The organism is Catenovulum sp. SX2, from assembly GCF_052056295.1.
Taxonomy (GTDB): domain Bacteria; phylum Pseudomonadota; class Gammaproteobacteria; order Enterobacterales; family Alteromonadaceae; genus Catenovulum.
In genome coordinates this window covers 57,672-980,417 of sequence record NZ_CP182493.1, presented here as the reverse complement: position 1 = coordinate 980,417, position 922,746 = coordinate 57,672, and the positions used below count along the sequence as shown (strand labels likewise).

745 protein-coding genes, 4 tRNA genes and 8 pseudogenes (2 of these 757 running past the window's edge) are annotated in these 922,746 nt (G+C 39.8%); 456 read left to right on the top strand and 301 right to left on the bottom strand.

Going from position 1 to position 922,746, the window contains the following annotated elements; genetic code table 11:
- The 3 genes in view from ACMZOO_RS04070 to ACMZOO_RS04060 are tightly spaced (at most 51 nt apart) and all read left to right on the top strand, a layout consistent with a single transcriptional unit that may run on beyond the window.
- Positions 1–592, top strand: partial view of an Lcl domain-containing protein gene (locus tag ACMZOO_RS04070; protein WP_440905510.1) — the 3' end only. 1,178 nt of this gene lie to the left of the window's left edge; only the last 592 of its 1,770 coding nucleotides appear in the window; the start codon falls outside the window, past its left edge; the stop codon is at positions 590–592.
- Positions 593–598: 6 nt separating this feature from the next.
- Positions 599–1,129 carry a DUF1566 domain-containing protein gene (locus ACMZOO_RS04065; RefSeq protein WP_440905509.1) on the top strand — a complete coding sequence of 177 codons (531 nt, stop codon included), beginning with the start codon at positions 599–601 and terminating at the stop codon, positions 1,127–1,129.
- 51 nt (positions 1,130–1,180) lie between these two features.
- On the top strand, positions 1,181–1,453 hold the full coding sequence (locus ACMZOO_RS04060) for a hypothetical protein (protein WP_440905508.1): 273 nt from the start codon (positions 1,181–1,183) through the stop codon (positions 1,451–1,453).
- A gap of 5 nt (positions 1,454–1,458) precedes the next feature.
- Here ACMZOO_RS04060 and ACMZOO_RS04055 read toward each other — a convergent pair whose 3' ends face one another.
- The 5 genes from ACMZOO_RS04055 to ygfZ all read right to left on the bottom strand — a co-directional run bounded on the left by ACMZOO_RS04055 (position 1,459) and on the right by ygfZ (position 5,200).
- Positions 1,459–2,001 carry a hypothetical protein gene (locus ACMZOO_RS04055; protein WP_440905507.1) on the bottom strand — a complete coding sequence of 181 codons (543 nt, stop codon included), beginning with the start codon at positions 1,999–2,001 and terminating at the stop codon, positions 1,459–1,461.
- Positions 1,991–3,130, bottom strand: a complete 1,140-nt coding sequence (hemW, locus tag ACMZOO_RS04050; RefSeq protein ID WP_440905506.1) for a radical SAM family heme chaperone HemW — start codon at positions 3,128–3,130, stop codon at positions 1,991–1,993. The genes ACMZOO_RS04055 and hemW overlap by 11 nt, the downstream gene beginning before the upstream one ends.
- Positions 3,130–3,735: an XTP/dITP diphosphatase gene (locus ACMZOO_RS04045; protein WP_440905505.1), complete on the bottom strand. Its 606-nt coding sequence runs from the start codon at positions 3,733–3,735 to the stop codon at positions 3,130–3,132. Before ACMZOO_RS04045 ends, hemW begins: the two co-directional genes overlap by 1 nt.
- Before the next feature lie 80 nt (positions 3,736–3,815).
- Positions 3,816–4,349, bottom strand: a complete 534-nt coding sequence (slyD, locus tag ACMZOO_RS04040) for a peptidylprolyl isomerase (protein WP_016955408.1) — start codon at positions 4,347–4,349, stop codon at positions 3,816–3,818.
- A complete protein-coding gene (gene ygfZ / locus ACMZOO_RS04035) occupies positions 4,346–5,200 on the bottom strand; it encodes a CAF17-like 4Fe-4S cluster assembly/insertion protein YgfZ (RefSeq protein ID WP_440905504.1) in 855 nt (284 codons plus the stop codon). The genes slyD and ygfZ overlap by 4 nt, the downstream gene beginning before the upstream one ends.
- 219 nt (positions 5,201–5,419) lie before the next feature.
- Between ygfZ and ACMZOO_RS04030 the strand changes: the two genes are divergently transcribed.
- Entirely contained in the window at positions 5,420–5,674 is a 255-nt protein-coding gene (locus ACMZOO_RS04030; RefSeq protein ID WP_440905503.1) for a succinate dehydrogenase assembly factor 2, read from the top strand.
- A 394-nt stretch (positions 5,675–6,068) separates the two neighbouring features.
- Here ACMZOO_RS04030 and nadB read toward each other — a convergent pair whose 3' ends face one another.
- Positions 6,069–7,685, bottom strand: coding sequence for an L-aspartate oxidase (gene nadB, locus ACMZOO_RS04025; RefSeq protein ID WP_440905502.1), 1,617 nt, complete (start codon positions 7,683–7,685; stop codon positions 6,069–6,071).
- A 178-nt stretch (positions 7,686–7,863) separates the two neighbouring features.
- On the opposite strand from nadB, the gene rpoE reads away from it, so the two are divergent.
- The 11 genes and pseudogenes from rpoE (at position 7,864) to acpS (ending at position 17,023) form a co-directional block, all read left to right on the top strand.
- Entirely contained in the window at positions 7,864–8,442 is a 579-nt protein-coding gene (gene rpoE / locus ACMZOO_RS04020; RefSeq protein WP_016955403.1) for an RNA polymerase sigma factor RpoE, read from the top strand.
- 27 nt (positions 8,443–8,469) lie between these two features.
- Complete coding sequence (locus tag ACMZOO_RS04015) at positions 8,470–9,117, top strand: sigma-E factor negative regulatory protein (protein WP_440905501.1); 648 nt, start codon at positions 8,470–8,472, stop codon at positions 9,115–9,117.
- On the top strand, positions 9,092–10,150 hold the full coding sequence (locus ACMZOO_RS04010; protein ID WP_440905500.1) for a MucB/RseB C-terminal domain-containing protein: 1,059 nt from the start codon (positions 9,092–9,094) through the stop codon (positions 10,148–10,150). The genes ACMZOO_RS04015 and ACMZOO_RS04010 overlap by 26 nt, the downstream gene beginning before the upstream one ends.
- Positions 10,151–10,174: 24 nt before the next feature.
- Positions 10,175–10,642, top strand: coding sequence for a SoxR reducing system RseC family protein (locus ACMZOO_RS04005; RefSeq protein WP_440905499.1), 468 nt, complete (start codon positions 10,175–10,177; stop codon positions 10,640–10,642).
- A 139-nt stretch (positions 10,643–10,781) separates the two neighbouring features.
- Positions 10,782–12,581, top strand: a complete 1,800-nt coding sequence (gene lepA, locus ACMZOO_RS04000; RefSeq protein ID WP_440905498.1) for a translation elongation factor 4 — start codon at positions 10,782–10,784, stop codon at positions 12,579–12,581.
- 21 nt (positions 12,582–12,602) lie between these two features.
- Complete coding sequence (lepB, locus tag ACMZOO_RS03995) at positions 12,603–13,586, top strand: signal peptidase I (RefSeq protein WP_440905497.1); 984 nt, start codon at positions 12,603–12,605, stop codon at positions 13,584–13,586.
- A pseudogene (rnc, locus tag ACMZOO_RS03990) lies at positions 13,579–14,243 on the top strand (ribonuclease III). Before lepB ends, rnc begins: the two are co-directional and overlap by 8 nt.
- A 14-nt stretch (positions 14,244–14,257) precedes the next feature.
- A complete protein-coding gene (era, locus tag ACMZOO_RS03985) occupies positions 14,258–15,172 on the top strand; it encodes a GTPase Era (protein ID WP_440905496.1) in 915 nt (304 codons plus the stop codon).
- On the top strand, positions 15,159–15,881 hold the full coding sequence (gene recO / locus ACMZOO_RS03980; protein ID WP_440905495.1) for a DNA repair protein RecO: 723 nt from the start codon (positions 15,159–15,161) through the stop codon (positions 15,879–15,881). The genes era and recO overlap by 14 nt, the downstream gene beginning before the upstream one ends.
- A 38-nt stretch (positions 15,882–15,919) precedes the next feature.
- On the top strand, positions 15,920–16,651 hold the full coding sequence (pdxJ, locus tag ACMZOO_RS03975) for a pyridoxine 5'-phosphate synthase (RefSeq protein ID WP_440905494.1): 732 nt from the start codon (positions 15,920–15,922) through the stop codon (positions 16,649–16,651).
- 9 nt (positions 16,652–16,660) lie between these two features.
- Complete coding sequence (gene acpS / locus ACMZOO_RS03970; protein WP_440905493.1) at positions 16,661–17,023, top strand: holo-ACP synthase; 363 nt, start codon at positions 16,661–16,663, stop codon at positions 17,021–17,023.
- A gap of 114 nt (positions 17,024–17,137) precedes the next feature.
- On the opposite strand, the gene ACMZOO_RS03965 is transcribed toward acpS, so the two are convergent.
- A complete protein-coding gene (locus ACMZOO_RS03965; protein ID WP_440905492.1) occupies positions 17,138–19,363 on the bottom strand; it encodes an amino acid permease in 2,226 nt (741 codons plus the stop codon).
- A 377-nt stretch (positions 19,364–19,740) separates the two neighbouring features.
- Entirely contained in the window at positions 19,741–19,956 is a 216-nt protein-coding gene (gene rpmE / locus ACMZOO_RS03960; RefSeq protein ID WP_026016731.1) for a 50S ribosomal protein L31, read from the bottom strand.
- Between the two features lie 229 nt (positions 19,957–20,185).
- Here rpmE and priA point away from each other — a divergent pair, with 229 nt between their 5' ends.
- From priA to hslU, 4 genes are all read left to right on the top strand, one after another.
- Complete coding sequence (gene priA, locus ACMZOO_RS03955; protein ID WP_440905491.1) at positions 20,186–22,363, top strand: primosomal protein N'; 2,178 nt, start codon at positions 20,186–20,188, stop codon at positions 22,361–22,363.
- Positions 22,364–23,265: 902 nt separating this feature from the next.
- Positions 23,266–23,829: an SPOR domain-containing protein gene (locus ACMZOO_RS03950; RefSeq protein ID WP_440905490.1), complete on the top strand. Its 564-nt coding sequence runs from the start codon at positions 23,266–23,268 to the stop codon at positions 23,827–23,829.
- A 161-nt stretch (positions 23,830–23,990) separates the two neighbouring features.
- Positions 23,991–24,521 (top strand): ATP-dependent protease subunit HslV, encoded by a 531-nt coding sequence (gene hslV / locus ACMZOO_RS03945; protein ID WP_016955386.1) that lies wholly within the window; start codon positions 23,991–23,993, stop codon positions 24,519–24,521.
- 9 nt (positions 24,522–24,530) lie between these two features.
- Positions 24,531–25,862, top strand: coding sequence for an HslU--HslV peptidase ATPase subunit (hslU, locus tag ACMZOO_RS03940; protein ID WP_440905489.1), 1,332 nt, complete (start codon positions 24,531–24,533; stop codon positions 25,860–25,862).
- Positions 25,863–25,884: 22 nt separating this feature from the next.
- Here hslU and ACMZOO_RS03935 read toward each other — a convergent pair whose 3' ends face one another.
- From ACMZOO_RS03935 to ACMZOO_RS03920, 4 genes are all read right to left on the bottom strand, one after another.
- Complete coding sequence (locus tag ACMZOO_RS03935) at positions 25,885–27,561, bottom strand: ABC transporter substrate binding protein (RefSeq protein WP_440905488.1); 1,677 nt, start codon at positions 27,559–27,561, stop codon at positions 25,885–25,887.
- 147 nt (positions 27,562–27,708) lie between these two features.
- On the bottom strand, positions 27,709–28,134 hold the full coding sequence (locus tag ACMZOO_RS03930) for a phosphate ABC transporter substrate-binding protein (RefSeq protein ID WP_440905487.1): 426 nt from the start codon (positions 28,132–28,134) through the stop codon (positions 27,709–27,711).
- An 11-nt stretch (positions 28,135–28,145) separates the two neighbouring features.
- Complete coding sequence (locus ACMZOO_RS03925; RefSeq protein ID WP_440905486.1) at positions 28,146–29,303, bottom strand: DNA topoisomerase IV; 1,158 nt, start codon at positions 29,301–29,303, stop codon at positions 28,146–28,148.
- Positions 29,304–29,357: 54 nt separating this feature from the next.
- Positions 29,358–30,968, bottom strand: coding sequence for a methyl-accepting chemotaxis protein (locus tag ACMZOO_RS03920; RefSeq protein ID WP_440905485.1), 1,611 nt, complete (start codon positions 30,966–30,968; stop codon positions 29,358–29,360).
- Between the two features lie 172 nt (positions 30,969–31,140).
- On the opposite strand from ACMZOO_RS03920, the gene ACMZOO_RS03915 reads away from it, so the two are divergent.
- Positions 31,141–32,925 (top strand): ABCB family ABC transporter ATP-binding protein/permease, encoded by a 1,785-nt coding sequence (locus tag ACMZOO_RS03915; RefSeq protein WP_440905484.1) that lies wholly within the window; start codon positions 31,141–31,143, stop codon positions 32,923–32,925.
- 17 nt (positions 32,926–32,942) lie between these two features.
- On the opposite strand, the gene ACMZOO_RS03910 is transcribed toward ACMZOO_RS03915, so the two are convergent.
- From ACMZOO_RS03910 to ACMZOO_RS03860, 11 genes are all read right to left on the bottom strand, one after another.
- Complete coding sequence (locus ACMZOO_RS03910) at positions 32,943–33,737, bottom strand: S1/P1 nuclease (RefSeq protein WP_440905483.1); 795 nt, start codon at positions 33,735–33,737, stop codon at positions 32,943–32,945.
- Between the two features lie 48 nt (positions 33,738–33,785).
- Entirely contained in the window at positions 33,786–34,988 is a 1,203-nt protein-coding gene (locus tag ACMZOO_RS03905) for an HD-GYP domain-containing protein (RefSeq protein ID WP_440905482.1), read from the bottom strand.
- Between the two features lie 99 nt (positions 34,989–35,087).
- Positions 35,088–38,156 carry a glycoside hydrolase family 15 protein gene (locus ACMZOO_RS03900; protein ID WP_440905481.1) on the bottom strand — a complete coding sequence of 1,023 codons (3,069 nt, stop codon included), beginning with the start codon at positions 38,154–38,156 and terminating at the stop codon, positions 35,088–35,090.
- 263 nt (positions 38,157–38,419) lie between these two features.
- Positions 38,420–39,022, bottom strand: coding sequence for a 3-isopropylmalate dehydratase small subunit (leuD, locus tag ACMZOO_RS03895; RefSeq protein WP_440905480.1), 603 nt, complete (start codon positions 39,020–39,022; stop codon positions 38,420–38,422).
- Positions 39,022–40,431: a 3-isopropylmalate dehydratase large subunit gene (leuC, locus tag ACMZOO_RS03890; protein ID WP_440905479.1), complete on the bottom strand. Its 1,410-nt coding sequence runs from the start codon at positions 40,429–40,431 to the stop codon at positions 39,022–39,024. Before leuC ends, leuD begins: the two co-directional genes overlap by 1 nt.
- Before the next feature lie 13 nt (positions 40,432–40,444).
- Entirely contained in the window at positions 40,445–41,536 is a 1,092-nt protein-coding gene (leuB, locus tag ACMZOO_RS03885) for a 3-isopropylmalate dehydrogenase (protein ID WP_440905478.1), read from the bottom strand.
- 20 nt (positions 41,537–41,556) lie between these two features.
- Complete coding sequence (gene leuA / locus ACMZOO_RS03880; protein WP_440905477.1) at positions 41,557–43,119, bottom strand: 2-isopropylmalate synthase; 1,563 nt, start codon at positions 43,117–43,119, stop codon at positions 41,557–41,559.
- Positions 43,120–43,424: 305 nt separating this feature from the next.
- On the bottom strand, positions 43,425–44,459 hold the full coding sequence (locus ACMZOO_RS03875) for an ABC transporter ATP-binding protein (protein WP_440905476.1): 1,035 nt from the start codon (positions 44,457–44,459) through the stop codon (positions 43,425–43,427).
- 22 nt (positions 44,460–44,481) lie between these two features.
- Positions 44,482–46,116, bottom strand: coding sequence for an ABC transporter permease (locus ACMZOO_RS03870; protein ID WP_440906333.1), 1,635 nt, complete (start codon positions 46,114–46,116; stop codon positions 44,482–44,484).
- A gap of 67 nt (positions 46,117–46,183) precedes the next feature.
- Positions 46,184–47,188, bottom strand: a complete 1,005-nt coding sequence (locus ACMZOO_RS03865; protein WP_440905475.1) for an extracellular solute-binding protein — start codon at positions 47,186–47,188, stop codon at positions 46,184–46,186.
- 153 nt (positions 47,189–47,341) lie between these two features.
- The gene (locus ACMZOO_RS03860; protein WP_440905474.1) at positions 47,342–49,576 is read right to left on the bottom strand and encodes a bifunctional diguanylate cyclase/phosphodiesterase; all 2,235 of its coding nucleotides are present in this window, start codon (positions 49,574–49,576) and stop codon (positions 47,342–47,344) included.
- Positions 49,577–49,691: 115 nt separating this feature from the next.
- On the opposite strand from ACMZOO_RS03860, the gene ACMZOO_RS03855 reads away from it, so the two are divergent.
- A complete protein-coding gene (locus ACMZOO_RS03855; RefSeq protein ID WP_440905473.1) occupies positions 49,692–50,639 on the top strand; it encodes a TIGR03899 family protein in 948 nt (315 codons plus the stop codon).
- Between the two features lie 1,482 nt (positions 50,640–52,121).
- On the opposite strand, the gene cysG is transcribed toward ACMZOO_RS03855, so the two are convergent.
- The 5 genes from cysG to ACMZOO_RS03830 all read right to left on the bottom strand — a co-directional run bounded on the left by cysG (position 52,122) and on the right by ACMZOO_RS03830 (position 60,849).
- Positions 52,122–53,543 (bottom strand): siroheme synthase CysG, encoded by a 1,422-nt coding sequence (gene cysG, locus ACMZOO_RS03850; protein ID WP_440905472.1) that lies wholly within the window; start codon positions 53,541–53,543, stop codon positions 52,122–52,124.
- Between the two features lie 117 nt (positions 53,544–53,660).
- Positions 53,661–54,407, bottom strand: coding sequence for a phosphoadenylyl-sulfate reductase (locus tag ACMZOO_RS03845; protein ID WP_440905471.1), 747 nt, complete (start codon positions 54,405–54,407; stop codon positions 53,661–53,663).
- A complete protein-coding gene (cysI, locus tag ACMZOO_RS03840) occupies positions 54,394–56,097 on the bottom strand; it encodes an assimilatory sulfite reductase (NADPH) hemoprotein subunit (RefSeq protein ID WP_440905470.1) in 1,704 nt (567 codons plus the stop codon). Before cysI ends, ACMZOO_RS03845 begins: the two co-directional genes overlap by 14 nt.
- The gene (locus ACMZOO_RS03835) at positions 56,097–57,893 is read right to left on the bottom strand and encodes an assimilatory sulfite reductase (NADPH) flavoprotein subunit (protein ID WP_440905469.1); all 1,797 of its coding nucleotides are present in this window, start codon (positions 57,891–57,893) and stop codon (positions 56,097–56,099) included. The genes cysI and ACMZOO_RS03835 overlap by 1 nt, the downstream gene beginning before the upstream one ends.
- A 121-nt stretch (positions 57,894–58,014) precedes the next feature.
- Positions 58,015–60,849, bottom strand: a complete 2,835-nt coding sequence (locus ACMZOO_RS03830; protein ID WP_440905468.1) for a response regulator — start codon at positions 60,847–60,849, stop codon at positions 58,015–58,017.
- A gap of 33 nt (positions 60,850–60,882) precedes the next feature.
- Between ACMZOO_RS03830 and ACMZOO_RS03825 the strand changes: the two genes are divergently transcribed.
- The 4 genes from ACMZOO_RS03825 (at position 60,883) to gcvP (ending at position 66,635) form a co-directional block, all read left to right on the top strand.
- A complete protein-coding gene (locus tag ACMZOO_RS03825) occupies positions 60,883–61,833 on the top strand; it encodes a hypothetical protein (RefSeq protein ID WP_440905467.1) in 951 nt (316 codons plus the stop codon).
- 78 nt (positions 61,834–61,911) lie between these two features.
- Positions 61,912–62,994: a glycine cleavage system aminomethyltransferase GcvT gene (gcvT, locus tag ACMZOO_RS03820; protein ID WP_440905466.1), complete on the top strand. Its 1,083-nt coding sequence runs from the start codon at positions 61,912–61,914 to the stop codon at positions 62,992–62,994.
- Positions 62,995–63,023: 29 nt separating this feature from the next.
- Positions 63,024–63,413, top strand: coding sequence for a glycine cleavage system protein GcvH (gene gcvH / locus ACMZOO_RS03815; RefSeq protein WP_016955360.1), 390 nt, complete (start codon positions 63,024–63,026; stop codon positions 63,411–63,413).
- 330 nt (positions 63,414–63,743) lie between these two features.
- Entirely contained in the window at positions 63,744–66,635 is a 2,892-nt protein-coding gene (gene gcvP, locus ACMZOO_RS03810) for an aminomethyl-transferring glycine dehydrogenase (protein ID WP_440905465.1), read from the top strand.
- Between the two features lie 144 nt (positions 66,636–66,779).
- Here the strand turns inward: gcvP and ACMZOO_RS03805 are convergent, their stop codons facing one another.
- The 3 genes from ACMZOO_RS03805 to ACMZOO_RS03795 are packed head-to-tail and all read right to left on the bottom strand — an operon-like array spanning position 66,780 to position 78,964.
- Positions 66,780–72,551 (bottom strand): ATP-binding protein, encoded by a 5,772-nt coding sequence (locus ACMZOO_RS03805; RefSeq protein ID WP_440905464.1) that lies wholly within the window; start codon positions 72,549–72,551, stop codon positions 66,780–66,782.
- Positions 72,548–75,004 (bottom strand): hypothetical protein, encoded by a 2,457-nt coding sequence (locus ACMZOO_RS03800; protein ID WP_440905463.1) that lies wholly within the window; start codon positions 75,002–75,004, stop codon positions 72,548–72,550. The genes ACMZOO_RS03805 and ACMZOO_RS03800 overlap by 4 nt, the downstream gene beginning before the upstream one ends.
- Before the next feature lie 3 nt (positions 75,005–75,007).
- Positions 75,008–78,964, bottom strand: a complete 3,957-nt coding sequence (locus ACMZOO_RS03795) for a hypothetical protein (protein ID WP_440905462.1) — start codon at positions 78,962–78,964, stop codon at positions 75,008–75,010.
- A gap of 662 nt (positions 78,965–79,626) precedes the next feature.
- Here ACMZOO_RS03795 and ACMZOO_RS03790 point away from each other — a divergent pair.
- The 15 genes from ACMZOO_RS03790 (at position 79,627) to ACMZOO_RS03720 (ending at position 105,137) form a co-directional block, all read left to right on the top strand.
- Positions 79,627–80,780, top strand: a protein-coding gene (locus ACMZOO_RS03790; protein ID WP_440905461.1) for an IS3 family transposase whose coding sequence is annotated in 2 segments (ribosomal slippage) — positions 79,627–79,876 and positions 79,876–80,780 — 1,155 coding nt in all. Because the reading frame shifts where the segments join, the coding sequence is not laid out codon by codon here.
- Positions 80,781–80,861: 81 nt separating this feature from the next.
- Positions 80,862–81,596 (top strand): DUF6882 domain-containing protein, encoded by a 735-nt coding sequence (locus tag ACMZOO_RS03785; protein ID WP_440905460.1) that lies wholly within the window; start codon positions 80,862–80,864, stop codon positions 81,594–81,596.
- 504 nt (positions 81,597–82,100) lie between these two features.
- The gene (locus ACMZOO_RS03780) at positions 82,101–83,510 is read left to right on the top strand and encodes a Fic family protein (RefSeq protein WP_440905459.1); all 1,410 of its coding nucleotides are present in this window, start codon (positions 82,101–82,103) and stop codon (positions 83,508–83,510) included.
- Between the two features lie 107 nt (positions 83,511–83,617).
- Positions 83,618–85,027, top strand: coding sequence for a diguanylate cyclase (locus ACMZOO_RS03775; protein ID WP_440905458.1), 1,410 nt, complete (start codon positions 83,618–83,620; stop codon positions 85,025–85,027).
- Between the two features lie 75 nt (positions 85,028–85,102).
- Complete coding sequence (efpL, locus tag ACMZOO_RS03770) at positions 85,103–85,669, top strand: elongation factor P-like protein EfpL (protein WP_016955351.1); 567 nt, start codon at positions 85,103–85,105, stop codon at positions 85,667–85,669.
- Between the two features lie 211 nt (positions 85,670–85,880).
- Positions 85,881–87,482, top strand: coding sequence for a trehalase family glycosidase (locus ACMZOO_RS03765; RefSeq protein ID WP_440905457.1), 1,602 nt, complete (start codon positions 85,881–85,883; stop codon positions 87,480–87,482).
- A gap of 270 nt (positions 87,483–87,752) precedes the next feature.
- A complete protein-coding gene (locus ACMZOO_RS03760) occupies positions 87,753–88,790 on the top strand; it encodes an HD-GYP domain-containing protein (RefSeq protein WP_440905456.1) in 1,038 nt (345 codons plus the stop codon).
- A gap of 62 nt (positions 88,791–88,852) precedes the next feature.
- Entirely contained in the window at positions 88,853–89,644 is a 792-nt protein-coding gene (locus ACMZOO_RS03755) for a substrate-binding periplasmic protein (RefSeq protein WP_440905455.1), read from the top strand.
- Positions 89,641–95,784, top strand: coding sequence for a response regulator (locus ACMZOO_RS03750; protein ID WP_440905454.1), 6,144 nt, complete (start codon positions 89,641–89,643; stop codon positions 95,782–95,784). The genes ACMZOO_RS03755 and ACMZOO_RS03750 overlap by 4 nt, the downstream gene beginning before the upstream one ends.
- Before the next feature lie 38 nt (positions 95,785–95,822).
- On the top strand, positions 95,823–96,356 hold the full coding sequence (locus tag ACMZOO_RS03745) for a (d)CMP kinase (RefSeq protein ID WP_440905453.1): 534 nt from the start codon (positions 95,823–95,825) through the stop codon (positions 96,354–96,356).
- The gene (locus tag ACMZOO_RS03740; RefSeq protein WP_440905452.1) at positions 96,353–97,816 is read left to right on the top strand and encodes an FAD-binding oxidoreductase; all 1,464 of its coding nucleotides are present in this window, start codon (positions 96,353–96,355) and stop codon (positions 97,814–97,816) included. Before ACMZOO_RS03745 ends, ACMZOO_RS03740 begins: the two co-directional genes overlap by 4 nt.
- A 79-nt stretch (positions 97,817–97,895) precedes the next feature.
- On the top strand, positions 97,896–99,035 hold the full coding sequence (locus tag ACMZOO_RS03735; protein ID WP_440905451.1) for a response regulator: 1,140 nt from the start codon (positions 97,896–97,898) through the stop codon (positions 99,033–99,035).
- Positions 99,022–102,687 (top strand): PAS domain-containing protein, encoded by a 3,666-nt coding sequence (locus ACMZOO_RS03730; protein ID WP_440905450.1) that lies wholly within the window; start codon positions 99,022–99,024, stop codon positions 102,685–102,687. The genes ACMZOO_RS03735 and ACMZOO_RS03730 overlap by 14 nt, the downstream gene beginning before the upstream one ends.
- Entirely contained in the window at positions 102,668–103,726 is a 1,059-nt protein-coding gene (locus tag ACMZOO_RS03725; RefSeq protein WP_440905449.1) for an HD-GYP domain-containing protein, read from the top strand. Before ACMZOO_RS03730 ends, ACMZOO_RS03725 begins: the two co-directional genes overlap by 20 nt.
- A 61-nt stretch (positions 103,727–103,787) precedes the next feature.
- Positions 103,788–105,137 (top strand): alkaline phosphatase PhoX, encoded by a 1,350-nt coding sequence (locus tag ACMZOO_RS03720; RefSeq protein WP_440905448.1) that lies wholly within the window; start codon positions 103,788–103,790, stop codon positions 105,135–105,137.
- Here the strand turns inward: ACMZOO_RS03720 and ACMZOO_RS03715 are convergent.
- Positions 105,121–105,708, bottom strand: coding sequence for a nucleotidyltransferase family protein (locus ACMZOO_RS03715; protein ID WP_440905447.1), 588 nt, complete (start codon positions 105,706–105,708; stop codon positions 105,121–105,123). The two genes, ACMZOO_RS03720 and ACMZOO_RS03715, sit on opposite strands and share 17 nt — an antisense overlap.
- Before the next feature lie 148 nt (positions 105,709–105,856).
- Between ACMZOO_RS03715 and ACMZOO_RS03710 the strand changes: the two genes are divergently transcribed.
- A complete protein-coding gene (locus ACMZOO_RS03710) occupies positions 105,857–106,537 on the top strand; it encodes a PilZ domain-containing protein (protein WP_440905446.1) in 681 nt (226 codons plus the stop codon).
- 19 nt (positions 106,538–106,556) lie between these two features.
- Here the strand turns inward: ACMZOO_RS03710 and ACMZOO_RS03705 are convergent, their stop codons facing one another.
- A complete protein-coding gene (locus ACMZOO_RS03705; RefSeq protein ID WP_440905445.1) occupies positions 106,557–107,426 on the bottom strand; it encodes an inositol monophosphatase family protein in 870 nt (289 codons plus the stop codon).
- Positions 107,427–107,585: 159 nt separating this feature from the next.
- Between ACMZOO_RS03705 and pelA the strand changes: the two genes are divergently transcribed.
- The 15 genes from pelA (at position 107,586) to ACMZOO_RS03630 (ending at position 127,489) form a co-directional block, all read left to right on the top strand.
- Entirely contained in the window at positions 107,586–108,731 is a 1,146-nt protein-coding gene (gene pelA, locus ACMZOO_RS03700; RefSeq protein ID WP_440905444.1) for a pectate lyase, read from the top strand.
- A 138-nt stretch (positions 108,732–108,869) separates the two neighbouring features.
- Positions 108,870–109,649: a hypothetical protein gene (locus ACMZOO_RS03695; RefSeq protein ID WP_440905443.1), complete on the top strand. Its 780-nt coding sequence runs from the start codon at positions 108,870–108,872 to the stop codon at positions 109,647–109,649.
- Positions 109,650–109,739: 90 nt separating this feature from the next.
- Positions 109,740–110,948 carry a DUF3095 domain-containing protein gene (locus ACMZOO_RS03690; protein WP_440905442.1) on the top strand — a complete coding sequence of 403 codons (1,209 nt, stop codon included), beginning with the start codon at positions 109,740–109,742 and terminating at the stop codon, positions 110,946–110,948.
- 29 nt (positions 110,949–110,977) lie between these two features.
- Entirely contained in the window at positions 110,978–111,409 is a 432-nt protein-coding gene (locus ACMZOO_RS03685; RefSeq protein ID WP_440905441.1) for a hypothetical protein, read from the top strand.
- Positions 111,410–111,498: 89 nt separating this feature from the next.
- Entirely contained in the window at positions 111,499–112,887 is a 1,389-nt protein-coding gene (locus ACMZOO_RS03680; RefSeq protein WP_440905440.1) for a TolC family protein, read from the top strand.
- The gene (locus ACMZOO_RS03675) at positions 112,887–114,431 is read left to right on the top strand and encodes an efflux RND transporter periplasmic adaptor subunit (protein ID WP_440905439.1); all 1,545 of its coding nucleotides are present in this window, start codon (positions 112,887–112,889) and stop codon (positions 114,429–114,431) included. Before ACMZOO_RS03680 ends, ACMZOO_RS03675 begins: the two co-directional genes overlap by 1 nt.
- Positions 114,431–117,544 carry an efflux RND transporter permease subunit gene (locus ACMZOO_RS03670; protein WP_440905438.1) on the top strand — a complete coding sequence of 1,038 codons (3,114 nt, stop codon included), beginning with the start codon at positions 114,431–114,433 and terminating at the stop codon, positions 117,542–117,544. The genes ACMZOO_RS03675 and ACMZOO_RS03670 overlap by 1 nt, the downstream gene beginning before the upstream one ends.
- 55 nt (positions 117,545–117,599) lie before the next feature.
- On the top strand, positions 117,600–118,004 hold the full coding sequence (locus ACMZOO_RS03665) for a MerR family DNA-binding protein (protein ID WP_440905437.1): 405 nt from the start codon (positions 117,600–117,602) through the stop codon (positions 118,002–118,004).
- 15 nt (positions 118,005–118,019) lie between these two features.
- The gene (locus tag ACMZOO_RS03660; RefSeq protein WP_440906332.1) at positions 118,020–120,251 is read left to right on the top strand and encodes a heavy metal translocating P-type ATPase; all 2,232 of its coding nucleotides are present in this window, start codon (positions 118,020–118,022) and stop codon (positions 120,249–120,251) included.
- Positions 120,252–120,365: 114 nt separating this feature from the next.
- A complete protein-coding gene (locus ACMZOO_RS03655; protein ID WP_026016724.1) occupies positions 120,366–121,196 on the top strand; it encodes an ion transporter in 831 nt (276 codons plus the stop codon).
- Positions 121,197–121,263: 67 nt separating this feature from the next.
- Positions 121,264–123,429: a multiheme c-type cytochrome gene (locus ACMZOO_RS03650; RefSeq protein ID WP_440905436.1), complete on the top strand. Its 2,166-nt coding sequence runs from the start codon at positions 121,264–121,266 to the stop codon at positions 123,427–123,429.
- Between the two features lie 127 nt (positions 123,430–123,556).
- Positions 123,557–125,395 (top strand): diguanylate cyclase domain-containing protein, encoded by a 1,839-nt coding sequence (locus ACMZOO_RS03645; protein ID WP_440905435.1) that lies wholly within the window; start codon positions 123,557–123,559, stop codon positions 125,393–125,395.
- A gap of 79 nt (positions 125,396–125,474) precedes the next feature.
- Positions 125,475–125,936, top strand: coding sequence for a hypothetical protein (locus tag ACMZOO_RS03640; protein WP_440905434.1), 462 nt, complete (start codon positions 125,475–125,477; stop codon positions 125,934–125,936).
- Positions 125,937–125,940: 4 nt separating this feature from the next.
- A complete protein-coding gene (locus ACMZOO_RS03635) occupies positions 125,941–126,594 on the top strand; it encodes a hypothetical protein (RefSeq protein WP_440905433.1) in 654 nt (217 codons plus the stop codon).
- A 106-nt stretch (positions 126,595–126,700) separates the two neighbouring features.
- The gene (locus ACMZOO_RS03630) at positions 126,701–127,489 is read left to right on the top strand and encodes a sulfotransferase family protein (protein WP_440905432.1); all 789 of its coding nucleotides are present in this window, start codon (positions 126,701–126,703) and stop codon (positions 127,487–127,489) included.
- 50 nt (positions 127,490–127,539) lie between these two features.
- Here ACMZOO_RS03630 and ald read toward each other — a convergent pair whose 3' ends face one another.
- Positions 127,540–128,607 (bottom strand): alanine dehydrogenase, encoded by a 1,068-nt coding sequence (ald, locus tag ACMZOO_RS03625; protein ID WP_440905431.1) that lies wholly within the window; start codon positions 128,605–128,607, stop codon positions 127,540–127,542.
- Between the two features lie 281 nt (positions 128,608–128,888).
- Here ald and ACMZOO_RS03620 point away from each other — a divergent pair, with 281 nt between their 5' ends.
- From ACMZOO_RS03620 to ACMZOO_RS03595, 6 genes are read left to right on the top strand one after another with little or no spacing between them, the layout of a single operon-like run.
- Positions 128,889–131,648 (top strand): DNA translocase FtsK, encoded by a 2,760-nt coding sequence (locus ACMZOO_RS03620; protein ID WP_440905430.1) that lies wholly within the window; start codon positions 128,889–128,891, stop codon positions 131,646–131,648.
- A 3-nt stretch (positions 131,649–131,651) separates the two neighbouring features.
- The gene (gene lolA / locus ACMZOO_RS03615; protein ID WP_440905429.1) at positions 131,652–132,278 is read left to right on the top strand and encodes an outer membrane lipoprotein chaperone LolA; all 627 of its coding nucleotides are present in this window, start codon (positions 131,652–131,654) and stop codon (positions 132,276–132,278) included.
- 22 nt (positions 132,279–132,300) lie between these two features.
- On the top strand, positions 132,301–133,629 hold the full coding sequence (locus ACMZOO_RS03610; RefSeq protein ID WP_440905428.1) for a replication-associated recombination protein A: 1,329 nt from the start codon (positions 132,301–132,303) through the stop codon (positions 133,627–133,629).
- Entirely contained in the window at positions 133,626–134,006 is a 381-nt protein-coding gene (gene crcB / locus ACMZOO_RS03605) for a fluoride efflux transporter CrcB (protein WP_440906331.1), read from the top strand. The genes ACMZOO_RS03610 and crcB overlap by 4 nt, the downstream gene beginning before the upstream one ends.
- 18 nt (positions 134,007–134,024) lie before the next feature.
- Positions 134,025–135,317 (top strand): serine--tRNA ligase, encoded by a 1,293-nt coding sequence (gene serS, locus ACMZOO_RS03600; protein WP_440905427.1) that lies wholly within the window; start codon positions 134,025–134,027, stop codon positions 135,315–135,317.
- An 18-nt stretch (positions 135,318–135,335) separates the two neighbouring features.
- Positions 135,336–135,473, top strand: a complete 138-nt coding sequence (locus tag ACMZOO_RS03595) for a hypothetical protein (RefSeq protein ID WP_016955299.1) — start codon at positions 135,336–135,338, stop codon at positions 135,471–135,473.
- 18 nt (positions 135,474–135,491) lie between these two features.
- On the opposite strand, the gene ACMZOO_RS03590 is transcribed toward ACMZOO_RS03595, so the two are convergent.
- From ACMZOO_RS03590 to ACMZOO_RS03565, 6 genes are all read right to left on the bottom strand, one after another.
- A complete protein-coding gene (locus ACMZOO_RS03590; RefSeq protein ID WP_440905426.1) occupies positions 135,492–135,827 on the bottom strand; it encodes a TusE/DsrC/DsvC family sulfur relay protein in 336 nt (111 codons plus the stop codon).
- Between the two features lie 8 nt (positions 135,828–135,835).
- Positions 135,836–136,114 (bottom strand): DsrH/TusB family sulfur metabolism protein, encoded by a 279-nt coding sequence (locus ACMZOO_RS03585; RefSeq protein ID WP_440905425.1) that lies wholly within the window; start codon positions 136,112–136,114, stop codon positions 135,836–135,838.
- 10 nt (positions 136,115–136,124) lie between these two features.
- Positions 136,125–136,487, bottom strand: a complete 363-nt coding sequence (gene tusC / locus ACMZOO_RS03580; protein ID WP_440905424.1) for a sulfurtransferase complex subunit TusC — start codon at positions 136,485–136,487, stop codon at positions 136,125–136,127.
- Positions 136,487–136,870 (bottom strand): sulfurtransferase complex subunit TusD, encoded by a 384-nt coding sequence (gene tusD / locus ACMZOO_RS03575; RefSeq protein WP_440905423.1) that lies wholly within the window; start codon positions 136,868–136,870, stop codon positions 136,487–136,489. Before tusD ends, tusC begins: the two co-directional genes overlap by 1 nt.
- An 89-nt stretch (positions 136,871–136,959) precedes the next feature.
- Positions 136,960–137,628: a Bax inhibitor-1/YccA family protein gene (locus ACMZOO_RS03570; RefSeq protein WP_016955294.1), complete on the bottom strand. Its 669-nt coding sequence runs from the start codon at positions 137,626–137,628 to the stop codon at positions 136,960–136,962.
- Between the two features lie 413 nt (positions 137,629–138,041).
- Positions 138,042–138,242, bottom strand: coding sequence for a hypothetical protein (locus ACMZOO_RS03565; RefSeq protein WP_016955293.1), 201 nt, complete (start codon positions 138,240–138,242; stop codon positions 138,042–138,044).
- Positions 138,243–138,589: 347 nt separating this feature from the next.
- On the opposite strand from ACMZOO_RS03565, the gene ACMZOO_RS03560 reads away from it, so the two are divergent.
- Positions 138,590–138,680, top strand: a tRNA-Ser gene (locus ACMZOO_RS03560).
- 418 nt (positions 138,681–139,098) lie between these two features.
- On the opposite strand, the gene asnB is transcribed toward ACMZOO_RS03560, so the two are convergent.
- Positions 139,099–140,769 carry an asparagine synthase B gene (gene asnB / locus ACMZOO_RS03555; protein WP_016955292.1) on the bottom strand — a complete coding sequence of 557 codons (1,671 nt, stop codon included), beginning with the start codon at positions 140,767–140,769 and terminating at the stop codon, positions 139,099–139,101.
- Positions 140,770–141,217: 448 nt separating this feature from the next.
- Between asnB and ACMZOO_RS03550 the strand changes: the two genes are divergently transcribed.
- The 11 genes from ACMZOO_RS03550 (at position 141,218) to ACMZOO_RS03500 (ending at position 172,400) form a co-directional block, all read left to right on the top strand.
- Positions 141,218–160,606: an immunoglobulin-like domain-containing protein gene (locus ACMZOO_RS03550; protein ID WP_440905422.1), complete on the top strand. Its 19,389-nt coding sequence runs from the start codon at positions 141,218–141,220 to the stop codon at positions 160,604–160,606.
- Between the two features lie 107 nt (positions 160,607–160,713).
- Complete coding sequence (locus tag ACMZOO_RS03545; RefSeq protein WP_440905421.1) at positions 160,714–162,879, top strand: type I secretion system permease/ATPase; 2,166 nt, start codon at positions 160,714–160,716, stop codon at positions 162,877–162,879.
- A 2-nt stretch (positions 162,880–162,881) separates the two neighbouring features.
- Positions 162,882–164,237, top strand: coding sequence for an HlyD family type I secretion periplasmic adaptor subunit (locus tag ACMZOO_RS03540; RefSeq protein WP_440905420.1), 1,356 nt, complete (start codon positions 162,882–162,884; stop codon positions 164,235–164,237).
- Positions 164,238–164,261: 24 nt separating this feature from the next.
- Entirely contained in the window at positions 164,262–165,584 is a 1,323-nt protein-coding gene (locus tag ACMZOO_RS03535; RefSeq protein WP_440905419.1) for a TolC family outer membrane protein, read from the top strand.
- Positions 165,577–166,596 (top strand): OmpA family protein, encoded by a 1,020-nt coding sequence (locus ACMZOO_RS03530; protein WP_440905418.1) that lies wholly within the window; start codon positions 165,577–165,579, stop codon positions 166,594–166,596. The genes ACMZOO_RS03535 and ACMZOO_RS03530 overlap by 8 nt, the downstream gene beginning before the upstream one ends.
- A complete protein-coding gene (locus ACMZOO_RS03525; protein ID WP_440905417.1) occupies positions 166,577–167,248 on the top strand; it encodes a transglutaminase-like cysteine peptidase in 672 nt (223 codons plus the stop codon). The genes ACMZOO_RS03530 and ACMZOO_RS03525 overlap by 20 nt, the downstream gene beginning before the upstream one ends.
- A gap of 10 nt (positions 167,249–167,258) precedes the next feature.
- Complete coding sequence (locus ACMZOO_RS03520; RefSeq protein ID WP_440905416.1) at positions 167,259–169,199, top strand: bifunctional diguanylate cyclase/phosphodiesterase; 1,941 nt, start codon at positions 167,259–167,261, stop codon at positions 169,197–169,199.
- 21 nt (positions 169,200–169,220) lie between these two features.
- The gene (locus tag ACMZOO_RS03515; protein WP_440905415.1) at positions 169,221–170,369 is read left to right on the top strand and encodes a MalY/PatB family protein; all 1,149 of its coding nucleotides are present in this window, start codon (positions 169,221–169,223) and stop codon (positions 170,367–170,369) included.
- Positions 170,370–170,472: 103 nt separating this feature from the next.
- Complete coding sequence (locus tag ACMZOO_RS03510; RefSeq protein WP_440905414.1) at positions 170,473–170,811, top strand: DUF3802 family protein; 339 nt, start codon at positions 170,473–170,475, stop codon at positions 170,809–170,811.
- On the top strand, positions 170,801–171,553 hold the full coding sequence (gene speD, locus ACMZOO_RS03505) for an adenosylmethionine decarboxylase (RefSeq protein ID WP_440905413.1): 753 nt from the start codon (positions 170,801–170,803) through the stop codon (positions 171,551–171,553). The genes ACMZOO_RS03510 and speD overlap by 11 nt, the downstream gene beginning before the upstream one ends.
- Positions 171,554–171,926: 373 nt before the next feature.
- Positions 171,927–172,400 (top strand): winged helix-turn-helix transcriptional regulator, encoded by a 474-nt coding sequence (locus ACMZOO_RS03500; protein WP_440905412.1) that lies wholly within the window; start codon positions 171,927–171,929, stop codon positions 172,398–172,400.
- Here the strand turns inward: ACMZOO_RS03500 and hisC (ACMZOO_RS03495) are convergent.
- Positions 172,395–173,474: a histidinol-phosphate transaminase gene (gene hisC, locus ACMZOO_RS03495; RefSeq protein WP_440905411.1), complete on the bottom strand. Its 1,080-nt coding sequence runs from the start codon at positions 173,472–173,474 to the stop codon at positions 172,395–172,397. The two genes, ACMZOO_RS03500 and hisC (ACMZOO_RS03495), sit on opposite strands and share 6 nt — an antisense overlap.
- 16 nt (positions 173,475–173,490) lie before the next feature.
- Positions 173,491–174,420 carry a nuclear transport factor 2 family protein gene (locus tag ACMZOO_RS03490; RefSeq protein WP_440905410.1) on the bottom strand — a complete coding sequence of 310 codons (930 nt, stop codon included), beginning with the start codon at positions 174,418–174,420 and terminating at the stop codon, positions 173,491–173,493.
- A 335-nt stretch (positions 174,421–174,755) separates the two neighbouring features.
- Here ACMZOO_RS03490 and ACMZOO_RS03485 point away from each other — a divergent pair, with 335 nt between their 5' ends.
- The 6 genes from ACMZOO_RS03485 to ACMZOO_RS03460 all read left to right on the top strand — a co-directional run bounded on the left by ACMZOO_RS03485 (position 174,756) and on the right by ACMZOO_RS03460 (position 181,366).
- Positions 174,756–174,980 carry a sulfurtransferase TusA family protein gene (locus ACMZOO_RS03485; RefSeq protein WP_016957394.1) on the top strand — a complete coding sequence of 75 codons (225 nt, stop codon included), beginning with the start codon at positions 174,756–174,758 and terminating at the stop codon, positions 174,978–174,980.
- Between the two features lie 38 nt (positions 174,981–175,018).
- The gene (locus ACMZOO_RS03480; protein WP_440905409.1) at positions 175,019–176,485 is read left to right on the top strand and encodes an aminotransferase class V-fold PLP-dependent enzyme; all 1,467 of its coding nucleotides are present in this window, start codon (positions 175,019–175,021) and stop codon (positions 176,483–176,485) included.
- A gap of 30 nt (positions 176,486–176,515) precedes the next feature.
- On the top strand, positions 176,516–177,826 hold the full coding sequence (locus ACMZOO_RS03475) for a phenylacetate--CoA ligase family protein (protein ID WP_440905408.1): 1,311 nt from the start codon (positions 176,516–176,518) through the stop codon (positions 177,824–177,826).
- A gap of 21 nt (positions 177,827–177,847) precedes the next feature.
- Entirely contained in the window at positions 177,848–179,422 is a 1,575-nt protein-coding gene (locus ACMZOO_RS03470; RefSeq protein ID WP_440905407.1) for an NAD(P)-binding domain-containing protein, read from the top strand.
- Positions 179,423–179,558: 136 nt separating this feature from the next.
- Complete coding sequence (locus ACMZOO_RS03465) at positions 179,559–180,545, top strand: sulfite exporter TauE/SafE family protein (RefSeq protein WP_440905406.1); 987 nt, start codon at positions 179,559–179,561, stop codon at positions 180,543–180,545.
- Positions 180,542–181,366, top strand: coding sequence for a cupin domain-containing protein (locus ACMZOO_RS03460; RefSeq protein WP_440905405.1), 825 nt, complete (start codon positions 180,542–180,544; stop codon positions 181,364–181,366). Before ACMZOO_RS03465 ends, ACMZOO_RS03460 begins: the two co-directional genes overlap by 4 nt.
- 16 nt (positions 181,367–181,382) lie before the next feature.
- On the opposite strand, the gene ACMZOO_RS03455 is transcribed toward ACMZOO_RS03460, so the two are convergent.
- Entirely contained in the window at positions 181,383–182,327 is a 945-nt protein-coding gene (locus ACMZOO_RS03455; RefSeq protein WP_440905404.1) for a LysR family transcriptional regulator, read from the bottom strand.
- A gap of 119 nt (positions 182,328–182,446) precedes the next feature.
- Between ACMZOO_RS03455 and ACMZOO_RS03450 the strand changes: the two genes are divergently transcribed.
- The 8 genes from ACMZOO_RS03450 (at position 182,447) to ACMZOO_RS03415 (ending at position 188,278) form a co-directional block, all read left to right on the top strand.
- A complete protein-coding gene (locus tag ACMZOO_RS03450) occupies positions 182,447–183,472 on the top strand; it encodes a zinc-binding alcohol dehydrogenase family protein (protein ID WP_440905403.1) in 1,026 nt (341 codons plus the stop codon).
- Positions 183,473–183,767: 295 nt separating this feature from the next.
- Positions 183,768–184,535 carry a DUF1883 domain-containing protein gene (locus ACMZOO_RS03445; protein WP_440905402.1) on the top strand — a complete coding sequence of 256 codons (768 nt, stop codon included), beginning with the start codon at positions 183,768–183,770 and terminating at the stop codon, positions 184,533–184,535.
- A 175-nt stretch (positions 184,536–184,710) separates the two neighbouring features.
- On the top strand, positions 184,711–184,923 hold the full coding sequence (locus tag ACMZOO_RS03440) for a hypothetical protein (protein WP_440905401.1): 213 nt from the start codon (positions 184,711–184,713) through the stop codon (positions 184,921–184,923).
- A 13-nt stretch (positions 184,924–184,936) separates the two neighbouring features.
- Positions 184,937–185,788 (top strand): toll/interleukin-1 receptor domain-containing protein, encoded by an 852-nt coding sequence (locus ACMZOO_RS03435; RefSeq protein ID WP_440905400.1) that lies wholly within the window; start codon positions 184,937–184,939, stop codon positions 185,786–185,788.
- A 12-nt stretch (positions 185,789–185,800) separates the two neighbouring features.
- Positions 185,801–186,376, top strand: coding sequence for a toll/interleukin-1 receptor domain-containing protein (locus tag ACMZOO_RS03430; RefSeq protein WP_440905399.1), 576 nt, complete (start codon positions 185,801–185,803; stop codon positions 186,374–186,376).
- 2 nt (positions 186,377–186,378) lie between these two features.
- The gene (locus ACMZOO_RS03425; RefSeq protein ID WP_440905398.1) at positions 186,379–186,960 is read left to right on the top strand and encodes a TIR domain-containing protein; all 582 of its coding nucleotides are present in this window, start codon (positions 186,379–186,381) and stop codon (positions 186,958–186,960) included.
- The gene (locus ACMZOO_RS03420) at positions 186,960–187,439 is read left to right on the top strand and encodes a hypothetical protein (RefSeq protein WP_440905397.1); all 480 of its coding nucleotides are present in this window, start codon (positions 186,960–186,962) and stop codon (positions 187,437–187,439) included. The genes ACMZOO_RS03425 and ACMZOO_RS03420 overlap by 1 nt, the downstream gene beginning before the upstream one ends.
- A 179-nt stretch (positions 187,440–187,618) precedes the next feature.
- Complete coding sequence (locus ACMZOO_RS03415; protein ID WP_440905396.1) at positions 187,619–188,278, top strand: DUF2726 domain-containing protein; 660 nt, start codon at positions 187,619–187,621, stop codon at positions 188,276–188,278.
- A 74-nt stretch (positions 188,279–188,352) separates the two neighbouring features.
- Here ACMZOO_RS03415 and ACMZOO_RS03410 read toward each other — a convergent pair whose 3' ends face one another.
- Positions 188,353–188,607: a Txe/YoeB family addiction module toxin gene (locus ACMZOO_RS03410; RefSeq protein WP_016957383.1), complete on the bottom strand. Its 255-nt coding sequence runs from the start codon at positions 188,605–188,607 to the stop codon at positions 188,353–188,355.
- Positions 188,604–188,855, bottom strand: coding sequence for a type II toxin-antitoxin system Phd/YefM family antitoxin (locus tag ACMZOO_RS03405; RefSeq protein ID WP_016957382.1), 252 nt, complete (start codon positions 188,853–188,855; stop codon positions 188,604–188,606). Before ACMZOO_RS03405 ends, ACMZOO_RS03410 begins: the two co-directional genes overlap by 4 nt.
- Before the next feature lie 153 nt (positions 188,856–189,008).
- On the opposite strand from ACMZOO_RS03405, the gene ACMZOO_RS03400 reads away from it, so the two are divergent.
- The 9 genes from ACMZOO_RS03400 (at position 189,009) to ACMZOO_RS03360 (ending at position 196,860) form a co-directional block, all read left to right on the top strand.
- Positions 189,009–189,608, top strand: coding sequence for an LON peptidase substrate-binding domain-containing protein (locus ACMZOO_RS03400; protein WP_440905395.1), 600 nt, complete (start codon positions 189,009–189,011; stop codon positions 189,606–189,608).
- A 27-nt stretch (positions 189,609–189,635) separates the two neighbouring features.
- The gene (locus ACMZOO_RS03395) at positions 189,636–190,265 is read left to right on the top strand and encodes a sigma-70 family RNA polymerase sigma factor (protein WP_440905394.1); all 630 of its coding nucleotides are present in this window, start codon (positions 189,636–189,638) and stop codon (positions 190,263–190,265) included.
- On the top strand, positions 190,262–190,936 hold the full coding sequence (locus tag ACMZOO_RS03390; protein WP_440905393.1) for a ChrR family anti-sigma-E factor: 675 nt from the start codon (positions 190,262–190,264) through the stop codon (positions 190,934–190,936). The genes ACMZOO_RS03395 and ACMZOO_RS03390 overlap by 4 nt, the downstream gene beginning before the upstream one ends.
- Positions 190,937–191,591: 655 nt before the next feature.
- Entirely contained in the window at positions 191,592–192,020 is a 429-nt protein-coding gene (locus ACMZOO_RS03385; RefSeq protein WP_440905392.1) for a nuclear transport factor 2 family protein, read from the top strand.
- Between the two features lie 70 nt (positions 192,021–192,090).
- Positions 192,091–192,813 (top strand): SDR family NAD(P)-dependent oxidoreductase, encoded by a 723-nt coding sequence (locus ACMZOO_RS03380; RefSeq protein WP_440905391.1) that lies wholly within the window; start codon positions 192,091–192,093, stop codon positions 192,811–192,813.
- The gene (locus ACMZOO_RS03375) at positions 192,813–194,120 is read left to right on the top strand and encodes an NAD(P)/FAD-dependent oxidoreductase (RefSeq protein WP_440905390.1); all 1,308 of its coding nucleotides are present in this window, start codon (positions 192,813–192,815) and stop codon (positions 194,118–194,120) included. The genes ACMZOO_RS03380 and ACMZOO_RS03375 overlap by 1 nt, the downstream gene beginning before the upstream one ends.
- 12 nt (positions 194,121–194,132) lie before the next feature.
- On the top strand, positions 194,133–194,978 hold the full coding sequence (locus ACMZOO_RS03370; RefSeq protein WP_440905389.1) for a DUF1365 domain-containing protein: 846 nt from the start codon (positions 194,133–194,135) through the stop codon (positions 194,976–194,978).
- The gene (locus tag ACMZOO_RS03365) at positions 194,950–196,224 is read left to right on the top strand and encodes a class I SAM-dependent methyltransferase (RefSeq protein WP_440905388.1); all 1,275 of its coding nucleotides are present in this window, start codon (positions 194,950–194,952) and stop codon (positions 196,222–196,224) included. The genes ACMZOO_RS03370 and ACMZOO_RS03365 overlap by 29 nt, the downstream gene beginning before the upstream one ends.
- Positions 196,225–196,341: 117 nt before the next feature.
- Complete coding sequence (locus ACMZOO_RS03360) at positions 196,342–196,860, top strand: DUF2878 domain-containing protein (RefSeq protein WP_440905387.1); 519 nt, start codon at positions 196,342–196,344, stop codon at positions 196,858–196,860.
- On the opposite strand, the gene ACMZOO_RS03355 is transcribed toward ACMZOO_RS03360, so the two are convergent.
- From ACMZOO_RS03355 to ACMZOO_RS03340, 4 genes are read right to left on the bottom strand one after another with little or no spacing between them, the layout of a single operon-like run.
- A complete protein-coding gene (locus ACMZOO_RS03355) occupies positions 196,840–198,849 on the bottom strand; it encodes a TonB-dependent receptor (RefSeq protein WP_440905386.1) in 2,010 nt (669 codons plus the stop codon). The genes ACMZOO_RS03360 and ACMZOO_RS03355 overlap by 21 nt on opposite strands.
- 16 nt (positions 198,850–198,865) lie before the next feature.
- Positions 198,866–200,131 (bottom strand): DUF3526 domain-containing protein, encoded by a 1,266-nt coding sequence (locus ACMZOO_RS03350; RefSeq protein ID WP_440905385.1) that lies wholly within the window; start codon positions 200,129–200,131, stop codon positions 198,866–198,868.
- On the bottom strand, positions 200,125–201,561 hold the full coding sequence (locus ACMZOO_RS03345) for an ABC transporter permease (protein ID WP_440905384.1): 1,437 nt from the start codon (positions 201,559–201,561) through the stop codon (positions 200,125–200,127). Before ACMZOO_RS03345 ends, ACMZOO_RS03350 begins: the two co-directional genes overlap by 7 nt.
- The gene (locus ACMZOO_RS03340; RefSeq protein WP_440905383.1) at positions 201,558–202,280 is read right to left on the bottom strand and encodes an ABC transporter ATP-binding protein; all 723 of its coding nucleotides are present in this window, start codon (positions 202,278–202,280) and stop codon (positions 201,558–201,560) included. Before ACMZOO_RS03340 ends, ACMZOO_RS03345 begins: the two co-directional genes overlap by 4 nt.
- Before the next feature lie 161 nt (positions 202,281–202,441).
- Between ACMZOO_RS03340 and ACMZOO_RS03335 the strand changes: the two genes are divergently transcribed.
- The gene (locus ACMZOO_RS03335) at positions 202,442–202,975 is read left to right on the top strand and encodes a chalcone isomerase family protein (protein WP_440905382.1); all 534 of its coding nucleotides are present in this window, start codon (positions 202,442–202,444) and stop codon (positions 202,973–202,975) included.
- A 9-nt stretch (positions 202,976–202,984) separates the two neighbouring features.
- Positions 202,985–203,527: a DUF3833 domain-containing protein gene (locus tag ACMZOO_RS03330; protein ID WP_440905381.1), complete on the top strand. Its 543-nt coding sequence runs from the start codon at positions 202,985–202,987 to the stop codon at positions 203,525–203,527.
- A gap of 71 nt (positions 203,528–203,598) precedes the next feature.
- Here ACMZOO_RS03330 and ACMZOO_RS03325 read toward each other — a convergent pair whose 3' ends face one another.
- The 10 genes from ACMZOO_RS03325 to ACMZOO_RS03280 all read right to left on the bottom strand — a co-directional run bounded on the left by ACMZOO_RS03325 (position 203,599) and on the right by ACMZOO_RS03280 (position 214,666).
- Positions 203,599–204,645 carry a S41 family peptidase gene (locus tag ACMZOO_RS03325; RefSeq protein ID WP_440905380.1) on the bottom strand — a complete coding sequence of 349 codons (1,047 nt, stop codon included), beginning with the start codon at positions 204,643–204,645 and terminating at the stop codon, positions 203,599–203,601.
- A 185-nt stretch (positions 204,646–204,830) separates the two neighbouring features.
- Positions 204,831–205,265 (bottom strand): 3-phosphoshikimate 1-carboxyvinyltransferase, encoded by a 435-nt coding sequence (locus tag ACMZOO_RS03320; protein WP_440905379.1) that lies wholly within the window; start codon positions 205,263–205,265, stop codon positions 204,831–204,833.
- A gap of 8 nt (positions 205,266–205,273) precedes the next feature.
- Complete coding sequence (locus ACMZOO_RS03315) at positions 205,274–207,466, bottom strand: GumC family protein (RefSeq protein ID WP_440905378.1); 2,193 nt, start codon at positions 207,464–207,466, stop codon at positions 205,274–205,276.
- Positions 207,467–207,484: 18 nt separating this feature from the next.
- Complete coding sequence (locus ACMZOO_RS03310; RefSeq protein ID WP_440905377.1) at positions 207,485–207,985, bottom strand: polysaccharide biosynthesis/export family protein; 501 nt, start codon at positions 207,983–207,985, stop codon at positions 207,485–207,487.
- Positions 207,982–209,169 (bottom strand): outer membrane beta-barrel protein, encoded by a 1,188-nt coding sequence (locus ACMZOO_RS03305; protein ID WP_440905376.1) that lies wholly within the window; start codon positions 209,167–209,169, stop codon positions 207,982–207,984. Before ACMZOO_RS03305 ends, ACMZOO_RS03310 begins: the two co-directional genes overlap by 4 nt.
- A gap of 2 nt (positions 209,170–209,171) precedes the next feature.
- Complete coding sequence (locus ACMZOO_RS03300; protein WP_440905375.1) at positions 209,172–209,927, bottom strand: WecB/TagA/CpsF family glycosyltransferase; 756 nt, start codon at positions 209,925–209,927, stop codon at positions 209,172–209,174.
- Positions 209,917–210,993 carry a glycosyltransferase family 4 protein gene (locus ACMZOO_RS03295; protein ID WP_440905374.1) on the bottom strand — a complete coding sequence of 359 codons (1,077 nt, stop codon included), beginning with the start codon at positions 210,991–210,993 and terminating at the stop codon, positions 209,917–209,919. The genes ACMZOO_RS03300 and ACMZOO_RS03295 overlap by 11 nt, the downstream gene beginning before the upstream one ends.
- 13 nt (positions 210,994–211,006) lie before the next feature.
- Positions 211,007–212,278, bottom strand: a complete 1,272-nt coding sequence (locus ACMZOO_RS03290) for an O-antigen ligase family protein (protein WP_440905373.1) — start codon at positions 212,276–212,278, stop codon at positions 211,007–211,009.
- The gene (locus ACMZOO_RS03285) at positions 212,271–213,455 is read right to left on the bottom strand and encodes a glycosyltransferase family 4 protein (RefSeq protein ID WP_440905372.1); all 1,185 of its coding nucleotides are present in this window, start codon (positions 213,453–213,455) and stop codon (positions 212,271–212,273) included. Before ACMZOO_RS03285 ends, ACMZOO_RS03290 begins: the two co-directional genes overlap by 8 nt.
- Positions 213,452–214,666: a hypothetical protein gene (locus ACMZOO_RS03280; protein WP_440905371.1), complete on the bottom strand. Its 1,215-nt coding sequence runs from the start codon at positions 214,664–214,666 to the stop codon at positions 213,452–213,454. The genes ACMZOO_RS03285 and ACMZOO_RS03280 overlap by 4 nt, the downstream gene beginning before the upstream one ends.
- 594 nt (positions 214,667–215,260) lie before the next feature.
- Here ACMZOO_RS03280 and ACMZOO_RS03275 point away from each other — a divergent pair.
- Positions 215,261–216,688 carry an undecaprenyl-phosphate glucose phosphotransferase gene (locus ACMZOO_RS03275; protein WP_440905370.1) on the top strand — a complete coding sequence of 476 codons (1,428 nt, stop codon included), beginning with the start codon at positions 215,261–215,263 and terminating at the stop codon, positions 216,686–216,688.
- A gap of 55 nt (positions 216,689–216,743) precedes the next feature.
- A complete protein-coding gene (locus tag ACMZOO_RS03270; RefSeq protein ID WP_440905369.1) occupies positions 216,744–217,790 on the top strand; it encodes an acyltransferase family protein in 1,047 nt (348 codons plus the stop codon).
- Between the two features lies 1 nt (position 217,791).
- Here ACMZOO_RS03270 and ACMZOO_RS03265 read toward each other — a convergent pair whose 3' ends face one another.
- The 16 genes from ACMZOO_RS03265 to ACMZOO_RS03190 all read right to left on the bottom strand — a co-directional run bounded on the left by ACMZOO_RS03265 (position 217,792) and on the right by ACMZOO_RS03190 (position 236,169).
- The gene (locus ACMZOO_RS03265; RefSeq protein ID WP_440905368.1) at positions 217,792–219,024 is read right to left on the bottom strand and encodes an NnrS family protein; all 1,233 of its coding nucleotides are present in this window, start codon (positions 219,022–219,024) and stop codon (positions 217,792–217,794) included.
- Positions 219,025–219,127: 103 nt separating this feature from the next.
- Complete coding sequence (locus ACMZOO_RS03260; protein ID WP_440905367.1) at positions 219,128–220,426, bottom strand: NADPH cytochrome P450 oxidoreductase family protein; 1,299 nt, start codon at positions 220,424–220,426, stop codon at positions 219,128–219,130.
- Between the two features lie 5 nt (positions 220,427–220,431).
- Positions 220,432–221,265, bottom strand: coding sequence for a DUF4198 domain-containing protein (locus ACMZOO_RS03255; RefSeq protein WP_440905366.1), 834 nt, complete (start codon positions 221,263–221,265; stop codon positions 220,432–220,434).
- A 31-nt stretch (positions 221,266–221,296) separates the two neighbouring features.
- Positions 221,297–221,815 (bottom strand): DUF2271 domain-containing protein, encoded by a 519-nt coding sequence (locus ACMZOO_RS03250; RefSeq protein ID WP_440905365.1) that lies wholly within the window; start codon positions 221,813–221,815, stop codon positions 221,297–221,299.
- A 34-nt stretch (positions 221,816–221,849) separates the two neighbouring features.
- A complete protein-coding gene (locus tag ACMZOO_RS03245; RefSeq protein WP_440905364.1) occupies positions 221,850–222,464 on the bottom strand; it encodes a PepSY-associated TM helix domain-containing protein in 615 nt (204 codons plus the stop codon).
- A 4-nt stretch (positions 222,465–222,468) separates the two neighbouring features.
- Positions 222,469–224,847, bottom strand: coding sequence for a TonB-dependent receptor domain-containing protein (locus ACMZOO_RS03240; protein WP_440905363.1), 2,379 nt, complete (start codon positions 224,845–224,847; stop codon positions 222,469–222,471).
- Between the two features lie 258 nt (positions 224,848–225,105).
- Positions 225,106–226,008 (bottom strand): GGDEF domain-containing response regulator, encoded by a 903-nt coding sequence (locus ACMZOO_RS03235; protein WP_440905362.1) that lies wholly within the window; start codon positions 226,006–226,008, stop codon positions 225,106–225,108.
- Between the two features lie 12 nt (positions 226,009–226,020).
- Complete coding sequence (locus ACMZOO_RS03230) at positions 226,021–228,678, bottom strand: response regulator (protein ID WP_440905361.1); 2,658 nt, start codon at positions 228,676–228,678, stop codon at positions 226,021–226,023.
- Between the two features lie 83 nt (positions 228,679–228,761).
- Positions 228,762–229,388, bottom strand: coding sequence for a DUF952 domain-containing protein (locus tag ACMZOO_RS03225; RefSeq protein WP_440905360.1), 627 nt, complete (start codon positions 229,386–229,388; stop codon positions 228,762–228,764).
- A gap of 15 nt (positions 229,389–229,403) precedes the next feature.
- Entirely contained in the window at positions 229,404–230,462 is a 1,059-nt protein-coding gene (locus ACMZOO_RS03220; RefSeq protein WP_440905359.1) for a ferritin-like domain-containing protein, read from the bottom strand.
- 1 nt (position 230,463) lies between these two features.
- A complete protein-coding gene (locus ACMZOO_RS03215; protein ID WP_440905358.1) occupies positions 230,464–232,137 on the bottom strand; it encodes a GMC oxidoreductase in 1,674 nt (557 codons plus the stop codon).
- Positions 232,137–232,619: a hypothetical protein gene (locus ACMZOO_RS03210; protein ID WP_440905357.1), complete on the bottom strand. Its 483-nt coding sequence runs from the start codon at positions 232,617–232,619 to the stop codon at positions 232,137–232,139. Before ACMZOO_RS03210 ends, ACMZOO_RS03215 begins: the two co-directional genes overlap by 1 nt.
- 136 nt (positions 232,620–232,755) lie before the next feature.
- Positions 232,756–233,487 (bottom strand): IclR family transcriptional regulator, encoded by a 732-nt coding sequence (locus ACMZOO_RS03205; RefSeq protein ID WP_440905356.1) that lies wholly within the window; start codon positions 233,485–233,487, stop codon positions 232,756–232,758.
- A 214-nt stretch (positions 233,488–233,701) separates the two neighbouring features.
- Positions 233,702–234,286 carry an HD domain-containing protein gene (locus ACMZOO_RS03200; RefSeq protein ID WP_440905355.1) on the bottom strand — a complete coding sequence of 195 codons (585 nt, stop codon included), beginning with the start codon at positions 234,284–234,286 and terminating at the stop codon, positions 233,702–233,704.
- Between the two features lie 14 nt (positions 234,287–234,300).
- Positions 234,301–235,194, bottom strand: a complete 894-nt coding sequence (locus ACMZOO_RS03195; protein ID WP_440905354.1) for a glutathione S-transferase family protein — start codon at positions 235,192–235,194, stop codon at positions 234,301–234,303.
- An 87-nt stretch (positions 235,195–235,281) separates the two neighbouring features.
- Positions 235,282–236,169: a LysR family transcriptional regulator gene (locus ACMZOO_RS03190; RefSeq protein WP_440905353.1), complete on the bottom strand. Its 888-nt coding sequence runs from the start codon at positions 236,167–236,169 to the stop codon at positions 235,282–235,284.
- Positions 236,170–237,107: 938 nt separating this feature from the next.
- Here ACMZOO_RS03190 and ACMZOO_RS03185 point away from each other — a divergent pair.
- Positions 237,108–237,644 carry a DUF1993 family protein gene (locus ACMZOO_RS03185; protein WP_440905352.1) on the top strand — a complete coding sequence of 179 codons (537 nt, stop codon included), beginning with the start codon at positions 237,108–237,110 and terminating at the stop codon, positions 237,642–237,644.
- A gap of 8 nt (positions 237,645–237,652) precedes the next feature.
- Here the strand turns inward: ACMZOO_RS03185 and alr are convergent, their stop codons facing one another.
- Positions 237,653–238,753 carry an alanine racemase gene (gene alr / locus ACMZOO_RS03180; RefSeq protein ID WP_440905351.1) on the bottom strand — a complete coding sequence of 367 codons (1,101 nt, stop codon included), beginning with the start codon at positions 238,751–238,753 and terminating at the stop codon, positions 237,653–237,655.
- Between the two features lie 205 nt (positions 238,754–238,958).
- Between alr and ACMZOO_RS03175 the strand changes: the two genes are divergently transcribed.
- Positions 238,959–241,058 carry an endonuclease/exonuclease/phosphatase family protein gene (locus ACMZOO_RS03175; protein WP_440905350.1) on the top strand — a complete coding sequence of 700 codons (2,100 nt, stop codon included), beginning with the start codon at positions 238,959–238,961 and terminating at the stop codon, positions 241,056–241,058.
- A gap of 24 nt (positions 241,059–241,082) precedes the next feature.
- A complete protein-coding gene (locus tag ACMZOO_RS03170; RefSeq protein WP_440905349.1) occupies positions 241,083–242,924 on the top strand; it encodes a PhoX family protein in 1,842 nt (613 codons plus the stop codon).
- 83 nt (positions 242,925–243,007) lie between these two features.
- Here ACMZOO_RS03170 and ACMZOO_RS03165 read toward each other — a convergent pair whose 3' ends face one another.
- The 4 genes from ACMZOO_RS03165 to ACMZOO_RS03150 form a co-directional block, all read right to left on the bottom strand.
- Positions 243,008–243,691, bottom strand: coding sequence for a hypothetical protein (locus ACMZOO_RS03165; protein WP_440905348.1), 684 nt, complete (start codon positions 243,689–243,691; stop codon positions 243,008–243,010).
- A gap of 16 nt (positions 243,692–243,707) precedes the next feature.
- A complete protein-coding gene (locus ACMZOO_RS03160; protein ID WP_440905347.1) occupies positions 243,708–244,715 on the bottom strand; it encodes a 5'/3'-nucleotidase SurE in 1,008 nt (335 codons plus the stop codon).
- 73 nt (positions 244,716–244,788) lie between these two features.
- Positions 244,789–245,922, bottom strand: a complete 1,134-nt coding sequence (locus ACMZOO_RS03155) for a hypothetical protein (protein ID WP_440905346.1) — start codon at positions 245,920–245,922, stop codon at positions 244,789–244,791.
- 9 nt (positions 245,923–245,931) lie between these two features.
- On the bottom strand, positions 245,932–246,741 hold the full coding sequence (locus ACMZOO_RS03150) for a hypothetical protein (RefSeq protein WP_440905345.1): 810 nt from the start codon (positions 246,739–246,741) through the stop codon (positions 245,932–245,934).
- 168 nt (positions 246,742–246,909) lie between these two features.
- Between ACMZOO_RS03150 and ACMZOO_RS03145 the strand changes: the two genes are divergently transcribed.
- From ACMZOO_RS03145 to ACMZOO_RS03125, 5 genes are all read left to right on the top strand, one after another.
- Entirely contained in the window at positions 246,910–248,586 is a 1,677-nt protein-coding gene (locus ACMZOO_RS03145; protein ID WP_440905344.1) for a hypothetical protein, read from the top strand.
- Positions 248,587–249,049: 463 nt separating this feature from the next.
- Positions 249,050–249,751 carry a hypothetical protein gene (locus ACMZOO_RS03140; protein WP_440905343.1) on the top strand — a complete coding sequence of 234 codons (702 nt, stop codon included), beginning with the start codon at positions 249,050–249,052 and terminating at the stop codon, positions 249,749–249,751.
- Positions 249,752–249,830: 79 nt separating this feature from the next.
- Positions 249,831–250,217, top strand: coding sequence for a hypothetical protein (locus ACMZOO_RS03135; protein ID WP_440905342.1), 387 nt, complete (start codon positions 249,831–249,833; stop codon positions 250,215–250,217).
- Complete coding sequence (locus ACMZOO_RS03130) at positions 250,217–250,663, top strand: hypothetical protein (protein WP_440905341.1); 447 nt, start codon at positions 250,217–250,219, stop codon at positions 250,661–250,663. Before ACMZOO_RS03135 ends, ACMZOO_RS03130 begins: the two co-directional genes overlap by 1 nt.
- Positions 250,664–250,692: 29 nt before the next feature.
- A complete protein-coding gene (locus ACMZOO_RS03125) occupies positions 250,693–251,535 on the top strand; it encodes a hypothetical protein (RefSeq protein WP_440905340.1) in 843 nt (280 codons plus the stop codon).
- A 237-nt stretch (positions 251,536–251,772) separates the two neighbouring features.
- Here ACMZOO_RS03125 and ACMZOO_RS03120 read toward each other — a convergent pair whose 3' ends face one another.
- The 4 genes from ACMZOO_RS03120 to ACMZOO_RS03105 form a co-directional block, all read right to left on the bottom strand.
- A complete protein-coding gene (locus ACMZOO_RS03120) occupies positions 251,773–252,654 on the bottom strand; it encodes a DMT family transporter (protein WP_440905339.1) in 882 nt (293 codons plus the stop codon).
- Positions 252,655–252,669: 15 nt separating this feature from the next.
- Positions 252,670–253,176: a hypothetical protein gene (locus tag ACMZOO_RS03115; protein WP_440905338.1), complete on the bottom strand. Its 507-nt coding sequence runs from the start codon at positions 253,174–253,176 to the stop codon at positions 252,670–252,672.
- Between the two features lie 209 nt (positions 253,177–253,385).
- Positions 253,386–254,366: a family 43 glycosylhydrolase gene (locus ACMZOO_RS03110; RefSeq protein ID WP_440905337.1), complete on the bottom strand. Its 981-nt coding sequence runs from the start codon at positions 254,364–254,366 to the stop codon at positions 253,386–253,388.
- A 157-nt stretch (positions 254,367–254,523) separates the two neighbouring features.
- Positions 254,524–255,804 carry a diguanylate cyclase domain-containing protein gene (locus tag ACMZOO_RS03105; protein ID WP_440905336.1) on the bottom strand — a complete coding sequence of 427 codons (1,281 nt, stop codon included), beginning with the start codon at positions 255,802–255,804 and terminating at the stop codon, positions 254,524–254,526.
- A gap of 214 nt (positions 255,805–256,018) precedes the next feature.
- Here ACMZOO_RS03105 and metA point away from each other — a divergent pair, with 214 nt between their 5' ends.
- The 3 genes and pseudogenes from metA (at position 256,019) to amt (ending at position 264,468) form a co-directional block, all read left to right on the top strand.
- Complete coding sequence (gene metA / locus ACMZOO_RS03100) at positions 256,019–256,942, top strand: homoserine O-succinyltransferase MetA (RefSeq protein ID WP_440905335.1); 924 nt, start codon at positions 256,019–256,021, stop codon at positions 256,940–256,942.
- A gap of 112 nt (positions 256,943–257,054) precedes the next feature.
- A pseudogene (gene metH, locus ACMZOO_RS03095) lies at positions 257,055–260,795 on the top strand (methionine synthase).
- 262 nt (positions 260,796–261,057) lie between these two features.
- Positions 261,058–264,468, top strand: a complete 3,411-nt coding sequence (amt, locus tag ACMZOO_RS03090) for an ammonium transporter (protein ID WP_440905334.1) — start codon at positions 261,058–261,060, stop codon at positions 264,466–264,468.
- 22 nt (positions 264,469–264,490) lie between these two features.
- Here the strand turns inward: amt and ACMZOO_RS03085 are convergent, their stop codons facing one another.
- Together ACMZOO_RS03085 and ACMZOO_RS03080 are read right to left on the bottom strand one after the other, a co-directional pair.
- Positions 264,491–265,099, bottom strand: coding sequence for a thioredoxin family protein (locus ACMZOO_RS03085; RefSeq protein ID WP_440905333.1), 609 nt, complete (start codon positions 265,097–265,099; stop codon positions 264,491–264,493).
- Positions 265,089–267,140 (bottom strand): protein-disulfide reductase DsbD family protein, encoded by a 2,052-nt coding sequence (locus ACMZOO_RS03080; protein ID WP_440905332.1) that lies wholly within the window; start codon positions 267,138–267,140, stop codon positions 265,089–265,091. The genes ACMZOO_RS03085 and ACMZOO_RS03080 overlap by 11 nt, the downstream gene beginning before the upstream one ends.
- A 165-nt stretch (positions 267,141–267,305) precedes the next feature.
- On the opposite strand from ACMZOO_RS03080, the gene ACMZOO_RS03075 reads away from it, so the two are divergent.
- The 16 genes from ACMZOO_RS03075 to secF all read left to right on the top strand — a co-directional run bounded on the left by ACMZOO_RS03075 (position 267,306) and on the right by secF (position 284,779).
- Positions 267,306–268,781, top strand: a complete 1,476-nt coding sequence (locus ACMZOO_RS03075; protein ID WP_440905331.1) for a glycoside hydrolase — start codon at positions 267,306–267,308, stop codon at positions 268,779–268,781.
- 159 nt (positions 268,782–268,940) lie between these two features.
- Positions 268,941–270,545, top strand: a complete 1,605-nt coding sequence (gene pckA, locus ACMZOO_RS03070) for a phosphoenolpyruvate carboxykinase (ATP) (RefSeq protein ID WP_440905330.1) — start codon at positions 268,941–268,943, stop codon at positions 270,543–270,545.
- 79 nt (positions 270,546–270,624) lie between these two features.
- A complete protein-coding gene (gene truA, locus ACMZOO_RS03065) occupies positions 270,625–271,410 on the top strand; it encodes a tRNA pseudouridine(38-40) synthase TruA (protein ID WP_440905329.1) in 786 nt (261 codons plus the stop codon).
- Between the two features lie 136 nt (positions 271,411–271,546).
- Positions 271,547–272,407: an acetyl-CoA carboxylase, carboxyltransferase subunit beta gene (accD, locus tag ACMZOO_RS03060; RefSeq protein ID WP_026016933.1), complete on the top strand. Its 861-nt coding sequence runs from the start codon at positions 271,547–271,549 to the stop codon at positions 272,405–272,407.
- Between the two features lie 6 nt (positions 272,408–272,413).
- Complete coding sequence (gene folC, locus ACMZOO_RS03055) at positions 272,414–273,685, top strand: bifunctional tetrahydrofolate synthase/dihydrofolate synthase (protein WP_440905328.1); 1,272 nt, start codon at positions 272,414–272,416, stop codon at positions 273,683–273,685.
- Between the two features lies 1 nt (position 273,686).
- Entirely contained in the window at positions 273,687–274,349 is a 663-nt protein-coding gene (gene dedD, locus ACMZOO_RS03050; protein WP_440905327.1) for a cell division protein DedD, read from the top strand.
- A 63-nt stretch (positions 274,350–274,412) separates the two neighbouring features.
- Positions 274,413–274,910 carry a CvpA family protein gene (locus tag ACMZOO_RS03045; RefSeq protein WP_026016932.1) on the top strand — a complete coding sequence of 166 codons (498 nt, stop codon included), beginning with the start codon at positions 274,413–274,415 and terminating at the stop codon, positions 274,908–274,910.
- Positions 274,911–274,922: 12 nt separating this feature from the next.
- The gene (purF, locus tag ACMZOO_RS03040; protein ID WP_440905326.1) at positions 274,923–276,437 is read left to right on the top strand and encodes an amidophosphoribosyltransferase; all 1,515 of its coding nucleotides are present in this window, start codon (positions 274,923–274,925) and stop codon (positions 276,435–276,437) included.
- 123 nt (positions 276,438–276,560) lie between these two features.
- Positions 276,561–277,322 (top strand): sulfite exporter TauE/SafE family protein, encoded by a 762-nt coding sequence (locus ACMZOO_RS03035; RefSeq protein WP_440905325.1) that lies wholly within the window; start codon positions 276,561–276,563, stop codon positions 277,320–277,322.
- 819 nt (positions 277,323–278,141) lie between these two features.
- The gene (locus ACMZOO_RS03030) at positions 278,142–278,438 is read left to right on the top strand and encodes a hypothetical protein (RefSeq protein ID WP_440905324.1); all 297 of its coding nucleotides are present in this window, start codon (positions 278,142–278,144) and stop codon (positions 278,436–278,438) included.
- Positions 278,439–278,446: 8 nt separating this feature from the next.
- Positions 278,447–279,040 (top strand): hypothetical protein, encoded by a 594-nt coding sequence (locus ACMZOO_RS03025; protein WP_440905323.1) that lies wholly within the window; start codon positions 278,447–278,449, stop codon positions 279,038–279,040.
- A gap of 343 nt (positions 279,041–279,383) precedes the next feature.
- The gene (gene queA, locus ACMZOO_RS03020) at positions 279,384–280,427 is read left to right on the top strand and encodes a tRNA preQ1(34) S-adenosylmethionine ribosyltransferase-isomerase QueA (RefSeq protein WP_440905322.1); all 1,044 of its coding nucleotides are present in this window, start codon (positions 279,384–279,386) and stop codon (positions 280,425–280,427) included.
- A gap of 42 nt (positions 280,428–280,469) precedes the next feature.
- On the top strand, positions 280,470–281,594 hold the full coding sequence (gene tgt / locus ACMZOO_RS03015; RefSeq protein WP_440906330.1) for a tRNA guanosine(34) transglycosylase Tgt: 1,125 nt from the start codon (positions 280,470–280,472) through the stop codon (positions 281,592–281,594).
- A gap of 30 nt (positions 281,595–281,624) precedes the next feature.
- Complete coding sequence (gene yajC, locus ACMZOO_RS03010) at positions 281,625–281,960, top strand: preprotein translocase subunit YajC (protein ID WP_016955752.1); 336 nt, start codon at positions 281,625–281,627, stop codon at positions 281,958–281,960.
- Between the two features lie 12 nt (positions 281,961–281,972).
- Positions 281,973–283,826, top strand: a complete 1,854-nt coding sequence (secD, locus tag ACMZOO_RS03005; protein ID WP_440905321.1) for a protein translocase subunit SecD — start codon at positions 281,973–281,975, stop codon at positions 283,824–283,826.
- Positions 283,827–283,837: 11 nt separating this feature from the next.
- The gene (secF, locus tag ACMZOO_RS03000) at positions 283,838–284,779 is read left to right on the top strand and encodes a protein translocase subunit SecF (RefSeq protein ID WP_440905320.1); all 942 of its coding nucleotides are present in this window, start codon (positions 283,838–283,840) and stop codon (positions 284,777–284,779) included.
- A 16-nt stretch (positions 284,780–284,795) separates the two neighbouring features.
- Here the strand turns inward: secF and ACMZOO_RS02995 are convergent, their stop codons facing one another.
- Positions 284,796–285,515, bottom strand: a complete 720-nt coding sequence (locus ACMZOO_RS02995; RefSeq protein WP_440905319.1) for a substrate-binding periplasmic protein — start codon at positions 285,513–285,515, stop codon at positions 284,796–284,798.
- Positions 285,516–285,518: 3 nt separating this feature from the next.
- Positions 285,519–287,387: a signal peptide peptidase SppA gene (sppA, locus tag ACMZOO_RS02990; protein WP_440905318.1), complete on the bottom strand. Its 1,869-nt coding sequence runs from the start codon at positions 287,385–287,387 to the stop codon at positions 285,519–285,521.
- Positions 287,388–287,556: 169 nt separating this feature from the next.
- On the opposite strand from sppA, the gene ACMZOO_RS02985 reads away from it, so the two are divergent.
- A complete protein-coding gene (locus tag ACMZOO_RS02985; protein WP_440905317.1) occupies positions 287,557–288,702 on the top strand; it encodes an acetate--CoA ligase in 1,146 nt (381 codons plus the stop codon).
- Positions 288,702–289,895 (top strand): methyltransferase, encoded by a 1,194-nt coding sequence (locus ACMZOO_RS02980; RefSeq protein ID WP_440905316.1) that lies wholly within the window; start codon positions 288,702–288,704, stop codon positions 289,893–289,895. Before ACMZOO_RS02985 ends, ACMZOO_RS02980 begins: the two co-directional genes overlap by 1 nt.
- Before the next feature lie 366 nt (positions 289,896–290,261).
- On the opposite strand, the gene ACMZOO_RS02975 is transcribed toward ACMZOO_RS02980, so the two are convergent.
- A complete protein-coding gene (locus ACMZOO_RS02975) occupies positions 290,262–290,765 on the bottom strand; it encodes a YgjP-like metallopeptidase domain-containing protein (protein ID WP_440905315.1) in 504 nt (167 codons plus the stop codon).
- A gap of 91 nt (positions 290,766–290,856) precedes the next feature.
- Between ACMZOO_RS02975 and ACMZOO_RS02970 the strand changes: the two genes are divergently transcribed.
- On the top strand, positions 290,857–291,702 hold the full coding sequence (locus ACMZOO_RS02970) for a prolyl hydroxylase family protein (RefSeq protein ID WP_440905314.1): 846 nt from the start codon (positions 290,857–290,859) through the stop codon (positions 291,700–291,702).
- A gap of 68 nt (positions 291,703–291,770) precedes the next feature.
- Positions 291,771–292,229, top strand: coding sequence for a hypothetical protein (locus ACMZOO_RS02965; RefSeq protein WP_440905313.1), 459 nt, complete (start codon positions 291,771–291,773; stop codon positions 292,227–292,229).
- A 1-nt stretch (position 292,230) separates the two neighbouring features.
- Here ACMZOO_RS02965 and ACMZOO_RS02960 read toward each other — a convergent pair whose 3' ends face one another.
- Entirely contained in the window at positions 292,231–293,052 is an 822-nt protein-coding gene (locus ACMZOO_RS02960) for a hypothetical protein (RefSeq protein WP_440905312.1), read from the bottom strand.
- A 140-nt stretch (positions 293,053–293,192) separates the two neighbouring features.
- Positions 293,193–293,825, bottom strand: a pseudogene (miaE, locus tag ACMZOO_RS02955) (tRNA isopentenyl-2-thiomethyl-A-37 hydroxylase MiaE); the annotation flags it as partial.
- A 65-nt stretch (positions 293,826–293,890) separates the two neighbouring features.
- Between miaE (ACMZOO_RS02955) and ACMZOO_RS02950 the strand changes: the two are divergent.
- Positions 293,891–295,639: a recombinase family protein gene (locus ACMZOO_RS02950; RefSeq protein WP_440905311.1), complete on the top strand. Its 1,749-nt coding sequence runs from the start codon at positions 293,891–293,893 to the stop codon at positions 295,637–295,639.
- A gap of 134 nt (positions 295,640–295,773) precedes the next feature.
- Positions 295,774–296,403, top strand: coding sequence for a recombinase family protein (locus ACMZOO_RS02945; RefSeq protein WP_440905310.1), 630 nt, complete (start codon positions 295,774–295,776; stop codon positions 296,401–296,403).
- Positions 296,404–297,135: 732 nt separating this feature from the next.
- Here ACMZOO_RS02945 and ACMZOO_RS02940 read toward each other — a convergent pair.
- Genes ACMZOO_RS02940 through ACMZOO_RS02915 form a run of 6 tightly spaced genes read right to left on the bottom strand, consistent with a single transcriptional unit; the run spans position 297,136 to position 306,293 of the window.
- Positions 297,136–299,154 carry a hypothetical protein gene (locus ACMZOO_RS02940; RefSeq protein ID WP_440905309.1) on the bottom strand — a complete coding sequence of 673 codons (2,019 nt, stop codon included), beginning with the start codon at positions 299,152–299,154 and terminating at the stop codon, positions 297,136–297,138.
- A gap of 9 nt (positions 299,155–299,163) precedes the next feature.
- Positions 299,164–300,390, bottom strand: a complete 1,227-nt coding sequence (locus ACMZOO_RS02935; protein WP_440905308.1) for a restriction endonuclease subunit S — start codon at positions 300,388–300,390, stop codon at positions 299,164–299,166.
- 2 nt (positions 300,391–300,392) lie between these two features.
- The gene (locus ACMZOO_RS02930; RefSeq protein ID WP_440905307.1) at positions 300,393–301,871 is read right to left on the bottom strand and encodes a type I restriction-modification system subunit M; all 1,479 of its coding nucleotides are present in this window, start codon (positions 301,869–301,871) and stop codon (positions 300,393–300,395) included.
- A gap of 3 nt (positions 301,872–301,874) precedes the next feature.
- Complete coding sequence (locus tag ACMZOO_RS02925; RefSeq protein ID WP_440905306.1) at positions 301,875–303,758, bottom strand: AAA family ATPase; 1,884 nt, start codon at positions 303,756–303,758, stop codon at positions 301,875–301,877.
- A gap of 1 nt (position 303,759) precedes the next feature.
- Positions 303,760–306,066: an EcoAI/FtnUII family type I restriction enzme subunit R gene (gene hsdR / locus ACMZOO_RS02920; RefSeq protein ID WP_440905305.1), complete on the bottom strand. Its 2,307-nt coding sequence runs from the start codon at positions 306,064–306,066 to the stop codon at positions 303,760–303,762.
- Between the two features lie 20 nt (positions 306,067–306,086).
- Entirely contained in the window at positions 306,087–306,293 is a 207-nt protein-coding gene (locus ACMZOO_RS02915) for a helix-turn-helix domain-containing protein (RefSeq protein WP_440905304.1), read from the bottom strand.
- 637 nt (positions 306,294–306,930) lie between these two features.
- Here ACMZOO_RS02915 and ACMZOO_RS02910 point away from each other — a divergent pair.
- A complete protein-coding gene (locus ACMZOO_RS02910; RefSeq protein WP_440905303.1) occupies positions 306,931–307,299 on the top strand; it encodes a hypothetical protein in 369 nt (122 codons plus the stop codon).
- 622 nt (positions 307,300–307,921) lie between these two features.
- Here ACMZOO_RS02910 and miaE (ACMZOO_RS02905) read toward each other — a convergent pair.
- The 3 genes and pseudogenes from miaE (ACMZOO_RS02905) to miaE (ACMZOO_RS02895) all read right to left on the bottom strand — a co-directional run.
- Complete coding sequence (gene miaE / locus ACMZOO_RS02905) at positions 307,922–308,680, bottom strand: tRNA isopentenyl-2-thiomethyl-A-37 hydroxylase MiaE (RefSeq protein WP_440905302.1); 759 nt, start codon at positions 308,678–308,680, stop codon at positions 307,922–307,924.
- Positions 308,681–308,761: 81 nt separating this feature from the next.
- Complete coding sequence (locus ACMZOO_RS02900) at positions 308,762–309,571, bottom strand: YagK/YfjJ domain-containing protein (RefSeq protein ID WP_440905301.1); 810 nt, start codon at positions 309,569–309,571, stop codon at positions 308,762–308,764.
- Between the two features lie 306 nt (positions 309,572–309,877).
- Positions 309,878–310,006, bottom strand: a pseudogene (gene miaE, locus ACMZOO_RS02895) (tRNA isopentenyl-2-thiomethyl-A-37 hydroxylase MiaE); the annotation flags it as partial.
- A 132-nt stretch (positions 310,007–310,138) separates the two neighbouring features.
- On the opposite strand from miaE (ACMZOO_RS02895), the gene ACMZOO_RS02890 reads away from it, so the two are divergent.
- The gene (locus ACMZOO_RS02890; protein WP_440905300.1) at positions 310,139–311,707 is read left to right on the top strand and encodes an ATP-binding protein; all 1,569 of its coding nucleotides are present in this window, start codon (positions 310,139–310,141) and stop codon (positions 311,705–311,707) included.
- Here ACMZOO_RS02890 and dbpA read toward each other — a convergent pair.
- Positions 311,704–313,092, bottom strand: coding sequence for an ATP-dependent RNA helicase DbpA (dbpA, locus tag ACMZOO_RS02885; protein WP_440905299.1), 1,389 nt, complete (start codon positions 313,090–313,092; stop codon positions 311,704–311,706). The genes ACMZOO_RS02890 and dbpA overlap by 4 nt on opposite strands.
- Before the next feature lie 21 nt (positions 313,093–313,113).
- On the bottom strand, positions 313,114–314,136 hold the full coding sequence (gene tsaD / locus ACMZOO_RS02880) for a tRNA (adenosine(37)-N6)-threonylcarbamoyltransferase complex transferase subunit TsaD (protein WP_440905298.1): 1,023 nt from the start codon (positions 314,134–314,136) through the stop codon (positions 313,114–313,116).
- Between the two features lie 185 nt (positions 314,137–314,321).
- Between tsaD and rpsU the strand changes: the two genes are divergently transcribed.
- The 6 genes from rpsU (at position 314,322) to ACMZOO_RS02850 (ending at position 323,146) form a co-directional block, all read left to right on the top strand.
- Positions 314,322–314,537, top strand: coding sequence for a 30S ribosomal protein S21 (gene rpsU, locus ACMZOO_RS02875; RefSeq protein WP_016955767.1), 216 nt, complete (start codon positions 314,322–314,324; stop codon positions 314,535–314,537).
- A 16-nt stretch (positions 314,538–314,553) separates the two neighbouring features.
- Positions 314,554–315,000 (top strand): GatB/YqeY domain-containing protein, encoded by a 447-nt coding sequence (locus ACMZOO_RS02870; protein WP_026016782.1) that lies wholly within the window; start codon positions 314,554–314,556, stop codon positions 314,998–315,000.
- 72 nt (positions 315,001–315,072) lie between these two features.
- Positions 315,073–316,836, top strand: a complete 1,764-nt coding sequence (gene dnaG / locus ACMZOO_RS02865) for a DNA primase (protein WP_440905297.1) — start codon at positions 315,073–315,075, stop codon at positions 316,834–316,836.
- A gap of 138 nt (positions 316,837–316,974) precedes the next feature.
- On the top strand, positions 316,975–318,810 hold the full coding sequence (gene rpoD / locus ACMZOO_RS02860; RefSeq protein ID WP_016955770.1) for an RNA polymerase sigma factor RpoD: 1,836 nt from the start codon (positions 316,975–316,977) through the stop codon (positions 318,808–318,810).
- Between the two features lie 194 nt (positions 318,811–319,004).
- A complete protein-coding gene (locus tag ACMZOO_RS02855; protein WP_440905296.1) occupies positions 319,005–320,072 on the top strand; it encodes an efflux RND transporter periplasmic adaptor subunit in 1,068 nt (355 codons plus the stop codon).
- Positions 320,072–323,146: an efflux RND transporter permease subunit gene (locus tag ACMZOO_RS02850; RefSeq protein ID WP_440905295.1), complete on the top strand. Its 3,075-nt coding sequence runs from the start codon at positions 320,072–320,074 to the stop codon at positions 323,144–323,146. Before ACMZOO_RS02855 ends, ACMZOO_RS02850 begins: the two co-directional genes overlap by 1 nt.
- A gap of 1 nt (position 323,147) precedes the next feature.
- On the opposite strand, the gene ACMZOO_RS02845 is transcribed toward ACMZOO_RS02850, so the two are convergent.
- From ACMZOO_RS02845 to ACMZOO_RS02835, 3 genes are all read right to left on the bottom strand, one after another.
- Positions 323,148–323,224: transfer RNA gene (locus tag ACMZOO_RS02845), tRNA-Pro, on the bottom strand.
- A gap of 81 nt (positions 323,225–323,305) precedes the next feature.
- The gene (locus ACMZOO_RS02840) at positions 323,306–324,835 is read right to left on the bottom strand and encodes a DUF3413 domain-containing protein (protein WP_440905294.1); all 1,530 of its coding nucleotides are present in this window, start codon (positions 324,833–324,835) and stop codon (positions 323,306–323,308) included.
- A gap of 7 nt (positions 324,836–324,842) precedes the next feature.
- Entirely contained in the window at positions 324,843–325,058 is a 216-nt protein-coding gene (locus tag ACMZOO_RS02835) for a DUF1414 domain-containing protein (protein WP_026016783.1), read from the bottom strand.
- Between the two features lie 130 nt (positions 325,059–325,188).
- On the opposite strand from ACMZOO_RS02835, the gene ACMZOO_RS02830 reads away from it, so the two are divergent.
- Both ACMZOO_RS02830 and rnd read left to right on the top strand, forming a co-directional pair.
- The gene (locus ACMZOO_RS02830; protein WP_440905293.1) at positions 325,189–326,181 is read left to right on the top strand and encodes a nucleoid-associated protein; all 993 of its coding nucleotides are present in this window, start codon (positions 325,189–325,191) and stop codon (positions 326,179–326,181) included.
- Between the two features lie 21 nt (positions 326,182–326,202).
- Complete coding sequence (rnd, locus tag ACMZOO_RS02825) at positions 326,203–327,324, top strand: ribonuclease D (RefSeq protein ID WP_440905292.1); 1,122 nt, start codon at positions 326,203–326,205, stop codon at positions 327,322–327,324.
- A 513-nt stretch (positions 327,325–327,837) separates the two neighbouring features.
- Here rnd and rimO read toward each other — a convergent pair.
- Positions 327,838–329,256 (bottom strand): 30S ribosomal protein S12 methylthiotransferase RimO, encoded by a 1,419-nt coding sequence (rimO, locus tag ACMZOO_RS02820; protein ID WP_440905291.1) that lies wholly within the window; start codon positions 329,254–329,256, stop codon positions 327,838–327,840.
- 105 nt (positions 329,257–329,361) lie between these two features.
- On the opposite strand from rimO, the gene folM reads away from it, so the two are divergent.
- Together folM and ACMZOO_RS02810 are read left to right on the top strand one after the other, a co-directional pair.
- Entirely contained in the window at positions 329,362–330,072 is a 711-nt protein-coding gene (folM, locus tag ACMZOO_RS02815) for a dihydromonapterin reductase (protein WP_440905290.1), read from the top strand.
- 191 nt (positions 330,073–330,263) lie between these two features.
- Positions 330,264–330,665: a hypothetical protein gene (locus ACMZOO_RS02810; protein ID WP_440905289.1), complete on the top strand. Its 402-nt coding sequence runs from the start codon at positions 330,264–330,266 to the stop codon at positions 330,663–330,665.
- On the opposite strand, the gene ACMZOO_RS02805 is transcribed toward ACMZOO_RS02810, so the two are convergent.
- Positions 330,639–332,288: a response regulator gene (locus tag ACMZOO_RS02805; RefSeq protein ID WP_440905288.1), complete on the bottom strand. Its 1,650-nt coding sequence runs from the start codon at positions 332,286–332,288 to the stop codon at positions 330,639–330,641. The genes ACMZOO_RS02810 and ACMZOO_RS02805 overlap by 27 nt on opposite strands.
- Positions 332,289–332,552: 264 nt before the next feature.
- Between ACMZOO_RS02805 and tal the strand changes: the two genes are divergently transcribed.
- Both tal and pgi read left to right on the top strand, forming a co-directional pair.
- The gene (tal, locus tag ACMZOO_RS02800) at positions 332,553–333,506 is read left to right on the top strand and encodes a transaldolase (protein WP_016955785.1); all 954 of its coding nucleotides are present in this window, start codon (positions 332,553–332,555) and stop codon (positions 333,504–333,506) included.
- A gap of 88 nt (positions 333,507–333,594) precedes the next feature.
- Entirely contained in the window at positions 333,595–335,238 is a 1,644-nt protein-coding gene (gene pgi, locus ACMZOO_RS02795; RefSeq protein WP_440905287.1) for a glucose-6-phosphate isomerase, read from the top strand.
- A 61-nt stretch (positions 335,239–335,299) separates the two neighbouring features.
- On the opposite strand, the pseudogene ACMZOO_RS02790 reads toward pgi, so the two are convergent.
- Positions 335,300–335,455: pseudogene (locus ACMZOO_RS02790) on the bottom strand (IS110 family transposase); the annotation flags it as partial.
- A gap of 153 nt (positions 335,456–335,608) precedes the next feature.
- On the opposite strand from ACMZOO_RS02790, the gene ACMZOO_RS02785 reads away from it, so the two are divergent.
- Positions 335,609–336,052, top strand: coding sequence for a hypothetical protein (locus tag ACMZOO_RS02785; RefSeq protein WP_440905286.1), 444 nt, complete (start codon positions 335,609–335,611; stop codon positions 336,050–336,052).
- Between the two features lie 37 nt (positions 336,053–336,089).
- Here the strand turns inward: ACMZOO_RS02785 and ACMZOO_RS02780 are convergent, their stop codons facing one another.
- Positions 336,090–336,317, bottom strand: coding sequence for a hypothetical protein (locus ACMZOO_RS02780; RefSeq protein WP_440905285.1), 228 nt, complete (start codon positions 336,315–336,317; stop codon positions 336,090–336,092).
- 130 nt (positions 336,318–336,447) lie between these two features.
- On the opposite strand from ACMZOO_RS02780, the gene ACMZOO_RS02775 reads away from it, so the two are divergent.
- The 3 genes from ACMZOO_RS02775 to ACMZOO_RS02765 are packed head-to-tail and all read left to right on the top strand — an operon-like array spanning position 336,448 to position 340,244.
- Positions 336,448–337,242, top strand: coding sequence for a hypothetical protein (locus tag ACMZOO_RS02775; protein ID WP_440905284.1), 795 nt, complete (start codon positions 336,448–336,450; stop codon positions 337,240–337,242).
- Positions 337,243–337,265: 23 nt separating this feature from the next.
- Positions 337,266–338,726: an ankyrin repeat domain-containing protein gene (locus tag ACMZOO_RS02770; RefSeq protein ID WP_440905283.1), complete on the top strand. Its 1,461-nt coding sequence runs from the start codon at positions 337,266–337,268 to the stop codon at positions 338,724–338,726.
- A gap of 12 nt (positions 338,727–338,738) precedes the next feature.
- A complete protein-coding gene (locus ACMZOO_RS02765; RefSeq protein ID WP_440905282.1) occupies positions 338,739–340,244 on the top strand; it encodes an ankyrin repeat domain-containing protein in 1,506 nt (501 codons plus the stop codon).
- A 17-nt stretch (positions 340,245–340,261) separates the two neighbouring features.
- Here the strand turns inward: ACMZOO_RS02765 and ACMZOO_RS02760 are convergent, their stop codons facing one another.
- Positions 340,262–341,452 carry an EAL domain-containing response regulator gene (locus ACMZOO_RS02760; protein WP_440905281.1) on the bottom strand — a complete coding sequence of 397 codons (1,191 nt, stop codon included), beginning with the start codon at positions 341,450–341,452 and terminating at the stop codon, positions 340,262–340,264.
- A gap of 163 nt (positions 341,453–341,615) precedes the next feature.
- Here ACMZOO_RS02760 and ACMZOO_RS02755 point away from each other — a divergent pair, with 163 nt between their 5' ends.
- On the top strand, positions 341,616–343,058 hold the full coding sequence (locus ACMZOO_RS02755; protein WP_440905280.1) for a sensor domain-containing diguanylate cyclase: 1,443 nt from the start codon (positions 341,616–341,618) through the stop codon (positions 343,056–343,058).
- Here ACMZOO_RS02755 and ACMZOO_RS02750 read toward each other — a convergent pair.
- Positions 343,040–345,556 (bottom strand): response regulator, encoded by a 2,517-nt coding sequence (locus ACMZOO_RS02750; protein ID WP_440905279.1) that lies wholly within the window; start codon positions 345,554–345,556, stop codon positions 343,040–343,042. The two genes, ACMZOO_RS02755 and ACMZOO_RS02750, sit on opposite strands and share 19 nt — an antisense overlap.
- Positions 345,557–345,719: 163 nt before the next feature.
- Here ACMZOO_RS02750 and ACMZOO_RS02745 point away from each other — a divergent pair, with 163 nt between their 5' ends.
- Positions 345,720–348,197, top strand: a complete 2,478-nt coding sequence (locus ACMZOO_RS02745) for a TonB-dependent receptor (RefSeq protein ID WP_440905278.1) — start codon at positions 345,720–345,722, stop codon at positions 348,195–348,197.
- A 16-nt stretch (positions 348,198–348,213) separates the two neighbouring features.
- Positions 348,214–350,160 carry a tetratricopeptide repeat-containing sulfotransferase family protein gene (locus ACMZOO_RS02740; RefSeq protein ID WP_440905277.1) on the top strand — a complete coding sequence of 649 codons (1,947 nt, stop codon included), beginning with the start codon at positions 348,214–348,216 and terminating at the stop codon, positions 350,158–350,160.
- On the opposite strand, the gene ACMZOO_RS02735 is transcribed toward ACMZOO_RS02740, so the two are convergent.
- Both ACMZOO_RS02735 and ACMZOO_RS02730 read right to left on the bottom strand, forming a co-directional pair.
- Positions 350,153–351,055: a spermidine synthase gene (locus ACMZOO_RS02735; protein WP_440905276.1), complete on the bottom strand. Its 903-nt coding sequence runs from the start codon at positions 351,053–351,055 to the stop codon at positions 350,153–350,155. The two genes, ACMZOO_RS02740 and ACMZOO_RS02735, sit on opposite strands and share 8 nt — an antisense overlap.
- Before the next feature lie 3 nt (positions 351,056–351,058).
- Complete coding sequence (locus tag ACMZOO_RS02730; protein ID WP_440905275.1) at positions 351,059–351,694, bottom strand: fused MFS/spermidine synthase; 636 nt, start codon at positions 351,692–351,694, stop codon at positions 351,059–351,061.
- Between the two features lie 200 nt (positions 351,695–351,894).
- Here ACMZOO_RS02730 and ACMZOO_RS02725 point away from each other — a divergent pair, with 200 nt between their 5' ends.
- The 3 genes from ACMZOO_RS02725 to ACMZOO_RS02715 all read left to right on the top strand — a co-directional run bounded on the left by ACMZOO_RS02725 (position 351,895) and on the right by ACMZOO_RS02715 (position 354,512).
- Positions 351,895–353,049, top strand: coding sequence for a PepSY-associated TM helix domain-containing protein (locus ACMZOO_RS02725; RefSeq protein ID WP_440905274.1), 1,155 nt, complete (start codon positions 351,895–351,897; stop codon positions 353,047–353,049).
- Positions 353,049–353,519 carry a hypothetical protein gene (locus ACMZOO_RS02720; RefSeq protein WP_440905273.1) on the top strand — a complete coding sequence of 157 codons (471 nt, stop codon included), beginning with the start codon at positions 353,049–353,051 and terminating at the stop codon, positions 353,517–353,519. The genes ACMZOO_RS02725 and ACMZOO_RS02720 overlap by 1 nt, the downstream gene beginning before the upstream one ends.
- Before the next feature lie 66 nt (positions 353,520–353,585).
- Entirely contained in the window at positions 353,586–354,512 is a 927-nt protein-coding gene (locus ACMZOO_RS02715) for a sugar kinase (protein ID WP_440905272.1), read from the top strand.
- Positions 354,513–354,581: 69 nt separating this feature from the next.
- Here the strand turns inward: ACMZOO_RS02715 and ACMZOO_RS02710 are convergent.
- From ACMZOO_RS02710 to ACMZOO_RS02695, 4 genes and pseudogenes are all read right to left on the bottom strand, one after another.
- Positions 354,582–355,548 (bottom strand): annotated as a pseudogene (locus tag ACMZOO_RS02710) (class 1 fructose-bisphosphatase).
- A gap of 4 nt (positions 355,549–355,552) precedes the next feature.
- Positions 355,553–356,647, bottom strand: coding sequence for a class II fructose-bisphosphate aldolase (fbaA, locus tag ACMZOO_RS02705; protein WP_440905271.1), 1,095 nt, complete (start codon positions 356,645–356,647; stop codon positions 355,553–355,555).
- 18 nt (positions 356,648–356,665) lie between these two features.
- Positions 356,666–357,448 (bottom strand): triose-phosphate isomerase, encoded by a 783-nt coding sequence (gene tpiA / locus ACMZOO_RS02700; protein ID WP_440905270.1) that lies wholly within the window; start codon positions 357,446–357,448, stop codon positions 356,666–356,668.
- 189 nt (positions 357,449–357,637) lie between these two features.
- Positions 357,638–358,300: an HAD family hydrolase gene (locus ACMZOO_RS02695; RefSeq protein WP_440905269.1), complete on the bottom strand. Its 663-nt coding sequence runs from the start codon at positions 358,298–358,300 to the stop codon at positions 357,638–357,640.
- A gap of 186 nt (positions 358,301–358,486) precedes the next feature.
- Between ACMZOO_RS02695 and ACMZOO_RS02690 the strand changes: the two genes are divergently transcribed.
- Positions 358,487–358,563: transfer RNA gene (locus tag ACMZOO_RS02690), tRNA-Ile, on the top strand.
- A gap of 97 nt (positions 358,564–358,660) precedes the next feature.
- Here the strand turns inward: ACMZOO_RS02690 and ACMZOO_RS02685 are convergent.
- The 5 genes from ACMZOO_RS02685 to ACMZOO_RS02665 form a co-directional block, all read right to left on the bottom strand.
- Positions 358,661–361,729, bottom strand: a complete 3,069-nt coding sequence (locus tag ACMZOO_RS02685; RefSeq protein WP_440906329.1) for an error-prone DNA polymerase — start codon at positions 361,727–361,729, stop codon at positions 358,661–358,663.
- 7 nt (positions 361,730–361,736) lie between these two features.
- Positions 361,737–363,134 (bottom strand): Y-family DNA polymerase, encoded by a 1,398-nt coding sequence (locus ACMZOO_RS02680; protein WP_440905268.1) that lies wholly within the window; start codon positions 363,132–363,134, stop codon positions 361,737–361,739.
- Positions 363,135–363,136: 2 nt separating this feature from the next.
- Positions 363,137–363,811 (bottom strand): translesion DNA synthesis-associated protein ImuA, encoded by a 675-nt coding sequence (imuA, locus tag ACMZOO_RS02675; protein ID WP_440905267.1) that lies wholly within the window; start codon positions 363,809–363,811, stop codon positions 363,137–363,139.
- A gap of 98 nt (positions 363,812–363,909) precedes the next feature.
- A complete protein-coding gene (locus ACMZOO_RS02670; protein ID WP_440905266.1) occupies positions 363,910–364,188 on the bottom strand; it encodes a MoaD/ThiS family protein in 279 nt (92 codons plus the stop codon).
- Positions 364,189–364,199: 11 nt separating this feature from the next.
- Complete coding sequence (locus ACMZOO_RS02665; RefSeq protein ID WP_440905265.1) at positions 364,200–365,384, bottom strand: WD40/YVTN/BNR-like repeat-containing protein; 1,185 nt, start codon at positions 365,382–365,384, stop codon at positions 364,200–364,202.
- A gap of 271 nt (positions 365,385–365,655) precedes the next feature.
- Between ACMZOO_RS02665 and ACMZOO_RS02660 the strand changes: the two genes are divergently transcribed.
- Positions 365,656–366,057 (top strand): hypothetical protein, encoded by a 402-nt coding sequence (locus tag ACMZOO_RS02660; RefSeq protein WP_440906328.1) that lies wholly within the window; start codon positions 365,656–365,658, stop codon positions 366,055–366,057.
- Between the two features lie 28 nt (positions 366,058–366,085).
- On the top strand, positions 366,086–366,727 hold the full coding sequence (locus ACMZOO_RS02655; protein ID WP_440905264.1) for a TIGR02117 family protein: 642 nt from the start codon (positions 366,086–366,088) through the stop codon (positions 366,725–366,727).
- A 68-nt stretch (positions 366,728–366,795) separates the two neighbouring features.
- On the opposite strand, the gene ACMZOO_RS02650 is transcribed toward ACMZOO_RS02655, so the two are convergent.
- Complete coding sequence (locus ACMZOO_RS02650; protein ID WP_440905263.1) at positions 366,796–367,350, bottom strand: hypothetical protein; 555 nt, start codon at positions 367,348–367,350, stop codon at positions 366,796–366,798.
- Positions 367,351–367,360: 10 nt separating this feature from the next.
- On the opposite strand from ACMZOO_RS02650, the gene ACMZOO_RS02645 reads away from it, so the two are divergent.
- The 6 genes from ACMZOO_RS02645 to ACMZOO_RS02620 all read left to right on the top strand — a co-directional run bounded on the left by ACMZOO_RS02645 (position 367,361) and on the right by ACMZOO_RS02620 (position 377,088).
- Positions 367,361–368,041, top strand: a complete 681-nt coding sequence (locus tag ACMZOO_RS02645; RefSeq protein WP_440905262.1) for a response regulator transcription factor — start codon at positions 367,361–367,363, stop codon at positions 368,039–368,041.
- An 8-nt stretch (positions 368,042–368,049) separates the two neighbouring features.
- Positions 368,050–369,354, top strand: a complete 1,305-nt coding sequence (locus ACMZOO_RS02640) for a sensor histidine kinase (protein WP_440905261.1) — start codon at positions 368,050–368,052, stop codon at positions 369,352–369,354.
- Between the two features lie 88 nt (positions 369,355–369,442).
- Entirely contained in the window at positions 369,443–371,338 is a 1,896-nt protein-coding gene (locus ACMZOO_RS02635) for an alpha-amylase family protein (protein ID WP_440906327.1), read from the top strand.
- 186 nt (positions 371,339–371,524) lie between these two features.
- A complete protein-coding gene (locus ACMZOO_RS02630) occupies positions 371,525–373,696 on the top strand; it encodes a carbohydrate-binding module family 20 domain-containing protein (RefSeq protein WP_440905260.1) in 2,172 nt (723 codons plus the stop codon).
- Positions 373,697–373,865: 169 nt separating this feature from the next.
- Complete coding sequence (locus ACMZOO_RS02625) at positions 373,866–376,037, top strand: alpha-amylase family glycosyl hydrolase (RefSeq protein ID WP_440905259.1); 2,172 nt, start codon at positions 373,866–373,868, stop codon at positions 376,035–376,037.
- A 172-nt stretch (positions 376,038–376,209) separates the two neighbouring features.
- Complete coding sequence (locus ACMZOO_RS02620) at positions 376,210–377,088, top strand: diguanylate cyclase (RefSeq protein ID WP_440905258.1); 879 nt, start codon at positions 376,210–376,212, stop codon at positions 377,086–377,088.
- A 47-nt stretch (positions 377,089–377,135) separates the two neighbouring features.
- On the opposite strand, the gene ACMZOO_RS02615 is transcribed toward ACMZOO_RS02620, so the two are convergent.
- From ACMZOO_RS02615 to ACMZOO_RS02595, 5 genes are all read right to left on the bottom strand, one after another.
- Complete coding sequence (locus tag ACMZOO_RS02615) at positions 377,136–378,722, bottom strand: ABC-F family ATPase (protein WP_016957886.1); 1,587 nt, start codon at positions 378,720–378,722, stop codon at positions 377,136–377,138.
- Between the two features lie 141 nt (positions 378,723–378,863).
- The gene (locus tag ACMZOO_RS02610; protein ID WP_440905257.1) at positions 378,864–379,382 is read right to left on the bottom strand and encodes a hypothetical protein; all 519 of its coding nucleotides are present in this window, start codon (positions 379,380–379,382) and stop codon (positions 378,864–378,866) included.
- A gap of 18 nt (positions 379,383–379,400) precedes the next feature.
- Positions 379,401–380,717 (bottom strand): YHYH protein, encoded by a 1,317-nt coding sequence (locus ACMZOO_RS02605; RefSeq protein ID WP_440905256.1) that lies wholly within the window; start codon positions 380,715–380,717, stop codon positions 379,401–379,403.
- Between the two features lie 122 nt (positions 380,718–380,839).
- Positions 380,840–381,529, bottom strand: a complete 690-nt coding sequence (locus ACMZOO_RS02600; protein WP_440905255.1) for a response regulator — start codon at positions 381,527–381,529, stop codon at positions 380,840–380,842.
- Positions 381,530–381,532: 3 nt separating this feature from the next.
- On the bottom strand, positions 381,533–382,948 hold the full coding sequence (locus ACMZOO_RS02595; protein ID WP_440905254.1) for an ATP-binding protein: 1,416 nt from the start codon (positions 382,946–382,948) through the stop codon (positions 381,533–381,535).
- Positions 382,949–383,182: 234 nt separating this feature from the next.
- On the opposite strand from ACMZOO_RS02595, the gene ACMZOO_RS02590 reads away from it, so the two are divergent.
- Together ACMZOO_RS02590 and ACMZOO_RS02585 are read left to right on the top strand one after the other, a co-directional pair.
- Entirely contained in the window at positions 383,183–383,944 is a 762-nt protein-coding gene (locus ACMZOO_RS02590) for a hydratase (protein WP_440905253.1), read from the top strand.
- Between the two features lie 150 nt (positions 383,945–384,094).
- Positions 384,095–385,729, top strand: a complete 1,635-nt coding sequence (locus ACMZOO_RS02585; protein ID WP_440905252.1) for a methyl-accepting chemotaxis protein — start codon at positions 384,095–384,097, stop codon at positions 385,727–385,729.
- A gap of 90 nt (positions 385,730–385,819) precedes the next feature.
- Here ACMZOO_RS02585 and ACMZOO_RS02580 read toward each other — a convergent pair whose 3' ends face one another.
- Complete coding sequence (locus ACMZOO_RS02580) at positions 385,820–386,863, bottom strand: LacI family DNA-binding transcriptional regulator (protein WP_440905251.1); 1,044 nt, start codon at positions 386,861–386,863, stop codon at positions 385,820–385,822.
- Between the two features lie 166 nt (positions 386,864–387,029).
- Between ACMZOO_RS02580 and argJ the strand changes: the two genes are divergently transcribed.
- Positions 387,030–388,271, top strand: coding sequence for a bifunctional glutamate N-acetyltransferase/amino-acid acetyltransferase ArgJ (gene argJ / locus ACMZOO_RS02575; protein WP_440905250.1), 1,242 nt, complete (start codon positions 387,030–387,032; stop codon positions 388,269–388,271).
- Positions 388,272–388,339: 68 nt separating this feature from the next.
- On the opposite strand, the gene ACMZOO_RS02570 is transcribed toward argJ, so the two are convergent.
- The 3 genes from ACMZOO_RS02570 to ACMZOO_RS02560 form a co-directional block, all read right to left on the bottom strand.
- Positions 388,340–389,176, bottom strand: coding sequence for an HDOD domain-containing protein (locus ACMZOO_RS02570; RefSeq protein ID WP_440905249.1), 837 nt, complete (start codon positions 389,174–389,176; stop codon positions 388,340–388,342).
- A gap of 430 nt (positions 389,177–389,606) precedes the next feature.
- Complete coding sequence (locus tag ACMZOO_RS02565) at positions 389,607–401,273, bottom strand: Ig-like domain-containing protein (protein WP_440905248.1); 11,667 nt, start codon at positions 401,271–401,273, stop codon at positions 389,607–389,609.
- Between the two features lie 167 nt (positions 401,274–401,440).
- Complete coding sequence (locus tag ACMZOO_RS02560; protein WP_440905247.1) at positions 401,441–402,505, bottom strand: tetratricopeptide repeat protein; 1,065 nt, start codon at positions 402,503–402,505, stop codon at positions 401,441–401,443.
- Between the two features lie 236 nt (positions 402,506–402,741).
- On the opposite strand from ACMZOO_RS02560, the gene ACMZOO_RS02555 reads away from it, so the two are divergent.
- Together ACMZOO_RS02555 and groL are read left to right on the top strand one after the other, a co-directional pair.
- Positions 402,742–403,032 (top strand): co-chaperone GroES, encoded by a 291-nt coding sequence (locus tag ACMZOO_RS02555; protein WP_016957898.1) that lies wholly within the window; start codon positions 402,742–402,744, stop codon positions 403,030–403,032.
- A gap of 56 nt (positions 403,033–403,088) precedes the next feature.
- On the top strand, positions 403,089–404,726 hold the full coding sequence (groL, locus tag ACMZOO_RS02550) for a chaperonin GroEL (RefSeq protein ID WP_440905246.1): 1,638 nt from the start codon (positions 403,089–403,091) through the stop codon (positions 404,724–404,726).
- Between the two features lie 91 nt (positions 404,727–404,817).
- On the opposite strand, the gene ACMZOO_RS02545 is transcribed toward groL, so the two are convergent.
- The 4 genes from ACMZOO_RS02545 to ACMZOO_RS02530 form a co-directional block, all read right to left on the bottom strand.
- Positions 404,818–405,096, bottom strand: a complete 279-nt coding sequence (locus ACMZOO_RS02545) for a type II toxin-antitoxin system RelE/ParE family toxin (RefSeq protein ID WP_440905245.1) — start codon at positions 405,094–405,096, stop codon at positions 404,818–404,820.
- Complete coding sequence (locus ACMZOO_RS02540) at positions 405,083–405,340, bottom strand: type II toxin-antitoxin system ParD family antitoxin (RefSeq protein ID WP_440905244.1); 258 nt, start codon at positions 405,338–405,340, stop codon at positions 405,083–405,085. Before ACMZOO_RS02540 ends, ACMZOO_RS02545 begins: the two co-directional genes overlap by 14 nt.
- Positions 405,341–405,447: 107 nt before the next feature.
- On the bottom strand, positions 405,448–406,185 hold the full coding sequence (gene rluF, locus ACMZOO_RS02535; protein ID WP_440905243.1) for a 23S rRNA pseudouridine(2604) synthase RluF: 738 nt from the start codon (positions 406,183–406,185) through the stop codon (positions 405,448–405,450).
- 156 nt (positions 406,186–406,341) lie between these two features.
- Positions 406,342–408,018 carry a rhamnogalacturonan lyase B N-terminal domain-containing protein gene (locus ACMZOO_RS02530; RefSeq protein ID WP_440905242.1) on the bottom strand — a complete coding sequence of 559 codons (1,677 nt, stop codon included), beginning with the start codon at positions 408,016–408,018 and terminating at the stop codon, positions 406,342–406,344.
- Between the two features lie 300 nt (positions 408,019–408,318).
- Between ACMZOO_RS02530 and ACMZOO_RS02525 the strand changes: the two genes are divergently transcribed.
- From ACMZOO_RS02525 to ACMZOO_RS02470, 12 genes are all read left to right on the top strand, one after another.
- Positions 408,319–408,708 (top strand): hypothetical protein, encoded by a 390-nt coding sequence (locus ACMZOO_RS02525; protein ID WP_440905241.1) that lies wholly within the window; start codon positions 408,319–408,321, stop codon positions 408,706–408,708.
- Positions 408,709–408,732: 24 nt separating this feature from the next.
- Positions 408,733–409,791: a site-2 protease family protein gene (locus ACMZOO_RS02520; protein WP_440905240.1), complete on the top strand. Its 1,059-nt coding sequence runs from the start codon at positions 408,733–408,735 to the stop codon at positions 409,789–409,791.
- Positions 409,792–409,949: 158 nt separating this feature from the next.
- Complete coding sequence (glyA, locus tag ACMZOO_RS02515) at positions 409,950–411,206, top strand: serine hydroxymethyltransferase (RefSeq protein WP_440905239.1); 1,257 nt, start codon at positions 409,950–409,952, stop codon at positions 411,204–411,206.
- 69 nt (positions 411,207–411,275) lie between these two features.
- Complete coding sequence (gene nrdR, locus ACMZOO_RS02510; protein ID WP_016954741.1) at positions 411,276–411,737, top strand: transcriptional regulator NrdR; 462 nt, start codon at positions 411,276–411,278, stop codon at positions 411,735–411,737.
- Positions 411,738–411,764: 27 nt separating this feature from the next.
- Complete coding sequence (gene ribD / locus ACMZOO_RS02505; protein WP_440905238.1) at positions 411,765–412,889, top strand: bifunctional diaminohydroxyphosphoribosylaminopyrimidine deaminase/5-amino-6-(5-phosphoribosylamino)uracil reductase RibD; 1,125 nt, start codon at positions 411,765–411,767, stop codon at positions 412,887–412,889.
- Positions 412,890–412,892: 3 nt separating this feature from the next.
- The gene (locus tag ACMZOO_RS02500; RefSeq protein WP_440905237.1) at positions 412,893–413,546 is read left to right on the top strand and encodes a riboflavin synthase; all 654 of its coding nucleotides are present in this window, start codon (positions 412,893–412,895) and stop codon (positions 413,544–413,546) included.
- A gap of 9 nt (positions 413,547–413,555) precedes the next feature.
- The gene (gene ribBA, locus ACMZOO_RS02495) at positions 413,556–414,668 is read left to right on the top strand and encodes a bifunctional 3,4-dihydroxy-2-butanone-4-phosphate synthase/GTP cyclohydrolase II (RefSeq protein ID WP_440905236.1); all 1,113 of its coding nucleotides are present in this window, start codon (positions 413,556–413,558) and stop codon (positions 414,666–414,668) included.
- A gap of 86 nt (positions 414,669–414,754) precedes the next feature.
- The gene (gene ribH, locus ACMZOO_RS02490) at positions 414,755–415,219 is read left to right on the top strand and encodes a 6,7-dimethyl-8-ribityllumazine synthase (protein WP_016954745.1); all 465 of its coding nucleotides are present in this window, start codon (positions 414,755–414,757) and stop codon (positions 415,217–415,219) included.
- A gap of 10 nt (positions 415,220–415,229) precedes the next feature.
- Entirely contained in the window at positions 415,230–415,649 is a 420-nt protein-coding gene (gene nusB, locus ACMZOO_RS02485) for a transcription antitermination factor NusB (protein ID WP_016954746.1), read from the top strand.
- 3 nt (positions 415,650–415,652) lie between these two features.
- Complete coding sequence (thiL, locus tag ACMZOO_RS02480; RefSeq protein ID WP_440905235.1) at positions 415,653–416,642, top strand: thiamine-phosphate kinase; 990 nt, start codon at positions 415,653–415,655, stop codon at positions 416,640–416,642.
- A 4-nt stretch (positions 416,643–416,646) separates the two neighbouring features.
- Positions 416,647–417,147, top strand: a complete 501-nt coding sequence (locus tag ACMZOO_RS02475) for a phosphatidylglycerophosphatase A family protein (protein WP_440905234.1) — start codon at positions 416,647–416,649, stop codon at positions 417,145–417,147.
- 165 nt (positions 417,148–417,312) lie between these two features.
- On the top strand, positions 417,313–418,149 hold the full coding sequence (locus tag ACMZOO_RS02470; protein WP_440905233.1) for a 2OG-Fe(II) oxygenase family protein: 837 nt from the start codon (positions 417,313–417,315) through the stop codon (positions 418,147–418,149).
- Positions 418,150–418,303: 154 nt separating this feature from the next.
- Here the strand turns inward: ACMZOO_RS02470 and ACMZOO_RS02465 are convergent, their stop codons facing one another.
- The 4 genes from ACMZOO_RS02465 to purM form a co-directional block, all read right to left on the bottom strand.
- On the bottom strand, positions 418,304–418,720 hold the full coding sequence (locus tag ACMZOO_RS02465; protein ID WP_440905232.1) for a SulA-like leucine-rich domain-containing protein: 417 nt from the start codon (positions 418,718–418,720) through the stop codon (positions 418,304–418,306).
- A 233-nt stretch (positions 418,721–418,953) separates the two neighbouring features.
- Positions 418,954–419,685 (bottom strand): DUF3108 domain-containing protein, encoded by a 732-nt coding sequence (locus ACMZOO_RS02460; RefSeq protein WP_440905231.1) that lies wholly within the window; start codon positions 419,683–419,685, stop codon positions 418,954–418,956.
- Positions 419,669–420,319 carry a phosphoribosylglycinamide formyltransferase gene (gene purN / locus ACMZOO_RS02455; protein WP_440905230.1) on the bottom strand — a complete coding sequence of 217 codons (651 nt, stop codon included), beginning with the start codon at positions 420,317–420,319 and terminating at the stop codon, positions 419,669–419,671. Before purN ends, ACMZOO_RS02460 begins: the two co-directional genes overlap by 17 nt.
- 2 nt (positions 420,320–420,321) lie before the next feature.
- Entirely contained in the window at positions 420,322–421,362 is a 1,041-nt protein-coding gene (purM, locus tag ACMZOO_RS02450) for a phosphoribosylformylglycinamidine cyclo-ligase (RefSeq protein ID WP_440905229.1), read from the bottom strand.
- 182 nt (positions 421,363–421,544) lie between these two features.
- Between purM and ACMZOO_RS02445 the strand changes: the two genes are divergently transcribed.
- The gene (locus tag ACMZOO_RS02445; protein ID WP_440905228.1) at positions 421,545–422,447 is read left to right on the top strand and encodes a D-hexose-6-phosphate mutarotase; all 903 of its coding nucleotides are present in this window, start codon (positions 421,545–421,547) and stop codon (positions 422,445–422,447) included.
- Positions 422,437–423,108 carry an HAD family hydrolase gene (locus ACMZOO_RS02440; protein ID WP_440905227.1) on the top strand — a complete coding sequence of 224 codons (672 nt, stop codon included), beginning with the start codon at positions 422,437–422,439 and terminating at the stop codon, positions 423,106–423,108. Before ACMZOO_RS02445 ends, ACMZOO_RS02440 begins: the two co-directional genes overlap by 11 nt.
- Before the next feature lie 2 nt (positions 423,109–423,110).
- On the opposite strand, the gene ACMZOO_RS02435 is transcribed toward ACMZOO_RS02440, so the two are convergent.
- The 5 genes from ACMZOO_RS02435 to ACMZOO_RS02415 form a co-directional block, all read right to left on the bottom strand.
- Complete coding sequence (locus ACMZOO_RS02435; protein ID WP_440905226.1) at positions 423,111–423,938, bottom strand: hypothetical protein; 828 nt, start codon at positions 423,936–423,938, stop codon at positions 423,111–423,113.
- A gap of 44 nt (positions 423,939–423,982) precedes the next feature.
- On the bottom strand, positions 423,983–424,996 hold the full coding sequence (locus ACMZOO_RS02430; protein WP_440905225.1) for a LacI family DNA-binding transcriptional regulator: 1,014 nt from the start codon (positions 424,994–424,996) through the stop codon (positions 423,983–423,985).
- A 373-nt stretch (positions 424,997–425,369) separates the two neighbouring features.
- The gene (locus tag ACMZOO_RS02425) at positions 425,370–426,029 is read right to left on the bottom strand and encodes a hypothetical protein (RefSeq protein WP_440905224.1); all 660 of its coding nucleotides are present in this window, start codon (positions 426,027–426,029) and stop codon (positions 425,370–425,372) included.
- Entirely contained in the window at positions 426,019–426,591 is a 573-nt protein-coding gene (locus ACMZOO_RS02420; RefSeq protein ID WP_440905223.1) for an RNA polymerase sigma factor, read from the bottom strand. The genes ACMZOO_RS02425 and ACMZOO_RS02420 overlap by 11 nt, the downstream gene beginning before the upstream one ends.
- 18 nt (positions 426,592–426,609) lie before the next feature.
- The gene (locus tag ACMZOO_RS02415) at positions 426,610–427,266 is read right to left on the bottom strand and encodes a TonB family protein (protein ID WP_440905222.1); all 657 of its coding nucleotides are present in this window, start codon (positions 427,264–427,266) and stop codon (positions 426,610–426,612) included.
- Positions 427,267–427,597: 331 nt separating this feature from the next.
- Between ACMZOO_RS02415 and ACMZOO_RS02410 the strand changes: the two genes are divergently transcribed.
- The 6 genes from ACMZOO_RS02410 (at position 427,598) to ACMZOO_RS02385 (ending at position 433,729) form a co-directional block, all read left to right on the top strand.
- The gene (locus tag ACMZOO_RS02410; protein ID WP_440905221.1) at positions 427,598–428,740 is read left to right on the top strand and encodes an OmpA family protein; all 1,143 of its coding nucleotides are present in this window, start codon (positions 427,598–427,600) and stop codon (positions 428,738–428,740) included.
- Between the two features lie 336 nt (positions 428,741–429,076).
- Entirely contained in the window at positions 429,077–431,011 is a 1,935-nt protein-coding gene (locus ACMZOO_RS02405) for an FAD-dependent oxidoreductase (RefSeq protein ID WP_440905220.1), read from the top strand.
- Positions 431,012–431,023: 12 nt separating this feature from the next.
- On the top strand, positions 431,024–432,337 hold the full coding sequence (locus ACMZOO_RS02400) for an ammonia-forming cytochrome c nitrite reductase subunit c552 (RefSeq protein WP_440905219.1): 1,314 nt from the start codon (positions 431,024–431,026) through the stop codon (positions 432,335–432,337).
- A 28-nt stretch (positions 432,338–432,365) separates the two neighbouring features.
- Positions 432,366–432,932, top strand: a complete 567-nt coding sequence (locus ACMZOO_RS02395; protein WP_440905218.1) for a Tll0287-like domain-containing protein — start codon at positions 432,366–432,368, stop codon at positions 432,930–432,932.
- A 43-nt stretch (positions 432,933–432,975) separates the two neighbouring features.
- Positions 432,976–433,308: a c-type cytochrome gene (locus tag ACMZOO_RS02390; protein ID WP_440905217.1), complete on the top strand. Its 333-nt coding sequence runs from the start codon at positions 432,976–432,978 to the stop codon at positions 433,306–433,308.
- 13 nt (positions 433,309–433,321) lie between these two features.
- Positions 433,322–433,729 carry a globin family protein gene (locus ACMZOO_RS02385; protein ID WP_440905216.1) on the top strand — a complete coding sequence of 136 codons (408 nt, stop codon included), beginning with the start codon at positions 433,322–433,324 and terminating at the stop codon, positions 433,727–433,729.
- Between the two features lie 55 nt (positions 433,730–433,784).
- Here ACMZOO_RS02385 and dnaB read toward each other — a convergent pair whose 3' ends face one another.
- The gene (dnaB, locus tag ACMZOO_RS02380; RefSeq protein ID WP_026016666.1) at positions 433,785–435,188 is read right to left on the bottom strand and encodes a replicative DNA helicase; all 1,404 of its coding nucleotides are present in this window, start codon (positions 435,186–435,188) and stop codon (positions 433,785–433,787) included.
- Between the two features lie 246 nt (positions 435,189–435,434).
- Here dnaB and ACMZOO_RS02375 point away from each other — a divergent pair, with 246 nt between their 5' ends.
- From ACMZOO_RS02375 to ACMZOO_RS02360, 4 genes are all read left to right on the top strand, one after another.
- Positions 435,435–435,608, top strand: a complete 174-nt coding sequence (locus ACMZOO_RS02375; RefSeq protein ID WP_440905215.1) for a DUF4250 domain-containing protein — start codon at positions 435,435–435,437, stop codon at positions 435,606–435,608.
- Positions 435,609–435,746: 138 nt separating this feature from the next.
- Positions 435,747–437,345, top strand: a complete 1,599-nt coding sequence (locus ACMZOO_RS02370; protein ID WP_440905214.1) for an NAD+ synthase — start codon at positions 435,747–435,749, stop codon at positions 437,343–437,345.
- Positions 437,346–437,366: 21 nt separating this feature from the next.
- Entirely contained in the window at positions 437,367–437,705 is a 339-nt protein-coding gene (glnB, locus tag ACMZOO_RS02365) for a nitrogen regulatory protein P-II (protein WP_440905213.1), read from the top strand.
- Positions 437,706–437,719: 14 nt separating this feature from the next.
- On the top strand, positions 437,720–438,091 hold the full coding sequence (locus ACMZOO_RS02360; RefSeq protein WP_440905212.1) for a rhodanese-like domain-containing protein: 372 nt from the start codon (positions 437,720–437,722) through the stop codon (positions 438,089–438,091).
- Between the two features lie 3 nt (positions 438,092–438,094).
- Here the strand turns inward: ACMZOO_RS02360 and ACMZOO_RS02355 are convergent, their stop codons facing one another.
- Together ACMZOO_RS02355 and ACMZOO_RS02350 are read right to left on the bottom strand one after the other, a co-directional pair.
- The gene (locus ACMZOO_RS02355; protein WP_440905211.1) at positions 438,095–440,485 is read right to left on the bottom strand and encodes a PilZ domain-containing protein; all 2,391 of its coding nucleotides are present in this window, start codon (positions 440,483–440,485) and stop codon (positions 438,095–438,097) included.
- 47 nt (positions 440,486–440,532) lie between these two features.
- On the bottom strand, positions 440,533–440,754 hold the full coding sequence (locus tag ACMZOO_RS02350) for a hypothetical protein (protein ID WP_440905210.1): 222 nt from the start codon (positions 440,752–440,754) through the stop codon (positions 440,533–440,535).
- A gap of 250 nt (positions 440,755–441,004) precedes the next feature.
- Here ACMZOO_RS02350 and ACMZOO_RS02345 point away from each other — a divergent pair, with 250 nt between their 5' ends.
- Positions 441,005–441,892 carry an aspartoacylase gene (locus ACMZOO_RS02345; protein WP_440905209.1) on the top strand — a complete coding sequence of 296 codons (888 nt, stop codon included), beginning with the start codon at positions 441,005–441,007 and terminating at the stop codon, positions 441,890–441,892.
- 734 nt (positions 441,893–442,626) lie between these two features.
- On the opposite strand, the gene ACMZOO_RS02340 is transcribed toward ACMZOO_RS02345, so the two are convergent.
- The 4 genes from ACMZOO_RS02340 to pheA are packed head-to-tail and all read right to left on the bottom strand — an operon-like array spanning position 442,627 to position 448,657.
- The gene (locus ACMZOO_RS02340) at positions 442,627–443,277 is read right to left on the bottom strand and encodes a pseudouridine synthase (protein ID WP_440905208.1); all 651 of its coding nucleotides are present in this window, start codon (positions 443,275–443,277) and stop codon (positions 442,627–442,629) included.
- A gap of 7 nt (positions 443,278–443,284) precedes the next feature.
- Entirely contained in the window at positions 443,285–446,335 is a 3,051-nt protein-coding gene (locus tag ACMZOO_RS02335; RefSeq protein ID WP_440905207.1) for an efflux RND transporter permease subunit, read from the bottom strand.
- A gap of 12 nt (positions 446,336–446,347) precedes the next feature.
- On the bottom strand, positions 446,348–447,460 hold the full coding sequence (locus tag ACMZOO_RS02330; RefSeq protein WP_440905206.1) for an efflux RND transporter periplasmic adaptor subunit: 1,113 nt from the start codon (positions 447,458–447,460) through the stop codon (positions 446,348–446,350).
- A gap of 39 nt (positions 447,461–447,499) precedes the next feature.
- Entirely contained in the window at positions 447,500–448,657 is a 1,158-nt protein-coding gene (pheA, locus tag ACMZOO_RS02325; RefSeq protein ID WP_440905205.1) for a prephenate dehydratase, read from the bottom strand.
- Positions 448,658–448,952: 295 nt separating this feature from the next.
- Here pheA and ACMZOO_RS02320 point away from each other — a divergent pair, with 295 nt between their 5' ends.
- Positions 448,953–451,541 (top strand): EAL domain-containing protein, encoded by a 2,589-nt coding sequence (locus ACMZOO_RS02320; RefSeq protein WP_440905204.1) that lies wholly within the window; start codon positions 448,953–448,955, stop codon positions 451,539–451,541.
- A 2-nt stretch (positions 451,542–451,543) separates the two neighbouring features.
- Here the strand turns inward: ACMZOO_RS02320 and ACMZOO_RS02315 are convergent, their stop codons facing one another.
- Entirely contained in the window at positions 451,544–453,220 is a 1,677-nt protein-coding gene (locus tag ACMZOO_RS02315; RefSeq protein ID WP_440905203.1) for a diguanylate cyclase, read from the bottom strand.
- 133 nt (positions 453,221–453,353) lie between these two features.
- Here ACMZOO_RS02315 and ACMZOO_RS02310 point away from each other — a divergent pair, with 133 nt between their 5' ends.
- The 4 genes from ACMZOO_RS02310 to ACMZOO_RS02295 are packed head-to-tail and all read left to right on the top strand — an operon-like array spanning position 453,354 to position 458,385.
- Positions 453,354–454,997, top strand: a complete 1,644-nt coding sequence (locus ACMZOO_RS02310) for an alanine/glycine:cation symporter family protein (protein ID WP_440905202.1) — start codon at positions 453,354–453,356, stop codon at positions 454,995–454,997.
- A gap of 4 nt (positions 454,998–455,001) precedes the next feature.
- Positions 455,002–455,331 carry a zinc ribbon domain-containing protein gene (locus tag ACMZOO_RS02305; RefSeq protein ID WP_440905201.1) on the top strand — a complete coding sequence of 110 codons (330 nt, stop codon included), beginning with the start codon at positions 455,002–455,004 and terminating at the stop codon, positions 455,329–455,331.
- Positions 455,328–455,606 carry a YeaC family protein gene (locus ACMZOO_RS02300; RefSeq protein WP_440905200.1) on the top strand — a complete coding sequence of 93 codons (279 nt, stop codon included), beginning with the start codon at positions 455,328–455,330 and terminating at the stop codon, positions 455,604–455,606. The genes ACMZOO_RS02305 and ACMZOO_RS02300 overlap by 4 nt, the downstream gene beginning before the upstream one ends.
- Positions 455,593–458,385 (top strand): DUF349 domain-containing protein, encoded by a 2,793-nt coding sequence (locus tag ACMZOO_RS02295; protein WP_440905199.1) that lies wholly within the window; start codon positions 455,593–455,595, stop codon positions 458,383–458,385. The genes ACMZOO_RS02300 and ACMZOO_RS02295 overlap by 14 nt, the downstream gene beginning before the upstream one ends.
- A gap of 67 nt (positions 458,386–458,452) precedes the next feature.
- On the opposite strand, the gene nadK is transcribed toward ACMZOO_RS02295, so the two are convergent.
- A complete protein-coding gene (gene nadK / locus ACMZOO_RS02290; protein WP_440905198.1) occupies positions 458,453–459,334 on the bottom strand; it encodes an NAD(+) kinase in 882 nt (293 codons plus the stop codon).
- Positions 459,335–459,548: 214 nt separating this feature from the next.
- On the opposite strand from nadK, the gene grpE reads away from it, so the two are divergent.
- Positions 459,549–460,139 carry a nucleotide exchange factor GrpE gene (grpE, locus tag ACMZOO_RS02285; protein WP_440905197.1) on the top strand — a complete coding sequence of 197 codons (591 nt, stop codon included), beginning with the start codon at positions 459,549–459,551 and terminating at the stop codon, positions 460,137–460,139.
- Positions 460,140–460,242: 103 nt separating this feature from the next.
- On the opposite strand, the gene ACMZOO_RS02280 is transcribed toward grpE, so the two are convergent.
- Positions 460,243–460,632, bottom strand: coding sequence for a PilZ domain-containing protein (locus tag ACMZOO_RS02280; protein WP_440905196.1), 390 nt, complete (start codon positions 460,630–460,632; stop codon positions 460,243–460,245).
- A 100-nt stretch (positions 460,633–460,732) separates the two neighbouring features.
- Positions 460,733–462,400, bottom strand: a complete 1,668-nt coding sequence (ettA, locus tag ACMZOO_RS02275; protein ID WP_440905195.1) for an energy-dependent translational throttle protein EttA — start codon at positions 462,398–462,400, stop codon at positions 460,733–460,735.
- Positions 462,401–462,703: 303 nt separating this feature from the next.
- On the opposite strand from ettA, the gene ACMZOO_RS02270 reads away from it, so the two are divergent.
- Positions 462,704–465,724 (top strand): EAL domain-containing protein, encoded by a 3,021-nt coding sequence (locus ACMZOO_RS02270; RefSeq protein WP_440905194.1) that lies wholly within the window; start codon positions 462,704–462,706, stop codon positions 465,722–465,724.
- Positions 465,725–465,779: 55 nt separating this feature from the next.
- Here ACMZOO_RS02270 and ACMZOO_RS02265 read toward each other — a convergent pair whose 3' ends face one another.
- The 6 genes from ACMZOO_RS02265 to ACMZOO_RS02240 form a co-directional block, all read right to left on the bottom strand.
- Positions 465,780–466,205 carry an FKBP-type peptidyl-prolyl cis-trans isomerase gene (locus tag ACMZOO_RS02265; protein ID WP_440905193.1) on the bottom strand — a complete coding sequence of 142 codons (426 nt, stop codon included), beginning with the start codon at positions 466,203–466,205 and terminating at the stop codon, positions 465,780–465,782.
- 24 nt (positions 466,206–466,229) lie between these two features.
- Positions 466,230–467,057 (bottom strand): SDR family NAD(P)-dependent oxidoreductase, encoded by an 828-nt coding sequence (locus ACMZOO_RS02260; protein WP_440905192.1) that lies wholly within the window; start codon positions 467,055–467,057, stop codon positions 466,230–466,232.
- 53 nt (positions 467,058–467,110) lie between these two features.
- Positions 467,111–467,530 (bottom strand): hypothetical protein, encoded by a 420-nt coding sequence (locus ACMZOO_RS02255; RefSeq protein ID WP_440905191.1) that lies wholly within the window; start codon positions 467,528–467,530, stop codon positions 467,111–467,113.
- Positions 467,531–467,636: 106 nt separating this feature from the next.
- Positions 467,637–468,233, bottom strand: coding sequence for a protein-methionine-sulfoxide reductase heme-binding subunit MsrQ (locus ACMZOO_RS02250; RefSeq protein ID WP_440905190.1), 597 nt, complete (start codon positions 468,231–468,233; stop codon positions 467,637–467,639).
- Entirely contained in the window at positions 468,233–469,237 is a 1,005-nt protein-coding gene (msrP, locus tag ACMZOO_RS02245) for a protein-methionine-sulfoxide reductase catalytic subunit MsrP (protein ID WP_440905189.1), read from the bottom strand. The genes ACMZOO_RS02250 and msrP overlap by 1 nt, the downstream gene beginning before the upstream one ends.
- A gap of 58 nt (positions 469,238–469,295) precedes the next feature.
- On the bottom strand, positions 469,296–470,120 hold the full coding sequence (locus ACMZOO_RS02240) for a mechanosensitive ion channel family protein (protein ID WP_440905188.1): 825 nt from the start codon (positions 470,118–470,120) through the stop codon (positions 469,296–469,298).
- Positions 470,121–470,216: 96 nt separating this feature from the next.
- On the opposite strand from ACMZOO_RS02240, the gene ACMZOO_RS02235 reads away from it, so the two are divergent.
- A complete protein-coding gene (locus tag ACMZOO_RS02235) occupies positions 470,217–470,708 on the top strand; it encodes a WbuC family cupin fold metalloprotein (RefSeq protein WP_440905187.1) in 492 nt (163 codons plus the stop codon).
- Here the strand turns inward: ACMZOO_RS02235 and ACMZOO_RS02230 are convergent.
- The 3 genes from ACMZOO_RS02230 to ACMZOO_RS02220 all read right to left on the bottom strand — a co-directional run bounded on the left by ACMZOO_RS02230 (position 470,674) and on the right by ACMZOO_RS02220 (position 473,889).
- Complete coding sequence (locus tag ACMZOO_RS02230; RefSeq protein ID WP_440905186.1) at positions 470,674–471,339, bottom strand: ceramidase domain-containing protein; 666 nt, start codon at positions 471,337–471,339, stop codon at positions 470,674–470,676. The genes ACMZOO_RS02235 and ACMZOO_RS02230 overlap by 35 nt on opposite strands.
- 55 nt (positions 471,340–471,394) lie before the next feature.
- Positions 471,395–472,288: a hypothetical protein gene (locus tag ACMZOO_RS02225; RefSeq protein WP_440905184.1), complete on the bottom strand. Its 894-nt coding sequence runs from the start codon at positions 472,286–472,288 to the stop codon at positions 471,395–471,397.
- Between the two features lie 275 nt (positions 472,289–472,563).
- Positions 472,564–473,889, bottom strand: coding sequence for an alkaline phosphatase (locus ACMZOO_RS02220; protein ID WP_440905182.1), 1,326 nt, complete (start codon positions 473,887–473,889; stop codon positions 472,564–472,566).
- Positions 473,890–474,259: 370 nt separating this feature from the next.
- Here ACMZOO_RS02220 and ACMZOO_RS02215 point away from each other — a divergent pair, with 370 nt between their 5' ends.
- On the top strand, positions 474,260–474,415 hold the full coding sequence (locus ACMZOO_RS02215) for a hypothetical protein (RefSeq protein ID WP_157447190.1): 156 nt from the start codon (positions 474,260–474,262) through the stop codon (positions 474,413–474,415).
- Between the two features lie 278 nt (positions 474,416–474,693).
- Here ACMZOO_RS02215 and ACMZOO_RS02210 read toward each other — a convergent pair whose 3' ends face one another.
- The 3 genes from ACMZOO_RS02210 to ACMZOO_RS02200 all read right to left on the bottom strand — a co-directional run bounded on the left by ACMZOO_RS02210 (position 474,694) and on the right by ACMZOO_RS02200 (position 477,367).
- On the bottom strand, positions 474,694–476,313 hold the full coding sequence (locus ACMZOO_RS02210) for an AmpG family muropeptide MFS transporter (RefSeq protein WP_440905180.1): 1,620 nt from the start codon (positions 476,311–476,313) through the stop codon (positions 474,694–474,696).
- Between the two features lie 94 nt (positions 476,314–476,407).
- Positions 476,408–476,776 carry a hypothetical protein gene (locus ACMZOO_RS02205; RefSeq protein ID WP_440905178.1) on the bottom strand — a complete coding sequence of 123 codons (369 nt, stop codon included), beginning with the start codon at positions 476,774–476,776 and terminating at the stop codon, positions 476,408–476,410.
- Positions 476,777–477,367: a peptidylprolyl isomerase gene (locus ACMZOO_RS02200; RefSeq protein WP_440905176.1), complete on the bottom strand. Its 591-nt coding sequence runs from the start codon at positions 477,365–477,367 to the stop codon at positions 476,777–476,779.
- A gap of 145 nt (positions 477,368–477,512) precedes the next feature.
- On the opposite strand from ACMZOO_RS02200, the gene ACMZOO_RS02195 reads away from it, so the two are divergent.
- The gene (locus ACMZOO_RS02195) at positions 477,513–478,715 is read left to right on the top strand and encodes a hypothetical protein (RefSeq protein ID WP_440905174.1); all 1,203 of its coding nucleotides are present in this window, start codon (positions 477,513–477,515) and stop codon (positions 478,713–478,715) included.
- Positions 478,703–479,146 carry a hypothetical protein gene (locus tag ACMZOO_RS02190; protein ID WP_440905172.1) on the top strand — a complete coding sequence of 148 codons (444 nt, stop codon included), beginning with the start codon at positions 478,703–478,705 and terminating at the stop codon, positions 479,144–479,146. The genes ACMZOO_RS02195 and ACMZOO_RS02190 overlap by 13 nt, the downstream gene beginning before the upstream one ends.
- Positions 479,147–479,183: 37 nt before the next feature.
- On the opposite strand, the gene ACMZOO_RS02185 is transcribed toward ACMZOO_RS02190, so the two are convergent.
- Positions 479,184–481,268 carry an EAL domain-containing protein gene (locus tag ACMZOO_RS02185; protein WP_440905170.1) on the bottom strand — a complete coding sequence of 695 codons (2,085 nt, stop codon included), beginning with the start codon at positions 481,266–481,268 and terminating at the stop codon, positions 479,184–479,186.
- 232 nt (positions 481,269–481,500) lie between these two features.
- Here ACMZOO_RS02185 and glnS point away from each other — a divergent pair, with 232 nt between their 5' ends.
- Both glnS and ACMZOO_RS02175 read left to right on the top strand, forming a co-directional pair.
- Positions 481,501–483,174: a glutamine--tRNA ligase gene (gene glnS, locus ACMZOO_RS02180; RefSeq protein ID WP_440905168.1), complete on the top strand. Its 1,674-nt coding sequence runs from the start codon at positions 481,501–481,503 to the stop codon at positions 483,172–483,174.
- 136 nt (positions 483,175–483,310) lie between these two features.
- On the top strand, positions 483,311–483,868 hold the full coding sequence (locus ACMZOO_RS02175) for a YaeQ family protein (RefSeq protein WP_440905166.1): 558 nt from the start codon (positions 483,311–483,313) through the stop codon (positions 483,866–483,868).
- Between the two features lie 17 nt (positions 483,869–483,885).
- Here ACMZOO_RS02175 and ACMZOO_RS02170 read toward each other — a convergent pair whose 3' ends face one another.
- Genes ACMZOO_RS02170 through fliK form a run of 3 tightly spaced genes read right to left on the bottom strand, consistent with a single transcriptional unit; the run spans position 483,886 to position 488,077 of the window.
- Positions 483,886–485,439: a sugar porter family MFS transporter gene (locus ACMZOO_RS02170; protein ID WP_440905164.1), complete on the bottom strand. Its 1,554-nt coding sequence runs from the start codon at positions 485,437–485,439 to the stop codon at positions 483,886–483,888.
- Positions 485,440–485,441: 2 nt separating this feature from the next.
- Positions 485,442–485,744: an EscU/YscU/HrcU family type III secretion system export apparatus switch protein gene (locus ACMZOO_RS02165; protein ID WP_440905162.1), complete on the bottom strand. Its 303-nt coding sequence runs from the start codon at positions 485,742–485,744 to the stop codon at positions 485,442–485,444.
- 2 nt (positions 485,745–485,746) lie between these two features.
- The gene (gene fliK / locus ACMZOO_RS02160) at positions 485,747–488,077 is read right to left on the bottom strand and encodes a flagellar hook-length control protein FliK (RefSeq protein WP_440905160.1); all 2,331 of its coding nucleotides are present in this window, start codon (positions 488,075–488,077) and stop codon (positions 485,747–485,749) included.
- 106 nt (positions 488,078–488,183) lie between these two features.
- Here fliK and ccmA point away from each other — a divergent pair, with 106 nt between their 5' ends.
- The 19 genes and pseudogenes from ccmA to ACMZOO_RS02065 all read left to right on the top strand — a co-directional run bounded on the left by ccmA (position 488,184) and on the right by ACMZOO_RS02065 (position 505,473).
- Entirely contained in the window at positions 488,184–488,783 is a 600-nt protein-coding gene (gene ccmA, locus ACMZOO_RS02155; protein WP_440905158.1) for a cytochrome c biogenesis heme-transporting ATPase CcmA, read from the top strand.
- A complete protein-coding gene (ccmB, locus tag ACMZOO_RS02150; protein WP_440905156.1) occupies positions 488,783–489,457 on the top strand; it encodes a heme exporter protein CcmB in 675 nt (224 codons plus the stop codon). The genes ccmA and ccmB overlap by 1 nt, the downstream gene beginning before the upstream one ends.
- Before the next feature lie 5 nt (positions 489,458–489,462).
- On the top strand, positions 489,463–490,197 hold the full coding sequence (locus ACMZOO_RS02145; RefSeq protein ID WP_016954818.1) for a heme ABC transporter permease: 735 nt from the start codon (positions 489,463–489,465) through the stop codon (positions 490,195–490,197).
- A 2-nt stretch (positions 490,198–490,199) separates the two neighbouring features.
- On the top strand, positions 490,200–490,409 hold the full coding sequence (gene ccmD, locus ACMZOO_RS02140) for a heme exporter protein CcmD (protein WP_440905154.1): 210 nt from the start codon (positions 490,200–490,202) through the stop codon (positions 490,407–490,409).
- Positions 490,406–490,888 carry a cytochrome c maturation protein CcmE gene (gene ccmE, locus ACMZOO_RS02135; protein WP_440905152.1) on the top strand — a complete coding sequence of 161 codons (483 nt, stop codon included), beginning with the start codon at positions 490,406–490,408 and terminating at the stop codon, positions 490,886–490,888. Before ccmD ends, ccmE begins: the two co-directional genes overlap by 4 nt.
- A complete protein-coding gene (locus ACMZOO_RS02130; protein ID WP_440905150.1) occupies positions 490,888–492,906 on the top strand; it encodes a heme lyase CcmF/NrfE family subunit in 2,019 nt (672 codons plus the stop codon). Before ccmE ends, ACMZOO_RS02130 begins: the two co-directional genes overlap by 1 nt.
- Positions 492,903–493,493: a DsbE family thiol:disulfide interchange protein gene (locus ACMZOO_RS02125; RefSeq protein WP_440905148.1), complete on the top strand. Its 591-nt coding sequence runs from the start codon at positions 492,903–492,905 to the stop codon at positions 493,491–493,493. The genes ACMZOO_RS02130 and ACMZOO_RS02125 overlap by 4 nt, the downstream gene beginning before the upstream one ends.
- A complete protein-coding gene (locus ACMZOO_RS02120) occupies positions 493,493–493,966 on the top strand; it encodes a cytochrome c-type biogenesis protein (RefSeq protein WP_016954823.1) in 474 nt (157 codons plus the stop codon). Before ACMZOO_RS02125 ends, ACMZOO_RS02120 begins: the two co-directional genes overlap by 1 nt.
- Complete coding sequence (ccmI, locus tag ACMZOO_RS02115) at positions 493,963–495,213, top strand: c-type cytochrome biogenesis protein CcmI (RefSeq protein ID WP_440905145.1); 1,251 nt, start codon at positions 493,963–493,965, stop codon at positions 495,211–495,213. The genes ACMZOO_RS02120 and ccmI overlap by 4 nt, the downstream gene beginning before the upstream one ends.
- A 13-nt stretch (positions 495,214–495,226) precedes the next feature.
- Complete coding sequence (locus tag ACMZOO_RS02110) at positions 495,227–495,601, top strand: VOC family protein (protein WP_440905143.1); 375 nt, start codon at positions 495,227–495,229, stop codon at positions 495,599–495,601.
- A 17-nt stretch (positions 495,602–495,618) separates the two neighbouring features.
- Entirely contained in the window at positions 495,619–496,413 is a 795-nt protein-coding gene (locus tag ACMZOO_RS02105) for an MlaA family lipoprotein (protein WP_440905141.1), read from the top strand.
- Positions 496,414–496,480: 67 nt separating this feature from the next.
- Complete coding sequence (locus tag ACMZOO_RS02100; protein ID WP_440905139.1) at positions 496,481–496,681, top strand: addiction module protein; 201 nt, start codon at positions 496,481–496,483, stop codon at positions 496,679–496,681.
- Between the two features lie 36 nt (positions 496,682–496,717).
- Positions 496,718–496,978: pseudogene (locus ACMZOO_RS02095) on the top strand (type II toxin-antitoxin system RelE/ParE family toxin); the annotation flags it as partial.
- Positions 496,979–497,044: 66 nt separating this feature from the next.
- Positions 497,045–498,118 (top strand): DNA polymerase IV, encoded by a 1,074-nt coding sequence (gene dinB, locus ACMZOO_RS02090; RefSeq protein ID WP_440905137.1) that lies wholly within the window; start codon positions 497,045–497,047, stop codon positions 498,116–498,118.
- Between the two features lie 38 nt (positions 498,119–498,156).
- Positions 498,157–498,660 (top strand): GrpB family protein, encoded by a 504-nt coding sequence (locus ACMZOO_RS02085; protein WP_440905135.1) that lies wholly within the window; start codon positions 498,157–498,159, stop codon positions 498,658–498,660.
- A gap of 252 nt (positions 498,661–498,912) precedes the next feature.
- Positions 498,913–500,454: an apolipoprotein N-acyltransferase gene (gene lnt, locus ACMZOO_RS02080; protein WP_440905133.1), complete on the top strand. Its 1,542-nt coding sequence runs from the start codon at positions 498,913–498,915 to the stop codon at positions 500,452–500,454.
- Positions 500,455–500,551: 97 nt separating this feature from the next.
- Positions 500,552–501,229 carry a response regulator gene (locus ACMZOO_RS02075; protein ID WP_440905131.1) on the top strand — a complete coding sequence of 226 codons (678 nt, stop codon included), beginning with the start codon at positions 500,552–500,554 and terminating at the stop codon, positions 501,227–501,229.
- Positions 501,230–501,250: 21 nt separating this feature from the next.
- Entirely contained in the window at positions 501,251–502,555 is a 1,305-nt protein-coding gene (locus ACMZOO_RS02070; protein ID WP_440905129.1) for a sensor histidine kinase, read from the top strand.
- Positions 502,556–502,638: 83 nt separating this feature from the next.
- Entirely contained in the window at positions 502,639–505,473 is a 2,835-nt protein-coding gene (locus ACMZOO_RS02065; RefSeq protein WP_440905127.1) for a hypothetical protein, read from the top strand.
- Between the two features lie 149 nt (positions 505,474–505,622).
- On the opposite strand, the gene ACMZOO_RS02060 is transcribed toward ACMZOO_RS02065, so the two are convergent.
- From ACMZOO_RS02060 to ACMZOO_RS02045, 4 genes are all read right to left on the bottom strand, one after another.
- The gene (locus ACMZOO_RS02060; protein WP_440905125.1) at positions 505,623–506,105 is read right to left on the bottom strand and encodes a DUF4426 domain-containing protein; all 483 of its coding nucleotides are present in this window, start codon (positions 506,103–506,105) and stop codon (positions 505,623–505,625) included.
- 409 nt (positions 506,106–506,514) lie between these two features.
- Entirely contained in the window at positions 506,515–507,057 is a 543-nt protein-coding gene (locus ACMZOO_RS02055) for a YggT family protein (protein WP_440905123.1), read from the bottom strand.
- A gap of 17 nt (positions 507,058–507,074) precedes the next feature.
- The gene (proC, locus tag ACMZOO_RS02050) at positions 507,075–507,905 is read right to left on the bottom strand and encodes a pyrroline-5-carboxylate reductase (RefSeq protein ID WP_440905121.1); all 831 of its coding nucleotides are present in this window, start codon (positions 507,903–507,905) and stop codon (positions 507,075–507,077) included.
- Between the two features lie 47 nt (positions 507,906–507,952).
- Positions 507,953–508,630 carry a YggS family pyridoxal phosphate-dependent enzyme gene (locus ACMZOO_RS02045; protein WP_440905119.1) on the bottom strand — a complete coding sequence of 226 codons (678 nt, stop codon included), beginning with the start codon at positions 508,628–508,630 and terminating at the stop codon, positions 507,953–507,955.
- 209 nt (positions 508,631–508,839) lie between these two features.
- On the opposite strand from ACMZOO_RS02045, the gene ACMZOO_RS02040 reads away from it, so the two are divergent.
- Together ACMZOO_RS02040 and ACMZOO_RS02035 are read left to right on the top strand one after the other, a co-directional pair.
- A complete protein-coding gene (locus tag ACMZOO_RS02040; protein WP_440905117.1) occupies positions 508,840–509,874 on the top strand; it encodes a type IV pilus twitching motility protein PilT in 1,035 nt (344 codons plus the stop codon).
- Between the two features lie 9 nt (positions 509,875–509,883).
- Complete coding sequence (locus ACMZOO_RS02035; protein WP_440905115.1) at positions 509,884–510,996, top strand: PilT/PilU family type 4a pilus ATPase; 1,113 nt, start codon at positions 509,884–509,886, stop codon at positions 510,994–510,996.
- A gap of 70 nt (positions 510,997–511,066) precedes the next feature.
- On the opposite strand, the gene ACMZOO_RS02030 is transcribed toward ACMZOO_RS02035, so the two are convergent.
- From ACMZOO_RS02030 to lolB, 5 genes are all read right to left on the bottom strand, one after another.
- Positions 511,067–511,765 (bottom strand): LamG domain-containing protein, encoded by a 699-nt coding sequence (locus ACMZOO_RS02030; RefSeq protein ID WP_440905113.1) that lies wholly within the window; start codon positions 511,763–511,765, stop codon positions 511,067–511,069.
- Entirely contained in the window at positions 511,749–513,347 is a 1,599-nt protein-coding gene (locus ACMZOO_RS02025) for a pectate lyase (protein ID WP_440905111.1), read from the bottom strand. Before ACMZOO_RS02025 ends, ACMZOO_RS02030 begins: the two co-directional genes overlap by 17 nt.
- A gap of 139 nt (positions 513,348–513,486) precedes the next feature.
- Positions 513,487–514,434 (bottom strand): ribose-phosphate pyrophosphokinase, encoded by a 948-nt coding sequence (locus ACMZOO_RS02020; protein ID WP_440905109.1) that lies wholly within the window; start codon positions 514,432–514,434, stop codon positions 513,487–513,489.
- 31 nt (positions 514,435–514,465) lie between these two features.
- The gene (gene ispE / locus ACMZOO_RS02015; protein WP_440905107.1) at positions 514,466–515,323 is read right to left on the bottom strand and encodes a 4-(cytidine 5'-diphospho)-2-C-methyl-D-erythritol kinase; all 858 of its coding nucleotides are present in this window, start codon (positions 515,321–515,323) and stop codon (positions 514,466–514,468) included.
- Complete coding sequence (lolB, locus tag ACMZOO_RS02010) at positions 515,320–515,949, bottom strand: lipoprotein insertase outer membrane protein LolB (protein WP_440905105.1); 630 nt, start codon at positions 515,947–515,949, stop codon at positions 515,320–515,322. The genes ispE and lolB overlap by 4 nt, the downstream gene beginning before the upstream one ends.
- Before the next feature lie 75 nt (positions 515,950–516,024).
- Here lolB and hemA point away from each other — a divergent pair, with 75 nt between their 5' ends.
- From hemA to ACMZOO_RS01925, 17 genes are all read left to right on the top strand, one after another.
- A complete protein-coding gene (gene hemA / locus ACMZOO_RS02005; protein WP_440905103.1) occupies positions 516,025–517,281 on the top strand; it encodes a glutamyl-tRNA reductase in 1,257 nt (418 codons plus the stop codon).
- Between the two features lie 9 nt (positions 517,282–517,290).
- Entirely contained in the window at positions 517,291–518,376 is a 1,086-nt protein-coding gene (gene prfA, locus ACMZOO_RS02000; RefSeq protein ID WP_016954841.1) for a peptide chain release factor 1, read from the top strand.
- Positions 518,376–519,263 carry a peptide chain release factor N(5)-glutamine methyltransferase gene (prmC, locus tag ACMZOO_RS01995; RefSeq protein WP_440905101.1) on the top strand — a complete coding sequence of 296 codons (888 nt, stop codon included), beginning with the start codon at positions 518,376–518,378 and terminating at the stop codon, positions 519,261–519,263. Before prfA ends, prmC begins: the two co-directional genes overlap by 1 nt.
- A gap of 86 nt (positions 519,264–519,349) precedes the next feature.
- The gene (locus ACMZOO_RS01990) at positions 519,350–520,885 is read left to right on the top strand and encodes a DUF3369 domain-containing protein (RefSeq protein WP_440905099.1); all 1,536 of its coding nucleotides are present in this window, start codon (positions 519,350–519,352) and stop codon (positions 520,883–520,885) included.
- A gap of 66 nt (positions 520,886–520,951) precedes the next feature.
- Positions 520,952–521,722, top strand: coding sequence for a tetratricopeptide repeat protein (locus ACMZOO_RS01985; protein ID WP_440905097.1), 771 nt, complete (start codon positions 520,952–520,954; stop codon positions 521,720–521,722).
- Positions 521,723–521,741: 19 nt separating this feature from the next.
- Positions 521,742–522,488: a BPSS1780 family membrane protein gene (locus ACMZOO_RS01980; RefSeq protein WP_440905095.1), complete on the top strand. Its 747-nt coding sequence runs from the start codon at positions 521,742–521,744 to the stop codon at positions 522,486–522,488.
- A 16-nt stretch (positions 522,489–522,504) separates the two neighbouring features.
- Entirely contained in the window at positions 522,505–523,053 is a 549-nt protein-coding gene (locus ACMZOO_RS01975) for an NAD(P)H nitroreductase (protein WP_440905093.1), read from the top strand.
- A gap of 72 nt (positions 523,054–523,125) precedes the next feature.
- Positions 523,126–524,079, top strand: coding sequence for a YbgA family protein (locus tag ACMZOO_RS01970; RefSeq protein WP_440905091.1), 954 nt, complete (start codon positions 523,126–523,128; stop codon positions 524,077–524,079).
- Positions 524,079–525,524 carry a deoxyribodipyrimidine photo-lyase gene (gene phrB, locus ACMZOO_RS01965; RefSeq protein WP_440905089.1) on the top strand — a complete coding sequence of 482 codons (1,446 nt, stop codon included), beginning with the start codon at positions 524,079–524,081 and terminating at the stop codon, positions 525,522–525,524. Before ACMZOO_RS01970 ends, phrB begins: the two co-directional genes overlap by 1 nt.
- 185 nt (positions 525,525–525,709) lie before the next feature.
- The gene (gene htpX, locus ACMZOO_RS01960; RefSeq protein WP_440905087.1) at positions 525,710–526,582 is read left to right on the top strand and encodes a protease HtpX; all 873 of its coding nucleotides are present in this window, start codon (positions 525,710–525,712) and stop codon (positions 526,580–526,582) included.
- 141 nt (positions 526,583–526,723) lie between these two features.
- The gene (locus ACMZOO_RS01955) at positions 526,724–527,707 is read left to right on the top strand and encodes a lipocalin family protein (RefSeq protein ID WP_440905085.1); all 984 of its coding nucleotides are present in this window, start codon (positions 526,724–526,726) and stop codon (positions 527,705–527,707) included.
- 32 nt (positions 527,708–527,739) lie between these two features.
- Positions 527,740–528,681 carry an acetoacetate decarboxylase gene (locus tag ACMZOO_RS01950; RefSeq protein WP_440905084.1) on the top strand — a complete coding sequence of 314 codons (942 nt, stop codon included), beginning with the start codon at positions 527,740–527,742 and terminating at the stop codon, positions 528,679–528,681.
- 12 nt (positions 528,682–528,693) lie between these two features.
- Positions 528,694–530,886, top strand: a complete 2,193-nt coding sequence (locus ACMZOO_RS01945) for an NAD(P)-binding protein (protein WP_440905082.1) — start codon at positions 528,694–528,696, stop codon at positions 530,884–530,886.
- An 83-nt stretch (positions 530,887–530,969) separates the two neighbouring features.
- Positions 530,970–533,276: a TonB-dependent receptor gene (locus tag ACMZOO_RS01940; protein ID WP_440905080.1), complete on the top strand. Its 2,307-nt coding sequence runs from the start codon at positions 530,970–530,972 to the stop codon at positions 533,274–533,276.
- Between the two features lie 84 nt (positions 533,277–533,360).
- Positions 533,361–536,804: a response regulator gene (locus tag ACMZOO_RS01935; protein ID WP_440905078.1), complete on the top strand. Its 3,444-nt coding sequence runs from the start codon at positions 533,361–533,363 to the stop codon at positions 536,802–536,804.
- Between the two features lie 7 nt (positions 536,805–536,811).
- Positions 536,812–537,759 carry a GGDEF domain-containing response regulator gene (locus ACMZOO_RS01930; RefSeq protein ID WP_440905076.1) on the top strand — a complete coding sequence of 316 codons (948 nt, stop codon included), beginning with the start codon at positions 536,812–536,814 and terminating at the stop codon, positions 537,757–537,759.
- Positions 537,760–537,808: 49 nt separating this feature from the next.
- Complete coding sequence (locus tag ACMZOO_RS01925; RefSeq protein WP_440905075.1) at positions 537,809–539,650, top strand: response regulator; 1,842 nt, start codon at positions 537,809–537,811, stop codon at positions 539,648–539,650.
- Here ACMZOO_RS01925 and ACMZOO_RS01920 read toward each other — a convergent pair.
- The gene (locus ACMZOO_RS01920) at positions 539,633–540,949 is read right to left on the bottom strand and encodes a TolC family outer membrane protein (RefSeq protein WP_440905073.1); all 1,317 of its coding nucleotides are present in this window, start codon (positions 540,947–540,949) and stop codon (positions 539,633–539,635) included. The two genes, ACMZOO_RS01925 and ACMZOO_RS01920, sit on opposite strands and share 18 nt — an antisense overlap.
- Before the next feature lie 146 nt (positions 540,950–541,095).
- Between ACMZOO_RS01920 and nudF the strand changes: the two genes are divergently transcribed.
- Genes nudF through parE form a run of 5 tightly spaced genes read left to right on the top strand, consistent with a single transcriptional unit; the run spans position 541,096 to position 545,486 of the window.
- On the top strand, positions 541,096–541,737 hold the full coding sequence (gene nudF / locus ACMZOO_RS01915; RefSeq protein WP_440905071.1) for an ADP-ribose diphosphatase: 642 nt from the start codon (positions 541,096–541,098) through the stop codon (positions 541,735–541,737).
- Positions 541,737–542,177, top strand: coding sequence for a DUF1249 domain-containing protein (locus tag ACMZOO_RS01910; protein WP_440905070.1), 441 nt, complete (start codon positions 541,737–541,739; stop codon positions 542,175–542,177). Before nudF ends, ACMZOO_RS01910 begins: the two co-directional genes overlap by 1 nt.
- Positions 542,178–542,957, top strand: coding sequence for a metallophosphoesterase family protein (locus tag ACMZOO_RS01905; protein ID WP_440905068.1), 780 nt, complete (start codon positions 542,178–542,180; stop codon positions 542,955–542,957).
- A 27-nt stretch (positions 542,958–542,984) separates the two neighbouring features.
- Complete coding sequence (locus ACMZOO_RS01900; RefSeq protein WP_440905066.1) at positions 542,985–543,569, top strand: YqiA/YcfP family alpha/beta fold hydrolase; 585 nt, start codon at positions 542,985–542,987, stop codon at positions 543,567–543,569.
- 15 nt (positions 543,570–543,584) lie between these two features.
- Positions 543,585–545,486, top strand: coding sequence for a DNA topoisomerase IV subunit B (parE, locus tag ACMZOO_RS01895; RefSeq protein ID WP_440905065.1), 1,902 nt, complete (start codon positions 543,585–543,587; stop codon positions 545,484–545,486).
- Between the two features lie 38 nt (positions 545,487–545,524).
- Here the strand turns inward: parE and ACMZOO_RS01890 are convergent, their stop codons facing one another.
- From ACMZOO_RS01890 to nhaD, 3 genes are all read right to left on the bottom strand, one after another.
- Entirely contained in the window at positions 545,525–546,031 is a 507-nt protein-coding gene (locus tag ACMZOO_RS01890; protein WP_440905063.1) for a DUF1439 domain-containing protein, read from the bottom strand.
- Positions 546,032–546,047: 16 nt separating this feature from the next.
- Positions 546,048–547,088 (bottom strand): succinylglutamate desuccinylase/aspartoacylase family protein, encoded by a 1,041-nt coding sequence (locus tag ACMZOO_RS01885; RefSeq protein ID WP_440905061.1) that lies wholly within the window; start codon positions 547,086–547,088, stop codon positions 546,048–546,050.
- A 195-nt stretch (positions 547,089–547,283) separates the two neighbouring features.
- Positions 547,284–548,747 carry a sodium:proton antiporter NhaD gene (gene nhaD / locus ACMZOO_RS01880; RefSeq protein ID WP_440906326.1) on the bottom strand — a complete coding sequence of 488 codons (1,464 nt, stop codon included), beginning with the start codon at positions 548,745–548,747 and terminating at the stop codon, positions 547,284–547,286.
- A gap of 341 nt (positions 548,748–549,088) precedes the next feature.
- On the opposite strand from nhaD, the gene ACMZOO_RS01875 reads away from it, so the two are divergent.
- From ACMZOO_RS01875 to ACMZOO_RS01865, 3 genes are read left to right on the top strand one after another with little or no spacing between them, the layout of a single operon-like run.
- Complete coding sequence (locus ACMZOO_RS01875) at positions 549,089–550,519, top strand: TolC family protein (RefSeq protein ID WP_440905059.1); 1,431 nt, start codon at positions 549,089–549,091, stop codon at positions 550,517–550,519.
- Complete coding sequence (locus ACMZOO_RS01870; RefSeq protein ID WP_440905057.1) at positions 550,509–551,714, top strand: efflux RND transporter periplasmic adaptor subunit; 1,206 nt, start codon at positions 550,509–550,511, stop codon at positions 551,712–551,714. Before ACMZOO_RS01875 ends, ACMZOO_RS01870 begins: the two co-directional genes overlap by 11 nt.
- Positions 551,711–554,818, top strand: a complete 3,108-nt coding sequence (locus ACMZOO_RS01865) for an efflux RND transporter permease subunit (RefSeq protein WP_440905056.1) — start codon at positions 551,711–551,713, stop codon at positions 554,816–554,818. Before ACMZOO_RS01870 ends, ACMZOO_RS01865 begins: the two co-directional genes overlap by 4 nt.
- A gap of 29 nt (positions 554,819–554,847) precedes the next feature.
- Here the strand turns inward: ACMZOO_RS01865 and ACMZOO_RS01860 are convergent, their stop codons facing one another.
- The 3 genes from ACMZOO_RS01860 to fldB form a co-directional block, all read right to left on the bottom strand.
- Positions 554,848–555,330, bottom strand: a complete 483-nt coding sequence (locus tag ACMZOO_RS01860) for a YchJ family protein (protein WP_440905055.1) — start codon at positions 555,328–555,330, stop codon at positions 554,848–554,850.
- An 11-nt stretch (positions 555,331–555,341) separates the two neighbouring features.
- Positions 555,342–556,361 (bottom strand): 6-phosphofructokinase, encoded by a 1,020-nt coding sequence (locus tag ACMZOO_RS01855; protein ID WP_440905053.1) that lies wholly within the window; start codon positions 556,359–556,361, stop codon positions 555,342–555,344.
- Positions 556,362–556,457: 96 nt separating this feature from the next.
- Positions 556,458–556,970: a flavodoxin FldB gene (gene fldB, locus ACMZOO_RS01850; protein ID WP_440905052.1), complete on the bottom strand. Its 513-nt coding sequence runs from the start codon at positions 556,968–556,970 to the stop codon at positions 556,458–556,460.
- A 69-nt stretch (positions 556,971–557,039) separates the two neighbouring features.
- On the opposite strand from fldB, the gene ACMZOO_RS01845 reads away from it, so the two are divergent.
- From ACMZOO_RS01845 to ACMZOO_RS01835, 3 genes are all read left to right on the top strand, one after another.
- On the top strand, positions 557,040–557,522 hold the full coding sequence (locus ACMZOO_RS01845; protein ID WP_440905050.1) for a methylated-DNA--[protein]-cysteine S-methyltransferase: 483 nt from the start codon (positions 557,040–557,042) through the stop codon (positions 557,520–557,522).
- The gene (xerD, locus tag ACMZOO_RS01840; protein ID WP_440905049.1) at positions 557,500–558,414 is read left to right on the top strand and encodes a site-specific tyrosine recombinase XerD; all 915 of its coding nucleotides are present in this window, start codon (positions 557,500–557,502) and stop codon (positions 558,412–558,414) included. The genes ACMZOO_RS01845 and xerD overlap by 23 nt, the downstream gene beginning before the upstream one ends.
- A 124-nt stretch (positions 558,415–558,538) precedes the next feature.
- Complete coding sequence (locus tag ACMZOO_RS01835; protein WP_440906325.1) at positions 558,539–559,009, top strand: Dps family protein; 471 nt, start codon at positions 558,539–558,541, stop codon at positions 559,007–559,009.
- A 54-nt stretch (positions 559,010–559,063) separates the two neighbouring features.
- Here ACMZOO_RS01835 and ACMZOO_RS01830 read toward each other — a convergent pair whose 3' ends face one another.
- Positions 559,064–559,600: a DUF2062 domain-containing protein gene (locus tag ACMZOO_RS01830; protein WP_440905047.1), complete on the bottom strand. Its 537-nt coding sequence runs from the start codon at positions 559,598–559,600 to the stop codon at positions 559,064–559,066.
- 35 nt (positions 559,601–559,635) lie between these two features.
- Between ACMZOO_RS01830 and ACMZOO_RS01825 the strand changes: the two genes are divergently transcribed.
- Genes ACMZOO_RS01825 through ACMZOO_RS01800 form a run of 6 tightly spaced genes read left to right on the top strand, consistent with a single transcriptional unit; the run spans position 559,636 to position 566,022 of the window.
- Positions 559,636–561,963, top strand: coding sequence for a DNA internalization-related competence protein ComEC/Rec2 (locus ACMZOO_RS01825; protein WP_440905046.1), 2,328 nt, complete (start codon positions 559,636–559,638; stop codon positions 561,961–561,963).
- 45 nt (positions 561,964–562,008) lie between these two features.
- Complete coding sequence (gene msbA, locus ACMZOO_RS01820; protein WP_440905045.1) at positions 562,009–563,763, top strand: lipid A export permease/ATP-binding protein MsbA; 1,755 nt, start codon at positions 562,009–562,011, stop codon at positions 563,761–563,763.
- The gene (lpxK, locus tag ACMZOO_RS01815) at positions 563,760–564,755 is read left to right on the top strand and encodes a tetraacyldisaccharide 4'-kinase (RefSeq protein ID WP_440905043.1); all 996 of its coding nucleotides are present in this window, start codon (positions 563,760–563,762) and stop codon (positions 564,753–564,755) included. The genes msbA and lpxK overlap by 4 nt, the downstream gene beginning before the upstream one ends.
- Positions 564,745–564,933: a Trm112 family protein gene (locus tag ACMZOO_RS01810; RefSeq protein ID WP_016954880.1), complete on the top strand. Its 189-nt coding sequence runs from the start codon at positions 564,745–564,747 to the stop codon at positions 564,931–564,933. The genes lpxK and ACMZOO_RS01810 overlap by 11 nt, the downstream gene beginning before the upstream one ends.
- A complete protein-coding gene (gene kdsB / locus ACMZOO_RS01805; protein WP_440905041.1) occupies positions 564,930–565,718 on the top strand; it encodes a 3-deoxy-manno-octulosonate cytidylyltransferase in 789 nt (262 codons plus the stop codon). The genes ACMZOO_RS01810 and kdsB overlap by 4 nt, the downstream gene beginning before the upstream one ends.
- Before the next feature lie 4 nt (positions 565,719–565,722).
- A complete protein-coding gene (locus tag ACMZOO_RS01800; RefSeq protein WP_016954882.1) occupies positions 565,723–566,022 on the top strand; it encodes a DUF1244 domain-containing protein in 300 nt (99 codons plus the stop codon).
- 100 nt (positions 566,023–566,122) lie between these two features.
- Here ACMZOO_RS01800 and ACMZOO_RS01795 read toward each other — a convergent pair whose 3' ends face one another.
- Positions 566,123–568,597: a DUF4861 family protein gene (locus ACMZOO_RS01795; RefSeq protein WP_440905040.1), complete on the bottom strand. Its 2,475-nt coding sequence runs from the start codon at positions 568,595–568,597 to the stop codon at positions 566,123–566,125.
- Positions 568,598–568,916: 319 nt separating this feature from the next.
- Between ACMZOO_RS01795 and kduD the strand changes: the two genes are divergently transcribed.
- The 10 genes from kduD to ACMZOO_RS01745 all read left to right on the top strand — a co-directional run bounded on the left by kduD (position 568,917) and on the right by ACMZOO_RS01745 (position 579,631).
- The gene (kduD, locus tag ACMZOO_RS01790) at positions 568,917–569,690 is read left to right on the top strand and encodes a 2-dehydro-3-deoxy-D-gluconate 5-dehydrogenase KduD (protein ID WP_440905039.1); all 774 of its coding nucleotides are present in this window, start codon (positions 568,917–568,919) and stop codon (positions 569,688–569,690) included.
- 18 nt (positions 569,691–569,708) lie between these two features.
- Entirely contained in the window at positions 569,709–570,551 is an 843-nt protein-coding gene (gene kduI, locus ACMZOO_RS01785) for a 5-dehydro-4-deoxy-D-glucuronate isomerase (RefSeq protein ID WP_440905037.1), read from the top strand.
- Between the two features lie 9 nt (positions 570,552–570,560).
- Positions 570,561–571,601 (top strand): TRAP transporter substrate-binding protein, encoded by a 1,041-nt coding sequence (locus ACMZOO_RS01780; protein WP_440905036.1) that lies wholly within the window; start codon positions 570,561–570,563, stop codon positions 571,599–571,601.
- Entirely contained in the window at positions 571,598–572,089 is a 492-nt protein-coding gene (locus tag ACMZOO_RS01775) for a TRAP transporter small permease (RefSeq protein ID WP_440905035.1), read from the top strand. Before ACMZOO_RS01780 ends, ACMZOO_RS01775 begins: the two co-directional genes overlap by 4 nt.
- A 2-nt stretch (positions 572,090–572,091) precedes the next feature.
- The gene (locus ACMZOO_RS01770; RefSeq protein WP_440906324.1) at positions 572,092–573,390 is read left to right on the top strand and encodes a TRAP transporter large permease; all 1,299 of its coding nucleotides are present in this window, start codon (positions 572,092–572,094) and stop codon (positions 573,388–573,390) included.
- Positions 573,391–573,628: 238 nt separating this feature from the next.
- Complete coding sequence (locus ACMZOO_RS01765; RefSeq protein ID WP_440905034.1) at positions 573,629–575,083, top strand: glycoside hydrolase family 28 protein; 1,455 nt, start codon at positions 573,629–573,631, stop codon at positions 575,081–575,083.
- Positions 575,084–575,201: 118 nt separating this feature from the next.
- The gene (locus ACMZOO_RS01760) at positions 575,202–575,966 is read left to right on the top strand and encodes a rhamnogalacturonan acetylesterase (RefSeq protein WP_440905033.1); all 765 of its coding nucleotides are present in this window, start codon (positions 575,202–575,204) and stop codon (positions 575,964–575,966) included.
- Positions 575,966–577,123, top strand: a complete 1,158-nt coding sequence (locus tag ACMZOO_RS01755) for a pectinesterase family protein (protein ID WP_440905032.1) — start codon at positions 575,966–575,968, stop codon at positions 577,121–577,123. Before ACMZOO_RS01760 ends, ACMZOO_RS01755 begins: the two co-directional genes overlap by 1 nt.
- Before the next feature lie 67 nt (positions 577,124–577,190).
- The gene (locus ACMZOO_RS01750; protein ID WP_440905031.1) at positions 577,191–578,663 is read left to right on the top strand and encodes a mannitol dehydrogenase family protein; all 1,473 of its coding nucleotides are present in this window, start codon (positions 577,191–577,193) and stop codon (positions 578,661–578,663) included.
- Between the two features lie 11 nt (positions 578,664–578,674).
- Entirely contained in the window at positions 578,675–579,631 is a 957-nt protein-coding gene (locus tag ACMZOO_RS01745) for a sugar kinase (protein ID WP_440905029.1), read from the top strand.
- Positions 579,632–579,712: 81 nt separating this feature from the next.
- Here ACMZOO_RS01745 and ACMZOO_RS01740 read toward each other — a convergent pair whose 3' ends face one another.
- From ACMZOO_RS01740 to ccoN, 12 genes are all read right to left on the bottom strand, one after another.
- On the bottom strand, positions 579,713–580,063 hold the full coding sequence (locus ACMZOO_RS01740; protein WP_440905028.1) for a hypothetical protein: 351 nt from the start codon (positions 580,061–580,063) through the stop codon (positions 579,713–579,715).
- Positions 580,064–580,258: 195 nt separating this feature from the next.
- Positions 580,259–581,197, bottom strand: coding sequence for a tRNA 2-thiocytidine(32) synthetase TtcA (gene ttcA / locus ACMZOO_RS01735; RefSeq protein ID WP_440905027.1), 939 nt, complete (start codon positions 581,195–581,197; stop codon positions 580,259–580,261).
- Positions 581,198–581,256: 59 nt separating this feature from the next.
- Positions 581,257–582,195, bottom strand: a complete 939-nt coding sequence (uspE, locus tag ACMZOO_RS01730) for a universal stress protein UspE (RefSeq protein WP_440905026.1) — start codon at positions 582,193–582,195, stop codon at positions 581,257–581,259.
- 72 nt (positions 582,196–582,267) lie between these two features.
- Positions 582,268–583,005, bottom strand: a complete 738-nt coding sequence (fnr, locus tag ACMZOO_RS01725; protein WP_440905025.1) for a fumarate/nitrate reduction transcriptional regulator Fnr — start codon at positions 583,003–583,005, stop codon at positions 582,268–582,270.
- Positions 583,006–583,045: 40 nt separating this feature from the next.
- Positions 583,046–583,699, bottom strand: coding sequence for a sulfite exporter TauE/SafE family protein (locus ACMZOO_RS01720; RefSeq protein WP_440905023.1), 654 nt, complete (start codon positions 583,697–583,699; stop codon positions 583,046–583,048).
- An 11-nt stretch (positions 583,700–583,710) separates the two neighbouring features.
- Entirely contained in the window at positions 583,711–583,866 is a 156-nt protein-coding gene (ccoS, locus tag ACMZOO_RS01715) for a cbb3-type cytochrome oxidase assembly protein CcoS (protein WP_440905022.1), read from the bottom strand.
- Positions 583,863–586,238 (bottom strand): heavy metal translocating P-type ATPase, encoded by a 2,376-nt coding sequence (locus tag ACMZOO_RS01710; RefSeq protein ID WP_440905020.1) that lies wholly within the window; start codon positions 586,236–586,238, stop codon positions 583,863–583,865. Before ACMZOO_RS01710 ends, ccoS begins: the two co-directional genes overlap by 4 nt.
- A gap of 3 nt (positions 586,239–586,241) precedes the next feature.
- Positions 586,242–586,736 (bottom strand): FixH family protein, encoded by a 495-nt coding sequence (locus ACMZOO_RS01705; RefSeq protein ID WP_440905019.1) that lies wholly within the window; start codon positions 586,734–586,736, stop codon positions 586,242–586,244.
- A gap of 75 nt (positions 586,737–586,811) precedes the next feature.
- Positions 586,812–587,771 (bottom strand): cytochrome-c oxidase, cbb3-type subunit III, encoded by a 960-nt coding sequence (gene ccoP, locus ACMZOO_RS01700; RefSeq protein ID WP_440905018.1) that lies wholly within the window; start codon positions 587,769–587,771, stop codon positions 586,812–586,814.
- A 10-nt stretch (positions 587,772–587,781) separates the two neighbouring features.
- Positions 587,782–587,970, bottom strand: a complete 189-nt coding sequence (locus ACMZOO_RS01695; RefSeq protein ID WP_440905017.1) for a cbb3-type cytochrome oxidase subunit 3 — start codon at positions 587,968–587,970, stop codon at positions 587,782–587,784.
- 2 nt (positions 587,971–587,972) lie between these two features.
- The gene (gene ccoO, locus ACMZOO_RS01690) at positions 587,973–588,581 is read right to left on the bottom strand and encodes a cytochrome-c oxidase, cbb3-type subunit II (RefSeq protein ID WP_440905015.1); all 609 of its coding nucleotides are present in this window, start codon (positions 588,579–588,581) and stop codon (positions 587,973–587,975) included.
- 9 nt (positions 588,582–588,590) lie between these two features.
- A complete protein-coding gene (gene ccoN / locus ACMZOO_RS01685) occupies positions 588,591–590,033 on the bottom strand; it encodes a cytochrome-c oxidase, cbb3-type subunit I (protein WP_440905013.1) in 1,443 nt (480 codons plus the stop codon).
- Positions 590,034–590,365: 332 nt separating this feature from the next.
- On the opposite strand from ccoN, the gene ACMZOO_RS01680 reads away from it, so the two are divergent.
- From ACMZOO_RS01680 to galK, 3 genes are all read left to right on the top strand, one after another.
- Positions 590,366–590,845, top strand: coding sequence for a hypothetical protein (locus ACMZOO_RS01680; protein ID WP_440905011.1), 480 nt, complete (start codon positions 590,366–590,368; stop codon positions 590,843–590,845).
- Between the two features lie 172 nt (positions 590,846–591,017).
- On the top strand, positions 591,018–592,061 hold the full coding sequence (locus tag ACMZOO_RS01675) for a UDP-glucose--hexose-1-phosphate uridylyltransferase (protein ID WP_440906323.1): 1,044 nt from the start codon (positions 591,018–591,020) through the stop codon (positions 592,059–592,061).
- Positions 592,062–592,069: 8 nt separating this feature from the next.
- Positions 592,070–593,212: a galactokinase gene (gene galK / locus ACMZOO_RS01670; RefSeq protein WP_440905009.1), complete on the top strand. Its 1,143-nt coding sequence runs from the start codon at positions 592,070–592,072 to the stop codon at positions 593,210–593,212.
- A gap of 108 nt (positions 593,213–593,320) precedes the next feature.
- Here galK and ACMZOO_RS01665 read toward each other — a convergent pair whose 3' ends face one another.
- Positions 593,321–594,334: a substrate-binding domain-containing protein gene (locus ACMZOO_RS01665; protein ID WP_440905008.1), complete on the bottom strand. Its 1,014-nt coding sequence runs from the start codon at positions 594,332–594,334 to the stop codon at positions 593,321–593,323.
- A gap of 125 nt (positions 594,335–594,459) precedes the next feature.
- On the opposite strand from ACMZOO_RS01665, the gene ACMZOO_RS01660 reads away from it, so the two are divergent.
- Positions 594,460–594,984, top strand: coding sequence for a hypothetical protein (locus ACMZOO_RS01660; RefSeq protein ID WP_440905007.1), 525 nt, complete (start codon positions 594,460–594,462; stop codon positions 594,982–594,984).
- Between the two features lie 15 nt (positions 594,985–594,999).
- Here the strand turns inward: ACMZOO_RS01660 and ACMZOO_RS01655 are convergent, their stop codons facing one another.
- Together ACMZOO_RS01655 and ACMZOO_RS01650 are read right to left on the bottom strand one after the other, a co-directional pair.
- On the bottom strand, positions 595,000–596,298 hold the full coding sequence (locus ACMZOO_RS01655) for a hypothetical protein (protein ID WP_440905006.1): 1,299 nt from the start codon (positions 596,296–596,298) through the stop codon (positions 595,000–595,002).
- Positions 596,299–596,339: 41 nt separating this feature from the next.
- Positions 596,340–597,500 carry a PilZ domain-containing protein gene (locus tag ACMZOO_RS01650; RefSeq protein ID WP_440905004.1) on the bottom strand — a complete coding sequence of 387 codons (1,161 nt, stop codon included), beginning with the start codon at positions 597,498–597,500 and terminating at the stop codon, positions 596,340–596,342.
- Positions 597,501–597,686: 186 nt separating this feature from the next.
- Here ACMZOO_RS01650 and radA point away from each other — a divergent pair, with 186 nt between their 5' ends.
- Positions 597,687–599,051 carry a DNA repair protein RadA gene (gene radA / locus ACMZOO_RS01645; protein ID WP_440905003.1) on the top strand — a complete coding sequence of 455 codons (1,365 nt, stop codon included), beginning with the start codon at positions 597,687–597,689 and terminating at the stop codon, positions 599,049–599,051.
- A 1-nt stretch (position 599,052) separates the two neighbouring features.
- Here radA and ACMZOO_RS01640 read toward each other — a convergent pair whose 3' ends face one another.
- The 5 genes from ACMZOO_RS01640 to ACMZOO_RS01620 all read right to left on the bottom strand — a co-directional run bounded on the left by ACMZOO_RS01640 (position 599,053) and on the right by ACMZOO_RS01620 (position 604,089).
- Positions 599,053–599,244, bottom strand: a complete 192-nt coding sequence (locus ACMZOO_RS01640; protein ID WP_440905001.1) for a CPXCG motif-containing cysteine-rich protein — start codon at positions 599,242–599,244, stop codon at positions 599,053–599,055.
- Positions 599,245–599,370: 126 nt separating this feature from the next.
- Positions 599,371–600,231, bottom strand: a complete 861-nt coding sequence (locus ACMZOO_RS01635) for a fructosamine kinase family protein (RefSeq protein WP_440905000.1) — start codon at positions 600,229–600,231, stop codon at positions 599,371–599,373.
- A gap of 57 nt (positions 600,232–600,288) precedes the next feature.
- The gene (locus ACMZOO_RS01630; protein WP_440904999.1) at positions 600,289–600,681 is read right to left on the bottom strand and encodes a SufE family protein; all 393 of its coding nucleotides are present in this window, start codon (positions 600,679–600,681) and stop codon (positions 600,289–600,291) included.
- A 26-nt stretch (positions 600,682–600,707) separates the two neighbouring features.
- A complete protein-coding gene (locus ACMZOO_RS01625; RefSeq protein ID WP_440904998.1) occupies positions 600,708–601,919 on the bottom strand; it encodes an aminotransferase class V-fold PLP-dependent enzyme in 1,212 nt (403 codons plus the stop codon).
- A 10-nt stretch (positions 601,920–601,929) separates the two neighbouring features.
- On the bottom strand, positions 601,930–604,089 hold the full coding sequence (locus ACMZOO_RS01620; protein WP_440904996.1) for an EAL domain-containing protein: 2,160 nt from the start codon (positions 604,087–604,089) through the stop codon (positions 601,930–601,932).
- A 327-nt stretch (positions 604,090–604,416) separates the two neighbouring features.
- On the opposite strand from ACMZOO_RS01620, the gene ACMZOO_RS01615 reads away from it, so the two are divergent.
- From ACMZOO_RS01615 to ACMZOO_RS01595, 5 genes are all read left to right on the top strand, one after another.
- The gene (locus tag ACMZOO_RS01615; protein WP_440904995.1) at positions 604,417–605,088 is read left to right on the top strand and encodes a TetR/AcrR family transcriptional regulator; all 672 of its coding nucleotides are present in this window, start codon (positions 604,417–604,419) and stop codon (positions 605,086–605,088) included.
- The gene (locus ACMZOO_RS01610; RefSeq protein ID WP_440904994.1) at positions 605,085–607,409 is read left to right on the top strand and encodes an acyl-CoA dehydrogenase; all 2,325 of its coding nucleotides are present in this window, start codon (positions 605,085–605,087) and stop codon (positions 607,407–607,409) included. Before ACMZOO_RS01615 ends, ACMZOO_RS01610 begins: the two co-directional genes overlap by 4 nt.
- A gap of 231 nt (positions 607,410–607,640) precedes the next feature.
- Positions 607,641–608,162, top strand: coding sequence for an RNA polymerase sigma factor (locus tag ACMZOO_RS01605; RefSeq protein ID WP_440904992.1), 522 nt, complete (start codon positions 607,641–607,643; stop codon positions 608,160–608,162).
- The gene (locus tag ACMZOO_RS01600) at positions 608,159–609,241 is read left to right on the top strand and encodes a FecR family protein (RefSeq protein WP_440904990.1); all 1,083 of its coding nucleotides are present in this window, start codon (positions 608,159–608,161) and stop codon (positions 609,239–609,241) included. Before ACMZOO_RS01605 ends, ACMZOO_RS01600 begins: the two co-directional genes overlap by 4 nt.
- The gene (locus ACMZOO_RS01595; protein ID WP_440904989.1) at positions 609,242–612,202 is read left to right on the top strand and encodes a TonB-dependent receptor; all 2,961 of its coding nucleotides are present in this window, start codon (positions 609,242–609,244) and stop codon (positions 612,200–612,202) included.
- Between the two features lie 55 nt (positions 612,203–612,257).
- Here the strand turns inward: ACMZOO_RS01595 and ACMZOO_RS01590 are convergent, their stop codons facing one another.
- Positions 612,258–613,208 carry a glycoside hydrolase family 43 protein gene (locus ACMZOO_RS01590; RefSeq protein WP_440904988.1) on the bottom strand — a complete coding sequence of 317 codons (951 nt, stop codon included), beginning with the start codon at positions 613,206–613,208 and terminating at the stop codon, positions 612,258–612,260.
- Positions 613,209–613,256: 48 nt separating this feature from the next.
- The gene (locus tag ACMZOO_RS01585; protein WP_440904986.1) at positions 613,257–616,061 is read right to left on the bottom strand and encodes a TonB-dependent receptor; all 2,805 of its coding nucleotides are present in this window, start codon (positions 616,059–616,061) and stop codon (positions 613,257–613,259) included.
- Positions 616,062–616,353: 292 nt separating this feature from the next.
- On the opposite strand from ACMZOO_RS01585, the gene ACMZOO_RS01580 reads away from it, so the two are divergent.
- Both ACMZOO_RS01580 and ACMZOO_RS01575 read left to right on the top strand, forming a co-directional pair.
- Positions 616,354–617,424, top strand: a complete 1,071-nt coding sequence (locus ACMZOO_RS01580; protein ID WP_440904984.1) for a glycoside hydrolase family 43 protein — start codon at positions 616,354–616,356, stop codon at positions 617,422–617,424.
- Between the two features lie 192 nt (positions 617,425–617,616).
- Positions 617,617–621,201, top strand: a complete 3,585-nt coding sequence (locus tag ACMZOO_RS01575; protein WP_440904983.1) for a LamG-like jellyroll fold domain-containing protein — start codon at positions 617,617–617,619, stop codon at positions 621,199–621,201.
- Positions 621,202–621,410: 209 nt separating this feature from the next.
- Here the strand turns inward: ACMZOO_RS01575 and ACMZOO_RS01570 are convergent.
- The 4 genes from ACMZOO_RS01570 to gltA all read right to left on the bottom strand — a co-directional run bounded on the left by ACMZOO_RS01570 (position 621,411) and on the right by gltA (position 625,303).
- Positions 621,411–621,487 (bottom strand) — tRNA-Val (locus ACMZOO_RS01570).
- 103 nt (positions 621,488–621,590) lie between these two features.
- A complete protein-coding gene (locus tag ACMZOO_RS01565; protein ID WP_440904982.1) occupies positions 621,591–622,598 on the bottom strand; it encodes a DUF3080 family protein in 1,008 nt (335 codons plus the stop codon).
- Positions 622,588–623,910, bottom strand: coding sequence for an MATE family efflux transporter (locus ACMZOO_RS01560; RefSeq protein WP_440904980.1), 1,323 nt, complete (start codon positions 623,908–623,910; stop codon positions 622,588–622,590). Before ACMZOO_RS01560 ends, ACMZOO_RS01565 begins: the two co-directional genes overlap by 11 nt.
- 109 nt (positions 623,911–624,019) lie before the next feature.
- Complete coding sequence (gltA, locus tag ACMZOO_RS01555) at positions 624,020–625,303, bottom strand: citrate synthase (RefSeq protein ID WP_440904978.1); 1,284 nt, start codon at positions 625,301–625,303, stop codon at positions 624,020–624,022.
- 524 nt (positions 625,304–625,827) lie between these two features.
- Here gltA and sdhC point away from each other — a divergent pair.
- From sdhC to sucD, 8 genes are all read left to right on the top strand, one after another.
- Positions 625,828–626,202, top strand: coding sequence for a succinate dehydrogenase, cytochrome b556 subunit (gene sdhC, locus ACMZOO_RS01550; protein WP_440904977.1), 375 nt, complete (start codon positions 625,828–625,830; stop codon positions 626,200–626,202).
- Positions 626,196–626,543: a succinate dehydrogenase, hydrophobic membrane anchor protein gene (gene sdhD, locus ACMZOO_RS01545; protein WP_440904975.1), complete on the top strand. Its 348-nt coding sequence runs from the start codon at positions 626,196–626,198 to the stop codon at positions 626,541–626,543. The genes sdhC and sdhD overlap by 7 nt, the downstream gene beginning before the upstream one ends.
- Positions 626,544–628,307, top strand: a complete 1,764-nt coding sequence (gene sdhA / locus ACMZOO_RS01540) for a succinate dehydrogenase flavoprotein subunit (protein ID WP_440904974.1) — start codon at positions 626,544–626,546, stop codon at positions 628,305–628,307.
- A 15-nt stretch (positions 628,308–628,322) separates the two neighbouring features.
- Complete coding sequence (locus ACMZOO_RS01535) at positions 628,323–629,030, top strand: succinate dehydrogenase iron-sulfur subunit (RefSeq protein WP_016954934.1); 708 nt, start codon at positions 628,323–628,325, stop codon at positions 629,028–629,030.
- A 120-nt stretch (positions 629,031–629,150) separates the two neighbouring features.
- The gene (locus ACMZOO_RS01530) at positions 629,151–631,958 is read left to right on the top strand and encodes a 2-oxoglutarate dehydrogenase E1 component (protein WP_440904973.1); all 2,808 of its coding nucleotides are present in this window, start codon (positions 629,151–629,153) and stop codon (positions 631,956–631,958) included.
- Between the two features lie 18 nt (positions 631,959–631,976).
- On the top strand, positions 631,977–633,482 hold the full coding sequence (gene odhB, locus ACMZOO_RS01525; RefSeq protein ID WP_440904972.1) for a 2-oxoglutarate dehydrogenase complex dihydrolipoyllysine-residue succinyltransferase: 1,506 nt from the start codon (positions 631,977–631,979) through the stop codon (positions 633,480–633,482).
- Positions 633,483–633,582: 100 nt separating this feature from the next.
- Positions 633,583–634,749, top strand: a complete 1,167-nt coding sequence (gene sucC / locus ACMZOO_RS01520; RefSeq protein WP_016954937.1) for an ADP-forming succinate--CoA ligase subunit beta — start codon at positions 633,583–633,585, stop codon at positions 634,747–634,749.
- Between the two features lie 2 nt (positions 634,750–634,751).
- Positions 634,752–635,624, top strand: coding sequence for a succinate--CoA ligase subunit alpha (sucD, locus tag ACMZOO_RS01515; protein WP_440904970.1), 873 nt, complete (start codon positions 634,752–634,754; stop codon positions 635,622–635,624).
- A 115-nt stretch (positions 635,625–635,739) separates the two neighbouring features.
- On the opposite strand, the gene pyk is transcribed toward sucD, so the two are convergent.
- Positions 635,740–637,176, bottom strand: a complete 1,437-nt coding sequence (pyk, locus tag ACMZOO_RS01510; protein WP_440904969.1) for a pyruvate kinase — start codon at positions 637,174–637,176, stop codon at positions 635,740–635,742.
- A gap of 103 nt (positions 637,177–637,279) precedes the next feature.
- A complete protein-coding gene (locus ACMZOO_RS01505) occupies positions 637,280–638,137 on the bottom strand; it encodes a MurR/RpiR family transcriptional regulator (RefSeq protein ID WP_440904968.1) in 858 nt (285 codons plus the stop codon).
- 275 nt (positions 638,138–638,412) lie between these two features.
- Here ACMZOO_RS01505 and zwf point away from each other — a divergent pair, with 275 nt between their 5' ends.
- Genes zwf through ACMZOO_RS01480 form a run of 5 tightly spaced genes read left to right on the top strand, consistent with a single transcriptional unit; the run spans position 638,413 to position 644,020 of the window.
- Positions 638,413–639,876 carry a glucose-6-phosphate dehydrogenase gene (gene zwf, locus ACMZOO_RS01500; protein WP_440904967.1) on the top strand — a complete coding sequence of 488 codons (1,464 nt, stop codon included), beginning with the start codon at positions 638,413–638,415 and terminating at the stop codon, positions 639,874–639,876.
- A 12-nt stretch (positions 639,877–639,888) separates the two neighbouring features.
- Positions 639,889–640,578, top strand: coding sequence for a 6-phosphogluconolactonase (gene pgl, locus ACMZOO_RS01495; RefSeq protein ID WP_440904966.1), 690 nt, complete (start codon positions 639,889–639,891; stop codon positions 640,576–640,578).
- Between the two features lie 19 nt (positions 640,579–640,597).
- A complete protein-coding gene (edd, locus tag ACMZOO_RS01490; RefSeq protein ID WP_440904965.1) occupies positions 640,598–642,418 on the top strand; it encodes a phosphogluconate dehydratase in 1,821 nt (606 codons plus the stop codon).
- 4 nt (positions 642,419–642,422) lie between these two features.
- Positions 642,423–643,370 carry a glucokinase gene (locus ACMZOO_RS01485; protein WP_440904964.1) on the top strand — a complete coding sequence of 316 codons (948 nt, stop codon included), beginning with the start codon at positions 642,423–642,425 and terminating at the stop codon, positions 643,368–643,370.
- Positions 643,371–643,381: 11 nt separating this feature from the next.
- Positions 643,382–644,020 (top strand): bifunctional 4-hydroxy-2-oxoglutarate aldolase/2-dehydro-3-deoxy-phosphogluconate aldolase, encoded by a 639-nt coding sequence (locus tag ACMZOO_RS01480; protein ID WP_440904963.1) that lies wholly within the window; start codon positions 643,382–643,384, stop codon positions 644,018–644,020.
- A gap of 123 nt (positions 644,021–644,143) precedes the next feature.
- Here ACMZOO_RS01480 and gap read toward each other — a convergent pair whose 3' ends face one another.
- Complete coding sequence (gap, locus tag ACMZOO_RS01475; RefSeq protein ID WP_440904962.1) at positions 644,144–645,142, bottom strand: type I glyceraldehyde-3-phosphate dehydrogenase; 999 nt, start codon at positions 645,140–645,142, stop codon at positions 644,144–644,146.
- Between the two features lie 271 nt (positions 645,143–645,413).
- On the opposite strand from gap, the gene malQ reads away from it, so the two are divergent.
- The 5 genes from malQ to msrB all read left to right on the top strand — a co-directional run bounded on the left by malQ (position 645,414) and on the right by msrB (position 654,305).
- Positions 645,414–647,594, top strand: coding sequence for a 4-alpha-glucanotransferase (gene malQ / locus ACMZOO_RS01470; RefSeq protein WP_440904961.1), 2,181 nt, complete (start codon positions 645,414–645,416; stop codon positions 647,592–647,594).
- Between the two features lie 249 nt (positions 647,595–647,843).
- Complete coding sequence (gene glgB, locus ACMZOO_RS01465) at positions 647,844–650,033, top strand: 1,4-alpha-glucan branching protein GlgB (protein ID WP_440904960.1); 2,190 nt, start codon at positions 647,844–647,846, stop codon at positions 650,031–650,033.
- A gap of 21 nt (positions 650,034–650,054) precedes the next feature.
- A complete protein-coding gene (gene glgX / locus ACMZOO_RS01460; RefSeq protein ID WP_440906322.1) occupies positions 650,055–652,160 on the top strand; it encodes a glycogen debranching protein GlgX in 2,106 nt (701 codons plus the stop codon).
- 211 nt (positions 652,161–652,371) lie between these two features.
- Positions 652,372–653,898 carry an NADP-dependent phosphogluconate dehydrogenase gene (gndA, locus tag ACMZOO_RS01455; RefSeq protein ID WP_440904959.1) on the top strand — a complete coding sequence of 509 codons (1,527 nt, stop codon included), beginning with the start codon at positions 652,372–652,374 and terminating at the stop codon, positions 653,896–653,898.
- The gene (gene msrB / locus ACMZOO_RS01450; protein WP_440904958.1) at positions 653,898–654,305 is read left to right on the top strand and encodes a peptide-methionine (R)-S-oxide reductase MsrB; all 408 of its coding nucleotides are present in this window, start codon (positions 653,898–653,900) and stop codon (positions 654,303–654,305) included. Before gndA ends, msrB begins: the two co-directional genes overlap by 1 nt.
- 11 nt (positions 654,306–654,316) lie before the next feature.
- Here msrB and ACMZOO_RS01445 read toward each other — a convergent pair whose 3' ends face one another.
- The 5 genes from ACMZOO_RS01445 to ACMZOO_RS01425 form a co-directional block, all read right to left on the bottom strand.
- Positions 654,317–655,168: a hypothetical protein gene (locus tag ACMZOO_RS01445; protein WP_440904957.1), complete on the bottom strand. Its 852-nt coding sequence runs from the start codon at positions 655,166–655,168 to the stop codon at positions 654,317–654,319.
- 69 nt (positions 655,169–655,237) lie between these two features.
- The gene (locus ACMZOO_RS01440; protein WP_440904955.1) at positions 655,238–655,597 is read right to left on the bottom strand and encodes an energy transducer TonB; all 360 of its coding nucleotides are present in this window, start codon (positions 655,595–655,597) and stop codon (positions 655,238–655,240) included.
- A gap of 79 nt (positions 655,598–655,676) precedes the next feature.
- Positions 655,677–656,372, bottom strand: a complete 696-nt coding sequence (locus tag ACMZOO_RS01435; protein ID WP_440904954.1) for a response regulator — start codon at positions 656,370–656,372, stop codon at positions 655,677–655,679.
- On the bottom strand, positions 656,362–657,798 hold the full coding sequence (locus tag ACMZOO_RS01430) for an ATP-binding protein (RefSeq protein ID WP_440904953.1): 1,437 nt from the start codon (positions 657,796–657,798) through the stop codon (positions 656,362–656,364). The genes ACMZOO_RS01435 and ACMZOO_RS01430 overlap by 11 nt, the downstream gene beginning before the upstream one ends.
- 67 nt (positions 657,799–657,865) lie before the next feature.
- Positions 657,866–658,747 (bottom strand): dioxygenase family protein, encoded by an 882-nt coding sequence (locus tag ACMZOO_RS01425; protein ID WP_440904951.1) that lies wholly within the window; start codon positions 658,745–658,747, stop codon positions 657,866–657,868.
- A gap of 153 nt (positions 658,748–658,900) precedes the next feature.
- Here ACMZOO_RS01425 and ACMZOO_RS01420 point away from each other — a divergent pair, with 153 nt between their 5' ends.
- Positions 658,901–659,713 carry a lysostaphin resistance A-like protein gene (locus ACMZOO_RS01420; protein ID WP_440904950.1) on the top strand — a complete coding sequence of 271 codons (813 nt, stop codon included), beginning with the start codon at positions 658,901–658,903 and terminating at the stop codon, positions 659,711–659,713.
- Here the strand turns inward: ACMZOO_RS01420 and ACMZOO_RS01415 are convergent.
- The 5 genes from ACMZOO_RS01415 to ACMZOO_RS01395 all read right to left on the bottom strand — a co-directional run bounded on the left by ACMZOO_RS01415 (position 659,667) and on the right by ACMZOO_RS01395 (position 662,615).
- Positions 659,667–660,020 (bottom strand): DUF1304 domain-containing protein, encoded by a 354-nt coding sequence (locus ACMZOO_RS01415; protein WP_440904949.1) that lies wholly within the window; start codon positions 660,018–660,020, stop codon positions 659,667–659,669. The genes ACMZOO_RS01420 and ACMZOO_RS01415 overlap by 47 nt on opposite strands.
- A complete protein-coding gene (locus ACMZOO_RS01410; protein ID WP_440904948.1) occupies positions 660,021–660,665 on the bottom strand; it encodes a glycine-rich domain-containing protein in 645 nt (214 codons plus the stop codon). It lies immediately after the preceding gene.
- Between the two features lie 195 nt (positions 660,666–660,860).
- Positions 660,861–661,271 carry a hypothetical protein gene (locus ACMZOO_RS01405; protein WP_440904947.1) on the bottom strand — a complete coding sequence of 137 codons (411 nt, stop codon included), beginning with the start codon at positions 661,269–661,271 and terminating at the stop codon, positions 660,861–660,863.
- Between the two features lie 11 nt (positions 661,272–661,282).
- On the bottom strand, positions 661,283–661,594 hold the full coding sequence (locus ACMZOO_RS01400; protein ID WP_440904946.1) for a DUF3301 domain-containing protein: 312 nt from the start codon (positions 661,592–661,594) through the stop codon (positions 661,283–661,285).
- Positions 661,578–662,615, bottom strand: a complete 1,038-nt coding sequence (locus tag ACMZOO_RS01395) for a DUF3549 family protein (RefSeq protein ID WP_440904945.1) — start codon at positions 662,613–662,615, stop codon at positions 661,578–661,580. Before ACMZOO_RS01395 ends, ACMZOO_RS01400 begins: the two co-directional genes overlap by 17 nt.
- 64 nt (positions 662,616–662,679) lie before the next feature.
- On the opposite strand from ACMZOO_RS01395, the gene ACMZOO_RS01390 reads away from it, so the two are divergent.
- From ACMZOO_RS01390 to ACMZOO_RS01365, 6 genes are all read left to right on the top strand, one after another.
- The gene (locus ACMZOO_RS01390) at positions 662,680–663,000 is read left to right on the top strand and encodes a YqcC family protein (RefSeq protein WP_440904944.1); all 321 of its coding nucleotides are present in this window, start codon (positions 662,680–662,682) and stop codon (positions 662,998–663,000) included.
- Positions 663,001–663,009: 9 nt separating this feature from the next.
- Positions 663,010–663,744, top strand: coding sequence for a tRNA pseudouridine(65) synthase TruC (truC, locus tag ACMZOO_RS01385; protein WP_440904943.1), 735 nt, complete (start codon positions 663,010–663,012; stop codon positions 663,742–663,744).
- Positions 663,741–664,196: a flavodoxin domain-containing protein gene (locus ACMZOO_RS01380; RefSeq protein ID WP_440904942.1), complete on the top strand. Its 456-nt coding sequence runs from the start codon at positions 663,741–663,743 to the stop codon at positions 664,194–664,196. Before truC ends, ACMZOO_RS01380 begins: the two co-directional genes overlap by 4 nt.
- Before the next feature lie 98 nt (positions 664,197–664,294).
- Entirely contained in the window at positions 664,295–664,711 is a 417-nt protein-coding gene (locus ACMZOO_RS01375; protein ID WP_016954965.1) for a CBS domain-containing protein, read from the top strand.
- Positions 664,712–664,786: 75 nt separating this feature from the next.
- Positions 664,787–668,689, top strand: a complete 3,903-nt coding sequence (hrpA, locus tag ACMZOO_RS01370) for an ATP-dependent RNA helicase HrpA (protein WP_440904940.1) — start codon at positions 664,787–664,789, stop codon at positions 668,687–668,689.
- An 86-nt stretch (positions 668,690–668,775) separates the two neighbouring features.
- Entirely contained in the window at positions 668,776–669,075 is a 300-nt protein-coding gene (locus ACMZOO_RS01365) for a PilZ domain-containing protein (RefSeq protein ID WP_440904938.1), read from the top strand.
- A gap of 92 nt (positions 669,076–669,167) precedes the next feature.
- On the opposite strand, the gene ACMZOO_RS01360 is transcribed toward ACMZOO_RS01365, so the two are convergent.
- Positions 669,168–670,889 (bottom strand): alpha-amylase family glycosyl hydrolase, encoded by a 1,722-nt coding sequence (locus ACMZOO_RS01360; protein ID WP_440904937.1) that lies wholly within the window; start codon positions 670,887–670,889, stop codon positions 669,168–669,170.
- A 190-nt stretch (positions 670,890–671,079) separates the two neighbouring features.
- Between ACMZOO_RS01360 and ACMZOO_RS01355 the strand changes: the two genes are divergently transcribed.
- The 21 genes from ACMZOO_RS01355 to tsaA all read left to right on the top strand — a co-directional run bounded on the left by ACMZOO_RS01355 (position 671,080) and on the right by tsaA (position 692,042).
- Positions 671,080–672,732, top strand: a complete 1,653-nt coding sequence (locus ACMZOO_RS01355) for an alpha-glucosidase (RefSeq protein ID WP_440904936.1) — start codon at positions 671,080–671,082, stop codon at positions 672,730–672,732.
- A gap of 149 nt (positions 672,733–672,881) precedes the next feature.
- Positions 672,882–674,486, top strand: coding sequence for an alkaline phosphatase (locus ACMZOO_RS01350; RefSeq protein WP_440904934.1), 1,605 nt, complete (start codon positions 672,882–672,884; stop codon positions 674,484–674,486).
- Between the two features lie 11 nt (positions 674,487–674,497).
- Positions 674,498–676,171 (top strand): alkaline phosphatase, encoded by a 1,674-nt coding sequence (locus tag ACMZOO_RS01345; protein ID WP_440904933.1) that lies wholly within the window; start codon positions 674,498–674,500, stop codon positions 676,169–676,171.
- An 85-nt stretch (positions 676,172–676,256) separates the two neighbouring features.
- Positions 676,257–676,961: a hypothetical protein gene (locus ACMZOO_RS01340; protein ID WP_440904931.1), complete on the top strand. Its 705-nt coding sequence runs from the start codon at positions 676,257–676,259 to the stop codon at positions 676,959–676,961.
- 121 nt (positions 676,962–677,082) lie between these two features.
- A complete protein-coding gene (locus ACMZOO_RS01335; protein ID WP_440904929.1) occupies positions 677,083–678,060 on the top strand; it encodes a GGDEF domain-containing protein in 978 nt (325 codons plus the stop codon).
- Positions 678,061–678,278: 218 nt separating this feature from the next.
- A complete protein-coding gene (iscR, locus tag ACMZOO_RS01330; protein ID WP_016954971.1) occupies positions 678,279–678,785 on the top strand; it encodes a Fe-S cluster assembly transcriptional regulator IscR in 507 nt (168 codons plus the stop codon).
- Between the two features lie 32 nt (positions 678,786–678,817).
- On the top strand, positions 678,818–680,032 hold the full coding sequence (locus ACMZOO_RS01325) for an IscS subfamily cysteine desulfurase (protein ID WP_440904927.1): 1,215 nt from the start codon (positions 678,818–678,820) through the stop codon (positions 680,030–680,032).
- A gap of 17 nt (positions 680,033–680,049) precedes the next feature.
- Positions 680,050–680,433, top strand: a complete 384-nt coding sequence (gene iscU / locus ACMZOO_RS01320) for a Fe-S cluster assembly scaffold IscU (RefSeq protein ID WP_016954973.1) — start codon at positions 680,050–680,052, stop codon at positions 680,431–680,433.
- Between the two features lie 21 nt (positions 680,434–680,454).
- Positions 680,455–680,778, top strand: coding sequence for an iron-sulfur cluster assembly protein IscA (gene iscA, locus ACMZOO_RS01315; protein ID WP_440904926.1), 324 nt, complete (start codon positions 680,455–680,457; stop codon positions 680,776–680,778).
- Positions 680,779–680,796: 18 nt separating this feature from the next.
- On the top strand, positions 680,797–681,315 hold the full coding sequence (gene hscB, locus ACMZOO_RS01310) for a co-chaperone HscB (RefSeq protein WP_440904925.1): 519 nt from the start codon (positions 680,797–680,799) through the stop codon (positions 681,313–681,315).
- A gap of 25 nt (positions 681,316–681,340) precedes the next feature.
- Positions 681,341–683,206, top strand: a complete 1,866-nt coding sequence (gene hscA, locus ACMZOO_RS01305) for a Fe-S protein assembly chaperone HscA (RefSeq protein ID WP_440904923.1) — start codon at positions 681,341–681,343, stop codon at positions 683,204–683,206.
- 2 nt (positions 683,207–683,208) lie between these two features.
- Positions 683,209–683,547 carry an ISC system 2Fe-2S type ferredoxin gene (fdx, locus tag ACMZOO_RS01300; protein WP_440904922.1) on the top strand — a complete coding sequence of 113 codons (339 nt, stop codon included), beginning with the start codon at positions 683,209–683,211 and terminating at the stop codon, positions 683,545–683,547.
- A 109-nt stretch (positions 683,548–683,656) separates the two neighbouring features.
- Positions 683,657–684,085 (top strand): nucleoside-diphosphate kinase, encoded by a 429-nt coding sequence (gene ndk, locus ACMZOO_RS01295; protein ID WP_440904920.1) that lies wholly within the window; start codon positions 683,657–683,659, stop codon positions 684,083–684,085.
- Between the two features lie 86 nt (positions 684,086–684,171).
- Positions 684,172–685,296 carry a bifunctional tRNA (adenosine(37)-C2)-methyltransferase TrmG/ribosomal RNA large subunit methyltransferase RlmN gene (locus ACMZOO_RS01290; RefSeq protein ID WP_440904919.1) on the top strand — a complete coding sequence of 375 codons (1,125 nt, stop codon included), beginning with the start codon at positions 684,172–684,174 and terminating at the stop codon, positions 685,294–685,296.
- Entirely contained in the window at positions 685,280–686,074 is a 795-nt protein-coding gene (pilW, locus tag ACMZOO_RS01285) for a type IV pilus biogenesis/stability protein PilW (RefSeq protein WP_440904917.1), read from the top strand. The genes ACMZOO_RS01290 and pilW overlap by 17 nt, the downstream gene beginning before the upstream one ends.
- Positions 686,071–686,991 (top strand): RodZ domain-containing protein, encoded by a 921-nt coding sequence (locus ACMZOO_RS01280; protein ID WP_440904916.1) that lies wholly within the window; start codon positions 686,071–686,073, stop codon positions 686,989–686,991. Before pilW ends, ACMZOO_RS01280 begins: the two co-directional genes overlap by 4 nt.
- A 2-nt stretch (positions 686,992–686,993) precedes the next feature.
- A complete protein-coding gene (gene ispG, locus ACMZOO_RS01275; RefSeq protein WP_440904914.1) occupies positions 686,994–688,112 on the top strand; it encodes a flavodoxin-dependent (E)-4-hydroxy-3-methylbut-2-enyl-diphosphate synthase in 1,119 nt (372 codons plus the stop codon).
- An 89-nt stretch (positions 688,113–688,201) separates the two neighbouring features.
- Positions 688,202–689,476 carry a histidine--tRNA ligase gene (gene hisS / locus ACMZOO_RS01270; protein ID WP_440904913.1) on the top strand — a complete coding sequence of 425 codons (1,275 nt, stop codon included), beginning with the start codon at positions 688,202–688,204 and terminating at the stop codon, positions 689,474–689,476.
- 10 nt (positions 689,477–689,486) lie between these two features.
- Positions 689,487–690,116, top strand: coding sequence for a YfgM family protein (locus tag ACMZOO_RS01265; RefSeq protein WP_440904912.1), 630 nt, complete (start codon positions 689,487–689,489; stop codon positions 690,114–690,116).
- Complete coding sequence (gene bamB, locus ACMZOO_RS01260) at positions 690,116–691,327, top strand: outer membrane protein assembly factor BamB (RefSeq protein ID WP_440904911.1); 1,212 nt, start codon at positions 690,116–690,118, stop codon at positions 691,325–691,327. Before ACMZOO_RS01265 ends, bamB begins: the two co-directional genes overlap by 1 nt.
- Complete coding sequence (gene tsaA, locus ACMZOO_RS01255) at positions 691,314–692,042, top strand: tRNA (N6-threonylcarbamoyladenosine(37)-N6)-methyltransferase TrmO (RefSeq protein ID WP_440904910.1); 729 nt, start codon at positions 691,314–691,316, stop codon at positions 692,040–692,042. Before bamB ends, tsaA begins: the two co-directional genes overlap by 14 nt.
- A 5-nt stretch (positions 692,043–692,047) precedes the next feature.
- Here the strand turns inward: tsaA and ACMZOO_RS01250 are convergent, their stop codons facing one another.
- Positions 692,048–692,626 (bottom strand): hypothetical protein, encoded by a 579-nt coding sequence (locus tag ACMZOO_RS01250; protein ID WP_440904909.1) that lies wholly within the window; start codon positions 692,624–692,626, stop codon positions 692,048–692,050.
- A 104-nt stretch (positions 692,627–692,730) separates the two neighbouring features.
- On the opposite strand from ACMZOO_RS01250, the gene serB reads away from it, so the two are divergent.
- The 6 genes from serB to ACMZOO_RS01220 all read left to right on the top strand — a co-directional run bounded on the left by serB (position 692,731) and on the right by ACMZOO_RS01220 (position 702,441).
- On the top strand, positions 692,731–693,762 hold the full coding sequence (gene serB, locus ACMZOO_RS01245) for a phosphoserine phosphatase SerB (protein WP_440904908.1): 1,032 nt from the start codon (positions 692,731–692,733) through the stop codon (positions 693,760–693,762).
- 70 nt (positions 693,763–693,832) lie between these two features.
- Entirely contained in the window at positions 693,833–698,662 is a 4,830-nt protein-coding gene (locus tag ACMZOO_RS01240) for an NAD-glutamate dehydrogenase (protein WP_440904907.1), read from the top strand.
- A gap of 75 nt (positions 698,663–698,737) precedes the next feature.
- Positions 698,738–699,748, top strand: a complete 1,011-nt coding sequence (pyrD, locus tag ACMZOO_RS01235; protein ID WP_440904905.1) for a quinone-dependent dihydroorotate dehydrogenase — start codon at positions 698,738–698,740, stop codon at positions 699,746–699,748.
- A 53-nt stretch (positions 699,749–699,801) separates the two neighbouring features.
- Positions 699,802–700,341: a cell division protein ZapC domain-containing protein gene (locus ACMZOO_RS01230; protein ID WP_440904904.1), complete on the top strand. Its 540-nt coding sequence runs from the start codon at positions 699,802–699,804 to the stop codon at positions 700,339–700,341.
- Positions 700,342–700,358: 17 nt separating this feature from the next.
- Positions 700,359–701,114, top strand: coding sequence for a Nif3-like dinuclear metal center hexameric protein (locus ACMZOO_RS01225; RefSeq protein ID WP_440904903.1), 756 nt, complete (start codon positions 700,359–700,361; stop codon positions 701,112–701,114).
- A 13-nt stretch (positions 701,115–701,127) separates the two neighbouring features.
- Positions 701,128–702,441 (top strand): RsmB/NOP family class I SAM-dependent RNA methyltransferase, encoded by a 1,314-nt coding sequence (locus ACMZOO_RS01220; protein WP_440904902.1) that lies wholly within the window; start codon positions 701,128–701,130, stop codon positions 702,439–702,441.
- 19 nt (positions 702,442–702,460) lie between these two features.
- Here the strand turns inward: ACMZOO_RS01220 and ACMZOO_RS01215 are convergent, their stop codons facing one another.
- Positions 702,461–703,792, bottom strand: coding sequence for a dicarboxylate/amino acid:cation symporter (locus ACMZOO_RS01215; protein WP_440904901.1), 1,332 nt, complete (start codon positions 703,790–703,792; stop codon positions 702,461–702,463).
- Positions 703,793–703,929: 137 nt separating this feature from the next.
- Here ACMZOO_RS01215 and ACMZOO_RS01210 point away from each other — a divergent pair, with 137 nt between their 5' ends.
- Entirely contained in the window at positions 703,930–707,646 is a 3,717-nt protein-coding gene (locus ACMZOO_RS01210; RefSeq protein ID WP_440904900.1) for an Ig-like domain-containing protein, read from the top strand.
- On the opposite strand, the gene ACMZOO_RS01205 is transcribed toward ACMZOO_RS01210, so the two are convergent.
- Entirely contained in the window at positions 707,643–708,818 is a 1,176-nt protein-coding gene (locus ACMZOO_RS01205; protein WP_440904899.1) for an N-succinylarginine dihydrolase, read from the bottom strand. The two genes, ACMZOO_RS01210 and ACMZOO_RS01205, sit on opposite strands and share 4 nt — an antisense overlap.
- Before the next feature lie 194 nt (positions 708,819–709,012).
- Between ACMZOO_RS01205 and topA the strand changes: the two genes are divergently transcribed.
- A complete protein-coding gene (gene topA / locus ACMZOO_RS01200) occupies positions 709,013–711,652 on the top strand; it encodes a type I DNA topoisomerase (protein WP_440904898.1) in 2,640 nt (879 codons plus the stop codon).
- 58 nt (positions 711,653–711,710) lie between these two features.
- Here topA and ACMZOO_RS01195 read toward each other — a convergent pair whose 3' ends face one another.
- Positions 711,711–712,415: an SDR family NAD(P)-dependent oxidoreductase gene (locus ACMZOO_RS01195; protein ID WP_440904897.1), complete on the bottom strand. Its 705-nt coding sequence runs from the start codon at positions 712,413–712,415 to the stop codon at positions 711,711–711,713.
- Positions 712,416–712,429: 14 nt separating this feature from the next.
- Positions 712,430–713,353 (bottom strand): 2-keto-4-pentenoate hydratase, encoded by a 924-nt coding sequence (locus ACMZOO_RS01190; RefSeq protein ID WP_440904896.1) that lies wholly within the window; start codon positions 713,351–713,353, stop codon positions 712,430–712,432.
- Positions 713,354–713,503: 150 nt separating this feature from the next.
- Here ACMZOO_RS01190 and modA point away from each other — a divergent pair, with 150 nt between their 5' ends.
- The 6 genes from modA to ACMZOO_RS01160 are packed head-to-tail and all read left to right on the top strand — an operon-like array spanning position 713,504 to position 718,389.
- Positions 713,504–714,238 (top strand): molybdate ABC transporter substrate-binding protein, encoded by a 735-nt coding sequence (gene modA, locus ACMZOO_RS01185; protein WP_440904895.1) that lies wholly within the window; start codon positions 713,504–713,506, stop codon positions 714,236–714,238.
- Positions 714,226–714,915, top strand: a complete 690-nt coding sequence (gene modB, locus ACMZOO_RS01180; protein ID WP_440904893.1) for a molybdate ABC transporter permease subunit — start codon at positions 714,226–714,228, stop codon at positions 714,913–714,915. Before modA ends, modB begins: the two co-directional genes overlap by 13 nt.
- A complete protein-coding gene (modC, locus tag ACMZOO_RS01175; protein ID WP_440904892.1) occupies positions 714,908–716,035 on the top strand; it encodes a molybdenum ABC transporter ATP-binding protein in 1,128 nt (375 codons plus the stop codon). The genes modB and modC overlap by 8 nt, the downstream gene beginning before the upstream one ends.
- 41 nt (positions 716,036–716,076) lie before the next feature.
- Positions 716,077–716,667 (top strand): SMC-Scp complex subunit ScpB, encoded by a 591-nt coding sequence (gene scpB, locus ACMZOO_RS01170; RefSeq protein ID WP_016955003.1) that lies wholly within the window; start codon positions 716,077–716,079, stop codon positions 716,665–716,667.
- Complete coding sequence (gene rluB / locus ACMZOO_RS01165) at positions 716,660–717,538, top strand: 23S rRNA pseudouridine(2605) synthase RluB (RefSeq protein WP_440904891.1); 879 nt, start codon at positions 716,660–716,662, stop codon at positions 717,536–717,538. Before scpB ends, rluB begins: the two co-directional genes overlap by 8 nt.
- A 2-nt stretch (positions 717,539–717,540) precedes the next feature.
- Positions 717,541–718,389, top strand: a complete 849-nt coding sequence (locus ACMZOO_RS01160; protein ID WP_440904889.1) for a DUF3025 domain-containing protein — start codon at positions 717,541–717,543, stop codon at positions 718,387–718,389.
- Between the two features lie 2 nt (positions 718,390–718,391).
- Here the strand turns inward: ACMZOO_RS01160 and ACMZOO_RS01155 are convergent, their stop codons facing one another.
- Genes ACMZOO_RS01155 through ACMZOO_RS01135 form a run of 5 tightly spaced genes read right to left on the bottom strand, consistent with a single transcriptional unit; the run spans position 718,392 to position 721,236 of the window.
- Positions 718,392–718,538: a DUF2897 family protein gene (locus ACMZOO_RS01155; protein ID WP_440904887.1), complete on the bottom strand. Its 147-nt coding sequence runs from the start codon at positions 718,536–718,538 to the stop codon at positions 718,392–718,394.
- Positions 718,531–719,217, bottom strand: coding sequence for a M15 family metallopeptidase (locus ACMZOO_RS01150; RefSeq protein WP_440904886.1), 687 nt, complete (start codon positions 719,215–719,217; stop codon positions 718,531–718,533). Before ACMZOO_RS01150 ends, ACMZOO_RS01155 begins: the two co-directional genes overlap by 8 nt.
- On the bottom strand, positions 719,210–720,343 hold the full coding sequence (gene dapE / locus ACMZOO_RS01145; RefSeq protein ID WP_440904885.1) for a succinyl-diaminopimelate desuccinylase: 1,134 nt from the start codon (positions 720,341–720,343) through the stop codon (positions 719,210–719,212). Before dapE ends, ACMZOO_RS01150 begins: the two co-directional genes overlap by 8 nt.
- Before the next feature lie 6 nt (positions 720,344–720,349).
- Positions 720,350–720,700 (bottom strand): arsenate reductase, encoded by a 351-nt coding sequence (locus tag ACMZOO_RS01140; protein ID WP_440904884.1) that lies wholly within the window; start codon positions 720,698–720,700, stop codon positions 720,350–720,352.
- Entirely contained in the window at positions 720,694–721,236 is a 543-nt protein-coding gene (locus ACMZOO_RS01135; RefSeq protein ID WP_440904882.1) for a PTS glucose transporter subunit IIA, read from the bottom strand. Before ACMZOO_RS01135 ends, ACMZOO_RS01140 begins: the two co-directional genes overlap by 7 nt.
- Positions 721,237–721,971: 735 nt before the next feature.
- Between ACMZOO_RS01135 and sohB the strand changes: the two genes are divergently transcribed.
- Complete coding sequence (gene sohB / locus ACMZOO_RS01130; RefSeq protein ID WP_440904881.1) at positions 721,972–723,048, top strand: protease SohB; 1,077 nt, start codon at positions 721,972–721,974, stop codon at positions 723,046–723,048.
- 36 nt (positions 723,049–723,084) lie between these two features.
- On the opposite strand, the gene ACMZOO_RS01125 is transcribed toward sohB, so the two are convergent.
- Complete coding sequence (locus tag ACMZOO_RS01125) at positions 723,085–723,888, bottom strand: DUF2989 domain-containing protein (RefSeq protein WP_440904880.1); 804 nt, start codon at positions 723,886–723,888, stop codon at positions 723,085–723,087.
- Between the two features lie 72 nt (positions 723,889–723,960).
- On the opposite strand from ACMZOO_RS01125, the gene ACMZOO_RS01120 reads away from it, so the two are divergent.
- The 6 genes from ACMZOO_RS01120 (at position 723,961) to rmf (ending at position 730,927) form a co-directional block, all read left to right on the top strand.
- On the top strand, positions 723,961–724,491 hold the full coding sequence (locus ACMZOO_RS01120; RefSeq protein WP_440904879.1) for a TlpA family protein disulfide reductase: 531 nt from the start codon (positions 723,961–723,963) through the stop codon (positions 724,489–724,491).
- A 70-nt stretch (positions 724,492–724,561) separates the two neighbouring features.
- Positions 724,562–726,673 carry a bifunctional 23S rRNA (guanine(2069)-N(7))-methyltransferase RlmK/23S rRNA (guanine(2445)-N(2))-methyltransferase RlmL gene (gene rlmKL / locus ACMZOO_RS01115; RefSeq protein ID WP_440904877.1) on the top strand — a complete coding sequence of 704 codons (2,112 nt, stop codon included), beginning with the start codon at positions 724,562–724,564 and terminating at the stop codon, positions 726,671–726,673.
- Between the two features lie 2 nt (positions 726,674–726,675).
- The gene (locus tag ACMZOO_RS01110; RefSeq protein ID WP_440904876.1) at positions 726,676–726,915 is read left to right on the top strand and encodes a glutaredoxin family protein; all 240 of its coding nucleotides are present in this window, start codon (positions 726,676–726,678) and stop codon (positions 726,913–726,915) included.
- 1 nt (position 726,916) lies between these two features.
- Positions 726,917–728,818 (top strand): ATP-binding cassette ATPase Uup, encoded by a 1,902-nt coding sequence (gene uup / locus ACMZOO_RS01105; RefSeq protein ID WP_440904875.1) that lies wholly within the window; start codon positions 726,917–726,919, stop codon positions 728,816–728,818.
- On the top strand, positions 728,819–730,546 hold the full coding sequence (locus ACMZOO_RS01100; RefSeq protein WP_440904874.1) for a DUF3466 family protein: 1,728 nt from the start codon (positions 728,819–728,821) through the stop codon (positions 730,544–730,546). It abuts the gene before it with no gap.
- 204 nt (positions 730,547–730,750) lie between these two features.
- On the top strand, positions 730,751–730,927 hold the full coding sequence (gene rmf / locus ACMZOO_RS01095) for a ribosome modulation factor (protein ID WP_016955018.1): 177 nt from the start codon (positions 730,751–730,753) through the stop codon (positions 730,925–730,927).
- Positions 730,928–730,984: 57 nt separating this feature from the next.
- Here the strand turns inward: rmf and fabA are convergent, their stop codons facing one another.
- Positions 730,985–731,497, bottom strand: a complete 513-nt coding sequence (gene fabA / locus ACMZOO_RS01090) for a 3-hydroxyacyl-[acyl-carrier-protein] dehydratase FabA (RefSeq protein ID WP_440904872.1) — start codon at positions 731,495–731,497, stop codon at positions 730,985–730,987.
- Positions 731,498–731,584: 87 nt separating this feature from the next.
- Positions 731,585–733,198: a S16 family serine protease gene (locus ACMZOO_RS01085; protein WP_440904870.1), complete on the bottom strand. Its 1,614-nt coding sequence runs from the start codon at positions 733,196–733,198 to the stop codon at positions 731,585–731,587.
- 218 nt (positions 733,199–733,416) lie between these two features.
- Between ACMZOO_RS01085 and thrS the strand changes: the two genes are divergently transcribed.
- From thrS to ihfA, 7 genes are all read left to right on the top strand, one after another.
- A complete protein-coding gene (gene thrS / locus ACMZOO_RS01080) occupies positions 733,417–735,330 on the top strand; it encodes a threonine--tRNA ligase (RefSeq protein WP_440904869.1) in 1,914 nt (637 codons plus the stop codon).
- Between the two features lie 5 nt (positions 735,331–735,335).
- Positions 735,336–735,890, top strand: coding sequence for a translation initiation factor IF-3 (gene infC, locus ACMZOO_RS01075; protein WP_440904868.1), 555 nt, complete (start codon positions 735,336–735,338; stop codon positions 735,888–735,890).
- A 76-nt stretch (positions 735,891–735,966) separates the two neighbouring features.
- Positions 735,967–736,164, top strand: coding sequence for a 50S ribosomal protein L35 (rpmI, locus tag ACMZOO_RS01070; protein ID WP_016955023.1), 198 nt, complete (start codon positions 735,967–735,969; stop codon positions 736,162–736,164).
- 16 nt (positions 736,165–736,180) lie between these two features.
- A complete protein-coding gene (gene rplT, locus ACMZOO_RS01065; protein WP_440904865.1) occupies positions 736,181–736,537 on the top strand; it encodes a 50S ribosomal protein L20 in 357 nt (118 codons plus the stop codon).
- 223 nt (positions 736,538–736,760) lie between these two features.
- The gene (gene pheS, locus ACMZOO_RS01060) at positions 736,761–737,741 is read left to right on the top strand and encodes a phenylalanine--tRNA ligase subunit alpha (protein ID WP_440904864.1); all 981 of its coding nucleotides are present in this window, start codon (positions 736,761–736,763) and stop codon (positions 737,739–737,741) included.
- Between the two features lie 17 nt (positions 737,742–737,758).
- Complete coding sequence (gene pheT / locus ACMZOO_RS01055) at positions 737,759–740,146, top strand: phenylalanine--tRNA ligase subunit beta (RefSeq protein WP_440904862.1); 2,388 nt, start codon at positions 737,759–737,761, stop codon at positions 740,144–740,146.
- A gap of 2 nt (positions 740,147–740,148) precedes the next feature.
- Complete coding sequence (ihfA, locus tag ACMZOO_RS01050; protein ID WP_016955027.1) at positions 740,149–740,448, top strand: integration host factor subunit alpha; 300 nt, start codon at positions 740,149–740,151, stop codon at positions 740,446–740,448.
- 71 nt (positions 740,449–740,519) lie between these two features.
- Here the strand turns inward: ihfA and ACMZOO_RS01045 are convergent, their stop codons facing one another.
- The 4 genes from ACMZOO_RS01045 to asnS form a co-directional block, all read right to left on the bottom strand.
- Entirely contained in the window at positions 740,520–742,499 is a 1,980-nt protein-coding gene (locus ACMZOO_RS01045) for a glycoside hydrolase family 97 catalytic domain-containing protein (protein ID WP_440904861.1), read from the bottom strand.
- 102 nt (positions 742,500–742,601) lie between these two features.
- Entirely contained in the window at positions 742,602–743,762 is a 1,161-nt protein-coding gene (locus ACMZOO_RS01040) for an aldose epimerase family protein (protein ID WP_440904859.1), read from the bottom strand.
- Between the two features lie 9 nt (positions 743,763–743,771).
- Positions 743,772–744,662 carry a transporter substrate-binding domain-containing protein gene (locus ACMZOO_RS01035; protein ID WP_016955030.1) on the bottom strand — a complete coding sequence of 297 codons (891 nt, stop codon included), beginning with the start codon at positions 744,660–744,662 and terminating at the stop codon, positions 743,772–743,774.
- A 250-nt stretch (positions 744,663–744,912) separates the two neighbouring features.
- Positions 744,913–746,307 (bottom strand): asparagine--tRNA ligase, encoded by a 1,395-nt coding sequence (asnS, locus tag ACMZOO_RS01030; RefSeq protein ID WP_440904857.1) that lies wholly within the window; start codon positions 746,305–746,307, stop codon positions 744,913–744,915.
- Between the two features lie 66 nt (positions 746,308–746,373).
- Between asnS and ACMZOO_RS01025 the strand changes: the two genes are divergently transcribed.
- Entirely contained in the window at positions 746,374–746,772 is a 399-nt protein-coding gene (locus ACMZOO_RS01025) for a hypothetical protein (protein ID WP_440904855.1), read from the top strand.
- A 1-nt stretch (position 746,773) separates the two neighbouring features.
- Here the strand turns inward: ACMZOO_RS01025 and bioA are convergent, their stop codons facing one another.
- Positions 746,774–748,069, bottom strand: coding sequence for an adenosylmethionine--8-amino-7-oxononanoate transaminase (gene bioA / locus ACMZOO_RS01020; protein WP_440904854.1), 1,296 nt, complete (start codon positions 748,067–748,069; stop codon positions 746,774–746,776).
- A 100-nt stretch (positions 748,070–748,169) separates the two neighbouring features.
- Between bioA and bioB the strand changes: the two genes are divergently transcribed.
- From bioB to ACMZOO_RS00990, 6 genes are all read left to right on the top strand, one after another.
- Positions 748,170–749,213, top strand: a complete 1,044-nt coding sequence (gene bioB, locus ACMZOO_RS01015; RefSeq protein WP_440904853.1) for a biotin synthase BioB — start codon at positions 748,170–748,172, stop codon at positions 749,211–749,213.
- Positions 749,213–750,397 (top strand): aminotransferase class I/II-fold pyridoxal phosphate-dependent enzyme, encoded by a 1,185-nt coding sequence (locus tag ACMZOO_RS01010; protein ID WP_440904851.1) that lies wholly within the window; start codon positions 749,213–749,215, stop codon positions 750,395–750,397. The genes bioB and ACMZOO_RS01010 overlap by 1 nt, the downstream gene beginning before the upstream one ends.
- 10 nt (positions 750,398–750,407) lie before the next feature.
- The gene (locus tag ACMZOO_RS01005; RefSeq protein WP_440904850.1) at positions 750,408–751,199 is read left to right on the top strand and encodes a methyltransferase domain-containing protein; all 792 of its coding nucleotides are present in this window, start codon (positions 750,408–750,410) and stop codon (positions 751,197–751,199) included.
- A gap of 3 nt (positions 751,200–751,202) precedes the next feature.
- The gene (gene bioD / locus ACMZOO_RS01000; RefSeq protein ID WP_440904848.1) at positions 751,203–751,877 is read left to right on the top strand and encodes a dethiobiotin synthase; all 675 of its coding nucleotides are present in this window, start codon (positions 751,203–751,205) and stop codon (positions 751,875–751,877) included.
- Between the two features lie 224 nt (positions 751,878–752,101).
- Positions 752,102–753,745 (top strand): phosphoglucomutase (alpha-D-glucose-1,6-bisphosphate-dependent), encoded by a 1,644-nt coding sequence (gene pgm / locus ACMZOO_RS00995; protein WP_440904846.1) that lies wholly within the window; start codon positions 752,102–752,104, stop codon positions 753,743–753,745.
- A 442-nt stretch (positions 753,746–754,187) separates the two neighbouring features.
- Entirely contained in the window at positions 754,188–756,626 is a 2,439-nt protein-coding gene (locus ACMZOO_RS00990) for a glycogen/starch/alpha-glucan phosphorylase (RefSeq protein WP_440906321.1), read from the top strand.
- An 84-nt stretch (positions 756,627–756,710) separates the two neighbouring features.
- On the opposite strand, the gene ACMZOO_RS00985 is transcribed toward ACMZOO_RS00990, so the two are convergent.
- Entirely contained in the window at positions 756,711–757,688 is a 978-nt protein-coding gene (locus ACMZOO_RS00985; protein WP_440904845.1) for an integron integrase, read from the bottom strand.
- A 321-nt stretch (positions 757,689–758,009) separates the two neighbouring features.
- Here ACMZOO_RS00985 and ACMZOO_RS00980 point away from each other — a divergent pair, with 321 nt between their 5' ends.
- The 47 genes from ACMZOO_RS00980 to ACMZOO_RS00750 all read left to right on the top strand — a co-directional run bounded on the left by ACMZOO_RS00980 (position 758,010) and on the right by ACMZOO_RS00750 (position 807,632).
- Positions 758,010–758,456 (top strand): hypothetical protein, encoded by a 447-nt coding sequence (locus tag ACMZOO_RS00980; protein WP_440904844.1) that lies wholly within the window; start codon positions 758,010–758,012, stop codon positions 758,454–758,456.
- A gap of 116 nt (positions 758,457–758,572) precedes the next feature.
- Complete coding sequence (locus ACMZOO_RS00975) at positions 758,573–759,100, top strand: hypothetical protein (protein ID WP_440904842.1); 528 nt, start codon at positions 758,573–758,575, stop codon at positions 759,098–759,100.
- An 84-nt stretch (positions 759,101–759,184) separates the two neighbouring features.
- On the top strand, positions 759,185–759,529 hold the full coding sequence (locus ACMZOO_RS00970; protein WP_440904840.1) for a hypothetical protein: 345 nt from the start codon (positions 759,185–759,187) through the stop codon (positions 759,527–759,529).
- 1,346 nt (positions 759,530–760,875) lie between these two features.
- A complete protein-coding gene (locus tag ACMZOO_RS00965) occupies positions 760,876–761,292 on the top strand; it encodes a hypothetical protein (protein WP_440904839.1) in 417 nt (138 codons plus the stop codon).
- 362 nt (positions 761,293–761,654) lie between these two features.
- Entirely contained in the window at positions 761,655–762,236 is a 582-nt protein-coding gene (locus ACMZOO_RS00960; protein ID WP_440904837.1) for a hypothetical protein, read from the top strand.
- A gap of 2,289 nt (positions 762,237–764,525) precedes the next feature.
- Complete coding sequence (locus ACMZOO_RS00955; protein ID WP_440904836.1) at positions 764,526–764,861, top strand: hypothetical protein; 336 nt, start codon at positions 764,526–764,528, stop codon at positions 764,859–764,861.
- A 1,521-nt stretch (positions 764,862–766,382) separates the two neighbouring features.
- Positions 766,383–766,556 (top strand): hypothetical protein, encoded by a 174-nt coding sequence (locus ACMZOO_RS00950; protein ID WP_440904834.1) that lies wholly within the window; start codon positions 766,383–766,385, stop codon positions 766,554–766,556.
- A 1,493-nt stretch (positions 766,557–768,049) separates the two neighbouring features.
- Complete coding sequence (locus ACMZOO_RS00945) at positions 768,050–768,391, top strand: hypothetical protein (RefSeq protein ID WP_440904833.1); 342 nt, start codon at positions 768,050–768,052, stop codon at positions 768,389–768,391.
- Between the two features lie 1,259 nt (positions 768,392–769,650).
- Complete coding sequence (locus ACMZOO_RS00940; protein ID WP_440904832.1) at positions 769,651–770,205, top strand: transglycosylase domain-containing protein; 555 nt, start codon at positions 769,651–769,653, stop codon at positions 770,203–770,205.
- 104 nt (positions 770,206–770,309) lie between these two features.
- A complete protein-coding gene (locus ACMZOO_RS00935) occupies positions 770,310–770,612 on the top strand; it encodes a hypothetical protein (protein WP_440904830.1) in 303 nt (100 codons plus the stop codon).
- A 115-nt stretch (positions 770,613–770,727) separates the two neighbouring features.
- The gene (locus ACMZOO_RS00930; RefSeq protein WP_440904829.1) at positions 770,728–771,123 is read left to right on the top strand and encodes a DUF3465 domain-containing protein; all 396 of its coding nucleotides are present in this window, start codon (positions 770,728–770,730) and stop codon (positions 771,121–771,123) included.
- A gap of 118 nt (positions 771,124–771,241) precedes the next feature.
- Positions 771,242–771,697 carry a hypothetical protein gene (locus ACMZOO_RS00925; protein WP_440904827.1) on the top strand — a complete coding sequence of 152 codons (456 nt, stop codon included), beginning with the start codon at positions 771,242–771,244 and terminating at the stop codon, positions 771,695–771,697.
- Between the two features lie 1,696 nt (positions 771,698–773,393).
- Complete coding sequence (locus ACMZOO_RS00920) at positions 773,394–773,732, top strand: hypothetical protein (RefSeq protein WP_440904825.1); 339 nt, start codon at positions 773,394–773,396, stop codon at positions 773,730–773,732.
- A 581-nt stretch (positions 773,733–774,313) separates the two neighbouring features.
- Positions 774,314–774,535, top strand: a complete 222-nt coding sequence (locus ACMZOO_RS00915) for a hypothetical protein (RefSeq protein ID WP_440904824.1) — start codon at positions 774,314–774,316, stop codon at positions 774,533–774,535.
- Between the two features lie 116 nt (positions 774,536–774,651).
- Positions 774,652–775,044 carry a hypothetical protein gene (locus ACMZOO_RS00910; protein ID WP_440904823.1) on the top strand — a complete coding sequence of 131 codons (393 nt, stop codon included), beginning with the start codon at positions 774,652–774,654 and terminating at the stop codon, positions 775,042–775,044.
- Between the two features lie 2,257 nt (positions 775,045–777,301).
- Positions 777,302–777,688 (top strand): hypothetical protein, encoded by a 387-nt coding sequence (locus ACMZOO_RS00905; RefSeq protein ID WP_440904821.1) that lies wholly within the window; start codon positions 777,302–777,304, stop codon positions 777,686–777,688.
- A gap of 116 nt (positions 777,689–777,804) precedes the next feature.
- Positions 777,805–778,125, top strand: coding sequence for a hypothetical protein (locus ACMZOO_RS00900; RefSeq protein WP_440904820.1), 321 nt, complete (start codon positions 777,805–777,807; stop codon positions 778,123–778,125).
- A gap of 1,628 nt (positions 778,126–779,753) precedes the next feature.
- A complete protein-coding gene (locus tag ACMZOO_RS00895; protein ID WP_440904819.1) occupies positions 779,754–779,981 on the top strand; it encodes a hypothetical protein in 228 nt (75 codons plus the stop codon).
- A gap of 1,733 nt (positions 779,982–781,714) precedes the next feature.
- A complete protein-coding gene (locus tag ACMZOO_RS00890) occupies positions 781,715–782,170 on the top strand; it encodes a hypothetical protein (protein WP_440904817.1) in 456 nt (151 codons plus the stop codon).
- A gap of 112 nt (positions 782,171–782,282) precedes the next feature.
- A complete protein-coding gene (locus tag ACMZOO_RS00885; protein WP_440904816.1) occupies positions 782,283–782,612 on the top strand; it encodes a hypothetical protein in 330 nt (109 codons plus the stop codon).
- Between the two features lie 99 nt (positions 782,613–782,711).
- A complete protein-coding gene (locus tag ACMZOO_RS00880; RefSeq protein WP_440904815.1) occupies positions 782,712–783,098 on the top strand; it encodes a hypothetical protein in 387 nt (128 codons plus the stop codon).
- A 124-nt stretch (positions 783,099–783,222) separates the two neighbouring features.
- The gene (locus ACMZOO_RS00875; protein ID WP_440904813.1) at positions 783,223–783,552 is read left to right on the top strand and encodes a hypothetical protein; all 330 of its coding nucleotides are present in this window, start codon (positions 783,223–783,225) and stop codon (positions 783,550–783,552) included.
- A gap of 124 nt (positions 783,553–783,676) precedes the next feature.
- Entirely contained in the window at positions 783,677–783,889 is a 213-nt protein-coding gene (locus ACMZOO_RS00870) for a DUF7336 domain-containing protein (RefSeq protein ID WP_440904812.1), read from the top strand.
- 344 nt (positions 783,890–784,233) lie between these two features.
- A complete protein-coding gene (locus ACMZOO_RS00865) occupies positions 784,234–784,416 on the top strand; it encodes a hypothetical protein (protein ID WP_440904811.1) in 183 nt (60 codons plus the stop codon).
- A complete protein-coding gene (locus tag ACMZOO_RS00860; RefSeq protein ID WP_440904810.1) occupies positions 784,409–784,894 on the top strand; it encodes a hypothetical protein in 486 nt (161 codons plus the stop codon). Before ACMZOO_RS00865 ends, ACMZOO_RS00860 begins: the two co-directional genes overlap by 8 nt.
- Before the next feature lie 7 nt (positions 784,895–784,901).
- On the top strand, positions 784,902–785,273 hold the full coding sequence (locus tag ACMZOO_RS00855) for a hypothetical protein (protein WP_440904808.1): 372 nt from the start codon (positions 784,902–784,904) through the stop codon (positions 785,271–785,273).
- A gap of 121 nt (positions 785,274–785,394) precedes the next feature.
- Positions 785,395–785,976 carry a tetratricopeptide repeat protein gene (locus ACMZOO_RS00850; protein WP_440904807.1) on the top strand — a complete coding sequence of 194 codons (582 nt, stop codon included), beginning with the start codon at positions 785,395–785,397 and terminating at the stop codon, positions 785,974–785,976.
- A gap of 109 nt (positions 785,977–786,085) precedes the next feature.
- Positions 786,086–786,427 carry a hypothetical protein gene (locus tag ACMZOO_RS00845; protein ID WP_440904805.1) on the top strand — a complete coding sequence of 114 codons (342 nt, stop codon included), beginning with the start codon at positions 786,086–786,088 and terminating at the stop codon, positions 786,425–786,427.
- A 2,334-nt stretch (positions 786,428–788,761) separates the two neighbouring features.
- A complete protein-coding gene (locus ACMZOO_RS00840) occupies positions 788,762–789,208 on the top strand; it encodes a hypothetical protein (RefSeq protein ID WP_440904804.1) in 447 nt (148 codons plus the stop codon).
- 79 nt (positions 789,209–789,287) lie between these two features.
- Complete coding sequence (locus ACMZOO_RS00835) at positions 789,288–789,707, top strand: hypothetical protein (protein WP_440904803.1); 420 nt, start codon at positions 789,288–789,290, stop codon at positions 789,705–789,707.
- A 513-nt stretch (positions 789,708–790,220) separates the two neighbouring features.
- Positions 790,221–790,682, top strand: coding sequence for a DUF6882 domain-containing protein (locus ACMZOO_RS00830; protein WP_440904802.1), 462 nt, complete (start codon positions 790,221–790,223; stop codon positions 790,680–790,682).
- Between the two features lie 115 nt (positions 790,683–790,797).
- The gene (locus ACMZOO_RS00825; RefSeq protein WP_440904801.1) at positions 790,798–791,019 is read left to right on the top strand and encodes a hypothetical protein; all 222 of its coding nucleotides are present in this window, start codon (positions 790,798–790,800) and stop codon (positions 791,017–791,019) included.
- Positions 791,020–791,422: 403 nt separating this feature from the next.
- Positions 791,423–791,995, top strand: a complete 573-nt coding sequence (locus ACMZOO_RS00820; RefSeq protein WP_440904800.1) for a hypothetical protein — start codon at positions 791,423–791,425, stop codon at positions 791,993–791,995.
- 793 nt (positions 791,996–792,788) lie between these two features.
- Entirely contained in the window at positions 792,789–793,628 is an 840-nt protein-coding gene (locus ACMZOO_RS00815) for a hypothetical protein (protein WP_440904799.1), read from the top strand.
- Positions 793,629–794,136: 508 nt separating this feature from the next.
- Entirely contained in the window at positions 794,137–794,529 is a 393-nt protein-coding gene (locus ACMZOO_RS00810; protein WP_440904797.1) for a hypothetical protein, read from the top strand.
- Between the two features lie 18 nt (positions 794,530–794,547).
- Positions 794,548–795,153: a hypothetical protein gene (locus ACMZOO_RS00805; RefSeq protein ID WP_440904796.1), complete on the top strand. Its 606-nt coding sequence runs from the start codon at positions 794,548–794,550 to the stop codon at positions 795,151–795,153.
- 541 nt (positions 795,154–795,694) lie between these two features.
- Positions 795,695–795,952, top strand: a complete 258-nt coding sequence (locus ACMZOO_RS00800) for a DUF4160 domain-containing protein (RefSeq protein ID WP_016954323.1) — start codon at positions 795,695–795,697, stop codon at positions 795,950–795,952.
- A 4-nt stretch (positions 795,953–795,956) separates the two neighbouring features.
- Positions 795,957–796,196 (top strand): DUF2442 domain-containing protein, encoded by a 240-nt coding sequence (locus ACMZOO_RS00795; protein WP_016954324.1) that lies wholly within the window; start codon positions 795,957–795,959, stop codon positions 796,194–796,196.
- A gap of 531 nt (positions 796,197–796,727) precedes the next feature.
- Positions 796,728–797,141, top strand: a complete 414-nt coding sequence (locus tag ACMZOO_RS00790) for a hypothetical protein (protein WP_440904795.1) — start codon at positions 796,728–796,730, stop codon at positions 797,139–797,141.
- Positions 797,142–797,220: 79 nt separating this feature from the next.
- Complete coding sequence (locus tag ACMZOO_RS00785; RefSeq protein ID WP_440904794.1) at positions 797,221–797,571, top strand: hypothetical protein; 351 nt, start codon at positions 797,221–797,223, stop codon at positions 797,569–797,571.
- A 944-nt stretch (positions 797,572–798,515) separates the two neighbouring features.
- Positions 798,516–798,812: a hypothetical protein gene (locus tag ACMZOO_RS00780; RefSeq protein ID WP_440904793.1), complete on the top strand. Its 297-nt coding sequence runs from the start codon at positions 798,516–798,518 to the stop codon at positions 798,810–798,812.
- Between the two features lie 121 nt (positions 798,813–798,933).
- Positions 798,934–799,431, top strand: coding sequence for a DUF2867 domain-containing protein (locus ACMZOO_RS00775; protein ID WP_440904791.1), 498 nt, complete (start codon positions 798,934–798,936; stop codon positions 799,429–799,431).
- Between the two features lie 500 nt (positions 799,432–799,931).
- Positions 799,932–800,276, top strand: a complete 345-nt coding sequence (locus tag ACMZOO_RS00770; RefSeq protein ID WP_440904789.1) for a DUF2314 domain-containing protein — start codon at positions 799,932–799,934, stop codon at positions 800,274–800,276.
- Positions 800,277–800,397: 121 nt separating this feature from the next.
- Positions 800,398–800,757, top strand: coding sequence for a hypothetical protein (locus ACMZOO_RS00765; RefSeq protein ID WP_440904788.1), 360 nt, complete (start codon positions 800,398–800,400; stop codon positions 800,755–800,757).
- Between the two features lie 382 nt (positions 800,758–801,139).
- Positions 801,140–802,357 carry a glycoside hydrolase family 88/105 protein gene (locus ACMZOO_RS00760; RefSeq protein ID WP_440904786.1) on the top strand — a complete coding sequence of 406 codons (1,218 nt, stop codon included), beginning with the start codon at positions 801,140–801,142 and terminating at the stop codon, positions 802,355–802,357.
- 35 nt (positions 802,358–802,392) lie between these two features.
- On the top strand, positions 802,393–804,051 hold the full coding sequence (locus tag ACMZOO_RS00755) for a glycoside hydrolase family 43 protein (protein WP_440904784.1): 1,659 nt from the start codon (positions 802,393–802,395) through the stop codon (positions 804,049–804,051).
- Between the two features lie 125 nt (positions 804,052–804,176).
- Entirely contained in the window at positions 804,177–807,632 is a 3,456-nt protein-coding gene (locus ACMZOO_RS00750) for a response regulator (protein WP_440904783.1), read from the top strand.
- A gap of 17 nt (positions 807,633–807,649) precedes the next feature.
- Here ACMZOO_RS00750 and ACMZOO_RS00745 read toward each other — a convergent pair whose 3' ends face one another.
- The 6 genes from ACMZOO_RS00745 to ACMZOO_RS00720 all read right to left on the bottom strand — a co-directional run bounded on the left by ACMZOO_RS00745 (position 807,650) and on the right by ACMZOO_RS00720 (position 814,895).
- On the bottom strand, positions 807,650–808,843 hold the full coding sequence (locus ACMZOO_RS00745; protein ID WP_440904781.1) for an exo-alpha-sialidase: 1,194 nt from the start codon (positions 808,841–808,843) through the stop codon (positions 807,650–807,652).
- A 146-nt stretch (positions 808,844–808,989) separates the two neighbouring features.
- On the bottom strand, positions 808,990–809,775 hold the full coding sequence (locus tag ACMZOO_RS00740) for a Fic family protein (RefSeq protein WP_440904780.1): 786 nt from the start codon (positions 809,773–809,775) through the stop codon (positions 808,990–808,992).
- Positions 809,776–809,845: 70 nt separating this feature from the next.
- The gene (locus ACMZOO_RS00735; protein WP_440904779.1) at positions 809,846–811,108 is read right to left on the bottom strand and encodes a DUF2264 domain-containing protein; all 1,263 of its coding nucleotides are present in this window, start codon (positions 811,106–811,108) and stop codon (positions 809,846–809,848) included.
- A 21-nt stretch (positions 811,109–811,129) separates the two neighbouring features.
- Positions 811,130–812,245: a glycoside hydrolase family 88/105 protein gene (locus ACMZOO_RS00730; protein ID WP_440904777.1), complete on the bottom strand. Its 1,116-nt coding sequence runs from the start codon at positions 812,243–812,245 to the stop codon at positions 811,130–811,132.
- A gap of 108 nt (positions 812,246–812,353) precedes the next feature.
- Positions 812,354–813,493, bottom strand: a complete 1,140-nt coding sequence (locus tag ACMZOO_RS00725) for a DUF1501 domain-containing protein (RefSeq protein ID WP_440904775.1) — start codon at positions 813,491–813,493, stop codon at positions 812,354–812,356.
- 10 nt (positions 813,494–813,503) lie between these two features.
- On the bottom strand, positions 813,504–814,895 hold the full coding sequence (locus ACMZOO_RS00720) for a DUF1800 domain-containing protein (protein ID WP_440904774.1): 1,392 nt from the start codon (positions 814,893–814,895) through the stop codon (positions 813,504–813,506).
- Positions 814,896–815,030: 135 nt separating this feature from the next.
- Here ACMZOO_RS00720 and ACMZOO_RS00715 point away from each other — a divergent pair, with 135 nt between their 5' ends.
- Positions 815,031–815,981: a glycoside hydrolase family 43 protein gene (locus ACMZOO_RS00715; protein ID WP_440904772.1), complete on the top strand. Its 951-nt coding sequence runs from the start codon at positions 815,031–815,033 to the stop codon at positions 815,979–815,981.
- Positions 815,982–816,027: 46 nt separating this feature from the next.
- On the opposite strand, the gene ACMZOO_RS00710 is transcribed toward ACMZOO_RS00715, so the two are convergent.
- From ACMZOO_RS00710 to ACMZOO_RS00690, 5 genes are all read right to left on the bottom strand, one after another.
- On the bottom strand, positions 816,028–817,077 hold the full coding sequence (locus tag ACMZOO_RS00710) for a sensor domain-containing diguanylate cyclase (RefSeq protein WP_440904771.1): 1,050 nt from the start codon (positions 817,075–817,077) through the stop codon (positions 816,028–816,030).
- A gap of 65 nt (positions 817,078–817,142) precedes the next feature.
- A complete protein-coding gene (locus ACMZOO_RS00705) occupies positions 817,143–817,838 on the bottom strand; it encodes a MauE/DoxX family redox-associated membrane protein (RefSeq protein ID WP_440904769.1) in 696 nt (231 codons plus the stop codon).
- Between the two features lie 9 nt (positions 817,839–817,847).
- Positions 817,848–817,985 carry a hypothetical protein gene (locus ACMZOO_RS00700; RefSeq protein WP_440904768.1) on the bottom strand — a complete coding sequence of 46 codons (138 nt, stop codon included), beginning with the start codon at positions 817,983–817,985 and terminating at the stop codon, positions 817,848–817,850.
- A 166-nt stretch (positions 817,986–818,151) separates the two neighbouring features.
- Complete coding sequence (locus tag ACMZOO_RS00695; protein WP_440904767.1) at positions 818,152–818,736, bottom strand: hypothetical protein; 585 nt, start codon at positions 818,734–818,736, stop codon at positions 818,152–818,154.
- Between the two features lie 139 nt (positions 818,737–818,875).
- Positions 818,876–820,072 (bottom strand): amino acid aminotransferase, encoded by a 1,197-nt coding sequence (locus ACMZOO_RS00690; RefSeq protein WP_440904765.1) that lies wholly within the window; start codon positions 820,070–820,072, stop codon positions 818,876–818,878.
- A gap of 804 nt (positions 820,073–820,876) precedes the next feature.
- Between ACMZOO_RS00690 and ACMZOO_RS00685 the strand changes: the two genes are divergently transcribed.
- Complete coding sequence (locus ACMZOO_RS00685; RefSeq protein ID WP_440904764.1) at positions 820,877–822,976, top strand: TonB-dependent receptor plug domain-containing protein; 2,100 nt, start codon at positions 820,877–820,879, stop codon at positions 822,974–822,976.
- Positions 822,977–824,200, top strand: coding sequence for a cadherin repeat domain-containing protein (locus tag ACMZOO_RS00680; protein ID WP_440904763.1), 1,224 nt, complete (start codon positions 822,977–822,979; stop codon positions 824,198–824,200).
- A 24-nt stretch (positions 824,201–824,224) separates the two neighbouring features.
- Here the strand turns inward: ACMZOO_RS00680 and ACMZOO_RS00675 are convergent, their stop codons facing one another.
- Positions 824,225–824,971 (bottom strand): alpha/beta fold hydrolase, encoded by a 747-nt coding sequence (locus ACMZOO_RS00675; protein WP_440904761.1) that lies wholly within the window; start codon positions 824,969–824,971, stop codon positions 824,225–824,227.
- Positions 824,956–825,981 (bottom strand): DUF2817 domain-containing protein, encoded by a 1,026-nt coding sequence (locus ACMZOO_RS00670; protein WP_440904759.1) that lies wholly within the window; start codon positions 825,979–825,981, stop codon positions 824,956–824,958. Before ACMZOO_RS00670 ends, ACMZOO_RS00675 begins: the two co-directional genes overlap by 16 nt.
- Before the next feature lie 457 nt (positions 825,982–826,438).
- Here ACMZOO_RS00670 and ACMZOO_RS00665 point away from each other — a divergent pair, with 457 nt between their 5' ends.
- From ACMZOO_RS00665 to ACMZOO_RS00645, 5 genes are all read left to right on the top strand, one after another.
- The gene (locus ACMZOO_RS00665) at positions 826,439–827,071 is read left to right on the top strand and encodes a hypothetical protein (protein WP_440904758.1); all 633 of its coding nucleotides are present in this window, start codon (positions 826,439–826,441) and stop codon (positions 827,069–827,071) included.
- Between the two features lie 84 nt (positions 827,072–827,155).
- A complete protein-coding gene (locus tag ACMZOO_RS00660; RefSeq protein WP_440904757.1) occupies positions 827,156–827,527 on the top strand; it encodes a hypothetical protein in 372 nt (123 codons plus the stop codon).
- A gap of 141 nt (positions 827,528–827,668) precedes the next feature.
- Positions 827,669–828,058 carry a hypothetical protein gene (locus ACMZOO_RS00655; RefSeq protein WP_440904756.1) on the top strand — a complete coding sequence of 130 codons (390 nt, stop codon included), beginning with the start codon at positions 827,669–827,671 and terminating at the stop codon, positions 828,056–828,058.
- A 144-nt stretch (positions 828,059–828,202) separates the two neighbouring features.
- The gene (locus ACMZOO_RS00650) at positions 828,203–829,879 is read left to right on the top strand and encodes a hypothetical protein (RefSeq protein WP_440904755.1); all 1,677 of its coding nucleotides are present in this window, start codon (positions 828,203–828,205) and stop codon (positions 829,877–829,879) included.
- An 83-nt stretch (positions 829,880–829,962) separates the two neighbouring features.
- A complete protein-coding gene (locus tag ACMZOO_RS00645; protein WP_440904754.1) occupies positions 829,963–830,568 on the top strand; it encodes a hypothetical protein in 606 nt (201 codons plus the stop codon).
- Between the two features lie 195 nt (positions 830,569–830,763).
- Here the strand turns inward: ACMZOO_RS00645 and ACMZOO_RS00640 are convergent, their stop codons facing one another.
- From ACMZOO_RS00640 to ACMZOO_RS00555, 18 genes and pseudogenes are all read right to left on the bottom strand, one after another.
- Complete coding sequence (locus ACMZOO_RS00640) at positions 830,764–831,930, bottom strand: XylR family transcriptional regulator (RefSeq protein ID WP_440904753.1); 1,167 nt, start codon at positions 831,928–831,930, stop codon at positions 830,764–830,766.
- Positions 831,931–832,029: 99 nt separating this feature from the next.
- Positions 832,030–834,546: a glycoside hydrolase family 3 protein gene (locus ACMZOO_RS00635; protein WP_440904751.1), complete on the bottom strand. Its 2,517-nt coding sequence runs from the start codon at positions 834,544–834,546 to the stop codon at positions 832,030–832,032.
- A gap of 34 nt (positions 834,547–834,580) precedes the next feature.
- Positions 834,581–836,056 (bottom strand): cellulase family glycosylhydrolase, encoded by a 1,476-nt coding sequence (locus ACMZOO_RS00630; RefSeq protein WP_440904750.1) that lies wholly within the window; start codon positions 836,054–836,056, stop codon positions 834,581–834,583.
- 75 nt (positions 836,057–836,131) lie between these two features.
- Positions 836,132–837,427, bottom strand: coding sequence for a GDSL-type esterase/lipase family protein (locus ACMZOO_RS00625; RefSeq protein WP_440904748.1), 1,296 nt, complete (start codon positions 837,425–837,427; stop codon positions 836,132–836,134).
- A gap of 62 nt (positions 837,428–837,489) precedes the next feature.
- Entirely contained in the window at positions 837,490–840,426 is a 2,937-nt protein-coding gene (locus tag ACMZOO_RS00620) for a TIM-barrel domain-containing protein (RefSeq protein WP_440904747.1), read from the bottom strand.
- Positions 840,427–840,456: 30 nt separating this feature from the next.
- Positions 840,457–842,193 carry a DUF5597 domain-containing protein gene (locus ACMZOO_RS00615; protein ID WP_440904745.1) on the bottom strand — a complete coding sequence of 579 codons (1,737 nt, stop codon included), beginning with the start codon at positions 842,191–842,193 and terminating at the stop codon, positions 840,457–840,459.
- 146 nt (positions 842,194–842,339) lie between these two features.
- Positions 842,340–843,740, bottom strand: coding sequence for a tryptophan 7-halogenase (locus ACMZOO_RS00610; RefSeq protein WP_440904744.1), 1,401 nt, complete (start codon positions 843,738–843,740; stop codon positions 842,340–842,342).
- A 1-nt stretch (position 843,741) separates the two neighbouring features.
- Positions 843,742–845,223, bottom strand: coding sequence for a tryptophan halogenase family protein (locus ACMZOO_RS00605; RefSeq protein ID WP_440904743.1), 1,482 nt, complete (start codon positions 845,221–845,223; stop codon positions 843,742–843,744).
- A gap of 66 nt (positions 845,224–845,289) precedes the next feature.
- Positions 845,290–848,187 (bottom strand): TonB-dependent receptor, encoded by a 2,898-nt coding sequence (locus ACMZOO_RS00600; protein WP_440904742.1) that lies wholly within the window; start codon positions 848,185–848,187, stop codon positions 845,290–845,292.
- Positions 848,188–848,204: 17 nt separating this feature from the next.
- Positions 848,205–850,658: a glycoside hydrolase family 95 protein gene (locus ACMZOO_RS00595; protein WP_440904740.1), complete on the bottom strand. Its 2,454-nt coding sequence runs from the start codon at positions 850,656–850,658 to the stop codon at positions 848,205–848,207.
- A gap of 313 nt (positions 850,659–850,971) precedes the next feature.
- Positions 850,972–852,492, bottom strand: coding sequence for a cellulase family glycosylhydrolase (locus tag ACMZOO_RS00590; RefSeq protein ID WP_440904738.1), 1,521 nt, complete (start codon positions 852,490–852,492; stop codon positions 850,972–850,974).
- A 126-nt stretch (positions 852,493–852,618) separates the two neighbouring features.
- Positions 852,619–853,473, bottom strand: coding sequence for a hypothetical protein (locus tag ACMZOO_RS00585; RefSeq protein WP_440904736.1), 855 nt, complete (start codon positions 853,471–853,473; stop codon positions 852,619–852,621).
- A 401-nt stretch (positions 853,474–853,874) separates the two neighbouring features.
- Positions 853,875–854,885, bottom strand: coding sequence for a DUF4340 domain-containing protein (locus tag ACMZOO_RS00580; protein WP_440904735.1), 1,011 nt, complete (start codon positions 854,883–854,885; stop codon positions 853,875–853,877).
- A gap of 20 nt (positions 854,886–854,905) precedes the next feature.
- Positions 854,906–856,741 (bottom strand): GldG family protein, encoded by a 1,836-nt coding sequence (locus ACMZOO_RS00575; RefSeq protein WP_440904734.1) that lies wholly within the window; start codon positions 856,739–856,741, stop codon positions 854,906–854,908.
- A gap of 16 nt (positions 856,742–856,757) precedes the next feature.
- On the bottom strand, positions 856,758–857,492 hold the full coding sequence (locus ACMZOO_RS00570; protein ID WP_440906320.1) for an ABC transporter permease subunit: 735 nt from the start codon (positions 857,490–857,492) through the stop codon (positions 856,758–856,760).
- A complete protein-coding gene (locus ACMZOO_RS00565) occupies positions 857,489–858,415 on the bottom strand; it encodes an ABC transporter ATP-binding protein (protein WP_440904733.1) in 927 nt (308 codons plus the stop codon). The genes ACMZOO_RS00570 and ACMZOO_RS00565 overlap by 4 nt, the downstream gene beginning before the upstream one ends.
- A 170-nt stretch (positions 858,416–858,585) precedes the next feature.
- A complete protein-coding gene (locus ACMZOO_RS00560) occupies positions 858,586–859,551 on the bottom strand; it encodes a diguanylate cyclase (protein WP_440904732.1) in 966 nt (321 codons plus the stop codon).
- Positions 859,551–860,559, bottom strand: a pseudogene (locus tag ACMZOO_RS00555) (response regulator). The gene ACMZOO_RS00560 and the pseudogene ACMZOO_RS00555 overlap by 1 nt, the downstream one beginning before the upstream one ends.
- Positions 860,560–860,776: 217 nt before the next feature.
- On the opposite strand from ACMZOO_RS00555, the gene ACMZOO_RS00550 reads away from it, so the two are divergent.
- The 3 genes from ACMZOO_RS00550 (at position 860,777) to ACMZOO_RS00540 (ending at position 863,419) form a co-directional block, all read left to right on the top strand.
- A complete protein-coding gene (locus tag ACMZOO_RS00550; protein ID WP_016955988.1) occupies positions 860,777–861,727 on the top strand; it encodes an acetylxylan esterase in 951 nt (316 codons plus the stop codon).
- Between the two features lie 18 nt (positions 861,728–861,745).
- Positions 861,746–862,474: an esterase family protein gene (locus ACMZOO_RS00545; RefSeq protein ID WP_016955987.1), complete on the top strand. Its 729-nt coding sequence runs from the start codon at positions 861,746–861,748 to the stop codon at positions 862,472–862,474.
- 69 nt (positions 862,475–862,543) lie between these two features.
- The gene (locus ACMZOO_RS00540; protein WP_440904730.1) at positions 862,544–863,419 is read left to right on the top strand and encodes a DUF3014 domain-containing protein; all 876 of its coding nucleotides are present in this window, start codon (positions 862,544–862,546) and stop codon (positions 863,417–863,419) included.
- A gap of 13 nt (positions 863,420–863,432) precedes the next feature.
- On the opposite strand, the gene ACMZOO_RS00535 is transcribed toward ACMZOO_RS00540, so the two are convergent.
- Together ACMZOO_RS00535 and ACMZOO_RS00530 are read right to left on the bottom strand one after the other, a co-directional pair.
- Complete coding sequence (locus tag ACMZOO_RS00535) at positions 863,433–864,230, bottom strand: general secretion pathway protein GspB (protein ID WP_440904729.1); 798 nt, start codon at positions 864,228–864,230, stop codon at positions 863,433–863,435.
- A gap of 8 nt (positions 864,231–864,238) precedes the next feature.
- A complete protein-coding gene (locus ACMZOO_RS00530) occupies positions 864,239–865,870 on the bottom strand; it encodes an ExeA family protein (RefSeq protein WP_440904727.1) in 1,632 nt (543 codons plus the stop codon).
- A gap of 71 nt (positions 865,871–865,941) precedes the next feature.
- Between ACMZOO_RS00530 and ACMZOO_RS00525 the strand changes: the two genes are divergently transcribed.
- The 10 genes from ACMZOO_RS00525 to hisIE all read left to right on the top strand — a co-directional run bounded on the left by ACMZOO_RS00525 (position 865,942) and on the right by hisIE (position 876,287).
- Positions 865,942–867,165: a multifunctional CCA addition/repair protein gene (locus tag ACMZOO_RS00525; RefSeq protein WP_440906319.1), complete on the top strand. Its 1,224-nt coding sequence runs from the start codon at positions 865,942–865,944 to the stop codon at positions 867,163–867,165.
- 74 nt (positions 867,166–867,239) lie between these two features.
- A complete protein-coding gene (locus ACMZOO_RS00520) occupies positions 867,240–868,598 on the top strand; it encodes an ATP-binding protein (RefSeq protein WP_440904725.1) in 1,359 nt (452 codons plus the stop codon).
- A gap of 297 nt (positions 868,599–868,895) precedes the next feature.
- On the top strand, positions 868,896–870,083 hold the full coding sequence (locus tag ACMZOO_RS00515) for a hypothetical protein (protein ID WP_016955981.1): 1,188 nt from the start codon (positions 868,896–868,898) through the stop codon (positions 870,081–870,083).
- Between the two features lie 28 nt (positions 870,084–870,111).
- The gene (hisD, locus tag ACMZOO_RS00510) at positions 870,112–871,413 is read left to right on the top strand and encodes a histidinol dehydrogenase (RefSeq protein ID WP_440904723.1); all 1,302 of its coding nucleotides are present in this window, start codon (positions 870,112–870,114) and stop codon (positions 871,411–871,413) included.
- 39 nt (positions 871,414–871,452) lie between these two features.
- Positions 871,453–872,514: a histidinol-phosphate transaminase gene (gene hisC / locus ACMZOO_RS00505; RefSeq protein ID WP_440904722.1), complete on the top strand. Its 1,062-nt coding sequence runs from the start codon at positions 871,453–871,455 to the stop codon at positions 872,512–872,514.
- A gap of 3 nt (positions 872,515–872,517) precedes the next feature.
- Positions 872,518–873,588 (top strand): bifunctional histidinol-phosphatase/imidazoleglycerol-phosphate dehydratase HisB, encoded by a 1,071-nt coding sequence (gene hisB, locus ACMZOO_RS00500; RefSeq protein WP_440904721.1) that lies wholly within the window; start codon positions 872,518–872,520, stop codon positions 873,586–873,588.
- Positions 873,588–874,181 (top strand): imidazole glycerol phosphate synthase subunit HisH, encoded by a 594-nt coding sequence (gene hisH, locus ACMZOO_RS00495; RefSeq protein WP_440904719.1) that lies wholly within the window; start codon positions 873,588–873,590, stop codon positions 874,179–874,181. The genes hisB and hisH overlap by 1 nt, the downstream gene beginning before the upstream one ends.
- Positions 874,178–874,915: a 1-(5-phosphoribosyl)-5-[(5-phosphoribosylamino)methylideneamino]imidazole-4-carboxamide isomerase gene (gene hisA / locus ACMZOO_RS00490; RefSeq protein ID WP_440904718.1), complete on the top strand. Its 738-nt coding sequence runs from the start codon at positions 874,178–874,180 to the stop codon at positions 874,913–874,915. Before hisH ends, hisA begins: the two co-directional genes overlap by 4 nt.
- A complete protein-coding gene (gene hisF / locus ACMZOO_RS00485) occupies positions 874,897–875,673 on the top strand; it encodes an imidazole glycerol phosphate synthase subunit HisF (RefSeq protein ID WP_016955975.1) in 777 nt (258 codons plus the stop codon). Before hisA ends, hisF begins: the two co-directional genes overlap by 19 nt.
- Complete coding sequence (gene hisIE / locus ACMZOO_RS00480; RefSeq protein ID WP_440904716.1) at positions 875,667–876,287, top strand: bifunctional phosphoribosyl-AMP cyclohydrolase/phosphoribosyl-ATP diphosphatase HisIE; 621 nt, start codon at positions 875,667–875,669, stop codon at positions 876,285–876,287. Before hisF ends, hisIE begins: the two co-directional genes overlap by 7 nt.
- Positions 876,288–876,470: 183 nt before the next feature.
- Here the strand turns inward: hisIE and ACMZOO_RS00475 are convergent, their stop codons facing one another.
- The 3 genes from ACMZOO_RS00475 to ACMZOO_RS00465 form a co-directional block, all read right to left on the bottom strand.
- Positions 876,471–879,590: a TonB-dependent receptor gene (locus ACMZOO_RS00475; RefSeq protein ID WP_440904714.1), complete on the bottom strand. Its 3,120-nt coding sequence runs from the start codon at positions 879,588–879,590 to the stop codon at positions 876,471–876,473.
- 339 nt (positions 879,591–879,929) lie between these two features.
- Positions 879,930–881,195, bottom strand: coding sequence for a sensor histidine kinase (locus ACMZOO_RS00470; protein ID WP_440904712.1), 1,266 nt, complete (start codon positions 881,193–881,195; stop codon positions 879,930–879,932).
- Positions 881,196–881,282: 87 nt separating this feature from the next.
- The gene (locus ACMZOO_RS00465) at positions 881,283–881,969 is read right to left on the bottom strand and encodes a response regulator transcription factor (protein WP_440904711.1); all 687 of its coding nucleotides are present in this window, start codon (positions 881,967–881,969) and stop codon (positions 881,283–881,285) included.
- A 199-nt stretch (positions 881,970–882,168) separates the two neighbouring features.
- Between ACMZOO_RS00465 and ACMZOO_RS00460 the strand changes: the two genes are divergently transcribed.
- Together ACMZOO_RS00460 and ACMZOO_RS00455 are read left to right on the top strand one after the other, a co-directional pair.
- Positions 882,169–882,714, top strand: coding sequence for a hypothetical protein (locus tag ACMZOO_RS00460; protein WP_440904709.1), 546 nt, complete (start codon positions 882,169–882,171; stop codon positions 882,712–882,714).
- A gap of 125 nt (positions 882,715–882,839) precedes the next feature.
- Positions 882,840–883,844: a hypothetical protein gene (locus ACMZOO_RS00455; protein ID WP_440904708.1), complete on the top strand. Its 1,005-nt coding sequence runs from the start codon at positions 882,840–882,842 to the stop codon at positions 883,842–883,844.
- Positions 883,845–884,078: 234 nt separating this feature from the next.
- Here ACMZOO_RS00455 and ACMZOO_RS00450 read toward each other — a convergent pair whose 3' ends face one another.
- The 11 genes from ACMZOO_RS00450 to ACMZOO_RS00400 all read right to left on the bottom strand — a co-directional run bounded on the left by ACMZOO_RS00450 (position 884,079) and on the right by ACMZOO_RS00400 (position 896,583).
- Positions 884,079–884,837 (bottom strand): tRNA1(Val) (adenine(37)-N6)-methyltransferase, encoded by a 759-nt coding sequence (locus ACMZOO_RS00450; protein ID WP_440904707.1) that lies wholly within the window; start codon positions 884,835–884,837, stop codon positions 884,079–884,081.
- Positions 884,824–888,435, bottom strand: coding sequence for a hydantoinase B/oxoprolinase family protein (locus ACMZOO_RS00445; RefSeq protein WP_440904705.1), 3,612 nt, complete (start codon positions 888,433–888,435; stop codon positions 884,824–884,826). The genes ACMZOO_RS00450 and ACMZOO_RS00445 overlap by 14 nt, the downstream gene beginning before the upstream one ends.
- A gap of 62 nt (positions 888,436–888,497) precedes the next feature.
- On the bottom strand, positions 888,498–888,707 hold the full coding sequence (locus ACMZOO_RS00440; RefSeq protein ID WP_440904704.1) for a DUF3820 family protein: 210 nt from the start codon (positions 888,705–888,707) through the stop codon (positions 888,498–888,500).
- Positions 888,708–889,604: an alpha/beta fold hydrolase gene (locus ACMZOO_RS00435; protein ID WP_440904703.1), complete on the bottom strand. Its 897-nt coding sequence runs from the start codon at positions 889,602–889,604 to the stop codon at positions 888,708–888,710.
- A gap of 16 nt (positions 889,605–889,620) precedes the next feature.
- Positions 889,621–890,232, bottom strand: a complete 612-nt coding sequence (locus tag ACMZOO_RS00430; protein WP_440904702.1) for a Slp family lipoprotein — start codon at positions 890,230–890,232, stop codon at positions 889,621–889,623.
- A 46-nt stretch (positions 890,233–890,278) separates the two neighbouring features.
- Positions 890,279–892,333, bottom strand: coding sequence for an EAL domain-containing response regulator (locus tag ACMZOO_RS00425; RefSeq protein ID WP_440904701.1), 2,055 nt, complete (start codon positions 892,331–892,333; stop codon positions 890,279–890,281).
- Positions 892,334–892,591: 258 nt separating this feature from the next.
- Positions 892,592–893,308 carry a tRNA (adenosine(37)-N6)-threonylcarbamoyltransferase complex dimerization subunit type 1 TsaB gene (tsaB, locus tag ACMZOO_RS00420; protein WP_440904699.1) on the bottom strand — a complete coding sequence of 239 codons (717 nt, stop codon included), beginning with the start codon at positions 893,306–893,308 and terminating at the stop codon, positions 892,592–892,594.
- 53 nt (positions 893,309–893,361) lie between these two features.
- Complete coding sequence (locus ACMZOO_RS00415) at positions 893,362–895,272, bottom strand: ATP-dependent DNA helicase (protein ID WP_440904698.1); 1,911 nt, start codon at positions 895,270–895,272, stop codon at positions 893,362–893,364.
- Positions 895,273–895,663: 391 nt separating this feature from the next.
- Positions 895,664–895,927: a hypothetical protein gene (locus ACMZOO_RS00410; RefSeq protein ID WP_440904697.1), complete on the bottom strand. Its 264-nt coding sequence runs from the start codon at positions 895,925–895,927 to the stop codon at positions 895,664–895,666.
- Positions 895,928–895,996: 69 nt separating this feature from the next.
- Positions 895,997–896,278: a hypothetical protein gene (locus ACMZOO_RS00405; RefSeq protein WP_440904695.1), complete on the bottom strand. Its 282-nt coding sequence runs from the start codon at positions 896,276–896,278 to the stop codon at positions 895,997–895,999.
- 65 nt (positions 896,279–896,343) lie between these two features.
- The gene (locus ACMZOO_RS00400) at positions 896,344–896,583 is read right to left on the bottom strand and encodes a sulfurtransferase TusA family protein (protein WP_440904693.1); all 240 of its coding nucleotides are present in this window, start codon (positions 896,581–896,583) and stop codon (positions 896,344–896,346) included.
- Between the two features lie 66 nt (positions 896,584–896,649).
- Here ACMZOO_RS00400 and ACMZOO_RS00395 point away from each other — a divergent pair, with 66 nt between their 5' ends.
- From ACMZOO_RS00395 to ACMZOO_RS00330, 14 genes are all read left to right on the top strand, one after another.
- A complete protein-coding gene (locus ACMZOO_RS00395; RefSeq protein ID WP_440904692.1) occupies positions 896,650–897,312 on the top strand; it encodes a hypothetical protein in 663 nt (220 codons plus the stop codon).
- A gap of 30 nt (positions 897,313–897,342) precedes the next feature.
- Positions 897,343–898,806 carry a M48 family metalloprotease gene (locus ACMZOO_RS00390; protein WP_440904691.1) on the top strand — a complete coding sequence of 488 codons (1,464 nt, stop codon included), beginning with the start codon at positions 897,343–897,345 and terminating at the stop codon, positions 898,804–898,806.
- 2 nt (positions 898,807–898,808) lie between these two features.
- On the top strand, positions 898,809–899,165 hold the full coding sequence (gene arsC, locus ACMZOO_RS00385) for an arsenate reductase (glutaredoxin) (RefSeq protein ID WP_016955949.1): 357 nt from the start codon (positions 898,809–898,811) through the stop codon (positions 899,163–899,165).
- The gene (gene wrbA / locus ACMZOO_RS00380) at positions 899,158–899,742 is read left to right on the top strand and encodes an NAD(P)H:quinone oxidoreductase (RefSeq protein WP_440904689.1); all 585 of its coding nucleotides are present in this window, start codon (positions 899,158–899,160) and stop codon (positions 899,740–899,742) included. Before arsC ends, wrbA begins: the two co-directional genes overlap by 8 nt.
- A 35-nt stretch (positions 899,743–899,777) precedes the next feature.
- A complete protein-coding gene (locus tag ACMZOO_RS00375; RefSeq protein ID WP_440904688.1) occupies positions 899,778–900,212 on the top strand; it encodes a DUF2069 domain-containing protein in 435 nt (144 codons plus the stop codon).
- Between the two features lie 15 nt (positions 900,213–900,227).
- On the top strand, positions 900,228–900,899 hold the full coding sequence (locus ACMZOO_RS00370; RefSeq protein ID WP_440904686.1) for a pseudouridine synthase: 672 nt from the start codon (positions 900,228–900,230) through the stop codon (positions 900,897–900,899).
- A 27-nt stretch (positions 900,900–900,926) separates the two neighbouring features.
- Positions 900,927–901,454, top strand: coding sequence for a cyclic nucleotide-binding domain-containing protein (locus ACMZOO_RS00365; protein ID WP_082196154.1), 528 nt, complete (start codon positions 900,927–900,929; stop codon positions 901,452–901,454).
- A 275-nt stretch (positions 901,455–901,729) separates the two neighbouring features.
- Positions 901,730–903,292, top strand: a complete 1,563-nt coding sequence (locus tag ACMZOO_RS00360; RefSeq protein ID WP_440904684.1) for a cellulose binding domain-containing protein — start codon at positions 901,730–901,732, stop codon at positions 903,290–903,292.
- Positions 903,293–903,296: 4 nt separating this feature from the next.
- Entirely contained in the window at positions 903,297–906,488 is a 3,192-nt protein-coding gene (locus tag ACMZOO_RS00355; RefSeq protein WP_440904682.1) for a DUF1592 domain-containing protein, read from the top strand.
- 25 nt (positions 906,489–906,513) lie between these two features.
- A complete protein-coding gene (locus ACMZOO_RS00350) occupies positions 906,514–907,740 on the top strand; it encodes a DUF1552 domain-containing protein (protein WP_440904680.1) in 1,227 nt (408 codons plus the stop codon).
- A gap of 194 nt (positions 907,741–907,934) precedes the next feature.
- Entirely contained in the window at positions 907,935–908,417 is a 483-nt protein-coding gene (locus ACMZOO_RS00345; RefSeq protein ID WP_440904679.1) for a (2Fe-2S)-binding protein, read from the top strand.
- A gap of 11 nt (positions 908,418–908,428) precedes the next feature.
- Entirely contained in the window at positions 908,429–910,615 is a 2,187-nt protein-coding gene (locus ACMZOO_RS00340) for a molybdopterin cofactor-binding domain-containing protein (RefSeq protein WP_440904677.1), read from the top strand.
- A 13-nt stretch (positions 910,616–910,628) separates the two neighbouring features.
- Positions 910,629–911,699, top strand: a complete 1,071-nt coding sequence (locus ACMZOO_RS00335; RefSeq protein WP_440904676.1) for an XdhC family protein — start codon at positions 910,629–910,631, stop codon at positions 911,697–911,699.
- A 105-nt stretch (positions 911,700–911,804) separates the two neighbouring features.
- Positions 911,805–912,722: an AraC family transcriptional regulator gene (locus ACMZOO_RS00330; RefSeq protein WP_440904675.1), complete on the top strand. Its 918-nt coding sequence runs from the start codon at positions 911,805–911,807 to the stop codon at positions 912,720–912,722.
- On the opposite strand, the gene ACMZOO_RS00325 is transcribed toward ACMZOO_RS00330, so the two are convergent.
- Positions 912,719–915,835 (bottom strand): efflux RND transporter permease subunit, encoded by a 3,117-nt coding sequence (locus tag ACMZOO_RS00325; RefSeq protein ID WP_440904674.1) that lies wholly within the window; start codon positions 915,833–915,835, stop codon positions 912,719–912,721. The genes ACMZOO_RS00330 and ACMZOO_RS00325 overlap by 4 nt on opposite strands.
- Before the next feature lie 13 nt (positions 915,836–915,848).
- Complete coding sequence (locus ACMZOO_RS00320) at positions 915,849–917,006, bottom strand: efflux RND transporter periplasmic adaptor subunit (RefSeq protein ID WP_440904673.1); 1,158 nt, start codon at positions 917,004–917,006, stop codon at positions 915,849–915,851.
- A gap of 209 nt (positions 917,007–917,215) precedes the next feature.
- On the opposite strand from ACMZOO_RS00320, the gene sbcB reads away from it, so the two are divergent.
- The 4 genes from sbcB (at position 917,216) to ACMZOO_RS00300 (ending at position 920,954) form a co-directional block, all read left to right on the top strand.
- On the top strand, positions 917,216–918,655 hold the full coding sequence (sbcB, locus tag ACMZOO_RS00315; RefSeq protein WP_440904672.1) for an exodeoxyribonuclease I: 1,440 nt from the start codon (positions 917,216–917,218) through the stop codon (positions 918,653–918,655).
- A gap of 269 nt (positions 918,656–918,924) precedes the next feature.
- A complete protein-coding gene (locus tag ACMZOO_RS00310; protein WP_016955935.1) occupies positions 918,925–919,416 on the top strand; it encodes a hypothetical protein in 492 nt (163 codons plus the stop codon).
- A gap of 76 nt (positions 919,417–919,492) precedes the next feature.
- A complete protein-coding gene (locus tag ACMZOO_RS00305) occupies positions 919,493–919,987 on the top strand; it encodes a glutathione peroxidase (RefSeq protein ID WP_016955934.1) in 495 nt (164 codons plus the stop codon).
- Complete coding sequence (locus ACMZOO_RS00300; protein WP_440904671.1) at positions 919,962–920,954, top strand: 2-hydroxyacid dehydrogenase; 993 nt, start codon at positions 919,962–919,964, stop codon at positions 920,952–920,954. The genes ACMZOO_RS00305 and ACMZOO_RS00300 overlap by 26 nt, the downstream gene beginning before the upstream one ends.
- 3 nt (positions 920,955–920,957) lie before the next feature.
- On the opposite strand, the gene pyrF is transcribed toward ACMZOO_RS00300, so the two are convergent.
- Positions 920,958–921,662 carry an orotidine-5'-phosphate decarboxylase gene (pyrF, locus tag ACMZOO_RS00295; protein ID WP_440904670.1) on the bottom strand — a complete coding sequence of 235 codons (705 nt, stop codon included), beginning with the start codon at positions 921,660–921,662 and terminating at the stop codon, positions 920,958–920,960.
- A 5-nt stretch (positions 921,663–921,667) separates the two neighbouring features.
- Positions 921,668–922,746: the 3' portion of a hypothetical protein gene (locus ACMZOO_RS00290; protein WP_440904668.1), read on the bottom strand. The gene runs 70 nt beyond the window's last position; 1,079 of the gene's 1,149 nt are visible here — the last part of the coding sequence; its start codon lies off the right edge, out of view; its stop codon occupies positions 921,668–921,670.

Genomic DNA, 922,746 nt, shown 5'->3' with positions numbered 1-922,746 from the left:
TACGGGTTTGCAAAAAACAGGTTCTGGGGAACTCGGATTTGATTTTTCTTTATTAGATGCTGATGGTGAAGAAATATTCTCTGGTACACCAAGTTGTATTCGCGACAATGTAACAGGTTTGATTTGGGAAATTAAAACCACCACAGGTTTACGCGCGCATACCCATACTTTTACCTGGTTTAATGATGGTGACTTAAATGGTGGCAATGAAGGTGCGGAAACTTCTATTGCGGCCAGTTGTTTTGTTGACTCGACTTTAACCAATTGTAATAGCCAAGAATATGTCTCGGCTGTGAATAGTGCCGGCATGTGTGGTGGTCATGACTGGCGTTTACCGACAGTCAATGAGCTAGTGTCTATTCTGAACTATGGCCAGACCGAAGATAAAATGGCGCTGGGTGGTGACAACACACAATTGTGGGCGAATCATGCAAAAACCTCTACGCCTTATTGGACAAGCTTGTCGGCTATTTTTGGTGTTGCGAACAGTAGCAGTCCAGAAGCGCTATCCGCTTGGGTGGTTAATTTATCCACGGGTGACGAAAGAGCTATTTTGAAATCTAGCACAGCTCATATCTTATTGGTTAGGTAGGTAATCATGCGGAAATTTATTAAATATTTTATGCCGGCATCACTTGCTTTGATGACTAATTTTGCCCATGCGTTTTGTAGTGATGAAGTTGCAACCACAGTCGATACTTCTGCCTACGTAGTCGATAGTGAAAACGGTTTGGTCACAGAAGCAGCAACAGGTTTGATGTGGCAAATGTGTAATTATGGTGAAACTTGGCAGGCAAGTGCTGCGCGTTGTGATGGTGTCGCTAAAACGGTTAACTGGCAACAAGCATTGCAAGCGTCAGAACAAACGAGTGTAGCGGGTTACGATGATTGGCGCTTACCTAATGTTAAGGAACTGATGCAAATAATCGAGCGCAGTTGTGCGGAACCTGCGACACAGGATAGTTTATTTCCGTCGACTAAAAACGAAGTTTATTGGACGAGTTCTCCTGTATTTAATACATCGATTGATAACCTAGTTTGGACTGTTCATTTTAAAGAAGGCTCAAATGCACAAAAAGACAAAAGTAATTTTAATTTTGTTCGTTTTGTTCGCAAAGTAACTGAGTAATAAATTTAAATACCCCAATCACTTGGGTATAGTATACACTTAGAGGTAGTAATGAAGGAAAACGAACTAGAGTCTAGTTTTGCAACCGCAGGGGGCTATATGGTTAATGAAGACGGCAACAAAAGTCACAGGCCAAAAAAGATGTCTGTGCTATCTTGGTTGATTGTTGTCAGTGTTGCCTTGTTACCTTTATTGGTTGCATTTGTTTTGCCGCTTATTGGTGTGGCTGACGGCTCAGTGACAGTATTAACAATTATTACTGTATTGATTGCGGTATTGGTGATCCAGCTAGTTTGGGCACACAAAAGCAACCGGAAAAAATAATCTAGCTATTTGAGCAAATATTTGGGTACACGTATGGTCAGGTTGGAGTCTGGATCATTACTGAACAAGACTTTAGGTGTGTAGTTTATCCAATCGGTTTGCTCAACTATCTTGCCATTTTCATTTAACGTTAACAGCATGGTCATCTTCCATGGGCCAAACTTCAATCCATCGTAAACAAAAGGCATAAAAAAGCCTGTTACAACTGCGCTGTTTTCAAATACTGTTATTTGTTCGACAACCACAGCGCTGACTGAATTGCCTAGTGATAATTTAGGATCATGCCAATTAAATAGTTCACGAATTTGCTTTTTACCTTTGACTTTTTTGCCGCGAATAACGTCTTCTACTTGGGCATTTTCGGCATAAAAACTCATAAAATAGTCAAAGTCTTCATGCAGTGCATAGGCTGTCATAAATTCGGAGACAATCTTTTTACTGTCTAGCTTAGATTTTTCAGCGGCTGATTTGGTCGATTGATTGTCAGTGAGTTGACAGCCTGATAATAATATACCGATACTCAGCAGGATAAAAAATCTAGTCTTCAATAAAAAGTTCCAATAATTCATTTAAGTACCTATGTCCTTTGCTGGTTATTTGCCATGTATCTGCTGTTTCATCTATGAGTTGTAATTGCTTAGCTTGGTCAAACATGCTGGCAACTTGACTGAGTTCAAGGCCAGTGTAATCGACAAATTGTTGTTTGGGCGTGGCTTCAAACAAGCGTAAGCGATTCATAAAGTATTCGAATATTCGCTCATCCATGTCAACAAACCTGTGTTTATAGGTGTAGTCAATGGCACTGAGGTAGCCACTCGGGTGTTTAATTTTCTCGAATCTTAATATTTTATTTTGCTCTGGCAAAGTGATTTTGCCATGCGCACCACAACCTATGGCTAGGTAGTCACCAAAACGCCAGTAATTTAAATTGTGTTTGCTTTGAAAACCTTCTTTAGCATAAGCACTAATTTCATATTGTTGATAACCGTGTTTGGCGAGAAGAGCTTGGCCTTGCTCCTGAATATCCCACAAAATATCATCGTCAGGTAAAACAGGTGGTTTAGAGGCAAATAAAGTATTTGGCTCGATTGTTAGTTGATACCAAGAAATATGTTGTGGTTTACAGGCAATTGCTTGCTCTAAATCGTACAAAGCGTTTGCAACATTTTGTTCAGGCAGCCCGTGCATTAAGTCTAGATTAAAACTATTTAAACCAATACTGCTGGCAAGCTCAGCTGCTTGAATTGCTTGTTCTGGGTTGTGTACTCTGCCTAAAGTTGAGAGTTTATCCGCTTGAAAACTTTGCACACCAATCGAAAATCGGTTAACTCCAGCTTGTTTAAAACCAATAAACTTTTGGTTATCTAATGTGCCTGGGTTAGCTTCTAGGGTTATTTCACAATCACTAGATAAGGTAAGACGAGTTTTTACCCCTTGCAAGATTTGCTCAATTGCCGCTGCGCTCATAATACTTGGTGTACCGCCACCAAAAAATATGCTGTGGATAGGGCGATTTTGCACATAACGCAACTGGCTATCTAGGTCATTGAGCAGAGCTTTAACATACGCCTGCTCATCGATTTTTTGTTTGAGTGCATGCGAATTAAAATCGCAATAGGGGCATTTTTGGATGCACCAAGGAATATGAATATATAAGCTAAGCGGCGGCAGTTGCATTAAACCAACTGCTCCATTTGTTTAACCAATTGTGCCAGTGCTTTAGCTCTGTGGCTGATTTGGTTTTTATCTTGTTTATCTAGTTCAGCTGAAGTGCAATTGCGCTCAGGCACATAAAAAATCGGATCATAACCAAAACCGTTTGCACCACTTGCTTGTTCTGTGATCATACCTTGCCAGCTGCCTTGGCAGACAATTGGGGTTGGATCATCTGCGTGGCGCATATACACAAGTACACATTGAAAACGTGCGGTTCTTTGCGCTTGTGGCACACCTGCTAGTTCAGCTAATAATTTGTTTAGGTTGTCTTTGTCACTAGCGTCAGCACCGGCGAAACGCGCTGAGTAAATGCCAGGTGCACCTTGTAAATAATCTACTTCAATGCCTGAATCATCGGCAATGGCTGGTAAACCTGTATGTTTGGCGGCATTACGCGCTTTCAAAATGGCGTTTTCGATAAAAGTTAAACCTGTTTCTGCCGCTTCAGGTACATTAAATTCTTTTTGCGCTTTAAATTCGATACCGAATTGATTAAACATCTGGTTGAATTCGGCCACTTTGCCTGGATTGCCTGTGGCAAGAACGATTTGTTTAGTGCTAGACATAATTTGCTGATTTTTGTTGGAAAGGGAAAGGTTGGCAATAGCAGAAAACTAACTATTGCCAAGTAGCTCAGATGGCTAGATTAGTGACCACCGCAGCAGTCATCACCATGCTCGTGTTTGTGACCGTGATCGTGGCCACAACCACCTTCTGCGTGCACATGACCATGGGCTAATTCTTCTTCTGTTGCTGCACGTACTTCCATTACTTCAACGTCAAATTCAAGTGCAACACCAGCTAGTGGGTGATTGCCGTCAACTGTAACAAAGTCATCTTCAATTTTAGTGATAATCACAGATTGTTGACCTTGGTCTGTATCTGCACGTAAATGCATACCTTCATGAATTTCTTCAATATGATCAAATACATCAATTGGTAATTTTTGTGCTAAAGCTTCATGGTATTCACCATACGCATCTGCCGCTTCTATTGTACAAGTGAAAGCTGCACCAGCTTCTTTGTCCGCTAATTGGCTTTCTAAGCCTTTAATTAAGAAGCCGCGGCCGTATAAAAATGCTAATGGTTCGCCGTCTTTAGATGTATCAATCACTTGACCGTCTTTGGCACTTTTTACTGAGTAGTGCATGGCTACAACTGTATTTTCTGCTATTTTCATTTTGTTTCCTCATAATCAAGAGAGTAGGGCTGAGCGGACAGTTGAACCTGACGTTGACTATCATCTTTTACTCTATACTTTGCTTGTAAATCTGAATCTATTGCGAGTACGGCTATACCATAACATTGGCCGTCATTCTCGTTAATCGCAGCCTGGATTATTTCTCCAGCGCGACGCCAGTTTTCGCCGAGTTGAACTTCTAAGCTTTCACCAACGTTGAATTTTTCACTACTACTTATGGCAAAACAGGCGCGTTTGTTGCCACCTCGATAGCGCATACGTGCAACGGTTTCTTGCCCCATATAACAGCCTTTTTTAAAGCTGATGGCTTTTAACGCATGCGCGTTAATCGCTTGTGGCACATATTCGTTTTGATGTGCAGCGGTAATAAAGGGCACTAAATTGTCTGCGAGTGCTTTGATAAAAATATCATCACCATTTTGTGCGCTTTCATTGATTGATAACCACAGGTTGGCTGACATTTGTACTTGTGTGACAGGCTCGTGGCTCACTTGGTGTAAATTAGCCGCTGAATCTGTTAATGTAAAAGAAAATTTAACTGGGCTAATTGCAAATTCCACCTTGCTAAATACACCAAATTTTTTCAGTTCGGCTAATGATTTTTCAATAGTGGAACTGTGTTGAAACAGCAACAAAGAATCTTGGTGCGGTACTATATAACTCATGGCCCAAACTTTGCCTTTTGCATCGCAGTGGCATGCGAAACAGGCGCTATCCTGTTCTAAGCTGATTAAATCTGCGGTTAATTGGCTATTTAAATACTTGAATCTATCTTCGCCGCTAACTTGAATAGCAGACCAGTCAGTTAATTGGTAGGTCGTCATCGACATACAGAAAATCCACGAATAATTGTTAAAACCAATATGGCGACATTGTAGCAAATATCAAGGTTTATACCCAAGCTACTTGAAGACGCAAGATTTTAGCCTTGCCCTTCGGAAGCTTTATATTTCCAATTCACCAGTTAAATACTTGTGCTACTGGCCGATTGCACATAAGAGCAGTATACTCAGCTAAATTAATTTTATATCTTTGGGGCTATTGCGATTATGCAAAGTGCAGCAAGAACTCGTTGGGCATGTCGCCGTGGCATGTTGGAGTTAGACGTTATTTTAATGCCGTTTATGGATAATCATTACGATAATTTGCCTGAAGCTGAACAGCTTATTTTTCAACGACTGTTAGAAGGCATAGATCCTGAGTTGTACGCTTGGTTTATGGGCCATGAAAAATGTGAAGACCCTGAACTTGCTGAAATGATTAAAAAAATTCACAAATTAAACGGCGCGCCAGTTTCATTCTAACTAACAGCGCCAACAGAAAAGGATTTCTGTGTTATATCAAATATCGATTAAACCGAGCAAAATTCTCTTTGTACCTTGCGCTGCACTTGGTTTGGCTTATTATGCGTTGTTGCAATATTCACTTATCCACCTGACACCTTTGGCAAATTTGTGCGTGTTTGTTTTATGCCTTACGCTGAGCTATTTGTTATATCGTCAGCTTAAGCTGGCTTTGCCTAAACATTTTTTAGTTAGCCAATCAGGCCTATTGATTCATCAACAAACGACTTATACACCTGCTGTATTTATGCATAACTTTTTTGGCTGGTTTTGTATTGGCTTGGTGGGAACATCGTTTTGGGTGTTACATAAAAGTATGTTAACACCCATAGATGCATGCCGCTTAGGGCGGTGTTTAGCTCGAACTGGTCGGCGTTAATATGGTTGGTTTTGGGTTTTCATTTGTTTCTGGATAATCTAAATTGTAGTGCAAACCACGACTTTCATCGCGCTGCATTGCACAACGCACAATTAACTCAGCTACATCAAGCAAGTTTCTCAGCTCTAGCAAGTTATTACTTACTCTAAAGTGAGCATAATAATCTTTGACTTCTTGCTGGAGTAATTCAATGCGGCGCATCGCGCGTTCTAGTCGTTTATTGGTTCTAACTATGCCAACATAATCCCACATTAATAAACGCAGCTCATGCCAGTTGTGTTGAATGACAACCTCTTCATCGCTATCGGACACTTGGCTCTCATCCCAACTTGGAATACTTGGGTAATTTGAAATATCAAAACCACTATTGATAATATGTTTAGCCGCCGCTTCGGCAAAGACTAAACATTCTAATAAAGAGTTACTCGCCATACGGTTGGCACCGTGCAAACCTGTGTAGGCAACTTCGCCAACGGCATATAAATTTTCTATATCTGTTTGACCATTTAAATCTGTCATTACACCACCACAGGTATAATGTGCTGCTGGTACAACAGGAATAGGTTGTTTGCTGATATTAATGCCGAATTCTTTACACTTTTTATAAATGTTCGGGAAGTGATGTTTAATAAAATCTTTGGGTTTATGGCTGATGTCTAAATACATGCAGTCGGCACCAAGCCGCTTCATTTCATAGTCGATAGCTCTTGCCACAATATCTCGCGGGGCTAATTCTGCGCGTTCGTCAAAATCAGGCATAAAACGGCTGCCATCAGGGCGACGTAAAAATGCACCTTCTCCGCGTAATGCTTCGGTTAATAAGAAATTTTTTGCATCAGGGTGATATAAACAGGTTGGATGGAATTGATTAAACTCCATATTGGCAACACGACATCCGGCACGCCACGCCATAGCAACACCATCTCCACTGGCAATATCTGGGTTTGAGGTATATTGATAAACTTTACTTGCACCACCTGTTGCCAAAACAATTTTGGCTGCTTTTATAACTTCCACTTGTTCGCTGGTGCGATTCCATACATAAGCGCCATATACTTTTTTACCATTTTGTTTGATTTTTTTATCGGTAATTAAGTCAACCGCATTGTATCTTTCAAATATACGGATGTTTTTGTGCATTTGCGCTGTGCGTATTAAGGTTTTTTGTACTGCTTTACCGGTAGCATCGGCGGCATGTAAAATACGTCTGTGACTATGGCCACCTTCGCGAGTTAAATGATATTTTTCACGGCCATCTTCTGTGGTGACAGTATCAAAAGGGACACCATACGAAATCAAAGTCTCTAAACTACGCCTTGCATTTTCTGCTGTAAACCGGACGGCTTGCTCTTCACACAAACCTGCTCCGGCAATTAGCGTGTCTTGCACATGCGATTCTATACTGTCATTTTTATCAAAAACGGCTGCGATGCCACCTTGTGCATAATAAGTTGAACCTTCTTTTAGTTTCGACTTACTAAGTACTATTACATTTGCGGTTGCAGCGAGACGCAGGGCTAAGGTTAAACCTGCGGCACCAGCGCCGACCACGAGCACGTCACATTTATGCTCAAGCGGAGTTTGATTTGTCATGTTTGTCTTTCACAATCCGTATATTTATGCTGTTATGCTTAGCTGATTGTAACCTTAAAAAAATTTTTTAGAACTTTTTCTAACTTATAGTGTCTATCAATACATATTAGCTAACATGCCCCATGGCAACTAGCAGATAAATAAAGATTAGAAGTAAAGCAGGAGTACAGGCACAAATATGAAGCCGGAAGTTACCGACCAACAATTGGTGGAACGTGTACAACGTGGAGATAAACAAGCTTTTAATTTGTTGGTGCAAAAGTATCAACATAAAGTGACGAGTTTAGTTTCACGTTACGTTAAACACCCGGGCGATATTGCCGACGTAGCACAAGAAGCTTTTATCAAAGCCTATAGAGCCATTCCTGGCTTTAGGGGCGAGAGTGCTTTTTATACTTGGCTTTATCGAATAGCCGTTAACAGCGCAAAAAACTATATTGCATCACAAGCTCGTAAAGTAGCAGTGAATGATATAGATGTAGCCGATGCTGAATTTATCGACAGCGCAGATGCTTTGCGAGTGAATAGTTCACCAGAGCAATTGATGATGTCAGATCAAGTTAAACAAGTTGTATTTAAAACCATAGATGGTTTGCCGGATGACTTAAAAACCGCCATTACTTTACGTGAGATTGATGGTTTAAGTTATGAAGAAATTGCTGATGTAATGGAATGTCCTGTCGGGACAGTTCGCTCAAGGATTTTTAGAGCACGTGAAGCAATAGATACAAATTTGCAGCCTCTTTTAGCAAGATAAAATTCTAGTTGGAAAAGTGAAGTGACTATGAGTTCAAAAAGTAAAGAAAACATATCAGCCTTTGTAGACGGAAAGCAAGATAACCCGCAAGTTATCGATAAAATGAAACAAGACCCTAAGTTGGCTGAATGTTTTGGTCGTTACCATATGATTGGTGATGCTATGCGCAATGAGTTGCCAAGTCAGCTCAATTTAAGTCTTGCTGACAGTGTAATGCAAGCGATTGAAAAAGAGCCTGTGGTACTTGCGCCAAATGCGCGTCAAACCGCAAACCAGCAAAATGATGCAAATAAACAAGACAAACAAAGTTCAAGCAAAGTTGTACAGCTGTTTAAGCCCGCGTTACAATACGGCATTGCAGCGTCATTTGCAGCGGCAATGGTGATAGGCTTTCAAATAGAACAAACCAATACCTCGGTTGAAGTACCTCAACCAGTTTTACAAACTTTTCCAATTGGTGGTTCGTTAGATCCAGTGAGCATGCAGCAAGTGCAAAGTGTGCAAGCAAATAGCTCATACGATGCAATGCAACAAAGACAGCGGATAAATGCTTATATAATGGATCATGCACAGCAGTTAAAAACGCGTCAGCATGAGCCAACTGCAGCGCAAACAAACAGCCAATTAGAGCAACAGCAACAAGTTAAAGGTGATTCGTCTGAAACAACTCAATAATTTGACGAATACTCAGCCAACACAGAGCGCAACCAATCAAGTGCGCTCTTGTAACCACCAACACCTTAGGGCTTGGTGGTTTGTTTTTTTAAGGGCGAGTATTTTTAGTCTGCTATTTGTCCATTTAGGTTTAAAAGCAAATAACAACGAAGCGTATGATTGGTTGCAGCGTATGCAAGAGTCTTCGCAGTCGCTCAATTATGAAATTTCGTTTGTTGTGGTTAATGGCAACAAAGCCGATCCTTGGCGTTGGTTTCATGGTTTGGTTAATGAACATGAGGTAGAAGTCTTAACTGCGCTTAATGGGCCAGGCCAGCAGCTGATTCGCAAAAACCAAGTAATTACCTACTTACAACCAGAGCAGCCAGCTTACAGCATTAAAGACACAATCACAGATGGCCCTTTGCCGGAAATTATTCGCGCCAATATAGAACAAATCGGCTTGAGTTATGATTTTCACTTAGTTGGGAAAAGTCGCGTCGCTGGATTACCTGCAAGGCTTGTGCGTATTATTGCCAAAGATAACTTACGTTATAACTATTGGTTGTGGTTACACGAAGAAACAGGTTTATTGCTTAAATCTGCAATTGTCTCTGAAGAGGGTGAAGCACTTGAACAGCTGCAAGTTTCAAATATTCAGGTTTTTAATGAACCGAGTGAAATTTTAACTGAGGTTGAAAAAGCTGAACTGCCTGAAGCTGTGATGATAAAAAACAGTGCACCAATGCAAAATATGAATTGGCAAATTGGTTGGGTTCCTCCTGGTTTTGAGCCGGTTAAAGTTGATCGCCACTTTTTGTATGGCACCAATAAAGAGCTGGTTGATTATGTAATGTTGTCAGACGGGGTTGTGTGGTTTTCAATTTATTTGAGACAAATGAAATCAGGCGAATCGGTTAAACCAGTAGCGTTTAACTCAGGCGCTAATAGTTATTTAACCCAACAAATTCAACAAGCAGAAGTGACAGTCATTGGTAAAGTTCCGGCGGAAACCGCGCAGCGTGTCGTTAATGCTATTAGTTGGAAAGAGTAAACTAAAAGTGAGCCGTACCAAGTTATGATGTACGAAAAAGCTATAGTTGCTGAACGTTATAATCCGCAACTTATTTGGATACAAAGCCAAGTTAAAACCACTTGTGGGGCTTGCCAACACAACAAAAACTGTGGCACTGGTGTGTTGGCGAGCATAATGGCGAAAAAAACCAACAGAGTACTGGTTGAATGCGCTGAGCATGTTGAAGTAGGGCAAGAGGTGACTGTAGCAATACCTGAGCAAAACTTATTAGCGGCATCTTGGTTATTATATGGCTTGCCACTAATGAGTTTTATGTTAACTCTGTTAGTCGCTCAACTATTTAATTGGCACGAATTATTGGTGCTGTTGTTGAGTTTAGTGGTGATGACCTTGGCTTTCCGTTCAGTTAAAGGCTTACAAAAACGCATTAAATCAACCCAAGTTTTACCACATGTTGTGCAATCTGTTGGTGGTATTCAATATCACTGCGATGCAAACAAAACTTTATAGCTGCCATATAAGGTGTATAATACCGACAATTTTTCTGTATTTAAGAAAATACCAGCAAATACACCCGCTTGCTAACGATAAAAGTAGGGTTAAATAAAGATAAGTTTGCTGGTAATTTTAGTTTTTTTGAGAGTGAAAATTGAGCACATTCAGTAACATCCGTAACTTTTCTATCATAGCCCATATAGATCATGGCAAATCAACCTTATCAGACCGATTAATTCAAACTTGTGGTGGTTTAACTGACCGTGAAATGGCCGCACAAGTTTTAGATTCAATGGAACTTGAACGTGAACGTGGTATTACCATTAAAGCACAAAGTGTAACCTTGAATTACACAGCCAAAGATGGTGAAACTTACCAGCTAAACTTTATCGACACCCCAGGACATGTTGACTTCACCTATGAAGTTTCACGCTCATTAGCGGCCTGTGAAGGCGCATTATTGGTTGTTGATGCGGGACAAGGTGTTGAAGCACAAACGCTTGCCAACTGTTACACAGCGATTGAAATGGATTTAGAGGTTGTGCCAATTTTAAACAAAATTGATTTACCAGCCGCAGAACCTGAGCGTGTAGCAGAAGAAATTGAAGACATAGTTGGTATTGACGCAATCGATGCAGTACGTTGTTCAGCTAAAACCGGCATGGGTATAGACGATGTTTTAGAAGTTATTGTTAAACAAATTCCGCCACCTCAAGGTGATAGAGAAGCGCCATTACAAGCTTTGATTATTGACTCTTGGTTTGATAATTACCAAGGGGTTGTATCACTGGTACGAGTTCAACATGGTGAGTTGCGCTCGGGCGAAAAAATGAAGGTTATGTCAACTAAACAAGATTATGTGGTTGACGAAGTGGGAATTTTCACCCCACACCAAACTAAAACTGGTGTATTAAAAGCTGGTGAAGTAGGTTATGTAATTGCCGGTATCAAAGAAATTCTTGGCGCGCCAGTCGGTGATACTATTACCACTGCACGTAATCCTGCCACAGAAGCTTTACCAGGTTTTAAAAAGGTTAAACCTCAGGTTTATGCCGGTATTTTCCCAATTTCAAGTGATGATTTTGAAGATTTACGTGATGCTTTAGGTAAATTAAGCCTAAATGATGCGTCACTTTTCTACGAGCCAGAAAGTTCAACAGCGTTAGGTTTTGGTTTCCGTTGTGGGTTCTTAGGTTTGCTCCACATGGAAATTATCCAAGAGCGACTTGAGCGTGAATACGACTTAGACTTAATCACCTCGGCCCCAACCGTAGTGTATAAAATTGAGCAGAAAAATGGTGAAGTGGTTATGGTCGACAACCCATCATCATTGCCACCTATCAATAACATTGAGAAAATTTTCGAGCCAATTGCTGAATGTAATATCTTAGTGCCACAAGAGCACTTAGGTAGTGTAATTACTTTGTGTGTGGAAAAACGTGGTGTGCAGCGCAACATGTCTTATCACGGCAACCAAGTAAGTGTGGTTTATGATATTCCAATGTCTGAAGTTGTTTTAGACTTCTTCGACCGCTTAAAATCAACCAGCCGTGGTTATGCGTCACTTGATTATAATTTTAAAGAATTCCAAGAATCTGACATGGTTCGAGTCGACATCTTAATTAATGGTGACAGAGTTGATGCACTAGCGTTAATTACCCATAGAGACAACGCGCAATACCGTGGTCGAGATATGGCTGAGAAGCTTAAAGAACTTATTCCAAGACAGATGTTTGACATTGCAATTCAAGCAACTATTGGTGCACATGTTATTGCCCGAACCACAGTTAAACAGCTGCGTAAAAACGTTATCGCAAAATGTTATGGTGGTGACGTATCACGTAAGAAAAAATTATTACAAAAGCAGAAGGAAGGTAAAAAACGTATGAAACAATTAGGCAATGTAGAAGTGCCTCAAGATGCGTTTTTAGCTGTACTTAAACTCGGTAAGTAATCAGGAATTATAGGAAATACAATGGCCAGTTATTTTTCAATTTTGTTGTTTATACTCACTGTAACAACTGGACTTATATGGTTGCTAGACGCAGTGTTATGGGCGCCAAAACGCAAACAAAAGCTGGCTGCAGCAAGTGGTGCAACTCAACTTGATTTAGAAGATGAAGTTAAACGCCGTATTGCGCCACAACATCCTGTCGCAGAGTTTGCCGAGTCAGTGTTTCCTGTTATTGCTTTTGTGTTTGTTTTGCGTTCATTCTTATATGAACCTTTTCAAATTCCATCAGGTTCTATGATGCCAACTTTATTGGTTGGCGATTTTATTTTAGTCGAAAAATACAGCTATGGTTTGCGTAATCCAATTGCCAACGAAATGTTAGTTGAGTTTGATCCACCAGAGCGTGGTGATATAGCTGTATTTAAATTCCCAAAAAATCCAAATTTAGATTACATCAAACGTGTAGTCGGTTTGCCGGGTGATCGCATTATCTATCGCAATAAGTACCTATATATTCAAAAAGCTTGTCCGCAGGGGGAAAAATGCGAACAAAAATTTGCAGAAATGGAAAAAGTACTTGTTGAGCGAGCAGAGTTTCAACAAGGCCCATATAAGTTAGACAGATATGTTGAAGACTTAGCCGGTGTTAAACACGACGTACTGTTAAGTTATCGTTTACCGGATATGACAGCGCAATATTATCGCCAAAGTGCAACTGCGCGTCGTGATGAATGGATAGTCCCTGAAGATAGCTATTTTGTCTTAGGTGATAATAGGGACAATTCAGAAGACAGCCGCTATTGGGGTTTTGTGCCTAAAGCTAATTTAGTCGGTAAAGCTGTATTTATTTGGACAAGTTTTGAATTTGGCCGTGATGAAGACAGTGCCTTGCCTTCGTGGATCCCAACCAATGTTCGTTTTAGCCGCATTGGTAAAATTCCAGGTGCAAGTGATAGTGCTGCAATTGAAGCAACCGCATTGAGCCAAGAGAGTGTAAATGAATAATCTACACATTTTGTCGAAAACTTTAGGTTACCAATTTAATAACATAGATTTGCTCGCTCAAGCTTTAACCCACAGAAGCGCGAAAGGCGAACACAACGAACGCTTAGAGTTTTTAGGCGATTCGGTGTTAAGTTTTGTGATTGCTGAGCGTTTATATCAGCAGTTTCCCAAATGCAAAGAAGGCGACTTAAGCCGCATGCGTTCAACCCTAGTGCGCGGCGAAACCTTAGTTGAATTAGCACGTAATTTTGATATCAGCGAATATTTAGTCCTTGGCCCAGGTGAGCTTAAAAGTGGTGGGCTAGACGCAACTCAATTTTAGAAGATGCGGTAGAAGCCATTATCGGTGCTATTTATTTAGATTCAGATATGGCAACAATCAAAAGCTTGATATTAACTTGGTATGAATCACGTTTAGCGAAACTCAAGCCAGGCCAAGCACAAAAAGATGCAAAAACTCAATTGCAGGAGTGGTTGCAAGGGCGCAAGTTAGAGCTACCAGAATATCAAGTGGAATCGATAACGGGTAAAGATCATAAACAAACTTTTACCGTTAAATGTGTGGTTGGTGAATCACAGCAAACTCATGGCAAAGGTTCTAGCCGCCGTAAAGCCGAGCAAGAAGCTGCTCGTGCTATGTTAAATCAACTCACATAAGCTAATTGGTACTTATGACATTAGATAATTTAGATACTTATTGTGGTTTTGTTGCCATAGTAGGTCGCCCCAACGTAGGTAAATCAACCTTAATTAACCGAATTGTTGGGCAAAAAGTTAGTATTACTTCTAAAAAACCACAAACTACTCGTCACCGTGTATTGGGTATTCACACCCAAGGAAAGTATCAAACTGTATATATAGATACCCCAGGGTTACATTCAGACGAAAAACGTGCAATTAACCGTTTAATGAATCGTGCTGCGCACAGTTCGTTAGGGGATGTTGCTTTGGTATTGTTTATGGTTGAAGGTACACATTGGTTAGACGATGACGAAATGGTGTTAAAGCGCATCAAGCAGTCAGGTGCACCTTGTGTATTGTTGATTAACAAAGTTGATAACGTTAAAGACAAAGCCAGTTTATTGCCCCATTTGCAGTTTTTAGCCGCGAAACACGATTTTAAAGATATTATTCCAGTATCCGCGACTAAAGGTGAACACATAGACACAGTTGAAAAACTGGTCGAAAAAAGTTTGCAGCCGTGTGAACATTATTTCCCGGAAGATTATTTCACCGACAGATCTTCACGTTTTATGATCAGCGAGTTGATTCGCGAAAAAGTAATGCGTAATACAGGTGATGAACTACCTTACGATACAGCGGTTGAGATAGAGCGTTGGCAAACCCAAGCAAATGGTGTTTTAAAAGTTCATGCTGCAATTTTGGTTAGCCGTGACGCGCAAAAACGTATTGTTATCGGTAAAGGTGGTGAAAAAATTAAGACCATAGGCCGTGACGCACGTTTAGATGCTGAAAAAATGCTTGGTTGTAAGGTCTATTTAGAGCTGTTTGTTAAAGTTAAATCAGGTTGGGCTGACGACGAAAGGGCATTACGTAGCTTAGGTTATGGAGATGACTTCAGCTAACTTGCAGCGGGCAATGCTGCTGCATTGTAAGCCGTATCGTGAAAACTCCTTTATTGGCGATTTTCTTTGTGAACAGAGTGGCCGTGTTAGTGTTTTTTTTCGTAAAAGCAAAAAAGGCGCGTCGCTCAGTTTATTTAACTTATATTTAGTGAGTTTAAAACAAGGACAAAACGAACTGTTTTTCGTCAACAGTTATGAGCTGGATAAGAGTTTTGATAATTTACATGGCCACTTTTTATATAGTGGTATGTATGTTAATGAGCTGCTAAGTCACTTATTACCAAGAGTTGAGTTTGAACATAGTTTGTTTGAATTATACCAACTGACGATAGCAAACTTAGTGGATATTCAACAACAAGCAGAAGCACAAGCAGCCATTTCATTAGCTGTGCTATTAAGAAACTTTGAACTGTCACTAATTGACGAGTTGGGTTTAATGCCAGACTTTTTGCATACTGCGGATGAACAAACTAAAATTGACGCCAATCAATCTTATTATTTTGTCGCCGATACTGGCTGGGTGTCTAAACCTGTATTACAAACGCCGATTGTTTGTAGTGGTCAACTGATTCATAAAATTGCCCAGCGTGACTTTTCCAATAAAGACGATTTAGCTCAAACTAAACAGTTAATGCGTTATTGGCTTGATCAATTATTAGGGCATAAAAAATTAAAGAGCCGGGCGCTGTTTATTCAGCCAAAAAAATAGATTGCTCGCTCATATTTAAAACGGATAAAGAGAACAAAATGAAAGAAGTTTTATTAGGTGTAAATATCGATCATATCGCCACTATTCGCCAAGCACGTGGCACCGATTTTCCTGATCCTGTACACGCAGCAGCAGTTGCCGAGCACGCTGGTGCACATGGCATTACCGTGCATTTACGTGAAGATCGCCGCCACATTCAAGACAGAGACGTTGAAATACTCGCGCGCACCGTGCAAACACGTTTAAATCTTGAAATGGCGGTTACTGAAGAGATGATAGGTATTGCCCAACAAATTAATCCTGCATTTTGTTGTTTGGTGCCAGAAAAGCGCGAAGAGTTAACCACAGAAGGTGGTTTAGACGTTGCTGGCCAAGAAAAGAAAATCGCCGCTGCGGTTGAGCGAATAGCGGCCAATGGCACACAAGTTTCCTTGTTTATTGATGCGGATAAAATGCAGATAGAAGCAGCTAAACGCACAGGTGCGCCTTATATTGAAATTCATACTGGTGGTTATGCGGATGCTGAAACCGAAGCTGAGCGTGATGCAGAACTTGCGCGAATTAAAGAAGCGGCTGCTTTTGCTGATTCTATCGGCTTAAAAGTAAATGCAGGCCATGGTTTAAATTATCATAACGTTAAACCTATTGCTGAAATTCCACAAATGATTGAGTTGAACATAGGCCATGCAATTATTGCCCGTGCTGCGATTGATGGTTTAGAAAAAGCCATTCGCGATATGCGTCAACTTATGGTTGAAGCAAGGCTCTAGGTAAGTATTGTGATAGTTGGTTTAGGCACAGACATAGTTGAAATTAGCCGTTTTGATACGGCTAATGTTAATGCTATTGCAAGGCGTGTTTTAACCAAAGACGAATTCGTTTTGTTTACCACCCACAAACAAGCCTATAGATTTTTAGCCAAACGCTGGGCAGCTAAAGAAGCAGCGGCTAAAGCCTTAGGTACAGGCATCGCCCAAGGTGTCAGTTTTCAAGATTTCCTGATCACCAATAATGACTTAGGTGCACCACTACTCAGTTTAACTGGCAAAGCGCTGGAAATTGCCGGTCAAGTTAGCTGCCATCTTTCTATCTCAGATGAAAAAAATTATGCAGTTGCGACTGTAGTTCTAGAGCGATTATAAAAAACTATCTCCAAACATTAACTTCAGCTTATATTGAAGTATAAAAATCTTCAGAGTTTCAGCAGTACACTTAGCTTGGGGCTCAAGCTAAGTGCCTAGATTGAATAATGCTTTTTACGCTTCGAAACAAACACCACCCGCACTATAAACTAAAATCACATCGGCAGTCATTCGAGTTGCCATAGTTACTTTCTCATAAAATGCAGCTTCTTCTTCATCATTTGTTGGTGGCTCAAATGGCATAAATAACACAGCTGTATTGCCTGTGCGTTTAGCTAAAATAACATCGTCGTTATCACCAGAAAACACATGTACACTTGCATCTATGCGTGCAATGTTGAGCAAATCTTCAATGCCTTTTTGGTATTTGTCCGCTGGCCGGCCTGTCGGCAAGGTGGCCAATATACGTAACTGTCGGGTTCGCCACTCAGGGTTGCGTTTAAGTAAGTGGCCCAATAACAGCATTAACGCACCGTGTTTTTCACCTTTCCATAAGATATCTATTCTGCCTTGTGGTGGCTCCCAAGATTGACGTTCTTCTACACAATCACACAATAAAATACTGCGTTGTTTACGTGCGGCAATACGGATAGATTCACAATATTCACCCCAACGCTCTTTATTAGTGGTAGTGCCCATCATCACAGTATTTGGTTTAAATGCGCCTAAACCATGTGCTTGTAAAATGGTTTTTAAACCTGAGCTGATACCATCGTCCGAGACCACTACTGGGAATGCTTGCAAACCTTCTTCTCGAATAAATTTACGAATGCGGTTTTCAGCTTCTTGGCGGCGTTCAATTGTATGATTACCGGCAGCAGGAATAATTTGTGCGATAGAAACAATTCCCTGACCTGAGGCTAACCATTGACCATATTCGGCAAGGTGAGGGCGGCTGGTTGGTGAACCACTCAATACTAAAATAGATGGCCGCCAGTTTTTCGGGTGATAACTTTGTTGCTCTAAAGCTAACAAAGCTTTACGCGCTGCTTCATAAGCTCGGCCACTTTTTAAATCGCCCCAACGGCTAAGTACTTCTTGTGAACTAATCAGCCAATACAATACCACCATAATAATAATTGAAACGACCGCCCACAGTGGGTTCATCAAAAACATAACCACAACACAACTGACAGCACCTAAAAGCGACACAGACCAGTGAGCAAATCTAAATCTTGGCCGGTAAGATGGATTACCTACCCAACCTTCATAGAAACACGCCAGGTTTAAGGTGCCGTAGGTGATCATAAAAAACATACTGATAATGGGAGCAATCGCATTTAAATCACCCAATAAAATACCCAGCTGAGCAACGGCAAAGGTTAAGATAGTCGCGCGTTTGGGTTCGTCAGTTTTGCCTGAACCAACTGCAAAAAATCGAAATGACGGCACTATGTTGTCACGGGCAAATGCTTGTAAAATACGCGGTGCGCCCATCATGCTTGCTAGAGCTGATGAGAGGGTTGCAGCAAATACACCACCAACAATTAAAGCGCCAGAAACGGATATCTCTTTAACTATCATGGCATTGCCAAGTAGTTGATCTTGGCTACGGCTACCGGCTAATAAAAAGCCCATAAGGATGTAAATGATAGCAGTAAAAAATATCGCCCAAAGTGTACCTGAAGGAATAGATTTACTTGGATTTTTTAAATCACCCGACATGTTAGCACCAGCCATAATGCCAGTTACTGCTGGGAAGAAGAGCGCAAACATGGTGAACAAGTTGTCATTATCACGGAAACTCGGCTCTATGTTGGTGGCGAAATTGTCCAATGAAATGTCGCCAAGTGCACCAATAAAAAATGAGCCAATCGCCAATAACAGCAAAACGAAAATGCCGTATTGCACTTTGATTGTCCAACCCGCACCTATATAAACACAGACAAAGGTAATAATGTTGACTATGCTGGCAATTTGAAAAGTTGATAAGCCGGTATCCGGAAAGGTGTCTTTGAAGGCTTCAGTAAAACCAATAATATACATAGCGACAGACACTGCTTGTGCCAAAAAAAACACCACAGCAATCACTGCGCCAAACTCAGCGCCCAAACTACGGCTAATTAAAAAATAAGCACCACCACCTTTCATACGCACATTGGTCGCGATAGCTGACAATGAGAAAGCTGTTAATAAGGTAATCGACTTAGCCGCTAAAATAATAACAATAGCGTACCAAATGCCTGATTGACCAACCACTTCACCGAAACGCAAGAACATAATAACCCCGAGTATGGTGAGTACACATGGGGTAAATACGCCACCAAAGGTGCCAAATTTAGTTGGATCTTGGTTATCTGCTGAATTTTCCGGCAAAGCTTTTTTAATAATATCTATCACTATGAGTTACCACACATTTAACACTGGCAGATTAGACGGTATATTGGTTATTAAAGTTACTTCAACTGTGAAGTATAGTGTTTGATTCTATTTTTGGTGAGTTTCATAACCCGTTATACGGTTATGTATGTTTAAACTAATTTAACCAGATAAAGCAAAGCGTTAGTAGTTATTGTTATTGAACATTTTGTTCTATATATATAGCCAATATACATGAGCATTTATTTTATAGGGCAATGTAAATTTTAACCTTTAACAGCATTAAAATTAGCTCATTTATCGATTACCAAGTTAAATATCGCAGGCCTTAAAAACAAAAAACCTCGCAAGTGCGAGGTTTTTGCATCGATAAATCGATTAAAACTATTTTATGCAGCTTATTTTTTAGAGCTAAGTGCACCAAAACGTTTCTTGAAGCGGTCAACACGACCACCAGTATCAACGATACGTTGTTTACCAGTGTAGAATGGGTGACATTCTGAACATACGTCCAAGTATAAGTCTTTACCTACAGTTGAACGAGTTTTGATAGTGTTACCACAAGAACAAGTTGCAGTAATTTCTTGGTAATCAGGATGGATACCAGCTTTCATTTGGATAACCTCATATTGGCCCGTATAGCCACTGTGCCAAATTAACCAAGTTAACTTGCAAAGCACCATACGCGATTAATTAAAATAAAGGCGACAAAGCCTTCGTCATATAATGGCGGCGGATTTTATACCAATAGACGGATAAAAACCAGTAAAATTTACATTCAAACTCGCACCGCATTGCTGTATAAAGTGCAGTTAATTTAACAGTTTTTCGGAGCTTGGTTTTTTGTTTGTACAGGTCGCATTAGCTTTACCATTACGTAGGTTATTTGATTATCGTTTGCCTGATGGGCAAAGCTGTCAAATTGGTGTGCGTGTGGAGGTGCCTTTTGGTCGGCAAAAACTAGTCGGCCTAGTGGTTAATACTAAGCTTGAATCTGACTATCCAGCCAACAAAATTAAACCCGTCATTCAGGTATTAGACACACGACCTATATATAACCAACAGATGTTGAAAACGCTCGCTTGGTTACAGCAGTATTATTTGTGTCCACCTGGCGAGGTGTACGTTAACTTATTACCCAAAAAACTAAAAAATGGTGCGCCAACCGAATTACTTGAAGAACCAATTTGGCAGGTGGTTGCAGGTGCAAAAGCACCAGAAGGCCGAGCTTATAAACAACAGGCTTTGTTTCATCTACTCAACAAACTCGGGCCAACAGCACAAAGTTTATTAAAAGAAGATGGTTTTTCCAGCGCGCAAATCAAACAACTTGCCGACAAACAGCTGATTGAAGAAAACACTGATTTATTGACCAATAAACAAGTTGAAATTCAGCCTAGTGAGCATGACTTAACAGATGAACAGCAGCAGGTCATAACTAATATTCAAAGCAAAAATAATTTTGCTGTCCATTTATTGCAAGGGGTAACAGGTAGCGGTAAAACCGAAGTGTATATGCGCTTAATGGCCGATGTTTTAGCACAAAATAAACAAGTGCTGATTTTGGTACCGGAAATTGGTTTAACCCCACAAACCTTGCAAAGATTTCAACAGCGTTTTCATTGTCAAATGTCAGTACTGCATTCGGAGCTTAATGATAGTGAAAGGCACAATGCTTGGTTGAAAGCTTGGTTAGGCATAAGTCGAATTATTATCGGAACACGCTCTGCTGTTATGGTGCCTGCAGCTGAATTAGGTTTGATTGTATTAGATGAAGAGCATGACGCATCATACAAACAGCAAGATGGCTTACGTTATAACGCGAGAGATGTCGCGATTAAACGCGCAGCTGATCAAAACTGTCCAATTGTTTTGGGTAGTGCAACGCCATCGTTAGAATCATTAGCTAATGCACACGCTGGCAAATTTAATTGGTTACACCTACATAAGCGTGCAACGGCGAAATTGCCACCTAAACCACAGTTAATCGATATCAAACATCAACCTTTGCAGTCTGGCCTTGCGTATACTGTGGTGCAGTTGATGGAAAAACATTTAGCTGCAGGTCAGCAGGTCTTGGTGTTTTTAAATCGCCGTGGTTATTCGCCTGCGCTTATTTGCCATGAATGTGGTTGGGTAGCTGAATGCGAACGTTGTGATAAACACCTGACTTATCATAGAAACATTCAACAAGTGAACTGTCATCACTGTGGATATTATGCCAAACCGCCTGCCCAATGTGCTGAATGTGGTTCTAGCCAAATTGTTGATTGGGGCATAGGGACTGAGCAATTAGAAGAATGGCTACAGCAGCGTTTTCCGGATGCAAATCCAGTTAGGATTGACCGCGACAGTGTTAGACGCAAAGGTGAACTAGAAGCTAAGTTAAATGCTATTCAAGCGGGTGAACACAAGTTGTTAATTGGCACTCAGATGCTGGCGAAAGGACATCATTTTCCTCAGCTAACTTTAACTGTTATTGTCAATTTAGATAATGCTTTGTATAGCACGGATTTTAGAGCCGCTGAAAAAATGGCGCAGTTATTAGTGCAGGTGGCGGGGCGTGCCGGCCGTGCTGAAAAAACTGGCCAAGTAGTGGTGCAAACTCATTTCCCAAATCACAATTACTTAAATACCTTAATCGAAAAAGGTTATACCGAACTTGCGCAACTATTACTAAAAGAGCGAGCAGATAGCCAACTTCCACCTTATCAATATTGGTGTATTTTACGAATGGAGGCACAAAATCAGCAGTTGGTAGAACAAGTTTCACAGCAAATCGATAGCTTGTTTTCTGAGCAAATTTGTCGCCATTATCAAGGCGTGGAGGTATTTGCCAATATGCCAGCGCCGCAAGAAAAACGTGCGGGTAAATATCGGCAAATCATTATTTTTAGTGCGAAACAGCGCAGTATGTTAAATGCGGCAATGAATCAATTAACCGCTTCGCTAGAGCAAAATGATTTTGCCCAAAAAGTACGTTGGTTATTTGATGTTGATCCACTTGATTTGAACGGCTAATCCTTTTGATATTTTGTCGCTGCAACGCCTGTGCAATATAGGGAAATCGCCAGAGTACGACTATCGAAAACCGCAGTGAATACTTCATGTTCGCTTTGTTGTTCGGGGCAGGGAAGGTCATGCTGGTAGCGATATTTTTCGCAAAATCGCTGCAAGGCCATCCATGGCACGCTCTCAAACGGTATCCCTACCGATTGGAAGTTTTGCGAAAAACACCCGCTACCATCATTCCATACTTCAGTATCGCTGTCCCATCTACGCAATAAAAATGTTCAACGAAAGCTTAGCTGAATGCTGATTTTCTAAAACTTCAAACGTCCGGGACGACGTTTGGGAGCTTCCAAGGATGGATTTACAGCGATTTTAGAAAATCATGCTTTAGCTGGGCTTGTTTCCACAGGAGCTATAGCGCTTCATGATTTGTGGCAGAGAAGATCAAAGGGAATGGCGCATGTCGCTGCAAATTCTGTGCAGTATAGGGAAATCGCCAGACCATAACTATCGCAAAAACGCTGCAAGTACTTCCATGTAAGCTTCGCTTTTTCATCCATGAAAAAGAGATTTTGCTCTAAGTTATTGCTCTAGCACTTTCCCAAATCTTTATCGCTGTGATTTATTCGACAAGCAATAAAAATGTTCAATGAAAGCTTAGCTGAATGCTGATTTTCTAAAACTTCAAACGTCTTGGACGACGTTTGGGTGCTTCCAAGGACGGATTTACAGCGCTTTTAGAAAATTATGCTTCAGCTGCGCTTGGTAGCAACTTACATCTAGCGCAAATAGTAGTTAATTTAACCAACCAAATAATTTTTTCAATTAGTTGCACTTATAACGGTTTTAACTGAATTAAATGGCCTTTATACTCGTATGCAAAATTTATCAGCAATAACCAATCAAGCATTATGGCACGCGACTACGTAAAAAAAGGTAAACCAGCAAGTAGAGCAAAACGTGGAGCACAAGCTGCGCCACCACCGCCGCCTCCTTCTAAAAAGCCTAAAGCGCTAATATTCTTAGTCTTGGTTGTGGCTATTATTGGTGGATTTGCCTATTTTTTATGGTCAATTAAAGACCGAGCGCCAAGCGAAGCTGTTAATCAACCCGCAGTAGAAAAACCTCAGAATAAACAGAAACCTTTACCTAAAGTTCCTGAAGAAAAATGGGAATATGTAAAAGAGCTGGAAAACAAAGAGGTAGAGGTAGATGTGCCGGAGCGCGAAGACGGCCCTAAACGCCCTTATAAAATGCAATGTGCTTCGTTTAGAAGTGAACAACAAGCTAATGCGATGAAAGCAAAGATAGCATTTGCTGGTTTAGAATCAATAATTCAGCAAAGTGAAGGGCAAAGTGGTATTTGGTATAAAGTTGTCCTTGGCCCTTATGACTCTAAACGTGATGCCGAAGCAGACCGACATAGGTTGCAAGATATCAAAATCAATAGTTGCCAAATTTGGTATTGGTCTTGATTTGGTAAAAATCCCCCCCATCTACTAAGCAAAGACATTAACTCACCAAACTAGCACTTAATATTTGACCTACAGCAACACAGCTGTGGGTCTATTGTTGTCTCAATTAGTTTGGATTTTTTGACTCACATTTGAGTTATCTCGCATAACGAGGAAAGAATATGACTACTATTGTATCTGTGCGCCGTGGTGGCAAAGTGGTAATAGGCGGTGATGGCCAAGTATCACTGGGTAACACAGTAATGAAAGGTAATGCACGTAAAGTTCGCCGTTTGTATCACAACAAAGTCCTGGCAGGTTTTGCCGGTGGTACGGCGGATGCTTTTACCTTATTCGAGCGTTTTGAAAGCAAATTAGAAATTCACCAAGGGCATTTAACCCGTGCTGCCGTTGAGCTCGCAAAAGACTGGCGCACCGACCGAGCATTACGCCGTTTAGAAGCTTTGTTGGCAGTAGCAGACGAAGAAGCTTCGTTAATTATTACTGGTAACGGTGATGTCATTCAGCCAGAGCATGACTTAATTGCCATAGGCTCAGGTGGCCCTTATGCGCAAGCAGCTGCAACTGCATTGTTAGAAAATACCGATTTATCAGCTAAAGAAATTGTTGAAAAAAGTTTGAAATTGGCCGGGGACATTTGTGTGTACACCAACCATAGCCAAACCATTGAAGAATTAGACGCAAACAAGTAGGAGCGTGATATGTCACAAATGACCCCTAGAGAAATTGTTCACGAATTAAATCGCCATATTATCGGCCAAAAAAATGCAAAAAAAGCGGTCGCGATAGCGCTAAGAAATCGCTGGCGTCGTATGCAATTGGATGAAGAATTACGCCAAGAAGTAACACCAAAAAATATATTAATGATAGGCCCAACAGGTGTTGGTAAAACTGAAATAGCACGCCGCTTAGCAAAACTTGCGAATGCGCCTTTTATTAAAGTAGAGGCGACTAAATTTACTGAAGTGGGTTATGTCGGCAAAGAAGTAGAAACCATCATTCGTGATTTGGTTGATATTTCGGTAAAAATGACTCGCGAGCAAGCAACGCAAAAAGTTAAACACAGGGCGGAAGAAGCGGCAGAAGAGCGCATTTTAGATGCATTATTGCCACGCGCGAAAACGCCATTTGGTGACGATTCAGAGCCAGCAGCGGATAGCTCAACCCGTCAAATTTTCCGCAAAAAACTCCGTGAAAAACAGCTCGACGACAAAGAAATCGAAATTGATATTGCAGCGCCGCAGGTCGGTGTAGAAATTATGGCACCTCCAGGTATGGAAGACATGACCAACCAGCTGCAAAGCATGTTTCAGAATTTATCTGGCTCAACCACTAAATCGCGCAAACTAAAAGTGAAAGAAGCTTTTAAATTATTGATTGAAGAAGAAGCTGCGCGCATGGTCAATCAAGAAGACTTAAAAGAAGAAGCTATCAATGCTGTTGAACAGAATGGCATTGTATTTATCGACGAAATCGACAAGATTTGTAAACGTGGTGAGAGCAGTGGCCCAGATGTATCACGTGAAGGTGTGCAACGTGATTTATTACCACTAGTTGAAGGTTCAACAGTGACCACTAAACACGGTATGGTGAAAACTGATCACATCTTGTTTATCGCATCGGGTGCATTCCAAATGGCGAAACCGTCTGACTTAATCCCAGAATTGCAAGGTCGTTTGCCAATTCGTGTGGAGTTGTCAGCCCTAACCACTGAAGATTTTGTCTCTATTTTAACTGATACCAATGCGTCACTTACCGAGCAATACAGTGCATTATTAGCCACTGAAGGTGTAAAGGTTGATTTTACTGAAGATGGGATTAAACGTATTGCTGAGGCTGCTTGGCAGGTGAATGAGCGTACTGAGAATATTGGCGCACGTCGTTTACACACAGTGATGGAAAAGCTGATGGAAGAAATTTCATTTGATGCCAGTGAAAAAGACGGGGAGCAACTTACAGTTGATGCGGCTTACGTCAACAAATACCTCAATGATGTAATTGAAGACGAAGACTTATCTCGCTTTATCCTGTAATTTTATCGTCAGATAAACTCTGCTAACCAGTAGAGTTTATCTGCAAGTTTAAACTCACCTCAACTCTGTTTCTGCCGTTGCCTTTTGCTTGATATAAAGCTTCATCTGCTCGTTTTAATAAATCAGCTGATGACTCATCTTTTGTAAGTTGCGCTATGCCCGCGCTAAAAGTCACACTGTACTCGTTTGCGACTAATATATTGCTTGTCATACTTTGTAGGCGTTTGCATAAACTTGTTGTGTCTAAACTACTAGTGTTGGGAAATAGCAACAAAAATTCTTCACCGCCCCAGCGGTAGAGGAAGTCAGTTGGGCGAATACCTTCATCAAGTGTTTTAGCCAGCGCAATGAGTATTCTATCGCCTTCGTCATGGCCATAATTGTCATTAATTCTTTTGAAGTAATCTATATCTAACAATACCAAGCTGAGCTCTTTGTCTGCACTTATACAACGGGTGACTAATTTATTCAGCTTCTTCATGCCTGCACGGCGGTTGTACAATGAGGTGAGGGGATCTGTATGGGCGAGTTGTTTTAGTTCATCCATCATGCTATTTAACTGTACATTCGCGTCTTGTAGTTTTTCTGTACGGCTACGAACTTTGTCATCCAACACTTTATTTAATTGTAATAATTGTTTTTCCGCATGCATACGCCGTTGAATATTTAATGCCAATAGCGCGATGGCTGCCAGCAAAATGGTAAAAACAGCTAAACTGGCGTGGACAATTTCAGTATATTTTTGATAAAAACTTTCGGAACGTCCTTCAATGCGACTACCTTTTGGCAGCAAATCTAAGTTGATATCGAAGCGTTGCAGTTGTCTATAATTAAAAGTTGCGACAAAATCTGATTTATCGCGAATTGGGATGTCAGATACCTGCTTTCCTCGGATTATATCTTTAGCTATTTGCGCTAAACTCGCACCATGTTGTAGCGGATTATTCATCAGTCCACCCATGACACCTTGGTTAATTAAAATCGCGCCCCACATGCCATAAATAGGGACTGTACTCATATTAGTCAGTGGGAGCAGGTGCTCTGAAAAAGAAAAATACTGACCATTGCGGTCTTTGTGCATACCCAATATTAGATAGGCTGTGTCAGGTGTAGCTGTGCGCACACTTTGTTGCAACTCTGCTAACGAAAAATCATCCCAAATTTTGACCGATAGCCGAGTTGTTAGTTTTGCCAACTCTAGTCTTGCTTGAGCTGTCATGCGTGAGCCGAGTTCAGTTTTATCAGCCAATAAAATGACTTGCTGAACTTCGGGTTGAATTTTTTCAATGAGCTTAATATTGCCTGATATCTCCATGCCTTCGAGTATGCCGGTAAAGTTGTCCCTGTCTTGCAAAAGTTCTGATTTAAATACATTAACGCCGCCAAAAACCACTGGGGTGTCGGCAAATAATTCGGGATGGTTTAGCAGAAAATAAAAAGCCGCATCGTCGGCTGTAATCACCACATCTGGTTTAAAACTGCGATACTTATGTAGCAGTAGTTGGGTTAAATGTTGCAGGTGCACTGGGTCTGATACGAATCTACGCGCGTCCATATATTCAACATGGAAATTTTCATCAGGTAAAAAAGCGCTTAGGGTATTTTTTACCCCTTGGGTAAGTTGTGCTGTCCAATCGTACTGAGGATGGTATGAGTTGATTAATAATATACGTGCTTTGGTTTCTGTATCATTACTCACGGCTTCCTTGCTACATAAAACAGAAAATGCAAAGCAAATCAACAAGACTGCTTTCATGGAAATAACCGTTCATATTTGTTGCTGGTGTTAAGTATAGCTGAAAATTTCACGCGTGGAGTGCTCAATACCACGCGTGAAATACGGGGGTTAATTGAGTTTAAACACCACTTTTACGCTTGCGTCTACTAAACTCGCTTCAATGTAACCCACCATATTGGGGTTCGAAGCAACTAATGATTTTACCGCGTTATCATCCCCAGCATCTTTTGGTGGTGTACCTTTGCCCGTAAATACGAGTTTCGACCAATAGGCTTTATATTGAGAAGCATTTTTCTTACACACTTGTTCGTTAAAGGTATCACGTGCCGCTGAACCTTCATCTTGGTTTAACGGTACAGCTGCAGAGCCATCAGGAAATTTTTTCGATTTGCCAAGGAAAAGCCTCGACACGTCGTCTGCCGACATAGAGTCGAAAGATGCCGAAGGGTGTACAACTACAACAACTTCTGCCAAAACTGCAAAAGGAGCAAGTATCAAGCCGATTGCAGCAATTATTGCTTTAAATTTAGACATGATTAATCTCCTTAAAATACCGTTTGCAGTGCAAAGGCATATACTTTTTGGCCTTTTTGCCCGTCGCGGTCAACATCACTATACTGGAACTTAAGTGCAGTTCCTGCGGTAATGTCCCAACGTGTACCTAGGCTAATAACGTCGCGTTTATTCGCTTCGCCTGCCGCTTGTGCATCTAGTCCGGCAATTAAATCGGCTGTTTGTGGTGCAACCGGAATACCTTGCGATAAATCAGATGCTTCGTCGTCTGCTTTTGAGGCGGTTAAGTGAATTAACCAATCACCGGTGCGCACACCTATCATAATAAATTGGCGAATATTGTCGGCATATAAAGCTTCGTCGTCTAATCTGAGCTCCACGTGTTCGGCAGCCGCTACAAAAGTGCCTGTATCTATATTTAAACCTACTTCTAGGAATTTGGCATCATCCTCTTCAATACGAAACCTATCGGCATTTCTTGCAAAACCAGCGCCTTCCAAAGTTTGCAATAGCCCTGTTACGCCAGGCAAAGCTTCGAGATCTATTGATAGTTTTGCCATATGGTATGCGGCTCTAAAAGTCCACCAATCTTTGGCTAAGGTGCCGGCGAAACCAAGCTGGTTACGTGTTTTTGCTTCTATATCAACACCGCGTTCGTTGAGCACATCGGTGAAACCACCAAAATAAACTTGCAGGCTTGTATCAAAACTACCGAGTGTACCTGTGGTGTAAAAATCAATACCATTCACATTGTTAAAAGGTAGATAATAAACTTCGTTTGGTGGCGCTATCCAAGGATAGGCGTAACCAACGTCTAAATAGTCTGAGTACATGTAAAATGGTGTTCTTAAACGGCCAATGCGCACTGTGCTTTCATCGGTTGCTTGCCAACTGACATAAGCCCATTCTGCTTCAACTTTAAAACCATCTGTGTTGCGTGCAGTTAATTGTACTGTTGCACTTAGTTCATCGGATATGTCGGATGAAAGCTGGATCCCCAGTAAACTGTTATCAAAGGTGATATCTTCTTCTGCATAACCTGCGTAACTGGGCGCAGATTCGTCATCGACAAAGCCACCGCCTATCGACATAAAGCCTGAAAAATTAAAGTCGCCAGCATGTGCTAATGAATGTCCGCAGGAGAGCAGGGCAAGTGCACAAATTGACTTTTTAAGTCTATTTTGAATCATAAAAATGCTCCTAAGGATACTGCTATATTGTTATCTATACCTTCATTGACGGGATTACACTTTAAACTGCGAAGATAAACTTCTAAGTGCTGTTGTTATATCAACTGTATCTTCGGTAACAGAATCTACCTTAGATGTGGTTAAACTTAATTTTTCCGTGTTTGCATGGATCAAGGTCACGTTCTCCATTACATGAGCAAAAGTTTTGCTTTGTTGCTGGGTTGAGGCCGCTATTTGACTATTGACCGATGTAATTACATCAACATTATTTAGTATACTATTTAGAACTTCGCCAGATTTATTTGTTGCATCTACACCATTATTGGCTCGCTCGACACTATGTTGCATCGCATTAACTGCATTTGCCGAAACATCACGCAACTCACCAATAACTTTATGTATCTCTTCAGTTGCATGGCGGGTTCGTACCGCGAGTTCACGGACTTCATCGGCAACAACAGCAAAACCTCTGCCGTGTTCACCTGCACGAGCGGCTTCAATTGCAGCGTTTAGTGCCAGTAAATTGGTTTGTTCTGCAACATTTTGAATTGTATCTAATAAATTGCCAACGTCATTTGAAAAGGATTCAAATTTATTAACTATACCAGCTGCATGGGTAATTTCTTCTGCCAGCCCTGTGATGGTTTGCACACTTGCTGCTAAGGTTTTTTTGCCTTGATCCGCTGCTTGTTTAGCATCTGCCGTTTGGCTTGCGGCAGTTTCGGCAAATTCAGCAACCTCATTTACACTGGCCATTAACTGCTCAACTGCTTGCTGCAAGTCGTTCACTGCACTGTTTTGTGCATGGTTCTGTTGCGAATTTTCTCGGCTGGCTTCAGTCAACTGCGCGCTAACGCCGTTTAAACCTTCAATGTCTTCAGATATATTGGCAAAAGCAGCATGGAGTTTTTCGACAAACTGGTTAAAGTTGCTCACTAACTCGCCGATCTCGTCGTTACTAGTGTATTGGATGCGTACTGTTAAATCACCATTACCTGTGGCCATTTCATGTAAGTTGGAAGAGACGGTTTTAATATTAGAGGTGATAGAGCGTCCAATAAAAGTACTAGCGACAATCAAACCAATAACGGCCACAATTGCGATTGCAACTGTTAAGTGGTTGGCTTCTTTTGAAGAATCTATAGTTGAAGATATAGCGTCGGTAAACTCTTTACGAATTTGGCTGCGCAGCTGTGCCATGGTTTCTTTTAAATTTTCTAAAGTTTTGGCATTGTTAGCTGCATCGGTTGCGATAGTCGAAAAATCAACAGTGCCGTTAATAAAACCTCGTGACATTTTTTCTGAGGCTTCTACCCAAGTATCCAACAGATTTTCAATTTGGCGTTGCTGTTGTTTTTGTTCGGGGGAAAGATTATTTATTTGGCGGATGTTTTCTTTGATGTTTTCATAATAAGTTTTTGCTTGTTCGATTGAAGCTTCGTCAGCTGTTGTTACCGCACTGCTAAATTGCTGCTCCATGAGTAACACTGAGCCTAAGTTTTCTGTGGTCAGTTCTAATATAGGGTATAAGCGACTTTCTAACTTTTGCAGTGATTTAGTATTTTGGCTTTCAATCATTTGAGCATAAAACTGGGTAATAACAAATGATAAGATAGTAATTACAACCATAGCCATTAGTTTGTGCGAAATTCGCAGTGAAAACATGTATTGTCCTCTTCCGTCTCAAATGTAGAAGTCGCTGAAATAGGCATTCAACAATAAAAGTGTAGCAGAGAATAAAGTTTGTTCTATTTTTCTGATTTTTTTATATAAATCTTCTCAGAATTTTTCGACAAAACTAATTAAGATAGATGTTCTATTAGAATGAGATAACAATATGCGTCCATCCCACTTCAATGATTTTGAAAATCAAACATTAAATTGGCAAGTTATTCGGCAAATCTGGCCATATCTTCTGGAATTTAAGAGCAGGATTGTTTTGGCGCTTTTGTGTTTAGTATTGGCGAAAGTAGCAGGCGTGACGCTACCTTTTGTGCTCAAACATATTGTTGATGGGTTAAATGCCAACAATGGCGCTCAGGGGTGGTTAGCTGTGCCAATAAGCCTGTTGATAGCGTATGGGGTTGTGCGTTTTTTAAATACTTTAATCGGTGAAATTCGCGACACATTATTTGGCCGGGTGACTGAGCGAGCCATGCGCCGCTTGGGTCTTGGCGTTTTTAAACATTTACACCAACTTGATTTAGATTTTCATTTAACCCGCCAAACGGGTGGTATTGCTCGTGATATTGATCGTGGCACACACGGCGTCAGCTTTTTAATGCGTTTTATGGTGTTTAATATTGGGCCAACTTTATTGGAAATAAGTTTTGTTGTTGGGTTGTTTCTAGTTAATTATGGCTGGTCATTTGCGTTAATTATTGTTGTGGCAATAGTTTGTTATGTTGGTTTTTCAATATGGGCAACTGAATGGCGCACTGGATATGTAAAAGCGGCAGCTAAAGCTGATTCGAGCAGTAGCACTCGAGCGATAGATAGTTTACTCAATTATGAAACCGTTAAGTATTTTAATAACGAAGCTTACGAAGCGGAGCGCTACGACGGCGCGCTTGCAGAGTGGGAAATAGCAAAACGCAAGAATCGATTATCTTTATTTGTCTTAAATGCTGGCCAAGCTTTAGTTATCTCAACGGCTATGGCAAGCATGATGATTTTAGCCGCTTATCAGGTCAGCTTAGACAAAATGACCATAGGGGATTTTGTATTGGTCAATGCGTTTATGATGCAGTTGTTTTTACCGCTCAATTTTCTTGGGTTTGTTTATCGAGAAATTAAAGGCTCTCTGGCAAATATCGAGCATATGTTTGATTTACTAAAACGCAAACCTAAAACCATGGATGCGCAAGATGCCAAAGAGCTAGCAGTCACCCATGGAAAAATTGAATTTAAACAAGTTTATTTTTCGTATCAAACTGAGCGCAACATTCTGCAGCATGTTAGTTTTGAGGTAGAAGCTGGCCATAAAGTTGCCGTAGTCGGCCATAGTGGTTCGGGTAAATCGACGCTAGTTAAATTGCTTTATCGTTTTTATGATGTAACTGGTGGTCAAATATTGATTGATGGTCAAGATATTCAGCAACAAAGCTTATTGTCGTTGCGTAAAAACATCAGCATAGTGCCGCAAGACACAGTGCTGTTTAATGATACTTTGTTTAACAACATTCAATATGGTAAACAGGATGCAAGTGAAGCTGAGGTGCTGCAAGCCGTTGAGCTGGCCAGTTTAGCCGAATTTGTTGCATCTCTGCCTGAAGGTTTGCAAACCAAAGTTGGTGAGCGTGGGCTTAAATTATCAGGTGGTGAGAAGCAGCGAGTTGCGATTGCGCGGGCAATTTTAAAAAATTCACCTATTTTGGTTTTTGATGAAGCAACGTCTTCGTTAGATTCAAACGCTGAACGCGCTATTATGCGCGCTTTTAATCAGTACGCCAGTGGCCACACTAGCGTAGTGATTGCACATAGGTTATCAACTATTGTAGATGCCGATAAAATTATCGTATTAGACAAAGGCCAACTGGTTGAGCAGGGCACACATGCTGAGTTGCTGCACAAGCAAGGCCACTATTTTAATTTGTGGCAAGCGCAGCAGCAACAAAGTTAAATATGCTAAGTTTTTGCTTAGTCTGCCAACAGAATATTGAGTTGATGAGCGAGTCGCACCGCTGCTTGCATAATTCGCAGCTCGCTTATGCTTAAGTTAGTCTCTAGGTAACTTTGGCTGATTTGCGCTTTTTCTTTGCTTGGATAAATGTTTTGTCTAATCTGGACACTTTCGTTTATCCAATCTATTGCTGTGCTGTTTTGCCACTCTTGTTTGCTGCTGTCGGATAAAGCAGTTATTTTTGCCGATAAGGTTTTTCTCCAATAGCTATGTTTGTGAGTTGCAAGCATCTGGCTGTCCCATAACCTATGCATATTGGTTCGTTTATTCTGGAAGTAGACAGCAAAATCATTGCCACCTCTATCTTCACCATTGCCGGCGTGCAAGGGTTGGTGAATATCTCCAACCAAATGTAATACAAAGTACAAAGCTAATTTTTGTTGTTCGCTATTGGTACTTTGAGCCAGTTGTTTGCTGTAGTGCATCAGTGCTGTGTAGGCGTCACCTCTTTTTGGTGCGTGTAATTTTGCTTGGTAGCTTTGTTGGTTAGGTACAGTGACATAATGCCAAGGGGATGCGGTTTTTTGCCAGAACTTATCTTTTTGCCCACGCATTCTATCCAAATAGGTTGTCGCATGAGCAATAGTTTCATCGCCGAGTAATTGTTTTATTTTGTCTTTACTAGCAGGTTTCAACATGGGCTCTGCTAATTCGCCAATGAGCTCATGACCCATTGGCCCCCATGCATGTGCGACTTTTACACATGTCGCAAATAAGATAATAACTAAAATAGATAGTTTGAGTGTTTTCACTGCAATTGTCTGATGCGTTAAAATTTAACTTAACACAGAGCTTAACATCTAATTACTTAAAACTTGTTTAAAAAACTTAATTAATTCAACACCAAATTGTTCTGGTTTGACCGCTTTGTCGATGCTTTCAGTACATCCAGCTTTGGCTAAGTTTACGTCTTTAATTTCTGAATAACGTTTGTGTTTAACGTGATAAAAAACCTTAACCACAGGTTGGAGTGGGTTAATTCGGTTGGCTTCTGTCACTATCGCTAGCTTGCCGCTATTTAACAACACAACTGTACCAACAGGATGTATGCCCATGCATTTGATAAACTGTTGCAGTAATTCTGCGTCTAATTCAGCGGGCGTCATAGATAACATAATTTTAAATGCGGCGCTTGGGGTCATGCCTTTTTTATAAACTCGCTCAGCCGTCATTGCATCGTAGATATCCACTATGGTTAACATCCGGCCTTCAGTTTTTATTTGTGCTTCGCCCAAACCTTTCGGGTAACCTAAGCCGTTGAGTTTTTCATGATGCAAGCTGACTATTTCAATGCATTCATCACTAATACCTTGGCTTTGCTGCAAAGTTTCGACGCCGTATTCGACGTGTTTTTGCATGATTTCAAATTCATCTTCAGTTAGGCGACCCGGCTTATGCAGAATTTCATCGGGAACCAGCACTTTACCTATATCATGCAAAAACGCACTTTGCGCCAGATGCTCAATTTCTTCATCAAGATACCCTAAATGTTTAGCGAAAATCGCCATTAAAATAGATACGTTTAACGAGTGTTCGTAAAGATATGCGTCTTTATCGCGAATGCGTGTCATGCAAGCAAGTGCATCTTGATTACGGAAAATTGAATCTATCAGTTGATTGGTTAATTCTTTAACTGGGCCTATTTCAATAGAATGCCCTTGTTTAATACCATCAATAATTTTCTGTTGGAGATTAATCGCTTCAGAATAAAGCTTTTTCGCTTTTTTCATTTCTAAACCTACGCTAGCAGGTTTGATATTGTCTTTACGTTCGGTTGAACTGGCGGTTGAGTTTATATCCGGTCTGTCATTATCTTTGTCTGGGTGTATGGTTTTGTCTGGATCTATTGCGACCTCAACCACGCCTTTTTTTGCTAAGGTATCTAACACTTGCGCTTTTTTTATCCATCCACAGGTCTTGACCGCCACTTGACCCGTTTGTTTAGTGACCTCAATAACATACATACCAATTTTAACTTCAGACAGAGGAATGATTTTTCGCATGGTTTGGGACTAATAATGGATTATATTTAATAACGATAGCAAAGGATGGCGTTTTTGCTGAAAAATCTGGCTGATTTTTTTCAGCCAGATTTTTTATTGTTATGCTGGTAACAAAGATTTTAGTACTTGTGTTACATAATGCTGCAAAGTGACAGGAGAGTGCATTAAGAGTTGCTCTAAGTGGCTTTGACATGCGCTGTCTTCACCTTCATGTTCAACTAGCTTTATTGCAGCCTGTGCCAAAATATCACCTAAAACAACATAGTTGTGGCATTTGCTGTTTTCATGCTGTTGGCAATACTGATGGTAAATCGCCAGTACTTCAACTAATGCTGCTTTGTAATAAACCGGGTGAGCTTCTTGAATGAGTTTATCAACTAAACTGGCAAAACTCTCTTCGCCCGGAGTCATTGAGCTGGTCACTAAGTCACTGTCTAACTTGGCTTTGTCGTTTGCGTGGTCGGCAAACACAATGCCTTTACAGAAAGCTAAACTTTGCCAAATAGCCGACAAAAAGTCGTCATCAAATCTTGCGATTAAACCACGCTCTGAGCGCCATAATAACCAGTCTGTGTCCATAGCATGATGTTTTTCTGCAATATACTCGTGTGAGCCGTCTTGGCGTGAAAAACTCACCTTAACGTCAATGTCGAAGGTTTTGTGTTGATTTTCCAATATCGACTGCACTTTTTGCATAAATTGATATGGCGACAGTTGTGCTAGTACTTCCATGGTGACACATTGTTTACTGCTGTTCTCAGTACACATGCTTAACATGTTGTGCAAGTGGATTGAACGTATACCGTTAAACAATTGTGTATTGGTTCTAATTGTATAACTTAATATTACCAGCAGTTCTTGGACTAAAGTTCTTTCTAATGGTGTTGTTGCTGCTATATCAAGCGTATGTAATAGCTCTTCTTGATCTAACAAAGACTCGTCGCCACTTAACACTGTTAAGTTGTTAGTGCCAACTAATATGCTGAGATTACGTGAGCATAACAGTGATAAATCGTCGGCTAAATCAGCATGTGCTTTGCCTAATGCTGAGAAGCACCAACGAGCAGTCAACCAATAATTATTATGTCGAGCAATCTGATAACAGGCTTCAATAACCTGTCTAAACTTAATCGTTCCGTCAGTGCTAACATCGTCGTCTAGTTTGTACTTAGTCGCCCAAGTGACGAGCAGCTGGTAACATTTATCATCGCAACTTTCTAATTCAGCAAAGTTTTCTGACAGTTCTGGCGTGAGCGCTGCTGGGCTAAATGGATAAGCCTTATTAGCCAAATTGAAACCTTGAGTAAATTGCATTGCTGCTAATTCAAAGTTAGGTAAGTTGAGCTTACAGTTGCGTGATGCTCTTAGCGCTAGCGCTGCTGAAGCATAACCAACATTGTTAAACTGATTACGTAATTGCAGTTTTTTCAATGCATCAAACAGAGGTTTGGTTTGCGCTGATTCGCACATGGATTGTGTCACCATATAAGTGACAACGGCTGCTTCGCGGTTGATCCAGTGTTTATTGATGTGATTAATTTCATTCAATAAAATTTCGCAATCTAGTTCGGCGTCATAGTTGCGATAGTTGCAATTATCTTGCTGTACTGACGACAAACATAAATATTGTGCACCGTTTATTTGATAGGTTTGTGCCGTGGCTAAACTTTGCATACGGCGGCGCGGTCGGCCAGTTAAACCCAATACGCGGTTTTCACCCAAGTGCTGATAAGCATCAACTAACTGGTTGGCTGACATAACACTTAGAGGCGCTATTTCCGCTGGTGTTTCAGCGATAACACCATGATCTGCAAGTAGCTGTTTAATTTGTTCATTTTCAGCTAAAACCACAATCGCAATTTGGGTTTTATTTTGGCTAGTAGAGCGAAAACGTAACTGGCATGGGTCTAAATCATCTAACTCAATTAAACCTTCATCTAGCATAAAACCTGTATAGAACAAGCTTTGCGCCCAAACTAAAGGTAAATTTTCGTTAGGCACTCGTGGTTGTGAACCCGGGTTTTCTTTCTCGGCCGCGACATGCTCTTGCGCAAGATAATAAAGCTCAGGGATCAGCATTTTACCGTCTTGTTCAACCATGATTGATTCTATCTGGCTGCGGTAATGTTGTGCTTGTTCTTCGTCACCATCATATAAGGCTTGAATATATAAATAGGTGAAGAACAAAGGCCATTCAGATTCAATATCTTTGAAGTTGGTTAACTCGTTATGTTCGTAATGAATACGGCTATGATCTTCAACTGCGGTTTGGTGACCATCCCATAAGAAACGTTTGCAGCCAAATTGACCCCCTAATTCATTGATAATTTTATCACGAGTTTTTTTAACTAGCTTTTTGTCACCAACGGCAAATGCCGGGAAACCAATAATGCTTAATAAAGCACTATCCACTTCTTTAGAAATAGATTCGCGTGGTAACAAGCGGGCTAGGGTATTACGTGCGCGTGAAATGCCATCTGGAATTGAGTGGACAATTGCACGCGAACTTGCATTTTTACCAAACAAGTTAAAGCCATCTAATGCTTGTAACGCTGCTTTTGCCATACCAACTGAGCTAGCGTTAATTTCGGTTTTACCATTGTTGATTTTGTTGCCGCGTTCCCAAATGCCATAGTCCGGAATGCGGTATGCAAAGGCTATGTAATAAATTAAGTTCTGAACAAAATCTACTTCGTCATAAGTATTGACGATACGTAAACCAGAAGCTGTCATTTGCGCAATCATTAACAAAAATATTGAGGTGGCATCTATTTGTAAGTGCCCCCAGGCGTCATCGGCAACAACAGTTAAACCTGATTCTGTATCATATTTGGCGTGTAATGCATCTTTTGCGTGCAAAGTGTGCTTAAATTTTTCCACTTTGGCTGATTGGCGCATCATAGATTGCAATAAACCGCGCATTAGTTTTATCGTCGCTTGGCATAACTCGTCTGAGCGTTCTGTTTCGCCAACTCTTTTGTATGCAAGGCCGAGCGCCCACACACTCATAATTGAGTATACGTTGTCGCGCACCCAAGCATCTGTGTAGTCACCATGGGTGGTAATTGCGGTACTCGCTGGTAATAAGCCAGTAACTGGGTGCTGCCGTTTTAAAATGATATCTTGGATATCTTGGTATAGACGATTCAATATATTGGTATTGTTCATAGTCGTTATCCGCACAAAAATCGGTATTTTTGTATTTTTTAATAGTTCTTCTTTAGATTAGACAAATTATGCAAATATTACACCTGTATCTGAGTAATTTTTACGACAACTTGTTGAAATGTAGTTTAAAAAACAAAAAAGGCCACACTAAGTGCAGCCTTTTTATAATTTGCCTAAATCCGTTTAACGATATGTTAACCTATGCAACTGAGCAGTTAAGTTGAATACGTATTCAAATCATTTCGACGGTTTATATTGGATAGTTATTTTAACCAACTTGGTAATTTACCTTCGTAAGCTGAAATATCATCAGCAAACTGTAATGTCCAACCAATTGAATCCAAACCATTGATTAAACAATGTTTATGAAAGTCATTAATTGGGAAGCTGTATGCTTTACCATTCACAGTTAAACTTTGTGCAGGTAAATCAACTTCAAATGCAACATTGGCATCAGCTGCCACTGCTTGGAACAATTCTTCAACTTCACCTTCAGTTAATTTGATTGGCAAAATTTGATTGTTCATGCAGTTACCGTAGAAGATATCCGCAAAACTGCTTGCTACAACTACGTCAAAACCAAAGTCTTTAATCGCCCAAGGAGCGTGCTCACGGCTAGAGCCACAACCAAAGTTATCACGTGATAACAAAACGTTTGCACCTTGGTATTCTGCTTTATTTAACGCGAATTCTGGATTGTCTTGTGTGCCAGCTTCGTCTAAATAGCGCCAGTCGTGGAATAAATGTACACCAAAACCAGTGCGGTCAACTTTTTGTAAAAACTGCTTTGGGATAATTTGGTCAGTATCCACGTTAGATTTATCTAACGGTGCAACCTTGCCATTAATTTGAGTAATACCTGACATTATTTGCCCTCCACTAAAGTACGTACGTCAACAAAGTGACCTGAAACAGCCGCAGCTGCAGCCATTGCTGGGCTAACTAAGTGAGTGCGACCACCACGGCCTTGGCGACCTTCAAAGTTGCGGTTAGAAGTTGATGCACAGCGCTCTTCAAAACCTAACTTGTCGTCGTTCATGGCTAAACACATAGAACAACCTGGTAAACGCCATTCAAAACCAGCTTCGATAAAGATTTTATCTAAACCTTCTTCTTCTGCTTGTTTACGTACTTGACCTGAACCTGGTACAACTAAAGCTTCGATGCCAGCTTGAACTTTACGACCTTGTGCAACTTTGGCGGCTGCGCGTAAATCTTCAATACGGCTGTTGGTACAAGAGCCAATGAATACTTTATCAACAGCTAAATCAGTTAATGCCTGACCTGCTTGAATGCCCATATATTTTAATGCAGCTTCACAAGATGCACGCTCAACAGCGTTTTCAAAAGACTCTGGTGCAGGTACTGGTTCGTTGACACCAATTACTTGGCCAGGGTTAGTACCCCAAGTCACTTGTGGGCTAATGTCTTCAGCTTTTAAGCTAACCACAGTGTCAAACTTAGCGTCAGCGTCAGATTTTAAGCTAGTCCAATATTCAACCGCTTCATCCCACGCCGCACCTGTTGGTGCAAATTCACGATCTTTTACATAGTCGATAGTGGTTTGGTCTGGAGCAACTAAACCCGCTTTCGCGCCAGCTTCGATACTCATGTTACAAATGGTCATGCGTTGTTCCATGGATAATGCTTCAATCGCATCACCACAATATTCCATAACATGACCTGTTGCGCCGTCCATACCAATTTTGCCGATAATTGCCAAAATAATATCTTTTGCATCAACACCAAATTGTAATTGGCCGTTCACTTCCACTTTCATGGTTTTATAGCGATTTTGTTTTAACGTTTGAGTTGCTAAAACATGCTCTACTTCTGATGTACCTATACCAAAAGCTAATGCACCAAATGCGCCATGGGTAGCTGTATGCGAATCACCACAAACAATAGTTGTGCCTGGTAAAGTAATACCCAACTCTGGGCCGATTACATGCACAATACCTTGTTTTAAGTGGCCTACGCTGTATAAACGCACGCCGAACTCATCACAGTTTTGTTGTAATGTTTGCATTTGAATACGCGCCATTGGAGCCGCAGCATCAATTGCAATAGATTTGGTTGATACGTTGTGGTCCATAGTTGCGAATGTTTTATCAACACAACGCACAGGACGATTCTTTTCACGTAAACCTGAAAATGCTTGTGGTGAAGTCACTTCGTGGACTAAGTGACGATCAATATAAATTAATGGCGTTTCGCCTTCTTCGGCACGCACTATGTGCGCATCGTAGATTTTGTCGTATAAAGTTTTGCTCATTTTTACAATCGCTCTAAATTAATTCTGCTATGTAATCACCCACTTGGGCGGTTGTTTTGGCTTGGTCTCGTTTCTCTGGTGCCAGTAGTTCACCAGTTAACACACCATCATTTAGAGTTTTAACAACAGCGGCTTCAATTGCGTCAGCAATGTCATTGCGGCCAAAACTAAAGCGTAACATCATAGCGGCAGACAAAATTTGTGCGATTGGATTAGCAATACCTTTGCCTGCGATATCAGGTGCACTACCACCAGCTGGTTCGTATAAACCAAAACCCTGCTCGTTGATAGAAGCTGAAGGCAACAAGCCCATAGAGCCAGTAATCATCGCACTTTCATCAGAAATAATGTCACCAAATAAGTTCGAACATAATACAACGTCAAACTGGCTTGGATAACGAATTAACTGCATAGTCGCGTTGTCGATATACATGTGCTCAAGCTCAACTTGAGGGTAGTCTTTATGTACTTCTTCAACCACTTCACGCCACAATACGCTGGTTTGTAATACGTTGGCTTTGTCGATAGACAATACTTTACCACGGCGTTTTAACGCAGCTTCAAAGGCGATAATAGCGATACGACGAATTTCGCGACGCGTATAACGCATGGTATCAAAACCATATTCTTCTTCGCCTTCGCCTTCACGACCTTTTGGTTTGCCGAAGTAAATACCTGAAGTTAATTCACGTACCACTAAAGTATCAAAACCACTTTTAGCAATGTCTTCACGTAATGGTGACAAAGCTTCTAAACCCGGATAAATACGGGCAGGGCGTAAGTTGCTGAATAAATCAAAATGGCCACGTAAACCGAGTAGGGCAGCACGCTCTGGTTGTTGTTGTGGTGGCAATTTAGCCCATTTAGGACCACCTACTGAACCGAATAAAATCGCGTCAGCTGCTTCACATGCTGCAAGTGTAGATGCTGGCAAAGCTTCGCCATGGTTGTCAATTGCGATACCACCTACATCGTGTTCGCTCATATCAAACTCAACGTTGAATTTCTTTTCAACAACGTTTAATACTTTTAAAGCTTCTGCCATGACTTCTGGGCCAATGCCGTCACCCGCTAACACTGCAATTTTCATTTTGTTTTCAGACATTTCTGATTTTCCTGCTCGTTTTAGTTCTGCGTGGCTTGTTCGTTCTGTTTAGCCTGCTTTTGCAATTCAATTTGGTCTGCACGGTAGGCCAAATTCATTACGTTGATTAATGCTTGGGCTGAGGCTTCAACTATATCTGTTGATAAACCAAAGCCGCGGAATTTTTGCCCTTTGTATTCAACAATAATATCAGCTTGTGCTTGTGCATCTTCACCGCCGGTTTTTGCTGAAATTACGTAGTCTTTAACCTCTAAATCCATTTCAACTATTTCTAACAATGCACGATAAGTTGCATCAACAGGGCCGTTACCTAAAGCTGATCCCGAGATTATATCATCGCCAACTTTTAATTTAACCCCTGCTGTTGCAGTTTCATCTGTACCAGAAACAGCAGCTAAGTAGTTTAACTGATAATGCTGTTTGTCCATTTGTTGTTGGTTGAAGTACAACAAGGCTTCTAAGTCGTAATCAAACACTTGGCCTTTGCGGTCAGCTAACTTCAAAAAGCTGGCATACAATTCTTCCAAGTTGAAATCTTGCTCGGTATAACCCATTTCTTGCATACGGTGTTTAATTACATGACGTCCGCTGCGCGAGGTCATATTCAAGTCATTGGTACTCTTGCCAATGCTTTCTGGGGTTATAATTTCGTAAGTATTTTTCGCTTTTAATACGCCATCTTGGTGTATACCAGAGCTGTGGCTAAACGCATTTGCACCCACAATTGCTTTGTTTGGCTGCACTGGCATGTTGCATAACTGGCTAACTAAACGAGAGGTGTGATAAATCTCTTTAGTATTAATTCCGCTGTTGGCACTGAACATATCTGAGCGTGTATTTAAAATCATCGCTACTTCTTCTAATGAACAGTTACCAGCACGTTCGCCGATACCATTAATGGTACATTCAATTTGGCGTGCACCCGCTTGCACGGCTGCAATTGAATTAGATACAGCTAAACCTAAATCATTGTGACAGTGTACTGATATCACAGCTTGGTCGATATTTGGTACACGGTTGAATAAGGTTTGAATAATGCCGCCAAATTCACTCGGAATTGTGTAGCCAACAGTATCCGGGATATTGATAGTACGAGCGCCTGCTTTAATCGCGGCTTCTACCATACGGCATAAATTATCAATTGGGGTACGGCCTGCATCTTCACAAGAAAATTCTACGTCATCGGTAAATTTACGTGCGTATTTAACTGCATTGACACCCATAGCTAAAACATCATCAAAACTACGTTTTAACTTTTGCTCTACATGAATCGTTGAGGTAGATATGAAGGTATGAATACGGAATTGATCAGCAACACTTAATGACTGTGCACATGCGTCGATATCTTTTTCAACAGCGCGGGCTAAACCACATACAATTGAATTTTTAACGTTTTTAGCAATGGTTTGCACTGATTCAAAATCGCCAGGGCTAGAAACAGGGAAACCTGCTTCCATTACATCTACACCTAATCTTTCCAAGGCCAATGCAATTTGCAATTTTTCACGAACAGATAAGCTCGCGGATAAAGCTTGTTCGCCGTCTCTTAATGTTGTGTCGAAAATTATTACTCTATCAGACATAGTTTAGCTCCTGTTTGTTTAAGGCCCGGAAACGGCGCGAATCTAATAAAAAACCCGCGCTGTTGAGCACGGGTTTTTTGTTTCGAAATCTTGATTTAAAGGTTTAGTTTGTCTCGAAACAAATCCTCCCGCACTCTAAATGAGTGAGGCTTAGCAGATTTGTAAGCGAGAGGAATAAAGTCATTTCATAAACCTTGTAAATTAACGAGTAAGTCAACAAATGTAACTTTGATGTGTATTTTGGTGTTATTGGCCTTAGATGTCAATGTTTGCTTGGTCTAAAAATAGAATTAGCCCAATCGCTTTTATTCAAAAAACACTTTGTTAATTTGCGCATTTATTTTTACTGAGACAGTTTTATGCAAAAAGGAGCTTGCTGCTTTTACTTTAATGCTTTGTTGTTGCCACTGTAAAACCGACTCATAACATTCCCCAATAAAACGTTCGTTGTGCACCTGCAGTTCTGAATTTGTATCTGTGGTTAAACTGAATTGATGCGGGCGTAAATAAATTAACGCTGTTTTACCAATAAATTCAGCCAAATTTTGTTCACCAGCGTAATGTGCTTCACCAAAAGGTGTTGATAGCTGGTTAGCTGACTTTATTTCACTTTTTAGCCATAAGCCTTCACCCAAAAATTCAGCGATATAACTAGTCGCTGGGGCATTAAAAAGTTGTTCTGGTGTATCTACTTGCTCGATTCGTCCTTGATTAACGACAGCTATCCGGTCGCAAAATGCAAAAGCTTCATCTTGATTATGGGTTACAAACAAAGCTGAAATTTTTTGCGATTTAAGTAAGTTGCGAATATCTGTTATCAGTTCGAATCTCAATTGTGGGTCTATATTCGAAAAAGCTTCATCAAATAACAAAATAGTTGGCTCACAGGCAAGTGCTCTAACTATGGCTATGCGTTGTTGCTGACCACCTGATAATTGATGAGGGTAGTGCTGGGCGTATTCAGCCATTTTTATCAGCTTGAGCATATCCGTTACTTTTTGCTCTTGCTGTTTACGCGATAACTTTTGCAAACCAAAAGTGATGTTTTGCGCAACGGTTAAATGGGGAAACAGCGCATAGTCTTGAAATATTAAACCTGTATGGCGCTGTTCTGCCGGCATATTTGTGTCTGCAGATAATACTTGTTTATCACCAATGCGAATATCGCCAGATACTTGTTCTAGCAACCCAGCTATCGCTTTTAAAATTGTACTTTTGCCGCCGCCGGATGCACCAAACAGGGCGACAATTTCACCTTGCTGAACCTCTAGGTCTAGATCGCTAATTATGTTTTTGTTTTGATAGCTGACAGCTAAGTTTTTAACAGATAATACAGACACTATAATTTCCTACATGCTCTGGCTAATGTTGTTCAATCGAGCGGTTAATCATAATCAAAGGAACTAAACCTACTAAGACGATAACTATAGCGCCCAAGGCTGCTATTTCTAACTGTTCAGTACTGGCATATTGAAATACATAAGTTGGCAGCGTTTGAAAATCGAATGGACGCAATAATAAAGCTGCCGGCAACTCTTTCATACTTTCAACAAATATTAATAAACCCGCGACTAACACGCTTTTTCGAATCAAGGGCAAATGTACTTTGCGAAATATTTTATAGCTAGATTGCCCCATAGTTTTTGCCACCATATCTAATGACGGACTGACTTTGCCATAACTGGCTTCAATACCTTTATTGGCTATCGCGACAAAACGTGCACTATGGGCAAAAACGATTGCGATAAATGAACCGCTGAGTAACAAGCCTGGCGTAGTCAAATTTAAACTTTCGGCAACTTGATTAATTTGGTTGTCTAAAAATGCCAAAGGAATGAGTACACCAATTGCCATAACTGTGCCTGGAATGGCATAGCCTGAGCTTGCGAGTTTTAAACTGCTTTTGTGTAACTTAATTGGTTTTATACGCAAGCTGAAATTCAACACCAGTGCGAGCGCAATGCTAATGGCCGCGGTTAGACCCGCTATTAACAAACTATTTAGGGTAAATTGCACTAATTCGTTGTTCCACGCTTGGGCAAAATAATCTATTGCATAGTTTGCCAAAATTACTAGTGGAACGACAAAAGACAGCAATAAAATTAAACTGCAAAAGCCAATGGCGGCAATACTTTGTTTTTTGTTTAATTGGTAGCTGAGTTTATGTGCTGAAAGTTTTGCGTCGTTGTGAGTTTGTTTTTTGCCATTTTGGATACGTTCAAAATAGAGCAAGACAAATATACCTGCAACCATGATGACAGACAATTTTGCGGCGGCGGCTAGATCGTAATAACCTAACCAAGTATCGTAAACTGCTGTTGTTAAGGTACTAACTGCAAAATATTTCACTGTGGCAAAATCAGCAATACTTTCCATTAAGACTGACGCTGTACTGGCGATAATCGCGTTTCTTGCAATTGGCACTGACACTTTAAAAAAACTTTTCAGCGGGCTATAACCTAAAGTACGCGCAACATGAGTCAAATTTGCTTGCTGCTCAAGAAATCCGGCTCGCACCATTAGATAAACATAGGGATATAACACAAAAGCGAGCACGACAATTGCGCCGGGTAAACTACGAATATCAAAAAAATAATAGTCGCTGGCAGATTGCCAGCCAAACCAACTGCGTAAGCTTGTTTGAATAGGACCCGCATAATCAAACAAGTCAGTGTAAGTATAGGCGACTATATAAGCAGGCATCGCCAATGGTAACACCAATGCCCATTGAAAAAAGCTTTTAAAGCGAAAATCACAAACGGCTATTATCCAAGCTAATGGCACGCCTATGCATATTACTAATACGCTGACCCCCAAGGCTAATAAACAGGTATTAATCACATAATCAGCGAGCACGGTTTGTTGAATGTGGGCAAAGGTATCGCTATTAGGGGCAAGCGCTTCGATAGCGATACTGATAAGTGGAACGGAAATAACTAAGGCTATCAGCAGGGTTGAGATATGAATTTTACAAAGCTGTTTGCAAGCAGAAAACAAACTGGCAAAGAATGATTTGCCAGTTTGTTGTTGAATGTTAGTTTGAGAAAACGAAGACAAACATCACCTATAAGTCGAATTTCACCCCATCAATCAGTTTTAGTGCTGCTGAACGATTTTCGGCTACTTTGGTCAATGGAAGCGTATCTTCCTTAAATTCACCCCAACTTGCAACTAGCGAAGCGGGTTTAACTTGAGGATTTACCGGATATTCAAAATTCAGTGATGAATATGCTTGTTGAGCTTGCGCTGAAGCCAAAAACGCAATGAGCTTTATCGCATTTTGTTTGTTCGGTGCGTGTTTTGCAATGGCTGCGCCGGAAACGTTCACATGTGCGCCACGGTTTTGCTGATTTGGATAAACGATATGAACTGAGTCTGACCATGCTTTTTGTGCTGGATCAGTAATCATTTTACCGAAGTAGTAGCTGTTACCCAAAGATACATCACATAAACCTTCACTAATGGCTTTTACTTGGGCTCTGTCATTGCCTTGTGGTTTACGCGCTAAGTTTTCTTTTACTGCTAATAGCCAAGCTTTTGTGTGGGCTTCACCATGATGCGCTATCATAGACGCAACTAAACCTAAGTTATATGGATGTTTACCACTGCGTGTACAAATTTTACCTTTAAATTCTGGTTTGGCTAAGTCTTCATAACTTAAAGCGAAAGGTGTAGCTACGCGGTTTTTTGCCGCGTAGATGTTGCGGATACGTTTAGTTAATGCAACCCAGTGACCATTTTCATCACGAAAATGTGCCGGTATGTTTGCACTGATATCCGCGTGATTAAAAGCTTGAGTTAAGTTTTCATCTGACAGTTGTAACAACTTGCTGAAATTTGAAGTTAATACAACATCTGCTGGGCTATATTTACCCTCACGTTTGATTCTTTCAATCAAACCTTTTTCCGCAAACACAACTTTGGTTTTGATGCCTGTTTGCTCGGTAAATTGTTGCAAAATGGGCTCAATCAAAAAAGCTTGGCGGAATGAATAGATATTAACAGTGTCATCTTTAGCAAAACTTGGCAAGCTGATAGCTGCAAGCAATATAAAACTTAAAATTTTCATAGAGATTAGTAACTTATATTAATGAGAATTGTTCTCATTAATTGTAATCAAAGTGACGCAAATGTACAGTGCTTTTTAGTTGATGTAGACAATTATCTACACTGATTTTTAGTTAAGGTTTGGCTTGTTTACGCCAAACCTCATTTTGCAATTTTAGTGATGTTGATGAGAGTTTTGATGCTCAGCAACAAAATTTTGCACTTGCTCTGGCGCAAGTGGTTTAGCGTATAAAAAGCCTTGAACTTCTTCACAGCCCATATCTAGCAGTTTGCGCTCTTGTACCATTTCCTCTACACCTTCGGCAATTGTATGTAAACCGAGTTTTTTGCCAAGTGCTAATACAGTTTCTACAATCACTTCACCATTTTTGCTCAAAATATCGCGAACAAATGCTCTGTCTATTTTCATGCGATCTAACGGCAGTTGATGCAAATAGTTCAACGAGCTAAAACCTGTCCCAAAATCATCGAGGGAAACTTGAATACCTTCGGCTTTTAACAAGGTGAGGGCATCAATCACTGCTCCTGGGTTATTCATTAATACACTTTCGGTGATTTCAAGTTCAATTGACTGAGGTTTGACTGCAAATTTGTGTACAGTATCTATGATGGTTGGAACAAATTTAGGGTTTCTAAATTGCGCCATAGATACATTAATGGCAATACGAATTTTATTATAACCCTTGTCTTCCAGTTGTTTTAGCTGGCGACAAGACTCTTCAACAACCCAATTGCCTATGTCTATCATTAAACCAGAATGTTCCGCTAATGGCACAAACACTTCCGGCTCTATCATGCCACCTTCCACTCGCGGCCAGCGCAATAGCGCTTCAAAACCTATTACGTTGTGCGAGCTTATATCAAGCTGAGGTTGAAACCAAACTTGCAACTTATTGGCGGCAAAATCTTCGCGCAGTTGGTGTGCCATACCCAAACGCCAAGCTGTTTTTTGCTCCATGGTATCTGAAAAATACGAGTAACATTGTTGACGGTCTTTTTTAGCTTGGTTTAGCGCTATGTCTGCATGTTTTAATATACGAATGCCAGTTTTATCGTTTGGATCTCGGTCACAAAAACCCATACTAAAGTGCACTGGGATACGCTGATCTTGAACTTTCAGTGGGTAGTCGAACAACTCTAAAATATGTTCAGGATTGACCAATATTTTATGACCAATAATACCAAAGACATCAGCACTAACACGCGCTAGTCGGCTATTGTTTCCATATTTTTCTTTTAAGCGCTCAGCAACCGCTCTAAGTAAATGATTACCAGTTTCTTGACCCAAACCATCATTGATATCGGCAAAATGAGTTAGATCAACCAAAACGACAGTGTCGCCCATAGATGGATCTTGCACATATTTATCTAACATGCGGATAAAATCGGTACGATTAGATAAGCCGGTTAAATTATCGCGAAATGCCATGTTCTTCAGCTCTTGAAACAGCTGAACGTTTTCTAAACTAACCCCAACATTGCTCAGTAACACGTTAGTTAATTGTTCATTAAATTGGCTAGAATCTATGCCTTCATCCAAATAAATTGCTGCGTGAAACTTTTTGCTTTTTACAAATAAAGCCATATCAGCAGCATGCAATTGATGCTGCTGGTGGTTTAAACATTGGCTTAGCTGCATTATGATGCGGCCGTTGTCTAGTTGCTCAATTAATTGACCATTACAATCTTGGTAATCAGATGTACTACCAATCACAAAAGGGCGCGCATTTTCCTTGTTGATCGGTCTGACACAAATTAACCCTTGCGCATGAATTTCTAATAAATCGTTGAGTGCACTAACAGTTTCTTGAGTAAATTTTTGTGGGTCTTGTTGCTGCAATTGAACGCAAGATGCAACTATATTGGCCAGTTGCGCTTTGCTTTTTTCAATTTGGGTTATTTGGTCGAAACTTCGTATAGCTGAGATCAAAGTGGTGACTAATTTGCTGCGGGTCAGTTCTGTTTTGGTTTTGTAGTCATTTATGTCGTATTGCTGAACTACGGTTTCTTCAGGCGCATAACCAGGCTGACCAGTACGCAGTATGATGCGTGTATTGGTTTGACCCAGCTGATCGCGTATATGTTTAACAGCATCTAACCCTGCATTTTCATGCTCCATCACTACATCCATCAAAATCACAGCAACATCGTGATGATTTTGCATATATTCGATAGATTCTTTACCTGAATAGGCGTGGCCAAAATACAAAGGTTTTCCAAGTGTTTCTAAACCACTCAGTGCTAATTGGGTAACTGAATGAATTTCAGCGTCATCGTCTACAACTAAAACGTGCCAAGCGTTACTTGGGTCAACTTCATCCGGCTCGATGTCCAAATCGTCGTCGTCATCAGCAAATAGAATTACATCGTCTAATTTATTTTGCAGCATATGAGTTCCGGTAAGTAAGATATTGGCAAATATTGAGGTTTAACTATACAACTGGATTAAGTATAGCCTAATATAGACATGTCGCTCATAACTATAAAAATAATCTTAAACTTTTATGAAAACTTCAGGCCTATCAGCCAATTTGCCGCCATCGTTACAAAAAGAGGTTGTGCAGTTAGCTGACCAGAAACAGCAATCTAAACCTACAGCTGCCGATAGAGCTGCAACCGTTAGCGCGCACTCACAAGGCAGAGCGCAGGCAAAAGTGACTTTAGATCAACAAACTGCAAGTTTTCGTTTAGCCCAAATTGCCCACAAATATGGAATTACCAGCCAAGTTAAAGGTCAACTTTCGTTAGAGCAAAGAGCGAGTCGTCGTGAACGTTTAGATGCAGCACGTAAGCAGCAAAATCTCGAAATGATTATGCAGCAAGCGTTAAGTTATGTTGATGACAAAGTGCCGAATGAGGATATTGACCCTGATTGGCTGCATCAGTTTTTTGAAATGGCTGAAAGCATTTTTTCTACGCCGATGCAAAAACTCTGGGGCAAAATTCTTGCCATGCAGACTCTACGACCCGGGAGTTTTTCGCTGCGTGCATTGTCTACTTTAAAACAAATGACCCACAGAGACGCACTTATTTTTCAAGCTGCGTGTAATGTGACGCTGAGAGATAAAAATGAATACGGCGGGCGGATTTTTAGCGGCTTTTATGTGTTGCCAACTTGGTTTGATTTGTTCAAAAAAGACCATGGTTTTGCCATTAACTTATCTAAATGTGGATTAAATTATCCTGACTTGCTTACTTTGTTTGATTTGAATTTGTTATATGCCAGCGAAATTGAAACTACTGAGCTGAAAAAAGGCCAGTTAATTGAAATGGAAATTGGCAGTGGCAAAATTCAGCTGCAGGTGACTAAAAGTGGGTATGTGTTAACTTATTATAAGCTCACGCAAATTGGTAATGAGTTGGCGCGTTTGATTCCCGCTGAGTTAAATATGAATTATTTGGAGCAATTCGCTGCTGTGTTAGAGCCTGCAATTCATGTGAATATGAAGTAGGTTTTGTATTTGAGGCGTTTTTAGAAAAACATGTTTCAGTTGGGCTTTGTGCTCTCTTGGTTTACAGCGCTTCTTCGATTGTGGCAGGGAAGGTCATGTTGGCAGCGATATTTTTCGCAAAATTGCTGCAAGGCCATCCGTGGCCCGCTCTCAAACGGTATCCCTACCGATTGGAAGTTTTGCGAAAAACACCCGCTACCACCATTCCTTACATCGTTATCGCTGGTCTTTCTAAGACGCAATAAAAATGCCCGATAAAAGTCTAACTGAATGCTGATTTTCTAAAACTTCAAACGTCCGGGACGACGTTTGGGAGCTTCCACGGATGGATTCACAGCGATTTTAGAAAATTATGCTTCAGCTGGACTTGGTTGCTTTATATTAACAGCGCTTCTTTGTTCTTGGCAGGGAAGGTCATGTTGGTAGCGATCTTTTTCGCAAATCGCTGCTAGGCCAGTGCAATATAGGGAAATCACTAGACCATAACTATCGCAAAAACGCTGTTCTGGATTAAAGTAAATCCTGAGTAGATTATTCGTCCCTGAAGGGCAGGCCCTGTCGCCGTCCTTGGCTCCACCTCGTCAGACTGCGAAGCGGTGCTTCGGTTCTGATTCGCCCCTGAAATAGAGATTTTGCTCTAAGTTATTGTTCTAGCACTTTCCTAAATTTTTATCGCTGTTATTGATTCGACAAGCGATAAAAATGCCCGATAAAAGTCTAACTGAATGCTGATTTTCTAAAACTTCAAACGTCCGGGACGACGTTTGGGAGCTTCCACGGATGGATTCACAGCGATTTTAGAAAATTATGCTTCAGCTGGGCTTGGGTGTAACTTACATCCAGCGCTTCTTTGATTGTGGCTGAGAAGGTCAAAGGCAAATGGAGTATTCCTCGCAAAATCGCTTTGAACTCGTCCGTGAGCCGCTCGCACAAAAAATCCCTTTTTTGTGAAGTTTTGCTCGAAACACATCCATTCACCTTTTCGGCATTTTCGTTGCTGTTATTTGTTCGACAAGAGACACAAATGCTCGATAAAAGTCTAGCTGAATGCTGATTTTCTAAAACTTCAAACGTCCGGGACGACGTTTGGGAGCTTCCACGGATGGATTCACAGCGATTTTAGAAAATTATGCTTCAGCTGGGCTTGGGTGTAACTTACATCCAGCGCTTCTTTGATTGTGGCTGAGAAGGTCAAAGGCAAATGGAGTATTCCTCGCAAAATCGCTTTGAACTCGTCCGTGAGCCGCTCGCACAAAAAATCCCTTTTTTGTGAAGTTTTGCTCGAAACACATCCATTCACCTTTTCGGCATTTTCGTTGCTGTTATTTGTTCGACAAGAGACACAAATGCTCGATAAAAGTCTAGATGAATGCTGATTTTCTAAAACTTCAAACGTCTGGGACGACGTTTGGGAGCTTCCATGGATGGATTCACAGCGATTTTAGAAAATTATGCTTCAGCTGGACTTTTGTGCTCTACGCGCTACTTCTCAGCCAAATAATTCTTAAATGCCCCAGCGTTTTCTTGCCTATCAGGGGTAAACCAATCTAGTGAGTTATGTAATTTAACTACTTGGCCGATTATTAATAGCGCTGGTGAGCCGATATTATGTTGCTGCTGCAATTTCCCTAACTCACTTAAAATGCCAGTCACCACACGTTGATGTTGGGTTGTGCCATTTTCAACAATAGCCACCGGCATATCCGCTGCCATGCCATGCTTAATTAAGTTTTCTTGCACTTGCTGCGCTTTACTTAAGCCCATGTAAATACACAAAGTATGATAAGGGTGGATGAGTGACTGCCAATCAGGCTCGTCACCCGCTTTACTGTTTTGTCCAGTTACAAAAGTGACTTTACGTGCATAGTCTCTATGGGTCAGTGGAATGCCTGCATAACTTGAACAGCCTGCGGCAGCGGTTACTGCTGGAATCACTTGGAAAGGAATTTGCTCTTCAACTAAAGTTTCTAACTCTTCACCACCACGGCCAAAAATGAACGGATCGCCACCTTTTAAGCGGCAAACTTTTTTACCTTGTTTAGCTAAATCTACCAATATCTGATTAATTTCTTGTTGTTGTTTTATATGCAAACTTTTTTGTTTGCCAACACAAATAAACTCAGCGTCTTTTCGTGCTAGGTTAACAATGTCTTCTGAAACCAGTCGGTCATACACAACAACGTCAGCAAGTTGTAACTTTTGTAGTGCTTTAATGGTGATAAGCTCAGGATCGCCAGGGCCAGCGCCAACCAACCAAACTTCACCTTGCTCATGGGTATCGTCTAATAAATTATCGACTAAGCTGGTTTTTTCGCTGTCGGCCATTTGCTCAAAACGCGACATGATTGAGCTTGAGAAAAACTTTTCCCAAAACAAACGGCGCAAATCAATCGTTGGTAATTTGCTTTTAATTTTGCCGCGAATAGAGCCTGCATATTGGGCAATGCCAGATAAAGATTGTGGTAACGCGGTTTCTATCATGGCGCGGATGCGTCTTGCTAAAACTGGGCTCATTCCTGCAGATGAAATAGCAATCACAATAGGCGAACGGTCAACAATAGATGGTGTGGTGTAACGGCATAAATCCGGTTGGTCGACTGTATTAACTAAAATATTATGCGCTTCGCAATATTCGAAAATTTGTTTATTAACTTGGTTGTCATCGGTAGCGGCAACTACTAAACGTTTGCCTGCAATGCTGTCTGCTTGCCAGTTTTGTTGTAGCCAATCAATCTGATTCTCTTGCGCTAGCGTTTTTATATCGTCATTTACTTCAGGGGAGATCACACAAATTTGTGCTTTGGCTTTTAATAATGCGCTGATTTTTCGATAAGCCACTTCGCCACCACCAACAACAGCACAGGGGAAATTAGCCATATTTAAAAAGATTGGAAACTGTTCCATAACAAGCCTTAACAACTAAAAATGTCTAGAGATATCTTTGCTAAGTTTAACGCAAAAGCAGGGAAGGGGTTTAATAAATACAGGGATATAACAATAAAAAGGTAAAGCGAGTAGCGGTTAAATACCGCTACCACCTTCGTGCAGACCACACTCACGTTTTAAACCAAAGAAGCGAGTTTCTTCTTCAGTCATACCCAATTCTAATGGGCGCGAGGTATGCCAATCACCAACAGATACATAACCTTGATCCCATAATGGATGGTATGGCAAGTTATGCTCTTTCAAATAGTAATGTACGTCTTTGTTGGTCCAATCAATAATTGGCTGAACTTTATAACGGCCACCACTAATTTGTAATACAGGCAAGTTTGCTCGGCTGCTGGCTTGGTCGCGGCGTAAACCTGTGTACCAAACTTTTGCTTGCAACTCTTGCATTGCTTGTTTCATCGGATCAACTTTATTGATCTGATTATACTTTTCGATGCCTTCGACACCTTGCTCCCACAATTTACCCCAGCGTTGTTCTTGCCAAGCCGGGCTCCATGGTGAGCGAAAAACTTTTAAGTTTAAATCTAAGCGTTCGGTTAGCTGGTCAATAAACTCATAAGTTTCTGGAAATAAATAGCCAGTGTCAGTTAATACCACAGGAATTTGTGGAATTGCTGAGTTGACTAAATTGAGCATAACAGCTGCTTGGATACCAAAACTCGATGAAAGAATTTGTGGTCCTGGCAAATGTTTAGCTGCCCATTCTACTCTTTGCTGAGGCGTCAGTTGTTCAAGTTCAGCGTTAACTTCAGTTAACGCTGCAACTTGTTCTGATTTGTCTGCTTCAAGTAGCTTTACAAAATCAATTTGTGGCATGAAACTCTCGACCGTCATATACAGGTTTAACTAAACCAATTCGTACAACATAGTCACCAAAGCGTTCGTATTGTTCTCTTTCTTTGCTATAGCGCGCTAGGATAGTATCCATCTCAGCTAAAATTTCTTCTTCGCCGATGTTTTCGCGATACATTTGATTTAAGCGTGTACCTTTACCGTCAGCACCTAAATACATGTTGTATTTACCTGGGCCTTTACCAACAAAAGCAACTTCTGCTAAGAAAGGACGACCACAGCCGTTCGGACAACCAGTCATACGTGTTACGATTTCTTGATCGCCTACACCGTGTTTTTGCGCTAATACGTCAAATTTTTCAATTAAACGTGGTAAATAACGCTCTGATTCAGCCATAGCTAACGCACAAGTTGGTAATGCAACACAAGCGATACTATTAAGCATAATTGGTGAATGTTCAGTACCTAATAAACCGTACTCTTTACACATTTCTTCAATTTGTGCTTTGTCTGCTGCTGCAACGTTGGCAATCATAATGTTTTGGTTAGCTGTCATGCGGTATTCACCTTTGTGAACTTTAGCAATTTCGCGTAAACCAGTTTTGATTGTACGACGCTCGTCATCAACAATACGGCCAGCTTCTAAGAAAAGTGTTAGGTGCCAGTTGCCGTTCATATCTTCTACCCAACCAAAACGATCGCCTTGGCTAGTGAATTCATAATCACGCGCAGCTTCAAACTTTTTACCAGCATGTTTTTCAGTGGCTTCACGGAATGCATCTACACCCATGTCATCAACTGTGTACTTAGTACGTGCGCGTTTACGGTCGTAACGGTTACCATTGTCACGTTGAGTCATCATCACAGCTTGAGCAAAATCAAGTGTGTCTTCTAACTTACAGAAACCTAATACACGGGTTAATTGAGGATAAGTGTTCACGTCACCATGGGTAGAACCTAAACCACCACCAGCACACACGTTAAAACCAGCTAAGCCGCCTTTACCGTCTTCAATGGCGATAAAGCTTAAATCGTTGGCGCTGATGTCAACGTCGTTGTACGGAGGTACAGCAACGGCAATTTTAAATTTACGTGGTAAATAAGTTTTACCGTAAACAGGCTCTTGCTCAACGTCTGCTGGCGTTTCTAATTTTTCTTCATCTAACCATAACTCAAAGTATGCACGAGTTTTTGGCAATAAATGCTCAGAAATTTTTACTGACCATTCGTGCACTTCTTTTTGCAACTGAGTTTGAATTGGGTTAGTGGTTGCCATAACGTTACGGTTAACGTCACCACAAGCTGCAATTGAATCTAATTTAACTTGGTACAAACCTTTAATTAACGGTTTTAAGTTACGTTTTAAAATACCGTGGTATTGGAAAGTTTGACGCGTCGTTAAACGAATTGAGTTGTAATCAGTCAATTCTTCAGCAATTTGGTCTATTTGTAACCACTGTGGCATATCAATTACACCACCAGGGATACGTGCACGTAACATAAATGTATGTTTCGGCTCTAATTTTTGTTGCTTACGCTCGTTACGAATATCACGGTCGTCTTGCATGTAGAAACCGTGGAACTTAGTTAACTGAGTATCGTCGTCAGCAACAGCACCTGTTACTTGGTTGGCTACGCTTTCTTCTAACGTGCCACGCAAGTAGTTGCTGTTAATTTTTAAATATTCGTTGGCTGCTAATTTCTTGTCGCTCATTAGTAAACATCTCTCTGGTAACGTTTGTTTTTGCGTAATTCACTAACATAGTTTTCAGCTTCTTCACGGCTCTTGCCACCTTGCTGTTCAACTATGCTTACTAATGCTTCGTGTACGTCTTTCGCCATACGATTAGCATCACCACACACATAGAAATACGCGCCTTTTTCTAACCAAGCCCATAGCTCCGCAGCTTTTTCTAACATACGATCTTGTACATAGATTTTTTCTGCTTGGTCACGAGAGAAAGCTAAATCAATTTTAGTTAATACACCGTCTTTTAGATAACTTTGCCATTCAATTTGGTACAAGAAATCTTCAGTGAAAGTTGGGTTACCAAAGAATAACCAAGTTTCGTTTTCACGCTCGTTTGCATCAATTTCTTGCACAAATGCACGGAAAGGGGCGATACCTGTACCTGGGCCAACCATGATCACAGGTGAGTTATCTTCTGGTAAACGGAAGTGGCTGTGTTCAACAAATACGTCTACTTCACCGCCTTCTTCTAAACGCTCAGCTAAGAAGCCAGAAGCGCCACCAAAGTGCTCTTCACCAAATGCATCGTAACGTACAACACCAACAGTTAAGTGTACTTCTTCTTCAACTTCAGCTTGGCTAGAAGCGATAGAGTACAAACGTGGTGTTAAACGGCGCAAACAACTCACCAATTGCTCGGCAGAAATTTTTGCTGCATGTTCACGAATGATGTCGATAATTTGGCGAACATCAATATATTCACGTAATGCTTGGCGATCTTCTGCTAATTTTGCAAGTTCAGCATTAGCTGTAACTTCAGCATATTTGCTAACAAAACCAGGATGGCTCAAAGTTAATTCGTAGTTGCGAATTAATGCATCACGCACTGCAACTTGCTCACCATCAATTTCGATAGTAGCAGCTGCATCTAAGCTTAATTTTTCAATGATTTCGTCAACGTTCTTTTCGTCGTTGCGGAACCATATACCTAAAGAATCACCCGGCTGATAAGTTAAACCTGAACCTTCTAAAGAAATCTCGAAGTGGCGGATATCTTTAACAGAATCACGACCAGTAATTTTCTGGTTGGTTTCTAAAGTTGCAGTGAAAGGATTCTTTTTATTGTATGCAGAAGCACTTGCTGCTGGCGTAGCGGCCGCAGAAACTGTTACTTGCGCAACACCTGCTTGCATGTCTTTCGCCATAGCGGCAACAGCACGCTCAATCCAACCGGCAGCTGGCTCTTCGTATTCAACGTCACAATCAACTCTTGGCTCAATTGCAGTTGCGCCTAATTTAGCGAAACGCTCGTCGAAATCTTTACCGGTTTGGCAGAAAAATTCGTATGAAGAATCACCTAGCGCTAATACTGAATATTTAACACCATCTAATTTAGGTGCTTTTTTACCTGCTAAGAAAGCGTGGAATTCAATTGCGTCATCTGGTGGATCACCTTCACCTTGCGTACAAGAGGTGATTAATACGTGCGTCTCAGATTTTAATTCTTTGGCTTTGTAATCGCCCATAGAAACACAGCGTACTTTTAAGCCTGCTGCTTCAGCGGCTGCCGCTGCTTGTTGTGCAACACCTTTTGCGTTACCGGTTTGTGAACCATACAAAACGGTTAAAGTAGGTAGCTCAGCAGGCGCTGCTGGTGCACCAGCTGCTGGCAATGAACCCGCGCCAGCTTGTGCTAAGCCGTATAAGTAGCCGCTTACCCAAGAAAGTTGGTTAGCAGACATACCTGCGGTAATTTTATTTAACTGAGTTAATTGCTCAGCTGCCAAAGGGCTTGTAAGTTCTGTGTTTTGCGAAGACATATTCCCAAAAATCCGTGACTTGATTTAGCGTTATAGCTTAGATGGGATATTGATAACTGGAAAGAATAAATATTAATTTTTTATTCCATCCAGATATATACCAATTCTATTACGCTATTAGTTAATTAGGCTTGTTTTGAGGGATTGCGGACAATCCAGACGCGACATTATCCATTTCATTGGACAATTTTTCCAGTTGTTCTTCAACATTTACTATCACACCTTTTTTAAGTTGCGATTCTATGTTGTTGGCTAACTGGCGAAGGTAGGGCACTCCAGAGTAACAAGTAGACCCATGAAACTTGTGAATAACGTTGAGTAATGCGGCTTGATCATTGTTAGCTAGCGCAGTATTTATATCTTGTTTTACCCCATCAAAGGTAGATATCAGCATAGTTAACATTTCAACTGCGGTTTTATGATTATTGGCGGCTTTTTCAAGTGCTAGTGACCAATCAATGCCATGTTTAATCACTGAATGACTGCGTTTGTGTTTTTGTTGTTCGGCAAAATCAGCAGCACCTATCACCCATTTAGCCACCAATTGATTAAATTTATCCATATCAATTGGTTTAGCTAGGTAATCGTCCATACCGTTTTTCAGTAAGTTTTCGCGCTCTTCTTTAAACGCATGCGCAGTAAAAGCAATAATTGGCGTAGAGCGGTTAAGTTTACCTTGGCGAATGCGCGCTGTGGTTTGCACACCGTCCATTTCTGGCATTTGCACATCCATTAAAATAATGTCGAATTCATCTTGTTCGGCTATTTCACAGGCTGATTTACCGGAAGTGGTTGTGGTTAATTCAACACGACCATTACGTAAAATTGCCGACAGCAGTTTTAAATTCGTTTCGTTATCGTCCACAGCGAGCATTTTGATTTTTGAGCCAGACTGAATGACATCTTGATTTAGCGTATCTAAACTTTCATCGGCTAACCAAGTTAATCTATCGTATTTTTTCCAAGCATTTTCGAGTTTAGACAAAGTGAAAGGTTTTTCAGTCACAGGCCAGTCACCGAGCATTTTTTTGTGTTCTTCCGGCAGTGAGCTATAAAGTGGCACTGACAGTACAATCAAAGCATTACATTGTTGTTTAGCCGCAAATGCTGCCTGTAAAGGCAATAGCTCAAGCGATTCTTCGTCAGAATCACTGGCAATTACTATTAAGTCGTAGTTTTCAACTTGACGAACTTGGCTTTCCCATTCTTCGGTTTCTGAATAAATATCTGCTGCTATACCCAATTGCTGGAATAATTGGCGATAAGCCGTATAGGTTACTGAATGTGGGTCTAACACCAAGGCTTTATGCAATTTTTGCATTTTATCTATAGTGCTTGGTTTAGACGTGGTAATTGGTAGCTGCAAGGTAAAAGTAGAGCCTTTGCCTAAGGTACTATCTATATTCAACTTACCATTCATTTTGCTGACTAAACCGTGAGTAATAGCTAAGCCTAAACCTGTGCCACCGTATTTTCTGGTGGTACTCGCATCTGCTTGATGGAAGGCTTTAAATAGTTTGCTTTGTTTGTCTTTACTAATGCCTATGCCTGAGTCTTGTACTTCAACCGTCAGTAGGTGTTGACTTTCAGACACAGATTCAATTTTTAACCGTAAAATCACAAAGCCTTTTGGCGTGAATTTTATTGCGTTGGACAATAGGTTGGTCAGAATTTGTTTAAATCTATGTTGGTCACCTATGGCTGCAATTGGCAGTGCATCAGATTCAACTGAGAAGACTAAACCTTTAGTAAAGGCATCACGCGACATGAGTTTAGTCACATCTTCAACTGTTTGCATTAAGTTAAATGCTGAATGATCTAACTCAATTTTACCAGCCTCAATTTTCGAGAAATCGAGTACGTCATTCACAATGGCAATTAGATTGTCAGCGGATGCGTTAATTGTTGTGACATAATCTTTGTATGGTTCTTCTAACTGGGCTTTTTCTAATTCTTTGGTAAAACCAACAATAGCATTTAGTGGCGTACGTACTTCATGACTCATAGTCGCTAAAAATTGCGATTTCACTTTACTCGCTTCTAGCGCCTCTTTACGTGCAATATCTAACTCAGCGTTTTTCTCTTCAACTAATAAGAGGTTTTGTTGTAAGTCGCGTGTTGCGTCTTCAATTTCTGATTCTAACTTGGCTTGATGGTGCTGCAACTGTGCAGCCATAACGTTTATACCATCTTTTAAATCGTTAAATTCGTATTGTACTGGGATATCCAACCTGAATTTTAAATCACCACTACCAATACGTTTTACCGCTTGCACAAAAGCTTGCACAGGGCGGATCACTCGGTTAACCAAAGCTATCATTAATATGGCGGTTAAAATGGCAGCAATGCCAATCAGTACAAATAAGTTTAAGTTAGTGATAAATCTTTGATAGGTTTCGGCGGATAAATCTAGTACCAATACAATATGGCCAATTGGTTGTTGTGTTTGTTGACTTGACTGCCACTGAGCTGTTTGATTAAAACTACTGTCGAAGGCGAAAATAGGTGAGTTAACAATTAGCTTTTGGCTGTTAGGTCTAGCTAACTGAGTGCCAAGGTTGCTGCTAGTGTGGTAACTAAAATCCAATTGGGTGTAGTTAGATGCAACAAACAACTCGCCAGTATCGTCGTAAATTAGAATATTCGAAATGGGTAACGAAGAGGTTGCATTAATATCACGCAGCTTACTTTGCAAACCTACTTTATTTAGACTAATTAAGTTATATTCGCTGGCATAAGCAATTGAATCGACCAGATTAACCGCTTGTTCTTCAATTAATTTGTCGCGCTCTACACTGGTGGCGTGCACAATATAACCACATATACCTATGGTCATAAGTATGCTAGGAATAATTGCAAAAAATATGGCGTTAAAAAGAATACTGGGTTTGAACATGCGAATTCTAAAGGTTAATCTGATGCCAATTCGGTTAACTATAACGTTAAATTTACCCAAAACGGAATACCTATTTGTGAGTAAAGTGCCATTATGCGGTTAAAAAACTTTAAATTACTCTTGTGTTGGAGTTGTTTAGGGTTAATTACGTTAACCACTAAACTAGTGGCTCAGCCTATAGAGTTGACCGTCGGTTTTTATTTTCCCCCTTATCAATTTTCTAAAGCGCAGTTTCAATATACACAAACATTATTGGCACCTGAGATAGAATTAGTGCCTTTTTATGCAAGCCCAGATAGCCAGCACAGCATGTTGGTGACAGGTTACGACAACGCCTATCATTTAGTTACGCATGTCGAAAATGCACATTTGCTGCAAGCTGTTGTATTAGGGGTTAATCAAAAACAAGGTGAAAAATTAGAGCTATTGCGTTGTCAAACTAAACAAAGTTGCCAAGCTTGGGTTTATATTAACGAAACTGCCTCATACCAGCGCTTACGCCTATTAGCACAAACAGCCTTTGCTGATTACAAGTTAGTGACAGCAACAAACAATAAAAAATTAATAAGCCATTTGGCACATGAATGGCCTGAACTTCATGTGGTAAGCAATGAAGGCAAAAATACTAAAACTTTTGAACTTGTTAAGAAAGCCAGTGTATTGGGTGATGTGTATGTATTACTACCTGACGATGAGTTAGATGATGCGGCAACTGGCCGAGTTACTTTACAATATTTATTTCAGCAAAAAGTAATTACCATGGGCTTTTCATCTGGCAGTTATAATGCTGGAGCTATGATTGCTAGTTATGCTGATTACCCAAATATGTTGTTAACGGCAAAACTAAAATTGCTATCGCCAACTACAACTGAACAAACAGTGTTTTTAAGTGCCTGTTACCAAGATTATTATATGAATGAACCACTTATGAGCCGGATATATGGTGAGCAACTTAACAATGTTGTCAATTCAGATACCTTATATTTATTGGCTGACGAATTAAATTATCAATGTTTTAAAAAGCACAAAGAAAATACAGATTAAAACTAGGTTTGTTAAAACAACTCGGTTATAATTCGCCGCCTAAATTTTGACCCCCACAAAACTGGTTTACAACTCGTTATGACACTCAAAACTGTACTACATGCAAAACACTTAGAAGCTGGCGCGAAAATGGTCGATTTTCACGGCTGGGAAATGCCAATTCGTTATGGTTCACAAATTGAAGAACATCAAGTAGTGCGTGAAAAAGCAGGTATGTTTGATGTGTCACATATGACAGTGGTTGACGCTAAAGGCGCACAAGCTCAAGCCTTTTTACAAAAGTTATTAGCTAATGATGTAGCTAAATTAACAGTAAAAGGCAAAGCCTTATATTCAGGCATGTTAAATGAGCAAGGTGGGGTGATTGACGATTTAATTGTTTATTATTTCAGCGAAACTGATTATCGTTTGGTTGTAAACTCAGCCACACGTGAAAAAGATTTAGCTTGGTTAAACAAAGTTGCGGCAGATTTTGAAGTAACTTTAACTGAACGTGCTGAGCTTGCAATGATTGCAGTGCAAGGCCCAGAAGCGGTTTCAATTGTTGGCGGTTTATTAACTGAAGCCCAGCAGCAAGCTGTTGCTGGAATGAAGCCATTTTTTGGTGTGCAAGCGGACGATTTATTTATCGCCACCACTGGTTACACAGGCGAAGCAGGTTACGAAATTTTATTAGCCAACGAACAAGCTCCAGATTTTTGGCAAAAATTAATCGACGCTGGTGTTGTACCTTGTGGTTTAGGTGCACGTGATACCTTACGTTTAGAAGCTGGCATGAATTTATATGGCCAAGACATGGACGAAAATATCTCGCCACTAGCGGCAAATATGGGCTGGACAATTGCATGGCAACCAGAAGCGCGTGACTTTGTGGGTCGCCAAGCATTAACAGAATACAAAAATAACCAAACTGAAAAATTAGTCGGTTTGGTTATGTTAGACAAAGGTGTACTTCGTGCTGGCAGCAAAATTCGCTGCGAAGCAGGTGAAGGCATAATTACCAGTGGTACATTTTCTCCAACTTTAGGCCACAGCATTGCATTTGCACGTGTACCTGTTGCAACAGGTGATGAAGTTGAAGTTGAAATGCGCAAAAAGTGGGTTACAGTGAAAGTAGTTAAACCTGCGTTTGTTCGCAACGGTAAGTCTTTGTTGAGCTAATTTTAAAATTTTTACAGAGGAATATTTTAATGAGCAAAATCCTTCCAGAATTAAAATACACTGACAGCCACGAGTGGGTACGTGACGAAGGCAATGGCATAGTGACTATTGGTATTTCTGATCACGCACAAGACTTATTAGGCGACTTAGTTCACGTTGATTTACCAGACGTTGGCGCTGGTTTTACTGCAGGTGACGAAATTGCAGTAGTTGAGTCTGTAAAAGCGGCTTCTGACGTATATGCTCCAATTGCTGGTGAAGTTATTGAAGTGAACGAAGAATTAGAAGATTCACCTGAGCTTGTAAACACTGACCCATACAATGACGGTTGGTTGTTTAAATTAAAAGTTGAAGACGAAGGTGAATTAGATTCGTTGTTAGATGCTGAAGGTTACGAGCAAGCATTAGACGACGAATAAAATCAATTTGTGCTCAGCATTACGTATAAAAGCTGAGTTTAAATTGTAAAAAATTTGAATTTATAACCTCGAGTTTATACTCGGGGTTTTTTATTTTTAGTTCAGTGGATTAAATGAGTGTCGCTGGTTGGATAAAGCTTGCAACACCAATGTTGATTAAGCCACAGAGCACTGGCATCAGCTAAGCCAACGTTACACAACAGGGATGTTGTGTTAGAGCGTTCCAAGGATGGATTTAAAGCGTTTGGCGTGATGATGGCGGTGCTCTGGGGCGTGAACACTGAACAAAGCATAAATTAGCAAACTAATTTGATTTAGGAATCCCGATTCATGAGCGAACCTGTATCTTTATCGCAATTAGAAAATAGAGATGATTTTATTCAACGCCATATAGGCCCAGATGTTGCCGAGCAGCAACACATGTTAGCCACAATTGGTGCAACGTCATTGGACGACTTAATCAAACAAACTGTTCCTTCGAACATTTTGATTAACGAGCAAATGGCGTTAGGTGAAGCTCAAACCGAAGTAGAAGTTTTAAGCTGGTTAAAACAAATTGCTTCGCAGAATCAGGTAAACAAATCATATATTGGTTTAGGTTACTATCCAACGCATACACCAAACGTAATTTTACGTAACGTGTTAGAAAATCCAGGTTGGTACACAGCTTATACGCCGTATCAACCAGAAGTGGCGCAAGGCCGTTTACAAAGCTTGTTAAACTACCAACAAATGGTTATCGACTTAACTGGTTTAGAAATTGCCAATGCATCTTTATTAGATGAAGGCACAGCAGCAGCCGAAGCAATGGCGTTTGCAAAACGTACCAGTAAAAACAAAAAGTCGAACCTATTTTTTATAGCAGATGACGTACACCCACAAACCATTAATGTTGTGGTAACACGCGCTGAATTATTTGGTTTTGAAGTTGAAATTGCCCCAGCTGAAAAAGTATTAGAATTAGATGTATTTGGTGCATTATTCCAATATCCAAATACCTATGGTGACATCAACCCAATTGAAAAATTGATTGCGCATGTTGCAGACAACAAAGGTATTACTACTGTTGTTACCGATTTATTAGCATTAACTCAATTAAAAACACCAGGTGAATTGGGTGCAGATGTTGCGGTAGGTAGTGCGCAGCGTTTTGGTGTACCTATGTGTTACGGTGGTCCACACGCAGCATTTTTTGCAACGCGCGATAGCTTAAAGCGTTCATTGCCGGGTCGCATTATTGGTGTTTCTAAAGACAGCAAAGGCAAACTTGCTTTACGTATGGCGTTGCAAACGCGTGAGCAACATATCCGCCGTGAAAAAGCCAACTCAAACATTTGTACTGCGCAAGTATTGTTAGCCAATATGGCAGCGTTTTATGCTGTTTACCATGGGCCAAAAGGCTTAGATACAATTGCTAAACGTGTTGAGCGTTTAACTTCAATTTTTGTTGAAGGTTTAAAACACAAAGGCATTGAAGTTAAAAACAGAAACTTCTTTGACACTGTGGCCATTGCGACAGACAGCAAAGCTCAAATTGTTGCGCGTGCTGAGCAAAAAGGCGTTAATTTACGTGTTGATTTAGACGGTGTCGTAGCGGTTAGTTTTGATGAAACTAAAACAGCTAACGACGTAGCTGAGCTATTTGATATCGTATTAGGCGAAGGCCATGGTTTAGATATTAAAGCGCTAGACACAGTAATCGCTACCCAACAAAAATCTGGCATTCCTGCAGAGTACAAACGTACCAGCGAGTTTTTAACCCATCCAGTATTCAATACGCACCACTCAGAAACTGAAATGTTGCGTTATATTAAATCTTTAGAAAATAAAGATTTAGCCTTAAATCATTCAATGATTTCATTGGGCTCTTGTACCATGAAATTAAACGCAACCGCAGAGATGATCCCAGTAACTTGGCCTGAATTTGCCAACATGCACCCATTTGCGCCAATTGAGCAAGCGCAAGGTTATCAGCGCATGATCCGCCAATTGAACGATTGGTTAATCGAAATTACTGGTTACGACGCAATAAGCATGCAACCGAACTCAGGTGCACAAGGTGAATACGCAGGTTTATTGGCTATTCGTAAATATCACGAAAGCCGAGGTGACAGCCACAGAAACATCTGTTTAATTCCATCATCTGCGCACGGTACTAACCCAGCATCTGCACAAATGGCTGGTATGAAAGTTGTGGTAACAGCTTGTGATGCAAAAGGTAATGTTGATTTAGACGACTTACGCAAAAAAGCAGCAGAAGTTGCAGACAATTTATCGTGCATAATGATCACCTACCCATCAACCCATGGTGTATACGAACAGACCATTCGTGAAATTTGCGACATAGTACATGGCCACGGCGGTCAAGTGTATATGGATGGCGCAAACATGAATGCACAGGTTGGTGTAACATCGCCTGGTTTTATTGGCTCAGATGTATCGCACTTAAACTTGCATAAAACATTCTGTATTCCACACGGTGGTGGCGGTCCAGGTATGGGACCAATTGGTGTTAAATCACATTTAGCACCGTTTTTACCAAACCACCCAGTTGTACAAATTGATGAATTAGACAAAGCCAATGGTGCAGTTTCAGCCGCGCCATGGGGCAGTGCAGGTATATTGCCAATTTCTTGGGTATACATTGCATTAATGGGTGCTCAAGGTTTACGTAAAGCAACTCAAGTGGCCATTTTAAGCGCGAACTATATTGCAAAACGTTTAGCCGAACATTACCCAATTTTGTACACAGGGCAAAACGACCGCGTGGCGCACGAATGTATTATTGATATTCGCCCGTTAAAAGCGAGCTCAGGTGTAACTGAAATGGACGTAGCAAAACGTTTAATTGACTATGGTTTCCATGCGCCAACTATGAGCTTTCCAGTTGCGGGTACATTAATGGTAGAGCCAACTGAATCTGAACCACTATGTGAAGTAGACAGATTTATTGAAGCTATGATCGCCATTAAAAACGAAATAGACCAAGTTGAAAAAGGCGTATGGCCATTAGAAGACAACCCACTTGGCAATGCACCACATACCATGAGCGACTTAAGCCAAGCTGAATGGAACCACCCATACAGTCGCGAACTAGCCGTATTCCCAACTGCACAAGCCCGTGAAAACAAATTCTGGCCAACAGTAAACCGTATAGATGATGTATACGGCGACCGTAACTTGATTTGTAGCTGTCCGACTACGGAGAGTTATGCAGAGTAAATTGGTTTTACTGGTGATCAACAATTAAGTTTGTGAACGCAACAATTAAAAATGTGAATGCAATTAAGATTGTGAACGCATGATTTAGAAAAGGCGAACCAGAGATGGTTCGCCTTTTTTACATTGAAATACTCATAGATAGCTTCAGTCTTGGTAAACTAAAAAGTTAAACTCGTGCTGGTCGTATTCTCTATAGCTTGCTTCTGAGCTAAGAACGGTGGCATTGCAGACGTAACATTGTTTTTGCTGTTTATCAACCAGGCTTGACCATATCCCAAGCTTTTCCTTGCTGACCGCTGTATAAGTACCACATAGGGACCGAACTCCTTTCGGATGAATTGGTTGCCAGTTGCTATACCAGAATGATGAAAATCCAATAGTGGCGCTGCCAATAGTGTAGTAAAACAAGCCATTGTAGGATGAGCCTGTAATTTTGTTTTCATCAATTGTGCATTTTGGGATGTAGAGTCCACGTGACTCTAGGTCAGAGTGCCAATGACCGTACCTCATAAATGGATACGAAGTGCCGGCCATTGTAGGATTTTCATGTGGCTGACTTGCACCAAGTTCATATGACAGCTCCTTATCTAGAAGGTTGCCAACAGCAATGCAGTGAGAACGTTCTTTTATATGCATGTCCGGTGTCAGCCTTACTTCAGAGTTCACCTTTACAGCAGTTAAATCAATCCAGGTATTGTCATCAATCTTAATAGGTAATGAAAATGCTAAAAGGTTATGGCTGTCATCTGTGTGAGAGAAGTTGGCTAATGCTTCTTTAACATAGTTGCTCAAGTGCTCTTCATTAGGGGAGTTAATGCCATTCCAAACTGGTAACCATTTGGGTTTTTGAGGGCGAAGTGCTAGATACGCAGGCTCGATAGGTAATGCTGGAATTGATAAATGTCCCGCGTAAGAATCCGGCATACCGTAAATCTCTTTGGCTAGTTCGATTGTTCTTAAATATGCTGAACGCCCACGGTGACTTGCCTGCGTATAAAATTGGCCAGTAGACCTTTGACGATCGCCACTAAAAAAATAATCAATATTTGTTGCTTTTGAAGGCTGATATTCAAATGTAGTGTTCCATTCAAATTGAAAGTAATCGGTAAAAGGTATACTCGTTCTTTTCTCTTCTTTTTCTAACCATGAATTGTACATTAAAGGTACATGATTCCCCTGATAGTATTCGAATCGATTATTATCATGAGTTAAGCTGATAAGCGGTGAAAATGGATAGGTGTACTCACCTAAATCTTTTGTTGTAGGTTCCAGTTCTTCTATTAATAGATCTGAGAGAGAGGACCTTGCTGTAATTAAATGACCTAAATCTTTTGGGCAGACATAGCCCCGATGCTTGGCTGCGAAAAATACGCATAGCACTTCTACACATTCTGACTCTTGCTTTCTATTGGCTAAATCTTCTTTCAATAATTCTTCAACTTTTGGGTGCTGTGCAATTAAAAGTATTGAAAGTTGGTCTATAGACCATAATTTAACAGAAGGTATTGGAAGTTTAAGCCTTGAAATTAACGACTTAACCAATGCTTCATCGAGAGAGTCATCACGACGCCAATCCCAGTCTGGTTTAGTCAGCTTAAGATTGCGAACGCTGTCTTCCAAGCTTTCAACCATCGATAATGTCAGTTCAAGAGCCTCATCCTTCCTTCCACTCTGGGAAAGTAAAAAGACTAATTTATCATTTGGAATGATTAAGTTACCGAATTTATCATTCCAATTATCCAACTCCGATGTTGTTAGCTTTATAAACTCGTCTGTTTTTTTAGGATATTGCTCAGCCACCACTTTAAGTCGGTTGATACTATTTTCCGAACGCTCGTACCAATCAGACCAGCCACCCATGGCTTTGTGAGCAAAAACTAAAAGGTTAAATGCTTTTTCTTTACCGTTGAATTTTTGTGTACTGTAGAAAAGATGATCTAACAAGTGACGTTTGTCATTCAAACGGTCAATAAATGTTGGAATGAGTGGTGTCAACTGCTTTAATAGAGCATCTTCTTGACCATGATCACACCAATACTTGTACCAATTTTTTAAAAAACTACTGGTGCTAATTTTCCCGTTTAGCGCTAGGGATAGTTCTTGGAATTTTTCTGGTGGAAAATCAGCTGGTTGTAAAGTGATTTTTTCATCAAATTCATCAGCAGTTGATTTATCTGTAGTGATTTCTTTAATATCGATTCCAATACAGGTTTCTGTTTCATTAGCAATATGAGTAGCATGTAGATCTCCATTCTCAACGTTTACTTTTAGCATTTGGTAACAACTAGAGTGCAAGCCAGTGAGAAATAAATGCTTTGTAATCGGCGAAGAAAAGTCACATTTTTCAAGCAGCCTAAGTATTGTCTCTTCAGCATAATACCATTCGCCATCGCTAAGCTCTTGATCATAAACTGAAGCAGCTGTTTGCGGGTTTAATTTTGCTAATAGTGAAGATATGGAGTGCTTAGAGTGTCTAGTTTCATCCCCGTCGGTAAACTTGGATATATTGAAAACTATCGGTGATATCCGCTCTAATATTTCCAGAGCAGAATCTGGCTCAGCTTCGGAAAGGTATTCCACAGCTTTTAAAACATCAAATATAGTGGGGTCTTTATGATGCCCGTAACCGAGCACAAAATCCCATGTTTTTCTCATACACCTTTCAAAAAGGGCTAGATTATCGTGTTGGAATGCTATTTGAGCGAGTTCAAGGTAAGCATTAGAATTCTCAATTGTTTCTTCTAGCTCATTTAACTGTCGAGCCTCGTCGAGTTCAATGAGCAGTACAACAGCATCATCGTCTAACAGTTTGAGACCTACCTCCTTATACCATAACCGAAGCCAGTCAACTCTGAATACACCAGAGTCAACAATTTGCTTTAGTTCATCACGCGAAACTTCAGATTTGGTTGTTATCAGGTGACAATCGGCTGCAATTTCAATCCAATCGCGCTTTAAAGCTATATCGGCTCTTCTTGTCTCCCATTGAACCTCATCTAATATTGGCCACAGCGGAAACATCGCACAAACTACGTCAAAGTTTAATGTATTCCCTGCTAAAAGTTCATTTGCGATCCAATCTGAAAGCTCATTAAGCAATACATAATGATCTGACACATCCGCTCGATCTGATGTTGCACTAACTGGTAACCAAGAGAAGTCGCCTTCTGCACTTAACCTGGTACAAAGTGAAGAAAAAAACCAGCTATGATAACCGCCAGGTTTTTCAACTTTGAAGACTGTTTCCGACAGGCCATCAAAAAGGTGAGTTTTAATACTGGCAAATTTTTTCTTAGAGAATATATCTAAAAACTGAGATAACGTCTGTGAGGAAAAAGCGCTATATTCTGGCCTACGGGCAATATCTGCACCCTCTATAATGCTTAATCTAATTGCATCGAGTTCGATTTGACCGATATGATTTGAATTACTGGGTAAACACTGCCAAGCCCGGAAGAGCAGACCCAGCTCTTTTTTTGTACGGCATGCACGTCTAAAACTAGCCACATATCCATCGGGCCAATTAGAGAAGTTTCCTCCTTCAAAAATCGCATCGTAGTTAAGGCTGTCAGTTAATACTCCTGCTTTTATCAATACAGCAGCTTCAGCTTCGTTATCTTGAGAGTGTCGAGAAGACAAAAGTTTGGTTTTAGCCCGATATCGATCAATAGCCTTCTGCGATAACAACTCTGCTTGATCAACTGCCCCTCTATACCATAATGCAATTGCCAATATGGATAATTTGGTTGGTGAATACTCGTTTTGTCCTGATATTAATTCATTTATAGATGCTTCATCAGCTAATATAAGGGAAAGCGTACTTAAATTATTGGAATCCCAAGTCTGGAATTCAGGTCCATTTATAAGCCGGGTTTTTAATGCTCTATGGCTATATGCCTCAGCATATTCAAGTTCTTCAAATGCATATGTTTCAGCTTCAGATAATAGCCTTATGCATGATTTGACTGGCATGCCAGTAATAAGCTTATCAAGTATCCAGTCCCTTACAACGCCTTCTCGTAATTCGGATGTGCTGCCCATTCGAGCCAAACAGGACCAAAGCCAATTATCCTTGAGATGAATAGGTGCGCTTAAGTTTAGCCATTCACACACAGATGGCAGCAAGGCACTTATTCGTTCTTCGTGTTCTTCCTGACTTCTAACAAACACAACCAAGCTTTCATGAAAAGGCCTTACTCCACAAACTCCTTCAGAAAGCATGTGTGCAACGGCATCAACGCTCGGAGCATATTCATGAATATCTTTGACAACGCAACCAATCGCCGGTCTGGGCCATGCAAATTGAAATCCACTGCAAAGGTGAAGAACATCCTTTTGTCTATAATTGAGGTTACGCCAGAGCTCGGAATAGTAAGTAGTAATATTGCCATCGGAGCATGGCGGAAGCTTCTCAATTTGCCAGGAAGAAAGTGCTAATCCATGATGAGACAGATACTCAGATGAGTAGATCACATGCAGTGGATAGCCATTTGTAGCCTTTAATAACGCGCCAGCACTTTTCTGAATTTCTTCATCTACATGATCCTCATGACAGTTGGAGAATAATCGACCAGATTCAATATGAAGTTTTAAATACTCGTATATCGAATTTCCAGACATTTCAGGCAACCAATGCCATTCATTCTTAGGAGAATGAGTAAGCAGTGTGTGAGGGAGTAATTCATCGTCAACTGGTTGCGTTCCAACAAGTATCACTAAGTTTTCTGTTGTAGGTAGCAATTGTCTGAAGGTTTCGTCCAATGGCTTTTTATTTTTTGCATTGTCTCGCCAAACATGATCCAGCCCATCAATTAATACTAAAAAGGGTTTTCCCCTGTCTTTGTAATAATTTGCGCAGGTTACCAGCGCATCACGCAGGTTTTCAGGATGGGATGTACTTACATTTGCTTCTTTGTGAAAGCTATTGATTTGATGTAGCAGCGATTCAGCGACGATTCTTGGGCTTAGTCTGTCTTCTGTTGTATCCCCCAATGATAAGAAATAGTGATGACGTAATAGCGGAATTTCCTGATCTTCCAATTCTTGGCACAGAAACGATAGATACGTACTTTTTCCAACACCAGGCTTACCCGTTAACGTAATGACTTCGCCGTTTGAGCTGTTAATACGAGCAAGTAGAGCATTGTGAAAATCTGAATCTGGGAGGCAATAATCCTCAGGCACAGAGAATATTTCAGGTATGGGCTCCGGTCTTTTGGGTGATAAAACTTCTCTAACATGATGAAGATAAATCCAACCATTTTCTGGAGGATTATTCTGAAACATTGCCCATTCACGTGCTCTTGCGACAAGCCGCTCAACGCCTGTATCGTCGGAAAACTTCAAAAGCTCGGCTCGAACACTACGCTTTATCGTAAGGTAGTCTCCATCACTATGTTGGACGGTCAACTTCGAAAAAAGAAACATAGCGGCTTCGTGGTTTCCTAATTGTCGGATAACCTCTTGTTGTGAGTCATCATCAACCTGATGAAAGTCTATTTTTGAACCACGCAGGCAAGACTCCATAGATCTATCCGGCCGCTTGTTGGTCAATAGAACTACATCCCCAAGCTTTTCAGCAGGCACAGCATTAATTGCATCGTAGAGCTTTTTAAGAATGGAACGAGATCTAGCTGTTTTACCAGAGATTTTTAACAACCAATCCCACGTAAGGCAGTTTTCATCCTTCTCAGGGGAGGGGGTAAATTTAACTTGCCAAAAATCTTTAATGCCATTTGGCCGTTCACCAACGACATCATCTATACCTTCAGGTGTTTCATTACTGTCATTGTCTGCTTCAAATGCAACTCGACTATATGATGCAGGACTGTGAAGCCAGTTTGCTAGTAGCTTAATACCTTGCAATGTTTGGTAGTCATATCCGGTATAAATAATCGCCGAATTTTTTACTTTCATTTTATCAACCCTAAACCTAAAGCTTCTTCCTTGCCGTTTTGGCAATCTCTCCACCGTCTAACAAGTAGTGCCACACATGGGTTACCAGCAAGTTGGTTGGAGCGAACCCAGTCAACATCAATTAATGAGGCAAGTAGCTCAGTATTCATTTCTCCTTGGAGTGCGTGCCATTGGCGAATACTTGGTTGTCTGGTTAGTTGTAATTTAGGCGGCGCTAAGCTTCCTACAATGTAATAGCCTTGCTCTGGGTCATGCCATAACCTTTGAATACCAGGAATGTCTCTTAACCAGGCTCGAATGTCTTGCAATGGAATACCAAATACTCTTGAAGCAACTTTGGCCCAAGAACCGCTGAGGCTTGAACTTACAATTTTTTTGGGCATTTCACCTTCAGGCAACTTATTGTTCATCACACCTAACAGTGCTTTAAATGCATGTTGCTTTAGTTCTTTGTATTCAATAGATGATCGGTTTTCCTGCCATAAAGTACCTAGTGCTTCATGCCAGCATGTTTTAATATCATCAAGCTGCATAAGTAAGGTATTTGCACTTTTCTCTGATAGCTCACCTTCTTCCTTCAATTCATTAATATGCTCTTCTAACACGTCTCTTTCAGGTAACTGCCACTGTTTTAATGGCATAGAGATATTCTGTGATTGGAGTTCTTGCAGTGTTTCTGCAAGGTAGTTCGGAAGCATATGAGGCGTATCGTACTTGGGGTCTTGGTAGTAGATAGAAACAGATTCCGTTTTATGTATAACGATGGTCTGCCTGCGAGCAAATCTAGCATACTTTTCTGCATCACTACCAAAACCTTGCATTACCACCTGTGGTTGGTAGCTGTATGGCCATTCTCTACTCAACAATGCAAACAGCTGCTTTACTGAGGTATTAAATTTACCCAAAACTAAATCACAATTTTTTTCATGCTCTGATATGGTTGGATTAAAGGGGATGAGTACTGGTCTGTCATTTAGAACTGTAAACAGGTAACCGTCGGTTATAACAACAAGCTCTTCAGTTAGAACGTCGCGCTCTTCAGGAAGCATTGAGCTTAATTTGACCTGATCATCATGCAGCAAATGCTTGATACTTAATTCTTTGATGACTATTTCTAAATTGCGTTTCAGTGCCTCCATCCTGCTATCTGTCTCAAACATAGATAGAGCATAGTTATAGTATTCGTCTTCAGGTACTAAGTATGTTTCATCACTCTCTTCGTCGCTAATTTCATTAATAAGCTTGGCTTCGATGGAGTCACCGTCTAAGTCATATGGGTTTACATTGATATGCTGGCAAGCGACCTTAGTGCGAAGTTTAGTTGTGAGAGGGTAATGGTCTTCAATAACTCCAGGATATTGATCTAAAAGAACTAAAATTGAATCAGACTTACTGAATTCAAGGCTATCAATATTTTGAGGGGCGCAATCAGGTAAAAGATGAAGTTGTGTGTTAATACTTTTTTCAGATAGCGCTTGATTAAGTGGTAACAACATTTGCTCAGCCGATATGTTCTTTGAGAACCGTAAGTCGAGCACAAGAATTTTTTCTAGCAATGCTACACTAGGCATTGTATTTCGAGTTTTTGGACCTTGTTTATATTTAGTCTTGAGAGGTAATGGCCTGAGGTTTAAGATTTTAGGTTTTAGGTTAAAACCATATTCTTGGGCTTTATCAATCAATTCATCTTGAATAGGTTTAAGCAAGCATGGCCAGCTGCCCTTGAAGGCATCTGCATTAGAAAGATCAATAAATGCGCGTTGCTTTCGTTTGTTCTTATTTTTACGTATTTCTGAATACACAGGCCCGGAAGGTTTTTCACCTTTTTTAGGTATCCAGCGCACTAAAACGTTGTTCTTATCATATACCCACATAGAATTGCGGTGTTCTGCGTTGGCTTTTGCGCTGTCTAATACACGAAGTGGTACATTCTCATGAAAGAGAACTACTTCGGTCGTATTCCTATCCCTGCGTTGTTGAGTTCTACAATCTAAACTGATTGCATTGACGCCTGTACTTTTTTTAGTGTTCCAAGTATCTATTTTAAGAAGAGGCCTACCTAATGTATGACTTCCTTTGCAATGAGTCCCAAATGCAGATACTTTGCGCATTATCAAACGTATCCAGATGGGGTTCATTTCAGCGGAGTATTGGACTTTCTCGGGGCGAATATCCATTCCATCTTTATTGAGAATAACCGGTGGCTTAGTGGTTTCAGAGTCCACAGCTACAAATAAGCCAAATTGCCCTTTGTAGCTGCGCATCAAATATGGGTAGTAGCGATTAGAAAGCTCTGTGTCTAAGTGTTCTTGCCACTCCTTCCATCGATATGATTTGTTCAATGGATAATGGTAAACCACTAGTTTCTTAGCTTTTTCAGCGTCGATTTCACTGTCTAAGTAAATTGTGTGAGAAAGGGGCAATTCTCTTACTATTTGATTGTTATTGCTCACCTTTTAGTCCTCTTTCTTGTTTTGTTGTTCAGAAACCAAATCCACAAAGTGGTTGAAGCCAGTGGTTACAGTATCTTTAGCATCATGACCTATGCAGCCATTAAGTACGATAATGTCCGCCGCAGTAACAGGCACTTGCTTTAATTGTTCGTTAAATCCTACAAGTGAAGTATCATGCTCAGTACAGACAAAGTTGAGTATGGCTAGTTTGGTTTCAAAGCCTTCCGCATTTCGAATTGCTTGTAGTTTACTAATTAATCCAAGTGGGGCTTTGTCAGGTTGAGCACCATTTATTAGCCATTCTTGGTATTGCTCATCAGTTTTATCGAGGCTGTCACTTCCCCAAAATTTTGCATCTACTCTAAAATCAGTTTTTGAGACCGTAAAATCATAAAGCTCAAGTACACTTTGGCTATTTAAGGTTGTGTGAGTGGACACGCTTTGCGAATGCAATAAAGCTCGTATTGCCTCTTCACCCAACCTTCCTTGTAAAATTCTCTGAGTGATGCGAGGGTGGAGGACATATGTCTCCTCTAATTCACAAGCGATAGGATACATTGATGTCCTGTAGCCCTTTTTGTTGAACCAATCTATGATGGCACTGTGTGACTGAATGTAGCTGTATAGTCTATCTGGACGATAGGGGATGCGGCCCTTACCTGATTCACTGAAAAACTGCCATGTTTCAGGATCGTACCAGATCTCTGTGAATGAACTGCTGTGAGTTGGCTTTTCAATACAAGCCCAATCTTTTAATGGTGTATGAATGCCATAAACAAAGCTTTTGGGGTTCCAAGCATAATCTAGTTGCAGCACGGCACGCCCCAACTGTGTCCAAAGTTTGGCTATGTCATCCGTAATTTCTGGATACTCGCGTGACTTTCTGATTGCTGGAATTAGCTTGTTATCAATAATACTGACAGCGTTTTCACCAGTCTGACTCGGCGTAAACATTGAACTGAAAAAATCGTTAGAAGATTCATCATCAATGGAAGTTAGCCTATCGAGAAGTTTTTGGTTTAAGTCACTCAGTATCTGTCTATGGTTGGTATAGGCAGGTAAGGCTGTAAATTTAATTAGGTCTTGAGCCAGCTGATGCGAAACGTATATTTCAACGTTACCAATATGATCCCAAACTCGTTCCAAACGACCAACTTGTTGCTGTATGTCTGCCGCCGTATTTTTTATGTAGTCTGAGCCTTTTTTATAAACAGAATTATTTAGCTGAGATATTTGGTAACCAGTTCCATCCATTACTGCTGAAATATATTTCCTATGCTCCTTTCTAGAAATTTCACCGTACCTGCGAAGTTTATCTAAATTTCGCATTTGATAACCCGCATGAGCCATTTTGTCTAAATTTTCATCGCTGTTATCCTGCGGTGAAAAATAGTAGTGACGAGACTCAAGTATGTATACGCATGTAAGGTCCATACTTTTATCATTGCTCAGTTTAAAGTCTAAGTTGATGCCGTTGGTTGCTGAAGCCGTTTGGGTAATAATTAGAACAGGATATTCTGCATCAAATGCAGCTTGGTAAGCTTCTTTAAATCCAGGACGTTTTTGGCATTCAGCGTTTAGTAGGCAGATAGTGATGTCTTGTTCGTTTACGCTAATTGGAATGAAAACATCTTTGAATAGAGCCAATAGCTTGTTTTGGTTGAATTCTTTGGCAACTTTTTCGTTTGTACATAGCCACTGAATGCTGTTGCGGCTAGCTTTTGCTTCATCTTCTATTAACCATTTGCGAAAATATTTCGTTGAATTTACATAAGCGAGCTGGCCCTTATGCTTTTCTTTCGTGCCAGCTACTGCAATTACATTGATAAGTTTTAATAGTGTGCTTTCTCTATGTTCTTTTGCACTGGTGGAAATACTGGTATCGGAGTCCTGAAAAAATTCGGGAACTAAATTAGAAAGAACGTCGATTTTCTCCTGTTGGGATAACTGGTCGTCAAAACCTGAAACAGTTACTTCTAGGTCGGTTTGTCGTAGTGTTGCCTTTTTATCACTCAGGTAGGCGATCATATTATTTTGACGTTGTATATCAGCGTCTGATTGGCAGTAAGGTATAGGTCTTTTACTCCAGTCTTTTGGTTTATCTTTGAACTCATATCCTAAGTAGCTTTTCTGGATATCAGGCGTTCGGCATTCTGCAATGTAACGCAATGCAGAGTTGAGCCAACGAATATCGAAATGACCAAGGGCTCTTTCAATATACGATGTTGCAGATAAGCCAAATACTAAATTTCGGCTGGCTAATGAAAGTAATAATCCTTCGGGAGTTGTCGGTAAGAAAGCTCTTCGGATCTGAATACGCAAGCGGTCTAGATCATTTTTTTGATCATTTTGCTTCAGTTGCCAATTAGTAAGTCCAAATATGTTTGCATGAGTATTGGGTAGGATATTGCTCTTTCGAAGACTGTTAAGCTCTGGCAAACTAGTTTGTGGTAAAGAGAACAATGACATGCTTGGTAAAGCGCTGCTGTAGTGAGAAGGGCGATAGTCATTTGCTGCGTCAAACAGTAAACTACTCAATTCTCTTAATAAATCTTGTTCCTCACCATCTGAAGAAGAAAAGTCTGACAGCATTAAACTAAACTGGCGTATATATTTTTCCATTAGTCGAAGGAATTTATCGATATCGATTTCGTCAGCTGTCAGTTTGTCGCCGTAATGCCTTTCTTTTACTGCGAATCCATGTGAGGCTTGAGTCATCGAAAGTTGGCTGCTAGTTACCAGGTGGTCAGCTCGAAATAAATATTGAGACTTAAATGATTTTCCTTCTAGATGGTCCTCTGCTGGTATAACTAGAGCCCTGTCTTCTTTCAAATTAATGTTGTTTTCTTTCAATTCATCTTCGAGATCATCTAATAATTTGGTAAGCCTTTCTCTGATCTCGGGAACTCTGCCATCTTCGTCAAATAGCATCCTTTTTAGTAATCTTCGACCGCCATCAAGTAGCTGTCCTAAGCACTCAGGCGGCTCATGTACCAGTTGAGACTGGGCAAGTAATTGCTGAAGCACATCAGATTGATAATCAAATTCATCAACAAATATAACGTGGTCTTTTAGGTCGCTACTCGATATACGTACTTTTTGTGCGCCATCGTAAAAGGAAGAAAATAGTTTCTGCGTTGTCATGATTAACAGGTGTTGCTTATCATCATGCCATGCAATGCCTGGGAATATTCGGCGAATCCAGTCGTTACTTCTAAAGGCATGGAGTTTACTTTTCACTACCTCTGTTAATTTAGCGTCATCACCATATTTTTCTTTTGCCTTCTTAGCTTCATTTTCAAGAAGTTTCATGTTTTTCAACAGCATAAATTCAAGTTGGCCACAAGAGCGTTGTAAATCTTTTTTCATCAGGCGCGAATATTTACCTAACGGAGCTGAAGACTGAAAGCTATTTTTCTCCAATATACTTGCTTCACGCATTATTTTACGAGCGGTTTTCTGTATGGCTGAATATCCCCATTTGTCGTGGGGTAACAACCCCTTGTCATTCAAGGTTATTAAAGTATTACCAGGATCTGGTAAATCTTGTGATTTGACATCTACTTCATGAGGAAGAGGCTTTCTTAGTAGGGCTGAGATAATATTTTCATCCTGAGCGTAGATAACACTTGCCGTAAGGGCGGATCCGGTAGAATCCTTGCTCTTTATGACATTAGCGTAAACGTCATGAAGAATATTCCATCTATGGGTAACAAAAATGGACTGGTGCTTTGTTGAACTTATTTGTTCGAGTGCGGGTGGTAGCCCATCGTCATTACCATGTCGGCATAGGGCACTGCTTTTGCCGCCTCCGGTAGGGCCTTGTAGCATGCAGAAACCTGCGATACCGCGTCTACCTGTTTTACGAGATTTTGGGGATTGTAATCCTAAACGGATCGCTTGGGTGAGAGTATCTTCAATAATCGCATTATAGGAACGCGCAGACACACTAGTTGTCATATTACACCTCATTCATTTCGGGTTATCGAGGGTGATTAAAAAACACTTATTAGGTGTTGTACCAAATTGTAGTTGGTTAAAATTGAACCAACGATGCCTAAATTACATCCAATATATCTATTCAGCAAGTTATAAATCTAAAAATTTTAAAAAAATGTCTTAAATTTTTTCACTTTTTTGATCCTGAAAAAGCTTTCACAACAAAATCATTGTTTCCTCCCAAGTAAATCAAAAAGTTAGCAAATCGCGCTAAAAAGCACCGTTGATATATTTCAATTATAGGCTCTGTTTTGAATTGAAAATTACAACAAAAATGTTGTTTTTCATGTGGTTATGTAAGTAGGTGACTTGATCTTAGATCCTTTTTCGACCTCTAATATGTATTGGGATCAATGTGAGAAGGAGTACACATGAGAACGTTGATTTATTTAAAACCGCCAAAAACGGTAAAGAAATACAAGCAATGGATTGTTGATATTTCTAATGGGGAATATCGTTCCTATTTGACGGTCAGGGATGTTAATAAGATCGGGCGTCGGCATTGGATTTTCTGCGATATACAAAACCGCGAAGTACACCTTTTATCTGATGGTGAAAGATGATCTGATCCAATAGTTTTGGACACCTCATTAAGTGAGTAGAATAACTCACAGAGGTGAAAAATGACAAAAGTTAAAAAAGAAAGAAAAGCCTATTCAATCGAATTTAAAGAAGAAGCTTTAAAATTAGCAAGTAAAGTAGGTGTAGCACAAGCTGCCAGAGAGTTGGGCGTATATGAATCCCAATTATACTATTGGCGCAGTGGAGCTCAGAAGAAAGCTTCTACTTCAGACCGAGAAATCACCTTATCAGCAGAAAATGCTAGGTTAAAACGCCAACTGGTAGAACAAGCCGAGGAGCTAGAAATCCTAAAAAAGGCGGCAACCTACTTCGCGAAAAATCAAAAATAGCACGTTTTGAATTTATGCACGAGCACCGTCAATCGTTTCATATTGTTCGATTGGCGAGTGTTCTGTGCGTTTCGCCAAGTGGGTATTATGGATGGTTAAAAGCAAGCCAACAGCCAAGTGAGCGCCACAAAGCTCAGCAAATTAGAGATGAAAAAATCAAAGTTGCTTTCGAAAACAGCAAAGAGAGAGATGGGGCAAGACGAATTCAGGTAGAACTAGAAGAGCAAGGCTATAAGCATGATGTTAAAACTATAATTAACAGCATGGACATGCAAAACTTAGTGGCTAAAGCTGCACGAAAATTTAAAGTGACAACGGATAGCAAGCATACACTACCTGTTGCACCAAACTTGCTTGAGCAGGATTTTACCGCGGACGAGTCAAATCAGAAGTGGGCTGGTGACATTACCTATCTTATGACCAGTGAGGGTTGGCTTTATTTGGCTGTAATTATTGATTTGTATTCTCGTGCTGTCATAGGTTGGTCGATGAGTAACCGAATGACATCAGACTTAGTCTGTGACGCATTACAAATGGCATTATGGCGTAGAGGGAAGCCAAATAATGTGATCGTCCATAGTGATAGAGGGAGTCAGTATTGCTCTCACGCCTACCGAGACATGATTAACCAACACGGTTTAATTCAAAGTATGAGTCGCAAAGGGAACTGTTGGGATAACGCTTGTGTGGAAAGCTTCTTTCACTCACTGAAGGTCGAAGCGATTCAATATGACCCAATAATGAACCGTGAAGCCATGCGTCAACACGTTTGTGAATATATTGAAGTTGATTACAACAAGAAGAGAAGGCATAGTGCTCTTGGCTATCTCAGCCCAGAAAATTATGAACTATTAAACGTAGCTTAATGAAGTGTCCACCTTTAATGGTTCAGATCACTATCTCACTGAGCAAAGTACCCGAATTAACCAAAGGATGGGGAAAATAAAATGTCTAACCATGATAATAAAATAGCTTGCGATACTCACGGTAATTCTAACGCAACTTTCATTTGCCAACACTTAGCTAGTGGAGACGGATTAGGTTTTAACTTAGGTTATGACAAAGATAATCCAGACGAACTTTGCCCGGACGCTTGGTGCGATAAATGTGAGGAAGTGCTGGATGCTGAAGGAGAATGGAACGAAAAGTCTGAAGCTTTTGCCGACATTAAGGTTATGTGCGAGCATTGTTATGAAGATATTAGAGAGAGAAATTGGATTCAGGATGACGATGTTTACCATGATCTGGTCACCAATTGCTTTGCGTTTATCGAACCTTTGCACAAAGATTTTATTAATAAATACAATGTTGGTAACTATGAGCGTTGGGATTGGCATCAAGAAGAGGGCAAGCTCATTTTTTCAAACAATGGTATTCCTGAACTAGAAGCGGAAATCCACTTTTCAGGGTCATATTCAACTAAGTCAGAAACATGGATGTGGGCGTGGGCGAATAGTAGCCTAGAAGAAAAAGTAAAAAGCTCTTCAAGAGCAATTAAAGAGCTAGGGGAGCAATTAGGACTAAAACAACTGGTAGCTGGAAGATGGAAGGCGTCAGAAATTGATGGGTGGGAAATGACATCTATTCTGGCAAAAGTGCTCAACGCGATAGGCCTTTATAGAACACAGACCAAAAACGGTTTTATCTATATGGCAATAACCAATGTTAGATGGCTAACATAGCAGCTTAATTAGTGTTACTTCATAGGCGTCAGAGTCGTCTAGCCAAGTTGAAGAGGATGGAAGGTTGTGGGTGTTGAAGTAGACTTGCGTTCAACCTTTGTTTTACTGCCATCTGGCGCGATTTTTACCACACTACCGTTCTCAATTACAGTTATTGCAACACCTTGTTGTTTAGCCAGTTTTTGTGCGGCTACTGAGCCGTAATGGGCATAGTTGCTAAGCTTTTCTCAATCACTTAACGCATCTTTTTGATTGCGGCTTGGTTTAGCTTTTTTCTTCACAAGTACGTTTGGCATTTAGACACCCTCAGTATTTAATTTTGAGCAGACTTTAACACAACTTACATTTAGTACTAGGTTAAAGTTTATTCAATTTACGAGGGCATTTTGCCAGTTTCACCTTTCCTCTTAAAAATGATTTTGTCCTTATAACTTGCCTTTTGTCTTTATTATTCTACCATTAGTACAAATTGTCCTTATTTTGTCCTTTTGTTGATAATTAGCTATGCCCAAGAATGATATCGAACTTATTATTACTACACTCAAGAGTTTTTCAGCTCCTGTAAGCATTGGTGAAATTGCGGAAGTGCTGGGTGATGCTATGCACAAAAAAACTTTGCAGCGACGATTAAAGCTGCTGGTGGAGCAAGGGGATGTAATGGCGCAAGGTGAGCTGCGCAATACTAAATATTATTTGAAAACACAGCCAAACTTGCCAACTCGCGATATTTCTAATGCAAGTCTTTTGGCGGAAGAGGGCGCGCATTATTCAAAAAGTGACGAAAAGCATCCGATATTTAGCAGTCAAGCTTTGTCCTTATTGTCTTATTTAAATACGCCTTCGTATGCGCGAAAAAAATCGACTTATCAATTTAAGTTACTTGAGCAATATATTCCCAACAAAAGCCAATATGTACCAGAGCAAGTGCGCGAGCGATTGCGTGCATTGGGTGTTCGGGTAAATGCGCCGACGGCGGCTGGTACTTATGCCAAAAAAATCAGCCAAAGGTTGTTGATTGACCTTTCATACAATTCTAGCCGCTTAGAAGGCAATACCTATTCAAAGCTCGACACACAAAAGTTGATTGAACAAGGGCTTTCTGCTTCAGGCAAAGTGTATGAAGAGTCGGTAATGATTGTTAATCATAAAGAGGCGATTGAGTTTTTAATTGAAAATGCCGAAGAAATAACGCTAGACCCTTTCACCATACGCAATATTCACGCGCTGTTGTCACAAGACTTATTGTTTAACCAAAATGCGGTTGGCAACATTCGTCAGCTAGAGGTTAAAGTGGGCAAGTCGGCTTATTTACCATTAAACAATCCGCACAAGCTAGCAGAGTATTTTGCGTTACTACTGCATAAAGCGAGCGCGATTAACGATCCGTTTGAACAAAGTTTTTTTGTGTTAATGCATTTGTCTTATTTACAAGCATTTGAAGATGTAAACAAACGCACCGCGCGGCTTGCCTGTAATATCCCATTTATTCAACACAATTTGTGTCCACTCAGTTTTGTTGATGTACCACAGCAAGATTATTTCAAAACCTTATTATATTTTTACGAGACGAATAACCTGCAGCCTGCGCTGGAGCTGTTCGAATGGGCTTATTTGCGCTCATGTCAGCAATACGAAGTTATTAAAGAGTCGTTGGGTGAAATAGACCCATTTAGAATTCAAACACGAAAATTACGCAAAACAGCTATGGGGCATATAGTGCGAGAGCAACTTTCACAGCAAGCTATGCTGGCGTTTTTGCAAGATTTCTGTGCGGACAATAACATTGTTGAAAGTGATAAATTTGTGCAAATGACTTTGCACGATTTAGAGCATTTACACTTAGGTGCTATTGTTGGTTTGGGCATTACCCAAAGTATGTTTACTGAGTGGAAAAAAACACAGCAATCTTCCTAAAAGCTAGTTGGCGTTTAAAGTAGTAAAGCATTCGATTTTTCATATATCATTAACGCAATAATCTGTTATTCAGCTCTGTCGGCTGCTTTTTAGGTATTTATTCTGCAATGCAAAAAAGTCATTTTTCTTGGTTAACTCAGTCTTTAACGCGCAAAATTAGTAGTTTGTCGGCGGTTTTACTTGGTTTTATTTTTGTCGTTATCGTTTATTCAATTGTGAAGCTAGTCGAAATTGGTGCTGAGTTACGAGAGGTAGCAGAAATTGATATACCGTTAACTGAGGTTATTTCTGAAATTGAAGTGTTGCAGTTGCAACAACATATCATTTTAGAGCAAATTCGTTTGGCACATCAGTTAGGTGCAGATAACTCAGCATCTGCCAGTCAGGCTTTAGTGCAACGCCAAAGTGGTTTAAAACAAAAATTTCAGCATAACAGCACGCAAATTAATAAAGAGCTGGGCAAAGCTGCAGCATTAATAGATCAAGCAATTAAACAAGGGCAAGTAATTGATAAATTGGCGGATCACCAACAAGCGTATCAGTTAATTTTAGATTTAAGTGACCACAGAAACGAGTTTTCAGGTGCTTTGCTTGATTATATCGAGCACATTGAAACGCACCAGCAGTTGAATATCGACAATTGGTTAAAAGTAGAAGCTGATTATGAAAAGCTCGACCAAGATGTTGAAACTTTACTAATTAAAATTGAGCAGCTAACAGAAGAAATTGCCCGCAATACTGAACAACACGAACAGGAATTCATGTTAGTAAATATTGGTTTGGGTATCAGTGCTTTGATTATTGGTATTCATATCACTTGGTACATTATTGGCAGTTTTCGCCGTAGGGTCAGTGATATTCAGGGGCAGTTGTCTGATGTGCAGTCGTCACTAGGTCATAAACATAAACTCGATAAAATTGCCTCAGCTGTTTCAGGTAAAGATGAGTTATCTGACTTAGCAAGTTCAATGTATCAGGTAGTTGACCGTTTTGTGGATGAGTTGAATAGCCAATATCAAGTTGAAGAAAAGCTCATCCAATTAGCGGTTACCGATAAACTAACTGGTGCCTATAACAGGCATAAATGGTTAGAAACACTGCAAAACGAAACTGAGCTGGCAAAACGTGGTGGTTCGTTAAGTTTAATTGCTATCGACTTAGATTATTTTAAATCGATTAATGATAATTATGGCCATTCGGTTGGCGACGACGTGTTAGTCGCTTCGGTTAATTTAGTTAAACAAATCAGCCGTAAAACTGACTCGTTGTTTCGTTTAGGCGGCGAAGAATTTATGTTGTTAGTTAGGCAACAAAATATAGATGAAACCCGCCAATTTGCTGAAAAAATTCGTCAAACCTTTGAAGCTTTTCATTCTGCAGATTTACCCAAGTTTACCGCGAGTTTTGGGGTGGCTGAGTATAAAGCGCATTTATCAATAGAAGAGTTTATTGACCATGCTGACAAAGCTTTATATCAGTCGAAACAAGAAGGGCGCAATAAGGTGAGTGTGTATTGATAAACTCCACTTGGCGGCGTTCGCGCTTTCTGCTACATTCGCGAAAATTTTCTATAAGCGTTTAAGGGCTTAATCATGCCAAAGGCAAGTGAAATTAAAAAAAATATGGCCATCGAGTTTGATGGTGGTGTTGTAATTGTTCGCGACATTGAGCGCTCTGTGCCACAAGGCCGTGCGGGCGGTAGTTTATACCGTATGCGCATGTATAACGTGGTAACAGGTGGCAAAATCGACCATACATTTAAAGCAGAAGAAATGCTTAATGTGGCTGATTTAGCGCGTCGTCCTGTTACTTTTTCTTATATGGACGGTGACGACTATGTATTTATGGACAGCGAAGACTATACGCCTTACCACTTAAACAAAGAGACCATTGAAGAAGAAGCTAGATTTATTGCTGACGATACTCAAGGTTTAGTTGTGGTATTGGTTGAAGGCAACCCAGTAATGGTTGAGTTACCTTCAAGTGTTGAGTTAGTTATTACCGAAACTGCACCATCAATTAAAGGTGCTTCTGCGAGTGCGCGCACTAAACCTGCTACTTTAACTACAGGTTTGGTTATTCAAGTACCTGAGCACATTGCTAGTGGCGACCGAGTAAAAGTGAACACTGAAGAAGTTCGTTTTATGGGTCGTGCATAAAGCTTAAGCTTGCTATAACTAAAGCAACATTATGTTGCTTTAGTTATTTTTTATCCTCGTACTAAAGTTTGTTTTTCCAACCTTAAATTCCGTCTACATACGTATTCAGTTAACAGCGCTCACGCGCATTATTGCGACCTCACTGTGTTTCATATTTAATGATTTTTTACCAAAAAATAACATTAATAAAATAACTTGGAGATGGATTGTGATGGCGCGAAACAGGATTAGAAATCTAGCTAAAGGCACAGTATTGTTGGCAGGGCTTATGGGCATAAATGGTTATGCTGCAGCATTAGAAAAAATCGACGATTTGTATCAAGCCGAGCTTGTATTTGGCGATTTATTTAAACAAGTACAAATCGAAAAAGTAATGGGCGATTACAAAACCTTTGTTGATGCCATTCCTCTTTATCCCGCAGAAAAAATACTGGCCGATTACCAAGCTGAAAAATCAGCTGATAGTTTTAATCTTCAACAATTCGTTTTAAAAAACTTTAAGCTGCCAAATGCGCCAACTATTCAAGAGGTTGAAAAACTACCGAATATGCAACAGCATTTGCGCCAACATTGGCCTAAGCTTGTACGCCATCCACAAAAAACTGAAATAAATTCAAGCCTAATCCAATTGCCTAACCCTTATGTCGTGCCTGGTGGGCGCTTTCGTGAAATGTTTTATTGGGATAGTTATTTCAGCATAGTAGGTTTAATCGAGTCTAATCAACAAGGTTTAACCAAAGGCATATTAGACAACTTTGCTTATTTAATTGACCAATTTGGTTATGTGCCAAACGGCAATCGCAGTTACTTTCTAAGCCGTTCACAACCACCGTTTTTTGCTGCCACTGTATTAAGTTATGCGGATAAATTTGGCTTGGATACTGTGGTGCAATACATACCTCAGCTTGAAAAAGAGTATTTGTTTTGGATGGACGGTTATAGCGAAATTCCCAAACAAGCGGTTGAAGGTAAACATTTAATTGTGCTAGAAAACGGCGATTATTTTAACCGCTATTATGGTGCACTAGAAACACCAAGAGCCGAAGCTTACGGCAAAGAATACAAATGGGCGTTGCAACGCACTGAAACTGAAAGACCACAATATCACAGAGATTTACGTGCAGCGTGCGAATCAGGTTGGGATTTTAGCAGTCGCTGGTTTGCTGATGGCAAAAGCAAAAAAACAACCCATACCATGGATGTGATCCCAGTTGATTTAAACAGCTTGTTGTATCAGCTAGAAAGTGTATTGGTTCAGTTAACCCAACATACGAATCAACAAAACAAAGCGCAGTTTTACACGCAAAGACTCAACAAACGTAAACAACTTATCGACAAGTATCATTTTGATAGTCAAAAGGGTATTTACCAAGACTACAACTACAAGTTAAAACAATTCACTGGGCGTGAATCACTTGCCATGATGTATCCGTTATTTGTTGGTGCTTCATCTAAACAAACTGCTGCGAGCATCGCTAAGTATATTAACCAGCACTTTTTACATGCAGGTGGTTTAGTTACAACCTTAACCCTAACTGGCGAACAGTGGGATTACCCGAATGGTTGGGCGCCACTGCAATATTTATCGGTTAAAGGCTTATTGCGTTATCAACAAAACGAGCTTGCCACAACCGTTATGCAGCGTTGGCTAGCGTTAAATGAAAAGGTTTATCAGCAAGACGGCAAGATGATGGAAAAATATAATGTGGTGGATATCAACCTAGCTGCCGGTGGTGGCGAGTATCCTAACCAAGATGGATTTGGTTGGACTAATGGTGTTGCAATTGCGTTTGATCAAATGCTTAAAAAATAAACGGATACATATCCTTTTCTAATCTAAGCCACCTTGAGTGGCTTACGCTGTTAGTTATTATTTACACTTCGTCACTATCGTCTGCATAACCAAGAGTTAGAAAATTACTATAATTGATAAAAGCTGCTAATCTTTGCTTGGAAAGGCGCAAAATTGTGCTTTCAAAACTGACGGATATACCGCATTATAGTCAAAGCGCCACTTAGCTGTGGCAAGCCCAAATGGCTTAACTAATTGCTTTAGTTAGTGGTTTTTGTATGGAGACGAATTATGACAGAACAAACCAAAGCAACCATATTAGTAGTGGATGATACACCTGATAACATTGCAATACTTTCAGGCATACTCAAGCAGCAGTACAAAATTAAAGCCGCACTTAGTGGCAAACTAGCTATCCAAATAGCTCAAGGTAAAGACATACCCGACTTGATATTACTGGATGTAATGATGCCAGAAATGGACGGTTATCAAGTGTGTCAAATATTAAAGTCAAATCCTGCAACTGCACATATCCCCATTATTTTTGTTACCGCAAAAGCCGAAACTCAAGATGAGCAACATGGTTTTGAATTAGGCGCAGTCGACTATATTACTAAACCTGTTAGCCCCGCCATAGTATTAGCGCGTGTGCATTCTCAATTGTCTTTGTATAACCAATCGCGTCACTTAGAAGCTTTAGTGAAAGAGCGCACTAGCGAGCTAAATGAAACCCGTATTGAAATTATTCGTAGGTTAGGCCGCGCCGCTGAGTTTAAAGATAACGAAACGGGTACACATGTTATTCGTATGAGTTGGTTTGCGCGTTTTCTTGCCGAAGCTATGGGGCAACCAGAAGAGTGGTGTGAACTTTTATATAACGCAGCACCTATGCATGATATTGGCAAAATTGGTATTCCCGACAGAGTTTTACTTAAACCCGGCAAGCTTGATGCTGAAGAGTGGGAAATTATGCAAAAACATGCGCAATATGGCGCTGATATTATAGGTGACCATCCTTCACCCATATTGCAGTTGGCGCGTGAAGTTGCCATAACCCATCACGAAAAATGGAATGGTAAAGGTTATCCCGTTGGACTCAAAGGCGAAGAAATTCCATTGTCAGGCCGGATAGTTGCAATCGCCGATGTATTTGATGCACTCACCAGTGAACGGCCGTATAAACAAGCTTGGTCAGAAGAGCGTGCAATTGGTTTATTACAAGAAGAAGCTGGGCAGCATTTTGACCCGCAGTTAGTGCCATTATTTATTGAATGTTTGCCACGCGTGCGTGAAATTCAACAGCGCTATAAAGACCAAGAGGAAGGTTAAACCGCGCTACCGGTTAGATAATAATAAGAGTTAGCTATAGCTCATAAAACAAGGTGAGGAACATGCGTTACTGGGCTAGTTTGGGTGTAAAGCTTGGATTTATTTTTTGGGTGAGTTTTGCCTTTACGAGTGAGGTTAAAACTTTGCGTGTTGGTGCGCCACAAGACTTCGCGCCTTTTTATTACATGGGCGATGATGGTGAATTCAAAGGTGTTTCATACGAAATATTCAGTTTAATTGCACAAAAGATGGATTATCAAATTGAGCTAACCCGTTATGCGAATATGCGCTTACTGCTGGCTGAAATTGAAACCGGTCAGCAAGACATTGTTATGAATTTAACCGCGACCGACGAACGAAAAAAAATAGCTTTATTTACCCAAACCCCACATATTTATGAAACGCAAGATCTCATTGTTCGCGCTGATAGCTCAGTGCCCTACACAGGAAGGCTGCTGCAACTTGTGCCCTACAAGATAGGCGTTATATATGGTTGGACATACGGCGAGCAATTTGATAGCGCAAAATACCTTAAAAAGCTGTTTGTAAGCGATTCTCAAGAGCAGCTCCGTGGATTATTTGCTGGCCGATACGATATTGCCATCAACAACCAACACTTTTTTCGACAGCTGTCAGATAAATTAGCCTTAAACAATGCTTTTAAAGTTTTAAAACCGAGCATTTATAAGCTGCCGGTTACTATGGCGGTTTCGAAAAAATACCCAAATGCACAAAAATTAATACAAGAACTTGAGCTGCAGGTACAGGCTGTAATTAAAACTGAGGCATATCAACAAATTTTGCTGCGCCATGGTTTTAAAATCGGTTCATTGAATGTAGCGGAGCCATTATGAATCTTGTCATAACTAAATTACATAAAGCTGTCGCGATTTTATTCGTTGCCTTGTTCATTTTTATTTGTGCTGTTGCTGGGGTCAAAGCCGAACAAAGTTATCCTGCGCAAAGCTATATTCAATTTGTCGAGTTAACCGCTGAGCTAAAATTGCAAGATGAAATTCTAACCAGTTCACTTGTCACTTACGCTTATTCCGGCGAAGAAAAATGGTTGGATAAATATTGGTTAGCAGAAAATAAGTTAGAGCAATCTTTAGCTGATTTAAAGCAATTGTATCCCGAATCACAGCCCTCGTTATTTCAATCTTTGCTTGACGTTAACCAAGCTTTATACAAACACGAGCGTTTGGCTATAACACAAATGCAGCAGCGGAATTTTGCTGCTGCACGTAATTTATTAAACCAAGCCAATTACAAAAACGATAAACAAACATATACAGATATACTTAGCCAACTGACCAGCCAATATGAAACGACAGTCGCTAATTTTGCCCCAAGGGCACGGATAACACTCTCAGCGGAAGAACTAAACTGGATAACTCAACACCCCAAAGTGATAGTTGGTAAAGAAATTGACTGGCCGCCGTTTAATTTTACCAATGCCAAAGGTGAGCAAATTGGCATTACCGCGGATTATTTTGAGCTAATTTCTGAAAAAACCGGTTTAGTGTTTGAGTACTCAAAACCTATGACATATGCAGAAATGCATACAGCTATTGAAGAGCAGCAAATCGATATTATTGGGGCTACTTACTATTCACAGCAACGCAAAAAGCATGGTGTGCATACAGCGAGTTATATGCACTTAAAAGAATTTGTTTATGTGCGAGACGATTCAACGCTAAATGATATTACTGATTTAAACAATCGCACAGTCGCACTTCCAGCCGGTTATGTGATGATTGATATTTTGAAAAAACAACACCCACAGATAGCGATTGTTGAAACTGATTCTATAGTAGATGCAATCGAAGGGGTACTGGCAGGGCGATACGACGCAACGATAGATTCTCAAAGTGTGATTGAGTTTTATGTGCGAGAAAATGCTTTGTCTGGATTAAGAGCGTTTCCAAGTGAAATAGAAAGCAACTCATTGCATATGTTAGTCACCAATAAAAAACCTCTGTTGCACAGCATTATCAATAAAGCATTGGCTTCTGTTAGTCGAAGTGAACGTTTGGATATTGTTGATAGATGGATACAACTGGGTGTTGAGAACGAGCACGACTTATTTCACGACAAACTTGATTTAACTGTGCAACAAAAAAGTTGGTTGTCGCAGCATAAGAACATGCGAATTGGTATAGACCCAGACTGGCGGCCTTTTGAATTTGTTGATCTGGCCGGGCAACATCAAGGCATTATTAGTGATTATCGCAAAATCATAGAGCAGAAGCTCAACATTAACTTTGATGTTGTAGATGCAGATTCTTGGGATGATGTGATGAATATGGTCAATACTCGGCAGATTGACGTTATTCCAGGGCTGGCTAAAACGCCACAACGTAGCGAAAAATTACTGTTTTCTGACTCGTATTTAAAAATTCCGACTGTTGTTATTACACGACGTGAAGTGCCAAAAATTAACGGGTTAGCTGCGGTAGAACAGCTGACAATTGGGGTTGTTAAAGGTTATGCCAATACTGAATGGGCGCAAGCTCAGTACCCAGATATTAATTATGTAATTGTTGACTCAATTAGTGATGGCTTAAAGGCGGTTTCTGAAGCGCGCCTAGATGGTATGTTAGCGAATAAACTTAGCTCAATAGAAAGAGTTAATGCGCTCGCGTTAACCAATTTAAAAGTGAATTTCGACACTGAATTTGTGTTTGAAGTTGCTGTTGGTGTACGCAACGACTGGCCTGAATTAGTCGAAATCGTCAATTTAGTTCTGGCCGATATAACACCAGCTCAGCGAGACCAAATTCGTCGAAACTGGGTGAATATTCGGTTAGAAGATAACGCTGCGTTAACGGATATCCATCAAACCCATTCAAACCACGAGTTTCCATTAATTCAATTAGTTGTGATTACCTTAGGTTTGGCTGTGGTCTTTTTAGTTTTGGCTTTGCACTTAAGCAAAACCAGTGGCGAAGTCTTGTCTTTTTTCCAATCTGGCCGACTGCGTATTTTTGCAATGTTATCTTTGGCGGCTGTGTTAGTGGTGGTATTGGCACTCACATGGAACTCTTTGCAAAGAGAAGAAAATATTGCGCGGCAAAGAACAGGTCAAACATTAACAACTGTGCTGCAGTCGACACATGCTACGTTAGATTATTGGATAAAAGACCGCCTCAGGCTTATATCTTTGATTGCCAATGAATCGTCGCTTAACACATTATTTTCTGAAGCTACCAGAACCAGCCAAGCCAATGCGCAAGCAAGTGCGGTAATGGACTTTGAGTCGTTACTTGAACTAGAAGATTTAAACGCCAAAAACTGGAAAATTTATATGGTGTTGACCGATGGCTCTGCTGTGTTTAAAGGCACACCTTCACTGGCACATATTCAAAATCAATTAAAAGAAGTGGTGTTTAAAGGGCGGCCGTTGTTTTTGCCACCGTCACGACGTTCACCTCAACAACCAGCTTATTTATATTTTGCCGCACCTGTATTGGATTATTCAGGTAAAGCCATTGCTGCGGTTGTTGCTGAAATTGACCCGAACGAAGAGTTTTCAAATATTTTCAAAAATGGTCGAATTGGTCAAACCGGCGAAACTTATGCGGTAAATCGCGCCGGTGATTTAATTACTGAAAGTCGATTTACCGATGAATTGGTTGCTATGTCTTTGTTAGAACCAACACAATCGAGTTTACTTAATGTAAAAGTCAGGCAAAACGACACTGAGTTAACGCTTGCAGCGCAAGAGGTGATTGCCGGTAATAGCAATGTTAAAACCGACAGTTATTTAGACTATCGGCGTAAACCTGTATTTGGTGCTTGGGTGTGGAATGACAATTTTAAAATAGGGGTGATCACTGAAATCGATGAACACGAGGCACTGCAAGCATTTAGTATTTCGCGCAATACATTATATTCAGTGTTGGGGGTTACTTTATTTTTATCCTTCAGCTTAATGGCGATTAACGCTTGGGTTGGTGAGCGTGCCAACCGCTCACTGCTCAAAGCACGTGATGAACTAGAAGATAAAGTCGAAGAGCGTACCGCAGAGCTAAGCAAAAGCCAGACACAGTTATATAACTTAATTGAATCGGCACCTGATCCCATGATAGTCACAAATGATAAAGGCGAAATTTCTATTGTGAATCGTCGGGCTGAAGATATGTTTGGTTATGAGCGTTCTGAGTTACTGGGCAAAGCAGTTGAAACATTATTGCCCGAAGTTTATCGCCAAGCACATGTCGGCCACAGAGCCAGTTACTTGAAAAGACCCGAATTTAGAGGCATGCGACAAAACCGCAACTTAGAAGCGCTCACTAAATCTGGCCGCTTGATCCCAGTTGAAATCAGTTTAAGCCCTATCGAAACGGATGAAGGATTATTAGTTGCCAGCTCACTACGTGATATTACCGACCGAAAAGCAGCTGAAAAAGCCATTGCTGAAAGCCGACAATTACTGCAAACCGTGATAGATAATTCACCAGCACTGATCTATTTAAAAGATTTAGATGGTCGCTATATCTTGGTAAATAAAGAATGGCGCCGGGTGACAAATCTGAGCTTGGATGAATTGATGGGACATACAGATCAGCAATTATTTCCAGCAAAAATGGCAGCCGAGTTTGCTAAAAATGACCATGAAGTTGCGGAGTCGTTAGAAACACTACAAACCGAAGAAACCTTAACTCATGAAGATGGTAGGGTCGAAGTATTTATGTCTTATAAATTTCCGGTGCACGATGCTGATGGAAATTTAATGGCCGTTGGCGGCATTTCAACAGACATTACTGAGCTGGTACAAGCGCGCGAGTTTGCCAATGAAGCGAACCGAGCGAAAAGCGACTTTTTAGCCAATATGTCACATGAAATTCGCACGCCAATGAATGCAATAATCGGCATGAGCCACTTAGCTTTACAAACCGATTTAGACAGAAAACAACGAAACTACATAGATAAAGTGCATCGTAGTGCGGAATCTTTATTAGGCATTATTAACGATATTTTAGATTTCTCAAAAATTGAGGCAGGCAAACTTGATATCGAAAAAGTCCCATTCAGGCTAGAAGATGTACTGGATGACTTAACCAATTTAGTTGGTTTAAAAGCGGAAGAAAAAGGTATTGAGCTTCACTATAGCGTTGCACCTGAAATGCCACTCGCGTTAATTGGTGATCCTTTAAGGTTAGGGCAAATTCTAGTTAACCTCGGTAATAACGCAGTTAAATTCACAGAAACAGGTGGTGAAGTGGTTGTCAGTTTATGGGCTGAAGCAATAGAGCAAGACCAGTTTATATTAAATTGTTGTGTTAAAGACACCGGGATTGGCATGAGCCCTTCGCAACAAAAGAAACTCTTTCAATCGTTTTCGCAAGCGGATAGTTCTACGACTCGTAAATATGGTGGAACAGGTTTAGGTTTAACCATTTGTAAAAAGCTAACGGAAATGATGAATGGTGAAATTTGGGTTGAAAGTGAGCTAAATGTTGGCAGCCGTTTTTGTTTTAAAGTGGCTATGACTAAACAGAAAAAAGAGCTAACCAACTATAGTGTAGACTCGGCTCGATTAGGCGTTTTACGTATCTTAGTGGTTGATGATAATGCAACTGCACGTGATATTTTTAGCAAAATGCTGACAAGCTTTGGTTTTAGGGCTGAACAAGCTGAAGATGGTGAAAGTGCGTTAGCCATTTTACTGCAGACAAATGAAGCTGATCCGTTTCATTTAGTGATTATGGATTGGAAAATGCCAGGAATGGACGGTGTGAGCACAGCTAAAGCAATTCAAGCTCAACTTAGTTATGTTCCTTCTATTATTATGGTAACTGCCTACGGTAAAGAAGATGCAATTAATGCCGCGGCTGACGTTGATATTAAAGGTTTCTTAACTAAACCTATTACCCCTTCGAGCATGTTAGATGGAATTTTACTTGCTATGGGTAAAGAGGTCGCGCGGCCGGTTAATACGGATACAACGGATGAACTCGCCAAACAAGCTGCAGCCAGTTTGCATGGTGCGAAAATTTTGTTGGTAGAAGACAACGAAATGAACCAAGAGCTTGCAGTAGAGTTGCTAAGCTTAAACCATATAAGGGTAGAGCTAGCAACCAATGGTAAAGAAGCAATTGAGATGCTGAGTAACCATGTATACGACGGTGTATTGATGGATTGCCAAATGCCAGTAATGGATGGATATACCGCAACTCGGCAAATTCGTTTAAAACCAGAGTTTAAAGATTTTCCAATAATTGCAATGACAGCAAATGCGATGGCCGGTGATAGGGAAAAAGTGTTAGATGCTGGCATGAACGATCATATTGCTAAACCAATAAATGTAGATGACATGTTTATTGTTATGGCTAAATGGATAAAACCGGCGAATCCAATTCAGATTCAAGCTTCGTCAGTTGTTGAGAGTGACGACAATATTAAAGTGCCAACACTAGAAGGTATTGATAGTAATAGAGGTTTAGCAACCACCCAAGGTAATAAAAAATTATATTTGAAATTGCTGCAGAGCTTTTACAACAATAGTAAGAATTTCGCCCAAGAGTTGGAACAAGCAATTAGCAGTGCAGATGCTGATTTAACTAAACGTTTAGTTCATACGTTAAAAGGCACTGCGGGCAATATTGGCGCACAACAAACGCATGTCGCGGCTAAAAGCTTAGAAGAGGCGATAGGTGATTCAGACCAAGTATTTGCTACGCGCAAACAAACATTGCTGCAAGCATTGAATATTGTGCTGACTGCTATCTCTGAGCAAGACTTAACCACCGTGCAGCAACAGCAAAATTTTGATGCCGACAAGGTTGCGCAATTATTAGCAGAGCTAGAAACCGCAATAGCGGATTTTGACACCTCGGCAATAGATTTAGTGGAACAGTTAATGCCAATGTTTGCCGATACTCAACAGCAAAAGTTATTAACTGACTTAGAACAAGCACTCAATCAATTTGATTTTACCGCGGCTGAAAAAGTACTTTGTGAAGTTAAAGCGCATATTTCTGCGGTATAATGGCTGGCTAAATTACACTAGCTAGCGGTTGGAAAGGAATGAAAAAAATAAATGTGGTTGGAACAAGTGGCAGTGGTAAATCGACTGTTAGTAAATTATTGGCACAAAAGCTTAATTACCCTTATATTGAAATGGATGCAGTTTATTGGAAGGCAAACTGGCAAGAGCCGAGCGATGAGGAGTTTTTTCCGAAATTAGCACAAAGGTTGCAACAACCAAATTGGGTTTTAGACGGCAATTATAATCGTTCTGTTCCAGTGAAATGGGCTGAAGTTGATACGGTTGTTTGGGTTGACTACTCTTTTAGTCGAACTATCTATCAAGCGGTGACTCGGGCAGTAAAACGTTGCCTTTCAGGGCAGGAGTTATGGCAGGGAACAGGCAACGTAGAAACTTTCAAACAGTCGTTTTTTAGCAAAGATTCTGTGCTGCTATGGACTTTACAAACATATAAGAAGAATCGGCAACGTTATCTACAAGTAATGAATAACCCTGAGTTTAGCCACATAAATTTTATTCGGCTAACCAGTCCGAAAAGGGTTAAAGAGTTTATTAATTCGGTGTCTGCATGATAAAAAAAATAATTAGTTGGTTAATATTTTTGTTGTTAATGCCAATTTTACTCTTGGCGTTATACCTGCTTTATGATTGGTCGTTTTTAACGACCAATCAACCCGACATTAATACTTCTCAGCAACAAACCAGCAGCAATATAGTTAACGATATTACTCAGTTAAACCCAATTAAAGTAGCAAAGGTTATTCAGCCGACCAACATAGAGCAAATTACTCAGGCGGTTAAAAGCGCTTCTGGGCCTATTTCTATTGGTGGTGGTAGATACAGCCAAGGTGGGCAAACTGCATATCCCAATAGTTTACATATTGATATGCGGCAGTTTAATCAGCTTATCTATTTAGACAAAAAAGCTAAGTTGGTTACCGTACAATCAGGCATGCGTTGGCAAGGTTTACTCGAAATATTACAACAAGATAATTTCTCAGTAAGAATAATGCAGTCGTACGCTAACTTTACTGTGGGTGGTTCGTTATCGGTTAATGTTCATGGCCGTTATATAGGTGAAGGTGCGATTATTCATTCAGTTGAATCATTCAAAATTGTGTTGGCTGACGGTAGTATTCGTTTTGTAAATAGGCAGTTAGAACCCGAGTTATTCAAAAGTGCAATTGGTGGTTATGGTGGGTTAGGGGTTATTACTGAAGTGACGTTGCGTATTGTTGACGACCAAAACATCCAGCGACAAAATCAACTGGTATTTGCGCAAAATTATCTAGAATATTTTAATCAGAATATTAAAAATAACCCGAACGTGGTGCTGCACAATGCCGATTTATATCCACCCAATTTTATGGACATGCGCGCGGTTAACTGGTTAAAAACGGACGATGCAATAACAGGCCAGACAGCCATCGACACATTTATCCAACAGCATAACTTACAAGCAAAATTGATTGAATTAGCCGCAGACGTCGATGCGTTTAAATGGGCGCGCCAACATCTCATTGACCCGATTGTTTATTCAGCTAATCCGGTACAAAAACGCTCTTATCAAGCTAATTTAGATGTCGGCGCACTTGAGCCTAAATCGCGTGAACATAACACTTTTGCATTGCGTGAGTACTTTATTCCGGTCGATAATTTTGATGGTTTTGTCAATAAAATGCGCGCCGTGTTTACTCAACATCAGGTTAATGTACTGAATGTGTCGGTACGTCATGCGAAAGCTGATGCTGAGTCATACCTGTCTTGGTCTCCGCAAGAGGTGTTTGCTTTTGTGGTGTATTATCGCCAAGGTACTGATGATACAAGCAAAGAGGCTGTGCGTGAATGGAGCCGAGAAATGATTGATGCTGCATTAAGTGAAGGTGGCCGATATTATTTACCGTATCAATTGCATGCAACCGCCAAACAGTTTTATCAAGCATACCCGTTTGCTCGTTTGTACTTTAATGCAAAACGTAAATACGACCCAACTAACAAGTTTACCAATATGCTGTTGGATAAATATGATTAAATTTTTAAACGTCAAGTTGACTAGACATAATCCAGCTACTAAACCTAAGCTACTAAGGTAAAGAATAACGGGTTTAGCCGTGTCGGATATTAAAATATTTTGTGTAGATGACAATATTCCAAATCTACTCTTATTGAAAAAATTTTTATCTCCAAATTATCAAGTTGTTACATGCGAAATCGCAGCTAATGCGGTTGCAACTTTGTGCGAAGTTCAACCCGACTTAGTATTGCTTGATGTCAATATGCCTGAAGTTGATGGTTACCAAGTGTGTAGAGAGATTCGGAAACTAGATGCTTTTAAACATGTGCCAGTCATTTTTCTAACTGCTCGTAGTGGTTTACAAGATAGGTTAAATGGATATGCCTGCGGAGGAGATGCGTATTTAGCCAAACCTTTCGATTTAGGTGAACTCAATTATGTGATTGAATTAATGCTTGAACGAATTAAGGTGGTTAAAGCAAGCGAAGAAGCGAGCAATGCACAAAACCTTGCATGGATGATGATGCAAAACAATAGCGAGATTGGTGTTGTATTGCAGTACGCGGCGGCGCTATCTAAAGTTAAAACGGCGGATGAGCTTTTACAACACACTTTTGGTGCGTTAAGCCAGTTCGGCTTGCATAGTTTTGTTGTATTAAATTTAGCCGCCGGTTGTGTGCAAGTTCGCAGTGATAATGTATCTATTACCCCTATTGAATCAGAATTAGCCGAACTACTTAGCAACCATCATCACGACAGAATCTTACATATTGGCAATCGCTACGTATTTAATGGTCAACACTGCTGCTTTTTTATCAAAGATATGCCGCTTGACGATGCTGAGCTTACTGGTCGGTTAAAAGATCATCTTGCTCTCATGTTGGATAGCTGTGATGCGTGCATAGAACTAATGAACTATCACTTTAACGAAAGTTGTACTAGTTCTGACGCGGCTGTGTCTGCGAAGAATACTGCGGTAGATGAAATATCCAAAATGGCAGCTTTGTTTGATAATTATCAACAACAAACAACAGCGGCGTTCGATCAGTTGATATCAAACATTGAAGAGTCTTTTTTCCACTTAGGCTTAACTGAAGAGCAAGAGCATGAATTATTGCAATATTTAGAAATAGCAAAAAATGACATCAATGGTTTTGCAGATGCAGGTCATGAATTTCAAACTGCGATAGACAAAGTTGCGCTTAGTATAGGCCAATTGATTAATGAAAAAAGATAAATTGCTGCAGTACCCGCTAGATAACTTAGAGCATGAGTCGGATATTCGCAGGTTAACTTGGCATAAAAAGGCTGGTCACTTATTTATTCTAGACCAAGATATAATTGCTAATCAAAACCTTATGGTTACATTGGCAGTGGCTGGTTATCAAGTACAAAATTTTGCCGATATTAAAGCTTTGCTTGCGCAATTGGCGGTTGTAGACAAGCAACCAGAGCATATCTTGTTGGACGCAATACACTTAACAACTGATTTTGCCTGCTGTGCAGAAATCTGCCAGGCATCAACTCAAAACTCTTCGGTGAACACTGTTATTTTTACCGCGTCTTCTGACGATATTCAGCTAAGGTTAGATGCTCTCAGAGCTGGCACTGATAGCATATTGCTCAAAAGTGCTTCGGTTAAAAGTACGCTTGAATATCTCGCTCTACACCTAGAGTTAAGAAAATCACATCCCTACAGAGTTTTGCTGGTTGATGATGATCCAATTAACTCAGAGGTGATTGCAGGCGTGTTACGCAATTCGGGCGTTGAAGTTGTGAGTATTCAACAGCCGCTGCACCTGTTGACAGAGTTTGACAAGGTTAAACCTGACGTGTTGATTCTTGATGTAAATATGCCGGATGCAAATGGTCCAGAGTTGGCAGCTATCATTCGCGCGCGCGAAGGCAATTACCAACTACCCATTCTCTATATCTCTGGGGAAACAGATAAAACCGTACAACTGCAGGCATTAATGCAAGGCGGTGACGACTATATAACTAAGCCTATTGATTCTGAAATCTTAATCTCAGCGGTGAAAACCAGAGCTAAACGGGTCAGGCAAAGCCAAGCTCAGCGTAAACAGCTTGAACAAGTTTTGTATGAGCGCGAGCGCGAACATTTTGCTTTAAATATGCATGCAATAGTTAGTATTACAGATCGCAAAGGCAATATAGTTTATGTCAACGACAAGTTTTGTGAAATCAGCGGCTACAATCGAGAGGAATTACTCGGGAAAAACCATAGGTTATTAAAGTCAGGCCAACATCCTCAATCCTTTTACAAGGAAATGTGGCAAACCATTGATGGTGGTAAAGTTTGGAAAGGCGAAATTTGCAACCAAGCTAAAAGTGGTGATTATTATTGGGTTGAATCAAGCATCACCCCATTTTTAGACGATAAAGGTAAACCATATCAATATGTTGCGATAAGAACCGATATAACAGCGGTTAAAAAGCAGCAAATAGCCTTACAAACTTTGGTTGAAAGCGCGTTAAACACCAGTGATAAATCTTTTGATACTCGAGTGGTAGAGGGGTTAATAACTGCGTGTAATGTTCGTTTTGGTTTTATTTGTGCTAAAGCGCAAGATGAGGCATTTGAATTAATCGCTCTGGCCGACAAACAAGGAAAATTTAATCATTTAAACGCGCAGCCAGCCAGTAGGTTGTTTTCTGAAGGTGTTTGTGAAACTTGTGTTGAAAACGCGACCGAGCTTTATCCAGATGATGAATGGTTACACGCCAATGCAATTCAAAGTGTCTTGTCTGTACCTATTGTTAGTTCTGAAGGCAAAATTATTGGAACCCTTGGTTTAATGCACGATCAAGCTTTGGTGGGAGTATTGCGTGACGTTAGTGTTAAAAAAAGTATCTTACAAATATTTGCCGCGAGTGTCGGTGCTGAGAAAGAACGAAAGTTGGCAGAACAGCAATCGCAAAGTCATAAAGAGCGACTACAGAGAGGGCAGCTGTATGCCAATTTGGGCACTTGGGAGCTAGATGCACAAACTCAAGATTTTCACTGGACTGAAAGGGTCGCCGCATTAATAGGTTTAACCCCACAGCCAACAGAACTGACCTATCAACAATTTCTTAGTTATGTCCACCCACAAGATAAGTCTATCGTTGCAGATACCATTAAAAATTGCATCCAAAAAGGTCGCGCTTTGTATTTAGAGCATAGGGTGATTTGGCCAAATGGCACTGTGCGCTGGTTATTAGAGAAAGGTGACATTAAATGTGATGCCAATGGTAACCCAAGCCAAATTGTTGCAGTTGTACAAGACATTGATGACCGCAAACGCATGGAGTTGGCACTGGCAGAACGAGAGACTCAGCTACATAAAGCCCAAGCTTTGGCACATATAGGCAGTTGGCATGCTGATATTCGCACCGGCGAACTTTATTGGTCAGACGAGGTGTTTAATATTTTTGGTTACACACCACAGTCTTTCCAGCCTAGTGTCGAAATTTTCCGCAAAGCAGTACACCCGAAAGATCAAGACAAGGTATTTGCCAGCGAAGAACAAGCCGCTAAAACAGGCCATCACAACGTTGTACACCGGATTATTTTGCCAAATGGCAATATACGTCATGTTCATGAACTGGCTAAAGCAGAACTTGATGAAAAAGGTGATATTGCTTTTATGTCGGGCACAGTGCAAGACATCACAGCTTTGATTGAAGTGCAACAAAAGCTGCAATTAGCACGTGACGAAGCGGAAAAAGCCAATAAAGCAAAATCAGAATTTTTGTCTGTGATGTCACATGAACTGCGCACACCACTAAACGCCATATTGGGCTTTAGTCAATTGCTTGAGCAAGATCAATTAAATTCAGAACAACAAGAAAATGTTCAAGAGGTACTAAAAGCTGGCAAACATCTACTTAAGTTGATAAACGAGGTGTTGGATCTAGCCAAAGTTGAAGCTGGCAAAATGAGTTTGTCTATTGAAGCTGTCGACCTGAGTGCGTTAATTTGTGATTGTGTCAATTTAGTTGCTGCTCAAGCTGACGAGCGTCAAATTAAAATCGTCACCAGTTTGTTACCCAAATTATACGTTAAAGCGGATTTTATCCGCTTAAAACAAGTTATTTTAAACTTGCTTTCAAACGCGATTAAATTCAACAAGCCCGCTGGGAAAATACATGTATTGCTAGAGTGCAAAAATAACTCAGTGTTGATGTCAGTGATAGATACGGGCATCGGCATTCCAGAAGCTCAGATGTCTGAGCTATTCAAACCTTTTAGTCGTTTAGATGCGGAAAACTCAGGTATTGAAGGGACAGGGATTGGTTTAACTATCACCCAAAAATTGGTTGAGTTGATGAAAGGCGATATTTTGGTCGATAGTGTCGAAGATTTAGGTAGCCGTTTTACCGTTCAGTTATTGTTAGATAAAAATAAATCAGACCAACCGCACAACCAAGCTGCTAATGATTCAACTAAAGCGCAAGCGATACAGATCCCGTTGCCTAACAAAAAAGACTTTGTTGTTGTTTATATTGAAGACAACCCCGCCAATTTAAAGCTTGTTGAGCAGATATTTAAAAATCAAATGGCTATCAAATTAATCACCTCAAACACGCCAGAAAACGGTATTGAGATGATTTATGCAATGCAACCCGACTTGATTTTGCTTGATATTAATTTGCCGAAAATGGATGGTTATCAAGTTAATCAAATACTGCAACAAGACAGCCGAGTTTCGCAGATCCCAGTTGTGGCTTTAACGGCAAATGCAATGACTCAAGATATTGAAAAAGGTAAAAGCGCAGGCTTTTATCGATATCTGACCAAACCAATTGATGTTAAGGAGCTATTAGCCCTAGTAAACCATGTTAAGGAAACTAAACAAAAAGTTAGCTATGAACGATTACAAAATTGAAGATGAGATAATTCTTGCGGTAGATGATGACCCAACAAATTTAAAATTAATTTACAAGATTCTCCGAGGTGCGGGTTACAACAATGTGGACCTGATATCGGACCCGCGTGAAGTGTTGGCAAGTTATCAGCGGCAGCGGCCGGATTTAGTTTTGCTTGATATCAATATGCCTCACTTAGACGGTTACCAAGTTATGGAGCAACTTTGTGCGCTGCAAGATCCATTATTGCCGCCAATCATTATTTTAACCGCCCAACATACTTTAGAATTTGAAATTAGAGCCTTGGCTAATGGCGCTCGTGATTTTATCAGCAAACCGTTTGATCGCTCCGAATTATTGATGCGGGTTCGAAATTTAATTGAGGCTCATTTGGGTAAAAAGATTCTTTATGGACAAAAAGCCGTTTTGGAAGAGATGGTTAGGCTAAAAACACAAGAGCTGCATGAGTCTCGATTGCAAATTGTACGTAAATTAGGACAAGCCGCCGAGTATAGAGATCAAGAAACTGGCAATCATATTATTCGAATGAGTCAAATTGCGGCTTTAATTGCTAAACAAATCGGCTGGGATAGCCAAGCATGTGATCTGTTATTAAATGCTAGCCCTATGCACGACATAGGTAAAATTGGCATTCCCGATTCTGTATTGTTGAAGCCTGGCAAGCTAGGGAATGAAGAATGGAAAATTATGCAAACACATGCGGATATTGGCGCGAGTTTGTTAGACTCTGACTCTAGTGATTTATTAATTATGGCCAAAGAGATTGCTTACGCTCACCATGAGAAGTGGGATGGCAGCGGTTATCCGCAAGGGCTAAAAGGTGAGGATATTCCTGTCGCCGCACGCATTTCTGCTATTGCGGATGTGTTTGATGCGTTAACTTCTAAACGTCCATACAAAGATGCTTGGCCAGTAGATGCAGCAATAGAATTTTTGCTCAGCCAAAAGGGCCGTCAGTTTGACCCAAATCTAATTGATGCGTTTATGCAGGTTTTGCCGCAAGTGCAGCAAATTTGTGCTGAATATGCGGACAATTAGTCATAAAAAAGTCATCTGTTTGACATAAGATTGGCGCAAACAGTTATTAGGTACTAGCAGTATGATAACAAGAAGACAGTTTAGTTTAGGCTTAGCCTCTATGGCTTTTTCGGGATTAGCCGCAAGTTCTTTGGGCAAAAAGGCTTTAGCGCTAGAGAGTATTGAGACAGTTTATGGTCCTTTAAAAGCCGATCCGAAAAAGTTGCTCGATTTACCCGCAGGTTTTAGTTACAAAGTGATATCACAATTAGGTGATATGATGAGTGATAATTTTGCCGTACCAGACAGAGCAGACGGCATGGGTTGTATTCCGATAGCTAATAACAGAGTTGCACTTGTGCGTAATCACGAGTTGCAGCCAAAACATTTAGAGCGCCAACCTAAATCAATTCAAACGCACAAAACCCCTAAAGCATATGATCAGTTAAACAATGGTGTAGCTCTGCCAGGTGGCACCAGTACCATTATTTACAACTTACAAACTCAACAAAAAGAGCAAGAGTTTTTAACTTTAGTGGGCACCATTCGAAATTGTGCGGGTGGTATAACGCCATGGGGCACTTGGTTAACTTGCGAAGAATCGGTTGAGCGCAGTGGTTCTGGTGTCAATCAAGATCATGGTTATATCTTCGAAGTGCCAGCCAATGCGACTGGTTTAATTGATCCTGTGCCATTAAAACAAATGGGACGGTTTAATCACGAAGCCGCAGCAGTCGACCCTAAAACAGGGATTGTTTATTTAACAGAAGATCGCGGTGATAGCCTGTTTTATCGCTTTGTGCCAAATGTTTATGGTCAATTAAGCAAAGGTGGTAGTTTAGAGGCTTTGGTGATTAAAAAGCATAAACAGTTTGATACACGTAACTGGTCAAAAGCAACTATGTCAGTTGGACAGTGGTATGAAGCTGAGTGGATTAAAATAGAAAATCCTGAAAGCCCAGAAGACGATTTGCGCAAACAAGGTTATCAAAAAGGCGCGGCTTTGTTTGCACGAGGAGAGGGCATTCATTGGGGTAATGGCGAGTTATATTTCTGTTGTACTAATGGTGGTGAAAAACAATTTGGCCAAATTATGCGTTATCAACCTTCTGTGGTAGAAGGTATGGCCGAAGAGCAACAATCACCTGGACGAATCCAATTATTTTTTGAAAGTTACGATAAATCAGCCTACAACTTTGGTGATAATTTAACTGTTATGCCAAACGGACATTTATTGGTGTGTGAAGATCAATATACAGATATTGTTGATAACCATTTACGCGGTGTGACGCCGCAGGGGAAAGTTTACGATTTTGCACGTTTGCACGAACAAACTGAACTGGCTGGCACCTGTTTTTCGCCAGATGGTCGCACCTTGTTTGTTAATGTGTATTCGCCGGCAAAAACCTTAGTTATCACAGGCCCTTGGTGAAATTATCAAGCTGCTGTTGTGTGTCGATATCGATTGCTGCACTTTCGAGTGGGCAATCGATTATGCTAAATTCGCTGCTGTAGAGTAATTTTTTCGCACCTTTATCACCATCCAACTTAGTTAGTTGTGCAAAAGTGTTTTTACTGAAAACAGCCGGAACTCCTCGTGTTTGTTGGTAGTTTGCACAGACGATATCCTGTTGCTGTAAGGTGAATTCATCCAACAGTTGTTGATAGTCTTGCTGCGTAATTGCCACTTGGTCGGCGAGTGTAATTAAAACCGCATCGTAATCTTGAGCGAGTTCACTAACTGCTAATGCGATTGAATTGCCAATACCAGCTTGCCAGTTTGGATTAAACAACAATCGTACGTGGCAATTATTTAGCGTGATAAATTCCCTAATTTGTTGATGCCAGCGGCCGGTTATCACAAAACAATCGTCAATATCAGTGCCCTTTAGGGTATTTATGCTTATCTCTAATAAAGTGCGCCCATTAATTTTCGCAAGCTGTTTGCAGCCATTAAATCTACTTGATTGTCCTGCTGCCAGTATGACCGCGGCGATTCGCATATGTTTAACCTTATTAGAGTGATTGGCTCAATACTATTCGCTCATGTGCTTAAAAACTAGAGCTTTAGCTAACTTATTGAAATATCTTGCTCATTTAATTGGACTATGCCTTAATTAGCTAATAAGCAGTTATACTGGAGAAACTAGATTGAGTTTGTTGTTGGAGCTGAAACCTGGTACGCCTATTAGTGTGACCTATTTGGACAATGGACACAAAAAGCAAACAGTGCAAATGTTGTATGTTGGCCTGATTGACAAGGAATACTTAATTTTACGTTTTCCGGATACCAGAAGTTTAGTTAACCATAAATTTGGTTTAGTGCCGGGTACACATTTGACCATTCGCACTATGGTCGCAAAAGAAGTTTTGCACGCCTTATCCTTTAAAGCACCTTCGCTTGGTGTGTCAAAATTGCGTGAGCCGTTATTGTTAGTTGCTTTTCCAAATCAAACAAATAGTCAACAGCTTAGGTCAAAACCAAGATTACAAGTAGAAGCTATGGCTGGGGTTAGGCTGCTAAATAAAGACTTTGAATTTTTAACTATGGTCAGTGATTTTTCACTAACGGGTTTAAAATGTGAGTTTAACCTGACCGAAGCACAAGAAGCGGTATTAAATAAAACTAATATAGCTGAGCTAATTGGTGAGCGGGTAAATATAGATTTTGGCGTTAATGATGATTTTGAATCAGACTTTCAGCTATATGGTGTGATAAAAAACGCGCGTATGCAGGATAAAACTTGGTTCGGTATTCAATTTGAAAACAATGATGATTCTATGGTGAAGTCCATTTTCGCCATACTGCTGATGCGATTACATGGTTTGTAATCGCATTGTTTTAAGCTGGTTATTTAATGCACGCAACCAAGTCTTCACTAAATTGCTGGTCTTTCGACACTATCATCATTTGCCTTGAGCGCGCTTGCCCTTGTTTAAACATAGAAAAATCGTAATCTTGTTCTATGTTAAATGTCAGCGGTGTGCCATCAGTAAAACTTTGGTGAAAACCTAATTTGCGTAAAATTGCACTACCAGCTGCCGCATCCCAAATATTTAACCCTGCACAAATACCAGCCATACGGCCTTGCGCCAAATACACATACGGAAATACAATGCTGTAGTAGGTGGTTACACCTCGGTTTAATCCTTCAACTTGTTTAGTTTTAGCAATTAATTGGTTAATCACTAAAACACGTGATGGATGATTACAATTGTTTTTCAGTTCAGGCGATAGCTCTACAAGTTGCTCAAACTTAGGTAAAGCACCAATACCTTTGCCATATAAAACTTTGCCTTGATAACTAATGATTGCTTCAAACGTGCCTGGTAACACAATACAACCATCGGTTAATTCACCATTCTGCGCAAATCCTATGGATATGCCCCACAAAGGGGTTAGTGACGCATAAGGTACAGTACCGTCAATTGGGTCAATAATATAACAGTTGCCAGTTAGTGCTTGGTTTAATTCAGCTTGGGTTAATTCTTTAATTGTTTCTTCGCCAATAACATAAGTATTGTTAGCTGGGTTGGCTAACGCGGCAATTGCGGTATCTTCAACAAGCTTGTCAGCCTGAGTGACAATTGAGTTGTCCGGTTTTATTTCAGTGGTCAGCTTTTGCTGCTCTGCCACTGCAATATCTGCCAGTTTACAAGCGGTTGAATAAACAAATTGAGCATTCCAAGTAGAATTGTTTGGCAAAACGAAGTCCTTCATTAAATAACTTTGCGTTTTATTGTAAGGGGTTTGGCCATAACATCCAATGCTAAAACTTTGCCTGCTAAGGTATATTTGTAATAATGCTACCGGTGGCTATTAATTCGGCTTGAATTTAATTCAATTAACTCAAGCGATAAAATTAACAGAAGGATGAAAATGAACTATTTATTGCCAGTTTTAGCTTTGGTTTTTGCGATAAGCGCATGTTCTGTCGAGCAAAACAGTGTTAGTAATATGCCTGTTAAACCTAGGATATCTTTAGCTGAATTTTATGACATCATTAAACATTGGCGAGACCAAAATCCAGACAAGCCAGAGCAGTTGTTAGATGAGAATGACATTGTTGGCATCGCTAATAATATTTTGCTGTATCAGCGCAATAATGGCGGCTGGCCGACCAATAAAAATATCCTGCTAAAACTAACAGAAGAAGAAAAATTGAGCATATTAGCGGAAAAAGACGCGCTAGATTCTAGTTTGGATAACCGCAATACCTATCCACAAATTCGTTATTTGGCATATGCTTATTTAATTACCCAAGATGAAGGATATAAAACTGCAGCGATAGCTGGGCTTAATTACATTTTAGCGGCGCAATACAACAACGGCGGTTTTGCTCATTCGCCGCCACGCAAGGGTAAATATTATGAGCACATTACTTTTGCCGACGAAGTGATGCCAGGCACTTTAAATTTACTGCGTGATATCGCCAACAAAACCTCACCGTTTATATTTTTTAGCGATGACGTATACAAAAAAACTGCCGCAGCTTGGCAAAAAGGGCATAAATTATTGCTCGATTTACAAGTTGAAATTAATGGCCAAAAAACTATTTGGGCAGGCCAGTATCACAAAGACACCCTACAACCGGTTGGGGCGCGTAGCTACGAATTAGCCGGTTTGTTAACTTGGGAAAGTGTAGCTGTTGTCGAATATTTAATGGCTGAGCCTAAGCCAAGCCAAGAGGTCATTCAGGCAGTTGCAGCTGCGGTGGTTTGGTTTGAACAGCATAAAATAGACAATTTGCGCATTAAAAAAGTTGAAACTGAGCCTGTGCGTTTTAAATACTTCACATCTACTTACGATTTATTTGAAGTTGAAGATGATACTGCGCCACCAATTTGGGCTAGATTTTATGACTTACAAACTCAACAGCCTTTTATGGCAGGTCGTGAAGGCAATAAAGTTTATAAACTTCAACAGGTCGGAAGAGATAGACGGACTGGCTATACCTGGTATGGCTATTGGCCAGAAAAGTTAATAAAAATTGACTATGCAAACTGGCAAAAACAACATCAGTGAGCCAAACTCGATAGATATACCCAAGCTAGTTGTGGATGTGAGGTTTCAGCAAATCTCACTAGCTTGGATGTAACTCAAAGAATGAATGAGTTGTACATTCTTACAAATCCGAATTCAGGTTTAACAAAGGGCTAGGAAATGTATAAATACACTCAAATACTGTTACTTTCTTCTGTAGTTTTACTCTCTGCTTGTAAATTAGATATATCTTCAGATGACGATGATGATATGGATGATGGCACAGGTGGTGATCCTGTTGTTACTTTACCAACTGAGTTAATGGATGTGGTTGCAAATATGCAATTTACTCATGCTAACTCAGGCGCGCCATACAATTTAGATCAACTTGCTGATTTCACTTTTTCTAGTTCAGGTACTTTGTTTATTGATACTGATCCAGATGCATCAAATGGTGATGAGTTGCAATTAGATGATGTAGCTATGGTTGGCAGCGAATATGTGTGGATGGACGAGCAAAACGGTTTCAACTATGCCGTGAGTCTAACCGCAACGGGTATCCATGAAATTAATGTATCAAGTTCGGCTGGGGTGTTTTTAGGCCAGTTCACTCATTATGTTGAACCGGGATCAGACTTACCAAATGCAGATTTAGTGATCAAATATGCTGGAACCTTCAACGTGGTTGCTAGTTCAGGCACACATTCACGAGGCACTGTCACAATAGGCACTGACCTAAGTGTTGATTTTGATACTGGCGTTGCTTTTACTGAAGATGATATCCAAAATATTTCAGATCGAACTTTTATCCAAGATGAACCTAGAGTGCAGCTAAGTTATGGGGCTGATGATGACGCAGATGTAATTAATCTGTATTTAAACGCTGATCTTACTGCGGTTATTCAAATTCAATATCGCAATCGCAATCAGTCGATTGATGTGCGGGCGGACGTTCAATAAAAATACTTCTTGGATTAAGCTTATTTTCTTGCACCATGCGGGTCTTATTCTGTATGGTGCAAACATGCCGTGGTTTCAATGGATCTATCCATGCAAAATGATTTGTTCTACCAAAACCTTCCTGAATTTATTCTGTTTAATGAATTTGCCGAAGCGAATCATTATCAAACCATACCAGATGATTGGTTTATTGTTATTACCGATGTCATTAACTCAACTGCCGCAATTGAACAAGGTAAATACCGTCAAGTAAATGCGCTTGGTGTGGCCTCTATTGTTGCTATTATGAATAGTATTAAACCACTTAAAGTACCCTATGTTTTTGGCGGAGACGGCGCCAGTGTTTGTGTACCCTCGTCAGTTTTAGCCAAAGTTAAACAAGCTTTGCATGCCACAGTTCGTCTGGCTAAAGAGCAATTTTCTTTGCAAATTCGCACAGGCATAGTACCGGTTGCCGATATTCGTGCTAAAGGCAAAGATATTCGAGTTGCTAAATTTAAACCTAAATCACATTTTGCCCAAGCCATGTTTGATGGTAACGGTTTGTCGTTGGCTGACAGCTTAATTAAACAAGCGGATTCTCCTTATTTGTTGAGTTTGGAGCAGGCGGAGAATGGAGCAGAACATTCGTTATTTGAAGGTTTTGAATGCCGTTGGAATGAAATACCCAGTCGTTCAAAAGAGCATGTTGCTTTATTAGTGCATGCTTTGCCAGACGCACAATTCTCGTCGGATCAGATTTATCAAATTGTATTAATGGCGATTAACGGCTGTTATGGTGACGAGCTGGCTTATCACCCAATTACCCCTGAACAAATGTCATTGTCATCAAACTTTGCTGACTTGCAGAACGAAGCGAAAATTCGTGGTGGTTTTGTTGGCCAATTAGAAAAATACAAATACTTAGCCAAGTTAAAGCTGCTACGCCATGTTGGTAATTATTTAATGAAAAATAAAGTTAAAACCGATGCAACGGATTGGGGCGTATACAAACAAAGATTGGTCGACAATACTGATTTTCAAAAATTTGATGATATGTTACGCATGGTCATTTCTGGCAATGCTGAGCAGCGCAATGCTTTGCAAAATCAACTTAAACAACTGCAGCAAAGCGGTTTGTTAGTTTATGGTATACATGCAGCGCCAAGCGCGCTAATTACTTGTATGGTCAATGATTACAACCATGATCATGTGCACTTTTTAGATACCACTCAAGGTGGATATGCTATGGCAGCAAAACAGCTTAAAAGTCAGTTAGCTGCTTTAAATGCAGAGCAATTGGCGCTAAACTCTAATTAGTTTGGACGAAAGGCGAATATTAATTTGTTATGCGATTGGCTAATTTAAAATCAAAACTGCTTGCTTGTTTTGCTTTACTAACTATGTTGGTAGGCCAAGTTGCAGCTGTTGATATGCAAAACTGCCAAATGCATATGTCGCCAACTGTAACCATAGATAAACCCGCAGCTAAACATCAAACTTCAGAACATAATGGCCACGACCACGCGATGCATGCTGAGCATGATATGCAGATGATGAAAGATAGCCATCAAGCTGCGGATAGCAGTGCGCATGACTGCTGTAAAACGGCTAAAGCTGAATGCCAATGTCCGCACCAGATTTGTCATAACGCAGGCATCATTTTAACTGAGTTGGCAATTGACCATGTCGCAGCCACACCAAACAAAATTTCTAAATCTTTCGAACCTTTTATTTCACAACCCTCCGCAAATTTATATCGCCCACCCATTTTTGCTTAACCTAGGATAGATCTATCCAAAATTTGCTTTAACTGCCAAGCATCATTGATGTTTTGCGCTGTGTGTCATTTAAATATGTGATTTTTCAAATGGTTAACAAGTTATTTATTTATCCAGTTCATCTACTGTTTTTATTAGGTTTTACCTTTGTATCAGTGGCTTACGCGAATCAAATTGACGGTGATTCTGCTAACTCGCAAGCAAAATTAGCAGCTGAGCCAAAAAACAGCCTCACTTCTATTCATCAACATAAATTGTCATTAGACGCTTTAATTAAAAAAGCCGTTCAACAAGACTTATGGCTTAAAAGTAATCAATTATCAGAACAGGCCGCTAACGCACAAAGTATTGCGGTGGATAATTGGGCTGACCCAAATTTTTCGCTAGCTTTAGCCAATGTACCAATTGATAGTTTGTCGCTTAATCAAGAGGGCATGACTCAAGTTAAGTTTGGCGTTAGCCAAATGTTGCCACGTGGCGACTCACAACACATTCAGCAACAGCAGTGGCAAAATGTTGTTGCACAGCACCCCATTCAACGCCAGCTCCGCCAATTGCAACTCACCCAGCAAATCAGTTTACTTTGGCTTGAATACAAACTTGCACAACAAATTGAGCAGCGCATTAATCAAGACCAAGTATTGTTTGAACAAATGGTTGAATTAGCCAAAGCGCGTTATGCCAGTGCAATAGGGCAAACCCGTCAACAAGATATTATTCGCGCTGAGCTAGAGTTATCGCAGTTGCATGAAAAACGATTATTGCAGCAACAAAAACAACAAAATATTCAGGCGCAATTAGCCCAATGGCTGCCAGATATTTTTAGCTATCAGCTCAACACTACTGTTGCTGAAATTGTGTTGAACCAACCTGACATCAGTACAAATTGGCGTTTTCAGCAAATGTTGGTGATTAAAAAATTGATGCAGCATCCGCAAGTACAACTATTGGATAATCAATTTAAAAGCCGCGCATTGGATGTGCAATTAAGCGAACAAGCGTATAAACCGCAGTGGATGGTGAATGCGAGTTATGCTTACCGTGCCGATGGTGCACAAATGGATAGATCGGACTTTGTTTCAGTGGGCGTGAGTTTTGATTGGCCAATTTTTGCTAGCAATAAACAAGATCAAAACAACAAAGCCGCCATAGCTAAAGCTGAAGCGGTAAAAACCGATAAGCAATTCTTGTTACAAACTATGTATGGACAAGCATTAGCAGCAGCTGAATCTTATTTGCTATTACAGCAGCGCCATCAGCTCTATCAAGACACCTTACTAGACCAAAGCAAACAGCAAGCACAAGCCGCCATTACCGCATATACAAATGATGATGGTGACTTTGCTGAAGTAGTGCGCGCTCGTATTGGCGAACTCAATACGCATATCCAAAGCTTGCAATTACACACCCAAAAGCTGCAACAAATTGTCCAGCTTAATTATTTCTTCCCAGTATTATCAATTCAGGAGGCTAACTAATGGCTAGCATCTTTTCTCGACCGTTTTTATTTGGCCTCACTTTAGGTGGGCTTGCTGCATTTTTGCTTGCTTCTATTGTTATGCAAACTACATCTGAGTCACATTCAGATATGGTTCAAACCTCAAGTGCTGAAACAAGCACTGAGAAAAAGCCTTTGTATTGGGTTGCACCTATGGATGCAAATTATCGCCGTGACAAACCGGGTAAATCACCTATGGGGATGGATTTAGTCCCAGTATATGAAGAAAACGCCAACAACCAATTTGGCGAAGGGGTTGTGAGTATCTCGCCCGAAGTAGTGAATAATTTAGCGGTTAAAACCACCCAAGCTAACTTGGATGTTTTAACTTTACCCATTACTGCATCCGCTGTGGTGGAATATGACCAAAATTCAATTGTGCATGTGCACCCCAGAGTAGAAGGTTGGTTAGATAAACTTTATGTTAAAGCACAAGGTGAACCAGTTGAAAAAGGCCAGCCACTTTACACTTTATATTCTCCACAATTGGTAAACGCTCAAGAAGAGTATTTAATCGCGCTTAAACGTGGTCAAAACCCATTAATTAAAGCGGCAAGAGAGCGTTTGCTTGCGTTGCAATTGCCAAAAGAACTCATTGAAAAACTGAATAACACTCAAACTGTGCAAGCTTATATTACCTTTAGTGCGCCACAAACAGGTGTGGTTAATCAACTGCCAATTCGCGAAGGTTTTTATGTACAGCCGGGTACCACAATTATGAGCATAGCAACCTTAGATAAAGTTTGGGTAGAAGCGCAATTTTCAGCGAAACAGAGTCCATTAGTTAAAAGCAATCTTGCCATTAACTTTGTTGCCGATGCACTGCCACAGCAGCAATTTAGTGGAGTTGTTGATTATATTTACCCACAAGTTGATGAAAAAACGCGTTTAGTTCGCGCGCGTATTGTTTTGGATAATGCTAAGCATCAATTAAAAGCTGGCATGTATGGCAAGGTTGAAGCTCAAATCAGGAGAGAACAAACACAAATTTTGTTGCCTTTACAAGCTGTCATTCAAACCGGTAAACAAAATCGTGTTGTGCTTGAGTTGGCCAAAGGTCTGTTTAAGTCAGTCGAAGTTGAGTTAGGCCATCAATCAAATCAGTTTGTTGAAGTTTTATCTGGTGTAATGGCAGGCGATAAGGTTGTTACTTCTGCACAGTTTTTATTGGATTCTGAATCTAGCAAAAGCTCTGATTTTTTACGTATGCAACCTAACGAAATCGATCATACGGCTTACACTATGCCAGCTGAACAGGAAGCAGTCCAACAAGCAGTACAATCGGCAACAGTTATGGGTGTGATAAATTCAATAGATGCTCAAAGCCGAATATTAAATATCAGTCGTGGTGCAATTGAAAAATGGAACAGACCGCCAGCAACTATTGATTTTATTGCAGCTGATAGCATAGATTTGAGCCAATTTAACGCTGGTATGTCAGTGCATTTTACCTTTGACATTCACGATGATTTTATTATTACCAGCATAATGCAAATGGATGTTATGCAGCATGGAGGCCATTAATGATTAGCGCAATTATCCATTGGTCAGTACACAATAGATTTTTAGTGCTGTTGTGTACCTTTATCATTATTGGTGCTGGGATATTATCGTTAAAAAATACCCCAGTTGATGCTATTCCCGATTTATCCGACGTACAGGTAATAGTTAAAACCAGTTATCCAGGGCAGTCGCCACAAGTAGTGCAAGACCAAATAACCTTTCCGTTAACCTCGGCATTTTTAGCCGTGCCTGGAGCAAAAACAGTTAGGGGTTATTCATTTTTTGGTGATTCGTACGTATACATCATTTTTGATGACAACACTGATTTATATTGGGCGCGTAGCCGAGTACTGGAATATTTAAGCCAAGTTGCGCCCAATTTACCTGATAGTGCCAAAGCGCAACTAGGGCCTGATGCCACAGGTGTTGGTTGGATTTATTTATATGCCCTTCAAGATAAAACTGGTCAACACGATTTAGCTGAGCTGCGTTCAATTCAAGATTGGTTCTTAAAATACGAATTACAAACGGTTGCTGGCGTTGCCGAAGTTGCGCCAATTGGTGGTATGGTTAAACAGTATCAAGTAGAAGTAGACCCAATCAAACTCGCCAATTATGGTATTCCGCTACAGCATGTGCAAATGGCGATAAAACGTGGCAATGGTGAAATAGGTGCTTCAGTTATTGAAATGGCTGAAGCCGAATATATGGTCACCACCACAGGTTACATTCAATCAATTGATGATTTAAAGGCTATTCCATTAGGCATAAACAGCGATGGCCGACAGTTAACCATTGCAGATGTGGCCAATGTGCAGTTTGGCCCACAAATGCGCCGCGGTATTGCCGAGCTAAATGGTGAAGGTGAAGTGGTTGGTGGTGTTGTGGTAATGCGTTTTGGTGAAAATGCACAAAAAACCATTGAAGGGGTAAAAGCCAAACTCACCGGATTAGAAAAAAGTTTACCCGCTGGCGTTGAGGTTGTACCTGTGTACGACAGGTCGCAACTTATCAATAATGCAGTGGATAATTTATGGCACAAACTGATGGAAGAGCTGGCTGTGGTTGCCATTATCTGTGCGGTATTTTTATTTCATTTGCGCTCGTCCATTGTTGCTGTGATCAGTTTGCCTTTGGGCATATTAGTGGCTTTTATCATTATGTATTTTCAGGGTATTAACGCCAATATCATGTCGCTAGGTGGTATTGCGATTGCTATTGGTGCTATGACAGATGGCGCAATCGTTATGATTGAAAATATGCACAAACATATGGAAAAAACGCCGCTAACAGAGCACAACCGCTGGCAAATTGTTGCGCAATCAGCCAGTGAAGTCGGGCCCGCACTCTTTTTTAGTTTATTAATAATCACGGTAAGTTTTCTGCCAGTGTTTATTTTAGAAGCACAAGAAGGCAGGTTATTTGCGCCATTAGCTTATACCAAAACCTATGCAATGGCCGCCGCCGCTGGTTTGGCAATCACCCTTATACCTGTATTAATGGGTTATTTTGTTCGCGGTAAAATATTACCTGAGAAGAAAAATCCACTAAATCGATTGCTTATCGCCATCTATATGCCGGTGTTAAAACAAGTGGTGACTTATCCTAAAACTACTGTGCTGTTGGCGCTGGTGGTGACTGTGCTTGGCTTTTATCCCATCAATAAAATTGGCAGTGAGTTTATGCCGCCTTTAGATGAAGGTGATTTAATGTATATGCCAACCACTTATCCGGGTATATCTATTGGTAAAGCAAGGCAAGTTTTACAACAAACAGACAAGCTTATTCGCACCATTCCTGAAGTGCAAAACGTATTTGGCAAAATTGGGCGGGCGGAAACCGCAACTGATCCTGCACCACTGACTATGATCGAAACCTTTATTCAGCTTAAACCTCGTAGCGAATGGCGAGCAGGAATTACCACGGATAAATTGATAAAAGAGCTTGATCAAGTGGTTAAATTACCGGGTTTAACTAATGCTTGGGTGATGCCAATTAAAACTCGTATAGATATGTTGGCCACGGGTATTAAAACCCCTGTTGGGATTAAAGTTGCCGGACCTGAGCTTGAACAAATACAACAAATTGGCCAGCAAATAGAGCAAATTCTAAAACCTGTTGCAGGCACTGCATCTGTATATTCTGAGCGAGTAGCGGGTGGCCGATATTTAAAATTGGATATTCGCCGCCAAGATGCAGCGCGTTATGGGTTAAATATTCAAGATGTGCAGCAAATTGTTGCAAGTGCAATTGGCGGGATGAACTTAAGCTACAGTGTAGAAGGGCAAGAACGTTATCCAATTAATTTGCGTTTACCGCAGGATTATCGTGATTCCCCTTACCAACTGGCGAATATGCCAATTGTGACTGAGCAAGGCAAACAACTGCTTTTATCTGATATTGCGGATATTAAAATTGAAGATGGCCCACCCGGGATTAAAAGCGAAAACGCGCGCATCAATGGCTGGACATTTATTGATATCGAAAACATAGATATCGGCAGTTATGTTAGCCATGCGCAGCAAGTATTGGCCGAGCAACTTAAATTACCAGCTGGTTATTCGATAACTTGGGCTGGCCAATACGAGTATATGCAGCGTGCGCAGCAAAAACTCAGTTATGTATTGCCGCTTACTCTAGGCATTATCATAGTTTTGTTATATCTCAATTTTAGAAATGTCACAGATGTATTGTTGATAATAGGCACTTTACCTATGGCTATGATAGGCGGTTTGTGGCTACTGTATTTAGAAGGTTTTAACTTTTCTGTCGCCGTTGGCGTTGGTTTTATCGCACTTGGTGGGGTGGCGGTCGAAATCGGCGTAATTATGCTTGTTTACTTAAATCAAGCTGTTGCACAGTTAAAACAAGATTCAACCTCTATATCCGCCGAGCAATTTCAACAAGCTGTTATGCAAGGCGCAGGTTTGCGAGTTCGTCCAGTCATGATGACAGTTGCTACAATCGTTATTGGTTTAATTCCTATTTTATATGGAACTGGTACAGGCTCTGAGGTGATGAGCCGCATTGCCGCCCCTATGGTTGGTGGCATGACTAGCGCAGTTATTCTAGCCTTATTGGTATTGCCAGCTGCTTATACTTTGGTTAAACAAAAATCCTTGACCTGTGTGTAACACGCAGGTCTAAGCTGATGTTAATTTAAAAGTTACAAGAGTATTAGGAGTGACTATGTTACAGGTTAACGAACTAGCGAAAGCATTAAATACTACGGCGGATACAGTCAGGTATTACGCCCGTTTAGGCTTAATAACAGCGACTAAATCAGCCAATGGCTACAAATTGTTTAATAGTGAGCAGCAGGCAAGGTTGCGCTTTATCTTATCGGCACGGCAATTAGGATTTTCGGTAGCTGATATCAGCGATATTTTAGATAAAGCTGATTGTGGTCAGTCGGCTTGTCCGACTGTACGCAAACTTATCGAGCAACGTTTGTTAGAGGTTGAAGAAAAAATTAAGCATATGCAGCAATTGCATCAAAAGATGACGCTGGCGCTGGAGACCTGGCAAGACCAACAAGACCAATTACCTGACGGTGAACATATTTGTCATCTAATTGGTTCGTTTCAACAGTAAATCAAGGAGTGGATGATGACTAAATACAATTTAGCAATCGATGGTGCGTCTTGTGCTTCTTGCGTCAATAAAATAGAAACAACCCTGAATAAACAAGCAGGTGTTGTACAAGCAAAAATGAATTTTGCTGATCGCACAGTTGAGGTTGAAGCTAACGGCCATGTTGATGAGTTAATTAAAGCTGTCACACAATTAGGCTACGGCGCAAAATTAATCGCCCGCGAAAACCAAGCTGAGCAACTTGCGCAAAATCAGCAGCAAGCCATTGATGAATATAGAAATAAATATAAGCAAGCGGCTACTGCTTTGGCTTTTGGTACTGGTTTAATGCTGTATGAATGGTTTGGTGGCAGTATGCAAATAACCAATACCTTTGAGCAAATAATGTGGTTAGTGATTGCTGTGACTATCGCGTTAGTCATGTTTATCTCGGGCAAACATTTCTACATAAGTGCTTGGCAAAACCTCAAGCATAAACAAGCCAATATGCACACCTTAGTTTCGTTAGGCACGTTAACGGCTTGGGGTTACTCATTTTTAGTTGTCGTTTTGCCAGAGCTTTTTCCGCAAAACGCTAGATTTATGTATTTTGAAGCAGCCGTGGTGATATTGGGTTTAGTTAACTTAGGTTTAGCTTTAGAGCTAAAAGCACGCAGTAATGCATCTGATGCCATTAGCCAACTGATTCAATTGCAAAGTAAAACTGCTTGGGTTGAAAGAAATGGTAAAACGCAAGCCATAGCACTCGAGCAGGTACAACAGGGCGACTGTGTTTTGGTTAAACCCGGCGAAAAAATACCTGTGGATGGCCAAGTGCAAAGTGGCGCCAGTTATGTGGATGAATCTATGTTAACTGGCGAGCCAATCGCAGTTAGTAAAATGGCTGGCGATAAGTTAGTTGCTGGCAGTATTAACCAAACCGGCACACTTAAATTTATTGCCAAACGAGTTGGACAAGACACTTTACTTGCGCAAATTATCGCAACAGTAAAACAAGCACAAAACACCAAACCTCAAATAAGTCGGCTGGTGGACAAAATAGCTAGTGTATTTGTGCCAGTTGTTATGTTTATTGCGGCTATCAGTGGTGGTATTTGGTGGTGGTTTGGTCCAAGCCCTCAAATTGCTTACGCGTTAGTTATAATAACCTCGGTATTAATTATTGCTTGCCCTTGTGCTTTAGGTTTAGCGACGCCAATGTCGATTACGGTAGGGGTTGGTCGCGCGGCTAAATTAGGAGTGCTGTATAAAAATGGTGATGCTATTGAGCGAGCTGGCAAAATCACCACTTTAGTTTTAGATAAAACTGGCACTATCACCCAAGGTAAACCGCAAGTTAGCCAAGTCCATTTTATTAAAAGTGATTTTGATGTAAATGATTTACAGCGTATTGCTAGCGTTGAGGCTTTATCCGAACATCCATTAGCTCAAGCTATGGTTAATTATTTAACTGGCGAATATGCAATTAAACCAATAGATGTCAGTGATTTTTCTGCAACTGTTGGCAAAGGTGTGGTTGGTATATGTCAGGGTAGGCAGGTGTTAATTGGCAATATTAGTTGGTTGCAAAATAATGGGGTAGCAACTGACTCCCTTCTTTTGCCTGACGAGATTCAGCAACAAACAAATACGCTGGTTTATGTTGCGATAAATAAGCAATTGCACAGTGTATTTTGTATAGAAGACAAAATTAGGGACGATAGCTTAACTAGCATTCAAACCTTGCAGCAACGAGGTATAGATATTGTGATGCTAACTGGTGACAACCAAGCAGTTGCCAATAAAGTTGCTAGCTCTTTGGGGATTAACCAGGTTTATGCAGAATTAAGCCCTGTAGATAAGCGCGATATAATTTCTCAAATTAAACAACAACAGCCACAATCAATAATCGCTATGGTGGGGGACGGTATTAACGATGCCCCCGCACTGGCAACCGCAGATATTGGTTTTGCTATGGGGCAAGGTACAGATATCGCAATGCAAAGCGCTGATATAGTGTTGATGCACGGCTCACTAAGCACTGTGATAGATGCAATTGCTGTTAGCCAAGCCACTTATACAAATATCAAACAAAATTTATTTGCGGCATTTGCCTATAACAGCGCGGCAATACCTATTGCAGCAGGTGTGTTATACCCAAGTTTAGGTTTTATTTTAAACCCAATGATAGCTGGGCTTGCAATGGCGTTGTCTTCAGTGACTGTGGTGTTAAATGCGAATAGGTTGAGGGCGAAAAAGCTAGATTAAAATTTTTGTAAAGAGCACAGGTTTTTCTATTGAATATGCTAAAATCGCCGCAATTTTTGTAGCAAACCTTTCTCTTTTTTGGAGCATATGTAAGTGGAAAGCACCTGTGCAAATATGAGTCGATTTGAAATTATTCAAGATCGTTTTGAGCAGTTAAAAAGCAACAAAGCTTTTGAAATTTTTGTTATATCCGTCATTGTTATTTCTGCGTTATTAATTGGCGCAAAAACTTATCCATTACCAGACAGTGTCATCCAGTTGACCAATTGGTTAGACTACTTTATTACAGTATTTTTCTTAATTGAAATCAGTATTCGTTTTATTGCCGATAAAAACAAAAAGCGTTTCTTTACCTCGTTTTGGAACTGCTTCGACACACTCATTGTATTCGTCAGCTTAATTCCGGTTGATAACTCAGAAATGGCGGTCATCGGCCGGTTAATCCGGGTATTCCGCGTGTTACGTATGGTGTCGATAATCCCTGAATTACGCATCTTATTAACCTCGTTAGTAAAAGCATTACCGCAATTGGGTTATGTTATGTTGTTGATGTTTATTATTTTCTATATATACGCAGCCGTTGGCAGCACTTTGTTTGCAAACATTAACCCTGTATTGTGGGGTGACATTACTATTGCTTTATTAACTCTGTTCAGGGTTATGACTTTTGAAGACTGGACAGATGTAATGTACGAAACTATGGAGGTTTATCCACTCAGTTGGATATATTATTTAACCTTTATATTTTTATCGGCTTTCGCCTTTTTAAACATGGTGATTGGGATAGTAGTTAGCGTGATGGAGCAAGAGCATGCCAAAGCCCGTGCAGAAAAATACAAAGAACAAGGTAAAGTAGAACCAACATTGGATGATGTGCAAAGTGAACTGCGCATAGTTAAAGAGATGTTGCAGCAACATATACAAGCGCAAAATAAGTCTTCATAATGCGTAGAAATGGTTGGGTATTTGCGGAGGTACCCAACCCCAAATAAATCGATGAGCTTTAGTTGTTATGTGGTTAAAAACCTTAAATAAAATCTTCTGTTATAGCGCGTTTTTTTTTGCTTTAGTGGGTAAAACGTTTGCATCAGAAAACTGTATTAGTTGCCATAAAGATGTAGTGGATAGCTGGCTGCAATCCGATCATGCAAAGGCTATGGATATCGTTAGCGACAAAACTGTGCTAGGCGATTTTAACAATGCAAATTTAAGCTACTTCCAACAAAGAGTTGAGTTTTTTAAAGATAACAACAAATTTAAAGCGAAAATTACTGACGAATCGGTCACGCCAGCAAAAGTCACTGAATACCAAATAGATTACGTATTTGGTCACTATCCATTGCAGCAATATTTAGTCGACATGCCAGATGGGAAAAAGCAGGTTTTTCCATTTACATGGGACAGCCGCAGTAAAGAAGAGGGTGGTCAACGTTGGTATCACATCCATAGTCAAGAGTATATTCAAGAGCAAGATAGATTACATTGGTTACAGCCATTACAAAACTGGAATGGTATGTGTGCTGACTGCCATTCAGATGGATTGAAACGTAACTATAATCCAGTAAAGGATGCTTTTGAGAGTAAATGGGACAATATAAATATTGGTTGTGTATCCTGCCATACAGTAGATGCCAAACATGCTGATGATAACTACCAAAGCACTAAAACAATTGAAGGTGTGTGGCAGTTTGCCACTGATGCTAAAATTGCGCAGTGGCATAGTTTAAATGGCAAACCAAGAGACAATCAGTTTATGGATAATTGTTATGCGTGCCATGCACTGCGCAGTCCACTAACGGATGGAATTACGGCTAACAATCCATTTTTAGACCAATTCTTGCCTGAATTTTTAGTGCCACCTTTGTATTATGCTGATGGACAAATTAAAGAAGAAGTTTATGTGCATGGCTCTTTCAAACAAAGCAAAATGTTTGAAGCTGGGGTGAATTGTATCGATTGTCACGACCCACATACTTACAAAATAAAATCAGATACCAACGGCTTGTGTTTACAATGTCATGAAGTGAATACCTACAATGTGGAGCAGCATCATAAACACCCGATAGGCAGTGAAGGTGCTGAATGTGTCAGTTGCCATATGCCAACCACAACTTATATGGGGGTAGATGCAAGGCGCGACCATAGTTTTAGCATTCCGAGACCACATTTGTCAGATGCATTTGCAACACCTAATGCTTGTGTAAGCTGCCATGCAAAAGATGCTGATGGACAAAATAAAACTAACCAATGGGCTGCTAAGCAAATAGAAAAATGGTTTGGGCATGATGCCAAAACACCTGCTGAACTTGTGCAATATATGCAAATTCATGCGGGTCAAGCAAGCAGTTTAGACCAACACTTAGCCTTGGCCGCTAATTTAGAATTAGATGTCATGAAGCGAGCGACTTTGATTCGTATGTTGGCTTATTATTTTCCACAAGTAACAGCCAAGCAACTGACTCCTTTTGTTAAAAATGATGATCCGTTGATTCGCATTGCCGCTGCTCAAGTTGCGAGTTTAGTGCCAGCTACTGAACGCACGCCACTTATTCAACCTTTGTTGCAAGATAAGTTAAAAGCAGTCAGGGTTGCAGCAGCACAAGCACTAATAGATGCAAAAGTTGATGGCAAAACCTTTAAACAAGCCTTTGATGAATACAATCAATTCATGCAAATAAACAGTTGGCGTGCTGAAGGTAGGCTTAATTATGCCAATGATTTATATCGCCAAGGTGAAGTGAATAAAGCGCTTGAACAGTTTAAACGCACCACAGAAATAGAGCCGTATTTTGCTCCTGGGTACGTCAATTTAGCCGATATTTATCGTAATATGCAGCAAGACCCTATGGTTGAAAAAGTGCTTAAACAAGGCTTAACACATAATCCTAATTCGGCCGATATCCACTATAGTTATGCACTGCATTTAATTCGCATTAAACAATACCAACAAGCGCTTACACATGCAGAGCAGGCTTATACTAATTCATTTAATCCAAGCCAATATTTGTATACCTATACACTACTCATGGATAATTTGGGACAAACCAATCAAGCGTTACAAAAATTGTGGCAGCACAAAAATGATTTAGCGGCAAATCGAGATTTAAAAGATCTAGCTTTGTACATGGCACAAAAGCTCAACAACCGCATGATGTATCAGAGAATTAACGCTTTATAAGTCACTCTGACTAGCCATATAAACAAATTGAACTAATCTTAATTTAGGTTAGTTCAATTGTGTTTATTTGATGGTGAAACGGCAACGTGTAGGGTTAATTATTAGTGAGATAGTCCGCAACAACAACATGCGGATTTTCAAATCATTAAAACAAGAATGTTTGGCCAACAAGGCATTGTTGGTTGCGTTTGAAGGCCGGTGTTTAACCTCTCTGAGTTATGGTCACCAACAGCAAAATTTTATTTATCGATTTGTCTCAAAAAACTCAGTTGATGGCTTGATAGTAACTACTGCAGCTGCGCCGGATGAATACCCAACAGATTTATATCAAAAACACTTTTTAACACCGCTGGATAATAATGTGGTCAATTATTATTTCGACCGCACTCTTTGCCACACAATTCGCCTGCGTAGTGAAAATGGTTCAGCTGAGTTGGCCGAACATTTAATTAGTGTTCATGGCTACAAAAAATTCGCGTTGATGCGGGGCCCACTCAATTCTGATGAAGCGACGCGTCGTTTTGAAGCATCGAAACAAGTATTAGAAAAACACAATTTGTTTGCACAAACACAAATATATCAACTCAGTTGGAATTCAACCGAAGCTCTCAATGTTGCCAAACAGATATTTGCCCAAGATTGTTTACCCGATGCGATTATTTTTCCAAACGATGAATCAGCGATTGCGGTACTAGATTACATCAATAATTTTAAACCTGAATTGGTTGGCAAAATTGCCGTTGTCGGATTTGACAATTCAACCAATGCAAAATTAGTTTCACCGCAACTAACCACAGTGGAGCATCCGCACGAAAAAATGTCGGCCGATGCTGTGCGATTATTAAAAGAGGGCGATCCAAACAAACCTCAGCTTATTTTGCACGATACACCACTTATTTATCGTCAGTCGTGTGGCTGTCATTATCAGAGCGAAGTCGAAAGTTCTTCACAGAAACTCTTCACTGAAGACTTTAATTTATACGACAATACTCAGTCTTTGAGCTATCAAGATTTTTTCGCCAAACTCACTACAGCTCTGCAGTTTAGAGGCATATCAGGCTGTTACATAAGCTGTTATTTAGATGATGCATTTGAAGTAACTGAAACCACCGAGCCACCGCAGTATTCAGAACTTATTTATTGTTATCACAAAGGGCAAAGAAAAGAGTTTGAATCGCGCTGTATGTTTCCAACATTAGAATTATTGCCAAGTGAGCAATTTTCTAGTGATGAATTTTCCTGTTTAGTTGTACGTAACCTGTTTTATGCCAGCAGCCATTTTGGCTTTGTTGTGTTTGATATGGAGCAGGGGCGTTTGCAAGATTTGCAAGAAATTAGCGTAAATATTGCGACTACATTAAACACTATTCGCATTCTTGAAAAAATGCAGAAAATGGCACATAAAAATGAATATTTATTAGATGTTTTGCAGCAAAAAAATGCCCAATTAGCCACGCATAATAAATCCCTGCAACGAATATCGACCATAGACGATATGACGCAAGTGCATAACCGCAGGGGCTTTTACCAAAATTTTGATTACCTGTTTAAGCACTCAGATGCGAACCAATTTACCTTTTTTTATGCCGATTTAGACAACTTAAAATCCATTAATGACACCTTAAGCCATGCTGCCGGTGACAGTGCAATAAAACTCGCCGCAGATAGCTTAAAACATGTATTTCGAGACGCAGATATTGTCGCGCGCATGGGCGGTGATGAGTTTGTAATAGCCGCCGACATAGACGCATTTACCGCACAAAATATTATTAACCGGCTGCAACAAAAAGTAGAAGCGATAAACCAACAACAAAATTTAGCCTTTCATTTTGGTATTAGCATAGGTTATTACAGCTTTGCGCGAGACGATTTTGTTGATATAGATTATGCGATAAAACGCGCTGATGAAGTGCTGTACGACAACAAACGTAAGCGCAAAGCTAAATATGCTAAGCGGAAAAGTTGAACTTGGTTTTTAGCCGGTTTTTTGTTAGAAACAGGATTAGTGTTCGACTTTATGCAAAATTAAAACAGGGTTAAAGGAAATGAAAAAATTTATAACAAGCATGCTATTGGTAAATGGTATCTTATTTTCAACGACTGCAGTACAGGCTGCACCTAGCCAAGGTTACACAGCTACTCAGCAGTTAGGCACTTGTCTGGTTGATTCCCTCAACGGGCGCGAGCGTAAAGATTTAGCCAAATGGATATTTTTTGCCATGTCAGCTCACCCAGAAATTATGCCGTTTTCGAAAATTACTGATAAAGACCATGATACTTCGAATCAATTCGTTGGTGGTTTGATAACACGTTTATTGACCAGCGACTGCCCAGCTCAAGCGAAAGCCGCACTTAAAGAAAGTGGCTCATTGGCAATTGAAGGTGCGTTTAGATTAGTTGGTGAAGTTGCGATGCAAGAGCTTATGAGTAATCAAAACGTATCACAAACTATAGGGGCATTTGAGAAATACCTAGACCAAGCAAAAATTGCCGAGTTGAGTCAGTAGCTGTATGACATACAAAACAAAAATATTGGCGATTTGCAAAGAGGTTGCGGCCGATTACCCCAACTGGCAGTTTACCGCTGGTCAGTTTAAAAATAAATCAGCTAAGTTTGCTTACCAAACCATAGATCCGGGTTTTTCCTTTAAAGGCGCCGCCGATGGCTGGGCTTCGGTTGATTTCAGACCTTATATTAATGTGTATTATCCGCAGCTGGCCAAATTTGAAAAAAAATTTAATAGAAAAAGCTATGGTAAACACTTTTTTATGTCAATGCGTCGGCTGGGAACCAATATTCAATATTCCGGCTTATTTAAAAACTGGGACAGCGAACAAACGCCAGAAGACGATATTTATCGACAGATACACTATTGGTTTGAACATTGCATTCCGCAAATGCAGGCCGAGTTTGATTTTTCAAGTGAAACGACTTTATATCAAAGCCTTAAAGGCAACCAAAAAATTTTGGATGATGGCTCTGCATTTGCTAATTTATTTTTTTTGGCGGCCTATTATGGTGATTTTGAATTTATCGAAGCGCTATACAGAGGTGATATTACGACAAAAGTTCGTGACGCTGAAAGAGTTAGAATTTTAGATTATTTTATGCCTTATTTGCCTGAGTTTAAGCAAAACTGGCAGCAGTTGGGTAAAGCTTTATAGTGGGTTAAAAATAAGGGTTAATTGGCGTTAGTTTATTGAGTGCTTGCAACTTTCTATTATGTGTTATCATTGGCCTTTGTTTTAAATTCTAATACCTACAAACTGCATGTTTAAACAAATTCATATCGTAGCTTGCTCACCTCGCACCGGCACAACTTTATTGCACGAGGCAATGGTGACTTGCTTTAAAGTTGATAAAAAATACGATCACGAAATTCGTTTCCATTTAACCGATGCGAATGATGGTGATGTGTTGATCAGTAAAAGACCAAAAGACACTTATTACATGTCGCAAATACTTGATCAAACACCCGATTTTTACGTGATTTATTTGTTGCGTGATCCGCGTGATTCTATTTGTAGTCGTCACGGCAAAGACATGTCCAAGTATTACTCAAATTTAACCCTTTGGCGTGATTTACATGCACACGGTAAGGCGTTGCGCAATTTCAATAACTTTCTAGAGATTCGCTATGAGGATTTTGTTTCTGATCCAAACGCAGTGCAGCAACAAATAATGCAGCGTTTCCCTTGGTTAGAAAAATTGCACGATTTCACCGACTATCATTTACATGCCAAAGTATCCGAAGGTTCATCAAAAGCTTTAAAAGGGCTCCGTCCAATAAGCCCGGCAAGCATTGGTTTGTGGAAAAAGAATTTACAACGCATTAAAGGTCAAACATTACGCCATGGCTCAATGACCCCAGATTTAATTGATTGTGGTTATGAAAATGACGACAGTTGGGAGTCTATATTGGATGGTGTCGAGCCAGATTTTTCCAAAAGCCGCTACCCAGAAACAATTTCAATTTTTAAGAGGCTTTCACTAAAACTTCATGGCTTTCTGAAAGTGAGAGAGTTTAAGCGCAAGCGCGGTAAACGCTTTTCTTGCTAATTAACTAAGTAGTTGAATTAGCTAAATGATTTAGCTAGATAAATAAGGGGTTACACCAACCCCTTATAAACCACCTTTCCATGTAAAATATTCACCCCATTATTTAACCCGGGATCTTCAGCCAAAGCTTGCTGTAAACCTAGTTCAGCGATACGTTTTACATAGGGCAGGGTTGCATTATTTAATGCGATTGTTGAGGTAACCGGCACTGCACCTGGCATATTGGTTACGCAATAATGCACTATGCCATCAACTTCATAGGTTGGTTCACTATGGGTAGTTGGTCGCGATGTTTCAAAACAGCCTCCTTGGTCAATTGCCACATCGACTAACACAGAGAACTTTTCCATATTGCTTAACCAGTCTTTTTTTACCAATTTGGGTGAACTAGCGCCGGTAACTAATACTGCGCCTACCACCATATCTGCTTCTAATACTGCTGCTTTAATGGTGTTTTCTGAGGCGATCACACAATTTAAACTTCCGGCATATTTATTTTTTAGTTGGTCAAGGCGGTCGATATTGGTATCGAGCATGGTGACTTTGGCTTGCATGCCCATGGCAATGAGTGCGGCTTGTTCTCCAACATTGCCAGCGCCAATCACTACTACATGTGCAGGGGGAACTCCTGGCAATCCACCTAGCAATTTACCTTTGCCACCTTGCGATTTTAGTAAAGATTGTGCGCCAACTTGGGTGGCTAAGCGCCCAGCAATTTGTGACATAGGTTGCAATAGCGGCAGTTGGCCTAATTCATTAGTCACTGTTTCGTAAGCTATAAAAGTTGCTCCTGTTGCTGCTAATGCTTGGGTGAGCTTTTTATCTGCTGCTAAGTGCAAATAAGTAAATAACACATGCTCTGGTGTAAACAACTCAACTTCTTCTAGCAAAGGTTCTTTTACTTTTACAATTAAATTGGCGTGTTCAAACACCTGTTGTTTTGTGCCAACAATAGCGCCTGCTTGCTGATACATTTGGTCGGTAAAATTAGCACCTAAACCTGCACCAGATTCTACCCATACCCAATGGTTGTTTTTTACCAATTCGGCAACACTGTCTGGGGTTAAGCCAACGCGATATTCATGAACTTTTATTTCTTTTATCACACCAATATTCATATTAAGCTGCTCATTTGCCAACACTGTCTTTATTTAGTATAGAGCTAAATCAATATAAATTGCGAATATCAGAGTCATCACAGACAGTTCAATTCAAGGCGTATCATTGCAGGAATGTAGGCACCTTTCAAAATGATACAACACAGAAGTGGGCTGTCTGTGAGGCTCCTGAAAGGCAGGGCTGATTATCGCTATTTATATTGAATTAGCTCTACGTAATAATTTATTAAGATGTTAAATCACGTTAGAATGTCACGCGGAAATAACTATAACAGGTGAGTATGATTTTGACCGAAAACACCCAAGCTAAATCGTTAACGGGTATTCAACGCCTTCTTGAAGTTGGATTATTAGCCTGCGGCTGTTGTGCTTTGTATCTTATGTTGGCACTCGTTTCTTTTGATCCGCTCGACCCAAGTTGGAGCCAATCTGGCTACGATATGCCTGTTCGCAATATGGCTGGAGCGATAGGCGCGTGGCTTGCCGATATTCTTTTATTCTTTTTTGGCGCTGTTGCTTATTTAGTGCCTGTGGCAGTGAGTTATCTGGGCTGGGTACTGTTTCAAAAGAAACCGAATTTCTTTGAGGTCGACTTCCTTGCTCTCGGGTTGCGTATAATCGGTTTTATCCTGTTGCTTGTTTCAACCACAGCACTGTCTAGCATGAATTTTGCGGACGTATTTGTGTATTCATCTGGTGGTTTGTTAGGTGATGTCGTCAGTAAATCTATGCTGCCATATTTCAATTTTGTTGGCTCAACCTTGTTGTTACTGTGCTTTTTTTGCACGGGTGTTACTTTGTTATTTGGTGTTTCTTGGCTGTTTTTAATCGACAAAACGGGTGAGTACGTTATTTTTGCTGGCGATTGGTTGTGGCAGCAATTTAATAAATTAAAAGAAAAGCTTGCCGAAAAACGACAACAAGCAGACTCTGATGATTCGGACTTTGCTAAATCGGATTTAAATATCACTGAAGATAAATCGACCATTGTTAAAGCGCTTGAAGACACTTCTGATAAGCCACAAACCCGTTTGTTAGGCACGAATAAATTGCCGTGGCAACAAGATCAATCTGATCAACAAAACGATGAAGTCGAGTCTGATAATGAGCAGGTTGTAGAGCAAACCGAGACAGCTAAAAAGCGTTTGATGCCTAGTTTAGATTCAATTTTTGGTAATAAAGAGCCAGAAACAACCGCCGATGACAAACTAGAATTGCCAAAAATTGCTGATGTTGCCAAGTCGCCAGAGTTAGCTGCAGAAACTTCAACAAGCTCAGAAAGAAAAGAACCAGAATTAGGAAGTCTTGAGCAAATTCAAGCAGATGATTTCAGCCATGGAGAATTTAAAGAATTGGCTGAGATGGATGAAGACACATTACAAACTCTATTGCCGTTGCCGGAAGATCAGGATGAAGCCACAGTTCAAATAGCAGAGAAACCACAAAAAGCGCATATTCGAGTATCAGCTGATCAAACTTCTTATGCTGATTTTATGGCGGAGCAAGAAAAAATAGCGGCGGAAGAGGCTGCTCGTCCACCGCTCACGCCTTTACCATCATTTGATTTGCTAGACAGAGCAGACAAAAAAGAAAACCCAATTACTCAAGAGCAAATGGATGCTGTCGCACGTTTAGTTGAAGCTAAATTGCTTGAATATAAAATTAAAGCCGATGTGGTTGGGGTTTATCCTGGCCCTGTTATTACTATGTTAGAGCTTGATTTAGCGCCAGGGGTGAAAGTTTCAGCCATTACAAATCTATCCAAAGATTTAGCTCGTTCATTATCTACAGCTTCTGTCCGTGTAGTTGAGGTTATTCCTGGTAAACCTTTCATCGGCTTAGAACTTCCTAATAAGAACCGTGAAACCGTGCGCTTAAGTGAAGTTATTGAAACGGATGCATTTGAAAAGTCGAAATCACCTCTGACTATGGTGTTGGGCTGCGACACTATGGGTAAGCCTGTTATTGCTGATTTGGCCAAAATGCCACATGTATTAGTGGCGGGTACGACTGGCTCGGGTAAGTCGGTATTGGTTAATACCATGATTTTAAGTTTTTTATATAAAGCGACTCCGGCTGAGCTACGTATGATCATGATTGACCCTAAAATGTTGGAGCTTGCTATTTACGAAGACATCCCACATTTATTGTGTGAAGTTGTGACTGACATGAAAGATGCATCAAACGCACTGCGTTGGTGTGTAGGAGAGATGGAACGTCGTTATAAATTAATGGCTGCCGTTGGGGTGCGTAATCTAAAAGGTTTTAACGCCAAAGTTGAAGAGAATATTGAAGCTGGTACGCCATTAACTGACCCATTATGGAAGCCAGGCGATAGCATGGCTGAAAGTGCACCAGAGCTTGAAAAACTGCCGAGTATAGTTGTGGTGATTGACGAATTTGCCGACATGATGATGATTGTTGGGAAAAAAGTTGAAGAGCTGATTGCACGTATTGCACAAAAAGCACGTGCCGCTGGTATTCACTTAATTTTGGCGACACAAAGACCGTCAGTTGATGTTATTACAGGTTTAATTAAAGCTAATATCCCAACTCGTATTGGTTTATCGGTTTCATCAAAAATTGACTCTCGAACTATTTTAGACCAACAAGGTGCTGAAAGTTTGTTGGGTATGGGTGATATGCTTTATCAACCTTCTGGTACGAATATCCCAACCCGTGCCCACGGTGCTTTTGTTGATGATCACGAAGTACATGCGGTTGTTGCTGAGTGGAAGCTGCGCGGCAAACCAGATTACATTGATGAAGTATTAAGTGGCGAAGAAGAAATTTTATTACCGGGTGAGCAGCCAGAAATGGCAGAGGGTGAAGAGGTTGATGCTTTATATGATGAAGCCGTAGCTTTTGTAACCGAAACTCGCAAAGTATCGGTTTCTAGCGTACAACGTAAATTTAGAATTGGTTATAATCGTGCGGCTCGTATTGTGGAACAAATGGAAATGTCTGGGGTCGTAACCAGTGCAGGCCATAACGGGGCACGTGAAGTATTGGCGGCAGCGCCACCAAAATTGGATGATTAATATATGCAGTTTATAAAAAAAATGGTTTTAGGCGCGTCGTTAGTGATGATGGCGTGTGGTTTACAAGCAAGTGAAGCAGTAAAAGAATTACAGCAAAAATTACAAACCTTATCAGGGTTTAGCGCGCAGTTCTCGCAAAAAGTGACGGATAGTCAAGGTAAGGTGGTGCAAACCACCCAAGGTCAAGTTGATATAGTGCAACCAAATAAATTTCGTTGGCAAACTTATGAACCGAACGAAAATTTATTAGTGTCAGATGGCCAAAGTGTGTGGTTTTTTGACCCGTTTGTTGAGCAAGTATCAATTTATAACTACATCAGTTTAGTTGATTCAAACCCAATTTTATTATTATTACAGCCAACATCTGATGCATGGCAGGCGTATGAAATATCTAAAGTTGCGGATAAAACTTATCGCATAAAAGCTAAATCACAAGAGCAGCAAATTGATTATGTAGATTTAGCTTTTTCTGCAACTGACCAAGTGACAGCATTAAATATTAAAGACAGACAAAACCAATTAAGCGAATACTCATTTACTGCATTTAACTTACGTAACAGCAGTGATTATGCAGCGAACTACTTCAAATTTGCTATAGAAGATGGCATTGAAGTAGACGACCAAAGATAACAAGTTAAGCTAATTTTTAATCATGTTATTTGATGAGTTGAATAAGCCTTTAGCAGCGCGTATGCGTGCGCAGACTATTGAACAGTACATTGGTCAGTCGCACATATTAGGGCCAGATAAACCCTTATTTAAAGCGATAAAGTCTGGCCGTGTGCATTCACTTATTTTGTGGGGGCCGCCGGGTACTGGCAAAACCACTCTTGCAGAATTAATTGCTCAATACGCCAATGCACACATTGAACGTATCTCAGCTGTTACCTCTGGTGTAAAGGATATTCGCCAGGCCATCGACAATGCAAAAAATGTCGCCCAAGCGCAAGGGCAAAAAACTGTGTTGTTTGTTGATGAGGTACATAGGTTCAACAAATCGCAACAAGATGCATTTTTGCCGTATATCGAAGATGGCACTGTTATTTTTGTTGGTGCAACTACCGAAAATCCAGGGTTTGAACTAAACAGAGCTTTATTATCGCGAGCGCGTGTTTACCTACTGAAAAAGCACAACAAAGATGATTTATTACAATTAATCACCCAAGTTAAAAATCGCCCACAACATAGTGGTGAATCGGCCACGCTAGAAATTCCAGCCGATATTCAAAATGCGCTAGTTGACTACAGCGATGGTGATGCGCGTAAATTGCTTAATTTGTTAGAAATTCTTACAGATATGTCGGAAGCTGATGAAAACGGCCAGCGTAAGATAACTGATGAGCATGTACAAACTCTGTTAGAGCATAAAGTAGTCGCGGGTGATAAGGGAGGCGATCTGTTTTACGACATGATCTCTGCTTTTCACAAATCTGTTCGTGGCTCATCGCCAGATGGCGCTTTGTATTGGTATGCGCGCATGTTGAAATCGGGTGTTGACCCTTTATATGTTGCCCGTAGATTATTAGCCATAGCCTCTGAAGATATTGGTAATGCAGACCCAAGAGCTATGCAAGTTGCGTTAAATGCATGGGATTGCTATACCCGAGTTGGTCCTGCAGAAGGTGAAAGGGCGATTGCTCAAGCGGCTGTATATCTTGCGAGTGCTGCAAAAAGTAATGCTGTGTACACTGCGTTTAAAGCAGCATTGCGTGATGCTGAAAATTTACCTAGCTTTGATGTGCCGTTTCACTTGCGCAACGCGCCGACCCAAATTAATAAATCACTTGGCCATGGCGCAGAATATAGATATGCACATAACGAAGCGAACGCATATGCGGCAGGCGAGTGTTATATGCCTGAGGAAATTAAGGATACAAAATATTATTTTCCGACCGAACGTGGTATTGAAAGTAAAATTCAACAAAAACTAGATTACCTCGCTAATCTTGACCAGCAGAGCACAAATAAGAGGTACGAATAGTCGTGACTTATGTGTTTATTGCGATTGGTGGCGCTTTGGGTGCGTGTTTAAGATATTTTCTTTCACAACAAGCGTTAATCTGGTTTGGTAAAGAGTTTCCTTTTGGTACACTGCTGGTCAATGTTTTGGGCTCGCTGATAATTGGCTTTTTATATACCTTAATCGCCCAAGGATATGTGCAATTAATTCCTTGGCGTACATTTATTGGTATCGGCTTTTTAGGGGCGTTAACTACCTTCTCAACATTTTCTATGGACACTTTGTTGTTATTGCAACAAGGCGCATGGATTAAAGCGAGTCTGAATATATTATTAAACGTTTTTGTTTGTCTGTTTGCTGCTTGGATAGGCAGTAAATTAGTCGGGATTAAATTTTAAAAAAGAACTGGTTATAGAATGTTAGATCCTAAAATTTTACGTAGCGACTTAGAGCAAGTTGCCGCACGATTAGAAACTCGTGGTTTTAAGTTAGATGTTGATGCGTTAGTTCAATTAGAAGAAAAACGTAAAGCCATTCAAGTTAAAACTGAAAACTTACAAAACGAGCGTAATGCCCGTTCAAAAAACATAGGTAAAGCCAAAGCGGCTGGCGAAGACATTGCGCCTTTGTTAGCACAAGTAGGTGAGTTGGGCTCAGCATTAGACGCAGCTAAAACTGAGCTTGCAGAAGTTATGCAACAATGGGACAGCTTAACTTTAGGCATCCCTAATTTACCTGATGAATCAGTGCCAGTTGGTGCCGACGAAGCTGATAATGTTGAAGTGCGCAAATGGGGTACAGTGCCTAGCTTTGATTTTGCGGTAAAAGACCATGTAGATTTAGCCGAAGCTTTAGGTAAAGGTTTAGACTTCGAAAGTGGTGTTAAATTGTCAGCTGCTCGCTTTGTGGTTATGCGTGGCCAAATAGCGCGTATGCATCGAGCTTTGTCGCAGTTTATGCTGGATTTACATACCCAAGAGCATGGTTATAGCGAAACTTATGTGCCTTACATTGTTAACTCTGACAGCTTATATGGTACAGGCCAGTTGCCAAAGTTTGGTGAAGATTTATTCCATACTCAGCCTTTATCTGCTGACGGTGCGGGTATGTCACTTATCCCAACAGCGGAAGTGCCATTAACTAACTTAGCGCGTGATGAGATTTTTGATGAAGAACAATTGCCAGTTAAATTAACCGCGCATACTCCTTGTTTCCGTTCTGAAGCTGGTTCATCAGGTCGCGATACTCGCGGTTTAATTCGTCAACATCAGTTTGATAAAGTTGAATTAGTTCAGTTGGTTAAACCAGAAGATTCAATGCAAGCGCTTGAAGATTTAACCGGCCATGCTGAAAAAGTATTGCAGCTATTGAACTTACCTTACCGTGTAATGGCGTTATGTACTGGCGATATGGGCTTTGGCGCAGCTAAAACTTACGATTTAGAAGTTTGGTTACCAGCGCAAGATTGTTATCGTGAAATTTCATCTTGTTCTAACATGCAAGACTTCCAAGCACGTCGTATGCAAGCTAGATTGCGTAGAAAAGGTGCGAAAAAGCCAGAATTGTTACATACTCTAAATGGTTCGGGTCTAGCAGTAGGTCGTACTTTAGTGGCAATTTTAGAGAATTATCAGCAAGCTGATGGTTCTATTAAAGTGCCTGAAGTATTACAGCCTTATATGGGCGGCTTAACGGTTATTTCTGCCTAATTTTGTATTGGAGTTGATATGGCGAAAAGATCACAACCATCACCGGTTAAATTATTTTTAAAAGCAGTCTATTGGTTGCTTATTATCGCCATATTTGGCTCTGTGTTAGTGCTGGCTTTTGACGCTTACCTAACATGGAAATCAGCTAAGGGCTAAAACCGCCCTTTGTGATGATTAGATGCATTTAGCGGGTTTTGGTAAACCCGCTATTTTTGTCGCTTGTTTAGCTGGGCCTTTTGGAAATAACTTGTACAAATATGGACTGTTACCTTTCTCTTTGCCCAACTTTTGTCCAATTGCTTTCACCAAAATTCGAATCGCAGGGCTGGTTTTAAACTCCAAATAGAAGTTACGCACAAACCAAATCACTTCCCAGTGAGACTCAGTTAACTCAATATTTTCTTGCTCTGCTAACACAGGGGCGAGCGCTTCACTCCAGTCTAAATAGTTTTGTAAATATCCATGTTTGTCTAAAGCAATAGCCTGCTGATTAAATACAAGTTCACTCATACGATTCGTTAATTACCAATTTGAATAATAGGCTGGTGTTTAATGGTTAATTCTACCCATTCTTGCTTGGATAACCAAATTTGGCTGGGCTGTGTACAAGATAAACCTCGGGCTGATGCATCATCAGCGAGTACATGGCATTGCTCAAATTGCTGTATTTCACTTTTGAGTAAGTTATAGCAGCCATCTTCAGTAAATAAGATGGCTTTGTTTTTAAGTTGTTGTGCTAGCTCGGATACTCTAGTCGAACTTAAAACGCTTTTAACCGTATACAATGGTTTTGGCATAGTTATCCCCTTAAAACTCTAGTACAACATCAAATTCACTTAACTTAGCCAAAAAAGCCTCGGCTGATAGCAGTTGAGCTTCAATTGCTAAATTATTTTCTTGCAGTTGCAAATCCTCCATCGCCGTTTGCTCAAGATATACTTCTTCAATATCGTATAAGTCTAAAGCTTTAAATCCTTGGCTGTAGTTTTTGCGATTAAGCTTGTCAGCAGCTATTTGTGTTGTCAGCTGCAAAGGTGCGTTACCAGTAAAAAATAATGCAACAGACTGCTCATAGGTAGCTAAGGTTAGTGCTAACTCTAAGCCTTCTTTACCTTTATCATTGGTAAAAGGGGAGTGATTAAATATTATGGCGTGTTTGTGATTATTCATTAAAACTGTACCACTCTGTCAGCTTGCATTTGTAGTTCTACATATTCACCTAATCCACCAATGCGGAAATGTTGCGCTAGGCTATCGCCGACTAAACCATGATAATCGGCTTCACTAGCGTCTAGAATTCCACGTCTTTGTGCGGCAGCTGAACAGACAATGAGCTCAACATCATGTTGCTGACTTAGGGTTTGCCAGCCTTGTGTTAGATTTATTTCGTCTGATGGCGGTGTTCGCAGCTTATTTGCAACGTAAACAGCATCGGAATAAAAGAATACGCCTGCTAGTGAGTGGTGTTTTACAGCTTGCTGAGCGTAGCTCAGCGCGCTTTGGCCACTATCTGTTTCAGGACCACTGGTAATAAAAAGTAAAATTTTTGCCATGATAGATAATGCTAATAACTTGCTTGTTTATCATTAGAAATAAAAAAGGCCTCAACAGAGGCCTTTTTTGACGTTTATCTAGTTAAAGATTAATCGTCGTTGCCAGCAAATGCCATTAATAATTGCAATAAGCTAACAAAAATATTGTAGATAGAAACATATAAGCTAATAGTTGCTAATATGTAGTTACGCTCACCACCGTGAATAATCGCACTGGTTTGCATTAAAATCGCACCAGATGAGAACAAGATGAACATTGCACTAATTGCTAAAGATATCGCTGGAATTTGCAAGAAGATGTTAGCGAGCATAGCTACGATAAGTACTACAAAGCCAGCCATCATCATGCCACCTAAGAACGACATGTCTTTCTTAGTTGTTAACACGTACGCAGACAAACCAAAGAAGGTTAGGGCTGTACCACCTAATGCTAGTACGATTAAGTCACTCGCACCTGCTGCTACTACCATAGAAAGCATTGGACCTAAGGTGTAACCCATAAAACCAGTGAACGCGAAGCAGCTGACAATACCCATAGAAGAGTTAGCGGTTTTATGCACTAAGAACATTAAACCGTATGCACCTACTAAGAAAACAATCCAGTGTGGCATTGGTAAGTTCATAGCACCAGTAATGCCTGCTACAGCAGCACTGAATGCTAATGTCATAGCTAATAGTGAATAGGTATTGCGTAATACCTTGTTGGTTTCTAGTACGGATGAACTGGCATGATCAACGTAAGTTGTGCGGTTTTCCATATTACACCTCTTTGTTAAGTGAAATTGTTTATTAAATAAGTTCTATGGTTAGAACGATTATTTTTAATTTGGTTGCATTTAATGTTACAGAATATTGTGGTGCAGTCTAGTACTTTCAAGGGAATTTTTGACATATTTTGTCAAAAGCAGAGAATTTTGGCGGGCAGGGTAGATGTATCAAATAAGAACTTTGCAAAACGCTAATTTCGCAAAGTTCTCAATCAATAAAACTTATTTCGCTTTCTTTAACGCTTTTTTAAGTTTTTTGATTTTTGACTCTTGCTTCGCAACTTTAGCTTTGCGTGCTTTCAACTCTTTTTTAAGTGCTTTTACTTTTTTAGCCATAGTTTTTTCCTCTATGTATAGTTAAATCAGCCTCGCGGCTGTTGTGGGTAACCAACAAATATTATTGGTTATAATGAAGCTTCGTCATCTGCTGACGAAGCCGAATGCTTTTCCATAAACTTTCTAATAAACCTTCTAACTTCTCTCGCTGCTGTGGTGTCTAGTTGCTCACAGAGTTCGACAAAAGCGTCACGCTCAGCACCATTTATCCTAATTAATAGCTGACTGTCTTTTTTATTGGTTTTTTTACGTGTTGATTTACTAGTCATAAGGGTGATATGCAAAGTATATGCTATGTATATACAAAATAGCGAAGGCGTTTTTATTTGTCAAATGAAGGTCAGTTAATCAACCTAGATTCTTCAGAAGAAAATTGTAAAAGACTTAATTATGACTTTGAATTTATACTCTGTGTTGAATGGATTGTTCTGTGGAGTATTTATCAATTCGTAGTTTTTAACCGTCAAATTATATGTTTTTGCTGCTTATTTGCTCTGATTGGTTGATATATAACCGAACGATCAAAAAAAACAAAAAAAGTTTGTTTTAGTGCTTTACAAAGGTTCGATATGCCCTTAATATTCGCCGCGTTCCCAAGGGAACAGTCTAGAACTGCGGTGAGGTGGCTGAGTGGTTGAAAGCACCGGTCTTGAAAACCGGCGTACGTTAATAGCGTACCCAGGGTTCAAATCCCTGCCTCACCGCCACTCTCTGCTTGAGTTAATCAGCTCACAGTACAAGATTTAAAAACTCTATAAAATACAAAAATCAGTTTTGAATTAAACTAGATTCACAACTATCTGACTTTCGTCATCATTAATTTTTTCTTCATTTTAATATCCTTAATCCGAACCAATATTCTTTTTACTGTCGTAGCTTTATCATCCACTAAACTTGCTGATTAGACGCAGGATTGATTATATCTATTCTCAAAGGTATTCGGCCGTAAAATTGAATTTAGGCTACTGCTGTTAGTTACAATTCATTAGCTAACTTGTTATCTCTAGTTTAGGTTAAGCGCTGTATTTAGTTAAACTTTTAAAGGAGAGAGGGGACATTTTTCAGTAGATACAAAAAAGCCCTCAGAAGAGGGCTTTAGAAGCTTTATAACTAACTGATGTTCAATTAGCTTTTATAAGAGTCATTGTGTACAGAAGAAACAGCACGACCTGAAGGATCAGCCATTTTACTAAAGCTCTCATCCCAAGCTAGTGCTTCAGGGGTACTACAAGCTACTGATTTACCACCAGGAACACATTCTGCGCAGCTAGGGTGTGGGAAGAATTCTTCAAAAATGCTTCTGTAGTAGTAAGCTTCTTTGGTGTCTGGTGTGTTGTAAGTGAACTTGTGCTCAGCGTTTGCTAACTGATCATCTGAAACTTGCTCAGCAGCATGTGCTTTTAAGCTATCAATCCAGCTATAACCTACACCGTCACTAAACTGCTCTTTTTGACGCCATAAAACTTCTTCTGGTAAATAACCATCAAATGCTTCACGTAAGATGTGTTTTTCAATCTTACCGTCTTTACACATTTTCGCTTCAGGGTTGATAGACATAGCAATGTCCATAAAGTCTTTGTCCAAGAATGGAACACGAGACTCAACACCCCAAGCTGACATAGCTTTGTTTGCACGCGCACAGTCAAACATGTGAAGTTTATTTAATTTACGTAAAGTTTCTTCATGGAATTCTTTAGCATTTGGTGCTTTATGGAAATATAAATAACCACCAAATACTTCATCCGAACCTTCACCTGAAAGTACCATTTTGATACCCATGGCTTTGATCTTACGCGCCATTAAGTACATAGGGGTAGAAGCACGAATTGTTGTTACGTCGTAAGTTTCTAGGTGATAGATAACGTCACGCACTGCATCAATACCGTCTTGTACTGTGTAGTGAATTTCGTGGTGAACAGTACCAATTGCATCAGCTACTTTTTTCGCAGCGATTAAATCAGGTGCACCTTCTAAACCTACTGCAAATGAGTGAAGTTTTGGCCACCAAGCATCAGATTGGTCGTTATCTTCAACACGTTTTGCGGCAAATTTTTGCGTAATTGCAGAAATAACCGACGAATCCAAACCACCAGACAATAACACACCGTAAGGTACGTCAGACATTAAGTGAGTTTTTACAGCTTTTTCTAACGCATCATGAATATCTTTTGGATCAGCTTCTGCGTCTTTTACCGCGTCATAGCTCATCCAGTCACGTGCGTAATATTTAGTTAACTCACCAGTTGAGCTATGTAAATAGTGTCCTGGAGGGAATTCTTTAATTGAACGACATACAGGTACTAAAGCTTTCATTTCTGAAGCTACGTAGAAGTTACCGTGTTCATCCCAACCCATATATAGCGGGATAATACCCATGTGGTCACGAGCAATTAGATATTCGTTTTTAGTTTCATCATAAAGGATGAAAGCAAACATACCTTTTAACTCGTCAATGAAGTCGATACCTTTTTCTTCGTATTTAGCTAAGATTACTTCACAGTCAGATTTAGTCTGAAGTTTGTAATCAATGGTTAAACCCGCTTCTAATTCCTTGTGGTTGTAGATTTCACCGTTCACAGCCAATACGTGATTTCGATTTTGATTGAAGAGCGGCTGTGCACCATTGTCTACATCTACAATAGCAAGTCTTTCATGAGCAAGAATAGCGTTTTCACCAGCATAGATACCTGACCAATCAGGACCGCGGTGACGTAATAATTTAGACAGCTCTAAAGCTTGCTGTCTAAGTTCAGCTCGATCTGTTTTTAAATCGAGAATACCAAAAATTGAGCACATAGAGTTAATTACTCCCTCTTCAACCTTAATCTAACTTTTAATTCGAAATCACAAATGGGAAATTCATCCCAAAAATCGGGTAAGCCAGCATATTCATTATTTTGCAGAATACAAGTGTCAGGCACTAGAATTATTCATTTTTGTACAAGTTGATGTGATTCTGATGACAATATTATGAAGCTGGGCTCGTCAAAGCGCTCGATTATAACAAAGCTTATATACCCAAGCTACTTGAAATTGAATGTTTGAACATTGGACAGATCTTTTTGTGGAATTATTTGTGAAAATCGACCACAGACAAGCTTAATGTCGATTAGCTAACATTTCCACAACAAACGCACTGCTAAACAAGCAGTATATCTTTGAAATGTTATACCTTTAGGCTAGACTGGAATCATAGGTTGTCAAGTTAGAAAATTTGGGTTTAGTTGCTCCAAGTGAGGGTTGTATGGCGAGTGAAGTCGTTTTAAAAGAGTCGGGTCGTATTTCAGACATTCAAGGTCTTGTGTACAGAATGGTTGATGGTCAGCTAATTCCTGTATCTGTTGGTGAATCAGTTTTTGCTGGACAGATTTTAGTATTAGAAGCTGGTGCAAAAATCAAGTTTATTAAAGCCGACGGCGAAGAAGCTGAAATTGTAGCTGCAGAAAGCCAAACAACCGAAGTAGAAATTACCGGAGATGTTGAAAATCCTAGCGAAGAATTAGACGATGCTACTTTGTCTGAAATTGAACAGATTCAACAAGCTGTTGCTGAAGGCGACTTGTCGAATGTAGGCGCTACAGCGGCAGGTGGTTCAAGTAGTAGTGAAGGCGGTGCAACCGTTACTTCGGTAGAACGAAATGATCAGCAAACAATTGCTGGTGCTGGTTTTGATACCAATGCAGCTACTATCACAACGAGCAATGGCAATACCTTCACCCCCCCACAACCTGTTACCTCTATTTTAATTGATACAACCGCGCCCGAAGCTTCATTTGACGATTTATTAACGAATACATTAACACCTACATTAACGGGTAGTGTTGATGACCCCAATGCAACCATTTCTGCAACTATTAACGGCCAACCGATCGCAGTTACGAATAATGGCGACGGCAGTTTTTCAATTGCTGATGCTTTTACTTTGATTGAAGGTAGTAATCAAATAACAATCACGCTAGTGGATCAAAGCGGAAACCAAACTGTTTTAAACGCAACCATAACTGCGGATGTCACACTACCTCAAGGTACTATAGATAGTATAGTTACAGACGATACAACACCAGCCATTACCGGAACGGTAGATGACCCAGAAGCGTTAATTTTAGTTTCAATTGATGGTCAAATTTTTGAGGCGACTAACAATGGCGACGGTAGTTGGACTCTAGCAGATGATGTTGTAGCTGAGTTAGCTGAGCAACAACATGATGTGACAGTAACTTTCTTTGATTTAGCGGGTAATACTAATAACGCTCAAGGTACTGTTACCGTTGAAATTAACGAAGCGCCTGAAATTCAAATTCAAAGCATTAACTTGTCAGAAAACAATGTTTTTGTTGGTCAGGCTGTAGCAACTTTTGAAGCGACAGATCCTGATGGTGATAGCTTAACGCTTGAACTTGTTAATAACGACAATGGTTTTTTCGCTATTTCAGGAAATCAAATTGTGTTAACTCAAGCGGGTGTTGATGCAATTCAAAATGATGAATTAGCATTAACCTCAATTGATTACTCGCTTTCAGCGACGGATGGTGAATTTACCACTTTGGCTAATGGCGATAGTCTGATTGCCCGCGGGGATAACTCAGCTGTGGTATCGGTTCAAGTTGATGGTGACATAACCGAACTGGGCGGGACTGTTCAATATACGGCGGTTTTATCGCAAGCTACTGAATCTGAAATGACAGTTACATTAGCCAGTGGTGTCAGCATTACAATTGCAGCGGGACAAATATTTGGCAATGCCCAGCGTGTGATTGACGCCGATGAAGATGTTTATATCGATGCTGAAACCCTGACAGACACAATTCTAAGTGTTTCTGGTGGTAGCTTTGATAGCATAGTAATTGATTCAACGCCTGTAACAATTAATGTCGCTGATACAATTAATGAAACGACTTTAGCACTAAGTGCGTCAGAATCCGTATCTGAAGCGGGCGGGCAAATTACCTACACTGCAACACTTTCAAATCCAGCGCAAACGCAAGTTACAGTCACTTTAGCTTCAGGACAAATCATCACAATTGAAGCAGAGCAAACTCAAGGTCAAGTAGTTGTCGACTTTGCTGCATCCGATGATGTTTACGCTGAATCAGATACAATCACTGATAGTATCAGTGATGTGACTGGCGGCAATTTTGAACGTTTATCTTTTGCGCTCGATCCTGTTTCAACAGGGATAACGGACACTATAGATGTTACGCGGTTAACTCTAAGTGCAGATACCACGATTAATGAAGGTCAAGAGATAGAATACACAGCAGTCCTTTCGAACCCAGCTGCTAGCGATATGACAATTAATCTTACCAATGGTGAAACTATTGTTATTAATGCTGGGCAAACAGAGGGGAGTGTTTTAGTTTCGATTGAAAATACAGCCACGCTTGATGCGACAACTATTATTAATCAGATAGACGCTAATTCTGTAATTGGTGGGGGCTTTGAGCAGTTAGATATATCGACAGAGTCTGTTACGACACAAGTTTCTGATGTAGTTGAAACGACGCAATTGACTTTAACGGCTGACAGCCAAGTTAATGAAGGTAGCAACATAAATTATACTGTGTCTACTACTTCACCAACCGCGACGGATTTGACTGTTCAATTGACCAATGGTTTGACGATAACCATTTTAGCAGGTCAATCTTCTGCGAGCGCAGCGTTTGTTACTCAAGATTCTGTATATCAAGATGCTCGTGTATTTAATGTAGCAATTGACGCTGGTTCAGTGACTGGTGGCAATTTTGAAGATCTTCAAGTAGACACGACCAGTGTAGTGACCAATGTAGCTGATGTTATTAGTGATGTAACTTTAACTTTCAGTGCAGACAGTGAAGTGACTGCTGGTGATCTTATTAGTTATCAGGTTAGTTTATCCGAGCCAGCCGCGACCGATTTATCTATTCCATTGTCAAACGGGCAAACAATCATTGTTTTAGCTGGACAATCTTCTGGTTTTGTCGAGGTTACAGCGCCTTCGGAGCAAAGCTCTCTTTCCGTTAGCATTGACGAAGCGAATATTTCTGGTGGTAATTTTGAAAATCTCGTTCTAGGTAATTCGTCTGTAACAACTGATATTGCATCTATTGCCGAAGAGGTTACTTTATCACTTTCTGGTGATTTAAACGCAACTGAAGGCGGCTCAATTAACTATACTGCAAGCTTAACCGCACCTGCAGAAACAGCGATGACCATTACCTTAAGTAATGGTGCTGAAATCTCAATTGCTGCAGGTCAAAGCAGTGGCTCAGTATCAGTGGCTGTATCGGATGATGTCTACAATGGTGCTGACGATGTAGTAACCACCTTAAGCCTAGATAACGTTACTGGCGGTAACTTCGAAAACCTTGTATTGGGTACAAACTCTGTCACCACAACGGTTTCAGATGTAGCAACCGACGTGACATTGAATTTAACCGGCTCTACAACTGCAGCTGAAGCGGGCTCAATTACTTATACAGCCAGCTTAACGGCACCTGCGGAAACGGCGATGACGATTACCTTAAGTAATGGTGCAGAAATTAGTATTGCTGCGGGCCAAAGTAGTGGGTCAGTATCAGTTGCTGTTTCAGATGATGTTTATAACGGTGCTGATGATGTAGTGACCACCTTAAGCCTAGATAATGTCTCAGGCGGTAACTTCGAAAACCTTGTATTGGGTACAAACTCTGTCACCACAACGGTTTCAGATGTAGCAACCGACGTGACATTGAATTTAACCGGCTCAACAACTGCAGCTGAAGCGGGCTCAATTACTTATACAGCCAGCTTAACCGCGCCTGCAGAAACGGCGATGACCATTACCTTAAGCAATGGTGCCGAAATCAGTATTGCAGCAGGTCAAAGCTCGGGCTCAGTCAGTGTTGCTGTTGGTGATGATGTCTACAATGGTGCTGATGATGTTGTTACAACCTTAAGCCTAGATAATGTTTCAGGCGGTAACTTCGAAAACCTCGTATTAGGCACAAACTCAGTTACGACTGAAATCAGTGATGTTGCAACCGATGTGACTCTGAACCTAACTGGCTCAAGCACAGCTGCGGAAGCCGGTTCAATTACTTATACGGCTAGCCTAACTGCACCTGCAGAAACGGCGATGAGCATTACCTTAAGCAATGGTGCTGAAATTAGTATTGCAGCAGGTCAAAGCAGTGGCTCTGTCAGTGTTGCAGTAGGCGATGATGTATACGTGGGTGCAGATTCAATCACCACAACTTTAAGCCTAGATAATGTCACTGGCGGCAACTTCGAGAATTTAGTCCTAGGCACAAACTCAGTTACCACTGAAATCAGCGATGTTGCAACTGATGTCACCTTGAATTTAACCGGCTCTACAACCGCTGCGGAAGCAGGCTCAATTACTTATACTGCAAGCTTAACGGCACCTGCAGAAACAGCGATGACGATTACCTTAAGCAATGGCGCTGAAATCTCAATTGCAGCAGGTCAAAGCTCAGGCTCAGTGAGTGTTGCAGTTGGTGATGATGTGTATGTTGGTGCAGATTCAATCACCACAACCTTAAGCCTAGACAATGTATCAGGCGGTAACTTCGAAAATCTCGTATTAGGTACAAACTCAGTTACAACTGAAATCAGTGATGTTGCAACTGACGTTACATTGAACTTAACCGGCTCAACAACCGCAGCGGAAGCAGGTTCAATTACTTATTCGGCAAGCTTGACGGCACCTGCAGAAACAGCAATGACCATCACCTTAAGTAATGGTGCAGAAATCAGTATTGCCGCGGGTCAAAGCTCAGGCTCAGTATCAGTGGCTGTATCAGATGATGTTTATAATGGTGCCGATGATGTAGTGACGACCTTAAGCCTAGATAATGTATCAGGCGGCAACTTCGAAAACCTTGTATTGGGTACAAACTCAGTCACCACTGCAGTAAGCGATGCAGTTTCTGATGTAACCTTAAACCTAACAGGTTCAACAACCGCAGCCGAAGCGGGTTCTATTACTTATACAGCCAGCTTAACTGCGCCAGCACAAACGGCAATGACCATCACCTTAAGTAATGGTGCTGAAATCAGTATTGCCGCGGGTCAAAGTTCGGGCTCAGTGAGTGTTGCAGTTGGCGATGATGTGTACGTGGGTGCAGACTCAATCACCACGACATTAAGCTTAGATAACGTTTCTGGCGGCAATTTCGAAAACTTAATCCTCGGCACAAGTTCTGTGACCACAACAGTGAGTGACACAGTTTCAGATGTGACGCTAAACCTAACAGGTTCAACAACTGCTGCGGAAGCAGGCTCAATTACTTATACTGCAAGCTTAACTGCACCTGCAGAAACGGCGATGACCATTACTTTAAGTAATGGTGCTGAGATTTCAATTGCTGCGGGTCAAAGTTCTGGCTCGGTGAGTGTTGCAGTATCGGATGATGTCTACAATGGTGCTGATGATGTAGTGACCACCTTAAGTCTAGATAATGTATCCGGCGGTAACTTCGAAAACTTAATCCTCGGCACAAACTCAGTCACCACTGAAATTAGTGATGTTGCGACAGATGTCACCTTAAACTTAACAGGTTCAAGCACTGCTTTAGAGGCAGGCTCAATTACCTATACAGCCAGCTTAACCGCACCAGCAGAAACGGCGATGACCATTACCTTAAGTAATGGTGCAGAAATCAGTATTGCTGCAGGTCAAAGCAGTGGTTCGATATCAGTTGCTGTATCGGATGATGTATACAATGGTGCTGACGATGTTGTTACAACCTTAAGCCTAGATAATGTATCAGGTGGTAATTTCGAAAATCTCGTATTAGGTACAAACTCAGTTACCACTGAAATTAGTGATGTTGCAACCGATGTCTCCCTAAACTTAACTGGTTCAAGCACAGCAGCCGAAGCAGGTTCAATCACTTATACGGCAAGCCTAACCGCACCTGCAGAAACGGCAATGACTATCACCTTACGTAATGAAGCGGTCATTACGATTGCGGCGGGTCAAAGCTCTGGCTCAGTGAGTGTTGCAGTTGGCGATGATGTATACGTGGGTGCAGATTCAATCACCACGACATTAAGTTTAGATAACGTTTCTGGCGGTAACTTCGAAAATCTTGTATTAGGCACAAACTCAGTTACAACTGAAATCAGTGATGTTGCAACCGATGTAACATTGAATTTAACCGGCTCTACAACTGCTGCTGAAGCAGGCTCAATTACTTATACAGCCAGCTTAACCGCGCCTGCAGAAACAGCGATGACGATTACCTTAAGTAATGGTGCAGAAATCTCAATTGCTGCAGGTCAAAGCTCAGGCTCTGTTTCAGTATCGGTATCGGATGATGTCTACAATGGTGCCGACGATGTAGTGACCACCTTAAGCCTAGATAATGTCTCAGGCGGTAACTTCGAGAATCTTGTATTAGGCACAAACTCAGTTACCACTGAAATCAGTGATGTTGCAACCGATGTCACCTTAAACTTAACTGGCTCTACAACCGCTGCGGAAGCAGGTTCAATCACTTATACAGCCAGCCTGACCGCGCCTGCAGAAACAGCGATGACCATCACCTTAAGCAATGGATCAGAAATTAGTATTGCTGCGGGCCAAAGCTCTGGCTCAGTGAGTGTTGCTGTTGGCGATGACGTTTATAACGGTGCTGGCGATGTTGTTACAACATTAAGCTTAGATAACGTCTCAGGTGGCAACTTCGAGAATCTTGTATTAGGCACAAACTCAGTCACAACAACGGTTTCAGATGTTGCAACCAATGTCACCTTGAATTTAACAGGTTCAAGTACAGCGCTAGAAGCAGGTTCAATTACTTATACAGCGAGCTTAACGGCACCTGCCGAAACGGCAATGACCATTACCTTAAGTAATGGTGCAGAAATCAGTATTGCGGCAGGTCAAAGCTCTGGCTCAGTCAGTGTTGCAGTTGGCGATGATGTGTACGTGGGTGCAGATTCAATCACCACGACCTTAAGTTTAGATAATGTATCAGGCGGCAACTTCGAAAACTTAGTGCTGGGCACAAGTTCTGTGACCACAACAGTGAGTGACACAGTTTCAGATGTTACGCTTAATTTAACCGGCTCTACAACCGCTGCGGAAGCAGGCTCAATTACTTACACAGCCAGACTAACCGCACCTGCAGAAACAGCGATGACCATCACCTTAAGTAATGGTGCGGAAATCAGTATTGCTGCGGGCCAAAGCTCGGGCTCAGTATCAGTTGCGGTATCGGATGATGTTTATAACGGCGCCGATGATGTAGTGACCACCTTAAGCCTAGATAATGTATCAGGCGGTAATTTCGAAAACTTAATCCTCGGCACAAGTTCTGTGACCACAACGGTTTCAGATGTTGCAACCGATGTAACCTTAAACTTAACAGGTTCGAGCACGGCTGCAGAGGCAGGTTCAATTACTTATACTGCCAGCCTAACCGCGCCTGCAGAAACGGCGATGACCATTACCTTAAGCAATGGTGCAGAAATCTCAATTGCAGCAGGTCAAAGTTCGGGCTCAGTGAGTGTTGCTGTTGGCGATGATGTATACGTGGGTGCAGATCCAATCACCACCACATTAAGCCTAGATAATGTCACTGGCGGCAACTTCGAGAATTTAGTCCTAGGCACAAACTCAGTTACCACTGAAATCAGTGATGTTGCGACAGATGTAACGTTAAACTTAACTGGCTCTGCAACCGCAGCCGAAGCAGGCTCAATTACTTACACTGCAAGCCTAACCGCACCTGCAGAAACGGCAATGACCATCACCTTAAGCAATGGCGCTGAAATCAGTATTGCGGCAGGTCAAAGCAGTGGCTCAGTATCAGTTGCTGTTTCAGATGATGTATACGTGGGTGCAGATTCAATCACCACGACCTTAAGCCTAGATAACGTTTCTGGCGGTAACTTCGAAAACTTAATCCTCGGCACAAACTCTGTCACCACAACGGTTTCAGATGTCGCAACCGACGTGACATTGAATTTAACCGGCTCTACAACCGCAGCGGAAGCAGGTTCAATTACTTATACCGCAAGCCTAACTGCGCCTGCAGAAACGGCGATGGCGATTACCTTAAGCAATGGTGCTGAGATCTCAATTGCAGCAGGTCAAAGCTCTGGCTCAGTCAGTGTTGCAGTTGGCGATGATGTATACGTGGGTGCAGATTCAATCACCACAAGCTTAAGCTTAGATAACGTTTCTGGCGGTAACTTCGAAAACTTAGTACTTGGCACAAGTTCAGTTACAACTGAAATCAGTGATGTTGCAACTGACGTGACATTGAATTTAACAGGTTCAAGCACAGCAGTAGAGGCGGGCTCAATTACTTACACAGCTAGCCTAACCGCACCTGCAGAAACGGCAATGACTATCACCTTAAGTAATGAAGCGGTCATTACGATTGCGGCGGGTCAAAGCTCTGGCTCAGTGAGTGTCGCAGTTGGCGATGATGTATACGTGGGTGCAGATTCAATCACCACGACATTAAGTTTAGATAACGTTTCTGGCGGTAACTTCGAAAATCTTGTATTAGGCACAAACTCAGTTACAACTGAAATTAGTGATGTCGCAACCGATGTCACCTTAAACCTAACCGGCTCTACAACTGCAGCCGAAGCGGGCTCAATTACTTATACAGCCAGCTTAACCGCGCCTGCAGAAACTGCGATGACCATCACCTTAAGCAATGGTGCAGAAATTAGTATTGCAGCAGGTCAAAGCAGTGGCTCAGTATCGGTGGCTGTATCGGATGATGTATACGTGGGTGTAGATTCAATCACCACGACCTTAAGCCTAGATAACGTCTCAGGTGGCAACTTCGAAAACCTTGTATTAGGCACAAACTCAGTTACAACTGAAATCAGTGATGTTGCAACAGATGTCACCTTAAACTTAACCGGCTCAACAACTGCAGCCGAAGCGGGCTCAATTACTTACACTGCCAGCTTAACCGCACCTGCAGAAACGGCGATGACGATCACCTTAAGTAATGGTGCAGAAATCTCAATTGCTGCAGGTCAAAGCTCAGGCTCTGTTTCAGTATCGGTATCTAATGATGTTTATAACGGTGCCGATGATGTAGTGACCACCTTAAGCCTAGATAATGTCTCAGGCGGTAACTTCGAGAATCTTGTATTAGGCACAAACTCAGTTACCACTGAAATCAGTGATGTTGCAACCGATGTCACCTTAAACCTAACCGGCTCTACAACTGCAGTTGAAGCGGGCTCAATTACCTACACTGCAAGTTTAACGGCACCTGCCGAAACGGCGATGACCATCACCTTAAGCAATGGAGCAGAAATTAGTATTGCAGCAGGTCAAAGCAGTGGTTCAGTATCTGTCGCAGTATCAGATGATGTTTATAACGGTGCTGACGATGTTGTGACCACCTTAAGCCTAGATAATGTCTCAGGCGGTAACTTCGAAAACTTAATCCTCGGCACAAACTCAGTTACCACTGAAATCAGTGATGTTGCAACAGATGTCACCTTAAACTTAACAGGCTCTACAACCGCAGCGGAAGCAGGTTCAATTACTTATACCGCAAGCCTAACTGCGCCTGCAGAAACGGCGATGACGATTACCTTAAGTAATGGTGCAGAAATTAGTATTGCAGCAGGTCAAAGCAGTGGCTCAGTATCGGTGGCTGTATCGGATGATGTATACGTGGGTGCAGATTCAATCACCACAACATTAAGCCTAGATAACGTTACTGGCGGTAACTTCGAAAACCTTGTATTAGGCACAAACTCAGTTACAACTGAAGTAAGTGATACCGTTTCAGATGTGACGCTAAACCTAACAGGTTCAACAACTGCTGCCGAAGCTGGCTCAATTACTTATACAGCGAGCTTAACGGCACCTGCCGAAACAGCGATGACGCTCACCTTAAGTAATGGTGCTGAAATCTCAATTGCTGCGGGCCAAAGCTCTGGCTCAGTGAGTGTTGCTGTTGGTGATGATGTGTACGTGGGTGCAGATTCAATCACCACGACCTTAAGCTTAGATAACGTTTCTGGCGGTAATTTCGAAAACCTAGTATTAGGCACAAACTCAGTTACAACTGAAATCAGCGATGTTGCAACAGACGTTACATTGAATTTAACCGGCTCTTCAACCGCAGCTGAAGCCGGTTCAATTACCTACACTGCAAGCCTAACCGCACCTGCCGAAACAGCGATGACGCTCACCTTAAGTAATGGTGCTGAAATCTCAATAGCAGCAGGTCAAAGCAGTGGTTCGGTATCAGTTGCTGTTGGCGATGATGTATACGTGGGTGCAGATTCAATCACCACGACCTTAAGCCTAGATAACGTCTCAGGTGGCAACTTCGAGAATCTTGTATTAGGCACAAACTCAGTTACAACTGAAATCAGCGATGTTGCAACAGACGTTACATTGAATTTAACCGGCTCTTCAACCGCAGCTGAAGCCGGTTCAATTACCTACACTGCAAGCCTAACCGCACCTGCCGAAACAGCGATGACGCTCACCTTAAGTAATGGTGCTGAAATCTCAATTGCTGCGGGCCAAAGCTCTGGCTCAGTCAGTGTTGCTGTTGGTGATGATGTGTACGTGGGTGCAGATTCAATCACCACGACCTTAAGCTTAGATAACGTTTCTGGCGGTAATTTCGAAAACCTAGTATTAGGCACAAACTCAGTTACAACTGAAATCAGCGATGTTGCAACAGACGTTACATTGAATTTAACCGGCTCTTCAACCGCAGCTGAAGCCGGTTCAATTACCTACACTGCAAGCTTAACCGCACCTGCAGAAACTGCAATGACCATCACCTTAAGTAATGGTGCAGAAATCTCAATTGCCGCAGGTCAAAGCAGTGGCTCAGTATCAGTTGCTGTATCGGATGATGTCTACAATGGTGCCGATGATGTAGTGACCACCTTAAGCCTAGATAACGTTTCTGGCGGTAATTTCGAAAACTTAATCCTCGGCACAAGTTCTGTGACCACAACGGTTTCGGATGTTGCAACAGATGTGACGCTTAACTTAACCGGCTCTACAACTGCAGCCGAAGCAGGTTCAATTACTTACACTGCAAGCTTAACTTCACCTGCCGAAACCGCGATGACCATCACCTTAAGTAACGGTGCAGAAATCTCAATCGCTGCAGGTCAAAGTTCTGGCTCTGTATCTGTAGCAGTATCAGATGATGTTTATGTCGGTGCAGATCCAATCACCACCACATTAAGCCTAGATAATGTCACTGGCGGCAACTTCGAGAATTTAGTCCTAGGCACAAACTCAGTTACAACTGAAATTAGTGATGTTGCGACAGATGTCACCTTAAACTTAACCGGCTCTACAACCGCAGCTGAAGCGGGCTCAATCACTTATACAGCGAGCTTAACGGCGCCTGCAGAAACAGCGATGACGATTACCTTAAGTAATGGTGCAGAAATCTCAATTGCTGCAGGTAAAAGCTCAGGCTCTGTTTCAGTATCGGTATCGGATGATGTCTACAATGGTGCCGACGATGTTGTTACGACCTTAAGCCTAGATAATGTCTCAGGCGGTAACTTCGAAAACTTAATCCTCGGCACAAACTCTGTCACCACAACGGTTTCAGATGTCGCAACCGACGTGACATTGAATTTAACCGGCTCTACAACCGCAGCGGAAGCAGGTTCAATTACTTATACCGCAAGCCTAACTGCGCCTGCAGAAACGGCGATGGCGATTACCTTAAGCAATGGTGCTGAGATCTCAATTGCAGCAGGTCAAAGCTCTGGCTCAGTCAGTGTTGCAGTTGGCGATGATGTATACGTGGGTGCAGATTCAATCACCACAAGCTTAAGCTTAGATAACGTTTCTGGCGGTAACTTCGAAAACTTAGTACTTGGCACAAGTTCAGTTACAACTGAAATCAGTGATGTTGCAACTGACGTGACATTGAATTTAACAGGTTCAAGCACAGCAGTAGAGGCGGGCTCAATTACTTACACAGCTAGCCTAACCGCACCTGCAGAAACGGCAATGACTATCACCTTAAGTAATGAAGCGGTCATTACGATTGCGGCGGGTCAAAGCTCTGGCTCAGTGAGTGTCGCAGTTGGCGATGATGTATACGTGGGTGCAGATTCAATCACCACGACATTAAGTTTAGATAACGTTTCTGGCGGTAACTTCGAAAATCTTGTATTAGGCACAAACTCAGTTACAACTGAAATTAGTGATGTCGCAACCGATGTCACCTTAAACCTAACCGGCTCTACAACTGCAGCCGAAGCGGGCTCAATTACTTATACAGCCAGCTTAACCGCGCCTGCAGAAACTGCGATGACCATCACCTTAAGCAATGGTGCAGAAATTAGTATTGCAGCAGGTCAAAGCAGTGGCTCAGTATCGGTGGCTGTATCGGATGATGTATACGTGGGTGTAGATTCAATCACCACGACCTTAAGCCTAGATAACGTCTCAGGTGGCAACTTCGAAAACCTTGTATTAGGCACAAACTCAGTTACAACTGAAATCAGTGATGTTGCAACAGATGTCACCTTAAACTTAACCGGCTCAACAACTGCAGCCGAAGCGGGCTCAATTACTTACACTGCCAGCTTAACCGCACCTGCAGAAACGGCGATGACGATCACCTTAAGTAATGGTGCAGAAATCTCAATTGCTGCAGGTCAAAGCTCAGGCTCTGTTTCAGTATCGGTATCTAATGATGTTTATAACGGTGCCGATGATGTAGTGACCACCTTAAGCCTAGATAATGTCTCAGGCGGTAACTTCGAGAATCTTGTATTAGGCACAAACTCAGTTACCACTGAAATCAGTGATGTTGCAACCGATGTCACCTTAAACCTAACCGGCTCTACAACTGCAGTTGAAGCGGGCTCAATTACCTACACTGCAAGTTTAACGGCACCTGCCGAAACGGCGATGACCATCACCTTAAGCAATGGAGCAGAAATTAGTATTGCAGCAGGTCAAAGCAGTGGTTCAGTATCTGTCGCAGTATCAGATGATGTTTATAACGGTGCTGACGATGTTGTGACCACCTTAAGCCTAGATAATGTCTCAGGCGGTAACTTCGAAAACTTAATCCTCGGCACAAACTCAGTTACCACTGAAATCAGTGATGTTGCAACAGATGTCACCTTAAACTTAACAGGCTCTACAACCGCAGCGGAAGCAGGTTCAATTACTTATACCGCAAGCCTAACTGCGCCTGCAGAAACGGCGATGACGATTACCTTAAGTAATGGTGCAGAAATTAGTATTGCAGCAGGTCAAAGCAGTGGCTCAGTATCGGTGGCTGTATCGGATGATGTATACGTGGGTGCAGATTCAATCACCACAACATTAAGCCTAGATAACGTTACTGGCGGTAACTTCGAAAACCTTGTATTAGGCACAAACTCAGTTACAACTGAAGTAAGTGATACCGTTTCAGATGTGACGCTAAACCTAACAGGTTCAACAACTGCTGCCGAAGCTGGCTCAATTACTTATACAGCGAGCTTAACGGCACCTGCCGAAACAGCGATGACGCTCACCTTAAGTAATGGTGCTGAAATCTCAATTGCTGCGGGCCAAAGCTCTGGCTCAGTGAGTGTTGCTGTTGGTGATGATGTGTACGTGGGTGCAGATTCAATCACCACGACCTTAAGCTTAGATAACGTTTCTGGCGGTAATTTCGAAAACCTAGTATTAGGCACAAACTCAGTTACAACTGAAGTAAGTGACACAGTTTCAGATGTGACTCTGAACCTAACTGGCTCTACAACAGCAGCTGAAGCAGGCTCAATTACCTATACAGCCAGCTTAACGGCACCTGCCGAAACGGCGATGACCATTACCTTAAGTAATGGTGCAGAAATCTCAATTGCTGCAGGTAAAAGCTCAGGCTCTGTTTCAGTATCGGTATCGGATGATGTCTACAATGGTGCCGACGATGTTGTTACGACCTTAAGCCTAGATAATGTATCAGGCGGTAACTTCGAAAACCTTGTATTAGGTACAAACTCAGTTACCACTGAAGTAAGTGACACAGTTTCAGATGTGACTCTGAACCTAACTGGCTCTACAACAGCAGCTGAAGCAGGCTCAATCACTTATACAGCCAGCCTAACTGCACCAGCCGAAACGGCGATGACCATTACCTTAAGTAATGGAGCAGAAATTAGTATTGCTGCAGGTCAAAGCTCTGGCTCAGTGAGTGTTGCTGTATCGGATGATGTTTATAACGGTGCTGACGATGTTGTTACAACCTTAAGCTTAGACAATGTATCAGGCGGTAACTTCGAAAACTTAATCCTCGGCACAAATTCTGTCGCCACAACGGTTTCAGATGTCGCAAGCGATGTAACGCTAAACCTAACAGGTTCAAGTACAGCGCTAGAGGCTGGCTCAATTACTTATACAGCCAGCCTAACCGCACCTGCAGAAACAGCGATGACGATTACCTTAAGTAATGGTGCGGAAATCTCAATAGCAGCAGGTCAAAGCAGTGGTTCGGTATCAGTTGCTGTTGGCGATGATGTATACGTGGGTGCAGATTCAATCACCACGACCTTAAGCCTAGATAACGTCTCAGGTGGCAACTTCGAGAATCTTGTATTAGGCACAAACTCAGTCACAACAACGGTTTCAGATGTTGCAACCAATGTCACCTTGAATTTAACTGGTTCAAGTACAGCGCTAGAAGCGGGTTCAATTACTTATACAGCGAGCTTAACGGCACCTGCCGAAACAGCGATGACGCTCACCTTAAGTAATGGTGCTGAAATCTCAATTGCTGCGGGCCAAAGCTCTGGCTCAGTGAGTGTTGCTGTTGGTGATGATGTGTACGTGGGTGCAGATTCAATCACCACGACCTTAAGCTTAGATAACGTTTCTGGCGGTAATTTCGAAAACCTAGTATTAGGCACAAACTCAGTTACAACTGAAATCAGCGATGTTGCAACAGACGTTACATTGAATTTAACCGGCTCTTCAACCGCAGCTGAAGCCGGTTCAATTACCTACACTGCAAGCCTAACCGCACCTGCCGAAACAGCGATGACGCTCACCTTAAGTAATGGTGCTGAAATCTCAATAGCAGCAGGTCAAAGCAGTGGTTCGGTATCAGTTGCTGTTGGCGATGATGTATACGTGGGTGCAGATTCAATCACCACGACCTTAAGCCTAGATAACGTCTCAGGTGGCAACTTCGAGAATCTTGTATTAGGCACAAACTCAGTTACAACTGAAATCAGCGATGTTGCAACAGACGTTACATTGAATTTAACCGGCTCTTCAACCGCAGCTGAAGCCGGTTCAATTACCTACACTGCAAGCCTAACCGCACCTGCCGAAACAGCGATGACGCTCACCTTAAGTAATGGTGCTGAAATCTCAATTGCTGCGGGCCAAAGCTCTGGCTCAGTGAGTGTTGCTGTTGGTGATGATGTGTACGTGGGTGCAGATTCAATCACCACGACCTTAAGCTTAGATAACGTTTCTGGCGGTAATTTCGAAAACCTAGTATTAGGCACAAACTCAGTTACAACTGAAATCAGCGATGTTGCAACAGACGTTACATTGAATTTAACCGGCTCTTCAACCGCAGCTGAAGCCGGTTCAATTACCTACACTGCAAGCTTAACCGCACCTGCAGAAACTGCAATGACCATCACCTTAAGTAATGGTGCAGAAATCTCAATTGCTGCAGGTAAAAGCTCAGGCTCTGTTTCAGTATCGGTATCGGATGATGTCTACAATGGTGCCGACGATGTTGTTACGACCTTAAGCCTAGATAATGTATCAGGCGGTAACTTCGAAAACCTTGTATTAGGTACAAACTCAGTTACCACTGAAGTAAGTGACACAGTTTCAGATGTGACTCTGAACCTAACTGGCTCTACAACAGCAGCTGAAGCAGGCTCAATCACTTATACAGCCAGCCTAACTGCACCAGCCGAAACGGCGATGACCATTACCTTAAGTAATGGAGCAGAAATTAGTATTGCTGCAGGTCAAAGCTCTGGCTCAGTGAGTGTTGCTGTATCGGATGATGTTTATAACGGTGCTGACGATGTTGTTACAACCTTAAGCTTAGACAATGTATCCGGCGGTAACTTCGAAAACTTAGTCCTAGGCACAAACTCAGTTACCACTGAAATCAGCGATGTTGCAACTGACGTGACATTGAACTTAACTGGTTCAAGCACTGCTTTAGAGGCTGGCTCAATTACTTATACAGCCAGCTTAACCGCGCCTGCAGAAATAGCGATGACCATCACCTTAAGTAATGGTGCAGAAATCAGTATTGCTGCGGGCCAAAGCTCGGGCTCAGTATCAGTTGCGGTATCGGATGATGTTTATAACGGCGCCGATGATGTAGTGACCACCTTAAGCCTAGATAATGTATCAGGCGGTAATTTCGAAAACTTAATCCTCGGCACAAGTTCTGTGACCACAACGGTTTCTGATGTTGCAACCGATGTAACCTTAAACTTAACAGGTTCGAGCACAGCGCTAGAAGCAGGCTCAATCACTTATACAGCAAGTTTAACGGCACCTGCAGAAACCGCGATGACCATTACCTTAAGTAATGGTGCTGAGATTTCAATTGCTGCGGGTCAAAGCAGTGGTTCGGTATCAGTTGCGGTATCGGATGATGTCTACAATGGTGCTGATGACGTTGTTACAACCTTAAGTCTAGATAATGTCTCAGGTGGTAACTTCGAAAACCTTGTATTAGGCACAAACTCAGTCACAACTACAGTTACTGATAGCATAGATGTTACTGATCTAACTATGGAAGTAGATACAAGCAATCTACTACAAGGTTCTATTTCAGTCGACTTTGCGCTGTCAAATGCAGCAAAAACAGATCTTGTGATCACTTTAGCAAGTGGAGAGCAAGTTACTATTAAAGCGGGTAGCACAAGCGCAAATGTTGAGCTTGAAGTTGATGGTGATTCAGACACCTTCACAGTTGGCGTAACGTCAACATCAGGTGGTGATTTTGAAAGTTTACAATTGCCATCATCAGTACAAGTTAACGTAAATCTTGTACCAAGCATTGAAGTAAGTGATCAAAACGGCGAAGCGAGTGGGCATATCACAGTAGATGAAGCAGGCATTGGAGCTGATGCTTCGTCAAATATTGCAACTGGCACTATAACCATTAGCACAACGGCAAATTTAGCTAATGTGACTATTGGTGGACATAGTGTCAGCGCACTTGAACTCGCAGGATTAGCGTTAAATCCAGTCACTATTGAGCTGCCAAACGGGGACATGACATTAACCCGTTATAACTTAGTAACTGGTGAGCTCTCGTATCAATACGAATTAACTGATGCGATTGACCATGGCGAAACTGATAGCTCAATTGAAAATGTGGTGATTCAAGTTACCGATGTCAATGAATTATCAACATCAACAAACTTGACTATCCAAACATTAGATGACAAACCAAGCTTTACAATTAATCAGCCTGATGCGATTAACTTTGAAACAATGGATTACAATCTTATTTTTGCCATCGATGTTTCTAACTCAATGAACAATGCATTGGGCGATACTACAGTGTTGCAAGCAACAATAGACGGTATCACTCAATTATTAGAAACCTACGAAGGCATGGGTAACGTTAAAGTTAAATTAGTGCCATTTTCGACCGATGCAACCGAATACGATTGGTCGTCAATTAGCCAGTCTATTACTTTGTTAGAAGGGCTGGGCGCAAGTGGTACAACCGACTATGATGATGCCTTGGCGGCAATTGTTGGTGATTATTCAACACCACAAGATGCGAGCACTAAAGTATACTTTATCTCTGACGGTAACCCGTACGGTACAAGCGAAAATCAAAATAACGTCAACGCAATAACCAACTATCAACAAACCTGGAAAAACTTTGTTGAAACAAACAACATAGATGTTGAAGTGATAGGCATAGGTTCAAGTGTCCAGTACCAATATCTGAATATGGTGGGTGCACCAACTGAGATTATTCAAAATGAAAGTGGCGAGTATGTTGCCGCGGATAATGTTGTTTCTGTTACCACAGCAATTCAATTGGCGGAAGCCTTGTTGGCAAGTATTGGTGGAAAATCAGCAGGTGAAATTGGCACTGGTCAATCCGCAGCAGGCGTAATTGATTATGGCGCTGACAGCGAAGGCAGCATTTTATCTATTGAAGTTGATGGAGCGACTTATACCCTGGATAGCGAGCAAGTCGAAAACGGCGTCTTAACCATTGAAACGGCAAATGGTGCGACACTCATGTTCGACTTCTCAAATGGTTTGTATGAGTATGATGTATCCTTGTCTGCAGAAAATAATGCGGATGAAGCTTCGGCCAGTTGGTCGAAATCAGAGCTCGACAATAACTCAAGTCAGTGGATATTAACCGAAAACTTCACAATTACAGTTCGAGATGGTGACGGTGATACGGCCTCTGGTCAATTAACCTTAACAAGTAAATTCCCAGTAGAAGTCGCCAGTGTTGCGCCTGTGCTTGAAGAAGACAATGTAGAAATCACAGAAGTTGACGGCACAGTGGCAAGCTCGCAAACTCGAAGCCAAATCTCTGGCAATGTGATTGATAACGACACAATAACAGAAACAACGAACCCGGTTGTCGGCATTGTTAGTGGTGTCGGAGTAGTCAGCGAAGGCAATATTGGCAGCAAAATTACCGGTAGTTATGGTTCAATTGTCATTCAAGCAAACGGAAAATACGTATATACCTTGAACAATGCGAATTCGGATGTAAACAACTTAAGTCAAGGTGAAAGCTTAACCGACACCTTTACTTATTTGGTTAAAGACGCAAATGGCAACTATGAAAGTACAACGATTAACATTCAAATAAATGGTGTTGATGATTCATTACCAGACTTATCTGAAAACGCTGTTTATGGTTTTGGTGGCAATGATGTGATCTTAACTTACGGCGATTCTTGGTTAGTTGGCAGTATGGGCAGTTATCAAGATGCAAATGATCCAGATGCTTTGGGTGGATTGCATACCTTTAACAGCGCAGAGCTGGCTGATGTCGGTTTTGAACGTTCGACAATTTTCTCCAATAACACCACAGTTGCGACAGGCTACACCAGCTATGATACGAGTAAAGGTGCTACTTTGGTTGGCGGTGAAGGTGCTGATTACCTAATCGGCGGTTCAGGTGATGACGTATTGATAGGTGGCACAAATGGTAATGGCAACTCAGCTTTAGTATCAAACACCTATGCTGGTGATGTTATGACGGGCGGCAGTGGTAGCGATATGTTTGTCTGGTTAGCAGGTGATGACTACGACGGAGGTTTTGCAAATGCTGCAAATAATCCAAGTGTCACGACAGATTACATCAAAGACTTTGAACTGACAGAGCGTGATCAAGCGGGAGACGTTACACAGCAGGGTGACTCACTCAACTTGGGCGATTTACTCGAAGGTGAAAATCACGATAACTTAGACAGCTATCTAAACTTTGAAGTAGTTGATGGTGATACAATTATCTCAGTATCTAAAGATGGTGACTTCACCGGCGACAGTTCAGATGAAGATAAAACAGATATGAAAATTGTCTTGGAAAATACAGATCTGTCATCAGGTACAAATGGCACTGACGCGGATATCATTCGTAAATTGCTTGAAGATAATCAGTTAATCACCAACAACAATAATAATTTGTAAAATAAAAATGCCTTATCGCGACGAACAATTGCGATAAGGCATTTTATTGTCTAGCGTTTAACTATAAACTTAGCCAATACAACTGCTTAATTAAACAAGGCCCCTTTATGCAGGAGCACAGTCAACAACAAAAACAACAACATGAAGACCTGCAACTTGCCGCAGAACAAACAGACCCATTATTAGGCTGTTTAACCTTTGTCAGTAAATATTATGGTAAACCCTTTTCCGCACAAGTAATGGGTGCAGGATTACCGCTAGTTAACGGACTTCTAACACCGCAGTTATTACCACGAGCCGCTAGTCGCGCAGGCTTAGATGCCAAAATCGTTAAAAAACCATTAGTTGATGTCTCTAATTTATTATTGCCGTGCATTTTATTATTAGAAAATAACAAAGCCTGTGTATTAATTAGTTACAAAGACGATAAAGCAGAGATAGCTTGGCCAGAATTACCAGATGGGGTTGATCAAGTTTCGATTGAACAGATAAGCCAACAGTACACAGGCTATTGCGTACTGTTAAAAAAGCGCTATCGATTTGATGCACGTTCTCCTGAAGTGTTAAAAACCAAAGATGGCCATTGGTTTTGGAGCACGCTCAAAGAAAATATTCCTTTATATCGTGATGCATTATTCGCGGCGTTTTTTATCAACTTAATCGCAGTTGCAACACCATTATTTGTGATGAATGTGTATGACAGGGTCGTACCAAACTCAGCACTCGATACCTTATGGGTTATGACCATAGGTATGATAGTTGTTATGGTTTTTGATTTTGCGCTCAAACAATCACGTTCCTACTTACTTGATTTAGCCGCAAAAAAATCTGACGTACTGCTCTCTAGCCGAATATTTGAAAAAGTGCTGAGCATGAATATGGCGTCAAAACCTCAATCAGTTGGGGCATTTGCGCGCAATATTCAAGAGTTTGACTCTATTCGTGATTTTATTACCTCGGCAACTATTGCAACTGTAATCGATATTCCATTTTCACTGATTATTTTAACTGTTGTTGCCATTATTGCAGGGCCTATTGCCATTGCACCCTTGGTTGCCATTATTGTGATGCTGGCTTATTCAGCTTGGGTAAAACACAAAATGCGTATTCTGGTTGAACAAGGTGGCCGCTATACCACAATGAAAAACGCGCATTTAATTGAATCACTTAGTGGTTTAGAAAACTTGAAATTAAACTGTGCTGAAAGTCAGTTCCAACAAAAATGGGAAGAGGTAAACGGCAATATTTCAAGTTGGAATTTAGGTATTAAAAAACTCGCTACTACAGTTTCATCTTTTAGTGCATTTATGCAGCAATTGTCGTCAGTTATTGTTGTGGTAATTGGTGTTTACTTAATTATCGAAGGCGACATTAGTATGGGCGCACTGATAGCAGCTGTGATGTTAAGCAACCGCATTATGCAGCCATTTAGCCAAATATCACTATTGGCCACTCGCTATAATCAAGCTGAATCAGCGTTAAAAACCTTAGACGAAATAATGCAATTACCGGATGAGTCGGTTGAGCAATATTTGCATCGTCCTTATTTAGATGGCCAAGTTGAATTTAGCCAAGTTTCATTTGCCTACCCACAAAGTGAAACCAAGGTGTTAAAAAATCTTAACTTTAATATCAAAGCCAAAGAAAAAGTCGCAATCATCGGCCGAATTGGCGCGGGTAAATCCACCGTCGAAAAACTCCTACTAGGTTTTTACCAGCCGACTGAAGGTGCAATCCGTATCGACGGGATCGACATAAACCAAATCAGCCCAGCTGATTTACGCTCAAAAATCGGTTGTTTGCCACAAGACATCAATTTGTTTTATGGCTCAATTCGCGACAATATCACTTTGGGTGTGCCGCATGTTGAAGATGAAAGAATATTAAGAGCGGCTCGCCTTGCAGGTGTCACAGCGTTTACCGACACCGACCCTGATGGATTAGACAGGCAAGTCGGCGAGCGTGGTGCATTTTTATCTGGCGGTCAACGTCAAGCCGTCGCACTAGCGCGAGCACTATTATTTAATCCACCAGTATTAGTTTTGGATGAACCAACCTCTAATATGGATAATTTTTCCGAGATGAAGGTCAAACAGCAGTTATCTTTATTAGCAAAAGACAAAACCTTTATTCTCATCACCCATAAAATGTCGATGTTAGAATTGGTCGACCGCGTTATTGTTGTTGAGCGTGGGCAAATAGTCATAGATGGGCCAACACAGCATGTTATGCAACAACTGCGTAGTGGCAATGTAAAAGCACCGCAGGCGTAAAAATGAAACAGTCAATCAAAGAAAACGAAATCAACTATATTAACGATATCAACGCTGCGTTATTGTTAAGTTCACCCAAGCGCACACGCCAAGCGCTTTATTTAATTTGTGGTTTTTTAACCTCTCTTTTATTGTGGGCGGCGTTTGCCGAAATAGACGAAGTAACAGTTGGTGCAGGTAAAGTTATTCCGTCGCAACAAGTACAAATTATCCAAAACTTAGAAGGTGGCATACTCAAAGAAGTTTCTATCCGCGAAGGGGATGTCGTTAACCCTGGTGATAAACTGCTTAGCATAGATGAAACGAGATTTTTGTCAGAATACCGTGAGCAGCAAGCACATGCTTATGGCTTAAAAGCTGACATTACCCGCTTGCGCGCTGAACTAGAAAGCATAGAAACCGACAACAACCAATTTAATATTCAGCCTATTGCATTGGAGTTTGCAAATGCACAAGCTTACCCAGAGTTAATCAATCGGCAAAAAGCCTTGTATGCAGAGCGTATTCGTAATTTAGCCAACCAAGTTAAAATACTCGATCAGCAAGTAACACAAAAAGAACAACAGTTAACTGAGTTAGCATCAAAAATAGACCATGCACAGCGCAGTTATCAACTGGTTAGTAAAGAGCTAGATATGACACGCCCGCTAGCAAACAGTGGTGTGGTATCCGAAGTTGAATTAATCAAACTTGAACGAGCAGCTAATGATGTAAAAGGTGAATTGTCTAGCTTGCAGTTGTTACGGCCAAAAATTCGCGCTGAAGTTGAAGAAATGGAAAATAAGCGCACAGAAGTGGTGCTGAAATTTAGAAGTGAAGTTCAAAAAGAATTAGCCAAAGCAGAAAGTGAACTGACGCCATTAGACGAAGCTTTAGTTTCTAGCCAAGATAGATTAAAACGAACTAATGTATTTTCACCAGTTAAAGGCACAATTAAAACCATTAATATTAATACGGTTGGTGGGGTTATTCAGCCTGGCATGGACCTAATTGAAATTGTGCCATTGGCCGACAGTTTATTGGTTGAAGCAAAAATACTCCCTAAAGACATTGCATTTTTGCGCCCAGGTTTACCGGCTGTTATCAAGTTAACCGCTTACGATTTCACTATATATGGTGGACTAAAAGGTACAGTTGAGCATATCAGTGCCGATACTATACAAGATGAAAAAGAAAACAGCTTTTACCTAATTAGAGTGCGGACTGAGGACAGTTATTTAGACAAAAATAATAACCCTTTACCTATCATTCCGGGTATGACTGCAAGTGTAGATGTATTGACTGGTAAAAAAACCGTGTTAGATTATCTGCTTAAACCAATAGTTAGAGCGAAACAAAACGCAATGCGAGAAAGATAAAATTGTGGAGACCAATTAAAATAAATGAATAATTTTATCAAATGCGTTGTTTCTGTTGTTTTATCAGGCGCATGTTTGCATGTGCCTGCTTATGCTAAATCGCTTGAAGAAGCGGTCGCAACTGCTTTCAATACTAATCCTGAACTCAAAGCCGCATATCATAGGTATAAAAGTGCCCATCATGTGCACCAAAGTGCGCAAGGTGCTTGGTTACCAACAATAGATTTACGTGCAAACATAGGCCAAGGTAAACAAAATACCCCAGAATCTCGCGCAGGCATTGAAAAAGAACAAATAAAACCAATTGAATATAGTTTATCTTTGCAACAAATCTTGTTTGATGGTTTCTTTTCGTCCAAAGAAATTGAGCGCAATCAGCAAGAAATGCGTTCAGAATTTTTTGCGTTAAAAGAAACTGCAGAAAACAAAGCGTTAGATGCAGCCAATGCTTACGTAGCAGTATTGCGCGAACAAGAATTATATGAATTGTCGCAAAAAAATTTACAATCGCATCAAGATATATTTGAGCAAATTAAAGTTCGCTCAGACAGTGGCTTAGGCTCAAATTCAGAGCTTTCGCAAGCAACTGGGCGTTTAGCGCGTGCGCAAGCCAATGCACTCGCTGCAGAAAATAACTTGCAAGATGCAATCGCGCTTTATCAAACCGTTATTGGTGAATATCCAACTGATTTGGTAGAGCCAAAAGTGAACATGGTGAAAATACCCGGCACCTTGGCCGACGTATTAAGAGCGTCTCGCAGTAATCACCCAACCTTGTTTTTAGCCAGCGCTGATATATCAGCCACACAAGCTCAATTAGAATCTACCCGCTCGGGTTATTATCCTCGTGTAACCTTAGAGGTGTCGAAATCTCGAGTTGACGACCGTGGGGCTGACAATTCGCTACGAGATGAATTACGTGCAGATATTGTATTGTCGTACAACCTATTTAGAGGTGGGCGCGACAAACACAACGAACTTAATGCGGCTTACCAAGTAGAGCAAGCAAAAGATATTAAAGAAAAAGCCATGCGTGAAGTTATCGAAGGGGCTAAATTGTCTTGGCAAGCTAAAGAATCCTTAAGGAAACAGTTAGAATTTTTACAAATTCACGTCGAGCAAAGTTACATTACTCAACAAGCGTATAAAAAACAATTCGACTTAGGCCGCCGTACATTGCTTGATTTACTTGATACAGAAAACGAATTATTTGAAGCGAGAAAGTCTCACGTTAATGCCGAATCTAGTTACACAGTGGCTCAATATCGTGTGCTTAATTCAATGGGTAGGCTATTAGAAAGTTTAGAGATTAACCCTCAAGAATATTGGCAGGTTGATCATGACTAAGTATAAATTGATTGGCTTGTTTTTCTTGCAAACAAGTTTGTTAGCCTGTTCAACTTTTAATTTACCTGAAAATTCAGAGACACAAAGTTGGCAGAATATCTCACAAGTCGCTTATGAAAGATTACATGATGCAGATAAAGACGGGGTAATTGCGGCACGAGAGTTATGTGATGAAACCATAGCAAAACGTGAAGTAAATAATTATGGCTGCTCTGAACAAGTACAGACAGAACAAAATCGCCAAAGTCGTATTTATTTCCCATATCAAGAAGTTGAACTAAATGATGTTGCTAAATTAGCATTAGATGAGTTTTTACAAAATTTATCTCAAGAAAACACTTGGGCGATAAAGCTCAATTCAGAACAAGCGCAAAATCCGTATTTTGTTGAACGAACCGACAATATAGTTGCGTATATTAACAACCAATACCCAGAGTTGTACCACGAGCTGACATTAACTCATGCGGGCAAAGTGTACAAAAGGGTAACCGACTCAGGTGAAGTTGAAACGCCAAGTGAACAAGCGCATATTTTGTACTTCGACCATGACAGTGCAATTATTCCACTATCTGAACAAGAAAAAATCGCGCAATTTATTCGTCAATACAAAGCTAATAAAGGTGGGGTTATCCATATTGGTGGTCATGCCTCACAAAGTGGTGAAGACGATTACAACTTAAAATTGAGCCAGCGTCGGGCTGATGCAATTATGCATTTATTAACGCGTATTATGGAGTTATCAGCCAGCCAAGTTAAACTGAAAGCCTTAGGTGAAAAAGCACCATTAGTCTCACCTGTGTCACCACAAGCTGAGAATAAAAATCGCCGTGTTGAATTGGTTTATCAGTACACTGAACAGCAAGCTGCCAGTGAAGACGACACGCGTATCGAAATTTCAGCGCAAACAATTTTAACTCAGGCTAAACTTAAGTGGCATATTTACATCATGGAAGAAGACGCACTTGAGACTACGCCAGCACCAACACAAGATCATGAAGCATTGGGTTGGTAAGCGATTCAAAATTCATTATTTCATTTTGCTCACTGCACTAGGCGTTTTATGCGCCAGTGCGGTAGAACAACTCAATGTCGCCAAATTAGTCAGTAAAATGCAATCACAATATGGTGAGGATGCTGGTAAACGCACTCAAGCATGGCGCAATATTATCGAACAACAACAGCAAGCGACTGATCAGCAAAAACTGCAAAGTGTGAATCGTTTTTTCAATTTATTTGAATTTGTTGATGATATCAAACTATGGAAGCAAGAAGACTATTGGGCAACCCCACTAGAATTTATTGGCCATAGAGCGGGTGACTGTGAAGACTTCACCATAGCTAAATATTTCACACTTCTAGAGCTTGGGGTTGATATAAACAAGCTACGTTTAACCTATGTAAAAGCGGTTAAACTCAACCAATTCCACATGGTGTTAGCTTATTACGAAACACCCAAATCTATGCCGTTAATTTTAGATAATTTAGATGGTGAAATTAAGCCAGCAGTTAAACGCCGCGACTTAGTGCCAATATTTTCCTTTAACGGTCAACAACTGTGGTTAAACAAACAAAAAGGTAAAGGTCAGCTAGTTGGCAGTTCTGAACGGCTTGATCATTGGGATAACTTAAGTAAACGCTACCAATTAGCAGAATTTAAACAATAACAGGTGCACTATGACTTTGTTTCGACAAATATTATTGGTGATAATTGTATGTTTCTCGGTCAACTTGGTCGGGGTATTATGGCTAGAGTTTCAATCAACTCGTAGCTATTTAGCCAATCAATTAGAATCAGATTTAAATAACACGTCAACGTCTATGAGTATGGCTTTGCAGCCACACCTACAAGCTGAAGACAAAGTTATGATAGATAGCACAATCAACACCTATTTTGACGGTGGTTTTTACGAGCGTATAGAATTAGAAATTTATCAGGATGATAGCCGTATTGTAAAAACTAACCCAGTCGCGGTGAAAGGTGTGCCTAGCTGGTTTATCGGTTTAGACCTATTAAAAATCCCAGAGCAAGAAACCATAATTACTGACGGCTGGATGCAAGCAGCAACTTTAAAAATAGCCGGACATCCAGGTTTTGCCTATTTGCAACTTTGGAACGCTTTTATTGCTATGTGTTGGTGGATTGGTGGTTTATCTGTTGCGGTGATCTCCTTTACCGCTTTTGGTATTCGAGTACTGTTAGCGCCTTTGAATCGCATTCAGGTAAAAGCTCAGCAAATTCAAGAACGTAATTTCGGTCAGCCATTAAAACTGCCAAAAACCTTAGAGCTTCGCCAAGTAACTGAAGCGATAAACCGCATGACAGATAAATTGCGCGATCAGTTTAATGAAGAAGCGCGCTTGCATGACAAACTTAAACAACAAGCTTTCCAAGATGCGACCACAGGATTAGGTAATAGATCGTTTTTTAATCGACAGCTTAGAGCATGGTTAGACGACAACCCACACGGTGCGGTATTTTTGCTTGAATTAAATGGCTTAGAGAGCATTAAAAAACGTGATGGTTTTACCCAAAGAGACGAAGTAGTAAAAGCCGCAGCACAAAGAGTGCAAAATGTATTTAATCCAGATAATGGCCATGTAACTTGTCGTTTATCTGCTAGTGAATTTGCTGTGTTAGTGCAAGGCGTTGATGATCAAGCTTTAGCTGAAAAATTAGATCAGTTAAGCGAAACGTTAAATTCGCCGCATTTTACCCAGAGTTTTTACGAACAACCTATTTACCATATAGGTGCAGTTGTTGTTCAGCATACTATGGAAACACCTCAGTTAATGAGTTTGGTTGATAATGCATTACAACAAGCACGACAATCGGTTGACCATATGCATGTATGCAAACAAACTGTGGCAAACTCACAAGCGCCTATACTAAAAACTGAACTTAGAGACAAAATGGTTGAAGCAATTAATTCGGCAAGTTTAGGTTTTTCACGCCAGCCTGTGTTCGAATTTGAAAACAGCGGTAACGCTTACCACTTTGAAGCATTTGCACAATTAAAATTAGCGCAAATGGGTGCAGTAAATGCAGCTTCATTTATCTCCGTATTAGATGAATACGAACTAGGCCAAGCGTTTGATAAAAAGGTTATCGACTTAATTATTGGCCATATCCACGCCAACCCAACACATAAATACGCGATTAACTTAACCGCGAGTGCATTAAAAAGTGACGACTTTATTGAGTGGCTAATCAGCCAAATGAATCAAAACAAAGACATTACCGATAATGTATGTTTCGAATTCAGTGAAGAAAGTGTTATCTACAATAAAGAGCGTATCGAAGTATTGTGCGAACAATTTAAATTGTTGGGGGTGCAGTTTGGTGTTGACAGAGTAGGGCGTAACTTCTCATCGCTAAGTTATTTACAATCAATCCATCCAAATTATGTAAAAATTGACCACGCCTATACACAAATGGCGTTAAGCAATAAAGATGATGCGTATTTTGTCGGCTCTTTATGTACCACAATTCATAATTTAGACGTCGCAGTTATTGCAACTCGCGTAGAAAATGAAGCACAATTGGACGTTTTGAAAGATTATCATTTCGACGGATATCAGGGTTACATCTACAAACCTGAATCTTTCGATATTTAGCCAGAATAAAAGGTTTTACACATGGGCATAAATTTTAACGAAGTAATAGACAGAAAACCCACTCATTCATTTAAATGGGACAAATATGCAGGGCAAGACGTAATTCCTGTATGGGTAGCTGACGCCGAATTTAAGCCACCACAACAAGTGATAGACGCGATAAAAGAGCGCACAGATCACGGTATTTTAGGTTATACCTTACCTTATGACAGTTTAAATGAGTCTGTTTGCGAATGGATAGCGAAAGAGCACAACTGGCATATATTACCAGACTGGATTGTTTGGACTCCGGGTGTTGTACCTGCATTTAACGTAGCTTGTAAAGCCTATTGTCAGCCGGGTGATAAAGTTATGGTACAAGTACCTAACTATCCACCTTTGCTAAAAGCACCTTCGCTGAATCAATGTGAAAGAGTTGATATCCCAAGTATTTTGGTTGATGGCCGTTGGGAGTTGGATATGGACGCGCTAGCAAAACATGCGGCCGATCCTAAAACTAAACTCTTTATCATGTGTAATCCAATGAATCCATGCGGCTCGGTAATGACAGAAGCTGAACTGAAAAAAGTCGCGGAAATCTGTTTACACAATAACGTTATTTTATGCTCAGATGAAATTCACTGTGACTTAATTTTAGAGCCAGGTAAAAAGCATATTCCAGCACCTGCTATTGCGGAAATTTCAGACAAATCAATTAGTTTAATGGCACCAAGCAAAACCTTTAATATTGCAGGTTTAGGTGCATCATTTGCGGTTATTCCAGACAGCCGAATTCGTATGCAATTCCGTAATGCAGCACTTGGCATAGTACCGTGGGTACAGGTTTTAGGTCTAGTTGCTACTGAAGCTGCATTTCGAGAAGGTGGCGACTGGCACAAAGAATTATTGGTGTATTTAAAAGACAACCGTGATTATTTGTACCAAGAAATCAGCCAACTACAAGGCATGAAAATGGTTAAATCTGACGCTACTTTCTTAGCTTGGATAGATTGCAGTGGTTTGGGTGTAGAAGACGTACAGAAGTTTTTTGAAAGCGCAGGGGTTGGCCCGTCGCCAGGTCGCGACTTTGGTGAACCAGGGTATGCGCGAATTAACTTTGCATGTGCACGCAGTCAACTAGAAGATGTTGTAGCGCGTATTAAACAAGCACACGCTAATTTGCAGTTATAATTAAGCTAAATTGTCTAGAGAATTAGCCATAAACTTGAGTCTTATGGCTAATTCGCTACAATTTTATAAATATAAACAGAATAAGAACCCAACTGAGGAAAACATGGTTACCGAATCACAAGCATATATCGAGTTGATCTCGTATTTTACTGAAAACCTTGATTTATTTGAGGAAGGTAAAGGCGAGACAATTGACAAAACGGTTCGCGACCTAATCGAAGAGCATATTGCGCAAAAGATTATGGCGTTTTTCTCGCAGCACGAAGGTTTAGACCAAGACACGCGTTTAGATGTTGTACGCGAAGCTGACGCAATTGTGACTGACTTAGAAGAGTTTTTATCTCGTCGTTTAGATCAAAAATCAACCGTACAGCAAGAGCAATTCATCATTGAGTTTTCTGGATTAATTAAAAACCTATTCGATTCTGCTTTTGTCAACTAATCAAAAAATTCAGCTTCATGGATTTAACAATCTGACCAAAAGCCTGAGCTTTTCTATTTACGATATAAGCTGGGCTAAATCAGACCAACATAGAAGCGAATATCTTAGCTACATAGATAAACAATATAACGCCAACCGCTTAACCGCTATTTTGCATGAGGTCGTGGAAATTATTGATGCGAATGTACTGAACATTTCGCGCCAAGATTACGAACCACAAGGGGCGAGCGTGACTATGTTAATCAGCGAGCGTAGCCAAACCTTGGCGGCACATTTAGACAAAAGCCATATTTGTGTGCACACCTATCCTGAAAGCCATCCTCATAATGGTATCAGTACCTTTAGGGCAGACATTGAAGTATCAACTTGTGGGATAATATCGCCACTTAAAGCGCTTAATTTCTTAATCCACTCGTTTGACTCTGACGTAGTCACTGTCGACTATAGAGTTCGAGGTTTTACCCGAGACGTAAATGGCGTTAAACATTACATAGATCACCAAATTAATTCTATACAGGATTATTTAACTGCAGACGTGCAAGAGCTGTATGAAATGATGGATGTAAATGTTTATCAAGAGAATATTTTTCATACAAAAATGTTACTTAAAGCTTTTGACATTAAACGACATTTATTTGCTACTGGCGTAAACGAATTATCCAATAATGAAAGACTTGCGGTTGAGCAGAATTTAAAGCGCGAAATTTCAGAAATATTCTATGCAAGAAATGTGAGTCGTTAGGGCCTGTTGCTCTTTCGTGGACAAATTTTGTTCTAACTAAATGCTTTTTAATCGAGGCGCAGCATTGAAGGCCTAATGGATTAAGTCGAAATGCTGCAACAAAGAGTTAAAAGTATTTAGGACGAACCTGAAAGGCAGCGTTTGTTTGGCATTTCTACTACGTTATAGCTCATTTATGTAGCTCACTACACTTCAATCGCTATGCCTTGTAGAAATACCAAACAAACTGCTGCAAAATTGTCCACGAAAGAGCAACAGGCCCTAGGCATAAATTTAATCTAGGTAACAAAACCCTTTTTTTGATAACTTTTTATCAGTAAAATAACTTTTAAAATTAGTGGCTAATATTAACGGACTAAAAGAGGCGCTCGTAATGGCTAAAATAGGTAGTAAAGCTGTGGAACTTAATCCAATTCAATCTTCAATTTCGTTGTTTGAAGGTAAATACGCGGCAGAAATTTTGCGCGAATTGTTATCAGGTACCAAACGATTTTCCGAATTATTACATTCAATTCCAGGTATAAGCTCGAAAACGCTTAATCAAAAACTTAAAGTCTATTTGCAACAAGGCATCATCACGCGGCATTCGTACCCTGAAATTCCGCCTAAAGTTGAATATCGTTTAACCGACCGAGGCCGCCGGTTAGAAAGTATTATTATCGAATTACACAAATTTGGTGTCGGAGCTCATTTAGAAGAAGTAAGTGATAAAAATGCCAAGCGCCGCATGACAGATTTTGCCGTAAACAAAGGCTACAAAAAGTTTGGTCGCCGTGCATTAGACAAACATGCCCAAGAGCGTGAAACCACGCGCTTAGGCCGTCGTGAAACAGATATGACGCTATAAAACTCTTCGTAACGCATTAATAAATTTCAGATTATGTTCGCTGCCACCTATGGTGACACGAATATAATCTGGCATTTGATATCCAGCTAAATAACCCACCATTACCCCGTATTCAGCTAATTGCTGAACAACGGCTGCACAATTAGTAAGTTTCAGACAAATAAAATTACTTTCTGAGCGAATAAACTCAATGTTTAACTTGTTCAGTTCTCTGATTAAATATTCATAACCTAAACGAGTCTGTTCAACACAAAATTTTAAATGTTGTTGATCTTCAAGTGCGGCTTGTGCAGCAACCAAAGCAAGCCGATTAGCATTAAAAGGCTGACGCATTTTGTTGAGTATTTCGACCAACTGCGGGTTTGTTATCGCATAACCGATACGCAGCGCAGCTAACCCATAAGCTTTGGAAAAGGTGCGTGTTATCAACAAATTATCATGCTGATTAATTAGCTGAGTGCTATTAATATTTTGTGCTGTTGCGCTGTATTCAATATAAGCTTCGTCTAACACCACTAAAACGTGTTTAGGTACAACCGCCATAAATTGCACAAATTCTTCGCCACCAAAACAACTGCCGGTTGGGTTGTTTGGATTTGCCAATAAAATCACTTTAGTTTTGTCTGTTATCGCTTCGGTTATATTTGGTAAATTATGCGCAAAATTAACACTCGGTGCGGCAACTGGTGTTGCCCCAACTGTTTTAGCTAACAAAGGGTAGGCGGCAAAACTATGTTGTGAAAACAACACTTCATCACCCGGCCCACAGAAAGAGCGAATTACAATATCCAAAATTTCATTAGAGCCGTTGCCTAACAAATAATGCTCAGGTGTAAGTTGCTGCATGTCCGCAAGCACACGCTTTAAATTGCTTGCGGTGCCGTCAGGGTAATAGTTTAAATGACCTGCGCTACGGATCACCCGAGCTTGCACAAAAGCACTAATCGGAAACAGATTTTCATTTGCATCCATTTTTAACTGTAATTCTGGTGGGGCTGTTTCAGCGGCAGCAGGAAAAGCCCTAATTTGTTTGATCCACGGATGCACTTGCTCAAAAACAGATAAATTAGCCATTACAAATTCCTTTTAATTAAGCCGCTGCTAATTTATGGCAGACATCAGCGTTAACCAACTGAACCTGCGGCAGTTGTGTCAAATCAAAATCAATTAACACTGTGCTAATTTTGCCGTTTAGTCGGGTCATCAAGTTGGTGCCGCGCAGTGCTGGCATTTGTTCGCCATTTTGCGTCACACCTTGGGCTACCCAATGAATGGTAAATTGTTTACTACTGCCTTCAACTTTTTCCGGATGCATCTTAATTGAATCAAACTGATCGCCGAGTTTTTGAAAAAATTGTTCAATGGCTAAAATGCCCTGAATTGGCCCAGTTGCAAATGGGTCGATAAACATAGCGTCGTCTTTAAATAGCTTGAGTAAATCTGTCATTTTTTCTGCATTTAATAACGCAAAATAGTTGTCAGCATATTCGCTTGGCGACATGTTTTTAAGCTTATTTAACTTGGTTAATTTAACTGTGATATTTATTGCATTCGCTAACAACACCAAAGCAATCACCCAAGTTATAGTTGCTAGCGCTGTTTGCTCTGCTGGTTTATAAATCATTAAAAAATAAACCAAAATTATCAGTGCAATATTTGAATAACCTATAGGTGGCACCAGGCGCATTAAACTGCGTTTACCTTTACGGCCAATCCATAAAAAGTAAAAAATAATGCAAGAATTCAGCGCGATAATCAGCGAAACAGCTAGCGCAGCCGAAAGCCAAGTAGGCGGGATATTAGTGATAAGTTGGTATTCAGTTGCAAGCAACCAGCCAGTCAACAAAGTACTGAATAGGCCACCCATAATAAATACACATTTTAAAATAAATACAGTGTCGATAATGCCTAAAACTGTATGTAGATGGTCTGCACGATTCGCGCGATTACCCCAAAAGGGTAGTGTGGTAGCAGTTCCTAGCCAAATAGCGGCCGAAACAATATGAATAAATAACAACATTTTGTGTTCCTTTATTTTGGTAAAAAGGTCAATAAAAAACAAAATGTCGTCGCTGTTATTTATACAAATATCTCAATAGCTGGATAAAAACAAGCAAAAATTAACCAAATATTTAAAAGCAGATTCAGCTAAAAATTAAATGAAAAAAAATTTAAATTTTTTTCGTCAAGCTAGCCCCCGTCACAATCATTTGTTTACTTTTTTCCCCTATAGCACACAAAAGTAACCATATTGTCAGGCTTTTTTTGCCTACCTATACTGCGTTCCGTCGTCGCTGATTAGCTCCCTAACCATGGAGCTTACAAACAAATTAACTCGAAAAAGAGTAGATAAATATGAAGGTAGATTTGTACATAGACGCAACAGGACTTGTATGTCCGTTGCCGGTTTTAAAGTTTAAACGAGAGTGTAAACAACTCAGTAAAGGCCAAGTTGTGCATGTACGTACAACCGACCCAGATTCGGTCAACGACTTTAACGCCTACAGCGAACTAAAAGGCATGCAAATTTTGCAAAACGAAAAAAATGAACAAGGTTTCGAATTCCTAATTCAGCTGTAAGCACTGAATGAAATTTAGGAAAAGTGCAGGAGAAAAACATGATAGAGCAAACAGCAAAACAGTTACTTGAAAATATCCATACAGCTTTTTATGGTGCTGACACACATTACAGCACAGTAGAAGGCAAGGTAACTCGACGTGTTTATTTGGACTCGGCCGCCAGTTGCTTAATGTTAAAACCCGCACATCAAGCAGCACAACAATTTTTAGCACATTACGCCAACACCCATAGCAATATTCACAACAGCGCTATGGTGGCAAATCAAAGTTACCAATGGGCAAAACAAACCGTACTCGATTTTTTAAACGCAAACAGCAGCGAATACGCATGTGTATTTATCGGCAGTGGTGCAACGGCAGCCGCCAACCGAGTAGCCAATATCTTCAGCAGCGTACGCCCAAATAAAACCACAGCTTTGGTGTCGGTAATGGAGCATCACTCCAACGATTTACCACACAGAAAATATCACCAAAATGTTCATCACATTGGCTGCAATAAAACTGCCGGTGACTGCGGCGCTATCTCACTTGAACAGCTTGAATTTGAACTTGCGCAAGCTCAAGGTGCGGTCAATTATTTTGCACTAACAGGTGCAAGCAATGTCACTGGCATAATCAATCCAATTGCTGCCTGTGCCGAGTTGTGCAATCAACTCGATGCATTATTTGTACTTGATGGCTCACAAATGTTGCCGCACCACAAGCTCGATTTAACCGAGCTAACAAATAAAGGCGCAAGCGTAGACGCTGTTATATTTTCAGGACATAAACTATATGTGCCGGGTGCACCTGGCATATTAGTAATTAAACGTAAATGGTTAGAACAAAGCCCTGCAACTGAAATGGGCGGCGGCATGGTAGAGTCAGTTTCGCAAATGGACTACCAACTTATGCCAGATTTAGTTGAGCGCCAAGAAGCAGGTACACCAAATATCTTTGGTGCAGTAAAACTGGCAATGTCACTGCAAATGCTGATGCAAATAGGTATGGAAAACATTCATGGCCACGAACAAGAAATCCTCCATTATTGTTTTCACTATCTAAAACAAAACTCTGAAATCAATATTTATGCCTCAACCAATTTAGCTCAATGCCCGCGCACAGCCACTTTTTCATTCAACATGCGTGGGGTAGACCATGCACTGTTAGCAAAAATTCTTAATGATTATTTCAATATCGCGGTACGTAACCAATGTTTTTGCGCGCATCCGTATGTACGTGAACTTATCTTGCCAGAATTATGGGCATTAGATGACGAACTGACTGACGCGGAAATAGAAGCGAAAAAAGGCATGGTACGTGCCAGTTTTGGCCTAAATAACACAATGGCTGATGCTCAAGCGCTGGTAACAGCGTTACAGCAGATAGCCAACAATAAAACGGAATATACCTCGCAATATCAAATGGACGAACAAGGCAACTATCACCATTTAACACACAAACTTAATTGGCAAACATTGTTTAACCCTGAGCAAGCTTTGCAAGCTGCGCTTAAGCAATATTAAACACAAGATCACTAACTAAGGAATAAAACTATGACGATTAAAGCACCCGAACAACAGCAAAGCGAAGTTGTTAATCATCAGCAGTTAATGACCGACCTTTACCCAATCAGTAATCATCCTTTGTATGGCAATGTACTCAAGTTTGCACAAACGCCATATTTAATGCCTGCTACCTTGGCTGATTTCACCAACGACACAGATTTTTCAGCCGAAGCAACCAGCTTAGAAATATGCCCAGCTTGTTTTTTTAACACCTCAGGCACCACTAATCGCAGCAAAAAAATTCCATTTTCAGATGCGGACTTAGAAAGACAAAAAATTCACGAAGCTATTGCCTTGCGCAAATTAGGCATGGGTGAGGGCGACGGTGTAATGTCGTTAGGCGCACCATTACCAAGTATCTCTGGCTGGGCTATTGTAAACGGCAGTGAAGCAACAGGTGCGCGTGCATTGAACTCTTCACAAATTGACTACGAAGAAATCATCGAAAAAGGTTTAGGCGAGCAAGTTACTTTTGTTATCGGTACACCTTTAGTGGTTAAAGAAATTGGCAAAGCAATTGAAATGGAATTTGGTCCATTACGTGAAGTTTTACCAAACCTTAAAACCGGCATTATTTTTGGGGATGTATTACCAGATGCCTTACGTGCCGAGCTAAAAGAACTGTGGGGATTTGACAACGTATATAGCTTATACGGCACAGTTGAAGCAGATGTAGTAGCGACAGAATGTGTGGATAAACCAGGCGAAATGAACTTAATGTCAGAGCGCTTATATTTTGAATTTATTCCAGAAAGTGAACTGGCAAAAGAGCGCCAAGATGCCAGCTACGTTGGCCAAGCTAAACCAGTAAGCCAAGCTTACAACGGCGAATTTGGTGAAATTATTATCAGTGATTTATCACGCGATACCTTGCCGCTTATTCGCTACCGCATTGGCGATATTATTCAGATTCACCGTGCAACTGCAGCTTACAACATAGAAACACCAACAGTTAGTGTATTGGGCCGTAGCAAAAATACCGTATTAGTTTGTGGTATCGCCTTGTACGAAATGCAGCTAAATCGTGCCATTCAACAATGGTTGGGTGACGAAGTGGTCGACTGGAAACTCACGCAAAACGCCAGCCAGTACAAATACAGCTACACGCTGCAAGTACAAACCAAAAATATAGAACTGAATAAACGCGACGCGCTGAGCTTATACATCAACCTAAGCAAACAAAGAGACGAGCTACAACAAGTTGATTTAACCCAGCAAATTGAAGTTGAACAAGTAAAAGCCTTTGAACAAGTAGAAGTAAAAGGCGACACCAAAGCACAACGTATCGTTTTACTGTAAGCACAAACAGAGGAAAAGATTATGAACACAGTACAAAAACACAAATTTGTTATTTTAGGTGGCGGCCCTGGTGGCGTTCAATTAGCTTATTATTTACAACAAGCTAAAGCTGATTATTTAGTAGTAGAGGGTGCGAATATTCCGGGTCATACTTTTACCTTATACCCACGCCATCGCACGCTAATTTCAATCAACAAACGTTTTACTGGCAGCCAAGATCCAGAATTCAACATGCGTCACGACTGGAACTCATTGTTGTGTAACGATGAAAACTTCCGTTTTAAAAACTACGACAAACAATTTTTCCCACATGCAGACAGCCTAGTAACCTATATGGCTGATTACGTGAAAAAATTCGACATTAACGTGCAGTACAATACTCGCATTGCCAATATCGACAAAAAAGACGGCATGTACACATTAACTGCAGAAAACGGCAATAAAATTGAATGTGAAGTATTGGTTATCGCAACAGGTATTAACCAACCAAATACACCAAACGTACCGGGTATTGAACATGTAACTCAATATCAAGATATGTCATTAAACTTAGAAGAGTTTGAAGACAAACGTGTACTCATTATTGGTAAAAAGAACTCAGCATTTGAAACGGCAGACCATTTAACCTCAGCTGCGTCGCTTATCCATTTAGTTAGCCCAAGCTCAATTAAAATGGCGTGGAAAACCCACTATGTAGGCGATTTGCGTGCAATAAACAACAATGTGTTAGACACCTATCAATTAAAATCACAAAACGCGATTTTAGATGCTGACATAGTAAAAATTGAAAAACAAAACGATCAATTGGTAGTAACCTTTAAATACCACCACGCAGAAGACGAAGTAGAAACCATCACCTACGACAGCATTTTATGTTGTGCAGGCTTTAAGTTTGACACCTCAATTTTTGCTGAAGGTGCAAAACCAGAAGTAAGCTGCATGGGCAAATACCCAGCGCTCAACAAAGACTTCGAATCAGTTAACAACCAAAACATGTACGTGGCAGGAACGCTTACGCACTCGTTAGACTACCGCAAAGCAACTTCAGGTTTTATCCATGGTTTTAGATACAACTCACGTGCTTTAGCCGATATTTTATTAGAAAAATATATGGACCTAAGCATACCAACCGAGCAAGTAGCAGGCACTGCTGAAGCAATAACAGAACGCATGTTTGCTAACGTAAATCGCTCGGGCGCACTTTGGCAACAGCCAGGTTTTATTGCCGATGCTGCTGTATTTAAAAACGGCGTATTCAGCTACACCCAAGCCTTACCAAAAGACTATTTAGTGAATCGTTTTGCTGAAGAAAATACCGACGTATTTGTACTAACGCTAGAATACGGCGCACCAATTGTTGGTGACCCGTTTGCAGTAGAGCGCATACACAGAGAAAACACGGAGCAAGCAGCCGAAAGCCAATTTTTACACCCAGTGGTACGCCACTATGTAAATGGCGAACTAAAAGCCAAACACGACATAATTGAAGACTTAGAAGCAAAATGGGTAGAGCCAGAGCACTACATTCCAATGCAAAACTTCTTCAATACACAATTACCTCAGTTGATTAAACAAACACAAATGGAAACAGCGTAAGCAACAAATAGGTAATTGAAAAAAGGGGCTAGCTTAATACGAACAGGTATAAAGTTTAGCCCCTTAAAATAAAATCTAAACTTTGGGTTAGATAAAAGGGTTTTAGTTTGTCGCAAATAAATGTGTGGAGTAGTGTATGTGGCAGCAAAAATTAGTAAAACATTGGTACTTTGTACTATTAGCCGCTTTTTACATTAGCTGGTTAATATACATAACAATGAGCAACAACTGGGGATTATGGCAAGACTACTGGGCTATGCCAGCAACCATGACCCTAGGCTCATTTATCGCAGGTTCAACGCCATCGGGCGGGGCAGCTGTGGCATTTCCAGTTTTTACTAAATTGCTAAACATACCCAGCGAACACGCCAAAATATTTGGATTAATGATCCAATCCGTCGGTATGACATCGGCTGCGCTGTACATTTTTTATCGCAAAATAAACATCTTAAAACCCGTGGTGGTGTACGCCAGTTTAGGCGGCGTTGTCGGCAGTTTTGTCGCAATAAAATGGATAGTTATACCGTCCGACATGGCGAAAATACTGTTTTCGAGCATGGTTTTTCTATTCGCTTGTGTGCTGTGGTTTTGTTATTGGCGCAGGCCAAATACGCAAACCCAGCTACCTTACACACAACACACCCAAATGGCTGGCATATTTATATTTGCCGGTTTTATTGGCGGCATAATTGCCGAAACTACAGGCTCAGGCGTAGATATATTAGTGTTTATAGTATTAACACTAAGTTATCGCGTAAAAGAAAAAATCAGCATACCCACCACAGTAGTGTGCATGGCCATAAACTCACTTTGGGGTGTGGTAATGCACAACACTTATGTAAACGACACCCACATAATGTACGAACCTTGGTTAATAAGCGCGCCCATAGTCGCCATTGGCGCACCACTTGGTGCATATGTATTAACCAAACTATGTCGCACCAAAGTAACCTGCTTAGTAACCGTATTAATAGCAATAGACGTAATCAGCACTTTTGCACTTATTCAATTAAACCAACAGCTTATATCGGCACTAGCAATAAATTTACTCGCCAGCAGCGCATTATTTTATTGGCTAGTTGTCCGCACAAATAAATTCCAATTAGGAGAAATAACAAGATGAACACACTAAAACATTGGCTAATCGCCAGCAGCTTAGTTGGCTTACTCGCAGCTTGTGATGCAGAATTTGGCCATGACCACGACCAATACGAAGAAGAATTTCCAGACGTAACTTACAGCCCAGCCGATTCGACCGACACAATATTTGTTGCAGAAAGCGGCGAAACTTACACCCAGGTAGACGCAGCGCGCAGGCAAATTCATGTGGACGCAGGCCATGGTTACAATCCAATAATCACAGGTGCAATACCACACTTGTTTGAAGCACCACTGATGCAAGATGTACAAGACTATATAATTCACAAAGACGAAATGGTGGTAATACAGCCAGCACCGGGTGAATATATTCACGTAATGGAAGGCAAACGCCACGGTTTTAACAAGCTAACAATTGCACTAACCAATACCCACAAAGGCAGCGGCGCACCATTGCACACCCACACAGGTGAAGAAGCGCATTTGTTATTAAAAGGCAAAATGATGTACCACCTAGACGGTGAAGAAGTAGTAGTTGAAGCGCCGTACATAATAAATATACCGTCAATGGTGCCACACGCATTTATAAATGTAGACGACGACCCAGCCGAACTTATTGGTATATTTCCAGACGATAAATGGGAATACGACGTACTAGACGGCGCAGTATTTGCCACGGCCAACACAGAAAATGGCACACAGCGTATTGAGCTAAGCGTAGAAGATATAGAACAACTAAGAAGCTGGCACAACGCCGAAAGCGCGCAAAAACGCATAAATGCTTACGAGCAAAACAAAGCACATATGCACGTGCACTCGGCTGATGGGCATAGCCATTCGCACTAAACCTGATTGTTTAAACTTAACTTTTTGGCAGTAGGTTTTTATCCGCAAGTTGGCTAAAAACCTGCTGACATTTTTCTTTTAAGTCGTCACGCAATAACCGAATAGCCGGGGTAATTAACTGTCTGCTAGGGCAAATTAACCAAAGCTCAGTAGTGCGTGCTTTATAATTTTGCAAAATTGGTACAACATTTCCTGCAAGCAAATCAGCCGATAAATCTAAGCTCGATTTAACCGCAATGCCATGGCCAGCAACACACCAACGGCGCACTAAATCACCATCGTTGCCTGCACGGTTACCATTCATCTTAACCTTAATTTTTTCACGGTTAGCGGTTGGGCTAGCTAAATTTTCAAACTCCCACAGGTTGTAAATTTTATCCTGCAGTTGATAAAACAAACCATTGTGCTCAGCCAATTGGTGCGGGTGTTGTGGTGTACCATGTTTAGCTAAATAATCAGGTGTGGCGCAAACAACAGCGGGAATATCGCAAATTTTAAAACCATATAAATTGCTGTCTTTTGGCGAGCCATAGCGCAAAGCAATATCAACAGGATCGCGATAAAAGTCGATATTACTGTCACTAATATGCGCTTTTAACGAGACCTGCGGGTGTTTTTGCAAAAACGCATCTAACCAAGGCATAACAATATTGCGCCCAAGATCAGACGACAAACCGATACGCAGCTCACCACTTATGCTTTCACCCGCAATTTGCTGTTGGTTTTTAGCGTTATCTAACAACTGCAAAGCTTGCTCGCACTGCGGCAAATAACGCTCACCCGCACTCGAAAGCCTAAGCTGACGAGTAGAGCGCACAAACAACTCAAAACCAAGCGCTTGCTCAACCCGTTTAACTGCAGCACTGGCCGTTGCCGCTTGTAAATTAAGGCTAGTTGCTGCAGCGGTAATGCTACGAAATTCAGCCACTTTCAACACAATTTGTAGATCTTGAATAAGCATTATCAAAAAATATTTGAAAATAAATCAAATATTACGCCGTTTATAAAACACAAAGCAAGGCATATCATTTGTTTCAGGTTATCTAAACAAGCAAATTAACAACTCAATTGGAGCAAATTATGAAAGCTATTGGCTACACAGAATCGTTAGAAATTGGCAACCCACAATCATTGCAAGACATTGAATTAGCCATACCACAATCACAGGGCCACGACCTATTGGTAAAAATAAACGCGATAGCGGTAAACCCAGTAGACTACAAAATTAGACAATGTGTACAACCTGAAAACAACCAAGCAAAAGTGCTAGGTTGGGACGCAGTAGGCGAAGTAGTTGCAGTAGGCGACAAGGTAAGTTTATTTAATGTAGGCGACCAAGTATTTTACGCAGGTGACTTAACCCGCCAAGGCGCAAATGCACAATACCAATTAGTAGACGAACGCATAGTAGGGCGCAAGCCAAGCAGCCTAACTAATGCAGAAGCCGCTGCAATACCATTAACCGCGATAACCGCATGGGAAATGTTATTCGACCACTTACAAATACAACAACAAAGTGCAGGCAATACCCAAAAAACCGATGAAGTAATATTAGTAACAGGCGCAGCTGGTGGTGTTGGTTCAATACTCATACAAATAGTAAAAGCGATAACAGGCGCAACTGTAATTGCCACCGCCTCACGCGAAAGCTCAAAACAATGGGTAACAGAATTAGGTGCCGACTATGTGGTAGACCACTCAAAACCATTAGCCCCTCAAATAGAAAGCTTAAATATAGGCTTTGTCACCCATGTTGCCAGCCTAAACGGCACCGACAATTATTTAGACGACTACATACAAGTGCTAAAACCATTTGGCAAACTAGCGCTAATAGACGAATCGCAAAATTTTGATATAAACAAACTAAAATACAAAGCAATATCAACCCATTGGGAACTAATGTTTACCCGTTCAATGTTTAAAACCGACGACATGATAGAGCAACACAAACTACTTAACCAAGTAGCCAAACTAATAGACCAAGGCCATATAAAAACCACCCTAGGTAAACACTTAGGCACAATAAACGCAGAAAATTTAAGGCAAGCCCATGCAGAGTTAGAGGCAAGAAGTGTAATTGGGAAAATTGTTTTGGAGGGGTTTTAGGGCTTTGGATTACTGAGATTAAACCCATCGGTTTCGGTGGGTTTAAGTTAGTCGGTGCGTTCTTGATTTGAGAGTAATAAAAGACTCAGCTGCCCATTCTAATGATTTTGGTTTTATGTTTGTCTTCAGCCATAAAAATTATCGTTGCATTTTAGTTAGTTAAAGCTTAAGTTTATGAAATTACTAATTTAAAATGTATTGGAACGGCGTGATAGGCTCAATATCGAAAAGTTACATACGCACTTTTAATGATTCAGCTGTTATGCCCTGCGTAGAGATAAGGAGTACTTAAAGAGTGCAGTTCGTTCATACCGATCTTGGTCAAAGGAAACGCGGGGAAATTGTAGAAATTGCCCTTACAAGTGGCGCTAATGTTCGATTAATGGATGTCTCAAATTTTAATAGCTACAAGAATGGTAGAGGTCATCGCTATATTGGCGGTTTGGCCAAAAAATCACCAGTTAGGCTGCAAATTCCTTCTTCTGGGCATTGGCATGTCGCAGTTGATATGCAAGGGCTCAGGGGCAGTACAAGGGCGTCCGTTCGGGTTTTGCCTAGTACATTACCTGATATACAAGAACGAGCGTTGAGAGAAGTTCCAAGCCTTGTTCGAGATAATATACCACCATCAACAGAGAGCGGTGTTGAGGTTCACGATGTATTTATCTCACATGCATCCGAAGATAAAGATGATTTTGTTCGTCCTCTTGCAGGTGCTTTGATCAATGAGGGGTTAAATGTGTGGTTCGACGAAATGACACTGCGCATTGGCGATAGTCTTAGGCATAAAATTGATAAAGGCCTAGCTAACAGCCGAGTCGGCCTTGTTATTTTGTCCCCAGCCTTTATTGACAAGGGCTGGACCAACTATGAGTTAGACGGAATTGTTACCCGAACTGTATCTGGTGAACAAATTCTTCTACCAATATGGCATAACATTACCAAACAACAGGTAATGGACTTTAGCCCTTCAATCGCGGATAAAGTAGCACGCAGCACGGCAACACATACGATTGAAGAGATTGCAGCTGAAATAGCAGAGTTAATAAGATCCAAGGCATAACAGAGTGCTGCTAAGGAAAAACTAAGCTGCGCTCCGTTTCACCAGAGAACGGAGTTGTGTGTTTCTTTTAAGCCATGTTTTTTTATTCAGTACTGGTTGAACAGTCAGTGGTTAATCCCCATGTAACTCAATGAGGTCGTTTCATCGAACTTCACTAAACTATACGGGAGGTACTATGCCAAAAAATACTATGGTTACATCGAGAAAGGTTGCATATAAAGCAGCTAAAACATTGACAAATAATAATTCATCTCAAATAGCTAAAAGTAAACAAACGCGGGCTAAAGTAGAGAGTCTAGCTTCTAAAGCACTAAAAAGCACTAAGTATAACTCTATTGTCAGAGCGCTATCCGCTTCCGTTCTTTGTCTACCTAATAAAGAAAAATAAGAGGTACGTTAAAATGATTGAATATGTTGATAATGATAAGAACTCAAAAATGAAACATAAATCGTATCTTTTTTCACTTGATTATGGAAATCGTCTGGAAGAAAGAAAGTTTGTTAAAGATGTTTTAGACAATTTTAATAGATTCCAACTCACGGGGTGTGGTTTATTCATAAACAACAACCCTTACAATCTTGAAATGTACTTTAGCCTAAGTTTTGAAAAAGCTGATTCTGATTTTGATAGTTGGCTTTCGCAAAATTATCCCCACAAAATTAGGGCATACAATGTATTTCTTCCTGAATTATTAGAAGCCGCAAGTCGAAAGGGGTATTCATTAGTTACTTTTACTGATTCTGAGTACATTGAAGATATAATGACAGAAAATAAGAATGAACTTTTCCTTCACCCCGATAGGAATGTTATGTATGAAGCTTGGGGGAAACCAGTGTTAGAGAAAAAGAAAAAAGTATTTTTATCTCATTCCTCTAGGGACAAAATAATTGTTGACCAGTATTTTAATGAATTACAAAAGTCAGAGCTAAAAGTTTGGTACGATAAAGAAGAAATTATAGCTGGAGATAGTATAACGTCGAAAGTTAATGAAGGATTAATGGACTGCGAACTAGGAATTTTATTTTTATCGAATAATTTTCTATCAAAACAGTCTGGATGGACAGAAGCTGAGTGTAATTATTTCATAAACTCCAGAATGAAAAAGAATAAGTCATTAATAGTTGTAAATTTAGGTGTGGACTTTGAAAAAATACCTCCACTACTGCAAGACTACAAGTATATAGACCATTTAAATGATACAGCCATACAAGAATTGGTTGAATCAGCTATTAAACAATTAAAGCGCATATAAAAAGGAAAAATTATGGCAGGAAGAAACAGAGCTTTAACGTCTGCAGGGATGGAATCTTATAGTTTGAACAAACGTTCTTCTTTGATAGGCGAAGATAAACCTTGCATTTTTTTAGCGCATATATCAATCGATAAGGCAGCAGTAGAAGGTATTGCTGATTATATAATGGAAAAAGCGGATATAGATGTATATCTAGATATTCATGATGATGCACTTCAGCGCGCAGTGAGAAAAGGAGATTCTGCAGAAATAACTGCTCTTATTGAAAGGGGAATTACTAGTAGTTCTCATGCAATGTGTCTTATTAGTGAGGAAACCAGCAAGTCATGGTGGGTTCCATACGAGCTTGGATACGCAAAAAAATCAGGTAAAGAGATTAGTAGTTTAAAGTTAAAAGGTGCTGTGGATTTGCCTGATTTCCTAAAAATCGGAACACTTATCCATGGGACAAAGAGCTTGAACGAGTACATCGAGAGAGTAATACGTAATTATAAGCTCACAAAACCTTATTCGGGTATCAATGAATCATTGGAAAGCCACAGTAATTCTCATCACCCATTAGATAGTATACTTGATTGGAATGCTTAAATATGAGTTATAACATACTTGGTGGTTTATCCGGTTTCACAAATAGGCATAAAGTTTTCGTTAGTTATTATCATGCCAATGATCAGTATTATAGAAATAGATTTGAGCATTTGTTTTCTGGCGCTAACGATATTATGGTTTCTAAATCAGTTCAGATTGGAGATATAAATAGCTATTTGCCAGCTGAAACAATTCGACAAAAAATTAGAGATGAATACTTAAGAGACTCAACTGTAACGGTTGTGCTAATTGGTTCTGAAACTTGGAAAAGGAAACATGTAGACTGGGAAATAGGTTCAAGTATCAGGAATACACAATTTAATCCTAGATCTGGGTTGATAGGGATATTGTTGCCAACCTACCCCAGACCATATAACGAACCCAATAACTACATAAGCAACACTATACCTCCTAGACTTCATTATAATATTCAGTGTGGGTTTGCAAAAATATACAATTGGAGTGAAGACCCCCAAATAGTGCATGATTGGATACATGAGGCATTTAATAGGCGGAATAAAATTAATCCTGATAATTCATATGACAATTTTGTAAATAATCGCAGCGGTGAAAGGTGGTTCTAATGAAGTGGAGTAAGTGGCTAGAGCAATGGGATATGACTTCTCTAAAAATCAAGACGCCATTTCTTGATATGGAATGGAAGCCTCAAGATGAAGATAAGGCAGCGGCATGGGAGCTATATATAGAATTACTTACCAGAGTAACGACCCAGAGTTTGCACATTGAGCATGGGGACGAAAAGACTGCATTGACTAGTATTTATTCTATATTTGGCATTACTCGAGATGTGATGAAAAACAATGGTCGTCATTGCATCGAGTTTACCAAGATTGCTGTAGTCGTGTTAAATCAAGTTGTGAGGCCATTTACAGCAAAATGGCATGGGCTTTCAGTCAAAGGGGCTTTTGATGATCCTGAAAAGTGTGCTGAATTTCGAGCTGAGCTAGAAAGACTACAGAACGTACTAAGAACCTATACTCAGATGTTGGCTGAAATGGCTGGAGTTGAGGACTTAACAGATTTAGAAAGTGGCGAAACATAATAAATCACTGCACTCGGAAATTATACTCGCTTCGCCCCTAAAATTCTGGTGAGTGAGGTGTGCGAGTTAATTGCGACTAACCCTGACTATGAGGTTAAATACTCTACTGAAAATATGCGAACCTTTGCCCGCCTAAAGGCAATTATTGAATAACTGTTTAATCGTTTTAAGGAAGAAACATGAGTTTACTTTTTATCTTGTTAATGTTGGTTTTGTGTATTGTTTTTGGCTTGCTGCTGGGTTTTATAAACAAAAGTAGCGGTTATAGCTATACCAAAATTGGCCCGTTATTTACTGCGGCAGAAAGATCGTTTTTAGGAGCGTTACAACTTGCATGCCCAAGCCATGTTGTAGTTATGGGCAAAGTACGAATTGCCGATGTGTTAAAGCCAGCCAAAGGGTTAGGGCGTAAGCATTGGCAAATAGCTTTTAATAAAATATCTGCCAAGCATTTTGATTTTGTTTTATGTGACGCCAATGACTTGTCTATTATCGCTGTAGTTGAATTAGACGATGCTTCACACTTAAAGCCTAAAACCCATTTGCGTGATGTGTTTGTAGAATCAGCTTGCGAGTCTGCAGGTTTAAAACTTCATAGATTTAAAGCCAGAGCTAAGTATTCAGTAGATGACATTCGCAACCAGCTATTTGTTGCTGAATCAGTAGTTACCCCAATGGCAACTGATGTTCAACAGCTCGCAATTGATAGCCCAAACAATAAAACTTGCCCAAAATGTCAGTCGCAGTTAATTACTAAAACTGCTCAGCGTGGCAAAAATAAGGGTAATGAATTTTTGGCCTGTAATGCCTTTCCAGCTTGTCGGTATATCGACTCATAAAAGTAAGTTTAAATTTACTTTTAAGGGTTTTAAATTAGTTTCTATTGTAAAAGTAAACTCTATTTTACTTTTGTTTAATAGTGATAACGCAGTTGTGCTATCAAAATTGTTTCGTTTTGGTATTTATAAACAATTCTGTGTTCATCATTAATTCTTCTAGACCAATAACCTGAAAGGCCATGTTTCAATGGCTCTGGCTTTCCGATACCTTCATATGGTTCACGTTGAATGTCTTTTATCAGCGTGTTTATTCTTTTGAGTATCTTTTTATCAGTACTTTGCCAGTACAAATATTGTTCCCAAGCCGTTGTTGAAAACGTTAATTTCACTCTATTAATTCTCTTTCTGTACCATTACCAGCTTCCAACTCAGCAATAGATTCCAAAAGCGCTCTAGCGTTAGCTGGCGATCTTAATAGGTATGTTGTTTCTTGCATTGCTTCGAAATCTTCTAAAGACATCATTACAACTGGGCTTTCGCTTTTGCGGGTAATAATTACTGGTGCATGATCAGCGCAAACTTTTTCCATTGTTTTTGCTAGGTTTGCTCGTGCTGTGGTGTAGCTAATCGCGTCCATAAAAATATCCTGTACTTAATTCTGTACCATTGAGTGTAATTAAACATAACAAACAAATCAATAAGGGTTAAAACTTTGGCTGCAATGGTTTTACTGATCCCTTTTTACTCACCCCTCGTAAAGTAACACATCTATCAACAATTAAGTTTTTGTATGCAATTAGGTGTGTTTCCATTGCCTTTGGTTTTGTTTCCTAAGGGCGTTACTCAGTTAAAAATATTTGAGCCTAGGTATTTGCGTTTAGTTAAGCAAGCGGCGAGTGGGCAGGGTTTTGTGTTGTCTACTTATTTGCCGGATGCTGATTTTAATACGTCAAAACTTGGGGCTTGGGTTGATATTGTTGATTTTTCGCAGCGCGACGACGGCTTATTAATTATTGATATTAGAACACGTGAGTTGGTGGAAATTTCTGACATTAAGGTAGAAGACGACGGTTTACGTGTTGCCAATGTTCAGCCAGTTAGCCATTGGCCGCAGGCCGATTTGTGCAGTAAATCGCGCAAGTTGTCAGCTGCATTGCAAGAAATTCACCGCAGTATGCCTGAGTACGCCAAAATGTATCCGAATCCTGAATTTGATAGTCCTACCTGGGTATGCGCACGTTTTGTTGAGCTTTTGCCTTTGCCGGTGGAGAAAAAGCTTGAATTTATGGTGCCGAACAGTTTTGATGAGTGCTTGTCGTTTTTAGCCACTATAATTAATGGTGAAAACAAAAGTGATCCAATTACTGAGCACCCGCGTAAATACAGCTAAACGTGAGTCGATTGGTGATAATTTTTTATGCTGCAAACATCAAATGGCACTATGAATCAAAGCCAAGTGGAAAACAAAAGGTCGATGCTTACACCAGAGCAGTCGGCCGAGCTTAAACAATGGTTAATTGCCGTTGCGCTTGAGCGCGACAAAAAAAGCTTTGCGCTGCTGTTTAAAAGCTTTGCACCCAAAATTAAAAGTTTTGGGTTTAAGCAGTTTAATTCGGAGGCTTTAGCCAACGATTTGTTGCAAGAAACTATGTCGCTTGTATGGCGAAAAGCGCATCTATATAACGCCGACAAAGGTGCGGTTACCACTTGGGTGTATACCATTATGCGTAATTTGTCGTTTGATATGTTGCGTAAAATGCAAACCAATAAAGAAGATTGTTTAAGTGACGATATTTGGCCAATTGTCGACGCGCACGCAGCCGATGTTGATACTGAAGAATTTGCCGACCATTTACTTAAACAACAACTTGCCAAATATGCTGATGCTTTACCAGAGGCGCAAAAGCAGGTGGTACGTGGCGTTTATTTTAATGAGTTAACTCAAGAGGAGTTAGCGCAGCAGTTAAATATTCCGCTTGGTACGGTTAAATCGCGCTTGCGTTTGGCCTTGGGTAAACTTAGACAACAAATTGAGGAAAACTCATGATTAAGCATCATCCAAAACATGAGTTGTTGGCCGCGTTTGTGGCTGGCGAACTTCCAGCAGCTTTAAATATTGCTATTTCTGCGCACGTTGAATTGTGTGACGAGTGCCAGCAGGCGATTACTTTGTTAACTCAAGCCAAAGCCGATGAGGTTTTTAGTATTGAGGATGAATCGGTTTTTGATAATGTTGAAGTGGATTTAGACGACGACTTTGACGATTTAATGATTTCGCAAATTACCAGCCAAAAAGGTGATTATGTAGATGAAGCTCCAACTGTTCGCTCTGTTGAGTATGCGGGCAAGCAGGTTAATTTGCCGCGTGCGTTAAATTCGGTCAGTTGGGCTAAGTTTCAAGGTGTGGGTAAGTTAACCCGTGCTCGGTTAGATTTGGATGAAGGCACTGTGCGTAGTTATTTGTTGCAAATTGGCGCGGGTGGCAGTGTACCTATGCATACCCACAAGGGTTATGAGGTAACTGTGTTGTTAGATGGCTCGTTTGAGGATGAGATGTGCAGTTATTCTAAAGGCGACTTTATTTGGTTGGATGAGAGTTTTACTCATAGTCCTGTGTCTAACGATGGCTGTTTGTGTTTAACTGTGGCGGATGATGCTCCGGTATTTACACAAGGTTTGTCGAAGTTGCTTAATCCGATAGGAAGGTTTATTTACTAAGTTGGTTTTGATTAATTCTAGGGCGTGCAAGGTAATATGCCAGCCCGTTTAGGTTTGCCTTAGACCATGGTTTTCGAAAAAACGCTACGAGTACGTCCATGTAAGCTCGCAAACGGCATCCATGCCGATTGAAGTTTTTCTCAAACCATCGCTCTAATGCGAACCTTCACTATGTGTTTTAGTTTAGCGCTATAGTGGTAGATCGTTCAGGTTGACCTTAGACCATGGTTTTCGAAAAAACGATACGAGTACGTCCTTGTAAGCTCGCAAACGGCATCCATGCCGATTGAAGTTTTTCTCAAACCATTGCTCTAATGCTAACCTTCTCTTTGAGTGTTATTCCTTTTATGGCATTCAATGTTATTGAGGATTTTCAGGCAACTGAAAGCTGAGAGCGTGAAAGCAATAATTGAGAGCAAAGTCTCTTTTTTATGGGCGAATCAGAACCGAAGCGCAGCTTCGCAGTCTGATGAGGTGGAGTCATGGAGGACGACAGGGCCGGTCCTTCAGGGATGAATAGTCGCCTCAATACTTTTATGTTATCGGCGGTAGGCGTCTTTGCGACGATTATGCTTCGATGCTCGGGCAAGCGACTCAGTTTGCCCTTTGCTAGTCAACTCAGAACTTAAGCGGACTATTTAATTTTAGGTGGATTATGGAGAAGAACTTGGTTGAGAATTTTGTAAAAGTTTATCAGTCATTATCAAAGGATAACCTAGCTACGCTGGCGGATATTTACGAACCAGAAATTGTGTTTCAAGACCCCTTGCATATTATTTCGGGTCTTGAAAACCTCACTCAATACTTCGCTAATATGTATGAAAACGTGCAGTCTTGCCGTTTTGAAATCGAATCAAGCCATTTTTCTGAGCAGCAGATTTTTCTGTATTGGACCATGCATTTCCAACATCCCAAACTAAAAAAAGGCGAAACCATTTTAGTTGAAGGGCATTCGCGGCTTAAATTTGTTGGCAATAAAGTTATTTGCCATCGCGACTACTTTGATGTCGGCGCTATGTTGTACGAGCATGTACCTATTTTGGGTGGTTTTGTCCGTAGCATAAAAAATAGAGCTGCAGTTTAATCTTTATTTGATCCAAATTTTAGCACTCCCCGTATCAACCTATTATCTATAAAAAGCAGGTAGGTGTAGGTTGAAATCTATATTAATCACTGGCGCATCATCAGGCATAGGTAAAGCACTGGCTTTGCATTACGCTGAACAGGGCAACGAGGTGTTCGCTGGTGGCCGTAACAAACAAAGGTTAGTTGAGCTTTGTTTGCACCGCCCAAACCTTCATCCTTTTGTCTGTGATTTAACCAACAGTAATGAGATTAAATCAGCTACTGATAATTTATCTTTACTTGATATTGTTATTTTGAATGCTGGTAGCTGCGAGTATATAGACGATCCAGTTCAATTTGATGGTGAGTTATTTGCGCGGGTTATCAATTCTAATTTGATCTCAGTAGGCTATTGCTTACAACACCTATTGCCACTGATTAAAAAAGGTGGTCAACTTGTGTTGGTAAGTTCAAGCGCGCAGTTTTTACCTTTTCCACGAGCAACTGCTTATGGTAGTTCTAAAGCTGCCTTAACTTATTTGGCACGTACTCTCGAAATAGAATTAAAACCACATGGCATTGGCGTTAGTGTGGTTCACCCTGGTTTTGTTGAAACACCTCTGACTGCAAAAAACGACTTTGATATGCCAGGCATTATTTCGGCAGAACAAGCCGCGCAAGCTATAGTTAAAGGTATAGCTGCAGGCAAAGCTGAGATTAATTTTCCATTCGCTTTTATTTGTTTTCTTAAATTTTTTACTCTGTTGCCACGTTTTGTCTGGCAAAAAGTCGCGCAAAGGATGACTGTTTAATGAACCAAACTTCTCGTAAAAATGTGGCTATTATCGGCTCAGGTATTTCTGGTTTAACCGCAGCTTATTTAATTAGCCAAAAACACCAAGTTACTGTGTTTGAGCAAAACGATTATATTGGTGGCCACACTGCCACCAAAGAAATTGAATACCAAGGCGAAAAACACGCGATAGACACAGGTTTTATTGTGTTTAACGACCGTACCTATCCAAATTTTTTAAAGCTGCTGAGTAAATTGGGTGTAGGCAAACAGCCTACTGAAATGAGTTTTAGTGTAACTAATCATTTTAATGGGCTCGAGTACAATGGTAATAATTTAAATAGTTTGTTTGCCCAACGTCGCAATATTTTAAACCCTAAGTTTTGGTGTTTGCTCAAACAAATTGTGCGCTTTAACAAACAGTGCAAACGCTTGTATGTGGGGTTAGATGAAGGGCGCGAGCTGCCGCTTGACCATACCTTAGGTGATTTTTTACAAGACAATCATTTTTCGGACTACTTTAAACAAAACTACATTTTGCCAATGGGCGCGGCTATTTGGTCGACCAGCTTAGTTAAAATGGAAGCTTTTCCACTGCGCTTTTTCGTTCAGTTTTTTTATAACCACGGTTTATTGAACATTCAAGACAGGCCGCAGTGGTATGTTATTCCCGGTGGTTCGTACCAGTATATTCAGCCGCTTATTCAAGGTTTTAAAGACAATATTAAATTAAATGCCGATATCAAATCTGTTCGTCGTAATTTTGATACAAATGAGCAGGGCGTGGAAATTGTGTTTAATTCGGGCGAGGTGCAACACTTCGATGAAGTGGTGCTGGCTTGCCATTCTGACCAAGCTTTAGTTTTGTTAGAAGATGCAACAGTTGCCGAGCAACAAGTGTTATCCGACATTCCATATAGTGCTAACCAAGTCGTGTTACATACAGACACTTCGTTGCTGCCTAAGCGCAAATTAGCTTGGGCGAGTTGGAATTATCAAATTGGTTTATCCAGCATTGAAAGCGAGTTTAATCGCCCAGCTTGTGTTACCTACAACATGAATATTTTGCAGGGGCTAAAATCGAAACACACTTTTTGTGTCACCCTTAATCAAACTGAGCAAATTGACCCAAACAAAATTATTCAGCAGTTTGTTTATCATCACCCTGTATTTAATCAAACCAGTATTGCCGCGCAGGCTCGCCGCAGTGAAATTTGTGGGCAAAACCACACCCATTTTGCTGGTGCATATTGGTTTAATGGCTTTCATGAAGACGGGGTAAAAAGCGCATTGGCCGTGGCCGAGCGTTTTGGTGTGAGTTTATGATGGTAATTGTTTATGTTGCTTAAATCTGGCTTGTACTCAGGCTTTGTTCGCCACCGTCGCTTTAATAAAGCTAAACATGAGTTTAGTTATAAATTGTCTATGTTCGCGCTCGATTTAGATAAAATTGATTTAATAGTGGACGAGCAATTTTGGTTTGGCAGACGTTGGTTTAACCCTGTGCGTTTTAAACAGTCTGATTATGTAAAACTGGCTAATTCAGATGCACAAAATAAAACTGAACCATTGGCACTTAAACAACGTATCAAACAAAAAGTTGCTGAGTTAGGTGGTAATTGGTCGGGCGATAAAGTGGTGATGTTGGCGCAATGTCGTGGTTTAGCTTTGTATTTTAGCCCGGTTAATTTTTACTTTTGTTATGAGGGCGAAACCCTAACTTGGATGTTGGCAGAGGTAAGTAATACCCCATGGAATGAACGCCATTTTTATTTGGTGGATATGCAAAACACCCAAGATACCGACAAGTGTTTTCATGTGTCACCCTTTATGAACCTGGATATGCGTTACGTGTGGCGAATTAACTTAACTAAAGGCAAAGCCTTAGTGCATATAGAAAACCACGCTCAAGGCCATGCTGATGCTGCCGATGGCACTAAGTTGTTTGATGCCACCATGAGCTTAAAACAAACTCAAGTATCAGCGGTTAAATTGTTGCAAGCGGCCATAGCCGTGCCGTTAATGCCATTAAAAATTGTGAGTGCCATTTATTGGCAAGCATTAAAACTATTTATTAAACGAGTACCTTTTGTACCTTATCAAAACCCTTTACCTAATCAAAACTGTGTATCAAACAAAAGACGAGGAGAAGCAAGTGGAGCGAGCGCACAATCTAAATATTAAAGCAGCTGATTCTAGCTTTGAACAAGGCCAAACTTTGGCGGGTTTAACGGGGCTGTCTTGGTTTAATTTAAAGTGCCGTAAGTTGGTGTTTTCAACTTTAAACACTATGCAAGCCGGGGGTTTGGTGATTGAAGAGGGTACTGAGCGCATTTGTTTGGGTAACCAAAACAGTGATTTAGTCGCAAGCATTCGCATTTTAGACGCAACTTGTTATATCGATTTTGTCACAGGTGGCAGTATTGGCGCATCAGAAGCTTTTATTGATCATAAATGGACAAGCAGTGATTTAACTAAAGTGATCCAAGTATTTGCCCGCTGCCAGCAAGAGCTTGACCAGTTAGAGGGTAAATCGTCCTTTCTAAATAAACTGCAAAACAAAATCCTAAGCTGGAAAAATTCAAACACTCAAGCAGGCTCGAAACGTAATATTCTCGCACATTACGATCTAGGTAATGATTTATACACCCGCTTTTTAGACGACAAAATGATGTACTCGGCGGCGATGTATCCAAATGCGGATACAAGTTTATCTGAAGCACAAAACGTTAAGCTTAAAACCATTTGCGATAAGCTTGAGTTAACCGAGCAAGATCATTTAATTGAAATAGGCACAGGTTGGGGCGGTTTAGCTATTTTTGCTGCACAAAACTACGGCTGTAAAGTAACAACAACAACGATTTCAGACGCGCAGTTTGCATTCGCACAAAACAAAGTTGCTGAGCTGGGGTTAGCTAATCAAATTACATTGCTAAAACAAGACTACCGCTTGCTAGAAGGTAAGTTTGATAAGCTGGTTTCAATTGAGATGATTGAAGCGGTTGGCCATGAGTTTTTACCAATCTTTTTCAAGAAGTGTAACGATTTACTAAAACCCAACGGCAAAATGTTATTGCAGGCGATAACCATTGCCGACCAGCGTTATAATCATTACCGTAAAAATGTCGATTTTATTCAAAAATATATCTTCCCAGGCGGCTGTTTACCCTCGGTATCTGTAATTGCCCAGCAGTTTGCTCAATCGACCAATATGGTGATTGATAATGTGCAAGATATTGGTTTGGACTACGCCAAAACCTTAGCTGATTGGCGTTATAACTTTGAAGCAAATTGGCAAGATATTGAGCGCTTTGGTTATGACAATAAATTTAAACGTTTGTGGTTATACTATTTGGCTTACTGTGAGGGAGCCTTCCTTGAGAGGGTAATATCCACCCATCATATCGTCGCCAATCTGCGTCATCCTTGAAATTACAGCGTCGTTGCCTGCACAAAGTCACCCTAATCACATAGTAAACTATGCTCATAGGGCTGACTTTGTTTGCCGCCTAGCTGTAATCCCAATGCTTTAGCAGATTGAAATATTATGCAAATGCTTTCTAAAAAATTCTGGCTAGTTAACCTAGTTCTATTTCAACTATGCTGGTTGTTGGCCGCTTTTTATCAGCAGCAGACTGTGGTTTTTATGCTGCTGATAATCATCCTGCATTTCGTTTTATCACCTACCAAAAAGTTGGATTTTAAGGTGCTGCCTGTTGCGCTGGTGGGCATGTTAATCGACCAAATATTAATGCAATTTGCGGTGGTGCAGTTTGTTGGTGAACCTACCGTTATACCAATTTGGTTAATGTTACTTTGGGTGATTTTTAGTTTTTGTTTAAACCATAGTTTGAATTGGTTGAACCATATTCAAGTTAAGTACGTAGTTTTGTTAGGAGCAACCTTTGGCCCAATCAGCTATTTTGGTGGTTTATCGCTTGGCGCGTTTGAGACCAGCACATCTCAAAACATGTTTTTGCTTACCTATGCAGCTGTTTGGGCCATCTTTTTGCCTTTAAGTCGGTTTTATTGCCAACGTTTTATCTTAGAAAGTAAATCGTGCTGAAATTGACGCATTACGGCCATCACCCGGTGAATGAATAGTGCCGCTGCCGTCGCTGCTAAAGTCGTAGACATACTCGTAATATTGGTCAAACAGGTTGTTTAGATTCAAGCTAATGTCCAAATTATCCAATGTGTAATTAAAACTCATATGGGCTAATGTGTAGTCGCCGTATTGTCCACCTTCATTCGCTTCGTTTACGTAATAATCGCCTTGGCTATCAATATGTAACGATGCTTTAAACTGGTCTGTGATATAAGCATCTATACCAACCGAGGCTGTATATTCCGGAATACTTCTAAGCTCGTTGCCAATATTGCTCGCACCAGCTTCGCCTGGGTTAACAATTTTAGTGTCAACCAGCGAGTAGTTCGCCCAAATACTCAAGTTGTCATTTATTGGGTAAGATGCTGCTAATTCCCAGCCGCTACGCTCAGTTTTACCTACGTTTACTGATGTGCCATCTACCAATACAAACTCGTCTTTGGCGTTTTGTTGCCAGCTTGATAATCTGATATTTAAGCCTGTAATTGGGCTAAATGAGGTGCCTGCTTCCCAACCGACGTTTTTTGAAACATCACGACTGTTTACATCACCAGCTGTATATAAAGATGAACCATATGGATGTTGGAATGATTCACCAAAATTAAAGAATAATTGCCAGTTTTGCGTTGCTTGGTAAAAAACATTTAGTTTCGACTGTACAATCCAGCCAAAGTCGTAAATGTCACGTTTGTTTTGTGTGCCATCTGCTGCAATTTGGACAAAATCACCAGCTAATTTGTCAGCTCTAACCCCAAAATTCCATTTAAAATTGTCGGTCAGCTGGTTTTCTACTGAGGTAAATACCCCAGTGCTGTCTAGGCTATAATCATAGTTGCGGATTACGTTGCTGGTGTCGCGAATACGGCTTTGTCCTGTTGTACCAAATCTTTGTTCTATCACATCCTCTTGTTGGTGCGATAAACCAGCGGTTAACGTCCAAGCTGAATTTATTTGATATTGGGCATTTAAATTTAAGCCGGTTTGTTGTTGGTCGTCATATCTATTTTGCAGCGAACCTGCTTGGCTAAAACGCACCCAGCGTTCACGTTCAAAAGTTTGCCAATAGGCATTTGCATCAATTTTTACCTGATCGAATTGACTGTTTAAATGAATGCTATTGTGAACCGTTGTTTTATCGCCGCCATCTTCGCTTGCATAACTGGCTGATGATGTAGGGTTGGCACGTGCGGCTTCTTTAGATAAATAGCCAGGCGCGTCAGCATCAAAATGTGCATAACGACTGATAAAACCTAGTTTTATATCGGCATTTATTTGATAAAACCATTTACCAGCAATGGCATAACGCTCTAAATCTGTGTTGTCGCGATAACCTTCACTTTGTCGGTAACCTAATGAATAGTTATGGGTTAATTTACCCGTTTGCTGACCTGTGTAGGCTTGTAGTTCTGTGGTGTTATAGCTGCCATATGTTGCTTCTATCTGGGTTGTGTCTACATCACTGCGGCTGTTTATTTGGTAGTTGCCGGCAATGTTAAAAAGCCCATAACGAACATCGCTAGTGCCTTTAAATGCTTGAATTGAGTCGATACCTAAAGAAAATATCTGATCCATTTCGGCGTAGCCTTGGTGCAGGTTTGTCGCAATACCATCAATTATGAGTTTTGCGTGTGGCGAGCCGCCATCACCATCAAACCCTCTGATGGATAAATCAGCGTTTATTGGCCCTTGGTTGTAGCGTGAAAGCGAAATGCCCGGCAGCTTAGTAAACAATTCAACATTGTCGTCTACGTGTAAATCTAATAACTGATCGCGGCCAATTATCTCGTAACTGCCAGCTAAATTGTTTGGTTTAGCTCCTTGGTATTTACCAATAACCACTATGTTTTCGGTTGTGTCATTGGCGCTTTTTGCAATTGCTTGCTGTGATAAAAATGCAGCCGTTAGCGCTAAACTAACCTGAGAAATTTTATATTTGTTAAACAACATTTTTTGGTCCTACTTTTTATTTGTGTGAATTGGCTGAAAACTGTGGCAGTAAGGCGATCTGCTGCTGGTCAAATTCAACTTGGTTAAATATCAATGGATAATAAAAACTGCGCAGCTCTGCATGAAAATCTCGCACTTGTTGTTGGTAGTTGGCGCTGGTAATCGCATCTGTGTTGGCTAAGCGCGTCATGGCTCTTTGCACTGCTATGCTTGGCGACAATACGCTCAACCAATTGGCTGCTTGGTATTTTTGTTTGGCTGCTTCTCTATAAGCTTTAGCAAGTTCAGCCGCTTGTTGGTCACCAACTTGTTGAAACGCGTAGTACCATTTCCATTCAAACATCTTGTTCATGTTGGTATGGTTTTTCCACTCAGGGTGAGTTTGAGTAAAGGCGTCGAATGTTGTTTGTGGTGGTAGATCCCACGCATCGTTTACCGCTTCTCGTTGCACCATTAATATGTCACCACCATTTGGGCTGGTGATTTGCTGCTCTATTACTGCATCACCCACTACAGGGATAACAAAAGCTGTGATTAACCAAATGCTTAGTAAAATGGACGCTAAACGTGGTGCAGGCGCATTTGTTTTCGCTAACCCGTAACAAATAGCAGCCCAAACAATTATTTGCGCCAAACAAATTAAACTCACTAAGATAATTTGCGAGATTGCTACTTGGTTAAATACTGCGGCAACTATAAAGGGCAGAATCAGGGTTAAAAATAGGTTGAGTGTTAACACAAGTGCGCGTGTAGCCCATATTTTAAGTGGGCTGGAAGCTGTGACTGTGAGTAAGTCATAACGGCCGGCTGCACGTTCGTTGGCAAAGAGATCATGCAACAATAAAATTAATATCAGCGGCAGTAGCACACTCAATACAAAGGCAAAATCAAAATGACCTGTTGCAGCTAATTCAGGATGGCCGATATCACTTTCATATATTTGTCCTTCCAGCGCTAACATTCTAATGCGGTGTTTCCACGGGTGGGTATCACGATTGCCCATAGCGGCAAATGCGAGCTGTGACGGCGGTAGGTAAGTCAGGTGAAAGTTGTAATAGGCGATGCTGCCAAAATCATTTTTGCTGTTAAATACAATTTGTTGTTCTTGCGCATCCGCTTGTAATAAGCGAGTGATGCTTTGTTGCTGTTTATTCGCTTCAATAATACCTGTGTACAGGGCAAAGCTAGTTAACATTAGGGTGATGAGTAAAAGGACAAAAATACGCTTTTGTCTCAGCAAAAAATTTGCTTCACGTTTAATATCTTTAAATGAAATTAACATTGGCCTTTTCTCCCAATTAAACCGAGGAAAACAGCCAAGATAATTAGCCAAAACGTCAGTTGCATTAAGGCTAATTTGCTTTGTGTCAGCCTTTGCTCTGCATTGAATGGTTTAAACTCAAAGTTGTTCAGAATTTGCCAGTTATTCGCTGACACTCTGGCGTTTTGCAGTGCCTGGCTGTCTTGGTAACGATTAATATCCGTTTGATAATTTAATTGTTCTGCATGCGCTTTATTGAGCGACTGCACAAATTCGTATCTAACTTGTTCTGCTTCGCGCAAAAACTTGTGGTAGCTTCTGATATCTGTTCCGGCTAATTGCATAGATAAACCGCGTATCGCTAGTGCAGGGGTTAACCATGCAAACAGTTGGTTGGTTGTGCTTTGCTTTAGTTCGCGCTGCATCTGCTCTTCGGCAAAAGTGTTGAGTATCTTGGTTAGTTCTGCTTCTGAATTTTGTGCAACTATGCCTCGAAAATTAACCGGTAAATCTTCAACTTTTTCGACTTGGTATTGCGCAAGCAAATTTGCTTTGAGTTGCAAAAATGCAGGATCTGCTGAGTTATGCCCATCACCTAACTCGCGCAATTTGGCTTTTACTGCAAAGTCATTTTCTATTTTGCTCGGCTGTTCTACTAAGTATTGAGTTGTGTTAGCGGCAATTCGAGGAAGCAATAAACAAGCGAACAGCCAACTACAAATCAGCATGGCAAAACTACTGTTGTTGCTGTTAGTTAACGCCGATATCGCCACTATAAATAGTGTCCAAATTAATAGGTAAAGCATATAGCTAAAAATAAAAGTAACTATTATTGCGCTCGATTCACCATGACTTGCAGCCAATAGGCAACCCAAAATAAATGGACTTAAAACCAATAAATTGACACTAAATAATGCAGCCACTTTGCCCAAAAGTATTTGCCAATAGCTCAAACCTTGCGCAAGCAAAAAAGACAGTGTGCCGGCTTCTGTTTCTCGGCTAATGGCGCTATAGCCAATTAAAATTAACAGCAATGGGGCAATGGTTTGTAATACAAACGCAGGCGATAAAGGGCCAAATTCGGTTAATTGACTGCTGTGTTGTTGATTAGAGAAGGTTGCTGAATTTTGTCTATGACCTTCTAAAAATATTGCTTTACCTGTGTATGAGTCTATCCCTGGATCTATAGTACTCAGCGGCGTTGAGTTTCTAAACAGATAATGGCCGTAGTGAACCATACGGTGCGGGTGGCGGTCTGGTTGGTCAATAAAAGTTTGTTCAGCTTGCTGCTGTAAATGGGCGCGCTGGTGGTTTTCATCTGCAACTGAGATTGTGGTTAAAACCACAGAAGTTAACGCCAACACAATAGAAATGATAATAGCGACTAACGCCAATTTAGAGCGTCGCCAATAGCGCCATTCGTCGTGCGCAATAATTAATAGGGTGCTCATGCTCTGATACCTCGAACAAAAGCTTTGTGGACAGTTTCTGTATCTATGGTTTGATTGTGCTCAGCGTTAAATAAACTAATCAATTCACCTTGATGGAGTAAACCAATTTTGTTTGCGACTTGGCACGCACCATAGACATCATGTGTAACCATAAAAATGGTGCTACCGGCTTGCGCGAGTTGGCTCATTAACTGATTAAATTCGTCAATGGCTGCTGGATCTAACCCTGAAGTTGGTTCGTCTAAAAATAAAATTGGTGCTTGGCGCAACAAAGCCAAAGCAATCGCGGTTTTTTGGCGCATGCCTTTGGAATATTGGCTTAAATTGTTATGCCATGCTTGCGGCTGTAAGGACACTTGGGTTAACGCGTCTTCAATTTGCTGCACACTTTGTTGGATATCCGCAAGTGACAGAAAATATTGAATGTTTTCAATTGCGGTTAAATGCCCATACAACATGACGGATTCAGGTAAATACGCTATTTGTTTACGGCTGGTATTTATGTGTTGATGGACAGGTTTGCCCAAAATGTTCGCACTTCCTGATTGGGGTTTTACTGTGCCTAAAAATGTTTTTAAGGTTGTGGATTTTCCCGCACCATTACCACCTAACAGCGCAAATATTTGTCCTTGTGCCACCGAGAAATTAACTTTGTTTAAAACCAGTTGGTTGGCGTAAGCCACAGATAAGTTGTTTGCAGATATAACCGAATCTTTCATTTGCCTATTCTTTATATTGTTATGTTATAACGGTTAGATTATGTCATTTATTGTAATGTTATACAATAACATTAATTAAAGAGGGAAGAATTATAGAGGAGTGAACCAGTATTCACTTAAACACGTACACATACACAAGCGTTTTTACTGAGTTGATACTAATGAAAATATCTGTGTTTGTGTGGTTAACAGCTGTTGTTAGCACTTCTTTATCGGCGGAAGTGCCGTCACCTTTGCGTGATTTATATAAACATGGCCAAGGCACTATGCAGGTGTATTTTTGGAAACTGTATGATGCTGAGTTTTATCTACCAAGCAAAACCTTAGACCTAACCGATTACCCACAAGCGTTAAAAATTACCTATCTACGAGATATTAAAAAGAAAGATTTAATAGATGCGACGAAAGAACAGTGGCAGCACATTGGTTTAACTCATGAAAACCAAAATAGTTGGCTGAAATTGTTGGATGATATTTGGCCTGAAATTACTAAAAACGACACTTTGGTTGTGCGGGTGGAGCTGGATGGAACAAGCCAATTTTTTTATCGAAAGGCGGGTGGTAAGTCACTGACATTGCTCGGTGATGTTGCTGATCCTGAGTTCGGTAAAAGCTTTTTGGCTATTTGGCTGTCGCCAAAAACGTCTCGACCTGATTTACGCGAGCAATTGCTCGGTTTAGCTGATTTAAATTAAGGAGCTTGTATGCGCTGTGTTATTTCTAAACTAACTAAAATATTTGCAAGTGTCAGTTCTGCAGTATTGCTGGCTGCCTGTTCAAGCAATATAAATGATTATGCAAATACTAACCCTGAATTGAAATTAGACGAATTCTTCGATGGAGAGCTCAAAGCTTATGGTGTTTTGTTTGATTACAGTGGTAAATTAACTCGTCGTTTTAAAGTAGATTTACAAGCCAGTTGGCAAGGCAAAAACGGTACGATTAACGAGTGGTTTGAGTTTGATGATGGTGAAAAACAAACCCGTATTTGGCAGCTGGAAAAGCTGGCTGATAATTCGTACGTTGGCACTGCTGGTGATGTTATCGGTAAAGCTTATGGCACTACTAATGGCTCTGTTTTGCATTGGCGCTATGTGTTGGAAATTCCTTACAACGACAGCACAATGCAAGTTAACCTAGATGATTGGATGTACCTAGTCGACGAAAAACGCTTATTCAACAAAACCGACATCATTAAATTTGGCATCAAAGTAGGTGAGTTAGTGTTGTTTATAGAGAAGGTTTGAGTTGAGCTATTGACCGCTAAAGTAATCATTATGCCTTTAATGATTACTTTAGCGGTCGTTAAGGTAATTTTTTAAGAGTTATTTAACGCATGTTGCAACGCTTGATTCGCTTTCATTTGAACATCAGGCTTCACACCTTTGCCTTCTATTCGGCCATTTACCGCAGAATAGTAATCCGCTACCGGTATAAATAAGTGCAGTTGGTGGGGCAGGTCAAAAATGGTTTGTGAAAGCATTTCGCCTGCTGTTGTTTCACCGACTATGGTTACATTTTCAAGTTGTGATAACGCATCTGCCGCCATTTCTGCTGCGCTTGCGGTTTGTTTACTTGTTAATAAATACACTTTTCCTGAATAGTGCGGGGCAGTAGGTTGCATTTGCACTCGGGTAAATGGACTTGCTTGTACGTCTTGCCAAAAGCGTTGAATAGACCAACCATTCCAACTTGCTACTTGCGCTATCTGCTGCTTTTGTGGTGGTTGTGAATGTTTGGTAAACCAAAGCTGAGATACAAATACACCAACATCTAATTTTTTCTCGGTTAGGTGTTCAACTAAAGGTTTTACCGCAAATGCACCGCCATGATTATTGCGTAAATCTACAATCAGCTTGGCTGGCTTGTGTTGGTTTATTTCTAGAAAAGCTTGATGAATGTTTTCAATTGTATCTACACCCATCATGGTATTTATTGCCATGCGAGCTGTATCCGCTTGCGGCCAACTAAGCTGTACTGCGTCTTTACCAACATTCATTTTATCTAAATAAGCGGCGAGTGATTTAGCATCTGTTTGTGCTGGTGCTAAACGCACATGTGAGAAGGGACCACTTTGCCATAAATGGTTAAACTCGCTAATAAAGGTCTCTAAATCGTTAGATTGCTCCGCAAGTTTAAGCACCTTGTTTTGTATCTGTTTAAATTCAGCACTATTTAATTCAGCTGGGTTGTAATGATATTGCTGTTGTAGCGCAGCTATTTGTTTACTTAGTTCAACAAAATTGATTTGCCCATATGTTCGTTTTGTTGAAGATGCTTTTTCTTGTGCATGAATGAGCGGACTTAAAATAATAAAAGCCCACATTAAGGTAAACACGCCCCATTTAGCTTTGTTGGACAGCATAAATTTCCTCTTGTTTTTCTGATAGGTAACTAATCTTGAAGAACAAAAGGCAGAAAGTGCGCCAATTAATCTAATGTACTGATAATTATAGATTTATTTTTATATTTTTAGTTAAATATGTATATTTTTGTTTTGATGTTGAGTTATTTGACTAAGTATTGGTTTAAACGGCTATCTTTTATAGGTTAAGTTAGAAAGTTGCTCTTGAACCAATCCCAAATACCTAAGGAGAAGTGTTCGAATACGTTAATCCCAAGTGCTGATTTAATGATATATATGGTTAGCAGACTGATTAATAATATAAAGGTAATAAGGCCTGTTAAGAATATGGTGTTTATTAATTTCGCCATTCGTAATTCGGCTGTTGAAAGTGTCCGCTTATTTTTCCCGATTAGAACAACGTAATAATAACGCCACTTAAACAAAGACACTGTACCCCTAACGTCAATTGAATGTTCACCTCCTCGATTGTTAATTGCACTTTTAAGATGAATTATTTGTTCTGGGGTAAATGACTTAGCTACGTTGGCTGGGATGCGTTGAAACAGCCGTTTAATTTCAGGCGACTGTTCAACACTAACTGTTTTTTGATTTGGTTCGCTTATCGTATTGTCTATCATAGAATTACCTAAGCTTTTACTTCTTTGGTTGGATAGGCTTCATAACTTGCATAGCCATAATGGCGTTCAAAGAAGTTATTTTTCATATTCACTTCATTAAGCACAACGCCAGCTACTTGAATGTCTGCTTCCGCTAAGCGTTCTAGGCCTTTATTTACAATGTTAACTTTGCTCGAATCGGCTTTAAGTACATAGATAGTTGAATCAACAAGTTGAGCTAAAACTAGACTATCAGTTACAGGTAATACAGGGGGCGTATCTATAACGATTTTATCGTAGCGATTGGCTAGTTCGATTAATAAGCTTTTAAATTTATTGGAGCCCAGTAATTCCAGAGGATTAGGCGCAATGTAACCAGCAACTAGCACGTCTAAATTGCTATCGTTTTGGTGAATGATGGCTTGTTCTAAAGTGCAGTTGGTGGCCAAAACGTCTGATAGCCCTGAATTTAGGCCTTTCAATTCAAGTGCAGTCGCGAGGCTAGGGCGTCGTAAATCTGCTTCTAGTAACAATGTTTTACCCATTTGCGCATAAGCAAGTGCCAAATTAATTGCAATAGATGACTTGCCTTCACCTTGTATGGCTGAGGTTACCGCAATTGTTGTGGGTTGTTGGTCAACATTGTATAGCGCAATTCCTGTTCGTAACGAACGAATCGACTCAGCAAAAGATTTGCACTTGGGGTTTGTAAACCAGCTGCTAGGTGCAGTAGCTCTGTACTTAGTTTTCAGTTTGGGTGTGAAGCACAGAAGCTTTTGAGAGAGCGCCATTTCTGCATCTTCAGGAGTTCTAATTTGTTGATTGATGGCTTGTTTAACTATTACCACCAACACAGATAAAACAAAGGCAGCAACACCTGAGATAGCCACGTATAACAATTTGTTTGGAGAACTCGGCAGTAATGGCACTTCGGCAGCATCCAAAATTTGCACTAACCCTGTTTTAAAATCACTGGCGATATCCGTTTCTTTCAGCCTAGCTAAGAATATGTCATATAGCTTTCTATTGGCCTCAACTTCGTGTTGAAGTTTTAGATAGGCGAGTTCTTTACTGCTAATATGTTGAAAATTTTCTTTAGCCTTTTCAAGCTGTTGGAGTAATTGTTTTTCGTTCTCTCTTGCGGTTGTTAAATCCTTTTCAATACCTTGGCTTAGTTTAACTATTTCTAAGGCAAGTTTATCGCGCAGGGCGTTTAACTGAGCGCTAGCCGCTATTATTTTAGGATGTTTTGGCCCATATCTTTGTGCTAACAAAGTTAGGTTCTTTTCTGCATCTATCTCAGAACGTTTAATTTCTCGAATAACAGGGTGGTTGCTTATTTCAGCCAAACTACCTGTTGCTTCAATGTTATCGCGCGAGCTTGTGCTAACTAATAAAGCCGTACTTTCAATTGACAGACGTTTTTCTTGAGCTTTTAGGTAGCTGGCGTTCAAGCTTTCTAACTCATCGGCTGCAATGCTTTTAACGCCCTGAATATCTAACAGGTTTTCACTTTGTCTAAAGCTTTGTAGTTTAAACTCAGAGTTATCTAAATCTTGTCTTAACTGATTTAGCCTGTCTTTTAACCACACAATTGCATTGTCGGTCACTTCTAATTGTTTACTGATTTGTTGTTGAATAAAAACATCTGCAATTTTGTTGGCTATTTTGGCACTGAGCGCAGCAGAGTTACTTTTAAAAGAAATTTTTACTACATGAGTGTTATTAACTGGCGTTATCGAAATTCGCTTCTGGAAATTTTCAATCAGTTTCGCTTTTCTAGCTTGAACAAGTTGTTCGGTTGTCAGTTCATCTTTTTTATTTGCTGCGGGCAACAAGGGTCTAAAGGTGGTTTTCAGTCGGCTTATGATGCCACCTTCACCCAGTTGAAATTCTGGATCTTGCGCTAAGTTAAGTTGGTCTATTACTGCTTCTGCTATTGCTTTTGAGCGTAAAACTTCAAATTGAGTGAGCAAATATTCTTTTTTACTAGCGTCAAGAATATATACCTCGTCTATTGAAATTGCTTTGTCTTTTTCTGGTTTGATTAACAATGAGGTTGTCGCTTGATATTGAGGCGCCAAACCTGCTATGTAGTGAGCAGAAAAAATAGTTACAACAATAACAAATAGGCTAATCCACCATTTATTTTTTATAACTGCACGGGTGTATGTTTTTACGTTAACAATAGGTTCGTAAGGTGAAATTTCTAATTTTTGCATATCCATTCCCCGCCTTGGTTAGAAAAAACTTTGTTTGATTGTGACTGTATCACCCGGTGATATCGTACTGGACAATTGCCCTGACAAACTTTCTTGTTCTGATTTTATCGTGATCTTTTTTTCGGATGCTCTGTCTGTTAAGCCGCCAGCTAACGCAATAGCTTGGTCAACATTCAGCCCGGGTTGGTAGGGATAAGCGCCTGGCTTTTTTACTTCGCCGTGGATATAAAAGGGCCGGTAGCTTACTACCGAAACATTAATAACAGGATGAAGCAGGTAATCACCTTTCAACCCATTCGCAATTAATGTTTGAACTTGTTGAGGGGTTTTGCCAACAACCATTATGTTGCCTAAAAATGGAAAGTTTATTTGTCCATTATCGTTAATGGTCGTTTCTATGGTTAGGTCGGCTTCTTCGTAGACTAAAATTTGAATTTGATCGCCTACACCTAGTTTGTAGTCGTTTGCTATACAGCTAAACTGCCAACAGAGAAGCGATAATAATAGTGCGGTTCTCACAATAACACCTCCAAGGTTAAACTGAGCATGTTTTTGTCATACTCAATCTGATTTAGGGTTGAGTCCTTTACATCTATCTGGTTACTGGCCGTTAAACGAAGGGTTTTAATCGGCAAATAACTTAGACCTAGTTTTAAGTGTCGGCTGTGGTCGGTTCTATCCAAACCTACATAATCGTCGTTGCTATATCCAATTTGTAGTTGGCTTTTAAAAAAAGCTGACCACGAATGTAACCAAGCAAGTTTCGTGCTATTTTCGGCAATATAGTCACCATTTGAAAAAGGTTCTTTGGTTGCTCGACCCACCGACACGCTAAATTCTGAGTAACTGCTTGCTTGCCAATTCAAGTTAACGTCTACTGCTAAACCGTTAAAATCTTCTCTGGCAGCATCATTGAATTTTTTGTTTTGAAAACCAAATTTAATTTGACCTGTTAGGTGGGATAAGCCAGCCCACTTTACGCCCACGAGTAATCTGCTTTCGCTGCTGTCTCGACTGATAGAATTATTATCTCTATGTTTATAAAGGATTTTTGTTTGATTGAAATCAATTGATAGGGCAGTTACTTTGCCAATTTTGTAATCAAATTCGCTGAAGTAGCTATATTTAGCATAGTCTTTACTTTGAGTTAGTTGATTGAAGTTTCGATAATCTAATTGGCTTAAATTGACCCCAATGGCTAATTTTCCTTGTGCGCCTTGGCTGCCATATTCGTAGCGTCCGTTCATTTGATATTGATTAAATTTAATCGCGCTACTGGTTATATTTGCATCAAACTCGGTTAAGCCTGTACCACGAGCTTGATGTCCTTGTATAATTTTTGCTCCAATTTGGACATTGTGCTTAGAATGTGCACTGTTTGAGAGCTTTGCTGCGAATACTTGATCGTAATAGTCGGCTTCTTCAATGTTTAAGTATTGGCCATATTGCCCTGCGTATTCTATTTGACTTGTGTAATTTTCAGCGGTTAAGTCAATTTTAACTAGAGGTGAAGTTTGTAGTACGCTGGCTGTTTCCGCTGATGATTCAGCAAAGTAGACGTTGTTGTCGTGTAGGTAATTAACTTTAATGCCGGATGTTAACTCTATACCTTCTGCTAAGCGAATTGCACCTTCTTGTGCTTGGCTAAGGCAGGTTATAAGTGATAGGTTTATTGCTAATATGTACTTGGCTGTTTTATGCATATTCACTCCACTTTTATTAAGCGGTTGATGAAGATTCTAGAAAAAAATAAAGGAATACCAACAACATATCTAAAAAATAGTCGTTTAGGTTCTTTTATCAATCGGTACAACCATTCGCAGCCCATTTGTCTAAAGGCTTTGGGCGCGCGCTCGAATCTGTTTGCATAAAAGTCAATTATTGCTCCGCCACAAATGATCAGCCAAGCGCCAGTTAGTTGTTGGCTGAGTAGCTGGCAGACGTATTCTTGTTTGGGCATTCCCATAGCTAAAATAACTACATTAAACTCTGCTTGTGGTTGTTGGTTTAACAAACTTAAGTAGCTGTCTGCTTGTGCAAAGCCATGTTGGGTTGTGCATGGAACATTATTTAATAAGCGCTGTGTGCCTTTACTCAACCAAGGTTGTTCGGTTCCAAAAACAAAATAATTTACTGACTTTTGATGCGACTGCTGAATATGTTTTATCAATTTGGGAATAAAATCTGTGCCGTTTAAATTTGCGCCACTAGGACATTTATTGAGTTTACAACACATTGCCATACCCGAGCCGTCACGCAGCCTATAAGTGAGGTGGTCGAAGTTAAATTTGGTTTCGCCATTTTTTTGAATTAGGTTATATGCGTGTTGATTAATAAAACCTAGCGAAGTTGGTTGGCTAATCTCAGCTAACTGTTTTACAAAAGCTTCAACTTTATTTTCTTCAAGCAAATGCATTTTTTTTAAAATGGGATCTTGTACTTGTTGAGTATTAATAAACATCTAAGTACCTCTGATTTACTTGGTTCCAATTAAATTGATTCGCATATAGTTTGGCTAATTGTGCTTTAGATTCGTCCCAGTCTTTTATGAGTTGCTGCGATTTTTGTTGAAAATCTTGCTGTGTTATTTGAAATGTCGCACCTGTGTTTGATTCTGCAACAAATCGTTTAAATGAGGGCACAGCTTCATTTAACAGAGGAACTAAGCCATATGACATAAGTTCAATAACACTTAATCCGAATCCTTCGTAATTCGACGCACTAATGACAAACTTAGCTTGCGATAATATTTGGGTTATTTGTTCATTTGATTGATCGAGTTTTACCTCAACTCTTTGTAAGGGTGATGCACTGTCATATTTTTTTAGTATCTCTTCACCACCAGCTTTTGACTGGCCAATTAAATACAGTTTTGCATTATTATCAGGCGTATTTTCAAATAGTTGGATTAGTGCATCTATTTGTTTATTACTACTAAAACGACCTAGGTAGACGTAGATATCTTGTTTGGTCGATTTTGTTTTTACTCCAAATTTTTCTAAGCTGACGCCGTTTTCAATTAAATAGGTTTTTTGATGTAGTGGTTTAAACATTTCGAAATCGTTGATCCCACAGCAGGTGACAACTTGGCATTGACTCAAACTAAATGGGGTAATGGTTTTGAAAAATAGCTGTTTGAGTTTGGCGTTTTTATTGGTGTGGAAAAAGCCGCCATGTGTGGTTAAAACAAGTTTGCTGCTAATCAAGCTTAACCGTTTTAATAAACTTATGTAGTCGATAAAAAAATCAACTGCGTGTACATGCACTATGTCATAGGCATTTAATTTTTGCGCTGGAATAAAGCATATTGGGTAGCGGGTAGAGCCAAACCAGTTAAAGCGGTAGATAGTTAAGTTATGGTAAGTTTGCTGCACACTGAGTCGCTCGCCTGTTTGATAGTTAGTATTTAACGTAAATATCGCGACTTGATGCCCAGCTTGCTGTTGTGACGTGGCTAGGTTAAAAACTACATCTTCTAACCCACCAACGCTGGGATAAAACTGACGCACAATATGCACTATTCTCATGAATACTCCTTCATTACATACATTTTTGCCATGCTTGACGAGATACCAAAGTGGCGTAACAAAAAAGGGTTAAATTTATCCAACAAATTGGCATGCGGATCATGTTGTTTGCTTGGCATTCCACAAGAAAATAGATGTTGCCTAGGAAGATAAATTTTAAAAAATAGTTGATTTCAATTTGGCTGAAGCGGGCATACCAATAACTACTGAAAATGAGTTTCCATAACAAAAGAATTAATATTAGTAAGCCAAAAATTCCTGCATCAAATAGCGCAGTTAAAAATATGTTGGTACCACCACGGCCTGAGTTGATGCCGCCGCCGTATGCATATTTGTTTCTTATCTCTTCGTCGTAGGCCAAATAATTTAGCGAACCCGCGCCATTCCCACTAAATGGATTTTGTTGGATAAAATCCAATGTCATGTTTATTGCAAACAACCGAGAGTTGATTGCCCCTGCGTCTAACTCTGGGTTTTCCAAGTTAGAGAAAACATCGAAACGCGTGACAACAGATTCAGGCGCAATAAGTAAAAAAACTATAAATATTGGAATGGCTACAACTATGAATCGAGTCAGTTGAGCGATGTTTTGTTGAAAGCTTTGTAAGCTAATTTTGTATAAAACGAATGCAGTAATCACACCTAAAATAGCTGTTCGGCCAAATGAACTGAGTAACGCGAATACTAGCAGCCAAAGTATATAGCTTTTGTAGCGATAGAAACGTGAATGGCTCGGAGTAAAATAAGCAGCCAACAAACAATAACCAACAAACATTGCGTGCCAATCCGTTTCGGAGAAGAAGCTTTCTGCCCGTGGCACGCCAATGTCGTCAAAATGGCTAATGCCAATGTTTATACCAACCGCAAACAACAATAGCTGCAAAATACCTACTACGGCGCAGATAATTCCCAGTAATACAATTGCGTCAAACATATCAATTAGCTTGAACTGTTTGTAAATAATAAAGTTATATGCTGATAGTAAAAATGCTGTGAGTAGTGCATGGCCAGTTAGAATGACCACATATTGCGACCAGGATAAAACACTGCCGAAAATGAGCGGGATAAATAAAGAGGCATACCAAAGTAAAAAATATCCAAAGTGCAGAGGGATGAGAATTCTTTTTCGCAACACCCACAGCGATAAAACGACACAAATAAGCAAAAAAGGTTTGATTGAAAAACTTGTATCTATCCTAATTCGATAGCCATCAAAAATTATAAGCCCGAAAACTATCAGCAAAAACATAAACTGATGTCTTTGAAAAATATTATGTTTATTCATGCAGCGTCGTCCTATACAGGTCATAATATTTTTCAGAGATGGCCTCTGAACGGAACTCTTGGCTATAGCTGAGACAGGCTTTGGACATTAACTGATAATGCTGTTCGTCGCTGAAAACTTTTGTTAGTAGGGCGGGTATTTGTGAAAAATCGATAGGGTCGAATATGTAGCCTGTCTTACCCGGAAAAATTATTTCGGGCGAGCCGCCTGTGTCTGACGCTATTACTGGGATACCAAAAGCATACGCTTCATATATAGTTCGTGCGAGTGGTTCATGCCATAAAGAAGGCATGATAAGGACATCAATTTGCTTGAATAAAACTTCTGGAGACACATAGCCCAGCAAAGAGATATTGTTACTGCTTTGGATCTCTTTTTGGATTGTCGCTTCAGCATCGCCTTTGCCAGCAATTAACAGTTGGTATTTGCTATTATTCTTGAGTAATTTTACCAGTTCGACAATGCCTTTACTGGTATGCAACCGGCCTATATAGCCAAGTTTAATAACTCTGTTTTTTGGATAAGGTTTAACTGGGTTGGACAATGGGCTATCGTTAATGTTGTAAACGACTTCTTTGTTGACCGCGTCGGTAAAGATTCCTTCTCTTAAGTGATCATCTAAAATATATCGACTATTGCCGACGACAGTTTTGACTAGTTGAGAGCGAGCCCTGCGTTTACTCGATTGGCACTGGCAAGCTACGCACATTTTTTCGCAACTGTTGCCTCTTTTAAATTTACTACTTTGGTAACATTGAAAATAATAGTCTCGAATAGTATGAATGACTGGAATTTTCGTTTGTTGTGCTACTAGCAGAGGTATTGATGAAAAGCCTAACAAATTGTTTGTATGGATGAGATCTGGCTTCTCATAATTAAAAATTTTGCTGAAGATTGGGCTAAATTTTTTGTTGTCGAATTCCTTTATGTGCCATATCGTTTTATTTATCTTGTTGTGGCTATCATCGAATATGAATCGAGAGTTACGATGATCTAATCGATAAACTTTTATCCCATCAACATATTCTATTTTATCTTGGTGTTCATTATTAAGTGTGACAACTATTGGATCGATTTTTTTGTATTTAACCAAGGCTAAAATTAAATTTTTTAATGACTTCTCTGCGCCACCGATTACGATAGGGTCAAATAAAGTATTTACGAATAAAATTTTCATGCTTTACCCCTCATGCAATTAATTACCGACAAGTTGATTAGCAGTAGGTTGAGGAAGGCGCCAATAAGACTCACTTGCAAAAACAATATAAAATCGTTTTGCCATTGCGCAGCTAGGATGCCCAGAGAAATTGTTGTCAAATAAAAGTATTGGCTGATTAATACAGGTTTTAAGTTGCCAAAAATTATGAACTTTTGACTAGTTATTCGACTCGCTGAATCCAAAAAGACTCTGAAAAATAAATAGTTGGCTATTACAGCTGCACCACTAAATTCGCTGCCAAATAGCATAGGGATAATGTGAGGTAAAACTAGCAAACACAGTAGTAAACCGAGTAAACCTACAAATAAATATATTAAAAGGAACGTATAACTTGCCCGAATAAACTCGGGCTCGGCAATCGATTTATACTTAGCTAAAAATATCGAGATGACATTTTGAATTGCGTGCTGCAAATTTAACGCAAGTGCAGCGGCCACTGCATATAATCCTACTTCAGCTTTGCTTGCGATAAAGGCAATAAGCACTTTATCGACATTGTTAAATATCAGGGTATTAAGCTGTTCATACCAAGAATTTTTACGATATTCTTTTTCAGAATTGCTTAATTCTGTATGGGTTGAATATTGAAGGCGATTGAATAGTTTCTTAAATAGATTTAGTACTAACACAAGTTCGATGGTGCGCGTTACGATTTGCAGTAAAAACACCCATGCGGCATCTTCTAGCTTCAGGTAATGGGCTAAACATAAACCCAATAAATTTAGGCTAGGCGTCACAAACTTTACGATGTCGGCTATGACAAATTTTTCATCTAATGAATTTAAGCCACTTAAAAAAACAGCTATAGAAAATGTTGAGCACGCTAACATAGTCAATAACAGATAGTGGTAGAATTCAATATTGATTTCATGGCCTAACAGGCTATAAAACAGGCCACTCCAAATCAAGCCAAAGAATATGCTTGCGTACAAAGTGTGTAGAGAATATAACCGAATGTTTTGCCCATTATGCTGGCTTGCCAGCATTAGGCTTAATTTCGCATAACCGAAACTGCATAGCTGAGGGCAAATACTCAAAGGGAGAAATAGGTAATAAAATTCGGCTCTGCCTTCCAAGCCCAAAATACGAGCTAATAAAACGGAATTTAACGTGGCTATGCTGAGACTTGCTAGCAAGATAAAGCTACTTCTGATTAATAATTTAATCATGAGCACCTCTATTTAATTTTCTAGTTGAGGTGACTTGCTGCTTTGTATGGTGAGTTTTTGGGTCATATCTAGCTCCTTGATGTTATTAGCGAAACACTTAAAAGAGTTTTCTGACTACATTTTAAGCTGTGCATTTTATGTACCAGTACGTCGTTTAAAGTGGGCTGATTTAATTTTTTGAGCTTTTATTCTTGAATAATCAAGGATTTAATTTGGTTGTTTTTATCATTGGTACTATATCTTTGGTTCTTGATGTGTTTTTGTGCGTTGTTCGTGGGATATTTTGGTGCGGAACGAACTATTTTGGTGAATTTTCTTTATTATCAGTATGTTAACTATGTGTTTTTTGTGTTATCTAAATAATTAGACAAAAAAAATGATTGTTATACACGATATGAAATATCGCATGTTCGAGTGTGATTTGTTTGTTATCAAATTGTTCATGTGACTTTTTGGATTGGATTTTGCAGGTTTTTTAACCAGCTGGAGTTGGAGCAACCAGTCATATTTACTTATCTGGTCAACCAAGCCGTATTCAGTATTGGGCATTCGCCCATAGCTACGATAATCTGAATGACACAGTGGAGACTTTGTATGGATAGTATCTCTGTTCGCAATCGCAGTCATAAAGGCATTATTCAATCTAATGTAAATAGTTTTTCAACGCTATACCGCATAATTGATATTACGTTGTTAGTACTGAGCTATTTATTACTAGTCAAATTATTTAGTATTCAAGTTGAACAGTTGGATATCTTGACAGAATTGGCTATCTACATTTTGGTTTATCAGCTTGTTGCTGAATCCTTCGATATATATCGCTCTTGGCGTGCCGCATCGTTATTTTTAATGTTGAAGTTCGTTTCGCTAGCTTGTTTATGCAGTGCGGTCAGTTTAATTACTGCGTCATTTTTTCTGCCGCAATGGATTAATTTTGATCATACATTTTTCCTTTCTTGGATGGGTGGGAGCTTTCTCTTATTGCTTGGTTGGCGGTTGCTGTTAAGGGAGATGTTGTTTTACTGTCGCAAAAGTGGCCTAAATTCGCGCTCAGCCATTATCATTGGCGCTAATCAACTGGGATATAGTTTAGCGAATCAGTTGTTGGCAAATGATCATTTAGGAATTAAGTTGCAAGGTGTTTTTGATGACAGAGATCAAGCAAGACTCGCACATGAATTTCGTAATCAAGTCACTGGTACGGTAGCTGACGCGTTAGCAAAAGCGAAAAATAATGAGGTTGATTATATATATATTGCGATGCCTATGAGTGCAGAAAAGCGCATCATGCAAATACTAAACTTATGTAGCGATACCACAGCAACTGTTTTTATTATCCCTAACTTTTTTATATACAATTTATTGAATGCCCGTTGGCAAAATATTGGCTCAATTCAAACCTTGAGTGTTTTTGATACTCCTTTTCAAGGTGCCAGTGAATTGTTGAAAAGACTTGAGGACATTGTATTAGCATCGGTAATTTTATTGGTAATAAGTGTTCCGATGTTGGTTATCGCGGGTGCTGTTAAATGCACATCAAAAGGCCCGGTTATTTTTAAACAAAGGCGTTATGGGTTAGATGGCAAAGCCATCACTGTCTATAAATTTCGATCTATGTCGGTGCAAGAAAATGGGACTTCAGTTACTCAAGCAACCAAAAATGATCCGAGAGTGACACCTTTGGGCAGTTTTTTACGGAGAACTTCGTTGGATGAGTTGCCGCAGTTTATTAATGTGTTGCAAGGCCGTATGTCTGTTGTTGGTCCTCGACCTCATGCCGTTGCGCACAACGAGCAGTATCGTAAGTTAATTGAAGGGTACATGTTAAGGCATAAAGTACGTCCTGGTATTACGGGTTTAGCTCAAGTAAACGGATTTAGGGGAGAAACTGAAACAATCAACAAAATGGTGCAGAGAGTAGAATACGATTTGGATTATATTCATAGATGGTCAGTTTGGCTGGATATTCAGATTGTTGTAGCTACGATTTTTAAAGGTGTTGTAGACAAAAACGCGTATTGATGCGGTTTTATTGCACATATTATTTTAATAATTGTTTGTTTACACGGGGGGCAATATGGAACCTAGAAGGTTGACTGAACTGGACGGTCTTAGAGGGATAGCTGCCATTGCTGTTGTACTCTATCATTATCTAAATCGATATCATGATATCTATGGTCATTCTTTCAATGTTCCGGAGATATTAAAATTTGGCCAGTATGGCGTACACCTATTTTTTATTATCAGTGGTTTTGTTATCTATTGGACAATTTCTAAAGTTGATAAGCCACTAGACTTTATCTGGTCACGCGCCAGTCGTCTTTATCCGCCTTTTTGGTTTTCTGTAACCATTACATTTCTTGCCGTGGCTATGTTTTCTCTCCCCGATAGGGAAGTTAGCTTGGTGACTTTTTTCTTTAATCTGTCTATGTTGCATGAATATCTGGGGCTCGATCATGTCGACGGCGTCTATTGGACATTAACGATAGAACTCACATTTTACTTTTGGATTTTTGTTATTTTTTGTTTGGGTAAAATGGAACATATTGAGAAAGTACTTATCTTTTGGATATGTGGTGCACTAACGTTTGAATTTCTCGGTATTGATACGGTTGTGGGTCATCGCATTCGAACATTTTTACTTTTAGATTATATAGAATTGTTTGCGGCTGGTATTTGCTTTTATAAATATAGAGTCAAAACTTTCAGCAAATTGACACATATAATTATTATTTTATCCATTCTATCTTTGTTTGTTAGCTACCAAACTCAAATCGCAAGCATCTTGTGTTGTTTATATTTTCTGTTCGGATTAGCTGTTGCTGGCAAGGTTAGGCTATTGGGGGCGAGTGTTTTTGTTTATTTCGGCTCCATCTCTTATTCACTTTACCTGATACACCAAAATGTGGGCTACATTATTATCAATAAATCATATGCTTTGGACCTTGAGCCATTTGTTGGGATAATTTTTGCGTTTGGAATTTCGTTACTCTTATCTCATTTTATTTTGGTATTTGTCGAGAGACCTAGCCTAGCCAAACTTAAAGCGTTTTATAAACAGAACAAAAGAATCGCGCTGTTTAGAAATAAACTAGATCGCCCAGCGCGTAGTCATTTCACTTGAGCTAACACCCAATTTTATCTTTACGCGCTGCAAATAAAATCGGTGTGTAGACAACAACAAATATCATAAAACCGATAATCCAAAGTACAGCGCTGATTTTCCAACTCAGTTGTGGCATACCAAATATAGCCAAGGCGCTGCGGCTGATACCTGCAATTATTAATGCGCCAAAAGCTATCGCCATAGTGTTGCCAACTATAATCATGCGTCCGGTATGGCCCAAAGATACGCGTGCTATCATGGCTAAGATCATTCCACCTATACTACCAACAGTGATTAAATGTAGTGCGTCTGAAAAGCCGATGTTGTCAGTTACAAAACTAATACCCATCAAAATCAGTCCAAAGCTCATGGCTAAAAATGTAGCGTGTAGTGACCATAACAAAGGCACTTTGAGTGTTTTATGCGGTTGCCAGCCAATTAAACGAATGGTTTGCAAAATACCTGTGCTGATAAAGATAAAACTGAGTAAATACCAAACAATAGTATCGCGGCTGAAATAGGTTAAAAATATGCCTAGAACACAAACGGCTGACAATAGATTACTGACTAAGTTTAACCAAGCATATTGTTGTGGGTTGCTCTGCGGCGCCCCATTTTTAGTGAAAAAGCCAATCACTCGCCCAGCAATTAAACTTATCAGTAATACAAACATGAGCACGGCTGTTTGCGCTATGTGAATTGCCAGTGGAATATTTTGTTGTATGTCGGCAATCAGCAGGCTTGCGTTAGCAAACATCATTAAACTGAATATGCCAATAAATACATAGTTACGTTTGTTTTTAACTTTTAGTACGAGTTGGCTGTAACTAGCAATAACCCCAAGCCACCATAACATTTGTAGGGCAAAACCTAGGTAAACTGAGGTTGAATCGTTTAGGGCAAAACATATTCGTGCTGCTATCCAAACAAGCGTAAGCAGCATCAATGGCTTGCCATTTAAACTTGGTTGGCTGGTCCATGTTTGCACTGCTGTTAGCACAAAACCAGCGGCCACTGTTGCGGCAAAACCAAAAATCATTTCGTGGGTATGCCATACCAGCGGATTTAACATATGCCATTGGTGGGTGAGTGGCTTGCCGTGTAAAAAGCCCATCCAAATAGTAACGGCAAATACAGACCAAAGTGCAGCTAATAAGAACCAAGGCCGAAAGGCCAATTCCCAAAATGGGTGGCCTTTTTGTGCGGCGGGTTGGCGCAGGGTATTGGGTTGTTGAATATTTAACAGTGCCATAGCGATATACCTGATTAATTCACTCAGGTACTATCATAGGGCATGGTATTTTTGTTTATTTGATTTGTATCAATAACTCAAGGTGATAATGCTTAATTTTGTTTTAATACAAATCTCTGTGATAGCGTCCTTGTTCGCTCAGCTGTTGTTTGGTTTGTTCTCCTAAAATTTCTAGCAAGGCTTTATCTACAGATTTGCCCATGCCTTCGAGACTACCACACACATAGACGTCGGCTCCTTGTTTTATAAAGCGGCGAACATTCTCTGCTTGTTGGCTTAACACTTGATAAACGTATTTGGCTTTTTCTGTGTCAGTAGCGAGAGTAGCGCGTGAAAATACTCGGTCGATTCTAGTTAATACCCCTTGTTGCTGCCAAGCTTCCAGCTCTGTTTGCATATGGCAGTCAAATTCAGCATCGCGTTCACCATAAATCAACCATACAGGGCCTGCATCGGCAAAATGACACCTTTGTTCAATATGGCCGATTAAACCAGCTAAACCACTACCCGCGCCAATGAGCAACAATGGAGCTTGTTCTGATTTAAGTTGGCACGCTGGATTTGCCCGTACTTTAACTTTAATTTGACTGCCTACTTGGCAACCTTGCGTTAAATATCCAGATGCTAAACCTGTAGTACCATCGTCTTTAGTTAATAAACGAACAATCAGTTGTAGCTGATTATTCTCTACAAAACGGCTGTCTGCACTGGCTATCGAATAACTGCGAGGGGTGGCCATTTGCTTATTATTTGCTGGTGGTAACACTTCTAAAATATCACCCGCTTGCCAACTGAGATTTGCTGCCGATAATTCAATTAAATATAAACCAGCGAACGGACTGCCAGTATTTAATTGGCGAATCTGTGTTACCGCAACATCAGAGTAGTTTGCAATAGAGTGTTGTGCTTGAGTTTGTGGTTGGCTGGCATCTATACAAATTAACGGCTCTATGGCTTGTGCACCGCGCTCTGCTAATTCAGTAAAAACTTGTTTGCCAAATGCACAAAAAGCAGGGTAGTGGCTATCACCAAATGCAGTCACCTTATAGTTAACTTGTGTTAATGCATTATTCGAAATTTTTGTTAGCGAGCGGATAAATGTTCGGCCGTTGTCTGGTGCTTCACCGTCACCATAGGTACTGACAAATAAATGCACTTCAGATGCAGTTTGCAATTTATCTGCAGTTAATTGATTGAGTGGTAGCAGTATCGCGTCAGTAAGTGATGCGATAAAATCTTCGGCGTGTAAACGCGCTTGGCCCGTTTGGCTGGCAAAAGCGACGATTTTTGTCGCTGAGGAATTTGCTGTTTTGGGACGGTTTTTAAACCATAAAACCATTACCCAAATACACCAACAAAGGCCTAACACACTGGCTAGGCCGATTCGAAAATTATCCGACATATTTACTAGAGTGGTAACACTTCTAAGGTTGCAGAATAACCACCTTGGCGTTTTGTGGCCGGTGCTTGAGCTTTGTCGTCTTCATACGATACTTCAATAAAGTACATACCCGCTTTTGGCCAAGTTACTGAAAACTTACCATTGGCATCCGTTTTTAAGTTAATTGTTTCTGGTTGGTTACGGTAACGCATGGCGCCACGGTTGATTTCTACTTCAGCACCAACAGCAGGGCTACCATCAATCAACATAATAAATTCAGCGCTTTCAGTTGCGTACAAATCGTTTGGATGTGTTACCGGAACTAACTCTAAACCTTTATTTGTTGGTTTTAATGAGTCTGTGCTTGGTTCACCCAAAGTAACAAATGTTTCAACTCGGCGTGCACTATAAGAAACACGTAAATCTTTGGCGTTTTTAGGTACAGCCGTTTCAAAGGTTTCACCTTCCGCACTTCGGCCTCTGCCAGGCCACATTTTGCGATTGCCTTCGTCATCTTTCCACATAGCGCGAATACCAGCTGACGCTGATGCAATGCGGTAAGTACCAGCTTGCTCAAGCTTTAAATCAAATGTTGCGCGGTATTTGCCAGTTGCCACGTTTTCTAGCTCTAATGTTTTACCATTAGGTGCATAAGCGACTATGCTGTTGGTTCTGTACGCTACGTGCTCTGGCACAAATAGTGTGTTGGATACAGCAGCATCAAAGGTGACATAGTTTTCTTCACCAGACAGAACAGTTTCACTTGGTTTGATCCAAGCTCTATGTGCATTTACCTGTGTTGTGGCTAACAACAAAGTTAGGGGTAATATTGCGCTTTGAATAATTTTTTTGTTTAACATTACTTAGGTTCCTTAATCATTCTGTTGTTGTTTATTTAGTGGTGGACAAACGCACTAAACCTAATTCAGAACTGCCTTCAACTATCAGTGGTAGTTCACTGTTCTTTAGTGGCAGGTTAAGTGGAATTTGTAATAATTCACGGCCGCCCACTTCACGGGCTGCTTCTATACGCAAGGTGTATTTACCTGCGGGTAAGTTTTTAAAGGCTTTAGATAGGTCGAAATCGACAGTGTGCATGCCAGGCCCTTTGGTTGCACCTGTTATGCCGTCAATCGGGAACGACAGTTTACGGCCATCTCGACGCCACCATTGGCGTAAATCCGCAAGCCATTCTTCACCTTTGCCATTTTCCATTTCAACATCGTACCAAACAGCTATTTGGGTAACTTTGCGCTTACTGTCTTCCAACCATACAGCTACATATGGCTTGTGGTATTCGGCAACTTGTAAGCGCGGAATACTTACTTCTAGTTGTAAATCTGATTTGGCAGATACTGCTGTTGTGGCCAGTGCACAGATTAAGCCGCAAAACAATTTCCCAATTTTCATTACTTTATTTCTCCAATAGTTGTTATTTTCACTGTTAGTGAACAAAGGCTAACAATAAAATTGCTGGAGCCACGACACCAAGCAAGGTAATAGGCCAAGTCATCCATCTGTGGTTTGCCTGACGGCAAAGTAAAATCAATCCAGATAGACAAAAAATCACACAAATAACGGCAAAAAAGTCGATAAACCAACCCCAAACAACACCTGTATCACGGCCTTTATGCAAGTCGTTAAAGTAGGCTATCCAGCCGCGGTTGGTGCTTTCATAGGTTAATTGGTTGGAATAAAAATCAACTGCCAACCAAGCGTCAAACCCAGGCCCTGCTTGAACTATGTACAATTCGTCTTCGTTCCATTCAGCTTTGGCCGCTGATGAAACTTGAATCGAATGTACTTGTGACAACCAAGTTATGAGTGCTGTTGGCACACTTGTTTGGTCACTTTCAATTGCCTGCTCAGCTTGCTTTTTTAGCCTTGAAACTAAAGTTGTTGGCAATTCAACTTCTAACAATTGAACATCAGGCGTTGTTTTAATATCAGCGGCATGATTGAGGGTAATGCCGGTAATAGAAAACAACAGCATGCCGACCAAAGCAAAAGCGGCACTGATCCAGTGCCACTGTCTAACTGAGCCTAAACTAAACTGCATTTATTTAGAAACTCACAGAAACGCTTGCCCAGAAGTTACGCGCTTTGTCTTTTACGTTGTAATCGTCGGCAAAGTTAACTTCACTAACAACACCACGACCTGTTAGGTACTCGTATACACCGTCGTCATTCAAATCGTCATATGTGGTTGTGTACGAGGTAAAGTCTCTATCTAATAGGTTGTTAACGCGTAAGCTCACCATAACATTGTCATTAAGTGTCCAACGTGCACCTAAATTAAGTAATGAATAGTTTTTGTAGTACAACTCACGTTCAAGTGTTGAGTCGTAACCGCGGTAACGATCAGAGCGCAATTCACTTTGCAAATATACATACAGATTGTCGGTGGCTGACCAGTTTAAGCTGATATTCGACATATGCTCTGCAGTATTGGTGAGTGGTTGTCCAGCGCTTGGGCCACTTTTTTGTTCACTATCTGTCCAAGTGTAATTAGCGTAGACAGACCAGTTATTCAAAAATTGGTAACGACCGGCAATTTCAACACCTTGAAGTGCAACTTCGTCGATATTGATTTTTTGACTATAGGTTTCGTACCCTAGTTGATCGTACTGACCTAAGTTTACACAAGGGCGCACACCTGCTGTTTTTTCACAACTTTGCACTGTATCACCACGGGCGATTTTATCTTCGAAGGTCGTGTCGAAGTAAGTGATGTTGAAATTGTTGTCGCCACGGCTCCAATACAAAGCAATTTCAGAGTTTACGCTGGTTTCTGGCTTAAGTTCTGGGTTACCGGCAAATGGGCTCGTACCTTGGCCACCAAAACCTGTAATACCATCGTACAAATCTGTGGTTTGTGGGGTTTTATAACCTGTGCTGACACCACCTTTAATTGTCCATTCTGGTGATAAGTTATAAACCGCGTACGCACGAGGTGAAGTTTGGCTACCAAATACGTCGTGGTTGTCGTAACGAACACCGGCAGTTAAGGTGAATTTGTCTGTGATCATCCAGTTGTCTTCAGCGAAAAATGAATACATTTTTTGCTCTTGAATTGCACCGGCTTTGCCACTTTCTAAACCAAATACACCGTCTTGTAATTCACCATCAATCGCTTGTGCACCAAATACTAAATTGTGATCACCAGCTACGTTCGCCACTGGAATATCTACACGTAAATCATAAGTGTATTGGCTGCTATCTAATGGGCGAGCAGGGCGTGGTAAGAAAGTGTCTTCAGCTAACTGTTTACGCGTTGCTTCATCCATATCAGCGTAGTCGCCTGTGCCATCATACATTTCTTGCAACAATAAACGCTCAGTAACGCTTAACGGCAAAGTTCGGCCGTTATTTTGGGTATCTACATAAGAAACTGACGCAGAAACCGCACCAAATTCGAAATCGCCTTCATAAGTTAACGACCACCATTCGCGATCAAACTCTTGCTCTGCTGCATAACCTGCTCGTGGGTTAACACGGCCGCGGCTGTCTTGCCATAAGCTTTCTATGCTGTCTTTAGTACCTAGCGGGTAAATAATTTCGCTGGTATCTACGTTAAATCTAGGGGTATTGTCGTATTCTTGGTGAGAGTTGTCGTAGTCGAACATTAACTCTTGGCCTTTAGCCAGAGTGTAGTTTAGGCTAAATCCGTAATGCTCACTTTTATTGTCAACGGTACGACCGCCACTACCAAAACCAAGAGAGCGCACATGCACGTCGCCATTTGGGTCAACTGCTGGTGAAAACTGTGGTGATGAGGCCTGTTGCTCATAAACACTTGCGCGTACACCTAAACTTAATACGTTGGCAATCAAAGGACCTTGTACTGAAAAATCAGTTGTGATGTCGTCACCAAAGTCATCATTTTGTTGCAAACTACGACCAAAAGTAATTGAACCACTCCAGTCATCTGTATGTTTTTTGGTGATGACATTGATAACACCGCCTAACGCATCTGCACCGTATAAGGTTGATGCTGGTCCACGAATTACTTCAACTCTATCAATTGTATCTACTGGTGGAAGATGATTAAACGCATTGCCACCAAAGTTATTTGGATAAATATCACCATGGTTGTTTTGACGTTTTCCGTCAATTAATAACAAGGTATATTCGCCAGTTAGACCACGCATACTTACGCTGCCTTGACCCGTTTTATCTCGGGTTGTGCCTATATCAATACCTTCTTGGTGTTTAACTGCGTCTAACAGGTTGGTGAATGAAGATAATTTAATATCTTCGGCAGTGATGATTGAAATACTCGCAGGTGCCTGCGTTAATTTTTGCTCGAAACCCGTAGCTGTCACTACGATAGTTTCCATTTGTCCTTCAACGTTTTTTTTGCTTTGGTCCGCATGTGCGGTATTTAATGAAGCTACTTGCATTGCAATTACAACAGCTGACAGTTTTAACTTGGTTTGCATATCGCCCTCAATATTGTTTGAATAATTTTTGATCCCAAATATTGGTTTTGTTGTCGGTGGGATTAATTTGCGCGGCATTCTATAGGAAAGGAATTTATATTAAAAGTGCAAATGATAATAATTATCGTTTTAAATTGTCGTTTGGGTTGCAAGCTTGTTTCAGTTGATGTGAAAAAGTTTTAGTTGTTTTTAAGTTGTAGGTTTAGAGTAAATAAGTGGTGATGACTTAGCAGTTCCTGCTAAGTCATCAGTGTTGTGTTATTCATTCCAGCAAACTTGATTGCGGCCATGCTCTTTTGCATGGTAAAGCATGCTATCTGCTTGTTTTAGGGCTTGTGCTGGGGTGATGTCGTTATTTGGTACACAGATAATTGCGCCAGCGCTAATGGTTACTTTTTCGTGTGGGCTGAGTTCATGTTCTATGTTTAAGCTTTCGACCGCTTGGCGGCAGTTATCTAAAACCGCTTTAGCGCCGTCAATGTCTATGTCGCCAATGACAACTACAAACTCTTCACCACCATATCGTGCGACAAAATCGCGAGGGCGTTGTAATTGTTCATTCAGAGCTTTAGCAACCTGAGTGAGTACTTGGTCGCCGGCGGCGTGGCCATAGTGGTCGTTATATTGTTTAAATTTATCTACATCCAACATAGCAAGAACTAAGGGCTGTTGGTTACGCTGAGCAACTAACCATTCAGCTTCAACTTGTTCGTCAAACTTTCTGCGATTGGCAATGGCTGTGAGTGGGTCAACGTTTGCAAGCATTTCTAACATAATGCATTGGCGGGCTAGAGTTAAATGCAGTTTTACCCGCGCTTTTACTATACCTAGGTGAAATGGTTTGGAAATATAATCACAAGCCCCCAGCTCAAAGCCTTTTTCTTCACTTGAAACATCACCTAAGGCAGTAATAAATATCACCGGAATTGAGCGGGTGATCTCACAGGCTTTGAGTTGTTTAATTACTTCGAAGCCACTTTGGTCTGGCATTACTACGTCTAACAAAATAATGTCAGGTTTAAGCTCTTGTGCTTTTTCAATTGCGGCTTTGCCGTTACTGGCTAGGGTAATTTGCGCTTCGGCTTTGAGTAAGTTACTCAATACCACAAGATTGGACTTTTCATCGTCGACTATCAGTATGCGTAGTGCTGGGGTTATCATAGCTTTATCTCTTTAACTGCATTGATTTAAAGTTAATTCACATAAATCGCTAGCAAGTTCGAACTCAATTTCAGAAACAAATTCAGAAATTTGTTTCACTTGCTCAGCAAACTCGGTATTTAAGCTGCTTTCTACTACCACTGGGATTAATTCTTCGGCGGCAAAATCTGATTTTTGTAATAGGGGTAATAAAGTTTGCAGCTGTTCTTTTAACGGTTTTGCTAGTTGATCTACTTCTTCTGTCTGGGCTTTATTCGACTTAAGTATATAACTTATGGCGTTGACTATTTGCTCAAGCTCGTTACACACTTCTTTGAGGTTTGCGTAAAAATCTTGATTCAGTTCTATTTGGCTTTCAAGTTTGGCACATTTTTGTGACAGACCGAATGCACCTATATACGCACTGCTCGATTTTAAGCTATGTACTTTTATAAAGAGTGCGTTGCAATCATCTTTGCGTTTTAAGTTCAAAAAATCAGCGGCTGATTGTTGATGTTCAGTAACAAAATCATCAACCAACTTGCAATATAACTTACGGTTGCTTTGGCAGCGTGACAATGCTTTTTCGACTTCAAGTTGTGGGATCCAACTTAATGCCTCTAAAAAATTATCAAATTTTGTATGTTGTTGCGATGGCGCAGTTTGTTGTTTATTGATTTTTTCCGCTTTTAGCCATTTGAGCACCACTTCAAACAATTCGTCTGGATTAATAGGTTTGGCTAAATGCGCATTCATTCCTTTGGAAATACATAAAGATTTATCACTATCTAACGCATGGGCTGTCATGGCTATGATAGGTAAGTTATCAAATTTAGGATTCTGCCTAACATGGCGCGTGGCTGTGTAACCGTCCATTTTTGGCATTTGGATATCCATTAATACCAGGTCGTACTCGTAAGTGAATATTTTATCGAGCGCTTGTTCACCATCTACAGCTATATCTATTTGGATATTGGTATCAGATAAGAAACCACAAACGACTTTACGATTAATGGTATTGTCGTCGACTACTAAAATTTTCGCTTGGGAAAAATCGAGTTGACTGCCATCCCATTTAGACGGGGCAGGTGAATTCCAACTTGAGTTGTTGTTTTGTCCCAAACTTTGTTGATGACATAAGCTACGTGAAATTCCGTCTAACAAGGTTTGTGGTTTAACTGGTTTTTCGACATAAGCGTCTATATGTATTGCACCGGATTGTCTGCGTGCTTCGTCTAAATCGTATGCTGATAACAATAAAATTGCTGGAATATGATTTTTACCTAAATCTTGTTTTATTTGTTCTGCTGCGCTAATGCCATCTATGCCTGGCATGCGCCAGTCCATTATGATTAGGTCGTAATCGCGGCGAATTTCGCTGGCTTTTTTCACCATGTTAATTGCATCTTGGCCGCTGTCTGCACAATCAACATGCATGCCCAATTCACTTAGCAGTTCTACTAATATGCTTCTGGCTACTACACTGTCGTCTACCACTAAGGTTTTTAACTTGGTGTAGTCAATTTGATGTGGTTTGGCTTTTTTCGCGTCGTCAACCACTTCGCATGGCATAGTAAAAGTGAATGTCGAACCACGACCTTCTTCACTGAGCACTGAAATATGCCCACCCATTAATTCGACAATTTGTTTACAGATAACTAAACCTAAACCTGAACCTTCAAACTCGCGGGTTAACGAATTGTCCAGTTGAGAAAAGGCGGTAAATAGGCGCTTTTGGCATTTGTCTGATATGCCAACTCCTGTATCTGTTACCGAAAATTTAAGTAGGGCTTGATTGCTTTGGCGGTCGGCCAATTCTATTTTTACGATAACATGGCCGCGCTGGGTAAACTTTATTGCGTTGTTCGCTAGGTTAACCAAAATCTGTTGTAATCGGTTTGGGTCGCCCATTACATAGTTAGGCACTTGGCTAGACAGATCTAAGATAAACTCTAGGTTTTTTTCAAGCGCTTTTAGCTCGCAAATCGTAATGGTTTTGTCTAAAACCTTTTGAATGCTAAACGGAATTTTTTCGATAGACAGTGAATTTGCTTCAATTTTTGAATAGTCGAGTACGTCGTTGATTATACTGAGCAGCACTTCGGCTGAATTGAGAATTTTGTCGACATAATCTGTTTGTTCATGGTCGAGTTTAGTGCGTTTTAACAGTTGGGTTAAACCTATTACCGCGTTCATTGGCGTGCGAATTTCATGGCTCATTTTTGCCAAAAATTCTGATTTTGCTTGATTTGCAGCTTCGGCTTTGTCTTTCGCTTGGCTCAGTTGTTGTTCAGCTTCAACTCTGTGGGTGACATCGCGTGATATGCCTAGTAAACCCATTAATTCGCCTTGTTCGTCGTAAAATGGCGCTTTTAACGTGTCAACTTTAATGGTTTTGCCATTGGGATAGACGGTTGTTTCTTGGCTAGTTTGTGTATCACCACTGTCGAATATTTGTTTATCTTTTAATCTTAGGCGTTTGGCTGCGTCTTGATCTTTAAATAACTCTTCGTCGGTTTTGCCGGTTAAATCTTCATTGGGTCGGCCGACCAGTTTGGCGAATGCTTGATTATGGGCTATGTATTTATAGTTTTTGTCTTTGGCAAAAATTAAGTCCGGTGTGGCATTGAGCAAAGCATCTAGTAGGGATGCGAGCTTTTCTATATCGTTGGTATGCGTATTTATCGCCATAAGTCCATCCGTGTAATCTGCCTGCCCGAGCATCTTAAGTCGGGCAGGGGTTTATACCCTAATAATTGGGCATATTATTATCTTTATAGTTCTTTGGTATTAATAGCAAAATCGCCCGATTCATCAAGTGAAATAGGTACAACTTTGTGAACACTGTCTATATTTATAGGCCCAAATATGTGTGGATATAAACCACCCGTTGCTGGTTCCCATTTCACTTCACTGGTGATGACTTTTTTGTCTAATTCTAAAATTAGCGGCTGTTCTGTGTTTTTGTAAAACTTGTTGGCCACTCGGTTTAGTTGGCTTTTTGGACTGGCATGAATAAAGCCCTCTGTTTGTAAACTGTCGCGAACAATTTCACCTGTGGCTAAACCTTGTTGATATTCAGCTTCACTCGACAATAAATAAATGTATGGGTCCATCAAACCGTCGTACATGCGAATAAACATATTGGTCACGGCTTGTTGCTCGTCACCTTCATATATGTAATCCACTCGAAATTGACCAGTTAGTTGGTTATCTTCACGTGTTTGGCTCATTATGCTAATTTCTGCCAGTGCCAGCCAGTTGCTGTCGGTTAACCACACTGGAATGTCATCAAAAAAGATCCGACTGCCTTGTTTGCTGAATGAATATACTTCACCGACTTTTAAATTGTATTCTTGGTCTGTACGTAAAATTGAATTTACTTCTATTTTAAATCCCATATTTTTATTCCTTATTTATTCAACTGGCTCAACCCATTCAAACGATGGGCAACCTGTATAACCATGAGTTTGTGCTGGATCTAATTCAATTTTGGCCATAGTGGTAGCTATTGGCGAAAGATCATGCATGCCGTTCATTATCGCGTTATATAAAACTCTTGGATTGCCAGCAAATGCTTCTTCTATTTGTTGCAACATCAAACTATAAGCTTGATTAAACTTATGATTGAGCGATTGTAAGTCTGGGTTTTGCGCATAAGCTTCATGTGTTGGATTTTTCAGCATAGGGTAAACTTGTGCATAATCAACACTCATAGGCGCGCCCGTTGGTGGTAATTTTGGATCGTCATCTGGCAAATAGTGGCGCTCAAAATACACTTGGCTAAATTTGTAAAAATGCGCTAAGTCTCTATGTTGGTCATATTCGTTATAGTCGCCATCATACAAGCTTGCAGCGGCACCTTCCCCTTGGTCGATAATTTGTTCAAGTGCAGCTTTTGCTGAATCTATATCAGTCACAGCAATAGGTTTACCACCACCGCGCCAAAAATAGGTTTCAGTTATTTGATTGCTGGTATCTTGGCTAAACAAGGTTTTACCACTTAATTGATATTCTTGGTTTAGCTCATCTAACTCTTTGATTATATTGTTATAAAACTCACCTATGCTGTAGCCGTCTACATCTAAGTCTTCAATGGCTGTTAAACTCATTTCAAGTGGTGGCATGTCATCAGGTAGTTCTATGCGTCTGAATGTTTGAATGGTGTTTTTAGTAAATTTTTCTAAATTTATTTCAAACTCACGGCCTTTAAATTCTAAAGTGAGAGGGTATTTAGGCACATTATCTTTACCTAGTTTCACCTCACCACCAATAGACACTAAAGTATTGCCTGCCAAACATAAGTGGAGCATTTCTTCCATAAATACACTACGAATAGCATTGGCTGCGTCTACGTTTGTGCCTGGTTGAATCGAGAAATATGCAGTCAAATAGGGCGGCAATGTACTCAGTTCTAGCTCGATTGCTGTTTGCAGATCTTTTTGAATTTTGGCTAATTTTTCTTGTGCGTCCATTTTATACAGCTTCCTCTACTTCTGTTTGTTGCGCGTGAGCAAATACGTGATTATTTAGGTGAGTCGCTAGCCTGATGGCCAAACTCGTTAAGGTTAGAGTTGGGTTAACCGCACCTAATGTGGCAAATGAGCCGTTAGAGCACACGTATAAATTGTCGACATCAAATACTTTTAGGTTTTTATCAACCACACCTTTGTTGGCTGATTCTGCCATGCGGGTGGTGCAGGCCGCGTGATCCGCGCGCCAAGAAATAGTTTTTAACCTGGTATTGCTTGCGCCCATAGCGGCAAATATTTGCTCTATATCAGCCTGAATTTGTTTAATTCTAGGGTTAAAATCAGGCCCTTGTTCAAAGTCGATAGCGGTTTCAATTAAACCTATATGGTTGCGTTTACTCGCATTGTATAAACGGTTGTTGTACTGGCTGAAAATTTCAATTAAAACATGCAGTTGAATTTTACTCTTACCGGTTATTTCGTCTTTGATTACGCTAAAAGGTTTACCACTTTGCATTTCTTTGGCTAAGCGTGTACCAATGCTGCTCGATGGGTTAACAATGATATATTTGCCCATTAATTGTTGGGCTTCGCTGTCGAAGTGGCGTGAAACTAGAGTTGGGAAGTCCATTTCAGGCATTAAGCCATCTGGATTTTCCGGCAAATCTGCTTCAAACATCATATAAGGGTGAGTGATAAGGTTTCGACCTACTAAATCGTGATCATTACCCACTCCATTTGGCCAATGGGCATCAATAGAGCGTAACAATAATTTAGATGACTCAATTGCTCCAGCAGCTAATATGACAGTGTGTGCGTGCAGTTCAAAACTTTCAGTTTCTGAAATGTTTTTATTGTGAAAACGCACACCTTTTACTTTATTTTTGCCTGACATAATCAAGCTTTCAACCACTATGCCAGTTTTAACTTCTAGGTTCGGGTAGTCTTTGTATTGCATCATGTCGTCGATATAGTTGGCAGCAACATATCGAGCACCAAATGGGCAATATTTACAAGTACCTGTAGTTTGGCAAGGTGGGTGAATTGAGTCAGACGCTGACATACCGTGACGAGCAATCGGCATATGGCTATATTGCAAATTCAATACTTTAAGCGCGTCTAATGCAGGTTTATCTTCCGCTGTGTACGGAAACGCAGGGTAAGGATAAGCTTTGCTGCGAGGTACACTTGGGTCATGTGAGTCGCCCGATACACCGATATAATGTTCAGCTTCACAGTAATAAGGTTCTAACTCGTCATAATCAAATGGCCAATCAACTAAATCATAATTACCGGATAGTTTATTGATGTGTTTTTCTATATTGCTTTTAAGCTTAAAATCTTCAGGTTTTAAACGGAAAGACCAGCCACCCCAATGCACAGTCGAACCACCGTACATCATCAATCTTGAACCTTGCATAGGTAAAAGTGTGCTGCCTAAACTTTCATTTTCACCTGCGCTGTCTTTGGTTGGGTAAGCTTTGTCTTGGCAAAATTCATACGGCAAGTTACCAGTCACTAAGTAGTTTTGATGAGTTGCAAAGTCGCGCATTTTTACTTTGCTACCAGCTTCTAGAATGGTAATTTTTTTATGCGGATCTTTTTCTAAAACTTTTTGCGCGATTGCCGCTGCGGCTACACCTGAACCGACAATCAGTACGTCCGTTGTGTTGTTCATTATGCTTCCTCAATTGTTCTGTAAGGCGTTTGGCCTTTAATGTTGCCACCACTAATAAAACCCAATGCGTTTTTGGCACCAAATGTTTTAAACCCACCAACTGCTAGTGCGAGCGTGATAAATTCATTAGAAACTCTTTGTCTGGCTCTAGCTAAGTGTGTTGTTGGCGGTTGTAAATTGGCGGATGGGTCGGTAAATAGCTTTTCGTAAGCGGCTTGTTCACCCAATTGATAAGTCAATTCGCGAATGACTTTAGCGGCATTTTTGTAGTCAGCGTAGTAGTTTAAGTCGATTTTTATCCGGTTTTGCATAAAAACCAATAGCTGAGACTTCACCCCAGTTTCTGGTACTGACAACTGCCAATAATCTTTGATGTGGCAAAAAAGTTTCCACATGGCTTCAAAGGTTCTTTGATCTATTTGTAGGTCGTCATCTAAATAAGGGTAGGACGTTTCCACATCGTAGGTTATAACGTTATCCATGGCGTTTCCTTAATTGGCCTATTATTTTTATATGCTCAAAGGATTTTAGCCAATAAAACGAAAGGCGCAACCGTAAATTTTACTTTACGCTGCACCTAAGGGTATGAAATATATAAATTATGCGCAATTTTGCCTATTAACTGACCTTGATTTTGTCAGAAATTTTTATTGCCGCATGCTGCCCTTTACTAATAGCTTGTTGAATATCACAAATTTGGTGACTACCCGGGTAGCTTATATAGTTAATGACAAGGCTAGCGGTAACTTGCTCTAATCTATCGAATATTGGAAAGGCAATTTCTTCTACACCGGCCAGAAATGGACTGGGCATTCGAACATAACCTTGTTTGCGAATGAGTGCAAAATGTTCATCTTTGTCGCAGGGAGTATCCTGGTAAGCTAACATGAGTTTACCGGGGCAACATGCGTCTAAATCAAAACGAGCGCCTAGTCTTGCACATATCAACCAATCTAATGGGGCATCTTTTTGCTGAATAACCATGGCTTTATCTTTATATGCCATAGCTAAATAACAAGGCTGGCCAGTTTCAATTGCTAACAGTTCCATAGGTGCTCCGGCAGAGCGCGCTAGGCTGTCAACTGGCATGTTGTCAAACGCCACTTCAAATAGTTTTAAAGATAATGAGTATCGGTCATTTGTTGGATCGAGTGACAAATAATCGCGGCGTTCTAAAACGGAGACCATTCTAAATATTTCTGAAACAGATTTATTTAGCTTTCCACCAATGTCTTTAAGGCGTAACCCATCGGGTTCTTTAGATAGCAACTCTATGATATCTAATCCTTTTTCCAAAGCTGGTGCAGTATATTTTACATCTGTTTTTTGTTGCTTTTTTTCTTTTTCCATAATCCTACAGCTTCTGCAAAACAACCCGTAATTGTATACCTACGACATATGAAAATTGCTTTATTCATATATGGTTTAGCTATATTAGGATAAAGTCATACTGATTAATAGCATTATTTAAGCAACTTTGGTTAATCGTTTAACTTTTGTTCATGTGTATTTGCTTGTTTACAAATTTGTACGCCAAATCTGACAATAAGACTGATTTATAAGCTTATTCATCAATCAGCCAACCTTGGGATACGGCAATTTCAACTTGGGCTGTCATCCACTTATGGATCTCTGGAAAATCGTTTTTAATAAATGCATGAGCGCGGCTCACTTGGCTGCGTTTAACTTTTAGTTCTCGCCAAGCTTTTCCTTGGCTTTTTATGTTGTACATAAAAGGCAGTAATCTATCGACTGCTTTGAGCAATTTAGTTTCTGCGCTTGTGCCTGTTTCTTGCTCTTCCCATAAATTTTGCATATTTTCACAGCCATTACCTGCATATTGTTGCAATCTAGCGACACAATCCCTTTCTTTGATATGGGCGTTACTTCTATCATTTGAATATAAAAAGGTATCACCCGCATCTATTTCACCTAAGTCGTGTACTAAGGCTAATTTAATTAACTTTTCATGACTAATGTTCAGCTGAAACGTTTCAGCTATGTTCCAACAAGCCATGGCTAAATGCCATGAATGTTCAGCTGAGTTTTCAACTCGACTTTGGCCTTTCACATAGGTTTTTCGGTTAACCAATTTCAGTGAACCGAGTTCGTATAGGTAGTCAGTAATTTGTTGCATAGATGCAGGCATAGCTTGTATTTTCCTTAAATGCTGTCAGGGCCTATTGGCACAATACCAGAGGGATTAAGTGTTTTTATTGAATAATACCCTTGTTTGATGTGTTCAGCATTAACCGTTTGTTTGATGCCCGGCAGTTGGTAGATTCTGTGCATATAAGCATGTAGGTTTTTATAGTCGCTAATACGCTTTTTATTGCACTTAAAAATACTGTAATAGGCGAGATCAAATCGAATTAGCGTGACAAACAATCTGATGTCACTTTCACTTAAGTGTTCGCCTAACAAATAGGTTTGCTTGGCGAGTTTTTGCTCCATTGTATCTAAACCATCAAATACATCTTGATAACCTCGTTCGTATGCTTGCTGAGTGCTAGCGAAACCCGCTCGATACACGCCATTGTTAATTTTGTCGTATATATATTGGTTGATAGATGCCATTTCTTCCGCCAAATGGCTTGGACGTAAATTAATATCGTTTTTGGCTAGGTGATTAAAATCATCGTTAAGAATTTTAATGATATCCGCTGATTCATTGTTGACGATTTTTTGCTCATATTTATCCCATAATACCGGCACTGTTGCGCGACCTGTATAGCGGCTGTCACTGTGGCTATATAACTGGTGCATATAGTTCTTTTGCATATTTTCTTCTGGCTGATCAAATGCCCAGCCTTGTTCGGTTAATACTGGATTTACAACAGAAACTGAAATGGCATGTTCGAGTCCTTTTAGCTTGCGTAACATTAAAGTACGACAAGCCCAAGGGCAGATATAAGCGACATATAGGTTATATCTATCGGCCGGTGCGTTTGCAACAACACCGTCTCTGAAGCCAGATGATTGGCGAATAAAGTCGCCGTCTTCACTTTTTTGCTGAATAGGTTGCCAGTTTTCTACCCATTGACCATTACGTAACATGATAACTTCCTCTTTGCTTAAACTATTTAAAGTTTTGCATTTGAGAGTTTTTGAAACAATATCTGTTATTGGTGTTTATCTGTTACCTTATTTGAAACAATTGTCCGCGAGAAATTGGCTAAATACTTGTACTTTATTCGATAAGTGTTTGCGGTGGCTGTATAAAATGTAGATACCGCCTTTCATTAATTCCCATTCAGGCAGTATTCGAACTAACTCGCCTGATTTAATTTTGTCTTCAACCAAAAACGATAAACATAAACCTATGCCTAAACCTGCTTGAATAAAGCTAGCGACGGCAAGTGTGCTATTGACGCGAACTTTGCCTGACGCGCGTATTGATATTTCTTCTGCACCTTTAGTAAATGGCCAGCTTTGACCACCGCGGAAATTACTATCGACTACTAGTTGGTGGTTTAGAAGTTGTTGTGGGTGCTTAATTAGTGGATGTTGTTGTAAATATTCTGGACTGGCGCAAAGCACTAGTTCCATGTCAGCAAGTTTTTTAGCGATTAAGCTGGAGTCTTGTAATTTTCCTATGCGGATTGCCGCGTCGTAACCTTCTTCAACTATGTCTATGTAGCGATCTGACATGGTTATGTCGAGTTCTATTTCTGGATAGGCTTGTGCAAATTTAACCCAAACTGGCGTTAGGTATTGTTGTGAGAATGCTTCGGCGGGTGCTGCAAGGCGGAGTTTACCTTTTGCTCCAGCATGGTCTGATTTTATTGCTTCGTCGAGTAGTTGGAATTCTTCAAGCAGTGGAAAACATCTTTCGTAATAGGCTTGCCCTTCGGCTGTGGTACTCATTTGTCTGGTTGTTCTGTGCAGTAGGCGTATGCCGAGTTCACTTTCGAGTGATGAGACTGCACGGCTAACCATAACTTTGGAGATCCCGAGTTTTCGGGCAGCAGCGGAAAAGCCACCTTCTTTGACAACAGCACAATAGGCCTGCATACAGTTTAGTTTGTCCATTGTTACCTCTTTTGTTCATTGCTGCTATTTAAATAGTGCATCCTATCTACTTTATTTGCACCTAACTTTAGCGCTAACTGACACTTGCAAAATCGGCTGGAAATCCCGACCAACTCACCAATCGCTGCAAGCCGTCCTTGGGCGCTCGCAAATTGCATCCATGCAAATTGAGGTTGGTTCGTTTGTTCGCAATTCCCATCCTCATCTAGCTTATTTATTGCTGCATAAATGTTGAAGTAAACCCAATCATGTAGCGGTAAAAGTGTTTATCTATGCCTATTTGAACGCTGATTTTCTAAAACTTCACAAGGCAGGGAAGCCTTGTGAGAGCGACCATGGATGGTGTATAGGGTTTTTAGAAAATTATGCTTCAAATGGGCGTACTCGCACCTAACTTTCAGCGATAATAAATTCTTGCCCCTCATCTCATAAGGTAAATGGGGTATTTTTCACAAACGCTAGCCTACAAATAAGTATGGAAAACGATTCGTCCTTGCAGGCAAGTCCTGTCGCCATCCATGGCTCCACCTCATTCAGCTGCGAAGCTGCGCTTCGGTCTTTACTCGCCCCTATTTTGTGAAGTTTTGTTCAAAACACGCCCATCCACCTTATTAGCATTTTTATTGCTGCAAGACGTTTCATGCCTTCTGCTCACCGCAACTCAATCGTTCGACAATGCCTATTTGAACGCTGATTTTCTAAAACTTCACAAGGCAGGGAAGTCTTGTGGGAGCGACCATGGATGGTGTACCGCGTTTTTAGAAAATTATGCTTCAAATGGGCATGTTTGCACCTAACTTTAGCGCTAACACGGGTATGTTGCTACTTAATTGTATCGATATAAGCAACAGTCTAGTTATATAAAGCCATATTGTTAATTTAAGGCGACGGTGCAAAAATAGCAAACAAGCCTTCATAATAGATAACAAGCGCAAAACATGACTAACGCAACGCCATTAAAAAGCATGCAAAATTTTGCATTGCATTATTTACCGCTCATGAAAACACTCGGTGAACAAATACAACAACACAATTCAAACATTTGGCAACAACGTCCCTTTGACGATATGTTTGCCGCGCATACTCAATGGCGAATTTGTTGTAATTTTATATTACGTGGGTTTGCACCTTTACTAAATAAACAATGGCCAGATGACTTTAACAACTTTGAAAATTCAGATGATAGCTGGCAAGGTTTGTTGCAACAGTGGCAAAAGGTTAGTGATTATGTGATGTCGTTGGAGGTTAGTAGGCTAACACGAAAAAATGACGAGGAAGTTTGCACTGATAAAGCAGGTTTTGCGACCGTGAGCTTGCCGCCTGATGCTTTTATCAATCAATATATAATTCCCAACTTTTGTTTTCACTTCAGTATGTTGTATTTAACTGCAAAACAAAATGGAGTGTCAGTTAGCAAAGGGCATTTTGATGGTTATCATAAATACCCAGCCAATTTTTCTTTCGAACAAGAATAAAAACAAGCTTAATAGTATTTTTTACATACCCGTGCGGTAATTTGACACAACAACTCATAAGCAATGGTAGACGAGTGTTCGGCTACGCGTTCAATCGGCAAGTTGTCACCCCACAACTCTACAGTATCCCCAATTTGTTCTTGCGGATTTTCGCCTAAATCAACCGTGATCATATCCATAGAAACGCGGCCAACAACCGGTACAATACGGCCATTTATCCATACGGGTGTACCATTTTTAGCATGGCGTGGGTAACCATCACCATAACCTATGGCAACAACACCAATATGTGTATGTTTATTACTATGCCAAGTTGCGCCGTAACCAACTGAGGTTCGAGGCTCTATCGCTTTAATTGAAATAAGTTTGCTGGTGAGTTGCATCACAGGCAATAAATTATGTTGTTTACCTATTCTGTCTATCAAAGGTGAAACGCCGTATAACATAATACCTGGGCGAATATAGTCGTGGTGGCATTCAGGCAAAGTTAAACTTGCAGCAGAGTTCGCCATTGAACTAGTCAACTGAATACCTAACTTATCAGCGGTAACATGCGCTTGTTGCATGCAATTTTGAAAGTTTTGCATTTGCTGATTTATTGATGGGTGATTCGGTTCATCGGCGCAGGCAAAATGGCTAACAATACAAATTTGTTTGTTGATTTGTGGCAACTTGGCAAGCTGTTCAATCGCACTAGATATCTCGGCTGCAGACAAACCTAAGCGCGTCATACCCGTATCTACTTTCAACCAAACTGTAAGTGCTTTACCACTGCCATTTTCTTTGATGATATCGAGTTGCCATTGCTGATGAATACAAATCACCAAGTCATTTTCTTCTGCATCTATTAGCTCTTGCGCTGAAAAAATACCTTCCAACAAAATAATGGGTAAGGATATGCCAGCTTGGCGCAGTTGCATTGCTTCTTCAATACGTGCAACACCTAAACAATCGGCTGCAGCCATTGCTTGTGCAGTTTCTAGTAGTCCATGTCCGTAGCCGTTCGCTTTGCAAATAGCCATAACTTTCGAATTGGGAGCTGCCTGCTTGGCAATATTTAAATTGTGCGCTAGCGCAGCCAGCTTGATATGTGCAACCGCTGTAGTCATGGCTGTTTAAACTTTTTTACATCTTAGATTGCTGGTTATTATGCAGTGATCTGATAGAAAACGAAAGTAAAAGGGCACACATGCAATATAACTGTCTACAAATTGTCATTTCGCATTCAACAATTGGTCATTAAATCAGCTTAACTTGTCCGACCTGTCATTACTCTACATTACTGCAAATTTGGCAAAAATTATAAGGACAGGTATGAAAATGGTATCTACACGACTCAGCCTAGCTGCACTAGGGCTTGTATCTAGTTTAGCTCAAGCTCAACCGGTATTTTTTGAAGATTTTAACATTGGCTTAGATGGTCAATTTTCAACTTATACTAGTTCAAGCGATAAAAACTGGTTTAACGACACATTTAGCGGCACCAGCACAGCTGCTATGAATGGTTATGGTGGTAACGAAGGAAGTGATGATTGGTTAATTTCACCAATTATTGATCTTTCAACCACAGGTATAAACACTGCTACTTTATCATTTACCTCTCGAGTTCGGTTTGATGGCACTAACTTGAGCGTTAAAGTTTCTAGTGATTTTCAAACTGGAAGTGATCCAGCAACTGCCACTTGGACTGAGTTAAATCCATCTTTACCTCAAGATGGCCAAGGCTCTGGTGGTTCAGGTTTTGAATCATCTGGCGATATTGATTTAGCTGCTTATCTTGGTCAACAAATCACTATAGCTTTCCACTATCAAACATCAGCCGACGCGGATGGTGACAACGGTGCTTGGTACATTGACGATGTATTGGTTGATGTAACAGGTGACAATTTAGCTTTGCCTATGGTGGCAGCTATGACCGCAAGTAAAACTGAATTAAAACTCGCGGCGGACACAGAATTTAAAGCAACCGCGTATAGTGGTGTAGCGCCATATACTTACACTTGGGACTTTGACGATGGTTCAAGTGCAACAGGCGAAGCAGTAACACACCAATTTAATCAAGGTGGTGATTACACTGTTACTGTTGTTATTGAAGATGCCAATGCGCAAACACTCACTTTAACTAAAGATGTTTATGTAGAAGCACCTAATCCATATGTTGTTAAAGCAAAAACATCTGCAGAACATTTACGTGTCGCGACTTTTAACGTCAGTATGGAAGCTGAAAATTATACTTCTACTGACATTGAACTGAATGGCGCACAAATATTAGCGGACGAGTTAGCAGCAGGTGACAATCAACAAATTAAAAACATAGCGCAAATTATTCAGTTAGTTCGCCCAGACGTTGTGTTGTTGAATGAGTTTGACTACATAGCTGATGAAAATAGCGGTGTTGATATGTTTATCAGCCAATATTTGAACATTCCACAGTCAGATAACGCCCAGTCTATTGATTACCCTTATTATTATGTTGCGCCTTCTAATACAGGGATAGATTCAGGTTTTGATTTAAATAACGATGGTAACTTTGCAACGGCAGACGACGCTTACGGGTACGGTCGTTTTGAAGGTCAATACGGCATGTTGTTATTGTCGCGTTATCCAATAGCGCAAGACAAAGTACGCACTTTCCAAAAGTTTTTATGGAAAGACATGCCAAACAACTTAATGCCAGTTGATCCGGCTAACGATAATCAAGCTTGGTATAACCAAGACGAAACTAATTTTTTGCGTTTATCTTCAAAATCTCATTGGGATGTACCAGTAGAAATAAATGGTGAGTTGGTTCATATCTTAGCAAGTCATCCAACTCCGCCAGTTTTTGATGGTGATGAAGACAGAAACGGTCGAAGAAATCATGACGAAATTCGTTTGTGGGCAGATTATATCAATGGTGCTGAATATATCTATGACGACCAAGGAGAGACGGGCGGTTTATACAAAAATACGCGTTTTGTTATAGCGGGTGATTTAAATGCATCAGTTGAAGGTGATGCTTACCCAGGCACTATCGACCAACTTTTATTAAACGACAAAGTGTACGCTGAGTTCGCGCCTGCTTCTAACGGTGGGGTGGCAAACGACAGTGACAATCCTCTTGCACCTTATCACACAGCTTCTTGGCAAATGCGCGCTGATTATGTACTGACTTCTCGCTCAGGGTTAAATGTTCAACAAGGTTCAGTGTTTTGGCCAACTGAAGACCAAGATTTATATCCACTAGTTGAAACTCGCGCAGCTTCGTCAGATCACCGCCTTGTGTGGGTCGATGTCGCAATGACTGACCTAGTTGATGAGCATGAAGATGATAATGACGACGATGATGATTATGAAATTGACGGTGGCGCAACAAACAACCTTTTCTGGTTATTGCTGCTGACACTTGCTGCATTTAGACGTTTAAAACAATAGATTTATTTACACGGAGAACTAACAATGAAAACGCAAAATTTGTTTAAATTAAGCTTGTTGACAGTGGCAACTGCGACAGCATTAACAGCTTGTTCAATTGACTTAGATTTTAACGATGACGATGACAACGATGACCATCATCAACCACAAATGACAGAATTATCTTTTGCTGAAATTGCGGTGCCATTGTCGCTTGATGCACAACAACAAATTCGTGCAAGTGGAGAGGTTGTGGTAAACGGTAAAATTCAGTCTATCGGTTATCGTCGTATTATGGCAACAGCCTATGAAGATGATCAAACAGGTGAAAAATTCGGTTTGTCGAAAGACTACATGGATCAACCAATCACGTTTGAAGACGGTAGTGATTACATCTGTAATGGCACTAATGCTGGTGTCGGTTCGGGCTTAGACTTTAATAGTATCATCGAGAAAAACAACAAATTGTATATGGTGTCGCAATTTGAATGTCAGATCGGTTCTATTTATGTACAAGAGTTGGCGCAAGATGAATATGGTCATTTATCGCCAGTTGCCGGTACTTTAGAGTTTGTTAGCCAAAAAGATGAATTTGGTGGTTGGGTACATTGTGCTGGCCAAACAACACCTTGGCAGTCGCATTTAGGCTCAGAAGAATATGAGCCAAGTGGCTCGTTAACTGTTGGTGATGATGGTAAAACAGGTGACTTTTACTACGATGCAATCGCACCTTACTGGCAAGATGATTTAACTATGGCAAGCCCATATTATTATGGTTGGACGCCAGAAGTTGAAATTAATGCACAAGGTCAAGCTGAATATACTAAACATTACTCAATGGGCCGTTTTGCTCATGAGTTGGCTTATGTAATGCCTGATAATCGCACTGTATACTTATCTGATGACGGTACAAACGGTGGTTTTTACATGTTTGTTGCTGACCAAGCTCAAGATTTATCTTCAGGTACTTTGTATGCTGCTAAATGGATGCAAACTTCTGCGGCGAACTCGGGTGAAGCTGATTTAGAGTGGGTGAGTTTAGGCCATGCAAACAATGCTGAAATTCGTGCTGAAGTTGCGAAAAAACCACACTTAACAGACATTTTTGAGTTTGTTGATGCAGACGACAACGACCAATGTGCAACAGGCTTCACTTCAATAAATACTTCAGCTGGTTTTGAGTGTGTTAAGTTAAAAGACATTAATCAAGATTCTGTGATTGATGCGGCCGACGAGAAAATTGCGTCACGTTTAGAAACTCGTCGTTTTGCAGCTTACAAAGGTGCAACTACAGAATTTCGTAAAGAAGAAGGTATTACTTTTAACGAAAAAGATGGCAAGTTATACCTAGCTATGTCTGAAGTATCACGTGGTATGGAAGATGCTAGTTCAAATGATAAAGGTGGCCCTAATCATATCCGTTTAGATAGAAACTCTTGTGGTGTTGTCTATGAATTAGATGTGATGGCAGATAACTCTGTTAATTCAGAATATGTTGCTAAAAATATCAAAGGCTTAGTTGCCGGTGTGCCGTTTAGTTATGCAGCAGGAGACGTTTACGAAGGTAACTCTTGTGATGTTAACTCAATTGCCTCACCTGATAACGTAAGTTATTTAGCTGAATCAAACACTTTAATTATTGGTGAAGATACCAGTAATCATGTGAACAACATGATTTGGTCGTATGACTTAGATACAGGTAAGTTAACCCGTATTTATACTTCTCCTTTAGAAGCAGAAACCACTTCGCCATTCTGGTACAAAGATATCAATGGTTTTGGTTATTTAACTGCGGTTGCTCAGCATCCTGAAGGTCGTGAAAGCGATATGGAATCTGAAATTGGTTATGTTGGTCCATTCCGTTTTAATCTTGAAATGGATAAATAATTTAACCTAAAAAATAAGACCTGATTTGCGCATTCGCAAATCAGGTCTTTTTTACTTTCTATTCTGCCTAGCCTGTAGCCAGCTTAAAACCAATAACCCGTAAGCGCAGTATGTTCGCTGGAAATTTTCACAACAGATAGTTCATCGGTTAATTGCTCAAGGCTGACAAAAGCAAGCTGTTGACCTGTTTCGCATGAGTCAGTTAACTTGGTTAACAAGTTGCTATTTGTTGCAAGTTGTCCGCTAATTTGGCAGTTGTTATATTCAGCAGATATTTGCCCTGACGCCGCGATATCCAACACAAGTTTTTGCGTTTGATATATGCCTTGATATGTACCTGTTAGTTCAGCATTTGTGATAGCTGGTGATGAATCCAACATAGTTAGGATTGTTGCTTCATCTGTATTTGAAGCAGTATCAAAGCTACAGCTAAATGCAGATGGACTAGCACCAAGGCCGCAGTTAATTTTGTCAGCAAACATCAGCATTTCATCATCCGATGTAAAACTGGCTTGGTAGCTTGTTGTTTCGTCTCTATCGTTATTTGTAATTAACAAAGCGCCTTGTTTGTCAATAACCAAAGTATAGGTTTGAGCTTGCAATTGTTGGTTACTAAATACACTTTGATAGATACCTTTATTGCTGCGCAAAAATTTGGCTTGAGTATCATCATCACTGTCAGAATTAATGCTGATGTCACAACCGGTTAAATTGAGCACTGCTAACGCTGCCGCACCAGCCAGTATACGCGTGGATATATTTCTCATTGCTAAAGCCACCTTATTAATCCACTAAACCATTTAACTGCATGCGAGTCCAAGCGGTTTTACTTTGTGTTGCTTGTACATTTGCTTCAATGGTACTTATGGTAATGTAACCTTCTGCTATTGCGTTGCCTTCACTATTAGCGTTTTCATCATCAACTAGTGGGGTAGAGCGCTCAATTGATACACCCGCTTTACCTGCATATTGGCTTTGTGCCATTTGCATCGCGCTCGCCATATCTTGTGCATAACCTGCAGCTAAAATACCTTGTGCTACATAACCCATTACCACTTGATCTGCGGATAAATCGCCAGCAAATTTCACATCTATACCACCAGCATTCCAGCCGACTTGGGTGAATTTATAACCTTTAACATTGGCCATATCCGCCGGAGTATTTACATTTAAGCCAGTAAATTTAGGCAATAAAGGTTGACCCGCTTGTTGGTTGGCCACTAGTTCAGCAACAATTTCTACCACAGCGTCAGCCACTGCATTTACGTCAGCGTCCGTTTCAGTTGAAGTATCTGCACTAACTGCAATTGCCGGCAAACCACGGGCGATACTGACATTTGCTGCACCCAAAGTACCTGAGTTATTGGTCATATAACCTAGGTTGTTGCCTTCGTTTGGCCCAGAAATCACTAAGTCAGGGGCTGCATTCCAAGTTTGTTGCGCAAGCACATCAATACCATACAAAGCGGCCATAACAGGTGTGCCTTCAACAAAATCTTCAAATTTGACCGTTTCGTCAGTGTCACCAACACAGACTTTGCCGTCAGCAATTTGTGATGTATCCACATTAACCGCTTTTAAGAAATGAATTGCCCCACCTTTACCACTTTGGCCAGTACAAGGTGCAGACATGATAACGTTATGCCCAGCTGCTTTTAATTTATCAAACAAGGTTTGAATATTTTTGGTATGCCAGCTGTCATCATTGGTGACTAAAATATTTAACGCATGGCTTGAAGTTGAAATACAGCCAGCAGCTAATAAAGCTAAAGTAGTTAACGATTTTTTCATTGTTGTTTTCTCCTGAATAAAAGTTGAGAAAACTGTAGAAAAAATAAAGGTCAGTTATGTGAAAAAGATATCTCTAAACTTTTAGAGTTATCTTTTCAGCCGGCAGTTTAAGCCAGTATTGGTAACGTGCGGTGCGACCATCACGGCGGCTGTCGAATAAATAATTTTCTGCCAAATCACCAAGCTGTTGGGTTAGTTCTTCTTTTATTTTATTGCGGTTTTGGTCGAGAGTTTTTCCTTTTAAACCATTTTCTAATAAGTCGTTAATGGCTTTTTTATGGCCGCCGTATTGCTGCATCAACTCGGCTAAATATTGACCTTGTTCTCTATCTGGTTTGTTTATCGCAGGGTTGATATAAGCGCCTAAATTGTCTTTTTGTTTTTGCGCGTACCAATAATAATAAATCAGTGGGGTGATCTTGAGTTGGCAGGATATTCCGTGAATTGTAACTTGGCTGTTGGTTAAATCTATTGTTAATTCGTCTGTCGCTGTGGCTATGTTTAGCGCCTGTTTAACACAAATGTTTTTACTCAGCGCGAGTTGCAGCCAGCTAAATTGCTCAGGTTTTAACTGCGTATTGAGCAAGTGTTCAAGCAGCCAAGTTCGTTCGTTAACTGAATTTTGTGCCATTATCCATTGGCATTGTTGCTGAGTCGCGACACTGCTGGCGCTGAGTTTATTAGCGATAACTTTAGCTTGAGACTTGTTAAAACCAATTGTTTGCAGGCGGTTACGCCAAGTGATTAGTTTTTGTTTGCGTGCATTTGGAAAAGCGGCCACAAGCAAATTTAACGATAAACACACCAACAGGGTAAACAGCAATAAGCTCAACCAGCTTACTTGATAAGCTAAATCGAACCGAGTTTTTATCCGTTGTTCGGCCAAGTTGGTAACCACAGCTAAGTTAAACCAACTTGATGCTGAATCTTCCAACAACACACTGCTGGCTTGTTTAATAGATACCTGACGAATGACAGACGAAAATATCGGATGGGTAAAAGTAAAAGCTTTGCTGTTGTTGAGCTGTTGCTCCAAATTAATTAATAAGTCAGGTGTAACTAAAGTTGTATTGCTGAGCAAGTAAGATTGATGGATAGCAGCCGTGACTTGCTGATGAACAGACCAATAGCTGCGCACAACACTTAATAAAAACAGCAGTGATCCGACGGCTAAAAACTGCCAAATAACTCGGCGATTGAAGTGCATAACGTGACCTTAAGATTTGTTGTGGCTAATTTGTAGCGACTGCATGTAGTGGTTTACTTGTTTAGTTAGCAAACCGTGCAGTTTAGCGTCAACTTGATTACTGACATACCAATTACCCATAGGACGGTTTTGCGCCAACACAGCTTGCTGGGTTGATGGCCAGTCTTGTAAAGCACTGACTAAACTAATGGACGGAATTACATCTAGTTGTTGGTTCAAGAACTTCTGCACTAAGCTTTGATAGTTAGCGCAATAGACAATTTGTGATTCATCCACATTCAGTTGGCGTAGTTGAGTTAAAGGCAATTGGTAAGTGGATAAACTTGCAGGATCGTCAATTAAACCTATTTTTTTCTGCGCGAAAAAAGTTTTGTCCAAGCTCGCAATTGGACTGTGGCTATACCAATGTATGTCGTAAGTGGGCAATTCAACCAGAGGTTGGTAAATGGATTGATAATCGGGTGCTAAACCTTGCAGGCGATAGTCGCGTAACCAAATTAAATCATAAGCTTGGGTTAAAATAGTTTCACTGCCAATGAATTTTCTCGGTTGCCAATTAATAGTGACTTGGTGGTAGTGCTTGCTGATTTCTGTGTTGTTGCACAAACTTTCAGCCAATTGTTGGCTGTGGTAATTGGTTGGAATATATAAATTAAAACTCGCGTTGCTTTGGTTATTATTGGTTAGGCAAGTGTGCTGACTTAAGCTTAATTGTAAAGTTTGCTGCGGCTGGTGGAGGGTGAAAAACCAGATACTTAGCGCAGCCACTAAACCAATAAAAATGAGTTTGCTGGTAGATATGTACAGATGTTCAGACATGATTTTGTTATTGCTTTGTTCTGCGCAGGCTTAATCTCAAAACCCTTATGTTATTGCAATTTTATGACGCTTGTGTGACTGAGGCTTATTAAGCTGTGTTCATAAATCCGTAAATATTCTTGGTTAAATTGCGATTTTATTTGCTAACTGACTATTTGGACGAAATTAATGAACACGCAACAGATTTTGATGTTAATGATTGTTGCCTGTTTGACTGGCTGCTCAGGTAAACAATCAGAACTAGAACAAGCCCTAGCCAAACAAACTTATACCCGAACCAATGTTATGTATAACGAAGCTGCGTATGTACCAGCACAATGTTATACCAAAACTCAAGACGAGCAGGGCAAATCATATAATTCCTGTTATGCCTGCCATGCTAATGGTAAAAGACCCAACTTTATCAACGGAACTGACCTACAGTTAGAATACGGTTTTACCGCGGCTTATTTACAAACCAATAGATGGAAAAATCTATTTCGAGACTTTTCTGCACATACCCAATCGTTAACCGATGAATCCATTTTAGCTTATGTACGTCAGTCCAATTATTTTGCGCAAAATGGCGAAATTATCTTAGCGGACAAATTAAAAAATCCACCGAAAAAATGGGATGCAAACAACAACGGCAAATGGGATGGTTTTGTGCCGGATGCGTATTTTAACTTTGACCAAAACGGCTTCGACCAAACACCGGATGGCCAATTTAACGGTTGGCGAGTTTTTGCTTATGCGCCTTTCCCCGGTGCTTTTATGCCAACCAATGGCGCAACTGACGATGTTATGCTGCGTTTACCTCAAGTGTTTCGACAAAATAACCAAGGTCAGTTAGATATGCAGGTTTACCAAATTAATTTGGCAATTGTTGAAGCGCTTATTCAAGAAAAAGACATCAGCATTCCTGTTACTGATGAGCAGCTTTATCAAGTAGATTTAGACAAAAACGGTGAGTTGGCGAGCGCACAAAAAATTACGTACAAATGGGCCCCGAAACAGAATGAATATATGTACTTTGTTGGCAAAGCGGGTGAAGTACAAAAACAAGGTGAGCTGAAAGTTGCTGCGGGTTTATTCCCGGTTGGCACTGAGTTTTTGCACACAGTACGCTATTTAGATTTAAATCAACAGCAGCAAGTACAGATGTCTGCGCGGATTAAAGAAGTGCGTTATAGCAAAAAAGTCAGTTGGAATAATTATGCTCAGCTGCAAAATGCCGCTTTAAGCGAAATTAAAGAAAAACACGATTTCCCTGAGCGTTTACGCACATTTAAAGGGGATAGTGAAACTGGTTTGTACACAGGCATGGGCTGGAAATACCAAGCTTTTATTGAAGACAAACAAGGTGATTTGCGCCCACAAACCTATGAAGAAACAGTGTTTTGTATGGGCTGTCATTCAGGCATTAGCGCTACTACCGACTTAAACTTTTCGTTTGCGCGAAAATTTAATAATCAGCAATTTAAAAACGGTTGGTATCACTGGCGCGAAAAATCGATAGCCGGCACAACTGAAACTAAAATGGCTGATGGCCGAGCTGAGTTTCAAACCTATTTAACCAACAACCCTTGGGGTGATGAGTTTAGAACCAACCAAGAGGTATTTAATAAGTTTTACAACCCAGATACAACAGCAAAACCTGCGATGTTTGACGCGCTAAAACATGATCTCGGCATTTTAATGTTACCCAGTGCTGAGCGCGCATTAGCATTGAATAAAGCGTATCAAGCGATAGTGGCTGAACAAAGTTATATATGGGGGCGCACCCCTTTATTAGCGCCAACGAATAATGTACATGAGTTTGTTGAAAGCGGCACACCGACCGGCTTGCAGGTAATTTTGAAGTGATTTCGAGACGTTCCAAAGTTAGCAGTTAAGGGCAGATGTGTTGTGCATATCTGCCCTTTAATGTAGGTGTAATGGTTATTGGCAGTTATGAGCTAGAAGCAGAACTTGCCCCCGAATTTAGCGGAACAACGGCTCCCATACTCAAAGCAGACACTTAAAGACTCAAATTATTTCTCTCATTGTTTTGAACAAGGTATCAGCTTTCTGGGAATGATAGGTATTAACAATATGATTTTATTTGTTTTTTATAACAAGGAGTATACTTAACGACCTTATATTTGGCTCGCTTTGACGATTGGTTTGGTGCCTGTCCTAAAAATATTATTGCATTTTAGTTAATCAAGGCTTAAGTTTATGAAATTATTAATTTAAAACTTATTGGAATGGCGTTGTTAGACTCAACATTGAAAAGTCCTATGCGCACTTTTGATGATTAAGCTGTTAGATTTTTTGAGAGAAAGTAATGGATATTCTTAATAATGCATGGGTTGTTGGAATAGGTGGTGGGCTCTTAAGTGGTTTGCTAGTAACACTGATTACGCGATACATTTTTTCGAAGAAAGATGACAAGGAATATATTCAAAAACTCGCTACCGTAAACAAAGAGGTAGTTTATGCTTTACGGCCTGGTATATCCGAAGGACATATTCCTGATGAGGAGGTTCTTTCCTCTCTCATCAATGCGACAGCTAGAAAGTATAAAGTGGCGCGAGATGATGTATTTAGGCCAAAGCAAATTGCGGAAGAGTTAATCAAAGAAATAATGGATTCAAGTTTTATTTCATCAGAGACTAAAAAGAATTATTGCGAAACGTTAGCGCACTTAATAGTAGCAAAAGAAGAAATAAAAACATCAATTGACTCAAAGTCAGTCGAAGAGATCGAGCGAAAAATATCGGAGTCGGACTATAGGAGTAGATTGGTTTCAAGAATGAGTGCAATTTTAGGCTTGACGGCCGCAATGGGGACAATGTTCGTTACCTTGTTTAAAGATCTTGTTAGCAGCTCCAGTGGAAGCGTCTCGAAGGTATTTGATATCGCGGCACCAGGATTTACTGTTATTTTTGCGACAATGGTAGCAATGATGGCAATGGTATTGGCTATGAAGCTAAAGACTCTTAAAGACGACAAGTCAGAAGCCGAGAATGAAAAATCTAACAAATAGATCCAGCGGACTCGCTATCGCTCACGTGCAGAGCTAGGCGTAATATGCCCTAATTAACCAATGGTGGTTTATCATCTAGATGAATAAAAAATCAAAACTTGAAAAGTATGTCGAGCTATTCAATAGAAAAATAGCTTCCTATTTGTCAAATCACATTTCGATTAAAACCATTGTCCATCCTGTCGTGGGCGAAGGGGCCGTTTTTGAACTTCTTCTTAATCCTGATAACGATCAAAGTGTAACCTTTAAACCTCCTCAAAAAACTGTTGGATATGTGCTTACAAGTATTCCTCAAAAGCTGTTTGAGGGCAATCCTGAGCGAGTCAAGTTCCAAGGTACAAGTTTGTACCTTGAAAACAATCGAATAGTTGTTATTAAAGGGGGCGATTCAGCAAATGAGTGGACTGGTCCAGCTATTCTCAATGATGTAGAAAGAGTCTTATCTACATCTCAGGGGGCTAAATAGTGTCTCCGAAAACACCATTAAACGTTGATGAAATCCATAAACTTGCAGAATCAATTAAGACAATTGAAAATTTTGCTGAAAACCGTAACTTTAATAGTTCTCTTTTTAATGTATCTCTAAGCTCTGGAAAGCCTCAGACTCCAGATAAAAGTGAAAAGATAAAGCCTAATTTCAATATCATGCTGATCTGCTCCTTTTTGGTAATGTTTATATCACTTGGCATTTACCTATTCGTTGAGTTATCAACCAAGCAACAAACATTTTCACTTGTTGTTACTATTTTAGCAGCAGGCTTTGCAATACTGGGTACCCATTTGAAATATAAAAATGCAGGTGCAACTGCAATCATAGGTTTTTGTTTAGTAGCAATTATCACAATTGGCTATGAAATTTTTACTCCTAAAGAAGTTGCAGAAAAAGCAGAGAAGATGTTGCCGGGCAAATAGCAATCGCTTTAAGGGTGGGCGCAAAAAGCTTGTCTGCACGCATTCTTCGCGTATTATTGCCAAGCTTCATTGCACCCGATATAGCGGCGGTAGCTTTAAATTTAATCCGAGAGTTACTATTGAATAAAATATCTATTTCCAATATCTGTTTAGTTATTATTTCTTGTTTTCTTTTAATTAAAACGTCTGAAGCCCCTTATTGGTTCGGATATTCTATTGGGATATTGGATAATTTCTCTCATGGAAACTTGGAAGTGTTTTCAGTTGCGGCTTCGGTTCTTGCCGCTTATATATTTTATGCGGTGAATATATTAATTCCTAACTATGTTAATAGGAAAAAATCCTTAAGCATTATTGATGCTCAGTTAACCCAAGTAGTCTATCGTTGTATGTGTTTGCTATATATTTACAACGAATGTTCCAAGTACTTATCTGAGCAAACAATGAAAAAATTATACAAAATATTAGCTTATGATCTAAGTAATAAAATAAGTCTAATTGATGCACTTTCTGAAAACTTAACAATCGATGAAAGAGGAGCGCTAAACAAGATAAGGGCCTTAAAAGATAAATTTTTTATGAGTGACCGAAACTTAGATGTTTCTGCAAAAAAAATTAATGATGCCGCTGTTTATTTAGTTAATTCTATCAAGTTACCGTCTGCCCATTGTAAAGATGAGGATTGGTTTCAAATTAAAGATGAGAGTATTTCTTTTATTCAGGATACTAGTACGTTTAAACAATTTTTAGTGGAGTTAATGCAACTCAATGAAAGCGAAGCATCAAAATTGCCTGATGTTAAAGGATTTCAAGAGTCGCTCATAAAAGACGCTATAAAGAACCTTTCAAGTCATAGGGAAGCTAAAAGCTAACAAGGCAATGAAATCGGATTCATAACGGTTTGCTCGGTTCCGCTTCGCTTCACATTTTAGCAAACTGTCACTCACCGCTTATTGCGGCGTTAAACGTGTGTTTCCCTATTTTATGTCGGCGAAAGCCAGTTAGCCGACGTTAACTATCCTAGAGCTTAGCTTCCGCTCCTGGCACTTAGCTTACAACCACCTTCGTTAAATTAAAAATCGCATTTAACTATCTGCTCAGTTCAGGTATTAAGCGCGATTTTGTTCGCTCGTTACAACCAATAAAATCCCACCCAATAGCATGGCTGATGCTAATAAAAATTCGAGTGTGAGTGTTTCATTCGCAAATATTATCCCGCCAATAGCGGCGATTACTGGCACTAATAATTGTAAGACTGCTGCGTTAGTCGCGGTTAAATTTTTTAATGCTGCATACCAAATAGCATAACCAATAGCCGATGTAACAGCACCAGAGGTTATTGCTAAAATTAAGCCTGTTGAACTGATATTAATTGAATCATGCGCAAATAAGTAAACCAAAATAGTCAGCAAACTAATTAAAGGTAAGGTTTTGATAAAGTTGTTGGCGGTGTCGATTAACGGATTATTAGCGCCTTTTCCAAGTAGGGTATAAGCTGCCCACGCAATACCTGATATCGTCATTAAAATAAAACCTATTAACGACGGGCTGGTTAAGTTTGGCGAGACTAAATAAGCAAAACCTGCCACAGCCAATAAAAAGCCCACAACAGCTGTTTTGTTTAAACGTTCTCCCGAGTATATGGCGTATAACAACATGCTTATTTGCACTGCTGCAAACAGGATTAATGCACCTGTGCCAGTATCTAGTTGTATATACGCAAATGAAAAAGTGGTCGCATAGATAAAGAGACATATCGCAGGTAACCAAGTGGTCTTTTGATAAAGGCTACCAGAACTTGATGTATTGCCACCTTGTTTGTTGTGCCCCGCAATGAATACTAATAAGTACAATACAATAACCCCAGACAATAAACGAACAACAGTAAAGCTTGTTGCGTCTATCAATGGTTCAGCTAACGCGAGTCGACATAAAACTGAATTACCCGCAAAAGCGAATAGTGCTAATGTAGTTAAGCAAAATGTTCTCAAATATTGGCCTGCTATTTATTGCGACATTTGGTTGTTTATTTTGCGGATAAACAGCCAGTGTTGGATCCAAAGTAAGATGGCTACTAGCCCTGCCAATGCGCCAATTTCATTCGGAATCAAAGAAATTACTTGCGCTAAACACCAACCTAGGCCGCTAACTAAACCAAATGATTTTACATCGGCCAATTTTTGATTGTACGCCGCTTCTGCTTGTATCGATTTCGAGACATTGTAAATAATAAAAAAGTCTTCAATAAAATTGTAGGGTAGGGCAAACATCCACCAAACACTATTTGCTTTGGCTGCTCGGGACTTTGGTGAAATTAAATTTAAACACTTAATTAAATCTTTGGCGTAACAAAACACAAGAGCCAGAAATAAAACTGCACTGATTATGGCTGGGTAAATACCGAGCATTTGTATTTCTTGTAAAAGCCCTGAGGGCTGTGAATCGGCAATAAACGGATAAACAAAGCCATACGCAATTGGTAGCGTCAGTAATATTTTTAATATTGTCAGCATGTCTTAAAGCTCAAACACTGGCGAACCGTGCATAATGCTTTGCTAAGTGGCTTTTCCATGTTTGCTCTGCTTATTGTGTAGTGATAATCGAAAACTACAGCTAATTCTTAATTAAATCAATAAGATCTATAGTTTGATGCAGAGGAGGTCTTAGAAAATGGTTAAGAAATATAGGGAAGTATAACTTCCCTATTTGGAATTTTGATTAGTTACTTTCGATTTGCAAAATCACTGACACCTTTATCAGTACGCTCAACTGGTTTGATTGTACCGTCATCGTTGAAGTACAAGTATTCGGCTGCGCTGTGTCTTTGTCGGCCACATTCAGAGTTTATGTCTAACCATCTATGGTAAAACAAAATCCATTGGCCTTGGTATTCAACAATTGAGTGGTGATTATTACTTTGGTGCTCTTGCTGCATAAATTCGCCTTTGTACTCCCAAGGGCCAATAGGCGATTTTGCCATGTAGTAGGTTAATACTCGGTTGTTTTCTGGCATGGTGTAATAATAATATTCACCACGTTTAAATACCCAAGGGCCTTCCATTTTAGGTTCATAACCACCCATATCCATTTTTATAAAATCACCTTGGGTGCTACGCATATCGTCGGCCATTTTTATCACGTAATAATCATGCTTGGTTGCGTGCACATATAAATAGGCTTGGCCGTCGTCATCTATAAATAAACTTGGGTCGTTGGCATAGGGGCTTTTCCAAAGTGGCCCACCTATCATATCTTTAAAAGGGCCGGTTGGTGAGTCACTTTCGGCAATGCCTATGCCCATCCATTTAGTGCTTTTTTCTGGGTTTACTCTGTCTTTATGGCCATTGCCAGCAGGGAAGACTAAATAATATTTGCCATTTTTATAAGCTGCATCTGGTGCCCAAGCATAGTTGTCCGCCCAAGTTAAATCGTCCACTGTTAGTAGTGGGCCATGTTTTTGCCAATTAACTAAATCGGTTGAAGAGAATGCATACCAGTCTTTCATCCAAAAATCTTCTTGGCATTCAAGATCATGCGAGGTGTAAACATACATTTTGCCATCTTGCCACACGTGGGCTGATGGATCTGCGGTGCGGATATCGCCACCAAAGTTGAGTGGATTACCAACAGGAGTCCCTTTACTACAGGCGGCAATAGTGCAAACCATTAGGCTGGTTCCAGCTAGTTTTAGAATTTTATTCATTATATTTTGACCTTTGTTATCCAGAGTTCTGGCTAAGTACTTAATTGACTTTGAGCTTTGTTATTATTTTTGACTGCTACCGGTGGCATTTTTATTTAATTTGCTCAAACTGTCTATGTAAAAATATAGCGTAAAAGGTATGAAATTTGTTATTTATCTAACCATCAACAAATACATAATTATTTTTGCCTTGATGTTTTACTCGATACATAGCTTGATCTGCCTGCACAAGCAAAGTACTTAAGTTATCACCATGATTAGGATAAAAGGCTATGCCTAAACTAACGCCCAACTTTGCCTGCGACTCGGCTAATTGATAGGGGCGTGAAACAATTGAAATTATCTTTGAAGCTAGATTTTCAGCTTCTTGTTGGTTGTGCAGATTAGCTTGCAATATAACAAATTCATCACCACCAATACGGGCAACTAAGTCGGATTCTCGAAGTTCACTCGATAGTCTATCTGCAACTTCGCGCAATACCTTGTCACCAGTTGCGTGGCCATAATTGTCGTTGATGCTTTTAAAGCCATCTAAGTCGGCAAATATAATTGCGAGTTGGCTATTGTTGCGCTTTGCTTGTGCCAGCAAGGCTGCACCTTTTTCTTCAAATAAACGCAAGTTGGGCAGTTGCGTTAAAGCATCGTAATGCGCCATTTTTTGTAATTGCGCTTTAGCTTTGTCTGCTTCATCAATTGCTGCATGTAAATCTGTGACATCATATTCTGCAACTAATAATAAAAAGTCACCGGTTAATGGATGACGGGTTTTACGGATATCTAATGTATGTTTGCGCACACCCAAAGCTGTGTTCATTTCATGTGTCCAGCGCCCACCATTTTGCTCTATCGCAAGTTGTAAACACTCAGAGCCGGCTTGTATATCGACAAAGCGTTTTTCGAACACATTATATTTATCACTTGCAGTTAATTCGTGCGGGTAAGCTTCGGTTGCAGCGGGGTTTTCGGTAACCACTGTGCCATCAAATTGAAAACTTGTTACCAAAACCTTGGTATAGCGGGTGGCTTCTACTAATAACAAATTTTCTGGTGATTCACCTAAATCTACAGTTTCGTTTATATAGGCAATTATGGCTCTGTGTTTGTTGGGGCCAACTAAACAAGCACGGTGGCGCATATATAAAGTTTTAGGTTTGCCGTTAGGGTAGGTGGTCCAAGGGTCAATCGTTAACCCTTGCACATTGGCAAGTTCAAAAGTTTGTACGGTACGGTCGCGTGCACCTTGGGTATCACCGGATAAATCTTTATTGATAAGCTGTTCTAACGATTCCAGTCCCCAAAACTTGAGTGCAGCTTGGTTACCCCACCACCAGCCGTGTTTGTCTACATCAAAAATCCATACAACATCGGGTATTAATTCATATAGTTTTAATTCTTCTAGTGTTTTTATATGTGGCAGGTGAGCGTATTTTTCTGACATCTAATAAAACTTCCGCAAGTTACTGCTAAGCGATAAGGGGCAAGTAAATTGCCTGAAACGGATAGTAAAACCAATCTGCTAGTTATGGTCAAGCCACTATATGAGTAATGGTTATTTATTTTGGCCGTTTAGACGTCTAGACGTAAATAATTTGACAATTTGCCATTTTCCAGCAACAATTTGTCCCTTATTTATGTTATTCAGGAGCTGTGACATGCCGATCAAAATTCCAGATCTGTTACCCGCGCTTAAGGTGTTAACTGAAGAAAACATCTTTGTAATGTCGGATAGCCGCGCAATGAGCCAAGACATTCGTCCGCTTGAAATTGCGATCCTGAATTTAATGCCAAATAAAATTGAAACTGAAGTTCAGTTGATGCGTTTATTGGCAAATACACCTTTGCAAGTCAATATCGATCTTTTACGCATTGATATGCATGTATCAAAAAACACGCCTGAATCACATATGTCAAACTTCTATCATTTGTTTGATGATGTGAAACATAGCAAAAATTATGATGGTTTAATTGTTACCGGTGCGCCGCTTGGTCTGATTGATTACACAGACGTTAAGTACTGGGACAAGATGACTGAAATTATGGACTGGGCTAAAAAACATGTGCAATCAACCATTTATTTGTGTTGGGCTGCACATGCGGCGCTTTATCATCAACATGGTTTAGACAGAGGTTTGCGCGAGCAGAAATTGTCGGGTGTATATAAACACAAAACAATTGACCCGCTTGAGCCACTTACTCAAGGTTTTGATGATTTCTTTTTAATGCCACATTCACGTTATGCTGAAGTACCTTTGGCTGAGTTAGAAGCGCATCCAGATTTAAATGTGCTAGCAACTTGTGAAGAGGGCGGTGCATTTTTAATTGCCAGTAAAGACAGACGAAGTGTGTTTATTACCGGCCATGCAGAGTATAATGCCACCACTTTAGCAGACGAATATTGGCGCGATGTAAACAATGGTTTAGATCCAGCCGTTCCTGAGCATTATTTTCCGGATGATAATCCAGATAACTTGCCGGCGAATATGTGGCGCAGCCATGGTAACTTGTTGTATTGCAATTGGTTAAACCATTATGTGTACCAAGCGACCCCTTTCGATTTGTCGCAATTATCTGTGTAACAGCACAATTTAATTAAACCAACAGCGCTGACAATTATGTTGCAGCGCTTTTGTTGTATTTATAGGTTGGTAATTTTTAGCTAACCACAAAAAGTATTTAGAAGGTTTTTCAATGATTAAGCAAAGTGAAGTCGAACAAACAATTCAAACTTTACTCAAACAGCGTATTTTAGTGTTAGACGGCGGTATGGGAACTATGATCCAAAACCGCAAACTCACTGAAGAAGATTATCGAGGTGAGCGTTTTGCTGATTGGCCAAGCGATTTAAAAGGTAATAACGATTTATTGTCGTTAACTCAACCGCAGATCATCGCTGATATTCACGCTGAGTATTTAGCCGCTGGTGCTGACATTATTGAAACCAATACTTTTAATGCAACTACGCATTCAATGGCTGATTATGATATGCAGTCGTTAGCGTGAAATTAATCTTGAATCAATGTGATTATGATATGCAGTCGTTAGCGCGTGAAATTAATCTTGGCAAAACTTGCGAAAAAAGTTGCGGATGAATTCACGGCTAAAAATCCTGAAAAACCAAGGTTTGTTGCAGGTGTTTTAGGCCCAACTAGTAAAACAGCTTCTATTTCACCTGACGTAAATGACCCAGGTTTTCGTAACGTCTCTTTCGACCAATTAGTTGAAGCTTATGTTGAATCAACTGAAGCTTTGATGGAAGGCGGTGCAGACTTCATCTTAATTGAAACCATATTCGATACGCTTAATGCAAAAGCCGCAGGTTTTGCAGTGTTACGTGCATTTGAAAATAAAGGTTATCGTTTGCCAATTATGATTTCAGGCACCATTACTGATGCGTCTGGTCGTACTTTATCTGGTCAAACTACCGAAGGTTTTTACAACTCGCTACGTCATTTAAACCCTATTTCTATTGGTTTGAACTGTGCTTTAGGTCCTGCAGAATTGCGCCAATATGTTGAAGAATTAGCGCGTGTATCTGATTTCGCTGTGTCTGTGCATCCAAATGCTGGTTTGCCAAATGCCTTTGGTGAATACGATTTAGAGCCAGAAGATATGGCAGTGCATATTAAAGAGTGGGCTGAATCTGGCTTCTTTAATATTGTTGGTGGTTGTTGTGGTACAACACCTGGCCATATTGCCGCTATGGCAGAAGTGGTTGAAAGCATAGCGCCACGTGAAATTAAACCACGCGAAATTGCCTGTCGTTTATCTGGCTTAGAGCCGCTAACAATTGACAAAGCTTCATTATTTGTCAACGTAGGTGAGCGTACTAACGTAACAGGTTCTGCGCGTTTTAAACGTTTAATTAAAGAAGATAAATTCGACGAAGCACTAGAAGTGGCTCGTCAACAAGTTGAAAACGGTGCGCAAATTATCGATATCAATATGGACGAAGGTATGTTGGATTCACAAGCTGCTATGGTGCGCTTTTTGAATCTAATTGCCTCTGAGCCAGATATCGCCCGTGTACCTATTATGATTGACTCGTCTAAATGGGAAATTTTAGAAGCGGGTTTAAAATGTATTCAAGGTAAAGGCATAGTTAACTCTATCAGCTTAAAAGAAGGTGAAGAGAACTTTATCAAACAAGCTCAGCTGATCCGTGATTATGGCGCGGCTGTTATTGTAATGGCGTTTGACGAAGTGGGTCAGGCGGATACTCGTGAGCGCAAATATGAAATTTGTAAACGCTCGTACGAAGTCTTGGTAGATAAAGTTGGTTTCCCAGCTGAAGATATTATTTTCGACCCGAATATTTTTGCCGTTGCGACAGGTATCGACGAGCACAACAACTATGCTGTTGATTTTATTGAAGCTTGTAAAGACATTAAAGACAACTTACCACATGCAATGATCTCAGGTGGTGTGTCGAACGTTTCTTTCTCATTCCGTGGTAACGATCCTGTACGTGAAGCGATTCATGCAGTGTTCTTGTATTACGCAATTAAAAACGGCATGACCATGGGTATTGTAAATGCTGGTCAGTTGGCCATTTATGATGATATCCCTACAGAATTAAAAGATGCAGTTGAAGATGTAGTACTCAACCGTAACGACAACGCGACTGAAGCATTATTAGAACTGGCTGAAAAATTCCGTGGTAGCGGTGAAAAAGCAGCCGATCCTGCAGCGCAAGAATGGCGCTCTTGGCCGGTTAAAAAGCGTTTAGAATATGCGCTTGTTAAAGGTATTACTGATTTTATTGAAGAAGATACAGAAGCTGCACGCCAAGAAGCTGAACGCCCATTACATGTAATTGAAGGTCCATTAATGGACGGCATGAATGTAGTAGGTGACTTGTTTGGTGAAGGTAAAATGTTCTTACCTCAAGTCGTTAAATCAGCGCGTGTTATGAAACGTGCAGTAGCATATTTAGAACCTTATATCGAACAAGAAAAAGCTGCTGGCTCGTCTAACGGCAAAATTTTGTTAGCGACGGTTAAAGGTGACGTGCATGACATAGGTAAAAACATTGTCGGTGTGGTGCTGCAATGTAATAACTATGAAATAGTTGACCTTGGCGTTATGGTGCCTGCAGATAAAATTTTACAAACCGCGATTGATGAAAAATGTGACATTATCGGTTTGTCTGGTTTGATCACCCCATCATTAGATGAAATGGTGCATGTTGCCAAAGAAATGCAGCGTCGTGGTTTTAAAGTTCCATTATTAATTGGTGGCGCAACAACTTCAAAAGCACATACAGCGGTGAAAATTGAGCAACAATATGAAAACCCTGTTGTTTATGTACCAAATGCATCGCGCAGTGTATCTGTTGCATCAAGCTTATTAAGTGATGAATTACGTCCAAACTTTGTCGCACGTTTGCAAGAAGAATACGTACGTGTGCGTGAACAACATGCAAACCGTGGCCCACGCAGTGAGTTAGTGAGTTTTGATGAAGCACGCCAAAACCCATTCCCACTGAGTTTCGACAACTACACGCCAGTTAAACCTAAACAATTAGGTGTAACTGAGTTGCAAGATGTGTCAGTTGCTGAGCTGAGAAAATACATCGACTGGACACCATTCTTTTTAACTTGGCAGCTAACTGGTAAATATCCACTTATCTTAAAACATGAAGTAGTGGGCGAAGAAGCCACTAAGTTATTTAACGATGCCAATGCGATTTTAGATATTATCGAACAAGAGCAAAAAATTACTGCTAAAGGTGTATTTGGTTTATTTGCTGCTGCGCGTGAAGACGATGATTTAGTCGTTTTCACAGATGATAGCCGCAGTGAAGAGTTAACCCGTTTACACCATTTGCGTCAGCAATCGAAGAAAAAACAAGGTAACTACAACCGTTGTTTAAGTGATTATGTTGCAGGCAAAGAAACTGGTATTAACGATTATATCGGTGCATTTGCGGTAACTGCTGGTTTTGGTGCGGATGAGTGGGCTGAAACTTTCCTAGCTGATCATGACGATTACAACAGCATTATGGTTAAAGCTGTTGCTGACCGTTTAGCTGAAGCTTTTGCCGAGTATTTACACGAGCGTATCCGTAAAGATTATTGGGGATATGCAGCGGATGAAAACTTATCTAACGAAGAACTAATTCGCGAAAAATACCAAGGTATACGCCCAGCGCCAGGTTATGCTGCTTGCCCTGAGCATACTGAGAAAAAACGTTTATGGGATTTATTAGACGTTGAAAGCCGCATCGGTATGACATTAACTGAAAGCTGTGCCATGTGGCCAGGTGCATCAGTAAGCGGTTGGTATTTCGCTCACCCAGACTGTAAATATTTTGCAGTAGGTAAAATTCAAAAAGACCAAGTTGAAAGTTATGCAGAGCGTACCGGCATGACAGTGACAGAAGCGGAAAAATGGTTAATGCCAAATTTGGATTATGATCCTGATGCTTAAGTAACACCTTAACTCAAATTTAAATAGGCTGTGTAAATCACAGCCTATTTTTTAACGCAACTTAACCCAATTTAGTGCACGATTTTCTTCGAATTTACCTAAACCTTCACAAAAGCAACTGCCGTTGCAAGCCTAAACTACCCACAACACCCTAAAAACAAGGCCCTTGCAATGAACAAGGTTCAATTCTACTTATCTGGCAAAAATATTGCTTAGACCTTTGAGTGACCCTGATTCGGGTAAGCAAAATAAGGAGTAAAGCTTGAATATAGATATTCTATGGGTGCTGATTTGTTCTGTGTTAGTTCTAGTGATGCAGGGCGGCTTTTTATTTTTAGAATCAGGCTTAACTCGTAATAAGAATGCGATTAACGTCGCGCTAAAAAATGCCACCGACTTTGCGCTGACATTTTTACTTTGGTGGGCCGTTAGCTACGGCATTATGTTTGGCCAGAGTTACCTTGGTTGGATAGGTAGTCACAATTTCTTTTTTTCTGTAGAACAGAGTAAACCAGCAGAAGCCACTTTCTTTATTTTCCAAGCCATGTTTTGCGCAACAGCGGCCACTATAGTCTCTGGTGCAATTGCTGAACGAACTAAATACCTAGCTTATAAAATTATCACCGCCATTGTTGTCGTTATTATTTATCCTGTATTTGGTCATTGGGCGTGGTTTGCCACTGATAACCAAGTTGGTCGATTAGTCGCATCCGGCTTTGTCGATTTTGCCGGCTCCACCGTCGTGCATAGCGTTGGTGGCTGGGTTGCGCTGGCTGCAGTTATTATTATTGGCCCACGCATTGGCCGCTTTGATAATAACCAAGTAAATGCAATTCCCTACAGTAACTTGCCTTCGGCTATGCTAGGTGTGGTGTTATTTATTGTTGGTTGGGTTGGTTTTAACGCCGGAAGCACCTTGGAATTTTCCAGAAATATCCCGTCTATTATTATTAATACTCTTCTTGCTTCGGCAGCTGGTGGTGTAGCTGCTTATTTGATCAATCGCATGTGGCCAAGCCGTTATACTGAAGACAGTGTGGTGATGCTTAACGGTATTTTAGCGGGTTTAGTCGCTATTACTGCTTCATGCCATGCAGTTGGTCAGTTGGACGCATTGGTTATTGGGATTGGCGGTGCTGCCGTTATGCTAATGGCATGTAATTTATTGGGGAAACTGAAACTAGATGACGCTATTTCAGCTATACCTGTGCATTTGTTTGCAGGTATCTGGGGTACGTTAGCCGTTGCCTTGTTTGCAGATTTAAATGTTTTAGCAACAGGTTTAACCCGCACCGAACAATTCTTCGCACAATTAAACGGTGTAGTGGTTTGTGGTTTATGGGCATTTTCTTGTAGTTATATTTTACTTAGAATTATCAACCACTTTTTCCCGCTTAGAGTCAGTGCTGATGATGAACACAATGGCTTAAATATTACTGAGCACAATGCGAGAACAGATTTGCATGATTTTTTGGTTAATCTGGATAAACAACAAAATGACTTATCGCTGCGAATACCGGCTGAGCCGTACACAGAAGTTGGCTTGATTGCCGAGCGTTACAACAAACTGATGGATGTGATTGAAGAAACCACAGCTAAAACCGAAAGCATAGTAAAAGATATTCAAGCAGGAGTGGTGACGCTGGATGCAGAGCAAAAAATCACCGGCATAAACCCAGCCGCTGAGCGTATTTTTTCAATTTCAGAAGGATATGCTTTAGGTAAAAACATCCAGCAAATTTTTAAAATACTCAAAGTTTTTCAAATTGAGCACGCCGCAGAAGTAGATTTACTTGCAGCGAGAAACAGTTTGTTTAGCAAACCAAGCAATTTGCGCTTGCAGGGGCATTGTATTAACAATGACAAAACACGCTATTTGGACATCATAATTACTCAAAGTAGTCACTCAGTTGTTGAACTCACCTGTTTGATTAACGATATGACTGAGTACAAAGCAATAGAAGCTGCGTTGTACGCTGAAAAAGAGCAAATGTTAGCTACACTACAGTCGATCGGTGATGGGGTAATTACTACCTCAAATCATGCGACTATTGTTTATATGAATCCAGTCGCAGAGGTGCTAACAGGTTGGTCTTTGGAAAAAGCAAAAAATAAGAAAATCAGTCAAGTAATGGCTGTGGTTGATTCGCCTGAATATCGGCCTGCTGATCTTATCGTTCGTAACGCAATTGACAATAAACAAACGCATGTAACCAACAAGTCTAGATTACTCTTTTGTCGTGATGGTACAGTTCGAGCTATTCGTCATACTGTCTCTCCTGTATTTGATCAAGAGCAAAATGTAACTGGTACTGTGGTGGTTTTCCAAGATGTCACTCAATCACAAATCATTCAGCGTGAGCTTAACCATCAAGCCAAACATGATGGTTTAACTGGGCTAATTAATCGTAGTGAATTTGACCGAACTCTAACTAGCTTAGTTGAGCAAAGTATTCAGTCAGATGAGCAGCATATCTTAATTTACATCGACTTGGATAAGTTCAAAATTGTTAATGACTTATGTGGTCATCAAGCTGGTGATGAGTTATTACGCCAAGTGTCACGGGTAATGAAAAAACGTATTCGCTCAAATGACATTCTAGCTAGGTTAGGTGGAGATGAGTTTGCCGCAGTTTTATTTAACTGTGATATTGAACGTGGACAAAAAATTGCTGAAAGCATTCGCGATAATGTTGAGTCTTTCCGTTTTAGTTGGGATGGCAAAGAGTTCAGTGTTACAACCAGTATTGGTGTGATCCCGATTGATCAATATTCAAATAGCGTGACTGATGTGCTGCATTTAGCCGATGCGGCTTGTTATGCGTCGAAAGATATGGGACGTAACCATGTTTATGTTTATCAACCTGACGATAAAGAGCTGACTGAAAGGCAATGTCAGGTTGAGTGGGTAGGTCGGATAAAACAAGCTTTAGAGCAAGACCTGTTTGAGTTGTACTTTCAACAAATAGCTTCGACTAACGATTTAGACAAAAGTCTAAAATTTGAAATTCTGCTCCGGATGAATTGGCAAGGTGAGATTATTCCTCCTGGGGCATTTATTCCAACCGCAGAACGTTATAACTTAATTTATCCAATTGACCGTTGGGTTATTCAACAAGCGTTTAAATGGTTAGATGACAACAAATTTAGATTACCAGCGGATCTTACCTGCTCAATTAACTTATCAGGCGATTCAATCAATAGAGCAGATTTGCAAGAGTACATTATGCAGATGGTGGATGCTTATAAAATTGATGGTAAACAGATTGTTTTTGAAATCACAGAAACAGTTGCGATAGCCAATTTAAACAAAGCATCTGATGTAATTAATAATTTGAAAAAGTCGGGTGTGCGTTTTGCACTTGATGATTTTGGCAGTGGTTTGTCTTCTTTTGGTTATTTAAAGAACTTACCTATTGATTACATCAAGATTGACGGGGCATTTGTCAAAGAAATAGAAGCGAATAAATTTGATCAAGCTATGGTCGATGCGATTAACAAAATAGCGCACACTATGGACTTAAAAACTGTGGTTGAGTACGTTTCTAGCCAAGAAATTTATCAAACTTTGCAGCGCTTAGAAGTCGATTATGTGCAGGGTTATTACCTGCACAAACCGAATCATATTTCTAAGCTAATAGAAGAAATCGCCTTGGTTAAGTTGGTGAGCTAACTCTGTTATCTAATACCAACAATTACGATTTGTACTTAACTGAACAGCCATAAGGTGGTGTAAGTTTATTGGCGACTGTTTGCCCAGACATTAATGCTGACAAACCTTGTTCTACGTAATTATCAGCTTTTTTAATATCTGCAGGGTTAGCCGATTTTATACTGTCGATGCCACCTGCATATCTAAGCTTACCTTGTTTATCTATGATATACATATGTGGTGTGGTTTTCGCACCATATAATTTGCCAACCTCACCTGATGGGTCAAATAGTACATGGGTTGGTGCTGCCGAACGTGATTTGGTTAGCTCTTGAGCTTCGGCTGCATCAACATAACCTTGTTTGCCCGGCGCAGATGACACTATAGATAACCAAACGACGTCTTGCGCTGTGTACTTTTTCTGTAAACTTTGCATATTGCCACTATCGTAATGTTTCACTACATAAGGGCATTTATGATTAGTCCATTCTAATACAACATATTTGCCTTGGTAGTCTGACAAAGATACGGTTTGGCCTTGTTCATTGGTTAAGCTAAAGTTTGGCGCACTCGCGTCAATGTTTATCTCGGCATGGGCAAAACAGCTAACAAAAGCCAGTGCCGCTAAGCTAATAAATTGTTTAACTTTCATGGTTTAACTCCTTTTTTGCGTGATTAATGGCCTCAATTACCATATTTGGGGTTAATAATTGAGGTAATACTTGTTCAGAGCCATTGCCTGCGTATACAACATATAAAGGCACGCCGGCTCTTTGGTATTGCTGTAAAAAACTTAAAATCTCGTTGTTTTTGTTGGTCCAGTCTCCAACCATATAATGAATGCCGTCTGCTGCTAGTGCTTGTTGCACTTCGGTTGCATTAAAGGCAACTTGTTCATTAACTTTGCAGGTAATACACCAATCGGCTGTCATATTCACTAACACCACTTGGTTGTTGGCTTTTAGTTCGGCAAGTTTGTTTTGATCATAATTTAGATAGTTGTGATTCACTTGTGTCGGTTTGGCTGCAGCCACACTCGACTGATTTAAATAAATAGGAGCGTAGACACTGGCAAAAATTGCGATTGTGCACAAAAGCTTAAACCAACTTTTCGCGTGTTGCATTAACCAACACAAGAGTGCAAAAGTTAATAGCGCAACCAACAAAATTAATTGTGCAGTGCTGTTGGTTTGATTGAGGTAAATCCATACCAGCCAAACAACTGTCGCTAACATAGGGAAAGCTAAAAATTGTCGAAAGCTTTCCATCCAAGCGCCCGGTTTTGGCAGTAATTTAGCCACTTGTGGTAAACAGAATATAACGGTAAGCGGTAGGGCAAAACCTAGGGCTAAACTGCTAAAAATTAAAAAAGTTTCCAAAGGTGGGCTGACCATAGCAACACCAATAGACGCAGCCATAAAGGGGGCTGTACAAGGAGATGCGACCAACACGGCTAAAACGCCGGTGGCAAACTGGCTGCTAAAACCTTGACCAGAAACCCAAGACTGACCTATGCCAGTTAATCCATTGCCAATTTTTATTTGATCTAACAACATAAGCGCTATCGCCAAAAATAAAAATGCCATTAGGGCAACAAACCACGGGCTTTGCATTTGAAAACCCCAGCCTAAACTTTCACCGCTTTGCCTGAAAATAACTATGGCTAAGGCAAATAGGTTAAAGCTAACCAATACACCCAGCAGGTAAGCTAATTTGGTGAATATAGGTAAATTCTGTTGCTGTAAACTCAATGCTTTTATTGATAACACAGGCAATACACATGGCATTAAATTTAAAATAATGCCACCGGCCAATGCCATTAATAACAATAAAGCCAAGTTGTGAGTGTTTGAACTTGTGTTGCTGAGCGCTGAATTGAGCTTGGTCGTTAGATAATATGCAGAGTCGCCACTAGATAATAAAAATTCAATTGCTTGCTGATCACTAACAAAATAATCCGATTTTAATAAGGTAAAGCTTGCATGCTCTGCATCAGTTTGAATTATTTGCTGTTGTTGATTGTGTTGAATAACACTGCTTTTTAACGGCAACAGCTGCCAGTTGGCTGCATTGGGTGGCTTAACTGAAACTACAATGTGCTTGTCAGTTATTTCGTAGCGGCCAGTTAGTTGTTGGTTTTGTGGATGCTGTAGGCGGGTGTCCGCAAATAATTGTTTAAATTCACTTGGCTGCTGTTTATTCGAAATTTCAAAGGTTTTGCTTAAGCTTGCCCAGCCCGGAATGCAGTCTTCTTGGCAAACTAACCAAGATAAATCTACTTTAATCTCAACAGTATCACCTGTTTGATATTGGCTAGATGTGTCAAAGCTAATCGGTAACATCAACAAGTTTTGCCCTTCGTAACCATAATTAACTAAGTGAGCGACTTTAATTTGTTGTGGTATTGGCCATATCACATCCCCGATAGATAAGCCCTCTGGCAAGTTCCAATCCATCTTAGGCGCTTCACCTGAATCACCTGGATTTTGCCAATAGGTATGCCAATGAGCTTCGGGTGTTAATAAAATCCCTATCCAGTTAGTTTGCTCTGGGTTTAGCTGGTTATATTCGCTGACAACTTGCACTTGGATATGTGGGCCAGTCGCTAAGCTTTGCTCCGCTTGCGCAAAATTTATATTCCCAAGGGCAAACCAAAGGGTTAAACACAGGATAGTTTTCAGTGTTGAATGCATAGTTGTTCCCTAAAAACAAACTGCTTTATTATTGACTGGTTATATAGCCAATTCAATTCACTTTACATTTGCTTTACACACCTAGCGCTAATTATCACAATGTCATAAAGCTGCCATGATTTAGTCAAATACTTAAGCTAAGCGTATTAAATATTTTGGCAGGATATGTTCAACAGCTTAACTTCTAGTTTTTACTCGCGTATTTACCGTTTTGTTCATTTTAAAGCTCGTCGAGTTGCAGCTAAACAAGTAAAAGTGAAACTTGAAAGATTCAGCCCTGTAACTCAAGTTGAAGCAGAATACCTGTCATTTTCAATTGATATTTCTGTATTGGTAGGTGGTTTTTGGTGGGAAGGCAGTAATGGGGTTAAACGTGGTTTGGGCACTTTGCGCGTTCCACCAATAGATTTACATACCAAAAAACTAGATAGGCTAGTGCAGGCTTTAGGCCCTGCTTATTTGCGAATTGGCGGCTCAGAGGCAGATAAAATTCATTATTTTGATAAGCCAGAGCAAGAGCCAGATGCGATAGTGTTAACCCAAACTATGTGGGATAACTTGCATAAATTCATCCAGCGCAATCAACTTAAATTAGTTTTCACTTTTAAATATGGTTTGTTTGAACGCAGCCAGCACGGCAGTTGGCAAGGCTCCGAAGTGCAAAAGTTGTTGGCCTATTCTCAGCAGCATAATTACCAGATAGATGTATGTGAATTGGGCAATGAACTCAATGCTTATTGGGCTTTTCATGGTTTAAAAGCTCAGCCCGGTGGTAAAAACCTAGCGCAGGATTACGCAACTTTTGCCATAGTGGTTAAGAGTTATTTGCCGCAAACCAAAATAATGGGGCCGGGTAGTGCTTATTGGCCTAAACTGGGTGAATCGCTTGCGCCTATGTTTAACCTAACTAAAAAGTTTTTGGCCTATTTAAGTTTTGAGCTGGATATTGTCAGTTGGCATTATTATCCATTCCAAAGCAAACGCTCGCCTGTACGTACACGTACTGCCACATTACGAAATATGTTGTCGCCAACCTCATATCACTACTTTGCTAAATACACAGAAAAACTTAACTTTTGGCGGCATTTACATCAACCTCAGGCGCAATTCTGGACTGGCGAAACCGGATCTGCTCAATGCGGTGGCCAACCAGAATTATCCGATAGATTTGTATCTTGCTTTTGGTGGGCTGAACAGTTAGGTAATGGTGCAGTTTCTGGCCACAAAGTGATGATCCGCCAAAGTCTAATTGGTGGTGACTACGGCTTGATTAATCGACTAACCTTGAAACCTAGACCTGATTATTGGCTTAGTTGGATTTGGGGGCAGCTAATGGGCTCTCAAGTTTATAAAGTGTCGTCGAACCATCCTAGAGTTAGGGCGTATTGCCATGGCAAAGATACAGTTAAAACTTTAATGCTGATTAACATGGGCAATTTTGCCGTCAATATAGATTTGGAAAACTTTGAATCTATTACCACTGGCTATGTGCTTACCGCCAAATCAATAGATGCAAAAAAAATCCTGATTAACGGCATTAAACCCAAATTTAACAAAGGCAAAGTTAAATTAAGCGACTTCCCACAAAAGCGTTTTGATGGAACTTTGCCTGCTTTCAGTATTAGTTTTTGGCGTTGTTAATTTAGATCATAAAAAGTGCAATTCGTCACTTCAATAATCAAATAAATAGGCGTATGCTTTAATTGTAAGTTATTGAAAAATATCTGATTGTTTTTGATTGATATGATTGCATTAAGTAGTCGTAATCAGATCTAAACTTCTTTTGAAAGGGCGCTTATTATGGATACTGCAAAAATTGATTTAACTCCTTATGGAATTACCCAAGTAAAACAAATTCTTCATAACCCAAGTTACGACTCTTTATATGCTGAAGAATTGGCGGATAACTTAGAAGGTTATGAACGTGGCACATTGACAGAGCTTGGTGCTGTAGCGGTAGACACAGGCATTTTTACCGGACGCTCTCCAAAAGACAAATACATAGTTGAAGATGAGATCACACGCGACACCTTGTGGTGGAATACCCATGGACAAAACGATAACAAGCCAATGTCGCAACAAACTTGGTCGGCACTCAAGAAATTAGTTGCACAAGAGTTAACCGGCAAAAAGTTATATGTAGTAGATGCCTTTTGCGGAGCAAATGAAAATACTCGATTAAAAGTCCGTTTTGTTATGGAAGTTGCTTGGCAAGCGCATTTTGTCACTAACATGTTTATTCGTCCAACAGCAGAAGAATTAGTTGATTTTAAGCCTGACTTTGTTGTGCTTAATGCAGCACAAACGGTTAACCCGAATTGGCAACAGCAAGGGCTTAATTCAGAAAATTTTATTGCTTTTAATTTAACCGAGCATGTGCAGCTTATAGGTGGCACTTGGTATGGCGGCGAAATGAAAAAAGGCATGTTTTCAGTAATGAATTATTTATTGCCGCAAAAAAATATCGCGAGCATGCATAGCAGTGCCAATGTTGGCAAAGATGGTGATGTAGCAATATTTTTTGGTTTGTCTGGTACGGGTAAAACAACACTTTCAACAGATCCGCATCGACAATTAATCGGTGATGATGAACATGGGTGGGACGAAGATGGTGTATTTAATTATGAAGGTGGCTGTTATGCCAAAACGCAAAATCTAAACAAAGAATCCGAGCCAGACATTTACAACGCGATTAAACGCGATGCATTGCTAGAAAATGTAATGGTGCGAGCAGATGGCAGTATTGATTTTGACGATAGCAGCAAAACGCAAAACGGCCGAGTTTCGTACCCTATCTACCACATTGAAAATATTGTCAAACCTGTGTCCAGAGCTGGGCATGCGCAAAAAGTGATATTTTTAACTGCTGATGCATTTGGTGTATTACCGCCTGTGGCGAAATTAACCCCAGAGCAAACAGAGTATTATTTTTTATCTGGTTTTACCGCAAAATTAGCTGGCACCGAGCGCGGAATTAAAGAGCCTGTACCAACATTTTCAGCTTGTTTTGGTGCCGCATTTTTATTATTGCATCCTACTCAATATGCCAAAGCATTAACTTACCGTATGCAACAAGCAGGGGCAACTGCGTACTTGGTTAACACAGGTTGGAATGGTGCGGGTAAACGCATATCAATAAAAGATACTCGTGCGATTATTGATGCTATTCTGTCGGGTGAAGTAGATAAAGCGCCTTGTCAGTCGTTACCTATATTTAATTTACAAGTGCCAATAAGTTTGGCAGAGGTTAGCGAAAATATTTTAGACCCAACAACAAGTCATGCAAACTCAGCTAATTGGCAAACCCAAGCTCAGTCGTTAGCGACTATGTTTGTCAAAAACTTTCAGCAGTATACGGATAATGATCATGGTAAAAGTCTGGTGTCAGCAGGGCCAAAACTTTAAGACAGAGTAGAGATGTACTCTTATCGGTTGAGCCGTGTATAATAGCGCAATTAAATAAATTGCGCTAAATCCCCCAACTATGAAAATTGCTTTAGGTATTGAATATAACGGTGCGGCTTATTCAGGCTGGCAGCGGCAAAATCATGTGGTTACTGTACAGCAAACATTAGAAGAAGCGCTTAGCTCAGTTGCTGATAGCGAAATAGTGGTCACTTGTGCCGGCAGAACCGATGCTGGTGTGCATGCAACAGGTCAAATTGTCCATTTTGAAACTGAAGTGCCACGCAAACTCAGTGCTTGGACTTTAGGTGCGAATGTTAAAATGGCGAACGATGTATCAGTAAAATGGGCGACCGAAGTACCAGCTGATTTTGATGCGCGTTATTCAGCCACCGCCAGACGTTATCGTTATATCATCCTCAATCAAAGATTACGCAGTGCCATTTTGCCAGAAGGTACAACTTTGGTTTACGAACCATTGGATGCAGAAAAAATGCATCAGGCAGCGCAAGCTTTGGTTGGCGAAAAAGATTTTACCTCTTTTCGCGCCTCGTATTGCCAGTCAAATACCCCATACAGAAACGTCCATGCAGTTTCAGTAAGCAGATTCGGCCAATATATTGTCATCGACATTCAAGCCAATGCGTTTTTACATCACATGGTGCGCAATATAGCAGGCTCTTTAATTGAAATTGGTAAAGGTGTGCAACCAGTCAGTTGGATTGAAGATTTATTACATATTAAAGATCGCACACTTGCCGCTGCAACTGCAAAACCAAACGGTTTGTATTTAGTTAAGGTGTTTTATCCTGAACAATTTGGCATACCAGAGGCAGCATTGGGCCCATTATTTTTGCCTGATTAGCGATATCAGTGCAAAGGCATAATGTTTTAGTTAAAAATTAACTTAGATTGTGCTTTAATGTGCGGCAATTGGATGGCCTGAGAAGTTTTCAGGCTGGGTATAGAATTTTTTAGAATTAGAAATCCAGAGAATATCAATGAGTTGGATAGAAAAAATACTACCGAAAACGAATTCGACAAAAAAGGGTAATGTACCTGAGGGTCTATGGGTTAAGTGTAATTCCTGTAGTGCCGTTTTATATCGCACAGATTTAGAACAGCAGCAAAACGTATGTCCAAAATGTAATCACCATATGCGCATTGGCGCACGCCGTCGTTTAGAATCATTTTTGGATGCTGAAAACCGAGTAGAAATTGGTGCTGAATTAGAGCCGCAAGACGTTTTAAAGTTTAAAGACTCTAAAAAATACAAAGACCGTATTGTAGCAGCACAAAAATCTACTAACGAAAAAGACGCATTGGTTGCAATGCGTGGCACAGTAAAAGGTGTACCTGTAATCGCGGTTGCATTTGAATTTGCCTTTATGGGTGGTTCAATGGGCTCAGTTGTTGGTGCGCGTTTTGTAAAAGCGGCTGAAGAATGTATCAAACACGGTTTGCCGTTAGTATGTTTTTCTGCTTCTGGTGGTGCACGTATGCAAGAAGCATTAATGTCATTAATGCAAATGGCTAAAACCAGTGCTGCGTTAGCACGCATGAGCGAAAAAGGTTTACCTTACATCTCGGTATTAACCGACCCAACTATGGGTGGTGTATCAGCAAGTTTTGCTATGTTAGGTGACATTCATATCGCTGAGCCAAAAGCCTTAATTGGTTTTGCAGGCCCTCGTGTTATCGAACAAACCGTTCGTGAAAAATTACCAGAAGGTTTCCAACGCAGTGAATTCTTGTTGGAAAAAGGCGCAATCGACATGATTGTTGACCGTCGCAATATGCGTGACTCAGTTGCACGCCAAATTGCAAAAATGATGAAATTGCCATCTATCGAGCAGGTTTAAGCCTAAATGGCCGCTAATGCCTGTTTTGATACTTTAGATGGCTGGCTTGATTATTTAGGCCAAATTCATCCAAAAGAAATTGACATGGGGTTGGATCGCGTTGAACGTGTATTCAACCGCCTCAATTTACCTTTGCAACACTCACGTATTATTTTAGTGGGTGGCACCAATGGCAAAGGCACAACCACAGCGCTTACGCAAAAACTACTAACCGCTCAAGGTTATTCAGTTGGTTGTTATAACTCCCCGCATATTCACGATTATAAAGAGCGAGTCACCTTAGATAACCAATGGTTTTCTGATGCCCAGCATTGCCAAGCTTTTGCGCAAATTGAACAAGCGCGTGGTGATATCGAACTGACTTATTTTGAATTTGGCACCTTGGCTGCACTGTGTTTGTTAGCACAAGCTACACCAGATTTTATTTTGTTAGAAGTGGGTTTAGGTGGACGATTAGATGCAACCAATATAGTTGCGCCAGAGCTTTCGGTTATTACCACAGTTGCACTTGATCATAAAGATTGGTTAGGTGATACACGTGAACAAATCGGTTTTGAAAAAGCTGGCATATTTCGCCAAAACGGTAAAGCTGTATGTGGTGATTTAAATCCACCGAGTACAGTGCTAGACCAAGCTGAAAAACTCAGCTTAGATATTTTGTGGCAACAACAAGATTTCACATATGAGTTAAACCCAGCGGATAATGGTCAAGCGGCAAGTTGGAATTGGACTTCTAACGTCAGCAAACAGCAATATTCAGATTTGCCAGTGCCGAATATGCCACTGCAAAATACCAGTACTTGTTTGGCAATCTTAGAGCAACTGGGTGTTGAGTTAGACTCACAAGTTTTAACTAATGTATTAGCTGATTTTCAAATAGCTGGGCGTTGGCAACAAATTAACAATCAACCCAAAGTAATTGTTGATGTTGCGCATAATGAAGAAGCTATTATCCAGCTGGTTGAAAATGTAAAACGTTTAAAACAAACAACTAACGGCAAAATATACGCTGCTGTTGGTATGTTAAAAGACAAAGACTACCAAAGCTGTTTGTCATTGGTTGCACCAATCTTTGATGGTTTTTATTTGGCTGACATCAATCAACCACGTGGCGCAAAAGCATCTGATTTAGCTGCTTGTTTGCCGACTGAAAATGTAACCGCAACTTGCGAAAACATTCAGACTGCTTATAAAAATGCGTTAGCACATGTGCAAACAGATGATGTGCTAATCGCATTTGGTTCTTTTTGGGTTATCACGGATTTATTAGAGAATTAATATGGCGACTACTTTTCAAAATAGACTCGTCGGCAGCATAGTTTTTGTTGCATTAATTGTCATTTTTTTACCTGACCTATTAGACGGTAAAAAAACAGATTATGGTGATCAATTTCAAACCATTCCAGCTAAACCTATAGCTCAACCTATCCCAGACAAAATTCCATTTCCGGAAGACGAAATAGTTGATTCGCTCGCACAGTATCAACAAAAAGAGTCAGACGAAGCTGCAGTAGACGAAATTTATCTTGGTGAAAAAACTGCTGAGGAAGTTGAACAAAAGTCAGTTGAACAAGCAAAAACTGAAACTGTTACTGCGGAAGTGTCGCCAGAACAAAAAGCTCAAGTCAACAAACAAGCCAATAAGACAACTGCTGAGCCGGCTAAAAAGCCAGAAAACAAACAAGTTGAAACAGCACAAAATGCTTGGGTGATTCAACTGGGTAGTTTTCGTCATAAAAACAACGTAAATAACTTACGCGAAAAATTACAGCAAGAAGGTTATGTTAGTTTTACTCGTCCAATTAAAACTCAATCGGGCGAATTAACCAAAGTTTATGTCGGTCCTGATTTAGACAAAGACAAACTTGAAAAGATGATCCCAGCGTTAAAAAGGTTAACAAATTTAAATGGCAAAATTTCTGCGTACCAAACAACAGAATAATGTTGGTAATTGGGTGGTGGGATCTGCTAGAATTCGCCGGCAATTTTCCTCATGAATATAGATATGGTTTGGTTTGATTACGCAATACTCGCTGTTATCTCAATTTCCACGCTAATTAGTTTAGTTCGTGGATTTGTGAAAGAGGCTTTATCGCTTGTTGTTTGGGCGGGTGCGTTTTTTGTTGCGAGCCAATTTTATTTAGATTTTGCGACCTTTTTAACCAATATTGAAGATGAAATGTTCCGCAACGCGGCGGCGATCGCAATATTGTTTTTAGCAACCATAATAGTTGGTTCGATCGTAAATTACCTAATTTCTCAATTAGTGCAAAAAACCGGTATGTCAGGTACAGATAGAGTACTTGGTCTAGTGTTTGGTGCATTAAGAGGTGTGCTGATTGTTTCAGCTATACTATTCTTTATGGATGCATTCACCCCAGTGGCTAAATCTGACTGGTGGGTGCAATCAGTATTAATTCCAGAATTTAAGATAGTGATAGAGTGGTTCTTTGAATATATTCAAACCACTTCGAGCTTTCTAAAAAATGTTCAACCTGTATAAGAGGTAAAATCCATGTGTGGTGTCGTTGGCATTGTAGCTCATTCCCCAGTTAATCAGGCTTTGTATGATGCGTTAACCGTATTGCAGCATAGAGGTCAAGACGCTGCAGGGATCATGACCATTAATAATGGCGTGTTTAAATTGAGAAAAGCGAACGGCTTGGTTCGTGACGTTTTTGAACAAAAACACATGGAGCGTTTAGCGGGCAATTGGGGCATAGGCCATGTGCGTTACCCAACCGCAGGTTCTTCAACTTCAGCTGAAGCTCAGCCGTTTTATACTAATTCTCCTTATGGTATTGCTTTTGTTCACAACGGCAACTTAACCAACGCGGAAGACTTAAAGAAGAATTTAATTAGCGAAGCTCGTCGTCACGTAAATACTTCGTCAGATTCTGAATTATTAATGAATCAATTTGCGCATGAGTTATGTGAAAGTGGTGGTGACTGGAATTTAAAACCTGCGGATATTTTTGCAGCTGTTACTGCACTTCACACTAAAGCACGTGGTGCTTATGCGGTTGTGGCTTCTATTATCGGTTTCGGTATTGTTGCATTTCGTGATGTGTATGGTATTCGCCCACTTGTTTTGGGTAAACGTGAAACTGAGCAAGGCACTGAGTACATGGTTGCATCTGAAAGTGTTGCAATTGATGCTGTTGGTTTTGAATTTATGCGTGATGTACAACCAGGTGAAGCGGTTTACATTACCCAAGACGGCCAATTGTTCAGCCAACAATGTGCCACTAACTCAGAACTAGTTCCTTGTTTGTTTGAATATGTTTATTTTGCGCGTCCTGATTCAACCTTAGATGATATTTCTGTGTACGCTAGCCGTGTACGTATGGGTAAAAAACTCGGTGAAAAAATTAAACGTGATTGGGCTGAATTAGATATTGATGTAGTTATTCCAATTCCTGAAACCAGCTGTGATATCGCGTTAGAAATTGCCAACACGTTAGATTTGCCCTATCGCCAAGGTTTTGTGAAAAACCGTTATATTGGCCGTACTTTTATTATGCCGGGACAACAACAACGTCGTCGTTCAGTTCGTCGTAAGTTGAACGCTATTTCGCAAGAATTCAGCGGTAAAAACGTCTTGTTAGTGGATGACTCAGTGGTACGTGGTACAACCTCTGAACAAATTATCGAAATGGCACGTGAAGCTGGCGCGAAAAAAGTTTATTTCGCTTCTGCTGCACCGGAAATTCGTTTCCCGAATGTATATGGTATCGACATGCCGAGCGCAAACGAATTAATTGCCTATGGTCGTGATGTACAAGAGATTTGTGATTTAATTAAAGCGGACGGTTTAATCTTCCAAGACTTACCTGATTTAATTGCCGCTGTGGGTGAGGGCAATCCAAAAGTTGAGCGTTTTGAAACTTCAGTGTTTGACGGTAACTATGTAACTAACGATGTTAGCCAAGCTTACTTAGATCATTTAGATGAATTGCGTCGTGATTCAGCTAAAGATGCAAGCAGCCAAAACCAAAGCTCTAGTTTGGATATTCACAACTTCAGCTAGTGTTAACCCCGGTTAGCTCGGGTGCTTGAAATTGAAGAGAGGTCAGCAATGCTGGCCTTTTTTGTTTGAATTTCGTCTCGTCTGATAAAAAGGCAAATTGATAAATCGTTACAAGGAATAAAGATGATATTTGACCAGATACTACTATTTTTCGTAAGCCTAGTTGCTAATACCTTGTCGTCGCTTGCTGGCGGTGGAGCAGGCTTGTTGCAATTACCCGCTATCATCTTTTTAGGTTTACCTTTTTCTGTAGCGCTGGCGACACATAAAGTTGCCTCTGTGGCTTTGGGTGTAGGTGCATCGATTAAACATTTAAAACATGGCCAGTTCGCCCCTGCATTAGTGCTGATTATGATTGTTGGTGCTTTGCCTGGGGTTATTTTAGGCGCAAACGTTATTGTTAATATTCCGCCTGTCGTGTCGTTATGGGCGTTAGGCGGTTTAACCATAGCTTTGGGTTTGTATTCGATTTTTAAACCAGACCTTGGCAAAACTGATGAGCTGAAAAACTTGAATATGCGTGGTTATGTTATTGGCTCTATTGGTTTGTTTATTATCGGCTTTTTAAATGGTTCGTTAACCTCTGGCACTGGGTTGTTTGTAACTATGTGGCTGATCCATTGGTTTGGTATGGGTTATGGGCGAGCGGTTTCTTATACCTTGGTGATGGTGGGTATTTTGTGGAATGGTACTGGCGCTATTACTTTAGGTTTGATTTCGCAAATTCAGTGGGATTGGTTACCGGCGTTGATTTTGGGCTCGTTGCTGGGTGGTTATTTAGGTGCGTATTTGGTAATTGCTAAGGGCAATAGTTTGGTGAAACGCTGTTTTGAGGTGTTAACTATTTTGTCTGGCTTGTCATTGTGGTTTAAGGCTATTTGGTAAGTTTTGTCGCAGTTGGGTAGCGTTGGTTTTAGCGCTGCGATTTTGGGAGCTATTAAGCACACTCGCTGCTAGTTGGGTGCAATATGCGAAAACATTGAACCATAACTTTCGCAAAAACGCTGTGAATACTTCCATGTACGCTCCGCTTTTTCATCCATGAAAAAGAGGTTTTGCTCTAAGTTATTGCTTCAATGTTTTTCTATGTCGTCGCTTGTTGATGGGGCGGTGCTAATAAGTACACTAGCAGCATAATTTTCTGAAAACGCTGTAAACCAAATCCCTGGGCGCTCTGCTTTATCATCCTTGATAATGAAGTTTCAGAAAATTAGCATGCGAGTATGCTTTATCTGGCTTTTCTATCGCTGCGGATCGCGCACTATGCCAAAACATTGAACCATAACTTTCGCAAAAACGCTGTGAATACTTCCATGTACGCTCCGCTTTCTCATCCCTGATAAAGAGGTTTTGCTCTAAGTTATTGCTTCAATATTTTTAGTTATTTGCTGCTTGTTGAAGGGACTCTGCTAATGAACACATTAGCGATACACCACCAAGGCCAATTGATTGGAGATGTTTTGAGCAAAACTTCAAAAGAGAGGGATATCTTTTGTGAGCGCTCCACGGACGGACTCGAAGCGTTTTTGTGAAAAATATCCCAAGCAAGTGGCCGTTTCTTTGTCCCAACAAGAACAGCACCGCCAAACCTGTAATAGCAACCTTGTGCACATTGTTGTTTAGATGAATTTTTCATATTAGAGTTGAGATAGGGTAAAGGAATAATTGACGTGTACGGTAATTTTCGTACAATTAGGGTGTTGTATGGGATTTAAAGATGCAAAAGCGCAAGTTCTCAGCTGCTTGGAAAGTGGCAATATATTGCATGAAGCGCGCGGTGATATTGATATTAAAAATTTGTTGTCTACTGGACAAATATCAATCGAAGATGTGACTAATATACTTAAGCGGGCTCGCGGTAATCAGTATGAATGTAGCTCGCATCATGTTATTAACACGATAGATGTACATATTATTAAAACAAACCATCAAGGGAAGCATTGGTACATTAAATGGTATTTTGTTGAACCAAATAGTGTATTCATAAGTGTGCATAATTGAGGTGAGATATGAAAATTTTTAAAGTTGGTGATACACAAAAAACGATTTGTGAATGTTGTCAGTCCTTAGAAAATGCAACATTTCAATTGCGCGATGTTCCTTTCAGTGATGGTAATGGAATGGCGAAAAACGTACTGGTGGGTGTTTGTAACAAATGCAATCAAGTTATTGTAATTCCTCAACAGTCAGCCCCTACAATAAATAAACAAATGCGTGCTAATCGTAAACCTATAGAAGTAAGAGTCCCTGCGCACTTTGTCGATATTATGAATAGTGCTTGTGCCGAGCTAGGCGCTAAGCCAGAAGATTCTGCTGCTTTGGTTAAATACTATGTCAGTATGTTAGCTCGTGACGCTATACCAATTGAAGGATTAAAAACTTATTTAAAGAGTGACTTAGCAGTGGGTAAAAGTGATAAGCGTATTTCATTTAAAAGTGCCGTAATTCAGCAAGAGTTAACTACGTTACAAACAAAAGCACATATTAGAAGTCGCAGCGACACATATAAAGCTGTTGTACTTAAAATTCATGATGATGTGCAAATACACCCCCAGCCAGATTTAATCAGTCAATTAAAAGGGGTTGTCGCTGCAGTTTCTTAATGACCAAAGCCAATTGATTGGAGATGTTTTGAACAAAACTTCAAAAGAGAGGGATATCTTTTGTGAGCGATCCACGGACGGACTTGAAGCGTTTTTGTGAAAAATATTCCAAGCAAGTGGCCGTTTCTTTGCCCCGAACACAGCAGCGCCGCCAACCAAATTCAAGGTATACACAAAATCTCAATATCAAGAACATAGTTTCCGCCCCCTGACACCCCATGACAGTGCACCAAACAAAATCACCATTAAATAACAAAACATTTGCCACAAACACCCGCAAAACTTGCTATTACCCCCCGCAAGCAATAGACTATCGCGCTCTAAAAAACGAATTGATGTTAGCATGCGAGTTTCCGATTTTTCTTTTGATCTACCCGATGAACTGATTGCCCGCTACCCGGCTGAAAAACGTAGTCAGTCGCGTTTATTGGTGGTCGATGGCAATAGCGGTGAGATAAATCACAAAGTCTTTAACCAAATGATAGATTTGGTAACAGATAAAGACCTGATTATTTTCAACAACACTAAAGTTATCCCTGCGCGTTTATTAGGCCAAAAAGTTTCTGGCGGCAAAATAGAAGTGCTGGTTGAGCGCATGTTAGATGGCAATAAAATTCTAGCGCATGTGCGTGCCAATAAAGCTTTAAAGCCAGGTACGGAAGTGGTGTTGGAAGAGCACATTCGTGCACAGATGCTTGAACGCCAAGATGATTTATTCGTTTTACAAGTTTTGAATGATGAGCCTGTACTAGAACTATTAGAACAATACGGCCATATGCCGCTGCCACCTTATATTGATAGGGCGGACGAGCAAGCAGATAAAGACAGATATCAAACTGTATATGGTGAGGTGCCAGGTGCAGTTGCAGCGCCAACCGCCGGTTTGCATTTCGACGAAGAATTACTTGCTAAAATTGCCGACAAAGGTGTGCAAGTTGAATATGTGACTTTGCACGTAGGTGCGGGTACTTTTCAATCTATTCGCGTAGATGATGTTAAAGACCATCAAATGCACGCTGAGTACATAGATGTGCCGCAACATGTAGTGGATGCTATATTCGCCTGTAAAGCGCGTGGTGGCCGAGTGATTGCAGTTGGTACAACATCGGTACGCAGCTTAGAAAGTGCAGCTCAGTTTGCTGATGATGCTCTAATTGCACCGTATCAAGGTGATACTAGCATCTTTATTTATCCAGGTTACGAGTTCCAAGTGGTTGATGCAATGTTTACAAACTTTCATCTACCCGAATCTACTTTAATTATGTTGGTATCGGCGTTTGCTGGGCAACAACATATAAAACAAGCTTATCAAACTGCGGTTGAACAAAGGTATCGTTTTTTCAGTTATGGCGATTCAATGTTTTTAACTAAACAAACGCACAAATAAGCAATAAACACTGACATTGGTAAAGAATATATGTCTGATTTTATGAAGTTTGAAAAAATGGCAGAAGACGGTCAAGCAAGACGCGGTCGTTTGCATTTTGAACGCGGTGTGGTTGAAACCCCTGCATTTATGCCTGTAGGTACTTACGGTACGGTAAAAGGCATGTCACCAGACGAATTAGAGGCCATTGGTGCACATATTTGTTTGGGGAATACCTTTCACTTAATGTTAAGACCGGGTACCGAAATTATCCGCATGCATGGTGATTTGCACGATTTTATGAATTGGCAAAAACCTATCTTAACTGACTCAGGTGGTTTCCAAGTATTTAGCTTAGGTGAGTTACGTAAAATTACCGAGCAAGGTGTTATCTTCCGCTCGCCAATTAATGGTGAACGCATTGAATTAACGCCAGAAAAAGCCATGCAAGTTCAGCGCGAATTGGGTTCAGATATCGTAATGATATTTGACGAATGTACCCCATATCCTGCAACTGAAGAGCAAGCACGTACCTCTATGGAATTGTCTTTGCGTTGGGCAAAACGTTCTAAAGATGCACATGACGGCAATCCTTCAGCTTTATTCGGCATAGTACAAGGTGGTATGTATCCACATTTGCGTGAAGAAAGCTTAAATGGTTTAGAAGAAATAGGTTTTGACGGTTACGCCATCGGTGGTTTATCTGTTGGTGAGCCAAAAGAAGATATGATCAATATCTTAAATAACTTAACCGACAAAATGCCAACCAACAAACCGCGTTACCTAATGGGTGTTGGTAAACCAGAAGACATAGTAGAAGCGGTTCGCCGTGGTATTGATATGTTTGACTGTGTAATGCCTACTCGTAATGCGCGTAACGGTCATATCTTTGTTAGTGATGGTGTGGTTAAGCTTAGAAACGCAAAACACAAGACAGATACAGGCCCATTAGATGAAAAATGTGACTGCTACACTTGTAAAAATTATTCTAGAGCATATCTACATCACTTAGACAAATGCAACGAGATACTCGGAGCACGTTTAAACACAATTCATAACTTGCGCTACTACCAAAGACTAATGGAGCAATTACGCGACGCTATAGCCGCTGGTGAGCTAGAACAATTTGTTGAAGAATTTTACGCTGCACGTGGTTTACCAGTGCCGCCATTAGACAATCAAGATTAATTTATTTTTATTAGAATATAGGGGAATGTTATGGACTTTTTAATTGCAAATGCATATGCCAATGGTGCAGCTCCAGCTCAAGGTGGCGGCATGCAAATGGTTATCATGTTAGTTGTTTTTGGTTTGATTTTTTACTTCATGCTTTATCGCCCACAAGCAAAACGCATGAAAGAGCACAAATCGTTAATCGCATCTATCAGCAAAGGTGATGAAATTTTAACTCAAGGTGGTTTAGTGGGCCGCGTAAGTAAAGTGAGTGAAGAAAAAGACTTTATTTTAGTGACTTTGGCAGACGGTGTAGACGTTGCAGTACAAAAAGGTTCTGTAACAGCTGTGTTGCCTAAAGGCACAATTAAATCAATCTAATAGGGACGGATTGTGTTAAATAAATATCCTTTATGGAAATACCTGCTGATACTAGTAATAGTATCCGCAGGTTTTTTGTATGCACTTCCTAATATGTACGGGGAAGATCCTGCATTGCAAATTTCAGCCACCCGCGGTGGTGACGTTGAAATTTCGCAATTAGAACAAGTAAAACAAGCACTCGAACAAAACCAAATTCCTTTTCAATCTATCAAAATTGAAAACAACCAAATTCAAGTTCGTTTTAAAGACACTGAAGACCAATTAGAAGCGCGTGATGTTTCTATGCAAGTTCTTGGTACTGACTTTATTGTTGCGTTAAATATTATGCCTGCTCAACCTAAATGGTTGGAAGATGTGGGTGGTAACCCAATGAAGCTTGGCCTAGATTTACGTGGTGGTGTGCATTTCTTAATGGAAGTTGACATGAGTGTCGCTTTACAGAAAAAACAAGAAGAAATGTTAGCTGACTTTAGAGCTGAACTGCGCGAACAACGCATTCGTTATCATAGACTTACTGAATACGGTAACGGTGTGAAAGTTACTTTCCGTAAAGAAGATGAAATGGCAGCTGCGCTTGATCATTTATCTGATACTTTTGCTGAGTTAACCATAGATGAAAGCCGTAGCGAAGATAATACTTTGCTTGCGACTATGTCTGAAGCACGTGTTAAAGAAGTTAAAGAATATGCACTGCAGCAAAACATCACAATTATCCGTAACCGTGTAAATCAATTAGGTGTTGCCGAGCCTTTGGTAATGCGCCAAGGTGCTGAGCGTATTGTAGTTGAATTACCAGGTGTACAAGACACAGCGCGCGCCAAAGAAATTTTAGGTGCAACTGCAACACTTGAATTTAGAAAAGTCGATGAAGATGCCGATGCAGCTTCTGCGGCAACAGGTCGTGTTCCACCAGGCTCTGAAGTTTTTTATGACAGACGCACAGGTCAACCAGTTGTACTTAAGAAAGATGTTATCTTAACCGGTAATCATATTACTGGTGCAAACTCGAGTTTTGACGAATACCAAAGACCACAAGTTAATATCGACTTAGATGGTCAAGGTGGTAACAAAATGTCGCACTTTACCAAAGACAATATTGGTAAACCTATGGCGACGTTATTTGTTGAATACAAAGCAACAGGTCGTAAAAAGCCTGATGGTTCGTTAGAGTTTGAAGCAATTAAAGAAGTGATTAACGTTGCAACTATTCAAGCACGTTTAGCTCGCAGCTTCCGAATTACTGGTATTGATAGCCCGAACGAAGCACAAAACTTAGCATTATTGTTACGCGCAGGTGCTTTGATTGCGCCAATTCAAATTGTTGAAGAGCGCACAGTTGGCCCAAGCTTAGGTCAAGAAAATATCGACTTAGGTATGACAGCGATTATCTGGGGTTTCTGCTTAGTACTCGCCTTTATGATTTTGTACTACCGTGGTTTTGGTGTAGTTGCCAATATTGCGCTAGCGCTTAACTTGGTATTAATTGTTGGGGTAATGTCGCTTATTCCAGGTGCAACATTAACTTTGCCGGGTATGGCGGGTATAGTTTTAACCGTAGGTATGGCGGTTGACGCCAACGTGCTGATATTCGAGCGGATACGTGAAGAAATTATTGATGGCCGTGGCCCACAACAAGCAATTCACCAAGGTTACGACAGTGCATTTTCAACCATTGCTGATGCCAACATCACAACCTTTATCGCTGCGGTAATCTTATTTGCTGTTGGTACAGGACCGATTAAAGGTTTCGCTGTAACTTTGGCAATTGGTATTATCACTTCAATGTTTACCGCTATTGTGGTTACTCGTGCAGTTGTTAACTTAGCTGTCGGTGGTCGCAAAGTGAATAAACTGTCAATTTAAGGAGCAGACATATGTGGTTCAAGTTTAAAAATACCATTAACTTTATGTCGCAGGCTAAATTGGCGATATTCTTTTCAGCGGCGATGATTATTGGTTCAATTGCATCTCTGTCAATTAATGGCCTTAAATTCGGTTTAGATTTTACCGGCGGTACCTTAATTGAAGTGGGTTACGAAAAAGCAGCTGATTTAACTGAAATTCGTGGTCAGTTAGATGCCAACGGTTTTGGTGATGCAGTTGTACAACATTTTGGTACTAGCTCAGATGTATTGATTCGTCTGGCACCACGTAATGATGTAAAACCAGAAACTTTGAGTAATCAAGTATTAGAAGTGGTATCTACCACTTCATCTGGTGAAGCTGAAATGCGTCGTATCGAGTTCGTTGGCCCAAGTGTTGGTGAAGAATTAAAAGAGCAGGGCGGCTTAGCTATGTTAGTTGCGCTTATCTGTATCTTAATTTACGTAGCATTTCGTTTTGAATGGCGTTTTGCACTGGGCTCAGTATTGGCGTTAGCGCACGACGTAACTATCACAGTTGGTTTATTCTCTATATTAGGCATAGAGTTTGACTTAACTGTATTAGCTGCGGTACTTGCGGTTATCGGTTACTCACTAAACGATACTATAGTTGTGTTTGACCGTATTCGTGAAAACTTCCGTAAATTACGTATTGATGATGTTTCGGAAATTATCAACGAGTCACTTACGCAAACATTAAGCCGTACAACCATTACCTCATTAACCACAGTATTGGTATTGTTGGCACTGTTTTTCAAAGGTGGTGCTTTAATTCATGGTTTTGCAACTGCACTATTATTTGGTGTGTTCATTGGTACTTATTCTTCAATATTCGTTGCAAGTGTAGCGGCATTGAAGTTAGGTATTAGCCGTGAAGATATGATCCCAACTGTGATTGAAAAAGAAGGTGCTGATCAAGACGCTTTAATGTAAAGCCGTTGAGGTTAATTCACTTTTTAAAAGAAGGTCGCGCAAGCGGCCTTTTTTGATCAGCAAGCAAACCTTGCTGCTGCATTTCTAACAAAGCTTGTTGAATTTGCGGAATTAAATTGCGGTGGCGCTGGTGAACATAATGATAAACAGGGTAAGCGTCAGCAGCTAAAGGCACAATATAAATGTTGTTAGCTGTGTTTAATTGGTTAATTAACTCAAGGTAACTGTCGTCAACCAACGCAATTTTACTTCGTCCTGTTTGCAGAAGTTTCATAATTTGTTGAATTGAATTTACTTCAATTTTTGTACGCTCACCAATTAAAACTTTGGAATAAACAGAGCCGCGCTGAATAGCAATAGGGTTTGGTAATGCGTTGGTGTCGGGTAAGGTTTTGATATTAGTATCTGTTGTTAGCATAACTACGCTAAAATTGACCAATGCAGGTGAAACTTGGATCAATTCTGGATAGGCTTTTGACAAACCGCCATAACGGCCAAGTTCAGCATCTGCTTTACCTTGGCTCGACATATATAATGCCCGAGCTGCCGGAAGTGGCCACACCTCAATATCATAGCCAATTTTTTTATATACTTTTTGCATTATGCCTGTGGCATATTCAACTAAAGGGTGGCCTTCAATTGTGGTAATAATCAATTTTTCTGCAGCCAATGCTGGGTTAATTACGTTACTAAACGTAATTAACCCAAATATGCAACCGCCGAAGAATGAACGCATAAGTTATGGATTACAAACTTCACAAATAGCGTAAACGCCATTTGGATCATTCCACTGAGCAATCTGTTTTATTTCCTTCAAGGTTTTAAGTATTTCAGGTTGTAAAACATAAGGTGATTGTTCAGTTGGCTCGTCTATCCATGTACTCACTTGTCCAAGCAACTCTTTGAGCATTTGTTGCTGTGGTGTCAGTTCAATTTCAATCAATTGGGTTTTGTAATCTTCAATGCCTGCTAATGTAGCAGCAGAAGCGATGGCATCATCTAAATTACCTAAGTTATCAACTAAACCTAACTCAAGCGCTTGGCTACCAATCCAAATGCGCCCTTGCGCTACTTTATCTGCTTCAGCTAGTGTCATATCTCTGTGTTTCGACACTATATGTAAAAATCTTTGATAAACACGCTCTGTGCTTTTTTGCAGTATATTTTGGCTGCTTTTCTCTAGTGGTACAGCAGGATTTAACACAGGCCATTCAGTAGTGGATACACCGTCAGTATGAATGCCAATATGCTCTAAGCTTTTTTCTAGTGTCATATATAAGCCAAATACACCAATAGAGCCGGTCACTGTACTTGGATGCGCCCAAATTTCATCTGCGCTTGCGGCTATCCAATAACCACCTGATGCAGCAACTGAACTCATAGAGGCAACCACAGGTTTGTTTGCTTCACGCAGTAAATCAATTTCACGGCGGATCACTTCTGATGCAAAGGCACTGCCACCAGGACTATCAATACGTAAAACAACCGCTTTTACCGAATCATCTAAACGTGCACGCTCTAATAATTTAGCTGTACTGTCGCCACCAATTTCACCGGCTTTTTTATGCCCATCTAAAATTGTGCCTTTCGCTACAACTATCGCAACTTTGTCGCCAGCTGGTTGTGGGAAAGCATGTGCAGGTTTAACTAAAGATAAATATTCTTTGAAAGATACTTTGTTGTAGCTGCGTTTGTTATCCGTCCAGCCAACAATTTCTGCTAATTTCTGATCGATTTCTTCACGCGTAACCAGTTGATCAACCCAGTTATTGTCGACACTATATTGCGCCATATCATAATTTGCTTTGGCGAACTTAGTTTCAAAATCAGCCATTTTTTCATCAAACGCATCAGCAGTTAAACCGCGGCGGCTAGCCACACCATCTTTATATATATGCCATAGCTCGTCTAACCAGGCTTGGTTGGCGGTTTTTGCTTCTTCACTCATATCGTTACGCATAAATGGCTCAACCGCTGATTTATACGAACCAACCCGGAAAATATAAGTAGATACTTTGAGTTTTTCTAACGCGGATTTGAAGTAACTGTTGTACATGCTATAACCGTCAAGCTGAACAAAACCCATAGGGTGTAGCAGTACTTCATCGGCATAACTGGCTAAGAAATATTGATTTTTAGTGTAATAGTCACCAATTGCGATAACCTTTTTGCCATTTTGTTTAAATTCTTCCAGTTTGTTGCCTATGGCTTCAAGTTTGTTTAAACCACCGCCCGCTAGGTATTTAAGGTCTAAAACAATGGCTTGAATTCTGTCGTCTCGGCTTGCGTTGTGCAGAACCTCTAACACGTCAGCAAGGAGAATTTCTTGTGGGGTTGAATCGTCGCCCAAACTTTCAGCCATAAAAGCATCCACTGGGTCGACAGCTTGTTTTTGTTCAACAATAACGCCAGATAAATTCAGCACTAATGCGCTTTGGTTGGCAATTTTTACTGTATTTTTGTCTTGGCCGGCGGCAACTATAATGACGGCAAGCACACCAAAAAATATCAAGTTAAGTAAAAATTTTCGGGTGAAATTAATGGTATTCCACAGCGCGGAGAAAACTCGGCCGATTGCGCTACGTTTTTTCGGTTGTTGATCAGTCATCTTGTTATCAAATTCCTTATTTGCATAGCAGTTGGCTGAATATAACGCGGGGATGCCAATTGCTTTTGGTGAAAGCCATTATCTACTGACTTTTAAATAAACTCAAAAGTTTATGCTTGATTAAATAACCTTTACAATATTTGCGAGTTATTGATTTGTGAGTCGTTTAATGAATTTTGTGCCAGTCAGTTATTTAGCATTGGGTATTGTTTATTCATGCTTTTTCTCCAAACCTATATTTGCCACCGAAAAGTTAGAATTAGGACAGTTATCTGAGTTTAAAGGTTCAGAGTTATGTGAAGTTTCAGAAAATACTTTGGCTTATCTTCAACGTGGTCAAGCCTATGACGAAAAAGCCATTCATGGGGGCAAAGTTAATGGACTCTCTTTTGCTTTGGCTGAGGTGAAACAAACGCTCAAATTTATTTGTGATACATACAGAAAAGACGTTCGAGCGAAAAAACAAAGTTCTCTGCACAATAATTCGTTTATCCAACAAAATTTTGAATTACATGCGTGGGAGCCCGATTTAACCAAAGCAAAACAGGTGATTGAAACAACCACAAATCAAGCCAAAAAGAATTTACTCTCGCGTATCCCAGATGATTCAATTCTGCTCACTAAGTATTACACCAAGTTGGTTGATGCTAAGTATCAGCGCCAAGGTGATTATCAACATGCTTTGTATGATATTCCGTTTGACGAGCAGTATTTATCCCTAGAACAAGCCGACAAACTTGGTAAACAATTAACGCGCTATCAATATAGCCGCCAGCAAGTGATGACAGGTATTTTAGAGCAGAAAAAATTAGCTAAACCACTGATTTATTTAACTGAGCAAGGTTTACACGATACTTTGTTGCAAGGCACTGCTGTGGTTGAAACTAGCGCTCAAACTTATGCTTATTACAATGTTGCGCGTAACAATGGCATAGCTTACGACTATGCTTTAAATAAAAATCAGCAAGCGCGATATTGGTATTTTAAGCAAGTACCGGGCGTTATGGGCTATGGCTTAGAGCCAGAAAGCAAAATTGAAATTCTGCCGCAAGTGACAGTTGCCAGCAATGTCGCTGATTTGGGTTTAGGTAAACTCTTGCTGTTGCAATACCAACAAAATGGTCAGTTGATTAGTCGCTTAGTTATTTTGGCCGATGAAGGTGGCGCATTTGACGATAATTTGTTTCAACTGGATTTATTAGCTGGTCAATACAAAGGCTGGAAGGATTACCATGCTGCGAATAAACATTTACCCGATTTTGTTAAAGCCTATGTGTTGATAGCAAAAGATAAAACTCAAAGTGCTGGCAATTAATGAATAATCTAGAAACTAGTACTAGCTTGTCGGTACATTTTAATAAATTAGATGCCGCATTAACCCAATATCAAGCGTATTGGAATTTTGTACCTTTTCAATGTAGCGATTTTCCGTGGGACAACCCTGAGTTAACTGAATATTTGCAAACACTCGCTGAACAAACCGAGCTTGAACATGATGAGGTTTGTCAGCAAATAGCCCAACGCTTTTTTCCTGAGTTAGCCGATGCACTCAACCAAGTTGATTTTGCCCACAACCAACTAGTGGATGATTGGCAAAAGCCTGTACCGTTTTGGTTACTCAATGGCATTCATGGTCGTAAAATTACCCAAGTTCAACAGTTATCTGAGCAAATTAAACCTAAGTATCCATTGCTTGAATGGTGTGCGGGCAAAGGTCATTTAGGCCGTTTGTTAAGTTTTCAACATGATGTGGCCGTCACCAGTGTTGAGTGGCAACAAAGTTTATGTGAGCAGGGCACAAATCTCGCTAACACTTACGATATTAAACAAGATTTTATTCATGCGGATGTATTAAAACAGCGCGCTGTGTGGCTAAAACCTCAGCAGCATGTGGTTGCTTTACATGCTTGTGGTGATTTGCATGTTACTTTATTAAAACAAGCGGTTGAGGCTAAAGTTGAGTATATGCATGTTGCGCCTTGTTGTTATCACTTAATTGGTGATCATGTTTACCCTGCGTTGTCTCTGCAGGGACAAATGAGTTCGCTATATATTGCTAAATCAATTTTAAAGTTGGCCGTGCAAGCGCAAGTAACTGCGGGTCAGCGAGTGGCGAATTTGCGTCAAACTGAGGTTTTATGGCGTTTGGCTTATCAGTTGATTAGAGCAGATATTACTGGAGATGCGAGCTATCAGTCTTTGCCTTCGGTGAAAAAGTCGTGGTTTACTGGTGAGTTTGTTGATTTTGTAACTTGGGGGGGTGAGCATCAAGGGTTCACTTTACCTGCTGATTTGAATTTTGCTGATTATTTGCAACGAGCCGCGGTTAAGCAGAAATTTACTCAGCAGCTTGAGTATGTGCGTCATGCGTTTCAGCGGGCATTGGAATTGTGGTTGGTGTTGGATAAGGCTTTGTTTTTAGAGCAGAGTGGTTATCAGGTGGAAGTTAATTATTTTTGCCCTTATCAAACTACACCGCGGAATATGATGATAGTAGCTCAGTTGTGATTTGGGGAAGTCGCTGCGGATTCAGGTGTACTCAATCACACTCGAAGCTTAATTTTCTGAAAACGCTGTGAACCCATCCGTGGGCGCTCTGCTTTTTCATCCCTGAAAAAGAAGTTTCATAAAATTAGCTCTCGAGCATGCTTTGTTAGGCTTTGATATCGCTAGAATTGGAGTCATAAAAAAGAAGTTTTGCTCTAAGTTATTGCTTCAATGTTTTTATGTGCAGGGCGCTGCACGAATCGGTGCATACAACCACACTCGAGTATGCTTTGTTAGGCATTGCTTTCGCTAAGTGTCTCACTTAGCGATGGTGTTGTGAAAAATATTCCAAGCAAGTAACCGTTTTACCCCCTGAAAATATAGTGGTTAATAAACCGCTCCATTAATTTCAAGCTCGGTTAAATAAACACGCATGTCGAATTCTAGTTGGTGGTAGGCTGGTTGCATATATTCGCAAAGTTTATAAAAAGCTTTGTTGTGTTCTTTTTCTTTTAAATGTGCCAATTCATGTACCACTATCATATTTAAAAATGCTTCTGGTACGTTTTTAAATGTCGCGGATATTTTTATCTCATTTTTCGCTTTAATTTTATTACCTTGAACTCGGTTGCTATACGTGTGCAAACCTAAAGCGTTGTTCACTACGTGAATTTTATTGTCGTATTTTACTTGTGCTAAAGGGGATGATTGTTTCAAAAAATGATTTTTAATCGCCATAGCATACTCACGTAATTGGCTATCGCTGTTTACCTGATGTGTATTTGGATATTTTTTGCGTATGTATTCAGCCAACTGATTTGTATCAAGTAAATCTGTGATCTGCTGTTGTAATGGTAGAGGGTAATGAGATAAATAAGTGAGTTTTGACATAAAAATACTGCTTATTGAACTGGCAAAAGTGGCTTTAAAATGAATTTTCAGGTGGTAGTATATACTCAAGCACTACAAAGAGAATAATAACATGCCAGCGACTTTTGATTTATCTTGGCAAAATTGGTTACGCGAAAATATTGTGCGTGGCTGCGATCCGGATGAGCTATACCAAATACTGCTAAAAAACGGTTTTGATCGTACGACTATTCTACAGCAGTTTGTTGCTGTGCAAAGTACAGCAAATAACAGCCAGGTTATTACACCTAGTGCAGGTCAAAAACAAGAGTTTGCCCAAATCAAACAACGGATTAAAAATACCCAAGAGCATTTAGCCAAACAGATGCAGAGCAATGCGAATTTGCAAAAGCTTGAGTCTGACAAAATTGAAATGTACACCTGCGAGCAGTTTCTATCGGCCGATGAATGTCAGCAAATTATTGAGTTAATTAAATCTAAACTTAGACCTTCGGAATTGGCTTCTTACACTAGTGATGCAGAATTTAGAACCAGTCGCACTTGTGATTTGGGGGCAATTGATAATCCGCTAATTCATACCGTTGACGAGCGTATTTATAAGTTGATGAATATCGCAGGTGGTTTTGCCGAAGTTACTCAAGGTCAATATTATGAAATTGGTCAGCAGTTTAAAGCGCACACTGATTATTTTGAAGGTGAAGAAATTAAACAGCATGGCGGAAAAATGGGTCAGCGCACATACACTGCGATGATTTATTTAAATGATGTTGAACAAGGTGGCTCAACGCGTTTTATTCGCATCAATAAAGCCTTTCAGCCAAAACAAGGCATGATGGTGATTTGGAATAGTTTGAATGACGATTTGGTCGGTAATGGTAATACCTTGCATCATGCAGAGCCGGTTAAAGCTGGTTACAAAGCCGTTATTACCAAGTGGTTTAGACAAAACAGCCGTTGAATTTGTTTTAATCATTGATTAAGCTTCGGCGCACAATAGGGTAATGATTCAGAAAAGCCGAAGCGACTATGTCTAGTTCAGAAAAACACACGCAAATTGGTCGAATGACCGCTAAACAAAAAGTTATCAATGTAGTTGGCGCAATTGTTATATGTGTCGGTGCCGTGTTGGTAATGAATGTACTAGATAAAAATCGTCAAACGAGTGAGTCTCAACCCAAATCAAACATCCCAACAGAATCAAGTAGCTCGCATTTAGCTGCGCCGGAAAAAACTCAAGCTCAGCCAGCAGAAAAAGACAGTATACAAGTTGAAAGGCAAAATAACGCCCAAGCCATTACACCCGACAATCAGCAAGCATTAGCCGATAAACAAGCTGAAATTGAAGCCTTAGTAAAAGAGCTAGATGGCAATTTAGGTAACCCAGAAGAAAAGCTGCGCTTAGAAGGGCTGATTAATCAGAAGTTGCATGAATATAATCAACTCATATTGCCAGAAGCGCTCAAACAAATGAGCGCCGCACAATAATTTACGAGCTGGCTAAATTGGTAAAGTCTGTAATGCTGGTATTGGGTGCATCACAGACATTAGTGCCTTGGTCAAAATAATAATTTAAAGGCACACCATCATCGCTATAACTTGGCATTTTATATGGCTCTGATGATGACAGACCTGCTGATTTTGGCGACATCCATATTTGTAACTTAAATTCGGCTAACAATTCGCTGACGGTCTTAAAGCCCGAAATGTCATTAACAAACTCTTGCGTATCCATGTTGTACACTTGGTTAATAACATCGTCTTCAACCGTGATACGCATAGTAGGCGGAGCGGTTACATTTGGGCAGTCAGCAAAACTTTGGTCAAACTTAAATTCGTAGTGATCTGAATCTAACGTTTGCCAAGCATCTATTGCGTCTTTAACTTGGTCTAATAAATGATATTTTTTATGATCAGAAATGACTTTATATTCACACATATTATCAAACTGCGGACTGTCTAAAGTTGCTAGTCGGGCAAAACCTAGGTTTTCAGCTTCGGCTAAGTCACCCATATGAATGGTAAAAATATTGATACTGCCGGTATCTGAGCCACAGCTTTCAGTGTAACTAAAACCATCATGACCTTTTTGACTACAGTGCATCTCAATGTCTTGTTCAGCTAAAACAAAAGCGCTTTGAGCTAAGCTAATTACATTTGATGAGTCACACGCTAGTTGTTCATCATCTACATACACTCTTACATGATGTTGGTCTTCATCGATATGGTAATCGAAGTCGTTGTCACAGCCTGCCAAGGCTGTTATCGCCGCGAGGGATGCAGCGCCAATTGCTAATTTGTTAGTGTTCATAATTACCTTCCTTATTGTTGTTAACTTATACAGTTAAGCTTAGCTCTGGAAAGCAAGGTAATCTGTTGTAAATTGTAATTGGCTGTTAACAGACGTAAAGACGTAAACCGCCAAATTAGCAGAATGAGTTCAGACGTGTTTTACGCTGGCACACCACTGTGAAATCTAAATTCATAATCTGGCGTTGAAATAAGCTCAGCTTCTTTTTCACCAAAAAATGCAATGCGCTCGCTGATATCTGTACCGGCAATTTCTTCGGCTAAGGTTAAATAATCTTGGTAGTGACGTGCTTCTGAGCGTAACAAAGAGATATAAAATTTACCCAGCTCATCATCTACGTGTGGTGCTAATTTGGCAAAACGCTCACAAGAGCGTGCTTCTATATACGCACCACAAATAAGTTTGTCGATTAATGTTGCTGGCTCGTGGGTTTTTACGTGGCGAATCAGCCCTTTGGCGTAGCGGCCGGCAGTAATATTGTTATATTCAATGCCGTGCGCCTGCATAATCTCAAGTACTTGATAAAAGTGGTGAAGTTCTTCTTTAATTAACAGCACCATTTTATCAATTAAATCTTGGCCGTATTTGGCATCAGCACGTGCTTGAATGTTTTTACTTAGTTTGTTGCTATCTTTTAATGTGTCTAGCGAACCCTTTTTACGGTAGATAAAATCTTCGTATGGATGTAACCAAGCAAGCAGAGCATCACCACTTTCTTTATCAACCGCATATTTGCGAATTAACCACATTGCGGTTTGGGCAGCCTTGAGCTCGCTATTGACCTATGTGTGCACATTGATTAGGATCCACTGTAAATTTTGGTAAAATTCAAAATATCATGAAACGTAAAGTATATGCATACCAGCGGTTTAGCTCAGATGCACAAAGAGGAAATAGCTCCCTACACAGACAGTCGGAGCAGCTTAAAAGCTGGCTTAGCAGACACCCAGATTGTGAGCTTGCTGAGGAAATTGTTGATGAAGCTATGTCTGCTTACACAGGAAAGAACGTATCCACTGGAGCACTGGGGGAATTCATTGCGCGTATGGAGGCGGGATTAATCGAGCCAAAATCCATAGTGCTTATTGAACACTTTAGCCGCCTAACAAGACAAGACATTGATGAAGCCGAAGGTCTTTTAAAGAAACTTTGGAATTATGGAGTATCTGTTGCTATTACAAAGAAGGACAAAATATATGACCCTGATGCTGTTAACGATCTCGTTGGTAGAATTGAGTTAATACTTGAAATAAAAGCCGCATTCGAAGACTCAGAATACCGTTCAAGAAAAGTCAAAGGTAGTTATGTTAGGCGTGAAGAAGACGCTAAGAAAGGCATAACCCCCAAATTGCGAAGACCTTTTTGGCTTGAACAAGACGGCAGTTGCAATCAGCACAAATGCATACTTCAGGATATTTTCAAACTATATTTATCCGGCCAAGGCCAAAGAAACATATTAAAAGCGATTAAAGAAAAGTACCCCGATGTCTCTTTCTTAGATACAACTAATCCCAGTACACTCATGGATTGGATTTCAATGGAATCGGTGATTGGCATGTGGCGAGGTTATAAGGTGTATGAGGCTGCTATTGATGAAGCTACTTATTATCAGGCACAAGATGTTCGTGAAAAGCGCCAATATAAAAATGTTAAGCCTGATAGTGAATGGCCGCTAAGTGGATTGATTCGCTGTCGAGGTTGCGGCTGCGGTATGAGCATCCAACGTACTTTTAATAAAAAAACGCAGCGCTACTCGCTTCCTATACTCAGGTGCAGTAATACTCAACGGAAGGGCGAGCGGGCGCCTGAATGTACTACTGAAAGAACTTTTCCCCTTGTAGTTGCCCACTACTTTTACTTCGAGCATTCACGAAACACGATATTGGAGCGACTGACAAAATCAGAGGTCAACAAAGAAAGGCTACAACAAGAGAGCGTGCTTAATAGAGAGCTATCTAAATTAGTCGCAAAGCGAGATAACTATCAAGCTGTGTCAGACGAAGCCGAAGGCGCTGGAGACGATGCAGCAGTGCGCAATGCGTTTAAATATATCTTAGCTGTTGATCAAGAGATAGAAGATCGTCGTCAACAATTACAAGAGTTGAAAAAAGAGAGTTATATTGAGAGCGCCGAGCTAATATTGCCTGACATGATTGATCTTTTAGAAGACCCCAAGAACTTTAATATAACGATGCATCGATTGCAGCTATACGCATATCTAGACGGTACTAAGCTGTATTTCGACGAAGGGAAAAACTTCGAATACACAGGCTTTGATAGAAAACATAAGAATTATGTCGTTAATTGTGATGGTTATCCGGTACCAACATTAGAAATTTCGAATACATATTACAGTGAAGAAAACCTGTTCTACCCGCTTACAAAGATGACATATGGAGATATAGCTTACTGGAAACATGCAGTTGAAATCCAAAACCTTCGTAAAACAAAGCCTGCTGAGGCATTCAAAGAGGTTGATCAAAAGGCTGAACAGCTAATTGATGATTTATTCACCAATTTCGACAATAAGATAAAAGAAATTGATGATGCACATCAAAAAACTAAGTCTAAATATGGTTTCAATTGACTATAGTTGAATAAGAAAATTTTGCATCGTAAGACCGAAATATATTTACTATCAATAGGCATTTAACCGGATAGCTATTGATAGTTTATCAATGAACATGGTTACGCTAATGGCTAATGAGATGTGAGACCGATATGAATGCCAGAATTTACTTGAGAGCTAGCACTAAAGAGCAAGACGCCTATCGCGCCGAGCAAGAGCTGATGACCTTTTGCCAAAACAATAATATAAAAATTGTTGGGGAGTATGTAGAAAATTATACAGGCACAAAGCTAGAGCGCCCTCAATTGGGACGCTTGTTGTCTGACTCGAATGCTGACGAAATACTGCTAGTTGAGAGTGTGGATCGCTTATCTCGTCTTTCACTTGAAGACTGGCATCATTTAAAAGCGATTATCAACGAAAAAGAACTACGACTAATTGTTGCCGATTTACCAACTACTCACACATTATTAAGTGACGATGATTTAACCAGTAACATACTAAAAATAGTCAATAATATGTTACTTGATCTTATGGCCACTATGGCTCGTCAAGATAACGAAAAACGACGGGAAAGAATCAAACAAGGTTTAGTGAAAGCTAAGGCTGCGGGTAAAGTTATTGGCGGCCGTAGCAAAGATCAGGCTATTCGAGACAAGGTGGCTAAATATATAGATAAAAACCTAGTTGCGGAAGAAGTGGCTAAATTGTCTGGTTGTAGCGTAGCAACTGTGTACCGAGTAAAAAAGGAAATGCGGCTAGTTCCGTGCGTATCTGCGTGATCGAGTATTAAAGTTAGCTTGTAAATCATTGCACAACGACACCATGCTCTTTGCTTGTGAAGTTTAAAACGGAAAGCTAAAGAGCACTGTTGAAGTGCGTGATCGAATATTAAAGCTAGCTGGTAAATCATTGCACAACAGAATCATGCTTCCTGTTCGTACCGTTTAATTTACGGGTGCATGATTGAATATTAAAGCCTGAAAGTCATTCCGAAGTGCGTGATTGAATATTAAAGTGAGCTCGCAAAGCCTTGTACAACAGAACCGTGCTTCCTGTTCGTACGGGTTCGTGATCGAATATTAATGCCTGAAATATCATTCCGAAGTGCGTGATCGAATATTAAAGTGAGCTTGCAAATTGTTGTGCAACGACACCAGGCTCTTTGTGAAGTTTAAAACTGAGAGCTAAAGAGAATTGTGAAGTGCGTGATCGAGTATTAAAGTTAGCTTGTAAATCATTGCACAACGACACCGTGCGTCTTGTTCGCACCGTTTAATTTACGAGTGTGTGATTGAATATTAAAATCAACTAGCAAACCATTCTGCAACGACACCATGCTCTTTGCTTGTGAAGTTTAAAACGGAAAGCTAAAGAGCACTGTTGAAGTGCGTGATCGAATATTAAAGTGAGCTTGCAAATCATTGTGCGGCGATACCATGCTTTTTGCTTATGCAGTTTAAAACGTAAAGCTAAAGAGCATTGGAAGTGCGTGATTGAATATTAAAGTTATCCTAAGCCGAAGGCAAACCAAGCTTATCAAAGAACGCCCTGTTACGCTCCTTGGCCGCCTTTACTAACTGGTCGAAACTAATCACGTCAATATACGCATGCGATGGCTCATTATAGCCGAAGTAACCCATGCCGTCGGATGTGATCCGAAGATTGGCTCGGCGACAGCGGCGATGCATGGATTCAGTCAGGTCACAAAGGACATAGCAATATCCGGGGATATCGTTATTGCCAGGTATCAGGCGACCAGATTTTGTCGTTACTTTCCCTTCACGTATTCGCTCCAAGTAACTGAGCGCTTGATCAATTGGGTCTTTATCTTCGCCCTCTCGCATGTCATTGCGCATTGGGCGTTTGATTTCGATGACGGTGATAGCGGCAAGGGGAAAACTGGTTTGATCGTTAACAAGCAGTGGGTTATCAAACACTCTTAGGCTGAGTACATCCGGTTCCTTTGTCGAATCATTACCAGTAATTGGCATTGCCTTCAGAGTTTTGTCGGAAGCCAAATAGTTGTGAAATGCCAAACGTTCATCGATCAACCAAAGGTTGCAAGAATCCAGAAAAACCTCGCTGGAATCTTTCCGCATCGGCATAATGAGCTCATGAATCATATCCTCTCGGGCATACTTACCGTCTTCTAGGCGTTCGATGGATTTTTGAAGCAGGTCGATAATGACTTTTCGATGTGACACATAATTGGCTAGGTCTGACTTTTTCAGGTCTTCAGCTTTGCGCAGATACTCATTTAGCCGCTTATTGTATTCCTCTGCATGTTCTTCATTCTTCGGTTGCATGACGTCATGCCCCTCGCTCACCAGCTGTCGCTCGACCTCATACCACTGGGCATGTAGATGTAATTCTAAGTCTTTGTCCGACTTTTCAGGGTCAACAATAAGCTGCTCTTCTGCTACATAATGAGCAATAGGCCGGTATCTCGGTGCATGATTGTCAATAAAATCATCTACTCGTTTACGACCCGCTGAGACATTATCAGCCAAAACATCTTGCAAATATTCTTTAGTGCGTGCGAGCACTGAATCGCGAATATCTTTAAAACTTACTTCGTTGAGCATATCCTCTACGTTTTCGGCAATATCAAAAGAGGTGCGTTCGCTGCGTACACGCTCATCTAGGTAGCCTGAAGACACGTAACAGGTATAGATAAATTCTCCAGATGTGTCAGATATTTTGCCGTACAAGCCGGGTATTTTTCCTTGAATGGATTCTTCTTTAACCAACCGATTAGCTGCGCACAAAGCCAACTGATGCTTTTTATTTACCGAAGCACGAAATTTTATGTGGGTAAGATCGAACGCATAATTGCGGATTTTGATAGTTTCGAGAAATGCACTGGCGTGCATATGTTCTTCGAGCAAGGAATTCAATTCGAAAACCTCACCAGCATCTTCGACTTGTATATTGGGTGCACTGCCTTGACGAACAAAGTACCAGAGTACATGTTCAAGTAACTGATTGGCTACTGTTAGCCCGTTGGTCGGTAATTGCTTTCGATAGCTTTCATCAAATCCCACCAGCTTGATTAGCGCACCTGACTTCTGCTCTGTAGCTGCTTGAGTTTGTTCACCGTGAACTCCTGATTTATCGTCAAATCGGAATACACGCTTTTTAAGCTGACCATCAACATCGACAAAATGGCTTTCCACTTCAACTAGATCAAACACCTTCAACCACATCAATCGGCCAACACCACGGCAGCCTTTGCCAATTTTGTGGTCGGAATCCAGTGTTTCAAATGATTTAAAGTTTGTTTCATCAAAACCACAACCGTTGTCAGTTATGGCGAACCCCGAGATAGGTGGTAGCGATTTGGCTTCGAAATCTAGGCTCTCCTGAGTAGCACGATTGATCCGAAGAACAATCTTACCGTTATCGCTATTACCTTTTTCTTCAATCGAGTGAATAGAGTTTACCACCGCCTCAAAAACAGGCATCAGGCCGTGGCTCTTGGGTAAAGAGGTATTGCGTAAGCGACCTTTGAGATTGGTTTGTAAACTCATACACTCTCCTTAGAGCTCGCCTTTAAAGGCAGAATCGAGAATTGATGCTTTTAAGCTTTTCAAGTCTTCTATTTTCCCTAGAAGGACTGCTTCCGCATCGTGAATTTTTCCTTTGAGCGCCTCGATTTTCGAAACCAAAGCATTTTGCTCTTCCAAGGAACACATTGGGATTTCAATCTTGCTTAAACGAGTTAGCGCCAACTTAGGCTGTGCAACTGTCTTGGTCGCTAACCCTGCCTGGGCAGAGAAATCACAGGTTAATGTAAACAGATACAGATAGCTTAAATCTAGTTGTTGTTTATCTTTGATAACCAATTTAGCGGCGTTTTCTGTCAGGTTTGCACCATCCAATTCAGAGGGAACAAAACCTGTCTTACCGATAGTCCCAGCAATACTGATATAAAGGTCGTCTTTGGAAATCACATAGCGTTTGATTTGTTCGTAGATTTCTTTCGATATGTACTTGATACCAGATAAATCTATCGTTCCTTTATCTGTAAAATCTGCCACTCGAATATATGGGTGCTCAGTCTCTTCATCACTTAGCTTTTCACCTTTTGGTAAGCGCTTGCCACCTTTTACCTCCGCCAGCGATTCAATCGTCATTCTCTCAGTGATAGCTGAAAACTGACCATCGAGTGCTGATTGAAGAAGGCTATTTTTCAGTGTGACGCTTTCCTGCAAATACTCGATGGCGGTGTCGATGCGGGTGAGCAGTGCATCGAGTTTTTCAACGACACGTTTTTGTTCCTCAAGTCCACAAACAGGAACGCTAACACTTTTTAATGCCTTTAAAGGTACTCGCTGTCGACCAGTTGCACCTTCCATTTGATCTATTAAAAAACGGCGAATCGATGGCGACCTAAAGAAGTACAATAAATATTTTGGATCAACACTATTCAACGCATGAATTGGAAAAACTTCTGTCGTAGCGAAGCCACCGTGAACATTGTCGATTAAGGCTGTTTTGTTATTCTCTGTACATGGAGTGATTTTAGCGAACAGTACCGCATTACGTTGAAATTTTGTATACCCCTTTTTTACGTCATCGAAGTTTCGTAGTTCGTAGGTGCTCTTTTTACCTGTTTCTTGATCAATATCTGTCATTCCAATAAATGGGACATTCCCTTCAGAATCTGGAGTTGGCACAAATCCTCTATCGGCTCCGATCTTGGCAACTTCTTCAATGGATTGCCACTCCCACCCGTCCGGCAATGAATACAAAACCTGCTCCATGCTTATTTCTCCGCCAACAGGTCTTCAATTTCATCCAAAAGGCCTGACACCAGTTTTTCTTTGGTGCGGATCTGCTTAAGGATATCGCTGGGCGCTAGATGCTCAGCATCTTGTTGCTTGGCTGGATTTTTAGCAGATAGGTCATAGTCTTCAGCCAATTTGTTGGCGGATATCGTCCAAGAGCGATCAGTGGTTTCACGGCTGCTATACAACTCAACAAACTCTTTTAAGTGCTCGTCGGTGATTGGCTTGTTTTTGGTGAGTTTTTGCTCAGGCTCGCATTCGTAATACCACACATCGCTGGTGCCACCGCTGCGCTCAAAAAACAGCACATTGGTTTTAACACCCGAGTACGGTAAAAATACCCCAGCGGGTAGGCTTAAAATAGTGTGAAGGTTAAAGTTTTCGAGCAGATCTTGTTTGACTTGTTTAAACTGATTGTTGGTTTGGAACAGCACACCTTCTGGCACTACGATGGCTGCCTTGCCACCACTTTTCAGGGTTTTCATAAAGTGCTGTAAGAACAGCAATTCAGTTGCGTTACTCTGGATAGGGAACTGTTGTTGAATCTGCGACTTCTCTTTACCACCAAATGGCGGGTTAGCCAGAATAATGTCGTAACGGTCTTTTTCCTGGATATCGCGGATGTTTTGGGTGAGCGTATTGCCTCGGAACAAGTTGGGTGACTCGATGCCATGCAAAATCATGTTCATCATTCCCATGACATACGCCAGCGAGGTTTTTTCAAAACCAAAGAAGGTATCACTTTGGATAAAGTCCCATTGCTCAGTAGAAAGCGTACTCTTTTTAGCTTTTAAGTGGTCAAAGGCTTCGACTAGGAATCCGCACGAGCCTGCCGCTGCATCATAAATGGTTTGTCCGGCTTGTGGGTCAATGGCCTTAATCATGGCACGCACTACTGGGCGCGGGGTATAAAACTCGCCCGCATAGCCTCCGGCATCGCCCATGTTTTGCAATAAGCCTTCATAGACCAGCGAGAGTTCAAACATTTCATCACTAGATTGGAAATTCAGTGTGTCAATAATATCCAACACTTCACGCAAGGTATGGCCAGAAGCTACCTTATTGTCTAAATACTGGAAGATGGCCCCAATTTTATAGGCGAAGGATTTAGGGTCTGAACCTGTAACGGCGGGATTGGCAAAGCTTTTTAAGTAAGGGAATAGCTCGTTATTCACATAATCGGTTAAGTCATCGCCCGTGCGAACTTTATTAATGTCTAGCCTACCTTCTGCATCTTTCGGGCAAGCCCAACTCGACCAACGGTGCTCTTCATCTAAAACCGGTTGATAGTCTTTACCCGACAGTACCTCTTCATCTTCTTTTTCAGACTCGTAATCATCTAAAAACTTTAAGAACAGTACCCATGAGGTTTGCTCTGTGTAGTGCATAGCACCGCTAATGCCATCGTCACGGCGCAGGATGTCGGTAATTCGGTCAATCTTTTGTTGTAGTGACATGGCTTATAGTTTTCCGATAATAAAATTGTACATATTGGTGATATCTTCGCTGATTTCTGTGGGAGCTATATGAGAAATATATTCTTGAAACATTTCAATGTTGAAACCGTACGGCTCTTCTTCAACCTCTTCTATAAATGGCGATAATATATTTTTCACAAAATCTGAAGGCAAAGAAGCTAGGTAGTTGTTATAAACTGGCTTGGCCTCGAAGTTACTCTCTTTGCCTTTTTTTATTTCTCTAGTTTCGTGTAAAACATTAAAATGATTATCACATTTCTCCAGTAAATAATCGCCATTATGAAATTGTTGTAAGTGTGCTGATTCGGGGAGGTTGTGGTTGTTAAGTGCGGCCACACATTCACCCAGTGCTGAATTTGACAGAAGGTAGTGTTTAATCTCCCTTCTTCGCCAACTTAAAACATGAACTTTCAAGGCGTTACCTGTATTAACCTTGATGCCTTGAACTTTTAATGAGAACTCTTCAGTGCCTATTCCATCAATTGGTAGATTATCTCTGTCACAAAGCAAAAATATCTCTGTTGTTTTAATGTCTAATCCTTCGCAAAACTTCATAAAGTTTTGAACCCAGCCTAATTTGGACTCGGCAAATTTGCAGTTATGAGTGTTCCAGCCGGAATTTACTTTTACAACCGCGACTTGATCAAATAATTCGTCAAAATATTCATTTGGAACACCAAAAGCTTGCTTAGACTTTTTGTATAACTCGCGAAATATGTACCAGTCATTTAAGTCGTCAATAAGTACTATTTTCTTGTAATAAGTTAGGGCTCTAAATTCTGATTTTTTAATATTTGATAGCTGTGAAAGTCGGTTGATTAGTTCATTTGACTCTGAAGGTAAATGAACTTTTCCCTTGTTTAAAATCCTAACGTTCTCAACCCCAACACAATATATTGAGTCTAACAAATGTGTGGTTGATATAGTATTCCCCTTTATCTTTTTCAGGCTGTCCCAGAATTTTTTTACATTCGCAAAGTGCAGGTGTGAGTCGGCCTCATCGAAAATGAATAACGTATCACTACTATCAAAGAGATCTATAATGGCATACAAAAAAAGGAGCTGAAATTCACCATCACTTAAGTCCCCTAATTCAATCGGATTATCATCGTTCTTGTTTTTAAAAATCAATGATGATGCTTCTTTATCGAGAAAACTTGAATTGTGGCTGGCTCTAATGAAGAACCCAATTTCAGGATCGAACCTGCTTACTAAGTCTTCACCATCTTCCAACCTTTCCGTGTCAAAAGATACCTCTAGTAAGTTTTCAGGATATATTTCAAATATATCTTTCTTGATAGGGACGTCAAAGTCATATTTATCGCGAATACAATTTTCAATGAAGCTTTCCAAGGTTCTATGAAAAGCAGTTTGCCTAATCGTATCGATGTCCCCGCGAGCTTCTCTATTCAAAGCCTCGTCAACTTGCCTAACATATTGCGAATCTAATCTAAACGCTATTTTTAGTGTTGTCGTATCGTCTAGTCCTTCAACTTCGTCTGCATACCCAGCTGAAGTAAGAAACTCACGTACCTTGCCGCCTTTCTTTAGAGCAGTAGCTAGAAATATCAGCAATTTAGACCATGACTTGTCAAAATAAAAACATGAAAATTGCAAGTTATTTTCATTTGCATTAGTTTTTTTAATGTGACGCAAAAATTCGTTCGAGAACTTTTCGTTTTGACCGGATGAAAAGCATACTATTTTTTTGTCGATGTATTTCTTTTGAGTTAACTTTTGGCTAAAAATTGATTGCAGTATGCTAGATTTTCCTGAACCATTCTCACCAATTAAAGTGGTCACTTTACTCAAGCTTATTGTTTGGGGCTGCTGATGCAGAGGATTAGGTGCTAGTGTTAATTCCATCTCAGTTCACATGATAAAGTTGTTGTTGTAATTGTTTAAAAGCCGCTAACAAGTAGGCAGGTTTGCCACCAAATGCTATAGAGGCGTCTTTTATCGTGCCTAAGCCCGATAGATCGATAAGTGCGGGCAAGCACTCGCGTGACAACTCCGAGCTGCCGGTTTGTTCGTAACGATTGAGAACAAAGTGTAAAAACTGCTGTGCCTTTTCTTGTTGGTACTGATTAAAGAAGGCGTTGTTAGCGCGTACTTGATCTGCGCGAGCTTTGCGGGTTGCCATTGGCTGCTCAAAGGCTAAAAAAGCTAGCAGATCGAATATATCGTACGCTTCTGCTTCAAACATGCTCCGTAGTGAGGCTAGTTGCTCTTTATCAAATCCTGCTTGTACTAATTTGCCTAGTAAGATTTCGCGCTCGTCTGGATCTGACCATATCTGCCGCAATTCCTCAACTGATTTAAATAACCCTGGCAATTGGGTGATCAAACGTTCCACAAATTCTTGCACCGTGAGAGGTTTACCATTTTCATCGATATAACGGGTGTCTACATCAATGATTTTAAGTTCACGGTGTTTGCCTAGTTTAACTTTTAATCGAGGTTTTGGCTCGCCACGTTCAGGGTCTGAACCATCGGGGGGCTCTGGCATATAAGGTGGTGGTGTTGGCTCACCGCTGCCACTTGGCTCAGGTGCCTCAGGTTCGCCATCCCAGTCTTTGTCATAAAAATTATTTGTGGCACCGCGAAAATCGACAATGGTGAAGTAGTCTTTCCCATCAAAAACACGGGTTCCGCGCCCGACAATTTGTTTGAATTCCACCATTGAACCGACGGTTCTATCTAGCACTACATTACGCACGTTCCGGGCATCTACCCCAGTAGTTAACATTTGCGACGAGGTAATAATGGTGGGGATATCTTTGTCATTATCTTGGAATTTTTCCAGTAGTTCGCGGCCAACTTTACCTTCGTCACTGGTTACACGAACGCAGTAGTGTAGGTCTTTAACTTTTTTATGTTTATTGATCATATCGCGCATGGTGAGAGCATGATTTTGGTTTTCGCAAAAGACGATGGTTTTTTCTAGTGGATTGATATTGTCCAAAATGGCTTTTGCGACCAGCTCGGTACGTTCATCAACAATGATCTTCTTGTCGTAATCTTCTACCTGATAGACGTCTTGCCCTGATTCACCTTCGATCACTTGGTCATCTTTGGTCAGCACGAGCTCGTCTAAGTTGGTACGTACCCGCTTGACACGATATGGCGTTAAAAAGCCATCGTTGATACCGTCTTTTAATGAGTATTCAAATGCAGGAGTTCCAAAGTAGTCGTAGGTATCCACGTTGGCTTTACGTTTTGGTGTAGCTGTTAGGCCGACATGCACCGCACTGCCAAAATGATCGAGTATGGCTCGCCAAGAGCCTGTCTCATTAGCACTGCCACGGTGACACTCGTCAATCATTACAAGGTCAAAGAAATCACTTGGATACGCTTTGTAGTAGCCTTCAATATTTTCACGCTCAGCAATGGCTTGGTAGATAGCAAAAAAGATATGTGCATTGGTTGGCACTACACCGCCACGCTTGCGTACCTCCTCACCGTTTATTTTGATGAGGTCTTTTTCATAGGGATTGAAAGTGTTAATCGCTTGGTCGGCCAAAATATTACGATCGGCTAAAAACAAAATTCTAGGCCTACGTGTACCGGGAGATTCTTTGTTCCAACGAGACTGAAACAGTTTATGGACGATTTGAAAGGCAATAAAGGTTTTACCTGTGCCGGTAGCAAGCGTTAAAAGCACGCGTGGCTTACCTTTACCAATGGCATCTGTGGCGGCATGGACCGCTAATTCTTGGTAATAACGCGGCTGCATTGCGCCTTCTAAATGAAAGGGCACATTACGAAGTTGTTGACCCAGATCCGAATTAACGCCAGCGTAGCGGTTTTCAAGTTCTTGTGGTGTTGGGTAAAACTCGATGTAGTCGCCTTTGCCAGTTTCTAAATCGAACTCATAGGTTTGCTTACCGTTACTTGAATAGACAAAGCGAACGAGTAGTTTCTTAGCATAGTCGATAGCTTGTTGGAGACCTTTGGTTGGATGCTCAGATTCTTTTTTTGCTTCAACGACAGCAAGGTAACGATTGTCTTTGTGAAGCAGATAATCGACAAAACAACGACGACCACGGACGCCGCCTGTAAGCTTACGACCATCAGTAAAGTAATGTTCCCGAATGATGTTGCCTGATTGCCAATATGCGGCTTTTAATGCAGGGTCTATGTAATTAGCCCTAGTGTCTGCTTCTGATGGCATTTGCCTACTCCTTGACCTTGCTAGTGATTGGCATCTCGTTCTAATAAATCAGAAATATCGCAACTAAATAGTTCGCAAAGCTTATCTAGAGCTATGACATCATATTTTTGTGCTGTTTCTTTATACATGAGCGTAACTGTATTTCGGCTCAAACCAGTTGCCCGAACGACATCACTGATTTTCATTTTCTGCTCGCCCATTAACCGTGCGAGGTGGCACCTGATCATGGATTTTCTCCCGTGGACTAGGTATTCTTACTTAGCAATGAGACATGTACCCAATATGGTTTTACCTTTAATTATTTAAGCTCAAGTCTAATTTTTACAGTTAATATAACTTGTTATAGCTCTCAGTGAAAGAGAGAACTGAGTTCCTAACTCAATTTTCAAAATTTAGTTGAACCTGTCCTCATTCCAATTAATGCGAAACAGTGCGGATACTTTTCGTACATTGTTGTAATGGGCAGCACACAATTGTATTTATGTGATTATGGTCGCGATTATTTATGCAGCCTAAACCTGCTGCGACACAAGTAATTTAGCCTTTGTCGTATAGCTAGATTACACAGCTTGGGGTCGAATATAGGGACTGTCCAATGCATGTTTACTTCCCATATTTTTGCACTCAGGCTTTTTAGATGACTGGAGGTACCCCAACGCATACTATACTGACAGCTTATTGGTGAGTGCGTAACGGGCTATTGCTATCATATTCACACTCAATGATGTTTGTCCCGATAATTATTGATGTCTAGAGCTCACAAGTTGCGTTGAATTCCTGTTATTAATTGATCTACTATCTGGAACCGCCAATTAGCATTACCCCAGTAATTGATGCTACTTATTTAATAAGTGAGGAAGTCAAATGCCAAAATATACTGAACAAATAACTGTGAAATTTGGTGAGCTTAAGTCCTCAATGTGGCTAACACAAGCTCAGGTTAGAATCGTCAACGATGGGAATCGGAACGCAGAGCCAGAACAAGACTTGGCCTATGTACTTACTTTTGAAGAAGCCGTTGAGGCATACAAAAACTTTAAAAAGGAGCATTACGCGGTTTCAATATTTCCGTGTGAGGAAGGTGGGGACGTCGCTGATGGTTGGAAATTAACGACGTTGCCTTCTTATACACCTAAACAAGTGTTAAATGAAGCAACCCAAGTCACAATAAAAGCACTTGTAGAGGGCGGCATAAGTGAAGCTGAGGCTGTTGAGTTAACTAGGTTAGGGTAACCCCTCCGGTAACTTGAATCTACAACGTAACCCACTTGTAGCAATGCGTGGATAATGTCAATAAGTTACTTACAAGATTTTATTGAATAACAAATACATAGCTTGCAGAAGAAGAATCACTGAAAATGATAGTCGCGATAAGAAAAATCGGCACGGATGCCTGTTTAGGCTATTGTGTGCTTGTTGACTGCGACGGTTATTACAGTCTATGCGTGTACCGAATACTGTGCAATTACACTCAAATCAGTTGTGCTACAGAGGCCTAGCTTTTCGTACCGCACATTATGGGGGGGCAGGTGACCGTTGTTAAAAAAACCTTTAGTATCAATATAAAACGGATATAGGTAAGTTATCGCAGGTTGAGTTTCGTTCGTGATTTTAGACTTGATGTCCTAAACAATTTAAACCTTTTGCAGTGCAGACTATTTGGAGGTTGCTAGCATACTTGGATAAGTTGCTATTCAGGTAGGTGCAAGGGGGCGTGTTAAATAGATATCGACTACCCCTAGTCTTACCTAGAGATTACAGTTTCTTTTTTCTTCGGACTACCTGTAATGCAGTCACTTTGGTTGAGCAAATCGATGTACAAGGGACGCTGATTGCCCTGTTCAACAGGGCTTTCTTATATTGGATTCGGAAGCCCACTGTGAAATTTAAAGTCGTTGTCAGGAGAGGCTATTAACTTGGCCTCGACATCACCAAAATGTGCCACTCGCTCTGAAATATCGTGACCAGCAATTTCTTCCGCCAGTGAAAGATAGTCTTGGTAGTGACGAGCTTCAGACCGCAATAGAGACACATAGAAGTCTCCTAAACGCTTGTCAACGTGCGGAGCAAGCTTGGCAAACCTTTCGCATGAACGAGCCTCAATGTATGCACCACATATTAATTTATCAATTAAGGTATTCGGTTCATGGTTGGTAACGTGAGTTAACAGGCCTTTTGCATAACGGCTAGAGCTTATATTCTCATATGGGATACCGTACTCATCCATGATCTCCAATACCTGATAGAAGTGATGCAACTCTTCTTTGATCAACAAGACCATTTTATCTATTAAGTCCTGACCATAAGGTGTGCCCGACTTAGGCAACATGGCTTTAGACAGCTTAGTGTGGTTGATTAGCTCGCGCCAGTCGCCTTCTTTTCGGTAAGTAAAGTCTTCAAACGGCTTTAGCCAAGCAAGCAAAGCATCGCCACTTTCTTTATCAACTGCATACTTACGGATCAAAAACATTGCAGACTGAGCCGCCTTCAACTCACACACTAAATGATCAAGTAAGATAACTGGTAAGTTACTCGGCTTAGAAGCTTCTTTAACCCAGCCATCAGGTGTCTCACACTTCAAGAAACTAAGAACAGGTTGTAGTAACTCTTTCAACCTTTGAACCCTTATAGTTAATCAATCACAGGGCGATTTACTACTATGCCCCCAATTTAATAAAGCTCATTATACAGCTAATCAAGTCGTTATCACACTAGGTGGACTCCAATTAGGAATAGAGCTTCTGATATCTTCCAACAATGCCTCTTCTGAACGATAAACATCGTTCTCTAGCTCTTGTGTAATGAAAAAGCGACCTTGTTTTTGGATCTGCTTCCTGACGCTCTCATACGTAAAACCCTTCCATTCAATGTCATTCGGCGGACGTAACTTACTAGCGCCGTACCTGTTAGACCCCTTTTTGACTAACTCTTTGTCCTTGCTCGATTCTTTGGCTAAATAGGATATATGATGAAGTAGGCTCCAATATAAGCTAGGGTCTTTTCTATCTATCCTCTTAGCACCTTTGGCATAAAATAGAGCTAGATTAAAGGCTTTGGCGCGATCGTTTAGCCACTTTACAACATCAAACGGACTTTTAACTTGTGAACCGTCTAGCAGCAACCATATGTGATAATGCGGATATTCATCACCATCTTTCTGCTCTCTCGCCCAGCAGTAGCCCAAACGCCTTATTTGTGTAGGCCTAGACCTAGAAGGCTTGTTGCTTGCGACGAGGGCTGCGTTAACATCTCTACCGTATTGACCCTTTAAGTACTTGGAAAAGTCCCTCATCGCCTCAGACAGCAGGCTATTATCACCTGAACGAATCATATTATGGTACTTTTCGTAGTCTTTACACTGGGCGTGCTTTTTTCTCATAAATTGGATAGTTAAAGGTATGGCGAAAACCTTCCTGTGATGCTGCGACATAAGATCAACTTGTGACTTATACCGACCCATGTACTCAGCAAACACCCCAGAGTCTTTAACCACATTAATTTTCATTGGCAAGCCACCCAGTAACGCCCAATCAACCTTTATCAACTCACTACTCTTACGCAATCCCCTAATACCCCTATATAGATAATATAATAATACCCACCAACCTCCTCTAAAGCGGCCAATTCACTAAGATTTATTAATTTCTGCGCCGCAGGATATTTCGAGAGACAATATCCAATAACAATTAAAGAATTCGCAGGAACAATCTGTTCAAAGTGGGGGATTGTATTTCAAAGAAAGATGGAATCAAATTTTTTCTTTATATATCAAATCGTTGTACAACGATTGAGGTAATGTGCACAGGTAAGTTTTTAGCTCACAGATCATATGATCTATTAATAACATGCTTAGGTTTTCTGGCTGCTTGGCTGCTGCTACCCATTCATCAGGTGTTTCGCAGTGTAAAAAACTATTAATAGGTTCGAGTAATTTGTCCACGGATAAATCTTAATTTGAGATCAAAATCGATAGTCGTTCAGATGCAGAATTGTAACATAAGCAAACCTAAGCAATATAAACTTTAGTTTGCTATATTGTTATTAATTAAAACAATCCAAACCTGAGCAATTGATGAGCGCTGAGCATACAACCAATATTAAATTTTTTGATGAAAAATTAGATTCCTTGCATCAAAACTTAATGTCAGCAATAAATCATGCTCAATTTGCTGTTGAGTGGGTCGACTGTCAAACAGGGCGATTTTTAAAAGTAAATGAATACGCTGCCTCGTTACATTATATGGATGTCAGTGAAATGACAGGTATGTTGTTATGGGATATTGACCCAATTTTTACTGAGGAGATGTTTTTTGCATTTGTGGCAGACCTAAGGGAAAAGAAAGTTATATGTTTGGAAACAAAGCATATTAAGAAAAATGGCGAAGAATTTCCGATTGAAGTGACTGTCAGTTATCGAGGGAAAGAAAACGACAGTCCAGAGCACTTTGTGGCATTTATTCGCGATATTTCCGAGCGCAACAAACAAAAACAAGAGTTGTTAGAAGCTAAGGAACAGGCAGATAAAGCGAGCAAAGCTAAAAGCGAATTTTTAGCCAATATGAGCCATGAAATAAGGACTCCGCTCAACGGAATATACGGCTCATTGCAAATTCTAAAACAAGAGTCATTGAATGCTAGCTCAAATCAAGTTGTTGACCGCGCGCTATTCTCTTGCAAAACATTGTTAACCATTATTAACGACATCCTTGATTACTCTAAAGTTGAAGCGGGGAAATTGACACTGGAAGATATTCCTTTTTATTTTGAACGCTCAATTCAAGTGGTTATGTCGGATGTAACGCCTATTGTCGCAGACAAAAATATTAAATTAGTATTGGATATTGAAGATGGTTTTATCGATGGTTGGCAGGGCGATCCAGTCAGGGTAAAGCAGGTTTTGTTAAATTTGGTCTCCAATGCGGTTAAGTTTACTAAAGACGGTCAGGTAACAATTAAGGTTTCCTCCAGTTTATCAAATGAAGATTCTAGCTTGTTTTTTAGTGTGAGTGATACTGGTATTGGTATGTCAAACGAGGCAATTGAGCAGCTATTTTCTCGTTTTGTGCAGGCGGATAATTCAACAACACGGAATTATGGCGGCACTGGTCTTGGTATGGCGATCACTAAATCATTAGTTGATTTAATGGATGGAAGCATTTCAGTTGTAAGTGAGTTGGGGAAAGGTAGCTGTTTTAAAGTTGCCCTTCCGCTTAAAAAAGCCAAAGTGGCTGAGATAAAGCAACGCCAAGGCGATATTCTGGTGCCTAATTTGTTAGGTAAAAAAATCTTAATTGCTGAAGATAACGAAATAAATCAAATTATTATTAAAACCATGATGGAGCCGACGGGGGCAAATGTTCAAATTGCTAATAATGGCTCTGACGCAGTTGCTATGACTTTGGACTTTCAGCCAGACTTGATCCTTATGGACATTCAAATGCCGGTAATGGATGGGATACAAGCTTGTAAGTTAATTAAACAAAAATTACCTCATATCTCGGTAGTTGCATTAACCGCCAATGTGATGAAAGAAGACGTAGATAACTATCGAATAAGTGGCTTTGATAGTTATCTAGCTAAACCGATTGAAATGAAAGAATTATATAGCGAAGTCAAAAGTTGGATTGACTATTCGGCTTAACCACGCAGTAAACGCGCTCTCACCGATTTACCTTTTAACTTGCCGTTGCTGATTTTGCTTAAAGCTAGTTTGCGTTTTTCACGATTTACCGCCACATATGCCCAATTATCAAATAATTGGATTTTGCCTATGTCGTCTCCTTGTAAATCTTTATCGCGTGTCAGCGCACCTAAAATATCACCGGCACGGATTTTTTGTTTTTTGCCGCTATCAATTTGTATGGTTGCCATAGCGGGTGGGGTTATTTCCCGTTGCAAAACACTGGCTCTAGGTAAAGCTTCATCACGTATATCTCTGCCGAGCAAATCATTCAACAGCTCAATTTTATATTGGTCTTTGTTGGTAAAAAATGAAAAAGCTAAACCTTTGTTCCCAGCTCGACCGGTGCGGCCAACTCTATGCACATGCACTTCAATATCGTGCGCCATTTGGTAGTTAAATACAGCGTCTAAGTTGTCAACGTCTAAGCCGCGCGCTGCAACATCGGTAGCAACTAAAATACTGGCACTTTTATTAGCAAACTGGACTAAAGTTTGGTCACGTTCTCTTTGTTCTAAATCACCATTTAACGCAAGTGCGCTAAATCCTTGATTATTGAGTTGCTGGCATACAGTTAAGGTTTCTGCTTTGGTATTACAAAACACTACACTTGATTGAGGTTGATGTTGTAATAACAATAAACTCAATGCGGCGAGCCTATCTTCATTATTGTTTACATGAAAAAAGTGTTGGCTAATGCTGCTTTGGTCGTGATTAGACTCAACTTTCACCATAATTGGCTTGTGCATTATGCTGGCGCTGATCGCTTCAATTTTTTCTGGGAAGGTTGCGCTGAATAATAAGGTCTGGCGCTGAGCAGGTATCTGTTCAACCACAGCATCAATTGCTGATTGAAAACCCATTTCTAACATTCTGTCTGCTTCGTCTAATACAAATGTATCGACAAAACTTAAATCTAAAGTTTCGCGGTTAAGGTGGTCTTCAATGCGCCCTGGTGTACCCACAATGATATGAGCTCCATGGTATAAAGAATCGATTTGTCGACCAATTGGTACGCCGCCACATAAGGTTAAAATTTTAATATTGTGGACGGTTCGGGCAAGTTTACGTAGTTCTGCGGCTACTTGTTCAGCTAACTCGCGAGTAGGGCACAATACTAAAGATTGAATTCTAAACTTTTTAACATCCAGTTTATTTAATAAACCTAAACCAAATGCCGCGGTTTTGCCTGAGCCGGTTTTGCCTTGGGCAGTGACATCTTTACCTTGAATAATAGCCGGTAAACTTTGCGCTTGGATATCTGTCATGTTGTGATATTGCAAAGACGCTAAGTTTTCTAGCAACTCAGTGCGTAAACTGATTGAATCGAATGTTGGTTGTGACACTGAATGGCCTCGGTTAATAAGTTAAAGTTGTGTTGTAAGCGCTGAAAGCTCTGTTAACGGCCAGCGTGGTTTAATCTCTATATTGCTGCCTGCTTGACCTGCTTTTAAGCGTTGGCAACCAGCGTAAGCTATCATAGCGCCATTATCGGTACAAAATTCTAAGCGTGGGTAATACACTTTGCCGCGCAGTTTTTTCATCAACTCTTCGAGCTGCGCGCGTAAAAATACGTTTGCACTTACGCCTCCGGCAATTACTAAGCGTTTGTGGCCGGTTTGTTTTAAGGCACGTTTGCACTTAATTACTAAAGTGTCCACTGCTGCTTCTTGAAACGCGTATGCGATATTGGCTAAAGTCTGCTCTGACTTGTCTGAGTCACGCAGGGTATTTGCCGCAAAGGTTTTTAACCCTGAAAAAGAAAAATCTAAACCGGGTCTGTCAGTCATAGGTCGGGGGAATTTATATACACCTGCTTGGCCTTGCTCGGCTAGTTTGGCTAAACGCGGACCACCTGGATAATCTAAGCCCATAATCTTGGCGGTTTTATCGAAAGCTTCACCGACAGCATCATCAATACTTTCACCTAGCAAGGTATATTCGCCTATGCCTTTTACTTCAACCATTAATGAATGTCCGCCTGATACTAATAAAGCAACAAATGGATATTCAGCTTGGGTTTCTTCAAGCATAGGGGCGAGCAGGTGACCTTCCATGTGGTGCACACCAATAACAGGTTTATTCCAGGCAAATGCTAGGCCGCGAGCTACAGTTGAGCCCACTAACAAAGCGCCGATTAAACCTGGGCCTGAAGTAAAAGCTATGCCGTCTATATCTGCTTTAGTAGAATTTGCTTCGGCTAAAGTTTTTTCAATTAATGGCACTATTTTACGAATGTGATCGCGCGAGGCTAACTCGGGGACAACACCGCCATAGTCTGCGTGCAATTTTACTTGGCTATATAATTGATGGCTTAACAAACCTTGTTGGTCGTCGTAAACTGCAATACCAGTCTCATCACATGATGTTTCTATGCCTAAAACGCGCATTTTTTACCTCAATAACTGCTTGTTGGCGCGCATTTTAGCCATCTTGAATTTATTTAACCAGTTTTTGTGTTCAATAACTTTACTTTCGTTGAATAATTGGATTACAATTCGGCACCATTTTTTAGTAGAACCGCTTAATAATTGTTCGAAGCGGTCAATATCAAATTATCCTGAGGTGATATTTAATGCCAATTGTTAAGGTAAGAGAAAACGAGCCGTTTGACGTAGCTTTACGTCGTTTCAAGCGTTCATGTGAAAAAGCGGGTATTTTAGCAGACGTACGTAGCCGTGAATTTTACGAGAAGCCAACTTCTGAGCGTAAGCGTAAAAAAGCTGCTGCTGTTAAGCGTCACGCTAAGAAAGTTTCGCGTGAAAACGCTCGTCGTGTAAAGTTATACTAAGAGATTAGATAAACTCATGACTCTTACTGAACAGCTGAAAAACGCCATGAAAGAGGCAATGAAAGCCAAAGACAAGGTTCGCCTTGGTACTATTAGGCTTGCGTTGTCTGCCATTAAACAATTAGAAGTTGACGGCCAAAAAACCTTAAATGATGATGAGGTTTTAGCTGTGCTTACTAAAATGGTCAAACAGCGTAAAGACTCAGTTGAACAGTATACACAAGGTGGCCGTGCCGACCTTGCAGATATCGAAGAAGCAGAAATTAAAGTATTAGAAACTTTTTTACCTGCAGCATTAAGCGAGCAAGAAGTTGCCGATTTAATTGCGAATGCAGTGTCAGAAAGTGGTGCTCAAGGCATGCAGGACATGGGTAAGGTGATGAACCTAATTCGTCCACAAGTGCAAGGCCGAGCAGATATGGCTGTTGTCAGCCAACTTGTTAAAGCAAAATTAAACGCTTAACTTTCAGCTTGATCTCTTTTTAACAAAACCGCACAATTGTGCGGTTTTGTTGTTTTACACGCATAAGAATAAATGGCCGGACGCATACCCAAAAGTTTTATTGACGATCTAATTGCCCGTACAGATATTGTAGAGGTAATAGACTCGCGTGTGCGTTTAAAAAAAGCCGGCAAAAACTATTCTGCCTGTTGTCCTTTCCATAACGAAAAAACACCTTCTTTTTCAGTCGCACCGGATAAACAGTTTTATTATTGTTTTGGTTGTGGTGCTAAAGGCAATGTTATTTCATTTTTAATGGAATACGACAACCTAGAATTTGTTGATGCAATTGAAGAACTTGCGGGCCAACATGGTTTAGCTGTACCCAGAGAAGGTGGTGACGACAATAGCCGCTATAACAATGTTCATGCCAAACAGGATTATGAATTAATGGCGCAAGCCATTGAGTTTTTTCAATACAAACTCAATAACGATGCAAATTCACCAGCTGTATTGGATTACATAAATCAGCGCGGCTTAAACCAACAAACTATTGAACATTTTCAAATTGGCTATTCACCAGACGAATGGGATGGTTTGTTAAAGGCGGTCGGCAAAAGCCGTCAAGCAGCCGAGCAATTGCGCGATATTGGCATGCTAATCGAAAAAGAAGAAAACAAACGTTTATACGATAGATTTCGTGGTCGTTTAATGTTTCCTATTTTAGATAGACGCGGCAAATGCATAGGTTTCGGTGGACGAGTTTTAGGTGATGCTAAACCTAAATATTTAAACTCACCAGAAACACGTATTTTCCACAAAGGCCGCGAATTATACGGTTTATATCAAGCACGTAATGCTAATCGTTCAATCGACCGTTTAATTGTGGTTGAAGGTTATATGGATGTAGTGGCTTTGTTCCAAGCTGGCGTTACATACGCGGTTGCATCCTTAGGTACTTCAACAACTGAAGACCAAATTAAGCTGATGCTTAGAACAACCAGTGAAATTGTTTGTTGTTATGACGGTGATAATGCCGGTAGAGCCGCAGCTTGGCGCACATTAGAAAATGCATTACCTAGTTTAGTTGATGGTATTCGAATTAAATTTATGTTTTTGCCTGATGGTGAAGACCCCGATTCGTATGTTAAAGCGCACGGAAAAGCGGCATTTGAGCAACAAGTTGAACAAGCACAAGATTTAGTTGCTTTCTTCTACCAACAACTTTACGAAAAAATTGGTGAAACAGAAGGGGATTTTGCCCGTTCTAAACTCAGTCAATTGGCGCAGCCGTTAATTGATAGTATGCCAGAGAGTGAATACAAACATTCAATTAACTCAACATTAGCGGTTAAGTTAAAGCGAGAGTTGCCGACACAGAAGGTGGATAGAGTCGGTCAAGCCAAAGCAAAACTTGCACAACAAAATGCTGCAAGCAGTAAAAAAATCACCCCTGTTAGAATGGCGGTTGCATTATTGTTATCTTGCCCCCATCTATTAGATCATCTGGCGCATTTACAAGATGGCCAATTAGAATTACTTGCGGCTATGGACGAGCCAGGTGTCGAATTTTTAGTGTTATTAATACGCTACTATCGCCAGCATCCTAATGCTAGCGCTGCTTCCATGCTCGAAGATTGGCGTGGAACTAAACAAGAAAAAATACTCTCTCAGTTGTTAGCTTGGGAACATCATGTCGATGAAGCAAACACAGAAGTGGTATTTTTAGATGCAATTGAAAAAATATTAGCTATGTTTGTTAATAGGCGAAAAGCTGAATTACAAACAAAAGCTAAGATGAATTTGATTACACCTGCTGAAAAGCAAGAATATTTACAGTTATTGAAAGCTAAGTGAGCCATCAGTGTACTAGAATCTTGACTAAAAATAGTAGTTATCAATTTCAATTTATGTATTCGGTGTAAAACTCTGCTATAATGACGAGTTCACTGCACAGTTATTTTATTTTCATTTCATAGGTAATCGGAAGTCTGTATGGAGCAAAACCGTCAGTCACAACTTAAGTTGCTCGTTGCTAAAGGTAAAGAGCAGGGCTATTTAACTTATGCCGAAGTTAACGACCATCTACCACAAGAGATAGTCGATTCAGACCAGATTGAAGACATCATTAGTATGATCAACGACATGGGTATTCAGGTTTTCGAATCTGCGCCTGATGCCGATGCATTATTGATGTCAGAAGAAACAAATGCTACAGACGAAGAGGCTGCAGAAGCAGCGGCTCAAGCTTTAGCTTCAGTAGAAAGCGAAATTGGTCGAACGACAGACCCAGTGCGTATGTATATGCGTGAAATGGGTACGGTTGAGCTTTTAACGCGTGAAGGCGAAATTGACATTGCTAAGCGTATTGAAGAAGGCATCAACCAAGTTCAATGCTCAGTTGCAGAATTTCCAGAAGCCATCACCTATTTATTAGATCAATACGACAAAGTTGAAGCGGAAGAAATCCGCTTAACTGATATCGTATCTGGATTTATTGATCCAAATGAGCCTGATGATGTTATGGCTCCAACTGCTACTCACGTTGGTTCTGAATTGTCGCAAGACGAGTTAGACGATGAAGATGATGACGACGATGATGATGCAGAAGAAGATACAGGTATTGATCCTGAATTAGCGCGCGAAAAATTCAATGAATTACGTGTAGCATACGAAAACGTGATGAAAGTTGTGGATGAAAAAGGCCGCAGCCACCCTGATACACGTGCGCAAATTGAAGAATTAAGCAATATCTTTAAGTTATTCCGCTTAGTGCCAAAACAGTTTGATAAATTGGTTGGCCATATGCGTGGCATGATGGATAAAGTACGTACACAAGAACGTATCATCATGAAACACGCGGTTGAATATTCAAAAATGCCGAAAAAAGAATTCACTCGTGCATTTGCAGGTGATGAAACATCTACAGCTTGGTTAGACAATGCAATTGCGGCAAACAAAGATTATTCAGTTAAGCTTGACGAATATAAAGACGAAATTTTACGTTGTATTCAAAAGCTTAAGCAAATTGAAGAAGAAACTAAACTCAGTGTTGTTAGCATTAAAGACATCAACCGTCGTATGTCTATCGGTGAAGCGAAAGCGCGCCGTGCGAAAAAAGAAATGGTTGAAGCTAACTTACGTTTGGTAATTTCAATTGCGAAAAAATACACTAACCGTGGTTTACAGTTCTTGGATTTAATCCAAGAAGGTAATATAGGTTTGATGAAAGCGGTAGATAAGTTTGAATACCGTCGTGGTTATAAGTTTTCAACTTATGCAACTTGGTGGATCCGTCAGGCGATCACGCGTTCAATTGCTGACCAAGCACGTACCATACGTATTCCTGTACATATGATTGAAACGATTAATAAATTGAATCGTATTTCTCGTCAAATGTTGCAAGAAAAAGGTCGTGAGCCAACACCTGAAGAGTTGGCTGAACAGATGCAGATGCCGGAAGATAAAATCCGTAAAGTGATGAAAATTGCCAAAGAGCCTATCTCTATGGAGACGCCAATTGGTGATGATGAAGATTCACACTTAGGTGATTTTATTGAAGATAACACCATCAGCTCTCCAGTTGATGCTGCAACTTCAGAAAACTTACAAGCGGCAACACGTGATGTACTAGCAGGTTTAACTGCACGTGAGTCTAAAGTATTACGTATGCGTTTTGGTATTGATATGAATACTGATCACACGTTAGAAGAGGTTGGTAAGCAGTTTGACGTAACCCGTGAGCGTATTCGTCAGATTGAAGCTAAGGCATTACGTAAATTACGTCATCCTTCGCGCTCTGAGCAATTGCGCAGCTTCTTAGACGAATAGTCAGCTACTGCAAATATCTTATTTAAAAAAGCCTCGAAAGAGGCTTTTTTTATGCCTAAAATTTACCTTATTTTCTTGTTGATAATGATTGTCATTTGCTTTTAACTTGTTTGGAAATTAGTTAAGATATCAGGCTCTAGAAAACCCTTTATAAAATAATTACCTGCACCCGAGTGCAATAAATAGGCTGCTATATGCAAAAGTTAAACTGTCTCACTTTCTTCTTGTTGTTATTTTCTTGGCAAACACTGGCAAATCCGCCGGCTAATGTAGTGATTGCGCCTGTAAGTCAGCAAGAAAATAGCCGAAGCCTTGAGTTAACTGGCACAATAAATTCTGCTGAGCATGCAAATTTGTCGAGTTTAATTGATGGAGTCGTTACGCAATTGCACGTAGAAACAGGGGATTTTGTAACTAAAGGCCAAGTGTTATTAGCATTAGACGATAAACTTGCACAAGCGCAGTTGCAGGCTATTAAAGCTGAATTACAACAAGCTCAAGTCGAGTTTAATGAAGCGAAAAGGCGCTTAGCGGAAGCAAAGTCGTTATCACAGCAACAATTATTACCACAAACCGAGCTGGAACAGAGAGTGACTAACGAGGCTGTCACCCAAGCTCATTTAGCTAAAATAACTGCCAACTACCAATACCAACAGGAATTAGTTAACCGCCACCAACTTGTTGCACCATTTGCCGGAGTAATAGTCAGCCGAAAATTAGACGTAGGTGAATGGGTTAACCGCGGTCAACAAACCTTTGAGCTAGTAAATTTACAAAAGTTATGGCTAGATTTGGCCGTACCACAAGAATACTTTGCCCGAATCGACAAAGATAAAACTGTCATGCTTGAACTTGATAACAATCATTCGACAAAAATTTCTGGTAAAGTTTTTGCCAAAGTGCCGCTAGTCGATAGCCAAAATCGCAGCTTTTTATTGCGGGTCGAACTTTCACAACAAGCTGAAGTGCAAGTTGGTTTGTCTGCACGTGTGGCAATCCCACTTAAAAATATTCAACAAAATGTTTTAACCATCCCTTCTGATGCATTATTACGCCACCCTGATGGTGGTTATAGTGTATTTATTGCAAGTGATAATAAAGCTGTACGTAAGTCGGTTGTTATTGGTGAGCGCATTGGTGAGTACATTGAAATTCTAAGTGGTTTATCAGCAACGGATAATGTCATCACCGAAGGCAATGAAATGCTCAAAGACCAACAAGCAATTCAAATAAAACCTTCTAACGTGGCGGGGCTAGAATAATGTTAGCTGGCGCTGTTAAACATTCAATTTTAGTTGCTGTTACTGTTCTGATTGCTTGTATCTTAGGCATTGTTGCCGCATTTAAAATACCAGTACAGATGATCCCCGATTTAGAAGTGCGCACCATATCTGTTGTTACTCAATGGCCAGGTGCAACACCGCAAGACGTCGAAAAAGAGATATTGATTGAGCAAGAGCGCTACTTGCGTGTCATCCCTAATATGAAGCGTATGTCGAGTTTTGCTAATACAGGCCAAGCGCAAATTGAGCTTGAATTTCCTTTTGGGGTCGATATCAACGAAGCCCTGATTAAAGTGAGCAATGCATTGTCGCAAGTGCCGAATTATCCAGAAAATGTTGACCAGCCTGTGCTATACAGCAGTTCGTTTTCAAGCAATGCCTTTATGTTTTTTAATTTAAAACCACAAGCGGGCAACCCATTAAATTTAGACATAGATATGCTTAGGGACTTTGCCGAAGATGTGGTGCGTCCTGAAATGGAGCGTGTTGCTGGGGTTTCACAAATTGCTATTCGCGGTGGAGCGTTACGGCAAGTACAAATACTGATAGATCAACAAAAGTTGGTTGCACGAGGCTTAAAGCTCACAGATGTTCGAGATGCAATTCGCGCTAGAAACAGAGACGCTTCAGCCGGTGATATCGACAGTGGCAAACGTCGATATTTATTGCGTATGGTCGGCAGATTTGATTCAGCCAAAGCGTTAGAAGAGCTAGTGATTGCGCAGCGACAAAATAGCACAATTAAATTAAAAGACGTTGCTGAGGTGAACTTAGATCACTACGAAGTGCGAAGCATAGGTTATAACGAGGGCGAGAGAACACTACTCTTAATGGTGCAGCGCGAAAGTGGCTCGAATGTTATGGCGATAAAAGAGCAAATGCTGAATGTAGTCGAACGGATAAATAGCGAGCTTTTACAAGATAATGGTTTGCAACTGACTTTATTAAGTGACGATGTTCGTTACGTGCAAGGCTCCATTAAAAATGTTTGGGTTAATTTGGGTTTAGGCGCGTTATTAGCAACCTTAGTGATGTTTTGGTTTTTAAAAAGCCCACGTTCAACCCTTATCGGCGTTTTGGGTGTACCTATATGTACCATAGCCGCATTTTTAGGTTTATTGTTTTTTAACCGCACTATCAACGTAATATCTTTGGCGGGTGTTGCTTTTGCCATAGGTATGACTGTGGATAACACCATAGTTGTTTTAGAAAATATAAACCAAGCGAGAAAGCGTGGTTTAGACAAAATAACTTCAGCAATTACCGGTGTGCAAGAAGTATGGCCAGCTGTGTTGGCATCTACTTTAACAACTGTCTTGGTGTTTGCACCTATCTTATTTATTCAACAAGAGGCTGGCCAATTATATTCGGATGTCGCTATTGCCATTTCAGCGGCCATTATAGCTTCTATGTTAGTGGCAATATTTGTTGTGCCTGCTGCCAGCGCCAAATTCGCATGCCAACAATCCTCAGACGATAAGCAGATGCGTCTACCAAGCGTTTTTATCAAGCTATTGGACAAGCCAAAATCACGTGTCAGTGTATTGATTGCTTCCGTCGTTTTAGTCTTGGGTGGCGCCTGGTTGTTAATGCCAAAAGCGGAATATTTACCAGAAGGGGAAGAGCCAAAAGCCTTTTCTATGATGATTGCGCCTCCTGGCTACAATCTCAGCCATATGGAAAAAATAGGTGATGAGCTTATCCCATATTTTAATCAGCATTTAAATGCTGATCCTGCGGCATTTGAACGGGGTGAAACTGATATCCCACCACTTAAATATTACTCGATTTCTATTAATGTTGGCCGTATATGGTTTTTAAGTGAGCCAGTCAATGCTGAGCATATTGACGCTATGATGAAAGCAATAACAGCTAAATTTAAAACTTACCCTGGCATGCGTGCCTTTTCATCAAGGGGGTCAATTATCAGTAGTAACGACGGTGGCACTAGAGCGGTTGCATTGGACATTAGTGGCGCTAATCAAGCCGATTTATATCAAGCGGCCAACGCTATTTATACTTTAGCCAATGAATTATTTGATTCACCACAAGTAAATTCACAGCCGTCGTCACTGACGTTAGATCAACCATTAATCGAAATTCAACCACGCTGGCAACGGCTCGCTGAAGTTGGTATGAGTGCTAATGAATTAGGTTACACCATTGCCGCATTAAGTGACGGTGCGTATGTTGATGAATTGATATTGGATGATGACAAAGTAGATGTATTTTTATTTTCATCAGCTGGTAATAAACAACAGTTGTCACAACTTGCGCAAGCACCGATTTTAACCAATAACGGGCTAGTGCCGCTGAATTCATTGGCGGACATAGTAGAAAAAGCCGATAGTGATAGTTTACGCCGAATTGACGGTAAACGTACTGTAACTGTGTATATTATCCCTCCACGCGATGTGGCCCTTGAAACAGCTGAGCAGATTGTTAGAAACGAACTACTGACAAAATTGCGCAATCAAGGGGATTTAAAACAGGGCGTCAATGTCAGTATTGGTGGCGCAGCCGATCAATTAGACAAAACTAAACAGGCGTTATCGAGCAATTTTGTGATTGCGATAGCACTGTGTTATTTGCTGTTAGTGGCTATTTTTAAACATTGGGGCTATCCCTTGTTTATTTTAGCGACAGTGCCTTTAGGTATGGCAGGTGGTTTGTTAGGTTTAGTAGCGGCTAATGGTTTAGGTATGCATCAACCATTTGACATGATCACTATGTTGGGTTTTCTGATCTTGCTCGGTACTGTAGTGAATAACCCAATTTTGATAGTCGACCAAAGCAGACGCAATATTGAAGCTGGCATGACAGACATTAAGCAAGCGGTAACGTCTGCGGTACAAACGCGTTTAAAACCTATAGTGATGTCGACTGTAACCACATTATGCGGCTTAGCCCCTTTGGTGTTAATACCGGGTGAAGGTTCTGAGTTATATCGAGGAGTAGGGATTATAGTGTTAAGCGGCATCGCGTTTTCAACGTTAATCAGTTTAACTACGCTACCTGCGTTGTTACTGTGTTTTTTGAAAGCGAAAAATTAATTGGTCGGATTGAGAGGATTCGAACCTCCGACCCCTGACACCCCATGACAGTGCGCTACCAGGCTGCGCTACAATCCGACCGAGGCCGACCATATTAATCAAATGTAATTTGATTGCAATAGTCGGCACTAAATTTAAATAAGTTATTTAAATTGTTGGTTATTTCTCAACCAAATTGCGTTTTAAAAATTGAATCGCACGTGCAAGCGTTGCATTCACTGGTGGTTGCGCAATTTGTTGGCTAACCATTTGCACACTTTGCATATTGGCGTCGCTATCAATTTTGGTTAAAACGTCTTGGTGCCAAACGTAAATATGTTCGTTATCAGCACTGACTAACCAATTGTTTTGGCGTGGTACTGAAAATACATTTTGGCCAAATTTGCCGTAACTTTGTTGGAAAGAACAGCCTAACCAGCCTTCGAGTAGAGTCGGTAATACATCAAAATTTGAGGTGATTGTAGGTAACTGAACTAATTCACCTTTAACCAGCATTGCACCATATTCATGGCTTTCACCGGCCTGTACAATAATAATTTGCTGTTTGGCTTTGCTGGCAATCGCGGCAAGTTCAGATTCTTTGTTCACCTTGTAATACGAAAACTGGGCGGTAAAACTACTAACCCGGTTGGCTGATGCAAAGTTGCTTGACCATTTGCGTGTATCCGACGGTAAATTAATAAACTGGCTATTTACCCCGGTAGATAATAACGCTGAATCCAATACATTGGGCATTTGGTTAAACTGGTCTTGGTAAATGGCTGGCATACCACTAATAATTTCAAACAAACTATCTTGGCTAGTCAGAGGTGACCAATGTTGGCTGGCGGCAAAACCTGCATCTAGTTGTTGAATGTATTGGCTGATCTGTTCAACTGTTAACTTGTCACTTTCTAACAATGTTACTGTGAAATTAGTTGTTGGACTAAAACAGCTAAATTGAAAGTTAGGGATATCTACTTTGTAGCTCGATAAGTCGAAAGTTAGTTGTTTTTTGGTTTGGTATTCGTCTATATCAAACAAACCTGACTGACTTAACATGGTTTTAGCCGTCATTGGGTGCGATAGCGGCAGTTGATTATCTTGTCGAGTTATCGGTTTATATAAGCTTAAATCGGCCCAAATATGCGCGATATGGCCGATAACAAAACAAGTTACCACCACAGGTAATAACTTAATTTTAAGCAGTATCTGGCGATACTTATCTAAATTGCGCCACAGTGCGTTGGCTAAAACCAACTCAACTGCAAAAACTGCCATAAACACTAAAAATATCGCTACTTTAAAGCCAGTTGGTAGGCTTTGGGTTAGCAGTTGAAAGTCGTTTTGAATGTAGTCGAGCGATAAAAAGTTAAGGTGGTAGCCGTAAGCTGAATAAATCAGTGCATCTATAAACAAAAAGGTGATGCCTAACGCCGCAACAAAAGATGCCCAAGGTTTGGCTATATTGGGTTTGTTTAACGCGGTTACTGGAAAAACAAATATCAAATAACCAAGAAAGAATAGAAAACCGGCGTGGCCTATCGAATACATCAACATATAGAGTTTGCCAATAATGCTCTGCGGCATAGGATCAGCAAACCAATAGATGGTAAATAAAAATAGTCCAACCAACATATTGGTTAAACTAAACCAGTTACCCCAAGAATATAAATGGGATCTCTGTTGATTCTGATTGTTTAAAAACATTAATCAATTAGTCCTTAATTGAATCCTGCAGTGCTTTAGCAAAGTTTTCAGCTATGGCTTTTTGTTTGTCTTGTGGAAAATTATTATCAATTACTTCACTAACTAAAGTACCGAGTGCCACTAAAGATAAGTTAGCCGGAGCTTTTTGTGCTGATAAAGCTATTTTTAATGCTGATACAACTCGGTCTAAATCTTGATCTGAAAATTTGCTAGTTTGCGCCATAAAATTTGAAAATCTCTTAACTGCGGGGTAACCCATGATACAATGCCAAAATCGGCAGACGGCGCAATTATACCACTGGTATAAAATTATGCCGCAGTAAACTGGTAAAAATTACAAACAACGAGCATTTATGGTAGTTACCAAAGCAACTTTATACTTTAATCGTTATCGCTTAAAAGACGACAAACTCTCTCTTCAATTGGATACTTGTACGCAAGTAGGCGGCGACAATGCCGATTTTTTAGCTGGTGAAATTCATCAGTCGTTTACTAAAAAAGGTCAAAAACAATATTGTAGTTTCGCGGCTGATTCAGCTGTATTTGCGCAAATTAAAGCTGGCGAAGATATGCAACAAATTGCTGATAATGTTGCAGAGCGTATGTTAGAAGGGTTAACGCCTGAAACTTTACCCGCAGAAACTATCTTAGTAATTGCGCATTATCAGCATTTAGCTACGCAATATATTCTCGCCACTATGTTAGGGGTGAAAGAGTCGGTACAGTTAAGTGAAGCAATAAACCCACAGCGCTCACAATATTTGGATATAGCCAATATTTCGCTGGCTTTGCAAATTGATTTAAGTGAACTATCTATTAACCCTGATTCACCACGCTCAATTGGTTATATTAAAGGTCGAGTAGGGCGCAAAATTGGCGACTTTATGGCAGAAGCTTTTGCTATTGAAGAAAAAATGAATGCAAAAGACGCGACACAAAAGCTCGTTGAAAGTGTTGAAAAATTTATTGAAGACAACTCAACTGACAATGAAAAAAGCCAAGCGATTCGTGATGTTTCGGTTGAAGCAATGAAAATGGCCGCTCAAAGCGGCGAATTTATGCAAGTGAAAAACCTGTCGCAAGAAATTGAAGAAAAAACTGGTATTGCCGGCTTTTATGATTCGGCTGCACAAGCGGATGACTTTAGCGAAGAATGCCCTGTATATGCTTCAGCAACTAAAGGTATGCAGAAATTTTTCGGCCAAGGTGGTGGCATGAGTATTTCGTTTGATCGCGAATTATTAGGTGAAAAAGTTGAATTTGATGCGCAAGCACAAACTTTAACTTTTAATAAAATTCCGCCGAATTTATTAGATGCATTGAAAAAAGCGTTAAAAGCGAATTAAACACAAGGATATTCATAACCAGTGCAGTTTATTACCAGCCAAACCGAATTAGAACTGTGTTGCAGCAACTTGCTGCAACAACCTGTTATTGCACTTGATACTGAGTTTGTTAGAGAGCGCACCTTTTACCCTGCTTTGGGATTAGTACAGATAGCAGACCGAGACAATGTATATTTAATTGATCCACTAGCACTTGATGATTTGTCGCCACTTAAACAATTGGTTGAATCGCCAGATGTGATTAAAGTAATTCATTCATGCGGTGAAGATATCGAAGTATTAAAAGTTGGATTAAAGGCAACACCAACCGCTTTTTTTGACACTCAAATAGCCCACGCATTTATTAGCGACAATGCTTCAATTGGTTTAGGGGCTATGGTCGCTCAATATCAAGGTGTTGAATTAGATAAAGGACATGCCCGTACCAACTGGTTAAAACGCCCACTAAGCCCGCAACAGCTTGATTACGCGGCTGACGATGTACGCTATTTACTGCCGATTTTTGATATCCAAATGCAAAAGCTAGTGGATATCAATATGCTTGATTATGTTGAGCAAGAGGTAACAGGCTTAATTAGTAAACGTACTCAAGAGGTTGATCCTACACTTGCTTGGCGTGATGTTAAAAGCGCTTGGGAGTTAACTCCTCGAGAATTGGCGATTTTGGCTAAGTTGATTGAATGGCGTTTTAATTATGCGGTTGAAAAAAACTTAGCGCTTAATTTTGTCGTGCACGAGCGCAGTATTGTTACTTTATGCCAGCGCAGACCTGGTAGTTTTAAAAGCATGTTTAATATTCCGGGTATTCATCCGATGGAAATTAAACGTCACGGCAAAGCTATGCTAGCTTGTATTGAAGCGGGCAAAGCTGTACCTGAAGAAGCGTGCCCCGCAAAAATTAAACGTGTTGCGGAAATTTCTGGTTATAAGAAAATTTATAGCAAGCTTAAAAACCTTGCAGCGGATGTCGCCGAAGGTCAGAACATTAGTGTTGAGTTGCTTGCACCTAAGCGTTTGATTAATCAATTCATTGGTTATCATTGGCAGGTGACTGAGTGGAGCCGTGATGTTGAGCCTGATGTAACTTTGGGGTGGCGTGGGGCGTTATTAGCTGAGGCTTTTAAAACTGCTATTTCTGAGTGATTTTTGATGTGTACTCTTAGAGTGTGGTGCAATTAAGCACACTTGAAGCATAATTTTCTAAAATCGCTTTAAACCCGTCCTTGGGCCGCTCGCACAAGAAATCCCTTTCTTGTGAAGTTTTAGAAAATTAGCATTCAAGTATGCTTTATCAGACTTCTTTATTGCTTCGGTTCTTCTTCGCTCATGAAAAAGAGGTTTTGCTCTAAGTTATTGCTTCAATATTTTTAACCTGAAGCTGCGGCTTGAGCGTGCATTTCAAAAAAAAATTAGCATGTGAGTGTGCTTTGTCAGGCTTTTTTATCGCAGGCTGAAAAAGAGCTTGTGCTCCAGCAGCCCATTAGCAAGGCTATTTGATTGGAAATGTTTTGAACAAAACTTCAAAAGAGAGGGATATCTTTTGTGAGCGATCTAGGGACAGACTTGAAGCGTTTTTGTGAAAAATATTCCAAGCAAGTGGCCGTTTCTCGGCCAGTTAAGTCAAAGCGCGAACAATTTATTCGCGCTTCAATGATGTTAAATTGATTCCGCCCATAAATCGTATTCGTCAGAGGCGATAATTTTCGCTTCAACAAGATCTCCCGGTTTATGTTTGGTTTCGTCATTTAAATAAACCACGCCGTCAATTTCTGGTGCATCGGCAAAACAACGGCCAATTGCGCCTTCTTCGTCTACTTCATCAATTAAAATTTGGTAAGTTTTACCAACACGGGTGGCTAAGCGTTCTTCACTGATTTGTTGCTGTAATTGCATAAAACGGTGGAAACGTTCTTCTTTAACATCTTCAGGTACATGATCGGGTAAATCATTCGCAGTTGCACCTTCGACAGGTGAGTATTTAAAACAACCAACTCTGTCTAATTTAGCCGCTTGTAAAAAGTCTAATAACTCTTCAAATTCTTCTTCGGTTTCACCCGGAAAACCAACAATAAAGGTAGAACGAATAACTAATTCAGGACAAAGCTCACGCCATTTTTGAATACGCTCTAAGGTTTTATCTACATTACCTGGGCGCTTCATTAATTTTAAAATACGTTTGCTGGCATGCTGGAATGGAATGTCTAAATAAGGCAACAAAGCACCTTGCGCCATTAATGGCACAATTTCATCAACATGCGGGTATGGATACACATAATGCAAACGTACCCAAATGCCCATTTTGCTTAACTGTTGGCACAAGGTTTTAAAATTACTCTTAATTGGCATGCCGTCGAAAAACTCTGTTTTGTTTTTGCGGTCTACGCCATAGGCTGAGGTATCTTGCGAAATGACTAACAACTCTTTCACGCCTGCAGCTTTAAGCCTTTGAGCTTCGCTTAAAACTTCACCAATAGCGCGCGAGTCTAAATCACCACGCATCGACGGAATAATGCAGAAGCTACATCTGTGATTACAGCCTTCAGATATTTTTAAATACGCATAATGTTTTGGGGTTAATTTAACGCCCGTATCTGGCACTTGTGCGGCAAAGGGTACTTGGCCTGGTTTTGGTAAATGGGTATGCACTTGTTCCATTACATTTTCGTATGCGTGTGGGCCAGTGATCCCCAATACATTTGGGTAAACTTCTTTTATTTCGTCTTCTTTTGCACCTAAACAGCCAGTTACCAACACCTTGCCATTTTCTTGTAAAGCTTCACCAATGGTATCAAGTGACTCTTGTACAGCTGAGTCGATAAAACCACAGGTATTTACAATGACTATGCCTGCATCGTGATAACTTGGCACCACTTCATAACCTTCGGTGCGAAGTTGGGTTAAAATACGTTCAGAATCAACTAAGTTTTTTGGGCAACCAAGGCTAACAAAGCCCACTTTTTTATTGCCTGTGGTATCTTTTGCAAGATTAACGCTTGCATTAGACTGATCCGCTAAAACCTTTTTAGGGGCATCTAACGTAGTGGTTTGTTTTGGATCAAATTGATTAACAGACATAAAGACCTCACCGTTGGCATTAAAACAAGCTGATTTTGGGGCGCGAATAATAGCAGATTAATTATAATATGGCACTGAAAGCTTAGTGCATGATAGAGGTAAAAAGTGATAGAAAACGCAGTAATTATTACCGGCGCTGCACAAAGAGTTGGATTAGCACTCGCTTTGCATTTGCAAGCTTCAGGTTTTAATGTTGTCGCGACATATAGAAGTGAACGAGTTGGTGTTACACAACTGCAAGAAAAAGGTGTTAGCTGTGTCCAAGCTGATTTTTCATCTACCCAAGGCGTTGATGATTTTATTGCTTGGGTACAAGAAAATGTGGCTAGCGTGCGAGCTATTGTGCACAATGCCAGTGACTGGTGTGCAGAGCAAGGCAGAATTGACGCTGAACTATTAAAGTACATGATGCAAATTCATGTTGAAGCACCTTATTTGATTAATTTATCTCTTGCTGAAAAATTGTCTGCTTGTGAAGAAATTGCAGATATTATCCATATTACTGACTACACGGTAGAGAAGGGTAGTGACAAGCATATCGCTTATTGTGCAAGTAAAGCTGCGCTAGATAATTTAACTTTGTCGTTTGCGAAAAAATTTGCACCTAAGGTTAAAGTAAATACCATTGCACCATCGCTTTTAATGTTTAATCAAGACGATGATGACGCATATAGAGCAAAAACATTGAAGAAATCAGTACTAGGCATTGAGCCAGGCGCGCAAGAAATTGTTGAGGCTGTGAGTTTTATACTCAAAAGTAACTATATGACGGGACGCCAGCTGAAACTAGACGGTGGCCGTCATATCGCATTTTAGCGGCTATTTTACCTTATAACTGCGTTAAACTTGTTTGCAATAGACAAGCTATTGACGCACAAATTTGCCTTGTTCTAAGAAAAAATTTCACCCTAAAATTAACAACGTCAATCGCTGTGGTCTGTTGCTTATTTGCTCTAAGAAAAATTGTTAAATAGAAATTAAGTTTTATAAAAAGTTTGGAAATTTAAATGGATAAAACACCGCAAAACTATATTGAATGGCAAACATTACAACAAGCTTACGATAAATATGAGTTTGGCTCGCTGGCGATCAAACTGTTAGCTGTGATTTTAACCTTTGTTGGTTTAATCACGAATATGCAAGTGTGTTTGTTGCTGGCTGTTGTCGCTATCTTGTGGTTGCAAGATGGTATTTGGAAAACCTTTCAATCACGTTTTGAAGTACGTTTATTACAAATTGAACAAAATCCTTGTGCACCTGCATTTAATACTGAATGGCAAAAGCAGCGCCCCGGTGTTTTTGGGTTAGTTAAAGCTTATTTATGTAACTCGCTAAAACCAACAGTTATGTATCCGTATATAGTGTTATTGGCTGTAATAGGATTAAGCTATATCTTTGGCGCTAAGTAGCGCTACGAGCTCGTCTTTGATAGCGTGATATCGTCGCATATTGTTTTCGGATAAGTCTGATTGCTCAATGATATTCACGCAATTTTGGCACATAGACTTCATTTCTTTGGGGTTTTTCCCTTGAGTTAAGAAGGTGCCAACCTTAGTAATTGCTTGTACTAAGTTTAGTGCCAAACTCGCGTTGTTTGGCATATATTGGTAGGCTTCAACAAAACATTCAACCGACTGTGGATACATAGCTTTTTGATATAAAGCTAAACCTTCGTTATTTAATGCTCGAATACGTTCACGTAATTCTTCATGGCTGGCTTTTTCTTTGTTAATCAAAACCTGTAGCGTGGTTGAAATAAGGTCATCATGGCCAGCAACCTCATTTAGCGTTTCCATAATTTCATCACTGCGCGATAAATTACCGGTTGAGAAATAAGCTTTCGCTTTGTCTAAGCGGTCGTCTACTGTGTCGTAGGGGGAGTCGTGTTTTTCACTTTCTTCAAGATTGTTACGTGCATCTTCCATATTGCCCTTAAGCACTTGTACACGAGCTTTGATTACCAGCTCTTGCGCTCTGACTGCTTCAGAATAAAAGCGTTTGTCTATATCCTTTAGTAAATCAGTACACTTAGTAATTTGTTTGGCAATTTCAAGTTTGTTTGAGTCGTTACTTAAATCGAGCAAACAACGGGCGAAATTTAGATAATTTTCTGGTGTATCAAATACTGAAAATCGACTGTCTTTTAAAATACGTGAATAGGCTCGTACTGCTTCTTCGGTTTCGCCATTTGCAATTGCTAGGTTGGCTATGGCGCGCTGCCTAAATAAGTTGCGTGGCGAAATTTTACCCGCTTCCATTAACATCTCAAAAGCTGTTACTGTATCTTCACGCACTATGTTTAATCGGCCTAACCAGTCGTATGCTTCTAATCTGGTATCGTCGCGGTCGAGCAACTCAAAAAGTTGAGATTCAGCATCAACCAAGTCGCCACTTTTTAATGTGGCAATGGCTTTGCCCAATAATGCCCAACTCGCTTCACGTTTTTTTAAAACGTTGCTGTATAGCTTAAGTGCTCGGTCGGCTTTATCTTGTTTAAGCAACAATTCTCCTTTCATACGTAAAGCAATTAATGCGCTAGAGGGGTCTTCTTTTATTAAAGTATTACATTCAGCCACAGCGACATCGGTTTGGTCATCATTAATTGCTTGATAAACCTTATTCAGTGCTACCTTTTTGGCTAGTGCGCGTGAAAAGCGCATTTCTAAGCCTTTATAGGTAAAAGGTTTGAGCAAAAAGTCATCTGGCTGTAGTTCAACTAAACCATGTACATATGGACGACGGTTTTCTGCTGAAATCATAAAGAAACAAGTTTGAGGGGCGAGGAGTTTTTTGTGTTTTAACTCTTCAAATAACTGATAGCCGTCTTTGCCTTCACCTAAGTTAAAATCTGCGAGGATAAAATCGAAACGAGTGTCGGTAGCTATTTGCAATGCTTGATTGCCGTTAGCGGCCGAGGTTATATGCACAAAACCTATTTTCTGTAACATACCTTTTACGGCCGAGCGAATTGGCTCGCAATCATCCACTATCATGACTTTCTTTTTTGCGTAAAAACTACTGCGCATAACCATAAAGTGGCTACCTAACAAAAAAATGCAAATAAAAAGATTAACATAAGTGTAACTTAATTGACGTTATAGTTGTTACTTAAACAAATTAAATTGACGTTAGCATAAATATAGTCATATTAATACGACTTTGCTAATATCCGTCATACATTTTGTGAATGGCGTGTGGCATTATTGATGAATGCACGAATACACCAATTCCTGTATAATGCGCGCAATAATTTTAAAAATTTTGTTAGACCAACTGAAATTATAGGATAGCTATACATGACTACTAAGCTGGAAAACCTACGTAAATTAACTACAGTTGTTGCTGATACTGGTGATATTGAGGCAATCAAAAAGTTCAAGCCTCAAGATGCAACAACTAACCCAAGCCTTTTATTAAAAGCTGCTCAAATTCCTGAGTATGACACTTTAATTGCTGACGCAATTGAGTGGGCTAAAGCACAATCTAACGATGTTGAGCAACAAATCATCGATGCTGGCGACAAGTTAGCAGTAAACATCGGTTTAGAAATCTTAAAAATCGTCCCTGGCCGTATTTCTACAGAAGTTGACGCACGTTTATCTTTCGACAAAGAAGGTTCACTTGCTAAAGCTCGTAAACTAATGAAATTATACAACGACGCTGGCATTGCTAACGAGCGTGTATTAATTAAATTAGCTTCTACTTGGGAAGGTATTCAAGCTGCTGAAGTTTTAGAGCAAGAAGGCATTAACTGTAACTTAACTCTATTATTCAGCTTCGCTCAAGCACGTGCATGTGCTGAAGCTGGCGCTTTCTTAATCTCTCCATTTGTTGGCCGTATCTTAGACTGGTACAAAAAAGCTGAAGGTAAAGACAGCTATGCACCAAGCGAAGATCCAGGTGTTGTTTCTGTAACTAGCATTTACAACTACTACAAAGAGCACGGTTATGAAACTGTTGTTATGGGCGCAAGCTTCCGTAACATCGACGAAATTACTGAATTAGCTGGCTGTGACCGTTTAACAATTGGTCCTAACTTGTTAGAAGAGTTAGAAGCAGTTGAAGGTGAGTTACCGGTTAAATTATCTTACAACGGTGAAATCAAAGAGCGTCCAGCTCGTATGACTGAAGATCAATTCCGTTGGGAGCATAACCAAGATGCAATGGCTACTGAGAAGTTAGCTGAAGGTATCCGTAACTTTGCTATCGACCAAAACAAACTAGAAGATATGTTACGCGCTAAGCTTTAATTAGCCGCATATTTTTAAGTTACAAGGCGGTATTTCACCGCCTTGTTTGTTTTACGCATTCACATAAAAGATTATAAAGAACAAGATTATGGCTTTATTTACACAGTTAAAAAGCTATCAAGCTTTGCAAGCTCACTTCGAGCAAGCTAAAAACCTACATATGCGCGACTTGTTTGCACAAGATTCTGAGCGTTTTGCTAAGTTTTCAGCTCAAGCTTGTGGCATAGAGTTAGATTACTCGAAAAACCGTATTACTGAAGAAACCAAAGCATTGTTATTAGACTTAGCGCGTGAAGCGCAAGTTGAAGAAAAACGTGACGGCATGTTTGCTGGCGCACGTATTAATACTTCAGAAGACCGTGCTGTATTACACACTGCATTACGTAACAAATCAGGCAAGCCTGTATTGTGTGACGGTGTAGATGTAATGCCAGAAGTACAAGCGACTTTAGCTAAAATGAAAGCATTCGTGAACGAAGTTCACAATGGTACGCGTACTGGTTACACAGGTAAGCAATTTACTGACGTATTAGCTATCGGTATTGGTGGCTCTTTCTTAGGTCCTAAAATTATGACTGAGGCGTTAAAGCCTTATCGTGTTGATGGCCTTAAAGTTCACTTTGTTGCTAACGTTGACGGTTCTCACATCCATGACGTTTTAGCTACATTGCCAATTGAAACCACTTTAGTATTAATGTCTTCTAAGTCGTTTGGTACGCAAGAAACATTAAAAAACACTGAAACTGCTAAAGCTTGGTTCTTAGAAAATGGCGGTAAATTTGAAGATATCGCTAAACACTTTATGTGTGTTTCTTCAAACATTAAAGCTGCAACTGAATTTGGTATGGACGCAGACAACATCTTCCCAATGTGGGATTGGGTTGGCGGCCGTTACTCATTATGGTCAGCAATCGGTTTACCAATTGCACTAGCACTAGGTTTCGACAACTTTGAAGAGTTGTTAGACGGTGCTTATGAAATGGATCAGCATTTCTTAACTGCGCCTTTAGAAGAAAACGTACCTGCGTTATTAGGTGTGTTAGGTGTTTGGTATATCAACTTCTTTGGTGCACAAAGCCATGTATTGTTGCCATACGATCACTATTTACGTGGTTTCCCTGCATATGTACAACAGTTAGATATGGAATCTAACGGTAAGTCTGCTACACCAACTGGTGACTACTTAGACTATGCAACTGGCCCAGTAATTTGGGGTGGTGAAGGTACAAATGGTCAACACGCTTTCCACCAGTTAATTCACCAAGGTACTGTGCTAATTCCTGCTGACTTTATTATGCCATTGCATTCTCAGCACGAAATGACCAACCACCACGCTATGTTAGCTTCTAACTGTTTTGGTCAAACCCAAGCATTAATGCAAGGTAAGACTGTTGAGCAAGTTAAAGCTGAATTTGCTGGTAAAGGTTTAACTGACGAACAAATTGAAAAAGTAGCTCCACAAAAAGTATTTGAAGGTAACAAACCAACTAATACTATTTTGATGGAAAAATTAACCCCTAAAGCTTTAGGTCAGTTAATTGCTATGTACGAACACAAAGTATTTGTACAAGGTATTATTTGGGGTATTAACTCGTTTGACCAATGGGGTGTTGAATTAGGTAAAGTGTTGGGTAACGACGTTTTAGCTAAATTAGAAGACAGCTCAATTGAGTTAAATGGTGACAGCTCTACTAATGCATTAATTGAGCGTTTCCGTAATCGTAATGCTTAATATGTAATTTGGCAGTAGCCAAAATAATGCTTAGAAAGGTCGCGAATGCGGCCTTTTTTGTATGCGCTTTTAAATCAGCTCCAAAGCGGACAATTCTAGTACGACGGCGGAGTAAATCACGAGTTGCGCGCATTTTAGCTGGGTAAACGTAGTCAAGTGGAAATGTACCACCTCGGATAAGAGAAGCAATTTTAAATGCATCAATTTTATCATTTTTAGCTTAGCCTATGTGGCAAGCTAAAAAGGAGGCTCAATGAGTATCAATGCAATTATCAAGGGACGCAAAAAGCTTGGCTGCGTCACTTCGTTCCTATTTTAGCCAAGCTTTTATGCTATGTGCATCCATCAACTATATCGAAATATATATTTAATGAAATTTATTATTCTACTCTTCACCTTAATCTCATTTGCGAGTGCAGCTAATGAAACCGAAATATCTGTTGGGTTAGGCTACCCATTTGGGAGTCCCACATTGGGTGTACAATACGCTGCAAAAATAGATATTTTTAAAGTATATGCCTCTTTGGGGTTGGTAGGGTATTCGACTGGCCTGGAACTAGCCGTAAGTAAAAATAAAAAACACAGCCTTGGAGTTACTTGGGGAAGTGAGTTATTATCAAGTGATGAGGGGTTTGGTTTCATAACCTACTCGTATCATTTTAATTCTTTCACGTCTAAAGGCTTTTTAGCTGGGCTAGGTGTTGGATATACTCGTGAAGAAGTCGGTTTTGAAAATGAATCCGGTAATTGGAACGGTACTGGAGAAATTGATACTTTGCCTACTTTATCGTTGATTCTAGGGTATAAGTTTTAACGTGTCTAACAAGAGAATATGGCGTCAATAGTCAATATTAAGCTGCTGGCGCTTCCGATAAAACACCATGTCTGAATATAGAATTTAGTAGGACAACTATCTTGCTAACCGAAGCCATTATGGCAACTTTTCTAGCTTTCCTTTCCCCCTTATTTTGACCACTTAATTTATTCATCGTCAGCTCTTTTGGTTGGATATACATGTCGAGTTGAAATTTACCTCTATCGACACTGGCGTTCATATTTTGCTTTGTATTTGGATTCATAATAAGCTAACTACTTATTGCATAAATTAATCTAGATGTGAGTGTTCAAATGAATTACTCATGCAAAGCGATTCTGAATCTTTCCGCCCTATAACCGGGCGATACTAACCAAAGGAGTTGGGTGTTATTTATGAAAGTATTTATTTTGGTATGTATTCTTTTTGTGGTCTCTTGTGGTAACTCTACTAACCAAGAAGATAACGAATTTGCTGGTTATTGGTATTCAGCATTTGCAGATGTATACCTCGATATTAATAGGAAGGGTCATGTTCGCTTACGTGAATGTTCTTTGTATGAAGGATATTCTGTCAACGAAAGCGCTTCAGGCCAAATCATCAATGATAACCTTAAATTTGGAGAAAAAGGCTTTGAGCAAGACTTTATCGTCAGTTTTGATGGAACAAGTTTACAAATAGCTTCGGTTTCAGATGTCGAAAATGGTGAGCCGACATTGTTTACCAAACAAACATCAATCCCAGAAAAATGTGAAAATGACGTTGTAGAGATTACGTATTATTCACCAAAGCAAGTTCAAGAAAATGATTTGATTGAATTTACTGTAGATTTTGAATATCGACTATCTTCAGCCCCAAACGCCATTATTGAAGCTGGTTTCACCTCTAGCGACTCAGGCTCTTTTGTATTAACTAATGAAGAGTTTGAAGTATCGTCAAGTGGAATAGGCAGTGGTTTTTTTACACCTACAACAACAGCGACAGCATACGGTTCCAACAAAACATTTTCACTGCATTTAATTATGTATGTCCCTCCAACAGGAACTGCCATATCTTTTAGCCCTATAGCGTCAGACAAAGTAGATATCAGAGTTATTCTGGCTGATCCCTCTAATAACAAGTTGAACCAAGAATCATCTAAAAGTTTTCGAAGTTCTAATATTCTTGGTTTTACAAAATTTGGTGTTTAAATGAATATCATTGAAGCTGGCTTATGAACAGGTATAAAGGATTGTTGCTTGCGTTACTGGTTTCTTTTCAATATCCGCTGCAAGCGGCTAACAATGCTTGTTTGGCTTTTCCGAACATGCAGATGCCTGAATGGGTGATGAACCCGGGAATAGGCGATGAGAGCAAACTTTATGGTGTTGGAAGTGCTAGCGCTACACAAGCCAAAGTAGATTTTTTTGAGCTGAAACGACAGTCTCATCGTGCTGCTATGCTTGAACTCAGCGAATCATTGCAATTAAGTGTTCGTTCATCTTTGGCATTAAACCAGAGTTTAACAAACATAAATGGTGATACTCAGCAAAGTCAGTTATTGGATGGTGTAATGGATGCCTATTCGGATGTTTTGCTCCACAACAGTAAAGTCGAGTCTATTTGGTTCAGTCGCGAGTCGTGCCAGCTTTGGACGCGAGTAAGTGTTGTCAAAGCTGACTTTGAGCAAACAGCGGTGTCGATAAGCGATAGAGTTAATAATGAACTCGCTAAATTATCTGAACAATTAACTCGAATTGAAAATGCGGTTATGTCAGATCCAAATGTGATTTTGCGTCAGCATCAACTGCAACTAAATAGTCAAGGTTATTGGTCAGCATTAAAGTTAAAGATAGATAAAGACGAATGGTTTGCAGTTTTGGATTTATTTGACCAGTATGGTATGTCTTTTGATGCAAATGCTTTTAACATAGTTAAAGACAATGATTTGTTTCGCTATCTTAACAGACATAGCTTTTATCTTGCTTCTGGTAACGATTTAACCGTACTGCACTACATTGCACTTCATCAACAGCAAGCTGATGTCAATCTTTCTTGGTTGCTTGAGTGGGCGAGTGCAAGAGGTAAATTGACCACTCTAACCAGTGAGTTAGCTAATTTGGCCAGCCATAGTGGTTTTAAATGTGGTGGATTTGGATGTTATAAAGGGGATTTACTAAGATTTAGAAACAAACTATCTCCCGAAGCTGACTCATATCAAGCCATTCATTTTGCTGCAATAGCAGGAAGCGTGCAATCAATCGAAATTTTTGTGGCTAATGGAACACCAATCTATAAGCAAACTCGTAAAGGTTATACACCCTTGGCATTAGCTATAGATGCAGCTAATCAACCTGTAGTTGAATATCTATTGCAGCAACCAGATTCATTAAATCAAGATTTAGGCGTTGCACTTGAAGTTGCAATGTTTAGTGCGTTTAGAGGATTAGACAGTTTTTTACTCAACAAAAATGCTAACTTTGTCGACACATTCCCTGCGCAAATAACTTTTGCGAACAAAGTGATAGAAAAAATTAGATTGTCTCAACCAATTGAGCCGGCTATCGTTCATCGAGTGATTACCCAGGTGCAACAAACGATAGAAAGATGTAATGATACTAAATTGTCCGAATCGATAGATGGTGTGTGCAATTTGGCTAGCAAAACATTAAATCAATACAAATTATTAAAGTAAGGGGGGAGGAGCATGCCGAAAGAATTAAAGACATTTTTGCTGTTATCTTTCACTCTTGTACCTTGTATGTATTCATTCAGCGGTTTTGCCGCTGTTAATCCTGCGTGCAAGAGTTTGCCGAGCATGCCAATGCCAGAATGGATTTTCAACCCAACGGTAGGTGAGCAAACTTTGTTGTATGGGCACGGTGTTACAAGTGGTGCTGGTAACATGCTAAGTATTTCACAGTTGAGACGCATATCTAGACTAGAAGCTCAGCGAGAGCTTGCAGAAACACTAGAAGTTAGTGTTCGTTCTGAGTTGGTAATGCAACAAGCGGTTACCAAAACAGAAGAAATTAACTCAATGCGAACAAGTGTCAATGACACAGTAAAAGCCTCGTCCGATGTATTGCTGCAGAAAGTTAAAGTTGAAGCAATTTGGTTGAATCACGAAACCTGCAATTTATGGACTCGGGTAAGTATGCGGCAAAGTGACTTTAACCAAAGTCAGCAGCAGGTCTCCGCAAAGGTCATGCTGGCGCTCAAGCAACTAACAGCCATAAATGAAAAGGTTGACACTATCAGTAGTGCAATTACCCAAGACCCCAATACACTATTACGAAAATATAACTTACGGTTAGATGCTGTTGGGTATTTACGCGCACTTCAACTAGAAATGCCTGAAAAAGAGTGGTACCCGCTGCTAGATTTGTATCAACAAAACAATTTTGTGTTAGCAATGAATGCTACTTATCACTTTTATCAAACTGATATGCTACGTTTGCAGCGGCAATACGCATTTTATTTAGCTAATTCACCAGCTATGTCGCTATTACATTATTTGACTTTAGATGGTTTAGTTGCGCCTCATCAGCTTGAGGAAATCTTGAATTGGGCACAAAGCCGAAGCCAAAATTTACATGTAACAGCGGACACAATTACTGCGAATGTGTATAGCGGTATGAGTTGTAATGGCAGCGGATGTTATTCTGGCGATTTACTCAGATTTAAAAATGAATTTGACAAAGGGGTAGATAGTTATTTGCCAATTCACGTTGCAGCTATTGGCGGTCGCGTTGAAGTTATGGAAAAATTATTACAAGTCGGTTTTTCAGCCAATGTTAAAACTAACAAAGGTTATACGCCATTGGCACTAGCGATAGATGCAAACAATACGAGTATGGTGTCGTTTTTGCTTGCGAAACCTGAGTCGGTTGAAAATGACATGGGAGCAGCGTTAGAAGTGGCTGTATTTTCTGCTTTTCGAGGTTTGGATAAAAGCTTAAGTCTGGTAGAGTCTTCCAAAAATGACTTTGCTCAAGTCTTTGCCAAACAAGTTGAGCAAAGTACAAATACAGTTAGGACGATATTGTCTATGCAAAACGCTAGTAAAGTTTTGGTAGAAAGGTTCAGTGATTCATTAAACGCGACTCTTGCCCGTTGTAATAAGCAGTTGGGAGTAAACAGCTCTATATGCAACCAAGCGACCCAAGCCTATCAGCAATTATTAGTTTTATTAAACACTCAGACGCATTAATTTTAGCAAGATTTTGATTAAGCTGTTGCCTTTTGCCATTTTTCAACCCAATCACTTAATTCGCTAGCTGGCATAGGTTTGGCTATGTAATAACCTTGTAAAATATCGCCACTTAGATGGCAGGCCATGTTCCAGTGTTCAAGGGTTTCAATACCTTCTAGTACAACTGACATGCCCAAACGTTTGGCCATATTTACCATAGACTCTAGTGTTGCGCGTTGTCCTTCATCCGTTACGGCATTTTGGACAAATTGTTTGTCAATTTTCATTTCACTAAAAGGCAGGTCAATTAAACGTTCAACAGATGAAAAGCCAGTGCCAAAATCGTCTATCGACAGTTTAATACCACGCATGGATAAACGTGATAACACCTCTAACATATCTGCCTGCTGCTCTATAACACTTGATTCGGTGATCTCTAGCACAAGTTTATCCGCCGGTAATTTGTAACAGCTCAGGAGCTCGAAGATCATGTCTGGCAAATTCTTCTCAATTAGCAGCGTAGCTGATATGTTGAGCGATACGCTTAAAGCTAAACCTTTGTCGCGCCAACTAGCTATTTGTTGTAATACTTGGTCGAGTTGTTCGTAAGTTAGGTGTTTAATTAAAGCATTGTGCTCTAATTCCATAATAAAGCTGTCAGGAAAAACTAAACCTTTAGAAGGGTGGTTAAGTCGTGCTAGCGCTTCTAATCCGATAATTCTGCGGGTTTTATTACAAATCAGGGGTTGGTAGTACAAATCGAATTGCTGTTGTTCTAATGCTCTAATCAGCTCATAAATCTTAAGTTTTTCGACATTTGCTCTGTGGCTGGGTTTTTTATATTCACTGGCTTTTGTCAGCATGTTGGCAACTGCTTGCTCGGTAATTGGTTTTGCTATACTGCCGACAAGATTGAGTTTGCAGGTGCGTGCAAGTTGCTCAACCGACTTTATCGTTTTAGCAGACATTGAACTTACAATAACTAAATGACCTGGATAATTGTGTTGTTGGAGTAAACGAATAAATTCAACACCGTCTATATGCGGTAAGTTTAAATCACTAAAAATAATATTGACTGAATTGTTTGCCAAATAGGTCAGGGCATCATTGGCGTTAGAGAATGCGTTAACTTGTGTTATCCCTGCATTTTTTAGCACTTGAGTCATTAACGCTATAATTGAAGGGCTATCATCCAATAGCAGTGCGTTCCAGTTGTTTAGTGTCATAAAGTAACTCCCTTTATCTAGTGCTTGTTGTTAGTGTAGTTGCTTTTTGCGAGGCGACAAGGTGAATACGGAGCGATTTTTTGTACTACATTTCCGCAAATTCAGTCACTCGTTCGTTAACCGTGTTATCCTACGCCTGATTGCGTTTAACAACAGAGAATAAATGAATACTAAAAACAGAGCGTTAACCTTAGTTTCCATATTTTTATTGGTTGGGTTTATTGCGGTAAGTAGTTTAAGTTACTGGTCAGCAAGACATTCTTTGTCTGAGCAAATTGTCTCTGAGGTGGTACCGCTCACGGGTATTAGCATATATTCAAAAATAAAAGAAAAATTGATGGCACCCATTCATATTTCTTCGTTAATGGCACAAGACACTTTTGTGCATGACTGGGTACACAATGGTGAGCAAGACCCGTCTAAAATGCTGCGATATCTCGCTGAAATCCAGCAACGCAATAATGCTATCACTAGCTTTTTTGTATCTGAAAAAACGAAAAATTATTATCATCCGAATGGCGTATTGCGCCGAGTATCTGAGCAAGACACACAAGACAATTGGTATTTTGCTGTTAGCCAAAGTGAACAAGATTATGTGGTTAATATAGATTTAGATACGCGCGATTTACAATCTCTTACCGTTTTTATTAATTACAAAGTGATTGACTCAGATGGTCAGTATTTAGGTGCCATTGGTATAGGTTTGTCTGTTACTTCAGTTAAACAGCTCTTGGATGAAAACAATCCTCATCAGCAATTTTTCATCTTTTTCGCCAATGAACAAGGTGCAGTAATGCTACAAGGGCAAAATTATTTGTTTAACCAGCAGCCGATTGCAACTTTAGCGGATATTAGTGGCCTAGCACCTTATAAGTCACAACTGGTCAATAATGAAAACAATACAATACGCTTTAATCTGGCTAGCCAGTCGGCGCACATAAACAGTCGATATATACCTGAATTAGGTTGGTCATTGATGATATTACATATCGAAAAAGCTTGGGACAAGCGTATTATCAAACCTTTATTGCTTAACTTGTTAATTGGCTTTTTGATATCTATTTTGGTCATTGCTGTTGTGTTTTACACCATGCGCCGATATCAAAAGGAGCTTGAGCGAATGGCCATTACCGATAAATTAACTGGGGTTGCTAATCGTCACGGTTTTGAACATTTACTCAATAGTTTATTCAGTCATAAAAACAAGCAATCTACCAGCTCAGTTATTTTGTTTGATTTAGACAACTTTAAACAAATTAACGATACCTACACACATTTGGCTGGCGACAGAGTTATTTGTGATGCAGTTGCTTTGGTAAAAAATGTGTATGGTCATTTAAATACTACAGTGAGATGGGGTGGCGAAGAGTTTCTAATTATTTTGCCTGATCATGATGCACAAGCCGCTGCACAGATAGCTGAAAAAATTAGATTGAGAATAGAAAAAAATGTCAGTGTGTTTGACCAACAAGATATTCGTTTTACTGCGAGTTTTGGGGTTAGCCAATGGCAGGATAACGAAAATATTGACCAGTTTTTATTGCGCCTAGACAAAGCCTTATACCTTGCAAAACATCAAGGTAAAAATCAGGTATGTGTGGAATAACTATCAATACACTTTTGTAGTTCGGCAAAGTTAAAGGGTTTAGTGACGTATGCATCCATGCCTGCGTCTAAACACTTTTTCTCGTTTTGACTGGTTACATCTGCGGTTAATGCAATAATTGGTGTTGGTTTGGCGTGTCTTGTGCGCTCTATCTGTCTTATCTCTTGCGTCGCTGTGTAGCCATCTATACCGGGCAGCATGCAGTCCATTAATACCAATAAATAGTGCTCAGGTTTGTACAGTTTCACCGCTTCTTCACCATTTTCAGCCCAGTCTATTTGATAACCTTTTCCTGTTAGATATTGCTCTGCAACCATGTAGTTAATATCGTTATCTTCCACAATTAAAATACGCTTGTTGCCAGTTGTGATTGGCGCAACTAGTGGTGTTGCAACTTCTTGTTCATGCTGGTGTTGTTCTAAGCTTTTACACAGCGCCTGCAGGAGCTTTTTGCCGATAATAGGTTTGTGGATGTGTTTTATATTTAATTTTTCACACTCTTGATAGATTTCTTCAGAGTCCACCGAGGTAATTAAGATTGCATGGCAGTGGTTAGCTAACTTGGGCTGAATGCTTTTGTATAAGGACAAACCGTCCATTTCTGGCATGGCATAGTCGAGCAATAAAAAGTCGCATTCAATCTTGTTTTGCTGTTTCAACCAAGTTTGTAATTCTACCGGTGCTAAAAAATTATGGTGTTTGATATGCCAATTGTCACAAAAACCATTAAGTACTCTGTGATTTTCAGCAATATCGTCAATAATTAGCGCGGTGGTATTGTGTAGCACCTCAGGTGCAACATGGTATTGTGCTGGTTTTTCAATTTTTAATGCTAGCTCAAAGTAAAATTTGCTGCCCTTGTTTGGCTCAGAGGTTACTTTTAGCGTGCTTCCCATTAAATTAACTAGTTTTCGGCACAGAGCTAAACCTAAACCTGTACCGCCGTATTTGCGGGTGGTTGAACTGTCGGCTTGTTCAAAAGCTTGAAAAATATTAATTTGTTGTTGCTCTGTTAAACCAATGCCAGTGTCTGTCACTGCAAAGTCTATATATGCTAATTCAGTGGTTGAAGATTTTGTCAGTGTAGCGCTAATGGTAATGCAGCCTGATTCGGTAAATTTAACTGCATTAGAGATCAAATTGCCAAGTACTTGGCTAATTCTAATATCATCAGCGTATACGTGCATATTTGCGACATCAGACATGTCGATAATCAATTCTAAGCCTTTTTTACTTGCATTGGCTCTGTGCGCTAATACAACATCTTCAATAAGCTCTTGAAGATCAGTTGATACAGGATGAATTTCTAATTTTTGCGCCTCAATTTTCGAAAAGTCTAAAATGTCGTTAATGATGCCCATTAATAGGCGACCAGAGTTTTCTATGGTTTTAAGTTTATTCTGTTGTTCTTTGTTTAATTGACTTGATGCTAACAGTTGAGCCATACCAAGCACGCCATTGAGTGGGGTGCGAATTTCATGGCTCATATTGGCTAAAAATTCACTTTTAGCTTGGCTTGCTTGTTCTGCTTGGTGTTTTGCTGTGGCTAACTGATTATGTTGTTGTTCAATCACATTGGAGAGCTTTTTAGAAAACGCCACAGCACCTGCGCCAAACAATATAATACTAATTAAGGTGATAACCAGAACGTATAAAGTGAGTTCGGCGACATTCTCTTCCACTGCAGCATGCGGAATTAAACCAACAAACTTCCAGTCTAAATAAGGTGATGTGTACTCAACAGCAAAAAACTTATCATCTTCCGTAATGGTATTTTCTACATACTTAAAAACGTTTTGTGGGTTGCGAGTGTCGGCTAATATTCGACCTGTGTGTTCAATAACCACAAGTTCACCTTGTTCGCCAAATTCTGCTTTCGACAGCATTTTGGTAAATTCGTCCAAAGTAATATCTATTCCTACTACACCAATCATTTTATTTTGTTGGTTTTTAATTAGCCTGACTGTCGATATCAGCATGGTGTTGTCGGCTGCCCAATAATAAGCTGGAGCTCGAATAATTTTACCATTGGCTTGTTTGGCTGATGTATACCAAGGTCGTACGCGCGGGTCGTAATGGTTGGTTGTTGCACCTTCCGGCCACTGAATGTATCCACCTTGTTCAGTGCCAAAATATATGTAGTTTAAGTTAGGGTAGTGTTCGGATATTTGTACAAAGTTTTTATATAGGCTTTGTTCAGCTATATTACTTGAGCTAGGTCGCATTTGTGTTGCTGGCAAATGCATATAAGTGGATATATGTTGTGCACTGTCTTTAAAAATAGCTTGCTCACTGAGCAAACTCAGTTGGCTTGCATACAGCTTAAACATTTGACTAATGCCGTTGTCTATTTGCTGCACTTCACCATAAAAGCGGCTTTCAAAAGCGTCTCGTGCGTGGGTTCTAACTTCGCTTATGGTAAAAATAAAGTTAGCAAACAATGGAATTGTCACGGCACATAAAAATGCTAAAATTAGTTTAACCCGTAAATTTCGCACGCTTTCTCTTGTTTAAGCTTCAAAGTAATTGTTACTAACTATAGCCATGCACTGTCAGTAATTCCATAATATCTTTGGAAAATTTGTACACGAAAGGTAAACAGGTTCTAATCTTCAACTATAATAAATTATCAAACGAACTTTCATCGTCTTGGACAAATGCATGCAAGCAAGATGGGCAAAATTATTGATTAAACCTAAATACTTAGCTATTACCATTGATTCAATATTAGCTGGTTTGCCGTTATCAGTCATTGCGCAGGTTGTCGCGCCGAGTCAAACTACAAGTTCGGATATTGAAGTGATTCAAGTCACTTCATCCAAGCGTGTGCAAAACATGCAAACTGTGCCGGTTGCACTGCAAGCTTTGTCTGGACAAACTGTTGCAGAACTTAACCTAGCCAATTTAGATGCGCTGAATTTGTATTTGCCTAATGTATCCGTAGCTGCAAGAGGGCCAGGGCAAGCCGATATTTTTATGCGAGGTATGGCGATACAACCCATAGCGGTTATGTTAGCTGGTGCACAAGGTAGTATGCCAAATGTTGCTGTGTATTTAGATGAGCAACCAGTGACTGCACCGGGTAGAAACATTGACCTATATACGCACGATTTAGCCAGAGTTGAAGTTTTAGCAGGCCCGCAAGGCACATTATTTGGTGCAAGTTCACAAGCTGGCACAGTGAGGTACATTACCAACAAACCTTCGCGATTTAGATTTGAAGCAAGTACCAGTTTAGATTTTGCTCACACTAAACAAGGTGATAATAGCCACAGTTTACAAGCTATGCTGAATTTCCCCGTAGGTGATGATCTTGCATTACGTTTGTCGGCATATACAGTGTCGCAAGGTGGTTATATAGATAACCAATACGGTGAATTTACTTTAGACCCTGCAATAAACCCCAACTCGCTTGTTAATTTGAATGATGCTAGTTACCAAACAATTAATAACCAACATCTTATCAAAGATGACTTTAATCAAAGTGTGTATCAAGGTTTTCGCTTATCGGGCAAATATTGGCTCAATGACGATTGGCAAATACTCTTGCAACATAATGCTCAGCAGATTGAAGCTGATGGTGTGTTTGATATGGACCCTGAAGTCGGCGACTTAGCTGTTAGTCGATTTTTTCCAGATAAGCTCGAAGATGAATTTAACCAGACCTCGTTGACGTTAGAAGGCCGCATTGACCAGTTAGAAGTTTTGTACGCAGGCTCTATGTTAGAGCGCGAAGTTAATCAACTTATCGACTATACAGGTTATAACAATAGCGGGGCTTATATTGCGTATTACACCTGCACTTATAACAATCCCAATTACATAGTTAATTATAATATTCCAGCAAGCCTGATCACTGAGCAGAGACAATGTAAAGATCCAACTAAGGGATTTGTCGGTAAGCAGATGCACGACAAAACAACCCATGAGCTTAGGTTTGTTTATGATGCTAATCCGTACTTGGATTCTGTTTTTGGTTTGTATTTAGATGATTTTGAACTCGCAACCTTAGACGACTATGTCTATTTAGCTGCACCTGAACTCGGTTTTGCTGCAAATTCGCCGATATCAAGTGCAAAAAGTATTAATCCGCATCCACGTGCAGCAGGCGTAACTTTTTTTAATGACATTACTAGACGCGAAAAACAGCAAGCTCTGTTTGCCGAGTTGTCGTTTAATTTGTCGGAGCAAGTTACTGCGACCTTAGGGGCACGAAAGTACAAAATTGAAACTGATATAAGTGGTTCATCTAATTTTGCTGATGGTATTTTTCAAGGCTCAGTAAATACTGACCGCGGGCGCGATTATGATGTTTCTGGTGGGCATAGCGATAAACCACTCAAGCAGTCAGATACCATATACAAACTGAACCTCAGTTATAACTGGCAACAGGACAAATTAGTTTACGCCACTTATTCTGAAGGTTTTAGGCCAGGCGGATTTAATCGCGGAGGTGGTATTCAATCGACCAACCCTGAATTTGCCGACGTCGCAACTACATATAACACAGATGATGTTAAAAACTATGAGCTAGGGCTGAAATCCACTTGGTTGGATAACAAGTTACGTTTTAATGCAAATGCTTACCATATTAAATGGCAAAATATGCAAGTTTCACGTTTTGATCCACAAAACGTATCTATTTTAACTTTTATTGAAAATGCGGCTGACTCAAGAATAAATGGCCTAGAAGGGGATATTATTTGGCAACTAACACCAAGTTGGCGTTTGTTTGCCGCAGCCTCATTTATTGACAGCAAATTAACCGAATTAAAAGCGCAGGCGATAGAGCTTGCTCCGGTTGGCAGTGAATTGCCTTTAACCCCAAATTTTCAGGGCAACATTCGCAGCCATTACAATTGGAAAATAAACAAATATTGGTTAGATTGGCAATTGTCATTGGTATATTCACAAAGTGCTTGGAGTTCGTTGGTTGCAGAGCAACGTGAGCTACAAGACAGCTATCAAATTATCAATACATCTATCAGTTTAGAGTTAAATAAGTGGTTACTGCAGTTGTATATTAATAATCTAACCGATGAAAGAGCCGAGCTTTTTATTAATGACCAAGACGATATCAAAAGAGTTACTGTTAATCGGCCACAAACTTTTGGTATAAAACTCAAATACACATATTAACGATGAACAGATACTTATGCTGCAACAAATACAGGCTTTGGTTAAAAATGGTGATGTGCACGAAGCTTGGCGTCGTTTGCAGCAAATTGAGCAAACTGAATATGGCCAACTGGGTTTTTATCTTGCGGCTGTGTGCAATAGGTATTTAAACCAACCGAACCTAGCACTAGGTTTTATTGATAGTTTGCTCAAAATAAACCCCAAACATGCGCGAGGGTATCAAGAACAAGCCTACAATTATTTGTTGTTAAACAATCCAAATAAAGCATTAGCTGCTTTGTTAAAAGCGACAAAATACAACCCAAGCTTAACCAGTGCTTGGTTAAAACTCGCCGATATCTACCAGTTAAATCAGCAGTTAAGTTTAGCTGATAATGCCCGCGCAAACGCTGAGTATTACCAAAGTTTGCCGCTGCATATCCGCAGTGGTTATTCCAACTTGTATGAAGGTAATATTACGCAGGCACAGCACATGTGCCAATTTTATTTGCAGCAACAGCCTGACAATGTTGAAGCTATGCGTTTGTTAGCGCAAATTGCCAGTAGTAATCAGCATTATGATAAAGCCGAATTTTTATTAGACAGTGCTTTGTTGTTAGCGCCAGAACATGTGTTTTGCCAATATGATTTAGTTTTAGTGCTCCAAAATAGGCAAAAGTTTGTTAGGGCTTATCAATTAGCAACTAAGCTGGTAGAAAAGAGCCCGAATAATCTGAGTTTTGTATTGTGTTTGGCAAACCAAGCCGCAGCGTTAAATCAGTTTGAGCAAGCAGAAGTGGCGTATAAACAAGTATTGGAAAATTTACCTGACACTTCATTTGAGCGTGCGCAGGTTTATATTGCACTCGGCCATTTATACAAAACCCTTGGGCAAACAGAACAAGCGCAACACGCATATCAAAGCGCCTATCAAGCTGATGTTTTGTGTGCAGATGCCTATTGGAGTTTAGCCAATTTAAAACGATATCAATTTAGCCAAGCTGAATTGCAACTCATGTTAGATACATTGGAGCAGCAAATATTGGCGAATAACGAGCAATGTTTGTTGAGCTTTGCTTTGGCTAAAGCATTTGAACTTAGAGAAAACTATCAACGTGCAGCTTGTTTTTATCAAAGCGCCAACCATCTGCGTTTAACTGAGCTTAAGTATAATAATCAACAACATGTGCAGAGCATTAACGAACAAAAGGTGAATTTTCCAGCTGAGCTTTTGTCGCGGCTTGTTACTCGAACAGATGCCAAAATCACCCCGATTTTTATTGTTGGTTTACCAAGAGCTGGCAGTACTTTGCTTGAGCAGATATTAGCGTCTCATTCTGAAATTCAAGGCACAATGGAATTGCCAAATATCATGCAAATCGCTGAGCAGTTAGCTCAACAAGCGGCTGAAAAAGGCTTGAGTTTGGCTGATTTTCTGCAAACGTTTAGCCAAGCTGAATTGGCTGAAATAGGTGAAGATTATTTACAGCAAACACAAGTATTCCATAAAAAATCACGTTATTTTATCGATAAAATGCCGAACAATTTTAAGCATGTTGGCTTAATTAAATTAATTTTACCTCAGGCTAAAATTATCGATATTCGGCGCAATATTAAAGATGCCAGTATGGCCAACTATAAGCAGTATTATGCCCAAGGGCAGGCGTTTAGTTATAACTTACGTCATTGTGCTAATTTTTATCATGCGTACACAGGTTTAATGGATTATTGGTACAAACAAATTCCACAAGACTTGATGCTAGTAGAATACGAGCAATTAGTTGCACAGCCAGAGCAGCATATTAAAGATATTTGCGACATGTTAGGCTGTGATTTTCAACCAAGTATGCTGCAATTTCATCAAAATACTCGAGCGGTTAAAACGCCTAGTGCAGAGCAAGTGCGTCAACCTATTTATACCTCAAGCATAGGTAGTTGGCGGGCATATGCGCAGTACCTGCCAGAGTTGCAGCAAATTATTTAAGCAAATTCGCTGGCGAATATTCATCAGTTAATACTCGGGCGGTTACATCCCAATCCACCATGTCTGTTATAGATTCAAACAATAAGTTGGTATCTAACCCATAACGGCTTAGTTGGTTATTTAATTGTGGGGATAAATTATTTGTCAGCGAGAAGTTGTCGCAGTTACAGGCAAATATTACACGATTGCCTTTGGTTGGTGCTTTAAAAATAGCTAGCTGATTAAAGACTTTTTGGTAAGTGACTGATTCGTGATCGTATAAATCACTGGTGCTAAATGTATTGGCGGCTAACAAGCCGTTTGCTGATAATAAACGTTTGCATTCAGTTAAAAACTCCTGAGTCATTAAATGCTCTGGAATATAGTCACCATTAAAAGCATCGAGAATTATCCAATCAAATTGCTGCTTTTGTAAAAGTGCTCGTTTAACAAATACACGTGCATCTTTTATCTCACTTTTTATTTGTTGGTTTTCTTGATAGTCAAAATATTCTTTGGCGAGTTTTACTACGGCAGGATCTATATCAACCGAGACTATTTCACTTGTCGGCGATATTTGATGAATAACATTAGCAAGGGTGCCACCGCCTAAACCCAATATTAATACGCGTTTTGGGGCTGGGTTGTGAGCTAAACCTAACAAGGTGCCTTGCACATATTCAAATACCAATTTTTCCGGTTGTTTTAAGTTGATACATGCCTGATTACTGACTTTTTTTCGGCGTGTTTCAAACTGCATACAGCGAATGCCTTTGTTTTCAGTAATCACTATATTGCGGTAGATGGAGCGCTCTTTGTGTACTTCAACCAATTTGGCAAAAGCTGGGTTGCTAGTAAATAACTGGGCTGCTGCACACAAAACTAAGCTGGTTAATACTTTTTTAGAAGTACGCATAATTTATTCACTCACTACTGCATTGCAGGCTAACTGACTTGTGGTTTTATTGGTTAGAGTGAAGGTTGCAAATGCAAGCACTGCACAACTGGCTAAAATGGCAAAAATAAACCAAAGAATTTGGCTAACTTCCATCCAGAGGACTAAATAAAAAGAGGTCATAATTGTGCCTATGGCACTACCTAAAGTAGAGATAAAATATAAAAAGCCAGCGGTTTGACCGGATGATTGGGTCGAAACCGTTAATAATCGCACAGAGTAGGGCGATATCATGCCCATGACGACACTTGGTAATAAAAATACTAAAGTCGCTGCGACCAATGAGCCATATCTAGGATCTTCAATCCAAGCAAACACCAACTCAAATAATTGTTCTGAATAAAAAATACTCGGCAAAATTGCCAATGCTGCAACCACAAAAATGCTCGCAAATTTAGCTAAACTAGGTTGCTTGACTGACAACTTACCGCCAGTTAAATAACCTAACGACAGCGCCAACATAAACACAGTAATAATACTGCCCCATACATACACGCTACTACCAAAGTAAGGCGCTAACATTCTGCCACCAAGTAGTTCAAATGACATGATGGAAAAACCAGCACTAAAGGCCAGTAATATGACTATTAATTTTTGCATAATTGCTTAGATTTATTTGTGATTTATTTGCTTGAGTAGCAGGTAAATTAACGTGAAATTAACCTTTGTGCAAATACTGAAATTGTAGAGGTAGCTCTTTTTAAATTTACATATTGTATTCCTAAATATATTAGTAAATGTTAAAGTAAACGTGTTTGTAATGGTTAATGCTAATTATTGTTATTTAAGGTTGTAATTATATGGCTAAGTTGAGCAATCGATTTTGGTTTCAATTACACGGATGGTTTTCTTTGCCAATTTGGATGGTGTTTTGTTTTGTTTGTTTAACCGGCACTATTGCCGTTGTTAGTCACGAAATAACTTGGTTGGTTAATCCTAATGCGCGTGCGGTTAATTCACAGCAGCTGCCTGCTCAGCCAATTGAGCACCTTATTGCTGCAGTAGAAAAAGCTCATCCAACCGCTGATGTAACTAATGTAATGCGTTTTGAACCTTATTTAGCAACAGCTGTCACATTTACCGATACGGATAAACCTTACGCAATTGCTTACGTAAACCAGTACACTGGCGAAATTCAAGAAGTGAACAATGGTGTGACTTTTGTTGGTTTTATGCGTTCATTACATGGCTGGTTGTTATTTCCGTGGCAGCATAGTTACAGTTTAGGTTATTACTTAGTCTGTATTATGGCGATACTGATGTTAGGTGCTTTGATCACTGGGTTAGTGGTTTATAAAAAGTTCTGGAAAGGTTTTTTCAAATTCAATTTACGCACAAACCAAGGTAAACGCACCTTGTTTAACGATTTGCATCGTTTATCTGGTGTATGGTCAATTTGGTTTATGTTGGTTATGAGCTTAACCGGTTTGTGGTATTTGGTGCAGGCGATCTGTTGGCATGCTGAAATTGAAATTGAGCCACATGCACCCATGCTCCCGGTTGCCCAATTACCAGCAAGTTCGAATGAGCAGCCACAAGTTAACTATTCATTATCTGACAGCATCAGCATTGCTCGTCAGCTCTATCCTGATTTTAATCCGAGTTATATCCATTTACCTGAGCACAATCGTGATACTTATCATTTATCTGGTGCAGGGGATTTTATTTTCTTTGATCAATACAGTTATAAACTTAATGTTAATCCTTGGACTGGCGCGGTTGAATATAAAAACGACCCTAGCAGTATGACCTTGATGCAAACCTTATCGCACATAGCAGATCCGCTACATTATGGAACCATTGGTGGTTTAGTGACTAAATTCATCTGGTTCGTATTTGGCATTATTTTAACTGGCATGTCGATTACTGGATTTTGTATGTGGTTTTTACGCACAAATAAAGCACAGAAAAGAGTTGAACAAGTAGCAGATCAAGTTGTAGGGGAGAGTGCATAATGGCGCGTAAAAATTCATTGTGGCAAAAAAATAAATATTGGTTAAATGCTTGGATATTGGTGTTACCGGCATGGTTTTTTTACCAGTCACTTTACCCAACATTTCCAGATGCGTTAGGCAGCCAGCAGGTTGGCAACTTTGAAATTACTTTGATGCCGTATGATGAAGATGCACCGTATACGCATGATGGTGTGTACGTAAAAGATTTTTTGCTGACTTTTTCTAAAGGTCAGATTGGTGATATTAAACAAGCTTACTTAAATATTGGTGAGCATAGTTTGCCATTGGAGCAGTTCGCGGACAGATCTGAAGGGATATTGCATGGCACAAAACATGGCCAGCATGTGCATGCTTTAGCTAAACAAACTTTGTTACCTTCGGACAAAATTTGGTTAACCATGCAAACTTGGTCTGGTGAATCTTTTATTGCCTCCTGGGAAGTGCCCAAACATCTTGTTGCGATTAATTAGTAACTAATACTATAACAATAATGGCATAATAGCCTAAGTGTGCTTTTTAACATTAGGGGTCATTAGATGAAAGGTTTATTAGTTGTTGGTGAAGGCATGGTGGAGTTTAAGTACTCGGATGCTGGAGAATTAGTGCAAAAATTTGCTGGGGATACCTTAAATGCGGGTATTTATGCCAAACGTTGGGCGCCATCTACAGAGGTAAATTATTACACTGCGCTTGGTAACGATGTGTTTAGCGGCAAAATGCGCGACTATTTGGCGCTTGAACAATTAGGCACCCAAGCCGTTTTGGCAACAGATTCAGCGAATATTGGCATTTACGCGATTCAAACCGACGACAGTGGCGAACGTTCTTTCACCTATTGGCGCAAAGATTCTGCGGCCACGCAAATGGTAGATTTGTTGTTGGCTGCAGGTGGCGCGGCCCAGTTACCAGATGCAGATATTATCTTTTTTAGTGGCATTTCATTGGCAATTTTATCTGATGATAACAAAACTAAATTGTTGGAAATTTTGCAGCAAGCGCAAGCCAAAGGCAGCAAAATTGCATTTGATCCTAACTATCGTCCACGTATGTGGCGCGATCAACAACACGCAATTGCATGGATAGAAAAAGCCTATCAATTAGCTGATATTGCTTTACCAGGCTTAGATGAACACCAAGATTTGTTCGCGCAAAACTCAGTTGAAGCTGTTCAGCAATATATGTTGGCGCAGGGGGTCAGTGAGTTTGTGATAAAAGCAGGTAAACAAGGTGTTTATGGTTTTGCGACAGAACAAAGTGATTGTCATGTGCCGTTTAATCCAGCACCGATTCAAGTGGACTCAACCGCTGCCGGTGATTCGTTTGCAGGTACTTATTTAATGTCGCGTATTAACGGTGATAGTGTAAACAACGCAATTATAAATGCGGATAAAGTGGCTCGTGAAGTGGTGCAACATCCGGGGGCTATTATGGACATGGCTGTATATAAGCAGGCGCTTAAATAAAAATAAAAGCCACCCGCAAGGGCACTTAAGTCCCAAGCGGGTTGCTTTGCAGGCAAACCTGTAAATTTATTATTTCAATTTATCTAAAACGTATTCAACTTCTTCTTTAGAGCCAGTGATTACAGGAACTCTTTGGTGTAAATCAGAAGGTTGTATATCTAAAATTCTTTGTTCGCCGTTAGAGGCTAATCCACCTGCTTGCTCAACCAACATTGCCATTGGGTTTGCTTCGTATAACAATCTTAATTTCCCCGGCTTTGTCGGTTGGTCTTGATTGGCTGGATACAAGAAAATACCACCACGCGATAATATGCGGTGAACATCACCGACCATAGCACCATTCCAACGCATGTTAAATTGACGGCCTCGCGCGCCATCTTTACCCATTTGCAATTCGCTAATGTAATCCTTACGGTTGTTGCCAACGATGAAAGTTTGCCATATTGATAGAAAATTCGCTGGTTTGTTCAGAAATAGATAACTCAGGTTTGGTTAATAGGTAACCACCATGTGTTCTATCTAAGGTATATTGGCGGGTTGGACCACCTGTTGTCATAACCAATAAAGCTGATGGACCATATAATACATAACCTGCACACACCTGATTTTTACCCGGTTGGGCAAACTGTAATGGTGAATCAGCAGGTACGTCGTCGCGCGCAGGGTAGATAGTGAATATAGTGCCAATTTGGCCGTTAATATCTATATTTGACGAACCATCCAGCGGGTCAAATGCAACAATATAAGGTGCGCCTTCTTGCCCTTTGACCACATCATCTTCTTCTTCCGAAGCGATTGCGCGAACGTCCGGTGACGATAACAGCATGTCTTTGATCAGCTGGTTAGACAAAACATCGAGTTTCTTTTGGGTCTCACCTTGAATGTTTTCATCTAAGGTTGAGCCTAATACACCACTTAATGCACCTTGGCTGACACGAAAAGCAATTTCTTTACTGGCCGCCAATACAGTGCGAATTAGCATAATCAGTTCTAATTCAACACCATCAGCGCGTAATCTTGGGATCAGTCGTTGCATTTATTTATTCTCCTGCATATCTGTTGAGGCAGTTCAATTCGGCAAAACATCTTTGTAGGCGAGCCGACATAGACTCTTCTGCTTTGCGTAACCAAACTCTTGGGTCGTAATACTTTTTATTCGGTTTATCTTCGCCTTCAGGGTTGCCAATTTGCCCCTGCATATAATCATAATTGGCGTGGTAATAATCGTGAATGCCTTGCCAAGTTGCCCATTGGGTATCTGTGTCTATATTCATTTTTACTACGCCATATTCAAGCGCTTCGGCAATTTCCGCTTGTGATGAACCTGAGCCACCATGAAATACAAAGTTTAAGCTATTGGCTGCTAAAGAGAATTTTTCAGAGACATATTCTTGTGAGTTTTTCAAAATAACCGGGGTTAATTTAACATTACCCGGTTTGTAAACCCCATGTACATTGCCAAATGATGCGGCAATTGTGAAGTTTTCACTAATGGCTGCAAGCTTTTCGTAGGCATAAGCAACATCTTCTGGTTGGGTATATAAAGCGCTGCTGTCTATACCCGTATTGTCGACACCATCTTCTTCACCGCCGGTACAACCTAACTCGATTTCTAGCGTCATGCCCATTTTGTTCATGCGTTCAAAATACTCGGCACAAATCTCTATATTTTCGGCTAACGGCTCTTCAGATAAATCTAACATATGTGAGCTAAACAAAGGTTTGCCTGTGCTGGCAAAATGCGCTTCATTTGCATCTAATAAACCATCAATCCAAGGTAGAAGTTTTTTCGCTGCATGGTCTGTATGCAAAATAACAGGTACACCATAAGCTTTGGCAACAGCATGGATATAGTGAGCTGCCGCAACGCCACCTAAAACTGCATTGCCATGACCTTGATAGCTATCTAACTTAACACTTTTACCCGCAAAAAATCCGGCACCACCATAACTTAGCTGGATGATAATTGGTGATTTTACCGCGGCAGCGGCTTCAAGGGCTGCATTGGCAGAGTTGGTGTTTACTACGTTAACCGCCGGATAGGCAAACCCGTTCGCTCTGGCTGTGTCTAACAAGTATTTGACGGTTTCGCCTGTGGCTACGCCTGCTGAGACGTTTTTGATTTCATTGCTCATTTTGTCCTTCCCATGTTGTTAGCTAGTGAGTTCAACTTCAGGTGTTATTTGGTTGGCTAGAGCACATATTTCTGAAAAATGCTCGGGGTCTAAGCTTGCGCCGCCAACTAAAAGTCCATCTACATTTGGCATCGCCAATAATTGTGCTGCATTGTTTTTATTGACACTACCGCCGTATAAAATGCGTATGTTTTTTGCGCTGTCTCCATCAAATATAGTGCACAATTCGTTAAATATGTATTCATGCACTTCTTGCACAGACTCAGGGCTAGCCGCTTTACCACTGCCAATTGCCCAAATTGGCTCGTACGCTATAGCAATTTGTTTGTTTTTAATATCTTGCCCAAGTAAGGATTCTTGTAGCTGACGGTATAAAATGTGTTTGGTTAAACCTAAATCATGCTGCTGGGCGTTTTCACCAATACAAATAATAGGCATTAAACCTGCGGCTAATGCACTTGCGACCTTGGTATGGCATGAAGCATTATTTTCTAAAAATACTTGGCGTCGCTCAGAATGACCAATTAAACAAAACTCACAGCCAACTTCTTTTAACATTTGTGCCGAAGTTTCGCCGGTAAACGCACCTGATTCGAATTTACTGACGTTCTGACTACCAATCATAATTTGTGAGTTACGTAAAAAGTTGGCCATGTTGCTGATGTATACATAGGGTGGGGCAATACCAATTTTTACACGAAATTTTTTACGCAAAAATGACGCAACCGAAGTACAAATTAAATCTGTACCACCGTTCAACTTCCAGTTCGCCACAATCAAAGGTGAGCGTGTTTTTTGCATAGCAGTATTCCTTTCTAGATCACAATAGCTTATATGACATCCTATCTGTAGGATATTTCAGGATAAAGAGTAAAAAGTTTTATTTGTTGAATGGTGGGTATTGCGTGGAAAAATACTATTTTGGTGCATAATATGCGGCTTTAACAAAAAATCTGATAATTGTTAACAGTGAAGGGGGATACTTGGTTGTTAGCCAACCAAGTACATAGCGTCTGCAAAACTGTTAAACACATAAGTCGCGTTGTTGAGCAGTTCTGGCTTAACTGGCAAATAGTCAGGAATTGCAGCCGTTTGACAGCCAGCTTGAATTGCTGCCGCTACACCTGCGTTCGAATCTTCAAACACTAAAACTTCATGTGGTGCTAAGCCTAATTGTTTGCAAGCCATTAAATAACAACTCGGATCTGGTTTTGGCTGTTCGACCATGTCACCTGTGACTATTATTTGAAAGTAATCTAAAAAGTCGGTGCCATGAAAAGTGGTGATTGCAGCATCATGCACGGCACTTGTGACTAATCCCAGTGGAATAGCCAGTTTTTTCGCTTGGTCAAAAAATGCGTTAAATCCAGGTTTAATTGGCATGCCCGCAAGCTTAGCCTGTTTGTTGTAATAACCGGTACGCTCAATAAACTTATCAATTGGAAAATTGTCACCAAAGAGTTTTTGCGCACCTTGATAACTTTCTACCGCTCTAACCCCAACAAAAGGATCGTACATCTCTGAGGTAAAGTGGTAGCCCATTTCAGTGGCTGCTTTTACCCAAGACTCGCGGTAAATCGCTTCACTGTCAAAAATGGTTCCATCTTTATCAAATAAAATAGCTTTGAATGTTTGTGCTGGTACTGGTTGCATAGCTGCCTTCTTGTTGGTTGAAATCAGCATCAGTGTAACATTTTCAGATTGCTATTTTTTTACTTTAGCAAAGCATGCAGAAAAAATAACCAATTAATCAAAAGATTAACAAAAACTAGTGACAAGTAAAAAAGACTCTTTTATACTGCGCACCACTTTTGAGGCTTAGCCCAAACAGTTCTAAATGGCCCTATAGCTCAGTTGGTTAGAGCGCACGACTCATAATCGTTAGGTCCCTGGTTCGAGTCCAGGTGGGGCCACCATTTCTTCCATGAAAATCCTTAAAAATCAATTGGTTGCGGTATTTTATAAAATTTTTTACACCTTTTTTTACACTCCATACGTACCTTTTATAAAACATTAATGAAAATCTCTCGATTTGCTTTGTAATGCGGCAAGGGTTGATGTGAGATCGGTTAATTTACCAGCAATGATATGAATCACTTCACCTTCTCGTTCGAGTATGCCTTTTACCTTTAATATTTTGGCCGTTAGAAATGGTTTTTTCTGAGCTTTAGCTGTGCCAGCCCAAACAATCACATTAATGTTTCCAGTATCGTCTTCTAAAGTGACAAAGGTAACGCCTGCTGCAGTTCCTGGTGATTGCCTACCTGTTACTAATCCTATAACAGTTACTAAAGATTTGTGTTTAAGCTGTGTAAGTTGATTCATTCTGGTAAAGGCTTTCAGTTGGCCAGCGTCGTCTAATAAGCTTATTGGGTGTTTGTTTAAGGTTAATCCTGTAGCTGCATAATCTTCAGTCAGGTTTTCAAATAGTGAAGGACTATTGGCGAAGTTGTTATCCGGCGATAAATTTTTAAATAGGGGTAGCTCGTTTACATTATCCATGAGTGCCCAACGGCTCTGATAACGGTTACCGGATAAGCTTTCTAAGGCGTTGGCACTGGCTAATTTTTGTAAATCTAATGAACTTAAGCCAATTTGTTTTAACTCTGGCAAAGTTTGATAACCAGATTGACTGCGATGAGTCATTATCAGTTGTATGGCATTTTCAGATAGCCCTTTAATCAAATTAAAACCTAATTGTATTGCTTTGCTGTTGTTGTAATTAACTAAAATATGATGTTGCTCAGAACGATTGATGCAAACTGGGAGTATTTTTACTTGATGTCTTTTGGCGTCTTGAACCAGTTGCGATGCGCTATAAAACCCCATAGGTAAGCTATTTAAAACAGAGGTATAAAATGCGGCTGGATAATAATATTTTAGCCAAGCTGAAACATAAGCTAATACGGCGAATGAAGCTGAATGACTTTCAGGAAAACCATATTCACCAAAGCCACAAATTTGTTGATAAATTCGTTCTGCGAATTCGGTTTGATAACCTCTTTGTTGCATGCCAGAAATTAATTTATGTTTAAACTTAGTTAGTTCTCCCGTTTTCTTCCAGCTAGCCATAGCTCGTCTTAGCTGATCTGCTTCACCTCCGGTAAATCCTGCAGCAACCATTGCTAGTTTTATCACTTGTTCTTGGAATATAGGCACACCGAGTGTTCTTTTTAACACTGATTCTATGTCTTTTGATGGATATTCAATCGCTTCTTCGCCATTTCTGCGTTTCAAAAAGGGGTGAACCATATCTCCTTGAATAGGCCCGGGTCTAACTATGGCGATTTGAATGACTAAGTCATAATAATTAGCTGGTTTTAATCTAGGTAACATGCTCATTTGAGCACGTGATTCAATTTGAAATACACCTACAGTATCCGCTTTTTGGATCATGCCATAAACGTTTTTATCATCTTGCATTCTGGTTATGTCAGCTAACGAAAATGTTTTGCCATAATCTTGTTTGATGATGTCAAAACTCTTTCTGATAGCGGTTAACATACCTAACGCGAGTACATCAACTTTAAGTAGGCCGAGTGATTCTAAGTCATCTTTATCCCATTGAATGACGCTTCTATCCGGCATAGCTGCGTTTTCAACCGGCACTAATTCATACAATGCGCCTGCGGAAATTACAAAGCCACCAACATGTTGAGATAAGTGTCTTGGAAAACCCAATATTTCATTCACTAAATGAATAAATTGCTGGCCTTTAACTGACTCTGGCGACAGGCCCAGCTCAATAATTTGAGCTTGCCAGTTGAGTGATTTATCTCGACGGTTGATGTTTTTGATAAAAAATTCTAGCTGAGTTTCTTCAATAGCTAGTGCTTTGCCAACTTCTCTAATGGCGCTTTTTAAGCGGTAGGTAATCACAGTCGCGGCAATAGCGGTTCGGTTCCTGCCGTATTTTTTATAAATATATTGAATAACTTCTTCACGGCGTTCGTGTTCAAAATCAACATCGATATCTGGCGGTTCGTCACGTTCTTTACTGATAAAACGCTCAAATAAGACTGATATTTGTCGTGGATCGACTGAGGTGATTTCTAAACAATAACAAACAATAGAGTTGGCCGCAGAGCCTCGGCCTTGATAAAGAATTTTTTGCTGCTGAGCAAACATCACAATGTCGTGAATGGTCAAAAAATAAAAGGCGTAATTCAGTTCATCTATCAAACTCAATTCTTTGTCGATTGTGTTTAATATTTCGGTGTTGCACCCATCTGGAAATCTTTTTTGTATGCCTTTATTAACTAAGCTTCGCAAGTAAGACATAGGTGTTTGTTTGCTTGGAACAAGTTCTTGTGGATATTCGTATTTAAGCTCGGATAATGAGAAATGGCATTGCTTGGCAATAATGCCTGACTCAATTAACCAGTCTGAAGGAAACAACTTACTGAGTTTGGTTATTGGCCTAAGTGCACGTTCACTATTGGAAATGAGGTGGGTTCCTAATTTCTCAATGGGTTTACTTAGGCGAATTGCTGTTAAGGTATGCTGCAATTCTAATCTTGTAGCTGAGTGCATGAGTACTCCACCACAAGCTGTAATTGGTATTTGCCATAGTGCTGCAAGATTAACGCAATGTTGATGGTACTCTTTATCATGGTTGAGTAAGTGCCTTTGATAACCCAACCACAACCTGTTTGCATGATGTTTAGTTAAAAACTGTCCCCAAGTTTCATCATCTTTTTCTCCTGATGGTAGCCATAACACCAAACAATGTTTAACGGACATAATGTCCCATTCAGATAATTGATATTTTCCTTTTTCACAACGCCTTCTGGCATTTGTTATAACTCGGCATAACTCGGCATAAGCTTGTCGGTTGGGGCATAACATGACAAATTTAAGTGATTCGTTGAATTGGAATAAACTGCCAACAATGAGTTTAATCCCAAGTTTATGCTGTTTGATTGCGCTATAGGCTCGAACAACCCCAGCTACAGAGCATTCATCAGTGATTGCAATTGCTTGATAAGTTAAAAAATCAGCTTGGAATACTAATTCTTCAGGCCGAGAAGCCCCTTCAAGAAAAGAAAAATTACTTTGGCAAAAAAGCTCAGCGTATTGCATTTTAAACCTAACAAAAAAGACCGTGAACAAACCATTGGTTTTGTGGGGTGCGGTATACCCATAACCATTGGCCTGAGTTGTTACGAGCAATAAAATAATCACGTATGATATTTTCATTATCCCACCAACCAGAAACAATACGTTCAGGACCATGCCTAATATCAATTTTATCGGTTAAAGGGGTAGGGGTTGTTAATAAGATGCTAGGTCTAAATTTGCCTATATCCGTTGTTATATCTGTTTGTGTAAAGGGTTTGCAGTATTGGCTGGCACGTTCGGGTCTGTGATCATCAAATAGTTGAATACCTGTTACTTGTTCTTCGCCTAACTTAGCTTGTAGTTTGGCAATTAATGCTTGTGGGGTTATTTCACCTTTTGCACCTGCAAACATGTCTTGTTTATCTATTTCAAATGCAAACAAGTTCGCTGCGGCAACTCGTATTGAAATGACTGGTGCGTTAATTATGACTGACTCAAAAGTGAGTTTTGTTAATTCAAGCCACTTTTCGGCTTTGTATTCACCTTGCGCGGAAGATATTTTTATCTGCTGTTTAGCTAAATCTCTAAGGAATAGGGTGATATTAACTTCACTGGTTTGTTTATTTCTAAGTAGTAGGAAGTGTTCAAGTAAGCTAAATATTTTCTGTAATGGTTTGATTAATTTATCGACTAAATCAATTTCATACATTAGCTCTAATTCATAATTGAATTGTTCTGCGGGGTGAAAAAAATCAACTGGGTGTTTTAGTTGCCCTGATAGTTTTCCAATATAAGTCACTAATTCAATATCAAAACGCTTAGCTATGTCGGCAAGAGACAACTTAAGTAAGTCGTTTATATATTGCACACCAACCCGTTTTAAGCTGGTAATTGTTTTTAAAGGTAACTCTGTTTTAGTTAGAGGTATTTTCGCTAATGCTCGGTTAATTAATTGTTTGTCTTCAGTAATTTGATTTACGCCTGTTTGAGCAAGTAATTTGGCCGCGTTGGGGGAATAACCAGTGGCATAATCATAATTAACTGAGAAATGCGCTAAGTGCGATTGTATTGCTTGCCAATAGGCGGTCAGGTTTTCGTATAGTGTGAGCATGCTACTGACTTTTAGTAGCAGCCCATTTGGTTTGAGTAGATGGATATCGGCGGTGGTTAGATATAACCATTCTGCTATTTGTATTAAGGCTTTATTTTCTGTCGATTCATTATAAGGATGAATTTGTAAGTCTCGACATAAAGCCGCAGCAGTACCAAGACCCATACCCAATTGAATACCAGATTGGGCAGATATTGTATTGAGCTGGACAATTTGATGATTTTTATTATGCACAATTGCCAGTGGAATATCTGAATCTTTAAATAGAGTATCCAATTGCAACGAAGGAAAGTGTAGATATAACCAAACTATCATAACTAACTGACTTTTGTGGTGGGAAACTGAATGATATTTTGTCGATTAGTTTGTATCGCCAAGTTAGGCCATAAGTGGCTCATATCAAGGTTAAAATGCTTGGTTAAGTGGCCTCCTACAAATTTATTTATTTTGATATTCAGTCCTAAAAAATCAGGCTCTATGGATAAACTTAAATCAAACGGAAGTGTAATAGACTCGGCCTTTTTTCTGCGGATAACAAATTGTCTAGAATCACCTTTTTTACAAGCTAATTTTAAGCGTTTTATTTGGTGTATTGCTAATTCTGATGAAATCCACATACAAACGGAATGGCAACAACCACTTTGTAAACACTGTTCTGCCGCCCATAAAGATTCTTGGGTATTGTTCGTTTGCACAATAATAACTTTATTAATATCAAAGTTGTTTTTCTGTAGCGTTTGTCCATTAACACGACCGGGTGGGGCAATAAAAACAACTAAACCTTCTGTTTGGTTTATTGATGGGATAAGCAATCTAAGTTCGCCAATGGCTGTTTCAGAGATCAGTTCAATAACACTTGATTTTGCAAAACCACCACATAACTTTTCATCTAATTCGGCATACCCGGATGAAATAGCATCAGGTTTGGTTTTGTGGTTATATCCATGCCAGACTAGGTTTTTGTGTTCCAGTAACTCAATCAGGTTTTGCATCGAAACAAAATAATTTAACTGTATATATAAACAGTATAGTTGTTCGCTAGCGACTTTCAAATTAATTTATTATTTTTTATCTGTGGGCGTTTAAATCTTTACCCCCCAGTCAAAGCCTGAAACACATATAAAGTATTTTCTTCTGTTATTTTGTCTGACAGCTTTTTACGGTCTATGATAAATTCTTCGTCTATACAAATAACCACATGGCGGCGAACTTGGCCGTGTTCGTCCAAAATATAATGGCTAAACCCAGGCGCGAGTAGCTCTATATTCTTGATGACGTCGCTGACGGATTGACCAGCAAGGTGCAAGTTTTCATCTGCGAGCATAGGGAAAAACCTATGCAAATTAGAGGTTATTTTCACTTTTGGCATGTAGGCAGCCTTTAAGCAAATCTAACTGAATAAACTGGTGGGAAGTTGTTGCCCAAACATTGCCAAGTTTCACCTCTATCTTCCGATAAATACACATTTCCTGTGGTGCTGGCAAAACACACCATATCCCCAGTTGCATCTAGCGCGTGACGGTAAACAATGTCGTAGGCGTTTTGTTGTGGTAAACCTTGGGTAAACTTTTTCCATGTTTGTCCACCATCATCTGTTCGCGCAACAAATAAACCTCCATCTAGAGCCATGCGCTCAGAGTCGGCGCGGGCGGGCACAACCCAAGCGCATAAACCGTTATTATCGTCAGCCGCAATTGGAAAACCAAAATGTATCCCTTGTTCTGGCTTGCTGACTTTGCGCCAAGTTTTTGCGCCGTTGTCACTATAAAATATTCCACAATGGTTTTGCTGCCACATATGTTGTGGTTGGCTTGCGCATGCGGTAAAAAAATGTGGATCATGTCCCCATTCGGCTTCAGGATTAGGCAAATAATCCATCAACATACCTTTATTAGCTCCAAACCAAGATTTGCCTCCATTGGTTGATTGCATCACACCAACGGAAGAGGCCGCCATATATAAGTTATCGGGGTTTTGTCGGTTTACAATAATTGAATGAATGCCAGGCTCAAATACGCCGTAGTCTATACTGGCTGGTGTACCAAACCATTTGTTTTCGCTAGTGGCATCACCTGCAAATAAATTGCCGCCGCGACTTTCATGATCCCACAATGGCCGGTTAAGTTGCCAGCTTTCACCACCATCATCACTTATAAATAAGCCGCCCGGAATTGTGCCTGCGTAAATTCTGCCGGGTTGTTCGGCTGTACCAAAAGTTAGGTTCCATATTTTGTAGACAGTCGCATCTTTATATTCAGGCTCTTTTGCTGGTGCTTCGGGATCAAAATCTTCAGTAGGTAAGTATTTAACTATATATCTGGCACCTTCCGGATATTTGAGGCTAAGTACATCTTGCCAAGTTTCGCCGCCATCTTTCGAACGGGATAATTTGGGCCCCCAATGGCCGTGGTCGAGTGATGCCCATAAAGTGCCATCGCGTTTATCACATGCTACGTAACAAACTGGTATGCCTTGGTGGATTATAGGTTTTGCCTGCCAAAAGCCGTCTTTTTGTTCAATTATGACTGTGCCTTTACGGGTGCCTAGTAAGATGCGTTGCGACATAACTTATCCTTAAATCTTTATTTGCTTAAAAATTAAGCTAGCATACTTTGGTAAAATTACTATGTGCTTTTATTTGAGTACTGGTGAAAAACCGCTTTTTTGTTAATATGCATGCACTTTAATAAAGCTAACAAGATTAATGGATATGGATAAAAATCAACAAGATAAATGGTTTAGTGAAGATGTGATGCGGCAAATAACAATTGTTGTTGCATTAGTTATCTGTTTAGCGATTGCTGTATTTATTATATTTTGGGCACGAGAGCCGGAAGTGCGGCCACTTATTGCGAATATTGAATTAGTTGATGCAGTTAAAGTTGTGGATGTTTTAGAGCGAGAAAATATCCAATATTACACCAACTTGGAAGCTAAGATGATTTCAATTCAATCATTGGATATGGATCAAGCAAGAATCGCATTAGCTCGTGCTGGAATCGTCATTAATTATCCTGAAGTTTATACAGTTACAGATCCTGAATCTGCTTGTATGCAATTAGAGGTAAAAATGGAGCAAGCGCACGACTTAGATAAAAGTAGACCTGCATACGAGCAGCCGTGGTTTGCAAGGCTTGTGCGTTTGGTGATGGGAACAGTCATCATTATTGTATTTATAACCACAGTTGTTCGACCATTATTACGTGAGCTACTTTATCCAGGAGAAAAGCAGGATTAAGTTATATTTTATTTCTTTCGCTTGTTTGGTGTTGTTAGCACTTACCGGCTGTGCTTATAAACCGGATGCAGTTGAATATACCAAGCCATATTCGGCTACAGGCTCGCATACTATTTATTTGGTTAACCATGGTTGGCACACAGGTATAATTGTGCCACAACAGTCATTTACACAGAGTGTCCCACAGTTAGTTATAAGGTTTAACCAAGCTGATTATTTGGAGTTTGGTTGGGGTGATAAAGGTTTTTACCAAGCGGACAAAATTACCTTTGGTTTAGCCATTAAGGCTTTGTTGTGGCCAACAGATTCAGTGGTACATGTTGTTGGTTTAACTGAAGCTGTGGATGTTTATTTTCCCAATAGTCAGATTGAAAGTTTGTTATTAACTGATGCCGAGTTGCAATCATTAGTTAAGTTTATTGCTGGTAGTTTTGCATTTGACCAAGCAGGCTTAATACAGCCAACTCAGTTGGGAATTTATGGTGATAGCCAGTTTTATCAAGCGCTTGGCAATTACCATGCTTTTAACACTTGCAATAACTGGACGGCCAAGGCGCTAAAAAGTTTTGGTATGGATATTTTTGCAGGTTCTAAGCTCACAGCTGACAGCGTGATGGATTATGTCAAAGCTTATAAGCTTGAGCATGAGCAAAATAATAATCTTCATTGAATACGTATTCATTCCTTTTCTAAGTCTATTCAATTAAACAGTTTGTGCTTGCTTGTGCCAGAATGATACTAAGGTATTGGTTTATTTGACAGCTGTGCAAACAATAACGCTTTAGGTTTTATACTGCTATCAAGCACTTTTATCGCAAAAGAAACATAGTTGGCATCTGTATTATGTGGCAGTTCCAAGGTTAAGTTGCTCGCGTTATTTGAGTAGATCAGCTGAAAGATTATTTGACCTTGTTCGGGTACGCTAAATATAGATTCGTCTGGGTTAATGCGCATATGGCCAAAACCAAATTGGTGATGCCAGTCAACGTTGGATATTTTGAAATCAAGCGCATTGTTATCGCGAACGTGTTTGTTTAAGACTATGTTTTTTAACCAATAAATTTGTGTTTGTTCTTCATAGATGAATTTGAAGTTATCAACATGGCTCCAAAAGTTAATTGGGCTGGGTAGGTATAAATCATAGTCTAATGGGTAGCCTTGCATTTGTTCAAATTGCGCAAAAGTCAGCGGCTGTTCAATGGTTTTTGACAGTGTATAAACATTGTCACAGGCCAATAAAAATTGACAGATAAAGGCAACAACCGCGCCGCGATAAAGGTTAGGCAGATACATAGGTAACAAGATGACAATACGTGTGCTTTTAGTTGAAGACGATGTTAGGTTAGCTGATTCAGTAATGCAATACTTTGAATTGCAGGGCATTACGGTTGACCCATGTACCAATGGTAAACAAGCAACTAACTTTTTACAGCAGTCAAATTATGATGTGATCGCCTGTGATGTAAACATGCCGAAAATGGATGGATTAGAATTTTGTCACAATGTCCGTGCATCCGGTGCTGATATCCCGTTTATTTTTATCTCAGCAAACGATGGTTTAGATGACAAGCTGTTGGGGTTTGATAAAGGCGCTGATGATTATTTAACTAAACCCTTTGAACTCCGTGAGTTATTGGCCAGAGTAAAATCTTTATCTAATCGTAAAAGCAATGTAGTAGAAACACTTGATATTAAAGAGTGCCAATTACAATTAAATTTAAAACAGCGCAAAGCTTATCGCCAGCAACAACCGGTTAAATTAACTAAATCAGCTTGGAATATATTAGAGGTGCTCGCTAAAAGTTACCCTGAGCCCGTGAGTAAACAAGATCTCGCTTTTGCGATTTGGGGCGAAGAGGTGGAAGATATTGAATCTCTTAAAGTGCATATTTATAACTTGCGCAAAGTGTTAGATAAACCTTTCGATTTTGCTATTTTACACTCGGTCAGTGGTTTTGGTTTTAAGCTGGCGGGGCAAAGTTAATATTTATTATGTCACTATTTAATTCAGCTTTTCGTCATCATTTTGCCTTCTGGTTAGCTTTTGCTGGGGCTATTTTGGTGTGCGTATATATCTGTTTTAAATTTGTTTATCTGCATATCAATATCGCCGAATCCCATGCTGATTTATTGTCAGAATTTTCCCGCCGTACAGTTGCCCGTATGCAAGCTAACCCTCAGGTTTATCAAGACAATAGTCAGGTATCGCTTGGCAATCGCAAAATGCAGCTGGTGGCTGATTACGCAAAACTGCAGAAAGTGTTACCTTATGTCCCAGCAGATCCAACTCAACTCATTAACAATAAAATAAATCTGGTTTTTGATAGTTTTAATGGCCTGTTTTCAGTCGCAAATTTTGCAATTGTTTATCCAATTCCAATTAATCAAGGCGATGGGCAGGGCAGTTATTGGACATTTTTTCGTTTTGCACCTGAGCTAAACGATGAACTGATTGAAATTCATCTAAGGCAAAGTTTACAACCCGTGATATTCACTTCAGCCATTATCATCACTTTGTTGTTTTTAGCTCAGGTAACCTACACCTATAAAATGGATTCCAACCTAGCCAAGTTGGCCGATTGGGCGCAAGGTTTGTCGCTTGCCAAAGCAAATGTTACCCCTCCCAAATTAGCTGAGCGCGGTTTAACCCCGTTGGCAACAACAGTCAGTAAAAGTTTAATGGCGTTTAATCAGGTATTAGAAAAAGAGCAATCTTTTGCCAAATTTTCTAGCCATGAGCTGCGCACTCAGGTTGCAATATTATCGGCCAATATGGAAATTCTCGATGCGATTATGGCTGATTTAGAGCCGAACGAGCGCAAAGTTTTGTATCGCATGGAGCAGGTGGTTTCTGACATGAAATACCAAACTGAAGCTTTATTGTGGATCAGCAAAGAAACCGAACAAGAGCTTGAATATACCGATTGTGACTTGTTGGTTATGTTAGAAAAAGCACAAATAGACAATCAATATTTGCTTGAAAAGAAGCCGGTAACACTGCAGCTTTTTGGCGAAAAGCGCATAGTGCAATCGCATACAACTTTACTGCAAATTGTCTTGAACAACTTATTGCGCAACGCCGCACAAAATACCTTTAATGGTGAAATTGTTGCTGAGGTGACCCCAAGCAGTGTGATTGTGACTAATCAAGATATTGATGACATAGACGGTAAAAATAACCCTGATGGATTTGGTATTGGCTTAGTTATAGTTGAAAAAATCGCTAAACGACTGAATATTCAATACTTAGTTACACCTTTAACTAACGGCCGCAGAGTCGAACTTATCATTCCTTAACCTTAATTTAACCCGCCTTGCGGTATCTTCGATTTAATAAACTAAAATTAGAGGATATCGAGTGAAATTGTTTAAATCTAAGCTAGCTATGGGTTTAGTCATTGCAGGTGCGAGTGCTGCTTTATTCACGGCCTGTGTGTCAACCCATGGTGAAACTAATAATCGCCAAAATATGTCAGCTGCAAGCCAAACCAAACAACTAAATCCTGAACACAAATATGTGGTCTATCAGGTGTTTACCCGTTTGTTCGGTAACACCAATACCACCAACAAACCTTGGGGAACAATTGAAGAAAATGGCGTTGGTAAATTTGCTGATTTTACCCCAACAGCACTGAATGCAATTAAAGATTTAGGCGTTACGCATATTTGGTACACAGGTGTACCACACCACGCTGTAATTAATGATTATAGTGCTTATGGTATTAGCAATGATGACCCTGATGTGGTCAAAGGTCGTGCTGGTTCACCTTACGCGGTGAAAGACTATTATTCGGTTAATCCAGATTTAGCGATAGATCCCGCCAAGCGTGTTGCTGAATTTGAAGCTTTAATTGAACGCACGCATGTTGCTGGTTTAAAGGTATTAATAGATATAGTGCCAAATCATATTGCGCGTAATTATCAATCGTTAGATAAACCTGCTGGGGTCGAAGATTTTGGCGTCAATGATGACACCTCGGTTGAATATGCGCGCGACAACAATTTTTACTACGTGCCAAAACAAGATTTTAAAGTGCCTGCAGCGCTAAATGATTACAAACCTTTAGGTGGCGAAAAACACCCATTGGCTGATGATTATTTTGCCGAATCACCGGCTAAATGGACAGGCAATGGTTCGCGTCATGCCCAGCCGCATTTTCATGATTGGTACGAAACAGTCAAAATTAACTATGGGGTCAAACCCGATGGCAGTTTAGATTTTCCAACTTTACCTGCCGATTTTGCGCAAAAAGATTACCAAGCACACTTTCAATTTTGGTCGCAGCATGATGTACCTAATTCTTGGATTAAATTCCGTGACATAGCTTTATATTGGATAGAAAAAGGCGTGGATGGTTTCCGCTTTGATATGGCTGAAATGGTGCCAGTGGAGTTTTGGAGCTATATGAACTCGTCGATTAAAATGGCGAATCCAGACGCGTTTTTATTGGCTGAAATCTACAATCCAAAACGCTATCGCGATTACATTCATTTAGGCAAAATGGATTATCTATACGATAAAGTGGATTTTTACGACAGCTTAAAACCTGTGATGCAAGGTAAAGGTTCAACCGATACTTTGGTTTCTATCCAAAATCGTTTTGCAGATATTGAACACAACTTATTGCACTTTTTAGATAATCACGATGAACAAAGAGTGGCGAGCCCTGAGTTTGCCGGTGATGCCAATAAAGGCAAACCTGCCATGTTGGTGTCAGCCACTATAAGCACATCACCTATGATGGTTTATTTTGGTCAAGAAGTGGGTGAAGACGGCAGTGAAGAAACCGGATTTGGCGATCCTAGCCGCACCACTATTTTTGATTATGCAGGTGTACCTGCGCACCAAAGATGGATGAATGGCGGTAAATTTGATGGTGGTAAGTTAACGGATGATGAGCGTCAACTACGCGATTTTTATCAAAGGTTATTAAACTTCACCATTTCAAGTGATGCGTTAATGGGGGCTTACGCAGATTTACACCAAGTAAACCGCAGTGCTAATTATCAAACTTACACAGATCAGCAATTTGCTTATGCGCGTTTTAGCGATAAAGAAAAATTAGTTATTGTGGCCAATTTTGCTGAAACAAAAACACCTTTGATTAATTTGGTGATCCCTGCTGACGTTATTGCCGATATGGGCTTAGCAGACGGTCAATATAAATTAACTGAAAAATTATATGGTGAATATCAAAGCAAGTTAACCGTCACTAATGGCCGAGGTTCAATTGATGTTGAACTAGCTGGGCTAGGTTCATTAATCCTATCTATACAGTAATTTTTGTAATTGTTAAGTAACCTGAGTTCAGGTTACTTAACAAAGGCACGAACTTTAGTTTGTGCCTTTGTTGCATAAATGTACATCTTAACTATTTTTTACCTTTGACGGTGTAGTGTGTATTTGAAACCAATAAACATTGGTTTCAGTTACTACACATAACTTACACAAAACAAAGGAAAGAAAATGCAAATCAATTTTGATAAAGCCAAACTAGGTTTAGCCGTCCTTGCATTCGGGTTTGGGATCAGTTTTTCACACCCTAGCTATGCAGTTACACCCGCTTGGTTAAATGACGATCCACAAGCTATTTGGCAGATGTCTCCGGGCGTGTATAAACAAGGAAATACTTGGTACGCAATATTTCACGCTCAGCCAAATGATAACAATGTAAAACTTTACGGCGCTTTTACTGGTTGGGAAGCTGGTGGTGTGGCTTTAACCCCAACTCCAGATGGTAAATTTTGGTGGTTTAAAGGTACTGACAGTAGCTTTGCCAATACACCACAGCATGGTGACGAATACCGTTTTATGTTAGAGCGAGATGGACAAACTATTACAGTACAAGATCCAGCGGCACGCTGGGTGACAGATTCAAATCTGTCTACTGGTATGTCAAAAATCTACCTGTCTGAGCATTATCAGTGGCAAAGTAATAATTGGGACAGACCACAACAGCATTATTTTAACATTTACCAACTACATCCGCTGCGTTTTACCAGCCGCAATGGCACAACACCTTTTGCCGAAGTGACAGAAGAGCTTAACAATAGTGGTAATAATGATTACATCAATGATTTAGGCGTCACTGCTGTGCAATTGCTACCAATCAGCGAGTTTGCAGGTAACGTCAGTTGGGGTTATAACCCATCGTTTTTTTATGCAATTGAGTCGTCATATGGTGGGCCAGACGCTTTAAAAGCTATGGTAGACGAAGCGCATAAAAACGGTATTGCGGTTATTTTAGATTTAGAATTTAACCATGTAGCCACCGGCGACAATATTTTATGGCAAGTCAATAACGACACTTATCTTGATGGAGATACAGTTTGGGGTGGTTTATACAATTTTGACAATGATGTCGCAAAACACTTTTTAATTGAAAATGTTAAATACCTAGCTGAAGAATTTAAAATTGATGGTTTTCGTTTTGACCATACTAATACTATTCATAACGTAAACAGTAGCTTTGTCACAGTTCAAGGCAGTGGTGGTGGTTGGCAATTTTTACGCGAGTTATATGGCGCGGTGAAAGCTGTTGATAATGACATTTGGTTTACCGCAGAAGAACTGCCAGATTGGTGGGGTATCACCGCTGATGATTTAGGTAGCAGTGTTGCTGGAACTAGCCATGCACCTATGGATAGTCAGTGGGTTGATTTATTCCATGACAATTTTAAAGCGGTTATTTCAGGTGATCATTTAGACCGTTTATATAACGTCTGGGGTGAATATGGCGACGGTTGGCAGGATGCGACTGTATATACAAGTTCCCATGATGAAGTTGGTAACGTCGACGAACGAATTGCCAAGATCGCTAGAGACGGCAAAGGTTGGGAAATGAACCAAATTTCACTTGCTGGCACAATTTTAGCGCGTGGCACACCTATGGCATTTATGGGGCAAGAAGCTGGCGAAACGACTCAATTTCATATCGATTGGTGGGATGACAGACTTGATTTAAATGATTACACCAGCAACGCCGGACGGAAAAAAATCCTCGATTGGTACAAAAAACTCAATGAAATTCGCCGTAATGATGAGGTTTCAATTGCAACAGGCAATAGTTGGGTCAGCCACATTCATAATGAAAATGGTATAGCTGCATTTGTGCGCGATAACGGCAAATATGTTGTTGTGATGAATTTTAAAGGGACAACTTGGTTTGATTATGATGTTGGTATATCTGGTAAATATATCGAATTAGCCAATACAAGTTGGCCGATTTATAACTTAGATAATGTCACTTTTGCTAGCCGTGGTGGTGAGCAATCGTATGAGATAACCAATGTGCACATTCCAGCATACGGCGCTGTAGTACTCATGCGTGACGACACTGCTGCGCCTTTACCCAGGGTTGAATTTAAATGTGATAATGCAACAACAGTCTGGGGACAAAATGTTTATGTGGTTGGCAATATCGCTGAACTGGGCAATTGGGATACCAACCAAGCATTTGCGTTGCAACCTACTGCTTACCCAACTTGGACAGCGACACTAGATAATTTACCGGCAAACACAAGTTTTGAGTGGAAGTGTATCAAACGTGATGTTGGCAGTGTCCAGTGGCAGTCTGGCAGTAATAATTTAGCCAATACTCCGTCAACTGGCACTGTGACCAGCTCTGGTAGTTTTTAGTTTTTAGTTTTTAGTTAATCCCACAAAGGCGCGTATTGGTATACGCGCCTTTTTTGTTTTAAAAATGTTTAAATCTTAACCAAATTTTCACTTTTCCAGTTGTAGAGTGTATTTCGAGGCCAATCATAGGGCTTCCACACTTACACTCACACAAAACAAAGGAAAATTTATGCTCAGCAAATTTGTTAGTGCAAAACAATGCCTAGCTACGGCCGTTTTCGCGCTTGGTATAGGATTATCATCGCACACGCTCGCGGTTACACCAGCTTGGCTTAACGGCGATTCGCAAGCCATTTGGCAAATGTCACCTGGCGTGTATAAACAAGGTGATACTTGGTATGCGATTTTTCACGCTCAGGCCAACGATACCAACGTAAAACTTTATGGCGCTTTTACAGGATGGGAAGGCGGTGCTGTCGCGTTAACGCCAACGCCAGATGGCAAATTCTGGTGGTTTAAAGGCACAGACAGTAGTTTTGCCAATGCGCCGCAACATGGCGACGAGTATCGCTTTCAAATTGAACGAGATGGCCAAATCATCACAGTGCAAGATCCCGCAGCACGTTGGGTGACGGATTCAAACCTGTCTACTGGCATGTCAAAAATCTATCTGTCTGATCATTATCAATGGCAAAGTAATAATTGGGACAGGCCACAACAGCATTACCTAAACATCTATCAATTACACCCGTTACGTTTTACTAGTCGTAACAGTGGTAGCCCATTTGCTCAAGTGACAGAAGAGCTAAACAACAATGGTACCAACGATTACATCAGTGATTTAGGCGTGACTGCAATTGAGTTTTTACCTATCAGTGAATTTGAAGGAAATTTCAGCTGGGGTTATAACCCCTCATTTTTCTATGCAATAGAGTCGTCATTTGGTGGGCCTGATGCACTTAAAGCTTTGGTCGACGAAGCGCATAAAAATGGCATTGCGGTCATCCTTGACTTGGAATACAACCATGTGGCGATTGGTGACAATATTTTATGGCAGGTGAACAACCAAACATACTTAGATGGTGACACAGTTTGGGGCGGATTAATTAACTATGACAATGATGTAGCAAAACACTTTTTTATTGAGAATGCAAAATATTTAGCCAAAGAATTTAGAATTGACGGTTTCCGTTTTGATTCGACTAATACAATCCACAATGTGGATAGTGCAAATGTCACAGTACAGGGCAGTGGTGGCGGTTGGCAGTTTTTGCGTGAATTATATGGTTCAGTAAAAGCAGTTGATAATGACATTTGGTTTACCGGTGAAGAGTTACCAGATTGGTGGGGATTAACTTCAGATGATGCCGGCAGCTCTGTTGCAGGCAGTAATCATGGGCCTATGGATAGCCAGTGGGTTGATACTTTTTACCATGATTTTAAGGCTGTTCTCAAAGGTGATCATTTAGATCGTTTGTTTAATGTTTGGGGTGAATTCGGCGACGGTTGGCAAGATGCCACTGTATTTGCCTCGTCACACGATACAGTTGGCAATGTTGATGAACGTATCGCAAAAGTGGCTAGAGACGGCAAAGGTTGGGAAATGAATCAAATATCATTGGCCGGCACAATTTTAGCCCGCGGCACACCTATGGTATTTATGGGCCAAGAAGCTGGTGAAACCACCCAATTTCATATCGATTGGTGGGATGACAGACTCGATCTCAATAACTACACAACAGATACCGCACGTAAAAAAATTGTCGACTGGTATAAAAAGCTTAATGAAATTCGTCGCAACGACGAAATTTCACTCGCCACTGGCAATAGTTGGGTAACCCATATTCACAATGATAACGGTGTTGCTGCTTTTGTCCGCGATAATGGTAAATATGTGGTCGTGATGAATTTCCGCGGTACAACTTGGTTTGATTATGATGTTGGTATATCTGGTAAATATATCGAATTAGCCAATACAAGTTGGCCGATTTATAACTTAGATAATGTCACTTTTGCTAGCCGTGGTGGCGAACAATCGTATGAGATAACCAATGTGCACATTCCAGCATACGGTGCTGTGGTATTAATGCGTGACGATAGTGCATCACCGCTGCCGAGTGTTGAATTTAGCTGTGATAATGCAACGACAGTGATGGGACAAAATGTTTATGCTGTGGGTGGTATCGCAGAATTAGGCAATTGGGATGTTAATCAAGCATTTGCATTGCAGCCAACAGCTTACCCAACTTGGACAGCAAGATTAGATAATTTACCGGCAAATACAAATTTTGAATGGAAATGTATTAAACGCGATCTTGGTGACCCAGAGTGGCAAGCTGGCAATAATAATGTGGTTAATGCACCAACGACAGGAATTGTGACTAGTAGCGGTTCTTTCTAGCGTTCATCTCTAATTAATCTATACTTGTTAAGGCACTTAAGTCATTAGAGTTGGCTTAAGTGTCTTTTTAGCTATTTAGTAGTAAAAAATGACTAAAGAGCTTTAAATTAATAGCTCTTTGTTGCATTATTGTTAAGTCTCATTTTGGCGTTTTATCTTAAGGTGTTATTGAATGCGTATACTTAAACAAGCTGTAGTTGTATCCAGTTTTACTTTGTGTTGTTTATTTTCTTTATTTACCCACGCCGAAACGATAATTCACTTGGATGTTGCAGAAGCCAAAGATAAGTATCACGTCGATTTACTCAAGTTTTTGTTTAGAAACGACAGCAACTATAAATTTCAGCCTTACCCACAAGATATAGCCTATGGTCGCCAGCATACTGAAATAGACGCAGGTAATTTAAGTGTTGCTGCATTTGGTACTTCGTCAGATCTTGAACAGCGAGTTCGTCCTATTCGTATCCCTATATTGAAAGGTTTATTAGGGCATAGAATTTTTATTATCCGCAAAGGTGAAGAAAGCCGTTTTGCCAATATTAATAACATGCAAGATTTGTTGGAGTTTAAGGCTGGGCAGGGCAGAACTTGGGCAGACACAGCCGTTTTAGAGAATGCCGGAATTAATACCATTACCACAGTAAAATACGACAACTTATTTTATATGTTAGATGGTGATAGGTTCGATTATTTTCCGCGTGCAGTACATGAACCTTTTTCAGAAGTTGCTGCTAGACCACATCTAAACTTAACAGTTGAAAAAAATGTGATGTTGGTTTACCCACTTGCGTTATATTTATTTGTTGCCAATGACAATGTTAAGTTAGCGAATGCGATTGAAGAACGCTTTGAAGCGGCAATTGCAGATGGTTCATTTGATGAATTCTTTTTCAACTATCCACTTATTCAAGACGTACTTAAAAGCGTAAGAATTCAAGACAGAAAAATTATTCGAATTGCTAATCCGAATATGCCTGCGAAAACGCCATTGGATAGAAAAGAATTATGGTTTGATATCAATAATATGGAATTGGTAAAGACTAACTACTAATCATATAGTTAGGCACTGTACTTAGTGCCTAACTTATAACCACTCAATTATTGTTGAGCTGCTAAAAACTCTTCATAACTACCACTAAAATCTTTATAGCCATTGTCGTTAAGTTCAATGACACGTGTAGCCAAACTAGAGACAAATTCGCGGTCGTGGCTGACGAAAATCAAAGTACCTTCGTATTTTTCAAGGGCAATGTTTAACGACTCAATTGATTCCATATCCAAGTGATTGGTTGGTTCGTCCATAATTAAAATGTTTGGTTTGTGCATCATAATTTTGCCAAACAACAAACGACCTTGTTCACCACCAGAGCAAACTTTAACCGATTTTTTAATGTCGTCTTGTGAGAACAATAAACGGCCTAAATAACCACGAACAACTTGATCATCATCACCTTCTTGACGCCATTGGCTCATCCATTCGAACAAGGACAAATCTTCTTCAAATTCATGGGCATGGTCTTGCGCGTAATAACCTATGTTGACGTTTTCCGACCATTTAATCATGCCTGAATCAGCTTCAAGTTCACCCATTAGTGAACGTAAAAAGGTCGTTTTACCTATACCATTGGCACCGATAACAGCAATTTTTTCGCCAACTTCAGCCAGTAAAGAAATGTTCTTTAGGATCTTTTTATCGTCAAAACTTTTGTTTAAGTTTTCAATTTCTAACGCATTACGGAACAATTGTTTTTCTTGTTCAAAGCGAATAAACGGGTTTACTCGGCTCGACGCTTTTACTTCTGAAAGCTGTATTTTGTCAATTTGACGTGCACGAGAAGTTGCTTGTTTCGCTTTAGACGCATTCGCCGAGAAGCGCGCTACGAATTCTTTTAGTTCAGTTATTTGTGCGGCTTTTTTCGCATTGTCCGCTAATAACTGGGCACGAGCCTGTGTTGCTGCAAGCATATATTCATCGTAGTTGCCTGGATAAACACGTAACTCACCATAATCTAAATCGGCCATATGGGTACAAACCGTATTTAAGAAGTGACGATCATGCGAGATGATAATCATGGTTGATTCACGTTGGTTGAGTGTTTGTTCTAACCAACGAATTGTGTCTATATCCAAGTTATTGGTTGGCTCGTCGAGTAACAAAATATCAGGATCTGAAAACAACGCTTGGGCTAATAACACACGTAATTTGTAACCCGGGGCAACTTCACTCATTGGCCCATAATGCAAAGAAACATCAATACCTACACCAATTAATAATTCACCAGCGCGGCTTTCTGCACTGTAGCCATCCATTTCGGCGTATTCCGTTTCTAAGTCGGCTACACGCATGCCGTCTTCTTCGGTCATTTCTGCTTTGGCATAAATAGCATCACGCTCTTCTTTAATTTTCCAAAGTTCACCATGACCCATAACAACAGTGTCAATAACACTGTATTTTTCAAAAGCAAATTGGTCCTGACGTAACTTACCAATGCGCTCGCCTGTATCTAGGCTGATGTTGCCAGCGGAAGGCTCTAAATCACGACCTAAAATTTTCATAAATGTGGATTTACCACAGCCATTTGCACCAATTAGACCATAGCGGTTACCACCACCAAATTTATGTGAAATATTCTCAAAAAGTGGCTTAGCACCAAACTGCTGAGTGATGTTATTTGCAATTAACACTATTACTTCTTACTCGTAAAATAAAATTGCGCATAGTTTACGTGGAAATAACTGGCGAGTCAGCTTTAATGCAAAGGATATTTTGTTGTGAGGTAGTCACGAGTAGAGAATGCTGCTAAGCAGCATTCTCTATGGTTAAGCTTAATGATGATGTGCGTGTTGTTTGTTTAGTGGTTGGCTACTGTAGTTATGTAACACCAATTGAGGTTCATCTAAATTTAGAAACACTGAGCTGACAATAAACTGCTCTTGGTAGACCCAGTTTTGATGTTTGTGGCTATTAAGAGATACAGCTATTTGATTAACACCTTGTTTAAGCGCGCTAGCTGGTATATGAAAGTCTGCTGCGTAGGCACGCAGGTACTTATTGCCATTAATAAATACATGAGCATGTCCTTGTAATATGTCATCCTGTGCATATTCTAAGTCGGTGTTGTCTGCATTGGGTGCATTTAAAATATAGTTATCTAAATTTAGATGTACGTTTATGCCATCCATTGGATCGCGCGTAATCAATAATTCAATTTTCGGGATCTTGTTGGTTGGCACAACTTGCATTGAGTGTTGGTGCACTTCTTTGGCATTTACTGCCGCGAGCAAGAGTACACCAATAAAAATAATCGCAAAGGTTAAAAGTCGTTGTAAAGATTGCATAGTCATTTAGTCATTCTCCTTGTTTTATCGACGTGAGCCACTTGGTGGACCCATAGTCCCAGCGGTTCGACAGCTGGCAACCGCATTGTCTTGCAACTTACCAGCAAATCTATCACCGATAATGTAAGGAAATGCCGGCGAGAGTTTATTGTTATCGGTTGTTACTGTTATATGGTAGTGATAGCCACGCTGTGCATCTGAGTGACCATTGTATTGGTCTAGATAAGGTGAACCTTGTGCGGTTAAATTTGCATCCCAATAATAGTCTTGATGGTAAAAACCATTGTATGCAACCAAGAAATTACCCGATAAGGTGCGCACTGTTTCATCAAAACCAGGGCCTGAATTAACCGCTTCTGTGCCTTGGCTAACATCATATTGATCAACCAATACACAGCTGCGACCTCCGTCTGAGCAACCTGTGGCTGAATTGGCAGCGTAATCTCTAGTTGTCCAACTGCTGATTGCGAGGACACCATCAGCTTCCCATGGGCCATAAATTGGATATCCATCCGCGGCATAACCATACAATGGCGAGTGTCCGTCAGCCATGTCGCCAACCATATCGGCTAAACAAGTTGAATAAAAATGGTGATGGTAGTCGCCATTGGCTGCGTGGCCACCACAAATATCCACATCATATTGTTCAGCAACTGGCGCTAAAGTATTCCAGTCACCTTCATTATTGTATGTTTGGCCATCTCCCCAGTTATAAACAGATGAACCATTTACCCATAAACCTACTTTGCCTAATCCGGAATCACAGTCTTGGTCGGTTACTTGCGGCGATTTAGGTAAGTAGACAGCGCGGGTATCTTGAGTTGGACATTCTGGCCCAGGAGGCCAATAGCCATAACCTTGATTATTTTGGCAATTTACATTGCTAGAATAACCAATATCTTGACCAAAATTGACTCGTTCTCCAACTGATACTTCAGGTTGGGCATTAACAAAATCTGAATTAGCTTTTGGCCGATTCGCCAGTGAATCGTAAATATCTTGGGTTATTTCAACTTGGTAGTCAGGCACACCTTCAGATGTTACTAAGGTATAATCCACCCCGTTGTTTTGCACATCTTCGACGGATTGCACGTTAACTAAAACACCTTGACCTGTACTGCTGTCAATAATGTGCACAGAGCGAGCATCGTTTTGATTTATTATCCAGCTGCTGTCTGATTGATTGCCATTGTCATTTGAGTTGTTATTGTCGCTCGGTTGTTCTACATCAACGCCGGTGTCGTCTTCATCAACATCTGTGGTTGTTGACACTTTACACGCTGTCAATTGAAGGCTTGTAATAGCGATTGCCATGACTAAATATTTGGTTGTTATCTGCATACTTGCTCCTAAGTTAAAGCGAATATCAAAGCTTTCACTAGTCTATAAAGCAAATGTGCAGATTTAGTGCAGTTGTGGTGAGTATTTAGCGCAACTGTTATACCCAAGTAGCTTGGGTATATTTAGTTAAGTTTATAACCAACGCCATAGATGGCTTGGATTGGAGAATCAGCATTTTTGCTGACAAGTTTGTGGCGCAAATTTTTCATATGGCTGTCTATGGTTCTGTGGCTGACAATGCGGCCATCGTCGTAACAATTTGCCATTAAGCTGTCACGGCTAAATACCACACCGGGTTTTGCCATTAAGGTTTTTAAAATTCTAAATTCCACTAAGGTTAGTTCGACAGCTTGATTGTCTAAATGGCAGCTAAACTTATCTGTATCTAAAACAATATTGGCATGTTCAAGTCGAGTATTCGAGCTATGTGGTTGTTGCGCTTGTTGCACCCGACGTAAAATAATTTGTATGCGGGTTACTACTTCTCGTACCGAAAAGGGTTTACATACATAATCATCAGCGCCACTTTCTAAACCTATTAAGCGGTCAATTTCATCAATACGTGCGGTTAACATTAAAATAGGTACATCAGAGCTTTTTCTAACTGTTTTACATATGCTTAAACCATCAACATTGGGTAACATTCTATCCAAAATAACCGCAGCTGGTTTTAAGGTTAAAATACTCTCGACGGCATCGGCTCCATCCAGCAGAATTTGTGAGTCGAAACCTTCTACTTTCAAATAATCTGCAAGTAGTTGTGCAATTTTAACTTCGTCTTCAACGATTAATATCAGTTTATTGTTCGACATAATTTAACTCCCTGAGCGAATTGGTAATTGCACGGTAATTTTTACGCCACCGAGTTCAGACGCTGACGCTGTGATTTGCCCTCTATGTGCAGCAACAATTTGTTGGCAAATGGTTAAGCCTAGCCCAGCACCTTTGCTGGCTCGACTTCTAGATTGATCTTCTTGAAACAGTGGTTCAAATACATTGTGATAATTGTTGTTGTCAATGGCTGGGGCACTGTCTTCAACGTCAATTTGCACAAAATTTTGTGCTTTGCTGACGGTAATTTTAATCAGCCCTGGTGCATTTGTATATTTAACTGAGTTGGTGATTAAATTTGCGATTAACTGGGCGATGCGTTGTTCATCGGCAACCAAGCTAAGAGATTTAGGACTGAATAACTCTATGGTTAATTTCGCTTGCTCTATGTTGGCGGCATTTAATCCAATTTGTTGCTCGATTATTTTAACGAGATCTGTCGTGGCAAATTGATATCTGAGTCCACCTATATCAGCTAAAGATAATTGATATAAGTCTTCCACTAAATGGTGTAGCCTTTGAACTTCTTGTTCTAACGAATCTAATTGTTGTTCATCCATTTGGCGTACACCCGCTTTAACCAGCTCAATTTCTCCGGCAAGAATAGACAAGGGGGTGCGTAATTCATGTGAAATATCAGCCAACCAACGGTTTTTGCTTGTGCGATTTTTATCTAGCGTGTCGGCTAAATGATCTAGCTGTTTATTCAGTTCACCAAACTCATCTTGATGATATTTGGCTTTGGTTATTTTGAAGTTACCACTTGCGAGTTGGTTTATCTTAGCTAACAGCTGTCGAATAGGTGATAACATTTTTGGAATGGCAACGGCAACCAAGAGTATTGTCAGTAACAAGCTGACAATTGCTATGATGGCAAAGTTGTGTAGTTGTTGGCGGACAAATAAATCCGTCACAGCATCTTTTGGAACTTCCGGTATCCAACTGTGTAAATAACCTATGATCTGTTGCTGATCTTTCAGTGATATTTGTACGCGTAAACGATCGTCCGCAGGGTATTCTGTACCCACAACTAACTTGCCGTTAGCATCAAATAACGCTATGGGGGCGCCCCTTTGAGTTTGTGTTGAGTCTGAGTGTCTTGCAGGTCTTAGGTGATGTGGTCGTTGACCTGCGGGTGGATGTCTTCTATGCCGTGGTCGTATAGGTTGTGGCAAATCATGTTGAGACAAATGACTCACGTTTATTTGTGACCAGTCTTGGCTTTGTTGGTAAATAGGAACCAACCTTTGCGCTAGATTACGCAACTTTTGTTTTTCTTGATTTTGAATAAATTCGACAAAGCCAGATTTAAAACTAAGCGCAGCCAAGATTAACGAAGCCGTGAGGATAACAGTAATTAAGCTGAATAAAATCAAAAATAGCTTGTGCGACAATTTCATAATCAGTGGGTTTAAACCTAGTATTATGGTTAATTTATACCAGTCGGCTATTGCTGACTAGTTTGTCGGTGCAAGTTAGCGGTATTTTGCCAAATGTCTGCACAAGTTCTGCACATTGTGTCCGTTCGTTTATTAATTTCACTTTATTATGCTGAATATATTTATTTATAAGTCATATATTTTGTCAACTTGGCGTATATTCTATACCCAATTTAACCATGAACGAGCTTAATTATGACAATAACAATAGATACTAACCTTGCAGCGCAAACTTTATTGGCGCGCCGTCAACCAGAACAAAAATTTGATACTTTACCTGCTGATGCACGCCCGTATGATATTGAATCAGCCGTGGCAGTGCAGCTGCAAATGATAGAGCAAAAACAAGGTGAAGTGGCTGGTTGGAAATGTTTATTGCCTCCTGCAGAAGACAAAGTGGTGATTGCACCTATTTTTGCAGATAGTTTTTATACTGGCTCACAAGCTAAATTGATGCCTGAAAATGCTAAAGCACGTATTGAACCAGAGATTGCCTTTGTATTGGCAGAAGACTTAAGCGCAAAAGAGGGGGGGTATAGCGAAAGTGAGATATATGCCGCTATTGCTAGCTGTCATATGGCGCTGGAGTTGATGCAAGCGCGTTATCAAGATGGTAGCCAAGCTGAATTCTTTGAACGTTTGGCGGATTGTTTAACCAACCAAGGTTTATTTTTAGGCCCTGAAATAGACAAACAAACCGCTTTTAACACTGCAACTATTGATATTGCAGTAACCCAGAATCAACAAACCGAACAATATCAAGGCAAACACCCAAACAAGTTGGCTTCTGCTCCTTTGTTATGGTTTATCAACTTTGCATTGGAAAATGGTTATCAGCTTAAAAAAGGCCAAGCTATTATTACAGGCTCGTTCGCTGGTGTTTTAGAGTTAAACTTTGCTTCTGCTGATGTGAGTTATGCTGGTTTAGGTCAGTACACAGTTGATCTAATTAGTTAATCTTTTATCTATTTCAAATAATTCTTGTCTTATACACCTCAATCTAACATTGAGGTGTTCATTTAATTATCAAATTCGCTAACTTGTTGTTGACTTTTTATCCAAATTGAATAAATAATGACAGCGTTGTCATTTGTGGTGGGTATATATATGAACAGCTTAAAAGCAAAAACTATTGTTTTAGTCTCAGCTATTTTGGTTGGATTGTTACTAATGACTTATGTAGCATTGTCGGCTTTAAAGATAGCCAGCGATGCAGACAACAAAGCCAGAGTTGGCCAGCTATTTAAATCTACCTACAGCACAGTGTTGAGCCTTGAAAAGCTTCAGCAAAGTGGCGTATTAACTTTGGCTGAAGCTCAGCGCATTGCAACCCAGCTATTGCGGAAAAATGTTTATCACGAGTCGGAATACGTTTATGTGGTAGATAATCAGTTGAACTTTGTTGCTGCACCGCTCGATCCACAATTACACAATTCTTCATTTCATGAATTTAAAGATAGCCAAGGGCAGAGTGTCGGTCAGGTTATGTTAGATGCTTTGGCTAAACAGACTTCAGAGCATGAGTTAGCAGAATACACTTGGCAGCAATTAAAAGCAGATGGCAGCATTGAAAATAAATTATCAATTGTGCAAAAGTCACCCTTGTGGGGTTGGTATATAGGCACAGGTATAGGCTTTGATGAAGTTAATCAGAGGTTTTGGAATACAGCTAGCTGGTTATTAACTATATGTTTAGCTTTAGTTTTTGTATTAGCAGGTGCACTTATTTGGACCTTTAGAAATCTACTTGCGTTAATTGGTGGTGAGCCGAAAGTGGTATTTAGCCAAGTTCATTCGGTTTCAAAAGGTAATTTGCGTGAACAAGCGGGTGAGCAGCTGTGTACTGAACAAGATTCGATTTTAGCTGCGACTTATTTTATGAAATCTAAGTTGCGCAGCATGGTGGAAAATTTGCAGAATTTAGCGGCAAATTTGGCGAGCCAAACACAAGATTCAGAAAATAGAAGTAAACAAATTGAATTGTCATTAAATTCGCAACAGCAACAAATTGACCTGGTTGTCACCGCTATTACCCAAATGTCCGCAACCTCAGAAAGTGTTGCTGAAAACACCAATCAAGCAGCTGAAGCCGCAAATTTAGCCAGTGAACAAAGTGACGTTGTGATAGATATTGTTGGCAATAGCGTGAATAAAATGCAGGCGTTAACTCAGCAATTACAAGCCAGTGATGCGGTTGTGAATAAGTTAGGCCAAGATGTGCAAAGTATTGGGGTTGTATTAGATGTTATTCGTGAAATAGCCGAACAAACTAATTTGTTAGCGCTGAATGCAGCTATTGAAGCGGCGCGTGCTGGTGAAGAAGGTCGTGGTTTTGCGGTAGTGGCAGATGAAGTCAGGCATTTAGCCAAACGTACCCAAGATAGCACCAGCGAAATTCAAACCATGATAGATACTTTAAGACAAGGTGCTAAAAGTGGGGTGGAGTCAATGCAGTCGTGCATAGTCGCGGCTGACGATGCGGTTAATACTGTATCTGAAACTCACTTGTCATTACACGGCATAGCCAAGGCGGTTGATACTATTAATCAAATGAACAATCAAATTGCCTCAGCAGCAGAAGAACAAAGCATTGTTTGTGATGATATTATGAACAGTGTGCATAGAATTGCGGATACCGCACATACAGTGACTCAAGCATCGCATGAAAATCAAAGCGCGACACAAGCATTAGTGGGTTTAACGACACAAGTTAAAAGTAACTTAGATTTTTTTAGCCGATAATTGCAAACGTGGAGTAAATTGCTGGTTTGAGCCTGTTTAACTAAAAAACTCGGCTATAACGTTTAAGTCGTAAGTTTTCTCATTGAATGACTAACTGCTTAAACGGATAACCAGCTCTGATGGCAAGATAGTATTTTGGCTGAGCTCTCCAGCTAATAATTGTTCCGCTGCTACTTTGCCTTTTTCTTTACTGCGCTGGCACACAGTTGTTAACGGAGGGGTCACGCGTGAAGCTTCAGGAATATCGTCAAATCCGACTATTTTAACAATATCCGGCATATCCAAACTTAACTCTCGAGCGACAGCCATCGCCGCTATGGCTATGGTATCACTCATACAAATCAAAGCATCAGGCATTGGCAGAGAGGTCAGTGCTTCATGCGCAGCTTGATACGCAAGTTGATAATTGTTTTCTGGAATGTGCCAAATTCGGCTAGGCGAGATAGTTAAATTATTAGTTTTAGCTGCGGCTAAATAACCATTTAGTCGTCGTCTGGATATTGAGAAACACTCCTGCAGTAGCTCTGCTTGTGTTATGCGACAAACCCTATCACTACTAATGAGTTTTAAACCCAAGATAGCGGGCTGCGATGGCTCGTTGATAAAAACATGGCTGGCTATGTCATAGGCTGCTTGGTAGTTATCAATGTTAACGGAAGGATAGCCTTCTAGGTCAATATCTACTGTGATACAGGGTTTTCCTTGCTGGATAACCCGTTCGAACAATGGATTTTTATCTTGACTTCCATAGATAATAAAACCGTCTGGCAGTGATTCTATTCCGGATGTATTGGCACTGTTAGATGAACTAGACAGTAACAGCAGTTGTTTGTTATTTTTTTCTAAAACTTCACTGATACCCTGTAGAAATTGATTGGCGACAGGATCGGTAAAATGATACGAAAGTGCGTCTGACAACAAAACACCGATAACACCAGACTCGCCTTTGCGTAGCGTTCGTGCAGTTATATTTGGGCCATGATATCCAATACGTTTGCATTCAGACAGAATACGCTCACGCAATGACGCAGATAGCTGATCTGGTCGATTAAATGCATTCGATATTGTCGCCGTCGAGCAATTTAGAACTTCGGCAACTTTCTTGAGTGTAAGTGGTTTGTTATTCTTATTCACATAAACGCCCAATATGTTAATAAAGACTGACAATTCTAAAAGGTTTTAGTGGTTAATGAAAGCTCGATTATGACAATTTTTTAACTTTTTTCCATATATAAAACTTTTGCAAGGTGTTCAAGCAACCGCTAAAATCCACAAAAACTGACTTTTAATAGAGAAGAAGATGCCGGTTAATCTACCTGAAATTGAATCAATGGAACTATACCCAGTCGCGGGTGTTAAGCTTGGTTGGGCGCAAGGCCATATCAAAAAAGCGAATAGAAAAGATGTACTTGTAATTGAATTGTGTGAAGGTGCTAGTGTTGCTGGTGTTTTTACCCTCAATCGTTTTTGTGCCGCCCCCGTCACTTTATGTCGCCAACATTTAGCTGGCAATAAAGGTATTCGTGCTTTAGTTGTGAATACTGGTTGTGCGAATGCTGGAACGGGCGAGCAGGGGATGTTAGATGCGAAAAAAACCTGTAATGCAGTCGCTGAGTTGTTAGCCATCCCACAAGACGCAGTACTCCCATTCTCTACTGGGGTTATTTTAGAAAATTTACCAATGGATAGACTATTAGCTGCATTACCAAATGCGGTAAATAATCTAGCTGAAGACAACTGGAAAGACGCTGCTTATTCAATTATGACCACGGACGTTGCACCAAAAGCAGTTTCTGAACAGTTAAACATTGCTGGCAAACAAGTTGTCGTAACTGGTATTTCCAAAGGTGCGGGTATGATCCATCCTAATATGGCAACCATGTTAGGCTATTTAGCGACAGATGCGGGTATTGAACAATCGCTATTAACTGAAATCACGAAAGAAATTGCAGATTTGTCTTTTAACTGTATTTCAGTTGACGGTGATACATCGACCAATGATTCTTTTATTATTATTGCCAGTGGTCAAAGTGAAGTTCAATTCAATAGCCGAGAACAAGCCGGTTTTGCTGAGCTTTATCAATCTTTATTAGCAAGTGCACAAAAACTCGCGCAAGCCATTGTCCGTGACGGTGAAGGTGCAACTAAATTTATGTCAGTTAATGTGCATGGTGCTAAAACCATGGCTGAAGCTAAAGCGGTTGGATTTGCGATAGGTAAAAGTCCGTTGGTTAAAACTGCATTTTTTGCATCTGATCCAAATTTAGGTCGAATATTGGCTGCTATTGGTTACGCGGCACGTGAATGTGATTCTCTTAACGACCTTGATACTAATTTAATTGATTTGTACTTAGGTGATGTATTGGTTGCCGACAAAGGCGGATTGGCAAAAAGTTATAAAGAAGCTGATGGTCAAAACATTATGAACCGTGCTGAAATTGATATGACAGTTAAGCTAAATCGTGGTGATGTAGACGTAACTATTTGGACTTGTGACTTTAGTTATGAATATGTGCGTATAAACGCTGATTACCGCTCGTAATTGTTATGAAAAAAGGCAGGGGAAACCTGCCTTTTTAATCTCGCTCTTATTCTCGTTATCTGCTTGTGTTAATAAACTGAGTTTGCTTGAGGGCAAACAATAGCAAATACACTAAAAGCACCAATATTCGCCCAATCCATGGCACCATCTAAATCATTTTTGCTGTAACCTAATATTTCGACTAATTGGCTTGGCAGCATTTTATCCATGTCGAATTGGTCAGGAAAGACACTAATTAAACCGAGTCGGCACGACAAATACATAAGTTGGCTTTCTAATGAGCTGCCAATATTATGTTGGTTTAAAATCAAATTCACCATGTGATTAGGTAAACGCCAATGCTTAAATAACATAGCGCCTAAAGTTGCGTAGTCAAACCCTAACACTTCTTGTTGAACTAAGTGTAATGGTTGATTACTGCGTATTTGTTCACACTTGGTTGCAGCAGCCGGATTAACTTGTGCAACAATTAATTCGCCTACATCATGTAATAAACCAGTTACGAATAAACTATCGGCTTTTTTAATCCGTTCTTTTTTGGCGAAACGTTTGTAGATTAATGCGGTATTAATACTGGTACGCCAATGTCTATCCAAATCAATTGCTGAAGTATCTAATTTAGCCAAGGCGGTTGATGTGCCTGTTGCTAATACTAAGTTGTACACAGCATCTGCGCCCAACAGGGTAACGGCTTTGCCGACCGTTTCTACCTGGCTACTAAAGTTATACAAGGCGCTATTGGCTAATTTTAAAACATGCCCAGTAATAATAGGATCAAATGACAATACTTCAGCTATATCAGCCATGGTCGAGCTGTCGTCTTCAATTAATTCTTGTATTCTGTGGCAGGTATCAGGTAAAGCGCAGGTTCTTCCAGCTTTGGTAATATACTCTTCTATTTTCATAACCGTCTTCTCTATGAATGAGCGACGTCCTATCGATCTAATAATGACTGGAGTTTGCCAATTCAACATTGGCTTACATAAATTATAGGAGAATTCTGAACTATAAAACGATTAATATCTACAAGAATGTTACTTTTTTGTAGCAAACTTCACAATCTAACCATTGACAGGGGCAGCTTGAACTGCCCCGTTTCAAAGACTATTTATCCAAAGTTAAGATTAATTAACCTCAGCTGCGCATAATCAAAATTGCCCAACATGTCTATTTTTCCATCTTTCTGCGTTATTTTTACTACTAATAGCCAGCTATTAGATACATAAAAATGCCTTGATAGATGAAAAACTATCCGCATTGGACCGTAAAAATAAACGAATTAGCGTTAAAATTCATAAATTAACTTCAACTCTGCTTACGCGCAGCTGAGGTTAATTACATTCCGTCTGTTGCAATGAGTTGTGTGTCAAAGCGTCTAAAGGTGTAACTTAAACGGTTGCCTGTAGCATCGCAAATATAGGGTGATGCACTAATGTATAAATAGTAAATCGTATCTGCTGTTAAGGGGTTTGTTGGCTGATAACTTAGGCTCATCTTGTCGGCTGAAATAATAATTTCGCCAGCAACTTTATTGCCGCTATTATCCGCAATATAAAAGCTTTGCTCGTTGATTGATGTTGGATCTAACACCTCAGACACAGTTATTTGTGGCACAAAGTCGCTAGTAACTTCTTCAGCGTTGGTGAAATTGAAACTTACAATACTCGGATTTGCTATATCCATAGTGCTATGAGTCACAAAAGAGATATCGACTGGGTTGCTTGTCTCGTTGTTACTAAGATCAGTGACTTTTGATAAAGTTAACTGGTAGCTAGCGTTAGCTTGCAGGACAGTTTGTGGTTTAACAACCACAAGGGTTCGATCGTTTAAATAACTTAAAGCGACAGGTACTTTATTGCCAGAAGAGTGCATAAGCTCAACTTGACTCGCATCTATATGAGATATAGCTTCGTTAAACTCAATTCTAAAGATGCTGTTGATCGCAATTTCAGTTTGGCCATTGGCAATTGAGCTACGCACAACTATCGGCGCAGAAACGTCTGGAATGAAACCTGTGGTGAAGCTATAACTTAGCGCATTACCTGTATTGCCACTGGTATCTTTTATCCCACCGACATACAGAGAGTAGCCCGTGCCAGCATCCATAGCTTGGACAGGGGTTATGCTTAGCTTACTATTTTGCTGCGAATAACTCAGGCTGATATCAACATATTCGCCAGCTGCTGAGTTATACAAATAGTGAGCATTGGTCTGAAGGTTAACTGGATTTATCGCTTCAGAGTAGACCAATTCAAAGTTTGCATTTGTCGCAACACTCTGTTGGCCATTAATTAAATTAACATCAATTAATGTTGGGCGGACAAAATCGTCTATTGCTGCGGTAGTTAAGTTGTAAGTATGGTCCGTGCTGGAATTTCCCGCATTATCTTGAAGATTGTTAAGCGTTTCTGTGATGTCACTATTTAAAGCCAACGGCTGGTGTTTTTGATAAGTGACTATAGTGTTGTTATCTTCAAACATAACCGCGTGGTCTTGCCATTGGGAGGTGGCAAACAGTAACGGGTTGATACTTTCATCAAGTTTTAGCGCAAATTGAGGGTTTATACCCACATTACTTAAACCGTCTGCTGGACTAAAGTGCAGGATGCTCGGCGCTATATCATCATTTGCCGCTTGTTGAGCTGTGGTAAAATAACTATTTGCATTAGATGCTAAAGTTTTGCCATTGCTTGCTCGAATACCATTGTTAATCGTTAGCCGATAGAAGGTGTCTGCGGCTAACGTTTGATCTGGCGTAACAAAAACTAGATTGCCATCTTGATGCAGCGACAATCTAGTTGGGATCAGCGTCCCTGTGTTGTGCTCATACAAGGCGAAGAAATCATCAGAAACATCTGCAGGATTAAGTGTTTGGCTAAATTGCACAGTTAATTTTGCATTGTCAGGTAAATCAGTCGCGTATGAAGTTGGAAAATATCCAGTGACATAGATATCGTCATTTGCCGGATCATTGATCACTAAGTTTGAGTCATAGTTATTGATGTAGTTACCCGCTAGATCTCTGATTTGACTCGGTACTGAATAGTCAATTCTATCACCTAGTTGCCAAGCGTTGTTTGGTTCAATTGTTAATACATTGGCCGCCGTTAATGTTAAGTTGGCTAAGCTAGTTTCACCATTGACGGCAATTTGCAGCTCAGCTGGAATTGTTGCTGCATCAAGATCTTCAGACAAGTAGAGTTGAATATTTTCTGGAATAAATGTCAGCGTGCTATTCGTACTTGGGTATTGCCTTGTAACATAAGGGCGGGTGCTTTCAGTTAAGTTAATACCTGTGGTAAAACTGCCAATAAAAGGTGAAATCGAATTGTCAGCTAAATCAGTTACATTATTGTTTAATACAACCGAAATTGTACTTGCTGATGCAAGTGTGCCCGCTGAAAGTTTTATGCGTTTACCATCGGCTGAACGGCTTATTGAAGTAGATTTTAGCTCGCCGTTTACAAATAATCGAATGTTATTGCTACTAAGCGTTGACGCATTCATTGGTTCTGAGAACTCAAGCCAAATCTCAGCATTGACTTGATTATCCGTGCTACCTGAGTTTGGCGACATGCTAACAATAGTTGGCGTGGTTGAATCTTGCACTGACGAGTCAGTATTAAAATAGCGGGTGGATAAATTTCTACTGTTGCCAGCAAAATCTTTAATGTTGCTGTAAATACTGATTGTATATCGAGTATCTGGGGTTAAGGCTTCATCGAAGGTAAATGTCAGGGTATTACCATCAACAGACTGCTGGCCGGATACGCTATAACTGTTTGCGCTGACTTCAATTTGGCTAGTTAACGCAATATCTTCATCAAAACTCAATTGAATTTGGTTTGTGGCTAAATCAACCTCAGTGCTCGCATGCACAGGTGTCATATTAACTAAACTTGGCGCTATGCTATCTTCGATAGCAATTGAACCTGTAGAAAATTCAACTAAGGTGCCTGAATACAGGTTGCCCGAATAATCTGGTAGGTCATTCGCAATGAGCTGGTAAGTTTCTAATGGCACTAAATTTTCTTCAGGTACTAAGCTTGCGCCTGTGTAGTCACTATTCATTGTGCCGGAAAGTGCAACGGCATTACCTTGGCTATCGACTAATTTTATGCATTCGCCAAAACAAGTACGGCTAATACGCTCGTTAAATTGTATTGATATTTGTGCGTTAACTGGAATATCACTGGAATTGTTGGCAAAGCTAGTTGCTGATAATACAGGTGCTGTATTGTCGACATCTTCGCCTGAGGTAAAGTTATACCAGCGATAGCTAGCGCGATTGCCGGCTAAATCTGTAATGTAGGGCGACGCTGAAATATATAGCGTGTAGCTCTTATTCGCTTCAAGCTGGGCAGCTGGTTTGACTTTAACTGAGTTCAAATCGTCGGCAAAAATATAATCCAAGGCTATATATTGATTATGCCTATTATCATATAGATACAAGCTATCTGAGTTGATGGTTGCTCTGTCGATAACATCCGAAAACTCTAATATGAATTCTGGGTTTAGTGCTACATCTGTTTGATTCGACTGCACCAGCGACCAATTTTCAATGTCAGTCGTTAATAAATCTGCTTGCGAGCCAGTAGTAAAGTTACGTACTACACCTTGAGCAAGACTATTTTCCGCTAAGTCATGAATGCCATTAACAATTAATTGATACTGAGTGTCAGGCTTAAGCAATTGTTTTGGCGTGATGGTTAACAAAGTTAATCCACGCGAGAAAGAAACATCAAATTCGACACTCTCACCATTTTCTTCAAGTTGAATAATTGGGTTGGCAACCAAAGTAACTGCTTCATTAAATTGCAGATTTATTTTGTGATTAATTGGAATATTTGTCGCACCATCTAACATGCTGGCGGCAATCAGTTCAGGTGCTGCGGTGTCTGATTCAAAACCAGTATAAAAATTACTGGATTGATAACTGATGTTACGCCCAACTAAATCTTGTAAACCATAGACCACATAATAATAGCGTCTGTCTGCTGCTAGTTGGGTCTCTGGCTGCATGTACAAACGCGTTCCTTGGTGGGTTAACCCAGAATTAATTGGAATTTGTTTGTTTTCGACTGTATCAAAAATGTAGATTTGACTACCTTCTAAACTGGTAAAATCAATGGTTTCACTAAATTGCCAGAAGAGTTTTGGATTGCGGCTCATAGGGTTGACTAGTTCAGTTTGCGTCACAATCGTTGGAGACGTGAAGTCTAACTCTGAACTCGTGGTAAAAGTTGTGCTGACATCCGCCACAGGGTTACCCGCAAAATCTGCAATGTTAGGTAACGTCAAAGTTGTACTTTGATTTCCAGCCAAAGGTTGAGTGAGTTTGAGTGTGATAATTTTATTATCTGAGCTAATGGTTAAACTATTATAAGTTTCATCTAAATAATCAAATGACAAAATATCGACCGCTTCATCAAATCTGACAGATAGCTGAGTTTGCAGCGGCACATTTGTAGTTGAATCAGCCGGACTTATAGTACGCATTTGTGGCGCTCTATCGTCTGCAATTGCATCTTGGTTTACCGTGAAGTACATAGAGCGAGTTGTTGTTGGAGAATCGCCGTCTGTATCTACTATGCTACTTTCGATGCGCAGGGTATAACTGTTACCCGCGGTCAATTGAATTTGCGGTGATACTGTTACTAGTGTCTGATTGTTCGACAAATTCAGTTCAATTGGCACTATGCTATTTTGAGTTGTGTCGGTTAACACAAAATTACTTGTGTTGACTGAGCCTTGGCTGAGTGCTTCTGAAAATTTAACTCGAACAATAGGGTTGATTATATCGATTTGGCTAAAGCTGTTTGGTGAATAATCAACTGGGTAGGGGCGTAAACCTGCTGTATCTATCCCATCACCCATAGTTAAATTTGTGCTATATGCGTACAAATAGTTGCCGTTAACATCGGTAATATTTGAAGTAAGATGCAGTGAAATTAAGCTGTTATTGGCAAAATTATTGGTTGTCGATATTTTAACTATTCTATCGTTTGCCAGCGTGTCTATATCTATAGGCAACAGCACACCATCTTGCGTTAAATACAAGTTATCCGTTAACGAAGATACGTCTATGCTTTCTGACATATAAACATATAAAGTATCTAAATTAGTTAATGAATAAGCTGATGTAGCAGGGGTTACATCAATCACACGCGGTCTGGTAACTTCATTGGCATTTGCGCCTGTAGTAAAGCTCATTACATATGGGTCTAGCGTATTGCCATCTAAGTCGGTTAAGCCATTGGTTAATACTAAGCTAACCACAGCATGTTCAGGTAATGTTGAATTGACCAAGATAGATTTGTTATCAGCAGATCTTGAAATTGACGCCGACAATTTATCGCCATTATGGAATAACGCAATATTCGCACTATTAATGGTATTACTGGTTAACGCCTCATCAAGGTTAATTTGGATCGTTTGTGTTGGGTCAACTTCAGTTTGGCCATTTATCGGCGCTGTCGATACAACTTGTGGTTTAGTACTGTCTGTTTCACTGACAGTGTCGAAATAACGTGTAGATATAAAACCGTTATTGCCGAAGATATCTGTCACTGTATAAGCCGTGGTGATTGTATATCTAGTACCACCCCGTAACGATTCATTTGGCACAAAGGTGATGGTATTGCCAGAAACACTTGTGCTACCTGAAACCTCAATGCCTGAGTGGGTTAACTTCATTGTCGAAATGGGCGAGATAACTTCGTCAAAAGTGACTGAGATTTGTGTACCAACATCCACATTATTGGTCGCATGCGCGGGTGAAACATTCACAAGTTGAGGTGCTTGTGTGTCTGTCAGAGCATCTGACGCTGAGGTCAAGACCAGTTGCTGACTTGGTAAGATATTACCCGCCATGTCACAGAAATCAGTGATGGACAAAGTATATTGGCTTTCGCCAACCAGCGCTTCGCTTGGTTTAACTTCAATATGGGTTAAGTCTGAACTAATAGTCAAATCATAATCTAATGAAGCACCTTGGTTATCTGTGAGTTTTAATTGGGCATTTTCACAATGAGGATTTATTGCTTCATTAAAGGCGACAATAATAGGCTGATTTACAACAAGTGCATTTGTGGTAATTCCGCTATCTACTAGCATAGGGGCAGTCGAGTCGCTGCTATAACCTGTAGTAAAACTGCGTGTTCTATATGTTTGGCTCGAGGTGTTGGTAATATCTTTTATTCGTTGATCATAACTTGTATAAATCGTATATCTACGGTTGCTTTTTAACGCTTGCAATGGGGTTAGGCTGACGCGAGTTTGGTCGTTAGACCAAGTTTTGCGGGTGGCGACTTTGTACGAAGCTGCATTATCCCATAAATAAATAGTCGACTCATTTATCGAAGTGGGGTCGACCATTTGATTGTAGGCAACTGTTAATACCGGCAGAGTCGGCATCTGAGTTTGTGACGATTTAAAACTCCAATTACTGACATCTAGCGTACCACTTAAGCTGTTGCCAGATGTGGTGAAATTTAAGCTTTTGCTTTGTGCCAATATATTTGCACTAGAATCAGTGACATTTTCAACCGTAACATTATAAATAGTATCAGCTGTTAGTGGTTCATCCGGTTGAATCAGCAGGCGAGTATTGTCGTCAACTAAACTCAAAGTGTAATTAACACTTTGATTATTCGATAGATCAGTAAAATTAACACCAGATAAATTTAGCGGGTCAATCGCTTCTGAGAACTTAGCCGCAACAACAGCATTTGTCGGGACAGAAGTATCATTTTCTCTAATGCTGAATGTTGTTAATTCAGGCGCAGTTGTATCTGCTTGATAACCTGTGGTGAATCGAGCCGTAAAACTAAACAAAGGGTTATCAAATAGATCCGTTATACCTGTACTTAAGCTTAAATAATGTTGGCGACCGGATTTTAAAGGGGAGCTAGGCACAAAGATAATTGTGTCGTTGTCACCTTGTAAACTGACTGTGCCAGCAATTGTTTGATTGCTAGTAAGGTCAATTAAACTCACATGCTCTGCATGTATTGTGCTTGTTTTAACCGCTTCGTCAATTTTGATAATAACGCGTGTATTGGTTGATATATCTGTGCTGTTGTTACTTGGTAATATACTGGCAACGCTTGGTCTTGCACTTTCAGTACAGGCGCCTGTACTAAAGGTGTAGCTGTAGGCAGCCGTTAAGTTACCGGCTAAATCAGCTACAGCTGGCACAGAAACTTGATAATCGCTATTCGATAACAAGTTATTTTGTGGTTCTAGTTTAATACTTTTATTTTCTTCAAAGAAGGTAACAACCGCAGCAATTTGTTGGTCATTTTGGGTTAGATAAAAATTACTGGTATCTAAATTACGTACGCTAATGGTTTCATCAAACTTGATGATAACAGGCTCATACTCACATACATCTGTCGCTGAGCTACTAGGTGACTGACTCACTATAGTTGGTACATTTCTATCAGAGCTAATTGGACTTTGGTTGGCATCTAGCTCTACTTTGTCGTTAACACCGTCAGAATCTGAGTCTGCCGAGTCGAGTTTACTGAATATAATGGCTTCAATTAAATCAGCTATTTCGTCACTGTCGCTGTCGGTTAAATCTTTGTCTGAGTTGTAATGCGACAATTCAATTAAATCGCTTAAACCGTCAGAATCTGAATCCGGAATAGGCGATAAAGTTTGGGTGACATCAAAAGCGGTTTCGTCGGCAAACATGAACCTAGCTTTAACCACAAAATCGTCGCTTTTCGCTTGAGCTCTATAACTAAATGGCCACGTAGTGTCTGTACCAAGCAAAACGTCGTCGATATAAAAAGAGACTGATTGAACCAATTCATTCAAATTGTCGCTTATTTGGTAACCTGCTTGGATTTCGAAAAATGCTCCATCAGTTACTTGAGGGTTTAAAAACGCGAAATAATTTAAGCTAAAGCGAGAGCTTGCATCATCTGGGGTATTTGCCAGTGCTCTGTATTGACCTATATACAAATGGTTATTTGCCACGGCATACACGTATTGATTGTCTATGCTTATTGCTTTGCTTCTACTTAATGAAACACTGCTTAAGTCGATTAACTGGCTAAATACAGGTTGTTGCTCATTGCTGATATTAACTATCGGCAGTGCATTGCTAAACAAACTGTCGTTGAATAGTGCATAACCTTGGCTAATTGCTATGTCGGCTGGGAAAAATCTATTGTTGTCATGCTCTAAGCTTATCGAAGGCACTGAAGTCGAAGAATCAGTAGAAGTATGTTCTTCAACTTTAAATACTTTGTAACCACATAAATTACATGCCACATGCAGCATATTGTTTGCACTTAAATACATTTGGCTGACGCCGGCTAAATTGTATTTGGCAGCATTATTTAAATCGGGTGATTCGATATCATCTGTGTTTATTACGTACAAAGATTGCTCGGTTGCCATAGCGATAAAATCGCCATTTGTTGCAACTGCATTTACTTGCTCGTAGTGATTAAATAGTAGAGCTTTTACTAAGGTTTGCCCGTTATCACTGTATACAATATCGACACCATCATATTTATTTGGTAACAATAAATAAGGCCCAGCGACTGCGATATCGGTAATTTCACCACCTAAATGTAGGCTTGCTAAGTTGGTTGCAGTTGAATCACTAGACACATCCCAACTTTCTAAATTGCCCCCTTGCAGGATTGCGTACAAAATACCTGAGTGGAAATAGAGTTTTTGTGCTGGGCTTGAAGTTGTTAAAGTTTCTAGTAGAGCTGGGTTTGTCCGGTCTGAAATATCGTAAATCGCTATACCGCTTTGCGTTGCTAAATACGCAACATCTTGATTAACTTGAATATCGTAAATTGTGTCATCAATCGCCAAATGGCCGATTAAACCTGGAGTAAATGATTGTTGATTGTTCGCGACGGTAAAAGATACAGTAGCGGTATTTGAGTTTAATTCACCATCATTAACCAAAAACGATAGGCTGTCTGCACCTTCAAAACCTGCATTAGGTGTGTAGACTAAAGAGCTTCCATCTATACTGGCAGACCCTTGAGTTGCTGGGATTTGAATTGAGTAAGTTAAACTGTCATTCTCAACATCAGACGCATAAGCGCTTAAATCGACCAAAGCACTGGTATTACTATTAAGGCTGACCTGTGCATTTTGAGCAACCGGCGCATCATTTATTGCTGCGATTGTGATAGGGAACTCAGCAGAATCTGTTAATAAACCATCTGAAACTTGTAATTGAACTTTGTCTTGGCCGGAAAATTCAGGGTTGGGCACAAATATTAAAGTATTGGCATTTAAACTTGTTTGGCCATTTAGCGCTGCTGCTAACAAGGTGAATGTTAAGTCATCACCATCTGGATCAGTTACGAATTCGCTTAGGTCTATAGATAAAGTAACATCTTCTTCGCCTGTCCAAGTTTCAACGTTAAATACAGGAGCGTCGTTCTCTATCGCAACAGCAAATTGAATGGTTACTTGGTTGCTTAGGCCTTGGCTATCTGTCAGAGTTAAAGTGATAGAGTCTAACCCTGAAAAATTAAGGTTAGGTGTATAACTTAAAGTGCCATTTACTATACTTGCTTGCCCAAATTGTGGGGCTTGCTGAATGCTATAACTAACAGTGTCTTGTTCAGCGTCTTGCACGAAGTCAGCTAAAATAATGTCTTTATTAGTGTCTTCGTCCACATTAAAGCTCGACTGGGTAATAACCGGTGCGTCGTTTACCGCAGTAACGCTTAGGTCAATTCGCCCATTTACTTTGTCATTTACACCGTCTGATACTGAGAAAATAATTTGGTCATTCCCAAAAAAGTTTGTTGCTGGCTGATATTTTAAAATGCCAGCTTCGATACTTGTTTGACCGTTTTGCGCGTCGGTTTCTATCGTGTAGGTTAGGCTATCACCTTCAGGATCTTGTGCTAGGCTAGCTAGACTTACGCTAATGCTTTGTTCTTCAGCTGTAACAAAGTTACCGTTGCTGACGACAGGTGGCAAGTTAACGTCTTGGATATTTATACTAACGGTTTGTTGTGCACTCGTACCTGCGGTATCAGTTGCAGCATAGATAAAACTGATGTTACCAACAAATACATCGTTTGCTTGATAACTAAAACTACCGTCAGCATTTAAGCTAACTTCACCTTGGGTGGTTGGAGTAATTAAAGAAACGGTTAAACTTTCACCATCTACTTCACTGTCGTTGGCTAATACGCCTGGCGCTAAAATAGTTAATAGCTCACCTTTATCAAGTGAATAATTATCAGCTTGCAGCCTTGGCAGATCGTTAATGGGGTTGACGGTAATTGAAACTGTCGCTTGTGAACTGATATCCGCTTGGGCGATTTGGTAATTAAAAGAATCAGTGCCATTAAAGTCAGCTGATGGCTGATAAGTAAATTGGCCTGATTGATCTAGTATCAAACTACCATGATTAGGCTGAGTTATAACAGACAGAGTTAAAGGTAAACTGGCGTTAATTGAGTCGTTAGCAGTTAAGTTGTCTGTCAGAGTTAAATCTTCGTCTATTTGATAACTGTCATTGATAGCTCGGACAGATTGAGTTAAATCACCAACGTTTACCTCTACATTAACTCGATTGGAAAGGGCTGTGCCGTCGCTAGCTTGGTAGCTAAATCTAACTTGCCCGATGAAATCGGATGAAACTGTGAAGGTGAGGCCGTCGTTTGTCGCCTGAATTTCTGCGTTTTCAATATCTTGAATGCTGTTTTGCACCAGAGTTAATTGATCGTTTGCGTCTTTGTCACTGTCGTTATTGAGTAAATCTGTATAAGGAATTTGAAAGCTAGTTTGTCCACTGGTTATGTTAAAGCTATCTTCAACTGCAACTGGTGCATCGTTAACAGCTAAAACTTCAAATTCAATAAATGCAGTTGTGGTTGCATTAAATTCATCTGCTAGTTCAAACGAAAATGAATCTGTCCCTGCGAAATCAGCTGCTGGTGTATAAGTTACATCACCTTCGGCAGTTAAGGTTACACTACCTTGGTTATTCGTTGAGAAGGTTCCTGTTGCAAAGGTAACCTGATGATCTTCGTTGTCTGAAATTGCACTTGCGATATTAAATTGGCTTTGGCTATCTTCACTTAACGTAATTTTCGTTGCGGTAAATACTGGTGCTTGGTTACCTAATAAAACAATTTCTGACTGCGCTGATTCACCATGTGCATCAATGCCTTTTACTTGCAGTTGATAATTGCCGCCAGTGGAGGGAAAACTAAAAGAATTATTGGTTAAAGATAATTTTTGTTGTTGTGCTTGGTTGTCTTGTTGCCAATATACATTGTAGTGAGTGTAATCACCTGCCAATAATTGCCAATTAACACTAACAGACGCTGCTGTTCGTTCAATTGATGTTAAGTTGATACTCCTTGGTTGCCAAGAAAATGACTGGCTGGCAACAAGTCGAATGGTGCTGCTTTCAATATCATCGGTAGTTTGCCCCCAAATTTCGACTGTTTGGTTGCCTTGCGTCAAGCCAAAGTTGTCAGGGTTGATACCGGTTAAAGTAATATCAATTTCAGTGTTATTGCTGTCGTGGGTAAAGGCTTGAGTATTACAAGGTGAACACAATAAAACATTTTGCTCGGATTGCGCTAAGCTGAAAAATAAGCGATTTGGTAACGGCGTTGTTTCATTAGTTGTTAGCTTAAGTCGAACAAAAAAACCACCTTGCACATTTGCCGGTAAATTAAGCAAGTCTGTTTGCCATGGGGAGGTTGTAACTTGAGTGAAGTCGCCAGTGAGATTTTCTTGTTGGTTTGATGGCAATGCACGTCTAGCTGTTGTTGTCTCATTCACAAAGTGTACTGGTTGACCATTAACAAAGCGTTTAGGCAGTACAAATTCTGAATAATCTTGCTGACTAATCGATATAGTTTTTTGAGTTGATTCAGTGTTGGTTGCTGTAGACTCTGGTGTGTTATCTCCACCACACGCAGTCAGTACAAACACAAGTGAAACAGGCAAGGTTTTTACCAGATGAAAAAAACTTGGCGTTTTCATTCTATCTCCTGATGGACAATAGGCCCTTATAATAATCATGTGTTTTTAACACACAATTTTGACACAGCTAAGTACGCTGAAACATTAATTACGAAATTAGCACTAAGTTTAGTGCCAAATGAACTTTTACTAAAGTTATGCGCTTGAATTATGTGAATTAATTTTAATTAATATTTGGAGATATCTATTTGATACTCAATTCGCTGGTTTTGATTATTGGTCAAAATAATTGAGTTTGGATCAATTAAACCGGGTTTAATTTGTTCAACACGTTTTATATAGTCGACTGCTTTTTCCATATCCCCACTCATTAACGCTCTTTCTGCGACTGATTTTAAATAATGTGGGTTGTCGCCATATTCTGCGTCGATAATGTTATTGAGGTTTTCCGCTAATTCGAACCTGTCAGTTTGATAATACAAACTACGTAAATTAAGCAGGGCATTATATTCTCTAGGATTTAAATTAAGCGCGTATCTATAAACTTGTTCGGCTAATTCATATTCTTTAATGCGGGTAAATAAAGTACCGAAGTTGCTCCACATATAAGCTAATTCCGGCGTATAACTTAATGCTTTTTGATAATAATAATAGGCGTTGGCGTTGTCATGCGCCATCATAGCTTCAGCTGCTTTATTATTGTAATAAAAGGCATAACTTTCAGCATCGGAAATTACTCGACCGTCTCTTGGGCGGTAGGCATATCTGTCGTATAGGTCGATGATGACAGATATGTTTCTATTACGATACATGAGCGTGTTGATATGGTGAAGCTCAGTAAAAATTCCATTTTCTGAATGCCATATAGGTGCTGTATTTGCTTCTTGGAATTTTGCTTTTAACCCTACATGGCGGCCGAGCGCAACAAACATAGCAGTGAGAGAGACACAGTTGCCTGTTTTGCTGGCAAAGGTTTCACCAGCAGAAGCTGTGGTAAACATGTCGTAATCAATGTTGAAGCCTTTGTTTTTAAATATTGCATCATAAATGGTGATAATTTTGTCGGATTCCTGCATGTCATCTAACTGGAGATCATGCAAAAACTGCTGCATCTCTGGTGTCACTTCAAGAAAATCATACTTTTCAATTGGCGCTTTAAAGTCAGCAAAGTAAGCTTGAGGTTGGGGGATATTTGGTTGTTGAACCGTTAATTTTAAATAGTCTGGCAAGTGTTGACAGCCCACTAGAAATATTAAGCAGGTCGCGAGCAATATAAAACGAAACCGGAACATATCAGCGCTCCTCATATCAACACTCATTGATTAATTTTAGTACAGTTTTTCTAACTTGCTGTTTACTTGCGTGCCTTATCTCAACTTTTTACGAAAAAATTTAAAAAAATTATACTCCAGCCCTTGTGAAGATTTTTTGCATCCCCATCTAAGCTACAACTCAAGATTTGCTTGACCACTAGGTCGAGTTTTATAAATAACATTAGTGTAATTACTTTCTCAGGAGATTGGAGAAGATGAATATTCGTCCTTTAAATGATCGCGTTATCGTTAAGCGCTTAGAAGAAGAAACTAAGTCAGCTGGCGGCATCGTTTTAACTGGTAGTGCAGCTGAAAAATCATCTAAAGGTGAGGTGTTAGCTGTTGGTAATGGCCGTACTTTAGACAACGGTCAAGTGAAGCCTGTTGATGTAAAAGTTGGCGATACAGTTTTATTCGGTAACTACATCGAAAAAACACAAAAAATTGATGGTCAAGAAGTATTGATCATGAAAGAAGAAAACATCTTAGGTGTGGTTGAAGGTTAATTCTCCCAACCTCAATTAGTTAGTAATCATTAGTTTAGAATTTAGGAAAGAGAATTATGGCAGCTAAAGACGTAAAATTCGGTGAAGACGCACGCGTAAAAATGCTTGCGGGTGTAAACATCTTAGCAAACGCAGTAAAAGTTACTTTAGGCCCTAAAGGTCGTAACGTTGTTTTAGACAAATCATTTGGTGCTCCGTTAATCACTAAAGACGGTGTGTCTGTAGCTAAAGAAATCGAATTAGAAGACAAATTCGAAAACATGGGCGCACAAATGGTTAAAGAAGTAGCGTCTAAAGCAAACGACGAAGCGGGTGACGGTACAACTACTGCTACTGTATTAGCTCAATCTATCGTAAACGAAGGTTTGAAAGCTGTAGCTGCGGGCATGAATCCAATGGATTTAAAACGCGGTATCGACAAAGCGGTAATCGCGGCTGTTGAAGAGTTAAAAGCTTTATCTCAACCATGTGCAGACAGCAAAGCAATTGCTCAAGTAGGTACTATTTCAGCTAACTCTGATAAAGAAATTGGCCAAATCATTGCTGATGCAATGGACAAAGTTGGTAAAGAAGGCGTTATCACAGTTGAAGAAGGCCAAGCACTTCAAAACGAATTAGACGTTGTAGAAGGTATGCAATTCGATCGTGGTTACTTATCACCTTATTTCATCAACAAACCAGAAAATGGCACTGTTGAATTAGAAAATCCATTCATCTTATTAGTTGATAAAAAAATCTCTAACATCCGTGAATTGTTAAGCACTTTAGAAGGTGTTGCTAAATCTAGCCGTCCTTTATTAATTGTTGCTGAAGATGTTGAAGGTGAAGCATTAGCAACTTTAGTTGTAAACAACATGCGTGGCATTGTTAAAGTTGCAGCGGTTAAAGCACCTGGTTTTGGTGACCGTCGTAAAGCAATGTTACAAGACATCGCTATTTTAACTAACGGTACTGTTATTTCTGAAGAAATCGGTATGGAGCTTGAAAAAGCAACGTTAGAAGATTTAGGTCAAGCGAAACGTGTTGTATTAAGCAAAGACAATACAACTATCATCGACGGTGTTGGTGATGAAGACGCAATTAAAGGCCGTGTTGCACAAATTCGTGGTCAAATTGAAGAAACAACTTCAGATTACGACAAAGAAAAACTACAAGAGCGTTTAGCTAAATTAGCTGGCGGTGTTGCAGTAATTAAAGTTGGTGCAGCAACTGAAATTGAAATGAAAGAGAAGAAGTTACGTGTAGAAGACGCGTTACACGCTACTCGCGCTGCAGTTGAAGAAGGTGTTGTACCTGGTGGTGGTGTTGCATTAGTACGTGTTGCAGCAAAAATTGCTGAACTAACTGGTGAAAACGAAGACCAAAACCACGGTGTTAAAGTTGCACTACGTGCAATGGAAGCACCTTTACGCCAAATCGTAACTAACGCTGGTGAAGAAGCATCTGTAGTTGTTAGCAAAGTTAAAGAAGGCGAAGCTAACTATGGTTACAACGCAGCTAACGACACATACGGTGACATGTTAGAAGCTGGTATTTTAGATCCAACTAAAGTTACTCGTAGTGCATTGCAGTTCGCAGCATCTGTTGCTGGCTTAATGATTACTACTGAGTGTATGGTTACTGAAATCCCTAAAGATGACGCACCTGCAGCACCAGATATGGGCGGCATGGGCGGAATGGGCGGTATGATGTAGTCTGAATTAGACATCATCTGACCGTTTCATTGAAACTCAGAAAATTTCACAACCCCGTAGAGCTCGCTTTACGGGGCTTTTCTTTAAAGATTTAGTTGTTACTCTGCCGCCCTAAAATGCGCATAATTTCTATGTCATCGCCATCAATGCGGTAATAAATATTATCTATGCCACAAACAGCTCTTCTGTAGCCTTGCCTTATTTCATCAACTTCTGGGGCAAGAAACGGCTGATTGGAAAGTTGCTCAAAGCGAGCGAAAAACTTGAAAAAATAAACGTCTGCTTGTACTTCGCCGTATTTTTCTAACCCGTGTAACCAAATACGCCGTAAATCGTCTTCTGCTTTTTTACTTATTCTATAATTTGCCATTTCTCAGCGCTTCTTCCTTAACGCTAGCTAATATTTCATTGGGTGAGCGGTCACTAAATCCACTTTGTTCAGCTTCAATTAACTTCATACGTATCGCTTCAATTTCAGCAGTTCGCATTTGTTCTTTTCTAATCAAGTCTCTTAATAACTCGCTGTCACTGGCATAATTACCAGTTGCAAGCTGAGCTTGAATCCATTGCTCTTGTTGATCGGTTACCGTGATACTTTTCTTTACCATTGCCATATTTAGCCTCCAATATATGAGTGCGAATATATACTACTTTATACCACCTTGTATAAGTTTAGCTTAGAAGTGCTATAAAGCATCGAGTTATATCGAATTGCCTAAATTTATGTTACCCGTGTTTTACTTGAATATTTCACGGCAGCGCTAAGCTCACGCATTTCTTGCTCGGTAAGATTACGCCAAGTGCCAACTCTTAAATTGCCTAAATGCACATTCATAATGCGTACACGTTTTAATTTGACTACGTTGTAGCCCAAATATTCACACATACGTCTAATTTGACGGTTTAAGCCTTGGGTGAGAATAATGGTGAAAACATACTTACTTTGCATTTTAGTAACACAAGGTTTGGTAACTGTATTTAATATAGGAATGCCATTAGACATTCTTTTGATAAAGTTATGATTAATTGGTTTGTCTACTTGCACTACATATTCTTTTTCGTGAGCATTTTCAGCACGCAATATTTTATTGACTATGTCACCGTCGCTAGTCAGAAAAATCAAACCTTCAGATGGTTTGTCTAAACGGCCAATTGGGAAAATGCGCTCTGGGTGATTCACCGCTTCAATAATATTGCCTCTTTTATCCAGCTCAGTCGTACAGGTGATACCAACAGGTTTATTATAGGCAATGTAAACGCGCTCAGTTTTATTGCTTTGGGCGGCGGTGATCACTCGTCCATTGACTTTAACTACGTCGCCTTCGCATACTTTTGTTCCAAGTTCAGGAACTTTATCGTTAATTGTTACGCAGTTATTTGTTATTAAGCGGTCAGCTTCACGGCGGGAACAGAAACCTGAGTCACTGATATATTTATTAAGGCGTTTTGGCTCGGTCATAACAATTGTAAATAAGAAAAACTTAGCTTGGGATTATAACTTCTCAAAAGCGCTAATTCATTAATTTAATGGTTCAGATCAGTTTCTATTGTTGACTAAGCAACCCGAGTAACAATTTACCCGGGTTATAACTTCAAGTAGCTTGGGTATAAACAACTAATCTAACAAATCAATTGCATCAATGCTGATACTTGGTGATAGATATCCTTTGGTTGAAGTGCCACTTATTACACTCACAGTTAAAATATTCCAATCGTTGGCACTGCTTTGCCATGCGCTGGCTGGAATGTCGTATGTGAAGGTAGTGTTATTGCAACGATAGCTGCCCGTAGTTAAATTTCGTGTGCTAGGCTGGCTTGACGGTGATGGAAAAGCGGACGACCAATTATTTACCGTAATTGTTGGGCGACCACCGGCAAAAGCACAGGTAATACCTATTCTAAGTTGATGTGCTTGAGCGAGTTGGCTGCTGGATAACTTAAAGTAAATTATGTGGTCGTTGTTAATATCTTTCCACATATAAGCAGGGAAGGTCGCTGTATTGGTAGTACCGACAATAAAGTTAGCAGGATCCCAATTGCTCATACGCACATCAGACGGATGCATGGTTGTGAGCTTATCTCCGTTTAAAAACTCATTGGGTGTGCCGTCCCAATTGCCAATACGCCAGATAGAGCTTGTATTTTGTGGATCGTTATTAATTGAAAATGAATTAAGGATAGTTACTTGATCTGCTTGCACTGCAACACTTCGAGTATCAACCGCTAACTCATTTTTATAAGTGGTCATAGTGTATGTACCTGGCAGCATATCATCACTGCTAAAATAGCCTGAACTCGGGTTTGCGTCTGCCCAATATTGAGCTGTTGTATTGGCGAATCCAACCGTATAGTCAAAGTTTGTATCTCGGCCACTTATGCCAACCCCTGCGACTCGACCTCTGCCACTATCAGCCACGTAGCCTGTTAATCCCATACTACTAAACCAACTAGTATCAGGTGTTGTTGGATCTTCTCCACTGGTTACCACTAGGGTGTAATGATTTAAAATTCCAGTGCGATAGGCTTCTGTTTGCGCTTGAGCATAGTTCACTATATAAGTTATTTCCTGATCGGTTGCGCTTCCTTGATTTAATAAGCTGCGATAAAAGGGCCCACCAGACCCCCCTTCATAATTGTCTCTAACTAACCACATACCAACACCACTGCCTGTCGCGCCAATAAATTGCCAGTCTTTTATGCGCATATTTGAATAATGTTTTGAGCGAGTTTCGCCATTGCTGAGTGCAAAAATATCACCGGCTTCAACGGTTGAGACAGTTTGCGAAATATCTGAAGGCTCAGGGCCGTAGGGCAGTAAACTTCGGCTCATGCGCAAAATGTATCTCACATGACCATGCACACTGGGTTCAGTTGTGAAATGAGTCGCCATATAAATATGCGGATAGCCATTTCTTGCCATGTAGTAATGAGTTAAATCGCCAGCTTGTACTGTTACTTTTATGTAATTGGTATTGATGACTTGAGCGCTAACACTCACCGAAGAGGTATTGCTATATAACCAGTCAAAGCCTGAATTAATTTGTGAACCTCGACTTTGGTTTTGGTATTCCACACCATTAATTTTTAGGGATGCAATATCTCCCGGTGATTGAGTACTTGAGCCATTGTCGGTACGGCGAATACTAAAAGTTAGCCCTGCGTTGGTATCAACTGTATAGAAATCAGTTGAAGTTGATAAACTAAATGCTGCGATACTAGGTTTGCTGAAAATGCTGCAGGCGAGTATTAACAATAACCTGTTTAGTTGTTTGGTTAGATGCTTGTTTTTCATTAGATTTTTAATCCGTGCGTAAGTTGTAATTATGTATCCATAAATCTGTGTAGATACGTTTCTTTGCCAGTGGGTGAACCTATAACTTATTTCCCCGTTATAGATGTTAGTAAATTATTAAAAATGATCGAATTTGGTATTGTTTGGTTTATTTTGGTTGGTTTTTGTGTTGAGTTATCAAGGAGAGCAATTCGTATTTATGAGTAGTGGTTGTGTTTGTTGTTGTCTATACAGCTAAAGCTTGTGTTCATTTGTTTGCAACTTTATCATGCTCGGCTTTTGCATTAAAAGTTGAGCACTATGAATCAAAAATCAGTTGAATTAACGCCTTTTCAGCAATTAACCAAAGATGTCCAGCAGGGCAAAGTCGAAGATAATGTTTTTATTGCTGAGTTTTTAAATACTAAATTTCATATTGCGATTGATAAAAAATTTGATGAAAAACAACCGACTTTTGATTATTTGGTTTATCAATCTCAACAAACAGAAAATGCTTTCACTGTGGTGATTTCTGAAGATGAGTCGTATATCAAAAATATGGGTGCATCAGACATCTTATTTGTTAAAGGCGGTGACATCATCAAATCGCTACATCCAAATTTAGAAATTACCATTGTATTTAACGGTGGTGGTATTGGCATGACAGTGGATAAGGTGAACTTTTTAAAACAAAACGTTCAGTTTAAATAGTCGTTTGTCTAAGAGTTATTATTGATGCAAATTTTATCAATTGAGCTATTTGGCCGGCAATTGGTTTTGTCTATGGATGACAATGCAATTCAACAATTGTCTTGGGGTGAACATATTGTCAGCCAAGTTGATTTAAAAAATCTTCAAAGCCCAGAGGTTGTGCATAGATTCGAACTTGCCCCTGAGCAGCAGAGTTTTCAATTTAGTTTAAATATGCAATTAACCAATAAAGGCGTGAATTACCAGCTTTGGCAAGATGACACAAGGTTAGATTCAGGGCAGTTTTTTCATCAAGCCCTACAGGTTGAACCAGCCAAAGCTAACAGAAATTTTTGGGGCTTAGCTGCGCTTGGCTTTAAATTGTTTAAAAGTGCCAAGTTGATTAAAGTTGTTTTAGCTGGCGCATCCGTTGCTGGTTATGCATGGTTATTTACCATTGAATTTGCTTTGGTGCTGATTGCTTGTTTAGTCGCTCATGAGTATGGTCATGTTAAAGCCATGCAGTATTTTGGGATTAAAACCAAAGGGATCTATTTAGTGCCTTTTGTTGGCGGCCTTGCAGTTGCCGACGACAAAATTAATACACGTTGGCAAGATGTTGTTATTTCTATAATGGGGCCTTGTTTTGGCCTGATAATGTCTGTGTTGTGTTTAATCCTTTATGCAGTAACCGAACAAGAGTTATTCGCAGGTGCTGCTGTATTAGGCTCGTTGTTAAATCTATTTAATTTATTACCTATTTTACCCTTAGATGGTGGCCATGTTATCAAGAGTATTAGCTTCTCAATGCGCTCTTGGGTTGGTTTGTCGGTTTGCACTGCTGGTATAGTGTTAGGTGGTTTTATTTCTTATTTGTTTGGTTTGTATTTACTGCTGTTCTTTTTAGTTATCGGCACAATTGAAATTGCCACTCAGTGGAACCAACGACATTTGTCGCATTTGATCCCGCTTGATCGTTATGGACAAATTTTCTCATCTGTTTGGTATGTATTAGTTTTGTCAGGTCACATCGCGGTTATGTTCGCTTTTGCTGATTCCGACAGTGTTATATTGACGTTGCCGCTGCAAATATTAAGTCAGTAGCTTACATAATCTTTAAAATTGACAGCTTAATTTAACTGATTGAGAAAATTTCACCTTAAGCTTGCAATAAAAGCCAGATCAAACAGTAGGCATTGTGCGCAGTTCATACTACAATACGCGACTTTAATACTTTACTGTGCTTTTTAACAGGAGAAACCATGTTAACTCGTGACATGAATATTGCTGATTTTGATCCAGATTTATGGCAAGCCATTCAAGAAGAAACGGTTCGTCAAGAAGAACACATTGAGCTTATCGCCTCTGAAAACTATGCAAGCCCACGCGTTTTAGAAGCTCAAGGCTCTCAATTAACTAACAAATATGCTGAAGGTTACCCAGGCAAACGTTATTACGGTGGCTGTGAGCATGTAGATGTTGTTGAGCAATTAGCAATTGATCGTGCAAAAGAGTTATTTGGTGCTGATTACGCAAACGTACAGCCTCACTCTGGTTCACAAGCAAATGGTGCAGTTTTCCAAGCTTTATTACAACCAGGTGATACAGTTTTAGGTATGAGCCTAGCGCACGGTGGTCACTTAACCCATGGTGCTCACGTAAACTTTTCTGGTAAACATTACAATGCAATCCAATACGGATTAAACCCAGAAACGGGTGAAATTGATTACGCACAAGTTGAAGCTTTAGCATTAGAGCACAAACCAAAAATGATTATTGGTGGTTTCTCAGCTTACGCATTAGTAGTTGATTGGGCTAAATTGCGCGAAATTGCGGATAAAGTAGGAGCTTACCTTTTAGTTGATATGGCACACGTTGCAGGTTTAATCGCAGCTGGCGTTTATCCTTCACCAATGCAATACGCTGACGTAGTAACTACAACTACTCACAAAACTTTAGCTGGTCCTCGTGGTGGTTTAATCTTATCTGCGAAGAAAGATGAAGACCTATACAAAAAGCTAAACAGTGCTGTATTCCCAGGTGGCCAAGGTGGTCCTTTATGTCACGTTATCGCGGCTAAAGCGGTTGCTTTCAAAGAAGCAATGCAGCCTGAGTTTAAAGCTTACCAACAACAAGTTGTTAAGAATGCACAAGCTATGGTTGAAGTATTAAACCAACGTGGCTACAAAGTTGTTTCTGGTAAAACTGAAAACCACTTATTCTTAGTTGATTTAATTGACAAAGACATTACTGGTAAAGATGCTGACGCTGCATTAGGTCGCGCAAACATCACAGTAAACAAAAACTCTGTACCAAATGATCCACGTTCACCATTTGTAACTTCTGGTTTACGTATAGGTACACCTTCAATCACGCGTCGTGGTTTCAAAGAAGCTGAAGCTAAAGATTTAGCTGGCTGGATTTGTGATGTGTTAGACAACATCAACGACGAATCTGCTATCGAAGCAGTTAAAGAGAAAGTTAAAGGTATTTGTCAAAAATTACCTGTATATGCTTAATAGTTATACACTTTCTGATTGAACAACGGGCCGCTTTATGCGGCCTGATTGCATTTTGAGGTAAACAAAATGTATTGCCCATTTTGTGCAGCACAAGACACTAAAGTAATTGATAGCCGTTTGGTTGCTGAAGGTCACCAAATTAGGCGTCGTCGCCAATGTTTCGAATGCCAAGAAAGATTCACCACGTTTGAAACGGCTGAGCTTGTAATGCCGCGAATTATTAAAAACGACGGTAATCGACAGCCTTTCGATGAAGATAAATTACGTGCAGGTTTAATGCGCGCGTTGGAAAAACGCCCGGTTAGTGCAGAGCATATCGAAACGCTAATCACTCAGTTAAAATCGGCTTTGCGCGCCACAGGTGAGCGTGAAGTTGAAAGCAAAATGATTGGCAACATTTTGATGGAAAAACTTAAAGAAGTAGACCAAGTAGCCTATGTGCGTTTTGCTTCTGTATACCGTAGTTTCCAAGATATTAAAGAATTTGGCGAAGCTATCGCCGGGTTAGATGATAAATCAGCAAAATAATCTAAGCTAATAGATCAAGTAAATAAAATGCAGGTTGCAACTAATATGTCGGCGCTTTATAAGCAAGACTTTGAATACATGGCCAGAGCCATCCACCTAGCTGAAAAAGGCCAATACACCACGAGCCCAAACCCTAGAGTAGGTTGTGTGATTGTCAAAGACCAACAAATTGTTGGTGAGGGCTACCACATTCGTGCAGGCGAAGGCCATGCTGAAGTAAATGCACTTAAACAAGCAGGTGATAATGCCCAAGGTGCAACCGCATATGTCACACTTGAACCATGTAGCCATTTTGGCCGTACACCACCGTGTGCCCAAGCTTTAATAAAAGCTGGCATTAAAAAAGTAGTGGTGGGTATGACAGATCCAAACCCTCAAGTGAGTGGTCGTGGCATTGAAATGCTGCGCGAAGCTGGCATTCAAGTAATAGAGCCTTGTTTAGAGCAAGACTGCAAAAATTTAAATCCAGGTTTTATTAAACGCATGACAGAAAACATGCCATATGTGCGTTTAAAACTGGCCTGTAGTTTAGATGGCCGCACAGCTATGGATTCCGGCGAAAGTCAGTGGATAACTGGTGCTGACGCGAGACGTGATGTGCAAACATACAGAGCGCGCAGTTGCGCAATTTTATCTGGCTCTGGCACAGTATTAGCGGATAATCCCAGTTTGAATGTACGCGAGTCTGATTTAAATTTCGAATATGCACATCAGCCAGTTCGGCAGCCGATAAAATGTATTATAGATAACCAGCTAAAGATAACCCCTGATTTAAAATTGTTTGAGAATGATGCTCAGGTATATTTGCTCTCAAACAAAGCGCGCCAACAAGCGTTGCCAGAAAACTGTCAAGCTATTCAGCTCAATCAACAAAGTGCCAAAGTTGATTTACACGAGGTAATGGCTGAACTTGCAAACAAACAAATTAATGAAATTTGGGTTGAAGCTGGCGCTAAGTTGGCAGGTGCTTTGATAAAAGAAAACTTGGTTGATGAGTTGATTATTTACCAAGCCCCCATATTAATGGGTGAGAATACTTTTGGTTTGGTTAACCTTCCTGAATTAACCGAACTAAAACAAGCAGTAAGATGGCAATACGTAAGCCAAACTCGCGTTGGCCAAGATTTAAAATTAGTATTAAAGGCAATATAACCCATGTTTACAGGTATTGTTGAAACCGTAGGTCACATTCAAGCGGTTAATCAAAAAGCTGGTGATTTTGAAATAGTCATCGAAAGTCAGTTAGATTTATCAGACGTTCAGCTCGGTGACAGCATTGCCGTAAGTGGAGTTTGTTTAACCGTTACCAAATTACAAGGCCAAAGCTTTTTTGCAGACGTGTCGGCGGAAACGATAAAAAGAACCAAAATTGGCCAATTGCCAATTGGTGGTCAAGTTAATTTAGAAAAAGCATGTACGCCAAATACACGTTTAGGTGGACACATTGTTAGTGGTCATGTTGATGGTGTTGCACATGTTACTAGTATTTATGCCAATGCTAATGCAATCGACTATTGGTTAGAAACACCAGCAAACTTAGCGCATTATATAGCGGAAAAAGGCTCGGTTACTTTAGATGGCATCAGCTTAACTGTGAATGAAGTATCTGGAAACCAATTTAGATTAACCATTATTCCGCATACCAGTGAGCGCACAGCAATTAGTAACTGGCAAGTTGGCTCAGGGGTAAACCTTGAAGTTGACGTAATTGCACGTTATTTAGAAAGACTTATGCAAGGCCGAGCTGAAGGCTCTGCGACCTCGGGCGTAACTTTAGACTTGTTGCATAAAAGCGGCATGATCAAGTAAGGGTAATCAATGAAATTAAATAGCGCAGCAGAAATTATTGAAGATATCCGTCAAGGTAAAATAGTTATTTTGATGGATGACGAAGATAGAGAAAACGAAGGTGACTTAATTGTTGCCGCCGAACATTGTACCCCTGAAGTTATCAATTTTATGGCGACACATGGCCGCGGATTAATTTGTTTAACCTTAACGCGCGACCGTTGTGAACAGTTAGATTTGCCATTAATGGTGGACAGAAACAAAGCGCAGTTTGGGACAAATTTTACTTTATCAATTGAAGCGGCAACTGGTGTAACAACCGGTATCTCCGCTGCTGATCGCTCTCGTACCGTGCGTGCGGCTGTTGCACGTGATGCACGCCCTGACGATATTGTTCAGCCTGGTCATATTTTCCCGATTATGGCGCAAGACGGCGGTGTATTAAACCGTGCTGGCCATACAGAAGCTGGTTGTGATTTAGCTCGTTTAGCTGGATTAGAACCTGCGGGTGTTATTGTTGAAATTTTAAATGAAGACGGCACTATGGCGCGTCGTCCTGAATTAGAAAAATTCGCGCAAAAACACGATATTAAAATTGGCACCATTGCTGATTTAATTGAATATCGCAATAACACAGAAACCACCATTGAAAAAATTGCAGAATGTAAATTACCAACCAAATATGGTGAATTTGATTTAGTCACCTTCCGCGATACCATTGATGGCCAAGTGCATTTTGCGTTAAAAAATACCGATATTGATCACGAAACCCCAGTGTTAGTGCGTGTACATGTTACTCATGTATTTGGTGATTTATTGCAATCGGTTCGTGAAGAATCGCGCGGTTGGGAGTTAGGTTGTGCGCTTGAGCGTATTTCTAAAGAAGGTGGTGTTTTGGTATTACTCGGTAAAAACGAAACCCCAGAAGAACTTATTGCCAAAGTTAGAGCATTTGAAGCAGAAGATGCGGGCAAACCTGCGCGCCGCACAGCAAATTGGCGTGGTTCATCTCGTACTGTAGGTGTTGGTTCGCAAATTTTAGCTGCCCTTAAAGTGGGTAAAATGCGCTTGTTAAGCTCACAGAAAAAGTATCATTCACTCGGTGGATTTGGATTAGAAGTGGTTGAATACGTAGAAGAGTAATCAAGTATCAACATATGGTTATTTTTTTGGTAGAATCCACGCCAATTTGATATCGAATAGATTTATAAGTTTATAAGGTTAATTACATGCAAGTTATTGAAGGTGCATTTCCAGCACAAGGTAAAAAGTTTGCGATTGTTGTATCTCGTTTTAACGCATTTATTGTTGAAAGTTTAGTTGAAGGTGCAATCGACACTTTAAAGCGTCATGGTCAAGTAAAAGACGAAGACATTACTATCGTTCGTTGCCCTGGTGCTTATGAGTTGCCACTTGTTGCGAAGAAAGTAGCTGAAAGCAAAAACTACGATGCAATTATTGCATTAGGCGCGGTTATCCGTGGTGGTACGCCACATTTTGATTTCGTAGCAAACGAGTGTAACAAAGGTTTAGCGCAAGTGTCTTTAGACTACAACTTACCAGTTGCATTTGGTGTATTAACAACAGATTCTATTGAACAAACTATCGAACGTGCTGGTACCAAAATGGGTAACAAAGGTGGCGAAGCTGCATTAAGCGCGTTAGAAATGGTTAACGTTTTAGCTCAGCTATAGGAGTAGGGCATTGAAACCTTCTCATCGTCGTCGCTCGCGTGAGCTTGCTACACAGTCAGTATACTCTTGGCAGGCTTCAGGCAATAGAGCCGTAAATATCATTGAATCTACAATGGAAGAAGTAGATGTTAAGAGTTTTGATGTAAACTTTTATCGTAGTTTAGTCACAGGCACGGTAAATAATGCTAAAGACTTAGATGTTGCTTTTCAGGATTATTTAGATCGCCCATTGGATGATTTAGATATGGTTGAACGAGCGATTTTACGCGTAGCAACATATGAGCTAGTGCACTGTGTTGATGTACCATACAAAGTGGTTATCAACGAAGCAATTGAAATTGCTAAAACTTTTGCCGCAGAAGACAGCCACAAATTTATCAATGGTGTGTTAGATAAAGCGGTTAAAAAATTACGTCCATTCGGTAAGTAATAGATGGCCGAATTTGAGCTTATCGCTCAGCATTTTGCATTCGGCCATAAGCCAAACACAGTCGTTTTAGATAAAGGAGACGACTGTGCTTTGATTAAACCTAATCCTTCATCGTCTAATCTTCTTGCAATTACCACTGACTCGTTAGTTGCGGGTACACACTTTTTAGCTGATATCTCTGCCAAAGCACTTGCTAGCCGAGCACTTAATACCAATTTAAGCGATTTAGCTGCGATGGGCGCTACCCCAAAATGGTATAGCCTAGCGTTAACTTTGCCAAAAGACATTGCCAATAACCAAGCTTGGTTAAGTGAATTTAGCCAACAACTCGCGGCGCTAAGTGAAGAATATGGCTGTTATTTAATTGGTGGCGATACTACATCAGGCCCACTGGCTGTCACCATTAGCATTATTGGTGAAGTAGAACACAGCCAAGCTATGCTTAGAGAAAATGCTCAAGGTGGCGATTTGGTGTGTGTGACTGGCAGTTTGGGCGATGCTGCAGGTGGTTTGCAGTTTGTATTGGATACAGATTTAACCCCAGTAAAACCTGCATATAAACAGCATTTGTTAGCTAGGTTTAATCACCCAACACCACGAGTAGCTTTTGGTTTAGCGGCTAGACAATATGTACGCTGTGCGATAGATATATCTGACGGTTTAATTGCTGATTTATCGCATATTGTTAAAGCCTCACAAGTATCAGCGGAAATTGAATTATCGCAGTTACCCATGTCTGAAGCTTTGGTTGGCCAGTTTAGTCAAACACAGGCGTGTCAGTATGCAGCAACAGGTGGGGATGACTACGAGCTGTGTTTTACCGTCAATCCACAACACCTTACGGATATAAACAAAATTGCTGAGCAAACCGGCATTGCAGTTACTGTAGTCGGTAGAATTACAGAATCTGACCTAAACAACCACACAGTAACCACTTTATTAAACGGGCAGGTTCAGCAGCTAACACAATTGGGATATCAACATTTTGCTTAATTTTATGTCTAAATTGCAGATTAAACCTGAATTAAAAACCATTAGTTGGAAAAATCCGATTCACTTTTTAGCTTTGGGTTTTGGCTCTGGTTTAGCTCCTGTTGCGCCTGGTACTTTTGGTACAGTTGCAGCAATTCCTGTTTATTTGTTGTTGGCTTTTACGCCTAATTGGTTTTTTCTAGCCGCTATTATCGCTTTTGCAATCGCGGGCTTTTATATTTGTGGTTATACAGCCAATAGTTTAAAAACACATGATCACCCAGCTATAGTTTGGGATGAGGTAGTAGGTTATTTAATTACTGTATTTGCGATGCCGTTTAATTGGCAGACTGTGGTGGTGGGTTTTATTCTATTTCGCATATTTGACATTTTAAAACCTTGGCCTATTAGATGGTTGGATAAATTTGTTCATGGCGGTATTGGCATTATGTTGGATGATATAGTAGCGGGTTTATTTGCATGGGCGTGTTTATTTGCTTTGTATCACTACGGGTTAATGTTTTGAACTATGAGGTGTGGGTTATAATTTTCGCAAAAACGCTGTAAATACATCCTTGTACGCTCCGCTTTTTCATCCATGAAAAAGAGGTTTTGCTCTAAATTATAACCCACACCTCATCGTTAGCGACACCGCAGTTGCCAAATACTGGAGTTTTATGCGAGGGGATTTATGTTAGAAGCAATTGATTATACAAGTGACAATGCAGCACAAGAATTTGCAAGATCGCTAAAAGAAATAGGTTTTGCGGTTTTAAAAAATCATCCTTTAGAAAAAGCGCAAGTCACCCATTTATATCAACAATGGCAAGGGTTTTATAGCTCAGAAACTAAGTTCGATTATGCTTTTAATAAAGATCGCCAAGATGGTTTTTTCTCAACCGAAAAAGCTGAAACTGCTAAGGGCGCATCAGTCAAAGACATCAAAGAATACTTCCATTTTTACCCTTGGGGTCAATGTCCTGAAAACCTTAAAGCGGATACGCTCACTTATTACCAACAAGCCAATCAACTTGCCTGTACCTTGTTAACTTGGGTTGAGCAATATACACCAGCGCATATAACTGAAAAGCTCAGTGAGCCACTGTCTAATATGATTGTTGACTCAGATATGACCATGCTGCGTATTTTGCATTATCCACCTTTTGCCGGTACAGAAGCGAAAGGGGCGATTCGTGCAGCTGCACATGAAGATATTAATTTACTCACCATATTACCCGCTGCGACTCAATCAGGTTTACAGGTTAAAGATAAAAACGGTCACTGGTTAGATGTACCAGCAGAATTCGGTTATTTAATTATTAATACTGGCGATATGTTACAAGAAGCTTGTGAACATTATTACCCATCAACCACACATAGAGTGGTAAACCCAACGGGTGAAGCAACTACTCAATCACGTATATCCATGCCTCTGTTTTTACATGCAAGACCTGATGTGGTTTTATCTGAAAGATATACAGCAGGAAGTTATTTAAAACAAAGATTAAAAGAGTTAGGTGTAGAGTAAAAAAAGGCCAGTAAACTGGCCGGGTGAGAGGTGCAAATGCACTAAAAACTGGGTGCTTATATCAAGTGAAGCGCAACAAACTTACCTGATACAGAAATGATTTTGGGGGCTATGAGCTCAATTTTGCTCAGCTATAACCTAACAAATAAAGTAATTAAGCTGCTTGTTTTACTGTGTTTGTTTTAGCTTGGCTATCAGCTTTAACCAATAGGGTATTACAGTTATTTTGTGCGCCTAAAGCAGTGAGCGCCTGATATTGTAAGCTGCTGCATTCATCTACCCAGCCAACTACAGTGCTGCATTTACCAGCCTTAACTGCTTTGATAATGGTTTCTATCGCTTTAGTTTTATTTTGGTGGATAACCAACATTTTATTTAACTGCACGCCCATTTCTTCTAGCTCTTGGCGTGAAGGCATACTCTGTGGCGCTACTACACACAGCCAACGTTTATTTTCTTGAATACGGGCTACTTTTTGCCAAAAGCGTTTAGTAACTGTTTCGGCTTGGTTGTCGCTGGTTGCACACATTTGAATTGGTTGGTTTGGTTTAATCGCAATAAAAGTTTTCATAGCAGCACCTGTTTTCTTATCCAGTAAAGTGTATATATATACAGTATACTGATGTTTTATACAGGTCAACTACTGGTTAATTAAACAGGTATAATTAATTTTTATATGTTTATTTAATTTGTATCTATATATTGATTTTATTGGCTTGAGGGCAGGGGAGCTAGGTTAGTCAATCTCGGATACAAAAAAGGCGAGTTAAACTCGCCTTTTTTGTATTCTAAACTACTGTATGTTTACAGTGGATTAAACACATACTGCTCTAGTTGTGCGTCAGCAACTTCACTGCCGTCTCGCTCTTGGCGAATTCGCACTAACAAATAACCAAGTTTAGGCGCTAACCAAAATTCAGTGACGCGATCACTACTGTCGTCTCTAATACGTTGCAATTTTACTGTTTCAATTTTGCCTGCCGGCACTTCGATCACTTCTTCGCCAACCACTTTAAAATGATAAAGTTTATCTTTTTTCTTATGGTTAACTAGGTAGTAGAACATTTCTTGTTTGCCTGCGGCTAAATCTAGTTTTAGCTGCAACTGATAGCTGACTTCGTCGTACCATTGGATATCAGAAGCTACTTCAATCTTTTTGTCTGTTTCAACATCCAACACTTGACCATTACTAAAGTCGAGAGTGGTGCTTTTATCACTGCCTGTGCCTTCGCGTTTAAATAAATAACGCAGAGGTTTTACTTGCTGTTGATTAACAACTAACTCTGAGGTTTCGCGTCTGTGGTCGCTTAAAATAAGTAAAGATAAATCCGAGAAGTAAGAGAAGGTAAAGCGGTTTTCGCCAATTTGTGATAACTGTCGTTTAGCACTACCTAAATTCAGTCGACCTTTTGATACCTTATATTTGGCGGTAAAAGGCGTCAGTGCTTGCGTTTCAACAGCTTGAGCCGATGCATTAAAGGCTAATGCACTGGAGATAACACAAAAAATTGATAAACCACTAATTCTCTTCAACATACTGTATCCCGGTTGCCGGTAAAACTTTATCGTCTAACCAAGCTGCTCCATTTTGCATGGTTAATTTACCTTTACAGAACCAATCTACCACGAGTGGGTAAATGATATGTTCTTTTTTATGTATACGTTGTGCAAGTGTCTCAGCTGTATCATCTGCAGTCACGCTAATACTTGCTTGACACACAACAGGCCCACCATCTAGCTCTTCGGTGACAAAATGCACGCTCACGCCATGTTCTTTGTCGCCAGCATCTAATGCGCGTTGGTGAGTATTCAATCCTTGGTACTTAGGCAGCAAAGATGGATGAATGTTCAACATTTTACCAACAAATTTTTGCACAAAGTTTGCAGTTAGAATTCGCATAAAACCAGCAAGTACCACTAAATCTGGTTGATGGCTTTCAATAAGTTTGGCAAGTTCAATGTCATATTCTTCACGGCTTGCAAAAGATTTGTGACTTAAAGTATGGGTAGGAATGTTGGCGGTTTCTGCTCTTACTAAACCATAAGCGTCTGCTTTGTTTGAAATAACAGCTGAAATGCGGCCATCAATTAGGCCGCTTTCACATGCATCAATTAAAGCTTGTAGGTTAGAACCACTGCCAGATATCAATACAACAAAATTTTTTGACACTGTTAGATCATCTCTACTTGTTCTTCTTCGTCAGTCGCTTCGCTAACGTGACCAATAATCCAAGCTTTTTCACCAGACTGGCGTAAGCTAACTAAAGCTGCTTCAGCGTCATCTTCATGTACTGAAATAATTAAGCCAACACCACAGTTAAAGGTGCGAAGCATTTCGTGCGTTTCAACATTACCAGCTTGTTGTAACCATTTGAATACTTCAGGCCACTGCCAGCTTTTAGCATCAATCACAGCTTTAGTGTTTTCAGGTAATACGCGAGGAATGTTTTCCCAGAAACCACCACCAGTAATGTGCGAAATTGCACTTACTTTTACGCTTTCTAACAATTTAAGTACAGACTTAACATAAATGCGTGTAGGTTCCATTAAGTGGTCTTTTAATGGTTTGCCCGCAAGAGGTGCATCTAAATCTGCATTTGAAACTTCTAAAATTTTACGGATAAGCGAATAACCGTTTGAGTGTGGGCCTGATGAAGCTAATGCGATTAATTTGTTACCTGGTTGAACACGTGTGCCATCAATAACTTCGCTTTCTTCAACTACACCTACACAGAAACCAGCGATGTCGTAGTCTTCAGAGTCGTACATGCCAGGCATTTCAGCAGTTTCCCCACCAATTAATGCACAGTTTGACTGTTTACAACCTTCGCCAATACCAGAAACAACAGATGCAGCGATATCTACATCTAATTTACCAGTTGCGTAGTAGTCTAAGAAAAACAATGGTTCTGCACCTTGAACAATTAGATCGTTCACACACATAGCAACTAGGTCGATGCCTACTGTATCGTGATAGTTCAAATCAATTGCTAGTCTCAATTTAGTACCAACACCATCTGTACCTGAAACCAAAAGTGGTTTTTTGTACTTTTCTGGCATTCTACATAAAGCACCAAATCCACCTATGTTACCCATAACTTCTGGGCGGCGGGTTGCTTTAGTTACACCTTTAATTCGATTAACTAATTCATTACCAGCGTCGATATCAACACCAGCGTCTTTATAACTCAAAGAGGTTTTTTGATCGGCCACAGTGGCTCCTAGAGACTAAACAGTAGAACTTAATAGCGATATTGTACCAAGTATGGATGAAGAATATAAAGCTTTGCTCTAATTTATTTTTCGCATTTTGTTTGTGAATGCCGCCTATGCTTGGTTGATTTAGGTGTAAACGTTATACTTAGACGCAAAATTTTCTTCATGCAGGCAAAAACATGACTATTGAAAACAAAATTCAGGCTATTTCAGCCATTAAATTATCAGATACAAAAAGTTATTTTGGGCAAGCGCATCAAGCCCTTCCTTTGTTAATTATCGATTCTCCACTATGTTACGCAAGCATTTGTTTGCAAGGCGCACATTTAATTGAGTTTGCAGCCAAAGACAAAGCACCTTTGTTATGGGCAAGTCCAAAGGCCGAATATAAACAAGGCAAAGCTATACGTGGTGGTGTGCCAATCTGTTTCCCTTGGTTTGGTGAAAACCAACTAGATAAATCTAAACCTGGCCATGGTTTTGTTCGTAATAAAATTTGGCAATTAGATAGTGCAAAAGAATTATCTGATGGCCGCATTAGTTTAACTTTTTCAATTGAATCAGATGAAGATTCTTTAACTCTATTCCCTTACGAATTTAATGCGCAATTCCAGGTTGTTTTAGGCAATGAAATTGAACTTAAATTGGCTACGCAAAACTGCTCTGAGCAAATTATGCCAATTAGTTTTGCATTACATAGTTATCATCCGGTATCTGAGTTGAGCGAAGTAAAAGTGGAAGGGTTACACTTCACTACTTATTTAGATAACACCAGCCAATACCAAGCGAATATCCAGCAAGGTGATGTAGTGTTTGACGGTGAAGTTGACCGTTTATACCTAAATGTAGGCAATGAACAAATTATTCGCACTCAAACACCAATTGCGTTGCGTAGCGATACTTGTAAGAGTGCAATTGTGTGGAATCCAGCAGCAAAAAAAGCGGCTGCAACAGCGGATTTGGGTGAAGAAAACTATCCGAGTTTTGTTTGTGTTGAGCGCGGCAATGCGTTTTCTGATAGCTGGTATTTAACCCCAGGCGAAATTAAACAAGCTAGTTTAGTGATTGATTATGCCGAATAAACTCTGTGCTCTGTTAATTGACCATGACGGTACTTTAGTTAATTCTGAGCCTGCTCAGTTTGAAATTTGGCAAAATATTCTAGCTGAATATCAAATAGACTATACCTTCGAGGATTTTATTCCTCGAATTGGTATACCCGGCAATATTACAGCTGAGTATTTAGTTGAGCTATATAAGTTACCAATAGCGGCAGACAAACTTGCGATAGTCAAAGAGCAACAGACAGATTTATACCTGCAGAACAAGGCATTTCCTTTGATGCAAGGGATTCTAGAGATTATCCATTGGGCAAAAGCGCAGGGACTTAAGTTGGCGGTAGTGTCCGGTGCGGAGCGAGCGAGTGTATTGCGAAGTTTGCAGCATCATAATTTATCTGAATTGATAGATTGTGTGGTTGCTGGTGGTGATACTGAGAAGAACAAACCAGATCCTATGCCGTATTTAACCGCTTTACAGCGCTTGAACTTAACGGCTGAGCAGGCAGTTGCCTTGGAAGATTCGGCCGGTGGTATTCAATCTGCGGTTGGCGCTGGTTTATGTTGTTTGGCCATCAAACATACTTTTACCTCTGTAACTAAGCTGCAGCAAGCGACTGAGATATTTGAATCGCATGCGGATATTTTAGCTAGGCTTAAATTATCCTGCGCTCAGGTTAACTAAGCTTATTCGAGCTCTAATAACAAGCGGTTGGAGTGTTTTACCGCATTCCAACCTTGTTTAAATTCCGGCACACTGAAAAAAAGCTCATCAAAACTGCCATCTTGCTCGGCTCTTTGTAAACCTATTAGCAACCTGTCTGCTAAGGTTTTATCTTGATGATTAACAAAAAAATGGTAGTCAGCGTTGTAGCGTAATAATAATTTTTCTTCTAACTGAAAAGGCGCAAATTCAGCTTGTTCTAACTCTCGCCAAACTTCATATGCTCCTCGGGCAAAATAGTCGCCACGACGTAATTTAAACATTTTGATCAAATCGCCTGTATCAATAGAAGTAACGACGGGCAATTGATGGCGTTTGAAGATAATGGTGTCCTGCCAATGGCTACCAGATACTGCGGTAAATTTGCTTAGGTCTTCAACGGTTTTTATTTGGTTAAACTTTTCTTGCTCTCCTTTATGGATAACTAAAAAGCGATATTCATTTAACTTTTTAACTAAACTAAATTTAATCGCTTTGAGTTGTTGTTCGCGTTTTTTGCTGGTCGTGCTCCAAAGTACACGTATGTAACGGCCATCAGCGAGAAACTGGCGCATCCGTTGTTTGGGACCAATCCATGGCTGCTCATACATATGATAAGGGCCGTGAGAATCAACTGTTTTATCTAGTGCAAGTTTAAGTAGTTCTGGAAAATAGTCGGTACGTAAGTAGGGAACTTGCAAAACGTTAGCTTTGACATAGTCAGCAGGGGTGAAATCACCTTGCGCTATACCGGCAAAGGACAGAGGAAAAATCAGTACGAGTACAAGTTTGAAAGCAGCTACAATTCTCATCCCTTTAATTATGCTGCCTTTTGTTTGAGTTACAAGTGATGAATTTAAATTTTCACAGGCCCAGTACTTTGGCGAACGATAAGTTCAAGAGGCAGCACTGTTAATTTTTCGGCGCTCGATTTATTTAACAGTTGGTGCAATTGCAACATTGCAATGCGACCTAACTCCGCAACAGGCTGGCGAACCGTTGTTAGAGTAGGGGTTATGTATGACGCATAACGTATGTCGTCAAAGCCTACCAAAGAAATGTCAGTTGGAATTTCATAGCCGTTTTCTTTTAATACTTTACTGGCTCCGATTGCCATGTCGTCACAAAAACAGAAAATAGCGGTTGGACGATTTTTTAACAGTAAAAGTTTTTCCGTTTCATTTACCCCTGAATCTAACTGATAATCACCTTCACAAACGAGTTGTTCATCATAGGCAATACCTGCATTAAACAAGGTATCTTTATATCCACGTAAACGCTCTTGAGTACTATTGGTATCAAACGGACCTGTAATAACAGCAATGCGCTTATGGCCAAGCTCAATGAGGTGTTGTGTCGCCTGACAAGCTCCCGAGTAGTTGTCTACTAATACTTTGGGTAATTCGTCATGTTCAGTTGCTTCACTGGCATTGACCAAAGGCGGAATTTGCTCGAGCACGGTTTTATTTGGGTCTAGATCAAACGGCAGTTTATGCGAAAAGAGAATAATGCCATCAGCCTGGCCGTATTCAGCCATTTCAGCATATTGTTTTGCGCGCGCTTCGTCATTTTGTGTATCGCCCAACAAAACAGAGTAACCGAGCTTTTGTGCTTGTTGTTCGATTGCACAAATTATCCCAGAGTTAAATGGGTCGGTCACATCCGGAATAATCACTACAACATTGCCGCTTCTATGTGTGCGTAGGCTAGCACCAAGTTTATTTGGTTTATAACCAGATTCATCTATCGCTTTTTGTACTTTTTTACGTGTGTCTTCTGAAACTATTTCAGGATTACGCAAAGTTCGTGAAACTGTTGCAATTGAAACGCCTGCAAGCGCTGCAATTTGCTTGATACCCATTCTGGCCATGAAAAACTTTCCTAAAAGTCGCTCGATTTGGCTATTTTACAGAAAACGTTTTCTAAATTGAATACTAATTCAACATAATCTCAATTCACTTGGGTTATAAACATTTTTATTACATACGTATTCAACTTGAGCATTTAAGCAAGATGCCTAAACTAACCAACATTACACGAGTTCAAGTGTGGTCTAACGCTTTGAGTTTGCTGTAATGTGCTTGAGTTTGTTTATCTGTCTTATGGGAAGCCGACAGGTTTAGATGGTTAAACAAACAGAGTATAAGCTCCCATGTTATAGCCTTATGTTGCTAACGCCCTATTACCAGTTTTTGACGGTTCTGTAATAGGGCGCTTTTTCTCTCTTGCAATTTAGTTCCAGCCTAGCTGCACTGTTGCTGTTGGTTCGGAGATATCGCAGTTACCTTGCCATCAGTAGATAAATATACCGTGACCATTTGTGCTTGTTGCAATTGAGCTAAAAACTGCTGTTGCTGCTGTTTATCCAGTTTATTTGCATAAAACTTCTGAACTTTTGTCTCTTTGTCACAAAAATGAAGAATTAACTGTTCACCTGAAACTCGTATTTGTGCCGCCACGGCATAAACGATTGAGTTAGGTTTTTGCATATATTGGCTCTGATAGGCAAATAAATGCTGATTAAATCCTTCCGATAAAGTTAAACTTTCAGCCGTTGCTGATTGTATAAATGCTTCTAGTTGCGCTATTTCTTTGGCAATAACAACTTGGTCGGCTGGCAATTCGTTTATTGGAGTTAACTGCACAACACTGCTTGAGTAATCGCGAGTAGCAGAGGTGCTCAGTTTACTCGACCATTGGATCATATCCACAGTTAACACTGCAACTAAAACAGCAGCCGCTATCGCCAACCATTGTTTTTGCATTGGCCGTTTTCTAACTTCCTTATCCGTTGCTTGTAAAATACGCTTGGTTAACAGCTCATCATTCGCTATTTGTTGTTTACTTTGTTGATAGAGGTTTTTTAATTTTTGTTCATCAGAATCGTTTAAATCATTCATCATTTTTCTCCGCCAATAAACCTTTCAATTTTTGTTTGGCATATCGGATGCGGGTTTTCACTGTTTCAATTGGTTGTTGGGTAATTTGCGCGATTTCACTAAGACCAAACCCTTCAAACTGTAAACTGATAGCTTCGCGCTGCTCTATGGGTAGTAGGTTAAATGCTTGGCGAAACGCTCGAATGTGTTGTTGATTGGCTAATTCATCAGTTGTTGGCACTAGTTTGTCCGATGCTAATTCGCTCAATTCGCTGGTGCTGTCAGCCTTGTTTTTGCGCAACTCATCTAACATTAAGTTTCGCGCAATTTGATACAGCCAAGCTCTAAACTCGCCTTGAGCTTGATATTTGTGTTTGTTTTCTATTACTTTTAACCAAGTTTTTTGCGTAACATCGGCTGCAAGCTCACAAGATATTTGGTGGCTCAAAAATTTATACAGCTCATCTTGATGACGTTTGACCAGAATATGCAACCATTTAGTTTGGCCGGTATCAACAAATAGCTTCATTTCATCTTTACTGCCGCTTGCTAGCGGCAGTAAAGTTTTAAGTGCTTGTGTTATCAATTGTAATTATTTCCCTAGCTACTTTGCTAATGTGAAGTCTAATTTAACGCTCAAACCCGATTGTATCTTAGCTTGGCCATCAACAAATTGGGGTTTATATTTCCAGCCAGCTAAAGCTTTTGCTGCAGAACGATCAAATATTCTACGCGGCTCAGATTCTAACACTTTTACGTTGATTACTTCACCCGTAGGGCTGATATCAAAGCTTAGTTTAACCCAACCTTCAATTCCGTCTCTAGCCGCAATTGCTGGGTATTTAGGGTCAATGCGCACTATCGGAGTCGCTTGGGTATTGCCTTGGCCAGTAAAAGTAATTGTATTACCTATGCTAGGCTCAATTACTGGAGTTTGCACTGTTAAAGTTGGATTACCAATGGCGTTAACAGGATCTGCAATATTTTTCGGTGGTAAAGGTGGTACTTTTAGCGCCGGCGGTGGCGGTAATTTTACCGGTTTGGTGATCACTTTCGTTTCTGGTTTTGGCATAACAATAGGGCCAATTGGCACGTAGGTCATTTGCTCTATTGGTGCATCAGGTGCTCGTACTAATAATTCCATAGTAACAAACAAGGCAAAACTAATAAGTGCCCCTGATAAAACTATGCTAATCATTTTACTTATTTGCTGGGTTATTTGTGGGTTAGGTCTAACACTGGTAAAAGCTAAAGTATGCATAAGTTATCCTCAGTTATTTTAATGATTCACTATTGATAACGAGGTAAAACCTAAAAAGGGGTTAAAAAAATTAAAAATTTGTTTAAACGTCGATATTTACTATTCAATCACTTAGTAATAAGAGCTATGATATAGCTAACTTTGTATGAGATTTGGTTCACATCTTAGTTAAATTGACACATCGCTTTTTGATTTCAGGTTAGGATACCCTGAAAACAAAAGGCAAAAATTTGACTGTATACATATAAATGTCGTTTTAGGATGGTGTAATTGGGTCACTATCTTTCATAAACAACACCCGTTTTTAATAAAATGGTTAAGGATATTCACTATGAAAAAATCATTTAAACTAGCAACTTTAACTGCAGCTATGTTGTGTTCAGCAAACGCTTTGGCTAATGATTTAGCAAAAGAGCAGCTATACGTAACTGGCGGCGCAAACATGTTCTTATTCGATACTGACGTACATAACGTAGACAACGGCGCAATTGGTCCTTGGTTAGGTTTAGGTTATCAAATCGATAAAGAGTGGGCTGTTGAAGTTAATTATAACATGGCTAGCACTGAAACTGACACAGCTTCAGCAACTGACACTGATGTAAGCTTATTGTCTGTAAACGGTGTATACCGTTATGCGCCAGTTGGCGAAAATAGCTTGTTGGCAAAAGCTGGTTTAGGTCAATATAAATTGGATGCTGGAACTTTAGGTTCAGAAAGCAAAGTCGCTATCCGTGCAGGTGCTGGTTATGAATACTTTATTCAACCTCAATTATCTGCAACTTTCTTCTGGGATTTATTAGTTTCTTTTGATTCAACGTTAATCGAATCTATGCCTAGCATTGGTTTGAAATATCAATTCGGTCAAGCTAGCAGCAAACCTGCTAAAAAAGAAACTAAAGCTGCAGCTCCTGCAAAACCAGCTAAGCCAGCTGTTATGGATGCAGATGCGGATGGCGTAGCTGATAGTTCTGATATGTGTGCAAATACACCAACTGGTGTTCGTGTAAACAGCCAAGGTTGTCCTTTCGACCGTGATGCTGACGGTGTATACGATTATTTAGATGAATGTCCAATGACGCCAGAAGGCGCTAAAGTGACTGATAATGGCTGTAAAGAAGAGTTAGCAGAAACTGTTTCTATTCAGTTATATATCTCTTTCCCTAACAACAGTAGCGTTATTCCAGCTGAATATGACTCTGAAATGAAGAAAGTTGCTGATTTCTTACGTCAATATCCAGACGCGTCAGTTCAATTAGTTGGTCACACTGACTCAACTGGTTCAGCTGCTTACAACCAAATGTTATCTGAAAAGCGTGCTGCACGTGTTGCTGCTCACTTGATTAATAAGTTTGGTGTTGATTCAGCTCGTGTTACTTCTAAAGGCGAAGGTGAGTCTAACCCGATAGCTGATAACTCAACAGCTGAAGGCCGTAACAAAAACCGCCGAGTAACAGCAGAAATTTCTTCTAACTAATAATTATTGGTTAATGAGAATTTAAAAGCCGACGAAAGTCGGCTTTTTTGATCGAGCGCAATATTTACCCGCACAAAGTGTGCACTATTTGTGGTAAGGGAAATACCAAAATAATGCACTAAAGCGCTTGTTAAACAGCATTATGCATATTTGTTTTTGTTAGTTTGCTGAAATTTAAGGGTATTTTACTTTTGGTTTAGGATTTGCATTGCTCTAGCTGTAATGAAAATTTGTTAGGCATTGTAGCCCGTAGTCGATAGTTGCTTTATTGCAGTTATCACTACGGGCTTTTTTTTGCACAAATTTTGACTCTACAGCCACCGGAGCAAAATTAGAATGAAAGATCCTATTATCGTTATTGGTACTGGACCTGTTGGTTTGCGCTTTGTAGCAGAAGCTCGCAAACATGTGCCAAATGCACAAATAAAACTATTTGGTAATGAACCTTGGACACCATACAACAGGGTTAAACTTTCTTCTTTATTAGCCAATGATTTAGGTTGGGACGAACTAAAAAGTCACGAGTGGAGTAGCATTGAAGCTGACGATGCGGTAACACCTTTCCTCAACTGCGCTATTGTTGATATAGATGCAGCTAACAAGACAGTTACAGATGTAACTGGCACAACACACAAATATAGTGAGTTGATATTAGCCGTAGGCTCGCGTCCATATATTCCAAATATTCCGGGTAAAAACTTGTCAGGTGTTTATTCATTTCGCGATATGAATGATGTACAAGCTTTGCTCGCTCGCACGGTTCGCGCCCGTCATGTCTGTGTGTTGGGCGGCGGGTTACTTGGTCTTGAAACGGCCAAAGCCCTTAGAAAGTTCAACACCCAAATTACCGTGGTGCAGCGTGCAAATCATCTGATGAACAATCAACTTGATGAAGTAGCTGGTTTAATGCTGCAACAAAGTGTTGAGCATATGAGCATTAATGTTGAATGTGGCGAAGGTGTTATTGAAATACTTGGTGAAGAGCGGGTCGAAGCAATCAAGCTACAAGATGGCAAAGTGATTGATTGCGACACTGTGGTATTTGCCGCTGGTATAGTACCGAACAAAGAACTCGCATTTAATCACGACATCAACGTGGGTCGGGCAATTAAGGTTGATCATCATCTGCGTACCAATCAGCCAAACATATATGCGATTGGTGAGTGTGCTGAATATCAAAATGTCACTTATGGCTTGGTTGCGCCTGGCTTCGAACAAGCGGCTGTTTTGGCTGCATTTTTGTCAGGACAGCCAGCAGCTTATTTAGGCAGTACCACAGCTACAGAGTTAAAAGTAGTTGGTGAACAGGTATTTTCAGTTGGTGAAGTTGAAAAACCACGCAGACCAAGAACTGACGAATGGGTTTATCAAGACGGAGAGATTTACCGCAAAATTGTCATTGAAAGTGGCAAAATTATTGGTGCACAAGCAATTGGTGGTTGGAGTGAATCGCGCCGAGTACAAGAGCATATAGTTGCTGGCCGTTCAATTTGGCCTTGGCATTTATGGAAATTCAAACAAACAGGCGAGCTGTTTAATAATAGCGATTCAGGTGTTATGGATTGGCCGGATGAAGCTTTGGTGTGCCAATGTATGGCTGTGCCTAAATCTAGCATTGTTGGTTGTGTTAATGCTTTTAAAGATTGCTCGCAAGCCAAAGTCAGTGCAGAAACTGGTGCGGGTACAGTTTGTGGCTCGTGTAAACCTTTAATAGCCGAGTTATGCGGGAGTCAAAATACCCAGGCAACTGAATATTGGAAACCTTTACTACAAACCTCCTTTGCATCGCTAATCTTTTCATTTTTATTGATATTTATTCCGGCGATTGCCGTTGCTCAATCAGTACAGGATTTTTCATTAGAGATATTTTGGATCGATCCTTTATACAAACAGATATCAGGTTTTACTTTATTAGCCTTGTCGATATTTCTAGCAATTGTATCACTGCGCAAACGTATTAAAAAATTCCAGTGGTTAAGTTTCCCTGCATGGCGCGTTATTCATTCATCTTTAGCCATAGTCGCATTGTTCGCTTTGTTGCTGCATAGCGGTTTAAGTTTTGGCGTCAATTTAAATCAAGCATTAATGATTAGTTTTGTTGCAACCGCTGTACTTGGTATTGCGCTTGGCTCAGTCATTTCGCTAGAGCACAAATTATCTATCTCACAAGCCAAGGTACTGCGAAAAGCTAGCTTGTGGGGCCACATACTCGCGGTTTGGCCTTTGCCTGTACTACTGAGTTTTCACATAGTTTCTGTTTATTATTTTTAGTGGGTGAGCATTTTGAAGTCTGTTTCTTGGATAATTTGGATTTTTTCAAGCCTTGCATTAGCAGCATATTTGCTGTTTGAGTTGGCTTGGTCTGAAGATAAATCAAGTTTTTTGATTGGTGAAGCCACTCATGGGCATCATCAAATAGAACTTGCGTGTTCGACTTGTCACACTTCACCCTTTGGTGGGGGCGAGGTTATTCAAGATGCTTGTGTAAATTGTCACGCGCAAGAATTATCTATGGCAGAAGATTCTCATCCAAAAGCAAAATTTACTGACCCGCGCAACGCTGACAGACTCGCCGTATTGGACGCAACTCAATGTGTAACTTGTCATTTAGAGCATCAAAATGAACAAACTCGAGCTATGGGTGTGACTTTGGCTGATGATTTTTGTTGGCATTGTCACCAAGACATAGTCACAGAAAGGCCAAGCCATGAAGGTATGGGGTTTGAAACTTGTGCCAGTGCCGGTTGCCATAATTATCACGATAACAAAGCTTTATACGAAAATTTTTTAGTTAAACATGCAGGTGAAGCTGATTTATTTATGCCTGCGATGCGCCCGTTGCGAGATGCTGTCACTAAATATTTGGCGGAAAACCCACAAACTAAAGCTTTAACTGTTGCGGATATCCAACCGGTTGAAGCGCCGCCAGAAGTGTTTGAACACTGGCAAGCAAGCAGCCACGCAACCGTCGGCGTTGAGTGTAGTGACTGTCACCAAGCGAACAATTCTGACTGGCAGCAAAAACCAGCAATTCAGGTTTGTCAAAACTGTCACGAACAAGAGTGGCAAGGCTTTAGCCAAAGCCATCATGGCATGCGTTTGTCAGATAAATTAAGCCAAAGTCTGTCTCCTATGACACCGGCTCAAGGTCGGCTAGTTTTCCAATCAGATAGTTTAGACAAAGAAATGACCTGTTCTACTTGTCATGGACCACATGAACTCGATTTACAAAAAGCAGCAAGCGAGTCCTGTTTGAGTTGCCATGCTGATGATCACAGTTTGGCATTTGAACAAAGCCCGCATGGTCAACTATGGCAGCAAGAGCTGGCAGGTGAAATTGCCCAGGGTGAGGGGGTCAGTTGTGCAACTTGCCATATGCCAGTTGTTGAGCAGGGCAGTAAACATGCAGTATCCCACAACGTCAATGACAACTTAAGACCGAATGAAAAAATGCTGCGCTCAGTTTGTATGAACTGTCATGGATTGGCTTTTTCGATAGACGCTTTAGCCGATCAAGAATTAATTAAAAACAACTTTTTACATGCGCCTAGCTTACATATCAAGAGTATTGATATGGCAGTTGAGCGGGTGAAATAGATTTAACCAAGCCAACGAGGAAACCACTATGAAAAACACTTTAAAAATGACATTAGCTGCTTCAAGTATCGCTATTTTATCTGCTTGTGGAGGAGATAAAGAAGCGGGTATATCACCACAGCAATTCACCGATGCTTTGCATTTGGTAATGGATTCTGATCGTGCTGTATACACTAAAAAAGTTGTTGGGCGTTTAACTAAAGAGGAGAAAGTGATTAAAGCATCCGAACACTTTATGGATGATAAGGCTTTACCTTTACCGGCACAGATGTTCCGTTTTGGTGCAGAAACTGTTGCTGAGAAAACCGACAAATTCTCATACTCATTACAGTCGTTGTGGCCAATCAATAGCCAAAATGCGCCAGTGACCGCAGTAGAAAAAGAAGGTTTACAATTCATAGTGGATAACCCAGGTAAAAACTTCTACAAAGAAGAAACTTTGGGTGGAAAAACTTACTTCACTGCTATCTATCCAGACGTGGCCGTTGCACCAGTATGTGCCTCTTGCCACAACGATCATAAAGATTCACCAAAAACAGACTTTAAAGTCGGTGATGTTATGGGTGGCGTAGTCATTCGTGTACCACTAGGTTAATTCAATCAACATACTCTCGTTATGTGAGTATAGGAGTAAAGTTATGAAACTAGGCTCTTATGTATTTGTTGGTGCTTCACTATTATTAACAGCTTGCTCGGAATCGCCCGAGCAAGTTGCGTTAGCTGAAGGCCAAACAATATGGCAAGGTACCTGTGCTGTATGTCATGCACAAGGTCTTGCTGGTTCTCCACCTATAGGCAATAAAAAAATGTGGTCGAAAAGAATTGCCAAAGGGCTACCTGTGTTATTTGACCATGCTAAAAATGGCTTTGAAGGTGACACGGGTATTATGCCAGCACGAGGTGGTAACGCGAGTTTAACTGATGCTCAAATCGAACTCGCCGTTAAATATATGGTCAGCCAAAGCCAATAGTAAGGATAATATTATGCAAGATAACGCAGTAGAGTTAGTACAAAGTACTTTTGCTAAGGTGGCACCAATTGCAGATCAAGCGGCAGCTATGTTTTATGCGCGCTTATTTGAAATTGCGCCTGAAGTACGTCCGCTTTTTAAAGCTGATTTAACCGAGCAGGGCGCTAAATTAATGCAGATGATTGGGACAGCCGTCGCAAGTTTGACAAATTTAGACGCGCTAGTACCGGTAGCACAGGATTTAGCCAAACGTCATATTGATTATGGTGTGACTAAAGCGCATTATGCTGTAGTTGGTGATGCGTTAATTTGGACACTCGAGCAAGGTTTGGGCGATGCATTTACTGCTGAAGTTAAACAAGCTTGGGTAGACGTATATGGTTTGTTATCTTCTGTGATGATTGAAGCTGCATACGATTGAGCAACAAGACTTAGGAAGTGGAGACAATGGAGGGGCAAGACGCCCCTTTGTCATTTTAATACCCTTGGTATTCCATTCTTGCTAGGTTGTCGAAGCGCGAGAATTGGCCTAAGAAAGCAACATCTACATGGCCGATAGGACCATTACGTTGTTTACCTATGATAATTTCTGCTACACCTTTACGCTCTGATTCTGGGTAATAAACTTCATCACGATAGATAAACATAATTAAGTCAGCATCCTGCTCGATAGAGCCTGATTCACGCAAATCTGAGTTAACCGGGCGTTTGTCTGCCCTTTGCTCCAAACTACGATTAAGCTGTGACAGGGCAACCACAGGTACTTGTAATTCTTTCGCCAGCGCTTTGAGTGAACGGGAAATTTCGGCAATTTCTAACGTACGGTTATCAGATAAACCTGGTACTTGCATAAGCTGCAAGTAATCGACCATGATTAAACCAATACCACCTTTATGATCTCGAGCGACACGACGCGCACGTGAGCGTACTTCTGTTGGCGTTAGGCCAGACGAATCATCGATATAAATATTGTTCTTCTCTGCCAACAAAGCCATAGTTGATGAAATTCGCGCCCAATCTTCATCTTCTAGCTTACCGGTACGAATACTGGTTTGATTGACTCGGCTAAGTGAAGCCAACATCCTCATCATGATTTGTTCTGCAGGCATCTCTAAGCTGAATACCAGCACTGCTTTATCAAACGACATAGCTGCATTTTCACACAAGTTCATCGCAAAAGTTGTTTTACCCATTGATGGACGTGCCGCCACAATAATTAAATCTGATGGTTGTAAACCTGAGGTCATATCATTTAAATCGTTAAAACCTGTGGTTACACCCGTTACACCGTCGGCACCATTTTTCATCGCATCTTCAATACGAGTTATGGTTGACGCAAGTACATCTTTTAATTGTTTTGGTCCTTCGTTGGCATTTGCTCGTGCTTCAGCTATTTTAAATACGCGGCTTTCGGCAAGATCTAACAATTCGCTACTGCTACGGCCTTGTGGGTCGTAACCAGCTTCGGCTATTTCATTGGCAACCGCGATCATTTCACGAATTACCGCACGTTCACGCACAATATCGGCATAAGCGGTTATGTTAGCGGCACTTGGTGTGTTGTCAGCTATTTCTGCAAGGTAAGCAAAACCACCAACTTCTTCTAATAATTTGGCTTGTTCTAGCGATTCAGACAGGGTAATTAAATCTATTGGTTGATGCTGCTCAACCAATTTAGCCATGTGCTCGAATACGGTCTTATTGGCGTGGTGATAAAAGTCTTGTGCGACTACACGCTCAGCAACTCTATCCCAAGCTTCGTTATCTAATAATAATCCACCAACAACAGATTGTTCTGCTTCTAATGAGTGTGGGGAAGACTTTATTTCTTCAACCGATTGAGTTGGCTTTTTTGCTTGCCAAGTTATATTTTGCGCCATCTGTATAATACCTTGTTGTTGAACATGCATTATGCCAAGAAAATGCCGCAGTTTGAATTGCTAGTTTCAAATGAGCTTGTCCGTATTTATTTACAGTTTTCTCAAGCAGCAAATTTTACTTTTGCGATTAAGTTGGCAATTCGCCAAGCTGTACTATGGTTAATACTGCGCAATAGCGCAATTTGACTACCAATTATTTATTCAGGCGGCTGGAGGGCAAGATGGATTTACATAAAAGCAACCACTATGGATCCAAATATTTTGTTGGGCATAGTTAATGATCAACTGCGTCATGAGTGTGAAGATTTACATGCGTTAGCTATGATGATGGAGGTAGATGAATTTACTTTAGAAGATAAGATGGCGCGTATTGGTTATCACTATGAAGCCGAATTAAATCAGTTTAGTCCAGATTTATAACTGCAAGATTAATAATGACACGCAACTGAGCTTTGTTTGTGTGGCTTTAACGATATTATGTTGATTTGGCGTATATTTTATATGCCAATCGGTATATTATTGCACTATTGAAATATTTAAAAAGACTGTTGGAATTCTATGCAATTAGTCATTGCACAAAGCAACTTTACTGTTGGCGCAATTGATAAAAACTGCCAACAAATTATCGCCGATGTAGAAAAATCACCTAAAAACGCATTAGTCGTTTTTCCCGAACTGGCATTAACAGGCTATCCACCAGAAGACTTGTTATTACGTCCAGACTTATACAAACGTTTAGATTCTGCGCTTGAGCAAATTGCCGCCATTAGTCATGGCAAAGCCGTTGTTGTAGGTCACCCATTTCAAGAAAATGGTTTGATTTATAATGCTGCGAGCGTTTATGCAGATGGAAAATTGCAGGCTCGATATTTTAAACAAGCGCTACCAAATTATGGCGTGTTTGACGAGAAGCGTTATTTTGCTGCGGGTAATCAAGCGGTTAGTTTTGACTATCAAGGCAAAAGAATTGGTTTATTAATTTGTGAAGATTTATGGGATGACCAGCCAATTGCCCATTACGACGGCCTCAATATCGATGTTATTGTTTCACTTAACGCATCACCTTTTAATTTAGAAAAACAGCTAGAGCGTGAAGCGCTGATTAAAAAACGCGCGGTTAATCATAGTGTCGCGATAGTTTATGCAAACCAAGTATGCGGCCAAGATGAATTGGTATTTGATGGCGCGTCATTTGTGGTTAATCGCACAGGTGAATTAGTTTGCCGTTTACATCAATGCCAAGAAGATTTCGCTGTATTAGATTTTGCCGATGCATTTACCCAAGCGCGTATCGAAGCTTTAGCCGACTGTGAAGAAGCCGAAATTTATCAAGCTTTAGTATTGGCAACGCGCGACTACGTCAATAAAAATGGTTTTAAAGGCGCTGTGCTTGGTTTGTCAGGTGGAATAGATTCAGCGTTAACCTTAGCTGTGGCCGTTGACGCATTAGGTGCTGAACGAGTTCAAGCGGTTATGATGCCGTTTAAATACACTGCACAAATGAGTGTAGAAGATGCCAAAGCGCAAGCTCAGGCTATGAATGTTGAGTTTGATATAGTTTCAATTGAGCCTATGTTTGATGCCTTTATGCAAGCACTTGATCCTATGTTCGTTGGTACACAAAAAGATACGACAGAAGAAAACTTACAAGCGCGTAGTCGTGGTGTTATTTTAATGGCGCTGTCGAATAAGAAAGGTCGTATCGTCTTAACCACAGGCAATAAATCAGAAATGGCTGTAGGTTATTGCACTTTATATGGTGATATGGCTGGTGGATTTGCCGTAATTAAAGATGTACCAAAAACAATGGTGTACAAATTAGCAAATTACCGCAATACTCTAGGTAAAGTGATACCTGAACGTGTTATTACTCGTCCTCCTTCTGCTGAGTTAGCACCGGATCAGGTTGACCAAGATAGTTTACCTCCATATGATGATCTAGACGCTATTCTAGAAGCCTATGTGGAGAATGATTTATCTATCGCTGATATTGTGTCATTAGGCTATGACGAAGCAATTGTCAGAAAGGTTGTGCGTTTAGTGGATATTAACGAATACAAACGCCGCCAATCAGCGATTGGACCGAAAGTTACACAACGCAATTTTGGCAAAGATAGACGTTACCCGATAACGTCTGGTTTTGGCCGAGAGCACTAAAAATTTTAAGGGGATATAATTATGAAAAAAGTAGAAGCTATCATTAAACCTTTTAAGCTAGACGACGTGCGCGAAGCATTAGCTGAAATTGGTATTACCGGCATGACGGTAACCGAAGTTAAAGGTTTTGGCCGCCAAAAAGGGCACACAGAGCTGTATCGTGGTGCTGAATACAATGTCGACTTTTTACCTAAGGTGCGTTTGGATATAGTGTTAAGCGACGATGAAGTAGACCGTTGTTTAGAGACTATCGTTAAAGTTGCGCAAAGTGGCAAAATTGGTGACGGCAAAATATTCGTAACTGATGTTGAGCGTGTTATCCGTATCCGTACTGGCGAAGAAAACGAAGACGCTATCTAAGTCGGAACCACATCATGTCATCACATAGTGCTGCGTTTATCGCCTTGGTTGACGACGCGCGCAGTCGCATCAAAGAAATTGATATTGAGACTTATCTTGAAATGAAACAAGCAGATAAGTCTTTAATTTTAGTTGATGTACGCGAGCAAGATGAATGGCAAGCAGGTCATCTACCGAACGCTGTGTATTTAGGCAAAGGTACTATTGAGCGCGATATTGAAGCTAAATTCCCTGATAAACAAACTAAACTTGTTTTATATTGTGGTGGTGGATATAGATCTGCGCTCGCTGCGGATAACCTACAAAAAATGGGTTATCGCCAAGTGATTAATATGGATGGCGGTTTTCGTCGTTGGTGTTCGCTTAATCTGCCATTGGACAAATAGATATTAATATTTGTTAATATCTATTTTGCCAATAGCCCACCAAAACTCATCCGTATCAACCACCTCAATAATGCCACACAGTTGTTTGGCTAATGCTTGAATTTTCTCAGCTTGATGTTTGTTATATCTAGCTATGTAATTGAGCTCTTCACTAATTTCATTGATTAAATTTTTAGCGCTCGGCTGAATGTTTAGACTAAAGACTTTTAATCCATCATGACTGACGGCTTTGCGGATAAATTGATTTTGCAGCCGCGGATTTGCCCCTGCACGAGCTTGTTTTGTAATATCTACCCGTCCCGGTATCAAATAAAACGCTACTTCGTCTGCAATTGCTTCACCACTTTTCAAAAAACGTGTGATTGAACGTAGAAACGGTGGGTTGCGTTTATCATCGTAAATTAACTGAAACACCGACACATGCTGTTGCTGAATAGGCGATTGTAAGTCGGAGAGGCTGATTAACTCTTGGGTTTTGTAGTTAGAGGTTAATAAACGCGCCACATTAAAGGGTTTTTTAACTGAGCGGGTTAAACCAAATGCAATGGCTGGGTAGAAGGTCATAAATGCTATACGCAAGGCTTTTTGCAAAATAACAAATTTATCGTAACTGTCGTTAATGGATAACAGAGTGCGATTCGTTTGAATTAATAGTTGTAAAAAGTTGCGAATATTTTGTGCATTTTCGTTTTCATATACTTGTAAATGCAGTGTTTGCGCTTTGGGATTGATCCCCACTATTTGATATAAAGCATTATGGATGGCGTTGCGCTCACCAAATTGTTCGAACTTTGGCACTGTGACAGCAATGACTTGCGTGACTTGAAAATGTTGTGCTGCATTGTCTATTTTAATGCTCAAGCCATTTAAGGATAAGTCGATTAGTTTCCCTGCTGCCGTGGTATTTTGCTCTAAGTTAGTTGCTTGGACAGATGTTGTATAAAAATATCTATTCTCTTTCCGTGCATCTTTCGGCTGTACGTCAAATTGACCTATGTGATGGTTTTTAATTGTTGGTGCTAAGTATTGAGTAAGTGCCTTAACTTTGTCATTGGTTAGCTTGTAGCCTTTGTCTAATTCTAGTGCTGTTTCTTGCTGGTTGAGTGGATATAGGCTAATCAGTTGATTGATATCATTAAGCGGTGATAATGCACGGTCGGCTTTTTTCTGGTCGTCAAACCAACTAAATTTTATATCTTCTATCTCTTTGGCGTTAATTTCGCGTTTACGCAGCATTAATAATTGCAAAATACCTTTTTGATTGGCAAAGGCGACAAAGCTCGCAAGTTGTTTCTGTTCAATTAATTGGGTTAAAGTTGCGGCTAAAAACTGAATTTTTCCTTGCTGTTCAAAGCGAACAACTGCAATTGCATTCGAGTTTTCGGATAAATGTGGCCATAGGCGCACTAGGATGCCGTTGAGCCGATTTAGATTATTTTCATCAATAAAATAGTCGTAAAGGGTTTTGCTAGTTGGATTGGTTAGAACATAGTTGAGTTGTTTTAACTGCTGTTGTGCTGTTCTAGCAAATACGCTCATCCAGCCACTGGTATTGAGCAAGTGTGCTTCTAATAAACGTGTCTCGGCTAAATCTTTTGCATTGGTGATATCAACTTTATACTGGGCTCGGTTAGCAAGCACATATTTATCTAGAAAATGTGTCCATTCGTAATTATGTTCACAAAGCTGCACGCCAACTCGCTGACAGCCATCTTTATCAGGTGTTTGTGCTAAAAATTTAACTTGATAACCAGCTCTGGGATGGCCGTTAAATTTAAATTGGCTGGTCATTGATGAAAAGTCGATTTCAAAAACTTCATCGCGTTGTAAAGCCGCAAATGGTTTTACTCTTAATAAACAGCCACTGCGGGATATATTTGATGTGATAACTTCTAACGCCTGGCCGTTTTGTCTGTGTAAGGTTACAGGTTTGGCACAGTGTAATCTTTCTTCTAAACGGCGAGTTGTGCGTCCTAGCTCGGAAATATCAACTTCGAATTCGCGAATCTTTTGTTCGTAGGCATACTGTTTTTCAAACTTAGCATACAGTTTACCGTCAGTAACCCGTTCATACACACCTTCTGTGTATTGATTATCAAACTTTTCCACTTCGAGTAAAAAAATACGTCGGCCGATTTCATCTAAATAGAAACGTTTGCCTTGCCAGATAAACTCGCTGATTGGATAAGCTGAGTCTCGCGACATATCTATGCTGCGATCAAAAGGTTTAAACAGGCGGGCTAATTCCTGTTTAATTAAAAATTTTTTCTGTGTGGGTAGTTTGGCGGTTAGTGCTTCATAAGCTTTATCAAAACTAGGCTTCTGATAAAACTTAATCAGTTGTTCAATAATGTTCTGTAACGATTTGTCGATTGTTGTTGTTTTTGGCTGCATAACACACAGATATCTACATGCAATAGCAGAACATTAGCATAGCTAGCTTAATCTACCAAGGATAAGGCTTGTGACACATTCATTTTGTTGGCAGATACAGAGGCTAATAGCTCAGTAGGGGAGGCGGCTAGTATATTATTGAGCAAGTGTTGTGCTTGTTGCGAGTTGATTGTTGAATTGCCATTGCTGCTTGTTGATTGCTGAACATTTGCTGCAGAGTTCAATGTCGATTGTGCTGAAAAAGGATTTTGGTTAACTGAATTGATCATTTGATACCTCTTGCTTGTTATCATTTGTTTGGTTAGCTGCCAAAAAATTGGCTGCTAACTTAGCTTGTAAATAGATAATCAATTTCCATACCAATGTTGCGGCAGACTTGTTGCAAACAAATAAATTTAACTGTGGTGTAAACTGATAATTCTGCTAACTTATATCTATAAGTAATTAAAAAACTGCTGTTTATTCTGCTAGATTTAGCTTATCTCGTATTTAAGACCAATTTTTTGAAGGTGCGCCTATATGTCAATTAAAACTGTTGCAGTTGTTTGTGGTACACATGGAAACGAGATTACCGGTGTGTACTTAATGAAAAAGTGGCAAAAAGCCCAGCAGCAGATCAGTCGCTCAACATTTTCGACTCAATTGTTGCAAGGTAATCCAAAAGCCTATGAAATTAATCGCCGTTATGTAGATAAAGATTTGAATCGTCAGTTTGCCAGTAAAGATTTAGCAAATCCTGACTTAGCTTATTACGAAGCATTACGTGCGAAGAGTATTAACCAAATTTTGGGCCCAAAAGGTAACCCTAAAACAGATTTGGTGATTGATTTACACACGACAACCAGCAACATGGGGCCAACCCTATTGATGCCGCAAAAAGGTGTTTTTTATTCGCGTTTAGCTGCTTATGTTAAAAGTAAAATGCCTGAAGCGGTTATTTTTTGTGATGAAGACCATAAAGCCAACGAAGATCATCATTTGTTATGCACTATTGGTAAGTATGGTGTAATTGTTGAAGTCGGCCCTGTTCCTCAGTCGGTTTTACGTCATGATGTATTTGAACAGAGTGAAACTTTAACCCAGCATATTTTAGATTTTGTTGAGTTGTTTAATACGGATTCTGTGCCTGAGTTGCCAACAGAAATTGAAGCCTTTAGATTTGTCAAAAGCCTTAAATTACCAACTGATGAAAGTGGTGAGCGCATTGGTATGGTTCATAAACACATTCAAGACAGCGATTTTAAAGCGGTTAAACCGGGTGAGCCATTGTTCCAGTTGTTTGATGGTGGTGTAATTAATTTAGACGGCGATGAGACACTTTATACCGCTTTTGTAAATGAAGCTGCGTATTATGACAATAATTTAGCTACTTCTTTGATGCGAAAAATTACCTTACAGGTAGATTAAGAATTCAATCGCAACCAATAGCGAGTAAGTTGTTAGGGAAGTTGGCTTCACAGCTGCTACTAGCTCAGGTGCATTCAAGCACACTCGAAGCTTAATTTTCTAAAGTCGCCGTGAATATGTCCATATAGGCTCCGCCCTGTCATCCATGACAGGGAGGCTTTATAAAATTAGCTTTCGAGTATGCTTTATAAGCATTTGTATCGCTAATTAAGGTCTGCTGCGATCGTATTTGAACAAAACATTAACTCGGTAGGGATACTGTGTGAGAGCAAAAAATATTCCAAGCAAATAACCCTTCTTTGCCACAGTTCCTTCCGCGGTTTATTCCCTCCATTGTTTAAATTGTGCAATATAAAACAGGGTAATAGGCTTCACTAGCCGCTGCTAGTTCAGGTGCATTCAAGCACACTCGAAGCTTAATTTTCTAAAGTCGCCGTGAATATGTCCATATAGGCTCCGCCCTGTCATCCATGACAGGGAGGCTTTATAAAATTAGCTATCGAATATGCTTTATTAAACTTTTGCATCGCGAATAGGAAATGCAGCGATAGTATTTGAACAAAAGGTCAGTGCCAAGGCGCTGACAATATTGTGCAATATAGAAAACATTGAAGCATAACTTTCGCAAAAACGCTGTAGACCCATCCATGGGCGCTCTGCTTTTTCATCCCTGAAAAAGAAGTTTTGCTCTAAGTTATTGCTTCAATATTTTTAGGATATGGTTGCTTCGCTAATTAAAAATCTGCTGCAACTTTAAACTCAACAAATTCATCTGTACTTGGGTGGGCAAATCCTAAACTGTATGCATGTAGTCTCAGTCTGTTGGACATGGCTTTGATTTCTGCTGATGCGTAAAAATTATCGCCCAAAATTGTATGTCCCCAGTGATGCATATGTACTCTTAATTGGTGTGTTCGACCTGTTTCTGGCTTTAACAGAACAACTGCCGACTCAGTTTTGTTAATTAAGATTTCAAAGTGAGTTACTGCGGCTTTGCCTTCTTCTGATACTTTTTGTCTAGGCACATTGTTTTTATCTGGTGCTAGTGACCAGTTTAAACAACCGCTCTGTTGACTTGGATTGCCACAAATTTCAGCCAGGTAGCTCTTGCGCGTAGTGCGCGCTTCAAATTGTTTTTTGAGGTGAACTTCAGCTGCTTTATGTAAAGCAAATACCATTATTCCAGAGGTTTCGCAGTCGAGCCTATGAACCAAAATAATCGATGGAAAATGAGTTCTTAAGCGACTTAACGCACAGTCATGCGTTTCAACCGCGCGTCCTGGGTTGGATAACAAACCGGAAGCTTTATTGATAACAACAATATCATTGTCTTGATACAAAATATTTGGAACGCCAGCAGGCGGGTTATATATAAATTTTTCCATTCAGATTTTAGCTTTGTTGCAGATTAACGTCGGATTTAAAGAATAATTTGTACAAAACAGGTACAACACCAAGTGTGAGTAAAGTGCCTATTGCCAAGCCAAATGCGAGTACGCAGGCTAAGCCGTAAAATAACGGGTCTTTGGTTAGAATCAGTGGCATTAAACCTAAGATGGTTGTTACTGTGGTCATTAAAATAGGGCGTAACCTGCTGGTCGCCGCTTGAATGAGTGCTTGTTCAAGTGGTATATCTTGTGCGCGTAACAAGTCGATTTTGTCTATCAATACAATAGCATTGTTGATAATAATGCCAGCTAAGCTATATAAACCGAGTGAAACCATAAAACCAAATGGCGCTTGCATAACCAATAAACCAACGACAGCCCCGATAAAAGAAAGTGGTATAGTTAAAATAATAATCAATGGTCGGCGGAATGAGTTAAATTGTATTACTAACAAAAGCACCACAATAGCTAAAACAATCGGCATATTCGCAGCGAGTGATTTTTGTGCTTCAGCTGATTCTTTTATCACGCCATCATATTCTATGCTGTGGTTAGTCGGTAAATTTTGCTGCAGCCCTTGAATTTTTTCATCGATTAACAGTTTTAAATCTTCGGCTGTCATCGATATATTTCGCGCTTCAATTGAGATGGTTTTAAAGAGGTTTTCTCTTTGAATGCTGGCAAAGCTTACTGATGGCTCAAAATCAGCTATTTGTAAAAGCGGCACATAATGTTGCTGATTACTTGCATAAACACTGGTAGTGCGCAGTCTATCTAAGGTATGGCGCTCTTGATGATCTGCGCGATAAACGATAGGAATTATATTGTCGTGATCACGGTATTCAGTTAATTCAGCACCGTCGAAATAACCTTGTAGCCTATTTGCGACATCAGCTGAGGTGACACCTGCTTGGCGCGCTTTGTGTTGGTCAATCAAAACTTTTACCGAGGTAATTCTGCCTTGCCAATCATCTCGAATATCAATAGTGCCATCTACTTGAGCCAATATTTGTTTAATTTTTTCGGCTGTTTGATAGATATATTCAGCATCAGGCCCTTTAACTTGAATTTTAATTTCAGAAGAATCGGATGGGCCTAAAAACATTTTATTCACTCGTGCACGTATCCACGGAAAGTTTTGCGCAAACCCTTGGCGCAAAGCTTGGATAGCAGCGTCAATTTTATCCGCTGAATCATAGTTGAGCACAATAAATGCTTTATTGGATGTTGGATCTATCGGGGTGAGTGACAAAACAAAACGTGGGCCTCCAAAACCAACATAAGCTGAATGGGTTGAATAGGCTAAGTCTGCTTTATGTTGTTCAAGCCACTGAAAAACATGTTGCAGAGCTTTGTCGGTCGCGTTTGCTGAAGCACTCGGCTCTAAATCTAAATAAACTAATACCTGTGGCCTGTCTGAATCCGGAAAAAACTGTTTTTTAACGCCTGACATAGCAAGTGCAGATAAAACCAATAAAGCAAATACTGCAAATATCAAAGACTTTTTGTAATTAAAACTGAGTCTTAATAATTTGGGGTAAAACTCGTGTGCCGAGCTTTTATTCGACACTTGTTGTTTGGTGATTTTTAAGAAGTGATAACAAAGTAACGGGGTTATCACAACAGCTAACAACCAACTGGTCAATAAACTGATTAATATCACTAAGGATATTGAACGTGTGTATTCGCCAGCAACATGCTGCGCGAGCATAAGTGGTAAAAAGAATAAAATGGTACTAATTGACGAGCTGAGTAATGGGATCGCCAATTCCTTCGGTGCTTGCTCTAACGCGTCAATGCGTGAATGTCCTTGCTCTAAGCGACTTTTAAAGTCTTCTGCGATAACAATGCCATTATCAACTAACAAGCCTAGAGCAATTATTAGTGTCGCTAAACTCATTCGCTCTAAGTTTATGCCTGTAAAGCTCATAATCGCTAAGGTAATCAGCATAACGACAGGTACTATACTGCCAACGATTAGGCCTGTGCGTATACCTAAAAACAGCATGACAACAACCAAAACAATCAACAAGGTTTGTAACACGCTAACCGATACACCATAAACCGTTTTTTCAACTTGCTGCGCTTGAATAGTCGCTATATCTAAATTGTAGCCAATTGGCAGTGTTTGTTGAATTTGTTGAATATTTTCGACTAGGCGAGGGGAGTATTCCAGTACATTAAAACCAGACAGCATAGATATGGCTAATACAAGTGCAGGTTCACCATTGTAATAAACCTTGTTATACGGTGGGTCTATATAATCCAGCTTAACCTTGGCGATATCTTGCAAAACCATGGGTTGTTGTAAGTTTGGTAGACTAATAAGTGTATTTTTTATTGCGTCAATCGATGTGAAATTACCGCTGGGTTCAATTGTGATGCTACGTAACCCTGTGTCTATCGTACCGCCTGGTTGAATAATGTTTTGTGCTTGCAATTGACTGGCTAAATAATCAGGGGATACGCCAAATTGAGCCAGTTTTGCATTGGTCACCTCGATAAAAATACGCTGTGGTTGAATGCCGAGTATTTCAATTTTTTTTGTGCCTTCTACAGCATACAAGGTGTCACGTATATGCTCAGCCATTTCCTTTTTATCGGCGAGCGAAAATCCATCCGCAGTTAGCGCCAGTGTGAGTATGGCAACGTCACCAAAATCATCATTGACGACAGAGGGGGAGGTTCCTTGCGGTAACTTGTGTTGGACTTGATTAACCTTGTTGCGTAAATCTTGCCAAATGTTTTCTAGTTCAAAATATTTATCTGCTATTTCAACATGTATGATTGATATACCGGTTGATGAGGTCGAGCGAATTCTTTCAACTTGCGCGATCTGCCGAATAGATTCTTCTAGTTTTTTGGTGATTAACTCTTCTACGCGATTTGACGACATGCCGGGGAATTGTGTGGTGACAACCGCTTCCCTGATAGTGATTTCAGGATCTTCGCGTGCAGGCAAAGCAAAGTAGCTAACTAGGCCATAAACAATTAACAAACATAAAACGAGTAAAATTGGCTTCTGGTATTTAAGCGCCAAACGACCTATGTTCATACACCACCCAAGTTAGTTAAAGATATTTATTTGATTTTGCAGCAAGGTCACTTGTTGTCCGTCATTTAGAAAATGCACACCTGCAGTTGCGATAATTTCGCCAGACTGTAAACCTTGGGTGATCAATACTTGGTTTTCTATTATGTTTTCGGTAACCACAGGACGTTTTTCAAGCTTGTTAGATTGTGCATCAAATACAAATACAAAGTTTTGTTGATTACTACCTGCCAGTACTGCCGATAGTGGTACTTTAACTGCATCACCTGATACATTGTTGCGTTCAGATGATAAATAAACAAATTCTACTTCCACAGACATACCAGCGCGTAAATCTTGGTGGTTTTGGTTAAACTGTAATATAACTTTAAATGCATTAGCAGTTTCAGCGCGACTGGCAATTTCTTTGACACTGGCGTTCAGTTGGCTCGTTTTAGTTACTTGGCTGGAAACTTTACATATTTGCCCAAGTGATATGTGTTTCACCATAATTTCAGGGACGAATACTTCAATTTCAAAACCATGCGTGCCTTCAACTTCAAATACCGTCTGGCCGCTGGCCACTTGCTGTGACGGCTCGGCGAGCTGTTTACTTATATGGCCATCGTAAGGGGCCAGCAGTTGGGTATCTGCTAAGTTTTTCTCAGCAATTTTTACTTGAGTTGTTGCTACTTCAAGGGTCGAGCGCGCCGATTGTGCTTGTGATTTTGCATTATCAAATTGTGATTTAGAAACGAGTTGTTGTTCTAACAATTGTTGGAAGCGCAAATATTCAGCTTGTCGTTCAGAATATAAAGCTTGCGCTCGTTTAACTTCACCTTCGGCTGCTTGTAAAGCTAGTTGATAGTTTCTTTGATCAAGTTGGGCGAGTGGTTGACCTGCAAAAATAGTATCACCTAGTTTTACCTGTATTTGTTGAATTTTGCCGCCAACTTGAAAACTAAGCGGCGCTGTTTCAGCGGGTACTATATTTCCAGGTAAATTACGAATTTGTTGGATGGGTTCAAGCGCGACTTTTTGCCAAGCTATTGCGCGCAGTTGTGGTTGGGTAATGCTTGGTGGTTCAGAGCAAGCGGAGATTAAAGTTAATGTACAAATACTGAAAACAAAGTATCTAATCGTATTCATCAAGCATCTCCGCTTTGTTGGCTGTTAACTGATTATGGATTAAGCGCCTTCTACATGGCTGCTACGATTAACATAACAACCTAATTCAGTATAGTCAGAAACACTTGGTTTAAGTTCTTTAATCGCTGATTGCATAGCTTCTGATTGTAAGTTTTCAGTCACATCTATATAAAACATTTCTTCCCAAGGACGGCCTTTAATAGGGCGAGACTCTATTTTACACATGCTGATGTTATATTTTTTGAAGATTAACAAGGCATCTACCAGTGCACCAGGTCGTTGACCAACCGATAGAATGAGTGAGTTTTTGGCGGCACAAGTTAGCGGTACGTTTACTGGCTCGCGCGCAACCACAATAAAACGTGTCTGGTTATCTTTTTGATTGGCTACATCGGCACGAATTGATTGTAAACCATAATGCTTGCCTGCCTCTGCGCTGCCTAATACAGCAACACTTGGATCATTGAGTTTTTTTACTTCCGACAAAGCAGTCGAGGTACTGTCAGATACCACAATATCAACATCCGACAGTTCATTTAAAAAGTCACTGCATTGTGCTATTGGTTGGTGGTGACCATAAATGGTTTTAATTTTTGATAAGTCGGTTTCGCAAGCAACCAATAAATTGTGTTTTACCGGGATGTAAAGTTCATCGATAATTTTTAGTCGAGTGGTTTGAAGTAAATCATATACCTCATTAATACTACCTGAAGAGGTATTTTCTATAGGTAATACGCCAATATCTGCGTCTTTATCTTCAACGGCAGCAAAAATGTCGTCAAAGCTTTTGCAGCCTACGTCAATTAAACCACCATTTAACCCAGTTAAATATTTTTCGACTGCCGAATGGCTATAAGAGCCTTTTGTTCCCAGATAGGCAACCTTGTATTCAGCACTTTTCATACTTGGGTTATTTAGTTGCATTAAGTAGTCTTGTTGCAACTCAACTGAGTCTTCAATTATGGTGCGGTATACGTTATGAATGTAGTCACTTTTTAACCCGAGTTTTTTACCTTTCGCAGATAGGTTTTGCAACAGTAGGGTTTCACGGTAGCTATCTCGTACTGGCTTTTGGTCTTGAACCTTGCTTTTTACAACTTGAATACTTAAATCTCTTCGTTTAGCTAATAAAGATAAAAGCTGCTCATCTAAGCTAGTAATCTCGACTCTAACTTTGTCTAAATCTATTTTTTCCATGGGTTGAATGTACAAAACTTGATTATCGCTGGGGAAATTGCGCTAACTATAGCGAATTAACGCCATTTAATAAAATAATTCTTTGGCTTGTTTGAAGACGCTAGGTCTAAATTTGTAGATGCTTTGCTGTAAGAAAAAACTTACACTCTAGTTTATTTAAAAAATATTAATAAAAAATTAAGCAAATTGGTCAATTTGCTGGTCTAGCAAGCAAAAAGTGCTTGACTAATAGTCGGTAAAAGGCGGTAATGGGCACGCATAATTCTTATAATATTTGAGCAATTTTTGGTAGCTGATGATGAAAGCACTGCAAAGACACATAATCTTTGCCGCCATCGGTGGGGTGATATTCTTTATTCTGCTGGGGGTGGCATCACTTCATGCACTTAATGAGTGGCAGAATTCCTATCGATTGCAAATTGTTAGCAGCCAAGCTAAATATGTCGAAGAAATGTTCGACAAATTACTGGTTGATACTCAGTACCAACATAACCTTATATATTCACAAGCCAATTCAACCACTACTGACAGCGGTGCTCACGCAGATTTTGACTTATGTTTTGACGTGCTTAAGCAGGCACCTTGTGAGATAAAACCTACAGCGTCAGTGCAATCGCCTAGCAATTTAGCCTCAATCGAATTCAATAATACACTGTTAGATATAGTTAACCGCTATCAAACTAGTAAAGTTGGTATTGTCCAAACTGAGTTGGGGCAGCCAGTTGTTGTGGCTATGAGTAAACTAAATAGCCAAGCTTTTATTCAAGGTTTCAAACTTCCACATGCATCAGCCAATATTGAGGTCAGCCCTTTTGATGTATCTGCACACCTTGATGCATTTGTAACCTCTGATTTAGTCGATCAAAAACGCAAATGGGCAGTGCCTGTTGCTGTAACACCTTTTTCATTTTACACCCAACCCGTTGTTTGGTTAGCAGGTTTGATTTGTTTATTGTCTGCGTTAATGAGTTTTTATATCTATTTAACCCATTATAAAAAGTCTAGACAGAGCATTAACCGTTTAACTGAAGAAGTTGCACAAATTAAACCAACAGATGAAAGTGCTAAAAAAGTTAGCAATTATCAAACTGAAGAAGTTGGTGAGTTGGCTGGTTCAATTAACGGTATGTTAGATGAGTTATTTGCAGCAAAAGAATTTAATAAAGTAACGCTTAATTCGATCGGTGACGCAGTTATCACCACAGATTTAAATGGGGTTGTAACTTACTGTAACTCGACCACATTTAAAATTATCAAAGCTGCGGTTACTGACATTGTGGGTAAACATATTGCTGATGTATTGCCTTTTGTTGATCCTGAAGATTCAAAACGTTTGCGCCATGCACTAAAAGATGTGGTTAAAAACGCCGAACAAAGTGATAGCGCGAGTGAGCGCTGCATGCACAGAATTAATCGCGAATTGGAAGTTTTATACATAGAAAAACACATCACCACTTTGCGTAATCCATCGAAAGAGTTAGTTGGTACTGTAATGGTATTACGCGATATGACGCAAAGTGAGCGTCTGCGCAAAAAATTAAATTTCCAAGCAAGTTATGATGTTGTTACTAAACTGCTCAACCGCCATAAATTTGAAGAAATGCTCAATGAAGCTGTGCACAATGCCAAAATGGAGCAGCGTTCACATGTATTGTGTTTGATTGATTTAGACAGATTTAAACTGATCAATGACAGTGCCGGGCATGCCGCGGGTGATCAACTCTTATATGAAGTTGGCAGTATATTACGCTCTTATTTACGTAAAACTGACGTTTGTGCTCGTATTGGTGGTGACGAATACGGCATTATTTTGTTTGATGCACAACTCGAACACGGTATGAATATATTCGAAAAAATACTCGCGCAAGTTAAAGAGTATAGATTTATCTGGGGTGGCAAAATCCACTCAATTGGCGCGAGTTTTGGCGTTACACAAATTACTTCGGATACACATAATGCCGCTGAAGCGCGTCGTGAAGCAGATGCCGCATGTTATATGGCTAAAAATATTGGCATGAATAATTTACGTGTATTTGATGTGAATAATGAAAAGCTTAATAGCCATCACCAAGCACCACGCTGGGCAGCACGTATTAATGACGCTTTAGTGAACGACAAGTTTGTTTTATTTTTCCAACGCATTAACCCTACTTGTGGTCAAAGCGAACGTGAGCACATTGAAATTTTACTGCGTATGCAAGATGAAGACGGTATCTTGTTGTCACCGAACATGTTTTTACCAGCGGCTGAGCGTTTTCGTTTAACCCCTAAAATTGACCGCTGGGTGATTAAACGTGTATTTCGTTGGATTTCATCTAGACCACAGTTATGGAAAAAAGTGACTTTGTCGATCAACCTATCTGGTGAGTCTTTGAATGACGAAAAGCTATTCTCCTATATTATCGACTTGCACGAAAAAATTGGTTTCCCACCAGAAACTATATGTTTTGAAGTAACCGAAACTGCCGCAGTTGCAAACTTGGTAGTCGGTCGAGAGTTAATTACCAAGCTTAAAGCGCACGGCTTTACCTTTGCACTAGATGATTTTGGTAAAGGCTTTTCTTCTTATAGTTATTTGCAAAACTTACCTGCTGAATATGTCAAAATTGATGGTGGTTTTGTTAAGCAGATGACAGAAAATGTTCGCGATAGAGAGATTGTTCGTTCTATTCATCAAATCAGCGCGGTTATGGGGATGAAAACCATTGCCGAATATGTTGAAGACGATTCTATCTTGGAAGCTTTACGCGAAATAGGTGTCGATTATGCGCAAGGTTTTGGCATTCAAAAACCGGCTGACCTTGCGAGTTTCATCCCGATTGCTGACGTACTAAACGAACCAGAAACCCTGCTGGCGACCGATACACAAGGCGTTGAAGTATAATTTTAAGCCGTTTGTGGCTTATAAATTTTATTCGGTAAACGCTCGTTAAATATGTAATAACAGTTACGCCCATTTTCTTTTGCTTGGTACAAAGCGACATCTGCATGTGTTAACGCCTGGCTTAGGTCTAGCTCAACTTCACTTAACCCCATGCTAATGGTTAGATTAATTTCAGAGCCATCTGGCAAAACTATCTTGTGTGCAGAGATAACTTGTAAAATACGTTCAGCAACTTGTGCTGCATCTTCTAAACGACAATCTACCATCAAAATAGCAAATTCTTCACCACCAATACGTGCAAGAATGTCGTGGCTACGAATAATGGATTGATTTAATACTTGGGTTATTTGTTTCAGGGCTACATCACCGGCATCGTGACCAAATGTATCGTTAATATCTTTAAAGTGATCAATATCTAACATGATCAATGCACAGCTTAATTGTTTTCTAACCGAGAGTTTTAAAATTGCGTCCCCTTTTTCGAAAAATGCACGGCGATTGTAAATTTTTGTTAGTGGGTCGGTTAGCGCCTGTGCTTTTAATTCGTTATTGGCTTTGATTAACTTTTTCTCAGCATACTGACGTCGGCTAATTTCCCTTTTTAAAGTCGAAGATAAGTAGAAAAAACGCCATGCTAGAATAGACAAAATTAAAATAATAAAAAGCGAAATGATGATAGTGTGGATTAAGATGCGGGTGTTTTTAACCGGTTTTTGATAGATTAAATTATCCATTTGCCCGAAATCAGGTTGATTGCCGGCCATACCCAACTGAATATAATTTTCCGCTATGGTTTTCCATCTATCTGGATTCATATGCCCCAATTGCACAAGCTCGGGCATAATCAGCTCTTTTAGGTGGTTTGCTTCATAATATAAATGTTTTAAGCTTTTATCCGGTGCATATTTTTCTTTAATAATTTTAATGGTTTCGTCTATGTTAGTCAGCGCATAACGCCAGCCTTTGAGCGAGGCCTGTTTAAACTTATCAACTGTAGCCGGGTGCTGCTCAACAAAAGCTTCATGGGTAATTAAAACATCGCTGTAAAAATTCACCCCATAATCTTTTGGTTTGATTAGGTTGTACTCATAACCTGACTGCTCTAATTGGTAAGGTTCGTTGGATACATAAGCATTTAACGCGGCAACATTGCCTAACACTAGGTCGTTTATGCTGGCATTTTGTGTTTCTAGCTGCAATTCATCTAGCCGAAAACCTTCTTTGCGAAATACAGTTAATAATTCAGCACTTTCAGGTGCTGGCAAAGTTGGCAATGGTTTATCGACTATATCTTGTGGTGCTGTGTAGCCATTCTTTTTTAACGTGATCCACACAAGTGGTGATGACTGCATCAGTGCGGATAAAGCAACAATGGGTTTTGCTTGCATTCTGTGGATGGCAACGGCTGAACTACTAATGGCAAAATCGGCTTGGTGGTTAAGTATCGCATCCACTGGTGCTGGGCTATCTTTGCCGTAGGGCAGCAGAGTTACGTTTAACCCTTGCTGTTTATAGAAACCTTTTTCTTTAGCTATGTAATAACCAGCAAATTGAAACTGATGTTTCCATCTAAGTTGTAAGGATAGATCTTTTAATTGGGCGCTCGCGGGAAAGCAGGTAGCAATAACCAGTGTAGATAAAACTAACGCTAGAGCTCTTACCTGCTGAAAATCGGTCATTCTAACCCCCACATTCCTTATTTAAGGCTAATCCATTTTTATATATTAGTACACTTATTATCGACAAATAATCTAAAAACATAAGGTATACTGTGGTTGCTAAAACTTAATACAACAAGGGCTAATGCTAATTATGGAAAGCATCAATCAGTTTTTATTATTTATCGATAGTTTGCTTGGGAGTGCTGCGTATTTTCCGTATGTACTATTATTTGTCGGCACGTTTTTTACTATTTATCTTAAATTCCCACAAATTCGTTATTTTAGAGCGAGTTGGAAAGTTTTATTCGATAAAGAATCACAAAAGTCGCCTGGTGATACATCTCATTTTCAAGCCTTGACCACAGCTCTATCCGGCACTGTTGGCACGGGTAATATAGGTGGGGTTGGTTTAGCTATTTATTTAGGCGGCCCAGCAGCACTATTTTGGATGTGGATGACAGCATTTGTTGGTATGACAACAAAGTATGTCGAGGTGACACTATCTCATAAATATAGGGTGCAGACAGCGGATGGCACATATTCGGGTGGTCCTATGTATTATATGGACAGAAAGCTGAATATGCGTTGGTTGGCTATCATATTTGCGATCGCGGTTATCGTCAGCGCATTTGGTATTGGCGCAATGCCACAAGTTAACAATATTGCGCAAGCTATGCAGAGCAGCTTATCAATTGAACCTATAATTACCGGAAGTGTATTATCTATACTATTAGCTTTGGTGATTATTGGTGGCATTCAGCGTATCGCCAAAGTAACGGCCAAGATAGTACCTTTTATGGCTGCTATGTACATTATTGGTGGGGTAGCGGTTGCAACCTATCAAATCGACAATATTTGGCCGAGCATTCAAGCTATATTCTCTGGTGTATTCACCGGCAGTGCTGCGGTTGGGGGCTTTTTAGGCGCTAGTTTTGCATTTGCATTTAGTCGTGGGGTAAACCGTGGATTATTTTCCAACGAAGCTGGTGCGGGCTCTTCACCTATAGCGCATGCAAGTGCTAAAACAACTAATCCTGTTAACGAAGGTAAAGTGGCTTTGTTAGAGCCTTTTATCGACACCATAATCTTATGTACTATCACAGGTTTAGTGATTTTGTCGTCGAATGTGTGGCATCAAAAACACCAAAATCAGTTTGCATACGCTGATTTATATGTGCTTGAAGGCCAATATTCAGAAAATGTCGCACAAGATCAACAAAAATTATTTGCATGGTTAAATAAACAAGCGCATGAAGTTGTGCTGTTTGATGGCAGTTTACAGGTCGATAATGGTAAATTAGTCGAATCTGACGTGACTATAGTACATGCAAGATCAATCGCTGAAGCTGTTCAATTTACCAATTTAAGTGGTCAGCCGTATTCAGGTGAATTGGTTGTGAAGCAAGGCAAAGTTGAACCAAATCATATAGAAATTAGTGGTTTGTCGCTGATTCATTCAACCGCTTTAACTGCCAAAGCCTTTAATCAAGGTTGGTTTGGTGATTGGGGCGAATATATAGTTACCTTTGCTATCTTGTTATTTGCCTTTTCAACCTCCATATCATGGAGTTACTACGGTGATAGAGCTATGGTATATTTGTTTGGTTCAGGCTCTGTCATATACTTCCGTATGAGTTACATTTTAGGTTTTTTTGTTGCAGCAATTGCAGACACGACAGTTATTTGGAACTTAGCTGCTGTGGCTGTTGCCTTTATGACATTGCCAAATTTATTCGCAATAATGTTGTTACACAAAGACATTAAACAAACCCAGATAGAAAACGAAAATAGGTAAATTGATGGCACTAGTTCCTTGTCCAGAATGTGGTAAACGAATTTCAGATAAAGCACAAAGTTGTCAGCACTGCGATCACGTATTGGTGGCAGATCCTGAGAAACTAACAACACAGCGGCGCATAAATAGAATTAAAAAAAGTTCATCATTAATCACGCACTCCTTTTTGGCTTTGATATTGTTTATTGGTGGTTTAGCTTACTCTAGTTGGTATGCTGATTCTGGCATGGGCTACGACAAAATTGCGTCGCAAGTCGTCGCTTTACTTGGGTTGGTGTGGTACGTTGTCACCCGAATTCGAATTATGATGTTTAAACGTGATAAGCAAGTATGAACTTTTTAGAATTGATCGATAATATGCCTGAAACTGTATATCAATCACTTTGTGAGGCGGTTGAAACAGGCAAATGGCAAGATGGCAGAGTAGTAGAGCCTCAGCAACGTGAAAATATGCTGCAAGCAATTATGGCTTGGCAAGCAAAACATCTGGATTCTGATCAGCCATATACAATAGGGGCAGACGGTTTTGTAGTTGAAAAATCCCGCTCTGAATTAAAACAAAGTTTTGCGAAAGAAACTATCGTACGGTTTAAACATGATGATATTTAAACAATTATTCCAGCCAAAATGGCAACATAAAGATGCAGTTGTGCGTTTACAAGCAATTCAAAAATTGAACGACAACAGTATATTAGAGCAAGTTGCGAGCAAAGATATTGATACAAATGTTCGTAAACAAGCACTTGAGCAGCTTAACAGCTTAAGCTGTTGGGATCATGCGATGCAGCATGATAGTGATGTTAAGATCCAAAAATTAGCGCTAGAAAAAGTAAAACAGCTGTTGTTCAGCTCTGACTCAGTATTGTCGGTCAGTGAAAAGCAGCAATATTTACAAGACTGCCAAAATACCGCTCTGTTAGAGGACTTTGTCCGCAGAGGCGACGACGATAACTTGCGCCTGACCTTATTAAATAAGTTGAACAAAAACAACTTAAATTATGATCTCGCAATTCGTGATGGTAACGAAAGCATAGCCCTAGCTTGTGCAGAGCGTATTGACGACACTAAACAACTAGAAAAAATTGCCCAAAAAGCTAAACATCTAAAAGTTCAGCAGTGGGCGAGTGCCAAGTTAGACGAGTTGAAAGCGGCCGCAGAAAAACCTGAATTAGTGCGTAAACAAACCAGCTTGATTTTAAGTAAATTATTAGCATTAAAAGACAAGTCAGATTACCTGCAGGTCAAAAATGACGGTAGTGCTTTGGTAGAACAATGGCAACAACTACAAGGTGAGTTAGTTTGTTTACCTGAAGAAGAACAACAAACATTAGTCGACAAATACCAGCAGATTGAAAGCAAATACTCAAACAATTTAACCGCCCTTGAAACTGTTTATACCCAAGCTCAAGCTGAAAAGTTAGCTGCTGAACGCCAGCAAAAAATTATAGAGCAAGTGAGTAATGCTATTGCAAAAATACAGTCACAAGTGGCTTTGGCGATTGAGTCGAACGGTGATAGTGAGCTAGATGCGATTGTAAAATCTATTGCTGATGCTAAGCAGCTCTTGAGTGAAGACCATATCGGTGGTCGCGAAACTGAAAACTTGTTCAGGCAGCTAAATCAAATTGAACACAATGCCGCCCATTTACCAGAATTCGCCGAGCAAGTTGCCCAAGCAACCCGTGCTCTAACGCAATTACATCAGTGGCAGTTACCAGAAACTTTAGATCAAGTAGACCAAGCACAAAGTCAATTTAACCAATGGTTTGAAGAGTGGAAAACATTAAAAAGACAAATGTTATTTGCTTTACCTGAAAGTTTGCAAGAGAGCAGCCAAAGTTTAATCAAAAGTTGGAAAGACAGCTTAAAAGACTTTAGCCACAAACAAAACTCTGCAATTAAACAGTTAAAAGGGCAGATGCGTGAGTTAGACCGTCTTATTCAAGCAGGACGCTACAATGTAGCACTTGGTTTGTTTAGAAAAATATCTGAAGGCGTGGAAGGATTAACCGCTCACAGCTATAGCAAAATAGAACGTGAACATCAGCGTTTAAATGAGCAGGTTAATAACTTGGAAGAATGGAAATCTTACATAGGTTTACCTAGAAAACGTGAGCTGCTAGCTGAGATAGAAGCTATGGCAGAGCAAACTTTAGACGACGTACATGCTAGAGCTAAGCAAGTAAAGTTTGCTCGACATAATTGGCGTTTGTTAGGCAACACGGATTGTGATGAAAATAAACAGTTAAACCAAGCTTTTGACCTAGCGATTGAACAAGCTTTTGCACCTTGCCGTGAAAAGTTTGCCGAGTTAGAAGCGCAGCGAGCGACAAACTTGCAAGCTCGTAATCAATTGGTTGAAGAAGTGCAAGCTTGTGCCGAAGCATTTGCGGCAAATGCTGATTACGCTGAATTGGCTAAACACTTGCCGCGTTTACAAAATGATTGGAACAAAGCCGGTAGCGTTGAACGCAGCGAATACAATCAAGTCAGCCAAGCATTTTTTGCTGCAATCAAACCATTAAGGCAAAAGTTAAATCAGTTTTATACAGATAATGCTGAACAAAAACGTCAGTTGATTGTTAAGGCACAAAAATACGCGCAAGAGCAAGAGGTTGCTCAAGCCAGTGAAGCGTTAAAACAGCTGCAACAGCAGTGGAAAAACATAGGTTTTGCCGGTGCTCAAGTTGAAAACAAGTTATGGGCTGAATTTAGAGCGATAAACGACGGCGTATTTAATCAAAAACAAGCTGACTATCAAGCAGAAAAAGATAAACAGCAGCATGCGTACGAGTCGGTAAAAGAGCAAATTGACCAGCTTGTGCTTGACCTTGAGAAAGCTAATTTAGAGCAGTGTTATAGCCAAATAGATAAACTTAAAGCAATTTCATTGGCCGAGTGTAGCCCTAATCAAGCTAAACGTTTAGATAAGTTATTGAGCCAAGCAATAAGCAGCTACCAGCAAAAAATCGCGCAATTAAAACAGCAAGCGCAAGCCGACAATTTACAGCAGTGGTTAACTAATTTAGAAGCTTATGTAGTTGAAGGCCAATTGGATGAAGCTGGGTTAAATAGCTTGCCTGCAAATATTATTCATGCAATTGAATTGGCGCAAAATAGCCAACAATCAGCTGATATTAGCGAGCAGCGCCGTGATATCACTATACGTATGGAAATTGTCTCTGGTGTCGAGACGCCAGCAGAAGACGCTTCACGTAAAATGGAAATTCAAGTTCAACTATTGTCTGAGAAATTAAATGAAGGTGAAACTCAGTCAACGCTTGATTTGTTGAAAAAATGGTTAAGCTTAGGAGCTATTCAAACGCAAGATAAAGCTTTGTTTGCCCGTGTAAGTAAAGCGATGCAAGCTGAGCTTCAACCGGCTTAAGCACCTAACCAAAGCTAAACTCGCACATTTTTGTGAGTTTAGCTTATACCCTACTTGGGTATATCGTTTAATAAAGTTTACTACCCCAATTCAGTTTGCGTCTGAGCACGTTATAATAGTTATAGTCTTTTAAATGAATGAGTTTTAGCTGATCTGGATGTTTTTGGATGCGGATTTCATCACCAGGCAGTACAGGCAAAGTCACGTGGCCGTCACAAGTCACGCCAAGTTGAGCTTGCGAACGATTTGGTACAATAAGCTGTATGCTTGAATTTGCATCAACCACTAAAGGCCTGTTTGTCAGCGAATGTGGGAACATAGGCAGCAAACAAATAGCATTTAAATTAGGTGTTAAAATTGGCCCACCACCTGATAACGAATAAGCTGTTGTGCCGGTCGGTGTCGATAATATCAAGCCATCTGCACGTTGACTGAAGACAAACTTGTCATTGATATAAACTTCAAACTCAATCATGTGCGCAACTTTATCAGAATGCAGCACAGCTTCGTTTACTGCACTATTGATGCTCTTAACTTCACCATGCCTATGCACAGTGACTTCTAATAAGAATCTTTCTTCAATCGAAAACTGACCCTTAAGTACCTGGGTCAAAGCGCTCTCAAAGGCTTCTGGGTGAATATCGGTTAAAAATCCTAAATTACCACGATTGATGCCGATAACGGCAGTATCAAAGCGTGACAGTACTCGCGCCGCTCCCAGCATGTTGCCGTCGCCGCCAATGACTATGGCTAAATCACAAGCTTGCCCTAGCTCTAACAAACTTAATTGTTCTACATTGTCTAGCTCAACGTCGTGGCCGACTTTTTGTTCGACAAAAACTTGGCAGCCTTGTTGCTGTAAAAACTGGCATACGCTGACTAAGGTTGTAGTTGTATCTGGGTGGTTTGGTTTGCCAACTAAACCGACTCTCTTAAAAACTGACGGCATTCATAAGCCCTAAGATATTGTAAGCTTTTATAAATTTTAACTCAGCGTGAAATATCAACAAGTATTAATCGCCCTGTGAAGTTGATTTTGTTGGTTAAAATTAGCAGTTAGTGCCATTTGAGGCTTGATTCGATTTTTTTTGCCCTTATATTCCAAGACAGTGTTAAGGGCCAGCCGAGGTCCTAAGTAAACAAATTGTTTTTGGAGTAAATTTATGAGCAATGAACAACAAGACGTTCAAGTTGAAGAAGTAGCAGAGCAAGTTGAAGCTCAAGCGGCGGAAAATAACGAGCAAGTTGTAGAAGACAACCAAATACAAGCTTTAGAAGCTAAATTAGCTGCAGCGGAAGCAAAAATTCAAGATCAACAAGACTCTGTGGTCCGTGCCAAAGCAGAAGTTGAAAATATTCGTCGTCGCGCTGCACTTGACGTTGAAAAAGCCCATAAATTTGCATTAGAAAAGTTTTCTAATGAGTTATTACCAGTTGCAGATAACTTAGAGCGAGCTTTACAAGCAGCAGATAAAGACAACGAAGCTTTAGTGCCTATGATTGAAGGTGTTGAATTAACTCTTAAGAGTTTTGAAGCTTCGTTAGCAAAATTCGGTGTTGAAGTGGTGAGCCCAGCACAAGGTGATGCGTTGAATCCTGAATTACATCAAGCTATGTCAATGATCCCAAATCCAGATGTTGCGCCAAATGCAATCATTGATTGTCTGCAAAAAGGTTATACCTTAAATGGTCGTTTATTACGTCCAGCTATGGTTATCGTATCAGCAGCCGGTGGTGTGGATACAAAAGCTTAATAGCGCTTTTGTTATGAGTGCAAACACCTTGATAGCACAGCAAGCTGTGGCTTTTTCTGGGTGTTTGCATCTGTTGCTCAAGTCATCGAATGAGAGAGCAAAGTTAGTGGATCAGGTTTTCTAACTCTCTGGATAATAATGCTTCATCAGCCATATTCAGTTGTAATAAGCGTTTGAGGTGAGCTGCGCTGTCTATGTCTATCTGCTGACACTCAAGACCTATATAGGTTTGGGCTAAGTGGGCAATACTGACCTGCATTTCTATTGTCACATCTGAGTTAGGTAACTCAAATATTAACTCGTAACTTAAATTTTCACACAGCTGCTCTCGTATTGGAGCTTGTGAGCCATCTTCAGCATTATTTTCAGGCAAAGATACTAGCGCGCCTTTTAAAGACAAATCTATTAAATTCACATCCCAGCAGTGATGTTTATTACTCAGTTGTGCCGGAATGGCAAAAAATATTCGGGTGAAATGTCTTCTTTCGTCCATACAAACCGCTCTTAAAACCAATTTAGATATAATATAGCGCATAAAACAAAAAACGGCAGTTTTTACTGCCGTCTTTGCTGCGATAGATAAATAAATTAGCTTAATTTATTTTTTTGTATTTAATTCTATGTGGGTTAAGTACCGCATCTTCACCTAAAGTTTGTTTTAGCCAAGCTTCGTAATCTGTGTAGTTGCCTTCATAGAAGTTCACTTTACCTTCATCTCGATAGTCAAGAATATGCGTTGCAATTCTGTCTAAGAACCAACGGTCATGCGATATGACCATGGCACAGCCAGGAAAGTCGAGTAGCGCGTTTTCTAACGCTCGTAAAGTTTCTACGTCTAAGTCATTGGTTGGCTCATCCAGTAGCAACACATTTCCGCCAGTTTTTAATAACTTAGCTAAATGCACGCGGTTGCGCTCACCACCTGACAATTCACCAATACGTTTCTGTTGGTCTGTCCCTTTAAAATTAAAACGGCTGACATAAGCACGGCTATTAATTTCAAAGCTGCCAATAGTGATAATATCTTGGCCTTCAGAAATTTCTTGCCAAACTGTGTTGTTGTCATTCATGTCATCTCTGAACTGATCAACACTCGCGAGTTTAACTGTATCACCTAATACAATTTCACCACTATCAGGTTGCTCTGTGCCGGATAACATGCGGAATAAAGTGGATTTACCCGCGCCGTTCGGTCCGATAATACCGACGATTGCACCTTTAGGCATGCTAAACGATAAATCATCAATCAACACTCGTTCACCGTATGATTTGGTCAAATTGTTCACTTCAACAACTTTGTCACCAAGCCTTTCTCCAGGTGGAATGTAGAGTTCGTTGGTTTCGTTCCGACGTTGGAAGTCTGAGTTATTCAGTTCTTCAAATCTAGACATACGCGCTTTGCTTTTCGCTTGGCGGCCTTTCGGATTACTGCGTACCCATTCAAGTTCTTGTTTAATTGAACGTTTGCGGGCGTTTTCTGCACGTTCTTCTTGTTCCAAACGTGCATCTTTTTGTTCTAACCAAGAAGAATAATTGCCTTCCCACGGAATTCCATGGCCACGGTCTAATTCTAAAATCCAGCCAGCTACGTTATCCAAGAAATATCTATCATGGGTAATAGCAACCACTGTGCCTTCGTAGTCATGTAAAAACCTTTCTAACCAAGCAACAGATTCGGCATCCAAGTGGTTAGTCGGTTCGTCAAGTAATAACATGTCTGGTTTTTCTAATAACAAGCGACACAAAGCAACACGGCGACGTTCACCACCAGATAGTTTGTTTACATCAGCATCCCATGCTGGTAAACGTAGTGCATCGGCGGCGCGCTCAAGCATATTTTCAATGTTGTGCCCGTCATGGCTCTGAATAATGTTTTCTAATTTCGCTTGTTCAGAGGCTAATGCGTCAAAATCAGCATCAGGTTCGGCATATGCTGCATATACTAGGTCTAGTTTGCTAATAGCGTCTTTAACTTCTGATATTGCTTCTTCGATGTTTTCTCGAACGTTTTTCGATGGGTCTAACTGAGGTTCTTGCGGCAGATAACCAATCTTTAAATCAGCTTGTGGGCGCGCTTCGCCTTCAATTTCCGTATCAATTCCAGCCATAATACGTAATAGGGTGGATTTACCGGCGCCGTTTAAACCTAAAACACCAATTTTTGCGCCTGGGAAAAAGCATAAGTTGATGTTTTTTAGAATTTCTCGTTTTGGTGGCACAATTTTGCTCACCCGGTTCATAGTATATACATACTGAGCCATATAAGTTCCTAAATTAATTCGACGTTTTGTGATTATAAATTTTGCGTAAGTTTAGCAGTGTTGGCCGCTATTAAACAATTAAGTTGCCATTCAAGATTGATTAATATTTACCGAATATAAATAATTATGACTTTTTGCCGATAAAATGGTATCTATAGCGTAATTTTACGGCAAAAATTACTAGCCTACACTAACATATAACTATTAATAACATGGGTTGGTTTAACCACTTCGCGATAAAGGTTAAACCGTTACAACCAGAGTGAAGGAACACTCGATAACAACAAGAGGTTTCGGCTTTCCATGCAATGGATCAAAGCTAAGGTGTTTCATTCGCTTTCTGTAAAAGCAACATTAGCAGTATTATTGTCCTGTTTGTCTTTAGGGATGATAGGTGGTTTTTTATTATCGAATGATCAGAACAGTCACTTAAATCATGCGGTACATGAAGAAACAAAACAAATTGCTTCGTTGCAAGCAGACCTACTCAATCAGCATCTGGCTCACTTAGTTTCTTTAGGCGCATTGAGCCATCAGCAGGTCAGCCAATCTATCGCTGACTTTTACGCGGCTTATCAGCAAAATCCACAAGCCGTGCGGGTTAATCGTCAAGTCGAACAAGCAGAGACTAACACGGCAATTTATTATGCTGACAAAGCTAAATTAAATAGCGAAGACGAAGCACTAGCCAACTATTTGAATGCTTTGTGGACACGTGTTGCACAGCCTATTGCGGATAAATTTAATAGTTATTATTTTATCTCGCAGCGCCATTTCGCCGTTGCTTATCCAGCTAAACTTGCAACCGAATTGCCAAGCAATCATGACTTTGACAAAGATATCTTTTATAAATTAGGTACACCTCATTTTAATCCAACGCGCCAACCTTTATGGACCCCAGTTTATTTTGACGATATTCATAACAGTTGGATGACAACACTGGTTTATCCAATTTATTTACAAGGCCAGTTTATTGGTGTGGTTGGTGCAGACTTTATCTTAGAAAATATCATGGAATTGGTCGCGCAAAATGTTAATAGTTTACGCGGCCAAGAAGTATTTATCTTCGATAACAAAGGTAATTTAATCTTCCACCCAAAATTTAATAAGGTGCTGACCAGCCAACAAGCTGAGTTAAACACTCAACTCAACAACTTTCAAAATGCACCGAATTTTAGTCAGAAAATAATTCGTGAAGCTTTGGTGAATGGCCGTTTTCGGGGTGAAAAGGTTTTTATGGTCGATCACCAGTTTCCCGTGGCTGTTGGCAATATAGCACCTTTGAGTTGGTATCTAGCTGTAGTAGATGTATCAGATTCGGTTAATAAATATTTATCTAGTTATAACAAAAAGCTTTATTTGGGTTTTGCTGCGGCGGCCGTTGCGTTTGCTTTGTTGATTTATTTTTTACTCAATCAAACTATTTTAAAGCGTTTGAAGATAGTGACTCAGGCTTTGTCTCATCATAAACAAGGGCAAATCGACCTTGGAAACTTATTAGATGAGCAAGATGAAATTGGTGTGGTGGCGCGTTCAATTAATTCGTTATCAGGTGAAGTACATAGTTTAATTGATGGCTTAAACGAAAAAATTAAAGAAAAAGAAGTCGCTGAACTTGCAGCTGTTAAGTTATCAAATGCGGTTAAACACAGTGAAACCGCAATTGCTATTACCAATGATAAGTTTGAAATTGAATTTGTTAATCCAAAATTTGTGGAAATGTGTGGACGTGAAGAAGACGAGTTGATTGGCCACCACCTCAAAGTTGTCTTCGACCAACATATGGCATGGATGTTAGATGCGGCATTTGAGCAACTGCAATTAGGTCATGCATGGAAAGGTGAGTTGCTGATGGTACACTCAAATGCGACAGAAATTTGGGTATCACAAACTTTCTCGCCAATGACAGAAGATGTTAATGGTGGCAAACATTTTGTTTCTGCGACGCAAGACATTTCTATGATGAAAGATAATCAAAGAGAAATGGAAAAACTTGCTTATCATGACCCACTAACTGATTTATACAATCGAACTTTCTTTAAAGCTCAGTTAACTAAATCGTTAGAAATGACTAAACGTGGTCATTTCGCCTTTGCATTATTTTATTTTGATTTAGACCAGTTCAAACGTGTTAATGATACGTTAGGCCATGAAGCGGGTGATGAACTATTAATTGAAATTGCTCGCCGTTTGGTTAGACGTTTACGCGCCGAAGATACGATAGCTCGTTTAGGTGGGGATGAATTTGCCGTGATATTAAGTGGTGTTGCCACAGTTGAACGTGCAAGCGCAATGGCGACTGATATTCAAAATGTGATCCGAGAGCCAGTGCAGTTGTCTGGAGCAGAAGTGCTAGTCAGCGCGAGTATAGGTATTACTATGTCGCCGAAAGACGCTATGAGTATTGAAACTTTATTGCGTAATGCTGACCTTGCTATGTATAGAGCAAAAGCGGCGGGACGCAGTACGCACTATTTCTTCACCGACGACTTAGATAAAGCGGTGCAAGAAAGTTTATTGATTGAAAGTGAGCTGAGAGTCGCTGTTCGTGAGTTTCAGTTCCAACTCTTCTATCAACCCCAGATAGATTTAAAAACCGGTAAGCTCTTTGGTTTTGAGGCTTTGATCCGTTGGAATCACCCCGAGCGAGGCATGGTATCACCTGCGATATTTATTCCTGTAGCAGAGCAGTCAGGTTTAATTGTTGAAATGGGTGAGTGGGTACTGGCGGAAGCTAGTATGTTTATTGCTCGGCTCAATCAAAAGTACAACGAAAACTATACGGTTGCGGTGAACTTATCTGCACGTCAGTTTAAAGACAAGAGTGTGGCTAAAGTGATTAAAGGCAGCATTATTAATGCGCGGATTAAACCTGAATGGTTAGATATAGAAATCACTGAATCTATGTTAATGGGTGATATAAACGAAGCGCTGCACCAGTTGGATGACATTAAAGCCCTTGGTGTGCAAATGTCGATTGATGACTTTGGTACAGGTTATTCATCGTTGAGCTATTTGAAAAAATTCCCGGTTGATACATTAAAAGTTGATAGAGCCTTTATTAAAGATATCCCTGACGATACTGATGATATGGCTATCTCTGATGCTATTATCGCTATGGCGCATAAACTCAATATGAAAGTAATAGCCGAAGGGGTAGAAACGGCCGAACATGTGCAGTTTTTAATTCAAAATCATTGTCAAATCGGCCAAGGTTATTTATTTAGCCAGCCAATTGATGAAGAATCTTTGTATAAATTTATTGATAGCGAAAATAAATCATATATGTACTTGTTTGAAAAACAAGGCGTTAAGGCTGGATAAAGCTTAGACAAAAAATTAACCGCGAACAGATTAGCACCTGTTCGCTGCTTAATTGCTAACAGTCAATTAACCTAACATCAAAAATGAGCACTGCATTCGGGCCAATTTTACCACTATTGCCTTTTTTGCCCCAAGCCAGCTCTGGTGGGATTACCAACTCGTACCTGTCGCCCACTTGCATCAGGGGTAAACCAAGTTGTAAACCTTCAATTGCTTCCGCCAAATAAAACTCTTCTGGTAAATTACCTTTGTAACTATCGGCAATAACAGAGCCGTCCGCTAACAAAATACGCTGATGCAATTTAACTAATGAGTCTGCTTGTGGGCGTTTATTGTTACTGTCGGTTGTTTGATCTATTACTCGGTACATGAGTCCAGAGTCATGTTCAACAACATCCGCTTTTGCTTGATACTTCTCTAAAAAATTTTCAGTATTTTTGCGATTAAGGCCAGTAGAGCCTTTAGATTTTTTCTTTGCCATAATATCGTAATTACTACTTTTTAATTAAAAATTTTTGACTAAATTATCTAACCACTTTGTTGGCAATATACGGCGCATAAAACCGATAAAGTAGGTTGGTTTAGTGACATAATACCTTGCTTGTGGTCGTTTTGCGCTTAATGCATGTCTGACGCGTTTGAGCACAAATTCAGGACCTTGGGTAAAGGCCATACCAGGACCTTCTTTTTTTAAGCGTTCAAGCATCTTTTGATAGTTATGTTGAAAACGACTTTGGTTAATATCAATATTCTGCTCAAATTGCGCCAACGCATTTGCCCTAAACTGACTCAAAATGGGTCCGGGTTCAATTAAACTGATGTGAATGTTTGTGCCTTTTAGTTCGAGCCTGAGCGTGTCAGATAAACCTTCAATGGCATATTTAGACGCATTATAAGCACCACGAAATTTCATTGCGACTAAACCTAATACACTGCTGTTTTGCAGGATCCGACCTTGTTTGTGCTTAAGCATATGCTCAATGCATAAATTAGTGAGTTGATGCCAACCAAATACGTTTGTTTCAAACAAAGTACGTAACTGCGCGCGTGAGACATCTTCTAATGCACCAGGGAGGGCGTAGGCACCATTGTTGAATAAAGCATAAATATTGTTGTCGGCTTGCTGCTCAGCCCAAGCAAAACCTTGCTCGACACTAATGGGATCGGCTAAATCAAGTTGGTAAGCGTTTAGTCCTAAGCCTTTAAGTTTTTCAACATCTTGCTGTTGTCGTGCAGTTGCCAGTACTTGGTAACCTTCTTTATCCAATTCAAGTGCACAATGCAATCCAATACCAGAAGAGCAGCCTGTAATGAGAATGGTCTTTCTTGCCATTTTGTATCCAAGAGTTTTGAGAATCAGCTATCAAAATGGCAGTGTAACAATTTTTACGCGTGAGGGTTAGTGCACTCTGCATATACACCATATCTTTTGTCGTGGGTGTATAAGTGAACCCATAGCGGATGATTTTTAATACTCAACCACATTTGTGCATGCTGGGCAGATGGGCAAATTACTTGTTGGATATAGGCTTTTTGTTGTTTTTCGGCCATGTCTAATTGATCTGGTATTTGGATGTAGGCATTAATACTGTTTTTGACAACTTGTACACCCTGAAAGCGCCAATCACCATAAACAAAGCTGGCGTGAAAGGTGTTTCTAACTTGGCTGATAGTTTGTTTAGATAGCGCTTCGGTTGCTTGTGGTGTTTGGCTTGGAGCATAAGCCGAAGCCTGCTTGCATGCAGATAATTGGCTGCTAAAGACTATGACAACTAGCATAGACAGTAATAGTTTTAGTTTTTCCATGTTATTTCTCCTACAACCTTGAAATAAACGCAAAGCAAGCACTTTAATTAATATTAAACAGATAGGCTGAACCTATAATTTAATATCGGTTGTGGAGAAAATTACTTTAGTGAGTTTTTCGGCTAAAGGCCTTTTGAAACCAACTGATGAATTTTTGGTAACGCAGACCAAGGAGCTGCAGCGCAACTAACGCATATAAACCTGGCTCGTATATGTCCGCTTTGCGTGATAAGAAAAAGTGCCAGCAGACCAACACAATCGCCAGATATATAAAATTGTGTATGAGTTGCCACTTTTTCTTCAGCCATTTTTTAGCAATGTTGGGGGAGGTGATTGCTAAAACGAGCAGAATTAACAACGCAAACATGCCAAGCCAAATATAAGGCCGTTTAATTAGCTCTGAGATAAAAGTTGCTAGAGAAAAATTTAGTTCGAACCACCAAAAGCACAACACGTGCATGCACGCATAGGCAAAACAATATAAACCAAGCAAGCGGCGCTGACGCATAATGACAGCTGACTTAAATGTTTTTGCTGTCGGACTAATTAACAAGGTTACAATTAATAAATTGAGTGCACCTATACCATAAAAATGGATGACAGCTTTTACCGGATCTGCGCCTAACGCATCTTGGCTTGCGAGCCAGAAAATAGAGCCTGCCCAAAACAAACAAATAGTGTGAATAACCAGTTTAATAAGCATCAGAAATATTGGGTTAAATCCATATTTTTGTATAAATGGGCAACTTGCTCAGCATAACCGTTGTACATTAAGGTTTGTTGATGTTGTTGGTTGAATACTCCGCCTGAGGTGATGACTCTTTCTTGCGCTTGACTCCATCTAGGATGGTCGACATTCGGATTTACATTGGCATAAAAGCCATACTCAGAAGGCGCAGCTAGGTGCCAAGTCGTTTTCGGTTGGGATTCAGTTAGGTGAATTTTCACAACCGACTTGATGCTTTTAAAGCCGTATTTCCATGGAACGACTAAACGAATCGGAGCACCATTTTGATTGGGCAGCGACTTGCCATACAGACCAACAGCCATAGTGGTTAGCGGGTGCATAGCTTCGTCTAAACGTAAACCCTCAACATATGGGTATTTTATATTACCACCAATGAATCGACTGGTTTGCCCACGCATTTCACTTGGACGGCGTAAGGTTTCAAATTGAACATATTTAGCATTGGCTTTGGGTTGGGCTTTTTCTAATAGTTTATTTAATGAAAAACCAATCCATGGAATAACCATAGACCAAGCTTCTACACAACGCAGCCGATAAACACGCTCTTCGAGTGGAAACTGGCTAAATAAATCTTCGTAATTTAGTTTTATTGGATTGTTTACTAAACCCGTAATTTCGAGTTGCCAAGGGTTTACTGTCAATTTATGCGCATAGTCAGCGGGATCTTGTTTGCTGGTGCCAAATTCATAAAAATTGTTGTAGCTGGTAACTTTGTCTTCTGGTGTTAAGCCTAGGGTATTGTTGTTATCTGCTGCGTATTTTAACGCCGTTAAGCTAGCTTGTTTGCGGGGCTCTTCATCTTCTTTGAGCCAATCGAATAAATTTGCTTGGGCGCCACCGGCAAACATGGCGCTGCTGAGCCCTAATCCTTTCAAAATGAGTCGACGATTATTAAAGGTATTTTCGTCGGTAATTTGCCAATCTTTAAAGTCACTACGATTTGATTTTAGAATTTTCATATAAACATCCAAGATGTACTTTGTAACATAGACCTCAATAACTTAGGTTTTATTTCAATTAGTCAGACAAAATTCGCACTTCACGCTGCGGAAATGGAATTTTGATGCCTTGGTGTTTTAACTTTTCAAAAATGGCTAAGTTGACTTGGTATTTAATATCGTAATAACTCTGGGTAGTCGCCCAATAACGCACGCCTATGTTAATTGCACTGTCGGCAAAACTATCAATGCCGATTTGTGCAGGTCGGCTGCTATCTACACCATCAAACTCTTGAAGAATATCACTAATCAATTGAATAGTTAGTTTTACATCTGAGTCGTAACTAATGCCTATGCTGCTATCAACTAATTTGTTTTGATATGAGTTGTGCAATACATCACCAATTAAAAATTTGTTTGGGATGATAATATCTTCTTCTTCTTCGTTGACTAATACGGTTGAAGCTAGTTTAACTTCTTTAACAACACCTGTTATGTCTCGAACTGTAATGGTATTGCCTATTGTAAAAGGTCGGGTCAGAATGATGGCTAAACCTGCGCCATAGTTTGACAACATACCTTGCAGCGCTAAACCTGCCCCCAGTGAAGCTGCACCTATCGCAGCAACAAATGGGGTAATACTAATACCAATTTTGCCTAAGGCGACTACTGCGCCAGCGGCCAACACTAAAAACTTAAGTAAATTAGCTAAAAATTGGCTAAGTGTGACATCAACATGGCGTTTGACTAAAGTTTGGTTAAGTATTTTGCCTACTTTATTGGCCAAAAGCAGAAATATAATGAAAATGACAACAGCCGCGAGCAGTTGGAAACTATAAGTGACTAAATATTCTATGGCTAAATCATAGATTTTTTCGAGCTTTTCGATATCTTCAACAAACATAGTTTGCTCCTTGGAAGCACATTATTTATATTTTTTACGTAATTTTTAGCTTGCACGCTGAAGTGTACCTTAATACTAGATGAACAAGGCACAACAATGAAAGTATTTGATCAATCGGAATTAACAAATTTAAACCAAGCGGCGGCAGAGTCGTCAAGAAAGCGCAGCAATTTAAATTGGCATTCGGATTATACTGCTGCTGTGCAGCGTTTATTTATCAGCATGCAACCAGACAGTTATGTTCGACCACACAAACATGTTGAAGCGAATAAATGGGAGTGTTTTGTGGTGTTGCAAGGGAAGTTGTTATTCGTAACTTATAAACCTGATGGCAGTATATTGGACAAAATTTATTTGGGGCCTGAACAAACAGCGTCTGTTGTTGAAATACCACCGGGCGTTTGGCATTCAACTGTTGCTCTGCAAGCGAATACAACGTTTTTTGAAATTAAAGAAGGCCCATATACGCCGATTAACGATAAGGGGTTTGCGTCTTGGGCGCCTGAGGAAGGCAGCCCAGAGGCGCATGATTATATACAGTGGTTAATTCATGCTAAAGTAACTGAGCGTTGGTCGCGCGCAGACTAAATTTGTTATACAGACTTTTCCAAGTAAAAAAGAGTACAAAACCGTTAAAAATATGCCAGCCAAAGTGACTGCCGACTGGCCATGTTGTGCATATTTGGTTGTCTATTGTTCTAAAAGTTATTGAGATTAAAAACGCGATTATTGCTGCAACGAGTGGCCAATCGGTAGTTTTATATTTATGACTGTGGAGTAGGGTAAAGAGTATCAGCATCACAATCGACGGTATGTACATTTGCGAGCCATTGAGATCAATTGGCAACCTTCCAACTAAGTATGTTGACAATAAAAACAACAAAAATAGCCCGATAGATTTTGTCCAAGACAGTTTTAATACCATTGTTGGATACAAGAGCAATAGCGCTACTTTATAAATATAAATTGGGAACACATCGGCAAACATAGCCCATTTGGTCGCAAATGTATGGAACAAAAAGCTACCAATACCAATAATGGCGATATTACAGCTCAGTACTAGTAAAATGGCACTCTCTTTGTCAGTTAGCTGTGATTTGGTTTTGTTCCACAAAGAAAAAGCACATGCCGCAGCTAAGATAAAAGCTAAGTTGGTTAGGGCGTTGAGCGGCTCAGACCAAAAGGTAAAGTCGGTGCGCTCGCAATAGAGATCCATCATGTTTTTTGTCATTTGAGTCTATAATGCGAGCTTATTCTATAGTAGCTTGGATATATTACAATGAACTCAGCAGTGTTTCTTCGCTTTGTTCATCTGCTTCAAACTGATACCAATAACGACTGTCGGCAACCGGTGTTTTTTCCGGTAGTACAGGGTTAGTTAATTCAATAGCAACCATTTTGTCGTTAGACAATTTATTAATAGTATAAGCAGCAAAAGATTGTTGTAGGAGTAAATCATCTAGCGTTCCATCATTCACCATATGCTCTAAACGCTCGGCCAACAGCATTGCTAATTGAACATCGTTTTGGTTGACAAAAAAGTAGATGGGTTTGATAAAACTAACAACTAAATCAGGTACAACAACTAAGTTTAGCTTGGGGTTGTCTAACACAAGTTTGTGCGCTTTGTGTGTATCCGTCGGCAAATAGTCGAAACGCTCACCTTCGAGCATATGGATTAGCGTTTGTTCGTTGCTTGAATAAACTCCGGTTAGTCCAGCTGACAGATAAATTTGTTTATCTCCGGTATTTCTTGGTACACCAAAACTCAAGGTTTCTAGCAGTCTACGTTGATTAACTATACTAAACTCAGGCAAACGTTGCTTTTTCACAATAACACTTTGATAGCCCATCAGCCCTTTGGCTATCGGGACGCGTATTGCTAATAGTTGCTTTTCTAGTCGCCTATTAGTCGGGTGCCAGACAATGTCCAATTCGTTAAACCTAACCATGTCTATATCGCGCTGAACTGGTGTGTCGTTGTAAATTGTTTCAAGCTGATAAGTATGCTGCTGGTTTAACGCAAGACGCAGTAAGCTTTGAGCATATAACGCCATATCACTATTTGGATTGACGTTCATTTTCACTTTTTCTAGCGCTTTGGTTGAAGGAATAACAAAAGCCAACAAGATTGTAATTGCCACTAATAACCTAGTTCTTCGTTGCATGCTAACCTCCTGTGTTAGTTTGTTGAAGAATGAGGATATGATGAGCTTAACTTTAATTATTTGAGTTTAAATATTTAGACTGCTAAACGTAATGCACTGACTGATGAATTTTTACTCAGACATTTGTAGTCTTATTGATTTGTATAATATTTCTTAGGCAAGGTGAGCTAAATGATAATAAAACTAGCGGCATTACCGAGTAGGATTAATGGTAAATTAGTACAAAAGTTGTTAGACATATCTCACACACAAGATATGTCTAAATTAGTTAACCTTTAGTCAGTGTGCTGAATGAGCTCAAATAATTTTTGGCCAATTTGAATGTTATCGTGAAATCCATAAAACAGTTGGGATTGAGCGCCGTATGCGAGCACAGGAACATCCGCTGCTGTATGTCCACCCGAAGTCCAACCCGTTAAGCTTTTGTTGTTGATGTGTTTACGGCTAAATGCAATCAGCGCGTTTTTACCACTGTTTTTGGCTGCATTTAGCGCTAAAATTTGTGGTTGTTCAAGTTCGATAGAGGTTAATGTAAGCCAAGTTGCATAGAGGTTTTCATCATTAGTTTGCGCTAGCGTGTCACCAATCGAATCTAAGCTGTTGCTTATCCCAGCGATAACATCAGGCAACCAGTTATATTGACCTTCTGCACCAATAGATAAGCCACCTGTTTCATGGTCTGCGGTAACAACCATTAAGGTATTTGGGTTATCGTCGACGAATTGTTTTAACAGCGACAATGTGTTGGCTAAATCATCCATTTCATGCATAGCACAAGCAATGTCGTTTGCATGGCCACACCAGTCAATTTGACTCGCTTCAATCATGATAAAAAAGCCATTCTGCTGGCTGTTGGCATCTGTGGCAAGTTGTTGTAGTGCAACTTGGGTCATTTGTTCAAGTCTTTGTTGTTTACTATTGATCTCGTAGGCAAGTCCTTTATCTGCAAAAACACCTATTACTGGCAATGAAGTGAGCTGATTTAAATTGGCCCAATCTGTGTGAATTGCATAACCAAATGTTTTTAACTCATTCAGTAAGTTTCTGTCTTCGCGCACTAAGTAGGAAATACCACCACCTAGGATTAAATCTATGATTGGCTTGTTGTTTATTTGGTTATCAACAATTTGGTCTGCGATTTGTGGATATTCTTTTCTATGTCCCTGATGTGCAAAAAAGGTCGCAGGTGTGGCATGTACCACTTCAGATGTTGCGACAATTGCCGTGGTTTTATGTTGTTGTTTAGCTGACTCTAATAAGGTTGTTAATTTTTCACCCTTGTGGTTTACAGAAATGGCACCGTTATAGGTTTTCTGCGCCGCCGCGTAAGCCGTGGCACCTGCTGCTGAGTCGGTGACAAAAGTATCATCATCAGGATAACTCATACTTTTTCCGACCAAGAGTTGATCAAATATGGTGGGAGCAATATTGTCGGGTGATTTTGCTAGCCAGTAGCGGTATGCAGATAAATAGTTATCGCCCATGCCATCACCAATAACCAAGATAATGTTCTTTGGTGTGGGTTGTGACTCAGATTTTAATAACGCCAGTGCAAACAAACCAATCAGCACAAACAGGAGTATGTAATGTATAAAACGCATAGCTTAAGTATTCTTGTATTCTTTGTTTCATTATGCGGATAGTCAGCTAGCTTTGGCAAGTCTCAATGGTGCATTAATAAAATATGGTTTCGGGTTATTTTCTGGTGAATATGTAAGACATTGTCTTGTGAATGAGCAGAGATAAACAAGTTGTGCAAAAAACCTTAGTTTTTTACTTCGATGAATGTGGACGAGATCTCGCTAAAATTTATTCAGAAAAAACCTTGAAAATTTATATTTTTATACTTGTTGTCGTTTAAAAAGTGAGCTAACATGAGGGACGTTCATTAGCATTAAATGACAATGCTTGTGGATAAAGTTGTAATCTAAAAATAACAATAAATCAGCAGTGTAATTTGGGTGTGAGGCAATGAATAATTCATCGCGTGGAATTAGTTTAACAACTGTCGCTTTAGCTGTTTTAGTCATGGCTGTGACGGCTATGTTTAATACCGCAACGGCAAATAACGGTGATGTTGCGGCTGCAGGTGTTGAGCAAGTTCAAAAGGTTGAAAATAAAGAATAAATCAATATTTGCAGCAAGATTGCAAATGTTTGATACAGAATAAAGGCCAAGGTGTTTAACCTTGGCCTTTTTCATTTGTTCAACTGGATTTTTATTCAATTCTGGTCAGAAAATACATTAGGGTAAAAAAGCCTAACACCACAAAGTTAAGCCAAAATATAACCAAGAATCCTTTTTTTCCTTGTTTAACCGTGTAGCCGTTTTTACGCAGGTACAGCCAATACAAGCCGAAAGTAATGAGTGGTAATAAGGCAAACAGTCTGATCATTTAAGTTACTCTATATTTTGTTTTCTTGAGCATTCTGCTGCTCATTCGCTGCAATCATTTGGTTAATTGAATCTTTAATTAAATATAAAAATAGCAGACTTGGAATAACCATTATAGAGGTTATTACAAAGAAAATAGCCCAATTGCCATCTAACCAGTCTACAACAACACCCGAATATGAGCCTAACATAGTGCGCCCCAGTGTACCCAGCGATGCCATTAGCGCATATTGGCTTGCACTAAAAGATTTGTTGCACAATACAGACAGTAGAGCTACGAATGCTACTGAGCCCCAAGCAGAGGTAAATCCATCAATAATAACTGTGAAGGCAAATAGAGCCTTGTTGGGGCCAACCATAGCCATTAATGCAAACAATAGGTTACTTGCTGACATGGCTATACCACCGATAAACAATCCTTTAAATATGCCAAACCTAATGGTGAATACACTGCCAATTAAAGAAAATAATATAGTTACGCCCCAATTTATCAGTTTGGAGTAGGTGGCAATGTCGCTATTGCTAAATCCCAATTCTTTGTAAAAGACTATCGACATTCTGCCTAGATAAGCTTCACCAAGTTTAAATAGGAAAATAAATAGCAGTAAACTGACCGCAAGTTTAAATCCATTTCGCGAGAAAAATTCCTGAATGGGTGCAACCATAGTGGTTAATAACCATGCGAGTGTTTTATTTAACGCTTTGTGATTGTCAGTCATTTGCAATGGACTAGTGTTGTTACTACTGGCTAAGGTATTTAATTTGCCTAGCAGTACTACTAACAGCACAAGCACTAAACTGATTATCAAACTTATGCTAGCGAGTGGGGACAATAGAGTGAAGCTTGTCGGCCAGTTTGGGTAACCCAAATTAGCATAAAGAATTAGGCCGATAATACATGCAACCAGTATTGGAAAGAGCAGCTTACTCGCACCAACTTGGCTTATGTTATGTAAATATTGTTGCTGAATACTGAGCTGTATTTGACTGCGATTTGTCGCAGGCTCTTTGGCAAACAAAGTATTTATGCTTAACACCAGCAAGACAAGGGCTAGTAATAAATAGGCCTGTTGCCAGCTCAACCCTGCTTGGTCAACCAAATAAAATGGAATTGCGCCAATACCAGCGTAGCCAGTCCACCAACCTGATGTCGCCATAGCTGAGCCTGAGGCCATATAATTGCTGTCTTTGTCTTGCAGTAAATCTATACGGTAGGCATCAATTGCTATATCTTGGGTTGCGCCTGCCAGCGCGATTAAAAAACCGAGTAGGGCAATTGCAGACAAATCTTGCTGCATAGATGTTTGGCTTAACTGATAGGTCAAAATAATCAAAATGCTTTGGGTTAATAATATCCAGCTTCGACGCTGACCAAATTTGTTGGTTAGCACTGTCAGTTTTATTCTGTCGACTAAAGGTGACCATAAAAAGTTAATGCTATAGGCGACAAAGATAAGCCCAAACAAACCTATACTGCTGCGGGAAAAACCTTCTTCTTGTAGCCAACTGCTCATGGCTGAACCAATTAAAATCCAAGGGAAGCCACTTGCAACGCCAAAAAAGAATATAGTGATGAGTCTGCGGTCTTTAAAATAATTCAGTGCAGTTGAGATAGATTGGCTAGATGTCATGCAAAACTTGTTATGGTGCAATAGGTTAACTAAGCCTATCAAACAAGATCAGGTGTGCAAAGCTAAAGCTGTGTTTAAAATTTAAATATTTAATTTATGGGCGAACGCCAATGCAGTCCATAGGAAAACCGCCTTGGCCATTAATAAAGTCCGCGCAAATGCTCAGCTCGTCAATTAATAACGTATCTGTCAGTAGGGTATCTTTAGGCCAGAAGCTTATTTGGTGAATTAAGTGCCAAAACACTCGCTCTTTTTCGGAGTAAGTTTCGTTTTGTTCTACTGTAACTTGTGCCCATTCTTCGAGTGTATCCCAAATAAATAAATCAAGTTCAGCGTAATCAACTTGGCGGGCTAAAAATGCCCGCACATAAAAAACAAGTTGTTTAGATTTTAATTCTATAAATTGATCGACTTTCACAACACTCGGCTCAATATTTTGTACTTCTTTGAGTATAGTCGGCAATTAATTCTGTGGTAGTAAACTTGCTACTTTTATTACAATTGCTTGAATTGGCACATCTGGAGCGCCAAATTCAGCCGAGTAGTGGGTTTCAGCCGCACCCATTTTTTCTACAATCTCTTCGCCACTTTCAACGTAGCCAAATACAGCGTAACCCCAGTCTCTACCTGGGTTTAGGTTCTTGTTATCCTGTAAGTTAAAATAAAACTGGCGAATTGCTGAGTGAGGGTCACTCATTCTAGCCATGGCAATTGACATACGGTCGTTTGTTAAGCCATTACCACTTTCGTTAAAAATTTTGTCGCCAGTTGGGCGCTCGTTAAATTTAACATCATAGCCACCGCCTTGAACAACAAAATTAGGGACAACCCTGTGAATTATCGTATTGTTGTATTCCCCATTGACAACATAGCTGATAAAGTTTTTAACTGTTATTGGTGCTTTACGGCGGTTTAGCTCAATTACAATATCACCCATGCTAGTTTCTAATTTAACTCTAGGGTATAAATTTGAATCTTGGGTATCCACTTTTGCTGCTTGAGCATTAAAAGTGAATAAGAAGGACATGATCAAAAATACGTAAAGGTTTCGCATAACTATTTTCAGGCTGATTTAATATTAGCCAGCTACTATATTGAATTAGTTATCATTTGCAAGTGGCACCTTTACTGATTTTGTAGCTATACTTTATTAAATGCAGTTAATATACCCAAGCTAGGTGAAGATACATGGAGGTATTTTGAAAAACTATATTTGCGTTTATTTGTGGTTGACCTTGTTGCTTGCGAACTTTCCCACTCAAGCAACAGAAAAATCAATTGTTGAATACTCTGGCTTTGGCCGTTTAATTGCTGGCAAGGTGGTCTCTGATGACGCTGAGCTAGAAAACTATCATCAAGGTATCTCGATTGCTGAGCATAGCTTGTTTGGACTGCAACTTGATAGTCAACTCACCGACACTCTTTCTGCAACAGCTCAGCTCCTTGCTCACTCCAATCAACATAGATCTTCGCTGGGCTGGCTGTATCTAAATTATCAACCAAATGAAAGCTGGCAGTTCAAAGTTGGCAAACTGCATACGCCATTTTTTCATTATAGTGATGTGTTAGATGTGGGTTATGCATACCATTGGGTTTCACCACCAGATGAAGTTTATTCGTCTTATTTTTTTCGCCAGTTTGAAGGTGGTCTTGCTGAATACGAATGGCTGAGTGAAAACTTTACTTTAAATGTGCAAGCTTTTTTAGGTCAGGTCGATCAAAAAATTAAAGTCAATCAGTCGGTTTATCGTGCTGAATCTGATGTGTACCAAGGGCTTGTTATTAATTTGAGTTTGTTAGATTTTGTCATTCGTTTGTCCCAGACCGAAGGTGATTATCGCATTGTTGAAAATGAACTCTCGCCGATAATTGATGGATTTAACTTAGCTGGGCAAATTAATCCTGTTTTTAGTCAAGTGGCTGACAAACTAACTGTTGATGGGGATATTAGATTTAATCAACTTAGCCTTCATTACGCTATGTTGGAAAATTTTTTCCAGTTTGAATTTATTAATGTCGACCACGATATAGAGTCACTATCATTATTGCGAGCGTATTATTTTACCTTAGGTAAGTATCTAGGCGACTATACCATCCACTTTACGTATAGCCACAGAAATGCCTATTACTTAACAGGACTAAACCAAATTGACCTAGTTACAGGTATTGCCGATTTGGACGCAGGCATAGCTCAATACAATGAATTTTTGGCCACCCGACCAGACGCAGATGCAAAGAGTGTAACACTAGGAATTAGATATGATATAGCCCCACAAATAGCTTTGAAACTGGACGTTAGAAATACCTGGGGGCAACCTTTTATCGGACTACCTTCTGAACAACAGCTCGCTTTTGACCGTTCAGCGCTTCTGCTTTTGGGAGGTGTTGAGTGGGTATTCTAAAATATACACTTAAATTTAAGCTGACTGCGATTGCGATTGGCGTTATTTTTCCGACCACTATCTTTGCAAGTGACTATTTTGTTTTTACCAAAGTAAATGAGCCGTTTGAATTGTCGCGACAACAAATTAAACAGGTGTTTTTAGGTGCTCGTTTAGAGAAAAATGGCGATATATTGCAACCAATTATTCTAGCTCCTGGGCATCCGTGGCGAGCTGTGTTTAATATTCGGGTCATGGGCTTAACTGAATCTCGAATACAGTCATATTGGGCGCAAGTTAAGTTTACCGGTAAAAGGACACCTCCCACACAAGTGGATAATTTTAACCAAATGCTTGCGTTGATTGACGACAACAGCGGCGCTATCGGTATCGCACCATCGCAAGATGTCGATTTAAGCAAGTATCAAGTTATATATAGGTTCTCTGATTAATCAGAGAACCGACTTTATTATCCAAAATTCAGCTTAGTTAGGCTTTCTTAGATATCTGTGAGAGTTGGTTATCTATTTTTGTTAGGGTATCGCTGAGTTGGCTCATAGCTATGGGTTTTGAAAAGTAATAACCTTGAATTTGGTCAACGCCTAGAGCATTTAAATAATTATATTGTTGTTGGGTTTCGACCCCTTCTGCACATATTGTCATGCCTAACTTTTTCGCTAGTGAAATAATTGCATCTGTTACTTTGCGATCTTTTTCTGATTTAAATAAGTTACGTACAAAAAATTGATCAATTTTAATGGTATCAGCTTGGACTTGAGTTAAATAACTGAGTGACGAATAACCTGTGCCAAAATCATCCAAGGCTATGCTACAGCCGAGCTGCTTAATTTTGCTGATGAAAGTATGCGCTATTGTGAAGTTTTCTATATACGCAGATTCAGTGATTTCGAATTGAATTAACTGGGTATTAATTTTTGGATTGCTCAGTGCTTTAACCAGATAGTTTACAAAGTTCGGACGAAAAATATCCATAGAACTTAAGTTAAACGACACCTTTAAGCTATTGTCAAATTGCTGTTGAATAGTTTGCAACTGGTGAAAACCAACTTCAATCACCCAGCGGGTAATGTCGTTTATTTTGCCTGTTTGTTCGGCAATCTTGATAAATTCATCTGGAGAAATCATGCCTAAGGTTGGGCTATTCCATCGAATCAATGCTTCTATGCCAACAACACCAACTTCAGGTTTTACTTTAGGTTGATAGAGCAAATAAAATTCATTATTGGCTAAACCACTTTTAATTGCTGCGGCAATTTGTAAGCGGCGCTCTTGCTGAGCCGTCATAGCATCAACAAACTCAATATATCTGTTACGGCCGTTTTGTTTGGCTTTATACAAGGCTACATCTGCATTTGCCAACAACAAACCACTGTCATAAAAGGATGGTTTAGCATGTGCAATACCCATACTTACAGTTGCTTGCAACGACCAGCTATCAATATGCACATTTTTATTGAGCTTGATAATAATTTGGTCACATAAGTGAACTGCATTTCCTTGGGTTTTATCTTCAGGCAAAATAATTGCAAATTCGTCACCACCTATGCGTGCAAGTACCTGATCTTCGGTTAATAAGCTTTTGAGTCGGCTGGTGACTTCTAACAGTAACTTGTCACCATTCTTGTGGCCAATTGCTTCATTTACCGTTTTAAAGTCATCTATGTCGAGTAATATGACTGCGATAGCATGATACTGTTGGTCGACTTGTTTTATGTATCGCGACAAAATATCCATAAACATTTTGCGATTAGGCAAACCTGTCAGTTGGTCGTAATTTGCCAACTGGATCAGCTCTGCTTGTTGCTTCACAAGTGTTTCTGTATAGGACTTGTTGGCGCGCTGTTGTTTGTTTATGGTTGCGAGCATGTCACTGACTCGCAAGGTGAGTTGTCTTATTTCATCGTTACTGTGCGTTTTAATCTGCTGAACGCTTGTGTAGTCCTGACCTTTTTCAACTTGCTCGACAGCTCGAGTTAAATTGAGCAATGGACGAATCGCTGTGGTTTGCAGCCAATTATTAAATAAAAACGTGAAAACTAAAGCCGCTATTACCAGTGGGATTAATTTTTCGATAAAGGCACTCTGGCTTTGTGCAAGTTGCTTTTTTAAATCAATATATAAATAAAATTGCCCGAGCTTATAACTTTCGTCACCAATTTTTGTACTCAATAACAAGCTGTCTGAGTATTGATTTGGCCGGGCATTGATTAAAAATGGAATAGTCTGTTGTAGCTTTTCTGAATAGTAGTTCGGATTAATGTAGCTATGAACTAATTCGCCAGATTGATCAGTAATGGCGGCAAACTTAACATAAGGATATTTGTCTAGTTGCAGTAGTCGGGTACTTAAGGTGAAGTCGTTTGCATTATTGGTGGCGAAGTATTCGACCAAATCTTCTGATATGTTTTGAGCTAGTGCTGAAAAGTCTTGGGCGGCAGTTTCTATATAAAGACGCTTATGTTCATTAATTGAAATATACAAAATGGCACTAGATAAGATGATCACGCTCGATAGCGTCATCAGCAATAGTTTTGTACGAATGCTTACGAACATAATATTTCCTTGTCCAAATAACACTAAGCAGGCCATTCACCACAGTAATAGGTGGCAATTTTTCACAAAGGGTTGCTGATAACTATGATATAAAGTGGCATAATTTACAACATTAAAACAGCTAGCCTGTGACTAACAATATTGTTGTTGGCAATTTTCGGTTACAATATTTGACTTTCAGCAGGCTTAATCAAAATTTGCGTAGCTAGATTTTAAGAGGATTAGTATTTTTATGGTCGACACACCGGCTCGCCCAAGCAATTTTATTCGAACAATTATCGATCAAGATTTGGATTCAGGTAAACATAGTTATGTGCACACGCGTTTCCCACCTGAGCCAAACGGTTATTTACACATTGGTCATGCTAAGTCTATTTGTTTAAATTTTGGCATAGCGCAAGATTACCAAGGCACGTGTAATTTGCGTTTTGACGATACTAATCCTGAAAAAGAAAATATTGATTACGTTAAATCTATTCAACAAGACGTTAAATGGTTAGGTTTTGAGTGGTCGGGTGAACCAAGATATTCGTCGAATTATTTCGACCAATTGTATGCTTATGCTGTGGAGTTGATAAAAGCTGGCAAAGCTTATGTGTGCTTTTTAAATGGTGAACAAACCCGCGAGTACCGTGGTACCTTAACTGAGCCAGGTAAAGATAGTCCATATCGAGATACTAGCCCTGAAGAAAACTTAGCCTTATTTGAAAAAATGCGTGCGGGTGAATTCAAAGAGGGTGAATGTGCCTTACGTGCCAAAATTGATATGGCCTCTCCATTTATGTGTATGCGCGACCCAATTATCTATCGCGTGAAATTTGCTCATCACCATCAAACTGGTGATAAATGGTGCATTTATCCAATGTACGATTTCACTCATTGTATTTCGGATGCGATTGAAGATATTACCCATTCTTTATGTACATTAGAATTCCAAGATAATCGCCGTTTGTACGACTGGGTTTTAGACAATATTTCTATTGAAGCGCGTCCACATCAGTACGAATTCTCGCGTTTAAACCTTGAATACACTGTCATGAGTAAACGTAAATTAAATGCGTTAGTCACTGATAATCACGTATCTGGTTGGGACGACCCGCGTATGCCAACTATCGCAGGGTTAAGACGCCGTGGTTACACGCCTGAATCTATCCGTGAATTTTGTTTGCGCATTGGTGTAACCAAAATGGATAACATGGTTGAAATGGCTATGTTAGAAGCTTGTATTCGTGAAGATTTAAACGACAATGCACCGCGCGCCATGGCGGTATTAGAGCCGATTAAATTGGTGATTGAAAACTTCCCTGAAGATAAAAGCGAAATTCTAAATGTGGCTAATCACCCACAAAATCCAGAGTTTGGTAGCCGTGAAGTATCTTTCTCACGCGAACTTTACATAGAACGTGAAGACTTTAGAGAGTCAGCCAACAAAAAATACAAACGTTTAGTGTTAGACAAAGAAGTGCGCTTACGTGGTGCATACGTAGTTAAAGCTGTGCGTGTAGATAAAAACGCCGATGGTGAAATTGAAACTGTCTATTGCCAATACGATCCAGAAACTTTAGGTAAAAACCCAGCAGATGGCCGTTCAGTAAAAGGTGTAATTCATTGGGTGGATGCAAAAACAGCAAAAGCTGCTGAAGTGCGTTTGTACGACAGACTATTCACTGTGCCAAATCCAGCTGCGGAAGAAGACTTTACTCAAGTATTAAACCCAGAAAGTTTAGTTGTAGTAAAAGGTGCTCAATTAGAAGCTAGCCTAGCTGATCCTGCAGCAACTCAAGCTTTCCAGTTTGAACGCACAGGTTATTTTGTTAAAGACAGTAAAGACTCAAGCGACACTCAGCTAGTGTTTAATCGCACTGTAGGTTTGCGTGACAGTTGGGCAAAAGTAGAGCAAAAATAACCTTGTCATTTTGCTGCTAATATTATCGACCTAATAGTTATATCTATTGTTAGGTCGATAACTTACTTTTTATTGGCTATTTGTTAATAACTGGTTAATACTTAACTCAGTAGTTATTGCGTCCGTGGAGGCGCTTATGGCAGATGGTTCAACTATTATCAAAGCGGACATCAGTGTTTCGCATATTGATTCCCAAGACTTCTTAACTCGTAGTGAAGTTATTGCTGTGCATCAAGCTGAATCCCATCAGCATTTGGTTCAGCGTTTACTCGCTTGGGCGATATTTCGCCATCACCAATTACAAATGAGCCGTGCTATCTGCGTAGGTGATGAGCCAGATTTATTCGTAAAACGCAACGACGTTCAATTTGAACATTGGATTGAAGTTGACCAACTATCCCTTGACCGACTTGAAAAAGCAGAAGCTAAATCCGAGCATGTATGGCTGTTTTATTGCGACCAACAAAAAGCGCAAAAGCTGCATAAGTTAATAAATAAACACCCGAGTTTACAACTAGTCGAAATAGACAATGATATGGTTGAAAACTTAAGTTTATTAATTGAAAAAAATCTCGCCTGGAGCGTGATGATAGATCATGACCTGCTAACAGTTGCGGCTGGTGACGCTTTTTTTGAATCAAAACTGACCTTGTTCCATCCATTAACTGTGCCCGCGGTCGATTTAATTCATTAAGTTTAAGCGAAACTAGGTTATTTAAGAACCGACTCTAATTCTTCAAGTGTTTTGCCTTTGGTTTCTGGTAGTAGTTTGTAAATCAGGACTAAGCCTAGCGCCGCAAACACAGCGTAAACAATAAAGGTAAAAGGTGCACCAAAGGTTGCAAGTTCGTACGGAAACATAAGTTGCGTGATAAAACTTGCTGCACTATTGGTTAAACCAACAATAGAAATAGCCAGTCCACGCAAATGGTTTGGAAAAATTTCCGATAACAATACCCACATCACAGGCCCAAGTGAAACCGCAAACGAGGCGACAAAAAATAAAATGGCAAATAGCACAAGTGGGGCGTTAATGTGCGTTGCTTGTTTTAAAATATCGCTTTGGTACTGCTTAAATTGTTCGGCAGTTAACACTGAATGCAGTGCTTGTTTAAACGCGATATCAGATTGAAATTCTTGCTCAGCTAAAGTCATTAATTTAGGTTCGGCGATTTGTGTACTCAGTTCAATTGCCGACGCTTGTGTGAGTTTGTAATCAGCTTGATAAAAGGCAAAGCTATTTAAACTCATACTTAAGATCACACCACATAAACCCGCAATAAATAATGGTCTGCGGCCAATTTTGTCAATCAGCACCATAGCGATCAGGGTAAAGACTACATTGGTTAAACCAATCCAAATTGCTTGTACAAATGCGGCATTTTTACCTACACCACTTTGTTCAAAAATACTTGGGGCGTAAAAATAAATGGCGTTGACTCCAGTGATTTGCTGAATAATGCCAATGGTAAAAGCTATTATGATAATTAAGCGCATCTTTTGACTAAAAAATTGCTTAAGTTTTTCGGCTAAATTCAGCGATTGTTGTGCTACAGAATGGCGAATACTATTAATTTGCTCTAGTGCTTCAGCAGCCGGCAACAGCTTGTTTAAGGTGATTTGTGCTTGTTGGGTTTTATTGGCTAAAACTAGCCATCTGGGACTTTCGGGAATTAAAAATAATAATAGGAAATAACCAAGTGCAGGCACAATTTCTACAGCTAACATAAAGCGCCAAACATTTTGCTCTAGCTGATAAGCTTGTAACCAGTGTTCTACATTAGACGCTGCATTTAACAGGTAATAATTGGCAAAATACGCCGCAGAAAAACCAAATACTATATTCAGTTGATTAATTGATACTAGTTTACCGCGCAGCTGAGCTGGCGCGATTTCCGCGATATAAATAGGGGCTATCACTAAAGATGAGAAGGCAAATCCGCCGATAATGCGCGCAATAATTAAACTTTGATAAGAATTTGCCATTGCCGAGGCGATAGCCGAGCAGAGATACAGTGCGGCTATGACAATTAATACTTTTTTGCGGCCAACTTTGTCGGCAATTGGGCCGGCGAGTAAAGAGGCTATGGCTGCACCTAAGGTTGGCGAGCTAACAACAAAACCTTCTTGCCAAGGAGATAAATTAAATTCTTGTGAGGCATAACCAATCACACCCGAAATGACTGAGGCATCAAAACCAAAGACAAATCCGCCGAGCGCGGCAATGCTAGCAACAAAAATTGCGTATGTTTGAGTTGAATTCATAGTTAGGCTTTTGTATTTATTCGTTTTTGTTGTATGCCTAAGTCGGCTGGTATTATGCCTTTAAGTACGTATGACCAAGCAATAATCTCAGCAATAATAATATACACTTCTTCGGGTATTTCACTACCTACATCTAATTTAGCTAAATAATTTGCTAGTTCAATGTCTTCATGCACCATTACACCAGCCTCGCGTGCTTGCTCGATAATAGATTGAGCTAACTCGTCAAAACCTTTGGCGGTAACTTTTGGTGTACTGGTCGCATCATAGGTCAGTGCTATCGCTTTTTTCTCGTCTGCGGGCATAGTTATACCAACCTATATTGCATTGACAGCGCGGATTCATTCCACAGCTGGCTGGGAATTTTACCTAAATTAAAATTATATTCTTCCAATAAAATACCCAATTTAGACAAGTTCTCTTTTAGCTGTTGAATATTATTTTCACCTAATTCTAGTAATTTTTGAGTTTCTGTATATAGGTTTATTTTCAACTTACCTTCTACATACACAGCTTTGGCTAACATATTACCCAAATCACCCATATTAAATTTAAGCGAAAAACGCCACATTTTAACTGCATCAGCGCGGTTTGATTCTGCATCCGTATCTATTTGAATGGCTAAATCTAACTGTTGCAGAGCTTCATTGCCTAATATAGGTAAAGTTGCAAAGATTTGGTTTTGATTATCTATTTGTGATTTGGCTGTATGCAGCTGATTATTCTGCATATTGCGAATACTTTGTGCTAACGCTTGAGTTAATTTTGCATTTGCACTGGACTGAAGATTGGTTGTGGCTGCAGGGGAGGCAGTTGCTGTTGCACTCGTTTTATCCGTGGTTTTATTTGGATTAGCTTGATTAGGCATTTGTGTGCGTTTTGCTTTCGCCATAAAAATTTGCTGTAAAGCTGAAACCAGTGCATTGGCCAAACCAGCATTGGCGCTAGTAGTGTTTATTGGCGTTGTTAAATTGAATTGTGGCAGCTGCACTTGCTCTAGAATTTGTTGTTTGACTTGGCTTGCATCAGGCTGCTGCATAGCTGTGGTTAAACTAGTTAAAGCCGATTTTAATCCGCTAGGCAAGTCAATTTGTTGGTTGTTGAGCAGTTGCATCAACTGGTTTAATGGCACATCTAAAGCGTTGTTTTTATGATTGAGAATGCTGAGCAGTTGTTTTATTTGTTGGCTAACATTGAGGCTAGTGTTTGGCGATGCATTATTCAAATTAGCCTGCAATTGCTGTAACAGCGCACCATCGGAAATTTTATTTGCTTGTGGTTTGGCTATGCCAGATTCACTTTGCAGCGAAATCCAGCCCCATTCTTTGAGTTGGTTAAGCATTTCTTTATTAAGTGGTAAGTTTATTTGCCCAGCTGCACTTGTGGTTATTTTTATAGCTGAGGCCTCGTTTGCACTGCTTATATGGAACTTATTACTTGTTGAAGCCTTGTCGAGCAATTGTGTTTTTTGCAGTGCACTCTCAATAGATACAGCAAGATCTTTTGGTAAAGCTTTTATTAAGGCTTGTAACTGCTGTGCTGATTTTCCTTCTTTACCACTCAATGCGGTAATTAAGTTTTGCAGTATGGCTTTTTCCGGTAATACCAGCTGCTTTTTCTCGCCATTACTAAGTGTTAGTTCGGCAATACCATTATTAATGCTGACGTTTACAAAGGGAATTTTTTGTTCAACTGCCGAGTTTACCGCTACTTTTACGCCGGCTATAGTTATGCTCGCATTGCCATCATCACTAGTTGTTACTGGCTTGATCAAGTTAATACCAGCTAGTTGAGTTTTGAAAGTTTGCTCAATGCGACTGCGACTCTCTGTTGCTAATTGCTGCAATTTAATAGGTTCAAGTTTTCTACCGTCAGGTAAGGCAAGTTCAAGCGTAGCGTTTTTACTATTTAAGCTGATGTTTAGTTGACTATTGTTGGGTAAGTTTTGCTTAAGCAGTTGTTTGATTTCAATATCGCCGCTCGGGAGTGATAGTTTTCCTTGGCTGAGCTGACTGATTAATTGGCTTTGATTGAGTTCCAATTTGTTGTTGCTTTTGGTCGCCAGCGGATTTTTGGGAGAAAGCAGTTCAATCGTAATTGAGCCCGCTGGGTTATTCGCCAGCTTTAGCAATACAGGCCCAGTGTAGTTTTTCGCTAAGTTAAATTGGCTTTTGCTTAGCTGATATGTCTGATTGTTTAAGCTAAATTTAACACTGTTTTCGTCAGCCTGCGCATGGATAATTTTCCCTTGAACTGCACCGCTATTTGCTTCGTTATTTAACGCTAACTCTACTAAAGCTTGTTTGTGTTGATTCGACAGTGGTATTTCTGCAACGCTTGTTTGTGTTGGTGTGATGGTTAATTGATTATTAACTAAGTTGACTAAAACTCTATTATTCGTTGGCGCATTAGCAGTTGTTGGCCCAAGCAATTGTTGCAGCAAATGTGATTGTGATTGACCTAGCGGAAAATTGAGCCTTTGCCCCAGCGGAAACTGTAAACTGGCCATCACTTCATTGACTTTAACCAAAGCTGCTTGTTGGTTTTGTAAAGGGATGCGCGTAACTTGCTCAACTTCAGCTTGCAGTTTATTGGTTAATTGCTTGTTGAATTTGTTATCAAAACTTTCTATTGGCATAAGTCGGTTATTTCATTTCGGCGGTTAGTTCGAATAGGGTGTAGCCAAACATGCAGAATATGTTAGTATCCGAAATCAAGTTAAATCAACCTTGTGGTCATGTATTTTGTTATCGGCCAACAACCTCACATGCATTAGAAATCAGCGCATCTTATTTGAAGATTTATCCTTCACTATCAATCAGGGTAGCTTACTTTATCTGAAGGGGCCAAATGGTGCTGGTAAAACCACCCTTATGCGCAGCGTGGTCGGTTTAAATCAGTTACAAGAAGGTGAGGTTGAGTTAGATCAACAAGCTATTTCAGATTGCGGGCATAATATTCTTTATTTGGGACACAAACCAGCAGTAAACGAATGGCTCAGCGCCGAACAAAATATGCAGCATTGGTGTAATTTAAAAAATCAACAAATTGATGTGTTAGAGCTCATAGACAAAGTCGGTTTGTCAGGCTTACACGATGTTCCCGTCAAATTTTTATCTGCCGGGCAAAAGCGCCGGGTTGCTTTAAGCCGTTTATGGAATTCAAATGCAAAACTTTGGGTGCTGGATGAACCTTTTACTTCGATAGATGTTAAAGGGGTTGCTGTGTTAAATGCATTGTTTGCTCGGCATAAACAGCAGGGTGGCATTATCATGGTCACTAGTCATCAAGATTTACCCGCAGATGTTATTGATGATGTATTAACCTTGGAGTACAGATTTTAATGTCTTTCTCTAAGTTTTTTGCCCATTCAATTAAACGTGATTTACAAATCGCCGCTATTCAAAAACATGAATTTCTCCTGCCTGTGTTGTTCTTTATTTTAGTGATTGTGTTATTTCCGATAACTGTTGGGCCTGATGGTAAATTATTAGCGCGTTTGGCCAGTGCAGTTGGCTGGATCGCTTTAATATTATCTATGTTGATTGCACTGCCACGTATGTTTGCTGAAGATTATGAAAACGGCTGGTTAGAGCAGTTGTTTTTATCCGGCACGCCACATAGTTTAATTGTCACATCACGCATTATCAGCTTTTGGTTATTGTATTGTTTGCCTTTGGTAATTTGCAGCTTTTTGCTGGTGCCTTTTATGTCGATGGAAATTAACCTTTGGTCAGTTCTGGTACAAACCTTGCTGCTGGGTAGTATATTAACGGCTTGTTTAGGTGCGGTCGCGAGCGCTTTATTAGTCTCTAGTCGCAAAGGTGGTGGTGTTATGGCTCTGTTGCTTATCCCACTATTAATACCAGCTCTCATTTTTGCAGGTGCAGCTATGGACGCTGCACAACAAAGTTTGCCGTATACGGCTCCAATAACAATATTAGCTGCGCTGGCGGTGTTTTCATTAACAATTGCACCTCTAGCAACAGCTCAAGCGCTAAAACTAAATATGGGTTAACAACTATGTTCAGATGGTTACATCCTTACGCAAAACCAGAAAAGGCTTATCAACTTTCTATGGCCTTTCAAAAGTTCTTTATGCCTATTGCTATCATAGGTTTATTGGTTGGCTGTGTGTGGGGGCTTATGTTTGCGCCAACCGATTATCAACAAAGTGACTCAGCGCGTATTATGTACATTCATGTGCCTGCGGCTATTTGGTCAATGGGCGTATATATGTCTATGGGCATAGCAGGTTTTTGTGCTTTGGTCTGGCAAATTCGCTTGTTAGAAATTAGCGTTTTGGCAATGGCACCCATTGGTGCAGCATTTACTGCAATTGCGCTTTTCACCGGTTCATTATGGGGCAAACCCATGTGGGGCACTTGGTGGGTATGGGACGCAAGATTAACTTCTGAGCTTATTTTATTATTTTTATATCTAGGCGTTTTTGCACTTTTTCAAAGTTTTGATGACAAACGTACAGGCGCGAAAGCCGCGTGTATTTTAGCGGTAATAGGTATGGTTAACGTACCTATTATTCATTACTCGGTTGAATGGTGGAATACATTGCACCAAGGCGCGAGTATTACTAAGTTAGACAAACCTTCAATCGCGCCGTCAATGTTGTGGCCTTTGTTGATTAACATTGTTTCTGTGTTGTGTTTGTTTATTGCATTTACTTGTTATCGTTTTGCAACAGAATTACTGCGGGCCGAAAGCCATCGCAAATGGGTTTTAGAAATTTTAGGTAAATAACTATGGGTGCATTTGAATCTTTTGCAGATTTTCTCGCAATGAATGGATACGCCTTCTATGTGTGGCTATCTTACGGATTAGCGTTTTTGCTAATAATCGGCTTGTTTGTTTGGTCAAAATGGCAACGAAAGTCCATTGAACAAGAAATTGGTCAACAACAACAAGTTCGTACTATTAGGCAGCAACAAGTCAATTCGGAGATGAAACTATGACAACTAGACGGCAAAAACGTTTATATACTGGCTTGAGTTTAATCTTAGGTTTGGCGGTGACTGTTGGATTAATTTTATATGCTTTAAGTGAAAACATTGATTTGTTTTATACGCCAAGCGAAATCATTCACGGTAAAAAAGAAACAGGTGTTAAACCTTCAGTCGGCCAGCGTTTACGTATTGGTGGTATGGTGGTTGAAGGTAGCGTAAGACGCGATCCTGAAAGCTTAAAAGTAGAATTTGAATTGCAAGATACAGGGCCAAAAGTAATAGTGCGTTACGATGGTATTTTGCCTGATTTGTTCCGTGAAGGTCAGGGCATAGTTGCAAACGGTTATTTACGCGAAGGCAATGTGATCGAAGCTTTTGAAGTATTAGCTAAACATGATGAAGAATACATGCCGCCAGATTTAGCTGAAGCTATGAAAGGCATTAAACATGTTAAACCTTCTGAAAACCAAGAATTAGGATACAAATAATGCTGCCAGAGATAGGTCACTTTTCGCTGCTGATCAGTTTTGTATTTGCAATTTGTTTAGCAATTTTCCCGTTGATCGGCGCGCAAAAGAAAATTGTTGAATTTGTCGCGCTAGCTAAACCTTTGGTTTACGCCAATTTTGCCTTGTTGTCAGTGGCGTTTTTCTGCCTGAGTTGGGCGTTTTACCACAATGATTTTTCCGTTACTTATGTGGCGATGAACTCAAATTCTGATTTGCCTTGGTATTACAGATTATCTGCTGTATGGGGGGCACATGAAGGTTCATTGTTATTATGGGTATGGATTTTAAGCTTGTGGACTGCAGGTGTGGCTTTTTTTAGTGCGAGTTTAGATGATGAAGACGTTGCACGTGTGCTCGCGGTTATGGGCTTCATTGCCATTGGCTTTTTAGCATTTGTTATTTTTACCTCTAATCCATTTGAGCGAACATTTCCACTTTACCCAATTGATGGACGAGATTTAAATCCGCTATTACAGGATATAGGTTTAATTATCCATCCACCTATGTTGTATATGGGCTATGTTGGTTTTTCTGTTGCTTTTGCTTTTGCCGTTGCTGCGTTAATTGGTGGTAAATTAGATGCAACTTGGGCACGTTGGTCACGCCCGTGGACATTATCTGCTTGGGGCTTTTTAACTGCTGGTATTACTTTAGGTAGCTGGTGGGCATATTATGAACTTGGCTGGGGCGGCTGGTGGTTTTGGGATCCAGTTGAGAACGCATCATTTATGCCTTGGATCGCCGGTACCGCGCTTATTCATAGTTTAGCGGTAACCGAAAAACGCGGTGCGTTTAAAAGTTGGACTGTGTTATTAGCAATTTCTGCTTTCTCACTTAGTTTGTTAGGTACCTTCTTAGTTCGTTCAGGTATTTTAGTGTCTGTGCATGCGTTTGCGAGTGATCCAACACGTGGTTTATTCATTCTGATTTACTTGTTAGCTGTGATCGGCGGTGCGTTAACTTTATACGCTTGGCGCGCAGATAAAGTGGTCAGTACCCATAGATATAAATTGTTTTCACGTGAAGTATTGTTATTTATCAATAATGTATTGCTCGTCGCCGCGTTAATTGTTGTGTTACTTGGTACTTTGTTGCCTTTGGTACACAAAGAAATCGGTCTCGGCTCAATTTCAATTGGTGCGCCGTTTTTTGATAAAGTCTCTTCAATTTGGTTTATTCCTTTTATTCTAGTGTTGTCCATTGGGCCATTTGTTCGTTGGAAACAAGACAGATTTAGCCGAATTAGAAACAAACTGTTAGTTGGTATAGTACCTGCCATAATTGTCGCGCTAACTTGTTATCTCACGTTGCAAATTAATACCTTCTTTAGTTTGTTGGGTGTGGTTTTAGCAACTTGGTTAGCCGCTTTAGTGATTTACGAGTTGATTACTTCAAGTAAAAATAATCCACTGCCACTTACTCACTGGGGTATGTCACTTGGCCATTTAGGTTTTGCTGCCCTCGTGATAGGCATTGCCATTACTAAAGTCGCCAGTGTTGATAAAAGTGTCCGTATCAGCCCAGGGCAGAGTGTTACTGTTGAGAGTTATGTATTTAACTTTACCAAAGTTGAACAATTTCAAGGTCCAAATTATTCGGCTTATCACGCCCATTTTGATGTAAGCAATGGCTCAGATACCTTTTCACTGAAAGCCGAGAAACGCTATTACAAAATGCATTCAAATGTAATGACAGAAGCTGGCATAAACGCAGGTTTATGGCGCGATATTTATATTAGTTTGGGTGAACAGTTAGATGGAAAAGCTTGGGCAGTAACCGCCAATGTTAAACCTTTTGTCCGCTGGATTTGGTTAGGTGGTTTATTAATGGTGTTAGGCTCAATTATGTGTATTTTGGATAAACGCTATCGTAAAGTATTAGCGTGGCGCGAACAAAAAACAGAGCAGCCAACAGCATCAAATATTGTTGGTGGACAGAGTGTCGTGAACAAAGAAGCTTCTGATACCGTTATAGAGCAAAGGATTAAATTTGAATGAAGAACTATAAACTGCTCATTCCAATAGTTGCATTTTTATTGGTTAGTATCTTTTTGTATAAAGGTTTGTATTCAGACCCGACTAATATTGAAAACGCCAATCTAGCTAAACCTTTTCCAGAGTTTCAGTTAGCTGATTTAATGGATGAAAACAAGCTATACACTAAACAAGATTTGTTGGGTGATTACACTTTGATCAATGTTTGGGGAACTTGGTGTGTGACATGCCGAGTTGAACTGCCATTTATGACGCAGTTGCGCCAACAAGGAGTGAAAATTGTTGGTGTCTATTATGACAATGCCGCAGAAGCTGCATTTGGTGAATTAGATGTACGCAATACCCGTAAAGACGTGACTCAAATGCTCGCGCAACTTGGCAACCCATTCCAATTTAACATCTATGATGAAAAGCGTGACCTGTCGTTAGACTTAGGTGTTACAGGTGCGCCAGAAAGCTTTTTAATTGATGACAAAGGCACAATTATCGCGCATAGACGTGGGGCAATCGACCACAGAGTTTGGCAAAATGAATTTGCGCCTTTGTTTCCATCAGCAAGTGGCAGTCAACAATCACTGGAGCAGAATTAATGAAAAAATTATTTATCGCTCTACTAAGCTTTAGTTTTGTATTAATCACCAGTGTTGCGCAAGCGGTTGAAGAAAGTTATCCATTTGACGATGCCAAACAACAAAAAATCTTTGGTGAATTAGTTGAAGAGTTACGCTGCCCCAAATGTCAAAACCAAAACATAGCTGACTCAAACGCTATGGTCGCGATTGACCTTAAAAACAAAACTTATGAGTTAGTTAAACAAGGTCAAAGTAAAGATCAAGTTATCGACTTTATGGTGCAAAGATATGGCCAATTTGTGCATTACGATCCACCGATTAATATGGTGACTATTTGGTTGTGGTTAGTGCCAATTGTTATTGCTTTAGCCCTTGTTTTGTTTGTATTGAAAAAAGGTCGACGTGAAAAAGAGTCTACCGGCGTAGACGCGGAAAGTTTAGAGCAGGCACAAGCCCTGATTGATAAGTTTGAATCTAAAGGTAAATCGTGAACGAGTTAATATTAGTTTTAGTTGGCTTTTCAGTTATTGTCAGCATTTTAGTATTGTTGCCTTGGATGGCCAAACAACATAACTGGAAACAAGATAACCAACGCATTAGTGACTTATACGCTGAAAAATTACAAGAATTAGCCGCTGATTTACAGCAGGGCAAAATAGAAGAGCAAGCGTATAAATCTGCTAAAGAAGACTTAACTGTGCAGCTAGCAAGTGAGCTTGCTCAAGCTAAACAAAGTAGTGGTTTGCATATTTCTAAAAAAGCCATGTGGGTACTGCCTTTGGTTACAGCAGTTGTTGCTAGTGGTATTTATTATATTCAAGGTAAGCCAACACAAATGCAGCAGTGGTATCAAGCACAAAGCAATACTGTTGAGTTTGGCAAAAAATTAATGCAAGGCAATGAAAATTTCACTAAAGCTGAATTAAACGAATTTTACCTAGGCTTAAGAACTAAGCAGGCGGAAAAACCTGATGATCCTACAGGTTGGTTATTGTTAGGTCGAGTTGCCTACAGCTTAAATAATTTATCTGAAGCGATTGCGGCGTTTGAGCATGCGTTGAAGCTAGATGCTAATCACTATGCGAGTAAAATGAGTTTAGCGCAAACTTTGTTAGCTAGTGGCGACGAAAGCATGATGAAGCGTTCGGGGCGTTTATATAACGAAGTATTGCAGCAAAACCCAACAGACGGTGAAGCACTTACTATGGCGGGTTACGCTGCATTTCAATTGCAGAAGAATGAAGTCGCTGCACAATATTGGCAATTAGCGCTTAAATATTTGCCTGAAAACGATACACGCCGCAGTGCCATAGAACAAACTCTACCACAAGTGAGTGCACATGCTGCTATGGCTAAAGCGCCACATGCAAGCCAACCGGCGCAGCAAAGTGCGGCTGGAGCAAGTAAATCTTTGTTAATTAACTTTAGCTTAAGTGAACAAACTAAAACTAAGTTGGCCGAATTCCAATACTTAGTGGTATTTGCTCGACCACAGCTATCAGGTCCGCCAGCGGCGGTAGTGCGTTTGCCAATAGAAAATGGCCAGTTACCAACAAGTGTTAAGTTAACCGATGAAAATGCCATGATGCAGGGCTTTAATTTGTCTTCTTTGGCCAGTGCTTATGTCACTGTGCGGTTATCGAAAGACGCTGACGTCAGTTTGGCGGATGGTGAGGTTGAAAAAAATAGTGACGCCCTTACATTAGAGCAAAACACAGTTGTGTCTATAGAATTATAGGAACTGAATAAAATTGCGATTTAATCACTTCAATCTGAATGTATCAGCTGAACAAATTGAGCAAGTAAAGCAATTTTATTGTGATCTATTTGGTCTAGTCCAAGGGTATAGACCAAACACGAGCCGCCCAGGTTATTGGTTGTATGCGGGTGAACAACCTATTTTACATTTGAATCAAATTGTAGATATAGACAAAACCACAGCTGCTGGCTCGCACTATTCGTTAGACCATATGGCGTTTAATTTACCCAATATGGCTGACTTCGTTAACAAATTAACCAAACTGAATGTCACTTATGACAAAAGGACTTATGCTGACAGACCTAGCCAAATATTTTTGTACGATCCAGCTGGAATCAAAATAGAAGTTCAGTTTGAAATTGAATAATTTTCGGAACGGAAAACGTGAAACAAGTTAAATTATTAGTCGCTGCGGCGATCTTGATGTTAAGTGGCTGCGCAAGCAAACAAAGTGCAGATGCGCAAGCTACGGCGGCCAAACAAGCCAATTTACCCAAAGAAGTACAACAAGAAATTCCCGACCCATTTGAAGATGTAAACCGCGCAATATGGGACTTTAACTATGATGTACTTGACGCTTATATCTTAAGGCCGGTTGCGGTTGGTTATGAAGCTGTTATGCCACAATTTGCCCGAACAGGTTTATTAAATGCCGCCAATAACCTAGAAGAGCCATCGTCTGCGGTAAATAATTTATTGCAAGGTAAAGGCGAAGGCGCAGCAAAAAGCACAGGAAGATTTTTAATTAATTCAACTGTAGGTTTACTCGGTTTAATTGATGTAGCTAGCCATATGGGCCTTGAAGTGAACAACGAAGAATTCGGTGAAGTGCTTGGTAAATGGGGCATCAATACCGGGCCTTATATAATGTTACCTGCTATGGGGCCAACGGACACACGTAACTTTGCTGGTGATTTAGTTGATTCAGCCTACTTCCCATTGGATGATTTAACCTTGTGGATTAAAGCCCTTAGAATCAGTATTAAAGCTGTCGAAGGCCGAATTAGTTTAATGGCACAAGAGCAAATGTTAAACGACAGTTTAGACCCATACCTATTTGTACGTGAAGCTTACTTCCAACGTAGCCAATTTAAACTTTATGATGGTAATGTGCCCAAACCTCAGGTGACAGAAAAAGAAGAAGAAGACTTCGAAGCATTTTTGAATGATATGAATTAAAAAGTGCTCGTGCTCTTTTCGTTCGCGTTTGCTGTAGTCTAACCATGCCCATTTATTTAGGTGACTTATGAATCTTCAAGCTTTAAGTGTTTCAGAAAAAATACTCTTAGCTGAGCAAATTTGGGATTCTGTTTTAGCGGATGCCGATAAAGTTGAAATTTCTCAGCAACATACACAAATACTAGATGAACGTTTACAACAATTAGATTCTACTCAACAAGTAGGTGATAGTTGGTCAAATGTAAAAGCCCGTATTCTAAATAAATAATGAGTTTTCATTTAGCAGGTTTTACCTGATGCTGAAAAAGATTTAACTGACGCATATGAGTATTACGAAGAGTGCAGAAAAAACCTAGGCTCTGACTTTTTGCTTTGCGTTGAAGAATCTTTATCAAGAATAAGTAAAGAACCTTATTTATATCAAGTCGTTTATAAGAGTGTTAGACGAGTTTTATCTAGACGCTTCCCATACTGTATATATTACTTAGTCTTAGATAACAACGTTGTGGTGATCGCTGTTTTACATGTTAAGAAACACCCATCAAATTGGCAAAAACGTTCTTAAGATAACTGTTTAAATATACAGTTTTGTGGTAAATTCCCTCTGGTTAATTGAGCTAGAGGGTTATACATGAATAAAAAGTTTGTCCATATCGACATGGATGCTTTTTATGTTTCGGTCGAAATTCGCGACAATCCCAAACTTATTAATCAACCTGTTGCTGTCGGTGGTGCTTCTAATCGCCGTGGAGTGTTATCTACCTGTAATTACATTGCTCGCCAATTTGGTGTGCATTCTGCCATGCCAACTGCTTTGGCAATAAAAAAGTGCCCTGATTTAATTGTTCTACCCGGCCGAATGCAGGTATATAAAGAGGCCAGCCAACAAATCCGCCAAATATTTGCCCAATACACAGATAAAATTGAGCCATTATCACTCGATGAAGCTTATTTAGATGTAAGCAACAGTACCTTACACAACGGCTCTGCGACACTATTAGCGCAAACTATTCGTGAAGAAATTTACCAAACCACAGGGTTAACCGCATCGGCAGGCATTGCACCAATTAAATTCTTAGCAAAAATAGCTTCTGATTTAAATAAACCGAACGGCCAATACACAATTAAACCTGAGCAAGTACAAGATTTTATCGACGAGCTAGAGCTTAAAAAAATTCCAGGTGTTGGCAAAGTGACTTGGCAAAAGTTGCAAAACTATGGCTTGAATACAGGGTTAGATGTACGCAATTCTAGCCTGGAATATTTACACAAACATTTTGGCAAATATGGCCAAGTATTGTGGCGACGTTGCCATGGCATAGACGAGCGCGAAGTGGAAACAGAGCGAGTGCGTAAATCTGTTGGGGTAGAGCGCACTTTCAGCCAAGATTTTTTTAGCTATGAACAATTGCAAGTAATCTTAAATGACAAACTATTGCCTGAACTCAATCGTAGGCTTCAACCTTATTTGTCCAATCGGCAAATCGAAAAAATTGGCATCAAACTTAAATTTTCTGATTTTCAACTCACCACCAAAGAGCAACAGTGCCAAACACTCGATCACACAGTATTGCGTTATTTATTGCAAGAAGGGTTAAATAGATTTGATGGCAAAGCGCAGAAAAAAGGTGTGCGTTTATTGGGCGTTAATGTTGGTTTGAGTGAACAGCAAGGGGCTGTGCAACTTAAACTTGAGTTGGATTAGAGATAGCATATTTTGTTTAACAAGGGATATTTAAAATAATGACAACAGCTCCAGTTATTCTTGAGGCATATGATTCATCTTGGCCGCTAAAGTTTGCAGCTGAAAAACAGCATCTATTAACCATTGCAGGTAAGTGGAATTTTGGCAGTATTGAGCATGTTGGCAGTACAGCTGTGCCCGGAATGCTTGCCAAGCCAGTAATAGATGTCATGTTTGGGGTTAAATCACTCGCTGAGTCAAAAGCTGCTATCGACCTGTTGGTCGAGGCAGGCTACGAGTACTGGCCGTACAAAGCTGACGTTATGCATTGGTTTTGTAAACCTTCGAACGAGTATAGAACACACCACCTGCACTTGATTCCATACCAGAACGAATTGTGGAAGCAGCGAATAAAATTTCGTGATACGTTGCGCAACAATCAAGTTATTGCACAAGAATACGCAAATTTAAAACGTGAATTAGCTTCAGTGCATCATAACGATCGCGAAGCCTACACGAAAAACAAATGGCCGTTTATTAAAAGAGTTCTGGAGTCAATTTAACGAGTCATTCATTAATCTAAAATGTTGCTGAAATGCTCGCATTTCTAGACAACAGCAAATGGCGACAAATAGACTTTAGTTATTTTTTTAAAATCTAAAAGCAACAACGCGCCAGACTTTAACTTACGAAAGATTGTTAAGTTAGCTAAGTAGTTACAGTTAATTTCTACAGCTAAAGCTTCCTTCAATGCTGCTGTTACAGTTAGTATATGTAAAATAAAACTTAAAAATAAAATCACAAAGGTACTGACTTTGCTAAGCCGGTTTTCAAAAGGTTTATTGCGCTGTGCTGCAGCGTTTATTTCATCCGTATTTATATTGCTGGCATTTTATTTTCCCAACGCCAATTCGCTTATCTTTATAGCGCTAATCCCTGTAATTCTTGCCAGTGTTAACCTCAAGTGGCGTCAGGCTGCTTTATTGTGGTTGGCTGCTGCTATCGCTTTTGCTCTCGGGATCTATATTACGCTGCCGGATATCTTTATAGAAAAAGCGGCTGACAAACACTGGGTTGCTTATATCGGCTCTGCACTTATTACTATTTGGCAAATTATGCCTTTTATTGTGTTTGCTGGTTTAGCTAGTTTTTTCCGTTATCACAGTTTGCCTTATGCCTGTTTGCGAATGGCAACTTTGTTAACTTTACTGATTCATTTTATGCCGTCACCTTTTGCTTTGTCATTTGCTACTCATATTGAACTGCCTTTGCTTTTTTTGCAGTTGGCCGATTTGGGTGGAATTGCATTGCTGGATTTTTTGGTTATTTACCTCAATTTTAAAGTCGCGTTTTGTATCCATAAATTTTTTACTGAAAAGGCGTTAGATAAAGTACAAGTTATGACTGTCGCAGCGGTTGCAGCTGGTATTTTGTTATACGGTTATATACGCATTAACCAAATTGAATCTGAGTTGCTCAATTCAAGCAAGCTAAGCCAAGTAACTATAGTTCCAAGCGATTTTAAAACAGCGGTTACACGTAACCAGCAAGTGGAGTATTTGGCGGAGCAAACGCTTAGCGCAGTCGAAAATAGCCAATCCGATTTAATTATTTGGCCTGAACTACCAAATCCTGTACGACAAAAAGGTGGGGTAGCCTTTACTCGAGCTATAGAAAAAATTGGCGAAAAAACCTCTGCACCAGTGTTAACGCATAATTTATCTTTTACCTCTGAATTTAATTCTCTTACCCACAAACCGTATAGATACAATTTGTTGAGTTTATTTAAAGATAAACAATTAGCAGCGGAGCATAAAAAACAAGTGTTATTGCCTTTTGTTGAGTACTTACCGTTTGAGAATTGGTTGCGGGAATATTTCCCAAAAACCCATATTTATAAGGCAGGAAAATCAACAAATGTGATGTCGCTGAACCAAACACTTAATATTGCACCGTTAATTTGTTATGAAGCTGACTTTGCCAAATACGCTCAAGCAGCAGTTTCATCCGGCGCAAATCTGCTTGTTAGTGTAGCAAACGAAACTTGGAGTCATTCGCAATATCTAGCTAGAAAACACTTTTATCAAGCCCAGTTACGCGCGATAGAAAACCGTGTAGCTTTGGTTCGAGTTACCAATTCTGGGTACAATGGAGTGATAGAGCCAACAGGAAAAATTAACTGGCAGGCATATGGTGCGGTTGCAGCGCCAACGCTAGCGATTAAAACGTTAGACGCTAGCTCGTTTTATTCCTATTATCCAAATGCTCTATGGCTGATAATGGTTTTGGCTGGTTGGTTAATGTCAAAGCAAAGCTGGGTGAGACGATTGGGTAATAAAGCTCATTGTGACCTATGATACTTATGTATCATGAGAACTATCGCCAATTTGAACTGATTGGATATTTAAGATTAATAGCGCCCAGTCAGTTCGCAGTAAATAATTAGGCACTTAAATGAATCAAAATACTATTTTAATAGTCGAAGACGAAGTTTTGATAGCTGAGCTAATCGATACTTATCTGCAGGCTGCTGGTTTTAATACGCATATTTTTTATGAAGGAACTCAAGTGGTTGAGTGGGTTAGGGGAAATGCCCCTGATGTTATTCTGCTCGATTTAATGTTACCGGGTAAAAATGGTCGGGATATCTGCCGGGAAATCAGGGAATTTAGTATGGTGCCAATTATTATGACAACGGCTATGGTTGAAGAAGGCGACCGCATATTGGGACTTAATATAGGCGCTGATGATTATGTCTGTAAACCTTATAGTGCTAAAGAAGTGGTTGCCCGAGTTAAAGCCACTATCAGAAGAGTAGGTCATTCTCCAACTCAAGAACCGGCTGGTTTGTTTGTAAACGCTGAAACGCAAACGGTTAGTTACAATGGCAAAAAAGCTGATTTGACTGCAATAGAATTTAATTTATTTAATTTATTGTATTCGCGTCCTGGACAAATTTTTTCACGCAGCCAGATTCTGGATTTAGTGTATAGTGATTTTCGCGATGTTTCCGACCGAACTGTTGATAGCCATATCCGTAATTTGCGGAAAAAACTGTGTGTGTTTGCATTAAATAATAACCCGATTCATTCTGTTTATGGCGCTGGTTATAAATATGAATTAACTGCTTAACGGATAATCCTAAATTTTAAGATGAAAAATCGTTTTTACCGCTTTCTAACCGCAGGTATAGATTCAAAACACGATATTGCATTAACACGTAGGCTAGTGTTGATTTCATCATTGCTGACTATGATTATGGTGCTGTTTAGTTTTTTCAGCCTGTATAACCTGTTTCAGCAAAAATGGTTGCTCAGTGTTATGGATGTCGCTGGTTTTGCCGTGTCTGCGTATGCGATGAAAAAATTGCAGTTAGATAAAAACTATCGTTTTGCAATTCGGCTTGTAACCCTTGCTTTATCTGTATTTTTAATTTCATTTTCTGCGGTTAACCAAAACCAGAGTTATGGTTTAGTGTGGACTTTCTTTTATCCGTTATTTGTATTTATGCTGGAAGGGCGTAAACGAGGCGTGCAGTTCGTTTTGCCTTTTTATCTGATTCTAATTTCACTTGCTGGGCTTGGCATTGGAGAGTGGCAAAATGGTGAGTGGGATTTAACCAGTTTTATTCGTTTTTCAATTGCGTCAATTGTAATGGCTTATGTCTGCTATTTTAGTGAAATGGCAATAGAGAATTCACACGCTAAGTTAGAAGAAGCGAAAGAAGAACAAACTCGCTTACATAATCAAAGAACCCAACTAATGGCGACTTCTGTTGCACAAAAAAGTCAGGTATTAGCTGATATTTCACACGATTTACGCACGCCTTTATCAATTCTAAAAATGAATTTTGAACTGATAGAAGATGAAATATACACCGACAAACAAAAAGTATTTACCAATGTTTGGAAAACATTCACTGATTTTGAACAGCTTATTAGTCAGGTATCAGCAGCAGCAAGATCAGATGAACAATTTTTTTGTAATCAACGATCGCCGACTAATTTAGTCGAGATGATAGCCAGTATCACGGAAGCCCAAACTCGAGCAGTAAAATATAAATCGATGCAACTTTATTTTGTCGTTAAAGATAAAAATATTGTTGTAGATGTTGATCCTGATAACTTACGTCAGGCTTTATCCAATTTAATTGATAATAGTGTTAAACATACACATGCGGGTGGTGAGATTCATATTGCCGTTCTCAAATTTTCCGACAAGATCACAATTGAAATTGCAGACAGTGCACCTGGAATACCGACTGAAGATTTTACCCTAGTTTTTGAACCACTTTACCGCGCTGATGATTCACGTAATCGCGCAACCGGGGGAGCCGGACTTGGTTTATATATCAGCAAAAAAATAATTGAAGCGCATGGCGGTAAGATTAGTGCTGCTAACTCTACTTATGGTGGTCTTAAACTGACAATTGATTTACCTCTCCTGCAAAAAAATTAAAAAAATGCAATTCTGCATATTTGCTGCACATTTCTGATTTTAAATTCTATCGTGCCCAAGTTGTTACAGAGGAAGATAGAAAAATGGTACGTTTAAAATCAGCATCAGCAGGCTTATTCGGTCTGTTAGCATTAGTTGTAGGTAATCAGGTTAAGGCGGCTCCAGGCCCTATATATGAAACCACGTTTGACTTTGCGGCTTTATATTCAGCAGAAAGTGATACGTTTTTAAGTACCAAAGGGATTGCCAGTAATCAATACAATGCCAAATGGGTAAAAATGCATGGCAGTCAGGTGTTTTATAACCCAAGTAATAATCAAAGCCAGCAAATGGTGGTTGAATTAGTTGATGACAATGACGCCAATACCTGTATTTCGAATGGCGATACCATTTCTATTACTGATGTTCGCAACGGACTATTTTTAGGTTACAGATTCGGTCAACACACTTTTGGCGAAAACGTTCAAACTTATACGGTTGAAAACTTAGACACAACTTGTATTGGCAGCGACGGCAGTAGTCAATTTGGTTTAAGTTCGAATGGCAACTTATTGCGTGACGCAGAAAACCGCACTGTTTTTAAACTCTTTACCGGTAATATGGAGACGATTAATCAGTCTTCTGCTGAATGGCACCAATCGACTTGGAACAACGAAAAATTAGCCATATTAACCTATTACAGTGGTTTTCTTTCAGATGCGGGTTCACATATACCAACCGTTAATGGTATGGGTGAACGGTGGGAAATGATGGGGGTAGATGGTTTTAATGTAATGCGCGGATATTGTGTGCCAGATGGTGCACTATTGCGTCTGAGAAACGCAGGTAGAAACCAGTTTATAACCGCTGGAAATAATAATGCTTATTTAAGCAATGAAGGCTCACATTTAAAAATTATAAACCGTAGTTATCCGGGCGAATGTATTGAAGCCAAAGATAAATTTTCACTTTATCATATAGATTCAGGTCGTTATTTATCGGTTTATAAAGATTATTTTGGCATGTTTTTCGATCCAAACTATGAGCCAAAACACAATAATTTTGCTTTTAGTTTAAACCCAGATCTGGACTTTAATCGTAACCGCGCTGATATGACTATGATTGTCGCAGAAACTTACGATTTGAATCGTTTTGAATTTGATTTATTTAATATCAATATTCTCGAGCATGACGAAAACATGCTAGACCATACAGAAAACTCTTATTATTGGATGCCAAATTCAGACACCATTAAAAAGGCACGTCCAGCAGGCACAGTGATGCAGTACAGTTATCATTCAACCAAGTTTGAAGATGATACATTCTTTTATTTAAAGCGTGATGGTTCACAAAATCGAAACGAGTTTTTCGGTGCAACTACCGACGGCCATTCAAAAATTTATACCAACAGGCCTTGGGTGCAAAACTGGGAAAGTTTGCGCTTTGAATTTGCTGGTCATGACGACCAACTACATTTTGATCGATATAGTGGCCTAACTGAAGGTTTAGGTAACCAGATCAGATTATGGGATCCGGAAGATGAAGCATGGGGCTATATTGATACTTGGCGTTATCCTGTGCCTGCAAACGATGGATACATACAGGCAGATACAGATAAAAATATTGGTTTAGGTTTTTATTTTAAAGCACCTTCACAAGACCATATTGCGCCATTAAATGTGACAGCGCTTCGAACCAAACAAAAACGTTTTGTGTGGGTTGAAAATAATGGTGGTGGTCAGATTTTTGCTAACTCTACCGGTATTAATGAATGGGAAACGCTTTATTTCTTGCCTGTAAATCGCTCATCACAAGGCACGCGTCAATGTTTAAAACACAATGATAAAATATTTGTTCGTACAATTAATGACCATTTATTAATTGCCTTCCCTGATGGTCGAGTGACAGCTGAAAGCAGAAATTATTTAGAGTGGGAAACTTTTACTATCGTAAATCATACTCAGCAGGGTGGTTGTTTACGTCATGCGGACAGCATTAGTTTACTTACTTATCACAATACTTATATTACGAGTACGGATGATAAGTTGGTGCAAACATCGGCTATGGGTCCTTACTCAAGATTTACCATGATGCTGCATACTGGTGTGCCTAGTACTGATTTTGTCGCAAAAGATGAATTACGCCGTGGTGATTATTTAGAGCGTGGCCAGTATATGGTATCTGCCGGCAAAAAAATTGTTGCTCATTTTGATAATACCGGCAACTTTGTCATTCGTCGTGGTACTGGCATTAACGATATGCACGAAGTGATTTGGCAGTCGCATACTTCTGGCCGTGGTGATTTTGTTACTATTAACACCGAGAGCAAAGTTGCGATTTACAATAATAACAATGGTCTGGTTAAAACACTTTCACAAGCATCAGGCGATTTATTGGTATTAACCGACAACGGCCAGTTGGTATTAACCGATGGTGCACGTAAAGCAACCAGATGGAGCAGTGCAATGGAATCGAATCCTGCCGTATTAAAGGTTGCGTTTAAAACCTCATTTGAGCGTTATTTTAATTTAGATGGTGACAACAAAACGATTTATTCGCGCTCAACTTCAGTTGGCAGCAGAGAAATATTTACCATCACAAACCAAGGTAATTGTGTGGTTGATTACAGAAACTCATCAAATTCAATGTTAGGTATTAAATCAGTGGACGGTGAATATTGGCAAGTTGCTTTTGGGGGTAGTCAAATCAGTAGCATTGGCACGTCGCTTGGTGGGATAACTGCGTTCAACTTGATGAATCACACTTCAACTTTAGGTTGTATGATGCCGGGCGATTCAGTGACATTAATTACATTTGAAAATCGTTGGGTGCGTCCGGCTGTACATCAAAGAACGACGATTCAGGCAAATTCAAACTATGATGCTGAAGTTCATCATAGTTTAGGTGGTGCAAACCGTTTCACCGTCAGCTTCCATTAAAACATACTAAGCCTGATTAAACGGGAATAGTTTCAACTTTAAACACACTAACGCTTCATAGTGTTAGTGTGTTTTTGTGTTAATAAATCAAAAACTATTATAAAGATACAAAGGGCTGTAATTCTGTTTGTTGTGTAAAAGACCAATGGCTAATCGACCCACATTTTTTGTTGGAATCTAAATTCTTCTCTGCGGCCGGTTTTTGGATCTTTCACTGTAATATAAAAGCGGAATATTTCTTCGTTGCTGTGGCGTACTTGTGCTAGGTAGTAAACGGCGATGCCTTCGTCTACTTCTTTAAACTCTAGCTCTTTTCTGTGACCAATCAAATTTTGTGCGTAGCCAGTCACTTTTAATTTTAGTGGTGCTTTGTTGTTGGCCAAATCTAAGATGCTGATGTTGAGTAGGCCATAGTTGCCACGTCGGTCTAAGCCGATTGCTTTAGCGGTTTCTGGTTGAATAAAGGTAGATGGAAAGGCAATGTGGTGAATTTGCCATGTGCCGATTTCTGTCATATTTGGGTTGGTACCACCTTTACCGTCGTCGATAAATTCTTCAATGGCAGATGCTGTGCAAGCAAAAAATATTGAAGTTACTAAGACTAATATTTTAGAAAGTTTATGAACGTACATTGTTTTTCCTTAGTTGCTTGGAGCTTTTTATTCTTATGCTAGAAGGTAAATGGGGTATTACTCTCAAAAACGCTTCAAGCTCGTCCTGAGTGCTCGCATATGGCATCCATGCCTTATGAAGTTTTGTTCGCAACACGCCCTTCCACCTTCTTGGTATGTTATCGCTGAAAATTAAGATGTGTGATGCGCTGGTTAGTGGAGTGTTATTTAGAGCAAAATCTCTTTTTCATGGGCGAATCAGAACCGAAGCGAAGCTTCGCAGTCTGATGAGGTGGAGTCATGGATGACGACAGGGCCTTCCCTTCAGGGAAGAATAGTCGACTCCGTACCACACATTTACCTCATATAGCGTTTTTGCGAAAATAACACTCTACTAGCCAAAAGCACACACGTATCTTGATAGCGATATTTAAAACCCACCAAATAAATCAGACAACAATATTTTAATAAACTGAATAGCAATAATCGCTACCAACACTGAAAAATCTAATCCACCCATTGGCGGTAAAACTTTACGTATTGGCGAAACCAATGGCTCAGTTAGTTGCACTAAAATTTGTTCAGCTGGGTTATAACCGCCTTGGCTAAACCAACTTAAAATCGCGCGAATAATTAATACCCAAAACGCGATATTTAAAAATTCGTAAACAACAGAAATTACGCCTGCTAATAGAAAACCGACAGGGTTAATTGGATGAGATAATACCAATGCTAAAACAAAAAACTTACCAGCAGCGACAATAATGGCAGCCACTAGTGCAGCAAAATTCCAGTTTTTGACGTTGGGCAAAACAACTTGTAATGGTTTAACTAATGGGTTGGTAATTTTTACAATAAACTGGCTAAGTGGATTATAAAAATCAGCGCGTACCGCTTGTAACCAAAAGCGTAAAACTATCGCCATTAAATACAAGCCGAATAATGTGGTAATTAAAAAGTGTAGTGCGTTCATTGGATAACTCCGTTCAATTACATTTGTTTGGCCATTTCTTCGGCGCGATTAATACAGGCTTCAACGGCTTGTTGAATAACTGAGTCTAAGTTGTTGCTTTCAAAACTGGCAATAGCCGCAGCTGTAGTGCCGCCTTTAGAGGTTACTTGTTGGCGCAGTTCTGTAATGGTTTTATCCGTATTTTGTTGCACCATTTGTGCAGAGCCATTGGCAACTTGCTCAACAATTAATTTAGCTTCGTCAGCTGAAAATCCTAATTTTTCTGCTTGTTTAACCAAGCCTTCCATAAATAGGAAGAAATAAGCAGGGGCGCTGCCAGCAAGTGCGGTTATGTTATTAATGCCATCTTCGCTTTCTACCCAAACGGTTTTACCAACCGCGCTCATTAAGGTGTCGGTAAATTGTTTGTCTGCATCAGATACGTTTTCTGCGGCATATAAACCGGTTAAACCTAAACCTAATAAGCTCGGAGTGTTTGGCATAGTTCTAACAATTGCCGCTTCTTGGCTGATTAATTGTTGGAAACGCGCAACCGGCATACCAGCGGCTATTGAGATGAACAGCTTTTTATTCAGCTCTGCTTTATCTACTGTTAACGCATTTAGCATATCTGCTATCATTTGTGGTTTAACGGCCAATACAATCACATCAGCTTGAGCAACTGCTTGGTTATTGTCTTGAGTGGTGTTAATTGCGTATTTTTCTTTTAGTGCATCTAACTTACCGATAGATGGGTTGGCTGCAATAATTTTGTCCGCGGCGTAACCACTTTTAACTAAACCAGCAATAATGCTGGCGGACATATTGCCAGCACCGATAAAGGCGATTGTTCTGTTTGATTCTGTCATTTTGTAACTTCTATAAATTTAAAATTTTTAATGGTGTTTATAAGCGTTTAACCGCGAGCACCAAAAATTGCAGTGCCAATTCGTACCATAGTGCTGCCGTTTAAAATAGCTGCTTGCATATCATTAGACATCCCCATTGATAAGGTATCTATAGTCGGGTAGTCATTTTTCAAGCTTTGATACAAATCATGCAACTGGCTAAACATCTTGTTTAATTCGCCTGCATTGTCGGTATTAAGTGGTATAGCCATAATGCCGCGCAAAGTTAAGTTCGGGTATTGGCTTAACTGTTTTGCAAAATCAGCTGCTTCATTTAACGATAAACCAGATTTATTCTCTTCGTTCGAGATGTTTACTTGAATACATACATTCAAGTTCCCTTTGTCGATAGGGCGTTGTTCACTTAAACGTTTGGCGATTTTTTCTCTGTCTAAACTTTGTACCCAAGCAAAATTTTCAGCTATTAGTTTGGTTTTGTTCGACTGAATAGGGCCGATAAAGTGCCATTCAATGTCTGTGTAATCAGCAAGTTGAATAACTTTGTCTGCGCCTTCTTGTGCGTAATTTTCACCAAATTTACGTTGGCCTGCTTGATAAGCAGCAATTACATCACTCGCAGGTTTGGTTTTACTCACCGCAAGCAATTGTGTTGTTTGTTGGGTATTGCAATTTAAATCTGCAATTTGTTGATTAATCTCGTTTAAATTTTGTTGTATAGCTATCATTTATCAAAATTTTTGGTTGGCTCGGTTGGAGGCAGGTGTCATGATATATCATTAAGTTGACTAAAGCACCTGAACTCAGGATAACAACTTGCTTTTTCGGCGCTATTTTGCCGATTTTTTACATTGGAAATCATACAGAATTATAAGTTTCTGCTATTTTTTAAATAACAATCTAGCATGAACAGGCTAACAACAGCGGAGTACCCAAGATGGATATTACAGAACTATTGTCATTTAGTGTTGAACATAAAGCGTCAGATTTACACCTTTCAGCCGGTGTACCGCCAATGATTAGGGTAGATGGTGATGTACGTAAAATTAACGTACCCGCGCTCGACCATAAACAAGTGCATCAACTTATTTACGACATTATGAATGACAAGCAGCGTAAAGAATACGAAGAAAACTGGGAAGCTGACTTTTCGTTTGAAATTCCAAATCTAGCACGTTTCCGTGTAAATGCATTTGTGCAAAACCGTGGTGCTTCTGCGGTATTTCGTACTATTCCAAGTGAAGTATTGTCACTCGACGATATAAATGCACCAGATATATTTAAAGAACTAGCTGAAAAACCACGGGGTTTAGTACTGGTAACCGGGCCAACAGGTTCAGGTAAAAGTACCACCTTGGCGGCTATGGTTGATTATATTAATCAAAACAAACATCACCATATACTAACAATTGAAGACCCAATTGAATTCGTGCATCAAAACAAACTGAGTTTAATTAACCAAAGGGAAGTGCACCGTGATACTAAATCATTCAACAATGCACTGCGCTCAGCCTTGCGTGAAGATCCAGATGTTATTCTTGTTGGTGAGATGCGCGACTTAGAAACCATTCGCTTAGCGATGACAGCAGCAGAAACTGGCCATTTAGTTTTTGGTACTTTGCATACTACCTCAGCACCAAAAACCATAGACCGTATTGTGGATGTATTTCCTGCAGCTGAAAAACCTATGGTGCGCTCAATGTTATCTGAATCACTACAAGCAGTAATTTCGCAAGCGCTATTAAAACGCTCTGGTGGCGGTCGTGTGGCGGCACATGAAATTATGGTCGGTACACCAGCAATACGTAACTTAATCCGCGAAGATAAAGTTGCGCAAATGTACTCAGCTATTCAAACCGGTATGGGTTTTGGTATGCAGACTATGGATCAATGTTTGGCTGATTTAGTCAGTAGCGGCATGATCACTCGCCAGGTTGCAGCAGCAAAAGCCGTTAATAAAGGCCAGTTCTAGGAGTCGGTTATGTTAATTCAACCTTATTTAGAAAAAATGGTGCAGCAAGATGCATCTGATTTATTTATTACCGTTGGTCGTCCGCCATGCGCAAAAATTAATGGTGAAATGACGCCGCTAGATGAAAATACTTTAGACAACCAAGCGAGCGTCGACTTGGTTTATAGCACCATGAATGAGGTGCAAAAAGCTGAGTTTGAACAAACCAAAGAATGTAACTACGCGATAGCCGTTGATGGTGTTGGGCGTTTTCGTTGTAACGCTTTTGTACAGCGTGAGCAAACAGGCATGGTTATCCGTAAAATTAATACTGATATTCCTGATGTCGATAAAATGGGCATGCCGGGTGTATTAAAAGACGTGATAATGGCAAAACGTGGTTTGTTTCTGTACGTAGGTGCAACTGGTACTGGTAAATCAACAGCGCTAGCTGCATTAATGGGTTATCGCAATCGTAATAGCCGAGGGCATATTTTAACCATAGAAGATCCTATTGAATTTGTTCATCAGCATGAGAAGTCTATTGTCACGCAACGAGAAGTTGGGGTAGATACTGAATCTTTTGATGCGGCGCTTAAAAGTTCACTGCGCCAAGCACCAGACGTCATTATGATAGGTGAAATTCGTTCAGCAGAAACTATGGAATATGCTTTGTCGTTTGCTGAAACGGGTCACTTATGTGTGGCAACCTTGCATGCGAATAATGCAAACCAAGCTATAGATCGTATTATGCACATGGTGCCGAAAGATATGAAAGAAAAGCTGTTATTTGATCTTTCATTAAATTTACGCGCAATTGTTGCTCAACAATTGGTGCCAACAAAAGATGGTCGTGGCCGCGTAGCTGCGATAGAAATTTTGCTTAATTCGCCGTTAATAGCAGATTTAATTGCGCGTAATGAGTTAGGTGGTATTAAAGAAGCAATGGAAAAATCAAAAGAATTGGGTATGCAAACTTTTGATAGTGCACTGTTTGAATTGTACGAAAAAGGTGTGATTAATTTTGCTGATGCATTGCATCATGCAGATTCGCCAAATGATCTACGCCTCAAAATTAAACTGCGTAGTAATGAGCAAAGTAGTTCTGGTTCATTACATGGCGTAACTGTTGATTTTGACTAGCCTATAAATTTTGTTAACCCAAGTATCTTAAATTGATACTTGGGTATTTGTTCATTCAACAAGCCTTTTCTTATTCAACCTGCAACATTTCTTCTGAACTTAACACCCTTGGGGTTGCACGTAATTTCTTAATCTCGCCATTAAAATAATGTACTTTATTCATTCTCGCGCCGACAGAGGTTTGTGCTTGGTTGCTCATTGCACCGAAATTAACTTGTGCTGTTAGCTCTTTTTTACCATTTACATACGAGCTAAATACACCATTTTCATAAGTGATTGCTAAGTTATACCAACGACCATTTTCATGCGTGAGTGAGCTGTCAATTAAGGTGTATCTAGAATCGCCATCTAATAAAAATGCATCTAAATACCATTGATTTTGTTCATTAAAACGCATTTCTAAGGTTAACCTGTGTTTTGAATTAGACAAATCTTCTATATGAACAATGCGTGGCTCCCGTCCTTTTTTCGTTGGTACAAGCGGTTTGGCTACTAGCTCTAAAGTAAAACTTTGCATGCCAGCTATAATGTTGCCATGTACTTGGATTCTATCGTTTAAACCATTAAATTTAGTAGAGTTAATCGGCGTTGTAACTAAGGTTGGTGAACCTTCTAATTCAGTGCTAAAGCCACCAACTTGGCTGAGATTATCAAAACGCCAAACAAGGCTGTTAATCTCACTTTGGTCTGTTTTGGTGGTCGTGCTAGTGCAACTGGCAAATAAAAATATACTGAATAAAGCAATTAAAAGTTTAGTGTGATAGCGCATTGTGTTTCTCCAAATTTTTTAATAATAAGCTCATATTTTTTATGTATTCTCTAAGATCAATTCCTTCAACTTTATCTGTTGCAGGGTAGGGGGAAGTGTCGTATTTATCACCGACATAAGTTGTACTGTACTCACCTTGGGCAACTTCTGCCGGTGAAGGGCCAATATACGGGTTGGTGATATATCTCAATTTGGCAGGCCAATAACCTTGTTGGTTGAGTGATTGCAAAACTTGTTCAACTGATTTATTGCTGCGTTTAGCATAGCGTTTAACAACAAATAAATCGGGTAACTTAGGTAAATTTTCGATAATTAAACCATGTTGTAGTTTTGGTTTTTCAATTGGGTTTTGTAAAATGTTTTGGTATTTACTTTTGAGTTCGGCGATTTCAAATCGACCAATAGATGGATAATGGATCACTTGATTAGCTGGCTGATAATCAATGTAATAGCGCCCATTGGTTACGTTTGAACCAGTTCTGTGTAAATACAGAGTTTTGTTTGTACCAATCTCCACCATCTTGGGATGTGTACGGTTATTTTTAATTTCAGCGGCAGGCAGTTTTACCAGATCAAACCAAGCTAAACTTTCATCAATACCCTGTAAGAACTCGCTATTCCCAGTCACTAAATAAAAATCCATTAATAAATCTAAAATGCTAGCGGTGGCACTTGTCGACAAAGATAAAGGTTCATAACTGCGTGCAGCAGAAGGTTGTAGATCTAATGTGTATTGTAAAGCCCAAGCTGGTTGAGGCAATGGTTGTTTAAGTTTTACAAATACCTGCATTCCAGAATGGATCGCCTTAATCAACTCAGGGGTCAAAGTAGGATCGTTTAAATACAGCAAGCAATAACTTAACAACATTAAATTATTCGCAGCAACATCATCATTAAAAGTAATATTGGCCGAATAATCTGCTTGGCCTTTTACTGAATATGCTGCAGCCGGTGGGTATCTTTGTGGCCAACCGCCAACTTCATACTGGCTGTCTAAAACAAAATTTACTGCTCGATATAAAGGTTCGCGATATTTAGTTTGGTTTTTGGCTAGGTAAAGCCTAAGTAAAAACACAGATGCATCGAAAGTACCACCATCATCAAAAGTCGCATTACCATAATAATGATGAAATTCTTCTAGTCGCCAGCCGTTTGCACCTGTGGTTTGATACCAATCTTTTAATGACTCTTCACCGGCTAAATCAAACATATAATTCCAACCGCCACTAGGGTGTTGGCCTTTGATTAGTGCTGACGCCACTTGCTCTGCGGCATGAAAATAAAATTCATCTTTAGTGACATGGTAGGCGTCTAAAAACAGATGCCCCATAGTTGCAGTGCCAGGCGGTTGAACCCAAACCATAGTTGGCTTTGCTTCCATTTCGCCCCAACGCCTAGAAAAGTCAGGTAAGTAAGACCAAACATAACCACCTTGGTAACTTACTGTCTCTGTCATAAATTGGCTGGCTTTTTTCATGCTCGCCAAAATTTCTTGTTGTTGCGCTTGTATTGCATATGCTTGGTTTGCACAGAACAAGCTGGTAACAAGCAAGCCCCGGGCAAATTTTTTTATTATTGTCATGTGTAACCCTATGGTTGGGTTTATAGTGGTTACAGAATATACAACAAATAAAATACAAAAAGCTAACAAAAAACCGCTAGAGCAAAGCTGTAGCGGTTTTTTTTCTTTAATCAATTTTGCGGTTGTTTAATTTATTAAACTAACCATCAAACATTGCTGAAATTGATTCTTCATTGCTTACACGACGAATTGCTTCAGCCAGCATAGAGCTTAAAGTTAACTGATGAACTTTATCAACTTTGCGCATTTCATCACTTAATGGAATTGAATCGGTAATAACCAATTTATCAATTAATGAATCACGAATGTTTTCAACTGCATTACCAGAAAATACTGCGTGCGTAGCATATGCAAATACTTGGCGAGCACCTTTTTCTTTAAGTGCTGCAGCTGCTTTACATAAAGTGCCACCTGTATCTATCATGTCGTCAACAATAATACAGTCGCGGCCTTCAACATCACCAATAATATGCATTACTTGCGCAACATTAGCGCGAGGGCGACGTTTGTCGATAATCGCTAAGTCACAATCATTAAATTGTTTAGCAACCGCACGAGCACGTACAACACCGCCGATGTCTGGAGAAACAACAACAGGGTTTTCAAATTTTTGTTCCCACATGTGCTCAATTAAAATTGGGCTACCGAATACGTTATCTACAGGAACGTCGAAGAAACCTTGAATTTGCTCAGCGTGTAAATCTACCGTTAATACGCGGTCAACACCTACGCTAGATAAGAAATCAGCAACAACTTTTGCAGTGATAGGAACACGAGCAGAACGAACACGTCTGTCTTGGCGAGCATAACCAAAATATGGAATAACGGCAGTGATACGGCCAGCAGAAGCACGGCGTAATGCATCAATCATTACAATTAATTCCATAATGTTGTCGTTAGTTGGTGCACAAGTTGATTGAATCACAAAAACGTCCGCCCCACGAACATTTTCGTTTATTTGCACACTAATTTCGCCATCGCTAAAGCGACCAACAACGGCTGAGCCTAGTTTAGTATACAAACGGTTAGCAATTCGTTGAGCTAACTCAGGGGTAGCGTTTCCTGTGAATATTTTCATATCAGGCACAGTGGTGAACCTCAGGCAATTTGATTAATGGTTAATTACGAAACTGTTCTGCTAAATATAGATGAACAGGCGAATTCTTCAGGGTTTTTACAACAAAAGTTTTAATGCCTTCTGGAGCTTGCTCTGCCATTTTTTCGGCTTGTTGTTTGTTTGCAACAAGAGAAAAACAGCACGCACCTGTACCCGTCAGTCTGGATGGCGCGTATTCTACCAACCAGTGTAAGGTTTTGGCAACCTGAGGTTGCACTTCCTTTACCACTGATTCAAAATCGTTGCGTGTTTTTTCAAAAATATACTGATTTGGCGCAATAATTTCACTGTCTCGTTTGAGCTGAGGTTGAGCAAACATAGCCGGAGTAGAGATGTGGCAATTTTCTGGAATGGCCAATAACAAATCTATTTCGGGTTGCTCACTCGGGGTTAAAAACTCACCAATGCCAGTGGCAAAAGCGGTTTTACCATAAATAAAAATCGGCACATCTGCGCCTAAACCCGCAGCTAACTCAATTAATTCTTGTTCTGATGCGTTAATATGCCAAAGCTTATTTAGCATTAACATAGTGGTGGCCGCATCCGATGAACCTCCACCTAAACCAGCACCCGAAGGTATGCGCTTAGTTACACTTATTGATATTCCTTTGTTTAAGTTAAAGTGTTTACGCATTAAGTCAGCCGCTTTGTAAACTAGGTTTTTCTCTGCTGCAACACCGGATAAATCACCTGATAATTCAATGTCAGTCGAATCTGTTAGGGTAAAAGTCAGTTCGTCGGCTAAATCTACAAACTGAAAAAGGGTGCTAAGTTCGTGATAACCATTGGCGCGTTTACCAGTAATATGCAAAAACCAATTAATTTTCGCAGGGGCTAAACAGGTATAACTTTGGCTCATTGATTAATCTCTTTCCATTCATTAATTTGCATAATTAAAGTGAAATCTAAATATTGGCATTTAACTTTTTTCGGTAATTTAATATGCCCAAGTGTGTGGTAACTTAAATATTCTAGTCGCCATTCTTGATCAAACTGAGTGCGCACAAATACTTTTTTTGCGCTGCCATCTTCATGGCGGCTCATAATCACTCCTTCGTGATGGCCTTTTGCCCAATTGGCAACTTTATTAATAGGAATTGGCCAGCCTATTACTTGTTCTAACAATTGTTCTGGCGCGTTTGACTGATAAGTATTGCCATCTGCTTCAATTTTAATATGCGCAGGCAATTGTTTGCTGGCAACACGTTTAGGTGGGGTAAAGCCTTCAATGTCGGCTACTTGAATGCCTAAAAAGGTATTTAAACTAATGTGGTAATTTTGTTGTTGCTGCTGCCAATAAAAATTAACTGATTCTCTGTCTTTACCACGAATAAATGCAATTTTTCCTTCGGCGGTAAAACTTTGAATTTGTGCTGGCGAATATATCTCTTCCAGTTGTGGCATGTCGGGTTTAAGTGCACAACCGGTTAAAAATACGGCTAAACCTAATAAATAACCACGAATGCAATAGCTAAAAGCTTTCAATCTGCTCGTCCATCTCGTAAAATTAGCGTCTTTCCATCTTAACTGAATGTTCAACAATAAACTGTAACAGAATCAATGGCATTATTTTCTTTCGGTATTAGTTACAAAACAGCTCCAGTTAGCATACGGGAGAAAGTTGCCTTTTCGACAGAACAAATTGTTGAATCTGTGTTCGAACTCAAACAACAATATGCTGTAAATGAAGCTGTTGTAGTCTCAACCTGTAATCGAACCGAAGTTTATCTGAACGCGCCCCAATATAGCAAGCAAAGCGCAATAGACTGGTTAGCAGCCACCCATGGTTTAAATGCCAGCAGCCTTGCTGAACATGTATATTTTTACCACGATGATGCTGCTATTAGTCATTTAATGCGGGTCGCTTGTGGCTTAGATTCTATGGTGTTAGGTGAACCACAGATCCTTGGGCAGTTGAAACAATCTTACGCAGTTGCCGAACAGCACAGTTTTGTTGGTGGCATATTATCGCGGTTATTCCAAAGCTCATTTTCTATTGCTAAAGATGTTCGCACCAATACTGAAATTGGCGAAGCAGCAGTATCGGTCGCTTTCGCCGCTGTGAGTTTATCCAAACACATATTTGATGATTTAAGCAAAGTTAACGTGTTATTGGTTGGTGCAGGCGAAACTATAGAGTTAGTTGCGCGCCATATTGCTGAAGCGGGCGCAGATAAAATAACCGTTGCTAACCGTAGCATTCAACGGGCTGAGTTATTAGCTGAAAGTTTTAACGCTAAAACCGCAACTTTATCGCAAATTCCAGAATTATTAGTCAATGCTGATATCGTCGTAAGTTCAACCGCCAGTACTTTACCATTGATAGGTAAAGGTATGGTTGAAAGTGCTATGCATCAAAGACGCAACCGCCCAATGTTTATGGTAGATATTGCAGTACCTAGAGATATAGAAACCCAAGTAAATGATGTAGACAACGTCTATTTATATACAGTTGATGACTTACAAGGCATAGTTCAGAAAAATCAGCAAAAGCGTTTAAAAGCAGCTGAGCAAGCTGAACAAATGATAAAAGCGGATGTTGAAAAGTTTAACCTTTGGTTGGCTTCACGCCAATCAGTAGATTATGTTAGAAACTACCGCAGCCAAGCGGACGAAATAAAACAACAATTATTAAACCGCGCGTTAAATCAATTATCGCAAGGAGTAGATGCCGACAAAGTCGTCACCGAGCTTGCAAGCAAATTAACCAATCAATTGGTCCATCCACCTACAGTGGCACTACGTCAAGCAGCCACAGCGGAAGATAAAACCAACATAGAATTTTTAGCCGAACATTTAGGCATAGAGCCAGAGTAAAACTTACCCATGAAAGAATCGATAATTCGTAAACTAGAAGCGCTTGATGAGCGTTATGAAGAAGTTCAAGCACTATTGAGCGACGGCGACGTTATATCTGATCAAGATAAATTCAAAGCTTTATCCAAAGAGTATTCGCAGTTAGAAGAAGTAGTAAAAGCCTTTAAAGATTATCAGCAAGCGCAAGAAGATTTAGCAACCGCTGAAGAAATGCTCAATGAAGACGATCCTGAGCTTAAAGAAATGGCGCAAGAAGAAATGAAAGCGGCCAAAGTAATTTTAGAGCAATTGCGTCAAGACCTACAAATCTTGTTATTACCAAAAGATCCAAATGACGATCGCAATTGCTTTATTGAAATTCGTGCCGGTGCTGGTGGTGACGAAGCGGGTATTTTTGCTGGCGATTTATTCCGTATGTATTCACGTTACGCAGAGCGTAAAAGTTGGCGTGTTGAATTAGTGAGTGAGAATGTAAGTGAGCAGGGCGGTTATAAAGAAGTTGTTGCACGCATTGTTGGTGATGGTGCATATGGACGTTTAAAATTTGAATCAGGCGGTCACCGTGTACAACGTGTACCAGAAACTGAATCACAAGGTCGTATTCATACATCTGCTTGTACAGTTGCATTATTACCAGAAGTACCAGAATCAGAAGCTGTGCAAATTAATCCAGCTGATTTACGTATCGATACTTTCCGTGCATCAGGCGCGGGTGGTCAGCACGTTAACAGAACTGATTCTGCGGTACGTATTACCCATTTACCAACAGGTGTTGTAGTAGAGTGTCAGGATGAGCGTTCGCAACATAAAAACAAAGCAAAAGCTATGTCTGTATTGGTTGCACGTATTCAAGCAGCAGAAGATGAAAAACGCCGTTTAGAAGAAGAATCTACACGTCGCAACTTAGTTGGTAGTGGTGATCGTTCAGAGCGTATTCGTACCTACAACTACCCACAAGGTCGAATTACCGACCATAGAATCAACCTTACTTTATATAAACTAACTGAAGTAGTTGAAGGTGATTTAGACTCAGTAGTTGAGCCACTTATTCACGAATATCAAGCTGACCAATTAGCTGCTCTGTCAGACAGTTAATGACCACACTCAAACAAAACTGCCCAACCAGCTTAGATAAAGCTTGGCGTTGGGCAGCTGATTTATTTATTGAATCAGAATCACCTCAAATAGATGCACAGTTATTGTTATTACAAGCGATTGAACAAACGAATCGGGTGTATTTATTAACTTGGCCAGACAAATGTTTGAGCGAAAAACAGCGAGATATATTTTGTGATTATGTGCAACAAAGGTTAAGCGGCAAACCTATCGCACATATTCTAGGTACAAGAGAGTTTTGGGGATTAGAACTAAGTGTAAATCCAAGCACACTTATACCTAGGCCTGACACAGAAACCTTAGTTGAAGTTGTACTAAACCATGTAGCTGAGAATAGCGAACTCGCTGATAAAACACTCAAGGTATTAGATTTAGGTACAGGCACAGGTGCAATTGCGCTGGCAATAAAATCTGAATTTCCGAATTGGCAGGTATCGGCTGTTGAATACAATGCGGATGCTGTAAAACTAGCTGAGCAAAATTCATTAAAGCTAAAATTACCAATACAAATCTATCAAGGCAGTTGGTTTGAACCTTTAGCCAATACAAATCAACAGTTCGATATTATTGTATCTAACCCCCCATATATAGATAAAACTGACCCCCATTTATCACAAGGTGATGTTAGGTTTGAACCTTTGTCAGCATTAGTTGCTGACGATAAAGGTTTAGCCGATATTCAGCATATAGCCGAGCAAGCGATTAAGTTCTTAAATAAAGGTGGCTTAATCGCCATCGAACATGGTTTTGAGCAAGCTCAGCAAGTGCAGGATATTCTTAAAAAGTTAAACTATCAAAACATTAAAACAGCTAAAGACATAGCAGACCAAGATAGAATAACCTATGCATATTCCTCAAATTATTGAATAAACTAGCGTTAAACTTGTCAATTCGCCAACTCTGAACTAATTTTTTAAGAGTGATATACACGCACGTTTTTGGGGAAGAGTGCATGAACGACGATTTTTTATTTACCGACGATGAAGGCGAAGAAGAAGTAGGTTACGAGAAATCTTGGAAAGTACTAATAGTTGACGATGAGCCAGAAGTACATGCGGTAACTAAACTCGCTTTGAGCGACTTTACCTTTCAACACCACAGTTTAGAATTTATCAGTGCCTATTCAGGTGCTGAAGCCAAAGAGCTGATTATTGAACATCCAGACACGGCCATCATATTATTAGATGTAGTGATGGAAACAGACGATGCTGGTTTACAAGTTGCTGAGTTTATCAGAAAAGAAGCCAACAACCAGTTTGTCCGTATTATTTTACGCACCGGTCAACCAGGGCAAGCACCAGAGCGCCATGTCATTATTAACTATGATATTAACGACTATAAATCTAAAACCGAATTAACAGCGCAAAAACTTTTTACTGTAATTATGGCGAGTTTGCGCTCGTACCGCGACATTATGTCGATAGAAAAAAACCGCGTTGGTTTAGAAACTATCATCAAAGCTTCGGCCAACCTGTTTGCCAACCATTCGATGGATACCTTTATCAATGGTATTTTACGCCAACTGACTTCTATTATTAATTGTACCAACGAAGCCATGTACGTTACCTCGTTAGTGGCGGATGATCATTTAGTTGATGGTGAACTCGTGGTAGTGACAGGGCAAGGTGAATTTGCTGACTTGGAAGGCAAAAAAGTTTTTGAAGTGATTCAACCGAATATGAAAGAGGCCTTTGATCACGCAATTAATGACAAAGACATTGTTTACGGCGAAGACTTTATTGTCGCTTATTGTGAAAGCCACTCTAATCATAGAGCTTTATTATATATAGCGAATATCTCTGAAGAACTAACTGCTACCGACAAGCACCTAATAGAACTCTTTACTAAAAATGTCCAGATAGCCTACGACAACGTAATCTTAACGCAAGATATTGAAGACACTCAGCGCGAAATTGTTATGCGCTTAAGCGAATCTGTTGAGTGTCGGTCAGAAGAAACAGGCAATCATGTTAAACGTGTCGCAGCATATTGTCGGTTATTTGGTGAACATTTAGGCCTGCCAATTGAGGACGTAGATACATTGGTACTGGCTGCACCATTACACGATGTTGGCAAAATAGGTATACCGGACAAAATATTAAATAAAGCTGGGCCATTAACGCCAGAAGAAATGACGGTTATGCGTAAACATGCGTCATTGGGCTACCATATTTTAGCTGGCAGTGAACGGCCAATAATTAAAGCTGGGGCATTAATTGCCCGTGATCATCATGAGCGTTGGGATGGCACCGGATACCCTGATGGGAAAAAGGGCAAAGACATTCATTTATATGGGCGAATTGTTGCAATTGCAGATGTGTTCGATGCATTAAGGTGCGAGCGCTGTTATAAAAAAGCTTGGGATGCAGAAACTACCATTGCCGAAATTAAAGCGCAAAGTGGTCTTCATTTTGACCCTGAGCTGGTGGATATTTTTGTTGAGAAATATCAAGATTTTGAAGACGTACTGAAGAATTATCCTGATTGAAAACTTGAAAAACAGATTAGCGCCCCCATAAGATAACAGTATTAAAAAAGTTTTGTAGGGGCCAAATTGTTAGATAATCAATCCATCGTCAGTTATTGCTTAGAATTACTTGAGCCAATTTCAGCAAAAAAACAATTTAATTCGGCAATAGAGCAACACCATAATCTAGTGCAAACTGTTGAATTGACCACAATCGACATGGATGATCCGATAGAGCGTATTCACTTTGTGCTCGACTTCTTTTATACACAAAGCATATTCGGCACACCTACATCATTAAATAAACCGCAAGATTACGACTTAGTTACAGCGCTCAATACTCATACCGCATCTTCACCTGTGTTGGCTATTATTCTGGCTGATTTATTTACCGCCGCTAGGTTAGAAGCACACGCCATTATTGCAAGGCACAAAGTATTAGTCCGTATAGAATTAGAAGATAATCAGTTCGTATTTATTGAAGCCAGTGCAGGTGTCAGTTTAGAGTGGGATGAAGTAAAACAATACCTCAATATTAAAGACAAAAAACAAAACCAAATAGAGCTACCAGACGAACAAACCATAGGCATGTTGTTGCTCAGCATGTACAAAACTGCACTTATGGATAAAGCATTATTTGCCAAAGCACTTGAAGTAGTTGACTTAATAATCAGCTTTGAACCTGAAAACCCATACGAGCGCAGAGATAGAGGTTTTGTATTACAGCAATTAAACTGTGACTCGCATGCGGTAGCTGACTACAAATATTTTATCGAACAATGCCCGGCAGACCCACTTGCGCCTATGATAAAAATGCAGCTAGACGATATTAACAATAATATTTGCTCTATCCACTAAATTTGGTTAACTACAAATAATGCAACCTGTATCTTCAAACAATTCAGACCAACAAATAGTCATTCGCGTGCGCCCAGCCAAAGCGGCTTTTGATTGGTTTAAAGATGGTTTAACTATATTCAGTCAACACAAATTGCCATGGATTGGGGTAACGCTTTCTCTATACGTTTTGTTATTGGCGTTGTCGGTTATCCCTGTTGTGGGGCAAATTATTGGTAATGTTTTACTCGCGGGTTTATTTCCGCTTGCGCATACAGCTTTTCATACGAAACAATTTGACCACAAACGAGTGTTTGATGGTTTTAAACAAAGTTTAATGCCGCTTATTCAAGTCATCTTAGTCAATATGATAGGTGTATACATTTGTTATGAATTGGCAGCGCAAATCACAGGTTTTGATCAACTGGCTACACCGAACGTTAACGATGTCTACCAACTTAGTATTGTACTGTTAATTTTTTATGCGCCTATATTATTAGCCATGTTATTTGCACCTGCGCTAATCATATTGCATAAAATTAATGTTTGGCAGGCGATAAAAATGTCGTTTGTGGGTGGCTTTAAAAATAGTATCAGCATGACAGTATTCGGCGTAATCATGATTTTTGCCATGGTATTGGCAATAATGCCTGCAGGGTTAGGGCTAATCTTTTTACTACCTATAATGCACTGTACTTTATATATCATTTTTCAAGACATATTCCACAGCCGCACGCCTTTTAAATTAGAAAGTCAGCCGGAAGATGAAGACAGTATGTATGTCTAGCAGCTAGGACAAAGCAATGAACGCATTAGACCTTTTATTAAACCGAGTTTCTTACAACAAACTTATTTACCCTGCACCGCAAGGTGAACAGTTAAACAATATATTACAAGCTGGTTGCAATGTACCTGATCATGGTGGATTAACGCCATGGCGTTTTATTGTGTTTAAAGATGAATCGTTAAAAGATTTAGGTGAAATTTTTGCTGAAGCAGCCGAGCAAGACCAAGCTGCAGATGAGCAAATCACCAAAGCTAAAAATATGCCACTACGAGCACCTATGATAATTGCGGTAATTGCTAAATTAACCTCAGATCACAAAGTACCAGAAAGCGAACAGCTTATTGCTGCAGGTTGTAGTGTACAAGCCATGCAAATGGCCGCGGTTGCCCAAGGTTTTCAAGGTATTTGGCGCACAGGCGCATATGCTTATCACCCACATGTCACCAAACAGCTGAATTTAGCCGACAATGAAGAAATAGTTGGATATTTATATTTAGGTACAGCCGATGGCGAAGTACCAACAAAACAAAGACCATCAGCAGAAAACTTTGTGCAATACTGGTAAGTTTTAGCTGATCCATTCTATTCTTTAACTCGTAGATTTAATTTGAATAAAATTTGCGAGTTAAGGATAAAAATGGACAAACAATTTCCCAAAGTCGATATTGGTATCAGTGCCTGTTTATTAGGCGAAAATGTTCGTTTTGACGGCGGACATAAAAATCTCTATTTTGCCAACCAAGTCTTAGTAAACTACGCCAATTACCATAGAGTGTGCCCAGAAGTTGGCATAGGTATGTCTATTCCACGTAAACCTATTCGTTTAGTTGAGCATAATCAGCAAATTTTATTGTTAGACAGTCGCGATGCCAGCATAGATTACACCAAACAAATGCAAGACTTTGCTGAGAAAAAATGCGCATCACTAACCGGATTAAATGGATTTATCGTTACTTCTAAATCACCAAGTTGTGGTATGGAGCGTATGAAAGTATACGACATTGACGGTAAACAAATTCGTAAAGACGGTATTGGTTTATTCACGCAGAAACTAATGCAAATGCACCCAAATCTGCCAGTTGAAGAAGACGGCCGTTTAAACGACTCGCAACTTAGAGAAAACTTTATCGCCCGTGTCTACGTACATGCTACTTGGCATAAAAACGTAGCCAATAGCGACAAAATGGCCGACTTAGTGAAATTTCATAGTCAGCATAAATATCAAATAATGTCACACAGTTACCAAGCATATAAGAGTTTAGGCAAGCTAGTGGCAAATGCTGAAAAACTCAGTTTATCTGATATAAAACCTTTGTATTTTACCGAGCTAATGGCAGCGTTAAAAAACATAGCCGGGCGTAAAAAACACTGTAATGTAATGCAGCATATTCAAGGTTATTTTAAAAAGCAGCTAACTGCGCACGACAAACAAGAGTTATCAGACTTAATAATGCAATACCGCGCTGGTTTAGTGCCATTACTGGCACCACTGACGCTAATTAAACATTTTTTGAAAAAGTACCCGAATGATTATTTAAATCAGCAAAGCTACTTTTCTCCTTATCCGCTGAAAATGGGACTACACGGCTAATGCAACTAATATGGTATAGAAACGATCTTAGAACATACGATCACACAGGGTTATCACAAGCTGTCGCCAAAGCAAATGAACTTAAGCAGGGCATAGTAGCTATATTTGTATTTACCCAAAAACAATGGCAACAGCAACAGATGGCAGAGATAAAACTTGCGTTAATCAAAGCGCGAGTAATGCGCCTGCAACAAGAGTTAGCAGATTTAAACATACCGCTGGTAGTGCATAATTGTGATACTTACCAACAATCAGCTGAATGGGTGGCTGATTTTTGCCAAACGCAGCAAGTTAGCCATTGCCATATAACTCATGATTACGAATTAAATGAAATAAAACGCGATGAATATTTAGCCCAGTTGCTCACTAACACCTGCAATACAAGGGTTCAAAACTGCAGTGAAATTATCGCTAATCACGACAACTTAATAATGCCGCCGGGCAGTGTGGTTAAAAACGATGGTGAACCATATCAAGTATTTACCCCGTTTAAAAAACAGTGGTTGAGACAACTACAGAGCAATTTACCAAATAGCCATGCCAAACCTAAAGTTCAAACAGACAATCAACTGACCTTCGATAGATTTTATTATCCGTATTCAGTGCCAAGCGAAACGCTTGACCAGTTAAAATGTTGGACAGATATTGAAGACGACGTAATCAATCAATTACGCGGATTTTGTCGAGAGCAAATTCAAGACTATGCCAATAAGCGAGATTTCCCAATTGCAAAGTGTACCAGCCGATTGTCTCCTTATTTTGCGCTCGGTGTATTAAGCCCACGCCAAGCGCTTAACCGAATTGTATTAGAACACCAAGAGCAAGTATTTAGTAATGATACAGGCCCAGGTGTGTGGTTAAGTGAGTTGATTTGGCGCGAATTTTATAAACATTTAACTGCTTATTACCCTGACATAAGCAAAGGCAAAAGTGTAAAAGCACAATATCAAAATATTCAGTGGAATACCGACCGCACAGTTTTTGACGCTTGGTGCAATGGGCAAACAGGCTTTCCAATTGTTGATGCAGCAATGCGCCAATTAAACGAATTAGGCTGGATGCACAACCGCCTGCGCATGATAGTGGCAAGCTTTTTAATAAAAGACCTCCACATAAATTGGCGCTGGGGCGAAGACTACTTTATGCAAAAGTTGATTGATGGTGATTATGCCGCCAATAACGGCGGTTGGCAGTGGTGTGCCTCAACCGGGCACGATGCAGCGCCATACTTTAGAATATTTAACCCAACTACCCAAGGTGAAAGATTTGACGCCAAAGGCGCATTTATAAAAATGTATTGCCCTGAGCTAAAAGACATACCTGAAAAATGGATACACAAACCACATGAATATGCAGAAAAATATCGTGTAGCAATAGACTACCCTAAGCCGATAGTTGACCATAAAAGTGCCAGAGAACTAACCCTAGCCTTGTATAAAGGTTAGAGCTGGCTAAATTGCTCTATTTCTGTGTCGAAAGTGCTCATTTATGTTCATACTCTTTATAAATAGCGCGCTTTATCCTTGAACTAGGGCGATTAAAAAATATTTTTATTAGACGCTCTTGATAATCTTTGTTTTAGACATATTATGTCTTTAACTCAGTTCTGATTAAGTTTCGCGGAGAAAATATGAAACGTATAGTCCTGTTCTTACTTACTAATATCGCGGTTATGCTAACCCTAGGTATAGTTTTAAGTATTCTAATGTCTGTGTTTGGTATACAACGCCAAAGCATGGGTGGCTTGTTGCTAATGGCTGGCGTATTTGGTTTTGGCGGCGCCTTTATCTCGTTACTTATGTCTAAATGGATAGCCAAACGCTCAACTGGTGCTTATGTAATTGAACAACCACACAATGCAACCGAACAATGGTTGGTTGAAACTGTACGTCGTCAAGCGCAAAAAGCTGGAATAGGCATGCCTGAAGTGGCAATTTTTGACTCGCCAGAAATGAACGCATTTGCCACAGGTGCAAACAAAAATAATGCATTGGTTGCAGTAAGCACAGGTTTATTGCACAACATGAATAAAGAAGAAGCTGAAGCAGTATTAGGCCACGAAGTAAGCCACGTAGCCAATGGCGACATGGTAACCCTTACGTTAATTCAAGGTGTGGTAAATACCTTTGTAATATTTTTAGCGCGTGTAGTGGCAGGCATAATTAGCAACGCAACTCGTGGCAATAACAACGAGTCTGGCATGGGCGGTTTAGCTTATTACGCAACTGTGTTTGTACTAGAAATACTCTTTGGCATACTCGCGAGTATTGTGGTTGCATGGTTTTCGCGCCAACGTGAATACCGTGCAGATACAGGCGGCGCACATTTAGCCAGCCGTCAAGGTATGATAGCTGCTTTAGAAAAGCTTAAACATTCGCAAGAAAGCCGCTTAGAAGGTTCAATGATGGCATTTGGCATAAACAGCAAATCAAAACTTGCGAGTTTATTTTCCAGCCATCCACCATTAGACGAGCGTATTCAAGCCCTTAAAGACGCACGTTAGTAATCAACCCAGTGTTGAAAAAATCCCCGACCAGTTCGGGGATTTTTGTTTCTATATTGTAGAGTTCGAAAATCTTCTTATTTTTTACATTTAATTGGGCTATAGTTTTGATTCCAATTATAAAAATTAAGAACCAAGATAATGACTCGCACTGTACAACTTCCGCAAGATGATGCTTTTTTAGATGATCAATTAATCCAATGGTGGTATTGGACTGGACAACTCACAACTGAATCAGGTCGGCGCTTTGGCATTGAATTATGCTTTTTTGCTGTTGACGCGAGCGCGATTCATTTATTTGAAATGATTGCGCATAAAATTCATGGCGAAAAAGTAATGTCAGATTTCACGACTGTGCAAATGATTAATGCAGCAGTTACTGATATTGATAATGATAAATTTTATAGCAAAGTGACATACGTACCGGGCGCTCCAAAAGAGGTTACCGACGGATTCGCCTTACATGATTTACTGAGAAATTGCTCTGCTGTTGGGGGCGGTGGCAATGACAAGCTACTGATAACTGTAGATGACTTCAAGTTTGAGCTTAATCTTGAAGAATTACGTCCGGCTGTTATTCATTACGATGGACAGAAACACGAATACCAATTTGGCGGTTACACCTATTATTATTCGCGTGAAAGCATGCAAGCGATTGGGCAGCTCACAACCAATGGACAAACTGAAAATGTCAGTGGAAACCTTTGGTTTGATCGTCAATATGGGGAATTGGTACAGGCCTCAATGTTGGTTGGCTGGCAGTGGTTTGCCATCCAACTAGAGCCCAATACGCAAATTATGATTTTTGCTTACCATTGGGAATCAGAGCACATGGGCTCAATCACCAATGAGCAAGGTGAAACTATTGAACTTGGCCCCAAAGATTATTCGCTAGAGATTTTAGAGTGGTGGACGAGCCCACATACGCAAAGACGTTATCCTTCCAAATGGCATTTAAAAACCGGTGAATACGATTTAACTATTACACCTTTGGTTGCCGACCAAGAATTGGACGAAGCTTGGTTATGGATCAAGTATTGGGAAGGTGCGTGTGGAGTGACAGGTTCACACCAAGGTTCAGCATATGTTGAATTAGTTGGATATCACAGAAAACATTGGTTGTAATTAGACAATAATAACGAAAAAAGGAGACTTTTATGGCTTTATATCAACATTATCTCGGCAATGTAGTATCTAAACCACCTTGTAAAATGACTAATGCAAACATGTATGGTTTTTTTATTGAAGGGCAGCTTAAACAAATTCAAGCCTACCTAGATTCAACTCTTAATACGGTTGAAATCGAAAATACCCATTTTAAAGCTTTATCAAAATACTTAATGCTAACTTTTACTGACATTGAAAAAATGGTCAGTACCAATCCGCAATATAAAGATGCAGGTTGGAGCCAAGAAACAGACATTATTATTTGGGTGCCTGTTGCAAAAATGGTGAAACATAAAGTAGACCAAATATATTTTTATCCGGCTTATATCGTTGTAAATAACTTATATGCTTTGCTAAATGGCACTTTAACTTGGGGTTTTAACAAGTATTTTAGTAATACATTTGAGATGCCTGCAATTGGTGGTGAGCCCGATAAATTTTCTTTAACGGTTGATGCATTTAAAACTTTTTCAGCAGATTCTACATTAAAACCACATCAAATCTTTGAATTAAACATGGTTGAAAAGGGCGAAGCTAAAAGTGTTTCTGGCGTTGCTGAAATAATTAAAGAAGCGATAGAATTGATTTCCTCTTCCACTGAGTCGATTTTCGATTTTGATTGGAACGCAATTAAACAATCATTACATCAATTAGTCTCACCCGAAATAAATCAAATCTTGTTTAAACAATATCCAGATGGCGAAGCGCAAGATGCACTGTATCAGGCGATTATTCATTCACCATCGAAAGTGGATAAAGTACATAGTGCCGCTATTTATACACATAAATATCAATTTAATATGCAGCATTTAGACTCGTTCCCACTTGATGAAATGTTTGGCATTTCTACTGCAAGCCAACAACCATTATTGCCGTTTAATGTGTTGTTCGATTTTAGCCAAGATGCAGCAATTGAAATTGCAAAAAATTAATAAGGATTTGTTATGACACAAAAGCAAAAAGTTGCCGTATTAGGCGGTGGTGTATCCGCAATGACGGCGGCGTTTTATTTAACCGAATCGCAAGACTGGCAAGATAAATATGACATCACAGTTTACCAATTGGGTTGGCGCATCGGTGGCAAAGGGGCGAGTGGTCGCAATAAAGAGTATGGTCAACGCATTGAAGAACATGGTTTGCATATTTGGTTTGGAGCGTATGTTAATTCATTCCGCACCATTGAGAATGTATATAACACGCTAAATCGTCCAAAAGATAAGCCATTGGCTACCTGGCAAGAGGCATTTAAGCCACAAAACTTTGTGGTTTTGCAAGAACACATCAAAAACGAGTGGAAAACATGGCCAAATGAATTTCCATTTATTCCTGGGAACCCAGCTGATAGCACTTTAGATTTAACGGTTTGGGAGTTTATTCGAGCTGCTTATTATTACTTAAAAGATTTTTTAACCGAGTTACATCAAATTAGTGGCAAGCAGCATAAAACTAATTTAGCTGAACATGACTCGTTAAAAGATATCGTAAGCCATTTGGCAACCCATTTGAAACAAGATGTCGCAGCGATAGAACATGCACTGCAAAACGATATTATCCAATCAATAGAATTAATTAAGCAATTGGCACATATACACGCCGATGCTGACGAGAGCCAAGTGCACGCTCATGCTTCGATTATCTCTCGTTTATTCCATGCGCTGAGAAAGTGGTTGCAGCATGAATTTGCTGAATTACTCGATAATAATGATGAAATCAGGCGTTTATTCATTTGTGCCGATTTAGGTTTAACCATGTTTATTGGTTTGATTGAAGATAAGGTACATCAGCGTGGTTTTGGTTATTTAAATCAATGGGATTATCGTGAGTGGTTAACAATACATGATGCAAATGTAGAATTTACCGTTAACTCAGCGATTGTTCGTGGTTTTTATGACTTGGCTTTTGCGTACCCGAATGGCGACTTTGAACACCCAAATATTGAAGCGGGTGTATCTGTATTGGCTATGTTACGTATGGCTGTATGTTATCGTGGTGGAATAATGTGGGAAATGCAGGCCGGTATGGGCGACACCATATTTTCGCCATTTTATGAGTTGTTAACTCAGCGAGGGGTTAAATTTGAATTCTTTAACTGTGTAGAAGAATTAATCCCAGGGGATGATTCCATTGAACAAATTATTATTACAGAGCAAGTTCAGTTAAATAACCCGAACAAACCATATAATCCGTTAGTTGACGTTAAAGGTTTACCATGTTGGCCGTCTGAGCCTAAATATGAAGAGTTAAATCCACAGCAAGCAGCGTGGTTGCAAGAGAATGACATTAACCTTGAATGTTTTTGGTCTGATTGGGCAAAAGTATACAAAGAGAAAACCGGTGAGGATTTACCGCAAAAAACTTTAACTAAAGGTGTTGATTTCGATTTAGTGGTATTTGGCCCTTCAGTTGGCTCAATACCTCACTTATGCCCCAAGTTATTAGAAAAAGATCCAAAACTGGCACAAATGGTTGATAAAGTTAAAACCGTCGCAACACAAGCTTATCAGCTGTGGTTAACTAAAACAGTTGCTGAAACAGGCTGGAAGTATTTACCTGAAAATGGTGAAAAACCAGTTTTAAGTGGATTTGTCGAACCTTTTGATACATGGGCTGCAATGGACCAACTGCTTTGCCGTGAAGACTGGCCAGCCGATCATGAACCGAAAAATGCCAGCTACTTTTGTAATGCGTATCCAATTGATAACTATCCACCTAAAGATGATTATCAATTCCCTGCTGAATGTAAATCTCAAGTGAAAAACAACGCAGTCAATCAGCTTAAAAATGACATTTATAACTTATGGCCGAGTATTGCACAGCAGGGTGAGTTTGATTGGAATTCACTATTAGCAAACCAAGATGAACAAGGCGAAGATCGATTTAACAGCCAATATTGGCGATGTAATGTCGATCCAAGCGAGCGTTATGTATTATCAGTTAAAGGTTCAAGCGCTTATAGGCTTAAAACTGATGAAACGATATTCAATAATTTGTATTTAACGGGTGATTGGTTGAGTACAGGTGTTAATGCTGGCTGTGTAGAAGCCGCGACAATGGCGGGAATGCAAACATCTCGCGCTATTTGTGGTTACCCAGAGTCAATTGACGGTGAAAATGGCTTTGAACCAAAAGGAAAATAGTTAAAGGAATTAGCGAGGCGTAATAATTCGTCTACAATATAAAGAAATTACGCCTCTTATGATTCAAGTTTTAAGGTAATTAAATGAAAAAGAACATGGGTTTTGTCTTGCCACCGTTTTTATGTGTGGCGAGCGTCGGCTTTGTTTCTGCTAAAGGAATAGATGAAACCCAGCAAACTGAGCAAGGTATAGAAGTAATCAAGGTACACGCTGAAAAACGCGCAAAAGAGTTATCTTCTGTATCTACAACTGTAAGTTTGTATACTGATAAAGAGTTAGAAGCTCTAAAAATCAAAGACACTACTGAGCTGTCTACGTTAGCGGCCAACGTTAAAATAACGCAAAACGCTGCTGAAGGCACACCGCCCGCTATTAGTATTCGTGGTGTGTCACTTTTAGACTACAACACTGCAAATACGGCACCTGTTGCAATATATGTAGATGATGCGGTTGGAGGTTCAGTTAACCATCAAATTGTAAACTTATTTGATGTAAAGCAAGTAGAAATTCTCAAAGGTCCTCAAGGCACATTGTTTGGCCGCAATACCACAGGTGGTGCGATACTGGTTTTTTCTAATGAACCAGAACAAGATTTTTCCGCCCATGTAAAAGCTGGTGGAGGGAATCAGGATTATCGTCTGTTAGAAGTGATGCTGAATCAACCGCTTACCAATAACTCCGCAGCGCGTATTGTGGTAAATCATCAAGAATACGACTATTCAACAATTAATCTTCACCCGCAAAGTCCAAAAGCTGGTTTGGAGCAAACTAATATTAGAGCTATTTACAAGTACACTGGCGATAATTGGGATCTGTTATTAAAAGCAAGAGCTGAAGATTGGCAAGGCACTGTTAAACCGCCAGCGAATATTGGCGTTGTCGATGCAAGTGGCAATCCTTGTGCACCAAGCGATGCTGGTTCAACCAAATGTTTTGATGGTTTTGGTTATAATGTCGGAACGGATGACTTTCATGCGGTTAATGTTGATAATTACAGCCCTCATGAAACAGACGCTCATGGTTTTTCAGCAAAACTGACGTTAGATTTAACTGACTACAGTCAATTAATCTATATTGGTGCCTTGAATCATTTAGAGCGTTATTCTGCCTATAACTGTGATGCAAGCCCAGCAGAGTTGTGTAAAGGCGCCTTGGGGGTGGAAACGGATAGCTCCAACCATGAAATACGCTTAGTTAATAGTTGGGATGAAACTACTTGGACTATCGGCGCGTTTTATTTAAACGAAGAGATTACCCAAGATAATTTTAGCGATATATTCAGAGCATTTCGTGGAACCGGCATCCTACCTAATGAATACACCACAACGTTTTTATATGACAATGAACTGGAAGTGACAGCTTCATCTTTGTTTACTGAAATTGAATTTTCGATAACTGAAAACTTGTACTTAAATCTTGGTGGACGTTATACAGATGAATCGACTGAATATCATACGGTTTCGAGAGTCGATACAATTTTAGACAATAGTTTAAACGATGATTCAATTCTAACTGCAATTGGTTGTTTTTCTACTGGTGAGTCACACGCTAGTTCATTTGGCGCAAATTGTCCGAACTGGGATTTATCTGGAAAAGTTAGCGACAATAATTTGTCTGGAAGCGCTTCGCTTCGCTATCAGTTTGATTCAGGCTCTAATCTTTACTACAAAGTTGCCAGTGGTTACAAAAGTGGTGGATATAATGCTGGTTTATTGGCGACCAAAGAAGAAGCCGAAAGAGCTGAGTATGGAGCGGAGCAACTGTTAGCGCATGAGATCGGTAGCAAAATTTCGTTACAAGATTCAGCGAGCTTTATTCAAGCCAGTGCTTTTTATTATGACTACACAGACCAACAAATATTCCAAAACCAACCTTCTGCTGTTGACGGTGCTCCGCCAATTCAAGTTTTGGATAATGTAGGTAAGTCTACTATTTATGGTGTTGACCTAGATTGGTATTTCAAACCATCAGATAATCTCGATACTAGGTTGTCTATTGGCTATTTGCCTAAAGCTGAAGCTGAGTTTGAAGATGCCGTGACGGGTGAACGTAAACAAAGTCGTCTACCATTGGCATCCAAATGGAATGTGGGAGGTAGATTAAATTATACATTTAGCGACCTGTCCGTTATGATAGGTTTCGATCATCAATCTGACTTTTATTTTGACCAAAATGAAAACCCTTATGCAGAGCAAAAGGCTTTTACTTTGTGGAACGCGGGATTAAATTACACTGTGACAGATAACTTTATTGTTAAAGTTTGGGGCAAAAATTTAACCGACGTTGAATATAGTCATTTAAAATTTGATTTGATCAACTTTTTAGGCATGCTGGAAGATTTTCGAGCCGAAGGCCGCCGATATGGGGTAGAAGCGACACTGAGCTTTTAATTTATTGTCTGAGATAGGGGCTGGTAGCCCCTATATGGAATTTCATAAAAGTATATGCAATTGAACCACAAAATTGGCGTGAAAATGGAACGAACATGCGCCAGCTTAAAATATCTGCTCTTACCGATTTTTATTTTTATCATCAGTTTTTCTTCAGTTTCAGCTGAGTCGTATTTATTCTTGGAAAGTAAATCTTCTGAAACTAATTTGCTAACGCTTGGCAATACCTATAAGGCTCAGAATGATATCTTTCCTGCCTCTTTAGATGAGGCTTTGCTACTCGCTAGTAAGCCAAGAGAGTCTGAATATCAGCCTAGTTCAGCCGAACCATATTGGTACGTAAAATCTTTTGTCAATCTAACCGAAGCACAGAATTGGATTCTGTATATTTATGGTGGGGCGTTCGAATCTGCTAAATTTAAATTGTATGGTCTAGAAGGAACCCAGAGCTTTGCCTTGGGACACCAACATTATGATAGCGATAGGTTTCATTACGCCCACTCTGTCAAATTACAGCCAAATCACGAGTATGTGTTAGTCGGGTATTTTGATAGTCCGTATTATTACGCTCCGATTAAAATGATCCTGCAAGCAGAAAGTGTCTTGGCAAATAAGCTCGAGCTTGAATCTGTTGCAATTCTAATTCTAAGCGGTATTTGTTTAAGTTTAGCCCTGTATAATTTATTTGTTTATATAGGTGCGCGAGACAAAACAAATTTGTACTACGCCTTGTATGTTGTCTTCTTATTGTGGAGTTGGCTGCATATACTACATGTGCCCGAAGTACTGTTTAATTTTTATGATAGTAACTATCACTGGGCTGGCTTTTTATTGGCCGGTATTTTTAGTAACTTATTTGTTGTCAGTTTCTTGCGCCTGCAAGACACGCGCCCTAAGCTAACCAAATTCTGTTATACAGCTGCAGCAATCAGTTTTATCTGTTTACCTTTTTCCTTTATGTCGGAGAATCACGGTTTAGCGTTAACAACCGCCAGCTCGACCCTCAACTTATTTTTAGGTTTGTATGCTGGGATAAGTAGTTGGCGTAAGGGGTATCGCCCAGCGAAATTTTTTGTATTTGCCTATTTAGCTTTATTTTCGCCTAATTTTGCTAGTAATTTAGTTAACGCGGGATTAATTGAGAATCAAACGCTAAACCTGTATTTAATCGGTTTTATGGGCGGCGCTATTGATGCTCTATTATTGGCGTTTGCAGTAGCAGACAAGGTTCGTTTGTTAAACGAAGAAAATATTGCTTTAAATACAAATTTGGAAAAGAAAGTACTTGAGCGCACAGCCGAATTACAAAAAACTACCGAAGAACTTGCCCGAGCGAACGATTCAAAGAGTCGTTTTTTGGCGCAAATGAGCCATGAAATTCGCACACCAATGAACGCAGTTATTGGTTTAAGTCAGCTCGCACTTAAAACTAATTTAAACTTTGAGCAGCGTGACTATTTGCAAAAAATCTATCATTCAGGTGATGTATTACTCGGTATTATTAACGATATTTTAGACTACTCAAAAATTGAAGCTGGGCGGTTAAATGTTGAGAAAGTCTCATTTAATTTAGAGCGGGTGGTTGAACGCGCAACTAATGTGTGTTCGTTAAAAGCCCATGCTAAAGGCATAGAGTTAATTGTTGATTTAAAAAACAATGTGCCTAAATTTATCGAGTCTGATCCGCTGCGTATTCAACAGGTGTTGGTTAATTTAATTTCCAATGCAGTTAAGTTCACCGAACACGGTCATGTTAATTTACGCATAAATACTAAAGAGCAAACCGATGGCGAATATCTAATTGAATTTGCTGTGGTTGATACTGGTATGGGGATGTCAGAAGAACAGCAAAAACTCTTGTTTAAACCTTTTTCTCAAGCGGACGATACTATTACTCGCAAATTTGGTGGCACAGGTTTGGGCCTTGCTATCAGCAAACAGTTAGTTGAGCTAATGGGCGGCGATATCTGGGTTAATAGTAAACAAGGTTTAGGCTCTGCGTTTCACTTTTCAATTAAATGTAAAAAAACGCATGAAGATATTCCGGCCAATAGTATTACTGTGGAAGACAGGCCGTTACGTGTATTGGTTGTTGATGATAATGCAATCGCAAGGCGGGTACTGCTCGATATTTTTACTCATCATAGTGCATTAGTGATTGAAGCTGAAAATGGTATTCAGGCTATTGATAAAGTGCAAACTGCGGTTAAGAATAATCAAAAATTTGATTTGATTGTAATGGATTGGCGTATGCCTGAAATGGATGGTATTCAGGCGTCTAAATTAATCAGGCAAGATTTGGGCGTAAAAGATATGCCAGCCATACTAATGGTGTCAGCGTACGATAAAGACGAAGCCAAAGTAGCCAGCGAAGGTGTTGGAATAGACGGTTTTATCGAAAAGCCGGTAAACCAGTCAACCCTGTTTGATATGCTACAAACTTGTTTGAATTTAGATGTAAAACGCAGTGAATTGATAGAAATGACTTGGTCAGGAGACGAGTCGATAGATTTGTCTAATGTCAGTGTATTGCTGGTTGAAGATAATAAGCTCAATCGCCAAGTTGCCGTTGGTTTTCTAAAAGAAGCGAATGTACAAATTGATATCGCTGAAAACGGTATTGAGGCCATCGACAAAGTAATGCGTAATAACTACGACCTTGTGTTGATGGATATCCAAATGCCAGAAATGGATGGTTTAACCGCTACTCGAGAAATCCGAAGTTTAGATAAATTCAAAAATCTGCCAATTATCGCAATGACAGCACATGCAATGGCCGGTGACTCGAAAAAAAGCCTCAATGCTGGCATGAATGATCATTTAACTAAACCGGTCGATCCAGACGAGCTCTATCGTGTTATTTATAAATGGGTAGACAAAGCTAAAGTTAAACCTGCAACCTCAAGTGAAGAAGCTACACCTGAACTTGCTGAATTACAGTCGTTAAGTTTGTTAAACGTAGCCAAAGCGCTGAAACAAATGCAGGGCAGAACCAGCTTATATTTAGACTTAATTAAAACTTTTGTTGAAGAAAATCATTCAACCGCGAGTGAACTTGAGCTTTCAAGCAGTAGTGATGATATGGAGCAGTTATACCTTAAAGTTCATTCGTTAAAGTCGAACGCTGCATATGTAGGCGCTGAAGAATTGGCAACAACGGCAGCGCAACTAGAACAGGCGATCACTAATAAACAAGATCACCAAATGCTGTTGGTTAAAACCTGTAATAAACTAACCAGTTTATTGGAACAATTAACACCATTTGTTCAAAGTTTCTTTAAACAAGAAATTGATTTAGGTTCATTTACCCAAGTTGAAGTAGATGAAATGCTCAAAAATATGACAGAGCTTTTGAAAGAGTCAAATGCTGAGGTGGAAGATTTTATACCTAAATTACAGCAGTTGCAGTATCATGTCGAAAATAGAAACGTTATTGCTGAACTTATTCAGTGTATTGACGATATAGAATATGATGCCGCTATCGCTTTAATTGGGGAGCACCGACAAGCATTTGAGCTGTCAGCTTGATTTGGTTATGAATAGAATAAAACAAGACTTTAGTATTTTAATTGTTGATGATGATAAAACTAACCGCCGAATTTTAAAGGAGTTAGTCGAAGACGAAGCTAGGGTTTTGTTAGCAAAGAATGGTGCGCAAGCAATTGAAAAAGCGAACGATTTATTGCCTGATTTAATTATTCTCGACATTGTTATGCCAGATATGGATGGCTTTAAGGTTATTGAACAGCTAAAAAATAAACGTGAAACCCAGCATATTCCGATTATTTTTGTAACTGGCAATACCTCAATGGAAGCGGAAGAAAAGGGCTTGCGTTTAGGTGCCGTTGATTATATTTCCAAACCTTTTCATGCTGGTATAGTTCAAGCCCGAGTGCATACTCAATTACAATCTTCAGCTCAACGTAAAATGTTGGATGAACTTGCGCATTATGATTCACTAACAGGTATTCCAAACCGTCGTTATTTCGATGATGTAGTCGAGCGAGAATGGCGCAATTGTGCTCAAGCACAGCAGCCGCTTACTTTAGCTGTTATCGACGTAGACTTCTTTAAAAACTTCAATGATACCTATGGCCATTTAGCTGGTGATAAAACCTTAAGAGCTGTTGCTCAAGTTTTACAAAGTCAAATGGTTAGGCCGCGTGATTTTGTTGCCCGTTTGGGAGGCGAAGAGTTTGTGGTTGTTTTACCCGAAACCGACAACCGCGCTGCCGAGGGTATTTTACACAAGTGTATTAATGCGGTACGCGAGCTGGATATTAGTCATTCCACGTCCGATTGTGAAACATGCGTCACTATAAGTGTTGGTTGTTACACTGTTTCGCCTGACCACAATTCAAACCCACTCGAAGCGCTAGATATTGCAGATAAATGCCTATATTTTGCGAAAGACAGTGGACGAAATCAAATTCATAGTCAACAATCTAATCAAGCGCCTGTTGGTGATTTACATATTGTTTAAGTAAATTTACGAGGTGTCTAGTGTGTCCGGTTAGGAAAAGGTTGTATTAATGGAATCGATTCTGATTGTTGATGACGAAAAACTTAACTTAAAGACATTAAGTGCTTTATTAAAGCGCGATTATGTTGCTATTTTGGCAAAAAATGGCGAACAAGCGTTAAGTAAAGCTGAAAAGTTTCAGCCTGATTTAATTTTACTAGACATTTTAATGCCTGGCATGGATGGTTTTGAAGTTTTAAAAAGGTTAAAAACCAATCCTGAAACCTCAGATATTCCGGTTATTATCGTTACCGGCACTACTGCGATTGAAAAAGAAGAACTCGGCCTTAATTTAGGCGCTTGTGATTACGTACATAAACCTTTTAATTCAGCCATTTTAAAAGCTCGTATTCGTACTCATATCTCGCTGCAAAAACAAAAACGCAATTTAAATAACTTAACCGAACAGCTTAAGCGCGCCAACGACGCTAAAAGCCGCTTTGTCGCTAATATGAGCCATGAAATTCGCACACCACTTACTTCCGTGCTCGGTTTTGCCGAAGCATTAAAAAATGGTGAGATCAGTCAATCAGAAGTTGATACTGTCATTCACCATATAGATAGAAATGGTCGCCACTTATTAAGCTTGATTAACGACATATTAGATTTTTCTAAAATTGAAGCCGACCAACTTGAGCTGATGCCAGCTAGAGTTGAGTTGTTTGAGTTAATTGAAGATATAGAAACTTTAGTTTTAGGCATGCCAAAAAGTCAGCAGGTCGAATTTAAACTCGAATGTGAATTTCCTTTGCCTCGGCTGATTTGGGTAGACTTAATTCGGGTACGGCAAATATTAGTTAATTTATTGTCCAATGCGTTCAAGTTTACCAAAGAAGGCAGTGTGACTTTACATATTAATTACGATACCCCACAGCGCATTTTAAAGTTTCATGTGATTGATACTGGCATTGGCATAGAACAAGACAGCAAAGACAAATTATTTCAACCTTTTGCTCAGGCTGACTCCAACGTGCAACATCAATTTGGTGGTACAGGTTTAGGTTTAAATATTAGTGCTTATTTAGCCGAAAAAATGGCTGGTAATTTATCTTTAACCAGTGAATTTAACCAAGGCAGTACCTTTACTTTTGAAATTAATTTAATCGAACTCGACGAGAACGATCTGCTGCTTGAGCAGCCAGCGGTACTTTCAAACACAGATAAATCAAATATATCTACAGCGTTAACTGGCAATGTGTTGGTTGCAGAAGATAATCCATCTATTCAAAAGCTGGTGCAGGTATTACTCAATCATTTAGGCATTACGGTAACTGTGGTTGATAACGGCGAGCAGGCGATTGAAAAAGTAATAGAGCAACAATTTGACGCTGTGTTAATGGATGTGCAAATGCCGGTTATGTCTGGGGTTGAAACTGTCGCTATGATACGCCAGTTGGGTTATACAGATTTGCCTGTTATTGCATTATCTGCCCATGTAGTTCGCGGCGAAATAGATAAATTTTACCAAGCTGGATTTGATGATTTTGTCGCAAAACCGGTAGAGCGTAAACATTTGTTGGCCGTATTGCTTAAACATCTAAGCAGTCAGCAAACGGTTGAAATTAATAAACTTGATATTGCGCTACCAACAAGTATTGAAGACCAATTAACTGATGAGTTTGTTAAGGGGTTACCAGAGCTTGCGAATGCACTAAATGTCGCATCAAAACAACAAGATTTACAAGCTTTGGGTAAAATCACCCACAATTTGAAAGGTTCAGCGAATACTTTTAATTTTGCTGATATAGGCGAGTTAGCTAGTAAAATTGAGCAGTCTGCTATACAAGGCCAGAGCTGGCAAAGTATAGCAGCTGATGTCGAAAAACTAATTCGTTTAACTAGCCGTACCTAAACGACTAATTGCTTGAATATCTTGTGCCGACAAGTTACCTGCCGCACTTTTTAATCCAACAATTGCTTTAATATACTGATAGCGCGCACTGGCTAAATTTCGTTTAGCGTCGTAAACCACTTTAGTACTATTAAGCACATCTACTATGGTACGTGTACCCACGTTAAACCCAGCTTTGGTTGCATTGAGTGCACTTTCAGCTGAAACAACAGATTGTTTTAACGCTTTTATTCGCGCTAGTGTTGCTTTTACATCGTTGTAAGCACTGCGTACTTGTTTAATTACACTGCGTTGGCTTTTTTCGAGTGCTTGGCTAGCCGATACATATTGGTGCCTTGCTTGGCGGCTTTGCGCATTAGTCGCGCCACCAGAATAAATAGGGACACTGACTGAAACTGTCCAGTTTAATCCTTTAGGCTGACTGTGAATTCTATCAACATCAAGGTCTGGGTTGGTGTTCGGAGAATTGTTATCTGACCAAGAATACCCCGCACGTAAATTGGCTTCAGGTAAATGGCCAGCAGATGCAATATCTATATCTTTTTTCGCAATTGCTACGGCAATTTTTTGTCCTAATAAATTCGGATTGTTTTGTTCTGCGATTGTTAGCCAATCATCGACTTTTGCCGGATTTAATTCTGGTGGGGTAAAGTTTTCGGTATTAAGTGGATCAACGCTTTGGTAATACTGGCCGGTAATTTCACGTAAAGCTTCTTTGGCTAATTCAATTGCGTTCATTGCGGTAATTTCTTGTGCAACTGCTGCATCAAACTGGGCTTGTGCTTCGTGTAAATTGGTAATAGCAGATATACCTACTTTGAGCTGTTGTTTGGTTTTTTCTAGCTCACGCTCTATCGCTTCTTTTTCTGCTTGTACAAAGGTGAGTGTGTCTTGCGCTTGCAATAAATCTAAATAGGCAGAAACCACTCTATTGGTTAAGTCAAATTCAGCTAAGGTTAAGGTAAATTGGCCTTGCTGGATTTGTTGTTCTGCTTTTGACAAGTTTAACCAGTTTGAATGTTTATAAATTGATTGATTTAAGTCGATACTTGCCGTTTGAGTAGTACTGTCTTGTATTCTATTTTGATTGTGTGAAATGCTGGCGATTAATTGGGGCAACAAACTCGCTTTAGCTAACGGATTAGCTTGTTGCAGCGCCATATAATTCGCTTGTGCTTGGCGTATGCTTGGGTCTTGTTCTAAAGCGGTTTGGTATATTTCAGTTATTGAGTTTGCTGAAGCTAGTGGTGTAAATAAAATGGTTACTAAGCTAGTCAATATTGTTTTGCGCAGTCGCATGTTTTTTCCCTGTTTAACTGTGTGTATTAGCTATATTATTTGGGCTATGTCAAAATGTTCAATTATTCGAAAACTGGTTTTGAGACAAGGTTATTATGCCTTGGTTCCAACTAATTGTTAAAGTGTAATTTAGTTAAAGGTATTAGATGCGCAAATTAATGGATGACTTTCCTTATAGTTTGGATAAACACGATGTTGAAGTTGTTAGCAAAAAGAGTTTATTTTCACGATTTTTCACTGTGTCGTTAGTGTCGTTTAAACATAAATTATTTGCTGGTGGTTGGTCGGAAACGGTTGAGCGCGAAATATTTGAACGGGGCGACGCGGTAGTTGTTTTGCCTTATGATCCAAAACTAGACAAAATCGTCATGGTTGAACAAATTCGTGTAGGTTGTATGGAAAATGCAGCGCATCCATGGGCGTTTGAATTAGTTGGTGGCATGATAGAGCAGGGGCAAAGTATCGAAAGTGTTGCACTGCGTGAAACTGAAGAAGAAACTGGTTTAATAGCAAGCGACTTAATTCCAATGCAAAGTTATTTATCTAGCTGCGGAGGCACCAGTGAGCGCATATTTTTATATGTAGCTAAGGTTGATTCTACTCAATGTGGTGATATTTGTGGGCTAGACTATGAACATGAAGACATTAAAGTGCATCAGTTTGACTGTGAACAAGTGTTCCATTGGTTAGAAAATGGCAAAATTGATGCAGCAGCTGTCGTTATTGCTTTACAATGGTTTAAACTTAATAAACAAACTGTTTTAGATAAATGGGCGCAGACTTGTTAATGAATGCACGAAGAAAAAAATACGTACCAGACATAGCGGAGCTTAACCGTGTGTGTGAGCATAATTTTATGCTGTTGGCACGTATGGTTAATTCGTGGGAGCAAGCTGCAATAAGTCAATTTGAAACCGGCCCATTCGCGGTTTTTCAGATAAAAGTAACTGAAGCGAGTAAATTTACCACGCATGTTGAAATGCGTCAGTTGTCTGCGAGTATGCCGGATTTAATGCAACCCAAGGTACTTATTCGGGTATACCATGATGCGAAAATGGCTGAGGTAATATCTAGCCAAAATGCTTCGCGCATTCAACCTAGTTATTTGTACCCAAATCCACAAATGCATCAACCAGATGAAAAAATGCAAATTAACCAGTTTTTAAATGAGTGGTTAAAGTATTGTCTGCAATGTGGTTTAGCCATGCATAAACAGGTGTTTGGATAAATGCCAACCACTTTATTGCAAATTACCGATTGCCATTTAAAAGCGGATAAAAACACGCTATTTCACGATATCAATCCGTATCAACGACTTGCTAAGTGTTTGGACTATGCCTACCAGCAACAATCAGACTCTGAAAATAACATTGCGGCCTTACTGTTAACTGGTGATTTAGTTCAAGACGAAGTGGCTAGCAGCTACCAGCAACTTATTGACTTGGTTAATCAGTATCAATGGCAAGTGCCTATTTGTTTGGTGCCGGGTAATCATGATGTTCCAGAGTTATTGGCAGAGGCTAAGCAAGCCATTGGTGCTTATGATCAATCTTTATTAAAGATTAACAATTGGCAAATCGTTTTATTTGACAGTTTTGATGTAGATGGAAAAGGCGCAGGCAAGGTTGAAGAAGCGCAAGTTGAGGATATTTTTCACAGGCTTAAAACTAGTCAAACTGATTATTTACTAGCAGTGCTACACCATCATTTAAGCCCTTATGGTGGTTTTATCGATAAATATCCACTGCAAGATTCGCAATATTTTTATAATTGGTTAGATGAGCAAGCGAAAAGTAATAACAACAAGTTGAAAGGGGTTGTACATGGCCATGTACATGCTACAGCTTGCAAATATTTGGCATTAACGCCAGTGTTTGGTGGTATCGCAAGTTGTTTGCAGTTTGTTCATGCAACTGAAGCACTCAACATTAAAGAGTTTGGTTTATCGGCCATTGATTTGTTTGCAGATGGCCGAGTTACCAGCACAGCGATTTATTTAAATGACTAAATTTGTTTTTAGCCCTAATTGATAACAATGAAAAAACTAATCTATTTACACGGCTTTTTAAGTTCACCATTATCGCTTAAAGCCCAGTTAACCCTTGAATATTGCCAACAACATTATGCTGATTCTATTCAAATAATAGCGCCGCAGTTAGCTAATTACCCAGAGCAAGTAGCAGAGCAATTAAGCGAGTTATTAGCCGATAAACAAAATATTCTGGGTTTTATCGGTAGCTCGCTAGGCGGTTATTTAGCTAGCTATTGTGCTAAACAAACTGGCTTACCTGCGGTACTGATAAACCCTGCGGCTTATCCTTACGATTTGTTGGCTAATTATTTAGGTGAACACCAACACCCATATACCAAAGAATTTTTTACTATAGACGACAGCTTTAATTTGTCTTTACGTCAATTTGACGTTACAAAGCAAGAGTTGCAAGCTTTAAAAATTTCAGTATGGTTACAAACCGAAGACGAAACTTTAAACTATCAAGAAGCGCAAGATAAATACCAGTATAATGAGTTAAACATTCAAGCCGGTGGTTCACATGCTTTTGATAACTATATCGAGCATTTACCTAGCATGTTGCAATATCTGTTTAATTCACAAGCTTAATTAGAAGAAGATTATATGTCTCAACAATATAACGCAGAAGCGATTGAAGTATTAAGTGGTTTAGAGCCAGTACGTCGCCGTCCTGGCATGTACACTGATACACAAAGACCAAACCATTTAGGCCAAGAAGTTATAGATAACTCGGTTGACGAAGCTATGGCGGGTCATGCGAATCAAATTAAAGTGATTTTGCATGAAGACCAGTCGTTAGAAGTTTCAGATAATGGCCGAGGTATGCCGGTTGATATTCACCCAGAAGAAGGTGTGCCGGGTGTTGAACTTATTTTAACTAAGCTACATGCAGGTGGTAAATTTTCCGGGAAAAACTATCAATTTTCTGGTGGTTTACACGGGGTTGGTGTTTCTGTTGTAAATGCGTTATCAACTCGTGTTGAAGTAACAGTTAGACGTGACGGCACTGTTTATCAAATTGCTTTTGAAAATGGCGACAAGGTTTCTGACTTAACTGAAATTGGCACTTGTGGGAAACGCAATACAGGTACTAGTGTACATTTTTGGCCTGATGCGAGCTTTTTTGACTCAGCTAAATTTAGCGTTAGTAAATTAATTCATGTACTCAAAGCTAAAGCGGTTTTATGCCCAGGTTTAGAAATAGAGTTTCAAGATAAAATCAACAAAGAAACACATAAATGGTGTTTCCAAGATGGTTTACGCGATTATTTAACCAGTTCAGTTGAAGGGTTTGAAACCCAACCTAAAGTGCCATTTACCGGTGAGTTTGCCAGTAAAACCGAAGCGGCTGAATGGGCTGTTACTTGGTTAGTAGAAGGTGGAGAAGGGGTTTACGAAAGTTATGTAAACTTAATTCCAACTGCTCAAGGTGGTACGCACGTTAATGGTTTACGCCAAGGTTTGTTAGATGCAGTGCGTGAATTTTGTGAATTTAGAAATTTAATTCCACGCGGAGTAAAACTGACGCCAGAAGATGTCTGGGACAGATGTAGTTATATTCTGTCGGTAAAAATGCAAGATCCGCAGTTTGCTGGGCAAACCAAAGAAAAGTTATCGTCTCGTCAATGTTCTGCATTTGTTTCTGGTGTAGTTAAAGATGCCTTTAGTTTGTGGTTAAACGAACATACAGATGTCGCAGAATTATTGGTAGAAACCTTTATTTCCAATGCGCAAAAACGTATGCGTGCTGCGAAAAAAGTTGTGCGTAAAAAGGTTACATCTGGCCCTGCATTACCGGGTAAATTAACAGATTGTAGTTCGCAAGATTCTGGCCGCTCAGAGCTATTTTTGGTAGAGGGTGACTCAGCCGGTGGTTCAGCTAAACAAGCGCGCGATCGTGAGTTCCAAGCTATCATGCCGCTGCGCGGTAAAATTTTGAATACTTGGGAAGTGGACTCAGGACAAATTTTATCCTCACAAGAAATTCACGATATTTCTGTCGCTATAGGTATGGATCCTGATAGTACAGATTTATCAGGGTTACGTTACGACAAAGTTTGTATCTTAGCCGATGCTGACTCGGATGGCTTGCACATAGCAACGCTTTTATGTGCTCTGTTTGTTAAACACTTTAAACCTATGGTTGAAGCAGGGCATGTATACGTTGCTATGCCGCCGCTATATCGTATTGATGTAGGCAAAGAAGTTTATTACGCACTGGATGAAGATGAGAAAAACGGCATTCTCGACCGTATAGAAGCCGAGAAAAAACGTGGCAAAATTAACGTACAGCGCTTTAAAGGTTTGGGTGAAATGAACCCATTACAATTGCGCGAAACGACTATGGACCCGAATACACGCCGTTTAGTGCAACTAACCATAGATGAAAGCCCTGCAACTTTTGAGTTAATGGATATGCTACTAGCGAAAAAACGCAGTGGTGATAGAAAAGTTTGGTTAGAGCAAAAGGGTGACCAAGCAGAAATTTTGGCTAGCCAAGCGTAAGAATATATTCGACACTCGGGATCTAGTATCCCGAGTGGTTATATTTCAATTAAAATACTGCTTTCTAATACTTCTATTTTATTTGGTTGAATGGTCAGTCCTTGAAAGTTCCACTTTTTAAAATCTAACAACACGATAATCGGCAACGACTGATTAAATGCTTGCTGTAACCAAGTATTAATATCCTTTTTATTAAAACTCGACTCTTTAATATCTGCGTGAATCAGCCTTGGTTCAATAATCTGCAGCTTCTGGCTCGATTTATCATAAGCAATTTCACCGTCAATCGATAATGTACCGCGGATAAAATTGTTTTGCTGCTGCGCATTAATATGCGCGTTTACTTGCAGTCGTTTTTGTTTGCCATTGATCACTAAACTCGCATTACTCAACTGGATATCGGCTTGTTCATAGTTAAACGAAACTGGAAAGTATGCGGTTAACAAGCCATTGATTTGTGATTCATTTAGTTGAATTGAAAAAGAATAAGCTGAATGACTAGCCAGTAACAAACATAGGCTAAATAGCCATTTGGTTAATTTCATCTTTAAAGCATTTTCCTTATTCAAAATCGAGTATTTCGCCTTCGTTTTGTAAGGCGTCGTTCATTTGTTCTATATGTTCAACCACTTCGCCAGGTGCTTCAAAGTTGGCTACGTGGTACATGGCTTCACCTTCTTGTACAAGCGGAATGTTTTGTTTACCGATAATAACGCCACTGCGAGGTGCTAATAAAGGTTCAACAAAGCTGCCGTTTGGGCTACAAATTTCCGCAAGAATTTCACCTTTTTTAACTCGCTCGCCGAGTTTTTTCATATCCCGTACCATGCCACTGGTGTGCGCGCGAACCCAACTACTTGAATAAGCAACAAAAGGTTCTATTTTTTCTGTTTTGGCTTTTTTGCGTTTTGGCACCATGCCAAGTTCAGCCATCACATTCATAATGCCTTTGATGCCAGCTCGTATAGAAAGTTCATCAAAACGCAGTGCTTGTCCTGCTTCATACAATAAAATTTTGGTGCCTTCTTCGGCCGCAATTTGTCTAAGTGAACCGTCGCGCAAATCAGAGTTTAACAATACAGGCACACCAAAGGCGCGAGCTAACATTTGGGTTTCTTCATCAACCAAATTAGCCCGTACTTGTGGATAGTTACTGCGATGAATCGCGCCTGTATGCAAATCTATGCCATAGTCACATTTATGCACAATTTCATTTAAAAACATATGAGCTAATCGCCCAGCTAGTGAACCTTTGGCTGAGCCCGGAAAACTGCGGTTTAAATCACGTCTGTCTGGTAAATAACGGCTTTGATTTAATAAACCATACACATTAACCACGGGAACCGCGATAAGTGTGCCTTTGCTTAATTTGAAGGATTTCTGCAGCAATAAACGGCGGATAATTTCGATACCGTTTAACTCGTCACCATGTATCGCCGCACTAATAAATAAAGTGGGGCCGGGTCTACGAGCACGTATAACTTCTACAGGCATATATAAGTTTGTATCTGAATACAAACTGGCGACGGGTAATTCAAGTTTTACTCGTTTACCTAAGCCTATGTTATGTTCACCAATTGATAGTATGTCGGCCGTTTTCATCTATACAACCCTAGTATTAAAGCGAGATAATTAACGTGGTTATAGCAGATATTAGAAAAAAAGAAATTATAACTTGTGTAAATAAGCGCGAATTTACAGCGACTTACTAAAATTTTCAGTTGTGAGATTGAGAAGAGAAGGGCAATAAGCAAAAAGCTACCTGAAACATGCTTCTTCAGGTAGCTTGGATATAATTTAACCGTTAATCCATAAATGAACCAAAATAGATAGGGCATAACCAAGTGCAATTGCCCAGCTCCATTTTAAATGGCCAAAGAAGGTGTACATACCTTTAGATTGACCCATTAAGGCAACACCTGCGGCAGAACCTACTGACAACAAGCTACCACCCACACCTGCCGTCATAGTCACTAATAACCATTGAGTAACATCCATAGGTGGATTCATTGCAATAACTGCGTACATCACAGGAATATTATCAACGATTGCTGATAAAACACCTGCTGCAATATTGGCGTATGTTGGATCCCAGTTTGTATACATGGCATGTGAAATAAGTGACAAGTAGCCCATAAAACCTAAACCACCAACACACATAACCACACCAAAGAAGAACAATAAAGTGTCCCACTCAGCTTGGGCTACTTTGGTAAATACATCAAATGGTACAACTTGACCCAAACGTTTAATCGCTTTTTCGTCTTTGCGTTTTTCTGCTTCAGAGCGTTTTTTCGCAAGTGATCTTGGTAAACTTCTGCGCAGGTAATAACCAAAGAATTTTAAGTAACCTAAACCTGTCATCATACCTAATACTGGTGGCATACCAAACGAGCTGTGGGCAACAACTGAGGTTGCAATGGTTAGGATGAATAAAAATACGATACGTTTAGCACCACGTTTCATTTCAAATTCTTCACGGATCACTTGGCTTGGCTGTGAACTAATAAACAAGCTCATAATAGTTGCTGGTACAACAAAGTTAACGACAGAAGGGATAAATAACACGAAGAATTGTTCAAAACGCACTAAACCAGCTTGCCAAACCATAAGTGTGGTTATGTCACCAAATGGACTAAATGCACCACCAGCATTGGAAGCAACAACTATATTGATACAGGCTATGTTGATAAAGGCTTTATTACCTTTGGCGACTTTGAGCACAATGGCGCACATTAACATTGCCGTGGTTAAGTTATTGGCAAATGATGAAATTGCAAATGCCATGATACCTGTTAACCAAAATAGGCTACGTAAACTTAAACCTTTTGAAATCATCCAGACACGAATTGCGTCAAATACTTTACGCTCTTCCATCGCATTTATGTAGGTCATAGCAACTAATAAGAATAACAACAGCTCAGCGTATTCTAATAAGTTAACTTCAAATACTTCTTTAGCGACTTCTTGCATGTCGTGTTGGGTGTATATCCAACCGAGCATAAACCAAATAATACCGGCAGCAACTAGCACAGGTTTAGATTTACGCATATGCAAATAGTCTTCAGCTATTACTAAGCTGTAGGCTAAAACGAAGATACCGACAGCTAAATAACCGACCAAATGGTTAGTTAAATTTAATGCGGAATCATGACCAGCTGCGGCTGCCCATAAATTTGGCGAGATAAAAGCTGCAATTGCAGCAAAAACGTAAATTAAGAAATTACGTTTAGTTTGATTGTGTAAAGTTGGATGTGACATATCGAATGTTACTGCCTCAAACATTTGGTGGAACTTAGGGGTATGGCGCGCGACTTTACCACAGTAGCAAGTTTGAAGGTACGGCTAATTTGACATTTTTATGAATTGTTTTGTTTTAAAATGGTGCAATGCACCAAAATGTATTTTTATCTGAGTTTATTGAATTTATTTGTGTAAATATTGTTGTTTTGCTTTGTTTTAGTGCGAAATAAAATGTTAATACTTAAACTTTTTTTGCCGCTAAAGTTTGCTAAAAAGTCGCGGCAAAAATGTAAAGATTGCGTAAACTTAAGCTGACAAGCTTTAAAATTTCTCCCATTTGAATAGGATAGCAAAAAAGTATGACTATAAAATTAGGTAAGTGCCATTTAATGGGTAAAAAACTATTGTTCATTTGTGTTTGCGCCGCGCTGACAGGATGTCAACAAACGGCGGAATACCAGCTATCAAAACAAATTCATCAGCCAGAAAGTTGGCAAACAGATATTGCTGCCAAGGTAGATAATAAGCAGTATTTATACTTAGCGGATTGGTTGCAATCTTCTATGTTAGAAGAGTTGTTAGACCGTGCATTAACTGAAAACTTTGATGTTCAACTAAAACGCTTGGAATTGGCAAAGGCAGAGCAGAGATTAGTTCAGGCGGGTAGTAGTTTATGGCCAGATGCTGATTTGTCATTTCGTAGCTCTCGTGCAAAATCCATAGGCTCTGATGGCGCTGAATATTCAACTTCTTTTAACCCGAGCCTCAGTCTGAGTTATGATATTGATATTTGGGGCAAACTATCTCGTGCGGAACAAATCGCACAACTTAGTTACCAAAAAGCGAAAATTGATTTAGAAAGTGCCGAATTAAACTTAGTCACTCAAGTAACTCAACTCTGGTTTAACAAAGCGGCCCAAGTCCAAACTTATCAGCTACTGCAGAAACGTTTTGAAAATGTGCAAAGTAACTTGGATATTATCGAAAATGGTTATAAAAGTGGGCTAAATTCGGCGTTAGATGTGTATTTAACCCGCAACAGTTTAGAGAGCGAAAAGTCAACTTTAGTCCAACAACAGCAAGCAATTGAAGCTACCAATCGCAGATTACAAGTATTATTGGGTAATTATCCACTTAAAGAATTGCAAACCGATATCAACCTTGATGATTTATCTTACCAATTTCCGAATGAACTGCCGTCAGAGTTGATTAAAGCTCGTCCAGACATTAAACAAGCTTGGATAAATGTGCTGATTGACGATGCGTATTTAGCAATTGCACATAAAAATCGTTTCCCAGGTATTCGCCTGACAGCTGACTTATCTGATAGGAAAAGCAGTTTAGCTGACTTATTCAGTGGCAGTTTAGTTTGGTCGTTAAGTGCCTCTATTACCCAGCCTTTATTTAGAGCGGGTGAATTAAAAGCAGAACAAATGATAGCTGAATTAAATCTCAAACAAACTGAAGTGACTTATGTTAAAGCTTTATACACAGCGTTTGAGAGTGTTGAATTAGCCTTGGCTGATTACCAAAGTTTGCGTCAACGTTTGCTCCACAGTGAAAATTCAAAAGTGAATGCAGAAAAAGCTGAACAGTTGGCTTTTGAGCAATACCTTGCCGGTATAAGCAGTTACGCAACCTACCTTGAAGCCCAACGTCGCGCGTTTAATGCTAATAGTGATGTTATCGGCTTAAAACGAGATATTATTTTAAATCAAATTGAACTCCATCAAGCGCTTGGTGGGGATTATGCAGTTGCCAGTTTACGAGGAGACTCGGGTGTCGAATAATTCTAAAAAATACATTTTGCCTGCTATTTTAGTGCTTGTTATCGCAGCGATTATTGTTGGGTTAAATATCTTTAAACCACAAGCAAAACGTGGTGCACCACCTCAGGTTGTTAATATCACAGTAGATGTAAGTGAAATTAAACCTGCGCCATATCAAATTGAAATTGAATCTTACGGTTTAATTGCCCCGCGCATTCAAACTCAGTTGTCTTCACAGGTGAGTGGCAAAATTATTTTTGTTGCTGATGCTGTGCGCAGTGGTGGCTTTTTTAATAAAGGTGACTTGTTGATTGAAATTGAAGACGTTGATTATGTTGCGTCAGTTCAAGCTGCTTATGCAAATATGGTAGAAGCAGAGCAAGCATATAAACAGCAGCAAGCCCAAGCTGAACAAGCAAAACAAGACTGGCAGCGACTAGGTAAATCTGGTGAACCCTCTGATTTGGTGTTGCGCAAACCACAACTTGCCGCAGCAAAAGCTAAATTTGATTCAACCAGTGCTCAGCATAAAAAAGCGCAATTAGATTTAGCTCGAACTAAAATTTATGCACCTTTTGATGGCCGTGTATTGTCGCTTAAAGTTGACGTTGCCAAAGTGGTTGGAGCAAATGCAGAGTTAGCTGATATTTATGCAACAGATGTATTAGAAGTTAAGTTACCGATTAAAAACAACGAAATTGCTTTGTTGGATTTGCCTGAGCCGCATAAAAAAAATAAAACTGCTAAAGCGAATATTTTGAATACCTTGTTAAGTGAAAAAAATCCGCAAGCTTGGTCGGCTGATATTGTCCGTACCAGTGCTGCAATTGATAGTGATAGCCGTCAGCTCAATGTTGTTGCGCAGATTAAACAGCCATATGCAGCAGAGCATGCTGACAAAATGCCGTTGAAAATTGCTCAATACGTTAAAGCTAAAATTTTTGGTAAAACCATAGATAACGCCATCGTTTTGGACAATAGAGTTATCTATCAAGGCCAGTATGTTTATTTGTATGAAAATGGCACTATTGTGCGCCAGCCAGTTGAAATTCAATGGCAAAATGCAGCAGTGTCTGTTATTGCTAGTGGTTTGTCGGGTGGAGAACAATTGGTTACAACCTCACTAGGTCAATTACCTTCTGGTACTCAAGTTAAGTTGCGCTCTGAGCAAGCTAACAAAGGTAAACCAGCTAAACGTGGTGAGGGTCAACAATGATAGCTTGGTTTGCGCGAAATCATGTAGCGGCAAATATATTGCTTATTTGTATCGCATCAGCCGGTTTGTATAGCTTATTCAATCGTATTCCGCTTGAGGTTTTTCCAACCTTTGCGCCTGATACCATTAGCGTTAATGTGACCTTGCGCGGCTCAACACCAGAAGATTCAGAGCTTGCGGTTGCTAGCCGTATTGAAGAGTCGTTAATTGATTTACAGGGCATAGAAGAAATTCGCAGCCGCAGTACTGAAGGTGGTGTATCAGTAACTGTCGAAGTTGAAGAGGGTTATGATCCACGTATATTATTAGACGACGTTAAAATGCGTGTTGATGCGATTAATACGCTACCAGTCGAAGCCGAAAGACCCATTATCTCGCTAGCTGTGCGCTTACGCGATGTTATTGATGTGACTATATCTGGCAATGTTTCTGAGCGCGAGATTCGCCAATTAGGTGAACGTGTGCGTGACGATTTACTCCGTATTGACGGCATTACTCAAGTTGAACTTGAAGCAGTGCGCAATTATGAAATTGCTATTGAATTAACCCAAGATACCTTACGCAGTTACGACTTAACTTTAAACCAAGTTTCTAATGCGATTCAAAACAGCTCTCTGGATTTATCCGCAGGTAATATTCGCACTTTAGGTGGGGATATTCTAATTCGCTCAAAAGGGCAAGCTTATCGCCAAGATGAATTTGCGCAAATTGTTCTTAAACAACACGCAGATGGCAGTATTCTAACTTTAGGTGATATTGCTAAAATAACCGATGGTTTTGAAGAAACTTCGTTACGTACTCGTTTTGACGGTGAGTTAGCAGCAACTGTTGGGGTAATGCGTGTCGGTAATCAAAGTGCGATTGAAGTTGCCGACAAAGTTAAAGATTACATTGCATCTATGCAAGACAAGCTACCACAGGGCATTACTTTGAGTTATTGGGATGATGACTCAGTTATTGTTAAAAACCGTGTTTCTACGCTTGTGAGTAACGCAGTGCAAGGTGGTATTTTAGTTTTAATTTTATTAGGCATGTTTTTGCGTCCATCCGTCGCTTTTTGGGTATTTTTAGGTATTCCAATCAGCTTTTTAGGTGCCTTTGCCTTAATGCCATTTATTGGCGTAACCTTAAATATTGTTAGTTTATTCGGCTTTATCGTTGTATTGGGTATTGTGGTCGATGATGCCATTGTCACCGGTGAAAATGTCTATAAACATCTAGAAAAAGCCGAAAATGGTTTACAAGCTGCTATTACTGGTACACAAGAGGTTTCAGTGCCAGTGACCTTTGGCGTATTGACCACAGTTGCGGCTTTTGTTCCTTTGTTATTTATCGAAGGCGGCAGAGGACAGATTTTTGCTCAAATTCCTATGGTGGTTATCCCTGTACTCTTGTTTTCTTTAATTGAATCAAAATTTGTTTTGCCAGCGCATCTTAAGTATTTAAAAGTTAGATCACAACGCAATAGCCAAAACAAATTTTCTCAGTTTCAACAAAGATTTGCTGACGGTTTTGAAGCGAGTATTCTTAGATATTACCAACCAATTTTGAAAAAGTGTTTGGCGAATAAATCAACGACTATTGTTGGTTTTGTTGGCATATTGATGATTATCATAGTTGCTGCACAAACTGGTTATACTAAATTTACTTTTTTCCCAAGAATTCCGTCTGAAACTGTCACCGCAAGTTTAGTTATGCCAAGTGGTACACCGTTTGAAGTAACGGATAGACACATAGAGCGTATGACCAAACTGGCACAAGAGATTCAGAAAAAATATGTTGATCCGGTAACAGGCGAAAGTGTGGTTGTGCATATTTTGTCGCAAACCGGCAATGGTGGTAATGCTGCAAACGGACGTGTGCGTTTTGAAATTATGCCACCGGAAAAACGCTCATTAGCCATCAGCAGCCAAGATTTATCACGTGAATGGCGTAGTGCGATTGGTGAAATTGCTGGAGCAGAAGAGCTGACTTTCCGCTCGGAAATTGGTCGAGGTAGTGATCCTATCTCAGTGCAGTTGCGTGGTAACGACTTTGTGCAACTAAACAAAGTTGCTGAAGCGATAAAAGAGCGATTGGCGACTTATCCGGCGGTTTTTGATATTCGTGATTCTATGGCTGACGGTAAAGAAGAGCTACAAATTGAGCTTAAACCAGAAGCACACGTATTAGGCATTAGCCGCTCCGATGTTATTCGCCAAGTTCGCCAAGCCTTTTTTGGTATTCAAGCGCAGCGCATACAACGTGGTAGGGATGATATTCGGGTTATGGTGCGTTTCCCAATTGAAGAGCGGGATTCTATCGCGCAATTATCATCTATGTTAATTACCACCAATTCGGGTACTCAGGTGCCACTTTCTCACGTCGCTTATTTAGTACCAGGTAAAAGCCCAACCGCGATTTATCGCATTGACGGCAACCGAGTATTAAATGTATTAGGTGATGTAGACAAAGAACAAGCGAATATGACGGTATTGATTGCCGATTTGAGCCAGTATATTAAAGGCCTTGTAGAGCAATACCCGGGTGTTACTTATATGTTGGATGGTGAAGCCAAAGAGCAAGCCGAATCCTTCCAGTCGTTAAACTGGGGGTTAATAGGTGTGTGTTTTACCATTTACGCTTTGTTAGCCATTCCGTTGGGCTCGTACGCTAAACCTTTGGTAGTTATGTCTATTATTCCGTTTGGTGCAATAGGAGCAATGTTAGGCCATTGGTTAATGGGCATGGATCTCACCATAATGAGTATTTGGGGCTTGTTGGCTTTACTTGGGGTTGTTGTCAACGATTCACTGGTTTTGGTCGATTATATTGGCAAAGTTAGAAAACGTGGTATGGATGTGTACGAGGCTGTGCTAACGGCAGGGGCGGCGCGTTTCAGACCTGTTATTTTAACTTCGTTAACCACCTTTTTCGGTTTGATGCCGTTATTGTTTGAAAAATCGACCCAAGCACAATTTTTAATCCCTATGGCTGTGTCATTAGCTTTTGGTATTATCTTTGCGACTTTAATCACTCTGTTGCTTGTGCCGGTTAATTATTTGGTTGCTTACCAAATACAACAGGGAATAAAACGGGCTAAATTAGCTTGGGCACAAGCTTAGGTTAGTTTGTTCATTGTGGTGTGGGGAAATTAGCCTGCACCACAACATTTCTTAAATTTCTTACCTGATTGACACGGACAAGGGTCGTTACGGCCTAACTTCAAACTAATAAAGTCACTTTTGCCTTGTTGGTAATACCATTGATTATCCTCAAAAATAAAATCAGATAATTCGTTTAATTGCTGAAATTGGTTTTGCACTTTATAGATAGCGGTAAATTCAACTTGTTGCTGTTTATCATTTAACACTATGTGCTGATGCACTTGTAAGTGCAGGAACTGAGTTTGCTCGGCAAATGCTTGAATATCTTGTTTTAGTCGGCTATCTCGTGTTGCCGGGGCTTGTGTCTGATATAAATAATCAACTGCTTTGGTTGCATAGGCACTGTAGCGAGAGCGCATTAATTGTTCGGCATTTTCTACGGTTTTTTCTGCTTTGATATAAGGTTGGCAGCAGGCTGTAAAAAGCTGCTTGCTGCCGCAAGGACAGAGTTGTTGGTTTAAATCACTCATATGAGTTTAAGTTATAAAGTTTTGGTTTGATTCAGGCATTGTACAACGTCAAAAATATTTTGCTGTATTTTTACTAAATAGGGATCAAGTGCTTTTTGTTCTGAATACACATAATTAAGTTTATGCGCACATTGACGATTGTTAATTTCGCCAACCATAACACCAGACTGGCCTTCGTTAATGATTTCGACAGCGTAAGTACCGAGTTTAGTTGCAAGAATTCTATCGTAAGCGACAGGCGCACCACCGCGCTGTATATGGCCGAGTATACAAGGGCGGCATTCAATGCCAATTTGTTTGGTTAAAGTCTCGGCTAAATCTGTTACACCACCAGGCCACAAATGTTCGGCAATGACCATAATAATGCTAGATTTACCTTTAACTTTGCGCAAGCATTCTACGTGTTGCACTATGCTTTCGAGTTCTAAATGAGGATCTTCAATACTTTCGGGAAAAAGAGCTTGTTCCGCACCGCTGGCAACTGCGCTTGCAAGCGCAATAAAACCTGCGTGTCTGCCCATAACTTCAACTAAAAATATGCGTTCAAACGCATCTGCGGTGTCACGCAATTTATCAATTGAATCGAGCGCAGTATCAATCGCTGTTTGATAGCCTATAGTGTTGTCTGTGCCGCTAAGGTCGTTGTCTATTGTGCCGGGCACACCAATTACTTGGCCATCCCAGTGTTTAGACAGCCTATCTAAACCACGCAACGAACCATCACCACCAATAACAATAAAGGAATCAATTTCATTACGGGTGAGGTTGTTTACCGCTGTGGTGAGGCCTTTGTCTGTGGTAAAAGCTTCACAGCGAGCACTTTTTAAAATTGTGCCACCGAGTTTGATAATATGCTGAACGCTGTCAGCTGTTAACTCTTTATATTCATTTTCAATTAAGCCGTTATAGCCGTGTTTAAAACCTACCACTTGATGGCCATAACGGTTGGCAGCCAAAACTATGGCGCGCACACATGCATTCATGCCCGGTGCATCACCACCGCTGGTAATCACTGCTATTTTTTTTCTCATACTCACTGTCCAATATTAAGCCAATGATAGGTAAATTACTCGTCTCATTAACAATGTAGTTGAGAATTGAGAAAATGGTATGGATCTAAATCAAATTTACTCGGCTATTTGCTGCAAAATTTGCACGCACCAATCTTCAATACGTTGTTGGCTTAAATCAAACTGACGTTCGTCATCTAAGCTCAAACCAACAAACTGACTTTTATCCTCGGTTAATGCTTTTGACGCGGTAAATTCGTAACCCTCATTTGGCCAAAAACCGATAATACGACAATCATTTTGTTTGATTATTTGGTAGAGCATGCCCATTGCGTCTTGAAACCAATCGCCATAATCTTCTTGGTCGCCTTGACCATACAAGGCTAGGGTTTTGCCTGATAGGTCTAATTCTGCAACGTCAGACCAAATTGATTCCCAGTCTTCTTGTAGTTCGCCAAAATCCCAAGTTGAGATGCCAAAGATTATATAATCGTATTGCAAACAATCGCTTAACGGAAAATCTTTAATATTAAAAATATCAACAATGTCGTCGCCGATAAATTGTTGTATTTTTTCTGCTGTCATTTCGGTATAACAGGTAGTAGAGCCGTAAAATAAACCAATTTTCATATTATTTCATAACCCGATAATAAAATTCGCGCTATAGTATCAAACTCAAAGGGAGAATAGGGCAATAATATGCGACCATCTGCACAAGCGATAATCACTACACCAATTGGCAAAATTGCTGTGATGAATAATGAGCAAGCTTTAACCCATGTGGACGTGCATGCTGAAAGTGTTCCTTATACTGTGACGGGTGCGAACAAACTGACAGCTGAGATAGTTGACCAGCTCACTGCATATTTTGCTAAAAAGACCAATCAGTTTGATTTACCTATGCAAATTTCAGGTACTGTGTTTCAAGAAAAAGTTTGGCAAGCGTTAAAAAACATTCCGTTTGGTGCCTGTTTAACTTATGGTGAGTTAGCCAAAGAGGTGAATACCAGCGCTCGGGCTATTGGTGGGGCATGTCGTAATAATCCTATTCCTATTGTAATTCCTTGCCACAGAATTGTTGCCGCTAACGGCATAGGTGGTTATTCTGGTCAGTGGCGTTTAGGCCATAAAGTTGATGTAAAGCGTTGGTTGTTAAAGCATGAGCAAAGCGAAAAAGCCTGAGCAAGCTGAATTAGATTTAATTGAGCGATTTATTCATTTTTTATTATTTGAAAAAGGCTTAAGTGATAATACTCGCCAAGCTTACCAGTCTGATTTAATTCAATTTGCCAGTTACTGCGCTGATGCGCCATGCGATTTTTATGCTGTCACGCGAGAACTGGTGCAAGCTTATCTTGTGTATTTAACTGAAAATGGCGTCAAACAGCGTAGCGCTGCACGCAAATTTAGTAGTATCAAAAAGTTTTATAAATACCTGATTGGTGAAAAATTAATTGAGCGCGACCCGTGCCAGTTTGTTAAGCCCCCCAAATTATCTATCTATTTACCTAAAACCATCACTGAACAAGACGTAAACGCTTTGTTAGATGCGCCAAGCGAAGAAGATACTATTGAATTACGCGACAAAGCCATGCTCGAATTATTGTATGCAACAGGCCTGCGGGTAACCGAGCTAGTGGGGTTAACCTTTCAACAAGTAAATGTTGAGCTTGGTGTGGTGCGGGTAATAGGTAAAGGCAATAAAGAACGTTTGGTGCCTATGGGCGAGTTGGCGCAAGATTTAATTACTAAGTATCTAACTTACGCGCGGCCTGAACTGAATAAACAACAAAGTGAAGTATTGTTTTTAAGTAACCGCAGTGTGCAAATGACTCGGCAAACCTTTTGGCACCGTATCAAACATTATTGTTTACGTGTGGGTATTAGTACGGATATTTCGCCGCATACTTTACGTCATGCTTTTGCAACTCATTTAGTTAATCATGGGGCTGACTTGCGCGTTGTGCAGTCTCTATTAGGCCACAGTGATTTATCCACCACGCAAATTTATACCCATGTGGCTAAATTGCGTTTGCAGCAGTTACATCAAGCCCATCATCCAAGATCAGGTTGAAACCAATTGGAAAAAAATCTATTACAACAATTGATTTTTCCGGTTTGAGACCAATGTCTATTTATACCATTATTATCTCAACCTAAACGCGGGATAAGATTTAATTAAGTAAATTGGAGAACTTATTATGAGCATTGATATTGGTATTAACGAACAAGACAGAGTTGCAGTTGCTGAAGGACTAAAAAGATTATTAGCCGACTCTTATACCTTATACCTACAAACACACAATTTTCATTGGAATGTAACAGGCGCACAATTTCGTGAACTACATTTAATGTTTGAAGAGCATTACACTGAATTAGCTGTTGCGGTAGATGATATCGCAGAACGTATTCGTACTTTAGGCGTGTATGCACCTGGCACATATAAAGCATTTGCCCAGCTAAGTTCAATTGAAGAAGTAGATGATATTCCATCTGGCAGCGCTATGGTTGAGATATTAACCAAAAGCCACGAGCAAGTTGTGAAAACAGCGCGTCAAGTTCTAAAAACTGCGCAAGACGCTAACGATGAATCAAGTGCTGCGTTGGTGTCGGATAGAATGCGAATTCATGAGAAAACCGCGTGGATGTTGCGAGCAATGAACGCTTAAACACTTGGTTTTCGATACTAGGGCAAGTAATCAAGGTTACTTGCCTTGTTTAAACTAGGCTTGGCTATTTTGTTTGTGTTTACGCATTTCCAAGCGTTTTTGCCAGTTTGACTTAACATTAGAGCGCCACAGTACGTTCATAGTTAAATAGCCAATCACTGAAAACGTGACTGCACAAATAGCACTTCCGGTCATTAATGCGGGGCCTATAGTCGACATACTTTCAACTAAAAAATCCCAACTTAATTCAAAATTAAAGTCTTGGCTTTCTTGGCCTAAAACAAATGTGCCGAGTAGGTAGCAACCAAAAAATATCGGTGGTATGGTGAAAGGGTTAGTTATCCAAACTAAACCTACTGCCAGAGGTAAATTAACTCTAAATAAAATTGCCCCAGCGGCGGATAACCACATTTGAAATGGAACAGGAATAAAAGCATTAAATAAGCCAACAGCAAATGCACCCGCAACGGATTTTCTATTCAGGTGCCAAAGGTTTGCATCGTGCAACAGAGTACCAAAAATCTTCAGTGATTTTTGATTCTTAATTGTATGGTGATCTGGCAGATACCTTTGGATAAATTTCTTTGGCATATATTGTTATAGTCCACTTATATTAGGGTTAACACATGGAAGCGTGCCTGCTAAGTTTTATTGTTGGGAATATTCTAGCCAACAACTTGCCGATTCTATTCAACGTAAATGAATTATTAGTGACAATGCTAATAATTGGTTGTGCAATTATACTGCGTTACTACAAAATTGCATCTGTGCTAATTGGCTTGTGTTCAGTATCAGTATTTATGCAGTGGCAAAGTTTATCGCCAATTGTTGCGAATAATCAAGCCCAAAGCCTAGTGATTCAGGCGCAAATTGAACAATTACCTGTACAAACTTTAGCTGGTGGCAAAAGCCAGCAAAAAATTAATGTGGCAGTAAATTGTATCTATCAGGCTGAAGCTTGTTTTCAAGCATTTTGGCAGCCAACAAGCAAACTCCGTTTGAGTTACTATCGCGCTGAGCCGTTACTGCAATTAGGTCAGCGAGTTAAACTCAAAGTTAAAATTAAACCAGCGACAAGTTTTAATAATCAGGCTGGTTTTGATTTTAAAAAATGGCTGTTTGGACAAAAAATTTTTGCCACAGGTTATATACAGCAGGTTGAAGTTTTATCTGACCAGTCATCACTCAAACACATATGGCACAGCCAATTGCAAAAGCTGTTTGTTGATTTTCAATTTGGCGATTTGATGTTGGCTTTAACAACGGGCGACAGGTCATGGATTGAGCAAAACTGGGATGTTTTGAAAAATACCGGCACGGCACATTTGTTGGCAATTTCTGGGCTGCACATAGGATTGGTTTTTCTCTGGTGTTATTGGCTAGTGTTGTTGATTTTATTGCCCATGCGTACCTCACATTATTTTACCTATCAAACATTAGCTAAAGTAACAGCCTTGATGATGATTTGGTTGTTTGTATATTTTTGTCAGCAATCTATTCCAATTGTTCGTGCTGCAATATTTATCAGTGTTTGGGTAAGTCTTAGTTTGTTCAGGCTAAATTGGTCTAGCCATCAACGTTTTGTGGTTGCTTTGTTTGTTGTATTGCTGTTGCTACCGTTAAGCCCGTTGAGTATTTCGTTTTGGTTAAGTTTTATTGCAGTGGCTTGCGTATTGTTAGTTTGGCGCTGTATGCAACTATTTTCGCTAGACCAACACAATCTTTGTTTACGCATTATTTATCTGCAAACGGGTATTAGCCTTTTATTATTACCCACCCAAGTGGTGTTTTTTCAATTAATTCCCACAGGCAGTTTATTGGCTAACTTAATCGCGATTCCTTGGGTCACTTTTATTATTTTACCGTTATTAATGTTTGCATTGATGTGCCTTGTGGTTATTCCGGCTTTATCTTTGCCGCTGGTGTGGCTTGCCGACAAAAATTTAACTTGGTTATTTGAGTCTTTAGCTTGGTTTGAAGGTCATTTTGTGGCATTAAACGCAAGCCAGCTATCGCTGATTTTTGTTGTATTAATACCCGCCGGATTTTTGTTTGTGTATTTATTAAGATATATGGCACTAGTTAGGCGGAAACTCATGTTGGCTGGACTGGCGCTTATTCCGCTAGCTGTTGCTGTAAGTTTTCAACTACAGCAGCATAACAAAGGCTGGCGGTTACATATGTTGGATGTTGGTCAAGGTTTGGCCATATTGTTAGAGGACGGTACATCCGCTGTGTTATACGACACTGGTGATAGGTTTAATTCGGGCTTCAATTTGTTCGAAGCTGTGGTGCAGCCAGTGTTAATTGCGCGTGGTTTATCGCTTGAGCAGGTCATAGTAAGCCATGCCGACAAAGACCATGCTGGTGGTTTAGACGCAATTGGCAGATTTTGGCCAGACGCACACATATATCAGGGCAAAGTAGGCTGTGAGCAAGTCAATCAACAAAATTGGTTAAATTTAACTTGGTTTAGTTGGCAAAATGTTTTGGCTGACAATAAAAACAATGCGTCTTGTGTCGTTTGTATTTCAGATACGCAGCATAAAGTTTGTTTAACTGGTGATATTGAGCAGCAAACTGAATCTTGGTTATTAACACAAAGTCAGTTCAGCCAATTGTTACCCTTGGATGTGCTGTTAATCGCCCATCATGGTAGTCGAACTTCAAGCACAGAAAACTTTATTAAAGCGAGCCAGGCCGAATATGCCTTGATTAGTCGCGGTGCCCTTAACCGCTTTAACCATCCACACCCACAAGTTATTGAGGTTTTACAGCGAAATTCTCAAGTTATTATTGATTCAGCTGTGGATGGCCAAAGCATATTTTATTTTAATCCAGATACTGAAATTGAGGTTAAAAGTGAGTTAGCCGGAATTTACTTACCTTGGTATAAACAATCAATTAAGCAGGCGTCTGGCAAATTAAGCGCATTTAGGGATGATCTTTTGTAATGCTGCGATTAGAATAGCCGCACTTGACTATCTAAATGATTGAATATGCATCCTGTTTCTCCCACACAATCAAAAGCTTTGTTTAGGCGCTTATTAACTTATACAACTCAATATCGAACCGGATTAACTTTTGCCATTATCGGCATGTTGTTGTATGCAGGCATAGATGCTTTTTTCTTTTCGCAAATTCAAACTTTTATCGATGAAGGTTTAACCCAGAAAAACTACGATTTGTTATTTACTATGGGCTTGGCCATTCCTATCGTTTTTATAGCGCGTGGTATTGCTAATTTCCTCGCAACTTATAGCTTAAGTTGGGTTGGCACTAATGTTGTTTGTGCATTACGCCAAGAGGTGTTCAATCATTTAATGAAAGTACCAGTGAGTTTTCACGATCAAACCTCAACTGGTGATTTAATCGCAAAAATAACTTTTGATATTGAACAAATTCAAAATGCTTCAAGTAAAGCTTTAATGACCTTAGTCCGTGAAGGTGCATTTGTATTAGGTTTGTTGGTGGTCATGTTTTATTTAAGCTGGCAATTGTCACTTGTGTTTATGTTAATCGGCCCAGTTGTTGGTGTGATTGTTAGTTATGTGAGTAAAAGATTTCGCACCGTCAGCCGCCGCATTCAAAAAGCAATGGGTAATGTCACTACCTCTTCTGAACAAATGTTAAACGGCCATAAAGTTGTGGTTATGAGCGGCGCGCAACAATTAGAAGCCGACAAGTTTTCCAATATTAATAATCAAACCCGTCAGCAACAAATGAAGTTGGTCAGCACTAAAGCCATTAGTGTTTCTGTTATCCAAGTAATTGCATCCTTAGCTTTGGCATCAGTGTTATTAATTGCCAGTGATCCTGAGTTTTTAAGCACCTTAACCACAGGTACTTTTACCACAGTATTAACTTGTATGATGACCTTGTTACGACCGCTTAAATTATTAACGACAGTCAATGCTGATTTTCAACGGGGTATCGCTGCATGTGGCAGTGTGTTTGCTTTGTTAGATGAAGCTGTTGAAAAAGACGAAGGTAAAACCGAATTAAAACGTGTTGATGGCCACATTCAACTTAAAGATGTTAATTTTACTTATGCGGGCAAACAAGACCCGGCATTAAGTCAAATTAATTTAGATATAGCCGCAGGCTCAACTGTTGCGTTAGTTGGTAAGTCGGGCAGTGGTAAATCGACTATTACCAGCTTATTAACGCGCTTTTATGATTTTGAACAAGGGCAAGTATTAATTGACGGTCAATCAATCAAAGACGTCACATTGGCATCTTTGCGTGCGCAGTTTGCTTTGGTGTCGCAGCACGTTATTTTATTTAACGATACCATTGCCAACAATATTGCTTATGGTATTGAAGGGGAAGTCAGCCGAGCGCAAATTGAAGCCGCAGCAGAAGCTGCCTATGTGACAGATTTTGTTAAAGATTTACCACAAGGGTTAGACACACATATCGGCGAAAACGGTATGAGTTTATCTGGTGGGCAAAGGCAAAGAATTACTATCGCAAGAGCTATCTTGCGCAACGCACCCATATTAATTTTAGATGAAGCAACTTCAGCGTTAGACACTGAATCTGAACGCAGAATTCAACAAGCAATTGAGGAGTTGAGTGTCAATAAAACTGTGATTGTGGTTGCGCATAGATTATCCACCATTGAAAAAGCAGACAATATTGTTGTGCTCAATCAAGGACAAATTGTTGAGCAGGGCACGCACACAACTTTATTAGAGCAGCAAGGTATTTATCGCCAAATTTATGATTTGCAATTTGCTGGTGGCGCGTGAATTGGATTGAACGCGGCTGGTACAAACAGCACAAAGGCACCTACTTACTTTTGCCATTAACGCTGATTTTTTGGTTATTGTCTGCGCTACGCCGATGTTTATTTAAGCTAGGGATAAAGAAGTCTTACCGCTGTAGCAAACCTGTCATCGTAGTTGGTAATATTACCGTGGGTGGCACTGGCAAAACGCCATTTGTAATTTGGTTGGTTGAATATTTGCAGCAGCAGGGGCTTAAGCCAGCAGTTATTTCGCGTGGTTATGGCGGGCAAATAAAACAAGGTGCTCATTTAATAACAGTAGAAGATAGTGCCGAATTAGTTGGTGATGAAACAAGGTTAATTGCCAATCGCACTAGCGTGCCTGTGGTGGTTGGGGCAAATCGAGCAGATTGTTGCAACTTACTTGAACAACAGGCTGATGTCGACATTATCATTTCAGACGATGGATTGCAGCATTATGCTCTGCAGCGGGATCTTGAAATAATTTTGCTTGATGGCAATAGACTATTAGGTAATGGTTTCTTGTTACCAACAGGGCCTTTGCGAGAAGGTGCTTGGCGACTTAACAGTAGTACTTTGGTGATTACCAATGGTCGGGTGTCTAATCCTTTCACCACAGATTATTTTGTGGTTGAGCCTCAAGGATTAAAAGCGGTTAATCCGAAATATAACAATAGCGTTTTTTCTATTGATACCGCTTATCATGCGGTATGTGCAATTGGTAATCCACAGCGCTTTTATGACTCACTTGCACAAGAAAGTATACAAATACTTGAATATCATCACTTTCTCGACCATCATAAATTTAATTCGGCTGATTTCGACCAATTAAAAGATCAGCCGGTGATAATGACAGAAAAAGACGCGGTTAAATGCCAAAATTTCGCTAAAGACAATTGGTGTTATTTACCTATAGGCATTCAACCTAACCAAAACTTCGTTGAAGAATTAACAGCTAAACTTAAACAAACTCGGAAAAACTATGGCATTTGATACAAAATTGCTCGATATCCTTGCTTGTCCAATTTGTAAAAGTGGCTTGCATTACAAAAAGGATTTAACTGAATTATGGTGCAAAGCTGACAGATTGGCCTATCCTATACGTAATGATATCCCTGTGTTGATGGAGCCCGAAGCTCGCGCACTAACATTGGATGAGGTTCAATCATGAGTTATACCATAGTCATTCCAGCTCGATATGCATCTACACGTTTTCCAGGTAAACCTTTAGTCGATATGGCGGGTAAAACCATGTTGCAACGTGTTTATAAACAATGCAAAAAAACTAAAGCCAGTAAAATTGTGATAGCAACAGACGACGAGCGCATATTTGCAGCAGCACAAAGTTTTGGTGCTGAAGTGGTTATGACTAGCAATGGTCATGAATCAGGTACTGCGCGTATTGGTGAAGTTATTCAATTATTAGGTTTAAAAGAATCTGATGTGATTGTAAATGTGCAAGGTGACGAGCCATTTATTCCTCCAGCAATTGTTGACCAAGTTGCGAATAATATGGCTTTATACACTGAAGCTGATATGGCGACTTTGGCTGTACCAATTGAAGACAAAGAAGAATTGTTTAACCCAAATGCGGTTAAAGTGGTGATGGATAAAAACGGTTATGCGCTGTATTTTAGCCGTGCAGCCATACCTTACGATCGTGATCGTTTTGCAAAAGCTGACGCCAGTGATGATATTGCACGCCATTATTACCGCCACATTGGCATTTATGCCTACAGAGCTGAGTTTGTTCGCCAGTACTTAAACTGGGAAGCAAGCCCGCTAGAAGAGCTTGAGTCGTTAGAGCAATTGCGTGTGTTATGGCATGGTGAAAAAATTCATGTTGGTGTTGCAACTGAAACGCCACCTGCAGGTATAGATACACCAGAAGATCTTGAGCGTGCGCTCGAATACATTAAAAATAAGAAAAAACAAAAAGAGAAAGAAAAGGCTTAAAACCATGGATAAATCTAAACAAGATCAAATTGAAGCGGCAACTTTCCGTCGTTTATTATCCCATTTAGACAATAATAAAGATGTGCAAAATATCGACCTGATGATTTTGGCAAATTTCTGCCGTAACTGTTTAGCTAAATGGTACAGTGCTGAAGCAGAAAAGCTCGGTGAATCGGTTGATTATGAAGCCGCACGCGAAGTTGTTTATGGTATGCCTTATTCTGAATGGAAAGACAAACATCAACTACCAGCAACGCCAGAACAAATGGCGGCTTTCGAAGCAAAACAAGCTGCTAAAAAATAACTAAAATTTACAATCAAGTTTAAATAAAAAAGCCACTTTAACTAAATTGTTAAAGTGGCTTTTTTGTTAGAGGGAAACTGTTTATTCCAGTTTAGCTAAATTACTTGTCCAATAGTGTCGCGATTTGCGCACTTGCCATAATGAAAGGGCCAGTACCTTTAGGATCGTCAGCTAACACTGGCTCATCCATATAGTAGTTGTAGCTACCATCACGACCAAAACCTAAACCAGCCACAAAACACATGTTGGTTAAACTCACGCTTCCGTCTGGATGTGGCTCAACAAATACATCTAACATGCCTTGATACGCTTTGATTGCGTTTGCTTTGTATTTTTTCGGTAAATAACCTTGGTTAACTGCTTTAGCTAAGAAATAGGTGTACATAGCCGTTGCTGATGATTCTTTATAGTTGCCAATTTCATTTGGTTTGTTTGGTATTTGATACCAAGTACCAGAAGCTTCATCTTGGTATTTAACTAAATCTGCAGCGAATTCTTCGATTATGTGTAATAACTTTTTACGGTTTTCTTTATCATCAGCAGGTAAAAAGTCTAGAACATCTACACTTGCCATAGCTAACCAACCCATACCACGTGCCCAAAACTCTTGCGATAAACCAGTTTCTGGGTTTGCCCAATAAATTGATTTAGACTCGTCCCAACCATGGAAATACAAACCTGAGTTTGGATCACGCAAGTATTCACGACTTACTTCAAATTCATGGATAACTTCATCAAATGATGCACCATCTTCAAATAAAGCTGAGTATTGTGCTAAGAAAGGCATACCCATATAAACTCCATCTAACCATAATTGATGTGGGTAGATTTTTTTATGCCAGAAAGCACCATTTGAAGTTTTTGGATGATCTTTTAATTGATCGCGTAAATGGCCGGCTGCGATACGGTATTTTTCTTCACCTGTTTGTTCGTATAAACGCAAAATCATTTTACCTGAGTTGATTTTGTCGATATTAAAATCTGACTTCTTATAAGTGATGATTTTGCCATCTTCTGCGATAAATGAACCAACAATAGTTTGTGCAGCTTGGCGATATCTAGGATCTAGAGTTGCTTGATATAAATCATCAAACGACATAGCTAATAAACCTGTTGTATAGGTATATTTAGAAGGGCGGTGACGCATTTTATCGTATCCACCGTTTACATAGTCGTAGGCTTTACGACGCAACTCTGAATCTGCTAAGCGTTTTGCTACGTCTAATGCACGAGCACTAGTTAGTGGCATAGCGTTTTCTTTTGCAGCTAAAGCTGTAGTTTTGTTTACGCGAATGGTACGAGTTAAACGTTCGCTGGTTTGTTTTAAGTAAGTTTCAAAATCAGCAAGTGAGGTCACACCGTTAGGCTCTTTGTCCCAAGCTGCTGCAAAATAATAACTTAAATCTTTGCTGTTACTTTTGCTAACAATCACATAGTTGTTTTTGTCTTGGGTGATTTCTTTGATGTTCATTTTTTTGATGAACAATGCCATGCCTAAATTGTCATTATTTAAACTTTGTTGGCCGTAAGAGGCAAAATAAACCCAAGCTGTACCTTGAATGTCGGTTTCGCCTTGGATCCATTGTGTGCCTTTATGTTTAACCAAGCCAATCGCAAGATCATCAACTTTTTCTGTAGTCGATAAATCAACTTTAACTAGGCGGCTGCCAGCAGTCATGGCCATTTTGGCAGTTAAATCAACTTTTTGATCCTTTACCTGCCAGCCTTTGTAGTTGATTTGAATAGATGAATAAATTGGACCATTATCGACAATTTGGGCTTGCCAGTTATCTACTTTAGATACACGTTCAACTTCACTGCCGTTCCAATAACCGTAACCACCCATACCTAAAGATTTACCTACTTTAAGTATGTCCATGCCCCAATCTTGCATTTCATGGTAGCTCTTGTAGCCGTCTAAACCGACTTTGTGCAGTGATATTTCATCTTTAGTTTTACCAAAAATATCAAAGCCGTTACGCCAATCTAAATAGATGCGGTAGCCAACTTGATCTGACTCAATACCAATGCCTTCGTAGCGGATATATTCGCCGTGATCTGTATATTGTTCAGGTACAACTAACTTGGTAACGTTTTTAAATTCGCCGCCTATGTATTTAGAGCCATCCCATTTACCGCCAACTTTATGGGCTAAATCACCTTGGGTACGCTTTTCAAAATTAGCCGGTTGACTGGCTTTTTTGATGATTAAGTCATGACTTTGACCAACAGCAAATTGATTTAAGATAGCCAAATGGTCAACTTCGCCGTTTTGGTCCATGTCAATTGCTTGGCTTGGCACCAACTGATTGTTCTGATTGTAAACAGCTAAATTTTTCGCCAATGGCACTCTTGAATCAATCCCTAGAGCAGGGAAGCTGAAATAGGTAATCTCATCGTTTCGTGCAAATTTTGATGGATTTCTCAACGTCATTTTTGCGACATAATCTAAATTATCTGTTGCAGTGGTCGCAGCTTTAGTCGCTGAACTCTGCGTATTACCACAACTTACTAGCCCTGTGGACATTGCAGTTACTGCAGATAATAACCACATGTTACGAAATTTATTTCCCATGGTTTCACCTAAATGTTAATCAAATTGATCTTTGTTAGTGTTTTTGAAGCTAACTAAAGCTTCTCAAGTAATTACGATACTTGGTTGCATATACTATAGTGCTAATTTACAATAAATGCTACCGGTGGCATTTATTTTATTTTAACATTGTGTTATCTATTTAAAAAAGATAACATCAAAAATGATGCTTCTAGTTTACAAAATACGGTTAGCATAAAGAAAATAACCAATTAGTGACCTAATATTAGTAATTAAAACAGTTTAGTGTGTCTTTGGTATTTATGCTACCGGTGGTAATAATTGATTGGAGAGTGTGCAAATGAGCAACAGTGATATTTCAGCGTTTGATTTAACTGGCAAAACTGCGCTAGTAACCGGCGCAAGTAGGGGATTAGGCCAAGCCATAGCTATTTCTTTGGCAAAAGCAGGTGCAAAAGTCGTGTGTAGTGCATCAAGCGTAAATGGCTGTGAGCAAACCGTAGAAAAAATTCGTCAGTTAGGTGGAGAGGCTATTTCTGTTGCTGCTGATTTAAATGATGCAGATTCAGTTACTGCTATGGCAGAACAAGCAATTGCGTGGCAAGGTCAGATAGATGTGTTGGTTAATAATGGCGGGACGATAGCACGTTACCCAGCAGATGAGTTTCCGCAAGACGAGTGGTTAAAAGTTATCAACGTTAACTTAAATTCAGCATTCTTGTTAAGCCAAAAAATTGGCAAACAAATGATTGAACGCAAACAAGGCAAAATTATCAACATTGCTTCAATGCTTTCGTATACGGGTGGTATTACAGTCCCTGCATATACCGCTAGTAAACATGGTATTGCTGGTGTGACCAAAGCATTGGCCAACGAATGGGCACAACATAATGTGCAAGTAAATGCGATTGCGCCGGGTTATTTTAGAACTGATAACACTCAAGCTTTACAAGATAACGCTGAGAGAAATGCTGAAATTCAAAAACGTATTCCAGCTGGTCAGTGGGGCGAACCAGAACAATTAGGTGGTGCTGCGGTCTTTTTAGCATCGAGTGCGAGTGATTATGTAAACGGTCATATTTTGGCTGTTGATGGCGGCTGGTTAGCCCGCTAATTACGCTTGGAGATAAATATGACAACTGAATATACAAATCGTTACGCAATTGGTCGAGAAGAGGTTAAAACCTTTACCACAGAAAAGCTTAGAGAGTCTTTTTTAATCGATAACATAATGGCAGAAGACAAAATTGTTTTTGTGTATACCCATTACGACCGTTACATGGTTGGTTCTGCTGTACCTAAGTCGCAAGCATTAAAACTAGAAACAATAGATGCGCTAAAAGCTGAACACTTTTTAGATCGCCGTGAAGTGGGTGTGATCAACGTAGGTGGTACAGGTCAAATTACCGTTGATGGCAATGTGTATAAGCTAGAAAACAAAGAAGCTTTATACATAGGTAAAGGCGCAAAAGACGTTATTTTTGAAAGTGATAGTTCAGATACGCCTGCTTTGTTCTACATCAACTCTGCTCCTGCACACCAGGCTTTCCCAAATAAAAAAGTAGGTATGGAAGATGCGAATATTTTGCATATGGGTAGTAAAGAAACCTGTAACGAACGCAAAATCCATCAGCTATTAATCAACGGTATAGTTGAAACTTGCCAATTACAAATGGGTGTGACTTGCCTGCAAGTTGGTAGTGTTTGGAACACTATGCCAGCTCATCAACACGACCGCCGTATGGAAGCTTATTTCTACTTTGATTTACCAGCAGATCAAGCTGTTTGTCACTTTATGGGGGAACCTAAAGAAACTCGCCATATATGGGTTCACAATCATCAAGCGGTTGTTTCACCACCTTGGTCTATTCACTCTGGTGCTGGTACTTCAAACTATGCGTTTGTTTGGGGCATGGCAGGCGAAAACCTAGCATACGATGACATGGACAAATACGGTCCGTCTGAACTGCGATAGAGGTATATTATGCGTTATTTTTCAATTATTAAATCAGCCATGTTGCTTAGCTTGTTGTTTTTAACAACAAGCTGTAAACAGCAAGATGATGTGGTTGTGCTGCGTATGGGCCATACATTAGATATGGAGCATAGTGTGCACAAAGCTATGGTGCATATGGCTGACAAATTACGTGAATATTCTAATGGCACTATGGAAATTAAAATTTATCCAAATGCGCAATTAGGTACTGAACGTGAAATGGTTGAGCTGCTACAAATTGGTAGCTTGGCGATGACCAAAGTATCTGCTGCTGCGATTGAAGGTTTTGTGCCAGATATGAAAGTTTATAGCGTGCCTTATTTATTCCAAAGCCGTGAGCATAGATGGAACGTACTACAAGGTCCAGTTGGCCAGCAATTGTTAGATTCAACCCGTAAAGCACGTTTTGTTGGGTTAGGTTACTACGATTCGGGTAGCCGTAGTTTTTACATGACCAAAACTAAAGTGGAGCAACCAAAAGATTTATCTGGCCAGAAAATACGTGTAATGGAAAGCCAAATGGCGGTTAAGATGATCGACGCATTTGGTGGTGCAGCAACCCCTATTTCATTTGGTGAACTCTATGCAGCCTTGCAACAAGGTGTTGTTGATGGCGCTGAAAACAATCCACCGTCTTTTTACTTATCACGTCACTATGAAATTTGTAAGTACTATGTGCTAAACGAACATACGTCTATTCCGGATGTAATTTTAGGCAGTGCACATATTTACGATGGCTTAAATGAAGAGCAACAAGGCTGGTTAAAACAAGCGATTGAAGACTCAATTGAGCTACAAAAACAATTATGGCTAGCGGGTGAACAACAAGCGTTAGCTGAAGTTGAAAAAGCTGGTGTTCAAGTTATTTATCCAGACAAAACACCTTTCTTACAGGCTGTTAAACCTTTCCATAAGAGCTTTGATGGCACATTAATTGGTGACTACTTAGCTGATATTTCTAAGCTTGCAGAAACGCAATCAAATCTTGATAGCACAAGTTCTATCCAACAAGCGAAGGTGCAACCATGAAAGCAGTATTAGACGTTGTAGAAAAAGTTTTAGGGTATTTGCTAACTGGCTTGGTTGCATTAATTGTAGCTGGTGTTTGTTGGCAAGTAATCTCTCGTTATATTTTACAAGCACCTAGCTCGGTAACCGAAGAGTTAGCGCGATTTTTATTAATCTGGATTGGTTTGTTTGGTGCGGCTTACGCATATAAACAAGATTCACATCTGGGCCTAGATATTTTAACCAACCGCATGACAGGTTGTCGTAAGTTTGTAGCAACTCTGTTTGCACATTTATGTGTATTAACTTTCTCGGTTGTTGTTATGTGTATTGGTGGCATTGAATTGGTCGATATGACGCTAGATCCAGTACAAACGTCGGCCGCATTAGAAGTTCAAATGGGCTACATATATTCAGCTGTACCTTTATCTGGTTTTTTAATCAGCCTATTTGCAATAGAAAAAATTATCAATTGCAAACAAACTCAAGTTTGTGAGCAAGGGGAATAATGATGGAATTTTCAGGTTTATTGTTACTCGCAGTATTCTTCTTTTTGTTAGCGCTGAATGTACCAATTTCATTCAGTATTGGTTTAGCTACCTTAGTGACTATGCTGTACAGCATAGATTTTATTCCCGCCGCAACAACAATTGCGCAGCGGTTAGCCGGTGGTATTAATAGTTTTGCACTATTGGCTATTCCTTTCTTCGTATTGTCAGGCCTGATTATGGGGCAGGGTGGTATTGCAAGGCGGCTAATTGAATGTGCTATGGCATTAATAGGTATGTTACCGGGTGGCTTAGCTTTAGTTAACGTAATGTCTTGTACTTTATTTGGTGCGATTTCAGGCTCAGCGGTTGCAGCAACCAGTGCGATTGGTAGTTTTATGATCCCACAAATGGAAAAAAAGGGGTACGATAAAAACTTCGCTGCGGCATTAACTGGCGCTGCGGCAACCACTGGTATGTTGATTCCGCCAAGTAATATCTTAATTATTTATGCGATTGCCAGTGGTGGGGTTTCAATTGCAGCATTATTCGTAGCTGGTTATTTACCGGGTATTATGGTTGCCTTAGCTTTGATGTTGGTTTGTGCGGGTTACGCAAAAATTAAAGGTTATCCTACCGAAGACCGTTTGCCTCTGAAGATTGTCGCGGAAAAAGTTCTAGCTGCTGTACCAAGTTTATTACTTATCTTTATCGTTATCGGCGGTATTATCGCTGGTGTGTTTACCGCAACTGAAGCGGGGGCAATCGCGGTAATTTACTCTTTGGTTCTGAGTGTATTCTTTTATCGTGAAGTTGCGATGAAACAACTTCCGGGTATTTTACTTAAATCAGCTGAAACCACTGCTATTGTCATGTTGTTAATTGGTGCATCTTCTGCGATGTCGTGGATATTGTCTTATGAGAATATTCCTCAAACCATAAGTGAGTTTTTACTCCAGTTAAGCAACAACCCATTTTTAATTCTATTAATCATCAACTTAACCCTAATTGTGGTTGGTGCATTTATGGATATGACACCTGCGGTACTGATTTTTACTCCAATATTTTTACCAGTAGCAACTGAGCTAGGTATGTCGCCGCTGCACTTCGGTATTATGATTGTACTTAACTTATCAATTGGTTTATGTTCACCGCCGGTCGGCTCTGTACTCTTTGTCAGCTGTGCTGTAGCCAAAACATCTATAGAGAAAATAATTAGGCCACTTATGCCTTTGTATATCGCTATGTTTATCGTATTAATGTTAGTGACTTACATTCCAGGTATCAGTGAGTGGTTACCTAAATTCTTCGGTTTACTCTAACCGATATTGCTCTACATAATTTAACGCTTGGTTCTGGATCTGTTCAGCCAAGCGTTTTTTACGTCTGAAATTTATTACAAATCCGATTTGAGTTAATTTAACTTTTTGTCTATAAATATTTAACTATAAGTTGACCAATTGCCACCGGTGGCATATAGTATCTATATAGTTTGAGTAAATTGAAACGCAACAATTATTCTTGAGTATCTTCAAGTAACTAATAAAAACTGGGGTGAATATGACGGACTTTAGTAAACGTAAAACATTAAAAGCTATGGGTATAGCTTCTGCGGGTGCTGTGACTTTTGCTGGTTCAAGTCTTACTGGTTGTAGCCAAGTTGCCGATATGGTTCCTGTTAGCAGTTCAGAGCAAGCTGATAAGTGGACGCGTGAAGTTAAACGTATTAAAAGCAAAATTAATTTGCCAGTTATTCCTAATCAAGATTTTGTCATTACTGATTTTGGTGCAAAAGCAGATGCTAATTTTGTCAACACTGCTGCAATCGCAAAAACCATTGCTGCAGCAAGTAAAGCTGGTGGTGGTCGTGTTGTTGTGCCTGCTGGTACCTTTAGAACAGGCCCGGTTCATTTAGAATCCAACATCAACTTACATGTGAGCAAAGGTGCAACCCTAGCATTTATTCCTGAGCCTGAATTATACAAACCATATGTATTTACCCGTTGGGAAGGTACTGAGTTGATTGGTTATTCACCGCTTATTTATGCTTTCAAAAAGAAAAATGTAGCCATCACTGGTGACGGTATTTTAGAAGGTGGCGGTAGTAACGACACTTGGTGGCCGTGGAAAGGTAAGTGGAAAAAATCTGATTGGGAAATCAATGAGGTTGAGAATCAAAAACATACGCGTGATGCAGTACAAAAAATGGCAGAAGATAATGTGCCTGTGGAGCAGCGTGTATTTGAAAATAACTACTTACGCCCACCTTTCATTCAACCGTATTTGTGTGAAAACGTATTAATCGAAGGTGTTACTGTTCGTAATTCTCCATTCTGGTTGTTGAACCCAGTGTTATGTACCAGTGTGACAATTCGCAAAGTACATTGCGACAGTTATGGTCCTAACTCTGATGGTTGTGATCCTGAATCTTGTAACTATGTGTTAATTGAAGATTGTATCTTCGACACTGGTGATGACTGTATCGCAATTAAATCAGGTCGCAATGCTGATGGTCGTCGTGTTGCTATGCCATGTCAAAATATCGTTATTGAAAACTGTCAGATGAAAGCTGGTCATGGTGGTGTGGTAATTGGTAGCGAAATTTCTGGTGGTGTACGTAATTTATACGCTCAAAACTGCCAAATGAGTAGTCCTGATCTTGCGCGTGGTATTCGTATTAAAACCAATTCAATCCGTGGTGGTTTGTTAGAAAACTTAAACTATCGCAATATTGAAATTGGTCATGTTAAAGATGCTGTTGTGGTTAACTTCTACTATGAAGAAGGTGACGCTGGTAACTTTATTCCAGTATTAAAAGATATTCATATCGATAACCTTAAAGTAGAAAAAGCAAAACGCGCGTTTGTTGTTAGAGGGTATCCACATACACCAATTTCTGGCATTAGTTTAACTAACATTGATATCAAAGAAGTAACTAATGACAGTGTAATTGAAAATGTTAAAGGTTTAATTCAGTCAAATATTATGGTGAATGGCAAACCATTCACTATTTAATTGGCTGACTCGTTTTTTGTCGTTCCATGTGTGTGTTGTCCAGTGTGTTTAGCTGCGCAAGCGGCTAGCGCACTGCTTTTTTTGACCTAGATTATACAATTTGTGTGGGAGTTAAGTGGTGCCGTTAATTAAAATAGTTAATTTAAATCTTTTGTTCCCTAAGGTTTTAATCAGTTGTATTTTGTTGCTGTTAACTCAAGCGCTACATGCACAGGAAAAACAACAAACTCAAGTGTTTATAGTGGGCGATTCAACCGCCAGCTTTTACAAAACAAACAAATATCCTCGTACAGGTTGGGGAATGCGTTTGCAGCAACATTTAGCTGACACAGTTACTGTACACAATTTGGCCGTCTCTGGTCGAAGCTCACGCAGCTTTATCAATGAAGGCTATATTTATCCGATATGGGAACAAATTAACGCTGGTGATTATTTATTGATCCAGTTTGGTCACAATGATCAGAAGAAAGACAAAGACCGCAATACTTTACCTTTTTCTAGCTACCAATTTTATTTGAGTTATTACATTAACAAAGCGCGCGAATTGGGTGCTAAACCGATTTTGTTAACCTCAATCAGTCGCTATAAATTTGATGATAACAACAAAGCTATCGACACTCACAAAGATTATCCAGTCGCTATGCGCCAATTGGCCGACAAGCTTACTGTTCCATTAATTGATTTAACCGTGAAAACCACAGAGTTGTTAAACAAACTCGGGCCTACCAAAGCAAAAGAATTATTCTTATTTTATCAGCCAGGTGAATATGCTTCATATCCGAAAGGCGTTTCTGATGGCACGCATTTGTCTGAATGGGGCGCTGATCAAGTTGTCGCATTGTTTGTGGATGATCTTAAGCAGCTAGCTCCGGAGCTGTTCTAATGAAACAAGCAATTGTTGCCAGTTTTTTATCATGTGTTCTGTTAGTCGTCGCTGGATGCTCAGTTACTGCGTCCAACGAGCCTTCAAGCTCTGCTACGAATCAAACTACAAACTTGTACGTAGTGAATAGCGAAGTTGAAAAAGATAAATTTATTGCTGCAGGTAAAACCACTTTTACCGATATTCAACAAGCGGTTAATTTTGCTCCTAGCCAAGGTGCGACTATTCATATAGAGCCGGGTGTTTATAAACAAAGGGTTGAAATTAATAAATCAAACATAAGTTTAGTTGGTCGTGATCGTGACAATACAGTTATTGAATATGGCCTGTACGCTGGATTTATTGATCCAGAAAAAGGTAAAAAAATAGGTACTTTTGGTACAGCAACTTTTCGTGTAACTGAGGCAAACTTCACAGCGAAAAATATTACCATAGCCAATAGCTTTGATTATCCGGCTAACGAAAAGTTGGATAAAACACATCCAGATAGAATTAAAGGTGAACAAGCAGTCGCATTACAGATTTCAGGCAATGCGGATAAAAGTTTATTTCTTAATGTGTCTTTATTAGGTTATCAAGATACCTTATATGCCAATAGTGGCCGCAGTGCTTTTATCGATTCAAAAATAAGTGGCCATGTAGATTTTATTTTTGGGGCTGGCACTGTTTGGTTTGAAAATAGTGAAATTGTCAGCTTACGCAGGTTTAAAAAAGTAAAATACTCTGGCTATATCACAGCGCCAAGTACTAGGATTCAAACCCCTTATGGTTTTGTTTTTTATAACTGTAAGCTCACCCGAGAAGAAGGCGTGGCTGATGGCTCAGTGCCTTTAGGCCGACCTTGGCATCCAACCACAACCTTCAGCGATGGCCGTTATGCAGATCCCTTTGCTGTCGCCAATGCTGTGTTTATCCGCACTTATATGGATGCACATATAGCGACTGAAGGATGGAGTTCTATGGGCGGGACAGCCAAAGATGGTGGTAAAAAAACACAATTTACCCCAGAAGCTGCGCGATTCTTTGAATATCAAAACACAGGTGCTGGGGCTGAATACGACAGAGATATCACACCTGAAATTCGACGTCAGTTGAGTGATTTTGAATTCGAACAATTTTATACTAAATCAGCTGTATTAAACGGTTGGTTAAATTAATTTACTAACAAATGCCACCGGTGGTATTTGTTGCAAGAACATGCAATTTTTATAGAGAGATGTGTTTATGAGATTAAATGAACAGAACCTTGCCGCTAAACTTGACTCATTACCTGCTAATGTTCAAGTAGCTCGCTATTCTCGTAGTGCGACCAAAATTGGTATTGTGCACTTAGGTTTAGGCGCGTTTCATCGTTCACATCAAGCATTATTTACCGAACGCGCGATGAATGAGTGTGGTGGTGATTGGGCTATTTGTGCCGTATCTATGCGTAATGAAACTTTACAACAGCAATTATCTGGTCAAGACAACTTATTTACAGTTGTTATGAATGACAAAGATACTGATTACCAAGTTGTAAGTGCTGTTAAAGAAGTTTTAGTTGCTAAAAATCAACTTGAGCAAGTATTAGCGCGTTTGACTTCTGCAGATACCAAATTAGTGTCGTTGACTGTTACTGAAAAAGGTTATTGCCTTAATTCAGCGGGGGATCTAGACACTGAATTAGCTGGGATTAAAGCTGATTTAGCCAATCCAACTGCGCCATCTACTGTGGTGGGTATGTTGGCTTATGGTTTAGCACAGCGTCATGCTGCTGGCACTAAACCTTTTCACGTAGTTGCATGTGACAACTTACCTGGTAATGGTGAAAAACTTAAAACCGCTGTTGTGCAATTTGCAAAAGCATCAAATGCTGAAGTTGCATCATGGATAGAAGAGAATGTTCAGTTCCCAAATACTATGGTTGACTGTATTACGCCACACACTGAAGACAAAACAGTGCAAATGGTGAAAGATGATTTGGGCTTAGAAGATTTGGCTCCGGTTAATCGTGAAGCTTTCCATCAATGGGTTATTGAGGATATTTTACCTGCCGAACGTCCAGCTTGGGACAAAGTCGGGGTTATCTTTACCAATGATGTTGAGGCGTTTGAGAATACTAAATTACGTATTTTAAATGGTTTGCACTCAATTCTTGCTTATATGGGTCCATTATTAGGATATAAGAGTGTGTATGAAGCTGTGTCTGATAGTCGTTTAAAAGGATTTCTACAGTCAATAGCGGCACAAGAGGTTATTCCAACGATAGAAGCACCTGCTGGCCTTGATTTACACGAATATGCTGCACAGATTGTACGTCGTTTTGAAAATCCAAAAATTTGTCACTTGTTAGAACAAATTGCGTGTGACGGCACAATTAAAATTCCTGTTCGTACCTTACAGCCAATATTAGATAACCTTAAAGCAGGTCGTAACAACAATAATAAGTTGTACTACGTGGTTGCCGCTTGGTTATTGTTCTTGGTAAATAAAGTTGAAACTGAACAAACCATTAATGATCCAAAAGCTGCGCAGTTACAACAAATTATTTCTGCATTTACTGGTGATATAACCCAAGACGTAAATGCATTTATGACAGCTGAAGGTTTATTGCCTGAAGCTGTTCGTAGCAACGAAGAAATCATCAATAAAGTCACGGAAGCTTATAAAGTAATTTTGCAGCACAGAACTGATATTCGAGCTGCATTACCAATGTAAAAGGAATAGCTATGAAGCGAGTTTTATGTTTTGGTGAAGCTATGATTGAAATGGCGCCTGAGTTATCTGGGCGTTATAAATTGGGTGTTGCTGGTGATACTTTAAACATGGCGGTTTATTTAAAACGTTTGGCTGGTTTAGCCGACGTGAATTGCCAAGTTGATTACGTATCCGCAGTCGGTCAAGATCAAGCTAGCCAAAAGATTATAGATTTTTGTTGGGACGAATTGCTCGGAATAGAGCATTTGTACCGTTTATCAGGTTACAGTTGTGGACTATATATGATCTCAACTGATGAATTTGGTGAGCGTAGTTTTAGCTATTGGCGTAGTAACTCTGCTGCAAGGCAAATAATGCAGCCTTTAGCTATGCAACATAGTCTCAATAACTTGCTTCAATCAGACATATTTTTCTTTTCAGGCATTAGCTTGGCGGTTATTACTGAACAAAGTCGCGAAAACTTTTTTGAGTTGTTACATAAACTTAAAGAAAGTGGTGTGACTGTCGTTTTTGACCCCAATTATCGTCCTGTACTATGGCAAAACAAACTAGAAGCAAAAGATGCTTTCACTCGGGCATTTAAGTGCGCCGATATTGTTTTGCCAGGTATGGACGATTTACGCGAAGTTTTTGCCTGTTACACAAGTAAAGATGTACTGGCTTTGTTCGAAGGTTTCCCTTGCCGAGAAGTGATTATTAAAAACGGTAGTCAAAGTGTTGTGGCTAAATGTGGTGATGAATTAACCGAATACGCGATTACACCAGTGGATACAGTTGTTGACACAACATCCGCGGGCGACTCGTTTAATGGTGCCTATATTATGGCTAGAATTCGTGGAGATTCAGTGATTGAAGCGATAGACTTTGCCGCTCAGGTCGCAGCCGAAGTGATTCAGCACAAAGGCGCAATTATTCCAAACCAAGCATTACGCAATTTTTATTTAAACACTCAGCCAGTTAACTCTTGATAGCCAAGACGCTCAAGGTTGAGCTGCAACTACACCTACACCACACAGGGGCTTTGCCCCTTTGTTATTCCTCTCCAAAAACTAAATTTTATGAGTAACTCTTTCAAGTTGCAGTTCAATGCGCGTATTGCGTTTATTAATTGTATCTATCGCCAACAAGAGTAAAGGTAGTGCAATAAGAATTGCATGGGCACAGATAGCAAGCCAGCTACTTTCAATTATTACGCTGAGTGCTTGGCACATAATGCTAGCGACTATACTGAAGCTTAAGCTTCTGCTCGTTAAAAGTTTATTGGTTTGTCCCAATAGAATCACCTTTAAACCCATTTGACAGTGGGGACATAAAATTCGATGGCGAATGTTATTTCTATCTAAGTCGTAGGTTTTTGTTTCATTGATTTGTTGTTGGCAACTAGGACACTGCAACGGCATAACAAACTTACCTCGCGATAACAAATGGTTTAGCAATACCAGAACTGCGACATATTTCTTATATATCATAGTTTTACGGTTTGTTAAATTTATTTTACAGTTTGTTGCGTTTTAGCTGTTATGTTATAGCGGCTTAGGTATCCGCTAGGTAGGTATGTGCGAGAAACTACCTAGCTGTGATTAGGTTTGTCTTAGTTAACCAGCATTGATAAATTGAATTGCGATTTTATCTTCGTCTGCTATCTGCTCGTCATCCGCATATAGTTCAGTATCAATTTGTGGTGCTTCGATACTTGGTTTGTCAAAGGCTATGTCACCTTCTTCAATTTCAAGTTGGCTGTTTGAGCGTAGACCTTTAAAGTCATATAAACTTGGATCAGCCAAGTGTGAGCGGCTGACGTTTTGCACTGCGTTAAACATAGTTTCTAGGCGGCCCGGATGTTTTTTATCCCAACCTTGAAGCATTTCTTTGATGACTTTTCTTTGTAAATTTTCTTGTGAACCACATAAGTTACACGGAATGATTGGAAATTCTTTGATCGCAGCATATTTGCTAATGTCTTTTTCACGACAATAAGCCAGAGGACGAATAACTATATGCTCTTGATTGTCACTGATAAGCTTAGGTGGCATGCCCTTAAGTTTTCCGCCATAAAACATGTTAAGGAATAGGGTTTCTAAAATATCGTCTCTGTGATGGCCTAAGGCGATTTTAGTCACACCCAAGTCTTTGGCTGTGCGGTATAAAATGCCGCGGCGTAGTCTTGAGCAGAGTGAGCATGTGGTTTTGCCTTCTGGCACTTTTTCTTTAACTATGCTGTAGGTGTCTTCTTCAATAATCTTATATTCAACATCTATTGAGTCTAAGTATTTAGGTAAAACATCTTCTGGGAAACCTGGTTGTTTTTGATCTAAGTTAACTGCAATAATGTCGAAGTTAATCGGCGCTCTTTGACGTAAAAACATCAAAATATCTAACATAGTGTAGCTATCTTTACCGCCCGATAGACACACCATAACTTTGTCACCATCTTCAATCATATTAAAATCTTCAATGGCTTTACCAACACATCTACGAATTCTTTTTTGTAGTTTGTTGAAGTTATACTGGTTTTTTGCGGTTAAAGTTTGCATGCTGCGCCTCACTAAATTAGAGGCGCGGATTATAGCAAAATTCGTTAAGGTGTTAATCTTTAGTTTTTGTTTAGTGTTACTGGGCTTTGAAAACCGTAAGGTTTTAATGCCAGTACATCACAATTGACACCATCTAATAAATGTTCTGCTGTATTGCCGAGCAAAGCGGCGGTTAAGCCACTACGACCAATTGTACCTAGAACGATTAATTCAGCGTCGAGCTCCTTGGCGTATTGAGTGATCGAATCTTCGGGTAACCCTTCTGCCAATATGCAATTTTCTTCGACGATATCAAAAGCTTTTGCATACTTTAAAGTTGAGCTGAGGTGGTGTTGACGTATTGCTTCGCGATAAGCGGTTGGATCAAACTCTGGAATTTCCACCGCCAAACTAACAGCGCCAGCGGGATAACAATTAAGCAACTTTAAATTGGCTTGCAGTAGGCTTCGCATATACTGAGAAGTGCCAATGATATTATTGTTTAAATCAATATGTTGTTGTTCTTGGCTGACGCTATTAATTGCCGCGAGAATTGTACCGTTGTCCGGCCAATCATGTTCTTTTACCAATAAAACCGAGCAGGGGCATTTACGCAACAAATGCCAATCTGTCGGGGTAAATATGACAGCTTGTAGCACACTGTGTTCATGTGTGGCTTTAACAACTAGATCATACTTGTATTGAATAACTTGTTTTATGACAGCCTCGAACGGCCGATTATGCCATTCAACTAATGGACGTATTTGCGACACTTGGCTCGCAAATGGCTCTAACACATCTTCTAACCATTGGGTGCGCTCTTCTACCATACAACGGCGCATCAGCTCGCGCTCTTCGGCCGACAGCATAGTGGTCATTTCGTAAGAAAAATCGTAAACGGCAAGGTAGGCTGTTATGGTTGCACCAGTTTTATGCGCTAATGCGACCGCGCGTTTGAGGGCTTTGAGTTTTTCGTCGTTAGGCTCAATAACAACGAGAATTTTGCTTACTTCTCTCATCGCTAAGCTCCATAGATTGTAATTTATTTGAGTTTAGTTCAACCCATGGCGCTTTGCTGAAAATTTTGTAGCTTATTTACATTCTGAGTTTGGGCTATATTCCGCAACTTTCTTCAATCCATCAAAAGATTCGATTGAAATCAGTTTGCGTTCTACTTTGATAATGCGTTCCTGATGGAAGCGACTTAATAAACGACTGATGGTCTCAACTGTTAAGCCTAAATAATTACCTATTTCGCCACGTGTCATAGTTAAACTAAACTCTTTTGACGATAAGCCTCGTTGTTTAAAACGATTTGACAATTGAATGATAAAACTGGCTAAACGAGCGTCAGCAGTTTTTTTATTGAGGAGAAATAACATATCTTGATCTGTCGATATCTCATTACTCATTAAGCGCATGATTTGTTGGCGCAGCTTTGGCATTGTCGCGCTGAGCTTATCCATTGTGTCATAGGGAATTTCACAAATCATAGCGGTTTCAAGCGCTTCGGCAAAACTCGGATGGTTTTGTGCTTGAATCGCGTCAAAACCTATAATGTCGCCGGGTAGGTGAAATGCGATAATTTGTTCTTCACCATTCCCTGATACTGTATATGACTTAAAAGAGCCAGAGCGCACAGCGTATAGCGACTTAAATGACTGGCCGGCTTCTATCAACTTTTGCTTTTTTTGATACGGCTTTTTACGCTGTATAATATTATCCAGCTGATTAAGTTCGCTATCATTCAAGGCAAAAGGTAAACACAATTGACTAATGCTGCATTTTTGGCATTGAATACTTGAAGTAAATTTTGCTGTCATATCCATTTGTCGCTCGACTGAATTAGGTTGTTAATAACCTTTAATGTTAACTTATATTCAACTGCAATACAGCAGTTGCTAGCATGTAAATTGCAAATAATATTAAGCTGATGGCAAGTGTATTTCTAACTGGCTTTTGGTTTAGAAAATGATGCATTTGTTGGCTAATTGACGCGGACAACAAGAGCGCTGGCCAAGTGCCTAAACCAAAACAAAACATTAGCGCAGCCGATTTAAATGGGCTGGCTGACGCTGCTGCCCAAGTAAGCACGCTGTAAACTAAACCACAAGGTAACCAACCCCATACAGCACCCGCCGCAAAACGAGCTAAATAACTTTGCTCTTTAATTAAACTGTGAGCTGTTGGCGCAAGTTTCGACCATAATTTAGTTGAAATTTTTTCAATTTTGGTAATAGCAAAATTCCATTTTGCTATGTAAAAAGCGAGAAAAATTAATAGCAATGCTGAGAATATTTTTAGTAAAAGTAAAAAAGGTTTAAAACTCGCGGTTAACCAAAAGCCAGCAGTACCGACCACAAAACCAATAATGGCATAACTGGTTACCCGCCCTAAGCTATATAACAGGGCATGACTAAACCGACTGCTAATACCGGAAGCAATAGCTAAACCTCCGCACATAGCGATACAATGGCCAGCGCCCACTAAACCCAGGACAAATGCTGTGATAAACTCAGGCATTGGATTAAAACTTATTTATCTTGTGGTTTATCATCATCAAATAAAATGTCATGGCCTTGGCGATCTAAATCTTCAAACTGATTTTTTTTTACAGCCCAGAAAAACAGCACAAGAGCGACAACAATAATCACAATCGCCAACGGAATTAAAACGTAAATTACATTCATTTTTTCAGTAATCTCATTGAGTTGCTTACAACAATTAGCGAACTTGCTGACATACCTATTACTGCCATCCAAGGTGTTAATATGCCAAATACCGCTAGAGGTAATGCTAAAGCATTGTAACCAATAGCCCAAACAAAATTTTGTTTTAAAATGCGGTTAAGCCGCTGTGACATAGCGACCAGCTTGGCAATACCGACCGGTTCTGAATTAAGTAAAATTACATCCGCTTTATATTTTGAAAGTTCAGCACCTTCATCCATTGCGAGCGAGATATCTGCGGTTGCCAATACGATAGAGTCATTGACACCATCACCCAGCATAGCAACGCTGCCGTATTCCTTTTGTAGCTGTTGTAGTTTTTGACGTTTAGCCTCAGGCGTTAAGCCTTTATAAAAGCGAATGCCGAGTTTTTCAGCAATTTTATCGACCAACTGGCTATGGTCACCAGACAATATTACTTTTGGCATCGACAATAACTCAATACATTCGCGACTAGTGGTTTTTAGTTGATCTTCTAACTCAATTGCAGCAATACAGCGATCTTGTTTAAAGACGTATATTTGTGCGTTTTGCCAATTCGCTTCAGGTGGTAGCTGATTGGCTCTAGTAAATAAACTTTTACTGCCAATTGTATATTCAACCCCGTCAATCGAAACGTGCAAACCTTGATGGGCAATTGTTTCAATTGAGTCTAATTTGATGCTTGAGCTATCAATGTCGCTAAATCCGGTTGCGAGTGGGTGACTGGATTCTTTTTCTGCTGCGGCTACAATTTTTAATAATTCTTCTTGGTTTATCTCGTTACTGCAGTGAAGCTGTGCACGGGAAAATTTACCAGTGGTGAGTGTGCCAGTCTTGTCAAATGCAACAAGCTGTAACTTATCAGCTTGTTCTAGTGCATGACTTTCTCTGATTAAAACACCTTGGATTTTTAGTGCGTTACTGGCTGCAGATATGGCTGTTGGCAAAGCGAGCGACAGGGCACATGGACAGGTGGCGACTAACACTGCAACTGCATACCATAAGCCATTTTCTCCAAGCAACTGCCAACCAATATAAGTTGCGATAGACAAGAGTATAACTGAGATAGTTGCTTGTTTTGCCATTTTATCTGCAACATTGGCTAATGGACTTTTAGATTGATTAATACGCTCTTGGTGTTTGGCAATTTGCGCAAGGCGCGTATTTAAATAAACTGTTTCAACTTCAATTTGAATAATTTGGTTGTGAACTAAACTACCGGCAAAAATCATATCACCTTGAATTTTTTCTATAGGTAAACTCTCACCTGTTAGTTGTGCTTCTTCAACCGTGCAATGTTTAGAAATAAGTTTACCGTCGGCTGGAACCTGTTCACCCGGTTTAACTTGAATGATATCGCCAATTTTAAGTTCATTAGCATGGACTGTGATGACTTGGTTGTTGTCTATTTTAAAAGCAACTATAGGCAAGAGTTTAAGTAAATTAGCCGAGGTGATCGCCGCTTTGGTTTTAACTAAGTGTTCTAAATATCGGCTAGTCAGCAGTAAAAACACAAACATGGTGGCTGACTCAAAATAAACTTCACCTGTATTGCTGTAGGTTGCATATGCGCTGGCGATGAAAGTGCTGTAGATTGCAAAAACGACTGGCACATCCATATTTACCGAACCTTTGCTTAGCGCTCGATAGGCGGAATTAACTAAAGGTAACCCGCTATACAAAACGACAGGAGCTGACAGCAGTAAACTGACCCAGCGGAAGAAGTAAGCAAAAGATTCTTCTATCACATCAAAATAAAGCGCAAACGCTAACATCATAACTTGCATGGTGAATAAACCAGCGACTGCTAGTTGTTTTTGATAGCTTTTGCTGATGTTTTTATATTCGGTTTCTATTTGACTGATTTTAAAAGGTGAGGGCGTATAGCCGATTGATTTTATCGCACTAAAAATTGCGCTGAGTTGTATTTGTGAATTGTCCCACAGCAATTCTGCTCTAGCATTGGTCAGGTTAACCCGAATGGAATTCACCCCGGCTAGTTTGGTTAGATATTTTTCAATTAACCAAGCACAAGCTGCACAATGCATTCCTTGAATGGAAATATCCGCTGCATGTTGTTGGCTGGACGGATCAATTCTGACAAATTCATGTTGCACACTAGGTGCGTCGAAAGCTTGATACGGGTTGTTATCTTGGACTATTGCTTGTTCAAAAGGTTTTTCAGCTGAGCTTTGACGGTATTTATAATAACCGTCAAAGCCACCTTGCAAAATAACATTGGCAACAGCTTGGCAACCTGTACAACAGACTGCTTTATTTTCGCCATTTACTTGAATGCTTAGACTGCAATCAGCTGGCACTTGCTCGTTGCAATGATAACAACTGCTCATAAATTATGGCGTAATTAAAATTTTACCAGTGTAGGGTAGTGTTATGGTTTTTTGCACTTTCCATTTTTTGTCATGTGGCTCTATGGTTAATTGCCATTTACCTACAGTCGATTTATCCAAAAGCGCTGAAAATTTACCGTCGGCACGGCGTGTTGCCATAACACTTTGATCTTTAACTGATTGAGTTGCATGATAAAAGGAAACAATTAAATTTGCTGGTTCAGGTGCTTTGCGGTTTGCGTTTAAATCTAACAAGATACTGTCGTCAGTGACTTCAACGAATATCGCAATGCCATATTCACTAGCAAGTTTTTCACGGTCGAATTCTTGATTTATCGCTTTACCTTTTTTGTAGTAGTCATCTACTACCATTTCAACTTTATATTCACGGTAAATCGATAAACGTACAGCAGCGACCAATACTGGAATAAGAATTATCGCAATTAAAACCCAAGGCCATGGTTCTTTATACCAAGGTCTGCTATCTACATCAGTCATATATATTTCTCAGTTTATGTGCCCGCAGGCAAAAAAAAGCCCCGCTAAAGCGAGGCTTTTCCTCTACTTATTTGTTTAGTTTGACAAACTATAAACGTAAGCAGAAATTAAGTGAACTTTGTCTTCACCTAAAATATCCTTCCAAGCTGGCATTACACCCGCGCGGCCGTGGATCAAAGTTTCAGAAATAGCGCGTTCTGAACCACCGTACAGCCAGATATCATCAGTCAAGTTCGGTGCACCAAATGGTAAGTTATGCGCAACACTACCTTTACCGTCTGCACCATGACAAGCAGCACAAACCGCAAATTTAGCTTGGCCAGCTTTGGCTAAACCAGCATCTACTTCGCGACCACTTAAACTAATTACATAAGCTGTAACTTGTTTTACGCCGTCTTCACCAAGAGAGTCAATCCAACCAGGCATAGCTGCTTTACGGCCATGCAAAATGGTTTCTTTGATTTTTTCTGGACTACCACCGTATAACCAATCTGTGTCGGTTAGGTTAGGGAAGCCAGTACCACCACGTGCATCAGAAGCATGACATTGCGAACAGTTTTGCAAATATAGACGTTTACCGATTTCTAACGCTTCTTCATTTTTAGCTAAAGCGTGGACGTCTTGGGCTGCAAATTTTTCAAAAATAGGACCAAAAGTCTCATCAGCTTTAACCAATTCTTGGTCGTATTGAACACGCATACCGTCAGCTTTTGCTTGCTCTACCGCTTGACGTGATTCTTCTAGACTAGTAATGCCTTGGTTTGAGCTCTTCCAACCTAAAAAGCCTTGGTAGTTACCTAAACCTGGGTAAGCTAATAAATAATACACAGCCCATACAGCTGTTAACCAAAACATTTTGGTCCACCAACCCGGTAACGGGTTGTTTAGTTCTTCAATGCCGTCGAATTCATGGCCCATTGATTTGCCTTCTTCGACGCCTGCGTAGTTTTTCATGTTCAGGTATAAACAAGTAAATACCAGAACCAAACATAGGATAGATAGAATTGCTACCCACAAACTCCAAAAGGTACTCATGATGTATCCTCTAATCTCTGTGAACTTGTTGTTCTTTGTTGCCGCTATTCTTCTTGTCTACATCTGAGTCATCAAGAATTGAATTCGCCGCATTATCAAAACGTTTTTTACTCTGCTTACTATAGGCCCACCAAATAATGCCAACAAATACTGCTAACACTATTATGGTGTATATGCCTCGATAAGTTCCGTAATCCATAACTATTTTAAAGCTGTACCAAGGGTTTGAAGATATGCAATTAATGCATCCATCTCAGTTTTACCTTGTACTGACGCTTTTGCTTGTGCAACATCTTCGTCTGTATAAGGTACGCCGTAGTAATCTTTAAATACCGTTAGTTTTTTCGCGATAAGTTCACCGTCTAATTTGTTTTCTTCAAGCCAAGGGTAACCCGGCATGATAGATTCAGGAACTACGTCACGAGGATTGATCATATGAACTCGGTGCCAATCGTCAGAGTAACGACCACCAACACGTGCTAAATCAGGACCTGTACGCTTAGAACCCCATAAAAATGGATGTTCCCATACAGATTCACCAGCAACAGAGTAGTGACCATAACGTTCGGTTTCAGAGCGGAAAGGGCGGATCATTTGGCTGTGACAACCAACACATCCTTCTTTAATGTATATATCACGACCTTCCATTTGTAATGCTGTGTATGGTTTTAACCCTTTAACTGGCTCAGTGGTATCTTTCATGAACATTAAAGGGGTAATTTCAACCAAAGTACCAAAGCTAATCGCGATTACCGCAAAAATTGCCAGTAAACCAATATTCTTTTCTACTATTTCGTGTTTATTAGCCATGATTATCTCCTATGCGTTCGCTACTACAGGTTTAGTCGCTAAACCTTCATCAGCTACTTTCTCTGATTTAATTGTGCGAATTACGTTGTACAACATAGTGATCATACCGGCGACAACACACAATCCACCCATCCAACGCATAATGTTGTAAGGTTTCTTCTGCGCAACAATTTCAATAAAGCTGTAAGTCAAAGTACCGTCAGCATTTACTGCACGCCACATCATGCCTTCCATAACACCTGTGATCCACATAGCAACTATGTATAAAACAACACCGATAGTGGCTAACCAGAAATGCACATTGATTAATTTAATGCTGTACATTCTTTCACGACCAAATACTTTTGGAATTAAGTGGTATAAAGAACCAATTGAAACCATAGCAACCCAGCCTAATGCACCTGAGTGTACGTGACCTACTGTCCAGTCTGTATAGTGAGATAAGGCGTTTACTGATTTAATTGCCATCATTGGGCCTTCAAATGTAGACATACCGTAGAACGAAAGTGACACTATCATGAAACGTAAGATTGGGTCGGTACGTAATTTATGCCAAGCACCTGAAAGTGTCATGATGCCGTTGATCATACCGCCCCATGAAGGTACGAATAATACAACTGACATTACCATACCTAATGACTGAGTCCAGTCTGGAAGAGCTGTATAGTGCAAGTGATGCGGGCCAGCCCAAATATATAAAGAAACTAATGCCCAAAAATGCACAACAGATAAGCGGTATGAATAAACTGGACGTTCTGCTTGTTTAGGTACGAAGTAGTACATCATACCCAAGAAACCTGCGGTTAAGAAGAAGCCTACTGCATTGTGGCCGTACCACCATTGCATCATAGCATCAACTGCACCTGAGTATATGGAATAAGATTTGGTTAAGCTCACCGGAATTGCCATGCTGTTACCTATATGTAGTACAGCAACGGTTAAGATGAAGCCACCGTAAAACCAGTTTGCAACATATATATGTGAAGTCGCACGTTTAACTATGGTGCCAAAAAACACAATTGCATAGGCTATCCAAACGATTGCGATTAAAATATCGATTGGCCATTCTAACTCTGCGTATTCTTTAGAAGTTGTAATACCTAAAGGTAAGGTAATAACAGCACTGACAATGATTGCTTGCCAACCCCAGAAAGTGAAGTTTGCTAATTTGTCACTAAAAATACGAGTTTGACAGGTACGTTGCACTACATAATAAGAAGTAGCAAATAACGCACAACCACCAAAAGCAAAGATTACAGCATTGGTATGCAAAGGACGTAATCGTGAATAGGTAAACCAAGGTGTGTCGAAGTTTAATTCAGGCCACACTAACTGAGCAGCTATTAGAACACCCGCGGACATCCCAATAAGCCCCCATACGACTGCCATAAAGGCAAATTTTTTGACTATGTCAAAATTATATATCGGAGTTGCAGAACTTGTTGCGCTCATTTTATATCTTCCAAAGTTCTCAGGCATAAAAACTAAATTTGTTTGAACTTGATAAACCCATCACTAAGTTTGCCAAGCTAAAAATATAGATAATAGCCTTTTTTGCTTAAAAACCATTCAAATTGAGTGGAAAAGCAGCAAAAATATAGTTGACTGACTAAAATCGCGCAAATTGTATGGTTTTTATGGCAAAAAATACAGCCGAGTTTTAAAAAAACATGATTTAGCTCAATAACAAGCGAGATTGCGATATATTATGTGTTTGTAATTAACAGACAAACACTTTTAAATTTGAACGAAATCTATACCACTATGATAAACAGACTCTGGTTATGACAAATAAATTAAGAATTTTTCTGATAGTTTCATGCTGCGCTTTGTTAGCTGCGATTGTCTACTGGCAGGATAGTTTGCATCTTGCTTCACAGCAGGACTCTGCAAGTGCGTGTGATTTAAATGAACATTCGTCATGCCTTTTTCAAACAGCTCTAGGGCAAAGCTTCAAATTAACCAGTTATCAAACTAAATTTTTGTTGGAACAAAGCAATAAACTTAGTTTGCAAATAATTAAGGCTGACAGGTTAAATTCGTTTGATCTAACTGTTCAAGCTTATTTAGTTGGGATAAATATGAATATGGGCAGAATTCCACTAAGTGTTGTTAAACAGGGCGAGCAGTATCTAATTGAAGTTATTCCGGTTATGTGTGCAGAACAGAATATGCAATGGCAAGTTAAATTGTTGATAGACACTCACCAAGGAAATAAAAATAACCCACAAACATTTTTTGCTTCTTTTTCAACGCGCTGGTGAGCTATTTTTTCAGCTGAATTAACCTTGTGTAAAAATTAGGGTAAACGTTTTACTTTTTTCTTGTGTTATTAATTTGTAAAGCGTATGATGTATCCAAGTTTGATGATTTGCATAAGCCGAACTGTCTGGCTTATGGCATTTTTAGATGAAATTACACAAAGAGGGTAAACGTATGACCACTGAGTTTGATCCAACTGAACACCCGCATCGCCGTTATAATCCTATGATTGGCGAGTGGATTTTAGTTTCTCCTCATAGAGCAAAGCGTCCATGGCAAGGCCAATCTGAAGTTTTAGATGAAGAGCAAAAGCCTAGTTATGATGAAAGTTGTTATTTGTGTGCGGGTAACAAACGTATAACAGGCGAATTAAATCCAAAGTATGAAGGTACTTTTGTATTTACCAATGACTTTGCCGCGTTAAAAACAGAATCTCCAGAATTTACGAGTGATGATGCCTTATTCAAACAAGAAACCACAGTTGGTTGTAGCCGAGTAATTTGTTTTTCGCCTGATCACAGCAAAACCCTACCAGAGATGAAAATTTCTGATATTGAAAAGGTTGTTGACACCTGGCAAGAGCAAACGGCCGATTTAGGTCAAACTTACCAATGGGTACAAGTTTTCGAAAACAAAGGCGCTATGATGGGTTGCTCAAATCCACATCCACACGGACAAATTTGGGCTCATCAACATATTCCAACTTTACCTGCAAAAAAATGTGAACGTTTTACCGAGTATTTCCAACAACACGGCCGTAACCTGATTGCTGATTACGTGCAGCGTGAACTTGAATTAAAAGAACGCATTGTTTGTGAAAATACAGATTGGGTTGTTGTTGTACCTTATTGGGCAGGTTGGCCATTTGAAACCTTGTTATTGCCAAAATTTGCAGTCTCTCGTATGACAGAGTTGAACCAAGGTCAAAAAGCTTCTTTAGCAGATATTCTTAGCCAAATTACTATTCGTTACGACAACTTGTTTAATGCATCTTTCCCATATTCTATGGGCTGGCATGGTGCACCATTTGATGGTAGTGACGACCATCCAGAATGGACTTTGCATGCAACTTTCTTCCCGCCGTTGTTGCGTTCAGCCACGGTAAGAAAATTTATGGTTGGTTATGAAATGATGGCAGAAGCTCAGCGTGACCTAACCCCAGAACAAGCTGCTGACAGATTAAGAAATGTTAGCCCAGTGCATTACAAAAATAAGTGAGTTTGACCATGAGTAGACAAGATTTAGTGACAGGTTTATACCAAGACAATTTTAACGCCCAGCCTCAAGCAGTTATTCATGCGCCAGGCCGAGTAAACTTAATAGGTGAGCATACTGACTATAATGGCGGTTTTGTATTACCTGCAGCAATTAATTTTGGAACTGACATTGCGTGTACTTTACGTGATGACAGAGAAGTGCACATTTTAGCAGCTGATTTGGAAAAAGAAGTTATTAGCTTTAGCTTAGATGATATTAAACATGACGATGCGCATAGCTGGAGTAATTATGTTCGTGGTGTGTTGCTATCGCTTACGAAAGTTTACCCAAACATCAAAGGTGCAAACCTAGTCGTTTCAGGTAACGTGCCACAAGGTGCAGGTTTAAGTTCATCGGCTTCTTTTGAAATCGCTATTTTAAAGGCATTTAGCCAACTGAATTCACTTGATTTAGACGGTATTAAAGCTGCATTAATGGGTCAAGAAGCTGAAAACGAATTTGTTGGTTGTTCATGTGGCATTATGGATCAGCTTATTTCAGCTATGGGCAAAAAAGATCAAGCCATGTTGCTTGACTGTGAGTCACTTGAAATTCAATACACAAGCGTGCCAACTTCATTGGATCTTGTGATTATAAACTCAAATGTAAAACGTGGTTTAGTTGATAGTGAATACAATACACGTCGCCAACAATGTGAAAATGCAGCAAAAATAATGCAAGTTGATACATTGCGTGGTGCTGATATGGCTAAGTTAACAGAGTATAAATCTAAGTTATCTGAGCTTGAATATAAACGTGCACACCATGTAATCACTGAAAACCAACGTACATTAGATATGTTGGCAGCATTAAATGCAGGTGAATTCGCAACAGTAAGTGAATTGATGAAAGGTTCACATGCTTCTATGCGCGATGATTTTGAAATAACCACAAGTCAGATAGACTACTTAGTTGAAATTGTTGACCAAGTAATTGGTACGCAAGGTGGTGTACGTATGACTGGTGGCGGTTTTGGTGGTTGTGTTGTTGCGCTTGTACCTAAAGACTTAACAGACGCAGTAAAAGCGACAATAGCCGAAAACTACTTTAACAAAACTGGTTTAAACGCAGATATCTTTATTTGTAGTGCAGAGCAAGGTGCATTTGCTTAAGTTGCAAATAACTTTTAATCCCAGCTTGGTTTGACATACTTAAACGACGCTTAAGTATTGTTATTTGGAGAGAAGGCTTAGCTTCTCTCCCTTTTTAGTTAGCCGATATTATTTATTGGCGATTGCAACAGACTCTCGTTTTACTATTGTTGGTGTATATTTATGCGTCACAATAGCTGAATCTTCTATTTGTTTTTTCGCAGCTAATGAAATGGCTAGTTCAGCCGCTTTAATGCCCATCATCTCAATTGGATATTTTAATGTAGTTAATTTAGGCCGACAGTAGCGCGCCAAAATAACATCATCAAAACCAATTACAGACACTTCTGACGGTACTTGAATACCGTGATCTAACAACATTGACATAGCGCCTGCAGCCATTGCATCGTTGTAAGCAACTACAGCGGTAAACTCAATGCCTTTACTCAGCAGGTTTTGCATAGCTGTTTCACCACCTTCTTGATCTGGTGTCGCCAGCTCGATTGCTGTTTTGTCTATTGTTATCCCGGCCGCGTTCAACTCATCTTCAACACCTTTTAACCTAAGTATCGGGTCGTCGATTTGATACTGGCTGCTAATCATAGCGATTTTTTTATGACCAAGACTCAATAAGTGTTTTGCAATGCTTGCCCCGCCTGCATAGTTATCTAGCCAGACACAACGGTCAGCAATTGCTTCTATATATCGGTTAATTAAAACAAAACCCGGAATTTCTTTAGCATAATCAACTAAAACTTCGTCACTGAGTGCTTTACTATGTACTACCATAGCTTCACATCTGTGCTCCATTAAAGTATCAATAGCTTTCATTTCAGTTTTTGCTTGAATAGAACCTGAACTTAATAAAACTTGAATGTCTTTTTGCCGAGCCACAGTTTCAATTCCGTGCGCTAAGGTCGCAAAAAACGGATCGGACAACTCAGCTAATACGACACCTAATGATGGATTTCTTTGTGTTACCAAAGCTCGTGCATTTGCATTTGGGCGGTAACCCATCTCTTTCATTATTTCTTTAATGCGAGCACGAGTGGCATCACCAACTTTTGGACCATTGTTTATAACGCGTGAAACGGTCGCAAGTGATACACCTGCAGCATTTGCAATATCTTTAATTGTTGCCATATTTAACTGGGTACAACGTTTTCATTGTGATTTGAAACGAATGTTACTAAATTAAGTCAATTGGTAACAGCGTTAATTTTGGCAAAATGACATACTTGTCCTATGCTCAAAGAAAAGGAGGGGTTGTGAGCAACTTGAGTTTACCTAACATTATTGATGTTGAAGCTTCGGGTTTTGGACGAGGAAGTTATCCAATCGAAGTTGGGCTAGCTTTGTCATCTGGCCGACGTTTTTGCACATTAATCGAGCCGCATGAGTCATGGCAGCATTGGCAGCGCACAGCTGAAGATACCCACAAAATCTCTCTGCAAGAAGTTCTGTTATTCGGAAAAGATATTAAATGGGTGGCGAATCAACTCAACAGCATACTAGTTGGGCAAACTGTTTATTCTGATGCTTGGGGAAATGATTCGAGCTGGGTTGGCAAATTATTTGAGCAGGCAGAGGTTAGACAAAAGTTCAAGATTGACAGCATAGTTAACTTGTTAACTGAGCGTCAAATGGAAATATGGCACGATACCAAAGAGGCACTCGCTGCCAACAGTAAAGATGCAAGGCACAGAGCAAGTAATGATGCTGTGTTAATTCAAAATACTTTTTACGAAACTCAAATTAAATTAGGTTTAGCCAGTAAAATCGATGTTGCTTAGCTTTAGACTTAATAATTAACCGAGTAATTTACGTGAGTTTAACTGCTCTTGAACTTTGTTATAGCTAAAGCCGTAGCGCAACATAGTTTCTTCTGTAATATCAACAATGTCGCCTACCGCAGTAACTGACCACAAATCTTCTTCCAATTGTTTCGCTTTATGAATTGCGTATTGGCTTACGTACGCTAACTCTTGCGCTATGTAATCAGTATCAGGGCGACCAGTACGAGATAAATAAACCCGTAAAGCAAAAAACAATACGTTGTTTTGGGTGGCTTTTTGAATAAAGATTTTTCTGGCTGAATTACTGCGCATTTCCGAAGCTAAAATGGTTTCAAAACGTGTTGTTACATTTGTTTCTTGTGCTCTAACCCGAACAAATAAGTCTTGATAAACAGGCAGTGAATCGCGCTGCAAACGCCTTAACATATTAATGATAAAACTATTTAAATAGTTGTTTCTTAATAATGGGTAAAGGTTGAAGCCCGTTTCGTTGTCACTTGCGAAAAGTTTTAATGCGCTAGAATGCGCATTGGTGTAACCAATATTTTTAAGTTCGTGGCGAATCCCACGTTTATGAATGAAAAAGCCAATGTTATTTTGTCCGCGTACATATAGGTTACGCAAGGCTTCGGCTAAACCTGGGATCACATTGCCCATAAAAGCCGCTTTCAGTTTGTCTTTATTTTTATCAATCAGCTGTTCGAAAAACTGTTTGCCGACATGCGCTTGGCCACGTTCTTCAAAAGCTCTAAGGTTAATGATTGTTTTAGCTTTATTGAAACCCATGACCTCGTAAACTAAATTTTTCAGTTTAAACTTGCTGGATATTTGCTGTAAGTCGGGTAGTTCAATTTTAAGTTTTTCATATTTTTCGACATTCATAGATTCTGGACATTCTATTTGCATGCCGTTAATTGAAAAGTCTTTGGTGATGCCGGTTTTATCAACATATTCAGTAGATAACACTACAGCTGTTTTATATATATAGCGAGTTTGCGAGCGCAAATTGACGTATTTAAATGCCACATCTTCTACAGGCAATATAGGATCTGTTTTTGCGTGACCAAAAACCTTGAGTTCGTTAACTTCATTTATTTCAAAACTATTGTTTTGCTGATACAAAGCTTTTGAATCTTCATCATCCACTGGGGTTAACGCCAGTACGTACTTTAATTTAGATATATGGCTGAGTACTCGAGGTGAAGGTCGGTTTTTGTCTTTAACCGCTTTATGTTCTTGAGTTGGCGGCAATGTCGCTGGTAAATAAGCATCTTCAACATTTATGCTGTTAATCTGAGCCTTGTAGACCATCCAATTTTTTTTGCTGCTGCCAAAGGCTAAAAATATCCGTTTTAAATTTTCATCGGCGGCAAGTTCTTCGGCTGAAGCTGAATAAAAATAGGTACGGCCTTTTGCGACATGGGTAAAGGCATAAAACTGGTTTCTTTTTCAGCACTTGTTTGATTTAACAACTCAGTTATGCGTTTGTGAGTTAGCAGTTGACTGAGACAAATTTGGTTATTTTCGTCTAACCAATTACGGACTAAGGTTTTGTTATGGTCATTGCTCAGCATCATAGTAGGGTAGAGCGCACCATTGTCATGTTGGGCAATAAACACAGGTAATGTGGTGATGCGAGGCAGATAATATTGTTCGTAGCCTTTTATCAACACTGCATCTACTGAATTATCTAAATTAAGCTTGTATCTGCGCTTATTGCCATTAATAAAGTTAGCTAGAAATTCGTCAAATGAGTGAGTTTCAACGTCGTAAGTTCGAACACAAGTCGGATAGATATACCCCTGCTTTTGCTCAACGTTAATGACTTTGTACTGAATTTTGTCTTTTAAACCTAAGGCAAACTCTTTTTCTAAACCGAGAAAACGTATGTATACCAACTGACCTGGTGTTACTTGATATTTGCGCTGTAACTTTAAGCGACAGCCGCTGACGGATATATCTGTAGTTACGGCTTTGAATAAGTCAGTTACACTTGCTTCAATTTCTATTTGCATAGTGTAATTCATGCGCTCTTCTTCACGCATTTGCCGATCGCCAAATTTGAGTGCTACAGCTGGGTAATTTGCTATTGTGCCGCCACTATCGGCCGTACTCTCGGAGTTGTTGCTTGAGTCGCTGTCTAGATTGCTATTGCGATTTTTCTTTTGTTGACGACTGCGGTCGTTAATATCTTCGAATATGCCATTAGAATACAAACCATAAATTTCTAAACCTTTTTCAAAGCGTTCAATGCTATGCATATCTAAATAATGAACTATGCCTTGGTGCTCATATTCTGTGCATTCTTCGTCGACTATTCCGCGCAGATCAATGCGACGAGCACAAGGTGTTGCTAGGCGCTTTAATTCCATTTTTATTAAAAATCGTTTTGGTTTAGGAATATCAGACGCCAATAGATTCAATACTTGATCAAAATCAGGAGCTTTTACACTCGGTTTGAGCTTTTCTATGATTGATGCAAATTCAGCAAGTGTTGGATCTTTTTTTGTCATGCTTATTATTGAGTCCAAAATCTATGGCATAAAAATTAGGTATTTACCTTGTGTGACAAATCGTTATCGTCATTCTTGTAAACAAGTTTATACCTAAATTACTGGAAAATGTAGGAAAGGATTAATTTTATCTATAGCTATAGCCTGATAAACTTGCAGAAAATTATCTGAAGTTAAATGAATTTTATGGCGAAATCTAAAACTGCTTGGGTGTGTAATGAATGTGGCGCTGATTTTTCTCGCTGGATGGGGCAGTGCAGTGAATGTAAGTCTTGGAATACCATCACTGAATATAAAGTCGCTAAATCAACTAGTCCAAGTGTTGCAAAATTTTCAGGTTACGCTGGGCAAGTTACTGCCAAAATTGAAACCTTAGAATCGATTGAATTAACAGAATTACCTAGAATATCCAGTGGCTTACAAGAGTTTGACCGGGTTTTAGGTGGTGGCATAGTGCCAGGTTCGGCTGTATTGATTGGTGGCTCGCCAGGGGCTGGTAAAAGTACTTTGTTATTGCAAACTATGTGTCATTTAGCGCAGCAAATGACAGTTTTGTATGTAACGGGTGAAGAATCGTTACAACAAGTTGCAATGCGAGCTGATAGGTTAAAACTGCCAAAAGACAAACTCAAACTGTTATCGGAAACTAATGTTGAGAATATTTGTTTATTGGCAAGCGAGATTAAGCCTGCGATTATGGTTATCGACTCAATTCAGGTTATGCATATGACTGATATTCAGTCTGCACCTGGCAGTGTTTCGCAAGTTAGAGAAACCGCGGCTTTTTTAACTCGGTATGCTAAACAAAATCACGTCGCTATTTTTATGGTCGGCCACGTCACTAAAGACGGCACATTAGCTGGCCCTAAAGTATTAGAGCATTGTATTGACTGTTCGATACTATTGGATGGTTCAACCGATAGTCGCTACCGAACATTACGCAGCCACAAAAACCGTTTTGGTGCTGTCAATGAGCTAGGTGTTTTTGCCATGACAGAATTGGGCATGAAAGAGGTGAAAAACCCTTCAGCGATATTTTTGTCTAGAGCTGATATTCCCGCAGCTGGCTCTTTAGTTATGGTTATTTGGGAAGGAACAAGGCCATTAATGGTTGAGATCCAAGCATTAGCGGATCATTCAATGTTAGCCAACCCAAGGCGAGTGACCGTTGGTTTAGAACAAAACAGGTTAGCATTATTGTTAGCAGTATTGCATAGGCATGGCGGTTTAGCTTTGGGCGACCAAGACGTGTTTGTAAATATAGTTGGTGGTGTCAAAGTCAGTGAAACCGCCGCCGATTTAGCTTTATTGGTCGCCTTAGTCTCTAGCTTTAAAAACCAAATTCTTGCGCAAGATTTAGTGGTATTTGGTGAAGTGGGCCTTTCTGGCGAAATTAGACCAGTTCAAAACGGTATTGAGCGCTTGAAAGAAGCGGCAAAACACGGTTTTAAACGGGCAATTGTGCCAAAACAAAATGCACCTAAACAAGCTATTGGTGATATGCAAGTCATTGGTGTTAGCCAATTGTCTGAAGCGTTAGAGGTGATCTAATTTATTCGTTTGCCACGCTGAAGTCCATATTACTGTCGTACTCATGCAAATGAAAAGAGACATGAATAGCATTACAGCAAGCTGGGCAATCTTCATAATAATCTTGGTCACCATTTGAATCATCTAACATTAGGTGAATATGGTGACCACAGTGTGGGCATTCTGTTGCCTTATCAATTAAGTAAGTAGCCATTTGACCCTCCATCAAATACATTAAATTTGGCTGTCCTGTTTATTTAAAGTTAGGTCAAAAAAATGCGACTTAAAAATCTTTATTAAGATATTTTTCTGTGAAGATTTAGATTTCGTATGTATAAATTTACATTTGTGCTATTTGCAGTAAATAGTCTTTACTCTGTTGGATATAACTACCAGCAAATAAGTTGGCGTGATTGAGGATATGGTAAAAATTATAGATGTGTTTACGTTTGTTATAACCTGAGTCTAAAGGCGCGACCGATTGGTAACCTGCATAAAATTCTTCAGGGAATCTGCCGAATAGTTCTGTCATCGCAATATCTGTTTCAGGATCACCATAATAACTAGCAGGATCGAATAAAACCGGCTCTACTGCACAACCAATATTGCCTTGCCACAAATCGCCATGTAGCAGTGCCGCGGGCGGTTTGCGTGATTTTAATAACCCGTGAATTGTTGCAACAATTTCATCAATGTCGCCAATCGAAATGCCTTTTTCTTGTAATAATTCTAATTGAAAACCAATGCGTTGTTCAGCAAAAAAAGTAGACCAGTTCGTTTGCCAGCGGTTGTTTTGAATGGTTTTTCCGATGAAATTATTTGCGTCAAAACCATATTGCGCTTGTACATCTTGTTGGTGTAATTGCGCGAGTTGAATACCGGCTTGCCGCCAATCGGCCATTTTGAATGGATGAAAATCTATAAACTCCAAGACTAAATAACTATGTAGATGACTGGTATTTAATACGACAACTTTAGGTGTTTTAATACAGTCAGTTTTGGCTATTTTACTCAGGGCTAGGGCTTCACAGGCAAAGTTTTCGTAAAAGTCGTGTTGATTGACTTTTACAAAGTAGTCGCCAGCTGTGGTATTGATGACAAAAGCTTGGCTAATATCGCCGCCACTTATGTTGTGTTTATCGAGTATTTTTACTTCGGCACTGAGATGTGCTGATAAGTCAATTTCTACCTGATGCCACATAGTGATTGTCTAAGTTATTGCTATTAAATCAAAGTATAGTCTAGCCAAGCGGCTTGGCTAACTATTTTGTTGGATTTTATGCAAAATGTGTTGATGGATCTGATTTAGACCATTGGCTCTAGATTCAGATAAATGGTTGGATAAGTGATATTTGTTTAAGCTCGCCGCCAGCTCAAATTTGTCTATGCCAAGTTGACTTATTTCTGACAAGATAATCACCAGCAAACCGCGGACAATTTTTGAATCACTACTGGCTTGAATGATAGTTTGACCATCGAGCTGTTTGCACACTAACCAAACTTGACTTTCGCAGCCGCTAACTAGGTTGTGTTCTGTCTTGTCTGCTTCATCAAAGGGGAGGTTATCAGTTGTGCCTAACTTCATTAAAAAGCGATAGCGAGATTCCCAATTGTTTGCCTGCAAAACTTGTTGTAACTGTGTTTCTAACAAAATTAATTCCTAACCAAAGGGTTAAATTAGTCGATAAAATCAGCTAATTTGTCAATACATTCAACAAAGTAGTCAATCTCTTCAACTGTGTTGTAAGGTGCAATGCTTACTCTTAGGGTGCCTTGCGCAGAAATTTGACTGACTAAAGGCATTGCACAATGAAATCCGGTGCGAATTGCTACCTGCATCTGTGCAAGAAGTTCTGCTGCATCCGCTGGATGCATACCTTCTATGGTAAATGACACCGCAGATATTTGCTGATCTCCTATCAAATTTACATAAGCTAGTTTGTTTAGCTTAAGTTTAATGCGCTCCACCAAAGCATGTTGATAATTGTATAACGCGGGTAAATTGCAGCTGTTTAGCCAATTTAATGTTGCAGCGAATGCATGTACTGCGGCAATGTTCGGCGTGCCGGCCTCTAAATAATGCGGCAACGAATTATACTGAATATCTGAATAGCTGACTCTATTGACCATTTCACCGCCATATAAAGGGGCGGTTAATAAAGATAAACTTTGTGGTTGGCCTAAGAGAATACCTAAACCTGTACCAGCATACATTTTATGCGCCGAAAAAAAGTAAAAGTCAGCTGCTAGTTCGCTGAAATTTATCGGCTGATGGCAAACCGCTTGCGAACCATCAATAATCAATTGCACATTGGCAAACTGCTGGCAAATTTTGCTAATAGTCTCAACTGGCTGAATTATACCGGTTGAATTGGCGACATGGCTTATGGCGACAACTTTGGTTTTAGCTGAAATTAAACTTGTAAATGCATTAATGTCTAACTGTAAGTTTTGATCGAGTGGAATAAATTTAAGCTCTAACTGGTACTGTTTGGCCATTTCTAGCCAAGTGACATGATGTGCATGGTGCTCGCCGGCACCTAAGAGTATTTGGTCGCCAGCTTGTAAATAATTACTGCATAAGCCTTTAGCAATTACATTGGCGCATTCAGTTGCCCCTTTTGTCCAGATAACTTGTTTTTTGTCGGCAAGGTGAAAATAGTCGGCGACAGTTTGGCGGCACAACTCATATTTATTGGTGTTTTGTTTGGCACTTTTGTGAGCAGAGCGATGCACAGTCGCGTGTTCATACTGATAATAATGATTTATCGCAGTTAACGCTGCTTGGCAAATATGAGTTGTAGCAGCGTTGTCTAGGTAACATTCTTTAGTTTGGCTAAAAAACGGAAACTGATCGCGAAAATCTGTCACTAACTGGGGCGTTTGCATAATAACTTAATTACATCCAATTATGATTGCGGATGAGCTTATCAGTCAATTCTGATGGGCTAAGCGGCTTAGCATACCAAAAACCTTGTGCATATTGGCAATTGTGCTCTTTTAAAAAGTTAATTTGCATTTTATTTTCGACACCTTCAGCGACAACTTTTAAGTTCATGTTAGTAGCTAGGTCTAAAATCGCTTTGACTATAGCAACGTCATCATCATTGATTGGTAAATCTTTGATAAATGAACGATCGATTTTTAGTGTATCGACCGGGAAGTTACGCAAATATGCAAGTGAAGAATAACCTATGCCAAAGTCATCAATGGATAAAGAAATACCTTGATCAACTAAGGCGCGCATAAAGGTTTCATTGCGTTCAATGTTCTCAATAAATACTTCTTCAGTCAGTTCAATTTCGATATGGTGCGGGCGTAGACCATGTGCTTCATAGTTTTTCACTATCTGCTGAAACAAACGTTGTTGTTTGAGTTGTTTACCTGAAATGTTGATTGCAACATGTAGTTGGATAAAACCTAATTTGTGCCAAATACCCAGCTGGCGACAGGCTTCTTCAATTATCCAGTCACCCAAAGGAACGATAATTCCAGACTCTTCTGCCAATGGAATAAATTCATGCGGCGGGATCCATTTTTTTGTTTCTTCGTCGTACCATCGAATGAGCGCTTCCACACCTATGATTTTGTCACTTTGTAAATCAATTTTAGGCTGATAATAAAGTTCGAATGCTTGGTTTTCAAAGGCCGTATTTAACTTCTTCAGCAAGTTAACTTTGTGGATAATCGCAATTTCTAAACTTTGATCAAAAGCTTGTACGGTATTTTTACCATGAGATTTTGCCTTGTTTAATGCTGAATCAGCTTTACGAATAAGATCATCGACTGAAACCGAGTTTACATTCGCTAATACGTAACCAATACTGGCAGTGGTATAAAATTCGTATTGTTCTAATACAAATTTAGTATCGACTGCTTTGAGAATTTTTTGGGCAAGGCGATTAATTACACTGACAGCTGCAACATCATCAATGAATATGGCGAATTCATCTCCACCAATTCGTGCTAGATAACAATGTTTATCAATCACTTTGTTTAATCTTGCAGAAACCTTCTTTAATAATTGGTCGCCTATGTTATGGCCAACCACATCATTTACTTGCTGAAATGCATCTAAATCAATCAAGATAAGTGCAACATCTCGATTTGCGCTATGATTTAACCTTTCTTTGATGTGGCAGTATATTGCATTGCGGTTATTCAGGTTAGTTAACTCGTCTTGGCAGGCCATAGTCAGCATTTCGTTTTCAATGCGTTCGCGCTCTGACATTTCAGCGTTTAATTTCTGATTTGTGCTGGCTAAATTGTGATTCAGCTGTTTTGCGGTATATATAACTTGCACTAAAGTGGCGAGTAAACCACTCATCAATAGACCGACAATAAACACATAAGTTGAAATAGGATCATGCTGCTGTTCAATTTTTTCTTGGGTTGGCCACAAAGTAAGTGACCAATTTTCGCCCATTAACGCAAATTCCACTCGACTTTGATGGGTTTTATTGACTACAGATTCAAAGTTACTATTGGCGCTTGAAAATACTTTTTCATCATTGAGCGATACTTCTACGTAGTAACCGTGCGATTTAGTCAGTTCAATAGCTGAATTGAAAAAACTCTGTTGTTTAACTACACCAATTATATACCCTTGTAGCTGCTCTTGTTTGCCGATAGGTACATAAAACAAAATACCACGAATACCTTGGACTAATTTCCAATTTGCGACCGCAACCCAGTCGCCTGATTGACCTGCAAGCGCGATTTTTTCGCTAATTACCGGAATTGTATTTAAGTCGAGCTGATAAGCGTTTTGATTGCCGATTAAGGGTTCTATCCAGCGTATCACGCCTTGTTTGTCTGCCCACTCAACAGCTTGAACATAATCTAAGCTCTCGACTATATGCCTTGCTTGTTGGTGCCACAAAAAGGGCTCAGGTTGTCCGTAGCTGTTCCATTGTTTGGCCAACCAGTTAAACAGAAATATTTGTTGCTCAATTTGTTTATGTATTTGTTGGACTGTTTTAGTTGCTTCGCTTTTGCTTTGAGCAACCATGGTATTGTCTGACTTGATCAACAACATCCACACAGTAATAGCGCACATGCACATGCAGATGATGAAGGTAACTATAGCTGGGCGGTATTTTAAGAGCGATCCCATAAAAAATAATCATTAATTAATTTCACGGACAAATTATAGCTGAAAAGTTGGTTTATTTAATTGAATTTAAAAAATAAAAAAGCCCAGTTGCAGGTTTAATTGCGACTGGGCAAACAAGAGCACATTTTTCACTAGCAATTATTCAGACCCAGCAATTTATGTTTTGTTCCAATAAAGTTAAATATTCTTAAAAAAATTAAAACAGCGTTTGACATTGCTAAGTTTTAAACATAAATTTTAAACGGTTGTTTGAAATTTTGTGGGGCTTAAGTGTCAAAAGCAAATACCAAAACAAAAATCCTTGAAGCTGCAGAGCAATTGTTTGCAGAGCAGGGGTTTAATAGCACGTCTTTACGACAAATCACCAACGAAGCTAATGTCAATTTAGCATCGGTTAATTATCATTTTGGCTCGAAAAAGTCGCTTATTCAGGCTGTATTAGCAAGATATCTTGAAATCTTTATGCCGATACTCAAACAGGAATTAGACAAAGTCGCAGCTAACCAAGTGTCAACTGAAGCTATTATTCAAGCCTTTGTTCCACCTTTATTTGAACTAAATAAACTCGGTAAACAAAGTGCCAAACATTTTACTGTCATGATAGGTCGTGGCTACTCTGAAACCCAGGGGCATTTGCGTAAATTTATTGTTAATGAATACGGTGAGGTTTTAGCGCAAATTATTGAGCTGTTTTCACAGGCCTTACCTAAACTAACTAAACAAGAACTATTTTGGCGTTTGCACTTTTCACTCGGCTCTTTGGTATTTGTTATGAGTTCGAGTGGTGCGCTGGAAGAGATAGCTATGTCAGATTTTTTTGAACAAGCTTCTACCAAAACGATAGTACAAAAAGTTGTGCCATACGTGGCTGCAGGATTAACTAACCAACAGGGCTTTACGCCAAACCAATTTACCACCGACCAAATTGGGGGGTCATTATGAGTATTTTAATTATTCTATTAATTGCTTGCGCCGTTGTACTTGGCGTTGCTGAGTTTAGGCAAAAGTGGGTGACCAAACCCATTTTTAAGGTGTTTAAAAAAATATTACCACCTATGTCGACCACAGAAAAAGAAGCGATGGAAGCGGGTGATATCTGGTGGGATGGTGAAATTTTCTCAGGTAAGCCAGATTGGCAAAAACTCCATCAATATCCTGATGGTAAATTAACCGAAGAAGAACAGTCATTTATCGACAACCAATTAGAAACTTTATTGGGTATGTTGGATGACTTTTCAATAGTGCATGAAACCAAAGATTTACCAGAAGATGTATGGAATTACCTAAAACAAAATGGCTTTTTTGCCATGATAATCCCCAAAGAATATGGTGGTTTGGCTTTTTCTGCCACAGCTAATTCTACGATAGTGACTAAAATTGCCACTCGCAGTATCAGTACTGCTGTTACCGTTATGGTGCCAAATAGCTTGGGCCCTGGTGAGTTGCTTACACATTATGGCACTCAAGAACAAAAAGATCGCTGGTTGCCAGGGCTTGCCAATGGCACAGAAGTGCCATGTTTTGCATTAACCGGCCCAGAAGCTGGCTCTGATGCTGGCGCGATTCCGGACAAAGGCATTGTGTGTAAACAAGAATTTGAAGGCAAAGAAACCTTAGGTATTAGAGTTACTTGGAACAAACGTTATATTACTTTGGCGCCAGTTGCGACCGTGTTAGGTTTAGCCTTTAAGCTTTATGATCCAGATAATTTATTAGGCGATAAAGAAGATATAGGTATTACTTGTGCGTTAATTCCAACCGACCATCCAGGTGTAGAAATTGGCGATAGACATTTACCTATGGGCTTGGCTTTTATGAATGGCACAACTTATGGGCAAGATGTATTTATTCCAATTGATTGGGTTATTGGTGGCCCTGAATATGCAGGTAAAGGTTGGCGCATGCTAGTTGAATGTTTGTCAGCAGGTCGAGGTATTTCTTTACCTGCGTTAGCTGCGGCAATTGGCCACTTGTGCACAAAAACAACATCAGCATATTCATACGTACGTAAACAATTTGGTTTGTCTATTGGTAAATTTGAAGGGGTGCAAGAAGCGTTAGCACGTATTGGTGGTTCATGCTACATGGTTGAAGCGGCGAGACGATTTACCACATCTGCGCTTGATTCAGGTTATAGTCCGTCTGTGGTAACAGCAATTTCTAAGTACCACATGACAGAGTTAGGTCGTCAAATTGTTAATGACGCTATGGATATTCAAGCGGGTAAAGCTATTCAAATGGGACCTAAAAATTATTTAGGCCATATATTTTGGGGTATACCAGTGGCGATAACGGTAGAAGGCGCCAATATACTTACGCGTAATTTAATGATCTTCGGCCAAGGTGCAACTCGTTGTCATCCGTATGTTTTTAAAGAAATGGAAGCCGGGGCAAACCCTGATTTTAATCAAGGTTTAAAAGACTTTGACGCTTTGTTGGTTAAACATGTTGGCTTCACCATGCGTAACCTAGGCTCTGCATTATTTAATGGATTAACCTTGTGTAAATTTTCAGAGTCGCCAGTTGCTGGGGAAACAGCTCAATACTACAAACAAATGAATCGTTTGAGTGCGGGTTTAGCCTTGAGCACTGACGTATCAATGCTAATTTTAGGTGGTGCGTTAAAACGTAAAGAAATGATTTCTGCACGTTTGGGCGATGTTTTAAGCCAATTATATATGGCCTCAGCAGTGTTAAAACGTTATGAAGCAGATGGTCGACAAGTTTCCGATTTACCATTTGTGCATTACGCAGTACGAACTTGTTTGCAAAAAGCTGAAGTTGCTTTCCAAGGTTATTTTGACAACTTTAGACCTCGTTGGTTAGCGCACGCATTAAAACGCATCATATTCCCTTATGGTGTTAGTGCGAGAGGGCCAAACGATATTTTAGCGCGTCAAGTTTGTCGCTCATTATTAAAAACTGGTGACACAAGAGATCGTATTACTAACTTGTGTTACATGGGTAAAGATGAAAATGATGCAATTGGCGTAGTTGAAGCTGCTTTTATTGCCATGAGCCAATGCCAGGCTATTGAGCTTAAAATTCATGGTGCGCAAAAGTCAGGTAAGTTGCCTAAACGAGTACCATTTGATGAGGTTATTGCCAAAGCACAAGAGCAGGGGTTAATAACTGAAGTTGAAGCGCAACAAATACTTAGAGCGGATGAATTGCGTAAAAAAGCGATTGCGGTGGACAGTTTTGCACCCGAAAGTTTTAAAGGTGTGCAGATAGAGTCCCCGAAACAAGATAACGCTGCTTAATTAACAGCTAATAACTGACAGAAGACGCTCTTTGAATAGGGCGTTTTTTGTTTTTATAGCCATTTTCCTTCTATTCCAAAATCTATTCATCGATTTATAAAATTTTCACTTTAACTTTACGGGTTATATATCTATCCCCGTCTATATTTAATAGGAGAGTCTAAATTTTGATTTGTTAACATGCTAACAAGTTTTTTGTTGGCTTAGTCGTATGGTTTTTTGGGGTATTAAATGTCGGTTATTTCGCGCATGTTTTTGCAATATAATGCTTTTTTAAAAAATTATATGCGCAAATTCCTTAAAGCTGAAAATGATATTGATGACTTAGTGCAAGATGTTTATGTAAAAGCCTTAGCGGCAGAACAACGTGGTAAAATACAGCAACCGCGCGCGTATTTATTTCGAATTGCAAAAAATATGGCGCTCGACGAAATGGTTAAAAAATCTAGGGTTATGACCAGTTATCTGGAAGAGTGCGCAGATATTACCGCCGAAGAAATAACCGAGTCTATGGAAAGTGAAGAAGAAGCCGCCGAATATATTCGATTGTATTGTGAAGCGATGGAACTACTCCCCAAAAAAACGCGAGAAATTTTTATGTTGCGCAAGATATATGGATACAAGCACAAGGATATCGCAAGCAAATTAGGTATATCTATCAGTAGTGTTGAAAAACATATCAAATCAGCCGGTTTGTTTTGTCAAAAATATGGTGAAACAGGCCAACCAGCAAAATCAGGAGACTCACAGTGAATAGTTTCCAACAAATCAACGACAGTGCAAGCAAAATGGAATTAGAAGCTTGGGATTGGATTGTCCGTTTAGACGGAGATGAACCGCTTAGCGACGAAGAAAAGCAGCAATTGTCTGCTTGGGTCAAACAAAGCCCCGAGCATAAAAAAATGCTGTGCAAACACAGTGCGTTCTGGATGGATGACCGAATTGCCCAGACAGTTCTGTCGGCATCTTCGACTTCTCAGCAAACAACAAAACAGCCATTTACCTTGTTCGGCGCACCGAGTTTGGCGGTGTTGACTATGTGTTTTGTGGTATTGATTGCTGGATATTTTATACAAACGCCAACCAGTAACCAGACTCAAGCGATTGCTAGTTACACCACTAACATCGGTGAATATAAAACTGTTTCTTTGCAGGATGGCACAAAGGTCATTTTAAATTCAAACTCAAAAATCTTGGTCAACTATCAAGATGACAGCCGCAACATCTGGCTTGTAGAGGGTGAAGCGCACTTTAAAGTTAGTAAAAATCACAATCGTCCGTTTTATGTGGTAGCGGCAAATAGCCGAATTCGAGTTATTGGCACTGCCTTTACTGTTGATTACAGCAATACTGACAATGTGGAAGTTGAAGTCACCGAAGGGCAAGTGTCGTTGGCATTAACAGAGCCGTTAAAGAAAACCGCAGACTTTCACAATAAAAACAATGCAGCAAAAAACACAGAGCTGGCACTTATGAGTGCAGGCGATTTTGTATCTATCGACAGTTCAATTGCTGCAGATACGCCAGCTAGTTCAATTGCGACCAGCGTTGCTCGTTTGAGCAAAGAAGAATTACAAAATAGACAAGCCTGGCAACAAGGAGAAATGGTTTTTAATGGTGAAAGTTTAGCTTTTGTGATTTCACAAGTTGAGCGCTACACTGCATTAGATATTGATTTAGCCGATCAGCAACTTGCCGAGCTACGAGTAGGTGGGCGATTCAAAATAAATCAAATTGAATTCTTATTAACAAGTTTACAAAACAATTTCGATTTAGAAGTGCGTAGACTAGGTAAATACAAGGTTATTATTAGTCGCAACAAAGAAAAATAAATGAGACTACCTGCATTTATAAAGCTGGTTTGTTTGGGCTTGAGTCTTCCTGTTGATGCGGTTGCACAACATGGGGCTGCCGAAGAAACTAGCCCAGCATTATATTATGTAACTATAAAAAGAGCCAGCCTAGCGAGTATGCTGAATGAGCTCTCTCGCCAAACAGAAATACCTCTGATTTATTCTTACGACCAAGTTGAAAAAATTCAAGGCAATGCTTTGCATGGCTATTTTTCTTTGCCGACTGCATTAGATTACTTACTGTTAAATACGGGCTTGGCAGCCACAACATCTGGGTTAGAAATAAAAATAGTAGCCGATCGCAGCCGTCAGCCACTTGAATCTTCGCCAGCTATTATTGTTGATAACACACAACTAGATGAACCGCTAGATAAGACTGAAGTTATCCGTGTTAATGGTATACGCAGTAGTGTTATTCAAGCGCAGGACATCAAGCGTAATGCAAGTTCGATTGTCGATTTAGTTATCGCACAAGACATAGGTAAGTTACCGGACAATTCAGCCGCAGAGAGCATAGCGAGGTTAAGCGGCGTGCAGGTGTTTCGCTACAAAGACGAAGTGAATGGCATTATTGTACGAGGGTTGCCGGACTACAACACAACTTATAATGGTCGAGAAATATTTACTGCAGAGTTACGCAAAGTCCAATTGCAAGATATGCCGTCGCAATCACTGAAAAGCATCGAGGTGTTAAAATCAGTCTCAGCAAAAATGCTGGAATCTGGAATGGTTGGCACAGTGAACGCAACAACTTATCGTCCGTTTGATTTTACTGGCCAGCAAGTTTTGGGTCAGTTTGATTTGAGCTTTGATCAAGCTTTAACTGTAAACGGCGGTAGCGGCAATTTGCTCTATTCTAACAGGGCTGAGCTGGCATCAGGTGGTGAACTAGGCATGTTGGCGAATATCAATTTACGCCACGATAATTATTTAAATAGCGTACGTTATGCCGCGCCGAGCTTTCAGCAATTAAACTTAACCGACATAGGCGAGGTTATATTACCGACCAGTTTGGGTTTGTATAATGTTGGTGGTGATAGGGGACGAAGTTCGGCTAATTTTGCCATTCAGTGGCGCAACGATGAGCATTTTGAAGTTTATTTTGAAGGCATACATCAAGGTTATAGAGCTGAAAATTACATAGATTTATTTGACGTTAATTTGGCAAACCCCGACGCTCAGTTTAACCAGCTGCAATTGGTCACCCCCTCGCAGCCACAAGTTAGCCAATTTGCTATAACTAATCCCTCAAATCCACAAGGATATAGAAGCAACATTGATGAAAAAACCAATACCTGGCAGATCGCAGCTGGGATAAAGGGGCATGTCGATGCATTTGATTTCGCCACCGAAGTTGCTTTTACTCAGTCGACCTTTGCTAGTCAAACTTGGAGTTTGGATTATTTAATTACCCAAGCAGAATATCTAGAAGCTAAATTTGTTCAAGACAAGGGAGCAGTTTTTCGTTTGCCTAGTTTTGCTTGGCAAGAGCTGCGCAATTACTTGTGGCGCGGTTACTACGAAGAGAAATTTGATTCCGCCGGGGAAGATGTGCAGTGGCGCGCCGATTTTAGCTATGACTTAAGCCACACTTTTATCAGCCAAATTGAATCGGGTATTCGTTTGACTAACAGACATGCGCAACTGCAGCGTGCTTGGCGATATGCAGATGCACGTAATCAGATGCTGTTAATTGATGATTTAGCTCAATTTAAATGGCAAGCGACAGATAGCCATTTTTCCACTAAAGGTGACTATTTTCGTCAATATCTAGTACCAAGTCGCCAGAGCATCATAGCTAATAAAGATGAATTGCGCCTCGCAAGTTTTAACGCGCTCGCTGCACAAAACTTTGCGACTGCGCCTTTTGCATCAGTACTGCCGCCAATTGATCCCTTTAGTCTATATCAAGCGAACGAGAGAAGTTTTGCAGCCTACCTACAAGCTAATTTTGAACTAGATAATTCAGTTGTTAACTTGGATGGAAATCTCGGCGTGCGAGCTATACAACTTAATACTAAAGTTGACGGCAATAGTGTTAAAACAATAGAAGGTCAAGCCGATTACTATTATCAAAGTAGTAAAAACAACCAGTTTTATTGGTTACCGAGTTTAAATATACGCCAACACTTTTCCGACAGTTTGCATTTGCGCTTTGCGTACAATCGGGGGTTAACCAAAGTGAATTTTTCTGAGTTAAACCCAGCGCGTTCAATTCATGTGCAAGCAGAAGAAGCAAGTGCAATTGGCGGCAATCCAAATTTAACGCCGCTTATTTCCGACAATTTTGACCTTTCTCTAGAGCATTATTATTCTCAGTCAGACCATATTAATTTTTCGCTGTTTTATCGCGACATTTATGGTTTTTTACATCCACAAAACAACAGCGTATTTGATGCAGAATTTGGCCTAATTAATTTAACTCAGCCGGCTAATAATGGCCGAGGGCAATTGTATGGTTATGAATTCAATTGGCTAAGCTTTTTAGATTTTTTGCCTGAAGCTTTTGATGGTGTTGGCGCTAGCATTAACGCGACTCTGGTTAAGGGGAAAACCGCAGAAGTTGATGCTCAAGGCCATTTTATTCAATATTCAGATATAGTCGGCTTATCAAAATGGACTGTCAACGGTATTGTGTTTTACGAAACCAATAAGTTTGGCGCACGAATTTCATATAACTATCGCTCACCTTGGCTGCATTTCAACAATATTCAGTTTGACGATACCAACCAATATCAGGCTAGAACCAACGAACGCCACAGGTTAGATTTTTCGCTGAGCTTTAAATTAGCTGAAAATTATAAAGTGTATTTTGACGTGCAAAATATACTAAATAAGCCATTTCGCAACAGCAGTTATTTTGGCTCTGGAGTGCGTTATCCAATTGATGTTAGAAAAGAAGGGCGGCAGATGGCCTTGGGGCTGAGTTACAAATTTTAACTGTGAAAATAAAGCTTTGAGGGGACACATCCTCAAAGCTTTATGGATGCACCTGTTATTTAACTGGTGCGACACCTTCGCTCGTTTGGATTACTTTTTTCAAAGTACCATCACTGTTGTAATGGAGATAATCTATCGCCATTGAGCGTCTGAAGCTACCACCCGTTTCTGGGTGTTGCATCATACCTGTGTGGTAAAAGAAATAACTTTTACCCTTAAAATCAATAATACCTTGGTGGATTGTATTGGAATTAGCCGCACCTTCGGCGATTAACCCCTGATATTTCCACGGTCCAGTAATACTTTTTGCGGTTGAATAAGCGGTTTTTTCTGGAAAGCCCACTGCATACGAAAGGTAATAGGTATCACCTTTTTTGTGTATCCAAGGCGCTTCGGTAAAACCTTTAACTTGCTCGTCTGGTACAACATGAATTGGTCCGTCTAGCTCAATCATATTGTCTTTTAGTTTGGCGTAATACGCTTTTTGATTACCCCAATATAACCAAGCTTGGCCATCGTCATCGATAAACGCAGCAGGGTCGATATCATCCCAGCTAATCGCTGTTGCTTTAGTCATGTCGTTGGTCACCAATGCGCTACCACGTGCATCTTTAAACGGGCCAGTCGGCGAGTCACTAACGGCTACACCAATTGCTTTGCCGTGAATGCTTTTGTGATCACTTGTGGTATACCAATAAAACTTGCCATTTTTCTCAATTACATGACCAGCCCAAGCTGCACCAGAAGACCAAGTGAAATCAGTTGGTCTAAGTGGCGAGCCATGTGACTGCCAATTCACCATATCTTTGGATGAATAAACTAGCCATTCATTCATGGTATAACCTTGATCGATTGCTGCCTCATCACGTCCAACATAAACGTATACAGTATCATCTACCACTATAGGAGCCGGATCTGCGGTAAAAACGTCTGTTATCGCTGGATTAGCAGCATAACTAGAACATGTGTACATACTCAATAATGTGGCAATTGACCACTTTTTCATATTAAACCTCTTTTTAACTACATTTTTGCCAGGTTAAACTTGGCGGCCTTATTCAAATTTAAATCTAAAGCCTAAGCCAAAATAACGGCCTTCATCACGCACATCGATTGGGAAGTATTGGCTTGGGGTAATTTGGCTATAATTTCTAAATGGTCGAGCAAGTAAGTTGCCTATGTCTGCATATACCAAATAGTTTTCAGTAATATCGTAGCGAACTGAAAAATCTAAGCGGTCACGCGCTCTGGTTTTGCGGTCATACAATTGCCCTTCATGAAATTGAGTGTCGTATACCCATGGCGTGCGATAGTTATATGACAAACGTGTACCGAACGCGCCTTTTTCAAAGAATATTGCCGCATTATATGTCCAATCTGATAGACCTAAGATAGGTCCATATTCACCTTGCTCGCCAAATACTGTTGGTTGAGCAATTTTGCCTTTGAGGTAGGTTGCATTCGCGCTAATACCAAAGTGCTTCCAATCACCTGGGAAAAAGTCAAAGAAGGTTTGTGCGTTTAATTCATAACCGTATATTTCGCCTTCACCTGTGTTTTCTGGGCGGTTAAGTCTTACCGTACCATAGTCAGGCGTCTCAATATTACGTTCAAACCATTTAGTAAAACCAAATAAATCACGGTAAAAACCAGCGGCACTTAAATAACCAGTTTCAGAAAAATAGTACTCTAAACTGATGTCATAGTTAGTTGATGTTAGAGGTTTTAAGTCAGGATTACCTGAATGGCCGATTGCATCCCACTCGCGCTCTGGCGCATTCGGATCAGTGTCACCACTGTCAACAATCTGGCTAATATTTAAAGCTGGGTTTAAATCACCAAAATGCACTTTAGTACGGGTTTTGGTGTAGCCTAACCTAAGTTGCAAGTCGTCCGTTAATTTGGCGCGTAAACTCACATTTGGCAAAACATCTGTGTAGCTGTCTTTGGAGTTTCTCGGCTCATTTATTATGCCGCCTTCACCGTCGTTTACCGTTGATGTCCCGCTCATTTCAATATCGGTTCTGATTACTCGAACACCAACCACGCCGTCAATTTCGATAGAGCCAGCATTAAGAATATAATCACTTTGTAGGTAAGCTGCGTAGGATTTTTCATTGGCTAAAAAGTATGTTGCCGGGTCAAGTTCTACGTTTTCTTTGGCATATCTATCTAAATCACCTTGTACCCAAGGCTGGGTAACGACCAGTTCTTGTAGAGATTCATACGCCAATTGACGCAGTTCTTTATTGTTGGCTGCAATACCCTCGCGCGAAGGCACTAAATATTGGGTAAAACCTTGTTCATCACCGCGGAAAGGATTCAGGGTTAAACTCAGCTCGCCAACGGGCAGATCAGTTAGTGGAATATTCAAATCCATTGTGCGCGCGTAACGTGCCCCTGATTTAATGCTGGCATTTCTGTCTGAATATCTAAAACCTGTTTCTATGCGTGATACTAAGTCCCATGGAGTGTAGTAGGTGAAGTCGGTACGCCACTGCAGGCCATCTCCCTCGGTGACTAGGGTTCGTTCAAAATAACCACGCCATTTATACAAAGACTCATCCATCACATTAAAGTTAGGTAAATCCCAAGCAACCCCTTTACCAGTATTAAAATTTGCTGTTACGGTTTGAGGCTCGGTTAATGCAAAATCTAAACTCCATTCGTTTAGATCAAAGCGGCTGTTGGTATAGGCAAGGTCAGTGTGTATTTTTAAATTGTCCGATGTCCAAATTGCGCCTGTTGCAACTTGATTGGTGTTGGTTTTACCTTCGTTGGTACTGCGAAAACCTTCTTGAGGTATACCACCGCTTTTGGTGAAGCTTTGTGCTTGATCTTCAGTTCCTTCAACGAGTACGACGTCAGTTAATTTGGGGTCGCCAAATTCAGGATGCCAAAAGTTCAGGTTGGTCCAAAACTTATCAATGTAACCTTTACCTCGATAGCCTTGATAGATGCCATCAAAATAGAGTTCTAAATTATCATTTGGCTTCCATTGAATTGCGACGTTGGCTGAAGGGCGCTCACGTTTGCCACCATCATTGTAAATGCCAACATCGACTGGAAAGGTAAAGCCACCAGAGCTGTATTCTTCCGGTGAAATATCCCACCATTCTGCTGCTCTTGGATACCAAGCAGGTTCACCGTAACGTACACCATTGTAATATTGTGATTGTGCTTTAGTGACATTTGCTAGAAAACCAACTTCACCCAAGCTTGTTTGCCATCGGTTTGAATATAATAAGTTGTAGTTAGGATCGGTTCTTTCGCTTTGATCGTTATAACTAACGTGGATGCCACCAGCAACAATTTGGTCGGCAAAATCAAATGGCCGACTGGTTCGAATGTTTACTAAACCTGCTAACCCTGGCTCTATCACTTTTGCAGTGCCCGACTTGTATACTTCAATGCCAGCAATAGCTTGTGATGGCATATCCATTAGCTGAACGCGGCGCAATTCACCGGTAAAAATTTCACGGCCATTGTATGAGGTTGTCACATCAGGTAAACCACGAATAAGTACACCATTCGCTTCATCACCCGAGCGCGTTACTTGCACACCCGTGATACGAGCAATACTTTCGGCGGCAGTTTTATCCGGCAATTTACCTATGTCTTCGGCGACAATTACATCCATAATTGACTCTGAAGTCATTTTAATTTCTTGTGCCTTTATCATACTGGCTCTTAAACCAGTAACTTGAATCACTTCAGTTGCGTCTGCTTTCTTTTTAGCTTCTGCCTGAGTTTGTTCTTCATTTGTTGTTTGCTCAACTTCTTGAGCATTTAGTTTGATACTTGTTGCAATAGTCAGTGCTATTGCGGTTGGTATAAAAGGGATATGTTTTAAATACATATTCTGTCTCCCGCTTAAGAATTATCGTCTGGTTTTTTGTTGGTACTTTGTTGTAAGGGAGAAAACACATTCTTATTTAATGTTATTAAATTGTGTTTTATGCCCCTATTAATTACAGACGGTGTATTCCTATAAACCCTTAAAAAATATTTTCATATTATTTAATAATTTTTTTATTTTATTAAAAATCAGTGTCTTAAAAATTTGTTTTATGGGTTATGACATTTTTGTCGTCGTATATTTTGTAAGGCAATTAAATTGCACTAACCGCAAACAACTGGAGTTTTTTAAGATGCGATTATTTTTGGTGTTATTAAATCTATGTAAATTTGAAAAATTGGAATTGGCGATTAAATCGCTGATGATGATTGTTGTAACAGCGCTTTTTACTGGCTGTGGAATGGTTAATCAAAGTGGCGATAGTCAGTTTGATTATATTAATCCACTCGTTGAGCAGCGCGCTGATCCTTGGATCCATAAAGATACGGATGGCAGTTATTATTTTATTGCGACATCACCAAAGTTTGACCGAATTATGTTGCGTAGCTCAAAAACCATTAATGGTTTGAGCAGTGCAACTGAAAAAGAAATTTGGCGCAAACACGAAAGTGGTGAAATGAGTGAGCACATTTGGGCACCTGAACTGCATAAATTAGATGGCAAATGGTACGTTTATTTTGCAGCTTCTAGCGTTGAAAACAAATGGCATATTCGCGTGTATGCTTTGTCTAACGCGTCTGCCAACCCTATGGAAGGAGAGTGGGTAGAAGAGGGACAAATCAAAACAGGTTGGGAAAACTTTGCGTTGGATGCAACGGTTTTTGAACACAAAGGTAAGCGTTACATGATATGGGCACAAGCAAACAAAGAGTGGGAATACAACTCTGCTTTGTGGTTAGCGGAAATGACCAGCCCAACGTCAATTGATACCAGCAAGATTATTGCGATTACCAAACCAACTGAGTTTTGGGAAACCAGCAAATATAAAGTGAATGAAGGTGCCGCTGTGTTAATTCGTAATGGCAAAATATTTGTCACTTATTCGGCCAACGCGACCGATGACAATTATGCTATGGGTTTGTTATGGGCTGATGTCGACGCTGATTTAATGGATGTAAACGCTTGGAATAAATCCAAAGAACCTGTGTTTTATACAGATGCGGGTCTTAAACGATTTGGCCCAGGACACAATAGTTTTACTGTAGCTGAAGATGGTAAAACAGATTTGTTAATTTACCATGCGCGTTACTATCGTGAATTAGTGGGTAATCCGTTAACCGATCCAAACCGCCATACACGCGTCCGTGTAATTACTTGGGATGAAAATGGCTTCCCCAATTTTAATCAATCATTAGATGATTAAAGTTTATTTGCTCAATACCTCTGCAGCATCCTTCGTGATTGACACAAGTAGGTATCGCAAATAATACAGAATCAAAAAAGGCTGATAATTACTCATAGCAACAATCACTATTACAAGTAGCACTGTAATAGTGATTAAAAACAAAGATATGTACGCAAATAACAATAAATAAAATTACTAATAGGCTTTTTAATGAAATCAATTAATATCATAATGCTATTGACCAGCATGTTAGCCATCACAGCTTGTGGTTCCGACGATGGAAATAGCAAATATCCAGAAAATGAAACGCCGGTTGAACTTCCTGAAACCCCTGAAAACCCAGAATCACCAGATACACCCGAGACTCCAGATACACCTGAGACTCCAGATACACCCGAGATTCCAGATACACCCGAGATTCCAGATACACCCGAGATTCCAGATACACCCGAGATTCCAGATACACCGATTTATCAAGCCAAACCAGCTATTTCAACTAGTGTTACACTGACCAATGAAGGCGCCGTTCCTTTTGCTGATATTGGCGTACATGATCCATCAATTGTTAAAGATGGCGACACTTATTATCTCTTTGGCTCGCATTTAACTGCGGCTAAATCACAAGATTTGATTACTTGGACCTACCTAGAGCGCGACGGAGTTCAAGCAACAGGCACTTTTGCAAACAATCCATTATTTAACGATCCTGCAAACGGTCGAACTGCATTCACTGAACTTGCAGGTAGTTTTGATTGGGTAGGGGACCAAGCTCAATGGGCTGCTGATGCAATAAAAATAGCTGATAAATATTACTTCTACTACAACCAAGGTGTTATTGCTTCGGCAGAAGCAACCAATGGGGAAGACAAGTGGGGATCTTGGGGTTACCTTGGTGTTGCCGTTGCAGACAAGATTGAAGGTCCATATAGAGACTTAGGCCCTATTGTAAAATCAAGCGGTGCACAAACAGCTGGCTCAGTTCACGTAGAAGATATCGATCCAGCTTACAATAATTCAATTCATCCAAACGCGGTCGACCCTGACTTATTTTACGATAAAGATGGCAAATTATGGATGATTTATGGTTCATATTCTGGCGGCATATTCATTTATGAGATGGATGAAGCTACAGGTAAACCAATAGCTGGAAAGTACCAAGGCGCGAACAAATATGGCACTAAATTGATGGGTGGTCATCATGCCCCAATAGAAGGTGCATTTGTTATGTATAGCCCAGTGTCTGACTACTACTATATGTTTACATCCTTTGGTGGCTTAGCTAGTAATGGTGGCTACAATATTAGAGTTGTTCGCTCAAGAAATCCTGACGGCCCTTATTATGACCCGGCGGGGCAAAATATGAGTCAAATGCCCGGTACTTTAGCAATAGGTGCCAAGTTAATGGGTGGATTTGAGATTACTCAAGAAGTAGGTGAAAGTAATACTGCCTGGGGATATGTATCACCGGGCCATAACTCTGCTTATTATGATGCCGTAACTGGTCGTCATTTATTAGTGTTCCACACGCGATTTCCGATGAGTTCCTCTAAATATCCTGGAATTCCAGAAGCTCACGCAGTCCGTACACATGAAATGTTTATCAATGCAGATGGCTGGCCAGTCGTATCACCACAACGCTACGTCCCATTGGAAGGGGAAAATATTCCAGATGTAGTTGATATGGCAGGTTACTACAAGTTTGTTAATCATGAATATGATGTGAATACCTCGGCTAAAAAATCAGCTGCTATTTCGTTAAATGAGGACGGTACAGTTTCCGGTAGTGAATTTGGCACTTGGCACATGCTGGATAAAAGTGCCATTCGCTTAGATTTAAACTCGGGTAGTTATCTTGGCGTTGCAAAATGGCAATGGGATAACTCAAAAAATGAATTGGTTCCAACATTTAGTGCCTTGTCTACAAGCGGTGTATCTATATGGGGTAGTAAAATTGATGAAATTACCTCTACAACAGCAACGCTAGATATAGTTAAAGATGCGCTTGAAATTGACACTTTGATAACAGGGAACTCGATCCAATTGCCAATAATTGGCAAAAATGGTGCGACTATTAATTGGCAGAGTAGTGATGATGTTTATATCGAAACAGATGGCTCAGTATTTAGGCCTTTCCCCGGTTATGGCGACGAAACGGTTACCATGCTAGCAACAATTGAATTAAATGGTCAGGCAAGCACAAAAACAATTGATGTTGTTGTTAAAGAGCGCTCAGTGTACAACCGAGTTGCTAATTATAAATTTGATGATTCGCTGTCCGATGCTTTAGCTAACTTCACTGATGGTAAAATTAGTTCAAACGCACTTGGTGTTGATGGGGGCTCTGAAACCTACCTTACTGGTATTGACGGTAAGGCATTAGATTTTGACGGTAGTACAGCTTTGATACTCCCAAATAATTTAATTTCTAACAATGAATACACAATCTCTATGTGGGCAAATGCTGAAACACTTGCTCAACTTGGAGCTTTATTCTTTGGCGCTGCCGCTGATAATAATTGGTTAAATTTAGCCCCGTTGAGTTGGGATTCAAACATAATGCTTTGGTCTGGTAGCATTACTTGGTTTGATGGTGTGACCGATACACCAATGCCATTAAATACATGGACACATTTGGCTTTTTCGGTGAACAATGGCCTTGCTAAGGTTTATGTCAATGGAGAAGAAAAATTTTCAGGCGTTGGCTTTAGAGACTTATTCAGTGATGGCAACAATACCTTCGTCTTGGGGGGAAATTATTGGGACGGACAATTCAATGGTGCTGTTGATGAGTTTAGAGTTTATGAAGCTGCATTAGACGCGAGTGAAATACAATCGCTGGATATTGACAATACACCGGCATCTGAATTGCTCGAATCAGCTAAAAAACTAGTGTCGTTAGGAACTAATATTGACCCAACTAAACTCGAAGTTGATTTTGATCTAGTGAGAATTGGGCCATATGCCGCTGAAATTAAGTGGTTATCGTCAAATACAAATGTTCTTTCTATTAATGCTAAAAACCAAGTAAGTGTTATTCAACCTGATGTTGGTAATGAAGATGTTAGCTTAACGATTAGCGCAATTTTAAATTTGGACGGTTCTGAGGTTACCAAAGAATTTCCTGTGACAGTGAAAGCTAAAACAGTTACGACCCCTAAAATCAGCTTTGATTTTGAAGGCTCAATTGACGGTACGACAGCAGATGGTGCAATTCTCGTGAGTTCAGTGGTCGGTGATCGAATCCAAAATGCTGGTGGCACTCTGACATTCTCAGATGAAGGTATTAAGGGTCAAGCTCTAAGCTTAGATGGCAGCACGGGAATTTTGTTGCCTGATGGACTAATTAGCTCTGACAAATACTCAATCTCATTCTGGCTATACCCGCTTGCTGATTCTGGTTTTACCACCGCTTTCTTTGGTTACACAAATACAGATAACTGGATCAGTTATGTTCCAGGCGGATTGGGAGATTCTACTGACGCTATGCTATGGGCACGATTAACTCCACCAGCAAGCTATTACGATACGTTAAGTGGACCACAGATGCCGTTGAACGCATGGAGTCATATCGTGATCCGTGTGGATGGTGCAAACGCGACTGTATTCGTAAATGGCCAAGCTGTTGGTTTAAATACTCAATTTCCTGACGTATTTAGTAGTGGGAATACTAAGTTTGCTTTAGGTGTTAACTATTGGGATGCACCTTATTACGGCAGAATAGACCAGATTCGTATATTTGACGCTCCTGTATCAGCCTATGATGTAGAGCTACTTTACGCCGAAGGTCTGCAATAATACAAAAAGCAATGAAACTTTCTACGCTATCCAAATAAACTGAAGTTGCAATGCAATATTGCAACTTTTTAATAATATGATTGTTTTTGAAGCTTGGGTATTTTACTAAGTTTTCGCGTGTGGATAATCGTAGTTTACGATCTGTATTATTATCCAGCCAATTGGATGTCGATATTGCAGTGATTACTTCGGCTGTAAGCCTTTAGAATTGGTACGACCGAGTGGACTCGAACCACCGACCCCTACCATGTCAAGGTAGTGCTCTAACCAGCTGAGCTACGGTCGTACATTTGGAAGTTGTTGTCTAAACAACGGCGCGAATGTTACTGGTAAGTTACCGCTTTAGCAAGGAAATTTTGAACAAAAAAGTTTGATTGCGGTTTTTTTAATCATTCACTACAGCTAGCGAGCAAATTTTGCCAAGCTTGTTGATGGCTAATATTGGCTTGAGTGAAATCACTATAAATACTGCCGTTAGCTAAATTTAAATATCGCTCAAAATATTCAGGCGAGAAGCTTAGGTGATTAAAAAGCTCGACAACAATTGGCATTAGCTCATGCTGTAAACGGCTTAAACTGGCTAGGTGTGGTTGTAATTCAGTGACAAAATATTTATGCAGTACATTTTCAAGGTAGTCTATTTCGGTTGGCCTGGTATTGGCACACACTTGTTGGCTGGTTAGTTTGTTCAGTACAGTAGCTGTGTGTTGCAAAACTAGCGTTGTGTATTCGAGAGTATAAAAGTATTGGGCTAATAATTGGCTGCTGTGTATTTGGCCGGAACTTTTATTAAAGTTATCTACAATACTTTGTTCGAATGTTTGTTGTGGCAACTGCACCAATTGATTTGCAGCTTGAAAATAGGCGGCAACCTCAATGACACCTTGGCTGTCGTGTATTAGCATTTGTGTTGTTGGCTGAAATAATTTTTTATGGATTTCACTATTTAGCAAAAAGTAGTCAACTTGCTGCTGCCAATTTTGTTGTTTAAATTTGTGTAATCGCATTAATTCAGTGGCTTTGGCAGCTTGGCTGTAGTCGCAGTTATTTAATTGGCTTAATAAATTCGCTTCATAAATAAAGTGGTTAGCAACACTTTGCACCTTTCCTAAACTACTATTTTTTTCACCTATGTATGCTTGCAAGTTACAAGTGTGAATCGACAAAGCTTCTAAAAAGTCTAATTGAAAGGCTGGTGGTTTCTCACCAGCAATTGGCAAATTAGCTATTGGTTGTGGCTTAGGTGGTAAATTGATTTGTTGGTCGAGCAACTTTTCAGCCAGTGTTAAAACGCGTAGTGGATATTTTTCCCATTCGTTTACCACTGGATGTTGCTGGCAAGCACTGACACTTAATAACATTACTGCCAGCACTGTTAGTCTTTGTCTACCAAACACGTTTTAGCCTAAAGAATAACAAAAAACTGGTACAGCTTAGGCCAATTAATAAACCTTGCCAATAACCCTCTGGCCCTTGACTGGATGTGATCCAGTTAGTTTCACTCAGTATTAACCCCAATGGAAAGCCAATTAACCAGTAGGATATCAAAACCAGCACGAATGGTACTTGTGTGTCTGCATAACCACGTAGGCAGGATGAAAATGTCGTTTGAATGACATCTGGTAATTGGAAGATCCCGGCCCAAATTAGCAAAGCAGTAGCAAGTTGAAATACCTGCTCTGATGGCTGAAATATACTTGCGAACAACTCTTTACTTAAGATGATGGTGCTTGTTGAAAATACAGCAAAAACGATAGAAACAACTAATGTATATTTTACCCAAGATTTGGCCGCCTTAGTGTCATTTTTACCTATGCTTTGACCAATTAACACTGTAGCTGCCATACCTATGCTCAGCGGTATCATATAAAAGTTGGTTACTACGTTTAATGCTATCTGGTGTGCTGCTGCCGCTTGTGTTCCATGGGTTGCAATCGCCAACGCAACTGCAGCAAACAAAGCTATTTCTAAAAACAAGGTTAGACCTATAGGCAAACCCAATTTCATCAATTTAATTTGAGTTGCGACTTGGATTTTTTCGAAACTGAGATTGTTGATTAGTAGCCGAGTATGCTTAGCATATTTGCTATAGGTTAGCAGTGACAATAAAACCAGTGCATTAACTATGCTGGTTGCAATACCACAGCCGGCACCGCCTAGCTCAGGTGTTAGGGCTGAGCCATAGATAAATAAGTAGTTTAACGGCACGTTACACAGCAAACCGATAATACTCACATACATAAGTGGTTTAGTGTGTCCAAGTGACTCGTTAAGGTAGCGAAAAACACCAATAAAACAAATAAAAGGTATACCTATGGCTAAGTAGGTTAAGTAGTTTTGGCCGATTAAAACTAATGGTTGCTCTAACTTTAATAGCGGTAGTAATGGCATAGAAATAAACAATGCTAGTGAAAACATGATGGCGACTAGAATGGCAAACCAGAGAGATTGATTTAAATCATGCTGAAAAGCTTGGGTATTTCCTGAACCATAACTGCGTGACAACAAGGGTGCTAATACCATCATGCAGCCAGTGGCAAAAAAGCTAATTGGGTGCCAAATAGATAGCGCTGTGCCGACTGCAGCCATATCCGCATCACTGACTTGTGCCGACATAATTAAGTCGATAGTGACCATTAAAGTTTGAATTGCTTGGGTGATCCAAATAGGCCAAGCGAGTTTTAACAGGCGAGAGTATGGGTTTTGCAAAATGATTCAAATTCTTGCGTCAGAAATTTCGCGTAAGGGTAGTGGAAATGCTAGAAAAAGAAAAGCTCGCCGTAGCGAGCTTTTAGAAAATTAAGCTAAGTTGGTTAACTTAGTCTTTTGCAATTGGGCTAAATTCGCGTGGTAATTCGCCTGTGTATAATTGACGTGGACGGCCAATTTTAGCACCTGGTTGGCTAAGCATTTCATGCCAGTGTGAAATCCAACCAATTGTACGAGACAAGGCAAAGATAACTGTAAACATGTTAGTTGGAATACCTATAGCTTTTAAGATGATACCTGAGTAGAAATCTACATTCGGGTATAATTTTTTGCTAATGAAGTATTCGTCTTCTAACGCAATTTGCTCTAAACGCATTGCAACTTGTAACAATGGATCGTCTATGCCTAAAGCTTCTAAAACTTCGTGGCAAGTTTCGCGCATTACTTTTGCACGAGGGTCGAAGTTTTTGTAAACGCGGTGACCGAAGCCCATTAAACGGAATGGATCTGATTTGTCTTTCGCTTTAGCAACATATTCGTCGATACGGTCAACAGAACCAATTTCTTCTAACATGTTTAAACAAGCTTCGTTAGCACCACCATGCGCAGGGCCCCAAAGTGATGCGATACCAGCAGCGATACACGCATAAGGGTTCGCACCTGAAGAACCGGCTAAACGAACAGTTGAAGTTGAAGCGTTTTGTTCGTGGTCAGCGTGAAGGGTGAAAATTCTGTCCATAGCTTTTGCAACTGCTGGGTGAATTTCATAGTCTTCAGCTGGAACAGAGAACATCATGTTTAAGAAGTTTTCTGAATAGCTTAATTCGTTTTTAGGACATACGAATTTTTGACCTATGCTGTATTTGTAACACATAGCAGCAATGGTTGGTAATTTTGCAACTAAGCGCGTAGCACAACGTACACGTTGTTCTGCATCAGTAATATCTAAATCTCTATGATAGAAAGAAGATAAAGCGCCAACAATACCACACAACATCGCCATTGGATGCGCGTCACGGCGATAACCTCTGAAGAAGAACTCAATGCCTTCGTGAACCATAGTGTGTTTGTTAATGATGCCAACAAACTCTTTGTACTCTTCCGAAGTAGGTGCTTTGCCGTGTAACAACAAATAACATACTTCTAAATAGTCAGCTTTAGTCGCTAACTCAGCAATTGGATAACCACGGTGTAATAACACACCTTTTTCACCGTCGATGAAAGTGATTGCAGATTCACAAGAACCGGTTGCTAAGAAGCCCGGGTCGAACGTAAAGTGGCCAAATTTACCTAAAGAGCGCACATCGATAACATCGTGACCCATGGTGCCTGATAGAATCGGTAGCTCTACCGAATTACCGTCAATCGTGAGGATGGCTTTCTTGTCAGCCATAGAATATCTCCTTTCGAGCAAGTCATGTGACAGGTTTAGTTATTTATTAATACTTGAAACTGACGTATAAAGTCAATTTATACTGCGAAATAAAAGCAGCAAAGTAATTAAATTTTCTATTAAAACGCTTCACTAACATCAGAAAGCTAAATAAAGCTTACTACAATACAATTTTAGTAAAATTAAACTTAATAACAGAAGTTAATTATTAGGCTAAAATCTATTAGCAAACCATTGACAAAATGGTAGCCTAAATCGGCCTGCAGCCCAATCTAAATCGCATTCATTCGACAAATGCGTCTAATTCATTAAAAAAATGAACTTGAATAAAAAAAATCCTGTATAAAATCGCAAACTATTATTTTTTAAGCTAATGTTGTTACAATCATATTTGTAGCTAAATAGCCTACATAACTAGATTAAATGAGCAATAGATATCTTGTTAGTAGTAAGTTTTGTTACGATACGATCAAGGACATTTAATAATTTTAATAAAGTTATCAACTTAAGTGGGTAGAAAACTCGTGAACAAGCAAAGACCTATCAATCTGGAACTAAATACCATTAGTTTTCCAGCTTCTGCAATTGCTTCAATCCTTCACCGCGTTACGGGTGTCATCATGTTTTTCGCGATGGGCATTCTAATGTATTTGTTGGCTGTATCATTGGACTCAGAATCAGGTTTCGACTGTGTACAGCAATTCTCTTCTGAACCTTGGGGTAAATTCATATACTGGGGCATTTTAACTGCTTTAGCGTATCACTTGTTAGGTGGTTTACGTCATTTAGTTATGGACTTAGGTTTTTGGGAAGAAATTCAATCAGGTAACTCAAGTGCGCAAATTACTATCGCCTTGACCCTTGTACTATCAGTATTAGCAGGAGTTTGGTTATGGTAACAAATGCCGGAACATTAGGCCGAAGCGGAGTTCACGACTTTGTATTAATTCGTGCAAGTGCATTGGTGTTAACCGCATATGCAATTTTCATGGTTTGCTTTTTTGTTTGTACGCCACAAGTAACTTACGCAGAGTGGACTGGGTTGTTCAGCCAAATCTGGGTTAAGGTATTTACCCTGATTACCCTAATTAGTTTATTAGTTCACGCTTGGATTGGTTTATGGCAGGTTTTAACTGATTATGTTAAGCCAGTTGCCGTAAGAATTTTTCTGCAGTTTGTTTTAAATATTGCCGCGCTTGCTTATTTAGTAACTGGCATCGTAGTTTTGTGGGGTGTGTAAGTGAATATTCCAGTAAGAGAATTTGATGCCGTAGTAATCGGCGCTGGTGGTGCAGGCATGCGTGCTGCATTACAAATTTCCCAATCAGGTAAAACCTGTGCTTTATTATCAAAAGTATTTCCAACTCGTTCGCATACAGTATCTGCTCAAGGTGGTATTACAGTTGCACTAGGTAATGCACACGAAGATAACTGGGAATGGCACATGTACGATACTGTTAAGGGCTCTGATTATATCGGTGACCAAGACGCTATCGAATATATGTGTAAAACAGGCCCTGAAGCTATTATCGAATTAGAGAACATGGGTTTACCTTTCTCTCGTTTTGAAAATGGTCGTGTTTATCAACGTCCGTTCGGTGGTCAGTCGAAAAACTTTGGTGGTGAGCAAGCAGCTCGTACCGCTGCAGCAGCCGACCGTACAGGCCATGCTTTATTACACTTGTTGTACCAACAAAATGTTAAAAACAAAACAACAGTGTTTAGCGAATGGTATGCGCTAGATTTAGTTAAAAACCAAAACGGCGACGTTGTAGGTTGTACTGCAATCGACATTGAAACGGGTGAAGTTGTTTATTTCAAAGCTAAAGCAACTGTTTTAGCTACTGGTGGTGCAGGTCGTATATTTGCATCAACGACCAATGCACATATTAATACTGGTGATGGTGTTGGTATGGCATTGCGCGCTGGTGTACCTTTACAAGATATGGAAATGTGGCAATTCCACCCAACAGGTATCGCAGGCGCTGGTGTACTAGTAACTGAAGGTTGTCGTGGTGAAGGTGGTTACCTACTGAATAAAGACGGTGAGCGCTTTATGGAGCGTTATGCGCCAAATGCTAAAGATTTAGCTGGCCGTGACGTAGTTGCACGTTCAATGATGACGGAAATCCGTGAAGGTCGTGGTTGTGACGGCCCTTGGGGTACACACATTAAACTGAAACTTGATCACTTAGGTGCTGAAGTTTTAGAAAGCCGTTTACCAGGTATTTGCGAATTATCTCGTACCTTTGCGCATGTTGATCCGGTTAAAGAGCCAATTCCAGTTATACCTACATGTCACTACATGATGGGTGGTATTCCAACTAACGTAAATGGTCAAGCTATTACTATTGATAATAGTGGTAACGAGCAAGTGATTAATGGTTTATACGCTTGTGGTGAAATTGCTTGTGTAAGTGTACATGGTGCAAATCGCTTGGGTGGTAACTCGCTATTAGATTTAGTTGTATTTGGTCGTGCAACTGGTTTGTACTTAGGTGATGCATTAAATAACTATGAAGTTCAAGATGCGTCGGGTTCAGATGTAGAAGCTGCGTTAGCGCGTTTCAATCGTTGGGAAAATACTCAGCAAGGTGAAGACCCTGTACAAATTAAGAAAGACTTACAAAAATGTATGCAATTAAACTTCTCTGTATTTAGAGAAGGTGATGCAATGGCGCAAGGTTTGAAAGAATTAGGTGAAATTCGTGAGCGTTTAAAAACAGCGCGTTTAGATGACACAAGTTCAGATTTCAATACGCAGCGCATCGAATGTTTAGAATTAGATAACTTAATGGAAACTGCTTACGCAACTGCGGTTGCGGCAAACTTCCGTACAGAAAGCCGTGGTGCACATAGCCGCTTCGACTTCCCTGAACGTGATGATGAAAATTGGTTATGCCACAGTATTTACAAGCCAGACACTGAAAGTATGTCTAAGCGCCAAGTAAATATGCAGCCAAATACACGCGAAGCATTTCCACCAAAAGTTCGTACTTACTAAAAGGATGGTTATCTAATGAAACAAGTATTTTCGATTTATCGTTACAATCCTGATAAAGATAATAAACCTTTTATGCAGGAATATGAGCTAGATACTGAAGGCCAAGATGTTATGGTGCTTGATGCACTATTAATGTTGAAAGAACAAGACCCAAGTTTATCTTTCAGACGTTCGTGTCGTGAAGGCGTTTGTGGTTCTGATGGCTTAAACATGAATGGTAAAAATGGCTTAGCATGTATTACACCTTTATCTGCGTTAAAAGGTCGTAAAATTGTTATTCGTCCTTTACCTGGTTTACCTGTTGTCCGCGATTTAATAGTGGATATGAGTCAATTTTATACTCAGTATGAAAAAGTTAAGCCATACTTGATCCCAGATCCGAAAAACGTACCTGCGCGTGAGTTTTTACAATCGCCAGAAGAGCGTGAAAAGTTAGACGGTTTATACGAGTGTATTTTGTGTGCTTGTTGTTCAACTTCATGTCCGTCTTTCTGGTGGAATCCAGATAAATTTATTGGACCTGCAGGTTTATTGCATGCGTATCGCTTTTTAGCCGATTCACGTGACGGTGCAACTGACGAGCGTTTAGCAAATTTAGATGACGCTTTCAGCGTTTTCCGTTGTCACGGTATTATGAACTGTGTAAACGTATGCCCGAAAGGATTAAACCCAACCAAGGCCATCGGTAAAATAAAATCGATGCTCTTGAATAAGGCTGTTTAGAAACTAAGCTTAATCTTTATCAAGATTAAAAATAATCTGAATAGCCATTCTTTTGTTGCAAAGAATGGCTATTTTTTTAACAATCAATAACACAAGCAAAGAGCGGAATAGGACAATAATATGCACGAAGGGTCCATGAAAGCCTGGCTCGAATCTTCCCAGTTCGCCGGCGGCAATGCCACTTATATCGAAGAGTTATACGAACAGTATCTCGATAATCCGCAAAGCGTTAGCGATGAATGGCGCGCTTTATTCGACCAATTACCTTCAGTTGAAGGAGTAGAGGTTGAATCCAAACACTCAGATATCCGTGAAGACTTCAAAGAAGCTGCGAAAAAAACACATCGCGGTCAAATTATAGTTCCTCAAGTTACTTCTGATGCTAAACAAGTAAAAGTTCTTCAGCTTATTAATGCTTATAGATTCAGAGGTCATCAACACGCTAACCTAGACCCATTGGGTTTATGGAAACAAGAGCGTGTACGTGATTTAGAGCTTAGTTATCACGAACTTGAACAAGATGATCTAGATAAGCCTTATAATGTTGGGTCGTTAGCAGTTACTGAAGAACACTTAAAGCTAAAAGATATTCAAAGCCTATTGGTCAAAACCTATTGTGGGTCGATTGGCGCTGAATACATGTATATTACCTCCACTGAAGAAAAGCGTTGGTTACAACAACGTTTGGAATCTGTGCAGAGTAAACCAAGCTTAACCCAAGAAGATAAAGTTAAGTTATACAAAGAGCTTGTTGCGGCTGACGGTTTAGAAAAATATTTAGCCAGCAAATTCCCTGGTGCAAAACGTTTCTCATTAGAAGGCGGTGATGCATTAATTCCAATGTTAAAAACTTTAATCAGCCGTGCTGGTGAGCAGGGTGCGAAAGAAGTTGTTATTGGTATGGCTCACCGTGGCCGTTTGAATGTATTGGTTAACGTACTAGGTAAAAATCCATCTGTATTGTTTGACGAGTTTTCTGGTAAACATGATGAAACCTTGGGTGCTGGTGATGTTAAATACCATATGGGTTATTCATCTGATTTCGCAACACCGGGTGGTAACGTCCATTTAGCTCTAGCATTTAACCCGTCTCACTTGGAGATTGTTAATCCAGTAGTGATGGGATCTGTTCGCGCTCGTATGGATCGTCGTAATTGTTCCGATGGTTCGTTGGCTTTACCTATTACCATTCATGGTGATTCAGCTATCGCAGGCCAGGGTGTTGTACAAGAGACTTTCAACTTATCACAAACTCGCGCATATTCGGTTGGTGGTACAGTTCGCATAGTTGTAAATAACCAAGTTGGTTTTACCACACACAACCCTAAAGATACGCGTTCTACTCAATACTGTACTGATATTGCGAAAATGGTACAGGCACCAATTTTCCATGTGAATTCAGATGATCCTGAAGCTGTGGTATTTGCCACTCAAGTTGCATTAGATTTTAGAAATAAATTTAAACGCGATGTGGTTATTGATTTAGTTTGTTACCGTCGCCATGGTCACAATGAAGCTGACGAGCCAAATGCAACTCAGCCTTTGATGTACCAAAAAATCAAAAAACATCCGGTACCTCGCCAAATTTATGCACAGCAGTTAATTGGTGAAAAAGCATTAACTGACCAAGACGCAGAACGAACGGTTGATGAATATCGAGCTGCATTAGATCACGGAGCTTGTGTGGTTGAAGAATGGCGTCCAATGATGGAGCACTCTGTTGATTGGCGTCCGTATTTAAATCACGACTGGGATATCCCTTATGACGCAGCCTTGTCAGTTGAAAGATTAAAAATGCTGGCTGAGCGCGCGAGCTTCTACCCAGAAGATGTTAAACCACAGTCTCGTGTTAAAAAAATCTACCAAGATAGAGCATTAATGGCTAAAGGCGAAAAACCATTAGATTGGGGTTTTGCTGAAACTTTAGCTTATGCCGATTTAGTTGATAGTGGCAATAGAATTCGTATAACAGGTCAAGATTGTGGACGTGGTACATTCTTCCATCGTCATGCTGTGATTCACAACCAAAAAGACGCTTCCACCTATATGCCTTTGCAGAACATAAGTGATAACCAAGCGGTTATTGAAATTTACGATTCTGTATTGTCAGAAGAAGCTGTACTTGCTTTTGAATATGGTTATGCGACAGCAGAGCCGAAGACGTTAACCATTTGGGAAGCGCAATTTGGTGACTTCGCCAATGGTGCTCAAGTAGTTATTGACCAATTCTTAAGTTCAGGTGAAGTGAAGTGGGGTCGTTTGTGTGGTCTAACTATGTTGTTGCCACATGGTTATGAAGGTCAAGGCCCGGAGCATTCATCAGCTCGTTTAGAGCGCTTCTTGCAATTGTGTGCAGATCACAATATTCAAGTTTGTGTGCCTACAACACCAGCGCAAGTATTTAACATGATTCGACGTCAACAAATCCGTCCAATGCGTCGTCCTCTTGTTGTAATGTCGCCAAAATCATTGTTGCGTCATCCTATGGCAGTATCAACACTTGAAGAGTTGTCTGATGGTGTGTACCACAATGTAATTGATGAAATTGATGACTTACCAGCGGAAAAAATTGAACGTGTTGTTATGTGTAGCGGTAAGGTTTATTACGACTTGTATGATGCACGTAATAAAGGTGAGATATCTAACGTAGCTATTATTCGTTTAGAGCAGTTATACCCATTCCCACAAAAAGAAATGGAAGCTGTAATGGCTAAATATGCGCACGTTAAAGATTTTGTATGGTGTCAAGAAGAGCCGCAAAATCAAGGTGCTTGGTATTGTAGTCAACATCATTTTTGGGACGTTATCCCTGCAGGTGCTAAATTAAAATACGTTGGTCGTGCAGCGTCTGCTTCGCCAGCCGTTGGTTATTTAGCGGTTCATAACAAACAGCAAAAAGACTTAGTGCAACAAGCACTAACCGTATAACAACGAGAGAACTAAGATATGGCAATTGAAATTAAAGTACCTGTATTACCTGAGTCAGTCGCAGACGCTTCTATCGCTACTTGGCATGTTAAAGCTGGCGACAAGGTAACGCGCGATCAAAACTTAGTTGATATTGAAACGGACAAGGTTGTATTAGAAGTTGTAGCACCTCAAGATGGGGAAATCCTCGAAATTATCCACACTGAAGGTGACACAGTTCTAGGTGAACAAATTATCGCAAAATTAGGTGAAGCAGGTGAAGCTGCTGCACCTAAAGCATCAAACGAACAAAGCTCAGCGCCAGTAGCTGACAATCAAGCAAAAGGTGAAAAAGTGCAAATTAAAGTTCCAGTTCTTCCAGAATCAGTAGCAGACGCAACAATTGCTACTTGGCATGTTCAACCTGGTGACGCAGTAAAACGTGACCAGAATCTTGTTGATATTGAAACTGATAAAGTTGTTTTAGAAGTTGTTGCACCAGAAGACGGTGTACTTGCTGAAGTATTAGAGCAAGAGGGCGCTACTGTATTAGGCGAGCAAGTTATTGGTGTATTAGCTAAAGGTGAAGGCGCTGCGGCTCCAGCACCAGCTGCTAGTGAAGAAGCTGAATCAGAAGAAGCTTCTGATGCATTAACGCCATCTGTACGTCGTGCTTTGGCTGAAAACGGTATTAGCACTGAAGAAGCGAACAAAATTAAAGGTACTGGCGAAAAAGGTCGTTTAACTAAAGAAGACGTTGCAGCTTATGTTAAAGCTAAAGCACAACGCCAAGCGACTTCTGAAGCGGTTAAACAAGAAACTTCATCAGCTGCAGCAGTTGGCGAGCGTTCACAAAAACGTGTACCTATGACGCGTTTACGTAAGCGTGTGGCTGAGCGTTTATTAGATGCGAAAAATTCAACTGCAATGTTAACGACATTTAACGAAGTTAACATGAAACCTATTATGGATATTCGCAAGGTTTATCAAGAATCGTTTGAGAAGAAACACGGTATTCGTATAGGATTTATGTCGTTCTTCGTTAAAGCGGTAACTGAAGCTTTAAAACGCTTCCCAGAAGTAAATGCTTCAATTGATGGCGATGATATTGTTTATCACAACTACTTTGACGTAAGTATTGCTGTTTCTACACCTCGTGGTTTAGTAACACCAGTATTAAGAGACACAGATCAACTTTCTCTAGCTGAAATGGAGAAGGGTATTCGCGATTTAGCGATTAAAGGTCGTGACGGTAAGTTGACGATTGATGAAATGACTGGCGGTAACTTCACTATTACTAATGGTGGTGTATTCGGTTCATTGATTTCTACACCAATCATTAACCCGCCGCAAACAGCGATTTTAGGTATGCATAAGATCCAAGAACGTCCAATGGCTGTTAACGGTAAAGTAGAAATTTTACCTATGATGTACTTGGCACTTTCTTACGATCATAGATTGGTAGACGGTAAAGAATCAGTTGGTTTCTTAGTAACAATTAAAGAGTTATTAGAAGACCCTACACGCCTGCTATTAGATCTGTAATAAGACTTAAGCCGGCAATATAAATCAGTATTGCCGGCATATAATCGATAGGTTATCTAGATATAACCTGCTTAACCCCAAAGAAAATGGAAAAACTGTCATGAATTTGCATGAATATCAAGGCAAGCAGTTGTTCGCTCAATACGGACTACCTGTTTCAAAAGGTATCGCAGCTGAAACACCAGCTGAAGCGGTTGCTGCTGCTGACCAATTAGGTTACGACAAGTTTGTTGTTAAAGCTCAAGTACACGCTGGTGGCCGTGGTAAAGCTGGTGGTGTTAAAGTTGTTTCATCGAAAGAAGAAATTAAAGCGTTTGCAGAAAAATGGTTAGGTAACAACTTAGTTACTTATCAAACAGATGCAAATGGTCAGCCAGTAAGCCGTATTTTGGTTGAAGACGTTGCTGATATTGATCGCGAATTATATTTAGGCGCAGTTGTTGACCGTTCAACTCGTCGTATTGTTTTCATGGCATCTACCGAAGGTGGTGTGGAAATTGAGAAAGTTGCTGAAGAAACGCCTGAGAAAATCTTAAAAGCGACAATTTGCCCATTAGCTGGTGCTCAACCTTATCAAGGTCGTGAGTTAGCGTTCAAATTAGGTTTAGAAGGTAAACAAGTATCTCAATTCGTTAAAATTTTCTTAGGTTTAGCTAAATTATTCAAAGAAAAAGACGTTGAGCTAATTGAAATCAACCCATTAATTACCACAGGTGCAGGTGACTTACACTGTCTTGACGCTAAAGTTGCTATCGACAGCAATGCTGTTGGTCGTCATCCTGACATCAAAGAAATGCACGATCCAACCCAAGAAGATGCGCGTGAAGCAAATGCGGCTAAATGGGAATTAAACTACGTTGCATTAGACGGCAACGTTGGTTGTATGGTTAATGGTGCAGGCCTTGCAATGGGTACTATGGATATAGTTAACTTAAATGGTGGCCGTCCAGCTAACTTCTTAGATGTTGGTGGTGGCGCGACTAAAGAGCGTGTTGCTGAAGCTTTCAAAATCATCTTATCTGATAGCAATGTAAAAGCTGTTTTAGTTAATATTTTTGGTGGTATCGTACGTTGCGACATGATAGCTGAAGGTATTATCGGTGCAGTTAAAGAAGTTGGTGTAAACGTACCAGTTGTTGTTCGTTTAGAAGGTACTAACGCAGATAAAGGACGTGAAGTTCTTGCAAATTCTGGTGTTGATATCATTGCAGCTGAAAGTTTACAAAACGCTGCTGAATTAGTTGTTAAAGCTGCAGCGGAGGCCTAATAATGTCTGTTTTAATTAATAAAGATACTAAAGTTATTTGCCAAGGTTTCACTGGTTCTCAAGGTACTTTCCATTCAGAGCAAGCAATTGCCTATGGTACGCAAATGGTTGGTGGTGTTACACCAGGTAAAGGCGGCCAAGTACACTTAGGTTTACCTGTATTTAACACAGTTAAAGAAGCGGTTGCTGAAACAGGTGCGGATGCATCTGTAATTTACGTACCAGCTGCATTTGTTAAAGATTCAATTTTAGAAGCTGCAAATGCGGGTATTAGATTAATCGTATGTATCACTGAAGGTGTTCCTACACTTGATATGCTTGACTGTAAAGTTAAGTGTGACGAGTTAGGTGTACGTTTAATTGGTCCTAACTGTCCAGGTGTTATCACGCCAGGTGAATGTAAAATTGGTATCATGCCTGGTCATATTCATATGCCTGGTAAAGTTGGTATTGTTTCACGCTCTGGTACTTTAACGTATGAAGCTGTTAAACAAACAACAGACGCTGGTTTTGGTCAATCTACTTGTGTTGGTATTGGTGGTGATCCAATCCCTGGCACTAACTTCATTGACGTATTAGAAATGTTCCAAAACGACCCTCAAACTGAAGCAATCGTTATGATTGGTGAAATTGGTGGTACAGCAGAAGAAGAAGCTGCAGCTTACATTAAAGCAAATGTAACTAAGCCTGTTGTTTCTTACATTGCAGGTGTTACTGCTCCTCCAGGTAAACGTATGGGTCACGCTGGTGCTATCATCTCTGGTGGTAAAGGTACAGCTGACGATAAATTTGCAGCATTAGAAGCGGCGGGTGTTAAAACTGTTCGTTCATTAGCTGAAATTGGTAAAGCATTAGCGGAAAAAACTGGCTGGTAAGCGCTGGTTTTATCCGATTAAAAAGCGACTTAGGTCGCTTTTTTTATACCTGAGTTTTAATCGACACAAAAAAAGCGGCCTAAGCCGCTTTTTGCAAATTCATTAGCAATGAAAATTAGTTAACTTTAACTAATTTTAATGTGTTGGTTGCACCAACAGTTTCCATTGCATCACCGTGAGTCACTAAAATTAAGTCGCCTTTTTCTAAGTGACCAGCTTCTTTTAATGTTGCTAAAACATCATTGCTTAAAGATGCAGGGTTAGACTTAGTTGAGTCGAAGAAATAAGGTTGAACACCACGATATAAAGCACAAGTAGTTAATGTTTTCTCATGACGAGATAAAGCAAAAATACGAATGCCTGAGCTAATGCGTGACATTAATTTAGCTGTGCTACCAGTTTCTGTTAAACAAACAATCGCTTTAACATCACCAGTGTGATTTGCAGCGTACATTGCTGAAAGTGCAACAGTTTCAGAGATTGAAGTGAATTTTTCATCTAATCTGTGTTTTGAAGCTAATACACTTGGGTGTTTTTCAGCACCAACACAAACGCCAGCCATTGACTGTACAGTTTCTAATGGGTATTTACCTGATGCAGTTTCACCAGACAACATTACTGCGTCTGTACCATCTAATACAGCGTTTGCAACGTCCATAACTTCTGCACGAGTTGGCATTGGGTTTTCAATCATTGACTCCATCATTTGAGTCGCAGTGATAACCGCACGGTTTAATTGACGTGAACGAGAAATTAATTTCTTTTGTTTGCTAACAAGAGCAGCATCACCAATTTCAACACCTAAGTCACCACGAGCAACCATAACAACATCACAGTTAGTGATGATGTCGTCAATTGCTTCGTCAGTTTCAACTGTTTCAGCGCGCTCAACTTTAGCGACGATTTGTGCGTCTAAACCAGCTTCTTGAGCTAGTTGACGAGCATAACGTAAATCAGCACCTGATTGTGGGAAAGAAACTGCTAAGAAATCAACGCCGATTTTTGCTGCTAATTTGATGTCTTCTTTATCTTTATCAGTTAATGCTGGTGCAGATAAACCACCACCTAACTTGTTGATGCCTTTCTTGTCTGATAATTTGCCACCAATTTTAACTGTGGTTAAAATTTTATTGCCTTCAACACCATCAACAGTTAGTTGTACACGGCCATCGTCCAATAATAAAGTGTCGCCAGAAACAACATCTTCAACCAAAGCTTTGTAATCAAGACCAACTGATTCTTGAGTACCTTCGCCACGACCTAAATCAGCATCAAGAATGAACTTGTCACCGATGTTTAAGAAAATTGGGCCATCTTTAAATGTTGATACACGGATTTTTGGACCTTGTAAGTCACCTAAAATACCTACGTGGCGACCTAAAGATTTAGCAATTTCACGAACATCTTCTGCGCGCTTAACGTGATCTTCTGGCACACCGTGAGAAAAGTTCATACGGACTACGTTAGCACCAGCTTCAATAATTTTACGTAAATTTCCATCACGGTCAGTAGCTGGACCTAATGTAGTTACAATCTTGGTTCTTCTAAACATTCGCTTGGCTCCCAATTATGCGATTTGTGTGTGGGATTAAATTATAAGGTGTTAATTATACTCAAAAGTAACACTTTATTGAATTAAAAATAAGTTACAGAAATTAATGATCTCTCATTCCTTTACTGTATCTGGATTCTTTGAGCCCATCTTTGACTCGTTTTAAATTTTCTCTAAATTTACTGCCGCGTCGCAGGGTAAAACCAGTCGCTAATATATCTATTAATACCAGTGCTGCAATACGCGACGACATTGGCATGTATAAATCTGTATCTTCACTGATCTCTAGAGATAATACCAAATTACATTCTGCAGCTAATGGGCTAGTAGCGTCTGTGATACCTATAACTGTTGCATCGTTATTTCTTGCGAGCATAGCACTTTCCACATGACTTTTAGTTCGGCCTGTATGCGATATAAATACAACCACTTCACCTTCAGTGCTATTGATACAGCTCATGCGTTGCATTAATACGTCATCAAAACAAATAACCGGGATATTAAATCGGAAAAATTTGTTTTGTGCATCGTGAGCAACTGCCGCACTTGCGCCCAAGCCGAAAAAAGATATCTTTTTCGCTTGAGTGAGTATATCAACGGCTTTATTGATGCTGTGGGTATCTAAATGATGGCGAGCGTGTTCAAGTGCTGCCATAGTCGAGTCGAATATTTTTTCGCAATAGGCATCAGGGCCGTCTTCTTCATCGACATGTCGATTTAAATACGGTGTGCCACTTGCTAAACATTGCGCAAGGTGAAGTTTAAAATCTGGGAAACCTTTAGTGTCCATTCGCCTACAGAATCGATTCACTGTCGGTTCCGATACATCGGCCGCTTTGGCTAAATTAGCAATACTGCTGTGCATTGCACTTTGCGGTGATGCCATAATAACTTCGGCAACTTTGCGTTCAGATTTGCTAAACGTATGTTGAGATTGCGCAATCTTTTCAAGAATATTCATAACCAAATGGCCAAACTTGTTAATATTTAGCCTATTATGCATTAACTTCAGTCGTAATTTAACTACAAAATAACACGAAACTGATATTTTTATGTAATTCAACTACATTTTTGGTTACAATACAGAATATAACAAGTTTGAATACGTATTCGGCTAGGGCAAAATCATTGCATAAGTTGTAATGTAACTGTTTTTAGTGTTCAATACCGCGCTTAAATTGCGCTTAGGCGCACTGGCTAATTCTTATCTTATTTCACTTTAAACGGGGAGTTATCATGGTCTCGCAAACTCATAAGCCATGTGATCTTGTATTATTCGGTACCAAAGGGGATTTGGCACGCCGTAAACTTTTACCTTCTTTATACCAGTTGGAAAAGGCAAATTTATTAGACGAACAAACTCGCATTGTTGGTGTAGCGCGTAACGAAATGTCTCAAGCTGAATACGTGGACATGGTACGTGAAGCGTTGCAAACTTTCATGAAAGAAGAAGTTTGTGAAGAAACTTGGGGTCGTTTCTCAGGCAAATTAGACTACTGTAAAGTAGATATGACCAATGAAGAAGAGTACAACAAGCTAGCTGACCACGTAGATCAAGCTAAGCGTGTAATGGTTAACTACTTCTCTACACCTCCTTCAATTTTTGGTGCAATCTGCCGTGGCTTAAAAGCAGCAGGTTTAATCAATGATGAAACTCGTGTTGTATTAGAAAAACCAATCGGACACGATTTAGCATCTTCAAAAGTTATCAATGACCAAGTAGCGGCTTTCTTCAAAGAAGAACAAACATACCGTATTGACCACTACTTAGGTAAAGAAACTACACTTAACCTATTGGCATTGCGTTTCGCAAACTCTTTATTTGCAAACAACTGGGATCACAACTGTATCGACCACGTACAAATCACAGTAGCTGAAGAAGTGGGTATTGAAGGCCGTTGGGGTTACTTTGACGACGCAGGTCAAATGCGTGATATGGTGCAAAACCACTTATTGCAAGTACTAAGCTTAGTTGCAATGAATCCACCAGTAAGTTTAGACGCTAGCAGCGTACGTGACGAAAAAGTTCGTGTAATGAAGTGTTTGCGTCCAATTACCAAAGATAATGTTAAAGATAAGACTGTTCGTGGTCAATATTCTGCTGGTGTTATCAAAGGCAAATCAGTTCCTGGTTACCTAGAAGAAGAAGGTGCTAACACAGAAAGTAACACTGAATCTTTCGTTGCTTTACGTGTTGACATCGACAACTGGCGTTGGTCAGGTGTACCTTTCTACCTACGTACAGGTAAACGTATGCCAGAAAAATTAACTGAAATTGTTATCCACTTCAAAAACATGCCTCACAACATCTTTAAAGAAAGTTATGGCACTTTACCTGCAAACGTATTAACAATTCGTATGCAGCCACGTGAAGGTGTTGAAGTTATGATGTTGAACAAGGTTCCAGGCCTTGACGATCACATGGTATTGCAAGAAACTAAGTTAGACTTGAGTTTCTCAGAAGCATTTAAAGACCAACGCATTGCTGATGCATATGAGCGTTTGTTATTAGAAGCATTATTAGGTAATCAATCATTGTTCGTACGTCGTGACGAAGTTGAAGCGGCATGGACTTGGGTAGACGGTATTTTCAAAGCTTGGGAACAAACTTTGGATAAACCTAAAGCATATCCTGCAGGCACTTGGGGACCAGAAGGTTCAGCATTGTTGTTAGCAAAAGATGGCCGTGAGTGGGATTAATAGGGAATAGTTATGCAATTTTCTGAATTTCAAAGTACAGAACAATTAAATACAGAATTTGCTAATCGCGTTGCAAGCTTGCTTGCAACCGCTATTAGCAACAAAGGTAAAGCAAGCTTGGTAGTTTCAGGCGGTCGCACACCTTTACCTTTTTTCAAACAACTTTCACAAGCTGATATTGAATGGTCAAAAGTTTCAATTACATTAGCTGATGAACGTTGGGTTGATAAATCGCACGAAGCAAGTAATACTGCATTAGTATTAAATAATTTAATTCAAAACAAGGCAGCAGACGCGACTTTTGTTGAACTTAAAACATCTGAAGAAAGTGCATTTGGTGCAGAAGCTTCTGTTAAACAGAGCCTGCAAAATTTGTCTTTGCCGATTGATGTTTTAATTTTAGGCATGGGTGAAGACGGGCACACAGCTTCATTGTTCCCATGTTCTGAGCAAATTCAACAAGGTTTAACTTCAGAAGATATCGTTTTGGCAGTACAGCCAACAACTGCGCCACATGAGCGTATGTCGTTTACGTTGAAGACATTGCTTGAAAGCCAGCAGATTTTCGTGCATCTAGTTGGTGACAGCAAAAAGGCTGTATTAGACAAAGCGTTAGCAGGTGATAAAGTTGAAGAAATGCCAATTCGTGCAATTCTTAAACAAGACAATACACCTGTAGAAGTAGTCTGGGCTGCTAAATAAGCCAGGAGACTAACTGTCTATGAACTCAATTGTGCAGGAAGTAACAGAACGCGTAATCGAACGAAGTAAAGAAACGCGCCAAGCGTATCTTAACAAGGTAGAAAGGGCCAGAGTTAAAGGTCCTCATCGAGAAGTTTTATCCTGCGGCAATTTGGCACATGGCTATGCAGCCTGTGCCAAACACGATAAAAATACATTAAAACAATTTACTAAAGCCAATATTGGCATTATCACATCATACAACGACATGCTATCTGCTCATCAACCATATGAGCACTATCCAAAAATAATAAAAGACGCAATTGCTGAAACTGGCAGTGTTGCACAGGTTGCTGGCGGCGTTCCAGCTATGTGTGACGGTGTAACTCAAGGTCAACCAGGAATGGATTTGAGTTTATTAAGCCGTGACGTAATTGCAATGGCATCATGCATAGGCCTATCTCACAACATGTTTGATGGGGCATTAATGCTCGGTATTTGTGACAAAATCGTACCCGGTTTAGTAATGGCTTCATTGTCATTCGGTCACTTACCTTTCGTATTTATACCTGCTGGACCTATGTCTTCTGGCATTCCAAACTCGGAAAAAACACGAGTACGAATGCTGTATGCTGAAGGCAAAATTGGTCAAGAAGCTTTATTAGAATCTGAGTCGGCTTCTTATCATTCAGCTGGTACATGTACATTTTATGGTACTGCAAACAGTAACCAACTTGTTGTTGAGATGATGGGGTTACATTTACCGGGATCTTCATTTGTTGAAACCGATAGTGTACTTCGCCATGCTTTAACCCGTGCTGCCGCAAAACAAGTGACTAGAATCACACATTTAGGTAACGACTACACACCAATCTCGAAAATAGTTGATGAAAAATCTGTAATCAACGGCATTATTTCTTTGTTAGCCACAGGTGGTTCGACCAACCACACCATGCATTTAGTTGCTATGGCTCGTGCAGCAGGAATTATTGTTGATTGGAATGATTTTTCTGATTTATCCAATGCGACGCCACTATTGACGCGCATTTATCCTAATGGAACAGCCGATATCAACCACTTCCATCAAGCTGGTGGCATGGCGGTATTATTCAAAGAATTATTGGATGCAGATATTTTACACAATGATGTAAATACTGTTTGCGGTAAGGGGCTTGAAAAATATACCAAAACGCCAGTATTGCAAGATGGTGAGTTAGTTTGGGTTGACGAACCAACACGCTCAAAAGACTTAACCGTTATTGCCTCTGCGAAAAAACCATTTAAATCAAATGGTGGTTTACAGGTATTAACTGGTAACTTAGGTCGAAGTGTGATGAAAACTTCTTCTTTACCACAAGGCGACGTCAGTTTTACTGCGCCAGCTAAAGTATTTGAAAGCCAACATGAGCTAGAAAAAGCTTTTAAAGACGGTAAATTAGAAGGTGATTTTGTCGCCGTTGTTCGTTTCCAAGGCCCTAAAGCCATTGGTATGCCTGAATTGCATAAACTGACACCACCTTTAGGTGTGTTACAAGACAGAGGGCAGAAAGTTGCATTAGTAACTGACGGTCGTATGTCTGGTGCATCAGGTAAAGTGCCAGCTGCAATTCATATGACACCTGAAGCTATCGACGGTGGATTAATCGCTAAAGTTGAAGAAGGCGATTTAATTTTAGTTGACTCAGCGAATGGCAAGGTTGAATTATTAGTTGAACAGGCAGAACTCGACAAACGTCAAGCAGCCGTACCACATTTAGTAACACAAGAACGTGAAGGTATGGGACGTGAATTTTTCGGTTCAATGCGTTCAAGAATGACAGGTGCTGAAGAAGGCGCATGTTGTTTGTTTTATCAGGATTAAATAAATGACAAAAATAGTAGCGGATATCGGCGGTACCAATATGCGTATCGCACAAACGGATGGTATTAATAGCATTCGTGATATTAAAAAGTACAAGGTGACAGATTTCGCGTCACCTGTGGATACGATCAAAGCTTATATCCAAGACAGTGGATGTGCCCAGCCTACACATGTATGTATGGCAATTGCATGTCCGGTTGCGGGTGATCAAATTACCATGACAAATCACTCATGGTCGTTTTCGATCGAACAGAGTCAGAAAGAGTTGGGTGTACAAGCACTTTATGTGATCAATGATTTCACTGCGGTTGCTTTGTCTGTGCCATTTCTTGCTGATGAACAAAAAATTCAAGTTGGTGGTGAACAACCTCAATTGGATAAACCGATTGCAGTTTACGGTGCCGGTACTGGCCTTGGTGTTGCTCATGTTGTTCCTTTGGCGGACAAGTGGGTACCATTACCAGGTGAGGGTGGTCACGTAGATTTTGCAACAAACACAGAAGTTGAAGCTAAAATTTTAGCATTTTTAGCAGACGAACTGGGTCATGTTTCGGCAGAAAGAATAATATCAGGACAAGGTATAGCGAACATTTACCGCGCCCTAGCTCATATTAACGACGCAGACATAAAATCATTAGAACCAGCAGAAGTGACTGAAAAGGCACTTGCTGGTGAATGTGACTTGTGTAAACAAGCACTTGATGTATTTTGTGACACGCTCGGTAGCTTTGGTGGTAACTTGGCGCTGAATTTATTAACTCGAGGTGGCGTTTACATAGCAGGGGGAATTGTTCCACGCTTTATCGACTACGTTGTACAAAGTGGTTTTAGAAACCGTTTTGATGCAAAAGGCCGTTTTGAGAAGTTAAATAAATCTATACCTGTATACATAGTCACGGAAGAGCAACCCGGGTTATTAGGCGCAGCAGCTTACATTGCGCAGAACACATAAGGTTTAAGTAAATGGCAACAAGAAATTGGGCTATGCAGCCCCTTGACGTGATGAATGCAGGAAAAGTAGTACCTGTATTAGTATTTAAAAAACTTGAGCATGCAGTTCCAGTAGCTGAAGCTTTGATGGAAGGTGGTGTTAATGTTTTAGAAATCACCTTACGTACAGAGTGTGCAGTGGACGCAATCGAGTTAATTTCTCAGAAATTACCAGAAGCTATCACAGGCGCAGGTACGGTAATTAATGCACAGCAACTACAAGCAGTTGAAAATGCAGGTGCTAAGTTTGCAATCAGCCCAGGTTTAACACCAGGCTTGTTAGAAGCTGCAAACAAAAGTAAAACCGCATTAATTCCAGGTATTGCAACTATCTCTGAATTGATGCTTGGTATTGAACACGGTTACGACTGTTTCAAATTTTTCCCAGCAGAAGCAAACGGTGGGGTGAATGCACTTAAATCTATTGGTGGTCCATTCCCGCATATCAATTTCTGTCCAACTGGTGGTATTAGCCCAAATAATTTAAAAGATTATTTGGCACTTCCAAACGTTCGTTGTGCGGGCGGTTCTTGGTTAGTACCACAAGATGCTGTTGAAGCAGGTGATTGGAAACGAATCACTGAATTAGCAAAAGCTGCTTCACAAGCATAATCTTATGTCGCTAGGGGAATGGCTTAGTTGCTCATTCCCTAGTCAAAGGAAATTGAATAATTTCCTATCAGATACAAAAAAGCCGTCTAATCAGACGGCTTTTTTATTGGAATCAAACCAATTTTAGTTTTTAGCAATATGAGCTACTAAATCTAAAACTTTGTTTGAATAACCGATTTCGTTGTCGTACCAAGATACAACTTTAACGAAAGTGTCAGTTAATGCGATACCTGCTTTAGCATCGAATACTGAAGTACATTTCTCACCGATAAAGTCGTTAGAAACAACTTCGTCTTCTGTGTAACCTAAAATACCTTTTAATGCACCGTTAGAAGCATCTTTCATTGCTTGACAGATTTCTTCGTAAGTAGCTGGCTTTTCTAAGTTAACTGTTAAGTCAACAACAGAAACATCTGGAGTAGGTACACGGAAAGCCATACCAGTTAATTTACCATTTAACTGAGGAATTACTTTACCTACAGCTTTAGCTGCACCAGTTGAAGATGGGATGATGTTTTGGCTAGCACCACGACCACCGCGCCAATCTTTAACAGATGGACCATCAACAGTTTTTTGCGTTGCTGTAGTTGCGTGAACAGTTGTCATTAAACCGTCTTTAATACCCCAAGTATCGTTTAATACTTTAGCAAGAGGTGCTAAACAGTTAGTTGTACAAGATGCATTTGAAACTATGTCTTGGCCTTCGTAAGCGTCTAAGTTAACGCCACATACAAACATAGGTGTCGCATCTTTAGAAGGTGCTGACATTACAACTTTTTTCGCGCCAGCTTCAATGTGCTTACGTGCAGTTTCGTCAGTTAAGAATAAACCAGTTGATTCAACAACGATTTCTGCGCCAATAGCATCCCATTTCAAATCTGCAGGGTTACGCTCAGCAGTAACGCGTACAGTTTTACCATTTACAACTAAGTTGCCGTCTTTAACTTCTACTTCGCCTTGGAAACGACCGTGAGTTGAATCGTACTTCAACATGTACGCCATGTATTCAACATCGATAAGGTCGTTAATACCAACAACTTCGATATCGTCACGCTCTACAGAAGCGCGGAAAACGAAACGACCGATACGGCCAAAACCATTGATACCTACTTTAATAGTCATAGTGGTTCCTAATTATTTAATTTGAATCATTATGTGTTACCCAACTTTCAACCCGCTTGTTGCAAGCTAGAGTGACATGGATTTTGTTATAGCGTAAAAAACTGCGCGCATTATACAAAAAATAGTGAATAAAAACCCGAAATTTTTTGCTACAAATACATATATATTCACTATTTAGCTAGTTTTTGAATTCGTATGCGAAAACCGAATAAATCGTGAAAAATCTGTATTTTCGTTTATGCTAAACACAAACAGCTAACTAGGATTCATGATGAACAACGAACTTATTGAGCATATAGCTAAGGCTAGGGGCATTGAAACCAAATATATAAATGCTTGGGGCAAGGAAGAAAGTGTTGATGAAAGCAGTAAAGCTAAAATATTACGCGCTATGGGATATGCAGTAGACGACCAAGCTGAACTACAAAAGCAGTTGGAAAAAGAAAAACGCGACTATTGGCTTGGTTATGTTAATCCAGTCAAAATCGTTCGCGAGCACGAAGATATTGAAATTGAAGTTAGAGTTGCAATTGTTCAAGCAAACAGTCAGTTTAAATTTAAACTACTGTTAGAAAATGGCGAAACTATTGAGCACGTATTCACGCCTGTTGCTGGTGAAATGTTAGATGTTGCGCTGATACAAGACATAGAATATCAAGAATACCTAATCTCTGTTCCGCATACTCTACCTTGGGGTTACCATGAACTTGAGCTGATTGATGATGAAAATAATCTGTTATCAGCTCAGTCTTTAATTGTCGCGCCAACTCGCTGTTACGATGCTTCAGCTATCGCCGAAGGAAAAAAGATTTGGGGTACCAGTATTCAGTTATATTGTGTTCGCTCTAAACGCAATTGGGGTATAGGCGATTTTACTGATTTAACCTTCTTAATTGAAAAAATGGCTTTGCGCGGTGCCGATTTTGTTGGTTTAAACCCTATTCATGCTTTGTATCCATCTAATCCAGATAGTTGTAGTCCATATAGTCCATCGTCACGCCGTTGGTTGAACTTGTGGTATATAGATCCAGAAATGGTTGATGGTTTTACTCAATCAAATCAAGTACAAACCCTCATTGAGAGCGAGAACTTCAAGCAAACTAAACAGCATGCACGTGAAGTTGAATATGTTGATTATAGTGCCGTCGCACACATTAAACTGCCTGTACTAAAAGCCTTATTTGAATACTTTAAACAGAATTGTCCGCAGCAAGACTTTAACCATTTTGTTGAACAAGGTGGTGAATCTTTACAGCAACAAGCAATTTTTGACGCGGTACAAGATAACCTGCAACAACAAGGTATTTTTGCTTGGGGTTGGCCGAGTTGGCCTGAAAACTTAAATGAATATTCAAAACCTGATGTCGCAAAATTTGCTGAACAACATCCTGACTTAGTCAATTTTTATGCTTGGTGTCAGTGGATTGCTGCACAACAATTGGAAGCTTGCCAACAAAAAGCTAAAGAGCTTGGCATGACACTAGGTATTTATCGTGATTTAGCTGTGGGTGTAAGTTCGGGCAGTGCTGAGGTTTGGGCTAACCGAGATTTATACTGTGCCGATATTAGTGTGGGGGCGCCACCTGATCCACTCGGCCCACAAGGGCAAAGTTGGGGTTTACCTCCTATGGAACCTAACAAGTTATACGATCAGGGTTATCAGCCTATTATTGATTTGTATCGTACCAATATGCAGTCATGTGGTGCTTTGCGCATCGATCACGTAATGGCATTGTTGCGTTTGTGGTGGGTGCCTGGTGGTGGGCATGCAACACAAGGTGCCTATGTATATTACCCATTAGATGATTTGTTGGCCTTGCTGTGTTTAGAAAGTCATAGAAATCAATGCATGATAGTGGGTGAAGATTTAGGCACTGTGCCTGCGGGCATTCGCGATATTTTTGCAGAAAACAACGTATTGTCGTATCGGGTATTTTTCTTTGAAACAGCGCCAGACGGTGGCTTTTATTCGCCGTCACATTACCCTGAACAAGCTATGGCAACATTAACTACGCATGATATGGCAACGCTCAAAGGTTTTTGGCATTGTGATGACTTAAAATTGGGTAAAGAGCTTGGTATATACAAAGATGAAGTCGAATTAGAAGGCTTGTTCCATGCAAGGCATGTTTCGAAACAAAGAATCTTAGATAGTTTGCATGGCCACGGCTCAATTCCACATTATATATCGCATGACGCACATCAAGTTGGCATGAGTCAAGAGCTCAATTATGCAATGCAAATACATATGGCAAAAGCTAAGTCTTCGTTGTTAGCTCTACAATTAGAAGACTGGTTAGAAATGGATAAACCTGTCAATGTTCCGGGCACATGTGATGAGTACCCGAACTGGCGAAGAAAATTAACCAAAGATATTGAAGATATTTTTTCATTGCCGGAAATTAACCATTTAACTCAGGCGTTAAACCAAGCAAGAGAAAATACACTTTAGGATAAATTTTGAAACCACGTGAATCGACTGTTTAAAAAATGTTCACGTGGTTTTAAATATTTATACATAAAGAAAAAATTAAACAATTAGCTCAAATTAAAGCCCACTAGGGGATTGAAAGCTAAAGCATTATCACGCAAACTCAAACAGTCAGTTTCTAAAATTATTTTAGGGCAACTACACGACAAACGCATTTGCGCAGCAGGAAAAAATTCAAATTTACTAGAAACAGTACAATAGGAACTTTGTATGCTTGTAAACAAACTCGAACAAGTCAATTTACACAACCCTTTCCACTATTTAGGTTTAACAGAAAATAACAAACAAGGCGGCTTTAACCTCAACGCTTGGGTACCAGGTGCGGTTAAAGTAGAAGTAGTCGAACTGGGTACAGAAAAGCCATTGGGCTTTTTGAATCAAGTTGAAGACAGTGGTTTGTTCGAAGGCGTATTTGACGTCAGCGAAGCATTTAACTACAAGTTACGCATTTCAAATCCAGAACACACATATGAAGTAGTAGACCCATACCAATTTAAAGATGAAGCGTTTCATGCGGTCCATTACGTCACCATGAAACCACAAAATCTTTATGATCAGCTTGGCGCTCAATTAATTGACGTTAAGTTGTTAGATGGCAGCACAATTCAAGCGACTCGTTTTGCTGTATATGCGCCAAATGCGACGGCTGTCAGCTTAATTGGTGATTTTAACTATTGGGATGGGCGCATGCACCCAATGGAAAAAACCAATTGTGGACACTGGGTATTGATAGTTCCTGGTATTCAAACTGGCACAAAATACAAATACGAAATTAAAGATCCTATGGGTAACCGTTTGCCGCATAAAGCAGATCCTGTCGGTTTTTGTGCAGAGCAATATCCATCACATGCTTCAGTTGTTTTTGACCACAGCAAATATAAATGGAATGACCAAGCTTGGTTAGAATCACAAGCTAAAGTTGATCGCTACAAAACACCTATGTCAATTTACGAATTGCATGCAGGTAGCTGGAAAGCTAAATACGATAACAACGGCCGTACGCCATTAAGTTATCGCGAAATGGTCGATGAGTTAATTCCTTATGTAAAAGATATGGGCTACACGCATATCGAATTTTTACCAGTTTCTGAATTCCCATACGACGGGTCTTGGGGTTATCAACCTGTTGGTATGTTTGCACCAACCAGTCGTTTTGGTACGCCGGATGATTTCAAATATTTTGTTGACCAATGTCACCAAAACGGAATCGGTGTAATTGTTGATTGGGTTCCGGCTCACTTTCCTGAAGATGGCCATGGTCTAGCCCGCTTTGATGGTACTTTTGTATACGAATACGAAGATCCACGTCGTGGCTGGCACCCAGATTGGAACTCTTGTATCTATGATTTTGGTAAAGACAATGTTCGCCAATTTTTAGTTGCCAGTGCTTTGTTCTGGTTAGATAAGTTCCATGTTGATGCTTTACGTGTAGATGCTGTTGCTAGTATGTTGTATTGGGATTATTCGCGTAATGAAGGTGAATGGGTACCAAACGTCGACGGTGGCAACGAAAACTACGAAGCGGTCAGTTTATTGCGTTGGTTCAACGAAGAGGTTTATAAAAACTTCCCACATGCATTTACCATAGCCGAAGAATCAACTGCTTTTGCTAAAGTATCGCGTCCTGTTTTTGAAGGTGGTTTAGGCTTCGGCTTTAAATGGAATATGGGCTGGATGCACGACAGTTTACATTTTATCGCTAAAGATCCTGCCTACCGCAAATTCCATCACAATGAAATTACCTTCTCTATGGTGTATGCCTATAACGAGAACTTTATTTTGCCAATTTCGCATGACGAAGTGGTGCATGGCAAAGGTTCTATGATGAACAAAATGCCAGGTGATGAATGGCAACAAGCTGCAAACTTACGTTGTTATGCGGCATTTATGTTCGGTCACCCAGGTAAAAAACTTAACTTTATGGGCAATGATATTGGTCAAGGCCATGAATGGAATCATGAATCATCAGTTGAGTGGCATTTGCTTGAATATCCAAAACACAAAGGTGTGCAAAACTTATATCGCGATTTAAATACGCTATATAAATCTTATGCTCCTTTATACCAAAAAGATCATGAGCCTGGTGGTTTTGAATGGATTGAGCACCAAGACGCAGGCCAAAGCATTTTATCTTTTGTGCGTAAAGCAGATGGCACTAACCAAAAAGTTTATGTTGTTTGTAACTTCACACCAGTACCACGCGATGGCTATCGCTTAGGTGTGAAAGACAAAGGTAATTATAAGTTGTTATTATCAACTGATGATAAATCTTATTGGGGCAGCGGTTATGGCAATAACAGTGAGTTCCAAGCAGAAGATAAAGCATGGCAAAACCAATCGCATTCAATATTGGTAGATTTGCCACCATTGGCTACGCTGTACATAGTTTTTGAAGACTAATGGAGTAATAGACGCGTGAATATGCCCGCTCAAGATATTTTATTTGAAGTGAAAGGATATAAAGTTTCGCTTGGCTCTGCAAAAGTGCTAGGGCCAACTTATTTTACTGGTAAGGGGACTAACTTCGCGGTTTACTCTCCTTACGCTGATAAAGTAGAACTTTGTCTTTTTGATAAAAATGAAGAAGAAATTTGCCGTATTGATATGCCGGGCAAAAAAGGGCGGGTGTGGCACGCGTTTGTTTGTGGTGTAGAGCCAGGGCAATATTATGGTTATCGAGTAGTAGGTAGCTGTGCACCTGAGCGCGGCCTATTCCAAGATAACCATAAGCTATTAATTGATCCTTACGCCAAAGGGTTAAATAGGCCGGTAGAATGGAATGAACGACTTTATCAAGGTGATTCACAGTACATGATCCCTAAATGTATTGTGCAAGATGCTTGTGAGTTTGACTGGCAAGGTGCTGAAAAACCATATATTCCTGACTCTGATACTGTTTTATATGAGTTGCATGTTAAAGGTTTTACGCAAATTCATCCGCAGGTTAAGGACGAATTTAAAGGTAAATACTTAGGATTAGCTCAACCAAAAGTTATTAAGTATTTAAAAGAGCTCGGCGTGACTAGTTTACAGCTTATGCCTGTAATGGCATTTATGAGTGAACCACGGCTTGCCAAGTTGGGATTATCAAATTATTGGGGTTACAACCCAATTAACTTTTTTACTCCAGATCCTCGTTATGCAGGACAAGACTCCACTACCGAATTTAAAACCATGGTGCGTGAGCTGCACAAAGCCGGTATAGAAGTCATTTTAGATGTGGTGTTCAACCACAGTGCTGAAGGTGGTTTTGACGGTCCTATACTCTCTTTTAAAGGTTTTGATAATCGCAACTTCTATATGTTTGAACAGTTTGACGGCCATAAAGATTATAGCCGTTACGTCAATAATACAGGTTGCGGTAATAGTATTAATCTTGATAACCCTTATGTATTGCAGTTGGTTACTCAATCATTGCGTTACTGGGTTGAAGAAATGCAAGTTGATGGTTTTAGATTCGATTTAGCCGTCAGCTTGGCGCGTGAAGGCAATGACTTTGATAATTACTCGGCGTTTTTTAAAGTTTTATTCCAAGATCCAGTGTTAAGCCAAGTTAAACTAATTGCCGAACCTTGGGATATAGGTTGGGGTGGTTATCGCCTTGGACAATTTCCAGAAAACTGGCATGAATGTAATGATAAATTTCGCGATACAGTGCGTGGCTTTTGGGCTGGCCAAGAAGGTTTGTTGCCAGATTTAGCTACGCGTTTAATGGGATCGCGTGATGTGTTTTTAAAAGGCCTGCGCTCGGTCAATACCAGCGTCAACTATATTGCATACCACGACGGTTTTACCTTACACGATTTGGTTAGTTATAACCATAAACATAATGATGCTAATGGTGAACAAAATCGCGATGGTCACGGCCATAATCTATCGAATAATTATGGGGTAGAAGGGCCGACAGAAGATAAGCGAATTAATAAATTACGCCAAAAACAAAAGCGTAATTTATTAGCCACACTGTTTTTGTCACAAGGTACACCACACTTTTTAGCCGGTGACGAGATAGGTCGTACCCAGTTGGGCAATAACAACGCCTACTGTCAAGACAATGCGATTAGTTGGTTAAGTTGGCAGTTAAAACCTGAAGATAAAAAACTGCTGGAATTTGTTAAAAGACTAATTAGTTTGCGCCATGGCTGTTCATTATTGCATTCACTAAATTTACAAGATGACGATTATTACGGCAGTAAAAGCAGTCATAAGGTGTGTTGGTTTAACGACGCAGGTGAGTTAATGCACGATAACGACTGGCATAACCCACACAATAGCGCAATTGCCGTTGAACTTTCTTGGGTAGACAATGAGCATGAGCAAGATACAGACAGGGTGTTGATCATTATCAATGCGAGTCACACTGATGTACATTTTAAACTGCCACAGTTACCACAAAATCAAAAATGGAATTTAATTTTTGATACTGCTGTTGAAGATGGTTTGCAAAAAAATCCTAGTCAACTTGAAGCTGGTTATTGGCAAGAGGCGCATAGCTTAAGTTTTGTTGTTCGCCGCAAAATTGTTTAAATTTTTCTCGCTTGTAAAATTATAATGATGGCAAGGTAATTAAACTGTTAAATACCTTGCCATTATTAACCGCATTTATCGAACTTATTATCTTTATAATTCTACTTTATCCATTCTTGCTTGTTTTCAGGCCAATCTCTATGGTCGCTAAAGTCCTTTTTAGCTAGAATACTTCGCAGTTTTCAAAGCAGGCAAACAAATAGGAAAGAATATGTCGAGCACGACTCAACAATGTCAGATCGGTCTGATTGGTTTAGGCGTAATGGGTAAAAACCTAGGTCTTAACCTTGCAGATAATGGCTACTCGGTAGCAGCTTTCGACTTAGATGCAGAAAAAGTACAAGGCATCTTATCAACAGACGAAGCAGAGCGTGGTGATCAACCAGCGCGTATCACTGGCTGTTCTTCATTCGAAGATATGCTAAGCAAGTTAGAAAAGCCTTATTTAATTATCTTATCTATTCCAGCTGGTAAGCCAGTTGATATCGTATGTGGTAAGTTAATGGAATGTGGTTTATCACAAGAAGATATCGTAGTTGATACAGGTAACAGCTTATGGACTGATACTGTAGAGCGTGAAGCGCAATACAATGGCAAGTTCATCTTCTTCAGCTGTGCAGTATCTGGTGGTGAAGTTGGTGCTCGTTTTGGACCTTCATTAATGCCTTCTGGCGACCAAAAAGGCTGGGCACGTTTAGAGCCAGTATTAGAAGCTATCTCTGCTAAAGTTGATGCAAACACAGGTCTTCCATTAGTAAATAATGAGCCAGGCAATCCAGTTAAAGAAGGTGAGCCTTGTGCCGCTTATATCGGTCCTACAGGTGCTGGTCACTATGTGAAAATGGTGCACAATGGTATCGAATACGCAGATATGCAATTGATCTGTGAAGCTTACCAAAGTTTACGTACAGCTTTAGGTTTAACACCTAAAGAAATCGCGGCAATTTTCCGTGAGTGGAACAAAGGCCCATTAAACAGCTACTTAATTGAAATTTCTGCTGAAGTATTAGACCAAGACGATCCTGTTACTGGTGAACCTTTAGTTGATAAAATTTTAGACGTTGCTGGCCAAAAAGGTACTGGTTTATGGACTGCTATCGGCAGTTTAGAAGTTGGTTCTCCAGCTATGGCGGTAACAGCTTCAGTATATGCTCGTGCATTATCTGGCTTGAAAGACAACCGCGTTAAAGCTTCTGGCATCTTAAAAGGCCCTGAAGTAGCTCCAGTTGCTGATAGCGAGAAAGATGCATACATCCAACGTGTACACGATGCTTTATACTGTTCAAAAATCTGTGCATACGCACAAGGTTTTGAATTAATGAAGAAAGCAGGTGAGCAACAAGGTTGGGATTTAGATTTTGCTGCAATCGCTAAAATCTGGCGTGCGGGCTGTATCATTCGCGCAGTATTCTTACAATCAATCACAGATGCATTCAACAAAGATAAAGAATTACCTAACTTGTTGATGGATGATTTCTTCGCAGGTCAAATCGAGAAATTCCAGTCAAGCTGGCGTGAATCTATTGTTGATGGTGTGCGTTTAGGTGTTGCTATGCCTTGTTTCACTTCATCATTGGCTTATTACGATTCATACCGTAGTGAAACGACTGCTGCTAACTTATTGCAAGGTCAACGTGACTTCTTTGGTGCTCACACGTTCGAACGTGTTGACCAACCACGTGGTCAGTTCTATCATTTGAACTGGTCAAGTGACAGAGAAATCGTACGCATTAAATAATGAAAGATGATAAATATTGGTTAGAAACACTCGATGCGGAAACGTATCGAGTGACACGACAAGGTGGTACTGAGTACCCTTTTACTGGTAAGTTATTAAATAACAAGAAAACCGGTATTTATCATTGTATATGCTGTAAAACGCCGCTATTCACATCTGAGCAAAAATACGACTCTGGGTGTGGTTGGCCGGCGTTTTTTGATGCGCTAGATAAAAATAAAATTAAGTTTTTAATGGATGATAGCCATGGCATGCACCGTACCGAAGTACGTTGTGCTGAGTGTGATGCCCACTTAGGCCATGTATTTGATGATGGACCAGAGCCCACAGGTATACGTTACTGTATCAACTCCGTTTGTTTAGACTTTAATCAAGCTGATAATGTCAAAACTCTACAAGGCAAGTAAACTCGCATAAGCTAATGCTGCCAAATTATTCTTGCTGTATCTCCAGCAACTTTTTGCAAAATTAGTTTTGGTTTTGGATTGTTGCCGTCAAAGCTAATGCTAGATGCCATCATTAAATATGAATCAGCAAAATGATTGACCCAATGTGCCGTATAAGGCGCGTCTAATTGCTGTAAACTAGTACGACTCTCTTTTGTGTGTATATCAAAACTTCTGTTTCCCCAGTTCGCCACGAGTAAAGTGTTATTGTGGTAATCAATATCGAAAATTTGATTGCGGTTAAGTGGTGCATTCATCACTGTTTGATTAAGTAAGTTTGCCCATTGTTTTTGCACTTTACCTTGCAGGTTAACTAACCAAGCTTGATTTTCTCCCAACAATAACAAACCTTGTGCTACTTTTCTCAGCCGCTTAACTGGATGCGCGAAGTCAAAGGCTTTATCTACTGAGCCATCAGCTCTGTGTATCAACACATCTGGGTACTTAACAAATATGATCTGTTGTTCTGATTGAAGATGAAATCCACCTTCACCTAATCGCCATTTATCTTCAAACCATGGCCAAATGGTTTTTGTGCTATTGTCAGCATTTAACTTTAATAACCTAACATAATTTTGGTCGCTGCTTTGCTCATACCTGCGCTCAATAATATATAGGCTATTATGTTGTGCAGACAACATAAAATCACTGGCGTTATGTTGTGAAGTTAAAATCACTTTGACTTGTTCGCCTTGTTGCCAACTCAGCACTGATGATTTGTGGCTTGGATGTTCTATTGGGTATACATACGGAAAATAGGCTGTGTCGCCAATAGAAACAAGATTGCCGGTTGGGTGTGCTCTCGCTGCACTAATTGCAGCCAAAGATAACAGCAAGCAAGTTATCGAAAAAATACTATGTATTACTTTACCTAAAGGTTTCATGCGCAGAATTTATTGGCTTAAACGGAAATCAAGTTGGGTTTCTTGCCAAACTTTAACCGCTTTGCCATCAACAATACTTGGTTTGTATTTCCACTTTTGTACTGCTTTAATCGCTTGTCGGTCGAAGATAACTTCTGGGACAGATTCTATCACTTCAACATTATTTACTGAGCCGTATTCGTTGACGATAAATTTAAGTTTTACATAACCTGTTATGCCATCACGAGCTGCTTGGGCTGGATACCTAGGCTCAATTCTAACAATGGGTTGTACTTCAGCTGCAAGCTCTGACGCTAGATAAACTTTGGCGTTGGCCGTTAGGCTAGTAAAAGATAAGATTGAAGTTAGTAATAGAACAAACATCTTCATAGCTTGATTCCTTGCTGGTTAGTGTGGACAAATAATGCACTTATTTGTATTCATCAGTCAAAGGTTTATTTTATTGTGCTTAAAACTGCAATTTATATCCCGCACCATAAACAGACTGGATCAGCTCTTTGTCGCCAGACATAGCATTTAGTTTTCTACGCAATTTAGTGATGTGTGAATCTATTGTTCTTTCACTAACAATTCGCTCATCTGTATAAATTTTATCCATCAATTGTTCGCGGCTGAATACTCTTTTTGGTGATTGCAGCATAACTTCTAATAGCCTAAATTCAATCAAAGTTAAGTTCAGCGCCTGATCTTGCCAATAGGCTTCGAGTTCATCTAAGTTCAATTTAAGTGGATTGTTACTTGTATTGGCCGTGCTAGTGGTTGTGTCTGTATCCTTAGTGGTTAAGCGCCTAGCAATTGTTTTGACACGAGCGACAACTTCTCTTGGACTATAAGGTTTACAGATATAATCGTCAGCACCTATCTCTAGGCCCAATAGCCTATCTATTTCATCAACCCTTGCTGTGGTCATTATGATAGGAACTTGGCTTATTTGCCGAATTTGGTTGCATAGGCTGATACCGTCGACATTTGGCAGCATTAAATCTAATACAATAAAATCAAACTCATTTTGTTTGAATCTTTGCATAACAGTTGCGCCGTCTGTCAGATGAGTCACTATAAAACCAGCTTGTTGTAAGTAGGCAGCGAGCATTTGCGCAAGTTCAACTTCGTCTTCAACTAACAATATGTGTTTAATCATCATAGTTTACCAAGGGCAGGGTAATAGTTGCACTTAAACCACCAAACTGGCTGTGGCTGAAATTTAATGTGCCTTTGTGCGCGTTAATTATACTCATGACTAAATTTAAGCCGAGACCTGAGCCTGCAATATTGCGGTTACGCGATTTATCAACTCTAAATAAACGTTCGGTTAAACGCGAAAGATATTCTTCTGGTACGCTTGGAGGGCTGTCGTTTAGTTGAATAACTGCAGTATCCTCAGTTACATCTAAGCTGATTATCACTTGCCCAGGTGCATCAGTATACTTGAGGCTGTTTTCTAATAAATTAGCAATCGCTTGTTTTAAACGAAAGTAATCAGCGGACACTGTTAGCTCAGTTGAAGTATTTATTTGCAGGTTAAAACACAGCCCTTTATTTGAAAATGCCGATTGATATTCATGTGCAAAATCTTCCAATACTTGGTTAAGTTCGACATAGTTAAAACGATAGCTTAAAGCGCCAATGTCAGCTAACGACAGTTGATATAAATCATCGATCAATTTACTCAATCTGAGTATTTGATTATGGATACGGGTGACGTTGGTTTGATCTAATGGCACTATGCCGTCTTGCATGGCTTCTATATTTGCTTGCAGTGTCGCAACAGGTGTACGTAGTTCATGCGATACATCCGCTGTCATTTGTTGCCTTTGTTGTTGTGCTTGATCCAACCTGAGCGCAAGCGAATTTAAGTTATCGGCTAATTGACTGATTTCGTCCGATCCAGCAATGGCTAAGTTGCTTTTGTAATCACCTTTGGCCAACAGATCAACAAAAGTATGAATGTTTTTGATCCGCTTCGACAATAAAGCTGACGCGGGGAAAGCAACTATAATCGACAAGAAAATTGCGCCTAGTAGTAGATACCAGACCAATTGCATTTGAGATTGGCTCAGTGCACTGCGTTTAAAATCAATAAATAATTCGTTCGGCTGCGGCGGAATACCAATAAATCCAAGCAATTTGTTGCTGTCGGTCGGCGAAAATATCGCTATTCTTTTACCTTGTTCTACTGCGCGGCCAGCGATAGTTTGTCCTTGCGCATCTAATAGATAAAAAGGTTTTGCCGGTGGACGCATACCATTGCCCATTGGCTCTGGTGGTTGTCCAGCATGATTAGGCGCAGGGGGCAGATTTAAAGCTTGGAGTGTATGCTGTTGCAACCACTTTTGCCAATTTGCTTGTGATTGTGCAAAGTTGTTCCATCCGCCCAAATCCATGTGGTAGTTAGCTAATTCAGTCGCTAGCATTGACAGTTGTTGCTGGTCTTGCTGCTCGATAAACGACTTAGCGCCTTTGTCGAAACTCCATTGCAGCATAAAGAACAAAGCAACTATTAAACTACTGCTGACAAATATTAACGACAGGAATAATTTTGTTCTTAAATTAAATCGCATATTACTCATAGATTATTCAAGCGGTTAAACACACTATAGGTAATTCTTAAAAAAGAGCCAATCCTTTGGCATCAACTCAAGCAATCTGTATGGTTTTGTAAGCTAACAATGAGCCATCGTCGTTTTGTTGGTAATCAAAAAAATAGTCTTGGTAATTATTACCAAATACATTGTCGCGACCAGCTTCGACTGGTGTATCTTGTTCACCTCTAGCTAAATAATTTGGGTGGGTGGTACAAATTTCTTTAGTAAAACTATCAGGGAAACAAAACTGCGAGATAACTTGATCGTTATTATTGTTTTTAACTCTGAAATGTATATGGATTGTGCGACCAGAATACCAGCCTGGAAAACAAGTTTTAAAGTTTACTCTACCATTGGAATCTGTTACCTGAGTACCTCTAAACCATTTAGAAGCAACCGCTTTTGAATCGTTAGCTGTGCAAAAACTTCCGGCAAAACGACCACTGTCGGCACTACCACTGGTATCACCCGAATATAAGCCGTTCACATCACAATGCCACACCTCAATTTCATGCGCGCTTAAAGGTTGGCAATTTGAATCAACTAGACGTAAACACAATTGCATAGGTAAACCTGTTTGTTCTGCCGAAATATCGTCTAAATCATCCGCTTGGAAATAACAAGGACCTTCAGTGAAGTTGCCTGTCAATTTTACTGTACAGGCCGACGCTAGCGCAAAAATGCTGTCATCCGGGAAATTAGCCGTCATATTTGCAGTACCACCTTGTGCCCATTCACCTGAGTACTCAGTATTGTCAGTGGTATTGTCTGTCGAGTTGTCGGTATTATTGTTTGTATTATCCGAGCCATTTGAATCGGAAATATCTACTTTTGTGTCTGAGCCACAACCAACTAGGTAGATAAAGGGTAAACTTGCAGATACAAAACCTGCGGTTTTAATGATTTTTCTGCGGTTGATATCAAATTTGGTCATAATTATTCCACCTAGTTAGATCTTATTGCTTCAATGGTTAAAGCTTAAGTAACAAAAATGGAAGAATTATCGACGAAATGTGCAAAAAATAATGAAATAGGATATAAATTACACAAGTTGAAATTTTAATTTCCTCAGTCACTAAGGTTTATTATGGACAAAAATCTAAAAATTATCGGGACAACCTTAATCACCTTTGTTTTATACCAAGTATTATTCGATTTTTGTTTTCAGGATTTGCGTAGTGCTCTACATCAAATTCTGCATATATATTGGCTTAGTCACATTATTAGTTATCTAATTGTTGGCATTCCATTGATTATTGGTCTGACGTTAATTGCACCGCGGCAGCAGTTTTTTCAACGTATCGGTTTGTCAGCATCCATCACCCAAGCTGCTTTAGTTGCTCTGTTATTTACCTCTCCAATGTTTATGGGGTACGGCTACTTTTATCAATTTAATACTGAAGTTAATTTGGACAAATTGATAACAGGGGTTATCTGTGCTGGATTTTTTGAAGAAGTATATTTCCGTGGTTTTTTGTTTGGCATTTTGTACCGTTATACACGGTTAGGTTTTATCCCTGCCATAATATTCGGCGCTGTGTTATTTGCCTTGGGGCACATGCATCAAAGTACCAATATAGAAGTATTGATTGGGGTATTTATTTCAACATTTTTAGGCGCAATATTTTTTGCATGGTTGTATTGTGAATGGCAATTTAACCTATGGATTGCGATTTTTATGCATATGTTTATGAACTTAGCTTGGATGATGTTTGACGTGTCGAATAATGCGTTTGGTGGTGAAATTGCAAATATATTTAGGTTTTGCACCATCATATTTGCGATAGTCGGGACTGTTATTTATAAAAAATACCACAAACAATTTATCGAGATCAGCAAAGTTAATTTATGGATTAAACCGTTAGCATTGTCAGGCCTAAAGCAACAATCGCAGGAGTAGCCTGAATATAGAATATTTTTTTACTTACGCTATATGCGCCATATACACCTGCAATAATCACACAAGCTAAAAAGAATATTTTAAATTGCACACCTTCTGCACCTAAATATACGCCATATAGTAGGCCTCCAGCTAAAAAGCCGTTATACAGGCCTTGATTGGCTGCAAGTACCTTAGTGGTTTTCGCTTTCTCAGCTGAGTTCCTAAAGGTTTTTAAACCAAGCGGTTTGTCCCATAAAAACATTTCTAACACTAGAAAATACACATGGAGTAGGGCAACTAAAATTATGCTGATATCTGCAATCATTTAATCACCTCCACAGCCGCCACCACAGCTACTGCCACCACCATCTGAACTGCCACCGCAGCCAGAGCCTGAACCACAGCCAATATGCGAAGCACAATATTGATTACTACCTTTGATACTGCAATTAACTGAATATTTAAAGCCGTCTTCAATTTTTAATAGTGTATCTAGTGCGAACAGGGTTGGTAATGCAGTTGGTGCTTTTGGATTAATCCGCTCTCTTTTGCAGGCTATTTTCCAGGTATTTTTTATACCATCTTGCGCTAAGGTTGGTTTTTCCATGGCTTCTGCTGGTGTGTGGTGTAAAAAACGGCCAAAGGCTTTTTTACAAAAATGATTATATTCTTTAGTAAATAAAATAAATTCATGCCAAGCAACATCAACAACTTGTGAGGGCATAGCGACAAATTTTTTATTGGCATCTAAACAAATGTGAAAATATTCACGCAAGCCTTTAATAACACTTTGTATTTGCTGCTCGTCTAAATGTGGGTATTTATTGGCAACTTCATCACTGAGTTTTTTCGGAAAAGTGTATGTGTCGATAAGTCGTTGTCTGTATTTGTATAACCTAGCTTGATTTAACAAATATACTGCGAGTAGGCAGATAACAGCACTTAGCGTTATAAAGATTATTTTTAACATATGTTCTTCCCTAATTTAGTAATAGAGCTAAATCAATATAAATTGCGAGTATCAGAGCCATCACAGACAGTTCAATTCAAGGCGTATCATTGCAGGAATGTAGGCACCTTTCAAAATGATACAACACAGAAGTGGGCTGTCTGTGAGGCTCCTGAAAGGCTGGGCTAAAAGCCATTTATAATGATTTAGCTCTAGCTATCCACCAATCACAACTGAGTTTAGTGTACCTAATGCATTTTGTTCAAGCGCCTGCTGGCGCTCTTCTTCTGTCAGTATGCCTGTAAATGGGATATTTCTGCGCCAGCGGCGAAGCTGTGGGGTGTATTCAGTAAAGCCTAAAATGAATGTATCAGTCAGTTCAAAATTGTCTAAGGTACTGAGCCAGTGTAAATATTCATTGTAGCGCAGTTGGCCTTGTTTAAATTTAGCTTCTATTTTGTCGCGGGCTAATTGTCTAAGTTCAGCTGAATTTAATAGCTTATGTGCTATGGCTGCATGAATAACCTGAATTTGCCTATCTATGTTTTCATCTAACAAGCTCAGTTTTTTGCTACGCGGCTTAGTTTGGCGGTTGTGTTGTGAGCTTTTATTGCGAGATGAAAACATAAAAATTTGCTCTAGTTAATCCGATACGCTTCAGCGTTTACGTTAATTAATCTTTGGTCTATTAATGTTAGCTGACCTTGGCATAAATCTTCGCCATTGCCGCTAAATTCAAAAGCAAATTGGCTATGCCATTCAATTAAATTACGTTTAAACAGCTTAATACGAGTTTGCTTGCGGCTAACAGATACAAATTGCAAACCGTTACGCTCGCAATAATCTTGTGCATATGCAAGCGCTGCTTCGCTTTGTTTACGTAGTAGCCAAAACTGCAAAATAACGGCAACAAGTAGTGCAATTACTAAAATATCAATGAGTTGTACCATAACTTGCCTTTATCATATTACTAACGGCTACACGGGTTTTTGGTAATGCACTGGGGTTTTGCATTAAAGCTAAAATAGGTCTGCGCAAACTGGGTAGCGCAATTGCATCTCTAAATAATGCCTCAAAATTATTGGCTGGCAGCTCTGCTATTTTTTCTAAATACACAGTCAGCAATAATGGATCTTTTAATGCAGTCCAGCAGCGCGCGCCTAAAATCAGCAATAGATCTAACATTTCAGTGGCAGGTTTACTGTCAGCAATTTGGCTTGTTAGCCAAGTTTGCACCTTGGTTTGTTCACAGTGGCCAGCCAATAAACGCAAAATCGCCAGCTGTTGGGCTGGGTTTTGCTCTTTTTCTAATTGGCGAATTGAGATATTAACTAAAGCTCTTGGTAACTCACAGTGCTCTAAAATTGGAATGAGTTGGTTTTGTAACTCGGTTGGCAATAGCCAAAATTCATTTTGGAGCAAATTTTGAATTTTAGGGTTGGCTAATTGCACCAATACATCTGCCCAACCTTGCACTGTTAAGTTTTGCCAGTTGTTTTTATCCTCTTGCTGTAAAAAGTCTAAACAGGCGAGCGCAAGTGATGAAAATTCGCGTTTAAATTTATCTTTAATGCGGGCGTTTACTAAAGCAACTTTGTTTTGTTCGGGTAATTTTATATATGGGTTATCCGGTAATTGTTGTTGCTCGTCACTTTGTTGTGCAAAATCGCTGCCCAAAGCTTCTTGAATGATAGCGACAAAATGGTTACGCGAGCCTGGCACTATTTGACTTTCTTCATCTATTGGTAGGTTTAAAAACCAAATGTATGGGTTTTCTGTTTGCCCCATAGGCCAATAAACCAATGCAAATTTTGCATGACTTTGAATTGGGTATGGATAAGTTAATTGGCCATTTTCAAATTGTTCAAAGGTGGTTTTGTCTATTTCAACCACGCGTCTACCCACATCAAAAATACAATAGTCGCAACCAGCAAATTGTACTAGCTGGTATAAGCTTGAAATGTTTTGCATTAATCAGCCCAATAAATAGTTCAAAGGCGTTATAATAACGTTTTTTTATTGGGAGCGCATTGCTTTGACTAAACATCAGCAAGTTGCAGATTTATTGCTTGAATTAACCGACGGATTAAAAGCTGCTGATTTATGGCAAGACAGCCGTCCACCACGACAAGCGCTGCAAAGCCAACAGCCATTTGCATTAGATACTTTAGACTTTCATCAGTGGCTACAATTTATTTTTATCGAAAAAATGCAGATTATAACGCAGCAGCAACTTTCTATGCCAAGCCAGTTGTGTTTAACCCCAATTGCCGAAGAAGCTTTTAGTGGGCAAACAAGTGACAAGATAGCTGCAATTCTTAAAGTTATTAAACGTTTAGACCAGTTGTTTGAATAAGGAATAAGTGTGTTAGAAATTTTGTATCAAGACGAGCATTTAGTTGCGGTTAACAAACCTTCGGGTTTGTTGGTGCACAGATCTTTAATCGACAAACACGAAACTCAATTTGCCATGCAAATGGTGCGCGACCAAATAGGTCAATATGTTTACCCTGTGCACAGATTAGATAGACCAACCTCTGGTGTATTGTTAATGGCGCTTAGTTCAGAAACCGCCAAATTAGTTTGTGCGGTAATTGAAGCGCGTAAAATGAGTAAAACCTATTATGCAATTAGCCGTGGGCATACACCAGAACAAGGTATAATTGACAAAGCTTTAATCGAGCAGCCGGATAAAGTATCTGATAAAAAAATGCAGCTCAATCCGCCAGCAAAAGATGCGGTCACTCAATTTGAAACTTTAGCTAAGTCGACACTTGATATTGAAATTAATCGTTATCCACAATCAAGATTTAGCTTAGTTAAATTAATGCCAATTCATGGGCGTAAACACCAAATTCGTCGACATTTAGCCCATTTACGCCACCCAATTTTGGGCGATGTGAATTATGGCGATAATAAATATAATCGTTATTTACGCGACCAGCTAAATCAATTTAGACTGGCATTACATGCAGCTAAGGTTGAAATTCCGCATCCAATTACTGGCGAGATGCTGACGATAACAGCAGGGTTTGATCAAAGCTTTCAACAAATATTACAATTAACTCAATTACCTATGATTAACGAGGAAAATTTATGACAGATATCGCAATTTTATACGGCTCAGTATATGGCGGTGCTGAAGAGTTAGCTGAAACTTCGGCTACTCGGTTAGAAAATGCAGGTTTTGCTGTAAAACTTTTTTCAGACTGTGATTTAGAAGATGTACTCGCCGCGAACGCTGCGAACTGGTTAATTATCAGCAGCACAACTGGCTCTGGTGATATTCCACAAAATATTGAGGATGTGTATTTAGGGTTGCGTGACAATGCACCTAACTTATCAAAAACCGGATATGCGGTTATTTGCATGGGCGATTCATCTTATGGCGAAACCTTTTGTGAAGCGGGTAAACAGTTTGATGAAGTGATGGGTGAAACTATGGCCAAACGTATGCTAGATAGGTTAGAAATTGACGCGTGCGAAACTATGGATACAGCGGCCGCCTCCGAAGCTTGGATTAGCCAACTAGTCGACAAAATTAAACAATAAAAGTAGAAATAAAATAATTTCTATCAAAAACATAGCTATCTTTTTTCTTTCTACTACTATTTAAAGAAACAGCGGTTGTTTTCAAGTGGGGAATGCATATGAAATCACTAAAAGTAGAAGATTACATGAATAAAAGACCGGTGACATTTTCTGTAGATATGAATATCGCCGAAGCTGTGGAACGTATTTTAGATATAGATCAATCAGGTGGGCCGGTATTAGATAGCCGAGGTAAAGTGGTTGGCTTTTTATCTGAGCAAGACTGTATTACGCAGATGATAGAGTCGACTTATTATCGAGAGCAGGTTGCTAAGGTTGGTGACATTATGGCTACCGAAATTAAATCGGTGAAACCTTATACTTCAGTGTTAGAAGTAGCGCAAAAAATGGCGTTGTCACGACCGCGTATTTACCCTGTTATTGATGATGATGGACATTTACTTGGTACTATTACCCGTCATCAAATAATGAAAGCAATTGATACGCATCTACACGAAGCCTACAACATGGCTTAATGAGTCACTGCATATATTTATAAATTGACTCGATTTTGGTAGCATACCCGCGATTTTTATTCGGGGGTATGTTTCTTGTCTGAGTTGGTTAAAAATTCTCTAAAACTATTAAAAAAAGTTTATCCGGCTGATTTCTTTCGGCTGAAAAATAAGCTCTATCGCATCGATAAAATTAAACCAGATGATAAAAAGCAAAAAGCTTTTGATACTTGGATGGCGTCGGTCGAAAGCTCTTGGCAGTTTTATCAAAACCGCATTAATAACAAACCAACTCCAACTTACCCCGATTTACCTGTTAGCCACAAGCGTGATGATATAGTTGCAGCTATTCGTGATAATCAAGTGGTGATTATTGCGGGTGAAACTGGTTCAGGTAAAACCACTCAGTTACCCAAAATGTGTTTAGAAGCTGGCTGTGGTGAACGCGGCTTAATCGGTCATACTCAACCAAGACGATTAGCAGCTCGCAGTGTTGCCACTCGTATCGCTGAAGAAATGCAATCACCACTAGGTGATGCGGTTGGTTATAAAGTTAGGTTCAACGAGCAAGTAAAAAACACCTCCTACATTAAGTTGATGACAGACGGCATTTTGCTTGCTGAAATTCAACAAGATAAGTTTTTAAACCAGTACGATACTATCATTATCGATGAAGCGCATGAACGCAGTTTAAATATTGATTTTATCTTAGGTTATCTTAAACAATTATTGCCACGTCGCCCTGATTTAAAACTAATCATAACTTCAGCAACCATAGATGTTGATAGATTTGCCCAGCATTTTAACGATGCGCCTGTCTTTGAAGTTTCAGGTAGAACTTATCCGGTAGATATTCGTTATCGACCTATTGAAGATTTAGACAACGAAGATGCTGAAGACAACGAACAGTTAGAAGCGATTTATGCAGCTGTTAGAGAACTGAGTAAAGAAGGTGTAGGCGACATTCTTATCTTCTTAAATGGTGAGCGCGAAATTCGCGACACAGCGGATGGTTTAAATAAACTTAAACTGCGCAGCACAGAAATTTTACCCTTGTATGCAAGGTTATCTGCTGCAGAACAAAATAGAATATTTCAGCCCCATGCAGGCCGTCGCATTGTATTATCGACCAATGTGGCAGAAACCTCGTTAACAGTGCCAGGGATAAAATACGTTATTGATCCTGGTACTGCGCGCATTTCCCGCTATAGCACCAAAACTAAAGTACAGCGTTTGCCAATAGAGCCTATTTCTCAAGCGAGTGCTAATCAAAGGTCAGGTCGTTGTGGTCGTGTATCTGCTGGTATTTGTATTCGTTTGTACAGCGAAGATGATTTTAATAATAGGCCTGAGTTTACCGATCCTGAAATACTGCGCACTAACTTAGCTTCGGTTATTTTACAAATGCATGCGCTCGGTTTAGGTGATATTGAATCCTTTCCGTTTATTCAGCCACCAGATAATCGCGCAATAAACGATGGTATTTTATTGCTGCAAGAAATTGGCGCGCTTGAGCAGCATAAAAATAAACAACAAGCGGGTTTAACTCAGTTGGGCAGGGCAGTTTCACGTATTCCTGTTGATCCGCGTTTAGCCAAAATGGTAGTAACGGCTAACGACAATAGCTGTTTGCGCGAAGCCATTATTATAATTGCCGCACTCAGCATTCAAGATCCGCGTGAACGTCCAAACGAGAAAAAACAAGCGGCTGACGAACAACACAAAAGATTTGAAGACAAAGATTCGGACTTTTTAAGTTATCTAAATTTATGGTTTTACATTGAAGAACAACAAAATGAATTGAGCCAAAATCAATTTAGAAAACTGTGTAAAAAAGAATTTTTAAACTATTTACGTGTACGTGAGTGGCAAGACATTGTTTACCAACTAACAGAGTCAACTAAAGAGTTGGGTTGGAAACTCAATTCACAAGACGCTGAATATCCAGCGATTCATCAAGCAATTTTATCTGGTTTGTTAAGCCATATAGGTAACAAAGATAACCAGCAAGGTTATTTAGGTGCACGCAACAGTCGTTTTGTTGTTTTTCCTGGTTCAGGTTTAGCCAAAACTAAAACCAAATGGTTGATGGCGGCAGAATTAGTCGAAACCAGTCGGTTATTTGCGCGTGAAGTTGCGAAAATTGAACCTGAATGGATAGAGCCTTATGCCATGCATTTGGTTAATCGTAACTATACAGAGCCACATTGGGAGAAAAAACGCGGTTCAGTTGTTGCGTACGAAAATGTGGTGCTGTATGGCTTAACCATAGTGCATAAGCGTAAAGTTCAATATAGCCGTATCGACGCGCCTGCTTGTCGAGCTATTTTTATTCGTGAAGCTTTGGTGAATGGTCAAATTCAGCTAAATGAAGCCTTTATTCAGCACAATCAAAATTTACTTGATGCAGTACATGATTTAGAAGCTAAGTCACGCCGCCGCGATATTTTAGTTGACGAAGAAGATTTATTTGAGTTTTACAACAGCCGAATTCCTGATGATGTATTCGATACAGTTAGATTTAAAAAATGGTGGAGTAAAGCGAAAAAAGCAGATGCTGAGCAACTTAACTTTAACCTAGATGACTTGATGAAGCATGATGCCGCGTCAATCACCAAAGATGCCTTTCCAGATACTTGGAATCAAGATGGTTTAGTATTAAAACTCGAATATGTGTTTGAGCCTAGCCAAGATGCTGATGGAGTAAACTTGCTTGTGCCACTTGCTTTGCTGAATCAATTAAAAGATACAGGTTTTGATTGGGGTATAGCAGGCTACCGACACGAACTGGCGGTAGCTTTGATAAAATCTTTACCAAAAAATGTCCGCAAGAACTTTGTTCCAGCGCCTGATTTTGCCACAGCCAGTTTGCAAGCGATTCAACTGAGTGATGAGCCTTTTGTCAATGTATTGGCTAAACAGCTGTTACGTATGACAGGTACTAGGATAGATCCTGAACAATGGGATTACAGCCAAGTACCAAGCCATTTACGCATTAACTTTAAAGTGGTTAACGAAAAAGGTGTGGTATTAGGTTTAAGTAAAGATTTAGCTGAGCTTAAACGCAAATTACAAGGCAAAGTTGCTGACACCTTAACCAAAGTGGCAGAAGAAGGCATAGAACAACAAGGTTTACGTGAATGGTCATTTGGTGAATTAACCGCTGAATATACTAAAAAACAAGCTCACTACGAAATTAAAGCTTATCCTGCATTGGTAGACGATAGCCAAGAAGTGTCAATTAAACTATTTGATAATCAAACAGATGCTGACTGGAACATGCTACAAGGCGTTACGCGTTTATTGTATTTAAACTTGCCGTCACCACGTAGTTATTTACAAGAGAAACTACCGAATAAAGCTAAGTTAGGTTTGTACTTTAATCCGTTTGGAAAAATAGACGATTTATTGCAAGACTGTATTTTTGCAGCTATTCAGCAATTTTTAGCGGCTCAAGAAGTTATTCCACGTGATGAACAAAGCTACAATCAAGCGCGTGAAGATATTCGTGGAGAACTTGCCGAACGTGTATTGGAAATCACTAAACAAGTTGAAGCTATCTTAGTAAAAGTTAATGCAATTAATAAATTACTAAAAGGTAAAACCAGCTTTGATTTAGTCCAAGCGCAAGCTGAAATTAAAACACATCTATCACAATTGGTATTTAAAGGTTTTGTCACCCGATTTGGTGCAAATAAACTAAAAGATATCGACCGTTATGTGCAAGGCATTCAACGCCGTTTAGAAAAACTGCCGATAGATCCGGTTCGTGATAGATTAAATCGTGAACAGGTCAATAAAATTGCACAAAATTACTCGGAAAAACTTGCAGCTAACTTACATGGACAAGCGGTTAATCACACGCTAGAGCAATTGCGCTGGATGTTAGAGGAATTGAAAATCTCTTTGTTCGCGCAAAACTTAGGAACCAGTATGCCAATATCATCTAAACGTGTGCAGCAATTTATCGATTCGGCAACAAAAGATGGATTGCTTTAGCTTGTTAAAAAGTTGTTTACAGTCACGCCGTTAAAAACTAACATGAAGTTGCTTAGGGTTTATTAGTGATGTTTGAGAGGGTTGGAATGATAGGAAGAGATGATCAGCGTTCGTATTATCGCATGATGGTAAATGCAGACTGTTTAGTGGTAGTCGATAATCTAGAAACACCTCAAGAATTCTCGGCGATATGCCGTGATTTAAGTGCCAATGGATTAGCAATCGAATTACAAGAGTCGATTGATGTTGGCCAAGAAATTAGTGTACGTATAAGCTCTGCCAGTGAACAAATACCATCTTTAACCGCTAGAGGTAAAGTGCTGCGCTGTATTCCAGAAACTTCGACTACTTTTATCGTCGGCGTTGAGATTATAGATTTAGCTTAGTTGTTTAAATATTGAGTTTATAAAACTAAAAGGTTCAGCATTTAGCTGAACCTTTTTTGTTTTATACTTGCCTGCAAAACAATTTTTTTAAGTTATGCGCTTGGCACAACTGCTTTTAATTTAGTTAATTTTGCTTTGATACCTGCATCAGTAATAGCTGTATTGTTGATTAGCACAACCACACCGTTAGCTGGTACTGAGTAGCTTAAGCTACTACCTACATTAACAACTTCGCCGCTAAAGGCATCTTTGTAGCTGCCTTGGTGTAATGAATCCGACAAAGTTACTGTTTTAGAAGAATCAGATTTGTTTAATAAAACTAACGCATTTTCTATCACGCCATCGTGCTGGTAGATACGATAGAAAGACGCCGTATCTTGAGCAAAGTCTAAATTAAGTTGTAAACCACGTTGCAATGCAACAGAGCTTAAACGCAGCTTGGCAACTTTTTTCATTGTTTGTGCAACAGGGTGGTTAGCAGCTTGTTTTACACGCTCAATGCCATAGTAGTTGCGGTTGCCACCGTGCTCAGCTGTACCCGCCATAAAAGCAGTTTCTGAACCGTAATAAATAACAGGGATACCACGGCTGGTGAAAATCCAGTTATTGGCATTGATAAATCCATTATCGTCCGCGTTCATACGTGCCATGTCATGGTTGTCGTAGAAAGTCATTAAGTCGTAAGGATTGTGATATGGGCTTTGCTCTAAATACAAATAGCTCAAAATATCAGAATAGGCTTTTTCACTTTCACCTTCTTTCGGTTTACCAAATACTCCGGTAATTGCTTCTTGGCCAGGGAAATCTAATACACTAACTTTGCCGTTTTCAGGTAGTGTATGTTGGGCGATAAAGTTGGCGTCGTATACAAAACTCTCACCAAACATAAAGAAGTCAGGGCGCTCTTCACGAATGCGATCGGCAAATTTCTTCCAGAAGAAGTGCGGCATATGGCGAATGGTGTCGATGCGGAATGCATCAGCACCTTGATCAACCCATTGTAAATAAGCCTCAACAAAATACTCTAACACAGCTGGGTTATCATAGTTGGTATCAGATAACTGGGCTAAATCTGGTTTTTGTTTATAGAAGTGCTCTAAGGGATCGTTGTGATCAAGTTCGGTTGGATGTTTATTTTTATGATCTGCAATTAATTTACCGTTTTTGTCATAAAGCTCGCCGTATTTAGGCTGATCTTCCGGCATGGTGTAAGCAGGTGAGCCGTGGTTAGCCACTACGTCTAACACGGTTTTAATGCCTTTGTTTTTCATTGCCTTGGTGTAGTCTTTAAACTTAAAGTTGTCAGACACAACATGCTCGTCTTCAACAAAGAAGTTTACCCCCCAATAGCCGTGGTAACCCGTTTTACCACCATCTTTAAACATGCCGCCAAATTCAATAACTTCGCCACCAGTAAAAGCTTCATCTGGATTGTCGACAATTGGCGTGATCCATACTGAAGTAAAGCCTAACTCTTTAATATAATCAGCTTGTTGATAGACGCCCAATAAATCACCACCCATATAACCCACATTCGCTTCTTTGCCGTCTGGGCCTTTTAGTGGGCGATTAAAGGTGTAATTTACTTCACCACCTTGCTCAGGGTAATTGTTGTTTGGATCACCATCAACAAATCTGTCAGTTAAAACAAAATAAACATTCTCTTGAGCAAAGGGTTCTAAAGTCCCGTAATAACTGTTGTCATTTTTGCTAGAGGTTTGTGTGCTAGAGTCAGTCATTGAACATGAGGTTAATAAAACTGCTGAAGCAGACAAAGCTACTTTAATCGCCTGAGTAATAGCTTTTTTCTTCATAATTGTGAGATACCTAGGAATTGTTAAAAGTGTCAACTAAATAGTAGTAACTCTTTTACAAAAACGAAAATACTTGCATACGTATTCAGCTCACTCAAACTACTCTTTAACAATCAAGAAACATACAATATGTGGCTGTTGTTTTAGAAATTAGACGTGTTGGCACGTTTTTGAATCATGAGGTTGTTTAATGTCAGCTAATCTTGACTGGTGGCGCGGTGCCATTATTTATCAAATTTATCCACGCAGTTTTATGGATAGTAATCACGATGGTATCGGTGATATTCCGGGGATTAACGCTAAGTTAGATTACATTGCTAGTTTAGGGGTAGATGCTATTTGGGTGTCACCTTGTTTTAAATCACCTATGAAAGATTTTGGTTATGACATTAGCGATTATCGTGCAATCGACCCTATATTTGGCGATTTAGGTGACTTTGAACAGCTGATTGAACAAGCTCATGCTCGTGACATTAAAGTCATGATTGACCAAGTTTTGAGTCATACTTCTGATCAACACGCATGGTTTGAACAAAGTCGCCAAAATAAAACCAATGATAAAGCGGATTGGTATGTATGGTCAGATCCTAAACCTTGTGGTGCACCACCAAACAACTGGTTATCTATTTTTGGCGGGCCGGCTTGGCAATGGGATTCACGCCGTCGTCAGTATTATTTACATAACTTTTTAGACAGTCAGCCAGATTTAAACTTCCACAATCCCGAAGTTCAACAAGCTGTTTTGGACAATATAGAGTTTTGGCTGAAAAAAGGCGTAGATGGCCTGCGTTTAGATGCAATTACCTTCTGTTTCCACGATCAAGAATTACGTGATAACCCTGCAAAACCTGAAGACGAAAGAGCAGGGCGAGGTTTTAGTGAAGATAACCCTTACGCATATCAATATCATTATTACAACAATGATAGACCTGAAAATATCGGTTTTATCGAGCGTTTACGCGCTTTGTTAGATACTTATCCTGGCAGTGTCTCTTTAGGTGAAGTTGCTTCAGAAGATTCTTTGGCAACTATGGCGGAATACACTAAAGGTGATAACCGTTTGCACATGACTTACAGCTTTGAATTATTAACCAAAGATTATTCAGTTGATTATATTCGCAGTACAGTTGAAACATTAGAAAATGCATTAGGTGATGGCTGGCCATGTTGGGCGGTTGGCAACCATGACGTTGAGCGAGTAGCGACACGTTGGGGTGATATTGCCAATGCAACAGCAACACAAAAAGCACGCTTTGCCAAAATGATCACGGCTATGGTGTGTTCATTACGTGGCAGCGTTTGTTTGTATCAAGGTGAAGAGTTAGGTTTAACAGAAGCTGATGTGGCCTTTGAAGATTTACAAGACCCATACGGTGTTGAATTCTGGCCAACTTTTAAAGGGCGTGACGGCTGTAGAACGCCTATGCCATGGCAACACAAGGCTATCAATGCAGGTTTCTCTAATGGAAAACCTTGGTTACCGGTGGATTCAACTCACGCTGACATCAGTGTTGATTTACAAGAGTCAGATGAAAACTCTGTGTTAAACACCTATCGTCAATTTATGGCGTGGCGCAAACAGTCGCACGTATTAACTAAGGGTGATATAGAATTTATCGATTTGCATAAAGATGTTTTGGCATTTTATCGTATTGCTAAAACGGCAGGCGGTAACCTTGAGAAAGTCTTGTGCTGTTTTAACTTATCTAATAGCGACATTAATTTAGATTTAGGCGAAATTGTTTGTAAGGCGGACATGACACCACAATGTTTGCATACAGCAGACTTAGATAAAAACTCATTGTATTTGCCAAGTTTTGGATGTTTTTACGCACTACTTTAATCCTAACCTTAGAATAAAAACTTGGTTGATTTATAAGCAAATTTAATATTAGTTTTAAATATGTTTTATAAATTAGCCATAAAAATGACTTGTTAGCTTTGGATAATTTTAAGTGAAAACTATAACTTCATTTAATATTGGAAAAAGCTATGAATACAAACTGGTCAGCTGCTCTTGGTTTGTTGGCATCTTCTTTTGCGTTAAATGCAAATGCAGATGTTCTACCAGCAAACCAAGCAAACAGTACTTGGTTTAAAGATGCGCAAGCTAAAATTGCCACTAAACTAAATCAAGACAAATCTCACAAAGCTAAAAATGTCATTTTATTTATCGGTGACGGCATGGGGGTATCAACTCTGACTGCTGCTCGCATATTAAAAGGGCAAAAACTTGGTCAACTAGGTGAAGAAGGCTACTTAAGCTTCGAAACCTTTCCTTATTCAGGCCTATCAAAAACCTACAACGTAAATGCACAAACGCCAGATTCAGCAGGGACAATGACAGCTATGATGTCAGGTGTAAAAAACGATGTTGGTGTTGTTGGTTTATCAGAAGAAGCAACGCGTGGTGATTGTTCATCAGTTGCGGGTCGCGAGTTAGTAACAGCACTAGAATTAGCTGAAATCGCGGGCAAATCTACCGGTATTATTTCAACAGCCCGAATTACCCATGCAACACCAGCAGCCACATATGCAAAATCAGCAGACCGTAACTGGGAAGATATTTCAGATATGGATGTTGCAAATAATCCAGAGCGCTCAGCATGTGAAGATATCGCCTCACAATTAGTCAACTTTGAAGCCAACTTAGAAGCGCGTTTTAACGTTGATGTAGATGGAATTGAAGTTGCAATGGGTGGTGGCCGTCGTCACTTCTTACCAAAAGACGCAGCGTTTAATAGTGCAGATGCAGTTAGCTCGGTAGAAGGCGACCGCACTGACAATAGAGATTTAACTGCAGAATGGAAAAGTATGTATCCAAATGGCGTTTACGTAATGGACCAAAGCGGTTTTGATGGCATAGATACAGAAACAACAGAGCGCGTATTTGGCTTATTTAATGAAGCGCACATGGCTTATGAAGCTGACAGGGCAAATGATATTGCAGGTGAGCCATCGTTAACTGAAATGACAGAAACAGCGATTAAAGTATTAAACAATAATACAGAAGGTTTCTTCTTGATGGTTGAATCAGGCCGTATCGACCATGGTCACCATGCAGGTAACGCGTATAACGCTTTAGAAGATACGATAGAGTTGTCAGAAGCGGTAGCAAAAGCAGTAGAGTTAACCAGTTCAGAAGACACGCTAATTATAGTAACAGCCGACCACAGCCATGTATTTACAATTGCGGGTTATCCAAAAAGAGGCAACCCAATATTAGGCAAGGTTGTAGGCGTAGGCAGTGATACACCAGCTACAGCAAGTGATGGTATGCCTTACACTACATTAGGTTACACCAATGGTCGTGGTTTTATGGATTTAGGCTCAGAAACGGATGCTGATGCAGGTTACGCAGAGCCGGAAAATGCTGGCCGACATGACATTACCAATGTAGATACCCAAAGCCCAGGTTACCACCAAGAGGCAACTATTCCTCTTGGTTCTGAAACACACGCGGGTGAAGATGTGGCAATTCATGCACAAGGTCCGAGCGCTCAATTTGTTCAAGGTGTTGTTGAACAAAATGTTATTTTCCATGTAATTAGTAAGGCATTTGGCTTCAGCGAAAAAATGCCAAGCAGCAAACAATAAGGAAGCCAAATATGAAAACTTTAAAATATACAGCTATTTCAACTTTTATCGCTTTGTCTGTGACGGCTTGTTCAATTGATCTTGATTTTAACGATGACGATAAAGACGACAGTGCGGCTCGTGGCGAAATTGAACTTCCACAATCTCATGCTAATAGCCCATGGTTTAAAAGCGGTGAAATGCAAATAATGCAGGCGCAAGATGCGCAAGCCGCTATCAATATGGCGCGTGGCAGTGCCAAAAATGTCATCTTGTTTGTTGGCGACGGTATGGGTATTTCAACTGTTACCGCAGCGCGCATTTTAGATGGACAAAAGAAAGGCATGTTAGGCGAAGAGAACAAGCTGAGTTTTGACAAATTTCCAATTGCCGGCCTATCAAAAACCTACAACGTAGATGCACAAACGCCAGATTCAGCAGGGACAATGACAGCTATGATGTCAGGTGTTAAAAACGATGTTGGTGTTGTTGGTTTATCGGAAGAAGCAACGCTTGGTGATTGTTCATCAGTTGCGGGTCGCGAGTTAGTAACAGCATTAGAGTTAGCAGAAATGGCGGGTAAATCTACCGGTATTATTTCAACAGCCCGAATTACCCATGCAACACCAGCAGCCACATATGCAAAATCAGCACACCGTAACTGGGAAGATATTTCAGATATGGATGTTGCAAATAATCCAGATAGAGCTGCATGTGAAGATATCGCCTCACAATTAGTCAACTTTGAAGCCAACCTAGAAGCGCGTTTTAACGTTGATGTAGATGGTATTGAGGTTGCAATGGGCGGTGGCCGTCGTCACTTCTTACCAAAAGATGCAGCGTTTAATAGTGCAGATGCAGTTAGCTCGGTAGAAGGCGACCGCACTGACAATAGAGATTTAACTGCAGAATGGAAAAGTATGTATCCAAATGGCGTTTACGTAATGGACCAAAGCGGTTTTGATGGCATAGATACAGAAACAACAGAGCGCGTATTTGGCTTATTTAATGAAGCGCACATGGCTTATGAAGCTGACAGAGCAAATGATATTGCAGGTGAGCCATCGTTAACTGAAATGACAGAAACTGCGATTAAAGTATTAAACAATAATACTGAAGGTTTCTTCTTGATGGTTGAATCAGGCCGTATCGACCATGGTCACCATGCAGGTAACGCGTATAACGCATTAGAAGATACGATAGAGTTGTCAGAAGCGGTAGCAAAAGCAGTAGAGTTAACCAGTTCAGATGACACGCTAATTATAGTCACAGCCGACCATAGCCATGTATTTACGATTGCGGGTTATCCAAAACGAGGCAACCCAATATTAGGTAAAGTTGTTGGCGTGGGCAGTGATACACCGGCTACAGCAAGTGATGGTATGCCTTACACCACCTTAGGTTACACCAATGGTCGTGGTTTTATGGATTTAGGTTCAGAAACGGATGCTGATGCAGGTTACGCAGAGCCGGAAAATGCAGGCCGACAAGACATTACTAATGTAGATACCCAAAGCCCAGGTTATCACCAAGAGGCACTGATCCCTATGGGTTCAGAAACGCATGCTGGTGAAGATGTTGGGATTTATGCAATCGGCCCAGGTGCTGCTTTAGCAACAGGGACTAATGAGCAGAGCATAATTTTCCATGTTATGGATTATGCAGCAGATTTAGTTAACCAAGCGAATGCAGCAATATCTCAATAATCAATGTAACTAAGCAATATAGTTCAGCAATATGTAGGCAAGCCAGTTAATCTTGGCTTGCCTACCATTTAGAATGGTTTTTCAAATGCGTTTTATCTCAATATTTTTTGCCTTATTCACTAGTCAAATCGTATTTGCTAGTGAATGTAATCAACAAGCTGTTGGTGCAACTTATCAAATCCAAAACAAGAAAGTTAATTATAATTTTGAACTTTGGTTGTCGCCAAACCAAGTGATACACAGAAATCTGTCGACTAATATCAGTGAATTATGGGAAAAGAATTCATTAGGTATGGTCAAGTTAACCCGTTATTTTGATACACATAAACGAGGGATTGAATACCAGCCGAATGAGTTACCAGAATCGGTAAAAGATTGGTCGGAAAAGCAGCAGTTAATATCGAATAGTCTGTTAACTGACATGACCTTAATTTCAACTTCAGGTCAGGGCTGTGACTTAACAACTAAATACCAAAAGCAACAAGATGGCAATTCAATAGAACTTGAGTGGCTAAATCATCATGCTTTGGTTAAAAAATTAGTTGTGCGCCACAAGTCTCATGTAGTTGATCAAATTCAATTAACTCAGCTCGTTACCAATTCGATTGAACGCGATACAGTGTTGAGCGCTTTAACAAAACTATATACCACAGATTTTATCGACGTAGGTGACAATGAAAGTGATCCGTTTTTACTTAAGATGATCAACCTTGGCTTTGTAAAACATGGCGCAAGTGGCGTGTATACAGCAGATGGACAAGTTGTTGGTGAAGAACACCATCATCATTGACCATTTCTCATTTATGCTCCCCTCGAAAGTTTTATTCATTGAATTTGATAACTTTTGAAATAAAACTGTCACACAAATTTGGCAGAATTCGTCGCAATTCTGCCATACCGCACTACAACTAATGACAAACATCCGCATCTTAATTGCTTTTATTACTATATTAATCTTTTGGTCATTTCATTTAATGTCTATCAGTCAGCCTGTGATGGAAGCCGAGCAGAATATTTTCGATATTTTTAGTGAGGTTTTTAATCTAATCTTTTTACTCGGAATGTTAGCTTTTAATATTAGCCTTGCTAAAAAATCATATGAAACTGCTGAATCTCAGTGGTTTTTTATCGGTTTATTATTGCTTTTATGTGGGCATACCCATGATTTATTGGACGAATTTATATCTATCCAGCCACTGATCATTTCATTTGTTTTTGAAAATGCTGCGAACAACTTAGGTGTTGTTGTTTTAACTTATGCGCTATTTAAATGGTCTATTCGTTACAAAAGCCAGATTAAAACCTTGCAAGAGCAAAAACTCATTTTAACTTCAGTCAGTAACAAAGACCCTATGACCCAATTGTATAACCGTAGGTTTTTGAATGACGGATTTAAAAAGCAGCTAGATGAAGTTGATTTTACTCAACAAAACCTCACGCTAGTAATGATAGACCTAGATAAGTTTAAGTCATTTAATGATAGCTACGGTCACTTACACGGGGATAAACTCATTCAGCATGCGGCAAAAATAATTGCGGAACAAATCCGTGGGCAAGATTTTGCTTTTCGATATGGTGGAGAAGAATTCCTTGTGGTGATTGAAGGGGATTATCACACAGCACAAAGGGTTTCAGCTCGAATACTTAACACTTATAGAAACAGTCCTTTTGCGGTAAATGGCGAGCGAATTGAAAAAACACTTTCAATCGGCATTAAGCAATTGGGATGCAAACTCTCGTTTGAAGAATCGCTCAACGATGCTGATGCGGCGTTATATGCAGCAAAACAAGCTGGCAGAAACTGTGTGGTTGTTGCACCACATGAAGGACAATCAAAAAATCATTCCGCCCAGGCTAAGTCGATTAGGGCTGAAATATTATCTTCCTAAATAATCTACATACATTTCAATTAGGCAATTAAACTTGCACAGATTTATTACCAGGTTATACTGCGCGCCTAATTTGCGTTAGCAAAGCTATTTTACCTTCCTTATACCAGTTTCGATTTAGAGTTAATACTTGAGTAATTTACTAAGGTAAATACTTGACTAAAATACTCGGAAAAGCGATAATAGCGGCTATCAACTTAGAGAAATGGAAAATTAATATGCGATTAACATCTAAAGGTCGATATGCAGTGACCGCCATGTTAGATGTGGCTTTACATGCTAAAAATGGTCCAGTTCCATTGGCAGATATATCTGAGCGCCAAGACATTTCTCTAAGTTATCTTGAACAATTATTTGCCCGTTTGCGTAAGCAGGGGGTTGTATCTAGCGTTAGAGGTCCTGGTGGTGGGTACTTATTAGGACGTGAGCTAGATGATATTTCAATTGGCCAGATTATTGTAGCAGTCGATGAGTCAGTTGACGCAACTCGTTGCCAAGGAAAAGAGGGCTGTCAAGGCGGCGTTCAATGTTTAACCCATAGCTTATGGCGTGAGTTAAGTGATCGTATAGCCAATTTTTTAAACGAAATTACCTTGCAGGAACTTGTTGATAAACAAGAAGTTAAACAAGTTGCTGAGCGTCAGAATAAAAAGCAGCGCACTCATTCAGCGTTTGCTCTTGGTCAAATTTCGTTAGACGAATTAGATGTAGACCCGCGCGTGTAATCGCGTATACAAAGTTTTAAGCGGAGATTTTAATGAAGTTACCTATTTATCTAGATTATTCAGCGACGACACCGGTCGATCCACGTGTTGCAGAAAAAATGATGCAATGTCTAACTATGGATGGATATTTTGGTAACCCTGCATCTCGCTCACACAGATTCGGCTGGCAAGCAGAAGAGTTAGTTGATATCGCGCGTGGTCAAATCGCAGAGTTAGTTAACGCTGACCCGCGTGAAATCGTCTTTACTTCAGGTGCTACTGAATCAAATAATCTTGCGATTAAAGGTGCTGCGAACTTTTACAAGAAAAAAGGTAAGCACATAATTACGGTTAAAACTGAACACAAAGCAGTATTAGACACATGCCGTGAGTTAGAGCGTCAAGGTTATGAAGTTACTTATTTAGAAGTACAAAAAGACGGTTTAATTGATTTAGACCTTTTCAAAAAAACTTTACGTGAAGACACAGTGTTAGTCAGTGTGATGCATGTAAATAACGAAATCGGTGTAATTCAAGATATTGAAACCATTGGTGAGTTATGTCGCGCCAATAAAACCGTATTCCATGTAGATGCAGCGCAAAGTGCTGGTAAAGTTGATATTGACTTAACGCAATTGAAAGTTGATTTAATGTCTTTCTCTGCGCATAAAATTTACGGCCCTAAAGGCATTGGTGCTTTGTATGTTCGTCGTAAACCACGTATTCGTTTAGAGGCGCAAACACATGGCGGTGGTCATGAGCGTGGCTTCCGTTCTGGTACTTTAGCGACACACCAAATTGTTGGTATGGGCGAAGCTTTCCGTATTGCTAAAGAAGAAATGGCTAGTGAAAATCAGCGCTTATTAGCTTTGCGTGAAAAGTTATTGGCTGGTGTACGTGACTTAGAAGAAGTTTATGTAAATGGCTCACTAGAAAAACGTGTTTCAGGCAACTTAAATGTCAGCTTCAACTTTGTTGAAGGTGAGTCATTGATTATGGCATTAAAAGATATGGCTGTATCTTCAGGTTCAGCCTGTACATCTGCCAGTTTAGAGCCTTCTTACGTATTGAGAGCCTTAGGTTTAAATGATGAGTTAGCACATAGCTCAATTCGTTTCAGCATTGGTCGTTTTACGACCGAAGAAGAAATTGATTACGTGGTCAGTGTAATCAAAGATGCGATAGATAAATTAAGAGAAATGTCTCCTTTATGGGAGATGTTTAAAGATGGTGTCGACTTGAATAATGTTGAGTGGGTTCACCACTAAGAAGTGAGGTTAGTATTATGGCTTATAGTGATAAAGTAATAGATCATTATGAAAATCCACGTAACGTGGGTGGTTTTGATAAAAATGATCCAAATGTTGCAACAGGTATGGTGGGTGCACCTGCTTGTGGTGACGTAATGAAGTTACAACTTAAAATCTCTGATGCAGGCATTATCGAAGACGCTAAGTTCAAAACTTACGGTTGTGGTTCAGCGATCGCTTCTAGCTCATTGGTAACAGAATGGGTTAAAGGTAAGTCTTTAGATGAAGCTTCGCAAATCAAGAACACAGATATAGCGCAAGAGTTAGCTTTACCACCAGTTAAAATTCACTGTTCAATTTTAGCTGAAGACGCTATTAAAGCGGCAATTGACGACTATAAAACAAAACACAGTTCGTAAGCGGAATATAGGAGTATACATATGGCCGTAACCATTACAGAAACAGCAGCAACTCGTGTAAGACACTTCCTCGATAATAGAGGTAAAGGTGTAGGTTTGCGTTTAGGCGTAAAAACTTCTGGTTGTTCTGGTATGGCTTATGTACTCGAATTTGTTGATGAGGTGAACGAAGATGACCAAGTGTTCGACCAATTTGGTGTAAAGGTAATTGTTGATGCTAAATCTCTATTATACATAGATGGCACAGAGTTAGATTTTACCAAAGAAGGTTTGAACGAAGGCTTTAAGTTCAACAACCCTAATGTAACAGACGAATGTGGTTGCGGAGAAAGTTTCCACGTTTAAAGGCGAATAAGCGAGCTTATGAACTTTTTCGAAATTTTTAACTTCGAGCCAGACTTTAACTTAGACGTCAATTCATTGTCAGCCCGTTACAAAGATTTGCAACGGGCTTTCCACCCTGATCAATACGCCAGTGCAAACGAATCGCAAAAGCTGTTAGCTTTGCAAAAAGCGACAGAAATCAACGATGCATACGCGACGCTAAAATCTCCTGTTAGTCGGGCTGAATACCTATTAAAGCTTGCTGGTTTAGACATTAGCCATGAAACAACTACGGTTAAAGACCCTAGTTTTTTAATGCAGCAAATGGAATATCGCGAGAAACTTGAAGACATAGGACTTTTGTCTGATCCCTATGACGCCATTATCGAGTTCGAACAAGAACTTGAACAAGAGCAAGTTGAATTAGAAGCGACTATAGGCCGTGAATTAAAAACAGCCCATTATGAGCGAGCAGCAAACGCAGTGCGTAAACTTAAGTTCATTAAAAAACTCCAAGTTGAGTTAGAGCGTCTAGAAGACGAAGTCAGCGATATTTAACCCACAAAATTAATTTTTTATCACTATGGCATTATTACAAATTTCTGAGCCGGGGCAGTCAGAAGCTCCACATCAACGAAGACTAGCAGTTGGGATTGATTTAGGGACGACAAATTCGTTAGTTGCAACGGTACGAAGTGGCGAAGCAAGCACACTTGCTGATCAAAATGGCCACACTATTTTACCTTCAGTTGTACGCTATAGTGCAGAGCAAGTGCAGGTGGGTATTGAAGCGCTCGCAAACGCAGAATCTGATCCAGAAAATACTATCATTTCTGCTAAGCGTTTTATGGGCCGTTCAGTTGAAGATGTGGTTAAAACCTATCCTGAATTACCTTACCAATTTGTTGGTGAAGCTAAAGAATTAGCGCGAATCGCAACTGCTGCAGGTAAAAAATCACCAGTTGAAGTTTCATCAGATATATTGGCTGCACTGAAATCACGAGCTGAAAGTAGCTTGGGTGATGAAATTCAAGGTGCTGTAATTACCGTGCCTGCATATTTTGATGATGCGCAGCGTCAATGTACCAAAGATGCAGCGCGTTTAGCCGGATTAAAAGTTTTACGTTTACTCAACGAGCCGACTGCGGCAGCAATTGCTTATGGGTTAGATTCTAAACAAGAAGGGCAAATTGCTGTTTATGATTTAGGCGGTGGTACCTTTGATATCTCAATTTTAAAACTTGAAAAAGGCGTATTTGAGGTTTTATCGACTGGTGGTGATTCCGCACTTGGTGGTGATGATTTTGACCAAGTGATTGTTGATTGGATCAAAGCCTCTGGAAAATTACCTGCACAGCTTTCTTCGAGAATGCGTCGAGTAGTTAAAGAGACAGCTAAAAAAGTTAAAGAGCAGTTGTCTGATGCGAGTTCAGTCGATTTTTCTATAAAACTAGATGATCAATCACAAATTGCATTAACTCTAAGCAAAAGCGAATTTGAAGCATTAGTTGAGCCCTTGGTTAAACGTACATTGATTGCTTGTCGCCGTGCGTTAAAAGATGCAGGCTTAAAAGCTGAAGATATTAAAGACGTTGTCCTTGTAGGTGGTTCAACACGTGTGCCATTGGTTCGCAGTCGTGTTGCTGATTATTTTGCCAAAGAGCCATTAAGCTCAATTGATCCAGACCAAGTAGTAGCAATTGGTGCTAGTTTACAAGCGGATATTTTAGTTGGTAATAAACCAGACTCAGACATGGTATTGCTCGATGTTATTCCATTGTCGCTTGGTTTAGAAACCATGGGCGGTTTGTGCGAAAAAATAATTCCACGTAATACCACTATTCCTGTTGCTAAAGCCCAAGAGTTTACTACGTTTAAAGACGGTCAGACTGCCATGGCTGTGCATGTAGTCCAAGGTGAACGTGAATTGGTAAAAGATTGTCGTTCACTGGCTAAATTTGAATTACACGGCATTCCACCTATGGCGGCAGGTGCTGCGCATATTCGAGTGACTTTCCAAGTTGACGCAGACGGCTTGTTGTCGGTAACTGCTATGGAAAAATCGACTGGTGTGCAATCAAGTATTCAGGTCAAACCAAGTTATGGTTTGGAAGAAAACGAAATATTACAAATGTTGCAAGCATCAGTTGCCAATGCTAAAGACGATGTTAAAGCGCGACAATTGGCCGAGCAAGTTGTTGAAGCTCAGCGCATGCTTGAATCTTTAGGTAATGCGATTGCTCAAGATAAACATTTATTGAGCGAAGACGAGTACAACAGCTTAACAGCTGATTTAGCTAAGCTAGCTGAATTGTGCCAAGGCTCAGATGTTGATGCGATAAAACAACAAATTGAATTAATAGACAATAACAGCCAAGATTTTGCTGCTGCACGAATGGACCAGTCAATTCGTAAAGCGCTACAAGGCCATAAAGTAGACGAGATTTAATCATGCCACAAATTATATTTTTGCCCCACGATGAGTTATGTCCAGATGGTGCTGTTGTTGAATGTGAAAACGGCGAGTCGGTATTAGATGCCGCTTTAAGATCTGGTATTGATATTGAACATGCTTGCGAAAAATCCTGTGCGTGCACAACTTGCCATGTTGTTATTCGTGAAGGCTTCGATTCACTGGAAGAAAGTGATGAACTAGAAGATGATATGTTAGACAAAGCTTGGGGTTTAGAGCCTGAATCTCGCTTAGGATGTCAAGCTTGTGTTAACAACGAAGACCTAGTTGTCGAAATTCCTAAATATACCATTAACATGGTCAGCGAAAATCATTGATTTGGCGCAAACTAGGATAAAATTGCTAAAAAATACAGTTATATAACTGTTCTTTCCCATAACAATGTTGTTATGATGAGGGTGTGTTAAACAATAACAGGACGTCAACATGGCTATTGAACGCACCCTTTCTATTATCAAACCAAATGCAATTGTTGATCACAACATTGGCGCTATCATTCACAGATTAGAACAAGCAGGTTTAAAAGTTGTTGCTATGCGTATGGTTAAATTAACCTTAGAGCAAGCACAGGGCTTTTACGCTGAACATGACGGCAAGCCGTTTTTTGAAAAACTAATTAACTTTATGACTTCAGCACCTGTGGTCACTATGGTGTTGGAAGGTGAATCTGCTATCAGTGCATACCGTGAAATCGCAGGCGCTACTGATCCTGCTCAAGCGTTACGCGGCACATTACGAGCTGATTTTGGCGGTGACAATGTAACCTTTAATGCGGTTCATGGCTCTGATAGTCCAGAAAGTGCATCAAGAGAGATTGCCTACTTTTTTGCAGACAGTGAAGTAAACAGCTATTAGTCCGACGAAACAGTCGCTAGAACGCTTTGCAATCGCAAGGGAATGCCGTAAAATTGCCAACCAAATTGAAGTATAGGTAATTTTAGATGTCAGCAACCCCCTCAAAAATAAATCTATTAGACTTGTCGCGTCAGCAGATGCGTGAGTTTTTTGCGTCTTTGGGCGAAAAATCGTTTCGCGCAGACCAAGCAATGAAATGGATTTACCACTATGGCATGGATAATTTTGAGGAAATGAATAACTTCAGTAAAGCTTTGCGCGCAAAGTTATCTGAGTTATGTGTGGTTGAAGGGCCTGAAATTGCAGTTAAACAACAAAGTAGCGACGGCACCATTAAATATGCAATGAAATTGCGTGGTGGTCAGGAAGTTGAAACCGTTTGGATCCCAGATGGTGAGCGAGCAACTTTATGTGTATCTAGCCAAGTAGGCTGTGCACTTGAATGTACTTTTTGTTCAACTGCGCAGCAAGGTTTTAATCGTAACCTATCTGTAAGTGAAATTATTGGTCAAGTTTGGCGTGTTGCTAAAGATATAGGTCCAGTAAAAGTAACTAACAAACGACCTATTACTAACATAGTTATGATGGGCATGGGCGAACCATTACTCAACATGACTAACTTAGTGCCAGCACTAGAGTTAATGATGGACGATTTAGCATTTGGTTTATCTAAACGTCGAGTAACAGTCAGTACTTCTGGTGTTGTCCCTGCACTGGATAAATTAAAAGAAAAAGTTGATGTGGCTTTAGCTATCTCATTACATGCGCCGAACGATCAACTGAGAGATGAAATTGTACCTATCAATAAAAAGTACAATATTGAAACTTTTTTAGCAGCATCACGTCGTTATATTGATGGTTCTAAAGCCAACGAAAAAGTAACTGTAGAATATGTGATGTTGGATCACATCAATGACAGTATGGATCAAGCGCATGAGTTGGCCAAAACCTTAAAAGGTACACCATCAAAAATAAACCTAATTCCGTTTAACCCTTTCCCTGGTAGCCCGTATGGACGCTCTAGTAACTCTCGTATTGATAGATTTGCAAAAGTACTAACAGAATATGGTTTTACTACAGTAGTGCGTCGTACGCGTGGTGACGACATAGACGCAGCTTGTGGCCAATTGGTTGGTGATGTTGTTGACCGAACCAAACGTATGCTGAAAAAAAGGGAAAAAGGCGAAAACTTGAATGTTAAGATTGTTTAATCTCTTAGCTGTAATCGCAATATCTTTTGCATTGGCTGCTTGTGTAAGTCAGAAAACTTATGTTGGCAGCGATAAACCTGTCGTTGAGAAGCAGTCAACCCCTGTTGAAGCTGCAAAAAATCGTATCGCATTAGGCTTAACTTATTTGCAAAAAGGCAATGCAGGGCAAGCTAAGTATAATCTTGATAAAGCGTTAGAGTTTGCACCTAAACTCCCTGAAGCTCATTATTCTTTAGCTTATTATTATCAAACTGTGGGAGAGATTGATAAAGCGGATGCTGCATACAAAAAAGTTATCTCCTTGGATAAAAAAAACGGTGATGCATTAAATAATTATGGGGCATTTTTATGTCAGCAAGGGCATTATCTGCAAGCGAAAGAAATGTTTCTACAGGCCGTTGAGATAGACAGCTATATTCGAGTTGCCCAAACATATGAGAACTTGGGTTTATGTTTGTATGGTGCAGGTAAAACTGAATACATAGAGCAAGTTGAAAAGTATCTAACCAGCGCACTTGGTTACAATGCAAAACTGGTAAAATCTCTAAGCACATTAGTTGAATTACATAAAAATAATGGTGATATTGCTAAAGCATACCGTTATGTCCAGCAACTAGATTTAGTCCAAAAAAATAATCCGAGTGTTATTTATAGTGCCTATCAACTGGCCGAACAAGTAGGTGACAAGCGAGCTGCCAGCGTATATGCACGGCGTTTATTTGTCGACTTTCCAAAAAGTTCCGAAACTCAACAATTAAGGCAAGCGTTGACTCAATGACAGAATTGACTGAAGAACAAGAGAGTGAAGTACAGCAACCAACTGAAACAGTCGGTATGGTGTTGCAAGCCGCTCGCATTAAACTAGGTTTGTCTGAGCAGGATGTTGCAGGCAGCTTAAATCTTAAAGTAACGGTAATTCAAGGTATCGAAAGTGATGACTTTACTTTGATCCCTGTACCAACTTATATCAAAGGTTATTTACGCGCTTACGCCAAGCTATTGTCACTCGATGAAAATCAGATCATCGCTTTGTATTACCAGCAGCAACCGGTTGAATATAAACCGGAAAACAAGTTAAAAAGCTTTTCGAAAAAAACCAGTCAACAAGCGCATGATAGTCGCTTAATGTTAGTTACTTACGGCATTATTTTGGTGTTAGTTGCTCTTATTGTGGTGTGGTGGGTACAACGTGAAGCGGTAGTTGACGATTCCGCCAGTATTTTACCCGCTAGCTCGGCAGCGGTTAACTCAGATAATCAAACCTTGCCAACAACAATTAGTGTTGAGCAACAAGCGCCCGTTCAAATGCAAAGCCAAGTTGTTGCAGAGCCTACTGAAGTGACCGAAGTCTCCGCTGAGGCTTTAAACCAAGATGATGCAGTTTTGAATGAAAGCATGGCTGAAACCGAGACTGCCGTTGAAGAAAATCTATTAACCGAAGCAGAAGTTCACAATTTACAGATGACTTTTACTGGTGATTGCTGGATTAACGTTATCGACTCAAATGGTGAAAGAGTTGCATACGGGGTGAAAGAGCAAGGGCGAATTATCTATTTAAATGCAGCACCTCCTTATGAGATTACCTTAGGTGCACCAGAAGTAGTTGATATTGTATTTGAAGACGAATCTATCGACATGAATCAATTTAAAAAAGGCATGGTAGCTCGTTTTAGTTTACCGTTAGGGCTTGAATAATTATGTTTAGTGAAACACCGATAAAACGCAAACAAACTAAAAAAATCTGGGTTGGTAAAGTGCCAATTGGTGGTGATGCACCAATAGCTGTGCAAACTATGACGAATACCTTAACCACAGATGTTGATGCAACTGTTGCACAAATCAAACGCATTCAAGACGTAGGTGCAGATTTAGTTCGTGTATCTGTACCAACTATGGATGCAGCAGAAGCATTTAAATTAATCAAACAGCGAGTTGATATTCCGATTGTTGCAGATATTCATTTTGATTATCGCATCGCATTAAAAGTAGCTGAATACGGCGTTGATTGTTTGCGTATTAATCCTGGTAACATAGGTAACGAGCAGCGTATTCGTGCTGTGGTTGATTGTGCGCGCGACAAAAATATTCCAATTCGTATTGGTGTAAACGGTGGTTCACTCGAAAAAGACATTCAAGAAAAATACAAAGAACCAACCGCAGAAGCATTATTAGAATCAGCCATGCGCCATGTTGATATATTAGACAGACTTAACTTTGACCAATTTAAAGTTAGTGTTAAAGCATCGGATGTATTTTTAGCGGTTGATTCATATCGTTTATTGTCAAAACAAATCGACAACCCATTACATTTAGGTATCACTGAAGCGGGTGGTGCACGTACTGGTGCGGTTAAGTCGTCAATTGGTTTAGGTATATTATTAAATGAGGGTATAGGTGATACTTTACGTATCTCACTAGCGGCTGATCCAGTTGAAGAAGTTAAAGTTGGTTTTGATATCTTAAAATCACTTCGCATTCGCTCGCGCGGTATCAACTTTATTGCTTGCCCAAGCTGTTCTCGTCAAGAATTTGATGTAATTTCTACGGTAAACGCGCTAGAAGAACGTCTAGAAGATATCACCACACCTATGACAGTTTCTGTTATCGGTTGTGTGGTAAATGGCCCTGGTGAAGCCTTGGTTTCGCATGTCGGTTTGGCTGGTGCACAAAACAAAAGTGGTTTTTATTTAGACGGCGAACGACAAAAAGAGCGTATCGACAATAGCAATATTGTTGATACCTTAGAAAAACACATTCGGGCAAAAGCCAACAAATTAGACGATAGCAAACGTATTGAAATTCATTCAGTTGAATAACCACTTGTACCTTTGCCGTTAACTTTTCTATAATTCGCGGTTTGGCTAACACAAGCCGCGATTAAAACGATTTATCACAGGATTTCATAGTGTCAAAAAATATCCAAGCCATTCGAGGTATGAACGATTGTTTGCCGGAGCAAACGCCAGTTTGGCAGAAAGTAGAAAATGTCTTACGTAATGTTGTTAGCCGTTATGGTTATAGCGAAATTCGTATGCCAATTGTGGAAATGACAGAGTTATTTAAACGCTCAATTGGTGAAGTGACAGACATAGTTGAAAAAGAAATGTACACCTTTGAAGATAGAAATGGTGACAGTTTAACTTTACGTCCTGAAGGTACAGCTAGCTGTGTTAGAGCTGGTAACGAACATGGTTTATTGTATAACCAAATTCAGCGCTTGTGGTATATGGGGCCTATGTTCCGTCATGAACGTCCACAAAAAGGTCGTTATCGCCAATTTCACCAATTTGGTGTTGAAACTTTTGGTATGAACGGACCTGATATCGACGCTGAAGTGATTGCTATGACAGCACGTTTTTGGCGTGAGTTTGGCCTTGCTGACAAAGTGAAACTTGAGCTCAATTCTTTAGGCTCTAACGAAGAAAGAGCAAATTATCGCGACGCGTTAGTGAACTTTTTGCAACAACATGAATCAATTTTGGATGAAGATTGCAAACGCCGCATGGTAACTAACCCATTGCGTGTGTTAGACACTAAAAATCAAGAAATTCAGGCAGTACTAAAAGATGCACCTGTGTTAAATGATTATTTTGGTGAAGAATCTAAAGCACACTTTAAAGGTTTATGTGCCCGTTTAGATGCATTCGGTATTGAATATACTATCAATCCTCGACTGGTTCGTGGCCTAGATTATTACAATCACACAGTATTTGAGTGGGTAACTGATAGCTTAGGTGCGCAAGGTACTGTGTGTGCAGGTGGCCGTTACGATGGTTTAGTTGAGCAGCTTGGTGGCAAAGCAACACCAGCAGTTGGTTTTGCAATGGGGTTAGAGCGTTTAGTGTTAATGCTTGAAACTTTAGGTTTAGACAAAGATGTACGCAAAGCGGTTGATGTATTTGTTGTTATGTTAGGCGAACAAGCCGAATTGCAAGCACCTGCTGTGATTGAGCAGTTGCGTGATAGCTTGCCAGATAGCAGAATTCAATTAAACTGTGGCGGTGGTAACTTTAAGAAACAGTTTAAAAAAGCGGATAAAAGTGGTGCTGATATCGCGCTTGTATTCGGTGAACAAGAAATTATCGAAAATAAAGTAACAATCAAACCACTTCGCAGTAGTGAAGAACAAACAACAATAGAACAAGCGCAGCTTGTAGATTATTTAAATAAAGCGCTATAAGAGGTCAAGAATGGATATTTATTCAACTGAAGAACAACAAGAAGAAGCGATTAAAAAGTTTTTATCAAAATATGCTAATGCGCTTATTGGTGGTTTTGTTGCAGGCTTAGTTGGTATCTATGGTTACAACTGGTATCAAGACAAAACAATCGCTGATCAAGAAGCAATGTCGCAAAAATTTGCCAAAATTGAACAAGACAATACTTTAGTAAAAGCCGAAGCAGAGTCGTTCATTCAAGAAAATGGCGATTCAGGTTTTGCAGTATTAGCGGCATTTAAATTGGCTAAATCTTTTGTTGAAGAAAAACAATTTGAAAAAGCTGCTGAGCAACTAAAGTGGGTTGTTGCTAATAGTAAAGATCAAGCCGTGGTTGATTTAGCAACATTGCGTTTAGCGCGTGTGCAAGTTGCTTTGGGTCAGTCTGAACAAGCATATCAAGCCTTGACTGCTTCAAAAACAGAAGCTTTCACTGCACAGTTTGCTGAGCTAAAAGGCGATATTGATTACCAAGCAGGCCGTATCGAACAAGCTCGTGAGCAATACCAATTGGCTGCTGATAATGATGGTTTAACAGGTAATCCTGGCCTTAAAATGAAGTTAGACAATTTAGCTACGGATAATGGTACGGTTGCATTGTAATGATCAATACTAAAGCCTTAACCAAGGTCGCGTTATTGCTGTCTTTGTTGGTCGGTTGTGCGTCTAACGACGATAACCCTGACACTCAACCAGCACCACGTCCTGAAATTAACAACCAGATTTCGGTTAAAAAAGTTTGGGATGACAGTGTTGGCGATGGTGTTAAAGGATATTATTCAAGACTAAAACCAGCATACGGTTACGACAAGTTATTCGTCGCTGATAGGCAGGGAGAAGTTGTTGCTTTTGATAGCAAAAACGGTGATCAAATTTGGCAAGTTGACGTACGTAAACTTGACGGCAGTTGGTTAAATTGGATTGGTATTAATTCTACACCTGCAGTTCGAATTTCTGGCATGGTGGCTTCGTATGAACATTTATACGTAGGCACTGAAAACGGCCAAATTATTGCGCTTGATGAAAAAACGGGCGAAGAAAAATGGCGTGCTGAAGTTGAAGGTGAGGTGTTGGCTCCAGCCATAGCTGAAGATGGTAAAGTTATCGTTAATTTAGGCTCTGGCAAAACCGCTGCGATAGATGCGCAAAACGGTGAGGTATTATGGACATCTGTATCAGATGTACCTTCTTTAACTTTACGTGGCGTGTCTTCACCAGCTTATACCCAAGGTGGTGTTTTTGTTGGCAGTGCTGGCGGAAAAATCATTACTTACAATGCTAAAAATGGTCAGCTAGCTTGGGATTTACCTATTGCGAAAGCTCAAGGTGCAACCGAACTTGCGCGTATTGTAGATATTGACGCAACGCCAATTATCTCTGGTTTTAACCTATATGCTTTGTCTGCTGGTGGCTCTTTGAGCATGGTGGATATTCGTAACGCACGTTTGGCATGGAAGCGAGAGTACCGTGGTTATCAGAACATGTATTTATATGCTGGTTCATTAATTATTAGTGATGATCACAGTGTAATTTACGCAGTTGATAGTCGTAACGGTGTTGAAAAATGGGCGAATACTAAACTTAGAAATCGTCGTGTTACAGCCGCAGCTGTTTTAGATGGATATGTGATTGTTGGCGATTTTGAAGGTTATGTTTATTTCTTGGACGTCAATTCCGGAGAGATAAAATATTCAACACAATTGAGCTCGGAAGCTTTGTTAGCACAAGCTGAAATTGTTGATAACATCGCATACATTCAAACGCGTGAAGGCAAAGTTTATGCACTGCGCATAAATCAAGATGAAGCCAAATAATCAAACTACATGGCCAATGCAAATCATTGGTCATGTATCTTCTCCCTATAAAGAAAAATTTTCCATTCCACGCCAAGCCAATTTAGTTAAGCTAGCTAAAGGTTACATTGAGTTTTTACCTGATTTCAGTGATATAGATATGCTAGAAGGCATTGAGGCCTATAGTCATTTATGGCTGGTGTTTATTTTCCATCAAACCGCGGCACAAGGGTGGAAAGCCAAAGTACGGCCACAGCGTTTAGGCGGAAATAAAAAAATGGGTGTCTTAGCAACTCGCTCGACTTTTAGGCCAAATCCTGTTGGTTTGTCATCTGTAACATTTGATAAAGTCGAAAAACTCCCCAACGGCAAATTGCGCCTGCACATTCAAGGATTAGATTTAGTTGATGGCACGCCAATCATAGATATTAAACCTTATATTCCGTATGCAGATGTTATCCAACAAGCAAGTAGCCAGTTTGCTACAGATGCTCCAATAAGCAAGCTGAAAGTCGTGTTTGCTGAGGATTTAGCGGGTAAGCTCAAAATATGTGAGCTGCAATACACGGGTTTTAAACAATTCGTTTGCCAAGTATTGGCGCAAGATCCACGGCCTGTATATAAACAAGGCAAAGAGGATAACAAAACCTATGGTGTTAAACTGGTGAATTGGGATGTTCAGTTTAATATTGCTGGAGATAATTGTTTAGTTTGTGCGATTAACGACCTATCTTAGAATCTTTACTCACTATTTTGCACAGTGCTTTTATAAAAAGTTCTACTAACAAATAAACCCGCAGCAGCAATTAAAAAGAACACCAAGCGGCTGTTTGAACTGTTGGATAATACTATCTCGTCATGCGCTTGCTGCATCTGACTTAAGTTTATTGATGCACGCAGATAACCAGCTATTTTATGCTGCTGTTTTAGTTCAATAACAATTGGTAAGAGTTTAATCCCATCAACTTCCAATACACCAGATTGCATTAAAATATCATCATTTGATTGGTCAAATATCATCCGGCCTTGAGTGTCGTGCAAACTAATATTGTGTAACCAAGCTGGTTTTTGCTCGAAGTTTAAAATTTGATTGGCACTGTCAGCCAAATTATCTAAATTGAGTTGGGCGGCAAAGGTTGTCGCATACGCATAACCCGTCTGATAATGTATCTGACGCATTTGTGCTCTTTGTTCTTGTTGATGCTGCACCCAGACAACAGATGCAATAACAATTAATGTTGCACCTAACATAGCTTGGATAATTTTGCGAGCTACCCAGCGTTTTGGGCTGGCAGTCGCTGCTGCATAACGTCTAGACACCAAATATCACTCGTTAACTGGTTTTTGTATATAGCTATAGGTTATATGAATCCAACGGATTATTCAGTACAATTAGCGATAAAATTTTTAAATAGAGTATAGGCGTGGAAAATTTTCAAACTTTTGCAGAGCCTGCTGCAAACCTAATGCTAAACAAAACTTTAATTCAGTCATTAAATATCGCTGCTAACCAGCAAGTGGTAATTGATCTAGCTGAGGTAAATAAATACCAAATACAAGCCTATGTTGGTCATCAAAATAAGGCTGAATTGATTGCTTTTGCCGACAACATTAATGCAATCCAAATTGAAGCTATCAGCCAGATAGTTGCAGAGCAAACTGCTTCTGCTCTGTTACGTGTAATTTCAGTGCATGACGGCGAACAAGGCATCGGCTTAGCATGGTCTTTATCTGCAGAAATTAGCGAACAACAAAAAGCCCAATTGGTAGATTTTGCGGCTGAGTCTAATATTGAGATTTGGTTTGCTGCACAGCGCCCACAAATTCAACAGCCTGGTTTAGTACTGATGGATATGGATTCAACCACAATTAAAATTGAATGTATTGATGAAATTGCCAAATTGGCAGGTGTTGGTGAAGAAGTGGCAAAAGTGACTGAATTAGCCATGCAAGGCAAATTAGATTTTGCTGAAAGTTTGCGTGGACGTGTTGCTACTTTAAAAAACTGTCCGGTAGACGTTTTAGATACTGTTGCCAATAACTTACCTTTAATGCATGGTTTATTGCGTTTAATCAAGGTGTTAAAACAAAACAATTGGAAAGTGGCTATTGCTTCTGGTGGTTTTACTTATTTTGCTGACAAACTTAAAAATGATTTAGGTTTAGATGCGGCAGTGGCAAACACGTTAAAAATTGCCGATGGTGTCTTGTTAGGTGAGGTTGACGGCCGCATTGTTGATGCACAAGTCAAAGCTGAAACTTTATTGTCGTTGGCTGAACAATTTTCTATCCCACATCAACAAACAATTGCTATGGGTGATGGTGCCAATGACTTAACTATGATGGCAGCTGCGGCGCTTGGTATTGCGTTTGAAGCTAAACCTATAGTTCAACAAAAAGCAGATGTTGCGATTAATAATCATGGTTTAGACGCACTTTTGTACTTAATTAGTTAAAAAAACTTTAATAATTCAAGCCGCTTAGCTAATCTTATCTAAAATAGAATAAGTCAAAGGCGGCTTTTTTATGTCGAATAAAAAACAATCAGTCTTATTAGACCAAGTAGAACAACTCATTCAAGCCAAAATTCCAGCAGAACAAGCCGATGTCGTGCGTACTTTTGCTCGGCTAATTTATCGTGATATAGCACCTGAAGATCTAATCAACCGTAATGACAGTGACTTATATGGTGCGGTTTTAAGTTTATGGCATACATTTAACGCCAATATGCAAACTGTACCCGGCATTCGAGTGTTTAATCCTGAATTATCCCAACATGGCTGGCAAAGCAATCATACAGTGGTTGAAATTGTCTCAGACGACCAGCCTTTTTTAGTTGGCTCAGTACGTATGGCCTTAAACCGTCTTGGCATAGCTGCACACTGGTTGTTATATCAAAGTATCAGTTTTGAAACGGATGACGCTGGTTTAGTGACATCAGTTGATACAAGTCAACAGGCGGCTGGTGATAATCGACGCACGGTATTTTTAATCGAAATTGATAGGCAGTCAGACAAACAACGTCTAGAAGTTATTGAGCAAAGTATTAGCGATGTGTTAACTCAAGTTAATTTAACCGTGTCTGATTGGCAAACAATGCAGGATAAATGTTTGCAAATTATCGACGAGTTAAAAAATCTCCCTAAACAAGTTGCTAAACATCAAATCGACGAAGCTAAGGCGTTTTTGTCTTGGATGGCTGATGGCAAATATACTTTCATGGGCTACCGCCAATACAAACTTGATGCGGTAAAAGGCGATCATAGTTTAGCTCGGCTCAATGACAGCAGTTTAGGTTTGATGAAAAACAGTAGTGGTAAGGATGTTCGTTTGTTATCACAGGTGCCAACTTCAGCCAAAACACAAGCACTTACACATGACTTAATGGTACTGACAAAAACAAACCGTAAATCCCAAGTGCACAGACCTGCCTACATGGATTATGTCGGAATTAAAATTTTTGATAAAAAAGGACAAGTCGCGGGTGAACATAGGTTTATTGGCTTATTTTCATCGGATTTTTACAACGACAGTGTTTTTGATATTCCGTTAATCAAAGACAAAGTCTGTCGAGTCATTGAAAATACCGGTTTTGCTAAAGGCACACATTCTTATAAAGCCATCCACAATATTTTGGAAACTTACCCTAGAGAAGAAATATTGCATGCGAAAGAGCAGGAAATTTCTAATATCGCGCTTGGCATTATGCAAATGCAAGAGCGAGGCATGTCTAGATTATTTGTTCGAAAAGATATCTACGGACGCTACTTTTCCTGCATGGCATTTGTGCCACGTGACAGATATACCACCCAACTTAGAAAGTCGACACAAAAGTTATTTCAAAATTATTTGTCGTCTAATCGAGAAGTTGAATTTAATACCTATTTATCTGAGTCGACCTTAGCGCGCACCCACTATATGGTTAGAGTCGCAAATAATAACTTTGATATTAACGAACACCAGTTGCAAACAAATATGATTGAATTAACTAAGTCTTGGGAAGATAAATTAGAACGCAGTTTATTGTCGCTATATGGCGAAGAAAAGGGCCGAGCACTAGCACGTAAATACGAACAGGCTTTTACCCGAAGTTACAAAGATAACGAATTACCCAATACAGCGTTAGTTGATATCGAAAAGCTAGAAAGTTTAAATCAGAACAATACGCTTGGAATGTTGTTATATCGACCGCAAGAAGATGCAGATGAAAAACATCTAGTCAGATTAAAACTATTCCATCGTGACAAGCCAATACATCTATCTGACGTATTGCCTATGTTGGAAAACTTTGGTTTGCGTGTGATAGATGAAAGGCCATATAAGGTGACTTGTTTAGACGGTCATGTAAATTGGATTTTAGACTTCGCTATGTCGACCAGTGATGACTATGAGTTGGATTTAGACACAAGTAGAGACAATTTCCAAAATGCCTTTACCAACGTCTGGTTTAATCAACTCGAAGATGATGGGTTTAACCGTTTAGTCCTGCAGGCGGAAATGTCGGGGCGGGAAGTTGCTATCTTACGTTGTTACGCTAAATATATGCGCCAGATAGGCAGTAGTTTTAGTCAGAGTTACATAGAAAATGCATTAGCAACTTACCCTGAATTGGCTGGTATGTTGGTTGATTTATTCCATTTACGCTTTAATCCTGAAAGCAACTTTAGCAAAGACGATCAGACAGCATTAACTATTAGAATCGAACAAGCATTGGAGGAGGTCGTCAATTTAGATGATGACAGAATTATCCGACGTTTTGTCGATATGATGATGGCAACCCTTAGAACAAACTATTATCAACAAGGTGAACTAGGGCTTAAGGATTACATTTCAATCAAATTGGTACCGAAAAAAATACCCGAGATCCCAAAACCTGTACCTGCCTATGAAATTTTTGTTTATTCACCAGATATTGAGGGTGTGCATTTACGTGGTGGTAAAGTTGCCCGCGGGGGGTTACGTTGGTCTGACAGACGCGAAGATTTTCGAACTGAGGTTCTGGGTTTAGTTAAAGCGCAGCAAGTAAAAAACACAGTTATAGTGCCGGTGGGTGCTAAAGGTGGTTTTGTATGCAAACGCAATATTAAACCAACCGACCGAGCCGCGTTTTTAGCAGAGGGTAAACGCTGCTATCAAATTTTTATTCGTGGTTTATTGGACATTACGGACAATATTCTGCAAAACGAGGTCATTCCACCAAAGTCTGTTTATCGTCATGATGAAGACGATCCATACTTAGTTGTGGCAGCTGATAAGGGCACAGCGACATTCTCAGATATCGCCAATGCTATTTCAGAAGAATATGGCTTCTGGCTTGGAGATGCATTTGCATCTGGTGGTAGTGTTGGATATGACCACAAAAAAATGGGCATAACAGCTAGAGGCGCTTGGGAGTCGGTTAAACGTCACTTTAGAGAGGTGGGTATAAATTGCCAAACCACAGATTTCACTTGTGTTGCTGTGGGTGATATGGCTGGCGATGTATTTGGCAACGGTATGTTGTTATCTGAACATACCCAACTGCAAGCAGCGTTTAACCATATGCATATTTTTATTGATCCAACACCAGATGCCAAAACAACCTACGCAGAACGTAAACGTTTGTTTGATGCAGTGCAGGGCTGGGGTGAATATGACACTAGTTTGATTTCAAAAGGTGGTGGCATTTTCTTACGCTCGGCCAAGTCAATAAAATTGAGCGCTGAGATGAAAAAAATGCTCGGAACCACAGCAGATGCTTTAGCACCAAATGAGTTGTTGCAATTAATTTTACAAATGCCAGCCGATTTGTTCTGGAACGGTGGCATAGGCACTTACATTAAAGCGAGTAACGAAACGCATGCAGATGTAGGGGACAGAGCAAATGATGCGGTACGGATAAACGGTAAGCAGGTTAAATTTAAAATTATTGGTGAAGGCGGAAATCTTGGCTGTACACAATTAGGTAGGATAGAAGCCGCCAAACGAGGTGTAAAAGTTGACACTGACTTTATCGACAATGTTGGTGGGGTTGATTGTTCTGATAAAGAAGTAAACATCAAAATTCTCCTCAATTCATTAGTGCAAAATGGTGAATTGACGCTGAAACAGCGCAACAAACTTTTGTACGATATGACAGATGATGTGGCGAAAATTGTTTTGAAAGACTGTTACCGCCAAACCCATTCTTTGTCTATTACTGAATACAAAATTAAATCTAGTTTAAAAGAGCAAATTCGTTTTTTACATGCATTAGAAAAAGAAGGTTATTTAGACAGAGAATTAGAGTTTTTACCCTCAGATGATGAATTAGCTGAGCGCCAGGCAGCAGGGCATGGGTTAACTCGGCCTGAGCTTTCTGTGTTAATTGCTTACGCTAAAATGGTGTTAAAACATAAACTCAATATTGGTGATATCACAGATAACAGTCATATCGGCAAACTATTGGTTAACTACTTTCCAAAAGCGCTGCAAAGCAAATATAAAGCTGCAATGCAAAATCATCCACTGCGCAGTGAAATTATTGCAACCGAAATTACCAATCAAATTGTCAATGATATGGGCATGAACTTTGTTCACCGTATGGGCGAAGAAACGGGTGCTCCTGTAGGTGAAATTGCTATTTGTTATACGGTTGCGCGCGAGATTTTTGGTTTGGGTGACATCTGGGCACAAATCGAAGCTTGGGATAATAAAGTATCGGCGCATATTCAATCCGATGTTTTATACCAACTGCGTCGAACAATCCGCCGAACAACACGTTGGTTTTTACGCCACCGCAATAAGAACATCGGCATAGAAAAAACCATAGAAAAATATCGTCCGGTATTTGTCGAACTCAGTGAAAACTTAGATAAATATTTAGTTGAGTCAGAACTTGAGTCTTTAGCCGCGTCAGCGAAAAAATTAACAGAAGCTGGTGTAGATGCTGATTTTGCGAAAAAAATATCCTATATCAGTACCTTATTTTCGGTCATGGATATTGCCGAAGTGGTGGAAGAAAGTGCGCGACCCGTCGAGTTGGTTGCAAGCGTTTATTACAAACTCGGTGCTCAAATGGACTTACACTGGTTCTTAGAGCAAATTAACAAACAGCCTGTAGCGAATCACTGGCAAGCCTTGGCGCGAGCGGCATACAGAGAAGAATTGGATTGGCAACAAAGGTCAATTTCTTCAGTGGTTTTACGTGGCTGCTCCGAACAATGCACAGCAGATGATATGCTTAATGATTGGAACGAACGATATGCTGATATTTTAGCGCGTTGGAAACATATGTTGGCTGATTTTAGAGCAACTCAAAGCCATGAATTTGCAAAATTTTCAGTTGTTTTGCGTGAATTGATGCTGTTGAGCCATCATTGCGATACAATGCAGTAAATTTTAGGACAGGGGTCTTAGCCAGGTTAAATTGGCTCAAAAGATCTCTGCTGTTATACGCCAGTAGAGGGCAGCATGTATCCGTTATTAAGATCATTTTTATTCACTCAAGACGCTGAGTGGTCGCACGATTTCACCATTAAAAATTTAAAAAAATTACAAGGCGGGCCTTTAAGCTGTTTATTTAGCCAAAACGTGCCGAATAAACCTGTAAACGTCTTTGGCATTGATTTTAAAAATCCAGTCGGCTTAGCCGCAGGTTTAGACAAAAACGGCGAATGTATCGATGCTTTTGCTGCTATGGGTTTTGGTTTTGTCGAAGTAGGTACAGTTACACCTAGACCTCAACCAGGCAACGACAAACCTAGATTATTCCGTTTGCCAGAAGCGCATGCCATTATCAATCGTATGGGGTTTAACAACAAAGGTGTAGATTACTTAGTTGAGCAAGTTAAACAAAGTAAATACGATGGTGTATTAGGCATTAACATAGGTAAAAATAAAGATACGCCGAATGAAGAAGGCAAAAATGATTACCTAATTTGTATGGATAAAGTTTACGAATATGCAACTTACATTACGGTAAATATTAGCTCACCAAATACACCAGGTTTACGCAATTTACAATACGGTGAAGCCTTGGATGATTTATTAAGTGCAATTAAAGAAAAACAAGCTTTACTGAATCAGCAATATGGGGCGTATCGTCCGGTATTAGTTAAAATTGCACCTGATATGGATGATAGCGAAATTGAGCAAGTAGCCACTAGCTTAATTCAAAATCAAATAGATGGCGTAATTGCAACAAATACCACGTTAGCGCGCGATAAAGTAAAACATTTACAACATGGTGAAGAAGCTGGTGGTTTAAGTGGTATGCCAGTACGTAACCAAAGCACTCATGTGGTCACTGAGTTGAAAAAACTACTAGATGGCAAAATGCCAATCGTCGGTGTTGGTGGTATTAGCAGTTCAGAGTCTGCCAATGAAAAACTTAAAGCAGGCGCTGATTTGCTGCAAGTTTATACAGGATTCATTTACCGTGGGCCTAATTTAGTAAAAGAAATCGTTCAAGGACTTGAATAAACGATAATTTTTTGACATCTTGAACGCAATCTAACCATAGGAATAAGGTTTTCATGCTCCAAGCAAAAGCAGACTGGTACTGGTTTTACGACCTAGAGTCTCATTCTTTGCGTTTAAACATGACAGAGTTTACCTTTGTAACAGCTTGCAAATCGAGCAAGCTGTTACCCCATGCTAAACAAACTCAATCGTTTAACGTAGCTGACAATCAAAAGTATTGTGAATATTACGCAATTGTTGAAGAGCAGTTGGCGGCATCGGAAGCAGCTTGTGTGCAAATTGCGCTAAATGCAGTGGCACAAACAAAATTTGTTCGCCCTGAACAACCAAAAAGTTGGTATTTTGTGCCTCAGCCAAAAGCCGCGAAACGCAGTTTATTCGATCAGGTTGTTGTATTGCAGACAGAGCATGCGAGTGCTGAATTTCTTGTACTGGAAGAAAATCAAGATTGTGCTAACTTAATGTTATTGTCGAAAGAATTACAGTTAGACGAAAGAAAAACCATGCAACAGTTTGAATGTGTAAAAGTACTCCAAGACAGAATTGCGCCTCTATCCAAACCTAATTTGTCTCGTGGCAAATTCCAAGCCTAAATATTTTCTAATTTATTATGCAAACTAAACTTTTAGAACAACTGTTGAATCAGTGGTTAACTCCGGAGCTGATTGCTGATTATTGTCCAAACGGCCTACAACTCGATAGCGACAAAACAATAAACAAGGTGGTGACTGGCGTAAGCGCAACTCAGGCATTAATTGACCGAGCGATTGAACAACAGGCAGATGCTGTGTTAGTCCACCATGGATATTTTTGGAAAAGCGAACCTGCACAAATAGTTGGTATGAAATTTCAAAGGCTAAAAAAACTGATAAATAATGAAATCAGTTTGTTTGCTTACCACTTGCCGTTAGATGTGCACCCAGAGTTTGGCAACAATGTTCAATTAGCTAAATTGTTTGAGTTAGAAGCAATTAATCCGGTAGAGGGTGTCAAACCCAAAGGCATCTTAATGCAAGCAGAAACAAAATCAGCAACTGCTTTAACTGACTTTGCTAACCTAGTCGAACGTAAATTAGCACGTAAACCTCTGGTCATTAGTGGCGGCGATTTTCTAATTAATAAAGTGGCTATTTGTACAGGTGGCGGGCAGTCTTTTATCGAACAAGCCTTAACTGCAGGTGTTGATTTATTCATTACAGGTGAAGTTAGTGAACAAACTGTGCATGTAGCAACAGAAATGGGTATTCATTTTATTGCTGCTGGCCATCATGCTACTGAACGATATGGTATTAAAGCTTTGGGTGAATATTTAGCTGCAAACACTGATATTCAAGTTGAATTTGTTGATATAGACAATCCCGCGTAAATTGAGAGATTGAATGAAACGTCGTTGTAAAAAGTCACCCCATCCGCAGTTATTGTTAACTATGGCTCGTAAAGCAATATGGGCAAGGTGGATAGAATTAGAAGAAATTAAACCTTTTGACCGATGGTTAAAATCTCAATTTAAACTAAGTGGTAACTTATCTCGTCATGACAAGTTATCCATAAGCAAAGAATTATTTTTAGCAGTAAAGTTTGCCCAAGCAGCGGATTATTTTGAAAGCTGTTTTATCGCAAATGAATTAGTTGATGTTGTCGAATGGGATAAAGCTTGGTCATTAACTTCGGCTAAGCACATCCAAAACAATGAGTTTTGGTTTTGGTTAACCTTGTTGCAAGGTGAAGAGCCTAAAGTGACCAATGGTGAAAACAAGCGCCTACAATGGTTTAAAAGCCAAACGGGTAAAATAAATTCTATCCTTGAATTATGGGCAGTTCGTTTTGGTATAAGGCCAAGCTGGTTACCTATGTTAACGCAAAGAGCAATTGCCAGCGGCTGGGACGATAGTCAGTTAAAACAATTTATTCAGCAACAAGCCGACACTTTACCTGTATATCTGCGCGCATCAGCGACAACAAACATTAGTCAGTTATACAAAGATTTAAATGCACAAGACATTTTAATTAGTAAAGATGGGGATGTGTTAAGTGTTGATGGTGGCGCCGACGTCACTCGCACTAGCCAATTTGCTTTAGGTCAGTTTGAATTACAAGATTTGGCGAGTCAGCAAATTGTTCAAGCCGTTGATGTTAAACCTGGGATGAAGGTATGGGATTGTTGCGCAGGAGCGGGTGGAAAAACCTTAGCGCTTGCAGATAGGTTAAACAATAAAGGCTCGGTCACTTCTACTGATATTCATAGTTATAAGCTAGATGAGCTTAAAAAGCGGGCGAAACGCGCTGAATATTTTAATATTCGCACTTTTGTTTGGAGTGGTGATAAAGCGTTAGATTTACCCAATGATGTGAAACGCCAAAATGGCTTTGATCGAGTGTTAATTGATGCACCATGTACCTCAGCGGGTACGTGGCGACGTAACCCTGATGCTAAATGGCGATTCTGTCAGCAAGACAGTGATGAGCAAATAGCCATTCAACAAAGTATCTTAACCAATGCGCAAGCGTCAGTGCGTAAAAACGGTAAACTAGTGTATGCAACCTGTAGTTGGCAAATAGCCGAAAACGAGGCGCAAGTCAGTTGGTTCTTACACAAATTTCCAGAGTTTAATTTAGAATCACAAAGCTTGTTGGGTGGAATCGAACAAGCTTCTGATACTATGTTTGTCGCGGTATTTAACCGCACCGCTTAAAAACTTATAGCAAAACGGTTTACACCGTTTTGCTATTGTTTTCTTCTATCAATTCCAGCTGTTTATCACTTGCGTTAAATGCAGACTCGTCGAGCTGCTGCTCTGATTTGGCGATTAAACAGGTTACTGCTGCATCGCCGGTTACGTTTACCGCAGTTCTTGTCATATCTAATAATCTATCTACACCTAAAATAAGTGCTATACCTTCTACAGGTAAACCAACTTGCTGAAATACCATAGCTAATAATATTAGGCCGACACCAGGTACACCAGCGGCTCCGACCGAGGCGAGGGTGGCGGTAATCAATACAGCAACATAATCGGCAAAAGATAAATCAATGCCATATACTTGGGCGATAAATACAGTGGCGACACCTTGCATTATCGCAGTGCCATCCATATTAACAGTTGCGCCTAACGGAATAGTAAAAGAAGCTACTGAATTATTTGCACCTAATTTTTTCGTCACTGTGTTTAAGGTGATAGGCATAGTTGCATTGCTGCTTGCTGTGCTAAAGGCAAACATAAGTGTATCTTTCATTTTTATTAAAAACGGCAGTGGGTTAAGTTTGCCAAGTAATATCATCAAACTCGGGTAAGTAATCAGTGCATGAACAAACAATACCAGTAGAACGGTAACAAAGTATTGTGCTAGTTGAGTAATCTCAGCAAGTTCCAAGTAAGTAAATAACTTGGCCATTAAACAAAAGACCCCGTATGGCGCTAAGCCCATTAAAATGGTAACCATACGCATAACCACTTTGTTCAAATCTTCAAACAAGCTAGCGATTCGTGCGCCTGCACTGCCCGATAACGCCATGGCGACACCGAACAAAAGGGAAAATACGATAATTTGCAACATATTGCCTTCAGCCATAGCATTGATAGGATTCGAAGGAAACATATCTATAACTACTTGTGCAAAGCTAGGTGCTTGTTTGGCTTGGTAATCTTGTGCTGGGGTTAAATTCATTCCTTCACCAGGCGAAATTATTAGCGCAATTGAAATAGCGAAGGTAATGGCTATAGCTGTGGTAAATAAATATAAACCAATTGATTTTGCACCTAATCGGCCGATTTTTGCCGAATCATTTAACGAGCAAACCCCACAAACTAAAGAAATAAATACCAGAGGCACAACCAGCATTTTTAAGCTGGTGATAAAAATGCTGCCGCCTACGTTAAATAGGCCTTCAACAAAGAATTCTTTCAGTGAAAGATTTAAAACGAATAGATTGATTAAAGTATCATCCGTTTCAGATACGCCTAAGCTAAACAACCGACCGACAATTACGCCTAACACCATGGCAATCAGAATATGCAGAGTTAGATTTTTATTTATGTTTTGCAAACTAGTCCCCTAAAATATTTGTCAATTTGTAAAATAGTTGGCTATTTTAACGCTCAATGATTGTTACTATCTAAACTTATGAGCTAATATTACCGAGATTACAACAATTTAAAACTTAAGACCATGGAGTGCAGAGAATGCTAAAGCAGTATCGCTACTGGTTCGTTTCTATTATGGCTATGATTATGGTGGCTTGTGGAGGCGGTGGCAATTTAGATAATGGTAATGGAGACTCAACCGAGGCAACCTACCAAATAAGTTTAACTGCGGTTGATTCTACAGGCGCGGCATCTAATCAAACCAGCCAAGACAATCCTCTGACAGTTACCGCTACATTAACTGCTGATGGTGCTGCAGCATCTGGGCAAATTATTAGTTTTTCTACCCAAAGTGGTGTACTTGTACCAGCAAGTGGTCAAGTTGTGACAAACTCAAGTGGTCAAGCTCAGGTTATTTTAAAACCGGGCAGTGAGCTTACAGCCGATTCACTCATTGCTCAGTTTAACAATGATGGACAAACAGTTAGCCAACAAATTAATTATACCAACCAAGGGGATGGCGAAGAGGTAACCGAAGATACCTATACCATTAGTGTTGACACCTATATTTGTAACACAGCTAGTTTTGATACAGTTGCAGAAGTCGAATCAAACTGTACTCAAGGTGCGATAGTTTCCAATGCGACCCCTCTATATTTTCTTGTAAGTGTTCTGCAAAACTCTAACCAAGCAGCAGTATCAAATAAATTAATACGTGCAACCGCCGGTACTGGTACTTTGTTGCCTGAAAACGGCAACGCCATTTTAAATAATGGCACAGCAATTTTTAAATTATTTAGTGATGGTACTCGTGGTTCGGATGAAATCAGTTTAACTTTCGAAGGGCAAACACAAACACAAGTTTATCAAATCAATACCAGTCAAGTGACACCTACTCATGGTTATGCATTGGCGCTGAGCTTAACTGACGTAAATGGTACGGCAATAGCTGAAAATGAAATATCTAAGGCCACCTCTGGCGTATTGCAGGTTACCCTTACATTAGATGGACAAGCAGTTACTGGCGAAATTGTTACAGTAAGCAGCAATGTCGGTGTATTAAAACCCGCATCTGGTAGCTTATTAACAGATAATAATGGCCAAGCTAAATTAGTTATTGGTGCAGGCAGCACACAAAGTTCAGGTACATTATCAGCGACTGCAACTATTACTAGCGGCACTCAACAAATAGATCTTGAAGAGTCGTTAAACTTTAAATCTGCTGGCGACGATATCGCGCAAGCACCATCAGATTATACTCTGGACATAAATTTATTTGCATCAGATGAAGTGACACCATTAACCAATGTAACTCGTGAAAATAAAGGTATTTTGGTAGCGACTTTAAGAGATAGTGCAGGTGATCCTGTTGAAAATGAAGTGGTTACTTTTACAACTACATTAGGTGGGTTATTTCCAGCTTTAGGCACAGCGCTGACTGATAATAATGGTCGTGCTAGCATTGAACTTGAAGCTGGTGAAGTCAAAGGTGCAGGTAGTGCAACTGTCACTTATTTAGACGCATCACAAAGTGTTGCTTTTACCTCAGCGGGTGATGCGAATGTCGCAGCCGAAGAACATGATATTACTATCAGTATTTTTGATTGTAATGGCGTTGATAATCCGGTTATTCCATTTACTAGCTGTGCTCAAAGTCCAAACGTATCTTTAACACGACCGGGCAAAGTATTAGTTAGAGTGAATCGCAAAGGAAGTAGTACAGACGTTGTTGCCAATAGCTTAATTACCGCAACTGTCGATGCTGGCTCTGTAAGCCCAACAAACGGTCGTGTGGTTACAAATTCGCAAGGTTATGCTGTATTAACTTTGTTAGCCGGTGATGATGATGGTGCAGGGCAAATTACCATTCAAACTTCAACTTCTACGCAAAGTGCTTTTTACACCATTAACACAGTAAATATCGCCATGGGTAACGGCTCAGAAGCGACATTTGAAGAAGGTGTGATTGCATCAGATTTAGCTGGTGGTTCATTGGCTGTTGGTAATACGACAGTATTAACCTTATCTATTGTTGATAAAGATAACAATAATGAGCTATACCAAGATCCTGTTACCGTAAGTTTAAGTTCTGCTTGTGCAAGCCAAGAACCCGCAAAAGCATTTATCGACCAAACAGTGACAGCGATAAATGGTATAGCAACAGCCATATATAGAGCGGACGGTTGCCAAGGCAAAGACAGTATTTTAGCTCAAGCAAGTGCCGGTACCAGTTCTTTAAGCGCAACTTTATCTATTGATATTGACCAAGCGCCTGCTTCGTATATCAAGTTTGTCAGTGCCGAAGTTGATGGTGATGCTGAAGCTAGAATTATTACTTATCCAGGCACAGGGCGAACTGAACAAGCGAACATAGTGTTTCAGGTTATTGATAGCAACGACAACCCATATGCTAACCAGACAGTAAACTTTTCTGTTACTGCTGAAGGCGCAGGGATTACTGTTACTCCTTCAACAGCAAAAACAAATAGCAATGGTGAAGTTACAGTAACGGTTCGAGCTGGTAAGTCACCGACACCCGTTCGTGTAATTGCCGAAGTAGTTGATAGTAACGGCGACTCACTTTCACCTAAAATTCAATCTACTTCTGACTTATTAAGTGTATCTTCAGGTTTACCAGACCAAAACAGTTTTACGCTCGCAGCAGAAACTTACAATATCGAGGGTTGGGATTTTATTGGTGATGAGACACCTATTTCTGTTTATCTATCTGATCACTTTAATAATCCTGTTCCAAACGGTACATCAATCAGCTTTGTGACGAGTCATGGGCAAATTCAACCTGAGTGCGTCACAGATAATGGGCGTTGCAATGTGCAATATACTGTTACTCAAGCTAAACCAGGTAAAGAAAATGTATCTCGTGTTGATGAAATTGCGCAAAACTTATCCAATGGTATGTGTGATGTGGGTAACGACGATGATCCGACTAATGACACTACAGCTGCGGATGGACTACCTTGTTATGGTATTTCCAATACGACGTCAGGAGCGTTAGGCCCGTTAAAATTAACCGGCTACAAAGCTGGGCGATTGTCCGTGTTGGCTTATGCTGTTGGTGAAGAAAGTTTTGTTGATGCAAACGGTAATGGCCAATTTGATGCTGGGGAATATTTTGGCGATATGAGTGAAGCTTTCATCGACTGGAATGAAGATAATCTTTATTGCGGTCGTTTAGCCGATGGTACAGCTGCTTCGGGAGCTGAACCTATTACTAACCCAGCCACAGCCGCGGCGGATTCAACACCTGATGGTGCTTGTTTACCAGGTGGTGATGATGAAGAATTTATTGATTTTGGTGGTGATCAACAAGGTAATTTAGACTTACCAAATCAACAGTTCGATGCAGCAGACGGTATTTACAACGGTATTTTATGCCAGTCGGACGATGGTAGCTGTAATCAAGACTTCATCCATGTACGCCGTGATATCACTATAGTATTGTCTGGTAGCACGCCTTACTTTAGGGTTATCGACTCAGCGACAGATGCAGATTTGACCGTGGCAGATTTGGTTAACAATACGAGTGTTAGTTTTATCGCTTACATTACGGATGAAAATAGTAATCCAATGCCATCGGGGACAACGGTAACTATTTCTACTGATAATGGAGTAGTGTCTGGTGTTAGTAGCCACACATTTGGTAATACAACAGATCCAAGACCGTCGGGCTTTAGCTTTACTTTGGGTCGAGAATCTAGTCCAAATAATAAATCCTCAGGCACAGCAACTATAACTGTGACAACACCAAAAGGATTCGCTACTTCTCGCTCTATCTCTGTAGTAGACGCAGGCTAAATTCTATAATCATCTAATTTAAGCGAAGCCAATTCGGCTTCGCTTAATACCACTCTTAAACGCAAACAGGCTGGGCCACCACCATTTGCCATACTTTCAGACAAATCTAGGTAATAAATCTGTTTAATCGGATTGTCTTCATTTAGTATTTTATTCAAAACAGCTTGCACTGCTTGATTCGCTTTACATTCGTACGGCGCTACTAAAGCCATATATTCGCCTTTTTTATCTTCTACGCTCACCAACTGCGAATTAAATAAATAACTGCTTACAGCTTGTTTTAGCGACAAATCTGATGCTTTTATCCCGATAGGGTAAAAAGTAGAAGCAGGGTATTTGCTTGAATATAAGTTTTTAAGGGTTTTTATTGTATCTTGTGTGTTTATAAAAGCTTGCTCATGAAACAGCAGCACGTTTTTATTTGCTACCGAAATAACATCGTTATGGAAAACACCGGCATTGATTGCTTTGGGGTTTTGCTGCACGAATAAAGTATCTTTTGGATTAAGTTTATGGTTACGCGCAATAGCTTCACTTGCTTGTAACGATTGGCGTGATGGAAATTGCAAGTGTTCTGACGAGTCTTGGTTAAATGAGTCATGCCCATAAACAAAAATGTTAATAGCGGAGTGTCCATAATCAGGGCAGATCCTTAAATGATTTGCCGAACCCTCATCATAAAACCATGGATGATTTGGCAAAGGGGCGTGATGAATAAAATATTCAGAATCAAATAGTCTAGTTAAGTTTTTTTGTGTTTGTTCAACTTCAATCAAACGATGAAAAAAATGGGCTAAATTTGCCGGGGTCACATGCACTTTAGCATCTAAGCTGTCACACGAAGGTGTTATTGTTGCGGCATTAGCTGCCCACATAGCAGAAGCTGAAAGTAAAGCGGATTTTAGTTTGCTCGGACAATTTTGTAGTTGTGCTTGAGTTAAACCAAGTGTTTTTAATACATTAGCATCAGGCCGTGTGACTAATGGCAGTTTGAACTGTTTAATCCCCAAAGAGGCGATTAAGCTAACTTTATGTTGCCATTGTTCTATAGCTCGGCTGTGGTTAGCTGCTAACCCTTGGTGTTGCGTAGAGGCAATATTACCCTTTGATAACCCAGCAAATTCATGGGTTGGTGCTATTTGTCCGTCAAAATTAACTTCGTAATATTTCATAGCTGCACCTTTTAAAATACAAAATAGCCACTATAGTTCGCATTATAGTTGAAAAAGCGAGCAATTAAGCTTGGATATAAAAAATGTTAAGGAAATTGCTTGCTACTCAGCGAATTTGTCGATATATCTTTAAAAAGAAGCGTGCAGTCATACACCACTGTACTGGATTAAATTTAAATAGTATTTGATATCTAATGGGAAAGTCACTCGTAATAGTCGAATCGCCAGCAAAGGCAAAAACGATAAATAAATATCTTGGTAATGACTATGTAGTTAAATCAAGCGTTGGTCATATTCGTGATTTGCCAACATCTTCAAAGGGAAAAACGAGTCCAGCAGTTAGTACTAAGGGCATGTCACCTGAAGAAAAAGCAGCACATAAAAAGAAAAAAGAAAAAGCTGCATTAGTTGCGCGTATGGGCGTTGACCCAGAGCATGACTGGCATGCTGAATACGAAATTTTACCCGGCAAAGAAAAAGTCGTCGCTGAATTACAAAAGCTTGCTCAAAATGCTGATACAGTTTATCTCGCAACGGATTTGGATAGAGAAGGGGAAGCTATTGCTTGGCATTTACGCGAAGTAATAGGCGGTGAAGACACTAAATACAAACGTGTTGTCTTTAACGAAATTACCAAAAATGCGATTAAAAATGCCTTCTCGCAACCAGACGAACTCAATATTGATAGAGTGAATGCACAACAAGCACGTCGCTTTTTAGATCGTGTTGTTGGTTTTATGGTATCACCACTATTGTGGAAAAAAATCGCCCGTGGTTTATCTGCTGGGCGTGTACAGTCTGTTGCTGTGCGTCTTGTAGTTGAGCGTGAACACCAAATCAAGGCTTTTGTGCCAGAAGAATTTTGGGAAGTAAATGCCGATACTACAACACAAGGCAAAGCCAATTTGCGTTTGGATGTTGCTAAGTATCAAAATAAAAACTTCCGCCCAACCAGCAAAGCTGAAACCGATAGTGCATTAGCACAGCTTGAATCGGCTAAATACACAGTTGCAGATTGCGAAACTCGACCAACTTCAAGTAAAGCCAGTGCTCCGTTTATCACTTCAACGCTACAACAAGCAGCAAGTACACGCCTAGGTTTTGGTGTTAAGAAAACTATGATGTTGGCGCAGCGCTTATATGAAGCGGGTCATATTACCTATATGCGTACCGACTCAACAAATTTGAGTAGCGAAGCTGTTGCAGCATGTCGTGATTATATTCAAGAAGAGTACGGCAGTGCTTATTTGCCTGAAAATCCAGTTACCTATGGCAACAAAGACAATGCACAAGAAGCGCATGAGGCAATTCGTCCTTCGCAAGTAGGTGTATTTTCTGGGCATCTAGGCAATGATTTAGACCCAGATGCTAAACGTTTATACGATCTAATTTGGCGTCAGTTTGTTGCATGTCAAATGACACCTGCAAAATACAAAGCAAGCACTATTACTGTTGCTGCAGCAGAGTTTGAGTTAAAAGCTAAAGGTCGTGTATTGGTTTTTGATGGTTGGACTAAAGTTCAGCCGCCTGTTGGCAAAAAAGGCAATGAAGACCAGTTATTACCGGATGTTAAAGTTGGTGAAACTTTAGCGTTAGAAAAACTTAACCCTAAACAGAATTTTACTAAACCACCTGCACGTTTTAGCGAAGCAGCTTTAGTTAAAGAACTTGAAAAGCGTGGCATAGGTCGACCATCTACTTATGCATCTATCATTAGCACAATTCAAGATCGTGGTTATGTACGCTTAGAAAATAAACGTTTCTATGCTGAAAAAATGGGTGAGATTGTAACTTCTCGTTTGTTGGATAATTTCAGTGATTTAATGAGTTATGACTTCACCGCTAACATGGAAGGTCACTTAGATGATATTGCTGAAGGTGAATTAGACTGGCACAAAGTACTAGATAATTTTTACACCGACTTTAAAGGCAAATTAGATTTAGCCGAAGAAGACGCTGACCAAGGTGGTATGCAGCCTAATCAGCCAATTCCTGTGGCAATCGAGTGCCCTGAATGTAGTCGTGAAATGACCATTCGAACTGCGTCGACCGGCGTATTCTTAGGATGTTCTGGTTATGCGTTACCACCAAAAGAGCGTTGTACTAAAACCATCAATTTAACTTCTGGTGAAGAAGCCGTTGATGCTAACGATGAAGAAGCTGAAACTCAGGCATTACGTGCGAAACACAGATGTAAAAAGTGTGGCACGGCAATGGATAGCTACTTAATTGACACAGAACGTAAATTACATGTGTGTGGTAATAACCCGAGCTGTGATGGTTACGAAATCGAGAAAGGTCAATTTAAGATCAAAGGATATGACGGCCCAGTTATCGAATGTGATAAATGTAGCGCAGAGATGCAGCTTAAAAATGGCCGTTTTGGTAAATACTTTGGTTGTACCAATGATGAGTGTAAAAACACTCGTAAACTATTAAGAAACGGTCAACCAGCTCCACCAAAAGAAGATCCAATTCCATTACCAGAAATGCCATGTGAGAAATCGGATGCGTATTTTGTATTGCGTGATGGTGCTGCAGGGATCTTTTTAGCTGCGCATAATTTCCCTAAATCACGTGAAACTCGTGCACCGAAGGTGGCGGAGTTAGTGCGTTTTAAAGATAGATTACACGATAAGTTTAAATATTTAGCCGAAGGCCCAGAAGTTGACGGTGAAGGTAACCCAACAGTGGTTAAATTCAGCCGTAAAACTAAAGAACAGTATTTAGGCTCTGAGAAAGACGGTAAAGCAACCAGCTGGTCAGCTAAATATATTAACAACAAGTGGGTTGTTGAAGAGAAAAAGGCTAAAACAGCGAAAGCTAAAAAGTAATTTAGCTCTATTTGAATTCAAGATAAAGATAAGGCCAGCAATGCTGGCCTTATTTGTTTTAGAAGTTCTCTTCTACTTGGGGTCTAAATACTAACTCATGCATATGAGTATTGGTGTCTGTATCAAGTGTATGCAAAATTGCTTTGGCAACTGCTGCCGCAGTTAAATATTCAGGCCTTTCGGCCGCTCTAAACTCTGTATCTACACCACCTGGGTAGACGGACAACATTTTAATATTGTCCGCTCTAAGTTCTTTGCGCATTACTTTTACGTAGTGATCGAGCGCTGCTTTTGATGCTGTATAAGCCGCAATACCTGGGTTAGCAAATAAACATACAGTTGATAGTACATTGACTATAGTCGCACTGCCGTTTTGATTAGCTGCATGTTTCAACGAAGGTAAACATAATTGCATCATTTGCACTGGCGAATAAAAATTAATTTTCATCATCCATTCCAAATCAGCAATTGATATTTCTTCGCCTTTACCGCGAGCCGTGTTAATGCCAGCACAGTTAATTAAAATATCAAAATCGCCCATCTTATCTTTTGCACTATCGATAAAATCAGTTAAAGCAGCTTGGTCAGTAACACATAAACTACGACTAAAATGTTTGGTATTGATTGTTAGGCTATCTTGGGTGCGTTGTAATTTCTCTGGGTTGCGGCCGGTTAAACTCAGTTTGTAGCCAAGTTTACTTGCTTGAATGGCTAATTCGCGGCCTATGCCTGAAGATGCGCCAGTAATTAAAATATGCTTCATGTTAGTCCTAATAGTTATTTGTTTTCTTGTTTTGTATTGCTTACAAAACTCATAGTCACTTGTGGTTGTTCTGGCCAATTTACAAATTGGTAGCGGATCTGTTTATTAATATTTTCGACAGGGCGTAATTTCCCCAAACTGCCTAAACTAATTTTGTCGCCAGCTTTTAAAGCTAAACCTTGCTGGTTAAACTTTTCTATTAACCAAGCAAGTGCGTTTAATGGATGACGCAATATAGATTCAGTATCAGCTGTTTGAATCAGCTCTTTATTCTCATCTGTTACCAAAATCCGTGTGTTGCCTAGTTTATGGGCAAACTCTTCAGTTGCCGTTACTTGAATTGCGTCACCCAATACAAAATAAACTGACATAATATTATGGGCAATCAGTTGATTAGCATTGACTTGAGCTCGAACTTTCTCATCTTTCATATTAAAAGGTAAGGTGACTAATTCAAATGCAGGGTATAGCTTGGAAATATGCTGTAATAATTGAAGATGCGAGCTTGCTTGCATGATTTTGTCAGATTTAATTTCAACGACTAAATCGGCTTCATACATAGGGTTTACTGCAAAATCAGTTGGGATCTGGCTGTTGTTTGCTAAAAACTGACCAGTAAAAATGCTCGCATAGGCAGGCTCTTTTGTATCAAACATTTCTTGTACTTTTACATGGGTAAAGGCAATTTTGTATCCGGCGGTTAGGGGATTGTTATCTTGCTTGTGTTTGATAAAAGCTTGCTGTAGACAATAAGCCTGTGACGGCCGATTAATGTTTATAGGTTCAATTATGTTATTTGGTAGCTGTGAGGCAGCTAGTTGAATCTGTTTTTGCTGGGTTTCGTCTAACCTACATTCTAATAAGTTAGCTTGAGCGCCCGAGCCCAATAACAAAAGTGCTGTGGCATAAATAAGTGAAAAAATATTGATTTTGCGCATATATAATAAGAGTTTGTGCAGTCAGTCCTTAACAAAGATGATAGCATTATCTTTGTTTAAAATATCAGGTAGTTAATCACAATATTCATGGGTTATTGTTTTAGTTGGTGTGTAAAGCGACTTATATATCCGTTAGCCATTTTTATCCTAGTGCTAACTCAGCCAGTATTTGCTCAACAAAAAGTTTATGTAGCGGTGGCGTCTAACTTTATCAATGTATTTGAAAAGCTTAAAACCAGTTATATTTCACAGCAGCAAGACGCACCATCAGATTCAACTGATGTCGAAATAGTTGCTTCGTATGGCTCATCCGGTAAGTTGTTTGCGCAAATTGTCCATGGTGCACCTTTTCAGATATTTTTATCGGCCGATACTGATAAACCCAAAAAATTAGTCGAATTAGCGCTTACGCAAAATCAAACTGTTTATACCTATGCGCTAGGTCAATTAGCGCTTGTGGCCAATAACTCAGAAATATCCCCAATAGATATGTTAAAACAACAAAAATTTAAACATATTGCGATAGCCAACCCTAGATTGGCACCCTATGGATTAGCAGCTCAAAATGTTATCGACAGTTTAGGGCAGAAGATAAATCGCCGACAAATAGCAATGGGAGAAAATATCTCACAAAGCTATCAATTTTTTACCAGTAAACATGCACAACTTGCATTTGTTGCTTATGCACAAATATTTAATCAACCTGAGATAAATGTCTGGTTAGTTCCAGATAATTTATATCAGGCGATAGAACAAGGTATGGTGTTGTTAAAATCGGCCGAACACAATAATGCGGCAACTCAATTTTATCAGTTTTTACAAAGCCAGCAGGCGCAATGTTTAATTGCTTCGTTAGGCTATAAGAGTCAAACATGTTTGCATTGACACACGAAGAGCTACAAGCCTTGTGGCTAACGGTAAAACTAGCAAGTTTAGTGACTTTTTTCTTACTGCTAATAAGTGCGCCTTTAGCTTGGTGGTTGGCAAAGAGTCATAGTCGATTTGCACCAAGTATATCAGCTTTAGTCGCATTACCTTTAGTTTTGCCACCAAGTGTGTTGGGGTTCTATTTTCTCATTGCTTTTGCACCGCAAGGGCCTATTGGGCAACTTAGTCAGTGGTTGGGGTTAGGTAGTTTAGCTTTTAGTTTTACTGGGCTGGTTATCGCCTCTATTGTTTATTCTTTACCTTTTGTTGTTCAACCCATTCAAAATGCTTTTAGTACTTTTCCACATGAGCAGCTTGAAGCTGCTGCGACTTTAGGCGCTAGTCCGTTTAAAGTGTTTTATTCGGTAGTTTTACCTAATGTTAAAGTGGGTTTGATAACCGGCGCGGTTTTAGGTTTTGCGCATACAGTTGGTGAATTTGGTGTCATATTAATGATAGGGGGCAATATACCGGGTGAAACCCAAGTGGCGTCGGTGAAAATATACGAATATGTTGAAGCTATGGATTATTCACAAGCACATAGATTATCGGCAATTTTGTTAGTGTTTTCTTTTGTTGTGTTATTGGCGGTTTATCGCTTTCAGAAAAAAGTGAGTGTGACAGGGCGTGACTGAAGCTAACAAAAATACCCTGAACTTTAACTTTGAGCATGCTTATGCAAGCTTTGATTTTTGTTTTGCTGCCCAAGTGCCTGCTCAAGGTATAACTTCAATTTGGGGGCAATCTGGTTGTGGTAAGTCTACTTTGCTGCGCTGTATTGCCGGCCTCGAGCCGCAAGTAAAGGGCGAACTCTCAATAAACCAGCACAGTATGCAAGATAAACAGAGTTTTGTCCCAGCGCATCAACGCAATATTGGTTATGTATTTCAGCAAGGTGCTTTGTTTGCACATCTTAATGTTGAGGGAAATTTAACCTACGGCCTAAATAATTATTTGGCTAACAACAAAGCTAATTCTCAAGAGTTAACTTTTACACTTGAAAGTTTAGTCGAGTTAATGGGTTTACAAGCTTTATTGAAGCGCTCAGTTGATAAACTGTCAGGCGGTGAGCGTCAGCGTGTTGCTATAGCTCGAGCTCTATTATCACAACCCAAATTGTTGTTGATGGATGAGCCTTTAGCTGCACTTGATCAGCAGAATAAACAGGCATTACTCAAACTGTTGGAGCAAATAAAACAGCAACTGAAGATCCCAATTTTGTATGTCAGCCACGACATACATGAAGTCTGTCGATTAGCGGATCATTTATTAGTGATCCAAAATGGTAAAATTGTCGAGTCAGGTGATTTAAATTCTGTGCTCGCGCGCCTAGGCCAATATCAGTGGATGCAAGAGCAGGTTGGTGTTGTGCTGCAAGGGCAAGTTGTTGCGCATATTGCAGACTGGCAACTCGATAAAATAAATTGCCAGGGTACTGAGTTATTGTTAGCTAATACAGGTGCTGGAATAGGTGATACTATTCGTATCCGCATTTTGGCTAAAGACGTCAGTATCAGTCGTGAGCAACAAGTGCAATCTAGTATAGTCAATCGAATTGCATGCCGTATTAAAGCTTTTGCAGCAACGGCTTCATCTACTAATATGCAGTTGCAGTTAATAATTGAAGCTAACCAGGCGGTATCAGATGACGTTTATCTATTGTCGACCATTACTCGTTATTCACTAGAACAACTTAATTTACAAATTAACGATTTGGTATACGCACAAATTAAAGCTGTCTCTATTGTTAGCTAAAGCTATAGGGTTAAGCATACTTTTAATTGGTTGGAAAAATTATGGCACGCAAAAATAACGACGAGCAATACATTCAAATAATCGAAGCGGCAATTTTTGCCTATGGCAAACCTATGCCAGTTAAAGAATTGTCTGAAACAGTATTGGCTGAATTTAAGTTATCACAGCGGAAAATTACTGGTTTGCTGAAAACTTTGCAGCAAAAGTACCAAGAAGGTCATGGTATCGAATTAGTTAAGGTTGCCGCAGGTTATCGCTTTCAAACTAAGTCGACTTTAAGCCCGTGGATTAGTTTATTATGGCAAGAAAAAGCGCCTAGGTATTCTAGAGCTATGTTAGAAACACTTGCACTTATCGCATATCGCCAACCTATTACTCGTGGGGAAATAGAGCAAGTTAGAGGTGTTGCTGTATCCAGTAATATAGTGCGTGCTTTACAAGAGCGTGGTTGGGTTAAAGTTATCGGCCATAAAGAAGTTGCCGGTCGGCCAGCTTTATTTGCAACAACCCCATCGTTTTTAGACTATTTTGGTTTACAATGTCTAGAAGACTTGCCTCAAGTCACAGAAGCTTTAGTGAATGACACTAAAGGTATTGCTAATTTGTCAGATTCGGGAGAATCAGATGTCTGAAAAAATTCAAAAAATCTTAGCTCGAGCCGGTAAAGGCTCACGTCGTGAAATGGAAAAAGCTATTAGCGATGGACGTGTTAGTTTAAACGGCACTGTTTGTGCTTTGGGTGAGCGTGCAACAGAGCATGATGAAATTCGTTTTGATGGCCACTTAGTCAAGTTTAAATCTGAAAATGATATTCCTTGCCGAGTATTGATTTACAACAAACCTTTAAGTGAAGTGTGTACGCGCAATGATCCAGAGCAGCGTAAAACTGTGTTTGATCGCCTGCCAATTTTAAAACAAGGGCGTTGGATAGCTGTTGGTCGTTTAGATATTAATACAACAGGTTTGTTGATATTTACAACGGATGGTGAACTGGCTAATAAACTTATGCATCCATCACACGAAGTTGAGCGTGAGTACGCTGTGCGTGTATTTGGTGAAGTAACTGACAATACCATTCAAGCTTTGCGTCAAGGTGTTCAGCTTGAAGATGGTCCTGCCAAATTTAATAAAATTTCTTTTGCCGGTGGTGAGGGTATTAACCGTTGGTATCACGTGACTATTAGTGAAGGTCGTAACCGCGAAGTTAGACGTATGTGGGAATCTCAAGAAGTTCAAGTGAGTCGCTTATCACGTATTCGCTACGGCGATATCGAGTTACCACGCACTTTACCTATGGGCGGTTGGGCTGAATTAGAAGTTAAAGAAGTAAACTACTTACGTAAATTGGTAAACATGAAGCCAATTGAAATGCGTAAAGAAGTAGGCCGCAACAATAAAATTAAAAACCTCAAAGCAAACCGGATTCGCAAAGCCATTCGCAAATCTGAGTTGCGCGAACAAGGTATTAAACCCGCCAATAAAAGACGTCGCAAAGGAAGTTAAATTTGTCGGCTGTTAAACCTAAAAAATGGCTTGCTGATGTTAGTTATCAGCAAGCTGATTTATCTACGGGTATTTATCAAGATTTAGCTGTTTTATATACGGATTTACTCAAGCTTGATAATTTTCCTTCGCCAGCACAACTAAGCAAACAGATTGCGGATAAAGTGCCAGCTTTCGCAATTGCACAGCGTCAGTTTGTTGAGCAAGATGAAGATAGCCCTGAGTTGGCTGAATTAGGTTATGAAGGTTTTATTAATCAAACAGGGCTTATACCGACACGCAAAGACAATTGGCACGACTTTTTTAACGCTTTGATTTGGGGATTGTTTCCTGAAAGTAAACAAGCCATCAATCAATTACATGTAGCAGACATAAGTGAACATGGTTTAAAAAAACGCACCAAACAACGTGACGCTTTAACCTTATTTGATGAGTGCGGAATTATTTTAGCTTATACACATGATGAGCAAAAAAATGCGTTGCGCAATCATATGTGGATGGAAAGTTTTTGGGATAAGCGCTCACAATGGTATCAAAGCATTCGACCCTTTGTGTTTGGTCATGCAATGTATGAAATGGCATTGGCACCTTATATTGGTTTAACCGCCAAAGCCTATTTTATAAAAGTAGCCCCCAGCTTTTTTGCTGAAACTTTGTCTAATCAATATCGGATTTTAGATGGCTTGTTAGCTAAAGAAATGCGGGTGGACAAAACTTTGAGTGACAATAAAAAATTGTCTCCTTTGCCTATTTTAGGTGTGCCGAGTTGGTATAAAGATAATCAGCAACAAAATTTTTATAGCAATACCAATTATTTTAGACCGAAAAGGCGAGTAAGCGACAAAGTTTAATCTTATTTGTCTTTATCCTGATCATATCCTTGGGTATTTTTAAAATCTTTTGGCATTTTAAATTTGCCCGAGCCCATCAAACTGACAATAGGACCCAGAATAAATAATAAAGCTAAAATGATAATGGCTGCGATCGCCCAACTAGACATAATACGCCTCTACATAGGTTTGATATAAATCAGCTAAATTATCTAGCAGAGTTTGTTTATATGCTAGAGATTGCTCTGATAAAATTTGTTTACATTCCGCCAGTTTGAAAGCTTGTTGAGCAATTTGTGCCGTTGGTAAATGGCTAATATGCCAAGGCTCAGCGGCAACCCCTGTTTGTTGATTACCTGTATATACGTGAACAAAGCCAAATTTACTCATGTTTTCTAATAGCCACAGATACATGGGGTAGTTTGGGCCGCCCGTTTGGTATTCATCAGCTGTTAACTGTGGTCGGTTTTCTGCATCGAACTGCTTAGCGTCGTAGACATCAAAATCTGTTCCCCAATGATGGCGACTGAATCCTGGAATTGCACTATAAATGCAGATCTTGTTTATCGATTCAATTTCAGAATATTTGCTTAAATCAACTTGCTGTTGCTGGCGATTAAATACAGGACGTTTACCTTGTGTTTTGTCGTTCCAAATAAGCTGCTGGCGCTCAAAGCTTCTAAAACTGCTGGCAAGGCGCAAATCAAAACCAGCATTTTGAGCCGCAAGTTGCAAAGCTTTTATCGGCTCAGCAACTTGTTTGTGGACAAAATGGTTTGGATACAACTCGATTAAATGACTTGTATCCAACCCCATTAATTGTTGCTGATTAAAAACAGGCTTAGTCATTTGCCAATAAGTTAATCAGAATTTTTTCGTACATATCTGTCAGCAACTCTATGTCTTCCATTTTGATACATTCATTGAGCTTATGAATGGTTGCATTCACCGGCCCTAGCTCAACTACTTGCGCACCAGTAGGCGCAATAAAACGGCCATCAGAAGTACCGCCTGTGGTTAAAAGCTCTGGGGTAATATGTGTGGTGTCTTCAATTGCTTTTACTGCAGCTTCAACCAATAAACCTTTGTCGGTTAAAAATGGTAAGCCGTTATAAGTCCAATCCAAGTCATAGTCTAAACCGTGCGCATCCAAAATGCTGTGTACACGTTCAACCAAAATTTCAGCTGTTACTTCTGTGCTATATCTAAAATTAAACTGTACATGCATTTCACCAGGAACAACGTTAGTTGCACCTGTGCCAGCATTGATGTTAGAAATTTGGAAGCTAGTCGGTGGGAAATAATCGTTACCTTTATCCCACTGAATTTGTGATAACTCAGTTAACGCAGGTGCTGCTAGATGAACAGGGTTTGTTGCAAGGTGAGGGTAGGCAACGTGCCCTTGCACACCTTTGACAATTAAATCACCACTTAATGAACCTCTACGGCCATTTTTAATTACATCACCCACTTTATGTGTGCTCGAAGGTTCACCAACCAAAGCCCAAGTGATTTTTTCGTTACGCGCTTCCAATGTGTCGATAACACGGGTTGTACCATTGATAAATGGACCTTCTTCATCACTTGTGATTAAAAAAGCGATAGAGCCTTTATGATCTGGATGTTTTTCCACAAAACGTCGTGTTGCCACTAACATAGCTGCCAAGCTGCCTTTCATATCCGCTGTGCCACGGCCATGTAAATAACCATTGATTTCAGTTGGTTCAAATGGCGGTGTATGCCATTTATCTAGTGGCCCTGTTGGTACAACATCAGTATGACCGGCAAAACAAAATACTGGGCCTTCTTTGCCTTTGCGCGCCCACATATTGGTTGTATCGTCAAACACCATAGATTCGATATCAAAACCTGATGCTTTTAAGTAGTCAGCCATAAACTCTTGGCAGCCAGCGTCTTCAGGGGTAACTGACGGACGAGAAATAAGGTCTTTTAAAATATCAATAACTTCAGACATGAAAACTTACTCGCTTAAAAATGCTTTGTCCCAATCTTGGGCTTTAAAACCAACACTAAATTGACCTTGGTTATCAACCACAGGGCGTTTAATAATAGATGGGTTTTGCAGTGCCAGTTCAACTGCGACTTCTGCGGTTAAATTCTGTTTAGTCTCGTCTGGCAAAGCGCGCCACGTTGTACCACGTTTGTTGATTAACACGTCGGCTGGGATTTGACTCAACCAAGCTTCTACTTGTGTTTTATCCACACCATCTTTTTTAAAATTGTGGAAATGAAATTCAATATTGTTTTCTTCTAAATATTTTTTTGCTTTTTTAACTGTATCGCAGTTAGGAATACCATATACAACTAACACGTTTGCTCCTGAGATCGATCTGCCGGTGGATAAACTTCTATACAAAAGTCTTGTGCGGCGGTTACTTTGTTAAAGTGGCATTGTACTACATATTGGCTAGGTAAGTTAGGCAAGGTCATGGATAGGTGGAGCTTTTTATTGCTGTGTAGTTTGTTTTGCAAACTGAGCAGCTTTTGCCGGTGGAATGTCAATAATACTTGGCCTGTAATTACTTGTTGCTGCTCGGTAGCCATAAGTTTAAAGCCGTTGCGCATCATATCTTTGACTATGTCTGGTAGCCTAATTTCAACAATCAGGCCTTTAGCGGTTTTTATCCGTAACATAATTAATAGTGGCTCTATAAATACAATCACACCATCAACTGGGCTAACTAATTGCTCTCCGTATATTTCAATGCATACACCTTCACCCGCTAACTGGTGGCTTATCAAATTACTTGGATGGTTAGATATATTATTCACATGGCCATTGCATGGCGCGGCGATTCGCCATAGGGCTTGTTGGGTTAATATTGCAGTCTGCTCAGAAAGTGCCATAAGGGTGAACTAGCAAAAATAAACAATTGTCGTACTTACTAATCTACAGGTATTAGTGGTTTTTTTAAAGGCAGCGTGTTAACGGCTGTTATTCAACTCTGTTTTTATGATCTTCAACTTTATTTTCTCGTTTAAAATATCAGCAAATAGATCAATAAATCTTGTGGGTAATGTGGATAACTTTTCGTTATTTAGCCTTTTTAGGGATCTTTACTCACAAAAGACAGTTGTTGAAGAGTAAATTAGCATAACTTCATCAGAGTTATAAAATAACTAACAGAAACTGTAGATAAGTATGTGTATTAGCTAGTGGGTAACTTTTAAGTTGTTGAAATTATTTAAAATAAAAACTGATCAAAAAGTGATCGCATATGATTAGTGCGAGTTTGTAAAAAACTAAATGGACAAAAAACTGTCAAAAAGTGCGTGTTAATTGAGCCGGCTTTCGCAAGAAATTCGAATAAAATGAATTACTCAATAAGACTACATAATTGTTATATCCAAATGGCGAATAAATATTCAAGTTTGATTTAAAAACAACCTAAAGGTTAGGCTGGTAAATTGTTTATCCACCAAAGGTGTGGATATTTTTGTGGGTTTATATGTGGGTATGTTTTAAGTGTATGAAAAATATCATAAAAAGTTGGTGGTTGAATTTTGATCAGCGTTTAAATCTACTGATTTTTAAATGCTTATGATAAGCTTGTAACATTATGAAATTTAAAGGTGTTTAGCATGGAATTTTTATACGATTATGGTTTGTTTTTAGCAAAAACCATAACTTTTGTTGTCGCTATCCTAGTTATTTTAGTTGCTGTGGCACAAAGCAAAAAATCTGCAAAAAATAAAAAGGGCGAGTTGGAATTAACCAACCTATCTGAAAAATTTAAAGAAATGAAAGATGCACTAGAAGCACGTCTTTTGACTAAAGAGCAACTTAAACACAAAGAAAAAGCGGCTAAACAAGCTGAGAAAGAAGCACAAAAAGCAGCAAAAAAATTAGCAAAAGAAAATGCGAAAAAATCAGATGATGAAAAACAAACAAACAACAATGATAAAAAACGTTTGTTTGTGGTTGAGTTTAAATCTGGCATTGATGCACAAGAAGTTGAAAACTTACGTGAAGAAGTCACAGCTATTTTGGCGGTTGCTACTGAGCAAGACGAAGTATTAATTAAGTTAGAAAGTGGTGGTGGTGTTGTGCATGGCTACGGACTAGCAGCAAGCCAGTTAGCGCGCTTAAAACAAAAGAATATTCCACTAACTATCTCAATTGACAAAGTAGCAGCGAGTGGCGGATATATGATGGCGTGCGTCGCAGATAAAATTATTGCTGCACCATTCGCTATAGTTGGCTCAATTGGCGTAATTGCCCAACTACCAAACTTTAATAAAATTTTGAAAAAGCATGATATTGAATTTGAACAAATCACAGCCGGCGAGTTCAAACGCACCTTAACTATGTTTGGTGAAAATACCGATAAAGCACGAGAGAAATTTAAAGCAGAATTGGAAGAAATTCACCAATTGTTTGTTGAACACATAGGTTCATTCCGCCCTGAATTAGAAGTAGAAAAAGTTGCAACGGGTGAACATTGGATGGCTTCGCAAGCTAAATCACTTGGTTTAGTTGATGACTTACAAACCAGTGATGATTATCTGTTAACCCAAATTGACAGCGCCGACGTCTATCAAGTTAAGTTTTCAGTTACAAAAAATGTATTGGAAAAATTACCTTTTGCTGCGTCAGCAACCATTGAAAAGGTGATTTTAGCTTTAGCTGATAAAATGCGTAATATACGTTTTAGCTAAAGAATAAAGCTCATGTCGTGCAGCCTAAAAGGTAGTTTACCTTTTAGGCGGTTCAAAAGTACCTGATTCTAGCGAAGCTTCATATTCACTCGCTAAGTCATTTAGTTGTGAAATTGGTACGCCTTCGGTTCTCAATACAGCTCTAAGCGGTGCTAAATCTATATCACTAACACCAAAGTCTTTAGCAAGTTTTCCCCAAACATAAGCATGTTTAAACTTCTCTTCTTTTAAATACAAGGTGCTCAGTGTATTTAAAATCTCTGGGTTGATCTTGTCGCCTTCGTTATAGAGTTCCAACGCCCGATACAAAGTGTCTATGGTTAAATCGCGGTCGAATTTAACGTAATAGGTCGCAAGCTTAAATTGTAATTCTGGGGTTTGTAAAATACCGCTATCGCGTAACCCGAGAAATCGGCTCATTGCATCTTCATCGCCGTTACGTGACCAATGCCAATACAATAAGTTTGGATCTTGGCTGTCAGCTGTTATTTTAGATAAGCGCTCTAACTCGCGCACAGAGGTCACGAATCCTTTTACGCGACCGGTTTGTTTATCTTTAAGTTTGATGTGTTCAATAAACGAGGCTTTTTCAACACAGCTAGAGTACTTTTCAAAATCCATAATAAGTTTAAATCTTACTTGGTCACTAGGATTTATTGATTCATTATAGCGGCCGAATATCACTTCTTTGCGTTCTTTTTTACACCAAGCGTCGTCATTTAAATCTTCGCAAAATTGTGGGGTATTTTCACAAATTGATTTTAAGGTAACACCTTGGTCACAGCCGAATAAAAATGTTAAAGGTAGAAAGCAAAAAGGCAATAAACGGGTCTTGTTCAAGAGACTCTCTCCGTTGTTTATAATTATATAATGCGGCAACTCGCTGTTGTTTAGAACTAAGGATAAACCAAAATGTGGTTAAAAAGAATTGCAAAATGGGCGTATGAAGCGATTTTTATAATATTAATAATGTTGGCTATTTTCTGGTTTCAGTCGCGCAATATGCTGGAGTCAGGCCATCAAATCGACCAGCTAACAGTTCAAGGTCAAATTGATCATAATTTAACAATTCAATTGGCAGAGGTGAATATACAACTGCAAAACAATAAAAAACCAACTTTAGTTTATTTTATAGCACCTTGGTGTAGTGTTTGTCATTTAAGTATAGATAACCTGCAAAGCTTATACATGTCGCATCAGCGTGAGGTCAATCTATTGGTTGTTGCATTAAGTTATCAAACAGTCGATGAAGTGAAAGATTTTGTCGTTGAACACGAGTTAAGTTTTCCTGTATACCTCGGGGAACAAAGTGTTGCCAAAGCATTTAATGTCAGTGCTTTTCCAAGTTATTATTGGTTAGATGAAACTGGCACTGTCACCGCAAAAGCTATGGGCTACACTACTGAAACCGAATTAAAACTAAAGCATTGGTTTTATTTTTAAATATGCGTTATCTAGTCGCAATCTAAAGCAGCTAGGGTATAATGCCGCCTCAACATTATTGAGGTAAACAATGGCAAAGTTTTTAGTCACAACATCCAAAGGGTTAGAAAATTTACTTGAAAGTGAATTAACCGCACTTGGCATCGAAAATATTAAACTCTCAGTATCTTCAGTTTGGTTTGAAGGCACTATGGAGCAGGCTTACCGCCTTTGTTATACCTCAAGATTAGCCAATAAAGTATTGTTAGAGCTTGCTAGTGGTGATTGTGTCAATAAAAACGATTTATACAAAATTACTCAATCAGTTGATTGGCCAATGCAATTCAACGACAAAGTGACTTTGAGTGTTGATTTTAACGGCACCAATGATGCTTTGCGCAATACCCAATTTAGTGCCCAAGTGATTAAAGACGCGATTTGTGACTTGTTTAACGAAGAAATTGGCCGTCGACCAAATGTTGATAAAACAAACGCAGATATTCGTATTCAAGGTCGTTTAATTAAAAAACAAGCGCATATCTTTTTAGATTTTTCTGGTGCGAGTTTGCATCAACGCGGTTACCGCACGCAAGCCGGTAGAGCACCAATTAAAGAAAATATTGCTGCAGCTGTGGTTATGCGCAGTGGTTGGTTGGATAATCCATCAGCGCCGTTAGTCGACTATTTCTGTGGCTCAGGTACTTTGTTAATTGAAGCGGCACAAATGGCTTGCCAAATGCCCGCGCAACAATATCGCCGTAAATGGGGATTTGATGCATGGCTGTCGCACAACAAAGCTTTGTTCGAACAAATTAAAACTGAGTATGATGAGAAAATCATTGTTGATGCAGATTTTCAATTATACGGTTTTGACATTAATAACCGCGAATTAACGGTTGCAAGGCAAAATGCCGAAGATGCAGGTGTTGCAGGGTATATTCATTTTGAAAGACAAAATGCAGTAGAACACACGTTAAAAGTTAAATCAGAAACAGGTTTTATCGTGTCTAATCCACCTTATGGCGAAAGGTTAGAAGACCAAGTAGCGATTGCGCATTTGTATTTAGATTTTGGCCACAATATTAAACAGCAACATGCTGGGTGGTCATTAACTGTGATTTCATCCGCAGTTGATGCTTTGCGCTACTTAAAACTGTCGGCTAATAAAAAATACAAAGTTAAAAACGCCGCGCTTGATTGTATAGTGGCGAATTACCAAATAGAAGCTGCGCAAGATGCAACTCATCCGCGTGAAGGTTTAGCGCTTGAATTTCAAAATCGCTTAAAGAAAAACTTCAAACAATTTGCCAAACAAGCAAGGCAGGCTGATACCGAATGTTACCGTGTATATGATGGTGATTTACCCAACTACAATGTTGCTATCGATATTTATCAAGACACATTAGTTGTTTATGAATATGCTGCCCCTAAAAGCATTCCAGAAGAAAAAGCTCAAGCTAGGTTAAACGAAGTATTGTTAACCGCGCCGTTTGTATTAGGGACTGACCCTAGCAAAATTGCGCTTAAAGTGCGTAAAAAGCAAAAAGGCAACGAGCAATACAAAAAAGCCGCAGATCGTGGCGAAGTAATGACAGTGCGCGAAGGTCAAGCGCTATTTAATGTAAACTTATATGATTATTTAGATACAGGTTTGTTTTTAGACCACAGAGATATGCGCAAACTGATTGGTGAAGTGAGTCGTGGTAAATCTGTACTTAATCTATTTTCATATACTTGTAGTGTCAGTGTGCATGCTGCTTTAGGTGGTGCAACTCAAGTGACTTCGGTCGATTTGTCGAAAAAGTATTTGGATTGGGGTAAACAAAATTTTGAGTTAAATGGTATTAATTCAGCTTGGCATCCGTTTGTTGCTATGGATAGTATCGACTGGTTAAAACGCACCAATAACCAATTTGATTTGATATTTATTGATCCACCTAGTTTTTCTAATTCAAAAAAATTAGCTAATGATTTTGATGTGCAAAGAGATCACATGCAATTAATCCGTTTAGCGTTAGAGCACTTAAAAGCGGGTGGTGATATTTATTTCTCAAACAATTTACGCTCGTTTAAGTTAGATGAAGAAGCGTTAGCAGAAATGGGATTACAGTGGCAAGACTTAACCCATAAAACTATGCCGTTCGACTTTAAGCGTAAAGCGAATATCCGCCAAGCTTGGCGTTTATTTAAGCCACAGAAATAACAATGGAACAAACACAATTATTATTGCTAGGCACAGAAGGCTGCCACTTGTGTGAAGTTGCCTTTAAGGTATTGGCTAATATAGGTTTAGCAGAGCATATCGTTTTAATAGATATTGCAGATGATGAAAAAATGGTTGAGCAGTTTGGTGAACGCATACCTGTATTGCAAGATAGCTTAACTAAAGAATGTTTAAATTGGCCGTTTGACGAGCAGCAAGTGATTGAGTGGTTAGATAACTAATATGAATTTATACCGAATTACCAATGGTCATTTAGCTTTTGGTGACCATGCACTTTTAAATGGTGCTGAGTTACAAATAAACAAAGGTGAAAAAATTTCAATTTTAGGCCGCAACGGCACGGGTAAATCAACTTTACTTAAAGTGATCAGTGGTGAGCAGAATTTAGATACAGGTGAAGTAAATTTACGTGCAGGTACAGTAATTTCGCGTTTGCCACAAGATCCACCGCGTAATACCCAAGGCACTGTTTATCAATATGTCGCCGAAGGTTTAGGCGAAGCTGGCAAAGCATTAGGCGAGTTTTATGCGTTGAGCAGTCAAGCCGATGCCTGTTTAGATAAAATGTCAGCTATACAACAGCAAATCGAAAAATTGGATGCTTGGTCATTAGAGCCAAAAATTCAGCAAGTTATTTCTCGCTTGAGTTTGTCATCAGATACTTTGTTAACCTCAATGTCAGGTGGGTGGTTACGTAAAGTCGCTTTAGCCCGTGCTTTGGTGGTAGAGCCGGATATTTTATTGTTAGACGAACCAACTAACCACTTGGATTATCAATCTATTGCTTGGTTAGAAAACTTCTTAAAAGAATTTAATGGTGCAGTGGTTTTTATCTCGCATGATAGGGCGTTTGTCCGCAATTTGTCAGACTCAATTTTAGATTTAGATCGTGGCAAGCTGATCCGTTTTGAGCGCGGATATGATCAGTATTTAGTTGATAAAGCTGAATACCTAAAAATAGAAGAAGAAACCAATAGAAAGTTTGATATTAAACTTGCACAAGAAGAAGCTTGGATCCGTCAAGGTATTAAAGCGCGACGTACCCGTAACGAAGGACGTGTTCGCCATTTAGAACAAATGCGCCGTGATAGAGCTGCACGTCGTGATGTGCAAGGTACAGCGAACCTCAAGTTAGAAGAAGACAAACGTTCAGGTAAGGTTGTAGCTGAAATTCAAGGGTTAAATCATTCGTTTGCTGAGCAAAAAATTGTTACTGACTTTAACGGCTTAATTGTACGTGGTGACAAAATTGGTTTAGTTGGGCCAAATGGCTGTGGTAAATCTACTTTTATTAAATTGATTTTGGGTCAATTAACCGCTGATTCGGGCACTATTAAAGTCGGAACCAATTTAGATGTGGTGTATTTTGACCAATATCGTTCGCAGTTAGACGAAGAAAAGTCGGTGATGGACAATGTTGCTGATGGCAAACAGGATGTGGTTTTTAACGGGCAAACACGCCATGCTTTAGGTTATTTACAAGACTTTTTGTTTAGTCCACAGCGCGCGCGCTCGCCAGTTAAATCTTTATCTGGTGGTGAGAAAAACCGTTTATTGTTGGCTAAATTGTTTTTAAAACCAGCTAACTTATTGGTGCTTGATGAGCCAACAAATGACTTGGACGTAGAAACTTTAGAGTTATTAGAAGAGTTATTAGACCAATACTCTGGTACTTTATTATTGGTATCGCACGACCGTGAATTTGTGAACAATACAGTTACTTCAAGTTACTACTTCCATGGCAATGGTGTGATTGAAGAATTTGTTGGTGGTTATGATGTTATTGTGCCAACAATAACGCAAAGAAACCAAACGCTAGGGCAAACAAATAAAAAAACAGAAGTTAAAGCTGAACCAAAAAGCCCTGAGCCAGTCGAAAAAACACAAAATAACAAAACAAAACTGTCGTATAAGCAGAAACGTTTGTTAGAATCCTTGCCACAAACCATTGAACAACTTGAAAGCAACATAGAAACTTTGCAATTAGAAATTAATTCAGCAGAGTTTTTCAGTAAAGAACAAAGTTACACCCAAGCTAAATTAGATGAATTAGCCAAAGTTGAAGCTGAGTTAGAAACTGCTTTTGAGCAATGGGAAGAATTAGAAAGCTTACAGAATAATTAAATGATGAATAAACTAACAAAATTATCGATTGCCTTACTAACCGCTAGTGCTAGTGCATTTGCACAAGCCGACGCGATTAACTACAGCTTAGAAACTATTAGTACAGCCGAAGAGTTTAAAGAGAGCTTTCCTATTGATATGAACGATAGTGGCGAAGTTCTGTCGGTTAACTTGACTATTTTTGAGCATCCTGTTGATTTGTCTTTACTTGATTTTGACGACCGTGATCTTGATTACGCAATTACTTTATCGTTATCAGGTGTGAATAACGTTAGTTATTTGGAAAGTGTCAAAAAAGGTAATTTTAATGCGGCTAGCTTGACCTCTGTGCTTAATTACCTGCGCTCTAATGCAAACGACGGGCGTTATCAACAAGTTGCTTCGTATCGTTCTTCGTATGCAAAAGATAATGAAAGTGAAGAGTTAGTCATTTTCGATTCAATTAATCCAGAAACAGACGAGTTATCTTACTTTAATAACGAACAAGCACGAGCTATCAACAACCTTTCTTGGATAGCTGGTGATTCAAGTTCGACTTTTAGCCGAATTGAATTTAATGATGAAACTTGGTTAATGCCTAATTTTATCCGTCGAGGTTTTGTTAAAACAAAAAATCGTGTGATTGAGTTGTTACCTCCTTACGATGAAATTGTAGGTGGTGTGAGTTATGCAACGGATGTATCTGATTCGGGGTGGGTTGTTGGTTATGGGTCAGTAGCGGAAACGACTAGTGCTTTGTCATTAGAGTTGGCTTGTAAAGCTGCAGATGATCTAGACTTAGATAATCCAAAACCTCAAGATATTTGTTTGTGGAGTGCGTTTAACGGCAATATTGCTAATCAACGTAGTTACTTTAAAACACATGCATTAATGTGGAAAGTAAATGCCAATGGTGAAGTTTCACAACCAGTTGATTTGGGCATAGCGTTAGATGATAGTGCAACTGTCAACCAAGCAAGTTATTACAGTCGCGCGTTCGCGGTTAATAATGAAGGATATGCAGTAGGTGATTCTCACGTGGTTACTGTTGACGAGGTCGTCCGATTGCAAGCAGCTTTATTCCATGAAGGTAACGTACATATCATTACCAATCCACAAACCTACCGTGAAAGTAGAGCAGTAGATATCAATGATAACAATATAGTTGTTGGCACCATGATAGATTTGGCCGGTTTAAGCTCTGTACGTAAGAGTTTTTACTATGATTTAAACTCTGCAGATACTGTCGTCCAAAAAATAGATGACTTTGCTGTTAGTGCAAACACTTCTGCTAGAGCAATCAATAATCAAAATGTAATTGTCGGCCAAACAGAAACTTCTACTTTATCTGGTGGATTAACACCAAAACATGGTTTTGTCTATTACACAGATACAGATGAAATGTTTGATCTAAATGATTTGTTAACTTGTGATACAGACATGACAATAGTTGATGCGGTTGCTATTAACAATGACGGTATTATTTTGGCGCACGCTTCCTTTGATCGTACTGCGCGTAATATTATGCAGCAAGAGTATACAGATGCTTCAACAGGTGAGTTGGCACGTGAGCAGGTTGAATATAGTGTGCGATTGTTACCTGATGACAAAGGTCGTTATTCATGTGTATTACCTGAAGAAGAAGCAAAAATAAAACGTAAGGGCGCTTCAAGCTCTTGGTTTTACTTAGGTTTATTTTTTATTACATTTTTGTTTAAAAACACGCTTTCTAATAGAAAAAAGATCTAACGTAATTGACCACAGGTAAAGTGGTAGAAACTTCCATCTAATCAGCTGGTTACTTGATTTTGTGTTTGTTAAGTAACCAGTCCCCAGCAAAATTGTCAGTTGCAATGCCCAGCTAATTTAGCTAATTTGAAAGTGAAGACGCAGTAAAAGCGCTACTTCAAATTAAATATCCAAAAACCAAAAACGGATTAAGGAATTGCTTAAATGAAAAGACAAAAGCGTGATCGTTTAGAAAGAGCTCAGTCTAAAGGCTATCAAGCAGGTCTAACTGGTAAAACTAAAGAATGTTGTCCGTATCAGGAAACTGATACTAGAGCCCAATGGTTGGGTGGATGGCGAACGGCGGTAGATGACAGAGTTTCGTTTTTTGGAGGAAAGTAAGAAAAAAGCCCGTAAGGGCTTTTTTCTTATCTGGATTAAAATTTCTGTAAAGAAGTATTAAAAACCAGAAGTGTCTTGGAATAAACCAACTTTTAAATCTTTCGCTTCGTAGATTACCTTGCCATCAACAGCAACAGTTCCGTCAGCCATACCCATAAATAACTTACGCTTAATTAAACGCTTCATATCTATACGGTAAGTAACTTTTTTCGCAGTTGGTAAAATTTGGCCAGTAAATTTAACTTCACCTACACCTAACGCGCGGCCTTTACCTGGTCCACCAGACCAACCTAAGAAGAATCCAACCAATTGCCACATAGCATCTAAACCAAGACAACCCGGCATTACTGGATCACCAGGGAAGTGGCAATCAAAGAACCATAGATCTGGTGTAATATCTAATTCAGCTTCAATGTAGCCTTTATTAGCAACACCACCTTCTTCATAGATAGCAGTAATGCGATCCATCATTAACATATTTGGCGCAGGAAGTTGGCTATTACCTGGGCCGAAAAGTTCGCCACGGCTACATGCCAATAGGCCTTCTTTATCAAAACTATTTTGTTTCATATAGGCTAAGTCAATATTTGTTTAAAATTCGGCGCATACTTTAGCGAACACGTGTGCGCTAAACAAGTCTGAGCAGCTAATTAATTACTATTTATTAAAAATCTTGGTTAATTTATGCCAAATTGAAGGTGTTTGTTCGTGCTCTTGGCTAAATTTGTCTAATTCAGCCCGAACCAAATCGAACAGACCTTTATGTTCATCATTTTCCGCTACTTTTCCGGTCAGAAGTTCTGCAGCTTGAGTTACATGGTCAATTGCATAAATTTTAAAAGTACCGTTGTTGACCGCTGTTTTTATTTCACTGGTCAGGTTTAAATTAGCAATGTTTGCTTTAGGAATTATGACAGCATGCTCTTCTGACGGCGCTTTAAGTTTTGCTAATGTATAAAAACCTTCAATTTTTAAATCGACACCACCAACTGCCAATACATTCCCTAGTTGATCCATAGCGCCAGTTACCGCAATGTTTTGTTTAATTGGCAGGTTAGCAATAGCAGATAACAAAGCGTAAAGCTCTGCAAGTGACGCACTGTCACCATCCACTTCGTGATATGACTGTTCAAAGACTATGTTAGAAGAAATAGGTAAAGGCTCGTTACGCGCAAATACTTTTGATACGAAAGATGACAAAATCATCATAGCTTTTGCATGGATATTCCCACCCAAATCTGACTTACGCTCAATATCGCTAATATCACCTTCACCGACAAATATATTGGCTGTAATGCGCGAAGGCTCGCCAAATTCAGCTAAGGCTGTTTCAACAACCGTCAAACCATTTATCTGACCAACAACAGCGCCGGTAAAATCCACTTTAATACTGTTGTTTTTAATTTGTTCATAATTAAACAAACGTGCGGTTGCGTTAAAACCTTCTAATTCACGTACGACTTGCTCAATGCTCTGTTGGTTAATATTTTGGCCTATGCGTTGTTGAATCTGTTCTATGTAATTTAAGTCAATTGACATCCATTTTTGGTCTTCGCATTTGCGCGCGAGCGCCCAAACCAAAGCGTTAAATGCTATGTCGTCAAACTTGTGAGATATATCAGTGAGTAGGGTGTAAAGCGCATTTAATGTTGTTTGATTAACCTCTACCGCGTAATCAGCTTCGTGAATGCGCTCATGGCTAATTTGTACAAGCGCAGGACATACGTACAAGAGTTGTTGGATAGATTCGTAATCACCCAAAATAATTATAGTTTTATCTAGTTTGATTTTACTGTGTCTAAGTTGTTTAAACTCAGCTTGTTGGTAATCTTTGGTTAACCATTGAGTATCAAAAACATCGGCGACCGCAGTTTTAATCAATAAATCAGCGCAATCTAAATCTTGTAATAATAGGTGAGCAGAGAAAATAAGGTAATCACTGTCACTTTCAAAAATCTCGCCAGTAAAAAAATGTGCTTTACCACTGGCAGTATGTTTAAAGCGGCCAAATAAGGTTTCTTTACCACAATTAGAAATAAGCTGATTGTTTAATCCTAACCAAGATAACAGTTGGGCTGTTTGTGGTTGGCCACACAACAAATGTACTGGCTGAGTTACCTTTTGGATCAGGCTAACAAAAGCGCTTAACTGGGGTAACAAGGCTTTTTTGCTTATGTCTTTGCTTGAGTATTCAAAGTTTGTTAATTTTTCCTCAATACTCAATTGCTCAACTGTCAATTCAAGTTTTGCAATATCATTTAAGTTCGACATAACTACCAACCCGTCCATACATTTATTTTAGGCGGCGCAATATAACAAATATAAGTCAATATACCCAATCAATTTGAATATGCATATTTCTAGAAAATTATCTAACTTGCTTGTTTTAATTGCTTTTAGATATGAGTATCATACTCGGCTTCGAAATTCTGCTAACTAATATAAACAAGTGGCACTTGGTAGGTGTCACCACTGGTAAAGGAAAGACAATGCCTATTATCACTCTTCCTGATGGCTCAACAAGAGCTTTTGAGCAAGCTGTAACAGTAATGCAAGTTGCTGAATCAATTGGCCCTGGTTTGGCCAAAGCAACTATTGCTGGCCGTGTAGACGGTCAACGTGTTGATGCATGTGACTTAATTGAACAAGACGCTAAGTTAGAAATTATCACAGCCAAAGATGAAGATGGCTTAGAAATTATTCGACACTCTTGTGCGCATTTATTAGGTCATGCAATTAAACAGCTTTTCCCTGACGTAAAAATGGCAATTGGTCCAACCATAGACAATGGTTTTTACTACGATGTCGATTTAGAAAAATCTTTAACCCAAGAAGATATCGAAGCGCTAGAAAAACGCATGTTACAGTTGGCTAAAACCAACTATGACGTTGTGAAAAAGCGTGTGAGCTGGCAAGAAGCGCGTGATGCGTTTGAACAGCGTGGCGAACCGTACAAAATGGAAATATTAGATCAAAATATTTCTAAAGATGATAAACCAGCGTTATATCACCACGAAGAATACACAGATATGTGTCGTGGCCCACACGTTCCTAATATGAAATTCTGTCAGCATTTTAAATTGATGAAAGTTGCTGGTGCATACTGGCGCGGTGATTCTGACAATAAAATGTTGCAACGTGTATACGGCACAGCATGGGCAGATAAAAAACAATTAAAGTCTTATATCAACCGTTTAGCTGAAGCTGAAAAACGCGACCATAGAAAAATTGGTAAAGCTCTCGATTTGTTCCACTGGCAAGAAGAAGCGCCGGGTATGGTGTTCTGGCACAATGATGGTTGGACTATCTACCGTGAGCTAGAAGATTTTGTGCGTGAGAAATTACGCGAATACGATTATGAAGAAGTGAAAGGTCCAATGATGATGGACCGTGTACTTTGGGAAAAATCAGGTCACTGGGATAAATACGCAGAAAACATGTTTACGACTGAATCAGAAAAGCGTGAATATGCAATTAAACCAATGAACTGTCCTGGTCACGTACAAATTTTCAATCAAGGTTTAAAATCGTACCGAGATTTGCCATTGCGTATGGCTGAATTTGGTTGTTGTCACCGAAATGAACCATCGGGTGCATTACACGGTTTAATGCGTGTACGTGGTTTTACCCAAGATGATGCACATATTTTCTGTACTGAAGAGCAAGTTCAAAGTGAAGTGAGTGATTGTATCCGTATGGTTTACGACACTTATAAAACTTTTGGTTTTGAAAACATTGCGGTGAAATTATCAACTCGCCCTGAAAAGCGTATTGGTGATGATGCTATGTGGGATAGATCAGAACAAGCACTATCTGAAGCATTAACAGCCAATGGTATTGAATTTGACCTTCAGCCAGGTGAGGGCGCATTCTACGGTCCTAAAATCGAATTTACTTTGTACGATTGTTTAGATAGAGCATGGCAATGTGGCACAATTCAGCTAGACTTTGCGCTACCGGGTCGTTTAGGTGCAAGTTATGTATCTGAAAACAATGATCGCCAAGTTCCGGTAATGATACACAGAGCGATTTTAGGTTCAATTGAACGTTTTATCGGTATTTTAACTGAAGAATATGCAGGTCATTTCCCTGTGTGGTTATCACCATGTCAGGCGGTTATTCTCAATATTACCGACAAACAAGGCGAATATTGCGAAAATATTGCTAAAATATTGAACAAAAATGGATTTAGAGCCAAAGCTGACTTGAGAAATGAGAAAATTGGCTTTAAAATCCGCGAGCATACTTTAAAGCGTATCCCATACATGTTAGTTGTTGGGGATAAAGAATTAGAGAATGGTCAAGTTGCAGTACGTACCCGTAAAGGTGAAGACCTAGGTGTTATGTCAATTGATGACGCAGTTGCGTTATTAAAAGGCGATGTTGACTGTAAAAAATTATAATTTTCGTGGAGGAACGAACCATTAAAGGTGGTAAAAAAAGCCCAGAGGCAGGCAAAGCTCGTATTAACGATGAGATCGATGCTAAAGAAGTGCGCTTAATTGGCGCGGATGGTGAGCAAGCTGGTGTTGTTAGTTTGCGTCAAGCACAAGAAATGGCAGATGAAGCTAAGTTAGACTTAGTTGAAATAAGTCCGAATGCGGCACCGCCAGTCTGTCGAGTGATGGACTATGGCAAGTTTCTTTACGAAAAAAGTAAATCTGCTAAAGAGCAGAAGAAAAAGCAAAAGCAGGTTCAGGTTAAGGAGATTAAATTCCGACCTGGAACTGATATAGGCGACTATCAGGTAAAACTACGCAACCTGACGCGCTTTTTAGAAGATGGTGACAAAGCTAAAGTAACAATTCGCTTCCGCGGTCGTGAAATGGCACACCAAGAGATCGGTATTGATATGATGAATCGTATCAAAGACGACTTATCTGACTTGGCTCAAGTGGAATCTTTCCCGACTCGAGTTGAAGGGCGTCAAATGATCATGGTGTTGGCACCAATTAAGAAGTAGTAACGGCTTAAAGTTGTTAGTTTTTAACTAACACGCCTTGCTGCATAATGTAAATTGACAATGCGGAGTAAACTCAATGTCAAAAATCAAAAGCCATAGAGGTGCTGCGAAGCGCTTCAAAAAAACTGCTAATGGCGGTTTTAAATGCAAACAATCACACTTGCGTCATATTTTGACCAAGAAAAGCTCTAAGCGTAAACGTCACCTTCGTGCGAAAACTCAAGTTCATCAAAATGATGTTCCATTGATCGTTCGCATGTTGCCATACGCATAAGATAGGAGACTGAATAATGCCTAGAGTTAAACGTGGTGTAGTTGCACGCGCAGCACACAAAAAAGTATTAAAGCAAGCTAAAGGTTATTACGGTGCTCGTAGCCGTGTATTCCGTGTTGCTACTCAAGCTGTAACTAAAGCTGGTCAATATGCATACCGTGACCGTCGTCAACGTAAACGTCAATTCCGTCAATTATGGATTGCACGTATTAACGCTGCTTCACGTCAAAACGGTTTATCATACAGCCGTTTCATCAATGGCTTGAAAAAAGCTTCTGTTGAAATCGATCGTAAGATTTTGGCTGATATCGCAGTTTATGACAAAGCAACTTTTACTGCTTTAGTTGAAAAAGCGAAAGAAGCTTTAGCTTAATTCGTTTATCAAAATACTGATTTTTGTTGAAAGGGGCGTGGTTAACACAGCCCCTTTTTTGTATCTACTCCACTTCACATATCTGCCTTTCCAATACACAGAAACCCCTTTTCCGACTATTCTTAGCAAAATCGCTAATTTGCTGATATTTGACTACATTTTTACGTTAAATCAGTTAAAATACGCGGTTTATTTTTCAAGCTAATTCTGGGGAAAATTCTTAATGAATTTAGATGCTATCGTAGCAGCGGCAGAGCTTGCTATCACAGAAGCAAATGACCTAGCAGCACTAGATGAAATTCGAGTGCAATATTTGGGTAAAAAAGGTCTTTTTACCGAACAAATGAAAACTTTGGGTAAATTGCCACCTGAAGAAAAGCCAAAAGCTGGCCAAGCTATCAATCAAGCTAAACAGCAAGTTCAAGCTTTGTTAAACGATAAGCGTGATGCGTTCCAACAAGCTGAATTAGACAAAAAATTAGCTGAAGAAAGTGTTGATATTACTTTACCAGGCCGCGAAGTAAGCGCGGGTGGTTTGCACCCAGTGTCAAAAACCATTCAACGTGTAGAATCGTTTTTTGCTGATTTAGGTTTCCAAACCCGTGTTGGGCCTGAAGTTGAAGACGACTGGCATAACTTTGATGCTTTGAATATTCCTGATAATCATCCAGCGCGTGCTGATCACGATACCTTTTATTTTAATCCTAAGTTAGTTTTGCGCACGCAAACTTCTGGTGTGCAAATTCGCACTATGGAAGCTGAGCAACCGCCACTTAGAATTATTTCTCCTGGCCGTGTATATCGTAACGATTACGATCAAACTCACACGCCAATGTTCCATCAAATTGAAGGTTTATTGGTAGATAAAGATGTCACTTTCGCGCAATTGAAAGGCATTTTGTTTGATTTCTTACAATTCTTCTTTGAAGAAGAGTTGGAAGTTAGATTCCGTCCGTCATTCTTCCCATTCACTGAACCATCAGCTGAAGTAGATGTAAAAACTAAAGATGGCAAATGGTTAGAAATCCTAGGTTGTGGCATGGTTCACCCTAACGTTTTAAAAGGCGTAAATATCGACCCTGAACAATATACAGGTTTTGCTTTTGGTATTGGGGTAGAGCGTTTAACTATGTTGCGTTATGGCGTAAACGATTTGCGTTCATTTTTTGAAAATGACGTACGTTTTTTAAAACAGTTTAACTAGGAATTGTCGGAGAGAATATGAAATTTAGCGAATCTTGGTTAAGAGAATGGGTTAATCCGAACGTTAGCCAGCAAGAATTAGTCGAACAAATTACTATGGCCGGCCTTGAGGTTGATGCTGTAGAGCCAGTAGCTGGTGAATTTAGTGGTGTGCTAGTGGGTCACGTTGTTGAATGTGGACCGCACCCAGATGCAGAAAAATTACAAGTGACCAAAATTGATGTTGGTCAAGACGAGTTATTAGACATAGTTTGTGGTGCTAAAAACTGTCGTTTAGGTTTAAAAGTTGCGGTTGCAACTATTGGCGCTGTGTTACCAGGCAATTTTAAAATTAAAAAAGCAAAATTACGTGGTGTGCCTTCGTTTGGTATGTTGTGCTCTGAAGCTGAATTAGGTTTAGCTGAAGAAGCGCCAGGCATAATTGAATTACCTGCAGATGCACCAATTGGTCAAGACATTCGTCAATTCTTACAATTAGACGATGTATCAATTGAAGTTGACTTAACCCCAAATCGTGCAGATTGTTTAAGCATTCAAGGTTTAGCGCGTGAAGTTGGCGTATTAAATAACCATGACTTAACGCCTGTGGTTATCTCACCAGTTGCTGCGAGTATCGACGCGCCTGTATCAATTGAACTAGCAGCTGAGCAGGCTTGTGCTAAATACGCTGGCCGAGTTATCAAAGGTGTTGATGTAGCAAAAGCTTCACCTTTGTGGTTGGTTGAAAAATTACGTCGCAGTGGCATTCGCTCAATTGACCCGATTGTTGATGTAACTAATTTAGTTATGTTGGAGTTAGGCCAACCTATGCACGCGTTTGACTTGAACAAAGTTGAAGGTGGCATTGTTGTACGTTTAGCCAATGACGGTGAAAAGCTCACTTTGTTAGACGGCCAAGAAGTTAGTTTAAAAGCTGATACTCTAGTGATAGCCGATAAAACTAAGGCACTTGCTTTAGCGGGTATTTTTGGTGGTCAAGACTCAGGTGTAACAGAATCGACCCAAGACATTTTATTGGAAAGTGCATTTTTTGCGCCTGATTTTATGATGGGTAAAGCACGCCAATACGGTTTACATACAGATTCATCACACAGATTTGAGCGTGGTGTCGACCCAAGTATTCAGCTACAAGCCATTGAACGCGCTACGCAATTAATTTTAGATATTTGTGGTGGCCAAGCTGCGCAAGTGTCTACTGCTGAAGTTGCAAGTGCATTGCCTCAAGCTAAAAGTGTAACTTTACGTGCGGCTAAGCTTAAATCTAAATTAGGCATTGAGATTGCGGCTTATGCTGTAACTGAAATGCTGAACCGCTTAGGTTTAACAGTTGAAACAACCGAAGCTGGCTGGAATGCTGTTATTCCAGGTTACCGTTTTGATATTTCGATTGAAGAAGATTTAATCGAAGAAGTTGCACGTATTTATGGATATAACAATATCCCTATGCAGCGCCCAGTTGCGCAGTTGAATATGAGTGCTAAACCAGAAGCGGTTAAATCATTAGATTTTGCCAAAAGCTGTTTGGTTACTTTAGGTTATCAAGAAGCTATTACCTATTCGTTTGTTGATCCGAAAAAGCAAGATGCCTTACACAACAATGCTGAAGCTTTAGTATTACCACATCCGATTTCTGCGGATATGTCAGCAATGCGTTTATCCTGTTTAGCTGGTTTGTTAGGAGCAGTAATTTACAATGCCAACCGTCAGCAAAGCCGCTTACAGTTATTTGAATCAGGTTTAATCTTTACCCCTGATAAAGATGCCGAGAACGGTATTCGCCAAACACGCGTATTGGCTGGCGCTATCACAGGTTTACGCCATGGCGAGCACTGGACATTAGAAAAACGCCCAGTTGATTTCTTTGATATCAAAGGTGACGTTGAGGCATTATTGCAACAGCTTGATAATAAAGCTGAATATGAATTTAAAATAGAATCGCATTCTGCCTTGCATCCTGGCCAATCTGCTGCTATCTATAAAAATAGCCAGTATTTAGGATTTATTGGTGCAGTACACCCAGAAGTGGCGAAGAAAATTGGTTTAAAACCAAAAACTTTCGTATTTGAACTATTAACTGATGTATTGCTAACAAGTCAGGTACCGGCTGCTCAAGCAATTTCTAAATTCCCGTCTAACCGACGCGATTTAGCTTTTGTAGTGGATAAATCTGTCCAAGTTGGTAAAGTGTTAAACGAAATTAAAAAAGTTGGCGGAAATCAACTAGTTGAACTAAACTTGTTTGACGTCTACCAAGGAGAAGGGATAGCTGCTGATAAAATCAGTTATGCAATCGCTTTAACATTGCAAGCGGTAGAGAAGACGCTAGAAGAGAAAGAAATCTCGGCAATCGTTGACAAGGTTGTTGAACACTTAAACACCCAATTTGGTGCTACATTGAGAGATTAGGTATGGCATTAACAAAAGCCGAAATAGCAGAACATTTGTTTGAAAAGCTTGGTATGAATAAACGCGACGCCAAAGAGTTAGTTGAAATATTCTTTGAAGAAATTCGTGTTGCTTTAGAAAGTGGTGAACAGGTTAAATTGTCTGGTTTCGGCAATTTTGACCTACGTGACAAAGGTGAAAGGCCGGGTCGTAACCCTAAAACGGGTGAAGATATTCCAATTACTGCTCGTAGAGTCGTAACCTTTAGACCGGGGCAAAAACTGAAGAGTCGCGTAGAAAACGCTGAGCCTAACGAAGAGTAGCCTAGTAGCTTGTTTTAAATAAGACACGGTTAAACAACCGTGTCTTATTAATACTATGAGTTATTGCTAACTTATTTCTGCTTGAAAGTCTGAGCTTGTTGTCCTTCAGAAACAACCATAACAAAACCATCGTTACCTTGTAATGATACTTTGGTTTTTGCACCTATTTGCATATCAAACATGATCATGTTTCCATAACCTTCGCCTGACTGAATAATACGTCCTGTATTGCTGCCGAGGAAGCTTAAATCTAGCTCAATATCTTTAGCTGTAGTTTCACCATTGATACCAGCTATATACCAGAGGTTGCCTTTTTTACGTGCAAATACTGCTAGTTTGCCCGGCGTGCCTGCAATGTATTTAGAATCATCCCAACTGGCTGGTAGTTGTTTGAGTAAATCTATCGCATAATATGGCGCAGAAGGCATACCATCAGGTGTTTCAACAATATGTTGTACGCCTGATACAAATAACACAGCTTGTGCTAACTCCAATGCATTAGTGGTTTTACGCTTAATTTCACCAGTTAATTCATTGAAAGTTGTTGGTGTGTAATCCATTGGATCATATAAATTACGCGTAAATGGTAAAACAGTACTATGGCTTGCCGCTTTATCCGCTGAATTTTGGAAGAAGGTGACCATTTCTAAACCGTGTACAGCTTCAACTGTCATAAGGTTAGGGTAGGTACGGTTTAATCCTCTAGGTAAAGTCGCACCGTGGAAGTTGATCATAAGTTCAAAATCAGCTGCGTCTTCTAAGATATCTATGTAGTAATCAATCATAGATTGGCCATCACCAGCGAAAAAGTCAATTTTAAGACCCGCAATGCCCATTTTCTTTAATTTAGAAAATTCAGCTAGTCGTTGATCTTTGTCTAATAACTTATGTCTTGGTGTATATGGTGTTTCGTTCCACTCACCAGAAGAGTTATACCAAACAAATAATCCAACATTTTTACTTTTGGCGTAATCTGCCAATTGTTGCAGTTTTTCAAAACCAATTTTTCTATCCCAATCTGCATCGACTAGTGTGTATTGCCAGTTCATATTTGCAGCGTGATCGATAAATTCTTTTTGCACAGAATAAATTGTGTAATCGTCTTTTAATAAACCCCAACTCCATGATGATACACCTGGCTTAACAAAATCGATATTTTCTAGCTGATTGGCTTTGGCTAAATCTGTGCCTAAAGTTGATTCTGCAACTGTCGCCAAATCACCTAAAGAAATAATTCGCCATGGTGATTGATACGGGAAAGTACCATTAGCCAATAATTTTTTATTGGTGAAGACTTCAGCCGCCATAGGTTGGTCTATTGTATAAACCCCTTCAGGTGATTCAGGTGCTAGGCGACTTGCGTGATGATGTCTATCAATACCAGTTTCAGAGATAGCTAACCAAGTATTGTCTGTTTTGTATAATGCTGGAAATACCCAACCTGCACCTGTAGGTGACTTAGTATCAACTGGCACATCAATTAAATAGTGTTCTTCATAACTTGGATTGGTATTTGACCAACCAGTTTGCGCTACTGCGATAGGTTGAATAAATGCACTCGCATCTGTTTTTAAATCAAATTCGGTGAGCTCATCAACAAATTGATAAGCTTGTTCAGCTTCACCTTCAATCGAGTATTTAAATGCAACACCATCGTTTGAAACATTAAAGGTAATTTGTAATTGTTGGCCTTGTGCATTGTTTAGGGTCAAACTTTGGCTGGTTGCTGTGTATTCAATATTGTGTTTTTTTGCAGATAATAAGCTGTAGTTATCTTGATAAATTGTTGCTTTTGATTTGTTCGCAACTGTGAGTGTGTTGTCGAAAGTGTAACCTTCGAGCATAACCCCAAGCTTGGATGGTTCAAGCACCAATTGACCTTGATTATAAACGCTGTATTCCACTTCACCTTGTTTATTTAGGCTGACATCTACTTTGATGTTTTTGTTTGGACTTTCAATGGAAATTTGCTGTGCAGTGTTGCTGCCACAAGCCGATAACACGGCTGTTAACGCCAGCGTGATGGCTGATAGTTTGATTTTATTAGTCATATCTATCTCTTTGATTTGTTTGCTTTAATATTATGTTTTATAAGCGGCTGACAATAAAAACGGGCTTGCGCCCGTTTCTAAATTTTGTTGAATTCTTTAAGCTTAGTTAGTTGAAAACTTAAAGCTCATTTTCATTTGGTACACTTCACCCGGATTAACTTGAGTAGAAGGGAAGTGTGGTTTGTTAGGGCTGTCTGGGAAATGTTGTGGCTCTAAACATAAACCCGTTCTATGTTCAAACGTACGGCCTTTGCCTTTAGCTGTGCCGTTTAAGAAGTTACCTGAGTAGAACTGAATTGCAGGCTCAGAAGAATAAATTTCTAATACACGGCCTGATTTTTCATGCTCTAGTTTGGCTGATAATTTAAATTCACCCGTATGCTCTTTGTTCAACACCCAGTTATGGTCGTAACCTAAACCATATTCTAGTTGTTGATCTTTAGCATTGATTTCTTTACCGATAGCCTTAGCTGAAGTGAAATCAAACGGCGTGCCTTGTACTGGCATAAATTCACCAGTTGGGATCAAACCCGCATCCACAGGGGTAATATATTGAGCTGGGATGGTTAATTTGTGATCTAAAATATCACCTTCGCCAGCTAAGTTAAAATAGCTGTGTTGAGTTAAATTAATATGGGTTTTTTTATCGGCAGTGGCTTTGTAATCCATCACTAATTCATTACCAACTAAACGATAATCAACTTGAATAGCTGCGTTACCTGGGAAACCACCGTCGCCATCTGGGCTAATTAATTGCATTTTTAAGCCAACATGACCGTCGGCTTCATAAGGGGTTACCGCCCAGTTTTTGCTGTCGTAACCTTGATGACCACCGTGTAAATGATTTTCACCATTGTTGGTGTCTAATTGGTATTTAACCCCATCAATAGCAAATTGACCTTTACCAATACGGTTGCCGTAGCGGCCAATTAACGCTCCAAAGTAATTAGTATCAGTTAAATAACCATCAATAGAATCGTAACCTAATACAACATCGGCTAATTTACCGTTGCGGTCTGGTGCTTTAAGTGAGGTAATAATACCGCCGTAGCTAATAATTGATACTTCTAAACCCGCATCACTGGTTAAGGTATATTCATTTACAACTTCACCATTAGGCAGAGTTGCGTAATAACTAGATTTAATATTCATAGGACCCTGAACTGCAGTAGCAGCTGTTTTTGAATCAGTCGCATTACAGCCAACCAATAACGCCGATAAAATTGGCAATAATTTTAAATTCTGTTTGTTTAGCACTTTCATTTGTATTCCTTATAGCTCGTTAATATCTAACCAAAGTCTTTTATCATCAAACGGGGTACTGCTAGGTATATTTGGATTGTTAATTTCAAACATGACACGGTCTGTTAAATTAGCTTTAGCAATTACATCTTTAATCATAGGGTTACTAAAAAAGTAGTCGTTAAAGCTGCCATCTTCAATAGCTTGCATCAGGCCGTCGTTAATTTTGTTTGCCAAGGCAACATTGTTTTTATTTACAAATAAATACGCTGGCATTGGATATTTAACCAATATGTGTTTTTCAACGGTTAATGGCAGGTGAGGGCGTGCACTTATTTCCGACCAAGGCTCATGCACACCTCGTGGGAAATAATCGTAACGCCCACCTTCTAACATATAGAATAAGTTTTCATATCTGCGCGTACCTATTACGGGTATGCCAGCACTGCGTAATATTGTGGTATCTGCCCAAGTGCGCTCTTGTGCAGCGGTAAAGGTTTTTAATTGTTCGAAGGTGTTTATTTGATCAAATCTTGCTTGATCACCTTGGCGAATAATAAAAATTCTATGACCTAACAAACCTTTATATAGCGGAATGCGGATCGGCATTAACTGTTGCTCTAACTCGTTAGAGGTGCCGGTCCAAGCAACATCAAGTTGACCTGATTTAATCTGCTCAATCATAGTGATTTGTGGCAAGAATCGACTTGATTCAACAAAGTTATAACTGTTTTCTTTATCATAGCTTAACGCTAGCTTTAACAAACCAAATTGATACTCTTCTTTAGCACCAATACCAGCAACTTTGTTATGTTTTATTTCTATGGTTTTGGCCGAAACATTGGCACTAAACCATGCAAAAACGAATAGCAATGTTGCCTGCACTGCTAATAAAACCATTTTTACATGTAAATTTTTCACGACTAACCTCAATTTAAACTTTTAATATCTGTTAAAAACCTTAACGAGATTTTAACTTTCAATATGGTAATAAAGTATTACTAATACTTCAAGCGCTAAATGTAAAGGATATGAAAAAGTTTTGAGTAAGCTAACAGTTAGTTCGGAGGTAGTTAACAGGGAGTCTGGGAAATGTGTGGTGAGATGTTATTAACAATAAAAAAGGTGCCAATTGGCACCTTTATATCAATAGCTAAAATCAGCTGTCTAATTAGAAGGCTGCGGTTTTTGGCGCACGCGGGAATGGGATAACGTCACGCACGTTTTGTACGCCAGTTACATAAGCAACTAAACGCTCAAAACCTAAACCAAAACCACCGTGCGGTACAGAACCATAGCGGCGTAAATCACGATACCAGTAGTAATCTTCTGGGTTTAAGTCAACTTCGTGCATTCGCGCATCTAAAATATCCAAACGGTCTTCACGCTGGCTACCACCAATAATTTCACCTATGCCAGGTGCTAATACGTCCATAGCTGCAACAGTTTTACCATCGTCATTTAAACGCATGTAGAAAGCTTTAATGTCTTTCGGGTAGTTTTGTAAAATAACTGGGCCACCTACGTGTTTTTCAGCTAAATAACGCTCGTGTTCAGATGATAAATCTATACCCCATTCAACAGGGAATTCAAATTTTTGACCTGATTTTAACAAGATGTCGATAGCATCTGTGTAATCCATACGAACGAATTCTGATTCACTTAAAGTTTTTAAGCGCTCAACCACACCTTTTTGTACACGCTGGTCGAAAAACTCTAAATCGTCTAAACGCTCTGCTAATACAGCTTTAAACACATACTTCAGCATATCTTCAGCACATGAAGCCACTGTTGCTAAATCCGCAAAAGCAATTTCAGGCTCTACCATCCAAAACTCAGCTAAGTGACGGCTGGTATTTGAATTTTCTGCACGGAAAGTTGGGCCAAAAGTATAAACTTTAGATAAAGCGCAGCAGTAGGTTTCAACATTTAGCTGACCAGAGACAGTTAAGAAAGCTTCTTTACCGAAAAAGTCTTCGCTGTAATCTACTTCACCTTTATCTGTCATTGGTGGGTTAACCGCATCTAAAGTTGATACGCGGAACATTTCACCAGCGCCTTCACAGTCAGATGCTGTGATGATTGGTGTTGCTATCCATTGGAAACCATTTTCGTGGAAGTATCTGTGAATTGCTTGTGCTAAACAGTTACGTACACGAGTAACCGCACCGATTAAGTTAGTGCGCGGACGCAAATGTGCGTGCTCACGTAAATATTCTACCGAGTGGCGTTTAGGTGCCATAGGGTAAGTATCTGGATCTTCAACTAAGCCGATAATCTCAACTTCAGTTGCTTGAATTTCAAAACTCTGGCCTTTACCTGCTGATTCAACCAAAGTACCAGTAATTGCAAGTGAACAACTGGTTGTTAATTTTGCGATTTCGCTATAGTTTGCTAAAGCGCTGTCGGCAATAACCTGAATAGGGTCGAAACAAGAGCCATCATGTAAATTGATAAAAGCAAAATTTGGATTTGAACGAACGGTACGAACCCAGCCTTTAATGGTTAGAGTTTCATTTAATGGGTATTTACCCGCTAATACATCACTGATTGCAGCGTGACTCATGTCAATTTTGCTCCGGCTAAATAAATCTTCTATTGTTATAAAGAGCGATATGTTACTAAAGCCAATATGAGAAACAAGCAAAAAGACACTAATTTTGTTCAAAATGAACGAAGAAAAGGCGCTGATGGCTTAATTAAAGCGATTTGGGCAACTAATTTACTCGCTTGGCTGAGTTTTATTATGGCCATGGTGTGGTTTAGGTTGGCACGGCCAGAAAAATTGACTGGCTATGCTAAGTATAAAAAAATAGAAGATGAGTATAGATTAGACTGGGTAGAGCAGTGGACTGAATTTTTATTCTGGCAATTACTCATCTGCTGCGCCATCACCCTAATTGCTATGTTGATTAACTTAAAAAGAATGAAACGTAAAGGAGATCACTTTCATTACAATTTAGCTGTATTATTAGTAGTTGCTGTTGCGGCTGTATTATATGTGTATCTGCAAATACTGCCGCAGTTTTAAGTTATTTCTTTAACCAAGCTTCAATCGCGCCTGCTAACTTTCTAATATGCTTTTCTTCACTAATAAACGGCGGCATTAAATATACGCGAGTACCAAAAGGTCTGATCCACACACCTTGTTTTACAAAAAAGGCTTGTATTTGCTCCATAGCTACAGGCTCTTTAAGTTCTACGACTCCAATTGCGCCTAATACCCGTACATCAGCAACTTGGGTAAAATCAGCGATAGGCTGTAAATACTGGTTTAACCAAGTTTCGATATTGGCCACTTGCTGCTGCCAGTTATTTTCAATGAGTAAGTCAAGTGATGCATTGGCAACTGAACAAGCAAGTGGATTACCCATAAAAGTAGGGCCGTGCATAAATACACCTGCCTGACCATTACAAATTTGTTCGGCGACTTTTGTTGTGGTTAAAGTTGCGGCCAACGTCATATAACCACCGGTAATGGCTTTGCCAACACACATAATGTCAGGGGTAATCTCCGCCCATTCACAAGCAAACATTTTGCCTGTACGGCCAAAACCAGTGGCTATTTCATCGACAATTAATAATACATTGTGTTGATTAGCAAGCTTGCGCAAAGCTGTTAAATATTGCGGATGATAAAAACGCATGCCACCAGCACCTTGCACAATAGGCTCGATAATAATCGCCGCGATATTATGGTGGTTAGTTTCTAATAACTGAGTTATTTCAGCCAAATGCGCTTGATCAAAATCTGCTTTATCTAACTCATTTTTATTTTTTGGGAATATAGGGCTAGGCGCGCTGGCAAACAAATGCTGATTGATGGTTTTACTAAACAGTGTGTGCATGCCGTTGACTGGATCGCACACCGACATTGCTGCAAAGGTATCACCGTGGTAACCATTTCTAACGGTTAAAAACTTATGTTTGTCAGCTTTGTGTTCGCTTTGCCAATATTGAATGGCCATTTTCATTGCCACTTCTACACTGACAGAGCCTGAATCGGCTAAAAATACTTTTTCAAGTCCAGCAGGTGATAACTCAACTAACTTTTTACATAAATCAACCGCAGGTTGGTGGGTTAAGCCACCAAACATAACATGCGACATCTGTTGGCTTTGTTCAACAAGCGCTTGATTGAGTTTTGGGTGATTGTAACCATGTACGGCCGCCCACCAACTACTCATGCCATCAACCAATACTTCACCTGTTTCCAAACTAATTTCTACGCCACTGGCGGATTTAACTGGGTAAGTGGGTAAGGGATTAGTTAATGAGGTATATGGGTGCCAAATATGTTTACGATCAAACTCTAAATCAATACTCATGTTCAATATTTATACAGATGTCAAATTTAATGAAGCGAATGATTGACAGTGTAACTAAGGTAAATAAACTATCAAGCAAAATTCAATTAGAGAAAAGAGCATGCAAGCTGAGATACGCCACGATTGGACAACTGAAGAAATTCAAGCCTTATTTGATTTACCATTTAACGACTTATTGTTTAAAGCCCAGAGCGTACATCGCCAACACTTTAATCCAAATGAAGTGCAAGTAAGTACTTTATTGTCGATTAAAACAGGTGCATGCCCAGAAGATTGTAAATACTGCCCACAAAGTGCACGTTACGATACCGGCCTACATAAAGAAAAGTTAATGGAAGTACAAAAGGTATTAGAAACGGCTAAGCTTGCAAAGCAAAATGGCTCTACACGTTTTTGTATGGGCGCTGCGTGGCGTAACCCAAAAGATCGCGATATCCCTTACATAGTTGAAATGATTAAAGGTGTGCGCGAAATGGGTATGGAAACTTGTATGACACTTGGCATGTTAACCCGTGAACAAGCGATTACCTTACAACAAGCAGGTTTAGATTATTACAACCATAACCTAGACACTTCCCAAGAATTCTACGGTGATATTATCACCACTCGTACTTTCCAAGACAGATTAGACACTTTAGAAAATGTGCGTGCATCAGGCATGAAAGTCTGTAGTGGCGGCATTGTTGGTATGGGCGAAGAGTCTAAAGACCGTGCCGGTTTGTTAAAAAGCTTAGCTAACTTAGAACAACACCCTGACAGCGTCCCAATTAACATGTTGGTACGTGTTGAAGGTACACCATTTGCAGACTTGGAAGATTTTGACCATTTTGAATTTGTCCGTACCATAGCGGTAGCGCGTATTTTAATGCCTAAATCGCATGTGCGTTTATCTGCTGGTCGTACTGAAATGAATGAACAAATGCAGGCTATGTGTTTCTTTGCTGGCGCTAATAGTATTTTCTACGGTGAAAAACTATTAACCACTGAAAACCCAGAAGCCAATACCGATATGCAATTGTTTGCTAAATTAGGTATTCAACCAGAAAAACGCCAAGGTTATTCTGACGAAGTAACAGAACAAGCCATATCTGAAGCGGTTGCTGAAAGCCAACAAACGCCACAGTTTTATAACGCTGCTGTTTAATGTTACCCAGCTATATTGAGCAAGAGCTTGCTGCTAAGCAAGCTCAGCACGCTTACCGGCAAAAAAATACAGTCACAACCGATAATCAATTTATTATTCATAACCAGAAGAGATATTTAAACTTTTCTGGCAATGATTATTTGGGTATTGCGGCGTCTGGTTGTTTGCAAGCTGCGTGGACGAATGCGCTTGAGCATAATTTGTCTGGTAGCACAGGCTCGCCGTTAATCAATGGCCACCATACCGCACATCAAGCGTTAGAAGAAGAAATTTGTGATTGGTTAGGTTTTGATGCTTGTTTGTTATTTAACAGTGGTTTTTCCGCCAATAGCACTGTATTAAAAACTTTACTAAAAGAGCAAAACCAGCTGATCATTCAAGATAAATTAAACCATGCTTCATTGTTAGATGGCGGTGTGCAAAGCAATGCTAAAAATTTGCGTTTTAAACACAATGACCTTGAGCATTTACAACAAAGGTTGCAAACACCAGCCGACTATAAGTTAGTTGTGACTGAAGGTGTGTTTAGCATGGATGGTGATGGTGCGCCATTGCAACCAATTTGCCAACTGTTAGCTGAGCAAGACAACACAGGCTTAATGTTAGACGATGCACATGGCATAGGTGTTTTCGGTGACCAAGGTCAGGGAAGTTTAGCTAAACAAAATGTATCAGCGAATAACATAGATATATTCACCGCAACTTTTGGTAAAGCGATTGGCACAAGCGGCGCATTTGTCGCAGGCTCAAAACAGTTAATTGAATACCTAGTTAATGAAGCGCGTGCATATATTTTTAGCACTTCTTTCTCGCCGATATTAGCTGAAGTGACTCGCCAAGCCATTATTAAAATTCGCAAAGAAAATTGGCGACGCGAGAAGCTTGAACAGAATGTTTTACGCTTTGTTGAGGGTGTCAACAAACTCGGAATTAATTTGCCTTGTGGCGGAAATTTCAGTGCAATTAAACCTTTGGTTATTGGCAGTAATGAAGATACGCTAAAGCTTGCGGAAATATTACGCAACCAAGGCATCTGGGTAACAGCGATTCGCCCCCCAACTGTGCCACAAGGGCAAGCGCGCATTCGTTTTACTATTAATACTTTGCATGACATTGCTGATATCGACCAAGCCTTACAGGCATTAGAAATTGGCTTGCAAACTTTAAGCAAAAGCCAGAGCTAGGAAGGTAAAATTGTCGTTATCAAATAAACAGCTTATCTCTGAGCATTTCTCAAAAGCCGCAGCAAGTTATGATGGGGCTGCACAGTTGCAGCTTGCAGTGATTGAACGTGCCGCTGAATATTTGACTTTATCAACAGAGTCTAAATTGCTGGATGTCGGCTGTGGTACAGCGAATTTGGTTAAGTTTAGCCAAGGGCATATTTATCAAGGCTGTGATATCTCCCAAGGCATGTTAAAAACCGCTCAGCACAAAGTTGCAACTTGTGCTGACTATAAAAATAACTTTCGCCAATTTTACTTTGAGCAAGCTGACGCGCATGATTTGCCGTTTGCCGACAATAGCTTTGATATTGTTTTTTCATCGCTTGCTTGGCAGTGGTGTGATTTAACTAAAGTTATTCAGCAAGCTTATAGGGTATGCAAACCGGGTGGGCAGATTGTATTTACCACTTTGTTATCTAATACCCTAGTTGAGCTTAAACAAGCATTTTCAGCGCTTGATGCCAATACCCATGTAAATAACTTTTTGACTTTAGAAGAGGCCAAACAACAAATTGCGCAAGCGCATATTAGTTGCGATGTATTTGAAGTGGTTGAACATAAAACTCATTACGATAGCGTTAAAGCGCTGCTTAAAGAGTTAAAAGCGATAGGTGCTAATACTGTGGTAAACCGCGACCAGTCGACAGGGCTAACGCGTGCTAAATTGCAAAAATTAGAAAGCGCCTATCCACGCCATCCAGATAAGGTAACCGCCAGTTGGCAAACTTTATATTCTTGTATCAATAAACCATTAAAATAAATTATGAGTCGAAAAAGCTATTTTGTGACAGCTACAGACACTGAATGTGGCAAAACCTTTTTTTCTAGTGCATTGGTTAGCTATTTTGCCAAGCAAGGAAAAGCTGCGGGTTTTAAACCTATTGCGGCAGGCTGTGAGTTAATTAATGGCCAGTTAAAAAACGAAGATGCATTAGCATTACAACAAGCAAGCAATGTTGAGTTATCCTATTCACAAATTAACCCAATAGCGCTTGAACCCGCAATTGCGCCGCATATTGCAGCGGCAGAAGCTGGTATTGAAATAACTTATAACCAGTTAACCCAAGCGTATGAAAAATTTGCCAAAGATAATCTAGATTATTTAGTGGTCGAAGGCGCAGGTGGCTGGAAATTACCTTTGGGCAATAACAAGTATTTATCTGATTGGGTAGCCACCCAGCAACTTCCGGTCATATTGGTTGTCGGCTTAAAATTAGGCTGTTTAAACCATGCTTTATTAACGCAAGAATCAATCAAAGCATCTGGCTGTAACATTGTTGGTTGGGTTGCCAATGCATTACATGGCGATATGCCTTATATGCAAGAAAATATACAAACCTTACAACAAGCAATTGATGCACCTTTGTTGGGTGTGTTACCTAAGTTAAAAAATCCGACCGAAAGTTTAAACTTTTTAAATTTATCTCAGTTGTTGTAATGCTGTTTTCATACAAGTTATATAAAAACACTCACAGCCCCTTGTTTGTTTTTAAAAGCTAAGATATAACAAAAGGGCAGTATAGCTAAGCCACCTGAAAATACCGGATTTCAGCAATAGATAAAAAACATTTTCAACTGGCTTGGGTATATACAACAAGTTAAAAACTAAAAATCACCATACATACACTACTCGAAAATCAAAACCGTTAAGGAAAGTCATAGATGGCGTTGCATGAGAGAGCTGGTAAGCCGGCACAAAAGCAAGATTTAGTAAATATCCCTCGTTTAGTTAGCCAATATTATTTAAATAAACCAACTGCAGCACAAGGTGTTAGTTTTGGTACATCTGGGCATAGAGGATCGTCTGAAAACTCAACTTTTACCGAAACCCATATAGCTGCAATTTGCCAAGCACTGGTTGAGTATAGAAACGAAAAACAAATTGATGGCCCTATGTATGTTGGTATGGATACCCACGCATTATCTGAATGTGCATTTGCAACCGCAGTTGAAGTATTTGCGGCGAATGGTGTAAAAGTAGTTGTACAGCAAGGTAGAGGTTATACACCAACACCAGTTATCTCACACGCTATATTAACTTACAACCAAGGTAAAACTGCTGGTTTAGCAGACGGCGTTGTAATAACCCCAAGTCATAATCCACCACAAGACGGTGGTTTTAAATACAATCCACCAAATGGCGGCCCAGCAGATACAGATATCACTAATGCAGTACAAGCACGCGCCAATCAAATTATTGCCGGAGGTTTAGCTGACGTTAAACGCATAGATTTTACCCAAGCGATAGAATCAGATTTTGTTACTGAATACGATTTTATTAAACCTTATGTTGATGACTTAAAAAATGTAATCGACATGGAAGCCATTGCGAAGTCAGGTTTAAAAATTGGTGTTGACCCACTAGGTGGTTCAGGTATCGCCTATTGGGATGTTATCGCGCAAACTTATGGCATTAACATTGAAGTGGTAAACGACAGTGTTGACCCAACATTCTCATTTATGACGCTTGATAAAGACGGCAAAATTCGTATGGATTGTTCATCACCATACGCAATGGCTGGTCTAATTGGATTAAAAGATAAATTTGATGTTGCCGTTGCTAACGATCCTGATTACGACCGCCACGGTATAGTGACAAAATCAGCTGGTTTAATGAACCCTAACCATTATTTGGCTGTAGCTATTCAATATTTATACACCCATAGAAAACAATGGGACAATGGTTTAGCCATAGGTAAAACTTTAGTTTCTTCCAGCATGATTGACCGTGTAGCAAATTCACTAGGTAAAAACTTATCAGAAGTACCAGTTGGTTTTAAATGGTTTGTTGATGGTTTATATACAGGCACTTATGGTTTTGGTGGTGAAGAAAGTGCAGGGGCGTCATTTTTAAGAATGGACGGCACTGTATGGTCTACCGACAAAGACGGTATTATCTTAGCTTTATTGGCAGCTGAAATTACCGCGGTAACAGGTAAAGATCCTGCACAGTTGTATCAAGAACTAGTGAGCCAATTTGGTGAGCCAGTATACAACCGTATAGATGCACCAGCGTCAAAAGCACAAAAAGATGTGTTGAAAAACCTATCAGCAGATGATGTCGAAGCATCAACACTGGCAGGTGAAAAAATTCTTGCTAAGCTTACTCATGCACCGGGTAACGATGCAGCTATTGGTGGCCTTAAAGTGGTAACTGAAAACGGCTGGTTTGCTGCAAGACCGTCAGGTACTGAAGAGATTTACAAAATTTATAGTGAAAGCTTTTTAGGTGAACAACACCTTGCGCAAATTATTGAAGAAGCGAAAGAGATTGTTGGCCAAACATTTAAAAAAGCAGGTTTATAAGTTGTAATTAGCACGCCAGTAGGATTGTCTATTAACAATTTTACTGGCTATTTGGCTGATATTTAGTTAAATTTAGCCGCAAAACATAATAACAATAATCGAAATTGGACTATTTGATTAACTCCCTAATATCAACATTTAGTCTGCATGCGGAGCGCGTAACTGACTTAAAAATGCGTTTTTAAGTACATTTTTAAGTTGTGAAATTAACATCAACTTCATTTGATAAACGGTTTTATCCGTCAATCAGTGAATAGGATTAAAGATGACTACAACACGCCGTACTAGCAAAAGTAAGACAACAACTTCAAAAACAACATCAGCTAGCAAAACAGCTGCCAGCAAAGCTGCACCTAAAACAGCCGCAAAAACTGCAACCAAAACACCAACTAGACGTAAAAAAGCAGCTTCAGCTGTTACGGCTAGCCTAGAAAGTTTTGGTATGACACCAGAACAATTTAAAGAGTGCGTCGTTCGCCACTTACATGTAACGCTAGGTACAGACGAAAATAAAGCCAGCAAAAAAGCATGGTGGAATGCAGTTTGCGCAGCGGTAAACGAAATGGTTTTTGAACGTGCAACTAAAACCCAAAAAACACACTTTCAAAAAGATACCCGCGCAGTTCATTATCTATCATTAGAATTTTTGATGGGACGCTTTTTAAAGAACAACCTAACCAACATAGGTTTAACTGAAGTTGCACAACAAGCATTAGAGCAACTCGATCTAGACTTCAATGAAATATGTGAAGAAGAGCCTGATATGGCTTTGGGTAATGGTGGTTTAGGCCGCTTAGCTGCTTGTTTTGTTGACTCATTAGCAACCTTAGGTTACCCAGCAATTGGTTATGGCATTCACTACGAGCATGGTTTGTTCACCCAAGAAATTAAACACGGTCGCCAGCTAGAGCGTCCTGACTCTTGGCGTGAATACGGCAACCCGTGGGAAATTTGTCGCCCAGAATCTATTCAAGAAATTCCACTCTACGGTTATGTAGAAACTAAATACGATGAAAATGGCCGCATCCACAAAGAATGGCATCCGGGTCGTATTATTAAAGGTGTACCTTGGGATATTCCTGTCGTTGGTTATGGCGCAAAAACAGTTAACATTCTGCGTTTATGGGAAAGTCGCGCGTCCGATTTCTTTAACTGGGACGTATTTAACGCAGGTGGTTATTTAGATGCACAAGTTGAAAATGTGCAAGCTGAAACCATCTCTAAAGTATTGTATCCAAACGACAATACAGATGCGGGTAAAGAACTTCGTTTAATTCAACAATACTTCTTCTGTGCATGTTCAATCAAAGACATTATTCGTCGTTACAAACGTGCGCACGGTGATAACTGGGACAACTTCCCATCACAAGTAGTGATGCAATTAAACGACACGCATCCAGCAGTCGCTATTCCTGAGTTGATGCGTATATTGGTTGATCGCGCTGAACTAACTTGGGATAAAGCCTGGGGTATTTGCCAAAAAGTATTCGCTTATACCAACCACACTTTATTGCCAGAAGCTTTAGAAAAATGGTCGGTGCGTTTATTCGAAAAAGTATTACCACGCCATTTAGAAATTATTTATGAAATTAACAGCCGCTTCTTAGAAGAGGTAGTTGAGCCTGCATTCCCAGGTGATGATGAAGTTAAACGCAAATTGTCTATTATCGAAGAAGGCCATGAAAAAATGGTACGTATGGGTAACTTGTGTGTAATCGGCAGCTTCAAAGTAAATGGTGTAGCGGAAATTCACTCTAAATTAGTTAAATCTGATTTATTCCCAGAGTTCGATAAAATTTGGCCGGGTAAATTAACCAATGTAACTAATGGTGTTACACCGCGTCGTTGGTTGAAATCCTGTAACCCTGCGTTATCTAACTTAATTAGCAAACATGTTGATGAAGATTGGCCGGTACATTTAGATAAATTACAAAAACTAAATGACTTGGCGGATGACAAAAAATTCCAAAAAGAATTTATGCAAATTAAACATGATAACAAGGTTGAACTAGCCAAAGTTATTAAAGAATTAACTAATGTTGATGTTGACCCTACAGCCTTGTTTGATATTCAAATTAAACGATTGCATGAATATAAACGCCAACAACTTAACTTAATTCATATTATGGCTTTGTATCGTCGTTTATTGCAAAATCCAGACTATGATATGCCAAAACGCGTATTTATCTTCGGCGCTAAAGCAGCACCAGGTTATTACATGGCGAAAGAAATTGTTTATGCAATTAATAAAGTAGCGGACAAAGTTAATAACGATTCGCGTATTAAAGATAAACTTAAAGTGGTGTTTTTACCTAACTATCGTGTATCGCTTGCTGAAAAAATGATCCCTGCGGCTGATGTGTCTGAGCAGATTTCACTAGCTGGTAAAGAAGCATCTGGTACAGGTAATATGAAACTCGCTTTAAACGGTGCAGTAACCATAGGTACCTTAGATGGTGCAAATATCGAAATTGCTGAAGAAGCGGGTGAAGATAATGTGGTGATTTTTGGTTTAACCGTTGATGAAGTTAAAGCGAAAAAAGCCGCAGGATATAACCCTTGGGATTATTACTACGCGAATGAAGAGTTAAAAGCCGTATTAGATTGGTTTGATACAGACTACTTCACCCCAGGTAAACCGGGCGAACTCGCTGAAATTAAACGAAGCTTGTTAGACTATGGCGATACCTATATGACGCTTGCTGACTATGCATCTTACTCTGATGCACATAAGAAGATTGATGCTTTATATCAAGATTCGACAAAGTGGGCACGTATGGCAATAACCAATACAGCTACTATGGGTAAGTTTAACTCAGATCGTTCAATACAAGATTATGTTAACAACATTTGGAAACTTGATTCTTGTAATGTTGAATAGAGTTAAAGTTAGTAGATAGTCTTTATAAAAAATAGCAACAAAGAGCGTTCAATTGAACGCTCTTTTGCTTTGTAGGCCTAGTTATTACATTCGATCAAACGGACTGGTAACACCAGCTTGGTTTAGACCGACCACATGAGTATATATTTGAGTAGTTCGAATATCTTCGTGACCTAAAAGCTCTTGAATGGTTCGTAAATCAGTACCAGCTTTTAATAACTCAGTGGCAAATGAGTGACGAAAAGTATGGCAAGACGCTTGTTTGGTGATCTCTGTTTTTCGAATGGCTGCTTTAACCGCTTTTTGAATTGAGCTAACGTGAATATGATGTCGTTTCGTCCTTCCATCTGCTGGATCTGGCGCCAACTTGTCCGCCGGAAATAAATATTGCCATCCGAATTGTTTCAACGCATGCCGATATTTACGCGACAAAGCTGGCTGAATAGAAGCCAAACCAAAACCTTTTCCTATATCCTGTGCGTGTTGTTCTTTTATGGTTTTCATGCGCGTTTTTAAATCATCAATAATACCGACAGGCAGAATACAGATTCGATCTTTACCGCCTTTACCTTGCCGCACTGTAATGGTTTGTGTTTCAAAATTGACATCTTGAACGCGCAGTCGTGCAACTTCTAATAACCGCAAGCCGCTGCCATACATTAAAATTGCAATGGTTTTGTATGGGTATTCTAAATGAGAGATAACTTGTAATGCTTCAGAATGGGAAAACACAGTTGGCACTTTTTGTTTTCGTTTGGCGCGAATTGCATTTATACCGGCTAACTCAATATGTAAAACCTGCTGGTAAAGAAAATTAATTGCGTTGAAAGCGATATTTTGTGTAGATGCACTAACTTGTTTTTTTACTGCTAGGTGAGCTAAAAACGACTCTATATCTTCTATTGATAGTTCCTTGGGGTGCTGTTTGCCATGAAAAAGAATAAATTTTTTAATCCAAGCCCAATAAGTTTGTTCTGTACGAATACTGTACTGTTTTAACTTTATCGCTTGGTGGTACATTTGCTGAAGTTTAGGTTCAGCGCTAGTTGTAAGATTGTCCATAATCATATTCCTTTTGTATATTATCGTTTGATAAATGTTCCCTTTGCATGTCCGGTGATAGGTGGAATTCCATCTATAACGCAGAATTGCTGACTTTCGGGTGGTTAAACAATAAGTTTCAATACTGTTTTTATATACATGTTTTAGGTAAAAGTAAATTTATTTTAGTGATAATTTTTATCGATTTTGTAAAAATTGACAGTTGTAACTTAATGTTTTAGTTTACTTTAATATTATTTAATTTAGATTGCTGATGGATGGAACTAAGTGCTGTGGTTTTCGGTGTTCTGTCTATATAGCGTTAGGTCAACAGGAAGCTGTATGAGAAATTTTATATTCATTCTATTAATTACTTTGTCCGGTTGTGCTCAAACTGTAAGGCTTGAAGTTGATGAGAGCGTGGAGCGAAGTGAATTAGCTTCAGTGACTACAGCCTTGTATGTGCCAGAGTACAGGGGGAGCGTCGTTCTGGATATCGATACAAGGGGGGAGTTTGTTTGGGAGTACCTTGTGCCAGAAGGCGAGCATATATTTGATGTCAAAATAATTATGGATTCAAACGTAGATGGATTAACTATCTCTTGGAAGGAGGCAAAGATAAAAGTTAAGTTACTTGCAGAAAAAGGGCACTACTATATACCAAAGTTTACAGTCAAAAATAATGAAGTATTTGTGTACTTTGAAGATAAAGGTGCGAATTATTCTACAGATTGCCTACCTCGTTATAATGCATCTGTAAGGCTTAATGGCTCCGGCTCGGGGTGTTAACCTAACAATGCAATTATGGAGGGACGCAAAAAGCTTGGCTGCGTCACTTCGTTCCTATTATAGCCAAGCTTTTTTCGCCCCATATTGCGGCGTTAGTTTTTTGCGTAGGAGTATGCATGAGAGTTATTGTTTTTACTTTGTTTGGTCTTGTTGTAAGTGGTTGTACAACCATCTCTGATTTAAAACAGCCTACAGTTCAGCAACATTTTGTTTTAGAGCAGGACTATACACATAGTCGTATACGTGGTTTGTTTAAGTATCGCTATATAGCGGGGCTTAGAGCGGGAACTTATAGTCTCGTTGGCGAGGACTCGGACGGCAAATACTTTGCCAGCATGGGTGATTGTGTGATTTATTATTCGCCAGAGTTACCAGTACCACCTTCAACATCGGACAAAATGGGTGGGATATATATTCCAAATTCTCGTTCAGATGACCCAAGACTATTCACGGAAACTCGCAATACTACGGATGGGAGCTATGCTGGTGTTACCGGTATGATGATAGTTTCAGCTACAGAAGATAGTATAATTTATGCACCTTTTGAGGATCAATGGGAGTTTGTCTCAAGTCTTAATATAAAGAGTGGTCAAGCTGAAAATGCGGTCTGTAATAAAACTAACAAACAAATCAACAAGGACTAAAAAAGCTTGGCTCAGCTCGTGCCTCGCTAATTTAGCCAAACTTTTTTAGCCCGTTATTTGGGCGTTATACGTACAGGTGAGTCAGTGAAAATCTTCATTCTTGCTCTTTTATTTCCGACATTGGCAATGAGTGCGGAAATCCTTGAAACACCAAACTATAAAGTTTCAATTCAATCTAACTGCCAAGAAGGCGAAGTTAGTTGCTCAAACTATATTTATAAAGGGCAGAGTAAGAAATCTGGCAATTCGATATCCTTAAAAGGTAGTAGTTGGCATACGACGTGTAGCGACGGAGAAACCCCTTGCCGTTTTCTTGGTTATAAATTTAAAAATGGCAACATTACGTACTATGTACATCAAGATGGCTTACTAGAAGTTGTATCAAGCAAGAGTGAAGTTATTTTGAGTGAACAAGGTGTTTGGCAGTAAGTACGTATAACAAAGCAATTAAGGGCGGACTAAAAAAGCTTGGCTTAGTTCGTACCTCACTAATTATAGCCAAGCCTTTTTAGCCGCTTATTGCGGCGTTATAAATAGTTAAATCATACAAGTAAACTGGCTTCAAATGAGGCATTTGTGTGTTTGGCTGCTTTTTCTAATTTAGCTTGGCGTGCAAAGTTAATTTGCATTTTAGGTTGTAGTTGTTGGTGAGTTTTGCGTTGTTAACGCGCTAAATTTAAACCAATTTATTGTTTGCTTAAATGTTGGTCATCGCAGGTTTTTGCGTTAAGTTTAAGCATTCGTTTTTAATTGTCGGTAAAGGGCGTTTTTATGCAACTCTTGCGTTGTTGGACATTTCTAACAAAGCAGTCAAAGGGATGCAAAAAGCTTGGCCAAATTTTTGCTGAGCAAAAATGTTAGCCAACTTTATTCCACCCTTTACTACGGCGTTAGCTAGAAGTTTCGTTAGTTAAAAGTAGTTGAACTTGTGGTGTTTTTTTTCGCGGTGCTGGCATTTATTTGCCTGTTCCGTTAACTTGTTTGTCGCCACGCACTAGTTGTTTGTAGGTTGGTTTTTCCAATTTTTTTACCGTTGAGCGGCATTTTCGTTGTTTGCCTGCCGCTTCAAGTCAATTTATAAAAATGGACTTTAGTGTCGCTACGCTTGTGCGTTTCTCAAGTTCATTTTTATAGGTTTATTTACGATAATTGTATTGTGCTAATCTTCAGCTTTTGTTGAGCTTCTAGCCAACAATGCAATTATGATGGGACGCAAAAAGCTTGGCTGCGTCACTTCGTTCCTATTTTAGCCAAGCTTTTGTGCGCCCCATATTGCGGCGTTAGCTAAGTGCTTAACGTAGTAATAAATTAAAAATTGGTGTTGTAGGTTTTCGAGTTGCTGGTTATTTTGTGCTAAAAAGTAACACTAACTCGCCACGCTCCAGTTGTTTGTAAGTTGGTTTTGCTAAATCATCTTACCGTTGAGCGGCAGTTGAGTTGTTTGCTTCTGGTCGCTTTGAGTCAGTTTATAAAAATGGACTTTTGTGTCGCCACGCTTGTGCGTTTCCTTGAGTTCATTTTTCTAAGTTTACTTACGGCACTCGGCGTTGTTCGTGTTTGCTTCTTTTCGCTGCTAAATTTGCAGTATAAAAAGAGCAGGTAAGTTGCTAATTTGGTTTTGCGTTGTTTGCGAGTTAAGTTTTAAAAACTCAGCATTAGCTAACAATGCAATAATGATGGGACGCAAAAAGCTTGGCTCGCGTCACTTCGTTCCTATTTTAGCCAAGCTTTTGTGCGCCCCATATTGCGGCGTTAGGCGTCACAAGGAATTCAGCGTGAAATTAGAAACTCAAGTAACCGGCAATATTGGTATGTACTACGCCTGTTACAAGCTGTCTTGTATGGGCTGGAATGTGATGCCAACGGCAAGGAATGCACGAGGCATTGATATAATTGCTTACAACAAAGAAGGCACTGATTTTATAGGTGTCCAAGTCAAGGCACTTTCAAAGCGTAATCCTGTGCCACTTGGAAATTCCCTTGATAAAGTGATGGGCGATTTCTGGCTCATCGTAAATAATGTATCAAAAGAACCAAATGTGTTTGTCATGTTGCCGGAAGAAGTTAAATCATTGGCGCATCGTGGTGAAAAAGAAGGTCGTGTATCATACTGGTTACAGCCAACATCTTACGATCAACCGCAATTTAAAGAGGCTTGGCAGCGAATTGGTCTGGGGCATAAAATCGCCTAACAAACGCATTAAGGGTGGACGCAAAAAGCTTGGCTGCGCTCATTCTTCGCTTAGTATAGCCAAACTTTATTGCGCCACTTATGCGGGCGTTAGCTAAGTGCTTAACGTAGTTAAAATTAAAAATTGGTGTTGTAAGTTTTCGAGTTGCTGGTTATTTTGTGCTAAAAAGTAACACTAACTCGCCACGCTCCAGTTGTTTGTAAGTTGGTTTTGTTAAATCATCTTACCGTTGAGCGGCAATTGCGTTGTTTGCCTGCCGCTTCAAGTAAGTTTATAAAAATGGACTTTTGTGTCGCCACGCTTGTGCGTTTCCTCGAGTTCATTTTTCTAAGTTTATTTACGGCACTCGGCATTGTTCGTGAGTGCTTCTTTTCGCTGCTAAATTTGCAGTTAAAAATGAAGTAGGTAAGTTGCTAATTTGGTTTTGTGTTGTTTGCGAGTTGGGTTTTAAAAGCTCAGCATTAGCTAACAATGCAATTAAGGGTGGACGCAAAAAGCTTGGCTTGCGCTCGTTCCTCGCTAATTATAGCCAAGCTTTTATGCGCCACTTATTGCGGCGTTATATTTTTATGAAAACACAGTTGCTCATAGCTGGAGTAATCGCTTTAGCGTTGTATGTAATTTCAGTCGGTGTCAGTACTTGGAGTAATCTTCAGGAAGATGCCCGCATCGCCAATATTGAAGATCCTTTATTGTGTTCCAATTACGGTGGTGTTATCGAGAAAGTTTGCTCTAGTGGTAAAAAGCAATGTGTTATCCAATTTAGCGATTCTGGTAAATCTTGCTTAGATTCATCTGAATGTCTGGGGGCTTGTTTAAGTACAAACCACAATGCCCAAATCGGTGAAGAAGTATCGGGGCAGTGTGCAAGTTCATCCAATCCATGTGGTTTATTTATGCCAATCGAAAATGGTAAGGTAACCTCAATAGCATGGGTGGATTAAAAATATAACAAAGCAATAATGATGGGACGCAAAAAGCTTGGCTCGCGTCACTTCGTTCCTAATTTTAGCCAAGCTTTTATGCGCCCCATATTGCGGCGTTAGCTAAGTGCTTAACGTAGTAATAAATTTAAAATTGGTGTTGTAGGTTTTCGAGTTGCTGGTTATTTTGTGCTAAATAGTAACACCAACTCGCCACGCTCTAGTTGTTGGTAAGTTGGTTTTTCCATGTTGTTTTACCGTTGAGCGGCATTTGTGTTATTTGCCTGCCGCTTCAAGTTGGTTTATAAAAATGGACTTTTGTGTCGCCACGCTTGTGTGTATCCTCAAGTTCATTTTTCTAAGTTTACTTACGGCACTCAGCATTGTTCGGGTCTGCTTCTTTTTGCTGCTAAATTGCAGTCAAAAATGAAGTTGGTAAGTTGCTATTTGGTTTTGCGTTGTTTACGAGTTAATTTTTAAAAACTCAGCACTAGCTAACAAAGCAATAATGAATGGGACGCAAAAAGCTTGGCTGCGCTCGTTCCTCGCTAATTATAGCCAAGCCTTTTGCGCCCCATATTGCGGCGTTAGCTAGAAGTTTCGTTAGTTAAAAGTAGTTAAACTTGTGGTGTTTGTTTTCGCAGTGCTGGCATTTATTTGGCTGTTCCGTTAACTTGTATACCGCCACACATCAGTTGTTTGTAGCTTGGTTTTTCAACCTTGCTTACCGTTGAGCGGCATTTGTGTTGTTTGCCTATCGCTTCAAGTTAATTTATAAAAATGGACTTTTGTGTCGCTACGCTTTTGCGTTTCTCAAGTTCATTTTTCTAAGTTTATTTACGGTATTTGTATTGTGCTAATCTTCAGCTTTTGCTGAGCTTCTAGCCAACAATGCAATTATGGAGGGACGCAAAAAGCTTGGCTCGCGTCACTTCGTTCCTAATTTTAGCCAAGCTTTTATGCGCCCCATATTGCGGCGTTAGAAATAGCAAAATCTTAAAAGTAAACGGCTTCAAATGAGGCATTTGTGTGCTTTGCTGCTTTTTCTAATTTAGCTTGGCGTGCCATGTTAAATTGGCATTTTAGTTTGTAGTTGTTGGTGCGTTTTGCGTTGTTAACGTGCTACATTCAAACCAATTTATTGTTTGCTTAATTGTTGGTTACCGCAGCTTTGTACGTTAAGTTTAAGCAACTGTTTTTTAATTAATGGTAAAGGGCATTTTTATGCAGCCCTTACGTTGTCGGGCATTTCTAACAATGCAGTCAAAGGGATGCAAAAAGCTTGGCCAAATTTTTGCTGAGCAAAAATGTTAGCCAACTTTGTTCCACCCTTTACCGCGGCGTTAGCTAGAAGTTTTATTAGTTAAAAGTTTAAAAATATTAATATTGGTGTTGTTGGTTTTCGTGTTGCTGAAAGTTGTTTGTGTTGATCATTTAACTTTCGAGTCGCCACGCAGCAGTTGTTTGTAGCTTGGTTTTTCAACCTTACTTACCGTTGAGCGGCATTTTCGTTGTTTGCCTGTCGCTTCAAGTCAATTTATAAAAATGGACTTTTGTGTCGCCACGCCAGTGCGTTTCTCAAGCTCATTTTTCTAAGTTTACTTACAGCACTCGGCATTGTTCGGGTTTGCTTCTTTTCGCTGCCAAATTTGCAGTTAAAAATGGAGTAGGTAAGTTGCTAATTTGGTTTTGCGTTGTTTGCGAGTTAAGTTTAAATAGCTCAGCATTAGCTAACAATGCAATAATGATGGGACACAAAAAGCTTGGCTCGCGTCACTTCGTTCCTAATTTTAGCCAAGCTTTTTCGCGCCCCATATTGCGGCGTTAGCTAGAAGTTTCGTTAGTTAAAAGTAGTTAAACTGTTGGTGTTTGTTTTCGTGGTGCTGGCATTTTCTTGCCTGTTCCGTTAACTTGTTAGTCGCCACGCACCAGTTGTTTGTAGGTTGGTTTTTCCAACTTGTTTTACCGTTGAGCGGCATTTGTATTGTTTGCCTGCCGCTTGAAGTGAAGTTATAAAAATGAGCTTTCGTGTCGCCACGCTTTTGCATGTCCTCAAGTTCATTTTTCTAGGTTTACTTACGGCACTCGGCATTGTTCGGGTCTGCTTCTTTTCGCTGCTAAATTTGCAGTTAAAAATGGAACAGGTAAGTTGCTAATTTGGTTTTGTATTGTTGGCTAGTTTTATGTTCATTCGGTGGGCACCTAGCTAACAATCGCATTAAGGGTGGACGCAAAAAGCTTGGCTGCGCTCGTACCTCGCACATTATAGCCAAGCTTTTATGCGCCACTTATGCGGGCGTTAGGGGCCAAATGAGAATTCTGTTTATCATGATGTTATTTTGCTCTCACACTGTGTTTGCTAACGACTCTTTTCTAATTGAAGGAAAAATCACCTCTATAAGTGTTTCTGAAAATTTTGTCCATGTCAGCGTATTAAGTGAAAACCGTTTGAATTATGACTGTGGTAAAGAGCGTTTTCGCTTTAATTTAGAAAATAGTGAGAGTAATACTGTTAGCGCACTTGTTACATTAGCCCACTCAGCAATGTCAAAGAACCAAGCTGTTGTACTTCACGGAATTAGGGATAATTGTAACTCAGCTAATAAAGACTTTTTAGCACTTAAGGTAAAGGTGTCTAGCCCCTAACAAACGCATTAAGGGTGGACGCAAAAAGCTTGGCTGCGCTCATTCTTCGCTTAGTATAGCCAAGCTTTTATGCGCCACTTATGCGGGCGTTAGCTAAGTGCTTAACTTAGTTAAAAATTAAAATCTGGTGTTGTAAGTTTTCGAGTTGCTGGTTATTTTGTACTAAAAAGTAACACCAACTCGCCACGCTCCAGTTGTTTGTAGGTTAGTTTTTTAACCTTGTTTACCGTTGAGCGGCATTTATATTGTCTGCCTGCCGCTTGAAGTGAAGTTATAAAAATGAGCTTTCGTGTCGCCACGCTTTTGCATGTCCTCTAGTTCATTTTTCTAAGTTTACTTACGGCACTCGGCATTGTTCGTGTTTGCTTCTTTTTGCTGCAAGTTTATTGCTAGAAAATGAAGTCGGTAAGTTGCTAATTTGGTTTTGTGTTGTTTGCGAGTTCAGTTTTAAAAACTCAGCACTAGCTAACAAAGCAATAATGAATGGGACGCAAAAAGCTTGGCTGCGCTCATTCTTCGCTTATTATAGCCAAGCTTTATTGCGCCCCATATTGCGGCGTTAGAAATAGTAAAACCTTACAAGTAAACAGCTTCGAATGAAGCATTTGTGTGCTTGTTGGCTTTTTCTAATTCTGCTTGGCGTGCAAATTAATTGGCATTTTAGGGCGTTGTTGTTGGTAAGTTTTGCGTTGTTAACGTGCTAAATTTTAACTAATTTATTGTTTGCTTAAATGTTGGTTATCGCAGTTTTTTAAGTTAAGTTTAGGCAACTGTTTTTGTAAGCCAGTATAGGGCGTTTTTATGCAGCATTGGTGTCGTTTGGCATTTCTAACAATGCAGTCATATGGGACGCAAAAAGCTTGGCTTAATTTTTGCGGGCAAAAATATAATCCAACTTTGTTGCGCCCTATACTGCGGCGTTAGCTAGAAGGTTCGTTAGTTAATAGTAGTTAAACTGTTGGTGTTGGTTTCGCAGTGCTGGCATTTTCTTGCTTGTTCAGTTAACTTTTAAGCCGCCACGCACCAGTTGTTTTGAAGTTGGTTTTTCCAACTTGTTTTACCGTTGAGCGGCATTTGTATTGTTTGCTTGTCGCTTAAAGTTGGTTTATAAAAATGGACTTTTGTGTCGCCACGCATGTGCGTTTCTAAAGTTCATTTTTCTAAGTTTATTTACGGTATTTGTATTGTGCCAATCTTTAGCTTTTGGTGAGCTTCTAGCCAACAATGCAATTAAGGCGGACTAAAAAAGCTTGGCTTAGTTCGTACCTCACTAATTATAGCCAAGCTTTTTCAGCCGCTTATCGCGGCGTTAGAAATAGCAAAATCTTACAAGTAAACGGCTTCAAATGAGGCATTTGTGTGCTTCGCTATTTTTAAATTGCTGGTTGGCGTGCAAAGTTAATTGGCATTTTAGTTTGGTTTTATTAGGTTAGGGCGGTGTTGTTAACGCGCTAAATTTAAACCAATTTATCGTTTGCTTAAATGTTGGTAACCGCAGGTTTTTAGGTTAAGTTTAGGCAATTGTTTTTAATTATTGGTAAAGGGCATTTTTATGCAGCCCTTGCGTTGTTGGGCATTTCTAACAATGCAGTTAAAGGGATGCAAAAAGCTTGGCCAAATTTTTGCGGAGCAAAAATGCTAGCCAACTTTGTTCCACCCTTTACCGCGGCGTTAGCTAGAAGTTTTAAGAGCTAATAGTTTAAAAATATTAAAAATTGGTGGTGTGGTTTTTCTTTTAACTGGAATTTTTTTGGCAGAAAAATAACTTTCTAATCGCTACGCACCAGTTGCTTTAAGGTTGGTTTTTCCAACTTGTTTTACCGTTGAGCGGCAGTTGCGTTGTTTGCTTGTCGCTTCAAGTTAATTTATAAAAATGGACTTTTGTGTCGCCACGCCAGTGCGTTTCTCAAGCTCATTTTTCTAAGTTTATTTACGGTATTTGTATTGTGCTAAATTCAAACTTCGGTGAGCTTCTAGCCAACAATGCAATTAAGGCGGACTAAAAAAGCTTGGCTTAGTTCGTACCTCACTAATTATAGCCAAGCTTTTTCAGCCGCTTATCGCGGCGTTAGCTAGAAGTTTTAAGGGCTAATAGTTAAAAAATATTAAAATTAGTGTCGTTGGTTTTCGTGTCGCTGAAAGTTGTTTGCGTTGATCATTTTACTTTCGAGTTGCCACGCACCAGTTGTTTTGAAGTTGGTTTTTCCAACTTGTTTTACCGTTGAGCGGCATTTGCATTGTTTGCCTGTCGCTTCAAGTCAATTTATAAAAATGGACTTTTGTGTCGCTATGCCAGTGCGTTTCTCAAGTTCGTTTTTCTAAGTTTATTTACGGTATTTGTATTGTGCTAATCTTCAGCTTTTAGGTAAGCTTCTAGCCAACAATGCAATTATGAAGGGACGCAAAAAGCTTGGCTGGCGTCACTTCGTTCCTAATTTTAGCCAAGCTTTTGTGCGCCCCATATTGCGGCGTTAGCTAGAAGGTTCGTTAGTTAATAGTAGTTAAACTGGTGGTGTTGGTTTCGTGGTGCTGGCATTTATTTGCCTGTTCAGTTAACTTTTAAGCCGCCACGCACCAGTAGTTTTGAGGTTGGTTTTTCCAAATTGTTTTACCGTTGAGCGGCATTTGCGTTGTTTGCCTGCCGCTTTAAGTTAATTTATAAAAATGGACTTTTGTGTCGCTACGCTTTTGCGTATCTCAAGTTCATTTTTCTAAATTTATTTACGGTAATTGTATTGTGCTAATCTTCAGCTTTTGTTGAGCTTCTAGCCAACAATGCAATTAAGGCGGACTAAAAAAGCTTGGCTTAGTTCGTGCCTCACTAATTTTAGCCAAGCTTTTTCAGCCGCTTATTGCGGCGTTAGAAATAGCAAAATCTTAAAAGTAAACGGCTTCAAATGAGGCATTTGTGTGCTTTGCTGCTTTTTCTAATTTAGCTTGGCGTGCCATGTTAAATTGGCATTTTAGTTTGTAGTTGTTGGTGCGTTTTGCGTTGTTAACGTGCTACATTCAAACCAATTTATTGTTTGCTTAATTGTTGGTTACCGCAGCTTTGTACGTTAAGTTTAAGCAACTGTTTTTTAATTAATGGTAAAGGGCATTTTTATGCAGCCCTTACGTTGTCGGGCATTTCTAACAATGCAGTCAAAGGGATGCAAAAAGCTTGGCCAAATTTTTGCTGAGCAAAAATGTTAGCCAACTTTGTTCCACCCTTTACCGCGGCGTTATATTTTAATGAAACTATGGCCAAATTTTTATTTTACTTTAATGTCTTAGCATTACTTATTTTTGTTGCTTTAGTCGGTCTTCAAGCCAAATGGTTTTATCACTACATAGTTGAAGTTAATAACCCCAATCGTGCTGAAGCGATATTTGGTATCACAATGTCGGCCATTATGTCTCTTGGGTTGGTTGCACCAGCTTCTTTTGCAGGTTATTTTGAAAGTAAAGTTAATCCAAAGTTAGGTTTTTCTGTGCTGCTAATGTGTTTATTTCAGTTTGTTGTAATAGCTATTTGTGGTGCAATTTAAAATATAACAATCGCATTAAGGGTGGACGCAAAAAGCTTGGCTGCGCTCATTCTTCGCTTAATATAGCCAAGCTTTATTGCGCCACTTATGCGGGCGTTAGCTAGAAATTTTATTAGTTAAAAGTTTAAAAATATTAATATTGGTGTTGTTGGTTTTCGTGTAGCTGAAAGTTGTTTGTGTTGATCATTTAACTTTCTAGTCGCTACGCACCAGTTGTTTTGAGGTTGGTTTTTCCAACTTGTTTTACCGTTGAGCGGCATTTTCGTTGTTTGCCTGTCGCTTCAAGTCAATTTATAAATATGGACTTTTGTGTCGCGACGCTTTTGCGTTTCTCAAGCTCATTTTTCTAAGTTTATTTACGGTATTTGTATTGTGCTAATCTTCAGCTTTTAGGTAAGCTTCTAGCCAACAATGCAATTAAGGGTGGACGCAAAAAGCTTGGCTTGCGCTCGTTCCTCGCTAATTATAGCCAAGCTTTTATGCGCCACTTATTGCGGCGTTAGCTAGAAGGTTCGTTAGTTAATAGTAGTTAAACTGGTGGTGTTGGTTTCGTGGTGCTGGCATTTATTTGCCTGTTCAGTTAACTTTTAAGCCGCCACGCACCAGTAGTTTTGAGGTTGGTTTTTCCAAATTGTTTTACCGTTGAGCGGCATTTGCGTTGTTTGCCTGCCGCTTTAAGTTAATTTATAAAAATGGACTTTTGTGTCGCTACGCTTTTGCGTATCTCAAGTTCATTTTTCTAAATTTATTTACGGTAATTGTATTGTGCTAATCTTCAGCTTTTGTTGAGCTTCTAGCCAACAATGCAATTAAGGCGGACTAAAAAAGCTTGGCTTAGTTCGTGCCTCACTAATTTTAGCCAAGCTTTTTCAGCCGCTTATTGCGGCGTTAGAAATAGTAAAACCTTACAAGTAAACGGCTTCAAATGAAGCATTTGTGTGCTTGGTGGCTTTTTCTAATTCAGCTTGGTGTGCAAATTATTTTGCATTTTAGGTTGTAGTTGTTGGTAAGTTTTGCGTTGTTAACGTGCTAAATGTTAACTAATTTATTGTTTGCTTAACTGTTGGTCATTGCAGGTTTTTAAGTTAAGTTTAGACAACTGTTTTTGTAAGCCAGTAAAGGGCGTTTTTATGCAGCATTGGTGTCGTTTGGCATTTCTAACAATGCAGTCATATGGGACGCAAAAAGCTTGGCTTAATTTTTGCGGGCAAAAATATAATCCAACTTTATTGCGCCCTATACTGCGGCGTTAGGTTTTTATGAAAGTCTTGCGAAATACCATATTGATTTTGGTAACAATAATTTTGCTAGTTCCTTTGGGGACTATTTCGTATTTTTATTTTGATGAGTTTCGGCCGAAACAAAAATTTATCCAATTAATCATTGATGGGGCGGGTAGGGAAGATGCGAACCCGCCTCATACAGTTACTTATTTTATTGAAGTTTCGCATACCGAGATTTTTGGTCAATCAACTTGGACAAAATGGGTTGCTAGACAACTTAGCGTAAAGCTGAACCTAAATCATAGAAAAACTATTACTCGGCACATTAGCCAAGTATCTTGGTGGTTACTGTTGAATATTAAGCACTCTAAAAAAGAACTTTTTACTATATATTGCAGCTTGGCTAACCAATGGAATAATGAAAGTTTAAATGAGTTATCTCTGCGTCTAATCAATAAACCTTTAAGCAAACTTTCAGAAGGCGAGGCCGCAAAAATTATTGCGTATTTATATGCACCAAGTTATTTTTCAAAGTACCCTGAAAAATTGGAAGCTAGAGCTAAGGCCTTGCTTGGTAAAAAGAAAACCTAACAATCGCATTAAGGGTGGACGCAAAAAGCTTGGCTGCGCTCGTACCTCGCACATTATAGCCAAGCTTTTATGCGCCACTTATGCGGGCGTTATGTGTCTAAAGTATGAACCTGCTTAGTAAGTATATTCCTGAGTATTCGGGACATGTTAAATCAATAGAGTATCTCGAAGATAATAAAGTATTAGAGGTTATTTTCTTTGATAAACCTGAAGGGTTTAAGCCTGTTTTGTGTCTCAGGTTTACAGAAGTATCTGAAATCAGTGTTGATAATTATGACCTAGACGAAAATTGCATTGAATTAGTAATAGGTTTAGATTTATTTCAAAATGGTTACTGCCTTCATACAGATCAACGAGAGTTTATTTTTAAGGCTAAATCAATTGAATCCCGCAGTATAGCCACATAACAAACGCATTAAGGGTGGACGCAAAAAGCTTGGCAGCGCTCATTCTTCGCTCAGTATAGCCAAGCTTTTATGCGCCACTTATGCGGGCGTTATGTGAATTCAAAGGAATGGTGGAATGAACAAGTTTATTGGCATATTTGGGATAATCTTTTGTTTGATTTCCGTGGGTGTGCAAGCAAACGATAGTCTGCTGCGTAACGCTTATGAAAATCGTCAAAGTGATCTACAAGTTCGTGGTTCTGGAAAGGTTATTCGCATTCTGCCCGACGACAATGATGGTTCTAGGCATCAAAAATTTATTTTGGAACTTGCCAGTAAACAAACATTGTTGGTTGCCCACAATATTGACTTAGCTCCACGCATATCAAACTTGAGAGTTGGAGACTATATTGAATTTTATGGTGAGTATGAGTGGAATAACAAAGGTGGTGTTTTACATTGGACTCATCGAGATCCCCGCAATAACCATGCACATGGCTGGTTAAAGCACAACGGTCAGGTTTACGAGTAAAATTCACATAACAATCGCATTAAGGGTGGACGCAAAAAGCTTGGCTGCGCTCATTCTTCGCTTAGTATAGCCAAGCTTTTATGCGCCACTTATGCGGGCGTTAGCTGTTAAGGAGAGTATGTTGCATACTTCGGAAATTGAAGAAAAGTTAAAACTTCTTGACGGTCGCGGTACAGATTCTGAATACGCAGCAGTAAACAAATTGTCTTCACTTGGTGACAAATTCCCAGAGCTAATGCTCCAAAAATACAGATGTTCAAAAAAATGGGGCGAGAGGGCATCTTGCGTATATCATTCAATTAAATATGCAAAATCTAGTCACTATGCGTTTCAACTAGGTATTGAAGCGTTACGAGATAAATCAAAACACGTTAGATATAGAGCATGTATGCTTTTGGCAATCGCTCAAAACCATGAAGCGGTCGGGCACCTCGAGCAAGTACTAAATAATTCAGATTCTATAAATGACGTTAAGGCTGCAATTGATGCAATTACTAATAACAACCATCATTTATTTGTTGACCGTGAGCATACAGGTAAAATTAAATTAAATGTGGAGTTAATCAACAGCTAACAAAGCAATTAAGGGCGGACTAAAAAAGCTTGGCTTAGTTCGTACCTCACTAATTATAGCCAAGCCTTTTTAGCCGCTTATTGCGGCGTTAGCTAAGTGCTTAACGTAGTAATAAATTAAAAATTGGTGTTGTAGGTTTTCGAGCCGCTAGTTATTTTGTGCTAAAAAGTAACACCAACTCGCCACGCTCCAGTTGTTTGTAAGTTGGTTTTGTAAAATCATTTTACCGTTGAGCGGCAGTTGAGTTGTTTGCTTCTGGTCGCTTCAAATAAGTTTATAAAATGGACTTTTGTGTCGCCACGCTTGTGCTTTTTCTCAAGTTCATTTTTCTAAGTTTACTTACAGTACTCGGCATTGTTCGGGTCTGCTTCTTTTCGCTGCTAAATTTAGCAAAAGAAAGAGCAGGTAAGTTGCTAATTTGGTTTTGCGTTGTTTGAGGGTTAAGTGTTAAAAACTCAGCATTAGCTAACAATGCAATAATGATGGGACGCAAAAAGCTTGGCTCGCGTCACTTCGTTCCTTATTATAGCCAAGCTTTTATGCGCCCCATATTGCGGCGTTATACGTAATCGGAGAATCTCTTCAGTGACAACTAAAAAGTTAGTTATGCGCTTTCTAGGAGTGGTTATTGGGTTAGCTTTCATCCTGATGGGATTTTGGGTTTTAATTACTCCTATTTTGGGAGGACTTACAGAGGTACTGAGTCATATTTCCCAAATATTGGTTGGTTTAATGTTCTTTTTCTATGGCATAACGGGTTATAGCTCAATTTACAAGTTCATTAACCGCAATAAGAGCAGTTAATTACGCATAACAATCGCATTAAGGGTGGACGCAAAAAGCTTGGCTGCGCTCATTCTTCGCTTAGTATAGCCAAGCTTTATTGCGCCACTTATGCGGGCGTTAGAAATAGCAAAATCTTAAAAGTAAACGGCTTCAAATGAGGCATTTGTGTGCTTTGCTGCTTTTTCTAATTTAGCTTGGCGTGCCATGTTAAATTGGCATTTTAGTTTGTAGTTGTTGGTGCGTTTTGCGTTGTTAACGTGCTACATTCAAACCAATTTATTGTTTGCTTAATTGTTGGTTACCGCAGCTTTGTACGTTAAGTTTAAGCAACTGTTTTTTAATTAATGGTAAAGGGCATTTTTATGCAGCCCTTACGTTGTCGGGCATTTCTAACAATGCAGTCAAAGGGATGCAAAAAGCTTGGCCAAATTTTTGCTGAGCAAAAATGTTAGCCAACTTTGTTCCACCCTTTACCGCGGCGTTAGCTAGAAGTTTTAAGGGCTAATAGTTAAAAAATATTAAAATTAGTGTCGTTGGTTTTCGTGTCGCTGAAAGTTGTTTGCGTTGATCATTTTACTTTCGAGTTGCCACGCACCAGTTGTTTTGAAGTTGGTTTTTCCAACTTGTTTTACCGTTGAGCGGCATTTGCATTGTTTGCCTGTCGCTTCAAGTCAATTTATAAAAATGGACTTTTGTGTCGCTATGCCAGTGCGTTTCTCAAGTTCGTTTTTCTAAGTTTATTTACGGTATTTGTATTGTGCTAATCTTCAGCTTTTAGGTAAGCTTCTAGCCAACAATGCAATTATGAAGGGACGCAAAAAGCTTGGCTGGCGTCACTTCGTTCCTAATTTTAGCCAAGCTTTTGTGCGCCCCATATTGCGGCGTTAGTTTTACCTAGAGAAAAGTTGTTATGAAAAAGTTTATCGTAATATTTCTTACATTTTTATTTGTGCCTTTAAGCGCTTCTGCTGAAACCCTTGACGAAAAGGTTGCTAGAAATACAGCAAATTGCTTAGCTGGTCATGTTGCTACTAATAGTTCCATGTATCAATCAGGTGAAACATCAAAATACTTAGCGGTTCTTGAAAAAGCGGTGGGTAGTGAAAATACGGCTAAGTATTTTGAAGATGCAGTAAAAAAGCTTAAGTCAGCTGTTCGTATGCTAGGCTCTACTCCAGCTGAAGAGGGAGCTTTCTTAATTAAAAAGTTCTGTCCCGCTGTCGATCAAATCATAAATCGTGGCAAGTAAAACTAACAAGGCGCTCAAGAACGGACGTAAAAAGTTTGGCTTCGCTCGTTCCTCGCAAATTTTAGCCAAACATTTTTACGCCGCTTAGCTTGGCGTTAGCTAAGTGCTTAACGTAGTTAAAATTAAAATTTGGTGTTGTAGGTTTTCGAGTTGCTGGTTATTTTGTGCTAAAAAGTAACACCAACTCGCCACGCTCCAGTTGTTTGTAGCTTGATTTTTCAACCTCGCTTACCGTTGAGCGGCAATTGCGTTGTTTGCCTGTCGCTTGAAGTGAGTTTGTAAAAATGGACTTTTGTGTCGCCACGCTTTTGCGTTTCTAAAGTTCATTTTTCTAAGTTTACTTACGGCACTCGGCATTGTTCGGGTCTGCTTCTTTTCGCTGCTAAATTTAGCAAAAGAAAGAGCAGGTCAGTTGCTAATTTGGTTTTGCGTTGTTTGCGAGTTAAGTTTTAAAGGCTCAGCATTAGCTAACAATGCAATAATGATGGGACGCAAAAAGCTTGGCTCGCGTCACTTCGTTCCTAATTTTAGCCAAGCTTTTATGCGCCCCATATTGCGGCGTTATGTGACTAGTTAGTTCTGTGATAAAGATAAATAAAGTAGGTATTATTGAGTCTGGAGACAACTATGGTTATCAAGTTAAAATTATTGATGACTCCGAAAATACAGGCGGTTGTTTAGTGCTAACTTCAAAAAACTTCGATGATCCCTCATCAGAAGCATTTGATGATTGGGTGCAAAACCGAACTGAATTAGTCTCATATGTAGAAGAAGCGAATTGGGTTATAAAGTGGAGCGAGTAAGCGTCACATAACAATGCAATTAAGGGTGGACGCAAAAAGCTTGGCTGCGCTCGTACCTCGCACATTATAGCCAAGCTCTTATGCGCCACTTATTGCGGCGTTAGGTGTTCTTTGGTATGCACTTGAAAATTCAATGTATTTTCATGTTAATAACTGCAGCGCTGGCTGCTTTTAATGCTTATGAGGAACAACTTGGTGGTGTAAGCACTATCGGAACGGCAGTTATTTATGCTCTTATAGCCGGAACTTTCAGTGTGTTTGCTTACTTTATAGTGCAGAGGTGGCTGCCAAAGTTTTCTAAACCTTATTGTATTACTGCTTATACTTCGGTGTTTTTTGGCTGTATAGGCTTTCTTTATTACGCATCAAACGGTAAGGCTGATAGTTTAGAAAGTGCAGCGCATATGCATGTAATAGTGTTTCCAATGTTACACACAATGCTGGCGATTTTGTTGTTTATTGGTGCTACTATTTGGGGCATCGTTTTAAAGTTTGGTAGTAGGGTTTAGCTCCGAACACCTAACAAAGCAATAATGAAAGGGACGCAAAAAGCTTGGCTGCGTCACTTCGTTCCTATTTTAGCCAAGTTTTTATGCGCCCCATATTGCGGCGTTAGAAATAGCAAAATCTTAAAACTAAACGGCTTCAAATGAGGCATTTGTGTGCTTTGCTATTTTTCAAATTTAGCTTTGCGTGCAAAGTTAATTGGCATTTCAGTTTGGTTTTGTAGGTTAGGGCGGTGTAGTTAACGCGCTAAATTTAAACCAATTTATTGTTTGCTTAATTGTTGGTTACCGCAGCTTTTTGCGGTAAGTTTAAGCATTCGTTTTTAATTGTCGGTAAAGGGCATTTTTATGCAGCCCTTGCGTTGTCGGGCATTTCTAACAATGCAGTCAAAGGGATGCAAAAAGCTTGGCCAAATTTTTGCTGAGCAAAAATGTTAGCCAACTTTATTCCACCCTTTACTACGGCGTTATGTTTCTAGAGTAAATATGAGATTTCACCAAAAAATTTTAGGTATTAGCTATTTTGTTATCGGTGCAATTTTGTGCTTAGTATTGGGACTTAGCGCACTTCAAAATATTGACACGCTGAGTATTGGGGCACTTCTCATAAATCTGCTAGCGTCGTTCTGTTTCTTGTTAATGTCTTTTGGTGGTTTCAATTTGGCAATTAATAAACCATGGGCTACTAAAATTTGTTTTCCTATTGCTTTGCTAGGTATGTTACTTATTCCTATCGGTACAATGTTAGGGATTTATTATTTGTGGTTTCAACGTAAGCACTTGAGTAAAGAAACATAACAAAGCAATAATGAAAGGGAAGCAAAAAGCTTGGCTCGCGTCACTTCGTTCCTATTTTAGCCAAGCTTTTGTGCGCCCCATATTGCGGCGTTAGCTAGAAGTTTTATTAGTTAAAAGTTTAAAAATATTAATATTGGTGTTGTTGGTTTTCGTGTAGCTGAAAGTTGTTTGCGTTGTTCATTTAACTTTCGAGTCGCCACGCACCAGTTGTTTTGAAGTTGTTTTTTTTAACTTCTTTTACGGTTGAGCGGCATTTGCGTTGTTTGCTTGTCGCTTCAAGTTAATTTATAAAAATGGACTTTTGTGTCGCCACGCCAGTGCGTTTCTCAAGCTCATTTTTCTAAGTTTATTTACGGTATTTGTATTGTGCTAATCTTGAGCTTCTTAGGTAAGCTTCTAGCCAACAATGCAATTAAGGGTGGACGCAAAAAGCTTGGCTTGCGCTCGTTCCTCGCTAATTATAGCCAAGCTTTTATGCGCCACTTATTGCGGCGTTAGCTAAGTGCTTAACGTAGTAATAAATTAAAAATTGGTGTTGTAGGTTTTCGAACTGCTGGTTATTTTGTGAAAAAAAGTAACACCAACTCGCCACGCACCAGTTGTTGGTAAGTTGGTTTTTCAACCTGTTTTACCGTTGAGCGGCAGTTGAGTTGTTTGCTTCTGGTCGCTTAGGGTCAGTTTATAAAAATGGACTTTTGTGTCGCCACGCTTGTGCGTTTTCTCAAGTTCATTTTTCTAAGTTTACTTACGGCACTCGGCATTGTTCGGGTTTGCTTCTTTTCGCTGCTAAATTGCAGTATAAAAAAGAGCGGGTAAGTTGCTAATTCGGTTTTGCATTGTTTGCGAGTTAAGTTTTAAAAACTCAGCATTAGCTAACAATGCAATAATGATGGGACGCAAAAAGCTTGGCTCGCGTCACTTCGTTCCTAATTTTAGCCAAGCTTTTATGCGCCCCATATTGCGGCGTTATACAACACTGGAGAGTTAATCATTAAAATCCTATTGCTTCTTTTAATTGCATTTTCAGCTGTTGCTACAAGCTAGACGCTGTATTTTGAAAAGAATAGAAATAAATTTGCAAATGAATTAGCTAACCTTAGTTTAGAAAAAGCAAAAAGTGACTCCTTTTACCTTAACTGGGAAATATTTGAAGCAACTGTACTAGAAAATTGCAATTCAGTGTCTTTAATTACTCAATCTCACTCTCAAGTTGTTTACGCTCACTTTAGTAATAAGTCGTATTATGTTTCCATTGAGCCTGAATTAGACGCAGCTATTAAAGTAGTTAACTTTTGCAAAAAAATTAATGATAACTTGGTTTTTACAACACAATAGTGCAAGTGTTGTATAACAATCGCATTAAGGGTGGACGCAAAAAGCTTGGCTGCGCTCATTCTTCGCTTAGTATAGCCAAGCTTTTATGCGCCACTTATGCGGGCGTTAGGTGTTCTTTGGTATACACTTGAAAATTCAATGTATTTTCATGTTAATAACTGCAGCGCTGGCTGCTTTTAATGCTTATGAGGAACAACTTGGTGGTGTAAGCACTATCGGAACGGCAGTTATTTATGCTCTTTTAGCCGGAACTTTCAGTGTGTTTGCTTACTTTATAGTGCAGAGGTGGCTGCCAAAGTTTTCTAAACCTTATTGTATTACTGCTTATACTTCGGTGTTTTTTGGCTTTATAGGCTTTCTTTATTACGCCTCAAACGGTAAGGCTGATAGTTTAGAAAGTGCAGCGCATATGCATGTAATAGTGTTTCCAATGTTACACACAATGCTGGCGATTTTGTTGTTTATTGCTGCTACTATTTGGGGCATCGTTTTAAAGTTTGGTAGTAGGGTTTAGCCCCGAACACCTAACAAAGCAATAATGAAAGGGACGCAAAAAGCTTGGCTGCGTCACTTCGTTCCTAATTTTAGCCAAGCTTTTATGCGCCCCATATTGCGGCGTTATACGTACTTATGGACATTGTCGAATATTACAATAAGGCTAAAATTTTAGCTAAAGATGCTGAGTTAAATGGGAGTGTCGAACGAGATGCTATTTTGAGTGCGTTAGCGTATTCAGAAGATGACGATCATCCTCGACAATGGATACCCAAAGTGCAAACGGCACTAATAAAAGCCTACAAAATATGTCCAAACTCTGAGTTTTCTAACGCTTTATTAGAGTTGTTTGAGGCCGGTGTTATATTGCAGAATCATTCTAATCCCCGAGTGTGGTTTGTTGCTGTTCTGAGTTTTTTAGTAGGTGGTGTACTTAGCTTTTGGCTATTGGCGTAAAGCACGTATAACAATGCAATAATGATGGGACGCAAAAAGCTTGGCTCGCGTCACTTCGTTCCTAATTTTAGCCAAGCTTTTGTGCGCCCCATATTGCGGCGTTAGCTAGAAGTTTTAAGAGCTAATAGTTTAAAAATATTAAAAATTGGTGGTGTGGTTTTTCTTTTAACTGGAATTTTTTTGGCAGAAAAATAACTTTCTAATCGCTACGCACCAGTTGCTTTAAGGTTGGTTTTTCCAACTTGTTTTACCGTTGAGCGGCAGTTGCGTTGTTTGCTTGTCGCTTCAAGTTAATTTATAAAAATGGACTTTTGTGTCGCCACGCCAGTGCGTTTCTCAAGCTCATTTTTCTAAGTTTATTTACGGTATTTGTATTGTGCTAAATTCAAACTTCGGTGAGCTTCTAGCCAACAATGCAATTAAGGCGGACTAAAAAAGCTTGGCTTAGTTCGTACCTCACTAATTATAGCCAAGCTTTTTCAGCCGCTTATCGCGGCGTTAGCTAGAAGTTTTATTAGTTAAAAGTTTAAAAATATTAATATTGGTGTTGTTGGTTTTCGTGTAGCTGAAAGTTGTTTGCGTTGTTCATTTAACTTTCGAGTCGCCACGCACCAGTTGTTTTGAAGTTGTTTTTTTTAACTTCTTTTACGGTTGAGCGGCAGTTGCGTTGTTTGCTTGTCGCTTCAAGTTAATTTATAAAAATGGACTTTTGTGTCGCCACGCCAGTGCGTTTCTCAAGCTCATTTTTCTAAGTTTATTTACGGTATTTGTATTGTGCTAATCTTGAGCTTCTTAGGTAAGCTTCTAGCCAACAATGCAATTAAGGGTGGACGCAAAAAGCTTGGCTTGCGCTCGTTCCTCGCTAATTATAGCCAAGCTTTTATGCGCCACTTATTGCGGCGTTAGAAATAGTTAAATCTTACAAGTAAGCGGCTTCAAATGAGGCATTTGTGTGCTTTGCAGCTTTTTCTAATTTAGCTTGGCGTGCAAAGTTAATTTGCATTTTAGGCTTTAGTTGTTGGTGAGTTTTGCGTTGTTAACGCGCTAAATTTAAACCAATTTATTGTTTGCTTAATTGTTGGTTACCGCAGGTTTTTGCGTTAAGTTTAAGCATTGTTTTAATTGTCGTTAAAGGGCATTTTTATGCAGCCTTTGAGTTGTTGGGCATTTCTAACAATGCAGTCAAAGGGATGCAAAAAGCTTGGCCAAATTTTTGCTGAGCAAAAATGTTAGCCAACTTTATTCCACCCTTTACTACGGCGTTATGTACCTAAGGGTAAACGGTGAAAAAAAGGCCAATTGAATTTTGGGAAAGTAGAACGAGAAACTTACTAGCTTCAATTAAACGCAACTTTATATTGCTCATTATTGGTTTGCTAATATCAATTGGTTCGTGGTTCTATAATACCATTTTGTTTCTTGTATCGGTTAGCGTTCCTAGCTTGGCTTTATTTAATATCGTTTTCAATTTCGCATTATTGTTAGAGTGTAAATATAGACTAAGAATAAACGGTACATAACAAACGCATTAAGGGTGGACGCAAAAAGCTTGGCTGCGCTCATTCTTCGCTTAGTATAGCCAAGCTTTGTTGCGCCACTTATGCGGGCGTTATGTGTAAAGGCAAGTTATGAGCAAGGATATCGAAATAAAACTTACGGAAGATGAAGCTTGGGTGTTATTCGAGTTAACTCGTAGGTTTAGTGATACTGGCAAACTTGAAATCATCGACCAATCAGAAGAGAGAGCGCTTTGGAATCTGTGTTGTACCTTTGAAAAAACATTGCATCAAGATTCAGAGTTAGAGTACAAAGAATTTATTGCTCAATGTAGAACGCGTTTAAAAGACAAAGTGTAATTTACACATAACAATCGCATTAAGGGTGGACGCAAAAAGCTTGGCTGCGCTCATTCTTCGCTTATTATAGCCAAGCTTTATTGCGCCACTTATGCGGGCGTTAGAAATAGTAAAACCTTACAAGTAAACAGCTTCGAATGAAGCATTTGTGTGCTTGTTGGCTTTTTCTAATTCTGCTTGGCGTGCAAATTAATTGGCATTTTAGGGCGTTGTTGTTGGTAAGTTTTGCGTTGTTAACGTGCTAAATTTTAACTAATTTATTGTTTGCTTAAATGTTGGTTATCGCAGTTTTTTAAGTTAAGTTTAGGCAACTGTTTTTGTAAGCCAGTATAGGGCGTTTTTATGCAGCATTGGTGTCGTTTGGCATTTCTAACAATGCAGTCATATGGGACGCAAAAAGCTTGGCTTAATTTTTGCGGGCAAAAATATAATCCAACTTTGTTGCGCCCTATACTGCGGCGTTAGCTAGAAGTTTCGTTAGTTAAAAGTAGTTAAACTGTTGGTGTTTGTTTTCGCAGTGCTGGCATTTACTTGCCTGTTCCGTTAACTTGTTAGTCGCGACGCAGTAGTTGTTTTTAGGTTGGGTTTTCAACCTTACTTACCGCTGAGCGGCAATTGCGTTGTTTGCTTGCCGCTTTGAGTTGGTTTATAAAAATGGACTTTTGTGTCGCCACGCTTTTGCGCTTCTTAAGTTCATTTTTCTAAGTTTATTTACGGTAATTGTATTGTGCTAATCTTCAGCTTTTGGTGAGCTTCTAGCCAACAATGCAATTAAGGCGGACTAAAAAAGCTTGGCTTAGTTCGTTCCTCACTAATTATAGCCAAGCTTTTTCAGCCGCTTATCGCGGCGTTATACATACTTTTAAAAATTGGAGTTTAACTTGCACAAACAAGGATTAGGTTTTCGTTTTTTATCTCTGATAATTTTGCTTGTGACGATAGTTGGGCATATAGCGCTCGTTGTTGGAGTTATTACTAATAAAGCTCAAGTGTCCAATTTTTACATCTTTACGCCTATTTCAATAACTTTGCTTGTCATTAGTTGGTTAGTTATCTTTGGGTTGGATAAAGGGGCTAAATGGGCGTATGTCCTCGCAGTGCTGGAGTTATTTTGTATTGTGTCAATTGGGTTGTTTAGTGTAATTTCTGGCGACCTTTATGCTTTGTTTTATTGGGGGGTAATTATTTTAATGTGTCTATCGGCTCTCATCCGTTTAAAGTCCGAGTACAACAAATTGAACTAATGTGCTTCAGCATGTATAACAATGCAATTATGAAGGGACGCAAAAAGCTTGGCTGCGTCACTTCGTTCCTAATTTTAGCCAAGCTTTTGTGCGCCCCATATTGCGGCGTTAGAAATAGCAAAATCTTAAAACTAAACGGCTTCAAATGAGGCATTTGTGTGCTTTGCTATTTTGCAACCGCTGGTTGGCGTGCAAAGTTAATTGGCATTTTAGTTTGGTTTTGTAGGTTAGGGCGGTGTTGTTAACGCGCTAAATTTAAACCAATTTATTATTTGCTTAAATGTTGGTAGCCGCAAATTTTTAGGTTAAGTTTAAGCAATTGTTTTTAATTATTGGTAAAGGGCATTTTTATGCAGCTCTTGCGTTGTTGGGCATTTCTAACAATGCAGTCAAAGGGATGCAAAAAGCTTGGCCAAATTTTTGCTGAGCAAAAATGTTAGCCAACTTTGTTCCACCCTTTACCGCGGCGTTAGCTATACAAGGGTAGCCATGAGATTAACCTTATTAATTTGGATATTATTTTCATTCCATTGTTACTGCTCTTCAAAAGAGTCCTTAGTTGTCGGAAACTGGGTGTGCGATTCTTTTACTGTCGGAGATGAAGCCGCTGGAATATTTGATGTTTCTCATACTGTCGAATACCGTTCAAACGGAACCTCTACCGATATTCATTTTTACAAACTACGTGGTTATGAGGAGCAAATATGGTTAAAAGTTGCTTATTCGGGCCCATGGAAAATTGAAGGGAATTTACTTGTTGAGGAAACAGAAGAAACGGAGATTGTTGACGCCGCTCACCCTGAGCTGAAAAACTCTGAGGAAGTCAAAGCAGTAATGACGTTTGAAGATACAAAGTTTGTTTCTGAAATAATCGAGTTAACAAACTCTAAATTTGTTACCAAAAAACTCGATGAAGATGAAATCGGCACTTGCCTAAAAGTATAGCTAACAATGCAATTAAAGGTGGACGCAAAAAGCTTGGCTGCGTCACTTCGTTCCTATTATAGCCAAGCTTTTATGCGCCACTTATTGCGGCGTTATGTGTTTAGTTTAAATAATGAATATTTCACAACCTACAAACATTCGAGTGGTTAGCATGTCGCCATACAAATATGTTCACTATGTTGATGAACGAGGAAATAATTATTTATCTTTGCACCAAGAAATAGGTTTCGCTGGCTATTCGGAAGACATTATTTTAACTGAAGCTGAATCACTGTCGTTAAACACGGATGCTCAGCATTTTATTGGACATGCGATTTCAAGTTTTAATATTGAAACTAAATCATTCGAGTTTCATAAATCACAGCGCCATATTCCTGAGTTTAAAACTTGGGAGTGTGTTAAAGCTGCATTAACTAATTGGCATCGTTGTAAAAACACATAACAATGCAATTATGATGGGACGCAAAAAGCTTGGCTGCGTCACTTCGTTCCTAATTTTAGCCAAGCTTTTGTGCGCCCCATATTGCGGCGTTATATGCCTATGAGTAGAATTTTAGTTTTGTTTATACCTCTATTATTTACGAATGTTTCATACGCTGAATTTTCATGTAGTAAAGATGTTGAAGTGCGTTCAGGTGATAATTTTATTTATTCCGCTTCGGTGTATGTTGTTTGTGATGAACTAGCGAATATCACCATTGTTGAGGCTCAATCACTTATTAATGGCTTGTTGAATCGAGACGTAGTTCTAGCTAATGAGGTGTTTATCTTCTTCATTGATTCACCAAAATATATAGGCTCTATGGATAAGGCACCATTTCTAATTCCTGAAAATTCACTTTTAGGAGATTATTACAATATGACGCAACGGCTAACTATATGGCCACTTATTTCAGGCAAAGCAAAATCGCTTGTAGTGTCTAAATAAAAACGGCATATAACAATGCAATTAAGGCGGACTAAAAAAGCTTGGCTTAGTTCGTACCTCACTAATTTTAGCCAAGCTTTTATGCGCCCCATATTGCGGCGTTATACACCTATTGGAAAAATCAGTGGATTCCGATATCAAATTAGATGTTTGCTTTAGATTTCTTGAGTTATCTCAACAACAGGCCATAGAACTTGAAGCTGTATTTCACAATGTGAAATTTGGTCGTCATTTTAAATCTAAACAAATAGTGGGGTTAGTGGCTTTGGATGGTCAATTGGTCGATGCAATTGGCAATTTTATGCAATCTCACGATATTGAACCTTTAAGTACAGATATTTTTGTATCCTTTATTACCGAATACGACTCACGAATTATTGAACTCCCAGATTTCGTTGCAAAGGCTTCAATTGCATTAGGGGTTAAAATAAATTTGTCCTATACGGTGCTGTAGGTGTATAACAAAGCCATCATGAAGGGACACAAAAAGCTTGGCTTGCGTCACTTCGTTCCTAATTTTAGCCAAGCTTTTTTGCGCCCCATATGGCGGCGTTATGTGATTTCAGGGAGAAAGCAGATTGAAGAGGGTTTATCTTCTAGAGCATTGCTATGAGGAAGGTAATCACGAGGATGTTAAAACTATTGGAATATATACTAGTGAAGAAAAAGCAGTCGCTGCTAAAAATCGTAAGCTAGAATGTTCAGGTTTTTGTATGTATCCAGATGGTTTCATTATTTCAGAAATTGAGCTGGATAGTGATTTGTGGTCGGAAGGCTTTGGTGTTGAGTAAACACGAGTCTCTAAGGCTGGTGTTGAGTAGGAACCCACATAACAAAGCAATAATGAAAGGGACGCAAAAAGCTTGGCTGCGTCACTTCGTTCCTAATTTTAGCCAAGCTTTTATGCGCCCCATATTGCGGCGTTAGAAATAGCAAAATCTTACAAGTAAACGGCTTCAAATGAGGCATTTGTGTGCTTCGCTATTTTTAAATTGCTGGTTGGCGTGCAAAGTTAATTGGCATTTTAGTTTGGTTTTATTAGGTTAGGGCGGTGTTGTTAACGCGCTAAATTTAAACCAATTTATCGTTTGCTTAAATGTTGGTAACCGCAGGTTTTTAGGTTAAGTTTAGGCAATTGTTTTTAATTATTGGTAAAGGGCATTTTTATGCAGCCCTTGCGTTGTTGGGCATTTCTAACAATGCAGTTAAAGGGATGCAAAAAGCTTGGCCAAATTTTTGCGGAGCAAAAATGCTAGCCAACTTTGTTCCACCCTTTACCGCGGCGTTAGACATCAATAAAGGACTCATCAATGTTTGAAAGTATAGGAAAGCCAAGCCAATTTATCGTTAATGCCATTTTCGTAGTTGGTGTTTTAGCCTTTGTGTGGGCGTTGAGTACAGGGAATAGAATTGTAATTGCTGATAAGGAGTTCGGAGTTATTGTTCAGGAAGAGGTAAAGAAATTGGTTCACATTGGATCTTCTTTATGCAGCAGCCAAAAAAAGTACGCAGATGGTACACGTACATTGTTGGAAACGATAGAAGTAAATTACCCTGAAATGGATCTAGACAATCAAAAACCAAGCATTATTTTAACTCAAACTCATGCTGAAATATTGAGTACTAATGAGGAATACGCATTTGAGGTAGATGAGAAAAGTATTTCTTCTAATGGATTTTCTGTCCAACTATATGGTGCAGATAAAACCATTCTTGGCGATTGTGCATTTCAGTGGATCGTTTTTCATCCTGACCTAGCGGATCAACAGGTACTACCAAAGACTAGAATGGACTAAAGTTATCATGCCTAACAAATCAATCAACTTCGCGCCTTCGGCGCCGGACGCAGCAAAGCTGCGCCGGTTATTGAGGCGTTATGTGTTTTTTATGCTCACGAAAATTGAAAGTTTAGGCTTATTGTTCGGTATATTGGGTTGCTTGTGGATGTTCGTGCTTTTCACTAATAGTCAAAGCTTTACACCTGAATTGGTTGAGTATTTTAGAGGCGGAAACATCGGTGGTTTAATTATTGGTGTTTTAATCGGTGCCGGTTTTGTTTCGTTCATAATTTTTGCTGTTAATATAATAATTGGCAATCGTGTTAAATGGGTAGTGCGAAGCTTCCTAAGTTTGGCTTTTATATTAAGCTCGGCAGTTTTAGGCTCCGTTGTATAAACACATAACAAAGCAATAATGAAGGGACGCAAAAAGCTTGGCTCGCGTCACTTCGTTCCTAATTTTAGCCAAGCTTTTTCGCGCCCCATATTGCGGCGTTATGTTTCTCAAGGAGTGACCGTTGTCTAAAATTGAACAAGCAAAAAAATTTATAGAATCTTTGTCTGAACAAGATTTAAGTGACGATGAATTACTCGCCAAAACTAACAAATTCTTCAGTGAAAATTGTAATGAAATTGATGCCGAATTTGTTGATAAGCTTTTGTCGTCAAAAGCCGAAGGATTAGATGTTGGCGTTGAATTAATGGAAGAATATGCCTACAAAGGAGCTCCTGCCGCACAATTGGCAATCGGTGCCCTGAAACTTGAAGGAAAAGGTGTAGTTAAGAATGTTCATGAAGCTATATTTTGGCTTAAACGTTCATTTATCGGAAAAAATCCTAAATCAGGTTTTTTACTCTTTTCCGTTTATGCAAATGGTATCGGCGTTTCTGAAAATATGGTCAAAGCCCGTGAATATTTAAAAGGCTCCGCCGACATGGGGGTTCCAAAAGCACAATATTATTATGCTGGTATGTTGCTCGAAGGAGAAGGTGGTGAAATTGATGAAGAACTCGCTATTGATTATATGTTTTTAGCAGCCAATAGTGGCTATGAAGATGCAATAACGTTTTTAAAAGACAACGAGTTAATCGAAACATAACAATGCAATTATGATGGGACGCAAAAAGCTTGGCTGCGTCACTTCGTTCCTATTATAGCCAAGCTTTTATGCGCCCCATATTGCGGCGTTATACGTTTTGAGGAACTTTGTGGAAGTCGATCAATTTACAAAATTAATCAAGGAAGTTGTTTCTCAGGCTGCAGTCGAGGACACAATTGCAAACTTAGAATCACCTCCAGGCCGTCGTCCGAGTGAAAGCCTAGTAAAGCATTCCGCTTGGTATAACTCTCTGAGTTCAGAAAATCAGCTTATGTTAAAGCAAGTTCTGATCGAGGCAGTCGACGAAGCAATATTCGGTCTTTTTTGTGTTGTTGATGGAGCTCGTTCAATTTCTGAAGTGGGTCAAGCAAACAATATTACATTATCTGTAAACGGCAAGGCTCTAAATTCTAGTTCAGAATTCTTGCACGATTCGTATAAAAACGTATAACAAAGCAATTAAGGGCGGACTAAAAAAGCTTGGCTTAGTTCGTGCCTCACTAATTTTAGCCAAGCCTTTTTAGCCGCTTATTGCGGCGTTAGGTGAATTGCTGGGAACTATGTTTTGAATAAACTTCTGTTTAATTATTACTGGCTTGCGTCATCAATTAGCGCGAAGTTGTTTTGGCTTATTGTTCCAGTATTTTTTATACATCCAGGCTTATCTATCCCATTTTTAGTTTCTGTTGTTGTGCTTGGTTGGTCTGCAATTATGATTGCAGCTTTTTTCAAATGTCCGAGTTGTAATAAAAGAGCATTAGTTCATTCAGGGAGTGTCGTTGAGCAACTGCAAACTAACCGAAGTAAATTACAAGTTTGGTTGTTGCCTAACGAGTTTGTTTGTAAATTTTTTTATTGCTGCAAGTGTGGGCAAAAAATACAATCAACCTCATAGTTCGGTGTATTATTCACCTAACAATGCAATCAAGGCGGACTAAAAAAGCTTGGCTTAGTTCGTACCTCACTAATTTTAGCCAAGCTTTTTCAGCCGCTTATTGCGGCGTTATGTACATAAGGAATATTGTGGTTCGGTTGTACTCATTAACTATGTTGTCGCTCTCGATACTGGCTGTATCAGGGTGTGTGTCAATTGAAACACTCAACGATAACGCAATTAAAAACAAAGTTTTTTCTGGCACGATTAAGCACTTTGATTTAGCGTGCGCGCATGGCGTTTGTATCGATGCTCCGTTTTCACTTGTTGTCGATGTTTGTTTACTTCCTGCAACAATACCTTGGATGGAGCATATATAACTTATCAACTGATAGTGCATCGCAAAAATCTATTTAAACATCGGAGTAATTGTACATAACAATGCAATTATGAAGGGACGCAAAAAGCTTGGCTCGCGTCACTTCGTTCCTATTATAGCCAAGCTTTTATGCGCCCCATATTGCGGCGTTAGCTAGAAGTTTCGTTAGTTAAAAGTAGTTGAACTGTTGGTGTTTGTTTTCGCAGTGCTGGCATTTATTTGCCTGTTCCGTTAACTTGTTAGCCGCCACGCACCAGTTGTTTGGAAGTTGGTTTTTCCAACTTGTTTTACCGTTGAGCGGCATTTGTATTGTTTGCCTGTCGCTGCTAGTCAGTTTATAAAAATGGACTTTTATGTCGCTACGCTTGTGCGTTTCTCAAGTTCATTTTTCTAAGTTTATTTACGGTATTTGTATTGTGCTAATCTTCAGCTTTTAGGTAAGCTTCTAGCCAACAATGCAATTAAGGCGGACTAAAAAAGCTTGGCTTAGTTCGTACCTCACTAATTATAGCCAAGCTTTTTCAGCCGCTTATTGCGGCGTTATACATACTTTTAAAAATTGGAGTTTAACTTGCACAAACAAGGATTAGGTTTTCGTTTTTTATCTCTGATAATTTTGCTTGTGACGATAGTTGGGCATATAGCGCTCGTTGTTGGAGTAATTACTAATAAAGCTCAAGTGTCCAATTTCTACATCTTTACGCCTATTTCAATAACTTTGCTTGTCATTAGTTGGTTAGTTATCTTTGGGTTGGAAAAAGGGTCTAAGTGGGCGTATGTCCTCGCAGTGCTGGAGTTATTTTGTATTGTGTCAATTGGGTTGTTTAATGTGATTTCTGGCGACCTTTATGCTCTGTTTTATTGGGGGGTAATTATTTTAATGTGTTTATCGGCTCTCATTCGTTTAAAGTCCGAGTACAACAAATTGAACTAATGTGCTTCAGCATGTATAACAATGCAATTATGATGGGACGCAAAAAGCTTGGCTGCGTCACTTCGTTCCTATTATAGCCAAGCTTTTATGCGCCCCATATTGCGGCGTTAGCTAAGTGCTTAACTTAGTTAAAAATTAAAATCTGGTGTTGTAAGTTTTCGAGTTGCTGGTTATTTTGTACTAAAAAGTAACACCAACTCGCCACGCTCCAGTTGTTTGTAGGTTAGTTTTTTAACCTTGTTTACCGTTGAGCGGCATTTATATTGTCTGCCTGCCGCTTGAAGTGAAGTTATAAAAATGAGCTTTCGTGTCGCCACGCTTTTGCATGTCCTCTAGTTCATTTTTCTAAGTTTACTTACGGCACTCGGCATTGTTCGTGTTTGCTTCTTTTTGCTGCAAGTTTATTGCTAGAAAATGAAGTCGGTAAGTTGCTAATTTGGTTTTGTGTTGTTTGCGAGTTCAGTTTTAAAAACTCAGCACTAGCTAACAAAGCAATAATGAATGGGACGCAAAAAGCTTGGCTGCGCTCATTCTTCGCTTATTATAGCCAAGCTTTATTGCGCCCCATATTGCGGCGTTATACCCCTAAAAGGAATTTATGAGTAATCCAAAGCTTATAGTCAGAGCAACATGCGCATCCTTTTTGATACCTCTAGCTATTTTGTTTTACTTTTTCCTAACCTATGACTTTGTGAATCCTGATGGCACCCCAGATAATGCTCCTATACGAAGCATCCCTGCGTTAATGGTATTGGCTGTTTCCGTATTTATTTTTCAATTGGCTGCATATTTTAGTTTGGGCAAAGCTATATACCGAACACGTTGTTTTACTTACAAACATGGTGTTATTTTTTCGAGTTGGCTATCTCTGCCTATTCCACTTATATCTGTTTGTATTTGGCTAGGGGTAGCAACCTTTGATTGGTTGGTTTTTTATGATGTATTCATAGCAGCAATATGTGGCTATTTATTTTTATGGTTGTCATTTTTTACTGGTGCTGCAGTGCAAGTTCGGGGTATAACAAAGCAATTAAGGGCGGACTAAAAAGCTTGGCTTAGTTCGTACCTCACTAATTTTAGCCAAGCTTTTTCAGCCGCTTATTGCGGCGTTATGTAGCAAGAGTATGATTCAAGCAACAGTCATTACCGATATACCATTTACAGGCGTAAATGTTGAAGTTACAAACTTAGAGTGGAACTTCGACGAGGCTGTTATAGATGTATTTTGTCCGTCTGAAAATAAAGAAGTTAAGGTTAGATTTAATAATGAATTTGGTCCTTGCGCTTTAAGGCTTCTCGATGAAGCAGACCTCAGCGAAAATTGGTCTGAAATAAATATGTCTCAAGGTTGGGTGTATAAAGTTTCTTCTGGTGGTTGGTTTGAGCAAGAGTCACAAAGGGAAGGCTTCTTAATGCAGCACTCATCTAATATTTATAAAGAGTATTTAATTATAGGTCTGGACGCCTGCATTTCAGTTTTTACAAAGGAAGATGTTCAAATTTTAGATCTTGAAAACAACGTGTTGGCGACAATTGCTACATAACAATCGCATTAAGGGTGGACGCAAAAAGCTTGGCTTGCGCTCATTCTTCGCTAATTATAGCCAAGCATTTTTCGCCACTTATGCGGGCGTTAGCTAGAAGTTTTATTAGTTAAAAAAGTTTAAAAATATTAATATTGGTGTCGTTGGTTTTTGCGTTGCTGAAAGTTGTTTACGTTGAACATTTATCTTTCGAGTCGCCACGCACCAGCTTTGAAGTTGGTTTTTTCAACTTGTTTTACCGTTGAGCGGCATTTGCTTTGTTTGCTTGTCGCTTCAAGTTAATTTATAAAAATGGACTTTTGTGTCGCCACGCCAGTGCGTTTCTCAAGCTCATTTTTCTAAGTTTATTTACGGTATTTGTATTGTGCTAATCTTGAGCTTTTTAGGTAGGCTTCTAGCCAACAATGCAATTAACGGTGGACGCAAAAAGCTTGGCTTGCGCTCGTTCCTCGCTAATTATAGCCAAGCTTTTATGCGCCACTTATTGCGGCGTTATACGTCTAAGGTCAAAAAATGTGGTCTGATGAAAAATTCGATGATTACATCGATAATTGTTTTTCAGAAATGGAAAATAAAAACACTGAAACACAAGAAAAATTAGGGCTAGGCTCATTTGAACGATTCGACTTTGATACACAAAATGGTTTAATTATTTTTTCCAAATCAGATGCTCAGCTAAGAATAAAAGTAAATTTGGTTTGCTCCACAGTTCAAGAAAGCAATTCTTTTCAATGGGCATGGGCAAATAAATCTTTGCCAGAGCATATGACAAAAGCGTCAGAAAGGCTGCAAGGGCTTTCTAAAATAACAGGTTTCGATATATTTGATACACCTACAATTAGCGCTGGTGAAAACGAAGGTTGGGAAATGTCAGCTGTTGCTTTAAGAGAAATCGGCGGGTTAGGTGTATATCGTTGCCCATTAGGTAATGCTATGTTATTTCTGTTGCTAGATAGTGTCGTTAGCGACGTATAACAAAGCAATAATGAAAGGGACGCAAAAAGCTTGGCTGCGTCACTTCGTTCCTAATTTTAGCCAAGCTTTTATGCGCCCCATATTGCGGCGTTATATGTCAATAAGGAACTTTGCTATGCCTAGTATTAAAATTACTGGTTATGAAAATCTCAAAAAAGTTTCAATGGATAAAGCATTTAATTCCAATACACAAATTGGTTTAAAAGCATCAAAATCAATTACTGACGAATTACTAAAAAACGGCACTGTTACCTTCGATTTAAAAAATGCAACTAACATTACGGGCTTGCTCCAAGCTCTTAAAGCGGCTAATGCTAACGTTCAGTTTATTGAGTAATGCCATATAACAATCGCATTAAGGGTGGACGCAAAAAGCTTGGCTGCGCTCATTCTTCGCTTAGTATAGCCAAGCTTTATTTCGCCACTTATGCGGGCGTTAGCTAGAAGGTTCGTTAGTTAATAGTAGTTAAACTGTTGGTGTTGGTTTCGCAGTGCTGGCATTTTCTTGCTTGTTCAGTTAACTTTTAAGCCGCCACGCACCAGTTGTTTTGAAGTTGGTTTTTCCAACTTGTTTTACCGTTGAGCGGCATTTGTATTGTTTGCTTGTCGCTTAAAGTTGGTTTATAAAAATGGACTTTTGTGTCGCCACGCATGTGCGTTTCTAAAGTTCATTTTTCTAAGTTTATTTACGGTATTTGTATTGTGCCAATCTTTAGCTTTTGGTGAGCTTCTAGCCAACAATGCAATTAAGGCGGACTAAAAAAGCTTGGCTTAGTTCGTACCTCACTAATTATAGCCAAGCTTTTTCAGCCGCTTATCGCGGCGTTATGTTTATTGAGGTGAACGTGCGATATAACACCAAAATTATAATAACGTATATCGTTTCTTTGGCTTTAATTGGTTGCGTTCCATTTCCAACTAAAAATACAGTTATACCAAATTTGTCTGGTACTTTAACTCAAGATGGTGTCGGTCTAAGCGAGTATAGTGTTTATCTTACGTATGGTTCTGAGGATGCTTGTCTTCATGAGCGCTCAATTTCAACTGATACAAATAAAAATGGGGAATTCATTTTTGAAAAAACACAAAGGTGGTCTTTGGTCAGGTGGGCAGTTCCACTCGACAGTATTGATTATTTCAATTTGTGTTTCGTTTCGCCTGATGGTGTAAAAAAATGGGCATATATGTCTCACATGAGAACACCAGCATGGGCTCCTGATATTAAATTTGTTTGTTCATTTGAAAGCTTGTTGTCTAGCCCGCAACCAATTAAAAGCGGTTTAAATATTCATTCAACTTGTAGAACGCAGTAAAATAAACATAACAAAGCAATTATGAGGGGACGCAAAAAGCTTGGCTGCGTCACTTCGTTCCTAATTTTAGCCAAGCTTTTATGCGCCCCATATTGCGGCGTTAGAAATAGTAAAACCTTACAAGTAAACAGCTTCGAATGAAGCATTTGTGTGCTTGTTGGCTTTTTCTAATTCTGCTTGGCGTGCAAATTAATTGGCATTTTAGGGCGTTGTTGTTGGTAAGTTTTGCGTTGTTAACGTGCTAAATTTTAACTAATTTATTGTTTGCTTAAATGTTGGTTATCGCAGTTTTTTAAGTTAAGTTTAGGCAACTGTTTTTGTAAGCCAGTATAGGGCGTTTTTATGCAGCATTGGTGTCGTTTGGCATTTCTAACAATGCAGTCATATGGGACGCAAAAAGCTTGGCTTAATTTTTGCGGGCAAAAATATAATCCAACTTTGTTGCGCCCTATACTGCGGCGTTAGCTAGAAGTTTCGTTAGTTAAAAGTAGTTAAACTGGTGGTGTTTTTTTCGTAGTGCTGGCATTTATTTGCCTGTCGCTTCAAGTCAATTTATAAAAATGGACTTTTGTATTGCCACGTTTGTGCGTTTCTCAAGTTTATTTTTCTAAGTTTATTTACGGTAATTGTATTGTGCTAAATTCAGGCTTTTGGTGAGCTTCTAGCCAACAATGCAATTATGAAGGGACGCAAAAAGCTTGGCTCGCGTCACTTCGTTCCTAATTTTAGCCAAGCTTTTGTGCGCCCCATATTGCGGCGTTAAGCACTAGGTTTACTCATATATAGGAATAATATGAAAAAATATTTAACCATACTTAGCATGGCGGCAGGACTCGCAACAATAGTAGGTGTCACGTGGCAACTTGCTTCAACGGACGCAAAGCAAGCAAGTTTATCTAACAGCGTATCGGGAAGTGATAACATTACGGTAGGTAGTGTCACTGTTGACGGGGTCGGTAACACACAAATTAATGGTAATCCTATTATTTATCAACAAAGAACAGAACCGCTTCAAGCAAAGCCCAAAATTCCTTCTTACAAGTATAAAATCATAAATACCGAAGAGTTTTTTGCTTTCGCTGAGGAATTACCAACTTGGGAGATTTTTAGGGAAAATAGTGCAGAGATAGTTTACTTAGACATTTCCTTACCTAAACAAGGTTTCAATATATCTGTGATGCCTAAAGAATTAACGGATGCAATATACAAAGCTATGAGAAATGGCAGTATTGAACATGGGATGTCTCCGGCAGGCTTAACCTACGATTATATGTCTAAAGATAGAAATGTTAATGCATACCTATCTTTTATTGATGTTTCAAAAAGTTCGATAAACGGAGAAAATGCTGTTTCTGTGTGTTTGGATAGGTTCTCTGATTTAGATTCAGCCTATTTGAAAAATACGGAAAGTCAATTTGGAGTTTGTAATACAAATACTTGGATTTACTTTGAAGGAGAAGAAGATGATATCCAAATGTTTGCCGTTAATATGAGTGACGATCCTATTGGCTTGAGAATTAAAGGCTATTATAAGCTTAGGTCCTATAGGAGTTATAGTGCATTTGGGAATCGTGAGTATGTTCTTGAGTCCGTATCTCGGTCAGAAGCATGGGCAGAATTGGCGTTACAATAAACGTGCCTAACAAACGCATTAAGGGTGGACGCAAAAAGCTTGGCTGCGCTCATTCTTCGCTTAGTATAGCCAAGCTTTTATGCGCCACTTATGCGGGCGTTATGTGTATTGGAGGGCTAAGTGACACACGGTGGAGCCGGAGCAATGCTGCCATTACTCATTTTGTTGCTTTTAGCTTTGCCAATTACATTGCTGTGGGTATTTAAAGGGCCAGGAAAAAGTTCTAACCGCCGTGTAATTGGATTCAGTCAAATAGCAATCTTGGTTTGTTCTCTGATATCATTATTCATTCAAGTTGAGTCGATCCAAAGCCTTGCGTTTGTATCGGCATTTGTTGTTTTGCTTTGTATGTTACTAACACCTGCGATATTCAAAAATCTAGTGTAAATACACATAACAAAGCAATTATGATGGGACGCAAAAAGCTTGGCTGCGCTCATTCTTCGCTTAGTATAGCCAAGCTTTATTGCGCCACTTATGCGGGCGTTATGTTTACAAGGAGAGTCCAGTGCATGAATTCTTGTCATCTATAAATAATGCAGTCGCACTAACTCAGCGCTTACGAGCAATAAGCAAAAACATTGAAGATGCCGAGTTTAAAAATGTGCTAGCTGAGTTAAGCTTAGAAATTGCCGATACTAAATTGGCATTAGCCCAAGTCACAGAGGAAAATGCGCAACTAAAATCAGAACTAACAAAATTAAAGCACTCTCGTGGGGAAATTGAGTCTGATTTAATATTTAAGGTATTTGCTTATTATTCTCAGTCCGGTGATGGTCCATTTTGTTCTGGTTGTTATGATACAAGTCAAAGCAAAATAAGGCTTTCAGAAATTCCCAAAGATTTTGCGGATCTTGCCAGCCATAAATGTCCTTCTTGCGGGCAGTTCTTTGGCGGGTAAACATAACAAACAAATTATGTGGGACTGCTAAAGCTTGGCTCGGTTCCGCTTCGCTACACAATTTTAGCCAAGCTTTATCAGCCCCATATTCGGGCGTTAGCTTTACAGGGATACATCTTGGAATTCTCTATTTTTTATGAACTTGGAAAAAATGCAGTTTTTGATTTCGAGTTTATTTCCTTTTTATTCATTCCTGTAATTTCGTTTATTTACGTTTGTCGTAGCAACTCAAAGGTAAAGAACAAATTATTGTTAATTTCTGTCACTTTTATCTTGTTCTTGCCTAGCACCTTTCAATTTATAACGTCTAAGCTCGCAATTCGAGAGCAAATAATTAATCAAACCTATCACATGATAAATGGTCGAATTCGCGATCATAAATTCAACATTCGTTCTAGAAATGAGTCTTTTACGGTCAATGACCAAAAATTTACTTTTCAAAAAAATTACACTTTTGCTCCTAGAAATTTTGGCTCAGGTTTAAGAGAAAATGATATGGTAAAAGTTTATTATGATCCTTACTCTAAAAAAGTATTAAAAATGGAAATTGAGGTTTCTGCTAGTAAAAGAATACAAGGCGAAATTCATGGTATGAAAAGTGAATTTGAAGAAAAGTATCTGTAAATTTGCGTGCAAAGCTAACAATCGCATTAAGGGCGGACGCAAAAAGCTTGGCTGCGCTCATTCTTCGCTTAGTATAGCCAAGCTTTTATGCGCCACTTATGCGGGCGTTAGAAATAGTTAAATCTTAAAAGTATTCAGCTTCAAATGAGGCATTTGTGTGCTTGGCTGCTTTTTCTAATTTAGCTTGGCGTGCCATGTTAAATTGGCATTTTAGTTTTTAGTTGTTGGTGAGTTTTGCGTTGTTAACGTGCTAAATTCGAACCAATTTATTGTTTGCTTAAATGTTGGTTACCGCAGCTTTTTACGGTAAGTTTAAGCAATTGTTTTTTAATTAATGGTAAAGGGCATTTTTATGCAGCCTTTGAGTTGTCGGGCATTTCTAACAATGCAGTCAAAGGGATGCAAAAAGCTTGGCCAAATTTTTGCGGAGCAAAAATGTTAGCCAACTTTATTCCACCCTTTACTACGGCGTTATGTGGCTAATTTGACACGGCGTATTATTTGAGTACGATCATGAGAAATTATTACTGGTTAGTGTTTTATGCCAATTATTAGTCGTTTCTATGGAATTATTATCGCTATGTATTTTAACGATCATAATCCACCCCATTTTCATGCTAAATATTCTGGCTATGAAGCCTTGTTTAGTTTTGATGGCGAAATTATAGAAGGCGAGTTGCCGAAAAGAGCGGTTAAATTTGTTCAAGAATGGATTTCATATCACAAACCTGAACTTGAAGATAATTGGCAAAAAGCGCAAGCTGGTGAACCACTTAATTACATAGCACCTTTGGAGTAACTTTATGCTTCATGTCAAATCTGCAAAACATACATCAGGAATGAAACTTTGGGTGTCATTTGATGATGGCACTTCTGGTGAAGTTGATTTAACAAATAGACTTAAAGGTTCTATGTTTGAACCGCTAACCAATCCACAATTTTTTTCGCAACTAGCAGTTGATCCTGAGTTAGAAACTGTTGTTTGGCCTAATGGCGCTGACTTAGCCCCAGAGTTTTTGAAAAGCCACATAACAAAGCAATAATGAACGGGACGCAAAAAGCTTGGCTGCGTCACTTCGTTCCTATTTTAGCCAAGCTTTTATGCGCCCCATATTGCGGCGTTATGTTTTATTATGAATGCTTTTAGGTCGTTTGTATTATTCGGTTTGCTCGTTTTTAGTCCTGTTTCGTTAGCCTGTTTTGCGTCTGATGGTAGTTATGAAAAATCGAATTATTTCATGCTGGTTAGTTTTTTTGTGTTTGTCCTAGCCTGTATTACAGCTAAAACATATTTTATTAAGCATCTACTGAAGAGTTGTTTTTTATCTGGCACTGTCTTATTTATTCCGGCCGTGTACTATATACGCAACTTCTATATATGCTGCGATTGTGGTCATGGAATGCTGCTTGGCTCTCAATTTATATTATTGAGTTGCCTTTTATTGCTAGGTGTTGCTGTCTTTGTTCGGGTTAAATATAAAACATAACAATGCAATAATGATGGGACGCAAAAAGCTTGGCTCGCGTCACTTCGTTCCTAATTTTAGCCAAGCTTTTATGGCGTTATGTTACATATGCACGTATCCGAGTTCTTAAAAGAATATTTAAAATGGTTTTTACCATTGTTAGTTGCAACAGTTATTTTGTATTTCACTTTTAAGCCAGCATCGTTAATTGGACTATTAGTCTTAATTGTTCCAATGGAAAGAGCGCGGGTCATGCTGATACGAAAAAATTATGAAATACCATCAATTAATGAAGCATGGCTAATAATTGGTATTTCTGTTTTTCCACCATTAATATTTAGCACTTTGCTCGGAGTATATGCTTCTCTTGAATCAGGAGAGTTAAGCATAAATACTGTAATGAGTTTTCAATTTGTATTTACGCTTCCAGTGTTTATAGTGTCGAGCATTGGTTTTCTCAGTAAAACTGCTTGGAAAAAAGCACAGCAAAAATACAGTGTAAGTAACATAACAAAGCAATAATGATGGGACGCAAAAAGCTTGGCTGCGTCACTTCGTTCCTGTTTTAGCCAAGCTTTTTCGCGCCCCATATTGCGGCGTTATGTTTACCAGTGAACTGATTTCGATGAACGAAAATAATGACTATGCTAAGCACATGATTTATTGGCTGGAAAGGCTGCGTGTACCTAATAGTCAACTAGCGAACGACTCGTTTGAGCAACTTAAAGAATATTGGCTAAATGGCAAGCCAATAGAGCTAGAGGAAATGAGAAACAAACTTTGGGCTTGGGTTGATAAAAACAATGGCGATAATACAGCCCATTCAAAAGTCGTGAGAATGCGAATGTTGCTTTGCTTAACCTACGAAAATAACCGTGAAATAAAAGATATTGGTTTCTTTGAAGATTTATTGGTAAGTATAGGTATTACGCACGAAGAGGCGTATAGGTAAACATAACAAACGCATTAAGGGTGGACGCAAAAAGCTTGGCTGCGCTCATTCTTCGCTTAGTATAGCCAAGCTTTATTGCGCCACTTATGCGGGCGTTAGAAATAGCAAAATCTTAAAAGTAAGCGGCTTCAAATGAGGCATTTGTGTGCTTGGCTGCTTTTTCTAATTTAGCTTTGCGTGCCATGTTAAATTGGCATTTTAGTGTTTAGTTGTTGGTGAGTTTTGCGTTGTTAATGCGCTAAATTTAAACCAATTTATTGTTTGCTTAATTGTTGGTTATCGCAGCTTTTTGCGTTAAGTTTAAGCATTCGTTTTTAATTGTCGGTAAAGGACGTTTTTATGCAACTCTTGCGTTGTTGGGCATTTCTAACAATGCAGTCAAAGGGATGCAAAAAGCTTGGCCAAATTTTCGCGGAGCAAAAATGTTAGCCAACTTTGTTCCACCCTTTACCGCGGCGTTAGCTAAGTGCTTAACGTAGTAATGAATTAAAAATTGGCGTTGTAGGTTTTCGAGTTGCTGGTTATTTTGTACTAAAAAGTAACACCAACTCGCCACGCTCCAGTTGTTGGTAAGTTGGTTTTTCAGCCTTGTTTTACCGTTGAGCGGCTATTGCGTTGTTTGCCTGCCGCTTGAAGTTGGTTTATAAAAATGGACTTTAGTGTCGCTACGCTTGTGCGTTTACTCAAGTTCATTTTTCTAAGTTTACTTACAGCACTCGGCATTGTTCGGGTCTGCTTCTTTTTGCTGCTAAATTCGCAGTTAAAAAAGAAGTTGGTAAGTTGCTATTTGGTTTTGCGTTGTTTGCGGGTTAAGTTTTAAGAACTCAGCATTAGCTAACAATGCAATAATGATGGGACGCAAAAAGCTTGGCTCGCGTCACTTCGTTCCTATTTTAGCCAAGCTTTTATGCGCCCCATATTGCGGCGTTATGTGAATAAAAAGTATGAGTGAATCTGTTCTAAAGGATATATTAATCAAGGCAATAAAAGATCTGGAAGAATCAGGGGATATAGTCGTGGTTAATCCAATCGAAAATGCAGTAGCCAATAAACTACATGAAGTAGTTCAAGAAGTTTCACCTAATATGCTTAGCTCACAAGAACTCGGTGGCATCATCAATGCGTTAAACGCACACAATCTAGGCTTTGGTCTAGACGATAATGATTTTCAAACAATCATAGGTATCACCAAAGATGAACTTAGAGTTGCAGCAAGTAAGTTAAAGGCAGCCGAATGGTAAATCACATAACAAGCGGTTTATAAATGGGACGCAAAAGCTTGGCTTGCGCTCCTTCGTCGCTAATTTTAGCCAAGCATTTTCCGCCCCATAACCGGGCGTTATATGCTCAAGGAGGTTAAGCATGGTTTCAGAAATAGAGTTCCCAGTAGAAACAAAGATTAATGGTAAAGAATTAAACTCATATTACCGAGATTCATTTAAAGTGCAGGTTAATAAAGTCGACCTAGAAGCGAAAAATGTATATCACAGCATATTTGGGTATTTGCCAAAACCAGTACAGCTAGCCTTATCTTTACGTAATTCAATTGTTAAATACATTGGTTTTTCTGCTAGCAATACTGAAATGAGTTTACCTCTAGAAGATATAGAATCAGGTAAAAAAGCTGGTTTTCTTATTATTGAGTCTGTCGAACCTGATGAAGTTATTTGTGGTGCTTTTGAGCCTAATATGGATATGTGGTTATCAGTTTTAAAATTATCAGAGCAAGAGTTTGCTGTTTCCACTTTAGTAAATTTAAAAACTAAAACTGGCAAAATGTATATGGCGTTTATAAAACCATTTCATAAATTGGTTGCTAAATATTGTATTAAGCAAGCGCTCAAAGCAGGTCGCATATAACAATGCAATTATGATGGGACGCAAAAAGCTTGGCTGCGCTCGTACCTCGCACATTATAGCCAAGCTTTTATGCGCCCCATATTGCGGCGTTAGCTAGAAGTTTCGTTAGTTAAAAGTAGTTAAACTGGTGGTGTTTGTTTTCGTGGTGCTGGCATTTATTTGCCTGTTCCGTTAACTTGTTAGTCGCCACGCACCAATTGTATGTAAGTTGGTTTTTCAACCTTGCTTACCGTTGAGCGGCATTTGCGTTGTTTGCTTGTCGCTTCAAGTTAATTTATAAAAATGGACTTTAGTGTCGCTACGTTTGTGCGTTTCTCAAGTTCATTTTTCTAAGTTTATTTACGGTATTTGTATTGTGCTAATTTTCAGCTTTTAGGTAAGCTTCTAGCCAACAATGCAATTATGATGGGACGCAAAAAGCTTGGCTGGCGTCACTTCGTTCCTAATTTTAGCCAAGCTTTTGTGCGCCCCATATTGCGGCGTTATGTGTCGAGAGGAAAATGGCTGTATCTTGGTATCTTGAAGATGGCGTTGCTCGGAATAAAGAATTTCCATCAACATTTTTCATCCCTAAACAATGGAAAAAGGCACTCGTTGGCCAAGGCGATATCGTAAAGTTAATGTTTAATATTTCCTTTACGGATGATGGCAAGGAGGCTTGTGAAATTGAAAGAATGTGGGTTATTGTTACCGAAAAAAGTGGCGACTTATATAAAGGTGTATTAGATAACGACCCATATTGCACAAGTGAGCTAAAGAGTGGTGTTTCAGTCGAATTTGAGGGCAGGCATATAATAGCCATCGAGTATGAGAGGCCATGGAAAAAAATATTGGCATATGTGTAATCGCCACATAACAAAGCAATAATGAATGGGACGCAAAAAGCTTGGCTGCGTCACTTCGTACCTATTATAGCCAAGCTTTTATGCGCCCCATATTGCGGCGTTATATGGCATCGGAGGCTATGTGGAAGTTTCGATAATTCAATCAGGCATTAGCAATTTTATTGAATCTCTTTCGTATAATCTTGATGAGCTGGTAATAATAATTTCTCTACCCGATAAGAAAGCAAAAGTAATTTTTAATACTCCTATTGCCTTTAAGTGTTTAGATGAAGGTGACTTAAAGGAATATTGGCATGAACAAGAAATCACAAATAACTGGCTTTTAGAAATAAAAACAGGAGGCTGGATTGAAAAAGAATTATCTCAAAATGGCCTCTACAGCTCTAGAAATATAAATGGGCTTACAGAATTCTTGGTTAAAGGTAGTAATGAATGTGTCAACATTCTAAATACAGAGCAACCTACTGTATTGTTTGAGTAAATGCCATATAACAAGAGACTATGGCATAAACAGTTAACGCTAGCCCATAGCGCTTCCCATAAACCTTATCTCAGAGCATAGGAAGCATCACAACCATCTTTCTGTTTTGCACAAGTTTATCGGTTTTAACGCCTTGATCTCAGTCTGCAGCAACGCGTTTTATGTTAATGGGCTTGGCAATCACGAAGGGCAATCTGACTTTAGCGCACATACAACACCATCAAAAGGGTTTTATTGCCAATGGGTATTATCAAAAACAAATTTTCATAATCTATTTATCAAATATCGTATTGTTAATGTTTTGTTGCTCATATAAATTATCAAAATAAATGCTACCGGTGGCAGTTGGTGTTGAATGTTTTGCCATTAATAGGAGAGAACTATGTCGTTGAGTAAACTTAAGCAAGCTTGTGTATTGTCTATTGTACTTATGTTTTCAACGCAGAGTTATGCGAGCAACAAACAGGTTTTAGATAATTTACTGCCTATGTCTGAGCGTATGGCTCAATCTGAAATGCAACGCAACCCACAAGCTTGGTCGATTGATTGGCGCGACTACCCAAGATGGACATATACCCATGGTTTGGTGCTGCTATCTATGGCCAAACTATATGAAAAAACCGCTAAAGCTGAATACTTCGAATACATTCAAAACTATGTCGATACTTTGATAAATGAACAAGGTGACATTGCCACTTACGACATTCATAAATACAACATTGATATGATAAATCCAGGTAAGTTGTTATTTTTTATGTATCAACAAACTGGTCAAGTCAAATACAAAATAGCTGCGGATACCTTACGTCAACAATTACGCGATCACCCAAGAACAACAGAAGGTGGCTTTTGGCACAAGCAGAGGTATACCTCACAAATGTGGTTAGATGGTTTGTATATGGGCGCACCATTTTATGCGCAATACATACATTTGTATGAGCAGCCCAAAGTATACGACGATGTTATTTTGCAATTTGAACAAATAAAAAAACACCTATATCGCAAGGATACCGGTTTGCCAGTGCATGGTTGGGATGAGTCTAAAACACAGCATTGGGCAGATAAAAAAACAGGACAATCTAAACACCATTGGTCACGTGCTATTGGTTGGTATGCTATGGCTATGGTTGATGTATTAGAGTTTTTGCCACAGCAATCTTCGCAAAGAAAATGGCTCGCAAGTCGCTTTAATAACTTGGTTACACAAATGGCAAAGTTTCAGCATCCAACCGGTCTCTGGTATCAAGTTGTTGAGGCACCTTATGCGAAAGACAATTATTTGGAAGCCTCTGGCAGCATTATGCTGGCATACGCCATATTAAAAGCGCACAAAATGCATGATTTAACCAAAGACTTATTGCCTATAGGTTTAAAAGCTTATCAAGGGGTAATAGACCAGCTTATTTCTACTAATGAATTTAATCATATCAGTATCAATCAAGTGTGCGCTGTCGCTGGGTTAGGTGGTAATCCATATCGAGATGGCAGTTACGAATACTACATTAGCGAGCCAGTAAGAGCGGACGATCCAAAAGCGGTTGGCCCATTTATTCTAGCTAGTTTATTGATAGAAGAAAGACAACAAGCGTTAAAACATTAATAGGGCAGTTACAACAAATGAAAATAACAAACATAATGAAGTTCGCATTAACAGCTGTTGCGTTAACCACAATAACTTCATGTTCAAAAACGACAGAAGAGGATCCAACAAGTATACAGCCTACGCCGAATGTTCTTGTTGACGAAAATGAACAGTATTACCAAAATCCAATTATTCACGTTGATTATTCCGACCCCGATGTTGTAGCTGTTAACGGCAATTATTACATGACAGCTTCGAGCTTTAATGCTGCACCGGGTTTACCTATTTTACATTCAACAGATTTAGTTAACTGGCAGTTGATAAACTACGCCTTGCCTAAACAAGTACCACAAAATCATTTTGCGACCCCGCGCCATGGTGAAGGCGTGTGGGCACCGAATATTCGTTATCACGACGGTAAATTTTGGATTTTTTACCCAGATCCTGATTTTGGTATTTATGTAACTACCACAACTGATCCGGCAAAAGCTTGGTCAGAACCCAAACTCATATTGGCCGGCAAAGGCATTATCGACCCAACACCTTTATGGGATGACGATGGCAAAGCTTACTTGCTACATGCATGGGCCAAAAGCCGTGCTGGCTTTAATAATGTTTTGAGCCTGAGAGAAATGTCGGCTGATGCGATGCAAGTTTCAGACGAATATACCAACATAGTTGATGGTGCAAACTTTAAAAACTACCGCACAATTGAAGGGCCTAAATTTTATAAACGCAATGGCTTTTATTACATATTTGCCCCGGCTGGCGGGGTCGATTTGGGTTGGCAGACAGTATTTAGAGCACAAGACATTCAAGGCCCTTACCAAGGCAAAGTGGTGATGGAGCAGGGCGATAGCTTAACAAATGGGCCGCATCAAGGTTCGTGGATCCACACAGATTTAGCTGAAGATTGGTTTATTCACTTTCAAGCTAAAAAAGCTTATGGCCGAATTGTGCATTTACAACCAATGCAATGGAAAAATGGCTGGCCAGTTATTGGCATAGACGATGATGGCGACGGTATTGGCAATCCTGTGAGCCGTCATATACGGCCAAAAACGGCAAATTATACAGGCGAAAAAAAGCTAAATATTTCGGATGAATTTAACCAAGATACTTTAGCATTGCAGTGGCAGTGGAACGCCAACCCACATGAATCTTGGTATAGCTTAAGTGCCAAACCAGAACATTTGCGTTTGTACGCCCAGCCAAAAGTACCAACTACAGGTGATAACTTATGGATGACACCTAATTTATTAGTACAAAAACTACCGGCCGAGGCTTTCCAAGCTATTGCTAAGTTTACCGTTTCCGACAATATGCAAAACGTGCAAACAGGTTTAACCATATTTGGTGAAGATTATGCATGGATTGGTTTATCACCAAATGATCAAGATGGTCATGATATCGTGATAATGCAATGTCATGGTGCGCGTAAAGGTTGTGATGAAAAACAACAAGAAAAATTAGTTGAGTCACTAAACAGTAAAATCATTCTTCTAAGAGTAATAGTTCAGCCTGGTGCACACGCTATATTTAGCTATAAAACACCAGATATGCCAAGGTATCGCATTATTGGCGAACATTTCCAAGCTAAAGAAGGCCGTTGGGTTGGCGCTAAAGTTGGGATATTTGCCGTAACAACCAATGGCAGCGCCAGTTCAGAACAATATGTTGATTTTGATTACCTAAGAATCAGCCGCTATTAAAAGTTAAATTTGTCGCCATGAATTAATGGCGACAAATTTTAAATATAAGCTATTGTTTAATTATTCCTTTATCAGTTAGGCTAAGCTGATATAGTCCCGCAAAGCACCAAGGAATAATGGTCAATATGTTAAGTTTTAACTTAAGCAAGTGTGCAAGAATACTAGGCGTTTTATCTTTTTTACTTGGATTAACTGTTCTTATTGGTTGGTACACACATCATCAAGCACTTATTCAAGTTCTGCCCCATTTTGCCCCAATGCAATATAACGCCGCGTTAGGCTTTTTTATCGCAGGTATAGCATTAACTTGGCACAATTCGCCAAAAATAGTTTATCCGCTTTCATTGTTCGTTGCCTTGGTTGGTGGGTTAACCCTAATCCAATATTTGTTTGGAATTAATTTTGGTATTGACCAATTATTGATGGAACATTACGTCACTACTAAAACTTCCCATCCAGGCAGAATGGCGCCTAATACAGCTATTTGTTTTTGTATGGCTGGCTTTACCCTAACTACGGTAATGAAGAAAGCTAATTTAACTACGGTTGGCATATTAAGCTGTTTTATATTTAGCACCTTAGTGATAGCGTTAGGTGTAATTGCCTTGGTTGGTTATTTTACCGCATTAGAAACAACTTATGGTTGGGGTCACTACACACGGATGGCAGTGCACACATCTATAGGTTTTATTTTTATCGGTGCAAGTTTAACGCTATTGGTTTTTAATAAATACAAAGAGCAAGTAACGACCAAAGATTGGATTTCAGCAGCAGCGACTGTCGGCCTTGTCACTATAGTGCTTATTTTGTGGCAAACCTTAGTTGCGCGAGAAACTAAAAACATCCAAGCTGCTATCGAGTACAACCTACTTAACTTAGCAGAACGTATTGACACACAATTAAGCTTAAACAGACAAGCAGTCGATAGATTAGCCGAACGCATGGCTATAATGGAACGCACTGATAACCAATTGTTAAAGGTTGATATTAATAATTACTTGAATGATCACGTTAGCTTCGTTGCTATTTCCTTGGTGGAAAACAACACAATAAGCCAAATTTACGCTCGTGATAACTTAGACAAAGAGTTTGAATATGTTGTTGCTCATCAACTAAAGCAGCAAGACTTTTCAAGTCGTGCCATGTCAGGTCGGTATTTTTCGTTAAATCAAACAAGTGATTTAAGTCCGCTATTACATTACATAACACCGATAAACTCTCAGCTAATTTCAGTTGAATATCTAGTTGTAACAATAGAGCCGACCAAGCAGTTTTTATCTAGCAAAAAACAGCAGCAAAGTTTGGGCTATCATTTAGACGTTAAAGACCAACAAAAAACGGTTTACGCTCAAAGTAATATTGATAACCCAGTGTTTATTAAACAATGGAAACAATCGACTAATCTAAAAGAAATTGGGTGGCAAATTGAAGTTACGCCACATAAGGCGCTGATTAGCAGCTTAAAAACTGGCTTGGCGGAAATCGTGTTACTTTTTGGTATTGTCTTAAGTTTTGCAATCGTCGCGGCAATCCGCATGTGGCAGATAGCCATAGAAAGAGCAAAAAGTTTAGAGCTGCAAAAAACTTTGTTATCACAGTCGGTTAGTAAACTAGAATTGGCCGCTAAAATTGTCAAATTAGGTGTGTGGGAGTGGAATCTAAAAGAAAATACGCAAGTATGGGATCAGCAGCTGCGCAGAATTTATGGTGTCGCTGAACAATCAACTCTAGATAAAGACATGTATCAAGTGTGGCAAAAAGCGCTTCACCCAGAAGATGCAGAACAGGCGATAACTGGCTTAAAATCAGCAATAAAATCCAACGCGCATAGCTGGCAGTCAGAATTCAGATTAAAACTTTCCGACGGTACAATTAAATACATTTCAGCCAATGGTGTGATTGAGCGTGACAACAGCGGCAAAGCCGTCAATGTTATAGGCACCAACTTAGATGTAACCGCGCAAAAGGAAATGGAACACAGATTAATTGTGTTAAAAGAAAAAGCAGATGCCGCCAACCAAGCTAAAAGTGATTTTTTAGCCAATATGAGCCACGAAATTCGCACGCCAATGAATGGCATTATCGGCTTAACCCAGCTTGTTTTGTCTATGCCGATTGAAAACAAAGTGCGTGAGCATCTACAAAAAGTAGAAGATTCATCTAAGGCGTTACTTAATATTATCAATGACATTCTAGATTATTCCAAAATTGAAGCGGGCAAACTAAATGTTGTTGAAGAAGATTTTGACCTTGAACGTTTATTAAGCAGCACGGCTGGCATTCTCAGCGTGCGGGCTGAAGACAAAAATAATGAGCTTAACTTTGAAATAGAGCCGGGCATCAGCCAATTTTATCGTGGGGATGCTTTAAGGTTAAACCAAATTTTAAATAATTTAGTCGGCAACGCGATTAAATTTACTGACAACGGCTTAGTCTCGGTACAAGTAACCCAAAAACATTACCAAGACTCTGTTTGGTTAACTTTTGCTGTTAAAGATACTGGTATAGGTATGACCCAGGAACAAACGGCAAGGTTATTTCAACCATTTTCTCAGGCTGACCAATCTATCACACGTAGATTTGGTGGCACAGGTTTGGGTTTAACTATAAGTAAAAGATTGATTGATTTAATGGGCGGTGAAATAGGGGTGAGCAGTGAACCTAATCACGGCAGCACCTTTACATTTAGCATTCCAGTTAAGCGAGCTAACAAAAAACAAAATACAAAACGTGGATTGTCAAAACAACTAAAAACTTTGGTGGTTGATGACAACTTAGAAACCCTTGCAATTATTGAAGGGATCTTAAATTCATGGAAATTTAAAGTCGAATTAACCGCATCACCATTAGAAGCGCTAGATAAAATAATAGATGCCGCAGAAAACAAAGATCCATACGAGTTATTAATCATTGACTGGAAAATGCCAGAAATGGATGGCATTGAACTTACTAGCAATATTAGAAAAAGAGTTGAAGAAATCACCTCACGTCATCAATGCATAGTTATTATGGTTACTGCGCACGGCAAAGACCATGTAGTGCAACATGCACAAAATGTTGCAATTGACGCCGTTATTGAAAAACCAATTTTTGCGTCTCACTTACATGATGTACTAGTAGACTTGCAAAACGAATTAACTGAATTGGTACCAGATACTGAAAGCACTAAAGGTATTTGGGATTCAATTCCACAATTCAGCGACAAACATATTTTATTGGTTGAAGATAATGAGATTAATCAACTTGTTGCTGTCGAACTGTTGAATAAGTTTGGTATAACTTCGAGCATAGCAAACAATGGCCGAGAGGGCGTTGAATTGTTCGAGCAGCAAAGTGAAAAATTTGATCTTATTTTAATGGATTTACAAATGCCTGAGATGGATGGGTTTGAAGCCACCAGCCACATTCGAAAAATCAACAATGGTAAAGATATTCCAATTATTGCCATGACAGCAGCGGCCATGCCAAAAGATGTCGAAGAAGCGATTCAGTCGGGGATGGATGCACATATATCAAAACCGATTGACGTTAAAATATTTACTCAAACCCTCAATCGGTTTTTACAAAAACAAGCTGTTTAAAGCTAAATATTCAATGATTACAAAGTTGGAATAGAGACCTTTGAAACAGCAATATCTTCTTTATTTACCGCATAACCGACCCAAATTGCGTTGTTCCAAACAATGCTTTTTGGGTAACTAAAACCAGCTCGTTTATATTTTCCAGGGTATTTTTGTGCGGGTAATGCTTCTTGACCACGGATAATGTACATTTTATCAAATAGATAACCGTCTTGGCTGATGGCAATATTTAACGGAAATCTTTGTTTAGAGCCTGATGCGTTATTGATAATAAAAGCGCGTCCATCCGGTAAATTACCAGCACTTAATTTAGCTCTAGAGTCAATAAAATTACTGCTTTTAACATCCGACCAAGTGCGCCCCAAATCATCGCTGCTTGATGTCAAAATACGAAAGCTACTGGCTTGGTCGCGAAAAATCATAGTGACATTTTTGCCATTATTTGTTGCAAACCAGCTTGGTTCAATACCTTGGCTAACATGCGGTTTAACATTTGGCATATTTAACTCACCATAATGCCAACCTGTGGTTGCTGATGGATCATCTGTATAGATAGGTGTTGTTAATAAACCAGGTTGTTTATGCAGCGCGGTTAAAATACGTTTGTTGGATACATGACGTAAATCTTGTTCAAAAATACCAGCTAAAGGTTCGCCTTGATAATCTGTAACAGCTTTTGCGGCTGACCAATCAACGCCATTTTTTGAACGAACAAAATACGTGAATCCACCTTTAGGTTTTAGTTTGTAAGGCCAATAATTTAAAAATGCGATCAGCTCATTATTATCTAACCACCAACCAGCGTTAGTTATGAGTATATCTTTAGTTGATTCAGCTAAAACTTGCGGCTCAGTCCAAGTTTTGCCATCTAAAGATGAGCTGAATAAAACTTTAGTTTCTGGTGAATCTTCATCTTCAATTGAGCTTTGCCATTGAGCGTATAAACGCTCGTTAAAAACAAACAACACGGCACCATGATTATACTGGGCTAAGTTTTCTTGAGCGTTGAACACAGTAAAATGTTCAACCGCATCAAGTTGCGGTAAACCTGAGTTTGGTTGCTGAATATCGACAAGGTTATCTTGCAAATAAATGTCAGCTTGTTTTGTTGGCTGTGCATTAGCAAGTTGGCTAAAAAGCATAGTGCACACACATGCACAGCTAACGACAAAATTTTGTTTTAATAAACAGCGCTTGAGTTGAGAGGCCATGTAAAGTCCTTAAATTCATTATTGTTTTTATTAATCATCAGTATGTTTTGAGTATACCAGTAACAGCATTCAAAAATAGCTGTAGTATATACCAAATACAAAACAACCGATAATGTATATTATGTTAAATTAAGTAAAGACTAGTATTACCTCTTGGATTGCACTTGGTATACTTCGTCAATGATTTCTTTGGTTGTTGCATAACAAGTATTCGCAAATTCCTCTAACTCGGCATACACAGATTCGTCTTTACTAAATGCACCTGTGCCTTTATTTAACCTGCCTACTTTTAAACTGAATTGTGCCAATGCATCTATATATTGTTGGCGTTTATTATTGGTAATTAGAATTGGCGGAAAACCGTTTTTCAATAATGGAATGTTGGCAACAATTCGAGCGATTCGACCATTGCCATCATAAAACGGGTGTATTTGGGTAAATACTGCGTGGATTTTTGCATACTGTTTTGTTGCTTGCTCGATAGATAAATCATCTGTTTGATTTAATTGCTCAATCAATTGAGTCATCAAATATTGAGTATCAAATGGCGCTGAATATTCTATATAGACGTGTTTACCATCGATAACTTGATATGTGCCATTTGGATCACTTTTGTAATCACCAAATGGTTTCATAATATCAAATTCTGGTTTAACCATAACAATCTTGTGCAGCGCTTTGATGCTGTCATGGGTAACTTGATTATTGATATTCTTAAATATCCATTTTAACGCATCAGCATGACCAACAACTTCGTTATGCTCTTTTAACGAATGGCCTGAAATGGTAATGCCATTGGTTAAAATATGATGTGTTTCGCCAAGTGTTAAGGTATTGCCTTCGATAGCTGTTGAGTCATGTGTCCAGGTAACAATTAGCCTATTTAATAAGCTTTCTTTTAAGTCGTTATCTAACGGGTCTAAAAATTTCATGGAATATTACAATAATCAGCAGTTGCCGATTATTGTAATTGAAAACATTCCCTTCACCAACTTAAAGCAATCAATAATCAACTGGATAATCTTTTTTAAATGCTTGGCCACTAAAGGCTAATTTTTGTGTCCAAGGTTTTGCAGGTTCTGTCCAAAACGGATCGTTTTGTGGCAAGCCTAGGTGTAAAAAACTGTTGGTGGTTATATACATGCTGCCGTTGTTTGAATACCAGTCGCCTAATGCGGGATTTGCGCCCGCAAAACCTATTTGCAAAAATCCATCTTTAAAATTTGTTGGGTTATCAAATATAGCTTGGTGAACGGCGCGTAAAGCCGAACGTACAGTGCCTTGTTGCAAACTATCGGGTAGCTGTTTTTGTAACGCGAGTTGCGACAAAGGCTGAAAAGCAGTTGTGCGGTATGTTAACGAGCGGCCTATTGGCGGATAAGTCCCGGTTGGTGAAATTAATCGCTCAAGATGTTCACAAAATCTTTGACTGCGTTTTAGCTCGGTTGCGTGCAGTTTGTCTATTTTATCTCGCCAAAAATAAACTTTCTGCTCGGCCATTACTTTCAAAATATCCAATAACATTGGGTGGATAACGTACGAGTTATAATAATCAAAAGCAAAATGCTCACCGTCGCCATACCAGCCATCACCCACATACCATTCTGAGAATTTTCTGATGGCTAAGTCTAATCTTATTGGATCGTGTTGCTCGCCAACTTGCAGCAAAAACGCTTCGTTCATTGCCGCGAATAAAAGCCAGTTGGTATATGGTGGTGTTACAGTTCTCAGCGCTTTGATTTTTTCAACTATGCGCTGCTGAGTTTGTTTCGATTGTTGTTGCCACAATACGGGCGCGCGCAACATAGCTTGGGTGTAATAGGATGAATCTACCAACAACTGCCCTTCAGCTATTTCCCAGTTTAGATAATCCGCGCTTTTAGGATTTACAGAATGTTCATAAGCTTGCAGCGCGTAATCTAAAATACGCTCCCTCGCCTGTTTATCTGAGCCTTCTGCCTGTAATGCTAACCAAGGTGCTGCGCCGGAAATAGCCCTAGCAAAACATTCAAGGTAAGCTACTTTTTTGTTTCTATTATCCGCGTTTGGGCTTACTTCAAGTGGAAACTCTTTGTGCAGTTTTTCGTGTGCAATTAAATAAAAAACTGGCTCAACTATTTTTTGTAGTAAGTTAGAAAAATAGTTGTAATCGTCAACAGTGTTTGATTTAACTTCGTTGTTCGTAGCAAAGGCTGAGCTGGGCATTGTAAATGAGCTTGCAGTTGCCCCGGCCAAAGCAGCGGTAATAAAGTCGCGTCTTAACATATTCCTTCGCCTTTTTCGTTGCTATTGAGCTAACTTATAAACTTCACTGCCTGCTGATAAAAACGCACCAATGCCATAAACTTCTGTTTTGTCAGGCCAAGCTTCACCCGGTGCTGCGCCGACGGGTTGAACATATCCAAGTAAACCATCTTCTCTCACGTGGCTAACTAAAGTATTCCAAGCTAATTCAATTGCAGGTAGATAAGTTTGTTTATCCAATAAACCATTATTTACCCCCCAAGCTAAACCATAAGTAAAAAATGCTGTGCCGCTGGTTTCTGGTGTTGGGTAAAGTTCTGCTGCTTGCAAACTCATAGCCCAATGGCCTGCCGATGTTTGTAGTTTAATTAAGCTTTGCGCCATATCTTTGTATAGCTGAGTAAAATAGGCTTTTTGTGGCCCTTCTGGTAATTCTGGAATAATCAGAGTTAAACCACCAAATACCCAGCCGTTGCCGCGTGACCAAAATATCTTGTGGCCTTTATCACGCTTATCAATGAAGTGTTCGTCACGATAAAATAGTTTTTCGTCGTTATCGTATAAATGATTTACTGTTGCAACGTACTCAGCAAACATCCAATCTCGGTATGAGTTATCGCCGGTGATATTGGCAAGTTTTGCCCAAACCGGTGGTGCCATAAATAACGCATCACACCAAGTCCATCTATCGGTATATTTGTAATTGTTTAAGCGCATTGGCTGTTGGCTTGGGTTTTGTTTAATCCATTTAGTGCGCTCTAGCGTTTTTGCCAGCATGTTTGGCTTTTTATATTTGCGATATAACTCGATATAAAGCTGGCCAACGGTTTGGTCGTCTGCGTGGTATTTACCTGGGCCTAAGTCCCAATTGTTGTCTGCTGATACTTTTAATAAAAATTGATAATACTTGTCGTCATCAGCAAGTTTCGCCCATTTTTCCATTCCTATATACAAAGCACCATAAGTCCATGCATTAAAGCGATTTTCCCAGTGGTTTTCGCGCTGCATATCATCATGAAAATGTTCAATTTGCCAATCAGCAACTTTACCCATTACAGATAAAACTTCGGTTTTTTCTGGCAATTTTGCTGTTACATTAGTGACCGCTAAAAATACCCCAGCCATAACTGCGGTTAGTTGGATTAAACGTTTACCCATTTTATTTGTTACTCCCCCAAAAATAGAATTCAGTTATATTGTTTTAATAATATTGTATGGGAACTGTAACAAATTAATTAACAAATGAAAGTACAATTTTGCTAAGTTTTACACTAATCTCTGGCTAACAGGTACAACATCAGGGAATACTTGTTTAAGTTGTGCTGCGTTTAATCCCCAATGTTGATGCAACAAGGCTGCAAACCAACTGCGGGAATCTGTTGTTGGCGCGAGATCCCTGTTTTGATACAAGTTTTCTGGCGCTAAACCTGGCCATGTGCCTAACACTTTACCGCCATTTACCGCGCCACCAGTTACTAATAAAGCACTAGCGGTTCCATGATCTGTGCCATTAGTGCCGTTAACTTTAACTGTGCGGCCAAATTCAGTTGCAATTATTACCACTGTATTTTGCCATTCTGCTGCTAATGCAGTTCTTAATGCGGCTAATCCGTCATCCAACTCTTTTAATTGTCTGTCTAACCGCCCAACTTGATTGTTATGCGTATCCCAACCGCCCATTTCTAACATGGCGCAATCTGCTTGGGTATTGACCAATAGTTCACCACAATGTTTAGCTAATTGAATAAATTTTGCTTTGCTTTTTTTGTCTTGTTGCATGTCATTTGTTTGATTACGCAAGGCTAAGCCTTGTTCTAGGCTAGATACGAACTTTTCATCACCTTGGTGCAATTGCATTAGGCGCTGATATAAATCGCTTTCAGCATCAGGTAGATAAGATGGATACCAAGTGCTGACATTTGTTTGGTCACCACGTAAGCTTAATGGCACTGTATGTGCTATTGCTAAACCATTGGCGTCTTTTTGTTTAATTGCCCGCGCTAACCAGCCACTTTCATGATCTATCGTATCTAAACCGCTTTCTAATAAATCTTGTGCGGAAAAATGCGAACGCTCTCGATATGGCGATGCAACCGCGACTACGGCAAACATTTGTTTTTGTTGATACCAGTTATGCATATTGCTAAGTGCAGGATGTAATGCAAAACCTTGTTGAAGTGGCAGTAATTTATCTTTAATTGGATTAACTAAATTTGCTCTATGCTCTATTAAATGCGGATCAAATGTTGGTACTACTGTGTGTAATGAATCAAGCGCACCTCGTAACATCAACCAAACAATTTTCTTGTTGCTTTTGCTGCTATTGTCATTTGATAAGGCTGGTGTTGATGTTGTCAACAAAATAATTCCAGCGCCAGTTGCTTGCAAAAACTCTCTTCTTTTCATAACTGTGCCTCTATTTAAATTGAAACTCTGGGCTCATTAGCAACATAGCCAAAGCTTGTTGACGACTTTCCGCGCGGCTAAGAAACAAATAGGTTTTATCCGACAAATTTTCCCCCATAGCAGCTTTAGCAAGCGCTAGCGGATCTTGTTTAACTTGTTTGGCATATTCATTTGCCCAATCAATCCTATTTAAAATTGCATCCGGCCCATCCCAAGCGTTGCGCTCAGTTTTATAACCTGCAGGAGAACCAGCAGCAAACGGCTGTTGCCCCATCATTTCTAGCATATTAATAAAGGCTTTTTGGTATTTACCTTCAAACGGCACATTACCAAGCCGATAACTTGAAATTAAAAATTCGCGTGGTGTTTTAAACTTCTGTTGTTTTGGTTGCCAACTATTTGGATGATTAATTAGAGCGGCCATCACAGTTTTAATATCACCTTGGCTTTTCTGCCAAGCTTTTTTCATCTCTTCGACAATTGCCGTGTCAGCTTCATCAGCAATAAAGCGCTTTACTAATTTTGTACAAATAAAATGAATGCAAGATGGATGATTAGCTAAATCTTGCAATATTGCTTTACCCTGCTCCATGCCTTTTTGTTTATATGTTTTACCAAGTACTGTGCGACTACCGGGTTGATGGGATTTATCACGATAAACAAAACCTTGTGCATCTTCTTTTAATGGGTTTGCAACACTCCAACCTGTTATCGCTTTAGCAAGCTCTATAACATCTTGTTGGCTGTAACCACCATCAACGCCTAACGTATGTAATTCTAGAATTTCGCGCGCTAGGTTTTCGTTTAGGCCTTTATTTTTACGCTTTTTTGCATAAGCAGAATCAGGGCCGATAGATTGTTCGTTATTTAAATAAATCAACATGGCTGGGTGTGATTCAACCGCCAATAACAAATCAGCAAACTTGCCGGTTAAGTGTGGCGCAATCGCTTCTATTTCCAACAATGGTGCTAATGCTCGCATGGCAAACCCATTAGTGGTGACGCTGAAATGATTTGAGAAAAAGTCGAGCAATTGCGCTTGTAAACCATTGTTTGTCTCAATTGCATATTTGGCCGACAAGTAGCTGGCTAATTTTGCTTGGCGATTAAATTGCTTTTTTAACGCATCTCCATCGTCTTGCATTTGCATTCCCATTACTTGGGGCTGCTCTACATTTTGTTTTTTATTCGCACGCGCTTCTTTTTCTGCTTGTTTTTGCAAACGGTAGTTTTTGTAATATTGGTAAGCTAGTTCGGTATTCCAAACAGTTTCATCTAGCTTTACGGGCTTAAGCTGTGCAGTTAACCAGCTTTGTACATCAGCTATTTTGCTTTTATCGTTGGGGTTTATCCCATAACCGAACCTGTTGTATGCAATGTATTTTGAGTGCAAATGCGGCATAAAAATATCCAACGTCTTGTGTAAGCTTGATTATAGATAGGAATAATTTTTACGAAATTTAATTTACAAAAAGTTTACTTAGTCAACTCTTCACCTTAACATACAAGCGTACAGTAATATCTAATGGATATAAGAATGAAGAAATTATTAACCTCAATAGCGCTAGCAAGTTTATCTTTTTCGGCTGTTGCTGCTAACCCTGCAATTACCGAAAAATTCACAGCTGATCCCGCCCCTATCGTACATAACGACACTGTATATGTTTATGTTGGTCGTGATGAAGCCAAACCAGATGAAGGGTACACAATGCACGAGTGGCTTGTGTATTCATCTACCGATATGGTCAATTGGAAGTCGCACGGTTCACCTTTTAAACCAACAGATTTTTCATGGTCGTCAGGTTCAGCTTGGGCTGGCCATGTAATTGAAAAAGACGGCAAGTTTTATTGGTATACCACCAGCAGCCATAAAACAGTGAAAGGTAAAGCCATAGGTGTTGCAGTCAGTGATAGCCCAACAGGGCCATTTAAAGATGCTCGTGGCAGTGCTTTAGTCACCAATGATATGACCAAAGCAACCGACATTAGCTGGGATGATATTGACCCAGCAGCATTTATTGATGACGACGGTCAAGCTTGGTTATATTGGGGCAACCAAAAAGCCTATTACGCAAAATTAAAAGACAATATGATTGAGTTTGATGGACCAATTCACGTTGTACCTGATGAGCAAGTTAAAGGCTTTACTGAAGCGCCATGGATCCACAAACGTGGTGACACATATTATTTGTCGTACGCAACTGGCTTTCCTGAAAAAACCGCTTATTCAACATCTAAAAGCATTACAGGCCCGTGGAAATATCAAGGGTTGATCGCAGAAGGAGCACAAAATTCCAATACCATTCACCAAGGCATTATCGACTACAAAGGTAAAACTTATTTCTTCTACCACACGGGGATGATGCAACATCCGAATACTGGTGGTAGCTTCCGTCGCTCTATGGCTATAGATTATTTGTACTATAACGACGACGGTACAATTAAAAAGGTGATTCAAACAAGTGAAGGTGTAAAAGCCGTTAAATAAACTTTTAATATAGTTGTGCAGTTTAGAAACTGCACAACTGAACTATCTATCTTTGGTACATCTCTACCCTATTTCGACCCGATTGTTTAGCCAAATAAAGAGCTTTGTCGGCGCAAACAAATAGCTCCTCAGAGCTTTGCCCTTTTTGATAAACGACTAAGCCAAAACTACAAGTCACGCATTTTTGGCAAGAATGTTCTATTTCGCTTAATAACTGCCTAAGCTTTTCTGCAACTTGATAAGCTTGCTGCTCATTTAATTCCGGCAAAATAACAACAAATTCTTCACCACCCCATCGGGCAAGCGTATCTACTTCGCGAATATTAACAGACACGGTTTTAGCTATTACTTGCAGTATTTTGTCTCCTTCGCTATGTCCATATGTATCATTTACTTGTTTGAAGAAGTCGACATCAAATAACACCAGCGATATATCAAAATGGTAACGCTCAGCTCGGGCTAATTCTTTTTTTAAAGTGTACTCAAAAAATTTACGATTACCGACATCAGTTAGTGGATCTGTTAAAGATATGTGTTCGAATTCTTTTACTTTTTCTTCCAACAACCTATTTTGACAGGCCAGTTCGTCTGATTTTTTCTGATACAGTACATCTAATTTATTTTGTTTTCGTAATTGTAAAGAGGCTTGGGCTTCTGCCAGTTTAGACTGCAAACATTTAATTTCGTCTATATTTAAATGTGCACCAATCATACGAGTGGCTTCACCGTTTTCATCTCGCTCGATAACTTTCCCTTGGTCGCGTATCCAAATGTAACTGCCATCGGCTTTTTTACAGCGATATTCTATCTGATAGGTGTTAATTTGACCTTGGGTATATTGTTCAAAATGAGTTAGTACTCGGGTTAGATCATCTGGGTGAATAATATTTTCCCAAGTAAAAACATCTGGTCTAAATACTCCTACATCGTAGCCGAGCATTCGATACCAACTAGGGTTTCTGGTTACTATGCCTGTATCGGCATTCCAATCCCATGTACCCTCGGCAATAATATCGGTAATAGCATTGAGCGTGCTATCAGCTGATTGCGCTGTTTTGTGATTATAAGTTTGTGCAGGTTTAAATGTGTCCATCATTTTCTTACGATACTTACACCTATATATAGTTATAACACATAGTCTAGAATGCGCGCACTATTAGGCTACAGCAACATAATTGCTCCCATAAAAATCATAGCTAGGTTTTCGGTTAAACTGACAAAACCCAAAGGCACTTTGCTGTTGCCGCCAACACATGCGCAATTCAAATTTAACTTATCTACATAAACTGATTTCACTATAGATATAGCGCCGATAAAACCAACTACGAGTGCAATAGTGCCAAATACAATAGGTAATTGTTTAGCTAATAAAGATAAACCAACAAGTAGCTCGGCAAGCGGATAAACTTTTGCATAAACAGGCTGCTTTTTTGCCAATAAATCGTATTGGACAAAACCTTTAATAAAGGCTGGCAAATCCATTATTTTTAAACAAGCTAACACACACAAGCTAAAGCCCATAAAGCCTCTTAGCTCTGTTTGTGTCGCTATTGCCATTAACAAACATACAGAAAAAACCGTTGCAATTGGCCAATAGCTAGTCGATTTGTTACTAGTCGTTTTCGGCGCAACCTGTAATTTTTGCGCTAAATCTGTATAACCACCAATACGTTCACCATCTATAAATATCTGCGGTGTTGTTTGCACTTGGTGATTAATTTTAAAAGCTTGCTCTTCGTTGGTATTGGCAAATAGATGATCTTCAAATTGAATGTTTCTTTTGCGTAGCAAGTCAACCGCATGTTGGCCGTATGGGCATAACTTTTTGCGATATACTTTTACACTATCAAAAGCCATAGTTTCACCTTACTGCTTAATTCGCTCAATAGCAGGTATTTCGAAATAACTATCATCTTCACTCTCTAAAGCTAAGCGTCGTTTTTTATCTGCTAGTTGCTTCTCTTCTATCGTTAATCCAAATACTTGCAAATGGGCTTGCTGCATTATCTCACTTGCTTGCTGTTGGCTGATTAAACCTAGAGATTGACCCGCAAAAATAAAGCCTTCAACTCGGCCCTTGTCCCGTTGAGAAGACTTATTGAGTTTGCTTTTGCTAAATAGTTCAAAAGCAGGCTTGTTGAAATTGATATTGGTCCATACTTCTTCTCAACTAATCTATATCTGATATTGGGAAACTAAAAATAGGTGTGGTGAAATTATCGGTTTTAACTCGGGCTTTTAGTGTACCTTTCTTTAATACTTGATTGGTTTCTGTGTCGATTAACACATAATTGCATTCAGATATGCCATGATACATATCCACCGCAAGTATGCTAATAGAGGTGCTACGCTCTGGTTCAGCTAAATCTATAATTGGTAGCGAAAAACCAGCGCTGTCTCTGTCTGTGCCGAGTGATGTATAAAACAGTTTTAGCGTATATTTGGTTGGAGTATCAAATAGCTGATCGTTGGCTACAAACTTAGTTCCAAAAGTTTCGGTTAATTGGTTTTGAATACGCGCGTTTGCATAATCCACAACTTGATTTTGAATAACAAAGTGACTTTGCAAGCGGATAGTTTGATTGGTGATTTCTTCTAATGGCTCTTTGGCAAAATCTTCGGCAATTTGATTAATACTATATGTGACTAATCTTTGTTCGGTTGAACCGGCAAATTGTTTGCCCGCCTCACGCGTACTACAAGCTGTAACCGAAATGAGTAAGCTGAGAACAAATATAATTTTTATCTTTAGCACAGAAAATCCTTGTTGTTTTTGTTGGCTAAAATTAATGAGCTAAGTGTGCCCGAATTTTAGATACAAAAAAACCAGATAATTAAAAACTATCTGGTTTTTCTTAGGTGCAGTTTGTAGTTTAAGCTACAAATTGAGTCGCTTACTTTTTCAAAGTAGCTGCAACTGCATCCGCTAAATAATCTACATTGCTAGATGAAACACCTGCAATGTTGATACGGCTACTACCAGCCATGTAAATTGCGTATTCGTCACGAATTGATTGCACTTGCTCTGGGGTAATACCCAAGAAAGTGAACATACCTTTTTGACGATTGATAAAGCTGAAGTCTTCTTCAACACCACGCTCATGGATTTTATTTACTAACAATGCACGTAAGTCGATCATGCGAGCACACATATCAGCTAATTCAGCTTTCCATTCAGCAGTTAATGCTTCGTCAGCTAATAAAATACCAACTGCAGCACCGCCGTATGAAGGAGGCATAGAGTAAATTTCACGTGCGATATTTAACATGTGTGACAAAGCAGCACCCGCTAATACAGGGCTTTCGCTCACGCTAGTTAAAATACCAGTACGTTCACGGTATAAACCAAAGTTTTTAGAACAAGAAGTCGCAATTAATGCTTCTGGAACTTTGCTTAATAATTCACGAACACCAGCAACGTCTGATTCTAAATCAACACCAAAACCTTGGTATGCAATATCAACAAAAGGTACAAAACCTTTCTCTACAGCTAAATCAGAAATCTTAGTCCATAACTCAGGCGTTAAATCTTCACCTGTTGGGTTATGACAACAACCGTGCAATAACACAACGTCGTTAGGGCCTAATTGCGCCAAAGTTTCTAACATTTCATCAGCTTTTAACTGATTGTTTGTTTTGTCGTAATAAGGATATTCAGCAACTTCTAAACCTGTTGCTTTAATTAAAGCGACATGGTTTGCCCAAGTTGGTGAACTTACCCAAATTTTTGCATTCGGGTTACCACGTTTGATTAATTCAAAACCAATACGTAAAGAGCCAGTACCACCTGGCGCTTGTAAACTTTCTACACGACCAGATGCTAATAATGCATTGTCAGCACCAAAAACAAGCTTTTCCATACCATCTAAGAAAGCTTGATTACCACGAGCTTGAATGTACGACTTAGAATCTTCAGTATTTAATAAGGTTTGTAACGCTTTTTGCACTGAAGTTAAAATTGGTGTTTTACCATCTTCAGTTTTGTAAACACCTACACCTAAGTCTACCTTTTTAGGGTTAGAATCCGCACGAAATGCTACAGCAATACCTAATAACGGATCTGGTGGTAACGCAGTCATATGTTGAAACATGTAGATCGCTTCCTAGTTGATGAAAAAGTTAAAAAATAAAAGTGCGAATATGATACACGACTATTTTAGAAGTTAACACTTTTCATGCAAAAAAATGGCAATTTAATGGGTATATATTTATATATTGTGAATATATATGCATGCCGTGCGTTCTCTATAAGCAAATAAATTTGACCTATTACAACAAAATGATTAGAGTGCGCGACAAATTTAGGTGCTCGAGGTTTATTGGTTTTTCTAATATAACCTTAAGTTAAACGGGAAGTTTGGTGAATCTTAGAGATGAGTCCAACGCTGCCCCCGCAACGGTGAGCAATGAGTAATTAATCAATCCACTGTATTGTATACCCAAGCTACTTGAAGGTGCGAGATTTCAGCAAGAAATAAAAAGCATTTAGACAAGGCATTGATTGAAGATAATGGTTATCCCTTTTCAAAATCAATAACGCAGTATAAATGCTTTTTAGCCTTGCCCTTCGGGAGCTTCACAGCGTTTCTATTACTGCGTTATGTTAATTTGAAAGGAGCCAACATTCCTTCATTAACATGCCTTGTACTAAAAACGCTGTGAGAGCTCTGAAACATGCATCTTCAAGTAGCTTGGGTATATATAGTATGGGAAGGGATTAATTACAGGTAGATGTATTTCTATCGCATTGTCAGCCCGGATACCGGCCTATTTTTGCTATAACCAGAGAGCGGTGGGCTGTCTAGGGAAACGGAATATTTCTACTATTTATGCAGTAAGGATAATACTGCAATGCCCTCACCTTTCTCTGCTATTGTTCAGCTGCAGAGGTTTTCATGTTTTTTCGCAATGCCAATAAAGTCGGCACTATCTATAATAGGACAACAGCTTGTTTGTTGGCTGCGTGTCTTCCCGTTAGCTTTGCAATTCAAGCGACAGAAAACCCGATTGAAGTCATTAAAGTAGAACAACAAAAACTTCACGCTACAGGCAATTACCAAAAAATAGATCGCCAAGCCATTTTAGAAGTAGGCCAAACTGCGGCCGATGTTTTAAAAAAAATAAACGGTATTCAAATTCGCTCTGTTGCTGGTTTAGGTAATCAAACCGAAGTTTCAGTGCGCGGCTCTACCAATAAACAAGTACAAGTGTATATAGATGGCCAGTTGATTAATGATAGCCAGTTTGGTGGTTTTGATTTAAACCAACTTCCAGTGGAACAAATAGACAGCATTGAAGTTTCAAAAAGCCAAGCCTTGGGCACAGGTAGCACTCCAATCGGCGGTGTTATTCGCATCAATACTTTTGACCCGACTAAAAATCAAGTTCGTGTTTCCGGTGGAATTGGTTCATTTGGTTATGAGCAGTTCAGTGCTTTGGTTAGCCATAATGTTGCAGGTCATCAAGTTAGTGGTAATTTATCTTACACCTACTCTGATAATGATTATGAGTACTTAGTGGAATCTATTTATGACAAGGACGCTGATGAACTAGATGTCGCTGTGTCTGGTATAGAAAAGTCTCGCAACAATCAGTTTAAAAAAGTCAGTTTATATTTAAACGATAGTTTTGTTGTCGGCAGTCACAAAGTTAAAGCCTCGTTGCAATATGGTGAACAAGATAAAAGCATCCCTAATTATCAGTTTAATCTAGCTACAAATAAAACAAGTTTAAGCTCTGTTACTAAACGTCTAGCAGTAACAGACGATTGGCTGATCGGCGGCAATTGGTTTGATAGCTTGGAAATTGAAAGTTATTACCAAACTAAGGATGAAGTTTTTCACGACAAACGAAAACATGCTGACACAACTCAGCCTGATATTGATCGTAAATATTATTACTACGACGATAACTACGCGGTTAATTTTACTGCTGAAGTCAACTTATCTGCACTGTTAGCAAACTTAAGTGCCACCCCATACTTAAAACTAAACAAACAAGAGTTTGAGTCACACTCCTATTTAACTGACGAGCAAAGTTTATGTAATGGCATTAGCGCTTGTGATGTGATTGCTAACCAAAACACCTTTGAGCTAGGAAGTAGATTTGAATGGAAGAATGATTCAGCGACAACTGCGTGGCATTTATTATTTAATCATCAACAACAAACTAATAGTAACGAAATAAAACAACCAGTTAGTGATAATACAGATCATTTTAGTGATAAAAAATTAAACCATACAAACTTTACCTTTGAAGTTGGACTGGTGAATTCAAGTTTAACTGTATTTAAGCAAAACTTGGTTGTATCCGGCAATTTTAGTCAAGGCACACGAATGCCGACTTTGTTCGAGCAGTTTGGTGACAGAGGTTTATTAACCGGTAATGACGATTTGTTACCAGAGCAAGCGATTAGTGCGTCATTAAGCTTGCAACAAAGGTTTAGCCAGTTTAATTGGCAATCGAATTTTTATCGTCGCCAACTTGAAAACGCCATTGTTGTAACTTACAACTCAAGTGGAATTGGCAGGTACACTAATGTCAGTGACGCGACCATCATCGGTTTTGAAGGTCAATTCGATTGGCAAATATCGACTAAGTTAACAGCCATGACGAGCCTACATTTGATGGATAGCTTAACTGAATCAGACACTGACGCATACAACCACAAGAAGGTTCCAGCTATTTACCACAACCAATTGCAACTAGGGCTTAGTTATCAAATCAGCGAGCAATTGAAGGCGCGTTTAGATACGGTACACAATTCCGATTTGTACTATAACCGCACAAATCTCATTGAGCCCAACAGGCCGTTAAACCCTAAAGGAGAACCTGCGAGTCAAAAAGTCACAGATCTAAGTATCCATTGGAATAAACGTAACTATTCAGCCAGTTTGTCGGTTTTAAATCTATTCGATAAACAATATCTAGATTTAGCTAATCGCCCTGCTCAAGGGCGTAGTTTTCAAATTAAATTCACTATCGAGGACATATAAGTGTTAAACAAATCACTATTGAATATTGCTATTGCAGCCGCTGCGCTCTCTTTAACTGCATGTTTAGATTCAGGCAGTTCAAATGAACCAGAAGCAAAACCTATCACGCTAGGTGCAGTAGTACAAACTGTCGCTGCAGATTATTCCAGCTCACAAGTAGCACAAATTGATTATGACAAAGATTTAGACAACTATGAATTAACCGACGGTTATATGGTTAAAGATAAATCTGACTACACAGTTGCTAGTCATTTGGATAGCATTTTTCACATAGGTAGAAATAGCATAGATACTGTTGATTTCTACAACAAAGACGATTTAACAACAAACCTGTTAGGTGTCAGTACAAATTTGGCGGTTGAACAAAGTTCGAGCAATCCTTATACATTTGTCACTTTAAATAAAGATAAAGGTTATGTCATTCGTTATGGTGCTGACAAAATATTAGTGGTAGACCCAACGTCTACTTCAGCGAACGACTTTGTATTAAGTACAATCGATTTATCTGCGTACACTGTTGAAGGTTCAGAGCAGGCTTCACCAAATGCCGCTGATGCTGTAATTGCCGACGGAAAACTATTTGTGGTAATGCAGCGCATGCATATTGAGGGTTGGACTTGGACACCAAATACTGCGTATATAGCTGTTATCGACACAGAAACAGATATGGAAATAGAAACCAATGCTGATACAACTGATGCGTTTAAAGGCATACCATTATCTGGGGTAAATCCATTAGGTGGTTCATTGGATGTTTTTGGTGATTATGTCTATGTTGCAGAGCGTTCTTCATACAGCTCAACCGATTTAAGCGAAAGTAAAATTGAAAAAGTACATGTGAAAAACTATCAAGTTAGCGAAGTGATAGCTGCCGACAAAATCGTCAACAATCAAGCGCCAATCAAACAAGCTGTGATAGTTTCAGCAACCAAAGGTTACTTTTACGTATCTGCTGGTTGGCCAGAAGTTTCTTCAATTTACGAATTTAATCCGAAAAACGGCCAAATTGTTAATGCTGACGTAACCTCAACTGCGTTAAATGGCGAAGGTATTGGTTATATGGCTGTTGATAGCAAAAACCAACTTTGGATTAGCGTTTCTTCTTCAGACAATCCTGGTATTGATATTGTCGATACAAGTGATAACTCGCTAGTGACTAACCGTTTAACCACCGAGTTAAATCCCGCTCGTATCGCATTTATTGAAGAGCTATCTGCGGAATAAGTTCTTTCAATAAGTATTGTTAAACTAAGGGGCTACCCAGCCCTTTAGTTTTTCTAACACCCAATCCGCCCTATCCAAAGTTAAATCGTGTCCACCCTGTTCAGTTAAATAAATCGGCAATTGCCATTTTTCCGCAAGTGCAGTTGAACATTGGTAACTGACTAATTTATCTGTTGTAGATGCCAGTAGCTGCATTGGACAATTGGGTTTGTCGGTTAACTTAAACTTAGCAGCGGCTTTAAGTTGCAGTAAAAAGTTTTTAATCGTAACTGGAGCATCTAACGCAATATATTGTCTTTGTTGAATAATGGCGGGTTCGTTATATCGCTCGCTGGTCATTTTTAAAATCAGCTTTTCACGCTCACACGGCTCATTGATAGCCGCTTTAATGATATTGGTGTAGTTGTCGCTGCGCAGCCTTTGGTAAAAAGGAATTAAGCCAGAAACACTGGTGTTTATCAGTGTCATTGATTCAATCTTTCTGATTAACGCCAACTCAATTGCAACCATAGCCCCTAGGCTAATTGCGACAACATGAATATTGGCCTTGGTTAAATTTAACTGGCTTAATTCAGCATTAACAAATTCAGCATTAGCTTTAATACTTGGCAATGATTTCAACAGGTTGTTTTGGCCGTTGCCCGGTAAGTCAATACAAACAATTTGATGCTCTGGAAAAGCTTGTTGCAGCTTAGCGATAAAATCGCCCCAATGGCGCTGCTCTCTAATTAATCCACGCAGCAACAACAATACGTTTAATTGTCGTACCATAGCTGAGTCGCCTTTTGATCCATATTGAGACTTTTACCATCGTACAGCCAGTTTTGGTACGAGGCACAAGCGCGAATAAAAAACTCCATCAAAACTAAGTGTGAACGCAACACGCGTTTAACCCTATGTGGCTTTATTGGATGAAACAAGCCGACTGCTTTTAACAACTGCGCAGGATTTTTACGTACCCAGCGCCACGAGCCCATTTCAAGGGTTAAAGGTAGAAATGTGGTTGGTTGCGCAAGTGATTGGTCGTAAAGGTAATCCCATAAATCACCATGGCACAAATAGTGTTTTGCTTGTGGTTCGAATTTGTACGAATGATAAGGATAAGCTTGAAATAACAAATCGCGTAAATGAAATACTTCACCCAAGTGTTGAATAGGTTGAAAGCGGCTACGAGCGTACGGAAACCAAATTCTGTCGTGTAAACCAAAACCAGAATGGCAATCGAGCGCCAAAGAAAATGGCGAGTTAAAGGTTTCTTTTTGCATGAAATCAACCAGCGCTTGCGCTTCTGCTTGCATTGGCTCACCCGCTTTACCTCTATACCAAGGAATAACCGGGCTAATGCGTTGGCCGCCGACTAAAAAAGCAGTTTGTTCATGGCTATCAACCGGTGCATTACGCATTAAATCAACACTGTTACCATTTGAGCGCCTATGCGTTGCCATGCCAACAGGATTTAACAAGGGAATAAAGTTAAGTCGAACTTGCTCTAATAAATGGTGCAGCGATACATCCCAAGCTAAACGGCCAATAATACCTTCTAAAAAAGCCAATAATACCTGGCTGCCGATGCGCTCTAATCCGTGCACGCCACCAACAAAAGTCATCACGGGTTTACTGGTGTCTGTACTACCTAAACTAATTGCATGAATCGGCAATAAGTGATCTTGATAACTAACGTTAGCCAGCACTTGGCTGTTTAAATGGGGAGAGGCTAGCTCTAATAAATGTTCGAGTTGTCGTAATTCGGGCAACGCACTGTCTACAAACTTCAAATTCACTTAGATCCCTTTTATCTAGCCTAGCGAAAGATTGCAGCATAAGTTTAGGTCAATTTTGTGACATTTGAATGAGGTAACAAAAGTTTAATTACTGTGGGAGAGTAATAATGTCTCGAATTTAACTTTATGTTTATTTATACAGTTATAAATAAAAATGAACCAAAAACTCAAACTATTTCTCGCTTTGTTTTTAACAAGATATTGGTTTGATGGAGGCAATGGAAGGTAACAGCATGATTTTGTTGTTTTTTATAATAATGAATTTACATAACGCCCCTATATTTGGCTCGCTCTGACGGTTGGCTTGCTTTCTTTCCTAAAGTTATTATTGCATTTTCGTTAATCTAAGCTTAAGTTTATGAAATTATTAATTTAAAACGTATTGGAATGGCGTTGTTAGACTCAATGTTGAAAAGTTCTATACGCACTTCTAATGATTAAGCTGTTAGGCATCAGTATGGAAAACTACGAATCTAAATTGCTATCAGTCATTACGGATGAGATGCCGTTAACTAAAGGCTGCATTCCGTATGCTGATTTTTCTTCACTGGTTTCAATAAAGACAGCAGGTGCATACGAACGAGAATTGCGTAAACTTTCTCAAAAGCTCCCTTACAAAACTTCTTCTTGGCCCAGTTTTGGTCAATACAATGAAGACTGGTATAGGGTCGAGGTAGGCGAATTTAAACGTGAGTTGCAATATTGTGAGCGAGGAAGCTGCCAAGTCAGAGAAAGCTGCGAGAATCTTATTGATTTGAGTTATCAAATCTTAAACATTGTTTCTCCTAGTTTAACTCCGCCAGCTTCAAAAATCGCGGAGACTCTTGAGCGAATTAAAGATCAGCGATTGCTAATTTGGTTGCGTATGAGTTCAGAGATATATCATATGTTCCAAATCAACAGTTATTTTGGCATTCGCATGTTAAATGCAAATGTTACATGGATGTGTGAAGAGCTTGTGAGAATGGGAGTTTTCGGCAATACCTCTGATGCCTTCAAAAGCGAAAAGCACATTATCCAAGGCTTAATGCTAAGTGGCTTGCCTAGAAGCACAGCATTAACACTCTATAAGGAGCTGCAAAATGCCTAACAAGCGCATGTTGTCGGACTGGTTTTCCGCTGCGCTCCAAACCAGCCGCAAATACGGGCGTTATGTGCTCTAAAGGTAAATCATATGGAACAATATGAAGAACAACTGGACGTGATAAGAAGAAAAGTTGAACTTGCGCAAAGTGTGTCAATGGCACCTGTTACAGTCTGTTTGCTGGTTATGCTGATTAATATTGATACATCTTTCCCACCTCTCATTTTTCATTCTCTAATAGTAGTCGCTGCATTTATATTTACTGCTTGGTTATATCTTTACATAAGAAAATACAGCGTAAAATGTCCAAAGTGTGGTGATAGTTTTTTCTCAATTAGGCAAACCATTAAAAGTGTGTTCACATTTAAGCGTAGTGTCAATTTTCAAAAATCTTGCTGCCGTTGCAGTCTTCCACTGTCTGGCGTAACTAAAATCGGACAAACGCAAAACAGTAAGAATTGAATAGATCGTTTTAGTGTGCACGCACATTAACACATTAAGGGTGGACGTAAAAAGCTTGGCAGCGCTCATTCTTCGCTTAGTATAGCCAAGCTTTATTGCGCCACTTATTCGGGCGTTATAATTTAAAAAAAGGAATTCGACTTGAAACCGTTATTGAGCATTCTATTTTTTATTTCTCTATCGTTTCCGACTTTTTCGATTGAAATTGATGTAAACAAACTTGAAGGCTTGTGGGGTAACTCGGAAGATGGAGGTAAAACTATTTGGGGCTTTGAGCACTATAAAGTCGACGGTGTTTTAGATAGTTGGGGGGATTATTATTCGTTCAAGTATGTCATTAAAAGTACGTATCAATTAAAAAGAGATAAGGGTAACTTATACAGTTGTATCGTTATTACAGAAACCTCTAACGCAGCAATAATGCCAATTGGAGAAAGCTGGTGCGACCAGGTTTTGAAAATTACAGATACAGAATTTCATTTTAAAAGCACTGACGGTCGAGTCAGTGTACTATATCGACAAAAATTATAACAAAGCAATAATGAATGGGACGCAAAATACCTCTATGAATTGAGGCTAAAGCGGCGACTAAAGAAGCGATTAGCTAAGAAGCAGGCTAGAAAGAAGAAAATTGAAGCTAACAGAGGTCTCACACAAGGATTGAATTTAACGAATATGTCCGAAAAATCAAAAGAAGAAATTGAGTACGAAGGTAGACTTCGTCGTAGGTTAAAAATTCTTCAAGAACAGTTCAAAGCAGGTAAGGTGAAAATTGCTGAGGGCTTGGATGTCGAGAAGAGTTTATTAGCTGTTCGTGTTGGCTCTGATGGAGAGGTCGACTTAGATACAGTTGACGGTCTAGTGAGATCCATGGCGCTTGCGGTAACAGCCATGCATGACCGCGAAGAGCTGAAAAAGGAAGCATCCCTGAGTGAAATACAGAACATGTATTTTACGTTCATTGAGAATAATTTCGGCCATTTCTACGAAATGATGCTGAAGCAAAATCTTACTCCTCACGATGCTGGAACCGCCCTTTCTCGAAATAAGAAAACTATTGATGAAATAACTAAGAATCTAGATGAATTTCTAAGTGTTATTGATCAATTCTGGGAAGGTGTTGGGGAAATAGCTCATATTCACGTTGAGGATATGTATGGGAATATAAAAGGAATATTTGGAGGAGATCTTTTTCCATCGCATGATGAAAATATTGCATCTAAATGTGGAATCTATACAGATACTATTGTTCTGCCAGATCCATTTTTGCGATCTAAACATATATTTGCTAACTATCCCAAAGACAGCCAAGCATATTATTTTATTAAGCATGCTTTAAACATACTTCAGTATAAAGATTTGGCATGTGCGGATGTTGATGCGCCGATTATTGTGATACTCCCAGATCAAGCGGCTCTACAAGAAGACGAGAGAGAGTTTTTTGTATCGCTTGGGAAGGATGATTCCCTGATACATGCGGGTAAACTTTTCGGTAGAAATTTTGAGTCCTTTGATGAGCTAATGGATTTTGCTCAAGAATTGGACACCATTGAAAGAGCGGTAGCAGAAATTGGAGATGCGAATAGAGTCTTATTCGATACGGAATGGAGCGGCGACGTATCATCTCAACTAAATCAAGCGTTGCAAAGCGAGCATTACAAGCCATTTGTAAATTCACCTGGTGTACTTCTGGCTTCTCAAGCTCTGGGAAGAATGACTGTAAGCAATGAATTGCTTATCAAATCCAGAAGATTAAATGGAACTCCTATAATTGATGCACCTACTTCCTGGAAGTACCTGACTTGGAAAATGGAATATGATTCAGAAAGAGCTGAATCTCAAACCGGAGAACACGATTTACATATTGTTAGAGGTCTACAAGACCTAGCAATGAGCGAGATGGAATGGCTGGGAAATATACCTCCTGATGCATTGATAGACATCAGAAAACAAGGTGCCATGGATGATATTAGAGCGATGTTAGGTAACGGCATTGAAGATATCGTAAATTCTAATCCAGCGAACTTTCATCGAAGTCGAGATCAGATTTTCGAGAATATAAATGCTGCTTTCACGCAACATAAAAAGAATATTTCTGAATTAAGAGCAAAGCAATGGAAGTTTGCGGGGAAAGATATGGGCTCTTGGATGGTTATGGGCTCGCTTGGAGTAGCCGCTGCTATCACTGGAATGCCAGTGTGGGGGCTTGCTGTAATTGCTGCAGACCAATTGTTAGATGCCCCAAAACTAAAAGACATTCCTCAATCGATTAGAGATTTGGCTGATGAGTCTAACAAAGTAAAAAAATCACCAGTCGGAATGTTGTTTCGTGTGAGCAAGAAAAATGCTTAACAAAGCGCTGCTGCCGGACAATTTTTCCGCTGCGCTCCAAAATTGCCACAGAGCGCGGCGTTACGCCCATAAGGAGATATCGCGTGTGGAATAAAGTAAAGGTCCATCCATGGGTTGGAAAATTTTATGAGAGCACTGAATTGTTACCTAACAAAACATTGGTTCTTGGTGAGTCAAATTACGCTACCGAAGAAAATTTTGATTCCAATCTAGTTATTGCCTGTATTAAGGAGCATATCGGCGAAAATAGCGATGATAATTTTTCTAGATTTGCAACTAAAATACGAAGAGTAATTCTTGGTCGTGAAACAAAAGTATCTGCTAGAAATTTCTGGGAGAACGCTGCATTTTACAATTTCATTCAATATCGAGTTGGTGAATTAAGTAAACAGCGTCCCACACAAAAAATGTGGGATGACTCAGCTCAAGCGTTTGAAGAATTAATCAACACTATAAAACCAGAGAGAATTCTTGTTTTAGGGCAAGAAAACTGGACAAATTTGCTATCACATATAAATCACACAAAGATTAATGATTTTATGTCGAAATTTATCATCGGAGATAATGAAGTGATTGCCGGGTTTATTGTGCATCCATCAGCAGGTGGTGGTTATTTCACATACAAAGAATATGGGCCAATAGCTAAACATGTCGTGTTAGGAAGTAAGGCATTTTGTGTACAGATGTAAAATGCAGCTTAGTTTGTAAAGCGGATCTTTATATCTTCAGCTTCAGATTTCCGCAATTGGCACTAAGCACACATTCGTCCTAACTCATTTTCGTCCAGAAATGAGTTACAACAGTATGATACTTTAATACTCAGTTGTAGAACGATTCAGACTTGGGAGTAGCAAATAGTATGAAACTTAAGTCCTCTCCTACAATTACGAATAATTGCTCCGATATTGTTTAGGCGTTTCACTAAAGTGTTTTTTGAAAATAGCATATAAATATTGCAGTGATGGATAACCACTTTGCATAGCAACATCATTTAACTCTAAGCTAGTTGTTTTTAGCAGCTCACAAGCTCGGTTGAGTTTTACTTGATGTATTTCGTTGTGCAGTGAATGGCCGCGTTCAAAGGTAAAACGCTTTTCAAGATTAGAACGTGATACACCCACAAAATCGGCAACCTGCTCTACTTTTATCCCTTTACAGGCATTCTGCCGAACAAAATGTAGCGCTTGAATCACATAAGGATCATCGACAGCTTTATAATCGGTTGACGCTCGTTCAACCACGCCTAATGGTTTGATCAGGTGAATTTCTTCGTATCTTTTGCCTTTGTTAAGCATTTTATGCAGTATGCTTGCTGCTTTGTAACCTATATCAACACAGCCTTGCTTGACTGATGTCAGTGAAATTTTGTGTAAATTACGTACCACTTCATCGTCGTCAATACCAACAATGGAAACTTGATCTGGCACCATTAACCCTACCAATTCGCAAGCTTGCAATAAATGGCGTGCTCTTGCATCTGTCACTGCCACAATACCGACAGGTTTAGGCAAACGTAACAACCAACGACCCAGTTCATCCATAGTCGATTGCCAACTTGCAGGTTGGGTTATGCGGCCATTGTAGAAGTCGCATTTATAGCCTTCTCGATTAACTAACTCTTTCATTGCCAGCTCGCGCTCTTTTGGCCAAATAACACCGAGCGGATCTGGCACACCATAAAAGGCAAATTGCGAAAAACCTTTTTGGCGCAAATGTGTGTAGGCCGCGTTTACTAACTCAAAATTATCCGTTGCGACATAAGGTACTTTTGGATAATCCGCTTGGTTTGAATGCGAACCACCTACACCAACAACAGGACGGCTTGAATTTTCTAACGCACGGCGAATTTCTGGATCATCAAAATCGGCGATAATGCCATCCCCTTGCCATGCGTATATTTGTTCAAGCCGACCTCGAAAGTCTTCTTCTAAATATAGATCCCAGTTCACGCCTGTAGTTTGCAAATACATGCCGATGCCTTCTAACACCTTACGGTCGAACACTTTGTTAGCATTAAAAAGTAAAGTAATACTGAATTTATCTTCTGTCATAACTCACACCCACGTTGACGCTCCGAGTTTTATAATAAACGTCCATGTCACTAAAAACGTTTTCACGATTCTATATCATAAGACCAATTATGTTAATAATCAGTTACAGCTTAAGTTTGCGTTACCCGCCTGCAAAATTTGGATATTGGCAAAACTTAACTGGCCTTGGCCATTTGCTTCAATGCTAAACGGAATGTTTACCGCAGCTAATTCTTCTGGTTTGGCAAAACAGCTTAATTTAACGCTGACGTTCATCCAGCCGTGTACCACTAAGGTGCGCAAATGACTGGTCAAATCAAGCGTGCGACGGCAGTTGTTACCACAGTTTAAGACCAACTCAACTTTACCTTGCGGAATTTCGTCTACTTTAATATCGAAAGACAAGATACCGCCTGCAGCATAATCGGTTAAATCAAGAGGTTTACCACCTTCAATTAAAATGCTTGAAGGTTTACCTTGCCATTTCCATAACAAAGCGTCTTCTTGAATGTCTTTGTCTATGGTGGTTACTTGCACTTCGCCATTTGGTAACTCAGCAAACGCACCACTTAGAATTTGTTTGTAGTTGTTTTGGTTAATAAACACATGCCAAGGTTGTAATGGTCTACCTACATACACATCAATTTGACTTGCTGTACCGTCGTCAACCCCTTCAACATCTTCAGGTAGTTCAGCTAAGTTATTGGCATCTTTATAAGTTAAGCCAAAGCCGAATGGGAACAATGGTTGGTAGTCAGCATCGGCAAGGTTAAGTTCATCTTGCAAAGGAGTTGCAGGCCAAGAAAATGACAATTTACCGCTAAAGTCGTACTGAGTTTTGCCTTGTTTGTCCGCTAAAATAACATCGGCAATACCCTCACCTTCACTGCCCGGCAGCCAAGCTGCGACAAATGCATCAGCTGCGTTTAATTCAGGGTTAACCCACATAGGGCGGCCAGAAATAAATACCGCAATAGTTTTAATACCTTGCTGCTTAAATTTGTTTAATAAAGCTAAGCTTTGTTTTTCTCCCGCTTCAAATTCAAGGGTATTTATGTCGCCTTGACCTTCGGCATAAGGTGGCTCACCAAATACAACAATTGCTACATCCGGCTTGCTTGTGTAACTACCATCAAGCGATAAAGTTGCTTTACCACCTGCAGCTTTAATTTGTTTTGCTAAACCTTGGTAGATAGAAGTTGCACCTGGGAATTTATCATTCGCGCCAGTTAAGCCTTGCCATGAAACACTCCAACCACCAGATTGAAAACCTATATCGTCAGCAGCAGGGCCAGCTATGACAAATGATTGTTTTGGCGACACTGGCAATGCTTGATTGTTGTTTTTTAATAACACTAAGCTTTCACGCACTGATTGACGAGCAATGGCTCTGTGCTCTGCTGAACCTGGTGTTACATTAATCGCTTTTGCACGCTCAGACGGTTTTACTGTATCTAATAAACCTAAATGTGCTTTTACAATTAAAATGGCTTTCACCGCTTGGTCTAAGCGTTGCATTGAAATTTCGCCGTTTCTAACTTGCTCAAGCGTGTTGTAATACATGTTTTTCCAGTCGTACGGCACCATAACTAAATCAACACCCGCGTTAATCGACTGAGGGCAAGAATCATTAGTACAACCCGGTACTTGGCCGTGGCCATTCCAGTCGCCTACCACTAAACCGTTAAAGCCCATTTTTTGCTTTAATACTTGGTTTAATAAATATTCGTTGCCGTGCATTTTTTCGCTATTCCACGAAGAAAAACTCGCCATAATCGACTGTACGCCCGCCTCAATTGAGGTGTAATAACCTGGTGCATGCACTTTAACTAATTCGGCTTCGCTCATCACTGAATTGCCTTGGTCGTCGCCTTCTTCAGTGCCGCCATCCGCTAAAAAGTGTTTGGCTGTTGCTAATACACGTGAGCTTGATAAAAACTCATCCGTATTGGCTTTGCCTTGCAAACCTTCAACCATGGCAAAAGCGTAGTCAGCAACTAATTGTGGATCTTCAGAATAACTTTCGTAAGTTCTGCCCCATCTGTCGTTACGAGCAACCGCTACAGTTGGTGAAAATACCCATTCAATACCACTTGCGCGAACTTCTGCTGCGGTAATTTGGCCAATTTTTTCAATTAACTCTGGGTTGCGTGTTGCACCTAAACCAATATTGTGCGGAAAAATAGTCGCACCAGTTAAGTTATTATGGCCGTGAACCGCATCTGTCCCCCAAATAATTGGAATGCCAACACCACCGTCGCTGGTATCTGTAGAAGCTGCATAATAGGCATCAGCCGCTGCCAACCAGTCTTGTGCTTGCGCTTTTTCTTTGCGATTTGGTGTTGAACCACCGCCATTTAAAATAGAACCAATATTGTATTGTTTGGCCTGCTCAGGGGTAATTGCCTGAATTTCAGCTTGCAATATCTGACCTACTTTTTCTTCTACTGTCATTTTGGCTAATACCTGATTAACCTGCTGATTTTTGCTGTCGCTAACGACGACTGGGCTTTTTGCTACCGGCCAAACCGAAGCGTCATCAGTACCGTCAATTTGCGACTTTGATGTACAAGCTTGTGTACTAATTCCAACAACCATTGCGACCAATACCTGTTTGAGTGAAAAAACTTTGTTCATTGATTAAAAAACCTTTAAAAACTTTTGCTGTTAACTATTCAGTGTCTGTGACAATTTTGATTAAACTTGGCTCTATCTGAGCTGCTGTGTGTCGGTTAAATAAGGCGAAACCTAAATCGTTAACGTCACCGTTATCCCAATAAAATGGCACGAGTTTTTGTGCCAACGCGGTTTGGGTAACATGCCTGTGCCAGTCATGGCGGTATGCTTCGTGCTCTGCAACGTTTCTACGGGCAAATGCACCAAACTCACCTAAGATCAAACCTAAACCTTGTTGGTAAAAATTGTTGTACATGCGGCTAAATTGCGTATCTATATGTGACTCGTTGCCCCAACCTGCGGTTTTAGATGAATCTGTTGCGTTTTGTCCCCACTGAACAGCAGTGCTGTCATTTTTTAACGTGAATTCATATGGGTCATAAAAATGTACTTCTAACAACATTTTGTTGCTAACAACATCGTCTGGAATAGCTACAAAATTAACTGTGTGATCAATATTGGTATTAAAACCTTGGAAAATTAGATGGCGAACTGCGTTACGACCACCAGTAGCACGCACTGTCGTAACAAAGGTTTGATTAAAGCCATTTTGCACTGTGTAGTATTCTGCTGTCGGTGTTCCATAATCACCTTCAACCATAACTTCATTGGTACCGGCAAATAACAATTTGTCGTCGTATTTTTCGAAGCGATTTGCAATTTGTGTCCACATTAATGCAAGCCTGTGGTTTGCAACATTCTCGTCATCATAGGTCGGCTGCAGCCAGCCCCCATCCCAATGCATATTTAACATTACATACAAATCTTGACTTAAAGCGTAAGCAACAACCTCTTCAACGCGGTCTAACCAAGCAGTTTTAATTGTGTAATTGCTCTCGTCGCTAAATTGACTCCAAGAAACAGGCAAACGAATAGACTTAAATCCAGCCGCTTTTATCGCATCAATTAAATCAGTACTAATTTGTGGATTACCCCAGGCTGTTTCACCACCAACAGCTTCCATACTGTTACCAATATTAAAACCTGTACCCATCAGCTCGGTTATTTCAGTTGCCGTGATATCTCTCATACTGTCGGTATTAACCGGCATTTGATAAGCGAATGCGGCTTGGGTAACGGATAGCGTTTTTTCATCATCCGCGTTGGTAATTTTAATATCAGAGCTACGAGATGCAGATAAATGGTTTACTTGTGCTGTTAGTTCGACAGTGACGGCACTAGTAGCGCCATCAGCTTGTTCAACGGATGCTTTTAACCAAGTTGGCAATTGGCTGATTTGCCAATCTTTTTCACTGGTTACAGTAAATTTACTCATAATGCCATTGCTGGCTAATGTCACTTGATTGGTTGAAAGCGTAACTTGTTTAACAACTGGTGTTTCGTCACCACCATTGCCATTGTTGTTACCACCGTTATTACCATTACCTGTATTGGTGTCTGGGGTTGAACCACCACCGCCACCACAAGCGGCGACAGATAATAATAAAATGCTTGTTGTTATAAATTGCATAAACGTTTTTTGAATACGTTTACAATGTTGTTGGTGTGTTGTCATAAAATAAAACTCACTTAGCGTTAAACCATATTAGCGAAGGTTACGAATATAACGTTCAACATAAGGTTGTAGTTGCTCGGCCCAAAGCGCATATCCTCGCGCATTAGGATGGAGTAAATCTGGCATTATTTGTTCGGTCAATTGGCCGTTTTCGGTTAAAAACACTGAGTTGATATTGGCAAATTCAGCTTGGTATTCATCAGCGAGTTGTTTGAGTAACAGGTTAATCGCTTGATTGTTTTGTCGTGCCATATCTGTTTGGTCTTTACCGCGCGGGAATATGGCTAATATCAAAACCTGACTATCTGGGGTAATTTGTTTGAGTTTATCTAATACGGCTCGAATGCCCTTAGCGACATACTCAGGTTTTTCCATGCGATGACCTGTATTATTGGTGCCTAACATAATTTGGATAAGTTTTGGTTTTGCCCCATCTAACTCACCTTGATTCAAGCGCCACAATACATTTTCGGTTCTGTCACCTGAAAAACCTAAATTGAGTGTATTGATATCAGCAAAATTTTGTTGCCAAACCTCTGCCCCTTCTTTCTCCCAACCATGGGTAATTGAATCGCCAATTAATACCAGCTCTACGCCTTGTTTATTGGCTTGAAGCTTTTCTTGATGCCTGTCCATCCACCAATCAACCGCCCAGTATTCATTTAAAATACCTGGTGTTGTTGAAAGACTTGCTGCATCAGGGCAAGAGAAGTTTGCAGTTTTGTCAGTGTTAATATGAATATTTTTAAACTCAACTTCGCCGACACCGTCACCCTCAACAGTGAATACTTGTTGAATATTGCTTACATCATTATCAGCTTGAATAAAACAACTGAGAGGAATATTTAGTTGCTGCCAACCTAGACCGTCATACTGCTGCGCCCATTCGCGTAAACGCAATTTGCCAACGCAGTTTTCACCACAGTGCATAACTAAATTAAGTGCAGCTTTTTGCGTATTGTTTACTTGCATGTCTAACGACAAAACACCGTTCGCCAAGTAAGGTGTTAAATCAACACCCTGCTGACTTTCAAACGCAATTGCACTATGCCAGCTATGCGCAAAATCAAGTGAATAACTTTGAGTTGATTGCTGAAAACTCGCTTTAGTAAATTGAATTTTATCGCCATCAATTTGTTTGGTTAGTTGATGCACAGCACCTGTCCAATTCACTGATTTTTCATGGTTACGCACTAGCAGTTGATACGCAGCGCTATTATCGATAACAATGGGTTGCAGCGGGTTAACTGTATCGTTTGCAGTTAACCCACAGCCAACTAGAGTTTGGGTTATAGCAACAGCTGCCAGCAAAGTTTTAAATTTCATATTTAACCTTTAAAAGCCAAATAACTGATAGACAGGTTGAGCCTGCCTATCAGCTTTTCTTATTAACTACGTTTTACAGTTACAGCTTTGCCTGTGTATTCAATGCTAGTTGCAACACCTTTATCAAAGTTTGCAGCATTGTCAGACTCACCGCTGATCCAACGCACGTTAATTTTACGTGTGCTCGGCATACCTTGGTATTGGCCTTTTTGCTCACCTATGGTTAATTCGCCTTTAGCATCGTCATAACTCATATCGATAAATAGATATTCACCTTTTTCGTAGTTATAACTTTTACCATCATCTTCATAGTAGGCGTATGTACCGTCTGCACCTGTATAAACATTTAAGGTAATTTCACCGTCGGTTTTGTCAAATACGTGCTGAATTTCAGGACCCGTAGGTACAATAGAGCCAGCTTTAACAAACACTGGCATTATGCCAAGTGGTGCATCCACCTTAACGTTTTGACCACCTTGGTATGCTTTACCAGTATAGAAGTCATACCAATTGGTTTGGCTTGGTAAATAAACGTCCCAGTCACGCGCTTTAAAATCTGTCACTGGCGCAACTAAGAAAGACGGACCAAACATGTATTGCTCTGTTAAGTTAATCGCAGTTTTATCGTGTGGGAAGTCCATCACTAAACCACGCATTAAAGTATCGTCTAAATGATACATGTGGCCTGCTTCACTATAGATATAAGGCATTAAGCGATAACGTAGTTTGGTGTAATACACCATGCTTTCATATGCTTCAGAGCCTTCGTCCGCAATGTTAAATATTTCGCGATATGGGTTTTGACCATGTGAACGGAACATTGGAGAAAACGCGCCAAATTGGAACCAACGCACATTCAATTCTTGCCAGTTTGGAATGTCTTTTTCATCTAAACCAGAGAAATGGCCGACTGCACCTTTTGACGTCCAACGCAAATGGTCTTCAGGGGTGAAACCACCAATATCAAAGGTCCAGTTTGGCATACCCGCTAAACCAACACTGATACCAGCAGAAATTTGCTCTTTTAAGTTTGACCAACGTGGAACCGTATCACCACTCCAAATTGCTGAGCCTGTGCGTTGAATACCACCAAAACCAGAGCGGGTTAAAATAAACGAGCGTTTATGCGCATCAGTTACACGTTCACCTTTGTATACACCTTCAGCATTAGCAAGCGCATACGAATTGAAATATTCAGTACCAGAGCCAATAGATTGTGGGCTCATTATTTCTTTGCGTTTACGCGGTGATAAGTTTGAATGAATATCTGGCTCAGATGCGTCTAACCACCATGCATCTATACCCAATACATTGAGTTTTTCATTTAATTGACGCCAGAAAATTTCTTGTGATTCTTCAGGATACGGGTCGTAGAAACCATTTAAATAACCTGGGCCTATCCAGTCTAAGTTGCCTTCAATATCCACATTTTTATTCAACATATAACCTTTTTCATCAAACTCTTTATAGTTATCTGTTGTTGAATAAAACTTAGGCCAAACTGAGATCATAATGTTGGTATTCAGATCATGAACTTCATCAATCATCTTCTTCGGATTTGGGAAGTGCTCTTTATCAAAATCATGGCTGCCCCAAGCATCCTGTGGCCAATAAGACCAATCTAAGACGATATTATCGATTGGAATTTCGCGCTCGCGGTATTCTTTAACTACATCAACCAATTCTTGTTGGTTTTTATAACGCTCACGACTTTGCCAGAAACCATACACCCATTTTGGCAACATAACTGATTTGCCCGTTAAGTGACGGTAACCAGAAATAACTTCGTCGGTATTTTCACCGGCAACAAAATAGTAATCTATTGCTTTGCCTGATTCAGATGCAAATGAAAGCGAATATTGCTCGTCAAATGCACGTGGTTCATTGTGTAATAAGCGGAAGTAACCACCTTGAGAGTTCCAAGAAATATTGATTGGAGTTTTTTTCTCTTCTTCCAATTCAATTTGCGTATCGTGATACCAAGGGTTCCAGTTCATACGCCATCTGTCTAATAACTCTTGGCCGTCGATAGTTAACTTGGCATAACCTGAGTTATACATTCTGAACTTATGCATGCCAGACTTCTTGGCTTTAATGTAACCCTGCCACTCAACTCTTGGTTGTTTTACATCACCAAGTTCACGTGGGAATGGATATTCACGAATATTGTTATTGGCAAGATATTGGTAATCAGGATCTGACTCGACACGAGTAAATAACAGTTTGTCGCCGTCGTAATACTTAGCGGTTAAACCACCTTTGTTGCCGTTGGCATCGTATAAATCTAGATCTTGATGAAGTGGTGTTGCGCTTTCTGGATCACCAAAGTTAGTGATTGACGCATTGTCCCAAAGCACACCGTAATTGCGCGTAGATACTACAAATGGAATGGTGATCACTAAGTTACCAGTCGATAACTCAACGTTTTCACCTGAATAGTTTACTTGACCGTTTTGGTGTTGGCCTAAACCAAATAAACCTTCTTCAGATCCTTTGTTCCATTGTTGGCGAACTGCATAAGATTTTTCGTCCGCTTTCCATGGATTTTTGGTAACAGGTGCAAATTCACCGCCGTTACTGCCGTTTAAAACAACTTCACCTTTGTCGTTTTTAAAACTCACTTGGCCGTCTGCTAACGACACTATCGCTGTGACTTTAGCGGTAGCCAATTCAACGGTATCACCCTGTTGTTTAATGCTAAACTTGCCTGCTGGCTGAGCTTTAACCATTAAACTTTCAGGCACATAAGATAAATCTTTATGTGGTGTTGCAGTAACACGGATTATTTTGTCATTAATAACCGTTAGTTGTACTTTTTTAGCTGCGCTGTCAGCCAAGGTAACCACTAAACCCGTGTCGGTTTGTTGGTAGCTACCTAGCGGCTTAGTTTGTTGCGATTGCTGGCTGCTTGCTGTTGAGCTGTCAGAACCACAGCCCGCTAGCATCATTAGTGGTAAACCAGCAGCAACCACGGCTTGTGTTATACGGTTTAATTTCATTGTTTTTGCTCCAAAAGCATGTCGTCTTTTTTATAATTTGTACGAGGCCATTTTTACTTTGAGTAAATGTGGCGTTGAGGTGAAGTTAAAGCCCCAGTCGGTTTGGTCGCCATTCCATACGCGCTCCATTACCCACTCGCCTTCTTGATTAAAATAACCTTCTTCAACTCTATCAATCATGTATGGGTTATCTGAAATTTCGTCCGACGCCGACAAAGTGACACGTGAGCGATAACCTGTAATTAAGTATTCATCATCAGATAACTGTGCGATAAGCGCGCCGCCCGATGCTGGGTTATTACCTTTTGGTGGTGCAACCCAAAACATTTCACGCCCGTAAGTTACTTCTGCATTCCAACGGCCTAAATCTAAATTCTGCGTGTATTTATGTGCGTTTTCTTTGCGCTCTTCGTTAGTTGGCTCGCTATCGGTTGATTTTGCATTCCACACTTCTTGTTTTTTACCAAAAGTATCGTGCGGTTCAGCTACCCCCCAAACGTTGCCTTCAAAACTTAAACGCGCCCATTGTTTAGCAAATGGTTTCATCATCACGTAGTTTTCAGCAAAGGTATTAATAATCTCGTCGTTAAACACCTCTGCGCCCAATGGGTAATTTACATAGTCTGTGTAGTCCATACCGAATGGCGCAAAACCTATACCTTGATGGCCTAGCGTTTCAAAGAAATATCTAGCGTATGGTTGGTCGTTACCAATTTCAGCAACAAATAGTGGGTTGTCTGCTCTAGCATATAACTCTAAAACTTTGGTGACGGTTTTGTAGTCACGGAAATAAATATCCGGCGAAATCATATCGATATTTGGCGCAGCTTCTTTCCATAAATCGAGCACATTGTCTGTTGCACCGCCCATTGAATACCAATCGCCTGGATGGAATGGATTTCTTAGGGCAACGTTTACATTCATTGGCAAGTTTTTAATTTGTTTACCTGCAGCAGCTATTTCATCTACATAGCGGCCTATGTGCCAAGCGTGGAAAAACTCATCTGCATCTTTACCGAATGTTTCAGCCCAAGTACCTGGTTTTACGCCTAATTTTTTAACTAGGTTAGCTGGTACTGCTTGCTCAAATACTTTTTGCGCAAGTGGTGAGAAGTCGCGTTTAGAGCCGTAAGTTCCTACTTCGTTTTGTACTTGCACTAAAATAACTGTATTGGTTGGATCGTTATCACGTAAATAAGTCATTAAACGTTTAAATGCCTTTTTATCGGCTGCTAAAGTGTTTTTACCCAATGGTGATAACGAGTTTAGTGTTTTGCCATCTTTAGTTATAACGCGTGGAAAACGTTGGTTATTTGTTTTAACCCAAGCTGGCGCATAATGCGGTGCATTGTTCTTCCATGTTGCAAACCATAACAAAACAACCTTGATATCGTTTTCATTTGCTTGCGAAATTAAAGCATCTAAATAACTAAAATCAAACTCCCCTTCATTTGGCTCGATTTGCTCCCAAGCTACTGGAATACCTAAAGTATTTGCATGCATTTGTTTTACTACAGGCCAAATATGCTTGAATTGTGAAGGGTAATTTGCCGAGTTATTGGTTTGTGCCGCCAACATTAAAAACGGTTCGCCATCTACCTCTAACATGTGTTTACCATTTTTAGTTATTAATTTTGGTAACTCAGTAGAATTATGTTTTTTACTTACAACTGTATTTTGCGTAGCACTACAGCCCAATAAAATGGCTGCACCTGCTAAACAAGCGACGGTTGTTTTTACTTTATTTGATAATTTTGAAACCAACACTGATTTTGCTCCCATGTGATATGTAATAATAAAGTTATCAGCCTGTTTACGTTTACACAAACAGAATGGTAAATTTAGTAAAAGGATTACGAATTTTTATTACTTTTTTAAGTTATTCGCTTTAATATTTTTACTAAATATTAAATTTACCTTTGTAATATTCTATTTATTTGCGAGTTAATCTTTTCTAAGAACACTAACCCGGTCTCTTGCGTGTAGCCGTTAAGTACAGGGTTGTAGCCAAATTGTTCAACGGCGTTGCACAACAAATTAATCCAGTACTGCCTAGGCATAAGTGGATTAATTTGTTCGTCAAAACGACCGTGTGTCGTAAACAATTCAATAATGTGTGATAGTCTGTTTGAAACCTCGGCTGCGTCGGCTAAGTTAAATAACAGTAAGCATAAATCGCTTAGATCTTTAGCCTCACTAAAATCTTTGTTCGTCAGTCGGTTAAATTCAGCTGCAACCATATCCCTGTTACTTTTATTGGGAAAATACTCTAGAAGCCGCGTTAACATGCGGCAGCTCAACGTAAATTGATCAACTCCACTCGTAACTAAGTGACCAGCTGATTTGCCGATTGAAATAAGGTTATTGCTCCAAAATGCTTGGTTGTAACCTAGCTTTACTTTTTCTACTTTTATGGCTGGAGGTTTATTGGCAGCTAATAGAGACGTGAATGTTTCCCGAGCTATACTATCCCTAATTTCTTTCGAGTTATAATAGTAACTATAATAACGCTTGTTATTGATTGATGTAGTTTCAATCCAACCGGCAGGAGCATTTTGCAACCTGTTATAAACTTCTGTCTTATCACTGTTGGTGACAACACTTTTCATCACTGAATCAATAGCGCCCACACAGCTTATATATGCTTGTTCCGGTTGCGTAAATTTACTTAGTTGTTTTGTACTACCGCTATTATCAATAAATAAGTCAGCTTTAAGCTTTTGTTCGTTTTGCAACACAATGCAATCAAGCTCACCTGTGTTGCAATGAAATTGGGCAAACTCAAGGTCACTATTGATATGCTTAACTCCCAGTTGTTTGGCTGCGCCTTGCATAAATGACATTAGCTTTTGACTGTCAAATACCATTCCCAATTCGTAAGACGAACGCAGATCTCCAACTTGCTGATTTGGTGCGACAAATGCGTTTGCGGTAATAAGTTGGCTCGCAAGTGAATAATCTGCCATCTTGTCTGCTTTTAACCAGTTGACTACTTGATGTAATTCATAGCCGTTAAAAGCAGGTAAATAAGTATCAAAACTGATAGGAAAATTTTTACGATCCAGTTCTACTAACCATCCTAGTGACGGAAGCATTCCATGAGTTTGTTGAAGATAACTCAGATCAAAACCCAGGTTCCTTAAATAATCCTGTATCAATGGTGTACAGCAAAGAATTTCGTCTGGAGTTTCCGACACACCAACAAGCGTAATTTGTATTCCTGTGCCTTGTAAGCCCCTAGCTAATGCAGTTGCTGCAGTCCAACCCAATACGTCTGCGCCATTAATTACAATCGACTTTATAGAATTATCCACATCAATGCTCCTCTAAACCTAAAAACACATTTACGCTAGGCATTTCAGCGACTGTTTGTTTTACAGCTTGGGCCATTGAATTTAAATGCTTGTCTAGTGAATGATTGTCTAATGCGTTGACCCGAGAATCATAGTATTTAGGTATGATGCCTTGTCCCATGCACACAGCCGGCCATACACCAAATTGAGTTCTATCAACTTTGCCACTTTGTTCAAATAAACTGATTAATCTCTGAAGGTTTGGAGGTATCTCCATTTGGCTATTTTCAATCCAAAATTGGCTATCTGTTCGCTTAGTCGCTTTGTAATGCAAGATAATAAAATCTCTAATGTGTTCATAGAAGTAACGCATTGTTTCGTTGTATTGAGTGCGGTCAGCATCTGCCATTGACTTATCGGGAAAATATTCAATCAGTTTGTTAATACCAATTTGAATTAAAAATATGCTTGTTGATTCTAATGGCTCTAGAAATCCAGACGAAAGACCAATTGACACACAATTATTGACCCAACTTTTTTCACGTCGACCAGCCTTAAAGTTAACAAATCTAGGCTCATGTATTAATTTACCATCAACACCAGAAACTAAAGTATCTAAGGCTTGCTCATCCGACACGTGTTTACTTGAAAATACATGGCCATTGCCCATTCGATGCTGTAATGGTATTTGCCACTGCCAACCAGCTGGCTGAGCGATAGCTTTTGTGTACGGATTTAGCTGTCCGACCCTTTCAGATTGAACTACGACTGCCCTGTCGGTTTTTAACCAATGTGACCAGTCAATGTAGTCAGATTGCTGGTTTTGACCAATTAATAAAGCTCTAAAGCCACTACAATCAACAAACAAGTCGCCTTCAATTGTTTGACCGCTTTCCAATGCTAAAGAACAAATATCGCCGTTATCTAAATTATTGACACTGGTAACTCGTCCTTCAATTCTTTTTACGCCTTTAGCAATAGCGTACTCTCTTAAATACTTGGCGTAGCTTGTGGCGTCAATATGATATGAATAGGTATATTGTTTTGTTAGAGGATTATTGCTTTGTGCAGGTGGGGCGAATCGTTTTGTTTTGGCGAGTTCTGCAGCCATAGAAAATGACTCGTAGTCTTGTGTTCCGCCATTTTCTTTATACTTTAACCAATAGTGATGAAAATCAACGCCTCTAATGACATCGCCCATTTCACTAAAAGGATGAATATAGCTGTCTCCTAAGTTAGCCCAATTATCAAATTGAATACCCAACTTAATTGTTGCTTGAGTTTTTGAGATAAATTCCTTTTCATCTATGCCTAGTTGGCTGTTAAACCTAAGTATGTGCGGGATAGTCGACTCACCTACTCCAATTGTGCCAATTAAATCTGACTCAATTAGAATAACTTCACAATAATTTTTAGGCAGGTGGTTAATAATTGCAGCAGCAGTCATCCAACCAGAAGTTCCCCCACCTAAAATAACGAGTTTTTCAATTCGGTTATCCGGCATACACTCTCCTATATAAAAAGGAGAAGGCTTTACCTTCTCCTTTAAAAATTGCCAAAGTATAAAACCCTAGAAATTAGCTCTAATTGCTAAAGAGTAACGTCTGTCGTTCATATGGTAAGCACCATAATAGTTACCCGAAGCATTTTGTTTTATTTCAGTTTTCGAAACTGTATTTGCTAGGTTATTAGCTTGTAGGCTAACACTCAAGACGTCGTTGAATCTATAAGTGATTGAGCCGTCTAAGTATCCAGCATCTTCATTGAATACAGGTAATGCCCAACTGTTGTCATCAGCTTTAAAGCCATTAGCTCGCGTTGAAGTTAAAAACTCTGAACGCCAGTTATATGCAAGACGGAAAGACCAATCATTTTTCTCGTACATACCTACTAAGTTGTATGAGTTTTTAGAGATTCCTTTAAATGGCATAGGTCCATATGTTGAGCCGTCGGTGTCATAAGGTTCAGCGTCTTGTTCAACTGAGGTTGAACTATCAATATAGGTGTAGTTTGCACTAATACCTAAGCCATCAAATGGTGCTGGTAAAGTATCAAAGAAGTGCGAGACTGCAAACTCAACCCCTTTCATATCAGCTTTTCCGGAGCTTACTGGTCGGCTTACGTTGTAGATATTTCCATCATATTCCTCGGCACGCGTTTGAATAGCTTCATAACCTGTAATGTCTTTTGAGAATAAAGCTAATGAAGTGTAGCTGCTGTCAGAATAGTACCATTCCAAGCTTAAATCTAACTGCGTTGACTCCATTGGCTTTCTGTAAGGATTGCTATATGAATCACCACCCAAGTTATAATCTGATTCAACAGGAACATAAACTTCAACAGTCGGATCTTCTTCATGAGCAGCTTGCGTTTCTGCAACTAATTTAGCTGCGTCTTCAGTGACGGTTGCCCCCAAATAAAGATTAGCGCCAAGTGAATTATAATCAGGTCTAGCCATTGTTTTTGCAGCACTGAACCTTAACATTAAATCATCGGCTAGTTCAGCTCGAATATTGAAGCTTGGAAGGAGGTTACTGTATTCAAAAAATGCACTTTGGCTAACTCTTTTACCTTGGCCAAAATAGCTAACGTTTGGATATTCCAAAAATCCATTTGCTGTGTTTTCTGTTTTAACATAACGTACACCAAAATCACCAGCGATAAAAATGTTAGCTGGAATTTCAAAACCAACTTTAGCAAATGCTGCAGTAGTTTTTTCTGTTTGAGAGTTAGTGTATTCAGGATCTTCTAAACTACGCAATTGCCATGGTGATACCCAATCTTGAGTATATTCAAATTCATTACGCAGTTGTTGGAATGTTTCAGGATGATTAGTAACAAAATCTACTACGGGGGCATAGACACTTGAAGGTTTTGGCACTTCACCGCGGAAGAAGTTGTCAAAGGTGTTTAAGCTTAACTCCTCAGGTGCTGGATTTATATTTGCTTTTTTGTCATCTGTTATTGCCCATTGAACCCAACTGGTTGCTAAAACAGCCCAGTTGTAACTCGTATCTGCGTTATCAGATTTTGAATCGGTAAACCTTACACCCGTTTGAACGTATTTAAATACATCATTGTCTAAGAAATATTTAACATCAGCATCGACAGCTGTCATTTCGGCTACTCGGTCATAGGCATTGTCTTGAATAAAGTTCCAGTTGTATTTACTAGGATCAGACAAATACTGCTCATCACTTTGGATCGACGGTAAACTACCAGAAAAGTCTACATCTATATAAGGGACTAATACTTCGGTTGCAACTGTATTATCTTGCCCTTTTGCATCCGCATCCACTCTTTGAACCGAGAAATTCACTTCAAGTTTATCAAATTTACCTGAGTACTCTAGCGCAATATCTGTTGTTTGCGAATTTTGAATTGACGCTCGAGCATCAGAACCCATAGAGATACCAATGCCATCAACTAAACGCCCTGACTCTAAACGACCTGTATCTGAATATACAGATTCAATGTCTGAATCAATTTGTACTGAAGTTGGGTTATTACCAACAAATATAGCATCTTCACTCCAGAACATATCGTATTCACTATTAAAGTAGGTCAAAGTGAATTCGTGTTCGTCTGATGGCGCCCACTGCAACGCAGCATACTGACCGTTTCTTTCACGTTCAAAATACATAGTACGCCAGTCAGCACCACGTGGAATATAAACTGACTCACCTTCTTTTCCTGTGATATCTGTACGCGTCCAGAATGGGCGCACATACATAGAATCATTACGAGTACTAATTTCTGAATGCGCCACGTCAACTAATAAACCAATTTTCCCTAAACCAGTTTGCCAAACATTTGAATATAAGGCTGAATACTCTGGCTTAGTTTCTTCAATCATATCGCCATAGTTAGCTGCAACTGATAAGGATATTTTTTGATCGTCATTGTGAAAAGGTAACTTTGTTTCTAAATCTACAGTACCAGACAAACCACCTTCGATTTGGTCAGCGCTTGGCGCTTTATAAACGTTAACAGCATTCATTAGTTCAGGTGGAACATCACCAAAACTTAAACTACGGCCGCCATTTGCACTGAAACTACTGCGTCCATTTAATTCACTGCGTACCTGTGTAAGGCCACGAATAATTACACCATTACCTTCAACCGAAAAGTGCTCTGGATCACCTTGTGACATATACCTGTCAATTGATACACCAGGTATACGCTGCAGTGCTTCTGTAATACTTCTGTCAGGCAGTGCACCGATATCATCAGCACTGATACCGTCCATGATTTTGTCTGAGTTCATTTTAGCTTGCATTGCACTAATTACGCTTGAGCGCAGGCCAGTGACCTCAATTACTTCAGTTTCTTCACTTGCGTCTGCTGATTCTTCTGCGGCAAATGCTTGGCCATGTGAAAACATACCCAATGCGCCCATGACCATGACCGTGGCTTTAGATAACGGAAAACGTTTTCTTTCACGGTTAAGTTTTGATGTATCGTTCATGTTATTACCTTATCTAGTTATAGTTGGTTAATGTGAACCATGTTTGTGTTGTTGATGGTTATTGCTTGGCCGGCTTGTGCCGATACCTTTATTAGTGTTCCAAACTGATCTTGGGTAATTTTTGCTGGTGAGTTGCCACCCATCACAGCTAAATTATGTTTAGAGAGTTTGCTGCGTACTATTACAAGTCCTGTGTATTTTGGGGTGAGTTTAGCGCTAGCTAACTGCCCCTTGTTCCAACTGATATCCACTACTACATTGCCCCTAGCTTTTAGGCCGGACACTTGGCCCTGTTGCCAGTTTTTTGGGAGTGCTGGCAATAAGTGAATTTGGTTTACTTGGCTTTGCAATAGCATCTCTGTAATACCTGCTGTTGCGCCAAAATTTCCGTCTATTTGAAATGGTGGATGGTTATCCCACAAATTATCTAATGTGCTGTGTTTTAACTGTTCGCCAATTAATTTTTCAGCGCGATCACCATTGAATAAACGTGCCCAAAAGTTAATTTTCCAAGCTTTGCTCCAACCTGTACCACCGTCTCCACGCGCGTTTAAGCTAACTTCAGCAGCTTTGGCTAATGCAGGTGTGGTGATTGGTGAAATTTGATTGCTTGGATGCAGTGCATATAAATGTGATACATGGCGATGTTTTGATTGCATGTCGTCAAGATCGCTGCGCCATTCCATTAATTGTCCGTGTTTGCCAATTTTTAATCCCGGCTCTAGTTTATTAAGCGCTTGGTCTAGTTGGCTGATAAATTCTTGGTCGGCTAATTCTCGTGCAGCTAATTTAGTGTTGGATAATAACTCATAGATAATTTGCTGCGACATGGCAGCACCCAAAGTAAAGTCGCCGTGTTCAGGTGAATAGCTCGGGTTTACCACTAACGAATTTGTGCTTGTGTCTTTATATAAGTTGTCCAACCAAAACTGACTAGCAGATTTCATAATTGGGTACGCGGTATTTTGCAAAAAGTGATTATCTAAAGTGAACTGGTAATGTTCGTACAAGTGTTGGCAAATCCACGCCGCTGCTTCTGGTTGCCAAAATGCAGTTGGCCATTCAATTAAGCCGGTGAACCCCCAAATGTTGGTATTGAGTAATAAAGTCCAACCTTTTGAACCAAATAAAGCTTTTGCAGTTTGCTCACCCGGTTGTTGTAGGTTTTGCACAAAATCGAATAAAGGTTTGTTTAGCTCGTCCAAATTGGTTTGGTTTGCAAGCCAATAATTCATTTGCACATTGATATTAAAGTGATAGTCAGAATTCCACGGTGCATGTATATGGTTGTTCCAAGCACCTTGTAAATTAGCTGGCAATGAACCTGAGCGTGAAGAGGTAATTAATAAATAACGACCAAGCTGATAATAAAGCTCAGTTAACGAGCGGATTTGCGCTTGGTTTAACTCATTATTACGCAATTTAGTTAATAATTGATTTATCGGAAAATCGATCGGCTCGCCAGTTAAATCTAATTCAACTCGGTTAAATAATCCTTGATAATCAGTTAAATGATTTTGCCAAACTTTACTGTAATCTTGCGCTTGGTAATGTTTAACCTGGCGCTGTAGTTTTGCAGTCGCGGATTCCCCACGATAGTTTGGATAAACTGGTGCGTAGTTGGTCGCCGCATAAAAAGTTAGCCAAACTTCACTTGCGTTGTTTACCAATAGCTGATTATTTTGATTTTTACTAATTTCACCATCAGTAGAATAAAGGTTTACATTACCTGCGTATTCTAATGCGTTGTCGTTTAACTCGCCGGTGAAGATTAATGAATTACGCGTCGAGTTAGTGATTAACTTTTTATTAAAAGAACGGTTTTCGTCAACTTCTACATCAATAACTAGGTTTAACTGGTGTTTTTTGTCGCTTTGATAATGAACAACTAAAGCTTGATCTGGATATGAAACAAAGTACCTGCGCTTATAGTGTATACCTTGTGCATTAAAGTTAACTTGAGCTGCGGCTTGTTGCATATTTAAGCTACGTTGGTATTGGCTAAGCGACTCTTCTTCTAAATCGTTTTGTGGGCTGATAACTAAATCAGCAAACTTTTGAAAACTGCCATAGCCTGTATAATCACGCGCTATTTCGTCTGCAACTGCTTTTGGGGTCATGCGCCCTTTAGCAGCTAACGTATTTTGCAACTTCGCTAGCTTGGTTTGATATTCGCTGGCATTTGCTGGCAGACCATAATCATATCCTTGTACTGAGCCTGGGCCGCCCGTCCAAAGTGTTTTTTCGCTAATGATAATTCTGTCTTGATTAACGCCACCCATTACTGATGCGCCAATTGCACCATTGCCAATTGGCAAAGACTGGCTTTCCCAGTCTTGCGCTGCTTGATCGAAATAGTAGTTATGAGTTGGTTGAGCTTGCGATTGAAAAGTTGCAGTTGCTAATAATAAACCAACAGATGCGGTTAAAATCTGAAATTTATTAAAACTTAGCTTACGAAAACTTACCATATCACCCTCAAGAAAACATTTACATATTTAGTTAGCGTCTTACAAAGTCACTAAAAAGCACAATTTAATAGTATTCTGGTAAATATTTAATGCAACTTGTTAATAAGTTTTTAAGAATTTTTACAAATGCAAAAATAAAAAAAGTAAAAAATTATTAATTTTTATAGAAAAACAGCGGTTAATTAGGTGAAATTGAGCTAGTTTGAGGTATAAGAACTAAGTTTAAGATAACGTTTTCGAATAAGCTGTTATACAAATTGATAACAGCTTATGAAATTTACTTTTGTGCAATTTTGATTACATGCAGCTTACGTTAATTAGACGCGTTTACAATTGCATCGGCTATTTGATTGAATGGCCAATAATTGTTTGCTCTGTCGTACAAACGATAGTTATGTGCTGAGCCGCCTAATGCGTTGTTATCCCAAACGACGGTTGGAATGCCGTAGCTAGTTGCTTTTTGTACATAGTATTGCGCGTATGCAACTCTATCAGCTGTATTGCTTTTATCTACAGTACCCCACTCGCCCATAACCACAGGAATACCATTGGCGATGAATCTTTGGTTAAGCTGCTCGAAAACATAGTCAATTAAGCCTATCTCGTCTTGATTAAATACCGCATCACCACCGTCTGTCACTTCTTGTTCAGTAAAATAATATGGGAAATAACCATGAGTTGATATTGCTATAAAACTGTCGTTTGGAATTTCTATGTGTTGAGTTTGATCATTCCACGGGCTTGCTGCATACCCAGGCAACATGACTAACCGCGTGCTATTGTTGTAACCTGATGCGCGTATGGTAGATAGGATAACTTGATTAAACTCATTAATAATTTGGTAGTTTTCTAACTCACCAGACCATTCTAAATTGGTCCCTTTGTGCGCTCGCGGCTCGTTTAATGTTTCAAAAATTAGATATTGATTGTAGTGTTTAAAGCGTTCTGCGATTTGTTGCCATACAGCTTGTAGTTTAACTTTGGTTGCTTCTTTTGCGCTGCTAATTGGCTCTACCCACTCTTCGTGATGTAAATTAATGATCACGTATAAACCACTATCAATTGCATAATTGACGACTTGCTCTACTCGGTTCATCCAAGCTTCATCTATACTGTTGTCTGCCGCTATTTTCGATTGCCAAGTCACAGGAATGCGAATGGTTTTAAACCCTTTATCCGCGATAGCTTGGATCATATATTCTTGAGTTAATGGATTGCCCCAATTTGTTTCTCCACCAATCGCATCCAAGGTATTGCCCAAGTTCCAGCCGGCGCCCATTTGTTGAGTAACCGCCATGCCTGTGCGTATTTCGCCTGAATTAGCTACTACTTGAAGATTCCATAATTGACCGTCTGAATTAGCTAAGTCTACTACCTGAATATTGGCACCATTGCCAGTTGACAAGTTTTCAACGGCTAACGCTTTACCACTTAACATTGAAACCAACTTATAAAAACCATTACCTTGGTTTTGTAATTGCCATTGCTGGTTAATATTACCGTGTGTTGTGTACTGAATAACGTTTGCACCGCTCGCTTGATTATTCGCAGCGATATCTAACGACTTGCCACTATGTGCTGCGGAAATAATGTAGATATCGTCATTAACCTGTTGTAAATCCCATCTTTGATTCAAACCTGAGCCTAAATTCCATTGAATTATGTTGGCTGAATTGGCTTGGCTATAACCAGTCACATCTAAAGACTTGTTACTCAGTTTGTTAATTAATATATAGCGCCCATCTGGAAGGTTGGCGTTAGCTGTTAAGCTAAATGCACTAAATATCAAGAAAGTAGCCGAGACTAGCATTTTACTTAATTTGATTAATTTCATATTTTTACTCTATTTGTGTGTGTTGTTGGAGTAAAAATCATAGATACAAGATTCAGGGTTTTCTTTTATTAAAATTTACAAGCACGTTGATTTATTTGTTAATCAAATGTAACCGGAACTCATTTTTTAAAGTGGCAACCAATATTTTTTATCATCTACTGGTGTACCTTTTGGCAAGATGGGATTTTCCAAGCGAATGATACGAGATTTTTGCCACTGTTCTATCGGAAAAACTTTTGAAGTAATTGGGTGATTTTTAAAATACTGATCAAACTTACCTTCGGCAATCAATAACTCTAGTCCTTGAGTAAGGCGTTTGTGCAAGATTGGATTTTGTTTTGAGACAAAATAATACATGGGGAATGGGTAATAGATGATCAAATCAGTGTAAAAGATCAAGTTCGGATATAACACTTCTCTAGCTTTTACCTCACTTATGCCTTCGTAAATACCGCGCGGAAAATAATCACACCGGCCAATTGCGACTTGTTTAAACATACGTTCATAAACGGCATTTTTGTGAACCCTAATACCAGCATGTTCGAGAATATCTGTATCTGGCCAAGATAACCCTTGGCAAGCGGTTAGTTCCTTTAGTTGAGATAGATTTGATATTTTATCAAAGGTGGCAATAGAATCTTTCTGAATAATCGGCATTCTGTAGCCTAACAGGCCTTTGACCAATGGGATTGTTACAGGTAACAAGTCAGTATCCCGTTGATGCGATGTACCCGCCCAATAAACATCAACCAAATGACCAAGTTCTCGTAAAGCTCGACCTTGTGGCACGTCACCGGCGATAATAATATTCGCAGGGCCAAACTCAGCTTGGGTGCGTTCTACGGTTAATTCTAATAAACCTAAAAAATAGCTGTGGCTGGTATCAAACGAAGACTGTGGCGATACGATACGAATGTTTTCAGCGCTCATAGCTGTTAAGCTAAACATACAAATGACTAGCGGCATTAATAAAAATTTCATTCGCTGCGCCACAGTTTGTGAATCGAATAATTTAAGTGTAGTACAAGTATTCTGAACTCAGGATAACTAGAGCTAAATCAATATAAATAGCGATAATCAGCTGGAGATAAAAGCCATTTAGGCAAGGCAAGTTGGCACAGTCATAGTGGTTCTATATCAAGCCAACTTAACGCAGAATAAATGGCTTTTAGCCCAGCCTTTCAGGAGCCTCACAGACAGCCCACTTCTGTGTTGTATCATTTTGAAAGGTGCCTACATTCCTGCAATGATACGCCTTGAATTGAACTGTCTGTGATGGCTCTGATACTCGCAATTTATATTGATTTAGCTCTAAAGTGGAATTGAGATTAACAATTAAGTAACCAGCCGATGTGGCTGGTTACTCAATTGTTGAATTGATTTTATTCTGCTGGAGTTTGCTCAGTAATCGCCTGCAAAAACGAATCTAATGGTTTTAATACCAGCGAACTTTGGTAGCCTGCTAACACATATTGCCATTTAGGCTCAGTGCCGTTATCTACTAATAAGGTTGTTTGTTGTTCTTGCTCAAGTAGATATACAGTAACATTCTGGCCTTCCTTTAGCGTGATACTCAGTTGGGCTAACTCTGCTTTGTTTTGCCATAAGTCTGCATTGTACGCTTGCACATCTGCAAAATTTAAGTTGGCAATAGAAGTAACATGCGAATTTACAACGCCTGAGTATGTGAGTTCACGCTCTGCCGGTTTGTTTTCAAGGATAAACTCACCATCATTATCTTCAGTTGCTGCCTTGCTAATTGTCCAATTTAACTCGGTTTGTGTAGTTGAACTTGACTGTAGTTTTTCAATTTGAGCTGAACCAAAATCAAAGACTTTGCTGTTCAACCAGTCTGATGCGTCTGCTGGTACACTTACATATTGGTCTAATAACCAGCTTTGTTGTTGAGTTGCAAGACGTGCAAACTGCCCAGAACTAGTAGCATCACCTAAAATAAGTTTATGCTCAGTGTCTACAATTGTTAATACAACTAAATGGCCTGTACCTTCACTGTTGTTAGCATTATTGGTCATATCAGCTGGGTTAACTAAACCTAAACGAGCAAAATTTTCTGCTTTAGCTGTTTTGGCTTCAATGTTAGTTGCTGTTAACAGTTGGTTATACCATTTGGCTAAACTCTCAGTTTTTATTTGATAGCCAGCCGCGTTTTGCATTAACCAGTTATCTTCGACCAGTTGCGCATCAACAATCAGTTGATTGTCGGGCGAGTATATTTTAACTGCTGTAAGCTTAGCTTTGTTTTGCTGAACTTCACTCAACCAATGCTTGATTTCAGTCGATTGCTCGACGCTTGGTTGTTGTGATAAATATACAGTTGCAGCCATAACTATGGCTGCGGTTAAAGCTAAAAAGGTAATGATTCTATTTGTCATTGTTTACCTCCAATAATTGTTTAAGCAAGTTTTCTGCGCTTAAACAGCAAACTGAATAACCATAATAAAAAGGTCAAAACCAAAGGCGCAGCTATGATATTTACAAACTTGATTTGTGAACCAAGCAATTCGATATCTTGATTAAGCTGGTGCTGGACATCGCGCAAAGCTTTGCGAATAGATAACTTCTCTTTGATAAAATTATTAATCGCTTGCTCTTGCTCTGCAGTAATCACTAAAGCGCCGCCCTCACCTTGTTGGCTTTGTAGTTGGGTTAACTGAGCTTCAGTTTCTTGCAAACGCGCTTGCAACTGCTGTTCTTTTGATCTGAACTTAGCTTCTGCGGCGACTTCAATTTCTTTAACTTTGATAAACGGACGGGTGAATTTACCACGAGCACGAATGCTGATTAAATCGTGACTTCCGCCTAAGTTTTCGACCGCATTGGCAACTAAATCACCATTATTGGCAAAAGCTGAAGCAATTGTTTGGCCGAAGAAATTACTTTTTTGCACCCAAAATCTATCTGCTAACAAATCAGTATCAGCAATCACAATTATGTTTGCTTTACTACTGCGCGACTTATAGCCATTTTGTTGTTTACTCTGATCATATTTAAAACGCGAATTTACTTCACCGGTTAAGCGCAGGGCTAAATTGTATTGTTCACCACTTGCTTGGTAATTATTAAATAGCGCTTTGGGATCTTGCAAACTCGTGTAAATGGCAGCTGTGGTTAAGCCTGCTTCGCTGGTTGACGACATTAATGTTTGAACGTCAGCAGTTGCTTCTTGCTTAGCTTTTAACACACCAAAAGATGCACCATTAATGCTTTCTAACTGGTTGGTTACCGCATCGGTTTTATCTATTGTTTGGCTGGATAAACCTAAATAAGCTAAATGTTTACCAACACCACCTGAAGGCATTCTAATTTCAAGTGCTGACATTGCATCTAACACAACATCTTCAGCATTAAACTCAACTCCCCAAGCAGATAAAAACTCAGTTAAAGCTACACCAGAAGCCGCGGCCATTGGGTTCGCTGGTTGTTCTGCATGTGGGTCAACAAAAGCAAGCACACTACCATCGTTTACGACATATTGGTCAATGGCGTAAGCAAGTTCGTCAGAAAGCTCTGCAGGGTTAATTAACATTAATACGTCAGTATCTTCCGGTAAACTGGTTGCATCGGCATTGACCATTTCAACTTGATACATTTGTTGCAACTGCTCATAGAATACCCAAGGTTGTGGTCGTTGTTGCTGCATCATAGGGTTCATTGGCATTTGTGGTTCGCCAGCAATTGGCAAATCTGTGACTATGCTGATTTTAATTGAGTTAGGTTCAATTAAATTTTGCAGTAACTTACTGATGTCGTACTCTAAAAACTCTTCTTTGTTTGGATCAAAAAAGGCAATTATTTCTTGTGCATCTAATGCATTTCGGCCACCTAAACCAAAATATAAACTCTCACCTAATCCACCGACAGGCGCAGCGGTTAAACCAAACTCAGCGGCTTTATCTTCATTTTCTGAAAATGGCTCTGGATCGATGATATGTAGTTTAAGTTTGCCTTTGCTATAGAGTTGATATTCCTCTAACAGATTTTTCACCCGCTCTGCATAACTGCGTATTTGGGTTAGACCTTCTGAGGTTTTATCTGAGAAAAAGAAATATAAATGCACGGGTTCGTCAATTTTATCTAAAATATTTTTTGAACCTTGCGATAAGCTATAAACCTTATTTTCGGTTAAATCTAACCGATAAGGGTTTAAAAAGCTGTTGTTTAAATAGGTAACCGCCACAAATAAAACTAAGATAGCGGTTAAACCAACAGATAAACTCATTTTTTTCATTGGTATTTATCCTTTATTAGTCCGCTTTTTTATATTCAACAATTAAAAAACACGCCGTTAGCCAAGCAAACATGCTAACAACAAAATAAACGATATCAGTTAAGCTCAATACACCTTTGCTGATAGCTTCAAAGTGCAACATAAAGCTAAAAGACGCCACAGTATCCAACACCAAACTAGGTACAAAACCTTTGAGTGCGTTAAGTACAATAGGTGTGCCGCTTAGTACAAATGCGAAACAAACCACTACGGTTAAGATAAAGGCGATAATTTGGTTTTTACTCAGTGCCGACATACAGTGACCAACAGCTAAAAAAGCGCCTGCTAATAACCAGCCACCAAGATATGCGGCTAATATTGTCCCATTGTCCGGTTGGCCTAAATAATTAACTGTTAGCCATAGTGGAAAGGTTAATAACAGAGCTAAACCTAATACTAACCATGAAGCTAAAAATTTACCGACAACAGCTTGGCCTGTGGTAATTGGCAGTGTCATCAACAATTCAATTGAGCCGGATTTACGTTCTTCCGCCCAACTTTTCATCGCCATAGCTGGTACTAAAAACAAATACAACCAAGGTAAAAAATTAAAAAATGGCTGCAAGTCGGCTTGGCCGCGTTCAAATAAGTTACCAAAAAAGAAGGTAAACACGCCGCTTAGCATTAAAAACATAAAAATAAATACGTATGCAACTGGTGTTGCAAAAAAGCTTGAAAACTCGCGTTTAAAAATAACACCAACCATAATTATGCAGCCTCCTCTGTTGTTAAGCTTCTAAACACATCATCTAATTGGCCAACTTCGTTATACATAGCTTTTATGTGCCAACCTTGTAGATGAACCAAATCCATTATTTGTGGGAATAAACTTTCATATGATTCATGGCCAATAACTGAAATTGTATGTTGGTCACGCTCAACTATATCTGTCACACCAGGTGCTAGTTTAAGTTGTGAAATATCTGGTTTATCACCTTCAAACTCTATAGTCACTGCATTGTGGAATTTAGAGTTTTCTTGTAATTCTTTTGGCGTACCATCAAATACTTTTTTGCCACTTGCGATAATCACAGCTCTATTACAAACAGCAGTCACCTCTTCTAGGATATGCGTTGAGATGATAACAATTTTATCTTTAGATAAGTTTTGAATAAGTTTGCGAACTTGATGCTTTTGATTTGGATCTAAACCATCGGTTGGTTCGTCTAAAATCAAAATAAGTGGATCATGAATAATAGCTTGGGCTAAGCCAACTCGGCGTTTAAAACCTTTTGATAAGTTTTCAATTGGGCGATTGAGTACATCTTGCAGTTCTACTTTGTCAATCACGTCTTTAATGCGTTGTTTTTTATCCTTACCTTTAAAACCGCGAACTTGGGCAATAAAGTGTAAAAACTGCAGTACTGTCATATCGGCATAAGCTGGCGCACCTTCAGGTAAATAGCCGATTTTCCTTTTAATTTTCAATGGTGCTTTGCTTAACGTGTCGCCGTCAATAACGATTTCACCGCTGGTTGGTGGCAAAAAGCCAGTGAGCATTTTCATAGTAGTTGATTTACCCGCACCATTGGGCCCGAGAAACCCGACTATGTCGCCCGCTTTGACTTCCAGCTGTAAGCCGTCCACAGCTACAAAGTCACCAAAACGTTTTATTAGATTTTTAATTTGGATCATAAGCGCTTGCTCTCCATTATGTTTAGAGTTTATTAAACTCAAACAAGATATGAACTCACAAGGCTAATATCAAGGGATTATGTAGAAAAATAACGCGGATATTCAGACATATACCAAAGCGACTTGAATATAACCCCGCTAACTGGGTTATATTCGTGGTTTAGTGGGCGCTAAGATTTTTTGTAAATAGTTACAGTATTGCGGCCGCCTTCTTTGGATTGATATAGTGCATGGTCTGCTGCATCTATCCATTCATCCACGCTCTTAATATCATCATTTAATTCAGCAATACCCATGCTGACAGTATATTGAAAACTAGCATCTTGATAGTGCACAGTTGAAGCAGCTATATGCTCGCGTAATCTGTCGGCGAATATCTTGGCATTTTCCGCCGTAGTATCAACTAGTAACATAGTATATTCTTCACCACCGTAACGCCCTGCAATATCGGTTTCTCGCATATTCATAACCAATTGATCTGCTGTGTTTTTAATTGCTGCATCTCCAGCGGGGTGACCATAATTGTCGTTAACATGTTTAAAGTGGTCAATGTCGAACATCAATAAAGAGGTTGTTCGACCCGTGCGTTGGGTACGTTTAAACTCTTTTTCAGCACATTCTTGCCAATAACCTCGGTTATATAAACCAGTCAATCTATCTGTACGAGACAAACGTTTTAACTCGTCATTTACCGCTTTTAATTCAATTCGATTGACGGCTACATCGGTTACGTCATAAACGATAATACCAATGCGTTCAACAATACCGACAGATGAATCAAGTGGGATTATCGTAATGTTTTGATACATAAATTCAGCCGAACCCGTAATGGGTCGATAATTTTTGAATTTAAATAAAAAAGGACGTTGCTCCCAAGTGGTAAAGGCTCGGGTATTCAGTTGAAATACACATTCAGCTTTGTGTCTAAACCACTCTTCATTAATTTCTGGAAAAGTTTCAAACAATTGTTTGTCGCGAACTTCATATGGATGTAAGCCACTATGGCTTTCCATAAAGTTATTCCACAATTGAATGCGATATTCACGATCGAGTACAACTAGCCCTACGTCTAAGTTTTGTAGCATCGCCATGTAAGAATGGAATTCTTTGAAATTGTCAGACGAATTATCAGCCATCAATCTTCCAGTAAGTAGTTAACTTTTCTATTCAATACTTCTATTGCGTCTTCAGCAAACAAAAGCAACAAATCACAATTAATGTTGTAACCTTCAATTTTATAGTTGATTTCAATCGCCAATGTTTTAGTCCATCGGTAATTATTAGCAGCAACTAAATCATTTAAGTTTACATGCTGCCCCAACACAACCGGGTGTCCTTGGCTAAATCCAACATCAAGTTGTTCACCAACGCCGCGCAAACAAGCGCCGATTAAAATGTTGGCTACATCCATCAATAACTCTAATTCCAGCGATTTATCCGCAACGCCCCCATATTTTAGTAGGTCTGAAATATCATTAAAGCTGGTATCGTTAAATATTAATAAGGCTTCGCCCGATATTCCATTACCTATAAATCCCTGACAAACACCTGAAACCGTTTCTGAATTCTCGATACCACTTAATGCCATACGCAGTTCGTTAACCTCAATCAGGTTAACCACAGGTATAGGTAAAATAACTTTGACACCTAAAAGCCGAGCCAATAAATCAGCAGCTTGCCCCATGGCAACATTGCTAATTTCTTGGTAACAATCTCTTTGGTCTTCTGTTATGGATACATTCGCGGTTTGAGTCACAAATACTTTCTCTATTTTGGGGTTAAATCACACCGAATCGTTTCAGTACTTCTAATACTTTTTCTTTGGAAGCAGGCTTTTTTATAAACTCCATTGCTCCTAATCCCATAACTTCGGTATGCGCTTCTGGTTGAATATCACCAGATACAACAATCACCATAGCATTTAAGTCTTGCTGCTTTATTTGTGCCAGCGTGCCAAAGCCATCAAGTACAGGCATGGTTAAGTCTAAAAAAACTATTTCACCTTTGCCTTCTTTTATTGCTTGGATTGCCTCTTCACCATTACATGCAAAGCTGACTTCTACTTCCCAGCCTTCAGGCAAGGCTCGTGCCATCTGCTTTCGAGCAAAACTTGAGTCATCGCAAATTAAAACCGGTATAGCCATACTTTTGTTTCTTATTTAACTGATGAAAAATGGAAATTTATACAAATAGTGTTGGACACAAACGGCAATTAAGCAACTAAATTTTTACAACTTTTTGTTTAAGCGTATAAAAACTAGGCAAAATCATTATTGCTCCTAGGTTTAAAGTTCAATTGGTGTTTTTTATCCCCTCATAGTGTGTTAGTTTTATTGAATAGTTGCGTTGCGGGAAAGTTTAATGCCACATTTCGATTTTGACCCTTCATATGGTTACACACTTGACCAACTGCTTAGGGTTAAATCACCAGAAACACCGGATGATTACGAATCATTCTGGCGGCACAAACTGAGTGAATCATTAAGTGTTGCGCCTCACCCTGAGTTAATTGACACTGGCATCACAAGAGACAATTTAAGAGTTTTTAAAATTGCTTTTCGTTCAACCGACAATGCAACTGTAAAAGGTTGGTTATGCTTACCAGCGTCAGGGGAAATTAAACGCGGTTTTGTTATTGGCCATGGTTATGGCGGACGCAGCGAGCCAGATTTTCATCTGCCTTTTAATCACGACAGTGCGTTGCTGTTTATATGTCATAGAGGCTTAAGTTTAAGTCATTATCCCGGCGTTTCTTCCCAACCACATTGGCACGTCTTGCATGATATAGATAAACCCAAACAATATATATTTCGAGGTTGTGTTGAAGATATTTGGACCTCAGTAAGTTGTTTACTTAGATTGTTTCCTCATCTTTCTGGCCATATAGGTTTATTAGGTATTAGTTTTTCCGGTGGAATTGGTGCGATGGCATTGGCGTGGGATTCACGCATCAAAAAAGCGCATTTTAACGTACCGAGTTTTGGTAATCACTTACTCAGACTGGCACTCAAAACAACAGGTAGTGGTGCAGCAGTGCAACTATATTGCCGCAAACATCCAGAAGCAGTTTTAACGACCTTGTCATATTACGATGCTGCAATAGCGGCGAGATACATAAATGTGCCTGTACATATTGCCGCCGCTCGTTTTGATCCTATGGTTGCGCCGCCTGGGCAGTTTGCGGTGTACAACGCACTAAATTGTGAAAAACAGCTATATGTTTTGACTGCGGGCCACTATGAGTATCCAGAACAACAGCAAGAATCTAGGCTGCTATTAAACGAGTTAAGTGAATTTTTTGCCGACATCTAGGCTTTAAAGGTAAGGGAAATGAATCGAGAGTACCATAAATGGTGGAGTAAAAACCTTGAGCGAGAAATGGAGTTGCTCGTGTTTGGTCACTCCGGCGAAAAGGTATTGGTATTCCCGACCCGAGGTGGACGTTTTTTTGAATATGAAGATTTACGCATGCCCGCACAAATCGAAGACAGAATTAATGCAGGTGAGTTACAGTTGTATTGTGTCGACGGTATTGACGGAGAATCTTTTTATTGTTTTTGGGCACATCCATCAGGGCGCATACAACGTTACCTTGCATATGAGCAATACATTCTAAAAGAAGTATTGCCTTTTATGAAAAAGAAAAATAAAAATCCGGTAACTATCTCACATGGTTGCAGCCTTGGTGCTTTTCACGCTGCAAATATTGCATTTAGGCATCCAAATAAGTTTAAAAAATTAGTTGCGTTCAGCGGTCGCTTCGATTTAACGTTAAATGTTGAATATTTTAAAGATTTGTTCGACGGTTATTATAGTGAAGAGGTTTATTTCAACACCCCCACTCACTTTCTACCGAATTTACAATGTAACAAAATTCTCAAGCAACTTAGGTCGATGGATATTACACTGGTAATAGGTGAAGAAGACCCGTTTTATCAAAACAACCGAGATTTAAGTGACATCTTGCGCAATCAAAATATTGAGCATAAGTTGTATGTGTGGGAAGAACGAGCGCATCGAGGGTATTACTGGCGCCGCATGGCGCCGCTTTATTTATAATTAAATTTGAACTTATACTGGTCTGTTTAGTTCTTACTTAATTGGAATCTGCATTTTAAGGGGGCAGTTATGTCTGAAGAAGCCAATACGAATTCATCAAATCCATTAATTTTAATTGGTGTCGGGGTTGCAGTGCTAGCAGTTGGCGTTGGCTACCTGCTATTTTCTGGTGACGAAGCTGAGCCAGTAAAACCAGAACCTATAGCTGTTGAAGCTCCTAAACCAACTTATACGCCGCCACCTCAGATAGAAAAGCCTAAACAAATTGAACCTGTTGTTCAGCAACCAGTAGTTAAAGCGCCAGAGCCTATGGATATACCTAAGCCTGAAGCTGCGAAACCACCGAAACCAGAATTACCCAGCCTAAATCAAAGTGATACTGTGGTTAAAGCTGATTTGTCGTCTGTGTATTCGGGTACTTCTGCGTCGCCTTTGTTTGTTAATCAAGATTTAATCCGTAAGTTTGTTGTGTTTGTTGATAACGCTGCTAAAGGCGACTTGATGCAAAAACATGCTCCAGTCACCGCGCCTTCAGAGCCGATGAAAGTTGTTGCTAGTGCAGACAATACCTATACGCTAGATGCAAGTTCGTTTAAACGTTACGACCCCTATGTATCGCTGTTAAGTATGGTTAGTACAGATACCTTGGTCGATAATTTGAAAAAATATCAACCTTTGATGGACGACGCCTACCAAGAGATTGGTTACAACGATCAAGCATTTGTCGACAAACTTATTGACGCAATTGATGTTGCGCTAGCAACACCAGTTATTGAAAAAGAAATTAAGTTAGTTGCACCTTCAGCTATGTATAAATATGCAGATCCTGAATTAGAAGCTTTATCAGATATTCAAAAGCTGTTGATTCGTATGGGACCTAAAAATCAGATGAAAGTGCAAGCACGTTTGGAGCAAATTCGCGCCGAATTGGTTAAAAACTACTGATTGATTTATCCAATTAGAAACGCCAGCTCGTAAGAGCTGGCAAACTAAAATTTTTGCCCTTGTAGGCTAAAATAACTTGCTGCGGTTTTATCTCTTTAACCACTAACCCAGTGGCCACCTCTTGTTCTTCCTTAACAATTTTACCATTGACCTTAACCCAGCGCTGTTTCGCTTCAGACGAATAAATATGTGTTTGAAAATCTAGCTCGGGAATACTTGCTTGAAATGATTCTGGGTAATTCACCAAAGGTTTAGTTTCAGCTGTAGCTTGCGGTATGACTAACTCTCCATCAGTGTTTTGTTCTTCACTCATGGTTTGTGCAACTGCTGCATTAAATTTAGCAAGTAACTTGGGGTCTATATCTAACGCTTGTGCTTGCGCATTTTCAATCGGCCTAATGCGTTTATCAATTTCTTGTGAAGGCGCGGCTGAAATGACTTGTTGCACTTGCTCGGTCTGCTCAACTTGTTCGACTCGGCTCGTTTCCTCAGCAACTTTTTCTGTTTGTTTCTGGCTCTTGGCTAAATTTATGTCACCCAATAAAACTGTATGTTCAACATCTTTTACCGGTAATTTTTTCTGTACAATTGGTTGGGCACTAACTTGTTGGGTGTTTTCTGGTTGTTTGTTTGTAGATAATCCCCAAGTTACAAGTGCAAAAGCGACTGAAGCTGCAACCAATACTGACGCATAACCCAGTTTAGTGCGATTTTGCATCGCCATTTCAGAGCTATCTTCATCCGCGTAAACTTGTGTCTCGTCTTGTCCTTGAGCTTGTTGTCGCTTCTGCGCTGCTAATAGTATCGACATCTTAGTTCCTAATAAATTCGAGCGACTCGGTTGAGCGTGTTTTGTTGAATTAAAGTTTGCAAGCTAATATCCGCTTTGCTTTTAATGGCCAAACCACTATTGATTTGCATCGCTTTTAGGTTGTTGACTAAAACCTCATCGAAAGATTCAGTTAAACGTCTCGGTTTATTTAGCAGTGCATTGAGTTGACTGTCCAACCACTGAATTTGTTTCAGTTCACTATCAGCGCTAATTACATCAACTTGGTCAATAAAGGGGGGCTGCCATATATACAAAGCTTGACCACGCCACATATTCTTTAACTCGGCAAAGCTCAGTTCAATACTCTGATTGTCAATTGTCAAAGTTAGCTGACTAGCTTGCCAATCACCTGCGTTTTTATTTGCAGCTGACAACACAGCATAACGGATACTCTGGTTTGGTAAATAAAGTTCAATAACAGCAGGAATATTCAAGCTTAATAATTGCTCAAACGAACCTTGCCAGTTCTGACAAGCGAGTTCAAATTTAGCGAAGCTTTGACAAGCGTTAGATATTTGCGCGGCGCCTTGGTTTTTATCTGTAACTAGCACATCTGTTGGCAATTGCCATAAGTTTGCCAAATTGCTAAATTGCTCTGGTAAAGTGCCTTGCAAACTGGCTAGTTTGTCGACTGCAGTTGGTTTAACCTGTTCAATCATTTGACTAGTCGATTGCTCATTTGGCTGTGCAGCTACCCCATGATTACTTAATTGTTGAAAAGTGAAAAATGCGGTGACTAAAACAACAATCGCAGCAATATACGCATAATCACGTTTTAACCAAGTTAATCCAGTAGCGGTTTTAACTTGCTCAAAATCTACAACCTCTTTAGCTGCAGCCAAAACAATAGGTTTATCAACTTTTAACTTATTTGCAGCATAAGCACCCATCAACGACCTATCACACAATAAATTTATGACACGCGGAATGCCTTTGCTTACTTGGTAAATAGCCGCGATGGCCGCTTTGGTAAACACCGCACAGTCACAACCAGCAACTTTCATTCTATGATTTATATAATAGGCTATTTGTGATTCGGTTAATGGTAATAAATGATATCTGGCGGTAATACGTTGGGCTAATTGACGCAGTTCTTGGCGTTTTAATAAAGCTTGTAATTCAGGTTGGCCAATTAAGATCACTTGCAGTAATTTTTGGGTATTTGTTTCTAAGTTAGTTAATAACCTTAACTGCTCTAATACTTCAGCTCTTAAGTGTTGCGCTTCATCAATAATTAACAAACACTTGTTATTTAATTCATGTTGCTGTTGTAAAAACAACTTGATTGCATCTGTTAGTGTTTTGATGCTGGCTTTGTCTGCATCATAACCTATCTTAAATTCATCACAAACAGTGGCCAATAACTCCCACTCTGTTAATGTTGGGTTTAGGATAAAAGCAATTTGGGTATTATCCGGGATTAGTGCTAACAAACAGCGGGAAACTGTAGTTTTGCCAGTTCCTACTTCACCAGTTAATAATACAAACCCGCCTGTTTCATTTAATCCAAATAATAAATGAGCTAACGCCTCTTTATGCCGTTCACTCATGTACAAGTATTCTGGATTAGGTGCAATTGAAAACGGAATTTCCTTGAGCCCAAAAAAAGCTTTATACATAATATCCCAATTAGTTTTAACGCAAGACGCGTTATAGTAGTGGTTGAATGGAAAAATTCCAAGAGGTGTTAATGCAAGTCTATTTAGTTGGTGGTGCGGTCAGAGACAAACTATTGTCTATTCCAGTCAAAGATAAAGACTGGGTAGTGGTTGGTGCAACGCCAGAGCAAATGCTTGAATTAGGTTACCAACAAGTTGGTAAAGATTTTCCGGTATTTCTCCACCCTAAAACAAAACAAGAATATGCATTAGCACGCACCGAACGAAAAACCTCTGCCGGTTATACAGGCTTTGAATGTAAGTTTGATTCAAGCATTACGTTAGAACAAGATCTTATTCGCCGTGATTTAACCATAAATGCGTTAGCTGAAGATCAAAACGGCCAAATCATAGATCCTTATGGCGGTCAACAAGACCTTAACAACAAAACCTTGCGGCATGTCTCTGCTGCTTTTAGTGAAGATCCTTTACGAGTTTTACGTGTAGCCCGTTTCGCTGCACGTTACCATAACTTAGGTTTTACTATTGCAGCTGAAACTTTAGCGCTCATGCGGTCTATGGTTGAAAGCGGTGAAATTAACCACTTACAAGCTGAGCGTGTTTGGTTAGAGACGGAAAAAGCGCTAACAACAAATGCGCCACAAGTTTATTTTCAAACATTACGTGATATAGGTGCACTTAAAGTATTATTTCCAGAATTAGATTGTTTATGGGGCATCCCTAATCCAGAAAAATGGCACCCAGAAATAGATACAGGTGTACATTGCATGATGGTTTTGCAGCAAGCGGCTAAATTGAGTGACTTAGCAGAAGTCAGATTTGCCGCGCTATGCCATGATTTAGGCAAAGGATTAACTCCACAAGAGTTATGGCCTCGGCATCACGGCCATGAAAAAGCAGGGGTCAAACTGGTCGAAGATATGTGTAAAAGGCTACGTATCCCCAACCACTATCGCGATCTAGCAAGCATTACTAGCGAGTTTCATTGCCATACGCATAAAGCGTTTGAGTTAAAACCAGTGACTTATTTAAAAATGTTTGACCGAACAGACTTGTGGCGAAAACCCGAGCGATTCAAACAGTTTTTATTATGCTGCTTGGCCGACTTTAAAGGACGTAAAGACTTTGAAACTAGGCAATATCCGCAATTTGAATTTGTCCAAAAAGTTGCTGATGCATGTTTACAAGTAACAGCAAAAGAGTTTATTGAGCAAGGTTTTAGCGGGTTGGGGATTAAACAACAGATATACGACAAACGTATAAATGTAATAAAAGCACTCAAAGCACAAATTTAGCTTACAGAAACTTGCGAGATCGCATAGACACTGTCTACACTGTAACATTATGTTAACTTATTAAGACAGCCTCTATGCCTTCATCAACGGTACTGATTTATTCGTTGATCATTGTATTTTTTCTGCTAATTAATTGGCTGTATTGGCTTGTGCGTATAAAACCATACAAGCAGTTCCGCAACTTGACTAAAGGTCTACTCAATACTCTCAAACAAAACCACGAACAAATCTGGTTACTTAATCTGCAAAACCAATGGTTATATTATTATGACCACAATACTTTAGAATTGAAAAAGGTTACTCAGCTAGATTGGGACAACGATAAACATCTAAAAATGTGGTTACACATAGACGATGTACAGCCAGTTAAACAAAAATTCAAACACTTCCTCAATGATAAATCCCTCGGCTTTTGTGCTGAGTTTCGTTTGATGATAGGTCAAGGTAAATTTCGTTGGGTTCAGCTGCGGGGGCAATGCCTCAGCGAAGATGCGCAAGATATCTATATGTATGGCCTGCTACAAAATATTGAAAAACTAGTGCATACAGAAACAGAATTAAAAAATAGTCAAACTGAGTTGGCTAAAACACAAAGTGAATTAGACCAAACCGCCAACTTAACCCATGATGCTTTAACCGAAGTGGCGCATTACCAAGAAGAGCTGTTGCAACATAGACAAATGGCCGACATAGCTGAGCGTGTGCCAGAATTTGCCCACGAGATTAATACACCTATAGGGATTTGTGTCACTGCAACAAGTCATTTAAAAGATGCAGTGGCGATACTCAATGATAAAATTGCCAATAATAAATTATCCAAGCAAGCGCTAGAAAAATATCAAAACGAAACAGACAATACACTGACGCTTATTTCAAGCAATATCGAGCGCGCAGCGGATTTAATTCAAAGTTTCAAACAAATAACTACAGATCAAACAAGCGAACAGCTTAGAGCATTTAAGTTAGTCACTTTGGTAAAAGATACCCTGAATACGCTACACCCAAAACTCAAGAAAACCCAACATACTATAGAAGTCGATATAGCAGACAATGTAGAAATGTTTTCCTACCCTGGCCCACTGAGCCAAGTATTTATTAATTTGATTAATAACAGCTTAACTCACGGGTTTAAGGATAAAACTGACGGGCGAATAAAAATAAGCATATTCAACTATACAGCTGAAGATAAACAAATTTTAATTCTATATTCAGATAACGGCTCAGGGGTTGAACAACAAAATTTAGATAAAATATTTACCCCCTATTACACAACCAACCGAGACAATGGCAATACAGGTCTTGGCATGTCAATTTGCAAAAGCATTGTTTGTGACAAATTAAAAGGCGAAATTATTGCCAACTCAGATAAAGGCTGTGGTTTTGAAATGTACATACGTATACCCACTGAATTAAAGAACAATTCTTCAACTTGATTTAACCGAGTTAATCAGTTACTTTAATCGCTATTATCAATTGCACTTTTTTAAGGCTAACATGTTATTTTTTAACCATTCATTACATGGACATCATCATTTAACTTAGCCTTTGGTGTAACCGAAGGCGCGAATTTGCCTTTCGGAACGGAAATATTACCCCCGGAAGGACACTTTCGGGGGTTTTTGCTTTTATAAGCCCGTAGAAATACCTTATAATTAGCCGCCCCAAAAATGAGCGCTTAAAATTAAGAGCAATTGCAAGTTTAATAAATTTACCCAAAAGGATACGCGCAGATGTCAATTTACGACGCTGTTATGGCTATACCAAGAAGTGGTCGTACTTTTGAAAATTTTATAAAAAAAATCGGTACTCAAGCGACCGGTTTAGTCGCCCCAAACGAATTGATTAGTGCGGTTAAAGGCGGCAAAAAGCGCAAAGATCCGAACTACGCGCAAGCAAAAACATATTTAGACGAGTTGCAAGGTCAACAAATAGCCAATCACTTAGGTTTGTTTATTGACCGTAAACGCGAAGAAAGACCTTACCGTGTTGGTTTTTTAGGCGCAGACATTCAAATGAGTGGTCTAAATGTACGAATTGAAGGTGATGAACCACACAACTGTTCTTCTCTTGTTGGTTTAGGTGAAGCCGATATTGCGGTAGCTGGTTTAGATGAATTGTTGGCAGTCACGCACAATTCGCTTAATGCTTCTGCAACTAAATGGGGAATGTATAACTACAACCTCAAAAAAGAGCATAAGGTGCGAATTGCCGGCTCTGCAATGTTAACTCGGTATAACGATGTAGTTTCGCGCGACGTGCAGGATATGGTTGGCTTTTTCTTAATTGCTAAACAAAGACCAAAAGACGATCTTGGCACAGGATATCCAAAAGACTATTTACAGCACTTAGAACACCACAAAAACCGCGTGTTTGTAAAAGGTCGTTACGCTGAAAAAGTACATAAGTCTTATCCAAAATTAAATATTGAACCTGTACATGACGTTGAAGATGCAGTAAACGACAGCAACACCGGTGATGTTGGTTTAGAAATAGTACAAACAGGCTCAACCCTGCGCAGAAAGAATTTAGTTTTATTAGGTGCACCACTGTTTTTGTCGGAAAGTTTGTATGTGGTTGACTACTACAAATACAACAAAAAAAGTGATGAAGGTTTAATTCAACTTCTCGATGAATTGAATCCGGTTGGCTACTTTGAGCAAGAACGTTTATTACAATTTGCTTATTGGTATCACGCACTACAAGAAAATTTGGGTGATAACTGGATAAACAAACCAGATATTTTAGATATTTTCTGTAGCCAACAAGATGCATTACGCGGTTTACGTCCATACAGTTTAAAAACTCGATATTGGACACCGTCAGACAGCTATAAGCGTGATGACGCATTTAGATTTGTAGAAAATTCACTGGCTGAATTGCAAGAAGTTTACAATCAAGTATTAAATGGCCGCGTATAATACGCGGTTATATTTTCGGAGTTAGAGCATGAAAACCTTAGTTTGGAACGAATTAAGCCCACAAGAGCAACAACAAGTGTTAGCACGCCCAGCATTGGGTGACAGTGCAAAATTAAAAACACTTGTGCATGATATTATTGCTCAGGTTCGTGAACATGGTGATCAAGCTCTATTTGATTTAACCGAAAAATTTGATGGTTTAAAGCTAACTTCATTGCGTGTTTCGCAAACTGATATTGATGCATCAGAAGGTGAATTATCAGCGGAAGTAAAAAGTGCTATTGAATTAGCTCATCAGCAAATTCACAAATTTCACGTAGCGCAAAAAGCTCAAGTTATTAAAGTAGAAACTACCCCAGGTGTGGTATGTGAACTACATACACAACCTATAGAAGCTGTTGGTTTATATATTCCTGGTGGTACAGCGCCCTTGCCTTCTACCGTTTTAATGTTGGCAACACCTGCACGTATCGCAGGTTGTAAACGATTGGTACTTGCAACCCCACCGGGTAAAGACGGCAAAGTAAAAGCTGAAATTCGTTATGCTGCCAAAATCTGTGGTGTCGACGAGTTATATTTAGCAGGTGGCGCACAAGCAATTGCAGCTCTTGCCTATGGCACAGAAAGCATCAAAAAAGTGAACAAAATATTTGGCCCTGGCAATAGTTTTGTAACCGAAGCAAAACAGCAAGTTAGCCAAGATCACTTAGGCGCAGCAATTGATATGCCGGCTGGCCCTAGTGAAGTTTTAGTTATCGCTGACGGTAGTGCAAACCCAGAATTTGTCGCGGCTGATTTATTATCACAAGCTGAACACGGTAAAGACTCTCAAGTTATTTTAGTGACTAGCTGTGAAAACATGGCAAAAGCTTGTGAAAAAGCCGTATTTAAACAATTGGCTGTATTACCGCGTGAAGAAATTGCTGCAGCAGCGTTATCGCACAGCCGCACTATAGTGACAGATTCGCTTGAGCAATCTATTCAAGTGAGCAATGAATACGCGCCAGAGCATTTAATTGTGCAAACAAAAGATCCAAGAGGAATTTTGCCGCAATTAGAGAATGCGGGTTCAATTTTCTTAGGTGCGTTTTCACCAGAATCTGCAGGCGATTATGCGAGTGGCACCAATCATGTTTTACCAACTTATGGTTATACCAAAACATACAGCAGTTTAAGTTTGGCTGATTTTAGTAAACGCTACACAGTGCAAGAATTAACAGCACAAGGTATTCAAGCAATAGGCCCAGCCATTATGGCACTCGCCGAAGCGGAAAGCCTTGATGCGCATAAAAACGCCGTGGCGGTTCGACTAGAAGCATTAAAACAATAAGCCAAACAAGACGAAATTAATTGATAAGTGAATAAATAAATGAGCTTAGCGGAAAAACTTACAAGACAAAATATTCAAAAGTTGGTGCCATATGCATCAGCACGTCGCAGTATGTCAGGTGGTAATATTTGGTTAAATGCCAACGAATCTCCATATGCAAACGAGTATGAATTAGACTGTTCGGTATTAAACAGATACCCAGACTTTCAGCCAAAAAGTTTAATTAATGGTTATGCAAACTATGCTGGTGTCAAACCGACCCAAGTATTGGCAAGCCGTGGTGCTGATGAAGGCATAGAATTATTAATACGTACCTTTTGTGAAGACCAAGAGCAAATTTTAATTTGCCCACCAACTTATGGCATGTATTCAATTAGCGCACAAACTTGCAATATTGATTGCAAAAAAGTGCCAACTAATGCGGATTTTTCACTAGATATTGAAGCAATAAAAGCCGCAAAAGATAACGTAAAAGTTGTGTTTATTTGCTCCCCAAATAATCCAACTGGAACATTAGTTTCGCATCAACAAATTGAGCAAGTATTAGAGATATTTAAAGGCCAAGCCATAGTTGCAGTTGACGAAGCTTATATTGAATACGCAATGGAAACTTCAGTTGTGTCTTGGATTGAAAAATACGACAACCTAGCCATATTACGCACCATGTCAAAAGCATTTGGTTTAGCTGGTTTACGCTGTGGTTTCACTCTAGCCAATGAAAATATCATTCAAGCTATGAGTAAAGTTATTGCGCCTTATCCAGTTAGCTGGCCAGTTGCACAAATTGCCACACAGGCATTATCTGAAGCTGGTCTTGCGCGTATGCAGCAACAAAAAGCAGATGTACTGGTACAAAAGCAGCGCATTGTTGATGCATTAGCAAGCTATGATTATGTATACGAGCAAATAGAAAGCCACTCTAATTTTATTATGTTCCGTACTGAGCATAAAAAAGCATTATTTGATACCCTAGTACAAGCAGGTATTTTAATTCGCGATTATTCAAGTCAAATTTTATTAGATAATAGCTTACGTATTTCTGTCGGTTCTAAAGAAGAAACCGACGCATTATTAGCTGTTATGGATGAATTTAAAGGTTAAACAATGAGCAAACAACGCATTTTATTTATCGACCGTGACGGTACTTTAGTCACTGAGCCACCAGTAGATTATCAATTAGACTCATTGGAAAAACTCGTTTTTGAAAAAAACGTGGTACCTGCTTTGTTAACGTTGCAAGCTCATGGCTACCGTTTGGTTATGGTAACGAATCAAGATGGTTTAGGCACAGACAGCTTCCCGCAAGCTGATTTTGATGCACCACATGAAAAAATGATGCAAGTGTTTACCTCACAAGGTATTAAATTTGACGACGTTTTAATTTGTCCTCACTTCCCGGGTGATGACTGTAGCTGCCGCAAACCTAAATTAGGTTTAGTTGCTGATTACTTGCAACAAGGTAAAGTCGATTTCACTGATTCTTATGTTATTGGCGATCGTGAAACAGATATGCAATTAGCAGCAAACATGGGTATTCGTGGTTTCCAATACGGCCAACCTGGCATTGATTGGGATCACATAGTTGAAACTTTAACAGTTAAAGCCCGTACAGCTACTATTGAGCGCAATACCAGTGAAACACAAATTAAAGTAAGTGTTAATTTAGACAAACAACAAAAAGCAGATATTCAAACTGGTGTTGGCTTTTTTGACCACATGTTAGATCAAATCTCAACACATGGTGGTTTTTATATGAATATTGCTGTGAATGGTGATTTACATATAGACGACCATCACTCGGTTGAAGACACAGCGCTTGCACTCGGGTTGGCTTTAAAACAAGCATTGGGCACAAAACGTGGTATTGGTCGTTTTGGTTTTAGCTTGCCAATGGATGAATGTTTGGCTCAATGTGTGTTAGATATTTCTGGCCGCCCTTTTTGTAAATTTGATGCAGAATTTACTCATTCTAAAGTTGGCGAATTAGGTACAGAAATGGTACCTCACTTTTTCCGTTCATTAGCAGATAGCATGGGGATTACTTTACACTTATCAACTGATGGCGATAACGATCATCACAAAGTGGAAAGCCTATTCAAAGTATTTGGCCGCGCGCTTCGCCAAGCTATTCGTATTGAAGGTACAGAATTACCAAGCAGTAAAGGTGTGTTGTAATGAATGTAGTAATCATAGATACTTCATGTGCAAACCTTTCATCGCTTAAATTTGGTGTTGAAAGATTAGGTTACAAAGTTGCAGTAACCGACAACGCAGAACAAATTAAAAACGCCGATAAGGTATTTTTACCTGGCGTTGGAGCAGCTGGCGCTGCAATGCGAATTATTAAAGAAAAAGGCATACCTGAAATAGTACAAGGTTTACAACAACCTGTTTTAGGTATTTGTTTAGGCATGCAATTAATGACTGAACATTCAGCCGAAGGCAACGTGGATTGCTTAGGATTAATCCCTGGTAATGTTAGACCGATCAAAGCCGATTGTCTACGCTTACCTCACATGGGTTGGAACACCCTAACGGAAATAAAAGATTCCCCATTATTTGAAGGCATTAGCCAACAAGATTACTTTTATTTTGTGCATAGTTTATGTGTGGCACCTTCAGAATACACGCTGGCGACCTGTGATTATGGTCAAACCTTTTCTGCCAGCATTCACCACAAGAATTTTTACGGCGTGCAATTTCACCCTGAACGCTCAGGCAAATCAGGCGCTCGCGTAATACAAAACTTTTTGGAGATGAAAGCATGATCATCCCTGCAATAGACTTAATCGACGGTAAAGTCGTTCGCTTATATCAAGGCGATTACAACCAAAAAACTGAATATAAATTAGACCCAATTGAAGTATTAACCACTTACGCTAAAGGTGGCGCAAAATGGTTACACATAGTTGATTTAACTGGCGCAAAAGATACGGATAAACGCCAAATTGAATTAATTAAAGCTATGGTTGATACAGGTTTAATGCGTTTCCAAGCTGGCGGCGGCATTCGCCGTAAACGTGATGTTGAACAATTATTAGAAGCTGGCGTAGAGCGCGTTGTTATCGGTTCACTTGCGGTTAAACAACCTGAGCTAGTTAAAAGCTGGATCGATACTTATGGCCCTAACGCAATTGTTTTGGCATTAGACATTAACATTGATGCTGATGGCAATAAATGTATCGCAACTCATGGCTGGCAAGAAAACTCAGGTGTTAAACTTGAAGATTTACTAGAAGATTACAAATCTGTTGGTGTTAAACACGTATTGTGTACTGACATCAGCAAAGACGGTACATTAGCTGGTTCAAACGTTGATTTATATGCAGAAGTTGTTAAACAATTCCCGCATATTCATTGGCAAGCATCTGGTGGCATTGGTCAGTTAGACGACATTAAAGCATTAAAACCAACTAAAGTAAGCGGCGTTATTTTAGGTCGTTCTTTATTAGAAGGTAAATTCACCATCGAGGAGGCAATCCAATGCTGGCAAGGCGCATAATCCCTTGTTTGGATGTTAGAGATGGCAAAGTGGTTAAAGGGGTTAAATTCCGTAACCACGAAATTATTGGCGACATAGTCCCATTAGCTGAAAAGTACGCTGAAATGGGCGCTGATGAATTAGTGTTTTACGATATTACAGCCTCTAGCGATAGCCGCGTTGTTGATAAAGCTTGGGTTTCGCGTATCGCTGAACAAATTGACATTCCATTTTGTGTCGCTGGTGGGATTAAAACAGTTGAAGATGCACGCATTATTTTAGAAATGGGTGCAGACAAAATTTCAATTAACTCCCCTGCTCTGGCAAATCCACAGTTGATCACTGAATTAAATGAAAGATTCGGTCAACAATGTGTCGTAGTTGGAATCGACTCTTATTACAACAAAGAGCATAACCAATACGAAGTTTATCAATTTACCGGTGATGAAAAACGTACTCAAAAAACCAGCTGGACAACATTCGACTGGATTAAAAAAGTGCAAGAAATGGGCGCAGGCGAAATTGTTTTAAACTGTATGAACCAAGACGGTGTTCGTCAAGGTTATGACATTGAACAATTAAAACTTGCACGTGAAGTATGTAATGTACCTTTAATTGCATCTGGTGGTGCAGGCGCAATTGAACACTTTACTGATGTGTTTAAATTGGCCGACGTAGACGGTGCATTAGCTGCAAGTGTATTCCACAAAGCAGTTATCGCAATGGACGAGTTAAAACAAACCCTAATTAATGAAAAAGTGGAGATAAGACCTTGTTAGTAACGGCAGACAATATTCAACAACTCGCTTGGGACAAAGCCGAAAGCGGTTTATTGCCGTTAATTGTACAAAACGCTTACTCTGGCAAAATTTTAATGCAAGGTTTTGTAAACCAAGACGCGTTAAATAAAACTTTTGAAACTGGTTTTGTAACTTTATATAGCCGCAGCAAACAGCGTTTGTGGACCAAAGGTGAAGTTTCTGGTCATACGTTAAACTTAGTTGAATTATCAGTTGATTGCGATAACGACAGCTTAATTGCCTTAGCTAAGCCAAATGGCCCAACTTGCCACACAGGTACTGAAACTTGTTGGGATGGCAAAGCCCAACCACAAATCGCATTTTTAGCAGATTTAGAACAAGTGATTGCTAGCCGTAAAGGTGCAGAGCCTGATTCAAGCTACACTGCCCGCTTATACGCAAAAGGCGTAAAGCGCATTGCGCAAAAAGTAGGTGAAGAAGGTGTTGAATGTGCGTTAGCAGCAACTGCTGGTGATAAAGAAGAATTAATTTGTGAATCAGCTGATTTGTTATATCACTTAACTGTGTTGCTACAATCAATGGATTTAGAAATGAATGACGTAATTAATAAACTTAAAGAACGTCATAAGTAATAAACAATTAATTTATTCACTGATTTACTTCAGCATCACAAACTTAATTAGTTTATAAAAATAAAGCCTTGGGTTTAAAACCTAAGGCTTTTTTATTTGTGACAGGTAACATTAACGTCATCAAAAAAAAAGCGGATTACCTAAGCAATCCACTTCTGATATACAAATAACAAGTGCTAAATATTAGAACTTATAACTTACACCCGCTGTAATACGACGATCAGCTAAACCTTGAAAACACAATAATGCACCTTCATTAACACAAGATTGTTGAATTTCAGATTTAGTTAAGTTTACAGCTTCGATACCTAGGTTTAGGTTTTCGTTCACATCGTAAGACACACTCGCGTTAACCTGACCACGATCGTGAGTGTATACAGGGAAACCTAAAGTTGAATTACGCGATGCACCTGCGGCAGTATCATCGGTACGGAAAGCTTCACGCCATGTATAACGGACACGAGCAGACAAACCATTTTTCTCATAATATGCGGTAAGGTTATAAGCATTTTCCGAGAAATCTAACAGGCCTTGAACAGCTGTAACTTTAGTAAATTGTTCTTGATCATATACTCCGTTAATTGCATTGAATATGTCAGTACCACGAGTAGCAGATTCATTTTCAACAGAACCTCCTTTATACTCTTGAATTGTATAGTTAGCTTGAATACCAAAACCTGATGCCCAACCTAACTCACTTTCAAAGGCAGATAAATCATATTGGAACGCCATTTCAAAACCAGTTTGTGTAACTGTTGCAGGGTCATTTAATGAAGTCTCTATGTCCACACACAAACCAACCGTGTTTGGGTCACCTAAAATATTAGGTTGTACTAGTGGATTGTATACACCACCACTTGGACAGTTTGGATCATTTTCACGCCAGTCTTGGCCATTGCCATTTGGGAAGGTTGGTGCACTTTCAGTTCCAGTTACCCATAAATTACTAATGTCCTTTGTAAAGTACCCTAAACTTACTACAGCAGCTTCAGCAAAATACCACTCCACAGAGATATCTTTCGTCGTAGCTTCTTGCGGCAACAAGCCTGGATTACCTATAGCAACAGACGCGTTTTCGTTGGTACCAAATGATGTAGATGTGTCCATGTTACCAAAATCTGGACGAGCAATATCTTTGCCCCATGCAGCACGCACTATTAGGTCGTCGGTCACTTCTGCAATTAAGTTAAGTCTTGGCAAAGTAAAGCTATAGTCGTCGCTAAATACTAACGCAACAGTTTCACCATCAATTTCCGTATAACCAGTAGAAGTTATATCACTTTTAACATGACGAACACCAAAATTACCTCTCAACATCTCATATGAGAAATTTGCTTGTGCATATAACGCTGTCGTTTTTTCCTCTACAGAGAAGCCTGTGACAGTTTCAAAATCAGCATTTAAATAATCAAGATCGTTTGAAAATGAAATCCCTAATTCTTCCATTTCTGTTCTATGCGTTTCCATCGCACTATACAACTCACCCATTACAAGCTCAGGACTGTTAAATGCTAGCTCTGGATCAACAATTAAATAATTGCGAACTGCTAGCTCACGTCCATCTGCATCACCAAAGTTATCAGGTCCAGCAACCAAGATATCACTAAATAAATCGCCACTTGGACTATCCATCATCTTGCTAAATCCGCCGACACGATCTGATAAGCCAACTGATTCATGTTTAGCAATGTTATAACGCAGACCAGCTTCAATAGAGCTGACAAAACCACTGTCTAAATAGTAGGTTGTATCAACACGGAATGCATCGTCTGAATTTTTTGTATATCCCAAACTATAATCAACTTGGTCTAGAACGACATTTGCAGGGTCTAGTAGTTGTTCTACTGTCGGTGCAAAAGCTGAATCAAAGTTAATACCCCAACTTAATTTATCGCCAGTCAGATCGTATGCAAATGGTACTGCATTATCATTACTACTATCCTTAGTATAGTTCCCATTAGCGTCTAATTTATCAACTGGTGTGTTAGGATTAGGGTTTATAAAATTCAATTGTGTATCTAATTTAGGTGTTGTAGTTTTTGAGCTAGCACTTGATATTTCAGCTGTAACTTTAAAATTACTCGTAAGCTGCCACTGCCCACCTAATCTGAATAGATCTGTATCTGTTACACGTGCGCCAGTATCACTGTTAAAACGCAAGTTAGGATCATCGTCGTCTTTCGCTAAATCAGGTTCAATTACCCCTTTAGTCGCAACTTGAATACTGCCAAGTTCAATTCCACCAAGCTTACCAAAATTAACTGTTTCAAAAGCCGATGGTACGCTTTGGTTAAGTAAAACACTTACGCCCGAAGCTTGTACTCGGGTGCTTTCTTGACGAACTTCCTGGCGAGTTAATACAGTATCGAAGAAAAATTTGAGGTCATCGTTTGGTGCAAACTCAAAAGACGCCGCAACATTTTTGGTATCGTATTCAAAGTTTTCGGTTTCTTGATTTAAAAACTGTATACCGACAAAATCAAAGTCTTGAGCTGCTGGTCGGTCAGTTGCAGGATCTTGCCAGCCTGTCGCAACTTTACTCTCATTACCATTTGCATCAGTTACAGTTTCCCATTCGTTTGCAACTTGAGCATTTTTATTCGCGACTAAACCACCGTCACGGTCAACGCGTGGGCGGAACGACGTTGCTTCTTGTTTTGAGTAGCTTGCACTAACAACAAAACCAAAACGACCCTGGCTACTTTCCCAATTGTTACCAAAAGCACCAGAAATACGCGGCATGATACCGTCAGTTGTTAAACTACTGTCTTCACCTTGAACACGTACAGTCGCTAAAGTATCAGATAATTGTAGCGGACGAATTGTCTTAAGATTAACTGTACCACCTAAAGAGCCCTCTGTGTGTTTAGCTGTAGGTGCTTTAACGACCTCAACACCAGCAATAATGCCAGCAGCCAAATCTTCAAACTTCATACCGGTACGGCCATCACCTGTACCAACTGTCTGCATACCATTAACTTGCACCACATTGTGGGTATTACCACGAATTTGTACACCCGTACCAACACCTGCAGTACGAGTAATTTGAATCCCTGTTATATTTTCTAATACTTCTGCTAGATTTTGATCGGGCAATTTACCAATATCTTCCGACTGAATAACTTCAATTAAAGCGTTCGAATCACGCTTTTGATTTAACGCACTGGTTAATGACGCTCGAATACCTTGAACCTGAATGACTTCAGTATCTTCAGTTTCTTGTGCTGCGTATGCATTAGCAACCATGCTTAATGCACCTGCGGAAATAACTGAACAAGCAACTTTTGATAATTTAAATTGCATTTGTATAACCCCTTGTTACATATCTTATGTTGGTTAGACCATGTGTATGATTTTGTTTAACACCAAAATAACAGGTGTAATACAATACTCACATACAAATATGCAATAATCAATAAATTTGTAAAACACAGGTTAATTATTTTGTATTTTTAGATGGGTTTATTGTAAGACAATCGGTATCAAAGCGAGAGTTTATAGAGGTTTAGAGGTGTTAGACGATGAAATAACCACAAGTTTTGAATTTATTAAAATAATCAATAACGAAATTAGTTTATCAATACAAAGTACACGACAATGATTGTCAGACAATTCTACATAACCAAATAGAGTCGAGGTAAATTAACCTTTGTGTTGTTCGCGTAGTTCAACTACGTTTGATGCTTCGGTTGTTTGTTTGATATCTTGTTCTGCAAATGTCAGGGTGACCGAGCGGCCATTTTCGAGGGTTTCAACCTTGTAGCTAAGGTTTATTTTATTAACTATTTTTTCAATTAATACCAAACCAATGCCAAAGCCAGGTTCTTTATTTTGTTGGACAAACTTATTTTCAACCGTATTTTGGTTCAAAATAGTAATACCGTTACGCATAACTGCTATATGTACTAAACCTTGTAAAGTGTTTTGAAAAGCGTTGCGCACTAGGTTATTTAAAACAATTTGTAACAATGTTGGGTGGGTATAAACACTGAGTGCATCGCCGCTAACTATCACTCGTACGCTTTTACCTTTGATAATGCTTTGGTTGTCTTCTATCGACTTATCTAACATTTTCGCCGGATCGCACATAGTAAAACCTGTGTCATTTTGTCCTTCTCGACTTATCCATAACAAGGCTTCAATTTGATATTTCATATCTGCGACAGCAATTTCCATGCGTTGCAATACCCGTCTTTCGTCGGGGGATAAGTTACGCATCATAGCTTCGAGTATCTCCATATTAGTTGATAATACAGCAACTTGAGTGCGCAATTCATGGCTGGTAAAACGAGCAAACGAATGTTCTTTTTCTAACAACTCAGTGAATTTATTGATGCTGTTATTCACTGTATAAGCCAACGAAGTTAACCCATCAACTTTTAGTTTGGGTGGATCAACTTTTTTTGAAGCTGACAAATTATCAGCCCAATTAGCTAATTGCCTAACGGTTAAATTTACATGATTAATGTAATACAGCTGAACCATGAAGATAATGGCAATAATCACAACAGCAATAAAAACAGCGGGTTGCATTCTACCGGCCAACCTAGCATCTAATTGTGATTGATTCTGGCTCGTCACTCGATAATAGGTATAGAGGGTATGTTGCTTAAATTGGATTGGGTAAATCAAGATAAGCTCAGCAACTGAAAACACTCCGCGGAAACTTGATACTGCTATATTTATTTTGTTTACTTTAAGTTCAGCTTGTTTCGCTACACTAGGAATACTACTTTTTAAACTTTCATACGAAGTGACGAGTTGAAGCTCGTCACTTCCAATTGGGTAATGAGGTGCGGTTAAATATTTATCTGGATTGGTTTTAATTCGAGAGATTGCCCGCTCGGTATAATCAACAAGAAAATGACTTTGTTGAGTTGCATGCTCAATATGAAACTGCGCGGCCACATAGATCACATAGAACAGCACAAAAACCGCTATAAAAGCGGTTCCGACCAATGTGCTACGTATTTGTAGAGCTGTGTTTTTAATCATTTAGTCATGCAGTTTTTTCTTTAATTCAAATCCAAATCCATGAACTATATGTAGCAGCGGCACCGAGTAAGTTTTATCTAAACTTTGGCGCAATCTATGAATATGCACCTTTAGTGCACTACTATCCGGAACATCTTCGCCCCAAACTGCGTATTCCAAATCTTGTTTACTGACCGCATTTGGGTATGCCTTGGCTAACGATTGCAAAATTGACCAACCAGAAGGCGTTAAGCGTAATACTTCACCGTCTCTTCTCGCTGTTTTATTCTTTAAGTCTAAATTCAAGCCCAAGTCTTCAATATTAAGGCATTTAACCATACCGCTTTTGCGAGTAGACAAGGCTTTTATTCTGGCGAGTAATTCACGTAGTTCGAATGGTTTAACTAAATAATCATCCGCTCCACTATCAAAACCTGCGAGTTTATCGTCAATATCGCCGAGTGCTGACACCATTAAGATCGGAATTTCTTTTCCATCTTCTCTTAAGGTATTACACATTTGCAATCCAGACATCATTGGCATATTTACGTCAGTCACTACAACATCATAGCTGTTCTGGCTGACTAAATTTACACCATGAATGCCATTACCACAGTGATCACAATCAATTTGGTTTAACTCCAAATAATGCATTACTGTAGCAGCCAAATTTTGATCATCTTCAATCAATAAAACACGATTACCCATGAAATCCCCCAATGCATAAATAATCAAACTTAGGTATATTTAACTCATTGAAAGCAAATTTGTTAAATATTTGTTTAATATATACCTAGTTTGATTAGTTGCAATATGCATTCGTATGCAAAGCAAATTTCTTGCTATAAATGGCAATAATTCCCAAACTACTAGTAGCTAGTTTTTAACATCGGAACACATTTTGAACATGGGTCACATTACAAAATCTCTGATTTTATTGTCGTTAATTTTTAGCCTGCTTGGGTGCGATAGTTTTTATACATTAGATAAACACAGACCCAAAGTGTTTACCTTAAATGACTTTTATCAGGCTCAAGGTTATCAACTTAGGTACGATTTATATCTGCCAAATTCTTATTTAGGTTGGATACATAATAAACAAACGATTATGACTTATGATCAGCAAACCAATACCTACTGGCTGAAAAATATTGATATTAGCAAACCTCAAGTAGATGATGTTGGAGGACGCTTCAAAATTGCCAGTAACGATTGGCAAAATCAATTTGGTTTTGGTGAATATGACGTTTCGCAAGACGAATCTAGTTTTGGTATCCCTGTAGAAGGCGCTGTGTTGCATTTACACTACTCACATAATAGCCGTGACATGTTTATTGAATACCCTAACCCAATTCATGGTAAGTATTTATCTATCGGGATTAAGGTCACGGAAAATACCTTACGACCATCAGCCATTATGTATACACAATTAAGCCAACAGCCTATGCCATAAACTATTCTGCTATGGCAAAAATAATTTACATAGGAAAACATTTACCCTTTTATTTGGGTTAAAAAGTAGTTAATCTTAGGCATCTGCGATCACCTTGTTGAAGAACAATAAAAAGGACGCTATTTATGAGCAAGCCTATCGCACTTTACGCGCTTGATGCTAATTTAGACTTAGAAGAATGTTGCCAAAACGCCAACTATTGGGGCGCTAATACACTCATTCTATCACCTGAGTTATACAACGAGCCGGAACTTCCCTCATTGTTAGACAAATATAATTTATCACTCTGGCTGAATATATCTGTACTCAATAACCCAGAGTATTTGCAGCAAGAGCCACAGCGTCAAGCTATTACCAATAGCAAGTTACCAGCTAAAACAGATTGGTGCCATTTTGTCTGCCCAACAGATAGGGTTTATCAAAACTATCTCGAAAATGAAATTCACCACTATTTAGAAGATATTTCGCCGGCAATTATTAGCTTAGATTTTTTGCGTCAGTTTATAAATTGGCAAGGCAAGGCATTTGAACAAATTCAAAATAGCGACTTAGAATACGGCTGCTTCTGTTCGAACTGTTTGCAAAACTTTAGTATTTCGCCCTTTTATACAGAAGCGGCACAAGCTCAAATTGAAGCTGGTGAATTTAGTGTCGATTACGCCAATTGGCGCAGCCAAAAAATTATTGATATAGCCCAACATTTAACCCGTTTAATCCGTGAGCTATCACCAGATAGCAAACTAGTTTTAAATACCTTACCTTGGTCTGATGAGGTATTAAATCAGGCGAGTACTTTGCTTGCGGGGCAAAATAAAACAGAATTGGCACTGCTATTTGATGCTATGTGTCCTGTAGCTTTTACCCATTTAATGCCACAGGGGATGGAAGAAAAAGCAGCTTTAATGCAAACCATAAGTGATGAAACACATTTACCGGTTTTTTATGGTTTACAGGTTTCACATTGGCGCGCACAGAACCAAATTTCAAATGGTCAATTTGAGGCTGAACTAAAACAGAACTTAGCTTTAAGTAAACATGGTTTGGTTATTTATAATTACCATGAGTTAACTCGTTCACCAGAAAAAGCGACAATTTTGAAGCGACATTTGAATCCAGAGATTCACTATTAATTGCGTATTAGGAATGACAGCACATCAATAAAAGTGCACGAAGATAGATAACTGATTGAATTTCGCAGCGCTATCATCGAGTTAAAGTGGGAGAGCAATAATTTAGAGCAAAATTTCTTTTTCATGGATGAAAAAGCGAAGCGTACAGGGATTGTATTCACAGCGGTTTTGTGAAAATTATGCTCTTTCGATTTAACGTCACATTAAGCACATCAGCTAAAGCAACTTCAACGACTAAAAATTCAAATAATAAGCCCGACACAAAGCACGATATTGCTCAGTATATTTACTCTGTTCATCATAAATAACTAACTTTTCTATATCGGGTTTCTGCAAGTTTGAGCCGCAGCTGGCTGCTAACTTAACTCGAATGCATACACGCTTAGCAACGTCATCAGACGATTTTGGGAAAATATGTAATTCTGCAATACAAGTTAAATTATTTTCAGCAAAAATAGCTTTGACCTGCGCTAAATCGGCAAACGGGAATACCAACTCAGCAATACCATCAAGCGCCAAACGTTGGCTAATTTGCGCTGCTAGAATCGTCCAATCTAAATTTGTTTGCAAACGAGCAAGCGCTCGGCCTTGTTGAATTGTTTGCCCAGCGCCAAAATAAGGTGGGTTACAAATTATGCGCTGATATTTTGTATCCATGGGTAAATCTTGTATTGGTGATTTCACCAGTTGGATATTAGCCGCCCAGTTACATTGGCTAAAATTCAACTCAGCATCAATACAAGCGCCTTGGTCCATTTCTACCGCTGTGAACTTAACCTGATTTGACGATTGAAACTTTTGCGCCAGCATTAAAGTTAATAAGCCGGTGCCGCAGCCAATATCTAACACATTATATTGCGAATCAGCTATTGCACCAGACAAAGGCTCAACTAGCGCCCAACTGCCTAAAATCAAACTATCCGTGCCGACTTTCATGGCACTGTGTTGTTGGCTAATCTCAAATTGTTTACAAACAAAATTACCGCTGGCCAAATCCACCGCCTCCTGGGGTTTCTATTGTCAGAATATCGCCTGAATCAACAGCTACATTCGCATTAAAACTTAGTTCGACTTTATCTTGGGTATCTAACCTAGTTAAATAGTTACACCCCACTAATCCATTACTTCCGCCTGCCAAGCCTTGTGGCGCATGCAACCTTGAATTTGCCAATATATTAATTTGCATAGGCTGTAAAAATTCGATTGAACGAATTAAACCGTTACCACCATTAAACTGCCCTTTGCCACCCGAGTTTGCTCGAATAGCAAATTGCCTCAATTTAACTGGATATCTTTGTTCGAGTATTTCAGGATCGGTTAAACGTGAATTAGTCATATGGCTATGTACAGCGTCTTGCCCAGCATAAACAACACCTTGAGGCGTAATACCCGCACCTGTACCGCCGGCTAAAGTTTCATAGTACTGATATTCAGCATTGCCAAATGACAGATTATTCATAGTGGTTTGAGAACATGCTTGTTTGCCTAACGCTAAAAACAAACTTGATACGACAGCTTGTGAAACCTCAACATTACCAGCAACCACAGCAGCGGGATATTCAGGGTTCAACATTGACTTTTCCGGTACTACAACTGTTAACGGTCGCATACAGCCAGCATTTAACGGAATGGCATTTTCAACTAAACATCTAAATACGTAAATAACAGCAGCATCTGTAATAGAGCGCGGCGCATTAAAATTCGAATTTTGTTGTTCGCTTGTACCACTAAAGTCAATAATTGCACTATCTCCAGATATTTTAATATCAACACAAATAGTCGCTCCACAATCCATGGTTAATTGTGCAGTTCGTGAATTCAGACTTTGCAGCGCGTTTCGAACAGCTAACTCACCGTTGGCTAAAATTGCATTTAAAATTTGATTACAAGCAACTAAACCTTGCTGTTCCACAAACTCAATTAAGGCTTTTTCACCGACTTTATTCGCAGCTAACTGAGCGGATAAATCGGCAATATTTTGTTTAATATTACGTGCCGGATATTCGCCTTGGGCAAAAGCTTGCTTTACATGATCAACTAATAATTTGCCCTGTTCAGCGATTTTTAAACCATCAAACAACAAACCTTCTTGTTGAATATGATTGCTGTCTGCGGGCATTGAACCTGGGGTAATGCCACCAACATCTGCATGATGTGCACGTGAGGCAACATATAAAACAGGATTAGTTGATTGATAAAATATCGGTGTGACTAAAGTTAAATCAGGTAAATGAGTACCACCTAAAAATGGTGAATTAATTAAATAACTGTCACCTGCTTGCATTGTATGCTTGTGCTGTTCAATAACACTTAACACACTATGTGACATAGAGCCTAAATGCACAGGTACATGCGGCGCGTTAGCAATAAGTTCACCCTTCTGATTAAAAATAGCACACGAGAAATCTAGCCTTTCTCTAATATTCACCGAATGAGCAGTTCTTGCCAGCACTTCACCCATTTGCTCAGCAAACGACATAAATAAGTTGTTATAAATTTCGAGTTTAATCGGGCTAATTTCAATTTGAGTGTCAACAATTTGCTGTTGGGTGAACTCAGCACTTTCTGGGGCTACCATCTCTAACAACAATGATTTATCTGCGAGTTGTTTAGCCTGCCATCCGTCTTCAACCACATTACAACCCGTTTTTTCAACAATTAACGCTGGCCCTTGAATAACCTGTGCTGTGTTAAGTTTATCTCTTTGATAAACGTTAAATTCAGCAGATTCAGATAACTGAACTTGATTTAACAGAGGCTCAACTTGAATTTCAGTGTTATTTAAATCAACTTGCGATTGTAAGTGTACTTCCACGACATAAGCATCAATCAAAATGCCAGTATTGGGCTGCACATAACCAAATTGGTTTTGGTGTTGCTCTGCAAATTTGTCTTGGATGATTTGTATATTGTTGGCGTAATCAACTTCAAATCTAACTTCTGCGCCTTGGTACTTAACTAATAATTTAGCTTTAGTGACAAAACTATCATCGGCAATATTTTTAGCCGCTGTTTGTTGTTTTATTTGTTGAATAAATTGCGCCTGTTTAGCTTGGATTTGCGTAGCCAGTGTAATTAAATTTGATTCAGACAAGTCTTGCTGTGCACTAAACTCAGCACCAATGCCTTGGTCAGACAAACCAATACCAAACGCAGATAAAACACCGGCATACGGATGAATAATCACTTTATTCATGCCTAACGCTTGAGCCATCAAACAAGCATGTTGCCCACCTGCACCACCAAAACAACTTAACGCATATTCGGTTAAGTCGTAGCCTCTTTTGGTGGAAATATGCCGAACTGCGTGCGCCATATTATCAACTGCGACTTCAATAAAACCTTGTGCAATTTCAACTAACGACAAGTTTATATTGTCAATTTGTAAAGCCTGCTGCACCTGCGCAAGTTTGTTGATGGCTGCTTGTTTATCTAAGGGTAAATCACCATTAATACCAAATACCGCAGGAAATAACTCCGCATTTAATTTCCCTAATACTAAATTACAATCAGTGACTGTCAGTGGTCCACCTTTGCGATAACAGGCTGGCCCAGGGTTAGAGCCTGCTGATTCAGGTCCAACTTGAAAACGCCCGTCTGCGTATTGGCAAACAGACCCCCCACCGGCTGCTACTGTATGTATATTTAACATTGGGGTCGCCAAACGTACACCGGCAACTTCTGTGCAATAGCTAAACTCATACCTATCGGCATAATGCGAAACGTCTGTTGAAGTACCGCCCATATCGAAACCAATAATTTTATTAAAACCGCTTTGTTTTGCGGTTTTAACTGCTCCAACAATACCACCAGCTGGACCAGATAAAATTGCGTCTTTACCTTTAAACAAATCGGCCTGAGTCAAAGCGCCATTTGATTGCATAAAATATAAATCAACACCCTGTAACGCTTCGGCAATTTGATTAACATAGTTTTGCATGACTGGCGTTAAATAAGCATCAGCAACGCAGGTATCGCCGCGTGGAATAAGTTTAATGGTTTGACTGGCTTTGTGTGAAAGCGAAATTTGTGTAAAACCGGCTTCTTTAGCCAACAATTCTAGCGCTTGTTCATGCTGAGGATTGATCCAACTGTGCATTAGCACAATCGCAATTGCATCGAAACCTCGTTGTTTTATCTGATTGAATAGTTGACGAGCTTGTTCAAGATTTAACGATTGCTCTATATTTCCCTGCACATCAATGCGTTCAGCTATTTCAAATGCAGCGGAAAACAAAGTATCCGGCAATATAATTTGTTGAGCAAAAATATCTGGGCGATGTTGATAAGCAATTTTTAAACTATCTTTAAAACCTTTAGTTGTCACTAAGGCTGTTTTTTCACCTTTGCGCTCAAGTAGCGCATTGGTAGCGACTGTTGTGCCTACTTTAACACTGTCGATAATTTCATTCGGAATGGCTTGTTCGTAACTTAACTCAAGTAAATCACGAATCCCTTGCACCGCTGAGTTTGCATAACGTTCTGGATTTTCGGATAAAAGTTTATGGGTTATCAAAGTGCCATCTAGTTTAACAGCAACTATATCTGTAAATGTACCACCACGATCTACCCAAAACTGCCAACCCGCCATAAACAATCCTCAAAACCCAGTAAAAATTTGAAGCGGAATTTTAGCACATTTGTGTAGACTAATTAGCGTTTTAACGGTTTGATTAAATGAGATAAGTTTTCCATTTTTATCACCATAGTCATGGCCATCAATTCGCCCAACTCTCCTGGCGGAAATCCCTTGTTTTGAAACCACAAAAAATATTCTTCTGGAATGTTTATCAAATCAATTCCTTTGTATTTGCCAAATGGCATTTGTGTATTGGCTATTTTAATTAAAATTTGGGGTTCCATTTAGCGCTCCATTACCTTTATGACTTGTGTTTTTATATATTCAGCAACTGCTTGAGCTTGTGGCATATGAAAATGATGTGATCCTGAGAAATTTTTTACATAAGCCTTTTTTGCAAATTCAACATATTGTTCAACCGTTTGGCGGATAACAGTATACCCCTTGTCGGCCAAACAAATGTGAATTGGGCAACTGATACTACTTAATAGTTCTTTTGCTTGAGTTGGGGTTAAGCGAATAGGCGACAGAGTTTGCAGCCGAGGATCACTGCGCCAACTAAAACAATTGTGTTCAAGATATAAATTTCGTTCAATTAATGCTTGCGCAAAATCTACATCTAACTGATTTTTTTCAACTCGCATTTGCACTAACGACGGAATTAAGTTCAATGGCTTTTTGACGGATGATTTGTTGCGTTTTTCTGCCATTTTTAAGCGGCTTTCAAAAGCAAGGTGAATATTAGTTGCCAATTCATGCTCTGGTTGAGTAAATGCACCTGGCGACTCTAACAAAATCAGTGTTTTGACAAACTCACATTCACTCGCAGCAAAAATAGTTGAAACCGCACCACCTAACGAATGCCCAACTAAATAAAATGCTGGCAAATTTAGTTGTTGGCAAAATAGTTTTAGATCGTACACCCAATCAATTAAATGATAATGTGCGTCTAAACTTCTATGGTCGCTATGACCGTGACCAATCAACTCTAGGACAATGAGCTGATATTCGCTGAAAAACTCACTCATTGGCACAAAGCTTTCAGCGTTATCTAACCAACCGTGAATACAGACAATAGTCGGTATATTTGGATTAATATTATCTAAATCGAAATTACTTAAATAACAAATAGACTTGCCGTGGTTTAATAGGCAAGTCTGTTGAATAAGCTGAGCCGACATTGTTAAGCCTTAATTTTTATTCGCGAGTCGACGCTTTTTTCTTGGATGGACGTTTTTTGTTATCCGTCGGTATGTAATATGGGTGTAAATAATGATATCTGCGCCAATACCAACGGCTAGAATATGGCCAGAATGGATCTGCCCATAAATCAGCTCGGCTATCTATCTCTTTAGCCTCAGGCCAAATATGCACTTCAGCATTATTTAGCACAGGATAGCTTATCTCGTATTCACCAACCTTGCCTTGTTCAGGTGTCGCTACTGTGCCTAAAGCGCTCACCATACGGCCAGATTTAAAAATACCCGGTTCTAAAAACTGTTTTACATAAACGCGGAATCGACCTTTGGATTCATCAGTAACTTTAGGTTTACTGCTGCTATATGCTTCGTAATGAACAAGTTCGAGCATGGTTTGTTGTTGGAGATTTTTCACAGCAACAATGACTCCGCCCCAACGCGCTTGTTCACCAACTAATTCATTGCCTTGTTTACTGGCGTTATCGAAACTAACCAAGTTAACACCATCCGCTACTTGCAAGTTTTTTGGCACAGTACTGCAAGCAGATAAACCCAAAACAAAACTGACACAAGATAAAGCTAGCGCTAAGCGTTTGTTAAATATAAACATAATATAAAATCAACCATAACTACCCAATTAAATTAAGTATAACAGCTTAGTCGATATAATCATGTGTTATCTGTTGTAACATTGCTTGTTCAAATTCTTTTGCTGGCAAAGGTTTATAAAAATAATAACCTTGATAACAATTAATTTTTAAACTCTGTAAATAATTGAGCTGAGCTTTGGTTTCTACCCCTTCAGCTATGGTCGATAAACCCAGTGCTTTAGCTATATAAGCAATGGCTTCTACGATTGCACAATCATTTTCGTTATTGGGTAACTCTTTAATAAACGACATATCTATCTTTAACGTATTCAAAGGTAACGATTTTAAATAAGCTAACGATGAATACCCTGTGCCAAAATCATCAATTGAAACTTTAATGCCGTTACGGTGAAACGCATTCAGCACAGGCAATGCTGAATCAAGATTTTCTAATAACAGTGTTTCTGTCACTTCTAATTCCAACAACTCGTTTGGTATTTGGCATTGATGTAATAAATTTAAAATATCGTCTTGCAGGTATTGTTCTATCAATTGCCGCGCGGACAAATTGACCGCTACAGGTATTTTAGTGCCTTGTTTGTACCATTTTTGCAATTGATGACAGACTTTGGTTAATACAATTTTGCCAATCTCAATAATAAGTCCAGTCTCTTCTGCTATCGGAATAAAATCAGCTGGTGAGACTAAACCTCTAGTCGGATGCGGCCAACGCACCAGAGCTTCAGCACCGACAATTTGTCCTTGTGTATCTACTTTTGCTTGGTAATACACTTCAAAAGCGGCGAGCTCTATCGCTTTGTGCAAATCTTCTTCTAATTGCGCTTTGTCTTTTAACGTCGCTTGCAGCTTAGGTTGGAAAATTGCGATTTGTTGATTGCGTAGCAACCAAGCATCATTTAAGGCGATATCTGCATCGCGCAGTATATCTGCTGCGTTTATATAACTTTGAGTTTCCGCAACAATTGCGCTGGAAAAGGTTAAATGAATTTCTTTGTCGTCAATCACTAACGGGATCTTCAGTGCGGGGTTTATTCTTTGCTCAATAATGTCGACACAAGTATCTACACTGCCAGTATTTTGTACCGTTAGTGCAAATTTTTCATCATCTACCCTAGCTAAACTTTCTTGTGGTGGCACTATCGCCGACAAGATACTCGCAACTTCATAAATCAACCTGTCACAAAAGTGATGCCCATAACAGTCACGAATGAGCTTGTATCTGTTTAACGAAATTACAATGACATTAAAATTCTTAATTTGCTCTTCTTCTAACGCTTTGAGCAATAATTCCATTCTATCGATAAATGCCGAACGATTGAGCACATCGGCAATCGGGTCGATAATTTTCCGGTTGGTAAAATCTGTCATAGAACCTGCCATACGATAAGCTTTACCATTTTTATGCCGTATGGCCGCGCCACGGATCATCATCCAACGATATGTACCATCGGCATGCTGTAAACGACACTCTTGGGCGAAATGTTCAGATATTCCTTCTAAGTGATGGCGTAAACAGCGATTAAATTCGTAACAATCGTTAGGGTGAATACGTGCAACAAAAGCTTCAAATTTATTGGGGAAATCTTGCTCTTCAAAACCCAGCATTTTTTTCCATCGCGCCGAGAAAAAAGCTTCATCAGAACTAATTAACCAGTCCCATAAACCGTCGTTTGCGCCCATAGCGGCTAAGCTAAAACGTTCGTTTGCCTTGCGTCTATCTGTATCAAGTTTTTTGATTAACAGTAAGTTTTGCACTCTAGCTAATAAAATTTGCACATCTATCGGTTTAGTTATGTAGTCGTTAGCGCCTAAACGCAGGCAAGAAACAATCTGTCTATTCGCTCTATGCGCACTTACCATAACTACAGGTAAACTAATCGCGGTTTCTCTGCTTCTAATGAGTTCTAAAATGGTTACACCAGAGCCATCTGGCAAACTGATATCTAACAAAACAAGATCGTATTGATTATGCGAAAGTAAAAACTGCGCTTTTTGCACTGTTTCGCAAGTATCTAGCCTAATGCTTTTATCTGTTTTGAGTGTTTCCTTAATTAGCTCGCGAGCGATTAATTCATCTTCAACCAAAAGTATTCTAGCCATAATCCTTAGTCCTTGCGCATTGAATTACTTAAGTATTAGCTAACTTTTTGAGGGGTAACAAGTTAATAAACTTGCAATATATTAAGCTTACGTCTTGAAGGGTTATACATGACTGACAATTAGCTATAAAGAAAAATAGCAATAAAAACAGTCTATTGAAGGCATTAATTTAGAATCAGAAAATAGAGTGTGTTACATATTCATAACCCATTTGTTTAATCAACAAACGGGTTATACCTAAATATTCTAATTGTCTGTTTATTTACCTGGCATTTTTTGCCAAGTAACTTGGTCGCGAACATACACAGGTGATATATCAGCTGCACTTTCTAATGTTTGAGTTTTTGCTTTTTCAGCCGCTATTAGTGCAATATCTAATGCGCTTGGAAATGGCTGTTGGTTATAAATATCTACAGCTAGTTGTGCAGATAGCTCTTGCTGATATGTTTGCCAGCCAGTGCCAATAGCCGACCATTTTTGTTGTGTATTTAATTGTTCAAGTGCATTTTCCGGAGGGCACACTTGTTCATTAACTAAGGTTTCAACTATGCCTTTACCTGTTATTTTATAGGCCGCCATATAAACTTCATTCATGCGTGCATCTATTGCAGGTACAACAAATACTTCACCACTTGAGTCAAACTGGCTGCGGTAAACACCATGTGCCATCGCCGCCAAAGTTGATACACCTAATGCTGGTTTGTTGGCCCCAAGCGCTAACCCCTGCACTATACCGGTTGCAATACGTACACCAGTAAAACTACCAGGGCCTTTGCCATAAGCAATTAAATCAACCTCGTCTAAATTAATGTCGGCTTGCTGCAACACTGACTCTGTCATAGCTAAAATGCGTTTGTTATGTTCTCGCGGACATACATCAAATTCAACATATTCAGTTGTTTGCCCATTGTCATTTAATAATAAAGCAGCAGAACAAGCTTCTGTTGAGGTGTCTAGGGCTAAAATGTACTTCATATCTATAACTCTATAATTCTTTAACTTATCAGACTTAACTTGAGCGTATCGCTCTAGCGCTGTTTTAAAAATTCACATGCTTTGTCGAGTGAACGACTGCGCTGCATATCCGGTAAACTCTGAATAAAAGTTTCACCATAAGGACGCGATACTAACCTTGGGTCGCAAATAATCAAGACTCCATGGTCGGTTACATCCCGTATCAATCGCCCTGCACCTTGTTTTAAGGTGATCACAGCTTGTGGAATTTGAATTTTACTAAAAGGGTCTTCACCTTTGCGTCGACAGTTTTCAATGCGCGCCTGCATCAATGGATCATCCGGTGCGGCAAAAGGTAGTTTATCTATTACGACACATTTAAGCGCATCACCACGCACATCCACCCCTTCCCAAAATGAACCTGTGGCTAACAATACAGGTTTGTCAGCAGCTAGGTATTGTTTTAGCAATTCGCGCTTAGGTACTTCGCCTTGGATAAATAACGGATTAGCAATTTTATTTTTTAATCTATCCGCGACCAAATTCATCATGCGATAACTGGTAAACAATAAAAAACAGCTGCCTTGTGCAGCATCGACAATTTTAAGCGACAAATCCACCAACGCATTTAGTACAGCCCTGTCGTTTGGCTCTGGGAAATAGCGCGGTATACACAATAAAGACTGTTTTTTATAATCAAACGGACTATCAAGCTGAATTGAATTAAAATCCTCCAAGCCCAATAAATCAGTGAAATGATTAAAACCACCATCAACAGACAAAGTTGCCGAAGTCATTAACCAAGCTTGTTTTTTTTCCTGGCGTAAATTGGAAAATTTATCGGCAATAGAAAGTGGTGTTAAGTTTAAACTTGCATGCCTTGGGGTGGTTTCGTACCACAAACTAACATCAGCTTGTTGCCACGTCGTCAGTTTGGCTATTTTTTGTTTTGCTTCAAAGATACGTTCAAAACAATTGTCCGCGGACTTTGAGCGGCCAACCTGCTCTTTTAACACCTCGTAAGCAAAATCAATCGATTTTACTAACGCATCTAATTCGCGCTGACATTGTTCAGTTTGGCCTTTTTCACGCCAATTGCCTTTTTCTGGTAACTCAGGGAAAGTTAAGCGGAATTGTCTTGCGTTGGTTATAAGCTTATTTGCAGCTTTGCCTAGTTGCTGTGCATCTTTTAAATCAGTGCGATAGGCAAGCTCCATATCTTTACCTAATTCAACTAATATGCGAGTTGAGATACGGTCGCCAAAATATTCGCACGCAATATCTGGAATTTGGTGTGCTTCGTCAAACACCACGACTTCTGAGTCAGGAACGATTTCACCAAAGCCAGTGTCTTTAACCGCCATATCAGCAAAATATAAATGATGATTGATTACCACTAAATCTGCTTCAGCCGCTTTTTTGCGAGCGCGAACTAAATAACAATCGTTGTAGCTTTCACATTCTTTACCTAAACAATTGTCGATTGTACTGGTAACCAATGGAATGGCTTTGGAATCTTCAGTAATAGTAGTGACTTCACCAATATCACCTGATTCAGTTGAAACTAACCACTTATCGATATTTTTTAAATCTTTCAGCAGCTTTTTATCTTCGAGCATTGGGTGCGCTTTGTGCTGTTTATGCCTTAGTAAACACAAGTAGTTGGCTCGGCCTTTGAGCAACGCGGTTTTACTACGGCTTTTCAATGCTTTTTTTACCAAAGGCAAATCACGGTGAAATAACTGCTCTTGTAAGTTTTTTGTACCAGTTGAAATAATAACTTTTTTGTCGCTTAACAAAGCTGGGATTAAATAAGCAAAGGTTTTGCCTGTGCCCGTACCAGCTTCTGCGATCAATAAAGCTTTTTCTTGAATAGACTTTTCAAAAGCTAATGCGAGCTTAACTTGTGGCACACGCGGCTGAAATCCATCAATCGCTTTTGCCAACGCCCCTTCTTTTGAAAAAACTTTCTCAACCTGACTCAAAACTTAACTCGGATAAATTGTCTAGAAATAAATTGATGTGGGATTATGCGTGTTTTTAGGGCTTATTAAAAGTTTTCTACTGCCTGCCGAATAATATTTTGCTTAGACGTTAGCGGTAAATATCGTGATCACCTATGTCTACCAGTATAACTTCACCGTTGTCTAACAGTTTTAGTGTCAATAAAATACGGTACTGCATATTAATGGAAACGGAATGGCAGTCTTTTGTACTAATTTTATGCAATCTTAATGATGGGTGCGTTACATCCAAACGTAACAATTTCAAAGTTTTAGTATACTGGCCGACTAGTTCTGGATGTTTTTTGAAAAACTTTTGTTCTTTTTTTATGTACGAAGCTGGTCGAATAATCTTCAACACTAGTTAACATCCCTATAAGCTGCGTAGCTTTTTCTCTAGTGCGTCAATATCTTCAAGTACTTCGTAATTACCACTTGCGTAATCAGCTTCAGCTTCTTTAATTGCGCGCTCTAATTCAAACTCTCGATAAGCATTATACTCATCAATATCGAGCACTACATATTTGGGGACACCTCTAACATCAATAGTAACCACATGGTCGCTATTGGCATTCATAGCACGATCTAAGGCTGAAACGCCGCCTCTTTTTAGGTCGTTCGCAGTTAATGTCGTCATATAGCCTCCACAACAATTACATTTGGCACTAAAAATAGCACTCTAAAAAGTGCTTTTCAAGTTCAGCCATTAAACTTCAATATCTACGTGTTTTTGCCCTTTATCATCGATATATACACCAGAATCAGATGTTGATTTTTCGGTTAACTCTTCGTCATTCTCGCTATCATTTTCTGGATGATAACGAGTATCGGCAGCATGATGGGCAAGTCTATTTTTAAGGTATCTATCTTGTGGAGCATCTTCGTGCTGTTTAACCGAAGCTTTAATCCCTTTTACATTAAGCTTAGGCGGTTGCAGTTTGTTTTGTACAACACGTGGCATAAATGGAATTATTAGGTCTGTGTTCATTTAATGCCTCCTGTTTCAAAATCGTTCTAACTTATATATCGGCAATTTTCCCATACAACTTAAGTTTAGCTAATACCAGCTTGGTTATCGTTAGTTACGCTTAATAAATAGTCATTGTCAGAAAGTTGAGATAATTTAAAGGGATAAGCTTTTAGTTTGAGCCAAGCTGGGATATCTTTTACAGAAGCGGCATCTCTCAACAAAAGTTGTATTTGCATACCCTGCTGAGCTTTTTTTAAGCTAAGCTTTAAAGTAAGTAATGGCATTGGGCAACGCATGTCACGGCAGTCGATTGGCTTTGGCATAATACTTTTTTGCTAATTATTTGCCTGTTAGTTTAACAAAACATCGGATAACTTGAGAACCTTACAATGAATAGCTCTGGCTTACCGGAAAATCCAACTTTAAAAGACATTAACAAATTTAAGCGTCAATTGAATTGGGGCGACTTACCGCCTTTTTACCATATGATTGCTTCATCGGTTAGTGAGCTTGAAAGCATTCAAACCATGGGCTTTGACAATGCGCTAAATAAAATTTGTAAACCTAACAATTGGAATCTGCAACTGTTAGGTGGCTATTTTGATGAGCAAAACGTTGTGCATGTGGAAAGAAAACCGCGTATCGCGATATACCAATTATTTACCGACCGGGGTTTTGAATTACATTGTTTTCCGTATGCCAAGAATAAAGAGATAGATCAATACGTACGCGGACACAAACTCATGGAGTTTATTACTTGGGATCCGGGCACTATGAAAGTGTTATGCAGAGTGAATTCACTGCATAAATTTATCGACTATTATTTTCAACGCGGTGATATTGCAGACAGAGCAATCATTTTTTATGCGATGCAATGTGTCGATAAACTCATTGATTATATGAAATCACACGTAGATGTGATTAAACTAGACGGCGTATCAATAGAGCAGTACTTTAAAACTCAAGAAAAACGAATTGCATCTGACGATTATGATGATTTGTTATTAGGTGATCTTAAAGGAAACGATTTGTCAGATTTTGGCTCTAAGTAACATAATTACAAATTTTGAAAGGATAGTTGTTTGTTCAATAAGCTTAAATGTTTTGCGTTAGCTGCTGCGGTAGGCATAAGCGCGATGCCATCATCAACAAGTTATGCGTCGATTTCAAACAATCATAAATTACCAAATTTAGGTACAGTTGCGGCCGGTAGTTTAACCATTGAAAAAGAAAAAGTTTTAGGCCAAGTTATTCGCAGACAATTACGTGCAACTTCACCGGTTATTTCAGATCCATTGTTAGATCAATACTTAAACGACTTAGGCAATCGCTTGGTATCAAAAGCTGCAGATGTACGTTACCCATTTGATTTTTATATGATTAAAAATCCACAAATAAACGCATTTGCTACTTTTGGTGGTGTTGTGGCTATTCATACTCGTACTCTGCTCGAAGCGAAAACAGAAAGTGAACTCGCTTCGGTTATTGGCCATGAAATTGCACACGTGACCCAACGCCATATCGCCAGAACCATTGAAGAAAACGAACGAAATGCCCCTTTAACTATAGCTTCTCTGTTAGGTGCCATATTAATTGCCATGGCCGACCCAAGCGCTGGCGCAGCTGCCATAACCACAGCGCAAGCTGGTAGCCAGCAAATGGCGTTAAATTACAATCGCCAAAATGAAAAAGAAGCCGATCGCATAGGTTTGCGTATTTTGATGGACTCAGGATTTGATCCCAAAGGTGCACGTGACTTTTTTGTCAGGCTTGCCGAACAAAGCCGTTATTCAAGTAAATTGCCGGCTATGTTGTACTCGCATCCTTTGCCAGACAGCCGAGTCAGTGATATTCGCGCCCGCATTGACGGTTTACCACCTGTTTATGCCAAAGAAAGTATCTATTTTAATTTAGCGCAAATACGCACCGCAGTTTTTTATACTCAAGTGCCCAGTTATCACGTTGAATATTACCAAACTCAACTCAACGGCATGATGCAAGCAAATAATCCGTTATTAAAATACGGCCTTGCTCTTGCGCTAATGAAAGAAGAAAAATACGCTGAAGCCGAGCCGTTGATTAATCAACTACTCGAATTAGATGCCAACAATTTATTTTATTTAGATTTAAAAACTGACATTGCATTAGGCTTAAAACAATATACGTCTATACTTGAATTGTTGAGCGGCAAACTTGAATTGATGCCAAAAAACCAAGTTTTGCTGCTTAATTACGCAAACGCACTGTTAACGGCAAATCAGGCTCAGAAAGCAGTTGAAATCTTAAAAGATTTTATTATTCTGCACCCCGAGCACTATCTGGCGTGGCAACTGATGGCGCAAGCATATAAGCAGCTTGAAAATCGTTCGATGTATCATCAAGCGCAAGCAGAATTATATGCTCTGGTCTTAGCTTATCCTAAAGCAATAGACGAATTGCACACAGCGTTTAACTATATCGAACGGCAGTCTGAAACTGAAAAAAGACGAATTTCTGCCAGAATTAAACAATTGCGTGAAGAACAAGAGAGTATCAAAAGGCTTTAAATATGGCTGAATATATTATTTATCATAACCCACGTTGCAGTAAGAGCCGTGAAACATTAGCACTACTTCAAGAAAACGGTATCGAGCCTGAAGTGGTTGAATATTTAAACACACCACCTACAGTAGAACGTTTAGCACAAATTGTAGAAATGTTAGGTTTGGAATCAGCACACCAGTTGATTCGTGATAAAGAGTCTATCTACAAAGAGTTAGATTTAGACGAATTGATGCAAGACGAAGAGCTACTCCCTTTAATGAATGAGTATCCTAAATTAATAGAGCGCCCTATAGTAATTAAAGGTAATAAAGCTGTATTAGGTCGCCCACCAGAAAATGTATTAGACCTAATTAATGGCTAATATTCTGGTTTTATATTACAGCCGTCATGGAAGCACCAAAAACCTTGCGCATGAAATAGCGCAAGGTATTGAAAAAACTGGGGCTCAAGCAGTTGTAAGAACTGTACCTTCAGTGAGTACTGATACTCATGCAACTTCCCCTAGCATCCCAAGCGACGGCGATATTTACGCCACCGAGCAAGATTTAATAAACTGTGACGGTTTAATTATTGGCTCGCCTACCCGTTTTGGCAATATGGCCGCGCCACTAAAATATTTTTTAGACGGTACCAGCAAACTTTGGTTAAAAGGCAGCTTGTCTGGTAAGCCAGCCGCTGTGTTTTCATCTAGCTCAAGTTTGCACGGCGGACAAGAAAGCACTTTATTAACCATGATGTTGCCGCTACTGCATCACGGTATGCTAATTGTAGGTTTGCCTTATAGTGAAGCTGATTTGCACACAACCACCACAGGCGGTACGCCCTATGGCGCAACCCATTTAGCAGCAGAACAAAACACCAAACTTTCAGCAGAAGAAAAAAACTTAGCGCAAGCTTTAGGTTATCGAGTTGCTGATATTGCCCAAAGACTCAGGTAAACTATACGCCCTTCGAGTTATTCAGTAGTGGTGTTATGACCCAAGAACAAAAAATTACCCGTGCTAAACATATAGCATTATTCGGTTATTTAGGATTAATTGTATTAGTGCCAGTATGGCATTTATGGTTAGCGCCACCAATGGAAGGTCTGTCGGCGACCTTTTTAGTCATCTTATGGCTCACACCTTTGCTCATACCATTTAAAGGTTTAGTTACAGGTAAACCATATACTTATGCGTGGGCAAACTTTGTTGCTATGTTTTATTTTTTACATAGTTTAACCCTGGTATGGGCATCTGATTCTGAACGTTACCTCGCCATTATTGAGTTTGTATTGGTTACCTTATGGTTTTGTGCAGGTAGTTATTATGCGCGCTGGCAAGGGCAATATTTAGGTATAGGTTTGAAAAAGCTCAAACAAGTTCAAGCTGAAGAAAAAGCCTTTTTTGAACCTGAAAGCAATAAATAACCGAGTGAAAACCGTTTGATTAATATTATTGCCACCGAAGCAGACTTTTATATTTGTGAAAAACCAGCTGGATTAGACTTTCATGATAGTGAAGGTCAAGCTGGTTTTTTTAGCTTAATCAAACAGCAAACTGGTGAAAATTTATACCCAGTACATAGACTCGATAAACAAACGTCTGGTCTGATAATTGTTGCGCGTAATCTCGCCGCAGAGCAAATCTTTAATCAACTTTTTAGCAGCCATCAAATTGAAAAGTATTATTGGGCAATTGCTGGTAATAAACCAAAACAAAAACAAGGCCGCATTGTTGGTGATATGGTTAAAAGCCGTAATCGCGCATGGAAATTAACTAAAGGCAGATGCAACCCAGCCAAAACCTTTTTTTATTCTTTTGGTTTAGGCACAGGCCAGCGTTTATATCTACTGCGTCCCTACTCAGGTAAAACCCATCAATTGCGTGTTGCACTTAAATCTATTGGAGTGGCTATTTTAGGTGATGATATATATAAAGGTGACGCTGCCGAGCGTTTATATTTACATGCCTATGCGCTGAAGTTTAGCTATCAAGGACAAGACTTCTGTTGGCAAATCGCGCCAACTGGTGATTCATTTGAACAAATTCCACAAGAAATTATTCAACAAAACCAATTAAATCAACCATGGTGTCTAAATTGGCCTAAACTATAAAGAAATCCCTAGCTTGGTAGACCAACAATGAAAAGAATTGACCATATCGACAAGCTGAAAGAGATGGAAATTTTAAGTCGTATTCCACTATTCAAAGGTCTGTCAGCGCAAGAGCGCAGTAGTTTAATAACCGACGAACTAGAATTCTACATAGCTGAAGAAGGCGATTATGTAATTAAACAAAACGAAAATGATCACTTCTTTTATATTTTGTTGAGTGGCAAATTAGAAATCACTAAAAATGCCAATCACTCGGTAATCGCTGAAGTTCAACCTGGTGATTTTGTTGGCGAAATAGCCTTTATCACCAACCAACCTCGTACTGCTTATGTGCAAGCAATTGAACAATCTATGGTGATCCGTGTCGATCAAACCATAATGCACCATTTACCAGAAAAAGTTCGCGAAAAAATCAAAGACACTATGATCAATGGCTTGGTCAACTTAATTAATCACATGAATGATGAAATCATTATGCTGCATGACAGAATAGACGATTATGAAAAACAACAGGCTAATGGCTCTGTGCAATTAGCTGAGAATTGGCAGAAATAACCCTTGTTATTGCGCTAAACCAAATAAATACGCCCCTTCCATTACGGATTATCCTGTTGAAATATAGAATATTTTTACAGGTGTATATAGTTAACAGCCAGCTAATCATTTAGCGGTTAGTCACTGGTTATTCAATAATCTGCAGAAGCTATAGATTATTTATTTTATAAAAAGCATCAACTACGCAAGTCCCCCATAATTTCTCCACAATTTCTGCACAATGTACAACTATAATTTTGTGAACTTGTTAAATACATCTAAATAAGGATATATGTATGAGCAATTACCCTCCCACCCGTTTTAAAAAATCGAAAATATTTTTGCTTATCACTGTCCCTTTGTGGGCTTATCAAACCCAAGCTGCACAATGTGAGTTTAGTGTTGTGAATGAATGGCAAAATGGCTATACAGGCAATTTGGAGATCACCAATAACAGCAATGAGGTTATCAATGGCTGGCAAGTTGAATTAGCCTTCAATCAAAATGAAACCGTTGGCAGTGCTTGGGGTTCTAATTTAACTGGCAGTAATCCATATTTGTTTACCAACAAAGGTTGGAATAGCCAAATTAACCCTGGCGAATCCAAATCCTTTGGATTCAATGGTACAAAACCTAATGGGTCACTTGTCTCGCAGCCGACTTTAGCTGGAGTGTGTGATGAGTCTCAAATTACGATAGAAGTTGAAGAGCCTCAACCTGAATCCGCAGAGTGTCAGCTAACCATTGAATATGAGTGGAATTCTGGTTTTAGAGCACGAGTTGATATTAGCAATACCGCCAATCAAGCAATCCAAGGCTGGCAAGTATTAATGCAGTTCGAAGATGCAACTAAAATTACTGGCGTTTGGCATGGTAATCATACAGGCAGTAACCCATATACAATAGTAAACGAGCAGTACAACACCAGCATAGCAGCAGGGCAAACCATTAATTTCGGTTTTAATGCAGAGAAAGCGGTTGCTGACACAGCACCAACAATTCCAGCATTGGGCGGGTTATGTTCATTTGACGGAAGCATTAATCATGCACCGACCGCAGTCGCGACCGCTTCAGTGACATCAGGCGAAGGACCATTAAGTGTGACCTTCAATGCTACTCAGTCAGCAGATATAGATGGTGATGCATTAACGTATCTGTGGGATTTTGGCGATGGAAGCTCATCAACCGAGGTTCAACCTAGCCATATTTACCAACAACAAGGCAATTATACTGTTAGCTTAACGGTTAGTGATGGTGCTGTCAGTTCGAGTGCTGAGCCGATTACTATCTCTGTAGCAGAGCCACAAATAAGTTTACCTTATGTATTAGACAGCAATAACTCATCACTGTATTTCGTTTCAACCAAAAAAGAACACACGGTTGAAACTCATACATTCCAAACTTTATCTGGTGGCATTTCACTTGACGGTGAGGCGAACTTACAAATTGATTTAAGTAGCGTTGACACTGGGGTAGATACCCGTGATGGGCGTATGACTGAACATTTATTTGTTGTTGATACTTATCCGTTTGCGCAAGTTAGCTTGTCGTTAGATTACGATACGGTTAAAGCTGTTCCAACAGGAGCAACAGAGGGAATGGACATTAGTGCGACGTTAAATTTGTATGGCGTTGATATCCAAATCGATACCCAAGTACAGGTAAGCCGTTTGTCTGCATCGCGAATTTTGGTTCAGAACAGTCACCCTATCCTGCTTGATGCAACTGACTTTGGACTTGAAATGGGCATAGAAACCTTAAGAACGTTAGCAAATTTAACGTCAATAAGTTATGCCGTGCCAGTGAACTTTAATTTAGTGTTCCAAACACAAGAACCAGCACAAGCAGATGAGGAGTAGAACAATGAGATTAACTAACTTTCAACACTTGTTTTCCCCTGATGCAAACAGTACGTCTAAAATGAAGCATACTTGTTTGCCTGCTTTATTGTTTATGGGAATGGGATTGTTATCGCACAACGCCTTTGCTGCAACCTGTGAATTTTCCATACCGGATAATTGGAACAGCGGATTTAAAACCGAAATTATCATTCAGAATGATGAAACAGCCAAAGACGACTGGACTCTCAACCTTACTTGGCCACAAGGTGTATCCATAAATAATGGTTGGAATGCAACATACAGTTGTAGCGATACTGGATGTACCATCCAAAATGCCAATTCCGTCCTCAATCCAAATGAAAGATTAGGGCTTGGTTTTGTCGCCAGTAAAAATGGTTACGACGGAGAAATTGAGCTGACGCTAACGGGTGATATTTGCGATGGCCTTGCAGACCCATCACCTAGCGATAGTGACGGTAATAACGACAATCAAAGCGACACTGGCTTGTGGCAGTTAATTGGCGACACTTCGTCATTAAGTTACGTATCGGTGAAAAAATTACACACGGCAGAAATCAATCAGTTCCAAGGGAATGATATTAACGGTCATGCATTATCCGGTAGCATTGATTTTGATGGTAATGTGGTGTTAGCGGTTGACTTAAACAAGATAGAAACCGGTGTGGATATTCGTAACAGTCGTGTCGTCGATTTATTATTCGCCACCGAGCTTTTACCTACGGCCTATTTCACGACACAAATAGACACATCTGAAATATCTGCTATACCAACAGGCGATATTGCAACTCAGACGGTTAACGGTGAGCTAACTATACACGGTGTAAGCCAACAAATTTCGTTGGACTTATTGGTAACTAAACTTGGGGTTGGCACAGTTAAGGTTTCAACCTTACGACCGCTGATAGTTGACAGTAATAGTTTTGATATGGCTTATGGTATTGAGGCTTTGCGTGTTGTCGCTGGGTTGTCGGGAATTGGCGAAGCCGTACCTGTTTATTTCGACTTGCAGTTTACCTCCGTCAGTACGAATAATTTTGTTCAAACTGCAAAAGCTGACGAGCCCATCGCACCAGACAGTTTGATGGTGCAGTATCAACCGTCAGACAATCAGGCGCACTTAAATTGGCGCGATAACAGTAATAATGAAACGTCTTACCTTGTGCGGCGTCAAGCCATAGGCGGAGATTGGCATACAGTAGCTGAGCTTGCAGCCAGTGCAACCTTAATGTCCGAAGGCTTGCCTGATACCGGCGAATTTAACTATAAAGTTATTGCGCTTAACCAAGGCATACCTTCTTTACCAACAGATGCAGTTTCGATAACAGTAACTGAAACCAATGCGATAGCCAGGGGGATGGAACAATTCAACGCCAATTGTGCCGGCTGTCATGGTTCCGAAGGTGGCGGTTTAGGCAGTTTCCCTGCGCTAAACACAGAACGAAATGTCGATGCTATGATTGAAACCATAGTTAGCACAATGCCGTATAGTAATCCTGCGTCTTGTGATCAGCAATGTGCTGAAGACATTGCAGCTTATATTCAAACATTATGGCCGAGCACATTAACTTGTGATGTCGGTGTTACGCCGGTTGCTTATGGTGCAAGGCAACTCAAGCTGCTGACTCAACGTGAATACCAAAATACAGTTGAAGATTTGTTGAAAGTGGATTATCAGGTCGCTGATGGTCTATCACCTGACAGCCAAGTAGGATTTTTCACCAACAATACTCACGCCAGCGTATTGTCGACCACATATAACAACTATTTATTGGTAGCTGAAGAACTCGCTCAATGGTCTGCGGATAGGAATTTCTCCAACCTCTTATCATGTGCAGCTATTGATGAAACTTGTGCTGCAGCACTCATCACGGATGTTGCACCTAAGATATTTAGACGGCCATTAACAGCGGATGAACAAAGTGCCTATGAAGCTATTGCGTTAGGCACATTCAATGGTGGTGATATTGCCGCAGGTATGCAGTTGGCGTTAGAAGGTTTGTTATCTTCGCCACAGTTTATTTATCGTCATGAGTTGGGTGAAGCTAACCCGGATAATCCAGAATTGGATTACGATGCCTTTGAATTAACATCGTACGAAATGGCGACCTTCTTAGCTTATACCTTCACAGGCTCAACGCCCGATGATGAATTACTAGCAGCGGCTGCCAATGACGAACTGCGAGATGAAGACCAGATAATGCAACACGCAGCCCGATTAGCCGCAAGTGCAGAAGGTGTGTTGGCTGATTTTATTGGCAGTTGGCTAGGTACAGCGGACTTAGAAGTGGCAGCGAAAGATCAAACTTTATATCCAAACTACCAAGATTTAGTGCCACATATGAAAGAAGAGTTAAATAAAACCTTCGCTTGGATCATGATGCAGCAGGATGAAGGTTTCGCATCACTCTACACGGCTAATTTCACATTCTTAAATGAAACACTGGCGAATCACTATGGTATCTCAGGTGTGACAGGACAAGAAATGCAAAAAGTCGCGACAGCAAACCGTGGTGGTATTTTAGCCAACGGAGCGTTTATGGCGCGCTGGGCAGAGCCGGCTGAATCCCACCCTGTGATCCGTTCGGTTCGTGTTCGACGCCGTATGTTGTGTCAAGATCAGCCAGATCCACCAGCTGGTACATTTGAAGCTCGCGAAGAAAAACTTGCGCAGTTATCTGAATTCCTGCAAGACCCAACAACCACTAATCGCGACAAGTATCACGCGTTAACTGCAGAAACCCCGTGTAGTAGTTGTCATTCACAGTACATAAATCCACTTGGATTTGGTATGGAAGACTTCGACGCTGTCGGTAATGTGCGAAGTAGTGACCTTAAAGGTAACCTGATTGACGCATCAGGCACTCTGTACGCGCCAGAAAACTATGCAGACCTTGATTCAGAACTTAGCTTTTATGGAACTCAGGGTTTAGCAAACCTAATGGCAGGATTAGACTCAGCGCAAAATTGTTTAACACAACAAATGTTCCGTTACACAATGGGCGTTGGGCATGATGAGATTGATCCTAATAATCCAGAAGATGCAAGTTTGCCACAAACAGAACAAGCTGGTTATTTATGTGAAATCGACACGCTAAAAGACAGGATGATAAACGAAAGTCCAAGAGCCATGTTAGAGAACTTTGGTTATCTAAAATCAGTTAGATATCGCAAAGCTTGGTCAAGAGATGAATAGCCGTTGAGCTGCAAAGGAAATTATCATGAATAAATATCAATTAGATAAACTAGCAATGTCACGTCGCAGCTTGTTAAAAATGGTTGCAGCCTCTGGCATATCAAGTTCGTTAATTCGCACTTCCCCTCTTGTAGCCGGGATCTTGTTCTCACGACATGCCGACGCTCAAGAGTCTGGATTACCCAATAAAACCATTTGCATTTTCACGCCGGGCGGCGCTATTGCCAACCTGTGGAATCCTACAGGAACGGGCGACGATATGGTAATGGGCGTGATGTCACAGGGCTACGATTCGGTAAAAAACGAATGTAACTTTTTGGTGAACATGGCACACGGTAATGCTGGTCACGGTCGAATGCCGATCATTTTGGCAAAAGAATGGAACAGTGACAGTTACGACGTCATGATGGGCAATGCACTAGGGCCAGACATGCCATTTCGTTACATCAACTTAGGTGTTCACAGTAACGGTGCTAACTATATGACTAAAGACAACAACAACCGAATACCATTTCAGGATAACCCATTTACTGTGTTCGATTTAGTTTTTGGTTCTAGTCAAGGCAGTAGTGTAAAAACGCCTATCATGAATGCTCATGTGTCTGCAGCGAATGCCATTCGTAGCAAATTGGCAGGTTATGAAGTGCAAAGAATGGATGACCATTTAGATGCTATTGCTGATACTCAACGTCGCTTGGATGAATTATCCGGTGGTACGAGTTGTGCTATCGCACCTGATAATACAGAATTTGCACTCACCCACGAAACTTTCTCCCAGCAAGCTCGATTGCAAGCAGATATTGCAGTTGCAGCATTACAATGCGGATTAACCCGTTCAGTTTCTTTAGCGTACGGCAATAGTCAATGCAACTTTAGAATTCCAGAACTAAATTATCAAGGTGTATATCACCAGTCGATCCACGGAGGCAGTGGTGGTCAGGCGAATTACCCCTACTACACAGAAATGCGCAGCCATATGGCAAGCTATAACGCGTATTTAATCCAAAAGCTAAAAACCGCAGGTATTTTGGATAGTACTATCGTGTTGGAAACAACAGACATGGGCCACGCGGATATCCACTCTGCAAGCCCAGTGGCATACACAATCGCCGGTGGTGGTACAAGGGTTAATCGCGGCGTAGTTACAAACGCAGGTACTGCTTATGATCATCACGATGTGCTTTATACCGCAGCTCAAGCATGTGGTGTCGATATCGGCTTTGGTAAAGAGATACCGGGCGTAATAGCTTAAATCAATACCAATATAAAGGGCGAAAAAGCCCTTTATATTGGTAAAACATAACAAGCTACGCATGCTTTTATCTTGGCGCAAATCAAAAAGTGTAGAAATAGGCAAAACTTTCAGACGATCTGAGCAAAACATTTCCCCCAAAGCGACTATTCTATTAAAGCGACTACAAATAGAAGTGCCACAGGAGAAAGAAAATGCCAGTTACAATTAGTATAAATGGACAAACCCGAAGCATTGATGCCCCCGAATCAACGCCATTACTTTGGGTTATTAGAGATACGTTAAATTTAACCGGAACTAAGTTTGGCTGTGGTATGGCTATGTGTGGAGCATGCACAGTTCATTTAGACGGCCAGCCTGTGCGCTCATGTTCAACGCCGATTAGCTTAGCCAAAGGCAAAAACGTTACCACCATTGAAGGGGTTGGCAAAATTAATCACAAAGCGATTGCGGTACAAAATGCCTGGACAGAGTTACAAGTACCTCAATGCGGTTATTGCCAGTCAGGGCAAATAATGTCGGCGGTTGCGTTACTCGAAAAAAATCCAACACCTTCAGATGATGATATAGACGCAGCTATGGGCGGTAATATTTGCCGATGCGCAACTTACGTGCGAATTCGCAGTGCCATCAAACTCGCGGCTAAACAAATTGCCGCAACAGAGCAAACTATATAAGGATATTTAATATGCGCAGACTCATCAATCAAACATTCACAACACCAGTTAATGACCGTCGCCAATTTTTAAAAGTGATGGGCGGATTAGGTGCAGGTTTAACAATTGCTCTGCATAGCCCACTCTCATTTGCTGAAACCCAGCAAACAAGCAGTCAACCTCAAGCTTTTACTGCAAACGCCTTTGTGCGAATAAATCTTGATAATACTGTGACTGTTTATATCAAACACATAGAAATGGGCCAAGGCACCTTTACCGGTTTGGCTACATTGGTCGCTGAAGAATTAGAAGCGGATTGGTCACAAATTCGCTCAGAAGCGGCTGCCACCGACAGTAAAAAATACAACAATCTGTTTTGGGGCCCGATGCAAGGTACTGGCGGCAGTTCAGCGATTGCCAATTCATACCAACAAATGCGGATGGCCGGTGCAACAGCCAAAACCATGTTACGACAAGCCGCAGCACAATTATGGCAAGTGCCAATACAACAAATTGAAGTTGAAAAAGGTATAGTTAAACACGCCAAATCGGGCAAACAAGCCCCGTTTGGCGAACTCGCGAGCATAGCAGCAACTTTGCCTATGCCTGATGAAAGTCAAATAAAACTAAAAGACCCAAAAGATTTTAAACTCATTGGCAAACAAAATTTATCGCGCAAAGACACGGGCAAAACCAATGGCACAGCCATTTTCACCCAAGATATTCAATTTGATGGCATGTTAACCGCTATGGTTTTACACCCACCCAAGTTTGGCAGCACAATAAAATCGTTTGATGCTAGTGCCTGCAAAAGCAGCCCTGGTGTGGTTAAAGTGGTGCAAATTCCAACTGGCATTGCAGTTTTAGCAACTGATTATTGGAGCGCCAAAAGCGCACGCGACAAGCTCAAAGTAATTTGGGATCACAGTAATGCTTATACCGGCAGTTCGACACAAATCATGGCCGAATATAAAAAAGTCGCGGCAAAACCAGGATTAGTCGCACGTGAGCAAGGCAATCTAACAAAGAGTTTAGCCAATGCCGAAACTGTGCTTGAAGCCACTTATGAGTTCCCTTACCTCGCCCACGCAGCTATGGAGCCGATGAATTGTGTTGCATTAGTAAATAACAGCAGTTGCGAAATATGGAATGGCGAACAATTTCAAACTATCGACCAAATGAATATAGCCAAGACTCTTAACTTGCCAACCGACAAAGTTAAAATACATATGTTATTTGCTGGCGGCAGTTTTGGCAGACGGGCTAACCCTAAATCAGATTATTTAATTGAAGCGGTTGAAATTGCCCGTTTAGTCAAAGGCACAGCTGTAAAGCTAGTGTGGAGTCGCGAAGATGATATGCGAGCAGGTTATTTCCGCCCTGCTTATGTACACAAGCTAACCGGTGCATTAGATAAAGACGGCAATATTAGTGCGTGGCAGCAGCACATAGTTGGCCAATCTATTGTCACTGGCACCATATTTGAACAAGGCATGGTCAAAAATGGCATAGATGCTACTTCAGTTGAAGGTGCATCTAATATTCCTTATGCAATTCCCAATGTAAAAATAGAATCAACCACAGTTGCCCAAGGCATACCTGTGCTGTGGTGGCGCTCTGTTGGCAGTACCCATACAGCTTATGCGGTCGAAACCTTTATTGATGAATTAGCCGCCAAAGCTGGACAAGATCCATATCAAGTTAGACGCAAACTATTGGCCGACCATCCAAGGTTAAAAGGCGTATTAGAATTAGCTGCAACTAAAGCCAACTGGGGCAAAAAAATGCCAAAGAATTGGGGCCGAGGCATAGCAGTGCACGAATCTTTTAACAGTTATGTCGCGCAAGTTGTGGATGTGTCAGTTAATACCAGCGGGCAATTTAAAGTTGAGAAAGTAGTTTGTGCGGTTGATTGTGGTGTTGCTATTAATCCAGATATCATACGAGCCCAAATGGAAGGTGGTATAGGTTTTGGTTTATCCCCTACTTTAATGAGCGCGATTAACATTGAGCAAGGGGAAGTGGTTGAATCAAACTTTCACAATTATCAGGTGCTGCGCATCAATCAAATGCCTGAAATTGAAGTGCATATTATGCCGTCTGCAGAGCCACCAACAGGTGTTGGTGAACCGGGTGTACCACCTATTGCACCTGCGGTTGCTAACGCTTTAGCCAATGCGACCGCTAAAAGGTATTACCAATTGCCAATCAAAGTATAAATGAGAGGTTGATATGGCAAATGCTTTAAATACATTGTTAGCGACATGGTATTCTCAAAAAGACTCTGTTGCTTGGGTGCTAGGAACCATTTATCAAACTAAAGGGCCTGCTTATCGCAAAGCCGGCGCTATGATGCTGTTTAGCAGTGATGGCCAGCAACTCGGTATGTTAAGTGGCGGCTGTTTAGAATCTGATATTTCGCGGCATGCTCGACAAGTAATGCTCAGCCAACAGCCTAAGTTACTGACCTACGACGGCACAGATGAAGATGATATGGCGTTTCAGCTAGGTATCGGCTGTGGTGGTATTGTTGAATTAATGCTCCAGCCAATTTCGTCTAACAATGCTTATTTGCAGCTGGATAAAGTTTATCAAGCTTTAATTAAACATCAGGCCGGTCAATATCATCAATTAATTCCAAGCGCAGATAACCAATTTTCACTTGATGGCTATTTTGTTCCTACTGAATTGAGCAACCAACATAAATCATTAGATAGAAACCAATTTGCTCGTTGCCGTCAAAAAGATAATCAAACTTGGTTAATCACGGATATTCAGCCTCCTATACATATTTTAATTGCTGGCGGAGGAATAGATGCACGACCCGTAGCTAGCATAGCGAAACAACTCGGTTGGCGCGTGACAGTTTGGGACCCTCGCCCGGCAAATGCTCGAGCCGAGTATTTTTCCGCGGCAGACAATTTACTTAAATATCCGGCAAATAAACTGAATGATTATATAAATGAGCAACAAGTAAATGCAGTAGTTGTTATGACACACAATGTAAAATTGGATGCTGAAGTATTACAGACACTGCCAAATTGCCAAGCTGAATTTATTGGACTATTAGGCCCGATTAATCGTCGAGATAAAGTGCTAAAACAAGCGAAGCTAACACTATCAGATTTACCTGTTGAGCTGTGTTCGCCGATTGGATTAGATATTGGTGGCCAGTTACCTGAAAGCATTGCGCTGTCAATTATTGCTCAGTGTCATTGTGTATTACATCAAAAAAGTGCCCTACCGCTTAACCAATGTAACTCTGATGCAAAGGCAATCAATCACCTGCAACTGGTCATGTGACTTGAGTAAATGGAGGAATAGGCAAAAAACATAGAGAATTACACAATTAAAATGTTTAGCTTCTAATATACTTAAAGCAGTCTTTATTTATTTGGAATAAACAACATGCCTATCTCGCCAGGTCTTGCCTCCTCTTTAAGCGAATTAGCTGAGTTATTAAAAAAGCAGCTCCCGCAGGACGGCAAAACAGCGTTAAATATTCCTAACTGCTATTTAGTTAAGTCGTCAAAAACCAATAAAGAATCTATTCGAGTTGCCAGTAGACGAGGTATTTGCATTGTAGCGCAAGGCGCAAAACGCGTTATGTTGGGTGAAAGTATCTACGAATACGATGCTAGCCAAATAGCCATTTATTCGGCTGAAGCGCCGGTTGCTTCGAATATCATTCGGGCCAATGTGTTAGAGCCTTATTTATGCTTTGTAATGGAAATTGACTCGCAACAATTATCAGAACTGTCGCTAAAAGTATTTCCAAATGGCATTCCACAAGTTAACCAAACCCAAGCTATTTATATTAGCGACAATGATAAAGAATTAGTCGACTGTGCAATTAAATTAGTTAAGTTGCATGAACAAAGTGACAAAGCACCACTAATCAGCCCTTTGATTATTGAAGAGATGTTACTACGGCTGTTAACTAGCCCAATAGGTGGACAAATTGCGCAAATAGGTGCGGAAAACTCAAATATATACAAAATATCTAAGGCGATAAACTGGCTAAGAAACCACTACCCTGATCCACTTAAAGTTGACGAATTAGCGCATAAATCGAATATGAGCCCATCGTCATTTTTCCAACATTTTAAACAAGTTACTTCGATGAGCCCACTGCAGTTTCAAAAAAGCATTCGACTGCAAGAAGCGCGTTATATCATGCTCAACAAAATGTTAGATGTGAATACCGCAAGCTCTATGGTTGGCTATGCGAGCGTTTCGCAATTTAGTCGCGAGTACTCACGTTATTTTGGCATATCACCGAGTAAAGACGTTGCCAACATTCGCAGTCAACAACGTATCGCTTAGTTTGACTTTAGCTTGTTGCGCATTGAATTAAAGTTTTCAATTAATACATAAAAGAGTGGAACGAACAGAATAGTTAAACCTGTTGCTGTGATCATGCCACCAATCACACTAATCCCTATCGCGTTTTGACTGGCAGCCCCTGCTCCGCTGGAAATAGCTAAAGGTAAAACTCCCATAGTAAAAGCAAGTGAGGTCATAATAATCGGCCGGAACCTTTGTTTTGCTGCCAGCGCTATCGCTTCGGTTAATTTATGTTGACCTGAGTCAACTTGAGATTTGGCAAATTCGACAATTAAAATTGCATTTTTTGCAGCTAAACCAACCGTTGTTAACAAAGCGACCTGCAAATACACATCGTTCGATAAGTTAAATAACCAAGCGGCGATAATAGTACCTAAAATACCCAAGGGAATAATAAATAACACTGACAAAGGCACGCGCCAGCTTTCGTATAGTGCCGCCAACGCCAAAAACACCATTAGGATAGAGAGCAAATACAAGAGTACAGCTTGACCACCAGTTTGCTGCTCTTCATAAGAAATACCGTACCATGCAACTTGATAACCTCCTTCTAGCTGAGCAACCAACTTTTCAACTTGTTCCATTGCCTCACCAGAACTAATACCTGTGGCTGGCGCGCCCAAAAAGTTGATTGATGCGTTGCCATTAAAGCGTTCTAATTTAGGAGAGCCCATCTGCCAACTTGGTTGCGAAAAAGCATCAAACGAGACCATTTGCCCCTGTTGGTTGCGCACATGCCAGTTTGCAACATTCTCTGGCATCATTCTAAATTCGCTGTCGGCTTGTAAATACACACGTTTTAATCGGCCTCGGTCGAGATAATTATTAACGTATTTGCCACCCCATGCAATTTGCAACGTTTGATTGATATCACTTAAAGCAATGCCAAGTGCACTGGCTTTTTCGCTGTTAATGTCCAACTGAAACTGTGGTACATCACTTAATCCATTTTGCCGTACCCCAACTAACTTGTGATCGTTCGCCGCCAGAGCTAATAAACGTTTAACCGCTTCAGCTAACTTTTGTTGGCCTTGGCCATTTGCATCAACCAATTGAAAATTAAATCCCGAGGAATTACCCAATTCTCGAATGGGTGGAGGGAAAAAGGTAAAAACACTAGCATCTTTAATTTTACTTAATGCTGCTCTCGCTCTATCGTTTATCGCAAATACACTCTGTTCGCTTTCGGTACGTTCAGACCAATCTTTTAAACCGACAAAACCAATACCAGCATTTTGTGCTGAGCCAGCAAAACTAAAACCAACGACCGCAAACATGTGCTCAACTAAATCGCCTTGTTGATCTAAAAAATAATCTTCAATTTGTTTCGCTGATTCTAATGTTCGATTGGCTGTCGCATTTTGTGGGGTTTTTAACGTCATATACATAATGCCTTGGTCTTCATTCGGAATGAATGACTTAGGTAAGTCGCTAAACAAATAAGTTAAGCCGCCAAGCAACAAAGCGTAGATTCCAACAAAACGTAATGTTCTGCGCAGCATATAATGCGTGGCGTTTTGATATTTCTCTCTGACTCTATCGAAATAGAAATTAAAACCGCGAAAGAATTTTAACTTGTGTAGACCGGTATTTTGTTGTGGTTTTAAAAAACTTGCGCATAAGGATGGCGACAAGATCATTGCAACCAACACAGATAACGACATTGCTGTAATAATAGTGATGGAAAACTGTCGATAAATAACCCCTGCAGCACCACTAAAAAATGCCATAGGAACAAACACTGTTGACAGCACAATCGCAATACCAATCAAAGCACTACTAATTTGACTCATAGATTTTATCGTTGCTTGTTTAGCTGGCAAATGTTCTTCGTGCATAATGCGCTCAACATTTTCGACTACAACAATGGCATCATCCACCAACAGGCCAATTGCCAACACCATAGCAAACATAGTTAAAACATTAATGCTGTAGCCAAATACACTCAGCACAGCAAAGGTGCCGAGTAACACAACAGGCACTGCAATAGTCGGAATTAACGTGGCGCGCAAATTTTGTAAAAACAACAACATAACAAAAAATACTAAGACAACGGCTTCGATTAAAGTTTTGACTACTGATTCAATAGACAGCTGAATAAAAGGCGTGGCATCCCGTGGGTAAACTACTTTTATGTTTGGCGGTAAAGTTTTAGCTATTTTAGCGACTGTTTGTTTAATGAGTTTTGAGCTTTCAAGCGCATTTGCACCACTGGCTAAACTAACGCCCATGCCCACAGCGGGTTTGCGTTTATAACGAACCAACACATCGTAAGATTCTGCTCCTCGTTCAACCCTAGCGACATCGGCTAATCTAAGCTGCGAACCATCTTCATTTACCCGAATAATAATTCTTTCAAACTCTTCAACTGACTCTAACCTAGCTTGTGCGGTAAAAGTCGCATTAATCTGTTGGTTAGCAGTGGCTGGCATACCACCAATTTGACCAGCCGAAACATCAATATTTTGCGCTCGAATGGCATTTTCCACATCCACTGGCGTGAGTGCATAACTGTGTAACTTTTGTGGATTAAGCCAAATTCGCATTGCATATTGGCTGCCAAAGAAGTTTACATTGCCAACACCATTTAAGCGGGAAATAGGCTCGCGGATTAACCTATTGGCTAAATCACCAACATCCGTTTGTGTCAAAGAATCGTCTTCCGAATACACACCAATAACCATCAAATAACTGCTATTGGCTTTACTGACATTAACACCCAATGCTTGTACTTCCGGCGGTAATTGTGCAATTGCTGACTGAATTTTATTTTGTGTTTGCACCTGAGCTGTATCTGGATCAGCCTCTGGTTCAAAAGTTAAAGTAATTGACGCGCTACCATCAGAGCTACTTGACGAAAAGTAACGTAAATTATCTATACCAGTTAAACTTTGTTCGATAAGCTGGGTCACTGAACTTTGCACTGTGCGGGCTGACGCGCCAGGATAATTAGCAGAAATAGTCACAGTTGGTGGTGCAACTTTTGGGTATTGTTCAACCGGCAATTTTTGCAGTGCTAATACACCCATTAGCATAATTAAAATTGCAATCACCCAAGCAAAAACCGGACGTTCGATAAAAAATTTAGCCATTTGATCTACTCAACTAAGAATTAAACGCGTATTGGTCGTTAATGAAAGTTGGCTTGACCAAGTCGCCAGACGTTAAGTTTTGATAACCACTGATGATAATTTTATCACCTGCATTTATGCCAGAATCGACCACCCAATAATCTTGATAGCTCATACGCACATTTAATTCATGCGGAAAAGCCTGATTGTCTTTGTTGATTAACCACACCTGGAGATTGCCTAAACTATTTAACATCGCAGATTTTTGTGGGATTAAAATGGCATTAAACTGGCCCAAGTTAATTTGTGCGGTCACGAAAGTGCCGGGCAAAAAGTAGAAGTGGCTGTTATCAACTTCTCCACGAAAAGTAACTGTGTCTGTACTTTGTTGAATGCTCAGCTCTGCAAGTTTTACCTGCCCTTGACTGCTAATACTGCCCGAATCTGTGTCTGCACGAACCGTCATAGCCAAAGGTTGATTATCTTTTAATAAAGTTTGTTGTAACTTAAATGACTTTTTACGGCTTTCCTGTAAATCAACAACTGCAGGGTTAAGCTGGGTAATTGTGGTCAGTATTTGAGGCTGACTTACGCTAAGCAATGTGCCTTCAGTGACCATAGAACGTCCAATATGGCCAGAAATAGGCGCATATACTTTTGTATAATCAAGCTGTTGCTGGGCTATTTGTAGTTGAGCTCGAGCAACTTCTACCGCTGATTTTTTAAAAAGTAGTTCGGCTTGGCTGTTTTCAAAATCTTGCTGACTAATTGCATTTCGTTTAATTAAATTGCTGTAGCGCAGTATTTGGCTTTCAGCCAAAGCAAAATCAGCTTTGGCATGCTCAAGGTTAGCTTTAGCGATTGCTAAACCAGCTTTGTATTGGGTATCGTCGATTTGATATAACTGTGTACCTTTTTCTATATACTGACCTTCTTCGAATAAACGCTGAACAATTATTCCATCAACTTGTGGTCGAATATCAGCAAACTTAGACGCAACAACACGGCCAGATACCTGCATCACCTCATCTATCAACTGAGTCTGTAAAATTAGCCCATCAACAGCTGTCGTTGGTGGAGCTGATGAAACAGCTAAGCTATTGGAATTGCTTTTGGCATGGCAGTTAATTCCCCAATAACTAGCTGCGACACCGAATACCAGTATGGCAAGCGAAATGTTTACAATTTTCATCTCAACCTCAAATTTAAATATGCTGAAACCCTGCTGGCTATTGTATGAAATGAATGCGCTTTGCTTTTGCCGGAAAATCCTTAGTTATTGCCTATTTCTCCAATAACCCAAGATAAGAATAAGTTAGTAGCAGAATTGGTGGTTGCGTCGCCCTCCATCGACAGGGATAATTGGGTTAACTAAACGAATGGCTAACAAAATAATTATTGATGAATAAGCAAAACAACCAGCCAAGCATTTTATGGCACGATTATGAAACTTTCGGGGCTAATCCTAAACTAGATCACCCATCGCAATTTGCTGCTATCCGCACTGATTTAGAATTAAACGAAATTGATGAGCCAAAAGAATATTTCTGTAAACTGCCAATGGATTATTTGCCTAACCCTGAAGCTTGTTTAATTACAAAAATCACGCCGCAAATAGTCGAGCGTAAAGGTGTGTGTGAACATCAGTTTATGCAAAAAGTGTTAGCTGAAATGTCTAAACCAAATACGTGTAGCGCTGGTTACAATACCATTCGCTTTGATGATGAAGTAACACGTTATAGTGCTTACCGTAATTTTTTTAACCCATACGAGCGCGAGTGGAAAAACGGTAACAGCCGTTGGGATATTATAGATTTAGTCAGAACCTGTTACGCGCTTAGGCCTGAAGGTATAAACTGGCCGAAAAAAGAAGATGGTTCGCCTAGCTTTAAGTTAGAAGATTTAACCGTAGCCAATGGTTTAGCCCATGAAAATGCGCATGATGCAGTTTCAGATGTGCGGGCAACCATTGCCATGGCGCGATTAATTAAAGAAAAACAGCCTAAGCTGTATCAATATATTTTTGAAATGCGCAATAAACGCAAATTGGCTGAGTTAATAGACATTAATAACCTAACGCCATTAATGCATGTTTCATCAAAAATAAAAGCCGAGCATGGTTGTTGCACTTGGATTTGCCCTATTGCTTGGCATCCAACTAACAATAATGCGGTGATAGTGCTAAATCTAGCGTTAGATCCAAAACCTTTGGTTAATTTGTCGGTTGATGAAATCAAACAAAATATGTTTAAACCTAGCAGCGAATTTGTTGAAGGTGAATCGCGTTTGCCTATTAAGCTGATTCATCTAAATAAATGCCCTGTACTCGCCACAGCAAAAACTTTGTTACCAGAAAATGCAGAGCGATTAAAAATAGACAGACAGCAGTGTTTAGATAACCTGGCATTTATTAAACAAAATCCAGTAATTCGCGAAAAGCTTACGCAAGTGTATGAGTCTATGGAATTTGATGCTCCGGTTGATGCTGATTTTGCGCTATACGATGGTTTTGCTTCTGATGCAGACCAAGCAGTGATGGAACAAATTCAACAAAAACGTGTAGATGCGTTAGCTGAATTTCAGCCTCATTTTGAAAATGAACGTTATTCAACTTTATGGTTTCGTTTTAAAGGACGTAACTACCCTCACCTACTTTCAGTAGAAGAACAGGCTAAATGGCGGGCACATTGTCAGCAAAGGTTAACCGATGACAGTGGCACTTTTGGCCTGAGTATTAATAGCTTTGCAGCTCAAATTCAGCAATTAGCTGAACAACACTCAGCCGATCCGACGAAAATGGCGGTATTAAAGTCACTTTATCAATATTTAAACGAAATTTAAGGATAAATTATTAGACACAATGGGGATCTTTTGTCTAAAATTTTAGATAAATGTGACAGCATGTAAAATTCGTGCGGTTTTCATTTTCTGATTTGCTAAACATTTTGAAATTGACTTGTCATTTTTTAATGTTTTTAAGCGGTAAACAAAAATTGACAATTAGATGAGTATGCATTGTGCCTGTACCTGACTATATTCCAGATCACCTGAAAGTGATACTGAATGAAGACGCGCACGGAATCAGTTTCCCATGTAACTCAGGATGCCAGATGCGGTTTATACGCAATAAAAAAGACCTAGGTGGTTTTTATTCGTATAAACAATGGGGTGGAATTGAAAAAGCTTTAAAAGCTGCGATTAATCGCAATAAACAACTTAAAGCTTTGTACCCAACCCATATGATTAAGCGTAAGCATAAACCAAATCCAAACACGAGTTGTGGTTACAATGGAGTTGGTTATCGAGAAAAATTGGACAAAAGACGTGGTGAAATAGAACGCTTTTATTGGGTAAGCTATCGAAAAAATGGCAAACCTGCAGTTAAAACATTTTCTTTGGGTTATACGGATTTTTCACCAGAGTTGCAATTACATGCCTATCGCACTGCCGTGCAGTTTCGCGCAGAGTGGGATGAACTTGGGCATGATATGAACGAAGGCAAATATAAAGATTGGAAAAAACAACGTTTATATAATTTTGGCTACCCTGCTTTTGAACATACAAAAGCGCGCAGAAAACGTACGTTAAAGAAAACGGCATGATGCTGTTTTCTTTGATTGCTTTCTAGCCCCTTAATGGCGTAGTATACCGATAGATTAAGGCTTCAAGGAGTGAACTATGTCAAATATCTATCAATTTTCTGTTGAAAAAGCCAATGGCCACCAAACATCATTGAATCATTACCAAGGTAAATGGTTGTTGATTGTTAATACAGCTAGCCATTGTGGTTTTACCCCGCAATATGAAGGTTTAGAAAAACTCCAACAAGATCATGGTGGTAACTTACAAGTTTTAGCCTTTCCTTGTAACCAATTTGGTGAGCAAGAGCCTGGCAGAAACGACGAAATCCAAAGTTTCTGTAGCCTTATGTATAAAGTCAGCTTTCCTGTATTTGCTAAAATAGAAGTAAATGGTGAAAACGCCCACCCACTTTTTAAATATCTTAAGAAGCAAAAAAAGGGATTATTAGGCAGCGAATCAATTAAATGGAATTTTACTAAATTTTTAGTATCTCCAGACGGTGAAGTTGTTAAGCGTTATGGTTCAACAACTACACCAGAAAAAATTGCTAGCGAGGTTGCTCAATATGTCCATCAAGATTGCCCTGTTTAGTGCTAAACCTTACGACAAAATTTATTTTGAGCAATTTAAAGCTGAGTTAAATTGCCAAATTGATTATTTTGAAGTTGCGCTAACTGAGCATAGTGTTCAACTCTGTCAGACGGGTTTCGATGCTGTCTGTGTGTTTGTAAATGATTCAGTTAATGAAGCCGTATTAACGCAATTAGCAGAGTTTAACTGCAAAATAATTGCATTAAGGTGTGCTGGTTTTAATAATGTAGATTTAGTCTCAGCTGATAAATTAGGCTTATCTATATGTCGTGTACCAAGTTATAGCCCACAAGCAGTCGCTGAACATACAGTCGGTTTAATGTTGACTTTAAGTCGCAAGTTCCACAAAGCCTACAACAGAGTTAAAGAAGATAACTTTTCACTCAATGGTTTATTAGGATTCAACTTATTCAACAAAACGGTTGGGATAATTGGCACTGGACAAATCGGCCAAGCAACTATAAATATTTTACATGGATTTGGCTGTAGCATTTTAGCCTTTGATCCGACACAAACTGAGATAGATGGTGTTAACTACGTCAGTTTAGATGAACTTTATAAAAATTCAGATATTATCAGCTTACATTGCCCTTTAACCCCTCAAACTCATCATTTGATTAACCAACAAAGCTTAGAACAAATGCGCGATGGTGTAATGATTATCAACACTAGCCGAGGTGGTTTAATTGACACAGACGCTATGATTAAAGGTTTAAAAGCGCGAAAAATTGCTTACCTTGGTTTAGATGTGTACGAGCAAGAAGCGAATTTATTTTTTGAAGATTTAAGCAATGAGATTATTGATGATGATGTTTTTCAGCGCTTATTAACTTTTCCGAATGTACTGATCACAGGCCATCAAGGCTTTTTCACTCAAGAAGCGTTAGCAGCGATAGCAAGCACAACCTTGAACAATATAAGCCAATTGCTTAATGAACAAGGTTGCGATAATCAAATAAAGCTCTGATTTTTAACCTAACAAGGACTGATTGATTTCAGTTAATACTTGTTTTGGATTTGCCGCTTGAGTAACCGGGCGGCCAATAACTAAATAATCTGAGCCTGATTGAATAGCTTGTACTGGCGTCATAATGCGCTTTTGGTCGCCAACTGCACTACCTGCCGGACGAATACCCGGGGTGACTAGTTTAAAGTCGCTACCATAGGTTGATTTTAACACTGAGGCTTCTTGCGCTGAGCAAACAGCCCCATCTAAACCAGCTTGTTGAGCAAGCCCAGCTAATGCGATAACTTGCTCACCTGCATTGCGCTGAATGCCAATTTGCTGAATATCATTATCATCCATACTAGTTAACACAGTCACACCAATCAATAATGGTGGCACAGCACAGTTGTCATTAAGCATTTCACGCGCAGTCCGCATCATAGTAGTACCACCACTACAATGTACATTAACCATCCAAACTCCTAGCTGTGCGGCAGCTAAACAAGCTTTGGCTGTAGTCGCTGGAATATCGTGAAATTTTAAGTCTAGAAAAATGTCAAAACCTTTGTTAACTAGTGTTTTAACGAATTCAGGGCCAAAGTAGGTAAACATTTCTTTGCCTACTTTCAAACGACAATCTTCTGGAGAAATTTGCTCGACAAATGATAAAGCCTTATGTGCATCATCAAAATCTAAAGCGACAACTACGGGTGAATCTGTCATATTCATTAAGTTTAATCTCCAGTTAGTCCAATAATAGGTTTAACACTGCCCCAATGCTTGCAGCGCGGGCATTGCCAAAATAATAAGCTACCTTGATAACCACATTGATCACATTCAAACTTAGGTAACTGTTTTAATTTGTTTCTCACCATACCTTCTAAATTCAGCATCATTTGTTGTGCTTCAGGTGAGTCAATTTTTTTAGCGTTTAAATGTAATAGATGAGCAAATCCGTTGATGGTTGCATGTTTTTCTAAAAGTTGTAGTACTTTTTTGCGTGCTTCAGAGTTTTTACTTTGATTTTGGTAAATATCAGCTATTTGCGCAACCACGGCCGTACTACTGGTGATTTGACCAATTTGTTCTAAAAACGCTAATTTACTCTGTTCATCTTGAATAAAAGTATCAATTTTATCCATTAACAACACGGCAAATTCAGGACACTGTTTAGCCAGCTCTAACGCACAGTCATGCGCCTGATTATAGGCTTTATTAGCAGCGTAGTGTTCAACCAACTCTAAATACGCCCGTGCACAATTAGTTTGCAAAGCAATGGCTTTAATAAGCATCTGCGCTTTGATTTCGCCTTGTTGCAATGAAGCAAGTTCACACAATAAGTATGCTTTAGTATTGGAAAAGTTTTCACCCTCCAAAACTTCAACAGGTTCAATCATGTCATAGGCTTTTTGCCAGTCTTTAAACACTTGGTAAACACGCGACAACATAACTCGCGCTTCTCGAGCACATTGTTTATCGTCTAATAAAGGTAACAACAAAGCTTCTGCTCTGTCGTATAAAGCGCAATCTATATAGTCGCGCGCCAATTGCATAATGGAGGTGCGACGTTGTTCTGGGCTTAAAACGTCTTGTTTAGCTAAAAATTGATGGATTTTTATCGCGCGGTCGTTTTCGCCTTTCGCTCTAAAGAGTTTGCCTAGGGCGATATGAGTGGTAAAGGTTTCGTTATTAACTTCAAGGTTTTCAATTAAAACATTAATGGCTTTGTCGCGCTGATTATTTAAGAAAAGATTCAAACCAGATAAGAAGTCTTGGTTAATTTTTTCATGCTGTTTTAATTGCTCTTTGCGAA

Excerpts from the sequence above, each read along its gene's own strand:
- truA (WP_440905329.1), top strand. The coding sequence starts at position 270,625 with ATGAAAATTGCTTTAGGTATTGAATATAACGGTGCGGCTTATTCAGGC.
- ACMZOO_RS03500 (WP_440905412.1), top strand. The coding sequence starts at position 171,927 with ATGGCTAAAATAGGTAGTAAAGCTGTGGAACTTAATCCAATTCAATCT.
- sohB (WP_440904881.1), top strand. The coding sequence starts at position 721,972 with ATGGAATTTTTATACGATTATGGTTTGTTTTTAGCAAAAACCATAACT.
- fdx (WP_440904922.1), top strand. The coding sequence starts at position 683,209 with ATGCCACAAATTATATTTTTGCCCCACGATGAGTTATGTCCAGATGGT.
- ACMZOO_RS00785 (WP_440904794.1), top strand. The coding sequence starts at position 797,221 with ATGTTTACCAGTGAACTGATTTCGATGAACGAAAATAATGACTATGCT.
- ACMZOO_RS02360 (WP_440905212.1), top strand. The coding sequence starts at position 437,720 with ATGTCATCACATAGTGCTGCGTTTATCGCCTTGGTTGACGACGCGCGC.
- ACMZOO_RS03745 (WP_440905453.1), top strand. The coding sequence starts at position 95,823 with ATGAAAAAAATAAATGTGGTTGGAACAAGTGGCAGTGGTAAATCGACT.
- ACMZOO_RS02070 (WP_440905129.1), top strand. The coding sequence starts at position 501,251 with ATGAAAAATCGTTTTTACCGCTTTCTAACCGCAGGTATAGATTCAAAA.
- ACMZOO_RS00885 (WP_440904816.1), top strand. The coding sequence starts at position 782,283 with ATGAATATTTCACAACCTACAAACATTCGAGTGGTTAGCATGTCGCCA.
- ACMZOO_RS01530 (WP_440904973.1), top strand. The coding sequence starts at position 629,151 with ATGCACGAAGGGTCCATGAAAGCCTGGCTCGAATCTTCCCAGTTCGCC.
- ACMZOO_RS00740 (WP_440904780.1), bottom strand. The coding sequence starts at position 809,775 with ATGAAATTTTTAGACCCGTTAGATAACGACTTAAAAGAAAGCTTATTA.
- ACMZOO_RS03025 (WP_440905323.1), top strand. The coding sequence starts at position 278,447 with ATGAAAATTTTTAAAGTTGGTGATACACAAAAAACGATTTGTGAATGT.
- ACMZOO_RS03185 (WP_440905352.1), top strand. The coding sequence starts at position 237,108 with ATGACTAACGCAACGCCATTAAAAAGCATGCAAAATTTTGCATTGCAT.
- ACMZOO_RS01755 (WP_440905032.1), top strand. The coding sequence starts at position 575,966 with ATGAAACAAGCAATTGTTGCCAGTTTTTTATCATGTGTTCTGTTAGTC.
- ACMZOO_RS02805 (WP_440905288.1), bottom strand. The coding sequence starts at position 332,288 with ATGGTTATGCGCAGTAGTTTTTACGCAAAAAAGAAAGTCATGATAGTG.
- pckA (WP_440905330.1), top strand. The coding sequence starts at position 268,941 with ATGGATACTGCAAAAATTGATTTAACTCCTTATGGAATTACCCAAGTA.
- rpsU (WP_016955767.1), top strand. The coding sequence starts at position 314,322 with ATGCCAATTGTTAAGGTAAGAGAAAACGAGCCGTTTGACGTAGCTTTA.
- ACMZOO_RS02270 (WP_440905194.1), top strand. The coding sequence starts at position 462,704 with ATGCAATGGATCAAAGCTAAGGTGTTTCATTCGCTTTCTGTAAAAGCA.
- ACMZOO_RS03550 (WP_440905422.1), top strand. The coding sequence starts at position 141,218 with ATGGCGAGTGAAGTCGTTTTAAAAGAGTCGGGTCGTATTTCAGACATT.
- ACMZOO_RS03285 (WP_440905372.1), bottom strand. The coding sequence starts at position 213,455 with ATGAAAATTTTATTCGTAAATACTTTATTTGACCCTATCGTAATCGGT.
- ACMZOO_RS03210 (WP_440905357.1), bottom strand. The coding sequence starts at position 232,619 with ATGGATAACGTTATAACCTACGATGTGGAAACGTCCTACCCTTATTTA.
- ACMZOO_RS01865 (WP_440905056.1), top strand. The coding sequence starts at position 551,711 with ATGATAGCTTGGTTTGCGCGAAATCATGTAGCGGCAAATATATTGCTT.
- ccmE (WP_440905152.1), top strand. The coding sequence starts at position 490,406 with ATGACAACTAGACGGCAAAAACGTTTATATACTGGCTTGAGTTTAATC.
- ACMZOO_RS03660 (WP_440906332.1), top strand. The coding sequence starts at position 118,020 with ATGACTAAATACAATTTAGCAATCGATGGTGCGTCTTGTGCTTCTTGC.
- ACMZOO_RS03805 (WP_440905464.1), bottom strand. The coding sequence starts at position 72,551 with ATGAAAGTAAAAAATTCGGCGATTATTTATACCGGATATGACTACCAA.
- ACMZOO_RS01640 (WP_440905001.1), bottom strand. The coding sequence starts at position 599,244 with ATGGCTACTTACTTAATTGATAAGGCAACAGAATGCCCACACTGTGGT.
- ACMZOO_RS02415 (WP_440905222.1), bottom strand. The coding sequence starts at position 427,266 with ATGCATACTTTAGCTTTTACCAGTGTTAGACCTAACCCACAAATAACC.
- ACMZOO_RS02940 (WP_440905309.1), bottom strand. The coding sequence starts at position 299,154 with ATGAGTTTACAAACCAATCTCAAAGGTCGCTTACGCAATACCTCTTTA.
- ihfA (WP_016955027.1), top strand. The coding sequence starts at position 740,149 with ATGGCATTAACAAAAGCCGAAATAGCAGAACATTTGTTTGAAAAGCTT.
- ACMZOO_RS02650 (WP_440905263.1), bottom strand. The coding sequence starts at position 367,350 with ATGTATCTGCCTAACCTTTATCGCGGCGCGGTTGTTGCCTTTATCTGT.
- rplT (WP_440904865.1), top strand. The coding sequence starts at position 736,181 with ATGCCTAGAGTTAAACGTGGTGTAGTTGCACGCGCAGCACACAAAAAA.
- ACMZOO_RS01190 (WP_440904896.1), bottom strand. The coding sequence starts at position 713,353 with ATGCGCAAAATCAATATTTTTTCACTTATTTATGCCACAGCACTTTTG.
- ACMZOO_RS00895 (WP_440904819.1), top strand. The coding sequence starts at position 779,754 with ATGAGCAAGGATATCGAAATAAAACTTACGGAAGATGAAGCTTGGGTG.
- ACMZOO_RS02635 (WP_440906327.1), top strand. The coding sequence starts at position 369,443 with ATGGGTTTAGTCATTGCAGGTGCGAGTGCTGCTTTATTCACGGCCTGT.
- ACMZOO_RS03705 (WP_440905445.1), bottom strand. The coding sequence starts at position 107,426 with ATGAAGGACTTCGTTTTGCCAAACAATTCTACTTGGAATGCTCAATTT.
- ACMZOO_RS02610 (WP_440905257.1), bottom strand. The coding sequence starts at position 379,382 with ATGACTATGCAATCTTTACAACGACTTTTAACCTTTGCGATTATTTTT.
- ACMZOO_RS01845 (WP_440905050.1), top strand. The coding sequence starts at position 557,040 with ATGCGACCATCTGCACAAGCGATAATCACTACACCAATTGGCAAAATT.
- ACMZOO_RS00560 (WP_440904732.1), bottom strand. The coding sequence starts at position 859,551 with ATGGCTGATAATTCGTCTGACAATTTCAAAGAATTCCATTCTTACATG.
- hisA (WP_440904718.1), top strand. The coding sequence starts at position 874,178 with ATGATCATCCCTGCAATAGACTTAATCGACGGTAAAGTCGTTCGCTTA.
- ACMZOO_RS03280 (WP_440905371.1), bottom strand. The coding sequence starts at position 214,666 with ATGATTAAATTATTAATCAGAAGTAGCTTTATCTTGCTAGCAAGTCTC.
- ACMZOO_RS03415 (WP_440905396.1), top strand. The coding sequence starts at position 187,619 with ATGAGTTTACTTTTTATCTTGTTAATGTTGGTTTTGTGTATTGTTTTT.
- ACMZOO_RS02200 (WP_440905176.1), bottom strand. The coding sequence starts at position 477,367 with ATGCGAAACCTTTACGTATTTTTGATCATGTCCTTCTTATTCACTTTT.
- ACMZOO_RS03105 (WP_440905336.1), bottom strand. The coding sequence starts at position 255,804 with ATGTCAGAAAAATACGCTCACCTGCCACATATAAAAACACTAGAAGAA.
- fbaA (WP_440905271.1), bottom strand. The coding sequence starts at position 356,647 with ATGAGCAATGAAATCAAAAACGTCTCAGCAGGCGTAGCCACAGGCGAA.
- gndA (WP_440904959.1), top strand. The coding sequence starts at position 652,372 with ATGTCGAGCACGACTCAACAATGTCAGATCGGTCTGATTGGTTTAGGC.
- ACMZOO_RS00795 (WP_016954324.1), top strand. The coding sequence starts at position 795,957 with ATGCTTCATGTCAAATCTGCAAAACATACATCAGGAATGAAACTTTGG.
- kduI (WP_440905037.1), top strand. The coding sequence starts at position 569,709 with ATGACAACTGAATATACAAATCGTTACGCAATTGGTCGAGAAGAGGTT.
- ACMZOO_RS03435 (WP_440905400.1), top strand. The coding sequence starts at position 184,937 with ATGATTGAATATGTTGATAATGATAAGAACTCAAAAATGAAACATAAA.
- iscR (WP_016954971.1), top strand. The coding sequence starts at position 678,279 with ATGCGATTAACATCTAAAGGTCGATATGCAGTGACCGCCATGTTAGAT.
- ACMZOO_RS00430 (WP_440904702.1), bottom strand. The coding sequence starts at position 890,232 with ATGTTTATATTTAACAAACGCTTAGCGCTAGCTTTATCTTGTGTCAGT.
- ACMZOO_RS03470 (WP_440905407.1), top strand. The coding sequence starts at position 177,848 with ATGAACACAGTACAAAAACACAAATTTGTTATTTTAGGTGGCGGCCCT.
- ACMZOO_RS03640 (WP_440905434.1), top strand. The coding sequence starts at position 125,475 with ATGAAAAAATTTATAACAAGCATGCTATTGGTAAATGGTATCTTATTT.
- ACMZOO_RS03430 (WP_440905399.1), top strand. The coding sequence starts at position 185,801 with ATGGCAGGAAGAAACAGAGCTTTAACGTCTGCAGGGATGGAATCTTAT.
- ACMZOO_RS00565 (WP_440904733.1), bottom strand. The coding sequence starts at position 858,415 with ATGATCCAAATTAAAAATCTAATAAAACGTTTTGGTGACTTTGTAGCT.
- ACMZOO_RS02215 (WP_157447190.1), top strand. The coding sequence starts at position 474,260 with ATGAATAATTCATCGCGTGGAATTAGTTTAACAACTGTCGCTTTAGCT.
- ACMZOO_RS01240 (WP_440904907.1), top strand. The coding sequence starts at position 693,833 with ATGTCGAATAAAAAACAATCAGTCTTATTAGACCAAGTAGAACAACTC.
- ACMZOO_RS00925 (WP_440904827.1), top strand. The coding sequence starts at position 771,242 with ATGTTGCATACTTCGGAAATTGAAGAAAAGTTAAAACTTCTTGACGGT.
- imuA (WP_440905267.1), bottom strand. The coding sequence starts at position 363,811 with ATGCAAAACCTGATTGAGTTACTGGAACACAAAAACCTAGTCTGGCAT.
- bioA (WP_440904854.1), bottom strand. The coding sequence starts at position 748,069 with ATGAGTATTGATTTAGAGTTTGATCGTAAACATATTTGGCACCCATAT.
- ACMZOO_RS03320 (WP_440905379.1), bottom strand. The coding sequence starts at position 205,265 with ATGATAGACAATACGATAAGCGAACCAAATCAAAAAACAGTTAGTGTT.
- bioD (WP_440904848.1), top strand. The coding sequence starts at position 751,203 with ATGAGTCGAAAAAGCTATTTTGTGACAGCTACAGACACTGAATGTGGC.
- recO (WP_440905495.1), top strand. The coding sequence starts at position 15,159 with ATGACTTCAGCTAACTTGCAGCGGGCAATGCTGCTGCATTGTAAGCCG.
- ACMZOO_RS03765 (WP_440905457.1), top strand. The coding sequence starts at position 85,881 with ATGGCGCGAAACAGGATTAGAAATCTAGCTAAAGGCACAGTATTGTTG.
- ACMZOO_RS02250 (WP_440905190.1), bottom strand. The coding sequence starts at position 468,233 with ATGCTTATTAAACTGGTTATTCACACTATTTGTTTGTTTTGGGCAGGC.
- ACMZOO_RS00640 (WP_440904753.1), bottom strand. The coding sequence starts at position 831,930 with ATGACAGAAGATAAATTCAGTATTACTTTACTTTTTAATGCTAACAAA.
- ACMZOO_RS03835 (WP_440905469.1), bottom strand. The coding sequence starts at position 57,893 with ATGTCTTCGCAAAACACAGAACTTACAAGCCCTTTGGCAGCTGAGCAA.
- leuC (WP_440905479.1), bottom strand. The coding sequence starts at position 40,431 with ATGAGCAAAACTTTATACGACAAAATCTACGATGCGCACATAGTGCGT.
- ACMZOO_RS01905 (WP_440905068.1), top strand. The coding sequence starts at position 542,178 with ATGCCAACCACTTTATTGCAAATTACCGATTGCCATTTAAAAGCGGAT.
- ACMZOO_RS02065 (WP_440905127.1), top strand. The coding sequence starts at position 502,639 with ATGGTACGTTTAAAATCAGCATCAGCAGGCTTATTCGGTCTGTTAGCA.
- ACMZOO_RS00530 (WP_440904727.1), bottom strand. The coding sequence starts at position 865,870 with ATGTATAAAGCTTTTTTTGGGCTCAAGGAAATTCCGTTTTCAATTGCA.
- ACMZOO_RS03360 (WP_440905387.1), top strand. The coding sequence starts at position 196,342 with ATGCAAATGCTTTCTAAAAAATTCTGGCTAGTTAACCTAGTTCTATTT.
- ACMZOO_RS02370 (WP_440905214.1), top strand. The coding sequence starts at position 435,747 with ATGCAATTAGTCATTGCACAAAGCAACTTTACTGTTGGCGCAATTGAT.
- ACMZOO_RS03485 (WP_016957394.1), top strand. The coding sequence starts at position 174,756 with ATGAAGGTAGATTTGTACATAGACGCAACAGGACTTGTATGTCCGTTG.
- ACMZOO_RS02665 (WP_440905265.1), bottom strand. The coding sequence starts at position 365,384 with ATGTCGCAACGCATCTTACTAGGCACCCGTAAAGGCACAGTCATAATT.
- ACMZOO_RS02540 (WP_440905244.1), bottom strand. The coding sequence starts at position 405,340 with ATGGCAATGGTAAAGAAAAGTATCACGGTAACCGATCAACAAGAGCAA.
- ACMZOO_RS03950 (WP_440905490.1), top strand. The coding sequence starts at position 23,266 with ATGGCACGCGACTACGTAAAAAAAGGTAAACCAGCAAGTAGAGCAAAA.
- ACMZOO_RS03690 (WP_440905442.1), top strand. The coding sequence starts at position 109,740 with ATGCAAAATGATTTGTTCTACCAAAACCTTCCTGAATTTATTCTGTTT.
- ACMZOO_RS03385 (WP_440905392.1), top strand. The coding sequence starts at position 191,592 with ATGGAGAAGAACTTGGTTGAGAATTTTGTAAAAGTTTATCAGTCATTA.
- hisC (WP_440905411.1), bottom strand. The coding sequence starts at position 173,474 with ATGGCTAATTTATCTGTTTTTGAGCAAGTGCATCCGTGGATCAAACAA.
- ttcA (WP_440905027.1), bottom strand. The coding sequence starts at position 581,197 with ATGCAAACTTTAACCGCAAAAAACCAGTATAACTTCAACAAACTACAA.
- ACMZOO_RS02210 (WP_440905180.1), bottom strand. The coding sequence starts at position 476,313 with ATGACATCTAGCCAATCTATCTCAACTGCACTGAATTATTTTAAAGAC.
- ACMZOO_RS02725 (WP_440905274.1), top strand. The coding sequence starts at position 351,895 with ATGGCTAAGTTGAGCAATCGATTTTGGTTTCAATTACACGGATGGTTT.
- tusD (WP_440905423.1), bottom strand. The coding sequence starts at position 136,870 with ATGGCAAAAATTTTACTTTTTATTACCAGTGGTCCTGAAACAGATAGT.
- ACMZOO_RS03220 (WP_440905359.1), bottom strand. The coding sequence starts at position 230,462 with ATGGACGCACAAGAAAAATTAGCCAAAATTCAAAAAGATCTGCAAACA.
- ACMZOO_RS00690 (WP_440904765.1), bottom strand. The coding sequence starts at position 820,072 with ATGTTTCAACATATGACTGCGTTACCACCAGATCCGTTATTAGGTATT.
- ACMZOO_RS01655 (WP_440905006.1), bottom strand. The coding sequence starts at position 596,298 with ATGGTCTACAAGGCTCAGATTAACAGCATAAATGTTGAAGATGCTTAT.
- ACMZOO_RS02465 (WP_440905232.1), bottom strand. The coding sequence starts at position 418,720 with ATGAAAACTTTTATTGCGATTAAACCAAACCAACCAATTCAAATGTGT.
- ACMZOO_RS02520 (WP_440905240.1), top strand. The coding sequence starts at position 408,733 with ATGCAAATTTTATCAATTGAGCTATTTGGCCGGCAATTGGTTTTGTCT.
- rpmE (WP_026016731.1), bottom strand. The coding sequence starts at position 19,956 with ATGAAAGCTGGTATCCATCCTGATTACCAAGAAATTACTGCAACTTGT.
- argJ (WP_440905250.1), top strand. The coding sequence starts at position 387,030 with ATGCCGGTTAATCTACCTGAAATTGAATCAATGGAACTATACCCAGTC.
- ACMZOO_RS00600 (WP_440904742.1), bottom strand. The coding sequence starts at position 848,187 with ATGAACGATACATCAAAACTTAACCGTGAAAGAAAACGTTTTCCGTTA.
- glnB (WP_440905213.1), top strand. The coding sequence starts at position 437,367 with ATGAAAAAAGTAGAAGCTATCATTAAACCTTTTAAGCTAGACGACGTG.
- ACMZOO_RS02545 (WP_440905245.1), bottom strand. The coding sequence starts at position 405,096 with ATGGCAAATTATAGAATAAGTAAAAAAGCAGAAGACGATTTACGGCGT.
- ACMZOO_RS01425 (WP_440904951.1), bottom strand. The coding sequence starts at position 658,747 with ATGACCAAATTTGATATCAACCGCAGAAAAATCATTAAAACCGCAGGT.
- ACMZOO_RS00985 (WP_440904845.1), bottom strand. The coding sequence starts at position 757,688 with ATGGACAATCTTACAACTAGCGCTGAACCTAAACTTCAGCAAATGTAC.
- ACMZOO_RS01780 (WP_440905036.1), top strand. The coding sequence starts at position 570,561 with ATGCGTTATTTTTCAATTATTAAATCAGCCATGTTGCTTAGCTTGTTG.
- ACMZOO_RS02300 (WP_440905200.1), top strand. The coding sequence starts at position 455,328 with ATGAACTTTTTAGAATTGATCGATAATATGCCTGAAACTGTATATCAA.
- ACMZOO_RS00520 (WP_440904725.1), top strand. The coding sequence starts at position 867,240 with ATGCCTTCATCAACGGTACTGATTTATTCGTTGATCATTGTATTTTTT.
- ACMZOO_RS01910 (WP_440905070.1), top strand. The coding sequence starts at position 541,737 with ATGAATGCACGAAGAAAAAAATACGTACCAGACATAGCGGAGCTTAAC.
- wrbA (WP_440904689.1), top strand. The coding sequence starts at position 899,158 with ATGGCTAATATTCTGGTTTTATATTACAGCCGTCATGGAAGCACCAAA.
- ACMZOO_RS01940 (WP_440905080.1), top strand. The coding sequence starts at position 530,970 with ATGAAAAAGAACATGGGTTTTGTCTTGCCACCGTTTTTATGTGTGGCG.
- ACMZOO_RS03400 (WP_440905395.1), top strand. The coding sequence starts at position 189,009 with ATGCAATTAGGTGTGTTTCCATTGCCTTTGGTTTTGTTTCCTAAGGGC.
- dapE (WP_440904885.1), bottom strand. The coding sequence starts at position 720,343 with ATGTCTGAAGTTATTGATATTTTAAAAGACCTTATTTCTCGTCCGTCA.
- ACMZOO_RS01825 (WP_440905046.1), top strand. The coding sequence starts at position 559,636 with ATGGAAGCGTGCCTGCTAAGTTTTATTGTTGGGAATATTCTAGCCAAC.
- ACMZOO_RS00345 (WP_440904679.1), top strand. The coding sequence starts at position 907,935 with ATGCCAGTTACAATTAGTATAAATGGACAAACCCGAAGCATTGATGCC.
- hisC (WP_440904722.1), top strand. The coding sequence starts at position 871,453 with ATGAGCTTAGCGGAAAAACTTACAAGACAAAATATTCAAAAGTTGGTG.
- ACMZOO_RS02970 (WP_440905314.1), top strand. The coding sequence starts at position 290,857 with ATGCCAGCGACTTTTGATTTATCTTGGCAAAATTGGTTACGCGAAAAT.
- glgB (WP_440904960.1), top strand. The coding sequence starts at position 647,844 with ATGCTTGTAAACAAACTCGAACAAGTCAATTTACACAACCCTTTCCAC.
- ACMZOO_RS02755 (WP_440905280.1), top strand. The coding sequence starts at position 341,616 with ATGAATACTAAAAACAGAGCGTTAACCTTAGTTTCCATATTTTTATTG.
- secF (WP_440905320.1), top strand. The coding sequence starts at position 283,838 with ATGTGGTTCAAGTTTAAAAATACCATTAACTTTATGTCGCAGGCTAAA.
- uup (WP_440904875.1), top strand. The coding sequence starts at position 726,917 with ATGAATTTATACCGAATTACCAATGGTCATTTAGCTTTTGGTGACCAT.
- purF (WP_440905326.1), top strand. The coding sequence starts at position 274,923 with ATGTGTGGTGTCGTTGGCATTGTAGCTCATTCCCCAGTTAATCAGGCT.
- ACMZOO_RS02965 (WP_440905313.1), top strand. The coding sequence starts at position 291,771 with ATGTCTAGTTCAGAAAAACACACGCAAATTGGTCGAATGACCGCTAAA.
- tpiA (WP_440905270.1), bottom strand. The coding sequence starts at position 357,448 with ATGCAAAAAACACGCTCACCTTTGATTGTGGCGAACTGGAAGTTGAAC.
- hslV (WP_016955386.1), top strand. The coding sequence starts at position 23,991 with ATGACTACTATTGTATCTGTGCGCCGTGGTGGCAAAGTGGTAATAGGC.
- lolA (WP_440905429.1), top strand. The coding sequence starts at position 131,652 with ATGCAGTTTATAAAAAAAATGGTTTTAGGCGCGTCGTTAGTGATGATG.
- ACMZOO_RS02810 (WP_440905289.1), top strand. The coding sequence starts at position 330,264 with ATGGATAAAACACCGCAAAACTATATTGAATGGCAAACATTACAACAA.
- ACMZOO_RS02470 (WP_440905233.1), top strand. The coding sequence starts at position 417,313 with ATGTTAGAAGCAATTGATTATACAAGTGACAATGCAGCACAAGAATTT.
- htpX (WP_440905087.1), top strand. The coding sequence starts at position 525,710 with ATGAAACGTATAGTCCTGTTCTTACTTACTAATATCGCGGTTATGCTA.
- ACMZOO_RS03930 (WP_440905487.1), bottom strand. The coding sequence starts at position 28,134 with ATGTCTAAATTTAAAGCAATAATTGCTGCAATCGGCTTGATACTTGCT.
- ACMZOO_RS03730 (WP_440905450.1), top strand. The coding sequence starts at position 99,022 with ATGAAAAAAGATAAATTGCTGCAGTACCCGCTAGATAACTTAGAGCAT.
- ACMZOO_RS02730 (WP_440905275.1), bottom strand. The coding sequence starts at position 351,694 with ATGCAAAAATTAATAGTCATATTACTGGCCTTTAGTGCTGGTTTTTCC.
- ACMZOO_RS02685 (WP_440906329.1), bottom strand. The coding sequence starts at position 361,729 with ATGCAATACGCTGAGCTTTTTTGCCAAAGTAATTTTTCTTTTCTTGAA.
- ACMZOO_RS03290 (WP_440905373.1), bottom strand. The coding sequence starts at position 212,278 with ATGAATAAACATAATATTTTTCAAAGACATCAGTTTATGTTTTTGCTG.
- cysG (WP_440905472.1), bottom strand. The coding sequence starts at position 53,543 with ATGGAACAGTTTCCAATCTTTTTAAATATGGCTAATTTCCCCTGTGCT.
- ACMZOO_RS02525 (WP_440905241.1), top strand. The coding sequence starts at position 408,319 with ATGAATCAAAAATCAGTTGAATTAACGCCTTTTCAGCAATTAACCAAA.
- ACMZOO_RS00445 (WP_440904705.1), bottom strand. The coding sequence starts at position 888,435 with ATGGCGGGTTGGCAGTTTTGGGTAGATCGTGGTGGTACATTTACAGAT.
- tgt (WP_440906330.1), top strand. The coding sequence starts at position 280,470 with ATGAAGTTTGAAAAAATGGCAGAAGACGGTCAAGCAAGACGCGGTCGT.
- glgX (WP_440906322.1), top strand. The coding sequence starts at position 650,055 with ATGCCCGCTCAAGATATTTTATTTGAAGTGAAAGGATATAAAGTTTCG.
- sucD (WP_440904970.1), top strand. The coding sequence starts at position 634,752 with ATGTCTGTTTTAATTAATAAAGATACTAAAGTTATTTGCCAAGGTTTC.
- ACMZOO_RS00410 (WP_440904697.1), bottom strand. The coding sequence starts at position 895,927 with ATGACGACATTAACTGCGAACGACCTAAAAAGAGGCGGCGTTTCAGCC.
- ACMZOO_RS00405 (WP_440904695.1), bottom strand. The coding sequence starts at position 896,278 with ATGAACACAGACCTAATAATTCCATTTATGCCACGTGTTGTACAAAAC.
- ACMZOO_RS02765 (WP_440905282.1), top strand. The coding sequence starts at position 338,739 with ATGCCGAAAGAATTAAAGACATTTTTGCTGTTATCTTTCACTCTTGTA.
- ACMZOO_RS01585 (WP_440904986.1), bottom strand. The coding sequence starts at position 616,061 with ATGTATTTAAAACATATCCCTTTTATACCAACCGCAATAGCACTGACT.
- fldB (WP_440905052.1), bottom strand. The coding sequence starts at position 556,970 with ATGAAAATTGGTTTATTTTACGGCTCTACTACCTGTTATACCGAAATG.
- pgl (WP_440904966.1), top strand. The coding sequence starts at position 639,889 with ATGCAATTTTCTGAATTTCAAAGTACAGAACAATTAAATACAGAATTT.
- prmC (WP_440905101.1), top strand. The coding sequence starts at position 518,376 with ATGACCACACTCAAACAAAACTGCCCAACCAGCTTAGATAAAGCTTGG.
- ACMZOO_RS02680 (WP_440905268.1), bottom strand. The coding sequence starts at position 363,134 with ATGATAGTTTGGTTATATCTACACTTTCCTTCGTTGCAATTGGATACT.
- leuD (WP_440905480.1), bottom strand. The coding sequence starts at position 39,022 with ATGTCAGGTATTACTCAAATTAATGGCAAGGTTGCACCGTTAGATAAA.
- ACMZOO_RS00440 (WP_440904704.1), bottom strand. The coding sequence starts at position 888,707 with ATGGAACCCCAAATTTTAATTAAAATAGCCAATACACAAATGCCATTT.
- ACMZOO_RS03900 (WP_440905481.1), bottom strand. The coding sequence starts at position 38,156 with ATGAACAATACCAATATATTGAATCGTCTATACCAAGATATCCAAGAT.
- ACMZOO_RS01695 (WP_440905017.1), bottom strand. The coding sequence starts at position 587,970 with ATGGATTACGGAACTTATCGAGGCATATACACCATAATAGTGTTAGCA.
- kduD (WP_440905039.1), top strand. The coding sequence starts at position 568,917 with ATGAGCAACAGTGATATTTCAGCGTTTGATTTAACTGGCAAAACTGCG.
- ACMZOO_RS03335 (WP_440905382.1), top strand. The coding sequence starts at position 202,442 with ATGAAAATATCTGTGTTTGTGTGGTTAACAGCTGTTGTTAGCACTTCT.
- ACMZOO_RS01085 (WP_440904870.1), bottom strand. The coding sequence starts at position 733,198 with ATGTCGAACTTAAATGATATTGCAAAACTTGAATTGACAGTTGAGCAA.
- nudF (WP_440905071.1), top strand. The coding sequence starts at position 541,096 with ATGCGCAAATTAATGGATGACTTTCCTTATAGTTTGGATAAACACGAT.
- ACMZOO_RS02395 (WP_440905218.1), top strand. The coding sequence starts at position 432,366 with ATGAAAAACACTTTAAAAATGACATTAGCTGCTTCAAGTATCGCTATT.
- prfA (WP_016954841.1), top strand. The coding sequence starts at position 517,291 with ATGAAAGAATCGATAATTCGTAAACTAGAAGCGCTTGATGAGCGTTAT.
- ccoN (WP_440905013.1), bottom strand. The coding sequence starts at position 590,033 with ATGAGCGCAACAAGTTCTGCAACTCCGATATATAATTTTGACATAGTC.
- topA (WP_440904898.1), top strand. The coding sequence starts at position 709,013 with ATGGGAAAGTCACTCGTAATAGTCGAATCGCCAGCAAAGGCAAAAACG.
- ACMZOO_RS02225 (WP_440905184.1), bottom strand. The coding sequence starts at position 472,288 with ATGCAACGAAGAACTAGGTTATTAGTGGCAATTACAATCTTGTTGGCT.
- ACMZOO_RS01900 (WP_440905066.1), top strand. The coding sequence starts at position 542,985 with ATGAAAAAACTAATCTATTTACACGGCTTTTTAAGTTCACCATTATCG.
- fliK (WP_440905160.1), bottom strand. The coding sequence starts at position 488,077 with ATGCCAATAGAAAGTTTTGATAACAAATTCAACAAGCAATTAACCAAT.
- ACMZOO_RS03215 (WP_440905358.1), bottom strand. The coding sequence starts at position 232,137 with ATGAACAACACAACGGACGTACTGATTGTCGGTTCAGGTGTAGCCGCA.
- ACMZOO_RS03395 (WP_440905394.1), top strand. The coding sequence starts at position 189,636 with ATGCTGCAAACATCAAATGGCACTATGAATCAAAGCCAAGTGGAAAAC.
- ACMZOO_RS00920 (WP_440904825.1), top strand. The coding sequence starts at position 773,394 with ATGAAAAAGTTTATCGTAATATTTCTTACATTTTTATTTGTGCCTTTA.
- ACMZOO_RS01420 (WP_440904950.1), top strand. The coding sequence starts at position 658,901 with ATGGACAAAAATCTAAAAATTATCGGGACAACCTTAATCACCTTTGTT.
- ACMZOO_RS04045 (WP_440905505.1), bottom strand. The coding sequence starts at position 3,735 with ATGTCTAGCACTAAACAAATCGTTCTTGCCACAGGCAATCCAGGCAAA.
- ACMZOO_RS01710 (WP_440905020.1), bottom strand. The coding sequence starts at position 586,238 with ATGAGCAGTTGTTATCATTGCAACGAGCAAGTGCCAGCTGATTGCAGT.
- ACMZOO_RS03665 (WP_440905437.1), top strand. The coding sequence starts at position 117,600 with ATGTTACAGGTTAACGAACTAGCGAAAGCATTAAATACTACGGCGGAT.
- ACMZOO_RS00540 (WP_440904730.1), top strand. The coding sequence starts at position 862,544 with ATGTCTGAAGAAGCCAATACGAATTCATCAAATCCATTAATTTTAATT.
- ACMZOO_RS01280 (WP_440904916.1), top strand. The coding sequence starts at position 686,071 with ATGACAGAATTGACTGAAGAACAAGAGAGTGAAGTACAGCAACCAACT.
- ACMZOO_RS01745 (WP_440905029.1), top strand. The coding sequence starts at position 578,675 with ATGAAGCGAGTTTTATGTTTTGGTGAAGCTATGATTGAAATGGCGCCT.
- ACMZOO_RS02405 (WP_440905220.1), top strand. The coding sequence starts at position 429,077 with ATGAAAGATCCTATTATCGTTATTGGTACTGGACCTGTTGGTTTGCGC.
- ribD (WP_440905238.1), top strand. The coding sequence starts at position 411,765 with ATGCAGGTTGCAACTAATATGTCGGCGCTTTATAAGCAAGACTTTGAA.
- ACMZOO_RS02670 (WP_440905266.1), bottom strand. The coding sequence starts at position 364,188 with ATGCCAAAAGTGAAAATAACCTCTAATTTGCATAGGTTTTTCCCTATG.
- hsdR (WP_440905305.1), bottom strand. The coding sequence starts at position 306,066 with ATGCCATCAGAAGCAGACACTAGGGCTAATTACATAGACCCTGCATTA.
- ACMZOO_RS03200 (WP_440905355.1), bottom strand. The coding sequence starts at position 234,286 with ATGCCTGCATCTATGCAACAAATTACTGACTACCTATACGAACTCGGT.
- ACMZOO_RS02930 (WP_440905307.1), bottom strand. The coding sequence starts at position 301,871 with ATGTCACTACAACAAAAGATTGACCGAATTACCGACATCCTGCGCCGT.
- ACMZOO_RS02500 (WP_440905237.1), top strand. The coding sequence starts at position 412,893 with ATGTTTACAGGTATTGTTGAAACCGTAGGTCACATTCAAGCGGTTAAT.
- ACMZOO_RS02830 (WP_440905293.1), top strand. The coding sequence starts at position 325,189 with ATGGTAGTTACCAAAGCAACTTTATACTTTAATCGTTATCGCTTAAAA.
- ACMZOO_RS02900 (WP_440905301.1), bottom strand. The coding sequence starts at position 309,571 with ATGAAAATTAATGTGGTTAAAGACTCTGGGGTGTTTGCTGAGTACATG.
- ACMZOO_RS00665 (WP_440904758.1), top strand. The coding sequence starts at position 826,439 with ATGGAAAACTACGAATCTAAATTGCTATCAGTCATTACGGATGAGATG.
- ACMZOO_RS03775 (WP_440905458.1), top strand. The coding sequence starts at position 83,618 with ATGCAAAAAAGTCATTTTTCTTGGTTAACTCAGTCTTTAACGCGCAAA.
- ACMZOO_RS03140 (WP_440905343.1), top strand. The coding sequence starts at position 249,050 with ATGGATATTCTTAATAATGCATGGGTTGTTGGAATAGGTGGTGGGCTC.
- ACMZOO_RS01480 (WP_440904963.1), top strand. The coding sequence starts at position 643,382 with ATGGCAACAAGAAATTGGGCTATGCAGCCCCTTGACGTGATGAATGCA.
- ispG (WP_440904914.1), top strand. The coding sequence starts at position 686,994 with ATGTTTAGTGAAACACCGATAAAACGCAAACAAACTAAAAAAATCTGG.
- xerD (WP_440905049.1), top strand. The coding sequence starts at position 557,500 with ATGAGCAAAGCGAAAAAGCCTGAGCAAGCTGAATTAGATTTAATTGAG.
- ACMZOO_RS01210 (WP_440904900.1), top strand. The coding sequence starts at position 703,930 with ATGCTAAAGCAGTATCGCTACTGGTTCGTTTCTATTATGGCTATGATT.
- ACMZOO_RS03725 (WP_440905449.1), top strand. The coding sequence starts at position 102,668 with ATGAACGATTACAAAATTGAAGATGAGATAATTCTTGCGGTAGATGAT.
- ACMZOO_RS00880 (WP_440904815.1), top strand. The coding sequence starts at position 782,712 with ATGAGTAGAATTTTAGTTTTGTTTATACCTCTATTATTTACGAATGTT.
- ACMZOO_RS01535 (WP_016954934.1), top strand. The coding sequence starts at position 628,323 with ATGAAACAAGTATTTTCGATTTATCGTTACAATCCTGATAAAGATAAT.
- ACMZOO_RS02605 (WP_440905256.1), bottom strand. The coding sequence starts at position 380,717 with ATGCAGATAACAACCAAATATTTAGTCATGGCAATCGCTATTACAAGC.
- ACMZOO_RS03425 (WP_440905398.1), top strand. The coding sequence starts at position 186,379 with ATGAGTTATAACATACTTGGTGGTTTATCCGGTTTCACAAATAGGCAT.
- ACMZOO_RS01620 (WP_440904996.1), bottom strand. The coding sequence starts at position 604,089 with ATGTGCGCTATTACTGTGTGGATGTTGTTGATCAAGTCAGACAATACC.
- ACMZOO_RS03250 (WP_440905365.1), bottom strand. The coding sequence starts at position 221,815 with ATGAAAATTGGGAAATTGTTTTGCGGCTTAATCTGTGCACTGGCCACA.
- cysI (WP_440905470.1), bottom strand. The coding sequence starts at position 56,097 with ATGAGCGACAAGAAATTAGCAGCCAACGAATATTTAAAAATTAACAGC.
- pgi (WP_440905287.1), top strand. The coding sequence starts at position 333,595 with ATGGCTTTATTTACACAGTTAAAAAGCTATCAAGCTTTGCAAGCTCAC.
- ACMZOO_RS02265 (WP_440905193.1), bottom strand. The coding sequence starts at position 466,205 with ATGGCAAAGAAAAAATCTAAAGGCTCTACTGGCCTTAATCGCAAAAAT.
- ACMZOO_RS01100 (WP_440904874.1), top strand. The coding sequence starts at position 728,819 with ATGATGAATAAACTAACAAAATTATCGATTGCCTTACTAACCGCTAGT.
- tsaD (WP_440905298.1), bottom strand. The coding sequence starts at position 314,136 with ATGCGCGTTTTAGGCATAGAAACATCATGTGATGAGACTGGTATTGCA.
- ACMZOO_RS00955 (WP_440904836.1), top strand. The coding sequence starts at position 764,526 with ATGAGAATTCTGTTTATCATGATGTTATTTTGCTCTCACACTGTGTTT.
- ACMZOO_RS01110 (WP_440904876.1), top strand. The coding sequence starts at position 726,676 with ATGGAACAAACACAATTATTATTGCTAGGCACAGAAGGCTGCCACTTG.
- ACMZOO_RS00375 (WP_440904688.1), top strand. The coding sequence starts at position 899,778 with ATGACCCAAGAACAAAAAATTACCCGTGCTAAACATATAGCATTATTC.
- ACMZOO_RS00700 (WP_440904768.1), bottom strand. The coding sequence starts at position 817,985 with ATGCAGCAAGCCCATTTGCAAGTATTTGGATTAACGATAGAAGAGAAG.
- proC (WP_440905121.1), bottom strand. The coding sequence starts at position 507,905 with ATGACAGAATCAAACAGAACAATCGCCTTTATCGGTGCTGGCAATATG.
- ACMZOO_RS02835 (WP_026016783.1), bottom strand. The coding sequence starts at position 325,058 with ATGGCGCAAACTAGCAAATTTTCAGATCAAGATTTAGACCGAGTTGTA.
- ACMZOO_RS02590 (WP_440905253.1), top strand. The coding sequence starts at position 383,183 with ATGACAATAACAATAGATACTAACCTTGCAGCGCAAACTTTATTGGCG.
- ACMZOO_RS03760 (WP_440905456.1), top strand. The coding sequence starts at position 87,753 with ATGACAGAACAAACCAAAGCAACCATATTAGTAGTGGATGATACACCT.
- ACMZOO_RS01770 (WP_440906324.1), top strand. The coding sequence starts at position 572,092 with ATGGAATTTTCAGGTTTATTGTTACTCGCAGTATTCTTCTTTTTGTTA.
- ACMZOO_RS01890 (WP_440905063.1), bottom strand. The coding sequence starts at position 546,031 with ATGAAATTAACCAAATGGCTATTTAGCCTATGTTTGTTACTGGCTAGT.
- ygfZ (WP_440905504.1), bottom strand. The coding sequence starts at position 5,200 with ATGTCGATGACGACCTACCAATTAACTGACTGGTCTGCTATTCAAGTT.
- ACMZOO_RS03755 (WP_440905455.1), top strand. The coding sequence starts at position 88,853 with ATGCGTTACTGGGCTAGTTTGGGTGTAAAGCTTGGATTTATTTTTTGG.
- ACMZOO_RS02715 (WP_440905272.1), top strand. The coding sequence starts at position 353,586 with ATGAAAGGTTTATTAGTTGTTGGTGAAGGCATGGTGGAGTTTAAGTAC.
- thrS (WP_440904869.1), top strand. The coding sequence starts at position 733,417 with ATGCCTATTATCACTCTTCCTGATGGCTCAACAAGAGCTTTTGAGCAA.
- ACMZOO_RS03305 (WP_440905376.1), bottom strand. The coding sequence starts at position 209,169 with ATGCATAAAACAGCCAAGTACATATTAGCAATAAACCTATCACTTATA.
- ACMZOO_RS03695 (WP_440905443.1), top strand. The coding sequence starts at position 108,870 with ATGTATAAATACACTCAAATACTGTTACTTTCTTCTGTAGTTTTACTC.
- ACMZOO_RS00685 (WP_440904764.1), top strand. The coding sequence starts at position 820,877 with ATGTTTTTTCGCAATGCCAATAAAGTCGGCACTATCTATAATAGGACA.
- msbA (WP_440905045.1), top strand. The coding sequence starts at position 562,009 with ATGCATCCTGTTTCTCCCACACAATCAAAAGCTTTGTTTAGGCGCTTA.
- rimO (WP_440905291.1), bottom strand. The coding sequence starts at position 329,256 with ATGTCTGTTAATCAATTTGATCCAAAACAAACCACTACGTTAGATGCC.
- ACMZOO_RS01920 (WP_440905073.1), bottom strand. The coding sequence starts at position 540,949 with ATGCGACTGCGCAAAACAATATTGACTAGCTTAGTAACCATTTTATTT.
- nadK (WP_440905198.1), bottom strand. The coding sequence starts at position 459,334 with ATGCCGTCAGTTTTTAAGAGAGTCGGTTTAGTTGGCAAACCAAACCAC.
- ACMZOO_RS02760 (WP_440905281.1), bottom strand. The coding sequence starts at position 341,452 with ATGACACTAAACAACTGGAACGCACTGCTATTGGATGATAGCCCTTCA.
- ACMZOO_RS01150 (WP_440904886.1), bottom strand. The coding sequence starts at position 719,217 with ATGACTAAGCCTGTTTTTAATCAGCAACAATTAATGGGGTTGGATACA.
- ACMZOO_RS03085 (WP_440905333.1), bottom strand. The coding sequence starts at position 265,099 with ATGAAAGTTAAACAATTTATTAGCTTAGCGGCACTGGCTTTTGTTAGC.
- ACMZOO_RS00860 (WP_440904810.1), top strand. The coding sequence starts at position 784,409 with ATGTTTGAAAGTATAGGAAAGCCAAGCCAATTTATCGTTAATGCCATT.
- ACMZOO_RS02740 (WP_440905277.1), top strand. The coding sequence starts at position 348,214 with ATGCTGCAACAAATACAGGCTTTGGTTAAAAATGGTGATGTGCACGAA.
- ACMZOO_RS01775 (WP_440905035.1), top strand. The coding sequence starts at position 571,598 with ATGAAAGCAGTATTAGACGTTGTAGAAAAAGTTTTAGGGTATTTGCTA.
- ACMZOO_RS02310 (WP_440905202.1), top strand. The coding sequence starts at position 453,354 with ATGGAAAGCATCAATCAGTTTTTATTATTTATCGATAGTTTGCTTGGG.
- ACMZOO_RS03780 (WP_440905459.1), top strand. The coding sequence starts at position 82,101 with ATGCCCAAGAATGATATCGAACTTATTATTACTACACTCAAGAGTTTT.
- ACMZOO_RS00735 (WP_440904779.1), bottom strand. The coding sequence starts at position 811,108 with ATGTTAAGACGCGACTTTATTACCGCTGCTTTGGCCGGGGCAACTGCA.
- ACMZOO_RS01340 (WP_440904931.1), top strand. The coding sequence starts at position 676,257 with ATGCGTTTTATCTCAATATTTTTTGCCTTATTCACTAGTCAAATCGTA.
- ACMZOO_RS01945 (WP_440905082.1), top strand. The coding sequence starts at position 528,694 with ATGACACAAAAGCAAAAAGTTGCCGTATTAGGCGGTGGTGTATCCGCA.
- rluB (WP_440904891.1), top strand. The coding sequence starts at position 716,660 with ATGTCTGAAAAAATTCAAAAAATCTTAGCTCGAGCCGGTAAAGGCTCA.
- tal (WP_016955785.1), top strand. The coding sequence starts at position 332,553 with ATGACTACTAAGCTGGAAAACCTACGTAAATTAACTACAGTTGTTGCT.
- ettA (WP_440905195.1), bottom strand. The coding sequence starts at position 462,400 with ATGGCTCAGTATGTATATACTATGAACCGGGTGAGCAAAATTGTGCCA.
- slyD (WP_016955408.1), bottom strand. The coding sequence starts at position 4,349 with ATGAAAATAGCAGAAAATACAGTTGTAGCCATGCACTACTCAGTAAAA.
- ACMZOO_RS01205 (WP_440904899.1), bottom strand. The coding sequence starts at position 708,818 with ATGAAATATTACGAAGTTAATTTTGACGGACAAATAGCACCAACCCAT.
- ACMZOO_RS01575 (WP_440904983.1), top strand. The coding sequence starts at position 617,617 with ATGAAATCAATTAATATCATAATGCTATTGACCAGCATGTTAGCCATC.
- dnaB (WP_026016666.1), bottom strand. The coding sequence starts at position 435,188 with ATGGCGCAAAATATAACTTGGCAAGCAAAAAAGCCAACTCAATCGGTT.
- ACMZOO_RS03150 (WP_440905345.1), bottom strand. The coding sequence starts at position 246,741 with ATGTCTGAACATCTGTACATATCTACCAGCAAACTCATTTTTATTGGT.
- ACMZOO_RS02910 (WP_440905303.1), top strand. The coding sequence starts at position 306,931 with ATGCCAAAATATACTGAACAAATAACTGTGAAATTTGGTGAGCTTAAG.
- ACMZOO_RS01605 (WP_440904992.1), top strand. The coding sequence starts at position 607,641 with ATGTCGGTTATTTCGCGCATGTTTTTGCAATATAATGCTTTTTTAAAA.
- bioB (WP_440904853.1), top strand. The coding sequence starts at position 748,170 with ATGCAAGCTGAGATACGCCACGATTGGACAACTGAAGAAATTCAAGCC.
- ACMZOO_RS01885 (WP_440905061.1), bottom strand. The coding sequence starts at position 547,088 with ATGAAAACGGCCGACATACTATCAATTGGTGAACATAACATAGGCTTA.
- ACMZOO_RS01720 (WP_440905023.1), bottom strand. The coding sequence starts at position 583,699 with ATGCCTGAGTTTATCACAGCATTTGTCCTGGGTTTAGTGGGCGCTGGC.
- modB (WP_440904893.1), top strand. The coding sequence starts at position 714,226 with ATGTTTGCATTGACACACGAAGAGCTACAAGCCTTGTGGCTAACGGTA.
- rpmI (WP_016955023.1), top strand. The coding sequence starts at position 735,967 with ATGTCAAAAATCAAAAGCCATAGAGGTGCTGCGAAGCGCTTCAAAAAA.
- ACMZOO_RS03275 (WP_440905370.1), top strand. The coding sequence starts at position 215,261 with ATGGATAGTATCTCTGTTCGCAATCGCAGTCATAAAGGCATTATTCAA.
- ACMZOO_RS00585 (WP_440904736.1), bottom strand. The coding sequence starts at position 853,473 with ATGAAATTTTTATTAATGCCGCTAGTCATTTGTATGTTTAGCTTAACA.
- ACMZOO_RS03035 (WP_440905325.1), top strand. The coding sequence starts at position 276,561 with ATGATATTTGACCAGATACTACTATTTTTCGTAAGCCTAGTTGCTAAT.
- ACMZOO_RS02330 (WP_440905206.1), bottom strand. The coding sequence starts at position 447,460 with ATGAATACGATTAGATACTTTGTTTTCAGTATTTGTACATTAACTTTA.
- ald (WP_440905431.1), bottom strand. The coding sequence starts at position 128,607 with ATGAATATTGGTGTGATAAAAGAAATAAAAGTTCATGAATATCGCGTT.
- ACMZOO_RS03750 (WP_440905454.1), top strand. The coding sequence starts at position 89,641 with ATGAATCTTGTCATAACTAAATTACATAAAGCTGTCGCGATTTTATTC.
- rlmKL (WP_440904877.1), top strand. The coding sequence starts at position 724,562 with ATGGCAAAGTTTTTAGTCACAACATCCAAAGGGTTAGAAAATTTACTT.
- ACMZOO_RS03920 (WP_440905485.1), bottom strand. The coding sequence starts at position 30,968 with ATGTTTTCACTGCGAATTTCGCACAAACTAATGGCTATGGTTGTAATT.
- ACMZOO_RS02055 (WP_440905123.1), bottom strand. The coding sequence starts at position 507,057 with ATGAACGCACTACACTTTTTAATTACCACATTATTCGGCTTGTATTTA.
- ACMZOO_RS00550 (WP_016955988.1), top strand. The coding sequence starts at position 860,777 with ATGCCACATTTCGATTTTGACCCTTCATATGGTTACACACTTGACCAA.
- ACMZOO_RS00935 (WP_440904830.1), top strand. The coding sequence starts at position 770,310 with ATGAACCTGCTTAGTAAGTATATTCCTGAGTATTCGGGACATGTTAAA.
- ACMZOO_RS00900 (WP_440904820.1), top strand. The coding sequence starts at position 777,805 with ATGGACATTGTCGAATATTACAATAAGGCTAAAATTTTAGCTAAAGAT.
- ribBA (WP_440905236.1), top strand. The coding sequence starts at position 413,556 with ATGAAATTAAATAGCGCAGCAGAAATTATTGAAGATATCCGTCAAGGT.
- ACMZOO_RS01680 (WP_440905011.1), top strand. The coding sequence starts at position 590,366 with ATGACAAATAAATTAAGAATTTTTCTGATAGTTTCATGCTGCGCTTTG.
- ACMZOO_RS02410 (WP_440905221.1), top strand. The coding sequence starts at position 427,598 with ATGAAAAAATCATTTAAACTAGCAACTTTAACTGCAGCTATGTTGTGT.
- ACMZOO_RS02935 (WP_440905308.1), bottom strand. The coding sequence starts at position 300,390 with ATGGAGCAGGTTTTGTATTCATTGCCGGACGGGTGGGAGTGGCAATCC.
- ACMZOO_RS00835 (WP_440904803.1), top strand. The coding sequence starts at position 789,288 with ATGATTCAAGCAACAGTCATTACCGATATACCATTTACAGGCGTAAAT.
- hslU (WP_440905489.1), top strand. The coding sequence starts at position 24,531 with ATGTCACAAATGACCCCTAGAGAAATTGTTCACGAATTAAATCGCCAT.
- ACMZOO_RS00855 (WP_440904808.1), top strand. The coding sequence starts at position 784,902 with ATGCCTAACAAATCAATCAACTTCGCGCCTTCGGCGCCGGACGCAGCA.
- ACMZOO_RS03635 (WP_440905433.1), top strand. The coding sequence starts at position 125,941 with ATGACATACAAAACAAAAATATTGGCGATTTGCAAAGAGGTTGCGGCC.
- ACMZOO_RS01415 (WP_440904949.1), bottom strand. The coding sequence starts at position 660,020 with ATGATTGCAGATATCAGCATAATTTTAGTTGCCCTACTCCATGTGTAT.
- ACMZOO_RS04015 (WP_440905501.1), top strand. The coding sequence starts at position 8,470 with ATGAGTTCAAAAAGTAAAGAAAACATATCAGCCTTTGTAGACGGAAAG.
- pheA (WP_440905205.1), bottom strand. The coding sequence starts at position 448,657 with ATGGAAAAAATAGATTTAGACAAAGTTAGAGTCGAGATTACTAGCTTA.
- serS (WP_440905427.1), top strand. The coding sequence starts at position 134,025 with ATGTTAGATCCTAAAATTTTACGTAGCGACTTAGAGCAAGTTGCCGCA.
- ACMZOO_RS00840 (WP_440904804.1), top strand. The coding sequence starts at position 788,762 with ATGAGTAATCCAAAGCTTATAGTCAGAGCAACATGCGCATCCTTTTTG.
- ccoP (WP_440905018.1), bottom strand. The coding sequence starts at position 587,771 with ATGAGTACCTTTTGGAGTTTGTGGGTAGCAATTCTATCTATCCTATGT.
- hisD (WP_440904723.1), top strand. The coding sequence starts at position 870,112 with ATGAAAACCTTAGTTTGGAACGAATTAAGCCCACAAGAGCAACAACAA.
- ACMZOO_RS03905 (WP_440905482.1), bottom strand. The coding sequence starts at position 34,988 with ATGCGAAAAATCATTCCTCTGTCTGAAGTTAAAATTGGTATGTATGTT.
- ACMZOO_RS00545 (WP_016955987.1), top strand. The coding sequence starts at position 861,746 with ATGAATCGAGAGTACCATAAATGGTGGAGTAAAAACCTTGAGCGAGAA.
- ACMZOO_RS00355 (WP_440904682.1), top strand. The coding sequence starts at position 903,297 with ATGAGATTAACTAACTTTCAACACTTGTTTTCCCCTGATGCAAACAGT.
- ACMZOO_RS04060 (WP_440905508.1), top strand. The coding sequence starts at position 1,181 with ATGAAGGAAAACGAACTAGAGTCTAGTTTTGCAACCGCAGGGGGCTAT.
- ACMZOO_RS02100 (WP_440905139.1), top strand. The coding sequence starts at position 496,481 with ATGAATCTTCAAGCTTTAAGTGTTTCAGAAAAAATACTCTTAGCTGAG.
- ACMZOO_RS01875 (WP_440905059.1), top strand. The coding sequence starts at position 549,089 with ATGACTATAAAATTAGGTAAGTGCCATTTAATGGGTAAAAAACTATTG.
- ACMZOO_RS02340 (WP_440905208.1), bottom strand. The coding sequence starts at position 443,277 with ATGGAAAAATTTATATATAACCCGCCTGCTGGCGTTCCAAATATTTTG.
- ACMZOO_RS02125 (WP_440905148.1), top strand. The coding sequence starts at position 492,903 with ATGAAGAACTATAAACTGCTCATTCCAATAGTTGCATTTTTATTGGTT.
- asnB (WP_016955292.1), bottom strand. The coding sequence starts at position 140,769 with ATGTGCTCAATTTTTGGTATTCTCGATTTAAAAACAGATCGAGCTGAA.
- nrdR (WP_016954741.1), top strand. The coding sequence starts at position 411,276 with ATGTATTGCCCATTTTGTGCAGCACAAGACACTAAAGTAATTGATAGC.
- ACMZOO_RS03235 (WP_440905362.1), bottom strand. The coding sequence starts at position 226,008 with ATGATAACCCCAGCACTACGCATACTGATAGTCGACGATGAAAAGTCC.
- ACMZOO_RS03110 (WP_440905337.1), bottom strand. The coding sequence starts at position 254,366 with ATGAATAAAATTCTAAAACTAGCTGGAACCAGCCTAATGGTTTGCACT.
- ACMZOO_RS02430 (WP_440905225.1), bottom strand. The coding sequence starts at position 424,996 with ATGGCCAGAATGGGTATCAAGCAAATTGCAGCGCTTGCAGGCGTTTCA.
- ACMZOO_RS03455 (WP_440905404.1), bottom strand. The coding sequence starts at position 182,327 with ATGCTTATTCAAGATCTACAAATTGTGTTGAAAGTGGCTGAATTTCGT.
- ACMZOO_RS03295 (WP_440905374.1), bottom strand. The coding sequence starts at position 210,993 with ATGAGAATAGTGCATATTGTGCGTCAGTTTTATCCCAGCGTTGGTGGG.
- ACMZOO_RS03925 (WP_440905486.1), bottom strand. The coding sequence starts at position 29,303 with ATGATTCAAAATAGACTTAAAAAGTCAATTTGTGCACTTGCCCTGCTC.
- ACMZOO_RS03325 (WP_440905380.1), bottom strand. The coding sequence starts at position 204,645 with ATGCTGTCCAACAAAGCTAAATGGGGCGTGTTTACCTTAATGTGGGCT.
- ACMZOO_RS03465 (WP_440905406.1), top strand. The coding sequence starts at position 179,559 with ATGTGGCAGCAAAAATTAGTAAAACATTGGTACTTTGTACTATTAGCC.
- ACMZOO_RS03855 (WP_440905473.1), top strand. The coding sequence starts at position 49,692 with ATGAAAACTTCAGGCCTATCAGCCAATTTGCCGCCATCGTTACAAAAA.
- ACMZOO_RS01625 (WP_440904998.1), bottom strand. The coding sequence starts at position 601,919 with ATGCAAACGCCCCAGTTAGTGACAGATTTTCGCGATCAGTTTCCGTTT.
- lepB (WP_440905497.1), top strand. The coding sequence starts at position 12,603 with ATGGCCAGTTATTTTTCAATTTTGTTGTTTATACTCACTGTAACAACT.
- ACMZOO_RS01970 (WP_440905091.1), top strand. The coding sequence starts at position 523,126 with ATGGACAAACAATTTCCCAAAGTCGATATTGGTATCAGTGCCTGTTTA.
- ACMZOO_RS03585 (WP_440905425.1), bottom strand. The coding sequence starts at position 136,114 with ATGCCAAAACCATTGTATACGGTTAAAAGCGTTTTAAGTTCGACTAGA.
- ACMZOO_RS02040 (WP_440905117.1), top strand. The coding sequence starts at position 508,840 with ATGGATATTACAGAACTATTGTCATTTAGTGTTGAACATAAAGCGTCA.
- ACMZOO_RS02350 (WP_440905210.1), bottom strand. The coding sequence starts at position 440,754 with ATGATCAATTCAGTTAACCAAAATCCTTTTTCAGCACAATCGACATTG.
- tsaB (WP_440904699.1), bottom strand. The coding sequence starts at position 893,308 with ATGAAGTACATTTTAGCCCTAGACACCTCAACAGAAGCTTGTTCTGCT.
- sppA (WP_440905318.1), bottom strand. The coding sequence starts at position 287,387 with ATGACTGATCAACAACCGAAAAAACGTAGCGCAATCGGCCGAGTTTTC.
- ACMZOO_RS02775 (WP_440905284.1), top strand. The coding sequence starts at position 336,448 with ATGAAAGTATTTATTTTGGTATGTATTCTTTTTGTGGTCTCTTGTGGT.
- ACMZOO_RS01750 (WP_440905031.1), top strand. The coding sequence starts at position 577,191 with ATGAGATTAAATGAACAGAACCTTGCCGCTAAACTTGACTCATTACCT.
- ACMZOO_RS00725 (WP_440904775.1), bottom strand. The coding sequence starts at position 813,493 with ATGAAAAGAAGAGAGTTTTTGCAAGCAACTGGCGCTGGAATTATTTTG.
- ACMZOO_RS02085 (WP_440905135.1), top strand. The coding sequence starts at position 498,157 with ATGACAACAGCTCCAGTTATTCTTGAGGCATATGATTCATCTTGGCCG.
- ACMZOO_RS02870 (WP_026016782.1), top strand. The coding sequence starts at position 314,554 with ATGACTCTTACTGAACAGCTGAAAAACGCCATGAAAGAGGCAATGAAA.
- ACMZOO_RS03270 (WP_440905369.1), top strand. The coding sequence starts at position 216,744 with ATGGAACCTAGAAGGTTGACTGAACTGGACGGTCTTAGAGGGATAGCT.
- ACMZOO_RS00350 (WP_440904680.1), top strand. The coding sequence starts at position 906,514 with ATGAATAAATATCAATTAGATAAACTAGCAATGTCACGTCGCAGCTTG.
- ACMZOO_RS02235 (WP_440905187.1), top strand. The coding sequence starts at position 470,217 with ATGAAAGTATTTGATCAATCGGAATTAACAAATTTAAACCAAGCGGCG.
- ACMZOO_RS03170 (WP_440905349.1), top strand. The coding sequence starts at position 241,083 with ATGAAAACGCAAAATTTGTTTAAATTAAGCTTGTTGACAGTGGCAACT.
- ACMZOO_RS03685 (WP_440905441.1), top strand. The coding sequence starts at position 110,978 with ATGCGATTGGCTAATTTAAAATCAAAACTGCTTGCTTGTTTTGCTTTA.
- ACMZOO_RS03255 (WP_440905366.1), bottom strand. The coding sequence starts at position 221,265 with ATGTTAAACAAAAAAATTATTCAAAGCGCAATATTACCCCTAACTTTG.
- tusC (WP_440905424.1), bottom strand. The coding sequence starts at position 136,487 with ATGAATAATCACAAACACGCCATAATATTTAATCACTCCCCTTTTACC.
- fabA (WP_440904872.1), bottom strand. The coding sequence starts at position 731,497 with ATGAAACAAAATAGTTTTGATAAAGAAGGCCTATTGGCATGTAGCCGT.
- ndk (WP_440904920.1), top strand. The coding sequence starts at position 683,657 with ATGGCTATTGAACGCACCCTTTCTATTATCAAACCAAATGCAATTGTT.
- ACMZOO_RS02280 (WP_440905196.1), bottom strand. The coding sequence starts at position 460,632 with ATGGACGAAAGAAGACATTTCACCCGAATATTTTTTGCCATTCCGGCA.
- ACMZOO_RS02260 (WP_440905192.1), bottom strand. The coding sequence starts at position 467,057 with ATGGCAAGAAAGACCATTCTCATTACAGGCTGCTCTTCTGGTATTGGA.
- ACMZOO_RS03530 (WP_440905418.1), top strand. The coding sequence starts at position 165,577 with ATGACTAAGTATAAATTGATTGGCTTGTTTTTCTTGCAAACAAGTTTG.
- pgm (WP_440904846.1), top strand. The coding sequence starts at position 752,102 with ATGGCGTTGCATGAGAGAGCTGGTAAGCCGGCACAAAAGCAAGATTTA.
- pheT (WP_440904862.1), top strand. The coding sequence starts at position 737,759 with ATGAAATTTAGCGAATCTTGGTTAAGAGAATGGGTTAATCCGAACGTT.
- ACMZOO_RS02075 (WP_440905131.1), top strand. The coding sequence starts at position 500,552 with ATGAATCAAAATACTATTTTAATAGTCGAAGACGAAGTTTTGATAGCT.
- ACMZOO_RS02185 (WP_440905170.1), bottom strand. The coding sequence starts at position 481,268 with ATGTTCGTAAGCATTCGTACAAAACTATTGCTGATGACGCTATCGAGC.
- ACMZOO_RS00820 (WP_440904800.1), top strand. The coding sequence starts at position 791,423 with ATGCAATTAAGGCGGACTAAAAAAGCTTGGCTTAGTTCGTACCTCACT.
- ACMZOO_RS02445 (WP_440905228.1), top strand. The coding sequence starts at position 421,545 with ATGACTATTGAAAACAAAATTCAGGCTATTTCAGCCATTAAATTATCA.
- ACMZOO_RS01800 (WP_016954882.1), top strand. The coding sequence starts at position 565,723 with ATGGATAAATCTAAACAAGATCAAATTGAAGCGGCAACTTTCCGTCGT.
- ACMZOO_RS01380 (WP_440904942.1), top strand. The coding sequence starts at position 663,741 with ATGACAGATATCGCAATTTTATACGGCTCAGTATATGGCGGTGCTGAA.
- zwf (WP_440904967.1), top strand. The coding sequence starts at position 638,413 with ATGGTCTCGCAAACTCATAAGCCATGTGATCTTGTATTATTCGGTACC.
- ACMZOO_RS00990 (WP_440906321.1), top strand. The coding sequence starts at position 754,188 with ATGACACCAGAACAATTTAAAGAGTGCGTCGTTCGCCACTTACATGTA.
- ACMZOO_RS01290 (WP_440904919.1), top strand. The coding sequence starts at position 684,172 with ATGTCAGCAACCCCCTCAAAAATAAATCTATTAGACTTGTCGCGTCAG.
- ACMZOO_RS02975 (WP_440905315.1), bottom strand. The coding sequence starts at position 290,765 with ATGTCAAAACTCACTTATTTATCTCATTACCCTCTACCATTACAACAG.
- ACMZOO_RS01990 (WP_440905099.1), top strand. The coding sequence starts at position 519,350 with ATGAACGACGATTTTTTATTTACCGACGATGAAGGCGAAGAAGAAGTA.
- ACMZOO_RS00335 (WP_440904676.1), top strand. The coding sequence starts at position 910,629 with ATGGCAAATGCTTTAAATACATTGTTAGCGACATGGTATTCTCAAAAA.
- ACMZOO_RS02345 (WP_440905209.1), top strand. The coding sequence starts at position 441,005 with ATGTCAATTAAAACTGTTGCAGTTGTTTGTGGTACACATGGAAACGAG.
- iscA (WP_440904926.1), top strand. The coding sequence starts at position 680,455 with ATGGCCGTAACCATTACAGAAACAGCAGCAACTCGTGTAAGACACTTC.
- ribH (WP_016954745.1), top strand. The coding sequence starts at position 414,755 with ATGCAAGTTATTGAAGGTGCATTTCCAGCACAAGGTAAAAAGTTTGCG.
- ACMZOO_RS03480 (WP_440905409.1), top strand. The coding sequence starts at position 175,019 with ATGATAGAGCAAACAGCAAAACAGTTACTTGAAAATATCCATACAGCT.
- ispE (WP_440905107.1), bottom strand. The coding sequence starts at position 515,323 with ATGAGCCAAAGTTATACCTGTTTAGCCCCTGCGAAAATTAATTGGTTT.
- queA (WP_440905322.1), top strand. The coding sequence starts at position 279,384 with ATGCGAGTTTCCGATTTTTCTTTTGATCTACCCGATGAACTGATTGCC.
- ACMZOO_RS03195 (WP_440905354.1), bottom strand. The coding sequence starts at position 235,194 with ATGTTACGTAATGGTCAATGGGTAGAAAACTGGCAACCTATTCAGCAA.
- ACMZOO_RS03630 (WP_440905432.1), top strand. The coding sequence starts at position 126,701 with ATGTTTAAACAAATTCATATCGTAGCTTGCTCACCTCGCACCGGCACA.
- ACMZOO_RS03260 (WP_440905367.1), bottom strand. The coding sequence starts at position 220,426 with ATGTCGGATAATTTTCGAATCGGCCTAGCCAGTGTGTTAGGCCTTTGT.
- ACMZOO_RS01435 (WP_440904954.1), bottom strand. The coding sequence starts at position 656,372 with ATGATGATTAAACACATATTGTTAGTTGAAGACGAAGTTGAACTTGCG.
- ACMZOO_RS02355 (WP_440905211.1), bottom strand. The coding sequence starts at position 440,485 with ATGCAGCCAAAAACAACAACAATCGACAAATCGTTACAGAACATTATT.
- odhB (WP_440904972.1), top strand. The coding sequence starts at position 631,977 with ATGGCAATTGAAATTAAAGTACCTGTATTACCTGAGTCAGTCGCAGAC.
- ACMZOO_RS02475 (WP_440905234.1), top strand. The coding sequence starts at position 416,647 with ATGTCTAAATTGCAGATTAAACCTGAATTAAAAACCATTAGTTGGAAA.
- ACMZOO_RS02335 (WP_440905207.1), bottom strand. The coding sequence starts at position 446,335 with ATGAACATAGGTCGTTTGGCGCTTAAATACCAGAAGCCAATTTTACTC.
- grpE (WP_440905197.1), top strand. The coding sequence starts at position 459,549 with ATGAGCAATGAACAACAAGACGTTCAAGTTGAAGAAGTAGCAGAGCAA.
- ACMZOO_RS03590 (WP_440905426.1), bottom strand. The coding sequence starts at position 135,827 with ATGAGTGAACTTGTATTTAATCAGCAGGCTATTGCTTTAGACAAACAT.
- ACMZOO_RS02385 (WP_440905216.1), top strand. The coding sequence starts at position 433,322 with ATGCAAGATAACGCAGTAGAGTTAGTACAAAGTACTTTTGCTAAGGTG.
- ACMZOO_RS03045 (WP_026016932.1), top strand. The coding sequence starts at position 274,413 with ATGGTTTGGTTTGATTACGCAATACTCGCTGTTATCTCAATTTCCACG.
- ACMZOO_RS03915 (WP_440905484.1), top strand. The coding sequence starts at position 31,141 with ATGCGTCCATCCCACTTCAATGATTTTGAAAATCAAACATTAAATTGG.
- ACMZOO_RS01155 (WP_440904887.1), bottom strand. The coding sequence starts at position 718,538 with ATGTCTAGTTGGGCGATCGCAGCCATTATCATTTTAGCTTTATTATTT.
- ACMZOO_RS02950 (WP_440905311.1), top strand. The coding sequence starts at position 293,891 with ATGAAACGTAAAGTATATGCATACCAGCGGTTTAGCTCAGATGCACAA.
- ACMZOO_RS03245 (WP_440905364.1), bottom strand. The coding sequence starts at position 222,464 with ATGCAGTTTAGTTTAGGCTCAGTTAGACAGTGGCACTGGATCAGTGCC.
- ACMZOO_RS02770 (WP_440905283.1), top strand. The coding sequence starts at position 337,266 with ATGAACAGGTATAAAGGATTGTTGCTTGCGTTACTGGTTTCTTTTCAA.
- edd (WP_440904965.1), top strand. The coding sequence starts at position 640,598 with ATGAACTCAATTGTGCAGGAAGTAACAGAACGCGTAATCGAACGAAGT.
- glyA (WP_440905239.1), top strand. The coding sequence starts at position 409,950 with ATGTTAACTCGTGACATGAATATTGCTGATTTTGATCCAGATTTATGG.
- ccmD (WP_440905154.1), top strand. The coding sequence starts at position 490,200 with ATGGGTGCATTTGAATCTTTTGCAGATTTTCTCGCAATGAATGGATAC.
- ACMZOO_RS01855 (WP_440905053.1), bottom strand. The coding sequence starts at position 556,361 with ATGAGAAAAAAAATAGCAGTGATTACCAGCGGTGGTGATGCACCGGGC.
- ACMZOO_RS02840 (WP_440905294.1), bottom strand. The coding sequence starts at position 324,835 with ATGTTTTTAAACAATCAGAATCAACAGAGATCCCATTTATATTCTTGG.
- ACMZOO_RS01025 (WP_440904855.1), top strand. The coding sequence starts at position 746,374 with ATGAGAAACAAGCAAAAAGACACTAATTTTGTTCAAAATGAACGAAGA.
- ACMZOO_RS03740 (WP_440905452.1), top strand. The coding sequence starts at position 96,353 with ATGATAAAAAAAATAATTAGTTGGTTAATATTTTTGTTGTTAATGCCA.
- ACMZOO_RS02565 (WP_440905248.1), bottom strand. The coding sequence starts at position 401,273 with ATGAAAACGCCAAGTTTTTTTCATCTGGTAAAAACCTTGCCTGTTTCA.
- fnr (WP_440905025.1), bottom strand. The coding sequence starts at position 583,005 with ATGGATATGACAGCAAAATTTACTTCAAGTATTCAATGCCAAAAATGC.
- ACMZOO_RS01410 (WP_440904948.1), bottom strand. The coding sequence starts at position 660,665 with ATGTTAAAAATAATCTTTATAACGCTAAGTGCTGTTATCTGCCTACTC.
- leuA (WP_440905477.1), bottom strand. The coding sequence starts at position 43,119 with ATGTCTGATAGAGTAATAATTTTCGACACAACATTAAGAGACGGCGAA.
- ACMZOO_RS01950 (WP_440905084.1), top strand. The coding sequence starts at position 527,740 with ATGGCTTTATATCAACATTATCTCGGCAATGTAGTATCTAAACCACCT.
- ACMZOO_RS02645 (WP_440905262.1), top strand. The coding sequence starts at position 367,361 with ATGACAATACGTGTGCTTTTAGTTGAAGACGATGTTAGGTTAGCTGAT.
- ACMZOO_RS01120 (WP_440904879.1), top strand. The coding sequence starts at position 723,961 with ATGTGGTTAAAAAGAATTGCAAAATGGGCGTATGAAGCGATTTTTATA.
- ACMZOO_RS01635 (WP_440905000.1), bottom strand. The coding sequence starts at position 600,231 with ATGTGGCATCAGGTAGAAATTGACTTATCAGCACATCTCAGTGCCGAA.
- ACMZOO_RS03080 (WP_440905332.1), bottom strand. The coding sequence starts at position 267,140 with ATGCATTCAACACTGAAAACTATCCTGTGTTTAACCCTTTGGTTTGCC.
- ACMZOO_RS02375 (WP_440905215.1), top strand. The coding sequence starts at position 435,435 with ATGGATCCAAATATTTTGTTGGGCATAGTTAATGATCAACTGCGTCAT.
- ACMZOO_RS02995 (WP_440905319.1), bottom strand. The coding sequence starts at position 285,515 with ATGCGTTCATTCTTCGGCGGTTGCATATTTGGGTTAATTACGTTTAGT.
- hisH (WP_440904719.1), top strand. The coding sequence starts at position 873,588 with ATGAATGTAGTAATCATAGATACTTCATGTGCAAACCTTTCATCGCTT.
- metA (WP_440905335.1), top strand. The coding sequence starts at position 256,019 with ATGCCGATCAAAATTCCAGATCTGTTACCCGCGCTTAAGGTGTTAACT.
- ccmB (WP_440905156.1), top strand. The coding sequence starts at position 488,783 with ATGTCTTTCTCTAAGTTTTTTGCCCATTCAATTAAACGTGATTTACAA.
- ACMZOO_RS00650 (WP_440904755.1), top strand. The coding sequence starts at position 828,203 with ATGTCCGAAAAATCAAAAGAAGAAATTGAGTACGAAGGTAGACTTCGT.
- ACMZOO_RS02320 (WP_440905204.1), top strand. The coding sequence starts at position 448,953 with ATGATGAAAGCACTGCAAAGACACATAATCTTTGCCGCCATCGGTGGG.
- tsaA (WP_440904910.1), top strand. The coding sequence starts at position 691,314 with ATGAAGCCAAATAATCAAACTACATGGCCAATGCAAATCATTGGTCAT.
- uspE (WP_440905026.1), bottom strand. The coding sequence starts at position 582,195 with ATGAGAGAAGTAAGCAAAATTCTCGTTGTTATTGAGCCTAACGACGAA.
- ACMZOO_RS00360 (WP_440904684.1), top strand. The coding sequence starts at position 901,730 with ATGAGCAATTACCCTCCCACCCGTTTTAAAAAATCGAAAATATTTTTG.
- ACMZOO_RS03540 (WP_440905420.1), top strand. The coding sequence starts at position 162,882 with ATGAAACAGTCAATCAAAGAAAACGAAATCAACTATATTAACGATATC.
- ACMZOO_RS01325 (WP_440904927.1), top strand. The coding sequence starts at position 678,818 with ATGAAGTTACCTATTTATCTAGATTATTCAGCGACGACACCGGTCGAT.
- ACMZOO_RS01045 (WP_440904861.1), bottom strand. The coding sequence starts at position 742,499 with ATGACTAATAAAATCAAACTATCAGCCATCACGCTGGCGTTAACAGCC.
- ACMZOO_RS03175 (WP_440905350.1), top strand. The coding sequence starts at position 238,959 with ATGAAAATGGTATCTACACGACTCAGCCTAGCTGCACTAGGGCTTGTA.
- hemA (WP_440905103.1), top strand. The coding sequence starts at position 516,025 with ATGGCATTATTTTCTTTCGGTATTAGTTACAAAACAGCTCCAGTTAGC.
- ACMZOO_RS02425 (WP_440905224.1), bottom strand. The coding sequence starts at position 426,029 with ATGATGAATGATTTAAACGATTCTGATGAACAAAAATTAAAAAACCTC.
- ACMZOO_RS02625 (WP_440905259.1), top strand. The coding sequence starts at position 373,866 with ATGCTCAGCAAATTTGTTAGTGCAAAACAATGCCTAGCTACGGCCGTT.
- rpoE (WP_016955403.1), top strand. The coding sequence starts at position 7,864 with ATGAAGCCGGAAGTTACCGACCAACAATTGGTGGAACGTGTACAACGT.
- ACMZOO_RS01405 (WP_440904947.1), bottom strand. The coding sequence starts at position 661,271 with ATGTTTTCATCTCGCAATAAAAGCTCACAACACAACCGCCAAACTAAG.
- parE (WP_440905065.1), top strand. The coding sequence starts at position 543,585 with ATGTCTCAACAATATAACGCAGAAGCGATTGAAGTATTAAGTGGTTTA.
- ACMZOO_RS01345 (WP_440904933.1), top strand. The coding sequence starts at position 674,498 with ATGAAAACTTTAAAATATACAGCTATTTCAACTTTTATCGCTTTGTCT.
- ACMZOO_RS02305 (WP_440905201.1), top strand. The coding sequence starts at position 455,002 with ATGGCACTAGTTCCTTGTCCAGAATGTGGTAAACGAATTTCAGATAAA.
- iscU (WP_016954973.1), top strand. The coding sequence starts at position 680,050 with ATGGCTTATAGTGATAAAGTAATAGATCATTATGAAAATCCACGTAAC.
- ACMZOO_RS00305 (WP_016955934.1), top strand. The coding sequence starts at position 919,493 with ATGTCAAATATCTATCAATTTTCTGTTGAAAAAGCCAATGGCCACCAA.
- ACMZOO_RS03160 (WP_440905347.1), bottom strand. The coding sequence starts at position 244,715 with ATGAAAAAATCGTTAACTACTTTAGCTTTATTAGCTGCTGGCTGTATT.
- ACMZOO_RS02060 (WP_440905125.1), bottom strand. The coding sequence starts at position 506,105 with ATGTACGTTCATAAACTTTCTAAAATATTAGTCTTAGTAACTTCAATA.
- ACMZOO_RS02620 (WP_440905258.1), top strand. The coding sequence starts at position 376,210 with ATGCGTATACTTAAACAAGCTGTAGTTGTATCCAGTTTTACTTTGTGT.
- ACMZOO_RS02130 (WP_440905150.1), top strand. The coding sequence starts at position 490,888 with ATGCTGCCAGAGATAGGTCACTTTTCGCTGCTGATCAGTTTTGTATTT.
- ACMZOO_RS01975 (WP_440905093.1), top strand. The coding sequence starts at position 522,505 with ATGAACGCATTAGACCTTTTATTAAACCGAGTTTCTTACAACAAACTT.
- gltA (WP_440904978.1), bottom strand. The coding sequence starts at position 625,303 with ATGGCTGACAAGAAAGCCATCCTCACGATTGACGGTAATTCGGTAGAG.
- ACMZOO_RS02570 (WP_440905249.1), bottom strand. The coding sequence starts at position 389,176 with ATGAAAATAGAAGAGTATATTACCAAAGCTGGAAGAACCTGCGCTTTA.
- ACMZOO_RS02735 (WP_440905276.1), bottom strand. The coding sequence starts at position 351,055 with ATGCGTACTTCTAAAAAAGTATTAACCAGCTTAGTTTTGTGTGCAGCA.
- ACMZOO_RS01220 (WP_440904902.1), top strand. The coding sequence starts at position 701,128 with ATGAAACGTCGTTGTAAAAAGTCACCCCATCCGCAGTTATTGTTAACT.
- ACMZOO_RS03330 (WP_440905381.1), top strand. The coding sequence starts at position 202,985 with ATGCGCTGTGTTATTTCTAAACTAACTAAAATATTTGCAAGTGTCAGT.
- ACMZOO_RS02915 (WP_440905304.1), bottom strand. The coding sequence starts at position 306,293 with ATGATCAGGTGCCACCTCGCACGGTTAATGGGCGAGCAGAAAATGAAA.
- ACMZOO_RS02035 (WP_440905115.1), top strand. The coding sequence starts at position 509,884 with ATGTTAATTCAACCTTATTTAGAAAAAATGGTGCAGCAAGATGCATCT.
- ACMZOO_RS01930 (WP_440905076.1), top strand. The coding sequence starts at position 536,812 with ATGAATAGAATAAAACAAGACTTTAGTATTTTAATTGTTGATGATGAT.
- efpL (WP_016955351.1), top strand. The coding sequence starts at position 85,103 with ATGCCAAAGGCAAGTGAAATTAAAAAAAATATGGCCATCGAGTTTGAT.
- ACMZOO_RS03675 (WP_440905439.1), top strand. The coding sequence starts at position 112,887 with ATGGCTAGCATCTTTTCTCGACCGTTTTTATTTGGCCTCACTTTAGGT.
- pelA (WP_440905444.1), top strand. The coding sequence starts at position 107,586 with ATGAACTATTTATTGCCAGTTTTAGCTTTGGTTTTTGCGATAAGCGCA.
- ACMZOO_RS00730 (WP_440904777.1), bottom strand. The coding sequence starts at position 812,245 with ATGGGTAAACGTTTAATCCAACTAACCGCAGTTATGGCTGGGGTATTT.
- ACMZOO_RS03475 (WP_440905408.1), top strand. The coding sequence starts at position 176,516 with ATGACGATTAAAGCACCCGAACAACAGCAAAGCGAAGTTGTTAATCAT.
- ACMZOO_RS00625 (WP_440904748.1), bottom strand. The coding sequence starts at position 837,427 with ATGAAATTTAAAACTTTGCTGGCAGCTGTTGCTATAACCCAAACTCTA.
- ACMZOO_RS00400 (WP_440904693.1), bottom strand. The coding sequence starts at position 896,583 with ATGCCAAAGCCAATCGACTGCCGTGACATGCGTTGCCCAATGCCATTA.
- ACMZOO_RS03355 (WP_440905386.1), bottom strand. The coding sequence starts at position 198,849 with ATGTTGTTTAACAAATATAAAATTTCTCAGGTTAGTTTAGCGCTAACG.
- ACMZOO_RS02240 (WP_440905188.1), bottom strand. The coding sequence starts at position 470,120 with ATGTTTGTTGAAGATATCGAAAAGCTCGAAAAAATCTATGATTTAGCC.
- ACMZOO_RS00575 (WP_440904734.1), bottom strand. The coding sequence starts at position 856,741 with ATGAAAAAAATGAGTTTATCTGTTGGTTTAACCGCTATCTTAGTTTTA.
- asnS (WP_440904857.1), bottom strand. The coding sequence starts at position 746,307 with ATGAGTCACGCTGCAATCAGTGATGTATTAGCGGGTAAATACCCATTA.
- ACMZOO_RS00660 (WP_440904757.1), top strand. The coding sequence starts at position 827,156 with ATGGAACAATATGAAGAACAACTGGACGTGATAAGAAGAAAAGTTGAA.
- ACMZOO_RS01485 (WP_440904964.1), top strand. The coding sequence starts at position 642,423 with ATGACAAAAATAGTAGCGGATATCGGCGGTACCAATATGCGTATCGCA.
- ACMZOO_RS01810 (WP_016954880.1), top strand. The coding sequence starts at position 564,745 with ATGGCATTTGATACAAAATTGCTCGATATCCTTGCTTGTCCAATTTGT.
- ACMZOO_RS03720 (WP_440905448.1), top strand. The coding sequence starts at position 103,788 with ATGATAACAAGAAGACAGTTTAGTTTAGGCTTAGCCTCTATGGCTTTT.
- rmf (WP_016955018.1), top strand. The coding sequence starts at position 730,751 with ATGAAAAGACAAAAGCGTGATCGTTTAGAAAGAGCTCAGTCTAAAGGC.
- ACMZOO_RS01360 (WP_440904937.1), bottom strand. The coding sequence starts at position 670,889 with ATGAAGAAAAAAGCTATTACTCAGGCGATTAAAGTAGCTTTGTCTGCT.
- ACMZOO_RS02745 (WP_440905278.1), top strand. The coding sequence starts at position 345,720 with ATGCAAGCAAGATGGGCAAAATTATTGATTAAACCTAAATACTTAGCT.
- ACMZOO_RS03865 (WP_440905475.1), bottom strand. The coding sequence starts at position 47,188 with ATGAAAATTTTAAGTTTTATATTGCTTGCAGCTATCAGCTTGCCAAGT.
- ACMZOO_RS00830 (WP_440904802.1), top strand. The coding sequence starts at position 790,221 with ATGTGGTCTGATGAAAAATTCGATGATTACATCGATAATTGTTTTTCA.
- leuB (WP_440905478.1), bottom strand. The coding sequence starts at position 41,536 with ATGTCTGAAAACAAAATGAAAATTGCAGTGTTAGCGGGTGACGGCATT.
- ACMZOO_RS00675 (WP_440904761.1), bottom strand. The coding sequence starts at position 824,971 with ATGGTACGACAATTAAACGTATTGTTGTTGCTGCGTGGATTAATTAGA.
- ACMZOO_RS02220 (WP_440905182.1), bottom strand. The coding sequence starts at position 473,889 with ATGCGTTTTATACATTACATACTCCTGTTTGTGCTGATTGGTTTGTTT.
- ACMZOO_RS01135 (WP_440904882.1), bottom strand. The coding sequence starts at position 721,236 with ATGGCACTTTCTGAGCAGACTGCAATATTAACCCAACAAGCCCTATGG.
- ACMZOO_RS00760 (WP_440904786.1), top strand. The coding sequence starts at position 801,140 with ATGTCGTTGAGTAAACTTAAGCAAGCTTGTGTATTGTCTATTGTACTT.
- ACMZOO_RS01860 (WP_440905055.1), bottom strand. The coding sequence starts at position 555,330 with ATGAGTGATTTAAACCAACAACTCTGTCCTTGCGGCAGCAAGCAGCTT.
- ACMZOO_RS01505 (WP_440904968.1), bottom strand. The coding sequence starts at position 638,137 with ATGAATATTCTTGAAAAGATTGCGCAATCTCAACATACGTTTAGCAAA.
- ACMZOO_RS00595 (WP_440904740.1), bottom strand. The coding sequence starts at position 850,658 with ATGGTAAGTTTTCGTAAGCTAAGTTTTAATAAATTTCAGATTTTAACC.
- rpoD (WP_016955770.1), top strand. The coding sequence starts at position 316,975 with ATGGAGCAAAACCGTCAGTCACAACTTAAGTTGCTCGTTGCTAAAGGT.
- malQ (WP_440904961.1), top strand. The coding sequence starts at position 645,414 with ATGAACAACGAACTTATTGAGCATATAGCTAAGGCTAGGGGCATTGAA.
- pdxJ (WP_440905494.1), top strand. The coding sequence starts at position 15,920 with ATGAAAGAAGTTTTATTAGGTGTAAATATCGATCATATCGCCACTATT.
- dnaG (WP_440905297.1), top strand. The coding sequence starts at position 315,073 with ATGGCCGGACGCATACCCAAAAGTTTTATTGACGATCTAATTGCCCGT.
- ACMZOO_RS03565 (WP_016955293.1), bottom strand. The coding sequence starts at position 138,242 with ATGACTAGTAAATCAACACGTAAAAAAACCAATAAAAAAGACAGTCAG.
- ACMZOO_RS03825 (WP_440905467.1), top strand. The coding sequence starts at position 60,883 with ATGCGGTTAAAAAACTTTAAATTACTCTTGTGTTGGAGTTGTTTAGGG.
- ACMZOO_RS00745 (WP_440904781.1), bottom strand. The coding sequence starts at position 808,843 with ATGGCCTCTCAACTCAAGCGCTGTTTATTAAAACAAAATTTTGTCGTT.
- ACMZOO_RS03030 (WP_440905324.1), top strand. The coding sequence starts at position 278,142 with ATGGGATTTAAAGATGCAAAAGCGCAAGTTCTCAGCTGCTTGGAAAGT.
- ACMZOO_RS00455 (WP_440904708.1), top strand. The coding sequence starts at position 882,840 with ATGAGCAAGCCTATCGCACTTTACGCGCTTGATGCTAATTTAGACTTA.
- pilW (WP_440904917.1), top strand. The coding sequence starts at position 685,280 with ATGTTAAGATTGTTTAATCTCTTAGCTGTAATCGCAATATCTTTTGCA.
- ACMZOO_RS03440 (WP_440905401.1), top strand. The coding sequence starts at position 184,711 with ATGCCAAAAAATACTATGGTTACATCGAGAAAGGTTGCATATAAAGCA.
- ACMZOO_RS02600 (WP_440905255.1), bottom strand. The coding sequence starts at position 381,529 with ATGTCGAACAATAAACTGATATTAATCGTTGAAGACGAAGTTAAAATT.
- ACMZOO_RS00705 (WP_440904769.1), bottom strand. The coding sequence starts at position 817,838 with ATGGCTTTTGATAGTGTAAAAGTATATCGCAAAAAGTTATGCCCATAC.
- ACMZOO_RS03315 (WP_440905378.1), bottom strand. The coding sequence starts at position 207,466 with ATGCAAAAATTAGAAATTTCACCTTACGAACCTATTGTTAACGTAAAA.
- ACMZOO_RS02695 (WP_440905269.1), bottom strand. The coding sequence starts at position 358,300 with ATGCAACCAGTACCAGCACAAACATTCAAAGCTATTTTATTTGATAAA.
- ACMZOO_RS03650 (WP_440905436.1), top strand. The coding sequence starts at position 121,264 with ATGTGGTTAAAAACCTTAAATAAAATCTTCTGTTATAGCGCGTTTTTT.
- ACMZOO_RS01350 (WP_440904934.1), top strand. The coding sequence starts at position 672,882 with ATGAATACAAACTGGTCAGCTGCTCTTGGTTTGTTGGCATCTTCTTTT.
- ACMZOO_RS00535 (WP_440904729.1), bottom strand. The coding sequence starts at position 864,230 with ATGTCGATACTATTAGCAGCGCAGAAGCGACAACAAGCTCAAGGACAA.
- ACMZOO_RS00720 (WP_440904774.1), bottom strand. The coding sequence starts at position 814,895 with ATGCCGCATTTGCACTCAAAATACATTGCATACAACAGGTTCGGTTAT.
- ACMZOO_RS02530 (WP_440905242.1), bottom strand. The coding sequence starts at position 408,018 with ATGAAAAACAAGCATCTAACCAAACAACTAAACAGGTTATTGTTAATA.
- ACMZOO_RS03845 (WP_440905471.1), bottom strand. The coding sequence starts at position 54,407 with ATGCCACAAATTGATTTTGTAAAGCTACTTGAAGCAGACAAATCAGAA.
- ACMZOO_RS03205 (WP_440905356.1), bottom strand. The coding sequence starts at position 233,487 with ATGGAAAAAGAAAAAAAGCAACAAAAAACAGATGTAAAATATACTGCA.
- ACMZOO_RS00300 (WP_440904671.1), top strand. The coding sequence starts at position 919,962 with ATGTCCATCAAGATTGCCCTGTTTAGTGCTAAACCTTACGACAAAATT.
- ACMZOO_RS03240 (WP_440905363.1), bottom strand. The coding sequence starts at position 224,847 with ATGCAAACCAAGTTAAAACTGTCAGCTGTTGTAATTGCAATGCAAGTA.
- ACMZOO_RS03190 (WP_440905353.1), bottom strand. The coding sequence starts at position 236,169 with ATGGACAAACTAAACTGTATGCAGGCCTATTGTGCTGTTGTCAAAGAA.
- ACMZOO_RS03785 (WP_440905460.1), top strand. The coding sequence starts at position 80,862 with ATGTCTAACCATGATAATAAAATAGCTTGCGATACTCACGGTAATTCT.
- ACMZOO_RS01010 (WP_440904851.1), top strand. The coding sequence starts at position 749,213 with ATGTTACCCAGCTATATTGAGCAAGAGCTTGCTGCTAAGCAAGCTCAG.
- ACMZOO_RS03570 (WP_016955294.1), bottom strand. The coding sequence starts at position 137,628 with ATGGAAAACCGCACAACTTACGTTGATCATGCCAGTTCATCCGTACTA.
- ACMZOO_RS02945 (WP_440905310.1), top strand. The coding sequence starts at position 295,774 with ATGAATGCCAGAATTTACTTGAGAGCTAGCACTAAAGAGCAAGACGCC.
- ACMZOO_RS00580 (WP_440904735.1), bottom strand. The coding sequence starts at position 854,885 with ATGACAAATAGAATCATTACCTTTTTAGCTTTAACCGCAGCCATAGTT.
- ACMZOO_RS00435 (WP_440904703.1), bottom strand. The coding sequence starts at position 889,604 with ATGTCGGCTCAGCTTATTCAACAGACTTGCCTATTAAACCACGGCAAG.
- ACMZOO_RS02850 (WP_440905295.1), top strand. The coding sequence starts at position 320,072 with ATGTTAGCTGGCGCTGTTAAACATTCAATTTTAGTTGCTGTTACTGTT.
- yajC (WP_016955752.1), top strand. The coding sequence starts at position 281,625 with ATGGACTTTTTAATTGCAAATGCATATGCCAATGGTGCAGCTCCAGCT.
- ACMZOO_RS02165 (WP_440905162.1), bottom strand. The coding sequence starts at position 485,744 with ATGCCCGCAGACGAGAAAAAAGCGATAGCACTGACCTATGATGCGACC.
- ACMZOO_RS03225 (WP_440905360.1), bottom strand. The coding sequence starts at position 229,388 with ATGGGATTTAAAATAGAAGTAAATTCAATTTTACGTACAGACCAAGAA.
- era (WP_440905496.1), top strand. The coding sequence starts at position 14,258 with ATGACATTAGATAATTTAGATACTTATTGTGGTTTTGTTGCCATAGTA.
- ACMZOO_RS03680 (WP_440905440.1), top strand. The coding sequence starts at position 111,499 with ATGGTTAACAAGTTATTTATTTATCCAGTTCATCTACTGTTTTTATTA.
- ACMZOO_RS00750 (WP_440904783.1), top strand. The coding sequence starts at position 804,177 with ATGTTAAGTTTTAACTTAAGCAAGTGTGCAAGAATACTAGGCGTTTTA.
- ACMZOO_RS03375 (WP_440905390.1), top strand. The coding sequence starts at position 192,813 with ATGAACCAAACTTCTCGTAAAAATGTGGCTATTATCGGCTCAGGTATT.
- ACMZOO_RS00755 (WP_440904784.1), top strand. The coding sequence starts at position 802,393 with ATGAAGTTCGCATTAACAGCTGTTGCGTTAACCACAATAACTTCATGT.
- ACMZOO_RS01265 (WP_440904912.1), top strand. The coding sequence starts at position 689,487 with ATGGATATTTATTCAACTGAAGAACAACAAGAAGAAGCGATTAAAAAG.
- ACMZOO_RS01430 (WP_440904953.1), bottom strand. The coding sequence starts at position 657,798 with ATGAGTAATATGCGATTTAATTTAAGAACAAAATTATTCCTGTCGTTA.
- ACMZOO_RS03350 (WP_440905385.1), bottom strand. The coding sequence starts at position 200,131 with ATGTTAATTTCATTTAAAGATATTAAACGTGAAGCAAATTTTTTGCTG.
- ACMZOO_RS01935 (WP_440905078.1), top strand. The coding sequence starts at position 533,361 with ATGGAACGAACATGCGCCAGCTTAAAATATCTGCTCTTACCGATTTTT.
- scpB (WP_016955003.1), top strand. The coding sequence starts at position 716,077 with ATGGCACGCAAAAATAACGACGAGCAATACATTCAAATAATCGAAGCG.
- ACMZOO_RS00620 (WP_440904747.1), bottom strand. The coding sequence starts at position 840,426 with ATGAAATTAAACCGTATAACACAAGCCGTGGTTGCTGCTGGTTTACCA.
- ACMZOO_RS01395 (WP_440904945.1), bottom strand. The coding sequence starts at position 662,615 with ATGCAAAACATTTCAAGCTTATACCAGCTAGTACAATTTGCTGGTTGC.
- ACMZOO_RS00975 (WP_440904842.1), top strand. The coding sequence starts at position 758,573 with ATGAGAGTTATTGTTTTTACTTTGTTTGGTCTTGTTGTAAGTGGTTGT.
- ACMZOO_RS01830 (WP_440905047.1), bottom strand. The coding sequence starts at position 559,600 with ATGCCAAAGAAATTTATCCAAAGGTATCTGCCAGATCACCATACAATT.
- nadB (WP_440905502.1), bottom strand. The coding sequence starts at position 7,685 with ATGACAAATCAAACTCCGCTTGAGCATAAATGTGACGTGCTCGTGGTC.
- nhaD (WP_440906326.1), bottom strand. The coding sequence starts at position 548,747 with ATGTCACATCCAACTTTACACAATCAAACTAAACGTAATTTCTTAATT.
- gcvH (WP_016955360.1), top strand. The coding sequence starts at position 63,024 with ATGAGCAAAATCCTTCCAGAATTAAAATACACTGACAGCCACGAGTGG.
- ACMZOO_RS00825 (WP_440904801.1), top strand. The coding sequence starts at position 790,798 with ATGCCTAGTATTAAAATTACTGGTTATGAAAATCTCAAAAAAGTTTCA.
- ACMZOO_RS00395 (WP_440904692.1), top strand. The coding sequence starts at position 896,650 with ATGAATAGCTCTGGCTTACCGGAAAATCCAACTTTAAAAGACATTAAC.
- ACMZOO_RS00800 (WP_016954323.1), top strand. The coding sequence starts at position 795,695 with ATGCCAATTATTAGTCGTTTCTATGGAATTATTATCGCTATGTATTTT.
- ACMZOO_RS00475 (WP_440904714.1), bottom strand. The coding sequence starts at position 879,590 with ATGCAATTTAAATTATCAAAAGTTGCTTGTTCAGTTATTTCCGCAGGT.
- ACMZOO_RS00945 (WP_440904833.1), top strand. The coding sequence starts at position 768,050 with ATGTTAGCCAACTTTGTTCCACCCTTTACCGCGGCGTTATATTTTAAT.
- ACMZOO_RS03620 (WP_440905430.1), top strand. The coding sequence starts at position 128,889 with ATGATTTTGACCGAAAACACCCAAGCTAAATCGTTAACGGGTATTCAA.
- sucC (WP_016954937.1), top strand. The coding sequence starts at position 633,583 with ATGAATTTGCATGAATATCAAGGCAAGCAGTTGTTCGCTCAATACGGA.
- pyk (WP_440904969.1), bottom strand. The coding sequence starts at position 637,176 with ATGTTTAGAAGAACCAAGATTGTAACTACATTAGGTCCAGCTACTGAC.
- ACMZOO_RS00365 (WP_082196154.1), top strand. The coding sequence starts at position 900,927 with ATGAAAAGAATTGACCATATCGACAAGCTGAAAGAGATGGAAATTTTA.
- ACMZOO_RS01795 (WP_440905040.1), bottom strand. The coding sequence starts at position 568,597 with ATGGGAAATAAATTTCGTAACATGTGGTTATTATCTGCAGTAACTGCA.
- ACMZOO_RS01595 (WP_440904989.1), top strand. The coding sequence starts at position 609,242 with ATGAGACTACCTGCATTTATAAAGCTGGTTTGTTTGGGCTTGAGTCTT.
- ACMZOO_RS01665 (WP_440905008.1), bottom strand. The coding sequence starts at position 594,334 with ATGGCAACAATTAAAGATATTGCAAATGCTGCAGGTGTATCACTTGCG.
- ACMZOO_RS02560 (WP_440905247.1), bottom strand. The coding sequence starts at position 402,505 with ATGTTCCGGTTTCGTTTTATATTGCTCGCGACCTGCTTAATATTTCTA.
- ACMZOO_RS01580 (WP_440904984.1), top strand. The coding sequence starts at position 616,354 with ATGCGATTATTTTTGGTGTTATTAAATCTATGTAAATTTGAAAAATTG.
- ccoS (WP_440905022.1), bottom strand. The coding sequence starts at position 583,866 with ATGAATGTAATTTACGTTTTAATTCCGTTGGCGATTGTGATTATTGTT.
- ACMZOO_RS01650 (WP_440905004.1), bottom strand. The coding sequence starts at position 597,500 with ATGACAAAAAAAGATCCAACACTTGCTGAATTTGCATCAATCATAGAA.
- glnS (WP_440905168.1), top strand. The coding sequence starts at position 481,501 with ATGGTCGACACACCGGCTCGCCCAAGCAATTTTATTCGAACAATTATC.
- sbcB (WP_440904672.1), top strand. The coding sequence starts at position 917,216 with ATGAATAAGCAAAACAACCAGCCAAGCATTTTATGGCACGATTATGAA.
- ACMZOO_RS02230 (WP_440905186.1), bottom strand. The coding sequence starts at position 471,339 with ATGATGGATCTCTATTGCGAGCGCACCGACTTTACCTTTTGGTCTGAG.
- ccoO (WP_440905015.1), bottom strand. The coding sequence starts at position 588,581 with ATGGCTAATAAACACGAAATAGTAGAAAAGAATATTGGTTTACTGGCA.
- ACMZOO_RS00330 (WP_440904675.1), top strand. The coding sequence starts at position 911,805 with ATGCCTATCTCGCCAGGTCTTGCCTCCTCTTTAAGCGAATTAGCTGAG.
- ACMZOO_RS03145 (WP_440905344.1), top strand. The coding sequence starts at position 246,910 with ATGAACACGCAACAGATTTTGATGTTAATGATTGTTGCCTGTTTGACT.
- ACMZOO_RS01230 (WP_440904904.1), top strand. The coding sequence starts at position 699,802 with ATGCTCCAAGCAAAAGCAGACTGGTACTGGTTTTACGACCTAGAGTCT.
- ACMZOO_RS00775 (WP_440904791.1), top strand. The coding sequence starts at position 798,934 with ATGGTTTCAGAAATAGAGTTCCCAGTAGAAACAAAGATTAATGGTAAA.
- ACMZOO_RS03370 (WP_440905389.1), top strand. The coding sequence starts at position 194,133 with ATGTTGCTTAAATCTGGCTTGTACTCAGGCTTTGTTCGCCACCGTCGC.
- ACMZOO_RS04005 (WP_440905499.1), top strand. The coding sequence starts at position 10,175 with ATGATGTACGAAAAAGCTATAGTTGCTGAACGTTATAATCCGCAACTT.
- ACMZOO_RS03300 (WP_440905375.1), bottom strand. The coding sequence starts at position 209,927 with ATGTTTATTAATACTCAACAAGTACAAGATCCCATTTTAAAAAAAATG.
- ACMZOO_RS01440 (WP_440904955.1), bottom strand. The coding sequence starts at position 655,597 with ATGAAGATGTTTGTTCTATTACTAACTTCAATCTTATCTTTTACTAGC.
- ACMZOO_RS03075 (WP_440905331.1), top strand. The coding sequence starts at position 267,306 with ATGTTCAACAGCTTAACTTCTAGTTTTTACTCGCGTATTTACCGTTTT.
- phrB (WP_440905089.1), top strand. The coding sequence starts at position 524,079 with ATGCAACTAATATGGTATAGAAACGATCTTAGAACATACGATCACACA.
- ACMZOO_RS01365 (WP_440904938.1), top strand. The coding sequence starts at position 668,776 with ATGATAGGAAGAGATGATCAGCGTTCGTATTATCGCATGATGGTAAAT.
- ACMZOO_RS03515 (WP_440905415.1), top strand. The coding sequence starts at position 169,221 with ATGGGCATAAATTTTAACGAAGTAATAGACAGAAAACCCACTCATTCA.
- ACMZOO_RS02890 (WP_440905300.1), top strand. The coding sequence starts at position 310,139 with ATGAGCGCTGAGCATACAACCAATATTAAATTTTTTGATGAAAAATTA.
- ACMZOO_RS00605 (WP_440904743.1), bottom strand. The coding sequence starts at position 845,223 with ATGCCGGATAACCGAATTGAAAAACTCGTTATTTTAGGTGGGGGAACT.
- dinB (WP_440905137.1), top strand. The coding sequence starts at position 497,045 with ATGAATAAAAAGTTTGTCCATATCGACATGGATGCTTTTTATGTTTCG.
- ACMZOO_RS02855 (WP_440905296.1), top strand. The coding sequence starts at position 319,005 with ATGCAAAAGTTAAACTGTCTCACTTTCTTCTTGTTGTTATTTTCTTGG.
- ACMZOO_RS02315 (WP_440905203.1), bottom strand. The coding sequence starts at position 453,220 with ATGACCGATTTTCAGCAGGTAAGAGCTCTAGCGTTAGTTTTATCTACA.
- msrB (WP_440904958.1), top strand. The coding sequence starts at position 653,898 with ATGAAAGATGATAAATATTGGTTAGAAACACTCGATGCGGAAACGTAT.
- ACMZOO_RS01675 (WP_440906323.1), top strand. The coding sequence starts at position 591,018 with ATGACCACTGAGTTTGATCCAACTGAACACCCGCATCGCCGTTATAAT.
- ACMZOO_RS01925 (WP_440905075.1), top strand. The coding sequence starts at position 537,809 with ATGGAATCGATTCTGATTGTTGATGACGAAAAACTTAACTTAAAGACA.
- hemW (WP_440905506.1), bottom strand. The coding sequence starts at position 3,130 with ATGCAACTGCCGCCGCTTAGCTTATATATTCATATTCCTTGGTGCATC.
- kdsB (WP_440905041.1), top strand. The coding sequence starts at position 564,930 with ATGAGTTATACCATAGTCATTCCAGCTCGATATGCATCTACACGTTTT.
- ACMZOO_RS02785 (WP_440905286.1), top strand. The coding sequence starts at position 335,609 with ATGAAATTTATTATTCTACTCTTCACCTTAATCTCATTTGCGAGTGCA.
- ACMZOO_RS00425 (WP_440904701.1), bottom strand. The coding sequence starts at position 892,333 with ATGGCTAGAATACTTTTGGTTGAAGATGAATTAATCGCTCGCGAGCTA.
- gap (WP_440904962.1), bottom strand. The coding sequence starts at position 645,142 with ATGACTATTAAAGTAGGTATCAATGGTTTTGGCCGTATCGGTCGTTTC.
- ACMZOO_RS02555 (WP_016957898.1), top strand. The coding sequence starts at position 402,742 with ATGAATATTCGTCCTTTAAATGATCGCGTTATCGTTAAGCGCTTAGAA.
- ACMZOO_RS01610 (WP_440904994.1), top strand. The coding sequence starts at position 605,085 with ATGAGTATTTTAATTATTCTATTAATTGCTTGCGCCGTTGTACTTGGC.
- ACMZOO_RS03345 (WP_440905384.1), bottom strand. The coding sequence starts at position 201,561 with ATGAGCACCCTATTAATTATTGCGCACGACGAATGGCGCTATTGGCGA.
- ACMZOO_RS03645 (WP_440905435.1), top strand. The coding sequence starts at position 123,557 with ATGCGGATTTTCAAATCATTAAAACAAGAATGTTTGGCCAACAAGGCA.
- ACMZOO_RS02720 (WP_440905273.1), top strand. The coding sequence starts at position 353,049 with ATGGCGCGTAAAAATTCATTGTGGCAAAAAAATAAATATTGGTTAAAT.
- ACMZOO_RS00340 (WP_440904677.1), top strand. The coding sequence starts at position 908,429 with ATGCGCAGACTCATCAATCAAACATTCACAACACCAGTTAATGACCGT.
- sdhD (WP_440904975.1), top strand. The coding sequence starts at position 626,196 with ATGGTAACAAATGCCGGAACATTAGGCCGAAGCGGAGTTCACGACTTT.
- ACMZOO_RS02045 (WP_440905119.1), bottom strand. The coding sequence starts at position 508,630 with ATGATAGCTATACAACAAAATTTAAACGAGATTAATCAACAAATTGCA.
- ACMZOO_RS03655 (WP_026016724.1), top strand. The coding sequence starts at position 120,366 with ATGAGTCGATTTGAAATTATTCAAGATCGTTTTGAGCAGTTAAAAAGC.
- ACMZOO_RS02460 (WP_440905231.1), bottom strand. The coding sequence starts at position 419,685 with ATGTTGAAGAGAATTAGTGGTTTATCAATTTTTTGTGTTATCTCCAGT.
- ACMZOO_RS02145 (WP_016954818.1), top strand. The coding sequence starts at position 489,463 with ATGTTCAGATGGTTACATCCTTACGCAAAACCAGAAAAGGCTTATCAA.
- ACMZOO_RS00325 (WP_440904674.1), bottom strand. The coding sequence starts at position 915,835 with ATGGCTAAATTTTTTATCGAACGTCCGGTTTTTGCTTGGGTGATTGCA.
- ACMZOO_RS02120 (WP_016954823.1), top strand. The coding sequence starts at position 493,493 with ATGAAAAAATTATTTATCGCTCTACTAAGCTTTAGTTTTGTATTAATC.
- ACMZOO_RS01590 (WP_440904988.1), bottom strand. The coding sequence starts at position 613,208 with ATGAAAAAGTGGTCAATTGCCACATTATTGAGTATGTACACATGTTCT.
- arsC (WP_016955949.1), top strand. The coding sequence starts at position 898,809 with ATGGCTGAATATATTATTTATCATAACCCACGTTGCAGTAAGAGCCGT.
- alr (WP_440905351.1), bottom strand. The coding sequence starts at position 238,753 with ATGACTACAGCGGTTGCACATATCAAGCTGGCTGCGCTAGCGCACAAT.
- ACMZOO_RS02595 (WP_440905254.1), bottom strand. The coding sequence starts at position 382,948 with ATGAAATTGTCGCACAAGCTATTTTTGATTTTATTCAGCTTAATTACT.
- ACMZOO_RS03405 (WP_016957382.1), bottom strand. The coding sequence starts at position 188,855 with ATGGACGCGATTAGCTACACCACAGCACGAGCAAACCTAGCAAAAACA.
- ACMZOO_RS03115 (WP_440905338.1), bottom strand. The coding sequence starts at position 253,176 with ATGCTGACAATATTAAAAATATTACTGACGCTACCAATTGCGTATGGC.
- ACMZOO_RS02630 (WP_440905260.1), top strand. The coding sequence starts at position 371,525 with ATGCAAATCAATTTTGATAAAGCCAAACTAGGTTTAGCCGTCCTTGCA.
- ACMZOO_RS02925 (WP_440905306.1), bottom strand. The coding sequence starts at position 303,758 with ATGGAATTAACACTAGCACCTAATCCTCTGCATCAGCAGCCCCAAACA.
- dedD (WP_440905327.1), top strand. The coding sequence starts at position 273,687 with ATGGCGACTACTTTTCAAAATAGACTCGTCGGCAGCATAGTTTTTGTT.
- ACMZOO_RS02985 (WP_440905317.1), top strand. The coding sequence starts at position 287,557 with ATGAATTTTGTGCCAGTCAGTTATTTAGCATTGGGTATTGTTTATTCA.
- ACMZOO_RS03595 (WP_016955299.1), top strand. The coding sequence starts at position 135,336 with ATGGCGAAAAGATCACAACCATCACCGGTTAAATTATTTTTAAAAGCA.
- ACMZOO_RS03545 (WP_440905421.1), top strand. The coding sequence starts at position 160,714 with ATGCAGGAGCACAGTCAACAACAAAAACAACAACATGAAGACCTGCAA.
- bamB (WP_440904911.1), top strand. The coding sequence starts at position 690,116 with ATGATCAATACTAAAGCCTTAACCAAGGTCGCGTTATTGCTGTCTTTG.
- ACMZOO_RS00780 (WP_440904793.1), top strand. The coding sequence starts at position 798,516 with ATGAGTGAATCTGTTCTAAAGGATATATTAATCAAGGCAATAAAAGAT.
- ACMZOO_RS03265 (WP_440905368.1), bottom strand. The coding sequence starts at position 219,024 with ATGGCACTGTTAAATATTCAACAACCCAATACCCTGCGCCAACCCGCC.
- ACMZOO_RS00460 (WP_440904709.1), top strand. The coding sequence starts at position 882,169 with ATGGGTCACATTACAAAATCTCTGATTTTATTGTCGTTAATTTTTAGC.
- ACMZOO_RS04065 (WP_440905509.1), top strand. The coding sequence starts at position 599 with ATGCGGAAATTTATTAAATATTTTATGCCGGCATCACTTGCTTTGATG.
- ACMZOO_RS01355 (WP_440904936.1), top strand. The coding sequence starts at position 671,080 with ATGTCAGCTAATCTTGACTGGTGGCGCGGTGCCATTATTTATCAAATT.
- ACMZOO_RS02025 (WP_440905111.1), bottom strand. The coding sequence starts at position 513,347 with ATGACAATAATAAAAAAATTTGCCCGGGGCTTGCTTGTTACCAGCTTG.
- ACMZOO_RS01765 (WP_440905034.1), top strand. The coding sequence starts at position 573,629 with ATGACGGACTTTAGTAAACGTAAAACATTAAAAGCTATGGGTATAGCT.
- ACMZOO_RS00890 (WP_440904817.1), top strand. The coding sequence starts at position 781,715 with ATGAGATTAACCTTATTAATTTGGATATTATTTTCATTCCATTGTTAC.
- ACMZOO_RS00525 (WP_440906319.1), top strand. The coding sequence starts at position 865,942 with ATGCAAGTCTATTTAGTTGGTGGTGCGGTCAGAGACAAACTATTGTCT.
- ACMZOO_RS00815 (WP_440904799.1), top strand. The coding sequence starts at position 792,789 with ATGAAAAAATATTTAACCATACTTAGCATGGCGGCAGGACTCGCAACA.
- ACMZOO_RS02440 (WP_440905227.1), top strand. The coding sequence starts at position 422,437 with ATGCCGAATAAACTCTGTGCTCTGTTAATTGACCATGACGGTACTTTA.
- rluF (WP_440905243.1), bottom strand. The coding sequence starts at position 406,185 with ATGACCGAGCCAAAACGCCTTAATAAATATATCAGTGACTCAGGTTTC.
- ACMZOO_RS03510 (WP_440905414.1), top strand. The coding sequence starts at position 170,473 with ATGGTTACCGAATCACAAGCATATATCGAGTTGATCTCGTATTTTACT.
- ACMZOO_RS03460 (WP_440905405.1), top strand. The coding sequence starts at position 180,542 with ATGAACACACTAAAACATTGGCTAATCGCCAGCAGCTTAGTTGGCTTA.
- ACMZOO_RS02030 (WP_440905113.1), bottom strand. The coding sequence starts at position 511,765 with ATGCGCTATCACACTAAACTTTTAATTGCTTTATTCAGTATATTTTTA.
- ACMZOO_RS03535 (WP_440905419.1), top strand. The coding sequence starts at position 164,262 with ATGAATAATTTTATCAAATGCGTTGTTTCTGTTGTTTTATCAGGCGCA.
- hscA (WP_440904923.1), top strand. The coding sequence starts at position 681,341 with ATGGCATTATTACAAATTTCTGAGCCGGGGCAGTCAGAAGCTCCACAT.
- accD (WP_026016933.1), top strand. The coding sequence starts at position 271,547 with ATGAGTTGGATAGAAAAAATACTACCGAAAACGAATTCGACAAAAAAG.
- ACMZOO_RS00635 (WP_440904751.1), bottom strand. The coding sequence starts at position 834,546 with ATGAACAAAGTTTTTTCACTCAAACAGGTATTGGTCGCAATGGTTGTT.
- ACMZOO_RS03390 (WP_440905393.1), top strand. The coding sequence starts at position 190,262 with ATGATTAAGCATCATCCAAAACATGAGTTGTTGGCCGCGTTTGTGGCT.
- ACMZOO_RS01955 (WP_440905085.1), top strand. The coding sequence starts at position 526,724 with ATGACTCGCACTGTACAACTTCCGCAAGATGATGCTTTTTTAGATGAT.
- ACMZOO_RS03610 (WP_440905428.1), top strand. The coding sequence starts at position 132,301 with ATGTTATTTGATGAGTTGAATAAGCCTTTAGCAGCGCGTATGCGTGCG.
- ACMZOO_RS00910 (WP_440904823.1), top strand. The coding sequence starts at position 774,652 with ATGCACTTGAAAATTCAATGTATTTTCATGTTAATAACTGCAGCGCTG.
- ACMZOO_RS00930 (WP_440904829.1), top strand. The coding sequence starts at position 770,728 with ATGAACAAGTTTATTGGCATATTTGGGATAATCTTTTGTTTGATTTCC.
- ACMZOO_RS01225 (WP_440904903.1), top strand. The coding sequence starts at position 700,359 with ATGCAAACTAAACTTTTAGAACAACTGTTGAATCAGTGGTTAACTCCG.
- ACMZOO_RS03135 (WP_440905342.1), top strand. The coding sequence starts at position 249,831 with ATGAATAAAAAATCAAAACTTGAAAAGTATGTCGAGCTATTCAATAGA.
- ACMZOO_RS01980 (WP_440905095.1), top strand. The coding sequence starts at position 521,742 with ATGCAACCTGTATCTTCAAACAATTCAGACCAACAAATAGTCATTCGC.
- ACMZOO_RS00715 (WP_440904772.1), top strand. The coding sequence starts at position 815,031 with ATGAAGAAATTATTAACCTCAATAGCGCTAGCAAGTTTATCTTTTTCG.
- ACMZOO_RS01400 (WP_440904946.1), bottom strand. The coding sequence starts at position 661,594 with ATGGTACAACTCATTGATATTTTAGTAATTGCACTACTTGTTGCCGTT.
- ACMZOO_RS03715 (WP_440905447.1), bottom strand. The coding sequence starts at position 105,708 with ATGCGAATCGCCGCGGTCATACTGGCAGCAGGACAATCAAGTAGATTT.
- ACMZOO_RS03490 (WP_440905410.1), bottom strand. The coding sequence starts at position 174,420 with ATGTTGTTATTTATTCATATTGTTTCGGCCGCTATTTGGCTAGGAACT.
- ACMZOO_RS00465 (WP_440904711.1), bottom strand. The coding sequence starts at position 881,969 with ATGGGTAATCGTGTTTTATTGATTGAAGATGATCAAAATTTGGCTGCT.
- ACMZOO_RS01740 (WP_440905028.1), bottom strand. The coding sequence starts at position 580,063 with ATGCCGTTGCAGTGTCCTAGTTGCCAACAACAAATCAATGAAACAAAA.
- ACMZOO_RS01705 (WP_440905019.1), bottom strand. The coding sequence starts at position 586,736 with ATGACTGATGTAGATAGCAGACCTTGGTATAAAGAACCATGGCCTTGG.
- ACMZOO_RS00515 (WP_016955981.1), top strand. The coding sequence starts at position 868,896 with ATGTCAATTTACGACGCTGTTATGGCTATACCAAGAAGTGGTCGTACT.
- ACMZOO_RS02175 (WP_440905166.1), top strand. The coding sequence starts at position 483,311 with ATGGCAGATGGTTCAACTATTATCAAAGCGGACATCAGTGTTTCGCAT.
- hscB (WP_440904925.1), top strand. The coding sequence starts at position 680,797 with ATGAACTTTTTCGAAATTTTTAACTTCGAGCCAGACTTTAACTTAGAC.
- ACMZOO_RS02980 (WP_440905316.1), top strand. The coding sequence starts at position 288,702 with ATGAATAATCTAGAAACTAGTACTAGCTTGTCGGTACATTTTAATAAA.
- ACMZOO_RS03525 (WP_440905417.1), top strand. The coding sequence starts at position 166,577 with ATGAAGCATTGGGTTGGTAAGCGATTCAAAATTCATTATTTCATTTTG.
- ACMZOO_RS01375 (WP_016954965.1), top strand. The coding sequence starts at position 664,295 with ATGAAATCACTAAAAGTAGAAGATTACATGAATAAAAGACCGGTGACA.
- ACMZOO_RS00980 (WP_440904844.1), top strand. The coding sequence starts at position 758,010 with ATGAGAAATTTTATATTCATTCTATTAATTACTTTGTCCGGTTGTGCT.
- ACMZOO_RS03340 (WP_440905383.1), bottom strand. The coding sequence starts at position 202,280 with ATGAAAGATTCGGTTATATCTGCAAACAACTTATCTGTGGCTTACGCC.
- ACMZOO_RS03165 (WP_440905348.1), bottom strand. The coding sequence starts at position 243,691 with ATGAGAAATATATCCACGCGTATACTGGCTGGTGCGGCAGCGTTAGCA.
- ACMZOO_RS00710 (WP_440904771.1), bottom strand. The coding sequence starts at position 817,077 with ATGATGGACACATTTAAACCTGCACAAACTTATAATCACAAAACAGCG.
- ACMZOO_RS00320 (WP_440904673.1), bottom strand. The coding sequence starts at position 917,006 with ATGAAAATTGTAAACATTTCGCTTGCCATACTGGTATTCGGTGTCGCA.
- ACMZOO_RS02435 (WP_440905226.1), bottom strand. The coding sequence starts at position 423,938 with ATGAGAATTGTAGCTGCTTTCAAACTTGTACTCGTACTGATTTTTCCT.
- gcvT (WP_440905466.1), top strand. The coding sequence starts at position 61,912 with ATGACACTCAAAACTGTACTACATGCAAAACACTTAGAAGCTGGCGCG.
- ACMZOO_RS01335 (WP_440904929.1), top strand. The coding sequence starts at position 677,083 with ATGACAAACATCCGCATCTTAATTGCTTTTATTACTATATTAATCTTT.
- ACMZOO_RS00770 (WP_440904789.1), top strand. The coding sequence starts at position 799,932 with ATGGCTGTATCTTGGTATCTTGAAGATGGCGTTGCTCGGAATAAAGAA.
- ACMZOO_RS03670 (WP_440905438.1), top strand. The coding sequence starts at position 114,431 with ATGATTAGCGCAATTATCCATTGGTCAGTACACAATAGATTTTTAGTG.
- hisF (WP_016955975.1), top strand. The coding sequence starts at position 874,897 with ATGCTGGCAAGGCGCATAATCCCTTGTTTGGATGTTAGAGATGGCAAA.
- ACMZOO_RS02295 (WP_440905199.1), top strand. The coding sequence starts at position 455,593 with ATGATGATATTTAAACAATTATTCCAGCCAAAATGGCAACATAAAGAT.
- ACMZOO_RS00590 (WP_440904738.1), bottom strand. The coding sequence starts at position 852,492 with ATGAAATTAATCAAATTAAGTAAAATGCTAGTCTCGGCTACTTTCTTG.
- thiL (WP_440905235.1), top strand. The coding sequence starts at position 415,653 with ATGGCCGAATTTGAGCTTATCGCTCAGCATTTTGCATTCGGCCATAAG.
- ACMZOO_RS02960 (WP_440905312.1), bottom strand. The coding sequence starts at position 293,052 with ATGAACACTAACAAATTAGCAATTGGCGCTGCATCCCTCGCGGCGATA.
- ACMZOO_RS01195 (WP_440904897.1), bottom strand. The coding sequence starts at position 712,415 with ATGAAGCATATTTTAATTACTGGCGCATCTTCAGGCATAGGCCGCGAA.
- ACMZOO_RS04030 (WP_440905503.1), top strand. The coding sequence starts at position 5,420 with ATGCAAAGTGCAGCAAGAACTCGTTGGGCATGTCGCCGTGGCATGTTG.
- folC (WP_440905328.1), top strand. The coding sequence starts at position 272,414 with ATGGCCGCTAATGCCTGTTTTGATACTTTAGATGGCTGGCTTGATTAT.
- ACMZOO_RS01040 (WP_440904859.1), bottom strand. The coding sequence starts at position 743,762 with ATGAAAGTGCTAAACAAACAGAATTTAAAATTATTGCCAATTTTATCG.
- msrP (WP_440905189.1), bottom strand. The coding sequence starts at position 469,237 with ATGAAAATTCTAAAATCAAATCGTAGTGACTTTAAAGATTGGCAAATT.
- ACMZOO_RS02255 (WP_440905191.1), bottom strand. The coding sequence starts at position 467,530 with ATGGAAAAACTAAAACTATTACTGTCTATGCTAGTTGTCATAGTCTTT.
- ACMZOO_RS00630 (WP_440904750.1), bottom strand. The coding sequence starts at position 836,056 with ATGCAATTTATAACAACAAGCATTTTATTATTATCTGTCGCCGCTTGT.
- pyrD (WP_440904905.1), top strand. The coding sequence starts at position 698,738 with ATGTATCCGTTATTAAGATCATTTTTATTCACTCAAGACGCTGAGTGG.
- ACMZOO_RS03155 (WP_440905346.1), bottom strand. The coding sequence starts at position 245,922 with ATGCACTTCAATCGCCGAGTTATTTGGCAGTTTTTAGCCGTCGGATCA.
- ACMZOO_RS02640 (WP_440905261.1), top strand. The coding sequence starts at position 368,050 with ATGTCACTATTTAATTCAGCTTTTCGTCATCATTTTGCCTTCTGGTTA.
- pheS (WP_440904864.1), top strand. The coding sequence starts at position 736,761 with ATGAATTTAGATGCTATCGTAGCAGCGGCAGAGCTTGCTATCACAGAA.
- galK (WP_440905009.1), top strand. The coding sequence starts at position 592,070 with ATGAGTAGACAAGATTTAGTGACAGGTTTATACCAAGACAATTTTAAC.
- ACMZOO_RS03420 (WP_440905397.1), top strand. The coding sequence starts at position 186,960 with ATGAAGTGGAGTAAGTGGCTAGAGCAATGGGATATGACTTCTCTAAAA.
- ACMZOO_RS03450 (WP_440905403.1), top strand. The coding sequence starts at position 182,447 with ATGAAAGCTATTGGCTACACAGAATCGTTAGAAATTGGCAACCCACAA.
- ACMZOO_RS03230 (WP_440905361.1), bottom strand. The coding sequence starts at position 228,678 with ATGGCGATAAATACGCATACCAACGATATAGAAAAGCTCGCATCCCTA.
- ACMZOO_RS03860 (WP_440905474.1), bottom strand. The coding sequence starts at position 49,576 with ATGCTGCAAAATAAATTAGACGATGTAATTCTATTTGCTGATGACGAC.
- ACMZOO_RS00940 (WP_440904832.1), top strand. The coding sequence starts at position 769,651 with ATGAAAGTCTTGCGAAATACCATATTGATTTTGGTAACAATAATTTTG.
- ACMZOO_RS02780 (WP_440905285.1), bottom strand. The coding sequence starts at position 336,317 with ATGAATCCAAATACAAAGCAAAATATGAACGCCAGTGTCGATAGAGGT.
- ACMZOO_RS00310 (WP_016955935.1), top strand. The coding sequence starts at position 918,925 with ATGCGGTTTATACGCAATAAAAAAGACCTAGGTGGTTTTTATTCGTAT.
- ACMZOO_RS02585 (WP_440905252.1), top strand. The coding sequence starts at position 384,095 with ATGAACAGCTTAAAAGCAAAAACTATTGTTTTAGTCTCAGCTATTTTG.
- radA (WP_440905003.1), top strand. The coding sequence starts at position 597,687 with ATGGCGAAATCTAAAACTGCTTGGGTGTGTAATGAATGTGGCGCTGAT.
- gcvP (WP_440905465.1), top strand. The coding sequence starts at position 63,744 with ATGAGCGAACCTGTATCTTTATCGCAATTAGAAAATAGAGATGATTTT.
- hisB (WP_440904721.1), top strand. The coding sequence starts at position 872,518 with ATGAGCAAACAACGCATTTTATTTATCGACCGTGACGGTACTTTAGTC.
- ACMZOO_RS03520 (WP_440905416.1), top strand. The coding sequence starts at position 167,259 with ATGACTTTGTTTCGACAAATATTATTGGTGATAATTGTATGTTTCTCG.
- groL (WP_440905246.1), top strand. The coding sequence starts at position 403,089 with ATGGCAGCTAAAGACGTAAAATTCGGTGAAGACGCACGCGTAAAAATG.
- ACMZOO_RS02170 (WP_440905164.1), bottom strand. The coding sequence starts at position 485,439 with ATGAATTCAACTCAAACATACGCAATTTTTGTTGCTAGCATTGCCGCG.
- pyrF (WP_440904670.1), bottom strand. The coding sequence starts at position 921,662 with ATGAATATGACAGATTCACCCGTAGTTGTCGCTTTAGATTTTGATGAT.
- ACMZOO_RS03795 (WP_440905462.1), bottom strand. The coding sequence starts at position 78,964 with ATGACAACTAGTGTGTCTGCGCGTTCCTATAATGCGATTATTGAAGAT.
- ACMZOO_RS02390 (WP_440905217.1), top strand. The coding sequence starts at position 432,976 with ATGAAACTAGGCTCTTATGTATTTGTTGGTGCTTCACTATTATTAACA.
- ACMZOO_RS00790 (WP_440904795.1), top strand. The coding sequence starts at position 796,728 with ATGCACGTATCCGAGTTCTTAAAAGAATATTTAAAATGGTTTTTACCA.